Raw genomic sequence first — 918075 nt, 5'->3', positions numbered from 1 at the left:
GAACTTGCTTGCGGCGCCGATCGCGGCGACGACCGTGAGTGGCACCGAGATTGCGAGTGCACACGGAGAAGCCGCGACCAGCACGACAAGCGCGCGGGTGATCCACACCTCTGGATCGCCCAGCAGCGACCCGATGATCGCGACGAGCGCCGCGAGGATCAGAACACCGGGCACCAGCGGGCGGGCGATCCTGTCCGCGAGACGAGCACGCTCGCCCTTCTCTGTCTGCGCTTTCTCTACCAGCTCCACGATCGTAGTGAGCGAGTTGTCGGTGCCAGCAGCCGTCGTCTCGACCTCCAGCGCACCGGCACTGTTGATCGCACCCGCCGACACCGCATCGCCGGGCTCCACCTCTACCGGGATCGATTCGCCGGTGATCGCCGAGGTATCCAGGCTCGAGCGACCAGAACGCACGACCCCATCGGTCGCGATCCGCTCGCCCGGCCGGACCACCATGACCTGGCCGACCGTCAGCTCTCTCGCCTGCACCTGCACAGTAGTGTCGCCCTGCAGGATCGTGGCTGTTTCCGGTACGAGCTTGAGCAGTGCGCGCAGGCCGCCGCGGGCACGGTCCATCGCCTTGTCCTCGAGCGCCTCAGCGATCGAGTACAGGAACGCGAGAGCTGCGGCCTCCTCCACGTAGCCGAGGATGACTGCACCGATGGCGCTGATCGTCATCAGCAGACCGATGCCCAGCTTGCCCTTGAACAGCTTTCGAACCGCTCCCGGCGTAAACGTCGAGGCACCCAGCAGCAGACCGACCCAGAACAGCACCAGCGCGGGGATCTCCTGGCCAGACCACTCCAAGATCAGGCCGGCCAGGAACGCGACCCCGGAGAAAACCGGCACCAGAACTCCGCGGTCTTTCCACCAGGGGCGCTCGGCCTCTTCGATTTCCTCTTCCACCGCGCTGGCAGGCTCGTGCTCGCAGCCACACGCCGCGCTCACGCGTCCACCCCCGTCGCACAGCAACCGGCCACCGTACACGCTGAGTCCACGCACGGCGCGTGCTCATCCACAGCCAGCGTCACATCCACCAGCGCAATGAGGGCAGCAGCGAGGTGCGGATCGGCGATCTCATAGCGAGTCTGGCGGCCTTCTGGTTCCGCGACGACGATTCCGCAATCGCGCAGGCACGTCAGGTGGTTCGACACGTTCGAACGAGTGAGTACCAGATCGCGCGAGAGGACGGCCGGATAGCTGGGCCCCTGGAGCAGGGTCATCAGGATCCGGGAGCGCGTCGGATCGGCCATCGCCCGGCCAAGCCGGTTCATTACATCGATACGGGAAGCAATAGTCAGCACGTACTGAACTATACAGCCATCGGTGACCAATCGCGATCGTCGAAAGAGGACTCGAGTAAGGCTTCCAGCGTCGTTGGTGGGCCCGGAGTATCCCCACGTCAGAGCGATCCTAAGCAGCAGGCTGTCGCAGCGCAGATGCCGACCGGCGCGTTTCCCGCTCCCACGCCTGGGTTGCGACCTGCACGGCGTCCCACGGTGAGCCGAGCGGGGGCGTGTACGACAGGTCGAGGTCACTCATCGCCGCGACAGTCATGCCGTGGTGCAGAGCCGTGGCGTAGGTGTCGACGCGCTTGGAGATTTCGGCACCGCGGGTGCCGACGAGCTGCGCGCCGAGCAGACGGCCGTCGTTGGTGTCTCCGGTGATGCGGATGCTGATGGGCGTGGCGCCCGGGTAGTACCGCTTGTGGTCGTCCGCGATCGCGGTGTGACTGTGCGGGGCGAAGCTGGCGGCTGTGGCTTCGTGGTCGCGGAGCCCCGTGCGTGCGGCCACGACGTCGAAGACCTTCACGACCTGCGTGCCGAGGCTCCCAGCGAATCGGGTGTCGCCGCCGATCGCGTTCTCCCCTGCGACGCGCCCTTGCTTATGCGCCGTGGTGCCGAGAGGAAGGTATGTGACGCCGAGCAGGCGGTGATGGGTGACCACCCCGTCGCCGGCCGCCCACACGTTCGGCAGGCCGGTGCGCATCTGTTCGTCGACGACGACAGCGCCGCCCGCTCCCGTGGTTGCGCCGGCTGCGGTGAGGAGGCTGGTGTTGGGTCGCACGCCGACGACGACGAGGACCACGTCAGCGGTGCGGGAGAATGCTTCGCCGTCACGGGTGCCGGTGACGGCGATCCGTCCGGCTTCACAGGCGACGGCTTCGACGCGCGTGCCGGTGAGGACGTCGACGCCGTGTCGGGTGAGTTCGTCGTGGACGAGGGAGCCGAGTTCGGGATCGAGGGTGGAGAGGACTTCGGGGCCGCGCTGCAGCTGGGTGACCTGGAGGCCCCGCACGGTGAGCGCTTCGGCCATTTCGAGGCCGACGTAGCCGGCTCCGACGATGATTGCCGTCTCGGGCTGATGGTCGTCGAGGTACTTCTCGAGCGCGAAGGTGTCGCCCATCGAGTGCAGCAGGTGCACGCCGTCGTCGGGGCCGAGCTGGTCGAGGCCTGCGATGCCGGCGATTGACGGGGATGCTCCGGTGCCGACCATGAGTTCGTCGTACGCGATGGTCGATTCGCTGCCGTGCGCGTCGCGGACCGTGAGTCGTCGGCTGTCGACGTCGATACCCGTGGCGAGGGTGTCCAGACGGAGGTTCATGCCGGTGGCTTCGAGATCCGCGTGGGTGCGGTGGGCGAGCGACTGCCAGGGCTGCACCTCGCGGGAGAAGTAGTACGGGATGCCGCAGATCGAGAAGTTCGGATACGCATCGGCTACCACGACGGTGACGTCGACGGACGGGTCGAGTTCGCGGGCCCGGAGGGCGGTGGAGATTCCGGCGTCGCTTCCGCCGATCGCTACAAGATGCATGAGGGTGCCTTTCAGGGCTGGGTTTCGAGTTGCTGAGGGACCACGACGTCGCCGGCCGTGCGGGAGGCGGTCGGGTAGAGGGCGAGCAGCACAGCGAGGCCGATCGCAGCCCCGACGAGCTGTGCAGCGATGAACGGCGCGACAGAGGCGGGCGCAATGCCGGCAAAGGTGTCGGTGAACATGCGGGCGATCGTCACCGCGGGATTCGCGAACGACGTAGAGCTTGTGAACCAGTACGCGGCGCCGATGTACGCGCCGACCGCGGCCGCCGTGGCAGATCCCTTGCCCGTGCGCGCGAGCGCGAAGATCAACAGCACCAGTCCCGCCGTGGCGACCACCTCCCCGACCAGGTGTCCACCGGTCGCGCGGTCGTTCGATGAGAGCGCGGGGGCCGCGTCGAACATCACTCCCGCCAAGAACGTTCCGGTGATACCGCCGAGAACTTGCGCGAGCACGTACGGGGCGAGGTCGCGCAGCGGGAGTCCCGTCCGGGCGCGGCGTCCGAGCAGCCAATCCGCGATCGACACCACGGGGTTGAAGTGCGCACCGGACACGGGGCCCAGCATGAGGATCAGGACCGTCAGACCGAGCGCGGTGGTCAGGCTGTTCTCCAGCAGTTGGAGGCCGACGTCATCCGGCGAGAGGCGCTGCGCCGCGATGCCGGAACCCACAACGATCGTGACGAGCAGGCCAGTTCCAAGGAACTCGGCAGCAGCTCGGCGCAGCAGGTGAGGTCGCGCGGGCTCGGACTGGGAGCGGGTAGCAATGTTCATGTCGGCTTATCTTGACCCGAGAGGTGTAGTTCAGTCAAGATTGAAACAATGAACACTGAACGAACTGATCAGGTGGAGGCGCGCGCGGCGAAGCACGCTGCGCTGGGTGACCCATCTCGCCTGCGGATCGTCGACCGTCTCACGCTGGGCGACCTCTCCCCCACCGAAATCGGGGTGGCGTTGGGTCTTCCCTCCAACCTCGTCACACACCATCTGAATGTGCTGGAGTCCGTGGGGATGGTCTCGCGTTCGCGCTCGGAGGCTGACAAACGGCGCAGCTATGTTCACCTGACCGAAACCGCGCTTCGCGGGCTCACTCCCGGCCGAGTGGAGCGCGCGGATCGCGTCGTGTTCGTCTGTACGGCGAACTCCGCCCGGTCGCAGCTTGCTGCGGCATTGTGGTCTACCCGCAGCAGCATCCCGGCGTCATCGGGAGGAACGCACCCGGCCGAGCGGATAGATCCGGGAGCGGTTGCCACAGCCGAGCGCCACGCCCTCGCGCTGCCAACGGAATCACCGCGCGCCCTGACTTCGGTCCTGACCGATTCGGATTTCGTGGTGACGGTGTGCGATAACGCTCACGAAGAACTCGGCGTCTCCGGGCACCTGCACTGGTCGATTCCCGACCCGGTGCGGATCGGCACCGATGACGCTTTCGATACCGCCTTTGACGAGCTGGAGCGCCGCATCGCGGAACTCGCTCCCCGTCTCGCCGCCAGCTGAACCCAACCCGGAAGAGACCCCGTGACTGACGCTCCCCCAACCGTCCTTTTCATCTGCCAGCACAACGCCGGCCGCTCACAGCTCGGCGCAGCGCTCCTAGAGCACCTGGCCGGCGACCGGTTCACCGCGACGTCGGCGGGCCTCTCCCCCGCCGACGAAGTAAACCCGGCCGTGGCCGCCACCGTCGCAGAACTCGGAATGAACATCACCGATCGTGTGCCGCGCGCCGTCACCGTCGACGACCTGGACGCCGCCGACATCGTGGTCCTGATGAAGCCCGGACTCACCCTGCCGGCGACGCCTCGCGGGGAACTCCTGGAATGGTCGTTCCCCAACCCGGCGTCCTGGGACGCCGAAGCAGTGCGCCCGCTGCGCCAAGCCGTATCCGAAAAGATCCAGAGCTCACTTCTCAACCGTTGAGCTGACTGGAGCGGAGCGCCAGAGGTCAGCGAATACGCCTGCCAAAACCCTCTGACGGCTCACGTTTCTGGACCCCATTCAGCGGCTGTACGAGTCATCCCGCCGTACACGATCATTCTCGGCGGGGTCGGTAGCTTCGCCGCCGATCGGTGCTGCGACAGGTTTCATGAGAATCCGCCACCTTCCATGAGAACTGCGACAACATTCGTGAGAAAGTGACGACTTTCGTGAGAAACGACAGGCCTGTCGAAATCTGCTTGATGTCCGATCTCACGAGAGTTGTCGTGAGATCGGATCGCGATCCCGCGAGTTTCCGGGACAGCTGTAGCCGGCACATGGAGCGACTTGCCTCATGACGCTTATCAAAATTCCGACGACGAGAATGATCGACCAAGCTGACTTGCTCGAGAGGCGTTGGAGCCAGTCACCTGTGGCAGGGTGGATCGCCGCAGGGCCGCGGGCATGGGCACCCACTGCACCAGGGGCGCGGTCTAGGAAGACTCTGCTGCGATCGGGATGTCGATATGCCCGCGAGCCACGACGACGTTGCGCTGGATGACGTAGCACTCCACGTAATGATTCCCTCGGAAGGAGGTCACTTCGCGGCGCTCGGTGCCGTGGGTCGGACGGATGATCTCACCGCGTACGTGATCCCGCCGCTCAGCTTCGGCTCCTCGGTTCAGTACCTTCCAACGCACCTCATATGATCCCGGCACGTCGATGTTGTCGATCGCGAACGTAAGTTGTTTCTTTGCGGGCAGTAGCGAGAACAGGTTGAGAAATGAGTTCAGCGAGGTAGGACGGAATCCGTCCTGGGTCACGGTACAGCTGATCTCGACCGAAAAACGGATGTCCACGGGATGGGTGTCCTCGATGAACTCCTCCGTGTCGTTGAACGATCTGGCTGCAAGCGCATTCTCCCCTCCAGCCACTACTGCTGGGACGGACTTTCCGAATACTGCTCTCCACTTCTTGTACTCGTTCTTCTGACCAGCAGCGTCGACCGCCTCGGTGCAAAGCTCAGCGCCGGACGCAGCCTTCTTCTGGAAGCGCTTCTTGACTCGAACGCGCTGACGGCTTCCAAGCGCCAGATAGAAATCGTGGTCCACCTGGTCCGCGAGGTACAGAAGGAAGTCGCGCATCATCTCGCCGTAGGATTCGGACGTGCCAGAGCGATGTTCCGTCGTAGACGTTAGGAAATTGTACGCAAGGGTGTCTACGAGCAGCCCGCCCATCACGACTCCTTGCTTGTTGCGCCATGCTCGAGCGAGCTTGCACAAGCGTCGCAGATTGCCACTAGTAGCTGAGTCTTCCTCGCTGATTGCGGAGATCTCATCGCGAGGCTTCGTCATCTTCCACGAGTCGCTGTAAGTGTCCGGGTAGTCGAAGGACCCGTCCTCGTTTTCGAACACGGGCTGCACCTCGAAAGTGAAGTTCGAGAACTCCACTACGACGACCAGCCTGTCGACCCCGACAGTCGTCGTCGGATACCGCTTCTGGATCGCAGCGCGGGCGCGCCGCAGCGCTTTGAGCGGCCCGCCTTCCTCCTCGTATGAGGCGCGCAGACTGGACGGCAATATGTACAGGAGGTCAAGGTCCGATATACCTTTGATCGCTGTCCAACGACCGTAGGAACCGACCATCAGCTTGTTCGCCGTGGAGCCGGTCAAGCTGCGGAACTCGCTGTTCAGAGCTTTCGTTACTTCGTCCCGCCGGTCGGCGATGCTCTCAGCAGTGTTGACCCTGAGATTGGTGAGGAGACCATCGAAGATGTCACCGGTTTGCGACATCAGTGCTCCCAATCCTCTCGAAGCGCCTCCGGCAGCATCAAATCGATCTCCTGCGTGCTGAGAGTGAGATCTTCCTTGTCCTTCAGGCCGGATTGAGCCATGGCATACGCCTGCGGTGTCGTTCGCGGGGCGTCCTTCAGCACGGCCTGAGCCGCCTTCTGCAGCTCGTCTCGTTTCTGCCGCGCCTGGTCGAGCGGCAGAGACTCGGACTTCAGGTCCACAATCAGCGACAGATACGACTCCCGCAAGTTCCATAGCAAAGCCGCGGTGTCGCGGTGCTGCTGCATCTCCTCGCCGTATCGGAATGTCCGGTCACCCAGGCTTGCCGCCGTGACTAGCACGGCGATGAAGGAGGTAGCTAGCGATGCCCACTGCGGGTCCAGCAGCAGCCCGAAGAGTGACGCTAGGAACGTCCCCGATCCGACCGCCGTGAGAACGAACTTCCAGACTCTTTGCCTCCGCGAGGACATCGCGCAGATGTCAGCTTGCTTCTCATGGGTCTTCTGCGTGTACGCGATGCGCCCATATAGCTCTCTCACCTGGTTGAGAAGCAAGTCACGACCCGCCTCTGACGGTTCTGTCTCTCGTCGATGCATCTTTCCCCCAGCCCACGGCGACAGTCCGCCGCAAGTGCATGCTAGCGGCGGACACCGACACGGCCCGTTTCGAAGGCGAACCAATGGGCGTAGCTCGGCCGGAACGTTGGGGACGAAGTCCCGCGCAGGCTACGACTCTTTCCGTTCACCCCAGAGAGAAACGACTCTGCATGCCCCGGAATTTACATCCGGCTCACAAGCGCGGTCCGTCATGAAGCCTGAGCGAATTCACCGATAGAGGCGACGCAGTCGCGCTACTTCCTCGATTTAGAGAGCTAGCGGACATTCCCGCAACGTCGAGGACGACGAGTACAGTCTGACCCGTGAGCGATTCGTCTGGCCAGCCTCGTGTACGCGGTGTGATTGAAAGCGTCAATGGGCGTGCGAATGGTCGCGGCATCCCTGAGCTCAGCCAGGCCGTTCTTCGTCTGGAGGATGGGTCGACGCTCGAGGTGCGTATGCCGCGGCCATTGGGAACAGAGCGGTATTTTCAGGCGCTCCCTGTCGCGTTCGATTTTGTCGACTTTGGTGTTTGCCCGATCTGCTTCGCGCCGGAGCCGCGAAGCCGAGAGCATGTGCCGCCCCACTCAGTTGGCGGGAGCGTGATCACGATGACCTGTGAAAATTGCAACAACGAGTTCGGCAGCAAGTACGAGCCGCACCTGCGCAATTGGTATGAGAACGCGATCGGGAAGGTACGACTCTCGGGCAAGACCGTTCCCGGCCGCCGCAGCGTTGGCGAGTACCTACTACGCGAGAACGCATCCGGCGGGTTTGTTCTCTTCCAACACGGCAAACACGACCCGGCGGTCTCTCAGATCTTGGGAGAACAGGAGTTCGAGATGAGCTACGAGATTGTCGACGCAACCCGTTCGCACATCGCAGCGGTCAAGACTGCATATTTGGCCGGATGCGTTGCGCTGCACGCGATCCCGCGGACGCCCCGCGCTGATGCGTTGAGAGCTGAGCTCCTCGTTGCCCGAGACGTGCCCCGTGACCAGAAGGCTGAGCTCGGCGACGTAGCGAGGTCCATCAAGGTCGCGCGTTCCGCACACGAACCGAGCCCTGGCGAGATCATCTTGATGGCAGCCTCGGATGAACTAACGGAATCGGCAATGGTGATCAGCTTCAATCGCGTCTTCGCCGTCGATTGGCCGTTCGACCCGATCACGGGATTCACAAGGCGTGTGGACTGATGGCGGCTCAGAACGATCGTCGCGGCCAGAAGAAGGTGGCACCGACGATCGAGCCCGCAAAGATCGTGGAACGCTTTGTTCTGCGTGCGCGACGGGTTGCCGCGCACTCACTCTCGCAGTCGAGGGACCGCCTCCAGGCGTTCGCCAACACCATGATCCGCGGCAACATCGATCTCGCGGGCCGCTTTACCGTCGTAGAGGACCTGCCCGATGAGGAGACCTTCGAGTCTCTCGTCGCTCGCCTGCGCCCGCTCACGGTCGAGTCGGAGCCGATCTTTTACAACCGGGTCCTCGACGCGATCACCGCATTGACTGCCGGGGCGGCATCAGCTTCCGATAGGCAGCGAATCACGGCCCTACGAGCAGCCTGGGGGTCTACGGAAATCCAGGGAACACAAGACCAGGGATACACCGTTCAGGCGGTCGGACCCGATCATGCGCCGACCAGCATCGTCTCGGATACGCAACTTGCGGCAGGCTGGCTCTACGCAGATCTCGTCCACGCGGACCCCCGCGGAGCGAAGGTGGCGGCGCTCGAGCATGATCTCAAGGAGCGCTACACCGCGGCGGTTCGCGTGTTCTCGCGCATCGCAATGCTCACACTCGACACATTGGACCTTGTTCGCGACCTGCAAGAACGATCGCTGATCATGTTGCCTGATGATGCATGGACGTCCGCGGTAAGCGTTCACGAGTCGGAGTCACCGATCGATGTGCGCGTGTTTTACGCCGACACCGGCACCGCGGTCCCTGATCTAGCGGAAGGCAGCGACCTGCCGACCGAATGGTCGCGCTTCACCGTCTCTGACCTGTTCCTGCAGGACCCCGCCAATCAGGTGTCCCTCACCCTTCAGACTGGCGACGAGCATACGAACCTCGAAGCCGCAGTCATGCACCGTCGCCCTGAAGAAGGCGGCGTCGAATGGGACATTTTCGTCGATGGGTGCCTCATCCTCACCTTCGCGTTCACATTCGAGAACGATCGGGCAGTCGCATGCACCCTCGCTGAGGAAAAGTACCTCGAACTCACAAACGCGCAAAAGCTTCGCTCCACACAGCTCGCACGGCGCCTGCACTCAGCAGATCGCGCGGTGTTCGACGTCCCCGGCGGAAACATCACCATCTCGATGGAGTACCTCAGCGCCGAAGAGGAACTCCAGATGCGCGTTATCGAGGAGGCGCTCAGTGATGTGATCGAGATCGAGAGGATCACGGGAAATGAGATCGGAGTCTGCAACGGACGCTTCACTAACCTGGAACGCGTCAGACTGCGGCAGACACGTCTGATCTGGGAAGGCAAAGTCGTCCATGCCCGCCTAAAGAGCGCGACCGTCACCTCACCATCGGGAAATCCACCGCAGGTCATCACCATCAAGGAGGGATCGATCGCGTTCGCCGGGCAACAGATCCCAACGCCCGCGACGCACCTCTGGCATCAGCAGCTCGAGGTGCATCCCACCACGGCGACCGACAGCCCCGGGCACCCGCGCGACTACATCATGAGTCCGCCGCAAGGCGAGCACCTTGTAGCGTGGGCCCCCACACGGTTAGTCCGCTCTGAAACCGAGCCAGTGCTCGCGTCGCCGTGGGATCTCACCGGAATCGATGAAAAGTCGTTCCCGTAGCACCGACGAGTTCGGCACAACGCAGTCGACGCGCCGAGCACGGACAGAGCACCGGCAGCCCATCAGTTCCGTCTCGGCCAGCAAGGCAGGCGCGATCCTCACCAGAACTTTCCTGCACGCGGGCTTCACCAACTACGCCATAGTGGCGGGCTGCAGATGGCGATCGACGCGAAACGCGCCTGTCTCACCTGGAGCCGCCTGCGGAGTTCGCGGTGCCCGCCGAGTGGGAACGCACCTATCGACCACTCGCCGTGAAGACCCCTGCAGCTGGCGAGATCCTCACGCTCACGTACACAGCTGCACCCCGCACTACCCTCCCCAATCAGAAGCGCCCGGGGCGAGGTGCCCGTGCGCAGCCATTGGCGTAGCGGTCAGCCTGCACTCTCGAAGGCCGCGAAGCCCCTAGAGCTTCCCAGCGAGGACCATCGCGCGCATCGCGATCTTGCCGGCATTCATGATCCCGTATCGGTCTTCGACCCGCGCGGCGAGCTCGTTCACGGATTCTCCTGCTTCCGCGGCACCGAGCACGCTGCCGAGCAGCACCGATTGATCGTAGACATCTCCGCCGGGGGCTAGGAACTGCGCCATCAGCTCTTCGGTGGGAGTGAGGGGTTTCCCGCGCAACGGAGTGCTCACCTTCCATCGAGCATCCAGGCGGTTCAGCGAGTACCACTTCGCTCTCGACCGGACGGAGCTCGGCGATAGTTTGACGCCACCTTTCCCCGACGTCACGGCTGCGCGAGCCCAGATATTTCCCCCCGCTCCTTGAGGCTTCTGGAAGGTCATGTCGCTGCGCGCGATGACGGCCATCGGCTGCAGCATCAGGGTAAAGACGCAGGAGTCATGGACCTCGAGCCGGATCCGGCTTTCGTCCTCTCCCCAGCTGCCGCCTACCAGCTGACCCGACACTCGCAAGTCCTCCGCACCCTTCGAGCTGAAGAGCAGCGCCGGGCTGAGTACCGTCACCGGGGTTCGGCCCTTGTTGATCACTGTGATGACAGCGACATCGAGTGCGGGACCGTCCAGTCTGTATGGCATCCGCCAGTCGATGGCATCGGGGTTCTCCATATCTGCCGGAGAGGCACGTACCATCCGGAGGCCATCGGTTCGGCCGAGCTCGAGCTGCACCTTCAGGATGCTGCCGCCCCATACCCACTCCCGGACAGCCCAGAAGAGTGCCACAGCCGCGACGACCAGGATCCCCACCTGCACCAGGTCGGCAAGAGGATTAGGGGCCGGCGCGACGCAGGCGAGGGCGGCTAGACAGATCACGTGGCCTCCTGGCGGTCACGTGATCTTACCGAGGCCGACGCTCTGCGCTTCTCCGGACATGTTCGGCACGGGTCACTCGTAAGGGAGGGCGCTTCGCACAATCTTCAACGCTCCTGCTCGAGCAGCCTCGGCGAGCACCCTGCCGTGAAACAGTGGCCCTGTTCGGTACATTGATGCGACCGACTGGATCTGTCACGTATTGAATCGTCTCGCCTCGAAAGACCACGAATGGAGCCCCCATGGCCCAGGACTACCCGCTCGAGGAACTCAGTCCGCGCGCTTTCGAACAAATGACGATCGCCGTGTGTGAGGAGGTGTTCGGTCCAGGGCTTGAAGCCTTCGGGGCGGGGCCGGACGGGGGGCGCGAGGCCACCTTTCGTGGGCTCATTCGGTGGGGCACCGAGCCTGACGATCCGAACGTGTGGGATGGGTACACGGTGATCCAAGCGAAACAGCGCGAGCATCACTCCGTCGATCCCGCTAACAACCTCTCTTGGCTTCTCAAGCAGATCGACGCGGAACTCGAGAAATGGCTGGACATGTCCAGCACCCGGGCTTCAGTCCCGGACCACCTCCTTTTCGTCACGAACGCCCGCATCTCGAGTGCGCCGGGCGCCGGCATCGACCGCCTCACCGCGCACCTTGCCAAATGGTTGGACAACCCCGCGTCCGGCGACCCGAGAGTCACCCTGCGAAAGCGCGGCCTTCGACAGATCCGGGTGTGGCACCGAGACAAAGTCAACTCTCTTCTCACCGCGCACGGATCCGTGCGCAACGGGTTCAGGGCTCTCCTCACCGTGGGTGACCTGCTCGAACGCCTCACTCAGATTTCCGACACCTTGAGGCCCGACGAGCTGCATCCCTTCTTACACACCCACGCGGGAGCGGCGCTGTCCGCCGAACGCTGGGTCCATTTTCAAGAAGCTGGCGGCAGCGACCGCGAGTCCGTCGAGCAGATCGTCATCGACCTGAAAACTACCGACGAAGACGCAACGGAGTCTACGGTCCTCTCCGAGATCTTCACCCGGTCAAGCGCTGTGCTGAAACCCATGATGGCCGATCGGGTGGAGCGCCCCCACGTCGTCATAACCGGACGAGCAGGAAGCGGCAAGAGCACCATCACGAAATTCGTCACGCAGGCATTTCGCTCACAATTTGCGGCAGAAGAGTCTCTGCCACCCACCGCTCGGCACGTCCGCGAAGCAACCGAGGCAGCATTCCGCGGCCTCGGGACGGATGGTCCTACCGGGCGGCGATGGCCCGTGCTCATCAGGCTCACGGATTTCGCTGCGGCCATCGGGCCGAGCGGCGACCTCATGCTGCTCCGATTCCTCGCCGACACGATCTCGCGCCGGGCCGACATCGACATCAAACCGAACGTCCTCAAACGGTGGCTCACCTCCTGGCCGTCGATCATCATCCTCGACGGGCTCGATGAAGTGACCGCGCTCGAGGTCCGCCCACGAGTGCTCGACGCGATCACCTACTTTGTGGAAGACCTCGAGAACAGCAACGCCGACCTCCTCTGCATCGTCACCACCCGCCCCTCCAGCGACGCGGAACGATTCATGCCCGAACGATTCCGTCAACTTAACCTCACCTCCCTCGATCGGGAAACAGCAGAACGCTACGGGCGCATGGTCACTCAACGGCGCCTCGCCGACGATCCGGACCGCCGAGACCCACTCCTCGCGTCCCTGGAACGTCAGTTCTCACTGAGCACGATGCAACGCCTCATGAAGACTCCGCTCCAGGTACTGATCATGACGATCATCCTGGAGCGAGTCGGAACACTGCCCTCGGACCGCTACCAGCTCTACTCCCAGTACTTCGACACGATGTACACGCGCGAAGCAGGAAAACCCACCACCCTGGCACCCCTCCTCGCGTCACAGAATCACGCCATCATCTATCTGCACGAAACGGTCGGCCGGGTCCTCCACATCAAGGCGGAAACTTCCGGAGGCGAAAAATCGGTGATGCCCCGCGGGCAGATGCGCGAGCTTCTCGACGCCCGACTCACCGAACTCGAACACGACACAGACCGCCTCCGAACCCAGATCGGGGACCGGATCATGCAAGCCGCAACCGAACGGCTCGTCCTCCTCGTGCCCGCCGAAGACGACGGGTTCGCCTTCGAAGTCCGCAGCCTTCAAGAACTCATGGCTGCTCGGTCACTCGTGAAAACCAACGACGCCAACCTTCGCACGCGGCTCATCGCCCTCGCCCCCAGCCCGCACTGGCGCGCAACCTGGGTGTTCATGGCCGGATACGTATTCTCCAACGGCACCGACGAACAACGAGAAATGATCGTCCACATCGTGGAGAACGTCGACATCGGCGAGACGTGGCCCGGCTGGTTGAGCCCGATCGGCCCCGAACTCGCCGCTGCCCTCCTCGACGATGGCCTCGCCACCCAGACACCTAAATGGCTGCGCCGACTCGTCCAAGTCGCCCTCCGAGCATTGACCGGCCCGGCACCACGCAACATGCAGGCGTTCGCGGACGGCCTCACCGCAGCAGCCAGCGCCGATTCCACCACACGAAGCCTCATTCGCAACACACTCATCCAGGCCCTATCCGGGACTCCACGAGCAAGTCACACCGCCCGGTTCCTCCTCGCGATGACCAAGCTCGACGCAGGGATCAGTCAGGCAGCGCTCCGGGACGCCACAGAACCGATCTTGTCGAGAACCTCCGAGACCTTCGACTGCCTCGGCACCGTCCTCGAAGACCACATCTCGTCGCTGCCAGAACCCGGCGACGCGGTCGTGGCCCTCAGACCCCTCCTCGATGCTTTGAACTTCTACCACGCACCACCGTTCGGCAGCGGCGAGGTCGGCGTGACCCTCGTGCACAACGACACCGTCACCGACAATTCGACCGCGCAACTGATCGACGACCCACACACCGCCGCACTCCTCGAAGTCCTCATCGCCTCTCTCCCCCTCGAGAGCTGGCGCGTCCCGCACGGGGTGTCTGTCATCTACGAACGCGGCGCCGGCCGCCGCCCCGTCTCCGACCAACTCGACTGACCGTCACGAAACTGCACGCGAACCCCAACCGCCGCGCGCGCCGCACACATGCACGGAGACGAGTGGAGATGAAGTCGGCCATTTCGGACTGTTCCCCACTTCGGCGACGCGGGTCGTGGTGCCGATCTTGCCGCTGGGCCTGACCAGACCCCGCTCAGCAGCCGGTGGCGACACCGACCGGAGACTAGGGACGCTTCTTCGACCCAATCGACTTGAGCCCGCGGCGTCCACGGAGTAGACCGAGGTCCCGTCCTTGGTGCGGTCGTTCGAGCCGGCTCAACACAGCGTGTTGGGTCTCTGGCGTCCAAAAGATCGTGAGGCGCTCTCGAGCTCGGGTAACCGCCGTGTAGAAGATGCTGTGTGAGAAGCGGTCCTCGTTGGCGTCGGTGATCACAACCTTCACGGAATCGTACTCGAGACCTTGCGCCTTGTGGATGGAAACCGCGTAGGCGACTTGGAACGGAACCGTCTTGCTATTGGACTCGTCCTCCTCGTCGGTACTCCCCTGCTCCGAAACGGAGAAACGGACCGTCGAGCCGCCGAGCCACTGCAATCCGGAGACTCGCGCGACATCAAATGCCGTGAGTATCCGATCTAACTCGATGTCAAACTGGATCTGACCGGGGAAGGTTTCGATTCCAACAATCGTTCCTTTGAGGTTGTTGTAGATGACTCCTCTGAATCGCGAGGTGTCCCCGAATAAGACGGGGTCGCCGATCTTGTACGTTGAGACGCCCCAAACGGTCGCTTCGCCAGGATTGCCGCTCTGGAGGAACCGGTTGATGTTGTTGATGCCGTATAGGCCGTCGTAGTTGAGGCACAGGATGATCTCTTGGTCATTGCGCGGTGCGAAGAGGGTCTCGTCGAGCACGGCTGAGTAGCCGTAGTGAGCCAGCAACTCTTCGATGTTCGGCTCGATGCCGCGCACGGCATCCCAGAACTTCAGTAGCTGGGCGCTCTTCGTGCGGTAGGGGCTGGTGAGCTCGAACACCGAGGAGTCCGGCAGGAACGCCGGAGCCAACGTGAACCAGTTGCCGAATTTTATTGATTCGATCTGGTAACTGTCCCCGACAAGAACAAGTAGTTCGAACGACGTCCGCCGTAGCACCTGGAGGAGATCGTCGTTGCTGACGATGCTGCACTCGTCAATGAACAGCACGTCAAATTCGGTGCCGGTGTCGTTCCAGAGGTGGCTCGCGATCGTTCGAAACGTGGAGTTCTGGGCACTGACGCGCCGCTCAAGGTTGTTCTTCGCCGGATTGGTGTGCGCCAGGAACAACTTCCTCTTGTCGTTGAAAAAGTGAGCGATGTGGTCGATCATCGTCGACTTTCCCGTGCCGGCTGCACCGTAGATCAAGGCGACCTGGGAACTCGCGAACAGTGCTTTGAGCGCTGCCTCTTTCACCGGATCATCCACGTTCACCGTCGGCGTCTCCTCAAGCCATCGCTCGACCGCCTCGGTATATCCGCCGATCCCAGATTTGGCGTGGGCCTGAAGTTCTTCGATGATCTCGACCGAGTCGTCTTCGTACTCCTGGACGAAGACGTGCTTCTTGTCGTGGACGAGGTCCCGCGCCGGGCGGTGCCCGTGCCAGAGCTTGCTGTTGAAGGTCGCGATCAAAGCGTCAATGTCGCCGAAGCGCTCAAGCTCCTCATCGGGTGTGTAGAGCATGCCGTGCTGCTCGACGTTGTTCTTTACACGACGAGCAAGCAGCTCGTGGACGCGGTCACGAGTGTCCAGACTTTCGACCAGGTCGGAGAACGTGACGTTGTGCTTTTTCGGCGAGGTGCAGAAGGGCATTGAATCGAATGGCTTGCATCCGCGATCCAGGTTGAGATTCGAAAGCAGGCTAGAGGTTTGAGAGCTGTACTGCTGCTTGAGGATCAGGTTATTCATCCTGAGCATGAGGTAGCGGATCATGTTGTGCCCGGGGCGATGGCGGGAAATCAGATCGCGGGCCCTCTCAAGCACGGGAAAGATCGCCGCCTTCTGGACGCGCCGCGTGGCATCCTCTCGTAGCCCCGCAAACCTAGTGTCAGGAAGCGCGACGACATCGAGGAGTCCAGTCTCCGTTCGAGTCAAATACTCCATAAGCACGCGGTACTCACTGGACCCTGACGATACCTTCGACGCCACTCCGAACAACCGAGCGAAGTTGTCGAACTCGCACGGACGAATCGAGACCTCCCAGTCCGTGATGATGGTGATCGGCATCGTCTGGCCGAGCACGTCGATGGCTTCGGAAACCACGGTAAGGTTCGCCGCGTACTTGTCCGTCATCTCGATGTCCGTGAAGGCAATGATTCGGTCGACCTTCTGCAAGTGATCAGTCGTCGCGCGGAAGACTACCTCGTAGAGAATCCGCCCCTTCGTGAAGATCGGCCGGATTCGATGGACGTAGTACCGGTTCCGAACACCTCCTGGTGTCGGATTGGCGCGGACGGCATCGATCCGGGCGGCGATCTTGCGGTGGTACTCGCGAAGTGAAGGATCGAGGTTGACCGGAAAATCCTCCAGATTATTGAGCGTCTCAATCTTGCAAGCTGCCCGCAGCAGCAGGCGTAGCCTGATGAGGTACTCGTAGTACTTGAGCATCAGCCGCTCGGAGGTGTCACCATCCATCGTGTAGTGCGACACGCTCTCCTGTAGCAATTTGTGGAAACGGTGCAGGAACTGAACGCGCTTCGGCGCTGACCCGATGGCGACCAGCGCCGCCTGAATCGCGTCGTAGTCGTAGTCAGCATCAGCACGGCCCGTGTGAAGGCGAACCGCTGCTCCCTCTACGAGATTTCGAAGGTGTGACAAAACCACGAGCGACATAAGTGCACGATCGCCTTTCAGCGCAGCGATGCTGTCACAGATGGCACGATCGGCGCTACGGATCTGATCATCGACTGTTCTCATCGCCGCCCCCTTGCAAGCCTCGTCGTGTCCAACCTGTGGCTCGTGCCAGAGCGCTGGGATGGATCGCTGTACGCTCAAAGTACCGCGCGTGGTTGCAGTACGTCACGAACTAGCCGAGTTCCGTCCAATCTTCAGCACGTACCTCGGCAGCCGAGCTACGCTCGAGCACTTCATAAATTGACGAGCCACCCCTACATCCGGCATGTACCCCACCGACCAAGCGCACGAGGCTCTCAACGCACGCGGCTTCTCCCACCCGAAGGAGACACTCCGGCGCATCACTCGGCACCCGGCGTCGCTGACCACTCACGCTTAGCCACTTCCACCTCAAACTCAAGGGGGTCGTAAGCTCGCGCTATGACGATCTCGGAGCCTTCGTCGGACACGTCAAGGCGGCTGCACGTCCAAACCCCCGAGCACTTACGGGGAGATGCCTGATCATGGATAGACGCTCGCATCAGCGCTCCGCACTGCTTGTGCTCGACGTCGATGGCACGATCTCCAGGATCCACCGCGAGGAAGAGCGCACGCTGCACCAGAACGCACAAGGCTGGCGCTCCTGGATGACGGTCGACGATGACCTCGTGGACGCGCTTGACGATCTCGCACTGCGAGCCGACGTGCAGTTCGCGTGGTTGACGACTTGGCCGCGCGATCAGGTCGGCTGGTTGATCCGCGAGCCGTTACGCGGCAAGCTCAATGGCCCTTACGTGCCCTGGCAAAACTGGCCAAAGAGTGGATGGCGGACGATGAGCCTCATCTCGCACATCCGGCAGACGGGCCCAGATGCGGTCGTGTGGGCAGACGATCGAGCTCCCGAGGACGCTGAGCAACGGCTAACCGCGATGACGGAGGTCCCATCGCTGGTCGTCCGCCCCGACAAGTTCGTGGGCCTCACCCTTGCCGATGTTGGGCAAATTGATCAGTTCCTAGACGAGCAGCTCGTAGTCTGAACGTCCGCCAGGCAGGGCGGCCCTCATTCGGATGCTTCCCCGGCCTTGGCACGAGCGTGAGACGCGCAGAGTGCCCACACCCACATTCGGATCGTGTAGGTCCTCGCCGGTGCCCCGCATTCTTCGCAGGTCCTCGTGCTCTCCCACTCAGCAGCAAGGATGGCGTCGCTGAACACTTCGTTGTAGTCGTAGACGTCGTCGGATGCACGAGCGTAAAAGCTGAGAGAGCCAAACTTTGATTTGATCTGCTGAACGACGTAGCCCGGAGCGATCGCCGCGAGCTTTCTGTCAAGCCGGTCGAGAAGCGGGTACCAGCCGGAGCTCACATCGATGAGCTCAGGCCAGCCAGGTTCGATGCGAGCAATGATCCGCCGAAGCCCCGGCGGAGCGTTCTCAGTCATATCGTCCCCTCCTGATCGACGTTCTCCGCTCTAGACGACTCGAACGGGCTAGTGGTGGCTCACGGGTACATCGGCTCGATGGGAGCCTACGTACCTTCGTTCGTTTCGTCAGCCACCTCCAGCGGTTCCGCAAGCAGGACCAGTGTGGAATGCTTCGAACCGTTACGGGCAACTAGGGACGCTCGGGACTGTTGCCGCCGTCGAGAATGCTCACGGAACGCGCGCCCTACGCGCAGAGTGCGCATCACGGCCCTGTCGAAGCTAATCATTCCTCGACGACGCCACTCGATAGCGGCGTGACCTCGAAATCCCGTGACCGCCCGTCGGCGCTCCATGAACTCGAGTTCTGGGAAAGGACCCGGCAATCCACCGGTGTCGGGCAGCAGGTGGGTGAAGAGTTCGGCGAACGTCGGACCGAGGCCCGTGCGGCGTCGAGTCTGCGCGATGAAGATGGCGGCAGCCAGCGCCCATTCCTCCGCGGTGTCATCGCCGGTGAACTCTTCGAACATGTACACCCATTCTGTAGGCGGCGGACTCGTGATGTCCTGCCACCAGATCGGGAACGCCTCACACATGACGCACACCATCACATTTCGCGGTCGCATGCACGGGCCGATCCCGCGGCGCGACCGCCAGTCACCGGGATGGGCAGCACACGTGCAGGGAGTAGCGGAGCAATCCGACGAAGATGATGATTGTTTCGTATGGCCTCCCAAATTATGCCATACCGATTAGGCCAAGCATGAGAGCTCGGATCTAGACGCTTGGAAGGTGCGCCAGCGGAACGACGACTTGGAAGCAGATTGGGATGCGTTCGCGCAGCGCTTCGCCACTTCCCTTCGCACTGCTCGCCACAAAGCCAATCTGAGCCAGGAAGACGTGGCCTACCGCGCCGGGCTGACCCGGTACACGTATCAGAAGTACGAGAAGGGCGAATCACGCCCCGGCCACCCGGCTAACCCGACGTTGCGAACTCTCCTGGCTCTCACCCAGGTGCTCGGCATCACCTTGACCGATCTGGTCCCGGGGAACGCTCCCGATCTTCGAAGTCGCTGAGCGCTGTTCAGGCCCCTGCGTGACCCACGGTGCATCGTCGGCCCAGCCGGGAACGATGCGCCGGGATACGACCCGAGATGCAGGTGCCGCACGCACAGAACGCTCCAGGATGTCCGCTCTTCTGCCGGAGCGCGTGATGTGGCGCAGGAGAACCGCTTTCTCACGGTAGGACGCTTCCGCGACCCCCTTCTCAAATGGCGTTTTCGATACCGTCGCCCCGCTCGACTTCGGCATTCGGATCGCGGTGTACATCGCGGCGCGGTGAACCGCTACGACCGTGGCTGCGGTCGATTCCAGTTCCGCCGTCCGGCTTCCACCTCCAATGCCTACGACGAGCCCGATAAGCCCTTCGACCTGCTGGGAGTCGCTCTCGGCGAGTGCAAACAAGCTGAGCGTGACGTCAGGGTGCGTTAGCGTCACGAGCAGGTCAACTGCCGGCGCATACGAGCACGAGGCTCGGAGCCAGCGCGCGTCAGGTCGCTCTTGCCAGCTGTCGATGATCAAGCGCAGGGCAAGGTCGTATTCGCCCGTGTGCATCGTCACTCCACGTCTCCAAAGGACTCCTGAAATCGACTGTTCGGCGCGATGGCACGCCGACGGGGTGGACAGGAGTTCATCTTCACCGAGGAAGTGCCATCGACGGTGGCGAATGCAAAACCCACCTCCCCTACTGAACACCTCAGTCGGGTTTCCGTCGCTGCATACCAAGCACGCGGAGCGAGCGCGATCAACAACTTCGCACGTGGCGCAGCGTCGAAGCATCCACCGAACGTGGTGGCAGCGCCGATACAGACGGAAGCGTGCGCGCTCCTTGGCGAAGTACCCGGGAGGCAGCGCACCGATTGCCTCAGTCGCAGATGTGAATCGAGCGTTGGTCGAGCTCGACCTGTTGGCACCAACCGTCCGCTCCAAATAGTGGGTGAGCGCGCTGAGATCGAGCGAGTTGGCGACGGCCAACCTAGCCAGGAAACCGGCAGGCGTCTCCCCGGGCAGCGGAATCACACGACAGGGAAGAGTTCGCATGCCTACCTCGACCTCAGTTCCACACGATGGTTCAGCACATGCGCCCTGATCGCCTTGACCCTCGGAAGCATGCGCCTGGCAGCGGGCGTAAGCACGCAGCCGCCTTGCGTCGCGACCGCGGACCTGCCGATCCAGAGTTCCCGTCCCTGAATTCTCAGGCTGTCGAAGATGCCGTCCACGGCGCGATGCCCTAGAGAGTGCGCGGCGACTACGCGATCGAACAGCATTGCCAGTGCGTACCCACCGAGACCCTGCGACATCAGAACGTTCGCGAGACGAGCGTCAGTGAGCCGCGCAGTGAGCGCGATTCGCCGCGGAAATTGAAGAATCTCGTCATCCAGAAGTTCAGCTGCGCACCCACCTTCGAGATTTCGCAGTCGCAGCAACTCCGCGGCCGCATCAACTTCGGGTGACCGATACGGCACACCTCGAAGAGTGAGAGTTCCATTCAGCAGGCGTTGCGCGAGCAGGTGCTTGTGCCTCCCCGGCAGGGGAATATCTCGGCCGCTTCCGTGCCACCTCCGGTGTCGCACGCAGACCGGACCGTGCATACGCGCGACTGTGACCTGATCGCCTCGGGCGCACCGTCTGCAGAGAGCCACAGCTGCCGGAATCATGCGACAACTCGGGCATTCGACTTGACGCGTGGCGCCACCATGTCCACAGGCGCGACCGCCGGCTTCGCGGAGCAATGCACCATCCGGAAGCCCACCCAACGCCTCGATCTTCCGGAGGGCGCTTCTCGGTGTCACCCGAATTGGGAGGGTTCGATCCTCGCGTCGCAACGCCAACCAGAGGTCCTTTTCGCCGATTGCATTTGCGGCGCAAAGCCGCGCCCAGTAGCTCGCCGCCGTTTCTCCCGGATACAGGCGAACGGAAGTCGGAAGCCCGGGACGCGAGGTCATGCCGCACTCACAGGCGTTCGCGATCGTCGCGGCTTGCTTGTGTGGAGCGTTGCGGCCGTCTGACGGCGGGCAAGATCGCGTTCAAATGCGGCCGAATCGAGCTTCTCGGTTCCGTCGTCCATCGCGCTCAGGGCAGCGAACTGCAAGAGGTCCTTGAGCAGTCCGATCTCCCCGCCCGTCAGCGCGTGCAGTGTCGGCGCCGCGGACAGAATCGATCCTGGCCGTTGCTCTGCTAGACACAGTGAGCTCTCCATGGCGAGAAGCAGATCACCCCAGCGAGCCTTCTCCGCGGTCGAGATCAAAGGAAATGGTAAGGCCACGTGCACTTCGAATCGCTTCCCGATCTGCCCACCACGTGAGCCGTCGAGAAGTCCGGTCCCCTCAACTGCGATTCCGGCGTAGACGAACGTGCCTCCACATCGCTCGGAAAGCTGCTTGAGCATGTCTGATGCCTCGACGTTCTGCCGGTACTTCAGATCGAGGTGATGCACGTCATCGACCAAGACAAGTTCGGTGGAGCATCTGCGCAGGGCGTTCGAGACCGCTTCCAGCAGGTCCCCGTAGGTCATCCTGCTGAGAACCGGGAGACCAAGGAATCGGGCGAACTCATGCATCAGAGCTTTGGCTGAGCACTGGGCGGGTACCGCGACATACACGACTGGGAGCATGCCCGGCCCCGCAGCCGGGTGGCCGGTGTCTCGCCGCCTGCGTTCGTGTGCTCTACCGATCTCGACTAGCGAAGTAGTCTTGCCCTGGCCTGGCTCCCCCGAGAGGATCAGGCCTAGCTTCCCGACTCGTCGGTAGGCGTTGAGCATGACGCGATCCCGCACGGCTCGCTGGAAGGCTTCGAACTGCGGTGTCCGCACGAAGGCGCCTGCCTGCGAGTATTGAGCTCGTCCCTGGTTGTATAACGCGCGGTCCCCGAAGCTCATGGCCCGAAGCTCCTCGGATGTGACCGGCGCCGGGCGCTCATACGCGGTGTCGACGTGCTCGCGCCAGCCTTCCTTGGTCGCGATCTCGATCATTCGTCGATCCTCCGCCGCACCTCGTCGAGCCTGTCTCCGATGAAAGGGAAGCCACCGGTGTTAGGCCATTCCTCAGTAGAGGTGGTCTCGATGGACGAATTGTCATCGTCAGCAGGTCGTTTCTCGTCCTCGATGCCCTTCACACTGGTGAAGTTCATCGGATCTTCAGCGATCGCTGCCAATCGAGCGCGCTCTCGCCCGCTTCGCTTCTGACCGTTGCTTCGAGGGGCCGGATTCCCTTGACCGGCGAACGCCTTGATCGCCATCGCAAGCTCGCGACGTTCAGCATCGAGATCCGCGACACCACCGGAGCGCGACGTGCGAGCGTACCGCCAGACATCACCCAGCATCGGGAGTTCATGGACCTGATTGGACCATCTCAGAGGGATGAACTCGCCGTCCCGCTCGAGCCAGACGACGTGCAGATTGTAGGGGTCTACGCGGATCGGCCATCGGCCGTTCCGCGCTTTGTCAGGAGACTTGCGCCTCCACAGGCCTTTGAGCCGCTCGGAGTTGTAGACGCGGTTATCGATGCGCACGCCGTAGCGGTTCAGAACTCGGTAGTCCACAGGTAGCAGCGCGATGTAGTCGTCTCGCGTCAGCGGTACGTGGAGTTCGGGCACGTAAGCGCGGAACGCGCGACACATCTCGTTCGGCGACAACTTGATGCGCGGATGCAACGGGTCCCGCAGTCCGTCATGCGGACGATTCTGCCACTCGACCGCGATCCAGTCCTCTAGGAGCTCCTGGGCCTGTGCGATCGTCAGTAGTTCGTCGGATTCCGTGTCTGTGTCGCGCCCGCGATGTTCGACGCTGCGGCCGACATATCCCTTCACATGCTGCAGCAGCATTGAGTTGATTGCCCCGAACGCTCGCTCTACGTGCGGTTTGTCCGTTGGTGTGTGCGGCGCCGAGGTGATCAGCGAGATATTCAAGGTTTCACACGCAGCGCGGAAATGCCGCGACAAATAGTTTCGTCCGCGGTCGGTGGTGATCGTGTCCGGAAACACATACGGCTGCGCGATACGCAATCGCTCAAATCGCTCCTGATCGATCAGTTGATCGTCAGCCCATGCCGTCGAAATCAGCTGTCGGGTCTCGCGAACCCCTTCCATACGCCGGCCATAGGGCACCAGGGCCCGTGCAAGGACAGCCACCAGGTCGACGCTCTTCGTCCCTTCGGGGCGGAGCATCGCGGCAAGAATCGAGCGCGTTGCGACGTCAAGGAGAATCGTCAGTTCGGGCCGGCCGACGGTTTCGTCATCGATCCGCAACATGACATCAATCCGCGTGGAGTCCATCTCGACCAGTTCGCCGGGACGCAGTGCGGTGCGAGTGCCGAATGTGCCGTCGGGTTGAAGCGCAAGCGACTCGCGAGTCTTGGCCGAACCGAAGGTGAATTGCCCGTGCTCGTCTGCTTCGAGAAGTCGGAAGAACGTCGCTCGGCTCGGCAGCTTCACCGCATCGCCGTGGAGACGTTCGACGCGCCTCATGATTTGTTCGATCGCTGTAGTTCGACTCACAGTCGAGGCGCGGCTCTTTCCTCCGAGTACGTGGTTGATGGCCTCGACGAGGCGTGGATCCCATGTGCTCTTGCGTGGGGAGCCTTTGCCTGCAGTGGTCGTCCCCTGCTCTCGGAACGCTTTAAGCCGACGCTCCACGGCGCGCGTGGAGACAGTTCTACTTAGGCGCACCTCCAGCCACTCGCGCTCTGCTTCAACAGCCTTCCCGACCCCGATCTCTTCTCGGGTCGCCTCGATACGTATGCAGGATTGCAGCCACGCATCCATGTCCGGCGTGATGTCCTGCACCTGCAGAGGAAGGTTCAGCAGACCTGAAGTGTCGCTAGGCACCGGTGTTGCATCATGTCGAAGCTCGTCGAGAGCGACTTCGACCTCACTTCCGTCCTCATCTCGGAGCATCGCCGAATCCTTCTCGATGAACAAGACCGAGAACTTGCGTTGACGCCACGTGAGCGACCCGCCAACTACAACCCGCATTACACGCTCCTTTGCCACACGATCGTTCTGATGTTGAGGGCTTGATCGAGATCTGCCTCGAGCGCCCCTGACCAGAGGTGCGCGTAGCAGTGTGCGAAGCCCTCGGATCCGACGCCGAGCAGCGCAGCTACCTCAGCCAGGGGCAGCCCATCTTCTGGGAGCATTGGCAGTTCTTCGCTGCTCGCCCAGTCTCGAAACGGGCCCAGGAATCGGAGGTTGGCCTCGCGGACTACCGATTCCGCGTCATAGACGACATACCGCCAGCCGCGCTCAGCGGCGAACACCGCTGTCATGTCGAACTGTCTTCTGACGTCGTCCTTGATCTGAGTCGCCGGCTTGACGTCCATCAGCACGGCGTGCCCGTCGTCCAGACGCACGAAGTAGTCCGGGCAGTGCTCGCGCGGGCCGTCGGGTGTGGTCCATCGGATCCACATGGGCTGGCTGGCGATCGCAACCACGCCCGGGGTGCGGTCCAATTCGATGAGGCAGCCCCGCTCCGTCAGCGACTCGAATCCGACAGACGCGCCAAGCGCACCCATCCAGTGGTAGCCGTCGTAATGACGCTTGAGCCGCCAACTGGGAAAGTTCCGAACGGGATCGCCTCGTTCGAAGGGCACGCTGTCGCAGTCGACGGCGTCGAGCTCTAGTTGCACGCCATCGAGACGGTACTCAACGCGAGCTCGCGTCCGGTTGGCTTTAGTGGTGGGAGGAACAGGCCACTGCTGAGTCAGGTCCATAGGGATCCAATCGACATCGACGGATACTTCCTATTCGGCAGTCAGCCTCTCTCCTGGGGAGCGGTACTGGCCTATGTCCTGAGCCCTGACAAAGATGCCCCGACTGGGGATCTGCTCACGGGCAGACTATGTCCGGCACCCAACGAGGCTGGTCGACACGCCGCTCTTCCGACACGTCTAGTGAGACTCCGACACTTTCGTGAGACTCTCCGACAGCCTTCGTGAGACTCCGACACTTTTCGTGAGATCGGACAGACATCCGTGCTGACTGCACGAAGATTCCGTGACCAAACCGTTGCATTCGTTATCTCGCCGTTATACAGTGATCACACGGTGAATGTTTGCTGTGGCACTCACCGCATGTGATTGCAGGACACTCTTGGTGCAAGGGACAAGGGCCGGTCGGGAGCCTCTCCGACCGGCCCTTTACTGTTCCCACTATTCTGTGAGGATGACCGACCGCAAGCTCGCCATCGAAGCCTGGGAGAGCCTGTTCCGCGCACAGCATGAGGTGTTCACCGCGATGCTGGCCGACTTTGAAGAAAACCACCTCGCACAAGCGGAGTACGACGTGCTTCTGACCGTCACCCGCTCCCCCGACATGACCGCACGGCTGCGCGACATCACCTCGAACATGCTGATCAGCCAGCCGAGCGTCTCGCGTCTGGTCGACCGGATGGTCACCCGTGGCCTCGTGGCGAAGTGCTCGGATCCCGACGACGGGCGCGGCGCCCTGATCCGCGCCACTGATGAAGGGGCCAGGGCCTTCCGGGCTCTCGCGACCGTGCACGGACGCTCGATCGCCGAGCGCATGTCGCGTCTCGACGACGATGAGCTGCGCACTCTGCGCGACCTCGCCGAGAAGCTCCGCTCCCGCTGACCTGCGCCCGTGGGCGCCGAGAACGACCTCCGCCTTTTCTGGCAGGGTGGGTTGCATACGCCTGCGCATCGGCGGGCACGTCAGACCGCCCCCTCGGGGGGAACCAGGGAGGTCATTCATGGAGATCGCCGGAATCGTCGGCATCCTCGTCATCGTCGGCATCGGCGTCGTCATCGCCGTCGTCCTGCTGCTGATCCTGTTGCTGTTCGCACGCAGCTGGATCAAGGTCGCCCGAGCCGACGAAGCCCTCGTCATCTCGGGGCGCAAGCAGAAGATCCAACGCGCAGTCATCGCCGCAGACGGCACGACCAGTTCGGAACTGGCGGAGTCGCCCGTCACCGTGATCGTGAACGGCAAATCGCTCGTCAACCCGATCACGCAGCGCCACGAGATCATCTCTCTGCGCTCCCGTCAGGTCTCCCTCAACGCCGAGGCGCAGTCGCTCGACAGTGTGACGCTGAACGTCGACGGGGTCGCGATCGTGAAGATCGGCTCCGACCCGCTCTACGTGCGCCGCGCTGCCGAGCGTTTCGCATCGCAGGACAAGGCCATCGAGCAGTTCACCACCGAACAGCTCGAAGGTGCGCTCCGTGGCATCGTCGCGACCCTGTCGGTCGTCGAGCTCATGCGCGAGCGCAAGAAGTTCTCCGATCAGATCGCCGCCGATGTCTCGCAGGAACTCGCCGAGCAGGGTCTGATCCTGGACTCGTTCCAGATCAAGGGCATCACCGACAAGGTCGGCTACATCCAGTCGCTGGGTGCCCCCGAGATCCAGGCGAAGCGTCAGGCCGCCGAGATCTCGCAGACGAACGCCGACCGCGCGATCAACCAGAAGAACATCGCGAACCAGGAAGCCAACCTGATCGAGCAGACCGCGCTCGACACCAACACCGCCAACGCCGACTCCGGCATCGGACGTGCACGTGCCGAAGCAGAGCAGGCAGAGGCCCTCGCACGCGCTCAGGCGGAGCAGGCCGTTCTGCAGCAGCAGGCCGAGAACAAGCAGGCTCAGCTCGACGCCGACGTCAAGCGCGTTGCCGACGCCCAGCGGTACGAGGCGGAGACCCGCGCTCAAGCCGAGCTCTACACCCGCGAACGCGCGGCCGAGGCCGCTGCGATCGAGCAGGTCAAGCAGGCCGAAGCCCGCACCCGTATCGCCGAGCAGCAGGCGCAGGCTGACCAGGCCCGCGCCGAGGGTGAAGCAGCCGCCGCCATCGCGAAGGCGAGCGGTGAGGCGAACGCCCTCCGTGCCCAGGCCGAAGCCGAAGCGGAAGCCCGCCGCCTGCGCGCCAGCGCCGAAGCCGATGCCATCCGCGCCGAGGGTGACGCGCGTGCCGGCGCCCTCGAGGCCGAGGCCAAGGCCATCGCCTCGAACCAGGACGCCTTCCTCTCGCAGCGCGTGCTCGACGTTCTGCCCTCGATCATGGCCGAGTTCTCGAAGGGCTACGCGGCGATCGGCAACGTGTCGATCATCGGCAGCTCCGGCGAGGACGGCGCATCGAACGTGGTCGGCGCCGACAACGCCAAGGCCCTCCGCTCGGTGTTCGACAGCGTCCACTCGGCCACCGGCCTCGATCTCGCGGGCATCATCCAGGGCCAGGCGGTCGGCCGTGGTTTCGGCGCCGGTGTCGCCGACGCCACGCCTCCGACGCCGTCCCCCGCGCGTGCGTCGACGCCCTCCACGGCGTCCCCCGCCGCGGAGCCTGCTCCCGCCGCGGAGCCTGCTCCCGCCACGGAGTAGCACCCGCGCAACACGAAGCGGATGCCGCGGCCGATCCGGTCGCGGCATCCGTTTTTCGCTTCCGGCACCCCGTTCGCCCGTTCACAATTCAGGAAGAACGAGGTGGTCGGGGCCAGCGAGAGCCGCTCGGGGTCCGCAGGGCGCGTTTCTCCTGAGTTGTGAACGGCGCCGGCCGCTGACCCGACGCGGCAGACTGGACGGATGATGCCCGCCGCCTTCGATCTCGACGCCATCGGCGCGGGGCTGTCGTTCGTGGGCGCCCTCGACGATCTCTCCGCGGCCCTCGACGCCGGTGGCTCAGTGGTCGTGACCGCACCGCCGGGCACAGGCAAGACCACGCTCGTGCCGCCTCTCGTCGCCTCGCGGTTCACCGGCCGCGTGATCGTCACCCAGCCTCGCCGCGTCGCCGCCCGTGCCGCGGCCCGACGACTCGCCCACCTCGACGGCTCGCCGCTCGGCTCGCGTGTGGGGTTCACGGTCCGCGGCGAGCGCTCCGCGGTTCCCACGACGCAGATCGAGTTCGTCACCGCCGGCGTGCTCCTGCGGCGGATGCTCGACGATCCCGGCCTCGACGGCGTGGACGCCGTGATCCTCGACGAGGTGCACGAGCGCGCGCTCGAGACCGATCTCCTGATCGGCCTGCTCTCCGAGGTGCGTGAGCTGAGGGAGGACCTCGTGCTCGTCGCCATGTCCGCCACCCTCGACGCCGAGCGGATCGCATCGGTCCTCGGCAGCGAGTCGGCCGCGGCCCCGATCGTGGACCACGATGTGCCCGCCTTCCCCCTCACGGAGCGCTGGGCCCCGAGCCCCGTACCGCGCCTCGACGAGCGTGGGGTCACCTCGGGTTTCCTGGACCACGTCACGCGCGTCACGACGTCTGCGGCCCTGACGCAGATCGCGGAGGATCCGAAGGCCGACGTCCTGGTCTTCGCACCGGGGGCCCGGGAGGTGTCGGAGATCGCCCGTCGCATCCGGGAGTCGAGCGAGACGTTCGATGTGCGGGAGTTGCACGGACGCATCCCGCCGGCCGAACAGGATGCGGTGATCCGAGGTCGTACGTCGAAAGACCGTCCGCGCATCATCGTCACGACCTCGCTCGCGGAGTCCTCGCTCACGGTCCCGGGCGTACGCCTGGTCGTGGACACCTGCTTGTCGCGGCATCCGCTGCGCGACGCCTCCCGAGGAATGACGGGTCTGGTCACGACCGCCGCATCCCGGTCGTCGTGCGTGCAACGAGCGGGACGCGCCACCCGCCAGGCTCCCGGCGCCGTGCTCCGCTGCGTCGACGAGCGGACCTACGCGGCGGCTCCCGCGCGCCCGGTACCCGAGATCGCGGTCATCGACCTCGCGGATGCGGCCCTGCTGCTCGCGTGCTGGGGATCCCCCGGTGGCGCCGGGCTGCGGATGATCGACCCGCTGCCCGCAGAGAACCTCGCCGATGCCCTCACGGTGCTCCGCGGTCTCGGCGCGATCGATGACGAGGGTCGTGCCACCGCGGAAGGTCGCGCCCTCGCCCACGTTCCGACCGATCCCCGACTCGCCCGCGCGCTCCGCGACGGCAGTCCGGCAGTCGGCAGACGCCTCGCCGCGGAGGTCGTCGCGGTGTTGGGCGGCGATCTGCGAGTCGCCGATGCCGACGTCGCACAGGCTCTCATCTCCTTGCGGGGCGGACGCACGCCGGATACCCGCCGATGGCGCGATGACGTCGATCGCCTCGAACGTCTGGCCCCGCCGGCACCACGCGCCTCTGCGGATCTCGACGGCGTCGGACTCGTGATCGCCCTGGCCTTTCCCGAGCGGATCGCCCGCCGCGTCGAGCGCACCGCGGCCGGAGCGACGTTCCTGCTCGCATCCGGGACGCGAGCAGGAGTGACGGGCCCGCTCGCGGCGGTCGAATGGCTCGCCGTCGCCGACGTCGCCCGCGCCTCCGGGCGCGCGGCAGCCGGGTCCGGAGCGGTCATCCGCGCGGCAGCGGCGCTCACGGAGTCACAGATGGAGCAGGCCGCCGACCACCTCCTGACGGACCGCGTCGAGGCCGAGTTCAGCGGAGGCCGTGTCCAGGCCCGACGCGAACGCCGGCTCGGGGCGATCCTGCGCACCTCGGTCCCGGTCCGGGCCTCCGCGCAGGAGGGGCGGGATGCTGTCCGCCGCACCCTGCGCCGCGACGGACTGGGCATGTTCGCGTGGTCCGACGGCGCGGAGGCACTGCGCCGTCGACTGGCGCTGCTGCGGCGCGAGCTCGGCGACCCCTGGCCGGATGCCTCGGACGCGGGCCTGGTCGACACCCTCGACGCCTGGCTGGCACCCGAACTCGATGCGCTGGCGTCCGGCACCCCGGTGGGACGACTCGACCTGCTGTCCGCCCTTCGCCGCCTGCTGCCGTGGCCGGAGGCGGTGCGCCTGGACGAACTCGCCCCGGAACGCCTCGAGGTGCCCAGTGGGTCCCGCGTCCGCATCACCTACCCGGAACCCGACGGCGACACGTCGGCACGGCCCGTCGTCGCGGTCAAGCTTCAGGAGTGCTTCGGGTGGGCGGAGACTCCTCGGCTGGTCGATGGGCGCGTGCCGGTGCTGTTCCACCTGCTGTCCCCCGCCGGGCGCCCGCTCGCGGTGACCGACGACCTGGCCTCGTTCTGGTCCGGTCCGTACGCACAGGTCCGCGCTGAGATGAGGGGGCGCTACCCGCGGCACCCCTGGCCCGAGGACCCGTGGGCCGCCACGCCGACCAAGCACACCAAGAACCGCGCCGCGCGTTGAGCAGCGGAACGGACCGAGACTTCAGCGTGTACGCCGCCGCAACGTGAGCGACGCGAGCACCAGGGCACCGACGGCGAACGCGACGACGATCAGCAAGGGACCGAACACGTCCCAGCCCTCGTCCCCCGCGGCCACGGCATTGATCGTGTCGATCGCGTAGCTCAGCGGCAGCCAGTCCGAGATCGCATACAGCACGTCGGGCATCTGGTCGCGGGGCATGAAGAGCCCCCCGAGGATGATCTGCGGGAACACCAGCAACGGCATGAACTGCACCGCCTGGAACTCCGTCTGCGCGAACGCACTCGCGAGCAGGCCGAGCGCGGTGCCGAGCAGTGCGTCGACCACCGCGACCAGGCCCAGCTGCCACAGCGGCCCGTCGACGTCGAGCCCGCACACCCCGACCGCGAACGACACCGTGATCACCGCCTGGACCACCGCCATCGCTCCGAACGCCAGCGCATAGCCGAGGATGAAGTCGGCCTTCTCGAGAGGCGTCGTCATCAACCGCTCGAGCGTGCCCGAACGGCGCTCCCTCAAGGTCGTGATCGAGGTGATGAGGAACATCACGATGAACGGGAACAGCGCCAGGATGGCACCGCCGACCTGGTCGAAGACACCTTCCTGGTCGCTGAACAACCAGGCGAAGAGCCCCACGAGGAGGCTCGGCGCGATGAGCATCAGGGCGATCGACCTCGGATCATGCTGCAACTGCGTGAGGACGCGGCCTGCCGTGGCGAAGATCCGGCGGCCGTTCATTCCCCGACCTCCCCGTGCATCCCGCGCGTATCTCGGCGCGACCTCCTGGTGTCGCCGAGGCCGGCCGCGCGGTCACGCTCGATCAGCGCCAGGAAGGCGGCCTCGGCGTCGGTCGTCCCGGTGTCGGCAAGGAGCGACGTCGGAGTCGTGTCGGCGATGATCCGCCCCTCCCGCATCAGCAGCAGCCGGTCGCAGCGCACGGCCTCATCCATCACATGGCTCGACACGATGAGTGTCACCCCGCGATCCGCGAGACGACGGAAGAGGGTCCACAGCTCAGCGCGCAGCACCGGATCGAGTCCCACCGTCGGCTCGTCGAGCACGACGAGCTCGGGCGCACCGATCAGCGCCACCGCGAGCGACACCCGCGTCGCCTGTCCTCCGCTCAGGGCGTCGACGAGCTGCCCCGCCTGCGGCCCGAGACCGACCTCCTCGATGACCCGATCGACGTCGCCCTTCGGGGCTTTCAGCAGCGAGGCGAAAGAGGCGAGATTCTGACGCACGCTGAGGTCGCCGTACACCGATGCACCCTGCGTGCCGTACGCGACCCGGTGCCGGAGCCCTCGCGAGCCGCCCGGCTCTCCGAGGACCCTGACGTCTCCGGAGGCGATCCTCTGCACGCCGACGATCGAGCGCATGAGAGTCGTCTTGCCGCACCCCGACGGCCCCAGCAGGCCGGTGATCTGCCCGCGCGGAATCGTGAGGTCGATCCCGTCGAAGACCTGGACGGCGCCGCGGTGCACACGCAGCTGCGAGATCTCGACAGCCGAGTTATTCATCATGTGATGAATTATGCGCCCGAGTACCGATGGCGTCAACGGGATCTGTGCGCCTGCGCCTGCGCCCCCTCAGTCGAAGAGGTAGCGCTGCACGGTCGGACCGACTCGTCCGACGAGTTCATCGACCGATGCACCGGCGAGCGCGGGGAGCCGCAGCACATAGCGGGCGATCAGCATGCCGGCGATCTGCGAGGCGACGAGCGCGGCGCGCAGATCGGCATCGTCGGTGTCCAGACTCCGAGAGACGCGGGAGAGCAGTTCGCGCGAGAGGAAACCGGCCAGCAACGGGGTCGTCAGCCGACTCCCCACGGCGGTGCGGATCAGCATGACCCCTCGCCGGCGCACCTCCGGCTGCTCGAACGCCTCGAGCACGTACCGGACGAGTCGCTCACCGACGCCGTCGCGAGATCCGGCCAGGATCCGCGGCACGTCGATGTCGGGACGCAGGGGGATGCCCACGGCCTCGGCGAAGAGGTCGGCTTTGGTCCCGAAGTAGTGATGCACGAGCGCGGAGTCGACACCGGCGCGGGCCGCGATCGAGCGGACCGTCGCCCCGTCGTAGCCTTTCTCGGCGAAGTCGTCGACCGCGGCCGCCAGAATGCGCGCCCGCGAGTCCGAGGCACCTCTCGGGCGTCCTCGCCGGCGCGGTGACTTCTGCTCGGTCATGCCCGCCAGCCTACGACTTCGCTCGCCGCGATCGACCCGGGCTCAGTCGAGCAGATGACGGAGGTAACGCGTGGGGTGGTCGAGGAACGAGCGCCAATGGTCCACGATCTCGAGGTCACCCCAGTCCGCCGGACGCACGCCCCACTCCCCGACCTCGAGGATCTTCGCGCCGGGGAGGGCCGCGAGTACCGGCGAATGCGTCGCGCAGAGCACCTGGCCCCCCTCGTCGGCGATGCGGCGGAGCACCGCGATGAGGGCGAGCGTCGAGGTGAAGGACAGGGCCGCCTCGGGCTCGTCGAGGCAGTAGAAGCCCGGCTCGTCGAACCGGCTGTCCAGCAGCGCGAGGAATGACTCCCCGTGGCTCATCTCGTGGAACGGAACGTCGCCGCTGGCCGAGGGGTTCTCTTCCAGATACGTGTAGAACGAGTGCATCGTCTCGGCGCGGAGGAAGAAGCCCCAGCGATTCGCCCCACCCCGCGCTGCAATCGAAGCCAGTCCGACAACGGCGACTCCGTCGCGCGCGTGCGGTGCCGTGCCTGCCGTGACCCGCCCTCGGGCGAGAGCCCGTACGCCAGCGCGATGCCTTCGACCAGAGTGGACTTGCCGCTGCCGTTCTCGCCCACCAGAAAGGTCACTCCGGGGTCGAGGTCGATCCCGTCGCGGAGCACCTGGGCCACGGCGGGGATGTTCGTCGGCCACTCCCCGTCGAGCGTCGGGGCATCATCGTTCGGCCGGACGGCGACCACCGGCTGCTGCCGTCGACGGCGAGAGCTCGGCTCCCAGAACGCATCCATCGTGCTCCCTCCGCGCGTGACGTCTCGTGGAGGCTATCGCCACCCGCGGACACGATCACGCTCGGGCGGTTAGCACTCGATGACGTTGACCGCGAGACCGCCCTCGCTGGTCTCCTTGTACTTCGTCGACATGTCGGCACCGGTCTGGCGCATCGTCTCGACCACGGCGTCCAGGGACACGTAATGGCTTCCGTCGCCGCGCAGAGCGAGTCGGGCCGCCGTGACCGCCGTCGACGCGGCGATCGCGTTGCGTTCGATGCACGGGATCTGCACGAGTCCGCCGATCGGGTCGCACGTGAGACCGAGGTGGTGCTCCATCGCGATCTCCGCCGCGTTCTCGATCTGACGATTCGTGCCACCCATCACGGCGGTGAGGCCGCCGGCGGCCATGGCGCACGCGGATCCGACCTCGGCCTGGCATCCTCCCTCGGCCCCGGAGATCGACGCGTTCGCCTTGAAGAGCGAGCCCAGAGCCGTCGCAGTGAGCAGGAAGCGGCGGATGCCACGGCGACGGTTCGCCTCGGCCGTCTGCTCCTCGTCGAGACCGCTGGCGCTCTCCAGCGTCCGCACATCCGACTCGAATCCCAGCAGCGCGCTGCCGACGAGTTCACCGTAGGGGGTCACCGCGTTGCCCGCTCCCAGCCCCGAATCGGCGAGGAACCGCCACCAGTACATCGCGACGGCCGGAAGGATACCGGCGGCTCCGTTCGTCGGGGCTGTCACGACCCGTCCGCCTGCCGCGTTCTCCTCGTTCACCGCGAGCGCGAAGGCGCCGAGCCACTCGCCCGGCAGCTCACGATGCCCGTCGGCCTCGACCGCCTCGAGCTGACCGCGGATCACTCCGGCCCGCCGCTTGACCTTGAGGATGCCCGGGAGGGTTCCTTCCGCGTGCAGACCGGCGTCGACACAACCCGCCATCGCATCCCAGATCGCGTCGAGTCCGGCAGCGACCTCTTCCTCGCTGCGCACGGATGCCTCGTTGAGTCGCGCGACCTCGGCGATCGACAGCCCGTTCTCGTCGCAGAGGGCGAGCAACGAGGCAGCATCCGCATACGAGTACGGGAACCCTGCGGTCGCGAGCTTCGCCTCCTCACCGTCCCTGCGGATGAATCCTCCGCCCACCGAGTAATAGGTCTCCTCGGCGACGACATCGCCCGCTGCATCCCGCGCGGTGATCGTCATGGCGTTCGGGTGCCCGGGAAGCCGGGTGCGCGGCGCGAAGACGATGTCGTCCTTCACGAACGGCACCTCGTGGGTGCCGTCGATGCGGATCACTGCATCCGCGGGGAGGTCGGCCCAGGCGGCACGGACCTCAGCCGGGTCGCACGTCTCCGGCGTGAGCCCACGGAGCCCGGCGACGACGGCGTCCGGAGTGCCGTGGCCGATCCCCGTTGCACCGAGCGAGCCGTACAGCGCGACCTCGATACGGCCGACTCGCGCCAGAGCACCGCTCGCCGTGAGGCGTCGCGCGAAATCGAGAGCCGCCCGCATCGGTCCGACCGTGTGGGAGCTCGAGGGACCCACTCCGATCGAGAAGAGGTCGAAGGCCGAGACGTACGCTGTCACCCTTCCAGGCTACGCCGGATTCACCGGTTCGGTTCACCTCGGTTAACTCGACGGGGAGTCAACCCCCTTCCGACGAGCGTGCGGTCGGGGCATCGTGGTCCGAGGACATCGCCGAAAGGGGTCACCATGACCGACACCACTCCTGAGCCGGAACCCACCGACGAGCTCTCTCCTGAAGCGCAGACTCCGACGCCCAGCCCTTCTTCGGACACGAGCCAGGCGGAGGCGACGACTCCCACCGAGGCCGAGTCGCCGGAAGACGCCGACCCGAGCGAGGTCCCGAGCACCGAGGAACTCGAAGAGCCGAGCACCGAGAAGGACCCCGGCGAGGAACCCACCGCGCCGAAGCGGGATGAGCCCGAGCCCGACCACGAGGCCGTCGGCATCGGTGTGATCGACACCGAGGAGCCGCAGGCCGGCTGATCCGTTCGCCGAGACCCCCGGTCACCGTCGAGACCCCGCCCTGCAACCGACGGTAGGGCGGGGTCTCGACGGTGGGGCGGGGTCTGGGCGGACTACTCGACGAGCTTGCCCTCGGTGTCGACCTCGCGCATGAGCTCGGCGATCTCGGGTGCGACCTCCGGGATCTCCTCGCGGGTGACGCCGGCGGTCGGCGACCACACCAGATTCACCTGCAGCGTGGGGTCGGTGTCGGGGAAGTCGCTGCGGTTGTGGCATCCGCGTGTCTCCCGACGCTCCAGCGCCGCTTCGAGGGTGGCGCGGGCGGCGAGTGCCGACGCCTTGAGGTCGAAGGCGTGGGCGAGGTCCTGGAACCCCGCGATGTCCGGGTGGATCCCGATGTCCTCCATCCGCCCTTCGATCATGTCGAGGTCGGCGAGTCCGGCGAGCAGCCCTTCTTCGGAACGCACGACCCCCGCGTACTCGGTCATGAGGTTGCGGATCGCGCGTTGCAGCGCCCGGACGTTCTCGCGCCCCTCCGCGGCGAGGAGGTCGTCGATCTCGGCACGCGCCTCGGCCACTGCCGTCGCCGAGCGGCGCTGGGCATCGAGGCCCGCCGCATGCTCCATGGCCGCCTGACCGACGATGCGTCCGTACACGAGCAGCTCGATGAGGGAATTGCCGCCGAGTCGGTTCGCGCCGTGCAGTCCGCTCGAGGCCTCACCGATCGCGTAGAGCCCGTCGACATCGGTCTGGTGGTCTTCCGGTCGCACCCAGACGCCACCCATCGAGTAGTGCGCCGTGGGGGCGATCTCGATCGGATCGGTCGTGATATCGAGCATCTGCAGTTCCATCATCGTCTGGTAGACGCGGGGGAGCCGGGTCATGATCGTCTCGCGGGGCAGGTGCGACACGTCGAGCCACACACCGCCGTTCTCCGTGCCTCGGCCTTCCTTGATCTCGGTGTAGGCCGCGAGCGCGACGCGGTCACGGGTCGACAGCTCCATCCGCTCGGGGTCGTACTTCGCCATGAACCGCTCGCCGAGGGCGTTGCGCAGGATCCCGCCCTCTCCGCGGGCCGCCTCCGAGATCAGGGTTCCCGCAGCACTCTCCGGCTCGATGATGCCGGACGGGTGGAACTGCACGAGTTCGGGGTCGCGCAGTCGGGCACCCGCATCCACCGCGAGACGGAACGAGTCGCCGGTGTTCTCATCGCGGCGGGATGAGGTGCGCCGCCAGATGCGGTTGTGGCCACCGGCCGCCAGGATCACGGCGTCCGCGTGGATCAGGTAGCGGGTGCCATCGGCCTGATCGAATCCGTAGGCACCGAACACCACGTTGTCGCGCACGAGCAAGCGGGTGATGTAGACGTGGTCGAGGATGGGCACGTCGAGCTGCTCGGCCTTGCGCACGAGCGTGCGCTGGATCTCGAGGCCCGTGTAGTCGCCGGCGAAGGCCGTGCGACGGAAGGTGTGCGCACCGAAGAACCGCTGCGAGATGCGCCCATCGTCTTCGCGGGCGAAGTCCATGCCCCAGCGCTCCAGGTCACGGATGCCGCGCTCCGCGCCCTGCGTCACGATCTCGACGGTGTGCGGATTCGCGAGCAGGTAGCTCTCCTTGATGGTGTCGGCCGCGTGCTGCTGCCAGCTGTCGTCCGCATCCATGGTCCCGAGCGCCGCGTTGATGCCTCCGGCGGCGAGGGACGTGTGCGCATCCTGCCGCGGCCGTTTGCCGACGGCGAGCACATCGACGCCGTGCTCGGCGATCTCGATCGCCGCTCGCAGCCCCGATCCGCCGGTACCGATGACGAGGACGGTGGTGGATATCTGACGTTCGCGCGTAGCCATGGGATCCACGCTAATTAGGGGATCCTAATAACTCCAATGCATAGTCTCACTGGAAACGATACGCGTAGACTATGGTCATGAACCTCGAGCAACTCCGCGGGTTCGTCGAGGTCGCGCGTCTCGGACACTTCACCCGCGCCTCCGAGCACCTGCACCTGGCACAGCCGTCGTTGAGTCGTCAGATCTCCACCCTCGAACGTGAGCTCGGCGCCGAGTTGTTCCACCGGGCACGGGGCCACATCTCGCTCACCGCCGCCGGAGAGACGCTCCTCCCCCGCGCGCAGCGCATGCTCGCCGATGCCGATGCCATCCGCGATGAGATGGGAGAGCTGGCGGGACTCCGCCGCGGACGCGTGCGGCTCGGGGCTCCGCCCACCCTGTGCATCAGCCTCGTCGCCGAGGCCGTCAGCTCGTTCCATGCCGCCTACCCCGATGTCGACCTGCACCTGACCGAGAGCGGCTCACGGCTCCTGGTCGAACAGCTCGCCGTCGGCGCCGTCGACATCGCGCTCATCACCGCGTCCGACGGTCTCCCCCCGGCCGGCGTGAGCCTGACCAGGATGCCGCTGCTCGCTGAGGAGCTCGTCGTGGTGTCCTCGGCTGCGGAGCCGCCGCTGGCGGATGGACCTGCCATCGACCTGGAACGGCTGGCCGCTCTCCCCCTCATCACCTTCGGCGAGAGCTACGAACTGCGCGCGACGACGGATGCCGCCTTCCGTGAGGCCGACCTGACACCTCACCCCGTGCTGGAAGGGGCCGAGATGGACACGGCCCTCCGCTTCGTCGAGCGCGGCCTCGGCGTCGCCGTGGTGCCGGCGATGGTCCTCTTCGATCGGCCGGGCCTGCGGTCGGTGCGACTCTCGCACCCCATGATGACGCGGACGGTCAGCCTGGCCCACCGTTCGGATGTCACTCCGGCGATCGCCGTGGCAGCGATGCGGAAGGCGATCGTGTCGACGTCCGCGGAAGTCGCGCGCCGCGATCCCGCGATCACGAGCCTGCTCTGACCGGATCCACGGCCGGAACAGCAGAAGGTCCCCGCCGCTTTCGCGACGGGGACCTTCTGTACTGTCTCAACACAGTGTGCGCCCGAAGGGACTCGAACCCCTAACCTTCTGATCCGTAGTCAGATGCTCTATCCATTGAGCTACGGGCGCCCAGCCCGCTCAGCGGGCCGTGGAACAGCCTACAACAGTCCAGACGCGAAAGCGAAACGAGACCTCAGTCCCCGGCCGCCGCAGCTTTCTGCTGTTTTTTCCGACGCTTCGCCTTCGCTCTCTGCTCCGAGGAGAGTGCCTGCAGGTCGACGAGACGCAGCGCCTGCATACGGGCTTCACGCATTCGCCCGTAGTCGGGATCATGGTCGGGGCGCATGCCCTCGACCCGCAACCGGCGGTCGAGGTTGTGCCGCACATCGGCCCAGGCGGCATCCCTGGCCTCTTCCACGATCTGCGCGAGGCTGTCGCGATCCTGCATCATCTCGCGCAGGCGCTCGGCCACCCCGGTGGACTGCTTCGCCCGGCGCCGGAGGTTGCGGACGTCGCGGTCACGATAGTCGTGCGTGCCCACCGGATCGGAGTGCCTCCCCCTCGCCCGCTTTCGCAGCGCCGTGACGGTGGCGGCGGCCTCTTCGGACTCCTCGGCCATCGCCCGCAGCGCTTCGCGCGCATCGTCGATGTATTTGTCCATGTCGAAGACGCCGTCTTCCGCGATGGTGCCGATGAGGATGTGGTTCTTCACGGCGAGGCGCGCGGCAGCGGTCGCGATCGCGACGCCTTCGGCGATGGCATCCGCTGTCCGTCCCACCGGTACCTCCTCTCCTTGAGCGTACCGGTATCACTACGGCCCGGTGTCGGCCAGAATGGTTCGAAATCAGCTTGCCCCACCCATCCGACATCCGCGGGTTCGCACCCGGGTCGCGCCCGCAGGAGACACATGAGACACCTCGATCTCGTCGGCAGCACCACGGTGATCACCGGAGCCGCGAACGGGATGGGCGCCGACATCGCCCGGCTGCTCGCCGCACGGGGAGCGCACCTGGCCCTGATCGACCACGATGCCGCAGCGCTCGAGGCGATCGCCGGAGAGCTTCACGACAGCCGGGTGACGACCCACGTCGTCGACCTCCGCGACGATCAGGCCGTGTTCGCCACCGCCGCCGCGATCGGCGACGCACACCCGCGGATCAATGCGCTGATCACGTGCGCCGGGTCGTCGATGCTCGGCAACCTCGACCAGCTCACGATGGAGGAGATGCGCTGGCTCACCGATGTGAACCTCTGGGGCACGGTCTCGATCACCAAGGCGCTGCTGCCGACGCTCCGCGCGGCACCCGCGGCGCACATCACCCATCTCGCCAGCGTCTACGCTCTGGCCTCCCCGGCCGGACGCATCCCCTACGCCATGAGCAAGTTCGCCGTGCGGGCCTTCTCCGAGGCTCTGCGGCACGAGCTCGAAGGCACGTCGGTGAGCGTCGGCGCGGTCTACCCCTCGGGCGTACGCACCGGGATCATCCTGCACGGACGTTACGCCGCGGCCATCGACCCCGCCGTCGCCGCCCGTGCCGCCGCCGCGCAGGCCGCGATGTACCACACGGAGCCCGCGGAGGCCGCCGCCCGCATCGTCCGGGCCACCGAGCGGCGGGCGGCGAGGACGATGGTCGGACGCGAGGCGCGCCTGATCGACGTCCTCGTGCGGATTCTGCCGTCGTCGTACTGGCGAGTGATGCGGCGACCCCTGCGCGACGCGGTCGACACGACCACCCCGGTCGGGTGAGGACGCCTCAGCGGACCGCGCCGACCCAGATCCCCGACGCCCAGGCCTGCTGTTCGCCGTTGCAGCCGACCGAGCCCGGATAGCCCCGGACGGCGGCCATGCAGTTGGCCAGGAACTCCGGGTCGCCGCCGAACATCGAAGCATAGGCACCCGACGACGTCAGCGCACCCCACACCCGGAACTGGTAGATGTGCGCGAGTTCGTGCGCCATCGCCCAGTTCAATCGGCCCGAGCTCCAGTTGGCGATGTCGGCGCGGTACTTGATGTACCCGTTGCTGTTGGCACATGCCGGTGCACTCCCGCCGGCGCACGACGAGGACTCGTACAACCCGACCCCGCCGCCCCCGACGAGGTCCAGTGCCGCCCGCACCCGGGCGTAGCCGCCGGGACCGCTCGAGGTCCAGGCCGGCCCTCCCGGTCCGGCGCTCTGCGCGGCGAGCGCCGCCTGTGCCGCTTGAACCTCGGTGCCGACCTTCTCCGTCAATGCATGCACCGTCGCAGTCGCCGCCGTCACCGTGTCCGGGTTCACCTTCTCGGCCAGCACCGTCTGCTGGGCGGAGAGGGCCGCGGCCCGGTGCGCGGCCGTGTCGACCACCCCGCGTGCCCCGTCCAGAGCGGCGGCGAAGGCGGTGAGCTCGGCCACGAAGGCCGGGCGGACGGCGAGCACCGCCGCTCGTTCCGCGGTGTCCCGCTCGGCGCGATCGACCGCCCCGTCGAGATAGTCGGTGCGCTGGGTCGTCTCGTGGTATTCCCGAGTGAGGGAGCCCAGCTCGGCCACCGCCACCGCACGTTCCTGATCCAGCGCGTTCGCCCGCGCGAGCACCCCGGCGGAGAGCATCACCGTCATCGCGACCACGACCGCCAGCATCCGGCGGATCACGGCAGGAACCCCGTGGTGTCCGCGATCTCGCCATCCTGCTCGGCGATCTGCGAGCGGAGGGCGGTGAGCTTCTCAGCGAGCTCCAGATTCTCGCCCTGGGACTCGTCCAGAGCACGCTCGACTCTCACGATCTCCGCCTTGACGGCATCGACGGCGGCTGCACGCTCCTGGTCGGCGAGCGCCACGACGACCACTCCGCCGAGCAGCAACAGGCATCCGACCGCGACAGCAAGATTCCGCATCTCGCTCCCCAGAACAGCGCAACATTTCCGGACCGACTCCGATCGCACCAATATACAACCGATGCCGTCGCCGGTGCCCCTGACTTCGCGCGGCCGACCGTCGTCGCGATCAGACCATCAGGTCGCTGCTGCGCGCGAGGCGGCGTTCCGCGGCGGCCTGGCCGCTGGCGAGGTGCGCCGGGATGATGCGGCGGAGCGCTCCCGTGTCACGAGCCGTCATGGCTTCCAGGATGATGCGATGCTCGTCGGCCATCGCGAGGAGGTCGTCGTGCTGACCGAAGAGCCACCTCAGACGCGTGAGGAACACCGCGATGAGTTCCCCGAACATCTCGTTCCCGGCCAGCTCGACCGCGATCTCGTGGAACTCCGCTGCGGCGATCCTCGCGGCCTCGGCGTCATCTGCTTCGGCGGCAGCGAGCTCGCGCTCATAGGCGCCGCGCATCCGTACGATGCCGGCCTCGTCGTGCCGCTCCGCCGCGAAGACGAAGATCAGCGTCTCGATGGCCTCGCGCACCTCAGCGAAGTCCTGGATGTCACGTCGGGTGAACTCGCGCACGACGGCCCAGGTGCGGGGGCGGGCGACGACGACCCCTTCGGCGACCAACGTGCGGATGGCCTCGCGGACGGGAAGGCGGGATACGTTCAGCTCGGCCGCGATGTCGCGCTCCACGAGCCGGGAGCCGGGGGCACGCCGCCCGAGCACGATGTCGTCACGGAGAATCCTCGTGACCCTCACCGACTCGAGTTCACCGTTTCCCCCCATAGCCCCCGCCATCTGGGCATTCTCGCACTCCGGGGTCGGATCATCAACTTTTTGGTATCCCAACACGCCCGGTTGTGCGCGCCCCGAGCGGGCACGACGAGTGCGCGATGCACCCCCACGCCCGCCCGGGCTCCGATCAGGGCAGCCGGTTGGCGGCGGCGATGTTCGCGGTCAGCTCCGCGGCGTTCTGCCGCACGACATACGCGGGACGATCGCGCTCGACTCGCCACGACTCGCTGAGCGGCCCGACGTTGACCGTGTCGAAGCCGGCCTCGTCGTAGAAGCGCGTCACGAACGCGACGGCCTCCGCGTCGTCACCGGCCGTGGCCAGCGCGCGTCGATCAGCGGTCCCGGCCGGCGTGCCGTCCGCGGTGATCTCGGACGCGTAGATGTGGTTGAACGCCTTCGCGATCTTCGACGTCGGGAGCGCGCGCTGCACGAGCTCCGACGTCGTGGTCTCTCCCTTGTCGAGGGCCTCGATGCGCCCGTCGCGCTCGAAGTAGTAGTTGTTGGTGTCGAGCACGATCTTGCCCGCCAGCTGCTCGGCCGGGAGCTTGTCGATCGCATGGAGCGGCACGGTCACGACCGCGATGTCCGCTGCGGCGGCGGCATCCTCCGCGTTGGCCGCTTTCGCCCGCGGTCCGAGCTCGGCGACGAGGTCGGCGAGGGTCTCCGGCCCGCGCGAGTTCGCGATCACGACGTCATAGCCGTTCGCCACCGCCACCCGGGCGACCTGGCTGCCGATGTGTCCTGCACCGATGATTCCGAGAGTTGTCATGTTCGGCCCAACGCAGCTCGCGCACGACTATTCCCGTCGCGTCCTCCGCTGACGCGCCTCAGAGCTCCCGAAGCAGGCTCTCCTCCGTGCGGCGATAGCCGAGCTGCTCGTACAGGTCGATCGCGCCGGTGTTGAAGCCGAAGACGTGCAGCCCGATGGAGTCCGCACCGAGCCGGCGGGCCTCGCGTTCGGCGGCGTGCATCAGCGCACGCCCGTATCCCTTGCGACGCTCAGCGGCGTCGACCTCGATGTCGAGCACGAAAGCATGAGGGCGACCGTCACGGACGCGCATGCCGAGCCAGAGGATCCCGACCTCCGCACCGTCCACCGAGGCGGTGAACAGTGCCTGCCCCTTCGTCTCCACTCCCTCCGGAAGCTCCGCGACCAGCTGGCGATGCGATTCGGCCGCCGCTTCCTCGGGCGAGTATCGGCCGGAGGCGACGAGATCATCGGCGAACCCCTTCTCCGAGGCGGCGACGAACCGGGGGAACCGCTCGGCCGTCATGGGCACGACGTCCACGTGCACGGGAACCTCCCGCACCGGCAACGGCTCGAGGACCATCTGGATCGACGCCACCTCGAACCCGCGCCCCTCCAGGAGAGCGTGACCCGCCGCGTCGTGCGGGAACAGCGGTGCGCTGATCCGCGCCACGCCCCGGTCCCTCGCGATCGCCAGGATATGCGCGAGCACATCATCGTTCCGGGCATCGGAGAGCGGCTCCTCGACGGCGAGCTCGAGAAGGAAGAGCTTGTGTTCACCGACCGCGAGCCAGAGGGTGCCGAGCTCGCGTTCGTGCTCGTCCACGATGCGCAGGATCCGCACGGTCGGGGTCGCGAGGCCGTCCGGCAGCAGCTCCGCGAAGAACGCGTCCGCGAAGTCGACCGCGTCCGCGCCGATCCGGTGCCCGGACACCCGGTTGCCGTCGATGACCCGCTGCCTGGCCGCGCTGCGCCACTCCTCGAAGCGTTCGGCGGGCAGAGGACTCAGCTGCAGAGGCATACGTCCATCCTGCACGTCACCCGCGTGTGAGCGCGTCCTCCGCGGCGACCCAGGCGAGCATGGCGCACTTCACGCGGGCCACGTACTTCGACACCCCTCCGAGAGCGGCCGCATCTCCGAGCAGCTCCTCGTCCGGTTCGATCTTCCCCCGCGACCTCATCGCCTCGCGGAACGCGGTGATCCGCACTTCGAGCTCCGCGACGGTCAGCCCCTCGGCGAGCTCGGAGAGCAGGGACGCCGACGCCTGGGAGATGGCGCATCCGTGCCCTTCCCACGCGATCGCCTCGACGCCGCCGTCGGGACCACGATGCACTTGCAGCGTGATCTCGTCACCGCACGTGGGGTTCAGCTGGTGCGACTGCGCCGCGATCTCGTCACGCAGACCGTATCCGTGCGGAGTGCGTGAGTGGTCCAGGATCAACTCCTGGTACAGGTTCTGCAGGTCGCTCATACGCCCCTCCGGAAGAAGTCGATCGCTCCCGCGACGCCCTCGATCACGGCGTCCACCTCGGCATCGGTCGTGTACAGGTAGGTACTCGCCCGCGTGGACGAGGTCACTCCGAGGCGCCGATGCAGCGGCTGCGCACAGTGGTGCCCGACCCGCACGGCGATCCCGAGGTCGTCGAGGAACTGCCCCACATCATGGGAGTGGATACCGGCGACATCGAAGCTCGCCAGGCCCACGCGCGGGAGATCGATGTCGGCGCCGAGCACGCGGACCCCATCGATCGCACCCAGACCGTCGACGAGGCGCCGACCGAACGCGGCCTCGTGCGCGGCGATGCGCGACATGCCCACCTCGGTCAGATAGTCCACGGCCGCGGCGAGCGCGATGGCCTGCGACACCCGTTGCGTGCCCGCCTCGAACCGCTGCGGCGGCGGAAGGTACTCGGCCTCCGTCGTCGTCACCGTGGTGATCATGGACCCGCCGGTGAGGAACGGCGGCATCGCGGCCAGCACCTCGCGCCGACCGTAGAGCGCGCCGATCCCGGTGGGGCCGAGCATCTTGTGCCCGGACAGCGCGGCGAAGTCGACGCCGAGCGCCCGCACGTCGAGCGGGAGATGCGGCGCCGACTGGCACGCATCGAGCACGGTCAGCGCGCCGACCTCGCGGGCCGCGGTGACGAGGGTCTCGACCGGATTGATCACGCCGAGCACGTTCGAGACGTGCGTGAACGCCACGAGCTTCGTGCGTGCGGTGATCAGGTCGGCGGCGACGTCGAGCCGCAGCGCGCCATCGTCGTCGAGCGGGATGACCTTCAGCGTCGCCCCGGTCCGCGCGGCGAGTTCCTGCCACGGGATGAGGTTCGCGTGGTGCTCCATCTCGGTGGTGACGATCTCGTCTCCCTCGCGGAGGCGGAATCGTTCGGCCTCCGCTCCCCCACGCCCGAGTGACGCGTTCGAGAGCGAGTACGCGATGAGGTTGATCGCCTCCGTCGCATTCGATGTCCAGACGATCTCGTCCTCGTCCGCCCCCACGAACCGTGCGATCGTGCCGCGGGCCTCTTCGAACAGCTCCGTCGCCTCTGCTGCCAGAGTGTGCGCGCCCCGGTGCACGGCGGAGTTCAGAGTGGTCGAGAACTCGCGCTCGGCGTCGAGCACCGCGAACGGGCGCTGCGCGGTCGCCCCCGAATCGAGGTACACCAGGGGATGCCCCTGCACCTGTGTGCGGAGGATCGGGAAGTCCTCACGGATTCGCCGCAGCTCGTCCTCACTCAGGGGGGCGATCACGTCGACGCCGGAAGAAACGCTCATCGTTCCAGTTTCCCACCTTCACGACAGGCGTGGGCCCGCACGACCGCTCGACCGCGGACGTCCGCCCCTCTAGGCTCGACCCATGATCGCCCCCGACACACTGCTCGCCCTCATCGCGGCGGCGTTCGTGATGGTGGTGATCCCGGGCCCCACCGTGCTGTTCACGATCGGACGGGCGATGTCGCTCGGGCGGATCGGCGGGTTCCTCAGCATCCTCGGGACAGCCGCCGGCTCAATCGTGCTCGTCGTCGGCGTCGCACTCGGTGTCGGCACAGTCATCGCGCAATCGGTCCTGCTGTTCACGATCATCAAGGTGCTCGGCGCCGGGTACCTCGTCTACCTCGGCGTCCAGGCGATCCGCCACCGGAAGGACGCGGCGCGCGCTCTCGTCGCGGAGCAGGCGAGACGCTCCGGATGGCGTCTGCTCCTCGAAGGGTTCGTGGTCGGCGTCACCAACCCGAAGTCGATCGCGTTCTTCCTCGCGATCCTGCCCCAGTTCGTCGACCTGCAGGCCGGGTCGGTGCCCGCCCAGCTCTTCGTGCTCGGTGTGATCGTCGTGGCGATCGGTGTGACCTGCGACGCGGTGTGGGTGCTTCTCGCCAGTGCGGCGCGCGGGTGGTTCGGCCGCTCTCCGCGGCGAATCGAAGCGATGGGCGCGACCGGAGGCGGGCTCATGATCGCTCTCGGCGCGTTCCTGCTCGTGTGGAGCGAGAAACCTGCGACCGCCTGAGCGGCCGGCGACGAGATACGCGGACTCACATGCGGGCGAACCGCGCGCGGGCGATGCAGAACACCCCGTAGACCGCCAGCCCCACCCCGACGGCACCGAGGAGGACGGGCCCGAACGGCAGCACCAGCAGGCTGTGCAGAGCAGCGTCCAACCCCGCTCCCTTCTCCGGATCCTGCGTCACGGCCGCCACCACGAAGAGCACCCCGGTCACCCCGACGGCGATGCCCTTGCCGAAGTACCCGATGACGCCGAGCGTGACGATGCCGCCGCGGGCGACTCCGGAGGGGAGGTCGAGCAGCTTCTCGAACCCGCGGGTGAACCCGCCGACGATGAAGCCGACCCCGACTCCCGCGACGGACAGGCCGATGACGACGAGCAGTGCCACTCCCCCGGGGGCCGCCAGCACGACCGCGCTGAGGGTCTTCGACGCCTTCTCCGAGTCGGCGTGGCCACCCACCGCGTAGATGAACGCCATGCCTCCGACGACGAGGTAGGCGAGGGAGATGCCGACGAGCTTGATCCGCTGACCCCACTTCTTCGTCTCGGCGGGATCGCTCGCGAGGAAGGCACTCGCGACCTGCCAGGCCGCCAGGGCGAACAGCCCCACGGCGATGAGCACCAGCAGCAACCCTCCCACGGGATTCTGACGGATCTGCTCCATCGCTCCGTCCTGATCCGCGTCACCGGATGCGCCCGCGGCGATGGAGATGGCGATGGAGCCGAGGACGACGTGGATCAGCCCGAGCACCACGAAGCCTGCGCGCGCGATCCTTCGGAAGGCGGAGGAATCCTTGGCGACCCGTGCGGCGTGCTTGACCGTGCTCATCGATGAAGAGTATCCGTCACGGCACACCGCCAGAAGAGGCTTGATTTCACGACGCAGTCGTGCGGGCGTCAGGTGGTCGGTGCCACCGGCTGCCGGAGGATCGTGCGCAGCTTCGCCGGATCGCTGCGACGCGGATCGCTCAGATAGATCTCATGGTGCCGCCCTCGCATCCGCAGCCCGTTCTCGGGGATGAAGCGGTGATGGAGATCGTCGAGCACGGGACCCTCGTCATCGAAGGGGCCGAGGTGCAGGGTCTGCACACAGATTCCTTCGTCGAGGGTCTCCAGTCGCACGCCTCCGAGTGCGGGCAACGGCTCCTTCTTCTTCGCCGCCTTCTGCGCCACGGCCTCCACGGCGTCGGTGAACATCTCCGCGGTGATGTGGTCGCCGACCATGATCATCATCGTCCACAGCCACGCCGACTTGTCGCGACGAGAGGTGAACGACTCCATGTCGGGCGCATGCCAGAGTCCTTCGAGTGGCATCACCACGGTGTCGATACCGAGTTCCTTCCGGCTGGCGAACTTGAGCGTGTACGCCACCGGGAACAGTGCGGAGACGGCTTCGGCGTACGCAGGAGCCGTGTTCGGATCCCCCGCTCCATCGATCGCCAGATACTGCAGAGGGGGAACCTCGACGACACGGAACTCACCCCGTTTCGCCTGGTACGCATCGAGCGTCTTCTTCGGGTCGATCGCCGCCATGACGTGCCTCCCTGGGTCGTGTGCCCAGTCTTGCATCGAGGTCCGACATTCGAGGCGGGGCGCACGTGAGTGACGTCCCGCCTCGCGGCCCTCAGCTCTGTTCGACAGGGAGCCAGAGCTCGCACGAGGCGAAATCGCCCGTGAACTCGAGGTAGCGCACGATCGAGGGGCCGGGGCGCAGGCGCCACGGATTCGACGGGAACCAGTCCGCCGCGGTGGCCGCCCACAGTTTCTGCAGTGTCTCGGGGAACGGCCCCCGCGCCGCGAACACGGCCCACGCACCCTGCTCTTGGGGAAGCGTGTCGAGGTCAGCGGGCACTGCGGTCGTGGGCTGCAACGCGACGCCGTGCAGATAGGTCAGCGCTTCTCCCTCCGCGGCGTCCGGAGCGATGTCGGCCGTGACGGCCAGGATGCCCGACGGCTCGGCATCGCCGAGGCTTTTGAGTCGCGCGTGCTCCTCGGGTGGTATCGCCGCGATGTGCGCCTGGATATACGGGTTGACGCCCTCGTGGATCAGTGGCACCTCGGCGGCATGGCCTGCGAGGGTGAAAGCGGGCTGGTGAGTGATGGTGACGTCCATCGGAGTGCTCCCTTCGACGCTCAGGCGGAACCGGAGCGTGGGTTGTGTACGGAGAGGACCCCCATCTCGGCGCGCATCAGCCGGGCTGATGCCGTGCACCGCACGGAACGCCCGGCCGAACGCCTCCACCGACCCGTAACCGTGCCGAACGGCGACCTCGAGCAGGCTCGACGCTCCGGTGGCGAGCTCTGCACCGGCGAGTGTCATCCGACGACGACGCACGTACTCCGAGAGCGGCATTCCCGCCAGCGCGGAGAACATGCGGCGTAGGTGATACTCCGTCGTGCCGTGCTCACGAGCGAACCCGGCGACGTCGATCCCCTCGGCGGGACCTTCGGCCTCGACGAGGTCGACCAGGGCGTTGAGCGAGCCGATCATGGGTCCTCCTTTCCCCACCATCGTCGCCGCGCGCCGCTCACCCGCACCCGACTTCTGCGGTCGGATGCGGTCATCTCCCGCTCAGAGCTCGACGGGCGGAGCGGGCTCCGTCTCGGCTTCTTCCGGGTGACGAGCGAGGTTCACGATCCCGGCGACCAAGCCGCCCCAGACCGTGACCATCGCGATGATCATCATGACGATCGCCGTCGTGGTCATGCGCCGGTTCCCTTCGTGGTCGTGTCGATCAGCGGGATCGCCGAGGTCTCCGCATCGGGTTCGTACTCTTCCTTCGAAAGGAATTCGTCGTACTCGGGATCGTCCTTCGCATGCGAACGCCCGCTCCACGGCAGAGCCGAGAGGATCAGCGCCAGCACGACCAGGGCGATGACCATCCCCCAGCCGAAGATCGCGAGGAACCAGGCAGGGTAGCCGCTGTAGGGCTCAGACGTCTTGGCGATGAGCTCGCTGATGAAGAGGTACCCGAGCACCACCGGCGCCAGGATGCCCACGAGCACCTTCCAGATCGTCCCTACCCGGAAGCTCGAACGCCGGTTCAGGTGCTCCGCCAGCACCGGCAGCTTGTGCAGCAGCCAGGCCACGACGATCACGGCCACCAGCGCGACCGCCATGATGCCGAAGGAGTTGACGAAGGCATCCGCCGTGTCGAGGACCGACAAGGCCGTGGTCGTCGAGAAGAGCGCCATCGAGATGATCGCCAGCGGGATCGTGACCGTGAGCGTGGTACGCACCCGAGCCCAGCCGAGCTTGTCCTGCAGCGCGGCCACGATCACTTCGAGGATCGAGATCAGCGAGGTGATACCGGCGAAGACGAGGGCGCCGAAGAACAGGACGCCGATGATCGACCCGCCTGTCGCCTGCGACACGATCGTCGGGAAGGCGATGAAGGCGAGTCCGATGCCGGAGGAGGCGACACCGGCTACCTCCGTGCTCTGCGCCTGCGCCATGAAGCCGAGAGCCGCGAAGACGCCGATCCCGGCGAGGATCTCGAAACCGGAGTTCGCGAAAGCGACGACGAGTCCCGAGCCGGTGAGATCGGTCTTGCGCTTCAGGTACGAGGAGTACGTCACCATGATGCCGAATGCGACGGACAGTGAGAAGAAGATGTGGCCGTACGCGGAGGCCCAGACGCCAGGATCGGCCAGGGCCTCCCAGTTCGGAGTGAAGAACGCGTTCAGACCCTCCATCGCACCCGGAAGGAAGAGGGACTGCACCACGAGAGTCGCGAACATGAGGGTGAGCAGAGGCATCAGGATCATGTTCGCCCGGCCTATACCGCGTTTCACTCCGAACGCCATGATCACGATGACGATCAGCCAAGCCGCGACCAGGGGGATGCCCACCTGCGGCACGAAGTCGGTCGATACGCCCACCTCGGCGACATCGGCCGAGCGGAGGAAGTCGATGAAGAAGAAATCATTCTCGTTGCCCGCACCCCAGGTGAGCTGGGCGGAGAACCACGTGTACATCGCGGCCCAGGCGACGATGACGGCGTAGTACACCGCGATCACGACGCAGATGAGGACCTGCCACCATCCGAGAGGCTCGGCCGCACGGTGCATCCGTCGGAACGCCAGCGGTGCCGACCCGCGGAAGCGGTGGCCGATCGCGTAGTCGAAGAACAGCAGCGGGATGCCTGCCGTGAGGAGCGCGCACAGATAGGGGATGAGGAACGCTCCGCCACCGCCTTCGTAGGCGACGTAGGGGAAGCGCCAGATGTTGCCGAGGCCGACCGCCGATCCGATCGCCGAGAGGATGAACACGTTGCGCGAGCTGAAGGCTTCGCGTTTATGGGTCTGCGTCGCTGCGGTGGCCATGCGGGCGAGACTACCCGAGGGGGACACCGGTTCACACTCCGTGTACAGAGTTCGTGAAAGCGCGTCGCGTAATCTCAACATATTGGGGACCTCTGGGGAGAGCGACGGGGCATGAACGCGAATGATCTGCTGATCGGCATACCATCCGGACTTCCGGCGCTCCCGGACGCGGAGAACCCCTTCCTGACGCCCGACGCTCTCATCGATGCCCAGATCACCCGGGTCATCGTCGATGTGCTGGGCGGATCGGTCGGCGTGCTCCTCGAACTGCGTCAATCCTCGCGCCTCCGCGGCAACACCGCCCTGCTCCGGGTGAAGGATGTCGCGCAGCAGAACTGGCTGTGCACACGGACCGCCAACGAGTTCACGGCCTGGTCGATCACCGGTTCAAGGGTGTACCCGCACGAGCGGGAGTTCCAGCTGATCATCGATTGCCTCCCCGTGGGCACCCTGCGCATCGTGGGCTCGGCGGCAGAGTTCGTCCTCCTCGACGCAGCCGGACTCGACACCGCGCCCCCGGACTACCGCTCCGCCCCTCAGTCCCTCGTCAGGTTCGGCGTCGCGGACGAGAACACCCCGGTCGAGCCGATCGGTGTGGCGCGATCCTTGCCGCTGCTGTAGCGCAAGGGGTTTCCGCTCGACACCTTCCGGCGGCGTAGCGTGAGAGACATGTCGGACACGGGAGCAGCAGATCGAGCGAAGCCTTCGACTCCTCTGCAGATTCGACGGCAGACCTGGACGTACATCGGGCGTCGCGCGGTCCAGGAGTTCGTCCGCGACGGGTGCGTGGACGCGGCGGCCGCCCTGACCTTCTTCGCCGTCCTCTCGGTCTTTCCGGCAGGGCTGGCGGTGATGGCGCTGGTCGGAGTGCTCGCGGATACGGACGAGGTGCTCGATCGGCTGCTCACGCTCCTCGCCGAGGTCGCACCCCCGGCCGTGACCGACACGCTTCGTGCGCCGTTGACCGATGCGGCAGGCACGTCCGCTGCGGGCATCACCTTGATCGTGGCCGTCGTCACCGCCGTGTGGTCCGCCTCGATCTATGTGAGCGGATTCGGTCGCATACTGAACCGCATCTACGGTGTCCCGGAAGGGCGACCCTACTGGAAGCGCAAGCCCTGGCAGCTGGGCGTCACCGTCGTGCTCCTCGCCCTCGCGCTGGTGGTCGTCGGGGTGGTCGTCCTCTCCGGGCCCGTCGCGCGTGCGGCCGGACATGCTCTGGGCATCGGCGACACGGCTCTGGGCGTCTGGGACGTCGTGAAGTGGCCGGTCCTGGCCACGGCCGTCGTCCTGATGATCACCCTGCTCTACAAGGGCACCTCCAATCTGAAGCAGCCCCCGCTTCGGTGGTTGGGGCTGGGTGCGGCGTTCGCCGTCGGGGTGCTCTCCCTCGCCTCTGCCGGCCTCTTCATCTACGTGTCGAACTTCGCCGACTACAACCGGACGTTCGGCTCGCTCGCCGGGGTCGTGGTCTTCCTCCTGTGGTTGTTCGTCATCAACGTGGCTCTGCTGATCGGCGCCGAGTTCAACGCGGAACTCGAACGCGGCAGGCAGCTCCAGGCCGGGCAGAAGGCGGAATCGGAGTTGCAGCTCCCCCTCCGCGAGTCCACCGTGGTCGACCGGACCGAGCGCTCGCGCGAGATCACGATCGAACGCGGCACCCGTCTCCGCCGAGGGGAGACGCTCTCACCGCGCGAAGACACGGTGTTCCAGAGGGCTAAGAGGTTCCTGGATCGCCTCTGGCATCGAAACGATCGACGCTCCTGACCCCACGCTGTCGCGAGGTCGTCAGGGCAGGCGGCGGACGGTGTCGTCCAGCCGCTCGAGCACGGGGGCGGCATCGGTGGGCGGCGGATCCGTGGCGACGTAGGCCGAGCGGAACGCGGCGATCTCGTCCCGCAACCGCAGACGATCTCCCCCGGTCATCGCGGCCTCCAGCCGTTCGAGGAGCCCGACGCCCGCACGCACGACGAGCGGGTGGTTCATCCCGTACGTGCGAAGGGCCAGAAGCGCGTCGGCGATCAGCTCGATGGGAGACGGCCAGCGGCAGACGACCCGCAGTTCGCCGTCGTCGCCGGGATACCTTCCATCTGCCGCCGGACGGCCGCAGAGGGTCACGAGGGCCGAGCTCAGCGCATCGATCGCAGCCACCGCCGTGTAGGGGTCGTTGGTTCCCGCTGCGAGCCCGCGGACGCCGATCTCGGTCAGCCCCTGAACGGCGAAACCGAGGTCCTGGTGGGGAGTGCGCGCCGCTCCGACGGCGATCGCGGACGTGATCGCCTTCGACGCCGCCTTCTCCGTGCTTTCGTCCCGTCCCTGATTCCGGGAAACCAGAGACTGAGCGATCACCTGGCCCTCCAGCACGTGGGTTCCCGGCGGAGTGGCTATGCGGACGACGACCTGATGCGCGCGCGCGAAAGCGACGAGGTCCTCGAAGTCGACGTATTGCACATAGCCCGAGGAGGTGGCGAAGAACTCCTCGTGGACGATGAGGTCATCCGGTTCCGTCGCCACCGTGTCGCGGTCCGACGCGTCGGGGTAGAGGAGGTCGATGACCTCGACGAGCTCCCTCAGCACCCGCCCCTGCAGGGTGGTCACCTGGACCGACCTGGCGATGTGGTGGATGAAGTACACGAGCACCGCGACGTCGGCGATCGCCAGGAAGACGGCGAACGTCACTGCCGTGACGGGGACGAACGCAGAGATCGAGTCCTGCTCGGTCCGCACCGCGCGCAGCACCACCAGCGTGTAGAGGAACGTCGAGGTGAGGACCGCGAGGACGAACTGGTTCCCGCGGTCCGCCATGAAGTTCCGCACCAGGCGGGGCCCATAGGCCGATGATGTCGTGGCCAGCACCGAGATCGTGATCGAGAAGGATGTCGCCGCCACCCCGAGCATGGTCCCGCCGATGACGGTGAGGATCGCGCGCCCGCCCGTCGCGGACAGATCCGCCAGAAGGGCGCCCGAGGTGTCGCCGTTCGCGAGCAGCAAGCGGTCGAGCTCGGTCAGTCCGATCGCGAGGGCGATCGCCGCCACCCCGAACACCGTCGGCAGGAACCAGAAGGACTCGCGAGCGCGAAGGAACCAGGTACGCATTCCCGAAGGTTAGTCGTGGATCGGCCCACAGCACACGACCTGACGCGTGGCGGGGGCGGATGCCCTCCCTGGAAAAAGTGCGGAGACGAGGGGATTTGAACCCCTGGTCCCCGTGAGGGGACTCCACCTTAGCAGGGTGGTGCACTCGGCCGGACTATGCGACGTCTCCAGGCATCCGACCCGAAAGCACGGATGCACCTCACCATCATAACCGGAATGGCGAGCTGTCACGAACCGGCGCCCGCATCGCCCGGAAAGGGTGACACTCGCCGACCGCTCGGTCCGCACGGATGCCACGATGAGCGTGCGACGACGCCCGCACCCGCCCCGGAGACTCTCCTCCGGCCCTCCGGCTCCCGCGCCGTCGACAGACGGGGGCGAGGTGCGATATGACGGGGATGCGAGAGTTCCAGACGGGTGCGACACCGACGTCCGGCACCGTCTTCGACGGGGTGTCGGGATACGTGATCATCTTCGCGCTGCTCGTCGTCTCCTACGCCTTGTGCGCGGCACAACGCGCCACGGATCCGAGCCCGTGGGCGTTCCTGGTCATCCTCGTGACGGTCGCCGTCGTGTTCCGCGTGACCGGGACACCGCCGATGATCCAGCACGTGGCCTGGGTGATCCTGTCGGCGGCCGGGCTCGCGACGATCATCACGGCGCTCAGCAGCGCGGGCGGGCACGTACTCGACATCGTGTTCTCGACCGCGACCATGGTCGCGCTCCTCGTGGCGCCGGTCGCGATCATCGGTCACCAGGTGAAGCGGCGTGGGCTCAACCTCGAAGCGCTCCTGGCAGCCATCACGGCCTACGTCTTCGTCGGCCTCTTCTTCACGTTCGCCTTCAACCTGCTCTCCCTCGTCTCCCCCGCCTCGATCTTCGATGGCACGGACGACGACTCGCTCGCCAACCAGCTCTTCTTCTCGTTCACGACGCTCACGACCACCGGTTACGGCAACCTCGTCCCCTCCACCGCGACGTCGCAGGCGGTCGCCGTCGCAGAAGCGATCACGGGACAGCTGTTCCTCATCACGGCGGTCGCGCGCATCATGCGCGGCGCAGGCGCTCGCGCGGGAGTCGCCGCCCCATCCTCCGAGGAGTCACCCTGAGCGAGCGGGCATCATCGCCGTCGACCGCCCCGTAGCTCACTCCCCGGCGTTCGCCGCGGCCACCAGCTGCTCGATCTGTTCGAACGTGACGGGCAGCCCGGGGAATCCGGCGAGGCGGCCGATCGGGAACGATGCCATCATCTTCTGCATCGCGTCGTCGTTCGGCATCATCGACGCAGCAGCCGCATCGCCACCACCCATCAAGCCACCGAGGGCCTGCTGCACGATCGGCCCGGCGACCGGGTGGGACATCAGATCGCCGACCGAGGAGTTCATGGTCAGCTCCTGATGCACCGGGTCGCCCACGATCTCGACCGAGACGGTCGAGCGGAGGTCGCGGCTCGACGCAGCGACATCGACCGTGTAGGTGCCGCCCTCGACGATCCAGCCATCGATGCGCACGTCCCAGTAGGCCAGGTCCTCGCGCCGGACGGTGAGCTCGACGACGCGCGCCTCCCCTGCGCCGAGGGCGACGGACGCGAACGCCTTGAGCTCACGAGGCGCCCGCTGCACGATCGACTGCGCAGGGGCGACGTAGACCTGCACGACCTCACGGCCGTCGCGGCCGCCGGAGTTCGTGATCTCGACCCTCACGGTGATGTCGCCGTCCGTGCCGACCTCGGCCGTCGCGGGGCCGTACTCGAACGTCGTGTACGAGAGCCCGTGGCCGAACGGGTAGGTGACATCCAGGCGTTTCGCGTCGTACCAACGGTAGCCGACGAGCAGCCCTTCGCCGTAGCGCACGTGCCCGAACTCTCCCGGGAAGTTGCCGTAGGAGGGGTTGTCCTCCAGCCGCACGGGCACGGTCTCGGTGAGCTTGCCGGAGGGGTTGACGACGCCGTAGAGCACGTCGGCCACAGCGCCACCTCCGGCCTGCCCCAGCAGCCAGCTCTCGACGATGGCCGGCACACGGTCCGCGAAGGGGAGAGCCACCACTCCGCCGTTGGACAGCACCACCACCACGCGAGGGTTCACCTCGAGCACGGCATCCAGCACCGCGATTTGTGCTGCGGGCAGGTCGATGTGCTCGCGATCGAAGCCCTCCGACTCCTCCGCGGCAGGCAGACCGAGGAAGAGCACGGCGACGTCGGCGGAGCCCGCCGCGTCGACAGCCTCGGCGCGGAGGTCATCAGCCGACCGTCCCTCTGCCGCGATGGCGCCGCCCTCGACCGCGAAACCGGGCGCGTACGTGACCTGCTCCCCGCCGAAGGCCCGCATCTCGTCCAGCGCGTTGTCGATCCGGGTGGGATTGATCAGCGACGAACCCGCCCCCTGGAAACGGGGCTCGGTCGCGAAGGCCCCGATCACGGCGACCTTCTGGTCCTTCTGCAGAGGCAGCAGTGCGTCATCGTTCTTCAGCAGAACGATCGACCGTCCTGCGGCCTCACGGGCGAGTGCATGGTGCGCGTCGACATCGAGGGGGCCTTCCGCGACCGGGCGCGCGCCCGCCTTGCGAACGAGGTCGATCGCGCGGTCGGCTGCGGTGTCGAGGACACTCTCGTCGAGGGTTCCCGCGCGCACCGCGGCGACGAGCTGTGCGTCCGTGCGTCCGCCGGAGGCGGGCATCTCCAGGTCGAGGCCCGCAGCGACACCGACGACGCGATCGTTCACCGCGCCCCAATCCGAGACGACGAGACCGTCGAAGCCCCAGTCATCACGGAGCACGCTGGTGAGCAGCCAAGGATCCTCCGAGGTCCAGACCCCGTTGAGCTTGTTGTACGAGCACATGACGGTCCAGGGCGACGCGTCCTTCACGACACGCTCGAATCCGCGCAGGTAGATCTCGCGAAGCGGACGGGGGTCGACGTCGGAGCTCGCTCGCATCCGGTCGAACTCCTGGTTGTTCGCCGCGAAGTGCTTGAGCGAGGTGCCGACCCCTTGCGACTGGATGCCTCGGACCGAGGCGGCCCCGAGCACTCCGGAGACGATCGGGTCCTCGGAGAAGTACTCGAAGTTTCGTCCGCACAGCGGTGAGCGCTTGATGTTGATGCCGGGTCCGAGCACGACGGCGACGTCCTCGATCGCGGCCTCGACACCGATCGCCGCACCGACCCGCTCGATGAGTTCGGGGTCGAAGGAGGAGCCGATGCCGACAGCCGGCGGGAAGCACGTGGCCGGAACGCTGCCGGCGAGTCCGAGGTGGTCGGTGCTGCCTGCCTGCTTGCGAAGCCCATGAGGACCGTCGGTCATCATCACCGAGGGGATGCCGACCCGATCGACGGCTTTCGTGGTCCAGAAGTCCGCGCCGCTGGTGAGCGATGCCTTCTCCTCGAGGGTGAGGTCGGATGCCGAGATCTCGGTCATGGTCTTCCTTTCGCGGGGACAGCGATGTCTTGCGAAAACCTTACGTGATTCAGTATTAGATTTCAAACAACATTCAGGATTACGCTCGTGACATGGTTCGACGAGGTTCATACGCGAAGGGCGTCGCGCGACGCGAGGAGATCCTGGAGAGCGCCCTCGACGTGATCGGGCGCAAGGGGTATCAGAACGCCTCGCTCAAGGAGATCGCCGAGGTGGTCGGTGTGACCCCCGCCGCTCTGCTGCACTACTTCGGCTCGAAGGAGGAGCTCTTCACCGAGGTCCTCCGCAAGCGCGACGAGCACGACGGCCTGGATCCCTCCGTCGCCGGGGCCGCCGGAGCCCGCGACGGCTTCCTCGAGGTCATCCGCCACAACACGCAGGTGCCGGGACTCGTCGCCCTCTTCTCCCGGTTGTCCGTGGATGCCGCCGATCCCGAGCATCCGGCCCACGCCTACTTTCTCGAGCGCAGCGAGCGCCTGCGCGGGACGATCGCGGAGAGCTTCGCCACCGAGGAGCAGCGTCCGGCGCTCGACCCCGAGACGCTGGCGCGGATCATCCAGGCCGCGTCGGACGGCCTCCAGCTGCAGTGGATGATCGACCCCTCGGTCGACATGCCCGGCATCATGACCTCGCTGATCGACACTCTCGCCCCCCGCCCCGCTCCCCACCCGTGACGCCGAGACCCCGCCTTCTCGCCGAGACCCCGCCCTGGGGGCGACAACGGCCGGGGGGTCTCGGCGGGAGAGGGGGGTCTCGGCTAGCCCTTGACGGCTCCCCCCAACCCCGCCGAGCGCAGGAACACGGATTGGAACAGCAGGAACATGCCGATCGGGATGAGCGTCGCGATCGCAAGTGCGGCGAGGAACACATCCAGCTCGGTCTGCGACTGCACGGCCGGAAGACGGACCGACAGCGGCTGGACGGCGGGATCGGGCAGCACCAGCATCGGCCAGAGGTAGTCCTTCCAGGCCGCGATGATCGCGAACACGGAGACCACGCCGAGGATGGGCTTCGACATGGGCAGCACGATCGACCAGAACAGGCGGAAGGGGCCGGCACCATCGGTCCGCGCCGCCTCGAACACTTCGCGGGGCAGGCTGTCGAAGAACCGCTTCACCAGCAGGATGTTGAACGCGTTCGCGCCCATAGGCAGCCAGACCGCGAGGTAGTTGTCGAGCAGGCTCACATCCCCGAGGAGCGGTGGGTGGACGATCGTCAAGTACAGCGGCACGAGCAGCACGATGCCCGGGATGAACAGCGTCGCCAGCACCAGCGCGTTCAGGATCGGGGCGTACCACGGCCTCAGCACCGAGAGCGCATAACCGCCGGTGGTCGCGATGAGCAGCTGGACGAACCAGGCGCCGAGCGCGATGATCACCGTGTTGAAGAAGTACTGATCGATGTGTATGTCGTTCCACGCAGTCGACAGGTTCTCCCAATCGGTCCCGTTCGGCCAGAGCGCGAACGGCTGCTGCAGCGTGTCCTGCGTCGGCGTGACGGCCGACTTCGCCAGCCACAGAATCGGCCCGAGTCCGGCGATCACCAGCCCGACGGTGAGGAACACATGCGTGAGCGACATGCCGACGCGGATGCCACGCCGCCGCCGCTCCGAGTCCGAGATGACGGTGCGGTCTCCGACGCGATCGGCGGCCTTCTCCGCTGCCTTCTCCGCCGCACGGGTCGAGAGGCGGGTGGTGGGACTCATGTCGTGCTCCAACGGTCGGTCAGCCTGAAGTACAGCCAGGAGAGCAGGGCGAGGACGATCGCGAGCAGGACCGAGACGGCCGTCGCCTCTCCGTAGTCGCCGCCCAGACTGTTGCGGAAGGCCTTGTCGTAGATGTACAGCAGCACGGTCTTGGTCGCCCCGGCAGGGCCGCCCCCGGTGAACAGGAACGGTTCGAGGAAGACCTGAGCGGTCGCGATGATCTGCAGGATCAGCATGATGAAGAGGATGCCGCGCAGCTGCGGCAGCGTGACGTGCCAGATCTTCTTCCAGATTCCGGCACCGTCCACCTCGGCGGCGTCGTAGAGCTCGGGCGGCACCCCCAGGAGTGCGGCGAGGTAGATGATGATCGAGCCTCCCGCTCCGGCCCAGGTGGCTTCCAGCACGAGGGACGGCATCGCCTGCACGGCATCCTGGATCCACGGTTGCGGGGGGATGCCGACATATCCGAGCACGGTGTTGAACACACCGGAAGGGTCGGCACTGTAGAAGAACTTCCACAGCAGTACGGCGACCACGGGCGGGATCACGACCGGGAGGTAGGCGAGGGCCGAGTAGATGCCTTTGCCGCGGCGCACCTCGCTCATCAGCACGGCCATCAGGAGCGGCAGCGGAAAACCGAAGAGCAGAGCGAGCACAGCGAACCACAGCGTGTTGATCACGGCCCGACCGAGTTCCGGATCACCGATCACCGCGACGTAGTTATCGAACCCGACCCATTCGGAGACGATCAGGTTCGTCTTCTGCAAGCTCATGATCACGGACTGCACGATGGGCGACCACGAGAAGAAGACGAACACGAAGAGCATCGGGAGCACGAACAGGAGGTTCGCGAGCCCGCCGCCTCGGAACCACGTGAGCGGCGAGCGGCGACGGGAGGTGCGCACCGCGGGCGGCGGAGAATCCTCCACCGCCGCCCGCTGCTCGGAGAGCGTCATCGTCATGAAGCGTTACTCGTCGAGCTTCGCCTGCGCATCGGTCTGCGCCTGAGCGAGCAACGCGTCGATGTCGGCGTTCTGATCGGTGAGCACCTTCTGCACGACGGTGTCGAGGAGCGCGTAGACCTCCTGGGTCTTCACCTTCGGCTCACCGACCGGCGTCTGATCCCAGATACGGTCGCTGAACGGCGCCATCTGTTCGACGGGCACGTTGATGTAGTCGGCGATCCACTCCTGCGACTCGTCGTACAGTTCGCGGCTGAGTACAGGCAGGAGCGGGGTGCCGACGGCCTGGCCCGACTCGTTCAGGGTCTTGGCGTCGAGGACGGCGGCGTCCTCATCCATCAACTTCTGCATGTAGTACCAGTCGATCCACGTCACCGCCGCCGCCTTCGTCGCGTCGTCGACCGTGGGGCTGATCACCGCGATGTCACCGCCGCCGAGGGTCCCGGGGTCGTCGCCCTCGATCGGCACGACGGTCATGCCGTAGATCGACGGCTCCATGCCGAAGTCGCGGACGAGAGCGGTGTAGATGTCGGAACCCGACGTGTACATGCCAATGTTGCCGGCCGCGAACTCCTGGTTGATCGTGCCCCAGTCGAGGTCGACCTTGGAACCGAACGAGCCGTCCTCCCACTTCACATCGTGCAGGAACTGCAGCGCGGCCGTGGTGGCGTCGTTGTCGATCGTCGACTCCGCCGTGCCGTCGCTGTTGTCGGTCTGCGTGCGACCCCCGCGCGCCACGGTCTGCGAGGTGAGCTGCCAGCCGCCCGTGTTGTTGATCGCCATCTGCGCGTAGCCGGCTTTGCCCGTCGCGTCGGTGATCGCCTTCGCGGCCGTGCGGATCTCGTCCCACGTCTGAGGCGGGTTGTCGGGATCGAGCCCCGCCGCCTCGAACAGGTCCCGGTTGTAGTGCAGCGCTGCTGCGTAGGCCTGGCGCGGGAAACCATAGATCTTCCCATCGGAGCCGGTGACCCCGTCGAGGATGATCGGATTGAACTTGTCTGTGTAGCCGAGCTCCTCGATCGCGTCGGTCACGTCCATCAGCTGCCCGTTCTCGAGCAGTGTCTTGGAGTCGGTGAAAGGCACGGTGAACACGTCGGGCAGGCTGCCACCGGCGAGTTGCACCGCGAAGGTCGGGCCCTCCCACTCGTACTCGACGCCGATGATGTCGATGTCGGGGTGCTCCTCCTCGAACTGCTTCTCCTGGGCGGCGAACGCCTCATAGGCCGCGGCGTCGGCTCCCGGGGGGAACGTGGCGACGCGCAGCTCGGTCTTGCCATCGGCACCGTCATCGCCGCTCGGCGTGCAGCCGGCGAGTGCGCCGACCGTGGCGAGCACGGCGACGCCGGCGACCAGGGCTTTCGTTGGTGACTTCATTGTCAGTCCTTCCATGTGATGCGGATCGGGTGATGCAGGGCTACTTGTGCGCTCGCGGAGAGCGCCCGGGAACGGCTCGAAGAGCGAGCCAGGCAGTGGAGTCGGGGGGCAGTGCGCCACCGTCGAGGAGCGTGCTGGCGAGCAGCACCTCATGGTGCGCGGGCAGCGGAACCGGCACCGCGCCGAGGTTGGTGATGCTGACCGTGCCGTCGCCGCGACGGAACGCGAGGACATCGGCGCCGAGCTCGAGCCACTCCAGTTCGCTTCCGGCGAAGTCGTCGATGCGTCGGCGCACCGCGATCGCCGCACGGTAGAGGTTCAACGTCGAGCCCGGGTCGGCGTCCTGGGCCTCGACCGAGAGCCCCGCCCAATCGGCAGGTTGCGGGAGCCACGGCGCTCCGCCGAACCCGTAGGGGCTCGACGCGCCCGCCCACGGCAGTGGCACGCGGCAGCCGTCCCGTCCGGGGTCGACACCGCCGGAGCGGAAGTGCATCGGATCCTCGATCACGTCGAGCGGAAGCTCCACCTCGGGGAGGCCGAGCTCGTCCCCTTGGTAGATGTAGAGGCTCCCGGGGAGGGCGGCGACCAGCAGCGCCGCGGCCCGTGCTCGGCGCGCTCCCCGCTCCACGTCGGTCGCGGTGCCGCGCCGCTTGCGCTCGAAGGCGAACGAGGAGTCCGCCTGCCCGTAGCGCGTCACCGGACGGGTCACGTCATGGTTGGAGAGCACCCACGTGGCCGGAGCTCCGACCGGCTCGTGCTCGGCAAGGGTGCGGGTGATGGAGTCGCGCATCGCCCGCGCGCTCCACGGCTGCGTCATGAACCCGAAGTTGAAGGCCGTATGCATCTCCCCCGGACGCAGATAGCGAGCGAATCGCTCTGCATCGTCGAGCCAGACTTCGCCGACGAGCACCCGCTCGCCGTCGTACTCGTCAGCGACGGCACGCCAGTCACGGTAGATGTCGTGCAACTCGTCACGATCGATGTGCGGGTGCCCCGCCGTCGGAGTGCCGCCGGCGGGGAGGTCGGGCAGAGCCGGGTCCTTGACCGGAAGGGCGGCGGAGTCGATGCGGACGCCCGCGACGCCTCGGTCGAACCAGAAACGCAGGACGTCCTCGTGCTCGCGGCGCACGTCGATGTGGTTCCAGTTGAGGTCGGGCTGCTCGGGAGTGAACAGGTGCAGGTACCACTCGCCGGGGGTTCCGTCGGGATTGTGCGTGCGCGTCCACGTCTCGCCCTGGAAGCTGGAGACCCAATTGGTGGGGATGCCGGAGCCGTCGGCGCCCCGACCGGGGTGGAACCAGAAGCGCTCGCGCTCGACACTGCCCGGCCCTGCGGCCAGTGCTTGCTGGAACCAGTCGTGCTGGTTCGAGATGTGGTTCGGCACGATGTCGACGATCGTGCGGATGCCGAGTTCGAGCGCCTCCGCGATGAGCTGCTCGGCCTCTTCGAGGGTGCCGAAACGGGGGTCGATGCGCCGGTAGTCCTGCACGTCATAGCCGCCATCGGCGAGCGGACTCTGGTACCACGGCGTGAACCAGAGCGCATCGACCCCGAGGCTCTTGAGGTATCCGAGGCGGGAGCGCACGCCGGCGAGATCGCCGATGCCGTCGCCGTTGCCGTCCGCGAAGCTGCGCACGTACACCTGATAGATGACGGCCGTGCGCCACCACCCCTCACCCGCGGGCATCGTCAGGGTGCGGGTAGGTGCCGCGCTGCGCAGAACATCAGTGTCCACGGAACTCCTCGTCGTCGGGGGGCGATGAGTTGAATGTAGCTTTTCCGTGCTCTTAACGCAAGAAGTAAACGAGATGTTGGAAATTTGCGATACGCTACGGGCGCACGAAGCCGTTCGTCGCGACGCCGGTGCGCCTCCCGGTCAGGCCAGCGGACCCGTCGAAGACCGCAGGACCAACTCCGGCTCGAACAGCAGCTCGTCGCTCGGCCGCGAGGTTCCGGCGATCTGTGCGAGCAGCAGCGCGATCACGGCGCGCCCCATCGACTCGATCGGTTGCCGCACGGTCGTCAGCGGTGGCTCGGTGCAGCTCATCAGCGCCGAGTCGTCGAAGCCGACGATGCTCACGTCACCGGGAACCGCGAGCCCCGCCCGCCGCGCGGCGCGCACCGCGCCGAGGGCCATCGGATCACTCGCACAGACGATCGCCGTGGCTCCGGCGGCGAAGAGCCGCGCCGCGCCGGCCTGTCCCGATTCGAGCGAGTACATGCCGCGCACCACGAGTTCTTCGGACAGCGGCTCACCGAGCTTCTCCAGCAGACGACGCGCAGACTCGAGCTTGCGCTGCGACGGGACGTGGTCGTCGGGCCCCAGGAGGAGACCGATGCGTCGATGCCCGAGCTGATGCACGTGGAGCACCGCCTGTTCGGCCGCCGCCGCGTCGTCGGTCGAGACTGTCGCGAACTGCAGCTCGGGCACGCGGGCGTTCACGAGAACCGTCGGCAGGTTCACCTGGCGCAGCCGCTCATAGTGCTCGTGCGCGGCATCCGCCTGTGTGTAGTTTCCGCCGAGGAAGATCACTCCCGAGACCTGCTGCGCGAGAAGCAGGTCGACGTAGTCCGACTCCGTCACGCCGCCCGCGTTCTGCGTGCACAACAGAGGCGTGTAGCCGTTCTGAGTGAGCGCGCCACCGACGATCTCGGCGAAGGCGGGGAAGATCGGATTCTGCAACTCGGGGAGCACCAGACCCACCAGACGCGCCCGCTCGCCGCGAAGCTTCGTCGGCCGTTCGTATCCGAGCACGTCGAGCGCGGTCAGAACCGCCTGCCGCGTGGCATCGGAGACCCCCGGCTTGTCGTTGAGCACACGGCTGACCGTGGCTTCGCTCACTCCGACCTTGCGCGCCACCTCGGCGAGTCGCTTCGACATGGGGTCAGCTTACGCAAATCCTTGCAAGACTGCGCAAGCGAATTGCACGGAGCGCAGGCGTCTCAGCGGACGTTGCCGTTGGAGCAGGTCGTCTGCGCGGCCGAGTTGCCCTTGATCGAGTCCGGCAACGCCACCACGGTGTCCGGGGTGGCCGTGGGATCCGGCGTGGCCTCGGTGACGGGCTCGGTCGGCTCCTGCACGATTACGCCGTCGTTGCTGGTGTTCTGGTGCGTGATCTGCAGCTGCGCGTTCGCCTCGATCGCATCCCAGAGGGCTGCGGCGGCCTCCTGGTTCGGGACGACCTTGTTCGGGTCAGCGTAGTCCGCCCCGGTCGGGTACTGCACGAAGACGATGTCTTCGAACGGCACCGACTTCACCGCGAGCGCGATCTGCACGAGCGTCATCGGGTTGTTCGCCAACGAGGTGCTGGCTTCCAGATTGCTGAGCGCGGTGTTGGCGAGCTTGAGCATGACCGGGACGTTACCGAGCACCTCACCACTGATCATCTTGCGGGCGAGGCTCGACATGTACTGCTGCTGGTTGCCGATGCGGCCGAGGTCGCTACCGTCACCGACACCGTGGCGCGTCCGCAGGAACTGGAGGGCCTGCAGGCCTTCGACGGTGTGCGTGCCCGCGGCCATGTCGAGGCCGGTGTAGCGGTCCTTGATCGGATTGGCGAGGCACACGTCGACGCCGCCGATCGCGTTGGTGATCTCGATCACGCCGCCGAAGGTGACGGAGGCCGCGAACTGGATCTCCTGATCCGTCAGCTCCGAGATCGTCTTGACGACGCAGTTGAGACCACCGTCGGTGTACGCCGTGTTGAGCGGCTGCTTGCTCATCGCCGAGCGGACGTTGCCCTCGTCATCGACGCACTCCGGGATCGGGATCATCAGGTCGCGGGGGAAGCTCACGACGGTGATGCGACGCGGCTCCTGAGAGACGTGCACCAGGAGATTCACGTCGTTGAGGGTGCCGCCGGCATCGCTACCGGTGCACCGTTCGCCGAACAGACCCGCGTACTTCTCTTCGCAGGTGTCGACGCCGGTGAGGACGAGGTTGAAACCTTCTTCATACTCACCGATGTCCGGCGGGACCGCCTCCTGACCCTCGAGGTCGACGGCGTTCGCGGCGACCGTGCTCGAGAAGTCGTACGCGATGTAGGCCGCGACACCGAACCCACTGACGAGCACCACTGCCAGACCGATCGCGATGAGCTTCAGCAGCTGGTTGACGGGACCGGGGGTCGCCAGCTGACCGTGTCGCGCGACCGTGCGGCGGCGGCGGGGGTTCTCGCTCACTCGGGGCCTTTCGGATTCAGCGCCGGTGAGGGGCCACCGTGCTCAGCTGCGGAGGGTGTGGGATTCGAACCCACGAGACATCTCTGCCCACTGGTTTTCAAGACCAGCTCCATCGGCCGCTCGGACAACCCTCCTCGACAGACGCATCTGTCGACAAGGCGTGAGTCTAGCCGAGTTCTATTCTCCCGCGCTGACCTGGGCGGGTGCTGGAAGCGTGTCGAGGGCCTGTGCCAGGCCGCCGTCCTGCACGTCTGCCGTCACCTCGCTCGCGGCATCCTTCACTTCCGCGGGGGCCTGACCCATCGCCACGGCCCGTCCGTCGAGAGCACGCGCCCAGCCGAACATACCGATGTCGTTGCGACCATCGCCGGCGACGAGGATGCGCCCTCCGTCGAGTCCCAGTTCGGTGCGCACCAGCTCCAGTGCGGTCCCCTTGTCGACGCCCTGCGGGGCGATGTCCAGCCAGGCCGTCCAACCGATCGCGTACGAGACCTCGTTGAGACCGGCATCCGCGACGAGCCGGTGGAAGTCGTCCTCGTCGTGCCCGGGCGAGACGACCACGATGCGCGACACCGGGAGTCGGCCGAGCTCCTCGAAGTCGACCTGGCGACCGCCGTCGAGCGTCCAGTCGTCGAGCTGCTCGGTGTACAGCCGCTGCCCGGACGCGAGCTCGACCATGTACCGGGCCTCGGGGAGGCGGTCGCGCAGCAGTCCGAGGACGGGGGTCGGGTCGAACGTCTCGACGCTCCAGCGCTCCCAGTCGTCTCCGTCGCGACGCATCGTGACCGCACCGTTGGAGCACACGACATAGTCCGCGGTGAGGCCGAGCTCTTCGACGTAGCGCCGCGTCGCCATCCAGCTGCGCCCGGTGGCGATCGTGACCACATGGCCGGCATCGCGAACCCGCGCGATCGCTTCGGGAACTCCGGGACTCATGGTCTCGTCCTGCAGCAGGATCGTTCCGTCGACGTCGAGGCCGACGAGCCAAGACGCCGTCACCGAGCTGCCCGCCCCTCGTCGAGCGGTCGGATCACGTCGAGGCCGCCGAGGTACGGGCGCAGAACCTCGGGCACCCGCACCGAGCCGTCGGCCTGCTGATGCGTCTCGAGCAGCGCAACGATCCAGCGGGTGGTGGCGAGCGTTCCGTTGAGCGTGGCGACGTGCTGCGTCTTCGCCGCGCCTTCTGACGCGTCGACCGCCGGCCGGTAGCGCACGTCAAGGCGGCGGGCCTGGAACGTGGTGCAGTTCGAGGTCGACGTGAGTTCACGGAACGCGCCTTGAGTGGGCACCCACGCTTCGATGTCGTACTTGCGTGCGGCGCTCGACCCGAGGTCTCCCGCGGCGACGTCGATCACGCGATAAGCAAGACCGAGCGAGGTCAGCATCTCCTCCTGCAGCGCGACGAGGCGAAGGTGCTCGGCCTCGGCGTCTTCCGCGGTCGTGTAGACGAACATCTCGAGCTTGTTGAACTGGTGCACGCGAATGATGCCGCGGGTGTCCTTGCCGTGGGAGCCGGCCTCGCGCCGGTAGCACGTCGACCACCCCGCGTAGCGGAGGGCGCCATCGCCGAGATCGACGATCTCATCCTTGTGGTACCCGGCGAGCGCGACCTCACTGGTGCCGACCAGGTAGAGATCGTCATCCTTGTCGAGGTGATAGACCTCGTCGGCGTGCTCACCGAGGAAGCCGGTCCCCTGCATGATCTCGGGGCGGACGAGGGTCGGCGTGATCAACGGCACGAAGCCGTTCTGCAGTGCCTTGTCGAGCGCGAGGTTCATGAGCGCGATCTCGAGGCGCGCGCCGATGCCACGCAGGAAGTAGAACCGCGCGCCCGAGACCTTCGCGCCGCGCTCCATGTCGATCGCGCCGAGAAGCTCGCCGAGTTCCAGGTGGTCGCGCGGCTCGAAGTCGAAGGCGGGGACGTCTCCGACCCGACGCAGCTCGACGAAGTCAGCCTCGCCGCCGGCCGGCACCCCGTCGATCACGACGTTCTCGATGCGGGCCAGCGCAGCGGATGCCGCCTCGGCCGCGTCGTTCGCCGCGTGCTGGGCCTGCTTGACGCGCTCCGCCAAGTCCTTGGCCTGCGCGACGAGCGCCGCCTTCTCTTCCTTCGGGGCTTTCGCGACCTGCTTGCCGAAAGCGTTCTGCTCCGCGCGCAACTCCTCGAAGGCGGACAGCGCAGCCCTCCGCGATCGATCGGCCTCGAGTGCGACGTCGACGGTGCTCTGGTCGTTTCCACGAGCAGCCTGCGAACGGCGGACGGTCTCCGGTTCTTCGCGGAGGAGTGCGAGGTCGATCATCTTCCAAGTCTACGGTGCGGCAGACACCGCCCTTCGGCTGGACGGATGTGCGCAGTCCGCGAGACGCGGCATCGCGGATTAGAGTAGCGCCATGACCACGCCCGCCACCGTTCGACGACAGGCGGCGCTCGTCTACAACCCGATCAAGGTCGACGGGAAGCATCTCCGTGAAGCCGTGAGGGACCTGTCCCGCGAAGCGGGGTGGGAACACCCGGCCTTCTACCCGACGACGGTGGAGGATGCCGGGCAGCAGGCCACTGCACAGGCTCTCGAACGCGGCGTCGACGTCGTCCTGGTGGCGGGCGGCGACGGCACGGTCCGCGCCGTGTCCGAAGCGATCGCGAACACCGGAGTCCCGTTGGCGATCCTGCCCAGCGGCACCGGGAATCTCCTCGCCCGTAACCTCGGACTTCCGCTCGCCGACCCGACGGAGATGATCCGAGCCGCTCTCGGCGACTTCCGGCACGCGATCGACATCGGCTGGGCGCGCCTGACCAGAGCCGACGGTGAGGAGCAGGAACACGCCTTCGTGGTTCTCGCCGGCATGGGTCTGGATGCGGACATGATCGCGAACACCCGCTCGAACCTGAAGAAATCGGTCGGATGGATCGCATACGTCGACGGCGCCGCGCGGTCACTGCCCCGCGCGAAGCCCTTCCGTGCGGTCTACCAGGTCGATGACGGCCGCCTGCATTCGCATCGCGCGTACAGCCTGCTCTTCGCGAACTGCGGGACCCTTCCCGCCGGCATCGCTCTGATCCCCGACGGGTCGATCGCCGACGCATCCCTCGACATCGCCGTCATCAAACCCACCGGGGTCCTCGGATGGTTCGCCGTCTGGCGCAAGATCTGGTGGGACAACTCGGTGCTGCGGCGCTTCCGTGCCGGGCGTCGCGTGCTCGAACGTCGCGGCAAGAACGCCTCGGTGCACTACTTCCACGGGGCAGCCGCCGAAGCAGCTGTGCCCGGACCGATCCCGATCGAACTCGACGGGGATGAATTCGGTGAAGCCGTGCGGATCACCTGCTGGGCCGACCCGGGAGCGCTCCTGCTGGCGCTTCCCCCCGGCCACCCGGTGCACATGCTCTGAGAGCGACCGCGACGCTACCGGACCTCGACCGTTCCGTCGAGACCGCCGCCGACGAGCGTCAGTGTGAAGGTGCCGTCGTCCTCGACGGTGTCGTCACCGAACGCGAGCATGGTCGCCCGCGGCCCCATGTCCATCGTGCAGACCTGATCGTCATCGGTGACGAAGGTGGCGGTGCCGGAGGTACCGGAGCCCTCGAGGGACTCCACGACCGGGACGCAGCTCGAGGATCCCCAGGTGAGCAGCACGAGAGCACCGTCGTCGAACCAGCCGGCGGTCGGCAGGTACTCGGTCGAGCTTCCAGGCGTTCCTGCGGCAGCGGGGTCGCCGTCGAGGTCGATGTCGTCGGTGAGATCGCCGTAGGTGACGTTCAGGGTGATGTCCTTCGTCGGGTCCACTCCTTCGGGCAGGGCGCCGAGGCTCGCCCGCGGAGCGAGATCGGCCGTGCACGGCTTCTCCGCCTCCGCGGCCGGATCCGCCAGGGTCACGGTCACGGTCTGACCGTCGCCCGCGACCTGGTCCACCTGCGGCACGCAGGTCGACGATCCCCACGTGACGACCGCGAACATGCGGCCGTCATCGAGCAGGGCGCCCTCCATGTCGTTCTGATCGTCGACGTCTCCGGCGCTCGGAGCCGGTGAACTCGTCGGGGTGTCCGCACCCGGCCCGGCGGTGCACCCTGCGACGAGGAACGCGGCGGCGACGAGGCCGACGACGGAGGCGAGGGGACGCAGCGCGGAGGTCATGCACACAGAGTATCCCGCGCCACGATCACCCGGAAGGCACTCGCGTGCTACTGCAGGGCGGAGGTGAGACGCGCCAGGTTGTCGAGCACGGTGGAGCGCAGCGGCTGCTGCATCCACTCCTCGAGGGTCAGCTCGCGACTGAGCGAGCGGTACTTGTCCTCGACTTCGCGCATCTCGGCGACGAACTCCTCGCCCCGCACCAGCATCGAGACTTCGAGGTTCAGACCGAAGGAGCGCATGTCCATGTTGCTGGACCCGATGACCGCGACCCCGTCGTCGATCGTGAGCGTCTTGGTGTGCAGGATGTACGGCTTGCGATACATCCAGATCCGCACGCCGGCCTTGAGCAGCACCTCGTAGTAGCTGCGTTGGGCGTGGTAGACCATCGCCTGATCGCCCTCCTCCGACACGAAGAGCTCCACGTGGACGCCTCGGTCGACGGCTGCGGTCACCGCCAGCAGGAGCGCTTCGTCGGGGACGAAGTAGGGGCTGACGATCATGATCTTCTTCTTGGCCGCGTACAGCAGCCCGAGGAAGAGCCGGAGGTTGTTCTCGACCTCGAACCCCGGTCCCGACGGCACGACCTGGCAGTCGAGGTCGCCCGAGCCCATGTTCGCATGGGCGATGTCGATCCCCTCGAGGACCGTGTCGGTCTCGCTGTACCAGTCGGCCACGAAGATCGCGTTGACACTCAGCACCACGGGACCGTCCAGACGGACCATGAGGTCGACCCAGTGCAGACCGCGCTTGATGTTCTTCGGCAGGTTGTACGTCGAGTCCGTGATGTTCTGCGAGCCCAGGAACGCGATGTTGCCGTCGACGACCAGGAGCTTGCGGTGATTGCGCAGGTCAGGACGCTGCATCTTGCCCTTGAACGGCTGCACGGGGAGCATAAGATGCCAGTCGGCGCCCATGGCGTCGAGACGGGCGATGGTCTGCTTGTACCGGGGCTTGCCGCGGTTGGCCCAGTGATCGAGGAGGACTCTCACCTCGACGCCACGCGCCGAGACCTCTTCGAGCGCTCGGAAGAAGTTGTCCGTCGACGCATCCGCTTGCAGGATGTAGAACTCGACGTGCACGTACTCCTGAGCGGTGCGGATGGCCTCGGCCATCTCGTCGAGGGACTCCTGGTAGTCCGAGATCAGGTGGGCGCCGTTGTCACCCGAGAGCGGCAGCGCGCCGAGCTTCTGATTCATCTGGACGATGGGCCCCAACCACTCGGGGGCGTTCGGACGCAGAGTCCCGAAGTGCAGGTGCTCACTCGTCTGGGCGATGTATTCGTTGATCTGGTCCTGCTTGCGCCGCCGGGCACGCGGGAGCCGTGGGTTTCCGATCAGCAGGAAGAGGAACACGCCGACGAACGGGATGAAGAAGACCGCGAGGAGCCAGGCCATCGCGGCCGTCGGTCGGCGATTGCGCGGGATGACGATGATCGCCGTCACGCGGATGACGATGTCGAGGGCCACGAGGAAGGCGGCTATCCACCAGCCCCAGGTCTCCGCGGTCATCGTGTCCCCTCACACCGTGGTGACGATCACCTCGGACTCACACCGGAGCCGGTGTGCTGGCTTCACAGTAGCGGATGGGTCGGACTCAGACGCGCGGCGGGAGGCCGCGCGCCGCGCGCTCTTCGGCCTCGATCTGCGCGTGGACCTTGCGCTCTTTGCGATCGAAGCGAAGGATGCCGCGGAGCACGAAGACGAACACGATGCTCACTCCGACGGTCGGCAGGAGAGACCATGCCGCGGCGAGCCAGAAGTTGTCCATCACCCCATGGTACGCGAGCCACTCTTCGTGCACATTCCCCCTCTTTCAGGATCCGCGTCCACAGCCCGCCCCTTCCGCCCTGCGTGACCACGCGTTCCGCGACACTCTCGGCATGACAACAGTTCTTCGTGCCACCGATTCCGCCGCGTTCCTCGCCCTGGTCCCCCCTCTCGCCGGGTTCACACCTCGTCGGAGCATCGTCCTGCTCCCTTTCTGCGGCGCCCGCACCGAGGGAGCCATGCGGCTGGACCTCCCCGACGACGAGACCGATCTCGAGCACTACGCTCATGCGGCAGTGGGCCTGGCGTCCCGCGTCACCGGCACCGATGCCGTGGCACTCGTGGTCTACACCGACGAGGAGTCCCAGGCCACCCGCGACGGGCTCGTGCTGCCGTACGCCGTTGCCGTCGACGAGGTGCTGGGGTCCGCGGAGGATGCTGGTCTCCGAGTGGTCGACGCGCTCTGTGTGACACCGTCGGGATGGTCGAGCTATCTCGACCCGGCGCCGCGTCTCCACCCCCTCGCGGAGGTCCTCCCGCCCGCGGAGGTGCCATCGGTGGGCGATGTCTCCGGGGATCAGTGGGCCGGAGCGGAGCTTCCCGAGGTCGACCTCGCAGAGAAGGAAAGGGTCGGGCGAGCGATGCAGGAGCTGACGGCACTGCTCGATCAGGAGGAGACGGGACGCAGTGCGCGTGTGACCGGACGCGAGAACCCCCAGCTGATCGCTGCGCTCGTGCTGTTGGAAGACATCCCGGCGCTCTTCGAGTCCGTGCTCGCGACTCCCGATACGCTCCCGCCGTTCGCGACCGCGACGTTGCTGTGGTGTCTCGAGCGCCCGCTTCTGCGAGATGTGGCGATCGCCCAGTGGGCCACCGATCTCCTCGGCGGCAAGCGCGCCTACAGCGCACAGATGGCCTTCGCGACCAGCGGCGAGATGGTCCCGGACGAACTGGGGCGGTTGTTCCTGGGGCAGGGGCCCGGCCCGGACCCGGCACGGCTTCGCGTCGCCCTCTCGGCCGTCCGCGCGGCGGCCGCACGGGCACCGCGGGCTTCACGACCGGCACCGCTGACGGCGGCGGCGTGGTTGTCCTGGGCCCTCGGCCGCGCCACGCATGCGGGTCACTACCTCGATCTGGTGCGCGAGATCGATCCCGGCTACCCTCTCGCAGCGTTGCTGGAGACCATGATCGGCAGCGCCCTGTTGCCGGAATGGGCGTTCCGTCGGGGCCCGGCACGATGAACGCCGGGCCCCGCGGACTACTTCACCAGCGGGAAGAGGATGGTCTCGCGGATCCCCAGGCCGGTGATCGCCATCAGCAGACGGTCGATCCCCATGCCCATCCCCCCGGATGGCGGCATGCCGTGCTCGAGTGCTCGCAGGAACTCCTCGTCGACAGGCATCGCCTCGACGTCACCCCGTGCGGCGAGCTTCGCCTGCTCCACGAAGCGCTCGCGCTGGATCACGGGGTCGACGAGCTCGGAGTATCCGGTCGCCAGCTCGAACCCACGGATGTACAGGTCCCACTTCTCCACGACGCCGTCGATCGAGCGGTGTTCACGCACGAGGGGCGAGGTGTCGACGGGGAAGTCCATCACGAACGTCGGGCGCACCAGGTCGCCCTTCACGAAGTGCTCCCACAGCTCTTCGACGAGCTTGCCGTGGGTGGCCTGAGGCGGAAGGTCGACACCGGTCTGCTCGGCGAAGGCGATGAGGTCTTCGACGGAGTCCTGCGGGGTGACCGTGCGGCCCGATGCTGCGGAGAGCGACTCGTACATCGAGATGCGGTCCCACTCGCCGCCGAGGTCGTACTCGGTGCCATCGGCCCAGGTCACGGTCGTCGATCCCGCGACCGCGATCGCCGCCTTCTGCACGAGTTCCTGCGTCAACGCGGCCATCTGGTTGTAGTCGCCATAGGCCTGATAGGCCTCGAGCATCGCGAACTCGGGGCTGTGCGTGGAATCCGCACCCTCATTCCGGAAGTTGCGGTTGATCTCGTAGACACGCTCGATGCCCCCGACGACCGCGCGCTTCAGATACAGCTCCGGCGCGATGCGCAGGTACAGCTCCGTGTCGAAGGCGTTCGAGTGGGTGATGAACGGGCGTGCGGATGCCCCTCCGTGCTGCACCTGCAGCATCGGGGTCTCGACCTCGAGGTAGTCGTGGCTGGTGAAGGTGGCACGCAGGCTCGCGTTCACGGCCGCACGCGCACGGACCGTGGTGCGTGCCTGCTCACGGACGATGAGATCGAGGTAGCGGCTGCGCACGCGCCCTTCCTCGCTGAGCTCGGAGTAGGCGTTGGGGAGAGGCAGGACTGCCTTCGACGCGATCTCCCACCCATCGGCCATGATCGACAGCTCTCCGCGACGGCTGGAGATCACTTCTCCGTGCACGAAGACGTGATCGCCGAGGTCGACGTACTCCTTCCAGTCCGCCAGCGACTCCTCGCCGACGTTCGCGAGCGAGATCATCGCCTGGATGCGTGCGCCGTCACCGGCCTGCAGCGTCGCGAAGCAGAGCTTGCCGGTGTTCCGGCTGAACACCACACGACCTGCGACCCCGACCACGACGCCGGTCTCATCGCCGGCTTCGAGGTCACCGTACTCGGCGCGCAGCGCGGGGATGGTGTGCGTGATCGGCACGCCCACCGGGAAAGCTCCCCCACCGGCATCCGTCCGCTTCTCGATCAGACGCTCGCGCTTGGCGAGTCGCACGGCCTTCTGTTCGTGGACGTCTTCCTCGGCGGGGAGGTCGTTCGAGGCCGGTTCGGGCGCGGCGGACGCGTCAGTCATGTGCGGGGCTCCTTGAAAGTCGTTCCCAGTTTACCGAGGCGGCGTCTCTTCCCTCGGCACAGGCTGGGTAGCCTCGAAGAATGGCTCACACACGGATCCTCCGCGCGTTCGCTGCCCTCTCCCTCGCTCTTGCCGGGATCGCCGCGCCGGTCACCGCGGAAGCGGCACCTGTCTCCGCGGCGGACGTGGACGACTTCTCGTATGCCTCCTGGGATGCCGACTACGAGGTCGGACTCGATCAGGAGGGCCGCGCGCTGATGCGGGTGACCGAGACGCTGGTCGCCCGCTTCCCCGAGACCGATCAGAATCGCGGAATCGTCCGGGGACTGCCGACCTCATACCAGGGCGCCAGCACCGAGACGCGGATCATCGCGGTCACGGATGAAGACGGTACTGCCGTCCCCTACGAGACCGACGAGGAAGACGGACTCACCTTCGTGAGCATCGGCACCGACGACTACGTGCAGGGCCTCACCACGTACGTGATCGAGTACGAGATGCGCGACGTGGTGCTGGCGACGAGTCCGACCGATGGGTCGTCGACGCCGTCGGTGGACGAGTTCTATTGGGACCTGCTCCCCCTCGACAGCACACAGCCCATTGAACGCTTCCGTGCCGACATCACGTTCGACAGCGAGATGTCGGCGGCGCTCACCGGCTCCGCCCGCTGCTACACCGGTGCTTCGGGCTCGAGGGACGAGTGCGACCTTCAGGGCCCGACCACCGACGGCGGGGCCGCGACGTTCCGGGTCGAGTCCGCCCAGCTCCCCGCCGGTCACGGAGTGACCGTGGCAATCGGCTTCGACGCGGACACCGTCGCACAGCCCCTCGCGCGGACGCCGGATCCGGTAGGCGACATCGCCCCGCTGATCGCCGCCGTCGGTGCGGTCGGCGTCTCCGTCGGCAGCTGGGTGGCCGTCGCAGGGTTCACGCGCCGACGCCGGAGAGCGACCGGGATCGTCATCGCCCAGTACGACGTGCCGGATTCGCTTCCGCCACTGCTCGCCGGCGCCATCATCCCCGGCGCGAAAGACGTGATCCCCGCCGAGATCGTCCACCTCGCCGTGCGCGGCAGCCTGCGCATCGAAGAGGGCGCGCAGGCGGAGGAACCCCGGTTGCGGCGTTTGCGGGCGACGACCGGGTCCGACGAGCTGGACGAGGCCGCGCTCGAGGCGCTCTTCGCCGACGCCGACCCCGACGGTGTCGTCGACGTTCCTGCCGCAGACGAGGCGTTCGCCGCGCGGATGTCCACCCTGGAGCAGAGCGGGAAGGTTGCCGCGGCATCGCGTGGCCTGACCGAGAAGGCCCGCAGTCGCGCGGCCGTCATCCTGCAGTGGTGCGCGATCGGCATCGCAGCGATCGGCCTGGCCCTCGGCATCTGGGCCGCCACGACCGGCCGCCTCTCCGCCATCCCCGGTGTGGTCGTGATCTCCTTCGTCGCGTTCCTCGTTCTGCTGTCGAGCCTGTACGCGTTCTCGAAGCACACCGTTCTCACCGCAGAGGGCGCTCGCACCTACGAGTACCTGCAAGGCGTGCAGGAGTTCATCCGGGTCGCCGAGGCGGATCGCCTGCGCATGCTCCAGTCCTACAGCGGCGCCGAACGTCGATCGGACGGCACCGCCGACGTCATCCACCTGTACGAACGGCTCCTCCCTTACGCGATCCTGTTCGGCATGGAGAACGAATGGGGCGATGTCCTCGAGCATGCCTATGCGCATGAGCATCGCGGAGCGACCTGGATGGGCGACCCCGCGTCCTTCGCCGTCCGGATGCAGCTCGCGGCGTTCATGGCATCGTCGCGCTCCGCCGCGACCTACACGGCACCCTCGACGAGCGCCTCGTCGAGCGCCGGCGGATCGTTCGGCGGCGGGTTCTCCGGGGGCGGAGGCGGCGGCGGGTTCTCCGGCGGGCGCTGACCCCGGGCCCCGGGAGAGACCTCGGCTCAGCGCCTGTCGTACCGCGCGCCCGCGGGATTGGACGGCTGTATCGTCAGCACCAACAGCACGATGTCCCCGACGGACGGAATGAGCCGCAGCAGGACGAACCACCCCGAGAGGTTCGTGTCGTGCAGGCGTCGCACGGCCAGCGCGATTTGCGGCACGAGCGTGGCCAGGGCCCAGACCGCCAGGAGCGTGACCCCGACGTTGAAAGCGGGTCCCAGGGAGAAGACCGCATTTCCGGTGTCGAGTTCGCCGCCCGCGACGCCGATGGCAAAAGTCGAGCCCGCCAGAACCAGATAGACGACGGTTGTGGCGAGTTGCCACCACCAATACTCCGAGCGACTCGCACGACCGGAGAACGTGGCGTACTTGCGAAAGAACCTCGTGATCGCTTGCCCCAAGGAAGCACCGTAGAGCGGATCAGCCACGCTCGCCGTACTCATGAGTCGCCCCTCTCATCGCCCGCCGAAGATCATTGCGGCCAGCGGAGGATCGTGATCGCGCTGCCGAAGGTGTTCCGCGGGATGGTGTCGCCCGTTCCCAGCTGTCCGAACGCGTTGCTCCCCGCCGAGCTGAACGTGCCGTCCTGCCCGAGATACAGAGCATGATCTGCGCCGGCCCCGGTCTGGAGTGCGACCGACCCCGGGGCGAGCGTCACCGGCGTCGGTGAGGGCACAGACCCGCCGGTGGTCCCCAGCCCCAACTGTCCTTGACTGTTGTCTCCCCACGCGAACAGGGCCCCGTCTGCGCGCCACGCGTAGAACGACGAGGAGCCTGCAGCGGGGAAAGAGGCGTCCGCTCCGACGATGCCGGTCGCACCGACGACGACCGACGCCGCCGCAGACGTCGCGGAGAAGAGGGACCCATCCTGACCCCAGGCGAGGACGACGTCGGTGCCCGCCGCGACACCCCCGACCGTGGAGGTGATCCCCGTGAGCGTCACACCCGCAGCAGTCCCGAACCCGCTGCCCCACGCCACCGTGACTGCACCACCGTCGACCGAGGCGATTCCTTGGAAGCGTCCCGCGGCAGCGCCGACGACGACCTGCGTATCCAAGCCCTGTGCCGTCACGCGCGCCGGCGGACTCTGCCCCGTCGCAGGGCGACCGAGACGACCGCTTCCTCCGGTACCCCACGAGTACAGTGCTCCGCTCTGCGTCCACGCCAGGTAGTAATAGCCGCCGCTGGAGACGCCGACGACCGGGTCGCCGAGCGAGTCGAAGAACGCGTTTCGTGAAGGAGTAGGGCTCGTCCCGCTGATAGCCCCGTTCCCCCAGGTGTAGACGCCGCCGTCCGCGGCGAGAGCGATGACGGTATCCAACCCGCCGTCCGCCTTGACGACCTCCACCCCCGGCGGCAACATCACCTTTTCAGGAACAAGACGTGAGCCGCCGACACTCCCGTTTCCCAGTTGGCCTCCGGAGTTCCCGCCCCAGGTGAAGATCTCACCGGCAGCTGTCCACCCCATCGAGTAGTTCTCTCCGGCATCGATACCGACGAAGCTCAGCGGAACGGAATCCACAGCCGCCACGCTCGACTGCACGCGGCCCGCGTCCCCGAACTGAGCGACGGACCCTTGGCTGGCTCCCAACACGGATCCCGCCACCGCGACCACGACGGCGGCGGTGAAGGCGGCGAGGCGGCTGCGTCGTCGGGTCGTCATGCTTCTCGTCCTTGCTCGGTCTTCGGGCTCTCGGCCTTCGTATGCTCTGTCTTCTTGCGCGAATGGGGACGTGTCGGTATCGCTGCCAGCACGACCAGAGCGACGACTGCGCCGAGGAACCAGGGCGACTTCATCACGGCAAGGGCCCCGCCGGCGTGGGGAATCGCGAACGCCACCGTCTGCGTCTCGGCGCCGAGGGCATATGGCGCCGCGTCAGCCGCGGGGTTCGCATCGCCCTTCAGCGTCGCGAGAGTGAGCCCGTCATGAACAGTCAGTTCGACGATGCGGTGGGTCACCAGTTTCCCGTCCCCCGCACGGGGGACACTGATCACGTCACCGATCTGGAGCGCGTCGGTGTCTTGAGGAATCGTGAGCGCCGCGGAGCCCTCCGGGATCGCAGGAGCCATCGAGCCGGAGGAGAAGATGAGGACTCGCGCTCCGATGATGGCGGCGAAGAGCGCGATCACCACCGCTGCGGCCCCGATGATCGCAGCGGTGTTCAAGAACACCCGCCACCCCTTCCCTGACGACGAGGTAGACGTCGAGGCAGGCGTCGATGCGGTGGTGTCGATCATGATCCCCGCCGTTCCCGCCGTCGTCGCATCCCGAAGCGGAGCGCTGCGCCCACCGCCAGGCATGCCAACGCGAGAAGCAACGTCCCGCCGACCGCCACCCCCGTCGGAGGCAGAGCGTCCGGTGGGTTGTCCGGTGGACTCGAGAGAACGCAGACGTCTGCTTCGGTCGCGGTGACGATGTAGTTCGCGACCCCGGACTGACCCTGATACTCGTTTCCGGCGGTGATGGGCAGCTCGGCGACCATCGTCACCGTGACCGTCGCCTGCGCCGGGATCGCCTCCGGGTTGTCCGAGCACCGACCTTCCTCCGACAACGAGAAGCTGACGTCGAGCGGAGTGTCGCCCCCGAACAGATCACCGGACTGCATCAGCTCCGAGGACAGCTCGACAGGCACGTCGTTGCTGTTGGTGAGCGTGAGCGTCCGCACCTGTGGGTCGCCGGGCTTGATGTTCTCGACCGTGACGACGGGCGGAACCCAGACGAGCTCTGAGGGGACCCCGACCATGTCACTCATGACGGACAGCGCTATGCCTGCGTCGCTTCGAACGGGAACACCACCGTGACACCCTGTCCAGCGGCGCCGACCGGAGCGGCCGAATCGAAGGAGACGACGATGTTCAGAGTGGTCCCGTTGGCCGCTCCGCCCGAGGAGATGTCAAGCCCGGTGAACGACGCCGAGGCCAAAGTGCCGTTGAACAGCTCGGTGGACGTGCCGGTATCGGTGATGACGACCGTCAGGTAGTCCTCCAGAGCCGTCGCCGGCGTGCCCTCCGAGTTCGTCAGAATCGGGGCGCCGAGGCTGAGCAGCGCATCGATCGTGCCGGAGTTGTAGACGAGCAGGTCGAGGTCGACGGAGTCGCCCGGCGCGAGGTTGTCGAACCCTGCGCTGAAGTCGACGAGGTAGTTGTCCGGGTTGCCGTCCTGATCGTCGTCGAACTTGAGGTCCAGTGTCCCCGAGGTGAACGTGGTCTCCACGTTGCCTGTGTCGGTGAACGCCGCGAGGGTCGCGCCCACGGCTGCCACGGCGATTATCCCGATTGCTGCCAGCACTTTCGCGCGGGTACTGATCTTCACGTCCATCTTGATCCTCCGATGCACCTAAGACCCGCGTCAGCGAGTCGTAATCTGATCTCCCCGCGGTGCCCGGAAGATATCACCATTCAAGACAGAGGGGGTCGTTTTCACATGATCGACCACAAATCGTGATCATTCCTGTTCGTCGTCGAGCGCGGTCGCCCAGCCGCCGATGCCACGCTACGGTTCGGATTCGACGCTTGAGTGGCGAATAGTCGCGATTCAGTAGTCGCGCCGGCGGGATCAGTGCCGAGCGTCCCACGGGGTCCCCTGGATGGACACGCAGATCCGCACCGCGACGCACCCAATTTCCGGTCCGCCGCCTCTCACCACCCGGGGATCCGCCGTTCCGCATCGATGACGACTGCTGGAATGAGATCTTTCGTCCCGGCTGGAAGGTCTTCATGTACAAGCGCGAGTTCGCGAACGACGAACGCCACGCAGATCTGCGTGATCGCTCGCGACGGTTGCGGAGGACCGCTCGCCCGTCGAGAGATCGGACGACTCGGCAGGCGAGAGGGTGGTGGGGCGCGATCGGCTATGGAGCGGCGCTCGTCGGCCAGGTGGCGATGATCGTCCTGGGCGTCATCGTGAACTTCGGCGTCGAGAACGGCGTCGCGCAGCTCGACTGGCTCGGCGCATGGGCTCTGGTCGGGACCCTCTATGCCTCTTTGGCACTCCTCGGGCTCGGCCTCTCCGCCCGGCTCCCGGCGGACGCTCGGCCGCATCGCTTCATCGCCAGCAGACTTTCGCGGATCGTGGCGACGTCCACGACGATCCTGGCGAGCATGACCGGCCTCACCGCCGCCCTCCGTGTCCTCGCTCTCAGCCCGGACTGGCTCGTCGGGCTGAGGACGACCATCATCGGCGTGTGGGTGATGGTTCTCGCGTGGGGTTTCCTGCACTGGGGCTTCGCACAGATCTACTTCCAGCGCAGTCTCACGGCCGACGAGCCGCAGTTCGACTTCCCCAGAACCCCACTTCCTCGCATGGTGGACTTCGTGTATTTCTCCTTCACGGTCGGAAGCAGCTTCGCCGCGTCCGATGTCACCGTGCTCTCCAGCCGCACACGGTGGACCGTGGTCTGGCACTCCGTGTCCAGCTTCTTCTTCAACGGCCTGATCATCGTGCTCGCGCTCAACACGATCATGTCCAACGGCTTCCGATAGTCGAGGTCACCGCACGGAGAGGGACGCAACTCACGCACGGGTCGAGGAGTCTGAATACCTCAATCGACGCAACCGACACGGAGAAGCCACACCTGAGCGCGCACGCGAGTCCAGGTCGACGTAGCTTCATGGATCGCACCTGTTGCGCGCCCCCGTTCCCGAGGTGGGTGTTCCGCGCAACACCTCGGGGTGCGCCTTCCCGGGGAACGAACCCCACGCGCTCCCGCGCGTTTCACCATGCAAAGAAAGAACCCCATGCACACCAGTCCTTCACGCCCTCTTTCCCGAGGAGCGCGCTTCGGCCGAACCACAGCCGCCATCATCCTCTCCATTCTGGCCATCGTGGTCGGCGTTGCACTCGCCGTCGTCTTCGCCGTTCTCGGGCTGCACATCAGCCTGGTCGCGGGTCTGATCGCGGGTGCCGTGGCCCTCTTCGGGGCTACCTGGCTGCTGACGGCTCTCGCCCACAAGACGTGGCCGCCCTCGGACACACGACCGCGCCCCGCGCTGGGCCGACGCAAGTCTCCCTATCTGGTCGCAGGCGCCACTCTGGTCGTCGCCTCTGTGACCGCCGGCACCACCGTGCTCGCCCCGGTCGAGGGTACGGAGACGCCCATCGCCGCGCCGGAGCCCAGCTTCTGGGACCTCGAGACCGGGTCCCGCATCGCGTACTGGGAATATGAGGCAGAAGGCGACGAGACGTCGCCGACGCCGATCATCTACGTCCACGGCGGTCCCGGCGGGTTCACCGACGAACAGGACTTCAGCTTCATCCCCCAGCTGGCCGAGACCGGGCACGATGTCTATCTCTACGATCAGCCGGGCGCAGGTCTCTCACCCGACCTCGAACTCGACGAATACACCGAGGAGCGCTGGCTCGCTGACCTCGACGCCATCCGCGAGGAGACGGGGTCGGAGAAAGCAATCCTGATCGGCCAGTCGGCCGGTGGGTACATCGTGGAGGCCTACGCAGCGAACTACCCGGACCACGTCGAGAAGGCGATCCTCACGGCTCCCGGCGGCTACCTCGCATCTGACGAGCTCACGGCAGCGGAGGCCGCCGAAGGGGCAAAGCTCGAGCGTCTCGACCCGGATTTCCACAATCGCAGTGGCGATGTCGCGAAGATGCAGGAAGCGCTGACCCCTCGGATCCTCGTGGCAGTCGCCTTGCAGGGGTTCGGCATGACAAGCGCTTCGGCCAACCTCGTGTCGCAGGACGAGCTCAAGCGGTGGTCGGCGACAGCACTGGATTCGGGCTTCGGACTCAACTTCATGTCGAACATGGAGCTCAACTCCGAGTTCACGGAGCACATGCCGGACACGATCCAGCGTCTCGAAGAGCTGGACATCCCGACGATGATGCTCAAGCCGCAGTTCGACTACGTGAGCTGGACGGCACAGTACGCCTACGTCGAAGCGAACCGTGACATGCAGGTCGTCTACATCGAAGGGGCGGAGCACCGGGCATGGGCCCTGCAGCCGGAGGCGTCGTTCGATGCCATCGCCACCTTCATCGACGGCGGCGTGCAAGAGGTGTACACCGGCTCGGAGTCCCCCGCCATCACGCTCGGCGCCGACTGACGGATCGCCCCCTCGGCCACCGCGATCTTCCGGGATCGCGGTGGCCGACGCGATCACCGACACGCGACGCCCGGTCGGAGCGACTCAGCGAAGGGCCTCCAGGTGGTTGCTCAGGCCCTGTCGCCCTTGCAGATCGAGCTTGCGGAGAAGTCGATGGATATGACTCTCCACCGTCCTGACACTGAGAACGAGTCGAATCGCGATCTCCGGATTCGTCAGGCCCTCGGCCGCCAGCCGACCGACCTCCTTCTCCCTTTCGGTGAGCGCAGTGGCCGTTGCGGCGAATCGAGCGGTGTCTATCTGTCGCCCGGCAAAGTCGGTCCGCAAACGCTCTTCTCGTGCCCGGGCCGCGGCTTCCCACTCCGGATCCGCGGCCTTGGCGAACGCCGCTGCCGCGAGCTTGCACGCGGAGAGAGCGAGACCGGCCAGACCGCGGTCCTCCAGAACATCGACGGAAGCGAGCATCGCCGCAGCGTCTCCGGCCACGCCCGCCGCGACGAAGTCCGCATATGCGGCGAGCGAGCGAGCATCGGGGAGGTCTCGCAGTTTCTGTCGAACGTCAGCCAGGCGTTCGACAGACGGCACCAGCTCGAGCGAGGACAGGAGCTCCGTCACCCCTGCGTATCGTGCATTGCGATTCCACAGATCCGTGCCGGAACTCCACAGGACCTCCCCCGCCCGAGCGAGGTCGCCCTCGAAGGCCAGGAGTTGCGCCCTCGGCCAGGCTCGAGACTGCCCGGGCAAGGGGCCGTCGGGGTATTCCAGCTTCTCTATCTCCGCGGCGAACCGCTCCCCCGCCGAGACCTTGCCTCGTCGGATGTTGATCACCGCACTGATCGACAGCAAGGCGAGCGGGATGCCCGGCGGATAGACGGCCGGATCACCCGCGGAATGCAGGGTCTCCAAGACGTCATCGGCGGCGGTGTAGTCTCCTGCGAGCATGTGCCCCAGGGCGAGGGCTGCACCGAACGTGCGTAACGCATCCACATCGAGATACCCGTGCGCTTCGTCGAAGCCGCGGCCGAGGAAGTCCATCCCCTCCCGATGCCGGCCGGCTCCGAGCAGGGCGAGTCCCATGAGCGCCCGCGAAAGGTGGGAAGCATGTCCGTCGTCGAGCGTCGACACCTCCGCGAAGACCCGCCTCGCATCGTCGAATCGACCGAGGCAGACGAGCACGAGCATCTGCGTCTCCCACAGCGTGATCTTCACAGGGCCGGGCAGATCATCCTCGACCTCGAGCTTCGAGGTGAAGTCCTGGGGAACTTCACGGAGGTTGACGAGCAACCGCACCTGAGCCGCATCGAGGAGACGTCGATACGGCCCCAGGGAGAGATCAGCGGCATCCCGTCGGAGTTGCGCGATCGCCTCGTCGAGTTCCCCCGCCACGTACGCGCGCCACTGTGCTCGCAGGACCACGAACTCGGCCAGACTCGCGCCGTCCCCCAGGCTCGGATCGACGGTGTCGATGATCCCTTCCACCGTGGATCGCACCGTCTCGGTACTCGCGTGCATGAGCGCCGTGGCGTATCGGACCGCTGCAGCCGGTGACGGATTCACCGCCCATTCCGCAGCCGTGACCAGGCGCAACGTCCGCGCACGCTCCTGGAGAAGACGCACGAAGAGAGCATCGTCCACGCTGCTGATGCTGCGCCGCGGCTCGTCAGGCTCCGACTCCTGCTCCCCGAGCCCTGCCCCGAGCTTGTCCTCGACGAGTTCGATGAGGCGAGTCCTTCTCGTCGCCAAGGGCTCATGCCGGAAGTATTCGACGAGGAGGGGAGGAACGACCGTCACGAGTCGTCGTCCTGCGCTCGGGACGATCGCGATCGTCCCCCGTTCCTCGAGCAATTCGAGGATCTCCCACGGCACGAGTTTCCGCACCGTTTCGAGGTCTGCGACGCCGACGACCGCGATGATCTCCAACGCGTCCCGTGTGTGATCTTCGAACCCCTCGAGATGCGCTTCGAGCACTGCACGGAGAGCTCCGCTCCAGAGGTCCCGCGATGCCTCCCACTCCCCGGTACTCCGACGAGACATGCGCTGTTCGCGAATCGAGGCGTCGACCAGGGTGAGGAGAAGTCCGACATTTCCGCCGGACTTCGCGAAGAGGCGGCTCATCGTTCCCGCTTCGACCGGTGCGCCGAGGTGTTCCCTGAGCACCGACTCCATCTCGTCGAACCGGAGGGACTCGATGTCGATCACGTAGGCAGGCTCGAGCGTCGACGCGGGCAAGCCCGTCGGGGTATGGCGTGCACGAAGGCCCTGGAGGCGCGAGATCACGACCGGCACGCCGGCGTCTCGGCGGACGTACTCGACCACTCCCCAGGATGACTCGTCGAGATCATCCCAGTCGTCCACGAGCAGCACCCCTGTTCGCGCACGGAGTCGCTCGGCCAGCGCGCGTGCCGTCTCATTCAGAGTCGCTGGTCGAGCACCCGTCGCGGTACCGAACCCGGCGAGGTGCAGCGCGCCCAAGCTGTGCTGCCGCAACGACGCGATTCCTCGTGCCCTGACGACGGTCCATTCCCGATCCTCGAGGCGGGAGGCCAGGGCACGGAGGAATGTGCTCCGACCGCTCCCCCGCCCGCCCACGATGTCGACGCTGACGCCTGCCATCAGGAGATCCATGGCGGCGGCCAGCGGACGCTCTCGACCGATGACCATGGGCCACCTCCTCTCAGGCGCTCCGATGCCCTCAAGATAGACCTGGTGCCCACCGGGTACAAGCACTCGCTCCAGGACCCGTGCGCGCAACACGGTCAGATCAGCGGAGAAGGATCCGAGGCCTCGCGAAGGGCGCGTTCGACGGTCGACTGCACCAGCGCCGACAGGTATCCGCCGGGGTTCTCCACGCCGATCTCACGCAGCCGTGCGGTCGACTGCCCGATGATCGACCGGGAGAATTCGGTCGCGGTGGCGATCGCGTCGGCGTACGCGGGACGGTCGGCCTCGGCGATCACGACCGGTTCGCAGCCCATCTCCACGGCGAGCGCCTGAGCGATGGGCAGCACAGCGGCGGGCGCGGTCACCGCGGCGAAGCCGGCCTGCAGCTGGCGGAGGTCGATCGACGTCCCGGTGAAGGTGATCGCCGGGTGCACGGCGAGGGGAATCGCACCGCGTGCGGCGGCAGGACTCAGAACCTCGATGCCGAACGCCGGATCCGTGTGCAGCACGAGCTGTCCGACCTGCCAACCGCCCACCTCGGCGATACCCGCGACGAGCGAGGGCAGCTGTTCCGAGGGGACCGCGATGACCACGAGCTCGGCGCGACGCACGACGTCGAGCGGGTCGAGCACCGGCACATCGGGAAGGACCGCAGAGGCACGCTCATCGTCGGAGCCGCTCGTGATCCCGACCACGGCATGCCCGGCCCCACCGAGCGCGGCTCCGATCACGGGACCGACGCGCCCGGCGCCGATGATCCCGACGCCGAGTCGCCCATCCCGCGGCACTGTCACTGCTCCGACCGCGGCTGCGGCGGCGTCGCTGGTGGAGGCGGCGGCGCGGCGGGAGGCGCCGGCGGCGCAGCGGGAGGCCCGGAGTACGGAGGGGGAGGTGCGACCGGAGGCGTCCCTGTGTACGGAGGGGGAGGAGAAACGGGAGGCGGCCCCGTGTAGGCCGGGGGAGCCGGAGGAGTCGGCTCAGATGCGGTGGGCGAATGCTCGCTCCATCGGTGGCTCCTGTCGCGCGACGCGGCCTCAGCGGCGGCGACCACGACACCGTCGAGCAGCGCCAGGGCATCGGCACGCTCGAGTCCGGAGAGGTAACCCGTGATCGGACCGGGAACGGTGTGAACCTGTGCCCCCGACACCCGCTGTGCTCGATCGATCGGCCCCTGGCTGAGGGACACGCCCTGCAGGCGCGCGAGCGGGAACACGGCGAGCTTGCGCCACACGATCCCGCGACGAAGCAGCAGCCCGAAATCGGTCACGAGATAGCCGTGCCGCTTCCACGAGAACGGACGCCGCCACCGCGCTCGACGAGGCATCGTCCGGTAGGCATCGCCCTCCCCCGGACCCACGATGCCGTGCTCCCAGAGTTCCGGGATGTTCGCCGCCGGAACGTCCGGCAGAACCAGCCCGAGGACACGCTCGACGTCGGCCCGCTTGCCGACCGGGAGCACCACGTTGAACTGCTGCCCGCTTCCGGAGGACTGCTGCGCGGCGCTCTTGCCGCTCATCCGGTTGATCCGGATCGTCCACCAGCCGAACGGACGCCACAGCAGGGACTGCGACACCTCGACCGCGAAGATGCGTCCGGGCGGAAGCGTCTCGGTCACCGTGGTGAGCAGACCGTAGGTGATGCGTACGCCGTCGGGCGTGGGGGCGATCGAATAGCGCAACGACTTCGAGATCTGCGCCCAGGTGATACCGACGACCGCGATGACCATCGGCACACCCATGCCGAGGCCCAGGCCGAGCAGCACGATCCCGCCGCCCGTGTCGCCGTCGATGAACATGCCGATCAGCGCGCTGCCGAAAGCGATCGCGAAGATCGCGCCGAAGAACACGAACCAGAGCACGCCCGAGATCAGCTGGGAGCCGACCAGACGGCCCGTCGGGATCTTGACGACGCTCTCGGGGACGACATCGGCGAGGTCCACCCCCGCGAGGAGTCCGTTGACGCCCTCGTTCATCGAGCCGACCAGCTGCGCGCGAGCAGAGGTGGGCGCGTCCGCCGCGGCAGTGGGATCAGGGTTCTGGGCCGCAGCGCGTGCCGCCCTCGCTCCGGAAGCCAGGCGGAGGATGTCCGACCGGACGGACTCCGCGCGAGCCGTTGCGAGATACTCCAGCTCCACGTTCGCGTCGTTGCCCGCGCCGACGACCTCGAGCTTGGCGAGGCCGATGATGCGAGCGGGGAAGGGGCGGGTGAGATTGACGCCCTGCACCCGATCGAGCGGTGCCCGACGGTGCGAGCGGAAGATGATGCCCTTGCGCACTTCGACGTGGTCACCCGTGATGCGGAACTGCTGGAAGCGCCAGACGAACCAGAAGATCAGTATCAGCACGATCGCGAGACCGAGCACGCTGAGCAGCACGACCAGGATCAGGTTGTTCGCGAGTACCCACTCGACGGGGTCGGCCCCGGCGTAGTCACCGTAACGCGCTTCCTCCGGCGCGAACAGTGCCACGGCCCATGCGATGAGGCGATCGCGCATGTTCGCGATCGTGATGCCGGCGACGATGATGAGCACCAGCCCGCCCTTGAAGAGCGGGGTGAGCGGGTGCATGCGGTGCCACTCGCCGTTGGCGAGGCTCGTGGACGGCTCCGAGGCCGTCGCCTGCGCACTCGGAGACGGCGGGAGCTGCGGCTCGCTCACAGGCCGGTCCGGCGGGTCTCGGCAACGTGGATGAGCGTGTCGCGCAGTGCCTCAGCGGCCTCCTGGGTGAGCCCGGGGATCTGCACGCCGGTCGTCGCCGCCGCGGTGACCATCTTCAACTGGGCGATACCGAAAGCGCGATCGAGAGGTCCCTGCGTGATGTCCACCAGCTGCATGCGCCCATAGGGGACCGCGATCATGCGCTGCCAGAGGATTCCCTTGCGGAAGACGATGTCATCGGCACGCAGCATGTATCCGATCGCCCTGGCCTGGCGCGGCAGGATGATGAGAGCGAAAACGGTGATCAGCAGGATCACACCGGCGGGGATCCACACCCACTGCTGGTGCAGCACCAGGTTCAGCACGACGGCCGCGACGGCCACCAGGACGATGAAGATCACGTTCTGCACGATCTGGGACACGACATAGCGGGGCGAGATCTGGTGCCAGGTGCCGTCGAGCTCCAGCCGAGCCTCGTTGCGCGCGGTGCGCAGCTTCGAGTAGGTGCCCTGGTCGAGGGCGGCGAGATCAGTGCCCTCCGCCGGGTTGAGGGGCGTGGTCTCTGGGTTCTGAGTCATCAGGATCCTTCGGCAGGGTGCAGAACTGTTCGGCGACGAGAGCGGCGATCACGAGGATGATCGCACTTCCGATCAGGGCCAGCATGGCCACAGTCGACCCTACCTGCGGAACGACGGGACGGGACAGGAGGAACGCCAGCAGGCCTGCCCCGAAGCCGGCCATGATCGCCCCGAGCAGACTCGAGGCACGGGCGAGCGTCGCCGCACGGAGGGCGCGGAACGGATCGATGCGGATCCCCGACCGCACGCTGCGCCGGACCGGCCAGGCGACCCCCACCGAGGCGGCGGCGATCAGGAGGAGCAGCACGGGCAGCAGCAGCGACGGCGTGAACGTGATGCGCCCCGACGCGGTGAGGATGTGATCGAGCAGGAATCCGGCGCCGCCGGCGAGCAGCGCGAGGACGACGAGGACGCCGAGGGACGTGCGCCTCATCCCTCGCCCCGTGCTCGAAGCCCGGCGACGAGGTCCGACACCTTTCCCTTGCCGAGCAGCTCGGCCTCGGGGTCGACATCGAGCCACGGATCGAGGACGAACAGCCGCTCGCCCGCCCGGGGGTGCGGCAGCTGCAGGCGGGGGTCGTCCGACACGAGGTCGCCGTACGCGATCAGGTCGAGATCGAGGGTGCGGTCGCCCCACCGTTCTCGGCGCTCCCTGCCGTTCTCGTCCTCGATGGCGTGGAGCATCCCGAGAAGGATCTCGGGCGCGAGCCGCGTGGTGACCAAAGCGACCGCGTTGACGTAGCCGGGCGCTTCGGGATCCGGACCGTCCAGGCGGAGCGCGACGGTCTCGAACAAGCGAGAGAGCCGGACGTCGCTCACCAACGGCAGCCGGGCGATCCGCTCGGCCGCCGCACGGATGGTCCCGTGACGGTCCCCGAGGTTCGCGCCGAGCGCGACGACCGCCACGGTTTCGGGGCGGCCGGCGCGGCGGTCCGGCAGATCGAGCGGGTTTGCGAGGTTGCGGCTCATATCGTGATGTCTTCCATCGCCTCGGGCGCACGGCTGCGGTGCACCGTGACGGCCACATCGGCGAAGCTGAGCGGAATCGGGGCGTGCGGCTTGTGCACGGTGACGGTGACGTTCTGCACGCGCACGTCTCCCAGCGCCACGGCGGCGATCCGTTCGGCGAGCGTCTCGATCAGGTTCACCGGCTCGCCCCCCACCACCGCTGCCACCTTCTCGGCCAGTTCTCCGTAATGCACCGTGTCGGCCACGTCATCCGACGCCGCCGCCTGGTCCAGCGACATCCGCAGACGCAGATCGATCGAGAACTCCTGCCCGTCCTCCCGCTCGTGCGCATAGACGCCGTGGCGGCCGAAGACGGTAAGGCCGGTGAGGACGATCTCATCGAGGAAATCCATGCCTCTAGCGTACGGGGGACGCCCTCCGGCGGCTGAGCGGACGTTCAGCCCGTCCAGGCATGCGTTATCGCGAGCGCATCGCGGGTCGCGGCCACATCGTGGACCCGCACAGCCCACGCTCCGGCCTGCGCGGCGAGGGCGCTCGTGACAGCTGTCGCGAGGTCGCTCCGCGACTCCGATACCTCGTCGTCGGTGCCGGTCTCCTGGCGCAGTGTCTCCGCCAGGAAGCGCTTGCGCGACGTGCCGATCAGGACCCGGGGCCCGAGCGCGACGATCTCCTCGAGTCCGCGCAGCACGTCCCAGTTCTGCGCCCCGGTCTTCGCGAAGCCGATACCCGGATCGACGATCACCCGCGACGGAGCGATCCCGGCCACGGCCGCCTCCCCCACGCGCTCGTGGAGTTCACCGGCGACCTCGCGGGCGACACGGCGGTACTCGGCGTTCGCGTACATGTCCGCGGAGAAGCCGCGCCAGTGGCCGATGACGAAGTCCGCGCCAGACTCGGCGACGGCCGCACGCATCTCCGGGTCGGCGAGCCCGCCGGAGACGTCGTTCACGATACGGGCGCCCGCACGCACGGCCGCGGCAGCGGTGGCCGCACTGAGCGTATCGATGCTCACGGGCACACCGGCAGCGGCGAGTCGCTCGATCACGGGGATGACGCGCTGCTGCTCGACGTGCTCGCCGACCCGCTCCGCACCCGGCCTGGTGGATTCACCGCCGACGTCCAGCACGGTCGCTCCCTCGGCACGCAGTCGCAAACCGTGCGCGACCGCATGATCGACATCGAGGTAGCGCCCGCCGTCGCTGAAGGAGTCGGGCGTGACGTTGACGATGCCCCAGATGCCCGTCATCAGCGTGCTGCTCCGGACCCTGCCGCCCCGATCAACGTGATGAGCTCGGTCCGGGCGACAGCGTCCGTGTACTCGCCCCGGGCGGCGATCGTGAGCGTGGACGTCTCGGTCTGCCGACCGCCCCGCATCGTCACACAGCCGTGGGCGGCGTCGAGCACCACCAGCACGCCGCGGGTGTCGAGGTGTTCGGCGATCGTGTCCGCTATCTGCTCTCCGAGTCGCTCCTGCACTTGAGGGCGTGCGGCGAGGATCTCGACCACGCGAACGAGCGCCCCGAGCCCCACGACCTGCTCCCCCGGAAGATACGCGATGTGGGCGTGCCCGGCGAACGGCAGCAGGTGATGCTCGCAGACCGAGCGGAAGCGGATGTCGCGCAGCAGCACAGCGCCGGAGGGCAGGGTGTCGGGCGCCGGGCCGCGGGAGACGCTGATCGTGCGGGCGAGCGGCTCCGCCGGATCCTCCCCCACCCCGGAGAAGAACTCGGAGTACAACTCCCCCATCCGCGACGGGGTCTGCTTCAATCCCGGTCGATCCGGATCCTCACCGATCGCCTCGAGAAGCTCGCGGGTGAGCCGCTCGACACGCTGTCTGTCGACGGTCACGTCACGCCGTCGCGGGCCGCGGGTGCCCGGCTCCCGCCGAACCCTGCTGCGTGCGCGGGGCACCGGCCGGGGCTTCGACGGATGCCGCGAGCGAGACGTCCTTCTTCGGTACTTCGATCGGAGGACGCTCGGACACCGGACGGCCTTCGCTCGAGAGCCACAACGGGCGCTCCGGGAGCTTCTTGATCTCGGTGAAGATCTCGGCGATCTGGTTGTGGTCGAGGGTCTCCTCCTCGAGCAGGGCCAGAGCGAGCTTGTCGAGGATGTCGCGGTTCGCGCTGAGAACCTCGTAGGCCTCGTTGTGCGCCTGTTCGATGAGCGCGCGGACCTGGGTGTCGACCCGCTCGGCGATCGTCTCGGAGTACTCACGTCCTCGACCCATGTCGCGCCCGGCGAACGGCTCGCCGCCCTCGGTGCCCAGCTTGACCGGACCGAGTTCGGTCGTCATGCCGTATTCGATGACCATCTTGCGAGCGATCGAGGTCGCCTTCTCGATGTCGTTCGAGGCACCGGTGGTCGGATCGTGGAAGACGAGCTCCTCGGCGACGCGGCCGCCCATGGCGTAGGTCAGCTGGTCCTGGAGCTCGTTACGGGTGACGGAGTACTTGTCGTCGAGCGGCAGCACCATCGTGTAGCCGAGAGCCTTGCCGCGGGGCAGGATCGTGATCTTGGTCACCGGATCGGTGTAGTTCATCGCGGCGGCGGCGAGTGCGTGTCCGCCCTCGTGATACGCGGTGATGAGCTTCTCCTTGTCGCGCATCACCCGGGTGCGGCGCTGCGGACCGGCGATCACACGATCGATGGCCTCGTCGAGGGCGCGGTTGTCGACCAGCTGCGCGTTCGAGCGCGCGGTCAGCAGCGCCGCCTCATTGAGCACGTTGGCGAGGTCGGCACCCGTGAAACCGGGGGTCTTGCGTGCGACGACCTCGAGGTCGACGTTCTTGGAGAGCGGCTTGCCCTTGCTGTGCACCTCGAGGATCTTCTGACGTCCCTTGAGGTCGGGGGCGTCCACGCCGATCTGGCGGTCGAAGCGACCGGGGCGCAGCAGCGCGGGGTCGAGGATGTCCGGACGGTTGGTCGCCGCGATCACGATGACGTTCGCGTTCGGGTCGAAGCCGTCCATCTCGACCAGCATCTGGTTGAGGGTCTGCTCGCGCTCATCGTTTCCGCCGCCCATACCGGCGCCGCGGTGACGGCCGACGGCATCGATCTCGTCGATGAAGATGATCGCCGGGGCGTTCTCCTTGGCCTGGCCGAAGAGGTCGCGCACACGCGAGGCTCCGACGCCGACGAACATCTCGACGAAGTCCGATCCGGAGATCGAATAGAAGGGGGCTCCTGCTTCCCCGGCCACCGCGCGGGCGAGCAGCGTCTTGCCCGTTCCTGGGGGGCCGTACAGCAGGACGCCCTTCGGGATGCGGGCACCGATCGCCTGGAACTTGGCGGGATCCTGCAGGAACTCCTTGATCTCGTGGAGTTCCTCGATGGCCTCGTCGGCACCGGCGACATCGGCGAAGGTGACGGTCGGGGTCTCCTTGCTCACCAGCTTGGCCTTGGACTTGCCGAACTGCATGACCTTGCCGCCACCGCCCTGCATCGACGACAGGAGCCACCAGAACAGGAGGCCCAGCAGCACCAGCGGGAGGAGGAGGGAGAGGAAGCCGTCGAACCAGGTCGCCCGCGGCACCGCGTCGTTGAAGCCGTCCTTGGGAGCGGCCTCGTTGATCGCCGAGACGACCTCGTCTGCGCGTGCGTCGACGTAGTAGAACTGCACGTTCTCGGAGCCCTCGAACGGCTTGGAGAGTGTCATGTCCACGCGCTGATCGCCGTCGGTGGTGACCACCTCGGTGACCGTGGTGCCGGAGAGGAGCTTGAGCCCTTCCTGCGTCGTGATCTGCTTGGGCGCACCCAGATTCGAGATCAGCAGGAATCCGCCGAAGAGCAGCACGCCGATCAGCGCGACGTAGATCAGCGGATTCCGGGTGAGCTTCTTCACATCCATGATCGGATCAGCGTATCGCGCGCGCCCTAGGGGGTCGCTGTGCGTTCACCCACGGCGTACCCCGGCAGCACACCCGTCGTCGCGCGTCAGGAGTAGACGTGCGGCGCGAGCACGGCGACGTCGCGCAGGTTGCGGTACCGCTCGTCGTAGTCGAGGCCGTAGCCGACGACGAAATCGGTGGGGATGTCGAAGCCGACGTACTTGCAGTCGATGACGACTTTCGCGGCCTCGGGCTTGCGCAGAAGTGCCAGCACCTCGATCGACTCCGCCCCGCGCGAGCCGAAGTTCTCGAGCAGCCAGCTGAGCGTGAGACCGGAGTCGATGATGTCCTCGACGATCAGGACATGCTTGCCGTTGAGGTCGGTGTCGAGGTCTTTGCGGATCTGTACGACGCCGCTCGACTTGGTGCTCGCGCCGTAGCTCGAGACCGCCATCCAATCCATCGGTGCGTGGAAGGGCAGTGCCCGCGCGAAGTCGGCCATCACCATCACGGCGCCTTTGAGGACGCCGACGAGGACGAGGTCCTTGCCTTCGTAGTCCCGGGCGACCTGCGCCGCCAGTTCCTCGAGTTTGGCGAGGATCTCCTCCTCTGTGACGAGGATCTGTGCAAGGTCGTCCTGGATCTCCGCGGCGCGCATGGATCGATTTTAGGCGACGCCACCCCATGCTCCGGTATCCGCACTACTGTGAGCGGTGACGCGGGCGGACGCCCCTGAGGGAAGGATTCACCATGACTCTTGACGACATCCTCGCGCAGGTACCGATCGATGACATCGCGGAGAAGCTGGGGGTCTCGCGAGACGAGGCCAAGGTCGCCGTCGAACAGGGTGGTGCCGTGCTCCTGGGCGGCCTCGCGAAGAACGCGGAGACCGACGAAGGCTCCGCAGCGATCCAGAACGCGCTCAAGAAGCACGAGGGCACCGCCGGCGCCTCGAAGGTCGATGACATCGATCAGGCCGACGGCGGCAAGATCGTCGCGCACATCCTCGGCTCGAAGGAGAAGGAGGTCACGAAGGAGCTCACGGAGTCGAAGGCGACTCCCGGCATCGACTTCGGCAAGCTCCTCCCCATCCTGGCGCCGATCGTGATGGGCCTCATCGCCAATGCGAACAAGGACAAGACCGCCAAGACGGACACCGGAGCCGAGAGCTCTGGCGGGATCGGCGACCTCATCGGCGGCCTTCTCGGCGGAGGCGGCAGCAGTGGTTCCGGCGGAGGCGGGATCGGCGACGTGATCGGCGGACTGCTCGGCGGCGGGAACGGCAGCGGATCGGGCGGCGGCATCGACCTCGGCGGAATTCTCGGCGGTCTCTTCGGCGGTAAGAAGTAGGGCTTCCCCCTCGCTCAGCGACCGGACGCGGTGAAGACGATGCGCCCACCGCGGCGCACGGCCGAGCACTCGGGCAGGTCGATCGGCCCCTGACCGTTCCAGTCGGTCACCAGCCGCGCGACCTCGATGGTCTGCGTCCTCGTCAGGCTGACGCCGAACTCACTGTCGACGACCAGGCGGATGATCCGGTTGCGCAGCGCCGCCGGGTTCGCGGCGAGCGCCGCGACGCTGACGGAGATGCCGGCCTCGGCGTGCTCGACGATGTCTTCGATCGTCTCGTGGATCATCTCGTCGAAGGCTTCCGCATCCTCCCGCAGCTGCTCGGCGGTGCGCACGAGCGCATCGGCGATCCCTGGACCGAGTTCCGTCTCGAGCACCGGGAGCACGCGCTCGCGCACTCGAACCCTGGCGTAGCGCTCGTCACGGTTGTGCGGGTCGTCCCACGGCGTGAGTGCGGAGGCGACGCAGAAAGCCCGGGTCGTCTCCCGCCGGACGCCGAGCAACGGGCGTACCCACCGCACACCGTCGGCGTCCTCGCGGACCGGCGCCATGCCCTGCAGGCTCGTGGCCCCGGATCCGCGGGCGAGACCGAGCAGCACCGTCTCCGCCTGGTCATCGAGGGTGTGCCCGAGCAGGACCGCGGCGGCGCGGACGTCCGCCGCCGCATCCCGGAGCCCCCCGTAGCGCGCCTCACGCGCCGCGGCCTCCGGCCCACCCTCCCCGGCGACGTCGACACGCACGATCAGCGGGTCGAGACCGAGCGCCGCCGCCGCCCGCGCCGCCTGCGAAGCAACCGCATCCGATCCTTCCTGCAGACCGTGATCGACGGTGAGCGACGCCGCGCGGAGCCCGAGCTTGGGAGCTTCGAAGGCCGTGGCGGCAGCGAGCGCGAGGGAATCCGCTCCCCCGGAGAGGGCGACGATCACCGTGGACCCCTCGGGCATGTCGGCGAGCGCGGTGCGCACGGCCAGGCGGATCTCGGCGATGGCGGGAGACAGGGAAGGCACGGTTCCACGGTAGGGCACGGCCCCGGTCCGTGCGCCGGTGCACCCTCAGGGCTATCCTGGCGCCGTGACCGCTCAGCCCCGCACGCAGCAGTTCCGCACCGAACGCTTCAAGGCGTTCGTCGATGCCGTCGTGGCGATCGCGATGACGCTGCTCATCCTGCCGTTGTTGGAGTCCGTCTCCGACGCGGCGTCCGGGAAGCTGACGACGGCGGAGTTCTTCTCCGAGCACTCACCTCAGCTGGTGAGCTTCGGGCTGAGCTTCGTCCTCATCGCGACGTTCTGGATGGGGCACCACAGCCAATACCGCGATGTGGAGCTGATCACCACGCCGCTCCTGTGGATCAACGTCGCCTGGATGGCGACCATCGTCTGGCTGCCCGTGCCCACCGCGATGCTCGGGCAGCTGGACTCCGATGCCCTCCAGGCCGTGGTCTACATCGGGACGTTGATCATGACGCAGGTCACGACCTTGGCCGGGTGGATGTACCTGCGTCGCCACCCCGATCTCACGACGGCACCGACGGAGGTGCTGAGAGCGGGGATCGTCGGCGACCTCGCCGCGATCATCCTGTTCGCCGTCTCCTTGGTGATCGCCGTGCTCACCGTGCCCAACGGCTATTTCGCCTTGCTCCTCCTCCTGCTGAACGGCCCGCTCTCGCGCCTGCTCAACCGCATCGCACACCGTCGCGGGCGGGGGTCGGACGCCGAGGAGCCGCGGGTAGGCTAGTCCGCGGTATCCAACCGAACTTTTCCTGAGGAGTACACGCATGGGCGCACACGACGCCGTCATCGAGATCCCGCGCGGCAGCCGCGTGAAGTACGAGGTCGACCACGAGACCGGACGAGTGCACCTCGACCGCGTTCTCTACACGACCTTCGGCTACCCCGCCGACTACGGCTACTTCGACAACACGCTGGGCGAGGATGGCGACCCGCTCGACGTGCTCGTGCTGCTGGACCACGCGATCTACCCGGGCGTCGTCGTCGAGGTCCGTCCCGTGGCCGTGCTGAAGATGAGCGACGAGGCCGGCGGAGACGACAAGCTGGTCGCCGTGCTCTCGAAGGACCCTCGCTGGGCGCACATCCAGGACATCGACGACATCGCCGAGTACACGAAGAAGGAGATCGCGCACTTCTTCGAGCACTACAAGGACCTCGAGCCCAACAAGTGGGTCAAGGTCGACGAGTGGGGGAACGCCGCCGAAGCGCAGCGCATCCTCGACGAAGCCATCGTGCGTTTCGGAGAGCAGGGCCACTGATCCCCGCGCCTTCGACGAGAAGACCCCCGGTTCCGCAGCTGCGGCCGGGGGTCTTCTCGTCGAAGATGAGGTGCTGATCAGGCGGAGACGCCATGCCGAGCGAGGAACTGCACCGGGTTGATGGCGCTACCGCGGTCGTAGACCTCGAAATGCAGGTGGCAGCCGAACGAGCGCCCGGTGTTGCCCGCGTAGGCGATGACCTGACCGGACCTGACCCACTGGCCCGACCGCACGACGATGCCTCCGTCGCGGATGTGCGCGTAGCCGGTGCCGATTCCCCCGCCGTGCTGGATGCGGATGTAGTTTCCGTAGCCGCCGTTGTAGCCCGCGTAGTCGACCGTGCCGGACTGGGCGGCATAGATCGCCGCGCCGCAGCCGTTCGCGAAGTCCGTGCCGTAGTGGAAGCTCGAGGAGCAGCCCTGCGGGCCGCACTGCTGCGAACGGGGTCCGTAGCCGGAGCTCTTGCCGCCGCCGTGAGGACGGCACCAGCCACCGCTGCCCTGAGAGCCGCCGCCGCCGCTGTTGCCGCCGGCGTTGGCCGCAGCTTCCGCAGCTTCGCGCTCTCTGCGCTTCTTCTCCTCGGCCGCGACACCGGCCTTGTAGCCCGCGACCGTCTTGGTCGTCGCGTCCTTGAGAGCGGCGAGCTGCGCCTGCATGGTGGCGAGGTTCGCGGACTGCTCGTCGAGCGCAGCCTGAGCGGCGTCGGCTGCCTGCTGAGCGACGACCATCTTCTCTTCGGCGATCTTCTGCAGGCGGTCGCGCTCATCACGAGCGACCACCGCCTGGTCGCTCATGGACTGCGCGGAGTTCCGGGCGGCGACCGCATCGTCGTACACCGACTGGTTGTACTCGAACAGCTTGTCCATCGTGCCGAGGCGCGCGAGCAGCTCGTCGGCATTGTCGGCGGATCCGGTGAAGAGCAGCTCGAGAGAGGTGTCATCGCCACCGTTGCGATACAGCTGCGCGGCGACCTGGCCGGCCTTCTTCGCGGACGCGTCGGCCTTCGCGGACTGCTCGTCGGCCTTGGCCTGCAGAGAGTCGGCCTCGGTGGACGCGGCGAAGAACTTCTGCTGTGCCTCGTAAAACTCGTCCGCGGCGACCTTCGCGGCCGCCTGGGTCTCGGCGACCTTCTGGGTCAGGGACTGGATGAGGCCCTCGATGCGGGTGACCTCGGCGGCCTTGGCGGCCTCGCTCTGCTTCGCCCGCTGCACATCGTCCCAGCTCGGGTACGTCGCGGCGTAGGCGGCGGATACGCCCTGGGAGATGCCGAAGGCGCTGAGCGCGACGACACTGAGCACGCCGAGGCCGAGAGCGCCTCGGCGGCTGAGGCCGTCTTTGCCGAACGCTCGGCGCTCGGCAGGACTGGGCGCGCAGCCGCAATCATCTGAAGCCGCGGCAACCGCAGCATCCAGAGTTGTCTGGTCGTCGTTCACGCGGCCCCTTCCGCCGGTTTCACAAATGCCACACTAACAACAACTTTCACATCCGCACCAGGGTCGATCCGACGACGGTCATCGCACGCCTGACCCTCCCATCGTCCTCCTGAAACACGCCCGGGGGTAGCCGCCTCGCCCTCGATTCGCGATTTGCCCGGATCATCCCTTATGCTTGAGCGTCGGCAAGGAAGTCCTCCGGGACTGACTCGGCCCCATCGTTTAGCGGCCTAGGACGCCGCCCTTTCACGGCGGTAGCACGGGTTCGAATCCCGTTGGGGTCACACCTTCCGATACAATTGAAAACAAGTATGGCCCTGTAGCGCAGTTGGTTAGCGTGCCGCCCTGTCACGGCGGAGGTCGCGGGTTCAAGTCCCGTCAGGGTCGCTCCGTGCGATGAGCTCTTTCTTCGGAGAGGGCTCTTCGTCTAGGACGCGACAGGTTCGCCGGTCGCGCGGCTCTGTAGCTCAGTTGGTAGAGCGTTCGACTGAAAATCGAAAGGTCACCGGATCGATGCCGGTCGGAGCCACACGAGTGATCGTTACAATCACTCCAGAAACCCTCGCCTAGCTTCTACATGGCGGGGGTTTTGCTTTGCCCTGGTGAGGTTGAGTCCTCTCCTTCGCCAAGTCGAGTTCACTTCTTCGTCAATGCGCCCGCGGGCCCACTAGAACTGCACGTTCGCTCGATAGCGCTCCGGGGCCATCCTCTGAACGCGCCCCGCTCGACGCTCCTAGCTGTCGGGCGCGTCGCCGGGACGAAGGGTCACGGTTCCTCCTCGCTCCAAGAGCCCGCCGGCGGGTTCCTGGAACGAGACCTTGTCGTCGGCACTTTCCGGTTCGGGCACGGCGCCGTCGAGGTGCACCGTGAAACCCAACGCTTCGAGTCGTGCGGCCGCCTCCTCGACCGGCATCCCCACGACGTCGGGAACCTCTGCCTCGAAACGCTTCGTCAGACGGGCATCAGCCTCGGCGAAACGCCCTCCACCGAACAGGCTGTTCGCGGCGCGCTGCACGTCACGCGCCAGTGCGTATCTGCGCTCTCCGAACCGTCGGGTCATGTCGTCAAGGCCGGTAGCGTTCCCCACCCACACTCCCGTCGCGACCTTCGTGCTGGATTCCATCATCCAGGTCTGCTGCACCTCGTGCGATCCCGTCTTCCCGATGATCGGGGTGCCGTCCCAGGGGTTCGCTCGTGACCCCGTCCCGCCGTTCATCACGTCCTGAAGCACGGACGCGGCCGTGGCTGCGACGCCGGCCTCCAGCACGCGCGTGCATGCAGCAGGCGGCGGAATGATCTCTTCGCCGTTCGGCCCGACCACGCGCTCGATGGCTGTCGTCGGGCAGAACATCCCCCCGCTCGCGACCGTCGCATACGCGTTGGCCATCGCGAGCGGCGACACGTTCGCGGATCCAAGCACCGAGAAGAGCGTGTTCATGGTCAGATCGCCGCCCGCGAGATCCTTCACCCCGAGCCTGCTCGCCACCCGGGAGATGTCGCAGAGGTCAAGCTGTTCCGCCATCGCGAGATACCCGGAGTTCAGCGATCTCGATGTGAACTCCGCCGGTGTCCCGACATAGCCGGGCTGGTTACCCCAATTCCTGACCACCACGTTGCTGTGGTTCACCCAATCCCCGTCGCAAGAGTTCTTCACCCGTGGAATGGCACGAACCCGCCCGTCGACCCTCTCGTTGACGGAGCGCCCGGCTTCGAGCCAGGCCAACAGAGTGAAGAGCTTGAACGTGGATCCGGCGTTGAAACCCGCAGATCCGCCGCGCGCCGGATCGCCCGCATAGACGAGCGCGGAGTAGCTGGGGTCTTCCGCGTGCGACTCGTCCTCGGTGAAGTTCGTGTTCTGAGCGATGGCCAGCACACGACCAGTGCCGACTTCGACGTTGACGACGGCTCCCCCGAGGTTGAGTCCTTCGGCAGATGCCGGCACGTGACGTCTCATCGCCTCAGCGACCGATTCCTGCAGCGAGGCGTCGACGGTGGTGTGGATCTGCAACCCGCCTTGCCGCAGCCGCGTCTCACGTGCGACCGCCGTGTCCCCGAATCGGGGATCGCTGCGGATGCTCGCGATGACGTACTGGCAGAAGTAGGCCGCGTCTCCCGTGCCCGCGCACCCGCTCGTCGGAGGCGTCACCGCCGGGCGCACCGGGTCGAGGACGGCCTCCGTGTACTGCGCGTCGGCTATCTTCCTGTCCTCGTGCATCCGGCTCAGCACGTAGAGCTGTCTCCCCTTGGTCTCGCTATATCCGTCGGCGGCGTGGACGTACTGCTCCTCGGTGATCGCCCCGTCGCCGCGCAGCCCCTCGAGCGCCGCCAGCGTACCGGGCGAGACGTCATCGACCGCACCGTCGGGCGCCTTGTTCACGCGCTCTCCCGACGCCGCGGCGATTGACCCCTCCGGGCGGTCGATCCGGTAGCTGTTCGGATTCTGCACGACACCGGCGAGCACAGCCGCCTGCCCCACGGATACCGCTGATGCGGAGGTGTTGAAGTAGTACCGCGCGGCCGCCTCGATACCGTAGATCGTTCCGCCGAAGTTCGCGATGTTGAGATAGCGCTCCAGGATCTCGACCTTCGAGTAGCGCTTCTCGAGCGCGATCGCGTACCGCATCTCTTGCAGCTTCCGGATGTATCCATCGCTTCCCTCGGCGGAGGTCACCTTGCGCCAGCACTCCTGGAGGGTCTCCGAATCGTCTTCCGTGGCCTCCGGCGCGGTCGCCTCGAGCTCGCAGCGCTGCACGAGAACGTTCTTCACATACTGTTGTGTGATCGACGAACCGCCCTGGGTCTGCCCTCCCTTGACGTTGCCAAGGATCGCCCTGGTCGTCCCGATCAGATCGATCCCGCTATGGGTGAAGTACCGCGGGTCCTCGCTGGAGAGGATCGCATCGATCATCGTCGGCGAGATCTGCTCGTACGTCACCGGCATCCGGTCCTGTTCGTAGAACCGGGTGAGGACCTTCTCGTCGCCGCTGTCGGCGTCGCGGGCGTACACCGTCGTCGGAAGCATCGACTGTTCGATCGTGAGGTGCGCGGGAAGCTCCTCGAAAAGGTCGAGCGCCGCGTTCCCCGCCTGCCCCACGAGAACGAGCCCGGGGACGAACGGCAGCACGACCAGGATCCCTGCGACCATGCTCATCACGATCAGGCCGGCCAGGCCTCCGAGCGCAGCACCGACCGAAGGATGGGAGAGGTCACGCGTCGTCGATTCCGCGCGGGTGAGATCAGGAAAGCTGTGAGACACGCTATCCAGCTTCCGTGTTGACCATCGATAAGTACAGCGAAGAGAATTCACCTAAACTCATAAGAGTAGCTAACCTTTAACGTCGGTCGAGGAGTCACCCGTGCTCAATGTGAACCGCCTCCGCATTCTGCGGGAACTCTCCAGACGCGGCACGCTCGCGGAAGTCGCCCGGGCACTCAACTACACGCCGTCAGCCGTATCGCAACAGCTCAGTGCTCTGGAACGTGAAGTCGGGACCACGCTCCTCGAACCGTCGGGGCGCCGCGTGAGGCTCACCGGTCCGGCGATGCTGCTCGCCGAACGGGCCGATCTGATCCTCGAACAGATGGAGCTCGCCGAGGCCGACCTGCAGAACCTCGCAGGCACGACGAGCGGTCTCATCCGGGTCGGCTCCTTTCAGAGCGCGCTCATCGAGCTCGCTCCGGCGGCACTGACGCTACTATCGCAGCGCCACCCGCACCTGGTCGTCGAACTCTGCCATCGCGAGGTCGACGAGGCACGGGACGGCCTTCTCGCCCACGATTTCGACATCGTCCTGGGAGAGGAATTCCCCGGCGGCGAGCAGCCGCCGACCGCCGGAGTCCACCGGCAGGACTTCCATTCCGAACCTCTGCATCTCGCGCTGCCCGAGTCGGAGCGCGTCGGCGACCGCGCCGGCTCCACGACACTGAGCGACCTCCGACACTGCGGCTGGGCACTCGATCTGCAGCAGTCGCGCATGGGCGCGTGGGCGAGGCAGAAGTGCCGCGGGGCGGGTTTCGAGCCTCGTGTGGTCTGCGAATCGCCCGACCCCCTGCTGATGCTGCAGCTCGTCCGCTCGGGACACGCCGCGGCCTTCATCCCTGCGCTCATCACGCAAGCGCGCTTCGGAGGAGTGGAAGTCGTCGCCCTCGCCTCCGAGCCGCATCGAACCCTGTACACCGAAGTACGCGCCGGCAGGCAGGAAAGCGGGGCCATCGCTGCCGTGCAGCAGGCCTTCGCCGACGCCATCGCCGCGCACGCCAGCGCGGTACCGACAGCCGTGCTCGCTCTCGAACCACCCTCCTGATACGTGATCCCGGCCAGGTTCTCTCTCGTCTGAAGGCACGATGATCGAGCGATGTCTGGCACCGCTGGACGTCGTAGCCTGGCAACCCGTTCTCAACGCCACGACCGCGGCCGGAGCCCTCGGACGAAGCAAGCGGACGTGTGGCTCCACCGCAGTCTCTCGTCGATGCCGTGAAACCTTCCCGCGGCCCAGTAGGCTTCGGTCATCATGGATGACGAGAGGTCGGCGCGGGATCCCGGAGCGGGCGTCCGCAGGATCGAACTCACGATGCGGCGCCCCCGATTCGCGCTCTACGCAGGAGTCAGGCCCACGCTCGTCATCGGCGAACGCGGCCAGCCGACGCAGTGGGGTCGGGGCACCTGGCAGATCCCCACCGACCGCCCCGTCGTCATCGAAGTGTTCCTCTTCAACCGCCTCTGGCGCTTCGGTCGCGCGGAAGCCTCCCTCACTCCCGAGGATGACACGAACTGGGAGTACCGAGCTCCGATGCTGCCCTTCCTCCGGGGCCGTCTCCGTCCCGCGTGACTCGACTCGAAGCAGCTCTGCGGAAACTGCACGCTAGTGGGCGTCCAGAGCCTTCCGCGCGAGCGCTGCTGCCTCCGCGGCGTCGTCCACCCGCTCTGCGGCAATCGCCCTGCGCTCCTGCACCTCCGGGATGTCCCGTTCGACGTGGCTCGCCGCCACGCGGGTCCGGGTGAGTTCCGCCTCGAGCTCTTCCGCTTTCTCGGCCAGCTCGGCCGCCCGGTCTCGGAGTCCCTGCAGCTCCCTCTCCTGCTTCGCGAGCTCCCGTTCCGCGGCCGTCTGGTCCTTCTCGGCCGCGGCGAGGCGACGTTCGGCTTCTCTCCGCGCGCGCCGCTCCTGCAACTCGTCGGTCGGCCGCTGCGGGGCGGCTTCCCGCGAATCGATGTCGCCGGCCACAGCGTCCCGGATGTCGGTGGCCGACGCCGTGGGTTCGAGCGCCCGCAACAGCCGCCCGGAGGCGACCGCGCTCGCAGCCAGGGGATCGAAGAACGCCGCCGAGATGCTGCGCTCGACGGCTTCCTGCGTCGCGGGTGTGATGCGTTCGCCGCGAGAACCCGCGATCTCGGCCGCCGTCTCCGCGAGCCGGCGCGTGAGTGCGCGACGTTCTCTGCCGAGCTTCGCCAGCGCAGGCGCATCCAGTTCGTCCTGCGCCTCACGAAGCTCGGCCGCCAGCCGCAGCGCCTCCCCCAGCTGGCCGGCCCGCTGCTGCGCGAACACGTTCACGACCCAGGCCGCGATCGAGGGCTTGCGGAGCGCGAGGATGCGGGACGCGAGTTCCGCGTCGTCGACCTCCGAGGCCCGGTCCTTCCGCGACGCGACGAAGGCTTCCGGGGAGCCCGCGTACAGAGCGGCCGCGATCTCCTCGAAGGTGGGGTCGACCATGCACCCACGATACGCCGCACACCTTCTCCAGCGTCGGTTCGCGGCTCGACCTGGACTACTCGATTGCCAGTTGGTCGGCCCAGTCCGCACTGATCAACGATCTGGTGCCGACATTGCCGTTGCCGAGTCCCGGGTAGAAGTAGAGCTGACCGGCGGGGGTGCGAGCGACCAGATCTGCGAGCCCATCGCCGTTGTAGTCGACGCCTCCGGTCAGGGCGGTGAACTCCACCCATCCCGAGCCCACCGCACGCGGCGTACCGAACCTCCCCGGCGACCCAGGATAGAAGTAGAGCGTTCCCAGACCGTCGACCGCCATCAGATCGCCACTCCCGTCGTTGTCGAAGTCGCCGCCGACGAGGAAGTGGTAGGACTGCCATCCGCCACCGACCGTGATGTGCGGGGAACCGAACCTTCCGAATCCGTTGCCACGGTAGATGGTCAGGATGCCGGACGCGGAGACACCGAGGACATCCTGCTTCCCGTCACCCGTGTAGTCGGCTCCGGAGACCACATGCAGCATGCTGTACCAGCCGTTGCCCACGGAGGCGGCTGAAGCGAATCCGCCGGTGCCGTTGCCCGCATAGAACTCGAGGGCGGCATCGGACCGCGCCACGAGGATGTCGGCCTTGCCATCACTATTGAAGTCAGTATGGGTGAGATGCCTGCGGGTATCGCCCCACCCCGCGAACAGGGTCGTCCCCGACGAGAAGCGCCCCGCGCCCGTGCCCGGCCGGAGACGGAGGGCACCGTTTCCGGCGATCTCCAGCAGGTCGGCGTTCCTGTCGCCCGTGTAGTCGGCCGACGCGACACCTGGCGCCTGTCCGGCACCGAGGCCGGGGAAGTACAGGGGAAGCGAGGCACCCCGCACGACGTTCGAGAGGCAGACGAACCCGTTGTTGACCGCGGTGTACACCGCACCTCTGAGCCGCACCTCGAAGTGCAGGTGGTACGCCGGGGAGTTGCCCGTGTTGCCGACGACGCCGATCTGCTGGCCGCGGACCACCCGGGTGCCCGGCGCATACATCCCCGGCGACGCCATGTGCGCATACCTCGTGACGTAGCCGCCGGCATGCTCGACGTCGGTGTAGTTGCCGTAGCCGCTGTTCGCGGTGCGCGATTTGATGACACCGTCGTAGGACGCGACGATGGGCGTGCCGCCGGCTCCGGAGATGTCGATGCCGTCGTGGGCGCGGTAATTGCCCCGACAGCCATCGCCCACCTTCGACTGGATGTTGCCCGAGGCCGGATACACCATCTGGGGTTCGCTGGCGGCGGTCGCGGTCAGATTCGAGGACAGCGATGGTGCCGACGCACCGATCACGAGTGCGAGCACGGTCGCGATCCCGATGCGACCGAGACGCACGCGGGATGGTCGCTTCATCTCGAAGTTCTCTCTTGTTCGGCGGCCCCAGGGACGTGATGCCCTCCGCCGTCACCGTACCAGTGCGGCGGAGGTCTCCCGCGAACGCCACCGAGGAACCGGTGGATCCGCTGCCACCGGCGCCGTCCTGATCAGACCAGGTCGTACTCCCCGCCGTAGGGCGTCCCACCGTCGCCGTCGTCGTGCCCGCCCTCATCGGCCGTCGAGGTCGAGATCACGACCTGTGTGGTGGAGCTGATCAGGACGCTCACCGACCGCTCCCCCGCGACGTCGAACTCGACGAATCCGCCGCCCGAGCGAATGGCCTCTTCGATCCTCCGTCTGAGGTCTGCGACATCCTGGCCCTCCGCCAGGAAGTACTCCGCCTCGTTGAGCGCGATCCGCGTGCGCATGATCGTGTACATCTCGCCTCCGGTCGTCGTCATCTTCTTCCGGTTCGCTGCTGACGCTATGCGACTCGGCTCTTCGTCGAAACGGGGTTGCGCCGCGGGCCGGGAGGAGGCAGGGGGTCACGGATGTGCCGTCGGCCGGAGCTGTGCCCTCCCTCCGAGACCGGCAAAACAGGCTCACAACTTCGCGCCGTCGCAACTAGGCTGGGAGGAGCGCCTCGCCGTCCGGACCTTCCCGGTCATGGCGGCGTGAGCCCAGACGACCTCCTCCTCCGGTCGCACGGTCCCGCACTCCGGGATGGAGCCGCAGCCCGCCGTGTGTCCACGCCAGAAAGGCACGAACCTCATGAGCGATTCTCCCGGAAACGCCGGCCGCGACGACGAGCGCTCGCCGGACTTCTTCGACCAGCTGATCGAGACCACGCCGCGCGACCAGCAGGGCGCCTTCACGGTCGGCTTCCGCGGCTACGACAAGGCCGAGGTCGACTCTGCGCTCGCGGCCCTCCGCAATCAGCTCAAGCAGGCTGCCGCCGATGTCGCCGAGGCACAGGCCCGCGAGGAAGAGGCCGTCGAGACGGTCCGGGAAGAGGAGCGCAAGGCCCGCGAAGCCCTCGAGAGCGAGTTGGCGGCCGCGAACGCCAAGGCCTCCGACGCCGAGCAGCAGGTCGCCACGCTCACCTCCGAGCTCGTCGACACCCCGCAGCCCGACGGCGAAGAGGCCCCGTCGCGTCAGCAGTTCGAGGCGATCCTCCGCGTTGCCGAGGAGCAGGCGAACGTCCTCATCCAGAACGCGGCTGTGCAGGCCGACCGCCTGATGACCTCTGCCCGTGAGGAAGTGACCGCGCAGCGCGCCGAGGCCGAAGCCGACGCTGAGCGCATCAAGGACCAGGCGCAGCGCGACGCAGACCAGGTGCGCTTGAAGATGGACACCGAGTACACGGCGCACGAGGCCCGCATCGAACGCGAAGCCGCACATGCTGCGGAGAAGGTGAACCAGGCCGCACAGGAGGCGACGGCGATCCGCACCGAGGCGGAGAAGGGCGCCGCCGCGTTGCGTTCCCTCGTCACGCGCGAGACGACCCAGCTGCGTGCCGACGCCGAGCGCGACGTCCGCGACATGAACGCCCGAGTGCTGGAGTTCGAGGAGACCCTCACCCGTCGGCAGGACGACGCGCAGCAGGAGTTCCTCGTTCTGCACAACCAGGCCGTGGCGCACGCCGAGCGCATCACCAACGACGCCAACGAGCAGGTCTCGGCGTCGCTCGAACACGCCCAGCGCATCTCGGCGCGGGCGGAGGACTACGAGCGCCTGACCCGTTCGCAGGCGCAGGCCATCGAAGCCGACGCACAGGTCCGTGCTCGCGAGACGCTCGAACGCGCTCGCGCGAAGGCGCAGAAGATCGTCGACTCGGTCACCGGTCACACGACGGCAGTGCTGCACGATGCGGAGGACCGCACGCGTCAGTTGCGGTGGCAGCAGCAGCAGCTCTCGAGCTTCATGGCCGAGGTGCGCGAGCTGATCCGTCCTGACGGCATCTTCTCCGACGACGCGCTGCCGACGGAGATCACCGGAGCGGACGCACCCGGCGCAGCCCCCGCAGAGGCCGTCGCGGACGAGACCCCGGAAGAGACCTTCCTCGGCGATGAGGTCCTCGAGGATGAGCTCGACGACGACAGCCCGCTCGAGAAGATCACGATCGACGTGGTGGAGACGAAGAAGAAGTCCTCCAAGTAGTCACGCAGACGAGAGAGGCGCGAGCAGGGATTCCTGCTCGCGCCTCTCTCGTTCCCGGACTGGTCAGCGCCCGGATGGTGTCTGCGGGCTACGCCCGACCGAACTGCGCCACCGCAGGGCAGTCGAACGGGTCGGCGCCGGCCGCGAGGCCGACCCGGTTGAGGTACTCGATCACGATCAGGTACGAGCGTCCGAGGCTGGTCTCCGTGTACGGCACGTTGTTCGCGGCACAGTAGTCGCGCACGATCTCCCGCGCCTTCGCCAGATGCGGTCGCGGCATGCTCGGGAAGAGGTGGTGCTCCACCTGGTAGTTGAGTCCGCCCATGAGCCAGGTCGTCCACCATCCCCCGCTGATGTTGCGAGAGGTGCGGACCTGCTTGGTGAAGAAGTCGAGACGGGCGGCGGGATCGACGATCGGCATGCCCTTGTGGTTCGGCGCGAAGGCGGCCCCCATGTAGACACCGAACACCGCGAACTGCACGCCCATGAACGCGAACGCCATCCCGAGCGGGAGCATCATGAACACGGGCACGAGGATCAGGGCGAACCGCAGTGCGATGATGCTCAGCTCGGTCCAGCGTCCCTTGACGTTCTTGGTCGTCAGGAGGTACTTCAGTCCGAGGAAGTGGAGGTTCAATCCCTCGAGCGTGAGAAGAGGGAAGAAGAGCCACCCCTGCTTGCGGGTGATCAGCTTGATCAAGCCCTTCGCCTTCGCCGCGTCCTCCTCGAGGAACGAGATGGTGTCGACCTCGATGTCGGGGTCCTTGCCGACCTGGTTCGGGTTGCCGTGGTGTCTGGTGTGCTTCGAGTCCCACCACGAGTAGCTCATGCCGATGCTGGCGATCACGATGCGTGCGAGCTTGAAGTTCGCGGGACCCGTCGTGAGGATCTGGCGGTGCGCGGCCTCGTGTCCGAGGAACGCGATCTGCGTGAGGACGATGCCGAGGCCCGCCGCGATGAGCAACTGGAACCAGCTGTCGCCGAGCAGGATGAAGCCGGTGATGAGGCCGCCGAGAGCGACGGCGATGCCGACGGACACCAAGACGTAGAACCACTGCGTCCGGCCGAGCAGCCCGGTCTCCTTGACCACCTGCGACACCTGCTTGTACGCCTTGGCCATCGGCGGGAAATCCGCATTGCCGGAGTACGTCTGACGAATCGGGCCCAGCGTTGCCGCGGTCGGTTCGATCTGTGTGATGGAGATGATCTTCTCCTGACGTTCGGAGCCCTTGAGCTGTGAAAGCCCAAGGCAGCCGCCCAACGCTTACCTCACAGTAGCCCCCACCGCATACGCGTCAGGGAATACATCGGAACCTCACGACGAGCACCCAGGCGCGGTCAGTTCCGGCGTCTCGCCGCTCGGTCAGGCGCGGGCGCGGCGAGCGCGGCGCCGCCAGGCTCTCGGGAGGAAGGCAGGACCCTGTGGGGTCGGCTCGTGTGCGTCTTCGAGCGCACGGAAGGCCTCGTCGAGCGAGCCGAATGCGCCGAGCTCGGCGCCGTGGTTGTCGCGCACGAGATGGGCGCTGCCGTCGAACTCGACGAAACCGGCGAATTCGCCGGCACGGGTCGCGACGTGGACGTCGTCGTCAGCCTGCTTCCAGGTCAACGGATCGGATGGAGGAAAAGTGGTCGTGCTCATGGTCATGCTCATTGCTGTGTGGCGGACACGCGTGGCGCTCCGCAAGATGTGAGATCGAGGGCGGATTCCGCACGCATCGATGTGCGCGGTCCGTGATGGCCCTGATCAGTGGCGACGTGGCGGCCGAGAGGGGCGATGCACACACGTTGCATGATCAGCATAGCAGACCGTTGCATCACCCTGTGGCGCGCTGGATCAGCGCCGCGGCTCGCGCGAGACCTCGTTGCCGTCTGCCGATACCACCGGCGGCCGAAGGACCAGCACCACGACGACGCCGACGAGGATCAGAGCCGTCAAGGTCACGGGGATCGGAAGCACCGGGTCCAGCAGCACGAGAAGAGCAGCGATCGGGACGACGGTGTTCACCACGCGGTCGGCGTTCTCCCGGATCGCGATCCACCAGATGCCGAGCAGGAAGATCGCGATCGGGATGGTGACGGTGAAGGAGGCCGCGACGTTGGACAGATGGCTCTCCCCCGTCAACACGTCGAGTTCGACCTCGATCCCGGCCGAGAAGGCGGCGGCAGCTGCAAAGACGAAGTAGTGCGTGTAGCCGTATCGCAGTGAGCGCTGGAAGCTGGTGATGGCCCGGTGGTGCGGTGGCCAGAAGTAGATCCACCACAGTGACGCCGTGACGACGAGCGTGAGCACCGAGATCGCGATCAGCGGACCGAGGCTCTCGACCTCCTCGATCGCTTCGATGATGGCGTTCGCGGACGCGAGCAGACTCTCCCCCAACACGATCAGGGTGAAGAGCCCGTAGCGCTCCGTGATGTGGTGAGGATGCCAGGGCGTCTGCTTCCGGTACTCGGCGAACACCGGGATGCCGATCTCGATGAGGGCGAAGACGACGAACGCGGCGATCTGCCAGGGCCCGCTCGGAATCACGAGGAAGAGGATCCACAGCACCTGGACCGCGGCGATGCCGAACGCGTATCGCCGTGTCGCCGAACGCAAGGGACCGGCCGAGCGTGATGCCCGCAGCCACTGCGCCACCATCGCGATGCGCATGACGACGTATCCGAGGACCGTGATCGTGAAGTCACCGTCGGTGAACGCCCGTGGGATGCCCGCCGCGACCACGAGGACACCACCCATCTGAACGAACGTCGTCACGCGATAGAGCCAGTCGTCGGTGTCGAAGGACGTCGCGAACCACGTGAAGTTCATCCAGGCCCACCAGATCGCGAAGAACAACATGGCGTACGAGGTGATGCCGTGCAGGAAGTCGCCATGGCTCAGCACGTGGTGCAGCTGCGCAGATGCGATACTCACCGCGACGACGAACACGAGGTCGAAGAACAGCTCGAGCGTGCTGGCGGTGCGGTGCGGCTGGGCAGGATCGCGCGGCAGCATCGGGCGGAGGTGGAAGCGCGCAGCGGTCGGGTTCGCGGTCACGGCGACAGGATAGCGCCAGGGTTCATCCCCGCGGCGACACTCGATACAATCCATCGCCATAAGCGTCTTCCCCTCACGGGCTCGATCCGCTACAGTGATCAACGTCTGCAGTGCCTGCTGTATGCAACCGCCGTTTAGGGATGGCGAGATGCGCTCCGTGATGTGGGATCACGGTGAACCAGCAGGACCCGAGGGGTCGGGACGCAGATAGATGCCGTGAACGTGGGGTTCACGGTTTGGGGAATCTGGGGAATCAAATGACGCACTGGGGAATGTTGCGTACATTCACGGCTCATGGGGCCTCGGCATGACTTCCGTCGAGGATGCCCTGAGCATCACTCGCACGGGCTTCGTGCCGGTGGCGGCTCCGCGAGCCACCAAGTCGGTGACGCGCACGGTGGTCACACCGCGCGCATCGGCGACCTTGGAACGACGTCGTCAGTGGGAGCGCGGCTATCGGATGCGCCTGCGGATCACGGATGCGGCTGTCATCCTGTTCGCGGTCGGTCTGACGGCGGCGGTCCAGCTGATCACCGACGTCTGGGCCGCCGAAGCGCTGCGTAACGCGGCGTTTCTCGGTCTGGCCTGGTATCTGATGCTGTCGGCCCTCAACACCCGGGCGGCCGCCATCTTCGGATCCGGGGCCATCGAGTACCGCCGCGTGGCACACGCCGGCGGTCTCGCCTTCGGTATCGCCGCGATCGCGGGCATCCTCCTGGAGTGGGAAGGACTGCAGCCGCTGTTCTTCGCCGCGCTCCCGGTCGGGATGCTCGGGCTTCTCGTCGCACGCTGGACCTGGCGCCGCTGGCTGCAGCAGCAGCGCTTGAGGGGACAGTACGCGTCGCGGACCCTGGTCGTCGGTGCCACCGGAGACGTCGAGTACGTGATCAAGTCTCTTCAGAAGGGTGAAGAGAACGGCTACCACGTCGTGGGGACGACGCTGCTGGATCGCAACGCCGGCGCGCTCGCCGTCGGGGAGAGCATCTACCCGGTCGTGGGCAATCTCAACACCGTCGCCGCAGCGGCGACGCAACTCGGGGCGGACACCATCATCGTGGCGAGCCGCCCCGAGGGTGAGCCCGACTTCATCAAGCAGCTCAGCTGGGAACTCGAGGGAACCGCTGCCGAGTTGGTGCTCTCGAGCCGCCTGACGGACGTCGCGGGGCCCCGTGTCTCGCTTCGCCAGGTCGATGGCCTGCCGCTGATCCAGGTGAAGATCCCGACCTATGAAGGCGGCGTCCACGTGCTCAAGCGAGCTCTCGACATCGCCGTCGCGACGGTCGCATTGATCCCGATCGCCGTGATCACGCCGCTATTGGCTCTGCTCGTCAAGCTGGACTCACCTGGCCCGGTGTTCTTCTTCCAGGAGCGCGTCGGTCGCGACGGACGCACGTTCAAGATGGTCAAGTTCCGTTCGATGAAGACCGACGCCGAGCAGCAGCTCGCCGCTCTCAAGGAGCAGAACGACGGCGCCGGCCTCCTCTTCAAGATGAAGGACGACCCGCGTGTCACTCGAGTGGGCAAGGTTCTGCGCAAGCTGTCGCTCGACGAGCTGCCCCAGTTCTGGAATGTCCTGACCGGCGACATGAGCGTCGTCGGGCCGCGTCCGCCGCTGCAGAGCGAAGTCACGGCCTACGACGGAACCGTGTTCCGTCGCCTCTACATCAAGCCCGGCATCACCGGCCTGTGGCAGGTGTCCGGACGCAGCGACCTGTCCTGGGACGAGAGCGTGCGCCTCGACCTGCACTACGTCGAGAACTGGTCGGTCATGAATGACCTGCAGATCATGTGGCGCACTGCCAAGGTCATGGTCCAGCCGAACGGAGCCTACTGATGGACACCACGGAACAGGTCGAGACGCCGGAGACGTCACCACGTCGACGCACGCGCTGGATCGCGGTCGCGGTTGCTTCGGCTCTCGCTCTCGTGGCCGGCGGCGTCGGAGTGGCTCTCGTCGTGAACAACGGGGCGACTCCACAGGCCGCCTCGACGTACACCCCCGTTGACGACGGCGACGCTGACGATGATGCGTCCGAAGAGCCGCTCACCACGATCCCCGCAATCGTTACCGGGCCGCTGAGTGACGATGAGAAAGCTGAAGTCGATCGCGCCACAGCCGCAGCGGACGCCGTTGTCGCCGCGCTGGACGAAGTCGCACAGCGCGGCGACGGTTCCGCCGTCGGAGTCGAAGCGGTCGCCACCGGTTGGGTCCTCGGCGAGGTGCAGTCGCACGCTCGTGAACAATTCGATCTCGGCTACAAACAGACCGGCGACGCCAGAGTGACCTCGGTCACACCGACTGCGGTCGATCTGGCTGCCAGCCCCGCCACCATCATGTTGAAGGTCTGCGTCGACGTCTCGGATATCGACGTGACCGATGCGGCAGGAAACTCTCTCAAGGACTCGCTGTACAACCCGGGCCGGCCCGTGGCCCACCTCTATGGGGCTGTCTTCGAAGACAAAACCTGGAAGATCTCGTCCCATGAAATCCCGGATGTCCAGGACTGCGACGCAGCCTGACCCGTTGGACCCGACACTCGAAGAAGGATTCCCGATGAACATCAAAGCAAAGGCGCGGGGGACGAACCCCGCCCGGGTAGCCGCAGGCGCGATCGTCGCCGCGGCCGCCCTCGTGGGTTCGTTGCTCACGCCGCTCGCCGCCGCATCGGCAACTGCTCCGCTCCCCGACGGCCTGTCACAGGAGACTGCCGCCGCCTCGTGCTGGGAGATCAAGCAGAACTATCCCCAATCCACCGACGGCGTGTACTGGCTGGTCACGCCCACCCTCGTCGCCCCGGAGGAGTTCTACTGCGACCAGACGACGTCCGGTGGCGGATGGGTGCTCATCGGGCGCGGTCGCGAAGGGTGGAAAGAGGGATACAACGGGCTGCGCACCGCCGCACAGATCCGCAACACCCCCACAGGAACCGACGCTTTCCAGCCCGCGCAGCTCCCCGCAGCGACCGTGGACGGTCTCCTCGACGGTGGTCGCGTCGATGCGTTGAGCGACGGAATCCGTTTGCGTCGAGCCACGAACACGGCAGGAACGGGCTGGCAAGAAGCGCGGTTCACCTTCACCCAGCGCGACCGCTGGGTGTGGACCTTCGGCGCCGAGCACCGCGTGAAGAACTACTCCTTCGATGGCGCGAACGGCACCGGCGGACAGACCAACAATTTCGGCAACAACAACCAACTGCGCCGCGTCGTCTTCAGCGAGCAGTCGTCGCACAACTACCTCAACGGCTGGGCATACGGATCCAGCCAGGGCGGAAGCACGTCGGAGACTTCCTACCTCTGGGCTCCGTCGGGACAGTCGTACGCGCGTCCCTTCACCCAGGTCTTCCTGCGGCCACAGCTCAAGGTCGCCGACCTCGACTTCGGCACCATTCCGGCAACGGGAAGCCCTGCGACCACGGTGGCTGCGATTCCTGAAAGCAACGCGATGACCACCGTGTGGGGCGTCTCCGGCTTCGCCAACGGGAGTAGCGGCGAGCTCAACACCGAGGTGGCCGAGTTCGGCGAGGTCGACGGCAAAGTCTTCGTCGGCGGTAACTTCCGCTACGTTCAGCGGAACGAAGGCGGCTCCGGGCAAGTCGAGCAGCCGTACATCGCCGCATTCGATGTCAACACCGGCGAGTGGGTCTCGTCCTTCCGACCGCAGCTCAACGGACAGGTGAAGGCGATCGTCGGTCTCCCCGACGGACGCGTCGCCATCGGAGGCCAGTTCTCCACAGTCAACGGCACTCCGCAGGCTGGAATCGCGATCCTCGACCCGAGCACAGGGCAACTCTCCGGATGGCAGGTAGCGGCAGAACACCGGGCGACCGGAAGCGTGCCGTACATCCGCGACCTCGATGTACAGGACGACTTCCTCTACGTCGCCGGATCGCTCACTCATCTGAGTGCGGTCGGATCCACCACGAGCGCGAGCACCTGGAACGGTGGCCGGATCAGCCTGACCACCGGGCGCCCCGACACGAACTGGAACGCCTTCCTCAACGGCACCTCGATCGCTGTGGATGCCTCCGACCAGGGAGACCGTACCTACTTCTCCGGCTATTTCAAGATGAAGCAGACGACCTCGACGCCCAGCGCGGCCGCCATCCAGACAGGAGCCGGCGCACCGCTGGTCGACCCGCTCTGGGTTCCCAAGTTCAGCAAGGCTTCGATCGACGCCTCGGGCAACTACTCCGGCAACATCTGGCAGCTCGGCGTGACAGAGGCCGGCGGCAAGGTGTGGCTCGGCGGTTCTGAGCACTCGCTCTTCTCCTACGATCGAAACACCTTCGAGCGCGTCGGTGGCTCGATCACCAAGGCCGGCGGCGACTTCCAGACGGTCGAGCACAACGCTTCGCTCGTCATCGGCGGATGCCACTGCGGCCACTGGGTCTACCAGGACGCCTACGAGTGGAGCAACGTCGGCACGGGGTGGACGCAGGCCGACAAGATGAACCTCATGGGCGCGTGGGACGCGCAGACTGGCAAGTTCGTCAAGGAGTGGTCGCCCGTCGTGCAGGCGCGTGCTGGATACGGCGCGTGGGGCACCTTCTTCGACAGCACCGGCGTCCTTTGGGCCGGAGGCGACTTCAGGCGATCCGTCAGGGCCGGCGAAGTCAACCAATGGTCCGGCGGGTACATCCGGTTCGCTCCCAAGGACACGACCGCGCCGACGACGCCGGGGCCGATCACCGCGACTCCGGGGAACGGCGGCAGCGAGGCGACGCTGACCTGGGCGGCGTCCACCGACGCGGGTGGCGTCTCGTATGAGATCCTCCGTGACAACCGGGTGATCGCATCGACCACGACGACGACATACACGGTGCCGATCACCGAGACGCCGACGAACTACTTCGTTCGGGCTCTGGATAGCGGTGGAAACCGTTCTGCGAGCACCGCGGCCTTCGTCGCCGAGCCCGCTCCGGAGAGCGCACTCACGTTCATCGAGAACGGCGCGACCTGGTCCTGGCGATACACCACGGACGCGTTGCCTACCGATTGGAACAGCACGGACTTCGACGACACGGCCTGGAATGTCGGCGACGGCTTCTTCGCCCGCGGCGTAGCCTCGGCGACCACGGACATCGACCCGACCAACCTCGCGCCGAAACCTCTCAGCGCACAGTTCCGCAACGAGTTCCAGGTCACGAACGCGCTGAGCGTCGTCGACGGCAAGATCTCGGTGATCGCGAATGACGGAGTCGTGCTGTATCTCAACGGCGTCGAACTGGGCCGGGAGCGGATGCCTGCAGGCACTCTCACGCAGAACTCGTACGCGACGGGCGTGATCTCGCACACCGGGGCGGCGGCGAACCGCGTCACCTTCGACGTGCCACAGGGCATCCTCGTGGACGGCACCAACGTCCTCGCTGCCTCCGTGCACGCCAACTACCGATCGACTGCTGACATCAGCTTCGATCTCGCCTTCACCGCAGAGCGTGGGGAAGCACCGACGGCTCCGAACACTGTGACCGGGCTCTCGGGCACGAGCACGTTCGACACGGCCACCCTCACCTGGACCGCTCCCACGAGCGGGACGACCCCTCTGTCCTATGTGATCAGCCGGGACGGCGAGCAGGTGGGTACGACGGACGCGGCCACGACGACGTTCACGGAGAGCGGTTTGGCCGCATCTACCGAGTACGAGTACAGCGTCGTCGCCGTCGGAGTCGGCGACCTCACCTCTGCACCGGCTGTCACACAGGTGACGACCGCTGCACCGCCGGCGGACGACGAGGTGCCGGTCACGATCTCGAGCGGCTCCACCTGGTCGTGGCGCTACTCAACGGATCCTCTGGCTGCCGATTGGAACGCCACCGGCTTCGACGCGTCCGCCTGGAACTCCGGCGCGGCTGTCCTCGCACGGGGCGTTGCCAGCGCAGCGACGAACATCGATCCGACGAACCTCTCCACCAAGCCGCTCAGCGCCCAGTTCCGCCACGCCTTCACTGTGACGGATCCGTCAACGGTGCAAGACGGTACCGTTACCGTGACGGCGGATGACGGGGTGGTCGTCTACCTCAATGGCGTCGAGCTGGGGCGCGCGAACCTCGGAGCCGGAACGCTCACGCAGAACTCGTACGCGACCGCTGTACCGCGAGCGAGTACTGCCGCGGCCAACCCGGTCACCTTCTCGGTGCCAGCGAACCTGCTCGTCGAGGGAGACAACGTGATCGCGGCCTCGGTCCACGCGAACTACCGCGCGACGCCCGATCTGAGCTTCGACCTCGCATTGAGTATGCTTCGCGGATGAGCCGGCTCTCCTACACCGAAGCACGCCGAGCGCTCGCCTCCGCCCAGAAAGCGGGGGCGGGCGTTCCCGCGTACCTCCGATGGGTCAATCGCCCTCTGGGCGGAAAAGCAGCGGTCGTGGGAGCGACGTGGGGCGCCACCCCGAACGGCGTCACCGCACTCTCCGCCGTGATCGGACTGGCGGGCGTGGGGGTGCTGGCCGCGGTCACAGATTGGTGGGCCGGCCCCCTCGCCGCTGTGCTTCTTCTCGTCGGATACGTTCTCGACTCCGCAGACGGTCAGCTCGCGCGTATCCAAGGGCGTGGCGGCCCCGCAGGTGAATGGCTGGACCATGTCGTGGACGGCGTACGCGCACCCCTGGTGCACATCTCCGTCGCGATCCACCTGCTGCGGACGGATGCCACCCCTTGGCTCATCCTCTGCGCCGGGCTCTTCTCCGTCCTCGTGTCCGGGTGGTTCCTCTCTCAACTCCTCGCCGAGAAGCTCCTCCCGAAACCGGTGCCTTCCTCCGACGACGGCCGCCGTGGCATCCTGGAATCCTTCATCAAGCAGCCGCAGGATCCCTCCACGACGTATGTGGTCGTGGCATTCGTCGGACTGCCGATGGTCTTCACCGTGCTCTATGCGGCGTTGTTCGCCTGGCACATACTGATCTTCGCGGGCTCACTCCGCCGCAAGTATTCACAGCTCACCGCACTCTGACCCCGGACGAACCTCGCATGGCTTCACTCATCGCCTCCCCGAGTCGATCGCTCATCGCGGCGACGGGCCAAGACGCGAGCCTCGAAGTCGAGCCGAGGGTCCTGCCCGCCTGGCCCGTCCTCACGGTCCTCTGGGGCTACCCGCTGTTCTGGTTGGTGGGGATGCTCCCCTTCGCCTCCGTCATCATGGCGATCCCGATGCTCGCACTGCTGATCATGCGAAGGCGCATCCTGATCGTGCCGGGAATCCTCCCCTGGATCGGCTTCGTGCTGTGGATGATCCCGTCCGCCCTGATGATCGACCAACTCGGACGAGGCGTCGGACTCGGGGTGCGGTTCAGTCAGTTCCTCGCGCTGGCCATCATCATGGTCTACATCGTCAACGCTCGGACGTCGCTGCCTCCGAAGCGGATCTTCAACGGGCTCACCTTCATCTGGATGTTCGTGATCGTCGGCGGCTACCTGGGGATGTTCTTCCCCGAAGTGCAGCTCACGATGACGATCGGACGATTGCTGCCCGACGCGATCTCGAGCAACGACTACGTGTCGGAGCTGGTGTTCCCCACGCTGGCCGAGATCCAGACGCCGTGGGGTGCCGAAGAACCGTTCGTCCGTCCTTCCGCACCGTTCTCCTACACCAACGGCTGGGGCGCTGCGATGGCGGTGCTCACGCCGATCGCCATCGGGACGGCGATCGGACACCGCACCGCCCGCGCGATGTGGGTGCTCGTCATCGCGTTGGTCGCTGCGATCCCCCCTGCGATCGCCACCACGAACCGTGGGCTCTTCCTCGGTATCGCCGGCGCCGTCGCCTACGTGCTCTTCTGCCTCCTGATCCGGGGTCGCCTGCTCGCGTTCTTCTGGGTGACCATGCTGGGCCTCGCCGGTGCCGTCATCCTCTTCCTCTCCGGCTTCCTCGACGGCATCGTCGCACGGCAGGAGACGGTCGACACGACCGAAGGCCGCGGCAATCTCTATGCGGAGACGTGGGAGAGGACTCTCCAATCCCCTGTGATCGGGTGGGGTGCGCCAAGGCCCAGCACGTGGAGCGAGATCTACGTGGGCACTCAGGGGGCGATCTGGAACGCCATGTTCTGCTTCGGCCTCGTGGGCCTCTTCCTGTTCCTCGGCATGATCGTCCTGGGTGCGGTTCGTACGTTCGACGCCCCCAATCTCTCCGCCGTCTGGATCCATGCGAGCGTCGTCGTCACCGTCTTCTTGTCGATCTTCTATGGACTCGACCGTCAGCTCGTCTTCGTCGGGATCGCGCTCGCGGTGCTTCTGCGAGAGAAGTACTTGGGCAACTCGTCGTACTGGACGCCTCAGCCGACTCCGTTCGCTAGAGCCAAGAATGAGGAGTGAGGGTCTCGCGCGGAGCGGAGTGATCAGTCTCTTCGGTTCCGCCTTCGCGGCGCTCGCCGCGCTTCTCCTCACGGCAATCGTAGGAAACACGCTCGGCGCCAGCGGTACCGGCCTGTTCTTCCAGGCGATGGGTATCTTCACGATCCTCACCCAGGTTCTGAGGCTCGGCACGAACAGCGGCATCGTCCGGTTCATCTCGGAGCAGCGAGCCTTCGACCGTGTCGGCGCCGAATGGCGGATCGTCCTCTTCGCCGCCGTTCCCGTCGCGATCGTTTCCGGCCTCGTCTCCCTGGCGGTGTGGTTCTTCGCCGACGCGCTCGGCGCCTGGCTTGCTGCGCCGACGGAGGCCGATACGCTCGCCGATCTCCTTCGTGCGATGGTTCCGTACATCGTCATGGGTGCACTCATCGGTGTCCTTCAGATCGCCGCACGTATGCTCCGCGGCGTCACCGCCTTCACCCTGCTGCAGAGTGTCCTCCTCCCGGCGAGCCGCCTGCTCACAGTGCTTCTCGCCGTCTCCCTCGCCGGAGTGGCGGCATGGGGCGCGTTCGAGGCGTGGCTGTGGCCCTTGCCGGTCTGGCTCGTCATCACCGTGATCGTCGTGGCGACGCCGTTGATCCGTGATTTCCGCCGGCGAGCGGAGAGTCCGCCGACGGGGCGGCCGTCACTCGCGTCCTTCTGGCGCTTCAACGCGCCGCGCTCGGTGAGTTCGGGGCTCGAGACGGCCCTGGAGTGGTCGGATGTGCTGATCATCGCGGCGGTGGCTTCTCCGGCCGCAGCCGGCGTCTACGCCGTCATCACTCGGGCGGTGCGAGCGGGCGGCGTCGTGGACAAGGCAATGCGTGTTGCCGTGTCTCCCACGATCTCGGCGCTGCTCGCTCGCGAGAACTACAGTGAGTCGACGCGACTGCACACCTCGGTCGTGCGCGCGATGATCCTGATGAACTGGCCGTTCTACATGCTCCTCATCGCCATGGGACCCGCCGTGCTCGACATCTTCGGTGACGAGTTCCGCTCGGGCTGGGGACCGATGATCCTGCTATCACTCGCGATGATGTTCCAGACTGCGTGCGGGATGCTGCAGAGCATCCTGCTCCAAGGCGGGAAGAGCACATGGCAGATGTACAACAAGAGCATCGCCCTGGCATTGAGCATCACAGGAAACCTGGCGCTCGTTCCCCTGATGGGCATCTGGGGTGCGGCAGTGACGTGGGTGTTGGTGGTCGTCGCGGACAACATGATCGCCGCCGTACAGGTGCACCGTGGAATGCATGTCGACCTTCAGCCGAGGAAGCTCGTCGGAGCCATGATCCCGCCCGTCGTCATCTTCGGCGGCGGCGGTCTGCTCTTCACCTGGTGGGGCGGCTCGAGTCTTCTCATCCTGCTACTTGCCGGCGTCGTGCTCTGCCTGATCTATGGCGTGGTTCTCTGGCTTCTTCGACGCCTCCTGCACATCGAGTCGCTCTGGCGCCGAATACCATTCGTCGGCCGCTGGGCGTGATGCGCGAGACGGACTCGATCAGCCGCGAAGCTTCGCCGAGAGGATGGCGGCACCGCTGCGCAAGGATCGCGGGATGAACGCGTACCAGGGCGCTCGTCGGATCGGGCGCTCGAGCAACGTGCGCACCGCATCGGCGCCGGGGGTCGCGATGGTCCCTGACGCAGGGATCTCGCCAGACAGAGACTGGTCGAGGAGGGTCGCGAGCTCGGACGCCGTGAGCGCCCGACGGATGATGCCGAGGTCAGCCATCTCAGCGCTGAAGACAAGCTGATGGTCATCGACCACCTCGCCTCCTCCGGGCACGCGGGGCACGACGATCGGAACGATACCGAGTGCCCGCATGTCCATCACGCCGCCTGCACCCCCTTGGAGCACGACGGCGTCCGCGTGGCGGCATAGGTCCAACAGCTCCGAGTACGGAAGGATCTCGACATTCTCCGCACCCGCGACGGGCACTGACGGCCCGTGCTGCATGACGACGCGCGCATCTGGGTTCTTTCGAAGCCACTCCTCCACCCAGGCAGACAAACGGTCGAACGGCAGATGGTAGGTGCCTGCGGAGACGACGATCAGCGCGGCGCTCACAGCACGACCCCCACGTTTCGTGAGCCAGGGTAGAACTGGCGCATCTGCTCCCACTGCACGAGGAACTCATCGGCGAACGGGTATACGAGCCGACCGCTCAATCCCGGCGACGTGATTCGGTCCACGGGTTCGAGATACACCGTCCTGGCGCCGAAGAGCCGAGCCTGCGTGAAGAACGGAAGCGCGATCGCGGCGCCTGTGGAGAAGACGATGTCGGGGCGTTCTGCCGCCAGGACCCGACGCGCCAGCGCGAAGTTCTTCAACAGGTTCGGCAGATTGCGGACCGTCGGGTAGTGGATCTCGTACACCTTCTCCTCGGCGAGCCGTGAGCGCGCGTCCTCGACGGGGAACGTCGCCCACGACCTCTCGTGCTCTCCCCACCACTCGCGCAGCGCGAGAGCCTGAGTGAGATGCCCACCCGACGAACAGGCGATGAGGACCTTCATGCGATCAGATCCCTCGTCCGAGCTTTTGGACGATCTTCGTGATCGTTTGAGGTGTGACGAGCTTCCAGGAGATCGCGACCGCGAGCACCGCCTTCACCTGCTTGGGGTTGTGGCGGAGCGCCTTGCGCGCCCACGCCCTGGCACCGCGTGCATCTCCGCTCGCAGCGAGCGCAAACGCGACCTGCGCCTCTATCCGGCCGAGCGCGGCGGGGATCGAGGCGAAGTCCGGATGCTTGCGCAACAGGTATTGCAACGCCTCCGCGTATGAGGCCCACTGCCCGAAGTAGTACGACTGCCCCTTCCACAGAACGCGCACGAGCGGTTCGTTGACCACGCTCACGAGGCCGAGCGAGGACGCGCGCAGGAGGATGTCGTAGTCTTCCCCGTAGCTGCGCGGGAGGTCCTCGTCGATGAGACCGAGCTCACCCAAGAGCAGTTCTCGGCGGAACATCAGACTCGAGGAATGCAGACCCGGGTTGCGATTGCGCAGGAAAGCCTCATGCGAGAGCTCTTCATCGGGAACGAGACGCACGTGAGTGCTCTCCCCGTCGTCGATGATCATGGCCGTCCCGACGACGATCGCCTCCGGTTTCTCCTCGAAGCGGCGGAGTTGGGCGTCGAGCTTTCCCGACAACCACTCGTCGTCATCATCGAGGAAAGCCACGAGGCGACCCTCGGCCGCGTCGATGCCGGAGTTTCGAGCACCAGCCAGGCCTCGGCTGCGTGAGTTGGCGATTCCCCGGACGATCCAGCCTTCCGGGATCTCGAGTTCCGGAACCTCGATGGGGCAGGCGTCGAAGACGATGATGACTTCCCCGCCTACCGAGGTCTTCTGCGCCAGCACGCTCTCGACGGCGAGCTTCATCAGCTCGGGTCTATTGTGTGTCGGCACGACGACAGAAACTTCACGCAGCATGCGCACTCCCCTTATGTGACGCATCCGACCCACGTCGGACGTGATCGGAATCCCCAGATGTTCGGCAGGCCCCATCCCGCCGAGAAGTCCCCACTGACATCAGCGCGGCCTTCGGGTTAGTATATCGAATGGAGCGCCCGTGGGAAGGGGCTCCATTCGAGGGGAAAATCTGGGGAAGGGGATTTTGTCGTGCCAGAAGAAGCTGTCACACGACGCATTCGCGTCGGAGTCGTGGGAGTCGGCAAGATGGGCTTGTCTCATCTCGCGATCGTTCGCGCACTGAAGAACGTCGAGCTCGTGGGGGTCGTTGACGCAACGGACTACCTCCTCGACATCTTGAACAAATACACGGGAGCGGCAACGTACTCGTCGCTCGACAAGATGCTCGACGAGGCGAAGCCGGAAGCGATCTTGATCGCGACACCGACCGGTTCACACGCGGCCCTGGTCCGCAGCGCCCTCGAGCAGGGTGTGCATGTCTTCTGCGAGAAGCCGCTGACCCTCACCGCTGTCGAGTCGGCGGAACTCACCGCTCTCGCCGCCACGAAGGGGCTCGTCGCTCAGGTCGGCTATCACAACCGCTTCATCGCGACGTTCCAGGAGGTCAAGCGCCTTCTCGATCTGAATGCGATCGGCAACGTCACTCATGTGCTCGCGGAGGCGTACGGCCCCGTGGTGCTCAAGCCCAAGGGCTCGACCTGGCGGAGCAAGCGCACGACAGGCGGCGGGTGTCTGTACGACTACGCCGCCCATCCTCTCGATCTCGTGCACTGGTACCTGGGGACGCCGCAAGGAGTGCGCGGCTCCGTGCTGAACAGCATCTTCTCTGCAGACACCGATGATGAGGTCTACTCAACGCTCGACTACGCGGACGGACTCAGCGTGCAGCTCTCGGTCAACTGGTCCGATGAGTCGTATCGGAAGATGTCCACGTCTATGACGGTCACCGGCTCGCAGGGACGCATCGTCGCCGACCGGCAAGAGATCCGCGTGTACCTGCGCGACGGTGCGGCTATCCCGGAGGGCTATCGGGCCGGGTGGAACATCCTGTACACGACCGACCTGACCGAGCAGGTCTCTTTCTATCTCCGCGGTGAGGAGTACAGCGCTCAGCTCGAGGCCTTCGTCGCGGCGGTCGCTGCAGGAGAAAAGGAAGCCCGACAGAACAGCTTCGCCAGTGCCTCCGAGACCGATCGAGTGATCGAGTGGATCCTGCAGGATGCCGCGACAGGAACCGCGACCGGGGCGGCACCGATCGCGATCACCACAGCACCTGCGCAGAAACGCGGGTTGTTCGGACGGGGGAAGAGAGCATGAGCGAGATCACGACCACGGGCATGGATCGTCTCCTGCTCGGCGACAACCAGTTCTTCGGCATCAATCACATGTCCGAAGAAAAGGCGCGCGCGCAGGCGATCCGATTCCAGGACACCCAGGCGATCATCGATGTCATCGACATCGCGTACGATAACGGCATCCGGACGCTCATGTGCACCACGCACGAGCGCATCGCAGAGGTCTGCGACCACGTGCGCGCGAATCCCGAGCGCTACGCCGACTATCGGTTCTACCCGTGCATGCCTTACGCGCACAAGTACGCCAACGCCGTCACCGATCACGGGATGTTGGGCGCGCTGAAGCAGTTCCTCCCCGAAGAAGGACTACTGAACGCGGCTCTGCGAGGAGGCAAGTCTTTCGTCAAGAAAGACATCGAAGGCATCATCACTCTGCTCGTGGATGCCGAGATGAAGATGTTCCAGGGGCTCAACACCCCTGTGATCTTCCTCCAGAACGTCGTCGTCGACCTCATGCTCGGACTCGGGTTCGACGAGGCCTTCGTCATCTTCGACCGGCACGTCCGCGAACGTTACGGCGCCGAGCCGGCCTACATCACCATGAATCTGCCGATGCTGCTCGACACACTCGATCGTGTCGGTATCGAGAACCCGATCGTGTGCGCGAACATCAACGAGATCGGGTTCCGCATGTCCGGGGGCATCGAGGCGTACGAGGCTGCCCTGCGCGAGCGGCCCTTCCGCCCGGTCGCCATGTCGGTGTTCGCTTCGGGAGCGATCCCGCCGCGCCGCGCCCTCGAGTGGATCCATGATCACGCGAACGTCGAGGCGATCGTTTTCGGGGCATCGTCGCGGGCGTCGATCACGAGCACGACCGAAATTGTCAGGGACCTTTGGGGAAAGGAACCCGTACACTAGGCCGAAACACGTCAACAGGATGCATCGAGGGGGAAAGCTCGTCCCGCATCCACAACCCGGATAAGGCTCCGGCGAACCGCGTTGCCCGTGCAACTCGACTTCGCACCCCCTCGATATGAAGCTGACACATCACATACGACACTCATCCTTTCGATTCCTGTTCGCTTCCCTCGCTGCCCTGGCAGTGGTGGGCGCCTCGCTCGTGGTCGGGAGACCGGCCGTCGCGGCTGAGTCCTCGAGCACCATCACGTCGGTGATCCCCCGTGGGTCGACCGACTGGTCCTACTACCGGGGAGCAGAGGCTCCCGCCGCGGGCTGGCAGACTTCCACGAAGTCCTGGGCGACGGGGACGGCACCGTTCGGCATCGGCTCGAGCACCGGGGCGGTGAACACGCTGCTTCCCCGCGTTGCAGGTCGCCAGCCTCTCGCCACCTACTTCACGAAGAGCTTCACGCTCACTTCTGACCTCCCTGAATGGTCGTGGGTGAACACCTGGGCAGATGACGGGATCGTGATCTGGATCAACGGCGTGGAAATCGGCCGCAAGAACGCGCCCTCGGGAAAGATCACGGCCGGGAGCTACGCGACCGCGGCGCCGACTTCCACGGCTGCGAGAAAGAACACCGTCTCGTTCTCGGTTCCTGCGGGCATCCTCACGGCGGGGGAGAACACGATGGCTGTGCAAGTGCTGTCGAACTGGCGTCAGACTCGCAATCTCAGTTTCGACGCGCATCTCGTCCGCGAGGACCGCACGCAGAAGCCTGCTCCACCCGTAACGCCTCCGGCGAATCCGACCCCGGCTCCGCCTGTGACGCCTCCCACGAAGCCGACGGTTCCTCCCACGGCTCCGACGGTTCCTCCCGTGGGTGACACGAGCGTCCCCGGCTGGGGCACGCCGTCATGGAGCGACGAGTTCACCTACAGGGACGACTCAGGAAGACCCTCCGTCGATCCCGCCAAGTGGAACGTACGCGGCCAGGACGATCTCGGTCTTCTCTTCGACGCGGCCGTGGTCGACCGCAAGCAGGTTTCGGTCGATGACGCCGGCGTTCTGCACATTCGCGCCGACTGGCTCGACACTCCAGCGATCCGTCCGTCCACCCAGACGGGCCCGCGGGAACTCTGGCACAAGACCGGCTATCTCGACCAACGACGACTCAGCTCCGACGATGTGAGTATGTCGCAGCAGTACGGCCGATGGGAGATCCGAGCCAAGACGCCCAGCGGCCCGAACACGTTCGGGTCACTCGCCGCGTTCTGGCTCCGCAACAACCAGTCCGGTGAGATCGACATCATGGAGGCCTGGGGGTATGACGACGCAGCGGTACGCGACCAGCGCATCGACACGGCAACGACGACGGTCCACACTCACACGTCGACCCCGTCGCTGAACCAACGCTACATCTGGCATCACGCAGACTACGGCGCCGCGACGCCGGTGTGGAAGGACTTCCACACCTACGCGTTCGAGTTCACGCCGACGTACGCCGCAGTGATCGTGGACGGTGTGGAAATCCTGCGAGCGACCCCATCGACGCATCCGAACCTCTGGAACCCGAACTACTTCGGTTCACCGCTCCACATGCGTCTCAACCTGCACGTCGGTCCGTCTTCGACTTACTGGGGTCTTCCGAATCCGAACAATAAGGCCGCTACCCAGAATCTCGATTTCCAGGTCGACTACGTCCGGGTATGGAGATACGAAGGCTAGCGACGCCGCTTCTTGGTGTGGCCGCGTTGCGGCGCTACCATCGGCTGCGCCACGGCAGCATGGGAGTCGTCGGGCTCGATGAGTGAATCATCGTCATCGAGCTCGACCTCCTCGCCCTCGACATAGAAAATGTCCTCGTCGTCGATCACGTCGTCGTCGATCGCGTCGTCGTCGGTCTCCTCTTCCAGAAGGCTGCGCTTGTAGGAGGATCCGGGGCCGTTTCGCACTCGCGACACGATCAGCGCGGCGATCGCACCGACGAGGATCCCCAGGAAGAGTCCTGCGGCAACGAACACGAGTACAGACGGACGATTGGACTGCTGCGGAGGATCTGCGGGAGTCACCAGCATTCCGGAGTAGAACGGCGTCGCCGTGATCCGAGCCTGCTGGTCCAGCAGCGCCTGCAGCTGCAGTTGCGTGGCCGCACGCTCGCTACTCCCGACGGGCTGGGAGTCGAGCACCGTTTGGAGCTGTGTGATCGAAGTCCCGAGCTCAGCTGTGGTCTTCTCCACGACGGCCCGGGCGTTGTCGGTCCGTTGCTCGCCGTACGCGGCCGCCAGCGCGTTCGCGCGCTCGGCCGCGAGCTTCGGAGTATTGGCCGTCACCTGGAACATGAGAACCTGCGAGTTGCGGGGCACCTCGACCACGGTGTTCGCACGTAGAGCCTCGATCGACGTGTCGTCGAGATTCTCCACGGCACGCTCCAGCACCGCGGTCGACGTCGCGACGACCTTCTCGGTCTCCATGTTGACGGTGTTGAAGCTCGATCCCGTCGAGAGTACGCTGATCGGCTCGACGGTGTGCTGCGCCTCCGCGGTGTACTTCTGCGGATAGATCGCGAAGATACCGAGGCCGACGAGCGCGAACGCGACGATCGTCCCCACGAGTACGAGCCACGACTGCATGACCCCTCGGTACAGGTCTTCGAGTGTCCAGTGTGTCGCCAAGGTGCGCTCCCCCATCCGCGCGTTCGACACGGTCGTCGGACGCAAACCCCCGTCATCCTACAAGTTGCTGCTGGCTGCCCGCCGTGAGAGGTCGCGTGGTCAGTGCGGATCCGGAGCTTCCGAGACGACCAGGCGCGCCTTTCCCGCTTGGCTCTCGATGCGCGACACCTCGATCGTCGTCACGTCGACGTTCTCCCCGACAAGTGCGGTGAGCGCGCGGGCGGCTCGGGCGGCTGCATCCGTGGCCTCCCCCTTCCGCGTAGCGACATAGCGAATGACGATCGAGTAGTCCGAGGCCTGCACGATCTGCATCTGCCGGATCGCTTCGGGATCCCCGAGGAAGAGCCCGCTGAGACCGCCCGTGATGCGGCGGCCCGAAGGCGTACGAATCACGTCGGCGAGTCGCCCCTGCACGGGGGCGATGCGAGGGAACACCCGCCCGCAGCCGCACGCGCCGTTCAGAAGCCGGGAGCGATCACCCATTTCGTATCGCACGAGGGGATACACCTCGTTACTGAAGTCGGTGACGACGACCGACCCTTCTACGTCTGGCTCGACGCGGCGGCCGGCATCGTCGACGATTTCGACCATGCGCTGGTCTCCCGCGACATGCAGTCCCTCATGCTGCGGACATTCGGCAGCGATCCATGGGATCTCGGCAGAGCGGTAGGTGTCATACACCGGCGCACAGAACACCGATTCGAGGAGTGCGCGTTGTCCGGGTTGCAGCATCGCCGCCGTGACGGACACCGCTGTCGTCGGCAGAGTGCGCCCTGACTTCGCCAGGTGGGTGGCAACCGCGGTCGCACCTTCTACATAAGCCACAAGGAGACGGGGTCGAACACGGGACCATCGGTTCGTGAAGTCCTCGATCGCTTCATCCGTGATCGCCCGGGCATCGAGGTGGATGTGCCTGCTCGGCCACCACTGGACCGCGTACTTCAGCGCTTCCCGCCCCTGCCTCAGCCGCCGATAGATGAAAGCCATGTCGTCGCCCGGATGCACGTCCCACCACCGATAGATCCGCCACCACATGGGGGCTGTCGGTGCTGCGGCATCGTTCCGCACCCGCAGCGGCGCTCCCGTGCTGCCACCGGTCTGCGACACCAGCGCGCGCTTCGATGGGATCGCGGTCGAGAGCACGCTGTCCCCCGCTTCCCGGAGCGCGGCCTTCGTCACGATCGGAAGCCTCTCGAAGTTTCGCGGTTCGGCGACGTCTTCCCGCGAGAACCCCGCGCCGGAATACAGGTCCAGGTAGAAGGGAGATGAGTCGTACGCGTGGAGAGCCATCCGCGCCGCCGCGGTCGTGGAGAGCGCCTCAAACTCTCGGACGCTGAGTCGTTCATTTTCGACCATCGTCTCGAACGCTCGGCGATCACCCCGCATGAGCAGACGCGTCTTGGCGTCGAAGATCTCTCTTTTCACCGCTCCCCACAAGCTCCGGCTCGCGCCGATCCTCTCCATGCTAGGCGTTGTTCCCCGACACGTAGTGAACGGCTGAGCGAGGCGAGGACCGTCACTCCGACACCGGGCTCGTGTCAGGCTGACGGCTCCCCCCGGGCCTCCCCCTGTCGCACGCCCGTGCTTCGAGGTTCGCATCGAAGGCTCGATTGTGGATAACTTCGACGGGCTACAGGCGAACACCGCTAGAGTCTCTCGATCACCGACCTACAGGGGCGCTCGGCGAATAGCCGCGAGGTCCGATCTGCGACCGTCGCAGGGCACTGAGTGCGCCACCATCGACCAAGGAGACAGCCAGCATGCCCGGACATATGAAGCGCATCACGCGAATCGCAATGGCGGGAAGCGTTCTTTCGATACTGGCTCTAGGTTCTCTGGTCGTCCCCGCGGCGAGCGCAACCGACACCCTCATCAGTGATGTCGAGGTGAACGTCGCCTCAGGTGAGTCGCGCATGCTGAGCCTCACCGAAGATGCGCCGCAGAACTCCGTCACCAGCGTGACCTTCACTCCTTCGACGTTGCCCGACGCCGGGCCGGGGCACATCATCGGGGTGCAGAGCCGAGCCACGCAGTCCGGCAGCTACATGCTGTGGTCGAGAGTGGCGCCCACCGGTGAGGTCTTCGTCGGTATCGACCGTCTCGCCGCGCACAAGTACGGCGTGCTGGCTCCAGTCGAAGTCGTGCTGGCCGAATCCAAGCTCGCAGACGTCGCCGGGCTCGGCGAGAGCATCCAGCTGTCATTGACGACCGCAGATGCTGGGGCGGAAGTCCACCTGAGCGCCGAGGCCGGCGTGGGCGAGGGCAAGACACAGGACTTCACAGCGGCCGACACGGGTGATGACAGACTGACTGCCGGCGGCGGCGCGGACATCGCGTTCTTCGGAGCCAGATCGTCCCCCGGCCTCACGGTGAAGGTGAACGACGCGAACGTCGCGGAGGCACCCGCGGCCCCGACCTGGGAGGACGACTTCGAGGGCGCTCTGGATACCTCTTCGTGGGAGGCCCGCCGATTCATGGACGCAAACACTCTCGACGGGGCGAACTTCCCTGAGAACGTGAGCGTCGTGGACGGCAACCTCCGGTTGCGTATGCAGAAGCTGGCCGCGCCACAGCAGTTCAACGGCAAGACCATCACCTACAGCGGAGGTTACGTCTGGTCGCGCGGCAAGCACCACATCGGGTACGGCAAGACCGAGATCCGGGCGAAGATGCTGACGCCGGGATCATCCACGGGGCTCTGGTCAGCGATCTGGTTCCGCGATGTGAATCTCGGTGGTGAAATCGACCTCTTCGAAGCTATCGGCACGCCGAACCTGCAGCCGGGCTACTACCCGAACGACGGCACCGGTATCCAGCAGACCATCTACAAACAGACGGGCGTGAAGACAAAGGGGGAATACACCCAACGCAACTTCACTCTGACGACGCCGAGCGATCAGTGGCATACCTACACGCTGGAGCAGACTCCTCAGTTCATCGCACTTTCCGTGGATGGGGTCGAAACGTTCCGCACGTCTGACCCGAAGATCCTCGCCGGATTCAGCGGTCAGCTCGACATCCGTTTCTCCCAGTTCATCGGAGAGAGCTGGGGCGCCCGCACCGGCCCCACCACGGGCGCCATCAACGATGTCCTCATCGACTATGTGAAGCACTGGGCATACGCGGAATAGGGCAGCGGCTTGAACCGGATCCATCAGCTCGTTGCCCGCTACGACGACACGCGACCGTGTACCGCACCGGAGGCGCTCACGGCTCCGAGGTCGGACCTCGGGGTCTCCGCGCCCTAGAGCTCGCCGGGCTTCATCGCTTCAGCGTCGATGGCCCGAATCACACGCAGCGCGGCGGTATCCGGCTTCGGCTCGGATGCCGCCGCCTCGTCGTTCCGGCGCCGCTTCGGGGCGTAGACGACGAGCGAGTGGAAGAGGAACCGTGCGAAGAAGGCCACGATGAGAGAGAGGGCCGTCGCGAGCACGCTCGAGATGTGCCAGGACTCGACCATCAAGGCCATCACGGGGATCCGCAGTGCCGCCTCGACGTTGTTGAAGGCGAAGGAACTGGCGAAGCGGACCCCGAGGCCACGGGCGTCGGTGCGCATGTCGGCGAAGACGAAGCGCTCCTGTAGCAGGAAGTTCCCGATGATCGTGACCTCGGCGCCCATGATGGCCGCCCAGATGTAAGGGACGCCGGCGGCGGTCAGCCCCCACATGATCCCGAGGTTCGCGGCAGCGCCGATCGCGCCGATCAGTGCGAACAAGGACATCTTCCCGAATCGCAGACGTGCGAGGTGCGCGATGAAGGTCGCTCCCTGGCGCAGACTCGCCTTCGACGTCCCGTGCCGGCGCTCGGCGAACTCCATCGGCACCTCGGCGATGCGAAGGTCGTTGCGGGCCAGGATCTCGAGGAGGATCTTGAAACCCTGAGGCTGGAGATTCGCGACCTCGAGGCGCTTCCGGTCCACCAGGAAGAAGCCCGTCATCGGGTCGGTGCTGCGAGCGAGCCGGATCGGGAACATCGCCCGGGTCAGCCAGGTCGCCGCGCGCGAGACGCCGAACCGCACGGCCGTCCCGAGGCCGCGGGTGTCCCCTCCGCCGACGTAGCGGGACGCGGCGACGAGATCGGCATCCCCCGCGTCGTAGCGGTCGAGCAGGGCGGGCAGGAGCTCCGGCGGATGCTGGAGATCGCCATCCATGACGATGCAGACGTCGAAGGACGCGGCTTCGATCCCGACGACCACGGCCCCGCCCAGACCGCCGTGGTTCTCGGCGCGATGGATGACGCGCACCGGGACCGGGGCATCGGCGGCGACGCGCGCCACTTCGGCAGCGGTGTCGTCGGTGCTGTCGTCGACGAAGAGGATCTCGGCATCCCCCTCGGGGAGCGCAGCGGCGATGCGGGCGACGAGTTCCGCGACGTTGTCGCGTTCGTTGAACGTCGGCACGATGACCGTGACCGGTGTCCCCACGTCAGCCCCCTCTTCCGCACGCGCAATGCCTGCGGCCTCCATCGTTCCATGTGTTCCTGTGGGGAAAGAAACCCGAACCTGCTAGACTCTCGACTTGCGGCTGTGGGAGTCGCTGAGCGGGTGGGGATCCGCTTACTGGGGACTACTGATCTGGGGAGATCATGGGGACGCGTATCGGCTATGCCGTTGGTGCTTTCGACCTTTTTCACGTCGGGCATCTGAATCTACTTCGTCACGCCAAGCAGCACTGCGACATCCTGATCGCGGGTGTCGTCAGCGACGAGATGCTGCGCCAGGTGAAGGGCATCGAGCCCGTCATCCCGACGTCCGAGCGCGCGGAGATCGTGAAGCACATCTCCTTCGTCGACGACGTCTATGTGGAGACCACACCCTCGAAGATGGACTCCTGGCGCGACGTGCACTTCACGCACTTCTTCAAGGGCGACGACTGGCGCGGAACCGACAAGGGCCTGCGTCTCGAGCGCGAGTTCGCCGAGGTCGGCGTCGAGGTCGTGTACTTCCCGTACACGGCGCACACCTCGAGCTCATCGCTGCGCCGAGCGCTCGACGCGATCACGGCCGGCGCGAACGCCCCGGCCGTCGCCGCGACCCGCTGACCTTCGGGCGTCGCTCAGTTCGCGACGCCGAGAAGGCTGCGCGCCATCCGCGCCACGTGTGGAGGGGTGTGCGGGCCCAGCCAGACGGTCCACGGGGACCACGGTTCGCCGCATGCCCACTCCACGCACCAGGCGTGGACGGCGTTCGCAAGTCGCTCACCGCGGGCGTGCGCACGGATGCCGTCGCCGCGCACGAGCCACCGCACCGAGACGCCGTCGGGAACATCGATGTGGCGGAACTGGATGCGCGCCGCGACCTCGAGGAGGATGACCCCCTGGGCGTCCCAGGGCAGCCGCGCCGCGATGCCCGCGATGGTACCGGCATCGGCCGCATCGCCGGCGATGAGCACGGCCCCCTCGATGCTGTCCCAGTCAGGGTCATCCAGGTGCTCGCACGCGTTGCTCATGCCACCAGCTTAGATAAGGGTAGCCTTACCTATCAAGAGGCTTCTCAGCGCCACCCCATCCACGCAGCCGTAGGCTGGAGGCATGACTTCTCCTGCCTCCGACACCATCACGATGTTCGGCGCCGACTGGTGCCGCGACTGCATCCGCACCAAGAAGCAGCTCGATGCGCTCGGCGTCGAGTACACCTATGTCGACCTCGTCGCGGAGCCCGCTGCCGCGGACATCGCGAAGGACATCTCGGGGCGAACGAACATCCCGGTCGTCGTGTACCCCGACGCCTCGCACCACGTCGAGCCGTCGAACGCCGATGTCGAGTCGAAGCTGCGCGAGCTCGCACTGATCTGAACGGTCGCCGTGGCGCCGCTACACTGGCGCGATGAGCACTGAGGCTCGGTCCGAACGAGCATCCGTCCGCCTCTCCCCGCGTACGATCGTGCTGTACGCGATCGGGTCGCTGGGGACCGGCGGTTACGCCACCCTGCCCGGGCTGGTGCTGACGTACTTCCTGACCGACAACCTCGGCGTGGCCGCGCTGGCCGCAGGACTCATCGTCACCGCGGCGAAGATCTGGGACGTCCTGATCGATCCCCTGATCGGCGCGGCCTCCGATCGACAGCTCGCACGCACGGGGTCCCGCCGCGGATTCATGGTCACGGGCGCCCTCGCGCTCCCGCTGTTCTTCGCCCTCACCTTCGCCGTCCCCCCTTCCTGGGGACCGGTGACGGGAGCCGTCAGCGTCCTGCTGGCGTTCCTCGCGACCGCGACGGCCTTCAGCCTGTTCCAGGTGCCCTACGTCGCGCTCCCCGCAGAGCTGACGGGCAGCTACGACGAGCGCACCCGCCTGCTGGGTTGGCGCGTCGTCGTGCTCACCGCGGCGATCCTTCTCTTCGGCGCCGGCGGTCCGGCGCTGCGCAACGCCGGCTCCGATCCGGTCCTGGGATACCTCCTGATGGGGATCGCCTCCGGCCTGGCGATCGGCATCGGCATGCTGATCGCCGCCCGCACGGCGGACATCGCGGCGCGGCGCACCGCGCACACCCCCGGCGCACCGATCGTGTCCTCCACCTGGCGCGACCAGTACATGTCCGGCTTCCGGGCACTCGGACGCAGCCAACCGTTCCGCGCCCTGCTGCGGACCTTCGTCCTGCAGGCGCTCGCGACGGGGACGATGCTCGCCGGCGCCCAGTACGTCGCGACCTGGGTCCTGCGATCCGAAGACGCGGTGACGCTCGTGTTCGTCGCCCTCGTCGGACCCGCGCTGCTCGCGACGCCGGCGTGGACCGCGCTCGCCCGGCGCACCGGGAAGGAACGCGCATTCGCCATCGCCAGCGGCCTGTTCACCGCCGCAGCGGCAACCCTCGTCATCGCGGTGTGGACGCCCGGAGCGTGGATCTACGCGTCCGTCGCCGTCGCCGGCATCGCCTACGCGGGGCTCCAGTCCCTGCCGATGGCGATGCTGCCCGATGTCATCTCGCACGACGAGCGCACCAGCGGGCCGGGACAGGCGGGCACGTTCACCGGCATCTGGACCGCAGGCGAGACCGTGGGCTTCGCCCTCGGTGCGACCGCGGTGTCACTGGCCCTCGCCACCACCGGCTACATCTCCACCGTCGCCGGCGCCACCGTCGAGCAACCGGCGGCCGCGATCACGGGCATCGTCCTGAGCTTCAGCATCCTCCCCGCTGCGCTGATGGCGGCGAGCCTGCTGACCCTCCGCCGCTATCGCCTGCGCAGGGAAGACATCGACGCCGTGGCGAGCCTCGACGCCTAAGCTGGGATCCCGTCCGAAGGAGACATCGATGACTTCTGCGAGCACCTCCACCGCCGCCACGCCCGCTCCGAAGCGCGCGCCGAAGACCGAGGCTCCCGGGATGAGCGCGGGCGAGCGTGAACGGCTCGACACCGCCGTCGACGACCTGCACGCCGGCGCACGCACGTGGTCGGCCCTCACGATCGCTCAACGCGTGACCCTGCTGCGCGCGGTGCGCACGAGCGTCGCCGCCACCGCCGAGGACTGGGCGAACACGGCCTCCGCCTCCAAGGGCCTCGACGGGGCGCATCCACTGCGGGGCGAAGAGTGGCTCAGCGGCCCCTACAGCGTGATCGGCGCGCTCGACGCCTACATCGCGACCCTCTCCCGCCTGGCGGAAGGCACCAACCCGCTCGACGGCATCACGATCGACCGCGCCCCGGGTGGGCGTACCCGGGTGCACGCCTTCCCCCTGACCGGGATCGACAGGTTCCTGCTGTCCGGCTTCACGGGCGAGGTCTGGCTCGAGCCCGGGATCACCCCGAACGCCGCGCGCGCATCCGCCGGTCTCGCGCAGCGCACTCCGACCGCGTCGGGCGGCGTCGGACTCGTGCTCGGTGCCGGCAACATCACCTCGATCCCTGTCCTCGACGTGTTCTACGAACTGCTCGCCCACAACCGCACGGCGCTGCTGAAGGTGAACCCCACTCAGGACGCCCTCGTGCCGGTGTACAAGCGTGCGCTCGCGCCCCTCATCGAGCTGGGGTTCCTGCGCATCGTGCGAGGCGGCCCGGCGGTCGGCGCCTTCCTCACCGACCACCCCGGACTCGCGCATGTGCACATCACCGGGTCCGCCGCGACGTTCGACACCATCGTGTGGGGGCCGTCGAAGGGCGAGGGGGCCGCGGCCACGAAGCGCCGTCGCCGCGAGAACCGCCCGCGCTTGAAGAAGCCGATCACGGCCGAGCTCGGCGGCGTCTCACCGATCATCGTGGTGCCCGGCGCGTGGACGGAGGCCGACCTCACGTACCACGCCGAGCACATCGCGACCATGCGGCTGCAGAACTGCGGACACAACTGCATCGCGGGCCAAGTGGTGATCATGTCGTCGGAGTGGGATCAAGCCGATGCGTTCCGAGCCGCGCTGCGACGTGCATACGCCAACGCCCCCGAACGTCCGACCTGGTACCCGGGCTCCGCCTCGAGGATGGAGCTCGCATCCGACGCCTACCCCGACGCCCTCGTGCTGGGCGACCGGCTGCTCGTCGAGATCGACGCCGACGACGACGCGACCGCGCTGGAGACCACCGAGTACTTCGCCCCGGTGCTGGGAGTCGTGACCGTGCCGGGCACCGGCCAGGACTTCCTGGATGCCGCTGTCGCCCATGCGAACGACAGGCTGGAGGGCACCCTCGGCGCGAACCTGCTGATCGACCCTGCCACGGAGAAGTCGCTCGGTGCCGGATTCGAACGGGCCATCGCCGCGCTCCACTACGGCTCCATCGCCATCAACAGCTGGACGGCCTTCGCATTCATCACCCCGACACTCACCTGGGGCGCGTTCCCGGGTGGCACGATCGACGACGTCGGCAGCGGCCTGGGGGTCGTGCACAACGCGCTCCTGCTCGACGGGGTCGAGCGCTCCGTGCTCCGCGGACCGTTCCGCCCCCTCCCGCGGTCACTGCCGATCGCGAACGGCGGTGGACGGTTCACGATCCTGCCGAAGCCACCGTGGTTCGTCTCCGCGCGCACCGGTGCGGCCGTCAGCGAAGGACTGACCCGCTACCGGATCGACGGCAGTCTCGTGGGGCTCGTGAAGACCTTGACGAAGGCTCTCCGAGCCTGACGGTCAGCGCGAAACGAGCCTGACGGTCAGCGCAAAACGAGCCTGACTGTCAGCGCGCACCGAGCCTGACGGCCAGCGCGCAACGAAGGAGATCTCAGGGAACGAAGGAGCCGGTCGCGCATCCACTCCTTCGTTCCCCGAGATCTCCTTCATGTCGTGCGGCTGGCTCGGGCGAATCGGTCGGTCGCCGCGCGTAGCGCCTTCTGCGTGCCGGGCTCGGTCGCCGCATGACCGGCGTCGTCGACCACGATGAACTCCGCCTCGGGCCACGCCCGGTGCAGATCCCACGCCGTCATCATCGGGGTCGCGACGTCGTGTCGACCCTGCACGATGACCGCGGGGATGTGGCGGATGGCGTCGACGCCGGCGATCAGCTGCCCCTCGTCCCACCACCCGCGATGGACGAAGAAGTGGTTCTCGATGCGGGCGAACGCGGTGGCCTTCTGCGGATCGGACAGGGCGGCGATCTGCGCGGGATCCGGTGTGAGCGTCACGGTCGCCGCCTCCCAGGTCGACCAGGCGATCGCGGCGGGCACGTGCACCGCCGGGTCGGGGTCGAAGAGTCGGCGGTGGTATGCCTCGATCAGGTGCGAGCGCTCCAGGATCGGGATCTGCGCGAGGAAGCTCTCCCAGAGGTCCGGGAAGAGGGCCGCTGCCCCGCCCTCGTAGAACCACTCGAGCTCCTCGCGACGCAGCGTGAAGATCCCGCGGAGCACGAGTTCGGTCACCGCAGACGGATGTGCCTGCGCATAGGCGAGTGCGAGGGCGCTCCCCCACGACCCGCCGAACACCTGCCACTTGTCGATGCCGAGGTTCTTGCGCAGCAGCTCGATGTCGGCGATCAGGTGGGCGGTGGTGATGTGACGGAAGTCGGCATCGGGAGCACTCGCATGCGGTGTGCTGCGCCCGCACCCCCGCTGATCGAACAGCACGATGCGATAAGCCTCCGGGTCGAAGAACCGCCGCTGCCAGGGCGAGGTTCCACTGCCGGGGCCGCCGTGCAGGAAGACCACCGGCTTGCCTTCGGGGTTGCCGCTGACCTCCCAGTACACGCGGTGACCGTCTCCGACGAGCATCTCCCCCGTGTCGTACGGTTCGATCGGTGGATACAGTGCGTCTGTCTTCGTCATCATCGGCCCCCCAGCCGGTCGTGCAGTACTGCCTCTTCCACCGTAACGGACCTGCCTCGCGGGTGCCCCTTTGCTAGAGGTCACCTTCGGCGAGGGTGAACACCTGGCCGCAGGCGCCCAGCCCGTTCTGGTACCCCTCGGCGAACCAGCGCTGACGCTGATCACTGGAGCCGTGCGTCCAGCTCTCCGGGTTCACGAAACCGGACTGCGCCTGGATGTTGTCGTCACCGACCGCTGCCGCCGCGTTCAGGGCGTCGACCCGTTGCGCCTCGGTGGTCGGCTTCAGGTACGGGACACCCTTGCTGTCGGTCTCCTCCGAGATCCGGCCGATCCAGGCCCCGGCGTAGCAATCCGCCTGCAGTTCCATCCGCACCCCGTTGCTGCCCGGGCCCGTCCCGTTGTTCGGGTAGCGGTCCATGTCGCCCGTGATGTTCTGGATGTGGTGGCCCCACTCGTGCCCGACGATGTAGAGCTGAGCAAGGTCACCGGCGGACGCCCCGAACTGCTGCTGCATGAGCTGGAAGAACGTGGGGTCCACGTAGACCCCCTCCTCGGGCGGGCAGTAGAACGGTCCGACGGCATTGGACGCCGTTCCGCACTGCGTGGGTGTGGAGCCGTCGACCACGATCATCTGCGGCGCGCGATACCCTTCGACGTTCTCCGCCCAGAAGTCATCGAGCGCGAGCTGCGCGCCGGCCATCCGGCAGTCGATGTCCGCGTTCGCATCCGCGCCGGTGTCGCAGTTCTCGATGACCGATCCCCCGACGGGCTCGCCGCTCCCGCTCGGCGCCCCACCCCCGAGCAGCCCGGTCAGGTCGATGCCGAGGAGGGGGCCCGCGATGAGCGCGATGATGCCGAGCACGCCCACTCCCGCACCTCCGGCGATGGCTGCGGTGCGACCGCGTCGACGGGTCGTGTTGCCCGAGATGTCGGCGTCGGGATTGAAGGTCATGCGACGAGGGTACTCCGAGGGACGACCGGCGTGATCGGACGTATGCTCGGGGCATGACGACCACGATCACCCTCACCGGCGCCGGCGGCCAGATCGGCTACGCACTGCTGTTCCGCATCGCGGCGGGCGACCTGCTCGGACCGGACGAGAAGGTACGGCTCCGCCTGTTGGAGATCCCGCAGGGACTCGGTGCCGCGGAGGGCGCCACACTGGAGCTGCAGGACGGCGCGTTCGGCTTGCTCGAACACGTCGAGGTGACGGATGACGCCGCGGTGGGCTTCGACGGGTGCGACCTCGCCCTGCTCGTGGGGGCCCGCCCCCGCGGGCCCGGGATGGAGCGCGCCGACCTGCTCGCCGCCAATGCCGGCATCTTCGGCCCGCAGGGCGCGGCCATCGCGGCGAACGCGGCGGCGGGAGTGCGCGTCACGGTGGTCGGGAACCCCGCCAACACCAACGCCCTGATCGCGGCCGCGTCGGCGGACGGTGTACCCGCCGAGCGCTTCACCGCCCTGACGCGACTCGACGAGAACCGCGCGCGGGCCCAGCTCGCGCAGACCCTCGGCACCCCGGTGCACACCGTGCGCCGCGTCCCGATCTGGGGCAACCACTCTGCGACGCAGTTCCCCGACATCTCGCACGCCACAGTCGCCGGCCGTCCGGTGGCGCCGGCTCTGGAACAGATCGTCGGTGACGTGCCGGCGTGGCTCGACGAAACGTTCATCCCGCGGGTGGCGAAGCGCGGAGCGGAGATCATCGCGGTGCGCGGTTCGTCGTCGGTGGCGTCGGCCGCGAACGCGACCATCGAGCACGTGCGCGACTGGGTCCGGGGCACCGACGACTGGACCTCGGCCGGCGTCGTCTCGCACGGCGAATACGGCGTCCCGGAGGGTCTCGTCTCGTCCTTCCCCGTGCGCTCCGTCGACGGGGAATGGCAGATCGTCGAAGGGCTGGAGCTGAGCGAGTGGGCACGCGCGCGGATCGACGCGTCCGTCGCGGAACTGCTCCAGGAGCGAGAGACGGTGCAAGCCCTCGGTCTGTTGTGAATCCGGTCGCCGCGGCGCCGTCCGACAGGGCAGAATGGATGCCGGAGGTGCGCGATGAGCGAGACGATCGATCCCATGAATGCGACTGCCGTCGATGAGGCGCTGACGAGCCCGTTGCACCTGCCTCATGATGCCGCGGCTTGCCCGAAGTGCTTCACCGAGTTGCAGCAGAACCGCAACTTCTGGACCGCACGCCCTGACGGCTCGCGCCTGGTCGGTCTCGTCGTCGCTCGGGAGGGCATGCCGTCGGTCGTCAAGCAGCGCGAAGACCTCACCCGCTTCGGCGTGCCGATCGAGGGGTTCCGTCACCCGGCACCCGACATCCTGGAGAGCTGGAACGACCGTCTCGCGCGTCTCATCGCGACTCTGACACACGGCGATGTGCTGGTCGTCGTGAACATCAAGGCTCTCGGCCGCGACGCCGAAGAGGGCGCCCGCACCGTCTCAGAACTGCGCCGCCACGGGATCATCGTGAAGGTCCTGGGCCACGACGCCCGGCACCTCGCCGACGCCGCACGCTGACGACGAAGAGGGCCGACCACCTGGTCGACCCTCTCCGTGAAACCGTGCCGTTCGTCAGCTGCCGGCGAGCTGCTGATCCAGATCCTGGATCGCACGCATCATCCCGAGCAACGACTCCGACATGTCATTGATACCGTCGACCGCGGTCTTCAGACCCGTCGTCAACTCCGTGTACCCCTCACCGAACTTCCCCGACGCATGCTGCGTCTTGAAGTCCTCACCCAGAAGAGTGTCCACCTGACCCTTCAACGTGTCCAACTGCCCCTGAATGTCATCACGAGCCTGCGACAGCGACGACGCCACCTGCTCCATCTCTGCATAAGACGCACCGAAATCGGCCATCGTCCACACCTCCGCAAATCGAAAGAACCGGACCCCTCCGGCCCGAATACCACCACCCTACGCGGCACCCACAAACACCGTCGATGGGGACAACTCCCCATCACCGACCCGTCCCCCACCGGATGGCGGAACAAAGCCGCAGTCGCTCACACCGAGCCCGGAACCGTCTCCGGCATCGCCTGCTCCCACGCAACGGTGGAGATCATCAGATCGCTGAGCAGTGTCATGCCCTGAATCGCTTCGTCGGAGATCCCGCCACCGTCTGGCGTGAGGATGGTCGTCGTGAACACCAGCGCGCGCGTGCGGTCGGTCTCCGGCACCGGCAGGGCGTACGTGATCGTTCGTCCGGTCACCTGTTCGAGATCCGCGCCACGGGGCGCCTGGGCCGCCGGGCCCTCCCACCGCACGACATGCTTGGCATCCTCGAGGAAGCTCGCTCCACGCAGCCGGAACGCATCCGTGATCCAGGCGTCGAGATTGCGGCCACCCTCGCCATCGACCGCCGACGCCGTGATCGACATCGGCAGGAGTTCGTCGGCTTCGACATCCTCCTGCCGGTAGATCGCGAACACCTTCGCCCTCGTCATGCCCTGACGCACACGGGCCATCATCGCCCGATACTGTGCCTCGAGATCGGGGCGTCCGGCTTGGCGGAACAGCTCCGATGCACGCGCGAGGTCAGCCTTCTCGGTTGCCGTCGACGCAGCCCTTCGATGCCACCCCGGCGGCAGCGCGATTCGGAACGGGGGGATGCCGTACCGCAGCTCCACACGAAGATCGTTCATCTCCCCATCCTCACAGGAAAAGCCCCCGAGACGGCATCATGCGATGACGGCGTCGGGGAGCACGATGCCTTCGACGAGGGCCAGCAGCTCACCCTCGAGCTGGGCAAGCACCGGAAGCGTGGTGGCCATGACGTTGGCGGCGATGAGCACACCGTGCACGTGGAGCAGCAGATCCCACTGGGCGACCAGCAGTGCGCTCGAGTCTTGAGCCTGCACTCCGGCGGTGCGGCGGATCAGAACTCCTGAGCCATGCGTATCCGACTCGATGGCGATCCCGTCGGGCGCGGTCGCTCCCGGATTCTCGGTCACACGCTGGACGATCTCTCTCGCCGAGTCCCCTTCGGCGTCGGTCACCACAAGGCTCACCAGCACATCGCTGTAGAACCCAGGCGGAGCGAACCACAGGCGCATCACGAACGGCTCGGCCATGCTCAGGAGTGCCTCGGCGGTCACCGTCAGACCCTGGCGATCGCCTTCGGTCAGCGGTGCCGACGCCGCGTAGTGCTCGAGAACCTCCCCGACCCACATCGGCCCGCGCTCCGGATCGGCGGCGAGCTCCTCCGCCGAGGGAAGGGGGATGAACAACGCGGCGTCGTAGTTCAGATCCCACCCGGATTCCGACAGTGACTCGCCCATCTCAGAACAGCCCATTGATGGCACCCGCGGGCGAGAGGGCGCCGGAAGGGCGTCCGCCCGTCGCCGACACACCGCGGTCGATCCACTTGTACACGTTGAAGACCTGCTCGAACGTCGTCGGTGCTCCGCCGACGACATTCTGCAACGCCGTCGGCAACTGGCTGAACAGCTGGGTTCCCATGGCCTGCTTCGGCGCCGACCCGACAGCGTCCGTGAACGCGATCGTGAAGGAGCGCCCGGTACCGCCGACGAATCGGTCGAGCATCCCCTTCAACGAGAAAGGGCCGGTCATCTTGACGCCGGACACCCGACCGGCGAAAGCATCGAACTTCGGCAGCCAGTCGGCGCGCCATCCGCTGCGCGGGGCGAACTGGAGCCCCCGGAGGCCCTTGACCTGTTGGAACGGCTTCGCGATGCCTTTGCCGATCTCCCCGAGGAATTTCAACTGTCCGCCCTTCTTGAACAGCAGGCCGAGCTTGCCGATGGGGAGGATACCCACCACCGACCACAACAGGTCGCCGATGCCTTTGCGCCCGTCGAACATGAGAGCGACCGTGACGAGCAGCGACGCGACGGCGACGATCACGGCGAGCGCGGCAATGAAAGGGCCGCCGATGATCAGGCCGAGGACGGCGAGACCGAGTCCGACCCAGCTGAGCACTTCAGCGACGACGGCGAGGACGCCGGCGATGTTCTCCCAGGTGGAGTCCTCGCCGATCTTGTTGGCATCCTCGAGGTCGCTCACGGCCGTCTCGTAGGCGCCCTCCCACGTCTCGAAGACGCCGTCGTAGGCACGGAGGTTCTCGGCGTGCGTCTCCCTCGCCTGCGAGAGCGCGAGCGCCGCACTCGCAGCCGCCTGCTCGAGTCGGTCGCTCTGCTGCGCGCTCGCATCCTGCTCCTCGGGAGCGGGAGGGGCAGCGGCGACCTCGGTGCGGAAGCTGCTGAACGCGCCCTGTGCATCCGAAGCGTCACCTTGGGCCGACTGAACCGCACTCAAAGAGGTCTCGCAGTCCGAGACGATCGTGGCCATCTGCTGTTGCGCCGTCGACAGCGCGGTCGCGTAGCGACTGAGAACGGTCCCTGCCGGGCGATAGCGCTCGCCCGCCTCCTTGAGGTCCTTGTGCGAGTCGTCCACGACCTCGCGGATCTTGTCCATGGCATAGCCCTTGCCACGGATGCTGCCATCGCCGATCCCACGCAGTGTCGCCGCAGCGGACAACATGTCGTCAGCGAGATCGGAGATCTGCGTGGCTCTGGCGTCGATGTCGCCGGGGTTCCCGGCGATGACCTCGACCGTGCGCCCTCTGGTCGTCTGCATGTTGTTCTCCTAGACTGCCTGGGCAGCGCCGGGGCCCCGCCCCGCCGGCTGACTCGACGGGGAAGACGGCTCCATCTGGCTCGCGAGGTCGACGTCGGCCTGCTGCGTCTCGTCGATCGTTCCCTGCACGCGCTCGCTCACCGTGCGGAGCTTGCTGAGGAGTTTGTCCCGGCTGTCGTTCCAGCTGCCCTCGAAGGAGTGGCAGCGGTCGCGCAGTCGTCCATCGCCGGCGGGTCGACCGACCGCTTCTTGGACATCTCCCTGTCGCGCGCTGGCCGACTCGAACTCGGTGATGATCGAAGTGATCTGCTGTGACATCTCCTGCAGCTCGCTCATCGGAAGCAGCATCCCGTCATTGCCCGCCATCAGTGGTCCTCCCTCGCCGGATTCGACGATAGCGGTCACCATGCCGCTCAGGCGATGGGGAGAAGTCCCCACACTCGATCAGCGTCTTTTCTCCTGTGCGGTCTTGACGACGATCTGCATCGCATCGGCGCCCAAGGCCGTCAGCTGCGCCGCTCCGAGACCACGCTTCACGAAGCGCTTGGACTCCTTGCGGAACAACTCCCGGGGGTCACTGCCGAGCAGGGCGGCAGCCGCCTGCCAGCGGTCCAGAGAGACCCCGTCCAGCTCGCGGCGGTGGGCACGGCGGACCCGCGAAAGACGCCGGGCCGCCTGGCTCCGCTCGCGTGCGGCTTCGGCGAAGGGTTCATTCGAGCGCTTCTTGATCGCCGCCGCCTGGTTCTTCGCCGCGTCGCGGATGATCTCCGCCACCTCGACCGCGTAGCCCGGCAGGGGCCCGAGCACGCTCTTCTCCTCAGCGACCCAATCGGCCAGCGCGCGATCTCCACAGTCGAAGCAGAGCCTCGCAGGCGGCGTACCGGTGGCGAGGTAGCCGCAGTCGCAACGGCGGCCCGAGATGCGGGACCTGTCCGTCTGATTCACTCGGCCACCTTATGGGATCGGAGGGGCTCACTGCCACTTGGCGGGCCGACATCTCACACGGGCCGCCGTCGGGCGGGTGACGACGAAGAGGGCCGACCACCTGGTCGACCCTCTCCGTGAAACCGTGCCGTTCGTCAGCTGCCGGCGAGCTGCTGATCCAGATCCTGGATCGCGCGCATCATCCCCAGCAACGACTCCGACATGTCATTGATACCGTCGACCGCGGTCTTCAGACCCGTCGTCAACTCCGTGTACCCCTCACCGAACTTCCCCGACGCATGCTGCGTCTTGAAGTCCTCACCCAGAAGAGTGTCCACCTGACCCTTCAGCGTGTCCAACTGACCCTGAATGTCATCACGAGCCTGCGACAGCGACGACGCCACCTGCTCCATCTCCGCATAAGACGCACCGAAATCGGCCATCGTCCACACCTCCGCAAATCGAAAGAACCGGACCCCTCCGGCCCGAATACCACCACCCTACGCGGCCCCCACAAACACCGTCGATGGGGACAACTCCCCATCCAGGCGCACGATCAGTGCACCACTTCGATCGAGGTGAAGAGCGCCGAGATATCGTGTTGCGCCTCGTGGAGCGCACCGCCGTCATCGACGAACACATCGAGCATGAGCAGCATCCGCGCCGTCCGTCCGAGAAGGCGCCTCAGCGCGATGGTCGTGTCGTCGACCGGGACGAGCAGCACACAGTCCAGGGCCGTGTCGAACGCGGTTCCCTCGACCTCGGTGATGTTCTGGACCATTCCTCCCGCGCCGAGGAAGACGAAGGAATCGAGGGGCTGCTCGTGGAGCGACTCGTCGAGTTCGACGGCCGTCAGATGCGCGACCACGACCGATCCGCCGATCGAGGGGAGCCACCAGAAACGCTCCCGCACGCCGGGAAGCGGCGGCTCGGCGCGCACGAGAGTGAGCGCGCTCTCGGCGATCGCCGTGCGGACGGCCGCAGGCGCGTCGGCAACTGCTCTGTCATCTGCGACCTCGGCGGCCCAGGAGACGTCATCGACGAAGTCTTCCCACGGGAACTCGAGCGGAAGTGTCAGCCAGGCGGCTTGGTCTGGCAGCACCCGGTAGCCGGTCACGCACGCCACCGGAACGTCTCGACGACCGTGTCGCTGAGCTCGATCAGACCCTGCACCAGATCAGGTGCCGTGTCGTCGAGCGTGGTGATGGAGGTCGAGACGATCATGCCGCGACGGTCACGCGGGTTCGGAAGCGCGATGCCGTAGTCGATCTGCCGCCCGATCACCTCCGCGAGCTCGTCTGTGCCGCGGCGCTCGCTCTCGGTCCGCAGAATCCGACCGATCGACGTGTCGAAAGCTTCGACGGCCCCCTTCGCCATGTCGCGGAACGCCGAGTCGAAATCGGCTCCGGGACGAGCGACGTATTGGATCAGCGCGAATGACATCGGCAGAGGTGTCGAGTCGTCCCCCATCGCGTCCGGAAGGTAGACCGCACCGACACTCCGCGCCTGCATCTGCTTCCATTGCTGGCTGATCAGCATCCGCGCCTCGACATCGAGATCGGGGCGACCGAGCGCTCGAATCTGCGACGACATCCGCATGATCAGGGCTTTTCGCCCCTCATCATCGATGAAGTACCGTGTCCATCCCGGCGGGAACAGGATGCTGAATCCGCCGGGCTCGTCTTCGGCCATCAGCTTTCCTGACCCGGGGTCCATATCAGGCGTCCTTCACGCTGACGAGCACGGTCATCTCGGACGGCGAGGATCAGCGCTGCGACCATCAGAACCACAGTGGCGGCCCCGTCGAGACCGGCCGCTACCCACCGCAGCGTAGCCTCGGTCGCCCCTTCCGAAGGGAGCATCCACGCGAACATCGCCGAGGACGCGGTGGCCGCACCCGTCGCCGCGAACGCTCCGCCCACTCGACCGGAATCGTTCACACGCGCCGTAGCGAGAACAGCGGCGGCCAGGATGAGACCGATGACGGACACGACGAGAGATAGCAGCCCTGGAAAAGAGAACAGGGGGTAGTCGATGGCAACGCCCCACATCGGCGCACGACCGGCGGCGATCTGTCCTCCGGTGAGAAGCAAAGACCCAACCAGATAGACGATCAGCGCCGCCGCCTGCATCATCCGCAGCAGGAGATACATCGTCGTGATCCGCTTGTGCACGGAGGCCCGAGGGGAGGTCATGGGGTCACGCGTCTGCCGCTGAGGGCGGTGCCGCACGGAACCGGAACGAACGGAAGATCTCCTCCAGCTCCGGCTGGACGGCCTCCAGACGCACCGGATCCTCGTCGAGATAGTCGATCAAGAAGAGGAGGCCGTCGCGCACACCGATCGAGCGGACCGCTCCGATCGTCATGACCGGCGACCCTTCCCTCGTCACGTCCTCGATCTCCGCGCTCACGGCGACGTTCACCGCGACGTCGAAGGCGGTTCCTTCGACGTCGCTCCAGGTCTGCACGAACCCGCCGATGCCGAGCCGCGCGTACTGCAGCAGGTCTTCCGCCGTGGTCGCCCACGTCTCGTCGATGTACAGGTGGATGATGATCGGATAGCCGCCGACGTACTCCGTACGCCAGAAGCGCTCCTGCGCTCCGGGAATCGGCGGCGGCGCAGCCTGCAGCGTCAGCGCCTCCTGCGTCAGCGCGTCGGCGGTGGACTCCGCACCGGTCCCCGCGAGCAGGTCGGAGGCGAGCGTGGACGCCCACTCCTCGGCGGTGGCGAACTCGCTCCAGGGGAAGGTGAACGGGATCGGGATCCAGCGGCGCCCATCGAGGGTCATCTGGTACTGCAGTTCTACTGCCACCGGAAGGTCTCCAGGATCGAATCGGCGAGTTCGATAGCGGCATCCACGAGAAGGGTATCCGCATCGTCCGGATAGGGCAACGAGGCGGTGAAGACCAACCCACGACGGGAGTTCTCCTCCGGCAGCGCGAACCCGTACCCGACGGAGCGAACGGTGATCCCCTCGAGCTCACCCTCACCGGGCTTCGTCCACTCCCAGCGGAGAACTGGCCCGATCGCCGTGTCGAAGGTCACGATCTCGGCGGTCGTGAGCGTGTGGAGGCCGGCCGCGAAGGTGGAACCTGCGGGACCGATCTGCTGGCGGACGGCGATCGACAACGGGAGATGGGTCAGCCCTTCGACCTCCCGATCGGCGAGATAGATGCTGTGTGTCCGCGTCTGTTCCAGCCGACGCCACTGCGAGGTGGCCAGCATCCGCAGCCGCACGTCGAGCTCCGGTTGGCCCAGCTGCTTCATCCGCGAGGACACCTTGGCGATGTAGCGCTTGCGCCCGTCTTCATCGACGCGATACTGCGACCAGCCGGGGGGCATCATGATGCGGAAACCGCTGAGGGCGGTCATGCGCGAGCGCGTTCCCTGGAGCGGGCCGCCAGGATACCGAGCAACAGAACTGCGAGTGCCACGACGAAGAAGATCGCTGCGACCCATTGAGTTCCGATGAACGCGTCGCCCCAGCGCGTGGGGTTCTCCGGCACGACGCCCGCCAAAATCACGGACGAGACCGCGGACGCCGCGATCGGGCCGATCAGTCGCCGTACGCCCTCCTCGTTCGAGCGGCCGTTGGTCGCGGCTACGCCCACCGCCAGGAGAATCGACATTGCGCCGAGGATCACGAGAAGCGGCTTAGGTACCTCGAAGAGAGGATACGCAAAGACGACGCCCCACTTCGTGTCCATGGTCTCGCTGGCCTTACCCCCGGAGAAGATCAGCGAGCCGACGAGAAAAGCGACCAGTAGCGCGGGAGCCACTAGCACAACCACGCCCATCGACACGCGGAAAAACTTCGCGACCGCTGATCGTAGCGCATCTCTTCTTGCCACGTAGCTCAGCCTATCCTGACGTCCCGAAGACCCGGGATCTCTGGCTGCGCATCGAACAGGCCCAAACCATCCGAGAGAGAGACGCCACCCCACGCCACCACATTGAGGCTCTGCCGGATCCCGCCGGGAAGACTGGCCGCCGTGGACGAGATGAACTGCTGGACGCCCGGGCTGGTGGCGTACGGCGAGCTGCGCATGGTGTTCACGAAGGTCGAGACCTGGGCCGTCTGCGATCCCCCGAACCTGATCGCATCGAACGGGTTGGTGAGCATCCCCGGTTTCGGCAGCGCTCGCGCCGACTGCAGCGGCGCGAACAGCGATCGGAAGGGCGTCCCCCACGTCGTCGGCCTCAGGAAGGAGAAACGCGGGAGGGCATCTCGGATCGCCGCCGTGACGACACCGCGTCCGCCCTGAATGACGCTCGCCAGAGTGGGCACTCCCCGGGAGAGCACCTTGCCGAGGCCGAACGGCAGCAGCCCGACCGCGCTCCAGGCGACATCGCTCAACGTCGCTCTACCGAACGCGAACTTCAACGTGGTCAGCAGGAAGGACGCTGCTGCCAGGGTGAAGATGATCACCCCGAGCAGCCCGGTCAGCGGGGCGCCGATGACCAAAGCGATGATGCTGAGCACCACGAGGACGATCGCGATGACACCGAGCACCTGGTCGATGAACTCCCAGAAGCCGTCGTTGTTGCCGGCCGTCTCGATGGCTTTCTCGATACCGTCCACCGCGGCGTCGTAGGCGTCGGACCACTCGTCGAAGACGCTGTCGAACGCCGACCACATCTCGTTGCGCGCCGTCGTGGCGTTCGTCAGGGTCGCCCGTGCCGACGACGCCGCGGATTCGGCGTCGTCCAGCACATCCGTTGCCGCCGAGTCGGGTTCGGCTTCCGCGGCGCGCGATGTCGCCAGGCTCGCGGCGAGATCTGCGTCCTCCTTCTCGTCGAGCGCAGCCTGGTACGCCCGCTCCGCCGCCTCGACCTCGTCGATGTTGCTCGCGAGCCAGCCGTTGGCGACGCCCAGGGCCTCACCGTACGTCGTCAGCGTCTTGCCTGTGCCCGAGTAGCGGATGGCCGCTGCCGACAGATCGGTCGCGGTCTCGCTCGCCATCTCGGCGAGCTTGTCGGTGCCCTTGCTCTTGTGCACCGTCGAGTCGCCGATGCTCTTCAGCTGGGTCGCGGTCTCGTCCATCGTCGTGGCGAGCACCGTCAGCTGATTGCCGCGGGCGACGATGTCCGCCGCATTGCCTTCGAGGATCTGAAGTTCGTTGCCGGTGTTCGGGGACCGCATCAGACCGCCCTGCTCGCGCTGACCTGCTGCGTGCTCGTCGACCCTTCGAGCTCGCTCGCGGTCGACATGTCCCACTCAGACCAACCGTCGATGATCGACGTGAGCTGATCTTTGATGTTCGTGAGGTTCTCCTGCAGCTTGCCGCGCTTGTCGCGCCACGCCACCTCGAAGTCGACGACCTGGTTCAAAAGCTCCCCCCGGCCGACCGGGCGCTTGATCGCGTCCTCGAGGTCGTCGTTGGTGTTCGCTGCCTGATCGAACTCCCCGATCGCTGCTTCCAGCCCCAGCTTCGCATCCTTCAGCTGGGCGAGGTCGAGCATGATGTCCATCTGGCGTCCCCCCTCCGGTCTTTCCTGCACGGCGACGGCGGCCGTCCCGGCTCCGAAACCCTAACAAGGCCTCGTGCGTTCGGTCGATGGGGACAACTCCCCATCGACCGCCTACTCCTCGACCAGCGGCAGCTGCACCGTGACCTGGCGTCCGGCCTGCACGAAGATGCCTCGTCCTTCGGGGAAGTCGGTGCGCTTCACCTTCGGGAACGGCACCTTGAACACCGCATCGCCGTCGAAGGAGTCGGGCTTGAGGATGATGCCCTTACGCCCGGCTTTGAAGTCTCCGATGAACCCGAAGCCGCTCGTGACCTGCGTGACGTCGGCGTCGCCGATGAGCAGGTGGTCGCTGCGGTTGATCGCCTGGAAGAGGGCCTTCATCTCGCGCTCGGCCGGGCTGTCGGCGAACTGCGGCACGTCCTCGACCACGATCAGCACCCTCGTCGGGAGGGAGTCGTCGGCGATCAGCTCGGTGATCTCCTTGGCGAGCTCCTTCGCATCGTCCGGCGTCACGGCGCTGCGTGTCCAGCTCGCGTAGTCCTTGAGCTGGGCACGTCGGCCTCCGAAGTGGAACAGCACGGTCGCCGGGTCGAGTCGCCGCATCGAGGTGATGATCGACTTGAGGGCGTTGGTCTTGCCCGACGACGGCGGGCCGGCCACGACGAACGTGCCCACCGGGTCGAAGTCGCGCGCCGCCAGGGTGTCCTCCGCGACCCCGAGTGCCGGGAACTCGCCGAGGCGATCGGGCAGATCGCGCACAGACAGACGGGTGGGCAGCGCGCCGATCTCCGGCACCTCCCTCGCTCCGGCCGCACGGAGCCTCTCGGCGAGACCCTCGAGCAGCTTGGTCTGCTCGGCCACATTCGGAGTCCCGCCCAGCGTCGCGATCTGCGTCTCGCGGCCGTCGATGATGGCGCGTCCCGGGGCTGACCGCTCGTCCAGCACGTCTTTCGGCGCGTTCAGCATCGCGTATCCGGACTCATCCGAGAGACGCAGGACCACGCGCCGCGAGACGTTCGCGCTCACCGCCGTGGGGACAGAGCCCGAGCGGTCGGCGCTCGCGACGACGTGCACGCCGAGCGGGCGGCCCTCGCCGAGGATGCGCATGAAGATCTGATAGAAGGGCATCCGCGCCGTCGTCGACTCCCACTCTCCACGGAACTGCGGGAAGCCGTCGATGAGCAGGACGATGCGTGCCTCGTCCTGCCCGGTGAGCTCCCGGTACTCCGTGAGGCTGGAAGCGTTGGCGGCACTGAAACGCTTGCCACGGTCGTCGAGCACCGCGGCCAGCGAACGCAGCACCCGCTGCACGCGTTCGGAGTCGTCGCCCGAGATGATCGAGCCGACGTGCGGCAGCATCTCCAGGCTCTTGAGCGAACCGGACCCGAAGTCGAGCCCGTACACCTCGACGTTCGAACGAGCGGGATCGAAACCCGCGGCGATCGCGATCGTGCGCAGTACCGTCGACTTCCCCGAACCGCTCGTCCCGTAGACGAGCAGCGAGCCGTCCTTGTCGGGGTGGAAGTAGGCCGGCTCCTGGAGCTGCCGTTCCGGGACGTCCATCTTGCCGAGCAGCACCTGCCCGTCGCCGAGCACCGGGAGGTCGCGCAGGTCGACCGCGCCCTCGAGGTCGTCGAGCCACGGCCGTCGGGGGGCGGGGATGCGGGCCTCGCGCGCCGCATTCACGAGCGTCGCCACGATGCGCTTCTGGTCGTTGGGTCCAAGATCCTCGTCGTGCGAATCGGACTCCGGCGCCTGCTCGGCCTCCCAGGTCTGGATCGAGCCGAAGCGGAGTTCGGCGACCTTGACCTCGGCGACCTGAGCCTCGTCCGTGGTCCATCCGCCGGCGTACGCGGACTGGAACGGCACGAGTCGCCCCGGACCGGTCTTCGCGATACCGCGTCCCGGCAGCGAGGGCGGGAAGGTCGCCGCCACCGGGTCGTCGACGACGTCCTTCGAGTCGGACTCGTCGGCCATCCGCAACGCGACGCGCAGGTTCGTGTTCGCGCGGAGGTTGTCCTTGATGACACCGGCGGGCCGCTGCGTCGCCATGATCAGGTGGATGCCGAGGGAGCGTCCGCGCTGGGCGATGTCGACCACCCCGTCGACGAACTCCGGCACCTCTCCGGCGAGCGCCGCGAACTCATCGATCACGAGCACGAGCGCTGGCGGAGTCTCCGGGTCCCGCCGCTTCTCGAGTTCTAGCAGGTCCTTGGCCTTCTTGCGGTTGAAGAGGTGCTCGCGGTGGTGCAGCTCGGCGCGCAGGCTCGTGAGGGCGCGACGCACCAGGTGCGGGCTCAGGTCGGTGACGAGGCCGACGGTGTGTGGCAGGTCGACGCAGTCGGCGAAAGCCGAGCCGCCCTTGTAGTCGACGAACAGGAACGTGACGCGATCCGGGCTGTGGGCGGCCGCCATGCCGAGCACCCATGCCTGCAGGAACTCGCTCTTGCCGGCACCGGTCGTCCCGCCGACGAGGGCGTGCGGCCCCTGGGTGCGCAGGTCGAGGGTCATCGCGTCCGTCTGCGACTGTCCGATGATGGCGCGCAGGTTGCCGGCCTTCTTGAGCCGGGCCTGCGGAGCGCCGGAACGGTCGATGATGGTGTTGTTCTGCCGCCAGCGATCGATCACCGCGCTGGCATCCTCGGCGACCTCGGTGCCCACGAGCGAAAGGAAGCTGACCGAGTTCGGGATGTCGGAGGAGTCCTCGATCACCGTGCTGGAATCGACGACCGGCGCCAGGCGCTTGGCGAACATCGTCATGTAGGCGTGCGAGACACCCTCGACCTGCACCCCGCGGTAGTCCACGCCGCTGCGGACGGTGCCGACCACGGCATCGGAGAGCCCGGCGCTGACGTCGACGAACGTGCGGCACGCCGCGGGCAGTGCCTCGACGACCGGAGCGACGAACAAGGCGTAGACGCCGACGTCGGCGCCGCGCTCCAGGATCTGGGTCAGTCTGGCCCGATCGACGGGGGCGTCGTTCGTGATGATCACCAGGATGGCCGTCTGGCCGGGGAACGTCGCCTCCTCGGCCGCGCGCTTGACGTCGGTGCCGTACCGCATCGGATCCCAGTCGGCTCCGTACGGGGGCCGCGCAGACTTCGACTCCCGCGAGCGGCGCAGGACGATCTCCTCGAGACCGCTGAGCAGGGCCGTCCCGGTCGAGGCGGAATCCGCTAGTGGCATCTCCTTGAACGGGTTCCGCTCGCTGGAGGTGTGGGGGAGCCACTTGAGCCAGTCGAGCTCGTTCGCCCACCCCGGTTCGGTCAGCGCCACGGTGACGAGTTCGTTCGGGGAGTGCGTGCCGAACAGTTGGACGGCGATCCCCCGCAGCGCATCGCTGGCCAGCGACGTGGGACCGGCGACACCGACCGAGCCCACGCTCTGGAGCGATTCCAGGATCGGGACGTCGTCGATCATCCGGTACCGCTCCTCCAGGCGATCGACACGTTCGACGTATTCGACGAGCGCCTCCGGGGTCTCGGTGCGCTTGATGCGCGTGCGCGCTTCGGTCTCGCAGACCCCGAGACGCATCGCGAGGAAGTTCCAGTGCTCCGGTCGCCGGGTCCACAGCAGGGGACCGAGACGCATGGCCTCATCGAACACCACGGCGACGGCGGGGACCTCGTTCTGCCGTACCTCGCGCTCCTTCGGACGCGAGTGGTACAGCGTCTCCTCCAGCCGCTCGAACTGCTCCTCGAACGACTCGGCCTCCTTGCGCAGCCGCTGACCGATGTTGGTCTTCTGCGAGATGAAGTTGCCGAACATCATCATCGGCGACGCAGCCGCGATGAGCAGCGAAGCCGGACGCTGCGTGATGCTGAACATCGTCACGGCCAGGAGGATCGGCGCGACGAGCATGGGCCAGGGGAACAGCCGCGACGGCTGGTCGCGGGGATAGCGCGGCTCATCGAGATCCTCCCCGGTGTACCGCTCCTCGACACGGGGGCTGCGGTTGAACATGAGCGCTCCCCCGCGCTCGAGCACCGGGTCCCCCGTGGCTGAGCCGTCGAAGTCACTCACCATGTGCACGACGAACTCGCAGTCCCCGAGCACGAAGCTCTGCCCGGGGATCACACGGAGACGCTGCACGAGCCCGCCGTCGACGAGGATTCCGTTCGCCGAGTTCAAGTCGACCAGCTCGACGAACGTCGCGGCGACCTCGATCCTGGCGTGCCGCTTCGAGACGAGCGGATCAGCGATAGTGACGTCGTTCGCGGCGTCGCGTCCGATCAGGAAGTGACCGATCGGCAGCGGGAACTCCTGCCCGACCGCAGGGCCGGAGACCACCCGGAGGACGGCGGCGGGGCGCGCACCCACGGTGCCTGCGGCGGCACGGTTCGGGCCGACGTTGACCACCTCGGCGAGGAAGCCGGAGCCGAGCGGGGCGTCGCCGACGAGCAGGTCGGGATTGAGCATCGTGAGCTGCTCGCTGGTCGGAGGGGCGACGGAGAGCGTGAGCACGTCGGTCGGCGTCGCGACGATGCTGCGCGCCGGGTCGGTGGTGGCGATCTGGCGCGCGACATCGGCGATGGTCGCTGTCGAGTCCGCCATCACGACGACGTCGGTCAGGGGTGCTGCGGGTCGACGCAGGGTCAGCTTGACTCTCATCGCTCGTCCTCACCGCGCCGGGGGCGCATCTCACTTCTCCGGGTCATACCCACTCCACCTGCAGGAACCGATCGCCGAAGCGCACCGTGTCCCCGGTCCGCAGCTCGGCCGGGTGTCCGGCGGCCAGCGCGGTCTCGACACCGTCTCGGACGATCGCGCTGCCGTTGGTCGACGCGCGATCGACGATGAACACGCCCCGTCGAGCCGGCATCACCGCGATGTGCGTCTTGGACACCGAACGCGTGTCGTCGACGACCGGGACCAGGAGCGCTTCGCCCTCGCCGGCTGCCGCGCTCGGCGACCTCCCGAACAGCGTGGTGCCGCGCACCTCGACGCGCTCACCGGTGTCGAGCACGAGGATCGCCCGCACTCCGGCGGGAACCACCGGCACATCGGCGGGAACGGCGGCGGGAGCAGGGACCGGCGGCTCGGGGGCAGGAACCGGCTGTGCTGCGGGTGCGGGTGGCATCACGGGTGCGGGCGCGGGTGGGATCACGGGCGCGGGCGATGCCGCGGGAGCCGGCGCGGGAGCCGGGGGCGGGGTGACGGTGGCCAGGGAGGGCGGTGTCGACGACACGAGGGAGCCAGGAGCCGGAGTCTCCGGACGCTCAGGGGCAGGTCCCGCGGCGGACCGGTGCGCTCCGATGACGCCTCCCGAGAGGCGCGCGCTCGGGACGTACTCGGCCGGAGCATCCCGGTGCACCGGGGTGGCGAGCGACGGGAGGGGCGCCTTCTCCTCGTGCTCGGGCGTCTTCACACGCTTGCGCGCGATACGCATCCGCTTCTGGTCATAGGGATTCAGGCCGCCGCGCACGTCCACGAACCAGGTCGCGGCGGCGAGGTCGAGCCATCCGCGTCCTCGCCGCTCGATGTCGAAGAGCGGGGAGAGCATGATCACCAGTACCGGCCCGATGAGCGGAACGAGGAGCGAGGCGTACGCGACGAGGTAGCGCACGACCGCGCCGCGCCAGAAGCCGGGACGCTCGAGAGTCCGGACGTTCACGGAACGGATACCGCAGATCGCCTTGCCGAGCGTTACTCCCTTGCGGCCATGCAGGACGAGCTGGACGACGAGGTAGGCGATCATGAGCCCTTGGGACACCGCGGCGGCCACGATGAGCCACACCAGATCCTCCCGCGCGAAGAACTCCTCCGCGTCGAACCGTCCTGACGCCGCCTGCGCGAGCACCGGCGTCAGAGCGATGAGGGCCGGGAGGGCGATGACGACCGCCACCGTCCACTCGATCAGGGCAGCGAGCACACGCGCACCCCGTCCGGCGGGGCGCAGGCCGAGAGCCTCCGCGTACGCGGGGTCCGGGCGTCCGTGCGCGTCGAGTCCTTCGACCTCGGGCGCGCGGTCGTCGATCTCCCAGATCACTCCTGCTCTCCCTCGACGTCGTCGATGGAATGCTCGGTGTCGAGCAGCGGCAGGTCGCTCTTGCCGACCAGACGCGAGGCGATCACATGCTCGACCAGGCGTGCGCGCCTGTTGGTCGCGAAACTGCGTTGCCCGCCGCGCATGCCGGGCACACCGACCCGGTCGAACTTGTCGCAGACGTTGTCGAGCTTGCGGTTGAACCGGGTGACCGTCCAGCCCAGCCGCTCCGCCGCCTTCGCCGAGGTCGGGATCTCACTCATCCCGGTGCCGTCCCTGCGCAACTGGGGTTCGGCGAGCGCCAGGATGAGCAGCTTCTGGCTGAGGGTCAGCGGAACGTCGCCGATCGTGGACGCTCCGTCGTCGTCGTGCTCGCGCCTGGTCGCGCGAAACGTCGGCTCCGCTGCATGCAAGGTGAGCTCGTAGGTGGTCGGCCCCGCGCTGAAGACGATCGTCGTCTTCTCGAAGACGAGTGGGAGCCGAGCACCCGGCGCCAGCCACGCCTGCACGCCACCCGCCGAGTCGGTCACCGTCGCGGTGAGCCGGGTACCGACGTTCGACAGCCACCACAGCCCGTCGGAGTCGGTGATCTCCAGGAAGTGCCGATGCAGGAACAGATTGTCGTCGAGCTCGAGATCGCCCTCGCGTCCCACGATGAATCGATCGCCACGGCTCACGCGGAAGTACTCCCCCGCGAACTCGACGGTCACCCCTCCTGCACTCGTCACTCCACACACCCCCGCACGGTTTCCGAGGCACGACCGTCGTCGCGCCGCAGCATCACGTCGATGCAGACGGTGCCCGCCGCTGCGGGGACCGTCGCGGTCGCATCCGGCGTCTGGTGCGGATCGACCTCTCCCGACACCGCGACCGGTGTCCAGATGAACGAGTCGCCCTCGAGCGGACTCGGATTGGTCCAGGTGAACACGATCCGATCGCCCTCGCGCGTCCCGGAGATCTCGGTGACCTTCGGCACGACGTCCGTGCCGACGTCCTTCGGCTCCACGGCCTGCTCGGTCTCCTGCGCTTCGGGGGTGACACCCGCCACCAGGAGGTTCATCCCGACGACCCCGCCGACCACGAGTACGACCGCGGCGGCAGCGAGCACGATCCAGAGGCCCTTGCGACTGCGCGGCGCCGGCGGCTCTCCCGAAGCCGCGACAGGAGCAGCCGACACGGCCGGAGGTGGCGTCGCCTCTTCCGGGGCGACCACCATCGGCGCTCGCGCGATGGTTCGGTCGTCGGCGGAGGGGGCGAGTGGAGCCGCGGCCGTCGGAGTCGGCGGGCGCAACTGGGTCTGCTCGACGAGCGGTTCCTCGGGCGTCGGGGCGTCGAATCGCGGAATGCCCGACAGCGGAACCGGCGGTTCCTTCCGCTGCGTCTGGGCCGAGGGGCGGGTGAACGACGCCAGTTCGGGGTCGATGCTGACGATCTCCCGCACCCGCGTCAGACCGTCGCCGTCGTCCTCCAGGTCTTCCGCCGGCGGATGGTCGTCGACGATGTCGATCGGGGTCACCGAGTGGGAGAGCTCGATCTGCACCTTCTGCAGCGCCCGCGCGAATGCCACCGCGCTCGGGAAGCGATCGGCGGGGTTCTTCGCCATCGACCGTTCGAGGAGCCTCTGCAGACTCTCCGGCGAATCCGGCCTCTTCAGTGAGGGGAGAGCGGCGCGCTCGATGCGCTCGATCAGATCGGCGCTCGAGTTGCGTTCGCCGGTCCGCTCGAAGGGCGAACGACCCGCCAGCAGCGTGTACAGCGTGGCGCCGAGCGCCCAGACATCGGTGCGCGGACCACTCTGCGGAGGCTCCGCGAACGACTCCGGCGGAGACCAGGGGATGGACATGCCGGAGGCCTCACCCGTCGCTCCGGTCGTCGATGCGATGCCGAAGTCGGTGAGGGCCGGCCGGTTGTACTCCGTGACGAGGATGTTGGCCGGCTTGATGTCGCGATGCAGCACGCCCGCCCGGTGCGCGGTCTCGACGGCTCCGGCGACCTGGATGCCGACGCGCAGAGCCTCGGCGACCGAGAACGGCTCCTTGCGGGAGCGGATCTGGAGGTTCGGCCGCGGGCAGTACTCCATCACCAGGTAGGGGCGACCGTCGCCGGCGACACCCGCCTGGTAGATCGTGACGATGGCCGGATGCGTCGAGAGCATCGCCATCACGTTGGCCTCGTCGGCGAACTCCTGCGCCGCACCACTCGAGATGCGGTCGGCGACCAGCACCTTCACCGCGACTCGGCGACGCGGCATCTCCTGCTCGTACAGGAAGACATCGGCGAAACCGCCGGTGCCCAGCGGCTCCACATAGGTGAAGCCCGGCAGATCGGGCGGCGGGGAGGGGCGACGCGTCACGGCAGCTCCTCGAACGCGACGGTCACTCCGTCGCCGAGATCCACGACATCGCCGGACAGCACGAGCGTCTGCTCCCCGGGATGCAGCCGCACCGGGTCGGCACCGGGACGGAGCAGGGTGGAGCCGTTCGTGGTGTGCAGGTCGATGACCACGACGGTGTCACCTTCCGGCCGCACTTCGAGGTGGCTGCGCGAGATGTCCTGCTGCGGGCTCTCGACGGCGATCAGGTGCGGGAGGTTCGCACCGCTCGCACGGGTCGATCGCGGGCGTCGGCCGATGATGACCGTGCGATCGAGCGCCGCCACCTGACCGGTGGAGAGACGCACGCGGCCCGTCGAAGCGATGGACGGCACCGGGGTCACGTCGAGCACGTCGGTCGCGACATCATCGGCGACGGGAGGCTGCTGGCGGAGCGCACGCAGGTCGGCCGCGGAGACGGTCGCCCCGTCATGATCGCCTTCGACCGGGACGGGGGTGGGCGCCGCGGCTGCGGCACCGACCGAGTGCACGGTCGCACCCCAGAGCTGATCGAAGTCGTCGTCGACGGGCGGTGCGAGCGTCACCTCGGTCGGTGGGAGGAACGCATCCTCGATGACCGGCGCAGGAGTCGGCTCGGGTTCGGGCGCAGGAGTCGGCTCGGGCTCGGGCGCCGGCTCGGGCTCCACGGCCGCCGGCTCCGGCGCCGGCTCGGGCTCCACGGCCACCGGCTCCGGGGCCTGCACGGCTGCAGCGGGTTCGGCGAGCACGGGGGCCGGGCCGAGCGCACTGGTCAGCGGATCGGCGTCGCTCGGCTCGAGCTCGGCGCTCACCGCGGCAGCCCGCACGATCCCGCTCTGCACGGGGAGGCCGTCGGCCTCGGTCGTCGTCTCGACCGTGATGTCGATCGTCGTCGCGCCACCGAGGAACCGCTCGTTCCAGGTGGTGACGTCCGCCCCGGACAGCTCGAGGGATTCCGTCGCGGTCGTCACGTGTGCCGAGACGTCACCTCGGAGGGCGATGCGCACGTCTCCTCCCTCGGCGACGGCGGCGACGAACGACGGCAACGACGTGAAGGACCGGCCCGCCTGCGTCGTCAGGAGATCGACGACGGTTGCGAGCGTCTTCGCCTCCGGCAGCCGTTCCCACAGCCGGGCGACGACATCGCCGGGGACATCGGGCGGGAGCGCGACGAGCGCGCCGGGGATGACGATCAGGTACCACTGTCCCGGTCGGTAGATGGTCTGCATCAGCGAACCCCTCCTGCTGTGGCTTCTCGTGGACGCGTGTCGGCGTCGATGTCGTCGTCGTCGGTGGCCGTCAGCGTTCCCGGCCGCGACGCGACCGAGACCGCGTCCACGACGATCACGGTGATGTTGTCTCGACCCCCGGCGCTCACCGCATCGGCTGTCAAGGCGTCGGCGGCCTTCTGCGGATCGGATTCCGAGGCCAGCACCTCGCGGATACGCGTGTCCGGCACTTCGGAGGTGAGACCGTCCGAGCAGACGAGGATGCGATCGCCGAGTTCGGCGGGGAACATCCAGTAGTCGGCGTCGCCCGTGCTACTTGCACCGATGGCGCGGGTGATGATGTTCCGGCGGCGATCCGAGACGGCATCTTCGACGGAGAGCTCACCGGACTCGATCAGCTCCTGCACCACGGAGTGATCGACACTGATCTGCTCCAGCTCGCCGTCGGCGAGACGATAGGTCCGGGAGTCTCCGATGTTGACCGCAAGCCAGTACCCCATGCCGTCGACCGAGGCGATGACGACACCGCTGAGGGTCGTCCCGGCGCGTCCGTTGCCCGAGGTCGACAGATCCTCGACGCTCGTCCGCGAGACGGAGAGGGCGTGCCGGACGTCGTCGAGCTCGAGCGCCGGTCGACCGATGTACCGGGCGAACTCGGCGATGACGGCGGCACTCGCGCGCTCACCGGCCTCGTGCCCGCCCATCCCGTCGGCGACCAGGAACACCGGGGCCGAAGCCAGATGCGCGTCTTCGTTCAGCGCGCGCCGGAGCCCCGGATGCGTCGCCGACCCGGTGGAGACGATGAGTCCCGGCCTCATGCGTATCCGCCGATCGTCACGATGCGGTCGCCGATCTCGATCGCGTCGCCCAGACGCACTGGCACCCGCTGCCCTGCCGGGCACGCGATGCGCTGGCCGTCACGGACAATGGTCATCCCGTTGGTCGAGTGGCGATCCCGCACCCATCCGCCGGAGGTCTCGGCGGCGGCCTCGAAATGCGTCTTGGAGAGCGACAGCGTCTCGTCGCGCACGGGCACGAGCGTCGCCCCCTCCTCCGGGGCGGGGTTGCGGCCGAAGATGGTCCGTCGCGAGACGGAGACCCGTGTGCCGTCATCCCACGTGAAGACCAGACGATGGCCGGGGACGCTGATCCGGGTCTCTTCGAGGTCGTCGTCCTGTTCGACGACCTCCGGCGCTGCCGGCGCGGGTGCCACCGGGAGCGGCGGGACCGGCGGAGCAGCGACCGGCGGAGCAGCGACCGGCGCCGGAGGGGCGGGCGGGACGGGCGGCGTCACGGGAGCCACGGGGTGCTGCTGGACGGTCGCATCGAGTTCGGGCTCGAGCTGCGCGGGAGGCTCCGACCGCGACGGCGCATCCTGGGTGATGCCCGGGACGAAGGCGATGAGGGATCCGCTCTCGGCCACCGGCGCAGGGGGCGCAGCCGGCCGCGGCGGGAGGGATGAGGATGCCGGAGCAGCCGGGGCCGGAGCAGCCGGGGTCGGAGCAGCCGGAGCAGCCGACGCCGCCGAAGCAGCCGGAACGGACTGCGGGAGTCCAGGGATCGCCGGTCCGGTCGTCGGTGTAGCAAGGCCCGGCGCAGAGGCGGACGAGGAGGAGGTGGCCTCGGACGCCGATCGGACGGGACCCGTCTTCCGCGCATCCAGGATCAGAGAGCCTGCGACCTTGTCGTGCCACCCCTGGAAGCGCCCCGACCCGTCGAAGAGCGGAGTGAAGTACCCCACCACGACGGCCGCGGCGAGGCCGAAGATCACGTTGCGCAGCAGTGCGCGCCCGAAGCCGAGCGGGCCGCCGTCCGCAGCGGCGACGAGCTGCACGCCCTGGGCGCGCATGCCGATCGAGCCGGCCCCTGCCTGCATGACGGTGTAGACCACGAACCAGCCGAGCAGCACCAGGCTCACCACCGGACCGCCGACGAGGAGGACTCCCACCATCCCCTCGACACTGCCGGTGAGCGACGCGGCGACCAGGAGTCCCCCGCCGAGCACGATCGCGAGGCCCCCGGCGATCAGGGCATCGATGACATAGGCGACCGCGCGACGGGAGAGGGGCGCGATCTGATCGAGCGCAGGCTGCGTCATGGGGTCTCACTCTCGGAGGACGGGGGCGTCGTGCTGTTCTTGATGGTGCCAGGTTCGCGGCGTACGCGCGCGGTCGCGGCGTCCTTGAGGCTCTGCAGGCCGTTCGAGATCGCGGTGCCGCCGACGAGCGAGCGAACGCTCAAGCGCGCCTTCACGCGCTTCCAGAAACCGGCGTCCTTGCCGAGACCGCCGACAATGCCGTCGACCTCGTGCCAGAAGGACTCGACGTCTTGTGGGCTCGGCTCTGTGGGGCCGAACACCTCGGCGTCGGCCCGCTCGGCGAGCGCGGTGACCTGTGGAACCGTCAGCGCGGTGGCCACGACCTCGGCTTCCTCGGTCCGGGTGCCTCCGGGCGTGAGCCGCGCACCGTAGTCGATCGCGCGATCGGTCAGCTCGTCCCACCCACCACTGATGCGGTCGGCGGCGCGCGCGGCGGCGCGGCGCGACCGACGCTTCGCGGCCTTCCACGCGCCGATCACGATGAACGGCGACGCGAGGAGCGCGATCACCGCGAGCGAGATGCCACCGATCACGAGGATCGCACCGATGATGCCGGCGAGGTTCAGGCTCTCGTCCTCGGACTCCCGGTCGTCGGGAAGGGTGGGCGGCAGATCGACGGGTTCCTGCGGCGGGGGTGGCGGCTGCAGCACCTGCGGCTTCGGGTCGACGCGGGGCTTGGTGTTCTGGTCGTTCGGCACCTGGTCTTCGGGCGGAGTCGGGTTGAAGGTCACCCAACCGATGCCCTCGAAGTTCACCTCGACCCAGGCGTGGACGTTGTCGCCGGTGGCGGTGAACACCGCTTCCCCCGCCTGCTCCTCGTCGGGGTAGTACCCCATGACGACGCGCGCCGGGATGTCGAGCTGCCCCGCGAGCAGCGCCATCGCCACGGCATACTGCTCGTCGTCACCGATCATCTGGTCGGCACCGACCAGCGTCGAGATGCGCTCGGCGGTGTGGCCCGCACGGGACAGCACCTCTCCCTCGAGCCCGTGGCTGAAGAAGCCGCCCTCGGAGAGGAAGTTCTCCAACGCCCGCACCTGCTCGATCGGCGTCTCCGCACCCGACACGGTCTCCGCCGCGAGCGAGGTGAGCTCTTCCGGCACGTTGCTCGACGTCGGCAGCGCCACCTTGCCGAACGGCACCTCGGCGAGCTGTTCGTCATCGGGGACGGCGGGCACGACGGCATCCACGACGTACTCGTCACCCTGGGTGAGCTTCGGCGTCGCGACCGCGGTACCGGTCACGGTGTTGACGTACGTGCCACGACGCAGGTCTTCGGCGCGCGCTCCCTCGAACCGGATCTCGGACAGCTCTCCGGCGGTCGGCATCCAGACACCGCGGTAGCCGTCGATCGCGAACTTCAGCGTGACCGGGACGCCCTCGGCATCCGGTGCCATGTTGGAACGCAACGGTGCGAACGCGCTCGACGACGTCGGGCCGCCGTCCGTGACGTTGTAGACCATGCCGTCGAACTGATCCATGACCGCGGTGCGGATGCGTGCGCCCTGGGGGAGGCCCTGCACCGTGAAGAGGGTCTCGGAGGCCTCGTCGCGCACGTTCTTGCGGAACGCCTGCAACGGGCTCGGGTAGTCGCGGATGTCGAACGGCGGGATGATCACGTCGCGGAACACGTGCCGAGGCTGTGCCGGGTTCGCGACGGCGCTCGCGGCGACGCCGGTGCCTGCGGCGACGGCCAGCACGGCGACGCCGGCCAGCAGCCGTCGGGTGCGCATCTGGGTCGCACGCGAAGGGTCGACCTCGCTGACGGAGACGGCCATGTTCTGTGGTGCCCACAGTTGCCGCAGAGCGAGCCACGACATGCTCACCACGGCGAAGACGAGCCCCTGCACCAGAGGGAAGGCGGGCTCCGGCGTGCCGAGGGCGATGACGAGCATCAGCAGCACCCCGGCCGGGAGCAGCGCCCAGGCGACCTGTGGCAGCCGGAGCGCGAGAGACGCGGTGAGCGTGGTGACGACGAGCGCCAGCAGGAACGGGACCACCAGGTGTCCGTCGACCGCAGCCACGGGGGCGACGGTGGTGAGCATCTGCTTCCAGGCGGTAACGGTCCCCACCGCGAGCTTCTGCAGCGTCTCGATCGTCGGGATGACGCCGAGGAGGGAGGTCTGCGGGAGCGCGAGGGCCCCGCCGAAGACGAAGTAGGCGGCGACCGTGAGCCCCGTCGTGATCAGGATGCCCCATCGTCGCCAGGTCGCGACGGCCGCGATCGCCAGCCCGATCAGGATGCCGCCGACGGCGGCCGGGAGAAAGGACGGACCGGCGAACGTCGGCCAGAAGCCGATCAGCGCGGTCGTCACGAGGAGTGCGGTCGCTCCCAGATCGAGGATCCATCGGCGCACGGCGAGACCCCCGGGGCCGGCGGCGGGCACGGTCATGCGAGAACCTTCTGCAGAGCGAGCGGAATCTGTTCGAGCGCGCCGACGGTAACCACGTCCGCGTCACCGATCCGCCGAAGCGTCGGAGCGGACACGCTGGTGTCGGCGACGACGGCCAGCGCCTTCGCGCCGAAGGGCAGCCGCGAGCACGCGAGGCGCAGATCGTCGGAGCGCACCCGCGAGCCGCACACGAGCACCACCACACTGGCGAGAGGCATCGTGACCGACACGATCCCGGCGAGGTCGGCGATGCCGCCCTCGCGCGGCTTGCTGCCCTCGACGGCGGAGAGGGAGTCCAACAGCTGCTTTCCGGTGCCGGCCGGGAGCTCGCGCCCCTGCACGCGCACGTCGACGCGCTGCGAGTCGCGGAGCGCGCGGAGGCCGATCGAGCCCGCGGCCGAGATACCGAGCTCGAAGTCCTCGGCGGTCGCGTAGTCGGACAGCGAGCGCGACAGACCGATCACGAAGTGGGAACGCCGCGTCTCCTCGTACTGGCGGACCATCATCGTGCCGGTGCGGGCGGTCGAACGCCAGTGCACATGACGCAGGTCATCGCCCGGCTGATACTCCAGAAGCGCGTGGAAGGAGACGTCGTCGCGCGAGAGGTCCGTGGCCGGAAGCCCCTCCAGGTCGCGCAGGTAGCCGAGGGACTGTCCGTCGAACAGCACGGTGCGCGGATGCACGAACAGGTCCACCGGGTCGTCGCGGCGGTGCGCCCGTTCGAAGAGACCGAGCGGGTCTCCGCGCACGACGCTCACGGGTCCGACCTTGACGACGCCGCGCTTCTGGGTCGGGATGGCGAAGAGCTCCTCCGCCTCCTCTCCGGGGGCCAGGCGCTGGATCCCGAACTCCCCACGACCGGCCCCCACCGGGAGCACCACGCGCGAGGGCAGGATCGCCCTGTTGCCACGGTTGGCGAGGGTGAGTGCGCCGACCGCGCGCTCCCCCACCACCACACGGGTGCGGGCGAGGTCGAGCGACACGTCGTAGGCGGTGCGGCCGATGAGGAACAGCGCGCACAGGGTGACGGCGATCGCGATCACAACGGCGGCGACCGTGAACTCCGCCCAGCCGGCGATCTGTCCGAGCACCCAGAACACGATGGCGAGGGACATCAGCACCCACGCGAGCGGACGGATCGCCGCGGTGATCTTCCGGAGGCGCGTCAGGGCACGGGCACCGAGGACGGCCGCGATGTCACGCCATCCGGCGTCGCGTTCCGTCGGCGGCGTCGACGCCTGAAGGGCCTCCGCGGTCATCAGGCCGCCGCTCGTGCCTGGGGAGCCGCGACGCCGTCGAGCACGCGGGCGATCACGGTGTCACTGCTCGTGCCGGCGAACTCCGCCTCGGCGTCGAGCAGCAGACGGTGCTGCCACACGGGCCGCGCGAGCGCCTTGATGTCGTCGGGGAGCACGAAGTGACGACCCTGCGCGGCGGCCCACACCTTGGCGATGCGGACCATCGCGATCGCGCCGCGCACCGAGACGCCGAGCCGGATCGCGTCGTCCTCACGGGTGGCTTCGGCGAGCTCGGCCACGTAGCGGAGCACAGCGGGCTCCACATGCACGGTGGAGGCGAGGTCGGCCATGTCGGCGACCGCACTGGTCGTGATGATCGCGGAGAGTCCGGCGGAGGGGTTGCGGTCGGAGGCTCCGGCGAGGATGCTCTCGGTGACCGCGAGGTCGGGGTAGCCGATCGAGGTCTTGATCAGGAAGCGGTCCAGCTGCGCCTCGGGAAGCTTGTAGGTTCCCGCCTGCTCGATGGGGTTCTGCGTGGCGATCACGAGAAACGGGCGACCGGTCTCGTGCGTGACGCCGTCGACCGTGACGCGGGACTCCTCCATGACCTCCAGGAGCGCCGACTGGGTCTTCGGCGAGGCGCGGTTGATCTCATCCGCCAGCACGATCGACGCGAAGATCGGTCCCTTGTGGAACTCGAACCGGTGGGACTGCTGGTCGTAGATGGTCACACCCGTGACGTCGGAGGGCAGCAGGTCCGGCGTGAACTGGATGCGCGCGCTGGTGCCCTGCACGGTCGCCGCGAGGGCCTTCGCGAGGCTCGTCTTGCCGGTGCCGGGCGCGTCTTCGAGGAGCACATGCCCCTCGGCGAGCATCGACGCCAGCACGAGGCCGACGATCTCCTGCTTGCCCTGCACCGCCTTGTCGATGTTCGCGACGAGACGCTGGAAGGTGCCCTGGAACCAGGCGGCCTGCTCAGGGGTCATTGTCATGGGAGTACTGCTTCCTCTCGGATGGAAGGGGCGCCGCTACCAGGCACGGCGTTCGTAGTCGGTGTTGCCGATCGTGACCCACACCTCGTAGCCACGGCCACCCGCGCCGTGGAAGCAGCCGATCTCGATGGAGCCGTTGGCGGGGATGTTCCAACTCGAGCCGCCCGCGAACCTCGGTCCTGCGGTCGGCGCGTTGCTGTTGCACCACACCTGGTACTTCCCGGCCGGGAAGTTCGAGGTGTTGATGACGAACTTCGCGCAGGTGCCGTCGGTGCACTGCCCTGGCCAGTTCCCGGCCGTGCCTCTCGTCACCCAGGCGCGGGGCTGCGGCGGGGGCGAAGAGGTCGCGGATGCGGTCCCACTGGGATCGGACCAGGCGCCCGTCGAGTCCTGCGCGCGGGCGCGGATCGAGTGCGTCTGGCTGTGCCCGTTCCCGACGTCGGTCGAGCCGGTCTTGCTCACGTTCTGCCAGCCGCCGCCATCGATGCTGATCTGCACGTTCTCGATGGGTCGTCCGTTGTCGGAACCGTTGGCGTTCCACTTCAGACGCACCTGGGTGGAGAGCGGATCCGCGCTGACCGACGGGGCGTGCGGCTTGCCGTACGGCTTGCCGCTGGCCGACTTCGATGCGGCTCCCGCGTACGTGGAGCCGCTGACGTTCGCGACGGCGCGCACCTCGACACTGTAGGAGGTTCCGTTGGTCAGTCCACCGATCTTCTGGTTTCCGGGAAGGGCCGACCATCCGCCGCCGCCGTTCAGACGGTACTGGTAGCTGATCTCGTTGCTCGCCGCCCCACCGCTGGAACCGGCGTTGAAGGCGAGGGTGAGACTGCGATCCCCGTCCGTGACCTTCAGGCCCGTCGGCGCTCCCGGCGGGATGACCCCGCGGCGAGGGGCCGACTGCGCACTCATCTCGCCCCACCCGGCCTTGTTGTAGGCCTGGATGCGGTAGGTGTACGGGGTCTGGGAGGGTTGGACCTGGATGGCCTGGCTCCGCGCCTCGGGCCCGGGGGTCAGCGTGTTCACGACCTGGCCGCCCTGCAGGATCTCGAGACGGTATACCTGGATGGCGTCACCGTTGTTGTCGGGCGCGACCCAGTTCACCTGCATCTGGGCCTGGTCGCCGACCGGGGCGAGCTCGGTCGTCGTGGGCGCGGCGGGAGCCTTCGGCGGGCCGGCCGGGATCTCGGAGGCGGACCAGCCGCTCCAACTGGAGGGGTCGGGGGCCCTGTTGTGCGCCTGGACCCGCACCTGGTAGTCCGAGCCGTTCTCGAGCCCTTCCCACGTGGTGGAGTTGCCCGTGACCTCCTTCTGCGTGACGCCGGACGGCGGCGCGGGCGAGATCTCGAGCGTGTACCGCTCGACCGGCGAGCCCGGGGTGCTCGGCGTCTTCCAGGCCACCTTGAGGGACTTGTCTCCGAAGTCCAGGGTGGGCGGGTTCGGTGTGTCGGGACGCGCATCGGGCCGCGCCGGGGCGGAGGCCGCGGAGGGCTGCGACTCGCCCACACGGTTGGTCGCGGTCACCTGGAACGTGTATTCGACGTTGTTGGTGAGGCCGTCGAGCGTGCACGTCGTGGACTGGCACTCCTTGGTGTACGGGTTCCCGCCCACGGACCTCACGGTGTACTTCGTGATCTCGGCTCCGTTGTTCGACGGCGCGGAGAACGACACCACGACCGTGCGGTCCTGCACGCTCGCGATGACCGGAACCCCGGGCGCGTCCGGAACGTCCTGCACCGTAACGACGATCTGTCCGTTGACCTCCCGATCGGGGTCCTCCGTCGCGTCCTGGATGCGATAGCGGACGACGAGCGTGCCCACGAACGACTTCGTCGGAGTGATGGTCACCTGGTCGTCGGTGAAGCCGACCTCGCCGCCGCCGGACTCGGTCACCGCGGACACGATCTTCAGCGGGGTCTCGGGGAACGGGTTGAAGTCGTTGGCGAGAGCGGGGACCGTGAAGGTCTCGCCCGCATCCGCTTCGGAGATGGTGTCGGTGTTGGCCGCGGGCATGGGACGGGTCGATGCTGTGACGAGCACCGTGACGGTGCCCTCCACCGGCTCGGTCGTGCCGTCGGACACGCGGAGCTTCAGCGTGACCGTCGTCCCCTTCTTGGCGTTCGACGACGCTTCCACGCGGAGTTCGTCGCCGTCGACCCGCGCGGAGACGCCCTTGCCCTCGCCGCCGACGAGTGCGTAGTCGTGCTTCCCCTTGTCTTCGGGGTCGGGGTCGTCGGTCAGCGCGGCGAGGTCCAGCGCGACCGCCGATTCACCGGGTGCCACGTTGACCTGTCCCTGGACGAACGTCGGCTGCTGGTTCTCCGGCGGCAGCACGTTGATGGGGATGCTGAGCGTGGCCTTGCGCCCCTCCGGGTCGTCGGGCCCATCGCCGTCCGTGACCTCGAACGTGAGCGCGTCAGGCCCGAAGTAGCCGTCGGCGGACGTGTAGACCAGTGTCTTCGCGTCTTGGAGGAGATCTGCGCCGTCGGCATGGCTCGCGCTGATCTTCGCCTTCTCGGTGATGACGACGTCGCCGCCGCCCGCCACCGTCACGTACTTCGACAGCGGCAGGATCTCGGTCTCGCCGCTGACCACTTCGAGCGGCTTCGTCGACGTGAGCGTCGGGCGAAGGTCTGCCCGCGAGGGGACGAAGATGAACGCCGACGCCTGCAGGTCGTCGCGGTCGGTGAGGGTGTACCGGATCAACTGCAGCTCGTCCGTGACGGTGACGCGCACCTTCCCGTTCTCGAGCCGTGCGCCGCCTTCGCCGACATCGACCGTGAGCCGGTCGGTCGTGCCGTCCGGGTCTTCGTCATTGGCCAGGATGTCGAGGTCCGCGGTCAGTCCGCCGTCCTTCAGATCCGCGGGCTGCAATCGGTCGTCGCGTGCGACGGGAGCTTGCAGGGGAACGTCTTCGTCGACCGTGATCTGCAGGGTCGCCATCGCCGTCGCCCCGCGGGAATCCGACACGGTGTACTGCAGCGAGGTCTCGGTGGGCGCGTCGGGTGCCTGAACGAGCACGCGGTCACCGGAGACCCGCGCATCCAACCCCTCCGGAAGCTCGAGCCCGTCCTTGACGAGGGAGACCTTGTCGCCCTCGGGATCGGAGTCGTTCGCGAGGACGGGCACGGCGATCTCACGCCCCGGTCGCACGACCACGGCGTCCTTCACCGCATACGGCGGCTGGTTGATCTCCTCCGCGGGGGCGATGCCGACGCGGATCGTGGCGACGCCCTCCTTGCCGAGTCGATCGCGCACGCGGTACTTGAACACGTCGACGCCGGACGCCCCGTCGAACGCCTCGTATGTGAAGTAGTTCGGCCCGTTGAGCACCCGTCCCTTGCTCGGACTCGAATCGAGGCCGACCAGCTCCACGGAGTCGCCGTCGGTGTCGATGCCGTCCAGCGGCACCGCGATGTTCACCTCGGTGCCGGCGAGCGTGCGCGCCACGAGGTCTTGAGGACGCGGAGCGGCGTTCTTCTCCTCGTCGATCGGCAGGATCTGGATGGTGACGTAGCCGGCGGCCTTCTGCTGGCGCGAGTCGACGACCTCATAGGTGAGGTACACCGTCTTGGCCTCCGGGCCCGCTTTGAAGCGCACCGCGTCCTGCGAGACGAACGCCTCGCCGTCTTCCGGGTCGACGAAGGGCTCGATGAGCTCCGGCTCGAGGTGCATGACGTCGTCGCTGGGATGCGTGTCGTTGTCGAGCACCGGGATCGTGACCACATCGCCGGCGCGCACGGTCGCCGTATCCGGGTTGGCGATCGGCTGGAGGAGTTCGTCCGGCGCGGGGATGGGGATCACCACGACCTCACCCTCGGCCGACTTCGAGCCGTTCGAGATCCGGTACTTGATCCGCACCTGCTCCTCGAGCGCTCCCTGATCGGTGATGCGCAGCGTCTCGTGGTTGAGCACCGAGACCGAGATGCCGCTGTTCGGCTCCAGCGACACCGACTGCACCACGAGGATCCCCCCGCCGGGATCGGTGTCGTTGTTGAGCACGCCGAGCAGCACATCCCCGCCGGTGGGCAGGAGCGCGACGTCACGAACGGCGACCGGCGGGAGGTCGGTCTCCGATTCGGGCATCACGTCGACGCGGACGAGACCCTCGCCGTTCTTGGGCCCGGTGGTGACCTGGTACTGCACGTAGTAGACCCCGGCCTTCTCCGCCATGAAGGAGAAGGTCTTGTTCGGGGTGTTCGGGATGATCGTCGCGCCCGGGGTGTCGAGAACCCGGCTGAGGCGCAGCGGCTCACGGGAGGTGCTCGTGTCATTCGCCGTCGGCGCGATGGTGACCTGCTCGCCCACCTTGGTGATGACGTGGTCGGCGTTGGTCTTCGGGTTGGTCGAGCCCTGCGGCCGGACATCGAGCGCGATCGTCGACGTGCCCAGCTTCCCGAAGGCGTCCGCCACGGTCACCTGCACGTCTTTGCGTCCTTGCAGGCTGGCGGTGGCCTTGTAGGTGATCTGACCGTCCTTGCTGAAGTCGACCTCGTCGCCGGGAGCCGCGACCACCTCCTTCAGATAGATGTCGTCGCCGTCGGGATCGATCCAGTCGGGGAGGATGTTGTACGAGATCGTGCCACCGGTCTCCACGGCGAGCGCGGTCTTGCGCTTGGGCGTCGGAGCGCCGTTCTCGTTCCAGTCGTGCACGGCGAGCGACACGACGGCCGTGTCCTTGCCGCCGCGTCCGTCGTCGACCTCATAGGTGAAACTCGCGGTACCGGAGGCCTTCTCTTCGACGGCGATCTGAAGCGAGCCGCCGTTGTTGATCGGCTGGACGGTGCCGATCGCGGGCTGTGCCTCGGCGAGGGCCGCGACGAGCACATCCCCGTCGGGGTCGTTGTCGTTGTCGAGCACGGGGAGCAGCGTCGTGGCACCCGGCCGCACACCGTAGGAGTCGTCCTCCGCGATCGGCGGGGTGTTCTGCTCGCTGCGCTCCGGAAGGGTGGTCTCGACGGTCTCCTCGGTCGAGTCCTCCTCGTTCTCCGTCTCACCCTCGGGCGGAGTCAGGTCGTTCCAGTTGTCGACGCGCTGCAGGCTCTCGTTGGCCATCCAGGCGGCACCGCCGACGGCATCGTTGAGGATGATCACGTCCCGGTTCACGCGGAAGGTCAGGTTCGCGGAATCCTCTGCTCCCTCGATCGGGGAGTTCACGTCGTTGGAATCGCCGGGGCATTCCCGGATGAAGGTCGCCGAACCCGCCCAGGCACCGTAGGTGCAGCCGCGGAGCCAGACCGGTGCGGCGGCCGTACCCGCGCTACCGGCCGAGGTCTCTTCGGGGTCGCTGCCGTCGAGCGGCACACGCACCAGAGCGGACGGGGTGGCGATCGCGACCGCGTCGTTCGCGGCGGACGCCTGTTGCAGCACGGCATCCTTCGCGCCCGGGACCTCCGTGCGGAAGCCGCCCGGGGTCGTGACGACGCCCGCCGCCTCGTCGAACACCACGGGCGTGCGACCCACGGCGGTGATCGTCGGCTTCGCGGCCGCATCGACCTCGCCGACCGAAGCCGTGGAGGTGTCCCGCGGCGCACCTTCGTTGTCGACGGGAACGGTCACGACCTCGCCGCGCTCGGCGGAGAGTGCGAACACCGTGCCGTCATCGGCGACGGTGACGTCGGCGTTCTCGCCCAGCTCGGCGACGGGTTCCGCCGCCTCGATCTCGAACGACGCGATGCCCTTCACCGGGACGACCCAGAGATCTCCGGACTTCTCATCCAGGATCGCCGCCGTGTTCGCACCCATCGCGACCTTGGCGGTGGAGGGGATGATCGCCGAATCTCCGAGCGAGACCCGTGCCGGGTCGATCGCCGTCACGGTCGATGCACTCTCGTCGACGACGAGCACGTTCGCTGCGGCCTGGAGGATGTCGTAGTTCTCGCTCGTGGTGCGCAGACCGCCGTCGAGGACCGTGGACTCGTTGTTGAAGTGCCCGACGAGCAGGCTCGAGGTCTTGGTGATCCAGACGCCGCCGTCGTTCAGGTCGACCTTGGTGGTCGGGAACCCTTCATACGTGAAGGCCATCGTGGTGAGGGCGATGACCCCGACCGTGACACCCGCCGCGGACGCCAGCGTCTTCGGTCGCGCGCGCATCCATGACAACGCCTTCATTCCCGGTTTTCCCCCCCAGGGTGACACTCTGTGATCACTCGTGCGCGGGCCCGTCTGGCCGACGACGCACCCGTTCATCCTAACCGCGTGCCCGAGAACCGCTCGATGGGGAGTAGTACCCATCGCCGGGGCGGCGTCGAGTCGACCTCGGCGCCGCCCCGGCGATAGGGGGAACGGAAGGCTCTCAGCTGCCCGCGCGGCGCCTCCGGACGAGGAGGAACCCGCCGAGCGCCACGAGCAGCAGGCTGCCGCCGAGGAGGAACCAGCCGGGCTCACCGCCGGTGGCCGCCAGCCCCCCGCCGGTCGACGGTGCATCCGCCCCGCTACCCGAGCCCGGCGCGACGCCGCCCGGTCCCTCACCCGCGCCCGTGACGGTGAGCGGGGCGGTCACCTCGGTCCCGTCTGGCAGGATCGCCGCCAGCGCGTGAGCACCGGCCGGCGTCGTCGAAGGGATCGTGACGACCGTGCGGAACGCCCCGTCGGCGTCGGCGGTCGCCGCGCCCACCCGCACCGGTGTGGAGCGCAGCTCGATCTCGACCTCGGTGTCGGCAGGGAATCCGGTGGCCGCGATCGTGACCCGGCCGCCCGCTGCGACGTTCTGCGTGCTCAGTTCCAGGGTGGGATCGACCGGATCGACGGGATCGACGGGATCGACCGGAGCCGCCGTCGGCCGCGGGACGTCGACGTGCTTGATGTCCGTCGCGCCGGTGGAGGAGAAGGAGTACACCGTGACCCGTACGCGGTCGTCGTACAGCGCGGCGCGCAGTCCGACCGGATCGGCACCGCCGACGGCCTTCTCCTCCCAGTCGCCGCTCGGCCCGTACATCGTGGTCACCGCTCCGGTGTTCACGACCGTCGGGGCATGGGCGAGGCTCGGATCCGTCCGCAGCTCGGCGCTCCAGTCATTCAGCGTCGGCGACCAGTGCGTGTGGCCGTTGAACATGATGACGTTCGGGTTCTGCGCGAGGAGCGCGGCGAAGCGAGCCTCTTCCTGGCCGTAGTCGTTCTTGTAGAACCGCGCGTACGACCCCGAGACCGAGTAGGGCAGCAGGTGGTGCGAGAACAGCAGCACCGGCCTGTCCTGGGCACGCCAGTGCGCGAGCCGGTCGCGCAGCCAGGTGAACTGCTCCTGGCTGAAGTCGATGAACGGGCCCGAGCCGGTCTTCGCCGCGTAGTCGTAGAACTCGCTCCCGATCCAGATCAGGGGAAGCTGCCCGTCGACGAGGACCTCTCCCCACAGTCCGCCCTGCCCGCCGATCTCACGCATACCGGTGGAGTCGAGGAAGCGCTTCTGATACACCGCCGATCCCTCACTGCCGTAGTACTCGTGGTTGCCGATCGTCGAGACGACCGTGCCGTAGTCGCCCCGCCCCCCGCGGCGAGCGCCGACAGATAGGAGGTGTAGTTGGCGGTCGACCCCGTGCTGACGAGATCGCCGTTCGACACCAGCACATCCGCCGCCTGCGGCATCGCACGGAAGCCGGGAAGCACGTTCTGGCTCAGCCGGGTCGTCGCTCCCTGCACGTCGCTGAAGATGTCGACGACCGCGTCCGCCTCGACCCCCTCGGCGAGCGGGGCGAGCGGGCGCAGCACCTGCACGTCGTCGAGCATCCACGACCCCGCGGCGCTCGCGGCCTCGAACCCGAATCGAATGCTCATCGACGACGCGCCCGCGGGCACCGCGACCGGCAGACGGAGTCGCGCGGACTCCTCATCCGCATCGGAGAGCTCGCGCAGCACGGCCTCGGTCCCGTCGTCGAAGAGGGCCGTCACCGATCCCTGCTGTCCCCCACCGCGCTTGCGGTAGTGACTGTCGAGGCGCACCTCGAGCGTGTCCCCCGCCGTGACGGCGATCGGTGCCGATGTCAGGGTGCCCGAGAACGCCCCCTCCGTCGCTTCCGCCACCGCGATCCGTCCCGAGGCCCGGGTGAACGCGTGTCGGCGGTCGGTTCCGTACTGCCCGACCACGCTGTCGAGAGTCGACAGCGACCACGCACCCGTCGTGGTCCAGGTGTCCTTCTCGAAGCCGTCGAACCAGAGCAGCGGTTCGGTGGTCGCCGAGTCCGGATCGCCTGCCGCGAGCACCGTGATCTCGAGCGACGTCGAGACGATGCCGGCGCCTCCGAGCGACAGCGCCACGTAGCCGGGGGTGAGGTCTTCGGGCAGGGTGACGGAGAACGAGGTCTCCCCGGCGGCGTCGGCCACGGGGATACCCGGGATCGGAGTGGCGGAGTCCCCCCACGTCGCGGTCAGCTGCTGGCCGGGGCGGAGGCCGCCGATCGTGACCGGCACCGTCGCACCCGCCGTCGCGACGGGCTTGGACGCGGAGAGGATTCGCGGTGTCGAATCGGCCGGGGGCGCCTCGCTGATCTGCACGTCGTCGATCATCCAGAACCAGTTGTTGCTGCTCTCGGCATACGACCAGCCCACCGTGACGGCGTCGACTCCCGCCGGCACCGGGATCGAGACATCCACCTGCTCGTCGAGCCGGTTCCGCGCGAACGACTCGACCACGACGGGCGCTTCGTCGTCGAACCGAGCCACCAGCTGAGCGGTCTGCGGTGCCTGTCCCTGCTTGTAGTGGCTGTCGAAGACCACCCGCACCGCACCGTCGCCGCTCTGGAGGTCGACCTCGGGAGCCCACAGCACCGAGCTGAAGCGCCCCTGCGTCGGCCGGTTCGCGTCGGAGTGCACGACCGCGGTGATCCCCTCCGCGCGGGAGAAGGAACCACGGTCTCCGCTGTTCCCCCACGCCGACACGACCTCGGCCGGCGTGTGGAACGACCAGCCCTGCCACTCGGTGCGCATGCCGTCGACATTGGTGTTGTCGACCGACCATCCCGCCGGCGGCTGCGTCGCAGTGGCATCGGTGAAGCCTTCGTCGAGCGGCGGGGCCGCGGCGAGCGCGGGCGTCGCCGCGGTCCCGCCGAGCAGGGTGAGGGCGCACGTCACCGCAAGGGCACCGATTCCGCGTCTGGTTCTCATGTCTCTTCCTTGGAGTTGGTCGACCGCACATCTCGGCCGAGGCAGGGTGGAGAATCTCCGGGTCTCTTCCGAGCATGCGGAGCGAAAGTAGTCATGACAACTTTTTGCCGCAGTATTCTCGAAGTGTTCACCGACATGAGGCAGAGTGGCCCTGGCTGGCAGCGTCGAGGAGCGAGAAGTCATGACAACGGGAGCGAGGACACGAATGCGCAGACCGCTGCACGAGCAGCTGTACGAACAGATGCGCGATCGCATCAGGAGCGGTGAGTGGCCCGAGGGCGAACGGGTGCCGAGCGAGCACTCCCTGATCGCCGAGTTCGGCACCTCGCGGGGGCCGATCAGGCAGGCGCTGGCGACCCTGCGCGCAGAGGGCGCCGTCGACGGCGGACGGGGCGCACCGCCGCGCGTACGGCGACTCGTGCCGACGCAGTCCTTCCAATCGTTCGTCTCGTTCACCGACTGGGCACGGTCGATCGGCCGCCGCCCCGGACAGCGGGTCATCGAGGCCGCCCGGCGTCCGGCATCGGAAACCGTCGCCGACGATCTCGGCGTGGAACCGGGGGCGGCGATCGTGGAGATCGTGCGGTTGCGGCTGCTGGACGACGAGCCGGCGATGCTCGAGAGGTCGGCATTCCCGTTCGCCGTCGGGAAGCTGCTGTTGGCGGCCGACCTCGATACGGGGAGCATCTACCAGACGATGCAGGAGCACGGATGCGCACCCGTCCGCGCACGCCATGTCTTCGACGCCGTCCCCGCGGATGACCTCGATGCCGTGGCGCTCGCGGTCTCGGTGTCGACTCCGCTGCTGCGGGTGCGGCGAACGGCGTGGGCCGAGGACGGCTCCCTCGTCGAGGTCGCCGATGACCGCTACCTGCCGACGATGGCCAGTTTCGCGGTCGAGAACACCTCCGACGCGCGCTCCGCACTCACGCGGGAGACCGGCGAACGCTGAACCTCGCGGTTCCGATGATCAGGCGCGCCAGCATCCCGCGATGTGGTCGTCGACCATGCCCGCCGACTGCATCAGCGCATACATCGTCGTCGGACCGACGAAACGGAAGCCTCGTCGTCGCAGCTCCTTGCTCAGCGCCGTCGACTCCGGCGTGACAGCGGGGACGTCGCTGAACGACGCCGGGCGAGTACCGGATGCCGGCGGCGCGAACGACCACATCAGCTCGTCGAGCTCGCCCGTTCCCATCGAGCGGACCAGCTGGGCGTTGCCGATGGTCGCCTCGATCTTCGCGCGATTCCGGATGATTCCGGCGTCTCCCATCAGGCGCTCGACGTCGTCTTCGCCGAACTCCGCGACGATCTCGGGCTCGAAGCCCGCGAAGACCTCACGGAACCGCGGCCGCTTGCGCAGGATCGTGATCCACGACAGTCCGGCCTGGAAGCCCTCGAGCGCCATCTTCTCGAACAGCGCGCGGTCGCCGTGTAGGGGCGTGCCCCACTCCTCGTCGTGGTAGCGGCGGTACTCGGCGTCGTCACCCACCCAGGCGCAGCGGTCACGGGCGTCGGGTCCGGTGAGGAGAGAGCTCATCCGCTCAGGCTATCCGCCAAGACCGACACCGCCACGGGCGCCTGCCGCCTGCCGCCTGCCGCGTGCCGTCTGCCGCCCGCCGCCTGCCGCCTGCCGCGCGCCGCCCCGGTCCCCGCTTCCGCGTCTCCGTCCCCGTCTCCGTTTCCGTCCCCGTTTCCGTCCCCGTTTCCGTCGGCACCCCACCCACCGTCGACACCCCCTCTCACCGTCGGCACCCCCTCTCACTCGCGTGTCTCGGAGGGGGCCTCGACACGGAGAGGGGGCCTCGACAGCAAGAGGCCTGACGAGGCGAGCGGACCGTTCACCGCACACACACCTATCCACCGTCGACCCGACCAAACGCCGACGCCCCCGCCCACCGTCGACACCCCCTCTCACTCGCGTGTCTCAGAGGGGATCCCGACACGGAGAGGGGGTCTCGACGGCAAGAGGCCTGACGAGGCGAGTGGACCGCCCACCGCACACGCACCTATCCACCGTCGACCCGACCAAACGCCGACGCCCCCGCCCACCGTCGACACCCCCTCTCACTCGCGTGTCTCAGAGGGGGTCTCGACACGGAGAGGGGGCCTCGACGAGGAGAGGGGGGGGGGCGGGGGCGAGCGGGGTCAGTGCTTCTTCTTCAGGGCCTTCTCCTGGATCGGAGCCTGCCCGGTCGCCGCGAGGTCGGCGTAGTACGCACGCGCCTCGTCCTGACGCTGCTTCTCGATGCCGCTCGCGATCGGTGCACGCACATGCTCCGGCTCATAGCCGAACGCGTTGATCAGGTCGAGGGCGTACGGGCGCAGCCGCGCGCACAGACGGTCGATGTAGCTCGACACGGCCGCTGCGCGCTGGGTCGACAAGCGTCCGTTGATCAGGTGCCAGGCGAGGTGCTTCTCGATGAGCTGCAGCCCGAAGAGGTCACGCAGCCACGTGAGGACCTTCTTCGTGTCGGGGTCGTCCATCTGATGCACGGCGTCGGTGAACGCCTCCCACTGCAACAGCTCTCCGTGCGCACGAGCGGCTTCGATGAGTTCCGCCTGGTTCTCGTTGAACAGACGCGCGCCGAGCACCTTGTCCTTCGCCCCCGGACGCAGCCGAGCCGCGATGTCGGCGACCATCTGCTGCACGCGCCCGGCGAGCAGGTCGTGCTGCTGCTCCTCGCGCAGCCCCCGCTCGACCGAGCGACTCACCTGACCGAAGTCGGAGACGGCCTGTCCGAGCTGACGGAGCCCCGCGCCGTGGAACACCTTGCCCGCGGTCATTCCGACGGCGAACTTGGCCAGCGCCGCCGCGTCCTTGCCCTGGAACTGCTTGGCGTAATCGGTGAGCAGGCGCTTGCCGACCAGCTGCAGGAGGACGTTGTTGTCGCCCTCGAACGTGACGTAGATGTCGAGGTCCTGGCGAAGGCCGACCAGACGGTTCTCGAACATGAAGCCGGCCCCACCGGTGGCTTCGCGGGCCTCCTGCAAGGTGTCGAGCGCATGCCAGGTGGAGAGCGGCTTGAGGGCGGCCGCGAGCGTCTCGAGGTCCTCCCGGTCGGCCGGGGTGTCGGTGCGGCCGGAGAACACGCCGTCGAACTTCTGCAGGAACTCGTCGTGCGCGAAGATCTGCGCGTAGGTGGTCGCCAGGCGCGGGAGCAGACGGCGCTGGTGCTTGCCGTAGTCCATCAGCACGACTTCCTGGCCGTCTGCTCCGTCGAACTGACGACGCTGCGTGGCGTAGGTGATCGCGATGTGCAGGCCGAGCGCCGATGCCCAGGAGGCCGCGCCGTCGAGGGACACGCGCCCTTGGACGAGCGTGCCGAGCATCGTGAAGAAGCGGCGGCCGGGACTGTCGATCGCGCTGGAGTACGTCCCGTCGGCGGCGACGTCGCCATAGCGGTTCAGGAGGTTGGTGCGCGGGACGCGCACGTGGTCGAACGACAGTCGTCCGTTGTCGATGCCGTTGAGTCCCCCCTTGAGCCCGTCGTCCTCGCGACCGATACCGGGGAGATCGTTGCCGTCCTCCCCGCGCAGCGGCACGTAGAAGCAGTGCACACCGTGGGTGACGCCGTTCGTGATGAGCTGAGCGAACACGGTCGCCGCGACGCCATGCAGTGCGGCGTTGCCCAGGTACTCCTTCGTCGCGCCCCGGAAGGGGGTGTTGATGACGAACTCCTCGGTCTCCGGGTCGTACGTCGCGGTCGTGCCGACGGCGGCGACGTCTGAGCCGTGTCCGATCTCCGTCATCGCGAAGGCACCGGGGATCGACAGGTCCATCACGCCGGGGAGCCACTTCTCGTGGTGCTCCTTCGTCCCCAACTGGAGGATCGCGGAGCCGAAGAGACCCCACTGCACACCGGACTTGATCTGCAGACTCGGGTCGGCGACCACGAGCTCCTCGAAGCCGGCGATGTTGGCGCCGTTGTTCTCCTCACCGCCGAGCGACTTGGGGAACGCACGGTGCACCGCCTTGTTCTCGACCAGCAGGTGCAGCTGGCTGAGCACGCGCTCGCGGTGCTCGTCCTTGCCGAGCTCGTCCTTGCGCCAGAACGCCGAATCCTTGATCATCTCGCGCGCCTGGCGGCGGACGTCACCCCACGTGCCCATCAGGGCATCGTTCACTCGGGCGACGTCGATCTGCGGCGGGGCCGCGATCTCGTGTGATTCATCGGGTGTCGTCGAAGGACGGACGGCAGCGTCGACCATGGGGTTCCTCCAGGAAAGTAGGGAGAACACCATGGTAGGTCTGCGACAAACGTCGAGGAACTCCTCTGTAAGCATCCTCCAACGCGTTGCCGGGACGCCCCCGCCGCCGCTTGTCGCCTCGCGACAGGAACGGCCGAGCCGCCCTCCTGCCCACGACTCCGAGAGGGTCGCCGGCGGGAGGACGGCTCGAGAGCGACTACAGCGAGAGACCGTGGCCGAAGCGGAAGAGGGGATCCGCGGTGTCGAACGGCACATCGGGGCGGGAGGCTTCGACAGCGGCCATCGAGCGCGGCAGATCGAACGGCAGTCTGCCCTGCGCCTCGACCGCACCGCTCAGCACGTCGAGCAGTGCGGCGCCGGACGCGCCCCAGTTGACGGTCACCGCAGCAGCCACCTCGGCGATGGGGGTCAGGATCGGCGGCCGGTCGGCCAGCACGTCGACGACGGTCGGGACCGCGTGTGCGACCTCACGGACGTGGGCGACGAGCTCGGCGGGGAACTCCAGGGATCCCGCGTGGAAGAAGTTCTCGAACATCGTCGCGCGCTCTTCGAACGGCGCCTGCAGGCGGATGATCGCGAGGTCGGCCTCGGCAGGAGTGTCGACGACCTCGCCGAAGGCGGCCGCCACGTCCGCATCGATGCCCTCGAGGTAGAGCTTCGTTCCGCTCGCGAACGGCAGCGCACCGTCGTTGGACAGGACGGTGATCGAGGCGCGTTGCGCGTCCTCCCCCGCGGCGCGGAAGTCCGCGCGTCCGACGATCTCGTCGGCGGCGTCCTCATCCACGAAGGGGTTCTCGAAGAGACCGAGCTCGAACTTCTCCCGCAGGATCCGCCGCGCCGAGACGTCGAGTCGCTCTTCCGTGATCTCGCCGTCGGCGACGAGCTCGAGCAGCAGCTCCGGGTGCGCCTCGCCGCCGAACTGGTCGGCACCGGCATCCAGCACCTTCTTCATGCGCTCGCGAGGCGTGAGGTGTTCGACTCCCCAGGCGCGGGCGGAGAAGGGCTGTCCGAAGATCTCGGAGTCGCTGATCAGCCCCCAGTCGGTGCAGACCACCCCGTCGAACCCGTAGCGCTCCCGCAGCAACCCGGTGATGACCGACTTGTTGAAGCCGAAGCCGACCTCTTCATACTCAGTGCCGACGGGCATGCCGTAGTACGGCATCATCTGGCGCGTGCCGGCGGCGAGCGCATCCTCGAAGGGCTTCAGGTGCAGCTCGAACTCTCCGCCGGGGTACACCTGCTCGCGCCCGTAGGAGAAGTGCGGGTCCTCGCCGTCCTTCTGCGGACCGCCGCCCGGGAAGTGCTTCGTCATGGTCGACACGGATCCGGGTCCGAACGAGGCGCCCTGGAAGCCGCGGATGTACGCGGCCCCGAGCCTGCCGGAGAGTTCCGCATCCTCTCCGAAGGTCGCGGTCTGCCGGGCCCAGCGCGGTTCGGTCGCGAGGTCGACCTGAGGGTGCAGCGCCACGCGGAGGCCGACCGCGGTGTACTCCTGTCGGGCGATGTCGGCGAATCGCTCCACGAGCGCCTCATCCCGCGTCGCGGCGAGCCCTAGCGTCTCGGGCCACTGGGAGAAGGGACCTGCGAGGATCGACGCCCCGGGGTTCTCACTGAACGAGTGGCGGGGGTCGGTCGACAGAGTGACCGGGATGCCGAGACCCGTGGATGCCGCGAGACGCTGCAGGGAGTTGTGCCAGGCCGCGATCTCGCGGCCGGTCGGTGCGGCCCCCAGCAGGTTGAAGTGGGTCATCCGCTTGCCCTCGAGGAACTCACGGGCCGAGGGCGTCGCGAACGTGGGGTCGGATTCCTCGAGATCGCCGATCGCGATCATCGTGTGGAAGAGGAGGCCGGCCTTCTCCTCGATCGACATGGCATCCAGCAGCAGCTGCACGCGCTCGTCGACCGGGAGAGCGGCATCGAGCCAGGGACGGACGGTGGTGGCGGTATCGGTCATGGTCACTTGACTCCCTTGATGCGGTAGACGAGGAGGGCACCGGCCAGCGCGACGAGCGCACCGAACAGATACCAGGCCGTGTAGCCGCCGAGCGGCGTGGCGGCGCCGAGCGCGATGATGGCCGGGGCGATGGCCGGCGCGATCGACTGCGGCAGCGCGTTGGCGATGTTGAGCACCCCGAGGTCCTTGGCGGTGTCGGCGGGGTTGGGCAGCACCTCGGTGGCGAGGGCGAGGTCGACCGAGAGGAACGAGCCCGCACCGAGCCCGATGATCGCCTGCGCGACGACGACCGTGGTGACGTCCGGAGCAACGGCCAGGATGACGAGACCGACCACCATGATCACACCGGCGACCGCGACGAACGGACGCCGCTTGCCGATCTTGTCGGAGAGGAAGCCACCGAGCGGCGAGGAGATCGCCATCGCCGCCATCGAGGCGAGGTTGGCCAAGAGGATCGTTCCGACCGCGCCCTGCTCGTCGAGGCCGAACTTGGTGATCAGGTACAGCGGAAGGTAGGTGGCGATGCCCGCGTAGCCGAACATCACGAAGAACTTGGTCAGCCACGTCCAGCCGAAGTCCGGGTGCTTGCGCGGATTGAAGACGAAGGAACCGAAGAAGGTGCCGACCGTGAAGCGCTCCGCCGGCTTCTCTGTGAGTCGACGGTCCTGGAGGACGAGGACGAACACGATCACCAGGATCAGCGCGATCACAGCGGGCACGACGAAGCGTTCGAAGTCACCGGGGAGGAAGTTGACGATGAAGCTCCCGGCGAGGATGCCGATGGGGGTGGTGATACCGATGATGCCGGACACCTTGCCGCGGCTCGAGACGGGCACCTGGTCGGGCAAGGTGGCGTTGGCTGCGGCGAGCACCGCGTTCATCGACGCCTGCACGAGGCACCAGGCGAGCAGGACCATCCACACGGAGGTGGCGACGCCGATGATCAGGAATCCGCCGAGGCCGACGATCGCGCCACCGAGGATCCACGGGCGACGCATGCCCCAACGCGAAGTGGTCCGGTCGGAGAGCCGACCCACCAGCGGGTTCGCCACGAGCGCGAACGCTGCGCCGATGCTCATCACCAGCCCCAGGCTCGCCTCCGTGCTGACCGGATCGATGTGCTGGATCTTGAACGCCATCGACACCATGACCGGCGTGAGAAGCGCGAGGTACACGCCGAAGTTCACGGCGGCGAGGCCGGGCGCGTAGCCGCGCGGCGTCTTCGACGGCGTCGTTCCGGGCGCTTTGAACCCGGTGGTGCCGACCGCAGCCGCGTTCGCGGCGGATGACAACTCTGTCATGACAGTCCTTTCGAATCTCCGCACGTCTTCGGGCGATGCGGCTCTCCGAAGAAGATACACGAATCCAGACCGATTGGTAAGTGAATACCGACCGAGTGGTAATGAGCGAGGATAGAGAGCGGAGAGGAGGATGCGATGACCACGACCGCACCGACGGGCTCGCGGCACGCCCGTGCCGCCGCCACACGGGAGCGCATTCTCGCTGCCGCCCACGATCTGTTCATCTCCCGCGGCTATCGGTCGACCTCCCTGCGCGACATCGCCGCCGCCGCATCGGTCAGCCACCCCGGGCTGCTCGGGCACTTCGGCTCGAAGGACGACCTGCTCGCCGAGGTCGTCGGCGCACTCGAGGCCGACAACGAGACGGTCTTCGCGGAGATCGCCGCCGCATCCGAACCCGGCGACCTCGTCTTCACCCGACTCGCCGAGCGGAACGCCCACACCGAGGGATACCTCGAGCTCTTCGCCGCGCTCACCGGCGAGGCATCATCGCCTGGGCACCCGGCGCACGAGCGGATGCGGGAGCGCTATGCGCGGTTGCGCGAACTCAGCGTCGACGTCCTGGAGGACGCCAAGCACCTCGGCGTGGTCGCCGCCGACCGCGATGTCGACGGTGAGATCGTGCGGCACACCGCCGGCTGGGACGGCTTGCAGCTGCTCTCGCAGTACCTGCCCGACCGGGTCGACGTGGTCGAGGAGCTCGAGGAGCGGGAGAACCTGTGGGCCTTGCCGGTCGGCTGGCGCGACCCCGACGACGCGCCCGGGTCCGGCACCGGAACTTCCCGCACCCTCCCCGAACTCCGCACCGGCACGCTGGCGAACGCCGACCCGGGATACGCGGTCGGCCGCCGCCGCCGGGCGCAGATCGTCGCCGACGCGATGCGCCTGTTCTCGCGCGACGGCTACGGCGACACCAGCCTGCAGGACATCGCCACCGCCGTCGGCGTCTCCAAATCGACGCTGCTGCACCACTACCCCTCGAAAGAGCTGCTCCTCAGCGCCGTCCTCGCCGAACGCGACAAGGCGATCAGCGCGACCACGGAACTCTCCGAAGTCGTTTCGGCCGGCGCGCTGCTGCGAGGCATCCCGGACGGCGCGAGGGTCAACGCACGCAACGAACCCGGCCTGATCGAGGTGTACGCGGTCCTGTCCTGCGAAGCCGTCCCCGCGACCCATCCGGCACACGACTACTTCGCCTCGCGGTTCACGAACGCCCTGGACCACTTCACCGAGCTCTTCCGCATGGCTCAGGAAGACGGCGACCTCCCGGCACACCGCGACCCCGCACACGAGGCCACCTGGCTCATCGCGATGTGGGACGGCCTGCAGTATCAGTGGCTCTACGACCGGAGTGCGGTCGACATCGCCGAACAGCTGCGAGCCCACCTCGCCGACGTGCTGCCCGCGCGCTGAGCCCCGCTGCTTCAGCGCCGACGCACGGCGTATCGAAGATGCGTGGTCTGCGGAGAGGGCTCCGCAGACACCAAGTCCAGCGCCACGCGCCCGGCGTCCACCCCGCCGAAGAGGCGCACGCCCCTCCCGAACAGCACCGGGGAGAGCGCGATGTGGAACTCGTCCACCAGCCCCGCGTCGAGGTACTGCACGATCGTCTCCGCGCCGCCCGCGATGCGCACGTCCCGATCCCCCGCCGCGGCACGAGCCCGATCGAGTGCGGACTCGATGCCGTCGTCGACGAAGTGGAACGTGGTACCGCCCTGCCGCTCCCACGGCCCCCGCCGCTCATGGGTGACGACGAACACGGGAGCGTGGAACGGCGGATCCTCCGGCCAGGCGTGCTCTCCCGCATCGAACATCCGCTTGCCCATGACGCTCGCGCCGGTGCGCTCGAACGTCTCGCGCACGATGTCGTTGTCGCGTCCTTCCTCGCCGCCCTCGCCGAGCTGGAGGTTCTCCCGGAAGAAGCGCTGCCGGAACACCCACTTCTGCAGTTCCATCCACTGCTGCCCCATCAGCTCGTCAGGAGACTCGGGGGCGATGAAGCCGTCGAGCGACATCGAAACGCTGAAGAACACGACACCGGCCATCAGCGCACGACCTCGCCCACCCACTCTTCGACGAACGTCGCCAGGTTGGCCAGAGTCTGCCGGCCTCCCTCGATCGCGCCGTACTTCTCGACCGCCTCGTCCCGCAGCTCCACGGTCGGGAACACCGTACGCATGTCGATACGGGTCCTCTCACCCTCGGCCCCGAAGGTCAGCACCGACTCGAAAGCGTCCGGGTCGTCGCGGTACTCACCGTGGAGCATCGCGATCCGCTCCGGCGCGAGGATCTCGGTCCACGTGATCCACTCGGGGTAGTCGGTGCCGTCCGGCCCGTGCATCACGAACTCCCATGCACCCCCGACCTGGAAGTCGAACGAGGAGGTCGTGGTGGTGAATCCGGACGGCCCCCACCACCTCGACAAGTGCCGCACCTCGGTGAACGCTTCGAACACCAGCTCTCGCGGCGCGTCGATCACTCGGGAGATCACGATCTCGCGATCCGTCGTCGTTTCCATCTCTTACTCCTGTCGCCTCTCCTGTGCGAGTTCCTGCGCGTAGGCGTCGAGCCGGTCGAAGCTCTCGCTCCAGAACTGCTCGAATCCGCCGGTCCATTCGTGGACGGCCCTCAGCCCGCGGGCGTCGAGGCCGTACACGCGCTGCTTGCCGTCCCGGCGATCCTGCACGAGACCGACCTCGCGAAGCACGCGCAGATGCTTGGACGCTCCCGGCTGGGTCATCCCGAGTGCTTCGGACAGCTCGGTGACGGGCCGCTCGCCGGTGCGCAACAGCGCCAGGATGTCGCGGCGCCGCGGCTCGGCGATCGCGTTGAAGACATCCGAAGTCGTCGCTGCTCGTGCCATGCGCCAAACATATACCCATATGGGAAAGTGTTCAAGATGCGCGAACTCTCACCCGCTGATCCGGAGCCGACGGACAGCGAGGTGCTCAGGCCGCGGCGATGACCGCGAGCACGCTCTCGCCGTAGGCCTCGCGCTTCTTCGCGCCGATGCCGGTGATGCCGTCGAGGTCTGCGAGCGACGCCGGACGATGCTCGGCGAGAGCACGCAGGGTGGCATCGCCGAAGACGATGTACGCAGGAACACCCTGCTCTCGTGCGGTCTCGGCGCGCCAGGCGCGCAGCGACTCGAAGAGCCCGCGATCCCCGGCGTCCAGCGCATCCGCGGCACTCGCCTTGCGGGCACGGCCGGACGAGACGGGACGGCCGATGGTGTCCTTGCGCAGAGGCACGGCGGTCTCTCCGCGCAGCACCCCGGCCGCCTGCTCGCCGGGGGCCAGCGTGCCGTAGTCGCCTTGGGCCACGAGGATGCCGCGGGCCAGGAGTTGCCGGACCACGCTGCGCCAGTCCTGATCGGACAGGTCGTGACCGATTCCGTAGGTCGCGAGCTTGTCGTGACCCTGCTGCCGGATGCGCTCGGTCGAGGCGCCGCGGAGGATGTCGATCAGGTGTCCGGCGCCGAACGCCTGGTTGCGCTCGCGCTGGAGTCGCACGATGGTCGACAGCAGCTTCTGCGCCGGAACGAGCCCGTCGAACGTCTCGGTGTCGTCGAGGCACGTGTCGCAGTTGCCGCAGGGCTGCGACTGCTGACCGAAATAGCCCAGCAGGTTCTGCCGACGGCACTCCACGGTCTCGCAGAGCGCGAGCATGGCGTCGAGGTGCTGCCCCATCCGCATCTTGAACGTGCGGTCGCCGGGGCTCTGATCGATGAGGCGGCGCTGCTGCACCACGTCGCCGAGTCCGTACGCCATCCACGCCACCGCCGGCTCGCCGTCACGGCCGGCACGACCGGTCTCCTGGTAGTACCCCTCCACGGACTTCGGCAGGTCGATGTGCGCGACGAAACGCACATCGGGCTTGTCGATCCCCATGCCGAACGCGATGGTCGCGACCATGACCACGCCGTCTTCCCGGAGGAAGCGGGCCTGATGGGCTGCACGCACCTCCGCGGGAAGGCCCGCGTGATACGGGAGCGCGTCGATCCCCTGAGCGGCGAGGGAGGTCGCCGTCTGCTCGACCGACTTGCGGCTGAGGGCGTAGACGATACCCGCCGCACCTTCCGGTTGCGACCGGATGAAGGCGACCAGCTGCTTACGGGGGTCGACCTTGGGCACGATCCGGTATTGGATGTTGGGGCGATCGAAGCTCGCGACGAAATGCGTGGCGGCCTCTCGTCCGTCCCGACCGTCGAGACGCAGACGCTCGGTGATCTCCTTGTGCGTGGCCGCGGTCGCCGTCGCGGTGAGAGCCATGCGAGGGACCCCGGGGAACCGCTCGCCGAGGTCACCCAGCGCGAGGTAGTCGGGCCGGAAGTCATGACCCCACTGAGACACGCAGTGGGCCTCGTCGATCGCGATCACGCTCAGCGTCCCGCGTTGCAGCAGCGCCGTGGTCTGAGCGTGGGAGAGCCGCTCGGGGGCGACGTAGAGGAGGTCGAGCTCACCGGCGACATAGGCCCGCTCGACCTCTCGACGCTCGTCGATCGCCTGCGTCGAGTTGAGGTACGCGGCGTTGACGCCGTTGGCCCGGAGCGCATCGACCTGGTCGTGCATGAGCGCGATGAGCGGGCTGACCACGAGCCCCGTGCCCTCGCGCACGAGTGCCGGCACCTGGTACGTGATGCTCTTGCCCCCACCGGTCGGCATGAGGACCACGGCGTCGCCGCCCGCGATGACCTGCTCGACGATCTCGGCCTGGTCGCCACGGAACTCGTCGTAGCCGAAGACCGTGTGCAGCGCGTCGAGCGCGGTCGCGAACCGGCTCGGGGTCGCCCGCCGTGCAACCGACGCGGGGGTCGAGGCCGGCGATGCGCCCGGTGTGACGGGCCCGGACCCCCAGTCGAGGGGCGGCTCGTATCCTGCTCCCTGTGGCTCCCAATCCATCGGCTCCGGCGGGGCGGACGGCTCCCAGCCATCGTCGTAGGGCTCGTCGGCGTACGGCAGGTCCGCGTACGGGTCACGGGGAGTCTGCGGCATTCCTCCAGCGTAACCACCCCCGCCGACGCGGGAGCCCCCCTCTCCACAGGGGCGTAGGTTGGAGGCAACCCGTTCGAAGGAGCTCCGATGACCGACATCACCGTGACCCGCAACGAGGGCGAATCGCGCTACGAACTCCACTCGGGCGACGTGCTCGCGGGCTTCGCGGCCTTCGACCTCCGTGCCGGCTCCATCCGCTTCCTCCACACCGAGATCGACCCGGCGTTCCAGGGACAGGGATTGGCCGGGAAGCTGGCCTCCGACGCGCTGACGGATGCAGCCGGGCGCGGCGAGGCGATCGTGCCGCTGTGCCCGTACATCGCGAAGTACCTCGAGACGCATGAGATCCCCGGTGCCGAGATCCGCTGGCCGAAGGCTCCCGAAGGTCGCGCCGGATCCGCGGGCGAGGACCCGACCGGGCGGGCGGAATGATCGGGCAGCACCGCCTGATCCTGGAGCCGCGGGAGGTTCCGCTCGGCGGTGTGCGCGGGATGAACGTGCTGCGAGCCCTGCCGCACCGGAACCTGCCCACGATCGGCGCCTGGTGCTTCCTCGACCGGTTCGGTCCCGCCGATACGAAGATGCGGGTCGAGCCGCATCCGCACATCGGACTGCAGACCGTGACCTGGCCGCTCGTCGGGGAGATCCGCCACCGCGACTCACTGGGCAGCGATGCGGACCTGCGGCGCGGGCAGCTGAACCTGATGACGGCCGGGAACGGCATCTCGCATTCGGAGTACTCGATCGGCGACGATCCCGTGCCGCTCGACGCACTGCAGCTCTGGGTGGTGCTGCCCGAATCCGCCCGCCACGGTTCCCCCGGCTTCGAGCGGCACACCGAACTGCCCGCGCTCACACTCCCTGCCGACGAGGGGGCAGCAGCCGAAGCCACCGTCGTGCTCGGTGACTTCGCCGGCGTGCGCTCGCCCGCCACCGTCCACACGCCGATCGTGGGCGCGGAGATCGTCCTCTCCCCCGGCTGCCGCGTGCGTCTCCCCCTGCGGGCCGACTGGGAGCACGCGCTGATGCTCGTCGAGGGCGATGCGGTCGTGGCCGAGCATCCTCTCGACCGCAACGGCCTGCTCTACCTCGGCGACTCCCGCGAGAGCGTCGAGGTGTCGAGCGGCGAGGGGGCACTGCTGTTCCTCCTCGGCGGCGAGCCCTTCGAGGCCGACATCGTGATGTGGTGGAACTTCGCCGGCCGCTCGCACGACGAGATCGTCGACGCGCGCGAGGCCTGGGAAGCGGCATCCGACCGCTTCGGTGTCGTCGTCGGACACGACGTGCGCATCCCCGCTCCGCCGCTGCCACCCGTGCGGCTCATGCCGCGCAGCCGCAAGATCTGACGCGACACGGAGATCGTCACGCCCGGGCGGCGATGGCGGCGGCCTCGACGCCTTCGGGGAGTTCGCCGAACAGTCGCCCCATCCCCTCGCCGAGACGCGCCGCGAGGAACCCCTCCGCGACGGCGGAAGGGGCGGTACGGATCAGAAGCGACGCCTCCAACGACAGCGCCAGGTCGGCGACCAGCCTCCGTGCCCGCGCCTCGGCCGCAGGATCCTCCGTGATGCGGCGAACGCGATCCCGCGTGCGGGCGATGTGCGCGTCGAGTCGGGGATCCTGCCCGGCGGCGAGCGACACCTCGGCGTCGAACGCCTCGAAGGATTGCGGCTCGCGGGCCAGCGCACGCAAGACGTCGAGGGCGATGACGTTGCCCGACCCCTCCCACACTGCCATGACCGGCTGCTCGCGGTAGCGCTGGGCGAGCGGGAAGTCTTCGGTGATCCCGTTGCCGCCGAGGCATTCGAGCGCTTCGGCCGCATGCGCGGGTCCGCGCTTGCAGACCCAGTACTTCATGACCGCGGTGCCGAGACGACGAAAAGCGGTCTCCTGCTCGTCGGCATCGGCGTCGTAGGCGCGCGCGAGTCTGAGCGCCGCAGCTGTGGCCCCCTCGGTCTCGAGCTGCAGGTCGGCGAGCACGGCGGTCATCGCCGGCTGGTCGATCAGCGTACGACCGAATGCAGAGCGATGACGCACGTGCCAGGCTGCTTCGGCGGTCGCCTGACGCATGCCTGCCAGCGAGCCCAGGATGCAGTCCAGCCGGGTGTGGGTGACCATCTCGATGATCGTGCGCACACCGCGCCCCTCCTCCCCGACGAGGTGGGCGACGGCGCCTTCGTACTCCACCTCGCTCGACGCGTTGGAGACGTTGCCGAGCTTGTCCTTCAGGCGCATGATCCGGATCTCGTTGCGCGTTCCGTCTTCGCGCAGGCGCGGGAGCAGGAAGCAGGAGAGGCCGCCCGGCGCCTGAGCGAGGACGAGGAAGGCGTCCGACATCGGCGCGGAGCAGAACCACTTGTGCCCCGTCAACGCGTAGCGTCCGCCCCCGAGCGGCGCGGCGACGGTCGTGTTCGAGCGCACGTCCGAACCGCCCTGCTTCTCGGTCATGGCCATGCCGAACAACGCGCCCGGCTTTCCGGGGGACAGGGTGGAGTCGTATCGGGTCGACAGGAGTCGCGGCATCCATTGCGCGGCCAGTTCCGGCTGCGCGGCGACGACCGGCAGGACGGAATGCGTCATCGACACCGGGCAGGCGTGCCCGGGCTCGACCTGCGCGAACAGCATGAACGATGCGGCACGAGCGACGTTCGCACCGGGCCGCGGGGCGGCGAAAGCCGAGGTGTGCGCCCCCGCCGCGACGGCCGCGCCGAGCACGCGGTGGTACGACGGGTCGTAGTCGACCTCGTCGATGCGGTGCCCCCAGCGGTCGTGGGTGCGCAGGACCGGCTTGTTCCTGTTGGCCCGTCGCGCATCCTCCTGGAACTGCTCGCCACCCACACGGACGCCGATCTCGTGCAGTCCCGGGTGCGCCCATGCGGCGTCATTGCGCTCGACCCCCTCGACGAGCGCCGTGTTCGTGCCGTACTCGTCCACGCCGACGCGCTCCGGCGCCTGATTCGTGACCTGATGCGTGCTCATCTCTCCCCCACAGCGCGCAGACACAGGGCCGTGATCGTCGCCACGACGGACTCGGGGTCGGGTGCGTCCTCGACGCCGGAGACCGGGGACAGTGGTCCGGTGAGCGCCTCACCGATCGCGCCGACGAGTCCCGCCGCCGTGATCGCCGGATCCTGCGGAGCGAAGACCTCAGAAGCGATCCCCTGTCGGACGATCTCATCGAGCAGGGCGGCGTAGCCGCGGCGGTAGGCGAGGCGCTCCTCATCGACGGCGCGGCCGACGGGCTCGGCGAGGAGCGCCCAGGCCAGTCGCCGTCCGCGGAGCGCGCGCGCCGCGAAGGTCTCGATCAGAGCGACCAGACGCGCACGAGCATCATCGGGCGCGGCGTGCACCGCATCGTCCACCGCCGTCAGCTCGGCCCCGGCGCACTGTCGGAAGACATCGGCGAGCAGATCGTCGACGCTGTCCACGTAGGTGTAGAGCAGGCCCGCGCTCATTCCCGCACGAGCGGTGATGGCCTTCACGGTCGCCGCGCCGAAGCCCTCCTCACGCACGATGCCGCTCGCGGCCTCACGCAGTTCGCGACGACGATCTCCGGCCACCACGTTCACGCGTCGGCGTCTCTGCTCCGCCATATCGTCTCCCCACCGGATGCGACTGTTCGAGTCGACTGAATCATGATTCAATAGCCGCATTGAATCACGATTCAGTCGGCGCTGCAAGGCGCCGCCGGACACACCACGACGACGTGAGGAACCACTCCATGAATCTGACCTGGATGCTCGAACGCTCCGCCCGGACCTTTCCGCACACGCAGGCGATCGTGTCCGATCTCGGCACGCTGGACTACTCGCAGCTGCTGTCGGCCTCTCGCCGCGCCGCCGCGGTCTTCCAGGCCGCAGGGGTCTCCGCAGGCGACCGCGTCGGGGTCATGACCTACAACACCCCCGCCTTCGCGATCGCGGCGTTCGGCCTCTGGCGCGCCGGGGCCACGCTCGTCCCGATCAACCACAAGTTCACGGCGCACGAGGTGGGATACGTCGCCGCGCACGCAGGACTCCGGTTGATCGTCACGGACGAGGATCTCGCGCCCCGGGCAAGGGAGGGCGCCCCGTCCGCCCGCATCCTCACGACGACCGACGACGCCTCCGGAGAGTTCGATCAGCTCGTGGCGACGAGTGAGGAGTGGGACGGAGTCGAGGTCGAGCCCGACGCGATCGCCCAGGTGCTCTACACCTCCGGCACCACCAGCAGCCCCAAGGGGTGTCTGCACTCCCACGCAGGACTCGCGAACGTCCCGGCCTACACCACGGCGGCCGTAGGACTCCGACGGGACGACCGGTTCCTCATCGCCATGCCCATCTGGCACGCTTCACCGCTCAACAACTGGTTCCTGTCGATGATCTACCTCGGCGGGACCGTGGTCCTCCTCAAGGAATACCACCCCGTCGGCTTTCTCGAGACCATCCAGAAGCACGGGGTGACCGCGTTCTTCGGCGCACCCATCGCCTACCTGGCCCCACTCAAGGTGTTGCCGACGGTCGGCGCGAGCCTGGCGGACTTCGATCTCTCGTCGGTCCGCTTGTGGGCCTACGGGGGTGCGCCGCTGGGAGCCGAGACCGTGAGCCTGCTCGAATCCGCCTACGGATCCGACTGCTTCTACCAGGTCTACGGGATGAGCGAGATGGGCCCCGTGGGCGCCGCCCTCTACCCCTCGGAGCAGCGGGTGCGGGCCGGCTCCATCGGCGCAGGCGGCATGCCGGGCGTCGACATCAGGGTCGTGGGTGCGGACGCGTCCGACGTCGCGGGAGGTGAGGTCGGCGAGCTGTGGATGCGCTCCGCCACCCGCATGATCGGCTATCTCGACGCTCCGGAAGCCACGGAGGCCGCGTTCGTCGGCGACTGGTACCGCACCGGCGACCTCGCACGTCTCGATGAGGACGGCTACCTCTACATCGTCGACCGGCTCAAGGATGTGGTGATCTCCGGAGGAGAGAACGTCTACTCTCCCGAGGTCGAGGATGCGCTGCGCGCCCACCCGTCGATCACCGACTCCGCCGTGATCGGACGCCCGCATCCGGAATGGGGAGAGACGGTCGTCGCCGTCCTGGAGGCGGCGGACGACGTGCTCCTCGACGACGTCCGGGAGTTCCTCGCCGACCGCCTCGCCCGCTACAAGATCCCCCGCGAGCTGATCGTCCGCGAGGCGCTGCCGCGCACCCCCTCCGGCAAGATCATGAAACACGTGCTCCGAGCCGAACTCGTCGACGCCTGATCTTCCGGACGGAGGCTCGGACGCACACAGCGCCCCGCGGAAGGGAGACCGCGGGGCGCTGTGCTGTGGGGGCTACTCCGGCTTGGCCGTCGGCGGAGCCTCCGTCTCGGGCGCCTCCGTCGGCGGCACGTCCGTCTCGGGGGCCTCAGTCGGCGGAGCCTCCGTCTCCGGAGCGTCCGTCTCGGGCGCTTCGGTCGGCGGAACCTCGGCGTCAGGCGCTTCACCCGCCGGGACGGTGACCGTCACCACGGTGCGGACCTCGGAGTCGCCGTAGCGGACCAGACCCAGGTACCGGGTACCGGCCGTGAGGCCCGTCCAGCTGAGCTCGTAGCTCGTCTTCTCGCCGCGGACGGCGGCGATCGGGTTCGGGGTCGCGGCGAACGCGCCCTCTCCGCCGGGCTGCACGTTGGCGTAGGTCATGTCCCACGTCATCGGACCCGTCGTCGAGTACATGTTCGCGACCACGAGGTAGGTCCCGGCGGTCGGTGCGGGGAGCGTGACCTGCTCGTCCGCCGAACCGGTCGCCGACTGCCACCGCTCGTAGTACCGCAGGTCGTCCGGGCTCACCACGCGGTACACGGTGAGGTCCAGGTCGCTGCCGTCGTCGTCCGAGGAATCGAGGTCGAACCGCGAGAGGGTGGTCCCCTCCGGTACATCGACGATCCACGCCACGTCCTTGTTCGCGTCACCGGAGTTCTCGTCGCCCGAGTGCCCCTCGACCGGGTTGTCCGGGTCGCTGAGCAGGTCGAAGGCGGTGAGTCCCGAGAGGTCGAGCGCCAGGTCGCCGTCGAGACCGGGGGTGATCTCGACCGCCGTGCTGCCGTCCGCTCCGGTACCCGTGACCTCGGCCGGAGCGTCCGCCGTCACCGGGAACACCGCGATCGGGGAGCGCACCGTGTTCTTCTTGCTCGTCCAGGTCAGCGTGCCGGTGGCCCACTGCTCCACCGGAGCGTCGGTGTTGTCGAACGTGACCGTGAAGGTCTTCGTCTGCCCCGGCTTGTCGAAGGTCAACTGCGACGGGGTGACCTTGACGTGCACTCCGGGGACCGAGGCCTTCGCGGTGAACGTGCCCTTCTGGGTCGATGTGACCGACCGGGTGACGGTCTGCGCGCTGGCCAGTGAGCCGATCGAGATCGATGCCTGGTTCAGGTCGCTGCCGTCGATGGGATCGATGCCGGGGAAGTCCGACAGCCCCTTCCCGTCGAGGAACGCCGCCCAGTCCTTCACTCCGTTGAGGTAGAGCAGACCCGGGTTCAGGTACCGCGTCGCGTCGACCTGTCCCGCGCCCTGTTCGAACGGGTTCGTGTTCTTCGATCCGTCGGGCAGGACGGTGTCGTAAGCGGTCGTCATCATCGCCGAACGGATCTCCGCCGGCGTCGCCTTCGGGTACTCACCGAGGTAGAGCGCTCCGAGACCGGCGACGTGCGGTGAGGCCATCGACGTGCCGGAGAGGATGCCGAAGGTCGGCTTCTCGCCGGGGGCGTTGTTCGTCGCCGCGAGGATCGCGACACCGGGGGCCGCCACGTCCGGCTTCAGCACATCGCTGCCGTCGGCAAGCATCGGTCCGCGGCTCGAGAAGCCCGCGATCTGCGGCGTGGGGGTGGTCACGCCCGTCGTGTTCTCACCGACCAGCGTGATCGGCCGATCGACGCCACCCTGCACATACGCGAGCACGGCTTCGCGGTACTCGGCGTTGAGGTGGACGGTCGGCACGGCGTGGAAGTCGTTGTCGAGCGAGTCCGCTCCACCGGGCACGTTCACGAGAACCATGCCGATACCGCCGGCGTCCTTCACGACCTGCGACTTCTCGGCACGCGCGTTGCTGCCGCGGTCGCACACGACGATGTGTCCGGCGACCTTGGCCGGGTCGAGGGTGCCGGGCAGGCAGAGCTGCGCGTCGACCGCTCCCGCCGCCCCGGCGTCGACCGCCGCGATGGACGGGCCGGTGACACTCTCGCCGAACGGCACGCTCACCGACGCTCCGGCCTGCTCGAACCCGTCGAACTGCACGGTGCCTTCCCAGGTGGGGATGGTGGAGGCGGCGACCGTCGTGTACCAGGGCGAGGCGTGGTCGGCGGTGACCGGGTCCGGACCGTCGTTGCCGGCGCTGGTCGCGACGAAGACACCCGCGGCCGCGGCGTTGAAGAACGCGAGGTCCTCGGGAGCCATCACCGTGCTGGCGGCACCGCCGCCGATCGAGTAGTTGATCACGTCGACACCGTCGGCGACGGCCTGGTCGATCGCGGCGACGAGGTCGCTGAGGGCGCAGATGTCATCCGTGGTGACCGCAGGGTCGGGACCGACGTAGCAGGCCTTGTAGGCGGCGACCTTCGCGCCCGGCGCGACGCCGGACACCGTGCCGAAGTCGACATCCTCGATGGAGGCCTTGACCTTGAAGTTGCCCGCCGCGGTGCTCGCGGTGTGGGATCCGTGACCGTCGCCGTCACGCGGCGAGAGGTAGTCGTACTGGAAGTCGAAGCCGGCGGCCTCGGCTCCGGCGTAGAAGTACTGACCGCCGATCAGCTTGGAGGAGTAGTCGCGCTTGTCCCAGTCCTGGGCTTCGACCATCGCGGACTGGAACTGGCCGCCGTCGGACTTGTCGAAGTAGACGTACTTCCCGTCGGTGTAGGGCTGCTTGCCCTTGTGCCGGTCGTGCTGCTTCTTCTGCTTCTTGAGCTTCTTGCCGTCGAACGAGGGGTGCTCCGGGGCGATGCCGGTGTCGATCACACCCACCACGACGCCTTCTCCGGCCTTGTCCACGCCTCCGGTCTGCTGCCACACGCCGCCACGGCCCTTGCGGTCGTCGCCGAGCCCGAGGAAGTCGGTCGACGTCTGCGCATCCGGGTGACGGATCTCATCGGGGTACACGCCCAGCACGTCCTTCGACGCACGGAGCGCATCGACCTGTTCGCCGCTGAGGTCGGCGCTGAAACCGTTGAGCACGACCTGGTAGGTCGTGTCCGGGGTGACGCCGATGTCGCTGACGAGGTCGGTCTGCTCGGATTCGAGGTGCTTGACGTACCGCTGCGAGTCCTGCGACTGGGTCTCGAGCTGCTCACCCTCGGCGGGTTTCGTCGCCTTCAGGCCCTTGACGTCGCCCTCGTAGGTGGCGAGGGGGTCTGCTTTCATGACCACGATGTAGTGCCCTGGGGTGCCGGCGACCGGAACGGGGTGCGTCACCTCCTCGGTCGCCGCGAAACCGGTGGTTGCCGTGGATGCGATGAACAGCGTCGCCAGGGTGGTGGCTGCTGCCATCCGGAGGGGTGTTCGACCCATGTGGTGCTCCCGATGATCACGATGCAGCCGCGTTGCTGCACCGCGGCCAACATAGCCCCGCTCCTCACCTGCGGAGACAGAACTGGTCGATGGTCGAATCCGGCTTCGCCGATACGCCAGGATTTTGCACGGCAGGGCTCCCGATAGGTCGACAGTAAGCTGGAGACGTGGCCCGCACCTCCGTCCTGACGACTCGCGTCCTGCTCGTCTGCGCAGCGATCGGCGTCGCGACGGGCATCCTCGCGGGCATCGCCGGATGGGTGACGCCGGTCCTGCTGGCGAGCCCTCTGCTGTTCCTCTACGGCCTCGTGCTCGGCTCGCACGTGCTCCCGGGGATCATCGCCCAGGAGGTGCTGCGCCTTCCCCTCGTCGCCCTGATCACGCATGTGTTCGCAGCGCTGATCGCGAGCGCCTTCAACCCGGCCTGGGCCCTGCGGTTCATCGGCACGGCCCTGCTGTTCGGCCTGATCCAGGAAGGAGTGGCTGCGCTCACGCGCTACCGCTCCTGGGGTCCGTGGCGCTTCTTCCTCTCGGCCGCGATCATCGGGATCTTCGTGGCGGTCGTCGTGTTCTTCGCCGCCCATCTCTCGGTCATGCCGCTGTGGGCGCAGATCCTGTACCTCGCGATCTCGGTGCTCGGCCCGGTCGCCTGGACCGCGATCGGGCTCGCCATCGGTTCGGCGCTGCGCCGGGCCGGAGTCGCCCGACGCTGACGGGGCTCGATCCGGCGCACTGTGTCGCCCCCGCTCGATGGCGGATCAGGTAAGGCTCAGCTAAGTTAGAAGTCCACGATCCGACGACCCGGGACCCCGCCGTGCGCCCATCCGCGCCTCTGCTCCGCGTGCGTGACCTCTCCCTCACCCACGCCGATGCCGCGCACCCCTCTCCCCGTGACGTCACGTTCGACATCCACCCCGGCGAAGTGGTCCTGCTGCTCGGACCGTCCGGATCCGGCAAGTCGACACTGACCCTCGCGCTCAACGGTCTGATCCCTCATGCGCTGCCCGCGAGCATGGTCGGCACGGTCGAGGCCGGTGGCATCGACTCGGCGAGCGCAGAGACCGCGACACTCAGCACGCAGGTGGCGATGGTGTTCCAGGATCCGGACACGCAGATCGTCACGGGCACGGTCTACGACGAGGTCGCGTTCGGACCCGAGAACCTGCTCCTCGACGTCGACGTCGTCCGCGACCGGGTCGAAGCCGCTCTGCGGCGCGTCGGGCTCTGGGATCGCCGCGACGAGAACCCCGATCACCTCTCGGGTGGAGGGAGGCAGCGACTCGCGATCGCCTGCGCCCTCGCGATGGGCTCCCCGCTGATCGTGCTCGACGAACCGACCGCCAACCTCGACCCGCAGGGCATCGACGACGTATACACGGCGCTGGCGGATGTCGTCGCCGCCGGTGACCGGGCGATCCTCCTCGTCGAGCACAACCTCGATGCGGCGATGGACTTCGTCACCCGCACGCTCGTGCTCGACCGCGAAGGGACGGTCGTCTTCGACGGCCCCGCGGCGGAGATCATCCGCGAGCACGCCGACGAACTCGTGTCGATGGGCGTGTGGCTTCCGGGAGCCACGCTCGCCGCACTCCGGCTGCGGGACGAGGGCCGGAGACTCGATCCGCTCCCCCTCACACCGCACGAGCTCGCTGACGCGCTCGCCCAGGAGGCACCGCACTCCCCCGCGACGGCGGCGGCCATCCCCGCACCGCGTGAAGAGGACCGCGATGCACGCGCACACACCGGCCAGGAGATCATCCGCGCGCGCGGGCTCTCCGTCAAGAAACGGCGCACCGAGATCCTGCACGGGATCGATCTCGTTCTGAAGGCGGGGAGCCTCACGGCGATCGTCGGGGCGAACGGAGCGGGCAAGACCACGCTGATCCAGGCGCTCGCCGGCGTCGTGCCGCCGCCTCGAGGCCAGGTCACGGTCGACGGCATCGACCCGGGCGTCGCCTCACCACGTGACCTCGCCGCACGCGTCGGATTCGTGTTCCAGAACCCGGAGCACCAGTTCATCGCGCACACGGTGTTCGACGAGCTGGCTCACGGCCTGCGACTGCGCCAGGTTCCGGACGCCGAGATCACCGTGCGCGTCGACGACATGCTCACGCGCTTCGGGCTCGCGCACAAGGCGGAGGTGCATCCGTTCCTGCTCTCCGGCGGCGAGAAGCGGCGCCTGTCGGTGGGCACCGCACTGATCACCCGGCCGCGGGTCCTCGCTCTGGACGAGCCCACCTTCGGTCAGGACCGCGCCAGGGCGGCCGAGCTCCTCGATCTGCTGCAGGAGCTGCCCACCGAGGGCACCACCATCGTGATCGTCACGCACGATCTGCAGCTCGTGGCGGAACACGCCTCCCACGTCGTGGTGCTCGCGGGCGGGCGCGTGCGAGCGAGCGGCCCGACGTCGACACTGTTCCGGGATGAGCGGCTGCTCGCCGATGCGGGGCTCCGCCTGCCCGCTCTGCAGCGTGTCCTTTCGTCTGCCGGGCTCGGGGTGAACCGGTGAGCGCCGAAGCCACGGACCGCGTGGTCCCCGGCACCGCGGCCGCCACCGGTCCGGGTTTCGACCCCTACGCCCGGATGACGGCGTCCTCCCCGCGGCAGTTCCTCTACGCCCTGAACCCGCTCGCCAAGGTGGCCGGGTTCGCGCCCGCGATGCTGCTGCTCGTGTTCGTCCGCGACCTCGCCACCCCGGCCGCGTTCCTCCTGCTCGCATATGCCCTGATCCTGCTCGGTGCGCGGCTGACCGGACGCCTCCTGGCCCTCCTGCTGCTCGCCCTCCCCGCCGGGATGCTGCTGATCGGCATCGGCTTCTCGGTCTGGGTCGACACTGCGCTCGTCGCCGACACCGCCCCCGTCGTGCGGATCGGCGACTGGACGCTCTACAGCGGTGCCCTGCTGCTCGGCTTCGCCACGGCCCTGCGTCTGGGCGCCATCGTCTCCCTCGCCCTCGTCGGCGGTCTCACCACCAGCGGCCCCGACCTCGTCCGTGCCGGCGTGCAGCAGCTGAGGGTCCCGTACCGGATCGGGTATACGGCGCTCGCAGCCTTCCGTTTCGTGCCACGGTTCGGACACGAGCTCGCCGTCATCCGGGCGGCCCATCGGGTGCGCGGCTACCACGGCGGACGCGGACCCTTCGCACGGGTCGCCCGCGGCTGGGGTTACGTCGTTCCGCTGCTCGCCGGCGCGATCCGCCACGCCGAACGCGTGGCCCTGGCGATGGACTCGCGGGCCTTCGGCGCGCACCCCACCCGCACGGAACGACACCTGGTGCCGTTCCGTGCGCGGGACACCGTCTTCACCGCGGCGATGCTGCTGGTCTCCGCCGCGCTCTTCGTGGTGTTCTTCCCCTGGCAGCTGCCCTGAAAGGCGCGCATGGCATACAGCAAGATGGTCAAGCCCGAGAGCGCCGAGCTCCTCCACCTCACGGTGCTGCGCACGCAACGACTCTCGGCGCACTGGTCCCGGGTGACGCTCGGCGGTGGTGAGATCGAGAAGTTCCGCCCGATGGGGTTCGATCAGTGGTTCCGGCTGTTCCTGCCGATCGGTGGCGACGCGGGACTCGACCGCGTGCCCGCGAAGGCGAACAAGATGTTCGGCTACCTGAAGTTCCTGCGCATCCCCGACGACGAGCGTCCCGTGATGCGGAACTACAGCGTGCGCGCCTACCGCGCGGCCACGGCGGACGCCGGTGCGGAGATCGATGTGGACTTCGTGCTGCACAGATCTGCGGCAGAGGGCACGGCCGGCCCGGCATCGCACTGGGCCGAGACCTGCCAGCCGGGCGAGCACGTGCTGATCATCGACGAGGGGCTCACCTTCAACCCGCAGCGCGGCACCGAACGCGTCCTCCTCGTCGGCGATGAGACCGCCCTCCCCGCGATCGCCTCGATCAGCGCATCGCTGGCGGAGGACGCCATCGGCACCGCGATCGTCGAAGTGCCGTCCGACGAGGACGCCCTGCCGTTCCCGCATCCTCCGGGGATCGAGATCGTCTGGCTCGTGCGTCCGCGCGACACGGCTCCCGGGGTTCTGGCTCTCGAGACGCTCGGCCGTACGGCGCTACCCGCCGCTCCGTTCCACGCGTATGCGGCGGGAGAGCAGGCGCTGGCCTCCGGGGTCCGCAAGCACCTCGTCGGCGAACGCGGGGTCGACAAGAACGCGGTCAGCTTCTGCGGCTACTGGAAGCGCTGAATCCCGTGCGCGGCCCGCGTGCGGGATCAAAAACGCGCCTCAAGTGCTTCCCGCAGGGGCGTTTTCGATCCCGCACGCGGGGTCAGCGACCCGCTGGACGTCTCGAAACAAGCCCATGACCTCCGGGCCCATCTCGACCTGGCTCAGCACGATGCCGAACGAACCGTCGGGGTCGATCCAGAAGTCCGTGCCCTGCCCGCCTGACCATCCGTAGCGACCGGCGTTCGCCCCGGAGGTCTGCATCGCGACGCCGAACCCCCACCCCGTGCCGTCCCAGAACCCCGGGAAGAAGCTGTCGTCGGTCTTCGCGCTCGCAGGCACCTGGTCCGTGCGCATCTCCGTCAGCAGTTCGGGGTCGAGGACGACCTTTCCGTCATGCCGTCCGCCGGTCGCCAGCATCCGCGCGAAGGCCGCATAGTCGGCAGCGGTCGACACGAGTTCGGAGTGACTGAGGTCGAAGGGCGCCGGCGCGACCGAGAAACCCTCACCCGCAGGCTCGACCTCGACCAGTCCGCCCTCCGTGTGCCGGTTCGCAGCGGGCAGCCGGTGCGCCTGCTCGAGCGGAACCGTGTACCCGGTGTCGACCATGCCCAACGGCTCGAAGAGGTCACGCCGAAGGTGCTCCTCCAGCGACCCGTCGACCACGCGGGAGAGGAGCACCCCGAGGATGCCGAAGGAGTGGTGGTAGCGCCACCCGGAGCCGGGTTCGAACGCCAGCGGAAGTGCGGCCAGCGCGTCGATCCACTCCGGAGCGCCCATCGCCACCGGCTCCTGCCCCGCGGCCGTCCTGTTCCCGATCATCGCCATCGCCAGCGGAGACGGCACGACCTGCACGCCGTACCCGGAAGTGTTGGTGAGCAGATGGCGCAACGTGATGGGTGTCGTCGCCGGACGGACATCGTCGATCGGCGCGTCCGGCGTGCGCAGCACCCGGCGGTCGGCGAGCTCCGGCAGCCAGCGCTCCACGGGATCGTCGAGTCGGAGGCGCCCGCCCTGCACGAGACGCAGTGCCGCAACGGCGAGGATCGGCTTCGTCATGGACTGGATGCGCACGATCGCATCCGCCGGGAGATCACCGGCCGTGGCGATCTCGGTAGACCCGTCGGGGGCGCCGAGCACGCCGATGATCCCCGGTGCCGTGCCGCGCGCGACGTGCTCATCCAGGATCTCCAGGAGCGAGGTCGTCATGCCCTCGATTCAACCCGGCGACGGCGGCCTTGTCCACGGTCCGCCCGCGCGTGCGGGATCAAAAACGCACCCCCGGAGCATTCCAGAGGTGCGTTTTTGATCCCGCGCGGGAAGGTGTCAGCGCTTGCCGGCGATCTGGCGGCCGACGAGATCGCGCATGATCTCGTTCGTGCCGCCGTAGATGCGGTGCACCCGAGCATCGGTGAAGGCGCGGGCGATCGGGTACTCCATGATGTAGCCGTACCCGCCGTGCAGCTGCACGCCCGTGTCGAGCACCTCCCACTCGCGCTCGGTCGCCCAGAACTTGACCTTGGCGGCGTCCTCGGCGGTCAGCGTGCCGTCCTTGTAGGCGAGCAGCGCGCGGTCGATGTACGCCCACATCGCGTCGGTGGTCGCCGACATGTCGGCGAGGCGGAAGCGGGTGTTCTGGAAGTCGGCGATGCGCTCGCCGAATGCCTCGCGGTCCTTCGTGTAGGCGACGGTCCAGTCGAGGGCGGCCTGCGCAGCGGCGGCGGCCGCGACACCGATCGAGAGACGCTCGAGCGGGAGGTTGAGCATCAGCTGGATGAAGCCCTGGCCCTCCTTGCCGCTGATGAGGTTCTCTTCGGGGATGAACACGTCGGTGAAGCTGAGCTCGGCCGTGTCCCAGCCGTGGAAGCCCATCTTGCTGAGCTTCTTCCCCTGGTCGAAGCCCTCCATGCCCTTCTCCACGAGCAGCAGACTGAACGCGTCGGGACGGTTGCCCTCGCCGGTCTTCACGAAGGTCACGACGACGTCGGCCGTGGTGCCCGAGGAGATGAACGTCTTCGCGCCGTTGAGGATGTAGCCGCCGTCGACCTTCTTGGCGTTGGTCTTGATGCCGCGCAGATCCGAACCCGCGCCGGGATCGGTCATGGCGAGCGCACCGAGCACTTCGCCCGTGGCCATGCGCGGCAGCCACTTCTCCTTCTGCTCCTGGGTCCCCATGTGCACGAGGTAGGGCACGGCCAGGTCGTCCTGGATGCCGAAGGCCCCTGCCAGCGAACCCGCACCGGCGGCGATGACCTCTTCCATGACGATCGTGCGGAAACGGTAGTCCTGCAGCATCCCGGCGCCGCCGAACTCCTCGGGGACCGACAATCCGATCAGACCCGCCTCGCCGGCAGCCAGCATCGTGGCCCGGTCGATCTCCCCCGCGGCATCCCACCGCTCGATCGCTTCGCCCGTCACGTGGCGCTTGACGAAGTCCTTGACCAGGTCTCGGAATGCCTCGTGATCCTCGTCGTAGATGTCGCGTTCCATGCCGTCCTCCTGAACGTCTCATGCATCGTTGCTCCGGAGATTCTACGTCCCCGCAGGCGGGTGAGACAGCACGTTATGAGAATGCATCCCATATATCGTGACACTGGGTATCGCCGTTGTCGGATGCCGCAACGACCGCGGATCGCGTCGATTCAGTGCCCGTAATCGGGGGCCGCCGGGAGCCCGAAGAACTCCTCCAGCGTGTGATATCCGCCGTCGTGATACGCCGCCGCGAGGTCGACGCCGACGTAGCGGAGATGCCAGGGCTCCGGCGCATAACCGGTCACCGGCGTGCCGACCTGTTCGTATCGGACGATGAACCCGTACTCCCAGGCGTGCGCGGCGACCCAGTCGCTCTGCGCCGTCCCGCCGAACCCGTCCAGGCCCCCGCAGCCGGAACCGCAGGCCACCACGTCGATGGCCAGACCCGTCTGATGCTCGCTGTGCCCCGGGCGGGCCGACCCCGCATCCGCGCCCTGCTGACCCTGCGCACGCACGTGCGAGTCGTACGTCGACACCTGCAGTCCGTACGAGCGGTAGCCGTTGTTCGCGCCGATGCGGCCGACCCCTGCCTCGACCGCCGCATCCGCCATCGCGCCGACGGCAGCGGCCACCTCGGTGCGCACCCGACCGGATGGCGTCGTCATCTGCAGCGGCACGGAGGCGAGATCCGAGGGCTCGTACTCGGGTGGATCCAGCGGAAGCGACTTGTTCACCACGACCCAGAGACGTGCCGGGTCGGTGAGCGAGACGCAGGGAGCGTTGCCCGCGACGACCGCATCGCGAAAAGCCCGTCCACCCCCGAAGCCCGCGATCGTGGCCACATCGTCACCGTCGGCGACCGCCTGCTGCACGGCCGGGTCCGCACACGGGTCGGCGGCCGTCGTCGCCCCCACCTGCACGGTCGGCACCTGCAGCACCGCGACCGGCTCCGGCATGGGGACAGCGTCCGATGACGCCGACGGCAGGGACCCGAGGGACAGCAGCACGCCGATCGCGGTCACCGCCACCCCGATCGGCAGTGCAGGACCCCGGATCGGGGACCGCGGCGCCGCATGCTGAGCGTGCGGCAGAACGGGCATTACCCCATTGTCTCATTCGAAGATAAGTCTCAGAGTCTCTTGCATCGCATTCGTTATTCTGTTCGAATAGAGGAATGCGGTGGCAGGGACAGAAGCTCGGAGAGGTGGATGCCTCAGCGCTGCCGGGGATGGAAGATCGCAGCAACGTGCTGCGCACGGTGACGACTCCCGAGTTCGCGGGCATGACGTTTCACGAGGTTCTGTCGAAGTCGGCCTTGAACCACGTGCCCGGTGCCTCCCGGATGCCCTTCGCCTGGACGATCAACCCCTACCGCGGATGCAGTCATGCCTGCGTCTACTGCTTCGCCCGCGGCACGCACGAGTATCTCGACCTGGACGGCGGCTCCGACTTCGACTCGCAGATCGTCGTCAAGGTCAACGTGGTGGAGGTGCTCGAGAAGGAGTTGCGAAGGGGGAGCTGGGAGCACGAGACCGTGGCCCTGGGCACCAACACCGATCCGTATCAGCGCGCCGAAGGGCGATACAAGCTCATGCCGGGCATCATCGAGACGCTCGCCGCCTCAGGTACGCCGATGTCTATCCTCACCAAAGGCACGTTGATCCGCCGCGACATCCCCCTGCTCGTGAAGGCCGCTGAGCGGGTGCCCGTCGACGTGCAGATGTCCATCGCGATGTACGACGATGAGTTGCAGAAGGCGATCGAACCCGGCACCCCGACCACGCAGGCCCGTCTCGACACGGTGCGTGCGCTGACGGATGCCGGTTTCCGCGTCACCGTCTTCCTGATGCCGATCATGCCGCATATGACCGACTCACTCGAGGCGATCGACAACGCGCTCCTGCGCATCAAGGAGGCCGGGGCTCGCAGGGTCGTCTACGGCGCCCTGCACCTGCGACCGGGCGTGAAGCCGTGGTTCTTCCAGTGGCTCGACACTCACCGGCCCGACCTGGTCTCCTCGTATCGCGGCCTCTATCCGGGGGCCTCCGTCGAGGCTCCGAAGCCGTACCGGCAGTGGCTCGCCAAGCGCGCGCGTCCACTCATCCGGGTGCACGGGCTCGATGGCCGTCATGAAGACGACTATCCCCGGCGCGACCGCCCGACGTTCACACCGTCACCGGCCAGGACAGCCGCACCCGCGCCGCAGCCGATGCTCTTCTGAGGGAGGCACCCGCGCTACGGTGGACGCATGTTCCGTGGATTCGTGGCCCTGTTGTTCCTCGGCGGTCTGGCAGCCGCTGTCGTCGGAACTCTCCTCCCGCTCGGCGGAGGCACCACTCTGTCGCTGCTGGGAGCCGCGGCGTTCGGGGCATCGTTGGTACTCATCGGCATGGTGCTGCTCCGCGACCGCGACGAGCAGCGGGCCGGGCTTCCCGAGAAGGTCGACGCCTCGCGCTGATCGCCTTCGCCGGGGGTCGCGGTCGGGCGCCCGCTCCCACCCGCGTAGGCTCGGTGATCATGGCGATCGGTTCCACAGTCCACACATTCGAGGTGCAGCTCGCTGACACCGAGCGCGGCGTCTACGAGGACTACTCCCTGCGCGTGGCGCGGCATCCGTCCGAGACCGACGCGTACATGCTCACCCGCGTGCTCGCCTACGGGCTCGAGTTCGCGGAGGGCATCGCGTTCGGCGGCAGCATCTCATCGACCGAGGAGCCCGCCGTTCTCGTGCGCGACCTCACCGGCCTCATCACCACCTGGGTCGAGATCGGTGCGCCCGACGCCGAACGACTTCACTACGGCAGCAGACTCGCCGAGCGCACCGTCGTGTACACCCACCGTGACCCCGCCAAAGTGATGGCACCGTGGGCGGACAAGCGCATCCACCGCCGAGAAGACCTCCGCGTCCACAGCTTCGACCCCGGCTTCATCGACACCGCGGCCGCCCTGATCGAGCGCCGGAACACGATGACCCTGACCGTGACCGAGGGCGTCCTCTACCTCGACCTCAACGGCACGAGCCTGACCTCGACCGTGCACGTGCACGAGCTGGCCTGACTCCGCCCTCGCTCTCGCCGCTCGGCCGTTCACAACTCAGGAAGAATGACGCCGAAAGGCCCCGGACACCGTGTTCCCGGGGCCTTTCGGCGTGTTTCTGCGGAGTTGTGAACGGCCGCAGCTCGCGACCGCCCCGACTCAGGCAGTCAGGTCGGCCGCTGTCGGCACGCGGCCGGCGATCTCCTCGATGATGTCGTCGTCGAGGCGCGCGTTCTCGAACGGCGCGTCGATCTCGGCACGGTCGAGCAGCTCGGTCATGCGACGCTGGCGCTGACGCGTGATCAGCGTCACGACGCGGCCCGAACGACCCGCTCGCCCGGTACGACCCGAACGGTGCAGGTACGTCTTGTACTCGTCCGGGGCATCGGCCTGCACGACCAGGTCGATGTCGTCGACGTGGATGCCGCGGGCGGCGACGTCCGTCGCGACGAGCACGTTCACGCGGCCCGAGGTCAGACGCTCCAGGTTGCGCGTGCGCTTCGCCTGGTTCAGGTCACCGTGCAGCGAGACCGCAGGGATGCCGGCGTCGTCGAACTGCTCGGCCAGCATGTCGGCGTAGGCACGGGTGCGAGCGAAGACGAGGGTCTTGCCCGCGCGGTCGACGAGCGACGTGAGGATGTCGGCTTTGTCACGGTGCTCGATCACGAGCACCCGGTGCTCGATCGTGCTGGAGTCCTGGTCCTCCCCGGCGACCTCGTACACGGCGGGGTCCACGAGGAACTCGTCAACGAGCGCCGCGACCTCACGGTCGAGCGTGGCCGAGAACAGGAGCTTCTGGCTGCCGTCGGCGGTGTGACGCAGAATGCGCTGCACGGGCTCGACGAATCCGAGCTCGCACATGTGGTCGGCCTCGTCGAGCACCGCGATGCGGCAGTCCGAGAGGTCGAGCTTGCCCTGGTTGATGAGGTCTTCGATACGACCGGGCGTGCCGATGACGATGTCGACGCCCTTCTTGAGCGCGCCCACCTGGCGGCCCTGCGGCACACCACCGTAGATCTGCGTGGTGAACAGGCCGACGCTGCGGGCGATGGGCTGGATCGTACGGTCGATCTGCAGCGCGAGCTCACGCGTCGGCGCGAGGATGATCGCGCGCGGCGACCGTCCGAACTCACGCCGCTTGCCGGCCTGCGACTGCAGAACGCGCTCGACGAGCGGGGCGCCGAAGGCGATGGTCTTGCCCGAACCGGTGCGCCCGCGAGCGAGCACGTCGCGACCGCCGAGCACGGCCGGGATGCTGGCCGCCTGGATCGGGAACGGCGTGGCCGCCCCCATGCCGGCGAGGGTCTCGACGATGTTCGAGCCGAGACCGAGGTCACCGAAGGTCACACCGTCGACCTCGACCGCCGCGACGGACTTCGCCTCGAGGCGCTCATGCACCACGTCGTCACCCGGCGCGAACTTGGCTCCGGTGGAGGCCGGGCGGCCGGTGGCGTTCCAGTCGTTGCGGCTCGGACGCTCATTGCGCGCCGGACGCCCCCGCGTGTCCGAGGTCAGCGGGCGCGGACGCTCGGTGCGGTAGGCCCCACCGGTCGACGGACGCGACCGCTCATCGCGGCCGCCCTCGTACGAACGCTGCGTGCGGTCGCGGTCGAAGGCGCGGCGTGCGCGGTCGGCGTCATAGGAACGCTCGGCCCCACGGTCGTCACGGCGCGGACGCTCGTCACGGTCGTACCGGGGACGCTCGGCGCCACGGTCGCCGTTGTACCGGGAACGCTCGGCACCGCGGCGGTCGTCGCGGCCAGGGCGCCCACCGTCGCGGTGGTCGTTGTCACGGAAGCCCTGACGCTGAGTGCCTGCGCGGTCGTCACGGCGCGGGCGGTCACTGCCGCGGTCGTCGCGGTACGTTCCGGGACCGGTGGGGCGCTGTCCGCCACGGTCGTCACGCCGCGGACGGTCGTCGAACCGTCCGCCGGAGCTGGGGCGGTCGTTGTACCGCGGGCGGTCGGAGCGGTCGTCGAAGCGGGGGCGCTCGTTGCGGTGGTGCGGGGCCTCGCGACGCCCGGACTCGGCGCGGTTGCGGATGCCGCGGGCTTCGTCGCGGCCCGCGCGCTCGGATGCGCTCCAGCGCTGCTTGGGCGCACCCGTCTCGGCCTCGGCCGGACGGTAGCCGCGGTGGCCGGCGCTGCGGCTGCCGGGACGCCGGTCGAAGCCACCGGCGGCGGGCGCGGAGCGACGCTCCCCGGCATCCGTTCGTCCGCCGCGCTCGGTGCGCGCGCCGTCACGGGCGGGGCCACCGTTGTGGCGATCGTGGAAGGAGGTCTTCTTCGCGCCGTAGCGCGGCTCGAAGTTCGCGGACGGGCGTCCGCCCTTGGGCTTCTTGTTCTTCGGCATTGCGGTGTCTTCCTGTGTTCTCGCACGAGAACAGCGCCGCGCGCACGCGCGAGCACCCTGCGCCTGATCGGGCTCGATCAGCGGGGTTCCGGACTGTCAGCGGCCGGGGCCATTCATGTGATGGTTGATTAGCGTCGAGCGACGCTCACCATCGGCCCCTGGACTCACACTTCATACACAGAAAACGTCCGCGCCAACGCGCGGGTGTCCGAAGCCGACCGTCCGATACTACCGGACGCACCTGAGAGAGTGTTGCCGCAGGCGTGGCCGTACGATGTCGAGGTGAGTACCGCTTCCCCCACCGGCACCCAGATCACCCTCCGACGCGGCGAGGTGGATGCGCAGATCGCCCAGGTCGGTGCGTCCCTGCGCTCGCTGCGCATCGGCGGTGTCGATCTCGTGCCGCCGTATCCCCTCGACCTGCCGACTCCCGCGTGTTCCGGTGTGGTGCTCGTGCCGTGGCCGAACCGGGTGCGCGACGGACGATGGGAGGACGACGGCACCGCGCGAGCGCTCGCGATCACCGAGCCGAAGTTGAACAATGCGAGCCACGGACTGCTGCGCTTCACCTCCTACGAGGTGTCGCAGACCGACACCGAAGCCGTGCTGCGAGCGACCATCGTGCCGCAGACCGGCTATCCGTATCTGGTCGAGACCGCGGTGACCTACACCCTCACCGCCGACGGCATCCAGGTCGCACACGCCCTCACCAACCGCTCGGACACCCCGGCGCCGGTCGCGCTGGGCACGCATCCGTTCGTCACGATCGGTGATGTCGACCCGCACGACCTCACGCTGAGGATCCCCGCGAAGACCGCGTTCGAGACCGATGAGCGGATGCTGCCGACCGGGACGCGTCCGGCGGATACCGCGCTGCGGGATGGCGTCCGCCTGGGAGACGTGAGCCTCGACACCGGCTTCACCGATCTCACGCGCGACCCGGACGGGCGGGTACGCCACTCGCTCACCGCACCGGACGGCCGTCGCGTGACCCTGTGGCAGGGTGAGGGCTTCGACTACGTGCAGGTGTACACCACACCCGCTTATCCCGGACAGAGCCTCGCGGTCGCGATCGAGCCGATGACCGCGCCCGCCGATGCGCTCAACAGCGGCCTCGGCATCCGCCGCCTCGCCCCGGAAGAGACCTGGACCCTGCACTGGGGCATCACGTTCAGCTGACCTGTTCCGACCCGTCGCAGCGTCGGGCCGTTGACAACTCCTCAAGGATCGACTCGAAAGGCCCCGGATCACGCATCTGCCTGCGGATCCGGGGCCTTTCTGCGGAGTTGTGAACGCGCGTGAGTTGTGAACGCGCGTGAGTTGTGACCGTCCGCCGGAACCCCCGACGGACGGACCCACTACTCCCGGTCGCGCAGTTCGCGCCGGGTGAGCTGCCGTGCGTGCGGCAGACCAGACGCGTCGATCAGCACTGAACCGGCCGGAGCTGCCGCAGCGCCCGACGCATCCGGCCCGACCGGAGCATCCGGCTCGGGCGCCCCGCCGGCATCCGACCCGCCCGCCTTGCGCGCCGCCCGCCGCTCCTTGGCACCCTCGACGAGGTTGTAGAGCGTCGGCAGCACGATCAGTGTCAGCACCGTCGAGGACAGGAGTCCACCGATCACGACGATCGCCAGCGGCTGGGAGATGAACCCGCCGTGCCCGGTGATGCCGAGCGCCATCGGGGTGAGGGCGAGGATCGTCGCGAGCGCGGTCATGAGGATCGGACGCAGACGCTTCTCCCCACCGGCCTTGACCGCCTCGACGGTCGACAGTCCCTTCTCCCGGTACTGGTTCACCAGGTCGACGAGCACGATCGCATTCGTCACCACGATGCCGATCAGCATCAGCACACCGATCAGCGAGGCGACACCGAGCGGCACTCCCGTGACGATCTGCAGCAGGATCGCGCCGGTCGCCGCGAACGGCACCGAGACGAGCAGCAGCAGCGGCTGGCGCAGCGACTTGAAGGTCGCGACCATCACCACGTAGACGATCAGGATCGCCGCGAGCATCGCGAGGCCCAGCTGCGAGAACGAGTCCGCCTGCTGCGACGCCACGCCACCGACCTCGGCGGAGGCGCCGTCGGGCAGATCGACCGCGGCGAGCGCCTCGTTCACCGACTGTGTGGCGGTGGCGAGGTTGTCGGATGCCGGCGGCACCGTGATCGTCGAGGTGCGCCGCCCCTGCTCGGTCGTGATCGACGTCGGGCCGTTGCGCTGCTCGACGGTCGCGATGTCCTGCAGCTGCACCACGCCGAGCGGCGTCGGGATCGCCAGCTCCTTGAGCGCCTCGACCGTGGTCGGCGGCTCGGGCGTGACGATGTAGACGGTCAGCGCGGTGTCGTCGATCTCGACGGAACCGGCCTGCTGCGGGCGCATGGTGTTCGACACGATCGAGCCGACTGCGACCTCGGAGAGACCGCGCTGAGCGGCGGCTTCCCGATCGACGACGACGGCGATGTACGGCAGCGCGGCGGCGAGGTTGTCGGTGACCTGGCCGACCCCGTCCCGGCCGTCGAGCTCGTCGACGAGTGCCGTGGTCGCAGTCTGCAGGTCATCGCCGTTCGGTGCGCTGACCGTGATCTCGATGTCGCTCGAGCCGAATCCGGCGGAGGCCGCGACGGACACCTCGCCCACTTCGTCGCCGAGCTCATCGATCGCATCCTGCACGTCGGCGCGGAGCTTCTCCTGATCGGCATCGCCGTCCGTCAACACCGAGTAGGTGATGCCCGCGCCGCCGGAGAAGGCGTCACGGAGCGCGGAGCCGCTGGATCCGATCGAGGCCTGCACGTGTTCGATGCCGTCGATGTCGAGCAGTGCATCCTCGACGGCGACAGCGGCATCGGACTTCGCCTGCAGGCTCGCGGTCGGACCGAGGTCCTGCGTCACGGTCATGGTGTTCTGGCCCGAGTCGCTGAGGAAGTTGACCTTCATCAGCGGTGCCGCGGCGAGCGTGGCACCGAGCACGACGACGGCCAGGATGACCGTGACACCCGAGTGCTTCAGCGTCCAGGCGAGGATCGGCCGGTACACGCGCTGGAGCTGCGTCGGCGGAGCATCGGGGTGCTCGGGGTCGATCGGCGTTCCATGCTCGTCGAGCAGCGGCTTGCCGGGCTTCAGGAACCAGTAGGCGAGCACCGGCACGATGGTGAGCGCGACCAGGAGCGAGGCGACCATCGCGATCGTCACCGTCATCGCGAACGGTCGGAACAGCTCGCCGACCATGTCGCCGACGAAGACGATCGGCAGGAACACCGCGACGGTCGTGATCGTCGAGGCGGTGATCGCCATCGCGACCTCGCGCACGGCGAGACGGATCGCATCGCCCTTGTCGGCATCGCCCACGTAGTGACGTTTGATGTTCTCGATCACCACGATGGAGTCGTCGACCACTCGACCGATCGCGATCGTGAGCGCGCCGAGCGTCAGCACGTTCAGCGAGTAGCCGAACGCCTGCAATCCGATGAACGTGATGAGCACGCTGGTCGGGATCGAGATCGCCGTCACGAGGGTCGAGCGGATCGAGAGCAGGAAGACCAGGATGACGATCACGGCGAAGACGAGGCCGAGCAGACCCTCGGTGGCGAGCGTCTCGATCGACTGGACGATGAACGGCGCCTGGTCGAAGATCACGGTGAACTCGGCATCGGGGAACGCCTTGCCGATCTCGTCGAGGGCCGCGATCACGCCGTTGGACACCTCGACGGTGTTGGCGGCGGGCAGCTTCGTGATCGAGATCGACAGCGCATCCTTGCCGTCGACCCGCGAGATCGAGGTGACGGGGTCGGATTCCTGCACGACGCTGGCCACGTCGCCGATGGTGAGATCGGTGCCGACCAACGGCAGCGCCGCGATCTCCTCGACCGAGGTGATCTTGGCCCCGGTCTGCACCGTGAGCGTCTGCCCGTCGGCGGTGATGTCCCCGCCCGGGAACAGGGTGCCGTTCTGCTGCAGCGCCGAGCTGATGGCCTGTGTGCTCTGACCCGCGGCGGCGAGCTTCGCCGTGTCGGGGGTGATGCTGATGCGCTGTCCGACGCCACCGACGATCTCCGCGGCGTTGACCCCGTCGACGTCCTCGAGGTCGGGGATCGCGACGGATTCGAGTTCGGCCTGGGCGTTGTCGGCATCCTCGAATCCGGTGACGGCGACCTGGATCACGGGGAAGTCATCGATCGACACCGACAGCACCTGCGGGCTGACGTCTTCGGGCAGTTGCGAGGAGATCCGGTTGATCGCCTGCTGGATCTTCTGCTCGGCTGTGGCGAGGTTCGTGCCGTAGGCGAACATCGCCTGGACGATCGAGGCGTTCGTGGTGCTGGTCGCGGTGGTCGACTCGAGCCCGGGGACACCCTGGATCGCCGACTCGACCGGCGTCGACACGTCATTCTCGACCACCTCGGGCGAGGCCCCGGGGTAGGTCGTCATGACGACGAGCGCCGGCAGCTCGAGCGAAGGGATGAGCTCCTGCTTGAGGTTCGTGAGCGCGAGCCCGCCGAACACCGCCGCGACGATGGTGATGAGGGCGATGAGCGCACGGTTCTTGAGGCTCAGGATGGCAAGTTTCGACAAGGCGTTTTCCTCGGTGTCAGGGTGTGGCTGTCGTTGCGGTCGGAGTGGAGACGGAATCTCCGAGGATCCGCGCCAGTGCGGTCTCGATGAAGGACTGTGCCAGGCGGTCGTCGCGGATCTGCATGTTCCACATGACGCCGTCGATGAAGATCATCGCGGCACGGGCCCGATCTTCACCATAGGTCGGTTCGAGGAGTTCCACGAGCCGGTCGGAGAGGTGACGAGCGAGTTCGCGCAGCCGTGGATCGTGCACGGCAGCGGTCACCACCGCGCGGTCGGCCTGGACGGCGTGCGCGTCCTCCATGCTGTCGGCGATCAGGGTGGCGATCGTGTGCGGCGAGACGCCGCGCTCGGTGAGCGTCTGACGGACACCGTCGAGGCGCGCGTCAACCTCTTCGGCAAGCGCGCGGAAGGCCGCAGCACGGAGGTCGTCGAGGGTGTCGAAGTACTGAGTCGTCGCACCGAGGGGCACGCCGGCGCGGGCGGCCACCATACGGTGCGTGACGGCCTCGGCGCCCACCTCGACGATCAGTTCCGCCGCGGCGGTCACGATCTCCCGGCGGCGCGCTTCCGGGTCACGTCGCCGACGCGCACCATGCTTCATCCCGCCCCCTTGGACATCCGTACATGTACTTTTGTACATTTCGGGATTGTGAGGATGCTGGGAGCGGGCCTCGTCCTAGCTCAGCACGGAACCGTAGACCTCCAAGGTGTCGGCTACCATCCGCTCTGCGGTGAAGAGTGCCGCGTGCCGATTGCGAGCGGAGACGACACGTCGATCGTCGTCGCCGAGCGCGGACAGCGCGGCCGCGGCGAGCTGCGCCGGAGAGTCCGGTTCCACGAGAACTCCGTCGACGTCATCGCGGATGAGTTCTGCGGTTCCTCCCACGCGGGCCGCGATGATCGGAATTCCGGATGCCATCGCCTCCAGCAGCACCAGACTCGCCGCATCGCCACGTGAGGGCGCGAGCAACAGGTCGGCTCCCGCATGCGGATGCAGGGCGCCGGAGATGCTGCCGTAGAAACGCACCCGATCCTCGAGGCCCAGCGCGCGAGTGACGCGCTCGAGCAGCGTGTGATCGGGGCCGGTGCCGACGATGTGGAGCACCGCATCCGGCAGCGCACGACCGATCTCCACGAAGGCGAGGATGGCGAGGTCGGCGCCCTTCTCCGGCGAGAGCCGCCCGCAGTAGAGAAGGTGCGGGCCAACGCCTGAGGTCTCCAGCCGGAAGTTGGAGAGCTCCGGCGCATCGACCCCGTTGGGTACCAGGTGCACCCGGTCCGGTTCCTCCAGATACTCCGAGATGGCCGCGTGTCCGAAGCGGGCGACGGCGATCACATGCGCATCCGCATCCACCGCGCGCATCGTCCGCACCAACGGATCGATCGGCGTGTACATGTGCTGAGTGTAGATGTGGGGCCGTCCGAGGGACGTGGCCACATGCTGTCCGACGAATCCGGCGTGCATCAGATGAGAATGGATCAGGTCGGGCCCCCACCGTTCGGCGATGGCGAGCGCCCCCTGCGGCGAGTCACAGCCATCGAGTGGAGACGATGGCAGCAGGGCGGGGTCGACGAACACGTCGGCTCCGACGAGACGGCACCTCTCGGCGAGCACTCCTTCGCTCCCGGCGACGACGGCGACGCGCAGGCCGCGACTCCGTTGGTGTGCGACCTGTGTGGCTACGTGGGAGACAGTACCGCCCGTCGTCGGCCCGCACTGCACGAGATGGAGGACACGATGATCGGCACTCATCGCTATGAGCCCTCCACAGAGCGCGCCATGGTCGGGTTGCCCGCCATGAGCCCGCCGTCGATGACGAGATCGGAACCGGTGATCCAGCTGGCCGAGTCCGACGACGCGAATGCGACGGCGGACGCCACATCGCCAGGACGACCGATCCTTCCTATCGGATACCACGCCTCAAGGCGCTCAAACGTGCTGGCGTCCTTCTCGATCTGCTGATCCCACGCTTTCGTCCGAATGGTGCCGGGAGAGATCGAAACGGCACGCACACCGTACGGGCCGTAGACACTCGCGAGCGACTGCGTGAACGAGCGCATGCCGGCCTTGGCCGCGCTGTACGAGGGGTGGCCGTAGAACTCGTGGGCGTTCACCGAGAGGATGTTGATGACGACCCCGGTTCCGGCCGCCATCATCGCCGGCAGCGCACGCCGGGCACAGCGGAAACCGCCCTTGAGGATCACGTCGATGTCTTGATCCCAGATCTCGTCAGGAGCCTCATGCGGCAGGGGCGGGATCGGACAGGCGACGATCGCGTTGTTCACGACGATGTCGGGCTCGCCCCAGAGCTCGGTGACCGCGGTGAAACAGCGGTCGATGCTGCCGGCATCCGTCACGTCCAGAGCGAACGCATGCGCTGTCCCCTCGCCACGAGCGGCATTCGCTGCGGTGGCGGCCGCCCGCGCCGCGGCACCCTCATCGATGTCTGCCACCGCGACGCGTGCCCCGGAAGCGGCGAGTGTGCGGGAGATCTCGGCGCCAATATCACCGCCGCCTCCTGTGACGAGCGCGATGCGCCCGTTGAGGTCGAAGACGTCAGCCATCGCGCCGCCCTCCCGTCAGGCTGGCGGCGACCGGGACGGTGAGCATCCGCCCATCACCATCGATCGAGGCGCCGGCAATCTGTCCGACAGCCACCGCGTTGCGGGCCGCATCGATGGACGTGAGCGGCTCCGCTCGTCCGAGGTAGCTGTCGGCGAAGTTCTGCAGGATACGAAGGTCCGCGCCGTCGTGCCCGTCCTGCGTGGCAGCGTCCTCGGAGAGGCGGATCTCGATGTCAGGCTCCGGGTCGTAGCCGCGGCGGCGAGTGGTCCACACTCTGATGACGCCGTCGCCCCCTTCGTCGCCGAAATTCTCGGCGCGTCCCTCGGTGCCGATGATGCAGTAGTTGCGCCAGTAATCGGGAGTGTAGTGGCACTGCATGTACGTGCCGAGCACGCCGTTCTCGCACACGAGATTCACGTGCGAGAGGTCTTCTACGTCAAGCGCCGGATTGAGGTTCCGCTGGGCGAGCGGCGGCCAGTTGTCGATGTGTGAACGGGCGTCGGGCGCCGGTGCGTCGAGCTCGCGGCGATGCGCGCCGTCGTAGACGGTCAGGCCGCCCGAGCCTTGCACACTCACGTAGCGCGTTCCGAGGATGTGCGCCATGGCATCGAGGTCGTGACTCCCCTTGTGCACGAGCAGTCCCCCGGAGCGCGCCTTCTCGGCGTGCCAGTCCTTGAAGAAGTAGTCGCCGCCGCGTCCGATGAAATGGCGGATCCAGAACGCTCGCGGTTCACCGATGGCGCCGGATTCGACCACCTCGCGCATCTTCTCGACGAGCGGCATCTGCCGCATGTTATGCCCGACATACAGCAGTGCTCCGGTGCGTCGAGCGGCCTCGATGAGCGCATCGGCGTCCTCCAACGACGTTGCCAGCGGCTTCTCGATGAAGGTCGCCTTCCCCCCAGCGAGGCTCGCGAGCCCCACCTCCGCGTGGAGGAAATCCGGAGTAAGCACGAAGATGGCGTCGACGTCCGGATCAGCCACGAGCTCACGGTGGTGGTCGTACACCCGCACTCCAGGCAGCTCCGCATTCACGGTGTCCCGTGCGGCCGAGCTCGGGTCGGCGACGGCCACGAGGTGAAAAGCACTGTTGGGCAGCTCGATGATGGCGCGCATGAGCGCGAACCGGAGCCCTGCTCCGACCACCCCCACCCTGATCTTCGTCTGACTCATCTGCGTGACTCCTTCTTGTTCTTCGTCGAATTCGATGGATGGAACTTCATGCGGATCACGGCGAGCATGCCCGCGAGGGTGAGGACGATGCCCCCCGCCTGCATGGGCCCCGGCAGCGGGGAGAGACCGACGGCAGCAGAGGCGACGCCGACGACCGGCGGTACGGCCAGGCCGAGAAGCGCAGCATAGGCGGGGCCCGCGGTCAGAATGATGCGGTGCTGCACCACGTAGGCGGGCACGTAGATCCCCAACCCCAGCACCAACAGGGCGATGAGCGTGACCAGCGCCACCGGCCCGCCGCCGCTCACCTCCGCGGCCGCCCACACCACCAGCGGCATGCTCCCCAGGGTGAAGACGGGCAGGATGCGCGGGGTCATCGGGCCGCGGTAGTCCCGATTGACGTGGGCGAAGTAGAGCCCGTAGACGGCCATCGAGAGCATCGCGCCGACGGCCGCCAGCACCCCCCAGACGAGGCCGGGCTCTGCGGCACCGCGCAGGCGAGGAACGATGTACAGCACGGCACCAGCGATGGCGATGACGGTCGCTACCAGTACGAGGGGCCGAACCCGAGCTCTCGTCAGCAGGCTCTCCAGAAGAAGCACGACGACGGGGGACAGCGCGAGGATGAGGCTGGGGATGGTGGGCCCGGCGAACGCGATCGCGATGGTCGAGAGCATCGTGTAGCCTGCGACGCCGGTGAAGGCGAGCACCCCGAGCTGCCACCAGGTGTAGCGGCGAGCGGAGACGGGCGGGTGCGTCGGCGCGGATCGCCTTCCGCCCCGGCGCGACAGCAGCGCGAGCAGCAGGAGTCCGAGCGCCGCGAAGCCGGTGCGCCCTGCAGACACCACGCCGACGCCGGCTCCCTCCAGCGTGTATCCCGCGACGACCCAGGTCGCCGCGAGGAGCACGACCAACGCGAGGGATTCGAGCGCGAGCCGCACGCGATCGGTGCTCGATGAGACCGATCTCGTGGCGACCCGCGGTGCGCTCATACCAGCGCGGCCTCGACCTGACCCCGCTCGAAGTAGGCGACGAGGTCGGGATCCAGCGGGGGGATCTCGATCGCCGAGCCGTCGCCCCGCAGCGACGCGGTGGCGAGGATACCGGCCGCCACGGCCTCGCGCGCCGCGATCGGTGACGTCGCCGTCAGACCACCGTGCCGCACGAACCGCAGGAACTCGGCGACGAGCAGCGCATCGGCGCCGTCGTGCCCCGCGTCCGGGACCTCGGGAACGATGAAGGTCTCGTCGGCGTCGGCCGCGCCCGCATGCCTCCGATTCCACAGCTTGACCTCGCTGCCTGCGACATCGCCGAAGTTCTCGATGCGCCCCTCGGTGCCGATCACGGTGTAGTTGCGCCAGTAGTCGGGCGTGAAGTGGCACTGCTGGTACGACGCGAAGATCCCGCCCTCCAGCTGCATGTTCACCATCGAGATGTCCTCGACGTCGACCACCGGGTGCAGGCCGGTGAGCGCGGTCGGCGGCCAGTTGTCCATGCTGAACCAGTCCGGCATCCGCTCCCCCGTCCGGTCACGCCGGTCGGTGATCTCGCCGTACACGCTCAGCGCCCCCATCGCGGAGACCCTCTCGGTGTACGCGCCGGCGAGCCAGTGGATGATGTCGATGTCGTGCGCGCCCTTCTGCAGGAGCAGTCCCGTGGTGCGGCGGCGGTCGGCGTGCCAGTCCTTGAAGTAGAAGTCGCCGCCGTGGCCGACGAAGTGCCGCACCCACACAGCCTTGACCTGTCCGATGCGCCCGGTCTGGATGAGTCCGCGCATGAGGGTGATCACGGGCATGTGCCGCATGTTGTGGCCGATGTAGAGCCCGGTGCCGGTGCGGCGCGCGGTCTCGAGCATCCGGTCGGCGTCGGCGAGGTCGATCGCGAGGGGCTTCTCGCAGAACACCGGCACTCCGGCTTCGAGTGCCCGGATGCTGAGGGCGGCGTGCGTGTCGTCGGGGGTGAGCACCATGACGGCGTCGACGCCCGAGGCCAGCAGCTCATCGAGCGAATCGGTGATGAACGCGTCCGGGACGAGGGCGCGGGCGTCCTCGCGAGCGCGCGGGGCGAGGTCGCACACGGCGCTGATGCGCGATCCGTGCCCGGGGCGATGCACCTCTTCCTGGAGGGTCGAGCGCGCGCCGAAGCCGATGATGCCGATCTGGAGATCCACGATGGTCCTTCTGTGTGATGAGTCTGTGCGGGATGCCGAGGTCAACGGGCCCGCGGTGCGGGGGCGTCGAGGTCGGTGGATCCGCCGGGGAAGAGCGTCCATGCGAAGTCGTGCAGGCGCCCGGGGGTGGGTTCGGTCTCGAGGGCGCGGTCGACGATGATGCGCGCCTGCCTCTCGTAGAAGTCGGTCGGGCCGACGGTCGTCAGGGTGGGCGCGATCAGGCGGGCGTCCGGGGTGTTGCCGACGCCCACCACCGCGACGTCGTGCGGCACCCGCAGACCGAGCATGTGCGCGGCGTTGATCGTGGCGATCGCGGCGAAGTCGGTCGTAGCGTACACCGCCCGCGGCCGGTTCTCGCCCGCCAGCAACTCGACCGCCGCCGTGAACGCGCTCGCCTGGGTGTCGGCATACGTCACGGTCCAGTTCGGCTCCGGCTCGATGCCGGCGGCCGCCAGCTTCTCGACGTAGGGCGTGTAGCGCGTGACCTGCTCACCGGCGAGGCGCACCGCTCCCTCGGCGGCGATGCATCCGATCGCGGTGTGCCGCTCCAGCAGATGATCCATCGCGATCTCGCACCCCGGGATCGCGTCGGAGCGGATCACGTCGAATCCCTCGGGTTCGAGGTGCTCGGAGAACACCACCAGACGCTGCCCGCGCCGGACGAGGTCGGCGAGGTTCTGCCGCGCGGGCTCGTCGAGTCCCACGCCGTCCAGATAGGCCACGTCGCTCTCGACGCGGTCGAGCGCGGCATGCCAGTCGCCGTCGGCGAGGATCAGCGTGGTGAGTCCGTGCTTGTTCGCCTCGTCGTTCACCGCGTCGGCCACCGCCAGGGACCACGGGTCGCTGAGCATGTGCAACGAGAGCTGCACCATGCCGCTGCGCCCCGTGCGGATCGCCCGCGCCGCGCTGTTCGGCCGGTAGTTCAGCTCGTCGGCCGCGGCCAGCACCCGTGCGGCCGTGGCCTCGGCGACGCCGGCCCCCGAGGCCGCCCCCGCCCGTCCGGAGAACACATACGACACGGTCGCGGTCGACACCCCGGCCCGTTCGGCCACCATGCGCAGGGTCGGGCGCCGAGGCGCCTGGTGCTCGCTCTTCGCCATGTCTCAGCCCTTCGATCCGCTGAACGCGATGCCCTGGATGAACTGCCGCTGCAGGATCATGAAGGTCACCAGCATCGGGAGCGTCGCCAGCAGCGCACCCGCCATCAGCACCGGGTAGTCCGTGCCGTGGATGCCGACCAGCTGCGAGAGCCCGACCGACAGCGGCATCTTCGCGGGGTCGGTCGTCACGATCAACGGCCAGAGCAGATCGTTCCAGGACCACAGCACGGTGAACACCACAAGTGCGATGATGCCAGGCTTCGCGAGCGGAACCATGATCCGCCAGAAGGTCTGCCACGGATTCGCGCCGTCGATGCGCGCGGCCTCCTCGAGCTCGGCAGGCATCGACATGAAGAACTGCCGCATCAGGAAGGTGCCGAACGCGCTGAAGATGCCGGGCACGATGAGCGCCTGCAGGGTGTTGAGCCACCCCAGCGACTGGATGATCTCGTACTGCGGCAGCAGGTAGAGCTGCGACGGCACCATCAGCACCGAGAGGAACACCACGAACAGGGCGTTGCGCCCGGGGAACGGGATGCGTGCGAACGCGTAGCCCGCCATCGTGCACAGCACCACCTGTCCGACCGTGCGCCCGACCGTGAGGAGCACGGAGTTCAGGAACATCTGCCCGAACGGCATCGAGTCGAAGACCTCGGCGAAGTTCGTGAACACCCACTCACGCGGCAGGAACGACGGCGGCACCTGCACCGAGTCCGACAGCGTCTTGAACGAGGTCAGCAGCTGCCAGACGAACGGGAAGACCATCAGCACGGCGCCGAGGAGGAGCACGAGGTGCACGATCCAGAGGCCACGATTCCTCGGCTTCCCGGCGCGCGTGCCCGAGCGGCCCGCGGGAGCGCCGACCACGGCGCGCGTGTCGAGCGAGACGTCACTCATAGTGCACCCACTTCTTCTGCAGACGGAACTGCACGATCGTGAGGATCAGGATGATCACGAGCAGGAGGAAGGCGACGGCCGCCGCATAGCCGCGATCGTTGTCGAGGAAGCCCGCTTCGTAGAAGAGATAGACGACGGTGCGGGTGTTCGGCATCGCGGGGTTGCTGCGTCCGAGCATCATGTAGATCAGGTCGAACACCTGCAGCGCCCCGATCACGCTGATCACGCTGACGAAGAAGATCGACGGCGACAGCAGCGGGATCGTGATCGAGAAGAACTTGCGCACAGGACCCGCGCCGTCGAGGTCGGCAGCCTCCATGATCGTGTCGGGGATGCCCTGGAGACCGGCGAGGAAGATCACGATGTTGGTGCCCAGCCCCGCCCAGATCCCGACGACGGCGATCGCGATCAACGCGGTGTTCGGGTCGGTGAGCCAGCTGCGCCCCTCGATGCCGACGGCACCCAGAGCGGCGTTGAGCACCCCGTAGTCGCCGTTGTAGATCATGCGCCAGACCAGCGCGATGGCGGCCGGCATCGTGACGACGGGGATGAAGTACAGCGTGCGGTAGGCGCTGCGGCCCTTGAGCCCGGCGGTGTTCAGCAGGGCGGCGATCCCGACCGCGAGAGGGATGCCGATGAGCGCGATGACCGTGTAGATCGCGGTGTTGCGGAGGGCCCCGATGAGCTCGGGATCCTGGAACAGACGCGTGTAGTTCTCGATGCCCACCCACTCGGACCCGCCGAACGGGCCCGACTTCGTGAACGAGATGATGAGGGTCCGGACGGTCGGCCACAGGTAGAACACGGCGATGCCCAGTGCGGTCGGCCCGAGGAAGACCAGCGCCCACCAGGGCGAAGCTCCGGGACTCCGACGGCGGCGACGGACGCCGGAGCCCTGCGGCTCCGGCATCCGCTCCGCCGTCTCGACCGCGCGCGGCGCGATGACGGTCATACGATCAGTCCTGCTCGGCGTCCAGTGCCGCCTGCATCTGGGCGGCGAGGTCCTGGAGGCCGTCCTTCGGGGTCACCGCACCCGACCACACCTGGGAGAGCACCTCGCTCTCGATGCTCGTCCAGGCGGAGGTGTTCTTGGACACCGGGTACGGGACGGCGTTCTCGAGCGCGTCGATGTAGACCTGCAGGTCGTACTGGGGAAGCGCGTCGACCCACGCCTGCTGCGTGCCGTCGAACGCCGGGATCACGGTGCCGGTCTCGGCCTGGATCTTCGCGGCCTGCTCACCGGAGGCGAACTCGGCGAACATCTTGGCCTCGGCGAGGTGGGCGCTCTTCGCGTTGGCGACGTTTCCGACACCGTGGATCACGCTCTGGTTGCCTTCGGCGCCGGCGGGCAGCGGTGCCACGTCGACGTCACCGCCGATGTCGGCGTTGTCCGCGTAGGCGATGGCCGCCCACGACCCGTTCTGGAACATGGCGACCTTGCCGGAGAGGAAGAAGTCCTCGGGGTTCGTGTCGGTCATCTGCTGTGCCGTGGGCGAAGAGCCGGCGGCGATCAGGTCGGTCCACAGCTCGATGCCGGCGAGCGCTTCGGGCGATCCGTATCCGCTCTTCGTGCCGTCGGCGGAGATGACCTCTCCCCCGGCCTGGGCGATCGAGTTGTAGAAGTTCTCCTGGCCGTACTGGCTCGCCGCGACGCCGAACTGCCCCTTCGCGGGATCGGTGAGCTTCGCGGCGGCCGCGGTGAAGTCATCCCACGTCCACCCCGCCGAGGGGTACTCCACCCCGGCGGCGTCGAACAGCGCCTTGTTGTACCAGAGGGCGACGGTGTCGAAGTCCTTCGGGGCGCCGTAGAGCTTGCCGTCGTAGGTGTACAGGTCGATCAGGCCCTCGGGGTAGTCCGCGGCGTCGATCCCGCCGTCGTCGAGAGGTGCGAGCTGGCCGTTCGAGGCGTAGAGCTGGAAGTTCGGGCCGTTCATCCAGAAGACGTCGGCTGCCGAGCCACCCGTCGCGGCGGTCTGCAGCTTGGTGAAGTACTCCTTGTAGGGGGTGACCTGGATGTCGATCGTGACGTTCGGGTGCTCCTTCGTGAACGCCGCGGCGATGTCCTCCATCGCGGGCTTCTGGTTCTCGTCCCAGATGGCGTAGCTGAGGGTGACGTCGCCGTCGGAGCTCTCCCCCGCGGTCGCGGAGGAGCAGGCGCTGAGGGCGAGGACGGCGGCCGCGGACGCGGCGAGGGCGCCCAGAGCGCGGCGGGTCGTACGGGGCATCTGTGTCTCCTTCGACAGTGCACGAGTGCAGGAACGGGTGTTAATCGTTTAGCGTTAATCGATTAGCAAGGAGAGTACCCCGCCCCTTCCCGCCCCCGCAACCCCCGCCCCGCCCCGTCCCGTCCCGTCCCGTCCCGTCCCGTCCGTCCCGTCCCCGTCTCTCTCGTCCGTCCCGTCCCCGTCTCTCTCGTCCGTCCGTCTCTCCCGTCCGTCTCCGCCGAGACCCCCGTTCACCGCCGACGCCCCCGCTGATTGGTGCGATCCAGAGGGGGCCTCGGCGAGCAGAGGGGGTGTCGACCTTCGCGACGGACCGCACGACGGGGGCGGGACCGCGGAGGGGCGGGGACCGCGGTCCGCGGGTCAGAGGGCGGTGCCGAGGGCCAGGCCGAGGGCAGCGGCGAGGACACCGAGCAGGAGCATCCCGACCGCGTTGAACACCGCGGACCCGCGCTCGCCGTCTCGCCACAGCGCGACCGTGTCGAGCATCGCGGTGCTGAACGTCGTGTATCCGCCCAGCAGTCCGGCGCCGAGCACGAACGCCGCGTCAGGGAGAGCCGCGGTGACCACCCCGAGCGCGAAGGAGCCGGATATGTTCACGAGGAGGATGCCCCACGGGAAGCGGCGGCCGGCGACCCGCGCGACACCGAGGTCGACGAGATAGCGCAGCACCGCACCGACTCCGCCGGCGAGCGCGGCACCGAGGAAGAGCAGCGGGGTCACGCGGGTGCTCCGTGGCGGGGTCTGCCGAAGCGCAGGCCGAGCGCCGCTCCGGCCAGTCCGAGCATCAGGCTGCCGATGGCGTACGCGGCCGCGAGCACCGGCGCGTCCGCCCACAGCTCCACCGTGCCGGTCATGAACGCGCTGTACGTCGTGAAACCGCCGAGCGCTCCGGTGCCGAGAGCCAGACGGAGGTCCGTGGAGGAGGGGAGGCGCGCGGCCAGCACTCCGATCAGCACGGCTCCGAGGACGTTGGCGAGCAGCACGGCCACCGGAAAGCCACCCGCGTCGGGCACCACCAGTCCGAGTCCCAGCCTCGCCGCCGTGCCGACCATGCCGCCCACGGCGACGAGCAGGATGCGGCGGAAGATCATGCTCGCCACCTTAGTCGCGCGTGCCAGCGCGCCGAGTCGATGTCAAGGGCGTGGCTCCCTCGCGCCTCGCGACGTTGACTGTCGGAATGAGACCACTGTGGAAGCTCGAGAAGAACCTGCCCGTGGGCTCCCCCTTCGAGGCGGGCGCGCATCACGACGTGGTCGTCGTCGGGGCGGGCATCACCGGACTCTCGACCGCCGTGATGCTCACCCGCGCCGGACTCGACGTCGCGGTGATCGATGCGGGCGGGATCGCCGAGCTCGCGACGGGTGCGAACACGGGCAAGCTCTCGATCCTGCACGGCGCGCACCTGGAAGCGCTCCGACGGCACCATCCGGCCTCTCTCGTGCGGGCCTACGTTGACGCCAATCGCGCGGGGATGGAGTGGCTGACCGCGTTCGCCGACATGGCAGGCGTGACCTACACCCGCCGCACCGATCATTCCTACGCGCAGGGTCCGGCCGGTGCCGGGATCGTCCGGGAGCAGCACACCGCCGCACGGGAAGCCGGGCTGCCGACGAGGCTGCTGATGGCGACGACCCGACCGAAGACGACGTTCCCGGTGGCCGCGGCGGTCGCGCTCGACGATCAGGTGACGATCGATCCGGTCGCGGTGGCCCAGGCCCTCGTCACCGAGCTGCTCGCGTCGGGCGGCACGGTGCACACCGGAGTCCGGGCGACGGGGACACGCGCCTTCGCCGGCCGGGTCGACACCGTGGACGGACCACTCTTCGGCGACCACATCGTGCTCGCGACCGGCACACCGATCACGGATCGCGGCCTGTACTTCGCCAAGACGCGAGGGCTGCGGTCGTACTGCGTCTCCTTCCGCGTGCCGGGCGGCCTCCCGGACGGCACCTTCCTCTCGGTCGACGGTCCCGCCCGCTCGATCCGTCCGGTGAATGCAGAAGACGGTCCGGGCGGAGAAGCCCAGCTCGTCGTCGGCGGCAACGGTCATCCGGTCGGTCGCGGAGATGGCGAGGCCGCAGCGGTGGACGACCTCATCGCCTGGACCCGATTGCACTTCCCCGGCGCCGAGGAGACGCATCGATGGTCGGCGCAGGACTACGAGTCGCACGACCTCATCCCGTTCGTGGGGGCGATGCCACGCGGTCTCGGTCGCATCCGCTTCGCGACCGGCTACGGCAAATGGGGCCTCTCGAACGGTCCGGCCGCTGCGCTGCGCCTCACGGCCGAGATCCTCGGCACCCCTCGCCGCGAGCGCGCGGCCTGGATGACCACGATCGGCACACGGCTCACGGTCCCCGCCGATCTGGGGCGCGGTGCGAAGGAAGGCGGGAAGGTGGCTGCGGCCCTCGCGTCCGGGTGGACGGAGGCGGAACGCCACCCCACCCCCGTCCCGCGGCCCGCCGAGGGCCAGGGCACGGTGGCGAACCGTGCGGGTCGGCCGGTCGCGGTATCGACGGTCGACGGCGTCACCCGCGCAGTGAGCGCGGTGTGCCCTCATCTGGGCGGAGTGCTCACGTGGAACGACGCCGAGTGCTCGTGGGACTGCCCTCTGCACGCCTCACGCTTCCGCGCCGACGGCACCCGGATCGAGGGACCGGCGCTGCGCGATCTCACGCCTCTGTCGGGCGAGGACCGGGAATGATCTCGCCCCGGGGCGGCGCGCCATCCCATCCCTCCAGCGGCGTCTCGCCGTTCTCGCGGAACACGTACTGCGAGACGAGCTTGCGCTGACTGCTCGACCAGTCGATCGCGGGACGACGCTGTTCCGGCGGCAGGTAGCCGAGTCGGTAGACGGCCATGAGCTCCAGGTCGTCCGGCACACGAAGCAGCTGCACGATCTCGTCCCAGCGACCAGGCACCTCCATCGGGAAGGAGATGAACTGGATCCCCATCCCGAGCTCGACCGTGGTGAGCCAGACGTTCTCCATCGCCGCTCCCATGCTGAACACGGAGTAGAACGACGAGAGCTGCCCCGGCCGATACTCGCTCCGGTCGAGCATGACCCCGAGCAGGAGCGGTGATCCGGCCACCAGCTTGCGGTTCTCGGCACCGAGGGTCTTCGGAACCCCGAAGGTGTTCATGAGGGTCTGCCCGCGCTTCGTGAAGACCTGACTCGTGAAGGGGCGCAGCGCGGCGGGCAGCTTGTCGAAGAGCATGCCGCTGCGCTTCTCCTCCATCTCGGCCTCGCTGAAGCGGAAGTACGGCTTGTAGCGCTCGAAGAACGTGCCGTTCGACATCGCCTCGGTCATGCTCTCGCCCGAGATGCGTGCGATCTGCTCGATGGTGTCTCGGCTCTCGATCACGACGAACCGCCAGGGCTGACTGTTCAGCTGCGACGGCGCACGCCCCGCGGCTTCCAGGAGGATGCGCTGATGCTCCTCGGAGACGGGGTCGGGCAGGAAAGCCCCGTTCGTGGTCTTGCGGCGGCGGATGGCGTCGAGCAGTTCCATGCGTGTCACTTCCGGTCGGCGGCGGATCGCGAGAGCACCAGCCCCGCGACGATGAAGGGGGCGGCGGTGAGCGCGACCAGCGGATGCCGCCGGGTGTGCGTGCCGAGGTAGGGGATCGCGGCGAGGGGGACGGCGGCCGGGAGCACCGCGAGTGCGGCACGACGGCCCTGGCGCGACCGGCCTGCGGATCCCGAGACGACCGCGGCGCCGACGGACGTGCACGTGGCGATGTAGAGCAGGTGATGCAGCCACCGGAAGTTCCGGGTGTCGACGATCCGCGCCGCGACCGACGCGCCGAGCATGCAGTTCGCGGCATAGACCGCGGCCGCGGCGACGAACAGCGACGCGGGGTTCCTGCGCCGGGATCCGTGAGCCATTCCCCGACCCTACGCCCGGGACCACCCCGCGAGCGCCCCCTTGCATCCCGCCCGCCCCTTCGGTACGCCCCCGCGCCGTTCCGGTCGCCCGTTCCGGTCGCGATATGGCAGCCGAAACGGTGATTTGGGGTGACATATCGCGACCGGAAGGAGGGTCTGGGCTAGAGGTTGCCCTCCGCGTAGATGCGCAGCGTGTCGCGGACGAATTCCGCACCGTGCGTGCCGCCAGATGAGGTCGCGTAGTTCGCGCCGAAACGCGGATCCGCGACGTACATCTCGCCGAGCCCGATCACGTACGCCTTGACGTCGCCTCCGGGGACGGCGGCGGGTGTGCCGGGGATGCCCGTGAGCCACTCGACGTGGCGCCGCGCGATCTCCTGAGCCTCGGAGGATGCCGGATCGATACCGCTCTCCGCGGCGGCGATCCAGTCGCGCCCGAGGTCGGACACGCGCTGCTGCCAGTCGGCGCGTTCGGCATCCGTCATCCCGCGCCACCAGCGGTCGCTGTCGGCGTAGGCCTTCGTGCCCCAGCGCTCCTCGACCTCGTCCTTGTACTGCGTGTGGTCGAAACCGTCGAACATGTTCTCTGCCATGAGTCGTTCACCTCCTCTCAATGCCGTGATGGTGGATTCGACCGACGCGATCTGTCGCGCCAGCCGCGTCTGCTCCTCGCGCAGCAGCGCGAGATGGGCTTCCAGTGCGGAGGCTTCGGTCTGCGATGGCATCCGGTCGGTGGATGCGCCGAGGACCTCCGCGATCTGCGGCAGCCCGAGTCCGAGCTCCCGCAACAGGAGGATGCGCTGGAGTCGCACGAGTGCCTGGGCGTCGTAATGCCGGTAGCCGTTGTGCGCGATGCGCGTCGGCGGCAGCAGACCGATGTGGTCGTAGTGCCGCAGCGTGCGACTCGTCGTGCCGGCCAGCCGCGCGATCTCCTGGATCGACCAGTCGTCCGTGTCCATGCCTACGCCTCCTTCCGTTCGATGACTCGACTCTAGAAGTTGACGTAGCGTCAAGGTCAAGACCGGCCAAACACACGAACGGCCCCACCCCCGATTCCGAGGGTGAGGCCGTTCAGGGCGAAGACGTCAGTCGGTGGCGGTTCCGAACGCGGTGAGCGAGGCCGTGAGCGCGTCGGCGACCGCCTGCGCATCGATGTCGAACAGCACATCGACGTTCGGCACGCCCTGCCAGCGATCGATCATCTGCACGACGGTCTGTCCGCGGGTGTGCGTCCCGTTCAGCTCCACGTCCACACGAAGGTTGCGCACCGTGAACCAGTCGGGGTTGAGGGCATAGGCGACGCAGGGCACGTCGTTGAGGTGCATGCCCTCGGTCTTCCACTCGGGCATCTCGTCGGGGTCGTTCTGACGATCCGGGTATCCGATCATCTCGCAGAGCGCCAGGCCCATCGGCGAGCGCGACTCCCAGAGGGTGCGGACGTGGTCCGGCGTGAGGGCGAAGCTCCGGGACACGTCCAGGCCGACCTGCGTGAGGGGTGCCCCGGACTGGATGACGATCTCCGCGGCTTCGGGATCGTTGAAGATGTTCGCGCTCGCGACGGGCGTGACGTTGCCCCATGTGAGTGCCGCGCCGCCCATGTAGATGATGCGGCGCACCGAGCGCGCGAACTCCGGCTCCAGCGTGATGGCCAGAGCCACGTTCGTCAGGGGCGCGAGGGCCATGATCGTCACCTCGCCCGGAGCCGACATGACCGTGTCGATCATCCGGCGGACGGCGTCCGGCTCGACCTCGGCCTGGGGGTCCGGGTCCGGGTACTCCCAGAAGCCCACCCCGCCAGGACGGTGGATGTGCTCCGCGAAGTGGGGTTCGCCGACCAGCGGCCGGCTGGCACCCTTCCAGATCGGCAGGTCGGAACGACCGGCGACGGCGGCGATCTTGCGGGCGTTGGCCGTCGCCGTGTCGACATCGACGTTGCCGAACACCGTGGTCAGCGCCTCGATCTGGAAGGCGTCGGAGGAGAGTGCCCAGAACAGCGCCCCCGCGTCGTCGATCCCGGGGTCGGTGTCAATGATCAGTCGTTCCATATCCATGCTTTCTTTCATGTCCTAGCGGCTGGTCTGCCGATCGGACGCTTCACTGAGCCCGTCCACGGTCGGCGCCCTCAGCCGTGCGGCGCGGGCGGAACGCGTGTAGACGAAGAGGTACCAGCAGTTGATCGCGATCAGCGTGATGTTGAGGGCGACCATGGGCGCGCTGCCGAGCATCAGGTTGTACCCCATCAGCAGCGAGGAGGCTCCGAGGTTCAACCAGCGCAGGCGCGAGATCGTCGGCTGCAAGAGCGAGACGATCAAGAGAGCGCTGCCGGCCCAGCCGGCGATCTCGCGCCACAGATCCATCAGCAGGTCACTTGCCCACGAAGAGGCCGTTGCGCCGCTTCGCGAGGACGTAGAGCACCACGCTGATCGCGCAGAGGGCCGCGATGTAGAGCGGGAAGATCCACATCATGCCCTGGCTCTGCAGCCAGAGGAGCAGGTACGAGGCGGTGCCACCGAAGATGGCCACTCCCAGGCCGTAGCCGAGACCGAGCCCGGTGCCGCGGATGTGCTGCGGCAGCAGGGAGTTGGACACGACCACGAAGATGGTCATGTTCAGGAGCAGCACGATCGCCCCACCGAACATCACGCCGGCGAGCGTGCCGACCCCGGGCTGCGAGTACAGCAGCGCCAGGAAGATCGTCGGGATGGCCGCGAGACGCGCCACCACGAACCACTTGGACATCGGGAACCGATCGAGGATGCGGCTCAGCGCGAAGGCTCCGACCGTCAGGAAGACGCCCATTCCCGTGGTGATGGCGAACACGGCGGTGGGGTCTTCCCCGAACGTGCCGTTGGCGAGGTTCGGGAGTCCGGCGATCCACGTGTAGTTGTACGCCTGGATCGCACCGACGATGAAGACGGTCGCGAGCACGCTCAGCCAGTACTTGCGGACGTCGCGCCACACCGAGTTGTCCTTGGTGGGGACCGCACCCACCGTGCGGATCGCCGCGGTGTCGAGGGTCTCGGGCAGCGTCCGACGCAGCCACAGCACGATCAGACCGAACAGACCACCCACGATGAACGGGATGCGCCAGCCGTACGCGGCGAGGGCTTCGGGCCCCAGCAGCAGGCTGATCAGGAAGATCGACGTGGGTGCGAGCAGGTTGCCCAGGTTGTTGAAGAACGCGAAGAAGCCGGCGACGTACCCGGGGCGGTTCGGAACCAGCTCGAGCGCGTAGGCCGTGCCGAGCGGCGCCTCCACACCGGCGGAGAGTCCCTGCAGGAGGCGCGCGATCACGACGACGATCGGCGCGAGGGCTCCGATGGTCTGGTAGTCGGGGAGCACGCCGATGATGAAGCTGCCCAGCGCGACCGCGCCGACGGCGAAGATCATGATCTTCCTGCGCCCGAAGCGGTCGGCCACGAAGCCGAAGACGACCCCGCCGAGCGGACGTGCGACGAACCCGACCGCGAAGACGGCGAGTGCGTTCAAGGTCGAGGCGAGTGGACTGTCGGAGGGGAAGAATGCCGCGCCGAGGTAGACCGACAGCAGTCCAAAGATCGCCCAGTCGTACCATTCGAGCGCGTGCCCCCAGCTCAAGGCACGGAGGTTCTTGCGCTCGGTGCGGCTCGCCTTGCCCCTCAGCTGCTGCGGTGCGGTGGCCACTACTTCTTCAGTGCTCATGGAGCTCCTTTGCTCTGCCCCCGAGAGGGAGTTGATCGACCCTTGAATGCGGATATCCCCTGGTCATGACACAGTTCTCACCCAACGGCGAGGAGTGCTCATCTTCGGGAAGCAGATCCGAGTACGACTATAGTATAGCAGTAGCCCCCTTCGTGACGGAAAGAGTTCATCGTGAATTCCTCACTCGACGACGACGACCGACGGCTCCTCGCCGCCGCATCCGACCTGATCATCCGTGCGCACGATGCGAACCTCCACCGCGTCGCCGCCGCCGCGCGCGGAGCCTCCGGAGCCATCTACCTCGGCCTCAGCCTGCGCACCCCACGAGAGAGCGTCTGCGCGGAGAGCACCGCCCTCGCCAACGCCCGGATCGGAGGTGAGCAGGAGATCGAAGCCATCGTCTCGGTCGGCCTGCGCGACGACGGCACGACCGTGATCCTCAACCCCTGCGGCGTCTGCCGGGAAGTCGTGCCCGCGATCGCACCGGGCATCCGCACGCTCGCAGACGGCGGCGGCCACCCGGTGTGGGTGACCGCCGCCGATCTGCTGCCGATGCCGTGGGTTCGCGCGCGCACCTACGACTGAGCCGTTCGCGGAGGTCAGCGCCAGGGCAGCGGACGCCGCAGCACCTCGCCGATCCGCTCCAGCACGCCGTCGAAATCCATGTCGAAGACGACGCGGTGGATCGGTCGCGTCTCGTCCTTCACCGGATGCACGCCGGCGAGGTAGCGGTCTCCGGTCTCGGGGTCCCGGAATGTCTCGAGCGGCCGCATGACCGCACCGGTCACGAGTTCCGGATACAGCAGGCTCGCCACCGCCATGCTGTCGTTGATGCCCATGACCCGGCGCCCCTCCGGCTGCGGGTAGGAACGCGAGTAGAAGCCGGCATAGTCACGACTGATCGCGGTGATCAGCTGCGCGGGCGCGAAGCCGGTCGACGAGGCGATGTCGAGGAAGAAGTCCTCAGGGACGAGGGCCTGACGGGTGACGTACGGCCCGCACCAGGTGACGTCGCCCTCGTGGGCTGCGACGACACGCGCGGCGTCGATGTCGAACGACACGTTGGGGTCACGCGAGACCCGGAACCGACGATCCTCCCACGGCGCGGTGTCGTGGTACAGCGCCGGGCCGAGCGTCCCGACGATGGTGGTCGAGCGAAGTCGCTGCAGCAGGTCGGGCCGGGCCTCGACAGCAGCGGCGAGGTTCGTCTGCGGACCGAGCGCGAGATAGTCGATCTCGCCGTCATATCGGTCGACGAGGTCGAGCACGACGGAGACACCGACCGGCTCGGGGTCGACCGACTCGGCGGGCCGGAGTCCCGTGTTGCCGAAGCCGTCCTCGCCGTGGATGCCCGGGTTCATCCGCAGCTCCTGCACCAGCGGCTCGTCCGCCCCGCGGTAGACCGGAACGTCGGTGCGTCCGCAGGTGTCCAGCACGTACCGTGCGTTGTCGGCGGCCCGCTCTCCGGTGGTGTTGCCGAAGACGCTGACCACCGCCAGGATCTCGACCTCCGGATCGGCGGCCAGAAGCATCAGGGCCAGGGCGTCATCCACCCCGGTGTCGGTGTCGACGATGACTCTTCTCATGGGTGCTCTCCTCGTTCGGGTTTCAGGGACGCGACAGCCCGAACGCGGCGAATGCGTCCTGTGCCGGCTTCTCGGTCAAGAGGGTGACGAATCGGGACGCGTCGTCGCCGGCGCCGGGACGGGCACCGACGGCGAACCGCCCGTAGGACTGCAGTTCGTGGGGAATCGGTTCGACGACATGCGCACCGGGGACCGAGCGCAGCTCGCTCACCTGCTGGATCGCGACGTCGGCACGTCCGTCGAGCAGCGCCTCAGCCGTGAGTCCGCTCTCGCATCGCACCGCGCGCTCATCGATGCGCTCGAGGAGGCCGCGCTCGCGAAGCATCTTCATGAAGTGCACACCGCTCGCCCCGCTGAGCGTGTAGGCGACGGCACGGGCGGCGAGCAGATAGTCGAGAAACGTCGTCGCCGAGTCGTCGGCCGGTCCTGCCGCGTCGTCCGGTCGGGCGAAACCGACGGACGAAACCGCGATCTCGGCGACGACCTCGGGGTCCACCAGACCCCGCGCCGCGAGATCGGTGACGGAGGACGAGACGCCGAGCACCAGGTCGGGGCGCTCTCCCGCGGCAATCCGTTCGAGCAGCACGGTGGTGGGCTCGAACGTCGCCTCGATGTGCGTGCCGGTCTCACGCTCGAACGCGGGGATGACGTGCTCGACGAGGGGGTTCTTGACGACGAGCCCGCTGTACAGGGTGATCACGAGGAGGTCCTTCCGGAGGGCGTGGCGAGCGCGTGCAGCTGCGCCGAGGTGAGGGGCGACGTGGCGAGGCCGCGCGTGAGGAGGAACAGCTGCGCGGTGTGCTCGAGCTCCTCCACCGCGTCGAGCGCGGTGTCCAGATCGGCCCCGGCGACGACGGGGCCGTGGTTGCGCAGGAGCAGGGCATGCGTGACCCGCGCGGCATCCTCGACGGCGTCGGTCGCTGCCGGGTCTCCCGGGGCGAAGTAGGGCAGCATCCGCAGTTTCCCCACGCGCATGCCGTAGTACGCGGTCAGAGGTGGGATCGGATTCTCGGGATCGACGTCGGACAGGCACGACACCGCGGCGGCATGGACCGAGTGCGTGTGCACCACCGCATTCGCCTCCGGCCGCACACGCAGCAGCGCGACATGGAGGAAGGCTTCCTTCGTCGGCTTCGGACCGTCGAGGTGCGATCCGTCGAGGGCGACCACCGACAGCCGGTCCGCGTCGACGTCGGCCAGGCTGACCCCGGTCGGCGTGAGCAGCACGCGGTCCCCGTCGCGCACGGCGAGGTTCCCGGTGCGGCCATGCGTGAGGCCACGGCGGTGGATCGAGTGGGCGACGCGTTCGATCGCGCGGCGGGCATCGGCGCTCATGCCGTGCGCCCCTGTGCCGCGACCTCGACGAAGAGGTCCTCCTCGCCGAAGTTCCCGGATTTGAGGACCAGATGCACGTCGCGCTCCTCGTCGTGGATCCAGGGGGCGCCCGGTGCGACTTCCTCCCCCACCACCGCGACGGTCGTGCCGAGGGCCCGGACGACCTCACCGGAGGTCTCTCCTCCGGCGACGAGCAGGCGCTTCACACCTCGATCCGACAGCTGCGAGGCGATGAGGCCCGCCGCCCTTTCGTAGAGCTCGCCGGCACCCGGCACATCCTGGCGGCGCTCCGCTGCCGGGGTGGAGGAGTAGAGGAGGGCATCCGCGTCGGAGGGCAGGTGCTCCCACCACTCCACCGCGCGCGCAGCCAGCTCCTCGGCGGTGTCGCCGGGCTCGGCCACGACGTGATGAGCGGGGCCGCCCGATCCGACGAAACGGTCGATCTGCTCGAGCGTGCGTCGGGAGCAGCTGCCCGCGATGATCGCGGTGCGACCCGATGGGGGCGTGGGCGCCGTCGTGCCGCCCGCCGTCTCGCGCAGAGCCATCGCTCCGACGAGCCCGGCGGATCCGGCCACGAGGACCTCCCCGTCGACGGCGTCGGCGAGGACGGCGAGGTCGGCATCGGTCACGGCGTCGGCGACGAGGTGACGGATCCCCTCCGCACGCGACCGACGCATGACCTCGCGCACGGAGTCGGCATCCCGCTGCACCACGTCGAGGGGCAGGAGCCCGACCGGCGCCGTGCACTGCGCCGCGAGCAGCCGCGGCACCGAGGAGTCGCGCATCGGAGTCACCGGGTGGTCGCGCATGTGCGTCTCTGCCAACAGCACGTCGCCGACGAAGAGGTGGCCGCGGTAGACGGTGCGCCCGTGCAGGGGTGCGGCCGGCGTCGTCACCACGAGATCCGCGCGAAGGGCGTCGGCGATCGCCTCCGTGATCGGACCGATGTTGCCCTCGTCCGTGGAGTCGAACGTCGAGCAGTACTTGACGTAGATGCGATCCGCTCCCTGACGCCGTAGCAGCGTGAGCGCGGTGAGACTCTGGGCGACGGCCTCCTCGACGGGAAGGGACCGGGTCTTCAGTCCGATGACGATCCCGTCGGCGGGACCAGCGTGCTCGTCGAGCTCGGTGCCGAGAACGAGGAGCGTGCGCAGTCCCGCCCGGCGTAGGGCCGCCGCGACATCCGTCGCCCCCGTCATGTCATCGGCGATGACGCCGATCATCCTTGATCCTCCCGGAGTGCCGCGGTCAACCGTCGAGCGGCTGCAGCCGGCCCATCCAGGACCGCGACACCGAAGCGATCCGCGAGGGACGACGCGGCCCCCGCGAGCGAGTACTGGGCGAGAACCACCAGGTCGTAGGCCTCGTCGACGCCGGCGATCCCTGCAGCCAGTGTCTCGACGAGCTCCGGCGCGGACAGGGGCGCGGCCGCGTCCGGGATCACCAGCGGGTGCACGCGCGCCGCCGACCCGGCAGCCGCGAACGCCTGCTCCAGACGCGCTCCGCTGTCGCTCGCGGCCGAAGCCAACGAGGCGACGAGCAGAACCCGTTCGGGGGCGGCGGCGACGGCTTCGGCGAAGAGGGGACCGTCGGCCGAGAGCACGGTGACACCGTCGGCGTCGCTCTCCCGCCGGTCGGCACGCTCTCCGAACTGGGAGCACGTGAGCAGCACGCCATCCGCTCCCCCGGCCAGAGCGAGCTCGATGAGGCTGTCCATGCGCGCAGCCAGCGGTGCGGTGATGCCGCCCTCGGTCTGCGCATCGGCCAGGAGACGATCATCGAGCAGGTTCCACACCGTCGCCGTGGGAAGGGCGGCGGTGAGGGCGGCGGCCGCCGGGGCGATCGCCAGGGGTGTCGCGCTGATGAGCGCGATTCTCGGGTCGGTCACCGGAGGGTCCTCTCGATCCAGGTGAGCCCGTCGCGGGTGCCCGCGACGGGGGCGTACTCGCAGCCGATCCACCCGGGGTATCCGCTCTGCGCGATCCGGGCGAGCACGCGCTCGTAGGCGATCTCGCCGGTTCCGGGTTCGCCGCGACCGGGGTTGTCGGCGATCTGCACATGCGCGACCATCGGCCGGAGCTGCTCGAAACGCTCGATGACGTTCCCGCGGTCGACCTGCGCGTGATAGACGTCGAAGAGCACGCCGACGATGTCGGGATCCACCACCTGCGCCACCGCCGCCGCGGTCTCCATCGAGGCGAGGCCGTAGCCGGGCTGATCACGCTTGTTGATCGCTTCCAGTGCCAGCCGGACCCCCGTGCCACGTGCCTGCTCGGCCGCCCAGGAGATGTTCGACACATAGGTCGCGAATGCGGCCTCGGGGTCGGCTCCGGACGGCCTGATGCCGGCCATGGCGTGGACCACTCGTGCACCGAGAACCGTCGCGTACTCCAACGCCCGCAGCACCCCCTCGCGGAACTCCTGCTCGGCACCGGGCACGAAGGCCGCCCCCGACGCTGTGGGCGTCCCCGCGGGTCCGGCGGGCGTGTTGATGAGGATCTGCGCGAGACCCGCATCGTCGAGCAGCCGACGCACTTCTGCGGGCGCGAGCTCGTAGGGCGAGGCGAACTCCACCGCGGTGAAGCCCGCCTCCGCGGCCGCGTCGAACCGCTCGGCGAAGGGGACCTCAGTGAACATCCACTTGAGGTTGGCGGCGAGGCGCACCGGCCCCGACGAGGTTTCGACGATCATGCGGTCACCGCGTCGTAGTCGGGGTTCACCACGAACTCGGGAGCCTGACCGCGGAGAGTCGCGATCACGTTGCGCGCGGCCATGCGACCGGACTCGCCACGGGCCTCGCGGGTCGCGCCCGCGACGTGCGTCGTGGCGAGGATGCCGGGGGTGTGCAGGAGCGGGCTCGATGCCCCCAGCGGCTCGTCCGCGAAGACGTCGAGAGCGGCGGCGCCGATGCGCCCGTCGCGGACGGCGTCGACCAGGGCGTCCTCGTCGATGATGCCGCCGCGCGCGGTGTTGATCAGCACCGCGTCGGGCTTCATCAGAGCGAGGCGAGAGGCGTCGAGGAGGTTCCGGGTCGTCTCGTCGAGGAACAGGTGCAGCGTGACGAAGTCGGCTTCTCGGAGCAGATCCTCGAGTTCGAGCCGACGGATGCCGTTGGCCGCGGCGAAGCCCTCGTCGAAGTACGGATCGTACGCGACGATCTTCATCCCGAAGCCCGCGGCGATCGTCGCGACCGCCTTTCCGATCGAGCCCAGCCCGAGGATTCCGAGAGTCGCTCCCCGCAGCTCCCGTCCGGTGAGCTGCTGCCAGGTGCCCGCCGCGAGGTTGCTGATGTTCTCGGGGATGCGCCGGGCACAGGCGAGCGCCAGGGCGAAGACGTGCTCCGCGACCGCCTGACGGTTGGCGCCGGGGGTGACGCACACGGGAACTCGGCGTGCCGTCGCCGCACCCACGTCGACGCTGTCGTAGCCGACGCCCGTGCGCACGATCATGCGCAGCGCGGGGGCCTGCGCGAACTCCTCCTCGCCCAGCGGGCGGGTGCCGGCGATGATCGCGCGGACGCCCGAGAGCGCCCGGGCCCGTTCCTCGGCGGAGAGGCGTTCGAGTTCCGGCTCATGCCGAGTCGTGAGTCCTGCGCCGCGCAGCATCCGGTCGACCTCGTCGCCGGGTTCGAGGAACGCGGTGGTGATCAGCACATCCTGGGATTCGGGCGATGTCACCAGATCCCTCCTTCGTAGTCGGGGGCGGCGAAAGCACCGCCGTGCAGAGTGGGTGCCGGAGCGGAGAAGTCCACGCCGTCGGTGTGGTCGGCGGCATCGTCGCGGGGCACGTAGCCGATCGCCGCCCATCCCGCGTCACCGTTCCACCAGCGGCCGGTGTTGGCCGAGCAGCCGTAGACGACCGCGCAGCCCACCGGGGCGCTCTCGATCGCACAACGGAAGAGCTCGACCCCGTCGCGCCAGCTGAGCCAGAGCGCGAGCTGGCGCCTGTCCTCGGGCTCCGGACGGAAGGTGCCGATGCGGACGAGCACCGACTCGACCCCCCACTTGTCGTGGTACAGGCTGGCGAGGGCCTCACCGAATGCCTTCGAGACCCCGTAGAAGGTGTCCGGACGCAGCGATGCGCTCTCGTCCAGCACCTCCTCCGCGGGATGGAAACCGACGACGTGGTTGGAGCTGGCGTAGACGACACGACGCACACCGGCCCGTCGCGCTGCTTCGTAGACGTGGTAGGTGCCGTCGATGTTCACGCGGCGGATCTCCTCGAACGGCGCTTCGTCCGCGATCCCGCCGAGGTGCACGATCACGTCCACACCCTCCGCCGCCGCCGTGAGCGCGTCGAGGTCGGCGAGGTCACCGATCACGACCTCTTCGCCGGGGAAGAGCGACTCATCGGTGTCGGTCCGCGCGAACAGCACGACGCGGTCGTAGCGGGAGGCGAGCCCCTCGCGGATCACCCGCCCCATGCGCCCGGTCCCACCGGTGTACAGCACTGTCGTCATCATCGTCCTCTCGTGCGCACTCGGCGGTCAGCCGATGCTGCGGTCCTCTTCACCCGTGGAAGCATCGGCGAAGAAGCCGATCGCGGCTCCCGCGGGGCGTCGGCGGTGTGCCTCGCCGTCCTCCCACCGCAATTCGACGTCGTGTCCGGGTACGAGGCTGGCTCCGGTGTCGGTCAGCAGTGAGCGCATCGCGACGATTGTGGCCGCGCTGGCGTCCGCATCGAGCGTCGAGTCGACCCGCCCCGAGGCGAGTTCGTACAGATTCTTGACCGCATCCCCGGCGAAGACGCGCTTCTCGTCCGCACGCTCGAGATAGAACGCGAGGTGGTGCGGGGTATGCCCTGCGCTGTCGACGGCATGGATGCCGGGGAGCACTTCCTGGCCCGCCGCCATCCGTCCGACCCGATCCGTGCGGCGAAGAAGCTCCTGCACGTGGAGGTCGGGAAGGAAGGGGGTCCCGGACGGCTGCTCGGCCGCCCAGCGCAGCTCGCGCTCCCCCACCCAGGTCGTGGCGTTGGCGAACATCGGGAAGTTCGAGACGTGATCCCAGTGCATGTGCGTCAGCAGCACGTCGGTCACGTCGTCCGTGGTCAGACCGTATCGCTCGAGGCCGGCATGGATGAGGGGGATGTACGCGGGCTGTCCGGCATCGACCAGCACGCGTCGCACCCCGTCATCGAGCAGCCACAGGCTGCTCCATCCGAAGGCGCCGTGCGAACTCGACTTACCGGGGAAGCCCTCGACGAGCGGACGTGCGACGTATCCGGACGGTCCGGCGGATCCGGTCGTCGACGTCGACATGGTGCCCTCACTCTGCGCGCTCACAAAAAATAGTATAGCGCAATCCCTCCAGGGGCGACAGGTCGCCTCCTTCGCGGAACCGCTCGCCGTTCAGGCGTTCAGAAGCCGCTCGGTGGCACCGATGATGTGGTGGCGCATCGCGTCGGCCGCGCCCTCGGCATCACCGGCCACGATCGCCTGGTAGACCGCATCGTGCTCCGGCGCCGCACTCACCGCTCCCGTGCGCCCGAACTTCGAGAACAGGCGGAACCGCTGGATCTGCCCGCCGAGCGCCGCATAGGACAGCTCCAGGAAGGCGTTGCCGGACTGCGCGGCGATCATCATGTGGAAGCGCGCATCGCTGCGCCAGTAGAGGTCGAAGCCTTCAGTCTCGGTGTCGGCGACCTCGGCCGAGCGCCGGAAGTCCTCCACCGCCTCGCGCAGACCCTCCAGGAATTCGGGGGTCGTCCGCTGCGCGGCTTCGTAGGCGAGACGGGGCTCCAGGAGCACACGGGCCTCGCCGAGCTGCTCCACCTCTTCCCGCGTCATGACCGGGGCCACGCGGTAGCCCCGCAGCGCCTCGCGCTGGACGAGTCCGGTGTGCTCCAGCCGCGCCAGGGCCTCACGCAGGGGCGTCTGACTGACATCCAGCTCGCGTGACAGGGCACCGATGTTCAGGCTCTGCCCCGCCGCCCGCTCCCCCGACATGAACTGGTGCAGCAGCACCTCGTACATTCGGTCGGCGATGGGCTGCTTCGTCGATCGCCCGGCCACATCTTCTCCCCTCGAAGTCCTTCCGTCGAAGACTACCGCTCGGCCCATCGACCCTCCGACGGACGCGCGGGGGTTGACAATGTCGAGATATATCGTGTTACTGTGGCAACACACGATATATCTCGAACACTCACACAGGAGAAGCACATGACCGAGAAGTGGCTCATCGCCCCGGGCGAGGAACGCGTCATCGACATCGAGTCCGTCACCCGCCTCAAGGTGGGCCTGGTCGGCGGACAGGTGGATGTCATCGCCCACGACGAACCCGGCATCCGCATCGAGGTGCACGGTGTCACCACCAAAGACCTCCGTATCGAGTCCCACGACGGCGAGGTCGAGATCGACCACCCGCAGTTGGGCTGGGACAACTTCCTCGAGGTGTTCCGCAACTTCGGCTCCGGTGGCCCCCGCGCCGAGGTGAGCGTGGCGGTCCCCCGCTCGATCGCCCTGACCCTCGGCGTGGTCAGTGCCGGTGCCCTGGTCTCGGGCATCCGCAACGACGCACGCCTGAACACCGTGTCCGGCGACATCATCGTCGACACCCTGATCGGCGACCTCACCGTCAACTCCGTCTCCGGCGATGTGCAGGTGCGCGGACTCACCGGTTCGATCAGCGCCAACAGCGTCTCCGGCGATGTCGCCGTCACCGGGGCCGTGCGCAAGGCGACGGTCGACATCGTCTCGGGCTCGACGCTCGTGGATGCGGCCGGCGACGTGAACACCATCAACGTCAACTCGGTCTCCGGCGGCACCACGGTGCGCCTCGACGAGTCACTCGCCGCGAACTACGTCATCCGGTCCCTGAGCGGTCGACTGCTCATCGACGGGATCGAGCGCAGCACCTCGGGCCCCAGCAACTACACCGGCACCACGGGGGAGCTCGCCGGGCGCTTCGTCGACCTGCGCGCGAACTCCGTCTCCGGTGGCGTCACCGTCCTCCGCCGCACCCCGGCCTCCATCACCGACGACGAGGAGTGGGAAGCATGACCCCGGCCGTCTTCTCGCACGGCGACCTCCGTCTGTACCTGCTGTCGCTCCTCGCCGAGGCGCCGCAGCACGGCTACGGCATCATCCAGTCGCTCACCGACCGCACCGGCGGCACCTACACGCCCAGCGCCGGGACCATCTACCCGCGCCTGGCGAAGCTCGAGGAGGAGGGCCTGGTCACGAAGACCGTCGACGGCCGCACCACGATCTACTCGATCACCGAAGCCGGCCGCGCGGAGCTCGCCTCGCGGGAGGGTGACCTCGCCGGGATCGAGGCCGGGATCACGGACTCCGTGCGCCTGATCGCCAGTGAAGTGCGCCAGAGCGTCCAGGACGCGATGAAGAGCCTCCGCGCCGACCTCGCCGCTGCCGAGAAGGGTGAACGCTCGGCCGCGAAGAGCCGGCCGCGCACGGAGAGCGACGACTCCCGACTCCTCAGTCGAGAGGAGATGCACCGAGCGGATGCCGTGGTCAACGCTTTCCGCGCCCGGGTGCGGACCGATCTGCGTACCCACCTCGCCAAGGGCGGCACCCTGTCGTCATCCGTCGTCACCGAGCTCGAGACGGCGCTCGACGAGGCCGCCCGCAACGTGACGGCAGCCCTCAGCGTCCGCGGATCCTGACCCCGCATCGCCCCCGCATCGCCCCCACCGATGCTCGACACCCCCTCTGATCGTCGACGCCCCCTCGCATTCCCGGGAATGCGAGGGGGCGTCGACGGTCAGGAGGGGTGTCGCCGCGTCACTCCGGCCAGATCTCCTTCTGGTCATCGGGCACCGTCTCACCGAGGGGCACGACCAGGATCGAGCGATGCTGCCGGTGGGCGAGGCGCGCTGCGACCGAGCCGGTGAAGAACTCCCTGATCGATTCGCCGATGCCGCGCTTGCGCGTGCCGACGACGATCAGCTGCGCATCCAGCTTGTTGGCGAGTTGCTTGATCGCCAGGGCCGGATCCCCGACGAGCTGGCGGGCGGTCCAGGTGATGTCCGCGCCGGCGAGCAACCTCGCAGCTTCGGCCTCGACCGCTTCGAACTCCGCGGCACCCGCATCGAAGTTGATGTCGATCGGCGCCGAGTGCACGTACCCGTCCGGGTCCTCGTAGGTCACGAAACGCGTGACATCGACGTGCGCGACGACGAGCGGCGCGCTCAGCAGACGCGCGTATCTCACGGCCTCATCGATCACGTGTCGGTCCTGGCCCGGTTGCATGCCGACGATGACGGCTTTCTGCAATGCCGCGTTCTGTGCGGCCTCGTCGGACGGAGTGGAGGTGTCGTCGGTCATGAAGATCGTTCCCTTCACCGGTCTGGCTTAGGCCAGAGCGTCTTACCCGCGTGCTATTCTGAATGCTACTCTTACCGGCTTCAGGCCGGTGTCGTGAAAAATGCCGCGGGCCTCGAATCCCGCCGCTTAACTCGTGAGGGGGTCTCGCGCATGGGCCGTGGCCGTCAGAAGGCGAAACACACCAAGATCGCCCGCGAACTCAAGGCGTACAGTCCGTCGGTGAACTACTCCGCTCTCGAGCGCGAGCTGGGTCACCCGACCGACGAAGACGCATATGTCGACAAGTGGGCGGATGACTATGCCGACGAAGACGAGGACGAACTAGAGAAGGCCTGACCGCCTGATCTGTTTCGAACACCCGCAGGCCATGCGGGTGTTTCGTCATGCCCGCCGCCTGTGAGGTGATCCTCGGCGACGGAGCGCTGTCCGTCATGCGCGGGTGTCGGCACCTGAGAAGATCTCCTCATGGCCCGCGTCGTCGCCCTCTACCGTCACCCGATCAAGGGGCTCACCCCCGAGCGCCGCGACGCCCTGACCGTGCAAGCCGACGGCCGGATCGCCGGAGACCGCGTTCTGGCGTTCCGGTTCGCGGATGCCGCCGTGCCGGAAGACCGGGACGGCCTGGACTACTGGCCCAAATCCAAGGGACTCGCGCTTCAGGACTTCCCCGCTCTCGCCGCCCTGCGCACCGGATATGACGACGAGACACGGCGCGTGCGGATCGAACACTCCGGCACGGTGCTCGTCGAGGCAGGACTCGACGACGATGGTCGGCGTGAGCTGACCGCAGCCCTGACCGAGTTCGTTCTGGCGAGCCCCGAAGGCCGTCGCCTCCGGCGGCCCGGTCGACTCCCGCTCGTGCTCGTCGGCGATGGGGAGACCTCGCGCTTTCAGGATCGTCCGCGCGGCTACGTCTCGGTGCATGGCCGGGGCAGCGTGCACGCACTGGGTGAAGCCCTCGGGATGAGCGTCGACGACCGACGCTTCCGTTCCAACGTGGTGATCGACGACAGTGCACCCTGGAGCGAGCTCGACTGGACGGGGGAGGTCCGCGTCGGCAGCGTCGTCTTCCAGGCAGCCGGGCTCATCGTGCGGTGCCTCGCGACCCATGCGAACCCGGACACCGGCGTGCGGGATGCCGCGGTGCTCACGACCCTCACGGGCTCCTTCGCACAGCCGGAGCCGACCCTCGGATGCCTGCTCCTCCCCGGCTGGACACCGTCGGATCACGGCCAGCCTCACACGGGCGGTGTGATCCGGGTCGGCGACGAGGTCCGCGCGGGGTGAGCAGGATCCGCGACCGCATGCCGTCGTGATGTCAGCGCTCCCTTTGTCGAGGCCATCTTGCGCCGAGTTCTCGTCATCCCAGGCTTGTGAGCGCAAACATTTTCTGATTTGATGTGCTTGTGATCGACGACGCCCCGGCGTCAGCCCCGGCCCAGGGCGGTCCGCATGAACCTGACCTCGAAGAGGAGAACAGCATGGCAATCGCCCCTCGCTTCACCCGCACCGCCGCGATCGTCGCGGTGGGTGCGGTGTCGGCCTTCGGCCTCGCCGCGTGCTCATCCGGCGATTCCGGTGACAGCAGCGCCGGCGGTGACCCCGTCACCATCGAGTACCTGCACCGCCTCCCCGATGGCGAAGGGATGACCCCCACCTCGGAGATCGTCGAGCGTTGGAACGCCGATCACCCCGACATCCAGGTGAAGGCGACGAAGTTCGACGGCAAGTCGAGCGACATGATCCTCAAGCTCGAGACCGACGTGAAGGCCGGCAACGGTCCCTGCCTCGCGCAGACCGGGTACTCCGAGGTGCCGCAGCTGTTCGTCAAGGGACTGCTGCAGGACGTCGCGGACGAGGCCAAGAAGTACGAAGACGACTTCTCGGCCGGGGCCTTCAGCGGCATGAAGGTCGGCGACGCGATCGTGGGCCTCCCGCAGGACACCGGCCCCCTCGTGTACTTCTACAACGAGGCCGAGTTCACGGCGCTGGGCCTCGACGCCCCGAAGACGCTGGACGATCTCACCGCCGACTCCGCCACAGCGTCGGCCGCCGGCAAGTACGTCACCGCCTTCACGCCCGACGAGGCGCAGAACTGGCTCTCCGCCCAGTCGGCCGCGGCCGGGGACACCTGGTTCACCACCGCCGGCGACGAGTGGAAGGTCGACGCCGAGGGCGACGGCTCCGAGCGTGTGGCCGCATTCTGGCAGGGACTGCTCGACAGCAAGCAGACGCTCGCGACCGAGCGCTGGGGCGAAGGCTTCACCGCCGCGCTCAACGACGGCAGCCTCATCGGCCATGTCGGAGCGGCATGGGAGGCCGGGTTCCTCCTCGACTCGCTCGACGGCACCCCGGCCGAAGGACAGTGGCGTGTGGCTCAGCTCCCCGACTTCGGCGCCGGCGCGATGAGCGGCCCCGACGGCGGCTCCGGCGTCTCCGTGATGAAGGGATGCGAGCACCCCGCCGAGGCCATGGAGTTCAACGCCTGGTTCAACACGCAGGTCGACGACCTCGCCTCCCAGGGTCTCGTCGTCGCCGCCAAGGGCGACGTGGAGACCCCCGAGAAGATGCTCCGTCAGTTCGGCGGTCAGGATGTGCTCGCCGAGCTCGGCACGGCGACCGAGAACCTGAACCCCGACTTCCCGTACGCCCCGGGCTTCTCGACGCTGTCGAAGATGAACGAGACCGCCGCCGCCGCGGTCGCCGGCACGGCGACGGTCGCCGACATCTTCACCACTGCGCAGGACACCGCCGTGGCCTCGCTGAAGGATCTCGGGCTCCCGGTCGCGGAGTGAGTCGGCGAGAAGGCATCATCGGATGATCGACGGCGGAGTGCACGCGCAATCGTGCACTCCGCCGTCGTCTTGAGGTCGAGAGGCGACACCATGGTCACAGTGACCGAAACACGAGGCGCGACTTCGGCACCGGCGCCGCGCATCCCCGCGGACCCCACCCGCCGACGGCGGTTCGGGACCCGACGCGAGGGTCTCACGGGATGGCTGTTCATGACGCCGTTCGCCGTGCTCTTCGTGCTGGTCTTCCTGGTGCCGATCATCGTGTCGATCCGATCGTCGTTCTTCGCGCAGGTTCCGGCGGGAGGCGGCCTCTACGGCGGCGGCGAACTCGTCGACACGTTCGTCGGCCTCGAGAACTTCGTCACCGCGGCGACCAACGGCGCCTTCTGGACGGGGATGGGGCGTGTGGTCCTCTACGCCGCCCTGCAGATCCCCGTGATGATCCTGCTGGCACTCGGTCTCGCCCTGCTGCTGGACTCCTTCATCGTGCGCCGCCCCACGCTCTTCCGGCTCTCGTTCTTCCTCCCCTACGCGGTTCCCGGCATCATCGCCGCCATGATGTGGCTCTACCTCTACACACCCGAGGTCTCGCCCTTCCTGCCCTTCCTCCCGGAAGGCACCGACTTCATGGCCCCGGGCACGATCCTGTTCTCGATGGCGAACATGACGACCTGGACCTACACGGGCTACAACATGCTGATCTTCCTGTCGGCGCTGCAGGCCGTTCCGCGCGACCTCTACGAAGCGGCTCGCCTCGACGGGGCCTCCGGCTTCCAGATCTCGATGCGCATCAAGGTGCCGCTCGTGCGCGGGGCCGCGCTCCTCGCCGTCCTGCTGTCGATCATCGGCACCATCCAGCTGTTCAACGAGCCGGTCGTGCTGCAGGCCGCGAACTCGTGGATGGGCAAGGACTTCACACCGATGATGCTCACCTACAACACGATGATGGGCGAGATCTCGCCGTCCGGCAGCGGTCCGGCCTCCGCCTACTCCCTGCTCATGGCTCTGATCGCGGGTGTGCTCGCGATCGTGTACGCGCTGCTCCAGCGCCGGAAGGGCGACGCATGACCACCACGCGCCTCCTCACCACCGCGACGTCATCACGACGACGCCCCCGCCGGCCGCGCGACGCGGATGCACCACCGCCGTCGATCGCTCCCACCCCCGTCGCACGCGCATTCGGCATCACCGCCCTCGTCGTCGCGACGCTGTACTTCCTCGTCCCGGTGTACTGGCTCGTCGTCGCGTCGACGAAGAACAACACCGACCTCACCTCGACCTTCGGCTTCTGGTTCGCCGACGGCAACCTCGCCGCCAACTACAGCAGCCTGATGGACTGGACCCAGGGCCTGTTCTGGCGCTGGGTCGGCAACTCGATGCTGTACTCCGTGAGCGCCGGCGTCATCGGCACGCTGTTCGCCGTGATGGCCGGCTACGCGATCGCGAAGTTCGCGTTCCCCGGCAAACGCCTCGCCGTCGGGGTCATCATGGCCGGGCTCCTGCTGCCGGTCGCGCTGCTGACCGTGCCGCTGTACATCGAGTTCCAGGCACTCGGCCTGACCAACACCGTCTGGGCGATCATCATCCCCTCGGCGGTGTCGCCGTTCGGCGTCTTCCTCGGGATGGTCTACGCGCAGTCGTCGGTGCCGACCGAACTGCTGGAGGCGGCCCGCATCGACGGCGCCGGAGAGGCCCGCATCTTCTTCACGATCGTGATGCGCCTGCTGGGGCCCGCGATGGTGACGATCTTCCTGTTCATCTTCGTGGCCACGTGGAACAACTTCCTGCTGCCACTGATGATGATCTCCAGCCAAGATCTGAAGCCCGTGACGCTCGGCCTGTACGGCATGGTGAGCTACTTCGCCCCCGACAAGGGAGCCGTCATGCTCGGCGCCCTGCTCGGTGTCATCCCGCTCGTGCTGCTGTTCTTCGCCCTGCAGAAGTACTGGCGTTCCGGGCTCGCCGCCGGCGCCGTGAAGGGCTGATCTTGGTCAGTCGGACGTGACAGGCACCTCGACGGTGCAGTGACCGGAGGCTGCGCGCGCCAGCCTCCGGTCATGCGTGAGCAGCGTGCACCCGAACACGCTCGCGAGCGCGACAGAGGCCGCGTCATAGGCCGTCACGTTCCGGCGCAGCGCCAGCACGTGCGGGACGAGCGGCAGCGTGGGGTGCAGCTCGACGCGGAGCCGCGCGAGGTCGATGGCCGCAGCCTCGAGCGCGGCCAGGAGTTCCGGCACAGTGGGGCGGGACGCGATGAGCGCCAGCTCAGATCATCCTGATCCCCAGGGTGCGCTCGCCGCGCGGCGCCAGAGGGCGGCGGCCGGGGAATCGGTAAACCCGATATCGTCCGCCGTCGTGCAGGACGCTTCTTCGTGCACACAGACGACCGGCCCGGAGGGGAATCCTCCGGGCCGGTCGTGTGTGTGCGGGTCGGTCAGCTGTGGCGGCGTCTCCGCAGCCACAGGGCCAGACCCAGGCCGATCGCCGCGAGGCCCGCGAACGCCGCGCCCGCCCAGATCGCCCCCTCCGCACCGGTGGAGGCGAGGTCACCGCCACTCCCGGCCGCCGCGGTCACCGCGAGGTCACCCCGCGCCAGCTCGACGCCCTGCGCATCGGTCGCAACGAGCGCGTGCGCGCCGGCCGGCGTCGCCGCGGGGATCGTGACGGTGGCGACGGCATCACCGTCGGCCGAGATCGTCACCTCACCGATGCGGACCGGCTCGGAATGCAGCCACAGCTGCACCAGCGCGTCGGGATCGAATCCGCTCAACTGCACGGTCAGGCTGGCGCCGGCGACGACCGATCCGATGGCTGCGGTGATGGTCGCCTTCTTCCCCGGCTTCGCCTTCTTGACCTTCAACGGAGCGCTGGCGAGCTCCGCGCCGGCCGCATCCTGCACGATCACCCGGTGCGTGCCCACAGAGGCGTTCGTCGGGATCAGCAGTCGCGTCGTCAGCGCGCCCTGCGCATCGACCGTGGCACCGCTCAGCCGGGCGTCGTCGAGCCAGACCGACACGGTGGACTCCGGAGCGAAGCCCGTGAGCGCGATGCCCACCGTCTCTCCCGCCCGCACCGAGTCGGCGTCAAGACCGAGCTTCGGGTCGATCACCGGGTTGCAGCCGCTCAGATCGTCGTCCGGCCGCGTCGCGGGAGCATGACCGCTCTGCGGGGTCGACGAACCGTACACGGCCATCTCCGCGACGGCCGCGAACTGCGTGCCCGAGATGGACGACGTGGCGGTCACGCGGATGTAGCGCCCTGTGGTCTCCGCGAAGTCCACGTCCTGCCACTCGGCGACGTTCTGCCACTCGCCCGAGACGACGGGCGTGTACGTCTGCCCGTCGGTCGACACCGCGACCTCGTAGCCCTTGATCGGACCGTTCTGGTTGGCGCCGCGGCGCAGGTACGAGATGCCGTCCACCTGCTCGGCGGCGCCCAGGTCGAAGGTCAGCACGTGCGGGTACGACGTCGCCGCCGAACTCCACCGACTGTGCCAGAACGTGCCCGCATTCCCGTCGAGCATGTTCACGGCCGCACCGTTCTCCCCGGATGTCTCCTCGGAGCTCGCCGTCACGGAGATCTGCGCGTTGGGGATGCGAGCCCGTGAGGACACCGACACCTCCTGCGTCGTCACGACCGTGCGCACATCGCAGTCCGCGAGATACGTCGCCGCGATCCCGATGCCGACCGTCGTGCCCGCGGCCTCCGCCGGCGCGGTGACCAGCCACGTGGTGTCCACGCTGTCCCCGGGCTCGACCTTCTCGAACAGGTTCGACGAGTCGTCGGCGACCTCGACCGCGTACCCCTCCGGCACCTCGAGCTGCACGCCGATGTTCTCGACGGCGAGGGACTCGCTGTTGGTGAAGGTGGTCGTGAACGCGGTCTGCGCGCCGGGGCTCAGGACGCCCGCCTCCGCAGACACCGTCGCACACGGGGTGCCGCCGGTCGTCGGGCCGAGGTCTGTGACCGTGAAGTCGTCCAGCACGAAGTCCACGTCCGGTCCCCCGACGCGTTCGAGTCCGACCCAGGTGTAGTCGCCGCATCCGACGATCACATCCTGCGAGAACTCCGCCGTCTCCAACGCCTGCGTGATCCCGGTGCGGCTGAGCGTGGTCGAGGTGACCGTGCCGCCCGCCACCGCATCCGTGCCGGTGAGCCAGCGGTATGCGCCGCTCGCGCCGACCTGGTAGTCGAATCCGATCCGGTACGAGTGCCCCGCCTGCAGCGGAACGAGTGTCGGATCGGTGCGATAGACGACCCCGCTGTTCTCGGAGTGCGACATGAGCGAGTGGTCGCGCTCAGCGTCGTATCCACCGCGAGCCCCGCGAGCGCGCCCGCGTCGAACGGCTTGGCGGTGCTGCGCCACTCGCTGCTCGTGTACGGATCGTGTCGGCGCGAGATGCTCGTGCGCGGGTCGTCGATCCCATTGGCGTTGCCCTTCACGAACGGGCCCCACCCGGCCTCGTTGCCCTCGAAGTCGTTCGAGTACACCGTGCCGGCCGCGAACGGTGCGGTCGTGTCGCGCGAGACCCGGGCGTTGTCGATCCGGACCTTCGCGTCACCCGCGACGGCACCGACGGACACGGTGACCTCACCGGACGCCGGGGCCAGGAACGACGTCGACCCGCGCTGGTAGTACTGACCCGCCTTGGAGTCGGCGCGCATGTAGTTGTACGTCGGTGAGAGGTTCCAGGTGCGGGTCACGGCACCGGAACCGGTGTCGACCGAGACGCTCACGTCGCGGGTCGCGGTCGGATCGATCTGCACCTGCGCCGAGAACGCGTATCGCTGCCCGGGGGTGAGCCCGGTCACGGTCTGCGAGATCGACGAGGCGGCCGCACCGAACACGGCGACGTTGTCACCCCGGGACTCGTTCTTCGCGCTGCCGAGGTCGGTGCGCTCGATCGACACATCGCCCTGGGGATTCCAGACGTCGAGCGAACCGGAGTTGAACCCCGGGTCGTCGAGACCGGCGTCGTGGTACTCGACCGCCGCGCGCTGGGCACCACCCTGCGGCACCACGACGTAGGCCGTGCCCTCGTCTCCGCTGAGCGTGAGCTCGCCGCCTGCCGCATTCGCGGTGCCGACCTTGACGCGCCCCTGGTCTCCCAGCTCGAACACGTCGAAGGCGGTGTTGCCGCGGAACGCCTCGGTGAGCCCGAACGTCTCCTCGCCTCCCGACGCCGAATAGAAGTACATCTTGTCGGCGTCGACCGGGGAACCTGCCTCCTCGTTGGAGGACAGCGACTGCCAGGGCAGCAGGTAGGAGTCACCGCGCAGCACCGTGGCGCCGTCCATCGTGATGACCCTGGCGCTGCCGTCGATGCGCACCGCGACGTCGTCGGTCAGCGTCGCCTCGGCACCCGCCTCATACGTGAGCAGGTCGAAGTGCTGGAGGAACTTGGTCGGCAGGCTCTGGGTCCAGATGTTGTCGACGAAGCCGTCCCAGTTGCGGTTTCCGACCCAGCCCTCGGCGTCGACGAGTCGCTGCTGCCCGAGGAGCGCATCGTCGTTCCAGACGTCGGCCTGTCCGTTCTGGATGAAGCGCACCATCGTGGAGTTGATGCCCTTGTTGGTCACCCCGCCGTAGCTGAGGTCGTTCGGCCAGTGCGACCAGACCGTGCTGTCGACGAACTTGTCACCCCACTCGGTGGCGACCTCGAGGTCCATGCTGTTGAGCTCGTCTGCGAGCTCTTCGGCGACCCTCCCGTTCGAGTAGTACACGTCGATGTAGACGCCGCTGAGACCGGGGACCTCGTCCCGCAGCTGCTGGAAGCGGTCGAGCACCCGTCCGGTGCCGAGGTCGGTCTGCTGGTTGATGTAGTACGACTGGTCGAGCCAGTTCCAGCCCGGCTTGTACGGGGCGGCGCCGTCGAGGATCGCGGAGTCGAAGGCGTTCGCCTGCGGATAGATCTCGGTGGCGTTGACGTGCACGCTCATGTCGGCGTTGAGCTTCGCGCCCTCGTCGACGAGGGTGTTCAGGTCGGAGAGGCCGCCCGCCCGCTCGTTGTAGTTTCCGCCGTAGTCGGTGTTCGCCGAGTCGTGGCCTTCACTGCCGTAGCCCTTGTTGAGCACCCACTGGCCGAGACCGTCGGTCTGGTTAGCGATGCGCTTGGTGTTGTCGAGGACCAGGTCGAAGTAGTTCGTCGCACTGGAGGCGAAGTTGAAGGGGATGCGACTGACCACGCGCTCGGCGACCCGATCGGCGCCGAGACGAGGGGTGTCGACCTCGCGGTAGCGGATCGCGCCGTCCTGCCAGTCGACCTTCGCGTCGCCGTTGCGGTCCGCCGCGAGGAGGACGGAGACCTTCGGAAGGGCGTAGGTGGTCACCCGGCTGTCCACCGCCGTGGTCGGGTGGATCAACCACGCGCTGGAACCGATCTCGGCCGTGCGTCCCGCCGCCTCGGTGATGCGTGTGGTCAGGCGCGTGTTCCACGACGCCGTGCCGCCGGAGGCCTGGGTCGTCGCGTTGGTGATCACGCTGCCGATGAGCGCGCCGTTGCCGAGGAAGGCGAAGGCCGCCCCCTTCTGGCCGGTCGCCGTCGAAGCGCTCACCGCGATGTGCTCGTCGGCGTTCTTGGTGCTGTCGGGGCTGATCACCGTGCGATCGAGCACCGACCCGGCATCCGCGGCGGTCGCCGAGAGGAAGGCGTTGTCCGGAAGCCCCAGAGTGGTCACGGCTGCCGTCCCCTCGACCGCGGTGACCTCGAAGCCGACGGTTCCGTCCTCCGCGACGCGGATGCTGCTGCGCACGGTGACGTCGATGCCCGTCAGTGTCGACACATAGTCGATCCCGGTGGCGGACGGCGTCGACGTGGTCTCCGACGCGTAGGTCGTGCCGTTCACCGACCAGGTCTTGGCCGAGGTGCGCTGGCCGGCGATGCTCTCACTCCCCACGCGATACTGCGTGATGCGAGGGAACTCGGTCGAGACGACCGCCGTGGTGCCGCCGGCGGCGATCTCGACGGTCTCATCCGTGTCCGGCTCCTCCGGCTCGGTGACGATCGGGGGCAGCTCCTCGTCGGAGAGCACCTCGATCTCGCCGGCCCCGCCGCCGGTGGTTCCCTGCGCGTCGATCACGAGCAGCGCCACGTAGCGGCCGTCCTTGGCAGCGTCCAGCGTGATGCGCTGCTTCTCGTCGTTCGCGGTCGGAGCATGCAGCACCGCCGTGCCCGAGGCCGCACCCCATCCGCCGTCGGCCGGCGAGTTGCGGGCGACATCGGGATCGTCCGTCACGTAGACCTCGACCGTCTTCGCAGCCACGGCCTGGCCCCGCTTGACCGAGTAGTCGAGGGCCTTCACCGAGAGCGAGCGCTGCAGGTCGACGACGATCCAGTGCGGGAACGGCGCGTTCGCGGTGTAGCGCGAGGTCCACTGCGTCGCGAAATCGCCGTCGAAGGCGCCGAGAGCGGTGCCGTCGAGCGAGGGCGGCGCCGGGTACGGGTCCGATTCACTCGACACCGCGTGCAGTCGGTAGTCGGCTTTCGGGACCGGGATCAGCTCGGCGGCCTGCGCGGCCGGCGCCTGGGTGAGCACACCGCCGAAGGCGAGTGCCGTCGCCAGCAGCGAGCTGAGGGCGACGGTAGCGCGGGGCGGTCGGGAAGGTTTCGACACGTCTTGCCTCTCGGTCGAGCGGCGGCCGGGAGCACAGACGCCCCGGTGCGCCGCAGATGATCATCGACGACCCTCATCGATGTTTGCGCTATCACACTAGACGCGTGGATGCCTTAATATCAAGCATCAAGCGAGCAGAAGCGCAAACATTTGCGAGAAGTGCCGTGCACAGATGAGAAGAACAGACGAGAAGAGCCGCCCCACACCCTCGGTGCAGGACGGCTCTCGTGGCGTCCGGATCAGGAGCCGATGAACTCCTCGGTCTCCCCGAACGACGGTTCTTCACGGATCTCGACGGTCACCCCGAGGACATCGGTGTCGAGCACGACGATCTCGTTGCGGCCGGCCTTCCACAGCGGCGCCGGCGCGTAGAGCGTCTCCTGCGGACCGACCTTCCAGTACCTGCCGAGGAGGAAGCCGTTCAGCCAGACCATCCCCTTGGCACCGCCGGGGAAGGCGAGCCAGGCATCGAGCGGCTCGGCGACATCGAGGGAGGCGATGGCCACACCATCCGTTGCGTCGGTCGCGTCGGTCGCGGCGGTGGGGAGAGCCGGTACCTCCTGGGGAACCACGCGATGCGTCCAGCCGTTCACGAGCCGACGGCCGATCATCACGCCGCGCATGATGCCCTTGCCCTCGCCCGTGTACGGCCCGTAGTTGATCCGTCCGAGGCTCTCGACGAGGATCGTGAGTCGTCCCATCCCGCCGTCAGCGGGCAGAGCGAGAGAGGTCTCGCCGTCGCGCTCCAGCACGCCGAGGCGCCGCTCGTCGAGGAACACCACGGCACGGTCGTGCAGCCCGTCGACCGTGAGCGTCGCGTCGGCGGGGAAGGACACGTCCGCCTCATACGCGACGAGGCCGTCTTCCGCACCGAGCTCCTCGAACGTACGCGGTCGCGGCGAGACGTCACCGGCCACGGGGAGCGAAGCGATCAGCCCGAGCAGGGATGCGCGCGGCTCGAGCGGCGTGGTCGCCGCGCCCTGCCGCCGCGGCGCACCGGGAACCGGGGGGAGCTCACCCGCATGGAACGGCGCGAACAGCGCACGGAGCGCGTGGAACTTCTCGGTGAGCGTTCCGTCTTCGCCGATCGGTGCGTCCGAGTCGTAGCTGGTGACGGTCGGCTGCAGGACCTGGTCGTGGTTGGCCCCGTTCCAGAGGCCGAAGTTGGTGCCACCGTGCGCCATGTACAGGCTCACCGATCCGCCGGCGGTCAGCAGCTCCTCGATCGTGCCCCCGGCGCTCGCGGCGGACCGCACGTGGTGCCGCTCCCCCCAGTGGTCGAACCAGCCACCCCACAGCTCGCTGCACATGAGCGCATCACCCTCGCGGCGCAGTTCCACGGCCCTCGCGACCCCGGTGCCGAACGTGAAGGTCGCCAGGGCCCCGGCGACACTGCCGTGCTCGATCATGTCGCCCGTGATGCCGTCGGCGGTGGTGAGCATCTCGACCATCCCGCGGCGGCGGAGCCCGTCCCGCAGGTGTGCGAGGTAGTCGGCGTCACTGCCGAACGACCCGTACTCGTTCTCGATCTGGATCGCGACGATCGGCCCGCCGTGCGAGGCCTGGAGCGGAACGAGCCGGGGGATCAACCGGTCGTACCAGGCGTCCACCGCGGCGAGGAAGCCGTCATCGCTGGTGCGCAGCGCCGCAACGCGCCCGGACAACCAGGACGGGATGCCGCCGTTGGACCACTCGGCGCAGATGTAGGGACTGGGGCGGAGGAAGACATCCAGACCCACTTCTCCGGCCAGGCGGATGAAGCGCTCGATGTCACGCCATCCGTCGAAGCGGACGTCGCCCTCGACGCGCTCGTGGAAGTTCCACGCGACATAGGTGTCGACCGTGTTCGCGCCCATCGCCGCGAGTCGGCGGAGACGGTCCTCCCACAGGTCGGGGTGCACCCGGAAGTAGTGGATCGAGCCCGCGAGGATGCGGTGCGCGACACCGTCGCGGAGGATCTCCCCGTCGCGCCAGGACAGGGTGGGCGCGCCGATCGGCGTCGCGGTGGCCGAGGCGTCGACGGCAACGGAAGAGCCGTCGAGAGCCGAGGCGAGAAGGTCAGGCATAGCGCTCCAAGCACGAGTGTTTGCGTTCACATTATCGCATCGCCCGACTCGCCGCCTCCTGGATTTACGCCGATTGATCGCTACCATTGAGCACATGTCCCCTCGCCGCCCGAGAGACGACCGCGCCCCGAGCCAGGTCGATGTCGCCCAGCTCGCCGGAGTCTCCACGCAGACCGTCTCCCGCGTCATGTCCGGGCAGGACAACGTGCGCCCCGATACCGCCCGCCGTGTCCTGGCGGCAGTCGAGGAGCTCGGCTACCGCGTGCACGCCGCCGCCGCCTCGCTCGCCTCCGGTCGCACCCGCGTGTTGGGCGTGATCGTGGTCTCGACGGACCGGTACTCGTCGGCGGCGCTCGGTGTCGGCATCCAGCAGGCGGCCGCGGCCAACGGATACACCGTGTCGACGGCGGCCGTCGCGGACCATGCCTCGGCCGAAGCGTTCCTGGAGGCCTTCGACCGACTGGAGCGTCAAGGCGCAGAAGGCATCATCCTCGGTGTCCCGGTCGAACTCGAGAGTCCGGCAATGCGGACACGCACCGAGCGCACGCCCGCGACCCGCAGCGAACGCACCTCCCTGGACGAGGACGCCCCCCTCGCGGTCGACCAGCGCGCCATCGCCCGCCTCGCCGTCGAGCACCTCCTCGACCTCGGGCACGAGACCGTGTGGCACGTCTCGGGCGACGACTACTGGACCGAGACACAGCAGCGCAGCGAGGCCTGGGAGCAGACGCTCCGCGATCGGGGCATCGTGCCGCCGCCGTTGATCCCCGCCGACTGGACACCCGAATCCGGCTACCGCGCCGGGCGCACGATCGCGGCCATCCCGGAGGCTACCGCGGTCTTCGTCAGCAGTGACGAGATGGCGTTCGGTCTGATCCGCGCCCTGCACGAGGCCGGTCGCAGTGTGCCGGAGGACGTCTCGGTGGTCAGCGTGGACGACATCGCTCTCGCCGCGTACGCCTCCCCCGCGCTTACGACCGTCCGCCAGCCCTTCGAGGCGATGGGCCGTGCGGCCGCTCTCCGGGTCATCGCACAGATCGAGGGACATGAGGCGGTCGGCGAGATGCCCTCCACCGAGCCGCAGCTCATCGTGCGCTCGTCGACGGCCCCGCCCCGCTCGGCGCGCTAGGCGCACGAGGCGCGCGAGGCGCACGAGGCGAGCTAGGCGAGCTAGGCGCGCATTTCCAGGGCCGCAGCCTGTTCCAGGCCCGCACAACCTGAAGGAGATCTCACGGAAAGAAGGAGCGCACTGAGCAAAGCCTCCTTCGTTTCGTGAGATCTCCTTCGAAACGTGTGCCAGCATCCACCGCAGCCACCGCACCTCCGCGCCGCAGCCCGCTCCGTACGCTCACCAGCGGCGGTGCCGGCGCTCCCACTCGTCCTCGACAGTGCGGCGACGCCCTGCGACGACGCCCGCGGGGATCACGACGACGAGCACACCCGCGATGACGAGGAGCGGGATCTGCCAGCCATCGGTCGTCTCGTGGAGCAACCCGATCAGCAGCGGGAACACCGCGGCGATCGCGTAGCCGATGCTCTGCACGAACCCGCTCAACGCGACGGCGCTCTCCGGCGTACGGGCACGGATGCTGAGCAGGACCAGGCTCAGCGGGAACATGATGGCCGTGAGACCGAAGATGCTCACCCACAGCGGCAGGGCCACGGTCGGGACGAGCAGGAGGCCGGCGAGCCCGACCAGTCCTCCGGCGACGGCCACGAAGAAGAGGGGACGTGTCGCCTGGAACCGGACCACCAGGATCGGCACCAGCAGTGAACAGGGCAGACCGATCAGTGCGAACAGCGACAACAGGAAGCCCGCTGTCGCCGGGCTGACACCGCCGATGTCGACGAGCATGGTCGGCATCCACGCGAACGAGACGTACGCCATGGTGGAGGAGGCCCCGAACACGAGCGCGAGTGCCCAGGCGAGCGGCAGTCGCCACAGGCGGGCGAAGTGCCTGCGGTTCGCCGGAGTGGTCGAGATCGGACCGGTCGCGACGGCCACCGCATCCTGCACGTCGTTGACGCCGTCCGTGGGATCGGGGACGAGGAGCTCCGTCTTCATCGGCTCGTCCGCGCGAGCCCGATTCCCCAGCAGCAGCGCGACCCAGGGCACCAGCGCGATTCCGGCGACGATGCCCCACATGCCGAGCGACACCCGCCACCCGAGCGAATCGGCGACCGGAACCGCGACGAGCGGCGGCAGGAAGGTCGACACCGCCATCGTGGTCGAGTAGATCGTCATCATGATCCCGAGGCGGTCGGGGAAGTACTTCTTCACCAGCGGGGGAAGCAGCACGTTGCCCGAACCGACCCCCGCGAACACCACCGCGGTCGCCGCGAGCAAGGTGGTGGAGTCGATGGCGAGACCGCGCAGCAGGAGCCCCAGAGCCATCAGAGTGATCGCGGCGACCGCCATCCGCTCGAGGCCGAAGCGCCGCTCGAACAACGGCGTGAGCAGCCCGAAGATGGCGAAGCAGACCGGAGGGGCGGCACCGATCAGCCCGATGATCACCGGCGAGACGGGAAAGTCCTCGGCGACATGGTCGATCACCGGAGACAGGGAGGCGACCGCCGAGCGCAGCGAGAACGCCACCAGGACGATCCCCACGAGTGCGAGAGCCCGACCCTGCCACAGCGGTCGAGCGCCCGGCATCGTCATGAGGTCTGCGACCCCTCCACCCAGGCCAGGTATTCGTCGGAGACCGTGCCGGTCACGTACCGGCCGTCGAAGCAGCTCAGGTCGAGATCCGTGAGGGCCGACCCTTCGATGATCGCCGCCTTGAGGTCGTCGACCTCCTGGTACACGAGGTGATCGCAACCGAGTTCCTCGGCGATCTCGGGGATCGTCCGCCCGTGGGCGATGAGCTCGTGGCGTGAGGGCATGTTGATGCCGTACACGTGCGGGTGCCGCACGGGAGGCGCCGCGGAGGCGAAGGTGACCGAGGCGGCACCGGCATCCCGCGCCATCTGGATGATCTCCTTGGACGTGGTCCCGCGCACGATCGAGTCGTCGATCAGCAGCACGTTCTTGCCCTGGAACTCGGTGGACATGGCGTTGAGCTTCTGACGCACGCTCTTCTTGCGCACCGCCTGCCCGGGCATGATGAAGGTCCGGCCGACATAGCGGTTCTTGTAGAAGCCCTCGCGGTACTCGATGCCGAGCTTGCGGGCGACCTCCATGGCGGCGGGACGAGAGGAGTCGGGGATCGGCATGACCACGTCGATCTTGTCCATCGGCACGTGCTTGGCGATGGTGTCGGCCAGACGGTCGCCCATGCGCAGACGCGACTCGTACACCGAGATGCCGTTCATGACCGAGTCGGGGCGCGCGAGGTAGACGTACTCGAAGGCGCACGGCGCGAGCGTCGCGGCCGGGGCGCACTGCTTCGAGAACAACTCCCCGTCATTGGTGATGAAGACCGCCTCACCGGGCTCGACCTCACGGACGACGTCGTAGTCGCCGTTCTCGAGCACGAGCGACTCGCTCGCGACGACCCACTCATCCTTGCCCTCGGCGCCGGGGACCGTCGAGGGGCGACGACCGAGGATCAGCGGGCGGATGCCGAACGGATCGCGGAAGGCGAGCAGACCGTAGCCGGCGATCACGGCGATCACGGCGTACGCGCCCTCGATCCGCTCGTGCGTGCGGGCGACGGCCTCGAAGACGCGCTCGGGATCGAGGTCGACGGCCGAGGTCGTGTTCTGCAGTTCGCCCGCGAGCACGTTGAGCAGCAGCTCGGTGTCGCTGGACGAGTTCAGGTGGCGGCGGTCGCGCTTGGCCATGTCGGCCGTGAGCTCGCGGGTGTTGGTGAGGTTGCCGTTGTGGATGAGGATGATGCCGTACGGCGCGTTCACGTAGAACGGCTGCATCTCCTCTTCGTTCGAAGCCGTGCCCTTGGTCGCGTAGCGCACGTGGCCGAGGCCCACGTTGCCGAGCAGCGCGCGCATGTCTCGGGTGCGGAACGCCTCACGGACCATGCCCTGCGCCTTGGCGTTGTGCATCACGCCGTTCGCCTCGGCGGTGGCGATGCCCGTCGCATCCTGGCCGCGGTGCTGCAGCAGCAGGAGTGCGTCGTAGATGTCCTGATTGACCGGGGCAGAGCCCACCATTCCGACGATGCCGCACATGGGCTCTTACTTCGCTCCGTCCGCGTAGGCGCCGACCAGGCGCACCGCTCCACCGTCGACGCCCTTGGCGCCCTGTTCGAATTCACCGGCCGGACGCGGCCCGAAGCCCACGGTCCCAACCTGCCATGAGGGCATGCCCTCGGCGTTCAGCGCCGCGATCGCGGCATCCTTCTTCTCCGCGGCGACCACGGCGAGGAAGCCGATGCCGAGGTTCCAGGTTCCCTCTGCCGACTCCAGCGTGGATCCGGCGATGTCACTGAGCACGCGGAAGACGGGGCTCGGCGACCAGCTGCTGCGGTCGACCTCCACCCAGCTGCCCTGCGGGAGCACACGGGCGAGGTTCGCCGCGATGCCGCCGCCGGTGACGTGGCTGAGAGAGTGGACTCCGCCGCCCAGCTGCTCGATCAGACGCAGAAGGGGAAGCGTGTAGAGGCGGGTCGGCTCGAGGAGCGCCTCGCCCCAGGTGGTGCCGAAGTCGGCGGCGTTGTCGCCGTACCCGATCCCCGCGCGGGTCACGATGTGGCGCACGAGGGAGTAGCCGTTGGAGTGCAGTCCGCTGGAGGCGACCGCGATCACCGCATCGCCGTCGTGCACGAGCTCGGCCCCGAGGATCGCATCGGCCTCGACCACACCGGTCGCCGCACCCGCCACGTCGTAGTCGCGGGGCCCGAGAAGCCCGGGGTGCTCCGCGGTCTCGCCGCCGACGAGTGCCGTGCCGGTGGCCGAGCACGCCTCGGCGATGCCCCGGACGATGTCGGCGATACGCTCCGGGACGACCTTGCCGCACGCGATGTAGTCGGTCATGAAGAGCGGCTTCGCCCCCACCACGACGATGTCATCGACGACCATCCCGACCAGGTCCTGGCCGATCGTGTCGTGCTTGTCGATCGCCTGCGCGATCGCGACCTTCGTGCCGACGCCGTCGGTACTGGTCGCGAGCAGGGGGCGACGGAAATCGCGCAGCGCGCTGGCATCGAACAGTCCGGCGAATCCGCCGACACCGCCGAGAACTTCGGGGCCGTGCGTCGCGCGCACGGACGACTTCATCAGCTCGACGGCGAGATCACCTGCAGCGGTGTCGACGCCGGCTTCGGAATAGGGATTGGTGGGGGAGGCAGCCACGCTTCCAGCCTACCGCCCGCGAGGGGTTCGACTCTCCGCCAGGATCACTCTCGGATCCGGGCCCTCGACCCGCCTACGATGGGGCCATGGCCGACAAGCCGCAGTGGCTCATCCGCGAAGACGCGAGCGTTCCGGTGCTCGTCGCGCTCGCATTGCGGCAGAGCCTCGGGATCCGCGAGCCGGAGGGCCTCCCGACGCTCCGCGAGCTCGCCGTCCGCGCGCCGGATGCGGTCGACGCCTCCCCCGCGGTCGAGGCGCAATGGCGCGAGTACTGGGACATGACGGTCGAGCCGCGCGCGCACCCCTCCGAGGTGCCGCTCGAGCTCATCGACGGGTTCGACACCCTGGTCGCGCTGCCGGCCTCGGGCGCCGAAGAGCTGACCGCCGCGATCGCTCCGCAGGCGGAGTCCGCACTCCGCTACGCGCGCGCCGCGCACGACCGATATGTGAGCTCGATGAAGAGCCACACCGGCGGCGATGCCTACCGCGCCTATGCGAGCGCGATCGCGGAGTTCGAGCGCGAGGTCGGGCGTCGGGCGCACTCGTTCGAGCTCAATGTGCAGGTGCTGCCGTTCTCGCAGCGCGGCATCTGGTGGATCGGAGCGCTCACCGTCGCGGTGACCGACGGCCTGCGGCGCGACGTCGTGGCGTTCGACGCCGCCATCCGTCCGGTGATCGCCGAGCTGGCGTAGCCTCAGTCGTCGACGACGGTCTCGTGGTCGACCCGCACGACACGGTCGTGTCGGCGGGCAACCCGCTCCAGGATGAGGGCGACGACTCCGCCCAGCGCGATGCCGATCGGCACCGTCCACAGCAGGAGGAAGCCGAAGACCTGTCCGGGGGGATAGACGACGTCGAGCGCCTGCGAAGGCTCGAAGCTGCCCGCCCAGGTGAGGATGCCGGCGGCGATGATGCCGACCACGACGCCGATGCCCATGAACACGCCGTACCGCGGCACGCGGCGCACGGTCGCTTCGACGGTCTGGTGGGAATCGGTGGGGGCCATGACTCCATTGTCCCACCGTCTACGGATGCCGGGAACCGGGGTTCGGCCCTCGGTCTCGGGTGCGCATCGGTCGGACGATTGCACGGATGCAGGAGCCGGCCGAGCGATTCCCTCCTGCATCCGTGCGATCCTCCGACATCCGTAAGCGACAGGAGACGGAGGGCGGCCCTCCCCGCGTGCGCCGCGGGGAGGGCCGTCCTGTCTTCGGGAGGGGATCAGACCTCGGTCGTCGTCTCGGCGGTCTCGTCCTTACGGTTGCGGCGGGCGATCAGCACACCGCCGGTCGCGGCGAGCACCACGACGACCAGGCCGCCGACGATCCACGGCCACACGGGTGCGCCTTCGGAGGTCGCGGGCTCGGTCACCGTCGTGACGGACGCCGCGGCCTCGGAGTCGACCTCCTCCTCCGGCGTGACACCGCAGTCGGCGTTCACCGGGATGACCGCGGTCACCGGATCCAGCGCCTCGCCCGCTGCGTAGGTGCCGAACGCGGCAGCCCCCGCCTCGGTGAGCGTCGTCGGGATCGCATCGAGGGTCAGCACACCGTTGACGGTCGTCGCGTCACCGCGGGCGAACTCCGCAAGGCGGACGCCCTGCTGGTCGATGCTCTCGCCGCCCTGCGTGGTGCCGGTCACGTCGAAGACGAGGTAACCCTTGTCCCCGGCGAGCTCGATGCCGGCATTCGCGAGGGTCGTGTTCAGTGCGCCGTCGTGTCCCGTGAACGTGATGCTCCCCCCGAAGGACACGAGGCCGGTCAGTGCCTCGTCGTCGAACGATCCGGTGCCGTTCTGCCACACGAAGTCCGGGTACTGGTAGGCCACGTCGGTCAGCGTCCAGCCACCCTTCGCGATGCCCTCGATGTATGTGCGGAACGATTCCTTGTAGCCCCACTTGAGCGTGGCGCCCTCCACCGTGCAGGATCCGAGCACGGTCGTGGCGCGGGTCAGCGTGAACGTCAGACCGCGGTCGACCGATCCCTGGAGGGTCAGGGTGTGGGCACCGTCCTCCAGGCCCGCGGGCACCGACCCCGACCAGGTCGCGACACCCGCGGAGTCGGCGGTCACGGTGTCGAGCAGCACGGGGCTCGAGTAGACGACGACCTTGATGCCCTCTTCGTTCGGCTGGAAGCCGGAGGCCGAGATGGTCGCCGGCTGCCCGGATTCGAGGGCGGCGAGGTTCTCCGCGTCGACGTCGATGCCGTCCGATGCCGGTGGGGCAGCGGGCAGGGTCGTCTTGGCCTTCACGGCAGCCGCAGCCACGGTGCCCGTCGTCCCGGACGGAGCAGCGGCCACCGAGCCGATCGTGAACGTGACCGGGTTGAGCGTGGTCGAGTACCCGGCCAGGACCCTGTCCCGTCCGGCGGCCGTCAGTGCGGCGGGGGCCGCGGTGTACGTCACGGCGCCGTCGACCGTGGTGCGTGCGGCACGGGAGAGGTCGAGGGTCGCGAACGGCACCTGCGCACCGCCGCTCGTCACGGAGAGAGTCGCCGCCCCCGCCGAAGTGATGCGGATCTGCGGGTTCGAAACCGTCACGTCGAGCACACCGTGGTGACCGGTGAACCGCACCGATCCGCGGTAGACGACGCCCCCCAGACCGGTCGCACGGTCGTAGTCGCCGCCGACCGACTGTCCGAACTGGAACTGACCACCCGATCGGGTCGCCCCGTCGGAGACCGTGATCGATCCCTGCGCGATGTCACCCGTGACGTAGTTCACGAACGACGACGAGATGGCCCAGCGGAGCGACCCACCGGGGACGCTCGCCGGCGGGGTCGTCGGCTTCGTGGGCTTCGGGGGGACGACCGTCGCGAACAGGGCATCCCACTGCGCGGGGGTGATCTCCACCGTCGAACGTGCGTAGATCGTGTCGGCCGTGGGCATGGAGTGCTGCTTCCACACGATCACCTCGTACGACTTCGTGCGATCGAGGTTCTTCGCTGCCGTCGTGAGGTCGACCGCGAACGCCCCGTACGTGATCTCCCTCACGTACGTCATCGCGAGGAATCCTCCGGAGGCCGTGACATCCGCCTCCGTGCCGGTCTCGATCAGAGCGGCGTACGCGCCGGGGATGTCGCCGAGGTTCGTGGCCGCGGCCCTGACCGTCAGCCCGTCCTTCGCGGTCGCCGAGGTCACCGAGGTCTCGAGAGTCGCCGCGTCGCCGTAGTTCAGTGCCACGCTGAGTTCCTGCGCGGCATTGGTGACCCCACCCGCGCCGTAGGTGAAGACGCCGTAGGAGCCGGGGGTGGCGGCGGCATCCTTCAGCGTCAGCGTCGCCTCGAAAGTGCCGTCGTCGGCGATGTCGACCCACTGCGCACGGATCGCACCCTGGTACTGCGACGGGACCTGGTTCAGTACGCCCTCGGCGAGCGCCCACACCTGCGCCGCGACCGAGCGGTTCGCGGAGGAAGCGCCCTCCGACGGCTTCCAGTCCGCGGCGAAGTTGCCGAAGACCACGTAGGTGCCCTGCGGAAGATCCTTCGGGATCGGCACGCCACGGCCGCCGACGTTGGCCGCCGGGTCGTAGCCCGAGCCCTTCACGACGATCTTGTCGCCGGCCGCGAGGGCGGCACTCCCGGCCGGCGTGGTGCCGTCGGCAAGGAAGACCTCGAGCGACGGGGTGAACGTCGGGGCGGTGAGCGCATCCCACTCGGCGTCGCTGATCGTGACCGCGTCGCGGGCGTGCAGGGTGTCGGCGTTCGGCATCGTGTGCTGCTTCCAGACGATCACCTCGTAGGACTTCGTGCGGTCGAGCGTGGAGGCAGCGGCTGTGAGGTCGACGGTGAACACGCCGCCGGAGATGCCGCGCACGTACTGCATCGCGAGGAATCCGCCGCCGGTGGTGACCTCCGCCTCGGTTCCCGCCTCGATCAGCGCGACGTAGGCACCCGTGATGGCGCCGAGCTTCGATGCCTTCGCCTCGACCGCGAGCCCATCCTTCGCGCTCGCGCTCTTCACCGTGGCGGTGAGAGTGGCGGTCTCGGCGTAGTTCAGTGCGACGCTGCGCTCCTGATCGACGTTGACCACGCCTCCGGCCGCGTAGGTGTAGACGCCGTACGAGCCCGGAGTCGCGGACGCGTCCTTCAGCGTCAGGGTCGCCTGGAACGTGCCGTCGTCCGCGATGTCGACCCACTGCGCGCGGATCGCACCGTGATACGGGGACGGCACCTGGTTCAGCACGTCCTCGGAGAGCGCCCAGACCTGCGCCCCCACGGAGCGTGTCGAGGACGCGGCACCGGTGGACGGCTGCCATGTCGAGGCGAAGTTGCCGAACACGACGTAGGTGCCCTGCGGAAGGTCCTTGGGGATCGGCACGCCGCGCCCGCCGACGTTGGCCGCCGGGTCGTAGCCCGAGCCCTTCACGACGATCTTGTCGCCGGCCTCGAAGGCGGCATTCCCCGCCGGAGTGGTGCCGTCGGCAAGGAACACCTCGAGCGACGCGTCGGTCGGCGGGGTCGTGCCCGGGTCCGTACCGGGGTCGGTCCCCGGGTCCGTACCAGGGTCGGTCCCCGGATCCGTACCAGGGTCAGTCCCCGGATCGGTACCGGGATCAGTCCCCGGATCCGTTCCCGGATCCGTTCCCGGGTCAGTCCCCGGATCGGTACCGGGATCGGTACCAGGATCCGTCCCCGGATCCGTGCCCGGGTCGGTGGGCACGGGGCCGAACACGGCATCCCACTGCCCCGCGGAGATCGCGACCTCACCGCGTCCGTAGATCGTCGTCGCGTCCGGGTTCGAGTGCTTCTGCCACACGAGCACCTCGTAGGACTTCGTCCGATCGAGCGAGCCTGCCGGTGCCTCGAGCGTGAACGTGCTCGCCCCTCCGGCGACGACGGGCATCACGAACGCGGCGTATCCGCCCCCACCGCTGAGCCCACCTTCCGTGCCGGTGACGATCAGGGCCGCGTAGGCGCCCGCGACATCGGGCAGCCCGTCGGCCTGCACCTGCACGCGCACCCCCGACGTATCGGCGGAAGAGACCGACGCCGTGACCGTGGCGCCGTCGGCGTGCGCGGGCGGGACGATCACCGCACCGGCCGCGACGAGAAGGAAGGAGACGAAAGCGGCGAGCAGCACGCGTAGGCGAGTGCTCCCTGAGGATGCGGTGGCTATGGCGTTCACGATTCTCCACGGCTCCGGGCACGCAGAAGATCACGTGTGCCGACGGTGCCGCAATGCGGTCGGGCGACGGATGGGTTTTGGTTAGGCTTAGCTAAGTAAGCACTGATCCTGAGCGTAGAGGTGCCGATCGAGGCTCGTCAAGTTTTAGGATAGCCTTGCCTAATGCGCCGCGTCATCGCCGTCTTCTTCGTCGCCGCCCTCGCCGCCGGGCTCACCGCGTGCGCCGAGCCGGGAGCCACCGCCGCACCCCCTCTCGCCGTGGAGGACACGTGCCCGCAGGCATCCACGCCCCTCGCGTCCCTCGGCCTGATCGACGACGTGCGCGGACATGAAGGCCCCTCCACCGCGTGCCTCTCCAGCCACGCGATCGACGCCGTCGATGATGACACCGCGCCGGACCTACCGGTGACGGTGACCGACGGCGAAGGCCGGGATGTCGAGATCACCGACGTCGACCGCATCCTGCCGATCGACATCTCGGGCACGATCGCGTCGACCGTGTTCGCTCTCGGTCTCGGCGATCAGGTCGTCGGGCGCGACGCGTCGACCGACTTCGTGGGCACGGAAGACCTCCCGGTCGTCACGAAGACCGGCCACACGCTCAATGCCGAGGCGATCCTCGAACTGTCCCCGACCGTCATCCTCACCGACACGACGATCGGCCCGAAGGAGGTGCGCCAGCAGCTGCGCGACGCGGGCATCGCGGTCGTGGTCATCTCCAGCGACCGGCGGCTCGACACCACCGACGAGCTGGTCACCGAGATCGCGACAGCCCTCGGGGTCCCGAGCCGGGGCGAGGCGCTCATCGCGCGGCTCGATGCCGCGGTCGATGAGACGCTGGCCGAGATCTCCGAGGTGGTGCCCGCCGACGAAGCGGATCGCGCCCGCATGCTCTTCCTCTACGTCCGCGGCAGCGCGAACGTGTACTACATCTTCGGCGAGGACTCCGGGGCCGACTCGCTGATCGACGCGGTCGGCGGAGTCGACGTCGCCGCCGAGATCGGATGGGAGGGCATGAAGCCCCTGACGGCCGAAGCCCTCGTCGCCGCGCAGCCCGACGTGCTGGTGATGATGACCGACGGGCTCGAATCCGTCGGTGGCATCGACGGGCTGATCGAGCGGATCCCCGCCGTGGCTCAGACACCCGCCGGAGCACACCGTCGCGTGATCGACATGGCCGACAGCGAGATCCTCAGCTTCGGTCCGCGCACCGCCGACGTGATCGGCGCCCTGGCCCGCGCCCTGTACGCGCCCGAGCCCGCGAAGTGACCGGCGAGGTCGTCACCCCGACTCCGACCAGGCATCGGGGCCTGCGCTTCACGCTGGTGACGGTCGGCCTGGTCGTCGCGCTCGCGATCACGTGCATCGTGTCGATCACGAGCGGGCAGTACGACCTGTCCCCCACCTCGCTGGTCGGGGTGCTGCTGCGCGGCATCGGGATCGACTCGGCGTGGGCTCCGGCGGCATCCACCGACTACGGCGTGATCTTCACCCTGCGGATGCCGCGCATCGTGCTCGGCCTGCTGGTCGGTGCCGCCCTCGCCGTCTCGGGTGTGCTCATGCAGGCGATCTTCGGCAACCCGCTCGCGGACGCCGGCGTGGTCGGGGTCTCCTCGGGCGCGGCTCTCGGTGCAGCCGCGAGCATCACCTTCGGGCTGGCGACGTTCGGGATGTGGACGACGCCCGCCTTCGCGTTCCTCGGGGGCCTGGTCGCGGTGTTCTCGGTGTACTTCATCAGCCGGTCCGGCGGACGCACCGAGGTCGTGACCCTCCTGCTCACCGGTATCGCGATCAATGCGATCGCCGGCGCGGGCATGGCGTTCTTCACGTTCCTCGGCACGACATCGACCCGCGAGCAGATCGTGTTCTGGCAGCTCGGCTCGCTGAACGGCGCGCTGTGGTCGAACATCCAGCTCGTGGCGCCGCTCGTCCTGATCGGCGTGGTCGTCGCCCTGATCGTGGCGCCCGGCCTGGACCTCTTCGCCCTCGGCGAGCGCACCGCACGACACCTCGGCGTGAACGTCGAGCTGCTGCGGGTGGTGGTCATCGTGACCGTCGCGCTGCTGGTGTGCGCGGCGGTCGCGTTCGCCGGGATCATCGGCTTCGCCGGGCTCGTGGTGCCGCACCTGATGCGCATGATGATCGGCCCCGCCCACCTCCCGCTCGTGGTCGCCTCGGCACTCGGCGGCGCGCTGCTCATCGCGGTCGCCGACCTGGTCGCCCGCACCGCGGTGCCGCTCGCAGATCTCCCCATCGGCATGATCACCTCGCTCGTGGGCGGGCCGTTCTTCCTGTGGCTGCTCGTGCGCACGCGCCGTCGCTCGGGAGGATGGGCGTGACCGTCCGGCTCCGCGGGGCGGGGCTCACGGTGCGCGTCGGCGAAGGGCGGACGATCCTCGACGATGCGTCCATCGACATCCACAGCGGAGAGATCCACGCCCTCGTCGGACCGAACGGTGCGGGCAAGTCCACGCTGTTCGGAGTCCTCGCCGGAGATGTCGCCGCGCACGCGGGCACGGTCGAGCTCGATGGCCGCCCCCTCGACCGGGTCACACCGCGCATGCTCGCCCGGCAGCGTGCCGTGCTCCTGCAGGAGAACACCGTCACGTTCCCCTTCAGCGCAGAGCAGGTCGTGCGGATGGGCCGGACCCCCTGGGCGCGCACGTCCGCGGCCGAGGAAGACGACGATCTGGTGTCCTCCGCGATGGCGCAGACCGAGGTGACGGCACTCCGTGCGCGCGCGGTGCCGTCGCTGTCGGGAGGTGAGCGCGCCCGGGTCGCCCTCGCCCGCGTGATCGCCCAGAGCACCGGCATCCTGTTGCTCGACGAGCCGACCGCGGCGCTCGACCTGAAGCACCACGAAGACGTCATGCGGCTGATCCGGACGCGTGCGGACGCCGGGATCGCGGTGGCCATCGTGCTGCACGATCTCAATGCCGCGCTCGCGCACGCCGACCGCGTGACGCTCCTCGCCGACGGGCGGGTCGCCGCGACCGGCACGGCGTCCGAGGTGCTGAGCGCCGAGCGGATCGAGCAGGTCTACGGCCAGGCCGTCGATGTGTTCCCCCACCCCGCGACCGGGGTTCCGCTGGTCGTCGCGCGGCGCTGATCCGCGGCGCGGCTAGGGCCGGATCGGCAGTCCCTTCGGGCGGACTCTCACCTTCGCCGGCCCCGACGGGTACCGGATCTCGCTCCACGATCGCGCCTGAGCCGACTCCTGGGGTCGCCGACGCTACGCTGGAGGATCGCCCACGGGAGGATCAATATCGCCATGCCGTCTGCATCCGACCTGCTCGACGTCGCCCTCGCGGCCGCCGCAGCTGGAGCCGATGTGCTCGCCGAGGCCGCCCGTGAACGCGATGCGTCGTCCGATCACCTCGGACTCCGCACGAAGGGGGCCTCGGGCGACGTGGTCACCGAGATCGACCTGCGTGCCGAACGCGCGATCCGCGCTGCCCTCGCCGCGCACCGCCCCGACGACGAGGTGTCCGGAGAGGAGTACGCGACCACCGGCTCCGGCTCCGCGCTCCGCTGGTCGATCGATCCCCTCGACGGCACCTCGAACTTCGTGCGCGGGCTGCCGCACTACGGGTCCTCCGTCGCCGTACAGGATGTGCGCTCCGGCGCCTGGCTCGCCGGTGTGGTGCATGCTCCGGAGCTCGACCTCATCTACTCCGCGGGGGTGGGGCTGGGGGCATACCGGACATCGGGCGACACCCGTCGGCGGCTCCACGGACCAGCCGCCGGCGCGACACCGGTGCTTCTCGCCGTCGGATTCTCCTACGACCCCGAGCAGCGGATACGGCAGCTCGCCGAGCTCCCGGCGCGCATGGCGGCGTTCACGGATCTGCGCAGTGTCGGCTCTGCCGCACTCGGACTGTGTCTGGTCGCGGAAGGCAGTGTCGACGCCTTCATCGAGACCGACCTGTACGAGTTCGACTGGGCAGCGGGAGCTCTGATCGCCGAAGAAGCAGGGGTCACCGTGAAGCGTCCGGCCACCATGCGGGGCGGAATCCTCGCGCACCCACCGCACCTACCGGTCGAATAGGCGGCGCCGAAAGCCCGCGGGACTGCAGGAAACGGACCTCGACGACCTCGGTGCTGCACGGCTCCGCGGAGTTCTCCTTCCGGCCCTCAGCTGGTGGCGCGCACGACTTCCTCGACGAAGCGCGCGACCGCGACAGAGCCGGGATCCGCATGACCCACTGAGCGCTCCTGCTGCCACCCCGCGCGACCACGTCGCGACTGCCAGCCCGCGCTCTCGGCGACCGCGGCGAGTGCCGCCGCCGATACTTCGGCGGCCCCCGCTCCGGCATCGAGCGCCTCGGCGATGGGGAGGAGCACATCGATCACGGTCTTGTCGCCGCGCGCAGCACCGCCCTGCGCGCCGATCCTCGTCGCTGCCGTCTGCACGACATCGACGAGACCCGCACGGTCGAGGTGAGCCCCCGGCGGGACGTGCTCCCCCGCCGCGATCAGGCCGCTTCCGATCAGAGCAGCGAACGTCGAGGGGTTCGCTGTGGCGAAGGCATCACCCGCCACGCGCAGGATGCTGCGTGCGTCGAGATCATCCGGGAGGCTGCGCAAGGCATCCGCCACTGCGGCACCACCGACGGCGACCGTGACGCCGAGGTCTCCGTCGCCGAGAGCGGCATCCAGGGCGCGGAGCTCTTCGCGGTGCCGCTCCATCTGCGGCAGTACAGCGAGCAGCAGATCGCGAAGAGCGCTGCGGGATCCGGCCAGGGTCACATCGACAGTGGCCGCTTCTTCGCCGACGGCGGTCGCGGTCGTGAGGACGTCCCCCACCGGCGCTGCCCCCTGTCGGAAGAACGGTGACCCGGCAGGGTCCTGCAGCAGCTCTTCCAGCTCGTCATCGAGCTGCATGATCGACAGCGAGGCTCCGGCCATCTCCAGACTCGTGACGTACTCGCCGACCAGTCGGTAGCCGATGGCCACCCCGGCATCCGTCAGCGTGCGGTGCACTCGGCGGTACATCACGTACAGCTCCTCGAGCGGCGTCGAGCCAAGGCCGTTCACGAGCACGGCCACGCGCCGCCCCTCGGTGAGGTCGAGTTCGGTGCCGATCTCGGTGAGGAACCGGTCGGTGATCGCATCCGCCGGCTCAAGAGGGCCGCGATGGCTGCCGCGCTCTCCGTGAATACCGACGCCGATCTCCATCTCCCCCTCGTCGAGCGTGAACGTCTCCTCACCCGCTGCAGGAAGCACGGTCGGCGACAGGCCGACGCCCATCGTCCGGGTCGCATCCGACGCCTTACGAGTGACGCGCTCGACCTCGTCGAGGGACGCACCGCGGTCGGCCATCGCCCCGGCGACCTTGTAGACGAGCACGAGTCCGGCGACACCGCGGCGAGACTCCGCGCGTTCACGCGGCGCGGACTGGATGTCGTCCGCCCCGAGCACCGTGCGCACCTCGATGCCCTCAGCGCGGCAGCGCTCGGCCGCGGTGTCGAAGTTCAGCACATCGCCACCGTAGTTGCCATACAGGTAAAGGAGCCCGGCGTCGGAGTGCACGGCCACCGAAGCCGCGTGGATCTGGGAGGAGCTCGGCGAGGAAAAGACGTTCCCCACGGCGACCGCCGAGCACAGCCCGCGCCCGACGTAGCCGAGGAAGAACGGCAGGTGTCCTGACCCGCCACCGGTGACGATGCCGACCCGCCCCGGCGCCGGCGCATCCGTACGCGCCAACGCCCGCCGATCTGCGGTGACGGCCCGCAGCTCATCGGGGTGGGCGAGGAGGATGCCCTCCAGCGTCTCGTCGACGAACGCCTGAGGGTCGTTGAGGATCTTGCGCATGTCAGAACTCCTGTCCGGTGAGGATCGGATCGTATGTCGTGTGGTCGATGAGCACCCGCCCATCCGCTTCCAGCCGCCCCGACGAGCGGAGGTCCTTCACGATGTCCCAGTGAATGGCTGACTCGTTCCTACCGCCGCACTGCGGATAGGAGCGGCCGAGCGCGATGTGAACGGTACCGAGGATCTTCTCGTCGATCAGCAGATCGCCGGTCATCGTCCGCACGTGCGGGTTCGTACCGATGCCGAGCTCGCCCACGCGGCGAGCGCCGTCGGCGTCGAGGATGCGCTCCACGAGGTCGAGACCCCGTGCCGCCGATACCCTCTCCACCTGCCCCTCGACGAACTCGAGCCGGAGGTCGGTGATCGTCGCCCCGCCGAACCAGAACGAGCCGGGAAAGGTGATGTGCCCGTCGACGCCGTCTTCCACCGGAGCGGTCGCGACCTCGCCGTCCGGAAGGTTCGCCTCGCCTGCGAACGGCACCCAGGTCCGCCCCCTGCAGTTCAGCCGCAGGTCGGTGTCCTCGTCGAGGATGTGCACGAGCGACGCGTTGTTCAACTCGGCGCAAAGACGATCGAGGTGGGCTCGATGGACGGTCCAGTCCGCGAGGGTACCGGCGAAGAACTCCTCCTCCAGCTGCGCGCGCGGCACACCGATGAGCGCCGCCCACTCAGGAGTGGGGATACGAACGAGCGTCCACCGGGTGCCCTGCCAACGCGCGGTCGAGACGACCCCCTTGCCCTCGCGCTGCAGGCTGAGCCTGGTGCCGTCGATCTCGTCGGCGGGCGGTTCCATGCCCCGGAAGGACACGTGCACGTCGGCCCACTGCATCGAAGCCAGTTCGAGCGGTGCGGCCTCGCGCAGCAGCGACGCACTCGCGTGTTCGAGCGCGAACCGGTCGTATTTCTCCTCGACGAGCAGCACCTGCGGCATCCCGCCGCGGCGATACACCTCCTCCACGAAGGCATCCACCGCGTCGAGCACCGACGACGTCGTGGCGAACACCGAGACCTTCGTCCCCTCGCCGACCTCGTTCACCGCGGCCAGGTGCTCCGCCAGTTCTTGCCACCTGCTCATCAGTCCACCTCTCCCAGCGCGCGCAGGGCGCGGTACGTGTGCGGAAAACTCTCGTACGCAGTCTGCAACCGGGAGGCGAGGCTCTCTTGGGGCGCGACCTCCTCGGCGAAGGCGACCCAATCCGCCGCCTGCTCCTCCGTGACGACGTCGAGGCCGATCGCCGCGAGCATCGCGTCCCCGTAGGCGGCTCCCAACGTCGCCGCCGTCCGTTGGCGCAGGCCCGTGAGGTCGCTGACCGTCTGCATCAGCACCTCGTTGTGTGTTCCGCCGCCGATCGCGACCACGCGTGGCTCGACATCGCCGCCTTCGAGCAGTGCAGACACGGCGAGCGCGATCGACTGTCCGACTCCTTCGACGACAGCACGGGCGATCTCGGCCCGACCGGTCGAGAGCGTGAGACCGCTGAACGCGGCACGGGCAGCGGGGTCGTGCAGCGGTGTGCGCTCGCCGCTGAAGTGCGGCAGGTGCAGCACTCCGTTCGCGCCCGGCGGCGCGGAGCGGACGAGTTCCATCAGGCGCCCGAACATCGCGGCGTCGCCATCTCCGTGGTCGAGTCCGAGCAGGTCGGCGACCCATCGTGTCGCGGTGCCGGCCGTCGATGTGCCCGCGGCGAGGACGAAGCGACCCGGCAGTGCGAAGGGTGCGGCCCACAGACGCGGATCCGCGTGCGGCTGGTCGGTCACGCGTATGAAGTAGCCACTCGACCCATACATGAGCATCAGATCGTCGGCCGCGACGACCGAGGCCCCGACCGCTTCGGCGACGGCGTCCGTCGTGCCGACGAGCACCGGTGTGCCCTCGGGGATGCCGGTCACTGCAGCAGCCGCGGCGGTGACCGTGCCGGCGACGTCGGTCGACCATCCGAGACGGGGCAGGGTCTCCCGGCGGATGAGTTCGTCGATCCCGCCGAGGTCCCAGTCCAGCCGGGCCAGGTCGTAGCAGGGATGGAAGTAGCCGGCCGTCGCATGGTCGATCACGACCTCACCGGTCAGACGCGCGACGAGGTAACTCTGACTCGTGAGGTACCACCGGGTGCGCCCGGCGACTTCGGGCTCGTTGCGCTCGACCCAGAGCATCTTCGGCCCCGCGGACTGGCTGGTCAACGCATTGCCCGCCCGGCGATAGATCTCGTCCCGTCCGAGTCGCGTCTCGAGGATGCCGATCTCCTCGGTCGCCCTGGTGTCGATCCCGTAGAGGATGGCGGGGCGGAGCGCACGCAGCTCGGAGTCCACGGGGAGCACACATGGGCCGATCGCGCTGCACGCCACCGCGGCGATCACGGCATCCGGTACTGCCCTCCGCAGCGTCGTGGCGACCTCGACGAGGTCGTGCCACCACACCGCATCCGCGTCCTGCTCGACCATTCCAGGTGCGGGCGTGCTGATGCCGTGCCTTGTGCGTGCCTCGGCGTGCACCCGCCCGGTGGCATCGACCAGCACGCCCTTGGTCTCGTACGTTCCGACATCGATGCCGAGGAACAGGTCCATCAGAGTGCCTTTCGGATGCGGGAGTCAGGCCCGGGGAATCTCGGCGAGCGCGATCGTCTCGGTTTGACTGCTCGGCGCGCGACGCGGCCTTCGCCGGACCCTCACCTGATCGAACACCATCACCGCGATCAGGATCACCCCTTGCGCGATCGCATACTCATATGCCGAGAGTCGGATGGCCGTGAAGCCGGACTGCACGACCTGCAGCACAAGCGTCGCGAGGACCACGCCCGTGATGGTGGCGAATCCGCCGGTCGGGTTCGTCCCGCCGAGCACCGCGATCACGATCACGAGCAGCACATAGGAGGTGCCGTAGTCGGCGCTCGCGGTCGGGTTGCGGGACAGGAACACCAACCCGGCGATGCCGCCGAGCAGCCCCGTCGTCACATACGTGCCGTAGAGCACGCTCGTGCTGCGGATGCCGGAGTACATCGCCGCCGTGGGGTTCGCCCCCTGCAGCTGAGTGCGTCGCCCGAACGGTGTGCGGGAGATCAGCACCCCGATCAGCACCGCCACCACGAGGAACTCGAGGAACAGGATCGGGATGCCGCCGACAGTCGCTTGCCCGACCGATGAGAGCACGGCCGGGGCACCGTAGAGCGTCTTCCCGCCTGTCCACACGATCGCGATCCCGTTGAAGATCTGCATCGTGGCGAGGGTCGCGAGGATCGGCGTGATGCCGACCGTCGCGATCAGGAAGCCGTTGACCGCACCCGCGAGAGCGCCGACCAGGACGCCGATGAGAGCGATGAACCCACCCAACGACTCCGCGGTCGCCGGATCATTGCTCGCGATGGCCGTGAACATGGTGCTGACCGTGATAGCCGACAGGTTCGCGATGGCGACCAGCGACAGGTCGATCCCGCCGGTGAGCATCGCAAGGGCCATCGCGATCGCGAGGATTCCGACCTCGGGTGAGGCGACCATCATGTTCTGAAGATTGATCGGATTGAGGAAGACCCTCGGGTTGAGGATCGCGAAGAGTCCGAACGCAAGCACGAAGAGCACCAGCATCCGACCGATGCCACGATCCACGTGGATGCGACCGAGCAGCGAACGCACCGAGCGATCGACCTGGCCGTTCATCCGGGCGAGCTGCCCGGGAGGGGTCGACTGTGGCATGGTCACTCCTTCACCGTGTCGAGGACGAACGTCCGGCGGGAAGCGCGGCGGGCCATGACGGCCTGGATCCCGACGCCGATCACCAGGAGGAAGCCGACGGCGGCACGCTGCCACGCCGTCGGCACGCCCATCAGGATGAGACTGTTGTTGATGATCTGCACCAGCAGCACGCCGAGCACAGTGCCGGTGACGGTGCCGCGTCCACCGAAGATCGAGGCGCCGCCGAGCACGACGGCCGCGATCACGTCGAGCTCCGTGCCGACGAGGTCCTGCGGGTTGGCGCTGCGCCCGAGCACGACGTGGATGAGTCCGCCGATCGCGGCGACCGCCCCGACGAGCACGTAGAGCAGGATCTGCAGGCGCACCACGGGGAAGCCCGCCCGGCGAGCCCCTTCCAGGTCGCCGCCCATCGCGTAGATGCCGCGGCCGAACATCGTGCGCCGCAACAGGAATGCGGCACCGATCACCAGCAGCACGACCGGCACGATGAGCATCGGCAGGTAGGCGCGAGTCGACTCGATCGAGATGAGGTTCGCGGTCGACAGCCAGGAGATGCCGTTCGGCAGCTCAGCTATGTATCGTGAGCCGATGTAGGCGAGCAGCACACCCTTGAAGATGCCCTGCGTCGCGAGCGTGACGATCAGGGTCGGCAGCCGGAACCTCGCGATCACGATGCCGTTGACGAAGCCGAGAGCTCCGCCGATCACAATTGCGAAGGCGAGGATGCCGATCAGCCCGAAGTCGAGCCGCTCGCCCTGCGCGAGAGACACGGTCGTGTAGGCCGCGAAGATGCCGATGGCTGCGAACGAGACGTCGATACCGCCGGAGATGATCACGAGGAGCACCGCAAGCGCGAAGACCATCGGCACCAGAGCAGAGCGCAGGATCGAGAAGAGCGTGTGCACACTGAGGAAGGCGGGGTTCACGGCGCACATCACGATCACCAGGACCACGATGATGCTCGCCAGCACCAGCTCGTTCGACATGCGCCCGATGCGGGGAAGGCGGATGCGGGTGTCGGTGGCGCTCACGCGGCCATCACCTCCTGGATTCGGGGCGCGGCGATCTCGTCGCCCGCCAGCCGCGACACGATCTCGCCGCGGCGGACCACGAGTACGCGGTTGCAGAGGGAGACGAGTTCGGGAACATCGTCGGAGATCATGAGCACACCCATCCCGTCACGCGCGGCCTCGCGGAGGATCTGCAGGATCTCCTCCTTTGAACCCACGTCGACGCCGACCGTCGGTCCGTTCAGGATCAGCACTCGCGGTTTGGTCGCGAGCCACTTGGCCAGCACGACGCGCTGCGCGTTGCCGCCGGACAGCGACCGCACGGGCGCTTCAACGCTGGAGGCCTTGATACGCAGGCGGGAGAAGAGACGCGAGATGGTTTCAGCGGTGCGCTTGCGGCTGAGAAGCACCTTGCCGACCGCGTGCTCGCTCAGGGAGCCCGCGATGATGTTGTCGGAGATCGACTTGTCGAGGAACAGGCCCTGTGTGAGCCGGTCCTCGGGCACGTAACCGATGCCAGCGTCGACGGAAGCCCGGATGCTCCCCGGCCGCACGGTGCGCCCGCCGACGGTGACGGTGCCGGATCGGGGGGTCAACAGCCCGAACAATGCGTCGGCGATCTCGCCGCGACCTGATCCGAGAAGCCCGGTGAGACCGAGTATCTCGCCCGGCTGCAGGTCGAACGAGACATCCGTGAAGGCGCCCGGAAGATCGAGGTGCTCGACGCGCAGCAACGGTTCGACGTCGTCATCGACCTCGACGACGACCCGGGAGTCGTCGACCTCACGACCTGTCATGGCGTGAGTGAGGGAGGCGACGTCGAACTCGTCGGCCGGGCCGCTCGCGACCAGGCGCCCGGAGCGCAGCACCGTGATGTCCTGAGACACCTGCAGGACTTCGTCGAGCTTGTGGCTGACGAACACCAGGGCGACACCGCGCTGCTGCAACCTCCGCACGAGGGCGAACAACCGCTCGACCTCGGAGTGCGTGAGCGCCGTCGTGGGCTCGTCCATGAAGATGACTCTGGCGTCCTGCACGAGCGCGCGGCAGATCGCGGTGAGCTGACGGTCGGCGACGGAGAGTCGTTCGACGTCGGAATCGAGGTCGAGACTCAGCCCCAGTTCCTCGACGATGCGCTGCGCCTCGGGCCGGCGCTTCTTCGCGCTGTAGAGCTTGCGTCGCGCGGCGATCGCGGCCGGGAGCACGATGTTCTCGGCCACGGTCAAGTTGGGGAAGAGCGAGAAGTCCTGGTAGATGACCTGGATGCCCGCACGGAGGGCCTGCGTCGGCGAGAGGTGTGCGAGCGGTTCGCCATCCAGCAGGATCTCGCCCGCCTCCGGCTTCTCGACGCCGCTGATGATCTTGATCAGCGTGGACTTGCCGCACCCGTTCTCGCCCGCCAGGCAGTGCACCCGTCCGGGGTGGAGGGTGATGGCGACGTCGTCGAGGGCGACGACCCCGCCGAAGACCTTCCGCACCCCCCTGACCTCGAGAACGGGCCTGGTCCCGCGAACGGAGTCGACCTGAGGAGAAGCGGGCCCCGTTCCGGGCGTCGGCTGCGCCTGTTCTGCGTTCATGTTCTTCCTCCGGGCGGGGCCGCGCGCTGGCGACCCCGCCCTGAGTCGTGATGGACGTCGGGATCAGAAGTCGTAGTCGTCGACGTTGTCCTTGTCGACGATGACCGCGGCGTCGCCCACGTACACGTTGTCGAAGCCGTCGAGCTTCTTCAGGGAGTTGTACCCCTCGATACCGAGGTCGGTGCCGTCTGCGATCTCCTCGCCGTCGACGAGCAGCTGCGCGATCTTGAGCTGGGCCTTGCCCGCCATGGCGGGATCCCAGAAGAAGATCTTGTCGATCGAGCCGTCGACGATGTACTTCTTCGCCACCGACGGGATGCTCGTGCCCATCACACAGACTTGGTCCTCCAGGCCCGCTTCCTGCACCGCGCGAGCGATGCCGGCGACGTCGGTACCGGCCGAGCCCTGGAAGCCCTTGATGTCGGGGTACTTCGCGAGCAGCTCCTTTGCGCGCTGGTAGGCGACGCTCTCGTCTTCCTTGCTCTCCACAGGCTCTTCGACACGGGTCAGCTCGGGGTACTCGGCCTGCTGCTGGTCGTACGCGCCGCCGACCCAGTCCATGTGGGTCTTGGCCGTGAGCCCGCCGACGAAGGAGACGTACTGCCCGGAGTCGCCCATGCACTCGGCGAGGTTGTCCATGATCTTCGCCCCGTAGGCCCGGTTGTCGAACGCCTCGATATCGATGTCGGCGTTCTCGATACCGGCTGCTTCGTGGGCGACGACGACGATCCCCTGGTCCCGTGCCTGCTTGAGCACGGACTCGAGCGCCTCGGGCGAGTTGGGGACGACGGTGATCGCGGCCGGTGACTGCGCGATCAGGTCCTGGATGATCTGGATCTGCTTCTCGGGGCTCGCGTCGTCGGCCCCCTCCTGGCGCGCGTCGATCCCTGTCTCCTCGGCGAACTCCTTGACGCCGACCTCCATGCGGTCGAACCAGCCGACACCCGAGATCTTGACCACGGTGACCATCGCGCCGTCTTCGGCACCTCCACCGGCCTCGCCACCACCGGTGGTTCCGCCGACCTGACCGCAGCCTGCCAGGGCAAGCATGGCCACCGCGCCGAATCCGATCCCTGCAAGCAACTTCGTCTTACGCATGTTCCACTCCTTCGTGTTGAGCCAGTGTTAGTTTCCACCACCCCCAGGGAGGAATGGGAAGAAATCTCATCGCTGTGGAACAGTAAAACGTGATCCCTTCGCTTGTCAATGCGAAATCTCACACCTGTTGCTCAACCGTTGCGCAAGAGGGCCGGACGCTGAGCGCGGTTCGCTAGAGCGCGGGAACGGCTTCGATCTGCACGCCAGCCGCGCGCAACCCGACGAGCGCGGGGTGATCCACCGCACCATCCGTCACCAGAAGATCGACCTCACCCGGGCCGGCGACATTCGTCAGATGCACGCGGCCGAGCTTCGACGCGTCGGCGACGACGATGACGCGATCGCAGGCTTCGATCGCCGCGCGCTTCACCGCCCCCTCCTCATTGGAGTAGTCGGAGAGACCGCGCTTGCCGTCTACCCCGGAGACCCCCATGACGTACACGTCGCAGTTGTAGCGCTTGAATGCCTCGATCGACTCGGCACCGACCAGGCTGAGCTCGCCCGGCCGCACCCGCCCACCGGTGACGAGGATCGTGGTGTTGGGCTCGTCGTGGAGCTCAAGCGCGACGAGGATGCTCGGCGTGATAACCGTGAGCCCGAGCCCCTTGCCGACGATCGCCCGAGCCACGGCAAGCGCGGTGCTGCCGCTGTCGAGCACGACGGTCTCACCATGGTTGAGATGAGCGACGGCAGCGGCAGCGATGTTGATCTTCTCGCGCGCGCCCATCAACGCTCGCGAATTGAACCCGGGCTCCACCGCCGTTCCGTGCGCGGCGATCACACCGCCGGTCACCCGACGCACGCTGCCGCGCTCTTCGAGGAGCTCCAGGTCGCGACGGATGGTCATCTCGGAGACGTCGAACTCCAGGGCGAGAGCCTTGAACTCGGCCTCCCCGTCAGAGAGAACACGCTGCTCGATCAGCGCGCGGCGCTCGTGGGCTTCCATCCCTACCTCCTCGTGTGGCAGATCCCACCCTAGGCGACAAGCTTGTGTGAATGAATAACTTGTGCTTTGCTCGTCGTGAATCTTTCACAGTAACTGTGATCCATTCCGAAGAAACGAGGAAAGACATGCCCAACTGGCTCCCCGAGGTGTTCGGCACACAGAAGCCGATCGTGGCGATGCTGCACCTGGCTCCGCTCCCCGGCGACCCCGGCTACGACACCGTCGGCGGTGTCGCCGCGATCGTGGAGCGCGCCCGCGGCGAGCTCGACGCCCTGCAGAGCGGCGGCGTCGACGCCGTGATGATCTCGAACGAGTTCAGCCTTCCGTACCTGACGAAGACGGAGCCGATCACCGCGATCACGATGGCCCGCGTCCTCGGCGAGCTCCAGCGCGATCTCTCCGTCCCTTTCGGCGTGAACGTGCTGTGGGACGGCCGGGCCTCCATCGACCTCGCCACCGCAACCGACGCCGCCTTCGTCCGCGAGATCTTCACGGGTGTCTACGCCAGCGACTTCGGTCTGTGGAACACGAACGTCGGTGAAGTCGCCCGCCACCGCCACCGCATCGGCGCGGGGAACGTGAAACTGCTCTTCAACATCGTGCCGGAGTCGGCCACCTACCTCGCCGAACGCGACCTGGGCTCGATCGCCCGCACCACGGTGTTCGCGACCAAGCCCGACGCTCTCTGTGTCTCCGGGCTCACCGCGGGCGCGCCCACAGACACGCAGTCGCTGGCCATCGTGAAGGAGAACGCCGGAGATGTCCCCGTCTTCGTCAACACCGGCGTCCGGGCCTCCAACGTCGCCGATCAGCTCGCCGTCGCCGATGGCGCTGTCGTCGGCACGTACTTCAAGCAGGACGGCAAGTTCGAGAACCGCGCCGACCGCACGAGGGTCGAGGAGCTCATGGTCGCCGCGAAGGCGTTCCGGTCACAGCTCGCCTGAACCGCGACCACTGCGACCTGCGAACCGCCCCGATCCGCGTGAACCCCGGGGCGGTTCTGCGTGTGGGCCTCCGCGCTAGGGCCGCAACGGGAGGACGTCGCTCAGATCGGCGCGGGTCCCGGAGGCGTGGATGCGCCCGGCGGCCGCGGCCTCCGCCCATCGCTCGGTCCCGGTGGACACGGCGATCCAGGTCGCGGCATCCATCTCGACGACGTTGGGCGGCGTGCCCCGGGTGTGACGGGGTCCTTGGATGACCTGCACCGCACCGAACGGGGGCACCCGCACCTCGACGCTGTTACCCGGCGCCTTCTCGTCCAGCAGCTGCAGCAGGTAGCGCACGGCGGTGGCGAGGTCGGAGCGCTGCGGCTTCGCCCCCGAGGCATCGGCGGCACGGACGGCATCGAGCGCGACGCGTCCGTCCGTGATGTCGATCTTCCTGGCCATCTCTCCAGACTACGTCCGACGTCGCGCGACGAGTCCTAAGCTCGAACGCATGAGCATGCATCCCCAGGGCGCCCGCGCCGAGCTGCTCGCGGCGGTCGCCGACCATTCCTGGGGCGTGCGCATCCCGCAGCTCGCCGATCCGCAGAGCGCTCATGACGCGGCCGTGCTCATCCTGTTCGGCGTGCTCGACCGCATCCCCGCCCCCACGGCCGGACCCGCCGTCGCCCGCGATCTCGACGTGCTGCTGCAGCGCCGCGCACCCACCCTCTCCTCCCACCCCGGTCAGGTCTCGTTCCCGGGCGGCCGTGTCGAGCCGGATGACGCCGATGCCGTGGCCACAGCCCTGCGCGAAGCCGAGGAGGAGACCGGGCTCGATCCGGACGGAGTGGAGATCCTGGCCACGCTCCCCGTGATTCCGCTCGCCGCCAGCAACCACCTGGTGACCCCGGTGCTGGCCTGGTGGCAGTCGCCGTCGCGGGTCGTGGCCGTCGACCACGCCGAGACCGTCGAGGTGTTCCGCGTCCCTGTCGCCCAGCTCCTCGACCCGGCCACCCGGTTCACCTCGACCCTCACACGGATGGGCCACACCTTCCGCGGCCCCGCCTTCGACGTCGACGGCACGATCGTGTGGGGCTTCACCGCGATGGTGCTCGATGCCCTGTTCGACGCCGCCGGCTGGACCGTGCCCTGGGATGCCTCCGTGGAACGGACCGTCGACCTCTGAGCCCGGTCGTTCTCGGAGCCCGGAGCCCGATCGCCCCCGGAGTCCGGTCGGCCTCGGAGCCCGGTCGACCTCGGTCACAACTCAGGAAGGATGCGGCGAAAGCGGCGGACACGCCGCGGATGCTCGCCGGCCGGAGAGATTCCTCCTGAGTTGTGAACACCGAACACCGAACACCCGACCACCTGAAACCCGGACCGTGAGCCTCGGTAGTCTGGACGGGTGAAGATTCTCGTCCTCGGTTCCGGTGCCCGTGAGCACGCGATCATCCTCGCCCTGCGGGCAGAGCAGACGGAGCACGAGATCTTCGTCGCTCCGGGCAATGCCGGCATCGCGCAGGATGCGACCCCCGTCACGGTCGATCCTCTCGACGGCGCCGCGGTGACGGCCTTCGCGCATGAGCACGCCATCGACCTGGTCGTCGTCGGCCCCGAGGCCCCGCTGGTCGCCGGTGTCGCCGATGCGCTGCGGGTACGTGGCATCCCGGTGTTCGGCCCGGGCAAGGCCGCCGCTCAGCTGGAGGGTTCGAAGTCCTTCGCCAAGCGGGTCATGGACGCGGCGGGCGTGCCGACCGGTCGTGCTGTCCGTGCATCCACCACGGCCGAGGTCGAGTCCGCGTTCGACGAGCTCGGCGCACCGTACGTGGTCAAGGCCGATGGCCTCGCCGCGGGCAAGGGGGTCATCGTGACGTCCGACCGTGCCGACGCCCTCGCACACGCCGAGCAGTACCTTCCCGCCGGGCCCGTCCTCATCGAGGAGTTCCTCTCCGGCCCCGAGGTCTCGCTGTTCTTCCTCAGCGACGGCGACACGGTGCGCGCACTCAGCCCCGCTCAGGACTTCAAGCGCGCACTCGACGGTGACGCCGGACCCAACACCGGTGGCATGGGCGCGTATTCGCCGCTGCCGTGGCTCGCCGAGCAGTTCGGCAGCGAGCGGGCTTTCGTCGAAGAGGTCACCCGTGACGTGGCTCTCCCCGTGGTGCGGCAGCTCGACGCCGAGGGCACCCCGTTCATCGGGCTGCTCTATGCGGGGCTGATCCTCACCCCGGCCGGTGTGCGCGTGATCGAGTTCAACGCCCGCTTCGGCGACCCCGAGACGCAGATCGTGCTGCCCCGACTGGTGACCCCGTTGTCGGACCTGCTGTTCGCCGCTGCCTCCGGCACGCTCGAAGATCAGCCCGAGCCCGAGTTCAGCGACGACGTGGCGATCACCGTCGTGCTCGCCAGCGAAGGCTACCCCGAGGCGCCGCAGACCGGTCGTCCGATCGAGGGCCTCGCGGACGCTGCGTCGGTCGAGGGTGTGCGACTCGTGCACGCGGCGACCGCGAGCCCCGATGCACCGGGAGGATCGCTCATCGCGACGGGCGGCCGCGTGCTGAACGTCGTGGCCGTCGCCTCCGACTTCCGCACGGCGCGTGACCGCGCGTACGAGGCGATCTCCCGCATCTCCCTCGAGGGCTCGCACCACCGCACGGACATCGCCGCCCGCGTCGCGGAGTAGTCCTGCTCCGCCTCCGGACCGCAGACGCTCGCGGTGAGGCTAGCTCGCGGTGAGGCTGGTCCCCGAGATGTCGATCCAGTACCGCCGTACGCGGGGCAGCCCGGGCTCGGGGGCGTCGATCACGTCTTCGAGCTCGCCACCTGCACCCTCGATCGTCCGGATCGACCCCACGTTGTCGTCATCGCAGGTGAGCATGACCCGCTCGTAGCCCTCGGCCTTCGCCAGGCGCAGCATCAGGCGGAGCGCCTCGCGCACGATCCCCTCCCGGCGTCGGGAGGGGATCACCGAGTATCCGATGTGGCCGCCGAAGCGACGAAGCCACTCGTTGAGCTCGCGGCGGAACGCGATGAACCCGACGACCTCGTCACCCTCGGTGATCCAGAAGTAGTCGCACGGAACCCGCCCCTCCGGCAGCGCGGCACCGGGGGTCGCGAACAGCGCCGCCATCTCGACGAAGGCCTCGCACGCGGCACGGTCGGGCACCAGCCCCTTCTCGATACCGGCACCGTCGACGTGTCCGCCCTCGAACTCGGCCACCGCGGCGGCCCAGGACTCGAACAGGTCGGTGGTCGGTCGGGAGAGCGCGATCGTCATCGCCTCAGCACACCAGACGGTGGTCGCCGGTGCAACTCGCTCCGGGCTTTCGAATCCCGCAAACGGCCCGATCCGAGCCACGGATGCGACGATTCACGCGATTCGAAAGCCGCGGCCGGACTCAGGGAGCCGTGGTCTTGTCGTAGCGGCCGAGGAACAGCGAGGCGATGAGGGCGATCCCCATGACGCACGCCGGCAGCAGGATCGACTGCGCCATACCGGCGGCGAACCCGTCGGCCACCTGCGGCGGAAGCGTCCCGCCCGTCGAGATGCCGGAGGGCGCATCGGCGAGACCCGGGAGATTCGCCTCCAGGCGCGACTGCATGAACGCCGCAATGGATGCCGAGCCGATGACCGATCCGATCGTCCTGGTCGTGTTGTAGATGCCCGCACCCGCACCGGCCTGGCGCGGAGGGAGCTTGCGCGTCGCCGTGGTGGCGAGCGGGCCCCACATGCCCGCATTGCCGATGCCCATCAGGGCGGACGGCAGCAGGAACATCCAGATCGGGGTGTCCATGTTGATCAGGGCCGAGTACCAGACCAGCGCGCCGGCCACGCAGAGCAACCCCGGGATGAGGATGATGCGCGGATCGACCCGGTCGAGCAGCTTGCCCGCGGCCGGAGCGAGCACACCCGAGAGCACGGCCATCGGGATCAGGAGCAGCGCCGCTTCGGTGGGCGTGAGCCCGCGCGCCGTCTGCAGGAAGAACATCATCGGCAGCGACATGCTCGTCACCGTGAAGCCGACCGCCGCGATCGCGACATTCGCCCCCGAGAAGTTGCGGTCGCGGAACAGCTCGAGCGGGACCAGCGGCTCACTCCGGGTCTTGGCCTGCTGCAGGATGAAGAGACCGAGGACCACCAGCCCGGCGATGATCAGGCTCCACACCGAGATGGGGCCCCAGATGACGCCCCAGTCGTACTTCTCGCCCTCCTGGAGTCCGAACACGAGGAGGAAGAGCGCCACGGCGCTCAGCACCACGCCCACGATGTCGAAGCGGTGCGGGTGCGTCGCGAGCTTCGGGACCAGGCGCCAGGCGAGCACGAACGCGACGATGCCGACCGGGACGTTCACGAAGAAGATCCACTCCCAGCCGAAGCCGTCGACCAGCAGGCCTCCGACGAGCGGGCCGACCAGGGTGGCGACACCGGCGGTCGCGCCCCACAGTCCCATCGCGGCACCGCGGCGCTCAGGCGGGAACGTGCGGGTGATCACGGCCATCGTCTGCGGGGTCATGAACGCCGCACCGAGCCCCTGCACCGCGCGGGCGACGATGAGCCCCTCGAGTGTGGTGGAGAGTCCGCACCAGAGCGAGGCGAGCGTGAAGATCGCGAGACCGATCAGGTAGATGTTCTTCGGGCCGAAGCGGTCGCCGAGGCGTCCGGTGATCAGCAGCGGCACGGCGTAGGCGAGCAGGTAGGCGCTCGTGACCCACACCACGTTGTCGAGGTTGTTCGTGTTCGGGTCGAGCGCCGCCTTGATGGCCGGGTTCGCGACCGACACGATCGTGGTGTCGACCAGGATCATGAAGAAGCCGATGACGAGCGCCCAGAGCGCAGGCCAGGGACTCGTGGGCTTGTGCCCGAGGGAGTAGGTGCCGGTCGACGGACCGGAGGACGAGGGCGCGGACACCGGTGGGCGGTCTCCGGCACGAGGAGCATCGGTCATTGCTGTGCAGCCTTTCGCTGAGCGCGGTAGCGGTCTGAGTTCTGGAATGCCGTGGGACCCCACGGCAGGGCGTCGGCCTCGAGGCGTTCGAGCAGGGAGTCGAGCCAGCGGAGCTCCGCCGCCAGCAGCGCTTCCTGACGCTCGATCTCGACGAGGACCTGTTCGGGAACCGCGTGATTCCTGGCCTTCGCCAAGCCGTCGCGATGTCGGATGTGGTCGTCGACCAGGGCGACCCGATGCGCGCCCAGAAGCTCGATGACCTCCGGACGCTCGAGGTTGTGCGCCTCGGCGAGCGCGATCCGGAACTCGGCGGGGCGGTCGATGCGGGGCAGCTCGCGCTGCACCCACGTGACGACCGCTTCGCGTCCGGCATCCGTCAGGGAGTAGGTCGTGCGCTCCGGACGGTTGCCCTCGCGGTCGATGCCGAGTTCATCGATCAACCCTGCACGATGCAGCCGGGAGACCGTGTGGTACAGCGTCCCGTTCGTGATCGTGAGGAGCCGGTCGTCGTGGCGGGCCCGCATGAGACGCACCATCTCGTAGGGGTGCATGTCACCCTCGCGCAGCAGCGCGAGCACCATCACCCCCATCGGGGTGAGGCGATCGACGGCATCCTTCTTCATGGGTCCCCTCAAATAGTCCATGTGGACTATACGCCCATTTCGACCGCGGCGAGACCCCGTCCTGTCGCCGACACCCCGTCCTGTCGCCGAGACCCCGTCGCAGTTACGGCGGTACGGCGGGGTCTCGGCGACGAACGGGGGTCTCGGTGGGACCCGCCCGACGGAACCGGGATAATGAGCGGGTGAGCATTCCTTCAGAAGGCACGGCACAGAGCATCCCCGGCTGGCGGCACATCTACTCGGGCAAGGTCCGCGATCTGTACGCCTCGGAAGACCCGGCGGACACCCGCATCCTCGTCGTCGCCTCCGACCGGGTGAGCGCCTTCGACTTCGTGCTCTCTCCCGGCATCACCGACAAGGGCGCCCTGCTGACGCGTCTGAGCCGCTGGTGGTTCGCCCAGCTCTCCGACTTCCCCAACCACATCGCCGCGGGTGAGCTGCCCGAGGCCGTCGCCGATCGCGCCATGCTCGCACAGTCGCTCGAGATGCTGCCGATCGAGTGCGTCGTGCGCGGCTACATCACGGGGTCGGGCTGGGTCGAGTACCAGGAGAGCGGCACCGTGTGCGGCATCCCGCTGCCCGCGGGCCTGCAGAACGGCGACCGGCTGCCGGAGCCCCTGTTCACCCCCGCCTACAAGGCGCCGATGGGCGAGCACGACGAGAACATCACGTTCGACCGAGCCGTCGAGCTGGTCGGCGCCGACCGTGCGGCCGAACTGCGCGACACCTCCCTCGCGATCTACACGGCTGCGGCCGCCATCGCCGAGGAGAAGGGCCTGATCCTCGCCGACACCAAGTTCGAGTTCGGGACGGATGCCGACGGCACTCTGCGCCTGGCCGACGAGGTGCTCACGAGCGATTCGTCGCGGTACTGGGACGCCGAGGCCTGGCGCACCGGCAGCACCCCGAGCGCACGGATGGCGAGCTTCGACAAGCAGATCGTGCGCGACTGGCTGGCGGCGAACTGGGACCAGCAGGGCGAGCCGCCGCTGCTTCCGGACGATGTGGTCGCACGCACCGCCGACCGCTACCGCGAGCTGATCGAGCGTCTCGGAGCCTGACCCCTCCCGCTGTGCGCTGCTCGCACGCCCGCGTGTGCTACTCCGACGCCCGGTGTGCGGTTCGGGTGCATGACGATCCGACGGATGCATGACGATCGGCCGCAAGCCGCTCCTGCATCCGTCGTGCACACCTGCATCTGAACCTGCACGCCGACCGGCGGAGAGGGGCGTCCGCACTCAGGGAACCCTCAGGAATCGATAGTGTTGCTCCAGCACTCCTGCCATCCCCCGAACCTCTGAGGAGCCCGCATGGCCCTGTGGAAGCTGCACGGAAACGGCCGCACGGTCGAACCCGACGCCGTCGTCCGTCCCGATGAGCGCCTGAACTGGCCGGCGACGATCGCGATCGGACTCCAGCACGTCGTCGCGATGTTCGGGGCCACGTTCCTGGTGCCGATCATCACCGGCTTCCCGGTCGCCACCACCCTGCTGTTCAGCGGTGTCGGCACGATCCTGTTCCTGCTGATCACCCGCAACAAGCTGCCCAGCTACCTCGGCTCTTCCTTCGCCTTCATCGCACCGGTCACGGCCGCGACCGCCTCCGCGAACATGGGCACCGCCCTGGCCGGCATCGTGGCGGTCGGCGTACTCCTGGCGATCATCGGCGTCGTGGTGCACACGGTCGGCGTGAAGTGGGTCGATCGCTTCTTGCCGCCGGTCCTCGCGGGGACCATCGTCGCCCTCATCGGGTTCAACCTCGCCGGCGCAGCGCACAACAACTACGCCGCAGCGCCCGTGACCGCGACCTTCACCCTCGCGATCACGATCCTCTTCGCCGTCGTCTTCCGTGGTTTCCTCGGACGCATCTCGATCTTCCTCGGCGTGATCGCGGGCTACATCTTCGCGGGTTTCCGCGGGGAACTGGACTTCACAGCCGTCGAGAAGGCGGACTGGCTCGGGCTGCCCACCTTCACCTTCCCGAACTTCACCGAGCCCGGCACGCTGACGGCGTTGGCGATGTTCCTCCCCGTCGTCCTGGTGCTGATCGCGGAGAACGTCGGCCACGTGCGCGGCGTCGCGACCATGACCGGTGATGCGAGCGTGAACCAGCAGACCGGCAAGGCCCTGATCGCCGATGGTGTCTCGACCACCCTGGCCGGCTTCTTCGGCGGATCGGGAACCACGACCTACGGGGAGAACATCGGTGTGATGGCTTCCACCCGCGTCTACTCCACCGCTGCGTACTGGGTGGCCGGAGCCGCCGCGATCCTGCTCAGCCTCTCGCCCAAGTTCGGTGAGGTCATCAACTCCGTGCCCGCCGGAGTGCTCGGTGGCGTGACCACCGCACTGTACGGCCTCATCGGGGTGATCGGCATCAAGATCTGGGTCGACAACCGCGTCGACTTCTCCCGGCCCGTCAACCAGTACACGGCCGCCGTCGCCCTGATCATGGCCGTCGGCGGGTTCATGATCAAGGACGAGGCCTCCGGCTTCGAACTCGGCGGAATCGTCATCGCCACGGTCGCGGCGATCCTGATCTACCACCTGGGGAACCTGATCGCCCGCCTGCGCAAGACCGGTGCTGACGACCCCCGTCCGCTCGCAGCCGTCGGCCCGCTCGGCGGCGACCCCGAGTAACCGGCTTCTCCCGCCGGCTCTCCCGCCGGCTCTCCCGCCGTCGCGGTTCACAACTCCGCAGAAGTAGCCCGAATCCCGCGTCATGCGGCCGGTTCGGCCCGGAACGGCTACGTTTCTGCGGAGTTGCGAACGCGACTCAGTCGATGACCGCGAGCACGCCGTCGGCCGAGACCGTCGCGGAGAGTGCAACGCGGTGTGAAAGCGTGCCGGCGCGATGGGCTTCGACCGTCGTCTCCATCTTCATGGCGTCGATGACGGCGACCGGATCGCCCTGTGCGACCTCCGCGCCCTCCTCGACGAGCCAGCGCACCAGCGTGCCCGGCACGGGGGAGCACAGTTCGGTCGGATCGGCGGCGGGCGTGGGCACGGCAGCGCCCGTCGACGGACCGAGTCCCGCCAGCAGAGCCGCCGGGAGCCCGAGCATCACCCGCCGTCCGTCGATCTCGACCGGGAAGCGCTGCAGCACGGCGTCCGGCAGCGCGGATGGTCGGGACTGCATCTCCAGCTTCAGCAGCAGCGCACTCTCGATCCACTGCGTGTGCACCGCGAAGGTCTCGGTGGCGAACGCCGCATCGTCGAGGGCGAGCAGGTCGAACGGGATGACCGTCGCCGGACCCTCCACCACGAGCTCACGCAGTGCCCGGCGCGCCCGCACGATGGCCGCGTCGCGGGACTCCGCGTGCACGATGAGCTTGGCGATCATCGAGTCGAAAGCCGGCTGGACGACGTCGCCCTCATCGATGCCGCTGTCCCACCGCACGCCGGGACCACCGGGGATCCGTAACCGCTCGACGCGACCGGGGCTGGGCAGGAATCCGCGACCGGGGTCCTCGGCATTGATCCGGAACTCGAACGCGTGGCCGACGGGGTCGGGCGTCTCGGTGAAGGACGGACCTCCCCCGAACGCGATCCGGAACTGCTCGCGCACCAGATCGACCCCGGCGACCGCTTCGGTGACCGGATGCTCCACCTGGAGCCGGGTGTTCACCTCGAGGAAGGAGATGGTGCCGTCTGCGGCCAGCAGGAACTCCACCGTGCCTGCCCCGCGGTAGGAGACCTCGGCGCAGATCGAGCGTGCGGCGTCGTGGAACCGGGTCCGCTGTGCGACGGATAGTCCGGGCGCGGGGGCTTCCTCGATGAGCTTCTGGTTGCGACGCTGCATCGAGCAGTCACGATCGCCGACGATGACGACACCGCCGCGTCCGTCGCCGAGCACCTGGACCTCGATATGACGCGGGCTCTCCAGGAACCGCTCCACGAAGCACTCGCCTCGACCGAACGCCGCGATGGCCTCGCGGGTGGCCGCATCGAACGCCTCCGCCACCGCGGACAGCTCGCGCACGACCTTGAGTCCGCGCCCGCCGCCGCCGAAGGCCGCCTTGATCGCGATCGGGAGACCGTGTTCCTCCGCGAAAGCCACCGCCTCCTCCGCGCCGGCCAACGGCTCATCGGTTCCGGCCGCCAGAGGGGCACCGACCTGCTGAGCGATGCGACGCGCGGTCATCTTGTCTCCGAGCGCGTCGATGCTCGCGGGCGTCGGACCGATCCAGACCAGCCCGGCCCCTTCCACCGCTCGCGCGAACGCGGCGCTCTCCGACAGGAATCCGTATCCCGGATGCACGGCGGTCGCCCCCGACTGCCGTGCGGCGGCGAGCAGCGCGTCGATGGAGAGGTAGGTGTCGGCGGCCGTGGTGCCGACGAGACCCACGGCCTCGTCGGCGAGGCGCACGTGCAGGGCGTCGACGTCCTGGTCGGCGTACACCGCGATCGATGCGTAGCCGGCTTCGGCACAGGCACGGATGACGCGCACGGCGATCTCTCCGCGATTGGCGATCAGGACCCTCTGCGTGGTCGGCGCGGCGGTCATGAGGTCTCCTTGACGATGAAGCGAAGGCGCACGCCCGGTGGCAGCTGACCTGCGAGGTCGAGGCTGCGGTCCGTGAGTGCACCGATGATCGGGTATCCCCCGGTGAGGGGGTGGTCGGGGAGGAACAGCACCGGCTGTCCGTCGGGCGGCACCTGGATCGCACCGGTGACGGCGCCCTCGCTCGGCAGCTCCCCGCCGCGTGCGCGTTCCAGGGGCACCTCGCCATGAAGCCGGATGCCGACCCGGTCGGAGCGCGGCGTCACCGTCCACTCCTGAGCGGTGAGGGTCGCGAGCGCTCCGGCCGTGAACCAGTCGTCGCGGGGACCGAGTGTGATCTCGAGCTCGACGAGATCGCCCACGGCCGGCAGCTCGCGGGGCAGGGCGTCGGGCTCGACCGGGTGCGAGGCGACGCCGCCCACCGGGACGACCGTGCCCGCGGTCAGCGCCTCGGGTCCGAGTCCGGCCAGGGTGTCGGCGGCACGGCTGCCCAGTGCAGCAGCCACCTCCAGTCCACCGCGGACGGCGATGACATAGCGCAGTCCGCGCGCGGGATGGCCGAGGGTCAGCTCGTCGCCGTCGACCGTGGCGAAGGGCACACCGTGGGCCACGGAACGGACAGCGCCCTCCACGTCGGTCAGGCTGAGCGCACCGATCGCTCCGGTGACCGCGGCGACGCCGGCTCCCCGGAACCGCAGCACCGCACCACCGACGCTCTCCAGCACCGCGGCCGCGGTCGCGTTGCCCACCGCGCGGTTCGCATCGTGCAGGGCCCGGCGGTCGGCTGCCCCGGATGCTGAGACCCCGAGTGCCGCGAAACCCGGACGCCCGGCATCCTGCACCAGCAGCTGCAGCGACGGGCGGACCACTTCGACCGCCGCCTCTGTGCGGAAACCCAGAGCATCCGCATCCGTCTCGGCGTGTTGCTCCACGACACGCCCAGGGCGCACCGCGTCGTCTCCGTTTCGGCCCGATTCGTCCGAGCGACCCAGGTCCAGCCGAGCCACTTCGCGCACGTGCTCGAACCGCACGGAGGTGCCGGGGGCCAGGAGTGCGGGAGGGTCACGGTCGATGTCCCACATCACGGCGTCCGTGCGGCCGATCAGCTGCCATCCTCCGGGGCTCTCGCGCGGATACACCCCGGTGAACGCGCCCGCGAGTGCGACGGATCCGGCGGGCACGCGCGTGCGCGGTGACGATCGGCGCGGCACGTCGAACAAGGGATCGCTGCTGACGACGTAGCCGAATCCGGGGGCGAAGCCCGAGAACGCGACCCGCCAATCGGCAGCGAGGTGCCGGTTCACCAGTTCCTCCGTCGAGACCCTGAGCAGGGTCGCCGCTTCGTCGAGGTCTTCGCCGTCGTACCGCACCGGCACGACGACCTCGCCCGCGTCCGGGAGCTGCGCGGTGTCGATCTCCACGGCCGCGAGCGCGGTCGCCAGCTCGACGGCGGAGACCCCCAGCGGATCGAAGCGCACGAGCACGGTCCGGGCACCGGGAATGCGCTCGACCACCCCGGGCACTCCCTCCCACGCGAGGTTCAGGCGCATCGCCTCGTCGAGGTCGGCCGCCTCGACGAGCAGAGCATGATCGGATGCCGTGAGGATGCGCATCAGACGAGGTACTCCGCATCCGGAACGTCGGTGAGGAACATGTACCCCGGCGCATGCGTGATCGCGAACGGCGGCTTCGAGGCCATGATCGCGGCCTGCGGGGTGACCCCGCAGGCCCAGAACACCGGCACCTCGCCGGCACGGATCTCCGGGGCGTCACCGAAGTCGGGGCGTGCCAGATCGTCGATCCCGAGCGACGCCGGATCCCCGATGTGCACCGGAGCGCCGTGCACCGCCGGAGTACGGCCGGAGATCTGCACGGCATCCGCCACCCGATCCGCAGCGATCGGCCGCATCGACACGACCATCTCGCCGCTCAGCCGTCCCGCCGGCGTGCACGGCACCGCTGTCCGGTACATCGGCACGTTGCGGCCGAGCTCCTGGTGGCGGATCGGGATCCCCGCCTGCACGAGACCGGATTCGAACGTGAAGCTGCATCCGATCAGGAACGACACGAGGTCCGGATGCTCCGCCCAGGCCTCGGTCGCGTCGGAGACCTCCTCCGCCAGCTCTCCGTCGCGCCAGACGCGATAGCGGCCGATGTCCGTGCGGATGTCGCTGCCGGGCGCGAGCCGGGACTCCACCTGTCCCTGTTCGATGACCTCGAGCACCGGGCACGGCTTCGGGTTCCGCTGCGCGAAGAGCAACGTCTCGAAGGCCCAGTCGGCCGGCACCGCGATGAGGTTCGCCTGGGTCAGCCCCACCGCGACGCCGCTGGTCGGCTCGGCGTGCCCCGCCCGGATGGCGGCGCGAGCCGCACGCGCATCGGCGAGCTGATCGGCGGTGGCGAGGACGGTCATGTCAGGCGCCCGTGAACGGGGCGATCGTGATGCCGGCGTCCTGCAGCATCCGCTTCGTCTCGGCGGCCATCGCCACCGAGCCGGGGCTGTCGCCGTGCACGCAGATCGACTGCGCGGCCACGGGCACATCGGTGCCGTCGATCGCCCGGATCACGCCGTCGGCGGCCAGGCGCACCATGCGCTCGGCGACCGCGGCCGGGTCGTGCAGCACGGCCCCCTCCTCGGTGCGCGACACCAGCTGCCCGTCCGGCTGATAGGCGCGGTCGGCGAACGCCTCCGCCGCAACGGCGAGCCCTGCCCGCTCGGCGACGTCGAGCACGACGCCTCCGGACAGGCCGAGCAGCACCAGGTTCGGGTCGATCGCACGGATCGCGGCCACGACGTCCTTCGACTGACGCTCGTCCCGCGCGATCGTGTTGTACAGCGCACCGTGCGGCTTGACGTAGGCGACCCGTCCGCCGACCGCGGAGGCGACCCCCATCAGCGCGCCGAGCTGATACTCGACGTGCGCCTGGAGCGTGGCCGAGTCGATGTCGACCTTCGTGCGTCCGAAGTTCTCGTAGTCACGGTAGCCGGGGTGCGCGCCGACCACGACCCCGCCCTGGACCGCGGCCGCGAGCGTCTGCCGGATGCCCTCCGGACTGCCGGCGTGGAAGCCGCACGACACGTTCGCACTCGTGACGAGGCGGAGCATGCTCGCGTCGTCGCTAACGATCCGGTCGGCGACGTTCTCGCCGAGGTCCGAGTTCAGGTCGATCGAGGTCATGCGATCACGCTCCGATTCCGAGGAAGGCGAAGATGGGGCCGACCGAGACGATCCCCATGTACCAGGTCAGCAGCGTCACGAGCGTACCGGCGATCAGCAGCCACATCGGGTACTTCTTCGAGCCGAGCAGATCGCGACGGAACCAGCCGATGTACATGAACACCGTGAGGCCGATCGGCAGGATCAGACCGTTGAAACCGCCCACGAAGACGAGGATCGCCGCGGGTGCCGTGCCGATCGACAGGTACACGGCCAGCGACACCACGATGAACGCGACGGTCGCGAGCTGCAAGGGCCAGCCGCCCCTGAGCTTCTTCGTGAAGGTGGAGAGGAACGTGGCCGACGTGTACGCCGCACCGATGACAGAGCTGATCGCGGCGGCCCAGAAGATCGCGCCGAAGATGCGCAGTCCGGCGTCGCCGAGCACCGCGCCGAATGCCTGCCCCGCGGGGTTCGCGGCCTGACTCGACAGGTCGAGAGTGACACCGGAGGCCACGACGCCGAGGATCGCGAGGAACAGGACGTAGCGCATGATGCCCGTGACGAGGATGCCGTTGGCGGCGGCGCGCATCACCGGACCGGCGCGCTCGGGTCCGGTATGCCCGGAGTCGAGGTAGCGGTGTGCACCGGAGTAGGTGATGTAGCCGCCGACCGTTCCACCGACGATCGTGGTGATGGTGGCGAAGTTCAGCTCGTCCGGGAGGAAGGTCTGGGAGAGCGCTTCGCCGAGCGGCGGCTGCGCGATGAAGGCCACGATCAGGGTCATCACGATCATGCCGAGGCCGAGCACGATCAGGACGACATCCATCACCCGCCCCGCCTTCTTGATCAGGAAGATGATGATCGCCAGCGCTGCGGTGAGTGCGCCTCCGAGCTTCGGATCGATGCCGAGGAGCGCGTTCATGCCGAGCCCGCCACCGGCGATGTTGCCGATGTTGAACGCGAGTCCGCCGATCACGACGAGGACGGCGATCACGTGTCCGGAGAAGGGGATGGCGCTGTTGGCGAGTTCGCCGGCGCGCTTGCCCGACGAGGTGATCATGCGCCACACGTTCAGTTGCACGGCGATGTCGACCAGGATCGAGACGAGGATGGCGAAGGCGAACGCCGCCCCCATCGTCGCGGTGAACGTCGCCGTCTGGGTGATGAAGCCGGGGCCGATGGCACTGGTGGCCATGAGGAAGATCGCACCGAGGACGGCACTGCGGCCGGCGCGCTTCTTGACGGCGGCCAGGCGGACTTCGTCTTCCGGGGAGAGGGAGGCGGTGGACTGCTCGGACATGGAGGGGGATTCCCATCGTCGTTGGTGGGTGTCGGGTGACCCCCAGTGTAGAACGGATAGACACTGATTGTTCAACAATATTGTTTCGGCTGTGCTACGAAGACGTTGCCCGCGTGTGATTTCCGGAGAGGATCCTCGAACGATCGGAACCCCGCGCCACCTACGATGAAGGCATGAACCAGCAGGGCATGCTCCCCGATGTGCTCCGTCAGCGCATCATCGACGGCGACTTCGCTCCGGGATCGCGGCTGTCCGAGTCGGCCCTCGCCGAGCAGTTCGACGTCTCACGCAACACCCTTCGCGAAGCCTTCCGCGCTCTCGCCGAGCAGGGCCTGCTGGAGCACATCCCGCACCGTGGCGTCTCCGTCGCCTCCCCGTCGATCGCCGACGTCATCGACATCTATCGGGCCCGTCGCGTGATCGAATGCTCCGCGCTGCTGCAGTCGGAACCCGAGCACCCAGCCGTCCAGCGGATGAAGGACGCGGTCGAGTCCGCGGAAGCGGCCCGGGCTGAGGCGGCGGACGACCCTCGGGCCTGGCGCCGGGTCGGCAGCGCCAACATGGCCTTCCACGTCGCACTGGTCGATCTCGCCGACAGCCCCCGACTGGCCCGCACGTATCGCGATCTGGCGGCCGAGCTCCGCCTGGTCTTCCTCAAGATCGACGACCCGCGTTCGCTGCACGAGCCCTTCGTCCGCAAGAACCGCGCCGTGCTCGACGCGTTCCTCGCGCGCGGCCCGCAGGCCGGAGCCACCGAGCTCGAGCGCTACCTCGTGCAGTCGGAACGCGTGGTGCTCGGCGCCTTCGCCCGCATGCGCCTGGAGTGAGCGACCCCGCACCACGCCTCAGGCGGTGCCCCCGGGCGGGTGCGGACCCGACTCGAGCGCTCCGGTCGCTCGCGGACGCCGTTGGCCGTCCCGCAGTCGCACCGGCGGGGCAAGGGGCGCGGCGAGTGCGGGCAGTCCGTATCGGCGGTAGACCCAGCGTCGCGCGTCTTCGAGTGGATACGTGTCACCGAACACCGCGAACTTCACGAAGACGCCTTCGAGGGTGCTGCGGAACATGATCTCCTCGAGCTCCGGATCCTCGGCGCCCCGCGCGCGGAACAGCTCACGCATGGCATCCTCCGCTGCCGTCACGCGTACCTCGTGTCGGACCTCCGACTCGGCGAACAGCCGGTGCGTCGACGGCTGCTGCTGCATCGCGAGCACCGCCCGCTCCAGCGGTGTCGCGTAGCCCGTCGCCCCGAGCGCCCCGTCGATCACGGCAGCGAGCATCTCGTCCGGCGTGCCTTCGACCCGGGCGAAGCCGAGCACGGTCTCGAACCAGCGATCGATGACGGCCGCGATGAGCTGGTCCTTGCCGCCGAAGTGATAGTTGACGAGCCCCTGGGCCACACCGGCACGCGTGGTGATCTCCGCGATGCTGGCCCCGGCGACTCCGCGTTCGGAGAAGGCCGCGATCGCCGCCTGCAGGATGCTCTCCCTGGTACGTTCGCGCGCCTGCCGATACTGCTCGTCAGAACGTGCCATGCGGCTTCCTCTCCCGTGTTCCGCGGTGTCCCTGCCTCTGAGCACGTGCCGCCCGACTCAGGCCGAGGCGCGCACCACGAGCTCGGTGGACAGGATCGTCGTGGTGGGCGGGTCCTCGCCCGCGAGACGCGACAGCAGGACCCGGGCCATGGCCTCGCCCTGCGCGTACATCGGCTGACGCATCGTGGTCAGCTGCGGATCCGTGCTGACCGCGACCGACGAATCGTCGAAGCCCACCAGGGCGATGTCCTCCGGAACCCGCAGGCCCGACGCACGCAGCGCCGTCAAGGCACCACGGGCCATCAGGTCGCTCGCGACGAAGATGGCGTCGGGGCGCCCGCCCGCGAGAAGCCGTCGAGCGGCGTCCGCCCCGCTCGCCTCGCTGTAGTCCCCCTCCTCCTCCGCATACGGGGAGAGACCGGCATCCTTCAGCGCCTCGCGGAAACCCTGCACGCGGTCGACCGACGCGACCATCGTCAGCGGCCCGGAGATCGTCGCGATGCGCGTACGGCCGATGTCGATGAGGCGCTGAGTGGCGTTGCGCGCTCCGGTGACGTTGTCGACGTCGACCACGTAGTCGCCCTCATGGCGTCGCACCGGCCGACCGCCGAAGACGACGGGGACGGCATCCGCGATCCGATCGACGAAGGCGTCGCTCGTGTGATGCGAGACGATCAGCGCGCCGTCGACTCCGCCGTTGCGCACGAAACTGGTCATCTTGTCACCGGGATCGTCGCTCGCGATCAGCAGGTTGAGCAGGTAGTCCGAGCTGCCGAGCGCCCCCGTGATGCCGGCGACGATCGCTGCGAAGAACGGGTCGCCGAAGAAGCGGGTCGTGTCCTCGGGGATGATCAGGGCGATCGCGTGCGTCTGCCTCGACGCCAGCGAGCGTGCCGCACGGTTGGGCACGTAGTTCAGCTCGTCGATCGCGGCCCGCACGGCGGCCAGGGCCTCCGGGCTCACGGACGTCGATCCGTTCACCACCCGCGACACGGTGGACCGGGATACTCCGGCGGTGGATGCCACCTCTTCGATGGTCGCTCGGGGCGACATCAGCGTACGCACTCTTCCATCGCCCTATTGTCGCTGACCATCTTCCTTCGAATCACGCAAATGGTCGCATCTCGACCAACGGATCGAGCCATTCACGCGATTCGAACGGGGAGGAGGCCGCACTACAGAGCGCGAGCGGCGATGATCCGGGCGTACTCGCGACCGGAGTCCTTGAGCGTGCGCTCCTGGGTGTCGTAGTCGACACGGACGATGCCGAAGCGCTTGTCGTAGCCCCACGCCCACTCGAAGTTGTCGAAGAGCGACCAGTAGAAGTAGCCGCGCACGTCGACACCCGCATCCGCCGCATCGAGCACCGCGCCGAGGTGAAGACGCAGGAATTCGGTGCGGTCGGCATCGTGCACACGCTTCTCGTCGCCCTCGACCACCACGACGTCGTCATAGGCCGCGCCGTTCTCGGTCATGTAGAGCACGGTGCCCGCAGGCTCGGCGTATTCGGTCCAGATCCGCTGCAGCACGCGGGTGAGGCCCTCGGGCTGCACCTCCCAGTTCTGCGCGGTGCGCGGCAGACCCCGCTCGACCGCGTGGATGCCCTCGCTGGACGGATACGGGCTGCGCCGGACGCGATCGGTGTCCGGCTCCGCGGAGACCGGCCCCTCGGCCGGTGCCGTGCCGGACACGAAGTCGCCGTGGTAGTAGTTCACGCCCTGGGTGTCGATGCGCTGCGCGATGGTCTCGAGGTCACCGTCGTGGACGGCCGCCTCGAAACGCGCGACCGCCTCGGCATCGACCGCACGGATGTCCTCGACGATGTCGGCCGGATAGCTGCCGCGGTAGATCGGATCGAGGAACCAGCGGTTGAACTGCCCGTCCACCCGGCGGGCGGCATCGACGTCGGCCGGGTTCTGCGGATCGGCGGGATCGGCGACCGTGTGGTTCAGCGTGATGCCGAGGTTGAGCGACGCATCGCGACCGCGCAGCTCCTGCACGGTGCTGCCGTGCGCGAGGAGCAGATGGTGCGCGGCGAGCAGCCCCTCCGCGACGCTGGTGTGACCCGGCGCGTGCTCGCCCGCCGTGTAGGAGAGGAACGACGAGCACCACGGCTCGTTCAGCGTCGTCCACACGTTCACCCGGTCGCCCAGCGCATCGTGCATCGTTCCCGCGTAGTCGAGGAACCGATCGACCGTGTCACGGTTCGTCCATCCCCCGCCCTCCTGCAGCGCCTGCGGCATGTCCCAGTGGTACAGCGTCAACCAGGGCAGGATGTCGGCGCCGAGGAGTTCGTCGACCAGTCGTTCGTAGAAGTCGACCCCGGTGGGGTTCACCGCACCGCCGTCCGGCCGCACCCGCGACCACGACGTCGAGAACCGGTACGTCTGCAGGCCGAGCTCCTTCATGAGCGCGACGTCCTGCGGGTAGCGGTGGTAGTGGTCGCAGGCCACGTCGCCGTTCTCCGCGCCGATCACGGCACCGGGCACACGGGCGAACGCATCCCAGATCGACGCGGTGCGCCCGTCCTCGAACGCGGCCCCCTCGATCTGGTACGCCGCCGTCGCGGCACCGAAGAGGAAGTTCTCGGGGAAGGAGCGGGTCATACGGGTCATCCTTTCACCGCGCCCGCCATGATGCCACTGACCAGCTGGCGACCCGCGACCACGAAGAGCACGAGCAGCGGAAGGGTCGCGAGCACCGCGCCGGCGAGCACGATCGAGTAGTCGATGTAGTACCCCGACTGCAGCTGGCTGAGGGCCGTCTGCAGGGTCGGGTTCTGAGGGGAGAGCACGATCAACGGCCACAGGTAGTCGGTCCACGCGGTCATGAAGGTGAAGAGTCCGAGGATCGCCATGGCCGGTCGCGCCGCCGGGAGGCCCACGGTCAGGAAGGTCCGGAACTGGTTCGCCCCGTCCATCCGCGCGGCCTCGATCAGCTCGTCCGGGATCACGTCGACCAGATACTGGCGCATGAAGAAGACGCCGAACGCGGTGACCAGGGTCGGCACGATCACCGCGCCGATCGTTCCGGTCCAGCCGAGTTCGCGCATCAGCATGAAGAGCGGGATGATGCCGAGCTGCGTCGGGATCGCCATGGTCGCGATCACGAAGATCATCAGCCCGTCGCGACCTTTGAAGCGCAGTTTCGCGAAGGCGTACCCGGCGAGCGTCGAGAACGTGACGACCGAGAGCGTGATGATGCCCGAGATCAGGAACGAGTTGCCGAGCGCGAGCCAGAACGGGATCGCATCGAACACCTGAGCCGCGTTGGTGAGGAAGTTCCCGCCGGGGATCAACGGCAGCGTCTCACCTCGGGTGGCGTTCGTGCCGCTGGCGACCACGACCGACCACCACAGCGGATACACGCTGCCGATGATGAACGCGGCCAGGAGTCCGTAGGTGAGGAAACCGGGTCGGCTACCGATGCCGGCGTTGCCCCCGGTCCGGACCTGACGACGCCGGATCTTCTCCGGCACGCTGAGAGCCTGCGTGGCGGTCATCGGGTCCCCTCCTCGGTGCTCGTGCGCGCACGGCGACGGGCCGCGCGATTCTTCGGGGCGTCACCGGTGGAGATGCGCCGGGAGATCAGGAAGTTGATGACGCCGATGGCCACGATCAACAGGAAGAGCAGGATGGCGACCGCCGAGGCCTCGCCGAGGTTGCGGCGGAAGAAGGCGAGTTCCCACAGGAACAGGACCGTGGTCTGGAACTGCCTATCGCTGCCGCCGATGCCGCCGGCCGTCGAGACGTCGAACAGGCGGGGCTCGGCGAAGATCTGCAGCCCGCCGATCGTCGCGGTGATGATCACGAAGATCAACGTCGGACGGATCGTGGGGATCGTGATCGAGAAGAACCGCCGTGCGGCACCGGCGCCGTCGAGGGCGGCGGACTCGTACAGGTCGCGCGGCACGGCCTGCATCGCCGCGAGCAGGATGAGGGCGTTGTAGCCCGTCCAGCGGAAGTTCACCATGACCGCGATCGCGATGTGCGACAGGGCCGTGTTGTGCTTCCACTCCTGATCGGCGATCCCGACGAGGTTGAGCAGGTTGTTGGCCAGACCGTCGGCCTCGTTGAAGATGCTCGAGAAGATGATGGCGACCGCGACCGGCGTGACCACGAACGGGATGAGCACACTCATCCGCCAGAACGTCGGGGCACGGAGTCCGCGGTCCAGGAGGTACGCGATCACGAGGGCGACGGCGAGCTGCGGGATGGCCGAGAGCAGGAAGATGCTCAGGGTGTTGCCGATCGAGTTCCAGAACATCGCGTCGCCGAGGATCTCGACGAAGTTACCGAATCCGACGAAGTCCCCTCCCCCTTGAGCAGGTCCCAGTCGTGCACGGCGACCCACACGGTGTAGAGCAGGGGGAACAGGCCGACCAGCCCGAACAGCAGGAAGAACGGCGAGATGTAGAAGTAGGGCGATGCGTTCTGGTCGAACCGCGAGACGCGATGACGCCAGGAGCGCTTCGACACGGCATCCTTCGCCGGAGGTGTCGTCTCGCGGTGCTCCGCGGGCGGGGCGGTGAGAGTCATGGGGTGTCCTTGTCCCGGAGGTCCGAGGGGTTCCGGTCGCAGTTTCGCTCGGAATGCACGGGCGATACCGAGCGAAACTGCGACCGGAAGGGGGATGTCCGCTGAGGTCAGCCGACGAGGTCGTTCAGCAGACCCATCGCCTGATCCCAGGCACCCTGCGTGTCGGTCTCGCCGCGGTCGAGGCTGCTGAGAGCCGGACCGAAGACGTTCTCCTGGATGACGGAGTCATCCGCGCCCTTGAACTGCGCGACCACGCCCTTGGCACGCTCGGCGAGGATCGCCCCGGTCGGAGCGTCGTTGAAGAAGGCGTTCGGCGTCGCGTCCGCCGCGAGCGTCTCCTGCGCCTTGATCGTGGACGGGAAGTTGCCCGCGGCTGCGGACTGCTTCACCTGCTGGTCGGGCTGCGTCAGCCAGTCGGCGAGCTCGGCCGCCGCCTCCTTGTGCTCCGAGGACTCCGGGATCGAGAGGAACGCCCCACCCCAGTTGGCCGCGCCGCCGGGGAACACGTCGGCGAAGTCCCACCCGGTCGACGCGTCTCCGCCGCCGGCCTCGACCTGACCCTGCACGACGCCGAGCATCCAGCCCGGGCACACGAAGGTCGCGAAGGTGCCGTCGACGAACGACTTTCCGCCGTTCCAGTCCCAGGCCGTCTGCGCGGCGGACTGACCGCCCTCGGTGGCTGCGCCGAGTTCCTCGAAACGCTTCTTGAGCTCGTCGTTGCCCTCGACGTTCAGCTCGCCGTCGGCCGTGTAGTAGCCCTCGTCGAGCTGGTTGACCATGGCGTTCCACACGAAGCCGGAGTGGTCATACCAGGCCTTGCCGGTCTTGGCGGTGTAGTCCGCGCCGACCGCGAAGTAGTTCTCCCAGTCGCCGTTCAGGAGCTCGGCGACCGACTCGCGGTCGCTCGGGAGGCCTGCAGCTTCGAACGCAGCGCCGTTGTAGCAGATGCCGCTGGGGCCGATGTCCGTGCCGTAGCCGATCACACGGCCGTCGGCGTCGGTCGCCTGACCGTACTTCCAGTCGACCCAGTCGTCCTTGCGGTCCTCGATGCCGTAGTCGCGCAGGTCGACGAAGGTGTCGGACACGTCCATGATCGCGCCGAGCCAGCCCTCCTCGATCGCGACGATGTCGCTGAGGCCGGAACCGGCGGCGATCTTCGTGAAGGCATCGGTGCGGGCGTTGCCACCCGTGTCGATGTTGGTCGCCTCGATCTTGACGTTCGGGTGCGCCTCCTCATACTCCTTGTAGAGGTCTTCGTAACCGAAGGTGCCGAACGTGGTGACGGTCAGGGTGACCTCCTCGTCGGCACTTCCCTCCGAGGTGTCGCCCGAGCTGCCGGAGCAGCCGGCCAGGGCCAGGGCGGAGACGGATGCCACAGCTGCGATCGCGAGGATCCGGTGGCGGGCACGTGTGTTCACAGTTCACTCCTTTGTGGTGGTCGTGCGGTGTTGGTGCGTAGGAACGCCGTGGGAGCGCTCCCACGGGTTGAGCAGCCACTCTATGGGAGCGCTCCCACGGTGTCAACCCGACCCGTGCGAACCCGGTCCTGTTCACAACTCAGGAAGAACCTGGCGGCGTGGCCGGTACGGAGCGGCAAACGCGGTAGTCGGGCCGTTTTCTCCTGAGTTGTGAACGCGGCGTACCCTTGTCCGGTGCCCGATGCCACGCTCTCCCCTGCCCTCGTCCGCGCCGAAGCCCTGATCCGCAACGTTCCGGACTACCCGCAGCCGGGGATCATCTTCCGCGACATCACGCCGCTCCTCGCCGACGCCGAGGCCCTCCGTGTGACGACCGAGGCGATCATCGAGCCCTTCGCAGGGCAGTTCGACGTGATCGCGGGCATCGAGGCTCGTGGATTCATCCTGGCCAGCGCCGCGGCGATCGCGGCCGGTGTGGGACTCATCCCGATCCGCAAGGCCGGAAAGCTGCCGCGCCCCGCTGCCTCCGTGGACTACGCCCTCGAGTACGGCACCGCCACGATCGAGATGCACGACGATCTGCCCGCCGGATCCCGCGTACTGCTGATCGACGACGTGCTCGCCACCGGCGGTACCCTCGCCGCGGGACGGGAACTCGTCGAACAGCTCGGCAGCCACGTCATCGGCATCTCGGTGCTGTTCGAGATCGATGGCCTCGGCGGCCGCGAGGCCATCGGCGACCTGCACACGGTCTTCCACTCCGCGGAGTAGTCCGCGCCCGGGGCAGTAGACTGGGTGCGCCCGTCCGCCCGCGACTCCCGGAGCCGTTCATGCCCACCATCGTCGTCGACGTCATGCCCAAGCCCGAACTGCTCGACCCGCAGGGGAAGGCCGTCTCCGGCGCCTTCGCCCGCCTCGGTGTGGAGGGCTTCTCCGACGTCCGCATCGGCAAGCGCTTCGAGCTCACCGTCGAGGGCGAGGTCACCGAAGAGGTCCTCGCCGAAGCCCGCCGCATCGCCGACGAGGTGCTCTCCAACTCCGTGATCGAGGACGTCGTCGGCATCGAGGTCGCCGAGTGACCGTCCGCATCGGCGTCATCACCTTCCCCGGGTCGCTCGATGACCGCGACGCCCAGCGCGCGGTGCGCATCGCCGGCGCCGAACCCGTCGCCCTGTGGCACGGTTCGCACGACCTCGAGGGCGTCGACGCCCTCGTCCTCCCCGGCGGCTTCAGCTACGGCGACTACCTGCGCGCGGGCGCCATCGCCGCGCTCTCGCCGATCATGTCCGAGGTGAAGGATGCCGCTGCCCAGGGCATGCCCGTGCTCGGCATCTGCAACGGGTTCCAGATGCTCGTCGAAGCGCACCTGCTTCCCGGCGGTCTGATCCGCAACAACCACCAGCACTTCGTGCGCCGTGACCAGAAGCTCACGGTCGAGAACTCCGACACCGCCTGGACGAACGCGTTCCGCGCCGGCCAGGAGATCGTGATCCCGCTCAAGAACGCCGACGGCGGCTACATCGCCGACGAGCAGACGCTCGACCGCATCGAGGGCGAGGGGCTCGTGGCCTTCCGCTATGCCGGGGTCAACCCGAACGGTTCCCTGCGCGACATCGCCGGCCTCACGAACGAGGCGGGCAATGTGGTCGGCCTCATGCCGCACCCCGAGCACGCGACCGAGGCGGGCTTCGGCCCCGACACCTCCGCCGCCATGCGCAGCGGTGTCGACGGACTCGACTTCTTCACGAGCGCCATCGCCGCGGTCGCCCGCGTCGCCGCGTAGGCCCGGGGTTCCGCAGCCCCTGCGCTTTCGCAGCCCGGCTCAGTCGCCCGGAAGCGTGAAGGGGTTACTCCCTGCTGCCGCGAGCAGGTACCAGGCCGTCGCGCCCGTGTGCAGACTCGCGTAGTAGAGGTCGCCGAATCCGGAGTCGAGGCCGTCGTTCGAGGTCGCGACGATGCCCTTGCCGTCTCCGTTCGGGGCGTCGCGCTGCGCCAGCCGGATGCTGCTCAGCAGGGCCTCCGCACGATCCGCGTCGCCCGCTCCGTCCCGCAGACGCAGAGCCAGCGCGAGGTGTCCGCTCCCCTCGAACCACGCCTTCGACACGTCGACCTCGCTGATGGACGGACCCGTGTAGGGGCCATCGGTGGCCATCAGGTTCGCGAGCGTCCAGTCCAGCGCGGCGCCGTAGCGCGGGTCTCCGGTGGCGAGTGCGCTCCAGGTCTGGCCGTCCAGGGGGATGGGACGCGTGTTGATGGTCGAGCCGTCGAGGCCGGTGCCGGTGTTCACGTGGCCGTCCGCGCTCTGCATCGCCGCGACGAAGTCGGCCGCGACGGCTGCCCGCTCCGCCCACACCGCGTCCCCGGTGAGCTGCGCGAGCTGTGTGAAGAACCCGGCGATGTCGCTGTTGTGCTCGGTCGACTTCCAGGTCAGCGACGTGCCGTCCTCGAGCTGACCGCCGGTGTAGCCGTACGGAGCCCGGACCATGTCCGCGGTGTTGTCCTGGATCCACTGCCCCACGCGCAGCGCCCCGTCGAGATACTTCGGATCCCCGGTCGCGTGCGCGAGCCGCGCGAGCGCCAACCCGACCCACGCCTGGTTTCCGGTGAAGCTGCCGGGACCGGTGATCTCCACCCGTCCTTGGCGGATGCCGTGCGGCTCGTACGACGCACGGGTGCGTCCGTCGCCGATCGGGTCGTTCTCCTGCACGAACAGGAGCGTGTCGCCGATCGCCCGCGCGCGACGGAGATCGTCCGGAAGCCCCCGCGCGGTGTAGGCGATCACGACCAGCGCGTCGTCGTACACGAACGACGGCGTGAAGTCCCAGGTGGGCGTGGTGAAGAAGCCGCCCTGGTAGCTGCGCGGGAGGCAATGCCCCGCACCGTCGCAGAACTCGTCGACCCTGGCATCGAGGAACTCATAGGCCAGTGCCACCGACTGTGCGGCATCGGGTGCTCCTCCGCCGGGCGCCGAACCGTCTGCGGTCCTTCCGGCGCCCAGAGCGGCAGGGGCCGCGCCGGCGAGAACGGCTGCGGCGACGAGCGCGGCGACGACGATCCACGGCGCCGAGCGACGCGAAGAACCGGACATGGAGACCCCTCGGTCAGAACCGCGCGCGGGGGATGACGCGCAGGCGACCTGAAGGTCACAGCATGAGCCTGACAGTTCCGTCGGGGCTCGAGAAGCGGCGAAAGTCTATATATCGCCCTCTCGCCCTCGCCGATTGGCGAGTGCTAGCCGAGCGCGGGCGGCCAGACGCCGATGATCAGGGCCATCACGACGACGGTGACCAGCTCATGCGCGATGTTCAGCGTGGTCAGCTTGGTCGAGCGGCCCTCGAACGCGTCGTGCGTGATGAAGCGGGCGGCCGTGAAGCCCGCCCACAGCGTGACCGCGGTGACGATCGCACCCCAGAAGTACGATCCGCCGTAGAAGTGCCAGGCGATGACGGCGGCTCCGGCGAGCACCCAGGCCGTGATGAAGCTCACGATGACCGTGGTGATGATCGCCAGCACGGGATTGCCCGAGGGATCGTCGAGGTCCACGTTCGCGAGCTTCGACCAGCGCGTGCCGAACACCCCTCGGGCGTACCAGATCGAGCCGACGAGCATGCTCGACGCGGTGGCCAGCAGGACCGCCCAGTAGTTGATCTCCGGAACCATGACAGCCTCCACTCCTCGGATGCCGCCACCCTACTCCCGACATCGCACCCCCGGTCCCCGACACCTGCATGATCCCGCAACGGATGCATGACCCCGGCGGGAGAGGAGCTCATGCATCCGGAACGGCCTCATGCAAAACGCCCGCACGCTCTCCGCGCAGCGCGCGCCTCCGAACCGATTCGACTCCCACCCTGGCAAGAATGTAAGCGTTTGCAGTAGCCTGTTCCGCATGGCACAGCTTGAGCAGATCGCAGCCCCCGGTTCCGAGTGGTGGCGCAGCGCCGTCATCTACCAGATCTACCCCCGCTCCTTCGCGGATGCCTCGGGCGACGGCATCGGCGACCTTCCGGGCATCACCAGCCGCCTCGATGCACTGCAGGAACTGGGCGTCGACGCGATCTGGCTGAGCCCGTTCATGACCAGCCCGCAGCGCGATGCCGGCTACGACGTCGCCGACTACCGCGATGTCGACCCGCTCTTCGGCACCCTCGCCGACTTCGACCTGATGCTCGAAGAAGCGCACGCCCGTGGCATCCGCGTGATCGTGGATCTGGTCCCCAACCACTCCTCCGACCAGCACGTCTGGTTCCAGGAAGCGCTCAAGGCGGCGCCCGGCAGCCCGGAGCGCGCGCGCTACATCTTCCGCGACGGCAAGGGGGAGAACGGCGAACTCCCGCCGAACAACTGGGAGTCCGTGTTCGGCGGTGGCATGTGGGAGCGCGTCGTCGAGGCCGACGGCACCCCCGGCCAGTGGTACCTGCACATCTTCGACGCCACGCAGCCCGACTTCGACTGGACGAACGAAGAGGTGCGCGAGGAGTTCCGCTCCATCCTGCGCTTCTGGCTCGACCGCGGCGTCGACGGCTTCCGTGTCGACGTGGCCCACGGCATGATCAAGGCCGACGGTCTGCCCGACTACACGCCCCCGAGCGATGCCGACTCGATGGGCGGCGGCGAGTCGAACGTGCCGTACTGGGGCCAGGACGGCGTGCACGACATCTACCGCGACTGGCACACCGTGCTCGCCGAGTACGACGGCGATCGCGCCCTGTGCGGCGAGGCCTGGATGCCGACGCTCACGCAGACCGCGCTCTGGGTGCGTCCGGATGAGATGCACCAGACGTTCAACTTCCCCTACCTGATGACGCCGTGGGATGCGAAGGCTCTGCGCGACGTCATCCGCGAGTCGCTCGACGAGTTCGGCGGGGTCGGCGCCCCCAGCACGTGGGTGCTCTCGAACCACGATGTCGTGCGGCACGCCTCCCGCCTGGCGCTCACGGCCGAGAACCCGCAGGGCGAGGGCATCGGACCGAACACCCCGAACAAGCCCGACACGGCGATCGGTCTCGCCCGCGCCCGCGCTGCGACCACCCTGATGCTCGCACTCCCCGGATCGTCGTACCTGTACCAGGGCGAAGAGCTCGGACTGCCCGAAGCCATGGAGATCCCGGACGAGTTCCGTCAGGACCCGACCTGGTTCCGGACCCACGGCGAGCGCTACGGCCGCGACGGATGCCGCGTGCCGCTGCCGTGGGAAGCGGAGGCTCCGGCCTTCGGCTTCAACGACACCGGCCTGTCGTGGCTCCCGCAGCCGGACGAGTGGGCGACCTACGCGCGCGATGTGGAGGAGACCGATCCCGCGTCGACCCTCGCGCTCTACAAGCGACTGCTGGCCGGGCGTCGTGAGCACGGCTTCGGCACCGGATCGCTGGTCTGGGAGGAGGCCGGGGCCGACGCCGTGGCTTTCCGCCGTGGCGATGTGCACGTGGTCGCGAACCTCGGCACCGCACCGATCGAGCTGCCGGCGAACGCGGTCGTGATCCTGCAGAGCCAGCCGTTCGACGGAGCGGCCATCCCGGTCGACACGGCCGTCTGGTACACCACGGCCGTCCAGGCCTGAGACCCCCTTCCGGTCGCGATATGACAGCTCTCTGCGCCGCAGGGGATGTCATATCGCGACCGGAGCACATTCGAGGAACACATGGCCAGCATCGATGAGGTCGCCCGGCTCGCCGGAGTGTCGACCGCGACCGTCTCGCGCGCGCTGAGCGGACGCGGTCACGTGTCGGAGTCCGCCCGGGAGCGCGTGCAGGCGGCGGCGCAGTCACTCGGCTACGTCGTCTCTTCACGGGCGTCGAGCCTCGCTTCCGGCCGTACCCGGAACGTCGGCGTCGTGGTGCCGTTCCTCGACCGGTGGTTCTTCAGCACCGTGCTCTCCGGAGTCTCAGCCGCCCTGATGCGCGCCGGCTACGACATCACGCTCTACAACATCACCGCCGACAAGGACGTGCGTCGACACGTGTTCGACACCTTCCTCCGACGGCAGCGCGTGGATGCCGTCATCGCCGTGTCGATCGAGCTCGACGAGGAGGAGACGCAGCTCCTCCTGGACCTGGGGCTCCCCGTGATCGCGATCGGCGGCCCGAACCCGAAGCTCGACACCCTCACGGTCGACGACGTCGCGGTGGCGCAGCTGGCGACCGAGCACCTGATCGGTCTGGGGCACACCGACATCGCGCACATCGGGGCCAACCCCGAGTTCGACATCGACTTCCACATCCCGACCAACCGTCGACTGGGGTTCGAGAAGGCCCTGGCGAAGGCCGGGATCCCCCTGAACCACGCATTCCTCGAGCCGGCGGACTTCACGGTCGAGGGTGGCTACCGCGCCGCGAAGCAACTGCTCGGACGCCCCGGCCCGCGTCCGACCGCCGTTTTCGCCGCCTCGGACGAGATGGCGATCGGCGCACTGCTCGCAGCGCGGGACCTGGGCTTCAGCGTGCCGGAGGAGCTGTCCATCGTCGGCATCGACGGACACGAGCTCGGCGAGTTCTTCCGCCTGACGACGGTCGACCAGTTCCCGCTGGGGCAGGGGGAACGCGCCGCGGATGCCGTGCTCGCGAAACTCACCACCCCGGACGAGGTCCGCATCCCGTCCGCGCTGCCCTACGAGCTGAACGTGCGCGGGACCACCGCCCGTCTGCTCTAGCCGCGGAGCAGGGCGGCGTCGCGCCAGGTGCGGTAGCCGCCGTCGAGGTTGCGGGCGTCCACACCGTGCTGCCGGAGGATCCGCGTGGCGATGTGTCCGCGCAGTCCGACCTGGCAGTGCACCACGATCTCTCCGTCGGGCAGCTCATCGAGTCGATCCCGCAGTTCATCGAGCGGCACGTTGACGGCGCCGGGGATCGCACCGGCGGCGAACTCCGTCGGCGTGCGGACGTCGATCAGTGCCGCCCCCGCGCGCTGCGCGGCGTCGAGCTCATGCCACTGGATCGTCGGCGTCGTGCCGGTCCGGGTGTTCTCCGCGACGTAGCCGAGGATGTTCACCGCATCCTTCGCCGAGCCGAACTGAGGTGCGTAGGCGAGTTCGAGCTGCGCGAGTTCTGCGGCCGGCATCCCTGCATGCATGGCGGTAGCGATCACGTCGATCCGCTTGTCGACGCCGTCCCGGCCGACGACCTGCACCCCGAGGATGGCGTCGGACCGCGGGTCGGCGAGCAGCTTCATCGACAGGGTCTCCGCACCCGGGTAGTACCCGGCGTGCGATCCGGGATGCACGTGCACGGCGTAGAACTCGCGCCCCGCCGCTCGGAGCTGCCGTTCGCTCCAGCCCGTCTTCCCTGCGGCGACCCCGAATACGCGGACGATCCCGGTGCCGAGCGCGGGTCGCGCCGTCTCTGACCGTCCCGCGAGGAGGTCGGCCACCATGCGCCCGTGACGGTTCGCGAGCCCGGCCATCGTGACGAGAGCCGTGCCCCCGCCCACGAGCTCGGCCTTCTCGACCCCGTCTCCCACGGCGAACACGTCGGGCGCGCTCGTGCGGCACTGCGCGTCGACGTCGATGCCTCCTGTCTCGCCGATCCGGATGCCCGCGCGCTCCGCCAACGTCGTCTCCGGCACCACCCCGGACGCGTCGATCATGAGTTCCGCGGCGATGGACGTGCCGTCACTGAGCGTGACGTATCCGGAATCGGCGCGAACGACCTCGACCCCGAGGCGCACATCGACGCCGTGTGCACGGACCTCCGCGGCGATCGGGGCGGCCATCTCCGCATCGAGGGGGGAGAGCAACTGTGACCCACGCTGCACGAGGGTCACGGATGCGCCCCGCGCCACGAGGTTCTCGACCGCTTCCAGGGCCGTGTAGCCACCGCCGACGACGACCACCGGAAGTCCCGGTCGCACCAGTGCGGCATCGATCGCATCGGCGTCGTCGACCGTCCGCAGGGAGCGGACGGGGATGTCGGAGACCGGTTCGTCCCGGCGCGGGCGTGCCCCCGTGGCGAGGATCAGACTGTCGTAGCTCTGCGTGAAGCGTCGTCCAGAGTCGAGCTCTTCGACCTCGACGAGCTTCTGCGCGGTGTCGATGCGCACGACGTCATGACGCACCCGGACGTCGAGTCCGAAGCGGCTGCGCAGCGAGGCGGGCGTCTGCAGGAGCAGCGACTCCCGCTCCGCGATCACGCCGCCGACGTAGTAGGGCAGCCCGCAGTTCGCGTACGAGACCTCGGGTCCGCGTTCGAAGACCACGATCTGCGCATGCTCATCGAGCCGGCGCAGACGTGCGGCGGCGGACATCCCTCCTGCGACTCCGCCCACGACCACGACGGTGCGCGCTTCGGTCGCGGTCATCGCTGGAACATCCGCGAGAAGAAGCCGCCCTGCGTCTGCTCCTTCGGATGCCCGGAGCACCACTGCGCTGCGGGAACCGTTCGCCGCACATCGGCGACGTGCTCGCCGCACCCCGCCCAGGTCGTCTTCCCGCAGGTCTTGCAACGGACTGCTCGGCACATGGTTCTGGACTCCTCACCGATACCCCCGTGGGTATCTTTAGGGTTCAGCATACCCCAGGGGGTATAGTGGCAAGTCCAGCCGACACTCAGGGAGCGACCGATGTCATCCGCAGATGCCGAGACCCAGCGCAAGATCGCCAACCGCCTCAAGCGCGCCCAAGGACAGCTCGGCGCCGTGATCGCCGCCGTCGAACGCGGGAGCGACTGCCGCGCGGTCGTCACCCAGCTCGCCGCCGTCACCTCGGCGCTCGACAAGGCCGGATTCCAGATCATCGCCTCCGCCATGCAGGACTGCCTGACCGACCCGGCATCGGAGACGGATTCGGCCACCGACACCGATGGGGTGTCGATGGCCGAACTGGAGAAGCTCTTCCTCTCCCTCGCGTGAACCGCGGCTGACGACGGTCAGCGTGGGACGACGAGGCCCGCGGTCGCGGTGCGGGCGGCTTCGAAGCGGCGCTGCACGTCGGGCCAGTTCACGAGGTTCCAGAACGCCTTCACGTAGTCCGCGCGCACGTTGAGGTAGTCGAGGTAGTAGGCGTGCTCCCACACGTCGAGCTGCAGCAGCGGGGTCACACCGAGCGGCGCGTTGCCCTGCTGGTCGAACAGCTGGAAGATGACCGGACGCGCACCCACGCTGTCCCACGCGAGCACCGCCCATCCCGAGCCCTGCACCCCGAGTGCCGTCGCGGTGAAGTGCGCGCGGAACGCGTCGATCGACCCGAACGCATCCACGAGCGCCGCCTCCAGCTCGCCTTCCGGAGCGCCGCCGCCCTCGGGCGACATGTTCTGCCAGAACACCGAGTGGTTGATGTGGCCGCCGAGGTTGAACGCGAGGTCCTTCTCGAGCTTGTTCACGTTCGCGAGGTCACCCGCGTCGCGGGCGGCGGCGAGCTGCTCAAGGGCGGTGTTCGCACCCGTGACATACGCCTGGTGGTGCTTGGAGTGGTGCAGCTCCATGATCTTGCCCGAGATGTGCGGCTCGAGCGCTGCGTAGTCGTAGGGCAGCTCGGGGAGCGTGTAGAGAGCGGACATGGCGTCTTCCTTTCAGTGGTGGGGGTCGTGCGGGAGGGCGTGGAAGCGACGGTCGAGGTATACGAGCGGACGCCCCTGCGGTCCGGCGATGACGTCGAGCACCTCGGCGATCACCACCGTCGACGAGCCCACGGCCACGGTCTGCAACGCACGGCAGCGCAGGGCGGCGCGCGCGGAGGCGAGGTACGGTTCTCCGGTGTCGAGCTCCGACCAGCCCTGTTCCGCGGTGAAGCGTTCGGAGCCGCTGACGGCGAAGCTCTGCGCGAGGGCGGAGTGCTCGTCGTCGATGAGATGCACGACGAAGGTGTCCGCACCGAGGATCGCCCCCGCCGACCCCGTCGCCCTGGTGACCGAGAACACGATCGCCGCAGGGTCGACGGCCACCGAGGCGACGCTCGACGCCGTGAGGCCGACCGGACCGGTCGGCGTGGACGCCGTGATGATCGCGACGCCCGCGGGGTGCGTACGGAAAGCGTCCTTGAGCCGGTCGCCGACCGGTGTGGGTATGGGTGTCGCGGTCATCGTCCGGCCTCCGTCATCTGCTCCTGCTTCGCATGCCTCAGCATCTCCTCGCGCTCGACGAGTTTGGTCCGCTCGCGCCCGCGGTCGGCTCCGGCGCTGCGCTCCGCCGCGTCGATGCGCAGCCACCCGTCGAGGTCGACGGCGTGCCCGAGGTGGGCGATCGGGTCCTCCCCGCGCACGACCTCCTCGGCAGCCTCGAGATCCTCGACGAGATGCCGCACGGTCTGCGCGGCATCCGATTTCGTCGAGCCGATGAGCCCGACCGGTCCGCGCTTGATCCACCCCGTCGCGTACAGCCGCGGGATCGGCACGCCGGCTGCGTCCAGGACGCGCCCCTCGGCGTGCGGCACGACCCCGAGCTCGTCGGCGAAGGGCACCCCGGCCACGGGCGTCGAGCGGTAGCCCACAGCGCGGTAGACCGCCCCGACTTCATACCGCCGCAGTTCGCCGGTGCCCACCATGCGGCCCAGCTCATCCGACGCGGTCCGCTCCATCTCGATGCCGGCGACTCGTCCGGTGCCCAGCAGACGGACGGGTCGCTGCCGCAGGTGCAGATGGATGCGGCGAGCGGCGGTGCGGCCGGCCGGATCGAGCGCGGCCCACTCGGTCAGGGTGCGCACGATGATGCGGCGCTGCGAGAACTGCGCGATCATCCGCTCGGCATGCGCGTCGAGTGCGAGTTCGTCCGGATCGACGATCACATCGACGTCATCCTGCTCGGCGAGCTCGCGCAGCTCCAGCGGAGAGAAGCGCACGTCGGCCGGCCCCCGACGCGCGAACAGGTGCACATCCCGCAGGGGGCTGGCGCCGAGCTGGTCGAGCACGGCATCCGGGGTGTCGGTGTGCGTCAGCGCGGAGGCGTGCGTGGCGAGGATCCGCGTCACGTCGAGCGCGACGTTGCCCGCACCGAGCACCGCGACCGACTCGGCGGCGAGCGGCCAGGTGCGCGGGGCATCGGGGTGCCCGTCGTACCACGCGACGAAGTCCGCGGCACCGAAAGAGCCGGGAAGGTCGATACCGGGGATGTCGAGGCGGACGTCGAGGTCGGCCCCCGTCGCCACGATCACCCCGTCGTATGCCGCACGCAGCTCATCGATCCCGATGTCACCCCCGACGTCGACGTTGCAGCGCAGGCGGATGCGCGGATGGACGAGCACCTCGTGCAGCGCATCCGTGATCTTGCGGATCCGCGGGTGATCGGGGGCGACCCCGTAGCGCACGAGACCGTACGGTGCCGGGAGCTTCTCGAAGAGGTCGATCGACGCGGTCGGCACACGATCGAGCAGGATGTCGGCGGCGTAGATGCCCGCGGGGCCCGCTCCGACGATGGCGATCCGGGGTTCGGCGACCGTCATGCGTGTTCCCCTTGGGGAGCCAGCGCGGCGATGACCGGGTGGTCGAACGCGAGCATGCCCGTCTTCGCGGCGCCCCCGGGGGAGCCGATCTCGTCGAAGAACTCGACGTTGGCCTTGTAGTAGTCCTGCCACTCCTCGGGGAGATCGTCTTCGTAGAAGATCGCCTCGACCGGGCACACCGGCTCGCAGGCACCGCAGTCGACGCATTCGTCCGGATGGATGTAGAGCGAGCGCTCACCCTCGTAGATGCAGTCGACGGGACACTCGTCGATGCAGGCCTTGTCCTTCACATCGACGCACGGCAGGGCGATGACATAGGTCATCGGGGGGTCTTCTCTCGGGTCACGCTGTCCACCGTAAAACCTCAAGTACACTTGAGGTCAAATCGAGGAGGCCCGGATGAGCCCGCACGCACCCGACGAACCGCTGACGATCGGCGAGATGACCCGACGCACCGGAGTCGCCGCGTCCGCCCTGCACTTCTACGAGACGCTCGGGCTCATCGCGTCCACCCGCACCCCCGGCAACCAGCGCCGCTACGCCCGGCACATGCTGCGCCGCGTCTCCCTGATCACGGTCGCCAAGCGCCTCGGCATCCCGCTGTCCGACGTGCAGGCGGCCTTCGCCGACGTGCCGCTGACCGAGACCCCGAGCCACGCCGACTGGCAGCGGGCATCCCGACGTTGGAAGCGCGAACTCGAGAAGCGCCGCGAGGGCATCGAGCGCCTCGAACGCGAGCTCACCGGATGCATCGGCTGCGGCTGCCTGTCGATGAAGGCCTGCGGTCTGCTCAACCCCGACGACGCGCTCGGCACCCAGGGCTCAGGCCCCCGCCGCCTGGACGCCTAGCCCCCACGCCCCCTCCTCTCTCCAGGTCGAGACCCCCGCTGGTCGTCGACACCCCCGTGCACAGACGTCTGTGGGAGGGGGTGCGGACGACCAGCGGGGGTCTCGGCAGGAACCAGGAACCAGGAACCAGGAACCAGGAACCAGGGACCGGGAACTACACGACCTCGAAGTCCGCGGCGAGGAGCACGTCGTCGCGCGAGCTGGGGCCGACCAACAGCTCGAACGCGCCGGCCTCGACCAGACGCGTGCCCGCGGCATCCACGATCGTGCAGTCGGCGACCGGCAACTCCACACGCACGCGCGCGGACTCCCCGGGCGCGAGCTCGACCTGACGGTAGGCCTTGAGCTCCTTGTCGGTCCAACTCACGCTGGTCACCGCATCGCGCACGTACACCTGCACGGTCTCGCGCACCGGCCGCGTGCCCGTGTTCGCCACCGTGACCCGGCCGACGATCGTGTCCGTCTCCTCCAGCGAGGTCGCCTCGAGCTCCAGGTCGGAGTACTCGACGGTCGTGTACGACAGTCCCTCACCGAACGCCCACGTCGGTGACTGCGTGAGGTCGGCGTACCGGTCGCCGTGCTGTCCGCGGATCTGGTTGTAGTACGTCGGCTGCTGGCCCACGTGCCGGGCGAACGAGATGGGCAGGCGGCCCGACGGCTCGACCGCTCCGGAGATGATCTCGGCGAGCGCACGCCCGCCCTGCATGCCAGGGTTCGCCGCCCAGATCACGGCGGCAGCCTTCGACGCGGATGCCGGGAGCACGAGCGGCTTGGAGGCCAGCAGCACCACGACGACGGGCTTCCCCGTCGCGATGAGCGCATCGATCAAGGCGTTCTGCCCGCCGATGAGCTCCAGCATCGCGGTGGAACGACCCTCGCCGACGAGCTCGATCCGGTCCCCGACCACGGCCACGACGACGTCCGCATCGGCTGCCGCGGCGACGGCCTCGGCGATCAGCTCGGCATCCGGGGCGCACGGCTGCACGACCGGTGGACGCGGCTGCTTGTCGGGGAAGAACGGTCCCTGCGGGTCTTCCTGCAGGGTGAGGATGTCCGCGCCCCGGGCGTGTGTGACCGTCCAGCCGTCGACCGCGCGCAGTCCGTCGAGCACGGTCGTGATCATCTCGCGGGGCTGACCGTCGAGCCACCCGGCTTGCCCCGATCCCCCGGCCCAGTCGCCGAGCTGCGTCTGCGCGTCGTCCGCCAGAGGACCGACCACGGCCACCCGCACCGGGGCGGCGGCGTCGAGCGGCAGGAGGCCGTCGTTCTCGAGCAGCACGATCGACCGGCGTGCCGTCTCCAGGTTCAGCTCCGCGTGCGCGGCGCTGCCGACCACCTCGTCGAGCCCCGCACCGGGGAGGCGCGGGTTCTCGAACAGGCCGAGCTCGAACTTGAGGGTGAGGATGCGCGCGGCGGCCGCATCGAACGCGTCCTCCGGGAGCATGCCCGCAGCGACGGCGTCCAGGGCACCTTCGTAGAACCCCGGCGTGGTCATGATCATGTCGTTTCCGGCCCGCACGGCCGCGGCGGCCGCATGCGTGATGTCGGGCTGGATCCGCTGCTCCCACACCATCCGTCCGACGTTGTCCCAGTCCGTGATGAGGGTGCCGGTGTACCCCCACTCCCCGCGCAGGACGTCGCTGAGCAGCCAGTCATTGGTGGTGATCGGCACCCCGTCGGTGGTCTGGTAGCCGAGCATGAAGGTGCGGCAGCCCTCGCGGGCGACGCGCTCGAACGGCGGCAGGAACCAGGAGCGGAGCTTGCGCCGCGAGATGTCGGCCTCGCTGGCATCGCGTCCGCCCTGGGTCTCGGAGTATCCGGCGAAGTGCTTGGCCGTCGCGAGGATCGCCGTGGGGTCGTCGAGCCCCTCCCCCTGGTATCCGCGCACCATCGCGGAGGCGAGTTCCCCGATCAGGAACGGATCCTCACCGAAGGTCTCGCTGATGCGGCCCCACCGCAGGTCGCGGGCGATGCACAGCACCGGCGAGAACGTCCAGTGGATGCCGGTGATCGCGACCTCCTCGGCCGTCGCACGGGCCACGCGTTCGAGCAGATCGGGGTCCCACGTCGCGGCCATGCCGAGCTGAGTGGGATAGATCGTCGCCCCGGGCCAGAACGAGTGCCCGTGGATGCAGTCCTCGCCCACCAGCAGCGGGATGCGGAGGCGGGTCTGCGCCGTGAGCTGGTTCGCGCGCAGGATCCGCTCGGGCGAGGTGTGCAGGATCGAGCCCGCGTGGCGGCGTGCGACGTGATCGTCGAGGTCGTCGCGGGCGTCGAGCTGCAGCATCTGCCCGACCTTCTCCTCGAGCGTCATACGGCCGAGGAGGTCGGCCACACGTTCGGGGATCGAGAGCGCGGGGTCCTGGTACGGGAGCTGGGTGGTCAGAGTCTGAGAGGTCATCACGGGGTGTTCCGGGTCGAAGTCGGCGAGGGATCGGAGTTCTTCTGCGGCAGGGGCACGCTGCGGACGGCCGTGACGGCGTCGTTCACGTTCAGCCCCTTCTTCTTCATGGCCCTGGCCCGCTCGCCCGCCGAACGCAGGCGCGGGTTGACGTACTCGTCGATGCCGAAGTTGATGAGCGAGAGGGCGACGCCGATGATGGCGATGCAGAGTCCGGCCGGCACGTACCACCACCACAGGCGCGGGAAGGCGCCGTTCTGCTGGGCCCAGAACAGGACGGTCCCCCAGTTCAGGTTGCTCACCGGGATCACCCCGATGAAGGCCAGCGTGGTGAGACCGAGGATCGCGGCGGTCACGGTGCCGACGAAGCTCGAAGCGATCAGGGCCATGAGGTTGGGCAGCATCTCGACCGTGATGATCCGGCGCAGAGGCTCGCCGTTGGCGCGGGCGGCCTGGATGAAGTCACGGTTGCGCAGCGACATCGTCTGGGCACGGAGCACGCGCGCACCCCATGCCCAGCCCGTGATGCCGAGCACGGCGGCGATCACGATCAGCGGCGGGTTGTCGAACTGCGAGGCGATGATGATGATGAGCGGGATACCCGGGATCACCAGGAACACGTTGGTCAGCGCCGACAGCGATTCGCTCTTCCAGCCGCGCACATAGCCGGCGATCACCCCGATCGTGATCGCGATGATCGTGGCGATGAAGGCTGCGAGGAAGCCGACGACGATGACGCCGCGCGTGCCGTAGATGATCTGGCTCAGCACGTCCTCGCCCATGTGCGTCGTCCCCAGCCAGTGCTCCCACGAAGGAGGCTGCCGGAGCGCCGTGCGATCCTTCTGAGTCGGTCCGTACGGGGCGATCCACGGAGCGAGGATCGCGACGAGCACGAACACACCGAGGATGATCAGCCCGGCGATCGACTTGGGGTTGCGGAACATCGCGAACGCCTGACCCAGCTGCGACCAGAAGGTCTTGCGTGGCGGTGCGTCGGCCGGCGGCGTGCGCAGCGTGGCGGTCTCGGGCATGCCGGAGACGACGGCCGACCCGTCGGGCGCGGTGCTCTCGGTGGTGGTGGGAACGGTCATGTCAGGACTCCATCTGGCGGGTGCGCGGATCGAGGTAGGCGTAGACGACATCCGCGAGGATGTTGGCCACGAGCACCGACAGGGTGATCACGAGGAACACGCCCTGCATGAGGGCGAAGTCCTTGGCGTTGGTCGCATCGAGCAGGAGCTTGCCCACGCCCGGATAGCTGAAGACCATCTCCATCACGATCGTGCCGCCGACGATGAAGCCGATCGACAGCGCGAAGCTCTGGATCTGCGGCAGCACCGCGTTGCGGGCGGCATAGCCCCACAGCACGCGCTTGTTGGGCATGCCCTTGGCCTGGGCCACCGTGATGTAGTCATCGTCGAGCACGGTCAGCATCATGTTGCGCATGCCGAGCACCCATCCGCCGAGCGAGGCGACCACGATCGTCAGGGCGGGCAGTGTGCCGTGCATGATGACCTGACCGATGAAGTCGAAGCTCCACTCCGGGGATTGCCCCTTGTCGTAGGCGTGCGAGGAGGGGAACCACTTCAGGGTCGACGAGAAGATCGCGATCGCGATGAGCCCGAGCCAGAAGTAGGGGATCGTGTTGAAGAAGGTCGTCACGGGGATGATCGCGTCGAGCCTGCTGCCGCGCTTCCATCCGACGACGGCACCGGCGATCGTGCCGATCGTGAAGGAGATGATCGTCGCGATGCCGACCAGGCCCAGCGTCCACGGCAGTGCCGACGCGAGCACCTCGGCGACCGGCCTCAGCCCGTGCAGCGTCGAGATGCCGAGGTCGCCGCGCAGCAGCATCCCCCAGTACTCGATGTACTGCTGCCAGATCGACTTGTCGGTGTCGATGCCGAGCAGGATGCGTAGCGCTTCCTCGGCCTCCGGGCTCACGCTGCGGTTGCGCGCGAGGTAGGAGCTGACCGCGTCGCCCTTCATGAGGCGCGGCAGGAAGAAGTTGATCGTGATGGCCGCCCAGAGCGTGAACAGGTAGAAACCGGCACGCCCGGCGAAGAAGCGCCACGGGATCTTCCGGCGTCCGCGTTCCGCGACGGTCGCCGTGGTGCCGACCTCGAGAGCGTCGCGGGACGCGAGCTCGTCGTCGAGCCGGGGCAGAGCGGCGCTCACAGCGCACCTCCCATCGAGGTCGCGAAGTGCTTGTCCGGGTCGGGCGACGCGGCGCGCAGCTCCCGCGTGTACGGATCCTGCGGGTTGAGGATCACCTCGTCAGCGGCGCCGTACTCCACGACCCGGCCCTGATTGAGGACCATGATCTCGTCGCTGAAGTGACGGGCGGTGGCGAGGTCATGGGTGATGTAGAGCACGCCGAGCCCCTCCTCACGTTGCAGGTCGGCGAGCAGGTTCAGCACACCGAGGCGGATCGAGACGTCGAGCATCGACACGGGCTCGTCGGCGACGAGGAGCGAAGGGCGAGACGCGAGGGCACGGGCGATGGCCACCCGCTGTCGCTGTCCGCCGGAGAGCTCGTGCGGACGCCGGTCGATCACGGTGTCCGGGTCGAGCCGGACCCTGTTGAGCAGACGGCGCACCTCGGCCTCGGTCTCCCCCTTGGGCACCACGTCATCGAGGCGGATCGGCCGCTCCAGGTGGTAACGGATCGAGTGGTACGGGTTGAGGGAGGCGAACGGGTCCTGGAACACCATGCGCAACTGCTGCCGGTACTTCCGCAGCCCCTTGCCGCGGCGCGGGATCGGCACGCCATCGAGCAGCACCTGTCCACTGGTCGGGGTCTCGAGCTGGGTGAGGATCTTCGCGATCGTGGACTTGCCGCTGCCGGACTGACCGACCAGGCCGATCGTCTGCCCGGAGGTCAGCGTGAAGCTCACATCGTCGAGCGCTTTGAGCTGGCCGGCACCGCGGACGTTGTACGTCTTCGTGATGTTCCGGAATTCGAGGGTGGTCATCGCACCAGCACCCCTCTCTCCCCGGTCAACCGGGGGAACGACGACAGCAGTGTCTTCGTGTAGTCGTGCTCGGGCCGCGTCCAGATGCGCTCGGCGGTGGCGAGCTCGATGATCTCGCCCTCCCGCATGATCGCGATCCGGTCGCTGATCTCCAGGAGGAGGGGGAGGTCGTGGGTGATGAAGATCACCGAGAAGCCGAACTCGTGCCGCAGCTGCGAGATCTGCGTGAGGATCTCGCGCTGCACCAGCACATCGAGGGCGGTGGTCGGCTCGTCCATGACCATCAGCTGCGGGCGCAGCGCGAGGGCCATCGCGATCATGACGCGCTGGCGCATGCCGCCGGAGAGCTCATGGGGGAAGGAGCGGATGCGCTGGCGCCCGACCTTGACGATCTCGAGCAGTTCCTCGGCCTCGGCATGCCGCTGCCGGCGGTTCATGTCGGGGCGATGGATCTCGAAGACGTCCTCCAGCTGCGAGCCGATCGTCGCGACCGGGTTCAGGGCGTTCATCGCGCCCTGGAACACCATCGAGACCTTGTCCCAACGGAACCGCTGCATCGCGTCCACGTCGAGCGCGTCGATGTCGATGTCGACGCCGGTCGCATCGTGGAAGGTCACACTGCCGCCGGTGATCACGGCCGGCGCACGCAACAGGCGCTGGACTCCGTAGGCGAGTGTGGTCTTGCCGCACCCGCTCTCACCGGCGAGACCGAGGATCTCGCCGCGCTGCAGTTCGAGGTTCACGTTCTTCACCGCCTCGACGGGCGGATCGACGTCGTACACGACCGAGAAGTCGCGCACGCTGAGGAGAGGGTCTGGCATGGTGATGTCTTTCGTCGGCGGAGAAGGGGAGCCCGGGGTCGTCCACCCGGGCTCCCCACCCGGTGCTTACTCGGCGGGCTTCAGCTTCGTGAGGATCTGCACGATGTTCTGCTGCGTCGGGTCGGCCGACGCGTACGGGTCCTCCTCCGAGGGCCATCCGACGTAGTTGCGGGTGTTGAACTCGCCCAGCAGCGGGTGCGCCCCCAGCGGGATGGCCGGCACCTGCTCAGCGAAGATCGTCTGCAACGTGTCGAGTGCCGCGGTGCGCTCCTCATCCGACGACGCGTTCGCGTAGGAGTTCAGGGCTGCCGTCGCCTCCGGGTCGTCGAAGCGACCGAAGTTGAAGCCGGCCTTGCCGTCCGAGATCCAGCGCGGGTCCATGGTCGAGGTGTAGAGGCCGTAGGCGGTCCCGCTGTCCTCGAGCCAGTGGATGATCGCGGAGAACGTGCCGTTGTCGCGAGGATCGGCCCAGCCGCCCCAGTCGGGCATGTCGATCTTGACCTCGGCGCCGATGGCCTCGGTGACGTCTTCGGCGATGAGCTCCTGCGCGGTGTTCCAGTCGCTCCAGCCCGAGGGGACCGACAGCGTGAACGACACGGGGGCACCGTCGGGGTCGATCAGCGCGTCGTCCTTCCAGGTGTAGCCGGCGGTCTCGAGCAGGTCGCGGGCCTTCTCTGCATCGACCGAGTAGTCCACGTCCGTGAACTCGGGCTGGATCTCGTCTTCGAGGATCGACGAGAGCCCGGTCACCGACCACACGGCCTCGCTGGCACCCTCGCGGGCGATGTCGACGTAGGCGTCGCGGTCGATCACCCAGGCGAGCGCCTGGCGGAAGGCCGGGTCGTCGAACGGCTTCTGCTGCAGGTTCATGAACAGCGTCGCCGAACCGGTGGTGGGAGCGGCCCAGAACTTGTTGTGCTCGGGGTCGACCGACAGGAACTGCTCCTCGATCTGCGGGATGAACGCCTGCGCCCAGTCGGCGTCGCCGTTGGCGAGAGCGGTGGTCAGCGCCGTGTTGTCGCCGTAGGAGACGTAGTGCAGCTCGGGAACGGCCAGATCGCCGCCCCAGTAGTCGTCGCGGGCGTCGAGGGTGACCGATTCGGTCGACCAGTTCGAGAGGACGTAGGGTCCGGTACCCACCAGGTCGTCGCCCTTGACGGGGTCGGTGGCCGGGTCGTCGAGGTTCTCCCAGATGTGCTTCGGCACGATCGGCACGTGCAGGGCGCGGGCCTGGTTGACGTACTTCGAGGCGGCGAAGGTCAGCACGACCTTGTCGCCGTCGACGGCAGCGCTGTCGAGCTGGAGGCCCGCGGTGTCGAGGGCGGGGGTGGAGGCGAGCTCGTAGGAGTAGACGATGTCGTCGGCGGTGAAGGGCTCGCCGTCGCTCCAGGTGACGTCGGCACGGGGAACGACCGTGAGCTGCGTGTAGTCGTCGTTCCATTCCAGACTCTCGGCGAGCCACGGGGTGACCCCGCGGTCGCCGGTCTGGTTCACGAGGGCGAGGGTCTCGAAGATCACCTTGCCGTAGCCGTACTTCGAGGCGGACGAGTCGCCGACGTAGGGGTTGTTCGATTCGGTGGTGATCGCGCCGTCGGGCTTCGCGATCGTGAGCGAGGCGGAACCGGCACCGCTGCCGGACTCGTCGCCCCCTCCTCCTGCGGAGCATCCGGCGAGGGCCGAGATACCGAGGGCGGTGATCGCGGTCGCCGCGATCAGAGATTTCCTGAGCTTCATTGCTTCTCCTTGGGCACGGTCTTTGTGCTGCGGCACCGGCGGAGGCTGCTGCGCCGGTCTGGTGTGATTCGCTTACTGTCGAGAAAGTAAGTTTCAGTGAGGTTACCGAGTAGTAAGTTGGATCGCAAGCACGGCTCGGCAATGGAGGAACGGCGATGGCAGACAGCGACCAGACGGTGCGCGTGCGCCCGGCGACGCTCGCGAAACGCGAGCAGATCCTCAAGGCGGCCATCGAGATCTTCGGGAACAAGGGATCGACGAACGGCACACTGGCCGACGTCGCGGAACAGGTCGGCATCACGCACGCCGGCGTGCTCCACCACTTCGGGTCGAAGCAGAAGCTGCTGCTCGAGGTGCTCGCCTACCGCGATCAGGACGACGTGGCGGGGCTCGCGCAGAAGCACATCCCCGGCGGACCGGAGCTGTTCCTGCACCTCGTGCGCACCGCGTTCACGAATGCGAAGCGCCCCGGCATCGTGCAGGCGTACACGGTGCTCTCCGCGGAATCCGTGACCGATGACCATCCGTCGCGCCCGTTCTTCGAAGAGCGCTACACGACGCTTCGCCGCGAGGTGACGGACGCCTTCCACGAGCTGTGCGCCCAGGAGGGCGTGAGCGATCCGCGCCGCATCGCCGACGCGGCCGCCGCGATCCTGGCCGTGATGGACGGCCTGCAGTTGCAGTGGCTCCTGCATCCGGAGGTCGTGGAGCTCGGCGAGACGAGCGAGTTCGCGATCCGCGCCATCGTCAACGCCGTGCTGCATCCCGGGCCGGAGCTGGAGACCTACGCGCACGACACGGACGGCTGACGGCCCCGACACGCCCGACTAGGCTCGGGCCATGACGATCGACCTCGAAGCGCTCTACATCGACCTGCACCAGCACCCCGAGCTCTCGTTCCAGGAGACGCGCACCGCGGGCATCGCCGCCCGGCATCTGCGCGATCTCGGCCTCGAGGTGGAGGAGGGCGTCGGGGTCACCGGGGTCGTGGGCCTTCTCCGCAACGGCGATGGCCCCGTGGTGTGGGTGCGCGCCGACATGGACGCGCTCCCGGTCGACGAGCAGACCGGCCTCTCGTATGCGAGCACCGCGAAGGGCGTCGACCCCGCGGGCACCACCGTCCCCGTCATGCACGCCTGTGGCCACGACATGCACGTCACCGCCATGATCGGCGCCGTGGAGAGGCTCGTCGCGGAGCGCTCCGACTGGTCGGGAACCCTCGTCGTACTGATCCAGCCCGCCGAGGAGTACGGGGCCGGGGCGCGCGCCATGCTCGACGACGGCATCCTGGACCGCTACCCCCGTCCCGACATCGTGCTCGGCCAGCACGTGACCCCACTCCCCGCGGGCATCGTCGGGGTGCGCAGCGGGACGCAGATGGCCGCCTCCGACGGGCTCACCGTGACCCTGCACGGCCGCGGCGGACACGGCTCGCGCCCGCACGCCACGATCGACCCGGTGGTGATGGCTGCGGCGACCGTGATGCGCCTGCAGACCATCGCCTCGCGCGAGATCGATCCGCAGGGCGTCGCGGTCGTGACCGTCGGCTCGATCCACGCCGGGCTCAAGAACAACATCATCCCGGCCGAGGCGAAGCTCGAGCTCAGCCTGCGCTACCCGAACGAGGAAGCACGCGAGAAGGTGCTCGCGAGCGTGGAGCGCATCGTGCGGGCCGAAGCCACCGCATCCGGGGCCGAGCGTGAGCCGGAGATCCGCACCGACCACACCCTGCCCGCCACGATCAACGATGAGGATGCCACGGCCCGCGTCACGACCGCGATCCAGCGGGCCCTCGGCGAGGCGTCCGTCATCGACCCCGGCATGTTCACCGGCAGCGAGGACGTGTCTTGGTTCGCGCGCGACGCCGGCGTGCCGCTCGTGTTCTGGTTCTGGGGCGGCGTCGACCCCGCGCGGTTCGCCGAGGCGGTCGCCGCGGGTCGACTCGAGCAGGACATCCCGACGAACCACTCGCCGTTCTTCGCGCCCGAGATCCACCCGACGATCGAGGTCGGCGTGACCGCCCTGTCGGCCGCGGCCCGGGAGTTCCTGGACTGAGGCGGACGCGAGTCGCCCTACAGCTCGTCGAGGTACTGCGCCCGGGCTTTCATCGCGTGAATGATCAGCTCGTAACCGTCGTCGTAGATCAACACCACGAGCTCCAGGAGGCGGCCAGCAGGGTCGGCGGCGATCATGAGCCAACGGCGCGGGTCGTCTTCATCGTCGAGCGGGCGCGACTGCAGGACGTGCTCGACCGCATAGAGCACGGAAGAGTCGTCGAGCTGGTCGCGCCGGTAGTGTTTGCGGGCCGATCGGTGTAGGTCAGGCAACGTGTGCCCACTCGCGCACTGCGGCGCGAATCGCCTCCGAACGCGTGGCGATGCCCTCCGCCTCAGCGCGCGCTGTCAGGGCCGCGATCGTGGACGCATCGAGCCGCACGGGGATCACCGCGCCGGGGCCATCGCCCACGGTCGGTCGACCTCGACGCGGCTTCGGGAGTTTCGACAGGTCGTACCCGGCCTCGGCCTCGTCGGCCCACGCCTGAATCTGCTCGTCCGGGACGGGCTTTCCATTCAGCAGGTGCTCGCTCATGCGAATAGCGTATACGAAAATGTCCTATTTGTGTATACGAAAAGGTGCCTGGTCGTTGTCGACTGCCGCGGTCACGGGACAGTCTGTTGCGCGCCCAGGAAGACGTGCAGGCCGAGCGCGTTCCGCGGGGGAGGTGGGGCCGCAGAAAGATGGTGATTCAGCAGGCCGACGACCTCGCCGGGAATCGGGTCGATCGCGTTGGCCTTCTTCACGTCCTGGGAGCCGAAGCCGGCCAAGAGCGTCACAGACCCCCCATCCCTGCTTCTCACCTCGACACGGGCGTAGTCCGTGTCGAGGCGGATCAGCACACGAGCGATGGAGGCCCAAGGGAGCGCTCGCTCCGCCCCAGCACCGATGATCCGGATCCCCCGGTCATCCCACTCGACGACGTAACGCTTCCTCCGCCAGGCGAAGATCCACAAGAGGGCGAGCGCGATGACGACGGCCAAGCCACCGGCGACCAGGACGACGTCGGAGCGGCCGAGCATGGAGTCGGTCTCGACGGAGATCGCGATCAACGCCGCCGTGGCAGCAGCTCCTCCCACGAGTACGCAGCCGACGATGATCGCGACGAGCTGGCGCAGGGAGACCCGAGTCGCCCGGATGGTCAACCGATACCCGGCACGCCCCTGCCCGATCTGCTCCCACATCCGTTCAGCCCCCCGTTCCGTCGATACGTCGACTCAGCCGCCGATCGCGTTCATGCCGCGCGCCGGTTGCAGGAATGAGGGGTCGTTGATCGCGTGCCCCGGGAGCTTGCCGTGCACACAGGAGCGCAGCATCTCGGCGATCCCGGCGGAGCGGGCACCCGGCGCAGAGGCCGACTCCCCGCGCAGCACCTCGATGAGGTCGTACTCGACGTTCGAGAACAGGCAGTTGCGCAGCTGGCCGTCGGCAGTCAGGCGCAGACGGTCGCACGCACCGCAGAACGGGGCGGTGACCGAGGCGATCACCCCGACCTCGTGCGGTCCGCCGTCGATCCGCCACTTCTCTGCAGGTGCTCCCCCACGCCCCTCGACCGGATCGAGATGCCAGCGCTCCCCCAGCGACGCGAGGATCTCCTCGCGCGTGACCATGGACGCCCGGTCCCAGGTGTGTCCGGCGTCGAGCGGCATCTGTTCGATGAAGCGCAGCTGCGCACCCACACCCATCGCGAACTCCACGAGGTCGACCAGCTCGTCGTCGTTGACGCCGCGCATCGCGACCGCGTTGAGCTTGAGCGGACGGAGCTCCGAGGCCGCAGCCGCCGCGATGCCCTCGAATACGTCGTCGAGGCGGTCACGGCGGGGTCAGGTCGGCGAAGCGCTGACGGTTCACCGTGTCGATGCTGATGTTGAGGCGCGTGAGTCCGGCCTCGATCAGCGCCGGGAGTTTCTGGGCGAGGCTGATGCCGTTGGTCGTCATGGCGACCTCGACGGGTCCGTCCTCGCCTTCGATGCGGGAGACGCGTCGCACGACCTCGACGATGTCGGCCCTCAGGAGCGGTTCGCCACCGGTGAGGCGGAACGTGCGGATGCCGAGAGCGGCGGCCACCTCGGCGACCTCGACGATCTCATCCGTGGAGAGGATGCTCGTGCGGGCGAGCCACTCGTTCCCCTGCTCCGGCATGCAGTACGTGCAGCGCAGCGAGCAGCGGTCGGTGAGCGAGATGCGCAGATCCCGGTGCACCCGGCCGTGCGTGTCGACGAGACCTGCTTCGACGGCAGAGTGGCCAGGGCTCTGCGCCGTCGGACCGGCGTGCGGCGGGCGCACACCGATCACCACCGGCACGGCCGTCATCGCGCTCCGCCACTCCCCGTCATCGTTCGAGACTAACCCGCCGCTTCCCCCCTCGGGGCCGAAACACCTGAGGTTCCCGTCGCGATATGGCAGCCCATATGCGCGTGGGGGCTGTCATATCGCGACGGGAGCGACGGGAGCGACGGAGGCGACGGACGCGGGGACGAACCGCACCTGGGCAGGATCGACGCGCAGGTGCACCTCGTCGCCCACCACGAGGTCGACGGCGTCCGCCAGCGAGGTGTCGACCTGACAGTGCTCGGTGTGCAGGCGGACTCCCGTGAGGATGGGCTCGAGTCGGAGGATCCGGCTGGACCACGCGTGCGGGTCGTCAGCTGGCTCGATGCGCACCGCGGCGGGACGGAACACCGCGGCGAGCGGTGAGCCATCGACCGCGGCGAGCGCGAGCGACTCAGGGTCCGTGCTTCCGAGACGCAGACCTCCCCCGCGCCAGCCCCCGTCCGCGGCGACGCCCACCAGCCGGTTGACACCTGCGATCGCAGCGATGAAGCCCGAAGCGGGTGCCGACAGCACCTCGCGGACAGGTCCGTGCTGCGTGACCCGCCCCGCCTCGATCACCAGGAGCCGATCGGCGAGGGCGACAGCATCCGCAGCATCGTGCGTGACCGCGATCGTGGTGATCCCCGCCAGCTGATCACGCAGCATCTGTCGGATGTCGCCGGCCGTCGCCGGATCGAGCGCGACCAGCGGTTCGTCGAGCAGCACGGCGCGTGGCGACGCGGCGAGCGCTCGGGCGACCGCGACGCGCTGCCCCTCGCCACCGGAGAGCTCGCGCGGCATGCGGTCCCCGCCCCCGGGAGTCCGACGCGTGCGAGCCATTCGTCGGCCGAGTCTCGTGCCGCGCGGACGTCCTGCCCGACGGCACGAGGACCAAAGGCGACATTCTCGCGCACGGACAAGTGGGGGAACAGCCGCGCTTCCTGCCCGAGCAGCACGATGCCGCGGTTCATGGGAGCTGTCCGCACACGAGGTGTGGCCACGCGGTCGACCACGCGTCCCGCGACCTCGATCTCCCCGGCGGTCAACGGCTCGAGGCCCGCGAGCGCCTGCAGCAGAGTCGACTTGCCCGCGCCGCTCGGCCCCATGATGGCGACGGTCTCCCCTACCGAGACCTGCACCGAAACGTCGACGGCGAAGTGCTCACGGTCGACCACGACGTGCGCACGCAGGCCTCCGCCGCCGACAGCCCGGCCCGTCGAGGAGGTCATCGCGTCGCCCCCGGCCGCCAGCCGCGGACGAGCAGCAGCACGACGATCGCCGTGGCGAGCAGCAGCAGCGCGAGGGCGACCGCCGTGCCCTGCGACACTCCGGCCCCGTTGAACGCGGTGTAGATCGCGAGCGGCATGGTCTGGGTGACGCCGGGCCGGTTCCCTGCGAACAGGGCCGTCGCACCGAACTCGCCGATGGCCCGCGCGAAGCACAGGACGACACCCGCGACGATGCCCGGCGCGGCCAACGGCAGGGTGATCCGTCGCAGGATCGTCCATCGTCCGGCGCCGAGCGCCGCCGCCGTGCGCTCGTAGTCCACGCCCGAAGTGCGTACCGCACCCTCCACGGCCAGCACGAGGAACGGCAGCGCGACGAACGTCTGCGCCAGGATGACGGCCGGCGTGCTGAAGGACAGGCCGAGCCCACCGAGCCAGCCCGCACGTCCGAACAGGTACAGCAGCGCGACACCGCCCACCATCGGCGGCAGCACCAGCGGAACCGTGACGACCGCGCGGAGTACGGCAGCCAGCCGCGGCCCGGAGCGGGCGATCCACAGCGCGAGCGGTACGCCGATCAGGATGCACAGCACCGTGGCCACCAGGCCGGTGCCGAGCGAGAGCGTGAGCGCAGAGAGCGCGGCCTCCGAGGTCACGTCCGCGAGGAACGTCGACCACTGCACGCGCGCGACGAGCGCGGTCAGCGGCAGGATCAGGAACGCCAGGCCGACCAGGGCCGGTACGGCGAGTGCACGGGGCGCGTACCCTCGATCACCTCCCCCGCTCATGGTGCTCCGAAGCCGAAGTCGGCCAGGATGCTGCGCCCCGCATCCGCCCGCACGAACGCCACGAATGCCTCCGCCGCCGTGGCGTTCGGAGCATCGGAGAGCACGGCGATCGGGTAGTGGTTGACGACCTCGTCGGCGCCGTCCGGCACGATCACCTCGACGTCGTCGCGGCCGATCACATCGGTGGCGTACACGAGTCCGGCGTCGGCTTCAGACGCGGCGACCTTCGTGAGCACGGCCGACACGTTCTGCTCGAGGCTCGCCGGGTCGACCGTGACCTCGGCCGCGGACAGCAGCGTCGCGGAAGCCGCACCGCACGGCACCTCCGGCGCACACAGCACGGTGGTGACGTCGGCGAGATCCGCCAGCGCCTCGACGTCACCCGGGTTTCCGGACGGAACCACGATCACCAGGGTGTTGGATGCGAACAGCGCGGGCTCAGCCACGACGTCCGCCGCCTTGTCCATGTTCGCCTCGTCGGCCGAAGCGAACACGTCGGCGGGAGCACCTTCGAGGATCTGGGTGACGAGCGTCGAAGAACCGTCGTACACCGGACGGAACCGCACGTCCGGGTTCTCGGCCATGAAGGCCTCCCCGATCGCATCGAAGGCTCCGGCGAGGGATGCCGCGGCGTAGACCGTGAGCTCTCCGCGCACGCCATCCGTGGCCCCCGACGGTGAGGACGTGTCCTCAGCTGTGCCCGCACAGCCCGTGAGCACGAGGCAGGCAGCGGCGAGGAGAGCGAGCGTGGAGCGGCGCAGCAGGCGGTTCATGTCAGCCGTTCGGGATCTCGACGACGACCTGGGTCGCCTTGACGGAAGCGGTGGCGAGGGAGCCGACCTCGAGCCGCAGATCCCGCGCCGCCTCGGACGACATCAGCGACACCACACGATGCGGTCCGGACTGGATGTCGACCTGGGCCATGAGGCCTTCGACCTGCACGCGCGTGACGATGCCGACGAAGCGGTTGCGCGCACTGGAGAGCACATCTCCGGCGTTCCTCGCCTCCTCCGCGAGCTCGACCGCGCGCGCTGCGAGGGCATCACCGGGGATCTCGGTCGGTGTCGCCTCCGTCACCGGAAGCAGTCCCTGATCGATCCAGCGACGGACGGTGTCATCGCTCACGCCGAGCAACTGCGCGGCACGGGCGATCCGGTAGGTCTGCATGCGAAGAATCTACCGCAGATGCGGAGTTTCCCGGAGGCTCCATCCGCTTTCGCGGTCATCGGCTTCTTCCGGGAGGAGGGGCATACGCTGAATCCATGCAGCCCCTCGTCGCCCCGGCCGCCGCGCTCGCCCCGGAAGAGCTCATCCGCACGGCCCGGCACGCGGTGCTCGCCGGCATCGGTGAAGAAGGTCAGCGCCGCCTCCACGCCGCTCGCGTGACGGTCGTCGGCGCCGGCGGGCTCGGCTCCCCTGCCCTGCTCGCCCTGGCCGCCGCAGGGATCGGCAGCCTCACGGTGATCGACGACGACGTCGTGGAGCTGACCAACCTGCAGCGCCAGCTCGCGCACCGCGTGGAGGACATCGGCACGCCCAAGACCGCCTCCGCCGCCCGAGCCATCACGGCTCTCGCCCCGCAGACCGTCGTGACCCCGGTGCCGGAACGCCTCGACACGGCCAACGCCGCCCGCCTGCTCGCGGGAGCCGACGTGGTGGTCGACACGAGCGATTCCTTCGCGACCCGTCGTGATGTGGCCGCGGCGGCCGAGGAGCTCGGACTTCCCCTGGTCTGGGGCGCAGTGCAGGAGTGGCATGCGCAGGCGACCGTGTTCTGGTCGGCCCCCCCGGTGGGCGAGCCGGTCGTGCTCGCCGACCTCTTCCCGCCCGGCACCGAGGGGGAACCGCCCAGCTGCGCCCAGGTCGGCGTGCTCGGAGCGCTGTGCGTGCAGGTCGGCGGGATGCTGGCGGGTGAGGTGATCAAGCTCGTGACCGGGGCCGGCGAACCGCTGCTCGGACGACTCGCCATGATCGATGCGCTCACCTCCCGCCAACACGAGATCGCGATCCGCCCGGCGTCCACGACCTCGACGGCGGTGCACGCATGACCGGCCGCCGCACGGTCGAGGAGCAGCTCGACCGTGTGCTCGGCGCCATCCGCCTGGTCGGCAACGAGGCTCTCCCGGTGACGGATGCCGCAGGACGCACGCTCGCCGCGCCCGCGGTCGCCGCCCACGACATCCCCCTCTTCGACAACTCCGCGATGGATGGGTTCGCCGTGCGCGGTGCCGACGTCGCGGAGGCCTCCGAGGAGAATCCGGTCACCCTGCGCGTGGTCGCCGACCTTCCCGCCGGAGTGGCCCTCGATCCTCCGCTCGGGTCCGGCGAAGCCGCCCGCATCATGACCGGATCCCCCACCCCCACCGACGCCGACGTGATCGTGCCCTTCGAGGACACGGCCGGCGGGCTCGCCGACTCCCTCGATGGGGTGACGGTGCTGCGCGCCCCGGCGAAGCCCGGCGTGTTCGTGCGCCGACGCGGGGCCGACCTGCACGCCGGCGACGAGGTCGTTCCCGCCGGGGAACGTTTGGGGCCCTTCCAACTCGCGGCCGCGGTCGCTGCCGGTGTCGCCGAGGTGTGGGTGACGCGGGCTCCGCGCGTGGCCGTGGTGTCGACCGGGAGCGAGCTGCTCGCGCCGGGCGAGACCCCCGCCCGCGGCCGCATCCCCGACTCGAACGGCCCCCTGCTCGCGCAACTGGTCGCCGAGGCCGACGCCGAGGTGGTGCTGGTCGCACGCGTTCCGGATGCGGCCGACGCCGTCAGGACCGTGACCGCTGAAGCCACAGCCCTCGGCGCCGACGTGATCGTCTTCACCGGCGGGGTGAGCGCGGGAGCCTACGAGCCGGTGCGCGGGGCGTTCGACGGCGGCGGACAGGTCGAGTTCAGCGCGGTGGCCATGCAGCCGGGCAAACCGCAGGCCTTCGGGGTGCTCGATGACGGATGCGTGGTGTTCGGACTCCCGGGGAACCCCGTCAGCGTGGCGGTGTCGTTCGAGGTGTTCGTGCGCCCCGCCCTGCTCGCGATGCAGGGCCGCACGCTCATCCACCGCCCGCGTTCGCCCTTCACCGCCGATGCGTCCTGGACACCCCCGCCCGGCCGCCGCCAGTACCTTCCGGCCGTCGTCGACCTCGCGGCGCGCACCGTGCGTCCGGCGACCGCCGGCGGGTCGGGGTCACATCTCGCGGGCGGACTCGCGCGTGCCCACGCGTTCGCTATCGTCCCGGCGGAGGTCGAGTCCGTGGCCGTGGGCGATGTGATCGATGTCATGCTGGTCGGATGAGCTTCCCCCACCTTGACGCCGGCGGCCGTGCACACATGGTCGATGTGACCGCGAAGCAGCCGACCGTGCGCACCGCGACCGCCCGCGGTTTCGTGCGCTGCAGCGCCGACGTGATCACCGCGCTCCGCGACGGCACCGTGCCGAAGGGCGACGTGCTCGCGGTGGCGCGCATCGCCGGCATCCAGGCGGCCAAGTCCACGCCCTCCCTGCTGCCGCTCGCGCACGTGATCGGGGTGCACCGGGCGAGCATCGAGCTGGACGTCGTCGACGACGGCGTGCGCATCGAGGCGACCGTGGGCACCGCCGACCGCACCGGGGTCGAGATGGAGGCGCTCACTGCCGTCTCGGTCACCGCCCTGGCGATCGTCGACATGATCAAGGGCGTCGACCGCGCGGTCACGATCGAGGACGTGCGCATCGTGGCGAAGTCCGGCGGCCGCTCCGGCGACTGGGTGCGTCCCGGCGAGCCCGCCCCCGGAGCCGACCGATGACACGCGTGCGCTACTTCGCCGCGGCGGCCGAGGCCGCAGGCACCGACGCGGAGGAGCGCGCCGAGCACTCCCTCCTGGAGCTGCGCACCGCCGTCGTCGCCGAGCACCCGGCACTGGCCGATATCCTGCCGCGCTGCGCGGTGCTCGTCGACGGCGTCCGCACCGACGGCGACCTCGCCCTCGACGACGCCGAGCTCATCGACGTCCTCCCGCCCTTCGCGGGCGGCTGACCACGCGCCACCTGCAGGACCGCCGGCCACCCGCATGACCGTCTGCCGGTGTTTCCTCCTGCATACGGCCGAACCTCATGCAGGTGACGCGTCGAGAACGGCGGTGACACGTCGAGAACGGCAGGTGACGCGTCGAGAACGGCAGGTGACGCGCGGGACTCAGCCGCCGATGCCCTTCCACGACGTGGTGCCGTCGACCTCGAGCTGACGCTTCCACACAGGGAGGTCGCTCTTGATCGCCTCGATGACCGCACGGCACACCTCGAACGCCTCGGCTCGGTGCTCGGAAGCCACCGCGATCACCACCGCGGCATCGCCCACATCGAGGCGTCCGACGCGATGACTCACAGCCACCACAGCAGGAGCATCGGCACCGGCACCGGCCTCCTCCGCGATCCGCCGCAACGTGGCTTCCGCATCGGGGTGCGCGCTGTACTCCAGTCCGACGACGGGCGTCTGCGCATCCGGGTCGTTGTCGCGCACCCGGCCGACGAACGTCGTCACCGCTCCCAGGCGCGGATCTTCGACCGCGGTGAGATGGACGTCGAGATCGAGGAGTTCTTCCGACACGGCTGCGATGCGTACGTCGTTCATGAGTGGTCTCCGCCTTCGACTTGATCCAGGATGTGCGCGGCGACGCCGAGCACCACGGGCACGCCGGAGGCGACGGCTCGGGGCGAACCGGGGAGGTTCACGACGAGCATGCCGTCGGGGTCCACGATGCCCGCGAGCCCGCGCGACAGGACCGACAACGGGGTGTCGGCGAGTCCGCTGCGGCGCAGCTCCTCCGCGATCCCGGGGATCTCGCGGGTGATCACCCGGCGCGTCCCCTCCGGAGTCAGGTCGCGGGGCCCGACGCCCGTCCCACCGGTGGTCACGACCAACCGGATGCCGCGCGCGACCGCCCGGCGCAGGGCATCCGCCACGGAATCCGCTCCGTCGGCGATGACCTCGGCATCCGGGCAGTGCCACCCGGCGTCACGAAGCAGCCCCACCGCGATCGGGCCGCCCCGATCCTCGCGTTCTCCGGAGGCCGATCGATCCGAGACGGTGATGACGAGTGCGGGGTACGGGCCCATGGCTCCCACCCTAGGCCCGCGCCGATGACCGTGCACCGGTATCAGGTGACGCGGACGAGCGAACGCTGCCAGCCCGACGATCCGTTCGGCGCGATGGGTGCGCGCTCCTGGATCTGCAGGTCACCGTTCTTGTTCACGGCGCGCACGGCGACGTAGTGCGTCCCCGGGGTGGCATCCCATTCCATGAACCACTGCACCCAGGTGTCATCGTTGATCGGCGTCGACAGCGTGGCCGCAACCCAGTCGCCGTCATCGATGCTCACCTCCACGCGCTCGATGCCGACCGACTGCGCCCAGGCGACGCCTGCGATCGGGATCTTCCCCGCATCCACCGCCTCGCCGATCTTGGGGGTGTCGACGCGGGAGGAGAACTTGATCGGCGCCTCGGCGCTGTAACCGCGCGGTGTCCAGTACGCCTCGTCCTCGGCGAACGTCGTGACCTTGAGTTCGGTGAGCCACTTGGTCGCCGACACGTAGCCGTAGAGTCCCGGCACGACCATCCGCACGGGGAAACCGTGTTCGAGCGGCAGCGGCTCGCCGTTCATCCCGACCGCCAGGATTGCGTCGAGGTCATCATCGGTGAGTGCCGACAGCGGCGTGCTCGCCGTGTAGCCGTCGACGCTGCGCGAGAGCACCATGTCGGCACCGGACTTGACGCCCGCCTTCTTGAGCACGTCGCGCAACGGCACGCCCAGCCACTTCGCGTTGCCGACGAGTTCGCCGCCGACCTCGTTCGACACGCACGTGAGCGTGATCGCATACTCGTCGAGACCCATGTCGAGGATGTCCTGGAAGCTCATCTCCACCCGCTGGTCGACCATGCCGTCGATCACCAGGCGCCAGGTGTCCGGGTCGATCGAGGGAACCGTGAGGGCGGTGTCCACCCGGTAGAAGTCCTTGTTCGGGGTGAACAGCTTGCTGAGTCCGGGGATGTCGAGCTCGGCGCCCTGCGGCACCGTGACCGTGGTCTTCGGAGAGGGGAGCTTGAGCGCACTGCGGACGGCTTCGACCGAGGACACGGCCATGCTCACCGTGCGGGCGGTGATTCCCACGACGAGCGCGGACGCACCGGCGACGGCAGCGAGGAGGAAGAACCGACGACGGTCGATCCCGGGCCGGGCGGACTCTCCTTCGGCGAGATCGGTCGGGGGATCATCCGTGGTCACCGCGGCACGGTCGTCCTCGCTGGCGCCTGCGAAGGAGTCTCTCCACCCGCGGAGGCGGCGGCACAGGAGCACGAGGATGATCGATCCCACCACGGTGCCGAGGACCGGGGGCAGGAACGCGAGGGGCGCGACGCCCGCGCGGGTGACGATGGCTGCGGTCGAGAGCACGCCCGCGACCACGAGCGCGATCACGCCGAGCGGCGGACGCACGAACTGCAGGATCCCGGCGATCGCCGAGGCGATGAGGACGGCCAGACCGAGCCCCGCCAGCAGGGCGATCTTGTCGTACTCGCCGAAGGTGGCGATCGCGAACTCCTTGAAGGGCTGGGGCACGATGTCGATCACGAAGCCGCCGACCGCGAGGATCGGGCTGGCGGTGCGCGCGAACAGAAGCGCGAACACCTCCGCCGTGGCGAGGAAGACGCCACCCCCGATCAGGCCCGCGAGGGCGGCCCAGACGAAGAACCTCTTGCCGCTGCGGCGTTGCACCATGATCGTCTCCTGTTCCACCGGTCGCCGGCGTCATCCCCCGTTGTTCGGAGCGGAGGCGCGATCGGATCTGACGATCTGCGGAAGAGGTCGCGCGGACCCGTTCATAACTCCGCAAAAACGGCAGGAGAGAAACACGTCAGGCGCGGCACGACGGGCGAGCCGTTCACCTGACACTCCGATCTTCCGGAGTTGTGAACGTCCGCGGGCGGAGAGTCACACCGGACGGAGGTCAAACCGGGCGGGGGTCAGACCGTGGGCGGAGGTCAGACGGGGACGACGGGCGGGGGCGGCGGAGCGAGCCGGCGCTGCGGCACCCCGTGCGCCTCTCGGTGCAGACGCTCCATCCGGCTGTCGAGCTCGGCGGCGGCATCGGCGGCATCGGACAGGCTGTCAACGAGGTGCGAGGGCACCTGGTTCGAGAACTTGTAGTAGATCTTGTGCTCGAGGCTCGCCCAGAAGTCCATCGCTATCGTGCGGAACTGCACTTCGACCGGAACCGACAACGCGCCGGTCGACAGGAACACCGGCACCTCGATGATCGCGTGCAGGCTCTTGTAGCCGTTGGCCTTCGGCTGCGCGATGTAGTCCTTGACCGTGCGCACGGTGATGTCGTCCTGCGCGGTGAGCAGGTCGAACAGGCGGTACACGTCGGCGACGAAGCTGCAGGTGACCCGCACACCCGCGATGTCGGTGATCTCCGCGCGGATCCGATCGAAGTCCGGCTCGTCGATCCCCTTGCGGGCGAGCTTCTCGACGATGCTGTCGGGCGACTTGAGACGGCTCTTCACGTGCTCGATCGGGTTGTACGCATGGTCGTGCGTGAACTCGTCACGGAGGATCGAGATCTTCGTCTCGACCTCACGCATCCCGAACTCGTACTCGCGCAGGAAACGCTGCAGCTCGTCACGCAGCTCGCGAGCCTGGTTGATCGTGTCCTCGGTGACGTGAACGGTCGTCATGCTTCCGACGTTACGCGTTCGTGATCGGAAACGGCTGTGGATCCTCGATCAATCGAGGGCGCGTGCGGGCCGTCGGGGCGGCCCGTAAGGATTCCGTGAGGACAGCGCGTCCGGCCGTAGGGATTCCGTGAGGATCGCAGGAGGATGACATCGGCAGGCGTAGTGTCGCCCGACGTGTCAGACGAAAACAGGGAGGGCGCGGACACTCCGCCGCTCGCCAAGCGCATCCTCATCGGCGAACCGCTGACGAGCCAGCAGGTCGATGATCAACTGCTCCCGAAGCGGATGGCACTGCCGATCTTCGCGTCCGACGCGTTGAGCTCGGTGGCCTACGCACCGCAGGAACTCGTGATGATCCTGCTGATCGGTGGACTGACGTTCCTCTCCTTCACGCCGCTGGTCGCGATCGCGGTCGTGGTGCTGCTGGTCGTCGTCGTCCTGAGCTACCGACAGTTGATCAAGGCCTACCCCTCTGGCGGCGGCGACTACGAGGTCGCGTCGAAGAACCTCGGCGAGATCCCCGGTGTGATCGTCGCCGCGGCCCTCCTGGTCGACTACGTGCTGACCGTGGCCGTGTCGGTTGCCTCCGGTGTCGACAACATCATCTCCGCCGCGCCAGGCCTCGACCCGCTCCGCGTCGAGCTCGCGGTCGGCTTCGTCATCCTCATCATCATCGTGAACCTGCGCGGCGTGCGTGAGGCGTCGCTCGTGTTCGCCATCCCCACGTACGTGTTCATCGGCTCGGTCGGCATCATGATCGTGACCGGGCTGATCCGGACGTTCCTGGGCGATGCGCCGGTGGCCTCGAGCCACGACTTCTCCGTGCAGGCCGAGAACCTCGGTCAGGCCGCGGTGATCCTGCTGATCCTCCGTGCGTTCTCCAGCGGATGCTCCGCCCTCACCGGCGTCGAGGCGGTGTCGAACGGTGTCCCGGCGTTCCGGGCTCCCAAGGTGCGCAACGCCCAGTCGACCCTCGTGCTGATGGGGTCGATCGCCATCTGCCTGTTCGCCGGCCTGACCGCTCTCGCCCTGATCGCCGGGGTGCACTATGCCGAGAACCCCTGCGACCTGATCGGCTTCGACTGCTCGACCCCCCAGCCGAGCCTGATGGCGCAGATCGCTGCGGCGACGTTCGGCGGCGGCAGCATCGCGTTCTTCATCGTGCAGGCGGCGACCGCGTGCGTGCTGCTGCTCGCCGCGAACACCGCGTTCAACGGCTTCCCCCTGCTGGGCGCGGTGCTGGCCCGCGACGGATACGCCCCCAAGTCGCTCAACACGCGCGGTGACCGCCTGGTGTTCTCGAACGGCATGATCCTGCTCGGCATCGCCGCGATCGCCGTTCTCGTGGTGTTCCAGGCGCGGCTGACGACCCTCATCCAGCTCTACATCATCGGGGTGTTCGTGTCGTTCTCGCTCGGACAGATCGGCATGGTCCGGCACTGGCGACGCGTGCTCCGCGGGCCGGTGGAGAACAGTGCCACCTCCGGGATCGACGGGGCCTCGGCATCGGATCGCCGCTCGGCCAAGGTCGGACTCATCATCAACTCGACCGGCGCCGCGATGACCGTGCTCGTGCTGGTCATCGTGACGATCACCAAGTTCACGCACGGCGCCTACCTGGTGTTCTTCGCGATCCCGGTCCTGGCCTTCCTGATGCTGGGCGTGAAGCGGTACTACCGCGACGTCGAGCACGAGATCGCGATCGACGACACGACCAAGTTCGGGGCGACCGGCGACCTCGCGATCGTCCTCGTCAACCGGCTGCAGAAGCCCGTCGTGAAGGCCATCGACTACGCGATCGCGGCCAAGCACGGCAAGACCCTGGCGGTGCACGTGGCCGTGGCGTCCGACGACGCGGCCCAGCTCCAGCAGGAGTGGGCCGACCATCTCGTGCCGATCCCGCTCGTGATCGTCGAGTCGCCGTACCGGTCGTTCGCGCAGCCGGTGACCCAGTTCATCAAGCAGTACCGGGAGAAGCACGGCTCCTCGGTGGTGACCGTGTACCTGCCGCAGTACATCGTCGGACACTGGTGGGAGTCGTTCCTGCACAACCGTCGGGCCCGCCGCCTCGCCAACCAGCTGATGCTCGTGCACGGCGTGTCGATCACGCTCGTGCCCTGGCTGCTCGACTCGTCGGAGCTCATCTACGGCCGCCGCTCCCGCCCGCTGCCGGGTCAGGAGCGCGCGGGGCGCCCCGTGGTCGTCAGCGGTCGGCGCGCACACCGGCCCGCCGGCCCGCCGCAGGAGTAGTCGGGGGCGGCGACGGGGCCTTCGAGTCAGATCCCCTCGAGCACGGCACCCAGGACGCCGGCGGCCTCGGCGAAGCGCGCCGGGTCGGCGTTCGCGTAGTTGAGGCGCACGTAGGACCCCGAGGGCTCGGCCGGGAACCACTCGGATCCCGGCGCGATGATGACTCCGCGCACCTCGCACTCGCGGACGACCTGCCCGACATCCGTCCCCTCGGGCAGTCGCACCCACAGGTTGAGCCCACCGGCCGGAACGCCCTCGACCTGCGCGGAAGGCGCGTGCGCGGCGAGACTCGAGACGAGCAGATCGCGCCGCGCGCGCAGGTGCTCGCGGAATCCGCGCAGGTGCGTGCGCCAGGCGGGCTGGCTCACCACATCGAGGGCCGCGGTCTGGAGCACACCGCTCACGTACATCGACTCGGCGGCGCGGTCCGCGAGGATGCGATCACGCGCAGGCCCTCGGACGATCGCGGCCGCGACGCGCAGGGCCGGTGAGGCGCTCTTCGTGAGCGAGCGCAGATAGACCACGTGACCGTCCTCATCCGACGCGGCGATCGGCCTCGGAGCGGCGTCGATCCCCAGGTCGTGCGCCCAGTCGTCCTCGATCAGGAACGCCCGGTGACGGCGGACCGTATCGAGCACGGCTTCTCCCGTCGCGACAGGCCACTGCGCTCCGGTCGGGTTCGCGAACGTCGGCTGCGCGTAGAACGCCCGCGCGCCGGTCTGCGCGAACGCCCGCTCGACGTCGTCCGGATCCGGCCCATGCGGACCGGACGGGATCGGCACCAGGACCACGCCGGCCTGCGCGGCGGCGAGCATCGCGCCCCAGTACGTCGGCGACTCGATCAGCAGCGGTTGCCCGACCCCCACGACGGCACGGAAGATCGAGCTCAACCCGCTCTGGCTGCCCGAGATGATCAGGGCGTCCCGCGCCGAGGCGGGTGTGATCCCCACCGGTGCGGCGGACGCGAGTTCACCGGCGAACCACGCCTGCAGCTCGGGGAGGCCCGCTGCGGGTGAACGGGTCAGCGCCGCGTCCGATCGGGCGGCACGGATCAGCGCCTGTCGCACGAGCCGCTGCGGCAGCAGGTCGACCGCGGGGTATCCCGAGTGCAGTCCGATCGCATCGGGCGCGACCGTGCGTTGCGTCGACGAGAGGCCCGCGAGTCCGGCCGGCGTGGCGCCGAGGGCGGCAGTCTGCCAGCTGTAGTCGACCGTGCGAACGGTGGGCGCGGCGCGGACGAACGTCCCCGCGCCCGGGCGAGACTCGACCAGACCGAGCCGCGCGAGTTGCTGCATCGCCTTCTGCACGGTCACCGGGCCGGCCCCGTACTCGGCCATGAGCGCACGGTTCGACGGCACCCGTGCGCCCGGAGATGCGGAGGAGATCCACGCGCGCACCCCGGCGACGATGCGGTCACTGCTATCCTGATTCATGAAAGTAGACAGTAGCGTTATCGCTCCGCGAGAGACAGTGCTATCAATTCCTGCCGGTGTCCGGTGGGGTCTTCTCGGCGTCCTCGCCTTCTCCTTCACCCTTCCGCTCACGCGCATCGCGATCGACGGGCTCTCACCGCTGTTCGTCGGCGCCGGGCGCGCGGTCGTCGCCGCCCTCCTCGCCGGAATCGCCCTGGCCGTGACGCGCCAGCGACGTCCCACGACGACGCAGTGGGGCCGCCTCGCGATCGTCGCCGGTGGGGTTGTTGCCGGGTTCCCCGTCCTGACCTCGTTCGCGATGACCACGACCCCCGCCAGCCACGGTGCGGTCGTGATCGGCGTGCTCCCCGCGGCGACCGCTGTCGCTGTCGTGCTCCGCACCCGCGAACGACCCACCCGATCCTTCTGGATCTTCGCGAGCCTCGGCGCCGTCGCCGCGATCGTGTTCGCCGCATTGCAGAACGACGGGCTCGACTCCCTCAGCGCTGCCGACCTCCTGCTGTTCGGGGCTGTCATCGCCGCCGCGATCGGCTATGCGGAGGGCGGCCTGCTCGCCCGTGAACTCGGCTCCTGGCAGACCGTGTCGTGGGCGCTGATCGTCGCCGCTCCGCTGATGGCGGCGCTGACGGTGGTGTCGGCCCTTCAGCAGCCTCCGGCCGCGACACCGGTGCACTGGCTCGCCTTCGCCTACCTCGCCGCGGTGAGCATGTTCCTCGGCTTCTTCGCCTGGTACCGCGGGCTCGCGATCGGTCCGATGGCACAGGTGAGCCAGATCCAGCTCGTCCAACCCGTGATGGGCATCGCCTGGGCGGCGCTCCTGCTGCACGAGCAGATCGGCTGGGCCACCGCCATCGGCGGGCTCGCGGTGATCGCCTGCGCCGCCCTCGCCGTGCGTACGCGACTGATTACCCACCGACCGAGCGCGCCCCAAGGAAAGGACTCCTGATGCGTCACACACCCCGGTACCTGATGACCGATCCCGACGAGGTCAAGCGCTTGATCCGCGGCAACCCGTGGGCGACGTTCGTCTCCCCCGCCGGCGGCGGTCTCGTGGCCTCGCACTATCCCGTGCTGCTGGTGGAGAACGAGGATGACATCGTGTTCGCCAGCCATTTCGGACGGCCGGACGAGCGCCTCCACGAACTCGGCCAACACGAAGTGCTCGTGATCATCCAGGGTCCGCACGACTACGTGTCGCCGAGCCTGTACACACCGGGCGACCTCGTGCCCACGTGGAACCATGTCACGGCGCACCTCTACGGCGTTCCCGAGATCCTCGACGAAGAGGAGAACTACGCCATGCTCAGCCGCCTGACCGACCACTTCGAGAACCACCAGCAGCACGGTCGGCATCTGTCGGAGGACGAGGAGGGCACCCGCCGAGCCGCCAGAGGGACCGTCGGCCTGAGGATGCGGGTCACCCGCTTCGATGCCCGCGCCAAGCTCAGCCAGAACAAGTCGCCCGAGGTGCGCGAGAACATCACCGCGCACTTCGCCGCAACCAACAGCGCGCTCGCGACGGAGATGCGCCGGGTCGGCGGGGAGGCGTCCTGAGCGTGTCGCCGGTCGACCCTAGGGTGGAGCGATGACCGACACGCGAACCCCCGAGCCGTGGCCTGCACGGACAGACCGACTTCAGGTGCGCCCCTGCACGCCCGCCGACGTCGATGTGATGTGGGAGTGGCGTCGACTCCCCGAGGTGAACCGGTGGCTCGGGGCCGCGCCCGACACGCGGGATGCATTCCGTGAACGGTATCTCGCTCCGGAGCGCCTGGCGTCGCTGTACCTCGTGGAGCTGCTGCCCGCGCACGAAGGCGCCGCCCCGACGCCGATCGGCGACATCATGGTGCAACTCGGCGATGGGTGGGCCCAGGCCGAAGTCGAGGCCGAGGCGAAGGGCGTCGAGGCTGAACTCGGCTGGGTGCTCGACCCCGCGTACACCGGCCACGGCTATGCGACCGAGGCGATCCGCGCGGTGATCGACGTGTGCTTCGGCGCACTGGGGCTCCGCCGCGTGCACGCCGGGTGCTTCGCCGACAACGAGCCCTCCTGGCGCGTCATGGAACGCCTGGGGATGCGCCGCGAGGAGTTCAGCCGGAAGACGGCGCTGCACCGCTCGGGCGAATGGTTCGACGGCATGAACTACGGACTGCTCGCCGAAGAGTGGCCGCCGGAGCGGGGCGTCTAGCCCGAGACGAGGAACAGGACGAGAACGGCCACCAGCACGGTCGGCACGGCGGCGACCACGCCCCACAGCATGTACCCGCGCCAGCGGATCGTGACTCCGAGCGCCGTGATGCGGTGATGCCACAGCAGCGTCGCGAGCGAGGCCCACGGCGTGATCAGCGGGCCGAGGTTGACGCCGATCAGAAGGGCCATCAGCGCGACCGGATCCGCGGCGACGGGCTCGAGCACGAGATATGCGGGGAGGTTGTTGATCGCGTTTGCGCTCACGGCCCCGAGCGCGGCCAACCGGAACAGATCGCCGGGGGAGTCGCCGTTCGCGGTCTGCGCCGTCAGGAAGTCGAGGAGGCCCTGCGCGTGCGCGGCCTCGACCAGCACGAACAGCGCTGCAGCGAGCGCGATCGCCTGCCACGGCACGAGCGCGAGCCGCAGCGCCCGGCGCCGCCGCACCGCGAACACCACGATGAGCGCGAGCGCCGCGGCCGTGGCGGGGATCCACACGTCGTGCGTGACGACCAGCAGCGGCATCAGCACGACGAGGATCCCGGCAGCGCTCCAGAACAGCATCGGGTCGGCGGGGCGCCGGGGCGGCGGCGTCTCGTACGCCGCGAACACGGTGCGCCGGTGCACCACGGTCAGGATCACGACGGGCATCAGGATGCCGACCAGAGTCGGTGCCCAGCTCAGGGCGATGAACGCCGCGGGACCGTCGCCGATCGCGGGTGCGGCGAGCAGGTTGGTCAGGTTCGATACCGGTAGGGCGAGGGAAGCCGTGTTCGCCAGCCACACGGTCGCCAGGGCGAACGGGAGCGGGGAGACGCCGACGCTCTGCGCGAGCACGATGACGACCGGCGTGACGATCACGGCGGTCGTGTCGAGGGACAGGAACACCGTGCTCACCACCGCGAGCACCACGACGAGCGCCCAGAGGATGAGCACCCGTCCGCGCCCCCAGCGGGCGAGCCGTTGCGAGACGACATCGAAGACCGCCGCGTCGCGGGCGAGCTCGGCGACGACGGTGATCGCGACGACGAACCCCAGCACCGGTGCGATCCGCTGCCCGAGAGCGTCGGCGTCCGACTGCGGGAGGTATTCGGTCAGCACGAGGACGAGGGCGAGGACGACGAGCCCGCCGACGACCCACGTCCCTGCGCCGATCCGCCACTCTTTGGTGCCCACCTGGTGAGCATAGGGGCACTTCAGCGCGAAGGGGAGCGCCCGGTGCGCTGCCTCGTGGAGTCTAGGATTCAAGGACGGGATCGGGGATTCCTCGGCGAGGAGCACATCGACGTCGCCGACCTGAATCCCGCGTCGGACGACCGGGAGGGCGAGTGAGCGCAGAGCGGACGCAGCGTCCGGCTCCGGAGCAGTCGCGACGCGGACGCCTCCGCGTGCTCCTGGGCGCTGCCCCGGGCGTCGGCAAGACGTTCGAGATGCTCGCCGAAGGCCGCCGCCTCCGCGAGGAGGGTCACGACGTCGTCATCGCGATCGTCGAAACCCACGATCGCGCCGCCACCCAGGCGCAGACCGTCGGGCTGCCGGAAGTACCGCGCCGGGTCGATGAGCACCGAGGCGTCGCCCTGACCGAACTCGACCTCGAGGCCGTGCTCGCGCGCGCCCCGGAGATCGCCCTGGTCGACGAACTCGCCCACACGAACATCCCGGGCTCGCGGCACCCGAAGCGCTGGCAGGACGTCGACGATCTGCTGGACGCCGGCATCGACGTGGTCACCACCGTCAATGTGCAGCACATCGAGTCGCTCAACGCCGTGGTCGAGAAGATCACCGGCATCGCGCAGCGGGAGACGATCCCGGATGCCGTCGTCCGGGCCGCGGATGAGATCGAGGTCGTCGACCTCGCCCCGCAATCGCTGCGCGATCGGCTCTCCGCCGGGCTGGTCTATCCGGCCGAGCGGATCGACGCCGCCCTGTCGAACTACTTCCGGTTGGGCAACCTGACCGCGCTGCGCGAGCTGGCGTTGCTCTGGCTCGCCGACGAGGTCGACAGCGCGCTGCGCACCTACCGCGCCGAACAGGGGATCGAGGGCAACTGGCAGGCCAGGGAGCGTGTCGTGGTCGCCCTCACCGGCGGCCCGGAGGGCGAGACCCTGCTCCGGCGCGGGGCACGGATCGCAGCACGCTCGGCCGGCGGCGAGCTGCTCGCCGTACATGTCTCGGCACAGGACGGTCTGCGCAACGAGACGCCCGGAGCGCTCGCCTCCCAGCGCCTTCTCGTGGAGTCGCTCGGCGGCAGCTATCACCAGGTGGTCGGCGACGACATCCCGTCCACACTGGTCGAGTTCGCGCAGGCCGCCGACGCCACACAGCTGGTGATCGGGGTCAGCCGACGCAGTCGACTCACCGCCGCGCTCACCGGCCCCGGCATCGGATCGGAGGTCATCCGCCGCTCCGGCGACATCGACGTGCACATCGTGACGCACGCGGCTGCCGGTGGTCGCCAGGCTCTGCCGCGTATCACCGGCGGAGCGCTCGGCTGGCGCCGACAGCTCCTGGGCTTCGCGATCGCGCTCGTCTTCGGACCGATCCTGTCGTGGATCATGTTCACGGTCCGCAGCCCCGAATCGATCACCGCCGAGGTGCTCGCCTATCAGCTCCTCGTCGTCGTGGTCGCCCTGATCGGCGGCATCCGTCCCGCCGTGTTCGCCGCGGTGCTCTCCGGGATCACGCTCGACTTCCTCTTCGTCGCGCCACTGTTCACGATCACGATCGCGCACCCGCTGCACGCGCTCGCGCTGTCCCTCTACGTCCTCATCGCGATCCTGGTCAGCATCATCGTCGACCAGGCCGCACGACGAGCCCGCACGGCTCAGCGCGCCGCCGCCGAGGCCGAGCTGCTCGCCGCGGTCGCCGGCAATGTGCTCCGGGGCGACAACGCGGTGCTGGCGCTGGTCAGCCGCACCCGCGAGGCGTTCGGACTCAGCGGGGTGCGGGTGCTCTCCCCCGATGGCGAGGTGCTGGCGAGCGACGGCGAACCAGTGGCCGACGGCCGCGCCACGACCCTGCCGATCGGCGTCGGACCAGGCGGTGGCCCCCGGGCGCTGCTGGAGTTGAACGGCGAACCTCTGGCCGGACCGGAACGACGCCTGCTTGATGCGATCATCGCGCAACTCTCCGCCGCGATCGAGCACACCGACCTGCGCGCCACCGCCAGCGAAGCCGAAGCCCTGGCCGAGACCGACCAGGTGCGCAGCGCTCTGCTGTCGGCCGTGAGCCATGACCTGCGGCGACCGCTGGCCTCGGCGGTCGCGGCGATCGGCGGCCTGCGCGGTGCGCACGGGCTGTCGGCGACCGATCGCGAAGAACTGCTCGCCACCGCCGACGAGAGCCTCGCGACGCTGTCGGCCCTGGTCACCGACCTGCTCGATGTGAGTCGCGTGCAGGCCGGCGTGCTCGCGGTCTCCTCGTCCCGGATGGATGCCGCCGGCACCGTGCTCGCCGCCGTCGACGAGCTCGGGCTGGGGCCGGCAGACGTCGAGCTCGCCCTCGACCCGGACCTGCCGCCGGTGTTCGCCGATCCCGTGCTGCTGCAGCGCGTACTGGTGAACGTGCTCGCGAACGCGCACCGTCACTCCCCGGACGGCAGCCGCGTGATCATCTCCACCAGCACGATCGGCGACCGCGCCGAGATCCGCGTGATCGACCGCGGGGCGGGCATCGCTCCCGAGCGGCGCGACCGCATCTTCCAGCCGTTCCAGCGATTCGGTGACACCGACAACACGACGGGACTCGGACTCGGACTCGCCCTGTCCCGCGGGTTCACCGAGGGCATGGGCGGTACCCTGACACCGGAGGACACCCCTGGGGGAGGCCTCACCATGGTCATCTCCCTGCCGCTCGGCGCAGGGCTTCCCGACACGGAGGGGACGGAGTGAAGCTCCTCATCGCCGACGACGACCCGCAGATGGTGCGGGCGCTGCGGATCACACTGGCCGCCCACGGATACGAAGTCGTCGTGGCCGCCGACGGTGCCGCCGCAATCGCCGCCGCCGCGCAGTCGCACCCGGACCTGATCATGCTCGACCTCGGCATGCCCCGACTCGACGGTATCGAGGTGATCCAGGCGCTGCGCGGGTGGACGAACGTGCCGATCATCGTGGTGTCCGGACGCACCGGTTCAGCCGACAAGGTCGACGCGCTGGACGCCGGCGCCGACGACTTCGTCACGAAGCCGTTCCAGGTCGATGAACTCCTCGCCCGGTTGCGCGCACTGTCCCGCCGATCGGCTCCCGCGAACGGCGAATCCGTCGTGGCCTTCGGTGAGGTCGTCGTCGACCTGGCCACGAAGACCGTCACCCGCGCCGGAACACGCGTGCACCTGACCCCGACCGAGTGGCGGATGCTGGAGCACCTGTCACGGCATCCGGGAGCCCTGGTCACCCGGCAGGACCTGTTGAAGGAGATCTGGGGCAGCGAGCAGGTCTCCGACTCCGGTTATCTGCGGCTGTACATGTCACAACTGCGCAAGAAGCTCGAACGGGAGCCGGGCGCCCCGGTGCATCTGCTCACCGAGGCGGGAATGGGCTACCGACTCGTGCTCTGAGCCGTCGCCCGCGCCGAGGTGCGCCGGCTCGCCGTTCGTAACTCAGGAATAACCTGCGACCGGGGACGGTGTCGGCGTCGTGGGGGGCGATGCGGCGCGGCCTTCCTGAGTTGTGCGCGTCGTTCACAACTCAGCAAGAACTGCCGGAACCGACCCGGAAATCAGCCCACGCTGCGCTCAGCGCGACGATTCTGAGGAGTTGTGCACAGCGCGCGTCCGACGCAGCACCGCGACGACACCGGTGACGACGAGCAGCACGGCCACGATGATCGCGGCGATGGCGGTCGGGGTGCTCTCCGGCTCCCCGGTCAGTCGTCCGACCGCGAGCCAGGCCAGTCCCCACGCCGTCGCGAGGGCGGGAGCGATCCGGCCGGTGGCCCACGCCGCCGCGGCACCGATCGCCAAGACGACCACGAGCACGGCGATGGCCCAGGCGTCCGCGGCCTCGGCCCAGCTCTCCGGAGCGAGTTGGGTGAGCCAGGCAGCGGTGTTCGCGACGGTGGCGATCGTGACCCAGCCGAAGTGCAGTCCGTTCGCGCCGTCGGTGAGGATGCGATCCGCGACGGTCCGCGCCGGGAAGCGGCCGAGCACCACGATCACGCGGGCGAGCACGACGAGCAGCAGCGCGATCACGACGACCGTGAGCCACAGCGTCAGGTACCTCGCGGTCACCAGCCACAGCCCGTTCAGCACCATCGACACCGCGATCCATCCACCGACCGCCCGCTGACGGGGATCCTGCCGCTGCGCCGGGAGCGCCTGCCACACCGTGTAGGCGATGAGTCCGAGGTAGATGAGCGACCAGATCGAGAACGCCGGTCCTGCCGGAGCGAGGTAGGAGCCCTGTGCCGAGAGGGCTCCGTCCTGCAGGTCGTCGACGGATGCCCCGCCGAACGCCCCCGCTCCGATGGTGGCGGCGATCAGCATGAACGTCGCCGACGCGATGACCAGGGTCTGCCGGCCGATGCCCTTCGTACGTGAGTCCATGGTCACGACGCTACGGCGCGGTGAGCCGACACGCATCGGGGTTGACACCGAGGCGGTATTTCGCTAACCAGGTTAGGGAAACACTCACTCAGGCCCGGGTGAATGCCGCATCGATCAGGACCTCCGCGGCGCCGCGCGCCTGCACCGCCACCGACGGATCCTTCGAGATCGCCGCCGTGCTCTGCGCACCCTCGGCGAGGATCGACAGCTGTGCAGCGAGCGCCGCAGGTGCACCCGTGTCGGCGACCAGGCCCGCCATGTACTCCTGGAACGATGCCTTGTGCGTGCGCACGATCTCTGCGACCTCGGCGTTCGTGCCCCCGAGCTCGCCGAACGCGTTGATGAACGCGCAGCCGCGGAAGTCGTCGGCGCAGAACCAGTTCTCGAGGTATTCGTAGACCGCGAGGAGACGCGCGCGCGGGTCGTCGCCGGCATCCGTCACGGCTCCCGAGAGCCCGGACTCCCACTGGGCGTGCTTGCGGGCGAGGACAGCGGCGACGATGTCGGTCTTCGCGGGGAAGAGCGCATAGAGGCGGCGCAGCGACACTCCGGCCGCGGCACGCAGTTCATCCATGCCCACCGCCGCGTATCCCTTGCGGTAGTAGAGCTCCTCCGCGGCGGTGAGGATGCGTTCACGGGCCTCGTCTTCGGTCATGTCCAGAAGTCTACTTGACACGAGAACGAACGTTCTCTAGATTGAACACATCGAGCGAGAACGACCGTTCTCCTCTCAACCGAAAGGACCCGGATCATGGGCTACATCACCGTCGGAAACGAGAACAGCACCCCGATCGAGCTCTACTACGAAGACCAGGGATCGGGTCAGCCCGTCGTCCTGATCCACGGGTATCCGCTCGACGGACACAGCTGGGAGCGTCAGACCCGCGAGCTGCTCGCCCAGGGGTACCGGGTCATCACCTACGATCGGCGCGGCTTCGGCGGATCCTCCAAGGTCAACGTCGGGTACGACTACGACACGTTCGCCGCCGACCTCAACACCGTGCTCGAAACCCTCGATCTGCGTGACGTCGTGCTCGTCGGCTTCTCGATGGGCACCGGAGAGCTCGCGCGCTACGTCGCCACGTACGGCCACGACCGCGTCGCGAAGCTCGCCTTCCTCGCCTCGCTCGAACCCTTCCTCGTGCAGCGCGACGACAACCCCGAGGGCGTGCCGCAGGAGGTCTTCGACGGCATCGAGGCCGCCGCCAAGGGCGACCGCTTCGCGTGGTTCACCGACTTCTACAAGAACTTCTACAACCTCGACGAGAACCTGGGCTCGCGCATCAGCGAGCAGGCCGTCACCGGGAGCTGGAACGTCGCGATCGGCAGCGCCCCCGTCGCCGCCTACGCGGTCGTCTCGTCCTGGATCGAGGACTTCCGTGGGGACGTCGAGGCCGTGCGCGCCGCCGCCAAGCCCACACTGATCCTGCATGGCACGAAGGACAACATCCTCCCGATCGACGCGACCGCGCGCCGTTTCCACCAGGCGGTGCCGGATGCCGACTACGTCGAGGTCGAGGGAGCCCCGCACGGTCTGCTCTGGACCCACGCCGACGAGGTCAACGCGGCGCTGAAGGACTTCCTCCAGAAGTAACCCCCGTTCGAATCGCGCAAATGGCCTCATCCCGTCAGGGAATGGGGCCATTTGCGCGATTCGAAGCCGGGCCTACGCGTCGCGCGAGCGCCAGAGCAGCCAGACGAAGTACGGGGCTCCGATCAGCGCCACCACGAGTCCAGCGGGAAGTTGCGCGGGGGCGATGACGGTGCGCCCGATCGTGTCCGCGACCCCCACCAACAGACCTCCCAGCAGCACGGCGACGGGAATCACCCTGGCGTGCGTGGCCCCGACGAGCGCTCGTGCCGCGTGCGGGGCGACGAGTCCCACGAAGCCGATCACGCCGATCGCCGTCACGCTGAGCGCTGCGAGCACCGCCGCCACGACCAGCAGCGTCAGACGCACGGGCTCGAGGCGGATGCCGACGAGCCTCGGGGTGTCCTCATCGAGGGCCAGCACGTCGAGCTCGCGACGGCTCATCACCACGAACGGCAGCGCGATCACCAGCACGAGCGCGAGGGGCAGCACCTGATCCCACACCCGGCCGTACGTCGTGCCCGAAAGCCAGGTGTAGATCTTCGGGGTGTCCCAGGGGTTCGACCGCAGCAGGAAGAACGTCGTGAGCGAGACCGAGAAGTACGAGACACCGATGCCGATCAGCAGGAACCGGTCGGCGTTCAACCCGCCGCGCCACGACAGCAGATAGACGAGGGCGAAGGCGAGCAGCGCCCCGGCGACGGCGCCCGCGATCATGCCCGCAGTGGACGAGACGGCGCTCGTGATCACGAGCACGGCACCGAGTCCGGCACCGCCCGTGACACCGAGGATGCTCGGGTCGGCCAGCGGGTTCCGACTCACCCCCTGGATGATGGTGCCGGACAGCGCGAGCGCCCCACCGGCGACGAGCGCGGCCACGATGCGCGGCGCGCGTTCGTCCAACGCGAAGGCGATCACCGGCGGCGCCTCGCCCTGCAGCCACAGCGCGATGTCGCCGGTCAGCAGCCATGTGTGCCCGGCGAGCAGGCCGAGGAGCAGCACCCCGACCACCCCGAGCACCACGACGGCCAGGGCGATGCGGAACCGCAGCCGGCTGCGCACTCCGAACCGCACCCGCGGAGGCTCCCGTGTGGGACCGGCGTCGCGCAGACGCCGTGCCATGAGCACCAGCACGATCGCTCCGAGGAGTGTCGTCGCGACTCCGGTCGGGATGAGGATCGCCGCCTCGGCCCCGATGATCGCTCGCAGCAGAGCATCCGAGAGGATCACGACGATCGCGCCGAGCAACCCGGCGGCGGGGATCAAGAGCAGGTGGCGGTTCAGGCTCGGCACGACGCGCGACAGCAGGCGGGCGAGCACGGGCGCGCACAGTCCGACGAAACCCATCGGCCCCGCGAGCGTCACCGACACCGCGGTGAGCGTGACGGCGAGCAGGATGCCGATGGCCCGGGTCGAGCGGATCGGCACGCCCAAGGACGATGCCGTGTCGTCGCCGAGCGCCAGGATGTCGAGCCGCCGTGCCAGCAACAGCGCCGCCCCGGTCACCACGACCACGACCGGGGCCGCCTGGAGGAACGCGGTCAGGCCGAGCTGGGACAGGCTGCCGCTTCCCCACGCGAGCAGACCCTTCGTCTCCTCGTCGAACAGGATGAGCAGGGTCGAGGTGCAGGCCTGGAACGCGAGGGCGAGGGCCGTCCCCGCGAGGATCAGCCGCGTGGTGGACGAGCCCGCACCGCCGGCGAGTCCGAGCACGATCCCCGCGGCGAAGAGGCCGCCGGCGAACGCGACGGCGCCCGACGCCCACACCGGCACCGCGATGCCGAACGCCGCGAGCGCCGTGACCGCGAGGTACGAGCCGGCTGTCACGCCCAGGGTGTCCGGCGAGGCCAGGGCGTTGCGAGCGAGCGACTGGAGGAGGATGCCCGCCACGCCCAGCGCCACGCCCACGGCGATGCCCGCGGCCAGGCGCGGCACCCGCGACCCCCACAGCACGTCCGGGTCGGCGAAGACGGCACCGCTCGTGCCCTGGGTGAGATGCCAGCAGGCCACCGCGAAGAGCACCACGGCGAGGGCCACGAGAGCCCCGATGCCCGTGAGCAGAGCGTGCGGTCGGCGTCCCTCCGCCTCGTCGAGCGCGACGACGGGCACCGGATGCGCCGGCTTCGTCGTCGCCGCCGCGTCATCGAGGCGAAGGGCTCCCGTCACTTCGAGAGCACCTCGACGTAGCCGTCGATGATCTGCTGGGTCGAGCGCGGTCCGCCGAACGTCCAGATCCCGGCAGGGAACGCGGTGAGGCGGTCATCGGCGACGGCGGGCAGCGAGGTCCAGGCCGGGTTGCCCTGCAGAGCGTCGATGAAGCTCTCCGACTCGGGGTCCTCCGTGCCCGTGTAGAACAGGCTGGCGTCGCCGACCGTGGTCATGCCTTCGACATCGGTCTGTCCGAGGCCGTAGGTGGGGTCGACCTCGCCGGTCCACGCGTTCTCGAGACCGAGCTTCTCGCCGATCTCACCCACCAGCGAGCCCTGGCCGAACGGGCGCAGAGCGACGTTGCCACCGTCGACCCAGCCGTCGAAGAACACGAACTCCTTCGTGGGCAGATCCAGATCGGCGAGTTCGGCCGAGGCCGCGTCGAGGTGCTCCTGGAACTCGTCGGCGACCACCGCAGCGCGCTCTTCGCGTCCGGTCACCTGGGCGATGAGGTCGAGCGTTCCGAGCATCTTCGCGATGGGGTCGGCGGCATCCGCACCGACGGTCGCGAGCACCGGCACGTCGTAGGCCTCGAGCTGGGAGACGATGGGGTCGTCCGCGGCGCTGACCTCGACGATCACGAGGTCGGGCTCGGTTCCGAACAGCGTCTCCAGGTTCGGCTCCTGCCGGGTGCCGACGTCGGTCACGCCCTCCGGGAGCTCTTCCGCGGTGACCCACGTGCTGTAGCCCTCGGCGTCGGCGACCGCGACCGGCGTGATGCACAGCGACAGCGCATCCTCGATCTGCTGCCACTCCAGCACCGCGATCCGCTCGGCGGGCTTGTCGAGCTCGACCGTGCGACCGAGGTCGTCCGTGACGGAGACGGCGCCGGTCGAAGTCGCGGTGGTGTCGTCGCCGCAGCCCGCACTCGTCGAGCCCGAGGCGTCGGGGTCGGCGGCGGTGGGAGCCTGGGTCGTGCCACAGCCGGCGAGGGCCATCACGAGCACGCCACCGAGGGTGATCAGGGCGAGGGACTTCTTCTTCATTCGGTTCTTCCTCCGGGAGGTGTGAGGGGGTTCAGGATGCCGCGGGGGTCCGGTGTCGGCGGTGGTGCCGACCTCGCGGGAGCACCCGCACGAGGCCGGTCTCCTCATCGATCTCGGTGTCGATGCGCAGGCCGTAGACGGTGGAGAGGTTCTCGCCGGTCAGCACCTCGGCGGGAGTGCCGGCCGCGTGCACTCGCCCCGCGTGCAGCAGCACGACGTCGTCGGCGACGGATGCCGCGTGGTCGAGGTCGTGCAGCACGACACCGAGGGCGGTGCCATGGTCGTCGGCGAGCTCGCGCACCAGGTCGAGCGTCTCCACCTGATAGCGCAGGTCGAGGTGGTTCGTCGGCTCGTCGAGCAGCAGCACGCCGGTCTCCTGCGCCAGCGCGGTCGCCAGCCACACGCGCTGCAGTTCGCCGCCCGAGAGCTGGTCGACGGGACGGGCAGCCATGGCGGTGAGTCCGGTCAGCTCGAGTGCCCGCGCGACGGCGGTGCGGTCGGCGTCGCTGACACCGGAGAAGCGACCCCGGTGCGGGTGACGACCGTACGCCACGACGTCGGAGACCTCGATGCCGGAGGGATGCGGCCGCGATTGCGAGAGCATCGCGACGGTCTTCGCGAACTCCTTCGCCGAGAGGGCGGCGGCGTCGCGCGTCTCGTCACCGCCGATGCGCACACTCCCCGCCTCGATGCGGTGCAGGCGGGCGAGCGCGCGCAGGACGGTCGACTTGCCGCTGCCGTTGGGGCCGATGAGAGCCGTCACCCTTCCGGGGGCGAGGCGCAGCGAGACATCGTGCACCACCCGGGCACGACCGTATCCGAGCACGAGGGATTCGCCCTGCAGGGCGTGGGTCTGCGTCATCATGTCAGCCCCGCATCGCGACACCGCGGCGCCAGTAGCCCATGAACGCCACCTGCCCGCGGTCGATGCCGAGGTCCTTCACGAGGTGTCGGCGCAGAGTGGTGACCACGCCGCTCTCCCCCGCGATCCAGAAGTAGCGCTCAGCCGGGGCATCGGCGGCGGCGATCTCCTCACCGAGGCCGGAGTACGCCGGCGTCTCCCACAGCAGGTCCTCGCCGTCGATGTCCTTCACGCGGATCTCGTCCGAGGCGTCGGCGTCGCCGAGGTAGCCGAGGACCGCAGGGATCAGGTGCAGGCCGTGCGGCTCACCGGCGTCGCGCGGCAGCCAGTGCACCTCGACACCGGTCGGTGCATCGATGCGCAGCACGTCGGCCGGAGTCGGCACCTCGATGAACGCGACACCGCGTAGCCCGCGAGGGGCGTCCTCCAGGATGCGGGCGATCGCCGGGGCCGCCGTCTCATCCCCCGCGAGCACGACCGAAGGAGCACGTCCGGGGTGGAACTCGGCACCGCCGTGCGTATCGACGCCGAGGCCGCGACGCGGTCCGACGAGGTACAGCTCCTGCCCGACCGCGGCCTGGTCCGCCCACAGCGACGCGGGGCCGGTCAGCCCCGGCTCGAGGTGCAGCACGAAGTCGACGTCGACCTCGGTCCCGGTCTCGTCGTCGACCCGGAGGTCCCGCACGGAGTAGGTGCGCATCGAGCCGCGCTCCTCTTCCGGCACCGCCAGGAACGCCTGCCACCAGTTGTCCGATGCGCGGTCGAGCTCGGGCAGCACCCCGGATGCCGGCGGGAAAACCAGCTTGATGCGGCTGTCGAACACCTCGCCCGGGGTCCCGAACTCGTACAGGTCGTCCCCGCCGAAGGTCACCCGCACGAACGAGGGCGAGACCCGGACCACGGCGCGCACCTCGGCGCGGGTGAGGATGTAGGTCGGACGCTCGGTCGTGGTCGTCTCAGCGGACATGATGCCTCCCGATGGGTGTGACCATCGGCGTACCGGAGACCGGGTCGATGGTGATCTGATTGGCGAGGCCGAAGACCTCTTCGACGAGGTCGGCGGTGACGACCTCGTGCGGGGCTCCCGCTGCATGCACCCTGCCGTCCTTCATGGCGACCAGTTCGTCGGCGTAGCGGGCGGCGAGGTTGAGGTCGTGCAGCACCATGACGATGGTCGTGCCGCGTGACACGCTCAGGTCGGTCAGCAGGTCCAGCACCTCGACCTGGTGCGCGACGTCCAGGAACGTGGTCGGCTCGTCGAGCAGCAGGATGTCCGTCTCCTGCGCGAGAGCCATCGCGATCCAGACGCGCTGCCGCTGTCCGCCCGAGAGCTCGTCCACGCTGCGGTCGGCCAGATCGGAGATGCCGGTCGCATCGAGCGCGTCCGCCACGACCTCGTAGTCGTGCGCGCTCCACCGCGCGAGCATCTTCTGGTGCGGGTGCCGCCCTCGACCGACCAGGTCGGCGACCGCGATCCCCTCGGGCGCGATGGGCGATTGCGGCAGCAGACCGAGGATCCGCGCGACCTCCTTGGTCGGACGGGAGTGCACCGAGGCGCCGTCGAGCACGATCTGCCCCGCGGTCGGCGAGAGCAGGCGGGCCAGCGAGCGCAGCAGCGTCGACTTGCCGCAGCCGTTCGCGCCCACGATCGCGGTGATGCGTCCAGGAGCGATCTGCAGGTCGAGGCCGTCGATGACGGTGCGGTCGCCGTACGCGAGCGTCACCCCCTCGGCCGACAGGCTGTGCGAGACGGTCATAGCGAACCCCCGGAGCGGTTGGTGCGGATGAGCAGATAGATCAGGTACGGCGCACCGACCACGCCGGTGATGACGCCGACGGGATAGCGGGTGCCGAAGGCGAACTGGCCGATCAGGTCGCCGGCGAGCACGAGCACGGCGCCGACGAAGGCCGACGGCAGGAGCAGGTTCGCCCCGGGCCCGGTGATGCGGGCGGCGATGGGGCCCGCCATGAACGCGACGAAGGCGATGGGGCCGGTGGCCGCGGTCGCGAACGCGAGCAGCGCGACCGCGCCGAGGATGAGCAGCAGGCGTGTGGCGTCGACGCGGACACCGAGTCCGGCGGCGGAGTCGTCGCCGAGCCGGAGGGTCCCCAGCGCGCGACCCTGCGACAGCATCAGCGGCACGATGATCGCCGCGGCGATCGCCATCGGCAGCACCCGCTCCCAGGACGCGTTGTTGAGGCTTCCCGTCAGCCACTGCATCGCGGTCTGGATGTCCCAGTTCGCCGCACGGGAGAGCAGGTACGAGATGACGCTCTGCAGCATCGCCGCGACACCGATGCCGATCAGGATCAAGCGGGTGCCGGCGAAGCCGCCCTTGATCGCGAGCAGATAGATCGCCAGGGCCGTGAGCACCGCGCCGGCCAGCGCGAGCGCGGAGACGACCGGGCCGTTGACCGACAGCACGATGATGCCGAACACGGCCGCGGCGCCGGCACCGTTCGAGATGCCGATGATGTCGGGCGAGGCGAGCGGATTGCGCAGCATCGTCTGGAAGCAGACGCCCGCCATGCCGAACGCGAACCCGGTGAGGACGGCGAGCACCGCCCGCGGCAGTCGCAGGTCGCCGACGGTGAAGGAGGCGCCGGGCACGCTCTCACCGAGGATCACGCGGATCACCTCGTCCGGTGTGTAGAACGTGTTGCCCACCATCAGAGCGATCGCGAAGAGGGCGAAGACCAGGACTCCGAGGACGATCGTGGCCGTCGCGTGGCGACGGTGGCGCGAGCGACGCCCTGCGACGATCCGGGCGATCCGCGCGGATGCGGACTCCTCGTCGCGGGCGAGGGTGTGTTCCGTGTGCTCGGTCGTGGTCACAGCTCACGCACCTTCTGCCGACGGACGATCCAGATGAAGAACGGGGCTCCGATGATGGCGGTGATGATGCCCACCTGGATCTCCTCGGAGGAGGGAGCGATCACGCGACCGACGATGTCGCTCGCCGTCAGGAGTGCGGCACCGGCGATGGCCGAGAACGGGAGCAGCCACCGGTGGTCGGTGCCGACCAGGAGCCGGCACATGTGCGGGATCACGAGGCCGACGAACCCGATGGGTCCGGCGATCGCGGTCGCGGCACCCGCGAGGATCACCGCACCCAGCGCCGAGACCATGCGGGTGCGGAGCACATGTTCGCCGAGTCCCTTCGCCATGTCGTCGCCGAGGGCGAGCGAGTTCATGCCGCGCGCACTCAGGAAGCAGATCAGGGCGCCGAGCGCGAGGACGGGAGCGGTGATCGCGATCCGCGGCCACTCCGCCCCACCGACACCGCCGATCTGCCACGACTGGAACGTCTGCAGCAGGTCGACGCGCGGCAGCATGATCGCGCTGATCAGCGAGGCGAAGGCGGCCGAGGTGGCGGCCCCGGCGAGCGCGAGCTTGAGCGGCGTCGCGCCTCCGCGCCCGAGGGATCCGACGGTGTACACGAAGACGGCGGCGGCACCGGCGCCCACGATCGCGAAGGTCATCTGCCCGTAGGGGTCGGCGAGACCGAAGAACGCGATGCCGCACACCACGGCGAGCGAGGCGCCGTTCGAGACACCGAGGATGCCGGGGTCGGCGATGGGGTTCCGCGTGACCGCCTGCATGGTGGCTCCGGAAAGCGCGAGTGCCGCGCCGACGAGGAGCGCGAGGACCGTGCGGGGGATGCGCTTGACGATCGCGGCCTCGGCGATCGTGTCGGTGTGACCGGCGAGGGCGGCGACGATGTCGTCGAACGAGACCGCGCGCACGCCGAAGGCGATCGACATGACGCTGAGCACCAGGAGCACGACCACCCCGAGGAGGAGCCACAGGGTTCGCGCCAGCGCCGGGCGCCGCAGGTCTGCGGCACCCGGCGCGAGGACGGTCGCTGAGGTCACTGAATGCTCATTCCGCGGGAGCGGATCGAACGACTACGACGCCAGCGGGCCGGCCAGGATCGCGAAGTAGTCGCCGAGTCCCCACGGGATCGACAGCGGCGACGGGTTGGCGGAGGCCGCGATCGGCGTGGCGTTGGGCAGGATCGCGATGCGCCCCTCGGCGATGGCCGGGATCTTCGACAGCAGCGGATCGGCCTGCAGAGCAGCGACGGTCGAGTCGTCACCGTAGGTCACGAACAGATCCACATCGTCGAACTTCTGCGCCTCCTCGGCGCTCACCTCGAGGTTGAACAGCTCGGTGTCCTTGTTCTCCTCGACGATCGACGGGAAGGGGAGACCGAGGCTGTGCAGGAATCCGGGTCGCGTGTCCGCCGCCGTGTAGAAGCCGATCGTGCTGAGGTCGCTCGGGTCGAAGTACGCGAAGAGGACCTTCTTGTCCTTCAGGACGCTGTGCTCGTCGAGGGCGGCTTCGGACTCGGCATGCAGCTCTTCGATCAGGGCCTTGCCTTCGTCCTCGAGCCCGAGAGCTTTCGAGTTCATCTCGACCATCTCATCCACCGAGGTGCCCCAGGCGACGTCCGGGTAGGCGACGACCGGCGCGATCTTGGAGAGGGTGTCGTACTCCTCCTGCGTCATGCCGGAGTACGAGGCGAGGATCACGTCGGGCTCGGTGTCGGCCACGGCTTCGTAGTCGATGCCGTCGGTCTCGTCGAACAGGACAGGTGTCTCGGCCCCCATCTCCTCGAGCTTCTCCTCGACCCACGGCAGCACGCCGTTGTCGTCGTCGTCCCCCCACGTGACCTTGCTCATCCCGACCGGCACGATGCCGAGGGCCAGCGGCACCTCGTGGTTCGCCCAGGCGACGGTCGCGACCCGCTCCGGCTTCTCGGTGATCGTGGTCTCGCCGTAGACGTGCTCGATCGTGACGGGGAAAGCGTCGTCGGAGGCGGGGTTGCCCCCGGCGGAGGACGTCGACTCCGGCGCGGACGAGGCGCAGGCGGAGAGGCCGACGGCGAGCGCGGCGGCTGCGCCGAGGGCGAGGAGACGGGAGGTGCGCACAGGCGTTCCCTTCGATTCGGGGTGGGAGTGTGGCGCAGACCGCGCCCGGCATTGGTAAGCCTCGCCTAATCTAACACGGAGGTTAGGGTGACCTCACCTCCGCTCCGGATTTCGAATCGCGCAACTGGCTTATCCCACGCCTCACCCGAGCGACCGAGTGATGTTGACCAGAACACTCAACTCAACCGACGTCACTATGACGGGGCGCAGCGAGGTCGGCGCCCAGTCCTCTATGCGCAAGCCGTAGCATTACGCCATGGTAGTCATGGATACGAGCGGGGTCTGTCTGATCGCTGTGGACTACGACAACGCATTCCCCCCGTCAACGAGTTTTACCGCGGAGGAGGTCAGCCAACGGGTGACTAGATGGCTCCAACTCCTTGAAAGCCTGCTTCCGTCCATAAGCCAGTTTGAAGTCAGGCTTTATGGAGGCTGGTACGATGATCTTGATCTGAGCCGCAGGGGTAGCGAAGTGGCTGCCGTTCTCCCAGAGCTCCCCCAATTCCCTCGGACTTTACCGACCGGGCGAATCCTACGCGGAATCATCGAAATGGCGGGGGCACCAATTTTCGGCCCCACGGCCCCCCTTCTTGAAACCTACCGCGTGCGCGGCTCTCTTCCTAGGGTACGGGTTGCGCCACGGCCCCTACCTGACTCGTGCACACACGAAGCCTCCGCCGCCTGCCCGGCGATGGCACTAAAGTCTTTCACTCGACACGGGTCTCGCGAGTGCCCCGTCCCGGCCTGTTCCTCAACGGCCTCCGACGTTTTCGTTTCTCACGAACAAAAGATGGTCGACACCATGATCGCGACGGATGTTGTCGCCGCATCGTTGACGCCCGACGGATATGAAGCAATCGTAGTCATCTCAGGAGACAGCGACTTCGTTCCCCCGATGCTTACGGCGCATCGACTAGGAGAAGCTCACATTATTCAAATTTGCCCACGAGAAGACGAACGGGCCGACCGTGCAACCGCTCTACTAGAAGCCGAAGGCGTGACCGTGATCGAGGAATCCCATGAATGAGTTCACCGAAGTGGCTGAAGACCTTGCTGCCTTCGCCGATGAAGAGTCGGATGCGGCTGTCGACTCCGACGGCAGCTTCATTATCCAGCGCAACGGCGCCGAGTTGAGCGGCGTCTTCCGGCGTGATGCTGGCGGCGCACTATTGGTTGACATCGACGGAACAACCATTACCTATCGTCGGTTTCTCACACATACTCTGGCTCGCTTGGACATCCTGGCGCAACGGTTGTCGGAACGACGTACCGGAGTGAAGGGATTCATCGACGCGCCGGTGACACTCCAACGCGCTGCGGAGGATATCTCCACCGGGCTTGCGCTCGATGTCCTCCATCGGCAGTGCAAAGACCTCCCGCCCTTCGCCTCGCGTGTGACCTTCATCACCGCTGACGCCGGCCACGGAAAGACCGCACTACTGCGCGAACACCAGTATGTGCAGGCGCAACGGTTCCTCCGCAATGAATCGCACTACCTGTTCTGGCATCTTGACCTCCAAGGGCGCCAGCTCCTGCGACTGTCGGAAGCACTGATGGGAGACTTGGCTGAGTTGCGGCTAGCCGGACTGTGGATGCCAGCCGTCGTCAGACTAATGCGACATGGGGCGCTCGTCATCGGAATCGATGGATTCGACGAGCTTGCAGCGGAGCAAGGAGGCTCGGATGCCCTCGGCGCACTAGCGTCACTCGTCTCTCAACTTCGCGGGCAGGGGGCAGTGGTAGCTGCATCGCGACGAACGTTCTTTGACACCGACGACTACCTCCGTCGCGGAGGAATCATCCGACGAGGAGTGCCCGACCCTTGTCAGTTCGATCAGGTGGAACTGCAACCGTGGACTGGCGACGAAGTTCGACAGTACCTCGGGAAGGTCAGGGTTGACGGACGAACGGTGCACGACGCGGATCAAATGTACGGGGATATGGTCGCCGCGCTGGGCGGGGACGCTCAGCACCCGTTGGTAACGCGCCCTTTTCTCGTGACGCAAATCGCGCGCGCCACCCTCCTATATGGGGTGTCACCAAACGAGTTTCTTCGCGCCCCTGATGACCCTTACAGCGGAGTCGCCGCCGTAGTTGAAGCATTCGTCAAGCGGGAGGTCTCAGAGAAGTGGAAGGTTCGCGAAACCGGCGAGCCGTACCTTAGCGAAGAGCAGCACCTCCAATTGCTCTCTGATGTAGCTGAGGAGATGCACCGAAGCCAGAAAGACAGGCTTTCACTGGACATTATCGAGACACTGACCGCACTCTTACTCGATCAGTGGAAGATTGATACGGGGCTCCGGCAGCAAATAATTGAGATGGTCCGAATGCATGTGCTGCTTGTCGCCCCGCCCGACGGAGGAGCAACATACAGAAGCTTCGATCATCCCGAATTTCGCGACTACTTCATCGCATACGCACTCCGCGCGCGGCTCGAGAAAGTGATGCAAGGCCATCCGACCCACGAGCTGGGCCGCTTCCTTAGCATCTCGCAGCTAAGTGACTCCACCGCACGATATGCGTGCTCGATGTTGGACCGAACTCAGGACTCCGTCCAAACTTTCCTCGCCGCCATGGAAGAGTATCTCACAGCGGAATGGAAGCCAACCTACCTGCAGCTAAACCTGGGCACCTTGATTCCGTTCATGGTCAATAATGCAGATTTCTCGGAAACGGTGCACTTTGGAGGTGGAGTTGTCTACTCGAGCCTCGCCCTTGAGAACACCACGATCTCCAACGTTACTCTTTCCAACGGCACTTTTGTCAATGCCTCACTTCGAGGGATCGATTGGCGGGGTGTCAAGCTGGAGAACTTTGCGCTTGGCGAGCTGCAATTGGATTCGCATTCTCGATTGGAATTTGTTGAGCTATCCAACTGCAAGGTAGACGGCGTCCGATTGCAGATCGAGGATGGGGAGGAGGCACGGGAGTACGCTCCTCAGCGCATCGATCAGATTCTCCGCAACGTAGGGTTCACCTTCAACACCGAGCAATTGCCGATCGACGGACTCCTGCCACCCGAGGACGCATTAGAGGTCAAGCTACTGCGAAAGCTCCTACGCATGTTCAACCGGACAACGATCGTCTCTGATGAGTCCCTCCGCATCCGATTCGGCAACGACGCGATCACCCTCGAATCGCTGGTGATTCCGTTCCTCGTGGATCGCAAGGTTCTGACCCCGCGCAAGTGGCGGGGGTCGGGCAACCATAATGCCTGGACACTTGGGGTTGGACTGGACGATCTACTCGCAGCGGAGGGAAACGATACTGCGCTCGGGCAAGTGTGGTCCGACATCGCGGCACAGCGATAGTGACAGTTCAGGCTAGATCGAAAGACGGACGAGCATCACGCGAGCTCGTGCCGAGTGCTACCCCGCCCGCTGCGAGTGACATCGACAGACAGGCGGGGTGGCCCTCACTTCCGAATCCGATTCTCGTACCGCGCACCGGGTTCGACGCTCGGCCCGGATAGGGCCATTCGCGCGATTTCGAAGGCGCCGTGGGTACAAAAAAACCGGCCGGATCCGTGAGGATCCGACCGGCTTCAGGAAGTCAGCGCGCGCTCAGAGAGCGCGGATGTTCGCCGCCTGCATGCCCTTGGGGCCACGCTCAGCGTCGAATTCGACCTTCTGGTTCTCGCGGAGCTCCTTGAAACCGGAGCCGGCGATAGCCGAGTAGTGGGCGAAGAGGTCGTCCGAGCCGTCATCGGGAGCGATGAAGCCGAAGCCCTTTTCCGCGTTGAACCATTTCACAGTGCCAGTGGCCATGTGTTTCTACTTTCTGTTGACTTAGCCGTTTACACGGCCTACGCCGAGTCGGAACATCCGACACGCGCGCTTTGTCACGCTACCACGGCAGACTGAGCAGCAGCACGGAACGACGGATTCTTCTGCACGAGAGCCGCTTCGGTGCGCGTGTTCACCCCGAGCTTGCGCAGAACCGCGGAGACGTGGACGCTCACCGTCTTCACGCTGATGAACAGACGGTCGCCGATCTGTCGGTTGCTCAGGCCCTCGGCGATGAGCTCGAGCACCTGCCTCTCACGAGCGGTGAGCAGGTCGTCGCTCAGCGGCGCATCGGAGGCGCGAAGACCGGCGTCGGCGCTGAACCGCGAGACCGCCGCCTGGAGCTGCGCATTGCCCAGGGACTCCGCCAACGCGGCGGCCTCACCGAGCACCGACGCTGCAGATGCGCGATCCCCCTCGTGCACCCGCAGGCGAGCGCTCTCGAGGCGGAGTACCGCTCGGAAGATGACCGGGACGTCTTCTCCCTCGGCGCTGCGCAGGGCGGCGTCGAGCGCATCGCCGCGCGGGTCGAGGAGGGCATCGAGGATCGTCGACCACGCATCGTTCTGCAGCGGCACGGGTTGCGCGAGCCAGGCGGCGCGGATGGCATCGGACTCCTCGGTGACATCGGCCCCCTCGGCGCGCAGCTCGGCGATGATCGCCCCGCCCTCCAGCAGCAGCCGACGCTGGTGCAGCAACGCGGGCCGGTCGTCACGCAGCATCTCGAGGATCGCGTCGAGGGCTCCGCGGAGGTTGCCCTCGCTCTCGGCGACCGCGACCGTCATCATGACCCGGTCGTACCAGATCTGACGTTCCGAGCCACCGGTCTCCTCGAAGGCGGGCAGCCACGCCTGCAACAGCTCTGCGGCCTCGGCCGAACTTCCGCGCCAGGCCAGCACCCGCACGCGCGTCATGCTCATGTACATGCGGAACACGCGCAGGGTCCCCTGCACGAAGTCACGCGCCAGCATCTCCTCGACCCGTGCGATCTCTCCGAGTTCGAGCAGGGGGACGACCATGTTCTGCGCCATGATCGACCCCGAGGTGCGCTCGACCCGGAGCTCACGCGCACGCTGCAGGCCCTCTTCTGCGACCTCGACCGCCTCGCGGTAGCGGCCCAGCAACGTGAGCAGGTCGGAGTAGTTCACGCGGTAACGCATCTCGGCGGTCGTCCCCGTCGCTAGCACACGCGCACGCTCGTACTCGCGTACCCCCTCCTCGATGTGTCCCAGATGGGCGAGGGACCCACCGCGCACGTTCGCGGCGATCGACAGCTGATCCGTCGATTCGGCGCCGGCAGCACTGCGCTCGGCCTCGTCCGCGAGCCGGATCGCCTCCTCACGGTCGCCCGCGATCATGCGCCTGCTCGCGAGCTGGTTGAGGAGCTCGGCGCGGAAGACGTCGTCATGCACGTGCTCGTCGGCGATGGCCAGAGCCTGCTGCAGGAGCGGTATCGCTCCCAGACGCCCGAGGTTGACCAGGTACAGCGCCTTGTTGCGCAGCAGCCGCGCGTGCAGCCGCGGGTCGACCGTCTTCGGGTCGACCTCGGCGAGGGCGACGTTCGCGACGGCGAGGGCCCGGTCTCCGTCACCGGCGTTGCGCAGGATCGAACCGAGCACCAGGAGCAGGTCCAGGCGCTCGATGCGCGCTGCGTCGGCCGCGTCGGGCACGAGCGGCCACAGCTCCAGCGCCAGCTCACCGAAGCGGGCCGCGCTCGCGAACGCATACTGTGCCTTCGCCTGCCGCATGGCATCGGCGGCGGCGATGAGAGCCTTCCGATCGTCTTGTGCGAGTTGCCAGTGATAGGCGAGCGCCGCGGCATCGCTGGTGTCCGACTCCGCGCACTGCGCCTCGAGCGCCTCGGCGTAGGCACGGTGCAACCGCGCCCGTTCACCGGGGAGCAGGTCGTCGTGCACGGCCTCGCGCAGCAGCGCGTGGCGGAAGCGATAGTCGTCGTCGCCCACGACCAGGATTCCGCTGCGGGTCGCCTCGCGGATCGCGTCATCGAGCCGCTGCTCCGGCAAGCCGACGAGACTCGTGATGAGCGGGTGCGACAACGGACGCTCGGCCCCGGAGACGACCTGCACGACGTGTCGCGCATCGTCGCTCAGCCTGTCGAAGCGGGCGAGCAGCAGGTCACGGAGCCCATCGGGGAGCGGGCCGTTCGTGCATCCGGCGATCTCCTCGATGAAGAAGGGGACGCCCTCCGCCCTCTCCTGCATGCGGTCGAGCGCGCTCTCGGTGAGCGCGCGGCCGGTGATCTGCTCCGCCAGCTCGCGGACGGCGGCGGCGTCGAGCCGGGCAAGGGTCACGCGGTCGAGCAGCCGTGCGCGCGTCGCCTCTCCGATGAACCGACTCACCGCATCGCCGCGCCGCACGTCGTCGCTGCGGCAGCTGAGGAGCAACAGGATGCGGCCGCGACCCAACGCCCGCAGCAGGAAGGAGAGGATGGCGAGCGTCGACTCATCCGCCCAGTGCAGGTCTTCGACCACGAGCACCTGAGGAGCGCGCTCGGCCGCCGCCTCGATGAGGGAGGCGATCGCGTCTCTCAGCCGCTCGGGACTCGTGCGGTCACGATCGGTCGGGGTGTCGACGAGTTCGGGGAGCAGCATGCCGAGGGCCTCCGCCCCCACTCCCACCGAGTCGCGCACCCGGTCGACGCCCATGCGCGTGACGATCGAGCGCAGGATGCCGGTCAACGGACCGTACGGCGTGCGCGAGGCACCGAGGTCGAGACACCAGCCCACGTGCACGTCGGCGGTCTGCTCGATCTCGGCGGCGAACTCGCGCAGCAGACGCGACTTGCCGATCCCGGCTTCTCCCTCGACGAGCAGGGCCGCAGGCACGCCGTCGCGCACACCGGCGAACGACCGGCGCACCTCGGTCAGCTCGGCCTCGCGGCCGACCATCGCAGCGCTCGACGGGGAAAGGGGCATGGATTCATCGTCCCACCCCGGACCGACATTCGGCACGGCCTGCAACGCGCGCTTCGCGAGGACGCCGCTCACTGCGCGGGAGCTGCCGCAGCGTCGCACCGAGCGGACGTGGGCGCCGTCGCCGACCGCTGCCGGGCGCTGCCGAACGCGCGGCGCAGGATGCGTCGGACGGCTCCCTCCGGACGCGGCCGGATCTGGTCGGCGTGCTCGATGAGGAAGAGGCGTCGGGCGGCGGCACGCTCCATCTGCTCCTGGTCGTGCCGGGTGAGCTGTTCGCTGAGATACGGGTGCTCGTACATGGGGTTCTCCTCGATGGTTCTGCGTATCCCTAGAGTCCGCTCTGAGGGGGCCCCTCGACATCGGGCAGATGCCCTATCTTTCGGATTCCGGTGTCTAGGGATGCCGGCACTACGCGTGCCGGGGGCGCATCAGGGAGGTTCGCGCCGAAGGGCGGGAGGTGTCCGGCGTGAGGATCGCGAGCACGCGCACGAGGGTCGCCATCCACAGCAGTCCGAGCCCGACGACGATGGCTTCGACAGCGGTGGTCGAGTACAGCCCGAACGGGATCCACAGCACGATCGCGACCGCGAGGAGGAGGCCCACCCCGATCGACGTGATCAGCAGAGCGCGCGGCAGCCCGGGGATCGATGCCACGGTGGTCGCCGCCGCCACGGCGAACAGCACGAGAGTGGCGAAGGCGGCGATGTCGTGCGGCAGCGGCACCCGGTGCAGCGGCAGCAGCCCGACCGCGGCGAGCGCGACGCCCGTCGCCGCCCATGCTCCGACCACGACGGCGAGCCGAGGGAGGGCGGCATCGCCGAGGAGGCGGTGCAGGTCGCGGCCGATGTACGACCCCACGGTCGCGACGAGGAGGCCGGCGACCAGGAGGGTTCCGTTGAAAGCCCACGACCCGGAGCCCAGCTGCGAGAAGTTCTGCTCCCACCATCGCGGATCGGCCGCCGTGACCATGGCGAAGAGCGTGCCGATCACGAGGAACCCGAACAGGAGCGCGGCGAGATCGACCGTGCGAAGGTCGACACCGGCCCCGAACGCGAAGCGCCCGCCGACGGCCGAGGCCACACCGGTCAGGAGCCCACCCCCGATCGCGGCGAGCTGCAACCCCTGAAGGCCCGCCGCCAGAACCTCGGCGGTCAACAGCACGCCCATCATCGTGACGGCTCCGAACGCGACGGTCAGGGCGATCGACGAGAGGTCGGACACCACCGCCTGCCAGCGCGGCATGGGCGCCGTCTCCCCCCGGCGGTGCATCAGCGTGCTCGTGAGGAAGGCCGCCGCGGCGATCACCGCCGCGATCACCGCAGCCGGCATCGCGAGGGCTTCCGTGCCCGTGAGCGGGCGCGCGGCGGGCCCCAGGATCAGGATGCCGGCGATCGTGCCGAGGACGAAGCAGATCACGGTCGCCCAGACCGCCGTGGTCTCGCCGCGCAGCCTCGCGTCCTGATCCATGCGCCCATGCAAGCACGCACGACGGACGGACGGAACCCCGCTCCCCGCCGCCCGCGCACTACCGTGGAGGCATGCGCATCCCCGCCGCGATCCGCGCCTCCCAGCGCTCTCCGCTGCTGCAGGTCGTGAAGTCGGCCGCAGCGACGATCGCCGCGTGGCTCATCGCCGGATGGGTCTTCCCCGCGCAGCTGCCCGTCTTCGCCGCGATCGCCGCCCTCCTGGTCGTGCAGCCCAGCGTGAACCAGTCGCTGTCAAAGGCGCTCGAACGCAGCATCGGGGTGATCGCGGGAGTCGTGATCGCCGTCGCCCTGGGCCTGCTGTTCGGTTCGCCGACCTGGATCGTGCTGCTCGCGATCGTCGTGGCGATGCTGGTCGCGTGGGTGTTCCGCGCCTCACCGGGAACGGGCAACCAGGTCGCGATCTCGGCGATGCTGGTGCTGGCGCTGGGCTCGTCGAGTCCTGAATACGCGTTCGCGCGCATCGTGGAGACGCTGATCGGCGTGGCCATCGGCATCGTGGTGAACGCCCTCATCGTCCCTCCCGTGCTGGTCGCTCCGGCACTGCGGGATGTCAGCCTCCTCGGGCGCGAACTCGCCGCGAGCCTCGACCGACTCGCCGTCGCGCTCCCGGAACCGCAGACGCCCGCACAGCTGCAGGAACTGATGCTCGAAGTACGCCTGCTGCGGCCGATGAAGGATGCCGCGGACGCCTCCATCGCCGCCGGAGAGGAATCGCTCACGCTGAACCCTCGGCGCTCCACGCATCGCGCGGAGCTGCGGGAGATGCGGGAGCTCCTCGAGCGGCTGTCCCCCATCGTGACCCAGACGATCGGCATGACCCGGGCCTACTTCGACCACTACGACGACACGATCGGCGAGGAGCCGGCCGTGGTCGCGATCGCCGAGCAGCTGCGGCGGGCCGGGCACGACGTCCGCCTCGCGGTGCAGGTCGCCGAGGCATCGCCGGAACCCGAGACGTTGACCTCCACGATCCCCGCGCTCACCGCCCCGCTCGTGCTGCGCCCGCCGTCCTCCCAGCACTGGATCCTGATCGGCTCTCTCATGGAGGATCTGCGCCGGATCAGGGGTGAGCTCCTCGACGAGGACTGACCCGTCGGCCTTTCTCGTCGCGCAAAGTGTTGCATCCGACGCCGACTTCGGACCATTCACGCGATTCGAAAGCCGCTTACCCTGGAGGCATGTCCGACGTCACCGTTGCCGAAGCCCTCGACGAACTCGCCGCGCTCGAGGATCCGAAGATGCGCGCCGCCAACGAGAAGCGCGGCGACGACCACGGGATCAACCTCAGCCGGATGCGCGCGTTGGCCAAGAAGATCAAGACGGACCAGCCTCTCGCGCAGGAGCTGTGGGCGACCGGCGAGACCCCGGCACGGCTGCTGGCCCTGCTGATCTGCCGCCCGCGCGACTTCACCGCCGATGAGCTCGACGCCATGCTGCGCGAGACCCGCCCGCCGAAGGTCAACGACTGGTTCGTGAACTACGTCGCCAAGAAGACACCGCTGGCCGAGGAACTGCGGCTGCGCTGGTTCGACGACGCCGACCCGACCGTGGCCGCCGCCGCCTGGTCGCTCACGACCGTGCGGGTGATGAAGGACGCGGACGGACTCGACCTGCCGCACCTGCTGGACCTGATCGAGCGCGACCTGAAGGATGCACCGCCACGGCTGCAGTGGGCCATGAACGAGACCCTCGCCAACATCGGCATCTTCCATCCGGACCACCGCGCGAGGGCCCGGGACATCGGCGAGCGTCTGCAGGTCCTCGCCGACTACCCGACCGCACCGGGCTGCACCTCGCCCTTCGCGCCACTCTGGATCGACGAGATCGTCCGACGCCGCGAGGGCTGAGGCGTCCCCGCGTGTGGGGGCTGAGGCGCTCATCCTGTGGAGGCTGAGGCGCTCACGCCCTGAAGGCGAACTCACGCTGTGAAGGAGAACTCACATCCTGAAGGAGAACTCCCGCCCTGAAGGTCCGCATCCGGGATCCGCTCCTTCATTCCGCGAGTTCTCCTTCAGGAGCCGCGTTCGCCCGGACGGATGCGTGTGGGCGCTGGATACGCTGAGGTCATGAGCACCCACATCGCGGCAGAGCCCGGTCAGATCGCCCCCATCGTCCTGTTCCCCGGCGATCCGCTGCGGGCGAAGTGGATCGCCGAGACGTTCCTCGAGGATGCAGAACTGTACTCCGAGACGCGCGGAATGCTGGGCTTCACCGGCACTTGGGAAGGGCACCGCGTCTCGGTCCAGGGTTCGGGGATGGGCCAGCCCTCGATGGCGATCTATGCGAACGAACTGTTCGACTCCTACGACGTGCAGACGATCGTGCGGGTCGGCTCGTGCGGAGCGCTGACCGAGGATGTGCGGATCCGCGACATCATCATCGCCAACGGCGCCAGCACGGACTCCGGCATCAACCGGGTGCGCTTCCACGGACTCGACTATGCGCCCGTGGCCGACTTCTCCCTGTTGCGCGCCGCGGTCGAGGCGAGTGAGGCCGAGACCCTCGAGTCGACCGCGCACGTGGGGCAGCTCTTCTCGAGCGACCAGTTCTACAGCACCCGACCTGAGCTCACGGAACCCTTCGTGCGGCACGGCATCCTCGGCGTCGAGATGGAGGCCGCCGGTCTCTACACGCTCGCGGCGTACTACGGTCGGCGTGCCCTCGCGATCTGCACCGTGAGCGACCACATCGTCACCGGCGAGCAGACGACCGCGCAGGAGCGCGAGCAGACCTTCGAAGACATGATCCGCATCGCGCTGCGCGCAGCGACCGCAGTCTGACCCCCACGCAACGAAGGAGAACTCGCGACTCGAAGGAGAACTCGCGACTCGAAGGAGAACTCGCGATTCGAAGGAGAACTCGCGACTCGAAGGAGAACTCGCGACTCGAAGGAGAACTCGCGATTCGAAGGAGCGATTCCCCGGACGAGTCCTTCGAATCGCGAGATCTCCTTCACAACAGGCGGCAGGAAGGGCGGACGAGCGGCAGGACGAGCGGCAGGGCGGCGGGACGAACGGAACGGGCGGGACGAACGGATGGGATGATCGAGGGACCATGACTTCCTCGCCGCGGCTCGACCCCGCCATCGTTCCGGACGCCGCGGACCCGGACGCCGTCTACCTCGCATTCGTCGAATGGGCGGAGTCGACCGGCATCCGGCTGTATCCCGCGCAGGACGAGGCGGTCATCGAGATCGTCTCCGGCAACAACCTGATCCTGTCCACCCCCACCGGCACCGGGAAGTCGCTCGTCGCGATCGGCACGCACTTCAGCGCACTGGTCGCCGGACGGCGCAGCTACTACACGGCACCGATCAAGGCACTCGTGAGCGAGAAGTTCTTCGCGCTGGTCGACGTGTTCGGGGCCGAGAACGTCGGGATGGTCACGGGCGACTCCGCGGTCAACGCCGACGCGCCCATCATCTGCTGCACGGCCGAGATCCTCGCGAACCTCTCGCTGCGCCAGGGCGCCGATGCCGACGTCGGCCAGGTCGTGATGGACGAGTTCCACTTCTACGCCGACCCCGACCGCGGGTGGGCGTGGCAGGTGCCGCTGCTCGAGCTGCCGCAGGCGCAGTTCGTCCTGATGTCGGCGACCCTCGGCGATGTCACCGAGCTCGCGGCGGACCTCACCCGTCGCACGGGCCGCGAGACGGCGACGGTCACCGGCGTCGAGCGCCCTGTGCCCCTGCACTTCTTCTACGAGACGACCCCGATCCACGAGACGATCGACGATCTGCTGAGCACCGGGCAGGCACCGATCTACATCGTGCACTTCTCGCAGGCGGCCGCGATGGAGCGGGCCCAGGCGCTGTCGAGCACCAAGGTCGCGACCCGCGAGCAGCGCGACGAGATCGCGGCGCTGATCGCCCAGTTCCGTTTCACGACCGCGTTCGGAAAGACCCTCTCCCGCTTCCTGCGCGCAGGGATCGGCGTGCACCACGCGGGGATGCTGCCGAAGTACCGCCGCCTGGTCGAGCAGCTCGCCCAGCGCGGACTGCTGCGCGTGATCTGCGGCACCGACACGCTCGGCGTCGGCATCAACGTCCCGATCCGGACCGTGCTGCTCACTGCGCTCACGAAGTTCGACGGCTCCCGGATGCGGCAGCTCAACGCCCGCGAGTTCCACCAGATCGCCGGCCGCGCGGGCCGTGCGGGCTACGACACCGCGGGCACGGTCGTCGCGCAGGCCCCCGAGCACGAGAGCGAGAACGTCGCGGCCGTGAAGAAGGCCGGCGACGACCCGAAGAAGAAGCGCAAGATCGTCCGCAAGAAGGCCCCGGACGGTTTCGTGTCGTGGGGTGAGCCGTCGTTCCGCAAGCTCATCGACGCGGTGCCGGAGACACTGACCTCGCACATGCAGATCACGAGCGCGATGATGCTCAACGTGATCGCCCGTGGCGGCGATGTCTTCGCCAATATGCGCGCGCTGGTATATGACAACCACGAGCCGCGGAAGCGCCAGCGCGAGTTGGCGCTCCGGGCCATCGGCATCTACCGCACCCTCCGCGAATCGGGCATCGTCGAGAAGACCCCTGACGGCGACATCCGGCTCACGGTCGACCTGCAGCCGAACTTCGCGCTCAACCAGCCGCTGTCACCCTTCGCCCTCGCCGCGTTCGAGCTGCTCGACCCCGACCCGACCGCGGGCACGGGCACCGGCTCCTACGCTCTCGATATGATCTCGATCGTGGAGTCGACGCTCGACGATCCGCGCGCCGTGCTGAGCCAGCAGGAGTTCCTGGCCCGCGGCGAGGCGGTCGCCGCGATGAAGTCCGAGGGCATCGAGTACGACGAACGGATGGAGCTGCTCGAGCAGATCACCTACCCGAAGCCGCTCGATGAGCTGCTGTCAGCCGCGTTCGAGACGTTCAGCGCGGCGCAGCCGTGGATCCGCGACTTCGAACTGCACCCCAAATCCGTGGTGCGCGACATGTACGAGCGAGCCATGTCGTTCGGGGAATATGTCGCGTACTACAAGATCGCGCGGTCCGAGGGCGTGGTGCTGCGCTACCTCTCCGATGCCTACCGTGCGGCCTCGCAGACCATCCCCGAGGAGTTCAAGGATGAGGATCTGCGCGACCTCATCGAGTGGCTGGGCGAGTTGGTCCGCCAGGTCGACTCGAGCCTGCTCGATGAGTGGGAGGAACTGGTCGCGGGCGTCGACAACGGGCGCTTCGATCCTCACGCGCCCGACGAACCGATCGTCCCACCCGCCCCGAAGCGCCTCACGAGCAACATCCGCGCTTTCCGCATCCTGGTCCGGAACGAGCTGTTCCGCCGTGTGCAGCTCGCCGCGCGGGACGACGTCGACGGGCTCGCCGAGCTCGACCCCGGTTTCGGAGCCGACGCCTGGTCCGACGCCCTCGACGGGTACTTCGCCGACCACGACGAGATCCTCACCGGTGCGGACGCCCGCAGTTCGAAGCTGCTGGTCCTCACCGAAGGGCCGACCACCTGGACCGCGCGGCAGATCCTCGACGATCCCGCCGGCGACCACGACTGGGGCATCACCGCGACGATCGACCTCGCCGAGTCCGACGACGCCGGTCAGGCCGTGGTCACGGTGACCGGAGTCGACCGGCTGTAGCGGCGTCCGGTCGTCAGGCCTGCAGGACGGCGAGCACGTTGCCCGCAGGGTCGCGGAACCACGCGATGTCTGGGCCCTGACCGTTGCCGCGCACGATGCCACGCGAATCGGACGGGAACTCCTCGTCGCTGTAGATCTTGGTCTGCACCCCGCGCGCGATGAGCTCGTCCACTGCGGCGTCGACATCCGCCACCGGGAAGTTCAGGATCGTGAAGCTCGCCGGTGTGTGGTTCGGCTTCGCGTAGACGAGGATCGACCCGCCGCGGGGCAGCCGCAGGTCGAGGAACCCCATCGCGTTGACCTCGACGTCGAGGCCGAGGGTCGTGCCGTAGAACTCTTTCGCCGCATCGATGTCGTCGACGCTGAATCCGCTGAACGCGCTGTCCGCTGTGAAGGCCGCCATGACTCCAGGATCCGCCGTCCGCCGCCGATTGTCGAGGCCTTCATCGCCGCGGGTGCGGCACCAGGCGGTCGATCGCCTGCAGGGGGTCGAACAGCGCGCCGAGTCCGCCGCGCACGAGCAGCGCATGTACTCCCAGACAGATCGCGATCACCGACGCCGTCAGCACGAGAGGGCCGATGGCTTCGAGCACCGGCGTCGTCCTCCAGCCCGCAGCATCCAGCCCCGCATCGATCAGGGCGAGGGGCATCATGTGCAGCACGTAGATGGGCAGGGTCCGCCGGCCGATCCAGCGCAGCGCTCGGGCGACCACCTCGAGGTGCCGGTCCAGGAGCACGCTGAGCGACACCCCGCACGCCACGGCGATCAGGGCGAGCGCGGGCCACACCCCCGGCAGCAGACGGAGGGTCAGGCCTGCCACGAGCGCCAGCGCCGCGACGTAGACGGCGGCGAGCGCGAGCGTGCGCCACACCCCGACGCTCTGCGCGAAGCGCTCGACGACCGGACGCCCCCGAAGCCCGAGGAGGAAGAAAAACAGGTTCTGCACCAACTGCCAGAGGTTGCCGAGGTCGGGGATGACCCCGGCACCGGCGACCGCCGCGATCACGAAGGCCACCGACAGCACGACGGCCGTCGGGAGGCCGCGCGTGAGCCGACCGATCGTCAGGTAGACCGCGAGCGCGAGCAGGTACCAGAGGTTCGTCGGGCTGAGGGTCAGCTGCGCGAGCAATTCCCATCCGTCGTTCGCCCGTGCCGTGTCGAAGTCGGGCGTCAGGGCGAGCACGAACGTCTGGATGAGCACCCACACGACGTAGAGCAGGGCGAGGCGCCCCGCTCGACGACGCCAGGAGCGTGCGCCCACGTCGAGCACCGCCCGGGCGGCGAACACCCCGGATACCAGGAAGAACAGCGGGATCCGCAGCGGGAGCAGCTGCGCGTTCAGCATCACCCAGACGTTTGTCACGGGTCCCGCGCCGGGCATCTCGACCGCGACCTTCGTCACCACGTGCCACAGCACCACGAGGATGATGCAGATGCCCTTCGCGACATCCGGCCAACCGACCCGCGGCGCACGCGCGCCGGTCACGACGCCGCACGCACGAGCCGCGCCACCAGGTCGACGTAGGTCACGCCCGCCGCCGCGAACATCCGCGGCACCTGCGAGGCGGCCGTCAGCCCCGGCATGGTGTTGACCTCGTTCAGCAGCGGACCCCGATCGGTGAGGAAGAAGTCCATCCGTGCGACCCCGTCACAGCCGAGGGCGTCGAAGACCGCGATCGCCGCCCGCTTGAGCGCCGCCACCTCGGCCGCGTCGAGCTGAGCCGGGACCGTGAACCGCGCGCTGCCGTCGTACTTCGTGGCGGTGTCGAAGAGCCCGGTCGCGTGGATCTCCAGGGGCGGGGCCGCCCAGCGGATACCCCCCTTCTCGCGCAGCACCGCCACGTCGATCTCGCGTGCCCGCACGACCTCCTCGACCAGGATCCGCCGGTCGAAGCGCGCCGCCTCCCGCAGCGCCGCGAGCAGCCCACCCTCCTCGCTCACCAGACTCACGCCGTGGCTGGATCCGGCCGACACCGGCTTGACGACGACCTCGCCCTCGAACTCCACGTCCCCGATATCCTCGGCGGCGACCAGACGACCGCGGGCGGTACCGAGGCCCACTGCTTCCGCGACCAGCTTGGTGGTCCACTTGTCCATGCCGATCGCGCCCGCCCGCAGGCCCGACCCGACCACGCGCACTCCGGCGAGTGCGCACAGCGCCGCGAGCGCGCCATCCTCCCCGAGCGCGCCGTGCACCGCCGGGAAGACCACGTCGGCGCGGGCGAGCAGGGGAAGCGCGAGCGCCAGCGACTCCGCCGCCGAGACCCCGGTCGGGATGCCGTCTGCCCTCCACACCCCCTCCCGATCGATCGTCGCACTTGTGACTTCGTGATCGCCCATGCGCAGCGCGGCGGCGACCGCGGCCGCGGAGGCCAGCGACACCTCGTGCTCGGCGTTCTGCCCCCCACCGATGACCAGGACCCTCGTGGTCATGCCACACTCCTCTGCACTCGTGCTCCGATGCCGGTGACGACGGTGTGCGGGATGCTGTCCGCCCACCGCGCCCACTCCTGCACCGACGGCACGACTCCCCCCTCGGGTCCGAACACCGTGGCGACCGCGCCGCGCGGAACCGCCACGGCGCCGGTATCGATCACGATCTGATCCATCGACACCCTCCCCACGACCGGATACCGGGCCCCGTCGATCGCCACGGCCGCCTCCGCCGCGAGCTCCCGCGGGATCCCGTCCGCGTATCCGACGCCCACGACGCTCAGGTGCGTCTCCCGTTCCGTGATGTGCGCGCCCCCGTAGCCCACCGCCGTCCCGGCCGGGACGAGCGCGCTGTGCACGACCGGGGCGGTCCACCGCGCGGCACCGGCCAGCGCCGTCGCCCCGGAGGGGTCGATACCCACCAGCCCCGCACCGATCCGCACCATGTCGAAGTGCGTCCCCGGATCGGTGAGCGCGCCGGACGTCGCCGCGAGATGCACGAGCACCGGCCCGAAGCCGGCCCGGAGCACGGCGTCCCTGCCCTGCCGAAAGCGCAGCACGGCCGCCGCGTTCGCCCGGGGGTCGGCTTCGTCGGCACGAGGCAGATGTCCCATCACACCCACCACCTCGACCCTGCCCCGCCCCGCGCGTGCGGTGCGGAACAGCTCCTCCCAATCGTCGAGCGGACACCCGCCCCGGGCCATCCCCGTATCGAGGTGCAGGTGCACGCGGACCGGATCCACGGCGTCGGCGATCAACTGGCGCAACTCCTCCACAGAGCCGACCGCGACGTCGATGCGAAGCGCCGCGGCCGTCTCCGCATCGGCCCCCGAGGGGTTCAGCCACGAGAGGATCGGCACGGTGAGCCCGGCATCACGCAGGGCGACGGCGTCGGCGACATCGGTGACCCCGAGCCATTCGGCGCCGGCGGCGACCGCGGCCTCGGCGACCGTGACGGCGCCGTGCCCGTAGCCGTCGGCCTTCACCACGGCCATGATGCGCGCGGAGCACGTGGCCCGCACCCGCCGTACGTTCTCGGCGACGGCCTCCGGGATGGTCTGCAGCGTCGGGGCATGAAGGCGGGAGAGAGTCACCCGCGGGGCGGGCAGGAGGGTGGTCATCGCTTCGTCCTCGGGTCGGCGGTGGGGTCGGGCAGCATCTCGGGGCAGCCCTGGTCGACCGCCTCCGGACGCAGCTCGTAGTGCCACGACTCATTGGCGTAGATCTGGCAGAGCCCGTAGCGCCATCCCCGCTGGACGAGCCAGTCCAAGGCGGGCAGCGGACCGAGGTCGACGGCGTCGCCGGTCACATGCTCCGATGTCTCCGGAGTCGCCACCCATCGCCGCGCTTCCGCCTCGGAGCCGTACTGCGCGATCGCGTCCTGCAGCATCCGTTCCTGCAGCGCGGGGGTGCGCCATCCACTGTTCACCCGGAACGTGACCCCGTCGGCCTCCGCATCCGATGCGGCACGCTGCAGCGCCGCGAGCAGCGACGCGTCGAGGTTGCCCACGGCGACCCGATCGACGTCGAAGACGGTCGGCTGGTCGCCGTCGCGGATCACCCCGTCGGCCTCGCTCGGGGCGATGACCGACCCTTCGCTCTGCCCACTCGGCCGGGGCGTGGAAGAGGGCAGCGGACCGGTGCGCTCGGCATCGGCGAAGGCCGCGGACAGCGACTGCTGGACGACGAAGGCGACGATCACGGCCAGCGCGAGGCCGATGAGGACCGAAGCGGTCCGGCGACGGCGGGCTCGCGGTGTGAGGGAGGTGGTGCGGGTGTTCATGCTCCCAGTGAAGGAGGACGCGCGTTGCGAGGACGTATGCGCTTTTCCATATGCTCCCGATATGCCCCACTGCGTAGGATCGCAGCCATGCGTGTACTGATCGTCGAGGACGAGCCCTACCTCGCCGAGGCGGTGCGGGATGGGCTGCGCCTGGAGGCGATCGCGGCCGACATCGCGAACGACGGCGACACCGCGCTGGAGCTTCTGAGCATCAACTCCTACGACATCGCCGTGCTCGATCGCGACGTTCCGGGCGCGTCCGGCGACGACATCGCGCGGTGGATCGTGGCCTCCGGCACCGGCATCCCGATCCTGATGCTCACGGCGGCCGACCGTCTCGACGACAAGGCCACCGGATTCGAGATCGGTGCCGACGACTACCTGACCAAGCCCTTCGAGCTGCGCGAGCTCGTGCTGCGTCTGCGTGCCCTGGACCGACGCAGACAACGATCCCGGCCGCCCGTGCTCGAGGTCGCGGGGCTGCGCCTGGATCCGTTCCGTCGCGAGGTGTACCGCGACGACCGCTACGTCGCCCTCACCCGCAAGCAGTTCGCCGTGCTGGAGGTGCTCGTCGACGCCGAGGGAGGGGTGGTCAGCGCCGAGCAGCTGCTGGAGCGCGCCTGGGACGAGAATGCCGACCCGTTCACCAACGCGGTGCGCATCACCGTGTCCTCGCTGCGCAAACGTTTGGGTGAGCCGTGGCTGATCTTGACAGTGCCCGGCGTCGGATACCGGATCGGGACGGACGCCGATGCCTAGGCGGCGCGGGATGAGTGCCCGGCTCAAGCTCACGCTGAGTTATGCGGGGATCGTCGTGGTGTCGGGCATCCTGCTGTTGGGAGCGGTGGTCTTCTACCTGTTGCGGTATGTGCCGGACACCGTAGAAGTATTTCCCAACCGCAGCGACCTCATGAGGGTATTCGTTCCTGTCGCTGCGATAGCAATGCTTGTCCTGTTCGTGATCGGGCTAGCCGGAGGCTGGATCCTCGCCGGACGCATGCTGGCACCGTTGGGGCGTATCGGCGACGCAGCGCGGCTAGCAGCGCAGGGATCGCTTTCACACCGAATCATGCTCCCCGGCCCCGGCGATGAGTTTCGCGGCCTAGCTGACGTCTTCGATTCGATGCTCGAACAGCTCGAGGCCCACGTGGCCGAGCAGCAGCGGTTCGCCGCGAACGCCTCGCACGAGCTGCGGACTCCGTTGGCGATATCTCAGACCCTTCTCGAGGTAGCCCGCGACGATCCCGACCGCGACGTCGATGCACTGATCTCTCGTCTGCAGGAGGTCAACACTCGCGCGATCGACCTGACCGAGGCGCTCCTGCTGCTCAGCCGCGCGGATCAGCGGACGTTCCCCCGAGAGATCGTCGACCTCTCGCTCCTCGCGGAGGGCGCGGTGGAAGCGCTCGTGCCGCTCGCGGATCGTCGTGGCGTCGCCATGGAGGTGGGTGGTGTCCCGGCCCCGGTGCTCGGCTCCACCGCCCTCCTGCCGCAACTGGTGACGAACCTCGTTCTCAACGCGATCGTGCACAACCTGCCGTCCGGCGGAGCTGTCGCCGTGCGCACGCACGCGATGCCCCACGCTGTCGCACTGGTCGTCGAGAACACCGGCGAGGCGCTGCCGGCGCACCGCGTGGCCACCCTCGTCGAGCCGTTCCAGCGCGGCGCCGACCGCACGCGCGGAGACGACCATGCCGGTGCCGGGCTCGGCCTCGCGATCGTCGACCGCATCACGCAGGCCCACGGCGGGACTCTGGTGCTCACGCCTCGCACGGACGGCGGCCTGAACGTGACGGTGTGGCTGCCGCATCCATACCCCGAGTCATTAGCCTGACTATTCATTGGCGCTGTATCGCCCCATCCAGCGGGCGAGAATCTGCAAGACGACCGGATGTCGGTCCGCCCTCAGTTCCGCCGCTGTGTATATTGTGACCGCGGTCCGGGGAGAACTAAGAAGGGCCGCGCAACGAAGAAGACCGGAGAATGCAATGAAAAAGTCTAAGAAGATCCTCGGTATTAGCGCTGGTGTCGCACTCGCGCTCGGACTCCTCGTGGGAGGCGGATCCCCCGCCTACGCGGGAACCTGTTCGAAGATCACACACAGCAACGGCAGCCTCACCGCTACATGCGTGGGCCAGACGACCATCAAATGGAAGTGTTCGACCGACCTCTGGAACACGGTCAACAAGAAGACGATTCCCTTTGGCGCGTCAGGCGGCAAGGTCACTTTTAAGGCGTGCGATGCAGGCTTCCCGTATGAAATTTCTGTGAGCTAATCCGCCTCCGAAAGACATCACAAAGTGTGAAGACCCTCGTGATCGAGACGGGTAGGACAGACGTATCCCACGAAGGTCTTCGCACTTTCTTTCTTCAATTGCCAATCGCGCCCGTTCAATGGAATCTGCCTCCATGGCATTGAAGACCGCTCGGCTCAGGCCACGCGAGGGTCGCGCGTCGCGGCGAGCTCGCGTCCGTAGATGCGGGCGTCGGACTCGGCGTTCTCCTTGAGCTCGCGCGCAGTGTCAGCGAAGGCGTCGAGCGCCGGATTCACGCCGACCAGCGTGAACGGACGCTGCACCACGCGCAGATCGAGGCCCCAGGCGTCTTCGAGCACGCGGCGCAGCCAGCCGGTGGAGTGGTCCCAGCCCTCCTTCGGCGAGCCGGGCGAGTAGTTGCCGCCGAGCACGGTGACGAGCGTCGCAGGCTTGCCGTTGAGCGCGGTGCCGGTCGGGTCGATGCGTGAATCGGTGTAGGACAGGTCGAACCACGTCTTGAAGTGCTGCGAGACGCCGTAGTTGTACAGCGGCACCGCGAACAGAAGCGCGTCTGCACCGATCAACTCGTCGGCGAATGTCGAAGCGAGCGCGCGGGCGTCGCGCTGCGCGGGGGTGCGCTGCGCCTCGTCGACGAATCCACCGGTCACGGCGTCCGCCCACGCGGTCGCCGGCACCGGGTCACTTGCCAGGTCGCGGCGGGTGACGATCGAGTCGGGGTGGGACGCGGTCCACTCGGCCTCGACGAGGTCGGCGAGCGCCCGGCTGGCGGACGACGTGGGAAGGATGCTGGCATCCAGGCGGAACAGGGACATGGCCTACCTCTCGTTTTCGTAGTCGCTATGTTTTTCTTAGCGACACTGCTTAACGTAGCACGGGTAGGATGGGGGAATGGCCGAGGTCGACGAAGAACGTCAGGTGTGCGACGTCGCCGTCACACTGGCGTTCAGCGTGCTCGGGAAAAGGTGGAACGGCATGATCGTGTCGTCACTCGGCGGTGGGCCGTCCACGTTCGTCGCCCTGCGCCGCGCCGTCGCCGGCATCAGCGACACCGTGCTCTCCGATCGGCTCGCTGAACTCTCCGATGCCGGACTCATCGCGCGCACGGTCGACGCGGGCCCGCCGATCACCGTCTCCTATGCGCTCACGCCAAGTGGCGAGGGGCTCCTGCCGATCCTGGACCAGCTCGGCCGATGGGCCTCCGCGAACCTCGCCACTCGCGCCCACTGAATTCGTATCCGCCACCCCGGCGAGGGCGTCGCTCCTCGCTGTCGCTCAGCCCGTCCGGGCGTCGGAGACGGTGAGAGCGGGGATGATCATGGTCTTGATCGCTTCCGGATCCGTCTTCGCCTTCATCAGTGCATCCTCGACGCCGTCCAAGCCGTATCGTCCGGTCACGATCCCCGAGGTGTCGACGATGCCACGGGAGATCAGGTCGATCGCCGTCGGCCATGTGTTGACGTACCGGAAGGTACCGGTGAGCGTGATCTCTCGGTGCTGCAGCATCGCGACAGGAACGTCGAGCTGATTACCACCCATGCCGACGAGGACCGCGATGCCTCCACGGACGATCGTCGGCAGCGCGGCACGGATCGCCTGGGCGCTGCCCGATGCATCGATGTAGATGTCGAAGTACTGGTCGAAGCGAGCGAGCCCGTCGCCCGCGGAGTCGATGACCTCGTCCGCCCCTCGTGCGCGGGCGAAGTCCCGCCGTTTCGCAATCGGATCGCTGATGACGACCTCGACGGCACCGAACGCCTTCGCGACCTGCGCGGTCAGGACCCCGATCGGGCCGGCGCCGGTGATGAGCACCCTCGCGCCCGCCGTGACACCTGCACGACGGGCCGCGTGGATCGCCACCGAGACGGGTTCGGCGAGCGCGGCCTGCTCGTCGGTCATGGCCGAGGGGATCTCGTGCGCGAAGTCGGCGTCGACGATCACGAACTCCGCGAAGGAGCCGTCGACCGGCCAGGCGCCGAAGAAGCGGATGCTCGGGCACAGGTGATAGGCGCCGCGCTTGCAGAAGCGGCAGGCGCGACACGGCGTCTGCGGCTCCACAGCGACCCGCGTCCCCACGCGGCTCGCATCGACGCCCGCACCCACGGCGACGATCTCCCCCGCGGTCTCGTGCCCGAGCACGACATGGTCCCGGACGACGATGTCTCCGACGGCACCCGATTCGAAGAAGTGGGTGTCCGAGCCGCAGACGCCGACCGCGGTGACCTTGATGAGGACGCCGCCCGCACCCGGGGAGGGGACCGGGCGACTCTCGAGCTCTACGCGCTTCGGCCCGGTGAGCACGCTGGCGTACATGGTGGAAGGAACGGACATGGGTGGCACCTTTCGGTCGTGCGGGCTTTCAGCCTTTGACAGTGCCGGCGGTGAGACCGCCGACGATCCAGCGCAGTGAGAACACCGCGAAGAGAATCCCGGGGATGAGGGAGACGACCGTGGCCGCTGCCATGGGTCCCCAGTCGATGGATTGCGCGGAGATGTACTGCTGGATCCCGGTCGTGATGACCTGCGTGTTCTTCCCCGCCAGCACCAGCGGCAGCGTGTAGCTGTTCCACGCCCAGACGAAAGAGAGCATCAGACTCGCGCCGAGGCCCGGTGCGATCAGTCGCAGGAGCACGTGACGGAAAGCGGTCCAGCGCGTGCCCCCATCCATGGCCACCGCTTCTTCCAGCTCGCCGGGCAGATCCTCGATGAAGGAGCGGAGCATCCACACCAGCATGGGCAGCGTGACGAGTTGATACGCCAGGATCAACCCCAGATGAGAGTCGTACAGGCCCGTCTTCTGGAACAGCAGATACAGCGGCAGGATGATCAGCAATTCGGGAGCGAATCGCAGGGACAGGATCCCGAACGCGATGTTCTCGCGTCCCCGGAACGAGAAGCGCGCGAGTGCGTACGCGGTCGGAAGGCCGATCACGACCGTCACGAGCAGCGACCCCACCGTCACGATGAGCGAGTTCACGAACGGGGCCATGAACTTCGCACTGCTCAGCACCTCGACGTAGTTCGTCAACGTCGGAGTGAAGACGAAGGTGGGCGGGTAGGCGACGATGTCTTCGGCCTTCTTAAACGACATCATCACGATCCACACGAGGGGCGCGAGCGCGAAGACGCTCCACACGCTCAGCGACGCGATCACCGCACCGTGCCGCAGGAGCTTCTTGCGACGACGGGACCGGGCGACGGAACCGCTCGGAGAGACGTTCATGCTCCCGCCTCCGCCCGACGCGCCCGGAGCAGCACGGACGACAGCAGGTTGCACAGCACCCACAGCACCACGAGGGCCGCCATCGCCGCGCCGAAGTTCATGTTGCGGATGCCGTCCAGGTAGGCGAGCACATGGAGGTTGGTCGTCGCGTCCACGGGCCCGCCCTTGGTCGTCGTGTAGATGATGTCGAACATCTTCAAGGAGTCGATGCCGCGGAACGCGATGATCACGATGAGCACGGGCACCAGCATCGGCAGCGTGATGGAGAAGAAGTTCCGGACCGGACCCGCACCGTCGACCGCTGAGGCCTCGCGAAGCTCCTGCGGAACGCTGCGGAGGCCGGCCTGTGCGAGGAGCACGACGAACGGGGTGAAGATCCAGATGTCGATGATCATCACCGACCACAGGGCGCTGTCGAGGCCGTTGAGCCAGAGCAGTCCGGGCTGGCCGACGGCTTCGAGAAGCCAGTTCACGACACCGTTCTCGGTCAGCATCACCTTCCACATCAGCGCGGCGATCACCGGGGGCAGCAGGAGCGGCAGGACGATCAGCAGGCGGAACGTGCTGCCGTACGGACCGTAGTTCAGCAGCATCGCGAGTCCGATGCCGAGAACGCACTCCACGCTCACGACGACGACGGCGTACAGCAGCGTGATGCCGATCGCGTGCAGCCCCTCCCCGGTGACGAACAGATTGAGGTAGTTCGCGCCACCGTTGAATGTCGGCGCACCCCGGTTCAGTCGGTAGGACGTGAACGACCACCAGACACCGGTGAGGAAGGGGTAGAGCACCGCCACGAGAACAGCGAGTGCCGGCAGGACGAGCAGGTACGGCAAATGAGGTTTGGGCTTCATGACTCTCTGTCCACTCCGATCGTCATCTCCGGTCCGCCGAGGTCACTCGATCGCCGCGTCGATCTTCGTTGCCGCGTCATCCAGAGCGTCTTTCACAGATGCCTTGTCGAGCAGCGCCGACTGGATCGCGGTCGCCCAGATGTCGCCGACCGTCGTCCAGCTCGCAGACGGCGCGTACGGCCACTCCGCATAGTCGGTCAGGGTCTTCTTCCAGACCTCGTTGTAGTCCCCCCAGCCTTCGGTCGCGGCCGAGAGTTCAGGGCTCTCGGCGACGGAGACGCGCGTCGGGTTGAGGTTGCCGTTCGCGATGGAATCCGTCAGTAGCTCCTTCGACGTCACCCACTGGATGAACTGCCAGGCAGCGCCCTTGTGCGTGGACGCCGCGTTCATGCCGAGCGACCAGACCCACATGCTCGACGAACGCCCCTTCGGCCCCTCGGGCGGCAGCGCGTAGCCGACCTTGCCCGCGATCCCGCTGCCCTCCTTCTCGAAGTCGGGGGCCATGTGGTCGGCGTCGATGTAGAACGCGGAGTTCCCGGCGAGGAAGTCCTGCTGCGCCTCGTACCACGTGTAGGTGCTCGCCGCGTCCGGCGCGGTGCGCATGAGTTCGATCCACTTGGTGACGGCCGCGTTGCCCGCCTTCGAGTTCACGGTGGCTTTGCCGTCGGTGATGTCCTGGACGCCGTAGGCCCCGGCGAACGTGGAGAACGGGTTCAGGGTGGGGTAGGTCTTGTCGCCGCGACTGACGAACCCGGAGATGGTCTTGCCGTCGAATTCGGTGCCGTCGAGCTTCTGCGCGGCGGCGATGAGCTCGTCGATCGTCTGTGGCACCGCGACGCCGTTGGCCTCGAGGATGTCCTTTCGATAGAAGAGGGCGTAGCCTTCCTCGTTCGCGGGAATCGCCCAGAGACCTCCTTCGCCCGCACCGTCGAACTCCGTGGTGTCCCACCGCTCCGCTTCGATGAGCGAGGGGAAGAAGTCGTCGAAGTCGTAGTCCGGAGCTGTCTGCGTGTCGTCGTCGACCCACGGCTGCAGGTCTTCCATCCAGCCGGCCGCGGCGTACTGGTAGTTCATCGGCTGGGACGTCATGAAGACGTCGTAGCCGGCCGCGCCGGACTGGAGCTCGGTGAGGATCTTCACCATGTAGTCGGACTCGGTCAGCGTCTCGATGTCGACGTCGATGCCGGTCTTCTCCTCGAAGTCGGACACGTGGTCGAGGACGGCGTCGGAGAGGGGATGCTCGCTCATGAGGATGCTCAGCTTCTCGCCGCTGTAGTTCTTCCAGTCGAACGACGAGACGTCGGTCGAGGACGTCGTGCTGTCGCTCGGCGCGCAGCCGGCCAGGAGGCCGGCGGTGGTGAGGACGACGACGGCGGCGGTGATGCTGTGGGCGCGCGCACGCTTTCGGCTGTTGTTCATCGATACTCCTTCGAACTGCGACGGGTTCCGTGTGACTTGCGTTCGAGAGTACAGGGAATGTCCTCATGTGAGTCACTAGAGTGCTCATATGTGCACAACTCTTTCAACAACCGAATCTGTGCAGTATGCGTACGCTGCCGTCCAGAATCTCCAGCACGGACGATCGACCATCGAGATCGCCGAAGAACTCGGCATCTCGCGATTCCTCGTGGGGCGGATGATCCGGCGAGCGCGCGAGGACGGTCTCGTCGAGGTCCGCACCCGCCTGCCGGAGCCCATCGCCCCCGAGCTCTCGAAAGCACTCAGCCGCGCCTACGGTCTCGAATCGGCGTTCGTGGCCCTCACCCCCTCGAACGACGAGACACGCACCCGCACGACGATCGCGAGCATCGGTGCACGCTTCCTGAGCGAGACCATCGGCGAAGACGCCATCGTGGGTCTCGGCCCCGGGCGGACGATCCTCGACACGTGCGACCGCATCCGGGAGGTGGCCACCTGCGACGTGGTCCAGCTCACCGGCTTCGCCTCGGTCGACGCGGGGACGCACCTCGAAGCGATCAGTCAGCTCAGCGGCGTCGCCAAGGGGAGGATGTTCGCCCTCCCCGCCTCGTTCGTCACCCGGAGTGCCCGCTCGTGGGAGGCGGTGACCCGGGAGCCCGCCGTGCAACAGGCCCTGGCGCGCATCGACCACATCGACATGGCAGCGCTCACGGTCGGTGGCTGGCCGGGCAGCTCACTGCTGGCTTCCCAGCTCGACGAACTCGACGAACTCGCTCCTCTCCTGCGCCGAGGGGTGGTCGCCGAACTGGGCACGACCCTGCTCGACACCGACGGCAACGAGGTCGACGGCCTCCACCGACGCCTGATCGGGATCACCACCGCGCAGCTGGAGCGCACCCCGACGCGCATCGCCCTCGGCGGGGGTGCGGGCAAGCAGCGCGCCGTGCTCGCCGCCCTGCGATCCGGACTCGTCACCACCCTGATCACCGATGAAGGGACGGCGCGTGCCGCTCTCGACGCGCTCTGACCCGCGGCTTCACCAGGGGCTGGGCTCGTAGTCCTTCAGGAACACGCCGTGGATGTCCTCCCCGGCCTCGCCGCGCACGATCGGATCGTAGACGCGTGCGGCACCGTCGACCAGATCGAGCGGCGCGTGGAAGCCCTCTTCCGCCAGCCGGACCTTCGTGTAGTGCGGGCGCTCATCGGTGATCCAGCCCGTGTCGACCGCGGTCATCAGGATGCCGTCCTTCTCGAGCATCTCGCCGGCGCTGGTGCGGGTGAGCATGTTGAGTGCGGCCTTGGCCATGTTCGTGTGCGGGTGACCGGGACCCTTGTAGCGACGGGAGAACTGCCCCTCCATCGCCGAGACGTTCACGACGTAGGTGCGGCGCGCCTCGGAGGCGGCCATGGAGGCCCGCAGCCGGCTGATCAGCAGGAACGGGGCGGTCGTGTTCGCGAGCTGCACCTCGAGCATCTCGAGCGGGTCGACCTGCTCGATCGACTGCACCCAGCTGTTGACGCGGTTCACATCGGGCACGAGCCCGCCGGCGTCGATCGCGGTGCCGTCCGCGTGCTTCTCGAGGGAGGAGGACCCGGGGGCCATCGCGAGGCGAGCCAGGTCTTCGGCCGTGAGCGCCTGGCCACCCTGCTCCGCGACGGTGCCGCCGAGCGCCGCCACCGACAGCAGCGGATGCGAGTCGACCGAGGCCTGCAGCGCCTGCGGATGCGGATCGACCGTGTGCCCGAAAGTCTCCATCTCGGGCAGCGGTCCGTCGGGGAGCGGCTGCAGCTCGGCATCCGCGAGCAGCGAGTACGCCCCCGGCGAGCGCCGTACGGTCTGGGCGGCGTTGTTGATCAGGATGTCGAGCGGCCCCTGAGCGGCGACCGAGTCCGCGAGCCCGATGACCTGTGCCGGGTCACGCAGGTCGATGCCCACCACCCTCAGACGGTGCAGCCAGTCGGCGGAATCGGGCAGCGCGGAGAACCGGCGCACGGCGTCGCGCGGGAAACGCGTCGTGATCGTGGTGTGCGCCCCGTCTCGGAGCAGACGAAGCGCGATGTGCATGCCGATCTTGGCGCGGCCGCCCGTGAGCAGGGCGCGCTTGCCGGTGAGGTCGGTGCGGGCGTTGCGCTTGCCGTGGCTGAAGCGGGCGCAGTCGGGGCAGAGCTGGTGATAGAACGCGTCGACCTGCGTGTACGGCTGCTTGCAGATGTAGCAGTTGCGCGGCTTGAGGAGCTCGCCCGCGATCGGGGCGTCCACGACGCTGGTGGCGAGGTCGTGACCCCGGGTCTCGTCGTCGATGCGGTCGGGGGCACCGGTGGCGGTGCGGGCGACCACGGCCTTGTCGGCCTCGGCGATCGCGTCGCGGATCTCCTTGCGACGCACGCGCTTGACGGCCTTGAACATGGCCGCGGTCGCGTGGCGCACCGCGACGAAGTCCGGGTGCTCGTTGTCGATCGTGTGCAGTTCGGCGAGCACGCGCAGCGTCGTGGCGAGGTCGTCCGGGTCGATGCCGGCGCCGAGTTCAGGGTTCGCGTCGGTCACCATCCCGATTTTACGCGAGTTTCCCCGCCCCACCCCTCGCTCAGGCGATGCCGCCGCCGTCCACCACCAGGGCCGATCCGGTGACGTACGAGGAGTCGTCGCTCGCGAGCCACACCACGGCCTGTGCGACCTCGCTCGGCTCTCCCATCCGGCGCAGCGGGCGGTCGGCGGCCTCGGCGAGGAAGGCGTTCGTGTCCTGCGCGAGCTGACGCGCCTCGTCGCGCAGCATCCCGGTGTTCACGTCTCCGGGATTGACGGAGTTCACGCGGATGCCGGCGGGCCCGTGGTCGATCGCGAGCGCGCGGGTCATGTTCACCACGGCGCCCTTCGACGCGCAGTACGAGATCGCCTGGCCTCCGCCCTTGAGGCCCCACCCCGATCCCGTGTTGATGATCGAGCCGCCTCCGGCCGCTTCCATGATCGGCACGATGTGCTTGCACATCAGGAAGATCGACCGCACGTTCACACCGAACACCCGGTCCCACTCCTCGACGGTCGTCTCCACGGCCGTGGTGCGGCGGATGATGCCCGCATTGTTGAAGACGACGTTCACGCCGCCCAGCTCGGCCACCGCGGTGGCGATGACCCGCTCGATGTCGGCCTCGCTCGCGACGTCGGCGGCGATCGCGATGGCCGAGCCACCCGCCGCACGGATCTCCGCGGCGACGCCTTCGGCCGCCTCCGCGTTCAGGTCGACGACGGCGACGGCAGCGCCCTCCGCGGCAAGCGCGAGCGACGTGGCACGACCGATGCCTCCGGCGCCACCGGTGACGATGGCCTTCTTGTTCTCGAGACGCATGGGGTGTCCTTTCGGGTTCGTTCCGCCGGATCGGTCAGGCGGGGGTCAGTTCGGGGGCAGTCACGGCGTAGAGGCTGCGGGTGCCGACACCGGTGATGATGCGCACGTGTCCGGCGAGTCTCGCATCCAGATCAGGGTCGCCGGTGTCGACGAGAAGGGGCCGGCCGTGCAGGTCGATGAGCTTCTGCTCCGGTGCGACGACCAGGAGCGGATCGGGGCCGATGGCGCGCAGGACCGCGGCCGAGAGCTGCTGGTTGCCCCGCCCGAGCAGGAACCCCTGGCCGCCGATCACGGTGATCACGGCCTGGGCCGGGCCCTGCGCGATCTGGGCGAGGAGCTCCTGCTCGCTGGCTCCCCGCACGCGCACGGCACCGTCGAGGACGACGTCGACACCGAGGGGGGATCCTTCGACGCCGAGCTGCCTCGCGATCTCGGCCGTCGTGCCGCCGGGTCCGAGCAGATAGCGGACGCCCGGGAGCATGCGCGCCACGGCTCCCCGCGCGGCGGCTTCGACGGCGGCGGCCTCGGTGACCGGCGTCGCGGCCTTCCGTGCCTGCGTCCGTCCGGCGCGGTAGGGCACCCGGAGCATCCCGTACAGCGTCGGGTCGACACGAGCCTGCCGCATCGCTGCCTCGTCGATGTCGAGCACTTCGCGGTCGTCGGTGGGAAGTCCGTCCCGGTCGATCCAGTCGGCCGCGATCGCCCCGGCCGCCCGCGGGCTGACCGCGAACACGGGCGAGTACATCTTCACGCCCGCCGGAACCCCGAGCACGGCGGGCACCACCGCACCCGCCGCCACCGCACCCGCCGCCGCCGCACCCGCAGCCGCCGCCCCCGCAGCCCCGGCCTCCCCCGCACCCGACTCCACTTGCAGGACGACACGCCAGATGTCGGAGCCTTCACCGGCGGATCGTCCTGCATCTGGCGTGTCGTCCTGCATCGAGTCGAAGGAGGCGGCCGCATCGAGCCCGGCGCACGCGTCCCGCAGGGTCCCGTCCCCACCGACCACGAGGATCAGGTCAGCACCGGCGGCGGCGAGCGCGCCCACCGCGGCGGTCGTGTCGGCAGCGGCGGTCGTGTCGGCACCGGCTGTCGCGCGACCGGGAGCCCACACCACCCGGGGCACGAGCCCCGCCGCACGGACGGCATCGGCTCCCATCGCTCCGTCTGCGGTCGCGACCACGAGTCCTGGATGCCGTGCGGCGAGTTCCGTCAGAGCCAGGGCCGCCCGCTCCTGCACGCGGGAGCGGGCACCGCGCGCGAGGGCGAGGTGCTGCACGTCCGCACCGTCGGAGCCGGCGAGGCCCGCGGGCCCACCGACTCCGGCGACAGGATTGACGACGAGTCCGATCACGACGCGTCGGACTCCGCGGGGAAGTACTTCCGCTGATACGCGCGCCACGTGACCGCCCAGCGGTCGGGGTCGTCCAGATCGTCGTGGTGCGTGTGGTGCACGGTCTGGTTGTGCGGGGCGGTGCGCACCACCTCGGGGGTCTCCCGTGCCTCGCGTGCGACTTCGGCGAGGGTCGCCGCATACTCGTCGAGCTCGGCGAGGGAGTAAGACTCCGTCGGTTCGAGCGTGAACGGCTGGGGCACCACGTAGGGGTGGTGGCTGGTCCAGTAGTGCATGCCGAAGTCGGTCATGCGCACACCGATCTCCTCGGATGAGATCCCGGTCTCCCGGGAGAGCTCCTCCCACGAGTAGCGCACCTGCTCGATCCGCCGACGCCCGGTCGCGTAGGGCGCGGAGGCTCCGGGAATCGCGAGCACCTTCGCCATCAGGTAGTTGTTGTTCAGCACGGCGGTCTCGGCGGCGGCCAGCAGGCCCTCCGACCCCAGTGCCATGATCCACGAGTAGGCCTTCACGAGCGCGGGGATCACCCCGAAGAAGGGCCCGACCGCGCCGATCGACAGCTCGCCCGCCTCGGCCACCGCGAACGTCCCGTCATCCGCACGCACCACTCGCGGTCCCGGCAGGAACGGGGCGAGCGCCGCGCTCACGGCGTTCGCGCCCGAGCCGGGGCCCCCGCTGCCGTGCGGAGTGCCGAACGTCTTGTGCAGGTTGAAATGGCACACGTCGAACCCGGCGTCGCGGGCACGTGTGATGCCGAGGATCCCGTTGGCGTTGGCCTGGTCGTAAGAGGCGAGGGCGCCCACGGCGTGCGCGGCGTCCACCCACTCGCGGATCGCCGGATTGTAGATGCCGGTGTCTTCGGGGTTGGTGACCATGATGGCCGCGGTGCGCGGCGAGAGCGCTGCCTTCAGCGCATCGAGCGAGGGGTATCCCTCGGCATCGGGATACACGGTGATGACCTCGTACCCGGCGGCCTTCGCGGCCGCCGCGTTCGAGGGGTGGCTGAAGATCGTGGTGATGACTTCGCGGCGCTGCTCGCCCTCTCCGTTCGCCTCGTGGAAAGCGCGGATCATCGCGATGTTCGCCCAGATCGCCGCCGATCCGCCCTGCGTGTGGAGGGAGACCTCGTCCATGCCGGAGATCTCGGCGAGCATCCGCTCCAGCTGCCAGACGATCTCGAGCACGCCCTGCGCGTCTGCCGGGTCCTGATGAGGGTGCATCGCGGTGAGCTGCGGCGTGTTCGCAAGTTGGTCGTTGATCTTCGGCGCGTACTTCATGGTGCACGTTCCCTGGCCGATGTCGACGTTGAAGTCGGCGCCGAGGTTCTCCTGCGACAGGCGCAGGTAGTGCTTGAGCACACGCATCTGGCCCATCTCGGGGAGCTTCGGCTTCGCGGCCCGACGCAGGGAGGACGGCAGCGCGGCGACCACATCCCCCACCGCCGCGCGCACGCCGGGCTCGACCTGCGTGACCAGCACACCGCGTTCGCCGGGAGTGGTCAGTTCGAAGATGATCGGCTCGTCCCAGCGAGCCTGTTGGAAACGGCGCAGCGCGGGCTTGGGGGCGACGGGGAGGCTCATCGGTTCTGCTCCTTCGCAGCGAGATCGGAGGCCGTGACCTCAGCGAGCGCGCCCGCCAGAGTGTCGATGTCGGCCTGGGAGGTGAGTTCGGTGACGCAGACGAGCAGGCGGTGCTCGCCCACGACCACGCCGGGTTCGATGCCGCGGGCGCGGAGCGTCGCGACGACCGCGTCCGCCGTGACCTCGCTGAACGTCACGGTGAATTCGCGGAGGTGCACGGCGTCGTCGTCGAGCGAGACGCCAGGAACCGCGGCGAGCGCCTGCTGGGCGTATCGGGTGCGGGCGAGCAGCACCTCGCCGAGCTCCGCCATGCCGGCGGGACCCATCAGCGCCAGGTAGACCCCGGCGGCGATGCCCCAGAGGGCGGCGGCCGTGCCGACCCATTCCTTCCCCTCCTCGCGATGCGCGAAGGAGGTGCGGTCGTACGCGACGTCGCCGAAGCCGTACTCGCCGGGAACGTCGGTGGTCGCGAGCCCGAACAGTCGCGACGGCATCTCCATCACGAACCGCGGGTCGTCGTGGACGGCGATGAACCCGCCGTGGGCGCCGCCGAACCACTGGTGCAGGCCGAGGGACTGGATGTCACCGGTGACGATGTCCGCTCCCGAGACGGCGGGCGGGGTGAGGACGCCGTAGCCGATGGGGTCGGTGCCGACCACGAGCACGGCGCCCACCGCGTGCGCGGCATCCGCGATGTCCTGCAGCGCGGCTTCCACGGCGCCGGTGGCGCTGGGGGTCTCGACCCAGACCGCGGCCACGTCATCGCCCAGCGCGGCGCGGATCGCATCGACGTCGGCGGTGCCGCCGACTGTCGGCAGGTGCTCGAGCGTGAGGTGGGCGCGGACGTAGTCGTGCACCTTCGCGAGCTTCGCAGGGAGCACATCGCTCACGACCAGCACCCGTCCGCGGCCGGTGAGGCGCCCCGACATGGTGAGGCCGGTCGCGGTCGCCTGGTAGCCGTCGTAGGTCGGCACGTTCACGACGTCCATCTCGAGCAGCTCGGCCATCAGCGACTGGTACTGGAACAGCGCCTGGAAGCGGCCGTGGTCCTCATAGGGCTCGCCGGCGTAGGCGGTCAGGAACTCGCTGCGTCCGATGACCTCATCGACGACCGCCGGTACGTAGTGGTGGTAGGTGCCGGCACCGAGGAAGCTCAGCCGCTCCTGCGTCGAGCGGTTCCTCGCGAGCAGTGCGCGCACGTGGCGGGCCAGGTCCTGTTCCGCCACGAACGGGGCCGGCAGATCGAGCGGCCGCCCGAGCCGGAGACCGGCCGGGATGTCGGCGTAGAACTCGTCGACCGACGCGGCGCCCACGGCGGCGAGCATCGCCGCACGGGACTCGGGCGCGGTGTTGGGGATGTACGGATGCACGAACGGGGCGGTCATGCGTCCTCCTTCACAGGGATCAGGGTGGCAAAGGGGATGGATTCGGCGCGGGGCGCGGCGAGCACGGCGACGCCGTATCGATCGAGCTCCAGTCGGTCCGTATGGCGCAGACCGGTGAGCAGGTCGACTCCCGGGGTCGGGATCTCGAACGTCACGGGTGCGCGTCCGTGGTTGAGGTAGAAGGTGTAGTCCGTGGTGTCGTCGGCGCGGGTGACCGCCTCGACCTCGACATCGGTGTGCTCCCTGGCGGGGACGCCGGCCCTGCGCAGCACGTCGCGGAACACCGGGAGCAGACCTGCGGCGTCGAACATCGCGCTGACGTACCAGGCGGATCCCCGGCCTTCCGCGCGATGGGTCACGGCGGGCAGACCGTCGAGCTCGCCACCGGCATAGCGGCCGCGCACCTCGACGTCGTCATCCGTTTCGAGCCACTCGCTCCACGACGGCACCGTCAGGATCTCGCCGGCGTAGTCGATGCTCTCGGTCAGCCCGTCGGCGATCGGCCACTGCTCGTCGACCTCGATGCCCAGAAGATCGCGCAGCGGCCCGGGTGCTCCGCCGTCGTGCACCTTCTCGGTCGCATCCACCACTCCCGAGAACGGTCCGACGACGAGGTGTCCTCCGCGCTCCACGAAGGTGCGCAACGCGTCGGCCTGCGGCTGTTCGACGATGTAGAGGTTCGGCACCACGACCACGTCGTACGCGTCGAACGGCCCCGTGGCGCGCACGGCATCCACCGGCTGTCCGAGCGTGTACAGCGCGCGGTGCCAGGCCCGGGCCTGCTGCGCCCACTGCAGTCTCTGCGAGGGCAGCGACTCCACGGCACTGGTCCCCCACCACGAGTCCCAGTCCACGACCAGCGCCACGCGCGAGCGCACCCGGGTGCCGCGAACCGGCTCGAGCCTCTTCAGTTCATTGCCCAGCTCCTTGGTCTCCCGGAAGCTGCGCGAGCGCTCCCCCCGGTGACCGAGCATCGAGGAGTGGAACTTCTCCTGGCCGTACTTGGCCTGGCGCCACTGGAAGAACATGACGGCGTCCGAGCCGTGGGCGACCGCCTGCAGGCTCTCGATGCGGATCTTGCCCGGCGCCTTGGGCACGTTCACGTCGCGCCAGCTGGTCGCGCTCGCCGAGGATTCCAGCAGCAGCCAGGGCTGTCCGCCCTTGAGCGAGCGCATGAGGCCGTAGTTGAGGGCGGCACCGACGTGCGAGGTCGGGTCTGCGGGTTCCGGATAGGCGTCGTCGGTCACGACATCTTCGATCGCGGCGAAGTCCCAGTAGTCGAGGTCGCGGAACATGCTCATGAAGTTCGTGGTGACCGCGATGTCGGGCGTGACCTCCCGCAGCACGTCGATCTCCACCTGGAACAGCTCCCGCAGGGCGTCGGACGAGAACCGCTCGAAGTCCAACAGCTGGGTCGGGTTGATCGGGCCCGGCGCCTTCTTCGGCGTCTCGATGTGCTCCCAGGAGGTGTAGCGCTGGCCCCAGACGTTCACGCCCCAGGCCTCGTTCAGCCCGTCGAGGTCTCCATAGCGATCCTGCAGCCAGCGGCGGAAGTGCCTGGCCGACTCGGGGCACCAGCAGCGTGAGGTGTGATCGCCGTACTCGTTCGAGATGTGCCACATCGCGAGGCCGGGGTGCTCCCCGTAGCGCTCCGCCATCGCGCGAGTCATGCGGGCGACGTTCTCGCGCCAGATCGGCGACGAGGGGCAGTAGGTCTGACGGGAGCCGAACTCGAGCCGGTGCCCGTCGGAATCCCACGGCACCATCTCGGGATGGGCCCGCAGCAGCCAGGACGGCGGGGTCGCGGTGGCGGTGGCGAGGTCGATCGCGATGCCGGCGTCCCACAGCAGATCGAGGATGCGGTCGAGCCACGCCCAGTCGTAGACGCCGGGCTCGGGTTCGAGCTGCGGCCAGCTGAAGATCGGCAGGCTCACCATGTTCACGCCGGCCTCGCGCATGAGGCGGATGTCTTCGTGCCAGGTCTCCTCCGACCACTGGTCGGGGTTGTAGTCGCCGCCGTAGGCGAGGGCGTCGAGGCGGACGCGTCGGGCGGGCTGGTCGCCACCGGGTGCGGGCACGAAGCCTCCTCTCTGAGTCATGACCGGCTGATCCGGCGGTGCACTGGTGCGAATCCGCGATCAGCTGTATTCTGTATACAACACACTAGGACGTCGCCCGAGGCCCGTCAACCCATAGGCTGACGGGCAGGCGGCAGAAGAGGGGACGCATGGCGATCGAACGCAAGAACCTGCGCTCGCAGGTTCGGCAGGAGTTGCTGACCCGTATGCGCGCCGGACTCGTGCAGCCCGGCGAAGGCATCAACGAGGTCCAGCTCGCCACCGAACTCGGCGTGAGCCGCACCCCCCTGCGTGAAGCGCTCATCGCCCTCGAGTCCGAGGGCCAGATCGAGAGCGAGAACGGCAAGGGCTTCCGCTTCGTCCCGCTCAGCGCGTCCGAGTTCCGCGACCTCGCGCCGGTCATGGCTGCACTCGAGAGCCTGGCGCTCGAGCTGAGCCCGCCCGAGGAACTGCGCGTGATCGGGATCCGACTCAAGGAGATGGCCGAAGCCTTCGCCGACGAGCTCGTGGAGCACCAGCTGGTCATCACCAAGGACGACGAGTGGCACAGCGTGATGCTGTCCGCCTGCCCGAACACCCGGCTCCTGGCCGTGATCGACAACGTGCGCAGCTCGTTCCACCGCTACGAGTCCCTGCTGGTCCCCGAAGACGTCAAGGTCGAACGCGTCGCCGCCGAGCACGCCGAGATCGCCCGCCACCTCGCCGACGGCGACATCCCCGGCGCCGTCGACGCCCTCAAGCTCAACTGGATGCACGGCATGCAGCGCATCCTCGACAACGCCACGAGCTCGTACTTCACCGCCTGACCCCGCTCCGGTCGCACTTTCTGCCGGCAAAAGGGCCGAATAGCGGGAGAAAGTGCGACCGGAACGGATGCTGCGCGTGCTCACCGTGAGAGCGTCACGGCGAGGTCGACGAACAGCGCGGCCGACCAGCCGAAGGCGGTCGTGGCCGTGCGGGCCTTCTTACCCGTGTGCGGATTGAAGTACTCGTGCGGGCCCCCGCCGTGGATCACCAGCGCCACGGTCTGCTCCCGCAGTTCCCGCGCTCTCTCGGGGTACCCGGATGCCTCCAGCCCCTCGGCGACGAGCATGCTCGTGTTCACCCAGACCGGTCCGCGCCACATGCGTTCGTCCGAGTAGTCGGGGTCGGAGGCCGCGACCGTGGGCAGTCCCAGGGGAGAGCGAAGCGTTCGGGGTCGTCGACGGACGCCCGCAGCGCCTCGGCGACGGGAGGCGGCAACGTGCCCGTGAGCAGCGGCATCAACCCCACGACCGTGTCGCTGAGCTGCGGCTCCCCACCGCCGAATGCGAGGAAGCGTCCCCGCTCGGGATCCCACATGCGAAGCAGCAGCTCCCGTGTGGTCTCGGCCCGCTGCTCGAATCGCGACACGTCGGCCCCGGGCTCGTACCGGCGCAGGAGGTCGGCGATCTCGCGATCCTGCCGCACCAGATACGCCCCGAGGTCGGGCGCGGCAGTCGGCAGGGGGCCATCGAAGATCGGGCTGTCATCGAGGCCGGAGGAGTAGGGATGCCCGTACTCCGGCATCCCGTCGTGGTCAAGGTCGCTGCCGGCGAACCACCAGTCCTGCGAGCGGACGATCCGGGCCAGTTGCCGGCGCGCGTAGTCGGGCGTATCCTCGACGTCGAGCACCTTGCGCAGCGCCCAGGCGGCGAGCGGAGGCTTCGTCAGCGGCACGGGTGCGCTCGGGTCGGCGATCTGCGACCCGGCACGGCGCAGGTTGGCGCGGTCGCTCTCGGGCAGATCGTCGCTGGTCGCCAGCACCCCGAGCTCGTGCACGACGTCGGGCAGCTGCCCGTCGGGCTGTGGGAACCGGAAGGCGATGTCGAGCTGCTCGCGAGCGAGCTCGGGGTCGCCGTGGCGCAGACCGACCGCGATGAAGTACGCATCCCACTGCCAGAGACCGACGTAGCCGATCTTCGACGGCACGATGGCCCTGGCATCGCCCAGCGACGGCAGCTCGACGATGTTCGCCCCGAGCACCCACCAGCAGAAGGCGGCCATCTCCTGCAGATCGTCGCGCACGCGCGGGCACTTCGCGAACCACTCGGTCCAGATCGCCTCGGTCGCGGCCAGGGCAGCCGAGTGGTCGCCGTGCACGACCGCGACGGTGCGATCAGCGGCGACGTGCAGCCCGAGCCCTCGATCGAGCGGATGCTCCTCGACGCCGCCGTCCGGACGCCGGAGCCGCACCCGCGATCCCGAAGCGCCGCCGAGGCTGAGCGTGGAGGGATCGGCGAAGGTCAGGGTCACCGCGCCGCCGCCGAAACTCACCCGCGCGGGATGCACGTCGGTCACCGGGAGCACCTCGCCCCCGGCACCGATCACGATCAGCGCATCGAGCACCCGGCACTCCGACAGCCGCCGCTCGTACTCCGAGGTGTGCACGCGCACGCCCTCGCCGTCGTCGGAACGGAACACGAGCACGCGCGAGCGCGGGAGCGTGAAGGGAGCGGACACCAGGTCGAGGTGACGCCCGGCGAGGGCGGCGAGATCCGCCATCATCGGCCCCCGAGTCCCGATGCGGCCATGCTGTTGAGGATCTTGCGCTGGCCGATCACGAAAACGATGAGCATCGGCACGGTCGCGATCGCGGACGCCGCCATCACGAGCCCGTAGTTGATGGAGCCGAACTGCCCCTGGAACGAGGTCAGCAGCAGCGGAACCGTGAACAGGTCCGGCGTGTTCAACAGCACCAACGGGAACAGGAACGCGTTCCAGACGCTGAGGGCGGTGATGATGCTGAGCGCAGCGAGGCCGGGCTTCAGGTTCGGCAGCACGATGCTCCAGAAGATGCGCCAGCGCCCGGCGCCGTCCACCAGCGCGGCCTCCTCCAGCTCGCGCGGCAGAGCGAGGACGAACTGCCGCATCAGGAACACGGCGAAGGGGTTCGCGATCATCCCGGGCACGATCAGCGCGAGATGCGAATCCACCCAGCCGAGCTGCGACATCAGGAGGTAGAAGGGGATGAGGGTGACCTGCGCCGGGATCATCTGCGTCGCGAGGAACACGATGAAGATCACCTTGCTGCCCCGGAACCGGATACGGGCGAACGCGTACCCGGCCATCGACGCGGTGATCAGGGTGCCGACCACCACCAGCACGGCGATGTACGCACTGTTCAGGTAGGCCTGCCCGAACGGCACGGCGTTCCACGCGTTCACGTAGTTGTCGACGGTCCAGGGGTTCGGCAGGAACTCCAGCGGGTTCTTCAACAGCTGCGGGAGGGTCTTGAACGACGTCAGCAGCATCCAGATGAACGGGAACACCATCGAGATGCCGCCGACCACGAGGAGCACGTGCAGCACGGTCGAACCGAGACGTCGGCGGGCGCGTCCGGCCCCTGGTCCCCCTCGGCCCCGCTGACGGTATCCGGGAGCGGTGAGGGCGACGGTGGAATCGGTCGCGGGGGCGGCGGGGTCGCTGAGGGGTGTGGTCTGGAGGGTCATGCCGGGTCATCCTCGTAGTGGACGAACTTCTTCTGCGCACCGAACTGGATCGCCGTGATGACGAGGGTGAGCACGAGCAGGATGATGCTGGCCGCACTGGACAGCCCGAACTCGAATCGCCCGAAGCCGAGGTCGAAGATGTGGTAGACGATGGTGCGGGTCGCGTTGTCGGGTCCGCCGCCGGAGACCAGCACGTAGACCGTGTCGAAGGTCTGCAGCGACGAGATGAACGCGATCACCGAGGAGAAGAACACGATCGGCGAGAGCAGCGGGAGCCGGATGCTGGTGAACAGGCGCACGGCACCGGCGCCGTCGATGCGGGCGGCCTCGATCACCGACGGCGAGATGTTCTGCAGACCGGCCAGGAAGATCACGACGTTCAGGCCCATCGACGACCAGATCGTCACGATGCAGACGGCGAGGAGCGCGAGCTTCGGATCCTGCAGCCAATCCGGGGGCGTGATCCCGAACACCTTCGAGATCGTGGTCGAGAGCAGGCCGTCCGCACGGAACATCTGCTGCCAGATCATGGCGACGGCGACGGTCGAGGTGACCACCGGGGCGAAGAACAGGATCAGGTAGAGCGTGCGGGTCTTGAGCTTCTCGAGTGCGACGGCGACGATGACCGCGAGCGTGAGGCCGATCGGTACGGTGATGATCGCGATCAGCAGGGTGTTGATGATCGCACGGGCGAGCAGCGGATCCTGCAGCTGATCGGCGAAGTTCGCCAGCCCCACCCAGGTGAGCTCGCCCAGGCCGTCCCACTCGGCGAAGGCCAGCACCAGGCTGGCGGCGAACGGCAGCACGACGAACAGCGCCATGCCGAGCAGCTGCGGAGCGACGAAGACGTAGCCCCAGGCCCGATCCCGCCGACGCCAGGCGGCCTCCCGACGCAGGGGCGGGACGGATGCCGCAGGCGTGGCCTGCGGCATCCGTCCGTTCTCGGTGAGCGTGGTCACTCCTACTTCTCCGACCGATCCTCGACCACGCCGGCGATCGTGTCGAGCGTCTCCTGCGCGTCGGTCTTGCCTTCGTAGAGCTTCTGGAACTCCTCGGAGATGGCGACCGGCAGCCCCGGGACCCTGGCCTCAGCGGGGTAGTTCGTGAACCCGATGTCGCGCATGTCGAGGAACGTCTGCGCGTGCACGGGGTAGTCCCCCTCGAGCACCACGTCGTCGGCACCCTTGATCGACGGGACCGCGTTCCGCCCCCTTCGAGGCGGAAGGTCTGCCCCTCGGCGGAGAGGAACTCCGTCCAGAACGTGAACGCGGCGTCCTTCACCTTGGTCTTGCCGTTGATCGCGAGGAAACTGGTCGCGACACCGGTGGGCGCGGCCTCACCGTCGGGCGTCGGCCAGCGGACGATGTCGTAGCTGTCCTCTTCGCCCGTGGCCTTGACCGTGCCGATCGTGTAGCGGCCCTGCACGAAGAAACCGGCCTTGTGCGTGACGAAGATGCTGTCGGCTCCGGCGCCGTCGGGAAGCGTGTCGGCGACGACGAAGGTGCCGTCCTGGAAGAGGTCGCCGAGCTCCTGCACGGAAGCGACGGTGGCGTCGTCCTGGTTCGCGACGAACGCTCCCGCCTCGTCATATGGCGCGGGAAGGCCCTGGGACGACAGCCAGCTCCAGTGGGTGGCCCAGTAGTTCCAGTACATCGTCCCGGTGAGCCCCGCGTCGTGGAGCGTGGCGTTCATCTCGAGGAACTTGTCGGTCGTCCACTCGCCGTTCTCGGCCAGCGTCGCGGGATCCTCGGTGATCCCGGCGGCTTCCAGCGCCTGCTTGTCGTACCAGAAGACGTCGGGGTTGGAGTCGTTCGGGGCCGCGTAGACCTCGCCGTCCTCCTCCGCCGCGCCGAAGAGGCCGGGGAAGAAGTCGTCCTTCGTGGTCTTGCTCGCGTCCGATTCCATCAGGTCGCTGAGCGGCATCAGCCTGTCGGAATCGACGAACTGGCCGATCATGTCGTCACCGACGTAGAAGACATCGGGAGCCGTGTTGCTGGTGAGCTGTGCGAGCAGCTTGGAGTGGTAGTCACCGTAGCCGGCGACGGGCTGGAGCTTGACGGTGATGTCGGGGTGGCGCTTCATGAAGTCCTTGTTGAACTCCTCGTAGCGGGTCAGCTCGTCCGCCGTGCCCCAGGTGGACCAGATGACCGTCGCGTTGCCGTCGGCGTCGACGCCACCGCCTCCTCCGCCGCCGCTGCACGCGGCGAGCCCCAGGGCCAGAGCACCGGCGGCACCCAATGCCAGATACCGCGTCACGTTCGCACGTGCCATCTCGCTACCTCTTTCATCATTGGAAGATCGTGTCGGGAGCGCCTTTCCGGCGCACTCGTATTCTGTATACAGAACGCAATTCTGTCAAGGATCTCCCTCGGGTGACGGACATCGAGACCATCCCGTGACGTACTGGTCACCCGTGACGCAGACTGGGTGCATGACCGATCCCGACCCGCACCTGCTCGGCCCCGGCCTCCTGCCGACGCCGTTCACCGCCGAAGAGATCAGAGACGCCACTGGCAGGGGGAAGCGCATCCGCCTCCTCCTCGAAGGCCCGGACGGGCCGCTGGGCGAACACGTCAACCGCTTCCACCACACGGATGAGGAGGGCGCGACCCTCGATCGCTGGGCCGCGGCCGACCCGAAAGCCGTGGTCTCGAGCCGGGTGACCTGGACCGAGCTCCAGGGCCATGCGGCGTTCGACGCCGAGACGACGAGCATGTCGACCGTGCCGCTGTCCTCCCCCCTGGGCGAGCTCACCTGCCGTCGATACGACACCGCCGATGGGATCTTCTGGTTCTCGTCCGCGCACCCCGGGATGCCGGTGCAGTACGAGTCGGACGGCATCCGCACCACCGTGTTGAGCATCGAGCACGAGTGAGACGCATCCGGCGGGCGCGCACGTTGTGAAGGAGATCTCGCGTTCCGAAGGGGAGCCTGCGCGAACCCCTCCTTCACACCGTGAGATCTCCTTCACAATCCGTGCGGTTGCCCGGCCCGTTCCCGCAGACGTCGGACACCCGGCGTAGGGTCGATCCATGAGCAGCACACCATCGACACAGTGTCCTGGAGTCGTCCCGTCGTACCTGCTCGCACGCCTGGCCGAATCGGGGCGCTTCCCGAAGGCCGCGGCTGCGGCGCGGCAGACGCTGACGGCCGGACGACCGCCGTTCCGCGCCCGCATCGACCTGTCGATCGACGAGAACGGCGACCTGGTCGCCCAGCTGTCGGATGCTCCGAACCGCACCATCAGCGACGCCGGCAACACCCAGCGCCTCCCCGGCGCGGTGGTGCGCGGCGAAGACGACGCCCCCGTGGCCGACACCGCGGTGAACGAAGCCTTCGACGGCCTCGGAGCGACCTTCGAGATGCTGCTGTCCGCCTTCGGGCGCAATTCCCTCGATGACGCCGGAGCCCCGCTGGACGCCACCGTGCACTACGGCGTCGACTACGACAACGCGTTCTGGGACGGTGAGCGCATGGTGTTCGGTGACGGCGACGGCGAGGTGTTCCAGCACTTCACCGGCTCGCTCACGGTCATCGGCCACGAGCTCGCGCACGGCGTCGTGCAGCACACCGCGAACCTCGAATACCAGGGCCAGCCGGGCGCGCTGAACGAGTCGATCGCCGACGTCTTCGGTGCTCTGACCGAGCAGTATGCACTCGGGCAGACGGCCGACACCGCCACGTGGCTCATCGGTGCGGAGATCTTCACGGATGCCGTCGAGGGCGCGGCGCTGCGGTCGATGATCGCCCCGGGCACCGCCTACGACGACGACGAGCTCGGCAAGGATCCGCAGCCCGATCACATGAGCGGCTTCGTGCGCACCACCGAGGACAACGGCGGGGTGCACATCAACTCGGGCATCCCCAACCGCGCGTTCGCCCTGTTCGCGCTCGACCTCGGCGGCAAGGCCTGGGAGCGCGCGGGGACCGTCTGGTACCGGGCCCTCACCGGCGGCCTGTCGAGCACGGCGTCCTTCCTCGAGTTCGCCGATGCGACGGTCGCCGCGGCCACCACGATCGACGAGGCCACGGCCACGGCGGCTCGACGCGCGTGGACCGTCGTGGGAGTCTATGCAGATGAGCGAGCCTCCTCCCGCGACTGACGCACCGATCGTGATCGCCGTCGTCCGCACGGGCGGCATCGCCGGCATCCGTCGCCGGTGGCAGGTGGAAGCAGGACCCGACGACGCCGGCGAATGGATCGACCTGATCGACCGGTGCCCCTGGGAGCAGGAGGCACCGACCGACACGGGTGCCGACCGCTTCGTCTGGCGCATCCGCGCCCGGACTCCGGTCGAACGCCGCGAGCGTGAGCTGCCCGACTCCGCGCTCGACGGACCCTGGCGCGCGCTCGTCGAGGCGGTCCGGCAGGCGGCGGCCGCGAAGGGCTGACCCCCGGCGAACCAGTCCCGGCGCACCGGCCCCGGCGTCCGATCAATTCCGTGTGAATCCGGCCTCCGCGTCGAGGCGTGGGTTCACAATGGACCCATGGGAATGTTCCAGCAGAAGCCGGAAGAAGAACAGAGCCCCTGGGCACTGCCCTCCGAGCCCGTCAAGCGCTCCGAGGCCGAGGTGCTCGGCGAGGAACCCGCCGTCGACCCCCTCTCGCTCGGCCTCGGCTTCGGGGCGACGACCGAGGTCAGCTCGATCGTCTTCCCGATCGCGGAGCCGGCGGCGGAGACCGTGGGCGACTACGAGGCGGAGGAGCCCGTCGACGACGCGGACGCCGAGTCCGACTGAGGTCCGAACTCCACCCGGGTGCGCGGGAGGGCGTCCGGGTACTCCCGCTGCAACCAGCTCATCATCTTCTCCCGCACCTCGCAGCGGATCGTCCACTGGTCGTCGGAGTCCTTCGCCGACATCACCAACCGGACGGTGACGTACCCGCCCTGTGCATCCGTCACCAGTGCGCTCGACGAGCGCCCGTCCCAGGCGGGCGAGGCTTCGACGATGCGGGTGAACTCCGCGCGCAGTGCGTCCATCGGCACGCGCCAGTCCAGATCCAGGTAGACGGTGCCGAGGATCTTGTCCGACCTGCGCGTCCACGTCTCGATCGGCGTCGAGGTGAAGTAGCTGCACGGCACGACGAGGCGTCGCTCATCCCAGATGTAGACGACCACGTACGACAGGTTGATCTCGCCGACCCGTCCCCACTCGCCTTCGACCACGACGACGTCGCCCACGCGGATCGCGTCTGTGAAGGCCACCTGTATCCCGGCGATGAGGTTGCCGAGGATCGACTGCGCCGCGAGGCCGGCGATGATGCTCGCGATACCCGCCGACGCGAGGAGGCTCGTGCCCACGGCCCGCATCTCGGGGAAGGTGAACAGCACGGTACCCAGGGCCAGGACGGCGATCGACACCAGCACGAGCCGATGGATGACGAGCAACTGCGTGCGCCGACGTCGTGCCTCCGGACCGACCAGGACGGTCTCCTCGCGCTCGATGAGCCGTTCGAAACCGAAGGAGATCGCCGCGGCGAACAGCCAGGACCCGAACAGGATGGTGGAGATCAGGAACAGTCGCGAGACCGCCGGCCACCATCCCTGCTCGGCCGGCGCCGTGAGCGACATCGCGATCCACACCGCGACGACCAGCGCCGTGGCCGTCGTGGCGTTGCGCACCCTGCGCGCGAAATCACGCACCCACGGCAGACGGCGACTCACGAGCGCGGCCACCAGACGCAGCAGTACGAGAACGGCGACGGTGGCGAGGACCGCGATCGCGATCACCACGGCCGTGCCGACCAAGGATTCCCATTCGGTGCCGGAAGACATCCGTCCACCCTAGGCGGCGCGCACGGAGGACGCGAGTGCGCGGCGATCGCGCACCCGGTGACCGCATTACGGTGGAGGGATGACGATCACCGCCGCCGCAGACGGCTCCGCCCTGGGCAACCCCGGCCCCAACGGCTGGGCCTGGTACATCGACGACGCGAACTGGGCGGCGGGCGGCTCCCCGCACGGCACCAACAATCAGGGCGAGTTGCGGGCGGTGCTGGAGCTGCTGCGTGCGACGGCGGGCACCGACGAGAAGCTGCTGATCGAATGCGACAGCCGCTACGTGATCGACTCCGTGACCAAGTGGATGCCGGGGTGGAAGCGCAAGGGCTGGCGGAAGTCCGACGGCGGGCCCGTGCTCAACCGCGACCTGCTGGAGGGCATCGACGAGGCGATCCGTGGGCGTGACGTCGAGTTCTCCTGGGTCAAAGGCCACGCCGGACACCCTCTGAACGAGGCAGCCGACGAGCGTGCGAACGCGGCCGCGAAGGCATACCAGGCCGGGGAGGAGCCGCGTCGAGGTCCGGGCTTCACGCGGGCCACCGGTGCCGGTGCCGCCGTCGCCGCATCCGCTCCTGTGGCGGCCTCCGTTCCTGCGACGGGCTCCGCCCCGGTGGCCGCCGTGCCATCGACCACGCTCGCGGAGCCGTTGTGGGCCGAGACCTCGGACCTGCTCGACGGACTCGACGATCCGGGCTCCACGAACGCGCCCGAGGACGACCCGATCGAACTGCGCATCCCGCTCACCTCGGACGAGCACGCCCGATTGCGCGACCGCGCGGACGCGCAGGGCGTCTCCCTCGAAGAGGCTCTCCGTCGGCTGATCTGACGCGCACCACCGGGGTCACCGGAGGTATTCGGGGCGCGCTCCGATCCCGACGAAGCGCCCGGTGATCCGGGACAGGCGAGGGTGATCCCGCAGCATCCGCAACGGGAAGGGCAGAGGTGCGTCCGCGGCGCCCGACGCGAGGAGAGGACCCTGCAGTCGTCGCTGGATCGCCTGGGTCACGATCACCGGCCAGACGCGACGACGCTCGACCCGGCGGAGGTCGGCACGCTGCGGCACACGGGTACTCAGCACCGGCCCGAGGATGCGATCGGCGGCCACCGCGTCCTGGATGGCCAGGTTGATCCCCACGCCTCCCGCGGGAGACATGGCGTGCGCAGAGTCGCCGATGCACAGGAGCCCGTCGACGTGCCACCGACGCAGCCGCTCCAGGCGCACACGCAGAAGGTGCACGTCGGCCGGACGGAGGTGCGCGGCCGCGGCGCCGAGGCGAGGCGAGATGCGGCGCAGGCGCTCGTTCATCCGATGCAGGTCGTCTTCGGAGCCCGTCCAGGCACCTGCGGGGATCACGTGCGCGATCTGGAAGAAGTCCCCGCGGTCGATCGTGATGGCCATGCCCGCGCCGGCCTGGATGAACGGGTACACCTCGTCGCCGTCCTTCGGCAGCCTGAACCACAGGACATCCATCGACGCGGCCACCCCGACCGGTGAAAGCCCGGCAGCGGTACGGAGCTCGGAGTCACGTCCCGACGCATCGACGACGAGGTGTGCACGGATGTCGACCGGTCCGTCCGGCCCGGTTCCGGTGACCCCGACGATCCGCCCCTCCTCGCGCACGACGTCCTGGATGCGGGTCGAACGCAGCAGGCGGAACCCCGGGAACTCTTCCGCAGACGAGGCCAGCAGGTCGAGGAAGTCCCACTGCGGCATGAACGTCATCACCTTCCTCGCCGTCGGCAGGTGTGAGAAGTCGGCCAGGGTCAGTTCGGTGCCGTGCCAGCTGAGCGTGACCTCCGACATATCGGCGTGGGGGCGCGCGAGGAAGTCGTCGAGCAGTCCGAGCTCGCCCAACAGCTCCTGAGTGGAGGGGTGGATCGTGTCGCCCCGGAAGTCGCGGAGGAAGTCGGCATGCTTCTCGATCACGGTGACCCGGAGCCCGCGACGCGCGAGCAGCAGTCCGAGCATGAGCCCGGCGGGCCCACCTCCGACGATGACGGTGTCGGTATCGGTGTCGCTTCTCGTGTCCATGCAGACAGCGTCCCGCTCCGCGTGCGACGATGCGAGAATGGTCAATAAATCGCCGGGCCGTCCGCGCGGATCGTCGACGGCACGGGCTCGGCTGCTCGAGGCAGCGCAGAAGCACGTTGTTCGAGGTGATCTGGCGGCCATCTCGTCCCGTCGACTGGCCGCGGAAGTCGGCGTCAGCCACACCCTGGTCAATTATCATTTCGGATCGCGGGACGACCTCGTCGCCGCGGCGATCGCCCTGCGCGCAGCACCGCATGATGTGATCGCGCTCGCCCGCGGACGAGACGGTCACGGCCCCGTCGACCTCTCGCGCCTGGCGCACGGCATCCTCGCGGTCTGGGAGCATCCGGAGCACGGGGTGCAGCTCGTCGGTCTCGCACGGCGTCTCGCCGCCGCGGATGACTCCGCCGCGTCGATCAGCGGCTACATCCAGGTGGCGGTGTTCGAACCCCTCGTGGCCGACTTCGGGCGCGAGCACGCACGGCGGATGGCCGTGGCGATCGTCGGCTTCCTGTTCGGACGGTACGTGCTGGAGCTGCCGATGTTCGCCACGCTCCCGCGCGAGGAGGCAGGACGGCTCCTCCTCTCGATGATCCGGTGAGCCGGTCCGTAGACTCAGCGGATGAAGGAATGGCGGGTGACGCAGCGGTGAAGGCGCGTACCGTCTTCGGGCTGCTCCGCCTCAGTGCCGCCGCCATCTGCCTCGTGGCGCTCATCCACCGGCTGAGCTGGGGGTTGGCGTCGAACACCGTCGCGAGCCAGAACTTCTTCGCGTACCTGACCAACCAGTCGAACATCGCGTTCGTGGTGCTGCTCACCGTCGCCGGCATCCTCGCGTTGCGCCGTGCGAAGGACCCCCGGTGGCTCACGGTCGCTCTCGCCCTCGTGCTGACCTGGACGATCACGGCGGGGCTGGTGTTCGCGATCCTCGTGTGGCAGGCGGGCATCCGCGGGATCCGCATCGATGTGCCGTGGTCCGATCAGGTGCTGCACTTCTGGCTGCCGGCGGTGACCGTGGCGGCCTGGGCGCTGGCTCCCGGACACCGGACCGTGCCGTGGCGGGTGATCCCGGTGTCACTCGCCTATCCGGTCGTGTGGGGCGTCGCGACGTTGATCCGCGGACCGATGATCGGGTGGTATCCGTATTACTTCCTCGACCCGCGACAGGTGAGCGGACCGGCCGAGTTCGTGATCTCCTCGGCGATCGCGCTGGGTTCGTTCGCGGCCGTCGCCACCGTGCTCGTGCTGATCAGCCGGATGCCTCTGCCCCACCGGCTGCGCGAGGGTGGGGAGGACGCCTCCGCCGAGCCGCAGCCCGAGCCGGAGCCCGCCGGGGAGAAGGTCGCTCAGGTGTAGAGCGCGAGCGAGGCGAGAGCCGCGTCGAGGGCGGCGTCTTCGTCGAGCTCCGCGAACTCCACGGCGGCCGGGCCTCCGACGATCCCGACGAGCACGTTCTCGCCGGTCGCCGCACGCAGATTGATCCAGGTCGGGATCGCGACGTCAGCGCCCACGGCGTGCCAGATCGCCTCGTCGTTGTCCCAGAAGGGCTCGTCCCATCGCAGCCACACGGTCTCGATCGCCCCCATGCCGAGGGCGGAGACCGCGCCTCGGTTGGAGAACGGCAGCGGGGGATCGAACTCGATGCTGCGGTCCTGCAGCACCCCGAGCGGCACCGTCACGAGCACCCGGTCGAAGGACAGCGCCTCCCCCGTTCCGAGGCGCACGCTCACGCCCGTGTCGTCGTAGGCGAGGCGGGCGACCGGGGAGTTGAGCCCCACCCGCACGCCGTCGAGCGCCTGTTCGACGAACGGGGTGAGGTCGTCGCGCGCCGCGGTCAGATCCCCGGTGGGCAGCGGCGGGGCGAACCAGCTGGAGAGCTCATCGGCACCGGCACCACTGCGCGAGGCGAGGAGCGCGAGGAGAGCGGCGGTGCCAGGATCGGCGGGGTCGATGCCCGCCGCGGTCAGGGCATCGGCCACCGACGAGTCCTCCGGAGCAGCTTGCGACGCCACCATGGCGGCCTCGAACGGCTCGGGGTCGACCGGGTCGATGTCGCCGTCGGGGGTGCGCCAGAGATCACCGGCCAGATCGACGATGCCGACCTCCCCGCCGCTCAGCCGGTCGAGCACCTCGGCATCGTCCGCGCCGAACAGCCAGGCACCGAGCTGCACGGGCACCGGCCAGGAGTCGTCGACGCGGGAGGACACCCGTCCACCGACGCGGTCCCTCGCCTCGAAGACCGTCACCTGCATCCCGCCGCCCGCGAGCAGGGCGGCCGCGGTCGCACCGGCGAGGCCCGCACCGACCACGGCGACGCGTTCCCCCGATGTCGCCGGGATCAGGAGCTCCTCTGCGGCGCGCGCGCCCGAGGCGATGGCACCGCGTACCGTTCCGGGGGCGTCTTCGTCGGTCGCCTCGCCTGCGAAGAACAGCCGATCGTCGACGGGCTTCGCCAGCGCGAGACGGGTGCCGGCGAGGACGCCGACGGGCGTGAAGCTGGCGGCGCCGAGGGAGAACGGGTCACTCGTCCAGGTGCTGCGGATGCTGCCGGCCGGCGCGGGGACACCGGGCGGCGGCTCGGGCTCGCGCGTCCGGGTGGGCGTGGGGGTCGGCGCGGGTTCCGGGGTGCAGGATGCGAGAAGCACCGAGGCGACGCCGGCTCCGGCGCCGAGGAGCAGAGTGCGGCGCGTGATCCTCATCGTGTCGCCACTTTATCCCGCGCGGGTGGGTTCTGTCCGTCCGGCGGGACCACGCAGACGTGGTGAGTGTTCACAACTCCGCAGAAACACGGGGCAGCAGACGCAGAACTGGCCGGACTCACGCGAGGCCGACCAGTTCTGAGGAGTTGTGAACGCTCAGACGGCGAGCAGCTCGCGCTCCAGGCGGGCGAACGACTGCTCCATGCCGTCGGCCATGCCGGTGGCGAGGATCATGTCGCGCGTCTCCTTGTCCGGGTACTCGATGAGGAGCGTGACGAGGGTCGCGCCGTCCTCCTCGTACAGGTTCAGGTCGTTGAGGGTTTCGGTCGGCATGCCCTGCATCCGCTCGGTGCTGACGGCGCGACGCGGGGCGTCGATCAGCAGCGCCTCGCCCTCGAAGCCGAACGGCTGCCCCTCGGTGTCGCCCACCGGTGCCCAGGAGTTCCGGTACGACTGGCCCACCTCGGTGGCGGCGACGCACTCCGTCATCTCCCAGCCGTCGGGGCCGAGCATCCACTGGCGGATGAGCTCGGGCTCGAAGTGCGCGCGCCAGACCAGCTCGCGCGGCCCCTCGACGAGGCGGGTGATGCGCACGTGCGTGTCGTCGAGCAGCTCCACACGGGTGCCCTTGCCCTGCGCGTAGGCGCGGAGGTCCTGCAGAACGGCGTCGAGCTGCGCCATCGCCATCTTGATGCCCTCGACCTGGCCCATCTCGACGACCTGCTCGAGCGCATCGACCGAGTCGAAGTGACTCGTCGTGACCATGCGCGTGCCTTCGGCGGTGGACTCGAAGGCGAACGACATGCGCTGCGCCGGGAAGCCGTCGAGCGGTGTGCCGTCTTCATCGACGAAGGAGTCGATGACCTCGAAGCCGTGAGGCTCGTCGATCGACACGAACTCCCACGATCCGGAAGACTTCTCGCCGCGCGGGCCGTTCATCGAGTAGACGGCGCGGCCGCCGACGGTGTGGTCCCAGGCGGTGAACGTGGCCGGCCACCCGGGAGGGCCCCAGAACCGCTCGAGCTGACGCGGGTCGGAGTATGCGCTCCACACCCGCTCGATGGGGGCGGCGAAGTCGGCGACGACGGTCATCGTCAGGTTCTCGGTGTCGGTGGTGACATCGGTGACGGGCATTTCAGTCTCCTTGTTGCGGGTTCGTGGTGCCGGTGGTGTCGGCGGGGCCTGACCGAGGCGTCTCGGCCAGCAGGTCGTCGAGTCGGGCGATGCGCGATCGCCACAGCTCTTCGTATCGGGCGAGGAGCGCCCTGGCGCGGGCGATCATCTCAGGGTTCGCGCGGACGAGCCGCTCGCGTCCCTCGGCGCGCTTGACGATGAGGTTCGCGGCCTCGAGCACGGCGACGTGCTTCTGCACCGCGGCGAACGACATCTCGTATTCGGTGGCGAGGGTCGAGACGGACTGCTCCCGCTCGATCGTCCGGCGCAGGATGTCGCGCCGGGTCGACGTCGCCAGTGCGTGGAACACACGGTCGACCTCCGCTTCGCTCAACTCCGTTTGTACAACCATTTGGTTGTACGTTAGACCTGCGCGAAGACCCTGTCAAGGGTCAGTCGACCGTCAGGCCCAGCAGGCGGTACCCCATCCCGGGCTCGGTGATGATGTGCACCGGCTCCGACGGCGTGTCCTCGAGCTTCTTGCGGAGCTGCGACACGTACAGACGCAGGTACCCGGTGTCCTCGATGTGCTCGTTGCCCCAGATGGCCGTGAGGAGTGTCTGCCGGGTGACGAGCTTGCCGGCGTTGCGGATGAGGATGTCGATCATCTGCCACTCCGTCGGGGTGAGCCGGATCTGCCGGTTGCCGTCGGACGACTCGCGGGAGACGCTGCGTGCGGCGAGATCGATGGTGATGTCGCCGAGCCGGACGAGGGGAAGTGCTTCTTCCTGGGGCACCCGGCGGGTCAGGGCTCTGATCCGGGCGAGGAGCTCCTCGACGGCGAAAGGCTTGGTGATGTAGTCGTCGGCGCCGGCGTCGAGCGCCTCGACCTTGTCGGAGGCACCCGCCCGCCCCGAGACGACGAGGATCGGCGCCGCGGACCACCCGCGAATTCCGTGGATCACCTCGATCCCGTCGAGCTTCGGCATACCCAGATCGAGGAGGAACAGGTCTGCGTGGTGGTCGATGGCCGCGGCGATGGCCGCAGCACCATCCGATGCCGTGACCACGTCGTATCCCTTGGCCGTGAGGGTGATGCGGAGCGCGCGCAGGATCTGCGGGTCGTCGTCTGCGATGAGGATCTTCATTCGGTCTCCTCCGATGTGCCGGGTGCGGGCATGGTGGCGGGCAGCGCGATGACCATGGTCAGTCCGCCGCCGGGGGTGTCCTCCGGGGTCAGCGTCCCGTGCATGGCTTCGACGAAGCCGCGGGAGAGCGCGAGGCCGAGCCCGAGACCGGACGAGTTGTCGGTGTCACCGAGGCGCTGGAACGGGACGAAGATGTCGTCGCGCTTCTCGGCCGGGACACCGGGCCCGCGGTCGATGATGCGGATCTCGAGGTGATCACCGAAGGTGCTGGTGCTGACGTGCACGGGCACGTCCGGAGGGGAATACCGGTGGGCGTTGGTGAGCAGGTTGACGACCACACGCTGCAGCAGCACCGGATCCGCCTGCGCCACCGCGTCCCCGTGATGGAGCGCGAGCGTGACGTCCGTGGGACCGAGCTGGAGTTCGTCGAGAGCGGGGGCGATCACCTCGGCCGGATCGGTCGGGATGTCGGCGATCGCGAGCACCCCGGTCTGGAGGCGGCTGACATCGAGCAGATCCGTCACCAGCGTCGCGAGCGCGGTGAGGCTCTCGTCCGCGGTGTCGAGCAGCTCCTGCTTGTCGCGCCGGTCCAGATCGGGTCCCGCAGCGCGCAAGCCGCCGACGGCGGCGGCAGCAGCGGCGAGCGGGCGACGCAGGTCATGGCTCAGCGCCGAGAGCAGTGCTCCGCGCACACGGTCGGAAGCCGCGATCGGCTCGATCTCCTTCGCGGTTCTCTCGAGGCGCTGGTGCTCGAGCGCCGCGGCGAGCTGAGCGGTCATGACCGTCAGCAGTCGACGCTCGGACGCTGCCACATCGCCCCCGTGGAGTTCGAGCACAGCGTGGTCACCGATGCGGATGTCGGTGTGGCGGTTGTCCGCCAGGGGTTCCCCGGCGCGCGCGATGACCTCGTCGCCACGCATCAGACGGACTCCCGCGAGGTGGAACGCCTCCCGCGTGCGGTCGATGAGCGCCTGTATCGCGTTCTCGCCGCGGAGCACGCTGCCGGCGATCGTCTGGATCAGCTCGGACTCTGCGGCAGACCGGCGCGCTGCGCGCGTGTATCGGGCGGCGCGATCGACGATGAAGCTGACCATGCTCGCGATGATGACGTACAGGACGAGCGCCAGCAGGTGGTGCGGCTCGTGGATGTGGATCGTGTAGAGAGGCTCGACGAAGAGGAAGTCCAGGGTGAGGCCGGACAGAACGGCGGCGAACAGCGCCGGCCAGATACCGCCGACCAGCGCGACGATCACGACGAGGAGCTGGTAGCTCAGCACATCGGTCGTGATCGATTCGGGGCTGCGGAAGAAGCTGAGGAAGAACGTCAGCAGCGGGCCGCCGAGGAGCGCAACGAGGAAGCCGAGTACGCGGCGCTTGCGGGTCAGCGCCCCGGTGAGCGGCGGCAGCGCGAAGCGACGACCTGCGGCGGAGTGATTGACCATGTGCACGTCGATGTCACCGGACTCGCGCACGACGGTCGCGCCGATGCCCGGGCCGGTGAACGCCGCCGTGAAGCGTCCGCGCCGACTGGCACCGAGCACGAGTTGGGTGGCGTTGACGGATCGTGCGAACTCGACCAGGGCGGTCGGGATGTCCTCGCCGACGACCTGATGGTAGGTGCCGTTGAGCTTCTCGACGAGGGCGCGCTGCTCCGTCAGCACGACCGGGTTCGCCGCGCGCAGGCCGTCCTGGCTGGTGATGTGCACGGCCATCAGCTCCCCGCCCGCCGACCGCGCCGCGATCCGGGACCCGCGCCGCAGAAGGGTCTCCCCCTCCGCTCCTCCGGTGAGGGCGACGACGACGCGCTCCCGCGCCTCCCAGGTGCTGTCGATGCCGTGCTCAGCGCGATACCCCTTGAGCGCCTGGTCGACCTCATCGGCCAGCCAGATGAGGGCGAGCTCGCGAAGCGCGGTGAGGTTGCCCAGGCGGAAGTAGTTCGACAGCGCGGCGTCGATGCGTTCGGCCGGGTAGACGAATCCGCCGGAGAGACGGTCGCGAAGCGCCTGCGGGGCGAGGTCGATGACCTCTATCTGATCGGCGCTGCGCAGCACGTTGTCGGGTACGGTTTCGCGTTGCGGCACGCCGGTGATCTGTTCGACGACGTCGTTGAGGGATTCGATGTGCTGGATGTTGAGCGTGGAGATCACGTCGATCCCCGCGGCGAGGAGTTCCTCGACGTCCTCCCAGCGCTTCTCGTTGCGGGAGCCGGGTGCGTTGGTGTGGGCGAGCTCATCGACGAGCGCGACGGAGGGCGCTCGGGTCAAGAGCGCAGCGAGATCCATCTCCTCGAGTTCGACGCCACGGTGACCCACGTTCATCCGAGGGATCGCCGGGAGCCCGTCGGTCATGGTCGCGGTGGCCACACGGCCGTGCGTCTCGACGATGCCGATGACGACGTCCTTGCCCTCAGCGAGGAGTCGGCGCCCCTCTTCGAGCATGGTGTAGGTCTTGCCGACGCCGGGGGCGGCGCCGAGCAGCACACGAAGCCGCCCCCGAGTCATGCTCAGCCCGCCGACTCGTCGAGTGCGAGGTTGAGCTCGGCGACGTTGACGACCGACTCCCCGAGGTACCCGAGGTTGGGAGCGCTCGTGGCGGCCTCCACCGCCGCGGCGACCTCGTCCTCCGACATCCCGCGCGCATCGGCGACACGGGCGATCTGGATCTGCGCGTAGGCCGGGCTGATGTGCGGGTCGAGGCCGGAACTCGACGAGGTCACCGCGTCTGCGGGTACCGCGGACTCGTCGACCCCGTTGAACTCGGCGATCTGCGCCTTGCGTTCTGCGATCGCCGCGACGAGGTCCTCGTTCTCCGGCCCCTGGTTGGTGCCGGACGACGCCGTGCCGTCATAGCCGTCACCGGCCGCCGACGGCCTGCTCTGGAAGTACTCCGGAAGCGGGTTACCCTCCTCGTCGGTGAACGACTGACCGAGGAGCGAGGATCCGACGACGTCCCCGCCCTTCGAGACGAGGGCTGAGCCATTCGCCTGTGCGGGGAATGCGAGCTGCCCGATGCCGGTGATGAGCAGGGTGTAGCCGATGCCGAGGACCACGGTGAACATGAGCATCGCGCGAACCGCGACCCAGAGGGTGCGGCCGCCGCTGCGTGTTCCAGCGTTCATGAGTGTGCGATCTCCTTGTCAGATCAGAAGCCGGGGATCAGGCGCACGAGCAGGTCGATGAGCCAGATGCCGATGAAGGGTGTGATGATGCCGCCGAGTCCGTATACGGCGAGGTTGCGTCCGAGGATCTTCGAGGCGTTGAGGGGGCGGTACTTCACTCCTCGCAGGGCGAGCGGCACGAGGAAGACGATCACGATGGCGTTGAAGATCACCGCGGACAGCACCGCCGATGCCGGAGAGTGCAACCCCATGACGTTCAGCACCGCGAGCTGCGGGAAGACGCCCATGAAGATGGCCGGGATGATGGCGAAGTACTTCGCGATGTCGTTCGCGATCGAGAACGTGGTCAGTGCGCCGCGCGTGATGAGCAGCTGCTTCCCGATCGCGACGATGTCGATGAGCTTCGTCGGGTCGGAATCGAGGTCGACCATGTTGCCGGCTTCCTTCGCGGCCGACGTTCCGGTGTTCATCGCCACACCCACGTCCGCCTGCGCGAGCGCGGGCGCATCGTTGGTGCCGTCGCCGGTCATCGCCACCAGGTTGCCGCCGTCCTGCTCCTTGCGGATGTACGCCAGCTTCTGCTCAGGCGTCGCCTCGGCGAGGAAGTCGTCGACTCCCGCCTCCGTGGCGATCGCCGCGGCCGTCAGCGGATTGTCACCGGTGACCATGACGGTGCGGATGCCCATCGCGCGGAGTTCGGCGAACCGCTCGGTCAGCCCCTCCTTGACGATGTCCTTCAGGTGGATGACGCCGAGCACCCGGCGACGACCGTCGGCCGCCTTCACGGCGACGACCAGAGGCGTCCCGCCGGACTGCGAGATGTGCTGGACGTGCTCGTCCAGCTCGGCGAGTTCGCTGCTCGGCAGACGCGCGCCGTCTTCCTCCAGCCACGCGGTGATGGCGCTGCCCGCGCCCTTGCGGATCTGCGTCCCGTCGTCGAGGTCCAGTCCCGACATGCGGGTCTGAGCCGTGAACGGGACGATCTCACCGCCGGCATCCGCCTCGACGTCGACGCCTTCGGCACGTGCCAGGTCGACGATCGACTTGCCCTCGGGCGTCGGGTCGGCGAGCGACGACTTCGCGGCCGCCTCGATGAGCTCTCGCTCCTGGACGCCGTCGATGCGGACGAACGCGCTCGCACGGCGGTTTCCGTACGTGATCGTGCCCGTCTTGTCGAGCAGCAGTGTCGTGACGTCGCCCGCGGCCTCGACCGCGCGACCGGACATCGCGAGGACGTTGCGCTGCACCAGGCGATCCATGCCGGCGATGCCGATGGCGGACAGGAGGGCACCGATCGTGGTCGGGATGAGGCAGACGAGCAGCGCGATGAGAACGGTGATGCTCGCGGGGCTCGCCGGGTAGGAGGCGATCGGGTTCAGTGTGAGTGCGACGACCACGAACACGATCGACAACGACGCGAGAAGGATGTTCAACGCGATCTCGTTGGGGGTGCGCTGGCGCGCGGCCCCCTCGACGAGAGCGATCATCCGATCGACGAACGTCTCCCCCGGTTTCGAGGTGATGCGCACGACGATGCGATCCGAGAGCACGCGCGTGCCGCCGGTGACCGCTGACCGATCTCCCCCGGATTCGCGCACGACGGGGGCGGACTCGCCGGTGATCGCGGACTCGTCGACGCTCGCGATACCCCACACGATGTCACCGTCGCCGGGGATCAGCTCACCGGCGGACACGACGACCGTGTCCCCCAGGCGGAGATCCGCGGAGGAGACGTCGGAGATGCGCGCGGCCTCCGCAGAACCGTCGTTCGCCGGGTCATAGTCGTCGACGCGATGTGCGGTGGTGCTGGTACGGGTCTTGCGCAGCGTGTCGGCCTGCGCCTTGCCGCGTCCTTCGGCGATCGACTCGGCCAGATTGGCGAAGACGACCGTGAGCCACAGCCACACCGCGATGATCCAGGTGAACGACCACGGGACGCTGCTGCCACCCGACGTCGCGGGGCCGCCCAGGAAGGGCTCGGCGACGGCGAGCAGCGTGGTGAGGGCGGCGCCGACCCACACGATGAACATGACGGGATTGCGCCACTGGGCGCGCGGGTCGACCTTGCGCAGCGCGCCCGGGAGGGCGGCTCGCACCTGCGCCCAGGTGAGCGTCTTGCGCGGTGCGGGTGGGGTCGCCTCGGATGTCTCGGGCGACGGGGTGTGCGTGATGGTGGACATGGTTACAGCAGCCCTTCCGCCAGGGGACCCAGCGTGAGAACGGGGAAGAAGACGAGTGCGGTCACCAGGACCGCGGTGCCGACGGTGAGACCGATGAAGAGCGGTCGATGCGTCGGCAGCGTGCCCGCCGTGGCGGGGACCTTGTCCTGCGCGGCCAGCGAACCGGCCAGGGCCAGGACGAGGGCGATCGGCAGGAACCGTCCGAGGAGCATTGCGACACCGAGTGCTGCCGTCAGCCACGGCGTGCTCGCGGTCAGGCCCGCGAAGGCGGATCCGTTGTTGTTCGCTGCGGAGGCGAACGCGTAGATCACCTCGGAGAGGCCGTGCGAACCGCTGTTCGCGAGCGATTCGTCGATGATGCTGCCGCGGAGCGCGGGAATCGCGAAGCTGAGGGCGACGCCCCCGAGCACGAGGATCGGCATCACGAGGATGTACATGCTCGCGAGCTTCATCTCCCGCGGCCCGATCTTCTTCCCGAGGTACTCCGGCGTGCGTCCGACGAGCAAGCCGGCGACGAAGACGGCGATCACGGCGATGATGAGCATCCCGTACAGGCCGGCACCCACACCACCGGGCGCGATCTCGCCGAGCAGCATGTTGACCATCGGCATCATTCCGCCGAGAGCCGTATAGGAGTCGTGCATCGAGTTCACCGACCCCGTCGAGGTGAGCGTGGTGGTCGACGCGTAGAGCACCGACTGCACGAGCCCGAACCGCGCCTCCTTGCCTTCCATCGCGGCGCCGGCGAGTTCCGGAGCCGAACCGCGGCCCGCGAACTCGAACGCCGCGAGAGCGAAGGTCGACGCGAGGAACAGCGTTCCCATGACGGAGAGGATCGCGTATCCCTGACGGTTGTCGCCGACGATCCTGCCGAACGTCCGCGGCAGGGAGAAGGGGATCAGCAGGATCAGGAAGCACTGCAGCAGGCTCGTCCACGCCGCGGGGTTCTCGAAGGGGTGGGATGCGTTCGCGTTGTAGAAGCCGCCGCCGTTCGTGCCGATCTCCTTGATCGCCTCCTGAGAGGCGACGGGACCACCGGGGATCGTCTGCGTGCCACCGGAGACCGTGCTCACATCGACGTAGCCGTTGAAGTTCTGCACGACGCCGCCGGCGATCAGGACGATGGCCGCGATGATCGACAGCGGGAGCAGGATGCGGAAGGTACCGCGGACGAGGTCGACCCAGAAGTTGCCGATGACGCCGGATCGACGGTATGCGAAGCCGCGCACGAGCGCGATCGCGACGGCTATTCCGGTCGCTGCCGACACGAAGTTCTGCACCGCGAGACCGGCGAACTGCACGGTGTACGACAGCGCCTCACCCGAGTAGGCCTGCCAGTTCGTGTTGGTCACGAAGGAGATCGCGGTGTTGAACGCCACCCCCGACTCGACGTTCTCGTTGCCGAGGGCGTACGGCAGCCACTGCTGCGTGCGCTGGAGCGCGAAGAGCAGCAGGACACCCACGATCGAGAAGGAGAGAACCGAACGCAGATATGCCTGCCAGGACTGCTCGCGCTTCGGGTCGACGCCGATGACTTTGTAGATGCCGCGCTCGACACCCCAGTCCTTCGTCGTCGTGAAGGTCCAGGCCATGTAGTCGCCGACCGGCCTGTAGACGAGGGCGAGGGCGAGGGCGAGGGTGGCGACGCTCGCGATGAGGAAGCCCCACTCCATCAGAAGCGCTCCGGCTTCACGAGGGCGAACACCAGGTAGACGACAGCAGCGACGCCGAGCACGGTCGCGAGAAGCTCGAACACGATCACAGCTTCTCCACCGCCTTCCCGACGAGGCCGACGGTCACGAACAGGACGATCACGCCCAGCACGTAGACGAGGTCAAGCACAGAGAGCTCCATTCAGGCTGCGGCGATCGCCGGGCGGCGACCGCGCGTCTCGAGGACGCAACACCCGATACAACACCCCTCGGTGCCCCTGCTTTGACCGCCCTTACGGAACCCATACGACGATCCCGGCGACCCTCACGGGGCGCTCACAGGATCGTCGGATCGTCGCCTCCTCGTCCTCCACAGGGGAGGGCGCTCCTCGCGTCGACGACGCGAGGAGCGGGAGGGGGAGGCGAGCTCGAGGCTCAGTCGCTCAGCACTGCGGAGAGGAAGTCCCTCGTGCGCTGCTCGCGCGGCGCGGAGAACATCGTCTCGGGGTCGGCCTCCTCGACGATGCTGCCCTGATCGAACATCAGCACGCGGTTCGAGACGTCCCGGGCGAACTGCATCTCGTGGGTGACGATGAGCATGGTGATGTCGGTCGTCTCGGCGACGTCGCGCAGCACGCCGAGCACCTCCCCCACGATCTCGGGATCCAGAGCGCTGGTGACCTCGTCCAGCAGCAGGATCTCCGGGTCCATCGCGAGCGCACGGGCGATGGCGACCCGCTGCTGCTGGCCACCCGAGAGCTGCAGCGGATGGGCGTCGGCCTTGTCCGCGAGGCCGACCTTCTGCAGCAGGTCGGTGGCCTTCGCGGTGGCCGCCGCCTTCGACATGCCGAGCACGTGCACGGGGGCCTCGATGAGGTTCTCCATCACGGTCATGTTCGGGAACAGGTTGAACTGCTGGAAGACCATGCCGATGCGCTTGCGCACCTCGTTGCGGTGCTTCTCCCGCAACGGCACGCGCTTGCCGCCGCGTTCGACGTGCGTGAGCGGCTCGCCGTCGATGAAGATGTATCCGCCGTCGGCCTCTTCCAGCGTCATGACCAGACGGAGGATCGTGGTCTTGCCCGAGCCGCTCGGTCCGATGAGCGTGACCCGGTCGCCCTGCTGCACGTCGAAGGTGAGGCCGTCGAGCACGACGTGGTCGCCGTAGCGCTTGTGCACCGCGTCGAAGCGGATGGCGGGACGGGAGTTCTCAGGAGGCGTATTCAAGGCGCTTCTCCAATCTGCGGACGAGGACGGATGCGGGGTAGCTGGCAAGGAAGAAGATCACACCGGCGAGCGTGATGGGCTCGAGGTAGCGGAAGCTGTTCCCGCCGAACTCCAGGGCGTTGCTGACCATGTCCGCCACGGTGATGGCGATGAGGAACGGAGTGTCCTTCAGCATCGAGATCACGTAGTTGCCCAGGGAGGGGACGGTCGCCCTGATCGCCTGCGGGAGCACCACGGCGGTCCAGGTGCGCGGGCGGGACATACTCAGGGCGGTGGCAGCCTCCCACTGCCCGCGCGGGACGGACTCGATGCCGGCACGGTAGACCTCGGCCATGTAGGTCGCGTAGTGGATGCCGAACACCGCGATGCCGATGGTCAGCGGATCCACGGTCACCAGCGCGAAGTAGGCGAAGAGCAGCTGGATGACGATCGGGGTCATCCGGATGAAATTCACCAGGAAGCCGACGCTCGCCGCGACGGGTCGAGGGGCACTGCGGCGCACGACGGCGATCACGAGGCCGAGCACGGCGGCGATCGCGCTCCCGGCCAGGGTGACGACGAGGGTGACCGTGAAGAAGCCCTCGAGCAGGTGCGGGAGCGCCGCCCAGGCGGTGTCCCAGCTCCAGACGGGTCCGTTCATGCGGCGGTCTCCCCTCGGGTGACGGGCGAGCGGAAGCGCAGGGTCTCGGCCAGCGACTCCCCGCGCCCGAGCTTGTGCTTCGCGCGCACCTCCAGGGCGTTCATCACGAGGGTCAGCGCGTAGGCGATCACGAAGTAGAGCACCATGCCGACGACGCCGTAGAAGAAGGTGTCGGTCTGGATGCGGAGGCGGTCCAGCGCCACGGTCAGGTCGATGAGCGTGATGAACCCGACGATCGCGGTGCCCTTGAGCAACTGGATGAGCAGATTCGTCAGAGAGGGGATCATGAGCGCCCAGGCCTGCGGGAAGATGACCCGGCGCATCCGGTGTGCAGGGGTCATGCTGAGGGCGGTGGTCGCCTCCCACTGCCCGGTGGGGACGGAGTTGATCGAGCCGCGGATGACCTCCGCACCGTAGGCACCGTAATTGAGACCGAGGCCGAGGATGCCGCACGCGATCGGGGAGATCGAGACGCCGAGCTGGGGCAGCACGAAGAAGAGGAAGAACAGCTGCACGACCAGCGACGTGCCACGGAAGAACTCGATGATCACCCGCGAGGTGCCCCGGATGACGATGTTCTCGGCACGGACCGAGAGACCGAGCACCACCGCGACGATGAGCGCGAGGAGGGCCCCGCCCACGGTCAGCGTGAGCGTGACGAGCACGCCACCGCCGATCGCGGGCAGAGCCGCCCACAACGCGGACAGATTGTCCATTCGCCGGTGGCCTCAGCCGAGCTCGCCCGCGCAGAGCTGGGCGGTCGTCAGGTCGGACGGCGGGAGGTTCTCCGCGGTGAAGCCGTACTCCCCGACGAGGTCGAGGTAGGCCTGCTCGTCACCCGTGATGGAGGCGAGCTGCTCGTTGTATGCGTCGAGGAGCTCCGTGTCACCGGTGCGGAACACGGTCGACCCGGCACCGATCTGCGGCACGCCGTCGATCTCCTGGACGAACGCCTCGGTCGTCTCGACGCCGGCGTCCGGGTTGTTGTCCGCCATCCAGTTCAGCGAGATCGCCGTCATCGCGAAGGCGTCGGCGCGCCCGTTGGCGACGAGGTCCATGCCGGACTGCGCGTTGTCCACCGACACCGTGTTCGAGATGCCGAGCTTCTCGGCGTATCCGCTCTCGATCCCTCCACCGAGCACGGCGAGCGTGACCTCGGGGTCGTCGACGACCGAGTCGAGGTCGGTGAGACCGCGCGGGTTGCCCTCGGGCACCATCAGCGTGGTGGTGTACATGATCTCGGGATCGCTGAACGCCGCCTCCTCGCAGCGTTCGGGCAGGATCGACATCCCGGCGCTGATCGCGTCGAAGCGGCCGGCCTTGAGTCCGGGGATCAGCGAGTTCCAGTCGACCTCGACCACCTCGACGTCGTCGATCCCCATGTTCGAGAAGATCTCGCGGTGCATGGCGATGGTCGCGCCGGTGGGCTCGCCGCCCTCGACCCACGAGTACGGACGCTCGTCGGCGATCGCGACGGTGATCTTCCCGTCGTTCTGCAGCTGCTCGAGCGTCGAGCCGCTCTCCTCGTCCGTGCCGGACGACGAGCAGGCGGCCAGAGTCACGACGAGCGCGGCGGAGGCCGCGACGGCGCCGGCGCGCAGATGAGTTCGGGTGGAGGGCATACGGTTCCTCTTTCGATATCGGGCGTGCGGTTGAGCGGGCGAGACCGTTCTCCGGCCTCGGGCCGACGGCCACGTTATGCCGGATCGACCGTTTGTGCACATTCAGACTGTCGGATTGTCTACATTTATACAAACTCGTTATGGTGGGGTGCCCGGCCCGTGCGGACACGTGTCGGGCTCCGACACACGTCGGATGCAGAATGGAGTCACCGACGATCGACTCAGGAGCGCTCATGCCACTCACGCCCGCCCCGAACGGGATGCCCGGCGCGGTCTTCCGCATGGCACGGCCTTCGACGGTCGACCTGATCACGGCCGAACTCCGGTCGGCGATCTTCTCCGGCGCACTGCCGGTCGGCAGCCCCCTGGGCGAGGTGGACATCGCCGCGAAGCTCGGCGTGAGCCGCGGTCCCCTGCGCGAGGCGGCGCAGCGACTCGTGCAGGAGGGTGCACTGACGGCACTTCCGGGTCGGGGCCTGCGCGTGAGCGTGATCCCGGTCGACGGCATCGCCGACCTGTACACCGAGCGCCGGGCCGTGGAATGCGAAGCCGTGCGCCTCATCGTGAGGAACCGGCTTCCGGCGGCGGAGCAGCTCGAGAGCGCGCTGGCCGAGCTGAGACAGGCGAGCACCCGCGCGGACGCACTCGGCATTGGCGACGCGGACATCGCGTTCCACCAGGCCCTCGTGAACGCCGCGCAGAGCCCTCGACTCTCCCGCGCCATGATGACGCTCGCGCTCCAGACGCGGATCGCGAGCTTCAGTGCCGACGAAGGTTATGCGGTGCCCGCCTCCGTCTCGCCCACCTATCAGGCGTTGATCGATGCGCTGTCGCACCACGACGCACCGGGCGCGCTGGCCGCGCTCGACGAGCAGTTCGACGATGCGGTCGCGCGCCTCACGGGCCGGCGCGATGTCGAGACCGTGGAGACGGGTGCGATCCTGGCACCGCCGACGCTCAGCAGGATCGACGTGGCCGACGCCTGACCGGCACCTTCCACACGGGGACACTTCCATTCACGTGAATCCACCCCGGTCGTGAAGGCGTAGGGTGGAAGGAAGGACGGACCGTCCGAGAAGATCTCCCGGCACCGTGCCCGCCCGGAAGTGGAGTCTCTCGTGGCTCAGTACGACGTCTCGAACCGCTCGGCGATCGTGACGGGAGCAGGCAGCGGAATCGGACGCTCGACCGCTCTCCTGCTGGCGAAGAACGGGGCAGCGGTCGTGGTCAACGACCTGAATGCCGAGCACGCGAACGCGGTCGTCGAGGAGATCCGCGCGGCCGGCGGGACGGCGGAGGCCTCCGTGGGCGATGCGACGGACGCCGCCTGGATCGCCTCCTCCATCGAGACCGCCAACTCCCTGGCTCCGCTGCGCATCGGGGTCAACAACGCCGGCATCGGCGGCGCGACCGCCCCGACCGCGGAGTACGAGGACGACGCCTGGGACAAGGTCATCGCGATCAACCTCAACGCCGTGTTCCGGAACATGAAGGCGCAGATCCCGTCGATCCTCGCGAACGGCGGCGGATCGGTCGTGAACATCGCCTCGATCCTGGGAAGCGTCGGGTTCGCCGGCTCGCCCGCCTACGTCACCGCCAAGCACGGCGTGGTCGGCATGACCAAGTCGGCAGCGCTCGAGTACTCGGCGAAGGGGGTGCGCGTGAACTCGGTGGGCCCCGGCTTCATCGACACCCCGCTGCTCGCGAACATGGGCGACGAGGCGAAGGAGTTCCTCGTCAGCAAGCACCCGATCGGCCGACTGGGCCAGGCCGACGAGGTCGCGAGCCTCATCGCGTTCCTCGCCAGTGACGCCGCGAGCTTCATCACCGGCAGCTACCACCTCGTCGACGGCGGATACACCGCCCTCTGAGCGAAGGGCATCCGGCCGCCAGGACCCGATTCCGGGCGGCCGGATGCCAAGAGCGGCGATGTCGTCACCCCCCGGTGACACCGCCACGCACCTCCGTCCGGTCTTCGCGCTGCTTTGCCCAGGAGCGCGGAGTTGACGGAGGCGAGCTTTCAGGCGACCGCGTGCATCGGCGCCGCAGACGGCAACGACGCGGCGAAGTCGGGATCCGTGAGGTCCAGCCCGTTCGCCGAACTCGCGGCAGCCATCATCTTCACCAGCAATGGCCGCTGGAGCTCACGCTCGTCGTCCACCACGAAGCGCACCGGAATCGACGCGTGCATCCACAGGGTCTCGATGGTCGACTCCGTCGTACGCAGCGTGAGCGGGAAGGACTCGCCCCGGCGGAGCTTCGTCACGGCGACGAGTCGGAGATGCGCGAGCAGCGGGTCGTCGATCTCGATGACCTTCGATTCTCCGGCGTAGCTGAGCAGACCCATGACGTCCCCTTCCTGTATTTCGTACAGGAATTAGATTACTAGTTTAACTAGCTAAATGGAAGTCGGGCCTATTCGATGCCTTCGAGTTCGCGGGCGAGACGCCGCAGGAACAGCGAGATCGCGGCGAGCTGCTCGGGTGCGAACTCCCTCTCCACCCGCTCGATGCGGCGAGAGATCTCGTCGGCAGGAGAGTGCAGATCGCGAAGAGACGGACGGATGATCTTCGAACGCGCGTCGTCCGGATGGACGGCCACGACCACCTGACCGCGCTCGGCGAGCCGGCGCACGACGGAGGTGACGGCCGCCGTGCTCACCCCGAGCTGAGCGGCCAGCTCGCCGGGCGTGACCGGGGTATCGACCGGAGCCGACGCGATGATGCGCATGGCCGAGCGATCCGTCTCATTGGGTTGACGCGCTGCCGCCAGCCGTCGACGCAGCTGCGCCTCGGCCCGCCGGAACTCTTCGACATCGCGGGCGAGCTCCGATGCCACGACGTCCAGACCATTCCCCATTACGCACCTCCCCCGCGGCCCAGGTGCCCATGTTACCTCGGCAGCCTTATTACCTGACGAACTAGGGAATTCGGTCGTCGCCGGTACCCTCCCACGATGAGAGGATTGACTCACCGCGCGAAAGGAACCCATGGTCGACCCGGTCACCCTCGAGGACGAGAAGTTCATCGGCTATGCGAGCCTGCTCGAGCACCTGCAGAGCCGGTTCCCCGGGATTCCTCGCGACAGGATCGAGCAGATCATCGTGGCGGAGAACGACGCGATCACCGGCGGGTTCCTGCTCGTGGTCCCCGTCGGCGTCGCCGCGGGAGCGGTGGAGATGCTCGAACGGGAGTCCCTCCCCGAGGCCGACGGAGAGGTGGTGGCGTCATGAGCGACCCCCAGGAGTACACGCGCTCCGGATACTGGTACCCCGACGGCGGGAACGTCAGCACCGTCGACGTGCTGAACATGCTGCGGCGCTACCGGGCGGCCGAGACCGCGATGCGCGCACGCACCCGCGCATCGATGGGAATGAACGAGACCGACCTGATGGCACTGCGCTTCCTGCTCCGGGAGCAGCGGGCGGGCCGCATCGTCCGCCCGATCGACATCGCGAAGATGCTCGACATCTCCACGGCGTCGACGACCACTCTCATCGACAGGCTCGAGAAGGGCGGACACGTCCGTCGCGAGCCCCACCCCACCGACCGCCGCGCGGGAGTCGTGGTGCCGACCGTGAGCAGCGACGAAGAGGTCCGCGCGACCCTCGGGGCCATGCATCGACGCATGCTCGCCCTGGTCGACGAGCTGTCCGACGACGAGCGTGCGGTGGTCACGCGGTTCCTCGCCGGCATGACGGCGGCGATCGAAGAGGCCTCCGACCTCGACCAGGAGCTGCGCGACGCCATCCGCGACGAGAAGGACACGGGCCCCGCGCGCTGACCCGCCGTCGCCGACAGCCCGACACCCCGAGCCCCTACAGCCCCTCCGCGATCTCCTTGATCGCGGCGAGGCGGCGGTCCCACTCGCGCCCGATCACGTCGAGCTTCGCAGCGGTGGCGGAGAGCTCGGCGCCGACGACGCGGAAGCGCACCTCACGGCCGACCCGCACGGGCTCGACGAGACCGACCTCCTGCAAGACGGCGAGATGCTTCGCGATCGCCTGACGGGACACCGGAAGGCGCCCGGCGAGAGCGGATGCCGACGCCTCCGCCTCCGCGAGCTCCGTCAGGATGCGCCAGCGCGTCTCGTCCGCGAGCGCCGAGAACATGGGCAGGAGGGTTGCTGCGGTCATGCTTCGCCTTCCACCAGGGTGACCATCTTGTCCAGCTCCAGGTCCCAGCCCGTGCGGTGCGACTCCAGGTTGGCGCGCGGGTCGGACGTGCGCTCGAAGCCGCTCTCGACGACCGTGAGGCGCGTGCCACCCTCGGCCTCTTCGAGCGTGAAGGTGAAGACCGTCGAGGTGGTCTCGTCGATGCTGTCGGGCAATGCACCGAGGGCGTCGTCGTTGTTCCAGCGGTAGGTGATGCGCCGCGGCTCGTCGTACTCCTCGACCCGCAGGGGGATCACGTCGTAGTCGGGGAAGGTCATCGTGCCGGTCGCGCCGACCCCGGCGCCGTCGAGCACGGTGCGCCCGAACCACCGGGAGATGTGCTCCGGCTCGGCCACGGCCCGCCAGACCTTGTCGGCGGGTGCCGCGATCAGGATGGTCCGCCGAACGGAGAAGGTCTCCTCGTCGACGACGGATGCCTCGTTGTGGGTCATGTTCACCATGATGGTTCCTTTCGGCGTTTCCTGCATGTTCCGTCGGCCGGGCGACCGACTGCAACTTCAGGGTTGCATGTTGCGGGCGGAAACGCAACCCTTGCGTTGCAATAGGGGCTTGTGCTCGTACCGGTCGCCACGACGCCCCGCAACCCCGTTCCACCGGACGCGGGGGCGACCTACGCTCGACCTATGCCCGAACTCACCCACCCCACCGGCCGTGAAGAGGCGCTGCGCGCCGCACCCCGCGACGACGGCTCCGCCCCGCGCGCCCTCGTGCTCGGGGCGACCGGCTACATCGGCGGACGCCTGACCCCGCGGCTGCTGAACGCGGGCTACCGGGTGCGGGTCCTGGCGCGTGACGCCGCGCGCGCGGCCTCCTTCCCCTGGGGCGGCGACTGCGAAATCGTCGAAGGCTCGGCGGATGATGCGGATGCCGTGGCCACCGCCATGGACGACGTCGACGTCGTGTACTACCTGATCCACTCGATGTCCGCCGGCAAGGGCTTCGAGGAGAGCGATGAGCGGGCGGCGACGACGGTGGCCGAGGCCGCAGCGCGGGCAGATGTGGGCCGCATCGTGTACCTCGGCGGACTGCATCCCGACGACGCGAAGCTGTCACCGCACCTGCGCTCGCGTGTGCGCGTGGGGGAGATCTTCCTGCGGTCGGGCGTGCCGACGCTCGTACTGCAGGCGGGCGTCGTGATCGGCTCGGGGTCGGCGTCGTTCGAGATGATCCGCCACCTCACCGATGTGCTGCCGTACATGCCGGCGCCGAAGTGGGTGCGCAACCGCATCCAGCCGATCGCCGTCCGCGATGTGCTGCACTACCTGCTCGGGGCGGCGCGCGTCGACGCCGATGTGAACCGTGCCGTCGACATCGGCGGGCCGGACGTGCTGCGCTACGGGCAGATGATGAACGGCTACGCCGTCGAAGCCGGGCTCCGCCAGCGCGCCATCGCCGCTCTCCCCGTGCTCACGCCGGGGCTCGCTTCGCACTGGGTGAACCTGGTGACGCCGGTGCCGCGCTCGATCGCCCGTCCGCTCGTGGCATCGCTGCAGAACGAGTGCATCATGAAGGATCACGCGGTCGACGAGCTGATCCCGCGCCCCGAAGACGGCCTGACCCCGTATCGGCGGGCGGTCGACCTCGCGCTCGGACGGGTGCGCGGCGACAGCATCGAGACCAGCTGGCAGGACTCAGAAGTGTCGGGCGCGCCCAGTGACCCGTTGCCGAGCGACCCGGACTGGGCCGGACGCACCGTGTTCACGGATTCGCGGTCCGTCGCCACCCGCGCCTCCGCGGCGGAACTGTGGCGCGTGATCCTGGGCATCGGCGGCGAGAACGGCTGGTACTCCTCCCCGCTGCTGTGGGCCGTGCGGGGGTTCATGGACCGGATCGTGGGTGGCGTGGGCCTGCGTCGCGGCCGCCGGAGCCGCACCGCGGCGAGGGTCGGCGACGCGATCGACTTCTGGCGCGTCGAAGCGGTCGAGAGGACCGAGGCCGAATCCCTGCTGCGCCTCCGCGCCGAGATGAAGGTGCCCGGCGAGGCCTGGCTCGAGCTGCGCGCGGTGCCGGACGGCGAAGGCGCGCGCTACGAGCAGCGCGCGATCTTCTTCCCCCGCGGACTGAGCGGACGCCTGTACTGGCTCGCCGTGCTGCCCTTCCACGGACTGATCTTCGCCGGGATGGCCGCCCGCATCACCGCTGCCGCCGAGGAGGCGTCCTAGCGGATCAGTCCGTGCGGGGCTGCTCCCGGGCAGCCGTCGGGTCCGGGGCGGCCGTCGGGTCCGGAGCAGCCGTCGGGTCCGTGATCGACGCCTCGACGACCGCATCCACCTCGGCGGGCGGGATGATGTCGATCGCCTCGGTCGCGGCCTCGTACACCTCGGCGAGCGTCTCGTCGACGGTCGACTCGTCGATCCAGTCGAGGTCGTCCTCGGAGTGGTCGTATTCGACCGGCACGAGCGCGAAGTCGTCGCCGTACTCCTCGAGACCGGCCATGACGCTGTGCCGGACGGCCGCGCGGGCATAACGCTCACGGAGGATCAGCGGATCGCGTCGAAGATCCTTCATGAAGGCGATCATCATGAATCCCATGATGATCGCGAAGGGCAGCGCGGCGATGATCGTGACGTTCTGCAGCGATCGCAGACCGCTGCCCTCCTCGCCGATGACGAGCAGCACCGCGGCGATCGCTCCGACCAGCACACCCCACACGACGGCGACCCAGCGAGAAGGCTCCGGCCTGCCCTGCTGAGACAGCGTCCCCATGACGAGGGAGGCCGAATCCGCTCCCGTGACGAAGAAGATCGCGATCAGCACGATGAGGATGGCGCTCGTGATCAGCGAGAACGGCAGGTTCTCGAGCACGCCGAACAGGACCTCCTCCGGCGGGTCGACTGTGAGGTTCGCGCCGTCCATCTGCTGCTGGATCGCCGTGGTGCCGAAGATCGCGAACCAGACGAGAGAGATGGCCGACGGCACCACGATCACGACGGAGACGAACTGGCGAAGGCTGCGCCCGCGCGAGATCTTGGCGATGAACATGCCGACGAACGGCGACCAGGAGATCCACCACGCCCAGTAGAAGATCGTCCAGCCCGACAGGAACGTCTCGGCCGCTTCACCCTGCGATGCCGAGCGGCCGATCATCTGCGGGAGGTCGCCGATGAACTGCACGGCGACCGACGGGATCACGTTGAGGATCAGCAGCGTCGGCCCCACGAAGAACACGAAGAAGGCGAGCAGGAGCGCGACGACCGCATTGATGTTCGACAGCGCGCGGATGCCCTTCGAGACCCCCGAGACGGCCGACGCGATGAAGCAGGCCGTGAGCACGGCGATCACGGCGATCAGGATGCCGTTGCCGAGCTCGCCGATGCCGCTGACGATCTCGACGCCGTGGCCGATCTGCAAGGCGCCCAGACCCAGCGATGCCGCGGTGCCGAACAGTGTGACGATGATCGAGAAGACGTCGATGGTGCGGCCGAGCGGACCGGTCGTGCGCCCCTCGCCGAGCAGCGGCGCGAAGATCGAGGAGATGAGGGGCGTGCGGCCGCGGCGATAGGCGCCATAGGCGATGGCCCCACCGACGAGCGCATAGAACGCCCAGGCCTGCGGACCCCAGTGATACAGCACCTGCGTCTGCGCGGTGTGCATGGCGTCGAGGGTGCTCGCCTCGACCGTGCCCGGCGGCGGGCTCTCGAAGAAGGTGAGCGGCTCGGCGGCACCCCAGAACACGAGGCCGATGCCCATTCCGGCGGCGAAGAGCATCGAGATCCAGGAGAACATCGAGTACTCGGGCTCTTCGTCGTCGCGCCCGAGCGGGATGCGTCCGTAGCGGCTGAAGCCGATGAACAGCATGAACACCAGGATGACGGTGGCGATGGTGGTGAAGAAGAATCCGAAGTACTGGACGACCCAGTCGAGGACCGTGCGGGTGGTGCTGGCGAGGTTGTCCCCCGCGAACACGCCCCACGCGATGAAGGCGAGGGTCAGGGTCGCCGCCACGCCGAACACGAGCGGGTCGGTGCGGTAGGTGCGACCGGTCTCCTCGACCGAGACGCCCGGGACGAGCGCCGGGTGGACGCTGCGCGGGGGGACCGCCGCGATGTCGCGGACGATCTTCTTGGCGGTCTCGGTGGCTTTGGCCGGCAGGCGGTTCACGCCCGTGCCGACGGCGCCTGTCCGGGTGCTCGGAGGGGTCTTTCCTGCGGAGCGTTCATCGGGCTTCTCGTCAGGGGTCTCCATGGCATCCCATCCTGTCACGCGCGGCGCCGCCCCCTCGTTGTGCGATATGCCGGAACATCCGCTCGATCCCCGGCGCCCCGGGCCTGCGGGGGCGCGAGTGCATGCTCGACGCTGCGGGTTTCTCGGGCGTGCCGCGCCTACCGCGGGCCCCGTCGGCCGACGCCGGCGAACAGGGAGTGCAGCAGGGGGAGCGCCGAGACGCAGATCAGTGTGATGCCCAGCGGGGGCACCGCGGGCACGAGCAGTGCACCGCCGATGAGCATCGCCGCGAAGAGCACGCCCGAGGCGATCCGCCGGGCGATGCCTTCGAGCCGATCGAGGCGGCGTTCCAGGCGCGAAGTGTCGAACGAGACGGTGCCGTCGTCGACGCGGGTGATGATGTCGTCGATGCGCTTCGGCAGGCGCCAGGTCGTGTTCATCGTGTCCATCGCCTGGCTCGCGAACGCCTGCACGATGTTGCCGCTCTCGTCGCGCAGCAGGCGGCCGGCGTAGGGTTCGGCGGCGTCCCAGACGTTGAACGCGGGGTCGAGTCCGCTGCACATGCCCGAGGTCAGCGAGACGGCGCGGATCAGCAGCAGCATGTTCTCGGGCAGTTGCAGCGGGAGCGAGCGCACCATGTCGCCGAACTCCTCCGCGAAGTCACGGAACTCGCGGGGGTCGACCTTGCTGAGCTCGGCGAAACCCATGCCCCCGAACCGGGCGAACAGGGCGGTGAGGGCGCGTTCGAGTTCGCGGGTGTCGGCGGAGGGCAGCAGGACTCCGATCTCCTGGGCCGCTGCGACGAGGCCCCGGCTGTCGCGGCCGGTGACCGCGATCAGGAGGGTGCGCAGGCCGTCGCGGAGGCTCGCCGGGATCTCGGCCATCATGCCGAAGTCGATGAACGTGAGCCGGAAGCCGCCGGGCGTCGCATCTGTCTTATCCGCCGTCGGCGTGGTCGACGGGGTCGGAGAGGTCGGCGTGACGAAGATGTTGCCGGGGTGCGGATCGGCGTGCACGAAGCTGTGCGTGAAGACCTGGTCGAACATGACCTCGGCGAACACCTCGGCGACCTGGGCGGGGTCGATGCCGGCGGCGCGCAGCGCATCCGTGTCGTTGATCTTGATGGCGGTGACGTCGGACAGCGTGAGCACGCGGCGGGTCGATCGCTCCCACACGATCTCCGGCATGCCGACCCGGGGGTCGTCGGCGAAGTTCTCGCGGAACCGTTCGGCGCTCGCGGCTTCGTGCAGGTAGTCGATCTCCTCGCGGCTGGTCTCGGCGAACTCCTCGACGAGCGCGGGCGCGTCGACGCGGTCGGCGACGAGGCGCACGCGGGTCAGCCAACGTGCGACCCGACGGAGCGCCGCGAGGTCGACGGCGACGATCTCGTCGATCCCGGGGCGCTGCACCTTGACCACGACGTCTTCGAGGCCGGTGTCGGCGGCGTCGAGTGCGGAGAGTCGGGCACGGTGCACCTGGCCGAGTGAGGCCGCCGCGACCGGGGTGTCGTCGAACCAGGCGTAGGCGCGTTCGAGCGGGATGCCCAGTTCGGCCTCGGCGAGCGCGCGGATCGCCGGGGTGGGGACGGCGGGGACTTCGTCCTGCAGCCCTTCGAGCTCCTTGGTGATCTCCGGAGGGAGCACGTCGAGGCGCGAGGACATGAACTGTCCGACCTTGATCATGAGTCCGCCGAGCTCCACGGCGAGCGTGTGGAAGCGGCGCGCGAACGTCTGCATCCGTGGCCCGCGCGTGCGCTCGGCGACCCTGCTCATGCCGAGGCGCGGGAGGACGAGCTCGAACCACCAGATCTTGAGGAACTCCCGGCCGGCGAACGACAGGATGCGGCGGTACCGGGCGCGGTGGGCACCCCGTGCCGCAGCATCCGTCATCGTGTGGCCCTTTCGCAGGTCCTCACTCGATGCCGCCGCACTGCGCGGTCAGTCCTGCGCGAGGATCGAGTACAGCCTACGGCGGGCTTCGTCGAGGACCTCGATCGTCTGCTGCACCTGCTCGGGCGAGCCGCTTCGTCCGACCTGGGCGGCAGCGGCGGCGAGGTCGACGCCCGCCTTCGGGAGTGCGTTGAACCGGGCGCTGTCGCGGTGTCCGTCCTTGCCGGACGACGACTCCCACGGGGCCGGGGTCTCGGAGCTCTCGTCGGCGACGGCGCGGCCGGCCTCGGTGAGCGAGTAGGTCTTGCGGCCGTTCTGCTCCTCGGCCTCGATGAGTCCTTCGTCGGCGAGCAGCTGCAGAGTGGGGTACACGGAGCCGGCGCTCGGCTTCCAGGTGCCGCCGCTGCGCTCGGCGATCTCGTTGATGATCTGGTAGCCGTGCATGGGCTTCTCGGCGAGGAGTGAGAGCACGGCGGCGCGGACGTCGCCGCGGGCCATGCGCGAGCCGCCGGACGGGCGGGACTCGAACGACTTGCGGAGCTGGTCCATGGCTTCGAAGATCGCGGCGGCGGGCCCGCCGGGGCCTGCGCCGAACCCGGAACCGGAACCGAACCCGGATCCGCCGAACCCGGAGCCGCCGAAGATTCCGCCCGGTCCGCCGGAGCCGCCGTTGTTCCCGGAGCCGCCGTTGCCGCCGAACGGGTTGGAGGGGAATGCGTTGTTCATGATGACCTCCTGCTGTGGTGAACGATACTCAACGATATATCGTTCAGGCTGTGGGTTGGGTGGGAGTTCTCGGTCGGCGACAAGGTCTCGGGTGCCACCCCTGCCGGTTCAGGGCACGAAGGACCGCGCTGATCACCGCCCTCCGAGGGCCAATCTCTGACAACCACTCCCCGACAACCACTCCCCGACAACCACCCCCCGACAACCACCCTCTGACAACCACTCCCCGACAACCGCCCTCCGAGAACCACTCCCCGACAACCACTCGCCGACAACCGGAACCCTCGCGCGGTGTGTCGCCCTCAGGCCGCGATGTCGAAGCGCGCTCGTCCCCCCAGGCGCGGCGTGCGGGCGGGGTCGACGTATCCGGGTGGAATGAACCACACCCGTCCTACCGGGCCAGCCCCATCGATACGGATCTCCCACTCGTTGTCGTGAATGCGATGGTGACAGGTCTCACACAGCAGCACACCATTGGACAGATCCGTCGGCCCGCGATCTCGCCTCCACCAGCGGATGTGATGCGCTTTCGTCATCTCCGGCGGCAACCCGCACATCGCGCACCCACCGTCCCGCTCCACCAGAGCCAGCCGTTGCGCCCGGGTGAACAGGCGTCTCTCCCGCCCCCAGTCCAAAACTTCGCTCGCACCGCCGAGCACGCACGGGATCACGCCCCCGCCCGCGGCCATCCGCCGCGCCGCACCGACACTGACCGGCTGTTCGATCCCGTCGACCTCTGCGGCTCCGGATCCGGACTCCAGATCCTCCAGCCGCATCCGCACCACGACCGTCGCACCCGCCAACGGCACCCGCTGCGCACACCCGAGAACATGCGCGGCGAACACGGCCAGCGCATCCGCCTGCAGCATCGGCACCGAACGACGATCCGCATCGACTGCATCGGGATCCGGCGCATCCTTCCGCGCTGCGAACGCCGCTGAGACATACCCCCGGATCGCCGTCACGACCGGAGCCGCCGATTCCGCATCGAGCACCGCGCTCAGATGCACCATGCCGTCACGCTCGAACAACGTCAGCGCACGCTTTCCGCGGCGCTCTTCCTCCTTCGGCTCGACCCCGTGCGGGTCGAGCCACGCCTCCGCGCGGACCACGAGCTTGCGGACGTCGTCGAGCGCGAGACCCTGAGCCTTCTCGGCAAGCACCCGCTCCCCCTCGGCGATGCGTTCCGGGCCGGCAGCCACTCGACACCGATCCAGCAGCCCGACGATCATCGCCGCCGCCTGCGCACTGAGAGCCCCGGTGGCGAGCGCCTCGCGTACGAGCGGATACCTCGCCGGCAAGCGCGCTCCGATCAGGTCCATACGCGGCGCCGTCGCCTCGCCGACCTTGACGAGACGCTGCGCATCACCCGTCGATACTCCCGACGTCGCTGCGATCAGCTTCGCCGGACTCCGAAAGCCCTGTTGCTTCGCGAGGCTCTCTGCTCCCAACTCGGGGCGCGACTCGCGTGAGATACCAGCCGCCACCTCCACGTGCACAGCATCCAGACGCCGCTGCAACAGACCGATCGCATCGTTGACGGCGATCAGCTGCGCTCGAGACAGATCGCCGGTCTCCTCGGCGCGCGACCACGCGTCATCGAGGCGAGCCATCGCCTCGTGCAACCCGGTCAAAGTGGACATGCTTCACTCTAACCCGGAACGGCTCTACTTTCGAAGCTTTATTCGATTGCATGCCGGAATATCGCCAAGCATGCATGCAAGCTATCCACAAGCGCGGGACTACACGCCACCAGTCTTCGAAACTATGTACTATGCAAACATGACCCCACACAATGACCCCGGATGCGAGTCACACGCCCGCGATGCTCTCGATGGGGCCGGCGATCGGCCACGCGCCGGCTGGATCAGCGCGTCGCGAGCATCTCCTCCAGGCGCGCCGCCTCACCGCGCGCCATCGTGTAGCCGTGCTCCGCCGAGGGATACACACCGCTGCGCACCTCCCGCGCGTATGCCTCGACGCCGTCGATGGCCGCACTGCGCAGATCGGCGTAGCGCTTGACGAACTTTGCCGCCCCGCCGTCATAGAGCCCGAGGAGGTCGTGGAAGACGAGCACCTGCCCGTCGGCACCCGCTCCGGCGCCGATACCGATCACCGGGATGTCGAGGCGCGGCATGAGGGCTGCGGTCACTTCGGAGGGCACTGCTTCGACCACGAGCATCGCGCACCCGGCATCCTGCAGGGCGAGGGCATCATCGATCACGGCGAGCGCGGCTTCGGCGGTGCGACCCTGCGCGCGGTAGCCGCCGAGAGCCGTCGCGGTCTGCGGGGTGAGTCCGACGTGCCCGACCACGGGAATGCCGGCTCGCACCAGGGCCCGAGCGCGGTCGACGGTCGTGCCGCCGCGCTCGATCTTCACGAGGTCGCAGCCGGCCTCCTTGATGAAGCGCTGTGCCGTCGCGAGGGCGAGTTCGTCAGAGGCTTCATACGACCCGAAGGGCAGGTCGCCGATGAGCAGCGGGGAGGTCAATCCGCGGCGAACAGCCTTGGTGAGCGTGAGCATCTCGTCAACCGTGACCGGCACCGTGCTGTCGTAGCCGAGCACGGTCATCGCGGCCGAGTCGCCCACGAGCACCATGTCGACCCCGGCAGCTTCCACGATCTGCGCGCTGGGGTGGTCGTACGCGGTGACCATGACGAGCGCTTCTCCCGCGTCCTTCTTCGCGGCGAGGGCAGCGAGGGTGACACGGGGGTGGGAACCAGCTTGGGCACTCATGCGCGGACCTCCGTCGCGGTGGGGCCGGCGGCGACGTCGCCCCCGGAGAGGATGTGGTTGTCGATGAGCCGAGCAGCCCCGACGTGCGCAGCCACGGCGAGGAGGGCGTCACGGTCGACGCGCGCGAGAGGGCGCAGAGTCTCGGCATCGCGGAGCTCGAGGTACTCCGGATCGATGTCGGCCTCGTCCAGCACGCGACGAGCGGTCGACAGGATGCTGCCGGCGTCACGGGCACCGCCGTCGAACACCGCGGTCGCTTCGTCGAGGGCACGGTTGAGCGCGGTCGCCTGAGCACGGGCGTCCGCATCGAGGTAGACGTTGCGCGAGCTCATCGCGAGCCCGTCGGCCTCGCGCACGATCGGGCAGGCGACGATCCGCACGTCCAGGTCGAGGTCGCGTACGACGCGGCGGACGACCAGCACCTGCTGCGCATCCTTCTGCCCGAAGTAGGCGGCATCAGGGCGGACGATCCCGAACAGCTTCGTGACGACCGTGGCGACGCCGTCGAAGTGATGTGCGCCGCGACTCGCACCGTCGAGAACATCGGTGAGGCCGGCGACGTGGATGTTCGTCGCGAACCCGTCGGGGTAGATCTCGGATGCCGCCGGGGCGAAGAGGATATCCACGCCCTCGGCTTCGGCGAGCGCGGCGTCTCGCGCCTCGTCACGCGGGTAGGTGCTGAGGTCTTCGTTCGCGCCGAACTGCGTCGGGTTGACGAAGAGCGAGACGACGACGAGATCAGAAGCCGCTCGGGCCGCACGCATGAGAGAGAGGTGTCCGTCATGGAACGCCCCCATCGTGGGGACGAGCCCAACCGACGCGTCTGTGCGCCGTGCGTCGCGGACAGCCGCCCGAACCTCGGTGATCGTGCGGAGGATCCTCATACAGAAGACTCCTTCTCTTCGCCGGCAACTTCTCGCAACGGGTTCTCCCGCGCCCCCTCACGCGACACCGCCCCCCGCGACGGCACCCCTCGCGACGGCATCCCTCGCGACCCTTCCTCCCGCGACCCTGCCTCCCGCGACACCATCTCCCGCGACACCATCTCCCGCGACGCCATCTCCCCCGCCCCCTCCCGCGACACCCCCTCCCGCGACACCGTCTCCCGCGGCAGCACCCCTGTCGACCCTTCCTCCCGCGAGGCGATCGTTCGGGTGGCCACGGCGAGGGCGTCGAACAGTGCCTGAAGGTCGTGTTCCTCCGCAGCTGACCTCTGACGCGCGACCGTGGCTTCATCCCCTCGGGCGATCGGTCCGGTGAGAGCTTCCTGCGCTCCGACGCGTGCCCAGTTCTCGATGGTGCGACCGACGAGCGGGGTGAGGAGTTCGCGAGCCTCGCCCTCGGGGATACCGGCGGCGACGGCGAGTTGCTCGGCCGCATCGAGCACCGCCAGCACGAAGTTCGAGGCGAACGATGCGGACGCGTGATATCTCACGCGGTGCTCGTCGTCGACCGTGAACGGACGGGTCCCGAGCACGCGGGCCAGCTGCTCGGCGACAGAGCGGGCTTCGTCGGTGCGGCCGGCGACCGCGGCGCCGATGCCGTGGAACACGTCGGGCGGCTCGGTCCCCGTAAAGGTCTGCAGGGGGTGGAAACGGAAGTCGACGTCGTCGAGCGAGGTGGCACCCGAGACGTGTCCGACGAACCGCACATGCGGTCGTGCGACGAACGCCACCGCCGGGATGGCGCGGTCCGGCACGCAGAGCAGCGCGATCTCCGCTTTCGGCATCGATTGGTCGCGCCGGAGGGGTCCGAGGACGTCGAACCCGGCCGCGCGCAGTGCCCCGGCGAGCACGCGTCCGACGCGACCGGCGCCGACGATGGCGATGGTCGTTCCTGGCGCGAGTGCGGTGGAGGTCTGCATGTCGATTCCCCCAGCCGATTCACGACGGCCGGGATGCCAGAAGTATCCGCCCATCTCGGCATCCGTTCCAAATCTGAGGCCAGAACGACAACCAAAAGGCAGCCACCACTTGTCATTACCGTAACTCCCGGCGAACTCAGAAGGTCATTTCGATCCCGCCCACGCGAACGAGCCCGTGGAGAACGTGCCCAGCGACGTCGTCCACGGGCTCGCTCCGACACCCTCAGTCGCGGCGCCAGACCGCGACGATCGCCGCGCCGACGACCGCCAGTCCTGCCGCGCCGAGGAAGAGCCAGGAGAACCCGCCCGTGAGGGCCTCGGCGTGGGAGGCCCCTTCCGCCGAGAGTGCCGCGGTGCGGAGCCCTGCGACCGTGCCGAGCACCGCGAGCCCGATCGCGCCACCGAACTGCTGACTGGTGTTGACGAGTCCACCCGCGAGCCCGGCCTCTCCGCCCTCGACGCCGTCCACGGCGAGCTGGGTGGTCGCGACGACCGCGCCGCCGAGTCCGACGCCGACCAGGAGAGTCGGACCGAGCAGGTGTGTGAGGAACGCGGCATCCGCCGGAGATGCGGAGAGCCACACGAGCCCTGCCGCGAGGAGGAGCAGCGCCCCGATCAGCACCGGCCGCGTGCCGACGCGGGCGATCACGGCGGGGACCGCACCGGCGACCAGCACGAGCACACCGGCGAGGGGCAGCTGCGTGAGGCCTGCGGTCAGCGCGTCATAGCCGAGCACGGCCTGCATGTAGACCGAGAGGGCGAAGAAGAGGGCGACCATGGTGGCCCCGCCCAGCAGCATGACGATGTTGCCGAGCGCGAGGTTGCGGTTCCGGAACACGCGGAGCGGGACGAGAGGAGCGGCGGCGCGGCGCTCGATCGCCACGAAGACCCCTCCGAGCACCAGCGCGAGGGCGAGCAGTCCCAGCGGCAACGGATGCACGAACCCGACCTGCTCGACCGCGCTCAGTGCACCGACGAGCGAGACCAGTGCGGCAGTGACCGTCACGGCGCCGGCAGCATCCAGTCGACCGGAGACACGGAGGCCGTCGCGGGTGATGAGCAGCGGGATCGCGAGGAGCACGAGCGCGCCGATCGGCACGTTCACGAAGAACACCGACTGCCAGCCGAGGGTCGCCGTGAGCACCCCACCGAGCAGCACCCCTGCGGCGGATCCGGCGCCGGCGACCGCTCCCCACACTCCCAGCGCCTTGGTGCGTTCGGCGTCGTCCGGGAACAGCTGGGTCAGCAGCGCGAGGGCGGCCGGGGCGAGGAGCGCGGCCGACACCCCCTGCAGGGCGCGGGCGGAGAGGAGCATCTCGCTCGAGAGAGAGAACCCGGCGAGCGCGGATGCTGCCACGAACCCGGCCGCTCCGAGGAGGAACACCCGGCGGTGCCCGTATCGGTCGGCAAGGCGTCCACCGAGGAGGAGCAGTCCTCCGAACGCGAGCACGTAGGCGGTGATCACCCAAGAGAGGGTGGCGGTATCCATGCCCAGCTGCCGCCCGATGACGGGGAGGGCGATGTTCACGATCGAAGCGTCGAGCACCACGAGGAACTGGGCGAGGGCGAGGACGCTGAGGGCGAGCCAGCGACGCGTGCTGCGCGGTGCGGCGACCGCCGGGAGGGAAGTGAGGGTGGTCATGACGTGCTCCGTTCTGGATTCTTGTGGGCGGAGTAGGTGCTGAGTGATTGCTCACTCACTCTTGAGGGCGCGGAAATAGACCCGCCTCCGACAGAAGTATCAGTCGGGGTGCGTGATCCCCTTGGTCAGCAGGGCGACCCAGTCCCCCGGGCGCCCGTCGAGCTGCGTCGTGACGATCAGGTGACAGAGCTGCCCGTACGCGATGAAGCGCTGCACATCGTCGTCGCTCGCCCGAGAACGGGTCTTCGCGAACGTCGTGACGCGTTCGAGCCCTTCCCGCAGCGCCCCGCCCACGGCGGGGATCTCGGCGACCGACTGCGCGTGCACCTGCAACATCAACAGCGTCCGGTCGGAGATGAGGTGCGCGTAGGCGTCACCCATCGCGTCGAGCACCCCTTCCGGCGAGGTGTCGGCGGCGGCATCCGCCCCTTCCTCGAGGGCGGCGAGGATCGCGTCGAAGCAGGCGTCGAGCGCCACGACGAACAGCGCCTCCTTGCCGGAGTACAGCTTGAAGACGTAGGCCGGCGAGATCTTGGCCTCGCGCGCCACGTCGGCGACGGTCGTGCCGTGATAGCCACCGCGTGCGAACGCCGCCAGCGCTGCCGCAGCCACGAGGGGCCGACGGGCGTCGGCTGTCGAGAGGATGGAACTGCGAGTGCTGGACATATGAGTGACTATACACTCACTCTCACGGGCGGGCAAGGAATCCCGGCTCGACGGGCGGCGGGCGGTCACGGAGTGCGCAGCACCGAATCCAACAGCCCCGGGAAGAGCGCGTCGAGGTCGTCGCGTCGGAGCGTCAGCATCCGCCGGCGTCCGTGGGGCTCGTTGCGGATGACTCCGGCTTCGCGCAGCACCTTCATGAAGTGCGACTTTGTCGACTTCGGGAGGTTCGGATCGGTGGCGTGACAGGCTGCCATGTCGAGCGGTCCGTCGGCGAGCTGGCGCGCGATGGCGAGGCGCTCGGGGTCGCTGAGCGCGAAGAGCACGTCCGTGAGCTGGATCTCGGAGCGTTCCGGGTGAGGGAGATCGCCAGGCATGGTTCGAGAATAGTTGAACAATCGCAGGATGGCGAGTACGCTCCGATAGTTCGATGATTCTCGAACCTTATGAGGAGTCGCCATGACCAGCACCGCGCCGATCATCCGTCCGTCGATGGCGGGCAACACCTCGCCCGGCGCGGTCCCCCGGGCGCGGTTCGGATTCGTGCTGGCGATCGTGGCGCAGATCCTGATGATGGTCGGGGCGAGTGCGCCGTCGCCGTTCTATCCGGTGCTCGCGCAGGACATCGGGTTCCCGGCTGTGGTGATCAGCGCCGTGTTCGCGGTGTACGCGGTGGCACTGCTGCTCACACTCCTCACCGCCGGTTCGGTCTCGGATCACGTGGGTCGTCGTCCGGTCGCGATCGCCGGGTTCCTGCTGCTGGCCGGGAGCATGTTCCTCTTCTGGCACGCGGATGCCGTCGCAGTGCTGTTCCTCGCGCGCATCCTGCAGGGCGTGGCGAGTGGTCTGCTGATCTCGGCTCTGTCGGCGACGGTGCTCGACTTCGCACCGGGCGGGCGTGCCGGGGTCGCGGCGCTGTGGAACGCGCTGAGCCCCGGGATCGGACTCGCGCTCGGGGCGCTCGCGTCCGGGGTGATGCTCGACGTGAGCGGCGAGGCCCTGCTCGACGTGTTCGCGCCCTTGAGCTCGATCTACCTCGTGCTGGCGGTGCTCTTCCTGCTGGTGCCGGAGACCGCGCCGCGCACGCCCGGAGTGTGGGCGTCGCTGAGCTTCCGGCTGTCGATCCCTCCGGCGATTCGGGCCGACTTCTGGCGTGGGGCTCCGGCGGTGATCGCGGGGTGGGCGACGGGTGGACTCTTCCTGTCGCTCGGCGCGAACATCGTGCGGGGCGAGCTCGGCGGGGAGGCGCACGTGTGGCAGGGGCTCGGCGTCGTGCTGCTCGCCGGTGTCGGTGCGGTGACGGCCTTCGTGCTGCGGCGGATCTCCGCGCGATCGATGGTGCTGTTCGGCACGTCGGCGCTCGGGGTCGGGACGCTGCTGTCGCTGATCGCGTTGGGCGTGGGGGCGCTGCCGTTCTACCTCGTCGCGGCGGCGGTCACCGGCATGGGCTTCGGAACCGCGTTCTCAGGAGTCGTCGCGTCGTTGGCTCCGCAGATCCCGGCGACGCAGCGGGCCGACACCTTCGCCGTCCTGTATGTGCTGGCGTATCTGGCCTTCGGAGTGCCGGCTGTGATCGCCGGTGCGCTGGTCGGGGTGTTCGGGCTCGAAGCGGTGTGCGTCGGGTACGGGATCGTGGTGATCGCGCTCGCGGGGATCGCGTTCGGACTGCGGGTACGGGCGGGGCGGTAGGCCGCGCGCCGTCCGGCCGTCAGGGTCCCGTCATCGGCTCAGTCACGACGTCGATGACCCCGAGTGGGAAGGGGCTGAAGACGGACCAGGAGCCGGACGAGAACTGCTCGAGCGGAATCAGCTGGAACCACACGTGCGAAACCACGAGTGCCACGGCGACGAGCAGACCGGCTCCTCGGATCGCGCGTTCCAGTGTCCGCAGGGCGGGGCGCTCATCCGATGCCTTGGTGACGCGCCCAATCGCGATCAGGACGATCAGCGCGATGCCGACATAGACGAACACGCTGGGACGGAGTGCCAACGACACGCACATCGGAGCCTGCTCGACCGACCGGCCCTCCGCGTCGATGAACCCGCCATCGGCATCGATTCCTCCCGGGCAGAATCCCTTGCTGCCGCTCATGAAGACGGAGTAGAGGACTCCCGCGACGAGGGCCCAGATGAGGAGCCGTCGGATGCCTATGATCACCACAGCTCCGGGGAGCCCGGCGGCAGTGGTGTCGGGCTGCGGCGCCTGGGGTGATGTGAGTGACACGGCGGACTCCTTCGAGGTCGGTCCTCTTCATCATGTCGGAGGAACGGGCGGTGAGGGAAGGGGGGCGGGAGGTGCGCAGTGTCGCGTTGTCGTGCGCATACGCCATGATCTTCATAGGCGCGCATGGGGTTTCGCACGAAAGGGCATCACGTATGGACGACGTAGATCTCTCCGAGATCGAGCTGATCACCGACGGGGATGGGCTCGCGCTGATCGGCCCAGCGTCCAGCGTGGAACAGTTCTTGACATCCAATCGCCTCGAGTCTCGCGATCTTGAACTTCCGCGGCTTGGGAGCGCCTTCGGAGGTGGCGCCGCTGCTCTCAAGGCAGGCTCCGAGATCACAGCGAACTCCGGGCGCTGGATGAAGCTGACTGAGGAGTCGTGGGCTGCCGCGCAAAAACTGCCCAAAGTGACGAACTCGTCAAGCGGTAATCTCCATGCGACTCTCCGGGCTCCCAATGGGCAGTTCGCGAAGAATCTGCAGTTCCTCAAGACGCCGGGATCGATGCTGACGAACCCAGCCATGCTCGCGGGCGTCGCGGGAATCATGGCCCAGGTTGCGATGCAGCAGACCATGGAAGAGATCACCGACTACCTCGCCGTCATAGACGAGAAGGTCGATGACGTGCTCCGAGCGCAGAAAGATGCTGTGCTCGCGGACATGATCGGCGTGGACATGATGCTCGAAGAGGCGCTGACCATCCGAAAGGAAGTCGGTGGCGTTTCAGACGTGACTTGGTCAAAGGTGCAGGGATCGGCGATGACGATCGCTCGCACCCAGGCATACGCCTTGCGCCAGATCGATGCCCTTGCGGAAAAGCTAGAAAGCAAGTCCGTCAATGAACTCGCCGACCTGTCGAAGAACGTCGACCGTCACGTGCAGGATTGGCTCGCTGTGCTCGCACACTGCTTCTACCTGCAGGAGGCGACAGGGGTCATCGAACTCGACCGCGTCCTCCAGACATCTCCCGAGGAACTCGACCGTCACCGAATCGCGCTCCGAACGGCTCGCGCCAACCGCGCGGAGGTGATCACACAAGCCACGCGGCAGCTCCTCAATCGCATGGACGTGGCAGCGTCGCTTGCGAACTCGAAGGTGCTCTTCAATCCCATCGAGTCTCCGGCGATTGTTCGGTCGAGGAACGCAGTCAATGACTCTGTCGGAACTTTCCACGATCACCTCGGCGTCGAAGCGGCCCCAGACGAGCTTGAGTCCCGGCGTTGGTCGGCCGCAGTTGCGGACACCCGCGATGACTTGCTCCGAGCCGGCAGCGACGGCGTAGACACGGCGCGCCGCCTCGGCACAGAAGGCGTCGAGGCCGCCACACGCATCGGCGCTGAGGGCGTGGACAAGGCCAAGGAGATCGCGGGATCGTTCGCCGACTTCGCCGGACGCACATTCAGACGCCGCAACCCGAAGAGCGAGGTGGGCGAGTCATGAGCACCGGGAGCAAAGCCCTTGATCGGCCCGTCCACCAGTGGCTCTCCGATATCGCGGCCGGCAAGCTTCACCTTCCAAGTTTTCAGCGCGGTGAGGCCTGGGACCGACGCCGAATCGAGTCAATGCTGCGCACGATCATCCGTGATCTTCCGCTGGGAATCACTCTTGTCCTCGACGTCGGCGAGGAAGAGCAGTTCCATTCGCGGCCGCTGGTAACCGCTCCGCAGACGCATGCGAAGGTCACGGAGCACCTTCTCGACGGGCAGCAACGACTCACCGCGCTTTGGCGCTCACTCAAGGGCAACTACGAGGATCGCAAGTTCTTCGTCCATCACCCCCTGCTCGACGAGGACCCGCAGAACGATGGTGACGGCGTCGACGTCTGGTCGTACACGACGTGGAAGAACAAGAACGGGCAGTTGATGCCACGCTGGACCGAAGACCCCGCTCAATGCGCACAGCGAGGTCTGGTTCCCGTGCACCTTCTGGACCCCGCGTCGGACGATGAGGTAGGAGCGTGGATCGAGAAGGCGACTTCGCACCTCAAGCCAACGCTCCACGCCGATTCCGATGCGACGCAGATCTTCGCCGCCATGGAGGCCTACGACGCGCGGCGACGGTTCCTCAAGGACGACGTCGTCTCTCCACTCCGTGAGACGGTCAAGCACTATCGGCTCCCGTACTTGAATCTTCCCGCCAGCACACCAAAGTCGGTCGCTCTCGAGGTGTTCATCAACATGAACACCAATGCAAAGCCGCTTCGCCCGTTCGACATCGTCGTCGCAGAGGTGGAGAACGCGACGGGAGCTCGGCTGCAGGAGATGATCGACACGTTCGTCGCGCAGCATCCGCACGTCGGCCCTTTCGGTTCCGTGTCCGATCTCCTCCTTCAGACGATCGCGCTGCACCAGGATCTCTCGCCGAACAAGTCTGGCTTCTTCAGCCTCGATGCCGATCGACTCGTCAAGGAATGGGACCTCACGCTACAAGGCCTCCTCGACGCGATCGAGCTTCTCGGGCAGATGCGAATCTGGGATGCCGAGCGACTGCCCACTGCCGTAGCAGTGCCTGTCGTGGCCGCGATGTTCGTTCGTGCCCCTAAGCTCGGCGACGCCCGAGGGCTGGTCGAACATGTCGGCCGAAAGTACCTGTGGACCGCGTTCTTCACCGGACGCTACGACGGCGCGGCGGCGACTCGTGCGCATGCAGACGCCAAGCCGCTCCTCACCTTCGCGTCTGCGCCGACACCCGGTGCGCTCGCGTTGCTCGACTCGACCGTGCCCGTCCTCAACCGCGAGGTGTACCCGCTTCCCAGTACTCGGGCGCTCCAGGCCGCAGGGTGGCCGAGTGGGCGGAGCAGCCTCGCACGCGCGATACTCGCCGCGACCAACTACTTCGGTGCGCGTGATTTCGCCGATGACTCGCCACTCAGCGCCTCCAACGTCCGAAAGCGCGAATACCACCACCTCTTCCCGGCGAAGCTGCTCAGCGACGCCGGAATCGATCCGAACCTGGCACTGAACTGCGCCCTCATCACGTGGCGGACGAATCGCACGATCGGTCGACTCGACCCGATCGCCTACCTGGCAGCGCGCGCCGAGGCTGCTCCGAGCGTGGAGTCCGTTGAGGCTCGGCTGCGGAGTCACGTGATCCCCGTCACGGCTCTTCGAGATGCAGGGCCATATCCGGACGCGGTGGTCGGCGCCGAACTTCTGGCGCAGGTCGGGCCGGACTTCGCGAGCTTCATCGAGTTGCGCGCCGAAGCCGTGGCTCGCGCAATGGCGCGACTGTGCGAGGGCGAGGGACCGGAGCTCGCCGCGGTCTTGAGCTAGGAACTGGGTATGAGACGCCGTTCGCGCATGTTCCGTCGACGGAGAGCCGTCCGATACCCTCGCCTTACTCCCTGCGATGTCGTCGGTCACCCCTATCGTCGATCGACTCGGCATCGAAAGGTCCAGCAGGAGGAGACCCGTGCAAGACAGCAACCATCATTCCGACGTCGGCGATGCGCTCGGAGTACTGATCGACGGCTTGCGCCCGTTCGTAGACCGCGTGCTCGCCGAGGCCGCACCTGACATCAGCGATTGGACCACGATCCTTCAGCAGAAGGACCGTCGCGGTGGTCGCAACGTCACCCAGTACTCGCGCGGTGACCTCTCCTTGATGCTGCGCGCCATGACCGAACATCTCGGCGAGCTCGGCTACCCGTTCGAACGTGCGTTGTCGCGTCAGGGCAAGCTGTATGCGAGCGAGCTTCGGCAGGTCCGCAATGGCTGGGCACACAATCAATCGTTCTCTGCCGCCCAGGCATACCGCGCTATGGATTCGATGGAGCTGCTCCTTCGTCTGATTGCCGCCGACGACGAGGCCGCCGAAGTCGCGAGGTTGAAGACCCCCATACTTCCTGCTCCCGCGATGGCCAACTCCGGTCAGCCGGCCGCCGAGTCGACTGCTCCGCTCGACCCTGGCACTCGCGCCCGGATTCCCAACGATGCGGCTGGTGCCGTCGCGACGCCCGGATCGATCACTCAGCGAGCCGTCGCGCGCATCGAGACGAACGCGATCACGTACCTCAGCTATCCGATGGCGATGAACCAAATTCCGGTGCTCGACGAGGTCACTATCGTCGATGTCCTCGTAGATCACCGCGGGGCATCCCTCGAAATCGATGTACTCTCCGCAACCGGCTCCCTCGGCGACCCGAAGGTACAGTTTGTCGACTTGGAGGTCGGACAGTCGACGACCATCCGCGACATCGGACTGCAACTCGACCCGCAGCGCATGCTTGAGATCGACGTGGAACAGCAAGGCGTGCTGCGCGTCACGCTTCGCGACGCGGCAGGAACCGTGCTCGCGCTGTCATCGAAGGATGTCCGGGTGCTCGCGGCGAATCAGTGGATCGGCACTCCGCTTCAACTCGGCCTCGAACTGCTGGCAGCCCACGTGCAACCCAATTCCTCCGCACTTCCGTCCCTGCTCGTCGAAGCAAGCGACATTCTCGGTGTGACAACAGGGAACACCGAGATCGACGGATACCAGTCCGAGAGTCCCGATCGGGTCGATGCGATCGCAGCTGCGATCTACGACGCGATTCGACGTCGGGACATCCGATATGCCGAGCCGCCCGCGACCTGGGGACAGCGCGGCCAGCGAGTTCGCACCCCGCGCGAGGTCCTCGAAGAGCGTCTCGGCACGTGCCTCGACACCACGATCACGATGGCATCGGCGCTCGAGCTCGCCGGAGTTAACTCGACCATGTGGCTCGCAAACGGGCACATCTTCCTCGGATACTGGCGCTCCGACCACTCGCTCGGTACCGTCGCCACAACCGACGCGATGGAGCTTGCCAATCTCGTCGACCTCGGCCATATCGGGCTCATCGAAACAACGATGCTCACTGGCGGCGCTGAGTCCCGTTCGTTCGGCGACGCGAATCGCGCACCCCGGGCGAGGTACCTTCGCCCCGACGCCGAGTGGAACGAGCTGCTCGGGGTCACCGACGTGCGCGAGGCCCGCGAACATCAGATCTTCCCGCTCCCGAGTCGCGCAGTCGCGACCGACGGAACTGTCGTCATCACCGCGTACGAGGCGCCGAAGCCGGTGGCTCCCGAGCCGTATTTTGCGCCGAGTGGGGCCGCGGGCTCCACTCCTGGCGGGTCGACGGTTCCACGTCGCGTGCAGTTGTGGAAGAACGCGCTGCTCGACCTCAGCCTTCGGAACAAGTTAATCAATTACACCGACCGTGCCGGTTATCGCCTCGAGGTTCCACCCTCGTCGGTCGCTCGACTCGAAGACACGATCAACGCTGGCCAGGCAGTTGCCCTCAACGCGTCCGACGACATTCCGACCGTCGATAAGGTGCGCGGCGTTCGTTGGGCGAAGGACCTCCCTGAATCGAATCGCGAGGAAGCACTCACCACGAAGCGCCGCGCGTACATCGACATCACAGGCGCCAGCTACACGAGCAAGCTTCGCTACCTCGCATACAAGGCCAAGACCGTCGTTGAAGAGAGCGGCGCGAACAACCTCTACCTCGCCTTCGGGATGCTGCATTGGAAGTTCAGCGATCGGGAACTCCGGTCGCCGCTTGTCTTGGTGCCGGTGAACCTGACCACGGCGAACCGTGGCCAGGAGTACCGCCTCGTCCTCGACGAGGCCGGCACCTCTACCCCGAACTACTGCCTTCTCGAAAAGCTTCGGCTCTCGTTCGGACTGGAGATTGCCGGGCTTGCGAACCCAGTCGAGGATGACTCGGGCATCGATCTCCCCGCCGCGTTCCACGCTGCGCGCACTGCGATCGCGGCGGCCGGTCTGCCCTTCCGGGTCGAGGAGTCTGTCGATCTCTCGATCCTGCAGTTCGCGAAGTTCCGTCTCTGGAAAGATCTCGACGAGAACTGGGAAGTACTCGCCAAGAACTCGCTAGTTTCGCACCTCATCCAGACTCCGCTCGAGCCCTTCTCCGACCCGATCGCGCCTGCCGCCGGAGTGGACCTCGACGAGCTCGGCGAATCCGTGCCCGTGGCCGCCGACGCCTCCCAGCTCGATGCAGTTGCCGAAGCGGTCGCCGGTCGAACCTTCGTCCTTGAGGGCCCTCCAGGCACGGGTAAATCGCAGACGATCACCAATCTGCTCGCGCGCTCCGTGGCGGCTGGAAAGCGAGTGCTGTTCGTCGCCGAGAAGCGAGCGGCGCTCGACGTGGTGAAGACCCGACTCGAATCCGTCGGCCTCGGCGATCTCTCGTTGGATCTGCACGATAAGTCGGCACGCCCTGCCGCAGTGCGAGCTCAGATCAAACGCGCGCTCGACCTCAACGTTCGGGCCGACAGCACGAAGCTTCACGCCGACAGCGAAGCCGCCCAGTCGAGCAGGCGTTCACTCGCTAGGTACGCAGATCGGTTGCACGAGCCGAACGCCGCGGGCCTCTCGCTCTACTCCGCCCGAACGACCGACTTGGCCTTAGACCCAGACGCACCCACGCTCACGATTCCGTCGTCGCTGGTCGCGAATGCCGATACGCCGACCCTCGACTCGCTCCGCCAAACACTTCGTCAGCTCCCCGAAACCGCGGACTTAGCCCGGCCGAGCCTGAACCACCCGTGGGGCTTCGTTGATGAACGCCCAGGCACTCGTGTCGAGAGCTCCCAGCTGCATGCCGTGGCAGCAGCGTTCGATTCAGCCCTCGCTGCTGTGGTCGAGAGTGGGATTCCGCTCAACCAACTCGCCCTCGAAGGCTCGCCCGCAGGCATCACGACGTGGACCGAAGTGAGTCGCGCGCCACGCCACCCGCTCGCAACGATCGACGCCCTCTCAGACCCGGCGTGGACCGCATTCCTGGTGAGCCTTCGCGCTGAAGTGTCGAACTTCCCGAAGCCGGCATGGCTCGCACGGGTTGGAGCGAGTGTTCTTGCCCGTGACATCCACGGAATTCACCGCGACGCCGTCGCTGCTGATGCTTCGGGTTTCTTCGGGCGCAAGAAGCGCAGACGTGAAGTTCTGGCCCGCTTCACCGACGAACTCACGGTCGAGCCGAAGACCATCCGATTGAAGGATCTGTCGTCGTTGACCGGCGAAATGGATACGACGGCGACCGCGGTTGACACGCTCCGCGAACGACTCGGCAAAGTCCCGATCCCACTCGTGGATGCCTCATTCAACCCGCTCATTCCGGCCGACGCCGAGGGCGTCTTGTCCCGGCTCAACTGGACCACGTGGCTCTGTACGGCTCTCGGGAACAGCGAAGATCCGTTCGTCGGCGCCTTACGCGCGTACTTCGCGAGCACACCGGTCGGGGCATCCGCTGGAGAGCTGGACCGCTTCCAGTCCGCCTGGCGAGAGTTGCAAGCGGCCGCCCGAACCGATTCCGAGGCCGCACTCGACTGGGTCGGTGATTCGGACTTCCTCACGAAGTGGTGGACTACCCGTGGGGAACGTCGCATCACGGAGACCGGGCACATCGGACTCGCGCGTTGGCTCGACTTCACCAGAGCACTCGAACCGCTCCGGGCGGCGGGCCTCGAATCTGCGCGGCGCGCGCTCTTGATCGGTGAGGTGCCGGCCGAGTACGCGGCGATCGCATTCGACAAGGGCGTCGCAAAGGCCTCGATGCTCGAACGGCAGGACGCGACTGCGCTCACCGGATTCGATCTCCAAGCACACAACCGCACCATCAGCAGGTTTACGAACGCGACGCACGCGGTACGCTCCGAGCTCCCCCGATCCATCCCGGCTGAACTGTTGGCTGACAGGCGAGTCTCATCTGCGGCAGGCGGAAAGATGGGAGCCCTCCGGCGCCAACTCGACCGGCAGCGAGGCGGCATGTCGGTGCGCACGATGCTCGAGAACTTCGGTGATCTCATCGTCGAGGTCATGCCTTGCACGCTGATGAGCCCCGAGTCGGTCGCTCGATTCTTCCCCGCGCAAGCCGACCTGTTCGACATCGTGGTGTTCGACGAGGCGTCCCAGATTCGCGTGGCCGACGCCGTCGGAGCGATGGGACGAGGCCGCGCCGTCGTCGTGGTCGGCGATAGCAAGCAGATGCCGCCGACGTCGTTCGCGGACGCCGGCACCTCGATCGACGATGACACGGACTACACGCCGGAGACTGTCGTCGACGAGGAGTCCATTCTCTCGGAAAGCGTCCAAGCCCAGGTCCCCCGGAAGTGGCTGTCCTGGCACTACCGCAGCCAAGACGAATCACTGATCGCGTTCAGCAACCACCACTACTACGAGAACCGGCTCTCGTCATTCCCGGCTCCAATGTCGACTGCCGCAGACGACGGCATCGACGGGCACGGCATCGCCTTCGCGCGCGTGCACGGGCACTTCGAACGGTCCGGGCGAGGGAAGGCGCTTCGCACGAACCGAGTCGAGGCAGAGGCGATCGTCGATGAGGTGCGTCGCCGATTCACCGCGTCACCTGACGAGATTCCGTCGCTCGGCATCATCACCTTCAACGCTCAGCAGCGCGACCTTGTCGACAACATGCTGCGCGACACCGGAGATGACCGCATCCTCGCCGCTCTGGATGCCCGCGACGGCGTTTTCGTGAAGAACCTCGAGAACGTGCAGGGCGACGAGCGGGACACCATCCTGTTCTCGGTCGCGTTCAGCGTGAACGATCGAGGGGTGCTCCCCCTGAATTTCGGGCCGTTGTCACGCGCCGGTGGAGAACGTCGACTCAACGTGGCGATCACTCGCGCCCGCCGTCAGGTGGTGCTGTTCGCAAGCTTCGACCCCGACCAACTTCGGGCGGAACAGACCGGGTCGGTCGGTATCAAGCACCTCAAGGCCTACCTCGAGCTCGCCGCGCGCGGTGTCGAAGCGGTCACTGATGAAGCGCGTCGGATGCCTCGTATCGATCGACACCGCGATGAAATCGCCGCCGAGCTCCGCTCCGCTGGATACGCGGTGCTCACCGATGTCGGACTCTCCGAGTTTCGAGTCGACATCAGCATCGCCGATGCTGATGCGCCCGATCAGCCGCTCGTCGCGGTGCTCCTCGACGGCGAGAACTGGCGAGCACGACAGACCGTTGCCGACCGCGACGGGCTTCCGGTAGATGTCTTGAAGGGGCTGATGCGCTGGCCAAGCGTCGTGCGAGTATGGCTCCCGGAGTGGCTGCACGATCACGAGGGTTCCCTGAAGCGTCTGGCGGAGGCTGTCGAAGATGCGAAGGACTTCCTCGCGACGGCACGCGAGCACGCATCTGAAGCGACCGTTGCCGCGGATATATCTGGGGACGGGCCCGAGCCTTCGATCACTGAGTCTTGTGTGGCCATCGCGGCCAAGGAAGACATCAGCAGCGCACGGGTCGAGCTCGACCGCGCGACGGGGCTGATCCGCGCAGCGCCGATCACTCCCACAGAGCCCGCGCCTTTCACGCCTCGTAGACACCCTGACGTCGCAGACTTCTCCCCATGGATTCCTGTTCGACTGGGAACGGTGGCTGTCCTCGACTCGCTCCCGAGCGGTCGAAGCGCCACCCAGGTGCGTGACGCGATCCGGGAAGTGGTCCGGTCAGAAGGCCCGGTCCACCGCGCGCGTGTCGTGAAGCTCGTCGCTTCCGCCTTCGGGCTCGACCGAGTCGCGCAGGTGCGTGCGGCCGCCATCCTCCGCTGTGTACCGAGCGAGCTGAGCCGGGCCAACGGAGAACGCACCTTCCTCTGGCCAGAACGAATCGAGCCCGACACGTGGTTGGGTGTCAAGTGTGTTGAAGCGGGCGCCTCCCGCGATGTCGAGCATGTTTCCCTGGTCGAGATCGCGAACGCGATGCGTGTCAGCGCCGACCTTTCCGGCGGCATGACCGACGAGGAAATCAAGCGCGACGCGTTAGGCATGTTCGGTGGCAAGCGACTCACCGCCGCGATCAGAGAACGCCTCGAAGCTGGGCTTGCCTACGGACTCGAATCAGGGCGACTCGATCGGGATCCGACCGGCTATGTGGTGAATGGGCTGCGCGGGAGCTAATCCATGGAGACGAAGGACAGGAATCCTCACGTCGTGAAAGCCGACAGGAGCTAGCTGGTTGAAGAGATCGCCGAGCCCACTCGCGCGAGGGTCGCGAAGCACTGCCCGGATCTGAAGCATCGTCAGTGACCTGATCTACCTGGGTAGATCAGGCGTAGCGTTCGGCGAGCCAAGACTCGCCGACGATGGGGATGCCGTAGTCGCGAGCTTTTCGGGCCTTGCCGGAGAGGGAGTCGGGATCGGCCGCGATCACGAGGCGCGCTGCCTTGGTCACGGCGGGCTTCACGATGATCCCGTGTTCGCGGAGACGTTGCTCCCACTCGGAGCGTGCTCGCGTCATCTCTCCCGTGAGAACGACGATGTCTCCAGGGCTCAGCGCGAAAGCAGACATCGACGGAGGCTCCACGATCTCAACGGGCTGAGCCACGGCATCCAGCACGATCTCGACGGGGACTTCGAGAAGCTCCGCAACGGAGATCAGATCGGCACGCTCGTCCTCGGTGACGACGCCATCTGCCCAGGCGATCTTGACCAACGCGGCGAGGTAGTCGCGATGCAGCCGCTCGACCGTTGAGCGTGGCAGACCGGCTCGCTCCGCGAATGCGACGAGAGCGTCATTCTCATGCTCCGACAGATAGCGGTCGAGGAGGCACCGCTCGACGAGAGCGACATACTCCGCCTGCTCATCGGAGTCGCTGACGTCCGGAACGCGGTCAACAATTCTCTCCAGGAAGCTTGGCGAATACTCTTCGACGCTCGAACGAGCGAGCCACTCGCCGCGCTCCCCCGCGTACGGAGCGAGGCGCTCAGCCCGGCCGAGCAAATCACGCCAAGTGGACTGTCCCGTACTCGCCACGAAAGCGCCAAGGAGTTCCGCCGTCGCGCGCGCATCAACCGCTGCACGGTGTGCCCCGCTGAGGTCGATGTCGAAGGCAGCACAGCAATCGGCGAGCGTGCTGCTTCCGCCGAGGTGGGTGCGCGCCAGTCGCATCGTGCAGAGGCTAACGAACGGCACGCCTGCCCAATAGGCCGCGCGACCGAGCTCCGCTTCGAGGAATCTCATGTCGAAGGATGCGTTGTGCGCCACGACCACGCGCTGCGAGAGCAGATCCACAAGGTCGCCAGTGACGCCCGGGAACTGCGACGCTCGCAAGATCTCCCGAGCGCTGATGCCGTGGATGTCCTGACGCCCGAGATCCCTACCCGGGTTGATGAGCGTCTCCCACTGGCCGGTTATCGTGCCATCAGGCTCGGAGTGGACCACGGAAATCTCGATCGCCCGATCGGTCCCCTCGGCGTAGAAACCCGTGGTCTCAAAGTCGATGGTCGCGAAACCGGAGGAGGGCACGGGAATCGAGGTCATGGTGCCACTGTATCGGCGACCGTCGGCGCTTGTTCTGACGCTCTCGCCGCGGATTCCGCCATGATCGAGACATGAAGTCCCCGATCTACCTCAGCTTGTTCGCGATGCCGAAGCCCGTGCGGATCATGGGTCGGAGTTCGAGCATCACGAACTCGTTCGTGAACGGCATCATCCCCGTGGTCGTACCGACCGAGGCAGAGGTCCGGGCAGCCCTCGAGATTCTCGGCATGCTCGATCGTGTGAGCTGTAGCTACTGCGGCGACACCAGCACGGAATGGGACCACCTTCGTCCTCTGGTGAGCAACCAGCGACCGACGGGATACATCTCCGAGATACACAACCTCGTACCCGCCTGCGGCAAGTGCAACCAGAGCAAGGGCAACAAGGACTGGCTGACCTGGATGTGCAGCTCGGCCCCGCTCTCTCCGAAATCTCGCGGTGTTCCTGACATCGAAGATCGCATCGCTCGCCTACAGGAGTACGAGCGCCAGGCATCCCCGACTCGTGTCGACTTTGAAGCGGCGGTCGGGCCCGACCTGTGGCAGCAGCACTGGGCGCACCACAAGCACCTGCTGGAGCTGATGCGCGTGGCCGATCAGGACGCGCAGGAGATCAGAACCCGCGTGCGGGAAACTCATGAGGCCAAGAGACAGGCGGCGACCTGATGGCGTCCGCGATCACATGGCTCGACGTGCATTCGTTGCAGCTCTCGCGTCGCCCGAAACTAAGCGATTGGGCCAGTTCGCGCCATGGTGGGTGCACGAGGGGGACGCCCGAATCCAGCGGCGAATTGCCTCGTTCACGTTGAGCAGGGATGACGAGAAGTACGAGCGGTTGCTCGACGCCCTAGCCCTGTACCGCCTCACCCTCGGGCGACCCCGACAGGAGGACATGGCGCGGCTGATGCAGCAAGGCGAAATGGGCCGAGACCTGGCGGTTGGTGCGATCAATCTGCGCCCACCCACCAGGCACGTTTGAGATTCACAGCGATGAGGCGGCAAAACCTCGTCTGAACGACGGGGAAGGGGCGCTGGACTCACTCGACAAGACGCACCAACTTTTGTTGCATCTTGTCGTAGCAGTAGTCGACGACTTCTCCGGACATAATCATCGCCACGGCCTGGTTTATAGCATCGAGCGGAACGACGAACCACTCGGACGGATCGTAGTCGCGTCCCCTCCTGTCGGTCTGCGTCAGGTCGAGGCGTACGTCCGCAAAGACGCGGTGCAGAAGACTCTCCAACGCGGAGGCTTTGAGGTTGTAGACCTTATAGTCCGCGACAACCTTGACGGGAGCCATCAGATAGGTCGGGGACGTGGATGCACCCTTCACGCGCTGTTCGACACTCGTGGTCGAGAAGCCAATCTTGTGCAGGTGCTTGAGATTAGCGATCAGCGGGTCCGTACTGAGTGACTGCAGCACATATATGTGGCCGCTTTCGATGTCTGCGTCCAGGATCTCATCCGCGTCGTGACCGGTGCGCGCCAGAACCCGCCCTTGTGCCTCATACATCCGCGTCATCAGACTCTGCTTGTACATTGCTGACTCGGTGCCGTTCTCAAACACCACTCGCAGGCGCTGCTTCTGGGTGCGCTTGCCACCTACGACGAGGTCAACGTCGTCACCGACCTCCGCCACGAAACACATCACGCCGTTGAGGACGAAGAACACACCCTCTCGGATCAGGTCCATGCCGGTGAATGGCTTCAGCGTGAAAGTGCCGTCGGCGAGCTCTGCGTGCTTCGCTTTGAACAGCGGCTCGAACTGTTCGAAGTCCTTCGCCTTCACGCGCTGTGCGACTGACTCGGCGGACTCTGGCCGCTTGATCGCAGGCAAGCCAGACACATCAAGTATCCCGGCGTCATCGCCCAGCAGATCGTCGAGATCGTCGCTCTCGAGCAGCTCATCGAGCGACGCTGGCGCTGCAGGCGCTTCGAGCAGACCGAACTCGTCGAGGTGCTTCACCGCTTCAGCTTTCGCGTCGTTGGCGAGAAAGCCATCCAGCCGCGCACCGAGCTTTCGCTCGGCGATCTCACGCGTCTGCGCGCTGGGTGCCCGCCCTTCGCTACGCCGGAACTCGACGATCTCAAGGAAAGCGCGCTCCATCCGGTCGGATGACGTGATCTTCTTCGGCTTCTCCGGCGCGTTTAGCAGCTCGTCGTCGAGGATGTCGTCGATTGTGAGGACCACGTTCTCGTTGAACGTGAAATCGATCGGGGTCACGACGGCTCCCCCGTCTCGGTCGCTGCCTTCTCGGCCTCGCGCTTCTGCTTCAGCTTTTGCAGGAACAGCAGCGCCGCGGCCATGCGCTTTTCCGCGGGGTCCTCCGAGCGCAGGTCGGGACGCTTGCCGTTGACCTGCACCCAGGTCTTGATCTTCGGGTACAGCGCAAGTGCCTCCTCTTCCGAGAACTCGATCTTCGTCGATGTGATCGTGTCCTGGATCAGACGCAGCACCGAGGGCGTGACCGACTTCGACAGCACCTCGAACGCCCGCTGGAACGGGTTCACCGAGTCGATGAGGTTGATGTTCAGCTCGTCGATGTTCACGAACTTCTCGGCCATCTTGATGAAGCGCTTGTCGCCGACTTCGCGCACTTCGCCGTTCTTGATCACCGAGTCCACGACGACCTGCTGACGCACTTCTTCGATCTGATCTTCGGTGAGGTCGGGGTACTTCTCCCGGATGATCTTCGGGATCAGCACCTTGTTCGTCGTCTCGGCATCAATCGATCCTGCGGCGGCCCGAGCGAAGGTGTCGTCCTGCAGAATTGTCGCTTTCAGGTCGTTCAGGTCTGTCGCGACGATCTGCTTCACACGGTCGCTGGAGGGCTCCTTGAAGCCCTTGATCTTGAGCTCGCCCTTCCTTGCTGGCTCGTCATCGTCGAACTTCTTCGTCTTGAAGTTGAAGTTCGGCGCGAGCACCTGCTCCATGAGCAGCGAGGCCGTGATCGCCTTCAGCATGTTGTTCACCGACACCTTGACCTCGCCTTGTGAGGCGTCCGGCTCCGCGATGAGGTTCGTAAACTGCGCGTGCGACTTGCCTGGGCTGTCACGGGTGACTCGACCGATGATCTGGATCACCTCGGTGAGCGACGCTCGGTAGCCCACCGTCAGCGCATGCTCCGCGAACGGCCAGTCGAAGCCCTCCTTCGCCATGCCCAGCGCGATGATGATGTCGACCCCATCGCGTTCCTTCGACGCGGTGTGGGACAAGTAGTGCAGCGTGTCGCCACGCTTCTTCTGATCGGTGTCGTCGACAAGGTCCGCGACCCGCACGATCTCGCCAGTGTCCTCGCGACGCACGCTGATGATTCCCGTGTCGGGGTCCGTCGATTCGACGTGCCCGATGGCGTCGATGATCCGGCCGACCTCCTCGATCTTGTCCTTCGTTGACTCGCCGGAGTTCACGCTCGGGATGTGCACGATCGTCTTCTTGTCGAGGTCGAGCACCTCATGGATTGCGTCGGTGTACCGGCCCTGGTAGAAGTGGTGCCCAATGCCGAGCGAGCGTAGGTACTCGTAGCCGTTGAGCTGGTCGTAGTAGTTGAACGTCACCGGCGTGAACTTCGCCTCATCCTCAGGCGAAAGCACCGGCACCGAGTCCCCGCGGAAGTATGAGCCCGTCATGGCCACGATGTGTACGTCCGAGCCGTTCATCACGTCCCGGAGCAGTGCTCCCAACCGCGACGACTCCGTGTCGGCAGAGACGTGGTGGAACTCGTCGATCGCCAGCACGGTGCCGTTGAACGACTCCGGGGCCAACTTCTCGAACGCGAAACGCAGCGTCGCGTGCGTGCACACCAGCACGGCGTCAGGTCCCTCCAGGAACTTCACGAACGCGTCAACCTTGCCCGCCGACGATCCTGCGTCGCACAGGTTGTGCTCGTCCTTGATCTCCCAGTCCGCCCAGAAGCCGTGTTTCGTCAATGCCGTTGACGCGAACGATGCGCCGATCGAGCGCTCCGGTACGGCCACGATGATCTTCTTGCGGCTCTGGTTGTAGAGCTTGTCCAGTGCGACGAACATCAGCGCGCGGGACTTGCCCGACGCCGGCGGGGCCTTGACCAGCAGGTGCTGGGCGTAGCGCTGCTCGAAGACGCGCTGCTGCATCTCGCGCATGCCCAACGCGTCGGTGTTGACCGAGGCCATTGTCTGCGCATACGTGACGTCGACGATGTTCACGGGCTTGTTGATCGCGGTCACTTCGCAGTCCTCCGGGTCTTCTTCGCCGGGGCCTTCGCGGCTTCCTCGGCGGTCATACGCTCGTACAGCGCGAACAAGTCCGACAGACGCTGCTCGTCCGTCTCGTAGGGCTTCTTCGAGTAGATCGAGTCGACCAGCACGTCGACCGCGGCATGGGCTTCGCGCAAGTCCTGCGGCATCTTGTCTGGGTCGTAGAGCTCGGCCAGCGTCTGCTCACAGTGGTATTCGCGGACGTCCAGCACACGCAGAGCGGCGACCGTCAGCTTCTCCCTCACCGCTTCTGACAGCGGTGGTACGGGGAAGTTGTTGTAAACGATCGTGTTGGAGTATCGGAAATCTGTCTTCAGTTTGCCGCCCACAGCGCGCGTCCACACCATATGCACACGTGATGTCAGGAGTGCGAAAAGCCACGGCTCCGCGTCGTAGATTGCGAAGGCGGCGTCGGAGATGACCGTGTCGGGCCCGAGATAGCCCATTGGCATGTATTCGCGTCGTTCGGACGACACGCGCGGCACGATGATCGAATCAGTTGGTTTGAATCGGACCTCTCCGAAGCGGTGCGCAACGGATGCCAGCTTGTTTGTGGATTCTCTCCTACTGTTGGAGCGATGCTCGCGTACGTGCTCGATGCGACGCGCGATCTCGGGGATCGTCATAGCCGATGCGAGGTCACCAGGCCCGATCCAGAGCGCGAAGCGCTCCGTGCCCGAGATGAACTCGCTCGCGCCAAGGAATCGTTTCACATAACGAGCCACGTCTGGATAGGAATCAAGCAATTGTCCCCGTTCCTCATCTGACAAGACGAGGCCACCGCTGTCGTTGGGCATGCTGCCGAATGACATCTCTGGTAGCGCCGAAATCGGCTTTGTCCTCTTCATTACAAAGGCGTTGTCGCCGTCCGCGAGGTATCCGTTGATGTTCTCGGCCTTGATCTGCAGATCGTCGGTGTAGATGAACTTATCTCCGGGGCGGGCCATGCGCAGGCCGATCACGGCCACGGTCACGCCCGCGTTGTGCTTGGCGTTGTTTTCCCATTTGAACGAGGTGTAGGCAAACCCGATTTCGATCCCCTTGGCGAAGATCATCGGGAAAATGAGCCCGACATGCTCGCCCTGTGCCACCGAGTTCGTCGTGACGAACGCCAGCTCGGCGCGCGTTCCTTCGATGTAATCAGCCCCCTTGACGAACCAGAGCGCGATGTAGTCGAGATTCTTCGAGTAGGGCCGTCGCCCAAACACGTGTGCGAAATCGACCTTCTGTTCCGTCGTCTGGACCCTCGCGCCCAGATACGGCGGGTTCCCAATCAGGTAGATCTCCGCCTCGCCGTCGTTAGGACATACCGTGTCCCAGCCGACCAGCGTCGCGTTGCCCGCCTTGATCTGCCCCGTCTCCTTCAGCGGGATCAAGGGGATCTCGACGCGGAACTTCTCTCGGAACTCCCGGTTCATCTGGTGCTTTGCGATCCAGAGCGAAAGGATCGCGACCTCCACGGCGAAGTCGTCGATCTCGATGCCGTAGAAGTTCTCGATGCTGATCTTCGAGTCCGCCCACAGCACCTGATGCGAGGAGCTCAGCTCAGCGAGCCGCTCGAGGATCGCGTGCTCGAGCTTGCGTAGCTCCTTGTACGCGATAACGAGGAAGTTTCCCGACCCACAGGCAGGGTCGAACACCTTAATCTCTGCAATGCGGTCAAGCAGTCGGATGAGCCGCCGCTCACTGTCCTGCGCATCGTTGATCTCATCCCTCAACGCATCGAGGAAGAGCGGCTCGATCGTCTTCAGGATGTTCGGCACCGAGGTGTAGTGCTGCCCCAGGTCGCTGCGCTTGCCCGGTGTGACGATCGCCTGGAACATCGAGCCGAAGATGTCGGGATTGATGTCGCGCCAGATGAGCGTGCCTGAGGCGATGAGCTCCTCTCGTGCCTGCTTCGTGAAGCGCGGCACGACCTGATCGTCCTTGACCGTGAACAGCCGGCCATTGACGTAGGGGAAATCGGCGAGATGCTTCGGCTTGTCAGCCGCGTTCTCTGTGTCGAGTGCCTTGAACAAGTCGGCCAGGAACTCAGCGAGGTCCGATCCATCGGACTGCGTCTGGGATCCGATCGCGTTCGTGAACTGGTTGTCCCCGAAGATGCCCGTGTCCTCCGCGAAGAAGCAGAACAGCAGTCGAGTGAAGAAGATGTTCAGCGAGTGGCGGCCTCGCTCGTCGTCGAAGATCCCCGGGTTGGCCTGCAAGAGCTCGTCGAAGAGCTTGCCCATGCGCTCGGCAGCCTTGACGTCGGCATGGGACTCAGCGACGTACTGCGCCTTCTCCATGCCGGCCCACGGGAGAAAGAACGTGAAGTGCTGGTCGATCTCGCGGATCGCGAAGCCGATGGTCTCGTTCGTCTTAATGTCGTGAGCGACCAGTTCGACGTAGTCCGTGACGATGACAAACCGCGTGCTGAAGCGAACGACCGCGGGAGTCGACTTGAGCTCCTCGATGACCGCCAGCGGGTCGCTGGTCGTCTCTTTGAAGTAGACGACATTCTTCTGCGCGACCTCGGTCGACGAATCAATTGCTACGTTCAGCGACCCGTTACGCAACCTCGTGACGTTGCCCTGGGGCTTTCCGTAGGCGAGCAGGAGGTCGAAGATGAACTCTCGGTCGTACTCGTCGCGACCAGCCAGCGGCGCGACGCGCTCCTCGACAGCTTTGAGGTTGAGTCTCGCCATATGGAAGTCCTACTCTCACGCACGCCAAGTTGGGAGCCAGCACATCACGCAGCCTTGCCGCCTCTCCAACGATGCGGTGCCCGCGTCCGTCCATCCTATCTAGCGGTTGTCACCGGATCAGGAAGGCGATTACCTGCTCGATCGCGCGCGGGGAGCAGCAGTTGGTGCCCCCTACCGGCGCGGAACGCATCAACCGTCAGGCCTGCCCCAAGCAGGAGAATGCAACGGGTCGCACGTCGGGCAGACGATAGAGGCCCTCGGTCGCCAGATGCCACCGGAACCGCGTCCTGACTCAATAGCTGCAACCTGTCGGATTGCCTGCCAAAGTGTCGTCATGTGGGAATCGTTTATTCCAGACGTCGTGGTTGCGATTATCGGCGCAGTGTTCACGGTGTTGATCGCACTAATCACGTATGTGCTGAAGGTTCGCCTTGATGAGAAGCGAGCGATTCAGTCGCTCATCAGCGAGCTTCATCGTCGACGAGCGATAGCCGAGGGGCCCGAACCGGTGATTCCTGGGGCCGAGCAGTCAGCCGACTTCGCCAGGGCCAACGCGAGCGTAGCGTCGATGCGCACAGAGATCCGTGCGACCCGCGACCGCGTTCGGCAGCTGGACTCACTTCAGGCTCCGCTTTCGGAGATGACTCGCTCCTGTAACCGGTATCTCGAACTCAGCGCCGCCTACCCCGACCACTACGCGGTCTATCTCGGCAACCTTCGACGAGAGTTGACTCCGCAGGTAGCCCAGCTGGCCGCATCCCGCCGGGGAATCGTCGCCCACGATCCAGGCGGCGGAGCGTTCTAAGAACCTCCGAACCGCTCCCCCGAGCTCACCTGCTGCGCCACGCGCCGCAGGGCCAACAACAACGGCTCCACCAGCACCGACCCCAGCACCACGTACCGCACCGCGGCCTCCGCAGACTCCTCGGGCACCCCGGCGATCTCCGCGTCCGCGATCCGCCGCATGCTCGCGAGGTACTCCGCCATCACCGCGTCCGGCACGGTGAACCCGACGCGCTCCAGCCCCTGCATCGCGCGCGCCACCGCGTAAAGCACGGCCTGATCGCACATCCCTGGCTTCCACCCGAGTCCGGCGACCAGCGCCTCCGCTTCCGCCAGATCCAGAGACTCATCCACCGGCGGAGTGATCGCCGCGTGCGCCGTTCCGAGCAGGTCATGGGCATTCGCCGGCGGATCGTCCAGCGCCCCGAGTACCCGCCGCGTCTCCGCGATGCTCACCCCGGCGTCGAGCAGTGCCCGGATCACCCGCAGCCGCTCCACGTGCTTCTCGCCGTACGCGGCCTGCGTCGGCGACGTCCGCTCGCCCTCGGGCAGCAGCCCTTCGCGCAGGTAGTACTTGATCGTCGGCACGGTCACGCCGGCCTCGGCTGACAGTTCGGAAATTCTCATGGCCACCTCTTGACATCGATAGTAGCGCTATCCATTATGGATAGTGACGCTATCTAACCAAGGAGACTCCATGTCGAAAGTCATCACGGGTCGCATGACCCACCGCCACGAGGGCGAGCTCGTCGTGTTTCACATCGGGATGCAGATCAACCGCTGGTGGCGCCCCGATCTGTGGATGCCGGCCTTCGCCGCCATGCCTCGGATGCTGCGCGAACTCAGCACAGACCCCGACTCGGGCCTGCTCGGCTACCACCTGCTCCTCGGCTCGGGCGGACCCTACGTCGTGCAGTACTGGTCATCGATCGACAAGCTCTACGCCTACGCCTCCAGCCCGAACCAGGAGCACCGTCCCGCCTGGACCGCCTTCAACCGCGCCGCCCGCAAGGCTCCGGGAGCCGTGGGTGTCTGGCACGAGACCTTCCGCGTCGACACCGCCGAGAGCGTGTACGTCTCGACTAAGCCGATGGGCCTGCCGAAGGCCACGGAACTGGTCCCCGTCGGCAAGCGGCACGATCGGGCCCAGGCGCGATTCGCGGACGGACGGATCAGAGGTCAAGACTAGAAACCTCGCCAAGGCTGACCGTCCGCCGAAGGTCCACCAGTGGCCCCCGGCCTCGATCACGCGGAGCGCTCAGGTATGGGTGTTTCGATATATCACTATGCTGGCTCCAATATTGCTCACTCAGAGAGGAGTCGTCGCCATGGGAGACGAGGAGTTCGAGTCAGGCCCTGACTTCGAAGTACGCGGAGTACACCTTGCTCGCTCTCTTCACGACCCCCTGGGCGTGCAGGGAGCCGTCATGTACATGGGGCGCGAGCGCGACGGCCTCTTCGTCAGCCACGATGAGATTCATGCGTATGAGTTCACCACGATGCGCACGAAGGACAAGGCGACAAAGGATGGAGAAAAACTCGTTGAGCTCCTCAAGGGCATCGGTGGCCAGCCTGGCAACTCACTAAAGGGGCGAACCGGGTGGTTCGTAACCCTACATGAGCCCACCGGAGATCAGCGAAGCGCGATTGAGGCAATCTCACGATCGAAGCTCGAGAGGGTCCATGCAATCAGCATCGCGACCCTACACCAGCGCATCTGCAATTCAGAGATGTACATACAGGCCCGAGACCGGGCTCCCTTTGGAAGCACTGGCTTTGGCCCTCAGGCGAAGACCCAGGCACCGAATGTCCCGGTTCGCCTGATCGATGCTGGTGGCGAAGAGAAGTCAATCACCGGCCTCGCGGAAGACGTCATTAACGGCAAGCGCTCGCTGATTGTAGGGAACTTTGGCGTGGGCAAAAGCCATACGCTCCGCGAGCTGTATCGGCTCCTTCGAAAAGAGCACTTCAAAAAGCAGAAGCTCACGCCTTTCCCAGTCCACATCAATCTTCGAGATTGCGCCGGCCTCAAGACACCGGCCGAGATTCTCCGCCGTCACGCGGAGGAAGTCGGTTTCGACAATCCAAACGGCTTGGTCTCAGCATGGCGAGCGGGCGCATGCGTATTGTTGCTCGATGGGTTCGATGAAATCGTTCCAAGTCGATGGTTCGGTAGCGCGACCGACCTCAAGACTGTCCGATGGGAGGCTCTAAGCCCTCTCCGCCGCTTGGTGAATGAGACGCCGGCCGGTTCCGGGATCGTCATTGCCGGTCGATCCCACTACTTCTCCGGGCGCGCCGAGATGGTATCAGCGCTTGGATTCAAGACCCACGAGCAGTTGACTGTCCCTGATTTTGATGACCTACAACTAGCCGAGTTTCTGTCTCAGTCTGGGGTCAAATGGAAGGTACCCGACTGGGTGCCGATGCGCCCCTTGCTGCTTAGCTACCTGGTGTCGATCGATGTCGACCAAGCAGCAGATGTGGCAAATTCAGTTAGCCGTGCCTCTGGGTGGCGCCGCTTCATCGAAGCGATGTGCGAGCGCGAGGCGCAAATGTTCAGCGCGGTCCGGCCAGAGACGATCCGCCAGATCGTGTCGAGGGTGGCGACGCTGGCCCGCTCCCGCTCAGATGCCACCGGACCCGTAGATATGGAGATGCTTGAGTCTGCTTTCGTTGCTGTCAATGGGCTTCAGCCAGACGAGGAAGGGATGCAGCTTCTCCTCCGCCTTCCTGGGCTCGCAGCAGCAGACCCTGACGACGGGGCCGAGGTTCGCGTGTTCGCGGATCGCGACCTCGCCGACACAGCATATGCACTCGATCTGGTCGACTACGCACTGAACCCGTACGCCGAAGCGCACCCACTCGTGTCAGTTGCTTCTTGGGCAGCTGCTGCAAGCGATCTCGGAGTCGAAGTTGCCTCGGATGCCCTCATGCAATACGACGCCGGATCTTCAGCGGTGATGGCTGCGCTCGTTGCGCGCGACAAGCAGAAACGCTTTGATGCAGTTACATCAGATCTGATACGGGTCGCTGCAGAGCTTGCCGATGAAGGAAGGCCCGTCAGCACGAGTTTCCTCGTTACTGGCGTGTACTTCGAACAGCTTGTGGTCGCGGACCATCCCGTCTTCGCCGCCACGAGTTTTCGAGACTGCGTGATCGAGAAGCTCGATATTTCTGGGCTCGATGATGTCAGTCGTGCACCTCATTTCCAGAGCACTCTTATCGGGATGTTGGAAGGGGTGTCGCAACTTCCTCAATCCCTCGCCAACCACTTCTCCGATTGTGAGATCGATCGCTTCAGCGAAGCAACGCAGACGACTGCGGGAATAATGCAGCTCGGGCTCGATCGCGAGTCAAGGATCGCGCTCACGATTTTCAAGAAGGTGTACGGGCAGAGCGGGTCAGCGCGCAAGGAAGGTGCGCTCAGCCGCGGCCTAAGCCTGACGGATCGGCCCCTAGTGCCAAAGGTACTAAGCGAGCTGGTTTCTCAGGGCTGGCTGGTAAAGTCGTCCGCTGGAAATACAACCTTGTACGCAGGCACCAAGGAACGACGCAAGTCGGCCATGAGCGCGCTAGAGTCACCGTCGGACTTTCGCCTCGCGTAGTTAAGGGCTGCGCCTCGGCCGGCCGAGATCGCCACAGCGCAACGCAATAGTTGGTGCGCTCTCAGATTGTCGCCGTAAGAGACTGATCGAGTATAAAGATCATCTGCGAGCGATGGCTACTCCCCGATCCCCCGCAGCAACCGCACCACCGTCTCCTCCACCCGCTCTGCACTCAACGGCTGACCGATCAACGCGGAGTACGACGCCATCGCGATGAACTGGTCCGCGATCGCGGCCGCATCCACATCGGCCCGCACGTCTCCGGCGTCGACCGCCCGTGCGACCCGTCCCGCGACCCACTCGCGGATCGGCGCCGCGAGCTTCTCGTTCAACGCCAGCCCGAGTTCGGGATCCGACGCGGTCACCACGATGAGCGCGCGAGCAACCGCGACGCCCTCCGGATCCGCCAGCGCGGCACTCATCGCCGAGAACCACGCCCGCAGGTCCGCCCCGAGATCGGCCGTCATCGGGACCGACACCTCGGCGCCCGGCAATCCGCCTTCGAGCAGCGCCTCACCGAGGATCGCGGCCTTCGACGGCCACCACCGGTAGATCGTCTGCTTCGAGACCTCTGCGGCCTCCGCGAGCCCCTCGATGGTCACGGCGTCGTAACCACCCGCGGCGAGCGCACGCCGCATCGCCTCCAGCACGGATTGGCGGGCTTTCTCACTACGAGGACGAGGCACCCTCCGAGCGTACTCAGGCGTACACTGGAACATAAGTAGACGCACCGTTGCGTAACCCGAACAAGGAGAACGAGCATGGCCCTCACCGCACACTCCACCATCGGCGACTGGATGAACGACCCGACCGGCGGGCCCCTCATCCGCGGACTCTTCGAGAAGACGGGCGCCGATCCCGAGCTCCTCACCCCGGTGCTCGGGCTCCCCCTTCAGCAGCTCGTCGCAATGAGCCAGGGCCAGCTCCCCCAGTCGGTCGTCGACGACCTCGTCCGCGCGGCCAACGGCGGCGAGATCCCCGAAGACGACGCCTCCGAGGGCTGGACCGAGAAGCCCACATCAGGTCGCTTCGCCGGCAAGACCGTGATCGTCACCGGCGCTGCCTCGGGGATCGGCAAGGCCACCGCCGCGCGCATCGCCCGCGAAGGCGGACGCGTGATCGCCAGCGACATCGCCGCCGAGAAGCTCGACGCCCTCAAGACCGAACTTCCGGACGCCGACATCGTCACGGTCGCGGGCGATCTCACGAAGCAGGACGCGATCGACGCCGTCCTCGCCGCAGCCGGCGACCGCATCGACGGTCTCGCCAACGTCGCCGGCATCAACGACGACTTCTCGCCCGCTGGCGAGACCCCCGACGCCGTCTGGGACCGCGTGATCGCGATCAACCTGACCGCTCCGTTCAAGCTCATGCGCGCGGTCATCCCCGTCATGGAAGCGGCCGGTCGCGGCGCGATCCTCAACGTCTCGAGCGAGGCGGGCCTGCGCGGCAACGCCTCGGGCAACGCCTACACGGCCAGCAAGCACGGCATCATCGGCGTCACCAAATCCGCAGCCTTCATGTACGGGCCGAAGGGCATCCGCGTGAACTCCGTGGCCCCGGGCGGAGTCGCGACCGGCATCCCGATGCCGCCGCACATGTCGGAGTACGGCTCCGGCCGCCTCGCCCCGTTCCAGCAGGCCATCCCGACTGTGGCGACGGCCGAGCACCTCGCGGCATCCATCACTTTCCTGCTGTCGGACGATGCCGTGAACATCAACGGCGCGATCCTCGCCTCGGACGGCGGATGGTCGGTGCAGTAAGCCGCACCCGCGAGACCGACGCCCCCGCCGACCCGAACGGCGGGGGCGTTTCGCGTCTGGGTTAGAAGGAGCGCTTCGTCGTGAGCACCGCGGCAGTGAGAACCGTCGCGGTCAGACCGAGCAGCCCGACGCTGAGCAGCACGAGGCCGGCGGGCCAGACAGGGAGCATGACGACGTCGTACATGTCATCGCCGAGCGAGTTCCACTGCTCGATCGTCCCGGTGCTCGTGAGCGCGATGCCGACGATCGTCGCGATCAGCGGAAGGCCGACGGCAACCGTCCACGACCAGCGGCGGATGATCGTCCGCTGCGCTTCCTCGGCCGAGACGGTCGCTGCATCACCCTGTGTCGCTTCCATGCCTGCACCCTATCGGGGGCGGTCAGAGCACGCGCTCGCCGGTGACCTCACGCGGACGGTCGCGCTCCACCACCATCCGAACCACCGTCCCGACCACTGCGATCACGAGAGCCACGACCACCGGCAGCCACACCTCCGCGAGCACCATCGGGAACAACTGCACCGAGACCCGTGCCATTTCTGCGACATCACCGTCGAGCACCCGCATCCCGAGCCCGTACTGGATAGCCGTGAACAGCGCGGGCACCAGCCACAGCGACAGCAGTGCCACCACCCACACCACGATCCGCGACGCCGGCCGCACCCCGCACCAGACGAGTGCAGCGCCGACCACGATCGCTGGGATCCACCGCAGCAGTTCGGGAAGGAACACCGGCGGAAACACCTCGCCGGTGAAAGCCAGGAACCACCGGCCGACCCAGCTCCCGAACGGTACGGCCGCAAGCGCGACACCGAGCGCAGCGACACCGATCGAGCGGCGCGACGTCATCCACACGCCGAGCTGCGCCAGAAGGGCTGCCACGATCACGCCGCCCAGAATGCCGGCGAAATAGAGGATCGCGCGCGAGTCACCCCCACGGCCGAGCCCGAGCCCTCCGGCCAGCACGCCGAAGCTCTGCATGATCGCGACCAGATGCACGACCGCGACGCCGAGAGCCGCCGGCCAGACAGCGACGTCGCGGCGCCGCGCGACCACGTGCACCGCGATGCCGGCGAACACCCCGCCGAGCAGCACCAGAGAGAAGAGCAGCGTTGCCTGATATCGACTCAGCGGCAGCAGCACGAACGGCATGTCCTCCGGCATCGTCGGCGACGCCCACAGGTTCTGCAACGGCAACGTGCCGGCAATCGCCCACGGCAAGAGGCCCAGCACGGCACCACCGATGCCGAGGAAGAGCGGCAGAGCGCGCGACCGCTCGATCGGATCAGCAACGACGACGGGCGATTCAGTCATAGAGAAGAACGTGTCACACGCAGGCTGGGCTCCCGGGAAGACACGACCGAGTCCGCCCGGGTGGCGACCGTGCAGTTCAGCCGAAGAGCCCGGAGATCAGACTTGACCCGGACGCCCGTCACGCGCCATCGCCTGCCGATGCGAGGAGAGAGCCGCACGCACGGCCGAGTAGATCACCAGCCACGAGATGAGGATGCCGCTGAGGAACACGGCCGCCCAGAACAGGATGAAGAGAAGCACGTTTTCACCGAACATGACCCCAGGATGCCCCCGAGGCGCTGCCGGGTCGGTCAGACTCCCCGCATCCGCTCGATAGCCACCCGCACCAGCGCCGCATTGCCGGGCGCCGTGCTGCCGTCGGGAAGGAGGAGCGTGTCTTCCAGCCCGATCCGTGCGGCCAGACCGAGTTCGACCGCCAGATCGAACACGGGCCAGGTCGACCTCTCCTCGCCGTGGAGCAGGATCGGCATGTCAGGTTCCTCCAGCCGAACGTGCGCGATCATCGCCTCGGCATGCGCGCGCACGGTCTCCGCCGGCTCATCCGGCAACTCGATCAGCACCCGGAAGCACTCGCCCCGGACGGGCGAACGCTTCCACACCTCGAATCCGGACGCATCCCACAGCCCCGCTTCCACCGCGATGCCACGGCGCAGCAGCGAAGCCGCCACCTCGTCAGCACCGACCTCATGCCAGTTCACGGAGGCATGATCGGGCGCCTCCGTCCAGGACGCGATCGCAGCCAGACGACGTTCGACATCGGGTTCCGCCCACGCCCCGGTCGTGACCCCCACCGGGACACCGGGCTGCGCCGCGCGGACGGCTGCGACCCACCGCGAGACGTCCGGCGCTGCGAGGCTGTCCTGCCCGCGCGCGTTCTTCGGGTGCACATGCACCTCCTGCGCGCCCGCATCCACAGCCCGCGCCGCATCCTCGGTGACAACGCTCGCATCCGCACTCAACCACGGATGCTCGACCGGATCGCGGGCACCGTTGACACATGCCTGCAGCAGCATCCCTCCTTCGGACTCCTGGCGCGAAGGCGGATCGGAGGGCGCCCCGATCACCCGATCAGCTCACGCGGGTGGAGATCGTAGATGTGCGCCTCCGGCGAGGGCCCCTCCTCCGTGCGCACGGTGTGCGCGACCTGGCGCGCGACCGCCGCGCTGCGACCGACCTTCACCGCCTCGGCCTCATCTTCGAAGCTGCTGCCCAACGTCTGCGATTCACCCTCGATGCGGTTGAACCAGATGCCGTTGCGGTGGAACGTCTCGATATCGCCGGCGGCCATGCGGAATCCCTTCTCTCGCATTCCTTTCTACGCCAGACCACTGACACCGGCAGAGCCCCTTGACACCCTCTTGACAGGAGCTCGAGGCGGAGGCCGTCAGCGCAGGAGACCGGCTTCCCGAACCGCCGCACCCATCGCCGTGACAGCCTCCGCGAGGATGGGACGGGGCGTCGCGAACACGACTCGCACATGGCTCTCCGCACCGCGACCCAGCAGCCGCCCCTCGGTGAGCACGACCCCGGCCCGCTCGCGGAAGAACTCGGCGGGCGGCCCCGGGATCCGCAGGGCAGCGGTATCGATCCAGCCGATGTATGTCGCCTCGGGAATGCGGTACACCGCACCGGGCAGGTGTTCGTCCACCAGCGCCGCGAGCGCATGCCGCGACCCGTCGAGGTACGAGGTCACCTCCGACAGCCATGGCCCACCGTGACGGTATGCGGCGGTCGAGGCCACCACCCCCAGGGTCGACGCACCGTGCTGCACCGCGAAGCCGAACCGTCGATACCGCGCCTGGTCGGCGTCGCTCGAGGTGATCAGCTGCGCCGACTTCAGTCCGGGGATGTTCCACGCCTTCGAGGCGCTCGTCCCCGTGACGGTGTGCGCGGCGGTGGCATCCGAGATCGAGGCATACGGCACGAACGGGGCGCCGTCATAGCGGAGCGGGGCGTGGATCTCGTCCGCGAAGACCCGCCCGCCGTGCCGCTCCACCACCTCCGCGATCGCCTCGAGTTCTTTGCGACCGAGGAGCGCGCCGGTGGGATTGTGCGGATTGCAGAGCACGAGCGTGCGCGCTCCTGTAGCGAAGGCCTCGTCGATGCGCTGCGGGTCGTGCTGCCACCGCCCGTCGACCTCGACACCCGGAATCTCGATGACCGGATGGCCGATCGCCGGAAGATATGTCAGGAACGGCATGTACGCCGGTGTGGGCACGATCACGGGCGACCCCGCGGGCGCATACTCCCGCACCGCGACGCCGAGAGCCGCCATCACGTCCGACACCGGGTGCACGCGCTCCGGGTCGACCGCCCAGCCGTACTCGTCCCGCATCCACGCGGCAGTGGCCTCTCCGAGTTCTGCAGCCTGCGGGGGCGACAGGTAGCCGAGGTTCTCGTCATCGATCGCGCGGTGCAGCGCGTCGGCGATCTCGGGCGCGATCCCGAAGTCCATCTCCGCCACCCACGCGCCGATCCGACCGGGATGCAGGCTCCACTTGCGGCTCTGCGGACGATCGAGGTGCACTCGGGTGCGCGCATCGAACGGATGCGACGGACAGTCGTCAGTCATGGTCTCCTCCCGGGCAGGATCCGACCAATCTACGGACGGCCGCGCGCCGGTGCAGGTCAGATTTCGGTGCGTGACGACGCCCCAGGGGGAGGGGCTCGGGTCTGCAGCGTTCACAACTCCGCAAAATTCAGCCCATTCGGCGCAGAGCAGGGCGGGGAAGACTGCAACGACAGGATTCTTGAGGAGTTGTGAACGCGACGCGCCGCGGCTGCCCCGCTGGTAACGTTCCCTTGATCGGCGACACCACACCTCGGAGGGCAGTGATGAGCGAACGAGCGCGCCGCCCGACCGTCAAGGAAGTTGCGACCCGAGCGGGCGTGAGCCCCATGACCGTGTCGCGCACCCTCTCCGGCGGACTCAACGTGAAGCCCGACGTGCAGCAGCGCGTCATGGAGGCCGTCGCCGAGCTCGGCTACCACCGCAACGAGAACGCCCGCAGCATCCGCCCCGGCCACAGCAGCGGACTCATCGGCGTCGCGATCACGAACATCGCCAACCCGTACTACAGCACCTTCGCGCTGGGCGTCGAGGAGGAAGCCGCACTGACGGGCCGTCGCATCCTCCTCGGGAACACGTCCGAAGACGCCGCACGCGAGGCCGACCTCGTGGGCGACTTCCTCGGCCGCCGGGTCGACGGGCTCATCGTGGTCCCCGCCGGCACCTCGTCCGCGCACCTCGCCCATTCCCAGAGTCAGGGTGTCCCCGTGGTCCTCGCCTCCCGCCGCATCGAGGGGCTCGCTGCCGACAGCGTCGTGCTCGCGGACGACGACGGCGCCCACCGCGGAACCAGCGCACTCATCGAGCACGGCCACACCCGCATCGGCTATCTCGGCAACGCGCTCTCGATCTTCACCGGTGAGCGCCGCTACGCCGGCTTCGTCCGCGCCCTGTCGGAACACGGTCTGACCGTCGACCCGGACATCGTCGCCACGAACCAGCAGACCGTCGACCAGGCCCGCGACGCCACCCGCGCTCTCCTCGACGCCGCGCATCCCCCCACCGCGATCTTCTGCGCCAACAACCGCAACGCGATCGGTGCCTTGAAGGAGATCAGCGCCCAGTTGAACGCCGGATCGCGCCGTGCCACCGACTTCCCGGAGATCGTGAGCTTCGATGACTTCGAGCTCGCCGAGCTCTCGCCGGTGCCGATCAGCGTGATCGACCACGACCCGCGCGAATTGGGCCGAGCCGCCACGCGTCTGCTGCTCGACCGTCTCGACGGGGGGAAGCTCGACGCCGCGACCCGCGAGATCGAGCTGCCGGTCTCACTCCGCGGCGTGCGCTGACGTCACCTGCACGAGACTGTCACTGCGCGGGCTCTGCGCACACCTGTCGGGAGCAGGGACAGGCGTCGGGAGAATCCGGGCAGACGGACCGTGCAGGCGGCAAAGCTCCCGACATTCGTGCAGTGTTGACACCCCTCCACCGCATTGATAACGTTACCAATCATCGACGAGGAGGACCGATGGAGCTGTGTACCGACTTCGGGGGCACCGAGATCAAACTCGCCCTGATCGACGGCAGCCGTGTCGTCGCAGCACGCAGGGTCCGCATCGAAGGAACGAGCGCCGACCTCTCCGTAGCCGCCGCGGAAGCCCACCGTCTCCTCGACGACGCGCACCGCCCCGCGGAGGCCGTCGGCATCGCGGTCCCCGGCGTCGTCGACCCGCACTCCGGACGGATGCTGCACGCCAACGCGAAGTACGACTTCCTCCGCGACTTCGACCTGAGCGCCTGGTCCCTGACCGAGTTCGGGCTCCCCGCCACGGTCGAGAACGACGCCAGGGCCGCCCTCATCGGCGAGACGTCGTCGGGTAGCGCACCCGGAGAACATGACGCGGTGCTCGTCACCCTCGGCACCGGGATCGGCACGGCGGCCATGATCGACGGCACACCTCTGCGTGGACGCACCGGGCACGCCGGCATCCTCGGCGGACACCTCACGGTCGACCTCGACGGGCCCCTCTGTCCCTGCGGCAACGTCGGCTGCGGAGAAGCCCTCGCGAGCACACGCGCCCTCCCGGAGGCCGTCACGATGACCGAGGTCTTCACCACCGACGCGCATGCGGCACTCCGGGCGAGGTTCCTGCACGTGTGGGGCGCGGTCGTCACGTCGCTCGTGCATTCCTACGACCCGGCCGTGGTGATCCTCTCCGGCGGGATCCTCCGTGCAGGAGACGCGGTCCGTGCGCCGATCGAAACCCACGTCCGCACACACCTCTGGCCCTCGATGACGCCCCCGCGCTTCGTCGTCCCGCCGGAGCCCGAGCTCTCGGTAGCCCGCGGACTCAGCGTCCTGGCCCGTTCGACGACCACCCACACCGCAACACCGCAGGAGGAAAAGTGACCACCCCGATCAGCGACATGCACGAAGGGCACACGACCCGAGGTCGCTACGACACCCAGCCCACCGTGGCCCTGCCGGAGGGCGAGCGCATCCTCCGCGGCGCCGAGGGCTGGGAAGCAGCGGCCGAACTCGCCGAAGCCTGTGCACGCGTGACCGGCACCGCCCCCGTGCTCCTCGTGGACACGTACCCGGGCGTCGACCTCCCGACCCTGACGGCACAGGTGCGATCCGCCCTGCCGGAGTGGACCGTGCAGGATGTCGAGACCGCCGCTCGCCCGGTCGCCGAGGTCGAGCAGCTGATCGCACCGAACCTCACCGACGACCGGGTCTTCGGCGTCATGAGCCACTTCACCCTCGCCGACTTCTACGACGCCGCGCAGCTCGACGCCCTCGCCGCCGGCATCACGCAGACCCCGACCGTCGTGATCGGCTGGGGCGCTGCCCTCCTCGCGTCGCGCCTGGACGGCTCCGCCGCGACGGTGCTCGTCGACATGGCCCGCTGGGAGATCCAGCTGCGCCAGCGCAAGGGCGCCACCAACTGGCGCGCCGACAACGCGGCGGAAGACAACCTGCGCAAGTACAAGCGCGGCTTCTTCGTGGAGTGGCGCGTCGCCGACCGCCACAAGCGCAGCCTCTTCGAGACACTCGACTTCGTGCTCGACGGCAACGCGATCGCCCCGGCCGAGCCGCATCCGGACTCCCCGGAGGCGGGCATGATCACGGGCACCGCCTTCCGGCAGGCGCTGAAGGATGCCGCGTCCCGGCCGTTCCGCGTCGTGCCGTTCTTCGACCCCGGCGTCTGGGGCGGGCAGTGGATGAAGAACCTCATCGGACTCGACCCCTCGAAGGACAACTACGCGTGGTGCTTCGACTGCGTCCCCGAGGAGAACTCGCTGCTGCTCGAAGGCGAGGGCGGAGTGGTCGAGATCCCCGCGCTCGACCTGGTGTTCAGCCGCCCGGTCGATCTGCTCGGCGCGAAGACCTTCTCCCGCTTCGGCGCGGAGTTCCCGATCCGCTTCGACTTCCTCGACACGATGGACGGCGGCAACCTCAGCCTGCAGGTGCATCCGCTGACCGACTACATCCAGAACACGTTCGGCATGCACTACACGCAGGACGAGAGCTACTACATGCTCGACGTCGGCGACGACGCCGTGGTCTACCTGGGCACGAAGGAGGGCATCGACCGCGCCGAGATGCTGCAGGACCTGGCCACCGCGCAGGACGGCGAGCACCCCTTCCCGGCGGAGAAGTACGTCAACTCCTTCCCGGCCCGCAAGCACGACCACTTCGCGATCCCGGCGGGCACCATCCACTGCTCGGGCGCGAACTCGATGGTTCTCGAGATCTCGGCGACGCCGTTCATCTTCACCTTCAAGCTCTGGGACTGGGGCCGTGTCGGCCTCGACGGCGTGCCTCGCCCCGTGCACCTCGACCACGGCGCCCGCAACATCCAATGGGACCGCGACACGACGTGGGTCGGCGACAACCTCATCGACCAGGTCGAGACCATCCGCACCGACGGTGACGTCATCGAGGAGAGCACCGGCCTGCACGAACTGGAGTTCATCGAGGTGCGCCGGCACTGGTTCGAACAGGGCGCCGACCACGACACCGAGGGCACGGTCAACGTGCTCAACCTGGTCGAGGGGGACGAGGTGCGCGTGGTGAGCCCGACCGACGCCTTCGCACCCTTCGTGATCCACTACGCCGAGACGTTCATCGTCCCGGCAGCGGTGGGGGCGTACCGGATCGAACGGACCGAGAACTCGCGCAGCGCCCGCTTCGCGACCGTCAAGGCCTACGTGCGCGGCTCGCGCACGAGTGACAACTGAACACCGCGCACCATGCAGCATCCACCGCCGGGGACTCCCACCTCAGGAATCCCTTGCACCGCATCCATCACCTTGGTAGCGTGAATCCAGATTTCTGGTAACGATACCAAACGAACAAGGGAGTTCTGAATGATTTCGCGACGCACGATCGCCGCAGCCGCGGCCGGTCTCCTCCTCGGCACCCTGGCACTCGCCGGGTGCGCCGGCGACTCCGGTTCCGGAGAGGCCGGAGAGGTGACCGGCACGCTCAACTTCTACACCGACAAGGCAGCGTGGAAGCCCGACTTCGAGTCGCTCAACGAGGTCAGCGGCGACGCCGTCGACATCACGCTGAAGACCACCGGGTACTCCGACGCCAACCAGTACGACGCCTTCATCAAGCAGTCGTTCCGCACCGACAAGTCGCCCGGCCTGTTCACCTGGCACACCGGTGACTCGCTCAAGCAGCTGGTCGACGAGGGACTGGTCGCCGAGACCACCGACATCTGGTCCCAGGCCGTCGACGAGGGCTGGGTGAGCGAAGACCTGCGCGACAGCTACACCTTCGACGGCAAGCAGTACTGCGTGCCGATGAACATCGCCTACTGGATCATGTTCTACAACAAGGCCGCCTTCGCCGACAACGGCGTCGAGGTGCCCACCACCTGGGACGAGCTGAACACCGCCGCCGAGACGCTGAAGGAGGGCGGGGTCACGCCGTACTACCAGACCAGCGTGCTGTTCACCTTCCAGTGGTTCCAGCACCTGGTCGCCTCCACCGACCCCGATCTGTACGCCGGGCTCACCACGGGCGACGTCAAATACACCGACCCCGAGATCGTCGACATCATGAACGTGTGGCTCGACGAGCAGAAGGCCGGCTGGTTCAGTGACGCGGGGAGCACGACCGACCCCGCCGTCGGCCTCAAGCAGGGCGACTACGCCATGATCAACTTCGGCACGTTCTTCGCGGGCAACCTCGAGGGCGCCGGCATGACAACCGATGACTACGGGATGTTCGCGATCCCGGCCGTCAACGACAGCCTCGACACCACTCCGGTGGCGGTCGAGTCCGGTCCGATCTGCACGGCCGAGAACTCGACGCAGCGCGACCTCGGTCTCGCCTACGCCGAGTGGTGGATGTCGCCCGATGCCCAGACGGCCTGGAACGATGCGCACGGCGACGTCGCGTTCAACCCGAAGGCCACGGTGTCCGACCCCGCCCTGGCCGAGATCGGGGAGCAGATCGCCGGCGACGGCTATTCGCTCTACGACCGGTTCTTCGAAGCCATGCCCACCGAGATCGTGACCACCGCGATCGAGCAGTTCGGCGCCTTCAACGCCAACCCCGGTGACCCGATGCCGTTCCTGGAGAAGATCCAGGCCACGGCGGACAAGTACTGGGCAGAGCAGGAGTAAGCGAGCGGATGGCGCACCAGAAGACGCCGTACCAGTGGTCCGCCCGGGGCTTCGTCGCCCCGGGCGTGATCCTGGTCGCAGTCCTGCTCTACCTCCCGCTGCTGTGGACGGTGTTCCTCAGCTTCACGAAGTACAACGGGCTCGGCAGCCCGACCTGGATCGGCCTCGACAACTACGTCGAGATGTTCACCGACGGCGACTTCGTGGGCTCGGCCCTGAACACCGTGCTCTGGGTGATCGGCACCCTGATCATCCCGGTCGGCATCGGTCTCGCGATCGCTCTGCTCACCTGGAACCTCGGCGGCGGCATCTGGCTGCGCCTCCCCTTCCTCATCCCCTACGCCCTCTCCGGCATCGGCGTCGGCGTGGTGTGGTCGTTCATCCTCTCCTCGGGCGGCGCGCTCGACCAGGCGCTCGCGGCGTTCGGCATCACGGACCCGCCCCGATGGCTGCTGGATGCTCCGCTCAACACGATCGTCATGATCATCGCCTCCTCGTGGCAGGGCGTCGGCGTGAACGCGCTGCTGTTCACCATCGGACTGCAGGCGATCCCGAAGGAACCGCTCGAGGCCGCACGCATCGACGGTGCCGGCGGCCCGCGCCTGTTCACCAGCATCCTGTGGCCGATGCTGCGTCCGCTCACGGCGGTGGTCGTCGGACTCTCGATCGTCGCGAGCCTGAAAACGTTCGACATCGTGTGGGGCATGACCAAGGGCGGACCGGGCACGGTCTCGGAGACCCTGGCGCTGACCATGTACAAGGAGACCTTCGTGAACAGCGACTACGGACTCGGCTCCGCGATCGCCGTGTTCCTGACGGTCATCACCCTGATCGCCTCGGTGCTGTACCTGCGTCAGCAGCTCTCCCCGAAGAAGGAGATGTGATGTCGAAGATCATCAGAACGGCCGTGCTCGTCCTCCTGGGGATCGTGTGGCTGCTGCCGGCATACCTCCTCGTGGTGAACGCGATGAAGGACCCGCTGACCTTCACCTCGAAGGAGTCCTGGATCCCGACCGACTTCCACCTGTTCGAGAACTTCGGCCAGGCGCTGGAGCTCTCGGGGATCGGCGACAGCATCGTGAGCACCCTCATCTACTCGATCGTCTCGCCGACCATCGCGGTGCTCGTCGGTGCCGCCGCCGGGTTCGCGATCGTGGCCCTGCGGCTCAAGCGCGGCTTCCTCTGGTTCGTCGTGATCTTCGGCGGAACCGTGTTCCCGCTGCAGATGGTGCTGCTGCCGCTGTTCGACGCGTACTCCCGCACCGGCCTGTTCGACACCCGCCTGGGGATGATCATGATCTACACCGTGATCTCGATCCCGTTCTCGGCATTCGTGATGCGCAACTTCTTCACCGGCGTCGCGCACAACGTGTTCGAGGCCGCGGTGCTCGACGGTGCCACCACCTGGCGCATCTTCACGCGCATGTACCTGCCGATGGCGTCGAGCGCCCTCGTGGCGATCTTCATCCTGCAGGCGACCTTCGTGTGGAACGACCTGCTGCTCGGCCTCACGCTCAGCCAGTCCGACGACATCCGCCCCATCATCACGACCCTGTCCGGCATGCAGAGCACCTACGGCGGTGCGCAGATGTCCGTCGTGCTCGCCGCGGCCGTGCTCGTCTCGCTCCCCACCGTGGTGCTGTTCCTGTGCACGCAGCGCTTCTTCGCCAAGGGCCTCGCGCTCGGGCAGTACTGACCCGGCACGCTTCCCGCCCCTCGAAAGGCATCATGCATCCCCTCATCCCCACCGTCGATGACCTCGCCGCCGATGCGGTGACCCACCACTTCGACGACATGATCGCGCCGACGGGCCTCACCAACATGCTCGGCACGGTGCGCGTCGACCACGACCTGACCGCGGTGAGCGCCGTGCAGTTCCCACCCGTGTCGCAGGGACTCACCCAGACGACGGTGCTGTTCGTGGACGGCCGACTGTTCGCCTCTTACGGAGCGCCCGTCACGCACGAGTGGCGTCCGGACCGGGTGGTGCGGCGGGCGACCGTCGGCGACCTGGAGATCGAGACCACCACCGTGTGCGTGCCGGGGAGGACGGCGGTCGCGATCGACATCGTCGTGCGCAACACCGGGGCGATGGACAGGGTGGTGCGACTCGGACTCTCGGCCGCCGCTCGGGCGACCCGCTCGGACACGGCCTGGCTCGACGCCGAGTCCCCCTCGGAGCGCGACACCGCGACCGTCGACGGCGAGCGCCTCGTGTTCTCCTCGGCGGAGGGCACGGCGTGGAGCGTGCAGGGGATCGTGGGCGGATCCGCCGCCCTGAGCGGGGTCGCCGAGCTGCCGGACGCCTTCGACGCCGGCATCGGAGGCAACGGCCGCGGTGGAGAGCTCACGGTGTCGCTCGCCGTGCCGGCCGGAGGAAGCAGCCGCACCGGATACGTGCAGGCGATCGGGACCTCCGCGGCCGACGCCACCCGCACCTTCGACCTCGTCACGGCCGACGTCCCCGGCGCGGTGACCGATGCCGAGGAGTTCTGGAACCGCCAGCTGCACGCCGCGTTCGACCCCGACGACGCAGAGTTCTCCGGCGCGCTGCCCGTGCTCGAGACGACCTCCGCTCCGCTGCGGCGCCTGTACTGGTGGGCCGCTCTGGGCGTGATCTGGTTCCGTCGGGACTTCGCGGGCAACGTGCTCGGGCGCTCGTACGACACCCTGATGCCCAACTACTGGGGCACCACTACGTTCATCTGGGACTACAGCCTGAGCTCCGTGAGCCACGCACTGCTCGACCCGGGCGAGATGCGCTCCCAGCTGCGGCACTGGATCTCCCTCGACATCCACTCGCACTTCGGCACCTCGTCCCTCACCGGCGGACCGGTCGGCCGGTGGTACTCCGTCAACGACTACGCGATGACGCGGCTCGTGCACGACTATGTGCGCTTCACCGGGGACACGGCGTTCCTCGACGAGGTCGTCGGCGGCCAGACCGTCGCCGAATCCGTCCGGGAATGGGCGACCGCCTGGAAGGACCTGCGCCGAGGGACACCCCTGGCCGACTACGGAGAGATCGACAACCTGCTCGAGTGCGTGAGTTCGTACACGCACGAGGTCGCGAGCCTCAATGCCGCGAACGTGTGGAGCATGCGCACGGCGGCCTCGCTCGCCGAGCTCCAGGGCGACAGCGCCTCCGCGGCCGACCTGCGCGCCGAGGCCGAGGCCCTGCTGCCCGCGGTGATCGCGCGCTACGTCCCCGGCGAGGGCATCTTCACCGCCGGACAGCCCGACGGCACGCAGCTCCCGGTCCGGCACTGCTACGACTTCAGCGTGGTCGGGACCACGATCGCCGACGACCTGACCCCCGGTGTGCGCGACGACATGGTCTCGTTCTTCCAGCGCGAGCTGCAGACCGACAACTGGATGCGCGCCCTCTCCCCGTGGGATGCCGATGCCAGCTACAGTCCGCGCCCCGACCACCAGTGGAACGGCGCCTACCCCGCCTGGCCTGCGGATGCCGGTCGCGCGCTCGCCGCCCTCGGTGCCCCCGAGGTGCTCACCTCCTGGGTCGAGGGCTTGTCGCGCACCGCGAACCAGGGCCCGATGGGGCAGGCGCACTTCGTCGAGGAGGCCGTGCCCGGGATCAACGGCGGTGCCCGCAAAGCCCCGCCGCAGCTGCCGTACATCATCGACTGGTCGTGCTCCTCATCCGGCGCCTGGATCGAGCTCGTGATCGAGGCCCTGTTCGGCGTCTCGGTCGCCGCGGACGGGACGGTGCGCGCCGCGGGATGCGTCGCCGCGCTCGACCCGCAGGCGGTGCTGCGCGGGTTGCGCGTCGGCGAGCGCCACTACGACATCCACGCCTCCGGAGGCATCACCGAGACCGCGGGCTGAGCCCCGACCCCACGCAGTACCCACACGAACACGAAGGAGTGATCGAGATGAGAAGACGCATGATCGCGGCCGGCCTGGCCGTCGCGTCCCTGTGCGCGGGGGCCCTGTTCGCCGCCCCGGCGAGCGCGGCCGTCCCCGCCGGCGGAGGGCACGGCAACGGGCACGGACACGGCAACGGGAACGGGAACGGGCAGTGCTCGCTGGTCGACAAGACGCTCACGGCGACGGCGAGCGTGAACCAGGATCTGACGGAGACGTTCACCACCTACGGGAACACCGGTGGGGAGTGGACCGGCGGTGACAGCACCTACTCGCTGCCCCTCGGCAAGGGGAAGACCGGCTGGTTCTTCTCGGACACCTTCCTCGGCACGGTGAACCCCGACGGATCACGCCCCACCGACTCGCCCTTCGTGAACAACTCCGTCGTGGTGCAGGACCGCCGCGGCGACCTCACGACCATCACGGGCGGCACGCCGGAGGACCCGGCCGGCATCATCCCGCCCGAGCCCGACGGCGAGTGGTACTGGATCGGCGACCCGACGCCCGGCCGTCACGGCACCGTGCAGGTTCCGCTGCTGCAGTTCGCGCGCACCGGCACCGGCCAATGGGACTTCGCGTGGACCGCGAACCGGCTCGCGACGCTCGACGGGCGGACGCTGCAGCTCGACAGCATCGTGGATCTGCCTTCCGCGACCGGCATCAACTGGGGATCGTGGACGCTCGAGGAACGCGGCACGACCTACGTCTACGGCATCGCCGACCCCGGCGGGGTGCGCTCGGCCTACGTCGCCAAGGTGCAGGGCGGAGACGGCCTCACGGGCACGTGGACCTACTGGAACGGCTCGAGCTGGTCGGCGTCCGAGGCCGATGCCGTGCCCGTGGTGCCGTATGTGGCGAACGAGTTCAGCGTGGCTCGGTTCCGCGACGGCTACCTGCTCGTCACGCAGGACACCTCCGAGCTGTTCAGCACCCGCATCGTCGCGCGCACCTCGTGCTCGCCGACCGGGCCGTTCACCGATCCGGTCGAGCTCTACCGCACCCCGGAGACCGGCGCGCTCGGCAGCTACGCAGACCCCGACGTGTTCACCTACAACGCGCACGAGCACCCGAACCTGCGACACGGCAACCGCATCCTCGTGTCGTACAACGTGAACACCTTCGACAACGTCGGCGACGTGTACGACGACGCCTCGATCTACCGTCCGCGGTTCATCGACGTGCAGCTGAAGGTCACCGGATGACCGATGACCTTCCGGTGCTTCGGGGGCTGCTCGCCTCCGGAGCACCGCTCACCTGGGTGTTCACGGGCGACTCGATCACGCACGGCCTCATCCACACCCGCGGCGCCCGCAACTACGTCGATCACCTGCACGAGCTGATCCGCGGTGATGCCGGTCGGGTGCAGGACACGGTGCTCAACACGGCGATCACGGGATGGCGGGCCGACCTGATCCTCGGCGACTTCCCGCGCCGTGTGACGCACTGGCGGCCCGACGTCGTCACGCTCATGATCGGCACGAACGACTGCACCACACAATGGCTCGACCCCGTGATCGAGCCGACGGCGTTCGCGGCCTCGATCACGGAGGTCGTCCGGCGCGTCCGGGACGACGGCGGGATCCCCGTGCTGCAGACCCCGCCGACCGTGGACCTGCATCACGCACCCGACCGCGCCCGCATCGGCGAGTTCGCGCAGGTGATCCGTGACGTGGCCGCGCGCGAAGCGGTGATCCTGGTCGACCAGCACGCCGTGTTCACCGCCTTCTCCGAGGGGACCGGCCCCGGCAACGACGACATGGCGTGGGGGCTGCTCGACGACGCGTTCCACCCGAACGCGGCCGGACACGCACTCCTGGCGCTCGGGTGGGCCGATGCCCTCGGGTTCGACGCCGTGTCCTCCCCCGTCCGCACGGACCTCGCCGCACGCGTGGCCGTGGCCCGGCATCCGCAGTGGCCGCCCGCGTGACGGTCTCCGCGCGGCCGCGTGCATAACTCCTCAAGAACGTGCGTGTTCGACGCCGGATGGCCGACTGCAGACCGAAGCGACCCCGTCTTTGAGGAGTTGTTCACCGCGACAGCCGTTCACAACTCAGGAAGAGCGCAGTCCTCCTGCCCGGATCGGCCCCCGCGGGCTGAATCGGCGCGACTTTTCCTGAGTTGTGAACCGCGGCATCGGGCGACCACTGCAAAGCCGTTCGGGTGTTAGGTTTTGAGTCGGGTATCGAGGCGGGAGCGCAGCGGTGGACAAGGGCGACACGGAGCAGCGGGGAACCGCGGCGGAGCAGCGCAAAGGCTACGCGAAGGGCCAGGCGCGGCGGCAGGCGATCGTCGACGAAGCGCTGGAGTTGTTCTCGCGCACCGGGTATCGAAACAGCTCGATGCGTGAGATCGCTCGGCGGGTCGGGCTCACTCAGTCCGGACTGATGCACCACTTCGCCGACAAGGAGGAACTCTTCGCCGAGGTGCTGCACCAACGCGACGAGACCGTCCGCGGAGCCGCAGGAGAGCCCGCCGAGCACACGCTCATCGATCAGGCCGGCAAGGTCGTCGCGCACAACCAGTCATCCCGCGGCCTCGCATCGTTGTATGCGATCGTGTCGGCGGAGGCCTCCGACCCGGATCACCCCCTGCACGACGAGTTCGTCGACCGCTACCGCTCCGCGGCCGACCGGGCGGGGGACCTCCTCCGCCGGGCGCAGGAGGCGGGCGAAGTGCGCACCGACCTCGACCCGGACCTCGCGGGGCGGCTGATCAGTGCGGTGATGGACGGGATCCAGCTGCAGTGGCTCCTCGACGAGTCCGTCGACATGGTGCCGCTCTTCGAGGAGTTCGTGCGCGGATACTTCCTCCCGTCGGATGCGCCGGAGGAATCGCCCGCCGCGGAGGGGTGACAGGGATCAGCCCACCTCGATCGTGAGGCGCACCTCGCCGGCCTCCTGCGCCTCCCAGGTCGCGCGCGGAATCAACACCCCGCCCCGCCGGTATCGTCGCGGCACAGGGGTCGTGTCGACGGGGCGTCCATCGAGCAGCACGCGCCGCACACCGTGCCCTTCCCCCGTGACCCGGTAGGTCGCGATGACGTCTCTGCCCCCGCACCGCATCTGCGCCGAGGAGCCGTCGAACACCCCGGGGAGCACGGGGTCGACCTGGAGCCCGTGCACGGTCCACCGGCATCCGAGCACCTCTTCGACCAGGATCCGCAGGATGAGTCCCGGCCCGGACGAGTACACACGCCACCCTCCCTCGAACGAGAACTCCGGATCGAAGAGACGGTCCGGGTGCTCCTGCGCCTCATAGCGGTCGGCGAACCCCGCATCGGAGGACGAGTAGTAGCAATCCGACTGCCGCGCCGCGGCTCCGGGCACAGCCGATCGCACCCCCTGCGGTATCAGCAGCTGCAACGCCGTCCACGCCCGCTCCGCCAAGCCGAGTCGCAGCAGCGCCTGCACCCACCGGATGTGGGCATGCGAGTACATGAGCCCGATCTCGCGCCCCCAGAACGATGCCGCCTCAGCCCGCAGGAACGTCCGCGTGACCCCACCGTGATAGGGAAGGGGCCGGTCGAACAGGTAGATGCCGGTGGGGCCCTCGAGGTGCCGGTCGACGAGGGCTAGGTGGTGCGAGGCCTCTTCGGGGGTGAGCAGCTCGTCGCCGATCGCGTGGATCACCTGCAGGGATCCGTGCCCGATGTGCGTCCGGTCGTCCGCGGGGTGCACGAGCGGCTCGAGTCCGTCCGAGGTGATGATCGAGTACCCGCACAGCTCCCCGTCCACGAGGAGGCGCTCGCGAAACGCGCTGCGCGTGCCGGCCGCGAGCGACGCCATCTGGTCGGCCAGTTCGGGGGCGGCATCGGCGAGACGGGGTCCGAGCGTCTCGAGTGCCTTGATCTCCAGCTCGGTCGTCCAGGTCGAGCACAGCGAGGCCGCGAGGGCGGGGCTGGCGGGCTGAAGGGCGTCGTTCCAGTCTCCGTGCCCATAGGCAGGCAGGCGCGGGTCGGCGCTGCGGCGTGAGGCCAGTCGTCCGAACGCCGCCTCCACGTGTTCGAGGATCGATGAGGGCGGCGACAGCTCGTCCGTCCCGACGGACGACACCCGCTCGTGCAGGATGCCGTCGTCCCCCGTCGCCTCCAGGTACTCCCCCAGCGCCAGGAGCGGCCAATAGACCACGTCGCCGTGGCTGTCCCGATGCCCGGGTGCACGGTGGTCACGGAGGTACTGGAACCACTGGGGCCAGTCACCGTCGGTCTGCTGCGCGGAGAACACCGTGAGCAGCACGTCGCGCAGCACTGCCGGACTGTCGGTGGCCAGGAGCAGTCCCACCGGTCCCTGACTGACGTCACGGGTACCCCATGCGCCGCCCGTGAACTGCTCGAGCCCTCGCGGCGCCTGGTAGTGAACGGCCGCGTCCGCGACGAACGACGGCAGGATGCGGTTCAGGCGGCGGATGCTCTCGTCATCGCCGTGAAGCTCGGGAGCACGCCACAGCGCCCCCCGCTCACCCGCGTCCGCCTGATCGACGAGCACGATGCGGTGCCGGAAGACCGTCCCCGAGGGGTGGACGCTCGCCCGCCACCGGTCGTCACGGCTGCGGCCGTCGGCGAACAGCGAGCCGTCCTCTCCGGAGGCCGTGACCGCATCGGCATGGGCCGATACGAGGAGCTCGATGGGCGGGCCTTCGACGACCTCCACCTCGACGATCAACTCCCGCAGGGTCAGCGTGCTGACCACCTCGATGCGCCGTCCATCCCACCGATAGACCCAGCGGACCCGGGGGCCGTCGACGATCCACGCGCTCGGGGTGCCGAGCATCAGCCACGGGCCGGTGGTTCCGCGGACGAAGAGCCGCAGCCCATCCGCGCGCTTGAGCCCGACGGCGCTGCGCCGCACCGAGAGGAGCGGCGCAGCGCTGGCATGCCCGATCGTGAGCTGAGAGGCGAAGACACCGTCCATCCACGCGGTGGAGGCGACCGTGAGATCAGCGGGATGCGGGCCCGCCGACACCCGCGAGATGTGACCGTGCGGACGCATCACGGCACGCTCCTTCGGGCCGGACACGACGTGGCGGCCGCCCGCCCAGTACGCCCAGGCGCCGTCCGGCCCGTCTTCCACCCCCTCGGCGTGCGCGCCGCCCACCGCGAGGAAGTCCTCCTCGGACAGGTCCTCGACGATCGCCGTGCGCACCGGGCTGAAGAGCGTCGGCACGACGGCGGTGAGGGGTCCGAGCTGCGGCGGCTCCGTTCGCCACGGCGTTCCTCCATCGATCCCCTCCACGAACGCCAGGTCACTCGCGTCCGTCCGGCCGGGATGGTCGTCCACGACCACGACGGGAAACCTCAACGCACGGGTCTCGCCGCACGCCAGCGTCCGAGTCTCCGTCTGCAGGCCCAGCAACGTGTGCTCGCCCTGCAGGCGGCGGGACGGAAGGTCCCGCGAGAGATCGAGTCCTCCGTCAGGGAACGCCAGCTGTCGGGCATCCGTGCACCACCCCACCACCCGCTCGGTGCTCCCCACGGCCATCCACGGATTCCTCGATCCCGGCATGCTCTGCCGGACGGCGAGCCACGCGACCTCCGGCTCGCCGAGCGGCTGGACATCGAGGTAGTTCGACACGTAGAACTCGTTCTCACGCAGGCTCTCGGCCGCGGTCAATGCCGGATCGATCAGGTGCACGACGTCCAGCGCGACCGGCTCGGACCCGGCGTTGCGGAGGTGGACGCTCCAGCCGGCGACACCGTCTGCGGGGTGCTCCCACCACACCTGCCACTCCACTCCGCGGGTCGTCCCCGAGACCAGCGCCGAGCCGTCACCGCGAGCGACCCGGCCCTCGCACGCGGGACCGGTGAGCGGATGCGCGTGCACCCCCTCCGCGCTGCGGAACCGGAGCCAGACCTGGTGCGGCCCCGGTTCGAGCTCGCTGGCCGGATACTGCAGCAGACTGAGGGGCCCGGCCTGCAGAGAGCCCAGGGCTCCTGCCGACGTGAACTGCGCTCGGATGACGGGGAGGGAGTAGTGCACTTTCCTTCAATCTCTCTGGGGTGTGGGCGGCGCGGCGACGATCACTTGATGCCGCTGGTGGCGATGCCCTCGATGATGAATCGCTGGAAGAAGAGGAAGACGACCAGGACCGGCAGCACGACGACCGTCGCACCCGCGAGCAGCAGGCCGAAGTCCGTCGCGTTCTGCCCCGTCGACACCAGCGACAGCGCGACCGGCAGCGTGTAGGTCTTCTCACTGCTGGCGACGACGAGCGGCCAGAGGAAGTTGTTCCAGGAGCCGAGGAAGGTGAGGGTCGCGAGCGTGGCGATGGCGGGGCCCGCCAGCGGCAGGTACACACGGAAGAAGATCCGGAACTCCCCCGCGCCGTCGAGTCGCGCCGCCTCCAGGAGGTCGCGCGGAGTGCCCAGGAAGAACTGTCGCATCAGGAACACCCCGAACGCGCCGGCGAGGAACGGGATGAACAACGCCGTCAGCGTGTCGGCGAGTCCGAGATTGACCACGAGGACGAACTGCGGGATGAACACGACCAGCCCCGGGATCATCAACGTGCCGAGCACCGCGATGAAGATCGCCTTCTTGCCCGGGAAGTCCAGCATCGCCAGTGCGTACCCGAGCATCGAACAGAAGAGGATGTTGCCCGTGGTGACGACGACGGCCACGGTCGCCGAGTTGAAGAAGAACCGTCCGAAGTCGAGCCGCTCGAACAGACGCACGAAGTTGTCGAACGTCGGGTTCGCCGGCCACCAGGTCGGCGGCGACGCGAGGAGCTCGCCCTGAGTCTTGAACGCGCCGAGCACCATCCAGAGGAACGGCATCACGACGATCACGAAAGCGAGGATCACCGCGATGTAGATCCACACCCGGTTCCGGGATGCGCGCATCAGCTCTTCTCCCTACTCACACGGAACTGGATGAAAGTGACGACGATGACGACGATGAACGTGATGTACGCCATCGCGCCCGCCAGCCCGAAGTTGCCGAATCCGAACTGCCGGTAGGTGTACAGCGACACGGAGAGGGTGCTGTTGAGCGGACCGCCATCGGTCATGACGAACGGTTCCTCGAAGAACTGCAGATAGCCGATCGTGGTGGTGACGACGACGAACAGCATCGTCGGCCGCAGCGTCGGCAACGTGATGTGCCAGAAGCGCTTCCATGCACCGGCGCCGTCGAGGGAGCCTGCCTCCAGGAGCGACGGCGGCACAGCCTGCAGGCCCGCGAGGAAGATGATCATCCCGGTGCCGAAGTTCCGCCACACAGCCATGACGATCAGCGAGGCCAGCGCGGTGCGCTGGTCTCCGAGCCAGTGCGGCCCGTCGATCCCCACCCATCCGAGCACGGTGTTGATGAGACCGTTGTCCGGCTGATAGAGGAACTTCCACACCACCGCGACCGCGACGATGCTGGTGATCACGGGTGTGTAGAAGCCCACCCGGAAGAAGTTGCGGAAGCGCTTGATGCCCTTGTCGAGCACGACGGCCGCGAGCAGCGCCACCGCTATCGTCAGCGGGACCCCGACCGCCACGAACACGGCGGTGTTGGTGGCGGCGCGCAGGAACAGCGGGTCTCCGAGAGCCTTGGCGTAGTTGTCCAGGCCGACGAAGCCGACGTTGAACGGAGTCTTGATGTCGGTCACCCGAGTATCGGTGAAGCTCATGAACATCGACTGGAACACGGGCCAGACGGTGAAGACCCCGAACAGGAGGCAGAAGGGGAGGGCGAGGATCAGGCCCGCCCGTGCCTCGCTCGAGCGGAAGCTCCTGCTTCGACCCGAGCGAGGCTGCCGAGCGGCGACGGTCATTCGCCGCCGAACCCGATCGATGTCGCCTCCTGCTGCACGGCTCGGAGCGCCTCCGCCGGATCCGACCCGGTCTTGGTGACGGCCTCCACCTGCGCGTCGAGGCTCGTCGCGATCTGCTCCCACGTCGTGATCGACGGCGGTGCCTTCGCGGTCTCGAGCTGCGTCCCGAAGACGGCGAGCTTCTCATCCGACTTCAATGCATCGGTCGTCCATGCCCCCTTGACGGAAGGCAGGTCGCCGACGATGTCGAACCACGAGGCCTGGGTCTCCTCCTCGGTGAGGAACTGCACGAGCTTCCACGCGGCATCCCGGTTCTTCGTGTTCGAGAACACGCCGAGGTTCGAGCCGCCGACGAACGAGGCCTCCTTCTGGGCAGAGGGCATCACCGCGACGCCGTATTTGTCGGCGAATCCCTCGCCGCCCAGCGCTTCGACGCTGCCGATCATCCAGGGACCGGAGATGAACATCGGCACACGGCCATCGACGAAGTCCGCCTCCGTCGTGCCCTCGGTGGGGGCGCTGTCGGCGAGACCGTCGGTGAAGAACGACTGGTAATAGGACAACGCGTCCGCGTTCTCCGGAGAGTCGAACGTGAACTCGGTCAGGGCGTCGTTCGTGATGTCGCCGCCCGCCTGCCACATGAACGGGAGCAGCGTCTGCCAGGAACCGGTTCCGCCGGGCTGCAGGCTGATGCCCCAGTCCACTCCCGGCTGCGTCTTCATGGCGGCCGCCATGTCGTGCAGTCCGTCCCAGTCCGTCGGCGGCTCGGTGATGCCGGCGGCCTCGGCGATGTCGGTGCGGTAGAACACGACGCGGGTCTCGACGTACCACGGCACGCCGTAGGAGACGCCGTCCACCAGGTTCGTGGCGTTCGCGCCCTCGAAGAAGACGCTGTCGTCGATCTGCGCGGGCACCGGGTCGAGCGCGTTCAGGCCGGCGAACTCGCCCATCCAGGTCGTGCCCACCTGAGCCACGTCCGGTGTGGTGCCTGACGCGATCGCGGCGATGAACTTGTCGTGCGCAGAACCCCAGGGCACCGCGGTGACCTCGACGTCGACGTCGGGGTTCTGTTCCTCGAAGGTCTTCGTCAGCTCGTCGAGGTTCTCCCCCTCGGCTCCCATGGCCCAGACGGTGAGGCTGCCGGTGGCTGGTCCGTCGGAGATGTCCTCCGCTCCTCCGCCCTCCGCGGGCCCGGCATCCGCCCTCCCGCAGGCCGTCAATGTCGCCAGTGTCACGCCGACGAGCGCGAACGCCGCCAGTCTCTTGTTGATTCTCATGTGATCGCCTTCCGATCTGATGGGGTCTTGCTTCTCGTCGACGCCTGGCGGACGCTGCTCAGGCGCGTCCGGCACCGAACCTCTCGATACCGATGACCGGGCGGAGCCGGCTTTCGACGGCCCGCGTCGCGAAGCCTCGACGGACGACGCCGTCACAGAGCACGTTGCCGATCGCGCCCATCACCATCGCCTGATCGAGCGAGAGGTGACGACGGGCGACCGTGCCCGATCGCACGGCGACGGCGTCGAAGAAGCCGCCGCGCCCGTACGCGTCGAAGTCCCGCTGGATGTTCACGAGGTTCGTGAACGCCTCCGCCGGCTCGTGCATCATCGCGAGGAACGCGGCGTGCGGGGTGACCACGCCGTCTCCGTACGTCGGTGTCGGGTTCGTCGCCGGCCGGCAGTCGCCGAAGCCGGGGTCGAAATTCGTTCCCTCCTGGTCGGACAGGTAGCCGTCGGGGTTGAGTCCGAGCGCGTCGACGCCGTACTCGCGGTACCCGCCTGCCGGGTTGCTCGACGGGCTGAACCCCCAATAGCCGTAGCCGGCCTCGTCGAGACCGTGCTCGCGCTGAGCCCGCACGTGCAGCGGGTGATTGCGCCCCCAGCTCCCGGGCGCCCACCGGGCCTCCGGCACGAACACGTCGGGCATGAGCTCCTCGAACATGCTGCCGCCCCAGCCCGGCACGATGCGCATCCCGCGGTAGGTGTACGCGCCTTCGTAGACGTCGAGACCGAAGTAGGTGCGACTCTCACCCACGGGCTGCATCTCGTGCCACGACCAGTCACAGGAGGCCGGGAAGGTGCGCCAGGACGCGTAGTACTGCTTTCCGGGGATCTGTCCCGTGATGATCCCGAGATAGGTGGTGATGCGCGTCTCGGACACCACGGTGTCGTAGTGGTGCGTGGTCAGCCACACCGGTTCGCCGCCGACGTGCGTGCCCCGGTAGACGCCGCCCGGCCGGTCGTGGTCGAAGGGGAAGAAGCCGCCGTGGATGAGTCCGCCCTCGCGCACCAGGTGCTCGGGGTCGCTGTTGTCGTTGTAGAACGCGTCCCACCGCATCCGGTCGAAGACCTTGGACGCCCAGTGCGCCGCGCCCCGATCCGCGTTCTTCACCGTGAGCAGCGCGGCACCCAGCCATCCGTTGTCGACGCTGGAGCAGAAAGGATGGATGACATCGCCCGAATCGGGCCACGTGCGCAGCGCCTTGCCCGTGGCTTCGTCATACCAGTTGTAGTACATGCCGCTCGGGGCGTGATGCTCCATGCGGTCGAGGGTCTTCAGGGTGCGGATGAGACGCCCGGTCGCTTCGCCCCGTGAGATGAGGCCGAGTTCTCGGGCGACGAGCGTCGACCAGAGGTAGCCACCGATGTTCGTCGGAGACGTGTAGCCGGAGCGCTCCCCGGCGCTGAGTCCCTCGGTGATGTTGTCGGCGGGGAGGCCGGTGCTCCGGTCGGTCATCGCGACGAGGCTCCGCCAGGTGTCGGCCGCCCACCCCCGCACCTGGCGCGTGTCGAATCGGCGCGTCTGCGCGTTCAGGCCGCCGCGAAGAAGAGCGGGTGCCGCGACCGGCGACTCGACGGGTGCGGCAGCAGCGGGGAGCGCGGGGGTCATCGCGACGGTCGCCAGCGAGGCCGCCCCGGCCACGAGAAAGGTGCGTCGGTCGAAGGCTCGACGGTCGTTCATGTGCTCTGCTCCGTTCCACAGGACAGCTCTGCCCCGCTCAGGCGACGCCTCGCTGCGCCGTGCACCGACCATAGCGCAGAAAACCGTTCATGTGAACGGTTTTCTCTCGACACCCCCCATTCCAGGGGATCCGTCGGCCGTGGCGGGATCGAAAACGCTCCGGACACGGCCTTCCCCGGAGCGTTATTGCACCCGCAATGCACGCCGAACCCGCGCCGGTAGACTGGACATGCCCCGCCGGCCCCTTCCCTTGGAGTGCGCGTGACCACCGCCCCTGCACCTTCCCCCCAGCACGTCCCCGACTCCGTCGAGAACGCGATCGCGACGCCCGAGAAGGAGCAGCCCTACGGGGCCCTCGGACTCAAGCCCGATGAGTACGAGCGCATCAAGGAGATCCTCGGCCGCCGGCCCACCTCGGGCGAGCTGGCGATGTACTCCGTGATGTGGTCGGAGCACTGCTCCTACAAGTCGTCGAAGAACTACCTGCGCCGCTTCGGCCAGAAGGTCTCCGACGAGATGAAGGAACGCCTCATGGTGGGCATGGGCCAGAACGCGGGCGTCGTCGACGTCGGCGAGGGCTGGGCCGTCACCTTCAAGGCCGAGTCGCACAACCACCCGTCGTTCATCGAGCCCTTCCAGGGCGCGGCGACCGGCGTCGGCGGCATCGTCCGCGACATCATCTCGATGGGCGCCCGCCCGGTCGCGGTCATGGACGCCCTGCGCTTCGGTGCGGTCGACCATCCTGACACCGCCCGCGTCGTGCATGGTGTGACCAGCGGCATCAGCTTCTACGGCAACTGCCTGGGCCTCCCGAACATCGGCGGCGAGACGGTCTTCGACGCCGTCTACCAGGCCAACCCCCTCGTGAACGCGCTCGCGGTGGGCGTGCTGCGTCACGAAGACCTCAAGCTCGCCAACGCGACCGGCGTCGGCAACAAGGTCGTCCTGTTCGGTGCCCGCACGGGTGGCGACGGCATCGGCGGCGCGAGCATCCTCGCCTCCGACTCCTTCGACTCCACCGGGCCTACCAAGCGCCCCGCGGTGCAGGTGGGCGACCCCTTCGCCGAGAAGGTGCTGATCGAGTGCTGCCTCGAGCTGTACCGCGGCGAGCTCGTCGAGGCGATCCAGGACCTGGGCGCCGCCGGCATCTCCTGCGCGACCAGCGAGCTGGCGGCCAACGGCAACAGCGGCATGAAGGTCTCGCTCGACAACGTCCTGCTGCGCGACCCCACGCTCACGGCTGAGGAGATCCTCATGTCGGAGTCGCAGGAGCGCATGATGGCGATCGTCGCGCCCGAGAAGCTCGACGCCTTCCTCGAGGTCGTGAACAAGTGGGAGGTCGAGACCTCCGTGCTCGGCGAGGTCACCGGTGACGGACGCCTCATCATCGACTGGCAGGGCGAGCGCATCGTCGACGTCGACCCCTCGACGGTCGCGGTCGACGGCCCCGTCTACGACCGCCCGGTCGCCTACCCGACGTGGATCGACGCCCTCCAGGCGGACGCCGCCGAGAACCTCCCCCGCTCGAACGACCCGGAGACGCTGCGCGAGCAGTTCCTCGACATCGTCGCCTCGCCGAACCTCGCCGACACGAGCTGGATCACCAACCAGTACGACTACTACGTGCTCGGCAACACCGCGCTGAGCTTCCCCGACGACGCCGGCATGATCCGCGTCGATGAGGAGTCCGGCCTGGGCTTCGCGGTCTCGACCGACGCCAACGGCCGCTACTGCCAGCTCGACCCGTACGCAGGCGCGCAGCTGGCCCTCGCCGAGGCGTACCGCAACGTCGCCGTCACCGGTGCTGTGCCGACCGCGATCACCGACTGCCTCAACTTCGGCTCGCCCGAGAACCCCGAGGTCATGTGGCAGTTCGGCCAGACGGTCGACGGCCTGGCCGACGGATGCTACGAGCTGGGAACCCCGGTCACCGGCGGCAACGTCTCGTTCTACAACCAGACCGGCGACGTGCCGATCCACCCGACCCCGCTGGTCGGCGTGCTCGGCATCATCGACGACGTCTCGCGCCGCATCCCCTCCGGCTGGCAGGACGAGGGCCAGAACATCTACCTGCTCGGCACCACCTCGACCGAGCTCTCCGGTTCCGCATGGGCGGACGTGGTGCACCAGCACCTCGGCGGTCTGCCGCCTGCGGTCGACCTCGCGGCGGAGAAGCGCCTCGCCGGTCTGCTCTCTGCGGCTCGCGACGAGTGGCTGATCTCCTCGGCGCACGACCTCTCCGAGGGTGGCCTCGCGCAGGCCCTCGCCGAGGGCGTCATGCGTTTCGGCGTCGGCGCCCGCGTCTGGCTGAACGAGATCATCGAGCGCGATGGGGTGGATGCCGCATCCGCGCTGTTCTCCGAGTCGACCGGCCGCGTGCTGGTGACCGTGCCCCGTGAGGACGACGTGAAGTTCCGCGGCCTCTGCGAGGGACGCGACTACCCGGTGATGCGCATCGGCGTGACGGACGACGAGGGCGCGAAGCTCGAGGTCCAGGGCGTCTTCACCGTCTCGGTCGCCGAGCTCCGCGAGCGCTCGCAGGCCACGCTCCCGTCCTACTTCGGTCCGACCGTCACGGAGGTCAGCGTATGAGCGACAACCTGAGCGAGGACTACGGCGACCTCGGCGAGAAGCGCAACCGGCGCATCCGCATCGTCGCGTGGACGGTCATCATCGCGCTGATCCTCGCCGGTGGCGGCGCGACGGTGCTGACGCTGCTCCTCGGCTGAGACTCAACGCCGACCGCACGACACACGCGCGACTCAGCGCGTGAAGAGGTACCGGATCAGCTCGATGATCCCGCCGGGTCCGTGGCTCTCGCGACCGAGCGACTCCACGATGATCGCCCCGAGGATCGCCCGACCGATCTGGGTGACGGGCGCGTCTTCCGGCAGCTCGCCGTCGCGGATCCCGCCGCGCAGACGCTCGGAGAGATGCTGCTCGACGCCGAGGCTTCCTCCGAGGTGAGCGCCGACCGCGGCATCCTCCGCGGCGGCGGCGACCAGCGACTGCAGCAACGCCTGACCCTGCGTCGTCTCGAGGATTCGGAAGACCGACTGCAGCCATGCCTCGACGTCGGCGAACAGGTCACCCGTGTCCGGCACGACGAAATCGACGGGGATGAGGCGCCCGTCGACCAGGCAGTCCGCGATCAGCGCACCCCGCGACGGCCACCAGCGATAGATGGTCTGCTTGCCCACCCCGGCTTCCTTGGCGATGCCCTCGATCGTGAGCCGGTCGTACCCCTGGGCGTGGAACAGGCGGGAGGTCGCGTCGAGGATCGCTTCGCGCGCCGCGGTGCTGCGCACGGGCCCGCTGCGATGCTCGTTGACCATGGACTCAGGATAGCCACAGATCCCTAGACGAGACGTGCCGTATGATCTTTGAGTCTGAAGGAGACCACTGTGGCATCACTGCTGTACCGTCTGGGTTCGTTCGCTGCGCGCAAGGCCTGGACGGTGATCGTCTCGTGGGTCGTGATCCTCGGCCTCGGCGTCGGTGCCTTCCTCACCCTCGGCGGCACGCTGAGCAACAGCTTCGACATCCCCGGCACCGCCTCCGGCGCCGTGACCGACGAGCTCGCCGACAAGCTCCCCGACACCGCCGGCGGCACGGGCACCGTCGTCTACCGGACCGAAGACGGATCGCCGTTCACCGACGAGCAGAAGCAGGAGATCTCCGACCTCGCCGTGAGCGCGGAGGACCTCGACGGCGTCGCCCGGGTGATCGACCCCTTCGACGCGCAGCAGCAGCAGGACGAGCAGGCGCAGAAGCTCGCCGACGGTCAGGCGCAGATCACCGACGGCCGCACGCAGCTGGATGCGGCCCAGACCCAGCTCGATGACGGCAGGGCTCAGCTCGAGGCCGGGATCGCGCAGCTCACCGCCGCCCGCGCCCAGGCGGAGCAGTCCGGAGCCGGCCCCGAGCAGCTGGCCGCCCTCGATGCGCAGCTGGCCGCGCTGAACGCACAGGCGGCCGAACTCGAGGCCCAGCAGGCGACTCTCGCGTCGAAGAGAATCGAACTGGACGAGAACTCCGATCAGGTCGAGCTGGGCACGACCCTCCTCGCCCTCTCGGACGGCATCGGCGTGGTCTCCGAAGACGGATCGACCGCCATCGTCAACATCTCCTTCGTCGACCCGCGTCTCGAGCTCTCCGAAGAGGTGAAGCAGGGCGCGATCGACCACTTCGAGTCCGCACCGATCGACGGCGTCGAGGTCGACTTCGGCACCGACATCGCACAGGGCGTCCCGGAGATCTTCGGCGTCGGAGAGGCTGTCGGTCTCGCGTTCGCCGCGATCGTCCTCATCGTGATGCTGGGCTCGCTCCTCGCCGCCGCTCTCCCGATCGTCACGGCCATCGTCGGTGTGGGCGTCGGCGTGACGGCATCCCTCGCGTTCTCGGGCGTGGTGAACATGGCCTCGGTGACGCCGGTCCTCGGTGTCATGCTCGGCCTCGCGGTGGGCATCGACTACTCCCTGTTCATCGTGAACCGACACCGCAAGCAGATGCTCGCCGGCGTCCCGGTGCGAGAGTCCATCGGTCTCGCGACGGGAACCTCCGGCACGGCCGTCGTCTTCGCCGGCACGACGGTGATCGTCGCCCTCCTCGCCCTCAACGTCACCGGCGTCCCCTTTCTCGGCCTCATGGGAACGGTCGGCGCGGTGTGCGTCGCGGTGGCCGTGCTCGTCGCGATCACCCTCGCCCCCGCCATCCTCGGCCTCGTCGGTCCGCGCCTGCTCAGCCGTCGCGCGCGCGGCACGATCGGCGAGGAGCACGCCGCGGGCACGCCGGTGAAGCGCATGTCGACGCTCCGCGCCGTGGTCACCGCCGTCGTGAGTGTCGTCGCCCTGCTGATCATCGCGATCCCCGCGATGTCGATGCGACTCGGACTGCCGGACGGTTCGAGCGAGCCGAGCGACTCCACCAGCTACCGCGCCTTCCAGACCGTCGACGAACAGTTCGGCGCGGGCGCGAACGGCCCTCTGCTCGTCACCGCGACCCTGGACGACGCGGTCAGCGACGACGACCTGCTCGCCACGCAGGTCACGATCGCGCAGGCCATCGCCGACCAGGATGACGTGGTCGCCGTCGCACCGATCGCGACCTCCGACGACAACACCCTGCTCGCGTTCCAGGTGGTGCCGGAGGAGGGACCGAACAGCGCGTCGACCGAGACACTCGTGCAGGATCTGCGCTCGATGCCGGCGATCGACGACGGGATCACCCTCGGTGTGGCAGGTCAGGCCGCGATCAACATCGACATCTCGGAAGCCCTGGCGGGAGTCCTGCCTCTGTACCTCGTGGTCGTGGTCGGGCTCTCCCTGCTCATCATGATCGTGGTGTTCCGGTCGCTGCTCGTGCCGATCATCGCCACGGGCGGGTTCGTCCTCTCCCTGTTCGCGACCTACGGGCTGATCGTGGCCGTGTTCCAGTTCGGCTGGGGCGCCGAGATCATCGGGCTGCACAGCACCGGACCGATCCTGAGCTTCCTGCCCGTGATCCTCGTCGGCATCCTGTTCGGGCTCGCCATGGACTATCAGCTGTTCCTCGCTTCCGGCATGCGCGAGGCGTATGTGCACGGGGCCTCGGCGCGGGATGCCGTCGCCCAGGGCTTCCGCGCCGGCCGCTCGGTCGTGATCGCCGCCGCGCTCATCATGGTGTCGGTGTTCGGCGGGTTCATCTTCTCGGAGTCGACGATCATCCGCTCGATCGGATTCGGGTTGGCGTTCGGGGTGCTGCTCGACGCCTTCGTGGTGCGGATGCTGCTCATGCCCGCCCTCATGCACCTGCTCGGACGCTCGGCGTGGTGGCTGCCGCGCTGGCTCGACCGCCTGCTGCCGAACGTCGACATGGAAGGTGCCGCGCTCGAACGCGACCACCCCGGCATGAAGGCGGTGGCCGTGCCGACCACGACCGACTCGGTACCGACGCGAACCCCGACGGTGTAGCTTCTCCCGCCGTTCGAATCGCGTGAATGGTTCGATCCCGGGGCCGTATCGAGCCCGTTGCGCGATTCGAGCCGAGGGCAGCCCCCGGTGCCTAGAGTGGTCGAATGACCGCCGACGCCCGTGATCGCCTGCTCGCACTGCGCGCTCGGGCCGAGGCGCGCGTGCAGGCCACCGCTGCGACGCTCGACGAGCTCACGCACGACCGCGAGAGCTCGAACGACGACGACGAGCACGACCCCGAGGGCGTCACCCTGTCGTCGGAGTGGTCGCGCCTGACCGGACTCGCCGAGGCCGCGGCATCCGAACTCCGGCAGGTCGACGATGCGCTGGCCCGGGTGGATGCCGGAACCTACGGCCTCTGCGCGAACTGCGGACGCCCCATCCCCGCCGGCCGCCTGGAGGCACGGCCGTTCGCCGAGTACTGCGTCGCCTGCGCCGAGAAACTCGGAGGCTAGCCCTGACGTGCGCGGCGATCCCGAGTAGCATCCCGTCATGCCCATCACCCTCGAGAACGTCGGCATCGCGGTCCGCGACCTGGAAGCCACCATCTCCTTCTTCACCGACCTCGGTCTCACCGTGCTCGGCCGCGACGAAGTCAGCGGAGAGTGGGCGGCGACCGCCGTCGGGCTCGACGGCAACCACGCCAAGATCGCGGTACTGCAGACACCGGACGGACGCGGCCAGATCGAGCTTTTCGAGTACATCCATCCCGATGCGATCGAGACGGACCCGACGCTTCCGAACGAGATCGGGATGCACCGTATCGCGTTCTCCGTCGACGACATCGACGAGTCCCTCGCCATCGCCGCCCGCCACGGATTCCACCCGCTCCGCGGCGTCGCGACATATCAGGACCTCTACAAGCTCACGTACCTGCGCGGCCCGAGCGGCATCCTCGTGATGTTCGCGCAAGACCTCACGAAGAGCTGACCGCGGCCTTTGCGGGATCAAAACCGCACCGGAAACCCCCGGCGGAGGCGCGTTCTCGATCCCGCACCGAGGCGCTCACGTCAGGCAGCGACCATCCCACGCCACATCACCTCGATCGCGGCGCGCATCCGCTCGACCACCGCAGGATCGCTGACCCGGTCGCCGCGCACGACGAGCTGGTAGTACGCGACACCCGCGATGGCGTCGAAGCAGGCCTCCACATCGAGGTCGGCCCGCAGCTCGCCCCGCGCGATCGCCGTCCGTAGCGCGTTCTGCAGCGGTACCCGGCGCCGCGAGACATGCGACTGCCAGTACGTCTTCTGCAGCGCACGATCGGCCATCACCAGACGGATGCGCTGCCGGAATCGCGCCTCGGAGTATCCGGGGGCCGAGGGCGCCACACCGTCGGCTCCGAGCCCGAGCCCCGCGAGCAGGATCTCGTGCAGATCCGCATCGACCGGGTACTCCGGCGGCACCTCACGCCCGACGTCGAGCGCGGCGGCGATCAGCAGCGTCAGAGAGGGCCAGCGTCGGTACAGCGCCGCCCGACTCACTCCGCTGCGCGCGACCACACGCGATACCGTGACCTCCTCGCCCGCATCGATGATCTCGAGCGTCGCCGTGACGATCTGCCCATCGATCTCTTCGTCACGCGGTCGACCGGGGCGGCGGCGGACCGCAGCCCCGGCTTCCCTCTCCAGGACGGTCACGCGGCCAGGGCCTTGGCACGGAGTCGGGCGATCGTGGCATCGGAGAGTCCCGCGGCGCGCAGCGGCGTCAGCGGGTCACCGTGCTGCGCGCGGAGGGTGTCCAGCAGACTGCGCATCGACACGTCCATCGAGCCCTCCAACAACGACGACGCCTTCTCGAGGGCATCGGCGTCGAAGCCGAGCGCCTTCCACATCGCCCCCATCACCGGGGCCGTGCGCGCCATGATCGCGACCATGTTGTCGCCGGTGCGCGCGTAGTCCGCGACGATGTCGTCGTCGGCCGCGCCGAGCACGAGCAGCAGCATGGCCGCGAGCACACCGGTGCGGTCTCGGCCGGCGGCGCAGTGGAAGGCGACCGCACCGGGCGTGTGCGCGATCACGGTGAGCGCGATCACCAGCTGGGGCGCCGCGCTCTCGGCCATGCGCTGATACATGAGTCCCATCGCCTCGTGCGTGAGCGCCGGCTGTTCGCGATCCATCGTCTCCCCCACATCCGCGATGAGCGGCAGGTGGTGGTACGCGACCGGATGCGCGCCGAGCGGGCCACGGCCGGTGAGGGAAGCCTCCCGCGGCGAGCGCAGATCGATGATCGCGGTGAGCCCACGATCGATGAGCTGGTCCGCGGCCTGCGGAGTCACGTAGGCGAGGTCGTCGGCGCGGATGGCGACCCCCTCACGGAGCACGCCGCCGTCGATCGCGATGCCTCCGAGATCGCGCAGGTTGACCGGGGCGCTGAGGACGAGGTCGGTGTCGATGAGGGTCATGTGATTCTCCTTCGGATGAGGGCGCTGCCCTGGTCGATCACCGTGACGAGCACGATGATGCAGATGATGATGGCGCTGAGGTGGCCGTAGTCGTACATGCGCATGGCCGTGGTCAGTTCGAGTCCGATGCCTCCGGCGCCGACGAGTCCGAGGATGGTCGCGCCGCGCACGTTCCCCTCGAACAGCAGCAGCGTGTAGGAGGTGAGCAGGGGCGCGGCCTGCGGCAGGACGCCGTACTGGATGACCTGCCGCTTCGAGGCGCCGACCGCTTCCATGGCGACCACCGGTCCGCGGTCGACCTGCTCCATCGCCTCGGCGAAGATCTTGCCGATCGACCCGATGGAACCGAGCGTCATGGCCAGGATTCCCGCGAACGGACCCAGCCCGACAGCCGAGACGAACATGAGCGCGAACACCAGGTCGGGGACCGAGCGGATGATGTTCATCACCCAGCGTGTGGGGTAGTACAGCCACCTGGGCGCGAGGGTCGACGTGGCTCCGAACGCGACGATCAGCGACAGGACCGCACCGAGGACCGTGCCGACCACAGCCATCTGGAACGTCTCCAGCAGGAGGGCGAGGATGGTGCCGATCTTCGAGAAGTCGGGCGGGAACAGGCGCGACAGGAACTCGCCCATGTTGACCGCGCCCTCACCAAGTTTCACGAAGTTGAACTGGGCGCCGTTGAACGACCAGATCAGCAGCAGGACGGCGACCGGCAGCCCGATCAGAAAGCGGGCGCGCGGCACCCGGAACGCCGCTTCGAGGCGGGCGCGCTCCGCCGGGTCGAGGTGCGGACGGTCGGTCCGGTCGGTCCGGTCGGTGCGGGGTGTACCGGGTGTGCGGGGCTCAGTGGTCGTCGTCATCGCCGTGCTCCTCGTCGTCGTACAGGGCTTCCAACGCCGTGGCATCCAGCCCCGAGGTCGCCCCGGATACGAGCATCTCGCCGTGGCGCAGTCCCACGATCCGGTCGCTGTGCGCGAGGGCGAGGGGCAGCACGTGCAGGCTCACCAGCACCGGGATGCCGTCCTGCGTCGCGATCTCCCGCAGCAGGTCGAGCACCGAGCCGGCGAGCCGGGGGTCGAGCGAGGCGACCGGTTCATCGGCCAGGATCACCGTGGGCTGCTGCATGAGCGCTCGGGCGATCGCGACGCGCTGCTGTTGCCCGCCCGAGAGCGAGCGCGCGGGAGCGGACGCCTTGTGGGCGATGCCGACCCGATCGAGGAGTTCGAGCGCCCGCCGGCGATGGGCCCCGGTGAAACCGCCGGCGAGATTGATCGGTCCCGCGCCGTGCAGTGCCCCCGTGAGCACGTTCGTCATCACGCTGAGTCGCGGGATCAGGTTGAACTGCTGGAACACCTGGCCGACCCCCGAGCGGAGGGTGCGCAGTTCGCCGCGACCGAGGTTCGTGACGTCATGGCCCGCGACCCGCACTGTGCCGGCCGAAATCGGGGCGAACCCGGTGAGGCTGCGCATGAGTGTCGACTTGCCCGAACCCGACGCACCGAGCAGGGCGACCATCTCGCCGGGGAACAGGTCGAGGTCGACTCCGCGGAGCACCGTCGTCGTGTCATACGCGACTCGCAGGCCGCGCACCGTGACGACGGGCCCTTCGGCGCGGGTGTCGGTGCCGAAACGCAGATCAGTTGCGCGCGCCTGGGCGTGTCGATCCGCAACACGCCCGTCGGCGGCGGAACCCTCTCCGTGTGTGCCGCGCAGCCGCGCGGCCGGGGCGGCCACCGTCACTTCAGGTCCTCGAGCTCGACACCCGCAACCGCGGCGATCTCGGCGAACGAGGTGAAGGCGGATGCCTTCGGGTCGACGGTCTGCGGGGCGGCGGCGAAAGCCCCGTACGCGCCCAGACGCTCGGCGTTGGCGGGCGAGAACACCTCGGCGATGCCGTCCTGGATGACCTTGCGCGTCTCGGCGTCCAGGGACGGACGACCCAGAACGGCTCCCTGGATGTCCATCGCAGGGCTCTCGCCGACCGCGCGCCACTCGCCATCCGCGAAGGGGAACATCGGCGCACCGAGTTCGGTGAGCATGATGGCGGTGCACGCGGCATCCACCTGCCCCTGCTCGAGTGCGGCGAAGCTGCCCTCATGTCCGCCCGCGAAGATCGCCTCGTAGTCGGTGCCCTGCTCGAGTCCCGCTTCGTGCAGCATGTACACGGGCATGAAGTAGCCGGAGCTGGAGGCCTGGTCGGCGAAGGCGACGGTCGCACCCTCGAGATCCTCGACGGTCTGGATGGGCGAGTCCTCCCGCACCACGCAGGTCGAGACCGGCTTGCCGTCGCCCTCGAACGCGACCAGCGCATCCACCTCACCCGTGTTCACGGCGAGTGCGGACGGGAAACCGCTCATGATGCCGATGTCGACGTGGTCGGCGCGGATGGCCTCGACGACGCTGAGGTAGTCGGGCACATCGGTGATCTCGACCGTGCGACCGGTGGCCTCTTCCAGCAGCTCGGCGAACACCTCGATCGGGTTCTCGGCGGTGGGGTCGTCTCCGACCGGGATCGTGGCGATCGTGAGAGGGGCGTCGGGATCGGCGGGTGCGGCCTCGGCAGTCGAGCCCTGGCAGGCGGTGAGGGTGAGGGCAGCCACGCCCAGGAGGCCGACGACGGGCAGGGTGAAGCGGCGCATGATGACCTTTCGGGAGGGAGATGCCTCGGAATTCCGAGAACATCGGTATTCCAACTCCCGAAGGTGACGGGCAATTACGAGACCGCCATACTCCGAAAGGAACGATTCGTGAACGGCTGGTATCGGCCGGTCGGCGTGCAGCGATCCGCTCAGACGGTGGCGACGGCCTCCGCGATCGCCGCGCCCAGCTCCGTCGTCGTGGCCGTGCCGCCGAGGTCCGGCGTGAACGGTGCCGCATCCGCGCCACGAGCCAGCACGTCTTCGATCCCGGCGAGCACGGCGGCTCCGGCCTCCGGATATCCGAGGTGCTCGAGCATCATCGCGCCGCACCAGATCTGGCCGATCGGGTTGGCGATGCCCTGGCCCGCGATGTCGGGCGCGGAGCCGTGCACCGGTTCGAAGAGGCTGGGGAAGACCCCTTCAGGGTTGATGTTGGCGCTCGGGGCGATGCCGATCGTGCCGGTGCAGGCGGGTCCGAGGTCGGACAGGATGTCGCCGAACAGGTTGCTGGCCACGACCACGTCGAACCAGTCGGGGTGCAGCACGAAGTTCGCGGTGAGGATGTCGATGTGGAACTGGTCGCGGCGCACGTCGGGGTAGTCGGCACCCACCGCGGCCACCCGCTCGTCCCAGTACGGCATCGAGATCGAGATGCCGTTGCTCTTGGTCGCCGAGGTCAGGTGCTTCGCCTCGCGGCGCTGCGCCAGGTCGTACGCGTAGCGCAGCACCCGGTCGACGCCGGTGCGGGTCATCACGGTCTCCTGCAGCACGAACTCACGGTCGGTGCCCTCGAACATGCGTCCGCCGATCGAGGAGTACTCGCCCTCGGTGTTCTCGCGCACGACGTAGAAGTCGATGTCTCCGGGGGCGCGTCCGGCGAGCGGGGAGACCACCCCGGGCATGAGCCGGACCGGGCGCAGGTTCACGTACTGGTCGAACGCCCGGCGGAACTGGATCAGGCTCCCCCACAGGGACACATGGTCGGGCACCACATCGGGCCAGCCGACCGCGCCGAAGAAGATCGCGTCGAATTCGCGCAGAGTCTGGAACCAGTCGTCCGGCAGCATCTGCCCGTGCTGTTGCCAGTACGCGGCACTCGCGAAGTCGAACTCCTCGAACTCGAGGGCGATGTCGAAGCGGGCGGCCGCGGTTCGCAGCACCCGCAGCCCCTCGGGCATGACCTCGGGGCCGATGCCGTCTCCGGCGATCACGGCGATGCGGTGCGTGGTCGTCATGGGTGGTTCCTTCCGGGACATCCCCTCTGCTCCGGTCGCGATATGTCACCTGATTCGGTCTTTTCGGGTGACATATCGCGACCGGAACACACGGGGGTGGAGATGAGAGGTGGGGGCGGGGTCAGAGGACGTCGCGCTCGGCGGGGTGGTGGCAGGCGACGCGATGCGTGCTGCCGGGGGCGACGAGTGCGGGCTCCACGAGCGGCGGCACGACCTCGGCGCAGATCTCGGTGGCCTTCCAGCAGCGGGTGCGGAAGCGGCATCCGCTCGGCGGCGACACCGGGCTCGGCACGTCACCGGTGAGCACGATGCGCTCGCGTGCCCGCTCGGCTCGAGGATCGGGCACCGGGATGGCCGACAGCAGCGCCTGCGTGTACGGATGCAGCGGCCGCTCGTACAGCTCGTCGACGGGTCCTTCCTCGACGAGTCGGCCGAGGTACATGACCCCGACCCGGTCGCTCAGGTGCCGCACCACGGAGAGGTCGTGCGCGATGAAGAGGTACGTGAGCCCGAGGTCGTGCTGCAGATCGTCGAGCAGGTTGAGCACGCCCGCCTGCACGCTGACGTCGAGCGCACTGACCGGCTCGTCGAGCACGATGACCTCGGGTTCCACGGCGAGCGCCCTGGCGATGCCGATCCGCTGCCGCTGTCCGCCCGAGAACTCATGGGGGAAGCGGTCGGCGTGCGCGGGGTCGAGCCCGACCTGCGCGAGGAGTTCTTCGACGCGGCGGTCGTGGTCCCCACGGTGCAGACCGTGGATCACGAGCGGTTCGGTGAGGGTCGCCCGCACCGACTTGCGCGGGTTCAGCGAGGCGTACGGGTCTTGGAACACGAACTGCACGCGGCGACGCAGGGCCCGCAGGCGCGTCCCCTCGACCCGGGTGATGTCGTCCTCGCCGAGACGGATCGACCCGCCGTCGCTGGACTGCAGACGGGCGACGCTGCGTCCGAGGGACGACTTGCCGCATCCGGACTCGCCCACGAGCCCGAAGGTCTGCCCGCCCTCGATCGACAGACTCACCTCCGACACGGCCTGCACCACGTCACGGGTCCGACCGAACAGACCACCGCCGACGCGGTACTCCTTGACGAGGTCCTGCACGGTGAGGCCCGCGCTGCGGACCGGGACGCTGAGGGGCGCGCTCATGAGACGATCTCCTTCTGCCACTCGCCGACCCGCACGCAGGCGGCCGTGTGCTCTTCACCGACCGCGACCGGTTCGGGCACGGCCACGTCGCAGAGGCCGACCACGGCGTGGGCGCACCGCGGCGCGAAGCGGCATCCGGCGGGCCAGGCCGTCGCCACGGGGGGCTGCCCGGCGATCTGATAAAGCCGTTCGTCCCGCGACGCCCGCCGGTCGATGCGCGGCAGCGAGGCGAGCAGTCCCGCGGTGTACGGGTGCGCGGTCTCGTAGAACAGCGGGTCGACGTCGGCCGTCTCGACCAGCCCGCCCGCGTACATCACGAGCACGCGGTCGGCGGTGCCGGCGACGACCCCGAGGTCGTGCGTGATGAGCAGCACCGTGGTGCCGGTCCGGCGCTGGACCTCGCGCAGCACCTCGAGCACCTGCGCCTGCACCGTCACATCGAGCGCGGTCGTGGGCTCGTCGGCGATCAGCAGGTCGGGTTCGTTCGCGATGCTCATCGCGATCATGACGCGCTGCCGCATGCCGCCGGAGAACTCGTGCGGATAGCGGTCGACGCGCAGGTCGGGCGAGGGGATGCCGACCAGGTCGAGCAGCTCGACCGCCCTGGTCCTGCGCTCGGCCGCCGTCGACTCCGGCCGGTGCACGCGCACGGCCTCGATCAGCTGGTCCCCGACGCGCATGACGGGGTTGAGCGCGGTCAGGGCGTCCTGGAACACGATCGCGATGTCGTTGCCGCGGATCGCCCTCAGCTCCTCATCCGAGAGCCCGACGAGCTCCTGCCCGCGGAAGCGGATCGACCCGGTGACGACGGCCTTCTTCGGCAGCAGGCCCATGATCGCCATCGCCGTCATCGACTTGCCTGAGCCCGACTCCCCCACGATGCCGACCGTCTCGCCCTCGTGCAGCACGAAGGAGACTCCTTCGACCGCTTTGGCGAGCCCGGCATCGGTCGGGAAGCTGATCGACACGTCCTCGACCGCGAGGAGCACCTCCCGCCCGCTCACAGGTTCTTCCCCTGCGGGTCGAGCGCATCGCGCAGTCCGTCGCCGATGAAGTTCACGCACAGCACCGTCACGAGGATGAACAGTCCGGGGAAGTACAGCAGGTACACCTGGGGGGTTCCGACGTAGCCGGCGGCCTGGCTCAGCATCGAACCCCAGCTGGTCTGCGGCGGCTGCACCCCGAAGCCGAGGAAGCTGAGCGTCGACTCGGCGATGATCGAGGAGGCCACGGCCAGACTCATCGCGACGGCGATCACGCCCGCGAGGTTCGGAAGCAGGTGCGAGATGACGATGCGCGGGCCCGACGCGCCGATGCCCCTGGCCGCGTCGATGAAGTCCTTCTCCCGCAGCGAGAGCACCTGCGCGCGGACGACGCGGGCGATGTACGTCCACCCCAGCGCCGTGAGCGCGAACACGATCGTCGTGGGTGACGGCCCGAGTCCCTGCAGGATCACAGCGAGCAGCGCGATCGCCGGGACGATCAGGAACAGGTCGGTGATGCGCATGAGCAGTTCGCCGATCCAGCCGCCGACGTAGCCGGCGATCGCCTCGACCGCCGTGCCGACGAGCGTGGCGAGCAACGCGACCGCCAGCCCGATCGCGAGGGACACCTGACCGGCGAAGAGGATCTCACTGAAGTAGTCGCGCCCGAGCTCGTCGGTTCCGAGCCAGTGCTCCGCCGACGGCGGCGTGGGTCCGAGCAGCAGGTCCTGCTGTCCCTGCGCATACGGCGCGATCAGACCGGCGCCGAAGCACGCGATCACCAGGACCACGAGGACCACCAGGCTCACGACGCCCAGTCGGTGCCGCAGGAAGCCCTTCAGCAGCTGGCGGGTGGGAGCCTTCTGCGGGTCCTGCTCGGTGAGCAGCTCCTCGCTCCCGGCGATGCCTGCACCACTCATGACAGCCTCACTCTCGGGTCGAGCACCGCGTAGGCGATGTCGGCGATCAGGTTGCTGAGGACCACCGCGACCGCGACCACGAGCATCCACGGCAGCAGCACGAACACGTCACCGGCGACCAGGGACTGCAGGAACAGCCGCCCCATGCCGGGGATCGCGAAGATCTGCTCGGTCACGACGAGTCCGCCGATCAGGATCGTGGCATCCAGCGCCACGACCGTCACGAACGGCGCGAGGGAGTTGCGCACCGCATGCCGCCAGATGACCTGTCGTCGCGGGACGCCCTTGGCTCGTGCGGTGCGCACGTAGTCGCTCGACAGCGCATCGAGCATGGCCGCGCGCCCGAACCGGCTCCACGACGCGACGAGCGCGATCATCAGCGCGGCGACCGGCAGCACCAGATGGCGGATGTAGTCGAGCGCTCCGGTCTGCCCCGGGGAGTGCAACCCGATGAAGAACAGGGGCGGCTCGCTGAGCCCGAACTGCTCCTTCGGCCACACCGCGAAGGTCTGGATGAGGATCAGCCCGAACCAGAACGCCGGCATCGCGATACCGATGTACGAGGCTCCGGTGAGCAGGTTGTCGCCGAGCGAGTACTGTCGCACGGCCGAGTAGACGCTCACGCCTCCGGCGATCAGCACGGCCACGACGAGCCCCCAGAACGCGAGCTGGAGCGTCGGCCACAACGCTTCGCCGATCAAGGGCAGCACGGGAGTGCCGGTGCGGGTGCTCACCCCCCAGTCGCCCGTCACCATCGCACGCAGCCAGAGGAAGTACTGCTCGGGGATGGAACGGTCGAGCCCCAACCGCTCGATCTCCCGGGCGATCGCCGTCGGATCCTGCGCCTGCCGGAGCTTCGCGAGCGGATCGAACGTCGAGCGCACGGCCCAGAACAGGATGAACGAGGCGACGAGGATCACCGGCACCGAGTACAGCACTCGCCGTGTGATGAAGGTGATCACGTCGTCGCCCCGTCCCTGTCCTGGCTCTCGAACCCGGTCGGCGTCAGCCGGCCAGACCCCATTCGGCGAGGTTCCAGAACGGACCCTCGACCGGGTTGATCTGCAGGGGGCCGCCGACCGTCTCGCTCCACAGCAGCACGTTCGGCACCGTGTCCAGCGGCAGCGACGGCACGTTCTCCGCGATCAACGCGTCCCCCTCGTGCGACGCCGCGATGCGGGCATCCGTGTCGATCTCGCTGTCGACCTGGCCGAGCAGGTCGTCGAGACCCGGGATGTCGACGCGGTAGAAGTTGATGCCGGAGTAGCCGTTCGCCTCACTCGGGATGTTGACCGAGGAGAACGTCGAGCTGAGCGTGGGGTCCGGGAACGTGTCCACGAGAGCCCACAGGCCGGCCTGGAAGTCGCCCTGCGGCGCGGTCGTGCCGAACAGGTCGGCGGGCGTCACCTGATCGATCGTCATCTCGAAGCCGGCGTCGGCGAGCTGCGACTGCAGCACCTGCACGGTGAGGTCGCGGCGCTTGTTGCCGGCGAGGGTCTTGACCGCGAAGGTGGCCGTCTCGCCGTCCTTCGCCCACACGTCGTCGGAGTTCTTCGACCAGCCGTCGCCTTCCATCAGCTCGTCGACCTTGTCGAGGTCGAGCGTGTACCGCGAGAAGTCGTCGGCGGCGAACGGCGCGACCATCGGGGAGTTGAAGCTCTGCTGGGCTTCCTCGATGCCGAGGCTTCCGAACAGGCGCTTCACGATCGCGTCGCGGTCGATCGAGTACGCGAGCGCCTGACGCACCGCGACCGAGTCGAAGGGGGCGGCGGCGTTGTTCAGCCAGATCGCCTCGAGGTTGCCGCTGCGCGCATCGACCTGGGACCGGATGCCGGGCAGACCCGCCTCGATCTGGGTGAGCGCGTCGAGCTGCGGCGAGGGGTAGAGCGCGCTGACCTGACCGCTCTTGAGTGCCTGGAACGCCGCGGTGGTGTCGGGCAGGAACAGGAAGGTCACCCTGTCGAGGTGCGGCTTCTCACCCCAGTAGTTCTCGTTCGGCACGAGGGTGACCGAGGTGCCGCGGGTCCACTTCTCGATCTTCCAGGGGCCGCCGCTGAAGTCGTAGCCGTCGGTCATGAGCGCGGCGCGGTCCTGCCCTTCGAGCAGGTGCGACGGCATGATGCCGTAGACGCTGAACAGTGTGCGCCATCCGGCATACGCGGAGTCGAGCGTGACGACCGCGGTCTGCGGATCGCTCGTGTCGACGGCGGTGATGCGGTCGTAGCCGGTCTTGTCGAAGATGTCGTCGCCGTCACGGATCTGCAGCGCGGTGTAGGCGAAGTCTGCCGAGGTGATGGGCTCGCCGTCCGACCACACCGCTTCGGGGTTGATCGAGTAGGTGATGGTCTGCGTGCCGTCGGCAGCGACCTCGGCCACCGGCTCCTCGGTGACGAGGTCGGAGGGGACGGGCACCCATTCCTCATCGACCTGGCGGGTCTGGAAGACGGCAGGCATGGTCGGCACCTGCATGACGTAGGTGCCCCAGATCGACCCGGCGCACGTGGCGATCCAGTCGGTGCAGTCGGGCTCCTGCTCGGCGCCGATCACGAGCTCGCCACCGTCGACGACGGCGACCTCGCTGGGTTCGGGCGTCGCGGACGACGGTGCGCAGGCGGCGAGGGAACCGACCAGCGCGGTGACGGTCAGCGCGGCGATGAGCACGCGGCGGGATGCGGGTACAGCGGTGCGAAGCAGTGATTTCGACATGGACGGATCTCCAGTGATCGTGCGACTGAGGGACAGTGCGAACGTGCTGTCGTGCGGGTATTGGTCCGACTCTAGGACTGACCGGAAAAGATAGCAAGTCTTTTAGTCAATGTTCATGACTAGTGGCGAGATTCGTTATCCCAACGCTCGCCGGCGAGGGTCCGCAGGGCGAGTTCGTGCATGCGACGCTGATCGTGCGCGGCACCCTTCAGACCCGTGGGCTCATGCCCGCCCTCGAAGATCTCGAGCACGGCGTCACCGCCGCGGGCGCGCAGGCGATCAACGTAGCCCTGCACTCCGATGACCGGGGTGCGGGTGTCGACGGAGCCCTGATTGACCCAGACGGAGGCCGTGACGTCGTCGAGGTAGGTGATGGCCGAGAAGCGTTCGACGAGCTCGGGCGGGACCCACGAACTCCACACCGTGCGCACCGCGGGGTTCATGGCCTCGATCGTCACCGACCAGTCGGCGACCGCCACGTGGGCGAAGCCACCGGCGAACAGCTCGGGGAGACGGCCGACACTGAGCAGCGTCATGTGCCCGCCGTAGGACGCCCCGGTGATGAACGTGGAAGCCGGATCCGCGAGGCCCTGTGCGCGCAGCCAGGCGATCGCCGCAGCGACATCCTCGATCTCCCGGTCGCCCCCGGCGTTCCAGAAACCTTCGCGGAACGCACGCCCGAACGTCACAGAGCCGCGGTAGTTGAGCGACGCGTAGGCGAAGCCGGCATCCATCCAGGCTTGCGCGGACGGGTTGTAGTGATCGACGGCGACCAGGTTGGGGCCGCCGTGGATCTCGAGCACGGTGCCGATCGGTGCGCGCCCCGCGGGACGCCCCGACCACAGCTGCACCGCGGTACCGTCGGCGCTCGTGACGAGGGTCGAGGTCAACGGTTGCCCGGGGGGAACCTCCGCGGGTGCGATGAGCGTCACCTCACGCCCGTCCGCGGTGACCTCGGTCACCCGCAGCGGCACGTCCCAGCTCGAGCGCAGCGCTCGTACCGCTCCCCGAGGCGCGTAGTACGACGTCCAGTAGTACGGATGCAGGCTCGCGACGTCCGGCTCCGCGAAACTCCCTCCTTCGAGCATGGTCCGTGCCGTGCCGTCGGCTTCGTCGAGCTCCAGCAGCCGATGGATGCCGCCGTCGACGTGCAGAGCGAGCACCCGCCCGGCAGCGGCGTTCCAGTCGAGGGCGATCACCTCTCCGGCGAGGTGGGGCAGGTCGAAGTCGTGCCGCTGGCCCGTGCGGACATGCCAGATGGCCGGACGCGAGAAACCGCTGCGCTCGGTGTTGAGGAGCAGGCGTTCATCCCCGGGCTCCGAGGAGAAGCCGACGGCACGGACCGGCCCGGCCGGCAGGTCGTCGAGCGTGGCGACGGGCGTGCCGCTCACGGCGTCGACCACCGTGATCAGCGGACGACGGATACCGGGGTTGTGGGCGGTCGTGTCGATCGAGACCAGCGAGGCGTCGGCCGACGGCAGACCGAACCAGGCCTCGACGGGGTGGGAGTAGACGACCTTCGGCTCACCCCACGGAGCCGCCGGGATCACCAGCACGTGGAAGCCGTCTTCATCGACGACGGTGGCCACCAGGGCGGAGCCGTCGTACGACATCGTGAGGCCGCGCAGGACGTAGGGCTCGCGGCCGGGGGTCAGTGCGACGCGCTCACGACCGTCGAGCGAGGTGGCGACGAGGGTCCCGACCTCGGAGCCGCCGCCGTCGTCGAGGTCGACGATCCACCGTCCGTCGTTCGTGACGATCGCGCCCGTGCTGACTTCGAAGGGCAACGGTTCCCCCGGGGCGCCGGGTGCATGCCAGAGGCGTCCGCGAGCACCGTCCGGATGATTCTCGATGACCAGGGCGAGGTCTTCGGCGCCCGAGGCGGGGCGCACGGTCATGAGGTACGGCACGGCGAAGCGCTCGTCGACCGCATCCGTCCTCGGCTCTTCCGGGCTCTGCAGCATCCTTGCTCCTTCTCACCTGGTCAATGACGTTGACTATAACACTGGCTAGTCGATACGGATAGTGTCCCTCCACCTTGTCGATGCCGCTGACAGACACCGTGACGACGGTGGGGTACCGTGATCTCTGCGTGACCGATACGCGACGACGAACGGAGTGCCCCGATGGCGACACGGAAGGCCGCGGAACCGGCGAAGGCGCCGACACGCGCCACGAGCTCGACCACCCGCCCACGCCGCGCCCGCGATTCCCTGAGCCGCGACATCATCGTCGCGGCCGCCGACCGGGTGGTCGAACGGGAGGGGCTCGACCGGCTCACCTTCCAGGCGATCGGCGAGGAGCTCGGCGCCCACCCGACCTCGATCTACCGGCACTTCCGCGACAAGGACGAGCTGCTCCTCGCCCTGATCGACACCCTCCGCGCCCGCTCCTACAGCGGCGGCCTGGTGGCGACCGACGACTGGCTCGACGACCTGCGACGGCAGGCGCACCTGATCCACGACCACTACATGCGCTACCCGGAGTTCGCGTTGCAGATGGCGCTGCGCCGCCCTACCGACTTCTCGTCGATGGAGTTCTCGATCGGGGCTCTCCGCCGCGGCGGGTACGACCGTGAGCAGGCTGCGCTGTACGCCCGCGCGCTCGGGCAGCTGATCCGCTCGGCGTCCAGCATCCAGGCCGCCCTGACCGCTCTTCCCGCCGATGTCCAGGACTCCGACGAGCTCACCTGGCAGATGGACTTCCGCCGGCTCGACCCGGAAGAGTTCCCCGCGATCACCTGGGCCGGAGACACCCTTCCCGCCGTGCGCGATCCGCGTGCCTGGGAGACCGCCCTCGACCTGCTGCTGGAGAGCATCGAACGGCACGCTCCCGGGACCTGACACCCGAGCCCGTGTGCGCGCCTGGAGGGACACACGCCCTGAAGGAGAACACACGCCCTGAAGGGACACGCGCCCTGAAGGAGAACACGCATCCTGAAGGAGAACACACGTCCCGAAGGAGAAAACACGTCCCGAAGGAGCGTTCTGGGCTAGGAATCCTTCAGAGCGAGAGATCTCCTTCAGGATGAGAGAGCCCTTCGGCGCGAGCAGTCTCCTTCAGAACGAGAAATCTCCTTCAGAGCGAGAGATCTCCTTCAGGATGCGGGGGTGCGAGCGGATGACAGCTCGTCGAGCATGCCAGCGAGCAGGTCGATCCGCTCGATCATGGAGTCGATCGAGACCCACTCGTGGTCGGCGTGCGCCCCGGCACCGCGGGGCCCGAGACCATCGAGGGTGCGAGCACCGACGGCTGCCGTGAAGTTGCCGTCCGAAGCACCGCCGGCCGACACCGCCTCGACCTCCGGATGACCGAGCCGTTCGGCGACGAGCCGCGCGCAGGCCAGCAGGTCGACCGATGAACGCTCCTCCATCGGCGGACGGTTGATCCCGCCGATGACCTCGACCCCCACTCCCTCGGTATGCGGGTCGAGGCCCTGCATCGCGGCATCCACCCGCTCCAGCTCGTCGAGCGTCCAGGCCCGGACGTCGACGCGCACCTCCGCGTGCTCCGGGATGACGTTCGTCGCAGTTCCCGCACGGGCGACCGTGGGGCTGACCGTGGTGCCGCGCTCCTCATCGGCGAGCTCGGGCAGCGCGAGCACGTGGTGCGCCAGCTCGATGAGGGCACTGCGCCCCTTCCACGGCTCGAGTCCGGCATGTGCTGCACGCCCGGTGAGCGCGACGCGATAGATGCTTCCGCCGCGGCGGGCGATCTTCAGCGCCCCGTCGAGGCTCGGCTCCAGCACCAGCACGGTGCCTGCGCGAGCGGCTTCGCGTTCGATGAGGGCGCGCGAGGTGAGCGAGCCGACCTCCTCGTCACTGGTGAGCAGCACCGCGACCTCACCGGGATGAGCGACACGTTCGAGGGCCGCGGCCATGATCACGATCCCGGCCTTCATGTCGAAGACCCCCGGGCCGGTCGCGCGGTCGCCCTCGAGCCGGAACGGCCGGTGCCGGATGGTGCCCTGGGGGAACACGGTGTCGAGGTGCCCGAGCAGCAGCACCGACGGCGCGGACCCCCCTCGCCACAGCAGATGCTCGACCCCGTCGACGCTCTCGATCTCGCCGCGCACCCCCAGCACGGGTTCGATCCAGGAGCGCACCAGAGCCTGCGCCTCGGCGAGCGCAGCGGCATCCCCGGTCGGCGTCTCGATGGACACGAGTGCGTCGAGGCGTTCGATCGCCTGGGTGCGGACGTTCATGCCGCGACCGCCTCGGCGAGGAAGACCCGGAGCGCGGCCGCCGTGGCCCGCGGCGCCTCTTCGGCGAGGTAGTGATCCGCGTCGACCGGTGCGCCGGTGACCGCAGGCGCGTAGGGAGTCCACGCCGCGCGCACATCGAAGTTGCGCCCCACGTAGCTGTGCTCTCCCCACAGCGCGAGCACGGGCACATCCACTCTGCGCCCTGCGGCGCGGTCTGCGCGGTCGTGGTCGAGGTCGATGCCCGCGGCCGCGCGGTAGTCGGCGCCGGACGCGTGGACGGTGTCGACGTCGAAACAGCGGAGGTACTCCGCGTACGCCTCGGGCAGCCGATCACCGTCATGTCGGCGACCGGTGAAGCGGCTGCGCAGCCAGGTCTCGCGGTCGGCGGAGATGAGCGCTTCGGGCAGCCCGTCAGCGCGCGCGAGGAAGAACCAGTGGAAGTAGGCGGTCGCCATCTCGCGGTCGACGTTCTCGAACATGTGCAGCGTCGGCACGATGTCGAGCACGGCCAGCGCCGTCACGGCCTCCGGATGGTCGAGCGCCATCCGATGCCCGACCCGCCCGCCCCGGTCGTGGCCCACCACGGCGAAGCGTTCGAAGCCGAGCGTCCGCATCGCGAGGACCTGATCCGCCGCCATCTCGCGCTTGGAGTAGCGCTCGCCGCGCGGCTTCGCCGAGTCGCCGTAGCCGCGCAGATCCGTCGCGACGACCGTATGTGTGGTGGAGAGCTCCGCCGCGACCCCCTCCCACATGGCCTTGGTCTCCGGATACCCATGCAGCAGCAGCACGGCGGGGCCCGATCCACGGACTTCTGCGGCGATGCCGATGCCGTCGCAGTCCAGCGTCATCGTCGTGCGGGAAGGGGTCATCATCGTCCAACTCTCCGGTTCCGGCTTTGCAAGTCAGTTGCGTTGACTATATCAATGACAAAGCCTTTGGGAACCCCTGAGCAGGAGAGAGGACGGCGACCACCGTGCGCAGTAGGCTGAACCCATCATGGAAGAGTTCATCCAGGGCTTCTGGAACTTCGCCGGCAACTACTGGTGGCTCATCTTCCCGATCATGGGAATGGCCGGCGGTGCGGCGAAGGCCTGGGAGCGCAACTCCAAGCGCCGTCACGAGCGCCGCCTGGAGACCCTTCGCATCAAAGCGCAGCTGAAGACCGCCGAGATCGAGGCGCGCGCGCTCACCCAGCAGAACAAGCGTCGAGGACCCTCCGTCGTCGACACGACGGCGTCCGTCGCACCGAACGATCTGGTCGCGCGTCTGTTCGCCGAGCATGACGAGATCACCGCGCGCTGGCTCGACTACGAGCTGGACGTGGCGAAGCTCATCGCGTTCCCCGCCATGAGCGACGGACGCCAGCCCCTGACCGCGGCGTTCCTCCGCGCGAAGAAGACCGCGGATGCCCTGCGACCGGCGTCCGCCGATGCGAAGGTGTCGGAGCAGCAGATCACCGAGTACCTGCAGGCCGTGGGCGATTACGCCGTCGCGTTCGAGATCGCCGAGAAGGATGCCCGGCGCCTCCGCGATTCGACCTTCACGGAGCCGGAGCGCAAACGCCTCGAGCGGGCGCAGCAACTGCTCAAGGTCGCCGTCGATGAGTCCGCGACACAAGCCGAGCGCAACGTCGCCTACAAGCGGGTGCGCGAAGAGCTCGACGGACTCATCCTGCTCTCCGAAGACGCGGTGACCGTGCTCGAGAAACAGGTCGCGCGGGAACTGCCGGCACACCCCACCGCAGCTCCGGCACCGACTGTCCCTGCCGAGAAAACGCCCGTGACGGAGGCCGCACCCGAGCCCGAGCGGATTCCCCGCGCCGACCCGCTGCGCCCCGCACCGCCGCGCCCGAAACCGCGCGACGACGCATGACCCCGGACAACGTCACCGGTCCGGTCGCCCACCATGCCGAAGGACCCGTGTGGTGGTCGGGCTGGGGTGGACTCCGCTGGGTCGACGGCACTGCCGGCGACCTGCTCACCCTCCGCCGTGACGGCGTGACTCGCCAGCACCTCGACGACGAGTATCTGGCCTTCGCCCGACCCCGCGTCGGCGGCGGCTTGGTGGCGGTCGGCGCGCGCACCCTGTATCTGGCCGACGACGTCGACGGTCAAGCCCGCGCCGTCGCGACCCTGCTCGATGACCCGCGTGTGCGGATGAACGACGGGTGCTGCGACCCGCGCGGCCGTCTGATCGCCGGTTCGATGGCCTACGACGCGACGCCGGATGCCGGGGTCGTGCTGCGACTCGACGCCGACCTCGCGATCTCGACCGTGCTGGCGCACACGACCGTGTCGAACGGCGTCGGCTTCTCGCCCGACGGTCGTCGCGTCTACTACGTCGACACCATGACCCACCGCATCGACGTGTTCGACGTCGTCGAGGGCGAGCTTCGCGGCCGGCGCACCTTCGCGACCATCCCCGAGGAGCAGGGCCTGCCGGACGGCCTGACGGTCGCCGCCGACGGCAGCGTCTGGGTCGCACTCTGGGGCGGCAGCGCGGTGCACGGCTACGACGCATCCGGAGCCCTGGTGGAGACGATCGCCCTCCCCGTCCCGCAGGTCTCGGCGTGCACGTTCGGCGGCGACGACCTCGGCACGCTCTACATCACGACATCGGCGCAGGGGCTCTCGGCAGACCACGGCACCGACGCAGGATCGGTGTACGCCGCGCGCCCGGGGGTGCACGGCGTCTCCGTCACACCGTTCGCCGGCTGAGCCGTCTGTCCGTGCGGGTGCCCGAGACGCCCGACGGCCTCTGATCGGGACACGGTGCACTCAGCAAAAGGAACCGTGCCCCGGCCAGAGACCGCCGGGTGAGAGCCTGACGTCAGCCCAGGTGCGCCCGCTCGGTGCGCTGGCGCTGACGTCCGAGACCATCGATCTCGATCGTCATCTCATCGCCGTCTTGCAGATAGGGGAAGCGCCCGGACAGCGCGACGCCCTCCGGGGTGCCAGTGTTGATCACATCCCCCGGTTCGAGCACCAGATACTGACTCAGCTCGTGCACGATCTGCAGCACCGGGAAGATCATGTCCGCCGTCGACGAGTCCTGACGCGGTTCGCCGTTCACGAACGACCGCAGTCGCAGCGCCTGCGGGTCGACCTCGTCCGCCGGCACCAGCGCGGGCCCGAGCGGATTGAATGTCTCGGAGCACTTGCCCTTCGACCACTGCCCGCCCGACACCTCGAGCTGGTACGCCCGCTCCGAGACATCGTTCGAGATCGTGTATCCGGCGATGACCTCGCGCGCAGCATCCGGCGACGGCAGGTATCGGGCCGTCCTGCCGATCACGACCGCCAGTTCGACCTCCCAGTCGACCTTCTCGGCGCCGGGCGGCAGCAACACGACGTCGTCCGGGCCGACGACCGTGTTCGGGTGCTTGAAGAAGATCACCGGATGCTCGGGCGGCAGCGATCCGGACTCCGCCGCATGCGCGGCATAGTTCTGGCCGATGCACACCACCGCGGTCGGACGGGCGACCGGAGCGCCGATGCGCAGCCCCTCCACCGTGACCGCTGCCAGCTCGTCGCGGACCAGGGCCTCACGCACGCGGGCGATGCCGTCGGCTGCGAGGAAGTCGCCGTCGATGTCGGGTGTCAGTGGCGTGAGGTCGAAGACGACCCCCGCCTCACGGACGTAGGGACGTTCTTGGCCGATCGGGCCGAGTCGCAGGAGCTCCACAGTGGTCCTTCGGTCAGCGCACGGCGGTGTAGGTCGGGTTGACGATCGGCACCGACTCGCCGGCCAGGTATCGAGTGATGTTCTCGGCCGCGTGCACGGGCAGATCATCGAGTGCCTCGGGCGAGAACCACGCGGCGTGCGGCGTGAGCAGCACCTCATCGAGGTCGCGGAGCGGGGAGTCGGCGGCGAGCGGTTCGCCCGCGAACACGTCGAGGGCCGCGGCACCCAGATGCCTGGCGCGCAGGGAGGCCGCAAGCGCCTCGTCGTCGATGAGCGGGCCGCGGCACGTGTTCACCACGACGGCCCCCTTCTTCATGGTCGCGATCGCGGCGGCATCTATCAGGTGTCGGGTGTCGTCGGTGAGCGGCACGTGCAGCGTGAGGAGGTCGGCCTGTGCCACCGCATCCGGAATCGCGACGAGCTCGCACCCGGCCTCACGCACCGCGTCGGCGGAGGCGTAGGGGTCGGCGACGAGCACCCGGAAGCCCAGGGCGCGGCACCCGCGGGCGACGATCGAACCAATGCGACCGAAGCCGAGCACCGAAACCGTGGTGGTGGAGGGCCGCACGGCGAGCGGGCGGGCATCGACAGCCTTCCACGTGCCGGCCCGCACGGCGCGGTCGTAGGCGGGGAGGCCGCGCGCCTGCGTCATGATCATGGCGATCGTATGCGCGGCGACCTCTTCGATGCAGTAGCTCGGAGTGTTCGCGACGGCGATGCCGCGAGCGGTCGCGGCCTCGACATCGACCATGTCGTAGCCGATGCCGACGCGGCTGATGATGCGGAGGTTCGGCATCCGGTCCATCACGTCGCCGGTGATCTGCGCCCACTGCACCACGAGCCCCTCGGCGTCGGCGCCGAGAGCGGCGATGTCGTCGATGCTGCCGGAGGCGGCACGCTCGGCGCGCAATCCCGCCTGCCGGAGGGTGTCTTCGATCACGGTTCCCGGGAGGTCGCAGTCGCTGACGAGGATGAAGGGCTCGGTCATGACTGCGATGCTATAGCATCTAGCAAAGGGATGTACAGCGCGATTTCCGCCATCTCCATGAGCGCAATTTTGCTATAGCATCGAACCCATGACTCGCCGCGCACTGATCACGGGGGCCAGTTCCGGCATCGGAACCGCCGCCGCTCTCGAACTCGCCCGCGAGGGCGCCGCCCTCTGGATCACCTACGCCGGACGCGAGGCCGAGGCCCTCCGCATCGCCGAGGAATGCCGCACGGCGGGCTCGCCCGAGGTGCGCGTCTCACGTCTCGACCTGCGGGACCGCACCTCGATCGACGCCCTGGTCGGAGAGGTCACGACGGCGTGGGGCTCGCTGCATGTGCTCGTCAACAACGGCGGCGTCTGCCCGTACACCCCTTACGACGACATCGACCTCGATGAATGGGACATGGTCCTCGAGACCAACGCCCGCGGCACCTTCTTCCTCACTCGCGGTGCCCTCCCGCTGCTCCGCGCCGCAGAAGGGGATCGCTCCGTGATCAACATCGCCTCGATCGCCGGACAGGTCGGAGCCCTGCAGACCGGCATCCACTACGCCGCCAGCAAGGGAGCGATCCTCGCGATCACCCGCAGCTTCGCCCGGCACCTGGCATCCGAAGGCATCCGCGTGAACGCCGTCACGCCCGGCCCGGTCGCGAGCGCGATCACCGACCAGCTGCAGGGCGCGGGACGCGAGAAGCTCGAGGCAGGCATCCCGCTCGGGGCGTTCGGACAGCCGGAAGACGTCGCCTGGATCATCGCATCGCTCGCGTCGGAGCGTGCCCGGTTCATCACCGGCGCCACCTACGACGTCAACGGAGGAGTTCGCATTGACTGACCGCCCCGCCCTCGACCGCTCTGCCCTCGACACCGTCCAGGCTCAACTCGATGCGTTCAACGCGCACGCCCTGGATGCGTTCGTCGCGACCTACGCCGAGGATGCCGTGATCACCGGCGTCGCCACCGAGCCCGTGGTCGGCTCCGCCGCGATCCGTGCCTTCTACGAGCCGCGCCTGCAGAACCCCGAGCTGTCGTGCGTGATCGAGACCAGCGTGCTGTTCGGGACGCGGTGGGTCGTCGCGCAGGAGCAGGTCATCAACGCAGGGGTCGCCACCGAGACCATCGCGACCTTCGACGTGGTCGGCGGCGTGATCGCCCGGGCGTCGATGCTCAAGGCCTGAGCCCGCTGCGCTCGCACGCGTCGCATCCTGCGCAGGAGACGCACGTTGCGAAGGAGACGCACGTTGCGAAGGAGACGCACGTTGCGAAGGAGAACTCTCGCTACGAAGGCCCCTCTCGCCAGAACGCACCTTCCTCCCGTGAGTTCCCCTTCGCAACGCGTGCGGGCTCCGTCGCGGCGCAGGCCCCGGTACGGCTCACTCGTGCTCGGGGAGGACCGGCGAGGACCATCCGGGGTCACGACCGAGTTGCGCCGCCCGGGAGACGGAGGTCCCACCGAAGCGGTCGCGCAGGGTGTCCAGCACGGTGTCGAGGCGCGCCTCATCGCCCCAGTCGATCGGCAGCTCGGGCTGCACACGGTCGGCGCGATCGAGCTGCGACAGCGAGATGCCGATCAGGGTGATGCCGCGGTCGGCGATCTCGGCCTGCGCTGCGGCGAGCAGTGTGCGCGCGACGGTCAGCAGCACGGCGGTGCGGTCGGTCGGTGCGCGGAGCGAGCGGGAGCGCGTGGCTTTCGAGAAGTCTCCGAAGCGCAGGCGCAGCACGACGGTGCGGCAGACGCGGTCGCCGTCACGCAGGCGCCGAGCGAGCCGGTCGACGATCTGCGTGAGGATGAGGTCGAGTTCCTCGGCAGCGCGGGGACGGCTGCCGAGAGCGCGCTGCGAGCCGATCGACCCCCGGCGGCGCGTGGTGTCGACAGGGCGCGGATCCCGCAGACGAGCGAGCGCGTGCACGTGCGCGCCCGTGGCCTTGCCCAGCATCCGCTCGGCGGTCGCCGCCTCGAGCTCGGCGAGCTCTCCGACGGTGCGGATGCCGTAGCGGCGCAGCTTCTCGGCCGTCACCGCCCCGACGCCCCATAGCCGCTCGACCGGAAGGGGGAGCAGGAACTCCTCCTCGCGCTCGGGCTCCACGACGAGCAGGCCGTCGGGTTTACTCACGGCGCTGGCGACCTTGGCGAGGAACTTGGTGCGCGCGACCCCGACCGAGATGGCGAGTCCCGCCTCCGTTCGCACGCGTTCGCGCAACCGTGCCGCGATCTGCTCGGGGCTGCCGGCGATGCGCCTCAGGCCTCCGACCTCGAGGAACGCCTCATCGATCGAGAGTCCCTCGACAAGCGGTGTGGTGTCGCGGAAGATCGTGAACACCTGCTTGCTGGCGGCGGAGTACGCCTCCATGCGCGGCGGGACCACGACCGCATCCGGGCAGAGCTCCCGCGCCTTTCGCCCGCCCATGGCGGTGCGCACTCCGCGCGCCTTCGCCTCGTAGCTCGCGGCCAGCACGACACCGCCGCCCACGATGACCGGCCGACCGCGTAGTTCCGGCGCATCACGCTGTTCGACCGACGCGTAGAACGCATCGAGGTCGGCGTGCAGCACCGTGGCTGCCCCATGCATCCCGTTCTCCCGTCGACGTGCGGATCGTCGCACGGACCGGGGACACCAGTGGTGGCATCGGGAGTGGCGACGCGGTGTCGGTGCTCACGGATACTGTCGGCGCGTGCCGGAACCGGTGAAGCAATGGTGGGCGCGACGGCAGTTCTCCCGCAGTCGCGCCGTTCCGTACGACGTGGGCACCTACCTGGCCGGATGGGCGGCGTATCCGGAACTGATCCGGCAGTACCACCCGGAGCTCAACCACGGCATCGTCCTGTCGCAGATCCCCCTGGCGGCCGATGTGCTCCTCTGTTGGGAGTGCGCGGTCGGGCATCGGTTCGCCGCCACACCCACCGAGCAGCGCGAGCGTCCGGGACCGGCGCGGCGCCGCTCTGCGTGGTGCCCGGATTGCTCCGCGCTCGCTCGCCCGCAGCCGGTCGTGCTCGGCGAGGCACGCGCCCTCCCGCGCCGACCTCCTCGTCCCGCGCCCGCGCTCTGCACGAAGACCCCCGACCTGCCCGCGGGGACCGCGTTCGTGAGCGAGTGCGCGCCGCGCCCCGCATCCGCCGCGGAGGGACGCCTGCGTGCGGGTCTCGACGCACTGATCGAGTTCGACGCGCCGGTGAACGCGGTGAAGGTGTCCCGCCCCTTCTTCCGTCACACCGAGGTGTGGCCCGACATCGTGTTCCCGGAGTTGCGCGTCGCGCTCGAGTACGACACCGTCGGCCGCCACGGTCTGGAGCACGTCGGCAAGAGACAGGATGCGGATCTGCGCAAGGACAGAGCCCTCCGCGCCGCGGGCTGGGAGGTCGTCCGCATCCGCACCGGGAAGCTCGAGCCCCTGGGTCCCCACGACCTCGTGCTGTCTTCGGTGAGCGCGAAGAGCCTCGCGCGCATCATCGACGAGCTGCGGGTCATCCGCGGGGCCTTGCTCGTGGACGCGTACCTCCGTTGAAAGGCGCCTGCGGGTCTTCCGTCAGTCCTCGAAGCGCGCGCGCAGGGCCGGGTCGATCGCGATGTCGCCGAAGGATGCGGTCCACGCCCCGTCGACCGCGATCGACTGGCCCGAGAGATACGGCGCCTCGCCCGAAAGGAGGAACGCGGTGACCGCGGCGACCTCCTCGGCTCGGGCGATGCGGCCCATGGGCGGCCCTTCCGCGAGCGCACGCTCTTCGGCGGCGGGGTCTGCCGCGCGCGCGATCTGCGCTTCGAGGTGCGGGGTGCGCACACCCCCGGGTGCGACCGTGTTGGCACGGATGCCGAGTGCGCCGTACGACACGGCCACGCTGCGGGTGAGAGCGTCGATGCCGCCCTTCGTGAACTCGTAGGCGGCGTGGTCGGTGAAGCTGGAGCGTCCGTGGATCGAACCGATGTTGACGATCGCGCCCGCGAGCCCCTGGTCGACGAAGGCCGACACCGCGGTCGCACAGCCCCAGATGTAGCCGAAGCCGTTGATGCCGAGGATCTCACGCACGGTGTCTTCATCGAGGTCGTGCAGCGCCGTGCGCTTCGTGATGCCGGCGTTGTTGACCCACCCGGCGAGTGGCGCCCGCGCCAGGGCGGCAGCGGCGGCGCGCTCGTGCGCGGCCCGGTCGGCCGCGTCGCCGAGGACGACCTCGGCCACGACCCCGTCTTCGACCGTGCCGGATCCCGACGAACGCTCGAGCCCGACCACGATCCACCCATCGGCGGTGAGGCGCTCGGCGACGGCCCGACCGATGCCCTTGCCGCTGCCGGTGACCACGACGCTGCGCGGGGAGTCTGTCATCTCAGTCCCTCTCGAATCGGAAGACGGCGGGATCCAGGTCGAAGCCGAGGCCCACGGCATCCGTCGGCCGCACCCGGCCCTCGAACGAGGGTCCGCCGATGATGAACGACGGCGCCGGGTCGTAGGGGTTGACCCCGCGCGCGAACGTCTCGACCCCGATGCCCAGGTGCGCGGTGACCTCAGGATAGACGTGCCCCGAGACCGGGACACCGCGGCCGGCCGCCCACGCGATCATCTCGCGCGCCGGGGTCACCCCGCCGATCGCGACGACGTCGAGCCGCAGCACGTCGACCGCGCCCTCTTCGACGAGAGCACGGAGCACGGCAGGATCGGTGACCTCGTCGCCCACCGAGACCGGGAGCCCCGATTCCCGGCGGATCCGCGCACACCCCGCGGCGTCTTCGGGGAGCAGCGGGTCCTCGAGCCAGGCGAGCTGCGGGTCGCCCCACTGCGCGATCTCGGCGAGCGCGGCATCGGGATCCGGCCATCCGAAACCGACGTCGACGACCAGTCCGGTGGCGGCGGGGAGCTCGGCGGTGAGCGTCGCGATGAGCTCGCGCATGTACGCGGGATCGGGCGATCGCGAGATCTTCACGTTCGTCCAGCCGTCGGCCTGAGCGAGCACCTCGTCGGCGACCTCGCGGGGACTCCGCGTCGGTGACGGGTAGGCCGCGACCAGCATCGAATCGCGCGGAGCGTCACCCGTGCCGAGCAGGGACCACAGGGGGACTCCCGCACGCTGGGCAGCGATGTCCCACAGCGCGATGTCGACGAGTCCGATGGCACGCCGCACCAGACCCACCCGGCCGACGATGGCACTGCCGCGCAGCATCCGCTCCCAGGTCGAGGCCGGGTCATCGGCGTCCGCACCGACCGCATGGGCGGCCACGAGGCGGTCGACGATCTCGGCCATCGGCGCTTCTCGCGAGAGGCAGTAGGCGACGCCGGTCGTGCCGTCGGCGTCGGTCGCCCGCACGGCGCTGTACTCCCTGCGTGTCACGGTCATCGCGCCCAACTGCAGCGGGGCCGGGAGCGACAGCACGGCCGTGGCCGTGTCGATGCGGGCGATGGTCGTCATGCGGGCTTCTTCGCGAGCGGGACGCCGTAGTCGACCATGAAGCCGCCGTCGACGTAGAGGGTCTGGCCGTTCATGTAGCGCGACTGGTCGGAGACGAGGAAGCTGACCGCCGCGGCGATCTCGCTCGCCTCGGCCAGGCGCTTCGCCGGGATGCGCGACAGGATCGTGTCGAGGCTGAGCGTGCCCGCCTCGACACCCTGGCGGAAGACGCCGGTGTCGACGTAGCCGGGGGCGACCGCGTTGACCCGCACCCCGCGCGAGGCCCACTCAGCTCCGGCGGTCGAGGTCAGGCCGATCACCGCGGCCTTGGTCGTGGCGTAGGGGGCGCGGCCGGCGGAGCCGCGAGAGGAGATGGAGGAGATGTTGACGATGCGGCCTTCGCCGCGCTCCAGCATCCGCTTGCCGGCCGCCTGCAACGCCGAGAAGACCCCGTGCAGGTTGACGTCGACCACGGCGGCCCACTCGTCCCAGCTGAGATCCTCGATGCCCCGATGGCGCTGGATGCCCGCGTTGTTGACGAGCACCTCGATCGGCCCGAGCTCGGCCTCGATCTCGCCGAACACCCGGTCGACGCCGGCGTGGTCGGTCACGTCGAGCTCGCGCCAGAGGATGCCGGCGGGGTTCTCGCCCGCGGTGAGGCCGGGCACGCGGTCGGCGGCGACGACGACGTAGCCGTCGGCGGCGAGGCGCTGGCCGATCTCCCAGCCGATGCCGGCGGATCCTCCGGTGACGATGGCGACGGAGCCGACAGGGATGGGGGCGGTCATGGCTCTCCTCTGGGGTTCACGATTTGCTATAGCAAGTGTAGTCGACGCTGCGGTCAGCGGTCGAGCAGATCGGCCACGACCGCGACGGCGTGCTCCTCGAGCGCGTCGAGCGCGCCGGGTGCGAGCGGCGTCTGCCAGGCCTGGTACGCGCCCCGCTCGTAGGCATCCCGGGTCGGCAGATACACGAAGCCGGGCCCGTTCGTGAGGTTCATCAGCACGATCGGCGTCTCCGGGAAGCGTGCGCGCAGCGTGGTCTGCAGACGCGAGTACGCCTCGCCCGGATGCCCGACGATCACGGCATCGCCGAGGCGCCAGGCCCAGACCGGGTGCTGCACGGTCGGCCCCTCGATGTATCCGTCGCGCAGGTTGCGGGCACGGCCGAGACGCTCCTCGCGAGATCGCGGGTCGATGTCCTTCCACTCCTCGGCGAGCTCATCGAGCGTCGGCAGCTCTCTCAGCGGCAGCTCCACCGACGTCATCGATCCCGCCGCATCCTCCCCGCCGGCGACCGCACGCCCGGTCCAGATCGCGAGGGGTGCCCCCGACTCCACGATCCCGTCGAGGGTCAGCTCCTCGCCCGGAGCCGGGAGGGCGTCGAGAGCGGCGAGCACCGCGTGGCCGAGCGAGCGTCCGTGCCTGTCGGCGACCGTGACATCGCCGGTGTACTGCTCGCGCGGGGCCAGCTCACCCGAGGCTCCCTGCACGAAAAGGCACGGCGCATCCGTGGCGGACTCGACGATCTCGCGCATCGCTCCGACGTAGTCCGGTGAGACCTCGCGATTCTGCCACGCGAGCGTCGTCGGGTGGCACGCGTAGTTGACGAGCGTGCCCCGGACGACACCTTCGACGCTGAGCCGACCGATCATCACGGTGTCGTCGGCCTCGCCCGCGGGGTTGTACCCCACCAGTGGTCGGCCGTCCACGTCGAGCTCCCGGTCGGCGGCGAGCGTGCAGCGCCCCGTGGTCCACTCGATGAGTCCGGGAACGGCGCCGTCGAGCGCCTCACGGCCGGCGGCGATGCCCGCGGCGGCGAGCGCCTCGAGGTACCCCGGGATCAGCTCTCCGCCCGGCAGATGCGCGTCGGCCGCACAGAGCACCGCGCCGGCGTGCGTGTGCGAGAGCGAGAGCATCAGCTGATCGGGCTCGAGTCCGAGACCCGACAGGATCGCCCCGCGCACTGCCTGCTCGTCGGCGACACGGCGCCACCACGTGCCGTCGACCGCCAGCAGCAGCCGCGGCCGGTCGTTGGACGAGATCACGGCGAGCGCGGTGAGCTCGAAAGGACGGTGCGCCCCCTCGGAGCGCTCCCAATCGGCGGGACCCCAGTTCTTCGCACGGATGCCGGTGGGCGGGGTGATGTCCCGTCGGGCGACACCGAGGCGCGCCTGTGTGCGGGGAATGCGGATGCGATCTCCGATCGCGGCCCCGGTCATCATGCGCCTCGTCCCGAGCCGACCGGCACCACGCCGGTCGTCATCCCCTGAGCCTGCCAGAGCGCCGCGGCCTCGGCACGGCGCCGACGCTCCAGCACCGGGTCGGCCACCGGGATCGCAGCCATGAGCCCGCGCGTGTACTCGTGCTGAGGGTTCGCGAACAGGGCGTCGCGGGCGCCGATCTCGACGATCCGCCCCTGCTTCATCACGGCCACCGTCGACGACATGTACCGGATGACGGCGAGGTCGTGGCTGATGAAGAGGTAGGTCAGGCCCAGCTCCGCCTGTAGGTCGCGCAGCAGGTTGAGCACCTGCGCCTGGATCGACACGTCGAGCGCCGACACCGACTCGTCGAGCACCAGGAACTCGGGTTCGAGCACGAGCGATCGCGCGATCGACACGCGCTGACACTGTCCGCCCGACATCGAGCGGGGGAGCCGGTGCGCGAACTCCTCGTCCAGTCGCACGCGGTGCATTGCCTCGCGGACCTTCTCGGCGCGGGTCACCCGGTTGCCGATTCCGTGCGCGAGCAGCGGCGCCTCGATGATCTGCGACACGGTCTGCCGCCGGTTCAACGCAGAGAACGGATCCTGGAAGACCATCTGCATCCGACGCCGCAGGTGCCGCAGCTCCTCGCCCCGCATCTCGTGCGGGCGATGCCCGTCGAAGACCACGGTCCCGGCATCGATCCCTCCGAGCGCGAGCACGGCCTTCGAGACCGTCGACTTGCCCGAACCGGACTCGCCCACAAGCCCCACGGTCTCGCCGCGGCGGATCTGGAACGACACGTCGTCGACCGCGGTCACCCGCCGACCCGACCCGAGCGTGAACACCTTCGACACGCCCTGCACGTCGACCAGGACATCACCCGACTCGCGGGCGCGGTCGACCGCGCTGATCGAGCCGGCTTCGACGACCGGCTCGGTGCCGCGTTCGAGCACCTCCGCGGCGGTGCGGATCGGCTCATGCACGTCGATCGTGAGATCGACCACGGCCCCGAGCAGCGCCTTCGTGTAGGGGTGCTCCGGTTCGGCGTAGAGCTTGTCGACCGGAGCCTCCTCGATCACCCGCCCGTGCCGCATGACGTGGATGCGCTCGCAGAAGCCGGCCGCGACGCCGAGGTCGTGGGTGATGAGCACGACTGCGGTCCCGTGCTCATCCGCCAGCCGGTCGAGCAGGTCGATGATGCGCGACTGCGTGGTGACGTCGAGCGCCGTGGTGGGCTCGTCGGCGATCAGCACGGCCGGCCGCGACGACATGGCCATCGCGATCATCACGCGCTGCCGCATTCCACCCGAGAACTCGTGCGGGTATTGCGCAAGGCGCTCCTCGGGGAGCGGGACGCCCACCTCGGTCAGCAGCTCGACGGCCTGGGTCCGCGCGGCCTCCTTCGAGACCCGGTCGTGCAGGCGAATCGCCTCGACGAGCTGGTGTCCGATCGTGCGCACGGGGTTGAGGGACGACATCGGGTCCTGGTAGACCATAGCGATCTCGCCGCCACGCACCCGCGTCATCTCCCGCTTGCTCAGCGTGAGCAGCTCGCGATCGCGCAGACGAATGCTGCCACCGAGCTTCGCGCCGTCGTTGAGTCGCATGATCGACAGAGCCGTGAGCGACTTGCCCGAACCGGACTCGCCGACCAGACCGATCCGCTCGCCGGGGCGCACCGTGAACCTGATGCCCTTGACCGGCATCGCGTCGCCGTAGGAGACGGTGAGATCCTGCACCTGCAGGACGGGCGTGGCATCGGTCATCGACCCTTCCCCTTCCGATCGCCGCCGAACTGATCGGCGAGCACGTTGAGCAGCCAGATGGTGACGAAGATGAACAGCGCCGGAAACAGCACGTACCCGATCGACTGGTACATCTTCTGGTAGCCCTGCTGCACGAGGGTGCCCCAGGTCGCCTCGGGCGGCGCGATGCCGAGCCCGACGAAGCTCATCGACGCCTCGAGCAGGATGGCGTTGGCGGCGTTGATGGCCGCCTGCACCACGATCGGGCCACGGGCATTGGGCAGCACCTCGGCGAACAGCAGACGGCTGTGCTTCGATCCGAAGGCGACGGCCGCGGTGAAGTAGTCCTCCTGCAGCTCGCTGAGCACCGAGGAGCGCACGAGGCGCGCGGTGGTGGGCGTGAGCAGGATGCCGATGATCACGGCCAGCTTTACCGGGTCGGCGCCGAACGCCGAGATGAACACCAGGGCGAACAGGATCTGCGGGATCGCCATGACCGTGTCGGCCAGGCGCATGAGGATCTCGTCCCAGATGCCGCGGGCGAAGGCGGCCGCCATGCCCCAGGCGATACCGAGCACCATCGCGACCAGCGTGGCGCCACCGGCGATGAAGATCGTCAGCTGTCCGCCGTAGAGCACGCGACTGAAGAGGTCGCGCCCGAGCTCGTCGGTGCCGAACACGTGCACGGCCGAGGGTCCGGCGAAGCGATCGGGGGACTGCGCCGACGGGTCGTACGGGGCGATGACCGGCGCGAGCACGCAGGCCAGCACGATGACGGCGAGGAGGGCGAGCGGGATCCACGAGGCGAGCGCGAGCCGGCGACGCGGGCGGGTCGAGCGCAGAGCGAGGGTGAGGGTGTCAGCCACGGCTGCTCCTTGCACGAAGACGCGGGTCGAGCACGCCGTAGAGGAGGTCGACGATGAGCGTGGTGAGGATGAACATCGCGGAGATCAGCAGCACGACCGACTGCAGCACGGCGTAGTCGCGCTTGAACACCGCATCGATCGCGAGGGAGCCGAGTCCGGGAACGCCGAACACGTACTCGACGATCACGACGCCGCCGAGCGTGTAGCCGACGATGAGGCCGAGCATCGTGAGCCCGGGGATGAGGGCGTTGCGCAGCGCATGCCCGATCACGACCCCGCTCGCCGACTGGCCCTTGCCGCGGGCGGTGCGGATGTACGGGGCGTCGAGCACCTCGACCATCGACGCCCGCAGGAACCGCATGAGCAGGGGCGCCGCGGCGAAGGCGAGCGTGAAGGCGGGCAGGATCATCCGCACGAGGTTGTCGCCCGGATCCTCGCTGAACGGCGTGTAGCCGCGGGCAGGCAGCACTTTGAGCTGCACTGCGAAGACCACGATCAGCACGATGCCGATCAGGAACTGCGGAAGCGCCATGCCGGCGGTCGAGATCGCGGTGAGGATGCGGTCGACCACGCCGAGCGGGCGCAGCGAGGCGATCACGGCGGCGGGGGTCGCGATGAGCACGGCCAGCAGGATGCCGATCAGGGTGAGCTCGAGCGTGGCGGGGAGTCGCTGCGCGATGAGCTCGGTGACCGAGTACTGATTGAAGTACGACTGCCCGAAGTCGCCGGTGAAGACGCCGCCGATCCAGCGGAGGTACTGCTCGATGATCGGGGCGTCGAGGCCGGCCTCTTCGCGCAGGCGCTGGAGCATCTCGGCATCCACGCCCGGCGTCGAGCCGAGACGGGTGATGACGGGGTCGCCCGGCAGCAGCCGGAGGACGACGAAGACGAGAAGCGAGGTGGCGATCAGCATCGCGATGCTGATCGCCACCCGCCGAAGGATGGACAGTGCCACGTCAGCCCTTGAGCTGCGCGTTCTCGAGGTGCAGCTGCCCGCCGCCCTCGACCCAGACGCCGTCGACCTCGGTGCTGGTCGCGGTGACCACCGTGGACTGCAGCGGCACGATCAGCGGAACCTGCTGGTTGATGATCGTCTGCACCGTGCCCCACTTCTCGGCACGCGCGGCCTCGTCCGGCTCGGCGACGGCATCCGCGAACGCCTGCTGGAAATCGGGGTCGACCCAGTTGCACTCGCAGCGGCCCTCGAGGTAGAAGTTCAGCGAGTATGCGGGCTCCGGGGGCGTCGACTGGAAGTTGGGCACGATGTAGCCGGGAAAGCTCTTGCCCGCCGGGTAGAACGAGTCCACCCAGGTGCCGATGTCGTTGTTGTCGATCTTGAGCGTGATGCCGATCTCCTTCAGGCTCGCCTGCAGGATCTCACCGCTGGTGTTCCACTCGGGGTACTGCCCCGCGATGCCCCACCAGGTGAGTGTGCTGCCCTCGGTGATACCCACCTCGGCGAACAGCTCCTTGGCCTTGTCGAGGTCGTAGGAGTAGTCGGTCAGGTCGCCGCCGAACCACGGGTTCACTTCGCCGAGCGCGTTGTTGGTGGGCGAGACCGTGCCCTGCCCGTAATACGCGGCCTCGAGGATGGCCTCGCGGTCGGTCGCGTAGGCGAGAGCCTGACGTGCGCGCACGTCGTTGAACGGAGCGGACTGCGTGTCGACCTCCCACGACGGCCACTGGCTCGGGTTCTCGGGCCTGACGAGCGCGATGTCGCCGCCGCCCTCGAGGCCCGCGACGTCACCCTGCGGAACGGACCACAGCACATCGAGATCGCCCGAGCGCAGGCCCGTGACGGCAGCGGTGGATTCGGCGGCCTTGACGATCGTGATCTCGTCGAGCGCGGGGTCCTCACCGAAGTACTCGGGGTTCGGCACGAGGGTCAGGCTGTCGTCGGGCGTGAACTTGTCGACGATGTAGGGACCGGTGCCGATCGGCTCCTTGTCGATCGTGTCGAGCGCGTCGACGTCGAGCATCTTGACCCAGACGATGCCGGCGGCGAAGGTCGCGATCGGCTCGGAGAGCGTGATGACGACGGTCTTCTCGTCGGATGCGGTGACATCCGTCACCATGTCGATCTTGTTCTTCTCCTGGGTCGCGGTCTCGGGGTCCAGGTAGTAGTCGAACGATGCCACGGCATCCTCGGCGGTGAACGGGTCGCCGTTGGAGAATGTGACGCCTTCGCGGAGGGTGAAGGTCCAGGTCTTCTGGTCCTCCGAGGCCTCCCACTTCTCGGCGAGGTCGCCGACGATCTCACCGGACTCGTCGGTCTTGGTCAGGCCGTTCCAGAGCAGTGGGAACAGCACCTCCTCCCAGGCGAACGTGCGGATGGCCGGGTTGAGCTGCGGGATGCCCTGCGCCGCGGCGACGGTGAGAGTGCCACCTTCCTGCGCCTGGCCGTCGGAGTTCGACGGGGTGCTGCTGCAGCCAGCGGTGATGAGCACGGCGGTGAGCAGCGCTGCTCCGCCGAGCAATACACGACGACGCGACATGGGTGCCTCCAAGGGTCGGGTGATGCATGAGGTGAGTAAGGGTTTCGCTATAGCATGTAGCAAACGCGCAGATACGTCTAGAGCGAATCGAGCGGATGCGATCACGTTCTGGTCACGTCTCCGCGGGTCGTCATCCCGCCACTCAGGAGAAATCTGCCATAGCATCGAGCGAACGATCACGCGCCCGCTCGACGAGCTGACCGCACCGCGGATCGAGGAGGGCACCCGAATGCGCAGCGTCTCGGATCAGAACATCGCCGAACAGGTCACGGACGAGCTGCGCTCGGCCATCCACTCCGGCGAGCTCGCCCCCGGGGAGCGCCTCGTCGAGCGAAAGCTCGCCGACCGCCTCGGTGTCAGCCACATCCCGGTGCGCGAGGCCCTGACCCGCCTCGCCGAGGAGCGCCTCATCACGCGCGAGCCCCGTCGCGGCGCGCGCGTCGCCCAGTTGAGTGCGCAGGACCTCGAGGAGATCTCGAGTCTGCGCATCGTGCTCGAGCAGTTCATGGCGATCCGCGTGCAGGAACGGTGGAACGAGGACTCGGCGGCGCGGCTCGGTGCGATCATCCAGGCGATGTCGGATGCGGCTCCGGGAGACATCGACGAGGTGCTGCGCCAGGATCGCCTCTTCCACGAGACCCTCGCCGATCTCGCCGAGCACCGCTTCCTGGACGAACTGAGCGGACAGCTGCGCGGTCGCATCACGGGCTTCCTGCACGCCGCCAACGCCGCCCTCGACCCCGCCGAGCAGGAGGAGCACGTGCGCAGTCACCAGCAGATCGTCGACGCGATCGCGAGCGGCGACCCCGAGAGGGCGCAGGCCGTGATCGCCGAGCATGTGACGCGGGCGGTCCGGCGCATCACCCCGTCCGCCGAAACCGATTGACGCGCCCCGTGCCGCCGAAGACGATCGTCCTCACCGGAGCATCCGACGGGATCGGGTCCGCTGCCGCCCGCCAGCTCGCGGCGTCCTCCCACCGGCTCATCCTGGTCGGCCGGTCCGCCGAGAAGACCCGCGCCGTCGCCGAGGAGACGGACGCCACGTGGTTCACCGCCGACTTCGCGCGTCTCGACGACGTGCGAACCCTGGCCGAGAAGATCGCGGATGCCGTCGGCGATGACGGCATCGACGTGCTGGCGAACAACGCGGGCGGCATCTTCGGCGACCAGACCCCGACCGTGGACGGCTTCGAGAAGACCATGCAGGTCAACCACCTGGCACCGTTCCTGCTCACGAGCCTGCTGCTGCCGCAACTGCTGGCATCCGGGGGCGCGGTCGTCAACACCTCGAGCATCGCCCATCGCCTCTTCGGCCACCTCGATGTCGACGACCTCGACAACACCCGTCGCTTCAGCCCGAACAAGGCCTATGGCGATGCGAAGCTCGCGAACGTGCTGTTCGCCAAGAGTCTGCACACGAAGTTCCATGCCGACGGACTGAGCGCGGTCGCCTTCCACCCCGGCACGGTGCAGACGAACTTCGCATCGGACTCGTCGAGCATCATGCGGCTGCTGTACCGCACGCCGCTCAAGCACCTCATGCTCATCGGGGCGGACAAGGGCGGTGCCACTCTGCGCTGGTTCATCGAGGGAACCCCCGATGAGACCTGGTTCTCCGGCGCCTACTATGACGAGCGACAGCTCACCGCGAGGGTCAACCCCCAGGTGAACGACGCCGCCCTCGCCGAGGCTCTCTGGCAGCGCAGCGCCGCCCTGGTCACGCCCTAGCCCCCTCCCCACCTCCTTCGCGATGCACGGCTTCCCGTCGAGTGCACTGCTTCGTCGCGTCACGGAGCCGTGCACTCGCAGACATCCCGTGCACTCGCGAGGGGGTGGCCGGACTCAGACGACGAGGTTGCCCGCGTCGACCACGCGGTCGCCCTCGCCAGGGAAGGCTGCGCGGGTCACGCCCGACTCGACGTTGCCGGTGTGCAGGAGCGTGGATGCGCCGCCGAAGGCACCATCCGCCAGCTCCAGCGCTCCGCCCTCGAACCGGTTGCCGACCGCACGGTAGTGGGTCGCCCCCTTCTTGAGCGAGACGTGCGACGCCGACCCCTCGGCACGGAAAGTGCTGTCCGACAGGGCCAGGTGCAGCTCGCCGTCGCCGGTCCGGGAGATGCCGGTCCCACCCTTGATCGCGACATCCGAACCCGCGATCTCGACCGCTTGCCGCTCACCCCGCGCGGCATCGATGCGGGCGTTGCGGAGCGTCGAGCCCTCGAACCGCAGGTGCCCGGATGACGACACGATCGGCGCCGCGTCGTCCGCCGCGTTCAGCGTCGAGCCACGGAACGTGACCGCACCCGAGCCGGCGATCTTCATGCCGCCGACCCGGTCGAGCACGGTGTCGACGAACGTGACGGGCGTCTTCACCGTGGCGTTGGTGAGCTCGCCCGGGGCGACGAACGTGAAGTGCGAGTCGGCGATCACGGTGGGCCGCCCCGAGTTGTCGGACGCCTGCGTGATCACGAGGGTGTCGGATGCGGTGCACCCGCGCAGCTGCGCGCCGTCGGCGTTGATCCACAGCATCCCGGAGCCGGCGAGCGACGGCTTGCCGACCACCTGCACGTCTTCGAGCGTGAGATCGGTGATGCGCACGCGGGCGACGAACCACGAGCACACGTGCTTGCACACCGTGATGCGCTTGGCCGCAGACCCCCAGGCCGCACCGGAGTTCGCGAAGGTCATGAGTCCCGAGTTGCCGGTGTAGGTGAGATCGTGCTCGTACTGGCCGTGGGTGACGAACGGCCCCTGGTCGTCACCGTCGCCGTGGCAGTTCTCCACCAGGCAGTACGCACTCGCGGTGAAGTCGTTCAGGTGCCGGGCGTTCGCGGTGTGGCAGTTGGCGACGTATCCGTAGAGGCAGTAGATCTGCTGCGTCAGGTAGCCGGCGCCTCCCCAGGTGACCGAGGTCGGGTTCTTGAGCGTGCAGCTCACCGTCGAGTAGTAGGTGTTCCACCGGCGCTGGATGAGCGGCCAGAAGGTCCCCGTCCCATCGATGTGGTCCACGTCGCAGCGCACCGCGTACTCGAACGCCAGCGGGTGGGAGCCCGTGTACTCGTCGGTCCCGGTGCCCAGGAACTTCAGGTTCGACACCGTCACGTCCTGCACCGGCACCACACGCCGCCAGGTCATCGTGCGGTCCTTGCCGAGCGGCCAGCCGTTCTTGTAGTTGATGCGGATGTGCGTGCCATCCACGATCTGCGTCACCTGCACGAGGCGCTGCAGCTCGCGCTCCCACCGACCTGCCAGGGCGTTGACCTCGGCGGCGTACCAGTCGCCGACGGTGAAAAACGAGGAGTCGGCCACCGGGAAGACGTCACCGAGATCGGGGACAGCCTCGTTCAGTCGCGCCTCGTGGACGGCATCGGTCACCTCGCCACGGAAGAACATGACCGCCGCGAAGGGATCATCCTTCCCCGCGTTCTCGATGCCGTCGGTCGTCATGAGGTGACCGCCGAAGTCGAACGCGATGTTCGACCGGGAGAATCTGTGCCGGCGCACGAAGTTGAGGTCGCTGTGCGCCTCGATGCGGTGGATGCTCGCGTCGTTCACCATCGCGTCGAGCGCATCATCGGCGGCGATGCTCGCATCCTTGATCCCGAACATCCGGAAGTCGACGATCCCGTCGTGCACGAGCACCCAGGCGCCACCCTTGGGCCCGGCCAGCACGGTGCCGCCGTTGGCCGCCGGGGCATCCTTCTTCACAAATCGGTACAGACCGTCGCCGCCGTCTCCGACCGCCGCGTACCCGGTGGTGCGCACGAGGTCGCCGTCCTTGCCCTTGCGCTTGGCGAGTGCGGCGGCCGTACCGCCGTTGGCGACCGAGTCCGAGCCTGAGGAACTCTGCGGTGCGATCGGGTCGGCCGCTCGCGCGGGCGACGAGGTGCCGACGGCGGCCACGCCGCCCAGTGCGGCCGCACCGAATCCGGCGAGCAGCATGCGCCGGCTGCGCAGGGCCGCCGTCTCGCTACGGGTGTCATCCAGCTGGGTCATGGTCATCCTCCTTGCGGCTTCATCGCCGCGCTCTGGCGTCGGTCCGGCCCTCCGGCCGGGACGCATCATCCGATCGATCCCCAGTCCCCAGTGCTCTCTCCGAGCGCATCGCTCAGAAGTAGTCGCCCGCCGTGAAGTGGCGGATGCCGTGCAGTCGCGGCGCGCGGCGGAGCGGGCAGATCATCCCGGTGCGGTCGTCCTGGCGCACAGCCTCGGGGGCGAAGTCCCTCATCACGCGCTCGTCCTCCGGCAGCGCGGGCACCGCGAGATCGCAGGATCTCACACCGGCGGATGCCCAGTCCGCGGAAACCGCGGCGAGCAGGGCGCGGTGCACTCCGGCCGGATCGTCGGCGTCCGGGAGCACGGCACTTTCCAGGAGGGAGCCGATCTCGCCGCGGTGCTCGGCGATCGCGTATCCGAGAACGGCCGATCCCTCGACCCGCCGGTACAGGGTCGTCCCGCTCATCCGCACCTCCGCCATCGCCCAGTCCCGCTCGCTGCGCACCGGCGCGAGGACGACGCGCCCCTCGCGCGAGCGCTCGTAGACCGCTCTCACCGTGTCGAAGCTTCCGGGCCCGACGGGTTCGGTCACGACCGGAGTCACCGCAGGGGCGGACATCGCGCATGCCCCCCAGCGCCCGGCGAGGGCCCGCGGCATCGAGAAGGTCTCGAACCTGCTCGAGCGGTACACCTCCGGCGCACCGGTGAACAGCAACGCCCAGTCAGCGCCCTGCCCGACTTCCAGGGTCGCGGCGACAAGTCGACGCGCGAGCCCCTGACCTCTCGCATGCGCGGCGACCGCGACGCTCCCGATGGCGTGCACCTCGGCGATGCCACCCTCGGACTCCCGGAGGCGCTTGGGCAGGCCGTAGATGGATCCGCAGAGACCCTCGTCGTCTTCAGCCACGAGCGTGTGCGCAAGCCGCTCGCTGTCGACGACCCACTGGTCGGGGGTGAGCGGAGGCGCGAACGCCGTCGCCCACAATGCCGCGAGCCCGGCCTCATCCTCCGCGACAGCAGCGCGGATCCTCGCCCCGCTCACCGCTCACCCCGAGCGATCTCGGCGGCACGGATCGTGTTCGCCACGACGACACGCGCCGCCGACCACGCGGCGACCGTCGCACCCTGTGGCGCCGCATCGAGCAGCGCACGGATCAGGCCGCGGAACCCGAGCGTGTCGTTCGCGTCTTCCCCGTCGAGAGCGACGGAACGGATGCCTCCGCGGGTGATCACGTCGACCGTGTACACGTCCGGACCGGGCACTCCCGTGACGAGCGCCTGCACCGGCACCTCGCGCTGCGCTCCGGGAAGCCGCAGTGTCACGTCGAACCCCGCGGCATCCTCGGATGCGGTGCCGGATCCGCTGCGCACGCGGGTCCAGCCCGATCCTTCGACCAGCACCGCCCCCGGCAGGACGACGTCGAGCATCTCCCAGGCGTGCACCCCGACCGTCATGAGCGTGCCTCCGCCGCGCAGCGGGTCGTCCTGCCAGGAGCGGTCGGGCAGCTGGAAGGCCGCGTTGTCGTGCTGAGCATGCACGCGGAGACCGAGCACCTCGTCCGCATCGACCTCGGCTGCAAGGGCGACGAGCGCGGGGGCGAACCGGAGGACCGAGCTCGTGCCGATGGGGGCGGCCGACGATGCCAGCGCGCGATCCACGTCCCCGAGCTGATCCGCCGTCGCCGCGATCACCTTGTTCACGAAGACGGGTGCGGACGCCGCGCCGAGAGCCCGCAGGACCGGCGCGACCTCGTGCGGCCGCGGCGTCGCGATGACGAGGTCGGGCCGCAGCGCGAGCATCTCGCCCACGGATGCCGTCGCCACACCGCCGAAGCGCGCCGCGAACGCAGTGGCCGTTGCCGCGTCCGCATCGTGGACTCCGAGGACCTCGGCGCCGAGCGCACGGACGTTGACGGCGTCGGTGTACGGATGCGAGTGCGCGAGTCCGGCGAAAGCAACACGCAGCGGCGACCGGGTCATGCCATCGAAGACAGCTGGTCGCGGGAGACGGTGTGCGCGAGGGGACGACCTGCGGCGAAGGCGTCGAGCTCGTCGGCGACGATCCGCCCCTGGCGCAGCCGTCCCTGGCTCGTGCCCGCCGCGCGGTGCGGGGTCACGAGCACCCCGGGCAGCGAGCGAAACGGGCTGTCCGTGGCGAACGGCTCCTCGTCGAACACGTCGACCGCGGCGCTGATCCGGCCGCTCCGCAGCTCATCGATCAGCGCGACCTCATCGACCAGCCAGGAGCGCGCCGTGTTCACGAGTCCGGCGCCGTCGCGCATGAGTGCGAGCTCGCGCCGACCGATCAGGTGATGCGTCTCCGGGAGGGTGGGCGCGTGCACGGCGACGATCTGCGCGCGCTGCAACGCCTCATCGAGCGACACGAGCTCGGCTCCGAGAGCTGCGGCCTCCTCCGCGTCGATCGTCGGATCGACCAGCAGCGCCTCGGCGCCGACCGCTCGGATCAGCTCCAGATATGCCCGTCCGGTGCGCGAGGCGCCGATCACGGCGATGGGCGCGCCGAGGATCTCACGCTGCACGCCCACGGCGTCCGCGTCCCACCACCCCGCGGTCTCCCGCAGCGCGTTGTGCATCTCGGGCACCCGGTGCAGCAGTGCGAGCGTGAACGTCAGCGACACCTCGGCCACCGATCGCGCCATCCCCGCGCCCGCCTGAGTGACCAGGATGCCGCGGTCGAACACCGCATCGGTCGCGAAGGGCTTGATCGTGGCACCGGTGTGTGCGATCAGCTGGAGCTGCGGCAGCGCGGCGAGCACGGCGGCGTCGAACGGCCCGACGCCCCAGCTCGTGATGACGATGCGCGCCTGGGCGAGCTCCGCATCGGAGAGCCGGTCCACGCGCACGAATGCGCCGCCCAGCCCCGCGGCGACCACACGCAACCGCTCGGCATCCTCCGGCGAGAAGAACTCCGCGAAGAGCTCGTCCGAGACGACCGCGACCACGGTCGGCGCACTCGTCGCAGCACTCATGCCAGCCAGGCCTCGAGGTTCTCGGCGATGAAGGCGTCGTCGTTGAGGGCGGGGTACGCGCGACGCACCCGCTCGATCTCCTCGGACTGACCCGGCGAGAGCCCTTCCGCGGGATCGAGGCACCAGATGCCGTCGAGCAGACCCTGCTGCCGGAGCATCTCGTGGACGCCCGCGATCACCCCGTGGAAGTCGTTGCCCGGATCGAACACCGCCTGATTGACGTCGACCATGTCGGATGCGACGAGCCCGAGCTCACGGTACGCCTCCGCGTCTCCGCCCATCGCGCGCTGCGCGCGTTCGAGCAGACCGACCGCGGCACGGGTCCCGACCGCCCACTGTCCGAGCAGCCCACCGACGAAGCGCAGCGTGCGCGGTCCGGTGGGCGAATCCACGTGGAACTCGGAGAGCAGATCGGCGACGATCGCGTCGTCGTTGCCGGTGTAGAGCGCGATCTCGTCGGCACGGCCGGAGGCGGCGACGCCGCGCACGAGTTCGAGGGTGCGGTACCGGTCAAAGGGCGCGGCCTTGACGGCGACGACGGCCGGGATCGAGGCGAACTCCCGCCAGAACTCCCGGTCGAGCACCGGCCCACCGATCGCCGTCTGCAGATAGAAGCCGACGACCGGCAGCACCTCGCCCACGGCGCGGGCGCGTTCGAGCAGGGCACGCTCGTCGGCGCCCGCGACGCGAGGACTCACCAGGACGGCGTCGTAGCCCAGCCCGCGGGCGAGCTCTGCCTCGGCGACGGCCTGAGCCGTGCCGCCTGCGACGCCCGCGATGCGCACGATGTCGTCACCCGCGCGCGCATCCATCTCCTCCGCGGCGAGCGCCAGCACGGGCTCGAAGAGGGCGTGCTCGGGGTCGCGGATCTCGAACTGGGTCGTGTGCACCCCGACGGCGATGCCCCCGGCACCGGCATCGAGGTAATAGCGGGTGAGCGCGCGCTGTCGACGCTCGTCGATGCGTCGCTCGGGCGTGAGCGCGAGCGGGTGCGCCGGGATCACGGCGCCACGGGCGAGGGTCGCGGCAGCCTTCGGTCGCAACCGGGGAACGGCCATCAGAACTTCCCGTCCCGGACGGCCCACTTGGTCGGCTTGGCGATCATGGGCAGGGCGGCGTCGATCCACTCGGCCTGCAGGCCGATCAGGGTCTCGGCCGACACCGACGGATAGCCGAACAGCGCCATGCAGCGGCGGGCGTCGCTGAGCAGCGCGGTCGGCTGCGGCTCGTCGACGATCTCGACCTCACGGCCGAACAGGGTGCCGAAGCGGCGGGCGATCGACTCGACGCTCAGCAGCTCCGGTCCGGTGAGGTTGATCGTGAACGGGTCGGTCGAGGCGTGTACGAGGCTGCGCAGCACGACCTCGTTCGCGTAGCCCTGCCAGATGACGTTGACGTTGGCCGTGGCGACCGACACGGGCTGCCCCGCGTGCACGGCGCTGCCGATGTCGGCGAGCACGCCGTAGCGCAGGTCGACGGCGTAGTTCAGGCGGATGATCGCGACCTTGGTGCCGCGTTCCTGAGCGCCGAACTCGAACACGCGCTCCCGGCCGAGGCAGGACTGCGCGTACTCGCCGATGGGCGCGGGCGAGACCTCTTCGGATGCTCCGCCGGAGGAGGCGGGCAGGAAGGGGCAGATGTTGCCGGTCGAGAGCACCGAGATCGCGCTGTCGCGGTAGCGGCGGGCGACGCGGTCGGGCAGGGCGGCGTTGACCTCCCACGCCCAGGAGGCGTTGGTGGCGGCGCCGAACTTCGCGCCGACCATGAACACCACGTTCGGAGCATCCGGTAGCGAGGAGAAGTCGTCGTTCTCGATCAGGTCGAACGGGACGACCTTGACGCCGGCGTTCTCCAGACGCTCGCGGATCGCGGCGTCACCGAAGCGGGAGACGGCGTGGACGGCGTCTCCCTGACGCCCGGCCGCGTCCATCCCGCGGCGCGCGAGCATCGCAAGCGTCGGGCCCATCTTGCCGCCGGCGCCGAGGATCACGAGGTCGCCCGCCCCGCATGCGAGGTCCTCGATGAGGCCGGCGCTCGGTGTCGCGAGAGCCTCCTCGAGTTCCGCCTCTGAATCGAATCTGTGCTGAGTCACGTTGCTGCTTTCCCTTCTTCTCAGCCCTTGATGCCCGTACCGGCCACGCCCTCCTGCACGTACCGCTGAGCGATGAGGTACGCGAGGAAGATGGGCAGCAGCGCGACGACGGATCCGGCGAGCATGGTGCTCAGCGGGACGTTCTGCTGTTGCAGCGACGAGATGCCGACGGTGAGTGTGAACATCGCGTTGGACTTGGCGATGATGAGCGGCCACAGGAAGTCGTTCCAGTGCCACAGGAAGACGAAGATCCCGAGAGTGGCGAGGATCGGCTTGCACAGCGGCAGCACGATCCGCAGGAAGATGCGGAACTCTCCCGCTCCGTCGATGCGCGCGGCCTCGAACAGCTCATCGGGCAGCCCCTGGATGAACTGACGCATCAGGAACACGGCCTGCGCGTTGGCGAGCGACGGCAGGATCAGACCCCAGTAGGTGTCGACGCCGCCAAGGTTCGCCATCAGGATGAACGTCGGGATCAGGGTGACGTGGAACGGGACCATCACCATCGAGAGGAACGACCAGAACATCACCTCCTTGCCGCGGAAGCGCTTCTTCGCGAAGGCGTAGCCCGCGAGCGCCGAGAGGAACAGCACCGCGACGACCGAGACGAGCGAGTAGATGAGGGTGTTGCCGAGCCAGCCGAGGATGTTCTGCCCTGCGAGCACCTGTTCGTAGGCGTCGAAGGAGATGTCCGTCCACGGCAGCAGCGACCCGGGCAGCTCGACGACCATGCCGGGCTTCAGGCTCAGCACGACCATCGCGTAGAAGGGGAAGAAGCTGAGGATGCCGGCCAGACTCAGCCAGATCCAGCGCCCGACGATCCCCCACCCGGTCGGCTGGAGTGCACGGTAGGCGCGGCGCTGCTTCGTCGACATCTTCGGCGGCGTCGTCGAGGTCTGCGTCGGAGGCTGCAACAGAGCGGTCATTTCTGCTTTCCGATCACCAGGCGCTGGATGAGCGCGACGACGAGGGTCATGATGAACAAGGCCACACCGATCGCCGCCGCGTAGCCGTAGTCGAAGTAGCGGAAGCCCTGGTCGTAGAGCATGTACACGAGCGAGTAGCTGGCGTTCGCCGGTCCACCCTGGGTCATGACGTAGATGACGTCGAACACCTGGAAGGCGGCGGTCGTCTCGATCACCGCGAGGAAGAAGAACGTCGGGCGCAGCACCGGGAGGATGATGTACCGGAAGCGCTGCCAGGCGTTGGCACCGTCGACCAGGGCCGCTTCCTCGAGCTCGCGCGGGACATCCTGCAGCGCGGCGATGAGGATCATCATCCCGTAGCCGAACCGCGACCAGACGCCGACCACGATGATGGCCGGGATGACGAGGACGGTGCTGCCGAGCCAGGATCCGCCGAGACCCAGCGGGGTCATCAGGGCCGACCAGGGGCCGTTCGCGGAGAAGATCCAGACGAAGATCGACCCGGCCAGCACGAGCGAGGTGATGACGGGGAGGAAGAAGATCGAGCGGAAGAACCGCGCGCCGCGGAAGGCGCGGCGCACCCCGAGGGCCATTACGGTGGAGAGCACCAGCGCGATCGGGACCGCGAACACCGTGTAGATGAGAGTGGTGCCCATCGCCCGCCAGAACAGCGGATCGGCGATCATGCGCTGGAAGTGGTCGAGTCCGCGCCAGGCGATCTCGCCGGTGATGTCGTAGTCGAAGAAGCTCAGCGCGACCCCGACGATGCTCGGGCCGAAGCGGAAGGCGATGAACAGGAGGAAGGCGGGGAGCACGAAGAGGAACGCGATCCGCGCCTCTCGTCGCGCGAGAACCCGCGTGACCCGACCTGCGGGCCTCTTCGCCGTGGTTGCCGTCGTCATCAGTGGTACCTCACGTGGGGGGAGTGAAGGGGGCGGGGGCATGCGGAGTTCGGGCTCCGCATGCCCCCGGTACTGCTTACTTCTTGACCAGCGGCGCCGCGGCGGCCGCAGCATCCTTCAGCGCGTCCTCCGGGGACTTGTCCCCGAGCAGAGCCGCCTGGATCTCCGGAGCCAGCACGCCCATGAGAGCACGCGATGAGGCGTTGAGCTCGCCGACCGTGGTGTCGGGGACGTACTTCTCGACCTCGCCGAGCAGCGGGTCGTCCGCGTACAGCGGCTCGGTGGTGCTGAGCGCCGAGAAGAAGCCGGCGGCCTTGAGGTACGGCTCGACGACGTCGGCGCCGGTGGCGTATTCCGCGAACTTCGCGGCCGCATCCTGCGCCTTGGAGCCCTTGAGCACCGAGAGCGACCCGACGGTGCCGTAGGCCACGGACTCCTTCTCGGTGAGCGGGGCGAGGACCTTGACGTTCTCTTCACCCCAGAACGGCACGACCTCGGTGACGGCGTTGTTCCACGTGCACGCGACCCTGCCCTGAGCGACCGCGGTCTGCTCGAGCGGGACGTTGGTGGTGAGCGCCTCGGGGTCGAGTGCACCGGCCTCGGCCAGATCGGTGAGGAAGGTCAGCGCCTGCGTGCCTTCCTTGCTGTCGAACCCGACGTCGCCGTCCTTGGTGTAGACCTCTCCACCCGCCTGCCACAGCAGCGGGTAGTAGGTGAGGTTCAGGGTGTTCTCGGCGGAGGCCGGGTAGTTCAGGGTGTACATGCCCTTCTCGGTGAACTTCGGCGCCATCGCGGTGATGTCGTCCCAGGTCTCGGGGTACTCGGTGACGCCGGCTGCCTCGAAGGCGGCGGCGTTGCAGATGAGCGGCATCGCACTGGTGAGGACTGGGGCGCCGAGGATGTCTCCGTCGAGCGTGACTGACTTCTTCACGTTCGGCAGGAGTTCGCTCTGGCGCTCCTCGCTCAACAGGTCGTTGAGCGGAGCGATCGACTTCTGGTACGCCGAGAGCTGGTCGGGGATGAGGTAGACGACATCCGGGCCCTTGCCCGCCGCGATCGCGGTCTGGAGCGCCTCGTCGCGGTTCGCCCACGGGAAGATCTCGTAGGTGACGTTGATGTTCTCGTTCTTCTTCTCGAAGTCGGCGATCGTCGAGTCCCAGAAGTCCTTGTGCACCGCCTCGTCGGCGATGACGGGGTAGAGCCAGACCGTGATGTCCTGCTCACCCTCTGCGGTGCTGCCTCCGCCGGCCGAACATCCGGCCAACAGGGTGGCGGCCGCGACTCCCGCGGCGACGCCGATGAACTTGCTGACGCGCATGGTGCTCCTTTGCTTGAACCGTGCTGAGTACGGTTCATTATGACACTGGGATGGGATAATTCGTCAAGTACAAGTTCGCAGAGGCTTGTTTCAGGCGTGTTTCCCGTTCGAGAACATCAAAGCTTGATCTGAGAATTCGGTGTGCTAATTTGATCGCACCCGACGACGGAGAAGAAGAAGGGACAGCACATGGCCGTGACCAGTCCACTCTCGATCGTTGCGCGATCCGCCCTGCAGCTGCGCGACACGGGTCCCGCGACCGTCAACGATCTCTCCCGATCGCTCGAGATCTCGCGCACCTCCGTCGAGAACGCGGTGACCGCGCTCGGAGACTCGGGGCTGATCGTCGACGCGCCGGTGCGGAACGGCGGCGGTGCGGGGCGACCGGCCCGCCGCTACATGTTCCACGCCGCCGCCGGGACCGTGGTGGGCGTCGACATCGGCGTCGCGAGCGTCCGCGTCGTGCTGGCCGATCTGGCCGGACTCGTGATCGCGCAGCGCAGCTACACCGGTGTCGCCGCGCAGCCGGACGGCGCCTCGAAGCTCGCAGCCGTGATCGATGACGTGCGTCGCACGCTCGCCGCCGTCTCCATCCCCGCCTCCAGAGTGCGCGCGGTCGGCGTCTCCCTCCCTGGCATCGTCGACGACGCCGGGCGGGTGACCACCTCGGTCGTCATCCCCGAGTGGTCGGGCATCGACATCGGCTCCCAGCTGCGACACGCCCTCGGCTGCCCGGTCGCGGTCGACAACGGCGTGCGTCTGGCCGCGGTCGCCGAGCACCACCTGGGTGTCGCGCAGCTGGTCGACGACGTCATCTACCTCTCGGTCGGCAACCGCATCGCGATGGGACTCATCCTCGGCGGTCGCCCGCGCCGCGGCATCCACAACGCCGCCGGAGACATCGGCCGCCTCGCCTTCCGCGGTCTGAACACCGAGACCGGGCAGATCTCGTGGCGCACCGCCCCGACGGCAGCCGAGGTCTTCGCGAAGGCACGCGGCGGCGACGCCGCGGCGCAGCAGGAGCTCGACGGCTTCATCGATGAACTCGCCCATGGCATCGCCACCCTGACGATGACGGTCGACCCGGCGATGATCGTGATCGGCGGCGGACTCTCCGCGGCGCACGAGCAGCTGCTCGCCCCCCTGCGGGCCGCCCTGCCCGGCCACCTCGGGCTGCCGTTCCAGGTGCCGATCGCCGAGGCCCGTCTGGGCGCGGAGGCCGCAGCGCACGGTGCCGTCGTGCACGCCTTCCAGCGGCATGCCGCCCAGATCTACGGCATTGAGGACATGCCGGCCCCGCCGATCACGCCCCTGCTGCACGAGTCGGCCGCAGCCGATGACACGGACGTCGAGAACACCGAGGAGAAGCAGTGAGCACGTTGAAGGTCGGACTCATCGGCGCGGGAGGCATCTCGCGCGTGCACGCCGACGCCTGGCGGGCGCTCGGCGTCGAGGGGTACGTGACGTCCCTCGTCGGGGCCGAGGAGATCGCCGAGGAGTACGGGTTCGAGCTCGTCGCCGATGTCGACACCCTCATCGGACTGGTCGACCTCGTCGACATCGTGACCCCCAGCAGCACCCACGCCGACTTCGCCCTGCGTGCGATCGGCCGTGGGCGCGATGTGATCTGCGAGAAGCCGCTCGCGGCGACCGCCGAAGCCGCGACCACCGTCGCCCAGGCCGCCGAGGAGGCGGGCGTGCGACTCTTCCCCGCGCACGTCGTGCGGTACATGGGCGAGTACGCGCAGATCAAGGCGGGGATCGACGCAGGTCGCATCGGCGCCCTCGCGGTGCAGCGGTTCAGCCGAGCCGGCTCCGCCCCACAGACGCCCTGGTTCTTCTCGGAGAGCACCGGCGGCGGTGTCATCCGCGATCTGATGATCCACGACATCGACCAGGCGGTGTGGTTCGCCGGCCCCGTCGCCACCGTCTACGCGGTGCAGAACCCGCCCACCGTCGAGGACCGGGTTCCCGCGCCCGTCACCGCGCACGTCGTGCTGACCCACCGCAACGGGGTGATCAGTCACCTGCACGCCAGCTGGGTGGCACCGGGGATGCCGTTCCGCACCAGCGTCGAGGTCACCGGCTCCGAGGGGCGCCTGCGCTACGACAGCGCCGAAGACCACGCCCTGCGCACCGACGCGGTGCTCGACGCCGGAGCCACCGACTACCTGCCCCCGATGTCGCCGGAGGAGAGCCCGTACTACGCCGAGATCGCGGACTTCGTGGCCGCCCTCCGCGAGGGACGTGACGCCACGGTCGGTCCCGCTGACGGCATCGAGGCCGTCGCCGTGGCCGAGGCCGCGTACGCCTCGATCGCCGCCGGTGCGCCGGTCGCGCTCCCCCTCCACGACGACTCCGCCCGCTCCGAGACCGAGGAGGCCGCCCGATGACCGCTCCCGCCGCCCTGCGGATCGCCGTCCTCTCCTTCGCGCACACGCACGCCCTGAGCTACGTGCACGCGCTGAAGGCGATGCCGTCGATCGAGCTCATCACCGCCGACCCCGACGGCGCGACGGCACCGGACGACGCCCCTCGCGGTGCCGCCCTGGCCGCCGAACTCGGCGTCGCGTACGTCGAGACCTACGACGAGGCCTTCGCATGGAAGCCCGACGCCGTCGTCATCGCCGCAGAGAACTCCCGGCATCGCGCCCTCGTCGAGCGTGCGGCCGCCGCCGGAGTGCACGTGCTGTGCGAGAAGCCCCTGGCCACGACCGTCGAGGATGCCGTCGCGATGCGCGATGCCTGCGACCGGGCCGGCGTCATCCTGATGGTCGCCTACCCGGTGCGCTTCGCCCCCGGCGTGCGCGATGCGATCGACGAACTGCGCAGTGGTCGCCTCGGGCGGATCCTCGGAGTCACGGGCATCAACAACGGCAAGCTCCCACAGGACCGGGCATGGTTCACCGACCCCGAGCTGGCCGGCGGCGGCGCCCTGGTCGATCACGTCGTGCACTGCGCCGACATCCTCGACGAACTGCTGGGCGAGCGGGCGCAGTCCGTCCGCGCCGTGTCGAACAGCATCCTGCACGCACAGCGAGAGCTCTCGGTCGAGACCGGCGGGCTCGTCACGATCCAGTACCCGAGCGGCGTGATCGCCACGATCGACTGCTCCTGGAGCTGGCCGATGAGCTCGGCCACGTGGGGCGGACTCACGCTGCAGATCGTCGCCGAGCGCGGCACCATCACGGTCAGCCCCTTCGCGAAGGGCGTCGCCGGGCACGACGCGCAGGGCGAGACCTGGAGCCCGGTGGGTGCGGATCTCGACGCGCTGCTGCTCGACGAGTTCGTGCACGCCCTGGGTGCGGGGCGACAGCCCCAGCCGGATGCCAGCGTCGGCATCCGCACGGTCGAGATCGCCAAGGCCGCCCAGGCCTCCGCTGCGCGCGGCGGCGAGGTCGTCGCGCTCATCTAGACCGGACCCGACGGACCACACACGGCAGAGAGGCCCCGCATGCAGACCCCGCAGACGACCACCGGATGGCGGCAGCGTGCGCTGGCGGTGATGCCGGTCGGCTCGAGCACGAACTCCAAGACGCCGACCCTGCTGCCCGACGAGCCGGAGGTGATCGTCCGCGGACGAGGATGCCGCGTCTGGGACGACCGCGGACGCGAGTTCATCGACTACCGGTGCGCCCTCGGTCCCGTCACGCTCGGCTATGCGGATCCCACCGTCGACGCCGCGATCCGCGCCCAGCTCGACGACGGCATCCTGTTCGGCCACCCGCATCCGCTCGAGACGACGACCGCCGAGCTGTTCTGCTCGCTCGTGCCCGGTGCCGAAGCCGCTCGCTTCCTGAAGACCGGCGGCGAAGCGCTGGCCGCCGTGATCCGCATCGCCCGCGCGCACACCGGCCGCGACCGGGTCGTGCAGATCGGATACAACGGCTGGCTCAATTCCCTCGCCGCGGGCGCCAGGGTGCTCCCGGGGGCGACCTCGGACGCCGTGGCCGGAGTCCCTGCGGCCCTCGCCGCCCTGCACCATGCAGTCGCCTGGGACGACCGTGCGACCCTCGACCGCCTGTTCCTCACCCGCGGCTCGGAGATCGCGGTCATCCTCGTCGCGGCCGACTACCCCGCCGTGCCCGACGCCGCCGACTTCTACCGCTACCTGCGCGAGCTCGCCGACCGGCACGGCGCGCTGCTGGCCTACGACGAGATGGTCACCGGCTTCCGGGTGGCCCTCGGTGGGATGGCCGAGGCGACCGGGGTGCTCCCCGACCTGTCGGTGTTCGGCAAGGGGATCGCGAACGGGATGCCGCTCGCCGTCTACTGCGGGCGACGTGAGGTGCTCGCCGTGCTCGACCGCGGCGAGGTCGTCGTGACCTCGACGTACGGGGGCGAGACCCTCTCGCTCGCGGCGGCCACGGCGACGATGACCGCGATCCGCGACCGCGGCGTGATCGCCCGCCTCCATGCGTCCGGAACGCGACTGCAGGATGGTCTGAACGCGCTGTTCGCCGAGGTCGGCTCCGGCCTCCGCCTCGTGGGACACCCCGCGTGCCTGCAGTTCGTGGGGCCGAACGAGGAGCTGCAGGCATTCCTGCGGGCGGCCTTCCGCGTCGGGCTCTCGTTCTACCGCGTGGTCTACGTCAACGCCGCCCACACGGAGGCCGACATCGACGAGACGCTGCGCCGCGCCGCCGTGGCCGCTCGTGAGGCGACAGCGTGACCGGCATCGACGCGCACACGCATCTCGACGAGGGCCGTTTCGACCCCGAGGTGTTCGAGGCAGGCGCGCGGCTCGGCATCGACCTGTTCCTGTGCAGCAACATCGGGGGCTTCCAGCCCCACCCGAACCTCGACGAGGTCAGGCGGATGAACGCCGTGCTGGCGGGGGAGCTGCGCCGCCACCCCGATCGGCTGCGCGGCTACTGCTACGTCAATCCGCGCTTCGGCCGCGACAGCCTCGACGACCTGCGGCGCAACGTCGAGGAGCGCGGGATGATCGGCATCAAGCTCTGGATCGCGACACTCGCCGACGATCCGCTCACCGATCCAATCCTCGAATACGCCGCGGAGCACCGCCTGATCGTGCTCGCCCATGCCTGGCGCAAGACCATCGGCCGCTTCCCCTACGAATCCACGGCCGATCACATCGCGGCCGCCGCCCGACGCCATCCCGACGCACGTTTCCTGATGGCGCACCTGGGCGGTCAGCCGGAGTCGGCGGTGAACACCGTTCGCTCGGTGCCGAACATCGCGGTCGACACCTCGGGCACGATCATCGGCGCTGGCGAGGTCGCCCTCGCCGTGCAGCGACTCGGTCCCGACCGGGTCGTCTTCGGGTCGGACCTGCACCACATCGACCTCGCGGCCAACGTCGGCAAGGTGCTCGGGGCCGGACTCGACACCGACACGGAGGAGCGGGTGTTCGGCGGCACGGTCGCCCGCTGGCTCACGGAGGTGGCCGCGTGACCGCCCAGGCGCACCGGATGCTGCGCGCCTTCGCCGACCTCGGCGCCACCGACACCACGTGCTTCGTGGGCCAGTGGCCGTATCGGCTCTCGTCCGCCGCGGATGCCGATGACCTGCGCGCCTACGCCCACCGCTTCGGGCTGCGCTCCGTCTGGGTCTCGCACCTGGCATCACTGTTCGGCTTCGACACCCGCACCGGCAATGAGGCCGTGCTCTCCTCCTGCGCAGACGACCCGCTGTTCCGCGTGTGCGTGACGCTCGACCCGCGCGACCCCGGCTGGCAGGACGAGCTCGACGACGCGGTGGACGCGGGTGCCCGGGGCGTCCGCGTCGCTCCGGGGTTCCACCGCTATGACGTCGCCACCGTGCGCCCGGTGCTCGAAGCGTGTGCCGAACGCGACCTCCCGCTGCAGCTGATCGCCCGGCTCGACGACGCCAGGGTGCGGCATCCGCTCTCCCCCGCGGTCGACGTCGAGGTGCACCGGATCGCGGACCTCGTGCGGGAGACCCCTGCACATCCGCTGCTGCTGAGCGGCCTCAACCGGGCGGACTGGATCGAGCTGAACCGGCACCTCGGCGACAGCGCCCCACGGGGGCTGCGTCTGGACCTGTGGCACGTCAACGGGCCGACGCACGTCGCCGACCGGCTCGGGGACGACCCGGAGCGCTGGGTCTTCGGCAGCGCATTCCCCGTGCAGACCCCCGAGGCGACGGCCCTACAGCTCGCGGCATCCTCGCTCTCGGCCGAAGCACGGTGGGCGATCACCACTGGCAACACCGCGACACTGCTCCCCTGAGGCCCGCGGGCGCTACCCGAGGTGGAAGCTGCCGATGTCGGTGCGACCGTGTCATCGAGAGGTCATGCGGCGTCTGGGAGAGGCGGGCACGGAGCCGCGAGAGCCGCACCTTGGCAGCCGGTTCGCCGATGCCGACGGCTTCGCGGATCGTGAAACCCTCAAGCGCCGTCAGCACGGCGAGGTGTCGATCCTGCTCGCGGGTCGTCGAGAGAACCTCGCGCACCCAGCGGGCACGGGAGCAGTCCTTCTCCGCGACCAGCTCCGCGGGGTCGGGAGCATGCTCCCGGTGCGGAAGACGATCGAGGAACCTCCGGTACCTGCGTCGGGCGCGACTCGCATTGAGGTGCACGCTCTGCGTCGTGACCAGCATCCAGGGCATGGTCACACTCCTCGTGGTGCGCGGATCCGTGGACACCGTTCCCAGGCGACAGGAGTATGCTGGCGCGTTGGGTCGCTCGACCCGAAGAGTCCCGAAAGGCGGTGATGGCGATGTCCGGTGATAGTTACGACGCCGCCTTCGCTGCGTCGCGACTCCCTGCGCTCTCGCGTTGATCCTCCGATCCGCACGCGCACGTCCTTCCCGCAGCGTCGGTGGCGTCATCCGCCCCCTGACGAATCCGCGCACGGAGTTCTCCGCTGCCGTGCGCCCGCGAGAACGGAGCCGCATCATGGCGCTCATCGACAACGGCGTGTACGTCCACGGACGTCGCGTGGAGACCCCCAAGAACCTGGACGAGACCTACCGGATGCTGGATGCGGCCGGGGGCATCGCCTGGATCGGGCTGTACCGGCCCAGCCCCGAGGAAGTGGCCTCGGTCGCCCGGGAGTTCGACCTGCACCCTCTCGCCGTCGAGGATGCGCTCTCCGGGCACCAGCGCTCGAAGGTGGAGCGCTACGGCGACACCCTGTTCGCCGTCCTCCGCCCCGCCCGGTACCGCGACAAGGAGGAGTCGATCGAGTTCGGCGAGCTGCACCTCTTCGTCGGCCCTGATTTCGTGGTGACCATCCGCCACGCCGAGTCGCCGAACCTCGCCGCCGTCCGGATGCGCATGGAGGCCCACCCCGAGCTGCTCGCGATGGGACCGGAAGCGGTGCTCTACGCGATCCTCGACGAGGTCGTCGACGGGTACGAGCCGATCGTGGCGGGACTCCTCAACGACATCGATGAGATCGAGGACCAGCTCTTCGGCGACGGCGCCGACGACAGCGCGCTCTCCCGGCGCATCTATGAACTCTCCCGCGAAGTGATCAACTTCCAGCGGGCGGTGCATCCTCTGAGCGGGATGCTGGAGTGGCTGCGTCGCGGGTCCGAGAAGTACCGCATCGACGAGGAGCTGCAGCGGTCGCTGCGTGACGTCCTCGACCACACGATCCGCGTCAACGAGCGGGTCGACTCGTTCCGGGCCATCCTCGAGAACGCGCTGACCGTGCACTCCGCGCTCGTGGCCCGCCGCCAGACCGAGGCCGGGCTCGCACAGAACGACGAGATCAAGAAGATCTCCTCCTGGGCGGCGATCATCTTCGCGCCGACGCTCGTCGGCACGGTCTACGGGATGAACTTCGACGTCATGCCCGAGCTGCACTGGGCCTTCGGGTATCCGATGGCGATCGGCGCGATGGCCGCGTTCGCCGTCGCCCTGTACGGGGTGTTCAAGTATAAGAAGTGGTTGTGATCGAGCGGGGGTCGTTGCGCCGGGCATAGCCGCGTGCACTCTGCGCCGACAGGGCGAGCAGCACGAGGATGTCGAGGGCCACGCTCGCGAGCGATGTGCGGAACGTCACGGGGATGCCGGCGTTCCACCAGTCGAGGAACACGACGATGATGCTGAGCGAGGCGAAGCTCATCGCCACGATGCGCGCCCAGTTGGCTCCGGCGAACACGAGCCCGGCGAGCACGCCGTAGAACACGTACCAGACGCCGAGCGCGCAGAGACCGATGACGATCAGGAGATCGGCGACGTCCCCGGGCACCGCCTCCAGGCCGTTCTCGGAAGAGAAGACCTCTTCGCTGATCGCCGCCCAGTTCAGCGCGTAGATGAGGATCGAGATGAACCCCCACGCCACGCGGAGCGACATCAGCACGGCGCCGAGCCCCGTGGCCAGTGGGCGTTTCATGAGAGCCCCCGCAGTTCCGTGACCGGTGCCTGCTCCTCGGGCTCCCCGGCGGAGCCCGAGGCAGGTGCCTTCGTGACGCCGCGGAGATCGATGACCGGCAGGTCGCCGTCGGTGTGGATGCTGTCGCCGCCGCCGTTTCGCGAGTGATAGCCCGTGGAGAAGTCGCGGATGATGACGATCCGCACCCCGCTGTGCGCGCGGCGCAGCGTGCCGACGATGTGATCGCGTTCGATATCGATGTCCGCATCGATCTTGTGGGTGATCTGGAGGGTGAAGAGCGAGAAGCCGACGGCCCGATCGAAGGTGCCGGCAGCCACCCAATCCACGCGGTGACCGCCGGGCAGCATCCACCCCTCGGGGCAGCGCCAGAACCGCACGTGGTGCCGCTTGGCCGGGTTGCCCTCGACCTCCTGCTGATATGCGAGGTCCTGCCGACGACCGAACAGGAAGAGCGGGCTGACCGGCGCCTCGTCGTAGCTGCGCCGCAGCACGGTCGACAGCACGATGCGCCACGTCGACTCCGCGGTGATGTCGTCGGCACGCGTCCATCCGGCTTCGGCCATGGACCGGGTGAGCTGCTCCTCCGAGCCGAGGACGGCCAGGTTCACCGGGTCGCCGAGCAGGCCGTCACTCGTGCGTGCGCGGCCGATGAAGTAACTGGGCACGTAGATGCGCGTGAGGATCGCGTGCAGTCTCGGCAGGACGAGGTAGGCGAGGAGCAGCCAGAACGCGACCGCGAAGGCGATGGCCCACCAGCCCCACGAGAACGCCTCGGTGACGATGAGGTACGCGAGCCAGACCGCGGCCAGACCGGCGAACACGAAGAAGGCGTCATCGAGAGCCGCGTTGACGGAGAACCTCTGGCGCTGGACCAGAGGATCCCGCTTCTTCACCGGTTCCGCCATGCCCACATCCTAGGAAGGGCTCGCACCGCGGGAAAGGTCAGCGCGTCCGCGGTTCCGTCCGCGACAGGGCATCGGCAGCCCGCACGAGCGCAAGGTGCGAGAAGGCCTGCGGGGTGTTGCCGAGCTGCCGCCCCACCACCGGGTCGTACTCCTCCGACAGCATCCCGACGTCGTTCGCCAGTGCGCACAGCCTCTCCATGAGCGCCTGCGCCTCGGCGCGCCGTCCGGTCATGGCGTACTGCTCGACCAGCCAGAACGAGCACGCGAGGAAGGCTCCCTCCGTCCCGGCGAGGCCGTCCACCCCCGTCGCCGTGCGGTACCGCCGCACCAGCCCGCCCGCCATCAGGGTCTGCTCGATTCGTGCGACCGTCGCCCGCATCCGCGGGTCGTCCGGCCGACAGTAGCCCACCTGCGGAAGGAGCAGGAGCGAGGCGTCGACCTCGGTCGTCTCGTAGTGCTGCACGAAGTGGCCGTCGACGACGCCGTCGCGATCGATCTCCTCGCGCATCCGATCGCGCAGCCCACGCCAGCGCTCGACGGGGCCGTCGAAGCCGTGCTCCTCGACCGCGCGCACCGCCCGGTCGAACGCCGCCCACATCATCACCCGCGAGTGGGTGAAGTAGCGTGGCTCCCCGCGAATCTCCCACAGGCCGTGATCCGGACGCTCGATCTGCTCGGAGGCGAACCGCAGCAACTCGCGCTCCAGCGGCCAGGAGAAGCCCGACTCGGTGAGTCCCGCCGCCCGCGCGGCCGACAGCGTCACCACGACTTCGCCGACGACATCCGCCTGATACTGGTCGGCTGCGCCGTTGCCGATCCGCACGGGCGTGGACCCCTCGTACCCGGGCAGGTGCGGCAGAGCACGCTCCGGAAGATCTCGCTCTCCCGCCGGGCCGTACATGATCTGCAGATCGGCGGGATCACCGGCGACCGCTCGCAGCAGCCACTCCCGCCACTGGCCTGCCACGCCGAGGAAGCCGTGCGCGCACAGGGCCTCGAGGGTCAGAGCGGCATCACGCAGCCAGACGTAGCGATAGTCCCAGTTGCGCCTGCCTCCGATCTCCTCGGGCAGTGCCATCGTCGCCGCGGCTGCGATGCCGCCCGTCTCATGATTGGTCAGCGCCCGCAGGATCAGCAGCGACCTGACCACCTCGTCGCGGTGCGGACCGTCGTGCGAGATCCGGTCGGCCCAGTCCTGCCACCACTGCTTCGTCGCGCCGAGTTCCTTCTCGCCGTCGAGGGTGGGAGGGAGGTCGAGGTGCGACGGGAACCAGGTCAGGTGGAGGTCGCGCGTCTCACCGGCGGTCACCGTCAGCTCGCCACGATGCTGATGGTCGATCGGCTCCAGAGCGGCGCCACGCACGGCCACGGCATCGGGACCGCCCATCGCGACCAGACACGGTGCATCGTGCGAACCGACCTGACGCACCCACGGCATCACCCTGGCGTAGTCGAAGCGGATGCTCAGCCGCTGCTCGAAGCGCATCGAGCCGCGCACCCCGACGACCCTGCGGATGAGGTCGCTACGGCGGATGGCGGCATCGGGGTCGAGGCCGATCGGCATGAAGTCGTGCACTTCGGCGACCGCGTCCCCGCTCTCCCACCGGGTCACGAGCACGAAGGTGTCTTCGTCGTATCGCCGGGTGCTCACGGCCCCGGGGTCTGTCGGATGCAGCAGCCAGCGACCGTGGGACTCGTCTCCGAGCATGGCCGCGAACGTCGACGCCGAGTCGAGCCGCGGCAGACACAGCCAATCGATGCTTCCTGCGCGCGAGACGAGCGCCGCCGTGCGGCAGTTGCTCAGCAGGGCATAGTCCTCGATGCGCGTGGTCATGCGTGGTCGAGCAGGTCTTCTCGGACCTCGATGCCGTCGACCTCGAGATCCTCATCCAACTGCACGAGAATCCGCGCATCGGGGAACTGCTTCGGCGCGAGGAAGGCGAGCAGCACGGCGTCGGCGAACACCACGACCGACGTGGCCTCGAGGTCATCACGCAGATCGATCTGCTCGACGACCGGCTCATCGTCGACCGCATCGTCGATCTCGGTCGCCACCTCGTCGACCACGGCCCGCCACCGGGACTCGCTGACCGACAGGATGCGCGAGATCGCAGCGATCAACGCCTCCTGGTCGATCTCGTCGTCGTGGTCGCCGTCGAACTCGGGATCGACGTTGACCTTCACCACCGTGCCTGCCGCGTCGATGCTCGCTCTCCCGTACACCAGGCCGTTCTCGGCGACCGGTTCATCGATCACGCCGCTCTCGACGATGCGGGCGAGGAGGGTGTCGAGCGCAGAAGAGGTCATGCCTTCAGTCTTTCGCATCCGCAGCGCCCGTGGGCGGTCGTCCCACACGCAGAAGCGCGGTGAGGATGACCGCGCCGATAGGCTCTATGCCGTGCCGAACGCCGAATCCGCCACCGCCGACCTCCGCCGCCTCGCCGATGCACTTGTCGGCGCCGAACCGCTGAACTGGGTGATCACGGGCGATTCCATCACCCACGGCCTGGTCCACACGCAGGGGGTCCGCAGCTACCCCGAGCACCTGCACGAGATCATCCGGGGCGAGCGCGAGCGCGTGCGCGACGTGGTAGTGAACACGGCGATCAGCGGGCACCGCATCAGCGACATCCTCGACGACTGGGACCGCCGCGTCGAGTCCTGGCGGCCCGATGTCGTCACGCTCATGATCGGCACGAACGACGCCGCGACCGGCGGCGAGCGCACCGAGGTCTCCCCGGAGGAGTATGCCTCGTCCCTGCACGACTTCGTCGTCCGCGTGCGCGGACTCGGTGCCGTCCCGGTGCTGCAGACGCCGCCCGCGATCGATGTCGCCAACGCCCCGGAGCGCGCGCGGATCGGCGAGTTCGCCGCAGCGGTGCGTCGGGTCGCCGCGGACGACGACGTCATCCTCGTGGATCAGTTCGCCCGCTTCGCCGCGCTCGGAGACGGCGAGGTGCCGTGGGGCCTGATGAACGATCCCTTCCACCCGAACGCCGCCGGGCACGCCGCGCTCGCCCTCGAGCTCACGACGGCGCTCGGTCTTCACCCGGCGGGCGCACGGAGTCGGACTGTGGCACTGCTCGAGGGCGTGGTCGTCGCCGCACGCCTCCACGGTTAGGCACCGCGGATCACGACGTCGCCGCTGCTCTGCGTGCGCGGCTCGCCGAGCAACGCACTGCTCCGGATGGACAAGCCACTCGGTGACCGGGGCGAGGGGGTGAACCCCGGTCACCGGGTAACACGTTATCCACTACCCGAGGGCGGCGGGTGATGTACCGATATACGTTCCTCCGCCCGGGGTGAAGACCCTCTGGACGCCGCGGGTGCCACCCCTCTATGGTGGCGGCACGATCTAGTCGGAGGGCGGCCGATGTCTCACGTGGTGGCTACTGGGGCCGGTAAGGCCATGATGGAACGGCGGAACGACCCGACGCACGACTACATCCTCGGGCTCACCGGCAAGGAGCGACCCCGGGTCCTCTTCGTCGGCACCGCGACCGGCGACGACGCCGCCTACATCCTGAGCTTCTATTCCACCTACGACGCGGACCGGTGCGCACCGCACCATCTCCCGCTCTTCCATCGCGCGGTCGACGACCTGGCCGGTTTCGTGAAAGGGTTCGACGTGATCCACGTCGGCGGCGGCAACACGGCGAACATGCTCGATGTCTGGAAGCGGCAGGGCCTCGACACGATCCTGCGTGAGATGTGGGAGGACCCCGACTCGAACGTCGTGTTCACGGGAGGCAGCGCCGGTGGTATCTGCTGGTTCGAGGGCGGCACGACCGACAGCTACGGCCCGACCCTCCAGGTGCTCCCCGAGGGACTCGGGTTCCTGAACGGCAGCTTCTGCCCGCACTACGACGCCGAGGATCAGCGGCGCCCTCTCTTTCACGCCTCCCTCCTCAGCGGGGAGCTCTCCACGGGCTATGCCGTCGGCAACCTTCAGTCGCTGCACTTCGAGAACTCCGAGTTCGTCACCGCCATCAGTCCTGTCGAGAACGCGCTCGCCCTGCGGGTCGAGGCGATCGACGGGAAGATCGTCGAGACCGAACTGCCGACGACCGTGCTCACCGGGTCCGCTCCGATCACGAAGGGGCCGTCGTCATGAACGACAACGTGTGGATCCTCCTCGCACAGCTGATCATCGTCGTCGGTGCGATCTACATGGGCACGCGCACCAGCGGGATCGGTCTCGGCGTCTGGGGGCTGGTGGGCGTCGCCGTCCTCATCTTCGTGTTCGGCGAAGCGCCGGGCAACGCCCCGGTCGACGCGGTCTTCATCGTCATCACCGTGATCACTGCCGCCTCCACCATGCAAGCCGCCGGAGGTATCGACTGGATGGTGTCCGTCGCGGCCAGAGTGATCCGGCGCAAACCGAAGTCGGTCGTGTTCCTCGCCCCGGCCATGTCGTTCCTCTTCACCGTCGGGGCCGGCACGGGCAACATCTTCTACCCGCTGTTGCCCGTGATCTACGACGTCTCCTACCAGCAGAAGATCCGCCCCGAACGCGCCCTCTCGGTCTCGGCCGTCGCCTCGCAAGTCGGCATCCTGTGCTCGCCCGTCTCGGCCGCGACCGCATCGATGGTGGTCCTGCTCGCGCCGCAGGGCGTGGATCTCGGAGGACTGCTGCTCATCATGTGGCCGGCCTCCATCGCCGGGCTCTTCGTCGCCGCGCTCGTGATGATGCGTCACGGCAAGGACCTCGACGACGACCCGGAGTTCCAGCGACGCCTGGCCGACCACCAGATCAAGCCCCCGGCGGTGGACGCGCACGAGCACAAGCTCCCGCCGACGGCCGTGCTCTCGGCATCCCTGTTCCTCGCAGGCGTCGCGGTGATCGTATTCTTCGGGCTGTTCGAGAATCTGCGTCCGGTGATCGGGACCGACGATGCCGGCGATCCCGTCCGACTCAGTGTGACCGTCATCATCGAGGTCACGATGGGCATCATCGCCGCCCTGGTCTTCGTGTTCTGCAAGGTCAAGGCCGCCGACGTCCCCAAGCAGCCGACCTTCCCCGCCGGCATCGTGGGGGCCATCGCCCTGTTCGGTATCGCCTGGCTCGCCAACACGTTCGTGGCGGCGAACCAGACCCTCATCGTCGACGGGCTCGGATCGGTGGTCTCCGGATCGTCGGCCTTCCTCGGCGCGCTGCTCTTCGCGATGGCACTCTTCGCGGTCGCCATGCTCACCACGAGCCAATCGAGCGCGACCAACGCGATCGTGCCGATCGGTATCACGATCGGGCTTCCGGCACCTCTACTGGTGGGGCTGTGGCCGTCGACCATGGGGATCTACACGCTGCCGGCGAACGGCAGCCAGGTGGCCACCGTGGCGTTCGACCAGACCGGCACGACGAAGATGGGCAAGTTCGTCTTCGACCACTCATTCCAGCTGCCGAACCTCATCTACGTGGGTGTCGCGATCGTCGTCGGGGTGTCGCTCTCGTTCCTGATGGGCTGACTTCCACCCGAGCGGCCGACACCGTCCCCCGGGAGCGTGCCCCACCGATATTTCGGAATATCGTAGAGGCGGGGACCTGGGGAGGTTGGGGTGTCGGCATTTGTCGCGCAGGGGGATGGACATGTACCGCGAGTATCGGCGCACGCGATCAGTAGGCCGCGGCTGACCGCCACACTCGAGACCGACACACCTCTGACGCTCATCCGTGCCGCGTCCGGGTCGGGCAAGACGACCGCCCTCGTGGAGTGGGCGTCCGCCACTGCATCGCGCGTGGTCTGGATCACCGCCTCGCCCGCCACCGCGCCCAGCGCGGCGCTCGCCCGCGCTCTGCTTCGAGCTCTGCCGCGCACAGACGTCGCACACGACCTCGCGGAGGATGGATGGCCTGCCGTGACCTCGCGCCTGCGCCACGCGGAAGGTCCTCTGGTCGTGGTACTCGACGACGCGGCCCCCGTGGACCGCGAAGGCGTGTTCGCCCTGTGCCGCGCCATCGCCACCACCCCGCGCACGCGGCTGATCGTCGCCACCAATCGCCCCAGCCCCTTCGACAGCGAGGGTCTGGATCTCGTGATCGACACGAAGGTCATCGCGCCGTCGGACCTCATGTTCGACACCGAGGAGATCTCTCGCGCGCTCGGGGTCGATGACGACATGGCCGGCGAGATCCGGGAGGCGACCGCGGGCTTCCCCGCGCTCATCCGTGCGCTGGCCCTCCGCGGAGCCGGAGCGGATGCCGAGTCGCTTCGCGCTGCGACGACCGTGATCGAGGACTATCTGCAGGACCGGCTCGCCGAGTGCGCGTTCGACACGCAGACCCTCGAGGGACTGTTGCGCATCAGCGTGACCGATTCGGTCGATCTCCCCTTGGCCGTCGCACTCACGCGTGACCCCGACATCGCGAAAGCCCTCGACCAGGCCGAGACGTTCGGCTTCGGTCGGTGGTCGGACGATGGACGCGACACCTTCGCCCTCACCCCGCTGACGCGCGGCATGCTGCGCCGTGAGCTGCGCCGATCCTTCCCCGGCGAAGTCGCGCACCTCCGACGCCTCGCGGCAGAAGGGGCGATTCGCCGCGACATGCCCCTCGAAGGGCTGCGACTCGCCCTGGAGGACGACGATCTACGGCTCGCGAAACACGTCACGATGTCCGGGTGGAATCGCCTGCTCCACCGCGATCGGCGCGCGGTCGCGGAGCTGCTCGCCGACGTCCCTGTGGCACGACTCAAGCAGGAGCCGCTCGTGGCCATGCTGCTGGGGATGAGCCTCAAACCCAGCAGGCTCCGACGCCAGCGGGGGCTCCAACTGCTGCGCATGGCGGTGGCTGCGGCGAACTCCCGTCGGCCCACCCTGTCAGCCACGGAGCGGATCTTCATCTGGGCGGCGGAGAGCGCCTCCCTGCGTGCCATCGGGCGGCCGGAGCCGGCCGCCCAGATGGCCGCGCGAGCCCTGGCGCTGTTCCAGGAGACACCGGATCGCAATGGCAGCAGTACGCCCGCGATGTGCCACTCATGTGCACGCACATCGGCATCTCCCTGTACTACGGCGGACAGCTGGACGAAGCCATCGAGGTCTGGGAGCGGGCCACGGCGCTCGCCGCGGCGCACGGGAGCACGAACGGCTTCCACGGCATCTGCCTCCTCGCGGGTGTCCACGCCCTGAACGGCGACCTGCCCGAAGCGCGGCACTACTTCTCCCTCGTGCGCGACGGCGAGTGGGACCCGGAGCTCCTGGACAGCTACCAGAGCACGTTCTACCGGATCGCCGGTGCGATGCTCGCGGTGGAGGACGGCGACCTCCCGGCGGCGAAGCAGCACATCCGCTTCTTCGAGCCATACCGAGCGACGAGCGAGCACTGGACGACGATGGCCTCCGTGGAGGCGTGGATCGCCCTGCACGAGGGAGATGCAGCAGGGGGCCTGGAGCGCCTCGAGTCTTTCGCGCGCCTCCGAGGGAGGGAGGCGAGCGCCGCCCACGTGCGCCACGCGCTCTCCCGGCCGCGGGTGCTGCTGCACCTCGCCCTCGGCGACGTCGGCACCGCGAAGAGCATCGTCCAGCGCGATGCCGGGTCCGATCGTTTCGGCACCGTCGTGAAGCGAGCACGTCTGGCTCTCATCGACGGCGCGGCCGCTGACGTGGTCCGACTCCTGGGACAGACCCGCCTGCGTCCCTCCACGGCCCGAGAACGCGCCGAAGCGCTGGCGGTGCACAGCGCCGCCCTGCGCCGGGTGTCCCCGGCCGCCGCGCAGCCGTCGAGCGCGACGTTGAGCGCGCAGCTCGCGGACCGTGGCCTCACCACTCCGCTCGTGCTTCTGGGCGCGGAGGACTTCGGTGCGGTCCGCGCCGACCTCGATCCGACCGGTCGCGCCACCTTCCCCCGGCGATCCGCTCTGCCGTCCTTCGCGAGCCGCCCTCGCCTGACCCCCCGTGAGCAGGTGGTGCTGCACGCGCTGACATCCGGTGCGCCGCTGCCGACGATCGCCGCTGATCTGCGCGTCTCGCAGAACACCCTCAAGACCCAGCTCCGCAGCATCTACCGCAAGCTCGACGCCGGCAATCGCTCCGAGGCGTTGGAGCAGGCGGCCCGTCACGGCCTCCTGCCCGACTGAGCGCCGTCGCCAACCACCCGCCGACTGCACACGCCGAAGGCCCCGCCCGTCGCATCACGACAGACGGGGCCCTCCCGACGAGCGTCAGGCCTGCGAGCGGCGTCGGCGCACGATCAGCAGCACGGCACCGCCGAGCAGCAGAGCGATCGCCAGAGCCAGCACCCACGGGGCCAGGATTCCGCCGGTGAGCGCGAGCGGCGTCAGCACCGGGTTATCGGTCGAACTCGTCGGCGGCGTGATCGTCTCACCGCCGGGAGGAGTGGCCGTCCCCACAGCCACGTTGTGCAGCTTCGCGCCTGCCGCGTCGGCGTGCACGATCACGGAGTACGTGATCGTGATGCTCTCACCCTGGGCGAGGCTGCCGCTCCAACGCAGCTGGTTCCCGTCCACCGCGGGAGCCGCGACCGCGCGGTCGCCCACGACGGCGGTCGCACCGGGTCGGAGGTCGGCATGCCGCAGCACTCGGGAGAGGTCATCCGTGATCACGACGTCATCCAGCCCGGTCTCCCCCGTGTTGGTGCCGACGAGCCGGTAGGTGACCACGCTTCCCGCGGCCACGGCCTTCTCCGAACCGGGATCGGCCGTCTTGACGAACGTGAAGCCCGGGGTACCGACCGGGTTCTCGGTCGTCACCGGAGGCGGCGTGAGCTCCCCGCCACCGGGCGGGGTGGCGGTTCCCGCGACCGTGTTCGCGATCGTCGCACCACCTGCGTCGCCGTTCACGGTCACCGAGTACGTGATGGTGACGCGCTGACCGACCGCGAGCGCGCCCGCCCAGGTGAGCTCGTCACCGTCCACGACCGGAGCGGGTGCGGATCCGTCGATCACGGTCGCCGTCGCGTCGTCGTTGTAGACGGCGTGGGCGAGGACCCCCGAGAGGTCGTCGCTGATGCTCACCGGCGCCAGCGCGGTCTCTCCGGTGTTCACGCCGGTCACCGTGTAGGTGATGACGCTGCCGGGATCGACGCGGGTTCCCGACGCGGGGTCTGCCGACTTGCGGAGCTCGAAGCCGGGCTCGTTGACCGGGTGCTCCGTCGTCGCCGGCGGCGTCTCGATCGGAGGCACACCGCCGGGCGGGGTCGCCGATCCCGAAGCCGAGTTCTCGAGGATCGCTCCCCCGGCATCCGCCTGCACGGTCACGGAGTACGTGATCGTGACGGTCTCGCCGACCGGGAGGGCTCCCGTCCACGACAGGCTGTCGCCGGAGACCACCGGGGCGGTCGAGGCGGTCGTGCCGATCAGGGCGGCCGCGTCGTCGTTGTAGTCGGCGTGGGCGAGGACGCCGGAGAGGTCGTCCACGATCGCGACCGGATCGAGGACCGTCTCACCGGTGTTCACGCCGGTCACCGTGTAGGTGATGACGCTGCCGGGGTCGACCGCCGTGCCCGCCACCGGGTCGGCGCTCTTCGACACCGAGAATCCGGGGACGTTCACGGCGTTCGTCGTGGTGCCGGGCGGCGGGGTGATGACGGATCCTCCGGGCGGGGTCGCCGTCGCGCTCGCACTGTTCTCGAGCACGGATCCCACTCCGTCGGCTCCGACCGTCACCGAGTACGTGATGACCACGGTCTGACCGACGGCGAGCGCACCGGACCAGTCGAGCTCCGCGCCGTCGACCGCCACCGCACCGGAGGGCAGCCCGCCGATCACGGCCACGGCGTCGTCGTTGTACGAGGCGTACGGCAGCACCTTCGAGAGGTCATCCGTGATCTCGACCGGGTCGAGCACCGTCTGACCGGTGTTGACGGCCGTCAGCGTGTAGGTCAGCACATCACCGGGATCCACGGCTGTGCCCGCAGCCGGGTCGGCGGTCTTGGCGAAGGTGAAGCCGGGCTCGTTGACCGGGTGCTCCGTCGTCGCCGGCGGCGGCGTGATCGGCGTGCCCGGCGTGGTGGGGCTGTCCGGGTCGCTCGGGTCCGTCGGGATGAGTGGCGTCGCCGTGCCCGTGGCCGTGTTCGCGATCGTCTCACCCCCGGCGGTCGGGTCGACCGTCACGGAATAGGTGATGACGACGTCCTGGCCCGGGAGCAGCACACCGCTCCAGTCGAGGGCGGCGTCCACCACGCTGACGTCGCCGCGGGTGGCGGTCACGTCGTCGTTGTACGAGGCATGAGCAAGCGCGCCGCGCAGATCATCGGCGATCGATGCAGGGTCGAGCACGGTGTCACCCGTGTTCGTGCCCGTGACGGTGTAGGTGATCACGCTGCCGGGATCGACACGCGTCCCCGATGCGGGGTCGGCGGACTTCGCGACCGTGAAGCCGGGGGTGGCGACCGGGTGCTCCGTCGTCGACGGCGGCGTCGTGACCGGGGTACCGGGCGTGGTGGGGCTGTCCGGGTCGGTCGGGTCGGCCGGGATGAGGGGGTTCCCCTCGCCCGTGACGGTGTTGCGCAGCAGCACGCCGGTCGCGTCGGCGTCGACCGTCACCGTGTAGGTGATGTCGACCCTGGCGCCGGGAGCGAGTGCCCCGGTCCAGGTGAGCGTCGTGCCGTCGAGCTCGACGGCTCCGGTCGATGCGCTCGCGTCGCCGCCGTACTGAGCGTGGGCGAGCACGGCGGACAGGTCGTCGACGATGGACGCGGGGTCGAGGGTCGCGTTACCCGTGTTGACGCCGGAGATCGTGTACGTGATCGTGTCGCCCGCGCGCACGGCGGTGCCGGAGACGGGGTCCGCGGACTTCGTCACCTCGAGGCCGGTGTCGACGACCGGGTGGTTCGTCTCCGCGGGCGGCGGGACGATCGGGGTCCCCGGGGTCGTGGGACCGTCGGGGTCGGCCGGGTCGACCGGGATCCGCGGTGTGGCCGTGCCACTGGCGACGTTGTTCAGCAGCGCCTTCTGGACTCCGGCATCGATGGTCACCGAGTAGCGGATGGTGACGGACTCGCCGCGGGGCACATCGCCCGTCCAGGTGAGCGTGTCGCCGCTGACGGTGACGGAGCCGCGGTCGGCGGTCACGTCGTCGTTGTAGCCGGCGTCATCGAGCACACCCGACAGGTCGTCGACGATCCGGGCCGGATCGAGGTCGGTGTCACCCGTGTTGGTTCCGGTGATCGTGTAGGTCACGGTGTCGCCGGCCGAGACGGCGGTGCCCGAGGCGGGGTCGGCGGACTTGCTGATCGTGAAGCCCGAACCGATCACCGGGTGCTCGGTGGTGACCGTGGGCGGGACGATGGGTTCGCCCGGCACCTGCGGTCCGTCGGGGTCACTCGGGTCCGGAGTCGTTGGCGTCGCGGTGCCGCTGACGGTGTTCTTCAGGATCTCACCCGAGGTGTCGGCCTCCACGGTCACGGAGTACGTGATCGTCACGGTCTGTCCGGGCTGGAGCGTGCCGGTCCAGGCGAGGTCGTCGCCCGTGATGGTCGCTGCGCCCGCGGCGACGGGTGCGCCGTCGATCTCGGTGGCGACGTCGGAGTTGTAGGCGGCGTGTGCGAACACGGCCGACAGGTCGTCGGAGAGGGAGGCCGGACTCAGCACCGTGGCACCGGTGTTGGTGCCGGTCACCGTGTACTCGATGGTCTGCCCCGGCTCCACGACGGTGCCGGCAGCGGGACTGGAGCTCTTGGCGACGGTGTAGCCCGCCACGGGGTGCTCGGTCGTGACCGCGGGAGGATCGACCGGGGGCAAGCCGCCGGGAGGGGTACCGGAGGCGGTGACGCTGTTGGCGATCCGCTCTCCTTCGACATCGGCGTCGACGATCACCGAATACGTGATGGTGAGCACCTGACCGGGCTCGAGCGCGCCGGTCCAGGCGAGGTCGTCACCGGTGATGGTTGCGGCGCCGGATGCGACGGGGGAGCCGTCGAGCTCCGTGGCGACGTCTCCCTGATACTCGGCGAACGCGAGCACGCCGGACAGGTCGTCGCTCACGCGGACGGGGTCGAGGATCGTGTTGCCCGTGTTCTCCGCCTCGACGGTGTACGTGATGCGCTGACCCGCCTGCACGGCGACGCCGTCGGCCGGGTCGGAGGTCTTGCGCAGCGCCAGGTCGGGTGCGAGACGTACGTTCGTGAACGTGCAGGTGACGTCGGTGCCGAGCGCACCGGCGGGCTGGACGACGCGGCCGTCTGCGGTCACGGCGACCGGAGACGTGGAGCCGTCGGATTCGACCTGCACGCAGTCGAGCGATTCGGCGTACCGGGTGCTGTCCGTGGTTCCGGATGCGGACTCGGAGAGGCGGAAGGTGTCGCCCTGGTTGGTGAACACCGGTCCGGCGTAGTCCGGCTGCAGCCCCGTGGCCTCTCCGCGGGTGGTCGCGTCCGTCTGCGCGACCTGATAGCCGGCCGGCGACTGCACACGCAGGGCGAACTGGTCGGTGGCGGCGTGACGCCCCTCGGGGAGGTCCTTCTTCAGCGTGAGGGTGTTCGGGAAGGTGCAGCTGGCCATGTCGGTCGGCCCGAAGGTTCCGATCGAGGTGGTGTTGACGGTCACCCCGCGGGGGAGGTCGACCTCGATGATGCGGTTTCCGCCTCCGGAGACCGACACGAAGATGTGGCCGAGGTTTCCGAACGCGATGCCGTTGCCCTGCACCCCGTCGCCCATGTTGTGGACCTGCTTGGCCTCGATGGTCGCGGTGCTCGGCGCGAGCGAGGTGGGAAGGTCAGACGAGTAGATGACATTGTCGGCCACGAGCACGAGCTGGCCCGAGGCGCTGAAGGCCATGTCGCCGTTGGCGCCGAACGCGCTGCTGCCGGCGGTGGGGCGGAGCGTGCCGACCTGCACGTAGGCCTGCGGAGTGACGCTCTCGTTCCAGGCGTAGAGGTTGATGGCGCCGCTGACGGTACCGCTGGCGAAGTAGTAGACGCCGGTCACCGGGTGGACGGCACCTCGGAGCACGGAGGAGTTGAGCGTGAACGTGGTGCGGCTCGTGGAGTCGGTCACGCGGTCATGCTTGGCCAGCACCTTGGATCCGGCCGCATTGGTGACCGTGTAGGCGTAGCGGCCGCTGGAGGAGATGCCGAGGGCATTGTTGGAGTGGTCGACGCCGAGGGTGGTGGAACCGAGCGTGCCGCCGTTTCCCGGTGTGCCGCCCTGCTCGTCCACGATGAACTCGCGCACCTCGGTCGTGCTCTGCACGTACACGGCGCCCGGCGTGCAGAGGAACGGGTCAGCCGCGATCGCGGGAGCCGCCGTGAGCGTGCCTCCGATGAACACCATCGACGAGGCGACCAGCGCCGTGCTCAGGGCGCCTCCGATCAGCTTCTTCGCGCGGCCCCGCCAGCGGCTGTGCCGCTCGGACGGAAGGCCATCGGCTGTGTGGTCCTTGCGGGCAACACGAAACCCCATGACAGACTCCCCATTCATCGCTTCCCCGGTGCGCGTTCGCACACGGAAACCCCGCCCCCTCAGGCGACCGCCGAGCACCATCCAGACATGGCGAACTCGGCTCGGGCCATCCGCCAGACTGCCCGCCCCCCGACGACCGCTCCGGCCGATCGCGGAGAATTCACCCCGCCTTTTCACCCCGCGCACGGCATGCTCCCTCCGCACGGGCTCTCGCGTTCCGGCGGGGAGGGATGCCATGCTGTCGGGATGCAGCGCACCACCAAGATCACGACCGCGGTCGTCGTCGTCGCCATCGCGGGGTTGGTCGCCGTAGCGGCTCCCGCCGTGATCGGCGCCGCGCCGGCTGTCGTCGACGCGGGCTCGTGGGTGTCGGAGCGCTTCGCCGCCGAGCCCTCCACGGCCCCGACGAGTCGCGCGGAGAAGACCGAGCAGGGCGGACTCGTCGACCTGGGCGACGGCATCAGCGTTCCCGCCGGTGGTCCCGGTGACTGCACCACCAACGCGCTCATCAACATCTACCGGGACGACGGCTCTCCGATGCACGCCAAGCTCCTGGGCGAGCTCGTCGAGATGGGCGCGTCGGAGCTGGCGAGCGGACCCGTCACGCTGGATGCGGCCGGCGAGATCTTCTCCTACGAGGTGCAGGCCGGCGACAGCCTCATCGCGATCGGCGAGCGATTCTGCGTCGACTACGTCACGGTCTCCAGCTTCAACCACGTGCGCGGCAACGAGCCGATCAGCCCGGGCGACACCCTCTACCTGCGCCCGGATCCGACGCTTCCGTTCGTTGACATCTACGGGCCGTACAACGCCGAGCCCGGCTCCTCCACCATCCCCTACTACGACGGCGTGGCGGCGTTCTCGACCGCTGTCGCCACGGCAGATCTGGGTGCCGCCCGGTGGCTCTGGAAGCGCCTCGAGAAGGACATGCACCCGGAGACCGCAGCCGTGATCACCCAGGCGTTGAGCGACGACGATCTTCCGCTGCTCCGCCGCCTGTTCCCGTAGCAGCGGGATTCCGCGCCGCCGTTCGGCGAGCCCTCGTTTCCGCGCGCCCGGAAACCCTCAGGAAACTTCTCGGAAGATCCTGGTATTCGGTGTTGCTAAGTACCGGTACTCGGTGTTACTTTGTACCGGTACCCAGCAACACTGAGTACCGAGAGAGGAAGGGAGGACCTGATGGGCAAGCAGATGACCGAGATGCTCAAGGGAACTCTGGAGGGCATAGTTCTGGCGCTCCTCGCCGAGCAGCCGGCCTACGGATACGAGATCACGACCCGCATCCGCGACCACGGGTTCACCGACATCGCCGAGGGCACGATCTACGCACTCCTGGTGCGCATCGAGCAGAAGAAGCTCGTCGACGTCGAGAAGGTCCCGAGCGAGAAGGGGCCGCCCCGCAAGGTGTACACCCTGAACGCGCAGGGCCACCAGGAGCTCGGGGAGTTCTGGAAGACCTGGGACTTCCTCCGCACGCACATCGAACGACTGAACAACACGAACGAGGAGAACTGATCATGGCCGCGAAGTGGATCGAAGCGCTCACCGGATCGCTCGAGCAGAAGAAGCAGTACAAGCAGGCCAAGGCCCGCATCGACGCCCTCCCCTCGCCGTACCGCGAGGTGGCGAACGCCCAGTACCGGTACTACCTGTACTACGGCGGCATCACCGACGGCGACACCATCGTCACCATGTTCCTCGACCTCGCGGACCTGTGGGAGCGCGCTGCCATCGACGGCACCCCCGTCAGCGCGATCGTGGGCGACGACCCCGTCGAGTACGCCGAGGAGTATGCCCGCGCCTACGGCGGCACCCAGTGGATCGACAAGGAGCGCGCGCGCCTCATCAAGGCGTTCGACGACGCGAGGAAGAAGGAGAACGAGTCATGACGAACGCCGCCATCTCGGTACGCGGTATCGAGAAGTCCTACAAGGATCTGCATGTCCTGCGCGGGGTCGACTTCGAGGTCGAGAAGGGCAGCATCTTCGCCCTCCTCGGCTCGAACGGCGCCGGCAAGACCACGATGGTGCGTGTCCTCTCCACCCTGCTGAAGGCGGATGCCGGAACGGCGACCGTGCAGGGTATCGACGTGGCGGCGAACCCGGTCGGCGTCCGGGAGCGCATCAGCCTGACCGGACAGTTCGCCGCCGTCGACGAGATCCTCACCGGACGCGAGAACCTGGTGCTGGTCGCGAAGCTGCGGCATCTGCCCGACCCCGGGAAGGTCGCCGACGATCTGCTGGCGACCTTCCGCCTGACGGATGCCGGCAACCGCAAGGTCGGCACCTACTCGGGCGGCATGCGTCGCCGGCTCGACATCGCGATGAGCCTGGTCGGGCACCCCGAGGTCATCTACCTCGACGAGCCGACGACCGGCCTCGACCCCGAAGCCCGCATCGAGGTGTGGGACGTGATCAAGGAGCTCGCGAACACCGGAACCACCGTGCTGCTCACCACGCAGTACCTCGATGAGGCGGAGCAACTGGCCGACCGCATCGCGATCCTGCACGAGGGCCGCATCATCGCGAACGACACCCTCGCCGGGCTGAAGCGCCTGCTGCCGGCCGCGAAGGTCGAGTACGTCGAGAAGCAGCCCACCCTCGAGGAGATCTTCCTCACCCTCATCGGCCCCTCGTCCACGCAGAAGGAGGACGCAGCATGACCATGCACTTCACGGCCGACACGGCGACGCTCACCGGCCGCTCCATGCGGCACATCTTCCGCAGTCCCGACACCATCATCACCACGGCGGTCACCCCGATCGCCCTGATGCTGCTGTTCGTGTACGTCTTCGGCGGCGCGCTCCAGCAGAGCACCGGCGCCGAGAACTACGTGAACTACCTGCTCCCCGGCATCCTGCTCATCGCGATCGCCTCGGGGATCGCTTACACCGCATTCCGGCTCTTCACCGACATGCAGAGCGGGATCTTCGAGCGCTTCCACTCCATGCCGATCGCCCGGTCGAGTGTGCTGTGGGCGCACGTGCTCACCTCACTGACCGCGAATGCGATCACCCTGGCGATCATCTTCGGCGTCGGATTCGTGATGGGCTTCCGCACCGGGGCGAGCTTCTGGGCCTGGCTCGCCGTCATCGGCATCCTGATGCTGTTCACCCTGGCGCTCACCTGGCTCGCCATCATCGCGGGCCTGAACGCCAAGACGGTCGACGGGGCGAGCGCGTTCTCGTACCCGCTGATCTTCCTCCCGTTCATCAGCTCGGCCTTCGTCCCGACCGACACCATGCCGGCACCGGTGCAGTGGTTCGCCGAGAACCAGCCGGTCACCTCGATCGTCAACACCATCCAGGCGCTGTTCGCCGAGCAGCCCGTCGGCAACGACATCTGGGTCGCCCTCGCCTGGTGCGTCGGCATCCTCGTGGTCGCCTACGTGTTCGCGATCATCTCCTACCGGAAGAAGGTCAGCTGATCTTCTCCCAGATCTGGCCCCGCACCAGATGAAGGAGATCTCTTGATTCGAAGGCCCCTCAGAACCCCTGAGTCCTTCAGATCAAGAGATCTCCTTCATCTGCGTGTGGGCGTCGGGCAGGGCGTGACCTCGACGCGATGAGGGCTACGAGCCCGATTCGCCCCCGCCCACGACCTCCATGCGCTGCGTGAACGTCATCCGGTCGCGGACGACCCGCTCCGGATCCCACCCCGGGCCGGGCGTCGAAGCGATGAGGAGTTGCGAATAGGGGTGCTCGGGATGGGTCAGAACCCGCTCGGTGTCCCCCTGTTCGACGGCTGCGCCACGGAAGAGCACGAGAACCCGGGAGCAGAGTTCGCGGACGACAGCGAGATCGTGACTGACGAACAGGTAGCTCACCCTCGACTCGCGCTGGATCTCGGCGAGGAGTTCGAGTACCTGAGCCTGCACGGAGACATCGAGTGCGGATACGGCCTCGTCGAGGACGACGAGACGAGGAGAGACCGCGAGTGCCCGTGCGATCGCAACGCGCTGTCGCTGACCGCCCGAAAGCTCGTGGGGCTTCGCGTCGGCATGCCGTTCGGTGAGTCGCACCCGATCCAGCAGCTCCGCGATCGTACGGTCGGCATGAGGACCCGCTGCCTCCTCTCGCAGCCTCAGAGTCCGCCGCAGCGTCTGCCGCACGGTCAGTCGGCGATCCAGCGACCCGTTCGGGTCCTGGAACACCATCTGCACTGCGCGAGCCCTCGCCAGGCGCTCAGCCCTGCCGCGCGGCCTGCGGAGGCGATCGACACCGTCAATCACCGCCGACCCCGCGTCGGCGCGCTCCAGACCGACGAGAATCCGGGCGATCGTCGACTTGCCCGAGCCCGATTCACCGACGAGACCGAGCGCCTCACCTGCGTCGATGGCGAAACTCACGTTGTTGACAGCGACGACGCGCTCTGTTCCCGGACCCATCCGGAACGCCCGGTACAGATCAGAGACTTCCACCAGACTCATGACGGCTCCTTCGTGTCGAGCACGGGGGCAGCTTCGATCAGCGAGAGTGTGTACGGGTGGACCGCATCCGCGAAGAGCCCGGGTTTCGTCAGCGTCTCCACGATCTCACCCTGCCGAAGGACATGGATCCGATCGCAGATCGCGCCCGCGAGTGCCAGGTCGTGGGTGATGAAGAGCATCCCGAGACCACGTTCACGGATCTGCCGCTGGAAGATGGCGACGATCTCGGCTTGCGTCGTCACGTCGAGCGCGCTCGTCGCCTCGTCGGCGAGAAGGAGCGCAGGGTCGGCGCTCAGCGCCGATGCGATGACGACGCGCTGAAGCATGCCGCCCGAGAGCTCGTGCGGAAACTGCCGCATGCGCCGCTCCGGGTGAGTCAGCCCCACCGCGGCCAGGAGCTGGATGATGTGCGCCTCCGCACGGCTTCGCTGCCACCCGCGGACACGGACGAGTCGTTCGGAGAGCGAATCCCCGATGCGCCGCACGGGGTTGAGTGCGGAACGCGGGTCCTGCTGCACAAGCGAGACGGATGCGGAGCGCACCCGTCGTCGGGTCCTTTCGTCGGCGGCCACCATCTGTGTTCCATCGATCCGGATACTCCCCGCGATCGTCGCTTCCTCGCCATAGAGGGCGAGGGCCGCGCGCACCGTCGTCGACTTTCCCGAGCCCGACTCGCCCACGAGCCCGACGAGTTCGCCGCGGTCCACACTCAGGGTGATGCCGGTGAGGATCTTCACCGCGTCTTCACCGTGCCCGAAGGCGAGATCAAGGTCCTGAATTTCGAGGAGCATCACTCATCCCTTCGCAAGAAGTCGGTCGGCCACACGCACCCCGGCGACGTTCACCGCGATGACGACGATGGCGATGGCAGCACCGGGCACCAGCGTCGGGAGGAACTCTCCCTGGATGATGCCGGGTTGCCCCTCCTGCACCATCAGGCCCCATTCGGAACTCGGAGGCTGCGCGCCGAACCCGAGGAAACTCAACGTCGCAAGGCTCATGAGAGCTTCCCCGAAGAGCACGACCAGGTATCCGACGAGCGGAGGCAGCAGGTTCGGGATGACTCCGCGCAGGCAGATCGTCAAGCCGCCGAGCCCCTGAACCCGGTAGGCGTCGATGTAGGGACGCGTCATCTCGCTCAACGCAAGGCTTCGCGTGTACTTCGCGATCACCGGTGCATAGGCGAGCGCGAGTGCAACGATCGCTGTTGCGGGACCCTTGCCGAACACGGCGATGACGAGCACGACGAAGAGCAGGCCGGGGAACGCGAACATCACGTCGGTCACGCGGGCCAGGACGGTATCGATCCACCCCCCTCGCCATGCCGCCAATACGCCGATCGCCACACCGAGGATGGTGGCGAGCACGAGCAGCACCACCGGGCCCACCAGCGTCTCGCCTGCCCCGATGAGCAACCGGGAGAAGAGGTCGCGTCCGAGTTGGTCCGTGCCGAGCAGGTGCTGTGCGCTCGGACCTTCCCAAATCGCCGCGAAGTCGACACTGTCGGCCTCGTAGGGGGCGAGGAGTGGGGCGAAGGCGGCCGCGACGGCGATGAGGGCGAGGAAGCCGCAGGAGATCCAGAACCCGAGGTCGGATCCGGACCGCCGGCGTCTGCGAACCCGCGGGAGCAGGATCGAGGTCATGCGGACACCGCCCTTCGTCCGATTCGGGGGTCGAGCACGGGCAGGAGCAGGTCGACGATCGTCGTGACGATCATGTAGGCGACGACCATGAAGAGGAGCACCGCTTGCACCACCGGGAAGTCATGCGTGTTGATCGCATCGACGAGGAGCGAGCCGACGCCGGATATCCCGAACACCGTCTCGACTGCGACCGTTCCGGCGATCATGCTCGCGATGACGAGCGCGATCATGGTGATGATCGGCCCCCAGGCTGCGCGCAAGACGTGATCACGCACGACATACCGTTCGCGCAGCCCCGAAGCGCGGGCAGCCTCGACATGCTCGGAAGAGAACTGCTCGATCATCGATTGGCGCGTGACACGACTCACGATCGCGAGCGCGGTGACGGCGAGGGTAAGCGCAGGAAGAGTGAGCGCGTACACGCGATCGAATCCCGCCGTGCCTGCGCCGGCGACCGGGAACCACCGCAGCTCCACGGCGAAGAGCGCGACGAAGGCAATGCCCAACACGAAGGAGGGGATGCTCGCGGCGAGGGTCGTTGCTCCGGTGATAGCGGTGTCGACCGCCTTCCCCCGGCGCACGGCGGCCATGACACCGAGACCGATGCCGATCACTGTGAGCAGGATGGCTGCGTACGCGACGAGCGACAGGGTGATGGGCACCCTCGCGGCAAGGAGCGCACTCACCGGCTGGTGGTACTGGAAAGACTGGCCGAAGTCGCCGGTGAGGACTCCCGAGGCCCAGTGCCCGTACTGAACGAGCATCGGCTCGTCGAGGTGGTACTGGGCCCGGACGCTCGCGATCCGCTCCGGGGTCAGGTTCTCGGGGTTGCCGATGAGGAACGTGACCGGATCACCCGGCGCGGCGTACATCGCAGCGAAGATGATGAAGGAGGCGATCACCAGCGTGAAGACCATGCCGGCGAGCTTGCGGAACGCGAGCGCCACCACGACTACCCCTTCGTGCTGCCGAGGTCGACGGCCCACGGGTAGTAGATGAAGGCCGCAGAGGCCGGTACGCCGGTGACGTCGTTCGACATGATGAGCGTCGACGGCGTCGCCACGACCGGGATCCACACGGCGTGCTCCACCCAGCGCTTCTGCAACTCGATCGTGATCGCGGCGCGCTCGACGTCGTCCGTCGCCGCGTAGCCTTCATCGACCAGCGCATCGTATTCCGGGTCGGCGAAGACGCCGAAGTTCACGCTCGCATCGGATGCGCCGTTCTTGTAGAAGCCGAGCGGGTCGTTCTTCGAGATGTAGTACTCATCGGGCCACAAGTCCGCCTGACCCCGCAATTCGGGGTCGGAGTAGAAGTCGCCGTACTGCACCTGGGGGATCACCGTGATCTCCGCCTCCAGCCCGATGGACTGCGCGGCGGACACGAGCGCGTTCGCGATGACGTTGTGCGTCGACGACCCGTTGGACGCGACGACGATCGGGGCGGACGGGACGCCTGCCTCGGAGATCAGGTCTTCGGCGGCGGCGAGGTCGGCATCGCTCGGCTTCGCGGGCGCTCCTTCGAGTGCGTCGTACGCCTGCTCGAAGGTATCGACCTGGTATCCCCAGGCCCCCGATCCGACCGGCGTCTTCCACGGCTGGGCGAGACCGCCGAAAGCGGCAGCGGCCACCCCGGTGCGATCGAGAGCGAGCGAGAGCGCCTGACGGACGCGCTCATCCGTCAGCGCGCCACGATCTGTCGTCTCGAGCACCCAGGCGTTCGTCGAGGGACCTTGATAGACGGAGACGTCTGCGCTCTCGATGAAGCTCCTCGCGGCACCTGCGTTCTCCAGGAAGGACCCCTGGGCTTCGCCCGTCGTGACCGAGTTTGCGATCGCAGTCTCATCGGCCCAGCGGAAGACGATCTCGTTCGTGAGAGCGTCGACGTCTGAGTTCCAGTAGTCGGCGAACTTGGTGATGGTGAGCTGCGACCCCGCATCCCACGAGGTCACCTCGTACGGTCCACTGCAGGCGGAAGCGGAACCGGGGCTGCCGAAGTCCTCCCCTTCGGCTTCGATCACACGCGGGTTCCAGACGATGCCGCCGTCGCCCGCCATCGCCTGGAGGAGGATGGCGTCCGGCTGCGACGTCGTGACGGTGATCTGGTCATCGCCGGTCTGTTCGATCGCGACCACATTCCGGTACTCGTCGGATTCGGCAGCGCCCTCAGCGGAATGTCGCTGCATGCTCCACAAGACGTCGGCGGTGCTCACGGGGCTTCCGTCATGGAACAGTGCGTCCTGCCTGATGGTGAAGACGAGATGGGTGTCATCGGTCCACTGCGCGTCTGATGCCAGCCCCTGCCCGAGGGTGAGGTCAGGTTGCACCTGCATGAGCCGATCGCAGACATTCGCGAGGACCGTGTCGTCGGCGGTGGTGGCGTCGATGTCGGCGTCGAGCGTCGTCGGCTCTCCTCCGAGCATCCAGGTCACGGTATCGAGTGAGCCGGCAGCGGCAGGTGTCGTCGCGCCGAACGGGACGTCGAAGGCGGTGTCGCCGCCACCGTCGTCGTCCGAGCTCGAGCTGCAACCGGCCAGGACGAACGCCGACGCTGTGATCGCGCCGATCATCAGCGTGATGGGGTGATGCTGCTTCTTCATTGAACGCTATCTCCTCGTGTTTCAGTCTGTCAGTGGGTGGGGTCGTAGAGATTCCAAGGCAGCACCTCGTAGTCGGTCTCGCACGGGAACCCGTTCGCGACGCGGTACTCACCGGTCGTCAGATCGACACAGCTCGAGAGGAGCGTCGACCACTGCTTCACCGGAGGACTGTCAGGGTGCGGATGTGTACAGACCCCTTCGGGGAAACCGATGTGATCCGACATCGCCTCGCGGACGAATGCGTAACTCTCCTCGGGTGACTCCGCCATCGCCACCCTGGCGAGTCCTGCCTCGACACGCGGCAGACGGAGCAGCGAGTCCGCGGATACCGGGAGGTAGGACCCGGCGAGCTGCGGGGGCACGGATGCTTGGAAGTGGTTGGTGTGGGCGATCACACCGCGTTCGGGATAGATCCAATCCACACCGCTCGGCGTGGTCTCGAGATCGATGCCGAATCCGCTGCGGTCGGCGAGCAGGGCGTTGCTCGCGATATGGGGCCGCGTCTTGACGAGCGTCCTGAGCGCACTCGCGATATCGCCCTGGTCGAGGACGAGTCGACGGATCAAGGTCTGCGGCACTCCGACCGCATTGCCGAAACTTCCACCGAGACCATTGGCATTGAGCGAGATCCCCGCGGAGTTGGCTCCGTGGCGGCCCACCTGACCGGCCTCGACCTGCATGATCACCGTGGGAAGCGGATCCTGCACGACGCGGACGATGAGGGTCGTACCCGCTGTACGCGTGCGCCAATCCCAGTTCTGTCCGACGAGGGTGTGCCCCGTGCCGCTGCCCTCCCCAGTCAGGAAGAAGGATGTGCACCCGTCGACCGCATCACGTTCGTCATCGTCGACCCGTGCCGCCGCGGTCACACCTTTCGCGGGGCTCTGGTGGTCGTAGACGAACTCCCCACGCACGTTCAAGGTGAGGATCTCGGCGAAGGAGACGCCCGCTCCCTCGGCGATCCCGCGCATCTCCTCGATCAGATGCGGGGCGATCTGCTCGCTGATCGGAAGCCACTGCGAGACGGACGCCGTGATCTCGGCCCAGCTCATCCCCGTCTGCTGGGTCAACGCTTCCCTGTAGTACTCCAGCGACCCTGCGATGAGGTCAGCCGCGGCGTCCCCGTAGAGGCGCCCACGTTCGCGCGGTGCTCCACTGATCTCGATCATGCGGATCGGCGTCGTAGCCGGCATGGGACCTCCCTGTCTGCTGAGTCTGTTGCGGAAAGTCGATGCACCCTGGATGATTGAAACATCCGTTACGGATGATGCGCCTCTCGAACAGAATGATACAGCAATGGAACCGTTTGTAACAAGTGATACAGATAATCCCGCGCTCTCCGGCCTCCGTGCGCGCATCGCCCGCACATGGAACGACCTCTCGAAGTCCGAACGAGCCGTCTGCCGCGTCCTCTCATCGACCTCGGCCGAGCACATCCTCTACGCGAGCGCCGCCGAGCTCGGCACCCAGAGCGGCACCTCGAACGCCTCGGTCGTCCGCACCCTGCAGAAGCTCGGGTACTCGGGCCTCTCGCACTTGAAACAGGAGGTCGCGGCCCCCTTCTCCAGCAGCGTCTCCCCCGAGGTACGGCTCAAGACGCGCATCGAGCACATCGGGCAGGATCTCGCCCGCATCCAGCAGGAAACCTGGGACGAGGCCGCATCACTCATCGAACTCGCCCGCACATCGAACGACGACGACGCGTACTCCGCGGCGATCACGCTGCTCATGCGCGCCGAGAGCATCTACTGCTACGGCCTCGGCGCCTCCGGCATCGCCGCCGAGAATCTCGCACTGCGCCTGCGGCGTACGGGCCTCACCACGCGGCGGCTCAGCACGGACGGCTTCCGCCTCGCCGATGAGGTCATGAATCTCGGGGCGAAGGACATCCTCGTCATCTTCGCGCCTGGGCGAGTGACCCGTGATATCGACGTGCTCCTGGATCACGCGCAGTTGATGGGCGCCGGCGTCATCCTCGTGACCGACGAACTCCATGACCGGCTCTCGTCACGCGTCGATACGATCCTGACCGCACCGCACACCCCGACGGGACTGACGTCTGAGAGCCTTTCGGCCATTCTGATCTCGGACGTGCTGGTGCAGGGCATCTCTGCCGTCGCGCCAGACGCGGCATTGCGCTCCTCGCAGCTGCTCAACGATGTTCGAGCCCGCTTGGGCTACTGACTCCCCCCCCCCCGAACCCAGAAGCTCCCGTCGCACTCCTGCCGCCCGGCGGACCGGGACGACAGAGAGTGCGACGGGAGCGAACCCTTGACGGGGAAGTGCGACCTGGATCAGGTCAGCTGGTGACGGTCCAGTCGAACTCGTCGCCGTACTCCTTCAGCCACGCGTCGACCGCGTCGGCTTCCTTGCCCTCGCCGTACTCGTTGACCACGAGGTCTTCGAGTGCGCCGTACTGGGCGTCGTCGAGCTTGATCTTCCCGATCAGCTCCGCAGCCTCGGGGAACTCCTCGGCGAAGCCCTTGGTACCCAGGAAGTGCAGGCCCTCGGCCTCGCCCATGGCACCCATCGGGTCTTCGAGGTCCTTCATGCCGAAGGCGTCGTTGGCCCAGAACGGACGCCACAGCGTGACGACGAGGTCCTCCTGCTTGTCGGTCGCGGTCTTCAGCTCGGTGAGCATCGCGGCGGTCGACGAGGTGACGAGCTGGTACTCGCCGTCGAGGCCGTACTCGGGGATCATCTTCTCGGTCTGAGCGGTGAGGCCCGCACCCGGCTCGATGCCGATGATCTTGCCGTCGAACTCGGCACCCTTGCCCTTGAGGTCCTCGATCGAGTTCAGCTCGGAGTACTCCGGCACCGCGATCGTGAGCTTGGCGTTGTCGTAGTACGTGCCGATGTCCTCGATGTCGTCGCCGTACTCCTCCATGTAAGAGGCGTGCGTCAGTTCGGGCCAGGCCGAGGGGTACATGTCGACGTCACCCTGCGCAAGGCCGGTGTAGAGCGGCCCTGCCTCGGTCAGCGTCTTCATCTCGACCGTGTAGCCGATCTTCTCGAGCTGGTCCTGCAGCAGGTACGCGGTGCTGAGACCGTCGGTCCACGAGGGCAGGAAGCCCAGCGTGATGGTGCCCTTGTCGTCGGCGTTGCTGTCGCCGCCCGTGCCGCCTGCACCGTCGCCGCTGCAACCCGCGAGGGTGAGCGATGCGGCGATACCGACTGCGGTGAGTGCAAGGATCTTCTTCTTCATGTGATTTCTCTCTCTCAGTTCCGTATGGGTGTTGTTCCGTAGGAGTTATGGATAGTGCTCAGAGGGGGCCGCCGCCGACAGCGCTGCGTCGAGGAGCGACCGTCTCGCGCTCCGCCTGATCCGCGGCATCCTTCCGGTCGGCGTCCTTCTCGGAGGCGGGGGCGGATGCTGTTCCGCTCCCTCCGCCGTTCGGCGTGCGGAGTCGCTCGATCATGCTGAGCAGCGAGGAGCGGTTCTCGCCGGGTGCCCCCAGCGCCGCCGTGACGCGATCGAGGAAGACCGCGATCAGCACGACGCCGAGACCGGCCTCGACGCCCTTCGGGATGTTGATCGTCGAGATCGCCTCGACCACCATCTTCCCGAGTCCGTCCGCGCCCGCCATTCCGGCGATGACCGCCATCGACAGGGCGAGCATGATGACCTGGTTGACGCCGGCCATGATGGTCGGCATCGCGAGCGGGAGCTGGATACCGCGCAGGATCTGCCCCGGCTTCGCACCGAACGCCTGCCCGGCCTCGACGGTCTCGGAGTCGACTCCGCGGATGCCGAGCTCGGTCAGACGCACGCCTGGGGGCAGCGCGAAGATCACGGTGGCCACGAGGCCGGGCACCACGCCGATGCCGAAGAACACGATCGCGGGGATCAGGTACACGAACGCCGGCATGGTCTGCATGAAGTCGAGCACGGGCTTGAGCACCGCACGCACGGTGGCGTTGCGCGCCGACCAGATGCCCAGCGGCACGGCGATCAGCACGGCGATCACGGCCGCGACGAGCACGAGCGCGAGGGTCTGCATCGCGGGAACCCAGAGGTCCATCCCGACGATCAGTCCGAACGACACGATCGTGCCGAGCGCGAGCTGCCAGGACCGCACGATCCACGCGATGAGCGCGGCGATGACGATGATGACCGGGAAGCTCGGCGTGAGGAGGATGGTCGTCAACCCGTCGACGAGGAACCTCATCACGAACGAGATCGCGTCGAGCAGTCCGTCGAGGTTGTCCTTGATCCAGTCGACGACCGATTCGATCCAGGTCCCGATGGGAATGCGGAATCCGTCCATCAGCGCACCTCCTCCGTCGTCGGGGCATCCGCCGGTTCAGCGGTCCACCCGTCATCGAGCACCGCATCGATCTCGGCCTGCGGCATGGGCATCATCGGGAGGGTGATCTCCTCGGTCGCGCCCGGACCGGGGCCCAGCGCCGCGAGCAGGGTCACGCGGGGGATCACACCGACCAGTCGACCTTCGGTATCCGTCACCGCGAGCGGCAGCGGCGACTCGACGGCGGGCACGAACAGGTTCATCAGCACGTCGTCTTCGCGCACGCTCTGCGGCACCGGCTTGACGACGGAGTCGAGGGTGGTCGCGCCCTGGCGGACGAGCTTGACCGCGTCACGGTCGGTCACGACGCCGACCAGCTGCCGGTCGCGACCCACCACGTAGGTCGCCGACATGTAGGCATCGCGCATCTGGCGCAGGGCCGTGCGGGGGCCCGCGGTGTGCGGCACGACGGGGCGCGGACGCTCCATCACGTTGGCCGCGGTGAGAACGCGGGCACGGTCCACATCCTGCACGAACTGCTCGACGTAGTCGTTCGCCGGGTCCATCAGGATGTCCTCGGGCGTACCGATCTGCACGATGCGACCGTCGCGCATCACGGCGATCCGGTCCCCGAGGAACATGGCCTCGTTCAGGTCGTGCGTGATGAACACGATCGTCTTCTGGAGCTTCTGCTGCAGTTCGAGCAGCTGTTCCTGCATCTCGCGGCGGATCAGCGGGTCGAGCGCGCTGAACGCCTCATCCATCAACAGGATGTCGCTGTCGGCGGAGAGCGCGCGGGCGATGCCGACGCGCTGCTGCATGCCGCCGGACAGCTCGGAGGGAAGCTTGTCGCCCTGGCCCTCGAGACCGACCAGGGCGAGGATCTCCTCCGCCTTGGCCAAGCGCTCGGCCTTGGGCGTGCCCTTGAGCTCGAGAGGGTAGGCGACGTTCGCCGCGACCGTGCGGTGCGGCAGCAGGGCGAAGTGCTGGAAGACCATCGAGATGCGGTCGCGACGGATTTCGCGAAGCTTCGAGGCCGGGATTCCGGTGATCGGGTCGCCGTTCACCGTGACGGAGCCGTCGGTCACATCATGCAGGCCGTTGAGCATGCGGATGATGGTGGACTTGCCCGATCCGGACAGGCCCATGATGACGAAGATCTCCCCGCGGTTCACGGTGAAGCTGGCGTCGATGACCGCTGCAGTGCCGGCGTCGGTCACGGCGGCTCGGCTCTCACCAGCCTTCAGGCGACGGACGGCGGTGTTCGGATTCTTACCGAAAACCTTGTATAGATTGCGCGCTTCGAGAGCGATTTCGGACACGTTTCCCCTGCGGCTCGCCTTCGGGTGGCTGAGCCTGCTTCGGTTACGTCCGGGTGATGCTCTCGAGGCCGTTCGACATGTCTGCTGTGGCGGCACAGACGGTGGATTTCGGATCCACCGCGATAGAGCATCGACCGTACGCCCACGCCTCTTCGCAGCACAGCTCATCGAAAGAAGGACGTGATCGCGGACTGGTCTTCGGGCCGTCAGGCCCACGTTCCAACGTAACGAAATGGCCGATCAGGGGCAAATCCCGGCGGTGTGACCACGTTCTTTTTCTTCCGCTGACCGGGGGATTGCACAGGTATCCAACGATCGCATAACGGGCATTCATCGAGGGTCGAAACGCGCGCTCAGCGGCCCCGGACGCTGCGGGTCACAGTGAACTTCGGGGTGCGTCGGAGCTGCTCGGTGGCGCCGATCAGACGCGTCAGTTCGGCGCGGTACCCGAGGGAGGAGTTGTAGACCGTGAAGAGCTCGCCACCCGGTCGGAGCACGCGGGCCGCGGCGTCGAAGAGGCGGGTGGCGGCGCCCGTGTGGATGCTCGTGCCGAGGTGGAAGGGCGGGTTCAGCAGGACGATGTCGAACGAGCCGTCCGGCAGCTCGGACCCTGCGTCGTCATGCATGACCGTGACGCGGTCGGCCACCCCGTTCGCGGACGCCGTCGCTCGCGCAGATGCCACGGCTGCGGCCGAGCGGTCGGTCGCGGTCACCCGCGCCTCCGGATGTGCGAGGGCGAACGAGACGCCGAGCGCGCCGGTACCGCAACCGAGATCGAGCACGCGTGGCCCCTCCGTCGCGTTCACAACTCCGGAAGAATCCTCGCCGCCCGCACCGATCGGGCCGTTTCGGGTCTGATTCCCGCCATCTTTGAGGAGTTGTGAACCACCCAGACCGAGCACTTCGCACAGCACCCGCGTGCCGATGTCGAGACGAGCGCCCGCGAACGCGCCACCGTGGGCGACCAGGGTCAGCCCATCGTGCTGCGCCGTCACGGGGAACGGCGGATCCGCGGGGACGGGAAGGGGTCCCGACGCGTCGATCAGCCGGGACTTCCGCTCGGCGCGCTGCGCCTGCACGTGCGCGAAGCTCCGCCCCAGCACCTCGTTCTGGGTGAGTGTCATGTGCTTCACCCGGCCGCCGGCCACGAGGACCACGTCGGGCGCGGCCCAGCGTGCGACGGCATCCGCGATCTCCTCGAGCTCCGCCAGTGATTTCGGGAGCTGCAGCACCACGAGACGCGCACCGTCGAGCAGCGCGGGTTCGAGTTCGTGCGAGACGAACCCCGTGATCCCGAGCTCTTCGGCGTTCCGCTGCAGTGCGCGGCGCCCCGTCGCGAGGTCCTGGTGGACCCGGACACCGTCGAGTCCGGCGTCCGTGAGCGCCAGGGTGATCGCACCGAAGCCGTCACCGATGACCACGGTCTCGGACCCCGGAGCACCGAAGGCGCGCGCCCGGTCGACGAGCAGCTCATCCGTGGCATCGTGCGCCTGGAGGTTGTCCGCCTCGACATCGGGCCAGCGGCGCAGGCGGCTGTAAGGGAACTCCGACACCAGCCCACTGTACGCGCGGACGAGGTCGGCGAAGGGGTTGACATCGATCGAGGTTCTATGGTTACTTAGTCGAGTAAGTAACCCACTAACCACGCGGAGGACTCGTGATCGAAGAAGGCAAGCCGCTCTTCCTCCAGATCGCCGAGCAGATCGAGGACTCGATCGTCGACGGCTCGCTCGCCGAAGAGGCGCAGGCCCCTTCCACGAACGAGCTGGCCGCGTTCTACCGGATCAACCCCGCCACCGCAGCCAAGGGAGTCGCCATGCTCACCGACAAGGGAGTGCTCTACAAGCGCCGAGGCATCGGCATGTTCGTCGCCGAAGGCGCCAGGGAGCTGCTCCTCGGCGAGCGCCGCGCCGCCTTCGCCGACCGCTACATCGACCCGCTCCTCGCCGAAGCCCGCACACTCGGGCTCGGCGCGGAAGACCTCGCGGACCTGCTCCGGCAGCGCGCCGCACACACCACCGACGCAGAAGGGAAGACCCCCGCATGACCACCGTCATCGAGGTGCAGAACCTCAGCAAGCGCTACAAGGAGAAGCGAGCACTCGACAATGTGTCGCTCGCGATCGAGGGAGGCGCGATCTACGGCCTGCTCGGCCGCAACGGCGCCGGCAAGACGACCCTCATGTCGATCCTCACGGCGCAGAACTTCGAGTCCTCCGGCACCGTCACGGTGTTCGGCGAGCACCCCTACGAGAACGCGCACGTGCTCAGCCGCATCTGCTTCGTGCGCGAGAGCCAGAAGTACCCGGACGACGCCTATCCGAAGCACGCATTCAAGGCCGCGAGCCTGTTCTTCCCGAACTGGGACCAGGCGCTCGCCGATGAGCTCATCCACGAGTTCCAACTCCCGATGAAGCAGACGATCAAGAAGCTCTCCCGCGGTCAGCTCTCGGCCGTCGGGGTCATCATCGGACTCGCCTCGCGCGCCGAGATCACCTTCTTCGACGAGCCCTACCTCGGCCTCGACGCCGTCGCCCGACAGATCTTCTACGACCGTCTGGTCGAGGACTACGCCGAGCACCCGCGCACCGTCATCCTCTCGTCCCACTTGATCGATGAGGTGTCCAACCTGATCGAGAAGGTGATCGTGATCGACAACGGTCAGATCCTCCTCCACGAAGACACGGATGCCGTGCGCGACCGCGCCGTGACCGTCGTGGGCGATGCCGCGAAGGTCGACGCCTGGGTCGGCGACCGCGAAGTGCTGCACCGCGAGGCGCTGGGCCGCGTGGCCTCCGTCACCGTCCTCGGCACCGTGTCGGCCGAGGAGCGCGCGGAGATCACGGCCTCCGGACTCGACCTCGCCCCGGTCTCGCTGCAGCAGCTGATCGTGCGTCTCACCCAGAAGGCCGAGGCCGGCTCCCCGAGATCGGCCACCACGAAAGAGGAGGTGCGCTGATGCGACGCACGCTCAACGTCATCCGCCTGCAGATGATCAATCGACAGACCTTCATCTGGGTCCCGCTGATCATCCTCGCCGGAGCAACCCTGATCTCGGTGCTGATCTATGCGATGATCCCGGGCGACTCCCCCAAGTACGGCGGCGGCGGCCAGGCACCCCTCTGGTACTTCTTCGCCATCGGCCTCTCGGCCATGACGCTCACCTTCCCGTTCTCCCAGGCGATGAGCATCACGCGTCGTGAGTTCTTCTTCGGCACGATGCTGACGGCGGTCCTCGCCAGCACGTTCATGGGCGTCCTGTTCCTGATCGGCGGGGGCATCGAGGTCGCCACGAACGGCTACGGCGTGAACGGTTGGTTGTTCTACCTCCCGTGGCTGTGGGAGGCCGGCCCGCTCGGCGCATTCGTCGTCTACTTCGCCCTCGCACTGTTCTTCTTCGTGGTCGGGTTCACGGGAGCCACGATCTACAAGAGCTGGGGCCTGATGGTGCTGACGATCGTGTGGATCACGCTGGCGCTCGTACTCGTCGGCCTGGTCTACCTCGTGACCCGGCTCGAGCTGTGGGATCAGGTCGGGGCAGGGATCGGCGACCTCGGAGCCGTCGGCCTCGCGCTCTGGGGCCTCGTGGCCACCGCAGTTCTGATGGGCGTCTCGTTCCTCGCCTTCCGGAGGGCGATCCCCTAGCGATCCACCCGCCGTCGACGCCGATCGCCCTCCTCGGGCGGTCGGCGTCTTCGCGCGCTACCGGCGCGTGCCCGTCGACGCAAGCCTGTCGCGGGCACGACGTCGACCGCATACTGTCGCGGTGTCCGCCGTCCGAGGAGAAGATGCCGTGACCCCGAGCCGACCCCGACTCCCCGCGCGACGCGTCGGAATCGCCCGTGCCCTGCACGACGCGGTCCGTCCGGCGCGGCTGCTGTTGGTGGCCAAGACCGCCCTCGCAGTGGCACTCGCGTGGCTGATCGCTCCGCACATGCCGGGAGTCACGCAGGAGTATCCGTACTACGCACCCCTCGGCGCGCTCGTGAGCATGTACCCCACCCTGATGGGATCCGCGAGGTCGAGCCTGCAGACGCTCCTGGGACTCGCCACCGGGATCGGACTCGCCACCGTGGTCGTGCTGACCGTCGGACCCAACTGGTGGACGATCCCCCTCGTCGTCGCGATCGGGGTGCTGCTCTCGGGCACGGGCTGGTTCGGGGTCGGACGCGAGTACGTGCCGATGGCGGCGCTCTTCGTGCTGATCATCGGCGGGCAGAACGCCGACGACTACTCGCTCGGGTACCTGACGCAGACCGCGGTCGGAGTGGTGATCGGGCTGGTCGTGAACGTGGCGATCGCCCCGGCGCCTCTCACCGTGGCCGCGGCGGGGCAGCTGGCGGCGTTCCGGGAGCAGTTGGCGACGCACCTGCACGACATCGGCTCGGCGGTCTCCACGTCGTGGCCTCCCGAGAACGAGCAGTGGGCGGAGGACGCGGAGTCGCTCGCCGACACCTCGGCCGAGCTCCGGGCAGCGCTGGCGGAGGCCGAGGAGAGCAGGCGGGGCAACCCCCGCGCGCGCGGGCATCGCACCCGTGTTCAGGCGAGCTTTGCGGAGCTCGCCGCGCTCGATCGCATCGCCCACCTGATCCGCGACATCGCCGACGGGATCGCCGACACCATCTGGGACCGACCCGCGGGCATCACCCTCGACGCCGCGCTGCCCGAGCCTCTCTCCGCCGCCTGCCATGCGGTGGCGGACGTGATCGCGCGGGGCGATGCGTCATCGAGCGAGGATCACCGCGCACGTGAGGACGCGGCGAGGGCGATCCGTATCCTCCTGGAGGTCATCGACGAACGCACGGTCGATGTGCGTCGCACGATGGGGCCGGGGGTGCTCACCACGATGCACCTGCGTCGCATCCTGATCCTGAGCGGCACTCCCCGCACGGAGCCGGCGTAGCCGCGTCAGATGGAATCGTCGGCGGCGATCAGATCCAGCTGCCAGTAGCGGCCATCCGGATCACTGCTGTCGTGCGCCTCGCCCGCCGCATCCAGCACCTTGCCGAAGCTCGCCATGGCTTCCTCGAACTCGGCCTGGGTCAAGCGGATGGTGCGCTGCGTGAAGGAGGCGTGCACTTCGGTGGTGCGTCCGGCGACGTACTCGGGCGTCCACGCCATGACGCGTCGCACCAGATCCTGGTGGTCTTCGACCAGGGCGGCGACGACCGCGAGCCGAAGCTCGTCGTCGGCGACCGGGCTCTCCGGGCCGCCGACATTGAGCGCGCCGTTGCGCCCCGTCCACACCCGATCCCGCCGATCGCGGGCCTTGTCGGGCGCCTCCTCGATCAGACCTGCCTCGAAGAGCGCGCGCAGGTGGAAGCTGGCACTGTTGGCGGGCACTCCGAGCTCGGCGGCGATGTCGGCGGCACGGAGGAAGTCGCGCCGTGAGAAGAGGCGGATCATCTGGCGCCGAAGCGGATGCGAGTAGGCCTTGAGCATGGCCGTCGTCATCCAGACCGGATCTTCGCTCGTGCCCTTCTTCGCGCCGTCCTCCGTCATGTGCCGATCCTACCCGCGCCGTAAATTGCGCAATGATACTTGCGCAATTGTTCTTGCGCATCTAATCTCGACGCATGACCACCCGGACCGCGCCGCACCGCCTCTGGCAGAACACCCGGTATCTCACCTGGCTCGTGAGCGACACGAGCAAGGGCCTCGCCGCCGCACTCTTCGGCTTCGCGATCCCGCTGCTGGCCCTGATCGTCACGAACGACCCCGCCCAGGCAGGCATCATCGGTGGCGCGGGCATGATCGCGCGTCTGCTGATGACGCTCGCCGGCGGCGTGCTCGCCGATCGACACCGGCGCATCGCCCTGATGCTCCTCGGCTCCGCGATCGGCATCGTGCTCGCGGGCGGCTTCACCCTCCTCGCCCTCGGAGACGCCCTGACCTTCGGCTCGCTCCTCGTGATCGACGTCCTGCTGGCCGCACGCAGCGGTCTGTTCGACGTCGCCGGCGAGAGCGCGATCAAGGAGATCGTGCCCGACGAGGCGATGGGACGCGCCCAGGCCGCGAACCAGGGACGGGATGCGGCCCTCCAGCTCGCGGGCGGCCCCCTCGGCGGTCTGCTCCTGGGCGTCGGCGGATGGCTCGTCGGCGTGGCGATGACCCTGTGCCACGCGATCGCCGCTCTGACCGCCTGGGTGCTCGGACGCCAGGCCCGCCGCGCCGGGGTGGTCGACGAGGGTGCCGCGCAAGACGACTCCGCCGCCCCCGCCGCGAGGAAGCCGAACGCGTGGGCCGAGCTGCGCGAGGGGTTCCGGTGGCTGTTCTCCCGCCCCGACCTCCGCGGGGTGCTGTTGATCACCACGATCATCAACCTCGGCTTCAACGCCGCGATCACGACCGTCATCTACGCACTCCAGCAGGAGGGCTACCCGGAGTTCGTGATCGGCACCCTCTCCGCGTCGATCGGCGCGGTGATGCTCGTCGGCGCCGCCTGCGCACCGATGCTCGTGCCGCGCATCCGGGCCGGAGTGCTCACGATCGCGGGACTCGCCGTGGTCGCGGGAGGTGCGGTCGCACTGTCGACGGTCGCCGAGCCGTGGGCCATCGCGCTCGTGCTGGGCGCATCCGTCCTGCTGCTCCCCTCCCTCAACGCCGCGATGCTGGGCTACTTCATGGTCGCGACCCCGAGCGCACTCCTCGGTCGCGCCAACAGCGCCGCCGGCGTGCTCGCGATGGGCGCCATGCCGCTCGCCCCTCTGGTCGCGGGATTCGGACTCGCCTGGATCGGACGTGAGGGGACGCTGCTGATCTGCGCCGCGCTGTGCCTGGTGTCCGTGATCCTCGCGGTCGGCAACCGCGCACTGCGGGCCCTGCCCGTCGAGTCGGGCTGGGCGACGCACGCCGAGCAGTTCGAATCCGCCTGACTCCTTCGCGGATCGGGGCGCCGGAGCGTCTAGAGCGCGCCGGCGAGAGCCGCGATGCCGGCGATCACCGAGGCGAGGGCGAGCGCGAGGGCGATCGCGATGAGGACGACGTGCACCGTGAGGAACGGCGTGGCCTTGCCGTTCTCGTCCCGCGCCCGCGGATCCTTGGCGACCCGCTTGTAGAACTGCGGCCAGACGACGGCGTTGAAGGCGGCGTTGAGGAAGAGCAGAACGGCGAGGAGAGTCACCCCTCAACGCTATCCGCCTCCGCCGCGGCCGCCGACCGGGGCGGAGCGAGGGTTTTTGGACTCGGACATGTATCAGAAAGCCCTTGCCGTGCTCCTGGTAGGTGTGATCACAATGGGCTTCATGATCGACGGTGCACCCGGCGCTGCGCTCGATCCTGCCTCGGACGACGGGCTCTCCCGATGGGAGCGCGCCGCGAACCTGTTCGGTGCATGGCGCGAGGGCAGCAGTCGCGCCATGGACGAGCTCGTACATCTCATGACACCCGTGCTGTGGCACGTGGTGCGGGCGTACGGGCTCGAACGCACGCTCGCGGAAGACGTCGTGCAGACGACCTGGCTGCAGCTGGTGCGCGGGCATGAATCGATCAGCGACCCCCGCGCCGTCTCCGCCTGGCTGACCACCACCGCCCGGCGCGAAGCCTGGAAGGTCGCGAAAGCGCACGGACGCGTCGACACCACCGACACCGACGACCTCGACACCCTCCTTCCCGAGCAGGCGTCTGCCGAAGAGCACGCGGCGCGCGGCGATGAGAACCGTCGGCTCTGGTCGGCCGTGCGCCGACTCAACGAGCGCTGTCAGAAGCTGCTGCGCGTGATCGCCTTCGAAGACCGACCCGACTACGCCCGGATCGCCGGCGACCTCGCCATGCCCATCGGCAGCATCGGCCCCACGCGGAACCGGTGCCTGGCCAAGCTGCGCGCCCTGCTGGACGCGCCACCGGCGGCGCAGACAGGGGGACTCGCATGACCGAGCACGAGGACGCCCAGATGTTCGCCCGACTCCGCACGCTGTGGAGCGAGGTCGATCCGATGCCGGCGGGACTGATCGACCGCATGGTCGCGGCGGTCGCCGCCGACGGTCTGAACCGCGAATACGCGCTGCTCACCCTGGTCGAAGGGGAGCTCGGCGCGGTGCGCGGCGAGGCCGATGCGCTGACCCTGCAGTTCAGCGACGGCTCGACGAGCATCCTGCTGCACGTCACACGGACGGCGTCCGGTCGGCGCCGCGTCGACGGGTGGGTCGACACCGCGGCGGCGGAGATCGTGCTGACCCAGGGCGAACGGACCCGATCGACCGCGCCCGAGGAGACGGGGCGCTTCGTGTTCGACGAGGTGCCGCCCGGGCTCACGCGCGTGCGGCTGACGACCCAGATCGGGGACGAGACGCGTACGCTCGCGACCCCGCAGTTCGAGCTGTGACCGCGGGCACCGCCCGTCGATGATGCCGCGGGGAGACCCGCACCGAGAGGATGACGATGGAGCAGCCCAAGGGATGGACCTGGCAGGACCGCGCAGAGGGATCGATCCGCCGGGGCACGGCACTCGATCCGAGCACGGAGCCGGTGGACGGGATCCGCGCCTATCCGACGGCCTACCTGCCAGAGCGACTGCTGATCACCCGCGTGCTCGGCGAGGATGAGGCCTACGACCGCGAGGTGCGCACTCTGCGTGACGCGGCGGACACCTTCGGCTGGCAGCTCGAGATCGAGGACGGCAGCCGCTCGGCGGTCGACGGCGAACTGGTTCCGGGCGTTCCCGGCTTCCTGCGCGCACGACTGCGGACTCCCGACGAACCGGTCCGCGGCGAATCACCCGTGGCACCCGACGCCTGGCGGGTGCTCCAGCGCGCCCGCCGCATGTCCCGCTCGACGATGCCGCGCACCAGCCTCGACCACGTGCTGTCGATCGACCCGGTCGGGCTCAATCCGTTCACCCGTACCAACCCCTTCACGCGGACGAATCCGTTCACCCGCACCAACCCGATCCGGGGCGCGGGCGCGGCCGGAGGCAGCGATGACTACCTCGAGCCGGGGCGAGGGGCACGACAGCCGGTGACCTGGCTGGGCCCAGCGCCCGTGCGCGGTGCCGCCCCGAAACGCGGGCGTCGACCCGTGGTCGCGGTGCTCGACACCGGATGCGGAGAGCATGCCTGGCTTCCCGCCGACATCGTCACCCGCACGATCGACCTCGACGGTGTGCCGGTGGGACTCACGGACGATGCCGACCCGGAACGCTACCCCGACCTCTACGGGCAGCTCGACGGCGAGATCGACGCGGTCGCAGGGCACGGCACCTTCATCGCCGGACTCGTGCGACAGACCGCGCCGGACGCCGACATCCTGTCGATCCGCGTGGCCGGTGCTCTCGGCGTGATCGACGAGAGCACCCTGCTGGAGACGATCGCGCAGGTCGTCACGCTCCTCAGCCGCCACCGCGCCGACCCGAAGACCGGCTTCCCGATCGACGTCCTCAACCTCTCGCTCAGCTACTACCACGAGACACCGACCGACGGCCTGTTCAGCCTCACCCTGTTCCAGCTGCTCGCCAAAGCCCGGGAACTCGGCTGCGTGGTCGTCTGCTCGGCGGGCAACGACGCGATCGACCGCCCCTCCTTCCCCGCATCGCTCTGGCCCTGGCCGGGCGCGGACAACGGCATCCCCTCGGACCGGAACGCACCGCTCGTGTCGGTCGGGGCGCTGAATCCTTCCGCACAATCGGTGGCGTTGTTCTCGAACATCGGGCCGTGGGTGCAGGCCTATGCGCCCGGTGCCGCCGTGGTCAGCACCTCACCCGCGTTCGTCGGCGGCACCCAGGCGGCCTCCCGCGCGGATGTCGACGGCCTTCGCCGGGAGACGATCGACCCCGACGACTACCGGGGCGGGTTCGCGGTGTGGAGCGGAACGTCGTTCTCGGCGCCGTACGTCGCGGGGCGCATCGCCGCACAGCTGGGCACCGTACCGATCGGGGGCGTCACGCCGGGCGTCGCCGCGAAGGCGGTCGCCGCCGTCCTGAAGTCCCTCCCGACTCCCGTCGACCCGCACTGACGTGCCCCGCGCCGCCCGCGCCGCCCGCACCGCCTCGCGGGCCGCACCGCCCGCACCGCTCGCGGTACGGATGTCGGGGCGATTCACGGATGGCAGGGCGACACGCCGTCGCACGTCCGACATCCGTCCGTTCTCCCGACATCCGCCACTGATGTGCGGCCGGTTCTCCCGACATCCGTCACTGATGTGCGGCCGGCTCTCCCGACATCCGTAGCGAGACGTCCCCCGGGCAGGGCATTCTGGAGCGATGCCCCTGTCCGCGATCGAGCTGCACCGACGTGGCGTCGAGGCGGCGAACGCGAGGAGGTTCACACAGGCGCGGCGCGCGCTCGACACCGCCTCGGCGCGCACCGACGACCCCGACCTGCGCGCACGGATCGACGGCACGGTGGCGTACGTCCTCGCCCAGAAGGGGCAGCCCGCGGCGGCCGAGCAGCTGTGCCGGAACGCCCTGGGGCGCTCCGGGCTCCGCCCCGAGACGATCGCGGTGCTCAGCGGTCAACTCGGCACGCTCCTCATGCACGGCGGCCGACTCGCGGAGGCGGAGGCCATGCTCACCCGCGCGATCGACACGTTGACGGCGATCGGCGACGAGACGACCGAGCTCGCGAACTGCCTGCTGAACCGCTCCGTCGTGCGGATGCAGCAGCGCGAGCTGGAGACGTGCGCCGAGGACCTGCGTCGCGCCGTCGCGGTGTACGAGGCGAACGACGACGAGGGCCCGCTCGCCGAGGCCCGGCACAACCTCGGCTACGCGGCACTCCTCGGAGGCGACCTCGTCACCGCCCTCACGCAGATGACCCGTTCACGTCCGAAACTCGCGGCGATCAGCGACCTCGCCGCGGCGATCAGTGACCTGGATCGTGCCGAGGTGCTCCGCGATGCGGGGCTCACCACCGAGGCCGAGGCGCTGCTCGCCCAGGTCGCCGCCGAGTTCGGGGCGCAGCGGATGAGGCAGGCCAGAGGCGAGGCCGAGTTCCATCTCGCCCGCTCGCTGCTGCGCCACGACCCCGCCGCCGCGGAACGGGCGGCCCGGACCGCGGCGCGGCGCTTCACCGCGCTCGCGAACCACGGATGGGCGGCCCGCGCCGACGCCGTGCGGCTGGAAGCAGGGCAGCGCGCCCACCCGCATCGCGCGATCGATGCGGACGAGTTCGACCGCGTCGCTAAGGCTCTCGACCGTGCAGGATTCCGCACCGAGGCGACCGGTCTGCGGCTGAGTGCCCGCCGAGACGGCCGCGGGCGCCTGCCCCGGCTCGACGAGAACGCTCCGACCCCGCTCCGCCTTCGCGCCCAGGAAGTGCGGGCTGCGCGAGCCACCTCGGCCGGACGCGACCGGGAAGCGCTGCGTGCTGCCGCGGCCGGACTCGACCTCCTCACCACCTGGCAGCAGTCTTTCGGTGCGCTCGACCTGCAGGCGTCGGTGGCCATGCACGGCAGTGACCTGATGTTCGCGGGGCTCTCCGCCGCGGCGAGACTGAAAGAACCGGAGACCCTGTTCGAGTGGTCGGAACGCGCACGACACCTCAGCCAACAGGTCGCACCGGTCCGGCCTCCGCATGACGAATCCCTCGCCGTCGATCTGGCGGAACTGCGGATGCTGCGCGCCGAGCTCGCCGGCGCCGACTGGACCAGGGATGCCAGGGTGCGGGCCCTGCGCGACCGGGTGCGAGAACGCCAGTGGACCATGACCGGGTCCGGCGGCACCCGCGAACGACTCGACCTCACGGAGGCGACAGCGCGACTCGCCCCCGGCACCACGGTGCTCTCCTACGTGTTCACGGGTTCCACCCTGCACGGCATCGTCGTGACGTCTTCGGGAGCCACGGTCGTCGACCTGTCCTGGACGCGCGTGGAGGCGGCACTCGACGGTCTCCGCGCCGACCTCGACATGGCCGCGCTCACTCGTGGCGGGCTGATGGGGGCGGTGACGGAGCGGGCGCTCGCCTCCCGCCTGGCACTCCTCGATGCGGAGGTGCTCGCTCCCCTGCTTCGGGCGGCGCCCCCCGCGGATCGGCTGGCGATCACCGTTCCGGGCGCCCTCGCCGGGGTGCCGTGGGCGATGCTGCCCGGCATGATCGGCGTACCGTTCACGCTCGCCACGTCGGTGTCGCGCCTGCTGGGCGGACCCGCACGTGGCGACTCTCCTCCGCGGTCGATCGGTTTCGCCGCCGGGCCGCGGGTCGCTCGGGCAGGAGATGAGGTGTCGCGGGCAGCGGCAGCCTGGCGCGGCGCAGACCGGACGCCGGACATCCTGGAAGGCACGGAGGCGACCGTCGCGGCTGTGACCGAACTCGCGGCGCGCACCGACGTGCTGCACATCGCGGCGCACGGCCGGCACGCGGTGGACAACCCCCTGTTCTCGGGCTTCGAGCTCGTCGACGGCACCCTCTTCGGCTACGACGTCGACCTGATCCCACGCGTCCCCGCGACGGTGATCCTGTCGGCGTGCGAACTCGGCCGCTCCTCGGTGCGCTGGGGCGAGGAGGCGTTGGGCATGACCCGCGTCTGGCTCCACGCGGGTGCCGACTGCGTCATCGCCGCGCCCGTCGCGGTCCCGGATGACGTCGCCGGAGAACTGCTGAGCGCCGTGCACACCGGTCTCTCCGCCGGCGCGGCTCCCGCCGATGCGCTCACGCGGGCCGCCCTCGACACCGGCCACACCGCGCCGTTCCAGTGCCACGGCGATGGATTCTGACCTTTTTCTCCAATCGGTGTATCAGAACGGACGCCGCGTGCTCCTGTTCTTCGGAAGGTGCCATGCGAAGGGCCTCGAAGGGAGAGGCGCGAGGGAGGCGCAGTCGGATCTGGGGAATCATGCGCGCTGGGGAGCGTGAAACACGACACGGACACCATCTGCTCGAGGATGACGCGGCACACACCGCCGCGACACCCTCAAGGGGCCTCGACGATCTGGGGACGTCGGGGCCCTCAGGGTGTCCGGGGTTCAGGCGACCAGCACCGCGTACCCGGCGGCGCGCAGGCCGGCGAGCACCTCGGCATCGGCCCCCGCGTCCGTGATGACGGTCGGGAAGAGGTCGACGCCGCCGACGCTCGAGAAGGCCTCCACACCGAGCTTGCTGGCGTCGGTCACCACGACCGCGCGGCGAGCACGCTCGGCCATCATCCGGTTCACCGCGGCCTCGCGCTCGTCCTGCGTGGTCGCACCGGCGACCGCGTCCATCCCGTTCACGCCGATGAACGCGATGTCGAGGCGCACCCCCCGGAGGAGCTGCTCGACGAACGGCCCGACGAGTTCGTAGCTGCGCGAATGGATGACCCCGCCGGTCACGACCACCTTGATATCGGGCCGCGTGGCGAGCTGGGCGGCGATGTTCACGGCGTTCGTCACGACCGTGATGCCGCCGTTCCCCGACAGGTCGTCGCGGGCGGCGAGCGCGGCGGCGATGGCCGTCGTGGTCGTGCCGCCCGAGAGCCCGACCACCATGCCGGGCGCGACGAGACCGGCCGCGACCTGCGCGATGCTGGCCTTCTCGTGCGTGCGCAGATGGCTCTTGTACCGGATGGGCAGCTCGTAGGCGACGGTCTGCGCCACGGCACCACCGTGCGTACGAGTGAGCAGACGCTGCTCGGCGAGCGTGTCGAGGTCGCGCCGGGTCGTGGCCGACGACGCGCCGAACCGTTCCACGAGCTCGTCGACCGTGACCTCTCCGCTCGCGGCGAGGAGATCGAGGATCGCGTTCAGCCGGGCAGCGCGTTTCATCAGGACACCGCGCCGACGGGTTGCAGCGCGAACAGCCGGAGCATCCGCGCAGCCTCCTCCGCGAGTGCGTCGCGGGCGGGGGCGAGGTACTTGCGCGAGTCGACCAGCCGCTCATCCGCCCCGAGCTTCTCGCGCACCGCGCGGGTGAAGAACCCGTTCAGGTGCGTCGAGACGTTGATCTTGGTCATCCCCGCACGCACGGCTTCAGGGATCACGGCATCCGCGACCCCGGACGATCCGTGCAGGACCAGGGGAACGGACAGCGCCTCATGCAGGCGACCGATCAGTTCGAGGTCCAGCGAGGCCGTGCGATCGGTCATCGCGTGCGAGGATCCCACCGCCACCGCGAGCGCATCCACCCCGGTCGCGGCGACGAAGGCCCGCGCCTCGTCGGGGTCCGTGCGCACACCCGGCGCATGGGCACCGTCCTTGCCGCCCACCTCGCCGAGCTCGCCTTCGACGTACACACCGGCCGCATGAGCACGAGCGGCGACGGCGGCGGTGAGCGCCACGTTGTCGTCGTAGGGCAGCGCACCGCCGTCGAACATGACCGACCCGAAGCCGAGCGCGATGGCTTCGTCGACCAGTTCCGGCCGCTCGGCATGGTCGAGGTGCACCGCCACGGGGGTCTCGGCGCGCCGGGCCACGGCGAGCGTGGCCAGTGCGATGGGCTCGAGCCCGCCGTGGTAGTCGGCGCAGTTCTGCGAGATCTGCAGGATGACGGGCAGCTGAGCGAGCGCGGCGGCGCGCACCAACCCCTCGGCCGTCTCGAGGTGGATCACGTTGAAGGCGCCGATGCCGGTCCCGGCGGCAGCAGCCACAGAGACGAGGTCGCGAGCGGAGACGAGGGTCACGAAGGGTCCTTCCGGAAAGAAGCGGGGTCGGGATACGAGAGGAAGAGCTGCTGTTCGAGCTCGGTCCAGCGGGGCGAGATGTCCCCGGCGAGGGGCGTCAGCACCGCGGCTGCGGACCACGCGGTGGCCCGGCGCAGGATCTGCTCGGGATCGCGCACGCCTTCGGCGTACAGCACGGCGCAGGCGGCGACACCCGCGTCACCGGCCCCGGTCGGGTTGCCGGCGAGGGGTTCGTCGAGGCGCGCGTGCACGAGCGCGGATGCCGTGACGGCGAGCATCCCCTCTGCGCCGAGCGAGAGCAGCACGAGCTCGGTGCCGCGGGCGATCAGCGACCGCGCACCCGCCACCGGATCCGTGATGCCGGTGGCCTCGACGAGTTCTGCCGCGTTGGGCTTGAGCACGGTGGCACCGGCGTCCGCCGCCCGGAGGAGCGCGGGTCCGGACGTGTCGACGATGACCGGCACACCGGCGTCCCTCCCTACCGCGATGAGCATGGGGAGCAGGGAATCGGGGGCGCCGGGTGGCACACTCCCGGAGACGACCAGCACCCGTGTTCCGGGGAGCCGCTCGACGACTTCGGCGAGCAGGGCGGCCCACTCGGGGTCGGTCGGGTTGCTGCCGCGCTCGTTGATGATCGTGGTGTCGCCGAGCGACTCGTCGACCACGGCGATGCTGCGTCGGGTCTCTGCGACGACGGGCACCAGGGCGTGGGGCACGCCGCTGGCACCGAGTTCGGCCGCGAATTCCTGACCGACCCGTCCGCCCGTCGTGGTGATCGCGAGGACGTCCGCCCCCTCGGCGTGGGCCACGCGTGCCACGTTGAGCCCCTTGCCTCCCGCTCGGGCCGCACCCGCGTCTGCACGGTGCGTGCCGCCTTCGATGAGGCGGTCGACCCGCCAGGTGAGGTCGAGAGCTGGATTGGGGGTGACGGTCAGGATCACGTGAGCTCCCTGGCACGCAGGCCGGCGCCGAGCAGACCGGCGTTCCCGGAGAGCTCGGCGGGCACGAGGACGGGAAGGCGGTGGAAGCTGAGGCGTGCAGCCAGGCGTGTGCGCAGCTCGTCGAAGAGGGCACCGCCGGCGCGCGAGAGCCCGCCGCCGATGACCACGGCCTCGGGAGCGACCACGGCGGTGAGCTGTGCGAGCGACATCGTCAGCGCATCGAGGGCGGAATCCCAGATCTCCGCGGCGACCTCGTCTCCGGCCGCGGCTCGGGCGATCACATCCTTCGCGCCGTCGGGGGTGACGCCGGTCGCCTCACGGTAGCGTCGGGCGATCGCCCCGGCGGAGGCGACGGCTTCCAGACATCCCCGCGCTCCGCAGGCGCAGATCGGGCCGTCGGCGATCGGCGAGTGGCCGATCTCCCCCGCGTACCCGCCGGCCGTGTGGGGGATCCCGCCGATCAGCAGCGCCCCGGCGATCCCCGTGCCGATCACGAGCACGACCGCGTCGGCGTAGTCGCGGGCACCGCCGAGGCGACGCTCCGCCCAGCTCGCCGCGCGGACGTCATGGTCGAACCCCACCGGCAGACCGAGGCGTTCGGCAGCGAGGTCACGCAAGGGGGAGTCGTGCCAGCCGAGGTTGCTCGCGAACACCCCGAGCCCCGCTTCCGCATCGACGATTCCCGGAACGACGAGCCCCACCGCCTGGGGCACCACGTCGGGATGCGCGGCACGCAGCTCCTCCGCGAGCACCTCGAGACGTTCGAGCAGCACCTGGGTGCGGTCGCCGTCCGCGATCGGCGTGGGCGTACGACGGAGTCCGAGGGCGGAGCCATTCGCATCGAACAGCGCCGACTTGATGTCGGTGCCGCCGACGTCGAACGCCAGCACCGGCGCCCCCGCGCCGAGCGTCCGCACGGCCGCGAGCGCCTCGCCGGTGGCGTCGCGCACGACGTCGGGAACGGCGTCGGCCCCGTCAGCTCGGGTCATGGTCGGCTCCGGCGGCGTGCGTCATGCATCCAGGATGACGGATCGCGTGAGGTTGCGGGGCTGATCGGGGTCGAGCCCCCGCGCGACGGCACGGTCGAGAGCCGTGCGGTGCAGGCGCACGAGATCGGCGAGCGGGTCGATCCCCCGCTGCTCGAACCGGGCGCCGGTGGCCTCCACCTGAGCGGAGAGTCCCTCCGGGGCCGTGCCGAACTGCCACGTCACGCGTCCGGGCGCCGCGATCGCGATCGGGCCGTGCCGGTAGTCCATCGACGGGTATGCCTCGGTCCACGACTGCGACGACTCGCGCAGCTTGAGGGCGGCCTCATGCGCGAGACCGATCGTCCATCCCCGCCCGAGGAACGTGTACTGCTCCGCGTCGCGCAGCTCGTCGTCGCCGGGCTCGGCCAGCACGGCGGTCGCGTCGGCGATCGCTCCGGTGAGGTCTTCCCCGAGCGAGGCGCGGAACAGCGCGAGCGCCGTCGTGGCGAAGCGCGTCTGCACCACTGACTGCTCGTCCGCGAACGGGAGCAGGACCGCCTCGTCGACGAGGGAGACGAGAGGGGAGGTCGGGTCGCCGATCACGCCGATCGTCGGGATGCGCCCCTTGATGCGCTCGACGAGCTCGAGCACCTCGGTGGTCGTGCCGGAGCGGGTGAGGGCGACGACTGCGTCGTAGCCGCGGTCGATGAAGGCCTCCGAGGCGGCGAACGCATCGGTCTCGCCCTGCCCGGCGGTCTCGCGGAGAGCGGCGTACGACTGCGCCATGAACCACGACGTGCCGCAGCCGACGACCGCGACGCGCGCACCGGTGGCGGGAAGCAGGCCCTGCTCGGCCTTCAGGTCTGCCGCCGTGGCCCAGGTCTGCGGCTGGGAGTGGAGCTCTTCGCGCATGTGCGCGCCGGGCAGTGATGCAGTCATCCGGGTGCCTTTCTGGCGAGAAGTTGCGTACTTGTGATTGTTTGAGGCTTGATCCGATCATAGTATGGCGCAAAGGAACATCAACTCCAGGTTCTGCTTGATTTGTTTGTTCCCTTGACAAATAATCGGAAAAGTTCCAACGCCTCGACGTCGATCCCATCGATGCCGAGAACCCCGAGCCCCGGCTTGAACGATCGCGATGCCATCCGGCGAAGCGGTCACCACGCACTGTCGCGTGATGTGCTTGCGACTGTGCACCACACCCCCTCCCGAAGCGGCCCGCCGCCAGGGAGGGACTCTCACAGTGAGGAATGCAATACACATGAAGAAGTCACTGCGGTTCGGCGCCGCCGCCATTGCGGCCGTCGCCACGCTCTCGCTCGCTTCGTGCGGGTTCGGCGGATCGTCTGGAGACAGCGGAGGCGGAGACGGTTCGACCACTCTCGACCTCCTCGTCCCGAGCTACTCCGACGGCACCAAGGCGAACTGGGAGACGGTGATCGACGGGTTCGAGAAGGCCAACCCCGACATCAAGGTCAAGCTCGAGGTGCAGTCGTGGGACAACCTCGAGAAGGTCGTCTCCACCAAGATCCAGGCCGGCGAGGCGCCGGACATCTACAACGGCGGTCCGTTCGCCGGGTTCGTCGGCGACGAGCTGCTCTACCCCGTGGAGGACGTCGTCTCGGAGGAGACCTACTCCGACTTCCAGGACTCGTTCCTGAAGAACGCCGAGGTCGACGGCACCGCGTACGCTCTGCCGCTGATCGCATCCGCCCGCGCCCTGTTCGTCAACAACGCCCTGCTCGACCAGGCCGGTGTCGAGGCTCCGACCGACTGGGACTCGCTGCTGGATGCCGCGACCAAGGTGTCCGCGCTCGGCGGCGGGTCGCCGGTTACGGGATGCCGCTCGGGTCCGAAGAGGCACAGGCCGAGGCGGCCGTGTGGCTGTGGGGCGGCGGCGGATCGTTCGGAGATGCGTCCGAGATCACGATCGACACCCCGGAGAACCTCGTGGGTGCCGAGCAGATCAAGAAGATGATCGACGCCGGCGCGACGCAGGCCGACCCCGGCTCGACGCAGCGTTCGCCGCTGATGGACATCTTCATCCAGGGCAAGATCGGCATGCAGGTCGGCCTCCCGCCGACGGTCGGCCAGATCGCCGAGGGCAACCCCGACCTGGACTACTCCATCGTCCCGATCCCGACGAAGGACGGCTCGCCGTTCACGCTCGGCGTCATGGACCAGCTGATGGCGTTCCAGAACGACGATGACAAGAAGGAAGCGATCACCAAGTTCTTCGACTACTACTACTCGGCAGACGTCTACGTGCCGTGGGTGCAGGCCGAGGGCTTCCTCCCCGTCACCAAGTCCGGTGCCGAGCAGCTCTCCGGCGAGGAGGCTCTCAAGCCGTTCCTCGACGTGCTGCCCGACGCCCAGTTCTACCCGTCGACCAACCCGAAGTGGTCCGCCGCCGACGGTGCGTTCAAGTCGCTGTTCGGCCAGCTTCAGACGAAGCCGGCACAGGACGTGCTGACCGAGATCCAGGCGCAGGTCGACGCGGGCTGAGCCCGCTGACAGGAGAGGTTCGGGTACCCGAATGAGCCAGAAGACAGAGTCCTCGAACCTCGCGGGGGCGGCCACCGGCCGCCCCCGCACCCGGAAGACCCCGGATGCCCTTCGCGGCAGGCCGGGTGGAAAGGACCTCCTCCAGGCGCTGCCCTGGATCGCCCCCGCACTGCTGCTGATCATCGGCGTGGTCTTCTTCCCCGCCGGGGTGATGTTCTTCAACTCGACGCGCGACATCTCCCTGTCCGGCCTCGACAAGGGATCCGTCGGCTTCGACAACTTCGTCACCGTCTTCACGTTCGCCGAGTTCTGGCCGATCTTCTTCCGCACGATCGTCTGGGTCGTCTCGGTCGTGCTGTTCACGGTCGTCATCTCGCTCGGACTCGCGCAGATCCTGAACAAGGCCTTCCCCGGACGCCAGCTCGTGCGCATGGCCGTCATCGTCCCGTGGGCGGCGTCGGTCGTCATGACGACGATGGTGTTCTACTACAGCCTCGAGCCGTACTTCGGCATCTTCAACAAGTTCCTCTACGACATCGGGCTCTCCGACGATGCCGTCGGATACGGGTGGACGAAGAACCCCGCGACGGCGTTCGCCTGGTCGATCGTGATCGCGATCTTCGTGTCACTGCCCTTCACGACCTACACCATCCTCGCGGGGCTGCAGTCCGTCCCGGCCGACGCGATCGAGGCGGCGAAGATGGACGGAGCCGGCCCCGCCCGCACGTACTGGTCGATCGTCCTGCCGCAGCTGCGCAGCGCGCTAGCGGTCGCCGTCCTGATCAACATCATCAACGTGTTCAACTCGCTGCCGATCCTGAAGGTGATGACCGGCTCGATCCCCGGCTACGGCGCTGACACGATCATGACGCTGATCTTCAAGTACATCGAACTGCAGAAGAAGGTGGATGTCGCCAGCGCGCTCTCCGTCGTCGCCTTCCTCATCGTCATCGTGATCGTCGCGGCGTACGTGAAGATCGTCAAGCCCATGAAGGAGGTCTGATCATGACCGTGACCGAGACCGCCCTCGTGACCACCGCCGGCTCCTCGCCCGCACCGCGCATCCCCGGCCGCAAGCGCCGCTACACCGAAGACCAGGTCACGCTGCCCCGTGTCATCCTCCGCACCGTGGCCGGGTTCCTCGTGCTCGCGATCTTCGTGCTGCCGTACCTGATCATGTTCTTCGGCTCGGTGAAGACGAAGCCGCAGATCCGCTCCGTCGACCCCACGTATCTGCCGACGGAGTGGCACTGGGAGAACTACATCACCATGTGGTCCACCCCCGAGACGCCGCTGCCGTACAACCTGATCTCGACGATCATCATCGCCGTGTTCGCGACGCTGCTCGTCCTGCTGGTCGCCCTGCCTGCCGCGTACTACACCGCCCGGTTCAAGTTCCCCGGCCGCATGGTGTTTCTGTTCCTGGTCATCATCACGCAGATGCTGCAGCCCGCGGTGCTCACCTCGGGCCTGTTCCGGCAGTTCACGACCCTCGGACTCGGCGACACCTGGGCCGCCATGATCTTCATCAACGCCGCGTTCAACCTGTCGTTCGCGGTGTGGATCATGCACTCCTTCTTCGCCGGCATCCCCAAGGAGGTCGACGAAGCCGCCCAGATCGACGGCGCCGGACGCTTCACCGTGCTCTTCAAGATCAACCTGCCGCTCGTGTGGCCGGGCATCGTCACGGCGATCGTGTTCACGTTCGTCGCCTGCTGGAACGAATTCGCGGCCTCGCTCGTGATCCTCTCGACCGACAAGAACCAGCCGCTCTCCGTCGCGCTCACCAAGTTCGTCGGTCAGTACGAGACCAGCTGGCAGTACGTGTTCGGAGTCTCGATCGTCGCGATCCTGCCCGTGGTCATCCTGTTCATGCTCATCGAGAAGCGCCTCGTCGGCGGCCTCACCGCCGGCAGCGTGAAGTAGGAGCACCCGCGAAGCGGTCCCGTCCGAAGCGGTCCCGTCCGGAGCGGTCCTCCCGGAATGAAGGAGTTCTCACGGTATGAAGGAGTGCATATGGAATCCGCTCCTTCATTCCGTGAGAACTCCTTCACAACGAGAGGGACATCGGTCACAACGAGAGGGACATCGGTCGCGGCGAGAGGGACATCCTTCACGGCGAGAGGGGCATCGGGGATGAAGAAAGCGACGAGCGGGATTTCCGCCTTCGCAGCCCTCGCGATCGTGCTGGTCGGATGCACCGCGATCGAGCCCGCGCCCGCAGCGACACCGACACCCTCGGGTTCGACCACCGTCGAGCTGATCATGAACGGCCCCGCGGTCACCGGCACCGGGCCGACCGCCCCGTACCCCGGCATCGACTTCCCCCTGCAGGAGGGCATGCGCTCGGTGACGATCGACATCGAGTGCGCCGGCGGCGGACTCTTCCACGCCGAGCTCGGTGACTCGATGGCGCTCGGACAGGCTCCCCTCCGCGGCACGTGCGACGGCACCACATCCCTGGTCTGGCCGATCACCGAGGCCACGGGACCGACCTTCACGATCTGGGTCCCCGACGGTGTCGAGTGGACCGCGACACCGCACTTCTCCACGGCGGAGTTCGTCCGTGATGAGAAGATCACAGCCGAGTGTGAGGCGTTCGGGAACGTCTACAGCGCGCTGTGGAACGCCGATGCCGGATACACGACCTACCAGGCGTTCGACGAGACGGAGTGGAAGACCCGCGTCGAAGCGGCCGCGGTGGAACTCGAGTCGCTCGTGAAGGCATCCGATACGGGGATGGCCGACTCGTTCGCCGAGGTTCTGGCCGCGATGCAGGGTGAGAAGTCGGCTCCCGGCGCCTGGCTTTCCGAGACCAACCTGCTCGACCCGATCACCGACACCTGCAACAGGAACCACAGTCAGATGATCCTGCGCGCGGAGTTCGGTGGCTGACGGCTGCTCGCCCGCGGAAGAGGAGAATGGGGACATGACTCCTCTCGGACGGATCGGTCAGGTCGTCGCGACCACATCACTCGGCGCCATCGGAGCCATCCATCTGCTGTGGGCCTCCGGCGCGTCCTGGCCGGCGTCGAGCCGGAAGCGGCTGGCGCGACAGGTCATCGGCAGCGATGAGATGCCTTCAGCTGGCGCATGCCTCGTGGTCGGTGGAGGAATGCTCACCGGGAGCGCGATCATCGCCGGCGCAGGGGGAACTCACACGCTCGCCAAAGCCGCCCGCGTGGCGGCGGCCCTGGCGTTCCTCCTCCGCGGCACGATGGACGGGGCTCGAGTGACCGCACTTCTCGGGCGGCCGGGTCCCCATCGCCGATTCGTCGAGCTCGATCGGCGCATCTACCGTCCGCTGTGCCTCATCACCAGCGCCGCGATCGCCCTCGCGGTGCGGGGAGACCGACGACGCTGACATCGAGGGGCGTTCAGAGGCTCGATGCGGATGCGGCGCGCAGCTGCTCCGGGTTCCAGCGCACGCCGAGCGCCGACGTGAGCGCGGCCTGAGCGGCGCCGGCCGCGAGCGACACCCGAGGGTCGGCGTAGCGGGCCGGGACCTGCGCCGTGCCGCGGGAGGGGTACTCCGTCTCGCGGCGGACCCGGTCGAGGAAGCGCGGCCCGAGCTCGGTCGCCGGCCCGCCGATCACGACCTCGGTCGGGTCGAGCAGGGCGCTGATGAGCTTGACGGCCCTCGCGAGCGCGCGGGCCCCCTCGTCGAGATGGCGTTCGTCCGCGCGGGCGGCGAGAGCACGGATCTCGGATGCGTCCATCGCATCGGTGAACTCGTCCCCGATCATCGCGCCCAAGGCTGCCGCGGACTCGAGACAGCCGCGCTGTCCGCACCGGCAGATACGCGCCGCCTCACCGAAGACGACTTGCACGTGCCCGATCTCGCCGGCGCGATCCCGTGGACCGGGCGCGAGTTCGCCGTTCAGGGTCACCGCGGCGCCCACGCCGCCGCCGAGGTGGATGAAGAGCCGGTATCCGGACGGGGATTCCTCCATCCCGGCTTCGGCGATGGCCTCGGCGTCGACGTCGTTGACGAGCAGCACGGGCGCCCCCAGCACGCGCTCGAACCTCTCGGCGAGGGGCACGTCCTCCCACTTGAGCTGCACGCTCTCGAGCACCGAGCGCCCGTCCGTCGTGCCGGGGAGCTGGATCCCCGCAGCGAGCACCCGCGGTCCGAACTCGGCGGCCACCGCAGCCACGGCGTCGTCGAGTGCGCGGTCACGGGTCTCGGGAGTGTAGTCCGCGCGACGGACGTCGACCTCGGTACCGTCGAGCGCCACGAGGGCGATGTATGCGTGCAGGGGTTGGATCACCAGGACGAGGATCAGGTGGTGACTCGCATCGACGCTCAGCGTGGTCGCCCGCTTGCCACCGGTGCTCGCGGCCTGCTCCCCTTCGACGATCAGTCGGTTCTCGATGAGCTCGGCGACGAGGGATGACGCCGTGGCTGCGGTCAGACCCGTCGCTCTCGCGATCCCCGCGCGCGTCTGGGTGCCCGGGTTGCGGAAGACGAGTTGCAGCGCGCGCCGGAGGTTCGCGCGCCGCACCGACGCTTGGGTGTCGAGGCCCTCATCCGTGCTCAGCATGTGCGTCCGTTCCGGAGCTCGCTCGTGGCGAGCGGTTGACAGATCGTGGCGTGATCCGTAGTCTCTCCGTAAGTTTATTCATTGAACTTAGTTGGTCGATGAATCTCACAAAAGCTCCGGACGGGCGAGTGCTGCACACACCGTCGCCCGTCCGGCACCTCTCTCAGCGGCTCTCCGCCGCTTCCGTGTGGTGGCGGATGACCTCCGCCACCACGAAGTTGAACCACTTCTCCGCGAACTCGGGGTCGAGATGCGCCTCCTCTGCGAGAGCGCGCAGACGGGCGACCTGCTGCTCCTCCCGATTCGGGTCGGACGCCGGCATCTCGTGCTCCGCTTTCAGCTGCCCCACCTGCTGGGTCGCACGGAAGCGTTCGGCCAGCATGAAGATGAGTGCGGCGTCGATGTTGTCGATGGTGGCGCGAAGTCGGAGCAGTTCGGCCTTCGGGTCCTCGGCGGCGGTCATGCCCCTACTCTAGAGCCGTCGAACACCCGGATTCCGACCCGCGGCACCGCTATCGTGAGCACATGAGCAACGAAGAGTCGCCGGCGCCCACTCCCCTCGATGACACCGCGCCCGCCCGGAAAGCACCGCGCACCGACGCCGCAGCCGCGAGCGCCGACTCTCCCACCGCAGAGCCCGCCGCGACCGGCGCAGCGCGCCCCGTGGTCGTCGAGCCGATGACGCCGAGTCGCTCGTTCTGGACGCGCATCGACCGTCCGTTCGTCTTCGGCTTCCTCGTGACGCTCGGCGGACTCGGCGCGCTGGTGATCGGCCTCGCCCTGACGAGCCTGTCCACCGTGCTCATCTACATCGCACTCGCCCTCTTCGGCGCGCTCGGACTCGACCCGGCCGTCCGGTTCCTCGAGCGTCGCGGCCTCTCCCGCTCGATCTCCGTCGTCATCACGATCCTCGCGCTCATCCTCGTGTTCGCCGTCGTGCTGTGGATGATCATCCCGATCGTCGTCGAGCAGATCGCGAGCTTCGTCCGTTCCGTTCCCGGGATGATCCAGGACTTCACCCGCAGCGACATCTACGCCACGCTCGACGCGCAGTTCGGCGATCAGTTCCAGGATCTGGTCGCCGAGGTCCAGAAGTTCTTGACCGACTTCGGCAACCTCGCGACGATCGGCGGCGGTGCTCTCGCGGTCGGCGCGTCGATCGCGACCGGCATCTCGGGCGCCATCGTCGTGCTCGTGCTCACGCTCTACTTCCTCGCGACCCTGCCCGCCATGAAGCAGGGTCTGCTGCGTCTGGCACCGGCCCGCGACCGCGCTCGTGCGAGCGACATCACCGAACAGATCACGGACTCGGTGGGCGGATACGTGATGGGGATGGTCGTGCTGGCCTTCTGCAACGCGATCCTCGCCCTGACCCTCTACTCCATCCTGGGTCTGCCCTTCCCGCCACTGATGGCGGCGATCGCCTTCTGTGTCACCCTGATCCCGCTGGTCGGATCGGTGCTGTTCTGGATCATCGGCACCGGGCTCGCGCTCTTCACCAACCCGATCGCGGCGCTGATTTTCGCAGCGATCTACCTCATCTACATGCAGATCGAGGCCTACGTGCTGACGCCGCGAGTGATGAACCGGGCGGTCGCGGTCCCGGGGTCGCTGGTCGTGATCGGCGCCCTCGCCGGTGGCACGCTGCTCGGCCTCCTCGGGGCGCTCGTGGCCGTGCCCGTCACCGCTTCGATCCTCATCATCATCAAGCAGGTGCTGGTGCCGAAACAGGATGCCCGCATCTGACCCTCGCCCGTACGACGAAGCGCCCGGACCCCTGAAGGTCCGGGCGCTTCTGTCATCCGACTCAGATGAGGTCGTTGTCGGTCAGCCAGGCCTCGGCGATGTCGCTCGCCGACTTCTGGTCGACCGTGCTCTGCACGTTCAGACCGACGAGCTCTTCGGCGGTGAGCTTGGCGCTGATGGCGTTGATCACGTCGGCGACCTCGTCGGCGACGTCGCTCGAGACGATCGGCACGACGTTCGAGGCCAAGATGATGTTCTCCGGGTCTTCGAGCGCGACGATGTCTTCGGTCTGGAACGCGGGATCGGCCGAGTAGATGTCCGCTACCTGGATCTCGCCGGCCAGCAGCGACTCCAGCGTGGTCGGGCCGGTCGCCGAGAACGCCAGGTCGACGCCGTAGACCTCCTTGGCGGCCGCGGGCCCGTACGGGCGCTGCTCGAACTCCGGTGCCGCACCGATCGTGACCGGGGTGGTCACCTTCGAGAGGTCACCGATCGAGGTGAGGCCGTTCTCCTCGGCGAAGCTCTTGAGCACCGTGTAGGTGTCCTGGTCCGAGGCCTCGGCGTAGTCCAGAGCGGTCAGGCTGTCGGGCAGCGCGTCCTGCAGCGCGGCGTACACGTCTTCCGGGCTGGTGGCGGTCGCGCTGTCGTCGAGGTACTCGAGCAAGTTGCCCGTGTACTCCGGGAACACGTCGATCGCGCCGGACTCGACGTCGGGCATGTAAGCGTCGCGCTGTCCGATGTTGAACTGCTTGTCGACCGTGAACCCCGCGCCTTCGAGGGCCTGCGCGTAGATCTCGGCGATGATCTCGTTCGAGTAGTAGGCCTGGGAGCCGACGACGATCGTGTCGCCGCCGGAGCCCGCGTCATCAGTCGGAGCGTCGAGCGGGTTGCTGCTGGCGCACCCGCCGAGGACGAGCACCGCGGCGAGCGCGGCGCCACCGGCGAGGGCGAGTCGTGACTTACGTGCTGTGAACATGGGGAGTTCCTCTTCTCTGGGACAACGGGATGGGTGCTGTGGGACGGTGAGGGGTTGTGAGCGTGTCAGGCGGTGGCCGGCGCGGGTGAGGCTGCAGCGGTACGCGACCGGCGGGTCGTGGTCGGCGCTCGCACCCCGGCGGGGACGGCGGCGTGCTGGAGGAGGGCGAAGATCAGATCGACCGCCAGCGCGAGGATGGCGACGAGGATCGCACCGCCGAGCACCTGGTCGAACTTGCGCAGGGGGATGCCCTGGATGATCGGCCAGCCGAGACCACCGAGGTTCACGTAGGCGGCGATCGTGACCGTGGCGATCACCTGCAGGAGGGCTGCGCGGATGCCACCGACCAGGAGGGGCAGCCCGAGGCGCACCTCGACCTTCCAGAACACCTGCCACTCGGTCATCCCCATCGCGCGCGCCGAGTCGAGCACACGGCGGTCGATGGCCTCGAGCCCGGTGTAGGCGCCAGCGAGGAGCGAGGGGATGGCCAGCAGCACGAACGTGATGATCGCGGCTTCGGGGATGCGGAGCACACCGAGCAGCAGCACGAGCAGCACGAGGAGCCCGAAGGACGGGATCGCGCGAGCCGCGCCGGAGACAGCGACAGCGACCTCGCGGCCGCGGCCGGTGTGTCCGATGAGCCATCCGATCGGCACCGCGATGATGGCGGCGATCAGCACCGAGATCAGCGTGTAGTACATGTGCTGACCGAACAGGATCGGCAGCGAGTACGGCCCCTCCCACCGGTCGGGGGAGAAGAGCCAGGCGATGGCGTCGGTGAACACGTTCATGCGGCGGTCCTCAGCGTGGCCGCCTGTCGTGCGGATGACGGTGTCTTGGCGGCGCGCGTCCACGGCATCAGCGCGCGACCGAGGAGCAGGAGCAGCAGGTCGATCACCAGGGCGATCACCACGACCGCGATGACGCCGGCGAACACCTCGGCGAGGATGCGGCGCTGCAGGCCGTTCTCGAACAGGTAGCCGAGGTTCGTCACGCCCACCAGGATGCCGACGGTGGCGAGGGAGATCGTGCTGACGGCCGCCACACGCAGTCCGGCGAGCACGACCGGTCCGGCGAGCGGGAAGTCGACGGTCCAGAACCGGCGGAACCCGCCGTAGCCCATCGCCGTGGCCGATTGCCGGATGGCCGGATCGACCGAGTCGAGGCCGTCCGAGACCGCACGCACCAGGATCGCGACCGCGTAGATGGTCAGACCGATGATGAGGTTGATCGGGCTGCGGGCGGGATACCCGGCGACGGACGGCAGGAGGATCAGCAGTGCGAGCGACGGGATCGTGTAGAGCAGACCGGTGAGGACGATGACCGGCCCTTTGACCAGCTGATAGCGCCAGGCGACCCACCCGAGCGGCACCGACAGCACGAAGCCGACCACAATCGCGATCGCGCTCTGCTGCAGGTGGATGGCGGTCAGCTCGAGGATGAGACCGACGTTGTCGACGATCCAGTTCACGGAGCGCCCTTCGTCACGCTCTCCTCGCTCAGGAGCGCGTCGCTGACAGCATCGGGCACGTCGACGATCGAGCCCTGGGTGCGCCCCTCCGAGTCAACCACCACGGTGCCCCGCGGCGTCTGCTTGAGGTGCAGGGCGCGGCGACCGCGATCGGCGCCGATGAACGCCGAGACGAAGTCGTCCGCCGGGTTCTCGATGATCTCGCTCGGACTGCCGACCTGCACGATGCGCGCGCCCTTGTCGAGGATGACGACCTGGTCGCCGAGCAGGAACGCCTCGTCGATGTCGTGCGTGACGAAGACGACGGTCTTGTCGAGCTCGCTCTGCAGGCGCAGGGTCTCCTGTTGCAGGTCGGCCCGCACGATGGGGTCGACCGCGCCGAAGGGCTCGTCCATGAGCAGGATGTTCGGATCGGCGGCGAGTCCGCGGGCGACACCCACACGCTGCTGCTGGCCGCCGGAGAGCTGGCTCGGGTAGCGCTCGGCCAGCGCCTGGTCGAGGCCGACCGTGTCGAGCAGGTCGCGCGCCCGCTGGTGGGCCGCAGCCCGCTTCACCCCGGTCAGCCGAAGCACCGTGGCCACGTTGTCGATGACCGTGAAGTGCGGCATGAGCCCGGAGTTCTGCATGACGTAGCCGATGCGTCGGCGCAGAGCCACCGGGTCGCCTTCGAGCACGCTCTCCCCGTCGATCTCGACGTCGCCGGAGGTGGGCTCGACCATGCGGTTGATCATGCGGAGCAGGGTGGTCTTGCCACAGCCGGACGAGCCGACGAACACGGTGGTCTTGCGTGACGGCAGCACGAGGCTGAAGTCATCGACGGCGAGTGCACCGCCGGGGAACCGTTTGGTGACGTTGCGGAACTCGATCATGGGCTGGTCTCCAGTCGGTCGATCGATGTGCGAGCGGACGAGTCTTGGCTCTTCTGGTGGTTACGGGCCGACCTCGACGCGCGGATCGAACGCCACGAATCCGGAGAAGTCTTTGCCGACACGATCGAAGGCCGACGGATAAGGAGTCGGATACGACCAGGCGTAGTCGGTGTGCAGCTCGCCGTCGGTCTGCACGGAGTAGTACTGAGCCGCGCCCTTCCAGGGACAGGTGTAGGGCGTGGGGCTCTCGACGAGCACCCCGGGTGTGATGGATGCGGGCGGGAAGTACCAGTTCCCTTCGATGCGGGCGAGATCGCTCTCGTCGGCCTCGGCGATGACGGTTCCTGCGAGTACAGCCTTCATGGTCCTGCCTCCTCGGATGTGTGTTCGAGCGTATAAGACGGTGGGGACATCGGGCTCGAGGGTTGCGCGCGGGCCGTCAATGTGAGAAACAATCCCGAATCTGTTCGGCCTGCCCGCGAAAACGGATTGCCCGCCACGATGGTCGGACTCAGGCGGAATCGCGCCCGTAGCCCTCCAGGAGTCGCAACCAGATCTCACTGACGGTCGGGTACGACGGCACCGCATGCCAGAGACGGGCGATCGGCACCTCGCCGACGATCGCCACGGTGGCGGCGTGCACGAGTTCCGCCACCTCGGGGCCGACGAAGGTCGCACCGATCACGACATCGCGATCGGTGTCGATCACGAGCCGCGCCTGCCCCTCGAAACCGTCTTCGTAGAGGCTCGCCCCCGCGATCCACCCCAGGTCGTAGTCGATCGCCTTCACGGTGATTCCTGCCTCGACCGCCTGCGCCTCGGTCAGACCGACGGAGCCGACCTCAGGGATCGAGAACGTGACCTGCGGGACGGCGGCCTGGTCGGCGGTCGCGACGTGACGACCCCAGGGGCTGTCATCCACATCGTCGCCCTGGGCACGCGCGACGATGACGTCGCCTGCCGCCCTCGCCTGGTACTTGCCTTGGTGGGTGAGGAGCACGCGCCCGTTCACGTCACCGACCGCATACAGCCAGTCGGATCCGGGGACCCGGAGGGTGTCGTCCGTCTCGATCCAGCGGCCGGGCTCCAGGCCCACGACGTCGAGGCCGATGTCTCCGCTGCGCGGCGAACGACCCGTCGCGGCGAGCACCTCGGTCGCGATGATCTCCTCGCCGCCGTCGAGCGTCACGGTCACGCCGTCGGCGCCGCGGTGCACGGATGCCGTTCCCGTGTCGGTGCGCACGTCGACGCCCAGTTCCTTGAGACCGGCCGCGACCCGCTCCCCGGCGAAGGGCTCCATCCCCCCGAGCAGACCGCTGCGGGCGATGACGGTGACCTTCGAGCCGAGTGCCGCGTATGCCGTGGCCATCTCGACCGCGACCACGCCTCCGCCGATCACGGCCAGGCTCTCCGGCAGCTCCTCGGCACTGGTCGCCTCTCGACTCGTCCAGGGTGCGGACTCACGGAGCCCGTCGATGGGCGGGATGACGGCGTCCGATCCGGTGCTGATGGCCACCGCATGCCGGGCGCGAAGTACTCGCGTCGCGCCGTCGGCATCCGTCACGGTCACCTCCCGCTCACCCGTCAGCCGGCCGTGCCCGCGCGCCAGATCGATCCCGGCGGAGTCGAGCCACTTCACCTGTCCGTCATCGGACCAGTTGCTGGTGAAGGAGTCGCGTCGTTCGAAGACCGCCCGCACATCGAGCTTCCCGGTCACCGCCTGAGAGGCGCCCGCCACGTGCTGCGCTGCCCGCAACGCCTGCGCCGACCGCAGCAGCGCCTTCGACGGCATGCACGCCCAGTAGGAGCACTCACCTCCGACGAGCTCGCTCTCCACGATGATCGCGGTGAGTCCACCCTGCACGGCGCGGTCGGCGACGTTCTCGCCCACCGGACCTCCGCCCAGCACGATCAGGTCGTATTCGTCGGTCTTCTGCGCTGCGTTCATGCCTGGCACCTCTCCATCGGCCGGTTCCGTCGCCCAGTCTCGCTCAAGACCAACGCCGAGTCACGGGTGAGTTGTTCCCTCCGGCGTGGCGCGGGAGGGAAGCGGCGGTCAGGCAGTCAGGCGGTCACGAGCTCCCGGCCCCGGCGGGAGTCGGCGAACGCGCGGGGATACGCCCGGCGCAGGGTGACGACGATCAGCGTGGCCGCGGTCACCTTGATGAGGTCGCCCGGGAGGAAGGCCAGGCTCGACAGAGCGGTGAGGTCGAGCGGAACTCCGGTCACGAGCGCCTGGACCGGGATGCCGAACGCGTAGACGACGAGCACGCCGCCGACCAGAGCAGCCACCGCGCACCGCCACCAGGTGAACCGTCCGGTGCGCATGAGCAACCCGATCACCACGACGCCGGCGATCCAGCCGATCAGGTAGCCCACGGTCGGTCCGACGAAGACGCCGAGGCCCCCGCGTCCGCCTGCGAGCACGGGGAGTCCGACCGCGGCGAGCGCCAGCACCAGAGCGATCGACCAGGGCGCGACGCGGGGACCGAGCACAAGCCCCGCGAGCATGACGCCGAGCGTCTGCCCGGTGATGGGCACGCCGCCGGGGAGCGGCACGACAACCGTTCCCAGCACGATGATGAGGGCGGCGAACACGGCCACCCGACCGAGGGTCGCACTGGAGTCACGGGTCGATGCGGTCATCGCTCATCCTTCCTGAACGGTGTTCACCTGAACACCGTTCATCAGAGTACGGATGTAGCTACCCCCGCGCAAATCACCACCCCGGAGTCACCAACACGACCTTCCCTCGCTGACGCCGTTACGCGATGGCGTCATGTGGGCCCGCAGCATCCTCCAGCGGGTACTCGTCACGTCCCGGCTCATGACTCCCCCTGCTCCCGCGATTCGTCTTCGGCGGATTCGACACGGACCCTCGGGGAGAGGACCGCCGCCGCGAAGGCCACGACCGCAGCCAGGACGAACACGCCAAGGAACGGGTCGGTGCCCGTGAGCGCGGTGAACAGTGTGCCCGTGACGGCCAGGGCCAGGGCGCTGCCGAACGAGTCGGCGACCGTCATCGCACCGCTGTTGAAGCCCTGATTCTCCGGCGTGGACATCGCGAGCGTGAGGGCACTGGTGCGCGGACTCATCAACCCCATTCCCATGCCCGCGATGACCCAGGCGAGCGCAATCAGCAGAGCGTCTCCTCGGAAGCCCGCAGTCACGACGGTCAGCACGATGCCGGCGAACACGAGGCCCGTCCCGAGCCGCACGGCCGTCGCGCTCGAGAGGCGCGCGCCCAGCCGCCCCTGGACGGTCGCGGCGAGGGACCACGCGAGCGCACCGCCGGTCAGCGCGAGTCCTGCCAGAGTCGGCGACAGTTCGTACCGATCGGTGAGCAGGTAGGGCAGGTAGACCTGCGCACCGAAGAACGCGGCGGCCGCGACCCCCCGGACGAGGATGACGGACGGAAGCCCTCGGCGCGCCCGAAACGTCCCGCGCGGGACCAGCGGCCGCACGGCGATGAGGGCGACCACGATAGCAAGGACAGCGAGAGCAGAGCCGAACCCGGGGATGTCGCCGACCAGATTCAGCGCGAGCACAGCAACGGCAGCGAGCACCGACCATCCGAGTCGCCCGAACGCCCAGGGAGTCGTCGCATCGCCGTGGTTCGCGAGTCCGCGAAGTGCGGGCACGACCATCAGCAACGCCACCAGCACCAGGATGACCACGCCGAGGAAGACCCAGTGCCAGCTCCAGAGTTCGGTCACGGCACCCGCGACCGTCGGGCCGATCAGTGAGGGGATGACCCAGGCCGCGGCGAAGCCGGCGAAGATCGCCGGATGGAGCTCGTTCGGGTAGACGCGGGCGACCACCACGTACAGGGCCACCATCAACCCTCCGCTGCCGAGGCCCTGGGCGAACCTCCCCGCGACGAGGATCTCCATGCTCGGAGCGAGGCCGGCGATCAGCAGTCCGACGATGAACAGGGCGACCGAGGTGTACAACGGAGCGACCGGTCCGCGACGATCCGCCCAATTCCCGGCGAGCACCATGCCGATGACCCCGGTGGCGAGAGGTCCGGCGAAAGCGAGCGCGTACAGCCGTTCTCCGCCGAGATCGGCGCTCACAGTCGGCATCACCGTGGTGACCGCCAGGGATTCGAACGCGCCGAGGAACACGAGCGCACAGGCGCCGATCGTGATCCAGACGTAGTCACGGCTCAAGATGCGAGGTGCGGCCGCGCCCGGCGTCGACACCTGCTCGGTCTTCGAGGTCATGATGATGACCGTAGAACCTCAAGTAAGGTCGAGGTCAAGCGCCGGATCGCCACCGAGGGTTCAGCCGCCGAGCAGGACCTCATGGAGGGTGTGCCACACGCCCTCATCGTTCGGTTCCATGACGGTCAACGCGGTGACGTCAGCTCCGGGAAGAGGAGGTCGACGGCGCTCGGCATCGTCTCAGCGCACCGGAAGGAAATGCGTCGGCGTCGGCACCTGCGCCTCATGGCGGATGCCGAGGGGCGCGCCCGTGCGCTCATCGAGGTCGAGCAGGGTGATGGTATCGGAGCGCTGCCCCGCGACCAGCAACTTGCCCTCATGCACCAGGTGGTGGCGCGGCCAGTCGACCCCCGCGTCGGCGAGCGCCACGGACTCCAGGGCCTCACCCCCGCCGCGCACGCGCAGGACCGCGATCGTGTTGCTTCCGCGCAGGGCCGTGTAGAGGAAGTGTCCGTCGCGGCTGCGGGCGAGCTCGGCGGGGAAGTCTGTGCCCACCTGGGCGATCGGACTCGACAGCGTCGACGACACGACGCTCCACGTGCGGTCGGACGCCTCGGCGAGCGTGAACACCTCGCACGAGTACTCGGTCACCACGTGCAGGTGCCCGCTGGGGTGCAGCACCATGTGCCGCGGCCCGGTGCCGAGTGGCAGCACGACCTCGTGGTCGAGCACGAGCCCGCTGCCGACCTGCCGCCAGAACCGCACGAGGTCGAACCCGAGGTCGGTCGTGGCGATGCGCCCGTCGGGAAGGAACACGGCGGCATGCGCGTGCGAGACACGGTCACCGCCCACCCCGTACGGGTCGACCGCGGCGATGCCGTCACCGGGAGTGGGCGGCACCCCGGGGGCCGACACGCCAGATGTCGGACGGAAGGCGCTAGGGCGTCCGACATCTGGCGTGTCGGCGGGATCCGTGTCGTCGCCGAACAGTGCCGCGCGGAGTTCCGCCGCCGCATCCGGCCGTGCGGGGACGATCCGCCCGTCCGCATCGAGGCCGAGCCGCACCACGCGGCCGTCGCCGTAGCAACTGGCGACCAGAGCAGAGCCGTCCGCAGCGACCGCGACGTGACACACGTACCGGCCCACCGCCGCCGGTGCACCCATCGGGGAGAGGGCGCCGTCCCCCGTACGCACGAACGCCTGCACGGCGGAGTCGCCCTCGAGCGCCGCGTAGACGACGTCGAGCGTCGGATGCTGCGCCAGCCACGACGGCGAAGGGGCCTCTGCGACCACGCCCCGGTACGCGAGCGTGGTGGCCTCCCGGCCTGCATCCCCCGCGAGCAGACCGATGCCGTCGGCAGAACCGTCCATGCCGGGGCCGTAGCCGCCGAGCCAGAATCGCGTCACGACAGGCCGGATCAGTCGAGCAGGTCGTGGCGGACGATGACCTGGTCGCGCTCGGGGCCGACACCGATCACCGAGATGCGGGTGTTGCTCATCTTCTCAAGCGCCAGCACGTAGTCCTGTGCGTTCTGCGGCAGATCCTCGAAAGTGCGGGCGACGGAGATGTCCTCGTTCCAACCCGGGAAGTACTCCAGGATCGGCTTCGCGTGGTGGAAGTCGGTCTGGTTGACGGGCACCTCATCGAAACGCTCGCCATCGACGTCGTAGGCGACGCACACCGGGATCTCGTCGAGTCCGGTCAGGATGTCGAGCTTGGTGAGCACGAGGTCGGTGATGCCGTTGATGCGCGTCGCGTACCGGGTGATGGGCGCGTCGTACCAGCCGACCCGACGCGGACGCCCGGTGGTGGTGCCGAACTCGAAGCCCTGCTTGCGCAGCCAGTCGCCCTGCTCGTCGAAGAGTTCTGTCGGGAAGGGGCCCGATCCGACGCGGGTCGTGTACGCCTTGACGATACCGACGATGCGGTCGAGCGCACCGGGGCCGACGCCCGCACCCGTCGCGGCTCCGCCGGCGGTCGCCGACGACGAGGTCACGAACGGATAGGTGCCGTGGTCGATGTCGAGCATCGTGGCCTGACCGCCTTCGAACACGACGACTTCGCCACGATCGAGGGCCTCCGCGATCAGGTAGCCCGTGTCGGCGACAAGGGGGCGCAGGCGGTCCGCGTACGACAGCAGATCATCGACGACCTCGTCGGCGGTGATCGCGCGACGGTTGAAGATCTTCACCAGCAGGTGGTTCTTCTGATCCAGAGCGCCTTCGACCTTCTGGCGCAGGATGTTCTCGTCGAAGATGTCCTGCACACGGATACCGACGCGGTTGATCTTGTCGGCGTAGGCCGGACCGATGCCTCGACCGGTGGTGCCGATCATCCGCTTGCCGAGGAAACGCTCGGTGACCTTGTCGAGCGTGCGGTGGTACTGCGTGATGATGTGCGCGTTGGCGCTGACCTTGAGACGCGAGACGTCGATGCCCCGGGCGGCGAGCGCCTCCAGCTCGAAGAACAGGACCTCGAGGTCGACGACGACGCCGTTGCCGATCACGGGGGTCACGCCCGGAGAGAGGATGCCGGAGGGCAGCAGGTGCAGCGCGTACTTCTCGTCTCCCACGACGACGGTGTGCCCGGCGTTGTTACCGCCGTTGAACTTCACCACCCAGTCGGTGCGCTCACCGAGCAGATCGGTGGCCTTGCCCTTTCCTTCGTCGCCCCACTGCACGCCGACGATAACGATTCCTGGCATGGGTAACCCCCTGGCTTTCGCCGGGTTTGCACCGGCCGATGAGCTGGCCCTCTTCGGGCCGTCCCATCCTATCGGGAGCCTCTCGGCCCGCCCTCCGAGTGCGATATGTCACCTCCGGAGGCGTCTGAAGGTGACATATCGCACTCTGCAGGGGCGGGGGGGGGGGCAGGGGCGGGGCAGGGCAGGGGCAGGGCGGGGGTGGCGGAAAACGTGCGGATCATGGCGCTCCGGCGGCTCGTCCGGTGTCGGAAGCCCCTGCCAGGATCGAAGGATGTCACGAGCAGCATCCGGCGAGCCCGGTATCCGCACGAACGCCGAGGCGCCGAAGAGTCAGGGCGCGCTCGTGCTCGTCGCCGCGCTGGTCACGGTGGTGCTGTGGGCCTCGGCGTTCATCGGCATCCGTGGTGCGGGCCCTCACTATGACCCGGGCGCTCTGGCGCTGCTGCGGATGGCGGTCGGCACCGTGGTGCTGACGATCATCGCCGTGCGGCACGGGATCCGCATCCCCGCCCGTCGCCACTGGCTCCTCGTGGCGGTGTGGGGCATCGGCTGGTTCTGCGTCTACAACCTGGCCCTCAACAGCGCTGAGTTGACACTCGATGCGGGGACGGCCGCGATGGTGGTGAACCTCGCGCCGCTCATGGTCGTCGTCTTCAGCGGACTCTTCCTCCGCGAAGGCTTCCCGAAGCCACTCATCATCGGCGCCCCGATCGCGTTCCTCGGGGTCGTGCTGATCGGCATGAACTCCTCCACCAGCGCCGGCCCTGACATCACCGGTCTGTTGCTCGCCCTGCTCGCAGCCGTCATGTACGCCGGGTGCACGCTCGTGCAGAAGCGCCTGCTCACCTCCGGCGTCGATCCGACCACCCTGACCTGGCTCGGTGCGGGCGTCGGCACCGTCGCGCTACTGCCCTGGGTCGGCAGCCTCATCGACTCCCTGCAGACCGCACCGCTGGACGCGACGCTGTGGGTCGTCTACCTCGGCATCTTCCCCACGGCGATCGCCTTCACCACCTGGGCCTACGTCCTGCAGCGCAGCACCGCGGGACAGACCTCCGCCACCACCTACGTCGTGCCCGCGATCGCGATCCTGATGTCGTGGGCGATCCTCGGCGAGGTGCCGACGCCGCTGATGTTCCTCGGTGGAGCCCTCTGCCTGCTCGGCGTCCTCATCACGCGACTGCGGTGGCGTCGCCGCACCTGATGCCGAGAACCGCCGGGGCGAGTGACTACAGTTACGACCGGAGGCGAAATGACGACCTGGTGGCCCTACGCGCGACTCGCGGCATCTGTTCTCGCGGTGGCTGCCATCGTCGCCCAACTGGTGCGGACGCTCGAGATCGCCATGCTCTCGGAGACCGAGTGGGGCTCTCACCTCCCCACGGTGATCGTGAACTTCTTCAGCTTCTTCACGATCCTCTCCAACGTCCTCGCAGCCGTCGCGCTCGTCATCGGGGGCCTCTGGGGCATCCTCAACCGGAAGACCACGAGCCCCGAACCGCGCTGGCTCGCTCTGATCCTGGTCTGCGCGAGCACCTACGCCATCGTCACAGGGATCGTCTACAACACACTGCTCCGCGGGATCGAGCTGCCGCAGGGGGCGACGGTCCCCTGGTCCAACGAGGTGCTGCACGTGATCGTGCCGCTGATCATGCTCCTCGATCTGCTCTTCGCGCCACGACGCCGCGCGCTGGGCTGGAGCGCCGTGGGGGCCACCGCCGTCTTCCCCCTCGTGTGGGTCGCGTACACGATGATCCGCGCGAACCTGGTGATCTCGCCGGCGACCGGGCAGCCCTACTGGTACCCGTATCCCTTTCTGAACCCGCACACCGTCCCGGGCGGCTACCTCGGGGTCTCCGCCTACATCGTCGGCATCGCGATCGCGATCATCGCCGTGGCCGCCGGCGTCGTCTGGATCGGCAGGCGCCGCGGCACCACCCCGATCGACTCCTGACCTGCCTCTGACGCCTCCGCCCCTCGCACCCGGAGTGGGCGGAGGGGCGGAGGCGTCAACAGAGACTCAGGTGGTGGCGAGCGCCTCACGATCGTCGTCGCGAGGCTGACCCTCGATGATCCGCGCCGTCTCGGTGGCATCCGGGTCCACGTCGAGGTAGCGCTCGAGCGAGTCGTCGAGCTCTTCCAGCCACGGCGTGTGATGCACGACCGCGAGGGTGCCGGTCATGACCGACTCGTACGTGCGGTCGCGGTAGCCCATGATGTCGTCCTTCTTGTCGCGCTTCCACGCGAGGAAGATCTCGACCACCCGGTCGATGTCGAACTCCGGGTAGTCCGTGAGCTGCAGCAGATCGCGGATGTAGTCCGCCTGGAAGCGGATCTCCGCCGCGGCCGAATCGATCTGCCCGAAGCGCGTGCGCCACTCGGCGATCGATGCCGCCCGCTCCTGCTCGTCGGGCAGGGGCAGACGACCGAGGATCAGGTCACGCACGTACCAGGCCTGCGCATCGAACATGTTGAACGTGAACCACTGGTCCTGCGCGCCGAGGTAGGCCAGGCGCGGATTGCCCTGCCAGAGCACTCCGCGGTACAGCCCGTCGGGGTACACGTTGTTCGGCGAGGAGAGGGCGAGGTCGTCCGGCAGGAACGGGTACTTGTGCAGGTACCCGGTGCAGAGGATGACCGCGTCGACCTGCTTCGAGGTGCCGTCGGCGAAGAACGCGGTGCTGCCCTCGAAGCGTTCGAGGACCGGCCGCTCCTCGATGCCCTCGGGCCAGTCGTACCCCATCGGCGCGGAGCGGAAGCTCGCCGTCACCGAACGGGCCCCCATCTTGAACGCCTGGCTGCCGATGTCCTCCGCGGAGTAGCTCGCACCGATCACCAGCACATCCTTGTCTTCGAAGGCTTCGGCGCCTCGGAAGTCATGGGCATGGCTGATGTACCCCGGGAACGTCTCGATACCGGGGAACTCCGGCACGTTCGGGAAGGAGAAGTGTCCGCTCGCGACGATCACGCGGTCGAACTCCTCCACGGACGATTCGCCGGAGTGCAGGTGCTCGCTGGTGAGGGTGAAGACCTCGCGCTCGTCGTCGAACTCCACCCAGCGGACCACGGTCTGGAAGCGGATCAGGTCGCGCACGTCGGTCTTCTCCAGGCGACCCGCGATGTAGTCCCACAGCACCGGGCGCGGCGGGTAGGAGGAGATCGGGCGACCGAAGTGCTCGTCGAAGCTGTAGTCCGCGAACTCCAGCGCCTCCTTCGGGCCGTTCGACCACAGGTTGCGGTACATGCTCGAATGCACCGGCTCGCCGAACTCGTCCAGTCCGGTGCGCCAGGTGAAGTTCCACTGCCCGCCCCAGTCGGCCTGCTTCTCGAAGCAGACCAGCTCGGGGATGTCGGCTCCCGCACGGGCGGCGGACTCGAAGGCCCTCAGCTGCGCCATCCCCGAGGGTCCGGCTCCGATGATCGCTACTCGTTCTCTACTCGTCACGTATTGTCCTCATACTCTTCAGTCATGTATCGGCACGGCCGCTTCCGAGCGAGGAACAGTTCTGTCCCGGTGGGAGCGGAGAAGCTCGACCTGCCCGGAAAGCGGCTGCTCTTCGACGTTAGCAGTGTCCGCCACCGGCACCCGGGGTCGCGCCTGCCCGCCACCTGCAGGATCCTGGGACGGATGCATGACCTGGGCCCGGCGGGTCGTCCTGCATCCGTCATCCGGTCATGCAGGTGGACACAGCGATTACGCTGGTGCGCGGGGGATGGCCGCGACGCGCGTCCCTGAACGAGGGAGCCTACAGATGACCGAGTCCTCCACGCCCGACCCGCGGACGATCGCCGCACCGCCGCCTCCGCCCGCCCCCGCGCAGGCCCCTGCACCGCCGGCACCGGCCCCGGCGTCTGCCCCGTCCGCCGCCCCTGCCGCACCCGCAGCGACGAAGGCCGCGCCGACCGACGCCGAGCTCAGGAGAGCCGCCGAGGTGCTGCGGATCATCTCCGACTCCTACTCCGCCAAGATGGTCGGCCAGGATCGGCTGCGCACGAGCCTCCTCGTCTCCCTCATCGCCGGCGGTCACATCCTGCTGGAGAGCGTTCCCGGCCTGGCGAAGACCACGGCCGCCAGCACTCTCGCCGACACCGTGAAAGCGCAGTTCAAGCGCATCCAGTGCACGCCCGACCTGCTCCCCAGCGACATCACCGGCAACCAGATCTACGACGCGGCGACGGGCTCCTTCCGCACCGTGCTCGGTCCGGTGCACGCGAACTTCGTGCTGCTCGACGAGATCAACCGCTCCAGCGCCAAGACCCAGAGCGCCATGCTCGAAGCGATGCAGGAGCACCAGACGACCATCGGCGGCGAGGTCCACCACCTGCCGAAGCCGTTCCTCGTGATCGCGACGCAGAACCCGATCGAGCAGGAGGGCACCTACGAGCTGCCCGAGGCGCAGATGGACCGCTTCCTGCTCAAGGAGATCGTCGAGTACCCGAGCCCCGCCGAAGAGCTCGAGGTCCTCAGCCGCATCGACTCCGGTGTGCTCGACCCCGACCGCCACGTGAGCAGCACGGTCAGCCTCGACGACGTGCACCTGCTGCAGGACGTCGCGAGCCGCATCTACGTCGACCCCGCGATCCGGAACTACATCGTGTCCATCGCCTACGTCACCAGGAACCCGGCGCCGTACATCGGCGAGGAGCGCGCGCGCTTCATCAAGTACGGCGCGAGCCCCCGGGCGAGCATCGCGTTCCTGCAGGCTTCGCGGGCGCTGGCTCTGCTCAAGGGGCGCGCACATGTGCTGCCCGAAGACATCCGCGAGCTGCGGCACCTCGTGCTCCGCCACCGCGTGCTCCTGACGTTCGAGGCCGACGCCGAGGGCATCCGCAGCGAGGAGATCATCGACCAGATCTTCGCGTCGGTCCCCACTCCCTGACCCGTTCATGGCCAGCCTGATCACGCAGGTGAAGAGCAAGCTCTTCATCCACTCGACGCGCAAGTCGCTGCACGCGCTGGACGGCGCCTACGCGTCGCTGCTGCACGGGCGGAGCCTCGACTTCGAAGACCTGCGCAAGTACGAGTACGGCGATCAGGTGCGCGACATCGACTGGCGGGCGACCGCGCGGCTGGGCACTCCCCTGGTCAAGCGCTCGCGCGCCACACGGATGCACACCGTGTTGTTCGCCGTCGACACCGGCCGCTCGATGTCGGCCCTCGCCGCCGACGAACGCTCGAAGAAGGAGCTGGCGATCCTCGCCACGGGGATGCTCGGCGTGCTGACGCTGCGCCACGGCGACGATTTCACGACGGTCTACGGCGACTCCGCGAAGGTGCGTCGGCTCGCGCCGGGCCGCAGCGAGGGGGCGCTCGAACATGCCCTGCGAACGATCGACCGCGCGATCGACGAGAGCTCCGCGCCGAGCGACCGGGATGCACTGCTGTCGTTCATCACGCGCACGATCTCGCGCCGAATGATCGTGGTCGTCGTCACCGATGAGGCCCCGGTGACGAGCGAGACCGAACGGATGCTGCGGCGCCTGCGCGTGCAGCACGACGTCCTGTGGCTCACCGTGCGCGACGCCGACCCCGTGCTCGACCACGCGACCGGGCGCATCCGCAGCGACGTGGACAGCCGCTGGCAGGTGCCGGACTTCGTGCAGGGCGACCGTGGCATCGTGCGAGAGCTGACCGCACAGCGCGACGCCGACGCCGCGCACCTCGCCGAGCTCCTCACGCGGATGGAGATCAGCCACGCCTCCCTGGACGGGCAGGACGACGCCGTCACGCAGCTCCTGCAGCTGCTGGATCGGAGGTCGAATGCCCGGCTCTGACGAGCTCTACCCGCCCGCACAGTACGGCTGGGGATGGATGCTGCTCGCGATCGGCATCCTGCTCCTGCTGATCGCGGGGGCCTGGCTCCTGATCCTCCTCACTCGCCCCCGGCGCACCCTGTCCGTCGGCGAGCAGAATGCCGGACAGGCACCGCTGATCGTCGACGTGCTCTCGCAGCTGCGCACCGAGTACCTGACGCGCATCCAGCAGATCGAGACCGACTACCGCGAGCGCCGCCTCTCCCCGCGGCAGGCGAACCTCGAGCTCAGTCGCGTCGTGCGGACGTTCGTCAACGAGTACAGCGGCTTGGAGGCTCCCGTCCTCGCGCTCGATGACCTCGTGGCACGGGGCGTCCATCCCGCGCTCATCGATGCGATGGGCAGGCACTACTACCCGAGCATCTTCCGGCAGGGACCGGCGATCGATCCGGTCGCCGGTGCCGAGGCCGCCCGGACGGTGGTGCGCTCATGGCACTAGCGAATCCCTGGGTGCTTTTCGCCGCCGCGGCGGTCGTGCTGATCGCGGTGGCGATCGGCCTCGTCCTCGGTCTGCGCCGGAGCAGCCGTGGTCGCGCGGCGGACACGGCCCGGATCGCCCGCGCCGAACGGCTCCGCACGCTGCCCACCTTCCGTCAGGCGCTGGCGCGGCGGGCGGTGGCGCTCTCGGGCATCCTCGCCCTGGGCGCCGTCACGGCGCTCGTGGCGGGGGTGGTGTCCGCTCGACCGATGTCGGCGCAGACCGTCCAACCGATAAACACGAGCCGCGACATCATGCTGTGCCTCGATGTCTCCGGATCCATGACCGAGGTCGACGTCGAAGTGCTGACCGTGTTCGACGAGCTGCTGGACGGCTTCGAAGGTGAGCGGATCGGGCTGACGATCTTCAACAGCTCACCGGTGCAGATCTTCCCGCTCACCGACGACTACGACTTCATCCGCGAGCATCTCGAGAGCATGACCCGGAGCTTCGACTACGGCGACCGGGTCCCGGAGCACTGGCTCGGCACACTCAACGGCGACGGCGCCTCGCTGATCGGCGACGGCCTCGCCGCCTGCACGATGGGCTTCGACCACCCGGACGACGACCGCTCGCGCTCGGTGATCTTCGCCACCGACAACGAGATCAACGGCGCCTCGATCGTCACGCTCGACGAGGCGGCTGCCTACGCGGCGTCGAAGGGCGTACGCGTGTTCGCCCTGAACCCGGTGCAGGGAAAGGACGCGGCGGTGAGCGCGGAGCTCACGGCCGCCGCCGAAGCCACCGGTGGCGCCGCATTCGGCCTGCGCGACACGACGACCGTCTCCGACATCGTCACCCAGGTGCAGGAGCAGGAGGCCACCGAGCTGCGGGGAGAGGCGCAGGTGGTCTGGACCGACACCCCCGACCTCTGGATCGCTCTGCTCTCGATCTGCCTCCTCGCCTTCGTCGTGGTGCTGTGGAGGGTGCGACTGTGATCTTCCATCCCGTACTCGCTCCGTTGCTGATCGCCCTGATCTGCCTCCCGATCATCGCCCTGGTCGTGTGGATCCTGGTGCGACCGGCGAAGGCGACGGCTGCTGCCTCGTCCGCACCGGGCTCCCTCGCCGGACACCGCGCCCTGTGGGCCATGCGCCTGGTGCTGGTGCTCGCCTGCGTCGTGATGCTGCTGCGCCCCGGCATCCCGGGCGGCGCCACCCAGACGCTCGCGACCGACACCGACATCGTGCTCGTCGTCGACACCACGGCGAGCATCGTCGCCGAGGACTGGGGCGACGGGGAACCTCGACTCGACGGCATCCGCGACGACGTGCGCGCGCTGGTCGAGGAGTACCCGGGCGCGCGCTTCGCCCTGATCACCTCGGATGCCGCCGCCGAGTTGCGGATGCCCCTCACCACCGACACGACGGCCCTCCTGGGCTCGCTGGACGTGCTGCGCCCCGAGGTCACCAGCCAGTCGCGCGGGAGTTCGATCGGCATCGCCGCGCCGCTGCTCGCGGAGACACTCACCTCGGCGGCCCAATCCTCACCCGACCGGTCGCGGATGGTCTTCTACTTCGGTGACGGCGAGCAGACCGTCGATACCCCGCCGGAGTCGTTCAGCGCGAGCGAGAAGTACACCGATGCGGGCGGCGTCTTCGGCTACGGCACGACCGAGGGCGGACCGATGCGCATCACAACGGGCGAGCTCTCGGACAGCGGGACCGGCTATATCCAATACCAGGGGTCCGACGCCCTCTCCGTGATCGAGGAAGGGAACCTGGAGAGGATCGCCGACCAGCTCGGGGTGGACTACCAGCGTCGGACCGCGGACACCGAAGCCGTACTGCCCGAGGCGCCGTCGACGACGACCGACTACGCCGAGTCCGGAGAGGTCGGCAACGCCATCGAGCTGTACTGGGTCGCGGCGCTCGTCATCCTCCTCATCCTCGGCGTCGAGCTCGCGCGCGCCACGATGCTGATCGCACAGCTGCGGCGACTGCGCGCGCCCCGGGAATCCCCCCGGCAACCGGGAGGCACCTCGTGACGATGACGAACGATGCCGCCGCCGCACTCCTGCGGTCGAATCGGCGACGCCGCCGCGTCCGTCGATGGGTCGCCATCGGCACCCTTCCGCTCACTCTCGCCGCACTGTTCTTCGTGGGCAAGCTGCTGAGCATGTACGCGTTCGCGCACCAGGCGATCACCGCCTACGTGGTCGACGACTTCGCGGGCTCGGAGGCGGCGGCGCGCGGACAGAGCTTCCTCAACTGGTTCGAGCCGTACAAGGCCCCCTTCAACATCGGCACGGCGCTCGGAGCGGCCGAACAGCTGCCGCAGGCGAGGGCGGAGCTCGAAGAGGCGCTCCGCCTGGCCACCGGGCTCGAAGTGTGCGGGGTGCGGATCAACCTGGCTCTCGTCGTGGAGCGCATGGGCGACGCCGCCCGCGCCGGCGGCGATGGCGCGACCGCGGCCCAGCTCTACGGTGAAGCCCTGACGATCACGGCCGAGACGCCGGAGGAGTGTCACAGCGAGGAGGCTCAGGAGCAGTCGTCCGATCCTCAGCGCGACATGTCCGACACGCTCGACAGCACCGAGGACCGCCTGAAGCAGAAGCAGCAGGAGCAAGATCAGCAGCAGCCCCCGCCTCCGCAGCCGAACGAGGACGAGCAGCCGTCCGAGGACAAGCTGCAGGACCTTCAGGACAAGCTCGAGCAGGGCGCCCAGGAGCGCGACCAGCAGCTGGGCGAGGATCCCGGCGGGTCGGGAACGGAAAAGCCGTGGTGATGGATCACGAGAAGCAGAGGGCCCGCTACCTCGCGGGGACCGAAGGTGCGCCCCCGGTTCCCCCTCCCGGCGGGTACCGCGGCGCACGCCGCGAGGCCTTCGTGCCCTCCCCCCCTGCCGCGGTCTCCGTCTCCGTCGAGGAGGAGCCGAAGAAGCCCGCCAACGCTCTCGGGTGGACGGCCCTCACCGTGGCGGTCCTGTTCGCCCTGACGCTGCTGGGCACACTGCTGGCCGGCAGCACCGACATCCTCTACAGCGTCACGATGGTGACCGCTCAGCTCGTCGTGGTCGCCACGGTCATCGCCGCTCTGCTCTCACCGCGGGGACGCCTGCTGGGGGCGATCGCCCTGGTCGTCACGATCCTGTTCAACGTCGCCACCGTCGGCGGGATGAGCGCCCTGCAGACGTCGGCCTCCGGCAACTACGAGGGCATGAAGTCCGCCGAGCAGAAGCACGCGGAGGCGTATCCCGGGATCAAGGGCACGGATCCGCAGCAGACGCTTGCACAGCAGTCCCTGGAAGACGTGCGCGCACAGTCGGAGTCGCTCTTCGCCGACATCCGTGCGCGGCTCACCGACGAGTTCGGGTACACCTGGGTCGCGGTGGGCGACGAAGACCTGCGGCCGGAGCGCAACGGGTACGGCGGGGAGTCGATGCTGGTGGAGTACACCTCTCAGGGCTGGGCCACCGAGCAGCCGATCCAGGACGACGATCGCAAGTACGCGGTGATGGCCGTCATCAACGAGGTGGTCATCGAACACGGGCTGTGGGAGCTGTACTCGTTCAACGACCCCGCCATCTCCGGCATCGACCCGGGGATGATCACGAAGCTGTACGGCAGCGACGACCCCCGCTCGCAGCACACGTGGGAGTACTACACCGAGAACTACCCGGATCCGCTGCGCTTCTACGCCGACATCCACGACCTCTCGAACGATCAGGACGGCGGATTCCTCGCGGCACGCAAGGCGCAGCAGGCCCGCACCGGGGAGCCGCTCGAGGGCCTTCAGTTGTTCGTGCTCGCGAGTGGGGTGCTCAGCGACGCCGATCGCGAGGAGTTCGAGACACGGCTGCAGGACTACCCGGGCTACGAGTAGCCGAGGCGCAGGGTCCTCAGGCGCTGAGGGTCAGCAGCATCCGGGCGAGCACGTAGCGGGCGTGTCCGCGGGAGGTCCGCGGGTCGTAGCCAAGAATCACCACGAGCGCCGCCATCCGCTCCTGCACGCTGGAGTGGTGTCTTCCCAGGCGCACCGCCGCCGCCCGCACGCTCTGCTCCTCGATGACGGCGTCGAGCAGTTCCCGGCTTCGGTCGTCGAGCGCGGCGAGCGCGGCCGCATCCGGGTGGAGGGGGCCGGCGTCCGCGGCCTCCGCGACGAGCAGGAGACCTCCGAGGTCGGCGGCATCGACGACCGGTTCCGCGGGATCGGTGAGCCGGACCGCCACCAGAGCGGAAGACCACGATCGCGGAAGCTGCTCTCCCGTGCCGGCGACTCCGAGGCCCAGCCGCAGCTCCGCACCGTCGGGCCAGGCGTCCCGCGCCTCGGTGGAGGCATCCAGGATCGTCGCCCGCGTGAGTCCGTGCCGGGTGGCGACCACGGTGGACGGATGCTGCGGCAGGGGTGCCGGGTCAGGAGGAGAGGCGACCATCCGCAGCGTCTCGTCGGTGAGACGAAGGCGCGGCAGTGCGGCGGCCCTCTCGTCGGCGCCGGCGTAGGAGCTGATCGCCAGTTCGACGGCGCTCTCCGGTCCCACCGCGCGACGAGCCCGGATGATGCCGAGCGCGAGGCTGAGCCGTTCCAGGATCATCGCGTCGTTGGTGTGGGGATCGCCGTCGCGCTCGATCCAGGCGACGGCGTCCGGGCCGCTCTCCCGGATGAGCCAGGTGGGCGACGGCTCGATGGGGTCGATGCGCACCCCGTCCGCGCGCACGCGCACGATCTGCCGACCGTCGCGGTGTCCCGCGGTCGCGCCGCTGAGCACCGCGGCCCCCCGCAGCATGCTCTCGACGCCGACGGAACGGGCCACGAGGGCGTCGAAGTACGTGACGACCTTGAGCGTCTCGCTGGCATCCGGGTCGAGGGCGGTGAGCCGCCCCAGCAGGTCTTGCATGTCGGGCTCCATCGCGCGGGGATTCCACCCTACGGGGTCGACGTGCCGTGCTCCCGTCGCACTCTCTGCCGCTCCGAGGGCCGGAAACGGGCGGGGAGTGCGACGGGAGGGGTCCGGGCACGGAATCCGGACTCAGGAGAGCAGGCGGTTCACCCAGTTGTCGCGGGCCGCGAGCATGGCCTGCGCGACGGCGGCGTGCGGGGCGAACATGTCGAAGCCGTGGAACCCTCCGGCCCAGACGTGCAGTTCGGCCTGGACGCCGGCTTCCCACAGCTTCGTGGCGTACGCGACGTCCTCGTCGCGGAACACCTCGGCGCTGCCGCAGTCGATGAACGCGGGCGGGAGGCCGGAGAGGTCGGTGGCGCGGGCGGGTGCCGCGTAGATCGACACGTCGTCCGTGCCCTTGCGGTCGCCGAGGAGCGCCGACCATCCGGTGACGTTCGAGCCGCGGTCCCAGACGCCGATCCCATCGATCTGATGCGTCGACACCGACGCATCACGATCGTCGAGCATCGGGTAGATGAGCAGCTGACCGATCAGCTCAGGACCCTTGCGGTCACGGGCGAGGAGGGCGGTGCCCGCCGCCAGCCCGCCCCCGGCGCTGCCGCCGCCGATCAGCAGCCGCGACGTGTCGATGCCGAGCTCGTCGGCGTGCTCCGCGGTCCACCGCAGCCCCGCGTAGCAGTCCTCGACGGGATAGGGGTCGGGGAACTCCGGAGCGAGTCGGTATTCGACCGTGACGATGACTCCGTTGAATCGCTCCGCCCAGTCGAGAAATCCGACCACGCCGAGCCAGCGGTTGCCGATGATCATGCCGCCGCCGTGCGTGTGGAAGAACCCGGGGCCGGTGCCCGTGCGTCCTTCCTTCTCGATCACGGAGACGACGATCTCATCGCCCTCGTGTCCGGCGATCGTGACGTCCCGCCGCGTGAAGCCCCGCTCCGCGAGCGCCGCGAAGATCTCCTCATCCCCGCTCACGGGCGACTGCCGGAGCAGCGGGATCATCTCGGGCGTCAGCGTGGGTGGCAGCTGGTCGCCGACGAGGGCGAGCGCGGCTTCGAGCTCGGGATCGAAGGGCGGTCGTGCCAGGGTCGTGTCCGTCATCAGAACTCCTTTGTCCTCGGCCGCCGTCGCGGCGGCGTCTCGCCAGACTCGCGCACGCGACACCCGAGGATAACCCGCCACCCGAGGCCGATCCGACGCATTCCGTCCGCCGGGTGGCGGGTGCCTCCCTCCCCGGTGGAGGTGTCCCTTGAACACGCTTCCCCCCGTGGATAGCCTGGCGCCACAGGGAAAGGAAGGCGCGGATGATCCGAGTTCTCGATGAACAGCAGTCCGCCGAGTTGCTGCGCACCACCACGATCGGCCGCATCGGTTTCGTGCACGACGGCCGCGTGCAGATCCTGCCCGTGAACTACGTCGTCTCCGGCCACGACCTGCTTCTCCGCACCGCGCCCGAGGGACTGCTGGCCGAGCTGACGCACGAGCCGGCGGACGTCTCGTTCGAGGTGGACTATCACGACCCCCTCGGCAGCACCGCCTGGAGCGTCCTGATGCACGGGCCGCTGTCCCGGGTGCCCGAGGAGAAGGCGGCCGGCGCCGGAGCTCGCGTGACCCCGTGGGCCGGGAGCGAACGGGACCTCCCCCTGGCGTTCCACATCGAGCACATCACGGGGCGCATCGTCCGTCGAGACCAGGAGCACGGAGAGACCTGATCGCCGGCGGCGGGGTGTTCGCCGCGCGTCGTCAGCTCGCCAGGGCCAGCCCTGCGGCGAGCGCGAACCCCAGCACGGTCGCGAGGCCCGTGGACTCCTTCGCCTTCGACTGCGCCTCGGGGATCATCGAGTCCACGAGCATCACCAACAGCGCACCGGCCGCGAAGCCGCTCGCCGCCGAGCGGAAGTCATCCCCGGTCACGCTCGCCAGCCCGAATCCGGCAACCGTCGCGAGCGCGCAGATCACGGCGACGCCCGCCCACAGCAGGAGCACCCGGGACTTCGCCATCCCGCCTTCGAGCAGGTCAGCGGCCGAGCCGATCGATTCGGGAAGGTTCGACACCAGGATGGCGACCACGAGCGCGATGCTGACCGGCTCCCCCGAGGCGAGGCCGATCCCGAGCACGAGCTGCTCCGGGATGCCGTCGAGCAGCGCTCCGACCGCGAGCTGGCCGCCGCCCGCCTCGGCCTTGGTCTTCGCGGCACGGGCGTCGAGGATGCGATCGGCGATGTAGTAGCTGATCGCTCCGGCCGCGACACCGATCACCAGGGGGATGGGGCCGGCGAGATCCAGCCCCTCCTCCCAGAGCTCGAACGCGATCGACGCCATCAGCGCGCCCGCGCCGAAGCCCAGGACGATACCGAGCCACCGCGGCGGCCACTTCCGGAGCAGCGCGAGCACCGCACCGATGAACAGCGGTGCCGCCGCGACCGCACCCCACAGGATTGCTCCACCCATGTCCGCCATGTCCGACCTCCGTCGGCCCACTCTTGCACCTCTGGGGCCTCCCCGCCGCTCCGACTTCGGCCAAAACGGAGACGTGTCGTGCGTCCGTCGGCGAGTCGCGCCTCGACACGCCGCCCCGCGCCCGCCACTCCTCCGTTTTCGCCTCCAGCGGCCGAGGAGAGGACGAGACGACTGACGCTGCCTGCGCGTCCGCCGCCGATATGAAGCACTCGTTTGCCACCATTCGAATGGTACGGTCATGGCATGAGAGCAACCATGGACAAGGCAGGGCGGATCGTGATCCCGGCCGCGCTCCGTGAGCGCGTCGGATTGATCCCCGGCCCGGTCGATCTCCTCCTCGACGGCAACGGCATCCGGATCGAGATCGACGCTCCGGACAACCTCATCGAGAAGGATGGCCGTCTCGTCATCACAGGCGGCCCGACACTCACTGTGGACGAGATCCGGGAGCTCCGACTTGCCGATCAGCGCTGATCTCCTCCTCGACACCAGTGCCGCGATCGCGCTGGTCCATGACCGGCACCCGGCACACGAACGGATGCTCGAGCTCACCCACGGTCGCGTCATCGGGCTCGCCGGGCATGCGGCCGTCGAGACGTACTCGGTGCTGACGCGCCTGCCGGGCGCCGCGCGCGTCAGCCCCGGTCGCGCGCAGGAGATCATCGACCGGTCGTTCCCCGCCTCCGCACCGCTTTCGCCGACGACGGCGGCGGCTGCGATCACCACCTTCGCCGAGGCGGGCATCGCAGGGGGCTCGGTGTACGACGGACTCGTGGGCCTGGCCGCACGGGAATCCGCCGTCCCACTACTCACGTGCGACCGTCGCGCCCTGGGCACGTATGCCGCGCTCCGGGTGGAGGTCCTCCTCGCCTGAGGGCGGCATCCCCACCGTCATGCGGGACAGGGCGACACGCCGCCCGCGGATAGACTGGGAGCCATGTCCAAGGTCCTCCAGTCCCTGCCCGTCGGCGAGCGCGTCGGCATCGCCTTCTCCGGAGGACTCGACACCTCCGTCGCCGTCGCGTGGATGCGCGAGAAGGGCGCCGTGCCCTTCACGTACACGGGCGACCTCGGCCAGTACGACGAAGACGACATCGAATCGATCCCCGGCCGCGCGCTGGAGTACGGCGCGGAGGCGTCGCGCCTGATCGACTGCAAGACCGCCCTGGTCGAAGAGGGCTTCGTCGCCCTCTCCTGCGGCGCGTTCCACATCCGCTCCGGCGGCAAGACCTACTTCAACACGACGCCCCTCGGTCGCGCCGTCACCGGCACCATGCTGGTGCGCGCCATGAAGGAGGACGGCGTCGACATCTGGGGCGATGGCTCCACCTACAAGGGCAACGACATCGAGCGGTTCTACCGCTACGGCCTGCTCGCCAACCCGCGTCTGCGCATCTACAAGCCGTGGCTCGACGCCGACTTCGTCACCGAGCTGGGCGGCCGCAAGGAGATGAGCGACTGGCTGGTCGCGCGCGACTTCCCGTACCGCGACTCCGCCGAGAAGGCCTACTCGACCGACGCCAACATCTGGGGCGCGACGCACGAGGCGAAGACGCTCGAGCACCTGGACGTCTCGCTCGAGACCGTCGACCCGATCATGGGCGTGAAGTTCTGGGACCCCTCCGTCGCGATCGAGACCGAAGACGTCACCGTCACCTTCGAGTCCGGTCGTCCGGTCGCGATCAACGGCGTCGAGTACAGCGACCCGGTCGCCCTCGTCATGGAGGCGAACACCATCGGCGGACGCCACGGCCTGGGCATGAGCGACCAGATCGAGAACCGCATCATCGAGGCCAAGTCCCGCGGTATCTACGAGGCCCCGGGCATGTCGCTGCTGTTCATCGCCTACGAGCGCCTGGTCAACGGCATCCTGAACGAGGACACGCTCGCCACCTACCACGAGCAGGGCCGCCGCCTCGGTCGCCTCATGTACGAGGGCCGCTGGTTGGAGCCGCAGTCGCTCATGCTGCGCGAGTCGATCCAGCGCTGGGTCGGCCTCACCATCTCGGGCACCGTGACGATCCGTCTGCGCCGCGGAGACGACTGGACCATCCTCGACACCGTCTCCCCGAACCTCTCCTACGGTCCGGAGAAGCTGTCGATGGAGCGGGTCGGCGATGCCGCATTCGGACCGGTCGACCGCATCGGCCAGCTCACCATGCGCAACCTCGACATCGCCGATTCGCGCGCACGTCTGGAGCAGTACGCGGGACTCGGCCTCGTGGGGGGCGCGACCGGCGAGCTCGTGGGTCGCGTGACGGCCGGCGAGTCGAGCGAGATCACCGAGTCGGTCCACGGGTCGATCTCCGAGGCCGATGAGACCCTGGCGGATGCCGTCGACTCCGCCTCCGAGGGTGCGGCCTTCGACTCCGGCACCGACTGATCCCGGACGCCTGACCCGGGGCCCAGCACGCACTCGGGTCTGCGCCGCACGCGGGTCTGCGCCGCACGCGGGTTTGCCGCGCACCTGCATGATCCGGCGACGAATGCATGACCGGCCCATCCGGATCGCTCATGCATCCGGGGAGCAGTCATGCATGTGGGACGAGCCATACCTGCGGGCCGAGCCATACCTGCCGCGCCGCACTCGGGTTTGCCGCGCACCTGCATGATCCGGCGACGAATGCATGACCGGCCCATCCGGATCGCTCATGCATCCGGGGAGCAGTCATGCATGTGGGACGAGCCATACCTGCGGGGCCGAGCCATGCCCGCGGGGCGGCGATCCTGAGAGCCGACTTCGAATCCACCCTCTATCTTGCACACTAGTGTGCATGATCGTATCCTGGACCGATGACAACTCGTGCACCCCGTCGCGACGCCGTCGAGAATCGCGCCGTCATCCTCGCCGCCGCACGGTCGACCCTGGCGGTCGACCCCTATGCCTCGATCGATGTCATCGCACGCACCGCGGGCCTCTCCCGTCGCACGCTCTACGGGCACTTCGACGATCGCGACGCCCTGATCCGCGAGCTCATCTCGACCGGAGCACAACGATTCAACTCGATCGCCGCCTCGATCGATGACGAGGATGCCCGGATCACCCTCGCCCGCCTCGCCGCGCGGCTCTGGCACGAGGCGGCGCACGTGCACCTCGCTGCGGCACTCGCGCTCGATGAGACGCATGTGGAACACACCGCGGCGGCACTCGCACCCCTGCGTCGCACCGTCGCCGACCTCGTGCGCCGCGGCCAGGAGGACGGGAGCTTCCGCACGGATCTCGCCGCGCCCACGCTCGCACGCTTGATCGAGGAGATGGCCCGCACCGTCGTCTCGCGCACGGATGCCACCAGCTCCGACGCGGCCGACGTCGCCGTGCGCACCGTGCTGAGCATCGCCGGACTTTCCTGGCGTGAAATCGACGACCTCCTCACCGCTCACCCCGACATCGACGCCACCGCACCCGCAGATCGGACGGCCCGCGCATGAAGATCGCCCTGCAGGACGTGAGCAAAGGACGCGGCGGTCAGGCCCTTCCCGCGACGTCGTTGGAATTCCACACCGGTGCCGTGCGCTTCGCCCTCGCCGAGACCGAACAGCGTCCGACCGTGCTCGGACTGATCGCGAGCGGCCGCATGCGCCCCGACACCGGACGGGTGAGCATCGACGGTACAACCGACCCGAAGGCGCTGCGCCGGCACCTCGCGCTGGTCGATGCCCCGGATGTCAGCGATCCGCATCCCGACATCACGCTCGCCGGCGTCGTGGGCGAAGAGCTCATGTTCGCCGGCGTCGGCGCCACACCACTGCACGCACGGCGCTGGCTCGCCCGGTTGGGGTTCGGTGAGCTCGCCTCGGTGCCGATCGGGAACATCGATCCTGCCGCCCGCGTGCGCATCCTGTGCGAACTCGCCGTGTTGCGCGAAGGCGTCGAGGGCCTGGTCCTCGTCTCCCCCGACCGGCACGGCGGACGTCCGGACGGCTGGTGGCGCATCGCCGGGGAGTTCGCCGACCGTGGCTACGCGATGCTCGTGATCGTCGGCGGCTCGGCAGCGGTCGCTCTGGAGCGGATGCACGAGTTCGATGCGATCAACGCCTCCGGACCCGTCGATCCGCTTCCCACACCCGCGCCCGCGCCCGAACCCGACCCCGGACCGGACCCCGAACCCGAGCCCGAGCCCGACCCCGGACCCGAACCCGGGCTGGTGGCCGACACACCAGATGTCGGACCGGACGGGGCAGAAGGTCCTGCATTTGGCGTGTCGGCGGACGCCACGAACCATGACGCGGACACCCCGCTTCCCCTGCACGAGGACCCCACAGAGAACGGAGGTGGGCGATGAAGGTTCCCGCCATGATCGCCGCCGAGCTGCGGCGACTGACTGCGAGCAGGATGGGGATCCTCGCCCTGGTCGCGCTGATCTGCGTGCCGATCCTCTACGGCGGCCTCTACCTTTGGGCGAACCAGGACCCGTATGCCAAGTTCCCCGAGGTTCCCGTCGCTCTGGTCGTCGACGACGCCGGTGCGCCCGCCCCCACCAGCGGCACCGAGCCGGCGACCGGCGAAGATGTGAACTACGGCGAGGATGTGGCCGAGAACCTCCTCGAGGGCAACGCCTTCGACTGGCAGCGGATGACGGCGGACGACGCCTCCGAGGCACTGCGGACGGGTGCCGTCGACTTCACCGTGACCATTCCGGCGGACTTCTCCACCGCACTGACCTCCGCCGCCGGCACGGACCCCCACCAAGCACGGATCGTCCTCGAGACCAACGACGCGAACAACTATCTCGCCTCGTCGATGGGTACCCAGGCCGTCGAGAAGATCCGCAGCTCGGTGGCTGAGATGGTCGGGAGCCAGGCGGCCGAGCGACTGCTCACCGGCCTCAGTGACGTGCGCGACAACCTCGTCACCGCGACGGAGGGGGCCACGCAGCTCGCGGACGGCGCGGGGACGGCCGCGACGGGGAGCTCCACGCTCGCAGACGGCACCGCCAAACTCGCGGACGGCACCGCTCAACTCGCGGCAGGAGCGCAGACGCTCGCGAGCGGCGCACAGCAGGTCAGCGCGGGGAACCGCCAGTTGGCGGACGTCGCCGACCGTGCCGGCGCGGCAGTCCAGCAGGCGACCAACGCCCTCCCGCAGGTGCGCACCGACATCGCGAACGCCCTGACGGAGCGGGGTCTCACCCCGGAGGAGATCGACCAGGTCCTGGCCACGCTCGACCCGCTGGGCTCCCGCCTGGAGGAGGGCAACGCGCAGGTGCAGAGCGCGGTCGGCAAAGTCGACCAGCTCGCCGACGGCGCCGCATCCCTGGCGTCCGGTGCCGCCGATCTCGCATCGGGGGCCGGCACGGTCGCGACCGGAGCTTCGGCCGCCAACACCGGCGCGGTCCAACTGCGGGACGGGCTCGCGACGCTCGCATCCGGAACGACGGAGCTGCGCGACGGGCTGTCCGCCGGCGTCGACGCGATCCCGTCCTCGACACCGGAGCTGCGGACACTGCAGGCCGATACGATCGCGGACCCCGTGAAGGTGTCGAGCGACAAGGTCGCGTCCGCGGAGGACTACGGCGCCGGCCTCGCACCGTTCTTCGCCGCGCTCTCGGCCTGGATCGGCATCTACGCACTGTTCCTGATCGTGAAGCCGATCTCTCGGCGCGCGATCACCGCCCTGCACTCGCCCATCCGCATCACGCTGGCCGGGTGGCTGACCCCCGCGATGCTGGGCGGCGTGCAGATGGTCGGGCTCATGGGCATCCTGGCCATCACCCTCGGCTTCACCTTCGACCACCCGCTCGGCACCCTCGGTGTGATGATGTTCGCCTCGGCCACCTTCGCGGCGATCATCCTCGCGCTCAATGTCTGGCTCGGGTCGGTCGGGCAGTTCCTCGGCCTGGTGCTGATGGTGCTGCAGCTGGTCACCGCGGGAGGGACGTTCCCCTGGCAGACGCTGCCCGGCCCCCTCGCCGCCCTCCATCACGTCCTCCCCCTGGGCTACGTGGTCGACGCGATGAGGCAGCTCATGTACGGCGGAGACTACGCACGCGCCGGGTGGGATCTGCTGGTCCTCGGAGCCTGGCTCGCCGGTGCGCTGCTGCTGGCGATGATCGGGGTGACGCGCATGACCCACCGGCGAACCCTGCGCGACCTGCAACCGAGCTTGATCGGCTGACGATCCCGGGCGTTCGTCGCGGGACACGCCGTGACGAGCGCCCGGCCGGATATGATGCGAAGGCGCGACCCTGATACGCGCACTGGGGCTCGATGGGACTGAGTTCCACATGTCTACCCGAAAGAGTTCTCGACGATGACGACCGATTCACAGGCATCCGCCGCACCCGCACGCCCCTCCCTGGGAGTCCGGATCGGACGCATCGCGTTCCTGGTGGTGGCCGCTGTCGTCGTGGTCGCCGTGGCCGCGGCGTTCTTCGTGACCTGGACGATCCAACGCTCCTTCCCGCAGACAGCCGGCACACTGGAGCTCGATGGGCTCCAGGCCGAGGTCACGGTGCAGCGAGACGCCCGCGGCATCCCGACGATCACGGCGGACTCCACCGACGACCTCTTCTATGCCCAGGGCTTCGTGCACGCCCAGGACCGGTTCTTCGAGATGGACTTCCGCCGCCACGTGACCGCGGGCCGAGTCGCGGAGATGTTCGGGGAGTCGCAGGCCGCGACCGATGCGTTCCTGCGCACCCTCGGCTGGCGCGACGTCGCCGAGGCCGAGGTCGAGGCGATGGACGACACCACGCGCGGTTACTACGAGGCCTACGCCGACGGGGTCAACGCCTACCTCGCTTCCCGCTCCGGAGCGGAGCTGTCGCTTGAATATGCAGTTCTCGGCATACAGAACCCGGACTACGCACCCGAGCCGTGGGAACCCGCCGACTCGGTCGCCTGGCTCAAGGCGATGGCCTGGGACCTCCGGGGCAACATCGAGAACGAGACCGAGCGCTCGCTCCTCGCCGCCGAGTCGAGCGAGGCCGACGAGACGACCACCGAGACCGGCGACCTGCTCGCGCAGCTCTACCCCGACTATCCGTTCGACGAGAATCCGGTGATCGTCCCCAAGATCTCCACGGTGCCGACTCTCGACACCGGCGCGGAGCCCGCCGCCTACACGCTCCCCGAGACCGAGGGCCAGATCCAGCAGGCGACCACGACGATCGAGTGGACCGAGACGTCGAGCGTCATCGAGGCGGCGAGCGAACTCGTCGGCGATGTGGGCGAGGGGATCGGCTCGAACTCCTGGGTGGTCTCCGGCGACCTCACCGAGAGCGGTGCACCGTTGCTGGCGAATGATCCGCACCTCGGCGCCTCCCTCCCTTCGGTCTGGTACCAGGTGCAGCTCACCTGCTCGACCGTGGACGACGACTGCCCGTTCGACGTCAGCGGCTTCTCGTTCTCGGGATTGCCCGGCATCGTGATCGGGCACAACAGCCAGGTCGCCTGGGGCTTCACCAACCTCACGACAGATGTCACCGACCTCTACGTCGAGCGCGTCGTCGGCGACGAGTACTGGCGCGACGGGAAGCTGGTACCGCTCGAGCAGCGCACCGAGACGATCAAGGTCGCCGGCTCCGACGACATCGAGTTGACCATCCGCTCGACCGTGCACGGGCCGATCATCTCGGGGCTCACCGACGACTTCACAGCGATCGCCGACGACCCCGCACCCGCCCTCGACGCCGGTGGTGCCACCACTCCCGCGCCCGGCGCAGAGGACGACGCCGAGTACGCGGTCAGCCTGCGCTGGACCGCCCTCGACCCGGGCACGACAGCGACCGCGATCTTCGCCCTGGGCACTGCGCAGGACTTCGAGGACTTCCGCTACGCCGCGTCCCTCTTCGACGTGCCGGCCCAGAACCTGATCTACGCCGACACGGAGGGCAACATCGGCTACCAGACGCCCGGCCGACTCCCGATCCGGGGCGCCGGCGACGGGTGGATGCCGCAGCCAGGATGGGACAGCAGCTACGACTGGACCGGGTACATCCCGTTCGAGGAACTGCCGGTGTCGTACAACCCCAGCTCGGGGTACATCGTGACCGCGAACAACGCGATCGTGGCGGATGACTACTCCTACTTCCTCTCCCGCGACTGGGACTACGGGTACCGGGCGGCGCGCATCGCGCACCTGATCGAACGACGCGCGGCGGCCGCTCCGCTGACCGCCCAGGACATGCGCGACATCCAGATGGACAACGAGATGTGGATCGGCAAGCACCTCGTGACCGTGATGGGCGACGTCGAGGTGAGCGGAGCCGGCCCGAAGGAAGCCGTGGAACTGCTGACCACGTGGGACGCCCAGAACTCGGCATCCTCCGCCGCGGCCGCCTATGCCAACGTGCTCTGGTCGAACCTCGTGCAGAACATCTTCGCCGAACGTGAACAGCCGCTCCCCATCGACGGGCAGGGCCGGCTCTTCACGGTGGTGGCCGACTTGTTCGAGGACCCGTCCGACCCGCTGTGGACCAACACAGCGCTCGGCGTCGACGGGATGGACTCCATGCTGAAGCTCTCGGCGGAACAGGCCTACGAGGAGCTCTCCGCGCTGCAGGGTGAAGACGTCCTGCGGTGGAACTGGGGCGACCTCCACGCGATCACCCTCACGAGCGACACCCTCGGCTCCTCCGGCATCGCGCCGATCGAAGCGCTGTTCAACCGGGGCCCGTTCCCCGTGGGCGGCGGAGCGTCCGTGGTGAACGCGACCGGATGGGCGCTCGGCGTCTCGTACGCGACGACGACGGTGCCCTCGATGCGCATGGTCGTCGACCTCTCGGACTTCGATGCGTCGACCTGGAACCACCTCACCGGGGCGTCCGGCCACGCCTTCCACGCGAACTACACCGACCAGACCGAGGACTGGGCCGCCGGCGTGCAGACGCCGTGGGCCTTCACCGAGAAGGCCGTCACAGGGGCGACCGTCGACACCCTGGTGCTGACCCCGGCCGGTTGAACCGTCGCGAGCGGCGGCGTCGGAAGCGGCGCCACAGGGTGCTCGGCTAGCGTGGGTGGGTGCCATCCAGTTACCTCGCCCCGAAGGGCACTCCCGCCACGCTCCTGGAGTTCGAGCACGGGGGCGCGACGCTCATCGCAGAGACGTTCGGAGAAGGCCCCCACACCTATCTGCTCCTGCACGGCATCGGCATGGGACGCAGCGTCTACCTCGACATCGTGCAACGGCTCGAGGGGCGCGTGATCGCACTCGACCTCCCCGGATTCGGTGAGGCGCCCGAACCGACGCGCACCCTCACCATGGAGCGGCACGCCGACCTGGTCGCGGCTTATCTGACGCACGTGGGGGCGAGTCCGGTCATCGTGATCGGCCACTCGATGGGAAGTCAGATCGCGGCCGAGCTCGCGGCGCGGCATCCCTCCCTCGTCGAAGGCGTGGTCCTGGCCGGCCCCACCGTGAACAAGGCGGCGCGCAACGTCGGTGCCCAAGCGCGGTACCTGCTGCTCGACCTGATCGGCGAACGCCCGTTGGTGCTCTGGCGCGGGGCGAGGGAGTACCTGCGCGGCGGCCCGCACCTGATCCGGAAGATGCGCGCGACCATCGTGCACGAGCCCGAAGACGCGTTCGTCCGCATCGAGTGCCCCGTGCTCGTGCTCCGCGGTGAGAGCGACCCGTTGGCGCCGCTGAGCTGGTGCCGCGAAATCCTCGACGCCATCCCCGGCGCCGCCCTCGAAGTCATCCCCGACCACGGTCACGGCACCCTGATCAGCGACTCCGAGCCCGCAGCCCGGCTGATCCACGAGTTCGCCGCCCGCCTCTGACCCCTCACCGACCGTCGGCGTTCACAACTCAGGACGCAACGCGCCCTCGCCTCTGGGCGGCGCCTCCTTGCTCAGATCCAGGTCGTCTTTCCTGATCTACGAACACCGCGCCCCGCGAACCTCCCCCCGAACACGTCGATGATTTCTCGAAGAGCGGCCTGAACCGAGAGCGGACTACGAAGGATGTCGGCCGCGAGGGGACGAATCGTCACGTAGCCCGCGCGTGCGGCTGCGATGTCGCGATGGCGATCCTGCTGTTGCTTTCCCCATCCCTCGTGAAACTCCCTGCTGTCACATTCGATGATCAGCCAGCCGTCCACGATGAAGTCGACGTAGCCGACACCCGAGATGAGGACCTGGGTCTCATACGCGAGCCCGAGCGCCCGCAGTATGAGACGAACGAGCGTCTCAGGCCCGGACGCCGCTGACGAATCTACAAGACGCAGGAGCGGTCGGTGCCGCGCCGGCAGATCCTCGAAGAGCGCCTGCAGCTCCGCCATCGTCATGAGGCCGTGGTGAGTCAGGCTGTCGAGCGTGGCAACCGTGGCACGAGGTGTCTGACAACGAACGGCGTGGCGTACCGCTGAATGAAGAGTCGACACATGCAGCAGCTGCGCGTCCGGCTCATCGACCCAATGGAGATGCGGCGCATCGGCCTTTCGGGCGGGGAGACGCGAACTGTTCCTCGGCACCTGCACGTGCAGCCTCGTGTTGGTCAGGACGAAGACTCCGATGACCTGCAACAAGGACAGACATGTGAGTCGGCCTCCTGCGCGGACCGCTTCGATGACCGTCCGATCAATGCCCGGGCGTGCGTATCTGTTCCTGCGCGGACGAAGGAGATGCCCCGCGCGCACTGCGGCTGTCACTTCGCGCGACGTCATACCGCCATGTAGGAGATCTTCGCGGGTGTGGAGCATCGGCGTGAAGAGCGCGGTCGCACGCTGTCCTGGAGTGAGGTTCTGCACGGATCGAGACTGGCGGGGCTGACGACTCCGAGGGCTGCTCCACCAGGCAATGTGAATGACTTCTGCTGATCGTCGAGATGTGCAGACTGGGTGGTGTCGTCACCGATCCACCCTTCCTGGCGGATGTCGTTCACAATTCAGGAAACTCGGGGGCATAAGGCATCAACGTGGTCTGATTCCGCCTGCCCCCGCCGACTTCTCCTGAATTGCGAACCGCGTCACGGTCTAAAGGGCCCAGAACACCCTGCCCGGCCGGCGCGGCACCGGCGCGGCACCGGCGCGACACCCGGGGGGGGGGTCAGCCGGCGGCGGGCGGGGTCTGCTTCGACTCGGCGAGCTCGTCCACGACGAGGCCCCGCTGCTCGATGGTTCCGTTGCGATAGGCCTGCCGCCCGACCATGTGCGCCGAGAGCGGAGCGGTCGCGAACTGCATCAGCACGATCGGCGCGATGAGCACGAGACCGACCAGGATGCCGCCGATCGACCGCTGAGACAGGGCGATGGCGATGCAGATGAGCAGGAGTCCGAGGACCTGTGGCTTGGTGGCCGCGTGCAGACGGGAGGGCACATCCCGGAAGTGCAGCAGTCCGACCGCCGCCGACAGGCACAGCACGGCGCCGAGCAGGATGAGCACCAGGACCGCCACGTCGACGACGGCATCCGGGATCATGAGACCGAACACGTTCATGGTGTCGTGTTGTCCCTTCTCGCGACGAACCGGGCCACCGCGATCGACCCGAACACTCCGATGGCCGCGATGATGAGGAGGACGGGGATGTTCCGGGTGTGACCGTTGATCGCCATCTCCGCACCGATCACGCACATCACCTCGGTGAGGAGCACGTCGGAGGCGACGGCGCGGTCGAGGATCGACGGTCCGCGCACGATACGGATCAGGGCGAGGATCGCGGCGATGCCGAAGACGACCATGATCAGCAGGAGCAGGAGGTTCATCGGACACCTCCCTTCGATCCGAGTCCGGCCCGTTCGTCGGCCTTGAGTGCACGGTACTGCGCGGGGTCGCCGAGCGCACGCACGATCCTGCGCTCCCACCGGAGCACCCCGGCGCGTTGCTTCTCCACGTCGTCGGTCGTCCGGACGCCGATGACGTGCAGGTACAGGATGCGTCGGTCTCGATCAGTCTCGACGACCAGCGAACCGGGGATCAGTGAGGACACCACGGCGACGTGCGTCATCACCAGGTCGTCGGCGTAGCGCAGGGGCACCGCGACGATGGCTGTGCCCGGCTGGCGGCGGAAGTCGAACACCTGCACCGTGACCGAGAGCGCGCCGTTGAGCACGGCGAAGAGGAACTGCACGACGAAGAGCGCCGCGTACCAGAGGTTGACTCGACCGGAGAGGGCGACGGTGGGCAGCCGGAAGACGCGGGTGACGAAGATCGCGACGATCAGTCCGGTGAGGAAGGACAGCACGGTGAACTGCGCCCACAACAGCATCCAGAGCACGACGAGCCACGCCAGGAAGGGCAGCTGCACCCGGATGTCGCGCCAGAGATGACGTCGGGTCTCGCGCACCATCAGCCCACCTCCTCTTCCAGCTGCACCAGGCTCACCGGCTGCAGCAGGGCGGCACCGATACGGTCGCACAGGGCGTAGAGGGGACCGGCGAAGACGGTGAGGGCGAGGGTGACCGCGACCATCCCCCCGGTCGCGACGGTCATGATCTTCGGGATGCGACGCCGCTCCTGCTGCTCGTCGGCGGCCGGGGCGTTGCCGAGGTAGGAGATGCGACCCTCGGTCTCGGTGGAGTCCTCCTCCTCACGCCAGAACGCGAGGTTCCAGGCGCGCATGAGGGCGTACAGCGTGAGCAGCGAGGTGATGATGCCACCGAAGATCAGCACGAGCATGAGCGGGGTGCCGACGGAGGCCGCCGCCTCGAACAGTGCGAACTTGCCGATGAACCCCGAGAAGGGTGGCAGGCCACCGAGGTTGATCGCGGGCACGAAGTACAGCACGGCGATCACGGGGGCGACCTTGAGGAGTCCCTTGACCCGCAGGATCGATGTGCTGCCCGCTCGACGTTCCACGAGGCCGACCGCGAGGAACAGGGTCGTCTGCACGACGATGTGGTGGACGATGTAGTACACCGTCGCACCGATCGCGGCCGGTGTCGCGATCGCGAGACCGAAGATCATGTAGCCGACATGGCTGACCAGGGTGAACGACAGGATTCGTTTGAGCTCCGCCTGCGCGACCGCACCGAGCACCCCGACGATCATGGTGGCGAGCGCGATGATGAGCAGCAGGGTGTCGATGCTGTTCGAGGCGAAGAGCTGCGTCTCGGTGCGGATCAGCGCGTACACGCCGACCTTGGTCAACAGGCCTGCGAACACGGCGGTGACCGGGGCGGGCGCGGTCGGGTAGGAGTCCGGCAGCCAGAAGGACACCGGGAAGATGGCCGCCTTGATGCCGAATGCCACGACCAGCATCAGGTGCAGCACCAGCTGCGTCTCCTGCGGGAGCTCCGACATCCGCTCGGCGATCTGCGCCATGTTGACCGTGCCGAGCGCACCGTAGATCATCGCGATCGACGCCAGGAACAGGATCGACGACACCAGCGAGACGACGATGTAGACCGCGCCGGTGCGGATCCGGGACTCGGTGCTGCCGAGGGTGATCAGGACGTACGAGGCGACGAGCAGGATCTCGAAGCCGACGTAGAGGTTGAAGAGGTCGCCCGCGATGAAGGCGTTGAAGATACCGGCGGCCAGGATCAGGTAGGACGGGTTGAAGATCGAGATCGGCGTCTCGTCGGTGCCGTCGGCCGCACCCTGGCCGACCGAGAAGAGCAGGACCGCGACCAGCACGATGCTCGAGATCAGCACCAGAAGCGCAGCGAGCCGGTCGACGTAGAGCACGATGCCGAACGGGACGGGCCAGCCGCCGACGGACACCGCGAGCGGCTCACCTCCGTCGACCACCACGAGGAGGATCGCGGCGATCACCGAGACCGCGGCGAGCGTCGCGACGGTGACGACGACCTGGAGCCGTGGGTTCCGGCCGAAGACGAGCGTGACCGCGGCTCCCAGGAGCGGCAGGGCGACGAGGAGCGGGACGAGGGCGGTCATGGCTTGCCCTCCTCGTTCTGTCCGTGGTCGTGACGTTCGTCGTGGTCTGCGTCGCCACCCCAATCGGTGGGCGCATCGAAGGGTGCGTCGTCATGGATGGAGGAGTGATCACGCATGTGCAGCACCGTGATCGGCGACGTCTGCACCCCGACGAAGTCCGTGGTGGCCTCGTCGTCGTCGGTCTCGGACTCATCGTCCATGAGGTCTTCGTCGGCGTCGGTGCGCTCGCGGAGCGCGATGTCGGCCTCGTCGTCCTCGACGGTGTCGGCTTGGCCGAGCTGCCAGGAGCGGTAGATGAGGGCGAGGAGGAAGGCCGAGACCGCGAACGTGATCACGATGGCGGTGAGGGTGAGCGCCTGCGGGAGCGGGTCGCTCATCTCGCCTTCGGTACCGAAGAACGGAGCGTTGCCCGGCACTCCCATCACGATCAGGAGCAGCAGGTTGGTTGCGTTGCCGAGCAGCAGGAAGCCGATCAGCACGCGGGTCAGGCTACGCTCCAGCATCGCGTACACGCCGCAGGCGAAGAGCACGGCCATGATGATGATCAGGGTGAGGGAGACGTCCATCAGCGGCTCCTCCCCTCACGGGAGAGGAAGCCTTCGGGGCCCGGTGTGGACCGGAGGGCAGCCTGCCGATCGACCTCGGCGCCGAGGCTGCGCAGGACGTCGAGGACCAGACCGATCACGACCAGGTACACGCCCACGTCGAAGATGGTCGAGGTGACGAACTCCATGTGCCCGATGCCGGGGATCTCCCATTCCCAGAAGGTGCTGGTCAGCGGTGCGAGGCCGAAGAAGAGCGGCACGACCGCGGTGCCGACGGCGAGGATCAACCCGGTACCCAGGAGTCGCCCGGCGTCGGTGGGCGCCGCGGCGCCGAGCTCCCACCGGCCCCCGGCGATATATCGCATGACCAAAGCCATACCGGCGACGAGCCCTCCGGCGAAGCCTCCGCCCGGAAGGTTGTGCCCGGAGAACAGCAGGAAGATCGAGACCACGATGATCGTGTGGAACAGGATTCGGACGATCACTTCGAGCAGGATCGAGCGGTTCTCGGGCTTCATCCTCTGTCCGCCGACGAGCCAGGCACGCGGGCTGCTCTCGTTCTCGGATGTCTGGAAGCGGATGCCCTCGGTGGTCTCGACGAGCGGGCGGCTGCGGGCGGCCTTGCGGGTGGCCCGCGGCAGATTCTTCGTGCCCGCCAGAAGGTCGGCCCGGTGCGTGACGAACACCAGGGAAGCCACACCCGTCGCGGCCAGGACGAGCACCGAGAGCTCGCCCATCGTGTCCCAGCCGCGCAGGTCGACCAGCGCCACATTGACCACGTTCTTGCCGTGGCCGATCTCGTAGGCGATCTCGGGGAAGATCTCCGAGATCGGGTCGGCGATCCGGGACTGGGTCGCCACGACGGCGATGAAGGCCATCGTGACGCCGACGCCGATCGCGAGCAGCGCGCGCGGAACCCGGCCGACGGAGGCGTTGTGCTCGCCCATCCGCGCGGGGAGGCGACGGAGCACGAGTGCGAACGTGACCATCGTGACGGTCTCGATGAGGATCTGCGTGAGAGCGAGATCCGGGGCGCCGCTCGTGGCGAAGAGGACCACCATCCCCAGGCCGGTGACCGACACCAGGACCACTCCTGTGTAGCGCTTCTGCGCACGGACCGCGAAGACTCCGGCGATCGCCATGATCGGCGCCACGACGATCTGGGCGGGGGTGTGCCATGCCGACAGGTTGTAGCGATCGATATCACTCGCGATGAGCGCCGTCACTTCTGCGGAGACGAACACCACGAAGATGGTGCCAACGTACACCGGCAGGGAGCCTCGCTGGGTGAGCGTGGTGCTCAGGACCGACAGGCGGTCAACGCCGCGCATGACGAGGTAGTACACGTCCGCCGCCGTGAAGCGCAGCAGGCGGGCCTTGCGATCCCATCCGGTCTTGCGGCTGAGCAGGAAGAGCCCGATGCCGAGCAGGATCGAGAGGATCGAGATGCCCAGTGCAGGTTCGAAGCCGTGCCAGAGGGCGAGATGCCCCGGACCCTCGACGGCTTCTCCGGCGTGGTCGAGCCCGGGGCTCGCGGTGAGCGCGTACCCCTGCAGGGCGACGTCGAGCGCAGGGGCGCCGATTCCCGCGGCGAGGGTGACACCGGCGAGGATGATCGGTGCCGACAGGAATCCCACCGGAGGGTCGGGCCAGGCGGTGTCCGGGAGCTGCTGTCCCTGCTCATCACGCTTCTTCCAGAAGGCCCCCCAGAGGAAGCGGGCCCCATATGCCGCAGTCAGCATGGAACCGAGGACCACCCCGATGAGCGCGACCAGACCCCACGGGGATCCTCCCAGCGCATCGTCGAGAAGAGCGGTGAGGGTCGATTCCTTCGCGACGAAACCGATGGTCGGAGCGATGCCGACCATCGAGGCGATGGAGATGAATGCCGCCGTCGCCATGACGGGAGCCTGGCGTCCGACACCGGAGAGCTCGGTGATGTCTCGCGTGGAGAGCTGACGGTCGATGACGCCGACGATCAGGAACAGGGCCGATTTGAACAGCGCGTGACCGATGACCAGGGCGAGGCCCGCGAGTGCCGCGGCTTGGGTGCCGTAGCCGACGACCACGGCGAAGAAGCCGAGCTGGCTGACCGTGCCGAACGCGAGGATGCGCTTGAGGTCGGTCTCACGCAGCGCCTGGATGCCGCCGATCAGCATCGTCAGGATGCCGAGGGTGATGACGATGGGGCGCCACGGCGCGCTGAACGCGAAGATCGGGGCGAACCGGGCGATCAGATAGATACCTGCCTTCACCATCGCCGCCGCGTGCAGATAGGCGCTGACGGGAGTGGGCGCGGCCATCGCGCCGGGAAGCCAGAAGTGGAACGGGAACAGCGCTGACTTGCTGATCGCTCCGACCAGCAGCATGACGATCGCGGCATCCACGATCGGTCCGGACGGCGCGATCTCGAGGATCTCGCGGATGCTCGAAGTGCCGGTGTCGACGACCAGCAGCACGACTCCGACGAACATCACGAGTCCGCCGAGCGTGGTCACGAGGAGTGCTTGGAGCGCTGCGCGTCGGCTGGCGGCACGGCGCCGGTAGTGACCGATGAGGAGGTAGGAGAGGATGCTCGTCAGTTCCCAGAACATGACCAGCATCACGAGGTCGTCGGTCAGGACGAGACCGTACATCGCGCCGGCGAAACCGAGCAGCACCCCGGCGAACTGACCGATGCCCGCGGTGTCATCGTGGAAGTACCACCGGCAGTAGAGCAGCACGAGGGCGCCGACCCCCGTGACGATGAGTGTAAGCACCCAGCCGAGCACGTCCATGTTCATGGACAGGTTGAGGCCGAGTTGCGGGATCCAGGCGACCGACTCGAACGGAACCGGACCATCGAGGACCTGTGGCGTCAGCACCAGCGCATGCACGAAGGCGGCAGCCGGGACGAGGGCCGCGATCGCGAACGCCTGAGCTCCGAGCCAGCGCACCAGAACGGGCATCAACAGCGACCCGAGGAGGAACACGGCGAGGAGCGTCAGCATATACGCGGCTCCCTCGGGGGTCGTCGGCCCCACAGCTCTCGCGGGGGTCTCGCGTCCAGTTTACCGGCGAGAGGCGCACCGCGCGGTTCTCGCTCTGCACGAACGTGCAAGAGTGGTCGCATGCGGGCGTGGGTGCGGGAACTGGCCGGAGGGGTCGGAGCCCTCGGGCTGGCACTGATCACCGCCGCGCAGGTCGCGGCGTCCGCGCGTTCCGAGTTGCTGTTCCGTGACGCGGATTCCCTGGTCGTGGCGATGTTCGCACGGTCCGTCCTCTCCGGGCAGCCGATGGACTGGGCGATGTCGAGCGTGCTGTTCCTCCCCGAGACCGCGGTGTTCGCCGGCCTCGACACGGTCCTGCCGTTCGAGGTGGACGGTCTGTTGGCGGTGAGCGCCGTGGTGAACCTGCTCGCCCTGTACGGAGCCGTTCGCGTCGTCGCCGGCCGTCGGTCCGAGCGATCGGCGCCCGTCACGTGGTCGTTGCTGAGCGTCGCCGCCTTCTCCGTTCTCGCCATGACCGCAGTATCGGCGTCTCGGGATGCGCTCGAGCTCGCGTCCTTGACGTTGACGACGACCTACTATGCCGCGACCGTCGTCGCCGTCGTGCTCTCGGTCGGACTGGTCCGGCGGGTGTTGGACCGGGGGTCGGGCGGCGCCGTCCCGCTGATCGCGCTCGGCGCCACAGCCCTCGTGTCGACCCTGTCGAATCCTCTCTACGCGGTGTGGGCGACGACGCCGATCGCCCTGCTGCTCGCCCTGCTCCTGATCCGAACGACGCAGAGGGCCCGGATCGGCGTGGTGATGGGCGTGCTTCTCGCCGGGACGATACTCGGATTCCTCGGACGCATTCCATTGGCGGCATGGATCGCCAACACCGGTGCCGGCTACGTGCAGCCCGAACGGTGGTCCGAGTCTCTGCAGTACTACGGCGCGCTGCTGATCGGCCGACTGTCGGCCCCCGGCGGGATCATCGCCGGGCTGCTCGTCCTCGCGCTCTTCGTGCTCGCCGGCTTCCGCACCGCACGGGCCACAGACGACGGCACCCGCTTCGTCGCCACGATCGCTTGGCTCATGCCGGTCCTCGTCGCGGTCGGGGCGATCGCGGTCGGCACCCATGCGGCCCGCTACCTGCAACCCCTCGCCTTCGCACCCGTGCTCGCGCTCGTCGCATCGCCTCGCATCGTGCGGATGCCGGTACGGGTCCGTCCGATCCTCGCGGCCGCGTCCGTCGCGCTGCTGGTCGCGGGCGGCGCAGCAAGCGTCCCTCGGCTCGCCGCCGCCGCTCAGGTCACCGACCCCGACCTGGCCTGCGTGACCGAGTGGATCGACGCGTCCGGCCGCACCGGCGCCGGGCAGTTCTGGACCGTCCGCCTGCCGAAACTGCATCTGCGGGATCCCGCCCGACTCGTCCAAGTGGATCACGAACTGCGAGGCTACGCCTGGCTCGTGAACCGGCACGACTTCGACGTCGGCGAGGTGACGTTCCTGCTGGAGGACGCGCAGACCGTCGCGTGGAGCCTGCCGCTCCCGGCCGTTCCCGAGGAAGTGGTCGACTGCGGCCGCTATCGCATCCTCGATTTCGGCGAGACCGCTCTCCCGCTCGGACCGCAGCGCAGTTGATCCGGACCGTGCCCGGTCAGCGCGGGGCAGGGCCCGTCGTGGTGCCGGCGTGGAAACGGCAGGTGAGGTGCTGCGTGATGCCGGGTTCGCCCCGGAGCATGCGTGCGATCTGCTCCCCCGCTGCCCGCCCCTTCTCGACAGCCGGCTGCACGCTGGTCGTGAGGCTGAGGTCTCCGAGACCGTCGAGCGCGATCCCATCGAATCCGGCGACGGAGAGGTCCTCCGGCACGCGGAGTCCCGCCTCCTCCGCGGCGCGGATCACCCCCACCGCGAGCAGATCGCTCTGCGCGAGCACGGCTGTCGGCCGGGTGGCGGGATCGGCGAGGAGCATCCTTCCCACCAGCACCCCTTCGTCGATGAGGCTTCCGGCGGCGGATATCGCGAGGGCGTCGGGGAAGATCTCTCGCGTCCCGGCGAGCCGATGGATCGTGACATCGACGGTGGCGTTCGCGAGCCGCTCGGGAGTGACCGCCGTCCGTTCGCGTTCGGTGTCGAGGGGAAGCGTGACCAGGGCGACGTCGCGGTGGCCGAGGTCCCGCACATGGCGCGCGATGTCGGCGGAGGCTGCTGCGTTGTCCAGAGTGATGCGCGGGATCGACTCCCCCGCGTCTCCCTCGATCACGACGACGGGGAGGCCGCGTCCGACGACGATCTCGAGTGAGGATCTCGTACGCGCCGAACAGCCGATCAGCACGACCGCATCCACCGGCGCATCGGCGATACCCGCACCCTCTTCCCCCGGCTCGTCGCGCATCAGCAGGATCCCCGCACTGAGTTCGGCCAGCCCGTCGGTGAGTCCGTCCATCAAGGCGGTCGTGACCGGGTCGAGGAAGGCCGCGCGGAGATGACCTTCGAGCACGACCGCGACGATGCCGCTGCGTCCTCGCCGCAGGGATGCCGCTCGCGGGTCGGGGCCGGCGTATCCGAGGTCGGCCGCGGCGGCGAGGACCCGCTCCCGAGTCGCGGGGGCCACCTTCGCCTTGCCGCTGAAGACGACCGAGGCGGTGGAGGTCGCCACACCCGCCTCGCGCGCGACGTCAGCGATCGTGGGCCGACGTGGCGTCTCCTGACTGCTCATACTTCGAGGATAGCTCCCTTCGTTTCCGAATTGTCGAATCGATTCGATAGGCTGTGCGGCATGGATTCAGCCCTCACCCGATCGCAGTTCGTCCGCTGGCGTGCGGCGATCTTCGCCATCTTCCTGGCGAGCGGCCTCTCGATCGCGACCTGGGCGTCGCGCGTGCCCGGGATCAAGCAGGCACTTGATCTCGACAACGCGCAGGTCGGCCTGATCCTGCTCGGCATGGGCATCGCGTCGATCGTCGGCATCTCGACCGGCCCTGCTGTGATGGCACGCACCGGAGCGCGACGGGGGATGCTCCTGACGATGCTGACGTTCGCCACCGGCATCGTGCTCGTCGGGTTGGGCGCGAACGTCTTCGGCTCCGTCACGGTGGTCCTGATCGGCATGGCGCTGTTCGGCTTCGGCAACGGCTCGGTCGACGTGATGATGAACGTCGAGGCGACGGCGATCGAGCAGCAGATGAAGCGCACGATCCTTCCCGTGTTCCACGCCTTCTTCAGTTTCGGCACGGTCATCGGCGCGGCGATCGGCGCGCTGGCGGCCCAGCTCAGGATCGACGTCGCCACGCACGCCACCGTCATCGGCGTACTGATCGCCGTGATCGCGGTGGTCTGCTTCTTCCAGGTGCCGTCACGAGAGGCAGCTCTCGACCCGACGGATCACGAGAAGCCGCCGTTCCGCGCACGCATGCACACCGCGTTGGAGGCATGGCGCGAGCCTCGGACTTACCTGCTCGGCATGGTGATGCTCGGGATGTCGTTCGCCGAGGGAGGCGCGAACGACTGGATCGCACTGGGCACCGAACAGGGGCACGGCTTCGCCGAGGGCACGGGGGCGGTATCCCTCGCGGTGTTCTCGATCGGGATGACGACGGTGCGACTGTTCGGCGGGCCGCTGGTCGACCGCTTCGGTCGCGTCCTGGTGCTGCGCATCCTCGCCGTCGCCGCGGCGTCCGGCATCCTGCTGTTCATCCTCGCGCCGACCTTCCCTCTCGTGCTCGTCGGCGCGGCGCTGTGGGGGGTCGGTGCATCGCTCGGCTTCCCCCTGGGCATGTCCGCGGCCGCAGACGATCCGGCCAAGGCCGCGGCGCGGGTGAGCGCCGCCGCCACGATCGGCTACGTCGCCTTCCTCGGCGGCCCGCCCGTCCTCGGGGTCATCAGCGAGCACATCGGTCTGCTCAACACGCTGTTCATCCTGGTCGGGCTGGTCGTGCTGTCGGGGCTGTTCTCCGGAGCCGCCCGTCCACTCCGCGAAGACGAGAAGACACCGGTGGCGCGCACGGAGCAGGGCTGAGGCTCAGCCCTCGCGCCCACGCACCAGAGCGGCCGCGTGGGAACGGCTGCGCGCGCCGAGTTTCGTGAGCACGTTGGACACATGCGTCTTGACGGTGGGCACCGAGATGCGCAGTCGCGCCGCGAGCTGAGCGTTCGACCACCCCTGGAGGATGCCGTCGAGCACCTCTTGCTCGCGCACGGTGAGGTCGTCCTGCGCCCGCCTGCCCGGCGCCTGCGTTCCCGGTGCCGGATGATCGGTGCTCCGGACGACCGCGGCGAGCGCTCGTCTGGTCACCCGCGGATCCAGCGCCCCCTCCCCCGCAGCCACCGAGCGCACTGCCTGGACGAGGGTCGGCGCATCGACCGTCTTGAGGAGGAAGCCCACGGCGCCGGCACGGATCGCCCCGAACACGAGCTCGTCCTCATCGAAGCTCGTCAGCACGAGGACCTCTCCGAAACCGCGCTCGACGATCTCCCGGGTCGCGGAGATCCCGTCGCGACCCGGCATCCGCACATCCATGAGCACCACGTCGGGTCGCAGTGCAGCCGCGTTCCGGACGGCCACGTCACCGTCCGCCGCTTCCCCGACCACGGTGATGCCTTGCGCCTCGAGCATGATGCGCAGACCGGCTCTGATCGCCCCGTGGTCGTCGGCCAGCAGCACCGTGGGGGCCGTCACGCCCGAACCTCGACCGGGATGCGGCCTTCGACGGACCATCCGTCCGCGACCCGGCCGGCCGAGAAATCACCGCCCAGTGCCCCGACACGTTCCCGCAGCAGTTGCAGTCCCCATCCCTCGTCGCCGTGCGCGGCTGCCGCACTGGCGACCCCTCCTCGCGAGTGCACCCCGACGCGGACCCCGGCGTCGTCCCCCTCGATCGTGATGTCGACCTCGGCACCACTCGCGTGCCGGATGCAGTTCGTGAGGGCTTCGCGCACGATGCGGACAACGGCCTGCTCGGGGCCGGCACCGAGGTCGGGGAGCTCGCCGGCGGTGAAGCGGATGAGGAGACCCGTCCGCTCCGCCTCCTGCACGATTCCCGCCAGGTCGGACCAGCGCGGTGTCGGGGTGAAAGTCCCGTTTCCGCGACGCAGGACCGAGATCATGGACCGCAGGGCGCCGTGGGCGTCGAGACCTGCATCGCGGACAGCCCGCAGCGCATCCCTGTCCGTCGTGCGGTCGGGCTCCATCGACAGCGCGGCCTCGGCACGGATCGCCATCGCCATGACGTGGCCGGCCACCACGTCGTGCAGCTCCCGCGCCATGGTCTCCCGTTCGCGCTGCACGGCCTCGACGCGGTCCCTCTCCGCGACGGCGGCGGCCTCTTCCGCGCGCTGGCGGTGCAGCTCCGCGAGCTCATGGGCTTGGGACACGGCGACGGCCCACCAGTAGTCCGTGCCGAAGATCGCGCCGAACTGCACGCCGATGAGGAAGGCGACGGGGAATCGCACGTCGGTGAAGAGCCAGGCAGCCAGGAAGAGGAGGATCGTCGACGCCCCCAGCAGCCCGAGCAGTACGCGGCGCCCGTGCGGTCCGGCGAGGAACGCCGCCGTCCACAGCACGTCCAGCAGCACGACGAGGGTGCCGAGGCCGCCGACGGTGAGCAGATCGATGACGAAGAGCAGCGTCACCAGGACGAGCACCGTCGTCGGCATCCGCCTCTTGGCCAGCGCGAGCGCGCATGCCGGCAGCGCGAGCACCAGAGACCACCAGGGTGAGAACGGCTCGGGGAGAATCGAGAACGGCCCCCAGATACCGCGGAACCCGAGCGCGGCCATCACGATCGCGAGAAGGGCCATGCCGACAGGATCGGCCCACCAGCGGTGACGGCGATACCAGGCGCCGAATCCGCCGTCGACCTGCTCATGCATGCCCTCATGCAATCACGGTGCGCGTGCCGGCGCATCCGACGAAGGGATGAGGAGGGCGGCGAGAACGGTACTTTCGCCCGATCCGTCACGGTTGCGCATCGGCGAGCGTGAAGCCATGGAACTCTTCGGCGGGCTGCCGCTCCCCCTTTCCCTCGCGGTCCTGGCGCTGATCGACGGACTGAGTGTCGGCACTCTCCTCATCCCGGTCTTCCTCCTCCTGCATCCGGGACGGATCCGTGCCGGTCGCATCCTCCTCTACCTCGCCACGATCGCCACGTTCTATCTGCTCGTCGGTCTCCTGTTCCTCTGGGGATTGGTGAACCTCGTCGACGTGGCTTCCGCCTTCCTCGCGTCTCCGGCCGGGCTCATCATCCGTCTCCTCGTGGGAGGCGGGCTCCTGATCACGGCATTCGTGATGCCGACGGGCGACAAGACGGCGAAGAGCGGGTCCACCGAGACGATCGCTCGGCCGAGCACGCCCGCCGCACAGGAGGAGACCGGCGGCCGGTCGCCGATGACACCCGACCCACCCACCGCGACGACGACGGCCGGCACCCGCCCCGGACGCATCACGCGGTGGCGGGAGCGTCTGCTCGATCCGCGCACCCGGGGGACCGCGGTGATGGCGGTGGCGATCGCCGCGGGTGTCGTGGAGATCGCCACGATGCTCCCCTACATCGTCGCGATGACGATGCTCGCGGATGCCGGGATCGACACCCCGCTGCGTGTGATGTCGCTCGTCGGATACTGCGCGCTGATGATCCTGCCCGCGATCATCCTGCTCCTCCTCCGCCTCGTCGCCGCGCCTCTGGTGCAACGACCGCTCGAGCGCTTCGCCGCGTGGATGCAGCGCACCGGCGCCGAAAACACCGCCTGGATCATCGGCATCATCGGATTCCTGATCGCGCGTTCCGCCGCCAGCGAGCTCGGACTCTTCTAAGCCATCCGCTCGTTCCCGGCCGCCGCCGTCGACGGTGCGACGAGGCACCTTCCCGACGAAGTAGGCTCGACGGGTGCGTCTCGTCATCGCCCGCTGCTCGGTCGACTACACCGGTCGGCTCAATGCCCATCTTCCGCTCGCCACGCGTCTGCTCGTGCACAAGGGAGACGGGAGTCTGCTCGTGCACTCCGACGGCGGAAGCTACAAGCCGTTGAACTGGATGAGCCCGCCGTGCTCGCTGTCGAGCGAGGTTCCCGGCGAGGAAGAAGCGAGCGCCGGCGTCGTCGAGGTGTGGCGCGTGACGCACAAAAAGACCGGTGACGCACTGCGCGTGCAGATCTACGAGATCATCCACGACACGTCCCACGAGCTGGGCGTCGATCCCGGACTGCAGAAGGACGGCGTCGAGGCCGACCTGCAGCGGCTCCTCGCCGAACAGGTCGAACGCATCTCGGAGGGCGCGACGCTGGTGCGTCGCGAGTACCCCACGGCGATCGGACCGGTCGACCTTCTGGTGCGGGATGTCGACGGGGCTGCGATCGCCGTCGAGATCAAGCGACGCGGCGACATCGACGGCGTGGAGCAGCTGACCCGTTACCTCGAGCTGCTGGGCCGCGACCCCCACCTCTCCCCCGTCCAGGGTGTCTTCGCCGCGCAGGAGATCAAACCCCAAGCCCGTGTTCTCGCCGAAGACCGGGGCATCCGCTGCCTGGTGCTCGACTACGACGACATGAAGGGCATCGAGTCGGGCATCCCCCGCCTTTTCTGAGTCGTTCCGTCAACGCGCGGCCATAAGCCGCGGCGTCGGTCCTTCCAGCCGCGCGATCGCGATCTTCACCTCGAAGATCTCCTGCTCGATGCGCGTGAACCGCACGTCGAACTTCGCATCTTGCGCGTCGAACCTTGCGTCGAACCTCGCGTCCACTGCCGCGAACCGTGCGTCCATGCGACTGATCATCCAGCCGAATCCGCTGACCGTGGCCACCAGAGTCGTCGCCCCGGTCGCCAAGATCGTGATGATTTCCATCGACACGTACATGCCCCCATTCTCACCCGTGAAACCGCCGTTGTCACGACCTTATATGGAGACATTTCGTGTTCACATAAGGTGTGCATAAGGTCCTTAGGTGCACACCTGTGCAGGAAGCACGGTCATCCTCTCGCGGCACCCTAGGCTGGGAGCATGTCCCACTCCCCCTACTCCTGCGTACTGTGGGACGTCGACGGCACCATCGTCGATGCCTCCGTCGGCATCCTCCGTCGGCTGAACACCGCGCTCACGCACTTCGGCCACCCCGCGCCGACACGCGAGGAGCTGGTGCACTGGATCGGGCCTCCGATGTTCCAGTCGTTCCAGGACCAGGCCGGGATGACGCCGGAGCAGTCCGCCGAGGCAGTCGCCTTCTACCGCACACTCGGCAAGGCAGACGGGTACACGACCGACGTCGCGACCTACCCGGGAGTGACCGAGCTCATCAACGAGCTCCATGCCGCGGGCGTCCCCCAGGCGACGGCGAGCTCCAAGCCCGAGAACCAGGTGGACGCACTCGTCGACCATTTCGGCCTCCGCCCGGCATTCCTCACCACCGTCGGCGCGACGCCGGATGAGGCGACCCTCGCATCGAAGACCGACATCGTCGCCGAGGCCCTGCGTCGCCTGCGCGCCCTGGGCGCCGACACCTCGAATCCGGTGCTCATCGGCGACCGGCACCACGACGTCGAGGGAGGCGCGGCCAACGGCGTGCCGGTGATCTTCGTCGAGTGGGGCTTCAGCGACCCCCATGAAGGAGACGACGCCGCATTCCGCGTCGGCTCCGTTCCCGAACTGCGCACGCTGCTGATCGGCAGCTGACCGCGAGCCGGCGGTCAGCGGGCACGTCGCTCATCGTGCCCGTGCGACCTCATCGCCCGGCAGAAGCACAGAACTCCCCGACGGAGTGCGCTCGTGACGCGCTCCGTTCGGGGAGTTCTGTGTCTCGCCCGTCTCAGACGGGGCGAATGTTCTCTGCCTGCAGGCCCTTGGGGCCCTGCGCCACATCGAACTCGACTCGCTGGTTCTCTTCGAGAGACCGGTAGCCGGATGACTGGATGGCGGAGTAGTGCGCGAAGACGTCAGCGCCTCCGTCGTCGGGGGAGATGAAGCCGAAGCCCTTCTCCGAGTTGAACCACTTGACCGTGCCCTGGGTGCTCATGTACTGCCTGTTCTGCTGGGTAAAAAGCCGACGCAGGGATGCCCCGACACCGCTAACGCTAGTGGAGGAGGCCCGGAGAGGAATAGCCGCGGCAAGAAGGTAATCCAAATGTTGCATGAGCGGCACACGGCCGTGATCCGGCAGGCGGGCGCGTGGGAGGGGGCATGGACGCCGCCCGGAAAATGGTGTGGCCCTCACCGCGGGGGGAGCGATGAGGGCCGAAGACGACCGGAGGGTGCGTCAGAAACAGCCTAGCTCCTTTTCGGAGGTCTTGTCCCCCTTTTGGGGGACAAATCCGAAAATCGGTGAGGACGACGATAGCGGCCCCCTCGAGTAGCCCATTGGGGACTGAACTACTCGAGAGGGCCCAATCGCATGCACGGATCGTCTTGGCCCTGGGGTGGCTCTTCCGTCTCCTGGGGAGAGACGGGGACGATCAATCCCCGTGTGCATGCACCTTCACCATAGGGGAGGAGGCCCGATCCCGCCACGGACGCCACCCCGGTGAGCTCGAACACGGCCGGAGTGCGGATCCCGCGCGGATCATGGGTTCCGGGCGGAGATGGAGCGAACAGCACGCGAGTAGCCTGAAGCGGTGACGCTGCTCAACAAGGACATGACACTGTGCATCTCGCTGTCGGCGCGGCCGAGCAACAACGGGACACGGTTCCACAACCACCTCTACGAAGCGCTCGGGCTGAACTGGATCTATAAGGCCTTCGCGCCGACCGACCTCGCGCAGGCCATCGCCGGGGTGCGGGGACTCGGCATCCGCGGCTGCGCGATCTCGATGCCCTATAAAGAGGACGTCATCGCGCTGGTCGACCGGATGGACCCCTCCGCCACGGCGATCGACTCCGTCAACACCATCGTCAACGACGAGGGCGTGCTCACGGCGCACAACACCGACTACACGGCGATCGCGCAGTTGATCGCCCGCAACGAGCTCGATCCCGCCGCGTCGGTCCTGCTCCGCGGTTCGGGAGGCATGGCCAAAGCGACCGCGGCGGCTTTCCGCGACGCCGGGTTCGGCGAGGTCACAATCGTCGCCAGGAACGAGACGAACGGACGCGGACTCGCGGCGTCGTACGGCTTCGACTGGCGTGCGGACGTCGCGGACGCGACCGCCGACATCCTGGTCAACGTCACGCCGATCGGGATGACCGGCGGACCGGACGAGCACGCGCCGGCGTTCTCCGACACTGCCGTCTCGACGGCTTCCGTCGTGTTCGACGTCGTCGCACTCCCGGCGGAGACGCCCCTGATCAGGGCGGGACGAGCAGCGGGAGCGACGGTGATCACGGGTGCGGAAGTGGCTACCCTGCAGGCGCTCGAGCAGTTCGTCCTGTACACCGGCATCCGCCCGACCGCGGTGCAGGTGCAGGCCGCGGAGGAGTTCATGCGCGCGGGGACGCCGTGATCGCCGCGACGATACCTGGGTAGCCTAGGCGCATGAGCGCGCCTCGCACCGTACGAAGAGACATCCCCCGACGGACGACCGCCGCCCTGGCCACGGCAGCGGTCATCACCCTGACGCTGGCAGCCTGCACGGGCGGGGAAGCGACGCCGACGCCCGACGGGAGTCAAGGATTCCCCGATGACGGGTGCACGCACATCGCCATCGCGACGTCGTCGGAGAAGGTCAACATGCTCGACGAGCTCGCGACCGCCTTCAAGGACTCACCGGAGCACGAGGCGCTCGACACGTGCGCCACGGTGCGCCCGACGAACGTGTCGTCCGGAAACGCCGCGCGCTACCTCACCTCGGGCGAGGACTGGCCGAGCGACGACCGCGCCCTGTGGCCGACGCTGTGGTCGCCGGCGTCGACCGTCTGGACCGATCGCGTGAGCGCAGCCGCCTCGGCGAACCTCGTCGGCTCGCCGGCATCGTTCACGCGCACGCCGGTCGTGTTCGGGATGCCCGAGCCGATGGCCAAGGCCCTCGGCTGGCCGGACGAGCCGATCAGCATCACCGACCTCGAAGGCCTGTGCCAGGACCCCGACGGGTGGGGGAGCGTCGGAAAGGACATCTGGGGCGCGTTCAAGATCTCGAAGACGAACCCGAACACCTCGACCACCGGACTCTCGACCATCCTGATGCAGTCCTATGAGGCATCGGGCAAGGCGGAGGGACTCACGTCCGCAGACGTCGACGCCGCTGCCGACTTCTCGCGCGTCTTCGAGGAGTGCGTGATCCACTACGGCGACACCACGGGAAACGTGCTCTCGACCCTGTACGACGAGACGCAGAACGGCGCCAACGGCTCCGCGTACGTGTCGGCCGTGGCGCTGGAGGAGACGTCCCTGCTCAACTACAACAAGGGCAACCCCGACTCCCACACCGTCCAGCCGGGCGAGACGCTGACTCCGCCGAAGACGAAGCTCGTCGCCGTCTACCCGTCCGGCGGCTCGATGTGGTCCGACAATCCCGTCACCGTGCTCGGTGCCGACTGGGTGACAGCGGAGCAGCGCACCGCGGGTGAGGCCTTCGCCGCCTTCCTGCAGACCACGGCGGCTCAGGAGATCCTCCCCGAGTACGGCTTCCGCCCGCTCGACGAGTCGGTCCCGCTGGGCGACCTGTTCACCGCCAACTTCGGGGTCGACCCGGCACAGCCCCGCGTGACGCTGCCCAAGCCCGAGGTCGACGTGATCTCGACCGCGATCGACCAGTGGACACAGGTGCGAAAGCCTTCGTCGGTGCTGGAGCTCATCGACATCTCGGGCTCGATGGACGAGCCGATCGGCGACGGACGCTCGCGCCTCGACGGTGCGATCCAGGGCGCGCAGACGACCCTCGACCACTTCCGCTCGACCGATGAGGTCGGGGTCTGGGCCTTCACGACGGATGTCGACTCCCCAGAGGGCGAGGGCATCCAGGTGCTGCGCCGTGTCACGCCGCTGGGCGCCGACGGCGAGAAGCTCGACTCCTCGCTCGATGACCTCCGGTACGCGCAACGCAACGGGACGCCCCTGTACGACGCCGTCCTCACGGCGTACGAGGCCATGAGCGAGCGGGCAGAACCCGGACGCATCAACGCGATCGTCGTCCTGTCCGACGGCGAGGACACCGACTCCTCCACGTCCCTCGACTCCCTGATCGCGAAGATCGGCAAGAGCACGAAGGAGGGGGGCACCGACGCACCGGTGCGCATCTTCCCGATCGCCTACGGCTCCGGTGCCGACACCTCGGCCCTGCAGCGCATCGCCGACGCCACCGGAGGGCAGATGTTCGACGCCTCGGACGCCGAACGCATCGACCTCGTCTTCGCTTCCGTGATCAACAACTTCTGAGGTGGGCATGATCAGCACCACGACATCCGGTTCCGGCTGGATCGATGACGCGATCGCTGGTCTCGGCGCGGGTGACGTGTACGTGTCGCCCGATGTCTCCGACAGCTCCGGGCTGACCGAAGCGCTCACGGGAGTCGTGCCTTCCGACGGATCGGTCGCGGTCGTGGTGCTGCCGAAAGACGCCGGCCTCGACAGCCCGTACAGCACCTACATCCTCGAGAAGCTCGTCGGTGCCACCGATCAGCCGACCGTGGTGCTCGCCATCGGAGACGACCTCCAGGCCGCCTCGACGGCGATCGAGAGCGAGCAGGCCCTGTTCATCGCGAACACGAACGAGACGGCCGCAGGCGGCGACACACAGACCGCGCTGGTCGAGACCGTGCAGCAGATCGTCGACGAGACGCCATCCTCGCCAGGAGCGGGTGCCGGTGGGGGAGGAGCGGACTGGCTGCTCCCCGTGATCATCGGCGGCGCCGTGCTGGTGGCCGCCGCGGGGACGGCGATCGGGGTGCTCGCCCGGCGACGTCGCAACCCCGAACCCGTGGCGACGGCGGATCCCGTGCCTCCCGGCATCCGACTTCGGGTGAATCGTCTGCGCGAACTCCGCAGCGACTACGCGAATCTGCCGAACTCCCCGACCGCTGCGGAGACGGCACACGGCATCGATACCCTCGCCTCGCACGTCGAGCAACTCTTCGTCCGCCTCGACGCCAAGGCGGAGGCCGACCAGATCGTGCTCGCGGAAGCCGAGTACTCCGACAAGCTCGCACGCCTCGTCGCGGCGCTGGAGCCCGACTACCTGCTCGATCTGCTGACGCGACCCGACCTGTGGGACGCCCCGGACGAGCGCATCGGCGAAGTGCGCGAGGCACTGACAGGCGTGACCACGCAGATCGTCGACAACATCAAGCAAGTCAACGCCCGCACGGGTCTGCGCTTCCAAGTGTCGTTGGATTCCCTCATCGGCCGCTCGGAGTTGCGCGACTGGGAACGGCGGTTCCGGCAGAGCTCGGGGGAGTGAGGGTGAGATGAAGACCATCGGAGTGCTCGGAGGAATGAGCTGGGAGTCGTCGCTCGAGTGGTATCGGCTCGCGAACGAGCGCGTGCACGGGCGGCTCGGCGGTCACCACTCGGCGCGCATCCTGCTGGACTCGCTCGACTTCGCCGTGATCGAGGAGATGCAGGCGCGGGACGACTGGGACGCGGCGGGTGCTCTGCTCGCCGATCGTGCACGAGCGCTCGAGGGCGCCGGCGCCGAAGTGCTGGTGCTGTGCACGAACACGATGCACCTCGTCGCGGATCGGATCCAGAACGCGGTGACCATCCCCTTCCTCCACATCGCCGATGTCACCGCCGAGGCGATCGCCGCCTCCGGGATGCAGACGGTCGGGCTGCTCGGTACGGCGTTCACGATGGAGCGTCCGTTCTACGCCGAGCGCCTCGCGACCCACGGCATCCGCACCATCGTGCCGGAGGAGGACGACCGGGTGGCCGTGCACTCCGTCATCTACGACGAGCTCGTCCACGGCGTGATCCGCGAGGAATCACGCCGACGCTACGTCGAGGTGATCGAGCATCTGGTGTCGCGGGGAGCCGAGGGCATCATCCTGGGCTGCACCGAGATCGAACTGCTCATCTCGGCCGCGGACGCCCCCGTTCCGGTGTTCCCGACGACGGCGCTGCACGTCGACGCCGCGGTCGATCTCGCCCTCGGGAACTCATCCACGCCGTGAGTGCCCGGCGGAGGCGACGCGACTCGGCCCCGTCACCCCCGCCGAACGGGAGTTCACTCAGCCCTTCGCGCCTTTGCGGGGCTTCAGGAACTCGTCTGGTGCATTCTTCTCGCGCTTGGCCGCGCGCTTCTCCTTGAGCGTGAGCTGCGGCGCCTTCTTGCTTCCTCGACCCTGGATGGACTTGCCTGACATGGTTGCTCGCTTCCCCTTCTGTGGCTGGCGTAACCTCTGACCATAGCCCGTTGCCTGCGGAAGTCAAATTACTTTCTGACCGGGTTGTTTTTGCTACACTGGACACCGCTGAGCACGACGTGGACACAGCGCTGCGACGGGGACGACCCCGGCCGCGGTCACCAGTCGGGGACGACCCCACCTCGAAGGAGTCCAGCGATGTCACGCACAGAGCTCAGACAGTTGATCAGCGGCACGGACATCGTCCGCATCGTCCTCGGATGGGGTGCCTTCGCGGCTCTCCTCCTGCTGCACCCGGTGTTGGCCGCCCCCGTGGCCGCCCCGGTCCTCGTGATCGCCCTCGGCGCGATCATCGCCGTGATCCTCGTGTGCGCGTTCGGTGTGGTGAAGCAGGCCGAGGCCCTCGCCCATCGACTCGGCGACCCCTACGGCTCGCTCGTCCTGACGCTGTCGATCGTCCTCATCGAAGTCATCCTGATCTCGGCGGTCATGCTCGGCCCGGGAGAGCACGCCACCATCGCGCGCGACTCCGTCATGGCCGTCGCGATGATCATCCTGAACCTCGTGATCGGGCTCGCTCTCCTGCTCGGCGGTCTCCGCCACCGCGGCATGGCGCACAACCGCACCGGCACGTCGGCGTACCTGTCGATGCTCATCGTCCTCATCGCGCTGGCCTTCGGCCTCCCGGCCCTCATCGGCACGGACGGGTCGTTCACGACCGCGCAGGAGATCCCGATCATCATCCTCACCGTCCTGCTGTACGCGTTCTTCCTGTACCGGCAGATGGGTGCGCAGGCGAGCGACTTCACCGAGGTCGACCCACGCCTGCTGCAGAGCCCGCAGCACAAGGAAGAGTCCGAAGCCGGCAGAGGCATCCGTCAGGTCGTGGCCGAGCACCGCACCGAGGTCCTCGTCCGCCTCGCGCTGCTGGTGGTCACCGTCATCCCGATCGTGCTGCTGTCGCACGACATGGCGGCACTCCTCGATGACGGTCTGGGTCGCCTGGGCGCCCCGGTCGCCCTCGCCGGAGTGCTCATCGCGGGCATCGTCTTCCTCCCCGAGTCCATCACCGCCGTGCGAGCGGCCCTCGGCGGCGAAGCCCAGCGGGTGAACAACCTCTGCCACGGCGCCCTGGTGTCCACGGTGGGACTCACCATCCCCGCGGTGCTGATCATCGGCATGTTCACCGGCCAGACCGTGGTCCTCGCTGAGTCGCCGGCGAACCTGCTGATGCTCGCCGTCACGCTGCTGCTCTCGGTGACGACCTTCGCTGCCCGGCGCGTGACCGCGATGCACGGTGCCGCACACGTGGTGACGTTCGCCGTCTACCTCGTCGTGCTGTTCAGCTGAGGCGTCGACCACCGATCGAACGGAACGTCCACCTAGACTGGCCGCTGTGAGGGCGACCCAACGACCATCGGCGTCTGCCACGAACGACGCCGTGACGTGGGGACGCCTCTACTTCGCCGTCCAAGCCGCCGCCGGCACCGCCTGGTGGGTCGCGGTGTTCGCCCTTCCGGCCGTCCGCACCGCGACGCTGGGCGCGCTCGACTTCCGGATCGTCGCCGCACTGGACATCCCGTTCTTCGTGATCGCGTCGGCCCTGGTCGCGTGCGGTGTGCGGAAGGCCGTCTGGATCGCGGCACCGTGGACCGTGCTGGTCGCGATCGGAATGGTCGTGTATGCCACGGTGACGGCGACCGCGGGCTGGGGTGCCCTCCTGATGGTGGCGGCCGCGGCGGGATCGTCAGCGGCCGCGGTCATCCTCCTCCTGGGGCGCGTGCCCTCGGAATGGCTGCTCATCGGGCCGTTCCGGTTCCGTCCGGCGGCGGAGGCCAGTGCCAGGACGCTCGTGTCGAAGACCACGCTCCAGACCCTGGTCTTCTCGGGGACGTTCCTCGTGGCTCTGCCCGCGATCATCGCCGGTTTGGAGTGGCGCTGGGGACTGCATCTCGCCTTCCCCCCTGCCGTCCGCGTCGGCGGAGCCGTCCTGTTCGTCGCGGCGTTCGCGCTCTCGACCTGGTCCTCCACTGCGATGGCCGTGCAAGGGGCCGGCACGCCGTTGCCGTCGTCGACGCCGCGCCGGCTCGTGATCACGGGCCCGTACCGCTTCGTCCGCAATCCGATGGCGATCGGCGGGATCGCACAGGGCGTGGCGATCGGTCTGATGGTCGGCTCCTGGCTGGTGATCGTCTATGCGCTCAGCGGCTCCCTCGTGTGGAACGCGCTGGTCCGCCCGCTCGAGGAGGCCGACCTCGAGGAACGTTTCGGATCGGCGTTCCGCACCTACCGCGACCGGGTCTCCTGTTGGATCCCGCGACGACCGCTCATCGCGTCCGCGGGCTGAGCGGTACCGAAGCGCCGCCGACCGATCAGAAGTCCGCCCGCGAGGAGGAGCAACAGCCCGATCCCGGCGAACAGAGACGCGGAAGGCCCATCGAGACCCGTCGACGGCAAGCCACCGCCACCTCCCTGATCCGGATCCGGAGGCAGGACCGGATACACGTTCGTGATCGCGGCGATCTGCGAGAACGGCGGTTCCGCTCCCTCCGTGGCGGGCGTGGTGATCGTCACGGTCTGTCCGTCGTTGATCCGGGAATCCTCTCCGAACGCGCCGACAGCTCCGGTCTCGGAGACCTGACACACCGACCCGAGAGGAAGTCCGTCCAGACGCGTGCGCAGGTCGCTCGCGCTCGAGACGCTGAGGATGCCGTCGTCCGGCAGCACCAGCGGGACCCCGGCGACCGTGCACTCGACCAGGAACTCGAAGACATCCGGCGCGCGGTCGGCGTCACCGGCCACGACCTTCTGCACCGCGAGGTCGCCGTCCAACAGCGTCACCCCGGCCTGCACAGGGGCCACGGAGTACTCCCGCCCGCCCGCATCCGTCCCCACGGCGCCCATCTGGTTCCACGCGAAGCCGCCGGCGTCGGGAACGGTGATCGGAGCGAGGTCCGGGTACGCGGTCGACTCCGGGACGTTCTGCGTCTCGTAGTGCAGCGCGAGCACCTGACCCGGCGCGAACGCCCCCTGGGCGGTGCCCGTGAAGTCGATCGTGACCCGGATACCGGTGACCTCCTCCCACGCTCCCGTGTACGAGAGCACCGGCACCCAGGTGGCGGTGTTCTCACAGAGCAGATCACCGAACCACGCAGAGCTCGATCCGGTCCCCACGCACGGCGACGCGGACGTCGTGACATCGAGCGTCAGGGTCGCTCCGCTGGGGAGGACGTTCGCGGCGAGCGACTCCGGAAGGAGCACCGGGTCGAACGTGCTGTTGCGTGCGCCACCCGTCGCGAGCATCCGGTCGCCGATGCGCGGCAGGGGATCCACGATCGACACGGTCTCGAAGCCGACGGTCCCGCTGTTCACGACGGACAGCCGCCAGTCGTCGGTCGCGCCGACCGCCGTGTAGGCAGCGCACGGCGTGCGGGTGTATCCGTCGGGGTCCAGCGGGCAGGCCGCGTCGGGGTTGTTCAGGTTGACCTGACCGTCGACCAGATCACCGTAGATCTCACCCTTGACGTACTTGTACGCGGCGAGGGATCCGCCCGGCGACGGCTGCACGTAGTTGGTCGTGCCGCACTGATCGGGGTCCAGGTCGGGCACCGTGCCCTCGCCGTTCCCGGACGTGTTGGTGCACGCGGTGAGCTCTTCCTCGGTGGTCACGACGAACGTGTTCGTCGTGAAACCGTCGAGAGCGAGTCCCGGAGCGAGCACGAGGTTCACGGTGATCGTGAAGACCTCGCCGGGCGACATCCGGTTCCCGCCGTCCGGCCAGGTGAACGTCACGTTCTTCCCGGTGTCGTCGATCAACGCGGACACGTCGGTCGACAGCGTTCCACCTGCCGAGGTCTGGTAGATCGGAGGGGAGAAGTCCCAATCGAGGTACTCGGGGAGCGTGTCCTCGAGCTGGTCGATCGTGAGGAACCCGGTCCCGGTGTTCGTGAACTGCAGCGTCCACGGGAGGCTCGCGCCGATGGAGACGACGTGACTCGATCCGGGCTGCGACTTGACGACGTCGATCTGGTGCGTCCCGGGGTCGATCGCCAGTTCGGCGTCGGCGTCGGCATCTGCGTCGGCGAACAGCCCATCGAGCCTCTCGCTCACGACCGTCGCCGCGTTCGGCAATGCGGACGGAAGAACGAGCGCGGATCCGTCGCGCTGGGTCGCCAGCACGACGACGTCGAAGGCGAGCTGCGCGGTCCAGTCCTCCGGAGGGGCCGTTCGTGAGAAGACCTCGCCGGCGGCGTTGCGGAACACCGCCCGGAGACCGATGATCTGCGCCGGGTCCGTGCCCGCGGGGAGTGCCCCGGTCGCCGCGAAGGCCCCTTCCACCCAGGTGGCGCCCACGAGCGCATCGACCCGCACCTGATCGGCGCCGGCGGGCAGCACGGTGCTCAGCGCCGGGTCGGGCGCGAGCTGCACGCCGTTCCAGAAGTCCGCGTCGGCGTCCGTGATGGTCACCTGCTGGGTGGCCGCGGTCGACGCGCCATCCGTCGCCTCCAGCGTCACGGTGACGGGGTCGTCGAGCTCGGTCTCGAGGATCGCATCCGGATCGATGGTCTTCGCGAGGGTCGCGTCGAGCAGAGCGCTGACGAGGACCACCGTGTCGTTCGCTGTGTCGCTCGGAGTCGAGGCGTTGCCGGAAGGCGTCAGCACGGGGTCGTAGGACTGGGCGATGACGTCGTTGGCGACGGTGCCGGGCTCGACGAGCTGGTCCGCATCTGAGCGCTCGAACTGTCGCACCTTGGTGACGATCTCGATACCCAGATCCTCGCCGGCACGGATGCTGCCACCCTCGGTCGCCGGATCGATGCCGTGGAAGACGACGCTGACCCCGACCACCGTCGCGAGCGCATCCGTGGCGAGCGCTCCCGCGTCGGTGAGGGAGAGCGTGCGGGTGCTGAGCGTCCCGTTCGCCGCGCGGTCCCACAGGGTGACGGTCGAGGCGTCCGGGTCGACCTGGTCCGCCGGGTAGGTGAAGGAGAGCGACTGCACGTCGACCCGCTCGTACGGGTTGGTGTCCGGGTCGTAGTCCGCACCGTCGAACGGATCGTCCGCCCAGGCATCCGGTGCGCTCACACACTGGTCCGCCGCACCGGCGACACAGGGGATCGGATCGGTCACCCGCAGGTAGGAGGCGCGCGCCGTGCTGTCGTTCCTCGCCTCGATGTCGAAGGTCACGTTCGGATAGTTCGCGGGATCCACGTCAGCGGACTCCGGAATCGTCACCGTCGCGGGGGTGACCGTCTTGTCCACCGAGACGAGGGGAGGCTGGTCGATGAGGGTGATGTTGTCCTGCTCGATGTCGCTCCCGTTCCCCGCCGCCGACGTCCAGTCGCCGCGCAGGCTGTTCCAGACGATGCCGGGGTCGGGGTCGTTGAACGTCTCATCGGCGCTGACCCACCGGTCCGCCGTCGCGGTCTCGTCGCGGACGACGTTGCGCAGCTCCCAGGTGAGGAAGGTCGGCCGGTACTGCCCGACCGCCGACGTCGCCAGTCCGGAGCCGGGTTCGGGTCTCGTCGGATCCGTGCTCGCGGCCCGTGCGGCATCGTCCGGCTCATAGATCATCAGGACACCCGTGGTGCCGGCGGTCTGTTCCGGCGTGAGGGTGTAGCCGACGAACCCGTCCGCCCCCATCCAGGAGCCCCCGGGGGCGGCGATCGGGGTCCATGCACCGTCCACGAACAGCCAGACCTCGGTGATGTCATCCCACGCGAGCAGCGGGTCGTCCTCGAGGGTGACCGGATCGACGCTCAGCAGATCGAACGCCTGGAAGACGGTGCTCGCCGGCCCGGGCGGATCCGAGTCCGGGGTCGTGGCGGGATCGGTGAGCACGAGGGTGTCGATGCCCCTGGTCCCGGTCCGCCACTCGTTGCGCGTCGAGACGATCGCGCCGGACTGCGCATCGAGGAAGTCGACATCCGTCGTCTTGTCGCTCGTCTGGACCCACCGCTTGTTGGCGTCGATGCCCACGCCCTCGTCCGTGGCGGGGGTCTGGACGCCGATCGTGTCCTGATCGGTGACGACATCGCTGTCGATCCCGTCCGGAAGACCGTCGACCTCACCGTGGCTCTGCGCGCTGGCCTCGTTCTCGTAGACGGTGGGCACCTGTGCCGACTGTTCGTCCTCCGGGTCGTCCCGGGGGTCGGTGGGGCCGGATCCGTCGCGCAGATCGGTCCGCGCATCGAACACCAGGTTCGGCACGACGCTGAACCCCTGCGCGAACCCGTCGGGGTTGTCGAACGTGAAGCGGATGCCCGTGACATCCGAGGGCACGTCGGGTGGGGTGAGTGCGGCGGCGAACTCCGCGCGGCTCATCTGGAACGTCTCCGCAGTCGCGCCCGTGCTGACCGTGGCGAGAGTGACCCAGGAACCGTCCGGACGCTGGTACTCGACGGTGGCCGTGGTGTTCGGCGGAACCTGGGTCGGCGCGATCGCCACGATGTCGAAGGCGTTCCAGAAGTCGTCGGTCTGGTCGTCGCGCCAGGAGTCCTCGACGACGATCTGGGTCGAATCGACCTGTGCGACGCCGGTCTGGGTGGTCGCGGTCAGGCTGGCGACGACGCTGTTGCCCGGCTCGACCGCGCCTCCCGGTGTGATCTGCTTGTCGAGCGCGACGCCGATCTGGGGGTAGTAGACCCCGATGTCATCGGACGCCTCGCTGTCGGCGGTTCCCACGTCGTTCGTCGCCGTGACGTCGATCGTGTTCGTGCGCTGATGCGTCGGTGCCGCCTCACTGACGAGTGACAGCCCGGGCTCGATGGCGACATCGACGGTTGCCACGGTGGTCGCCGGGATCTGCCCCGTGAACTCGATCACGAAGCCGGTGACCGTGCCCGCGGGCGGTACCGGGGAGGAGCCGTCCGCGAAGGCGACCGGGGCCTGCGGAACTCCGTCGATGTACCAGGTGATCGTGCCGCCGGTGGCGCCTGCCGGATAGTCGATGCCGGAGGGGAAGCCGCCGAAGACCATGTCGGCGTCGAAGAAGCCCACGTCGGAGATCGTCAGGCTCTGCACGGGGCCGTTCGACGTGTTCGTCGCCGTCAGCTCGGCCGAGGCCTCTCCGCCCGCAGCGAGTTCGGCGGGGGTGATCGTCTTGCCCGCGAGAACATCGACGGTCAGCGGTCTGATCTCGTAGGGAGCCGTTGCGACATCGCTCTCCGTCGCGCCGCCGGGAGCGTTCACGGTGGAGGTGATGCTGTTGGTGACCGTGTCGCCGCCCGCCAGCGAACTGTCGTCGTTGCGATCCGTCTCGCGCTGTTCCACGACGAAGGCCGTCGAGGCGGCGGCGTCGGACTCGACCGTTCCCCCGGCGTACGTCAGCCGGATACCACCGACATCCGCCGGATCCGTCCCTGCCGGAAGAGCCGGGGTGGCGGCGGGCGTGCCCGGCTGCCAGCTCCAGGTCCCCGCGACCTCGTCGTACGTGTAGACGTCGACCTGCACCGTGGTGGCCGCAGGAGGCAGACTCGTCGCGCCGAATCCCTGGAAGTCGACGATGCGGAAGGGGTTGTCCGCGCCGAGCGTCGTCGCCCCGTCCACCGCGCTCGTGGGCTCCTGGATCACGAGCGAATCGGCCCCGACGTTCGACTGGTTCTGCGCACCCATCGTGATGGTCGAGGTCACGCCCGGGTCGAACTGCTGGGATTCGGGCAACCAGCTCTTGCTGGCTTCGACGCCGATGACCGTCTCGACCGTGACGACGGCGTCCGCACTGTCCTGGATGGTCGCCGGAACGTCTCCGGGACCGTTGTCCCAGTCCGCGGTCGCGGTATTGGTGACGGTGTCGCCGTTGTACGCCCAGTCGGCCGGAAGATCCAGGGGCGCGCGCAGCACAACGCTCAGCTTCAACGTCCCGCCCGCTTCGAGTCCGATCCCGCCGTCCACCGGCTGCTGGAAGACGACCTGGACCGTGCAGTCGTCGCTGACCTCGACCGGCACGCCGCCTTCTTCGACGCACCCGGTCGTCGTCGCGGTCAACGGGAGCGTGGAGGGCGTGTACGAGGAGCCGACGAACTGGAAGCCCGCGAACTCGGCGGGCAGCGTGTCCGTGAGAACGACGTTGAGGCAGTCCACGTCATCACAGACCAGGTCGACCGTGTAGGTGAACTCGTCGCCGGGTTGGAGACTGTCCTGCGTTTCCAGATCGTCGACGCGCTTGTCGATCCGCAGCGACGACTCCACGGCCTGCGCGGCGAGGGGAACGGCGAACCCGGCCCCGACGAGTCCGAAGATCGCGACGAGAGCGAGCAGGAGGCGGCGCAGTCGGTGTTCAACGGGTCGAGACGTCGTGGACATGGTGCTCGTTTCGTGGGGAAGCCGCAGGGCAACGAAGGCGTGCGTGTCGTCTGGAGTTTAGGAGCCGAGATGGTTCTCTACCAGGGGTTGTGGACGCTCTCTCACCCGCGCGGGGTGAGGACGACCACGACCTCTGGGATAGTGGCCTCACACGTGACGTTCCGCACTCCAGGAGGACCCATGACCCGCACATACGTCATCACCGGCGCGGCATCCGGCATCGGCGCCGCGACCGCAGAGTTGCTCCGCGCACAGGGACACACCGTGATCGGCGTCGATCTCGCGGGCGTCGAGGTGTCCGGCGACCTGTCGACCGCCGAGGGTCGCGCCACCGCGGCGGAGCATGTGATCTCTCTTGCAGGCGGCAGCATCGACGCGGTCATCGCCTGCGCCGGCATCTCCGCACCGATCGCGAAGACGGTGGCGATCAACTACTTCGGCGTCACCGAGTTCCTCACCGCACTCCTGCCGAAGCTGAGCCTCGCGGATCAGCCGCGCGCCGCGGTGGTGTCATCGATGGCATCGCTGCACCCGGTGTCGGCCGAACTCGTCGATGCGGCTCTGGCCGGCGACGAGTCCCTGGCGCTGACGATCGGCGACCGACTCGCAGCCACCCCCGAGACCGGCTACCTCAACTACTCCTCGAGCAAGCGCGCCCTCTCACGCTGGGTGCGCCGCGAATCCGTCTCGGCGGCCTGGGCCGGAGCCGGCATCCCGCTCAACGCCGTCGCCCCCGGCACGGTCACGACGCCCATGACCTCAGGCCTGCTCGCGAGCCCCGAGGGCCTCGCCCAGGTCGACGCCGCGGTGCCGATGCCGCTCAACTACCACCAGCCGGCTTCGTCGATCGCGGAGCTCCTGGTGTGGCTGACGAGCCCGGTCAACACGCACATGGCCGGACAGACGATCTACTGCGACGGCGGGGCTGATGCCGTCCTGCGTGGAGACGACATCTGGTCCTGGAACGACGCCCCGCGCGGGTGATGCGGCGGGCCGAGGCCGGCGAGCCCGGGACGGTCAGCGCCCGAGGTGAGTCCAGACGGTGCGGGTCTCCAGGTAGGACTCGAGATTGGCGTGACCCATGTCGCGGCCGTAGCCGGACATCTTGAATCCTCCGAAGGGCGCGGCAGCATCGGTGGCGCCGTACATGTTGATGTACACCGTGCCCGCCTGCAGGAGACCGGCGAGCCTGTTCGCCTTGGTGATGTCGCGCGTCCAGATACCCGCCGCTAGACCGTAGGGGGAGTCGTTCGCACGACGCGCGATCTCGTCGATGTCATCGAAGGGCTGTGCCACGACGACGGGACCGAAGATCTCTTCGCGCACGGCGGTGAAGGAGTCGTTCACATCGGTCAGCACCGTCGGGCGGATGTAGTACCCGCCGGGGATCGCCGCCTCGGGGAAAGCCGACCCTCCCGCCGCGACAGTCGCACCCTGCTCCAGAGCGCCGTCGATGAACCCGAGCACCCGTTCGTGCTGACGAGTGGAGATGACCGGCCCGATCTGCGCCGACGGGTCGAACCCGTGTCCGACGTTCATCGAGGAGGCGATGTCGGCAAGCCGTCCCACTACCTCGTCATAGGAGCGCTTCTGCACGTAGAGGCGGGAACCCGCGGCACACGCCTGCCCGGCATTGAAGAAGATGGCGCTGGCCGCGGCCGCTGCCGCCTCGTCGACGGGGCTGTCGTCGAAGACGATGTTCGGACTCTTGCCTCCGAGCTCGAGGGTGACCCGCTTCACCATCGGCGCCGCACGCTGTGCGATGCGGGTGCCGACCGCGGTGGAACCGGTGAAGGCCACCTTGTCGACGTCGGGGTGGTCGACGAGCGCCTCGCCGGCCTCGGCGCCGTATCCGGTGAGGATGTTCAGAACGCCCTTCGGCATGCCTGCTTCGAGGGCGAGCTGGCCGAGCCGGAGAAGAGACAGCGGCGTGTTCTCCGCAGGCTTCATGACGATGGTGCACCCTGCGGCGAGCGCGGGCGCGATCTTCCAGACCCCCATCAACAACGGGTAGTTCCATGGCACGATCTGCGCGACCACCCCGACCGGGACGCGCTCGGTGCGCACCATCGAATCCGGTACGGACACCGGGATCGTGTTGCCCTCGATCTTCGAGGGCCATCCGCCGAAGTACTCGAAGTGGTTGATCGCGAGCGGCAGGTCGACGGATGCAGCGGCGCTCTTGAGCTTTCCGCCGTCGAGCACCTCGAGCTCGACGAACTCGTCAGCGTGTTCCTCCAGCAACCGGGCGAGACGGAGGATGATCCGCCCGCGGTCGAGCGCGCTCATGCTCCGCCAGGGAGCATCGGGAGCGAACGCGCGGCGAGCGGCGCGGACCGCGCGGTCGGCATCCACCGCATCCGCCGCGGCCGAACGGGCGATGATCGCGCCGGTGCCCGGGTCGACGATGTCGATCGTACGACCGGAATGCGCCTCGACGAGTTCTCCGTCGATGAGCAGTCGTGGCGGCTGCGCCAAGAAGCGCTTGGTCGCCTCGCTGATGTCGGGGTCGATGCTGATGTGCGTGGGGACGGTCGTCATCGCGGTTCCTGTTCAGGCGTGGTGCAGGGCGGCGAGCGCCTCGGCGGGGAAGGCGGTCTTGGTATCGCCGAGGAGGAGGGCTCGGTAGGTCGCGGTGGCTGCCTCCTCGAGGTTGAGCGCGCGGCGGAAGGCCATGCTCACCGAGTCGCCGAGAGCGGAGCACCCGTGATGGCCCATGATGATGCAGTCATGATGGGCGGCCTGCTCCGCCGCCGAGTCGGCGAGCTCATCCGAACCGTTCGGGTAGTACGGCGTGGTTCCCACCGAGCGCACGTAGTACGCGTGGTCGAGGGTGATGAGGCGCACATCGTGCCCGAGAGCATCCAGGAGCACGGCGTGCTGCGGGTGCACATGCACGACGGCATTGACGTCGGCTCGCGCTGCGTAGCTGCGCTGGTGCAGCTTCCATTCGCTCGACGGGCTCGCGGAGCCGCTGATCACACGACCCGACAGGCTCATGACCGAGAAGTCCTCGGGCGTGAGCCTGTCGAGCCAGGTGCCGGAGCCGGTGACCACGAACGTGTCCTCATCGATACGCGCCGAGATGTTACCCCCCGAGGCGAGGGCGAGCCCCCGAGCGACGATGTCGACGCCGACGGCCGAGAGTTCTTCGATGAGTGATTCCACACGCGTGGTCATGGGTGACTCCTTGTCAGGGTGGGGGATTCAGGCGGTGACGGCGCTCGGGGCGGGGTTCGCCGCGACGACGTCGTCCGCTTCCTTGGGCGCCTTCAGCAGGAACGTCAGACCGAAGCCGACCAGGTAGAGCGCCGCGATGATCCACACCGTGCCCTCGATGCCGATGGGAGCGGCGAGGCCGGCGATGACCGGGCCGATGAACTGGCTGAGGCCGGCGCCCAGGTTCAGGATCGCGACGGCAGCGGCCTTGTTCTTCGGTGCGAGCAGCGGAACGATCGCCGACAGCGGCACGAACATGCCGAGCGCGAGGCCGTAGACGATGGCGATCGCGATCGTGACCCAGAAGTTGGGTCCGATCAGGGTGGGCACGTAGAACAACGCGAGCACCGTGACGAAACACCCGATGCCGCCGGCCCACGCCACGACGTTGACGCGGCCGATCCAGTCGGCGAGGTATCCGGAAAGCAGGTTCGCGGCGACGTTCGCGGCGAGCATGGTGCCCCAGATCATCTGCCACTGGGCGAGGTCGAACCCGACATCGCGGACCATGTAGGTCGTGAGGAACACGACGAATGCGTAGAACGAGAGCGTATTGATGATGCGGACCACTCCGCCGACACCCACCTTGGGGTTCGTGGCGACGATCGTCAGAGAACTGACGACGCCCTTCACACTGTTCGCGACGGTGACCTTCTTGGTGACGGGGTTGCGCAGCAGCACGAGCACCATCAGGCCGCCGACCGCAACGAACGCGAGTGCCATCCACAGCGTCGCGAGTTCGCCGATGAGCGGGATGACAGCTCCGGCGAAGTACGAGCTCAGTACGCCGAGCCCGAGCGTGGAGAAGAACCAGTACCAGCCGACCGCTCGGCCCATCACGTGCTCATCGGTGTCGATCGTGACCCAGACCAGGAACCCGTAGGCGAACATCGGATAGCCGAGGCCGCGGATTCCGAAGGCCAGCAGCATGATCTCGAAGTTGCCGCCCATCACGCCGAAGACGAGGAAGAGCACCTCGAAGACGACCCAGATGCCGAAACCGAGCATCATGACGCGCTTGGGCCCCCATGCTTCGGCGAGAGCACCGCTGAGCCAGGCCGCCACCGCCACGACGATTCCGTAGACAGACCACAGCAGAGCGATCTGACTGCCGTCGAAGCCGCGCTCGTCGAGGTACGGCGAGAGGAAGCCCGCCTCGATGCCGTCGCCGATCATGAAGATCGTCAGCGCGACGAAGCCCCAGGCGATCGGCCGCGAGATGCCCTGAGAGCTGAGGAGGCGCGCGAAGCGTCCTTCAGCGGGCGAGGTGGAGGTGGTCATGGGTGTCTCCTCGTTGAGCGCGTAGAGATTTCGGGTCATGGGTGTACATTTGTTCATAATCATGAACGATTGCCCATGGACATCTTGGGCATGAGTCGCAAGATTGTCAAGCAGAGTCGGACGGCCGCCGTCCCGAGCGCCATGGGAGGATGTTCAGCATGCTGATGGGTCGCGTGGCGCGGATGTACTACGAACTGGGGCTCACGCACCAGGAGATCGCCGACGCCCTCGGGCTATCGCGCGTCCGAGTGACGAGGCTGCTCGCCGAAGCCCGCGAGTCGGGCATGGTCGAGATCATCGTCCACGTCGAGGAGTCCCTCTTCGCCGCCGAGGAGCAGGCTCTGCTAAACCGCTTCGGGCTGCGGCAGGCCTGGATCGCCCCGAGTGTGGATGATCCCGCGAAGGCCTCTCGCGCAATGGCGACGGTCGGCGCCGAGGCCCTCGCGAGCGTCATCGAGAAGGACACCACGGTTGCCATGGGACTCTCCACGGCGGTCGCCGCGGTCGTCGATGCCTTCCCCGCCCGCCCGCTCGGAGCGCGCTTCGTGCCACTCACCGGTTCCAGCAGCGGCCTCGCGAACGGCGCCAACCCCCACGAGCTCACTTTGGAGCTGGCACGTCGAACCGACGGCTCCGCCTTCCACCTCCCGGCCCCACTCGTCGCCGCGACACCGCAGGCCGCGGAGAGCGCCTATGCCGACCCCGGAGTGCGTGACGTGCTCGCTCGAGCGGCTAAAGCGAGCACTCTGATCGTGGGCATCGGGAGCACGCAGGACAGCCGCGGCCTGCTCTACGGCTCATTGAGCGATGAAGAGCGCGCCGAACTTCACGTCGCCGGCGCAATCGGCGACATCGGCGGACGCTTCTTCGATGCCACCGGAGCAGCCGTCCGCGGCGAGCTCGACTCGCGCGTCGTCGGACTCGACCTCGATCACCTTCGTGCAATCCCGCACCGACTCGCGATCGCGTCGGGCGCGGCGAAGCTGGATGCCGTCCGGACCGCCCTCGCCAGCGGCATGGTGAACATGCTGGTGACCGACTCGAACACTGTCACGGCGCTCCTGGGCTGAGCGCCGAGGGGCGGACCGTGCATCGCGCGATCCGCCCTACCGCCCGGGCGCCTCAGCCGACGGCGGCGAGCGCTTTCTCGTTCGCCGTACCGGGCACGCGCTGGCCGTTGAGCCAACCCCGCAGAGCTGCCGCAGCGATGCGCGAATGCTCGACGATGACGTCGTCCGAGGCACCCGCGATGTGCGGCGTCATCGTGACGTTGCTCAAGGTGAACAGCTCATGGTCGCGCGGGAGCGGCTCCTGGTAGAAGACGTCGAAGCCGGCACCCGCGATGCGACCCTCACGGAGGACGGTCATCAGCGCCTGCTCGTCGATGATCGCGGCGCGACCGGCGTTGATCAGGTAGGCGTCAGGTCGGAGGAGGGCGAGCTCGCGCTCGCCGAGCAAACCCTCAGTCTCGGGCATCAGCGGCACGTGCACCGTCACGATGTCCGACGTCGAGAGCACTTCATCCAGAGGCACCACACTGGCTTCGTCCCCGAACGCGTCCGGCGCGAGGAAGGGATCGTAGACCTTGACCGTCATGCCGAAGCCGCGAGCGCGGGCGACCATGCGGCGACCGACGGCCCCACCGCCGAGCACGCCCAGAGTGCGCCCATCGAGTCCGATCGAGCGGAAGATCTCGTAAGGTTCGAAGACGTCGGCCTCGGTCCAGTTTCCGGCACGCAACCAGCGCTCCGACTCGCTCACCTTGCGGACGGTGGCGAGCAGCAGCGCGAAACTCAGATCCGCTGTGACGCCGGCGTTGCGCCCGGGGGTGGTGAAGACGGGGATGCCGCGGGCGGTGCACGCGTCGAGGTCGACGTTCGCCGGTTTGGCGCGGCACGAGACCACGGCCTTGAGCTCGGGAGCCTTCGCGAGGGCGGCCTCGTCGACGACATCGAGCTCGGCGATCACGACATCCGCCTCGGCGAGTGCGTCATCGACGCCGCGGGCGGCGAGCGATCCACCGTCCATCGTGGGGTCGATCAACGTGACGTCGAAGGCGACAGCGAGGGATTCGGCGACGGCGGCGTCGAACGGAGCGGTGATGAGCACCTTCGGGCGGGGCTGTTCAGTCATGTGTCTTCTTTCAGGGGGTGATCAGTGGATCGGGGATCCCGACGAGGCTGCCGACCCGGCGTGTTCGCGCAGTTGACGCAGGCCTGGCCAGTGCGGACGCAGAGCGTCTCGAGTCGTGATGAACAGCGTGTAGGCCTCTTCGTAGAGCGCTACTCGCAGGGGATCGGGCCGGAAGGTCGTGGTCGATGGCCGCAGACGCTGCGCCGCATCGCGAAGGTCATCGGCGAGGGCGACCGCGGCCATCGCGATCATGGCGACCCCACGCGCTCCGACCTCGGGCTCGTCCTGGCGCACGATGTCGCGAGCGGTCACATCCGCGAGAATGGCGCAGAGCAGATCGGATTCGGAGCCTCCGCCGCAGACGAGCAGAGGTCCTTCGATACCCAGGGCTTCCGCGGACTCGCGCAGGCTGAAGGCGAGGCCTTCATACACACTGCGAAGCAGCTGCGCAGCCGTCGTGGTCACGCTCATCCCGAGCCACGACGCGGAGGCGTCGGGCGCGAAGAAGGGAGCGCGTTCGCCGCTCGGAGCACCGTATGGGAGGTAGAGCACGCCACCGCTGCCCGGCGGGACCGCGACAGCCTGCTTCTCCACGACGACCCAGTCCTCGTCGCCGAGGCCGAGTGTCGCGCGCACCCAGTCGAGATTGGGCGTGCCGGTCATCGGCGCCATCGACTCCAGCACCTGGGCTCCGCGACCGGTGGCGAGCACGATGCTCGAATCGCTGCGCACCTCCGCGCGCGAGGCGTGATTGATCCCCACGAGACCTGTCGTGCCGAGGATGGCGTAGCCACGGCCGTCATCGAGCACGCCCAGCCCCACGCCGGCGGCGGCCGTGTCGACCATTCCGACCACGACCGGAAGACCTTCGGGCAATCCAAGCGCAGCGGCGACGCGTGGTTCGACCGTGCCGGCGATGCTCTGAGGGTCGAGCACCTCCGGCAGGTGGTCGCGGATGCTCTCGTGTCCCAGGGCGACGAAGAGCTCGTCGGAGTATGCTCCCGTAGCGGTGTCGAGGTAGGTGCGCGATGCCTCGCTGGGATCAGTCGCACGACGCCCGGTGAGCTTGAAGCGCAGCCAATCTTTGCAGTTCAGCTGGGTGGCGATCCGGTCGCGAAGGGCCGGATCGGCGGACAGGAGTTCGTCCAAGAGTATCGGCAGCGCTCCGGCGAAGAGGGGAGATCCGGTCGCGGCGTGCACGGCCGCCGCGCGACCGTCGTCCAGCCAGTCGTCGAGTCGGGCGTGGGCGCGTCCGTCGAGCCAGAGCGCGGCGGGAGCAGCTGGACGCCCATCAGCCTCGACGAGCCAGGCGCCGTCTCCCTGTCCGGTGACGCCGAGCGCGACGATCTCCGCGTCGCCGATCTCATCGACGACCGCGGCGATGGTGCTGGTGGCCGCATTCCAGATCGCGGCCATGTCTGCTTCCGCACTTCCGTCGTCGGCACGGTGGACGTGAACGCTCGAACGCGAGACGCTCGCTATACGGCCATCGAGATCGAACGCGACGGTCTTCACGGATGTCGTTCCAGCATCGACGCCGAGGATGATGCGAGTGCGGCTCTGCACACTGAACTCCGAACAATGGTGCGGACAGATGATCGAATGTTCAGTATAGCTCGAGGCCCCTCGAGTGCAATATCGACTTCGGGACTTCCCGATCGACGTGAGGATGAGAGGCTCGAACGGGGCGACCCCGACCAGGAGGATGACCATGACCCGCGAACTCGTCGACACCGGATTCATCACCCCCGACCGCGTCCTCGTCGATCCTGCGTCGGCGACACGAGGTGACTGTGGGTGAAGTGAAGATCGAAGTGGTCGATCCGCAGGACGACGCTCGACTCCTCCGATGGAACGCTCTCCTGCGCGAAGGCTACGCGAGCGGCCGTCGGCACGTGTGGTCCCGCAGCGACGATGCGACGCGGCTGCAGTTCCAGAACCCGCATCCGACCCGCCGATCGGTGCTGTTGCTCGCAGACATCGACGGGGTCGCGGTCGGCGCGGCCGAAGCGCACGTGCACCCCGGCGATCCCGCCGAGGTCGAGATCGCTGTCCGCGATGATCACCGGCGGCGCGGGATCGGCAGGGCACTGCTCCGCGCCGTGAGGGAAGCGCTGCGATCCTCGGCCACGGTGATCCGCGCCGAGACGTATTCCGATGACGGAGTCTCGTTTGCCCTGTCCGCTGGGCTGACGGTCGGCAGCCGCGAGAGCCGGCAGATCGTCAGCCTTCCGATATCCGAAGGAACGCTTGCCGACCAGGACGAACATCCTGACGACATCGACATCCACTCGTGGTCCGGGCCCTGTCCCGATGAGTTGCTCGAAGGGTGGGCGCGACTTCGATCACGCATGTCGGCCGAGGTGCCGATGGGCACTCTCACCCGCTCGACGATGCGCCCTGATGTCCAAGCCGTCCGCCGCAACGAGCAACGTATGTCCGAACAGGGATACATCCTGGTGCGGAGTCTGGCGCGTGCGGGCGAGGAATCCGTCGGGTACACGGAGATCCTGCTCTCCCGCTCTGATCCCGAGATCGTGCATCAGGACGACACCTTTGTCGAAGAGCGGGTGCGCGGTCGCGGCGTCGGACGCGCGCTGAAAGTCGCCAATGCCCGTCTGCTCATGAGCCTTCCGGAGAGCACCGGGGCACGGATCCTGCAGACCTACACCGAGCCGACGAACACACCGATGCTCACGCTCAATCGCTCCTTCGGCTTCGAGGAGGCGGATGTACTGACCGCGCTCGAGGGCCCGCTCGCCTGAGCGTGATGTCGATTCCGGGACCTCTGCAACCTGCTGACGTTCCGTGGGCTGCGGGGATCTGGAACGTGTACGCCAGACCGCGGTGACCTCTAGCGCCAGAACGAAGCACCGTACCCCGTCAAGGCGACGAGGAAGAGCAATGCCGCCAGCGTGAACAGAACACGGCGAGCAGCTGCGTTCCGGGCCAGAAGCGTCACGACCAGCGACAGAACGACGACGGCCGGCAGGAGGAACCCGAGTGTCGTGACGACCGTGAGCAGCCCGGATCCCGACGAATCGTGGATGGCGCTCACCGCCAGCACGACCGCTGCGCCGATGAGGATCGCCCCCACGTCACCGAGCAGAATGACCCCGACGCGACGCGAAAATCGCGTGATCAGCCCACCCAATGCTCGTATGCCTGCTCCGGCAGCGAACGCGGACATAGCCGCAGTCGCTGCCGACGAGTAGGCGGTCAACGGGGCCCCGGCCGCCGCCCAGCTGACGAGGCTGATCACGCCCGCAAAGACGGCGACGGTCGCCCCCGCGGTGAGAACATGCTCCGCATTCGAGAGCTGTGGATGTGGCCGGGGTTCACTCACGCTCATCAAACACGGCCCTCATTCCCCTCTGCCACCATCAACTTGCTCCGGAGCCAGAGACCAAGACTCGCGCCAAGACGATGCACCCGATGCTGACCGCGACCGCGACGAGAACGAGCACCGTCGTCAGCCGTAGTACGGCCCGACGCCTCCGTTCCGCGTTCCGCCACGAGACGAGGCCGCCGACGAAAACCATCACGAGCGGAACCACAGCGGCGATGAACGCTGCCAGGAGCCCTGCCACTTGTGCGTCCGTCTCCACCCCGATTCCTGCGAAACCGAAGTACAACCATGCGACGGGCAACGTCAACACGCCCAGCACACCCGCGCTAACGGTGATAACGGCATGGCTTTTCGACGTGCGAGGCTGCGACGCGCTGAGCAAGGTACCTGCCGCCGCGAGCGCGAACCCGACAATGTATGGCCACGCCACCAACGGGTTGATCCCGGAAAGCGCAAGAGACGCTGTTCCGCCGAGCACGAGGTGCACAGAGACAAGGATGCACCCGAGGAGCGCCGCGGTGGGGGCGGCCTCCGAGACCATGGTCCCGCTTCCGCGGAGGTGTTCAGGTGAGGAGTCCATCATCGGCGTCCTCTCTGTCACTGGTCCGCCAATCGTCTCAGCGCATCCGAGAAGCCTAGCGGCGGTAGCGCCACAGTGAACTGGTGGGACTTCCCCAACACCCCTTCCGCTGCTTTCTCAACTTTCGGCGCAACCATTCCCAGTTGGTGATGCACGGGCAAGTTCCCTGCCACTCAGAGCCATCGTTCCAGGTACCCAATGCTCCTCCCGCAGGCACTCAACGGGTCGAGATTCATCCGTGAACGGCACTACTGCCCCATAGCGTGTGGCCACCGGGCCACTGCGCCAGCAACGATGGTGCTCGGGGACGTGTGGGGGATCGAGTGGGCCATCGCCACGTCTTGCGTCCTCTATGGGATCGTCGTCGCGCTCGCGCACATCGGCCCCATGCGAGTTCACACGAAAGCGTCTGAGAGGGTTGGGGCATCATGAGTGACGTTCGCGCAATGCTGGCCTGCCTGGCTAACGAGGAAGTTGCCCGCTTGTTCGCCTCGCTCGTGCTCGCCAATGGACCAGAGCAAAGCCTCTCTCCCGCTCGCAAGGAGAAGGCCATGAAATCGCTCGTACAGAGCGGTCTCATCACTACTGATGATTCCGCTGCAGGCCGACTGAACGTCGTCGAGATCCGGGCGGCACTAGCAGCGCTACGAAGCGCAACGTCAGACGGCGCCTCGCCGTGGCTCGATGAGAACGGGCGCATCAAGCGGTTTCCTCGTCGCCCCGCCGAGCGAGCAGAGTTCCTCGAGGAAATCGGAGTACAGGCGGTCCGAGCTCACGAGCGAATCTCGGAATCCGAGCTGAACGACCGGCTTGCCTCGCTCACCGACGACATCCCGACATTGCGGCGATACCTCGTCGTGCACGGTGTTCTGGATCGCAGCGTTGATGGCTCAAGCTATTGGCGGGCAGCCACGGCCGAGCGCGGTGAGTCTGGCTCGTCCGACCGCCGCGGCGTTTGAGGTGGGCGTGGGGGGGGAGACTTCATCCAACTAACTGTGCCGAGGACGGCAACGAGCTCGCCAGGGGAACCGAAACGCCTGGTCAACCCGCACATAACGAAACCGGCCCGGTTCCTAAATGGAACCGGTCCGGTTTCGCAATCGGATCCGTCTAGTTTCCTAAACACACCCACTGTGCGCGAGGGGGGACTTGAACTGACCTCGACCCCCTCGCACCGCGAATCTCGATACGGCGTTCCGCCGCATAGAATCAACGATCTACGGCATGTGCCCTGTGGATAACTCCACCGCGATACCCCGACTTACAGGTTGATTAGCACTTTCGTTAGCACTTTTCGAGACTGCGGTAACGGCCAGAGTCACAGGGCTCCGCGAGCGCGCCCAGCTCACGATCGCGCTCGGGACGTCACCGCGGTCCCTAACTCAGGGAAGTGAGCACCGGGCTTCGCTGACCCTCGCACGCCGGCCGGCGTATTATCTCGACATATGGAGCGATTGTCTCGACTGACGCCGGCCACGATTGACGTGTTGAAGATGCTCGTAGCGGCTGAAGGCCCTGTGTGGGGGCTTCAGATCGTCAAGACGACGGGTCGGCCGAGTGGCAGCGTCTACCCGATCCTCGATCGCCTCGAATCTTTGGGCTGGGTCTCCAGCGCGTGGGAAGACGACACCTCCCGGCAGGGCCCGAGGCGTCGCTACTACCAGCTTCAGCAGGAAGCGCGAGCGCTAGCACTCGCGGCGGTAGCCACTCTCGAGACCAAGCAGGCGGCTGAGCGCTCACCACGAGTGCGGCCCGCCGGGCTGGCAGGAGCGTAAAGGCATGCACGCGGGGCGGCGTGCGGCGCGAGCTACGGTGCGGATAGCTGCGGCGTTCCTTCCCCGCCCCGAGAGCCGGATCATGGCCGAGATGTGGGCTGCCGACCTGGACCATGCTGACGAGCTCAGCGTGGACTCCGGCGACATCGCTCGCGGCGCGGTTGCCTTCGTGGTTCGCCGGGGCCCATCCGCATGGTGTCGAAGGCGATGGGTGAGAACCACGCTCATTACCGTCGGCCTGCTGGTATCGACGACCTTCATTCCCCCGTGGTTCCTCATACCTGTCGCGGCTCTGGGGTTGCTCGTGTGGCTGATCGCCGCACCCACGGACGAGTCGCAAGAAGGTCCGAGAATCTCCCGCCACTTGCCCTAGCTAGATATGTAGAGATAGCCTCGATCCGAATCCCGGAACGATTGGCGGACGACATGCGCGAGACGCAGCAGCGGCAACGGTGGGCTCCACTGATCTTCGCGGCGATCGTCCTGATAGCCCTGGCGATGTTCCCGGCGTGGATCACGGTTCCCGCTGCCGCCGGGCTGGCCGTACTCTACTTGATGTTTTCCCCAGTGAGGGTGGCGTCGGCGAGCCGATCGTGAGACTTCCGCCACTGTTTCCTTGCTATACCTATATATGTAGATCTAGTCTGCGGGTACGCCTCGCGTTGGAGGCTCAGGGATCACAGACGGGAGAACGAACGTGAAGAACAGACGAGTAGCGGTCCTCGCGGCCGCAGTGCTGGGAGTGCTGGCAATATCGCAGGCAACGGCCGCGAACGCGGAGGACAGCGAAAGCCTCGATGCCCTGCTGGCGCGGGTGGCCCCGGAGGTGCGCGAGAACCTGTATGACGGCGCATCTGCGGCGCGCGGTGCGCAAGCGGTCACGCCGGCAACGGTTCCGACGACGGGAGCGGAGCCGGTCACCACTCACGGTGAGGACACGAGCGTGTCGATCTGGCTTCCCACGACGGCGGCCGTTGCGGAGGACTCCGTGGGCGGCGAAGGCGTGCGGCTCTTCGAGCACGGCAACGGTGCGACCAGTGTTCCGCTGGTGAAGGACGACGGATCGGTGCAGATCCTCACCCTCATCGACGATGCCGCGGCGCCGGAGAGCTACAGCTACAGCATCGACGTCGCGGAGGGCGCGACACTCGCCGTCGACGAGGATGGCGCGGTGCACATCACCAGCGCGGACGGGGAGTTCGTCGGCGGCGTCGCTCCCGCGTGGGCGGTCGACGCCAGCGGCGCACCTGTCCCGACCAGCTACCGGGTGGACGGGACAACGCTGACGCAGCTGATCGACCACGACGGCGGGCAGTATGCCTATCCGATTGTCGCGGACCCGTGGCTCGGCCAGGACCTCTACTACCAGCCCACGGTCACCTTCCCCTCCGGCGGCTACAAGATAAACGTCACGCCGCGAGCGTGGGGACAGACCTGGGCCGGCCCGGCCACCTGGTTCGCGCACGTCGACGAGGTGAAATCGAAGCTCGGCGGCAACGCATGGCGATGGACGAACACCATCCAGGAGCAGTTCTACTGCCACATCGCAGGGCTCCCAGCCTCGCTCCCCCAGTACAACCTCGAATCCTGGCGGCCGCTTGTGGGCTGGGCACAGTCTCTCGCCCAGTATCGCTGCAACCCCTACGACGGCGCCTGGTCGTAACCACCAGTGCGGGGTCGGTTCCAGACCGGCCCCGCACGGACACCTAAGAAGGAGAACCCTATGACGACTCAGCTAGCAACGGCACAGACCGCCCGCATCCGGGCGCTCATCGCCGTGGGGGTGGCTCTCGTCACCGCAGGGCTCTACTCGATCGTGACCCTGCTCTATTCCGTCTTCGCCCGCTACATGTACGTAGAAGAACTCGACCTCGGGCTCGACGAGAACACCGTGTTCCTTCTCACCCGCATCACGCCTACCGACCGCGGCATCCTCATCCTCGGCGGCATCCTCGCCCTCCTCGGAGTCGCGGCGCTCATCGCTGCCGCCGTCCGCGGTCGCTACCGCCGCCGCTCGGGCTTCGTCCCGGCATAACAGCGAGGGGGCCGCCGATCCAGACATATTCACTCCGACACCTGACAGCATTCATCAACGCATGCAAGGAGTTATGTGATGTCACCACTTCGCCGGTCCACCAGGACCATCGCGGCCACGATCGCTGCATTCGCGGTGGTCGTCGGACTCGCCATCGGCGGTCCTGCCCACGCTACCGAGGTAGCACCCCCACCCGTAGATGATTCGTCCCTCACCGACCCCGCCCCGCCGATCGACACGTCGCTACCTGGTGTCGCAGAACGGATTGCTGAGATCGAAGCGAACGGCGGCGAAATCCTCGGCGGCTCTTCCGTCCAGTACGTCGAGGAGGGAACAAGCGACGACGCCGTGGCCGCACGTGCGTTCCCGTCTGGCTGCGGCCTGACGGTTCTCATCTACAAGCAGACGACACAGATCGTCTCCGACAACCTCACGAGCTGTCTCGCCCCGTTCGTGAGCGCAGCGATGTCCTCGACGATCGGGTTCCTCGCCTGGGGTCACTACAACAACTTCGTGGCCAGCCGATCAGCGCAGCGCACCGGCGGTTCGAGCCTCGCGCTGGAGTACGCGTACAACTGCTACGACAACGTCGATCGGACCATCTTCCGCACCGTGACCAACGGCACCCTCGTCAGAGGCGGCACGACGTACACCGCGGCCGCATACGACATCGTCGACACCCCCAACTGCGGAACCTCGTAACACCACACCGCGGCACTACGGGGTGGGCCTGGTTACGACCGGGCCCACCCCTCGATCATATCCAGGCACTTTCGGTACGTGGCGTCGTCGGAGTCCATGAGTAGATCGAGAAGATGAAGAACCTCGTACTGATGCTGCTCGGTCCCAGCGCTCGGGAACTCGTCGCCATACCTGACCCATGAGGCATCGTCGCGAAGACGTACGAGGACGTTTCCCAAGAACACAGCCGCGGCATCTTCGATTCCATCGGCTCGAATCGCGTCGCTCTGGGCCCGCACAAGGTCACCGAAACGTTCGACACTGGAAGCTAGATGAGTTGAGCCCACTCCGAGACCAAGACAGAACTTGGTGAATGGCTCGTACCCCAGCAAGTGACGGACCAGGACAGAACGACTCTCAGCATCAGCACGATACGCGGCACGCCCACGCGGGATCACGCGAACGCTGGACACCGGATAGCCCAGGTCGGGGAACAGCTGTTCGTCGTTCATGGCCTTCCTTCCCTGGACGCGTCGCATCAGCAATTCCATGGTGTCACATAGCGGAAGCACCACCCCCGCGCGCTTGCCGACAGGTAGTCGCCCCGCTACATCGACCGCAGCGCAACCAAGCCGACAGCTCGCAGCTCCAGAACGATCTCCCCACGACCTTGAGCGTCAGCGAAGTGAAGTCCTTTTCGGCTCTTTCTTCTGAATGAACGTATGCTACCGTGATAGATACCATAGATTCCATACTAGAAATCGTAGATGGTGAGTCTCATGCATGGCGGTGTGATCCTGTTCCGCGGAACCGGGGCCGATGCGCGCCGCTATGTCGAGGCCGACCGCTGCCGTGCGGATGACTACTACCTCGGCGCTGACACGGACGTGGCGGCGTTTACGGCGCTCGACGGTGACGGGAACGTGACCGCAGCTCTGGGTCTTGACCCCGAGGCGTATGCGGGCTGGGTGGACTGGACGAACCCGCTCACCGGGGAATCGATGGGTAGGCCTCGTATGCCGGGCGAGGGGCGGCAGGGGTCGCCCCGGTTCGCGGAGATGGTCGTGAACGCCCCGAAGTCGCTGTCGATCGCCGCTGCACTTCACCCCAAAGTCTCCGACGCTCTCGACCAGGCCCAGCAGGACGCCGTGAGCGAGATTCAACGGTGGCTCGCTCAGCACTCCGTGACCCGTGTCGGGTCGCGCGGCAAGCAGGAAGTTGTGCCCGTCTCGCAGTTGCAGACGGTGGCGGTGTCGCACCGCACGAGCCGGGCGGGTGATCCGCACCGGCATATCCACTTCCAGATCGGCACCCGCGTTTGGGCGGCCGGGAAGTGGCGGGCGCTGGACACCGCGGCGCTGTTCCGGCAGCAGGGTGCGATCCGTGCCCTCGGCACTGCCGTCATCGCCGCGCACCCGGAACTTGCGGAGACGCTGGATCGGCACGGCCTGACCCTTGATCCGGTGTCGGGTGAGGTGGTCGAGCTCGAGCGGTTCAACGGCGTGATGAGCAAGCGCGGCGAGCAAGTACGCAGGCACCTTGAGCGGCTCGAAGCGGAGTGGGAGGCGGCGCATCCGGGCGAGGCGATGGGGCCGGTCGTCTCCGCGCGTCTCGCGGCGAAAGCGTGGGCGTACGAGCGGCCCGCGAAGAAGCCAACGACCCTCAGCGAAGAACAGGCGTGGGTAACCGAGTTGCGGGAGGCCGGCTACGACCCGGCCACGTTGCGCCGGCCCGCGCGTCGTGCGCCGGCATCGCTCGATGACCTCTCCGTGCAGACCGTTGCAAACCGGGCGCTGGATCGGTGCGCCGCCGGTAGTTCGGCGTGGACGCGGCACACGGTGCAGGAGCACACGACCCGGATCATGACCGAGTACGGCGTGCAGGCGGCACCGGCCGATATACGCGAGTTCGTGCAGGTTGCAACATCGTTGGCGATGGAGGATTGCTTCTCGATCCTCCCGCACGGCGCGCCCACCCCGGAGCATGTGGCGCATCTCACGTCGCTCAGGGTGGTGCAGGCGGAGACGGAGCTGCGCGACCTCATCGCCGCGCGCATCCCGCAGCAAGACCCTGGGCACCCGGACGTGCGTAAGGCGGCGCGCAGGCGGGGCCTGGACGCCGGGCAGGCCCACGCCGCCGCAGCGGTCGCATCGACTGACTCACTCGTGGTTGTAGAAGGTGCAGCAGGGAGCGGGAAGACGACCATGCTGCGCACGGCCATCGACGTTGCAGCCCAGCACGGCAGAGCATCGCGGGTGGTCGCACCGACGTTGCGCGCCGCGCAGGTTGCGCACGACGAACTCGACGTGCCCGCAACATCGGTTGCGGCGCTCGTGCACGCACACGGCTGGCGATGGAACAGCGACGGCGTATGGACGCGCCTCGCGCCGGGCGACACCGACGCCGAAACCGGACGCACCTACACAGGAGTGCCCGAGGCCTCGCGGCTTGCGCGGGGTGAGCGGGTGATCGTGGACGAGGCCGGGATGCTCGACCAAGACACCGCAATCGCGTTGCTCACCATCACCGCAGAGGCGGGCGCGACCATCGCGCTCGTCGGGGATCGCGCACAGCTCGCCGCGGTCGGACGCGGCGGAGTGCTCGATATGGCGGCACAGCTCAGGGGCCGCACCTCCGACATGGCGGAAGTGCACCGCTTCACCGATCCCGCCTATGCCGAGGTCACGGTGCGGATGCGCGACGGGCGCGACCCCGGCGAGGTCTTCGACCAGCTCACCGCGGTCGGCCTCGTGCGCCTCCACGCGAGCGACGAGGACGTGCGCGAGCACATCGCCAAGCAACGCCGGGAGGGAGAGGCGGTCACGGTCACCTCCAACGACGAGGCTCGCGCCGCGAACGCGCGTATCCGTGAGGAACGAGTGGTGCGCAGTGAGGTCGACGACCACCGCACCGCGACCGGCAGCGACGGCCTCCTCATCGGGGCCGGAGACGTGATCCAGACGCGCAAGAACAACACCAGCATCGGTGTCGCAAACCGGCAGAACTGGATCGTGCAACACGTCGAGCAAGACGGAGCATTGCGGGTGCGCGAGGCCGGGAACGGACGGAAGCGGCAGCGCACCGTACGCCTGCCCGCCGAGTATGTGACCGAGCACGCGCACCTGTCGTACGCGGCAACCGCCTACGGAGTGCAGGGTGCCACCGTTACCGGGTCGCACACGATCCTCACCGATACGACCAGCGCCGCAGGCGTGTATGTCGGCATGACCCGCGGCCGGGAGCAGAACCTGTTGCACGTCGTCGCCGAGAGCCAGGAGCAGGCGCGGAAACAGTTCGTCGCGGCGATGGAACGCGGCCGCGCCGACCGCGGCCTCACCGACGCGACCGAACGCGCAGCAGAGGCCGTGCGGGGGCTTGTGGAGGATGGGCCGGTACGTCTCGTACAGACCGAGCGGGCACGCCTCACCCAGGTCATCGAACGAGCAGAGCAGCACGCGGCACTGTTCGAGGACGCCACCGCGCGGTTCGCCGCACAGAAACAAGCGCAGCACGTCGAAGCCGAGGAGCACGCCGCGCGTGTGACCCACGCGAAGGAGACTGCCGAGCACACCCGCCAGACTGTCACTGCCGAGGTGAAGACGCGGGCGCGCGCGGACGGACAAGAACTCGTGGAAGCTCGGGCGCATCTTCACACCGCTCGCGATGAAGCGAGGGCGGCGAGGTTCGGGCGCAGGCGTGCCGCCGTCCGGAACATCGACGCCGCGGCGGAGACGGTAAAGAAGATCGAGCAGCGCGTCACCCAGACTTGGGGAGCCGTACCGTCTCTCTTGCTTCCCCTCACCGAGTGGGCGCAGACCATCGCGACGGAACATGCCGACACCCACCCCGAGGTGCGGGCGACTGAACAGGCCCTCAGCGAGGCGGAGGCCGTGAAGCAGCAGACCGCCCAGCGGCAGGTGGTCGAACGGGAGCGCCTCACCGTCCAGGTCTACGGGGCGGAGCAGGCGCGGCAGATGCGGGGCACGTTCCGCATCCCCAACCCGAGAGCAGACGCCGAACACGCCAGGAAGCGCGCCGCCGAAGCGCGGCGCATCATCGCTGAGCTGGATGCACGCCCGGTCGCGGAGGCCGCCGAATGGCTCACCCAGCGGCGCGAGCAGCAACGAGCCGAGCACGAGGCGCTGCAAGCCCGTCAGGAAGCCCTCACACGCCGTACCGTTGGGCTGACGAGGACCGGCCCGGATCAGGACAGGGGAAGACCAGGGCTCAGCCTGTGACGAGGCTTCTCAGGCGGCGGCTGTGAACCTGCGATTGTGTACCGCGGTCGTGGCAGGCATCACGATCAATGGCAGCGCAATCACGATTGGTGCCCAGTAGCCGAGCGTCGAAGTGAGAGCTGCTGCGCCGATGACGAGCAGGCCGACGCTAATGCTCCGCATGACGATCGTGCCCGACGGGTTGACCTCCGGGTTACGGAGGTACGGGATACGCGCATCGGGGTTCGCGCGCACCATCAACGCGAACGACACGACGAACAGCACCATGCCGAGCGCGACCGCGATCCACCCGAACAACTCCATAGTTCACAATCTACCCGAGCCCGCGTCGGTGCCATCGCTCAGGCCGCAGGCTCGGGGCACCCTGGGCGTTGGAACCTCAGTCCGTGTCCAACAGCCGGACGATGTCCGCGATGTTCCCGCTGACGCGACCGGCGCCAACATCGTGCAGCAGCGCGATTTCCTCCGCCGTGCAGTGTTGCCCCTCCATCGCCCAGGACGCGACGATGTTCGCCACCTCATGCTCAACGAACCTCTGATCGGGCACTGTGCATCTCCTTGCCATCGTTGCCGGAGCGGTCTCCCGCTCGACCCTCATCACGCGCTACAGAGACAGCCCGCCGTGAGGCGCTGGGGGCTCCGGGCGGCGCGTCTCTGTGCTGAACGGCTCCGGGGCCGGGTGGGAGTGTCGTCGTCTGCGTGCCGCGTCGAGTTCGCGATCCAGAACGTCCGGCGTTCGGGAGATGCCCCGCGCCTGGAAGCTGCGCACCTGCTCCACCGTCAGCGTCGAAGCGTATCCGGTCCGGTGCAGGTTCGGGCGGATCAGAGCATCGATTCCGGTGTGGTCTTCCACGATAGCCAGGGTGCGGGCATGGGCGAACACATCGCCGGGAATCTGCGACCAGTCGATCACCCACCCGGCGTCGCGGGCGAGCTGGTTGAACATGATGTGCTGGCTGCGCGTGTTCACGTCACGGAACGGATGGATCGCCGTCGTCTCACCCCACACCCATGCCAGCCCATCGGAGAACGCATCCGCATCCAGGCCGCGGAGATGGTCGCGGGCGGCGAGTTCGCCGAAGACGCGCTCGGCTTCGGGCACGATGAACGGCGGACGGCAATGCGCGATGCCCGTACCGCCTGGGTGCGTGTCGGTGTCGCGGATGTCGCCGCCCCAGACATACAGGTTGCCCGTCAGATGCCGGTGGATGGCCTGCAAGTGCGGGAGGTCGAAACTACCGGGGATCGGGTGCTCGGTGAGTTCGACCATGCGCTGATGGATCGCGGCCGTCTCGACGGCTTTCCATCGGTCGTAGTCGGTGATGCCGAGCTTGTTGATCAGAACCAGGCTGTTCGGGTAGCTGTAGCGGTCGGGCACTGGTGCTCCTGCCCGGACGGGTTACTTCTCGGGGAAGCGGTCAAGCGCCGCCGCGATCGCCTCGCGCACCGCCTCATCCGCGGACAGCTCGCCGCGCACCTGGCGTCGGGCGATCTCCCGATCCGCGTCGGAGACGACGGCACCGGCCGTGACCTGCCCGGCCTCGACCTCCGCGAGCACGCGCCGGACATGGGCCTCGGATACCGGAGTCTTGAGAGCCATGCGGGTGCCTCCTTGTGGTTGGCGTTCTGGGGCTAGTTTACGTCGCTCCTCTGACATCCACCGGGAAGCCGGACACGGGGGTGCCGATTCGGCCCCGCCGATGGCGTGTCAGGACTCGCCGGTATCGGTGACGGCGTCTGCGAAGAGGGCGAGGAACTTCTCGCGGGGGATCACGATGCGCCGCCCGAGCTTGACATGCGGGAGGGTGCCCTCGTTGATGCTCGTGGTGATCGTGCGGGGATCGACGCCGAGGGCTTCGGCGGCTTCCTTGCGGGTGATGACGAGGCTGCGCCGCTTGCGGAGGTCGTCCATGTCGAGGGTGCTCTGCCGCATGATCGCACCATCCGTTCGTGTCAGCGCCGAGAAATGTGGTTCATCCCACCGTAGAGAATCGCACTTGCACTGTCAAGCATTGCGTTGTAGTTTTCTACTATGGAAACAGAGAGGGTGCGGGGCAACCCCGCAGGGATCACGAACACGCACGTCGCGCAGAACATCCGCGCGGCACGTCAAGCGATCGGCATGGACTTGCGCACCATGTCCGACGGGCTGAAAGCCGCAGGGCGCAAGCTCTCCACCTCGGGCATCAGCAAGTTGGAGGCCGGGGATCGCCGCGTGGACGTGGACGACCTGACCGTGATCGCCTACCTGCTGCGCACCACGCCCGCCGCGCTGTTGACCCCACCGGACGAGCAGACGACGCTCACGGGCGTGCCCGAGGGGTATGAGCCGGAAGAGATCGACAGGTGGATGCGCGGGGAACTCGTGCTCACCGATGAGGGGCTGTTCAACTACTGGCAGCAGGAATGGGTGATCTGCACCGACCGCGTCCATCACCTCGAAACCACCCTCGCGGGTATGACCGCCCCAAGCCCGGACGACCCCGAGAAGACGAGCGCGCACCCGAAGACCATCGCTGCCTACCAGGAGCGTCTGGAGGCAGCGCGGGCACGCGCGCGCGTGATCCGGGAGCGCGGCGTGCAGCTCGACCCGGAGGGGCGCGTGTTCAACGCCGCCGACTACGCCGAGAACTACGCCGACACCCACCGACCCGGCACGACCACGGCAAGGAGCACCCTGTCATGACGAAGAAGGCACAGCCCGCCGAGCAGGGTGGCGGGGGTGAGAAGCAGCAGCGGCGCTCGCGTTCCCGGCAGCCGGGCTCGATCCAGGCTTACGACACCGACGCGGGGAAGCGGTGGCGGTTCCAGATCTATGTCCTGAAAGACCCGGAGTATCCCGAGATGGGATCGCGCAGGCTGACCCGCTCCGGGTTCACCAGCACCGACGAGGCCAACGATGCCTTGCAGGAGGCGCTCAAGCAGCGGAAGCAGAACGAGAAGTTCGGCAACAAGGTGCCCACCGTGGGCAGCTATGCGGACGAGTGGGCGGCGGGGCTCAAGCTCGCGGCGTCCACGATCACGGGGTACAAGAAGATCATCCGCAACCACATCCGCCCCCAGCTCGGCGCAATCCGGCTCGACAAGCTCACCGCCACGAGGATCGCCCGCCACTACCGTGACCTCGAAGACCACGGCCGCAACGACGAGTACGGCAAAGGACAGCCGCTCTCTGCCAACAGCGTCCACAAGGTGCATGTCGTGCTTGGTGCGATCCTCGATGCCGCGATAGACGACGGGCACCTGACGGTGAACCCGGCGAAGAAGAAGCGCACCGTGAAGCCGCCGAAGTCCAGCGAGGTGCGGGCGCAGAAGCCCGAGATCGCGACGTGGACGGCCGAGCAGTTGCAGACGTTCCTCACCTGGAACCGCGACACGCTCGAAGACGAGCTGTTCCCCCTGTGGCGGCTCATCGCCTACACCGGCATGCGCCGCTCAGAAGCCCTCGCCCTGAAATGGTCGGATATCAACACGAAGACGATGCGGGTGAGCATCCGCCGCGCCGTCGATACCGACGACTGGACGAAGACGAAGACCACCAAGACCGGGCAAGCCCGCGTCATCGACGTCGACGCCGAAACCCTCAAGGTGCTCGCCTCCTACAAGGTGGCGCGGGCTGAGGTGTCGTTCGAGCTTGCCAAGGCCGACGCCTACGTCTTCGGTGACGACGATGGGAAGCTCCGCTCACCCGACGCGATGACCAGCCGCTGGGATCGCCGTTTGAAGTGGGCGACCGCGAAGTTCGACTCCCTGCACCGCGTCACGATCAAGGGGCTGCGTCACACCCACGCGACGCTGCTGCTCGAACTCGGAGAACACCCCAAGGTCGTGCAAGAACGATTGGGGCACTCAACGATCACCACGACCATGAACATCTACTCCCACGTCACCCCGACCATGCAACGGTCGGCAGTTGACCGTTTCGCGGCCCATCTCGGCTCCTGAGACACAGCGCCTCACCCACCGCGCAGAGCTTGCTACTTAGCCCCACCCAGGAAGGCTCCCAGAGCACGCGAGAACTCATGAGGGGCCTGCGCATGCGACTGATGGCCCGCTCCGGGGATGATGTGGAGCTGCGCGTCGCGGATGCCTTGGGCGAGCTGCCGGGCTGCCGGAAGGTTCGGGCGATCCTTGGAACCGCACAGCACCAGCGTCGGCACCGATACCGAGGCAAGCCGCGCTGAGAAGTCAACGCGGCCCACCGCCTGCAACACAGGGAGCATCACTTCTTTCGCTGCGCCCTGCTTCTCGAACACAGATGACGGAAGCACGCGCATCACCGCCGACTGGATCGCCATGAGCACCCTCGGCGGCTTCACCTGACCCGCGGCCAGCGTCAATGACCGGACACGCTCGGGATGATCAAGAGCCAGTTGCAGCGCGATTATCGCTCCGAGCGACAAGCCGCACACATGCGCCTGCTCGATCCCCAGACGGTCGAGTTCATTCACCACACGGGTCGCGGCTCCCTCAAGACTGAACCCCGAGGCCACATCCGAGCCAGCCCCGTCGAACACATCGACCGCCACGCCCTCGAAGCCCGATGGCAAGGCGGCACGCTGCACATCCCAGACGCCGGGCCCCTCGCCCAAGCCATGCAAGAACACCACGGACTGGACGGAAGACATACCCCTATGTTCTCAGCTCATGCTGACACCGCCATGCGCCCAGACGCTGGAACATCACGGCTCCGTCGGCAAGGCTTAGCACTTTTTCTAGCACTTCCGACGAAAACGACCCCTGACCCGGCACATAAAATCCCAGGTCAGGGGCCATTTCATTCGCGTGCGCGAGGGGGGACTTGAACCCCCACGTCCTTACGGACACTGGCACCTGAAGCCAGCGCGTCTACCATTCCGCCACTCGCGCGAGTGTCTCGTTCTGAAGAACTCAACTTCCCGAGGATATCACGCGATTTCACCCCCTGTTGCACACCCCGGAAGGCGGATCGGCGGCGTTCCCCCAGGACACCTGGCTACGATGTCCCTACCGGTCGGCATGCCAGAGGAGCCCAGTGGGACTACTTGACAGCTTTGAGAAGGGTCTCGAGCGCGCAGTGAACAGCGCGTTCGCGAAGACCTTCCGCAGCGGCATTCAGCCCGTGGAGATCGCTTCTGCGCTGCGGCGCGAAGCCGATACGAAGGCGGCTGTCGTGAGCCGCGATCGCATCATCGCGCCCAACAGCTACGTCGTGCGCCTGAGCGCGGACGATGCGGAGCGGATGCGCGGGCTCGGCGGCGCCCTGACCGATGAACTGCTCGCGCTGCTGACCAAGCACGCCACCTCGCAGGGCTACAGCTTCGCCGGGCCGCTCGCGATCAACCTCGAAGCCGACGAGAAGATCGCCACCGGTACCGTGCGCGTGAACTCGGGTTCGGTCGAGGGACGCGTCAGCTGGCAGGCCGTGATCGACGTCGATGGTCGTCGGCACGCGATCACCCGCGCCCGGACGGTCATCGGTCGCGGCTCGGATGCCGACATCACCATCGCGGATGCCGGGTCGAGCCGTAAGCACGTCGAGATCCTGTGGGACGGCGAGCGCGCCATGATGCGCGATCTCGGGTCCACCAACGGCACGAAGGTCAACGGCCAGAAGCTGCGCGAGGCCGCCCTCCCCACCGACACCACCATCACGATCGGACGCACCGACCTGGTGTTCCGCATCGTCCCCGTGGCCGCCCCGTCGCGCCCTGCGCCTCGCGGTGACGACGCCACCCGAGCGTTCGGAGCCCTCGGTTGAGTGAACTGATCCTCCTTCTCCTCCGCATCGGGTTCCTGGTCCTGATGTGGTTCTTCGTGTTCGGGGTCGTGTACTCGCTCCGCGCCGACCTGTTCGGGGTGCGCGTGCGCAAGCTCCCGGCCGAGGCGACCGCGGGAGCATCCGCCCCCGCACCGACACCGGCGCCCACGTCGAAGCCGGCATCGTCGCGGCCCTCGACCGGTCCCGCCACGGTCGCGACGGCCAAGCGCCTCGTGATCACGTCTGGCCCGAAGGCGGGGCTCGAGCTTCCGCTGAGCGCCGACTCCCTCACGATCGGTCGTTCCAGCGAGTCCGCCCTGGTGATCCGCGACGACTACACGTCCAGCCACCACGCCCGGCTCATGCTCCGCGGCGACGCCTGGGCGATCCAGGACCTCGACTCCACCAACGGCACCTACGTCGCGGGCCAGCGCGTGAGCGGATCGCCCGTCGCCCTCTCGCTCGGCACACCCATCAAGGTGGGCGCCACGACCTTCGAGCTGCGAGCCTGACGCCGGCATGGTCTTCGAAGGCTCGAGCGTCGCGATCTCCCACACCGGGAAGGTCCGCTCCAACAACCAGGACTCCGGATACTCCGGGGCGAACCTGTTCGTCGTCGCCGACGGCATGGGCGGCCACGCGGGCGGAGACGTCGCCTCGAGCATCGCGATCCAACGCCTGGAGCCCCTCGACCAGCCGTACGAGTCGACCGAGGACGCCCAGGCCTCGCTGCAGGCCGCTGCGACCACCGCGGCGGGCGACCTGATCCGTGCCGCGAAGGATCGCCCGGAACTGGCCGGCCTCGGCACCACCCTCAGCGCGATCATCATGGTCGACGAGTACGCGGTCATCGGCCACATCGGCGACTCCCGCATCTATCTGTACCGCGACGACGCACTCACGCAGATCACCGCAGACCACACGTTCGTGCAGCGCCTCGTCGACTCGGGCCGCATCACCCCGGAGGAGGCGCGCTACCACCCGCGTCGCTCGGTCCTCATGCGGGTGCTCAGCGACATGGACTCCGATCCCGAGCTCGACATGTTCGTCATGCACACGCAGCCCGGTGACCGCTGGCTGCTCTGCTCCGACGGACTCTCCGGCGTGGTCGACGAACCCCACATCCTCAAGGCGATGCAGCTCGGCCTCGCGCCCGGTCGCACCGCAGACAACCTCCTCAAGCAGGCCCTCGACGGAGGCGCGCCCGACAACGTCACGATCGTGCTGGTCGACGTGGGCGGACAGCATCCGATCCACTCGGGCACGCCCACGATCGTCGGCTCGGCGTCGAACCCCGACGGCGTCTATGTGCCCCCGGTACGCCCTCCGCGCAGCAACTGGCTGCACCCGGTGCGCCAGGCCGCGAACGAGCCCAGCCACTTCGAACCGGCCCCGGAATACCTCGAGGAACTCATCGAAGAAGACCGTCGGCGCGCGAAACGTCGACGTGTCGGATGGATCGCGGCCGCGCTGCTGGTCGTCGCGATGCTCGCCTTCGCTGCTTTCGCGGCCTACAGCTGGACGCAGACGCGCTACTTCATCGGCGCCGACGAAGACAGCGTCGTGATCTTCCAGGGCGTGCAGCAGAACATCGGCCCGATCACCCTGTCGACACCGATCGAAGACACGGACATCCTCCTCGCCGACCTCCCGCCCTACCAGCGCGCCTCGGTCGAGCGCACCATCACCGCCCGCTCCCTGTCCGACGCCATGGCGATCGTCGACCGCCTCCGCACGGGCGCCGAAGCGAACGTCATCCCGCAGACCCCTCTGCCCACACCGATGCCCACACCGAGCGAGACGCCCGCCGGAGGTGAGGGATGAGCACCGACGTCCAGGCGGACACCACCGTCATCAAGGCCCTCAAGCGCCTCCGCATGCCCCAGACGCAACGCAATCGCGAGTTCTGGCTGCTGCTCTTCGCCTGCGCGATCAGCGGCGGCGCCCTGACGCTCGTGCAACTGGGCGCCCTGGGTGTGATCGACCCGATGATCCTCGCGATCGGCGGCGGCCTCGCCGCCCTCGCCTTCGCGCTCCACATCGTGCTGCGCTTCGTGGCCTCGGACGCCGACCCGTTCGTGGTCCCGATCGCCACGCTCCTCACCGGCCTCGGCATCGCGATGATCTACCGGATCGACATCGCGTTCAAGAACACCGGCTGGGACGCCTACTCCACCAAGCAGCTCGCATGGACGGCGATCTCACTCGCCGGCGCGATCGCGGTCGTGATCCTGCTACGCAACTACCGGATCCTGTTCCGGTACACCTACATCTTCGGTCTGGCCGGAATCCTCCTCCTGCTGCTGCCGTTCGTCCCGGGGCTGCGGATCGCCGATGCCAACGCGGCCGTGTGGGTCTCGCTCGGCGGCATCTTCGCCTTCCAACCCGGAGAGCTCGCCAAGATCTGCCTGGCGATCTTCTTCGCCGGGTACCTGGTGCGCACTCGCGAGAGTCTGACGTCGGTCGGCAAGCGGGTCCTCGGCATCACCTGGCCCCGCATGCGCGAGCTCGGGCCGGTCCTGGTGGTCTGGCTCATCTCGCTCGGCATCATCGTCTTCCAGCGGGACCTCGGCACCGGAACCCTGATCTTCGGGATGTTCGTCGCGATGCTCTACGTCGCGACCGGCAAGACGAGCTGGGTGCTCATCGGCCTCGGCCTGGTGGTCGCGGGCGTCGCACTCGCGACGCAGATCCTCAGCTACGTCCAGGGCCGCTTCACCAACTGGCTGTTCCTCTTCGATGCCGGACGCGTCGACCCAGACGGCGCCGGCTACCAGCCGATGCAGGGCCTGTTCGGGCTCGCGCGCGGTGGACTCATCGGCACCGGATGGGGGCAGGGACGCCCCGAGGTCACCCCGCTCGCCCACAGCGACTACATCATCACCAGCCTGGGTGAAGAGCTCGGCCTGATCGGGCTGTTCGCGATCCTCTGCCTGTACATGGTGTTCGTCAGTCGGGGCATGCGCATCGGCCTCGCCGGCCAGGACGACTTCGGCAAGCTGCTCGCCACCGGGTTGTCGTTCACGATCGCGCTGCAGGTGTTCATCATGGTCGGCGGCGTCACGCGGCTCATCCCGCTGACCGGCCTCACCACGCCGTTCCTCGCTGCCGGCGGATCCTCGCTCGTGGCCAACTGGCTCATCGTCGCGCTGTTGCTGCGCATCTCCGACGGCGTCCGCCGCCAGCCGAGGGTGGTGATCGGATGACCAAGGAACTGCGCCGACTCAGCATCCTGATGCTGTTCATGTTCGTCGCGCTGTTCGCCGCGACGAGCTGGATCCAGGTCGTCGAGGCCGACAGCCTCGCCCAGAACAGCCACAACAAGCGCACCCGGCTCGACAGCTACGAGATCCAGCGGGGCGCGATCATCGTCGACGGCGCCACCATCGCCAACTCGGTGCCCAGCGACGACCAGTACCAGTTCCAGCGGGTCTACACGGATGCGCCGATGTGGGAGCCGGTGACCGGCTACTTCAACGCGGCACTCGATTCACGAACGGGCATCGAGCAGGCGATGAACGCCGACCTCTCCGGCACCGGGGCGAACGCATTCCTCGGTGAGGTCGAGCGCATCCTCTCGGGCCAGCCGCAGCGCGGCTACAGCGTGGAGCTGTCGCTGAACACGGCGGCACAGAAGGCAGCTTTCGACGCACTGGGCGATCTCCAGGGTGCCGTCGTCGCGATCGAACCGAAGACCGGCCGGATCCTCGCGATGGTCTCAAGCCCGGGGTTCGACACCAACCTGATGGCGACCCATGATGCGGACGCGGCGAACGCCACGTACGAGCAGCTCAAGGCGGACCCGTCGAAGCCGTTGTCGAACCGGGCCATCGCGGGCGACCTCAACCCTCCCGGCTCGACGTTCAAGGTCGTCGTCGCCGCGGCGGCCTACGCCAGCGGGGACTGGACCCCGACCTCGGCCCTCCCCAACCCCGTGTCCTACACGCTCCCCGGATCCTCGAACCGGGTGTCCAACGCGTGGGGCGGAAAGTGCGGTCCGGGGACGACGGTCACGATCGCAGAGGCGATCCGACTCAGCTGCAACATCCCGATGGCGGAACTCGCGGTCGAGCTCGGCGACGACACGATCCGCGAGATGGCGGAGAAGCTCGGGTTCAACAAGTCCTTCGAGACACCGCTGGAGTCGACGCCGTCGAGCTACCCGCGGGCACTCGACGACGCGCAGACCGCACTGACCGGATTCGGCCAGGGCAAGGTCACCGCGACACCGCTCCAGATGGCGATGGTCTCGGCCGGCCTCGCCAACGATGGTGTCGTGATGAACCCGCGGATGGTGGATGCCGTCATCGGCAACGACCTCTCGGTCATCAAGGCTTTCGAGAACAGCGAGTTCGGCCAGGCGATGGATGCCGACGTGGCGAACGACGTCACCGCGGCGATGGTCGCGAGCGTCGCTACGGGCGCGGCCCAGGGTGCAAGAATAGACGGGATCGACGTGGCCGGTAAGACGGGCACCGCAGAGAACGGAAACAGGCCGCACACGTTGTGGTTCACCGGTTTCGCACCGGCGAACGACCCCGCGGTCGCAGTAGCGGTCGTCGTCGAAGACGGCGGCGGACAGGGACAATCAGGAAGTGGCGACACCATCGCCGCTCCGATTGCGAAGAAGGTCATAGAGGCGGTGCTGGGCAGATGAGGCCGACGCAGGGTGTGTCGTTCGGTGGTCGTTACGAGCTGCAGTCGCGTATCGCGATCGGTGGCATGGGCGAGGTGTGGGAAGCGACGGATCACGTCATCGGACGTACCGTCGCCATCAAGATCCTCAAGGACGAGTACATGGGGGACCCCGGGTTCCTCGAGCGCTTCCGCGCTGAGGCCCGGCATGCCGCCCTCGTCAACCACGAGGGCATCGCGAGCGTCTTCGACTACGGCGAGGAGAACGGCAGCGCCTACCTCGTCATGGAGCTCGTGCCCGGCGAGGCGCTCTCGACCGTGCTCGAACGCGACGGCGCGCTGAGCGCCGACAAGACGCTCGACATCGTCGCCCAGACGGCATCCGCTCTGCAGGCGGCCCACGCGGCCGGCCTCGTGCACCGTGACATCAAGCCGGGAAACCTGCTCATCACGCCCGACGGCCGCGTCAAGATCACCGACTTCGGCATCGCGCGCATCGCCGACCAGGTCCCGCTCACCGCGACGGGCCAGGTCATGGGCACCGTGCAGTACCTGTCGCCCGAGCAGGCGTCGGGTCACCCGGCCTCTCCGGCGACCGACACCTATTCACTGGGCATCGTCGCCTACGAGTGCCTGGCGGGCAAGCGTCCGTTCACGGGTGAGTCGCAGGTGGCGATCGCCATGGCGCAGATCAACGAGCAGCCTCCGCCGCTGCCGCCGACCGTTCCGATCCCGGTGCAGAACCTGGTCATGGCGATGATCGCCAAGAAGCCCAGCGACCGCCCGTCCTCTTCCGCGACGGTGGCGCGTGCCGCCCAGGCGCTGCGTCGCGGTGACCTGAACTCCGCGGCGATCGCCGTCCCGGCCATCGCGACCGGTGGCATCGCCGGAGACGACGACGCCACCCGGATGCTGACGGCTTCCGGCGACGACGGCACCACCCGCATCCTTCCCACCACCGCTCAGCTCCCCACCGAGGAAGCCGCGGAGGAGGAGAAGAAGAAGAAGCGCAGCCCCTGGACCTGGCCGCTGATCGCGCTGATCGCGCTGCTGGTGATCGTCCTCGGCGGCACGGTGTGGGCGATGCTGGCGAATCAGCAGGGCGAGGCGGATCCCACCGGATCGCCGTCGCAGAGCTCCACCCCGCCGAACACGCCGTCGGAGTCTCCGACGCCTGAGGTGACGCGCGTCAACGTGACCGCACTGAACCTCGTCGGCATGGACTGCGCGACCGCGACGTCCACGCTCACCGACGCCGGTTTCGACAGCGAGATCACCTGCCCGGAAGGCGACGCGGCTCCCACCGACGCCGAGGTCGGCAAGGTCTACGACGTCTCCCCCCGGGGGAACGTCGAGACCACGCAGCCGATCACGCTCACGATCTACGCCGGTCGCGCCGCCCTGCCGACCCCGACCGACGCTCCCACCATCACCGGTGACCCGATCGCCGGCAGCACCGTGACGATCGCCTGGGGCACCGGGTTCACCTGCCCCAGCGGCACGACGCTCTCGGGCTACGTGGTCTCCCTGCAGAACGGCACCTTCGTGTCGGGCGGGCCGAACTTCCAGCCCACGCAGCGCAACACCCAGGTGAAGGTCGCGGACGCCGTGGGCCAGCAGCTCATCGTCACGTACCAGGGGTTGTGCTCCGGCGGCGACCAGCGCACGTCGGCCGCATCGCCCCCGCTCTCGGTCCCGATCGTCGCGGCACCCGATCCGGGCGACGGTGATGAGGGCGGCGATTCCGCCGAGTAACCTGTAGTTCAGCGCAGTAGCAGTCGTTTCCAGGGGGTAGTACGTGTCCACAGAGCCACGAGTCATCGCGGGACGTTACCGCGTCGACGAGCTCATCGGGCATGGCGGTATGGCCAAGGTCTACCGCGGCTATGACCTCACCCTCGGGCGCGAGGTCGCGATCAAGATCCTCGACGCCGAGCTGGCCCGCGACACCACGTTCCGCACACGGTTCCGCCTGGAAGCGCAGGCGGCATCGCGGATGTCCCACCCCTCGATCGTGCGCGTGTACGACGCCGGGGATCCGTCCGCGACCGACTCCTCCTCCGACGAGCCGCCGTACATCGTGATGGAACTCGTCAAGGGCACCCTCCTCAAGGACATCATCTCCGCAGGCCCCGTGCCGGTGGAGGACGCGGTCCGCTACGTCGACGGCATCCTCGAAGCTCTGGACTATTCGCACCGAGCAGGAGTCGTCCACCGCGACATCAAGCCGGGCAACGTGATGGTGACCGACAAGGGTCAGGTCAAGGTGATGGACTTCGGTATCGCCCGAGCCGTCTCCGACTCGTCGTCCACCGTGGCCGAGACCACCCAGATCATCGGGACCGCCGCCTACTTTTCGCCGGAGCAGGCCAAGGGCGAGCCCGTCGACGCACGTGCCGACCTCTACTCGACCGGCGTCGTCCTGTACGAGTTGCTCACAGGACGCCAGCCGTTCCGCGGAGAGTCGCCGGTGGCGGTCGCCTACCAGCACGTCAGCGAGACACCGGTCCCGCCGACCGAGGTGAACGAAGACGCCCCCGGCGCCCTCGACCCGATCGTCCTCCGTGCCCTCGCGAAGGATCCGTACCAGCGCTACCCGGATGCCGCGCACTTCCGCGCCGCCCTGGACGCCGCCGTCGCCGGAGACGCACCGACGCGCAAGCAGCTCGGAGCGCTCACCAGCGAGCTGTACGGCCCGAGCCCGCGACAGGCACAGGAGACGGCTCGGTCCCTGCGCCAGCTCAGCTCCGACACCACGATGACCCGTACCCAGTCCGGCCCTCCGGTGGCGTGGATCTGGGCGGGGGTCGCCCTCCTCGCGGTGCTGCTGGCGTCCGTGCTGTTCTGGGTCGTCACGATCAGCATGCGACCGCCCGAGGTGCCCAGCACTTCCCGCATCATCCCGAACCTCGAGAACGTCTCCGCGGAGCGCGCACAGGATGAGCTGGCGAAACTCGATCTGACCTCGAAGATCGTGATCGAGTCGAGTCCCGAGATCAGCGAAGGCAACGTCATCCGCACCGACCCCGAAGCCGGCGTCTCGGTGGAGGAGGGCACCACCGTGACCCTCCACGTGTCCTCCGGCGTCGAGACGGTCACCGTCCCGAAGATCGAGGGCATGGGATTGGACGACGCCACGAAGGCGTTGACGGCGGCGGGCCTCGAGCTCGGTACCGTGGTCCAGCGCAACGACAAGGCCTTGGCCGAGGGCACCGTCATCTCCGCCAGTGAGAAGGCCGAGACCGAAGTCTCTCCGGGAACAGTGGTGAACCTGGTCGTGGCGAGCGGGAAGGTCACGCTGACCGATGTCGTCGGCTGGACCGTCGACGCCGCCACGACGAACCTCACCGACCTCGGTCTCAACCCGGTGGCGGTGGAAGACGCGGAGTGTCCCGCCACCGACCCGACGACCGTGAACTCGATGTCGGCGGCTCCGGGCGATGTCCCGGTCGGCTCCACCGTCGAACTGCGGTACTGCAGCGGCAGCTGATCGGGTTCCGAGGCGTCGGCGCGCCGGCCTCAGCGTGAGAGCGGGTGCAGGCGCTCCGATCGGGCGACGGCGCTCGTCGCACCGCACAGCTCCAGCCAGTTCGCCAGAAGCCGGTAGCCGCCTTCGGTCAGCACGCTCTCGGGGTGGAACTGCACGCCGTACAGCGGCAGCTCGCGGTGAGCGAGCCCCATCACGGTGCCGTCCTCGGTCCATGCGGTGACCGTGACGTCCGGAGGAAGGTCGGCCTCCGCGAGCGTCAACGAGTGATAGCGGCCGGCGGAGAACGGTGAGGGGATGCCGGCGAACAAGGCGGATCCGTCGTGCCTGACGGCCGAGACCATCCCGTGCATGAGCTCCGGCGCCTCGCTGACCGTCGTGCCGAGGGCTTCGCCGATCGTCTGGTGCCCCAGACACACGCCGAGCGTCGGTACTCCGAGCCGAGCGGCGATGCGGACCGCGGCGATCGATGCCCCGGCATCGGTCGGCGCTCCGGGTCCGGGCGAGAGCAGCAGGGCGTCGTGCGCGAGGATCATCGACTCGAGAGCCTCGGCATCCAGGGAATCGGACTCGACCATCAGGGTCTCCGCCCCCAGTTCGTGCAGATAGCCGACGAGGGTGTGCACGAAGCTGTCGTGGTTGTCGACCACGAGCACTCGGGTCATTCGACGTCGACCTCGCCGGGGGCGACGATCGGGCTCACCCACGGGAAGACGTACCAGAACAGGCCGTACAGGACGGCGGCGATGACGACGAGCAGGATGAGCACGCGCAGCCACCACGGGCCGGGCAGCAGGCGCCAGAGTGCGGCGTACATCAGTCTTCTCCCTCGTAGATGTCCATGATCACACCGACGGTGCGGCCGGCGGAGGCGGCGGGTCGGTCAGAGCCTGGGGAGGCCCCTCGGCACGAGGCTGGAAGCTCTCGAACACCCCGTAGGCGACGATGCGCTCGGCGAGCGAGTACAGCGGGGAACAGGCGGTGAGCGTGATGTACTGCTCTCCGGTCTGCTGCTCGGGCATCTGCGGCACGTCGGCGAGCACGTCGGTCTGCGTCGGCTTGACGTACTCCAGCGTCCGGAAGCGGTAGGTGTACCAGCCCTCGGGCGTCTCGACGACGATCGCATCGTTCAGCTGCAGCTTGTCGAGCTGATTGAAGGGCTTGCCCCATGTCGTGCGGTGCCCGGCCATCGAGAAGTTGCCGACCTCGCCCGGCATCTTGGAGTCGGTATAGACGCCGATCCCCTTCTGGTCGAGGGTGCGTGCACGGGACGTGCCCCCGTAGATTCCGAAGTTGTAGTCGGCGCCGAATCGCGGGATGTGCATCTGCCCGAACCACTCCGCGTCGGCGGGCGCGGCCGGCACCGGCGGAACGTAGGTCGTGGTGCCGTCCTCCGCCTCGACGACCGGGGGCAGCGCAGGGGCTTCGGCCTGCGCGAGCTCTTTCGAGATCGCCGCGCCCTCTTCGTTCTTCTGCGCACTGATGATGATGTCGCCGATCCACATCTGCCAGGCGACGAACAACAGGACGATGACTCCGGCGGTCAGCAGCAGCTCGCCGAGCACACTCGCGAACGTCGCGCGAGACCGTGGTCTCGCGCGACGCGGGCGTCGCCCCCCAGGCACGACGGAAGCAGTCATGGCGCGATCATATCCGGGATCGCTGAACGCATGCCGGTGATCGAGCGATGTGGGCTCGGCAGCTCATGGGTGTCCCGGGTACAATGACGGCATGGCACGTGACCGCAAGACCGAAGAACCCGCCGTCGAGCGCGCCGAAGGCGAAGCCGCTCCCAACGCCGTCTGGTTCAAGCCGGTGATGATCGGCTTCATGCTGCTCGGTCTCGCCTGGATCCTGGTCTTCTACATCTCGGGTACCACGCTCCCGATTCCGGGCCTTGAGAACTGGAACCTGGCGATCGGTCTCGGCATCGCGCTGATCGGCTTCCTGATGACCACGCGCTGGCGCTGACGCCCCCGACTTTCGACGAAGGCCCCCTCGCATCGCGAGGGGGCCTTCGTCATATCTGGAGCGACAGACGACCTGTGCCGCGAGGGGCGGGGTTGTTCCCGGAGCAAGCATCGGGAGGGACCCGCGAAGCGGGAGGGCACCCGCTCTGCGAGCGAAGGGAACAACCCCGCCCCGACCCCACAAGAGTCACCGAGAGCGAAAGTTATCCACAGCCCCCTCCACAGCCTGGGGAGAATTACACCGGTGTTATTCACAGGGGTTAACAACCCTGTTAACAACTTCGGATCAGGACAAAAGGATCAGCGGCGGCACGAAGGCCACGACCACGATCAACAGCACGACCAGCGCCGACAGCAGGATGATCTGCAGGGTCCGCTGCTCTCGACGCTTCGTCTTGACGTAGATCAGAGCGACCAGCGCTCCGACGACGGCACCGCCGAGGTGCGCCTGCCAGGAGATTCCTCCGACGAAGAGACCGAACGCGAAGTTGATTCCGAGGATGACGAGGATTCCCGTCACGTTGGCACCGATGTGGCGACCGATGATCAGCAGCGACGCCAGGAGCCCGAAGATCGCCCCGGATGCTCCGACCGTCCACGAACCGGGCGCGAGGATGGCGACCATCACCGATCCCCCGAGGCCGCTGATCAGATACAGGGCGAGGTAGCGGGTGCGGCCGAGCATGGGCTCGAGGCTCTGCCCCAGCATCCACAGCGCGAGCATGTTGAGTGCCAGGTGGATGAAGCTCCCGTGCACGAGCAGCACGGTGAGAAGACGCCAGGGCTCGAAGGGCACGGCGAAGAGATTCGGGTACAGGAAGGGGGCGAAGAACCCCAGAGCCTGGATGAGCGGGTCTTTGAACCCGGGGATCAGCTGCACCAGCCCGATGAAAGACGTGATGGCGAGCAGCGCGTAGGTGACGACGGGTCGCCCGCCGCGGGTCACGGCCAGGGCACCGCCCCGACCACCGCGCCAACGACGTTCGGCCTTCTTCTGCGCGGGCGTCCTGTTCTTCCGCTCGGCGTTCATGCACTCCGGGCAGATGACGCCGACGGGTGCCTGGGTCTGGCACTCGGGACAGATGGTGCGCATGCACCGCTGGCAGAGCACGAAGCTCTGCCGATCCGGATGGCGATAGCAGAAGTTGTCGCGATTGCTCGTGAACTCAGGCGTGGTCATCCGGATCGGCCGCAGCTGTCGTCAGGCCGCGACGATGTCGATCGACTGCAGCACGACCGGCTCGACCGGGCGGTCGCCGGGGCCCGTCTGCACGGCGCCGATCGCGTCGACGACAGCCTTGGAGGCGTCATCGGCGACCTCGCCGAAGATCGTGTGCTTGCCCTGCAGCCACGGCGTCGGGTCGGTGGTGATGAAGAACTGCGAGCCGTTGGTGCCCTCGGGCTTGCCGGTGATGGCGTTGCGGCGGAGGCCGGCATTGGCCATCGCGAGGATGTAGGGCTCGTTGAAGTTGAGCTCCATGTTGATCTCGTCGTCGAAGTTGTAGCCGGGGCCTCCGACGCCCTGTCCGAGCGGGTCGCCGCCCTGGATCATGAAGTTCGGGATGATGCGGTGGAAGATGACGTCCTTGTAGAGAGGACCCTCGCCGGGCTTGCCGGTGGCGGGATCGGTCCACTCCTGAGTGCCGTCGGCGAGCCCGACGAAGTTCTTGACCGTCTTGGGGGCGTGGTCGCCGAAGAGGTTGATGACGATGTCACCGTGGTTGGTGTGCAGGGTTGCGACGTGGGAAGCGTGAGCCATGTCCTCATTCTCGCAGAGCTTCCGGTGAGTTCGCCCGGTGTACCGCGGATCCGATGATGGCGCAAGGGTCCGGTGATTCCCGCCCGGCATCCAGGCTCTCGTGGCAAGATGGGGAACCCGTACTCCAATGGACAGGAGAGCATCGTGAGCCTCAGCCGCAAGCGGAAGAAGGAACTGCGTCGTCTTCAGAAAGACGCGAACCAGCTCTGGGAGAACCAGCAGGTGCTCGTCGGCCACGCCGCCGAGGTCGCACGCGAAGCCGGCCGTCAGCTCGGCAGCATCAATCGCGAGCAGGTCGTGCCTGTCATCCAGGACACGTACAACCGTCGTGTCGCACCGGTCGTCGACCGTGGCGTCAAGATGGGTCGGCACGTCGTCGACGACAAGGTCGTCCCGATCGTGGGTGGAGTCGTCGGATCCGCGCTGACCGCCTGGGACGTCGCGAACGCCAAGCGCTACGGCGTCACGCCTCCCGCTCCGCGCGGCGCCTTCGGCAAGAAGCAGAAGTCGGGCCCCGGCCTCGGATCGGTCATCGCGATCGTCCTCGGTGCCGCTGCCGCCATCGGTGTCCTCTACGCCGCCTGGCAGACGCTTCGTGCCGATGACGAGCTCTGGGTCGCGGACGACCCGCTCGCAGCCCCCGACGCGTGAACACTTCGGCTCCCGCCTCCGTCGCCTCCGGTGGCGGAGGCGGTCCGCATGCGCGGGTGCGTGAGGCCGCGCAAGCCCGCGGTCTCGACATCGAGATCCGCGAGCGTCCGGCCGCCGGCAGCCTGTTCGAGGCGGCGGAGCTGCTCGGCATCCCCGCGTCCGGCATCGTGAAGACCCTCGTGGTGAAGCGCTCGGACGACACCTTCCTGTTCGCCCTCGTGCCGGGCGGACGTTCGATCTCGTGGCCGAAGCTGCGTGCGCTGGTCGGAGTCAACAAACTACGGCTCCCGGAACCAGAACTCGCCCTCGCGGCGACCGGCTACGAACGAGGCACCATCGTGCCGATCGGCAGCACCACCGACTGGCCCGTCTACGCCGACGAGTCCATCGTCGGACAGCGCATCGCGATGGGTGCGGGAACGCACGGATTCAGCCTGTTCGTCGAAGCCGACGACCTCATCGCCGCATACGGGGCGACCGTCGCCGACATCTCCGTACCCGAAGAGCGCTGACGCCGCACGCTGACGCTCGGCCTCGGCTCAGAGGAGGCCGGCCATGCGCATCGCGATGTCGACCAGCTTGACGCGCTGCAGCTCGGCGACGGAGGTCAGCGGGAACCACTCCGCCATGTCGGTCGAACCGTCGGTCTCGAAGCGGAGCTTGCCCCCGGTGACCGCGCCGCGATAGACGATGCGCAGGGTGTGCAGCGGCTCGGCGGCCTTGTGCACACGCCGGCCGGCCGGGATCACACGGGAGTGGATCCCCAGGAGTTCGCCGACTTTGATGCTGTAGCCCGTCTCCTCACGGAGTTCGCGCCGCACCGCGTCTTCCGGCGACTCCCCGGGCTCGAGCCCGCCACCGGGCATGGTCCACGCCACCCGCCGTCCTTCGGTCCAGCGCGCCAGGAGCAGGCGGCCGTCGTCATCGGTGACGACCGCATACGCCGCGACACGCAGGTCCATGCGTCACACACTATCCGCCGATGAGGGCGGTCGATGACCGCGTGTCAGACGACCCGCACACCCGCCAAGTAGGTGGACGTCACCTGCGTCGCGGCGAGGTCTTCAGCGGAAACCGTGACCGGGTCGCGATCCACGACGATGAAGTCCGCGAGGAGTCCGGGGGCGAGGACGCCCACCTCCCGCTCGCTGAAGAGCTGCCAGGCGGCGTTCGCCGTGTGCGCGAGGAGCGCCTGATCCCTGGTGACCGGTGTGCCGCCGGGCATCCGATAGCCGTTGCGGGTGGTGCGGGTCTCGGCGACCGCCATGTTGCGGAAAGGTTCGTTCGGGGTGACCCACCCGTCGTTGTGGAACGTCACGCGATGTCCGGCCGCGAACGCGGCGCCGGCATCCGCCCAGGCACCCCCGTGCTCCGGACCGAAGAGATCATCGACGAGCACCTCGCCCCAGTACGTGATGTGGTCGACGAACAGACTCACCGTGACCCCCAGTGATGCGGCGCGCTCGAACTGCACCGGCGTCATCGCGCCGCAGTGCTCCAGCCGGAATCGGTGATCGGTGAGCCCGTGCCGCGCGATGATCTGCGCGAAGACATCGAGGGTCGCGTCGATCGCCAGGTCGCCGTGCGCATGACACGCCAGCTGCCACCCCGCACCGGCATAGGGCTCGGCGATGGCCGACAGCTCGTCCGAGGTGTAGTTCGCCCGGCCGATGTGGTGCGGCTCGAGTCCGAGCGCACGGGTCGCCGGGGTGTCGAGGTACGGGAAGGAGGTGGCGATGTTGCCGACCCAGGGAGAGCCGTCCGACCACGTCTTCACTCCCGTCTGCCGGAAGAACGGGTCGCCGCCGCCTCGTGCGGAGGGGATCCCGCCCGGACGGGACATCTCGTACCACCGGAGGCGCACCGGCATCTCACCCTTCGCACGCAGGGCGTCGATGAGCGGACCGAGTCCGGGGTTCCACGACAGGTCGGCCACGGTGGTGATGCCCCGCGAAGCCAAATCGCGCAGGTGTGCAGGAAGGATGCGGGGGAGCTGCTCCTGTGCCTTCGCGAGCATCGGAGCGACGACCATCTCGACCGCGGCAGCCTCGAGGGCGACACCGGTGAGCTCCCCGTCGGCGTCCCGTCCGAACGAGGCACCGGCGGGATCGGGGGTGGTCCGGTCGAGGCCTGCGGCGAGCGCGGCAGCGGTGTTGAAGTAGACGGAGTGACCGGAGTTGTGGATCACGACGAGAGGAACGCCGCCGGCCAGCTCGTCGAGGAAGTGGATGTCGGGATCGGGGAGTCCGCGCTGCAGCAGCGAGTCCCAGCCGTTCGCGAAGACGGCTTCCCCACCGGCCTCCGCGACCGCCGTGCGCAGAGCTGCCAGCACGCCCTCGGCCTGGGGAACGACCACGGGCCGGAGGTCGACGACCAGGTCGGACAGCAGGATCGCCGCGAATCCGGGATGCCCGTGCGGCTCGATCAGCCCGGGCATGACCCATCCGTCGAGCGCGACCACGTCGGCATCGGGGTGGGCGCGGCGAACCTCTTCCGCCGAGCCGATGGCCACGATGGTGGCGTCGTCGACGGCCATGGCTTCGACCTGGATGTCGGTGCTCGGCGCGAAGGGACGTATGCGGCCGGTGAAGACTGTCGTCATGGCGTCAGTCTGTCAGGCGTCGGCGCCACGGCGGGGATCGATCAGGAATCGAGAAGCACGCCCGCGTCTCTCCTCCGTAGTGTGAAGTCCACACCGGCAGCACACCGAGAGGACCGAAGATGGCCGAGAAAGAGAAGAACTTCAGCGCCGAAGAACGCGAGGCGATGCAGGCCGCCGCGAAGGAGGCCCGCACCCGGCGTTCCCGGGCGAAGAAGACACCGGAAGAACTGCGGGCAGCAGGGGAGGCCGACATCACGGAGGCCATCGAGAAGCTCACCGCCGAGGACCAGGCTCTGGCGAAGAAGCTGCATGCCCTCGTGTCGGAGGTCGCCCCGGAGCTGGTGCCGCGCACGTACTACGGGATGCCGGCGTGGGGTCGTGACGGGAAGGTGCTCTGCTTCTTCCAGCCCGCGAGCAAGTTCAAGGTGCGCTACGGCACCTTCGGCTTCGAACCGATCTCGAACCTCGACGACGGCACGGTCTGGCCGACCGCGTACGCCGTGACCGCACTCACCGACGCCGATCTGGAGTTCCTCGCGGAACGCATCCGCGTCGCGATCAGCTGACCGTCGACCCGGCGGCGACCGCGCAGTAGCGTGGATGTCGTGAGCACACTCCCGTTCCCCGCCTCCGTCTACTCCGCCCGGCTCAGCCGCGCCGCTTCCCTCGCCGCCGACGCGGGGCTCGACGCCATCGTGGTCGGTCCCGGGCCGGATCTGCAGTATCTGGTGGGAGTGGAAGGCGACACGATCGAGCGGCTGACGGCCCTCGTGATCGCCCCCGGCGCGACGCCGACGGTCGTGGTGCCGCGCATGGAACTCGCAAAGGTGCGCAGCACGGCTGTCGGCGAGCTGGGTCTCGCGGTCGCCGACTGGGTCGATGGAGAAGACCCGTATGCGCTGGTGACTTCGGCGGTGGGCGACGCCGCCCGTGTGGGTGTCTCCGATGCCCTCCCCGCGCTGCACGTCCTCCCGATCGGGGATCGTCTCGGGGTGCGCCTCGAGCTCGCGACTCCGGTGCTGCGCGAAGGGCGGATGATCAAGGATGCCGAGGAGATCGCCGAACTGCGCCGGGCCGGAGAAGCCATCGACGCGGTGCATAGACGGGTGCACGAGTGGCTTCGGGCAGGACGCACCGAGCGCGAAGTGGCAGCCGACATCGCCGAGGCCATCGTCACGGAGGGCCATCGCACGGTCGAGTTCGTGATCGTCGGGTCGGGTCCGAACGGCGCCGACCCGCACCACGAGGTGTCGGATCGGGTGATCGAGGAGGGCGACATCGTCGTGGTCGACATCGGCGGTGCGGTCCCGAGCGGATACAACTCGGACAGCACGCGGACCTACGTGGTGGGGACTCCCGCCCCCGCAGCCGCCGAACGGATCGCGGTGCTCGTGCGGGCGCAGCAGGCAGCGGTCGAAGCCGTGCGTCCCGGTGCCACCGCGGCGGAGGTGGATGCCGCCGCCCGGAGCGTGCTCACCGACGCGGGTCTGGGGGAGGCGTTCCTGCATCGCACCGGCCACGGCATCGGCGTCTCGGTGCACGAGGAGCCGTACATCGCTCCGGGCAACGACCTGGTCCTGCGGGAAGGCATGGCGTTCAGCATCGAGCCCGGCATCTACTTCGCCGGCGAGTGGGGTGCCCGCATCGAGGACATCGTCGTCGTCACGGCGGACGGTGGGGAGCGGCTCAACGTCGCGCCGCACGGTCTCACCGCGGTCGGCCTCCGCTGACCTCACGCGCTGACCGAGCGCGAGCACTTCCCGCGATACGATCGGCGCATGCGCCGCCGCCGCAAGGTCTCTTCCGCCACCGCATCACCGGCGACCCGAGCACGGTACGCGAAACGCCGCCAGAATCGACTCGCCCGCGTCGACAACGACCTCACCGACGAGCAGTGGTACGACCTCATGGAGGCCTGGGGCGGATGCGCCTACTGCGGCGGTGACGGCGCAGCCCTGCAGCGCGACTGCATCCAGCCCGTGTCGCGCGGCGGTCGCTACACCCTCGAGAACGTGGTCCCGGCGTGCGCGTCCTGCAATGCCAGCAAGCACAATGACGAGGTGACCGGGTGGCTGCGACGGAAGAAGCTCGATGAGCGGACTTTCCTCGTCCGTCATGCCACCATCCTGCGCGCCTTGCGGCCCTCCCCGGACGGCACCGCCCTCCCCTAGTCACTAGTCTCGACTCATGACGACGATCGCGCCCCTCACCGCCGCAGACCAGCCCGAGTGGCTCGCTCTCTGGCGGGGGTACCTCGCTTTCTACGAGACCGACCTCGACGAGACGATCACCGCATCCACCTTCGAGCGACTGGTCGACCCTGATGGCGGTATCCAGGGGGCCATCGCCCGCGACGAAACGGGTACGGCCGTGGGCATCGTGCACTGGTTGACGCATGCCGCGACGTGGACGACCACGGACTACTGCTACCTCGAAGACCTGTTCGTGGCACCCGACGTCCGCGGCGGCGGTGTCGGGCGGGCACTGATCGCGCACGTGCGAGCGTGGGCCGAGCAGCACGGATCCGCGAAGGTCTACTGGCTCACCGCCGAGTCGAACACCACCGCGCGTGGCCTTTACGATCGTGTCGCCTCCCGGTCGGGGATGATCCACTACCAGATCGATCTCGCCTGACGCGGGGATGATGGGTGCATGCGCGTCGAGAGAGTGGTCCCTGATCTCACCGTGACCGATCTCCGTTCCGCGGTCGCCGAGCATTCGGCGGTGCTCGGGCTGCGGGTGCTGATGGACCACGGCTGGATCGTGACGCTCGGCGACGAGGAGGGGCACCAGCTCAGCCTGATCACCCGCGACGCCTCGGCACCGGTGAATCCCGATGTCTCCGTCTTCGTCGACGACGTCACGGCGGCCTTCGCCCGCGCGGAAGCGTTGGGCCTGGAGATCGTGCATCCACTCACCGACGAGCCCTGGGGTGTCACGCGTTTCTTCTACCGCAACTCCGATGGTCGCGTCATCAACGTCGGGATGCACACAGATCGCGAGTGACCGCGAAAAGAGAGAAGCCCCCGGTACGCACCGAGGGCTTCATCTTCCGGTGGAGCCTAGGAGATTCGAACTCCTGACATCCTGCTTGCAAAGCAGGCGCTCTACCAACTGAGCTAAGGCCCCGTGAGGGATTTCTTGAGTTGAGGAGTGGGGCTACCAGGACTTGAACCTGGGACCTCTTCATTATCAGTGAAGCGCTCTAACCGCCTGAGCTATAGCCCCGTCAACCTCCAAGACTTTACCGGAGAAAGACGGAATTTCCGAATCGAGGGCGACGACCCGGGAGTGTCCTCGCCCTCGACCCGGTTCAGCGGCCCGGGCGGATCGTCGCCGTGCCCGCGGAGAGCGATACCTCGATGGTCCGCCGCGCGCTCGATGCCTCCTGCACCTTCGAGTTGAGGGTGCCGGCGCTGATGTCCTGGCTCACGGCGTACTCGACATCGGGCAGGGTCAGATCGAGCGATCCGGCACTGACATCGATCGTGGTTTGCGACGGCGGCGTGCCGGTCAGCTCGACCGTGAGGTCGCCCGCGGATACGCCGAGATCGGCCACGGTCACGCCATCGAGGAGGATGTCGGCGCGACCGGCGCTCATCTGCACGTCGAGTTCGGTGGCCGACCCGGTGACGTCGAGCGCGCCGGCGCTCACGGTGGCGTCGAGCACCCCGAAGTCGCCCTCCACGTCGAGGCTGCCGGCATCCAGTGTGAGGTCGGCATCGAGCTCCGCGTCCCGCAAGCTCTCCGGCAGCGTGAGCACGGCGATCTGCTCGTCCCCGAACCAACTGCCGAACCACCACCCGAACACGCTGTCCGGGCTCCGCACGATCAGTTCGTCGCCGTCACGTTCGAAGGTCCACGCGGGTCCTCGCCCGTTGGTGATCGCCAGCTCTGCCTGATCCACGTCGCCGAACTCGACGCGCATGCTGCTGGCATCCGCATCCAGGTCGATACCCTCGATGCCTTGCGCGTTCGCGGTCTGCACGGAATCCGGCCGGCTCGACGAGATGACGGAACCCGCCGCGGCGGCGACCGCTGTGCCGCCGGTTCCGAGAAGGGCGATCCCGCCCACCACCGCTGTCACGACCAGGACGGCCGTGGCTCCGGACGAACGCCCTCCCGTGGGACTGGGCGGCGGAGGTGTCGGTGCCCCCTGCGCCGCCGATGGCGGCGACGGAGAGGCGGGCGGGGAAGCGGGCGGGGAAGCGGGCGGCGGGGTGAGCGGGGTGTGCTCGCCCGGGAAGCCGTTGTTGTCGGTGGTCATCGTGCCACTCCTGTCTGGCCGGTCGGCGGCGTCGGGCCGCCCGTGTTCTCGATGTGGGCGAGCGCGGCGAGCACGCGGCGATTGCCGGACTCGTCCGGGTCGAAGCCCAGCTTCTGGAAGATGGAGGTGATGTGCTTCTCGACGCTGGCCTCCGAGAGGAACAGCAGACCGGCGATCGCCTGGTTCGACTTCCCCTCGGCGATCAGCGCGAGCACTGTGCGTTCCCGCTCGGTGAGTCGCATCATCTTGTCGTCGCGATTGCGGCGCGTGAGGAGCTGAGCGACGACCTCGGGGTCGAGAACGGTCGCGCCCTCCGAGATGCGCTGCACCGAACCGAGGAACTCCTCGACATCGGCGACCCTGTCCTTGAGCAGGTATCCGAGCGGACCGCCCTGCGCCGCGATCAGATCCGAGGCGTATCGCTCCTCGACGTACTGCGAGAGGACGAGGATCGCGAGCGACGGGCGCGAGGCCCGCAGACCGAGCGCGGCGCGGATGCCCTCGTCGGTGAAGGTCGGAGGCAACCGCACGTCGAGGATGCAGAGATCCGGTGCACTACCGGCCACCGTCTGCTCGAGCTCCACCGTGTCAGCGAGAGCGGCGACCACCTCATGCCCTGCGTCCTCCAACAGGCGAACGAGGCCTTCTCTCAGCAGGACCGAGTCCTCGCAGATCAGGATGCGCACGGTACGTTCACCTCCAGGCTGGTCGGTCCGCCCTGCGGGCTGTCGAGGCGGAAGGTCCCTCCCGCGGCGAGGATGCGGTTGGCGATGCCGTCCAGACCCCCACCGGGCTGCACCTGAGCGCCTCCGATACCGTTGTCCTCCACGCGGGCCCAGAGGGTGTTGCCCTCACGCACGCGCACGGTCACCCGGGCTTCACTGGCCCGCGAGTGCTTGGCCGCGTTGGTCAGGGACTCCGCGATCGAGAAGTACACGGCGGCCTCGGCCTCACGGCTGCACCGGCCGTCCATCCGGACATCGAGGTGCACGGGAATGTGCGACCTCCCGGCAAGAGCGGAAAGGGCGGCGTCGAGACCACGATCATCGAGCACCGAGGCGTGAATGCCGCGAGCGAGTTGGCGGAGTTCCGTGATCGCTGCCTTGGTCGAGGTGTGAGCCTCGTTGATCAGCTCCTTGGCGGCCTCCGGATCGTTGTCGATCTTCTGCTGCGCGAGTCCGAGCGTCATCCCGACCGAGACCAGCCGCGGCTGTACCCCGTCGTGCAGATCGCGCTCGATCCGGGTGCGCTCCACATCGGCGGCGCGCACCGCACCCTCACGCTGGGCGGTCGACGTGCGGACGCGCTCGGTGAGCTCGGTCTCCTTGCTGCGGATCACGATCGCGAGGGAGAGGGTTCGATGCAGCAGTGCCAGCCCGATCATCCCGACGACGCAGGCGGCGAGGCCGAGGACGCCGATCAGCGGAGCCCAGGCCACGGGGATCCCCCCGCCACCGAACGGTCCGATCACGGAGTCCGCGGCCGTGAGCGGGGCGAACGAGATGATGATCGACCACACCAGACCCCAGAAGAGTCGGAGGACGACGAAGCCGAGCACGGCGGAGATGGCGAAGTTCGCCACTGCCCGCCACATCCGGCCGTCGATGGCCTGCGGTCCGAGGGACCGCAACCACCCGCCGAATCCGGGACGATCACGCGGCTGTAAACGCAGCGGCGGGATCGGCGTGCGGTAGAGCGCGCCGACACGAGCGACCTCGAACCAGCCGAGTCCGTAAAGGGCGTAGACGAGTCCGACCAGGAGGACGACGCCGATGCCGGCGGCGAAGAGGAGGCCGATGCCGGTGCCGAGAAGGCCGCCGAGCATGCCGAAGATGACGCCGCCGAGGACGCCGACGCCTGCCAGATGCAAGATCGTGAGGAAGATGCGCAACGGCGGCTTCACCGCGGTTGCGGAAGCCGGGGTCGCAGTCTGAGTGGTCATGCTTCCACGGTACGGCGGGGCCGTTGCGCGCGGCACCGAGTCACCCGGACACTCTGTTTCGGGTTTTCCGTAACGCGCGCTCCGGATCGCCCGCATGCGGCACGCTGCTCGGCACCACCGGCGTCGTGTAGCAACCGCTCGAGGGAACGACGAAGGGCGGATGCCGCAGCATCCGCCCTTCGTGTGTCCGTGTGAGGGATCAGTTCGACATGAACCCGACGAGCAATCCGCCCGTCACCTTCACGGCGAGGTTGTAGATGCCGGCGACCACGGCGCCGAGCACCGTGAAGACGATGAGATTCAGGATGGCGACGACCGCCGCGAAGGCCATGACCTGCGGCAGTCCGACGACCTCGGACAGCACGAAAGCGTTGTCGGTGATGCCGACCAGGAAGCTCTCGGCCGTCGTCATGACGTTCGTCGCCTGGAGCACCAGGAAGATGAGGAAGAACGACACCATCGTGACGACCGCGAGGGCCACGGCTCCGAGGAACGACAGCTTCACCGCCGACCAGAAGTCGACGTAGACCAGACGAAGCCGGACCTGCTTGCCGCCTGTCTTGCGTGTCGACTTCTTCGCCAGCTTGTCGGCCACTGTACTCATGCGTCTGTATCCTCGGGGGTTTCTGTCGTCTCAGGTGCCTGGATCTCGGCATCCTCCGCTTCGGCCTCTTCTTCGGCGAGGCCACGCTCACCGTTACGGGCGATGGCGAGGATGCGATCGGCCTCCGTCGTCCGGGCGAACACCACTCCCATGGTGTCGCGACCCTTGGCGGGGACCTCGGCCACGGCAGAGCGTACCACCTTGCCGCTGGACAGAACCACCAAGACCTCGTCGTCCTCTGCGACGATCAGACCGCCCGCGAGAGTGCCCCGATCGTCGTTCAACTTGGCGACCTTGATGCCTGTCCCGCCGCGTCCCTGGACCCGGTATTCCTCGATCGCGGTGCGCTTCGCGTAGCCGCCGTCGGTGACGACGAAGACGAACTTCCCCGGGGCGGCGACGGAGGCCGAGAGCAGGGAGTCGTCGTCGATCTTGAACTTCATGCCCCGAACACCGGCCGTCGCGCGACCCATCGGACGCAGCGCCTCATCGGTGGCCTCGAAGCGCACCGACATCCCGTGCCGGCTGATGAGGAGGATGTCGTCCTCCGCGTTCACGAGGAGCGCGCTGACCAGCTCGTCCTCCTCGTTCAGACGGATCGCGATGACGCCGCCCTGGCGGTTGGTGTCGTACGTGTCGAGCCGGGTCTTCTTGACGAGGCCCTCTCGGGTGGCGAGCACGAGGTAGTCCGCCACCCCGTAGTCACGGATGTCGAGCACCTGGGCGATGCTCTCGTCGGGCTGCAGTGCGAGGAGGTTCGCGACGTGCATGCCCTTGGCGTCGCGTCCGGCCTCCGGCACCTCGTAGGTCTTCGCGCGGTAGACCCGGCCCTTGTCGGTGAAGAACAGCAGCCAGTGGTGCGTTGTCGTCACGAAGAAGTGCTCGACGATGTCGTTCGCCCGCAACTGAGCGCCCTTGACGCCCTTGCCGCCACGGTGCTGGGAGCGGTAGTTGTCACTGCGCGTGCGCTTGATGTAGCCCTCGCGCGTGACGGTCACCACCATCTCTTCTTCGGCGATGAGGTCTTCCATCGACACATCGCCGTCGAAGCCGTGCAGGATGTGCGTGCGACGCTCGTCACCGAAGCGGTCGACGATGCCGGTCAGCTCTTCGCGGATGATCACACGCTGACGACCCTCGTCGGCGAGGATCGCCTTGTAGTCCGCGATCTGGGCCTCGAGCTCGTTCGCCTGATCGATGATCCGCTGACGCTCGAGAGCTGCGAGGCGACGCAGCTGCATCTGCAGGATCGCATCGGCCTGGATCTCGTCGATGTCGAGGAGCTTCTGGAGACCCTCGTTCGCATCCGCCGTGGTCTGCGACCGTCGGATGAGCGCGATGACCTCGTCGAGCGCGTCGAGCGCCTTCAGATATCCGCGCAGGATGTGCATCCGCTTCTCGGCCTCGCGCAGCCGGAACTCTGTGCGTCGCACGATCACATCGATCTGGTGGGAGATCCAGTGCGTGATGAACCCGTCGATCGCGAGCGTGCGCGGGACACCGTCCACGATCGCGAGCATGTTCGCGCCGAAGTTCTCCTGCAACTGCGTGTGCTTGTACAGGTTGTTGAGCACGACCTTCGCGACGGCGTCGCGCTTGAGCACGACGACCAGACGTTGACCCGTGCGGTCCGAGGACTCGTCACGGATGTCGGCGATGCCGGTGATCTTGCCGTCACGGGCCAGGTCGCCGATCTTGACCGCGACGTTGTCGGGGTTGACCTGATAGGGCAGCTCGGTGATGACGAGGCAGGTACGACCCTGGATCTCCTCGACGTTGACGACCGCGCGCATCGTGATCGAGCCGCGACCGGTCCGATACGCCTCGTGGATGCCCTTCGTCCCGAGGATCTGCGCGCCGGTCGGGAAGTCGGGGCCGGGAACGCGCTGGATCAGACCGTCGAGCAGCTCCTCGCGGGGGATGCCGGGGTTGTCCAGCGCCCACAGCGCCGCATCCGCCACCTCGCGCAGGTTGTGCGGCGGGATGTTGGTGGCCATTCCGACCGCGATACCGACGGAACCGTTGACGAGCAGGTTCGGGAACCGGGCGGGGAGAACCGTCGGCTCCTGCGTCTGACCGTCGTAGTTGTCGGTGAAGTCGACGGTCTCCTCTTCGATGTCGCGCACCATCTCGAGCGCGAGCGGAGCCATCTTCGTCTCGGTGTATCGCGGAGCCGCGGCGCCCATGTTCCCGGGGGAACCGAAGTTGCCCTGCCCGAGAGCGAGCGGGTAGCGGAGGGACCACGGCTGAACCAGTCGCACGAGGGCGTCGTAGATCGCCGAGTCGCCATGCGGGTGGTACTGGCCCATGACCTCGCCGACCACACGCGCGCACTTGGAGAACGACTTGTCCGGGCGGAACCCTCCGTCGTACATGCCGTAGATCACACGGCGGTGCACCGGCTTGAGTCCGTCGCGCACATCGGGGAGGGCGCGCCCCACGATGACGGCCATGGCGTAGTCGAGGTAGCTGCGCTGCATCTCCGACTGCAGGTCGACCTGGTCGATCTTGCCGTGATCGTGTTCCGGTTCGGTGCGTTCTTCGTCAGTCATGAATCAATCTCTCTGTCACACATCTGGTCTGAGCCCGCGGGCATCAGATGTCGAGGAAGCGGACGTCCTTGGCGTTGCGCTGGATGAAGCTGCGTCGGGACTCGACGTCCTCGCCCATCAGCACACTGAAGATCTCGTCGGCCGCGGCCGCGTCCTCGATGGTGATCTGCTGCAGGGTGCGCGTGGTGTGGTCCATCGTCGTCTCCCACAGCTCCTTGGGGTTCATCTCTCCGAGACCCTTGTAGCGCTGGATGCCGGCATCCTTCGGGATCCGCTTGCCGTTCTCGAGCCCGTGCGCGAGCAGGGCGTCGCGCTCGGCGTCGCTGAACACATACTCGTGTGCGGAGTTCGACCACTTCAGGCGGTAGAGCGGCGGCATCGCGAGGTACACGAAGCCGGCCTCGATGAGTCCGCGCATGTAGCGGAACAGCAGGGTGAGCAGCAGAGTCGTGATGTGCTGGCCGTCGACATCGGCATCCGCCATCAGGACGATCTTGTGATAGCGAGCCTTCTCGATGTCGAACTCTTCGCCGATCCCGGTGCCGAAGGCCTGAATCATCGCCTGGACTTCCTTGTTGCCCAGCGCCTTGTCGAGACGTGCACGCTCGACGTTGAGGATCTTCCCCCGGAGCGCCAGGATCGCCTGCGTGTGCGGGTCGCGACCCTGCACCGCGGAACCACCGGCCGAGTCACCCTCGACGAGGAAGATCTCGCTGATGGAGGGATCCTTGCTGGTGCAGTCCTTGAGCTTGTCCGGCATGGCCGCAGACTCGAACACGCTCTTGCGGCGAGCGGTCTCGCGGGCCTTGCGAGCGGCGAGACGAGCGGTCGCGGCATCGATCGCCTTGCGGACGACGTTCTTCGCCTGGTTCGGGTTGCGCTCGAGCCAGTCGCCGAGCTGATCGCCGACGACCTTCTGCACGAATGCCTTCGCCTCGGTGTTGCCGAGCTTGGTCTTGGTCTGACCTTCGAACTGCGGCTCGCCGAGCTTGATCGAGATGACCGCGGTCAGTCCCTCACGCACGTCGTCACCGGAGAGGTTGTCGTCCTTCTCCTTGAGGAGGTTGTTCGCCCGGGCGTACTTGTTGACCAGCGTGGTCAGAGCTGCCCGGAAGCCCTCCTCGTGCGTCCCACCTTCGTGGGTGTTGATCGTGTTCGCATAGGTGAAGACGTTCTCGGTGTAGGACGTCGTCCACTGCATCGCGACTTCGAGCGAGATCTTGCGCTCGGTGTCCTCCGACTCGAACGCGATGATCTCGTCGTTCACGACTTCGGCGTGACGCACCTTGTTGAGGTACTCGACGTAGTCGACCAGTCCGCGCTCGTAGTAGAACACGTCGCCGGGCTGCTTGGTGACGGTCGCGCCGTCTTCCTCGACCTCGTACGCAGACGACTCCCGCTCGTCACGCAGCTCGATGCGCAGTCCCTTGTTGAGGAACGCCATCTGCTGGAATCGTGTGCGCAGCGTGTCGTAGTCGAACTCGATCGTCTCGGTGAAGATCGAGGCGTCCGGCCAGAACGTGATGCTGGTTCCGGTCTCCTCGGTCGCCTCGCCCTTCTCGAGCTTCTGCTGCGGGATGCCGCCGTCGGCGAAGCTGTGCCGCCAGACGAAGCCCTTCTGCTTGACCTCGACGTCGAACCGTGTCGAGAGCGCGTTCACGACCGAGGATCCGACACCGTGCAGACCACCGGAGACGGCGTAGGCGCCCCCTCCGAACTTTCCGCCGGCGTGCAGGATCGTGAGCACGACCTCGACCGTCGACTTGTTCGGGTCGGAAGAGTGCGGGTCCACCGGGATGCCTCGACCGTTGTCGACCACACGCACGCCACCGTCGGCGAGCATCGTCACGAAGATCGTGTCGGCGTATCCGGCGAGGGCCTCATCGACCGAGTTGTCGACGATCTCGTAGACGAGGTGGTGCAGACCGCGCGGTCCCGTGGAACCGATGTACATACCGGGACGCTTGCGGACGGCTTCGAGGCCTTCGAGGATCTGGATCGAGTCGGCGCCGTACTCCCCGGGCTGCTTCGCCTTGGGTGCAATGGTGCCCTGGTCCTCGGGGGTTCCCCCGATGTTCGATTCCGTCTCGTCAGCGGGGGATTCAGGCGTCATCAGAGGGCATTCTCCACATCGATATCACGAACTGCCATTCTAGCGGAGTTTCGTGGGGAAACACCGCTCTACGGCCGTGTGTGGCCCTCTGAGCGTTTCTGACCCCTTGCGTGGTGTCCTACCCGTAGGTATCGCGCGGGCCCCGCCCTGGAACGGCTCTGGGACCCCATTTCCACGAGGGGACGTCCGGTCCGATGAAGCGCAGGTTCTCCACGCCGGCCTCCGGATAGCGGCGACCGATCTCGGTGAGAATCGTCGCGCGCATGAACTGCAGGTTCTTCGCCCATGCCGTCGAGTCGCACTTCACGGTGAGCAATCCTCGCTCCAGGGAGACGGGTTCGGAGTGCTTCGCCGTGTCGGCGCCCGCGAGATCCGCCCACTGACGGACGAGGTCTTCCCTGGCCAGAGTGATCTGCCACCCCGAGTCGCGGCTCAGCTTGTCCAGGACCGCGCCGAGGGTCCCGGGGTCCCGCCCGGGTGTGAACGGCGCGTTGTCGTCATCGGTCGTGATGCGACGCTTGCGCTTCCAGCTCTTCGAGCTCGGCTGCAGACCGCGCAGACGCAGGTAGGTGCCGACCGTCTCGGGGACATCGGCAGCGGGAGTCGGTGCGGCGTCAGTCATCGGCTGCCTCCCGTTCATCACTGATCGTCCCGGCGCTGATGCGCACCACATGCGCGTGCAGCACCTCAGGGATATCTTCCTCCACCGCCGCGGTCACCACGACCTGTTCGTACCCTGCGGTGAGGGCTGCGAGTCGTCGACGCCGGTCCGCATCGAGCTCGGCGAACACGTCGTCGAGGATCAGGACCGGATCGCCGGCGGGGGATTCACTGCGCAACAGCTCCGCCGACGCCAGCCGGAGCGCGAGCGCGACCGACCAGGACTCCCCGTGCGAGGCGTACCCCTTCACCGGAAGGTCACGGACACGGAGCACGAGATCGTCTCGATGCGGTCCGGTGAGTGTGAGGCCGCGGTCGAGTTCGTTGGAACGCTTCGCCGCGAGAGAGGCCCGGAAGAGGTCCGCGATGCGGTTCGGATCGCTGAGCCTGTCAGCGGGGGAGACCTCTTCGGGTCCGCCCTCATCCTCTTCGGGGTCGCCGCCACCGACCGAGAGCGCCCATTCCAACTGCGGACGATGATCTGCACCGGCGATCGCTTCATATGCATCGGCGACGGGTTGCTGGAGATCGACGGCCAACCGCTGTCGAGCCGTGATGATCTCGGACCCCAGGGAGACCAGCTTGTCGTCCCATACATCGAGGGTGCTCAGACCTTCGCCCCGGATGCCGCGGGCACGCGCCGACTTCAGCAGGGCATTGCGCTGCTTGAGCACACGGTCGTAGTCGGCGAGCACGCCCGCCATCCGTGGAGTGCGCTGGATGAGGAGCTGGTCGCTGAACCGACGGCGGGCGGACGGGTCTCCCCGGACGATCTGCAGGTCCTCCGGCGCGAAGAGGACGACGTGCGCGTAGCGGGGCAGCTCGTTCGGCTTGGACGGAGAGCCGTTGATGCGTGCCTTGTTCGACCCCTGCCTGTTCACCTGCACTTCGGCGAGCACTCGACGCTCGCCGTGCGAGAGCCGTGCCCGGATAACCGCGAACTCCTGCCCGTCGCGCACCATGGGTGCATCGGACGACACGCGATGTGAACCGAGCGTGGCCAGGAACACGACCGCTTCCGCCAGGTTCGTCTTTCCCTGCCCGTTGCGTCCGACGAGCACGTTCGGGCCCCGGTGGAGAGTGAGTTCCGCGGTCGCGTAGTTGCGGAAATCGACCAGGCTCAGGTGCTCCACAATCACGGAGTCAGCCTACCTTCGAGGTCTGACAACGGATGCGGGATGAGGCGCGGGATCAGCGAAGGAGGAGGTTCGGCTGCAGCAGGTACTTGAAGGAGTCGAGGCCCGCCTGGTCGACCGAGGTCTGGCTCGTGATCAGCACGGGGCTGAGCTTGTTGGCGTTGTCGCTCGACGTGAACGTCACGCGGACGAACTCGCTCTTGACCGCTCCGAGAGCCTCGATCAGGTACTGGGGGTTGAGGCCGAGCGTGACCTCGTCGCCGCCGGACAGGATCGCATCGACCGACTCGGATGCGCGAGCGTGGTCTCCACCGGAGGCATCCATGGTCACGCTGTCGCTCGAGAACGTGAATCGCAGCGGCGCCGCACGATCGAGGACGAGCGAGACACGGCGGACGGCTTCGACGAGGTCGGCCGTGTTGACGACCGCGTAGTGGTCGGTCTGCTCGGGGAAAAGGCGTCGGACCGGGGGGAAGTTGCCCTTGATGAGCAGCGAGGTCACGGTCTTGTTGCCGGCGGTGAAGGCGATGATCTCGCGATCGCCCGCGCCGGAGAAGGCCACCTGGATGTTCCCGGCGTGACCGAAGGTCTTCCCGACCTCGAGCAGGGTGCGTGCCGGCACCAGCGCTGTCGCCTCGACGGACTCGCCGTCCCACGGCACATCGCGGAGCGATACCCGATAGCGGTCCGTGGCGACCAGGCTCAGAGTGTGTCCGGAGACTTCGAGCTGCACACCGGTGAGGACGGGAGTGACGTCGTCGCGTGACGCGGCGAAACCGACCTGTGCGATCGCCGTGCCGAATTCCTCAGCCGGAACGACGCCAGAGGATCCGTTCACCTCGGGGATGGACGGATATTCCTCGACCGGCATGGCGGCGAGTGTGAATCGGGCCGAACCACAGGTGACGGCGATCCCGCCGTCTTCCTCGACGGCGATCTCGATCGGAGCGTTCGGGAGGCGGCTGGCGATGTCGGAGAGAAGACGGCCGTGGACGAGGATCGTTCCGGGGGTCTCGACCGTGGCTTCGATGGTCGTCCGAGCGGAGGCCTCGTAGTCGAAGGCGGAGAGCGTGAGGCTGGATCCGTCCGCTTCGATCAGGACTCCGGCGAGGATCGGCTGCGGATTGCGCTGCGGCAGAAGCTTGACGACGAACGAGACAGCCTCGCTGAAGACATCGCGGTTGACCTGAAACCTCACGGGTGCTCCCTTGTCGTCGAACTGTGACGCGTCGTCGTCGGCCCTGCCGGTGCAGGGCTTCCCATGCTAGCCCCACAGTCCTGCGTATCCCTACGCCGAGGTTTCCTGTCATCCGTTCGTCGGTTCTCCCCACCGTCTGGTGATCGGATCGCGCCTTGAATGACTTAACTCCTTAACGGTGTTAACAGCTGTGGATACTGTGGATAAGTCGGTGGATATCAGGAGCGAGTAGGGAACTACACGCTTGTCAGTTGTGGAAACCCTGAGGAATCCGCGGGATCCCGGTCCTGGGGACAACCGAGGTGTTGTCCGAGTTATCCACAGGTTTGGGTGTTCAGCTCACATTCGTCCCGATGGAATCCACGATCATCCACAAGTTATCCACATGTGCATAGAGGCATCTATCGAGAGATCAGAATCCCTGTCGGGCACACAAAAAAGTGGAGGACCGCATCCATTCGGGTGCGGTCCTCCACTTTTTCGGAGGTGCGGCGTGTCAGCGTCGGCCGAGCTGCGTCGTGATCTCGGTGACCTGGTTGTAGATGGAGCGACGCTCCTTCATGAGCTCACTGATCTTCTTGTAGGCGTACATGACCGTGGTGTGGTCGCGGTTGCCGAACAGCTGACCGATCTTCGGCAGGGACAGGCTCGTTCGCTCCCTGCACAGATACATGGCGATCTGTCGTGACGTGGCGATCTGCTGCGATCGGCTCGAACCGTAGAGATCGTCCACGGTGAGCTTGAAGTACTGCGCCGTGGCCGTGATGATGTCGGTCGGCGAGATGATGTTGTCCTCCGCCGTGTCGATGATGTCGCGGAGCACGGTCTGCGCGAGGGAGATGTCGAGGGAAGAGCGGTTCAGGCTCGCGAACGCGGAGACGCGGATGAGTGCACCCTCGAGCTCGCGGATGTTCGAGGAGACGACGGTCGCGATGTACTCGAGCACCTCGTCGGGGATGTGGAGGGCCTCGCTCTGCGCCTTCTTGCGGAGGATCGCGATGCGGGTTTCGAGGTCCGGTGCCTGCACATCGGTGATGAGGCCCCACTCGAAGCGGCTCCGCATCCGATCCTCGAAGCCCGTCAAGTGCTTCGGCGCGACATCACTGGTGATGACGACCTGCTTGTTGTGATCGTGCAGCGTGTTGAACGTGTGGAAGAACGCTTCCTGGGTCTCGGCGCGACCCTGCAGGAACTGGATGTCGTCGATGAGGAGGATGTCGACGTCGCGGTACCTGGCCTGGAACGCGGCACCGCGGTTGTTCGCGATCGAGTTGATGAAGTCGTTCGTGAACTCCTCGCTCGAGACATAGCGGACCTTGACTCCGGCGTAGAGCGACTGCGCGTAGTCACCGATCGCGTGGAGGAGGTGTGTCTTGCCGAGTCCGGAGTCGCCGTAGATGAACAACGGGTTGTACGCCTTGGCCGGCGCCTCGGCCACGGCGACCGCCGCAGCGTGTGCGAATCGGTTGGACTGGCCGATGACGAAGTTGTCGAAGGTGTACTTCGGGTTCAGTCGGGATTCGTGACGCAGCTGTGTGGGCTGTTCCATCGGGGACTCGACGCGGCTCTGCTCGGTGCGTCCGAAGTCTCCGACGGCGATGGGGGCCGTCTGCTGCTCCGCCAGTTCGTGGTTCACGACGACGCGGTAGGACGTGACCTCTTCGCCGATGTGCGAAAGGGCCTCCATGATCGGGAGTCGGAGACGCTTGTTGATCTGCGCTGCGGTCAGATCGTTGGGGACTTCCAGGTACAGCGTCGCGGACATGACGCCGGCCGGGACGGCGAGGCTGAGGAAGCCCTGCAGCTGGGGGGTGACGCGATCGTCGTCGGCCAGCAGCTCCTGCACCGTGGTCCAGATCGGGACGTCGGGCTGGGCAGGTGATGTCATGACGCTCCGGACGAGGAATCGAGGCGGGGTCGACGTGCCGTGCCCCCTGTGGATAACTTAGGATGCCACGGTAGTCATCCCGGCTGTGAACGGCAACCTGCCCTTGAAAACACGCGCGCGTGTTGTGCCTGCCGGGCGCGCCACGGTTGTGGATAATGGCTGTGCGGTGCCCGCCGGGCCGCCCTCGCGGAAGCGCGCAGATTTGCTCTGCGCGCCGGTAGGACGTACCCTAAGTCGGTTGACTTATGCCATTTTTGGCAGTTCCCCATGTCTCCGGTCGAAGTGAATCCGGTGGCAGCATTCCCGGAGTGATTCCATGAGCAAGCGCACTTTCCAGCCCAACAACCGTCGTCGCGCCAAGAAGCACGGCTTCCGTGCCCGCATGCGTACGCGTGCCGGCCGCGGCATCCTCGCTGCACGCCGCGCGAAGGGCCGCACCGAGCTCTCTGCGTAGTCCGCTGTGCTCGCCCGCCCGTATCGACTGACCCGCGGGAGCGACTACCGTCTGGTCGTTCGACGCGGATCCCGTTGTGGTGGGGCGCGCGTCATCACCTCGGTGCTGGCGACGGGCGAGAACAGGGCCGCGAGGTTCGGATTCATCATCAGCAAGCAGGTGGGCACCGCTGTGGTGCGCAATACCGTGCGTCGGCGACTCAAAGCCGTGTGCGCGGAGGCGCTCCCGCGCGTCCCTGAGGGCACGGATGTCGTCATCCGTGCCCTTCCTGCGTCCTCCAGCGCGACTTTCGCGGATCTTCGCGCCGACGTCGATCGCTGCCTGAGCAGACTCGTGGCCGCCACGGTGTCGGCATGACCGCGCTACCGGCGTCTTCTGTGGGAACGGCGCGATGGCATGCGCGTGACCTGGTGCGAACCATCCCGGTGATCCCCCGGAACCTCGTGCTGGGGTTCCTCACGGCGTACCGCAAGGTGATCTCCCCGATGTATGGAGATGTCTGTGCGTACTACCCCAGCTGTTCGGCTTACGCTGTAGGTGCGGTGCAGCAGCATGGTGCAGTGAAGGGAGCGGCGCTCTCGGCGTGGCGCATCCTCCGCTGCAATCCCTGGACCAGCGGCGGCGTGGATGACGTCCGGCCGCACGACCACTTCCGTTACGACTTGACCACACACGGTTTCGTCGTCCCTTCCCGAAAGGACTGATCGGTGGGTCTTGACCTTCTGCTCGCCAGCGCGACTCCCAGCCCCGAACCTGCGGCGGGGGGATTCGACCTGCTCGGCACCATCCTCTGGCCGCTGAAGTGGGTCGTCGAGCTGATCCTCGTCGCCTGGCATTGGCTTCTGACCACCGTCGGTCTTCCTTCCGCATCGGGTCTGACCTGGGTACTGTCCATCGTCGGCCTCGTCGTCGTCGTCCGCGCTGCGCTGATCCCGCTCTTCGTGAAGCAGATCAAGAGCCAGCGAAAGATGATGGAAATCGCTCCTGAACTGCGGAAAGTTCAGGAGAAGTACAAGGGCAAGAAGGATCAGCTGTCTCGCGAGGCCATGAGCCGCGAGACGATGGCGCTCTACAAGAAGCACGGCACGACACCGATGTCGAGCTGCCTGCCCCTTCTTGTGCAGATGCCGATCTTCTTCTCGCTGTACAGCGTGCTGAGCGATGTCAAGAAGCATGCGGAGCAAAGCCTCGGCGGTGTGGGATTGCTCAACCCCGAGCTCACCAAGGAGTTCTACGACGCCAAGCTCTTCGGGGTCGCGTCCCTGCACGAGACCCTCGGCGACGCGGTCGACGCCAACAACACCACGGCGATCATCATCTTGGTCACGCTCGTCGTGCTCATGATCGCCTCGCAGTTCTTCACGCAGTTGCAGATCATCTCGAAGAACCTGTCGCCGGAGGCCAAGACCGGCCAGGCGTACCAGATGCAGAAGATCATGCTCTACGTGCTGCCGCTGGGATTCATCTTCTCCGGTGTCTTCTTCCCGCTCGGCGTGGTCGTGTACTGGTTCATCTCCAACCTCTGGACCATGGGACAGCAGTTCCTCGTCATCCGAGAGATGCCGACTCCCGGATCGGAAGCCGCCAAGGCCCGTGAGGAGCGACTCGCTCGCAAGGGCAAGGCGATCGATTCCTCCGGCAAGGTCGTCCCGATGGCTGCGTACGAGGCCGAGCAGCAGCGTCTGCTCGAGGAGGCGGAGAAGGCGAAGGCTCAGGCGCCCAAGCGTCAGCAGCCCGTGGGCAAGAAGCGTGCGAAGAAGAAGGGGAACGGTTCATGAGTGAAACCATGACCGAGAGCTCCGAGCCCACCGTGGCTCAGCTCGAGAACGAAGGCGACGTCGCCGCGGACTACCTCGAGGAACTCCTCGACATCGCGGACATCGACGGTGACCTGAACCTCGACGTGCGTCAGGGGCGCGCGTATGTCTCGGTGGAGGCGGAGGGCGATGGCCTCGCTCTTCTCTCTGCCCCGGACACGGTGCAGGCGCTTCAGGAGCTCACCCGCCTCGCGGTGCAGAGCAAGACGGGGTCATTCTCCCGCTTGATCCTCGACATCGCCGGCTCGCGTGACACGCGCCGTCGGCAGCTCGAGACACTGGTCGATGCAGCGGCCGCGAAGCTCGATGAAGGCTCCTCGCAGGCTTCACTGCCGTCGATGTCGAGCTATGAGCGCAAGCTGGTGCACGATATCGCGGCTGAGCGTGGCTTGGTGTCGGAGTCGTACGGTGAGGGCGCTGACCGCCACACGGTCCTTCGTCGTCGTTGATGTTTCACGTGAAACATCGTTCGGAAACTGAAGATGACTGAGATCGAAAGCGAGCCTGCGGTCGCCGCGGAACTCTTCGGTGACCGCATCGATCTCGCTCGAGCTTTCACGGCTTCGCTCGCACGTGAGGGTGAGGAGAGGGGTCTGATCGGACCGCTCGAGCTTCCGCGCCTGTGGACGCGGCACATCCTCAACAGTGTGATCGCTGCTCCGCTCTTCCACGGTTCGGTCGCTGACATCGGATCCGGGGCCGGCCTCCCGGGCATTGTGCTCGCGATCGCGCGTCCTGATGTGAAGTGGACTCTCGTCGAACCGATGGAGCGTCGGGTCACGTGGCTCACCGAGCAGGTGGAGGCGCTGGGACTGGCCAATGTCGTGGTGCAGCGTGCGCGTGCCGAGGATGTTCATCCCGCCGAGGGTTTCGATGTCGTCACGGCGAGGGCGGTCAGCGCTTTGCGTACGCTCATCCCTCTCACTGCCCCACTCGTGCGCGACGGCGGAGAGCTTGCCTTGCTCAAGGGGATGAACGCCGCGAACGAGATCGAAGCGGCCCAGAAGCAGATCAAGAAGTTCCGTCTGTCGGACGTGCGAGTGGAAGTGCTGGGTGAGGGTGTTCTCACCGAGACGACCCGCGTGGTTCGCGCCCGCGTTCGGTAGTTCCTCCTGATTTCAAGGCGGGGTGTTTCACGTGAAACACCCCGCCTTTGTCTGCGGTGGAGTTCGCGGTCACGAGGCCTTGGGCCTTCTGGTTCCGGTGGAGGGTCTCTCGGATAGAGCACCGACCTGCGCTTGAGGGATCCGCGTCGACGCGGCATCGCGGAGGAGCGGACGGTGTGAATGTCGCGTTCAGCTGTCGGTGTGGACCAGGCGAGCCGTTCAGGCAGGCATCGTCGTGGATGCTCCGGTGTCGTTGCGATTCGAGCCGCTGAGGCGACACTGTCGGAGTGCTTGCTTTGCGACGATGTTTCACGTGAAACGGAGACGCCAGTCCCTCGGACCGGGGTGCTGTGGTGCCGGCGCCCGTCTAGGGGAGGGCTGAGAACGGAACGTGACGTCTGCGTAGGGGCGTGGTCTGCTCCTGGGCACTGAAGACCGCGGCGATTCTTGCGAGGAGTCGTCGGTGCTCAGCTCACAGAGCGGTGCCGCTTGATGATGTTTCACGTGAAACGGCGCCCGGCAGAGCGGCCCCACATTCTCGGTATCGCCGCACAGTAGGAGATCGTGGCGGCACGCACCGTTTCGATACTTCCCTCCCTGTGGTCGGGGACGCCTGATCCGATCTTCGTGGTTCGTTGGGAGATTCACTCTGCCATGCACTGAGAGGCTTGTGCTGCATGACGACCCCCTCTCGCCTTCTTGTGGGCTTCCGTGGTCTCCATGTGCGGTATCCACGGCTGGGCGGGAGGATGTTTCACGTGAAACTGTGCCTGACGAGCTGAGTGCGTTTCCTCTGCCGCTGGTCGCATGTAGGCGTATCCCGCCCGCTCCATCGTTGGGACTGCGCTTCCGTGCAGCTCGGGAAGGCCGTCCGGGGCATCTGTGTTCGTCGTGTGCCATCCCTGGGGCGCATCGGTGCGCTCGTGGTCGCGTGCACGCTGACCTCTCATTCCTCGCAGGCGTCGGGGTGCTCGCCCGTCGGTGGCCCTCTATCCCCGGTTCAGAACAACGCTTCACGTGAAACATCCACTGATGCGACTGTCCGAGTCCTGACGCTGCCGGCGCGCTCGGGCGAGAGGGGGCGAGAAGACGGAGTTCGATCCGACGTGGGACGCGAACGGGGCGGGTGACGGTCAGTGCGCGGAAAGCGGGTGAAACATCGGATCATCGAGGAGATTGCCCTGGGGGAGGGCCACTCCTATCGATATGTCGACGCGCGATGTTTCACGTGAAACGACCGTCGGGACCTTCTCCGAAGAGCCGTGACGAGGGCGGGAGAGCCTCGTCGTCGTCGAACGTCGCCCCGTGCGATTAGAGTGGAACGCGGCCCCGAAAGGAGTGGATGTTTCACGTGAAACAGTCCGAGAAGACATCGGCGAACGAATCGTTCGGGATGGACACACCGCTCGCGCGGGAACTCGCCGACCTCTCTGCCCGGAGGCGCGCGCTTGAGGCAGCGAAGGTGGAGTTCACGGGGGACACCCGAGTCCTGACCGTCTCCAACCAGAAGGGCGGCGTCGGCAAGACCACGTCGGCTGTCAACATCGCCTCGGCGCTTGCTGGCCTGGGGGCGAAGGTGCTGGTCATCGACCTCGACCCGCAGGGAAACGCCTCCACTGCCCTGGGGGTTCCCCATAGCGCGGACACCCCCAGTGTCTATGACGTCCTGATCGACGAGTTCCCTCTCGCGGAGATCGTGCAGCCGAGCCCGGAAGACCCCAACCTCTTCTGCGCACCCAGCACCATCCACTTGGCGGGCGCGGAGATCGAGTTGGTCGCCCAGGTGGCGAGGGAGCACCGCCTTCGTCGAGCACTGGAGGACTACCTCCTCGAGAACGCGATGGATTTCGTCATCATCGACTGCCCTCCTTCGCTCGGACTGCTCACCATCAATGCGTTCACGGCCGCATCCGAGGTCTTCATCCCGATCCAATGCGAGTACTACGCGCTGGAGGGTCTGAGCCAGCTCCTCGGGAGCATCCAGATGATCCAGAAGCACCTGAACCCGGCTCTTCACCTCTCGACGATCCTGCTGACCATGTTCGACGGACGGACGCGCCTCGCGCAGCAGGTCGCGGAAGAAGTGCGCACACACTTCCCGGATCAGGTGCTGGAGACGGTGATCCCTCGGTCCGTCCGAGTATCGGAGGCCCCGAGTTTCGGCCAGACGGTGATCGCCTACGATGGGCAGTCCGCCGGCGCGATCGCCTACCGCGAGGCTGCCGTCGAGATCGCGTCGCGCATCGCGACGCAGAGCAAGGAGAAATGATGGCGAAGCGCACAGGGCTGGGTCGGGGAATCGGGGCGCTGATCCCCACCGCAGATCAGGCGGAGCGTCCCGTCGACGTCTTCTTCCCCGGATCCAGTCTGCGACCGGCGGAGACGGAGGCGACGATCGGTCCGGATTCCGAGACTCCTGAGCTCGAAGAGGTGCCCGGAATCCACCTGATCCAGGTGGATCCGAACTCGATCGTCGCGAACCCCCGACAGCCGCGTACGCATTTCGATGCCGATGACCTGGCGGAACTCGTGCACAGCGTCCGCGAGTTCGGTGTGCTGCAGCCCGTGGTCGTCCGCAAGAACGCGACAGGCGACTACGAGCTCATCATGGGGGAGCGGCGTACCCGTGCCGCACGTGAGGCCGGTCTCGACGTCATCCCCGCGATCGTCCGCGACACCGCCGATGAAGACCTTTTGCGCGACGCCCTCCTGGAGAACCTGCACCGCTCCGAGCTGAATCCGCTGGAAGAAGCGTCGGCATACCAGCAACTGCTCGATGACTTCGGCATCACCCAGGAAGAGCTCGCCACACGGATCGGTCGCTCGCGTCCGCAGATCAGCAACACCATCCGTCTGCTCAAGCTGCCCGTCCCCGTGCAGCAGAGGGTCGCAGCCGGAGTGCTCACGGCTGGACATGCCCGCGCGATCCTCAGCCTCGAGACTCCGGAGTCGATGCAGCGCCTCGCCGACAAGGTCGTGAACGAAGACCTTTCGGTGCGCGCGACGGAGGAGGCGGCGAAGGCGCAGCCGGCCGCCGGCAAGTCGGCGAAGGCGACCCCGGGGGCGCGCCGCGCGTATCTCGACGAGGTGGCCGGCAAACTCGGCGACCGACTGAACACACGGGTCAAGATCGCCCTCGGCGCTCGTAAAGGCCAGGTCACGATTGATTTCGCTTCCATCCAGGACCTCAATCGGATCCTCGAGGAGCTCGGCGAAAGCGGCTACGGCTCGGCGCGATGACATCCCCGGGGCCGTTTCGGTCCCTTAGACTCGCGTCATCTCGACGACGAGGGGGGAATGTCATGTCCGCAGCAGAGGGTTCCGCAAGCGTCCAACGCCGTGTGATCGCGGTCAGTATCGCCGCGGCGTTGGGCGGATTCCTGTTCGGTTTCGATACCGCGGTGATCAACGGCGCCGTCGACGCGCTCGCGGGTGACGTCTCGGGATTCGATCTCGGAACGGCTCTCAAGGGCTTCGCGGTGTCGTCGGCGTTGATCGGCTGTGCGGTCGGTGCATGGTTCGCCGGACCGGTGTCCAACAAGTACGGACGCATCCCGGTGATGGTGGGCGCTGCGACGCTGTTCTTCGTCTCCGCGATCGGTTCCGGGCTCGCGTTCAGTGTCGTCGACCTGATCGTCTGGCGTGTGATCGGCGGAATCGGGGTGGGTGCGGCATCCGTCATCGCCCCGGCCTACATCGCCGAGGTATCGCCGGCCGCGATTCGTGGTCGTCTGGGGTCACTGCAGCAACTCGCGATCGTGACCGGTATCTTCGCCGCGCTGCTCTCCGATGCTCTGCTCGCGGGCCTCGCCGGGGCCGCGGATCAGCCGCTGTGGGGACTCACCGCGTGGCGCTGGATGTTCATCGTCGAGGCCATCCCCGCGCTGGTCTACGGCATCATGTCGCTGCGTCTGCCGGAATCACCGCGCTACCTGGTGCGCAAGGGCGAGTTGAAGCGTGCCGCAGAGGTGCTGGAGACCGTCACGGGGACGATCGACGTCGATGCGAAGATCACGGAGATCACCGGCACGATCGACACCGAACGCTCGGAGTCGCTGCGCGACCTGCGCGGAAGCCGTCTCGGCCTCAAGCCGATCGTCTGGGTGGGGATCCTGCTCTCGGTGTTCCAGCAGTTCGTGGGCATCAACGTGATCTTCTACTACTCGACAACCCTGTGGCAGTCGGTCGGCTTCGACGAATCCAGCGCATTGCTCACGTCGGTGATCACGTCGGTCACGAACATCGTGGTGACCATCGTCGCCATCCTCCTCGTCGACAGGGTCGGCCGGCGCATCATGCTGCTCGTCGGCTCGGTCGGTATGACCGTGACGCTGGGACTCATGGCGCTCGCGTTCTCGTTCGGGACACTCGATGCGCAGGGGACGGCGACCCTCCCTGACCCCTGGGCGACCATCGCCTTGATCTGCGCGAACGGTTTCGTGGTCTTCTTCGGGGCGAGCTGGGGTCCGTTGGTGTGGGTCCTCCTCGGCGAGATCTTCCCCAATTCGATCCGCGCGGGAGCTCTCGCCGTCGCCGCCGCGGCCCAGTGGGTGGCCAACTTCTTCATCTCGACGACGTTCCCCGCGTTTGCGGAGATCGGACTCACGTTCGCCTACGGGTTCTATGCGTTCTTCGCTCTCCTCTCGTTCTTCTTCGTGTTCTTCAAGGTGCCGGAGACGAAGGGCAAGGAGCTCGAGGAGATGAGCGATGAACTGGCCGTACGGCGCCGGAAGGTCGTACGGGAGACGTAGGCTTGACGCATGTCCGAGTCCGTACAGCGCCGTGCCAGCCTGGAAGTGCTGCGCGCCGAGGCGGCTGACGAACTCGCGGTTCTCATCCAGGAGCGTCTTCTCGGGGGCGAAGACCCCTGGGAGTTCATGGAAGACCTGCCGAGCATCGACGAGCTCGTCGTGTACCTCCTCCGGGCCGACAACATCAACGCGAACGACGGCGTGCGACCCAATGCCGCCCGGCACTATCGGGTGCTGCGACAGATCGCCCTGGAGTACCCCGAGCTGACCTCTGCCGTGTGGGGCCTGCTGGACGAGACCCAGCGCCACCGTCGCTGGGACCCCACCGTCGCCGACGCTTCCTGAGCGCGCGGGTGGTCACGGGCGGGCCTTGCCTTTTCGGATTCTGCACATAATATTCATCGCCTGTGCCAGACTGGTAAAAAGATAACCGCTCGTCGACACGGGGGAGTTCCTCATGGCACAACGCACGCGTATCGGAGCCGAGCGTGCGAGCAGCGAGCCGCAACTCCTCGCCGGGTCGCGCATCGGCCTCCTCACGAACTTCACGGGAACGATGCCTGACCTCTCCCGCAACATAGACGCCCTCCAGAGTGCTGGTGTCCCCCTCCAGCATCTGTTCGGTCCTGAACACGGCTTGGACGGCTCCGTCCAAGCGGGGGAGAGCACATCCATCGAGCGAGACGCACGCTCAGGGCTTCCCTTCAGCGACACCTATCTGGCCGAGGGAGACCGTCTCGACGAGATGATCCTCGAGTCCGGCGTCGATGCGCTCGTCTTCGACATGCAGGACATCGGGGTGCGCTTCTACACCTACATCTGGACCATGTACGACGCCATGCGCAGTGCGGCGCGCCTCGGGCTCCCCTTCACCGTCCTCGACCGCCCCAATCCCCTCGGCGGTGCGGTGCTCAGCGGCCCCGGTGTGAGCGAATCCCGGTTCACGAGTTTCGTCGGACGCAGCGACATCCACCAGCGACACGGCCTGACAGCAGGCGAGCTCGCACGTCTGTTCGCGGTCCGAGACCTCGCGGAGGAGGGGTTGAGCATCGACCTGCGCGTGATCACTCTGGAGAACTGGAACCCCGCCGCCGACTGGACGGAGACGGGTTTGGCCTGGGTACCGCCGTCGCCGAACATCCCCACGCTCGATTCCGTCTATGCCTTCGCCGGCACGGGACTGGTGGAGGGGACGACCCTGAGCGAAGGACGCGGAACGACGCGCCCCTTCGAGACGATCGGGGCGCCCTTCCTCCCCGCCGAGTTCGCAGCAGCGCTTCGAGAACGGGACCTCCCCGGCGTGCAGATCCGGGAGATCGCGTTCCAGCCCGTGTTCCACAAGCACGCAGGTGAAACCGCGCGCGGCATTCAGCTGCACATCTCCGACTACCGCACCTATGACCCTGTGGGGACTGCACTCGCGATTCTCCAGTGCGCCCGGGCCGCCGCTCCAGAACACGTGCGCAGCCTGAATGCCGGCGAACGACTGGACCCCGGAGACGTCGGCTATGCGCTAGACCGACTCTGGGGCTCGTCCTCGCTTCGCGAGGCGATCAACGGGGAGCGCGCGTTCGACCGTCTCCACAGCGCGCCCCAACGCGTCGACGAGTTCTACGGTGACGACGTGCTGCTCTATCCGCGCTGAGGGTCGCCATCCAGAGGATCCGAAGCCTTGTCGGGGGACAGGAAGGCGAAGAACTCCCTCCGTACGCCGGTGACGTCCGCGTCCTCCCGCGTGGGATGCACACGGTTGAGGAGCAGCACGCCGAAGTCCCCCGTGTGCGGATTCACGGCGAATGCCGTCCCAGTGAATCCGGTATGACCGACCGCTTCGCCGTCACCCATCCACGACCGCTGGCGCACACGCAATCCCAGCGCCTGCTCGAACCCGTCGGCCCGGACCGCGGGAACCGTGAGCATCCGGGCGGACGCGGCGGAGAGCACACGTCGGCGCGGGCCGCCGCCGTCGTCACGGATCATGCGCGCCAGCGCGGCGACATCGTGCACGGTGCCGAACAGCCCGGCGTGCCCCGCGGGCCGACCAAGCGCTGAAGCGAGCTCATCGTGCACCTCGGCGCGGACGAGACCACGGTGCGGCTGGATCTCGGTGGCGACACTATGGCGAGGATCCGGACTCCACGTGAGAGTGTCGGCGCCGAGCAGCGCCGCGACTTCGGCGATGAGCTGTGCGAGCGGGCGGCCCGATACACGTTCGAGAAGCGTGCCGACGGCGATGAATCCCACGTCCGAGTATCGGTGTTCGGTACCAGGTCCGCTCACGAGATCTGCTGCCACGACCGCACGCTGGAGCGCTGCGCCACGCAGTCCCGAGCGCCACATCCCGCCTTCCGCAGGTAGTCCGGAGGTGTGCAGGAGCAGCTGTCGGAGCGTGATCGCTCCGGAGCCCGGACCGGAACCGATCGACAGCACAGCGGCGCACGGCTCGTCGAGCGCGATGAGCCCGGCATCGACCAGACGCAATGCGGCGACAGCGGTGAACACCTTGGTGACCGAGGCGAGGTCGAACAGGCTCTCCTCGCTGACGGGCGTCGGATCGTCGGCGGACAGCGTGCCGAGCAGCTCGAGCGTATCGACGCCCGCCATGCTCCGCAGTGCGGCCCAGGCGGAACCCGGGGCACCGTTCACCATCGAGGGATCACTTGCTCATGCCCGAAGTGAGACCGCTGATGATCTGCTTCGTGGCCAGCAAGAACAGCACCACCAGCGGGATCGTCGCGATCGTCAGGCCGGCGAAGAGCTGCGGCCAGTCCGTCGAGTACTCGCCGAAGAATCGTGTGAGCCCCACGGGCAGTGTGTACGAGTCGCGGTCGCGCAGAAGGATCAGCGGGTAGAAGAAGTCGTTCCACACCGGCACGAAGCGGAACACGATGACCGTGGCGAGAGCGGGCCGGACGAGCGGAAGCAGAATCTGCACAAAGGTCCGGAACGGACCCGCACCGTCGATACGAGCTGCTTCCTCGAGCTCGATCGGCAGCGCGCGGAAGAACACCGTGAGGACGAACGTCGTGAACGGGATGCCGAGAGCTCCGTAGACCAGGATCAGGCTGAAGACGTTGCTGGTCATCCTGAGTGAATCGAGGAGGTAGAACAGCGGCAGGATCGCGAGGTGTACCGGAAGCATCAGACCCGACAGGAACACCGCCTCGATGCCTCGGAAGAACTTCGCGCGGGCTCGCGCGAACGCGTAGGCCGCGAGCACGGAGACGACGGTGGTCACGATGACAGAGCCCACGGTGACGGTGATCGAGTTGACGAAGTAGGTGTCGAAGGACGCCGTGATCCACGCGCTCTGGAAACTCGTGAACGTCGGAGGAACCGGGAGTCCGAGCGGCTCGGTCGCGATCTGCTGCTGTGTGCGCAGCGAGTTGTTGACCATCAGCAGCAGCGGACCGATGGCGATCAGCGCATAGCCCCACAGGAAGACGTTCGCGAACAGTCTCCCGATGAAAGGGGTGTCGGAGGTGCGTTGCGACCGACGGCGTGGAACTGTGGGACGGCCGGAGACGATCGCCTCGGTGGTGGGCTCGGGGCGGGTATCGAGGACAGTGCTCATCAGAACAGCTTTCGTTCGGCGCGACGCATGGTCGAGGTGATCACGACCGAGATGACCATGATGAAGATGAACAGGACGGTGGCGAGCGCGGAGGAGACGCCGATCGAGTTCGGATTCCCCGACTCGAAGGCCGTGCGGTAGAAGAGCAGCATCATCACATCGGTGGATCCCGCCGGCGCGCCATTCGATCCGGCCAGGGCGAACGGGATCGCCATCGCTTCCATGCTCCCGATGAAGGTGAGCACGGTGATGATGCCGATCGTCGGAGTCAGCATCGGCAAGGTGATGTAGCGGAAGCGCTTGCCGGCGGTGGCGCCGTCGAGAGACGCCGCCTCTTCGATCTCCTCCGGAATGCCGCCCAGCGCTGCACCGTAGAGCAGGATCGGGAAACCGATCCACTGCCAGGCGCTCACGAGCACGATGACCCAGATCGCCAGCTGGGGATCACCGAGCCACGGCAGGGCGAGGCTTTCGAGTCCCACGCCCCGGAGGATGGCGTTCACCGGCCCGAACAGTGGCGACAGCATGAGCGACCACAGGTAGCCGATGACCATGGGGCTGACCAGGTAGGGCAGAGCGAAGATCGTCTGGAAGAACCGCTTGGTGCGTTTGCGCCGGTGCAGCAGCGTCGCGATGCCGAGGCCAAGGGAGTTCTGGAACACGAGGGCACCGCCGAACAGCAGCAGATTGTGGCCGAACGCGTTCCACAGCTCAGAAGCGTAGGGCTCCGTCGTGAGGAGCGTGATGTAGTTGCCGACTCCCGCGAAGCCGCCCTGCCGGGTTCCCTGCCAGTCGAAGAAGGAGTAGCTGAGGGCGGCGAGCATCGGATACAGGATCAGCACCGCGAACAACACGGCGGCAGGGAGTACGAACAGCGCCGCGGTGGGAGTGGTCAGTGCGATGCCCGTGCGGGGGCGGCGCGTAGTCTTCCGGCGCCGGAGGGAGAGGGTCAGAGCCATGGGAGTGTCCTTCGCTCTGTGGTGGGGGTGCCGGAGTGGCACCCCCACCACGTGGGGATCAGGAAGCGGGCGTGAACCAGGTGGAGACGCCGGACTGCAGGTCATTACCGAGCTGCTCGGGCGTCTTCTCTCCGAGGAACATCGCCTGGATGTCCGGTCCGAGCACCGCCGTTCCGGTGGGGTCGCCGTAGCGGAAGTCGACGAGGAGCAGGTACGGGGCCGGGTTGGCCGTGTACTGCTCGTTCATCTCCTGCATGAGCGGGTCGGAGTAGGTGACCCCCGGAAGCGCCGAGAACTGGTCGACCTCGTCGGCGACGAGCTGACCGAACTCCTCGGTGGTCATCCAGTTGAGCAACTCCGTCGCCGCCTCCTGGTTGTCGCTGGAGGCGTTGATCCCGAAGCTTCCGTCCGCGTAGCCGGGCGTCACGGCGTGATCGAGCGCGCTGTCCGGTGCCGGCGGGACTTCGTAGACGCCCCACTCGGTGTCGGGCGCCGAGTTCTGGAAGGTCGGCAGGTCGAAGGAACCACCGGGCCACTGCGCCGCCTGACCCGAGGTGAACTGCAGCACTGCATCGGCGACCGCGATCGCGTTGACATTCTTGTCGAGGTACTTCTGCATGTCCTTGACGATCTGCAGCGAAGACACGTAGGCGGGGTCGGTGAAGTCGGCCTCTCCGCTGAGCACCTTCTCCTCGAAGTCCGCTCCGCCGTAGCGGGCAGAGCCGACGATGTCGTGGAACATCGGCAGCACCCAGTCCTCCCGGGCTCCGAGAGCCATAGGGGTGATGCCCTCGTCGAGGAGCGTCTCCTGAAGGTCGATGAACTCGTCCCAGTCGGTCGGCTCCTCGAGACCCTTCTCGTCGAACAGTGTCTTGTTGTAGAACATCTGCATCGTCTGGTACGCGAAGGGGACGCCGTAGGTCTTTCCGTCGTCCTTGCCCTGGGCGGCGCGCAGGACCGTCGGATCGAACTGATCCAGCCCGTCGACGATGTCGTCGATGGGCACGATCTGCTCGGACTGGATCGCGGGCTGCACACCGCCGTAGGCGCGGAGCATGGCGATGTCGGGACCGTCGCGGCCTTCGAGACCGGTGGCCAGGATCTGGTTGTACTCGGTGGGCTGGAAGCCTTCGAACTCCACCGTCACTCCAGGGTGCGACTTCTCGTAGACGTCGAACACGGCCTCCCACTTGGGAGAGGACGATGCCTGCCAGGACCAGATCTTGAGCGTGACATCTTCGCCCCCGCCGTCCGCGCCGGAGGATGCCGGAGCACAGCCGGCCACGGCGAGGCCCGAGGCGAGAACGGCGGCGGTGAGCGCATAGCGCGTCGATTTGTGTCGCATGAGGTTCCTCTCGAATGGTGTGAGAGCCGCTCGCGATGGCGACTCCCCCTGCTGGGAACAGAGGAGACCCGGATGTGCCCGTGTGGCGGGGGCGCGGTGGACACCTCTGTCGTTCGGCGGATCGTGCACAAGCCCGACGCGCACTAGCCACTCTGGACAATAATTTTCACAAGCGCAAGCATCGTCGAAAAAATGTTTTCAACACGAAACAGTCCTGACATCATGAGGGGATGCCGAACAGCGTCGTGACAGCCATCCACCAGCGACGATCGGGCCTGACAGCGACGGAGGCCCGCATCAGCGATCACGTCCTTGCCCACCCTCAGTCGGTCGTCGATGCCTCCATCACCCAGCTCGCCGTCGCGTGCGGCACGTCTCCGGCGAGCATCGCGCGATTCGCGCAGCGCATCGGATTCGTCGGCTACCCGGAGTTGCGGCTCGCGCTCGCCGGGGAACTGACCCGCAGCGCTTCGGATCGCGAGCGCTTTCGCGTCTCGGGAGCGGATGTCGACCGCGACGATGATGCGACGACGACGGTGCGCAAAGTCGCGTTCTCCGAGGCTGCGGCGATCGAGCAGACGGCCCGACAGATCGACGTCGAGGAACTGGAGCGCTGCGTCTCCGCGATCCGCGAGGCACGGCGGATCGACATCTACGGCGCGGCCTCCAGCGGGCTCGCCGCGATGGATCTCGAACAGAAGCTGCATCGAGGGGGATTCTGGGCGCAAGCGCGCACCGATCTCCACCTGGCGCTCACGGGCGCGGCTCTCCTGGACGATCGCGACGTCGCGATCGCCATCTCCCACTCGGGGCGCACGCTCGAGATCGTGCAGTCTGTGGAGACGGCGGCGCGTGCCGGTGCGCTCACGATCGCCATCACGAACAACCCCCGCTCGCCCCTCGCCCAGGCCTCCGCGCTGGTGTTGCTGACAGCGGTCTCGGAATCGACGTTCCGCTCCGGCGCGATGGCGAGTCGCATCGCCCAGCTCACGGTGCTCGACTTCTTGTTCACGCGGATCGTGCAGGCCGAGTACGACCGCATCGCTGACAACCTGCGGCTCACCTTCGATGCCGTGACCGAGCACCGCATCGACTGACACGGCCTGAGCGCGCAGAAAACGAGAAAGGGCCGCACCTCCCCGGGAGGTGCGGCCCTTTCGGCTCAGAACGTCAGCCGATGAACGCGGCGAGGTCCTTCTCGAGCGCGGGCTTCGGCTTGGCGCCGATGATGGTCGTCTTGACCTCTCCGCCCTGGAAGACCTTCATCGCCGGGATCGACGTGATCTGGTACTTCATGGCCAGCTGGGGGTTCTCGTCGACGTTGAGCTTGAGGATGGTGATCTTGTCGGGGTTGTCCGCCTGGATCGCGTCCAGGACCGGCGCGACCATACGACACGGTCCACACCACTCGGCCCAGAAGTCCACCAGCACGGGACCGTCGGCCTGCAGAACGTCCTGCTCCCAGGTCGCCTGGCTCGTAGCCTTTGCACTCATCAGAGATCTCCTTGATTCGAGGTTCGTCTGCTACAACAGCCGACGAGGGGAAAGTGTTCCCGGACTATGCCGAGGCGGTGAGGATCTCGGCGGCCTCCGCAGCCGGGACCTCGACGGACGCGTCCTCGAGGTCCGCGAGGAAGTGCTCCGCGTCGAGGGCGGCGACCGTGCCCGTGCCGGCAGCGGTGATGGCCTGACGGTACGTGGGGTCGATGACGTCACCCGCGGCGAACACACCGGGCACGGAGGTCTTCGACGAGCGGCCGTCGACCCAGATCGTGCCCTCGGGCGTCAACTCGAGCTTGTCGTGCACGAGGTGGGTGCGCGGGTCGTTACCGATCGCGATGAACAGACCATCGATCGGCAGGTCGCGCAGGGTGCCGTCGACCGTCGAGCGCAGCTGCACGCCGCTGACGGAGTCGCCACCGAGGACTTCGGCGACCTCGCTGTTCCACACGAACTCGATCTTCTCGTTCGCGAACGCGCGCTCCTGCATGATCTTCGAGGCACGCAGCGTGTCCTTGCGGTGGATGACGTAGACCTTCTCCGCGAAACGCGTGAGGAAGGTCGCCTCCTCCATCGCCGAGTCGCCGCCGCCGACGACCGCGATCGTCTTCTCGCGGAAGAAGAACCCGTCGCACGTGGCGCACCAGGAGACGCCGTAACCGGACAGGCGCTCTTCGCCCTCGATGCCGAGCTTGCGGTACGCCGAGCCCGTCGCATAGATCACGGACTGAGCCTCGTGCTCGACACCGCTGCCGAGGACGACCTTCTTGACGGGTCCGTCGAGCTGCAGCTCGGTGACGTCGTCGTAGACGACCTCGGTGCCGAACTTCTCCGCCTGCTCCTGGAACTTCGCCATCAGTTCCGGGCCCTGGATGCCTTCGGGGAACCCGGGATAGTTCTCGACCTCGGTGGTGTTCATCAGCTCGCCGCCGACTTCGACCGAGCTCGCGATGAGCAGCGGCTTGAGGTTCGCTCGGGCCGCGTAGATGGCAGCCGTGAATCCGGCGGGGCCGGAGCCGATGATGATGACCTGACGCATGTGCTCTCCGTCTTAGAAACTGCAGTCGAATGACCTTCGAGTGCTTCAACCCATGGTAACCGCGAGGCATTCCCCCGCCAGTGCGGGTGGCTCAGCGTCCGGGGAGGAACCTGCGCACCAGGCCACCGGCCGCCTTGAGCTCCGGGGCCCGCATGGCGGCGAGGATGGCGACGTAGACCACGACCACGGCGAGGCCGATGATCGCGGTGCCGACGGCTCCGAAGATCTTGTTGTCCGTGGTCCAGCCGCTCGGGCCGCCGAGAAGGAGGAACACCCCCCAGCCCGCGAACCCGGCGGGGATGGCCGCGACCGCGAACCGCAGGATGGCTGCCACCCAGGTTCCGATTCGCAGTCCACCGATCTTCCGGTGCAGGAGCCAGCTGGCGACGATTGTCTGGATCGTGCTCGCAAGCGACTGACCGAGCGCGATGGCGGCCGCCAACGCCGTGACCGGGATGATGTCGGCGACGTAGAGCCCTTGGGCGACGAGAGCCGTGATGACGATGAGAACGCTCTGAAACAGGGTGAACCAGAACGGCGTGCGTGTGTCGCCGTATGCGTAGAAGGTCCGTTGCACGATGAAGAGGACGGTGAGCGGAAGCAGACTCACCAGATAGCAGAGGAGGACGAGCGCGGCGGCTTCGGCATCGGCGGCGTTCTCGGTGAAGACGCGAGAAGCGGGAATGATGGCCGCGATGAGCGCGGCCATGGCGACAGCGATGAAGAGGAAGAGCGTCCGGATGCTGCGCGTGATGTCCGCGCGGACTTCATCATCTCGACCCGCTGCGGCGTGCTCGCTGATCTGTGTGAAATACGGCGTACCGATCGAGAGCACGATGATGGAGTACGGCAGCATGAAGATGAGCCAGGCATACTGCATCGTGGCCACCGACGCCCCGTCGCCGGCAGCGGCGAAGGCGATGCGTCCCTGGATGGTTCCCGCGGTGAGGCTCGCGATTGCCATGAGGAGAGTCCAACCCGCGAGGCGGCCGGTGGCGCCGAGACCTACACCGCGCCAGCGGAAGTCGGGCTTCAAGGAGAGTCCCGTCCGCCGCCAGAACAGGAGAAGGACTCCGGCCTGAACCACGATCCCCAGTGTCGCCGTCCCGCCCAGGGCGGCGATCATCTCCGGCGTCCAGTCAGGAACGTCCGTCAGCGGCCCCCCGAAGAAAGCGGCGATCAGGAGGAATCCGATGATGGAGATCACGTTGTTGACCACGGGTGCCCACGTGAACGGCCCGAAGATGCGGCGGGCGTTCAGCGCCTCACCGAGCAAAGCGTAGAGACCGTAGAAGAGGATCTGGGGCATGCACCAGTAGGCGAACGCGGTCGCCAGGGCCAGCTGTGCGGGATCTCCGTCCGCAGAGAGCCAGACGAGCCAGGGTGAGGCGACGGTCGCCGCACCCGCGATCACCACGAGGACGACCGTCCCGAGGGTGAACAGCTTCGAGATGTACGCGTTTCCGCCGTCGGCGTCAGCCGAAGCCTTGACGATCTGCGGCACGATCACGGCGGTGAGGATCCCCACGGAGATCAGTGAGAAGACACTGTTGGGAAGCTGATTGGCGACCGCGAAGGCGTCAGCCGCTTCGGAGTTGACCGAGCCGATCACGCCGACCAGCACGATGCTGCGCAGCAGCCCCGTGACGCGGGAGACCATGGTGCCGGCTCCGATGATGGCGCTCGCGCGTCCGAGACTAGTCACGCTTCTCCTCGGGCTCCGTGGCCACGGCTTCCTCGTCTTCCTCCGCTGTCTCACGGCGCTTGCGGCGGATGGTGCGGATCACGCCGAGGGCGATCAGGAGGACCGCGAGACCTCCGAAGATCACGAGGCCGATCGTCTCCCACTCGGCACGGACCGCGACCCGGACGGTCTGATCCCCTTGGATCTGCACACCCGTGGGGCTGTAGAGACTGAGGCGCAGATCGACCTCGCCGCTGCCCACCCGTGCCGACACCGGAACCTTCACCCGCGTCGACGAGTTGGGCTGCACGACCGTCTCGGTCATGGGTTTGACGTCGAGACGGGGGTCAGTGGGCGAGACGAAGAGCTGCACGGTCACCGGCCACGGCAGGTCGTTACGGACCGCGATCGGGAGGTCGGCGTTGGCCGCGAGCAGCTGGATGGTGCTGGACGGCGGGATGTTCACGGCGTTCAGCGTCGCCCGTGTCTGTGCCTGATGATCGGCGAGGTCCTCCGTGAACGCGTTCGCCGAGGTCCCGACGGCGAGTGTGCGGAGGATCCTGATGCGCTCGGGACTCAGCAGCACCTGCGGGTCCTCGAGGATGGACGAGAAGGCGGTGAGCTTGCCCTCGTCGGCCAGGAGCGTCGTCACGGCGGCCGAGCGAGCGGTGTCGGGTTCTGCGGTCAGAGTCGCCGCGACGGGTGTCGTCGCCCGGAGCGCGGAGAACTCGAATCCGATCGAGTCCGCCGCGGAGATCGCGTCGCGGAGAGCGTCCGCGCGGCGATTCTCATCGCGGTCCAAGCCGATGAGCAGGGGAGCGCCGGCGGAACGGGCTTGAGCGAACTGGAGCCGCGCCGTCGCTTCGGCGAGCAGACGCTGGCGGTCGACACTGTCACCCTCGGCGGCCACTTCTGACAGCACCTCGGAGGTGGTGGCATCGGTGACGAGGAGATCATGGCCCGACGCGGTCGCGTGGGCAGCGCTCTGTCCACCGACCGCCGACGAGGGAACGATCGTGGTCGTCCCCTCTCCGAGGTACCCGGTGAACGCGGCCAGGTCGGTCTCGGTCAGCGCATCGTGCGGCCAGAGGATTCGCGGCAGCGCACCCTCGACCGCGGTGAGCTCCTCATCCGTCGGGAGCGCGGTGGAGTCCGTGGGACGGGGAGTCGGGCCGGGTGTTGCGCCCGTGCTGTCCGTGGGGGCGACCGTCTCCGGCGTCTGCGGGAAGTCCGCGGCGTTCAAGAAGGGGGCGAACGTCGTCGGCTGGAGCAGCTCGGGCAACCCCGCCTGTGCCTGCGCCGTGGCATCCGCATCCCCGAACTGCACGGCGAACCGTGCGTTCGGAAGCCCGTCGAGCCGCGTGAGCCACTCCCGTGCGCTGTCAGGAGCGGCCGTGCCGAGCACCCGGATCGCCGTGAGGATCGATGGGTCGATCGCGATCACGGCCGTCGTCCCCGCGATCCCGTCGAGCTGGGCGGTCAGTGCGCCGTCGGCGGCGGTGAGCTCTGCGAGCTCTTCGGCGGTCAGCAGCGCACCGCCTTCCGGCGTCGCCGTGAGGGGAACGATGACGCCGATCTGCGTAGTCTGCGAGTCCGCCACGATCAGGACGGTCGTCGCGGTCGTGTCCGCTTCGGCCGCCGCGTCGTCGCCGGTCTTCGCTCCGGTGAGCTCCGCGCGCAGCGGGTACACGCCGGGGGCGAGGTCGCCGAGGGTGTCTTCGGGCACGAAGATCGTGGTCGTCGCGGAGGCGCCCGCATCGATCGGCTCGGTGTCGTCGGCCCCGATCGCAGCGAACTCGCCGGGAGCCTCACCGTCGTCGAGCCAGCTCGTCACCGCCGCATCGTCGGGCAGGGGCGTGCGGTTGAGCTCGACCTCGACCTGTCCACCGCTGAGCCTCGTGTCCGTGCCGTTGTCGAGAGTGAGCGTCGCCGAGGTCGACGACCCCGGAGCGATGAGTCCGCGCATGCCGGCGGAGACGTGCAGCTCGACGGTCTGATCGTCGTCCTTCGGGGCCTGGTCCGCGGCGAAAGCGGCGCCCGGCGCACCCAGGGCACAGGTGCCCGCTGCGATCGCGAAAACCGCGGCCCTGCCTGCGAGCCGATGCAGGCGCGCACGGAGGCCGGTTTCGGGGGTGATCGCGGTCATGGAGGTCTTCCTCGAGCGCCGGAGAGAGCTGCCCGTGAGTACTGACCTCCTGATTCTAGGAGGCCATATGAAGGAGAAGCCTGAAGACGCGTAGAGTGACGGCCGTGTCCGACACCCTCGCACCCGTTCCCGACCCGCTCCACAGCGCCGCTCTCGCAGCGGATCTCGATGCTGCGGACCTCCGTTCCGAGCCGCTTCGGCGACTCTGGGGAGAAGAGGCGGACGATGCCCTGGCGCGAGGGATGCGGGAGCCGATCCTGCGCGCGATCGCCGACGACACCGGTGCGCTCGCCACTCTCGGACGCCTCTTCGTGCTCGGGATGACCCAGCCGCGGGAGCCTGTGGCCGCCGCGCTCCCGCACCTCGGGGTGGATGGGCTCGTCGCCCTCCGCCTCGCGACCGTCGATGCCGACACCGTGACGCCCACGGCACTGCTGCGACCGCAGTCGTTCGTCGATGCGGATGGTGTGGGGGAGTGGTGGATCGCGAGCGACCTCGACGAGGTGGCGCTCGACGGAGCGCTGCCCGACGATCACGTCCTCGGTGTCGGCGGCGCGTCCCGCACCCTCGCCGAGACCATCGTCGCGATCGAGGTGGATCGCGCGCTCGACCTCGGGACCGGGTGCGGTATCCAGGCGCTCCTGGTCGCGCGTCGGGCGGGCAGGGTCATCGCGACCGACATCTCCGCGCGCGCCCTCGCCTTCGCCGAGCTCAACGCGCACCTCAACGGAGTCGCCAACATCGAGTTCCGCCAGGGGAGCATGTTCGAGCCGGTCGCGGGGGAGGCGTTCGACCTGATCGTCTCGAATCCGCCGTTCGTGATCACCCCGCGCGTCGACGGTGTTCCCGCGTACGAATACCGCGACGGCGGACTGGTCGGAGACGCGCTGGTCGAGCAGTTCGTGCGCACGGCCCCGACATTCCTCACGGAGAACGGCATCGTCCAGCTGCTGGGGAACTGGGAGTCCAAGGCGGGAGTCGGGGGCCTCGCCCGCCTGGAGGCATGGGTACCGGCCGAGCTCGACCTGTGGGTGATCGAACGCGAAAAGCTCTCGCCCCTCGGGTACGCCGAGCTGTGGATCCGTGACGGTGGCACGACCCCGCGCGATCCCGGGTTCACCCCGCTGCTCACCGCGTGGCTCGATGACTTCGCCGCCCGCGGTGTGACCTCCATCGGCTTCGGCTACGTCCTGATGCGCCGGGGGTCATCGGGCGACCCGCTGCGACGGACCGAGAAGATCGGCCAGCATGTCTCGAACGTCGGTGCGGCACTGGCGACGGGGCTCGCCGCCCACGATGTGCTCACCCAGGGGATGCCGGCGACTCTGATGGTCGCCGCCGACGTCACCGAGGCGCGGCACCTGCTGCCCGGCAACGACGACCCGAGCGTGATCGAGCTGCGTCAGGGCGGGGGATTCAGTCGCACCATCGCGGTCGACCCCGCGCTCGCCGGATTCGTCGGGGCCTGTGACGGTGAACTCACCGTGGGACAGATCGTGGCGGCGCTGGCGGACCTGTTCGACGTGCCTTTGGCCGAGCTGTGGGCGGACCTCGAACCCCGCATCCGTGCCCTGATCCTCGACGGCATCCTGCTGCCGGGGGAATAGACCCCGAATACATGCGTTGGAATAGATCATGAAGGCTTTCGGATTCCTCTCTTTCGGTCACTACGCCGATGTCCCCGGATCGGCGACCCGCACAGCGGGCGACATGCTCAAGCAGACGATCGAGATCGCCGAAGGCGCCGACGAGATCGGAGTGAACGGTGCCTCGGTGCGCGTGCACCACTGGGCGCGCCAGGCCGCGTCCCCCATGCCGCTGCTCTCCGCGATGGCGGCGCGCACGAAGCGCATCGAGGTCGGCACCGGTGTGATCGACATGCGCTACGAGAACCCGTTCCAGTTCGCCGAGGAAGCGGCAGCGCTCGACCTGATCGCCGATGGACGGATCGCGCTCGGAGTGAGCCGAGGTTCACCCGAGACCGCGCTTCGCGGCTACGAGACGTTCGGCTACGTCGACGAGGAGGACACGGAGCGCGGCAGCGTGCTGGCGCGGGAGAAGTTCGACCTCTTCCTGCGGGCGATCGACGGCGAGGGTCTCGCCCCCGGTGACCCGAGGATGGTGGGAGCGGGTCGGTATCTGCAGATCGAACCGCAGTCGCCGACGCTCCGTGACCACATCTGGTGGGGATCGGGCTCTCGTCCGACCGCCGTGGAGACGGGTCGCAAGGGGCTCAACATGATGAGTTCGACCCTCGTGACTGAAGCGACGGGCCAACCCTTCCACGAACTGCAGCGCGAACAGATCGAGCTGTTCCGTTCGGCCTACAAGGAAGCCGGTCACACCGGGCGACCGCGGGTCTCCGTGAGCCGCAGCGTGTTCCCGCTCGTGTCCGACATGGATCGGGCCTACTTCGGGCTGCGCAGCGAGGAGAACGCCGACCAGATCGGTGTGATCGACGGATTCCGCTCGACCTTCGGGAAGACGTATGCCGCCGAGCCGGACGTGCTGATCGCCCAGCTGAAGCAGGACGAGGCCGTGATGGCCGCCGACACCCTGCTGCTCACGATCCCCAACCAGCTCGGCCCGGAGTACAACCTGCATGTGCTGGAAGCTTTCGCGACACACGTTGCACCGGCGCTCGGCTGGAGGCCGAACACCGACGGGCCGGTGCAGGGCGACCCGGTCTGACAGTCGGCTTCGCGGCGGATGTCCGTCGTGCGAGGGATGCGGATGAGAGCTTGCGGGGGCAAGCTCTCATCCATGAGCGAATCCATTTTCTCAGCGGGAACCGATGTGATCGTCGGCCGCGAACGGGGCACCGTCATCGACGTCCGGGCAACTCCCGCCGGCAAGTGGGTGTTCGGGGTCGAGACCGCCGAGGGCGAGGTGAGGTACTTCACCGAGAAGGCGCTACGGCTCCCCGAGGGCTAGTGTCGTGTCTCCCAAAGTCGGCGGTGACTGCAGCGCTAACCTCGAGGCATGGGGAAGAAGCTCGGACTCACGGTCAGCGGCATCGTTCTAATCGGAATCTTCCTGGCCTGGATGCTTCTGAAGGGGACCAGCGCGGTCCAAGCCTGGATCGATCCGAACCCCTTGGTTGGCTTCGTTGCCTGGGGAGTCGCGTGGCTCTGCGTACTTGGCGGAGCCGCGCTCCTCGCGCGAGTTGTCTTCCGTCAGGACTCGAATCCAGCGGGCGAGCCTGACTAGGGCGCGTCGCCGAAGGGACGGGCCGATCCGGCGATGCTGGAGTTGTGTCGCGATTTCTATCGCTGTCGGATGCCCGGTGGGATCTGATTGGCGGGTTCTTATCAGGTCCAGGGGTCGCCCGTTCTCGGACGCGCGGACAATGGTCGAGGTAATCGCCTATCGCTATCGGACAGGGATCGCATGGCGCGATCTGCCGGAGGTGTTCGGCCCGCGGCAGACGGTTTGGAAGTGGCATCGGCGGATGGCGGCCGACGGAACCTGGGATCATCGACTGGGCCGTGTTGGTCGACTCCACCATCGCTCGCGCTCATCAACACAGACCGTGACTATCGACGAGCTGGTGCAGCTCGGTCGAGAGGCCGCCGCGGGAGCGGCCGAAGCGTGATCAGTCGGCTCGATCCGCGGATTCCTCGAACCCGGCCCGATCGAGTCCGCGGCGACAAGGCGTACTCGTCACGAGCCATCCGTCAGCACCTGCGCGACCGCGGCATCCAAGCCGTCATTCCGCAACCATCCGACCAGATCGGCCGTCGCCTCCGACGGGGCCCAAAGGCGGACGACCTGTCGATTGCAACCGTGACGACTACCGGGCCAGAAACGTCGTCGAACGCCGCTTTGCCGCCCTCAAGCAATGGCGCGGCATCGCTATCCGCTACGACGAACTGGCCACCGTCTACCGCGTAGCAGCCGTCCTTAGCAGTGTCATCGCCTGGACCGCCCGTCCTAGTGCCGTGATCGTTCCCCCACCCGTGGTCGACTACATACGGTTTCGCGGAGCTGGCCAGCGGCGAGTCACACTTCATGCCAGTGCCTGGCGGGCGACGGCATCGGGGTCGGGGCGTCCGGCGACGAGCTTGACGATCGGGCCCAGCACGGCTCGCACGCTCAGGCGCCGGAGCGTGGTCTCACGCAGCCACGCGAGCACACGCCCGCGGCGGAACATGAGCCGCGCGAGCATCCGTGAGTTCGACTGCGCTGCCTCGACGCGAGGGCGCTCGACCCGCTCCCATGCCTCAAGCAGTACCGGCAGTGTTTGCCGGTCGGCGTGCGCGAGCATGCGGCCCAGCATCCAGGCCGACTCGATCGCCATTCCCGCCCCGATCCCTGCGGTCGGCAGGAAGCCCGCGGCGGCGTCCCCGAGCAGAACGCCGGCGGGTAGCACCCATCGCGGAGCACGGGCGTCGTCGAGTCGCCACAGGTACGGATCCGGTGCGGTCTCGATCGCGCGCAGCGATGCCTCCAGGCGAGGGCCGAGGGAATCGACCCGCTCGCGGACGGATGCGGCGAACGCGACGGGACCGTCCGCAAGGTCGGCGTCCGGACCGCCGAGGAACACACCCAGCCGGTTCTTCACGGGGTAGGCCCCGAGGAAGAACCCATTGCCCCAGATCTCCTCGCCGAGCGTCGGATCGCTGAGATCATCCGCCCACCCCACCCAGCCCGACCACCCCGTCTCGATGACCTGCGGTGCGGCCGAACCCAGCACGGAGCGCATGCGTGAGTTCATGCCGTCGGCACCGACGATCAGATCGAACCGACCTTCGCCGGCGGGCGTCCCGTCACGGTCGACGAACAGCGCGGCGCGATCGGTCACCTGTTGCACGGTGGTGCCGAACGTCACCGGGCACCCGCTCTCGGTGAGCACCTCGATCAGAGCGCCACGCGAGATGCCGTTGTAGTCGCCGTAGACGCGCAGCAGATCGCTCATCGACTCGGAGCGCAGCATCTTGCCGCGGTGGGATCGGAACGCATAGCGCTGCATGGGTGTGCCCGCGGCGAGGTAGTCCTCGTGCACGCCGAGATCGACCAGAGCTTGGTCGACGGTCGGCATGAGCGCGAGCATGTAGCCCGGGTGGTCCATCTCGGGCATCCGATCGACGAGAACCGGGTGCAGTCCGTCGCGACGCAGCAGTTGCGTGAGAGTGATGCCGGCGATGCCGGCACCGACGATGAGCACTCTCAGGCGATCGTCGTGTTGTGCGGCGATCTGGGAGTCGAGTGGTGTGTCGGTGAGCATGTTCCTCCTCTGGACCACCTGGTCCAATGCCCACACTACGCCTACTGGACCGACTGGTCCAGTAGGGTGGACGCATGGCAGCGCTCACGGGGAATCACCGCGACCGACTCATCGAGGCGACGGTGGCGGAGTTCGCCTCGGTCGGATATGAGCGCGCGTCGCTGAACCGCATCATCCAGGCGGCCGGCATCAGCAAGAGCTCCTTCTATCACGCGGTCGGTTCCAAGGCGGAGCTGTTGGACGCGGTGGTCGAGACCCTGATCGCCGACGTGCGCGCGCACTGGGTCGCCCCGGAACCCGCGCAGTTCGCCGGTGATGACTTCTGGCCGCGCCTCGACGGAGTGCTCACAGATCTCGGTCGACTGGCCGCGGTCGATCCCGCTCTCGGTCTGCTCGGGCGCATCTTCTACCTGCCCGCAGCGGGAGGCATCGACGCGAGGACCACTCTGCTCGATGCCGTGCACGCGTGGGTCGCCGAGGTGCTGCAGGTGGGTGCGCGCACCGGAGCCGTGCGCGATGACGTGCCCGTGGCGGCGCTCGCCGCGGCGACGTTCGGCATGCTCCGCGGCTTGGACGAGTGGGCTCTCGACGCGACCGCTGAGGAGGCGTCGCGACGCGCTCGGGATCAGGCCGCGGTTCCGGGGATGCTCCTGCGCGGCCTGCTGGGGCGTCCCTCCTCCGCGGCGTGACACCACCGCCACCCGCCACGGGATCGTCGCAAGGTCGGCGTCCGGACCGACGAGGAACACGCAGAGCCGGTTCTTCACGGGGTAGCCCCCGAGGAAGACCCGTTGACACAGATCTCCTCGCCGAGCGCCGGATCGCGGAGATCATCCGCCCAATTTCACCTACCACGCACACGGGCTCACGCGAGCGACGGCCATTTGGGGGACAGACAGGTGGCTCGCGGGACCTCTACGGTGAACATGCCTGGTCGAGAACGGCGGCCGACGCTGATGATGACGTGAGTGAGGTTGTAGCGGTGTTCCAGGCGCAGGCGCCGAATGAGATCGCATCGGCCGTAGTTATGGATTCCGAGGTCACCGTAAGCGACAACGCGACAGCACGCGTTGACAGCGAGAGTGCTCACGTTTCGACCCCTGAAGGCACCGTGTCCCTCGGCGTGACCGCGTCGACGGACTCTGTGCTTTCTGAACCGATTCTCATGGAAGACGGCAGCGCGCTTGTCGCGATCGTCATCAACGAGCCGGTCGCTGACACGGCGTTCCGGATGCCCCTTGAGCTGCCGGACGCCGCGGCCGCGACGCTGGAGGACGACGGATCGGTCCTGATTATGAACCCCGAGGGCGAGTTCATCGCGGGCATCGCGCGACCGTGGGCGCGCGATGTGAACGGATCGGATGTTCCCACCTCGTTCGAGCTCGATGGTGACACGCTCATCCAGCATGTCGACCTGACCAGTGTCCCGGTGGACGCTTACCCCGTCGTCGCGGACCCGTGGGCTGGCCATGACCTTGTGGCGGCAGCGTGGGTGACCAGCCAGGGCGGTTCGAAGTACGTGATCAACGCGGTGCCCACCTCTTGGGGCGAGTTCTACCGTGGCATCGCGACGCTTGAGTCGCATCTCGCTGATCTCAAGGCAGATCTGGGAACCAACAAGTCGAAGGTCACATCCACGATCATCAACCAGTTCTATTGCCACGTTGCGTACGGCTGGCTCGGAGGCGGCGCCACCTACAACATGGAATCCTGGCGAAAGGACGTCCTCTGGTCCGTACAGGGAAACCCGATCACGAAGTGCAATCCGTGATGGAGCTCACGATGAATGAACCACGCAACCTCCCGACGTCGAAGCGAAACCGCACTGTTTGGGCAATCGCCGCGCTGGCAGCGATCGTCGGCATTGCCGCCGGCTACCTCGGCGGCACCGTGGACGGTGATATCCCCTGGCCTGCCACGGTGCAGGAGACGGCCACCTACAACACGTCCACGGCCCTCACCGCGATCGCAGGGGTGCTCGTGCTCGCTGCGCTGATCATCTGGGGCGTGAGGACACGTCCCAAGGCTGGGAAGGCCGTCCTGGTGATCACGGGGGCGCTCGTAGCCACCGCTGTTGTGTTCGGTGCCAGCTTCGCGGTGGGTGCCCTGTGAGCGCGCGGACCGGCATGCTCGGAGTGATCAGCGCGCTTCTGCTTCGTGACGTGCCTCATGTTGACAGGGGCACCCGCCGTGGCCGCGGAGATATCCCCCGCACCCGACTCCCTCACGTCAACGGTGGTCGGGGATCTGGACCAACTGACGCAGGATGAGATCGAAGCGCTACGCTCCGGCTCCCCCAAGATCGTCACCGTCGACCCGTACTCGGGCGACGTCACAGACGTCGAGGTCATAACCGAGGCAGAGCTCGAAGCGACGCTCGAGGCACTGACCCCTTCTGGACCCTCCGCACGTTCCTGGTCTACCGGGTGCGCATCCGGCAAGCCGTGCTGGCACGACAACCCGCCCGGGAACGTGCACTACCAATTCACCTTGGGCGTTACCAACGGGACATGGGACACTGTGCGCAACTTCTATACAGGCGACTACTACGCCAAGCTGTGCTGGATCCCGTGGAACTCGACTACCAAGTTCTGCATGCCTGAGCGCAACGGAACGAAGGCGCTCATCCAGATCGGGATGCAGGTCACCGGCAAGCGGGTCGACCTGAGCAAGACCCGCGTCTAGTACCTGTCGCGTTCGAAGATCGGCCCCACAGTGGAGCTTCCGGCGTGGGGCCGATCTTCGCTCTGGGACCTCTCGGCGACTTCGCCAGAGCCCGGTGCGCGCGTCGCGCGTCCCGCGAACCGACTCTCAGCTGACTCTCAGCTGACTCTTCATTCATCCGTACCGCCTCGAACCGGGCGCAGCCTCCGTCAGCCACGTCGGGGCGGACCGAACAACTCCTCGCCGTGCTCGTGGAGCAGCCTGTACGCATCCGCGAACGTCTCCGGCTCGGGCTCTCCCGGCTTGCCGTAGCGCGCGATCAGCAGCCCGAGAAGCCCGCGGGCAGGCGGGGTCAACGGCCTCAGCTGATCCTTCTCACCGGGCCGCGGCGCCGACTCCTCGGGGTTCGGCGGCGTGTACGCGGGGGTCGTCACCGGCCAGTCGGCGGGGTGGCGGGGTTTGTCGAGATTGATGACGTTCAGCAGGGTGTTGGCGGACTGGTCGCGATCGTTGAGCGGCTTCAAACCGTGCAGACGGGAGAGCGTGGCGATGACCGAGCCGTGGTGCATCTCGTCATGGATGATCGAGCCGCGCTTCGTGTACGCCGAGACCGCGATCGCCGGGACGCGGCATCCGAGCCGGTCGAACGTGAAGCCCATCTCGCCGGCCTCGGTGTCGGGCGTCGGCGTGGTGGCGGCGGGCGGGGGCACGTGGTCGTAGCAGCCGCCGTGCTCGTCGAAGGTGATGAGCAGCAGGGTGTTGACCGCGTTCGAACCCGTCGCGGACGCACTCGTGCGCACGGCCTCGTAGATGTCATGGATGAGTCGGTCTCCGGCGCGCACGTCCGAGATCGCGCTGTCGAAGACGGCTTCACCCTCGACCTCGCCCTCGCGGGGGCGGCCGAACGGCGGATGGAAGTCGTTGTGGTCGTAGACCATGCGGGGCTCGATGAACGCGTAGGCGGGGAGCTTCCCGTCCTTCGCCTCGGCGTAGAAGTCCTCCATGGTGCCGAAGTGCTCGGTGCGCCAGTACTTCTCGAGCACCTGGGCATGCAGCATCCCGGTGAACGACACGAGCTGGAGCTTGTCGATGTAGATCTTCCAGCTCACCTTCTCGTCTTCGAGCCGATTGAACACCGTCGGGGCTGCCGGAGCATCGAGCCACTTCTTGTATCCGCCGCCGGCCTGGTTGGTCACGAAGCCGTGTGACGTCGAGGCGTGGAAGAAGGAACGGTTGCAGAAGGTCTGCGACGGGACCCCGGCGTACCAGTGGTCGAACACGGCGAACTCCGAGGCGAGCGTCGACAGCACCGGGAGCATCTCCGGAGAGAAGGAACCCATGATGTGTCTCGCCTCGTCGGGCTTCGGGTCGGCTCCCTTGCGCAATCGCCGGAAGTTGATGATGTAGTCCTCCAGGAACCCTGACATCGTGGGCTTCTCGCCGTGCGTCGGGGCGTTGAAGGGCGCGGTCATCTCGTCGACGAAGAGTCTGGCGTTGCTCGCGGGATCCACGGTGCCGAAGATCTGCGTGTTGACGTGCGGGTACTCCTCGCCGGGGTCCGGGTCGGGAAGGCTCATGATCCGGTCGGTGTCGCCCTCGTACACGTGCGCATCGACGACCGTGCCGTCGGAGGAGGTGTTGCTGTACGAGCCGAAGTCCAGGCCCTCGAACGTCTCGCCTGCCGGCAGATTCTCGCGGGAGTACAGGTATCCGAGCAGGTTGTCGAAGGAGCGGTTCTCACCCATCACGACGATGAGGTGATCGAACCCCGGCTCACTGCGCGGAGTGAGGGCCGCGAACGGATCCGGGTCGTCTGCGAAGCCGTCGCGAGGGTTGCCGGCCATCGACGCGCCGATCGCCGCGCCGCCCGCACCGCCGACCGCCGCGCCCGCGAGCGCGGCGCCCCCGATCTTGAAGAAACCGCGGCGCGAGGTGGCACGCGCGGAGGAGTCGTCTGTCACGCCCCGATCCTATGACCGTGCCCGTGTCGAGCGCAGGGGCGAAAACAGAGACGGAATGCGCGCGACCCGGCGTGTCGGGGTGGGACACGCCGGGCGTGCGAGGGGTCGTCTGGGTTTCAGCCCCGGGGCCGTGGGCGAGGGGGGGAGGTCAGGCGGCGGCGATCCAGAGCACCGCGCCGTCGCGCCAGCCGAGGCCGGCTGCGCCTTCCGGGATGGGTGCTTCGTGCCGCGGGCGCACCACGCGCATCCGCTTCCCCGCGAGCTCGACGATGTACACGATGTCGGCCCCGCGGTAGACGTGGGCGACGACGTCGACGTTCACCGGAGTGTCCGCGCCGACCGTCGGCGAGAGCCGCAGGTCCTCCTGGCGGAGCACGACCTCACCGGTGCCATCGGGGCCCGCCCCCGTCAGCGGCACCTGGATCGCGGTGCCGTCGAGCGTCGCGACCGCTCCGGAACGTGTGGCCGGGAGCAGGTTGGCCGCGCCGATGAAGTCTGCCGCGAACGGGGTGCGCGGTGCACCGTAGAGTTCGGCCGGCGCACCTTCCTGTTCGATCACTCCCGCATTCATCAGGACGATGCGGTCGGAGAGGCTCATCGCCTCCTCCTGGTCGTGCGTGACGAACACGGTGGTGAGTCCGAGAGTGCGGTGCAGCTCCTTGAGCTCCACCTGCATGTCCTCCCGCAGCCGGGCATCGAGGTTCGACAGCGGCTCGTCCAGCAGGAGCACACGCGGCTCGAACGCGATCGCGCGGGCCAGGGCGACACGCTGCTGTTGTCCGCCCGACAGCTGCGCCGGCATCCGGTCGGCGAGGTGACCCATCTGCACGCGTTCCAGAGCCCGCACGGCGAGTTCCTTCTGCTCGGTCTTGGACTTCTCGCCCGACATCCGCAGCCCGAAGCGCACGTTCTCGACCACGCTCATGTGCGGGAAGAGGGCATAGCTCTGGAACATCATGCCGAGGTGACGCTTCTCGGGAGGGAGCTTCGTCACATCCTGGCCGGCGATCTCGATGGTGCCGCTGCTCGGCGACTCGAGCCCCGCGATGCAGCGCAGGAGCGTCGTCTTGCCGCACCCCGACGGGCCGAGCAGGGAGACGAACTCCCCGGACCGCATCGAGAGATCGATGCCCTTGAGCACCGATGTCCCCTTGAAGTCCTTGGTGAGAGCAGTGATGGTGAGTGTTGTCATCAGACGAACAACCTTCCCAGGCCGATGATGCGTTCGAGCACGATCATGAGGACGACGGTGAGCAGGACCATGAGAGTCGATACCGCCGCCACGGTGGGCGAGGTGCTGAACTCCAGCTGGCCGTAGATGGCGATGGGGAGCGTCTCGAGCTGCGGTGTGCGCAGGAAGAGGGCGATCACCGCATCGTCGAAGGAGATGTTGAAGGCGAAGAACGCACCCGCCGCGATGCCGGGGCGGGCGATGGGCAGCACGACGAGGCGGTAGCGGTTCCAGGCGCTCGCGCCGAGGGTGCGCGCGGCTTCTTCCGTGAAGTGGTCTGCCCGCGCCATCACGCCGGTGACGGTGCGCATCACGTACGGGATCGCGATCACGACGTGCACGGCGATCAGGACACCGACGTTCGGGGCGCCGATCGTGAGCGACGAGATCGACAGGGCACCGATCGCCAGGATGATCGTCGGGATGGTCAGCGGCGACATCAGCAGGGCTTGGATGGCGGCGCCGCCGGGAATGTTGAAGCGGGTCAGCGCGAGGGCGGCAGCGGTGCCGATCGACGCGGCCACGACGGCCACGGTGACGCCGACCACGAGGCTCAGACGGAACGGTTCGAGGTAGGTGTCCGAGGTGAGCGCCTCGACGTACCAGTCGAGGGTGAACCCCTGGCCGGGGAACGTGAGGAAGCGGTTCTCGCCGACGGACGCACCGGCGACGACCAGGAGCGGGACGAGCATGTAGAGCGTCACGATGACGCCGAGGGCGATGGCGAGGACCCTGCCGAGGATCGGAACGGAACGGACCATGGTCACACCTTCTGCTTCCCGAGTCGGGACGTCGCTGCGAGCACGAGCATGACCCCGGCGAAGAGCAGCACCGCCTGCGCGGCCGCGAACGACCAGTCGAGGTTGGTGGTCGCATCGACGTAGATGGTCTGCGCGAAAACAGGGATCTGCGCCCCGCCGATGAAGCGCGGCGTGATGAACGAGCTCACCGAGAGGACGAAGACGAGCGAGGCACCGGCGACGATGCCGGGGATCGCGAGCGGGAGGACGACGTGCCACAGCGTGCGCCAGAATCCGGCGCCGAGCGTGCGCGACGCCTCTTCGAGCTGAGGCTTGATGCCGGAGATCACACCCAGGATGCTGAGCACCGCGAACGGCAGGAGCACCTGCACCATCGCGATCACGACCCCGGTCTCGGTGCCGAGGAAGCCCTGCGTGCCGCCGACGAGGAACTCCATGCCGGGAATCTGCATCATCAGCCCGGCAGGTCCCATCAGGACGACCCAGCCGAAGGTGCGGACCACGACGCTCGTCATGAGGGGGAGGATCACCACGATGAGCAGGAAGGAGCGCACCAGGGAGCCGGCGCGAGCCATCACGTACGACAGCGGGATGGCGATGACGAGCGTGATGATCGTCTGGATCACCCCCAGGCGGAGCGAACGCAGCGCCGCCTGGAGGTGATATTCACTCGTGAACAACCGGGTGAAGTTGTCGAGGGTGAACCCGCCTGCCGACGATTGCACGCTCATGAGGAGCATGCCAGCCACCGGGGTGATGAAGGCGAGCGCGAGCAGCACGATCGCCGGCAGGAGCAGGAGCCAGGGCTCCCTACGGGTTCGGACACTCATTTGGTGATCAGCGCATTCCACTCATCGGTCCAGGACTGCCGCGAGGCTGCGACATCGCCCGGAGCGTAGACGACGACCGTCTCCAACTCGTCGCCGGTGAGCACGGCTTCCGCGGCGTCGCCGGAGAGTTCGGTCTGGGTGTTGACCGGCGAGTACCGCATGTTCTCCGCGAAGACGGCCTGCGCTTCGGGGCGCAGTTCGAAATCGATGAAGAGCTTCGCGAGGTCGGGGTTGTCCCGGCCCTCGACCACGTTCGCCGTGATGAGGGAGGCGGTGACGCCCTCCTCCGGGACGATGAACTCTACCGGAAGGCCCGCGTCCTGCAGCGTGCCGGCGTAGTCCATCGCGTACGGGGCGAGCCAGGTGTCGCGCTGTGCGAAGGCGGTCTGCAGGTCGGGCGAGGTGGGTACGACGATCGCGTCGCCCGACGAAGCCAGCTCCCCGAGGTCGGTGATCGCCTGCGAGGGGTCCTCGATACCGCCGCCGAGCGCATCGGAGACACGGAGCATCGAGAGCACGCCGTACGTGTTCGAGAAGTCCGTGAGGGCGATGTGGCCGGCGTAGGCCTCGTCGAACAGGTCGAGCCACGAGGTCGGTGCCGGAGCATCGGCCTCGGTGTTGTAGACGAGTCCGATCGGTGCGAGCTGGATCACAGGGCCCTCCCCGCGCTCGAGGCCCGCCGTGGCGAGGTCGATCAGGTCACCGGATTCGGACAGCTCGTCGGCGGCGATCGGTGCGATGAGACCGTCCGCGGCGGCGGTGAGCTCCTGCCCGCCGGAGAAGTGCACGACATCGATCTGCGGGCTGGCCTTCTGGGCGGTGACCTGCGCGAGGGCATCGGCGCTGTACAGCGTGATCAGTTCGACCTTGGCGCCGGTCTCCTCCTCGAAGGGATCGACGACGGCCTCGATGAAGGCCTTCTCCCAGTCGCCGCCGAACGACGTGACGACGAGGGTCTCGCCGGCGAACTCCTTGTCGCCGGACGATGCGGTGTCATCGCCGGCCGCACAGCCGGCGAGGACGAGGGCGCCGGTGGCGACGAGCGCTCCGGTGGTGAGGATTCTTCGGGTATTCATGCACTGCTCCTTCGGGATGGGTCCAGCACTGAGTAGACGCCTTAGACCAGGCGTCCGATGGTGAGCTGCTTCGCTCCGTCGATGCGGATCGCCGCGCTTTCCTTGGCGAACTCCGCGAGTCCTTCGGTGATGCCGCCCCAGATGTTGACGGGTGTCCATCCGAGCGGGCCGAGAGTACGGGCACCACGATCGTAGAAGACGCCGATCTCGTACCACTCGAACGGCAGACCGCCCATCTGCATGGGACGCTGCCAGTACCACTGCAGATCACCCGGTGCGGGTACGACCTGCTGGTTCTCGAACGGCACCTTCTCCGGGTCGAAGTTCTGCGCCTCTTCGGGGAGGCCGACCATGACCTCGGGGCCGGCGTACATCGCGTGCATCGCCTGCATGGTGACCGGCTTCTCCAGTGCACCCCACATGGCCTCGCAGGTGCGAGGGGCGAGGTCCTCGAACAGGGTGGCGACGGCGCGGACGCCGTTCTCGTACTCGAGGAAGACCTGCTTGGTCATCGTGTTCCTTTCTCCGCAGCGGGTTGTTCCGCTGCTCGTTCGCGGGCGGCCGAGACGAACGCCGCGAACAGCGGCATCTCCTCCGCGGCCTCATCGGGGTCGATCATCTTCTCGGGGTGCCACTGCACCGCCCAGAAGGGCCAGTCGCCGTCTGCTTCGACGGCTTCGACGATCCCGTCCGGGGCCCACGCGACCGGGTGCAGGTCGGGGGGGGACGGCGATGGACTGGTGGTGGATGGTGTTCACGATCCGGTGCCGCGTGCCGTAGAGGTCGGCGAGACGGCTGCCGTCGGCGAGTCTGATCGGATGCCGGGCGGCGAGCTGCTGGTCTGCTCCGCGCACGGGCTGGTGATCCTCGGTGTGCGGGATGTCGACGAGGAGGGTGCCACCGAAGGCGACGTTGGACACCTGCAGCCCGCGACAGACGGCGAGGACTGGGATGCCGCGTCGGCGGGCGCCCCGCGCGAGGGCGATCTCGAACCCGTCGCGCGACGGATCGTAGGACTTGCCCTCCTGCGGTTCCGCGCCGTAGCGGGACGGGTGCACGTCTTCTCCCCCCGAGAGGAGGAGTCCGTCGAGGCGGTCGAGAACGTCGTTGACGCCCGCCGTCGGGGGCAGCAGGACGACGGCGCCGCCGGCGGCTTCGACGGGTGTGGCGTACTCGGCGCCCAGGGTGTGTGCGGGGCGGCCCGCCCCGAGATCGGTGTCGATGAAGCGACGCCAGGTCGTGATGCCGATGAGCGGACGGGTCATGACAGCTCGATCCAGGTGGTCTTGAGATCGGTGAACTTGTCGATCGCATGCAGGCTCTTGTCGCGGCCGAAGCCGGACCCCTTGACCCCGCCGAAGGGGATCGTCATGTCGCCCTCCTCGAAGCAGTTCACCCAGACGACGCCGGCACGCAGACGTCGCGACAGGGTGTGCACCGCGTTGAGGTCGGTGCTCCACAGCGCGGCCGCGAGTCCGTACTCGGTGCCGTTGGCGATCTCGAGGGCGTCCTCCACGTCGTCATAGGCGATGACCGAGAGGACGGGGCCGAAGACCTCGCGCTGGGCGACTTCGTGCTGCGGTGTGACTCCGAGCACCACGGGGGCGAAGTAACTGCCGCCGTCGACGGCCTCGAAACGCTCCGGGGTTCCGGCCGCGAGCTCTCCGCCTTCCGCCTGGGCGCGCTCCACGAAACCGGCGATGCCGGCGAGCTGCTTCTCGCTGACGATCGCTCCCATCGAGGTGGTGACGTCGAACGGGTCGGCGGGCAGACTCGTCCGCGCGACCTCGGCGGCGATCTCCAGCGCACGATCATGCTGCGCTCGGGGTACGAGCAGGCGGGACGACGCCGTGCACATCTGTCCCTGGTTGTAGAAGCAGCCGTCGGCCGTGGCACGCACCGCGCGCTCCAGGTCGGCGTCGGGCAGCACCAGGCTCGCGGTCTTCCCGCCGAGCTCGGGCCAGACCCGCTTGCCGTTGGACGCCGCCGAATAGCCGAGGAAGCGCCGTCCGACCTCCGGGGATCCCGTGAAGGTGACGATGTCGACATCGGGGTGCTCGCCGAGAGCGCGACCGGCGACGTGTCCGGCGCCGGGGAGGACGTTGAGCACGCCGGAGGGGATGCCGGCCTCGTGCGCGAGCTCGGCCAGTCGCAGCGCCGAGTAGGTCGTGTGCTCGGCGGGCTTGAGCACCACGCTGTTGCCGACCGCGAGGGCCGGGGCGAGCTTCCAGGCGGTCATGGTCAGCGGGAAGTTCCACGGCACCACGGCCGCGACGACGCCTGCGGGCTCCCGGGTGACGAGCGCGAGACTGTTCGGCGCGGTGACGGGGGCCTCGTCGAGGATCTTGTCTGCGACCTCCCCGTACCAGCGGAAACAGGTGACGACGGCGCGAAGCTCGGTCTGCAGAGCCTCACGGACGGGCTTTCCCATCTCGAGCGAGATCGTGAGGGCGAGCTCTTCGGCGTTGTCGTGGATCTTCTGCGCGAAGGCGATCAGCCGCTGTCCGCGCTCACGAGGGGCGATCCGCGACCAGACCCCGGAATCGAAGGCGGTGCGCGCGGAGCGGACGGCTCGGTCCACATCGGCCGGCGAGGCGGCGCTGATCTGCGGAAGCGCGCGACCGTCGCGGGGGCTCACGGGAGACAGGGGCTCGGCCGAGCCCTCCTCCCACGCGCCGTCGATGAACATGCGCGTGTGCAGGGGCAGCGTCGCCGCGCGATCCGCCCAGTCGTCTCCAGTAGCCGTGAACACGGTCGTCCTCTCCAGGGGTGATGGCCCTGGAGAGGATACTCGCCCTATTTCGCCACTAGGTCAAGCGATAGAGACCGATCTCGCCATTTCGTTACATGTCAGTAACAGAATCGGCCTAGAGGCGAATCGCGCCCGTGGGCATGTCATTGGCCAGCGCGGCGGGTGCCTCGTCGACGATCAGGGACCCGCGCAGCACCGGAGTGATCACCACCAGCGACTCGACGACCTCGAGTCCGTCGTGCCCCGCCACGGCCGGCCCGGTGAGGAACTCGTAGAACGCATCCGCATCCTTGACGAGCACATTGGCGAGCAGCTGCGAGGTCCCCGTGGTGGCGGCGATGAACTTCACCTCCGGCGCGGCGGCGAGAGCCGCTCCCACCTTCTCGAGGCGCGCCATCGGGACGCGGAGCCACACCAGAGCCTCCAAACCGAGGCCGAACAGGCTCGGCACCACCTCGGTGCGGGGATGCATGAGGCCGCGACGGCTCAGGGACTCCATCCGTCTCCGGGTGGTGGTGACGTTCAGTCCCAGTGACCGGGCGAGCTGCGCGACCGGCATCCGACCGTCTTTCAGCAGCAGGCGGATCAGTGCTTCCTCGTCCGCGCTCAGGGAATCGGCGGGGTCGACCTCGGAGCCGGACGACTCGTCGAGCATGCGGGCCTGTTCGTCGGTGAGCACTCCCGCGCGCCAATCGTGCCCCGAGCGGAAGAACTTCAGCACCGTCGTCACGTTGATCGAGTCGATGCCCTCGAGCTCGGGGAAGTCGGTGAAGAGCAGCTCGCGGATCGAGGCGTCGTCGTGGGGGAGCAGCATTCCGGCGATGTCGCTGCTGCCTTCGAGCACCGAGACGGAGGAGGCGTCCGACCGTCGTGCCAGCGTGCGTGCCACATGCCAGAGCGCGTGCGGCTCGGTCGTGATGCGGAACAGCACCGCGCGGGCGTGGAGCACTCTGGCGGGGTCGACATAGGTGGAGACCCGCACCAGTCCGCGGTCGAGCAGTCGCTGCCCACGGCGGGCGACGGTGCGTTCCGGCAGATCGACCACGCGGCCGATCTCCCCCCACGACGCACGGCCGTTCACCTGCAGGGCCGCGGCGACGATCCGATCGGTTTCGTCGGCCATCACATCGTTCGTGGGCACGGGCTCTCCTTCACCGGGGACGGACTCGGGTGAAGGTTATCCCAGTGCGCCGAGCCGCCGGGACCAAAACGGAGACCGGACGCGGTCGTTGCGGCGTGTCTCGAGCCGACCTGCCACCGGAGCGCGAGACGGTCCCGGTTTCGGCATCCGCGCGCGGGAGCAGCGCCACCAACGAGGACGCCGTCCAGGCCGAAGCCCGAACGGCGTCCTGTGATGACGATCGCGGATCAGTCCGCTTCGGTCGTATCCGCCGGGGTGTGCTGCCGACGACGGCGCATTGCGAACAGGCCGACGCCTGCTGCCAGGAGCACGACGGCTGCGACGATGTACGGCGTGCTGTCGGCGCCGGTCGCGGCCAGGTCGTCCGCGGTCGAGCTCCCCGCGCCCGGGGTCACTGCCCCTCCGCCGGAGACCGCAGCGACGGTGAGTGCCGCGGTGACCTCCGTGCCATCGGGCAGGATGACGGCGAGGGTGTGTGCGCCGGCCGGAGTGTTCGCGGGGATCGTGACCGTCCGCTGGAACGAGCCGTTCGCACCGGCGGTCGCGGTGCCCAGCTGCACCGGGTCAGAGCGGAGCTCGAGGCGAAGCTCGGCGCCCTCCGCGAAGCCGCTGCCCGCGACCGTGACGGTGCCCCCGGCCTTCACCGCGGCCGCGCCGAGCTCGATCTTGGCCGGAACCTCGGGCTCCGGCGTGACCGGGGGTGTGACGCCCTCCTCGGTGACCCACTTCTCGCCGGCGTCCGACTTCGTCACGGTGAACGTGTCGTAGACGGCGCCGACGGGGAGGTCGGTCGTGGCTCCCGGCTGCTTCTCCGCGAGGTAGGAGCGGTAGACGAGCTGGTTCTTCGAGACGTCGATCACCTGGTACGTCGTCACGTCCTGACCACGCAGCACCTGGGTGGCGCCGTTGTTGGTCCAGACGTTCTTCTCGGCGGATTCCAGGTCGTAGTGCTTCGCGCCCGAGTTCGACACGACGTAGACGGGACCCGTGGTGAGGCCGGGGGTCTCGGTCGCGTCCGTGTTCACAAAGCCGCGGGCGTAGGTGTGGTCGTGGCCCATGAGTACCAGGTCGATGTCGTTGCGCTGGAAGACCGGCAGCCACTCCGCGCGCAGCACCGGCTCGTCACGGCCCGCCGATGCGGAGAACACCGGCTGGTGGAAGGTGACGACGTTCCACTTCGACGGGCTGTTCTGCAGCAGCAGGTCGAGCCATGCGCCCTGGAAGCGGGTCCAGAGCACGCCGATCTGCGTGGATGGGCACTCCGCGCCGCTGCAGGAGGGGAGTCCGGCCGGCGTGAGGAAAGTGGTGTCGCGTGTCGCGTTCAGCGTGATGAAGCGCACGCCCTGGTAGTCGGTGTAGTACGCGGTCTCGGCAGCGAATGAGCTCCAGTGGTCGAAGAACGCGCGGTACTGCTGCGCGACCTCCGAGTCGCCCTTCGCGAGGTCTGCCAGCTCACCGATCGAGCTGGTCGACGGGTTGTTGTGCGGGTATTCGAAGGCTGCCTTCCAGGCGGTGAGGAGCTTGTCGCCGGAGTACTCGTGGTTGCCGGGGGCTGCCATCACGTTGGTGCGGACCGCCGAGTCCTTCATGCCCTTGAACCAGTTGACCCACTCGTTCTCGTTGCTCGAGGTGTTGATCAGGTCGCCTGCGTGCACCGAGCCGATCGACCGGGGAGCGTTGGCCTCGGCCTGCTTCACGACACTCGGCCACGTGGTGTCGAGGCCGATCTGGGCGTCGCCGTAGTAGATGAACTGGAAGTCGGTCGCCGAAGGATCCGCGGTACGGAAGGTGAACCACTCGCTCCAGCTGCCGGGAAGACCGACGCGGTAGCGGTACTCGGTGGCGGCGGTGAGGCCGGTCACGGTCGCCGAGAAGTGCTTGTTCGGGTTGCCGTTCACGACGCCGGCGTCGTACGCGTCGATCGTGCGGGTCTCGCCGCCGGCGGCCGGGGCGATCTCTACCTGCCCGACCGTGTGCGAGGCATCGCCCGCCAGCCACGAGAAGGCCTGGGAGACCTCGGGCTGCTCGGTCGGTGTCAGGATGACGCGGGTCGGCGGGGCGATCACGGGCGTGCCGGGGTCGGACGCCTCCACGAGCGTGAGCGACGACATGTCGAAGTAGATGTCGGAGCTGGTCTCGCGATCCTGGAAGAGGGAGACGGCGATGGTGTTGGTGCCGTCGTGGAGCAGGTCGCCTTCGGCGCTGAACGTGCTCGTCAGCGGGTCGCCGTTGCTGTCGCCGGCGTACTCGACGTTGGTCGTGTCGGTGATGCGGCCGTCGACGTAGCGGGCGACCTCCTCGCCGTTGATCCAGACGATGATCGCATCGTCGTAGGTGATCGTGCTCTGCAGGACGGCGACCTTCTCCGCCACACCCGCCTCGAGCTCGAAGGTCGTGCGGAAGAAGTACGTCGGCACGGTCGGAGCCTGGGTGTCGTCGAGGTAGTGGTTCAGGAGTGTTCGGGGCGTCTGCGGGCCGACCGGGGCGAGCTCGCCGCGTTTTGCGCCGAAGGAGCCCGGGGCCGTCTTCCATGCGCTGTCGTCATAGGCGGGCAGCGTCCAGTCGCGGAGCGCCGCGGGAGCGGGCGAGGGATCGGAGCCGTCGTCGAGATAGTGCCAGGCGGTGTCTCCGGTGATCAGCGAGCCGGTCGGAACCTCGGGATCGGGTGCGGCGAGGGCCGCGGGGGCGACGACGGCGCCGCCGAGCAGGGCGAGGAGCGCGACGGAGGTGAGTCCGTGACGTCGCCACCGCACCGTAGGGTGGGGGAGGTCATGTCAGTCCTTCGTGGATGGGGGTTCCGTGCTCAGCCGCACGGGGCCCATCCACTCCACCGAAGACGGATGGCCGGAGCCTGACCCCGCGGAGACCGGAAGGTGAACGGCTGTCGCGACACGCGCCGCACCCTCGTTCGGCCGCGGTTGCGCGCACCCCGGCGGCTGATTCGAAGCCGATATCTTGGCGCCGCGGAGCCGAGCGCCTGGGATCGATCGGTGCGGGCCTTCGATATGGTTCGCGGAGCGGGCAACCAGGGAGGGGTGTGTCATGGCGGACCGGGATGACAGGAGCGGGTTCGGAGGGGTGCTGCATCGTCTCTTCGCATCGACAGTCGAAGCACCGGCGGAGGTGAGGAGCGACCCCGTCCGTGGCGAGGCCGTGGTCGCGGCGGAGACGAAGTACGCTCGCTCCCTTCGGCGGGCTGTCGGCGTGGCAGCGCTCGTCGGCTCCCTCCTGGTGGGCGTGCAGGTGCTCTTGGCGCGGTTGACGAGGACGGCTGCCGAAGCCCAGCAGACGGCCGTCTCGGTGGTCTCCCCGGCGACGCTCGACGGGCAGCAGGGAGGTGCCGCACTGCTGCTTCTGCTCCCCTCGTCGATCGCCCTCCAGGTTCTCCTCCGGATGCCCCGGGACCACGAGAACGTCGAGCCGGAGGATGCCGTCGCGCATCGGCAGTTCTGGGGACGAATGGCGGCGGTGGTGGCGATGGCCTCCGCATTCGTCGCCCTCTCGACCTTCGTGAACGCGGCCGTCGCCAACGTCACCGTGAACTCTCTCGATGTGGTGGAGATGTTCGGCGTCCCCGCCGGCGCAGTGCTGGCGCTGCTGATCGCTGCGGATGCGGCGACGCAGGCGGACCTCGAAGCCGTGAGGCTGAGCCTCGCCTCGACGCGGACCGCAGAGGCGATCGAACGGACGCGCGCGGCGGTGTCGCGCATACCGGGCCGGGCAGACCAATCCCCGAAGCGGTCCCTCGTCATCCAGGGGGTCGTTGCCGGCGTCGTGGTGATCGGCGCCGGGTCGGCTCTCGTCCACGGGATGATCGGGCACGCGGGGTTGACGGCCGCGTATGCGTTCTTCGCCACGGCGCTGTCGGTGTTCGCGTTGGGCACCGCCGCCCAGATGATCCCCTCCGTGCTCCAGGCGAAGATCCTGGACACGGTGATCGTGCTGGTGCCGCCGGCGCTGGTCACGGTCGTCGTCGTGCTCGAGGGCGCCACCACGGCGATGCGGTTCGCCACCGGCGAGGATCAGAGCCGGTACCTCACCGGGCTGACGTATGGGCTGCTGATCGCGCTTCCGCCGGTCGTGATCGTCGCGGCGCTCGTGTTGCCTCGCGGCCGAGGACGAGTCTCGTCCCCGCTGTTCGCCGTCGCACGATCGAGCCTCCTGGCTCAGATAGCGCGGTTGGAGAAGGTCGAAATGCGAGGGGAATCGGATCCGTGGCGGGTGTTCGCGGCGCTGGCGATCCTCGCGAGCCCGTTGCCGCCCGTGGCGCTGGTGCTCGTGGTCATCGCGACCTGGCAGCGGCGCCAGAGCACGGATCGGCGACGCCCGCTCATCATCGGGGCGTGGGTCGTGGTGGGGACGGTGGCGGTGATCGAGCTCGTCGCGGTCGTGACGCTTCCGATCTACGGACAGGCGCTGGGGTGGTTCGCGGTGCAGTAGCGCGGGGCGACCGCACCGGAACCACCTGGATGCGCCCACCCACCCCGGTACGCTGGAACCCATGCTCAACATGGCTGACGGCCTCGCTCGTCTCGGTGCGCTCGCCGAGAATCCGGTCGTCGGCACCCTCGCGAGGGCGTTCGAGAGCGCGGGCTACGAATTGGCCGTGGTCGGTGGTCCGGTGCGCGATGCGCTGCTCGGTCGGGAGACGCACGATCTCGACTTCACCACGGACGCGTCGCCCGACGACATCCTGGCGATCGTCACACCGATCTCGACCGCCCGCTGGGACATCGGCCGCGAGTTCGGCACGATCGGTGCGCGCGTGCAGGGCGAGCAGGTCGAGATCACGACGTATCGCGCCGACAGCTACGACGGCGTGACCCGCAAGCCCACGGTCGAGTTCGGCGACACGATCGACGGCGACCTCGTGCGCCGCGACTTCACAGTCAACTCGATGGCGCTCCAGGTGCCGGCTGTGAAGCTCGTCGACCCGACCGGCGGAGTGGAAGACCTCATCGCCGGTGTTCTGCGCACCCCCGCCGACCCGAAGATCTCGTTCGGCGACGACCCGTTGCGGATGCTGCGGGCGGCTCGTTTCAGCGCCCAGCTCGGCTTCCGCGTCGACGAGGCCACCACCGAGGCGATCGCCGCGCTGCGCGAGACCCTGACGATCGTGAGCCCCGAGCGCATCCAGTCCGAGCTCGTGCGCCTCATGCAGACGGACGATCCGGTGCGCGGCATCCGCGTGCTGGTCGACACCGGCCTGATCGACGAGTTCCTCCCCGAGGTCACCGCGCTGCGCCTCGAGGTCGATGAGCACCATCATCACAAGGACGTCTACGAGCACTCGCTCACCGTGCTCCGTCAGGCGATCGAGCTCGAGCACTCCCGGCACCCCGGTGCCGCCCCCGATGTGCCGCTGCGCATCGCCGCCCTGCTGCACGACATCGGCAAGCCTCGCACCCGCAAGCTCGAGGCCGGGGGAGTGGTGACCTTCCATCACCACGACGTGGTCGGGGCGCGCATGGCCCGCAAGCGGCTGCAGGCTCTGCGCTTCGACACCGCCACGACCGACGCCGTCGCGACCCTCATCGAGCTGCACCTGCGCTTCTTCGGCTATGCCGAGGGGACCTGGACGGATGCCGCGGTGCGACGCTACGTGCGCGACGCGGGCGACCTGCTCGAGCGGTTGCACATCCTGACCCGGGCCGATGTGACCACGCGCAACAAGCGCAAGGCCGGTCGCCTGGCGGCTGCGTACGACGACATCGAATCGCGCATCGTCGCCCTCCGTGAGCAGGAGGAGCTCGACTCGATCCGTCCGGAACTCGACGGAAACCGCATCCAGGAGGTGCTCGGCATCTCACCGGGGCGTGAGGTGGGCGAGGCGTACCGGTTCCTGCTCGACCTGCGCCTGGACGAGGGTGTGCTCGGTCCCGACGTCGCGGAGCAGCGCCTCCGCGAGTGGTGGGCCTCGCGCGGCTGACTCCGGCCCGCCTATTCCGCGCGTGGCCCCGCGCTCGTACACTGAATCCACGAAGCCTCTTCGATGATCGGAGATCGCTGTGTCTGCGCCGTGGCAGGTATCCCGCGAGTCCCTTCCGGCGACATCGCGCCTTCTCGTCGAGCGCGCGCACGAGGAACTGCTCGCCGGCAATCTCGACGACCGACGGCTGCAGGGGGTGCGTCCGCTCGTCCGCGAGTCGTGGGAACGCTCGTGGCGCCGCCGTGTCGCCCCCGAAGACACACCGCCGCTGGAGTTGATCAGCGACGAACTGGAGGAGTATCGGCTCGCCCACCCGCTCGCCTCCGCGATGGACATGATCCGCGCCCTGCTGTTGCCGGGCTCGAGCGAGGACACCGGGGTGATCATCGCCGTCGGTGACCAGGCGGGTCGGTTGCTGTGGATCGAAGGCGACGAACAGCTGCGCTCGCTCACGGACGACATGGGCTTCGTCGCCGGTGCGAACTGGTCGGAGGATGCGGTCGGGACGAGTGCGCCCGGCACGGCCCTCGCCTTGGAGCAGTCGGTGCAGATCCGCGGTGCCGAGCACTACAACAGGCTCGTGCATCCGTGGTCGTGCACCGCCGCACCTGTGCGCGACCCGGAGACGAAGCGTGTGCTCGGAGTGATCGACATCACCGGCGGACCCGAGGTCGTGTCCCCGCAGGCACGGTTGCTGGTTGATGCGACGGCTCGGGCCGTGGAGTCCGAGCTGATGGTCTCGCGCCTCCGGGCGAGGAGCGAGACGCCGCGTTCGCGGTCGACCCCCTCGAAGGCGCGTATCCCGGCGACCGCCCGGGCGACGCTGCACGTTCTCGGACGCGACCGTGCGCGCTTGGAGACCGAGTCGGCGCACGGCGAAGCCATGATCGACCTGAGCGCGCGACATGCCGCCATCCTCCTGATGCTCGCGGTCCACCGTCAGGGACTCTCGGCAGAGCGCCTGTGCGAGCTTGTCTACGGCGAAGGGGTCTCGCCCGACACGCTGCGCCCGGAGATGGTGCGTCTGCGCAAGGTGCTCGAGCGCACGGCCCCCGACCTCGTGCCGGAGTCCCGTCCCTATCGGCTGCCCGTCGCCCTCGACACCGACGCGCATGACGTGCTCTCGCTGCTCGACCGCGGTGCTCACCGTGTCGCACTGACGGCGTACCGCGGGCCCGTGCTGCCCGAGTCGACCTCGCCCGGGGTGGAGGAGTTCCGCGAGACGGTGCGCGGGGCGTTGCGTGAGGTGATGCTCTCGGAGGCCAGCCTCGACGTTCTGCTCTCCTACGCCGAGATCCCCGAGGGGCAGGGCGACGCCGAGGTGCTGCGCCTGGCCCTGGAGATGCTCCCCGCACGGTCGCCGAAGCGCGCGGCACTGGTCACCCGCATCGAGCGCCTCGGTACCTGATCCCCCGGTGCGGGATCGAAAACGCCCCTCCCGGGCCCCTCTCCGGTGCGTTTCTGATCCCGCACGGGGGTCGATCCCGCGACTGCAACCCGCTGCAACGTTGCGCATCGGGGTGCAACCTCCCGCGACCTACCTTCGGAACACAGCCGCGCACGAAGCGCGGCCCGTCGAAGGAGACTCCATGAGCATCGTCGAAGAAGACGTGTCCCTCGCCTACGCGGCCCCGGGCCGGCCGGGCGCCCTCGCGAACTATCGTCCCCGATACGGCCACTACATCGGCGGAGAGTTCGTCGAACCCGTGAAGGGTCAGTACTTCGAGAACATCAGCCCCGTCAACGGCAAGCCCTTCACGGAGGTCGGCCGTGGCACGAGCGAAGACATCGACCGCGCCGTGGACGTGGCCTGGAAGGCGTTCACCGGATGGGGGAAGACGAGTCCGGCCGAGCGCTCGGTCATCCTGAATCGCATCGCGGATCGGATCGAGCAGCACCTCGAGGAGATCGCTGTCGCGGAGACGTGGGAGAACGGCAAGCCCGTGCGCGAGACCCTCGCCGCCGACATCCCTCTCGCCGTCGACCACTTCCGCTACTTCGCCGGTGTGCTGCGGGCACAGGAGGGCGGGATCAGCCAGCTCGACGAGAACACCGTCGCGTACCACTTCCATGAGCCGCTCGGCGTGGTCGGGCAGATCATCCCCTGGAACTTCCCGATCCTGATGGCCGTGTGGAAGCTCGCGCCCGCGCTCGCCGCAGGCAACTGCGTCGTGATCAAGCCGGCCGAGCAGACGCCGGCATCCCTGCTGTTCCTGTTCGACATCATCGGTGACCTGCTCCCGGCGGGTGTCGTGAACATCGTCAACGGGTTCGGCATCGAGGCGGGCGCTCCGCTCGCGCAGCACAAGCGCATCCGCAAGGTCGCCTTCACGGGAGAGACCACGACCGGTCGTCTGATCATGCAGTACGCCTCGCAGAACCTGATCCCGGTCACGCTGGAGCTGGGAGGCAAGAGCCCGAACGTGTTCTTCGACGACGTCGCCCGCTCGACCAGTGACCCGTTCTACGACAAGGCACTCGAGGGCTTCACGATGTTCGCGCTGAACCAGGGCGAGGTCTGCACCTGCCCCTCGCGTGCACTCATCCAGCGGTCGATCTACGACGGATTCCTCGCCGACGGACTCCAGCGCGTCGGCAAGGTCGTGCAGGGCAACCCGCTCGACCCCGCCACGATGATCGGTGCGCAGGCATCGAACGACCAGCTGGAGAAGATCCTCAGCTACATCGACATCGGCACGCAGGGCGGTGCGCGACTGCTGGCCGGAGGGGAGCGGGTCGACCTCGGCGGTGATCTCAGCGAGGGGTTCTACGTCGCCCCGACCGTGTTCGAGGGCACGAACGACATGCGCATCTTCCAGGAGGAGATCTTCGGTCCGGTGCTCTCGGTCACGTCGTTCGATGACTTCGACGACGCGATCTCCATCGCGAACGACACGCTCTACGGACTGGGTGCGGGTGTGTGGAGCCGCAGTGGGGACACGGCCTATCGCGCGGGCCGGGCGATCGAGGCCGGACGCGTATGGACGAACACCTACCACCAGTACCCGGCCCACGCCGCGTTCGGCGGGTACAAGCAGTCGGGTGTGGGGCGCGAGAACCACAAGATGATGCTCGACCATTACCAGCAGACGAAGAACCTCCTCGTCTCGTACGCGGAAGGGCCCATGGGCTTCTTCTGAGCTCGACCCCGGGCGGGCGCTGCTCCCTCAGCGCCCGCCCGGACCATCTCTGGAAGGGGGAACCGTGGCCATCAGCGGCACACAGCAGCGGGTCGATGTGACGGAGGCCGCGGCCTCTCTCGTGCGGGAGCTCACCGTGCAGCACGGTCCGCTCATGTTCCATCAGTCGGGCGGATGCTGCGACGGCTCCGCGCCCATGTGCTTCCCGGTCGGTATGTTCCTCATCGGCGAGGGCGACGTGCTGCTCGGCGCACTCGATGTCGGACTCGCAGACCCCGTCGAGGTCTACATGTCGCAGTCGCAGTTCGAGTACTGGAAGTACACGCACCTGACCATCGACGTGGTGCCGGGGCGCGGTGCGGGCTTCAGCGTCGAAGGACCGACGGGCATGCGGTTCCTCATCCGCTCTCGGATGCTGGACGACGCGGAGCTTGCGTACTTCGGATTGGCGACGCCGGCAAGCTGACGTCCCGCCTCAGCGCGGCAGCCGCGGAACCGCGTCGACGAGCGCTCGCGTGTACGGGTCCTGCGGGTCGTGCAGCACGGCCGAAGTGGCACCCTGCTCGACGACGCGACCGTTCTGCAGCACGAGCGTGCGGTCGCACGCCGAGGCGATCGCGGTGAGGTCGTGCGACACCATCACGAGCGACAGGCCGTTCTCGCGACGCAAGCGATCGAGCAGCTCGAGCACCTGCACGCGCGTCGTCACGTCGAGCGCGCTGACCGGCTCATCGGCGAGAAGCACGCGCGGGCGGGAGACCACGGCGCGGGCGATCGCGATGCGCTGACGCTGCCCGCCGGAGAACTCGTGCGGATAGCGGCGGGCGGTGTCAGCGGGAAGCCCGACGGAGTCCAGGGCCTCGGCGATGCGGCGTTGCGCGTCGGCGCCGGATGCCAGGCCGAGCGAGCGGAGTGGTTCGCCGACGATCCGGTCGATGCGCTGGCGAGGGTCGAGCGACGAGTACGGGTCTTGGAACACCGGCTGCACACTCGCGCGGAACCGTCGCATCTGTGCGCGGTCGCGCAGGGCGAGCGGGGCGCCCTCGAACAGCACCCGTCCGTCGCGCGGAGCATCAAGCCCGAGCATCAGCCGCAGGATCGTGGACTTGCCCGCCCCCGACTCGCCGACGAGGCCCAACGAGTCGCCCTCGTCGATGCGCAGCGACACGTCGTGAAGAACGCGGCGCGATCCATAGGCGAAGCCGGCTCCGCGCACTTCGAGCAGCGTCATCGTCCGACCTCCCCGGCATCGAGGAAGGCATCGAGCGCGCGGGCGCTGTCGACCAGCATCCACGTGTACGGCTCGGCCGGCTCCTGCAGCACCTGCGCCACCGCGCCCGCTTCCACGACGAGTCCGTCGCGCAACACGACGATGCGATCCACCATGCGCGAGACCACGGCCAGGTCATGGCTGATGAACAGCAGCGCCATGCCCCGCTCGTCGACCAGGCGTTCGAGCAACGTGAGCACGCCGTCCTGCACGGTCACGTCGAGTGCGGTGGTCGGCTCGTCGGCGATGAGCAGTTGCGGGCGGGCCGCGAGGGCGATGGCGATGGCGACACGCTGGCGCTGACCACCCGAGAGCTCATGCGGGTAGGCGCGCGCGATGCGGGCGTCGGAGAGGGAGACCTCGTCGAGGGCCGTGGCGACGGCGCTCTTCAGCTCCGCCCCGCGCAGACCGAGGTGGCGCCGCAGCGGTTCGGCGATCTGTCGTCCCACCCGCATCAGGGGGTCGAGCGCGGTGAGCGGCTCCTGGAACACGATCTGCGCGACGGGTCCGCGCAGCGGGCGGAGGTCGGCGTCGCGAGCGTCGATCACCTGGTGCCCGTCGAGCAGCACCGAGCCCGACGCGCGGAGGGCGTCCGGCAGCAGGCCGGTCACAGCCATCGAGGTCAGCGACTTGCCCGAGCCGGACTCGCCGATCAGCCCCAGGCGCTCCCCCGCCCCGAGGGAGAACGAGACATCGCGCACGAGCGCGCCGGCGCCGGAGCGGACCGTGAGTCCGGAGACGTCGAGGAGGCTCATCGGCTCCTCCTTCGGGTCGGGTCGGCGAGGTCGCGCAGACCATCGGCGAGGAAGTTCACACCGAGCACGAGCGCGATGATCGCGACTCCGGGAGCGATGGCACCGACGGGTGCGGTGAGCACGGTGCCCTGCGCCTCCTGCAGCATCCGTCCCCACGAAGCGTTGGGCGGCGGTGCCCCGAGCCCGAGGTACGACAGGCTCGCCTCGGCCAGCACGGCGGCACCGAACTGCAGCGCCAGGCTCACGGCGAGGGTGGGTGCGATGTTCGGCAGCACGTGTTGGAACACGATCCCGAGCACGCCGGTGCCGCTCGTGCGCGCGGCGGTGATGTACTGCTCCTGCAGCACGCGGCGCGCGAGGATACGCGTGAGTCGCGCCACGACCGCCGACATCGCCAGGCCGATCGCGAGCACCGCAGACCACAGCGACGCTCCCTGCACCGCGACGACCAGCATCGCCAGCAGCAGCACGGGGAACGCGATCACCACGTCGAGGCCTGCGGAGAGGGTGTCGTCGACCCAGGGGCGGGCGAACGCGGCGAGAAGGCCGATGATCGTCCCGAGGACCGCGGCGATCGCGACCGCGCCCGTGCCGACGATGAGCGCGATCCGTGCGCCCCACATCAATTGCGAGAACAGGTCGCGGCCGAGTCGATCGGTGCCGAGGAGGTGCTGTGCGCTCGGGCCCTCGAGCCGGCCTCCACTGGTGTCGGCGAGCGGATAGGGCAGCCAGAACAGGGAGACCAGCGCGATCAGCACGATGACGCCGGTGAGGACGATCCCGATCACCAGGGTCGCCTTCGGCCGCCGGCGCACGGGTACGGAGGCGGTGATCAGCTGTTCGGCGACGCGGCTCATCGGTTCCCCGAAACGCTCGTGCGCAGGCGCGGATCGATCAGACGCTGCACGATGTCGGCGGCGAACCCGACCAGCAGCACGAAGAGCGTGCTGACGACGAGGACGCCCTGGATCACCTGGAAATCGTGCTGCTCGATGGCCGAGAGCAGCAGGCTGCCGAGCCCGGGAAGTGTGAAGACGCTCTCGACGACCACCGCGCCGAGGAGCGTGGTCGACAGTTCGATGCCGAGGACCGCGACCACGGGCACCGCCCCGTTGCGCACGCCGTGCCGGAGCAGCGCTTCCCCCATGCCGGAACCTCCGGCGCGCGCGGTGCGCAGGTAGTCGCTTCCGAGCACGTCGAGTGTCGCCGAGCGGACGTAGCGGCTGAGAGAGGCGCTCATGACGATCACGATGGTGAGAATGGGCAGCGCGAGCGAGCGGAGCGCATCCGCCGGATCCTCCCAGTCCTTCCGGGGGAACCCGCCGGAGGGCAGCACGCCGAGACCGAGCGCGAACACCCAGACGAGCACGACGCCGACCCAGAACACGGGGACAGCGACGCCGAGCTGCGCGAACCCCGACAGCGCGATCCCGTACCAGCGGTCGGACTTGACGGCCGCGGTGATACCGATCACGAGTGAGACGAGGAGCGCGAGGGTGAAGGCGATGAGCGTGAGCGGGAGCGTCACGGCGAGCCGATCGGCGATGTCGGGTCCGACCGGACGGGAGCTCAGGAACGATTCACCGAGATCGAAGCGGAGCAGCTGACCCGCCCAGGTGGTGAACTGCTGCAGCAGGGGCTGGTCCGAGCCGACCTGGGCGCGCGCGGCGGCGATCTGCTCGGGGGTGGCGTTCACCGAGAGCAGCGCGTTGGCCGGGTCGCCGGGGAGAAGACGCAGCAGCACGAAGATCGCGACCATCGCGACGACGAGCGACACCGCGAGGAACGCGAGGCGGCGCAGGAGGTAGGCGAGCATGGCTTCTCAGGATGACGTGGGGGATGCCGACGCGCGGCATCCCCCACGCACGTCAGGACTTGACGATGTCGTAGGCGAAGAACTGCGAGTTCAGGCCGTTGACCGGGTACCCGCTGAGGTCGCTCGAGGCGACCACGATCTGCGGGTACAGGTACAACCATACGCTCGCGGCATCGGCGGCGATCTTCTCGTTGACCTTCTTGAGAAGAGCGGTCTGCTCGTCGGTCGTCGCGGCCTGCTCGGCGTCGGCGACCCACTGCTGCACATCGGCGTCGTCGTAGCCCCAGTAGAAGTCGGGGTTGCCGTACCAGACCACGTCGCGGTCGTTCACGTGCTCCTGCAGCGTGGCCTGGAAGTCCTGCTCCTTGAAGACCTTCGTGTACCACTCGTCGGCGCTGATCGTGTTGATTTCGACCGTGATGCCGACCTCGGCGAGCTGCGACTGCAGGAACTCCGCCACCGCGGGGTGAGGGTCGTAGCTCGGGGTGTCGAGCGTGAACGTGAAGCCGTCGGCGTAGCCCGCCTCCGCGAGCAGCTTCTTCGAGAGGTCGACGTCGTAGGGGTTGACCTGCGTGAGGTCCTCGTACCAGGGATCGGTGGGCGGCACCATCGAGCCGATCAGCGTGCCGTAGTCACCCCAGATCGATTCGAGCAGCTTCTTCGTGTCGATCGCGGAGTAGACCGCCTTGCGCACGCGAGTGTCGTCGAAAGGAGCGACGCGGTCGTTGAAGGCGAGCAGCTCCTTCGTGGTGGAGGTGCCCTCGCTCACGACATAGTCGTCGGAGTCGAACTGCGTCAGCGAGTCCGGGTTCTGCACGCTGGTGATGACGTCGATCTCACCCGTGAGGAGCGCGTTGTTCTCGGCCGTCGCGTCGGTGAAGTACGTGTAGACGACCTCGCCGTTCTTGGCGGGCTCGCCCCAGTAGTCGTCCCAGCGCTGGAGGGTGAGGGTCGAACCCTTCTTCCACTCGTCGAGCGTGTAGGGGCCGGTGCCGTCCTCCGTGCTCGTGATGTCGCCGGCCTCGTCGTTCACGATCCAGACGTAGCTGAGGTTGTACAGGAACGAGATCGACCGCTGCGACAGCGTGAACACGACGGTGCTGTCGTCGGGGGTGGCGATGTCGGCGATCGTCGTGAAGCTCGACTTGCGGGCCGACACGGAATCTTCGGCGGTGACGGCCTCGATGCTCGACTTCACGTCGGCGGAGGTGAGCGGGTCGCCCGAGTGGAAGGTCACGTCGTCGCGGAGCGTGATCGTGTAGGTCAGGCCGTCGTCGGACACCTGGGCGTCTTCGGCGAGAAGAGGTTCGACCTCACCGTCATCCGTCAGCCGGTACAGGCCCTCGTAGACGTTGCCGGCCAGAGCCTCGGTCACGCCCTGCCCGCCGCCCTGCGTGTTGCTCAGGTTGGTCGGCTCGTACAGCGACCCGATGAAGATCGTGGCGTCTTCGCTCGCGGTCGCGTCGTCGCTCGTGCCCGACGCGCAGCCAGCCACGAGCGCGAGCGTGGCGACGGCGCCGAGCGCGCCGAGGATGCGGGTTCTTCTCATGAGTGCTCCAGGGTGAGAGTGTGCGGCGTCACGCCGCGTAGATGTCGAAGCCGTCGCGGAACACGACGTTCTTCTCGCCTGCTCGGATGGGCAGGGGGAAGCGGTTGGATGCCGGCGGCAGCGGGCAGTTGTACTGGGCGCTGAAACCGCACGGCGGCACGAACGCGCGGTTGAAGTCGAGGACCACCGAGCCCTCGTCATCCCGCAGCTGCACGAACAGGAACCGTCCGGATCCGTAGGTCTCCGCGCCGTTCGTCTCGTCGCCGAAGACGAGCAGCAGCGTGCCGCCGTCGTCGAACGCGGCCAGGGTGTACTCCTGGCCCGCGAGCTCGAGGCGGATGTCGCCCGGCACGACCAGGTCGCGGGTGCCACCGTTGTCGCGGATGTGCTCGAACGACACGCGGCGGTCGCCGGAGACCGGGGTGAAGTGCCCTTCGAGCACCCAGGCCGGGTCGTACTCGTAGGTGTCGATGCGGTCGAAGGCGCGGATGGCGGGGGCATCGGCGTCCCAGACGCGCAGCCCATGCTCGGCCTCACCGGTCTCGATGTTCGTGCGCTCGATCGGTGTCACCGTGACCGTGTCGGCCGCGGCGCGCTGTTCGGCCTCGAGGTCGGGGCGCTCGCCGGTCCAACGGGTCTCGATCAGGGCGAGGTTGCCGGTCGCCGAGGTGACGGCGGCGCGGCGCTCGGCCTGCCAGTGGGTGTGTTCTTCGCGTTCAGGCATCACTTTCAATTCTCTTGCATGGAGAAGGCGGCGGGGTCGGCCTCGTCACCCGGGGTAACGCTGGGGGACGCACTCTCCATTCCGAGGACCCCTGTACGGGTATCTGCCGTACACTCTCCTCATGAGTACTTCCACCACGCCGCTGAAGAGCGCCCGCCTGGAATTCCGAGTCACGGCCGACCAGAAGGAGACGATCGAAGAGGCAGCCGCTATCGAGGGCCGCACCGTGACGGACTTCTCGGCATCGGTGCTGGTGGAGCGGGCGCAGGAGGTCATCGAACGCGAACGTCGATTGCGCGTCGATGCTGTCCGGTTCGATGCCTTCATCGAGGTCATGGAACGCCCGCCTCGCACGGTCGAGGGTCTGCGAGAGCTGCTGAGACGGGAATCCGTCTTCGTTGACTGAGTTCCGCACACCCCGGCCTCTCGCGGCCGGCGACAAGCTGTCCGATTTCCGCTGTGGGGAGGAGAGTCTCGACAGCTGGTTGCGAGGACGGGCCCGCTCGAACGAGAAGAGCGGTGCTTCCCGCACGATGGTCTCGGTGACGCGGGAGGGGAGGGTCGCGGGGTACTACTGCCTCTCGTCGAGTGCGCTGGACCGTGGCGACGGACCTCCGCCCCTCGCGGTCGGAATGCCCGTCTCCGTTCCCATCGTGCTGCTCGGTCGCCTCGCCGTCGACCGCGAGTACGCAGGACGCGGCCTCGGCGTCTCCCTCCTGCAGCACGCGACCATGCGTGCGCTCGAAGCCGCAGACGCCATCGGCGTGCGTGCCATCCTGGTGCACGCGATCAACGATGAGGTCGTGCCGTTCTACGAGCGCTTCGGTTTCGAACGGTTCCCCGGAGCGCAGCGCTCGCTGTTCCTCCTCGCCCAGGATGCCAGGGCGACGCTTTCGGCGTGACCGACCTCAGCCGCTCACGCCGTCGAGCATCGCCTTCGACGCGCGCGTCTGGGCGCGCAGCGCTGCGGCGAGGGCGGAGACGGCGGGCAGACGCAACGACTCCGGACGGGCGACCAGGTAGTACGGAAGCTTCTCGGCGAAGACCGTGGGCAGCAGTCGCACGAGGTCGGCATGGCGGTCGGCCGCGAAACAGGGGAGGAGCCCGACGCCGGCACCTGCGCGCGTCGCCTCCACGTGCACGAAGACATTGGTCGAGGTGAGGCCGTCCTGCATGCGGGGGACGAGTCGACGGGGCAGATCGAGGGCATCGACCTGCAGCATCGAGTCGACGAAGTAGACCAGGTGGTGCTGCTCCAAATCGGCGGCGGTGCTCGGTGTTCCGGCCCGAGCGAGGTAGTCGCGGGATGCGTACATGCCCAGCGTGTACGTGCCGAGCTTCACCGCGTGTGCGCGACGCGTCTGCGGAGCTCCCACCACCACTTCGAGATCGAGCCCGGCGCGATGCTCGGCAGCGCGCCGGGTCGCCGCGACGATCTCGACCGTGAGCCGCGGATGCGCGATGCGGAGGGCGGCGACCGCGGGAGCCGCGATGTAGGCGCTGAAGCCATCGGTGGCCGACATGCGGACGACTCCCGAGACCGGATCGGGGGTCTCGGCGCCGCTGTCGAGCTGAGACAGCGCGGCTTCGATACGGCCTCCCGTCTCCGCGGCGGATCGGCCGAGGTCGGTCAGCTCCCATCCCGTCGCGGACTGCGCGACCACGCGACCGCCGAGCGCGTCCTCGAGGGCCGCGATGCGCCGGGCGACCGTCGTGTGGTCGAGGCCCAGATGCGTGGCGGCACTGGTGTAGCGCCCGGTGCGCGCGACTGCGAGGAGGACGAGCAGATCATCGGCACGGGGGCGCTTGGCGGCATCCATTCTGCAATTATGCACATGCGATGTGCAGCACTGGGCGTTGTTGCAAAGCCGCAGGTGCCTGACACTGGGACGCGGGTGTCACCGGCGACACCCGAAGGAGACAGACATGACATCCTCAGTGAGCGCGGCCCCCGCCGCCCCCTCGGCCCCGACCTCGAAGCTCAAGCGCGTCGTCGCGGCCTCCATGGCCGGCACGGTCGTGGAGTGGTACGAGTTCTTCCTCTACGCCACGGCCGCGAGCCTGGTCTTCGGCACCTACTTCTTCCCAGCCACCGGCTCCCCGCTCGACGGCATCATCGCCGCCTTCGTCACCTACGCGGTCGGTTTCATCGCCCGCCCGCTCGGTGGCATCGTCTTCGGGCAGATCGGTGACCGGTTCGGCCGCAAGCCCACGCTGCAGGCGACGATCATCATCGTGGGCGCGGCGACGTTCCTGATGGGGTGCCTGCCCGGGTTCCAGAGCATCGGCTACTGGGCCCCGGCGTTACTGGTCGCGCTGCGCTTCCTCCAGGGGTTCGCGGTCGGCGGTGAGTGGGGCGGCGCGGTGCTTCTCGTCGCCGAGCAGAGTCCCGACCGCTCCCGTTCCTTCTGGTCGAGCTGGCCGCAGGCCGCCGTGCCGGTGGGCAATCTGCTCGCCACGCTCGTGCTCCTCGTGAGCTCCTGGGTGATGACCTCCGACGCCTTCCTCGAGTGGGGGTGGCGCATCGCCTTCTGGCTGTCGGCCGTGATCGTCCTGGTCGGCTTCTACATCCGTCGTCACGTCGAGGAGGCGCCGATCTTCCTCGAAGCGAAGGCACAGGTCGAGGCGGAGAAGGCCACGTCCTACGGCGTCGTCGAGGTGCTGCGCCGCTACCCGAAGGGTCTCCTCCAGGCGATGGGACTCCGCTTCGCCGAGAACATCGTCTACTACATCGTGGTGAGCTTCACGATCGTGTATCTGAAGACGGTGCACGAGTACGACACGAGTCAGCTTCTGCTCGCTCTGCTCATCGCGCACGTGGTGCATTTCGCGATCATCCCGCAGCTCGGGCGTCTCGCCGATCGCTGGGGACGCAAGCCGGTATACCTGACCGGTGCGATCCTCAGCGCGACCTGGGCGTTCTTCGCCTTCCCGCTGTTCGACACCCTCAACCCGGTGCTGATCGTGCTCGCGGTGACGGTCGGGCTCTGCTTCCACGCGTTCATGTACGCGCCGCAACCCGCGGTGATGGCCGAGCTCTTCCCGACCCGCATGCGCTATTCCGGCGTCTCGCTCGGATCCCAGGTCACGGCGATCCTCGCCGGATCGCTCGCACCGATCCTCGCGATCCAGTGGCTGCGCGACTTCGGCTCCTGGCTGCCGATCGCGATCTACATCGTCATCGCGTGCGTCGTCACCGCCGTCGCCGTGCTGTCGTTGCGGGAGACCAAGGGCATCTCGCTGCAGTCGATCGACGACGCGGACGCGGCGCGCACCGCCGCGGCCTGAACCACGGAGGAGCACGACATGACCGATCTGCACGGACGCAGGGCTCTCGTCACCGGCGGCGCGAGCGGGATCGGCGCGGCGTGCGCCCGAGCCTTCGCCACGGCGGGCGCGCGGGTCATCGTGGCCGATATCGATCGCACGGCGGCGGAGGCGCTCGCCGCGGAGATCGGGGGAGAGGCGTGGCACATCGATCTGTCGGATGTCGCAGCGCTGGCCGACGCGCACCTCGACGTCGACATCCTCGTCAACAACGCCGGCGTCCAGCACGTGAGCCCGATCGAGGACTTCGCGCCGGAGCGGTTCTCGTTCATCCTGCGCCTCATGCTCGAAGCGCCGTTCCTCCTCATCCGGGCCGCTCTGCCCGGGATGTACGAGCGGGGGTTCGGGCGGGTGATCAACGTGTCGAGCGTGCACGGCGTGCGCGCTTCCGCCTACAAGTCGGCCTATGTCGCGGCGAAGCACGGCCTGGAGGGCCTGTCGAAGGTGACGGCGCTGGAAGGCGGCACCCGCGGGGTGACGAGCAACTGCATCGATCCCGGCTACGTGCGCACGCCGCTCGTCGAGAAGCAGATCGCCGACCAGGCCCGGGTGCACGGCATCCCGGAGAGTGAGGTGCTCGAGACCGTGATGCTCACCGAGTCGGCGATCAAGCGGCTCGTCGAACCGCATGAGGTCGCGTCACTCGCACTCTGGCTCGCCGGCGATACCGCGGGCATGGTGACGGGCGCGAGCTACACGATGGACGGTGGCTGGTCGGCGCGGTGAGGTACGAGACGACCAACCCTGCGTGCGACCGCTCACGCGGTGGTCGAGCGAGGGCTGCGACCGGTTGGCTCACCTGGATCAGGAATCAACCGGAGCCAGGATCCTCGCGGACGTTCCGGCGAAGCTCATACCAGAGCAGACTCGATGCGTCCGAGCCGCCCCAGGTGATCGGTGTGCGCGAGCGAAGAGACCAGCCGCGTTCGCGGTAGAGGCGTTGGGCGTGGTGGCCGTTATCCGCCACTGCGAGGAGCGCCAGTTCCGCATCACCATGGGCCGTGGCCACATCAAGCAATAGCGCTCCGATCCCGCGGCCATTGACCGAAGGTGCGACAAAGAGCCGTTCGACGGTCACCACCCTCGCGTCGTCGTCCGATATCGTCGCGGCGACGTGCCCAACCACCCGACCGTCGATCTCCGCAACCCACGCGGACTCAACTTCCGCGAGCCAGCTCTCGGCATCCGCGGGCCAGTTGACCGGGTACGAATCCCGCAGGTGAACTGCGCGGAGGACCTCGGCGCATTCGGCCATGTCACTCGAAACACGCGGACGGATGATCGGTCCACGGGCGTCGGCTTGCAGATTCATCGATCTTTCTGACACGCTGACAACCCTCTTCGCAACATGTATAGCAGCGTACGACGATCGAGCTTCCTCCTCGAAGAAGGGGGTGGGTCCTCGAGGGAACCTCTACACGATGGACGGCGGCTGGTCAGCTCCTGGCGGCGATCTCGGCGTGCACCGCGCGGCGGAGCCACTCGGCGTAGCGCTCACTCGTCCACCCCGACTGCGTGACCAGCTGCTGGTAGCTTTCGGGGGAGAGCAGGAACGACAGGGCATCGGCGACTGCGGAGTCGTCGATGTCCGGTGAGGCGAGGTCGCGGCGGCGCAGTTCCGAAACCAGCCCCCGGTAGTCCGCGCTGCGGTGCTCGAGGATCCGGCGGAGCGCTTCGTCGACGACGGGATCCGACAGCGCAGCCCCCAGCAGCACCGTCCACAAGCCGTGTCCGCGCGCGTTCGCGGTCGTGATCTGCGTCAGCACGGTATCGAGGAAGACGTCGTCCGGCAGGTCCAAGAGTCCGTTCGCGACTTCGGTGTCGGCGAGCGTCTCCGCTCCTTCCGAGCCGGAGAAGGTGACCTCGAAAGCGGCGATGAGCAGCTCGGCTTTCGATGCCGTCGTCTTCACGGTCTCGGCCGAGACCCCTGCCTCGCGTGCGATCGCGGCGATCGTGGTCGCCTGGTAGCCCTGCGTGGCGAACAGGCGGGCGGATGCGGAGACGATGCGCTCGCGGGTCTCCAGCGCCTGGCGTGCACGCAACTCGGATCGATAGGCGCGGGGAGCGATCTCAACCATTGACTTTCCTGTCGGTGTTATGAATACTACGACGGTACATTCAATCTTAGCGAAAGGGCTCGGCATGTCCAGCTACCTCCTCACCTGCACACCGGCTCACGGTCATGTCCTGTCGCTGTTGCAGGTCGCGCGCCACCTCCTCTCCCGCGGCCACGAGGTGAGCTTCCTCACGAGCAGCCGCTACGCCGAGCGGGTGGCCGATGCAGGCGCACGCTTCCTCGCTCTGCCTGCCGAGGCGGACGTCGACCTCGACGACGCCGACGGGTCGTTCCCGGAGCGTGCGGGACTCACCGGCCCCGCCGCGCTGCGGTTCGACATGAGCACTCTCTTCGTGCGTCCTGGCGCGGCGCAGCTCGCTGCCGTCCAGGCCGAGCTCGACGCCCACCCGGTCGATGCCGTCCTCACGGAGCCGCTCTTCGTCGGGGGTGCTCTCCTGCAGCTGATGCCCGTCCACGAACGGCCGCCGGTCGTCGTCCTCGGCATCTTCCCGCTCGGAGTGCGCAGCAGGGACACGGCGCCGTTCGGCCTCGGGGCCGCGCCCATCCCGGGGCCGTTCGGTCGCCTCCGCAACGCCGCCCTGCGTGTGATCGCCGAGAGAGCGATCTTCGGGGGCGTGCAGAAGGAGGCCGACGAGATGGCGCGCCGCACGGTCGGCCGTGAGCTCGGCGGTTTCGTGCTCGACTGGGCCGGCCGCGCAGACGCCTACGTGCAGTTCACCGTGCCCGAGTTCGAGTACCCGCGCACCGACCTGCCCGCGACCGTGCACTTCGCGGGACCGTTGCCGGCCGTGACGTCGACGGCAGGCGTGCCGGAGTGGTGGCCCGATCTCGACGGATCCCGTCCCGTGGTGCATGTCACCCAGGGCACGATCGCCAACTCCGACTTCGGGCAGCTCGTCCTCCCGACGGTCACGGCGCTCGCGGGCTCCGATGTCCTCGTGGTGGTGACCACGGGCGGACGACCGGTCGACGCCCTGGGGATCACGCTGCCGGACAACGTGCGCGTGGCGGAGTATCTGCCCTACGACCGCCTGCTCCCGCTGGTCGACGTGCTGGTCACCAACGGTGGCTACGGCGGTGTCCAGCAGGCGCTCGCGCACGGGATCCCGCTCGTGGTCGCGGGCCAGACCGAAGACAAGGTCGAGGTGTCGGCGCGCGTCGGGTGGTCGGGTGCCGGGGTGAACCTGCGCACGACCAACGCGACGCCGGTTCAGGTCTCCCGTGCCGTGGAGCGTGTCCTGTCGGAGCCCGCTTTCCGTGCGAACGCGGAACGCATCGGCGCCGCCATGCGCGATGCCGATGCAGGACGCGCGCTCGATCGCGTCCTGGCCGAAGTCTCGGCGGGGAGGGGGCAGTCGCGTCGAGACGTGCGACGGTGAGGGGCGCGCCGACGCGGACGGTGTCAGCCGTTGAGACGCTCAGTGAGGTGCACGGTCACGTCATCGCCGTCGGTCTTGCCGATGCGCTTGCGGATGGCGGCCGAGACGGGGAGCTTGTGCGTCCCGTCACCGAGAGCCATGAACGCCCCGCGAAAGGGCTCGCCGTTGACGGTGCCGACGACCTTGACGAGACCGCGGGTGCCGAAGATCGTCGCCGAGCCGTCGAGCTGGACGCAGGTCCAGGTGTCTCCCTCGCGCACCTTGCCGAGCGTGGCCGTGAAGGTGATGTCGAGTGGGGTGGTGGTCATGTCTCTCTCCGTTCTCGATCAGAGGAACGATCCGACGATCGCGCCGATGATGGTGAGTTTGAGGATCCAGTCGAGCAGGTGGATTCCAGCCGCGGGCAGTGCGGTGTTCTCGTGTACGACGCCACCCATCAGCAGCACCAGGGGGAGGGCGCACAGCGACAGACCCAGGAGGGCTCCGCTTCCGGCGCCGTGCCACTCGGCTGCGAGCATCAGGCCTGCCACGAGGCACGAGACGATGAGGCTCCGCAGGACGACGGAGGCCATCTGCGCGGCCATCGGGAGGCCGGGGCGAGGAGTGCTCGTCCTCGAGATGACTGCGGCCACCGGGGGCATGGCGTAGAGCACGGCACTGGCGATGAACGAGGCCACCGTGGCGAGGGAGATTGCGAGGACGATCATGTCCGGCTCCTTTAGTACTTGATGGTACTCAATGTAGGTCGACCCGACGGTACTGTCAAGTACTAAACTTGACTCATGACTGCGACGACTCGTGCACCCGGACGCCCGGCCGGTCGCACCGGGGACGCCTTGCTCGACACCGCCCGCGAGGTCTTCCTCGAGTACGGCTACGCCGGAGCCTCGATGGATGAGGTGGCGAAACGGGCGCGCATCTCCAAGGCCTCGCTCTATCGGGAGCACTCCTCCAAGTCCGCGCTGTACGCCGCTGCCGTTCGGCAGTGGGCGCGCGCCGGCAGGGATGCCATGACGCCCGCACTCGAGGAGCTCACGGCGAGCCAGGACCTGAGGCAGGGTCTCGTGTCCCTCGGGGAGACCATGCGGGCGGGGATCCTGAGTCCTCCCGTGGTCGCGATGCGCCGCCTGGTGATCGCCGAGGCGGCCGCGCAGCCCGAGGTGGCGCGGGACTATCTGGCACAGAGCTGGGACACGAACATCCATGACCTCGCGAAGGCGCTGGCGCACCTGGCGGACGTCCACGGGCTGCAGGTCGACGATGCCGACGCGCTCGCGAGCGAGTTCACCTGGCTGGTGGTGGGGGCACCGCTGAACTCGGCGCTTCTGGGCGTCGAGCGCGACCCGCCACCGGTCGCGAGAGCCGTCGATCTCTTCCTCACCGGCTCGCTGCGCTGACGCCTCGAAGAAAGCGCATTCCGACGCATGGATGCAACGTGTTGCAACCTCTCGCGGTATACCATTTCGGTATACGCCCAGCAGCGTCAGTCCCCAGCTGACCGTGGGCGGGGCGGCTCAGCCGCCATGCGGAGGGAGAGTCGATCTTCTTTCGATCCCGAGGGGGGATGGGGTGGGAGTTCGGTCCCCAGCCGGCACCCACCCCCACACTCGGTTCTGCGTCAGATGATCCGGCTCACGATCCAGAACGCGATGAACCCGATCACGATGATGATCGGCACCCAGGTTCCGCCGCGCTTCAGACGCCGCCCCTGCGGCGCGACGCCCGGCGGCGGTGTGAGCAGGCCCGCGGGTGGTGCAAAGGGGAGTGCCTGGTTCGGCGGGGCGGCGGATGCCGTGGCCCCCGGATTCTCCGCGATCAGCCGGTCATCACGCCACCGCGCCCACTGATCGAACTTGGTCAGCAGCGCGCCGACCACGCCGAACAGCCAGGCCCAGGTGGCGGGATCGAGGGTCGATACCTTCCGCTGCGTGTAGAGGAACAGCCAGTCGTCGACGATCTCGACGTCGAGCTGGGCGGCGTTGTCGATGAACCGCGCCATGATGTCGGGCGTGAACAGGTACAGGGCGTCGCGCTCGTACCCGGCGGGGCAGTACAGGGTGAAGTGCTGGTCGAAGTCGCCCTCGAGCGACAAGCGTTGCGCCTTCTGGAACGACGCGGGCAGGTTCGACCCGAAACCGTTGTTCCCCTTGGCGTCGAGGACGATGTTCGGCAGCGGCACGTCGAGCTTCACGGCGACGTAGCCCCAGCGGTAGGTCGTCGAGTTCTTCCCCGACTGCACCGTGTACTGGTAGTTGCCGAACTCGACGAAACGTGGCCGGGTGCCCCGGATCAGATCGGTCGACTGGCGCGCGCGGCCGAGACTGAAGATCATGCCGGGAAGAGGCGGATCGACGATCTTCGGCTCGTACGACATGCCGTTCGCCCGGGCGAAGCGATCGAGTCGGTACCGCGTCGCCTGGGCGTTGCGCACGCTCAGCCAGATCATGACCCCCACTGCCGCGAGCAGGAGCAGGATGAGCACCAGCGGGATGGCGGCGGTAGCGGGAGAGCCGTCGAAGGACGCGAGCGCCAGCACCACGCTCACGAAGATCGGGATCATCACCACCGCGGCGATCACCGCCACCGCGATGCCGATGACGGTGGACGCCGACATGCCTGCAGTGCGGCGGGAACGGAGCTCCGCGGCGAACGCGCGCACCGATGCTGCGTCGACCGGCTCGGTGAGCGGCCGAGGGTCGAAGCTCAGCTGCGGCGGGGTCACCGGTTCACCGTGTCGGCATCCCACGTGAGCGCGGCACCCTCGGGGATCGGCAGGGCCTCCAGGCGTTCGTCCGCGCAGATCGCGTCGATCAGGGCGGACGAGCCGGCCACGATCGTCGAATCGAAGTCGACCTCGCTCACCAGGACCCACGAGCGGTCTTCCGGCCACAGCATGCTCGGACTCTGGGCCGACAGCAGGAACCCGTGCTCCTCGGCCGCGTGATCGCGCCAGGGTACATGCAGGATCCAGTCCGGGTCGGCGAAGGCGCGCGGGGCGGCGGAGAACAGCACGTGGCCCCGGTCGGTCAGCTGAAGGCGTGGCCCCTCGGAGATCTCGCGAGACAGGATGCCCTCCTGCCACGTGGGCTTGCGGAAGACGTTGTTGAACGGATCGTTCGTGCTGCGATCGAGCATCGCCTGATGGTTCGGGTCGTCCGAGAAGGTCAGGAACGTCCGAGAAGGCGACATGCCGACGAACCCGAGCAGGCCGCCTCGTCCCTCCCAGAGCGCTGCGACCCCGGCGTCAGGGGTCTGCGTGTGATCGGCGAGATGTTCGGCGACGGCCGCCACGAGATCCGGGTCGAGCTCCCCCTCGATCGGGGCCGAGAACTCGCGGCCGTCGGGGGCGATCCTGACGCCCCAGTCGCCATCCGCGGGGGTGCGCACGATCCGTTGCCACTGCGCGAGCGGATGCAGGACCGTGCCGAACGCGGCTGCCGTCTGCGCCCAGGTGACGGGCTCATCCACGAACCGGGCGACGAGGGCCTGATGCTCCGCCTCGGGCATCCGCACCAGTTCCTCGGCCGTCGGCACCGCGCGATCCGGCAGGGTCCGGGCGATGGCGGCATGCAGCACCCGGGCGTAGGCGGCATAGCCGCGGGGGACCACCCCGTGCATCGTCTCGTGACCTGCGTCGAGCCGCTCGCGCAGCCATGCCCCCGCCGAGGGATCGGAAATCCACTCCATGCCACCACGCTACCCGGGGGCAGTGCCTCCGATGCTCGCACGGACGACTCGTGGCGGGATCCCCCATAATCGAGGGTGTGACTGCGACTGCAACCCTCCCCTCCCTCGACGGCCGCCGCTTCCGGATGATCTCGTCCACCACCTCGGCGGTCGACCCGGAATCTCCGAGCATCTTCGAATACTTCGAGCGCGACGGCGCGATCTGGGGCGGGTACGAGGGTGACACGGTCACGTTCGGCAAGTTCGTGGGCACCCGCACCGGTGACACGATCTGGGTGTCGTTCGTGCACGTGCTCAAGGCCGACGGCACGGTCGTGACCGGAGACGGCGAGAGCGAGCTCGAGCTCACCGACGACGGTGGCATCCGTCTGGTCGAGCACTACGAGATGCACGGACTCCCGCAGCTGAGCGTGTGCGAGGAGATCGCAGCCTGACGTCGAGCCGGCCTCAGCGCGGCGGCAACGTGTCGCGTCCGGGTGAGGCCGGTGTCCAGCGCGTCATCCCGAGCGGGATCTCGGTGTCGCGCTCGGGCAGGTCTCCCGGCAGCAGATAGGGCCGGCGGATCACCTCGTCGAGCACGACGACGCTGACGACCGTTCGCACCTCGGGAAGCTGCGCGATCACCCCGGTCGAGAATTCGTGCACGCCGCTGACGTCGACCGCGCGGATCAGCAGCATGGCATCGTGCTCGCCGGTCGTGATGGCGCACCACTCCACGTCGGGCATCTCAAGTACCCGCTCGCGGAACGACGCCCAGGCCTGGGGCATCACGGTGACGAACACCAGCGCTCCGATCGAGAGCCCCGCCTTCGCCTGATCGACACGCGCCGTGAATCCCGTGATGACGCCGTCGTGCACCAGCGACTCGACCCGGGTGTAGGCGTTCGCGCGCGATATTCCGATCTTCTCGGCGAGCGCCGCGATCGAGACGCGACCGTTATCCCGGAGGACTTCGAGGATTCTGTATGCCGTCTCGTCCAAAGGGGCAGCACTTCGTCCAGAATGCTTCGAGTGTTCCGCATCCTTGCTGGACATATTGTTCCTCACGGTTGAGGTTCTGGACAGAGCGTGTCGAGGTGACCCACTCTTGCTGGACACATCGTCGCATATGATGCGAATCTGATCCACGGTCGTCCACATCGGTGGCGACTCACCCGAATGTACTCCTCGCCTCTGGAGGCCCTCATGTCGTCACGCCGTATCACGCCGGTCATCGCGCTCGGAGCCGTCGCGCTCCTCGCGCTCGCAGGATGCTCGGGAGGGAACTCCGCCAACAACGGCGACAACTCCTCCGGCTCCGACTCCCTCGTCATCGACACCGCGTTCTCGATCGAGACCACCGACCCGGGTCACACCTACGACCCGACCGGCAACATGATCGCGAAGGCACTGTACGAGACCCTCGTCGACTTCGAGGGCTCCGATGTCTCGACCCCCGTTCCCGGGCTCGCCTCGTGGGAGCAGAACGACGAGGCCACCGAGTTCACGTTCACGCTCGAGGGTGACCGCGTCTTCTCCGACGGGACGCCGATCGAGGCCAAGGACGTCGTCTTCTCGTTGCAGCGCATCCAGGGCATGGAAGACGCCAAGCCGAACTTCCTCCTGGGCGGCCTGACCATCACCGAGGTCGACGACAAGACGATCCGCTTCACCTCCGAGACCCCGCTGTTGCAGCTGCCCGCGATCCTCGCGAACCCCGCCCTGGGCATCGTCAACTCCGATGTCGTGCTCGAGAACGGCGGCGCCACCGACGGCACCGACTCGGCGCAGAAGTTCCTCGACGGTGCCTCCGCGGGCTCCGGGCCCTTCGTGCTCGACACCCTCGACCTCAGCTCGCAGGTCGTGCTGACCAAGAACGACGAGTACAACGGCGACGAGGCATCGGACTACAAGCGCGTGGTCGTGCGCAACGTGTCGGAGAGCGCCACCCAGCTCGCCAACCTCAAGGGCGGCGACTCCATGGTCGCGATGGACCTGAACGGCGACCAGGTGGCCGGTCTCGGCGACGGCATCACGGTCGACTCGGTCCCCTCCGGCCAGACGATCTTCCTGTTGCTGAACCAGTCCGAAGCGGTCGCCGGTGACCTGGCGAACGTCAAGATCGCCGAGGCCATCCGCTACGCACTCGACTACGACGCGCTGCTGGAGCTGGCCGGCGCCGGATCCGTGCAGGCGACCGGTGTCATCCCGCCCGGATTCGAGGGCGCACTCGACAGCGGCGTGGAGCAGGACCTCGACAAGAGCGCGGCCGCACTCGAAGAAGCCGGCTACACCGGGCAGACGCTGAAGCTGCAGTTCCCGAACGACTACCCGGTCGGCGGCGTGGAGTTCACGCCGCTCGCCGAGCGCATCCAGGCGCAGCTCAAGGACGCCGGCATCACGGTCGACCTCGCCCCCGCGCCGTTCGCGACCGAGCTCGACGCCTACGTCAACGGCACCGAGGGCTTCGGCCTCTGGTTCTGGGCCCCGACTACGCGGACTCCGCGAACTTCCTGCCGTTCGGTCCGGGGCTGAAGGTCGGCCTGCGTGCCGGCTGGGCCGCAGAGGCCAACCCGGAGATCGCCGGGATCGCCGCCGGTGCCGCTGCCGCGACCGACGCCGACCAGCGCACGGCCGCCTTCACGGAGTTCGCCGAGGCCATGCAGGCCGAGGGTCCGTTCGTCCCGATGATCGTCCCCGGTCGCAACATCTCCTCCGCCGACAGCGTGAAGGGCGCCGTGTACAACTCCGTGTGGGAGATGGACATCGCCGAGATCACGCCGGCCGGCTGAGCGGACACCTCATGACGACAGTGGCGGTGCAGAGGCAGGCGCAGCGGCGTCGATCGCCTCTGGTCGGATACCTGCTGCGGCGGGCCGGCACCTCCCTGCTCCTGTTGGTGGGCGTGACGATCGTCACGTTCGCGCTCACCAACCTGGTGCCGGGGGACCCGGTCTCGGCCGCGCTCGGTGAGGGCGCGTCGCAGAACCCCGCGACGCGCGAAGCGTTCATCAAGGAGCAGGGTCTCGACCAGCCACTGTTCGTGCAGTACTTCATCTACATGGGGAATCTGCTCCGCGGAGACCTCGGCACGTCGCTGGTGACCGGACGCCCGGTCACCAGCGACCTCGCCACCGCGGTGCCGGCGACCATCGAGATCGCGATCGGTGCGATCATCGTCAGTCTCGCTGTGAGCATCGTGCTCGGCACCCTCGCCGCCTACCGTCGCGGACTGGTCACCGACCAGGTCATCCGCGTGGTCACGCTGGTGGGCCTGAGCGTGCCGACGTTCTGGCTGGCGCTGGTCAGCTTCTACGTCTTCTTCCTGGAGCTGCGGATCGCTCCGGGCTCCGGGCGCATCTCGCCGTCGATCACCCCGCCGCCGCGCGTGACCGGGCTCTACACGGTCGACTATCTCCTGAACGGAGACGCGGTCGGGTTCTTCGACGCCCTCGCGCACCTCGCCCTCCCCGTCATGGTGCTCTCGCTCGTGACGATCGGCCTGCTGACCCGCTTCATCCGCACCTCGGTGCTCGAGGTCCTGGGGAGCGACTACGTGCGCGCCGCCCGGGCCAAGGGGCTCCCGGCCATGCGCGTGATCGTCGGCTACGTCCTGCGGGGCGCCTCGCTGCCGATCCTCACGGTCGTGGGTGTCGCGTTCGGAGCCCTGCTCTCGGGCACGGTGCTCGTCGAGTCCGTGTTCGCCTGGCCCGGACTGGGTACCTACGCGTACAACTCGGCAGCGAACCTCGATCTGCCCGGCATCATGGGGGTCGGTCTCGTGGTCGGCATCATCTACCTCCTCATCAACTTCATCGTCGACATCCTCTACGGCGTGCTCGACCCGAGAGTGAGGATCGCATGAGCCGCATCGCCGCCGCCACCCCGGCCGGTCGCTTCCGCTTCCGCTGGCCCCGAGCCTGGCGCACCCCGCTCGGCATCATCGGCACCGTCATCGCGGGCGCCTGGGTCATCGTGGCCTTCACCGCCCAGTGGTGGGTGCCGTATCCGCCGAACGCGCAGGTGCTGCCCCGTCTGCAGGCACCGGGGATCGACACGCTCCTCGGCACCGACGGCAACGGCCGCGACATCTTCTCCCGGCTGATGACGGGCGCGACGGTGAGCCTTCCGCTCGCGCTCATGCTCGTGATCGCCGCCATGATCATCGGCACGGTCATCGGCGCCGTCGCCGGGTACTTCGGCGGCTGGGTCGACGAGACCCTGATGCGCATCACCGATCTGTTCATGGCGTTCCCGACCGTGATCCTGGCCATGGTGGTCGCGGCTTCGCTCGGACCTTCCCTCTTCAACGCGGTGATCGCCGCCATCGTCGTGTCCTGGCCGCAGTACTCGCGTGTCACACGGAGCATCGTGCTGGGGCTGCGCGGGCAGAACTACGTGATCGCGGGCCGGCTCCTCGGACACTCGCCGGTGCGCACGCTGGTCGTCGACATCCTGCCGAACATCGCCGGCCCGATCCTGGTCCTCGCCACGCTCGACATCGGCGCGGCCATCCTCCTCCTCTCCGGACTCTCCTTCCTCGGTCTCGGTGCACAGCCGCCGACGGCGGAGTGGGGGTCGATGATCTCCGCAGCGATGCAGAACTTCGACGCCTGGTGGCTCGGGGTGTTCCCCGGCCTCGCGATCCTCACGGTCGTGCTGGCGTTCAACTTCCTCGGTGACGCGATGCGCGACGTGCTCGACCCGACCGCGGAGATCACGCACGAGAAGGCCGACGAGCACGCGGCATCGGCGACGGGGGCGACGGCATGAGCGCCCAGGGAGCCACGGTCCTGCGCATCCGCGACCTCACGATCGACATCGGCCGTCCGCTGGTGAAGGGCGTCTCGCTCGAACTCGAGGCGGGTCGTGTCCAGGGGCTCGCGGGGGAATCCGGATCCGGCAAGACCCTCACCTCGCTCGCCGTGCTGGGGCTGCTGCCGCGGCAGGCGCGCACCGGGGGATCGATCCTGCTCGGGGACGAGGAACTCGTCGGCCTGCGTCGCCGCGCGCTCAACCGCGTGCGGGGCAAGCGGATCGCCATGGTGTTCCAGGATCCGTCCGCCTCGCTGCACCCGCAGCTTCCGGTCGGCCGTCAGCTCACCGATCACATGCGCGTGCACCTCGGGCTCACGGGCGCCGCCGCACGGGCGCGGGCGGTGGAGCTGCTCGAGACCGTGCAGGTGCCGAATCCCGCCGAGGCGCTGAAACGCTATCCGCATCAGTTCTCCGGCGGACAGCGCCAGCGCATCGCGATCGCGTGCGCCCTCGCGTGCGACCCCGAGGTGCTGCTGGCCGACGAGCCCACGACGGCCCTCGACGTCACGGTGCAGGCCGGCATCCTGAAGCTGCTGCGCGACCTCGCGGTCGAGCGGAACCTCGCGGTGCTGCTCGTGACGCATGACCTGGGCGTGATGAGCGCGATCGCCGACAGGGTGGCCGTCATGAAGGACGGGCGGATCGTCGAGCTCGCCGACCGGGAGACGCTCTTCCTCGATCCTCAGCACGACTACACGCGCATGCTGCTCGCGGCCCTGCCGGGCTCGCGGGTCGACGAGGCACCGGAACAGGAGTCCGCAGATGAGTGAGGTCGCCGTCCTCGACGCGCAGGACGTGGTCGTGCGCTACCCGGGAAATCCGCCCGTCGTCGCCGTGAACGGCGTGTCGATCAGCGTGGCCGCGGGGGAGACCGTGGCTCTCGTCGGCGAGTCCGGAAGCGGGAAGTCGAGCCTCGCCCGCGCCGTCGTCGGCATCGAGAAGATCGCGGGCGGTGCCGTCCGTTTCCGCGATGTGCCCGTCGCACCGCTCGGCATCCGTCGTCGACCGACCGCGATGACCGGTATCCAGATGGTGTTCCAGGACCCGTCCACGTCGCTGAACCCCCGACGGCGTGTGGGCGACCAGATCGCGGACGGCATCGCGACGGCACGGGCCCGCGGCGAGGCCGGATCGACGGTCGATGAATGGCTCGACCGCGTGGGGCTGCCGACCGAGGTCAGCACGCGCTTCCCCCACCAGTTCTCGGGCGGGCAGAAGCAGCGCCTCGCGATCGCGCGGGCGTTGGCTGCGCGGCCGTCGCTCCTCGTGGCCGACGAGCCGATCTCCGCTCTCGACGCCTCGACGCAGACGAGCGTCGCCCGGCTCATGCGCGACCTGGTCGCGGAGTCGGGAGCGGGGATGCTGTTCATCTCGCACGACCTCGCGGTGGTGCGACGCATCGCCGACCGGACCCACGTGATGTTCGGTGGTCGCGTGCTGGAATCGGGGCCGACGGCGCCACTGTGGGCCGCACCGCAGCATCCCTACACGCAGGCGCTGCTGGCGGCGATCCCGGAACCGGATGGGGCCGGACGCATCCCCGCAGCGCCCTCGGTCGACGACCGCACCGTGTGGGCGGAAGTACCGCCGGTCACGTACTGATCCTTTGAGGACGGGGCGGCCGAAACGGAGACGAACCGCGGGCGGCGTGCGTCCACGGCGGCAGGTACGAGCCGAGGACGTCTGATGTGATGGCTAAGGTAGGGCGCCATGAGTGAACTTCAAGATCTCGTAGGTCGACAGCAGATGGTGTCCGCGATGATCTACGCCGCGGAAAACGCTGCACGGGTGATCGAGATCTGCTCTGCACCTTCGAGAGCAGGGGACGACATTGCCCGGCGATTGGCTTCCGCGTGTGGCCTGACCGAGTTCCAGACGGAGGTGATCCTCGACATGCAGGTCAAGCGCTTCTCGCCGCTCGCCGTCGAGGGAATGCGTGCTCAGCTCGAAGAGGATGAACGCACAATCACGCGGCTGCGTGCCAACGGCGAATCATAGCCGAACATCTTCACGCGGGATGAGCACGAATCGATCGTGCTCATCCCGCATGATTGCTCGAGGTGGCGAGGCGCTGTCACGCGTCGGGGGTGTCCGCCTTCACATCCCCGTACAACCGTCATTGATGGTGGCGATGCCGGTCGGGGCAGTGACCGACCAGCTGGCGGTTCTTTCTTGAGCGTGATGAAGAAGTCAGTCCCCTTCTGCCCGATCGGCTGGCTGCCGCCGGCCACGATCACGGTGCCGTAGCTGTCGAGGGTGATCCGCACATATACCTGTTCGCCCGAGCGGCACGAGTGACTTCCCGATGCATAAGTCGTGGCGGCGTGCGCAGCTGCAGGGAACCCACCGATGAGAATCATCGAGGCAACTGCGCCAGCGACCAGCTTTTTCTTGGGAGACGAACCGCGGGCGGGGCGGCGTGCCTCGCCCGGACACGCCGCTCCACGCGCGGATGCTCTCCGTTTTCGCACAGCGGCCGCCGTTCAGCAGCCCGGGGCGCAATCCGCTAGACTGTCCAGGTTGTCTGCCTTCCGGACTCCAATCGGGAATCCTGGGGCAGACACGTGCACACACCCTCCTGCTCCCGGGAAAGTCCCGAGAGCCGTTCTAGTCCGAAGGAGGTGGGTAAGTGACGCACCAGTACGAACTCATGGTCATTCTGACCCCCGAGATCGACGAGCGCCAGGTCGCCCCGACGCTCGACAAGTTCCTGAAGGTCATCACCAACGATGGTGGCTCTATCGAGAACGTCGACATCTGGGGCAAGCGCCGTCTCGCTTACGAGATCCAGAAGAAGAACGAGGGCATCTACGCCGTCGTCAACTTCACCGCGACCAGCGCCGCCACGCAGGAGCTCGACCGTCAGCTGAAGCTGAACGAGCAGATCATGCGCACCAAGGTCCTCCGCGCTGAAGAGGCTCAGGCGATGATCGCCTCCGAGGCCAAGCGCAGCGAAGAGAAGGCTGCTCGCAAGGCCGCCAAGGCTGCGAAGGCCTGACGTCCATGGCTGGCGAAACCGTCATCACCGTGGTGGGAAACCTCACGGCCGACCCCGAGCTGCGCTACACGCAGAACGGGCTGCCGGTGGCGAACTTCACCATCGCTTCGACGCCTCGGAACTTCGACCGCGCTGCGAATGAGTGGAAGGACGGCGATGCGCTGTTCCTCCGTGCATCCGTGTGGCGCGAGTTCGCCGAGCACGTGGCGGGCTCGCTGACGAAGGGCATGCGCGTCATCGCGCAGGGCCGTCTGCGTCAGCGCTCCTACCAGGACCGCGAGGGCAACCAGCGCACCGCGATCGAGCTGGAGGTCGACGAGATCGGCCCCTCGCTCCGGTACGCGACCGCTCAGGTCACGCGCGCGGCCTCGACCGGCGGTGCCGGTGGTGGCGGCGGCGGACAGTCTCGCCCCGCGCAGCAGCAGGTGTCGGAGGAGCCGTGGTCCACGCCCGGCTCGTCGACCAGCGCGGATGCCTGGAGCACTCCGGGCAGCTTCGGCGACGACACTCCGTTCTGAACAACTTCTGGATCCGGTCCGCAGGGCCGGCATCCGCTCATCACTAAGGAAAAACAATGGCTGGAAAGTCGAGCGGCGACCGCCGCAAGCCGCGGAAGGGCGCGAAGAACGCTGCTCCCGCGAAGTCCATCCGGGTCGGTGTCATCGATTACAAGGATGTCGCCACCCTTCGCAAGTTCGTCTCGGAGCGCGGCAAGATCCGCGCCCGTCGTATCACCGGTGTCTCGGTGCAGGAGCAGCGTCTGATCGCCACGGCGATCAAGAACGCGCGCGAAATGGCGCTCCTGCCCTACGCTGGCGCCGGCCGGTAAGGGGTATCGAGATGGCAAAGCTGATTCTCACGAATGAGGTCGCCGGGCTCGGTAGCGCCGGTGACGTGGTCGAGGTCAAGAACGGGTACGCCCGGAACTTCCTCATCCCCCAGGGTTTCGCTACGGCGTGGACCCGTGGTGGCGAAAAGCAGGTCGCATCGATCCAGGCCGCGCGTCAGGCACGCGCGATCCACGATCGTGACGACGCTGTCGCGCTGAAGAACGCTCTCGAGGGCACCAAGGTGCGCCTCACGGTCAAGGCCGGCAAGGAGGGTCGTCTCTTCGGCTCGGTCAAGACCGACCACGTCGCGGATGCTGTCGCAGCCGCCGGCCTGGGGTCGATCGACAAGCGCAAGGTGCACATCACCTCGCCGATCAAGTCGACCGGCGACCACGAGGCGACCGTGCGTCTGCACGAAGACGTCACTGCAGTCATCACGCTGCAGGTCATCGCCGCGAAGTAACGCTGTTCTCGAACGCCCCCTCTCCTTCGGGAGAGGGGGCGTTCGGCGTCTCCGGGGCGTGAGGGCACGGCCGCACGAGGACACGGGGTAGGTCGACCGCGTGGGGAGCGCCGCCGAGATTCAGTAGTGCCCCTCACGTATCCGCTCCGCGCGTCCTCTGACCTGGTCGGCGAGGCTTAGACGTTCGGCGAGAGATCTGGACGAAAGTCGCCAATATATCGGCGTAATGAGACGTGCCCTCGACCCGTCTCATTAGTGGGAGCAATGCTCGGCCGATCACGGTGCGAGCTCATCGGGCGGAGGGGCCTCATGAACGGACGAAACGGAGTGACTCAGCTCTTCGAGGAGCTGGAAGTCGAATGCGGCGCAAGTGTGGAGTGCATCACGGACCGGGTGTCGGTCCTGCAGGGGGTGGACATCGAGGTCGAGCTGCTCGGCGAGGGGGAGTGGGCGAGCATCGCGCCCTTCGTGCTCGTGAACGGTGATCGCGCGCGGATTCTCCTCCGGGAATCCGACCCGCGGTGGTACCGGCTGCACGTCGTGGTCCACCAACTGGCGCATCTGCTGTGCGGGCACACGCAGTGCGCGGCGCTGCCCATGTCGTTCGAGGCGTCGCCGGATCCGAAGCCGGCCGACCGTCTCACCCACGAGCTCCTGCACCGGCAGGAAGCAGAGGCGGAAGAGATCTCCCGGCGGCTGAGCGCGTTCGTCCTCGCTGGGGACTCCGCGCCGTCGCGCGCCCTGCTCGTCTAGTCCAGGCGCCGGCGTCCGTCCCGTCGGCGGCGAGGAATCTCAGCAGCGCGAGAGCGTGGAACTGGCCTCGAGGTCGATGGTCCGCGGGCCCATCGAACGACAGCAGTGCCGGTCTTATGCGGCCGAACTCGCTACACCCCGGCCGTGGTGGCGGCGACGCGTGAGCCGGTACCGAAGCAGTGACCATGGTCAAGCGCGTCCCCGACGCACCTGCGAGAGGCTATCGCCGAAGCGGGCGTCGAAGCCTCCTCGGGGTTCGGATGGCGTGACCTCGTGGAGCGGTATCGCGCGGCGATCATCTCCTACGGCGAGGTCGACGACATCCCCTGACGTCGCCCCGCGCTGCCTCCTCGCCGGTTGGCGGTGCACCTGTCGGGAGAATCCGTCCGGAGGCGGCGTTCGAGGCTACTTTCTCCTTGCATCTGCCCAGGCTCCCGACAAGTGGACCTCGGATGCTTTGCGCGGGCGCGACGGATGCCCCGTGGTGGGATTTCCACGGGGCATCCGCCCATTCTGCGCCGGCGTCGGGCGACGGGGAGCTGGGGGCTACGAACCCGTCGCAATGGGGTGGGTGATGACGCGTCGGCGCACCGGTGGTGCGGGGTCTCCTCCCCCGAGGACAGCCGCACCGCCGGCGTCTCTCCTTACGCCGACGCTCCGCGACGTCGCAGAAGGACCGCACCTCCGAGGGCGAGCAGGATCATGGCGAGGACGATCAGTCCTGCCGGTGAGCCCCCGCCCGTCATCGCGAGCCCCGTCGACTGGCCGGTCCACGCCGCGCCCGAAGCGGTGGCGGAACCGGTCGAAGTGCCGGGGTCCGTTCCGGGGTCGGTTCCCGGGTCAGTTCCGGGGTCCGTGCCGGGGTCGGTGCCGGGATCCGTTCCCGGGTCGGTGCCGGGGTCGGTTCCCGGGTCGGTACCGGGGTCCGTGCCCGGGTCCGTCACCGTGGCCTCGCCGAGCACCGAGATGGCGTTGCCGCCGAGCGTGATCGGCAGGCTGATCGGCAGTGCCAGTTGGGTGCCGCCGAGGAGGCCGCCGAGACCGCTGGTGGTGATGCCGCCGGTGGTCGGGGTGGCCGGTGCGGAGGTGTTCCCGCCGGTGCCGGTGACGGTCGCGTCATCGAGCAGCGAGATCGCGTTGCCGGTCACGCCCACGGGGGCGGTGACGGGTGCGGTGATCTGGGTGCCGCCGAGGATGCCGTCGGAACCACTGGTGGTGTTCCCGCCGGTGGCCGGAGTGACCGGTGCTGCGGCTCCCTGCGTGCCCGTGCCGGTGCTGGCGCTGTCGCCGAGGAGGGAGATCGCGTTCCCCGACACCGTGATCGGTGCCGTGACGGGGGCGGTGACCTGTGTGCCGCTGCCGATGCCGTCCTCGCCGGAGGTGGCTGCGTCGGTGGGGGTGGCGGGTGCCGGTGCTGCGGCTCCCTGCGTGCCTGTACCGGTGCTGGCGCTGTCGCCGAGGAGGGAGATCGCGTTCCCCGACACCGTGATCGGTGCCGTGACGGGGGCGACGACCTGTGTGCCGCTGCCGATGCCGTCCTCGCCGGAGGTGGCTGCGTCGGCGGGGGTGGCGGGTGCCGGTGCTGCGGCTCCCTGCGTGCCTGTACCGGTGCTGGCGCTGTCGCCGAGCAGGGAGATCGCGTTCCCCGTGACGGTGATCGGTGCGTTGACCGCGAGGAGCGCCTGCGTGCCCGAGAGCACGCCGTCCACGCCGTTCGTGGTCACGAGAGGCGCCTCGGCCGGTGTCCCGGACTGGGGAGCCGGGGTCTGGGGAGCCGCGGCCGGGGCGCTGGTCGAGGCGCTGTCGTCGACCAGACTCACCGCGTTGTTCGACACGGTGACGGGAAGGTTCACGGTCACCACGGCCTGGGTGCCGGATGCCGTGCCGTCCGACCCGCTGGTGACGGGTGCCGGTGCGGGTGCGGGTGCCGGTGCAGGGGCGGGTGCCGGTGCGGGCGCGGGTGCCGGTGCGGAGACGACAGTGTCGCCCAGCACCGAGATCGCGTTGCCGACGACCGTGATCGGGGCGGTGATCGCTGTCTCCGCCTGGGTGCCCGAGAGCAACCCGTCCTCTCCGGTCGTCTCGGCCGCATTGGCGGCCGTCGCACCGAGGAGCGTGATGCCCCCGGCGATGAGCGTGCCCCAGAGGGCCCGCTTGATGTACGTGCGCATGATCGTTCTCCTGACTGATGATGGGATCGTCTGATGGGTGCGCGCGATCGACGTGCGCGCGCAGCACGGCATCTGTCGTCCCCGAAGGAACGACGTGACGGTCCGTCAGTCAGGAGAGACGTCGGTATCGGCGACCGGCGACGTCGGAAGAGCGTCGTCGGATGCGCCGGAGGTCCGCTCGCCAGCACGGAGCGGAGAAGGATCCACGTCGCTGAGACGCGCGTGGGCAGCGCCTGCCCCTCCGCCGGAACCGGCGGAGGAAGACGCGGGAACAGGGCCGCCCGGGAGGGTTCCCGGGGGAGAGTTTTCGGGCGCACCGGTGGCGTCGGCGCCGGATCCGAGCGCGTCGGAAGACCCGGCCGACACTGTCGGAGCGGTCGCGACGAACGCCGCGCCGGCGAACACCCGGGACGACGCCGAGAACGGCGCCGGTCCGGGTGCGGCCTCATCTCTGGGCGCGACCGTGGTGGCGCCGGGCGTCGAGGGCTCCACGACCACTCCGGAACCCGGTGCGGGATCGGGTGTCGTCGGGTCCAGGGCGTCGAGCACGGGCGGGACGGTCGAATCCACCACGCCGCCGAGAATGGCCGTGGTGTCGTCGACGACGTCGACCAGGTCGTCGACGGTGGTGATCACGCCGAGATCGGTGACGAGTCCTCCGACGAGCGGAAGGCCGGCGACGGTGTCGAGGAGTGGATCGGTGATCTGCGAGACCGGTGCGTCGGAGAGCACCGCCGTGACGGGGGCGACCACGTCGTGCGCCGTCTCCGTGACCGCCTGCACGACGGGCGCTGTCACGGTGCCGACGACCGGAGTCGCGGCGACCGTCTCCGTGACGGTCTCGACGACCGCCGGTGCGGTCTGCTGCACGGGGGCGACGACCTTGGTGACGACGGGTGCGACGGCCTTGGTGACGACCGGCGCGACCACCTTTGTGACGACCGGAGCGACAACCTCCGTGACGACCGGCTTCACGGGAGCTGTCACGCTCGACACGGTGTCGCCGACGAGCGAGGTGAGTCCGTCGAGTGGGCCATCGTCGCGGTCGTCCGCATGCGCGGACCCGCCTCCGAGGAAGACGGCGAGAGTCGCCCAGGCGAGCACTCCCAGGGCACCCCAGAGGACGGCGGCTGGAACGCCGCGTCGGGTGGCCCGAACGTCCACGTCGACCTCCCCCTCCGAAGGCAACGTCACCTCGGCGCAGATGCGTCGATTGCGGGTGACGATACTCGCGTCGCGACCGTCTGTCTAGGGGGGTATCCGCGAGTTTCTGCCGATGTCGGCCCGTGACGCGCCCGACGAAATCTCGGCTTGACTTTCCCCAGGTTCTACACATCCCATCCCCGACGGGGCCAACCTTCAACGCCCGATTTAAACTGATTCCCATCCACAGGGTGGGGAAACAGGAAAGCCCTGCTCAGGCACGATAAAAAACTTTGAAGTCGGAGCACTCCACGGGGTTATCCACACCTGTTGTGCACAGACACTCCGACTTTGTCCGCACGCTTTCCACATGGTTATCCACAGGCCGTGTTGCATGGGGAAAGAGTCGCTCGTAGCGTGAGCGAGCGACCGAATGTCGGAGGCACCTGTTTCGCTGTGCAGGACGGCGTGACGGTCGAGGATCAGACGGCTCAGCCGTCGAGACGCCTCATCAGGGCATCGCATCGGAAACGTCGCATCGAAGGGAAGACTGTGTCGATCGCCGACATCTCAGAGGAGCGCATGGGCTCGTCGCGCGGGCCGGAGCGCACGCCTCCCCACGACCTTCTCGCCGAGCAGAGTGCTCTGGGCGGAATGCTCCTGTCGAAGGACGCGGTCGCCGATGTGATCGAGACGCTGAAGGGCGCCGACTTCTACATCCCGAAGCACGAGTTGATCTTCGAGGCCATCCTCTCGTTGTACTCGCACGGCGAGCCCACCGATGTCGTGGCCGTCACCGACGAGCTCATCAAGACGGGCGAGCTCGGTCGCGCCGGCGGTGCCGACTACCTGCACACCCTGACCTCGATCGTCCCCACCGCGGCGAATGCGGGCTACTACGCCGGCATCGTCTCGGAGCGTGCGATCCTGCGCCGACTCGTCGACGCCGGCACCCGCATCGTGCAGCTGGGCTACGCGGGCGAGGGTGACGCGACCGACCTCGTCAACAACGCGCAGGCCGAGATCTACTCGATCACCGGATCCGAGACCGCGGAAGACTACGTCCCCCTGCAGATCGCCGTCGATGCCGCGCTCGAAGAGATCGAGGCAGCGAGCGGTCGTGACGGTTCGATGACCGGTGTCCCGACCGGCTTCAAGGAACTCGACGAACTCACGAACGGTCTGCACGGCGGTCAGATGATCGTCGTCGCCGCGCGACCCGCCATGGGTAAATCGACGCTGGCGCTCGACTTCGCGCGCGCGGCCTCCATCGGCCATGACCTTCCGTCGGTCTTCTTCTCGCTCGAGATGGGCAAGAGCGAGATCGCGATGCGCCTGCTCAGCGCCGAGGGTGCGATCCCGCTGCAGAACATGCGCAAGGGAAACCTCGACCCCCGCGACTGGACCACGGTCGCCGCGACCCGCGGACGCATCAACGACGCCCCGCTCTACATCGACGACAGCCCCAACATGACGCTCGTCGAGATCCGCGCCAAGTGCCGTCGCCTCAAGCAGCGCGAGGGGCTGCGCATGGTCATCATCGACTACCTGCAGCTGATGACGTCGGGCAAGCGCGTCGAGTCGCGACAGCAGGAGGTCTCGGAGTTCTCGCGAAGCCTGAAGCTCATCGCCAAAGAACTCCAGGTTCCGGTCATCGCCCTGTCGCAACTGAACCGTGGCCCCGAGCAGCGCACCGACAAGAAGCCCGCGATCAGCGACCTGCGAGAGTCGGGCTCGATCGAGCAGGACGCCGACATGGTCATCCTGCTGCACCGCGACTCCGTCTACGACAAAGACGTGCGACCCGGTGAAGCCGACCTGATCGTCGCCAAGCACCGCAACGGCCCGACCGCCACGATCACCGTCGCGTTCCAGGGGCACTACTCACGCTTCGCCGACATGGCTCCCGGCGGCGACTTCAACTGACTGTAGGTTCCGCATCGTCGCCCGCGACGTCGAGGGCCAGCTTCCCCACATAGTGTTCGCGGAGCGCGCGGTGGGCGTCTTGCACGCGAGTGAAGGGGAACCGTTGCGCGACGTGCGGCGTGAACGTGCCGGCGTCGATGAGGGAGTTGAGTCGTTCGAGGGCGGCACGGCTCCGGTCGCCGTCGAAGTGGAGGATCGGGACGGCGGGTGGTGTCGCGGGCAGTGGGTGAACGCCGTGGGGCCAAACCACGCGTCCTGAAGGGTGCATCGCGCGAAGCGCCTGCTCCAGCACCGATCCGCCGACGGTGACGAACGCCGCATCGAGCCCTTTCGGCGCGAAAGCCTCCGCCGCTGCCACGACGTCATGCGAGCGGCCGTCGACGACGGCCGCGGCGCCGTGGCTTCGGGACAGAGCGACGCCGTCGGCGCCGGAGGAGACGGCAAGGACCCGGATGCCGCGCTGCTGCGCCAGTTGCACGACCATGTGTCCCATGCCCCCGCTCGCGCCGAACACCATCAGCGTCTGGCCCGGCGCGAGATCGAGCAGATCGATTCCGCTCAGGGCGGTCAGGGCATCCCACGCCATCACGCCGGCCTCGGTCATCGACAGGCGCTCGGGGACGTGGGCGACGTGCTCCTCGGCGACGACTCCGTACTCGGCGTATAACCCTCCGCGCGGCACGGGCATCGACGCGGCATAGACGCGATCGCCGACCGCGAAGCGTGTGACTGCGCTGCCCACGGCGGCGATCGTGCCGGCGGCATCCCAGCCGAGTACGTAGGGGAAGGTCGAGGCGATACCGAACGCATCCTCATATTCCCCCTGGCGCTCCACGGCGTCCCAGGAGGCCACCCCCGCCACGGACACCTTGATCAGGACATCGGACTCGCCCACGATCGGAACGTCGATCGTCCGAGGGACGAGCTCATCGATGCCGCCGAAGCGATCGAGCACGATGGCCCTCATCCGTGCGGGAACACGGGGGGCGTGAGGGGCGGGCAGGGGCGACGAGCTCATGCGTTCTCCTTCTCGGTGATCTTGGCGCGAGAGCATGGTGTCCGGACGTTCTCCGGGCAGGGTGTTCGCGCTCAGACGGCGGAGCAGGCGTCGCACGTGGCCGGTCCGTCGCATTGAAAAACTTCGATGCATAGACGATCTCGCATGCATCGAAGCTTGTCAATACGTAGGGCACCGTTCCGGGAAACACGTCACGCTCGACCGTTGCCCGGGCCGAGCCCCGACGACGATCGAGCGTGATGCGCAGTCAGCTAGCGGTGCTGCCGAGTCACGCGGGGAGGAACGCGGTAAGGCCGGTACCGATGAAGGTCAGGATGATTCCGACGGCGACGATCACGCCACCGATGAGTGCCAGCGTGTTGAGGATGATTCCCCAGACGGCAAGCGTTCGGCCTGCGGGTTCGCGACGAAGCGAGAAGAACCCTGCGACCAGACCGGCGATCGGTACGAGGAGCGTGATACCTGCGAAGAACGAGACGATTCCCGTGACGAGGCTCGCCAATCCCAGCATCTTGGAGCGCAGGCCCTCCGTGGGGACTGCGCTACCAGAAGCGTTCGGGACGGTGGATGTTGACATGATCTGTATTTGCTTTCCTGGTTGAGTGTGAGTTGCGCGGCCTGTCGGGTTTCTGGGTGCAGCGCAGGGAACTCAGCAAAGCTAGGTGGCCAGCCTCGCTCCTCGGCGTTGAATGCCTCCGATGCCGTGCTCCTCGCGTGGTTCTCCGTGTCTTCGAGCCGAAACCACGCGCGCCGATGACGTGATCGGCGGTAGTCGACGTGTGAGCCGAGTAGCCGCCGTGTCAGCGACTCGCGGTCGTTGAGACCTTCTCCACTCCGACGAACTTCATCATTTGCTGGCCGTAGAGGCAGGTCTGCAGGGTGAGTTCGCCCTGTATTCCGATGAGGTCGTCCGAGGTCGCGACGCGCTTCGGCAGCATCCGGACATCCACCACGGCATAGGTGACTCCGTCGATGGAGAGCTGCTGGCCCACCTCCCACGGGAGGATGACGTCCCCACCGCAGTTGTTGTGGGCAGCCCACGTGGGCACCGTGCCGGGGTTCTCATAGCGGACCATCTCGGTGAAGGTGCCGTCGCACCGGTCCAATTCTCTCTCGTCGCCCGGGACGCCGAGCGTGACGTGCGGGAGCGTTCCGCTCGCCTCGGTCTGAACCGTGGCGATCGCGATCTTCGTCTCGCCGTAGACGCGCTCGACCTCGGACGGAGCGAAGATCACGGCGACGAGCACCGCCGCGCCCACAGCCAGGAGCATCCCCGCGAACAGGGTGCGCGTGCGAAGCGCTCGGCGTGACCTCGAGGATCGGGTGAGCGGGCGAGCGGGGGGATGCGGCATGGGTCGTGACTCCGGACGAGAAGGGCAGCTGATCAGTATCGCCACGGAGCGGTCTGCGGGTACCGGTCGCGACAAAGGTCACGTAGCCTCGCGCCCATGATTCAGTGATGACGGCAGCCCGCTCCGTGGTCCGGAGGGCGGAACTCCGCGGTGCGTTCTCTCTGTGCGGAGAGCTAAGACAGGACCTCGACGTGCGGCGCGAGCGCTTTCCGGTTCGACACGTCGAGCTTGCGCATGATGCGATGCATGTGACTCTCGACCGTGCGCACGCTGAGCACGAGGCGCGTGGCGATCTCCTGGTTGGAGAGACCCATCGCGGCGAACCTGCCGACCTCGCGCTCGCGCTCCGTGAGGGTGACGGCCGCGGCCCCGAATCTGGCCGTGTCGAAGGCCCGGTCTCCGTGAGCGGCGCGAATCGCGTGCGCCGCGCTGTCTGCGGCCCGGCGTGTGGCGTCATCGCCCCTCTCGAGCGCCGTGGTGCGCGCGATCTGGCACGCCGAGAGGGCGAGGCCGACCAGCCCCACCTGCTCGAGCTCTTCCACGCACGCGAGCATCGTGACCGGGTCGCCCTCGGCGAGGGCGGAGACGTAGTCGCCGTGCGCCTGAAGCAGGCGGGCGTCCGGGAGTTCGTCGAGCGCGCGACGGGCGACCGCGAGGCGCTCCCCGACGGGGGCGAGCTCGAGCGAGGACAGCATGCCGAGCACTGCGGCGAACCGTGCGCCACGATCCCACAGCGACTGCGACGACGCCCACATGTCATCCGCGGCCGCCTGCACCTTTCCATCGAAGGCCAGGAGCTGCGCACGAGGCCAGGCGTGGGTCTGGCCGGGTAGCGGGCCGTCGAGAATGGAGGAGCCGTTGATCTCCTGGGCGATCTTCTCTCCCAGGCTCAGTTGTCCGCGTCGGATCGCCACGACGGACGCGATGGTCAAGAGCGAGAGTTGAACGCCGGGAGGCAGAGGCGAGGGCTCACCGGCGGCGAACACCGTCTCCACGATCTCGTCCACGGCGGCGTAGTCACCCGCGAGGAGCTGCACGAGGATCACCGCGGCGCCGAACGCGCGGAGTGCATCGATGTCGAGATACCCGTGCGCCTCGTCGAACCCTTGCTGGAGGGTCTCGAGCGCGGCACGATGCGATCCGATCCCGAGCAGGGCGAGGCCGTGCAGGACGCGGATCATGTAAGCGTCTCGTGGGCGCTCGACCGTCTCCGTGGCAGTGTGCACCCTGAGCGCGTCGCTGAACCGACCCGTGGAGACGAGCACCAGCATCTGCGTCTCCCACAGCTGCAGCTTCACATCGTCGGGCAGGTCGTCGGTGACCTCGAGCCGTGCGCCGAAGTCGTCCGGGATGCGTGTGAGGTTGGCCTGGAGGCGGACGTCGACGGCGTCGAGCATCCGGGCGTAGGGACCGAGCGTGATCGAAGCCTCGCTCAGACGCCGCTGAGCACCGTCCAGATCGTGGTCGACGTAGGCGGTCCACTCCGCCCGCAGGCTCTCGAAGTCAGCGCGTCCGGCAACGTCTCCGTTGCTCGCGTCGGTGGTGTCGAAGACGTGTCGGACGGTCTCGGTGACGGTCGGGGTGTGCGTGTGCATCAGTGCACGCAGATACCGCACGGCGCTGCTCGCCGAGGGGTTCGCCTCCCATTCGGAAGCCGTCACGATCCTGCGCGCCCGGGCGCGCTCTTGGAGCAAGCGGACGAACAGCGCCTCCTGCGTCCCGAAAGTCGGCTGGCGATTCTCACGTTCGGCGAGGATCGCCGAGGCGGATCCGGCCGTGCCGAGGCGCTCGACGATCAGGGCGGTGAGTCGGGTGCGTCGCGCGGTCAGTGGCTCGTGGCGGAAGAACTCCACGATGAGCGGGGGCACGACGGTCACGAGCTGCCGCGCGCCACTGGAGATGAACGTGATCATGCGACGTTCCTCGAGCAGCTCCAGCGTGCCCCAGTCGATGAGCTTGCGCACGGTCTCGATGTCGGCCACGCCGACGATGGCGATGATCTCGATCGCGTCCCGGGCGGCATCGTCCAGATCCTCGAGGTGCGCTTCGAGCACCGCGCGCAGGCCCGAGCTCCACAGGTCGCGGGTGGCGACCCACTCCTTCCCTCCGCGGAGCGCGATCCTCTGCTCGCGGATACAGGCGTCGACCAGGCTCAATGCCAGCCCGATGTTGCCCCCGGACTTCGCGAAGATCCGGCTCATGGTCGCTGCCTCGATGGGCCCCTTGAGGTAATGCTCCAGCGCCTTCTCCATCTCCTCGAAGCGCAGAGGAGACATGTCGATCACATAGGAGGGTTCCAGGGTGGAGGCGGCGAGGCCGGTCGGGGTGTGGCGCGCACGCAGCCCCTGCAGCCGGGAGAGGACGATGGGGATGCCGCTCGAGCGACGAACGGCCTCGGCGACGCCCCAGGACGACTCATCCAGGTCGTCCCAATCGTCGAGGAACAGCACGGAGCGGGGTAACCGCAGAGCATGTCGCAGAGCTTCGGCCGTCTCGTGGAGCCCACTCGTCGAGCGCTGCGTCCCCGTGGGGGGAATGCCGGCGAGGTGCAGTGCGGCGAGCGGATGCTGACGCAGCGAGGCGACGCCCCGAACCTGGATGACCTTCCACTCGCCCTCTTCCAGCCGAGCGCGGAGCGCCCTCAGGAAGGCGCTGCGGCCGCTGCCTCGTCCGCCGACGACGTCCACGCTGACGCCGGCATGCACCAGATCCAGCGCGGCGGCCAGGCTCTGCTCCCGACCGATGACCATGGCACGACCCCGCTTCCTCACGCGGACACTCCTAACCGAAAACTAGACCTGATCCCTGCGCGACGGAAGTCCGTGTTCCTGTGGGGTTCGGCCGCGCAGCCGTCCGCGACGCGCGCGGATCAGGATGAGATGACAACGGCGCTACCGAGTCGGATTCTGTTTCCATGCGGGTTCGCGATCGTCGTTGAGCGATCACGCACGGGGGGAGCTGACCCAGGGACACCTTTCAGTACGAGAGGGACCTGTCTGGGCGCGCACGCAGTCCGTGCGCGGTGGAACTTGGTGTTTTGCGTACCACGCCGACGACTTAGGTGCGTTTTTCGTGTCCACTCGGTACCGCGATCTCGAGACGGTGGGAGAGCGCTTCCGATTCAGGTTCTGGAGCGACTACGGCCTCCTCGCCGCGACCTACGCAACCTGTGCGCGGGGCTACGGCACTCTCGGTACGGCACCGGCCGCGGCCTCCCTCCGGGCCTACCTTGGAGATGCCCAACACCGTTGGATCGCCGTCGGCGCTCGCCGAGGTGATGTGACACGGGCGGTCTTCCGCGGCCCATCCTGACGGTTCCCCGCCCGTGTCATGCTCTCGTCCGGTGAACGCGGACCGTATGCCGTCTGACTACGGGTACGGCGCGTAGAGCCACGGAGTCGCGTACGGATAGCGGGGAGCCGGGCACGGAGCCGTCCTCATTCGGGTACTGGTATCGAACCCGATCGTCGAGCGCCCAGCGAGTTGCCCCATCTACTTGCATGCGGCGTTGTCTGTTCCAGCCCGCCGAGACCTGGCGTGCTCTCTTTCCCGCGCGCCGAAAAGCTTCCCTGTACGAAAGGTACCTTCTCCATGGGATCACGAAAACCACGAACCCGATACTTATTGTCGACGATTCTCGCGGGCACGATCGCCGTGCTCACGAGTCTCGTGGTCGTCCCTCCGAGTTTCGCCGCCACGGTCGTGGGTGAGGACGGCCTGACGGTCGACGTCTCCCCGAACCAGGTCGTCGAAGCGGATGCCGACGGCTTCACGCTGACGATCACGGACGACAATCTCAGTGGCGCGGACTTCGACTCGTACCAGGTGTCGGGAATCCCGACCGGATGGTCGCTCGTCGTCGACGGCGGAGCGGCTGAGCTGGTCTCGCCCGATCCACTGATCTATTCCATTCCGCGCGCGCACAGCGAGCTGCGCGTCGTCGCACCCGCCGACTACGTCGGCACCCTGTCCGGTGTGAAGATCGCGCGAGACACCAACGGACCGAACCTCGTCACCGACTTCGACAACGGGACCTTCGACTACCTCGGCGAGTCGATGCCTCAGATCGCGGCGAACACGATCTACGCCTGGGACGACCCCTCGACGGTCCACGAGACGGAGGGATGCAACCCTTCGACGCCGTACTACGGACCTTGCGACGGGCAGTACACGATCTGGCCGACGACCAACTTCGGTGGTCCCGACGCGGATCGCTACAACGTGCTCTGGGCGGATGTCCGTTCGATCGACGACGCACTCCCCAACGCCGGTGCCACCTCCAGCGAGGTGATCTGCAGTGCGGATCCGATGAGGAGCCCGGCCGCGAACCTCACTCAGGTCACCACCGAGCAGTCCGCCGCTTCAGGCAAGGTGCTGATGATGAACGGTTCGATGTCGTTCCCCACGCCCCATGACCTCATCTCCACGACGGTCAACGGCCTGGAACCCGGCGCCACGTACACGGTCAAGGGGCACGTGACGAACATCAGCTACAGCGCGGGCAATGTGCTGCCGGTGCAGTCTGCGTTCTACGTGACCGACAGTGAAGAGACCAAGAACATCGGTTCGTCTCTCCCGATCGCGAAGCAGAGCTCCTGCCTGACCCAGGATGTCGTCTGGGGACAGAACGTCGGCACCTTCGTCGCCGACTCGCTCGGTACGGCGACGATCGGACTGCGCAACTACGCAGCCGGCGGCTTCGGTAACGACTTCGCCGTGGACAACATCTCCCTCGTGAAGATGGCCAGTGTCTCGTTCGACCTCGTCGTCCTCGACACCCCGGCCCCGGGGATCGCGCTCGACAAGGACTACGTCGTCGTCGATGACGCGAACGATAACGGGATCAACGACCCGGGCGACGTGATCGCCTGGACGTTCGAAGTCACCAACACCGGCAATGTCGCGTTGGAGAACGTCGTCGTGGATGACCCGCTGCTCGACGACCTGGGTCTCACGATCACGTGTGACCCGACGTCCCTGGCCGCTGGCGAGTCCGCGACGTGCCGTTCGGAGGACTACACGATCACGGAGGCGGACGCCGAAGCCGGCGAGATCCACAACGTGGCTACTGCGACCGGTACCGTTCCGCCGGCCACCCCGGGTGACCCCGAAGACCCGGTCAGTCCGCCCGACGAGGTCATCGTCCCGATCGAGCCGACCCCGGCTCCGGGAATCGCGCTGGAGAAGGACTACGTCCTGGTCGACGACGCGAACGGCAACGGGATCAACGACTCGGGCGATGTGATCGCGTGGACGTTCGATGTCACCAACACCGGCAACGTCACGTTGGAGAACGTCGTCGTGGATGACCCTCTCCTGCAGGATCTCGGCATCGACGTGATCTGCGACCCGGCTCCTCTGGCTCCTGGTGAGTCGGTGCTGTGCCGCTCGGGTGACTACACCATCACCGATGCGGACGTGGAAGCGGGAGAGATCCACAACGTGGCTACTGCGACCGGTAACGTGACGCCGGGTACTCCGGGTGACCCGGAAGACCCGGTGAGCCCGCCGGACGAGGTCATCGTCCCGACCGAGCCGACTCCGACTCCGGCCATCGCGCTGGAGAAGGACTACGTCCTGGTCGACGACGCGAACGACAACGGGATCAACGATGCCGGCGACGTCGTGAAGTGGACCTTCGCCGTCACCAACACCGGCAACGTGCCGCTGGACGATGTCCGTGTCGTGGACCCGCTGCTGGACGAGCTGGGTGTCGCGATCACGTGTGATCCGACCTCCCTGGCCGCCGGCGAGTCCGCGGAGTGCGAGTCGGAGAACTACACGATCACGCAGGCCGACGCCGAAGCCGGTGAGATCCACAACGTCGCCACCGCGACCGGAACGGTTCCTCCGGAGACTCCGGGTGACCCGGAAGACCCGGTGAGCCCGCCCGACGAGGTCATCATCCCGACCGAGCCGACCCCGGCCCCGGGGATCGCGCTCGACAAGGACTACGTCGTCGTCGATGACGCGAATGACAACGGGATCAACGACCCGGGCGACGTGATCGCCTGGACGTTCGAAGTCACCAACACCGGCAACGTGCCGCTGGACGATGTCCGTGTCCAGGACCCGCTGCTCGACGAGCTGGGTCTCGCGATCACCTGCGATCCGACGTCCCTCGCCGCCGGCGAGTCCGCGACGTGCCGTTCGGAGAACTACACCATCACGGAGGCCGACGCTGAAGCGGGAGAGATCCTGAACGTGGCCACCGCGACCGGAACGGTTCCTCCGGAGACCCCGGGTGACCCGGAAGACCCGGTCAGCCCGCCCGACGAGGTCATCGTCCCGACCGAGCCGACTCCGGCTCCCGGGCTCTCGCTCGACAAGGACTACGTCCTCGTCGACGACGCGAACGACAACGGGATCAACGATCCCGGCGACGTCGTGAAATGGACCTTCGCCGTCACCAACACCGGCAACGTGCCGCTGGACGATGTCCGTGTCGTGGACCCGCTGCTCGACGAGCTGGGTGTCGCGATCACGTGTGATCCGACCTCCCTGGCCGCTGGTGAGTCCGCGGTGTGCGAGTCGGAGAACTACACGATCACGCAGGTCGACGCCCTTGCCGGCGAGATCCACAACATCGCGACGGCGACGGGCGCGGTTCCTCCGGAGACCCCGGGCGACCCGGAAGACCCGGTGAGCCCGCCCGACGAGGTCGTCATCCCGCTCGAGCCGCTCGTGGCCGGCCTGGAGCTCGTCAAGTCGGCGCAGCTCAACGACACCAACGGCAACGGCTGGGCTGACGCCGGTGAGACGATCGACTACTCCTTCGACCTCACCAGTACCGGTACTGCTGAGTTGACGGATGTCTACGTCGACGACCCGATGCTGACGGACGCCGGTATCGCGGTCGAGTGCCCGCAGACGACGCTCGCGCCCGGCGAGTCCATGACCTGTCACGCCGTGAAGGGGTACACCGTCACGGAGCAGGACGCGGAGGACGGTCAGGTGTACAACGCCGCGACCGGCTACGCCGAGGTCCCCGACAACGTCGAGCCGATCGATCCGCCCGAGAGCGATGTGACCACCCCCGCTGACGAGGCTACGTACCTCGCGTCGACGGGCGGAAGCAGCCTGGGCATCATCGGCGGCGCGGCTGCGCTGCTCGTGGTCGCGGGAGGAGTGCTCCTCCTCGCGCGACGGATGAAGCGCCCGGTGATCGAGGCGTAACAACCGCTGATCACGTCACAGAGCGGCGTGCCATGTCTACCGACGCGGCACGCCGCTCTGTCGTCTCTCAAACGGACTCTCCGGAGCCGTCGGTACTCACTGAGGGGACGAGTTTCTGCTCCTATGCGGAATTCCGTAGCACGTTCTACTTAAGTCGAACGGTTCTTGGAACAAGGTCGCGCTCGATCTGGTGATGTTGTGACTGGGGGAGACGGGGACGCCCGTCAGTGCTCCGACGCGCGGCTGGGGGGCCGCCGTCGGAGTGGCGCCGTGGGGAGGCGCCTCGGTGTGGTGGCCTTGCCGTGGGGAGCAAGGCCACCAGCCACCGTCGCCGCTCTTCTCCCGTGCGCACTGCGGCCGGAAGGGGTCGTCAGACGCTGCCGTCTGGTACGAGGCCGTCTTCGACGGCGCGCCGGAAGAGATCCACCTTCGTGAAGGCCGGTCGACCTGCGGTCACGTATTTCCGGCGGATGCCTTTGATGTGATCCACGACCGTGTTCCGACTGATGCCCAGCGCCTCACCCACCTGCGCCGCCGTGTATCCGGTGGCGTACAGCTCCAGCACCTCACGTTCCCGGGGAGACAACGCGACCTCGGGTGCGAAGAGCGGAGTCCTCGTGCTCGAGTCGAGCTCCCGCGCTGCTGAACGGTTCCGCTGGGTCGCACGGATACCGGCGATGACCCGGTGGAGAGGATCGGTCTTCCGCATGCTCTCCACACCGGCGGATCCCGGCACCTGTGCAGCGGAGAGCATCGGTGAGACGCCGGAGAAGACGAGGACTCCGATGCCGCGCGACACGAGTGCTTCCCAGGGAGGTGGCTGCGAAAGGGGCCCCCCGATCGCGGGGTCGACCAGCACCACGTCGAGGGTCTTCCCGGCCGAGAGCAGTTCGCGGACGCTGCGTGCCGAGCAGACGAAAGTCATGTCCGGTTGCGCGTTGATCAGGACCGTGATGCCCAGCACGAGCGCCGGCTGGTTGTCGATGATCCCCACGCGAATCGGCACGGATCAAGATTCGATGCCGAACCGTGACCGCGGTGGTCGCCTGCGTCGAAAGGGGTACACCGCGGGCCGAGAATTGCGTAGTCGTTTCCAGCCGTTGCGTAGTCGTCGCCGGTGTGACGACGTCGACCCGCACGTGCCGGAGCTGGACGACCATGGGGGAGGGGAGATGGGCGGTCGTCCAGCCCGGACCATGAGATGGTCACAACCTATGGCGCTTCCCGCGGAAGGTAAATCCCCAGTTGTGGGGATACGCAGGGAGTCTCGCCCGGCATGGAGAACCTGGCGGCGGCATCGTGCGTCGAGCGGCTTTGCGTGCTGTTCCGGGGACGTTGCGTAGGAGCAACTCGGCTTCTCCGTGCCCTGGCGCCGGACGCCCGTCGACGACCATGCCTTGTGGCCGGCCCTTCCCCGCGCTACTGTCCGAGACACAGACACACGGGCCACCCACCCGCGGGTCTCGTCGTGGCAGTACCGGCATTCGCGTGGATGGTCGATCTCATCTGCTGTTCACACGGGATTGGTGCGGTGGTGAAGATGCGAGTTGTGAAAGCCCGATCACGTGCGCGAGGCGTGTCCGCCTTGCTCGCCGCGGTCAGCGTCGTCGCCGCTTCTCTGATCTTCGCGTCCCCCGCGTATGCTGCGGGCTCGGTGCTGTTGGATGAGACGTTCGGAGGTGAAACCGTTCCCGATGTCCGAGCGATCGGGCTCGACGGGGCATGCATCACCGGGGCCACCGCTGCGCCGCCACCCGGGGCCTCCAACCTGGGCCCGTGTACGTTCACGAACGGTTCCCCGACGCCGGGGCTTCTTCCGGGATGGCTCCAACTCAACGATGAGAGTCAGAACCGGAACGGCGGGATGGTGTTCGATCGCGCACTCCCGGCGAACGCCGGACTGGAGATCGAGTTCGATCAGGCGCAGTACGGCGGCAGCGGTGCGGACGGGATCTCCTTCTTCCTCTCGGACGGTTCGCGGTCGCTCACGAGCACCGGCGGCATCGGTGCATCTCTGGGATACGCGCCGTTCGTCTTCGGGGGTACATCGCAAGAGGGGGTAGCGGGGGGATACCTCGGTGTCGCCTTCGACGCCTGGGGGTACAACACCAACGACGATCAAGGCCGTGGCGTCGGGTGTCCGGCCCTGTCGGGCTACCTCTCCCCGCCGCGCGTCGGCAACACCGTCACCCTGCGTGGGCCCGGCGACGGCTACGAAGGATATTGCTTCCTGGCGTCGACACGACTGGGCCCTCCCGGCGGTGTCTCCACGCTGCCGGGAGAGATTCGCAATGCCGTGGGGCCCGATGAGGCGGTTCGCAACGTCCGGGTGACGGTCTCACCGGATGAGTTCCCTGTCGTGACCGTCGAGATCGACTTCACGGGAACCCGGACGGCGTACCAGACGGTCCTCTCCTACGTCATGGACGAGCGCCCGCCGGCGACGTACAAGTTCGGCTTCGCCGCATCGACGGGTGCAGAGACGGACGTGCACCTCATCCGCAATGTGCAGGTGATGTCGGTGAATCCACTCGGCGACATCAGCCTCGTCAAGCAGGTCGACCGCACCGATCCTCAGCCGGCGGCATACGGGCTCGGCGACACGATTCCCTACCAGTTCGTCGTCACCAACACCGGAGTCGAGCAGCTCACCGGGGTCGTGGTCGACGACCCGTTGATCGCGGACGTCAGCTGTCCGTCCACCGTGTTGGGCCCGGCCGGCGGGGCGGACTCGTCGATGGTGTGCACCGGCAGCTATACGGTCACCGCGGCGGATGCGCAGCAGACCAGCTTCGTCAACACGGCGACCGTGGTCGCCCAGAACAGCGTCGGGGAGCAGGTCACCGATGAATCCTCGGCGACGGTCGACATCACGATCGCTCATGCCTCGCTCGCCTTGACGAAGATCGCTGTTCTGAATGAGGGGAATGGGAATGGCTTGGCGGAGCCGGGGGAGACGGTCACGTATTCGTTCGCGGTGACGAATACGGGGACGGTGACGGTGACGGATCCGGTGGTGGATGATCCGCTGGTGGGGTCGGTGACGTGTCCGGTGTCGATTGCGCCGGGGGAGACGGTGACGTGTACGGCGGATGCGGATTACACGGTGACGGAGGCGGACATCCTCGCGGGTGGGGTGGTGAATACGGCGTCGGTGTCGGCGACGCCTCCGGCGGGTGTGACTCCTCCGGACCCGGTGGAGGACACGGTGACGGTTCCGACGCCGGTGGCTGTCGCGGGTCTGGGGTTGGAGAAGATCGCTGTTCTGAATGAGGGGAATGGGAATGGCTTGGCGGAGCCGGGGGAGACGGTCACGTATTCGTTCGCGGTGACGAATACGGGGACGGTGACGGTGACGGATCCGGTGGTGGATGATCCGCTGGTGGGGTCGGTGACGTGTCCGGTGTCGATCGCGCCGGGGGAGACGGTGACGTGTACGGCGGATGCGGATTACACGGTGACGGAGGCGGACATCCTCGCGGGTGGGGTGGTGAATACGGCGTCGGTGTCGGCGACGCCTCCGGCGGGTGTGACTCCTCCGGACCCGGTGGAGGACACGGTGACGGTTCCGACGCCGGTGGCTGTCGCGGGTCTGGGGTTGGAGAAGATCGCTGTTCTGAATGAGGGGAATGGGAATGGCTTGGCGGAGCCGGGGGAGACGGTCACGTATTCGTTCGCGGTGACGAATACGGGGACGGTGACGGTGACGGATCCGGTGGTGGATGATCCGCTGGTGGGGTCGGTGACGTGTCCGGTGTCGATCGCGCCGGGGGAGACGGTGACGTGTACGGCGGATGCGGATTACACAGTGACGGAGGCGGACATCCTCGCGGGTGGGGTGGTGAATACGGCGTCGGTGTCGGCGACGCCGCCGGCGGGTGTGACTCCTCCGGACCCGGTGGAAGACACCGTCATCGTACCGACGGCGATTCCTGATGCTGGCCTGTCCTTGGAGAAGATCGCGAATCTCGCAGAAGCGGATGGTGACGGGATCGCCGAGATCGGCGATGTCATCAGCTACGAGTTCCTCCTCACCAACGTCGGCAATGTGACGCTGGTGGATGTCGGGGTCAGTGACCCGACAGTCGGCACGGTGATCTGCGACACGACCACGCTCGCGATCGGCGAATCCACCACGTGTGTCGCTCCTGCCACGCACGTGGTGACGGAGGATGACGTCCTTGCGGGGGCGGTGACGAACACCGCGACCGGCGTGGCCACACCGCCGGTGAATGTCGGGTTCCTTCCCCCGATCGACACCGCTATCGTCCCGACCGTCGAGGCGTCGGCGGGGCTGTCCATCGTGAAGGACGCGACGATCGACGACACGAACGGGAACGGTCTCGCGGACATCGGCGAGACGATCGCCTACTCGTTCGTGGTGATGAACACGGGCACGGTGACGGTGAGTGACATCACGGTCACGGATCCTCTGGCGGGGAGTGTGACGTGTCCGGCGACGTCGTTGGCGGGTGGTGCGTCGATGACGTGCACCGCGGATGCGCCGTACACGGTGGTGGAGGCGGATCTCCTCGCCGGTGGGGTGGTGAACACGGCGACCGCTGACGGCACGGTGCCTGACGGGGTGGAACCGTTCGAGCCACCCACCGACACGGTCACGACCCCCACCCCTGCTGACAGCGCGGGGCTGGCGATCACCAAGATCGCCCAGGTGGACGACGCGGATTCGAGCGGTCTCGCCGGGCTCGGCGAGACGATCGCCTACTCGTTCGTGGTGATGAACACCGGCACGGTGACGGTGAGTGACATCACGGTCACGGATCCTCTGGCGGGGAGTGTGACGTGTCCGGCGACGTCGTTGGCGGGTGGTGCGTCGATGACGTGCACAGCGGATGTGCCGTACACGGTGGTGGAGGCGGATCTCCTCGCCGGTGGGGTGGTGAACACGGCGACCGCTGACGGCACGGTGCCTGACGGGGTGGAGCCGGTCGAGCCGCCCACCGACACGGTCACCACACCGACCGATTTCCCCACGGCCGGAATCGAGATGGTGAAGAGCGCGACCCTCGACGATGCGAACGGAAACGGCCTCGCCGACCTCGGCGAGACGATCGACTACCGCTTCCAGGTGCGCAACACCGGGAACGTGACGCTCGACCCCGTCACGATCGACGACCCGATGATCGGTGCTGTCACCTGCGACTCGGAGTCGCTGCCACCGGCGACGATGATGGAGTGCGCGGGGGCGCCCTACACGGTCACGACGGACGATATCGCTCGGGGCGGTGTCGTGAACGTGGCGACCGCGAACGGGACGCCCCCGGACGGCGTCGCGCCGCCTCCGCCGAGCGAGTCCACCGTCACCGTCGCCACCGCAGCACCTCCGGCTCCCCCCGCGCCCCCGGGTGGAGGGGGCGGCGGTCTCGCCGTCACCGGTGCGGCGCTGGGCGGAGGACTCACACTCGCTGCGCTGCTCCTGGGGCTGGGCGCAGCCCTTCGCGCAGCCGATCGTGTCAGCCGGAAGGAACTGCTCATGAATGCGAAGAGCGTGCTGTAAGAAGAGACGAGATCACGATGGGGAGCCGAGAAGGCGGTCGGTCGCGACGAACGCTCCTGGCGAGCGGCGGGCTCCTGGTCGCGCTTGCCACGGTGATGCTCGTAGCCGTTCCCTCGCAGGCCAGCTTGCAGGATGTGGGCGCGGTCCAGGCGAGTGTGCGCAGCACCGATGCTGTGCCGATTCAGTTCGCGGGGATCGATGCGGGCGAGAGCTACTCGATCGGCTGGACTCCGGACGGGGCCCTGTACACGTGGGGCACCAACGCGAACGGTGTCTTGGGAGACGGCTCCACGGGTGGCTCGCGCCTCATCCCGGAGCGTGTCGTCGCGCTCAACGGAGAAGTGGTGATCGAAGCATCCGCCGGCATCAACACGGCGATCGCGCTGACCCAAGACGGCGAGGTGTTCACCTGGGGGAACTCCACCGTATCCGGGACGACCCCCACGCCCACTTCGCATCCGTTCTTCGCGTCGCTCGCTGATCCGGTCGTCGGTGTCTCCAGCGGTGGCTTCTACTACCTCGCCTGGACCGAGAGCGGAGCCCTCTACTCGTGGGGCGACAGCGGTGGAGGGCGCCTGGGGCGGGCGCCGACGGGTCAGAGTCCTCCTGCCCGAGTGACCGCGCAGGCCATGCTCACGCGGAATGTGGAGGACGCCTCCGCCGGGCGGTTCGGGGGAGCTGCTCGCGTCGACGGTGGTAGCACCGTGATCGCCTGGGGGAACCTCCTCGGGGCCGCGTCCGGCTCGATCGTCACGGGGATCACCACCCCGCCGGCGGCCGGCGTCACGGTAGGCAGCAACAACACCCTGGTCTGGACCGCGAGCGGTGACCTGTTCCACGGGACGACGAGCGCATTGTCACCCGTCGCGGACGTCACCGGGGTCGTCGGCGCCGCGGCCTCGGTCCCGTCTGCGGGAATCTCGTCGTTCTACGCGTGGACGTCGGGCGGGCAGTTGTTCGCGTGGGGAGCCAATGCGGGGGGCCAACTCGGTCTCGGCACCAACAGCACTGCTGTGGCGGACCCGACACTCGTTCCACTGGCGCCCGGCTCGCTCACTCGCGAAGTCGGAGCGGGAGCGGGCCATGCCCCGTATCTCGGCCAGGAGGGCACCTTCGCCTCCGCAGGCAGCAATGGAAACGGCCAGCTCGGCACAGGCAACACCACCCCACGAAACGCGTTCGGTGCCACGGTTCCCATCTACCGCTGGCCCTGACGCGCGGCGATCGGTGATCCTCGGGTCATCCCATCGCCCGCACGATCTCGGCATGTCCGCGGTCCCGGGCGGTGTCGCGAGCGGTGCGCCCCTGGAAGTCGGCGATGCTGGTGTCGGCGCCCGCTTCGACGAGGAGGCCGACGACCTCGACGTAGCTCGCTGAGCCGTCTCCGAAGAGCACGGCCTCGAGCAGGGCGGTCCATCCGAGGTCGTTCACGTGGTCGACCGGGACCCCCGCGGCGAGGAGGATCCGCACCGTTTCGGCGTACCCGTGCTCGCTGGCCGGGATGAGTGCCGTTCCGCCGAAGCGATTGGTCGAGGTGACATCCGCGCCGTGCCGGATCGTCGCCTCGAGGATCCGGTCGTAGCCCTCCGCGCCCGCGTAGAGGAAGGCGGAGTCCTCGATGTCGTCCTTCGCATCGGGATCGGCGCCCGCCTCGAGCAGCTGGATCGCGGTGTCCGCGCTGTTGTTCTTCGTCGCGATCACGAGCGGGGTGCGGCCGGAGGAGTCGCGGGTCTCGAGGTCGGCGCCGGCGTCGATCGCTTCCGCGATGGCGGCATGGTCGTCGCGAGCGACCGCGTCGAACAGGGCAGTGGTCGCGGCGGCCACCTCGTCAGCCGACGGACTCGGCGAGGCATCCGCAGACGGCGACGCGGTCGGTGCGTGCGGCGTGACGGAGACCGCGGGAGCTCGTTCCGGCGTGCACCCGACGAGCGGCACCGCGGCGAGCGTGAGGATGATCAGAGCGGTGTGGGGCCGGCGAGCGGGCATGGGATCTCCTCGGAGGGTGAAACGCGGTCTCCTTCCAGCCTCGCCGACGACGTGCCGGCACGAATCAGCCGTTCGATAGAGATCCGCTCACGGCGCGTCGGCGGTCAGAGGCGGACGATGCCCTCACGGACGGCATGCGCGATCGCCGCGCCACGACTGTCGACGCGCAGCTTCGTGTAGATGTGGTGGAGGTGCGACTTCACCGTGCCCTCACTGACGAAGAGCGCATGTCCGAGTTCTTTGTTGGAGTACCCGCGCGCGAGGAGCTCGAGCACTTCGATCTCGCGCGCGGTCAGTGTCTCGTCCGGCTTCTGCGTGCGTCCGAGCAGGCGGGTCGCGATCGTCGGTGAGAGCGCGGAGATCCCGGCGGCGGCGGAGCGGATGGCGGCGAACAGATCGGCGGGGCGTGAGTCCTTGAGGAAGTACCCGGTGGCGCCTGCTTCGATCGCCCGCACGATGTCGGCATCGGTGTCGTAGGTGGTGAAGACCAGCACGCGAGTGCCGGGCGACTCCGCCCCTCAGGCGGGCGGTGAGATCGATACCGGAGATCTCTGCTCCGAGATCCAGGTCCATCAGCACGACATCCGGCGTCTGCGTCGCTGCGAGCCGGATGACCTCATCGACGTCTCCCGTCTGCGCCACCACGCTCAGGTCATCCTGGGTGTCGATCAGTCCGGCCATCCCGTATCTCAGCACCGGATGGTCGTCGACCAGCATCACGCGGATCATCGCTCGTGCTCCGCGGTGCGCGGGGGAAGGGGGCTCGACGGAACGGTGGCCGAGATGATCGTGCCGTTCCCCGGGGAAGACTCCACGTCGAACGTGCCTCCCGCTGTGGTCGCGCGCCAGCGCATCGCGCGCAGGCCGTAGCCGCGGTCGGCGCGCCCTGCGGCTTCGGGGGTCGAATCCGATGCCGTCGTCACCGACGTCGATCCCGATCCTGGCCTGGTCGAAGGTCAGGGTCACGATCACCCGATCGGCGTGCGCGTGCCGGACGGCGTTCACCATTGCTTCCTGGGCGATCCGGAGCAGTGCGTGCGCCTGTGGTTCCGAGATCACGTGATCGGTGCCGATCACGTGCAACTCCGCGCCGAGTTCCGCCGCGGACGCGGCCAACGCCGATGCCAGGGAGTGTTCGGCCAGCCGTGTGGACGAGAGGCCGTGCACGACCCGCCTCGTTTCGACCAGGTTGGCGCGGAGGACGTCCTGCGCACGGTTCGACTCGGGTGATGCCCCGCCGTTCCGCTGCTCCTCTGCCTCGAGGAGCAGCAAGGCGCTGGCGGTCCCCTGCACCACGGTGTCGTGGAGTTCGGCAGCGAGGCGACGTCGTTCGGCTTCCCTCCCCGCCTCGCGTTCGGTCGATGCCAGCCGCGCCTGTGTCGTCTCCAGCTCGGTGATGAGCGCACCACGGGCCGCGTGCAGGCGTTCGAGCGCCGCGTACGCGAGCGTGAGGATCCCCCCGGCGCACAGGGGGCCGAACAGCATTCCGATGTCGAGCCAACCCGACCATCGGTAGAGGCTCACTCCGACGGCGACGACGATCATGACCGTGAGCGCGAGGGCCCATGCTCCGGAGAAAGCGCGATGGGCAGCGAAGAACAGAGGGAGGGCGCACCAGGCGAAGCTGGGAGCCGCGACCACCAGGACGATCCAGGCGGTGATCGCGACCGCCACGCCGACGCGCCGGCGAACCACGCTCGGCTCTCGGACCCGACCGGCGAGGTAGGCGAGCCAGGAGATCGACGCGCCGATGAGGACGAACCCCCCGCCCTCGTCGAGGCCGTGGTTCACGACGTACCGTGACCCGCACACGACCAGGAGCACCGCGAAGGCCACGTCCACGGCGATGTCGATGGTCGACATCTCGACGGGCCGCGTCGTGGAGTCCGAGGAAGGCGCAGGGGTCATGTCTCCCACGATTATCCGGGCCCCGGCTGAGTGCATCATCCGTTCGATAGATCCTGCGCTGGCTGATCGGTCGATGTGGCGGCAGTCACGGCCTCGAAGGATGGAAGAGCACATCCACCGAAAGGACCATCCGATGACCATGCTCCGCCCCCGTTCCCTGTTCACCGCCGTCGGGGCGGTTTCCGCCCTGCTCCTCCTGGCCGGATGCACGGCCGCCACGGAATCGGGCCCGACAGAACCCGCAGACACCGAGACAGCAGTCGTCACCGTGACCGAGGATGCCGTTGTCACCCCGTCACGTCTGACGGCCGAGACCGCGATGGTCGCCGCGCAGGCCGCCCTCGCCCAGTGCCAGGCCGACGGGCTCGGCTTCGTCAGTGTCTCGGTCGTCGACCGATCCGGGCAGCTGCAGGCGTTCGTGCGCGGGGACAACGCCGCGGCGCACACCATCGAGGCTTCGCAACAGAAGGCCTACACCGCGGCGGCCTTCGGGACCGACACGAGTGACCTCGTCGCTCGCGCCGACGCCCTCCGCGACCTCCCCGGAACCCTCTTCCTGGCCGGAGGCGTCAGCGTGAAGGTCGGTGACGCCTCCATCGCCGGCATCGGTGTGGGCGGTGCGCCTTCCGGGGACGCCGATCAGACGTGCGCTGCCGCCGGACTCGCCGCGATCAGCGAAGACGCCGAAAGCTGATCCGTTCGTGCCGCCCACCCACCCGAGGCCGGGCGGCACGAGGTCGGCGCCGTTCCCGGAGCCGCCCGCTACCGTGGGTGTCGACGATCCGGACGAACCGGTGAAGGGACGAACACCCATGCCGAGGAACACCGGGAGCGACGGCCGCATCCGCGAGGGATACTCCGCCCGCGCGGGGGAGTACGCGGAACTCTTCGGCGACATCGACCAGATGGATGCCGCCGACCGCGAGCGCATCGCGAACTGGGCGGAGGGGATCGACGGTCGCCTCCTCGACGCGGGGTGCGGTCCCGGCCACTGGACGGCGTTCCTCGCCGCGCGAGGCCACGTGGCGGAGGGCATCGACCTCGTGCCGGAGTTCATCTCCCTCGCGACCGCCCGATACCCGGGTGTGCCTTACCGTGTCGCGTCGTTGTCCGAGGCCGACCTCGAGGAGGGCTCGCTCCGTGGCGTGCTCGCCTGGTACTCGTTGATCCATGCGAGCCCGGGCGAGCTTCCCTCGCTCCTGGCGACGGTGCGGTCGGCTCTCGAAGACGGAGGGGCCCTGCTCCTCGGCTTCTTCGACGGCCCCGACGGTGAGCCGTTCCCCCATGCCGTGACCACCGCGCACCACTGGAGCGTCGACGGGATGTCCGCGCTGCTGGAAGAGGCAGGTTTCTCGGTGATCGACAGTGAGACCCGCGTGCCGACCGGAGCACGACCTCACGCCTCGATCAGCGCCGTGGCGGTCTGAGGCGTCAGGGCCGGACGCGGACCGTGCGGCCTTCGAACGAGACCAGGTCCCCGTCGCGCAGCTGGCGGCCGCGGCGGCGATCCACCTCGCCGTTGACCGTCACGTAGCCGTCGATGATCACTTCCTTGGCGTCACCGCCGGAGTCGAGGAGACCCGCGAACTTGAGGAACTGTCCCAGGCGGATCACCTCACCGCCGATGGAGATGTCGTCGATCGGTCCGGAACTCGTCATCCCTGAATGCTAGTCGCGCGGCAAGCGTTCGAATCGCGCACACGGCTCGATGGGGGCACCGGATGAAGCCATGTGCGCGATTCGGACGGGGCTCGATCAGTCGACGTCGGTCCCGACGACCGCGAAGTCGGCGCTGAAGTCGATGTCGATCGAGCGGTTGTCGGAGGTGAGGACCGAGGCGTCATAAGGGCTGGTGTCATCCCCATCGACGTCGAGATCCGTGATCGTGCCCTCGGCCTCCTCGAAGGCTGCTGCGACGAGGGCGCGGATGGTGGCATCGTCGAGAGTGAGCGGGGGTGCGGTGTCATCGTCGTCCGCGGCGTCCGTCGCGATGACGGATGCGGCGAGGTCTTCGGTGACTCGCACCTCGCTCTCACTGCCGTCGGAGGCCGTCAACTGCACCTCCCAGGTCCCGTCACGCTTCGCGTCGATCGATGTGACCTCGCCCTCGGCGGCGCCGCGCGCGGCATCCGCGATGTCGATCAGCTCATCGGCCGAGGACGCGCCGATACCGGTCGCGGGACCCCGGTCGTTCATCCGCGCGTCGTCGCGCTCGCCGCGGTGCTCCTCATGGCGACCGTCGTCGTGGCGACCGTCGTCGTGGCGACCGTCGCCGGAGATCGAGGGGCGGTGATCGTCGTCGAACTCATCACTGATTGCGGCGCCGACGGCGATACCGCCGCCTGCGAGGACGACGGCTGCCGCGATGCCGCCCCCGATGAGCAGTGCGCGCGTGCGTCCCGACCTGGGAGCAGCTTTCGCCGGAGCGGCGACCGGATCGGCTGCGGGGAACGTCGGGTGCTGCCCGTCGCCGACGGTCGGAGCGGCGGACTCCGGAGCCGGGGATACCGGAACGGTCTGCGCATCCGGGGTGCTCTCGGGCGTCTGGTCGGGGGTGGGGGTCTTGTCATCCATGACCCGATGGTCCCCCGGAGTCGCTGAAGCCATCCTGAAGCGACCTGAAGACCTCTTCAGGATCGACCACCCCGGGCGTTCAGGGCGCGACGGGCAGTGCGAGCACGAAGCGGGCGCCGCTCCAGCGCGAGTCGTCGACCATCAGCGTCCCACCGGCGGAGACGGCGATGCCGCGGGCGATCGCAAGCCCCAGACCGCTCCCGCCGGCGTCTCGGCTGCGGGCTTCGTCGAGCCGGACGAAACGTTCGAAGATCCGCTCCCGCTCCTCGACAGGGACCCCGGCGCCATCGTCTTCGACCATCACGAACACGTGCCCGTCCGCGGGGACGACACCGATGGCGACTCGGCCGCGACTGTGGCGGACGGCGTTGTCCGCGAGGTTCCGCACCAGTTGGCCCAGGAGACGGGGGTCCGCGTGCACCCGGGCCGCGGCGATCCCCGAGCCGTCGACGTCGAGTCCCGCCGCGCGCAATCGGCGCACCTCGCCCAGCGCGATGTCATCGAGGTCGACTGCTTCGCCGCGCGTGCTCGCCCCCTCGTCGAGACGCGCCAGGAGCAGCAGCGACTCGACGATGCCCTGCAGCCGGAGTCCCTCCTCCGACACCACCTCGGCCAGTTCGCCGATGCTCGTCACCTCCGGGTGGCCTTGCGCGAGCTCGGCGTGCTGGCGGATGGTCGCGAGCGGCGAACGCAGCTCATGGGAAGCATCGGACACGAAGCGTCGTTGTGCGGTGGCGGCGGCATCGAGGCGATCGAGCATGCCGTTCATGGTCGTCGCGAGTGCCGCGATCTCGTCGGCCGTCTCGGGCACCGGCACGCGCTGGTGGAGCCGCTCGGCGGTGATGCCGTCCACTTCTTCACGGATGCGTTGGACCGGACGCAGCGCGCGACCGACGACGAGCCATGTGGTCACCGCGACGAGCAGCAGCAGGAGGGGGACGGCGATCGCCAGCAAGGTCGCCACCGTCGCGAGGGTCTCGGCGTCGTCGTCGATCGCGACGGCGAGCACGAGCGTCCGGTCATCGTCGAGCTCTTCCGAGACGACGAGCACCGGGTCACCGTCGACCGTCGTCGTCTGCGGGTCATCGTCGATCGGGAGCGGTGTGGAGCCCAGCTTCTCGCGGGCGTCCTCGCTCGCGGCGCGGACGGAGCCATCCGGTCCGATGAGCTGCAGGATCTCATCGTCGAGGGCGTCGATGCCCCGGCCACCCGGTCCGCCCGTGCGGTCGGAGAGCTGCTCGAGACGTTGCTCCGCCGCACGCACGGTGTTCTCGTGCATGCTGCTGCGCAGGACACCGTAAAAGGAGAAGGAGCCGATGAGCAGGGCGACGGCCACGACCACCGTGGCTCCGAGCGTGGTCCTGCCGCGCACGGAGCGCCAACTGCGGCTAGCCACCGTCGGCCGCCAACCGGTACCCCGCACCGCGGACGGTCTCGATCGCCTCGCGTCCGAACGGCTTGTCGAGCTTGCGGCGCAGATGCCCCACGTACACCTCGACGATGTTCGGGTCCCCGTCGAAGTCGTCGTCCCAGACACCCTCGATGAGGGCGCGTTTCGACAGCACCTGGCCGCGGTGACGCAGGAGGTATTCGAGCACGGAGAACTCCCGCGCGGTCAGTGCCACCGGGGTGTCGCCTCGCCAGACACGATGCGCGGCGGGGTCGAGGCGCAGGTCCCCGGCCTCGAGGATCGCCGGGCGCGCGACGGCACCGCGCCGGACGAGGGCGCGCAGGCGTGCGACGAGGATCGCGAAGGAGAACGGCTTCGTGACGTAGTCGTCGGCCCCGGTCTCGAGCGCTTCGACCTGATCCCACTCGCCGTCCTTCGCGGTGAGCATCAGGACGGGCGTCCAGTTCTCCTCGGCGCGTAGCGCCTCGCACACCTTCCACCCGCTCATACCCGGCATCATGAGGTCGAGCACGATCGCGTCGTACCGGGTCTCCCGCGCACGCCAGAGCCCGTCGACACCGTTGTGCGCGACGTCGACGGCGAACCCCTCGGCCTCCAGGCCACGGCGCACGCCCTCGGCCAGACGCACCTCGTCGTCCACCACCAGGATCCGCATTCCTCCAGTGTGGCCCGTCGACGCTGAACCGCGGCTGAAGCGCGCTCCCCGCCCTTTCGAATCGCGCAAACAGCTCGATCTCGGCGTCAGATGCGACCAGTTGCGCGATCCGAAAGGGTCAGGAGAGGGCGGCCTGGAGCTCCCGGATCACGGCGCCGAGGGTTCCGGTGGCGAGGAGGCCCGGGCCGAGCGGGCCCGCCGTGTCCGCACCGAGGGGCGGGAGTCGTCGGAGCGCCGCCGCGGCTTCGGGGGAGAGGTGCGCGAGCTGCCAGTGCACCTCTCCGGCGCGAGCGTCGGAGTCGTCGGGGTGCGCGAGCTCGACCGCGCTCGCGGCATAGGCGGCCGCCCCGAACGCATGAGCGCCCATGTGCGCGACGCCCGCAGCCTGGGCAGCCGCCCGCGCAGCGGCCGCACCGGCGGGCGTGGTCGCAGCCTGGGCGGCGCGACCGGCGACGAAGCGGCGGCGGATCTCTCCCGCAGCGGTGAGTTCTCCCCGTGCGAAGGCGCGAGTTCTGGCGATGGCGTCGCGCGCACGGTCATCGTCCGGCGCCTCCCTCTCGAAGAGGGGCAGCACGCGTTCGGCACAGTCGGCGGCCCACACCGCGACCAGGCGCCGATCCTCCTCGGCCATGCCCTGCACGGTGGTCATCCTCGTCGCGCTCGGCGGTCGGCGCGAGCGCGGGCGGACTCGTGCGCGTCGCGGAGCAGGGCGAGCACGGTGTCCGACGTCCGCGCGGCCGGATCGATCACGCAGACCCACCCGGCCGTGCCGTACAGCGGATGCGGCTGGAACACATCGACATCGGTCGGCTGTGCGTCCGCGGCCACGAGTGGGTCGGCTTTGCCCTGGCCGACGTGGATGTTCACCCGGAAGCGCCCGGGGGTGTCGAGCGCGGAGGACTCGTCGTCCGGATAGTTCTTCGTGATGATCGTCCCGTAGGGCTGTGTGCGCTCCGGCATCCGCCCGTCCGGGGCGTAGTAGAAGTAGGCGTCTCCCCAGGAGAGCTCGGGGTAGGGGCCACCTGCTTGGGGGGTGATGACGAGGACGCCGTCGAATCCACGGACGGCATCGATGATCTTCTGCATGTTCATGCTTCAATGATGAAGTTGAAGCGCTTATGTGGAGTTTTTCTCCGTGGCGAAGGGAATTTCGATGATGAACCCTCAAGAGGTGACTCTGACGACAGCGCTGCTCGGGCGACGTGTGGGGTACTCGACCCAACAGGTGCGAGACCTGGAGAGGCTCGGCGTCCTCCCCGCGGCCGCGCGCGGGCCCAACGGCTACCGCCGCTACGGTCCGCACCATGAAACGGCGCTGCGTGCCTACCGGGCGATGGCAGCGGCCCTCGGCCCTGTGCCCGCACGACGACTGATGCCCGAACTGATCGACGCATCGATGGAAGACGCCGCCGAGCGGATCGACCTCTTGCACACCGACCTCGCCGAGGAGCGCTCACGCGTGCGGGAAGCGCTCCGCGGCCTCGAGGTCGCCAGGGAGGAAGCCGACGACGACTTCGACGAGGATGATGCGATGGCCATCGGTGAACTCGCCCAGGCGCTCGGCATCCGCCCCTCCGCCCTGCGTCATTGGGAGCGCGAGGGGCTCGTCCACCCGCTCCGGAGTGCGGCGTCGGCGCGCTCCTACGGTTCCACGGCGATCACCGAGGCGCGTGTCGTCGCCGCACTCCGTTCGGGTGGGTACGGCATCCCTGCGATCGCCCGCATCCTCGACCAGGTACGCGCCCACGATCGCACGGACGAGGTGGAGGTGATCCTCGCGGAGCGGCTCGCGGCGCTCACCCGACGCAGCGTCGCGCTCCTCGCCGCCGCGGGGCACGTGCACGATCTGCTCGTTCTCCCGGTTCGACTCCGTAGGCTGGAGGCATGACGAAGAACATCTGGACCATCCTCGGCGTCATCCTCGCCGTCGTGATCGCGTGGTGGATCGTGAGCGCGTTGTTCTCGGTCCTCGCGTTCATCTTCAAGCTCGCGATCGTCGCGGTCGTCGCCGTGGTGGTCTTCCTCGTGCTCCGCGGGATCTTCAGCCGCAGCGACGACTGACGCACTCCTGCCCGTGAGCCTCCGCGTCAGGCCCGGGCGAACTCCCCGACCCGGTACTTCGCGGCACGGTGCGTGTCCTGCACCCGGTCGCCGCGACCGTGGAGCTTGTTGCGGAGGGTGCCCGGCGCGTACTCCTCCGGGTAGGCGCCGCGTTCGCGCAGGACCGGGATCACGTGCTCGATGATGTCCTGCCACGTGCCGGGGGTGACCGCGTAGGCGAGGTTGAAGCCGTCGATGTCGGTCTCGTCCACCCAGGACTGCAGTTCGTCGGCGATCTCGACGCCGGACCCGACGATCGTGGGGCCGAGGCCGCCGATCGCGTTGTGGCGCCCGAAGTCCCCGACGGTCCATTCGCGGCCGAGGTCGGCCTCCTCCTTCAGGTGCTGCAGCACCGACTGGATCGCGTTGGACTCGACGTTCCCGACCGGCTCGTCCTCGGCGTACTGCGACAGGTCCACGCCCATCCATCCCGACATGAACGTGAGCGCACCCTCGGGGCTCGCGTAGGAGAGGTACTCGGCGTGCTTCGCGGTCGCCTCTTCGCTGGTGGCGGCGGTGATCACGGTGAGCAGCGTGTAGATGCGGGCGTCGTACCGGTCGCGGCCCGCTGCTTCGAGGGCATCGCGGATGCGCTTCACGGTGCCGGCGAGCACTTCCTTCGAGGGCGCCGCGACGAAGATGGCCTCGGCGTTCTCGGCCGCGAACTTCACCCCGCGCGGACTGGCGCCGGCCTGGTAGATCACCGGCGTGCGCTGCGGTGACGGCTCGGAGATGTGGATGCCCGGCACGCTGAAGTGCTTGCCGTCATGCCCGATCGGGTGCACCTTGGCCGGGTCGGTGAAGATGCCGCGCTCGCGGTCCTCGATCACCGCGTCGTCCTCCCACGACCCCTCCCAGAGCTTGTAGAGCACCTCGACGTACTCGTCCGCATGGTCGTAGCGGTCGTCGTGCGCGAGCTGGTCCTCCTGGCCCATGTTCCGCGCGGCGCTGGGCAGGTATCCGGTCACGACGTTCCACCCCACGCGGCCCTGTGTGAGGTGGTCGAGCGTGCTCAGCCGGCGCGCGAAGGGGTAGGGGTGCTCGAAGGTGGTGCCGGCGGTGATGCCGAATCCCAGGTTCTCGGTGACGGCGGCCATCGCGCTCACCAGCAGGATCGGGTCGTTCACCGGCACCTGGGCGCCGTTGCGGATCGCGGCCTCGTTCGTGCCGCCGTAGACGTCGTAGGTCCCGAGCACGTCTGCGATGAAGATGCCGTCGAACGTCGCGCTCTCCAAGAGCTTCGCGAGGTCGGTCCAGTACGAGAGCGTGTTGTACTGCCGCGACCGGTCGTCGGGATGCCGCCACAGCCCGGACGACTGGTGGGCGACGCAGTTCATGTCGAAGGCGTTGAAGCGGATCTGACGTGTCATGCACCCATGAAAGGCGAACGGCGTGCGCGAATCCAGGGCGGCCGACACGCACGGACACATTTCAGGAGGATGACTCGGTCGCGTCGATCCGGTCGGGGTCAGGGCTTGTACACGTCGCGGCGATGGCCCAGCGTGACGACTGCGACGATCAGGACATCGTCGTCAACCGTGTAGATGATCCGATAGCTCCCGACACGGACGCGGAGTCCGTCGCGTCCCTGCAGGGCCTTGGCGCCGGGAGGTCGGGGGTTCTCACCGAGAAGAGCGATCGCGCCGCGAATCCGGTCGCGGTCCTGGTGGTCGACCCTCCTCAGCGCGCGAACTGCGGCGGGGCGCAGCTCGATCCGGTAGCTCACGTCCAGCCCAGGTCGGCCTTCACCTGCTCCCAGGGGACGTCGGGACCCTCTTCTGCCATCGCCTCGTCGAATGCGGCGACATCTTCGGCGTCCTCGAGTGCGTCGAGCATCCGCTCATACTGCTCGGGGCTGATCACGACCGCAGTGCGCTGACCGCGGCGCTCGATGAAGACCGCTTCCTCCTGAGAGCGGGCGATGACCGTGGAGAGGTTGTTGCGTGCGTCGGCGACGCTGATCGTGGACATGACCCAATTGTACATTTGGAGGTCGGGGATGTACATGATCGGTCCACCGCTCTCCTCCGCGGGCTCTACCCTTGACTGGTGACCGACGAGATCTCGACCGCCCAGCGTCTGGTGCGCCGATTCGCCCGTGAGACCAACCTGCTCGTGTCCGGTCGGGACTTCTCGGTCGTCGGGACGGATGCGGTGGCCGATGCGCTGCGAGCCCTCCTCCCCGCCCTCGGTGCGCGCCTCGGGGACGGCGGCGTCACCTTCGCGCCAGGGGGATCCTGCGAGATCCTGCTCGACGGTGGGCCCCTCCCGGTGCGGGAGACCGCCGAGGACCGCGTGGACGCGGCCGGACGGCACATGTCGGTCGCCACCGCTCTCGCCGCACGCCTGGGCGACGCCGGCACGGTGAGAGGACTCCGGATCGGCATCGCGATGGTGCTCGAGCCGAAGACCGCCCAGCTCGCCCTGCTGCTGCGGGATGCCGGAGCCATCGTGGCCGTCTACGCCCATCCCGATGAGATCGACGTCGAGGTCGCCGCGGTGCTGCGCCGGCGCGGGATCCCGGTCGACGGGGATCCGAGCCTTTCGGCTGCCGCCGAGCGCGCTGCCGCCGTGGACTTCCTGCGCCGTGGCTTCGACCTGCTGCTCGACGACGGCTCGCACCTGATCCGCCTGGCGCACGAGGAGGGCCTCGCCGCCGAACTGCGAGGTGCCGCGGAGGAGACCACGAGCGGGCTCACCCCCCTGCGGCTCATGGAGCGTGAGGGAGTGCTCGAGATCCCGGTCATCGCGGTCAACGACGCCCTGACCAAGACCTCCTTCGACAACCGGTACGGCACCGGTCAATCGTGCGTGTTCGCGATCGCCGATGCGCTGGACGCCGTGGGGATCGACCTCCGCAACCAGCCGGCCGTCGTCGTCGGCTACGGCCCCGTCGGGGAAGGCGTCGCGGCGCACCTGCTCGCGCTCGGGGTCGACGTCTTCGTCACCGAGACCGACCCCGTCCGCGCGTTGCGCGCCGCCCACGACGGATTCCGTATCGGCCGCCTGCACGACCTCGCCCCGGGCGCGCTCGTCGTCTCGGCCACCGGTGCTCCGCACACCATCGACGCCGAGGTGCTGCGCGCTGCGGCGATCGTCGCGGTCGCCGGGGGAGTTCCGTACGAGGTCGACCTCGACCCTGCCATGCTGCGACCGTACACGGGCGAGAACGGCCAGGCCTCGAGTGCCGTCGAACGCGCCGGTGACGGCGCACTCGTGATCGCCCGGGCAGGCTGCGTGAACCTGTCCGCCGGTGAGGGCAACCCCATCGAGATCATGGACCTGTCGTTCTCGGTGCAGCTCTTCGCCGTCGGGCACCTGCTCGCGCACGACCTGCCGCCCGGGGTGCATCCGCTTCCGGCCGAGGCCGACACCACGATCGGCGCCGCCGCGCTCGCAGCCCGCGGTGAGCGCATCGACCAGCGCAGTCCGGCGCAGGTCGAAGCGCAGCAGGAGTGGCGCTCGCCACGGTTCCGAGGAGAGTCCGCATGAGTGCCGTCACGGTCTATTCGGCAGGACTGGTGGTGCCGATCACCGCGCCGCCGATCGTCGATGGGGCGGTCGCCGTGCGGGACGGCCGGATCATGCACGTCGGGGAGCGCGCCTGGGTGCTGCATTCCCTCGCGGAACGGGGCATCGACGCCGACGAGGTGCACTGGCCGGGTGTCCTGACCCCCGGCCTCGTGAACGCGCACACCCATCTGCAGTACACCGGCATGGCCTCGGTCGGAAGCGGGCAGTACGACGGCTTCGAAGACTGGGTGCGGGCGTTCGACCCGGTGTACGAAGGCGGGCGTGACTGGGCCGCAGATGCTGCGGACGGCGCGACACAGGCGTTGCGGGCGGGTACGACGGCGCTCGCCGACGTGGTGACCGACCGCTCGGCCGCGACCGCCCTGCACGACGCGGGGCTGCACGGGATCACCTACTGGGAGGTGATGAGCTGGACCAATGCCGACTGGGCGCGCACCGGACGCGCGCAGGTCGAGCAGGCGCTGGACGCCCTGCCGACCCCGCCCGGGACCGGCCTGTCGCCGCACGCCCCGTACTCACTGGACATCGAGCCCCTCCTGGAGATCCCCGACATCGTGCGCGAGCGCGGCGGGCGCATCCACATCCACCTCGGCGAGGCCGCATTCGAGAGGGAGTTCGCGCACGAGCATCCGCAGGCGTGGCACACGGCCGGGCTCGCCAGCTTCCAGGAGCTGCGCAAGGCCGGATTCGGCACCAGCGCGACCGAGTTCGTCGACCAGCTCGGCGTGCTCGGACCCGACTGCCACATCGCGCACGGTGTGTACATGAGCGCCAGGGACCGTGCGATCCTGCGCGAGCGCCGCACGACGGTGGCCCTGTGCCCGAGGTCCAACGCCGTCATCGGACTCGAGGAGCCCCCGATCGCCGCGTACCTGCGTGAGGGCAGCCCGATCGCGGTGGGGACCGACTCGCTGTCGTCGAGCCCCTCGCTCGACGTGCTCGCCGATGTGGCCGAACTCGCCCGCATCGCCCGGTCGCAGGGATACACCGACCGTGATCTCCCTGCACGCCTGCTCGGCGCGGCCACCCTCGGCGGCGCGCACGCGATGGGGATCGACGTCGGCCCGGACCGCACCGGCTACCTCGCCGTGGGTGCGCTCGCCGACCTCACCTTCTTCGACGTGCCGGCCGGACCGGATGCCGTCGCGGAACTCGTCGACCACGGCGCCGGCCGCACCGCCGCGACCGTGGTGTCGGGCGAGGTCCGCTACGCGATCGACAGCTTCGACCGTCCGGCGGTCGCCCCGTGACCGTACCCGCATCCGAACCCGGAGGTGTCGCGTGACACAGCGCCCCACGACCGCCGAGCGCCTCGACCTCGCGCCGCATCCCGAGGGCGGATGGTTCCGCCGCACGTGGACGAGTCCGCTTCCGGTCGAGACCCCGAACGGCCCGCGACCCGCGGCGACGTGCATCCACTACCTGCTGCGGCCCTCCGAGCGCAGCGAATGGCACGTCGTGACCAGCGACGAGCTGTGGCTGTGGCACGGTCCCGGCCGACTCGAGCTCCGTCTCGGCGGAGATGCGGCAGAGCCGGGCGAAGCCACCGCGATCGTGCTCGGTCCCGACGATGCGGCCCAGGTACTGGTGCCCGCCGGCGTCTGGCAGGCAGCGCGTCCCCTGGATGCCGAGGAAGTCCTCGTCTCGTGTTTCGTGTCCCCAGGTTTCGATTTCGCGGATTGGCGACTCGCCGCATCGCCTACTCTGTAAGGGCAGACCCGTCCTGCCTCGCAGCTTCCTCCTCACCCTTCCTCGCACTGGAGTCATCGTGCCCTTCGCTCCCTCCCTCCGCCGTGCCGCAGCCGCCGCTGCTGCCACCGTCCTCGCCGTCACTCTCGCCGCCTGTGCCTCTCCGTCCGCCGACACCGGCGACGACGGTGACGACTCCGGTCTGCAGACCGTGACGGCGGGCAAGCTCACGATCGCCACCGGGGAGCCGAACTACGAGCCGTGGTTCGTCGACGACGACCCCTCCAACGGTGAGGGCTTCGAGGGCGCGGTGGCCAACGCCGTGGCCGAGCAGCTCGGCTTCGCGGCCGACGACATCGTCTGGGTCCGCACGACCTTCGACGGTGCCATCGCTCCGGGTCCGAAGGACTGGGACATCAACCTCCAGCAGTTCTCCATCACAGACGACCGCAAGAAGGCCGTGGACTTCTCCTCGCCGTACTACACGACCACGCAGGCGGTCGTCGCGGTCGGCGGTTCGCCCGCGGCCTCCGCGACGACCATCGACGAGCTCAAGGCCACGACGGTCGGCGTCGCGAGCGGCACCACCAGCTACACGGTGGCCAAGGAGCAGCTCGGCGAGGCGAACCTCAGCGTCTTCAACTCGGTCGACGACGTCGTGCTCGCGCTGAAGGGCGGCCAGATCGACGCGATGATCACCGACCTCCCCGGCGCCTTCTACGTCGTGGGCGCTCAGCTCGACGACGGTGTCGTCACCGGCCAGTTCGCCGACGCGAACGGCGGCGACGACTTCGGCATCGTGTTGCCCAAGGGATCCGCCCTCACGGCGGATGTCACCGAAGCGGTCGACGCCCTGCGCGCGAACGGCACGCTCGACGAGCTGCAGCAGAAGTGGCTCAGCGACGCCGTCGACGTCCCCGTCCTGAAATGACCTCGACCTCCGTCGACGCGGAGTGGCAGCCGAGCGAACTCGAGCTGTCACGCCGCGTTCTGCGGCGACGGGCGACCACGCGTTCCGTCCTGATCGCGCTCCTCAGCAGCATCGTCCTCGTGACGGTGCTGCTCCTCGTCGTGGTCAACACCCCCGGCTGGGCGGTCGTCAGTCAGACGTTCTTCGACCCGCAGGTCGCACTGGAGAGCATCGGGCCGATCTTCCAGGGCCTGCTCGTCAACCTCCTGGTGCTCGCGATCGCGGTGGTCTGCGTCGCGATCTTCGGCACCCTCCTGGCGACGATGCGCTCGTTGCGCGGACCGGTGTTCTTCCCGCTGCGCGCGCTCGCCGCCGCGTACACCGACTTCTTCCGCGGCATCCCGCTGCTGATCGTGCTGTACCTGGTCGGCTTCGGCATCCCGGCACTGATGATCTTCCCGCGCATGCCCGCGATGTTCTGGGGCACGATCGCCCTGGTCCTCACCTACTCGGCGTATGTCGCGGAGGTGCTCCGCGCAGGGATGGAGGCGGTGCACCCCTCGCAGCGCATCGCCGCGCGATCGCTCGGGCTGACGCACGGGCAGACCCTCCGCATCGTCGTGATCCCGCAGGGCGTCCGCAAGGTGGTCCCGGCGCTGATGAACGACTTCGTGTCGATGCAGAAGGACGTGGGTCTGATCTCGGTCCTCGGTGCCGTCGACGCCGTCCGCGCCGCCCAGCTGATGGTCGCCGAGACCTACAACTACACGCCCTACCTCGTCGCAGGGCTCATGTTCATCATCCTCAGTTGGCCCATGATCCGCCTGACCGACATCGTGACCGCTCGGATGAACAAGCGCGAGCAGGCCGGAGGAGTCGTATGAGTGTCCCGGTGATCGAGGCCAGGGGCGTGCGCAAGCGCTTCGGCGATCATGACGTGCTGCGCGGCATCGACCTGTCGGTGGGCACCCACGAGGTGGTCGTGCTGATCGGCGCATCCGGCTCCGGCAAGTCCACCCTGCTCAAGACGATGAACCTCATCGAGAACATCGACGACGGGCAGATCTTCCTCGTCGGTGAGGACATCACCGACCCGCGCGTGGACGCCGACGGGGTGCGGGCGCGGATCGGTGTCGTCTTCCAGCACTTCAACCTCTTCCCGCACTTGACCGTGCTCGACAACGTCACGCTCGCCGCCGTCCGGGTGCACGGCATGCGCAAGGCGGAAGCCCGCGCCAAGGCGCGCGCGCTCCTGGAGACGCTCGGACTCGGTGCCAAGGCCGACGAATACCCCGACCGGCTCTCCGGTGGCCAGCAGCAGCGGGTGGCGATCGTGCGCGCGGTGCTCACGCAGCCCGAGGTGCTGTTGCTCGACGAGATCACGAGTGCGCTCGACCCGCAGCTGGTGGGTGAGGTGCTCGACCTGGTGCGGGAGCTGAAGCGTCAGGGGGCGACGATCGTGATGGCGACGCACGAGATGTCGTTCGCCCGCGAGGTCGCCGACCGCATCGTGTTCCTCGAGCACGGCGTCGTCGTCGAGCAGGGGCCGCCGTCGCAGGTGTTCGACGCCCCGCAGGAGGCCGCGACTGCGGAGTTCCTCGCTCGCGTGCGGCACTGACCGCGGTCCGATCCTCCGCGTCAGGCGAGCTCTTCCTCTTCCTCCGGCCGCCGCGGGCTCGGGTCGGGCGGCAGGATCTCGATCGGGTGGGCGGCGCGGCGCTGCGCTCGCCACCAGATCACGAACCCGATGGCGGTGAAGACTCCGTAGAAGACGTACATGAAGCCGGTCGCGTAGTAGCCGGAGCTGAACAGCAGCGGCACCCCGACCACGTCGACGGCGATCCAGATCAGCCAGAACTCGGTCCACCCCTTCGCCATGCCGTAGGTGGCGAGCAGGGAACCGACGAAGGTCCAGGCATCGGCCCAGACCGGCTCCCACGATCCGAGCAGCCGGAACAGCGGGGTCAGGGCGACGGTGCCGATGATCATCACCAGGACCATGCCGATGCGCGCGCTCGTCGGCGCCCAGCGCGGCACCACCCGGCCGCCGTCGAGATTCCGCCAGCGGATCCAGCCGTAGACGGCCACGGCGATGAACATGATCTGCCGTCCGGCCTGACCCAGCAGGTGCGGCAACGAAGGGTCGGGGCTCAGGGCGGAGCCCAGGAAGACCGTGAGCAGGAGCAGGTTGCCGATGATGCCGACCGGCCAGGCCCACACCTTGCGGCGCATGCCGCCGAGGGCGCTCGCGAGGCCGAAGGCGTTGCCCACGACCTCACGCACGAGGAGCGTCTGCCCGCCCGGCAACACCCACTGGGAGGTGAACGCCTCGACGAACCACTGCAGCAGGTTCATAGTCAGGATCCTGCGTCGGGATCGGGGCGGTCGTCGAGGACGAGTTGGAGCATGCTCAGATCGAGCCAGCGCCCGAACTTGGCGCCGACCTGCGGCATCCGCCCTACCTCGACGAAGCCCAGCCGTTCGTGCAGGGCGATGGATGCGGTGTTCCCGCTCTCGATGCCTGCGATCATCACGTGCATCCCCGCAGCGGTGGCGCGTTCGATGAGCGCGGCCATCAGGGTGGTGCCGATGCCGCGGCCGTGCTGACCACCGAGAACGTAGACCGAGTGCTCGACGGTGAGCCGATAGCCGCTGTGCGGTCGCCACTGCGCGTAGGACGCATAGCCCAGCACGCCGGAATCGTCGACGGCGACCAGGACCGGATAGCCGTGGGCCGTGCGGTCGGCGAGCCAGGCGGCGCGGTCGTCGAGGTCCACCGCCTCTTCGTTCCAGATCGCGGTGGTGTGCGCCACGGCGTGGTTGTGGATCGCGGTGATCGTCTCGAGATCGGCGGTCTCGGCATCCCTGATTCGCACGGCTGTCATCGGCGGGCGGTCTCTCTTCTTCTGCGCTTCGGGTGCGCATGCTGCGTCGGCGCTTCGGGGCGCATCGCCGACGCTAGCAGGATGCGAGGACGACGGATGCGTCGCAACCGAACAGTTACGCCCGTCAGCGCGACGGTGTCGTGTCGATCGCATCGCGCACGAGGATCGCGCGGCGCATGTCGACCATGATCGGGTCGAAGAACCGCTCGCGGTAGCGGGTCTCGCTGACGGCGGAGAAGACGAACGGGAGGGCCGCGATCACCGCGAGGATCGTCGCCACCTTGAGGAGGTTGACGGTGAGCGGCAGCGTCGCCCCGAAGAACTCGAGAGGCTGCACCGTCATCGGCTGTGTGGCGCTTCCGGGCCCGAGCCAGAGGCCGACGAGCCCCGCGGGGACGGTGATCGCGCCGATGATGATCAGCAGCGCCGCGAGCAGCCCGGCGAAGAACAGCGCCTGCACCAACTGAGCGACGGTCAGGGCGAGCAGGATGTTGATGCGTTGCGGTGCGCGCAGCCTTCGCGGTGCGCCGGGCGCGACGCGGCGTCCTTCGGCGGGTGTGCCGACGAGCAGGGCGGTGCGCTGCTCATCCGACGGCGCCTGCGCGTCGTCCTCGATCTCGGAGGCGGCGACCCGCAGCACGACGATACCCGCGAGCACCGCGACGACGAGGGTGAGCAGCGCGATCGATCCCCAGGACATCGCGGAGGCCATCTGCCACACCTCGACGGAGAAGAAGGAGAACACGACGAGCATGAGGATCACCGGCAGCGCGATCGAGGCCATGTGACCGATCGCCGATGCGTTGCGCACCGCGAGGCGGGAGGCCCAGGAGATCAAGGCACCACCGCCCATGCCGGTCACCAGGATGCAGAGGCCGAGCACCAGGAGCGTGCGGAGGACGGGTCCGACCGAGGCGTCCGGCTGTGCGCTGTAGCCCCACGCGATCGTGAAGGCGAGGCATCCGGCTATCACGAGGAGGGCGACCGCGGTGCCGATGCCGACCGGAAGCCGACGCAGCAGGGCACGGACGAGGAAGTAGGCGGCCCAGGCGAGACCCGCCGCCAGCACGAAGATGACCAGCGCCAGGAGCAGCATGAACGCGGCCACCTCGGGGTACTCGTCATCGATGGCGAACTCGATCACGAGCTCGATCCCGTCCTGGAAGAGGTACGCAGCCACGGCGACCCAGGCGATCAGCGGCGCCACGCGTCGGGGCAGGTCCGTGAACCAGCGGCGCAGCGGCACGAACGTCGGGAGCCCCTGCTCGCGGAACCAACGGTCGGCACCGCGCGACGCGTCGCCGGGCTTCAGCGTGTGCGGGGAGGCGGACATGGCGTCGAGGATACGGCAACGGCGATGCGGGAGTAGTCACTCGGTCGCGGGGCCACACAGAGGGCCTCGCTAGGAGTACTCACTTTTGCCGCGCTGATACTCAACTCCCCTCACGCCTCAGGGATGCACGGACGCTTATCGGTATCGTCGCGCAGAACTGCTCGCCAACCTGGAGGATGACGATGTCCAAGAAGTCAGTGCGGGACGGACCACGGTGGAGAACTCCCACGACGCTGAAGAGGGATCAACTACCTCGTGGGTTGGCGACGCAGGCGGTCAGGGCCGTGTTGCAGGATCCGGCCGTGGTGGAGGCGCCGGCCTCGGGAGGAACGCCAGAAGTTCGTTGCGGAGAATCGTGACCAGCCGGAACGCATCCGTGAGGAAGCCGTGAAACGGAAGGCGAAACTGCTCACGATCGTCACGGAGAATGCGCCGGCCGCACCGTGATGTTCCAGTCCGCCGAAGAGGATGGCGCGGCAACAGAGAACGAGCCGACGACATCGGTCGGTGTCCACAGGTCTCGGCCGTGGCGCTGATCGCGTCGGTTCTGGTGGCTGGATTCTGGTTCGCGACGCGGTTTCAGTCGCCGGCGCAGCATGAGGCGAACGTAGATGGATAACGGCGATATGCGATGGGAAGATGAATTTCGCCATGGCCAAGAGATTGAATAGATCACTTCTAGGGGGAGTTCGTGAAAGTAAGTTCTATCGAAGGAATGCGGGAGAACTCTCTCTTCATGCGCATGCATAAGGCGTTCCCGGATCACGAGTTGTACGTGAAACTGGAGGGCTTGAACACGGCTGGCTCGATCAAATTGACGACCGCGGTGGCATTGATCGACGATCTGGAGAAGGATGGTCGGTTGCAGCCTGGTGGTGGCGTCGTCGAGTCTTCGTCGGGCAGTCTCGGTGTCGCCCTCGCGGCCGTGTGCGCGCGGCGCGGATACAGCCTCACGATCGTCACGGATCCAAACGCGAACGATGCGACCGTCGCGCACATGAAAGCCTTGGGCGCTCGAGTCGAGGTCGTGAACGAAAGAGACCAGTCCGGCGGCTATCTGGGAACTCGACTCGCGAGAATTCAACAACTTCAGAGTTTGAAGAACGGCCCCGTGTGGACCAACCAGTATTCAAACTCGGCGAATTCGACGGCGCACAGCACGCTGACGTATCCGGCGATCGTGGCAGAACTCGGCGATCCAGATGTCATCTTCGTCGGCGCGGGAACGACCGGAACTCTGATGGGTGTGATTCACGGCGTCGCAGCCCGTGGTGTGCGTACGGAGGTGTATGCAATTGACAGTGCGGGTTCCGTCACCTTCGGTGGGCCGCCTTCGACAAGGCACATTCCTGGTCTGGGGGCGAGCGTAAGGCCCCCGCTATTCGACCGCTCTCTTGTTCCGCACCAGTATTACGTGAGTGAAGAGGACGCAGTACGTGAATGTCGGCGAGTGGCCGCTTCTGAAGGATACCTTCCAGGGGGGTCGACCGGAACAATATTGGCAGGGTTCCGCGCGCTTTCTTCAACAATTCCAACGGGGAGCCGAATCGTCGTCGTGGCACCGGACCTCGGAGAACGTTATCTGAATACCGTGTACAACGACATTTGGGTGAACCAGAAATTCGGACCTGCGGCGCTGGACGTCGATGTTTCGCCGATGGCGAGTTCAGCAATCTATGACTACGAGAAAATCAATGTTTGACACCAAGGATCTGACAGTCATCGGCGCCGATCGTGTCGATGAATTCCTCCGTGGACGTGAGACGGAGATCTTCGACATCGTCGAAGACACCTACCTGACGCACAACCGCGGCGAGACAGTGAACCCCGACAGCTATTTCCTGAGGTTCCCCGAGCAGCCGCAGGACCGCATCATCGCCCTGCCCGCGCACATCGCGAAAGAGGGCTCGCGATCGATCGGCATCAAGTGGATATCGAGCTTCCCTGCCAACGTGGAGCGCGGACTCCAGCGCGCGTCAGCGGTGATCATCCTGAACGATCCGGACTCCGGATTCGCAACCGCACTGATCGAGGGGAGTCGCATCAGCGCCGCGAGGACGGCTGCTTCGGCCGCCCTTGCCGTGAGATCCCTGCACGGAGCGCCGTCCAGCATCGGCGTCGTCGGCTCCGGGCCGATCGCTCGTGCGATCCTCAGATTCATCGGCGCTCTCTATCCGACCGCTGTGCCGGTGCGCGTCCACGACCTGAATCCGGACTCCGTCGCGCGGATGATCGCGGAATCCGGAGGTGATCACGCAGCAGGAACCCTGGACGAGGTCATGGCGGCCGACGTGCTCGTGTTCGCCACGAGCGCCGGAACGCCCTATGTCTCGAACACGAAGCGCTTCGAGCCGGGTCAGCTTGTGCTGAACGTGTCGCTTCGCGATCTCGCCCCCGAGACGCTTCGCGACACCAACAACATCTTCGACGATGTGGAGCACTGCCTGAAGGCGAACACTACGCCGCACCTGCTCGAACAGCTCGACGCGACTCGCGATTTCGTCACAGGGACTCTCGCGCAGGTCATCGAGGGCGATGTCGAACTGGACCCGACGCGGGCGACCGTCTTCTCGCCCTTCGGGCTCGGTGTACTCGATCTGGCCATATCGCACGCGCTTTTCGAGCAGGCGAAGATCGACTGCTCAGGCGTTCGGGTCACGGACTTCCACGGCGAGATGGGGCGATGACCACCATGAACTTGACAGAGAGTCTGCAGTGGAACGGTCTTCAGCTGATCACTCACGGGGCTGCGTTGGTCAGTCCGGCGAGGGACTGGGATCTGGGCCTCACCCTCTACGCCTATCTCGAAGACTGGGCTGAAAGGCAACCGGAGCGCATAGCGGCCGTCGACGTCGAAGGCGAGCAGATCAGTTATCGCGAGATGCTCCTGAGAGTCCGACGTCGCGCGGCCCACCTCCGCGAGGTCGCCGCTGCTCAGCGCTTCGTTCTCTCGCGCCGGGGCAGAAGCGTCGAGTGCCTCATCGACATCGTGGCTTGCAACGCCATCGGTGCCATCTACGTTCCCGTGGACCCGGCCTGGCCTGCGTACCGGCTCGAGCACGTCACGCGGACGACGGATCCCGCGATCATCCTTGCCGACGACGCTGAGGCTGACGTTACATACGATCCCGCCACTCATGGCGAGCTCATTCGCCGGGTCTCGGATCCTGCGAATGCGCCCGCCTACTGTCTCTTCACGTCGGGGAGCACGGGGCAGCCGAAGGGCGCGCTCGTAGCCCAGATGGGCATGCTGAATCACCTGCACAGCAAGGTCGAGTTGCTTGATCTCGACCGGGATTCCGTGGTCGCAGAGACGGCTCCGACGACGTTCGATGTGTCCGTGTGGCAGTTCGCTGTGGCGTTGCTGGTCGGCGGAGCTGTTCGGGTCGTCCACGATGATGAAGCTCAGGACCCGTTCGGACTGTCGGATCTTCTCACCCGAGAGCGCATCACGCATGTCGAGGTCGTCCCTACTGTGCTCCGTGAACTCATCCACGCGATACCGACGGCTGCGAAGCTGTCGGCGCTTGCCTGCATGATGGTGACAGGGGAAGAGCTCCCCCTCCGACTCGCGCAGGACTGGGGCGCGAGATTCGAGCACATCCCACTCGTGAATGCCTATGGTCCGACCGAGTGCTCCGATGATGTCACTCATGCGGAGATCAGTGAGAAGACACTCGCACCGGGCACGGTTCCGATCGGCGCGCCCATCGCGAACACTGCGCTCTACGTGCTGCGGCACTCGGAGGATTCCTGGCATTCCGTCTCGCCGGGCGAGCAAGGCGAACTCTTCGTCGCCGGCCCGTGCGTCGGACTCGGCTACGTCGGTGAGGACGAGAAGACCGCCGGAGCTTTCGCGACCGTCGACGGTTACCCCTTCCGCATCTATCGCACAGGCGACCTCGTTCGGGTCCGCGCGGACGGTCTGCTCGTGTACGAGGGCCGTAGCGATCGTCAGGTCAAGATCAACGGGGTTCGCATCGAACCCGGAGAGATCGAGAACAGGATCCTCCGAGAGACCGCCGGGCTGAGCGCGGTCTCGGTGGTGAAGTACATACCTGCGGTTCGCGAACGAAGCGCCATCGTGATCCGCGAGACGAACGAGTCTTTCCTGCGTCCAGGGGACGCGCGTCTCGTGGCCTTCTTCTCGGTGGCCGACGGCAGTCCCGTCACGTCGGAGGCACTGGAGATGCGGGCGAGGGATGTGCTGCCCGCTCCGATGCGACCATCGCGGTGGCTTCAGGTCGACGAACTCCCGCTCACGGCGAACGGGAAGGTCGACATCAATCGGCTCGAATCGCTCGCTGTTGAGCTCGGTGGTGGTGACGAGGTGCTCGGACGCACGGCGCTCATCGATCGTCATCGACCTGACGGGGAGCCGGCGAGAACGTCGTTCCTCTCGCTGGTCGAGAGCGTTCTCGGGCACGGGGTCGACTCGACGTCCAGCTTCGTCGAGGCCGGTGGTGACTCGCTTCGCGCGATCCAGCTGTCCAGTCGTCTCCGGGCACAGGGGAAGAGCGCGCGCGTCGCAGATCTCCTCTCGGGCCGCCCGTTGGAGGAGCTCGAACGGGATGTCGCCTCGAAGCGTGACGACCCCGTCGCAGACTCCACGATCGAATCGCGGGTGATGAGCGGAAGCACGGACGATCGGCTCCCGGCCACCTGCCCGATGAAGCTGGCTCAGATGGGCATCTACTTCCAATGGCTGCTTGAGCCGGAAAGTGCGTACTACAACTATCAGGTACTTCTCGAGAGCCGAGGAGGTCTCGACGCTCCGAAGACTCGTCAGGCGCTCTTCTCCGCCCTTCACGCCAACCCTCAGTTGTTCGCGCGGTTCGAAGTCGCAGAGTCCGGTGAGTTCATCCAGGTCTTCCCCTCCGCGGGCGACATCCCGCAGACGGCCGATGTCGAGTACGTCTCGTCGCGCGCGGATGCGCGTGCGAGGTCCAAGGATCTCGCCGCTCAGCCGTTCGACCTCGAAAACGAACCGTCATTGCGCGTGCATGAGCTGCGAGTGGAGACCGGTGAGACCTGGTTCGTCGTGACGATGAACGAGATCCTCATCGACGGCTGGGGCACGATGAAACTCGCCGAGTTCATCTCGGAACTGTATGACGCAGACGGCGCTGACACGGCGGCCGAGTTGGCGCGCGCCAACCTCTCTGCCGTGGCCCGGTACTTCAACCGCCCCGTGGTCGATGTGGAGATGTCCGAGGAGTCTCGTGCCTTTTGGTCGAAGAGCCTGAGCGGCATCTCTCTGCAGCCGCTCCTCAGCGACATCGACGATGCGTCTCACGACGCCTACTCCTCGTCGATCGTGGAGGCATCGCTCGGTCATGACACCACCGTGGCCATCAGAACGAACGCGAGCGCACTCTCCACCACCCCGTTCGCCGTCTTCGTTCTTGCGTACTCTCTCGCGTTGGCGACAGTCACCGAAAGTGACGACTTCGTGGTCGGGGCGCCCGTGTCCCGCCGAGAGCTGCACACCCTCGTGGATGTCCCGACGCTAACGCTGAACATGGTCGCGATGCGAATCCTCATCGATCGTGGTCGCCCGTGCGACGAGCTGGCGCGAGATCTGTCCTCTTCGGTGACGCGCGCCGTCTCGTTCAGCGACAGTCCGTTCAGCTCGGTCGTGTCGGAGTATGCCGAACGCACCAACGGGGACCCTCTCTTCAGCACGATGGTGAACATGCTGACCTACCCCACGTCCGAGTCGTGGAAGGGCACTGAGAGCATTCGGTTCATCGAGCTCGACACGGGCTTCACGAAGTATGACGGTTCGCTCTACGTCCAGCAACACGGCGAGGACTACACGATTCAGCTGGCCTTCAAGCAGGCGAATGTCTCGCAACAGAGGGCGCGACAGATCCTTGCGCTGACCGCCTGGTATCTACGATCGGATCTGCGTTCGTCCTCGGTCCGCGTGGATGAACTCATTCGGCGGGCCATGCACGATCTCGACCTCTCCGGCATACGCGCTGTGGAGTCGGTCGACACCCGAGAGAAGGTGGGATGATGGCCCCGCTGATGGAGATGCCGACTGCTCCGCTGCGGACCGGCACGGTCCGGTCGGATGCTGTTTGCGTGGAAGCGGCCGACGGGGCATCGCAGACCTATGGCGAGTTCTTCGGCAATGTCGAGAAGTGGCGCCGATGGATCGAGCGGACGGTGACGAGGGATCAGGTGCTCGCTGCTCAGCTCGACCTCTCACCGATCTCGATGGCCCTGATGGTCGCATCGCTGACGGTTCATTCCCGCACCGCCTGGATACCTCCCGGGGAGGCCGCGTCCCGAGAGCAGCGAATGATCGAACAGCTCGGCGATTCGGTGTACCTCTTGGACGACGCGTCAGCCGCACGCATTCTGGACGAAGCGGAGTCTCCGCGACTCACCGAGATTCGTCTCGATGCTTTCGGCCCTGAGCGGTGGGCCACAACGACGAAGTTCATCTACTTCACGTCCGGCTCGGAGGGACGCCCGAAGGCGGTTCAGGTCGGAATCGGCGCGATCGCGAACCGGCTGCAGTGGATGTGGACGGAGTTCCCCTTCGCACCCACGGACCGCGTGGTCGTGCAGAAGCCCCTCTCCTTCGTCGCGTCGTACTGGGAGATTCTGGGTTCCGTTCTGGGTGGTGTCGTCGCGGTCCTGATCTCGAGCGCGGAACGAGGGCGGCCGGATCTCTTCTTCGACGTCGTATCGTCCGCGGACGCTACACACCTCTTCGCGACCCCCGTGGCCCTGCGCGGCCTGGTCGAAGCCGCAGAAGAGCACGGATCTGCTCTTCCTGCGCTGAAGCTGGTGTGCAGTAGCGCGGATCGGTTCCCGACGAGCCTCGGCCGCGACCTCGCGGTGACCGCTCCGAATGCACGGATCCTCAACCTCTATGGGGCGACCGAGACGACGGCGAACACCAGCGCCTATGAACTCTCATCGACGGACCTCTCCGCGGCATCGGTTTCACTCGGATCTCCGATCCCTCACACCCGAATAGTCATCCGCGATTCGTCCGGTGTCGAGTGCGACGAAGGCGTGGAGGGATCCGTCGCAGTGCAGGGGCTGCCGCTTGCGGACGGGTACCTCATCCGGGGGGTTCTGTCCGACGGTGACGCGTTCTCAGGAACGGGAGAGTTACGGGAATTCCGATCAGGTGACCTCGGATATATGCAGGATGGCAAGCTCTTCCTCACTGGTCGTGCCGACAACGCGGTCAACGTCTCAGGGTTCAAAGTGCATCTGGAGGAGATCGAAGCAGCGGCCATGCAACTCAGTGGCCGGACGGGCCAGTGTGCTGCGGTGTACATCGAAGACTCCGGAGCGAGCGTTCTCGCGCTCGTGGTGCCCGAGGACTGGCGGGGTCGAGTATCGCGCACAGCGCTCGCGCGTTCGCTGCCGCCGCACATGGTGCCACGACTGCTCGTTCCCGTCGAGACGCTTCCCACTGTCCGCACGGGAAAGGTGGATCGTGCGGAGTGCGCCGCGCTGGTGAAAGAGGCGATGCGGGACAGTCGGAACTCGGGGTACTCCGAGGGCGGCTCGGTCGAGCGGGACACCCTAGCTCGTCTGTGGACGAGTTCGCTCGGCCAGGATTCGACTGCCGTGGGAGATGACTATTTTCACGACGGTGGTGACTCTCTGCGCGCAGTAGGTCTTCTGGCTGCGGTGCGGCGACAGTTCGGAGTGCGGGTGCCCCTGCGCGGGTTCTACGCCGATCCGTCGATGACGTTCGTGCTCAGCGTTATTCGGGACTCGGATCCGAAAGGACTCAGTCGATGAAAAACTCCTCATGGCAGCAGGTGAGTCACGCCGATGATTCGCGCGCAACAGTCCTCTTGTTCCCGCCGACCGGGGCGGGAGCCCCTGCGTTTCGATCGGCGCGGGCGCTTCAGGGCGTGTACGACTCATGGGCGTACTGTCCGCCAGGGCGCGGTACGCGCTTCGGTGAACCGGGTTTCACAGAGATGGAGAAGTTCGTCGAGGAGACCATCGCCACGATCGATCTCGACGACTCGACTCTGATTGTCGCGGGAGTGAGCTTCGGTGCGGCTCTGGGCTTCACGGTGTGCGCTGCTCTGGAGGGGCGCGACGTGCGGGTCGATCGACTCGTCGCCATCTGCGGTGTCGCTCCGGGCAACTACGTCCGTGCCCATACGGGGTGGGATCTTGATTCTGCCCGCGCACGCATGATCGACTACGGGCTCACCCCGCGTGAGGTTCTCGAGATGGAGGACGCGGACGAGATCTTCGTGCAGCCGACCCTGGACGATCTTCTGCTCGCCGACTCGTACGGCGGCTCCGGTGGCGTGTCTCTGCACGCCGACCTGACGTGCGTGACAGCGTCCGATGATCACCTCGTTCCAGAATCCGAAGCGGCGTCCTGGGAGAAGGCGACGCGATCTACGTTCACGCACCTGCACCTGCCCGGTGGCCACTACGCACACGCGGACTTCGGGACGAAGGAGTGGATCGATGTTCTCTCGTGAGTCGGCGGACAAGAGCCCTCAGTGGGCGGTTCTGGTGGGAGTGATCACTTCGGGCTCGACGGCGTCGAGAAGCTGGTTCGAATCGTTCGCACGAGCATGTCGTGACAAGGGAATGCTGATCTGCGGTGTGGAGTTCGAGGGCGCACTTCGCGCTGGTCGCCCTCCCATCGTTCTCGATCACGTCGTCACCATTCCCGGGCCGTATGCGCGAGAAGTTTCGTCGGAGTCTCTGGGGCACGTCGCTCGAGCTCTCCGACGGGCGCGTGTTGATGACATCGGGCTGGTCACGGCCATTCGGGAGAACTATCAGCTTCTCTCCGCGCAGATCGGTGCCGAGCTCGGTGCTCGGAGCAACAGCGTCGATGTGGTGAAGACGATCCAGGACAAGCCGGCGTGCAGGGAGGCTCTTCGCAGCGCCGGCATTCTCCAGCCTCAGAGCTATCGAGTTGTCGCCCGAGCGAATGGCGGCAACGTCCTCGTCTCGGAGGACGGCGACGACGTGTCGGCGCAGGAGATCCACTCAACCAGCGGCTGGATCCTCAAGCCGGCGACGGGGATGGGCAGCGCTGGAGTTCGGTATCTCAGCTCCACGGCCGAAGTCATCGACGCGCTCGCCGCGTCGGAGGCGGAGGGATACTGCGCGGAGGAGTTCGTGACGGGCGAGGAGTTCTCGGTCGAAGGCATCACCGTGGACGGAGTCGTGCGAGTCTACGGCGTGACGACAAAGGCGAAGAACACAGGATTCGTCGAGATCGGTCACCGGTTCCCGGCTCACCACCCTCAGCTGCCCGGAGATGAGGAGATCTCTCGTCAGCTGCAGCGGTGCGTCGACGTCCTCGCCATCGAATGGGGGCATCTCCATGTCGAGTTCTGGGTGCGTGATGATGGGTGCCTCGTGTGGGGAGAGTTCCATGTGCGCCAAGCGGGCGGTCTCATCGCTCCCGACATGATCGAGGCAGCACGACCCGGCCTGAGTATCTACGATGAGCTCATCGACTCGTTGAGTGGGCGTTCTCTGCCGGCGCTTCCCCAGAAGAAGGCATATGCGGCCGTGGATTTCATCGAGTCCAAGCCTGGTCGCGTGATGATGGCCGGAGTGAATTCATCGTTGCCCCCTGCATCGTCGGTTCACTGGGAGTACGGCGTGGGTGAGTACGCCCCACCCGTCAACGGGCTCCGAGCGAACATCGCCGTGATCTTCGCGGGTGCAGACACCGTGGAGCATGCCGAACAGATTCTGCGATCCGCACGTCAGGCGTGCAGTTTCGCTGTCGATTCCGTGGAGGACATAGCATGACTCGCAGAACGGCGATGGTCGGCATAAACCGCAATGCGACACAGCAGATGCACGCTTCGGGAGCGAGCCCGAGTCATTACTGCGAAGAGCGTGAAATCTGGAACGCGAAGAGTCTGGGGAAGTGGCTTTCCGATATCGGTGTGGTCGAGGCGCGCCCCCTGTGGTACGAGTACCAGCACGAGCCGCTCGAGGTTCCGCCTTCGCTGGTGCGCGATCTTCAACGAGACGGCGTGGTGGGGATCCTCCCCGGGCTCGAATATGCGGTGGAAGGGGCCGCGCAACTCGCTCTTGCGATGGACCTTCCCGGCGCGGGTGTCCAGGCGGCTCGCACGTTAAGGAACAAAGCGCTTCTGCGGGAGACCACGTCATCATACGACTGGGGCTCTGTGGCCTTCAGGCTGGTGTCATCGCCCGAAGAGCTCTCCGACTTCCTCGCCCGTCAGGCGGACAGTGCGATCGTCAAACCGGTCGATCGACAGGGGAGTCTCGGTGTGGCACGAGTGGATCGGCACTCGGATGGGCCGGCGCTCTGGAACGACATTCTCAGTGCATTCGAGAAGGATCAGACAATCACGGGATGGTCAGGACAATCCCGGGCGCTAGTCGAAGAACTCCTCGTCGGCGATGAGTGCAGTGTCGAAGCGCTGGTGAGTGACGGTCGCGTGCAGTGGGTCAACCTCACTGCGAAGCATGTGCTTGACAGTCGTCATCGAGTGGAGATCGGTCACGAGATCGTCGCGGTCGAGGACTGGTGCCTCCCTGTCATGCAGGAACTCGTATCGTCCATCGGCTTCGAGTTCGGGTTGCTGCACGCTGAGTTCATGAGAACCGCTCAGGGACCGCGCTTGATCGAGTGCGCGGGGCGGCCCCCCGGCGATCAGATCCTCAACCTGATCGAGCACGCTTGGGGTTTCTCTCCAACTGCGGCGTGGAGTGCGATCATGTGCGGCGGTTCCTTCGCATTCCCGGATCGAGCGTGGGGAAGGGCTTCCGTCGCATTCATCTATGCGGATGTCGACGGGAAAATCGTCTCGGACGTCGACGCAACGATGCTCTCACCAGAGTACGTCTCGTCGTACACCGGTGCTCGAGGAGACATCGTGCGCCGACCCCGGTCCTCGTGGGACCGCCTCGGATTCGTGGTGAGTGCCGAGGCACTGGGAGCCCGTGGCCTGTACGACGACGCGCGCGAGCGAGCAGATCAGCTTCGACCAAGAGTCGAGAGCGGGATGCGCGATTGAACGATTCCGCGGAGCCCGCCAAGCAGGAGGCCCATCAGGCGCAGGGCGTTCGCGCGCGCCTAATGAGCCTCATCTCGGCCGACCAGATTCTGAGCCAGGGAGCCTACTTCGCTCTGGTCCCCATCCTGCCGCTCCTGCTCACGATGAGGCTAGGCGACGACAATGGTCTTTGGGCGGCGTGGGCCATAGCCGCGCTGACTCTGATGACGCGTGGCGGTTCGCTCTTCGTCTCGCCGGTTCTGCACCGGCTGTCGGTCCGTGCGAGTCTGCGATCTGCGCTCGGCCTGATCGCGATCGCCTACGGTGTCATCGCGATCAGCGAGAGCCCGCTCGTGCTCGTCATGGCGCTGGGCTTGGCGGGACTGGGATTCAGCACCAACGGGACATCGGTTCGCAGCTTCGTGGTGCTGTCCACCGCCGATCGTGCACGACAGAATAGATGGTTCTCTGTCATCCAGGTCGTGGCCAACAGTTGCGCCGCGCTCGGGCCGATCCTCGGGAGCTTTGTCTTCGATGGCGGTCTGTACGTACAGTTCCTCATCGGTCTCAGCGGGGTCTTCATGCTGGCTGCGGTTTTCGTGCCCTTCACAGTGCCGCGGGATGTGCTCCTCAGCCACGGGTCCAACCGGCCACCGCTCACATGGGGAATTGTACGCGAGCTCCTAAGAACGCCGGAGGCGCGTCGAATCACCCTTATCGCCACCTGCGGCAGCGTGCTCATGGGACAGTTCTTCTCGAGCTTCGCGCTGGTCTTTTCTGCTGTCTCAGACGATCCTCTGACGCGGGCACTCTTTTACTCGCTGAACGGTGTGCTGATAGTCGCTATTCAGTTGCCCGTCTCGTTCGTCGTTGAAAAGATGATGAGGAGACGAGTCTCCCTCCTGGCGATCCTGCTCGGAGGCGTGGTGATTCTGGGTGGAGCCATGATCTTCTTCATTTTCGAGAAGGGTGAGTTCGCGGTCCTCCTGATTGGCATCGGCGTCGTGATCTTCTCGGTGGGAGAGACTGTCTTCACACCCGTGCTGAACGTCGTCTTCTCGAACGCCTCCGCCGGGCGTCCCGTTGTCGAATCGATGAACATGAGGCAGCTGACTTCGGCTGTCGGAGAGAGCCTCGGGTCGTGGGCAGGGCTTTCCGTCTTTCTGTTCGTGTCACAGGCGGGTCTCGCTCCTGCCTACTGGCTTCTTCTCACGTCTCTGGCAGGCGTTGCCATCGCAGCGTTCGTGGTGCGGCCCGTGAGCAGGCTCTGATGTCCGGCGAGATGGCTCCCGAGCCGAATCTGCTCGACCGTCTGACGCCCGATGAGGTCATATGCGTCGAGAGTTTCGGGCCCGGGGTGTCTTCTGGCGGGCTCCGTTCCGACGAAACGTCGTTCATCGAAGGAAGTGTCGAGTCCCGGCGACGCGAGTTCGCTGCGGTCCGGTCGTGCGCTCGGGAAGCGCTGGGAGCCCTGGGGGCGCCCGTCGGCTCGATTTTGCCCGGACCCGGAGGCGCGCCTGTGTGGCCGGATGGCGTGGTGGGATCCATGACTCATTGCGCCGGCTTCCGTGCTGCTGCGGTGGCGCCCAGCCGCAGGGTGTACGCGCTGGGGATCGATGCGGAGGTGAATGAACGCCTCCCGGATGGCGTCGCCTCGGAGATCGCTGATCCTTCCGAGTGGGCGCGCCTCGATCGGCTTCCGGACCGGGGAGTGGCGTGGGATCGACTCCTGTTCAGCGCGAAGGAGTCGACGTTCAAGTGCTGGTATCCCGCGACTCATCGGTGGGTGGGCTTCTCTGACATCGTGGTCGACCTCGATGTCTCGGGATCTTTCAAAGCCCGACTCTCGCCGGGTCTGGCGCGTGGCGCAGGCTTTCCCCGCAGCGTCGTTCGTGGCAGGTGGGGACTCCTCGGGACAGTCGTGGCGACCGCCGTCGTCCTATGACGGCGTGCGTCCAGGTCAGATGTGCGCCCGCAGTGAGTGCGTGTAACAAGCCGAGGCTCTTGGCTGCTTCTCACTTGACCAAGTAGAGAGCGGGTGGTCGTCTGAATCATCCCTGGCTTGATGCCGCCACCGTGAGCGCTGCTCCGCTCCGCTCAGACGTGCAGGTCGGCGGGGGACGCCTCGCCCTCGTGGAAGTTCGGAGTCTTGCCGAAGAGCCGGGCGATGCCCAGAACGATCCCGACGATCACCAGCCCGAGCGCGAGGCCGGCGATCGCCGACACGATCGTCTCGACCACCCAGACCACGAAACCGCCGAACGGCTCCAGCGCATGCTCGATCCCGTGCAGCACGTCGACCGGGAAGTGCCAACCCACCTCGCCGAGGTTCACCAGCACGAGGTGACCGCCGACCCAGAGCATCGCGACCGTGCCCAGCACGCTGATGAAGCGGAACACCGCAGGCATGGAGCGGACGATCCTGGTGCCGGTGTGACGCACACGCTGCACCGGGTTCTTCGCCATCTTCAGGCCGATGTCGTCGATCTTCACGAGCAGTGCGACCGCGCCGTAGACGACGCCCGTCATCAGGAGGGCGATCACGGCGAGGATCGCCAGCGTCGCCCAGATGTCGAGCCCCTTCTCGAGGCTCGCGAGAGAGATGAGCATGATCTCGGTCGAGAGGATCAGGTCGGTGCGCACGGCGCCGAGCACCAGCTTCTTCTCGTCGCGGGCGCCCTCATCGGCGTGACCGTGCTGCACCCCGAACCATTCGAGCACCTTCTCGGCGCCCTCGAAGCACAGGTACGCCCCGCCGAGGATCAGCAGATACGGCAGCACCCACGGCGCGAACGCGGTCAGCAGGAGCGCCGCCGGGATGATGATCAGGAACTTGTTCGCCAGCGACCCGAGAGCGATCTTGCCGACGACGGGCAACTCCCTGGCCGGTGTGAGACCTTGCACGTACTGCGGGGTGACCGCGGCGTCGTCGATCACGACGCCGGCCGCCTTGGCCGACGCCTTCATCGCGGCGCTCAGGATGTCGTCGACGACGGCGAGCAGTCCAACGGACATGGGCGGTTCCCCTCGAGAGGTTGCGGTGCGGAGGCAACTCTATCGATACGGAGGACGTGTTCCGTGCGGTGTCGCGGCTCAGCCCTGGGCGTCGGCCTCCGCGCTCGCCAGCACGCGCTGCAGCGGCTGGTAGTGCTCGATGACCGCGCGTCGGTAGCGCTCGACATCGCCCGAGCGTGCGGCCTCGAGCATGTCGCCGTGCGCTTTCGCTGTCTTGTGGATGTCGTCGGGTTGAGGGATGCCCAGCTGCGGGAGCACGGCGGTGTGCACATCCCAGAAAGCACCGACGAGCTGTCCGACCAGGCGGTTGTCGATCGCGCCGAAGAGTCGAGTATGGAACGCACGGTCCTCGTCGAGGAAGTGCTCCCCACGCCCGGCTTTGTCGACCATGTCGGCGACGAGTGCATCCAGTTCGGGATCGGGGTCCTGCTGGGCGGCGGCCACCACGCGTTCGGCCATCGACAGGTCCAGCGCCAGGCGCACCTCCACGACCTCGCGCAGTGCCTGCAGGGATCCCTCCGGCGACAGCACCCCGCGGAACACGAGGGCTTCGACCATCGGATCCAGCGACATCGCGCCGACGTAGGTGCCATGCCCGTGACGCACATCGACGATGTCGAGCGTGGAGAGCGTGCGGATCGCCTCACGCACGGAGGATCGCGAGACGTCGAGCTCGTCACAGAGCTCCGCCTCGGTCGGCAGCGGGTCGCCCGGCGTGAGTCCGCGGGTCAGGATGAGCTGCTTGATCTGATCCGCCGTGGTCGAGCGCCGCATGCGTGACGCCCTACTCGTGGTGGACTTCATGGGGCTCCTTCTCGTGCCTGGCAGAAACGCTCCGATCATCTCACCCTTGTGATCTGATCGAACCTGTGTTTAGAGTACATCAGACATCAGATGTCCTCAAGATGTCCACCCCCACCACCCTGGAGCACACATGAACCGATACATCACCCGCCGCCGCGCGGGTCGATTCGCGATGGCGGTCGCCGGCACGGTCGCCGCGTCCGTCGCCCTCGCCGGCTGCGGCGCAGGCACCACCAGCACCTCCGACGGAAGCGCTGCGGCAAGTGAGATCGACCCCGACGGCATCATCGAAGCGGGTATCTCGTACACGCTGAACGGCAGCTTCGACCCGATGGTCGCGTCCGGTGCCGTCACGGTCTCGGCGAACTGGCACATCTTCGAGGGACTGATCGACCTCGACCCCGTCACGCAGAAGGCGGCGCCGGCCCTCGCGGCCGACTTCCCGACGAAGGTCGACGACACGACCTACGAGATCGACCTGCGTGAAGGAGCGACCTTCCAGAACGGCGACCCGGTCACGGCAGACGACGTCGTCTTCAGCTACGACCGTGTGCTCGACCCGGACAACAACTCGCTCTTCCTGTCGTTCGTGGACTTCATCGACACGGTCACCGCGGTCGACGACGACACGGTGCGGATCACCACGGACTACCCGTTCTCGCTGATCGACGATCGTCTCGGCGTCGTGAAGATCGTTCCGAAGTCGGTCGTCGAGGCCGACCCCGATGGCTTCGCCGCCAACCCGGTCGGCTCCGGCCCGTACTCGTTGGTCTCGGCGGTCCCCGAGGACAAGCTCGTCTTCGAGCGCTACGAGGACTACAACGGCCCGCGCCCTGCGCTCGCCGCCGGCATGAACTGGAACCTGCTCGCCGACGCCTCCGCCCGTGTGACCGCGATGTCCACGGGAACCGTGCAGGCGATCGAGGACGTGCCGTACATCGACGTCGACGCCCTGGCCTCGGCAGCCGACGTCGAGAGTGTGCAGTCGTTCGGCCTGCTCTTCATGATGTTCAACACCAAGGCGGCGCCGTTCGACGACGTCCGCGTGCGTCAGGCCCTGCACTACGCCCTCGACATGGACAAGATCATCGGAACCGGCATGCTCGGCAACGCCACCCCGGCGACGTCGTTCCTGCCGGAGACGTACCCGAACTACCACGAGGCCTCCACGGTCTACACGTACGACCCCGAGAAGGCGAAGGAACTGCTCGCGGATGCCGGCGTCTCCGACCTGTCGATCACACTGCTCACGACCGACACCGGATGGGTCAAGGAGGTCGCTCCGCTGATCAAGGAGTCCCTCGACGCGATCGGCATCGACACCACGCTCGACATCGGGCAGTCCGCCTCGATGTACGAGAAGGTCGACTCCGGTGACTACACGGTCGCCGTCGCGCCGGGCGACCCCTCGGTCTTCGGTGTCGACCCCGACCTGCTGATGAACTGGTGGTACGGCGAGAACGTCTGGACCCAGACCCGTACGAACTGGGCCGACTCCCCGGAGTACGCCGAGTTGCGCACGCTCCTCGACACCGCCGTTCAGCAGGAGGGCGAGGAGCAGCAGAAGACCTGGGACCAGGCCTTCGATCTGATCTCCGACGAGGCCGTGCTCTACCCGCTGTTCCACCGCAAGCTGCCGACCGCGTGGAGCGGCCAGGAGCTCGTCGGATTCCAGCCCGTCCCCACGACCGGACTGTCGTTCCTCGACGTCGGCGTGGCGGCGAAGTAGCACCCGACCGACCCCGGCGGGGGTGCACTCACCCGAGGAGCGCACCCCCGCCCCACCCCACCCGGAAGGAGCGGCACGTGTCCCACACGCTCCGCCTCATCGGCCGGCGACTGCTGCAGCTGCCGCTGATGATCCTCGGCATCACGTTCCTCGTGTTCTTCGTGATGTCGTTCTCTCCTGTCGACCCCGCGCGCACCGCGCTCGGTGAGACGGCGTCACCCGAGGCCCTCGAGGCCTACCGTGAGGATCACGGCCTCAACCTTCCCCTGTTCGCCCGCTATGTGAACTTCCTCTTCGGGCTGGTGCAGGGCGACCTCGGCACCTACTCCGCGCGCAGCCTCCCCGTGATCGACGAGGTCGCCCGTGCCTTCCCGGTCACCCTGGCGCTCACCTTCCTCGGTCTCATCATCGCCGTGATCGTGGCGTTCGCGATCGGCGTCCTGGCTGCGGTGTACCGCGACCGCTGGCCCGATCAGGTGATCCGCGTCTTCGGCGTCGCCGCGCTCTCCACGCCGTCGTTCTGGCTCGCCATCCTGCTCATCCAGGTCTTCACCCTCGGCTTGAACCTGCTTCCCGCCTCCGGGCCCCTCCCCGACTTCTGGGCCGACCCCGCCGGATGGTTCGCCCGCATGGCGCTGCCTGCCATCGCGCTCGCCGTGCCGGTGATCGGGCAGCTGTCCCGCGTCGTGCGCACCTCGATGGTCGAAGAGCTCGACCGCGACTACGTCCGGACCGCTCTCGGTGCCGGCATCCCGCGGGTGATCGTCGTCGGACGCAACGTGCTGCGCAACGCCCTGATCACTCCGGTGACGGTGCTCGGGCTCCGCATCGGCTACCTGCTCGGCGGTGCGGTCGTGATCGAGATCATCTTCGCGATCCCCGGGATGGGAACACTCATCCTCAACGGCGTGACCAACAACGAACCCAACCTCGTGCAGGGCGTGACGCTCGCCGTGGCGCTGGCCTTCGTCGTGATCAACATCATCGTCGACCTCCTGTACGTGCTCATCAATCCTCGAATCCGGGCGGTGTGACATGCGACGCAAACTCACGGAACGGCTCTCCGTCCCCGGCCTCCGCTGGGGCCGACTGTCCCTCGGGTCGATCATCTGCATCGCGGTGCTGGCGATCATCGGTCTGGCCGCGATCTTCGCGCCGCTCATCTCCCCGTTCGATCCGCTGGCGTCCGGCACCCCCGTACAGCCGCCGAGCGCGGAGCACTGGTTCGGCACCGATCGCCAGGGCCGCGACATCTTCTCCCGCCTGGTGTACGGAGCCCGCTACTCGCTCGTGATCGGCATCGGCGCGACCCTGGTCGCCCTGCTCGCCGCCTGTGTGCTCGGGACCATCGCCGCCACGGCGCCGAAGTGGATCTCCGAGACGCTCATGCGGGTCATGGACGTCATCATGTCGTTCCCCGGCATCGCGCTCGCCGCGGTCTTCGTGGCGGTGTTCGGCAAATCGCTTCCGGTGCTCGTGCTCACGATCGCGTTCCTCTACGTGCCCCAACTCACTCGCATCGTCCGTGCGAACATCCTCGACCAGTACGGAGAGGACTACGTCTCGGCCGTGCGAGTCATGGGTTCGGGGACCCCGCGCATCATCGTCCGTCACGTGGCGCGCAACGCGATGGCCCCGGTGCTGGTCTTCGCCACCGTGCTCGTCGCCGACGCGATCGTGTTCGAGGCCTCGCTGTCGTTCCTGCAGGCCGGGGTACCGGATCCCGAGCCGTCGTGGGGCAACGTGATCGCCGCCGGACGCAACCTGCTGATGAGCGGCGCATGGTGGGCGACCTTCTTCCCCGGCATCCTCATCATGCTCACGGTCCTGTGCCTCAACATCCTCTCCGAGGGGATGACCGATGCGATGGTCTCGCCGCGAGCGCGCAAGATCACGACCGACGCCGCCAACACCGAGGAGTCGACCCACGAGCTCGAGGTCGCTGCCGTGCCGGACGACACCCACGTGATCCCCACCGTCGACACGGCGGTGAACCTCTCGGTGCCGAGCGGGGTGCCCGACACCCTGGTGCCGCGCGCCGAGGCCGTGCCCCTCGCCGAGCGACTGACCGAGCTGCGTCTGCGCGAGTTCTCGCGCACCGACCGACTCGTCTACACGGGCGATGACAGGCCGTTGCTCGACGTGCAGGACCTGTGCATCTCGTTCCCCCGGCACGGCGACGTCGACGTGGTCGATCACGTCAGCTTCACGGTGCGTCCCGGCGAGACCATGTCGCTGGTGGGGGAGTCCGGCTGCGGCAAGTCGATCACCTCACTGGCGATCATGGGCCTGCTCGACCCGAAGGCCGACATCCGCGGGCGCATCCTGTTCGACGGGGAAGACCTGTTGCAGATGGCCCCGAAGGAGCGCAACGCCCTGCGCGGACACGACATCGCGATGGTGTACCAGGACGCACTGAGCTCGCTCAACCCGGCGATGCTCATCCGCTCGCAGATGAAGCAGCTCACCTCGCGCGGCGGCACCCGCACCGCGGCGGAACTGCTGGAGCTGGTGGGACTCGACCCCGACCGCACGCTCGCCTCGTACCCCCACGAGCTCTCGGGAGGTCAGCGTCAGCGCGTGCTCATCGCGATGGCCCTGACCCGTGACCCGCGACTGGTCATCGCGGACGAACCGACCACCGCCCTCGACGTCACGGTGCAGGCGCAGGTGGTCGAACTGCTCATGCGTCTGCAGAAGGAGCTCGGCTTCGCGCTCCTGTTCGTCTCGCACGACCTCGCGCTGGTCGCCGAACTCACCCACCGCATCACCGTGATGTACGCGGGGCAGGTCGTCGAACAGGGCACGACCAGGGAAGTGCTGACCCAGCCCGTGCACGAGTACACGCAGGGTCTCCTCGGGGCCGTGCTCTCGATCGAGGCCGGGTCCGACCGGCTGCACCAGGTCTCCGGGGTCGTGCCGTCACCGCGCGACTTCCCGGCAGGAGACCGCTTCGCACCGCGCTCCAGCGATCCCCTGCGGTACGCGGGGGTCACCCCGGTGCGGCGACACATCGAAGGCACCGAGCACTACTACTCCGCGCATCCGGACGATGCGCCCGTTCAGGCGATCGGAGCAGGGCGATGAACGAATCCGTGATCGAGCTCAAGGACGTGCATGTCCGTTACAAGACCCGGGCCTCCTCGCTCTTCCGGCCCGAGTACGTGGATGCGCTCGCGGGCGTCTCGCTCACCGTGAAGCGCGGGCAGACGCTCGGCATCGTCGGCGAGTCCGGTTCGGGCAAGTCGACCTCGGCCAAGGTGCTGATCGGTCTGGAGAAGCCCACCAGCGGACAGGTCGTGTTCGGCGGGGAGCCGGTGCGGTCCTTCACGCCCGCCGTGCGCAAGCGGCTCGGACGCATCCTCTCCGTCGTGTTCCAGGATCCGGCGACCGCCCTGAATGCACGGATGACGGTGCGCGACGCGCTCCTGGATCCTCTGCAGGTGCACCGGCTCGGCAGCCCGTCGACCAGGAACCGGAAGGTCCGTGACCTGATCGGTCTCGTGGGGCTCCCGGCATCCGCCCTGGACGCCTTGCCCAGCCAGCTCTCCGGTGGTCAGCGTCAGCGCGTCGCGATCGCGAGAGCACTCGTGCTGGACCCGCAGGTGATCGTCGCCGACGAACCCACCTCGGCGCTCGACGTGTCGGTGCGCGCGCAGATCCTCAATCTGCTCACCGATCTGAAGGAGCAGCTCGGCCTCGGCATGGTCTTCATTTCCCACGACATCCAGACCGTCCGCTATCTCTCCGACGAGATCGCCGTCATGAACAAGGGGCGGGTCGTCGAGTTCGGCGATGCGGCCCGCGTGTTCGAGGCCCCCTCCGACGACTACACCAGAACGCTGCTGGGCGCTGCGCCCTCGCTGCTCGAACCCCACCACTGAAACGACCGGAACACACATGTCTGCCACCCCCTCCGCCCCTGTCTTCGCGGGCGTCGTCCCGCCCGTCGCCACCCCGCTGCTCGACGACGGGTCGATCGATCACACCTCCCTCGCCCGCCTCGTCGACCGCCTCGTCTCCGAGGGGGTGTCCGGGCTCTTCGCCCTCGGCTCCACCGGTGAGACCGCGTACTTCACCGACGACCAGCGCGTCGAGCTGCTCCGCACGATCGTGTCCGCCGACGCCGGCCGGGTTCCGGTGATCGCCGGCGCGATCGAGCTCACCGCGCCCCGCATCATCGAGACCGCTCGACGGCTGATCGATGCCGGTGCGCAGGCGATCGTCACGACGGCACCGCTGTACACCCTGAACTCGGCCACCGAGGTGGCCGACCATTTCCGGACCATCGCCGCCGCCATCGATGCCCCGCTGTGGGCCTACGACGTGCCCGTGCGCGTGCACTCCAAGCTCGGCATCGACCTGCTCGTGCAGCTCGGCACCGAAGGGGTCATCCACGGGGTGAAGGACTCTTCGGGTGACGACGTGTCGTTCCGGCGCCTGATCGCGGCGAACGACGCGGCGGGTCGACCGCTGCAGCTGCTCACCGGCCACGAGGTCGTCGTCGACGCCATGGCCCTGGCCGGCGCCGACGGTGTGGTCCCCGGACTCGCGAACGTGGAGGCTGTGGGATACGTCCGACTGTGGGAGGCCGCGAAGACGGGCGACTGGGTCACGGCTCGGACCGAGCAGGAGCGCATCAACCGGCTGTTCGACATCGTTTTCCAGCCGAAGGGGCTGTCGGGCGACGCGACCGGTGTCGGTGCGTTCAAGGCGGCGATGCACGCCCGCGGCATCATCGACCACGCCACGATGGCGAACACCGTGCAGGCGCTCGACGCCGACGCGGTGTCCCGGATCCGCGCCATCCTCGACGAGCTGCACCTGCTCCCCGTCGCCGTCGGCTGATGGAGGAGGTCGTCCTCGCCGTCGACATCGGCGGTACCAAGACGGCCGCAGCGCTCGCCGACCGCCACGACCGGTTGTTGCGGACCGAGGTGGCAGCGACCCCCGCAGCCGAAGGACCGTCAGCCGTCGTGGCGACCGTCGTCGCGCTCGCCCGGCGGCTGCTCGCGGGATCCGGGCTGCGTCTGTCCGGGGTCGGCATCGGCACGGCGGGCGTCGTCGACGCGGGGAGCGGCACGATCGTCTCCGCCACCGACACCTTCACCGACTGGCCGGGCACACCACTCGCCGCACTCGTCCGCGCAGGGCTCCACGACCAGCTGATGCCGGACGCGCCCGTGGAAGTGCAGAACGACGTCGACGCGCACGCCCTGGGCGAGTATCGGCACGGCGCCGCAGCCGGGGCGCCGAGCGCGCTCGTCGTCGCGGTCGGCACCGGGGTCGGCGCAGGGCTCCTCGTGCGTGACAGGCAGATCCGCGGAGCCCATCACGTCGCGGGCGAGATCGCGCACCTTCCCGTGCCGGGCGCCGCGCACCTGCGCTGCCCGTGCGGACGCCACGGTCACCTCGAGGCGATCGGCTCCGGTATCGGGATGCACCGGCACTTCCTCTCGATCGGTGGCGACCCCGGCATCCCCGATGCGCGCGGCATCGCCATCGCGGTCACGGCGGGGGACCCCCTCGCCCGACGCGCCCTGGACGAGTCGGCCGCCGCCGTGGGGCGTGCTCTCGCAGGCGCGGCGACGCTGCTCGACCCCGAGCGCATCGTGGTCACCGGGGGTGTCCCGAACATCGGCGAGGACTGGTGGCGCCCCATGCGCGCCGCGTTCCACGCCGAGGCGATCGATGCGCTGCAGCGCACCCCCATCCTGCCGGGAACGCTCGGCGACGACGCGCCGCTGCGGGGAGCCGCGGCATCCGCCTGGAGGAACCCATGAGATTCACCGACACCCTCGAACGACTGCGGGGCGGACTGATCGTCTCGTGCCAGGCCTACCCCGGCGAGGCCATGCGGGACCCCCGGACGATGGCGCAGGTCGCCGCGGCCGGCGTGGTCGGTGGGGCCGCCGGCATCCGCGTGCAGGGGATCGAGGACATCCGCGCGACCGCGCACCTCCCGGTCCCCGTCGTGGGGCTGTGGAAGGACGGCGACGCCGAGGTGTTCATCACTCCGACCCTCGCGCACGCGAAGGCCGTCGCCGACGCCGGTGCCGACATCGTCGCGCTCGACGGGACGCGCCGACGCCGCCCGGACGGACTGACCCTCGCGGAGACGATCACCGGCCTCCGTGCGCACACCGATGCGCTGATCATGGCCGATTGCGGCTCCCTCGACGATGCGATCGCCGCCGAGGCCGCGGGCGCCGACCTCCTCGGCACCACCCTCTCGGGCTACACGGACGAGCGCCCGAAGAGCACGGGGCCGGACGTGGAGCTCATCGAGCTGGCCGCCGGCCGGTGCAGCCGTCCGATCGTCGCCGAGGGGCGTATCCACACCCCGGTGCAGGCCGCGGCCGCGATCAGCGCCGGGGCGTTCGCCGTGTGCGTCGGCACCGCGATCACCCATCCCTCGACGATCACGGCATGGTTCGCTGAGGCGGTCGGGGGAGCCCGCTCATGACCGCGCCGGTCCTCGTCAGCGCGTACCCCGCCTCTCCCGCGCACGCACGATGGGACCCGGCGCTCGAAGCCGAGCTGCTGCCCGCACTGTGCGCGCTGCCCGGGGTCGGCGGGCTCGAGGTGCCGTGGATGGGAGGCCTCCATCCGCACGACGACGCCTGGTTCCTCGCGAACGTGCCGGCGGTCGCGCTCGCCGTGACCCCGATCCCGTTCGTCATGAGGCGACTCGGGGACGATCCTCGGTACGGCCTCGCGTCGGTCGACGAGGACGGGCGGGCGGCGGCGATCGCCGACCTGCAGCGTGTCGCCGCCGACGTCGCACGCATCAACGACGAGAGTGCCGCTTCCGTCGCGGTGGTCACGGTGCACACCGCTCCGCGAGCGGCTGGAGCCGGGGAGCCCCTCGTGCGGTCTCTCCACGAGATCGCCGCGTTCGAGTGGTCGGGTGCCCGTCTGGTGGTCGAGCACTGCGACGCGTTCGTGCCTGGCCAGGTGCCGGAGAAGGGGTTCCTGACGCTCGACGAGGAGATCACCGCGATCAGTGCGGCCGAGGTGCCGATCGGACTGTGGCTCAACTGGGGGCGTTCCGCGATCGAGCTGCGCCATGCCGATGCCGTGACCGCGCAGATCGCGACGGCTGCGGCCTCCGGGCTCCTCACGGGTCTGGCGTTCTCGGGTGCGGCGCCGGTTCAGGGACCGTACGGGGCGGCGTGGGTCGATGCGCACCTGCCGATCGCTTCGACCCACCCCGAATCCGGTTCCCTCCTCGATGAGGCGCAGGTGGTCGAGGCGCTCACCGCCGCGGGTCACGTCGATTGGCTGGGGCTCAAGGTGGCCAGACGCCCCGAGGACGTCACCGCTGCGGATGCTCTGCGCACGGTCGCCCGGAACCTCGCGGTCGTGCGCGCCGCGGGCTGAGCGCCGGGCACTCCCGCATCCTCGCGAGATCGAGCTCTTGTCCGGCGGGAGGACCCTCGCTAGAGTGACTTGAAATCAGACATCAGACGTCTGATTTCCGCACGAACAGAAAGGTCTGTCCATGCACGTTCCTCCCACGCCCGCCCCCCGGAGTCGCCGTCGGCACTGGCTGCGATGCGGCACGATCGGGGCGCTGGTGCTCGCGCTGAGCCTCCCGGCCACGGCGGCCACGGCTGCGCCCGCACCCGGCTACCTGACCGACCCGAACTCCGCGCCCGGCGACTACCTCGAACTGAACCTCGGTGCCGACCGCACCGCGGCGAACTACTTCTACCGCATCCCCGCGCTCGCCCACCTCGGTGACGGTGTCGTCATCGCGGCATGGGACGCGCGGCCGGGGAGCGCGGCTGACGCCCCGAACCCGAACTCGATCATCCAGCGCCGCTCGACCGACAACGGTCGCACCTGGGGTCCGCTGCAGATCATCGCCGCGGGGAAGACGGGGAGCGACCGGTACGGCTACTCCGACCCGAGCTACGTCGTCGACCGGGAGAGCGGTCGCGTCTTCGCGTTCTTCGTGCACTCCAAGGATCAGGGATTCCAGGGGAGCGCGTACGGAGACGACGATGCGAACCGGCAGATCATGGGCGCTGCGGTGATCCACTCCGACGACGGCGGAGCGACGTGGAGCGCGCCACGACTGATCACGGACGTCGTGAAGACCTCGAACGGCACGATGAGCGGCGGCGTCTACAGCCCGGTCGCCGGAGACGTGAAGGGAACGTTCGCCACCTCGGGTGAGGGGATCCAGCTGCGCTACGGCGAGCACGCCGGGCGTCTCCTCCAGCAGTACGCCGGCACGGTGCGCCAGGCCGATGGATCGACCGCGATCCAGGCGTACTCGGTGTACTCCGACGACGGCGGCGAGACCTGGGAGCGCGGCGAGTACATCGGCACCGGAATGGACGAGAACAAGGTCGTCGAGCTGTCCGACGGGCGTGTCATGCTCAACTCACGGGACAGCTCCAACGGGCGTCTGCGCAAAGTCGCGATCTCGACCGACGGGGGCCACAGCTACGGTCCGGTCATCCGCGACGCCGAGCTGCCCGACCCCACGAACAACGCCTCGATCACCCGTCTGCACCCGGAGGCCGCCGAAGGCACCGTCGATGCGAAGAAGCTGATCTTCACCAACGCCAACAACGGCGCCAACGGCAACCGCGTGAACGGAGCGGTGCGGCTCTCCTGCGACGATGGCGAGACCTGGCCCGGACTGCGCACGCTCGAGACGGGGACCTTCGCCTACTCGAGCGCGACGGCGATCGACGAAGGCAGGGTGGGCGTGTTGTGGGAGGCGGGGTACACCGACACGATGCAGTTCTCGTCGTTCGACGAGGAGTGGATGAATGCGGTGTGCGCGCCGCTCTCGGTGCCGGCGATAGCACTCACCGCAGGCGTGGCCACCGCGGTCCCCGTCACGGTCACGAACCAGGAGGCGACGGCGCTCAGTGGGTCCGTCACCCTCCACACGCCGGCCGGATGGACGGCGACCACCGCGCAGATCGCGGATCTCGCACCCGGCGCGACCACCACCGTCGAGCTGCAGGTCACCGCACCGCAAGGGGCCGCCGGCGCTCAGCGCCTGCAGGCCGCTTTCACCGCCGCGGACGGACGCCTGAGCCAGACGACCGCGACGTTCACGCTGCCGCAGACGTCGGTGCTCGGAGCGACCCTCACGATGACGAACACGTCGGCGGCGCGGAACGTCGTCACGGACCCGTACACCGCGGGGGAGCAGCTGAGCTTCCAGGTGCGGGTCGTGAGCACAGCGGGCATGACGACGGTCGTGACTCCGGCGGCGAACACCTTCACGACGGGCTTCGCCCCCACCGCCTGCCGGTGGCTGAGCCTGCCGGCCTACGACGCATACAACTGCAACACACCGCGGCGTACGCTCACTCAGGCCGATATCGACCGTGGCTGGTACACACCCGAGTTCGCCTTCACGGTGGCGCCGGTCGACGGCTCCGCCCCCGCGGTGACCGTGACCCACACGGGGGCTCCGGTGGTGCTCCGGGACGGGGTCCTGACCGCCACGATCACGGGGGCGCGGGCCGACGCCGGGCGCGACCTCGGGTCGAACCCCTACACGGTCGGCGAGCAGGTTCCCTACGCGTTCCGGGTCGACAACGGCAGCCCGATGACCGTGACCGTCGTTCCTGCGACCGGCGACTTCTCGCCGTTCCTCCCACCCGCGGCCGGGAACTGCCGCTACCGGAACCTGTCGCTCGGCGCGGGCTATGACTGCGGCACGGCACGTCACACCGTCACCCAGACCGACATCGACCGCGGCTTCTTCGTCGCCGACACGACCTGGACCGTCGAGGCGGCAGGGCAGACGACGACGCAGCTGACGGTGGCGGGGGGAGAAGTCGATGTGATCGCGCGCACCCCCGCGGTCTCCGGCCAGACCGCAGGCGAGTGGGCGGACGAGAACGGGAACGGGGTGGCGGACGCGTTCGACACCGTGACCTGGACCCGCACCGTCGAGAACACCGGCAACGTCGCGCTCGAAGCCGTGACGGCCGCCGGAGCCAACGTGGGTGCGCTCGCGCCCGGTGAAGCGGTGACCCTCGATCCGGTCGTGGTCCGACTCACGACCGACGACGTGGCGCAGGGCTCGCTCGCGGCGGAGCCCTTCGAGGCGACGGCGGCGAACGGGGCCCGCACCGTGTCGACCTCGTCCGACGCCGGGACGCTGACTCTGCCCACCGCGGCGGCGTGGAGTGCGAAGAGCGTCTACACCGAGGGGGAGCTCGTTTCGCTCGACGGCCGCCTGTGGCAGGCGTCGTGGTGGACCCGCGACCAGCGCCCCGGCGATCCCGTCGGTCCCTGGCAGGAGCTCGCGTCGGACGAAGAGGGCGCGACGGTGTGGACGCCCTCCCGTGTCTTCACCGCCGGCGACGACGTGGTGCACGACGGCACGCGCTTCGAGGCGAAGTGGTGGACGCGCAACCAGCAGCCGCACGCGGCGGCGACCGGGGGTCCCTGGCAGAAGGTCGGCTGAGTCGGCATCGGACGGCATCGCTCCGACGAGCGGCCCGAAACTCACAGCCCGTTCCCAGGGCTGCGGGACCAAAACGGGCCGCTCGTCGGTTCTCCTCTATGACGCCGCAGCCAGCGACGTCGGACAAGGAGTCAGATCATGTCGAACGACTACGGCAAGACCCCCGAGGCCGTCAGCGGCCTCAGCCCCCTGCAATACGAGGTGACCCAGCAGGACGCGACCGAGCCTCCGTTCCGCAACGCGTACTGGAACAACCACGACGACGGCATCTACGTCGACGTCGTCTCGGGCGAGCCTCTGTTCTCGTCCACCGACAAGTTCGACAGCGGCACCGGATGGCCGAGCTTCACCAAGCCGATCGATGCGGATGCGGTGACCACGCGGACCGACCGCTCGCTGTGGATGACGCGCACCGAGGCACGTTCGGCGGGCGCCGACAGCCACCTCGGGCACGTGTTCGACGACGGTCCCCGCGCCGAGGGCGGCCTGCGCTACTGCATGAACTCGGCGGCCTTGCGCTTCATCCCGGCTGACAGGCTGGAAGAGGAGGGGTACGGTCGCTACAGTCCCCTCTTCGCACACCCCACCACCGATTCTTCTGAGGAGCAGTCATGACCGACACCGGAACCATCACCCGCACGCCCGGGACCGAGACGGCCGTCCTCGCCGGCGGCTGCTTCTGGGGCATGGAAGACCTGATCCGCCGCCAGCCGGGAGTCCTCGACACCCGGGTCGGCTACACCGGCGGCTCGAACGACCATGCCACGTACCGCAACCACCCCGGTCACGCGGAGGCCGTGGAGATCGTGTTCGATCCGGCGAAGACGACGTACCGCGACATCCTCGCGTTCTTCTTCCAGATCCATGATCCGTCGACGCTGAACCGTCAGGGCAACGACATCGGGTCGAGCTACCGTTCCGCGATCTTCCCGCTCACCCCTGAGCAGGAGACGGTCGCACGCGACACGATCGCCGACGTCGACGCCTCGGGCCTGTGGCCGGCGAAGGCCGTCACCACGATCGAGCCCGCCGGTCCGTTCTGGCAGGCTGAGGAGGAGCACCAGGACTACCTGGTCAAGTACCCGAACGGATACACCTGCCACTTCCCGCGTGCGGGTTGGGTGCTGCCGAAGCGTGACGAGGCCGCCGCGGTCTGACGCGGATCCCCCCCCGGAGCTGCCGGGTCGCCCGGAGCTGCCCGGTCGCCCACCGCGCCGAGACCCCCGCACCGCGCCGAGACCCCCTCCTGCTGACGCCAGCAGGAGGGGGTCTCGGCGGTGGAGGGGGGTTTCGGCGCTATGCCTCGCTATGCCTCGCTATGCCCCGGCGAGGAACGCGACCGCCGCTTCCTTGAAGTCGCGCGAGCCGGGCGCGTTGAAGTGGTTCCGGTTCGGGATCTCGAAGAAACGCCCGTCGGGGGCCGCGGCGGCCAGAGCCCGGGACCCCTCGATGATCGCGTCCTTGGAGCCGGTGGCGAAGAGGATCGGCCGGGTCGGAGCATCCGAAGGATCGGGGTCGATCATGCCCGAGGCCCGCATGCCCTCCGCGAGCGCGACCAGCGCCTGCAGGTCGTTGCCGGGAACCCTCTCGGTGAGCGTGATGTAGTTCTGCGTGGTCCGATCCGCGACGGGGGTGCCGTCCGCGATGTAGGCCCGCACCTGGTCGAGGTCGAGCCGGGCGAGGGGGATGCCGTCGGGCACGCCACCCAGCACGGCCCGTCCGATGCGGTGCGGAAGCTCACGGACGACCTCCCATCCCACGCGGGCTCCGAGCGAGTATCCGACGTAGAAGGCGTCGTCAACCAGGTACGTGTCCATCACGGTCTCGACGTCCGTGACGAGGGTGCGGATGCGGTACCCGTCGGGGTCATGCGGCTTCTCGCTGAGGCCGTGCCCGCGTTGGTCGAGTGCCAGTACGCGGTATCCGGCGCCCGTGAGCGCGCGCACCCACCCGGTGAGCACCCAGTTGTCGCGCGCGCTCGAGGCGAAGCCGTGCACGATCACCACGACGGGGGCATCGAGCTCGCCCCAGGTGTAGGTGGCCAGCCGTGTGCCGTCGAGGGCGTACACGTGCTGGGGGTCGGGCATGGAGGTCAGGTCGGAGAGCGGGACGGTCACGCCATCCATTCTGTCCCTCCCCTCCGGCCGACGCCCCCTTTCACCGTCGAGGCCCCCTCCTGCACGCGTGTACAGGAGGGGGCCTCGACGAGCCGCGGGGGCCTCGACCCAAAGGGGAGGGGGAGGGGGCGGGGGTCAGACCTGCGCGCGCAGCGCCTCACCCAGTCCGGCGTCGACGTTCGTCCAGTACTGGAAGAAGCGCTCGCGGATGCCGTCGACCGTGATCGAACGACCCTGGCCGGTCAGGGTCTCCAGGAACCGGGCCCGCTGCACATCGTCGAACACCTCGCGGTAGAGCGTGCCGGCCTGGCCGAAGTCGTCGTCCTCGGCGTGCAGCGTCGCGGCGGAGCGGATCAGCTCGCCGTCGGACTCCCAGCTCGCCTCGACGCCTGCTGCCGGATCGGCCTCGGGCCCGCCGGCCGCACCATAGGAGTTCGGCGTGTAGGTGCGGTGCTCGGCCGGGTTGAACCGGTACTGCATCTGGCCTTCGTGCATGTAGTTGCGCACCTCGGCCGCGTGCGGCTGGTTGACCGGCAGCTGGTTGTAGTTCGCGCCGATGCGGTGGCGCTGCGCGTCGGAGTACGAGAACACCCGTGCCATCAGCATCTTGTCGGGCGAGATCCCCGTGCCGGGCACCTGGTTCCCGGGCGAGAACGCGGCCTGCTCGATCTCGGCGAAGAAGTTCTGCGGGTTGCGGTTCAGCGTGAACGTGCCCACCTTGATGCGCGGGTAGTCCTTCTTCGACCAGGTCTTCGTGAGGTCGAACGGGTTGAACCGGTAGGCCTTGGCCTCGTCGTACGGCATGATCTGCACGTACACGTCCCACGAGGGGTGGTCGCCCCGGCTGATCGCATCGAAGAGGTCACGGCGGTAGTAGTCGGCGTCCGACCCGGCGAGCTTCTCGGCCTCGTCGGCCTCCATGGTCTCGAAGCCCAGGGTGGAGAGGAAGTGGTACTGCACCCAGAAGCGCTCTCCGGCCGCGTTCACCCACTGGTACGTGTGCGAGCCGTAGCCGTTCATGTGCCGCCAGCTGCGCGGGAGGCCCCGGTCGCCCATGAGGTACGTGACCTGGTGGGCGGTCTCGGGCGAGAGCGTCCAGAAGTCCCACTGCATGTCGGCGTCGCGGAGTCCGGAGTCGCCCAGACGCTTCTGCGAGTGGATGAAGTCGGGGAACTTCATCGCGTCGCGCAGGAAGAACGTCGGGGTGTTGTTGCCGACGATGTCGAGGTTGCCCTCGGTCGAGTAGAAGCGCAGCGAGAAGCCGCGCACATCGCGCCAGGTGTCGGGGGAGCCCTGTTCACCGGCCACCGAGGAGAAGCGCAGGAGCGTCTCGCTCTCCGCTCCGGGCTGGAACACGGCTGCCCGGGTGTACGCCGACACGTCTTCCGTGACGACGAAGGTGCCGAAGGCGCCGCCGCCCTTGGCGTGCGGGTTGCGCTCCGGCACCCGCTCGCGGTTGAAGGAGGCGAGCTTCTCGACCAGATAGCGGTCGTGGAGGACCGTGGGACCGTCGGCCCCGACCGTCAGGGAGTGCGCGTCGCTGGCGACCGGTGTGCCGGTCTGCGTCGTGGTGGCGGGTTTCGGGGTGGCAGGGTTCGTCATGGTGTTCTCCTTCTGCGCGCTGGCGCGGCGAATGCTCCACCCGTTGAGGGGAGGATCGCCGGGGACCTACGCGGCGTTCTGGCAGCTGGGGCAGACGCCCCAGAAGGTGACTTCGGCTGTCTGGACGGTGAATCCCGCCGCGGAGGACGGGGTGAGACACGGCGCGTCGCCGACCACGCAGTCCACATCGCCGACCGCACCGCAAGAGGTGCAGACGACGTGGTGGTGGTTGTCGCCGATGCGCCGCTCATAGAGCGCCGCGGAACCTGCCGGTTCGATCCGACGGATGAGGCCCGCCGTCGTCAGGTCCGCGAGGATGTTGTGCACCGACTGGATCGACGTGGTCGGGAGCACGACGGAGACGGCGCGGTAGAGCCGCTCCGCATCCGTATGGGCCATGGAGTCGAGAGCTTCGAGAACGGCGACGCGGCCCGCGGTCGACCGTAGCCCGGCGCCGTGAAGCACCGAGTCGAATTCTGTCTCCATGTCCCCGAGCCTAGCGCTTCTTTTGAGTGATTCAAAAGAACGGCGTGTCGGAGCCCGATTCAGCGGGTGACGGTGAAGCCTCCGCCGTGAACACGCACCTTCCCGTGACCGGCCGCCGGTCCGCGCTGGCTGCCTTCGGCGTCGTAGGAGCGTCCGGAACCCGGGGCCAGGGGAGCGACCTGCTGCGTGCGACCGGTCGCCTCGGTGTAGAGCACGGCCGGGCGTCCGGTCGTCGAGTACACCGCGCTCGCCACCCGCGGCTGGATCAGAAGCGCGTCGAGCCGGACGTCGCCGCGACTCGTGCACCGCACGGTCACCGGAGCATCCGGCAGATCGCCGCCGAGTCGTTGCGGTACCAGCATCCCCTCCGCCTCGGTGAGCCCGGGGTCGCCGGTACCTCCGGCGGGTGTCCGTGTCGTCCAGAGGCGACGTCGACCGCGGAAGACCTCCCACACCGCCTCGCCTGCCTGCGCGGCCTGACGCCAGACGACACCGTGCAGGACGGCGTCGGCTTCCGTCACGTCGAACTCGACCCACTCGCCCTTCGGCAGGTGCACGAAGGATCCGCCGGACAGGTTCCCCTCGCCGATCCACGCGCCCGTCTCGGGGGTCACGACCACGGCGCCGGGCGACCGTCGCGCTGCCTCGGCCTCCAGCACCCGCAGCCCCGAGAACGAGGTGAGGCCGGTGATCGAGGTCGCGAGGTCGGCCACATCACGGTTGGCGTCGAGCAGGAGCATCGTGAGCAGCCCGTGGATCGTCGACTCAGCACCGGAGTTGCGATTCACCCGCCCGTCGGTCTCCACCCCGTCGAAGGTCACGCCCGTCGCCGGGTCGTACACCGGAACCCCCGCCGTGTTCGCGCCGAAGAACCACCCGGCGGCGAGACCCGCGAGCACGCGCAGCCCGTCGCCGCCGACGGCCGACGCTTGCAGAGCTCCCGCGACGCGGCCGTGGGCACCGTAGGCGATCTGGGCCTCGGCCGGCAGAGGTGCCCAGGCGTTGTGCGGACCCCCGCACGTGAGCACCTGCGGGGTGAAGCGCCCGGCATCCGCGATGGCGGCGGCGGACCACTCCCGCCGCCGGAGCAGCGCCCCGCCGCGGGCCAGCGCTTCGGGTGCCGCGGCACCCCAGGCGTGCCAGAACCCGAGCGAGCCGGTCCAGGGCAGGACCGCGCCGAAGGGCCAGCCCTTCGAGGGATCGGTGGCCATCGCGGCCACGCCTTCGCCGTAGGTCTGCAGCGCGGCGCGGCTGCGGGAGTCGCCGACCTCGGCCGCGGCGGCGAGGCCGAGCATGGCTTCGGCCGTCGCATCCGCGCCACCGGCGATCAGCCAGGCGGGCAGCCGGCGACCGTCGCTCTTCACCCATCGCCCCGCTCGGGAGAGCGACTCGCGGCGCAGCGCATCCAGGCACAGGTGCAGCCGCTCGCGCAGGAAGGCCGCGAACTCGGGATCCTCGCGACGGAAGGCCGCGTAGCCCTCACCGAACGCCCAGACGCTGCGTGCCAGCCAGTAGGACTCGGCGGAGTCGGACGGATCGGGCAGCTCCACCGGGATCGCGCTCGGGGTCAGCGTGCCGTCCTCCTGCTGCCACAGGACCACGCGCCCGGCGTTCGGCCCCGACGTCGTCTGCAGGAACGCCAGAGAGCGGAGGACGTCCTTCGCCTCGTCGCGGCTCTGCGTGTCGCGCGTTGCCTTCCAGTCGCGGAGGAACACGATCGCCGCGCGCGCGATGTCGTCCGCGTTGTACGCTCCCTGCGACCAGTACCCCGTCGCCGCGTCGAGGGTGCCACCGCCGACCGGGCGGTACCCGCCTGCTCCATCGGTGTCCGCGTAGGTCCAGGGAGCGCGGACCGTCGGCTTCGCCTCGATGTCGAACGTGGTGTGCGTCGCGCTCGCCGTGACCGGGACCTCCGCGAGGAGGAATCGCAGGTGGGCGAGGTTCGTCAGCCTCCGCCGGTGCGGGCCCCCGAGCCGGACAGCCGAGTCGGGCGTCACGGAAGCGGCGACGGCCGACTCCGCGGGGACGAGAGCGAGGGCGGACGCCGTCGCCGCAAGGGTCAGGAACGTGCGTCGTGAGGTCTCCATGGCGTCACTCTCCGGCTTCCGCGCGCGAGGCGGCATCGGTGCGCAGTGCCCGTCCCCAGGGCTGCGCGGGGTCGTGGATCGCCACAGCGAGGGTCGTGTCGGACTGGCCGTAGTACGCGAACCACTTGCCGTGGAACTTCACCAGCCCCTCCACGAAGGTCACGTTGGAGACGAGTCCGTGCGTGTCCTCGAACGTCTGCGGGCGCAGCCAGGGCTCCTGCAGTCGCGCGATGACACGCGTCGGCTCGTCGGGGTCGATCGCGATCTGCCCGCAGCGGTAGTCCACCTCCACCGTGCCGTCGTCGTGCACGGTGCGGGTGGCGCCGTTGGTGAGGAAGAGCAGCAGCCCGTTGTCGGTCACCACGGGAGAGGCACCGATCTCGACGAGCGCCTCGTCCCAGGTGCCGGGCGTCGGCGAGTACATCGGCTCGGTGTCGGGCGTTCCGGGGGTCCAGTGGATCAGATCGTCGCTGGTCGCCCAGTAGATCGCGCCCTCGCCGAAGTACATCCACCACCTGCCGTGCATGCGCTGCGGCACGATGACCCCGGCCTTCGACCAGTTGAATCCGCGCGGGTCCATGGTCTTGAACGTGTCGAAGTCGTCGAACAACGGACCGTGCTTGGTCCAGGTGCGCAGGTCGGTCGAGGTGGCCAGGCACAGCTGTGCACTGCGGCGATCCCACCCCGTGTAGGTCAGGTAGTACGTGCCGTCGATCAGCGCGATACGCGGATCTTCGCAGCCGTAGCGTTCGTAGTCTTCGGACGGGGACAGGATCGGCGCGTCCTCGCGGGTGAACGTCACCCCGTCCTTCGACCGGGCGATGCCGATGTGGGAGACGATGTCGTCGGCGTGCGCTCGGTAGAGCAGCACGACCTCGTCGCCATCGACGAGGGCCGCCGGGTTGTAGAGGTTGGCCGATTCCCAGCTGTCACCCCGAGGGCGCAGGATCGGGTTGCTTTCGTAGGGCGTGAACGGACCGAGGGGGAAGGAGGCTCCGGTGAACATGGGGCACTTTCTGTCGGGGATGGGGGCTAGCCTTTGACGGCCGCGCCGAGGTCGGTGGCTTTGAAGAAGCGCTGGAAGACGATGAAGAGGATGACGACGGGGAACGCGAGCGCCGTGGCGCCGGCGAGGATCGCGCCGTTCGGGTTGGCCGTCGACTGCGCCACGTTGGAGATGTAGTTGGCGAGGGACACGGCCAGCGGCTGCAGGCTCGCATCCTTCGTGATGAGGAACGGCCAGAGGAACTCGTTCCAGGGGCCGATGAACGTGACCAGCACGACCGTCACGAGTACGGGGCGGATGAGCGGGATCGCGACCGATGTGAGCAGGCGGATCTCGCCGGCACCGTCGATCCGTGCGGCCTCGAAGATCTCCACCGGCAGCGCCTTGAAGAACTGCACGAAGATGAACACCGCCGTGGTGTTGATCAGGAACGGCAGGATCATGCCCAGATACGAGTCGCCGAGTCCATAGCTGCGGGTGATCTGCACGTAGAGCGGGATCATCAGCAACTGGAACGGCACCATCTGCACGAGCAGCATCAGCACCCAGACCACGCCGCGCCCCCGGAAGTCCAGGCGAGCGATCGCGTAGCCGGCGAGCAGCCCGAACACGACCGTTCCCAGGAGGACACCCGCCGTGAAGATCAGCGAGTTGACCAGCGAACCGACCAGGTCGATGCGCGAGTCGATCGCGATGAAGTTGTCGACCGTCCACCCGCTCGTCGGGAACAGCTCGCTGGGGGAGTTCGTCGGATTCTCCTGGAATGCCCCGACGATCATGAAGTAGAACGGGAAGGCGAAGCCGATGGCCGCGATCGTGAGCAGGATGATGCTCAGGATGCGGGGCAGTGAACGCTTCTTTCGCATCATCGCTCCCTCGTCACGCGATTGGCCGCCAGCGACAGCATCCCGACGAAGATCACGAGGATCATGCCGATCGCCGCTGCCGTGTCGGGGTTCTGCTGTTGGATGCCCAGCTGGTAGATCAGCAGGACGGGGGTGGTCGAGGCGCCGTCCGGGCCGCCGCCGTTGGTGAGCAGGTACGGCTCGGTGAAGAGGTTCGCTCCGGTGATGATCGAGAGGATCAGCACGAGGGTCGTGGCGCTGCGCACCCCGGGGATCGTGACGTGCCGGAAACGCGAGAACACTCCGGCGCCGTCGGTCTCCGCCGACTCGTAGAGCTCCCTCGGCACGTTCTGCAGGGCCGCCAGGTAGAGCAGGATGTAGAACCCGAGCTGCTTCCAGGTGACGTAGAACGCGATCATCGGCATCGCGAGTCCGCTGTTCACGAGCCACGACGGGTCCGGGGCGAGCGGGCCGAGGATGGTGTTGATCAGCCCGTTGCCCGAGAACAGCAGCATCCACACGCCCACGAGGGAGACGCTCGCCGTCAGGTAGGGGACGTAGAACGCGACCCGGTAGGCGGCGACCCAGCGGATGCCGGTGTTGAGCGCCGCGGCGAGGACCAGGGCGAGCACCGCCGTGAGCGGCACGTTGATGACGAGGAAGATCAGGGTGTTGCGGAAGGATCCGAGGACCCGCGGGTCGGTGAGCACCGTGACGAAGTTGTCGAAGCCGACGAACGGGCGGTCGACCTCGGTGCCGGGTGCCGTGAAGAAGTAGTCGTGGAAGGCGATGTAGACGGCGAACGCGAGCGGATACGCGAAGATCGCGATCACGAACACGAAGTACGGCAGCGCGAACAGCCCGCCGACCGGTTGCGCACCCAGCCATCGGGTGCGCAACCGCTTCTTGTCGGTCACGATGTCACTCGGCGACGAGCTCGTCGATCTTCGTCGCCGCATTCCCGAGGAAGTCGTCGATCGACTCCTTGTCGAAGATCACGGCGGAGGAGTACTCGTCGCGGAACGCCTGCCATGCCTCGACGGAGTTCGGGATGCTGGGGACGTCGGCGGTCTTCTCGGCCTGCTCGGCGAACGCCACGTAGTTCGGGTTCGCGGCGAAGTAGTCGCCGTAGGCGTCGGTGAGGCCGGTGCGCATCGGCATCTGACCGGTCGCCTCGAGCAGCTGTCCGTCGCTCTCCTCGCTGGTCGAGAACTTCAGGAACTCCCACGCCGTGCCCTGGTTCTCACAGGCCGTGAACATCGACACGCTCTTGGAGTCGGCGAAGGTCGTGGGGTTGTCCCGGCCGTCGCTCGTCGGCACGGGCATGAAGCCGACGTCGACGGTGTCGGCGTACGACGGGATGGCCCAGGGGCCGGCGAGCTGCATGGCGGTGGTGCCGGCCGACATCGCGTCGTCGGTCGACGCCTCGTTCGGCGACAGCTTCTCGTCGTAGAAGGTCTTCCAGAACTCGGAGACCGTGCGCCCGGCGTCCGAGTCGAACGTGGCCTTGCCGTCTTCTACCAGCATCGTGCCGTCCGTCTCGGCCAGGTACAGCGGATAGAAGTCGAACCACGGCTGGTAGAACTCGCTGGTCGGAGCGGGCCAGATGGCGCTCTGCACACCGGAGTCGACGATCGCGCGCGAGCCTTCGAGGAAGGAGTCGTAGGTGTTCATCTGCGGGTCTTCGGGGTCGATGCCGGCGGCTTCGAAGAGCGCCTTGTTGTACATGACCATCACCGGGTTCGACTTCCAGGGCAGCTGGTAAAAGCTGCCGTCACTGGCATAGGCGTCGACGTCGCCGCCGCGCTCGGTGATGTAGTCGGCGCCCCCGTCGATCGCGCTGAGGTCGACGAGACCTCCCTGCTTGACCCAGCCCGAGACCGCGGCAGGGGCCACGTTGTAGACGAGGCAGGGCGCGGTGCCGGCGGTGATCGCGGCGGTGATGGCCTCTTCCGACGACGATCCGGCGGGGATCTCCTGTGCCTTCACCTGCTCGTCGGGATGCTCGGCGTTCCAGGCCTCGACGACGGCGGTGCCCCAGGCGACCTCCTGCTCGTTGTTGGAGAGCCAGACGCTGATGGGGCCGGTGCCGTCGGCGGATCCCTCCCCGCCACCGCCTCCGGCCGAGCATCCGGTGGCGACGAGAGCCGTGGCGCCGATCAGGGCGATTGCGCGGAACTTCTTCATGATGTCCTCCTTGACACTGCGGGGTACGGCTGCATGGCCGTGGGGTGGTGCGGTAGGTGGTGGTGCGGTCAGGCGGGTGCTGCCGACCCGGTGCTCTCCCGGAAGTGCACGACGTTGCAGTCGACGACCTCGGTGCGCGGCGGCGCTCCGATGATCTCCGCCCGCAGGAGCCGGGCGGCGGCGCGGCCCCGGGCGGCGGGATCAGAGGAGACGCTGGTCAACGCCGGCGACAGGTGGGCGGAGAGGTGATCGTCGTCGAATCCGGAGATCGCGAGGTCCTGGGGAATCGAGAGTCCCTGTGCGCGTGCATAGGAGAGGCCGGCGATCGCCATGGTGTCGTTCGAGTAGAGGATCGCGGTCGGCCGGTCGGGCAGGGCGAGGAGCTCGGCGGTGCGGGCGCGCCCGCTCGCGGCCGTGAAGTCGCCCTCGCGGAGCAGCTCGTCGTCGCCGACCGCCTCGACGTACGCCTCGGCGCGTGCCTTCGAGTGCACGTAGTCGAGGGGGCCGGAGACGTGGGCGATGCGTCCGTGCCCGGCGGCGCGGAGGTGTGCGACGAGCTCGCGGATCGGTGCGGCATCGTCGGTGCGCACGCACGAGAACCCGGTCGGCTGGTCGTAGGCGCCCACCAGCACGGTCGGCAGGCCGAGGTCGTCGAGGAACGGCACGCGCCAGTCGTCGGTACGCAGATCGAGCAGGAGTGCCCCGTCGGCCCTGCCATGGGTCAGCGTGCGGTACGCCCGTTCCTCGGCGTGGCGGTCGGGGACGACCTGGAGCAGGAGTGCCGTCTCGGTCTCCGCGAGCACCGACTCGACCCCGGCGATGAAGGCCGGGAAGAAGGAGTCGTTCGCGATGACCTCCGGGTCGCGGGCGAGCACCACGGCGATGGCGTTGGCCCGGCGGGTGGCGAGTGCCCGTGCGCTCTGGCTCGGGGCCCAGTCCAGCTTCTCGGCCGCGGCGAGCACCTTCGCCCGCGTCTCCTCGGAGATGGGGCGGTTGCCGCTCAGGGCATGCGAGACCGTGGCCTTCGTGACGCCGGCTTCCCGGGCGACATCGGCGATCGTCGTGCGGCTCATGCCACCTCCTCGTGGACCCGGCACAGAGATGTACAGCGTGAACCGGTTTGATGAGTGTAAACCGGTTTGATTCCGGATGTCAACGGTCCTGTCGGCGGTCCTGTCCGGTCGTGTCGGCGTTCGAATCACCCGAACGGCGCGACGAAGACGCTGGATACGACCGTTCGCGCGATCCGAAAGCGGAGGACCGGGAGGTCAGACGAAGCGGACGGTCTGCTGCAGGCGCGTCCGGACGTCGAACAGCTCGTTGCCGCCGATCGCGCGCGCGTGCGGCACACCCTGACGCAGCACCATGGCGAGCGCACTGCGGCGCACCACCACGACCGGGACTCCGCGACTGGTGCCCAACGATGTGACGGCCTGGGCGAGGTCGTCATCGGGCAGCACCACGATGGCGCCGCTGAATCGGACGCGTGCGGCCTTGGCGATCGTTCGCATCCGGCGGAGGGCCGCGGTGACGGGCGCCCGCGTGCCGAGGCTCGGTCCGGTGATCTCGCCGCGACGGAAGCCGACGACCCCGCCGAAGTCCTCCGACATCACGCCGTACAGACCCGAGGGGCCGAGGATCACGTGGTCGAGCTTGTCGTCGGCGTCTGCTCCGGCCACGACGTCGTGCCAGACGGTGTAACCCATGCCGAGGTCGGCGACCGTGCGCGCCGTCGCCTCTTCCGCGAGGGCATCGGCGAGGAGGCGGCGCACGTCACGCGGTGCCGAGCGCACCAGGGCGGGGTCGTAGGGGTCGGGCACGTCGACGCCGCGTCCCGCCCATTCGCGGATGAGCGCCAAGTAGCGCTCCCGGCGCCAGCCTCCGGGGTGGCCGTAGGCACGGGCGCGCGGACGTGTGTCGGTGCGAGCGGCCGGCGGTCGCCATCCGCTCCACTCGGCACCGGCATCGTGGGTCACGCCGGTTCGGCGGTCGTAGGCGGCGCGGCTCTCGACGGTGCCGACCAGTTCCCACGCGCGCTGCACCTGGATGAAGACAGCGGCGTCGCCGCCCGTGTCCGGATGGGTCTGCCGGAGGCGCAGGCGGTAGGCGCGGCGCAACCCGTCCTCATCGATCGACGGGTCGACGCCGAGGACCTCATAGGCCGACGCCGAGAGCGGACTGTCGAACATCGCTCTCCCTCCGCGACCGCGGCATCCAGGATATCCACCCGACTGGCTTCCTTCGCGATTCGAAGGGGGTCAGGCCGGCACGTCGACGATGCGCTCGACGCCGAGCACCGGGACGACAGCTCCCGCGGACGCAGCGGCCAGATCGTCGGTGAGTCGAGGGAGCTCCGTCTGCGGGGCCCACAGCTCGAGCGTGGCCGTCGTGGCATAGGTCGGTTCACCAAGCGTCGCGCCGTGATGAGCCGCCCACTCGCGCAGCAGGTTGTCGTAGCGACCCGCGTCGGCGTGCGGCACCTCGAGCGTCACCTGCCGCAGCGCTGCCCTGCGCACGAGGGCCGCCTGGTCGAGGGTCTCCGACACCGCGGAGGAGTAAGCGCGCACGAGCCCTCCCGCCCCGAGCTTCACCCCGCCGAAGTACCGCGTCACCACGGCGACCACGTCGGTCAGGTCACGCCGACGCAGCACTTCCAGCATCGGGATCCCGGCCGTGCCCGAGGGCTCCCCGTCATCCGACGACCGGGCCTGATCGCCGAGCAGGCCGGTGACCATCGCGGTGCAGTTGTGGTTCGCGTCCCAGGCCCTCTTGCGGATCCCTGCGATCACCGCCTCCGCCTGCTCGACCGAGGTCACGGGCTCGACGTGCGTGAGGAAGCGCGACTTGCGGATGACCGTCTCGTGCTCGACCGCGGCGGCGATGGTGGCGGGATAGCTGCGGACGGAGGTCACCCGCCTCACGATACCCAGGCCGCATCCCGCCCGGAGCGGATCCATCGAAGGGTGGAGACCCGTCTCCGCCCCGCGCGCGATCCGCCGGGGAGTCGCGGCGGCTGGACTGGATCCATGCTCCGCACCCTCCGCTCCCTCCCCCTGTGGCTCACCTCCCGTCGCGGCGCGTGGGTCTCCCTGCTGATCGCGGTGATCGCCTTCACCGCCCTCCTCGGTGCGCTCGGACGGGCGTCGCTTCCCGCCGGCACCGACGTCGCCCCGCCCGACTCGGAATCCGCACAGGCGGCGATGCTCGCCGAACAGTTCCCCGACGCGGACGAGCACACGGTGCTGCTGGTCGCCGCCCGTGACGACGGCGGGGAGCTCCGCGACGCCGACCTCACCGCCCTCGGTGCCCTCGCGGCCGACGTCGAGGAGGAGACCGGACACGAACCGCGTGGTCCGATCGTCAGCGACGACGGCGAGGCCGCAGCGATCCAGGCGACGCTGACGCTCGACGGCGGTGATGATGCCGCCGCGGAGGCCGTGCACGCTCTGCGCGACACGGTGGCGGCGCATCCGATCGACGGCGTCGGTGTGCAGGTCACCGGTGGTCCCGCGTTCGGTGTGGACGTCGCCTCCGCGTTCGACGGCGCCGACTTCACCTTGCTGATCGTGACCCTCGGGATCGTCGCACTGCTGCTCATCGTCACCTACCGTTCACCCGTGCTCTGGATGATCCCGCTCGTCGTCGTCGCGCTGGCCGATCAGCTGGCGAACAAGGCGACCGCCGCGATCGGCGCCGGGCTTGGTCTGCAGTTCGATTCCGGCATCGTCAGCGTGCTCGTGTTCGGGGCCGGGACGAACTACGCCCTCCTGCTCATCTCGCGCTATCGCGAAGAGCTCGCCCGTGAGGCCGATCACCGCCGCGCCCTGGTCGCCGCGTGGCGGGCCACCGCTCCGGCGATCGTCGCCTCGAACGTCACCGTGGTCCTTGCGCTGTCGACGCTGGCCCTCGCCGTGATCCCGGGCACGCGGGGGCTCGGTATCGCCTCGGCCGTCGGACTCCTGATCGCGCTCGCCGCCGTGCTGCTGGTGCTCCCGCCGGCGCTCGCCGTGTGCGGTCGTCGGCTCTTCTGGCCGTTCGCGCCGCGCGTGGGCGACACCGCCGTCACGGGGCGCGTGTGGGGCGTGGTGGCACAGCGCGTCTCCCGTCGCCCGTGGGTGCCGCTGGTCGGCGGCCTCGCGCTCCTCGGTGTCCTCGCCGGCGGTCTGGCCGGGGCATCCGTCGGGCTCACCCAGGTCGAGAAGTTCCGGGTCGCGTCGGAGTCCGCCGCGGGGCTGACGACGCTCGGGGATCACTTCCCCGCAGGCGAGGCGCAGCCGATGGTCGTGATCGGGGGGACGGCGGAGGCCGAGGCGCTGGCCGCGGCGATCGACGACGTGCCGGGTGTGCTGCGGGTGTCGGCCACGGGCGACAGCAGCGACGGCGCGCTCACCCGTCTGCTCGTCGTCGGAGAGCCGGCACCGGGCACGACCGAAAGTCTCGATCTGGTCCGTGCCGTGCGAGAGGCCGCGGCGTCGGTACCGGAGGCGGATGCCGCGGTCGGGGGGCCCGTCGCCGCAGATCTCGACGCGCGCGACGGCAATCAGCGCGATCTGCTGCTCATCGTCCCGCTCGTGCTCGCGGTCAGCCTGCTCGTGCTCATCGTGCTGCTGCGCTCCCTGGTGGCACCGGTGCTGCTGCTCGCGGTGAACATCCTCAGCGCGGTCGCGGCGATCGGTGCGGGCACGTGGCTGAGCCGGGTCGTGTTCGGATGGGAGTCGCTCGACCTGCAGGTGCCGCTGCTGTCGTTCCTGTTCCTCGTGGCGCTCGGGATCGACTACACGATCTTCCTCGTCCATCGCGCCAGGATCGAGGCGCTGACGGTCGGGACGCGGCAGGGGATGGTGCGAGCGGTCACCGCGACGGGTGGGGTGATCACCAGCGCCGGAGTCGTGCTCGCGGCGGTGTTCGCGGCGCTCGGGTTGCTGCCCCTGGTCACGCTCGGACAGATCGGGCTCATCGTCGGGATCGGGGTGCTCGTCGACACCTTCGTCGTGCGCACCCTGGTGGTCCCTGCGTTGTTCGCCCTCGTCGGCGAACGGATGTGGTGGCCGCGGAAGGTCGGGGGTGCCGGATCCCGCGCCGATCGACACGGAGACCACCCGCGCGGGGGAGAATACGAGGATGCCGCAGTCGCCGTCCCCGCAGACGCGGGCTGAGCGTCCCGGCCGCGTCGACCCCGCGGCAGGGATCCGCGCGCCGCGCACGTGGGCGAGCCTGGTCGGGTCGATCCGGATCGGCCAGGCCGTCATCACGGTCGTGCTGGTCGCGATCGGCGCCTGGCGTGCAGCCGCCGACGGCGTCCCGCTGCCGTGGGTGCTCGCCCTCTCGCTCGTCTTCCTCGGCTGGTACGGCGGCGGCCTGCTGCTGGGCGAGCGGACCTCCGACCGTCGTCTGGCGACCGGGTGGCTGCTCGGGCTGACGCTCATCTGGCTCGGTGCGGTCGTGGTCTCTCCGGAGTTCGTGTGGCTCGCGTTCCCGCTGTGGCTGCTCGCCGGCTTCGTGATGCGCCTGCGGTGGGCGCTGCTGCTGAGCGTGGTGGTGCTCGCCGTCGTGGTCACCGCTCCGCTGCTGCACACCGGCACCACGACCTACGCGAACGTGATCGGTCCTCTCGTCGGCGGTGTCTTCGCGCTGGGGATCTCCCGCGGGTACCTCGAGCTCGTGCGTGACGGCCGGGAGAGGCGTCGACTGATCGCGTCTCTCGTCGCGACGCAGGAGGAGATGGCGGCTCTGCAGGACGAGCTCGCCCGTACCCAGCGCGAGTCGGGGGCGAGCGCGGAACGCACCCGGGTCTCTCGCGACATCCACGACACGGTCGCGCAGAGCGTGTCCTCGATCGGGATGCTGGCACGGTCGGCGCTGGAGGCGGATGATCCGGCACAGCGCACCCGCGCGCTCGAACAGATCGGTGCGCTCGCCACGGAGGGGATGGCGGACGCGCGGCGCATCGTGAACGCGCTGATGCCTGCCGAACTCGAGTCCACCGCGCTCGGCGACGCGCTCGCCCGCATGCTCGCACGACTGGCCGAAGAGACCGGGATCGAGGGGACGCTGAACGCCGACGACGACCTCCCGGCGCTCGGCATCGACGCGGAGGTCGCCCTGTTGCGGACGGCGCAGTCCGCTCTCGCGAACGTCCGGTCCCATGCCGAGGCCTCTCGCGTCGTGGTCACCCTGGCCGACGCCGGTGACGCGGTGCGGCTCGACATCGTCGACGACGGAGTCGGCTTCGATGCCCGGCGCTGGGACACGCAGGGCGGAATCGGCAGCACGGGCGGGGGCTACGGGCTGCGCTCGATGCGCGCGCGGCTGCGGGAGCTCGGCGGAGGGCTCGACGTGGAGAGCGCCGCGGGCGACGGCACCGCGCTGTCGGCCCATGTCCCGCTCGGTGGAACAGTGCCGGCGCAGCGGACGGAAGGCACGGCATGACCGCCGTACGCGTGCTGCTCGTCGACGACCATCCCATCGTCCGGGCCGGAGTGCGCTCGCTGTTCGACCATCGTGACGACGTCGAGGTGGTCGGGGAGTCCGCCTCCGGCGAGGAGGCCGTGGCTCTCGCGCGACACCTGCATCCGGACGTCGTGCTCTGCGATCTGCGGCTCGGCGACGGCATGAACGGCGTGCAGACGACGGCCGCGCTCCGCGGGCTGGATCCGGCGCCCGCCGTCCTCATCCTGACCACGTTCGACCGTGACGCCGAGATCCTCGGAGCGATCGAAGCCGGCGCCTCCGGGTACCTGCTGAAGGATGTGGCCCCCGAAGACATCGTCCGCGCGATCCGTCAGGCGGCCGCCGGAGGACTCGTGCTCACCCCGGAACTCAGCGAACGGGTCGTGCAGGTCATGCGCGCACCGCGGGTGCGGCTGACCGAACGCGAGCTGGCGGTGCTCCGGCTGCTCGACACGGGCGCCTCGAACCGCGAGATCGCGAAGACCCTGTTCGTGACGGAGGCCACCGTGAAGACGCACCTCGTGCACGTGTTCGAGAAGCTCGGCGCCGACAGTCGTGCCCGCGCCATCGCCATCGCCCGCGACACCGGTCTGCTCTGAGCCTTCCGGCATCTCCAGCTCTTCCTGGCCTTGCGCAAGCGGCTGCTCCCGGCGAAGTCCGCCTGACCCCGCCTTCGAATCGATTCGATATGCTGGTGTGCACCCCGATCCATCCCCCAGCTCTGCGAGCCGCTCCTTCATGGCCACCTCCCTCACCACGGGCCGTCCGTGGCGCGTCATCCTTGCCTTCTCCATCCCCCTCCTGCTCGGCAATGTGGTCCAGCAGCTCTACCAGTTCGCCGACGCGATCGTCGTCGGCAGGCACCTCGGTGTCACCTCGCTCGCCGCTGTGGGCGCGACCGGCAGCCTGCTGTTCCTGCTCCTCGGGTTCGCCTGGGGTCTGACGAGTGGATTCGCGATCCCGATCGCGCAGGCGTTCGGCGCGCGTGACGATGCCGCCGTACGCCGCTCGGTCGCGACGGGTGTGTTCCTCAGCGCCATCACCAGTGTGATCCTCACGGTCGCGGCGCCGCTGCTCGCCGGTCCCATCCTGGCGCTGCTGCAGACACCGGCCGAGCTCATGCCCGAAGCCACGACCTTCACGCAGATCAGCTTCCTGGGCGCCAGCGCGACCATGTTCTTCAACTACCTCTCGGCGATCATCCGCGCCATCGGCGACTCCAAGACGCCCCTGGTCTTCCTCACCATCGCCTGTGCATTGAACGTCGGACTCGTCGTCCTGATGGTCGGCCCGCTCGGATGGGGTGTGGGCGGAGCCGCCCTCGCGACCGTCGTGGCGCAGGCCGTCTCGGTGGCGCTGTGTCTCGAGTTCGTGCGCCGCCGCCTGCCCATGCTGCACCTCCGCCGTGCCGACTGGCGCATCGGGCGGGACGACATCGCCGAGCACCTGCGCCTCGGCCTGCCGATGGGCTTCCAGGCCTCGATCATCGCGATCGGCACGCTCACCGTGCAGGTGGCGTTGAACACCCTCGGAGCTGATGCCGTCGCCGCGTACACGACGGGATCCCGGGTCGACAGTCTCGCGGTCGCGCTGCTCTCCTCGCTCGGCCTCGCGGTCTCGATGTACGTGGCGCAGAACCACGGCGGACGTCGGCCCGATCGCATCCGTCGTGGTGTCGTCGAAGCGACGTGGATGGCGGTCGGCGCCGGCGTGGTGCTCGGCGTGCTGCTGATCGCCTTCGGTGCGCCGATGGTGCGCCTGTTCATCGGAGAGGGATCCGACGACGTCGTCGACATGGCGCATCGGATGCTGATCATCAACGGCTGCGGCTATTGGGCGCTCGGCATGCTGTTCGTGCTGCGCGGCGCACTCCAGGGCCTCGGCCACACGCTCGTGCCCACCGTGACCGGCGTGATCGAGTTGGTGATGCGCGTCGGGGCAGCCATCGTCCTCGGAGCCTGGATCGGGTTCGACGGCGTCGCCCTGAGCAATCCGCTCGCCTGGGTGGGGGCGATCGTGCTGCTGGTGCCCGCCTACATCCGCGCGCACCGGGCGCTCGCGCATCTCCCGGTCGCGCCTGCCGAGGCGACCGAGACCTCGGCGATCGCGATCGTCGGACCGACCGACGGCTCGATGGTCGTGGACGCCGTCGTCACCCAGCCCGTGCGCGTGGTGCGCGCGCGCCGGCTGCGGTGGCCGAGTCGGCGCTGAGGGTCCGCCACGCCGCCTTCGCGCCAGCGAGATATCAGTCTGCAGGATGATGTGGATCGGACTTGAGACGGATGGCCTTTCCGAGACACACTTCTAGTGTCGAGGTAGCGGGATTTCCGCTGACGGGGGGTCGTCATGACGACAATGAGAGTGGCCAGCGATCTGGCTGCGGTGATGGTGCCGATCGGTTATGTGGGCGCGGCGATCGCCGCCGCCTGTGCGATCGTGGCGGCGGTCGCGGTGATCCGCGGGTCCGGAGGGCTCGCCGGGGGAGCCGTGGGGGTGTGGATCGTCGGTGCGCTGCTGAGCGTCACGGCGTCGTTCGCCCAGGAATGGACGCCGTTGATCCTTTCGGGAGCGGCGCTGGTCGGGATGCTGGTGATCGGCGGTGTCGTGCGGGCCATCATGACCGCGGCCGATGCCGGACGGCCGGCGCGTGAGACGGATGAGGCATTGCCCGCGGCCGTGCCGGTGTCGAGGCCCGCGGTCGGGTCCAAAACGGCGCGCGTGGTGACGTCACCGACGACCGCGTCGATCGCGGTGGTCCCCTGAGCGGTCAGCGATAGTCGCGGTCGCGGTGCTGTCCGGTTTCGTCGCCGGATTCCACGCGCGCGGCCTCGCGCCCACGCAGCTCGACACGACGGATCTTGCCGGAGATGGTCTTCGGCAGCTCGGGCACGAACTCGATGATCCGCACCCACAGGTGCGACGACAGGCGCTCGTGGGCGTAGGTGAAGATCGCTCGGGCGGCGTCCGTGTCGGCGACCGTGGCTCCGGGGGTCAGGCAGACATACGCTTTCGGCACGGCCAACCGTGTCGGATCCGGGCTCGGGATCACCGCCGCCTCGACCACGAGGTCGTGTTCGAGCAGCACCGACTCGAGCTCGAACGGCGAGATCTTGTAGTCAGAGGCCTTGAACACGTCGTCGGAGCGCCCGACGTAGGTGAGGTATCCGTCGGAGTCGCGCACCGCGATGTCACCGGTGTGGTGGTAGCCGCCGGCGCGTGACTGCGCCGTCTTCTCCGGGTCGTCGAAGTAGCCCGCCATCAACCCGAGCGGCGGGTTCGTCAGATCGAGTGCGATCTCCCCTTCGTGCTCGACGACGGCCCCGGTAACCGGGTCGAGCAGGACGACGGGGTAGCCGGGAGGGGACGCCCCATGGATCCGACCTTCACGGTCTGACCCGGAGAATTCCCGATGCACGCCGTCATCTCGGTCTGCCCGAACCCGTCGCGGATCGTGCCGCCCCACGCATCGCGCACCCGGTCGATGACCTCGGGATTCAACGGTTCGCCCGCACCGACCAGCTCGCGAGGAGGGTGGGTGAGACGCGAGAGGTCGGCCTGGATCAGCATCCGCCAGACGGTGGGCGGTGCACAGAACGTCGAGACGTGGTGAGTCTCCATGACCTGCATGAGGGTGTTCGCGTCGAAGCGGGCGTAGTTGTAAACGAACACGGTCGCCTCGGCGAGGAACGGCGAGTAGAAGCTCGACCAGGCGTGCTTCGCCCAACCGGGCGATGAGATGTTGAGGTGTACGTCGTCGGGGCGCACCCCGAGCCACCACATGGTCGACAGGTGTCCGACCGGGTACGAGACGTGGGTGTGCTGCACGAGTTTCGGGCGGTTCGTGGTGCCCGAGGTGAAGTAGAGCAGAGCGGTGTCGGACGCGGGGGTGGGTCCGACCGGCTCGAAGGTGGCGGGGGCGTCGGCCGAGTCGTCGAAGCGCTCCCACCCCGCGGGGATGCCGTCGCCCACACCGATGCGCATGATGCCGGGGTCGATGGTCAGGACGCGGTCGCCGAGGGTTCCGAGGGTGATTACGGCTCGGGCGCGGCCGTGATCGACGCGGTACTCGAGGTCCGATGCCGACAGGAGCGTGGACGTGGGGATCGACACCGCACCGATCTTCGTGATCGCCAGCATCACCTCCCACAGCTCGATCGTGTTGTTCAGCATCACGATCACGTGGTCGCCCCGGCGGAGGCCGAGGCCGGTGAGCCAGGCGGCGACCTGGTCGGATCGCGTCGAGAGCTCGCCGTATGTCCAGGTGCGCAGGCTCAGGTCGGCCTCGACGATCTGCACCGCGGGACGATCCGGCTTCTCGGCGGCGACCACGTCGAACCACTCGAGGGCGAAGTTGAACTGGTCGACCTCGGGCCAGGCGAACCCTGCTCGCGCGGCCGCGTAGTCCGTCGCGTGGGTGAAGAGGAAGTCCCGCATCTCGCGGATGCTCTGCGTGGCGGCGGTCGCGCTGCGGCTCATGGTGCTCCCTTGTCGCGTGTTCCATCTTGTCGCGCGTTCCATCTTGTCGCGTGCGAGTGCAGAAACGCGCCTGACAGCCCCCGTCTCCGGCGCACTTTTGATCCCGCAACCGGCGGGGGACGGGGACGGGACGGGGGACGGGGTCAGCGGGGGAGGGGGCCGGGGCCGTCGCGCAGTTCGAAGACGAGCTGGGTCTCGGTGCCGCGCACGACGGGATGGACGGTGATGTGCTCGAGGACGATGTCGCGGAGCGCCGTCGCGTCCTCCACGGCCACATGCACGAGGAAGTCGTCGACGCCGGCGACGTGGAACACCTGCAGCACACGCGGGACGCCGGCGAGAGCATCGAACAACGCCGTCACCTTGTCGCCCGTGTGATTCGCGAGCCGCACCTTGATGATCGCCTGCAGCGGGAAGCCCCAGGGCCGCGCCATCCACACGGATGCGGGTGTCGCGGATCACCCCGCGCTCGCGCAGGGAACGCACGCGATGCGCGCACGTCGACTCGGCGAGACGCAGGCGGTGCGCCAGGGCTTTGTTCGTGATCTCGGCGTCGCGGGTGAGGACCGCGAGCAGTTCGAGGTCGGTCTCATCGAGTTGTGCTTTCGCCAACCTTCGGCTCCTTCGTCGGACGGATCCTGCACAGAATAGCGAAACAACCTCGATTCATGGTGGATCCTGTCGACTTCCTGCAAAAGTGCCGCGATTCCGGCAACGTGGAGGCATGACTGCACCGTTGCATCCCGACACCGTCGCCGTTCACAGCGGCCGTTCCGACCTCGAGGGTCTCGGGGTGCACGCGTTGCCGATCGACCTGTCGACGACCAATCCGCTCCCCGACATCGAGCGCGGGGGCGACTCGTACGAGGCCATGGCCACAGGTGGCCGCCCGCCGGCGGACGGCAGCATGGTCTACGCCCGGCTCTGGAACCCCACGGTCGCCCGGTTCGAGGACGCTCTGGCCGAACTCGAGCACGCCGAGGCCTCGGTCGCGTTCGCCTCGGGGATGGCGGCGATGACAGCCGTGATCCTCGCGCACGCCGGCGCGACGGGCGCACGCCACGTGGTTGCGGTGCGTCCGCTCTACGGCGGCACCGATCACCTGCTCGGCTCCGGACTGCTCGGCGTCGAGACCACGTACTGCCATCCCGACGAGGTCGCCGCCGCCGTGCGTCCGGACACCGGCCTCGTCGTCGTCGAGACCCCGGCGAACCCGACCCTCGACATCGCCGACATCGCCGATGTGGTGCGCCAGGCCGGGTCGGTGCCGGTCGTGGTCGACAACACGTTCGCGACCCCGGTGCTTCAGAACCCGATCGATCTGGGCGCCGCGATGTCGCTGCACAGCGCCACCAAGTACCTCGGCGGCCACGGCGATGTGATCGCCGGTGTCGTCGCCTGCAGCGAAGAGACCGCGGAGGCGCTGCGCCGCGTGCGGGCGGTGACCGGGGGGCTCCTGCATCCGCTCGGGGCGTATCTGCTGCACCGCGGCCTCACGACCCTGCCGGTGCGGGTGCGGCACCAGCAGGGGAGTGCGCAGCGGGTCGTGCAGTGGCTGATCGACCGGCCGGAGGTCGCCGAGGTCTTCTATCCCGGGCTCGACGGCGATCCGCGCGGCATCCTGGAACGGCAGATGCGCGGCACGGGGGCGATGATCGCGATCCGGATGCGCGGCGGATTCGCTGCCGCCTCCGCCGTGACGACGGCGACGAGGTTGTTCACCCATGCCGTCTCGCTCGGCGGCGTGGACTCGCTGATCCAGCACCCGGCGGCGCTCACCCACCGGCCCGTGCCGCCCGAGGCCCGCCCGGCCGCCGATGTGCTGCGGCTGTCGATCGGGTTGGAGGACGTCGATGACCTGATCGCGGATCTCGCGCAGGCCTTCACGGTCGCCGATTCCGCCCGCAGCGGCGCGCCGGCAGAGGCCGTTCCCGCGTAGCCGCAGGGGGATCCGCGTCAGAGCGAGGGCAGGCGGATCGTCCCGGTCGCGATGCGCTCGGTCGGCATCCGATCGCGATCGTAGGTGATCTCGTGGTAGCCGTGCGGGGTGGGCACCCCATCGTCGTCCAGGCTCACGAACACGATCTTCTCGATCGTCAGGATGCGCTTGCGTGTGATCATGTTGCGGGCCACGGCGCGCATCGTCAGGGAGGTCGTGCCGAAGTGCGTGGCCTGCAGGCCGATCTCGATCAGGTCGCCCTGCACCGCGGAGGCCTCGAAGTTGATCTCCGAGATGTGCTTGGTGACGGCGCGATAGTTGCCGAGCTGGACGATCGCGTAGATCGCCGCCTCCTCATCGATCCACTTCAGCAGGCTCCCGCCGAACAGAGAACCGTTCGCATTGAGGTCTTCCGGGCGCACCCACTTGCGGGTGCGGAAGTTGAGTCCGTCTTCCGACCACTGCCAGGCCGGTGCCTTCTGCTTCGCCATGAGCTCGAGGGTAGGGGTGCCGTGAGTCGGCGATGTTACGGCGCGTTTTCGACATCTGCTCAGGGCAGAGCCGCCCACGGCAGAATCCCGCCGGACGCGGCACGCGAGAGCGGAAGCTGGGGGCATGAGCGAAGACAACCCCATCCCGCACTTCGGCCCCGAGGCCCGGCGTGCGCTGTTCCACGAGCGGGTGCTCGTGCTCGACGGCGCGCTCGACGACGACAACGGCACCCTGCTGATGACGCAGCTGCTCGCACTGTCGTCCGAGGACCCCGTCGCCGACATCGCCCTCTGGATCCACTCGCCCGGCGGCTCCGTGCCGTCCATGCTCGCGATCCGCGACCTCATGCGACTCGTTCCGAACGACGTCGCGACCCTGGCCCTGGGCCTTGCCTGCAGTGCGGGGCAGTTCCTGCTCTCCGCGGGCACGCCGGGCAAGCGACGCGCCCTCCCGCACGCGCGCATCCTGATGCATCAGGGGTCCGCGGGGATCGGCGGGTCCGCCGGCGAGCTCGAGACGCAGGCCGATGATCTGCGCCACATGCGTGACACCGTGCTCGGACTCATCTCCGCCGACACCGGGCAGCCCCTCGAGCGCATCTTCGAGGATTCGCTCCACGACCGCTGGTACACCGCGACGCAGGCGCAGGAGTACGGGTTCATCGACGGGATCGTGGCCTCGATCGCCGAGGTGATGCCGCGACGACGCCCGCGGGTCGGACTGGGGGCGGACGCATGAGCAGTTACACGATCCCGAACGTGATCGCGCAGCATCCCCGGGGGGAGCGGGTCATGGACGTGTACTCGCACCTCCTCGCCGAGCGCGTCATCTATCTCGGCACCGGCATCGATGCGGGCGTCGCCAACGCGCTGATCGCCCAACTGCTGCACCTCGACGCCGACAGCCCGGAGTCCGGCATCCAGTTCTACATCAACAGCGAGGGCGGCGACCCCGGAGCGGCGCTGGCGATCTACGACACCATGCGGCACATCCGCCCGCGCATCGCCACGACGTGTGTCGGACAGGCGATCGGACCCGCAGCGCTGCTCGTCGCCGCGGGAGACTCCGGGGAGCGAGCCGCTCTCGCGCACGCGCGCATCGTGCTGCATCAGCCCGCGGGACAGTCCCGGGGTGCGATCCCCGACCTGATCCTCGCGGCGGACGAGGTGGTGCGGGTGCGCTCCGACATGGAGGGGATCCTCGCCGAGCACACGGGTCGCACGGTTCCGGAGCTGCGCGCCGACACCGACCGCGACCGGGTCTTCACCGCATCCGCCGCCCGGGACTACGGCTTGATCGACACCGTGCTGGGCGCGCGCACCTGACGACCCCCTCGGACGCACGCTGCCGGACGGATGGCTGACGCACGCGGCTCAGGCGGCGAGCGCGAAGGCGCCGCGCGGGACCGTGGTGGTCGTGCGGAGTTCCTCGGCGACGGCGCTCGTGAGCTCGATCAGGCTCGTGTCCAGAGCCCCTGCGATCGCGGCGATCATCTCGCTCGACGGCTCCTTCAACCCGCGCTCGACCTCGGAGAGGTATTGCGGCGAGAGGCCGGCCTTCTCCGCGGTGGCGGTGAGCGTCTCGTCGCGGTCGTGTCGACGTCGGCGCAGCTGGTCGCCCAGGAGGTGTCGCCACAGGGGCTCGGGTCCGTGGGGCTGTGGACGGTCGGAACGAGGAGTGCGCGGGAACGGGACGTTGTCGGCCATGCCTCACGATAAACCGGGGTCTCCGGAGGCTTCGAGCGGTTCTGCTCAGAGCAGAACCCGACCTTTACAGGGCTGCGGTGACTCCCGGCAGCAACTTGCCGAGGATCGCCCCGAGCTGGTCGCGCTCTTCGGGGGTGAGCGGATCCAGCACCAGTTCGCGCACCTGCTCGACGTGCACCGGAGCCGCCGTGCGCAGCATCTCCCGACCGGCAGGGGTGAGAGCGGCCGAGAGGGTTCGCTTGTCGGTGCTGCAGGACGTGCGCTCGACCCAGCCGCGCTCCTCGAGCGAGTCGAGGGCATGGCTCAGGCGTGAGCGGCTGAGCCCCGCGATGCGCGCCAGCTCGGTCATCGTGACGATGCCGTCCCCCTGCCCGGCGAGCGTGACGAGGATGGCGTAGCGGGCGTGGTTGAGGCCGACCTCCTCCTTGAGGGTGCGGTCGAGCACCTGCGGGAGGAGCTGGACGAACCGGATGATGGGGAGCCAGGTGTCCATCTCGGTGTCGTCGAGTCGCCGCGGCTGCTGCTGCTCCGCCGTCATGGTGTCCTCCTCGGATGTCACGCCGGGTGTCACGCCGCCGACAGGTCGAGCGTGTGCGCCGTGTGGTCCCTCTTGGCCTGCAGGTAGCGCGAATTGGACTCCGACAGGTGCACCTCGGTGCGCACCCGCTCGGTCACGCGGATGCCGAGTGCTTCGAGCTGCACGGCCTTGTCGGGGTTGTTGCTGAGCAGGCGGATGTCGTCGACGCCGATCGCGTTCAGCATCTGGGCGGCCACGGTGTAGTCGCGCTCGTCCTCACCGTGTCCCAGGGCGACGTTCGCCTCGTAGGTGTCCAGCCCCGCGTCCTGCAGGGCGTAGGCGTCGAGCTTGGCGTAGAGGCCGATGCCCCGACCCTCCTGTCGCAGGTAGAGCAGGAAGCCGCCGTCCTCCGCGATCCGCTCCACGGCTTCGCGCAGCTGGGGGCCGCAGTCGCAGCGCTCCGAGCCGAACACGTCGCCGGTCAGGCACTCGCTGTGCGGGCGTACGAGCGGGGCCTCCCCGCCCTCGGTCGCGCGTTCGAGCGCTGCACGCCAATCGCCGAGTCCGAGCAGCAGGTGCTCGCGGCCGTCGATGAGTCCGTCGAAGGTGACGACGTCGGCGGTCGTGGAGAAGCCGTCGCCGAAGCGCAGCGGCACTCGGACGCGCGTGCGCTCCGTGGCGACCGGAGCGACGGTTGAAGTTTCAATCATGCCGGGTGCAACGCGCAGTCCAGCGGAGTATTCCCCGACCCTCGGATGTCTCCCGGTTGTCTACCTGTCAGGCGGGCGTTCCGCCGGAGTACGCCGCACGAGCTTCAGCTCGCTCGCGAGGATCCCGAGCACCACGAGTGCCCCGCCGATGAGTGCGGTCACGGGCAGACGCTCCCCGGCGATGCGTCCGATGACGCCGGCCCACACCGGCTCACCCGCGTAGATGATGGTCGCGCGCGTGGGGGAGACCGACTTCTGCGCCCAGTTCATCGTCAGCTGGATCAGACAGCTCGCCGCTCCGAGGCCGACCGCGCAGCCGACCCAGATCCACGAGAACTCCGGCACGCCCTCACCCACCACGGGCATCGTGAGCAGCCCCAGCACGCCGGCCGTCAGCAGCTGGATCACCGTGATGCGGCCGAGATCGACCTTTCCCGCGAAGAGGCTGATCAGGATGATCTCGGCGGCGATCGGCAGCGTGCTGATCATGGTCACGATCTCGCCGGTGCCGAGGGTGAGCGCGAAGGCGTCGGGCCCGGCGATGAACAGCAGTCCCACGAACGCCAGCCCCGCGCCGACGAAGGCCATGACCGGAGGGCGCGTGCGGAACACGGCCCACTGCGCGAGCGGGACCAGGGGCACGTACATCGCGGTGATGAAGGCGGAGGTGCTGCTGTCGATCGTCTGCAGCCCCTGCGTCTGCAAGCCGTAGCCGAGGTAGATCATCACCCCGATCGCCACGCCCGCGCCGACGTCGCGCCACCGGATCCCGCGCAGCACCCGGCGGAAGATCACGACGCTGATCAGACCCGCGATCAGGAAGCGGACGCCTACGAAGAACCAGGGTCCGGAATGGTCCATCGCCCAGTGCACGAGCAGGAAGGTGCCACCCCAGACCGCGGTGATCGCGAGGAGCGCGGCCTCCTCCGGGCGGAATCGCATCCAGCGAAGTCGAGAGGGCATCGTGGGCCCTTTCTCGACGTTGCCGGATCGAGCCTAGTGGCCGGAATCCTCTTTCGAATCGCGCAAATGGTCCGATTCCGGCGCCGGATGCGGCCATTCACGCGATTCGAAGGTGAGGACGGGGTGACCCGAGGATTCGGTAGCCTCGCAGCATGAGCGACTTCGTGAGTGCCGTCGAGCTGAACGACCTGTTGACCCGGGGTGCACCGGTGCGCGTGATCGATGTGCGGTGGCGGCTGGATCGCCCGGAGACGGGGCACGACGACTACCTCACGGGACACATCCCCGGCGCCGTGTTCGCCGCGCTCGACACGGAGCTCTCCACCCACGGAGAGCCCTCGGACGGACGGCACCCGCTGCCGTCGACGGCCACGCTCCAGGCCGCGGCCCGGCGCTGGGGTGTCCGCGTGGGCGACACGGTGGTCGCCTACGACGATGCCAAGGGCACGGCGGCGGCGCGCGCGTGGTGGCTGCTGCGGCAGGCGGGGGTCGACGTGCGCGTGCTCGCCGGCGGCCTCCGCGGGTGGCAGGCCGAGGGGTTCGAGGTCGCGACCGATGACGTGAGTCCGGAGCCCGGCGACGTGGTCCTCGAGGAGATCGGGCGCGATGCCCTCTCGATCGACGAGGCGGCGGCGTTCCCGGAAGCCGGAGTCCTGCTCGACGTGCGCGCCCCCGAGCGGTACCGCGGCGAGACCGAGCCGCTCGACCCGGTGGCCGGTCACATCCCGGGCGCGCGCAACCTGCCGACCACGCTCCACCTCGACGACCAGGGGAGACTCCTCGACACCGATACCGTGCTCGCCACCCTCGCGGCGGTCGGGGTGACCCCGGGTACGCCGGTGGCTGCGTACTGCGGTTCGGGCGTGACCGCCGCCCACACCGCGCTGGTCCTGCACGAGGTGGGGATCGAGGCGAAGGTGTTCCCCGGATCCTGGAGCCAGTGGTCGAACACCCCTGGCCGCCCGGTGGCGACCGGCGATCAGCCGGGCTGATCCTCGCGGGGTCCGTATCCCCAGCGCAGGCCGAGCGCACCGGGGCCGAACGCCCGGCGCACCAGGTGCACCGAGGTGCCTCGGGGCGGCGGCAGCGGTGTCAGAGTCACGCCTTCAGGGGTCTCGAGGTGCTCCTCGCACCAGTCCGGGATCGCGTCCGGATGGAAACGGGTCCACACCAGCAGTTCCCGGGCCTTCTGCGCTAGCGCGTGCCCGGTGTCGCGCGTCTCCGGGTAGTCGGGCGGATACTCCGCCGACCACTCGACCATCGCGGTGTCCGGGGCCGTCAGCGGGATGTCAAGCTCGAACAGCACCCCGTGGACCTCGCCATCGGGGTGGGAGTACCGTGCGGCGATCCTGCCTCCGGAGACGGCTTCGATCACGGGTGCGGGCGTGCGAACCCCGGGAGTGATCTCCAGGAACGGGATCGCCGTGATGGTGCCGACCGTGGACTGCACGATGCTGCGGGTGACGCTGTAGGCGATGTTGCCGTCGGCCCCGACATCCGTCACCGAGTGCGTCGTGAGCTCTCGGGAGGTGTCGGGATACGACGCACCGAGCGCCTGGAACGCGTCCATGACCGCGCGCTCGAGCTCTTCCTCATCGATCGGGAACTGATTGGGCCCGAGCGGTCCCGTGCGGTTCGTCGACCGGAGAAGCCTGCTCAGGGCCCCGGCCTCGAGTCGGAGGAGGTCCTCGATGTCGGCGAGTGCGGCGAGCGACTGCACCCCCTCGGGGTGCCGGGCGCCGGAGCGCCAGTAGCTCAGGGTGGCCATCGAGACGCGGTTCCCGCGCGCATTGAGCTGTTGCTGCAACCAGGAGAGTGTCACGTCCCTGGCGTTGATCGCATCGCGCAGCGCTCCCGCGAATGCGCCGGATCCGGATCTGCGCGCGTCATATTCGTAACTCATCACAGCCCCCATCCGGTATGTGAAGCCCACCGTCCTAGAGTGAGCATACGACCGCACGCGCATACCTCAGGGGACCGGGTGGGCATGTGGGGTCACTTGGCCGTCGTCGCAGGTAGGGTGCCCGACCGTGCGAAGACCGGCCTGACGCAGTGATGCCCCCCTTGCTGCGTACGTCGTGAAGCCCGGCAATCGATCTGGGGAGATCCGCCGGGCTTCACGAAACCTCCTCCGCACGCCGCGGGCGCGGCGGCTCTGCGCCCCCGCGTAGACTGGGAGCAACACCCCGGAGGACTCTGGATCGTCATGTCTGCCCCTGCTCGCGCATTCACCATGCGCCACGTGCAATTGCTGCGCGCACTGTTCGCCGCCGTCGCCGCCCTGATGATCACCTTCTCGTCGGACCACTCCGCTCCCGTCGGCCTCTCGGTGTTCAGCGGCTTCGTCTTCGTCACCGCGCTCATCCAGCTGCTGGCCGCGTGGCTGGTGCTCCCCGCGGGGTCCCGCTGGCCCTACATCCTGCTCGGTGTCCTCGGCACGCTCGCCGGCGCCGTGAGCGGCATCCCGGCCTGGCGCTCCGATGACCTGTTCTTCATCGTCGTCTCGACCTGGGCGATCCTGAGCGGCGGCATCGAGCTCCTCGCCGGCATCCGCTCTCGTCGAAACGCCGATCCGCTGTCCCGTGACGCGATCACGGTCGGCGCGCTGGGGGTGCTGCTCGGGATCGTGCTGCTGCTGATCCCGGCCGGCTTCGTCCAGGAGTACACGATCGAGAAGGCCGGCACGTTCGTGTTGTCCGGCATCATCCTCGGCGTCGGGATGTTCGGTGGGTACGCGGCGATCCTCGCCGTCTTCCTCGGCATCGCCGGCCTCACCCCGAAGCGAGTGGACACCGTCACCGCGGTCTCCGAATCGAACGACGACACCGCCGCTGCGGAGCACGGAGGAACGCGATGAGCGACGAGAAGCCCACCCGTCGGGACATCCTGCGCCCGCTGCACCTGCTGCTGATCGCGCTGGGTTGCGGCGTCTTCGCCATGGTCGTGACCCTGGTCTCGACCGGAGCCTTCACCGCCAGGGTGAACACGGCGATCGCGAACGGCAGCTATGACGGGCTGACCCCGGTGGCGCTCGGCCTCGTGGTCGGCGGTGGCGCGTTCATCGTCACGCTCCTGATCCTCGCGATGCTGATCCTGGCGGTCGACCCCGCCGATGTCACCAAGACCATCGACCGTCCGGTGCTCTACGACGACCCGGAGCCCGAGGGCGAGGCGGACGGCGAGCAGCCCGGCCGCGCGGCTTCGTCGTGACCGTCGGGCGTGCGGCATCCCCTGCTGTTCCGCCCTCGTCCGGAATAGTCGCGCCGTCCGACCGCTTGTTCCTGAAGTGACCGCCCCCGTCGACCGCGCCTCCATCGGACTCCGCTCGGCGCGAGGCCCCATCCTCGGCGCGCTGATGCTCGCCACCGGCCTCATCGCGATCGACGCCACGATCCTCGCGACCGCGGTCCCGAGCATCGTCCGCGATCTCGGCAGCTACCAGCAGTTCCCCTGGCTGTTCTCGGTATATCTGCTGGCGCAGGCGGTGAGCGTCCCCATCTACTCCCGGTTCGCCGACACGGTGGGCCGCAAGCCGATCATCCTCCTCGGGATCGCCCTGTTCCTGCTCGGCTCCGTGCTCTGCGGGTTCGCGTGGAGCATGCCCGCGCTCATCCTGTTCCGCCTCATCCAGGGCTTGGGGGCGGGCGCGGTCGCGCCGATGGCGATGACGATCGTGGGCGACATCTACACGGTCGCCGAGCGCGCGAAGGTGCAGGGGTACATCGCGAGCGTGTGGGCGATCTCGTCGGTGGTCGGACCCGCGCTCGGCGGCATCTTCGCGCAGCTCGACGCGTGGCGATGGATCTTCTGGGTGAACATCCCCCTGTGTCTGATCGCCGCGTGGATGCTGCAACTCAAGTACAAGGAGGAGAAGCAGACCCGTCGGCACCGGATCGACTACGCCGGGGCGGTCCTGCTCACGATCGGGCTCACCGGACTCATCCTCGGGATGCTCGAGGGTGGGAACGCCTGGGACTGGATCTCCGTGCCGAGTGCGCTCTGCTTCGGGGTGGGCGTCGTGGCCCTCGCGTTCTTCGCGATGGTCGAGCGGCGGGCGGCGGAGCCGATCGTCGATCTCCGGCTCGCGGCGCGGCCGTTGATCCTGACGACCACGCTCGTGTCACTCGGGGTGGGGGCGCTCATGATCGGTGTGACCAGCTTCGCCCCCGCGTACCTGGAAGGGTCACTGGGCATCGCGCCCCTCCTGTCCGGCCTGGCGGTCGCCGCCTTGACTCTCGGCTGGCCCATCGCCGCGGCGAACGTCGGACGACTGTACCTGCGCATCGGCTTTCGCCGCACCACCCTGATCGGCATGAGCATCGCCACGTTCGCGGCGACCGTGCTCGCCGCGGTCTCCTCGTGGCCGAACCCGTTCGTGATGTCGGTGATCGCGTTCGTGCTCGGCTTCGGCCTCGGCTGGTCGGCCGCCCCGACCCTGATCGCCGCACAGTCCTCCGTGGGCTGGGGGGAACGCGGTGCCGTGACGGGCATGAACGCCTTTGCACGTTCCGCCGGGAGTGCGGTGGGCGTGGCGGTGTTCGGCGCGATCTCCAACGCGGTCATCGCGCAGGGTGCGGGCGCCGACGACCCGGAGACGATCATCCACGCCTCGGTGTGGGTGTTCGTCGCCGTCGCCGCGACGGCCATGCTCACGCTGCTCGCTGCCGCATTCATGCCGCGCGATCACGTCGAGGAGCATTCGGGTTAGGCGTATCCCGCGCGGGTGAGCAGTTGGGCTGCGAGCGCGAGAGGATCTTCGTCGGATCCGTCGTCGGAGCCGTGGGCCTCCCGCCACTGCTCCTCGATCTCCACGATGACGCGGCGCAGATCGTCCTCGCTCGGCCGCGTCCCGTGTTCCACCGCGTCGGCCAACCATGACACCCAGGCGGCCCACCGCCGCGCATAGAGGTCGCGGATCAGACCCGACCAATGCCGCCCGGAGTAGTCGTGCAATCCGCTCGACTGGTGGCCCCACACCGACACCAGGCTGCGTGCATCTCGCTCCATCACCTCTCGCTCGGCATGCGTGTCTCCCCAGGAGCGCGCCTGTGCGATCCACGTCGACACCCGGGATTCCCGCCTGGTGGCTGCCAGCCGGTCCAGGGCGAGCAGGTCGTCGTGCAGCCGAGCGCCCTCTCGGCGCAGCGTGCTCACGTCACGGTCGGTGAAAGCCCGAAGGATCCCCCGGATGCGAAGCCGCGTCTGCTGCGCAAGCACGTGCGAGGTGAGCTCGACCACGTCTCGTTCCTGAGCGTCTCGTGAGTCCGTCTTCGTTCCGAGGGAGATCAGGAGGCTGGCTGCGCGCGCGATCGACGGCAGGTCTCCCAACACCGCAGGGTCGTTCTCCGCGTCGATGTTCGCCGACATTCGTGCAGGCTCCGCGACGAGCGCTTCCCCAGCCAGCCGCTGCGAGGCGAAGGGCGCAGCGGCGCTCCATGGCCGTGCGATCACAGGTGACGGGATCGATCGGGTTCGCCCGCGACCGTACAGCGTGGATCCGAGCAGACGCCAGGCCTCGCGTGCCGCGTCGTCGTCCACACCATACCGCTGCATCGCGAAGTCGTCGAGCCACGCGTCGACGTCCACGTCGTCCCAGACGAGGTCGGCGGCGAGCTCGTAGAACACGGTATTGTTCTCGATCGCCTCCGGCGCAACGCCGATGCCCTCCAAGCGCTCCGGGTGCCGCGCGCGCAGTTCGGCGACGTCGCGGGCAAGCCCGCACAAGTCGCCGAAGAGCGCGAAGCGTCCGCCGAAGTTGTGCACGGCGGTCCACAGCCAACGACGCCCGTGCATCCCCTCTCGCCACATCGGTGCGTGCTCGCCCCAGAGGTCGATCAGCAAAAGTCGCTCGTGCGGAATGCGCGACAGGTAGGCGCCGACGCGATCTGACGTCCAGAAGGCGCGGTGGTAGTGGAACGGCCAGCCCTGCAGCAGCCACGTCGCCGCGGGGTAAATAGCCGTGATCGCCGTGTGCACCCCCGCGCCCGCGGCTGCGAGCTGCGCCGAGTCCGTGGACGGCGGGAGGGATTCGATGTAGGGATCCACGGCGAACACGGGCTCGGGCCCGGGGTCACCGAGCAACCTGCGCTGGGTCTCGAGGAACAGCCTTAGCATGTGCGCGAACGCGGGCGAGGCGGGGTCGAGCATCGGTGTTCGCCAGCCCTGCCACTCGATCTCGGCGGCCTCGTCGCCCGTCACTGCGGCGGGCAGATGCCCACCGGGCAACGGCAGCACGGGTGTCATGCCGAGCTCGCGTGCACGCGCGATGATCCGACGAGCGAGCGCGAGTCGGCGCTCATCCCACCGTGACGGGAGCGGTCCGCCGAAGTCGTGAACCCCTCCCATAGACATCCAGGGAAGGTGCGCAGCGCTGCCTATCCAGGTTCGAGCGATGGCCCCGTCGATGCCGAGGAGCCCCAGAGTCTCAGCGAGAACCGCTTCGTAGCCTGTGAGGACGAGCGGGTGAGTCACGCCATGCAACGCCATCCAATCGAGCTCCTGCTCCCACCGAGCCCAATCCCAGTACGGCGTCGAGTACCCGTGCGTGACGACGTTCAGGTGGTATCGGATCGCGAACGGCGTACGCACGTCGGTTCTGTCCGCGTCGGGCCAGGGCGTGAGAGGTCGGATCGGCCGCGGGGACTCCCAGGTGATGCGGTGACCCTGTGAATGCAGATAGCGGGCGAAGGCGCTCGCTGCCGCTGAGGCATCGGATCCACGTAGGGTGAGCACGCCCTCGCTCGCCTCGAATCCCGCGATGCGTGAGCCGGAGGAGGCCTCCTGCAGGATTTCGATCCTCACCGTCGCCGCATCGCCGCCGACCCTGTCGATCAGCGCACGCACAGCGGACTCGACATGACCGCTCATGCGCGCAGCCTGTCGTCCAGGTGCAGATCGATCTCAGCCGTCCACGCTGCGAAGTCGAGGGGCTCGCCGGATCGGCGCGATGCCTCGGCGCCGAACGCCATCAGGTGGCTGTCGAGAGCCGTCTGGAACGACAATTCTCCCCTACCTACTGATCCCTGGCGCACCGCCTCGATGAATTCCGCCATCAGCCCGGCGTCGCCACCACCGTGGCCGGCGTGATCGCCAAGGTCGGGGTTTGGCAGCGTCACCCGCAAGATGTGGCGTTCGTGAGCCATAGGCGACTTGGTGTGCACCTCATGCGCGTCCAGTGGCAACCCTTCCGGGATCCGCGCCGTCGGAGAGAACAGGTCCACCACGATCTCGCCGTTCTCCATGTGGCCGGAGATCTGGCCGGCGGACCCGGTGATCGTGACGTGTCGAGTGTTCTCGGCGGTGAATGCCGAGGCAGTGAGCGTGGCCGTCACGCCCATCGGGAATCGCATGGTCGTCTGCTGGTGGTCTGCCACGTCGTTGTCGCCGCGGTACACGCATCGGCCGTAGTCGCCGTCGCGCAGAGCGCGCATGCGGCCAGCGGGAGAAGTGTCGGCACCCAGGAGGTGCACCGGGTGTCCAGTTACGCCGGCGAGCGCATCGACGTAGTATCGCGGAGCGAAGAAGGGGCAGCTTTGTGAGACCGGGCAGCCCTGGACGCAGAACTCCGGCGCCCCCTCGGGGGCGTTCTCCCGCCGGAACCAGCTCAGATCGCCGATGCTGTACATGCTCTCCGGAGCCGTGCCGACCAGCCAGCGGATCAGGTCGAGGTCGTGCGAGGTCTTCGTCAACGCCATAGGTCCCGAGGTGGCGCTGTTGCGCCAGTTGCCGCGCACGTAGGAGTGCGCGAAGTGCCAGTAACCGACGTTCTCTCTGAGCTCGAGGGTGAGCATCCGCCCGATCGTCCCCGCGTCGAGGATGGCCTTCACCGACCGCCAGAACGGCGTGAACCGCAGGACATGGCCGATCGCGAGTGCTGACGACGTGCGGCGCGCATGCTGCACGAGCCGCCGCAGCTCACCGAGGTTCGGCGCCGCGGGCTTCTCTAGGAGGAACGGCAGGCCGGCGTCGGCGACCGCGATCGCGACGTCCACGTGCAGTGCGTCGGGAACGGCGATGACCACCGCGTCGGCCTTGAGCGCGGCGAGATCGGCTACCGCGCCTTGCCAGTCCTCATAGGTGCGGGCGCCGCCGGCATCCGCGGCCAGTGCGTGCCTTCGCTCGGGCGACGGATCGGCGACCGCCACGACCCTGGCTCGATCCGGGTGCTCTACGGCCCACCGCCCGTACGCATCGCGGCCACGTCCGCCCGCGCCGATGATGACGATCCGCTGGGGTCCGTCGGGTGTGCTCATTTCTCGGCTCCTGCCGTCAGTCCCTCGACGAGGTAGCGCTGCGCGAGGAAGAAGAGGATGACAATGGGGATGGTGACGGCGATGGAACCCGACAGCAGCACGGTGACCGGCACGTTGAAGTCCGCCAGCTGTGAGATTCCGAGCGGCGCCGTCCATTGCGAGCGGTCGCGAACGAGGAAGAGCAGCGCGTAGAAGTACTCGTTCCAGGCGATCATGAAGACGTAGATCGAGGTTGCGACCACTCCGGGCAGGGCGATCGGCAGCACGACGCTCCGCAACATCTGCGGAAGCGAGGCGCCGTCGACGATCGCGGCCTCCTCCACGCTTTCGGGGAGCGCCTGGAAATAGTTGCGCAACATGTAGATCGATACCGGGACGGTGGTGGCAACGTAGACGAGGAATAGGCCCACCAGCGAGCCGGTCAGCCCGGCTCTGGCGAGCAGCACGAAGAGCGGTACGGACAACACGATGCCGGGGAACAGGTACACCGCGAGGATGATCGCGTTCATCCCGCGTCGTCCCCGGTACCGCAAGCGGGCTGCTGCGTAGGCGCCGAGGATTGACACGAGCACGGAGAGCACCACCGTCCCAAGCCCGACGAGCAAGGAGTTGATCACGAATCGCCCCAGGCCGAATCCGCCCTGATCCGGATCGAGCATCGCGGTGGTGTAGCCGGAGAAGTCGAGCTCGTCGAAGGAAGGGATCAGGTTGAGCGGCTCCTGCACGATCGACGAGTATGGCCGGACCGACAGGATGAAACCGTAGAGAACCGGGCCGATCGCGACGAGGAGCGCGACGGCGATGAGGAGTACACGACCGACGGTTGCGGCGGGCCGCGGACGCGACGGCGAGCGACGGCGGGTGGTCATTCGGTATCGACCTTTCTGCGCGTGGCGATGACGTACACGGTGAGGAGCGCGATGAGCACGACGGACATCAGCAGTCCGTATGCGGAGGCGCTGCCGATGTCGGCGCGCGTGACGAGCTCCGTATAGACCTTGAGGGCCATCAGCTGAGTGCCGCCGGCGCCTTCAGTCAGCAGGTACACCTCGCTGAAGCTCTGGAAGGTCCAGATGAAGCGCAGCAGACACAGCAGTAGGATGACGCCCTTGAGTTGCGGCATCACGATGCTCCACAGAATCTGCCGCGGCTTCGCGCCGTCGAGCGCGGCCGCCTCTTCGATGCTGGGCGAGACCCCTTGCAACCGCGCCGTGAGGAAGAGGAATGCGAGCGGCGCGGAGGTCCAGATCTCGAAGGCCACGACGACCAGAAGTGACACCGGCACCGAGACGCCGAAGACCTGTGCGGTCGAGGTGTTGAGGAAACCTACGGCCTGCTCCCAGCCGAGCACCTCCCGGCCGAAGGCGTTCACGAGCCCGTACTGCGGGTTCAGCATCGTCTGCCAGATGGTGACGGCGGCGATGAGGGGGAGGACGTACGGAACCAGCAGCAGTGCCCGGACGATGCCGCGGCCGCGGAAAGGCCGACGGAGGGCGAGGGCGAGCGCCAGGCCGACCCCGACCGAGCCCACCATGGTGAGGGTCGAGTAGAGCAGAGTGGTGCCCAACGCTTGCCAGAATGAGGGGTTGGCGAGCGCGCGACGGAAGTTGTCGAGAGTCCACTCGATCGGTTCCGTACCCAGGCGCGGGATGTCGACGAGTCGGATCTCGCTGAAGGCGAAGACGATCACCAGCAGCAGCGGGATGATCGACGCGAGCAGGATGACGAGGAAGGTCGGGGTCGTGAGCAGGAGTCCATTGCGGTCGTCCCGTCGGGAGCGGCGGGGCCGCTCCCGACGGTGACGGAGAGGTGCCGTGCTCACAGGCCCGCCTTGACCTCCTCGACAGCCGCCTTCATCGCGGCTGTGACGTCGGCGGCCGGAGCGCCGTTGTAGAGTGCCTCGATCTGGTTCGCAAGCACGCCCTGGCTGAACACGAGACCGGCGAGCGTGGCATCGTCGGTGCCCATCCCCCACAGGTAGACGGAGTTGATGCCCTCGCTCATGCCGTCGACGAACTCGTCGCCGTAGATCTCAGCCGAGGTGCGATCGTGCGCGGGTCCGATGCCGAGCCCACCCCACGCGGCGGCGAACGCCTCGGGGTCGTCGCCTGTGCCATTGCGCAACGGGATGCGGCCCTCGGTTGCGACGCCGAGGGTGTCGGCGTAGCCCTCGTCGAGCACGAACTCGATGTACTCCTGCGCGGCCTCGACGTTCGCTCCGGTCGGGATGCCGTAGCCCAGAATCGCTCCGTACTGTCGCGGCTCGTCGCCGAGAACGGTCAGGAACTCGGTGTTCTGCGCGAGGAAGTCCGGGGTGCCGGTGCACTCCGGGCAGGTCGCCGGGGTGGCCGGGTCGAGCCCCGCCAGCTCGTCGAGGATGTGCGTGGAGAAGAGGAGCATGGCAGCGTCGCCGTTGAGGTAGGCCGCGCGGGCGCTGATGACGTCGAAGTCGCCCGCGGTGGACGAGTCGCGCAGTGCGAGGAACTGTTCCGCGGCCACTGTGCACGCGTCGGAGTCGATGGTGACCTCTCCGTCCTTCACCAGCTCACAACCGGCGCTCTGGAACAGCGACTGGATGCCCTCGGTCGCCGACGCCGTGCCGGCCTGCGTGCCGAATGCCAGGCCCGTGATGCCGAGCTCGTCCTTGACGGTCGCCGCCGCCTCGGCGAGTTCTTCGACGGACGCGGGGACGTCCACTCCGGCCTCCTTGAGCAGGTCGGCGCGGTAGGCGATCACGTGCGACCAGCCGTCGCTGGGCACCGCCGAGATCTCGCCGTCGATGGTGACGGCCGTGAGGGCATTCTCATTGAACGTCGTGGCGTCCAGTGTGTCGACGAGGGTGCTCGCGGCCGCGGTGTCGAGCAGACCCTGCGAGGTCCACGCGCCGGTCTGGGTGGAGGCGTGCAGGATGACGTCCGGTACGTCGCCGCTCGCGGCGCCGGTGACGAGGGCCTGATCCTGGTCGGCACCCGCCATGGGTACTACCTCGACCTCAATGCCGGTCTTTTCTGTGAAGGCCGCGGCGACTTCCTCCTGAGCCGCGAGCCGCTCGGGAGTGGTCTGCGGAGTCCAGAACACGATGCTCTGCGCCTCAGCGGCGGAGTCGTCGGCAGGTGCGGAACATCCGGCGATCAGTACTAGCGCGGCGAGAGCCGCGAGGGGAGCCGCGATGCGCGGCGCTGACGAACGGGTCAAGTCAACACTCCTCGGGTTGTGGCGCCATGCGCCGGGGAGAACCACCGGGCGGCAGTGCCGCGGCAGTCCTGTGATCTTCCCGCGGCGCGAGCGATTATGGTGAGATTCCTTGCGTTGATGCAAAGAATCATCTTCTGGAACGCTCATAGTGAAGGTATTGTACGATCCGTGGATGATCTCGACCGACGCATCGTCGGTGCGCTGCTGGCCAACCCGCGTGCCACGAATGCCCAGATCAGCGATGCCGTGTTCACCTCCGAGGCAACGGCATCGCGCCGGGTGTCGCGGCTGATCGCTGAAGGGGCCGTGCGCGTGATCGGCGTGCTCGACGGCGAGGCGACCGCACGCTCCCGATCCTTGTTCGTGCGGCTGCGATGCCGGCCGGGCGACGGCAACCGGTCGGCGCAGAGGCTCGCAGCTTGGCCTGAATGCGGCTCGGTCAAGCTCGTCACGGGAAGCGTCGACTGCGTCGCCGAGATCAACTACACCTCGAACGACCACCTGCTCGCCATCACCCTCGAGCAGCTCCCCTCGCTCGACGGCGTCCTGGCTGTCTGGAGCAACCAAGTCGTTCGCCGCTTCGCCACCCCGCACAGCTGGCTGCCGGAGCTGCTGTCCGAGGAGATCGCGGCGCAGTTGCGCTCGCAGCGGTTCGACCCCTGGCGGGATCCGCTCCCAGGAGACCTCGTGCGGTTGGACGCGTTGGACGAGCGGATCGCCGACGCGCTCGCAGGCGATGGGCGCCTCGGGTGGCAGCAGTTGGCCGACCGCTGCGACGCGAGTCCGGTCACCGTGCGCCGCCGCGCGGAGGCGATGTTCGGATCCGGTGCGCTCCGCATGCGCGCGGTGGTCGACCCGGAATCGGTCGGCCTTCCCGTGAACGCTTTCATCTCGTTGAGCGTGAATCCCACACAGTTGGGACGTGCAGGCGAGATGCTGGCGGAGCATCCGTCTACGCTGATGATCTCGGCGACCACGGGCGACCGAAACCTGTGCGGCGAGGTCGCCCTCTCGTCGGACGCCGCCCTGTACGAGTTCATCTCTTCGGCGATCGGCGGCCTTCCCGGGCTTCAGCACGCCGACGTCGCGGTGGCGCTGCGCTCCGTCAAGCGCGCCGGGCTCCTCCGCGACCTCGCGGTGAAGAAGCCCGGCGCCGCCGTCCGGCTCAGAGGGTGAAGGCGCGCAGCACACCGTCCTGAGCCGCGACGACGAGGCGATCCGCCGCCAGGACAGGCGTCGAGAAAGTGTTCGCCGTGAACAGCTGCCGATCTACCGACGCGGCTCCGTCGGCGGTGCGCACCTCAGCGAGCAGGCCGCCGACCGAGACGAGCCACGCTGACCCGGTGCGAGGGTCGATGACCGGCCCGGCGTTGACGACGCGCGGGACCGCCTGCGTGCTCCACCGCGTCGCACCGGTCGCCTGGTCTACAGCAGTGACCACCCCCCACTCCGAGGTCAGCAGCAACCCGCCGTCCGGAAGAGGCAGGCTCGGCGCGAAGATGTAGCTCCCCGGTGTGCGCCAGATCTCCCTGCCATCACGCGGATCGACGGCGATGGCATCGGCGACTGTGCTGAAGACCACCGCGCCCGTCGGAAGCACCTCGACCCAGTCGTCCCAAGGCCCGTAGATGAGCTGTCGGTACCGGTCAGGACGGTCGGTTGTCAGAACCGACCAGAGCACAGTGCCGGTGTGCAGGTCATAGGCGTATCCCCGCCCATCACCGGCGCCGACGTAGACGCGCTCGCCGTCGCACGCGGCGCGCCCCGCAGTACGCACCGGCACCGGGGCCTCCCAGAGAGTCGCGCCGTCCACGGTGAGGCACCGTAGCGTGTCCTCCGCAGACACGAGGATGCGACCGCCGTGCTCCGCGGTGGTGGCCACGAGAGGCGTGGTGAGTACGGGCTTCTCGAAGTGACTGGTCCAGACGGTGCGTCCCGTGCCTGTGTCGAGCGCGAGCAGGCGCCCGTCCGTGCTGGGCACGATGACCGCCCCGCCGTCGGGGGTGAAGGCGGCGCCTCGATGCACAGGACCAGCCTCCGCGGTCCAGATGCGACGAGGCTTGCCCCGCCCGGCTGCGTCCACCGCGGTGACGTGGCCCGACGTGGAGCACGCGACTACCGTCGAATCGCGCGCGATCAGGGCTCCCTGGAGCTGGCCGCCGATGTCAAGCTCCCAGGCGAGGCGGGCGCGTGTGGAACCAGGCAGTTCGACCTCCGTCCATTCCTCGCGGCGCCCACCGGTCTCGTCGACCGCGCGTACCTGCACGCGATGGATGCCGGGGGCGACTCCGACGCGGTCGACCGCACCGTGCCAGGAGCGTCCCCGGGCGGCGAGGGGCATCCACGCGCGCTCGTCCCTCGCGCCGAACACGGACTGCGGGTGCAGCCGGGCGTCGACGGCGACCGCGGACCGGCCCGCGACTGCGGTGAGGGCGACCTCGTCCGGGCCCGGGCGCGCGGCGATGCGAATCGTCTCAGCAGACGCCGAGGGCTTCTCAAGCGGGATCTCGGCAAGCGCTTCCACCGTCGGCACCTCGGCGTCGGTCGCGCCCAGGGCCACGTGCTCAACGACGAGCATCCGCCCCTGCCGACCGTGGCGCTCGGTGACCCGCAGGTAGAACGGCCCCGGGCGCGCGGCGTTGGTGGTCACCTGGGTCAGGCCGTTGAAGCGGTCCACTTCGTTGAGGTGGCGATGTCCTGCGAAGATGCCCCGCACAGGGAAGGGGGCAATGGTGCGCAGCAGCGCATCCGTGTCGTTGACGTAGTAGTTGGCTCCGCCGACCGGATAGTGCAGGAAGAGGAGCGACGGTCGGTCGCCCACCCCGCGAAGTTCCTCCTCCAGGGCCGCGAGGTCGTCGGCGAAGAGGCCGGGCTCCTGCAGCAACTGTGTAGGGTCGAGCGCCATGAAGTGCACGCCTCCGGCGTCGAAGCCGTAGCTCGTCGGCCCGAACCAGTGCTGGAATCGTCGGCGGGCGCTGGTGTCCCACCGGATCTCGTGGTTTCCCGGTACGTGCCGTACGCGCTCCCAGAGCGCGGACGGGATCAGGTCGCGATAGGCGCTGAACGATTCGTCGCTGCCGTAGTCGGTGATGTCGCCACAGTGCAGGACGAACTGGGGATCCTCCGCCTCGACAGCCGCGAAGATCCGGCGGAGGTTGGCCATCCGGGTGGCCTCGTCCTCGTTGGCGTGAGTGTCGGTCAGGACGGCGAACCGCAGCGTGCGCCCTCCGTGATCGTCCGTCGCCGCGGCGGCCACCCCGGCGCCGGGCCATGGCCCCCATGCCGCCGTCGCTCCGATGGCGATCCCCGCCGCTGACAGGCCGAGGAATCCTCGCCGGGTCAGCGGGGTCTCCGCCGGGGGTCTGTTCGATGGTGTGTGCTCCACTGTCCGCTCCTCCTCGTCGTGGGCGTCCCTGCAGCACCCAATCGAGACCCCGCCACGGGTGCCGTGCACGCGCGGAGGAATGCGAGGGATCGACAGCAGGGGGCTTCGGTGCGCAAGAAACCGTTCATCCCCGGAGGTGGCCGTGCGTGCCGGAATCGCTCAAGCGGCGCGACCGGATGGGTGATCCCTTGCACTGGATGCCTCGCACCTTGAATCCCCGCGTGGGCTGCCGACACCGTCGATTGCAAAGGCTCGACGATGGGCTCGAGCCGGAATGACGTGAGGAGAGGCAGAATGAGCGGATCCACGACGAGGAGAACGACGAAGGCGACAGGGGTGCTGAGCCTGGTCGCCGCCGTGGCGATGGCCACGAGTGCCGTGGCGGCTCCCGCGGCCGCAACGCCGGGAGGGTCAGGCGGCGGTTCGGGGAGTCCGTCCGTGTTGGCCGATCACGTGGTGCTTATCGCGTTGGACGGTTTTGACCCCCACTACCTCGCCGGCAACGCGATGCCGAACCTGCGCGCGCTGGCGAAACGCGGCGCCATCAGCGAGTCGACCGGTGTGATGACCTCGATCACGAATCCATCCTGGTCGTCGATCGCCACGGGAGCGTGGCCGGAGACGCACGACAACGCTGCCTACTTCTTCGACCCCGCTACGGGCAAGGCTGTGGGGCAGCAGCGTGACCTCGCGGTGCCGACGATTGCGGAATCGATCAGGGATCAGGGCGGTGCGGTGCTGTCGTCGCAGTGGTTCATCGTTCAGAATCACGGTACTGCGTTCGGTGATCCCCAAGGCCTGTACACACAGCCTGGCGGTGACTGTGCGCGCCGCACAGACGACGCTGTCGCCGTGTTGGAAGGGCGGCCCGTGATGAGCGCGGGGACGTCGGTGCAGATGGCGGGCATCCCAGAGCTGCTCGCGGTGTACTGCGACCGTCTCGACGCCCTCGGTCACGCCGACGGGAAGGATGCCTCCGACATGCCTGCCGCGATCGCCGAGGTCGACGAGCAGATCGGTCGCCTCGTGCAGGCGACCAAGGATGCCGGGATCTTCGGACGCACGGCATTCGTGGTGACCGGGGACCACGGCATGGAGACCTTCACGCAGGGTATGCGCGACGAGCTGCTCTCGACGATCACCGGCGCCGGCTACCAGGCGGAACTGCTGACCGCCGGCCAGTCTCCTCGGCCCGACACCGACGCGGTGATCGTCGTGGGCGGCGTCGGATCATTGCACCTCGTGGGCGAGGCGGCAGGAGACCCGGTCGCTGCGGCCGCCATCGAGACCGCCGTCGCCGCGATGCCGCACGTCGCTGCCGTCTACGACGAGGCTGATCAGCAAGCGATGCGCATGTCGGCCAAGTACGGAGAGCTGGTGATCGAGCCCGAGGAGGGATGGAGTCTCGGGGGGACTCCGTCGGACGGTGTGTCCGGTGTGCATGGGGTGTCGCGTACCATGCAGACGGTGCTCGTGCTCGCCGGATCCGGTGTGCGGCCGCATCACGTCGCGCAGGCTCCGCGGCACGTCGACATCGCGCCCACCGTCTCCGCCCTTCTGGGCATGGACCCCCCGGCTGCTGCAGAGGGACGAGTGCTCAACGAGGCGATCCGGAGGCGCTGACGGCGCGGCGGAGCGTCTAGCTAGCGGGCCAGGCGCTCCGCGATGCCGGTGTAGGTCGCGGGGGTCAGCGCGAGGAGTCGCTGCTTGGCGGCATCCCCGATCTCGAGGCCCTCGACGAACGTCGCGAGCTCGGCCGCGCCCACCCGGTGACCCCGCGTGAGCTCCTTGAGGAGCGCGTAAGGATCCGTGATCGTGGACCGACCGGCCACCACCTCGGCGCGGATGACGGTCTGGATGGCTTCGGCGAGCACCTCCCAGTTCACGTCGAGGTCGGCGAGCAGCACGTCGCGCGAGAGCGAGATCGCGTTGAGGCCGCGACGCAGGTTGTCGAGCGCGAGCAGCGAGTGTCCGAAGGCCACACCGATGTTGCGCTGCGTGGTCGAGTCGGTCAGGTCGCGCTGCAGGCGGCTGGTGACGAGCGTCTGGCCGAGCGAGGCGAGCAGGGCGCCCGAGATCTCGAGGTTCGCTTCGGCATTCTCGAAGCGGATCGGGTTGATCTTGTGTGGCATCGTCGACGAGCCGGTGGCCCCGGCGACCGGGATCTGCGCGAAGTACCCGAGCGAGATGTAGGTCCAGATGTCGGTGGCGAGGTTGTGCAGGATGCCGCCCGCGTGCCGCACACGGTCGTAGAGCTCGACCTGCCAGTCGTGCGACTCGATCTGGGTCGTCAGGAGGTTGAAGCCCAGCCCCATGCCCTCGATGTACTCACGGGCGATGGTCGGCCAGTCGGCATCCGGGTCGGCCGCGAGATGCGCCGACCAGGTCCCGGTCGCGCCCGAGAACTTGGCGAGGTACTCGGATGCCGCGATCTGACCGCGCACGCGCTCCAGACGCCATGCGAACACTGCGAGCTCCTTGCCCATGGTCGACGGGGTCGCGGGCTGGCCGTGCGTGCGGGAGAGCATGGCCGCATCGGCGTGCTCGACGGCGAGTTCGCGGAGCTTCGCGATGACGGTGTCGAGGGCGGGGAGCCAGACCTGCTCGACCGCCCGCTTCACGGTGAGCGCGTACGAGGCGGAGTTGATGTCCTCGCTCGTGGCGGCGAAGTGCGTGAGTTCGGCGATGGCGTCGAGGCCGAGCGTCGAGAGACGGTCGCGCACGAGGTACTCGATCGCCTTCACGTCGTGCTGCGTGACGGCTTCCTTCTCGGCGAGCCAGTCGATCTCGGCCTGGCCGAAGTCGCGATACAGCGCGCGCAGGCGATCCTTGTCGGCGTCCGAGAGCGGCGTCGTCTCGAACAGCGAGCGGTCGGTCAGGGCGATCAGCCACTCGACCTCGACCTCGACCCGCGCGCGGTTGAGTCCGGCTTCGGAGAGGAAGTCGGCGAGACCGGTGACGGCGCCGCGGTAGCGACCGTCGAGCGGGCTCAGGGGCTGCGGCGGGAGCGAAGGCTGGAAAGTCAGGGGAATCCTCCTGATCGGGCCCCTCAGAGGCGGGGCGTGCGGGGCTGGCGCAGCGCGGGCTCCAGTTGGCGGAACAGACCCCGGGTCGCCGTCTCAATCATACCGAGCACCGAATCGAACATCTCCGCCCCGGCGTAGTAGGGATCGGGGACATCGTGGGTCGAGGCGTTCGGGTCGAAGGCCATCAGCAGGGTGACCTTGCCCTCCTCATCTTCGTCGCGCGCCCACTCCCGCAGGATGCGTTCGTGCGTGCGGTCGAGTGCGACGACGAGGTCGTTCTCGGCGAACGAGGCGAACGTGAACTGCCGTGCGCGGTGGAGCGAGCCGTCGTACCCGCGGCGGGAGAGCGACTCGATCGTGCGTTCGTCGGCGCGCTCGCCGAGGTGCCAGTCTCCGGTTCCGGCGCTGCGAGAGACGATGCGCGACCCGAGTCCCTGCTTCTCGGCGAGGTCGCGGAACACGACTTCGGCCATGGGGGAGCGGCAGATGTTCCCTGTGCACACGAAGATCACGCGGAAGGGAACGGGGGACGTCACAGGTACATTCTGCCCGCCTCGGGCCATCCTGCACAGCCTGGAGGAGTCCCCACCTCTCCACCGGCCGTGGGTATGGCGCTCAGAGACGTCGGTCGATCCCGCAGGCTGAAGCCATGTACTCGCTCTCCCCTGGACGTGTGTTCACCTCCGCCGAGGTCTGGGCTCGGCTCGTCGCCCACCGAGAGATCGGGGCGGCCGTGTCGATGCTGGAGGATGCGGGTGCGGCGCTGGTGGGACTCGTCGACGACGCGGACTGGCAGTCCGAAGGATTCCGTGCGCTGCACGACCTGCTGGGACGGCTCCGAGAGGAGACGGGCGTCGAACTCGGACACCTGACCGTGCGCGAGTGGGAGCTCGGAGCGCAGGGGTGAGCGGGCTCGAGATCGGGCACGGCGGGGCGATCGCCGTCGACACCGGACAGCTGCGCGACGTCGGATCCCGGATGCGCGGCGTGGCCGAGCGCTACGAAGACGCCCGTTCCGCGGTCGTGCGAGCGCAGGAGGTGATCCTCTCGGCACCGGCCGCCTGTCCGCAGGTCGATGTGAACGCCTTGGCAGCGAGTGCGGAGCGACTCGGCGCCCTGGGGGCCGAACTCCTCGACGCGTGCATAGGCACGGAGCTGATGGCCGATGCCTTCGAGGTCGTCGAGCTGCGGGCCGAGATCGAGGCGCTGGCCCTCACCGACGCGGCGGCAGCGGCAGCGGCAGAGGCGCGTCTGGAGCAGTTGGTGAGCGGCGATGAGCGGGTCGGGGTGATGGCCGATTGGCTGGTGGCGGGCTGGGAGGATCGGCGGTTCCAGGGGACGGGACGCCAGTTCGACGCGGGCGGCCTGCTCTCTCCTCTGTTCCTGGCCGGGGCGTTCATCGGCGTCGCCACGGGGCTCGGCGCGGTGGTCGCAGAGGCGCCGCTGAAGGGGCGGCCGGATCCGATCCGGGTGACTCCGGTCAAGGCCTCGACCCCTGCCGCGCCGCAGAACCTCACCGGCGCGCTCCGGCGGATGCCGTCCTCGACCGCACAGGTCGCGGTGGAGAAGTACACGATGGCCGACGGCGGGACCCGCTTCGTGACGTACATCGCGGGAACGAGGAACGGTGCGCCGTGGGAGGGCGGGAAGGAGGAGCCGTGGGACATGAAGTCGAACGTCGAGCTGTATCAGGGACACACATCGGCGTCGTACCAGGCGACCCTCGATGCGCTGACCGAGGCGGGGGCGGAGCCCGGCGACCGGGTCGACGTGGTCGCCTACTCGCAAGGGGGCATGATCGCGGCGCACCTGGCGACGGAGAGCCCCTACGACGTCGGCATGCAGGTGACTGCGGGGAGTCCGCAGCAGCCTTCGCTGGGTCACGATCAGACGCTCATCCAGCTTCGGCACTCCGATGACCTGGTCTCGAACCTCGCCGCGGGTGGGTCGGCGGCGGGCACCGGGTCGGCGGACAGCTTCACGGCGACGCGTGTCGGTGATCCTCGGGCCGGGCTCCAGGATGTCGCGCTGCGGGCGCACGCGCTCGAGACCTACATCGAGACGGCCGAGATGGTCGATGCGTCGGATGACCCGCGGGCCGAGGCCCTCGACGCCTACTGGGCCGAGCTCGCCACCGCGGTGGAGATCGAACGCACCGAGTACCGCGCCGAGAGGACACCCCGCTGAGCGGGACGACGCTCCGGCTCGAGGCCGGGGCCTCAGTCGCGGCGGGAGTTCTTGTTCTGCGGGCGCAGGATGAAGCCGAAGATGCCGTTGATCACCGAGATGATGAGCGCGGCGAGCACGCCCCACCAGAAGTCGCCGACCGCGAGGCCCCATCCGAAGCCGCTCGTGATCCATGCCGTCAGCCACAGTAGGAAGCCGTTGATGACGAAGCCGATCAGGCCGAGCGTGAGGATGTAGAGGGGGAACGCGACGATCTTCACGACGGTGCCGATGATCGTGTTCACGAGCGCGAAGATCGCGGCCACCGCGAGCAGGGTGAGCACCAGCTGCAGGGTCTCACCGGGCGGGAAGGGTGTGATCACGACCTGCAGAGCCGGGATCAGGGTGACGACCCAGATGGCGAAGGCGTTGACGACGACGCGGATGAGGAAGCGCATAGTCCGACCAGTGTCCCACGGACGTCCGCGGCTGTCAGCCTGCTGCCGGGCTGATCGCGCGGACGCTCAGCGTCGGTTCGAGCGGAGCAGTGCGGCGATCTCGTCGAGATCGGCCAGGCTCTGGGCTGCACGGAGGATGAGGTCGAAGGCTACGTCCGTGTTCATGTCGATGACGATGCTGTTCATTTCGAGGAACGTGAGAGTGATGATCCAGGAGAAGCGCTTGTTCCCATCGAACAGAGGGGGGTTCTGGCTCAACGAGGACAGGAGGGCGGCAGCCTTGACTTCGAGGTCCGGGTACGCCTCGACACCGAACATCGAACTGGAGGGACGGGCCAGGGCAGAGGAGAGGAGCCCGATGTCTCGGATGTGGAGGCCCAGTTCCTCGGCGACCGCGACGGCGTGTGGAAGCTCGAGGTACCGGGTCACGCGTCTTCGAGCTTCTTGAGAAGGTCCGCGTACCGGTCGGAGATGCCGCGGGCGATGCCCACCGCTTGCTCGGTGGTCACCTCCTCGCGGAGGAAGCGATCCGCCGCCTCGATCAGGAGGGCGTGCTTCGACGTGTGTCGTCGTGATGCCAGCTCGCCGAGCTGCGCATCGAGTTCTTCCGGAAGTCGCACCGTCATCGCCATACCAAAATGGTACCACCGTGCATCGGGCGGGAACAGGGCGTATCGACACTGCTGCCACAGCCGCGGTCCTCGTAGACTCGACCTCGTGACCGAGCCGATCCTGCCCCGCATCCGTCCTGCCATCGCCGCACTCGCGCCGTACCGCCAGGGCAAGCAAGCGGGGCCAGACGCGTTCAAGCTGTCCAGCAACGAGAACCCCTTCGATCCGCTGCCCTCCGTGCTCGAGGCACTGGAGCGGACGACGCCCGTCAACCGCTACCCGGATGCCACCGCGACTCGTCTGCGCGAACGACTCGGTGCGCGCTACGGGGTCGAGCCCGACCAGGTGCACGTCGCGTCCGGCAGCGTGTCGATCCTGCATCAGCTGATCCTCGCGACCGCGTCGGAGGGCGACGAGGTCATCTACGCCTGGCGCTCCTTCGAGGCGTACCCGAGCCTGCCGCTCGTGGCCGGCGCGACCGGGGTGCAGGTGGCGCTCACCGCGGACTCCCGCCACGACCTCGGCGCCATGGCGGATGCAGTGACCGAACGCACCCGCGCGATCATCGTGTGCACGCCCAACAATCCGACCGGGCCCATCGTCACCTCGGCCGAGTTCGCCGCCTTCGTCGAGCGCGTCCCGAACGACGTCCTGATCATCCTCGACGAGGCGTACGCCGAATTCGTCACGGCCCCGGACGCGGTCGACGGTCTCGCCGAGCGGGTGTTCGACGCGCACCCGAACGTCGTGGTGCTGCGGACCTTCTCGAAGGCGTACGGCCTCGCCGGTCTCCGCGTCGGCTACGCGATCGGGCACGAGAAGGTGCTCGACGCCGCACGCACCACGGGCATCCCGCTCTCGGTCACCTCCGCCGCGGAGAACGCCGCGATCGCGAGCCTCGACGCCGAGGCGGAGCTCCTCGAGCGCGTCGCCGCGATCGTCGAACGCCGTGACCGCCTGGCCGAGGGGCTCCGCGCGCAGGGCTGGGACGTCCCCGACTCGCAGTCGAACTTCGTGTGGCTGCCCACGGGAGAGCGCACCGACGACGTGGCCGCGGCGTTCGTCGCCAACGACCTCATCGTCCGTCCGTTCTCCGGAGACGGCATTCGCATCTCCGTCGGCGAGGAAGCCTCCATCGCCCGCGTGCTCGAGGTCGCGTCTTCGGTCCGCTGAGCGTGGCGCCCGGGCGTCTTCGCCCGTGTTTCTCCGGTTTCCGGGCAGTTGCAAGGGCGTCCTAGGTATGCGTGACCGGGCATGCGGGCGCGGGTAGCGTGAGAGCGTGACCACCTCCGAGACACCCCTTGTGAGCGTTCTGGACGAGACCGGACGGTTCGCTCCGTCCGCCGCCGCTGAGCGATACCTTCCCCTGATCGAGGCGATCAGCGATGCCGAGCTCGAGCAGTTCTACCGGGACATGGTCGTCATCCGTGCGATCGACACCCAGGCGACGAACCTGCAGCGACAGGGGCAGCTGGCGCTCTGGCCGCCGAGCCGGGGACAGGAGGCGGCGCAGGTCGGCTCCGGTCGTGCCGCCCGAGCGCAGGACACGATCTTCCCCTCCTACCGGGAGCACGCGGTCACTCGCATCCGCGGCGTCGATCCGGTCGACATCATCAAACTGATGCGCGGCGTCTCGCATGGCGGGTGGGATCCGACCGACCCGAAGAACGGCAACACCCGGCTGTACACCCTGGTGCTCGGTTCGCAGGCGCTGCATGCGGCCGGCTACGGGATGGGACTCGTGTTCGACGGCCGCACCGGAACCGGTGAGGCCGACCGTGACGAAGCGGTCATCGTCTACTACGGCGACGGCGCTTCCAGTCAGGGCGACGTGCACGAGGCGATGGTCTTCGCCGCGAGCTATCAGGCGCCGACCGTGTTCTTCCTGCAGAACAACCACTGGGCGATCTCGGTGCCGGTCTCGACGCAGTCGCGGGTTCCGCTCGTGCAGCGCAGCGCGGGCTACGGCATCCCGAGCGTCCGCGTGGACGGCAACGACGTGCTCGCCAGTTATGCGGTCTCCCGCACAGCTCTCGATGAGGCCCGCAGCGGCAAGGGTCCGCAGGCGATCGAAGCGGTCACCTACCGGCTCGGCGCACACACCACCAGCGATGACCCGACGAAGTATCGCGGCAGCGACGAGGAGCAGTACTGGGCCGGGCGCGACCCGATCGTCCGGATGCGCGCGTTCCTCGAAGGCCGGGGAGCATCGGCGCAGCTGTTCTCCGACGTGGAGGCCGAGGCGGCGGATGCCGCGGAAGATCTGCGCGCCCGCACGGTCGAGCTGGGGCCGCCCAGCCCGGACAAGATGTTCGACCACGTGTACAGCGAGCCGCATCCGCTGATCGACCAGCAGAAGGCCTGGCGCGCGCAGTATGAGGCGTCGTTCGAAGGAGGAGCCCAGTGACCCTCGAGACGATGCCGCTCAGCAAGGCGCTGAACGCGGGGATGCGCAAGGCCATGGAGGACGACCCGAAGGTCGTGCTGATGGGCGAGGACATCGGCAAGCTCGGCGGCGTCTTCCGTGTGACGGAGCACCTGCAGCGCGACTTCGGCGACCGCCGGGTGCTCGACACCCCGCTGGCCGAGTCGGGGATCGTCGGGACCGCGATCGGCATGGCGATGGTCGGGTACCGTCCCGTCATCGAGATCCAGTTCGACGGATTCGTGTTCCCCGCGTTCGACCAGATCACGACGCAGCTCGCCAAGCTCACGAACCGGCACGAGGGCGCGATCAGCATGCCGATCGTGATCCGCATCCCCTACGGCGGGCACATCGGCGCGGTCGAGCACCACCAGGAGAGCCCGGAGGCGTACTTCGCGCACACTCCCGGCCTGCGCGTGGTCTCGCCGTCGACGCCCAACGATGCGTACTGGATGATCCAGGAGGCGATCGCGTCGAACGACCCGGTGATCTTCATGGAGCCGAAGAGCCGGTACTGGCAGAAGGGCGAGGTCGAGCTCGACGCCTCCGCTGTGCCGCTGCACTCCTCACGTGTCGTCCGCACCGGCAGCGATGTGACGCTCGTCGGACACGGCGCGATGGTCACGACGTTGCTGCAGGCCGCCGCGCTCGCCGAGGCCGAGGGGACGAGCTGCGAGGTCGTCGACGTGCGTTCACTGTCGCCGGTCGACTACGAGCCCATCCTCGACTCGGTGCGCAAGACCGGACGCATGGTCTACGCCCAGGAGGCGCAGGGCTTCGGCAGCATCGGCGGCGAGATCGCGGCGACCGTGATGGAGCGGGCGTTCTATGCGCTCGAGGCCCCGGTGCTGCGCGTCTCCGGCTACGACACCCCGTTCCCGCCCGCGAAGCTCGAAGGCACCTACCTCCCGGATGCGGACCGCATCCTCGAGGCCGTCGATCGCTCCCTGGCCTACTGACCGTCCGTCCATGTGCACAACTCCTCAAGAAAAGCTCGGGTGGGGCTCAAGCCCTGTTCGGATGACGCGCTCGGTGTCGGAATTGCGGAGTTATGCACGCGGTCCACGAGAGGATCAATCATGAGCACGCAGAACTTCAACCTCCCGGACGTCGGGGAAGGGCTGACCGAAGCCGAGGTCGTGGCCTGGAAGGTCGCCCCCGGCGACACGGTCGCGATCAACGACGTGATCTGCGAGATCGAGACGGCGAAGTCCCTCGTCGAGCTGCCGTCTCCGCACGCGGGGGTGGTGGGCGAGATCCTCGTCGAGGAGGGCGCGACGGTCGAGGTCGGCACGCCCATCATCACCTTCGTGACCGATGCCCCGGCACCTGCTCCGGCTGCACCCGCTGCTCCGGTCGCGGAAGAGGGCGGAGGCTCGGTGCTGGTCGGCTACGGCACGGGCGGCGGCGCGACCTCACGTCGCAAGCGTCCGGCCGAGCGCCCGGTGCGTTCCTCGGTCGGTGTCATCGCGAAGCCGCCGATCCGAAAGCTCGCCCGCGACCTCGGCGTCGACCTCACCACGGTCGCCGCGACCGGCTCCGACGGCGAGGTCACCCGGGATGACGTCATGAAGCACGCGTCGCAGGCGAGTGTCTTCCGCAACATCGAGACCCCGGAGTGGGGGACCGTGCGTGAGGAGACCGTGCCCGCTCCGCAGGCCGCACCGGCAGGACTCGCGCGTGGTCTGGCCCCGACCCAGCCGTCGGCCGCGGGAGACGACCGCACCGAGTCGATCCCGGTCAAGGGTGTGCGCAAGGCCACCTCCTCGGCGATGGTGCAGAGCGCGTACTCGGCCCCGCACGTGACGGTGTGGAAGGAGATCGACGCCAGCCGCACGATGGAACTCGTCAAGCGCCTCAAGGCTTCGCCCGACTACGCCGACATCCGGGTCTCGCCGCTGCTGATCATGGCCCGCGCCGTGATCTGGGCGGCCCGCCGCACGCCTATGGTCAACGCGGCGTGGATCGAGACGGAGGCCGGCGCGGAGATCGCCGTGCGCCACTACGTGAACCTCGGGATCGCCGCCGCCACCCCGCGCGGCCTGCTGGTGCCGAACATCAAGGACGCGCAGGACCTCGGGATGAAGGACCTGGCTCGGGCGCTGAACCGTCTGACGCTGACCGCGCGCGAGGGCAAGACCCCGCCGGCCGATCAGCAGGGCGGCACCATCACCATCACGAACATCGGTGTGTTCGGGATGGATGCCGGTACCCCGATCATCAACCCCGGTGAGGCCGGCATCGTGGCGATGGGCACCATCAGTCAGAAGCCGTGGGTCGTCGACGGCGAGGTGCGTCCTCGGTGGGTGACCACGGTCGCCGGATCGTTCGACCACCGCGTGATCGACGGCGATGGCATGAGCCGCTTCATCGCCGACGTCGCCTCGGTGCTCGAGGAGCCCGCGCTGCTGGTCGACTGAACCCGCGCCGTGCGAGCGGCAGCGTCTCACCGGGGCATGCCGGTCCTGCGTCGCGCCTCGGGAGACGCCGGGTTGGCGCGGAGTCGTGTGTTCCTGCGCGGTTCCGCGCGGAAACCTCGCCTATCGTGAGGTCCAGCACCTCAGCCCTCGCGGGAAAGACCAGTTTGACCCGAAGAACCGGCCGCGTAAGGAGATCACGATGATCGACCGAGAACGAGACGCCGAGAGCAAGACCTCGATGCCAGGGAAACCTTCGCCGAAGAAGATCCTGAAAGAAGTGACCCACCCCGCGCTGATCCCCGGGATCGGTGTGGAAGACACACCCCGTGTGTTCAACACGAACTGGATCGTGTTCGGCGTCGCCGGTGTGCTCGTGCTGGCGGTCGTGATCTGGGGCTTCCTCGCCCCGGAGAGCATCAGCGCGGCGGGTGCCGCATCGCTCGGATGGGTGACGGACAACTTCGGGTGGCTGTTCTCCCTGCTGGCCGTGGTGACGATCGCCTTCATGTTCGTGGTCGGCTACGGCCGCACCGGCGGCGTCCGGCTGGGCGCCGACGACGAGTCACCGGAGTTCTCGACCGTGTCATGGATCGCGATGCTGTTCTCCGCAGGCATGGGGATCGGCCTCCTGTTCTGGGGGCCGGCAGAGCCGCTGACCTACTTCATGGATCCTCCGCCGGGCTTCACGGCTGCCGAGGGGAGCCGCGACGCGATGCTCGACGCGCTCGCGCAGTCGATCCTCCACTGGGGTCCGATGGCGTGGGCGTTCTACGCGCTCGTCGGTGGGGCGATCGCCTACGCGGCGTACCGAAGAGGCCGCGCTCCACTGATCTCGGCGATCTTCCGGCCGATCTTCGGCGAGCGCACCGATGGCTGGATCGGCGCCGTGATCGACGTCTTCGCGATCATCGTGACGCTCTTCGGTACCGGCGTCACGCTCGGCATGGGAGCCCTTCAGATCGCCAGTGGTGTGGAGGTCGTCACGGGCATCGGGCCGCTCGGTAACGCGGGCCTCATCGTCATCATCACGGTCCTCACGGCCGCTTTCGTCGTCTCCGCGGTCTCCGGCATCAAGCGCGGCATCCGGGCGCTGTCGAACATCAACATGGTGATCGCCGCCGTGATCGGTCTGTTCATCTTCATCGCCGGTCCCACCCTGTTCCTGTTGAACATGATCCCCGCCAGCGTCTCCGCGTTCTTCGGGGAGCT

The 918075-nt window shown here is 68.1% G+C and carries 839 protein-coding genes, 9 tRNA genes and 10 pseudogenes (2 of these 858 cut by a window edge); 346 read left to right on the top strand and 512 right to left on the bottom strand.

What is annotated here, in order from left to right; translation table 11 throughout:
- From FGL91_RS08075 to FGL91_RS08060, 4 genes are all read right to left on the bottom strand, one after another.
- A protein-coding gene (locus FGL91_RS08075; RefSeq protein WP_194239345.1) for a heavy metal translocating P-type ATPase crosses the window boundary here: on the bottom strand, positions 1-948 show its 5' end (the start). It extends 963 nt beyond the left edge of the window; the window shows 948 of its 1911 coding nt (coding positions 1-948); the start codon lies at positions 946-948; its stop codon lies off the left edge, out of view.
- Positions 945-1304 (bottom strand): Cd(II)/Pb(II)-sensing metalloregulatory transcriptional regulator CmtR, encoded by a 360-nt coding sequence (gene cmtR, locus FGL91_RS08070; RefSeq protein ID WP_045264358.1) that lies wholly within the window; start codon positions 1302-1304, stop codon positions 945-947. Before cmtR ends, FGL91_RS08075 begins: the two co-directional genes overlap by 4 nt.
- Positions 1305-1413: 109 nt before the next feature.
- Complete coding sequence (locus tag FGL91_RS08065) at positions 1414-2814, bottom strand: FAD-dependent oxidoreductase (RefSeq protein ID WP_153243571.1); 1401 nt, start codon at positions 2812-2814, stop codon at positions 1414-1416.
- Between the two features lie 11 nt (positions 2815-2825).
- Positions 2826-3587, bottom strand: coding sequence for an MIP/aquaporin family protein (locus tag FGL91_RS08060; RefSeq protein WP_153243570.1), 762 nt, complete (start codon positions 3585-3587; stop codon positions 2826-2828).
- Between the two features lie 48 nt (positions 3588-3635).
- On the opposite strand from FGL91_RS08060, the gene FGL91_RS08055 reads away from it, so the two are divergent.
- Together FGL91_RS08055 and FGL91_RS08050 are read left to right on the top strand one after the other, a co-directional pair.
- The gene (locus FGL91_RS08055) at positions 3636-4310 is read left to right on the top strand and encodes a helix-turn-helix domain-containing protein (RefSeq protein WP_046747248.1); all 675 of its coding nucleotides are present in this window, start codon (positions 3636-3638) and stop codon (positions 4308-4310) included.
- A 21-nt stretch (positions 4311-4331) separates the two neighbouring features.
- Entirely contained in the window at positions 4332-4730 is a 399-nt protein-coding gene (locus FGL91_RS08050) for a low molecular weight phosphatase family protein (protein ID WP_062635603.1), read from the top strand.
- 491 nt (positions 4731-5221) lie between these two features.
- Here the strand turns inward: FGL91_RS08050 and FGL91_RS08045 are convergent, their stop codons facing one another.
- Together FGL91_RS08045 and FGL91_RS08040 are read right to left on the bottom strand one after the other, a co-directional pair.
- Entirely contained in the window at positions 5222-6520 is a 1299-nt protein-coding gene (locus FGL91_RS08045; protein WP_045264191.1) for a nucleotide-binding domain-containing protein, read from the bottom strand.
- Positions 6520-7074: an SLATT domain-containing protein gene (locus tag FGL91_RS08040; RefSeq protein ID WP_197073244.1), complete on the bottom strand. Its 555-nt coding sequence runs from the start codon at positions 7072-7074 to the stop codon at positions 6520-6522. The genes FGL91_RS08045 and FGL91_RS08040 overlap by 1 nt, the downstream gene beginning before the upstream one ends.
- A gap of 365 nt (positions 7075-7439) precedes the next feature.
- On the opposite strand from FGL91_RS08040, the gene FGL91_RS08035 reads away from it, so the two are divergent.
- Together FGL91_RS08035 and FGL91_RS08030 are read left to right on the top strand one after the other, a co-directional pair.
- Entirely contained in the window at positions 7440-8312 is an 873-nt protein-coding gene (locus FGL91_RS08035; RefSeq protein ID WP_153243569.1) for an HNH endonuclease, read from the top strand.
- Entirely contained in the window at positions 8312-9937 is a 1626-nt protein-coding gene (locus FGL91_RS08030) for a hypothetical protein (protein ID WP_153243568.1), read from the top strand. The genes FGL91_RS08035 and FGL91_RS08030 overlap by 1 nt, the downstream gene beginning before the upstream one ends.
- A gap of 402 nt (positions 9938-10339) precedes the next feature.
- Here FGL91_RS08030 and FGL91_RS08025 read toward each other — a convergent pair whose 3' ends face one another.
- Positions 10340-11209: a hypothetical protein gene (locus tag FGL91_RS08025; RefSeq protein WP_153243567.1), complete on the bottom strand. Its 870-nt coding sequence runs from the start codon at positions 11207-11209 to the stop codon at positions 10340-10342.
- A gap of 239 nt (positions 11210-11448) precedes the next feature.
- Between FGL91_RS08025 and FGL91_RS08020 the strand changes: the two genes are divergently transcribed.
- Positions 11449-14244, top strand: a complete 2796-nt coding sequence (locus tag FGL91_RS08020) for an NACHT domain-containing protein (protein WP_046746359.1) — start codon at positions 11449-11451, stop codon at positions 14242-14244.
- A 184-nt stretch (positions 14245-14428) separates the two neighbouring features.
- Here the strand turns inward: FGL91_RS08020 and FGL91_RS08015 are convergent, their stop codons facing one another.
- Positions 14429-17149: an ATP-dependent DNA helicase gene (locus FGL91_RS08015; protein WP_062635597.1), complete on the bottom strand. Its 2721-nt coding sequence runs from the start codon at positions 17147-17149 to the stop codon at positions 14429-14431.
- Positions 17150-17625: 476 nt separating this feature from the next.
- On the opposite strand from FGL91_RS08015, the gene FGL91_RS08010 reads away from it, so the two are divergent.
- Positions 17626-18102 carry an HAD domain-containing protein gene (locus FGL91_RS08010; RefSeq protein WP_045264198.1) on the top strand — a complete coding sequence of 159 codons (477 nt, stop codon included), beginning with the start codon at positions 17626-17628 and terminating at the stop codon, positions 18100-18102.
- Positions 18103-18125: 23 nt separating this feature from the next.
- On the opposite strand, the gene FGL91_RS08005 is transcribed toward FGL91_RS08010, so the two are convergent.
- On the bottom strand, positions 18126-18503 hold the full coding sequence (locus tag FGL91_RS08005) for a hypothetical protein (protein ID WP_045264199.1): 378 nt from the start codon (positions 18501-18503) through the stop codon (positions 18126-18128).
- An 86-nt stretch (positions 18504-18589) separates the two neighbouring features.
- Entirely contained in the window at positions 18590-19012 is a 423-nt protein-coding gene (locus FGL91_RS08000) for a hypothetical protein (protein WP_153243566.1), read from the bottom strand.
- Between the two features lie 262 nt (positions 19013-19274).
- On the opposite strand from FGL91_RS08000, the gene FGL91_RS19335 reads away from it, so the two are divergent.
- Complete coding sequence (locus tag FGL91_RS19335; protein WP_197073245.1) at positions 19275-19559, top strand: helix-turn-helix domain-containing protein; 285 nt, start codon at positions 19275-19277, stop codon at positions 19557-19559.
- On the opposite strand, the gene FGL91_RS19330 is transcribed toward FGL91_RS19335, so the two are convergent.
- From FGL91_RS19330 to FGL91_RS07975, 5 genes are all read right to left on the bottom strand, one after another.
- Complete coding sequence (locus tag FGL91_RS19330) at positions 19440-20102, bottom strand: hypothetical protein (RefSeq protein WP_045264201.1); 663 nt, start codon at positions 20100-20102, stop codon at positions 19440-19442. The genes FGL91_RS19335 and FGL91_RS19330 overlap by 120 nt on opposite strands.
- A 482-nt stretch (positions 20103-20584) precedes the next feature.
- Positions 20585-21487: a TniQ family protein gene (locus tag FGL91_RS19390; protein WP_153243565.1), complete on the bottom strand. Its 903-nt coding sequence runs from the start codon at positions 21485-21487 to the stop codon at positions 20585-20587.
- A complete protein-coding gene (locus FGL91_RS07985) occupies positions 21484-22512 on the bottom strand; it encodes an ATP-binding protein (protein ID WP_045264203.1) in 1029 nt (342 codons plus the stop codon). Before FGL91_RS07985 ends, FGL91_RS19390 begins: the two co-directional genes overlap by 4 nt.
- Complete coding sequence (locus tag FGL91_RS07980) at positions 22509-24434, bottom strand: Mu transposase C-terminal domain-containing protein (protein ID WP_227991973.1); 1926 nt, start codon at positions 24432-24434, stop codon at positions 22509-22511. The genes FGL91_RS07985 and FGL91_RS07980 overlap by 4 nt, the downstream gene beginning before the upstream one ends.
- A 77-nt stretch (positions 24435-24511) precedes the next feature.
- Complete coding sequence (locus tag FGL91_RS07975) at positions 24512-25249, bottom strand: TnsA-like heteromeric transposase endonuclease subunit (protein ID WP_082066568.1); 738 nt, start codon at positions 25247-25249, stop codon at positions 24512-24514.
- Between the two features lie 451 nt (positions 25250-25700).
- Between FGL91_RS07975 and FGL91_RS07970 the strand changes: the two genes are divergently transcribed.
- The 3 genes from FGL91_RS07970 to hrpB all read left to right on the top strand — a co-directional run bounded on the left by FGL91_RS07970 (position 25701) and on the right by hrpB (position 30627).
- Positions 25701-26129, top strand: a complete 429-nt coding sequence (locus FGL91_RS07970; protein WP_131494527.1) for a MarR family winged helix-turn-helix transcriptional regulator — start codon at positions 25701-25703, stop codon at positions 26127-26129.
- Positions 26130-26247: 118 nt separating this feature from the next.
- Entirely contained in the window at positions 26248-27870 is a 1623-nt protein-coding gene (locus tag FGL91_RS07965) for an SPFH domain-containing protein (RefSeq protein ID WP_153243563.1), read from the top strand.
- Positions 27871-28071: 201 nt separating this feature from the next.
- The gene (hrpB, locus tag FGL91_RS07960) at positions 28072-30627 is read left to right on the top strand and encodes an ATP-dependent helicase HrpB (protein WP_153243562.1); all 2556 of its coding nucleotides are present in this window, start codon (positions 28072-28074) and stop codon (positions 30625-30627) included.
- A 21-nt stretch (positions 30628-30648) separates the two neighbouring features.
- Here the strand turns inward: hrpB and FGL91_RS07955 are convergent, their stop codons facing one another.
- The 5 genes and pseudogenes from FGL91_RS07955 to FGL91_RS07935 form a co-directional block, all read right to left on the bottom strand.
- Positions 30649-31383 carry an ABC transporter permease gene (locus FGL91_RS07955; RefSeq protein WP_153243561.1) on the bottom strand — a complete coding sequence of 245 codons (735 nt, stop codon included), beginning with the start codon at positions 31381-31383 and terminating at the stop codon, positions 30649-30651.
- The gene (locus tag FGL91_RS07950; protein WP_153243560.1) at positions 31380-32165 is read right to left on the bottom strand and encodes an ABC transporter ATP-binding protein; all 786 of its coding nucleotides are present in this window, start codon (positions 32163-32165) and stop codon (positions 31380-31382) included. Before FGL91_RS07950 ends, FGL91_RS07955 begins: the two co-directional genes overlap by 4 nt.
- Before the next feature lie 66 nt (positions 32166-32231).
- Positions 32232-32828 carry a TetR family transcriptional regulator gene (locus FGL91_RS07945; RefSeq protein ID WP_047521216.1) on the bottom strand — a complete coding sequence of 199 codons (597 nt, stop codon included), beginning with the start codon at positions 32826-32828 and terminating at the stop codon, positions 32232-32234.
- Between the two features lie 42 nt (positions 32829-32870).
- Positions 32871-33622 (bottom strand): annotated as a pseudogene (locus FGL91_RS07940) (AAA family ATPase).
- Positions 33623-33691: 69 nt separating this feature from the next.
- A complete protein-coding gene (locus FGL91_RS07935) occupies positions 33692-35188 on the bottom strand; it encodes an L-serine ammonia-lyase, iron-sulfur-dependent, subunit alpha (RefSeq protein ID WP_153243559.1) in 1497 nt (498 codons plus the stop codon).
- Between the two features lie 126 nt (positions 35189-35314).
- Between FGL91_RS07935 and FGL91_RS07930 the strand changes: the two genes are divergently transcribed.
- Positions 35315-35611: a hypothetical protein gene (locus FGL91_RS07930; RefSeq protein ID WP_047521222.1), complete on the top strand. Its 297-nt coding sequence runs from the start codon at positions 35315-35317 to the stop codon at positions 35609-35611.
- Positions 35612-35703: 92 nt separating this feature from the next.
- Here FGL91_RS07930 and FGL91_RS07925 read toward each other — a convergent pair whose 3' ends face one another.
- Entirely contained in the window at positions 35704-37434 is a 1731-nt protein-coding gene (locus FGL91_RS07925) for an L-aspartate oxidase (RefSeq protein WP_131494384.1), read from the bottom strand.
- A gap of 71 nt (positions 37435-37505) precedes the next feature.
- Between FGL91_RS07925 and FGL91_RS07920 the strand changes: the two genes are divergently transcribed.
- A complete protein-coding gene (locus FGL91_RS07920) occupies positions 37506-38441 on the top strand; it encodes a LysR family transcriptional regulator (protein WP_416202658.1) in 936 nt (311 codons plus the stop codon).
- 77 nt (positions 38442-38518) lie between these two features.
- Here FGL91_RS07920 and FGL91_RS07915 read toward each other — a convergent pair.
- Positions 38519-38591, bottom strand: a tRNA-Arg gene (locus tag FGL91_RS07915).
- 64 nt (positions 38592-38655) lie between these two features.
- Positions 38656-39240 (bottom strand): hypothetical protein, encoded by a 585-nt coding sequence (locus FGL91_RS07910; protein ID WP_047521226.1) that lies wholly within the window; start codon positions 39238-39240, stop codon positions 38656-38658.
- Between the two features lie 129 nt (positions 39241-39369).
- Between FGL91_RS07910 and FGL91_RS07905 the strand changes: the two genes are divergently transcribed.
- Positions 39370-40209 carry an SDR family NAD(P)-dependent oxidoreductase gene (locus tag FGL91_RS07905; protein ID WP_153243557.1) on the top strand — a complete coding sequence of 280 codons (840 nt, stop codon included), beginning with the start codon at positions 39370-39372 and terminating at the stop codon, positions 40207-40209.
- 7 nt (positions 40210-40216) lie between these two features.
- Here the strand turns inward: FGL91_RS07905 and FGL91_RS07900 are convergent, their stop codons facing one another.
- The 7 genes from FGL91_RS07900 to FGL91_RS07870 form a co-directional block, all read right to left on the bottom strand.
- Positions 40217-41089 (bottom strand): hypothetical protein, encoded by an 873-nt coding sequence (locus tag FGL91_RS07900; RefSeq protein ID WP_153243556.1) that lies wholly within the window; start codon positions 41087-41089, stop codon positions 40217-40219.
- Positions 41086-41331 carry a hypothetical protein gene (locus FGL91_RS07895; protein WP_047521232.1) on the bottom strand — a complete coding sequence of 82 codons (246 nt, stop codon included), beginning with the start codon at positions 41329-41331 and terminating at the stop codon, positions 41086-41088. The genes FGL91_RS07900 and FGL91_RS07895 overlap by 4 nt, the downstream gene beginning before the upstream one ends.
- A 109-nt stretch (positions 41332-41440) precedes the next feature.
- Entirely contained in the window at positions 41441-42106 is a 666-nt protein-coding gene (locus tag FGL91_RS07890; protein ID WP_153243555.1) for a GntR family transcriptional regulator, read from the bottom strand.
- Positions 42107-42230: 124 nt separating this feature from the next.
- Entirely contained in the window at positions 42231-42872 is a 642-nt protein-coding gene (locus FGL91_RS07885) for an NADPH-dependent F420 reductase (RefSeq protein WP_153243554.1), read from the bottom strand.
- Between the two features lie 58 nt (positions 42873-42930).
- Positions 42931-43872 carry a GNAT family N-acetyltransferase gene (locus tag FGL91_RS07880; RefSeq protein ID WP_153243553.1) on the bottom strand — a complete coding sequence of 314 codons (942 nt, stop codon included), beginning with the start codon at positions 43870-43872 and terminating at the stop codon, positions 42931-42933.
- A 16-nt stretch (positions 43873-43888) separates the two neighbouring features.
- Positions 43889-44323 (bottom strand): Fe-S cluster assembly sulfur transfer protein SufU, encoded by a 435-nt coding sequence (gene sufU / locus FGL91_RS07875; protein ID WP_153243552.1) that lies wholly within the window; start codon positions 44321-44323, stop codon positions 43889-43891.
- On the bottom strand, positions 44320-45627 hold the full coding sequence (locus FGL91_RS07870; protein ID WP_153243551.1) for a SufS family cysteine desulfurase: 1308 nt from the start codon (positions 45625-45627) through the stop codon (positions 44320-44322). Before FGL91_RS07870 ends, sufU begins: the two co-directional genes overlap by 4 nt.
- 82 nt (positions 45628-45709) lie before the next feature.
- Between FGL91_RS07870 and FGL91_RS07865 the strand changes: the two genes are divergently transcribed.
- Positions 45710-46357: a LysE family translocator gene (locus FGL91_RS07865; protein ID WP_153243550.1), complete on the top strand. Its 648-nt coding sequence runs from the start codon at positions 45710-45712 to the stop codon at positions 46355-46357.
- 25 nt (positions 46358-46382) lie between these two features.
- Here the strand turns inward: FGL91_RS07865 and FGL91_RS07860 are convergent, their stop codons facing one another.
- The 5 genes from FGL91_RS07860 to FGL91_RS07840 form a co-directional block, all read right to left on the bottom strand.
- Positions 46383-47183, bottom strand: a complete 801-nt coding sequence (locus FGL91_RS07860) for a DUF1206 domain-containing protein (protein WP_153243549.1) — start codon at positions 47181-47183, stop codon at positions 46383-46385.
- A gap of 68 nt (positions 47184-47251) precedes the next feature.
- Positions 47252-47887: a GyrI-like domain-containing protein gene (locus FGL91_RS07855; RefSeq protein ID WP_131494393.1), complete on the bottom strand. Its 636-nt coding sequence runs from the start codon at positions 47885-47887 to the stop codon at positions 47252-47254.
- 91 nt (positions 47888-47978) lie between these two features.
- Entirely contained in the window at positions 47979-48845 is an 867-nt protein-coding gene (locus FGL91_RS07850) for an AraC family transcriptional regulator (protein WP_153243548.1), read from the bottom strand.
- An 81-nt stretch (positions 48846-48926) separates the two neighbouring features.
- On the bottom strand, positions 48927-49061 hold the full coding sequence (locus FGL91_RS07845; RefSeq protein ID WP_081996931.1) for a methionine/alanine import family NSS transporter small subunit: 135 nt from the start codon (positions 49059-49061) through the stop codon (positions 48927-48929).
- Complete coding sequence (locus FGL91_RS07840) at positions 49058-50680, bottom strand: sodium-dependent transporter (protein WP_153243547.1); 1623 nt, start codon at positions 50678-50680, stop codon at positions 49058-49060. The genes FGL91_RS07845 and FGL91_RS07840 overlap by 4 nt, the downstream gene beginning before the upstream one ends.
- A gap of 111 nt (positions 50681-50791) precedes the next feature.
- On the opposite strand from FGL91_RS07840, the gene FGL91_RS07835 reads away from it, so the two are divergent.
- Positions 50792-51301: a hypothetical protein gene (locus FGL91_RS07835; protein ID WP_153243546.1), complete on the top strand. Its 510-nt coding sequence runs from the start codon at positions 50792-50794 to the stop codon at positions 51299-51301.
- Positions 51302-51349: 48 nt separating this feature from the next.
- Positions 51350-52447, top strand: coding sequence for a YihY/virulence factor BrkB family protein (locus tag FGL91_RS07830; RefSeq protein WP_153243545.1), 1098 nt, complete (start codon positions 51350-51352; stop codon positions 52445-52447).
- 21 nt (positions 52448-52468) lie between these two features.
- Here the strand turns inward: FGL91_RS07830 and FGL91_RS07825 are convergent, their stop codons facing one another.
- Both FGL91_RS07825 and FGL91_RS07820 read right to left on the bottom strand, forming a co-directional pair.
- Entirely contained in the window at positions 52469-53776 is a 1308-nt protein-coding gene (locus tag FGL91_RS07825) for a DUF2254 domain-containing protein (RefSeq protein ID WP_153243544.1), read from the bottom strand.
- 80 nt (positions 53777-53856) lie between these two features.
- Positions 53857-53945, bottom strand: a tRNA-Ser gene (locus FGL91_RS07820).
- A 220-nt stretch (positions 53946-54165) separates the two neighbouring features.
- Between FGL91_RS07820 and FGL91_RS07815 the strand changes: the two genes are divergently transcribed.
- Positions 54166-54885 (top strand): ion channel, encoded by a 720-nt coding sequence (locus tag FGL91_RS07815; protein WP_153243543.1) that lies wholly within the window; start codon positions 54166-54168, stop codon positions 54883-54885.
- 36 nt (positions 54886-54921) lie between these two features.
- Here FGL91_RS07815 and FGL91_RS07810 read toward each other — a convergent pair whose 3' ends face one another.
- Entirely contained in the window at positions 54922-57189 is a 2268-nt protein-coding gene (locus tag FGL91_RS07810) for a glycoside hydrolase family 3 C-terminal domain-containing protein (protein ID WP_153243542.1), read from the bottom strand.
- Between the two features lie 92 nt (positions 57190-57281).
- On the opposite strand from FGL91_RS07810, the gene FGL91_RS07805 reads away from it, so the two are divergent.
- Positions 57282-57863, top strand: coding sequence for a TetR/AcrR family transcriptional regulator (locus FGL91_RS07805; RefSeq protein WP_153243541.1), 582 nt, complete (start codon positions 57282-57284; stop codon positions 57861-57863).
- Between the two features lie 83 nt (positions 57864-57946).
- Here FGL91_RS07805 and FGL91_RS07800 read toward each other — a convergent pair whose 3' ends face one another.
- The 9 genes from FGL91_RS07800 to serS form a co-directional block, all read right to left on the bottom strand.
- Positions 57947-58894, bottom strand: a complete 948-nt coding sequence (locus FGL91_RS07800; protein WP_153243540.1) for a carbohydrate ABC transporter permease — start codon at positions 58892-58894, stop codon at positions 57947-57949.
- Positions 58891-59856 (bottom strand): carbohydrate ABC transporter permease, encoded by a 966-nt coding sequence (locus FGL91_RS07795; RefSeq protein WP_194239344.1) that lies wholly within the window; start codon positions 59854-59856, stop codon positions 58891-58893. Before FGL91_RS07795 ends, FGL91_RS07800 begins: the two co-directional genes overlap by 4 nt.
- A gap of 6 nt (positions 59857-59862) precedes the next feature.
- Complete coding sequence (locus FGL91_RS07790; protein WP_153243539.1) at positions 59863-61230, bottom strand: ABC transporter substrate-binding protein; 1368 nt, start codon at positions 61228-61230, stop codon at positions 59863-59865.
- 40 nt (positions 61231-61270) lie between these two features.
- Positions 61271-62917, bottom strand: coding sequence for a glycoside hydrolase family 13 protein (locus tag FGL91_RS07785; protein ID WP_153244698.1), 1647 nt, complete (start codon positions 62915-62917; stop codon positions 61271-61273).
- Positions 62918-63106: 189 nt separating this feature from the next.
- Positions 63107-64111, bottom strand: coding sequence for a LacI family DNA-binding transcriptional regulator (locus tag FGL91_RS07780; protein ID WP_131492918.1), 1005 nt, complete (start codon positions 64109-64111; stop codon positions 63107-63109).
- Between the two features lie 62 nt (positions 64112-64173).
- The gene (locus tag FGL91_RS07775) at positions 64174-65412 is read right to left on the bottom strand and encodes an LCP family protein (RefSeq protein WP_131492922.1); all 1239 of its coding nucleotides are present in this window, start codon (positions 65410-65412) and stop codon (positions 64174-64176) included.
- A 49-nt stretch (positions 65413-65461) separates the two neighbouring features.
- Positions 65462-65546 (bottom strand) — tRNA-Ser (locus FGL91_RS07770).
- Between the two features lie 43 nt (positions 65547-65589).
- Positions 65590-66411: an HAD family hydrolase gene (locus FGL91_RS07765; RefSeq protein WP_153243538.1), complete on the bottom strand. Its 822-nt coding sequence runs from the start codon at positions 66409-66411 to the stop codon at positions 65590-65592.
- A complete protein-coding gene (gene serS / locus FGL91_RS07760; RefSeq protein WP_047521259.1) occupies positions 66408-67712 on the bottom strand; it encodes a serine--tRNA ligase in 1305 nt (434 codons plus the stop codon). Before serS ends, FGL91_RS07765 begins: the two co-directional genes overlap by 4 nt.
- A gap of 91 nt (positions 67713-67803) precedes the next feature.
- On the opposite strand from serS, the gene FGL91_RS07755 reads away from it, so the two are divergent.
- Positions 67804-68802: a diacylglycerol/lipid kinase family protein gene (locus tag FGL91_RS07755; RefSeq protein ID WP_153243537.1), complete on the top strand. Its 999-nt coding sequence runs from the start codon at positions 67804-67806 to the stop codon at positions 68800-68802.
- Between the two features lie 14 nt (positions 68803-68816).
- Here the strand turns inward: FGL91_RS07755 and FGL91_RS07750 are convergent, their stop codons facing one another.
- The 3 genes from FGL91_RS07750 to FGL91_RS18910 form a co-directional block, all read right to left on the bottom strand.
- Positions 68817-69545, bottom strand: coding sequence for a hypothetical protein (locus FGL91_RS07750; protein ID WP_153243536.1), 729 nt, complete (start codon positions 69543-69545; stop codon positions 68817-68819).
- 47 nt (positions 69546-69592) lie between these two features.
- A complete protein-coding gene (cls, locus tag FGL91_RS07745) occupies positions 69593-71053 on the bottom strand; it encodes a cardiolipin synthase (RefSeq protein WP_153243535.1) in 1461 nt (486 codons plus the stop codon).
- A gap of 85 nt (positions 71054-71138) precedes the next feature.
- Positions 71139-71312 (bottom strand): hypothetical protein, encoded by a 174-nt coding sequence (locus FGL91_RS18910; RefSeq protein ID WP_165875449.1) that lies wholly within the window; start codon positions 71310-71312, stop codon positions 71139-71141.
- A 112-nt stretch (positions 71313-71424) separates the two neighbouring features.
- Here FGL91_RS18910 and FGL91_RS07740 point away from each other — a divergent pair, with 112 nt between their 5' ends.
- Positions 71425-72552 (top strand): DUF4192 family protein, encoded by a 1128-nt coding sequence (locus FGL91_RS07740; protein ID WP_153243534.1) that lies wholly within the window; start codon positions 71425-71427, stop codon positions 72550-72552.
- A gap of 17 nt (positions 72553-72569) precedes the next feature.
- Here the strand turns inward: FGL91_RS07740 and lysS are convergent, their stop codons facing one another.
- Positions 72570-74102 (bottom strand): lysine--tRNA ligase, encoded by a 1533-nt coding sequence (lysS, locus tag FGL91_RS07735; RefSeq protein WP_131492930.1) that lies wholly within the window; start codon positions 74100-74102, stop codon positions 72570-72572.
- An 80-nt stretch (positions 74103-74182) separates the two neighbouring features.
- On the opposite strand from lysS, the gene FGL91_RS07730 reads away from it, so the two are divergent.
- Complete coding sequence (locus tag FGL91_RS07730; RefSeq protein ID WP_153243533.1) at positions 74183-76018, top strand: DUF2207 domain-containing protein; 1836 nt, start codon at positions 74183-74185, stop codon at positions 76016-76018.
- 26 nt (positions 76019-76044) lie between these two features.
- On the opposite strand, the gene FGL91_RS07725 is transcribed toward FGL91_RS07730, so the two are convergent.
- From FGL91_RS07725 to FGL91_RS07705, 5 genes are read right to left on the bottom strand one after another with little or no spacing between them, the layout of a single operon-like run.
- Positions 76045-76485, bottom strand: a complete 441-nt coding sequence (locus FGL91_RS07725) for a DUF805 domain-containing protein (protein ID WP_131492934.1) — start codon at positions 76483-76485, stop codon at positions 76045-76047.
- 29 nt (positions 76486-76514) lie between these two features.
- Positions 76515-77705, bottom strand: a complete 1191-nt coding sequence (locus tag FGL91_RS07720; protein ID WP_131492935.1) for an RCC1 domain-containing protein — start codon at positions 77703-77705, stop codon at positions 76515-76517.
- A complete protein-coding gene (locus tag FGL91_RS07715; protein ID WP_165875450.1) occupies positions 77702-78280 on the bottom strand; it encodes a signal peptidase I in 579 nt (192 codons plus the stop codon). The genes FGL91_RS07720 and FGL91_RS07715 overlap by 4 nt, the downstream gene beginning before the upstream one ends.
- Positions 78277-78795 carry a hypothetical protein gene (locus FGL91_RS07710; RefSeq protein WP_131492937.1) on the bottom strand — a complete coding sequence of 173 codons (519 nt, stop codon included), beginning with the start codon at positions 78793-78795 and terminating at the stop codon, positions 78277-78279. Before FGL91_RS07710 ends, FGL91_RS07715 begins: the two co-directional genes overlap by 4 nt.
- A gap of 11 nt (positions 78796-78806) precedes the next feature.
- The gene (locus tag FGL91_RS07705) at positions 78807-79361 is read right to left on the bottom strand and encodes a TasA family protein (RefSeq protein WP_131492938.1); all 555 of its coding nucleotides are present in this window, start codon (positions 79359-79361) and stop codon (positions 78807-78809) included.
- Between the two features lie 398 nt (positions 79362-79759).
- Here FGL91_RS07705 and FGL91_RS07700 point away from each other — a divergent pair, with 398 nt between their 5' ends.
- A complete protein-coding gene (locus FGL91_RS07700) occupies positions 79760-80524 on the top strand; it encodes a DUF1345 domain-containing protein (protein WP_131492940.1) in 765 nt (254 codons plus the stop codon).
- 255 nt (positions 80525-80779) lie between these two features.
- Positions 80780-82105 (top strand): alpha/beta hydrolase, encoded by a 1326-nt coding sequence (locus tag FGL91_RS07695; RefSeq protein ID WP_227991971.1) that lies wholly within the window; start codon positions 80780-80782, stop codon positions 82103-82105.
- 84 nt (positions 82106-82189) lie between these two features.
- Here the strand turns inward: FGL91_RS07695 and FGL91_RS07690 are convergent, their stop codons facing one another.
- From FGL91_RS07690 to hpt, 11 genes are all read right to left on the bottom strand, one after another.
- Entirely contained in the window at positions 82190-84766 is a 2577-nt protein-coding gene (locus tag FGL91_RS07690; RefSeq protein WP_131492942.1) for a LuxR C-terminal-related transcriptional regulator, read from the bottom strand.
- A gap of 95 nt (positions 84767-84861) precedes the next feature.
- Positions 84862-85554 (bottom strand): DUF2520 domain-containing protein, encoded by a 693-nt coding sequence (locus FGL91_RS07685; protein WP_131493016.1) that lies wholly within the window; start codon positions 85552-85554, stop codon positions 84862-84864.
- 2 nt (positions 85555-85556) lie between these two features.
- Positions 85557-87422, bottom strand: a complete 1866-nt coding sequence (locus FGL91_RS07680) for a PH domain-containing protein (protein ID WP_131492943.1) — start codon at positions 87420-87422, stop codon at positions 85557-85559.
- On the bottom strand, positions 87419-88000 hold the full coding sequence (locus FGL91_RS07675; protein ID WP_047521280.1) for a PH domain-containing protein: 582 nt from the start codon (positions 87998-88000) through the stop codon (positions 87419-87421). The genes FGL91_RS07680 and FGL91_RS07675 overlap by 4 nt, the downstream gene beginning before the upstream one ends.
- Positions 87951-88433, bottom strand: coding sequence for a DUF3180 domain-containing protein (locus tag FGL91_RS07670; protein ID WP_131492944.1), 483 nt, complete (start codon positions 88431-88433; stop codon positions 87951-87953). The genes FGL91_RS07675 and FGL91_RS07670 overlap by 50 nt, the downstream gene beginning before the upstream one ends.
- Entirely contained in the window at positions 88430-88969 is a 540-nt protein-coding gene (gene folK / locus FGL91_RS07665; RefSeq protein ID WP_153243532.1) for a 2-amino-4-hydroxy-6-hydroxymethyldihydropteridine diphosphokinase, read from the bottom strand. The genes FGL91_RS07670 and folK overlap by 4 nt, the downstream gene beginning before the upstream one ends.
- Positions 88966-89361: a dihydroneopterin aldolase gene (gene folB / locus FGL91_RS07660; protein ID WP_047521285.1), complete on the bottom strand. Its 396-nt coding sequence runs from the start codon at positions 89359-89361 to the stop codon at positions 88966-88968. The genes folK and folB overlap by 4 nt, the downstream gene beginning before the upstream one ends.
- 44 nt (positions 89362-89405) lie before the next feature.
- Positions 89406-90215 carry a dihydropteroate synthase gene (gene folP / locus FGL91_RS07655; protein ID WP_153243531.1) on the bottom strand — a complete coding sequence of 270 codons (810 nt, stop codon included), beginning with the start codon at positions 90213-90215 and terminating at the stop codon, positions 89406-89408.
- Complete coding sequence (gene folE / locus FGL91_RS07650) at positions 90215-90817, bottom strand: GTP cyclohydrolase I (protein WP_047521289.1); 603 nt, start codon at positions 90815-90817, stop codon at positions 90215-90217. The genes folP and folE overlap by 1 nt, the downstream gene beginning before the upstream one ends.
- A 1-nt stretch (position 90818) precedes the next feature.
- Positions 90819-92819, bottom strand: coding sequence for an ATP-dependent zinc metalloprotease FtsH (gene ftsH, locus FGL91_RS07645; protein WP_047521291.1), 2001 nt, complete (start codon positions 92817-92819; stop codon positions 90819-90821).
- 86 nt (positions 92820-92905) lie between these two features.
- Entirely contained in the window at positions 92906-93457 is a 552-nt protein-coding gene (hpt, locus tag FGL91_RS07640) for a hypoxanthine phosphoribosyltransferase (RefSeq protein ID WP_047521293.1), read from the bottom strand.
- Between the two features lie 92 nt (positions 93458-93549).
- Between hpt and FGL91_RS07635 the strand changes: the two genes are divergently transcribed.
- A complete protein-coding gene (locus tag FGL91_RS07635) occupies positions 93550-94149 on the top strand; it encodes a DUF937 domain-containing protein (protein WP_153243530.1) in 600 nt (199 codons plus the stop codon).
- Between the two features lie 14 nt (positions 94150-94163).
- On the opposite strand, the gene tilS is transcribed toward FGL91_RS07635, so the two are convergent.
- On the bottom strand, positions 94164-95156 hold the full coding sequence (gene tilS / locus FGL91_RS07630) for a tRNA lysidine(34) synthetase TilS (RefSeq protein WP_131492950.1): 993 nt from the start codon (positions 95154-95156) through the stop codon (positions 94164-94166).
- Positions 95157-95220: 64 nt separating this feature from the next.
- Between tilS and FGL91_RS07625 the strand changes: the two genes are divergently transcribed.
- Both FGL91_RS07625 and FGL91_RS07620 read left to right on the top strand, forming a co-directional pair.
- Positions 95221-95883: a TMEM175 family protein gene (locus FGL91_RS07625; RefSeq protein ID WP_153243529.1), complete on the top strand. Its 663-nt coding sequence runs from the start codon at positions 95221-95223 to the stop codon at positions 95881-95883.
- A gap of 40 nt (positions 95884-95923) precedes the next feature.
- Positions 95924-96415: an inorganic diphosphatase gene (locus tag FGL91_RS07620; RefSeq protein WP_017204665.1), complete on the top strand. Its 492-nt coding sequence runs from the start codon at positions 95924-95926 to the stop codon at positions 96413-96415.
- Positions 96416-96492: 77 nt separating this feature from the next.
- On the opposite strand, the gene FGL91_RS07615 is transcribed toward FGL91_RS07620, so the two are convergent.
- Positions 96493-97848 (bottom strand): M23 family metallopeptidase, encoded by a 1356-nt coding sequence (locus FGL91_RS07615; protein ID WP_131492953.1) that lies wholly within the window; start codon positions 97846-97848, stop codon positions 96493-96495.
- Positions 97849-98059: 211 nt separating this feature from the next.
- Between FGL91_RS07615 and FGL91_RS07610 the strand changes: the two genes are divergently transcribed.
- The 3 genes from FGL91_RS07610 (at position 98060) to FGL91_RS07600 (ending at position 98377) form a co-directional block, all read left to right on the top strand.
- Positions 98060-98132, top strand: a tRNA-Glu gene (locus tag FGL91_RS07610).
- 29 nt (positions 98133-98161) lie between these two features.
- Positions 98162-98235 (top strand) — tRNA-Asp (locus FGL91_RS07605).
- Positions 98236-98304: 69 nt separating this feature from the next.
- Positions 98305-98377, top strand: a tRNA-Phe gene (locus FGL91_RS07600).
- 204 nt (positions 98378-98581) lie between these two features.
- Here the strand turns inward: FGL91_RS07600 and FGL91_RS07595 are convergent.
- A complete protein-coding gene (locus FGL91_RS07595; RefSeq protein ID WP_153243528.1) occupies positions 98582-101104 on the bottom strand; it encodes a penicillin-binding protein in 2523 nt (840 codons plus the stop codon).
- A gap of 100 nt (positions 101105-101204) precedes the next feature.
- Here FGL91_RS07595 and FGL91_RS07590 point away from each other — a divergent pair, with 100 nt between their 5' ends.
- On the top strand, positions 101205-102152 hold the full coding sequence (locus FGL91_RS07590) for a LysR family transcriptional regulator (RefSeq protein WP_153243527.1): 948 nt from the start codon (positions 101205-101207) through the stop codon (positions 102150-102152).
- 207 nt (positions 102153-102359) lie between these two features.
- Positions 102360-102677 (top strand): hypothetical protein, encoded by a 318-nt coding sequence (locus FGL91_RS07585; protein WP_131492957.1) that lies wholly within the window; start codon positions 102360-102362, stop codon positions 102675-102677.
- 33 nt (positions 102678-102710) lie between these two features.
- On the opposite strand, the gene FGL91_RS07580 is transcribed toward FGL91_RS07585, so the two are convergent.
- From FGL91_RS07580 to FGL91_RS07570, 3 genes are all read right to left on the bottom strand, one after another.
- On the bottom strand, positions 102711-103556 hold the full coding sequence (locus FGL91_RS07580; RefSeq protein WP_153243526.1) for a transposase: 846 nt from the start codon (positions 103554-103556) through the stop codon (positions 102711-102713).
- A 55-nt stretch (positions 103557-103611) separates the two neighbouring features.
- On the bottom strand, positions 103612-104937 hold the full coding sequence (locus FGL91_RS07575) for a peptidoglycan DD-metalloendopeptidase family protein (protein ID WP_131492959.1): 1326 nt from the start codon (positions 104935-104937) through the stop codon (positions 103612-103614).
- Between the two features lie 131 nt (positions 104938-105068).
- Positions 105069-105362: a hypothetical protein gene (locus FGL91_RS07570; RefSeq protein WP_227991969.1), complete on the bottom strand. Its 294-nt coding sequence runs from the start codon at positions 105360-105362 to the stop codon at positions 105069-105071.
- A gap of 310 nt (positions 105363-105672) precedes the next feature.
- Between FGL91_RS07570 and FGL91_RS07565 the strand changes: the two genes are divergently transcribed.
- Entirely contained in the window at positions 105673-107061 is a 1389-nt protein-coding gene (locus FGL91_RS07565) for a cell division initiation protein (RefSeq protein WP_134352922.1), read from the top strand.
- Positions 107062-107149: 88 nt separating this feature from the next.
- Here FGL91_RS07565 and FGL91_RS07560 read toward each other — a convergent pair whose 3' ends face one another.
- The 3 genes from FGL91_RS07560 to FGL91_RS07550 all read right to left on the bottom strand — a co-directional run bounded on the left by FGL91_RS07560 (position 107150) and on the right by FGL91_RS07550 (position 110056).
- On the bottom strand, positions 107150-108322 hold the full coding sequence (locus FGL91_RS07560) for a fatty acid desaturase family protein (RefSeq protein WP_194239343.1): 1173 nt from the start codon (positions 108320-108322) through the stop codon (positions 107150-107152).
- A gap of 102 nt (positions 108323-108424) precedes the next feature.
- Entirely contained in the window at positions 108425-108700 is a 276-nt protein-coding gene (locus FGL91_RS07555) for a hypothetical protein (protein WP_134352921.1), read from the bottom strand.
- A 195-nt stretch (positions 108701-108895) separates the two neighbouring features.
- Positions 108896-110056 carry a low temperature requirement protein A gene (locus tag FGL91_RS07550; RefSeq protein ID WP_131493021.1) on the bottom strand — a complete coding sequence of 387 codons (1161 nt, stop codon included), beginning with the start codon at positions 110054-110056 and terminating at the stop codon, positions 108896-108898.
- A gap of 349 nt (positions 110057-110405) precedes the next feature.
- On the opposite strand from FGL91_RS07550, the gene FGL91_RS07545 reads away from it, so the two are divergent.
- The 6 genes from FGL91_RS07545 (at position 110406) to FGL91_RS07525 (ending at position 119911) form a co-directional block, all read left to right on the top strand.
- The gene (locus FGL91_RS07545; RefSeq protein WP_153243525.1) at positions 110406-111932 is read left to right on the top strand and encodes a sugar transferase; all 1527 of its coding nucleotides are present in this window, start codon (positions 110406-110408) and stop codon (positions 111930-111932) included.
- A gap of 110 nt (positions 111933-112042) precedes the next feature.
- Positions 112043-112618, top strand: coding sequence for a hypothetical protein (locus FGL91_RS07540; RefSeq protein ID WP_153243524.1), 576 nt, complete (start codon positions 112043-112045; stop codon positions 112616-112618).
- 34 nt (positions 112619-112652) lie between these two features.
- Positions 112653-116348, top strand: coding sequence for a fibronectin type III domain-containing protein (locus tag FGL91_RS07535; RefSeq protein ID WP_153243523.1), 3696 nt, complete (start codon positions 112653-112655; stop codon positions 116346-116348).
- The gene (locus FGL91_RS07530) at positions 116345-117049 is read left to right on the top strand and encodes a CDP-alcohol phosphatidyltransferase family protein (RefSeq protein WP_153243522.1); all 705 of its coding nucleotides are present in this window, start codon (positions 116345-116347) and stop codon (positions 117047-117049) included. The genes FGL91_RS07535 and FGL91_RS07530 overlap by 4 nt, the downstream gene beginning before the upstream one ends.
- Before the next feature lie 17 nt (positions 117050-117066).
- Positions 117067-118410 (top strand): O-antigen ligase family protein, encoded by a 1344-nt coding sequence (locus FGL91_RS18905; RefSeq protein ID WP_194239342.1) that lies wholly within the window; start codon positions 117067-117069, stop codon positions 118408-118410.
- 19 nt (positions 118411-118429) lie between these two features.
- On the top strand, positions 118430-119911 hold the full coding sequence (locus tag FGL91_RS07525; protein WP_194239341.1) for a lipopolysaccharide biosynthesis protein: 1482 nt from the start codon (positions 118430-118432) through the stop codon (positions 119909-119911).
- Between the two features lie 18 nt (positions 119912-119929).
- On the opposite strand, the gene FGL91_RS07520 is transcribed toward FGL91_RS07525, so the two are convergent.
- From FGL91_RS07520 to FGL91_RS07510, 3 genes are read right to left on the bottom strand one after another with little or no spacing between them, the layout of a single operon-like run.
- Complete coding sequence (locus FGL91_RS07520; protein ID WP_153243520.1) at positions 119930-120496, bottom strand: glycosyltransferase; 567 nt, start codon at positions 120494-120496, stop codon at positions 119930-119932.
- Positions 120493-120942, bottom strand: a complete 450-nt coding sequence (gene pssD / locus FGL91_RS07515; protein ID WP_153243519.1) for a PssD/Cps14F family polysaccharide biosynthesis glycosyltransferase — start codon at positions 120940-120942, stop codon at positions 120493-120495. The genes FGL91_RS07520 and pssD overlap by 4 nt, the downstream gene beginning before the upstream one ends.
- A 4-nt stretch (positions 120943-120946) precedes the next feature.
- Positions 120947-121858 carry a glycosyltransferase gene (locus tag FGL91_RS07510; protein WP_194239340.1) on the bottom strand — a complete coding sequence of 304 codons (912 nt, stop codon included), beginning with the start codon at positions 121856-121858 and terminating at the stop codon, positions 120947-120949.
- A gap of 189 nt (positions 121859-122047) precedes the next feature.
- Here FGL91_RS07510 and FGL91_RS07505 point away from each other — a divergent pair, with 189 nt between their 5' ends.
- The 3 genes from FGL91_RS07505 to FGL91_RS07495 all read left to right on the top strand — a co-directional run bounded on the left by FGL91_RS07505 (position 122048) and on the right by FGL91_RS07495 (position 125782).
- Positions 122048-123175, top strand: a complete 1128-nt coding sequence (locus tag FGL91_RS07505; RefSeq protein WP_227991966.1) for a Gfo/Idh/MocA family protein — start codon at positions 122048-122050, stop codon at positions 123173-123175.
- Positions 123172-124071 carry a hypothetical protein gene (locus tag FGL91_RS07500; RefSeq protein ID WP_227991965.1) on the top strand — a complete coding sequence of 300 codons (900 nt, stop codon included), beginning with the start codon at positions 123172-123174 and terminating at the stop codon, positions 124069-124071. The genes FGL91_RS07505 and FGL91_RS07500 overlap by 4 nt, the downstream gene beginning before the upstream one ends.
- Before the next feature lie 187 nt (positions 124072-124258).
- Positions 124259-125782, top strand: coding sequence for a family 16 glycosylhydrolase (locus FGL91_RS07495; protein WP_153243517.1), 1524 nt, complete (start codon positions 124259-124261; stop codon positions 125780-125782).
- On the opposite strand, the gene FGL91_RS07490 is transcribed toward FGL91_RS07495, so the two are convergent.
- On the bottom strand, positions 125779-126774 hold the full coding sequence (locus FGL91_RS07490; RefSeq protein WP_153243516.1) for a Wzz/FepE/Etk N-terminal domain-containing protein: 996 nt from the start codon (positions 126772-126774) through the stop codon (positions 125779-125781). The genes FGL91_RS07495 and FGL91_RS07490 overlap by 4 nt on opposite strands.
- A 54-nt stretch (positions 126775-126828) precedes the next feature.
- Positions 126829-128154, bottom strand: coding sequence for a phenylacetate--CoA ligase family protein (locus tag FGL91_RS07485; RefSeq protein WP_153243515.1), 1326 nt, complete (start codon positions 128152-128154; stop codon positions 126829-126831).
- Between the two features lie 461 nt (positions 128155-128615).
- Between FGL91_RS07485 and FGL91_RS07480 the strand changes: the two genes are divergently transcribed.
- On the top strand, positions 128616-129860 hold the full coding sequence (locus FGL91_RS07480) for a family 16 glycosylhydrolase (RefSeq protein WP_194239339.1): 1245 nt from the start codon (positions 128616-128618) through the stop codon (positions 129858-129860).
- A gap of 113 nt (positions 129861-129973) precedes the next feature.
- Here FGL91_RS07480 and FGL91_RS07475 read toward each other — a convergent pair whose 3' ends face one another.
- The gene (locus FGL91_RS07475; protein ID WP_153243513.1) at positions 129974-131194 is read right to left on the bottom strand and encodes a glycosyltransferase; all 1221 of its coding nucleotides are present in this window, start codon (positions 131192-131194) and stop codon (positions 129974-129976) included.
- Positions 131195-131313: 119 nt separating this feature from the next.
- Here FGL91_RS07475 and FGL91_RS07470 point away from each other — a divergent pair, with 119 nt between their 5' ends.
- The gene (locus tag FGL91_RS07470; RefSeq protein WP_131492979.1) at positions 131314-131769 is read left to right on the top strand and encodes an adenylyltransferase/cytidyltransferase family protein; all 456 of its coding nucleotides are present in this window, start codon (positions 131314-131316) and stop codon (positions 131767-131769) included.
- Between the two features lie 14 nt (positions 131770-131783).
- Here the strand turns inward: FGL91_RS07470 and FGL91_RS07465 are convergent, their stop codons facing one another.
- Positions 131784-132176, bottom strand: a complete 393-nt coding sequence (locus FGL91_RS07465; RefSeq protein WP_131492980.1) for an SIP domain-containing protein — start codon at positions 132174-132176, stop codon at positions 131784-131786.
- 82 nt (positions 132177-132258) lie between these two features.
- Here FGL91_RS07465 and FGL91_RS07460 point away from each other — a divergent pair, with 82 nt between their 5' ends.
- The 3 genes from FGL91_RS07460 to FGL91_RS07450 are packed head-to-tail and all read left to right on the top strand — an operon-like array spanning position 132259 to position 135773.
- A complete protein-coding gene (locus FGL91_RS07460; protein WP_047521334.1) occupies positions 132259-132522 on the top strand; it encodes a glutaredoxin domain-containing protein in 264 nt (87 codons plus the stop codon).
- A 31-nt stretch (positions 132523-132553) separates the two neighbouring features.
- Complete coding sequence (locus FGL91_RS07455) at positions 132554-133948, top strand: MFS transporter (protein WP_227991964.1); 1395 nt, start codon at positions 132554-132556, stop codon at positions 133946-133948.
- Positions 133949-133976: 28 nt separating this feature from the next.
- On the top strand, positions 133977-135773 hold the full coding sequence (locus FGL91_RS07450) for an aldehyde dehydrogenase family protein (protein ID WP_153243512.1): 1797 nt from the start codon (positions 133977-133979) through the stop codon (positions 135771-135773).
- 149 nt (positions 135774-135922) lie between these two features.
- Here FGL91_RS07450 and pip read toward each other — a convergent pair whose 3' ends face one another.
- Together pip and FGL91_RS07440 are read right to left on the bottom strand one after the other, a co-directional pair.
- Positions 135923-136906 (bottom strand): prolyl aminopeptidase, encoded by a 984-nt coding sequence (gene pip, locus FGL91_RS07445; protein WP_153243511.1) that lies wholly within the window; start codon positions 136904-136906, stop codon positions 135923-135925.
- A 70-nt stretch (positions 136907-136976) separates the two neighbouring features.
- Positions 136977-137855 (bottom strand): neutral zinc metallopeptidase, encoded by an 879-nt coding sequence (locus FGL91_RS07440; RefSeq protein ID WP_153243510.1) that lies wholly within the window; start codon positions 137853-137855, stop codon positions 136977-136979.
- 53 nt (positions 137856-137908) lie between these two features.
- Between FGL91_RS07440 and FGL91_RS07435 the strand changes: the two genes are divergently transcribed.
- Together FGL91_RS07435 and FGL91_RS07430 are read left to right on the top strand one after the other, a co-directional pair.
- Positions 137909-138898, top strand: coding sequence for a malate dehydrogenase (locus FGL91_RS07435; protein ID WP_153243509.1), 990 nt, complete (start codon positions 137909-137911; stop codon positions 138896-138898).
- A 54-nt stretch (positions 138899-138952) separates the two neighbouring features.
- The gene (locus FGL91_RS07430; protein ID WP_153243508.1) at positions 138953-139420 is read left to right on the top strand and encodes a recombinase family protein; all 468 of its coding nucleotides are present in this window, start codon (positions 138953-138955) and stop codon (positions 139418-139420) included.
- 54 nt (positions 139421-139474) lie between these two features.
- On the opposite strand, the gene FGL91_RS07425 is transcribed toward FGL91_RS07430, so the two are convergent.
- The 28 genes from FGL91_RS07425 to FGL91_RS19065 all read right to left on the bottom strand — a co-directional run bounded on the left by FGL91_RS07425 (position 139475) and on the right by FGL91_RS19065 (position 174281).
- Complete coding sequence (locus FGL91_RS07425; protein WP_028501988.1) at positions 139475-139762, bottom strand: WXG100 family type VII secretion target; 288 nt, start codon at positions 139760-139762, stop codon at positions 139475-139477.
- A 146-nt stretch (positions 139763-139908) separates the two neighbouring features.
- Positions 139909-140547: a hypothetical protein gene (locus FGL91_RS07420; protein ID WP_153243507.1), complete on the bottom strand. Its 639-nt coding sequence runs from the start codon at positions 140545-140547 to the stop codon at positions 139909-139911.
- Between the two features lie 36 nt (positions 140548-140583).
- Positions 140584-141183 carry a hypothetical protein gene (locus tag FGL91_RS07415; protein ID WP_153243506.1) on the bottom strand — a complete coding sequence of 200 codons (600 nt, stop codon included), beginning with the start codon at positions 141181-141183 and terminating at the stop codon, positions 140584-140586.
- Between the two features lies 1 nt (position 141184).
- Complete coding sequence (locus FGL91_RS07410; RefSeq protein WP_047524673.1) at positions 141185-142501, bottom strand: putative T7SS-secreted protein; 1317 nt, start codon at positions 142499-142501, stop codon at positions 141185-141187.
- A gap of 9 nt (positions 142502-142510) precedes the next feature.
- Positions 142511-142909 carry a hypothetical protein gene (locus FGL91_RS07405; protein WP_047524672.1) on the bottom strand — a complete coding sequence of 133 codons (399 nt, stop codon included), beginning with the start codon at positions 142907-142909 and terminating at the stop codon, positions 142511-142513.
- 36 nt (positions 142910-142945) lie between these two features.
- Positions 142946-143308 (bottom strand): hypothetical protein, encoded by a 363-nt coding sequence (locus tag FGL91_RS07400; RefSeq protein ID WP_153243505.1) that lies wholly within the window; start codon positions 143306-143308, stop codon positions 142946-142948.
- 272 nt (positions 143309-143580) lie between these two features.
- Positions 143581-143868 (bottom strand): WXG100 family type VII secretion target, encoded by a 288-nt coding sequence (locus tag FGL91_RS07395; RefSeq protein WP_028501988.1) that lies wholly within the window; start codon positions 143866-143868, stop codon positions 143581-143583.
- 113 nt (positions 143869-143981) lie between these two features.
- Positions 143982-144542, bottom strand: coding sequence for a hypothetical protein (locus tag FGL91_RS07390; protein ID WP_153243504.1), 561 nt, complete (start codon positions 144540-144542; stop codon positions 143982-143984).
- Complete coding sequence (locus FGL91_RS07385) at positions 144539-145117, bottom strand: hypothetical protein (protein ID WP_153243503.1); 579 nt, start codon at positions 145115-145117, stop codon at positions 144539-144541. The genes FGL91_RS07390 and FGL91_RS07385 overlap by 4 nt, the downstream gene beginning before the upstream one ends.
- The gene (locus FGL91_RS07380) at positions 145117-145620 is read right to left on the bottom strand and encodes a hypothetical protein (RefSeq protein WP_153243502.1); all 504 of its coding nucleotides are present in this window, start codon (positions 145618-145620) and stop codon (positions 145117-145119) included. The genes FGL91_RS07385 and FGL91_RS07380 overlap by 1 nt, the downstream gene beginning before the upstream one ends.
- Positions 145621-145624: 4 nt before the next feature.
- Positions 145625-146239, bottom strand: a complete 615-nt coding sequence (locus FGL91_RS07375) for a hypothetical protein (protein ID WP_153243501.1) — start codon at positions 146237-146239, stop codon at positions 145625-145627.
- Positions 146230-146799 (bottom strand): hypothetical protein, encoded by a 570-nt coding sequence (locus FGL91_RS07370; RefSeq protein ID WP_131492996.1) that lies wholly within the window; start codon positions 146797-146799, stop codon positions 146230-146232. Before FGL91_RS07370 ends, FGL91_RS07375 begins: the two co-directional genes overlap by 10 nt.
- Positions 146796-147230: a hypothetical protein gene (locus FGL91_RS07365; RefSeq protein ID WP_131492998.1), complete on the bottom strand. Its 435-nt coding sequence runs from the start codon at positions 147228-147230 to the stop codon at positions 146796-146798. Before FGL91_RS07365 ends, FGL91_RS07370 begins: the two co-directional genes overlap by 4 nt.
- Positions 147231-147283: 53 nt before the next feature.
- On the bottom strand, positions 147284-148570 hold the full coding sequence (locus tag FGL91_RS07360) for a hypothetical protein (protein WP_131493000.1): 1287 nt from the start codon (positions 148568-148570) through the stop codon (positions 147284-147286).
- Positions 148570-148899, bottom strand: a complete 330-nt coding sequence (locus FGL91_RS07355; protein WP_131493001.1) for a hypothetical protein — start codon at positions 148897-148899, stop codon at positions 148570-148572. Before FGL91_RS07355 ends, FGL91_RS07360 begins: the two co-directional genes overlap by 1 nt.
- Before the next feature lie 111 nt (positions 148900-149010).
- A complete protein-coding gene (locus tag FGL91_RS07350; protein WP_131493003.1) occupies positions 149011-153510 on the bottom strand; it encodes an FtsK/SpoIIIE domain-containing protein in 4500 nt (1499 codons plus the stop codon).
- A 43-nt stretch (positions 153511-153553) separates the two neighbouring features.
- Positions 153554-154888: an RDD family protein gene (locus FGL91_RS07345; RefSeq protein WP_153243500.1), complete on the bottom strand. Its 1335-nt coding sequence runs from the start codon at positions 154886-154888 to the stop codon at positions 153554-153556.
- On the bottom strand, positions 154885-155595 hold the full coding sequence (locus tag FGL91_RS07340) for a hypothetical protein (protein WP_231555032.1): 711 nt from the start codon (positions 155593-155595) through the stop codon (positions 154885-154887). Before FGL91_RS07340 ends, FGL91_RS07345 begins: the two co-directional genes overlap by 4 nt.
- Positions 155596-155609: 14 nt before the next feature.
- Positions 155610-157238 (bottom strand): serine/threonine-protein kinase, encoded by a 1629-nt coding sequence (locus tag FGL91_RS07335; RefSeq protein ID WP_153243498.1) that lies wholly within the window; start codon positions 157236-157238, stop codon positions 155610-155612.
- A complete protein-coding gene (locus tag FGL91_RS07330; RefSeq protein ID WP_153243497.1) occupies positions 157235-158464 on the bottom strand; it encodes an FHA domain-containing protein in 1230 nt (409 codons plus the stop codon). Before FGL91_RS07330 ends, FGL91_RS07335 begins: the two co-directional genes overlap by 4 nt.
- Complete coding sequence (locus FGL91_RS07325) at positions 158464-159282, bottom strand: PP2C family protein-serine/threonine phosphatase (protein ID WP_047522454.1); 819 nt, start codon at positions 159280-159282, stop codon at positions 158464-158466. Before FGL91_RS07325 ends, FGL91_RS07330 begins: the two co-directional genes overlap by 1 nt.
- Positions 159279-160562: an RDD family protein gene (locus FGL91_RS07320; RefSeq protein ID WP_153243496.1), complete on the bottom strand. Its 1284-nt coding sequence runs from the start codon at positions 160560-160562 to the stop codon at positions 159279-159281. Before FGL91_RS07320 ends, FGL91_RS07325 begins: the two co-directional genes overlap by 4 nt.
- Complete coding sequence (locus FGL91_RS07315) at positions 160559-162955, bottom strand: transglutaminaseTgpA domain-containing protein (RefSeq protein WP_153243495.1); 2397 nt, start codon at positions 162953-162955, stop codon at positions 160559-160561. The genes FGL91_RS07320 and FGL91_RS07315 overlap by 4 nt, the downstream gene beginning before the upstream one ends.
- Positions 162952-164214 (bottom strand): DUF58 domain-containing protein, encoded by a 1263-nt coding sequence (locus tag FGL91_RS07310; protein WP_153243494.1) that lies wholly within the window; start codon positions 164212-164214, stop codon positions 162952-162954. The genes FGL91_RS07315 and FGL91_RS07310 overlap by 4 nt, the downstream gene beginning before the upstream one ends.
- Positions 164214-165185, bottom strand: a complete 972-nt coding sequence (locus FGL91_RS07305; protein WP_047522445.1) for an AAA family ATPase — start codon at positions 165183-165185, stop codon at positions 164214-164216. The genes FGL91_RS07310 and FGL91_RS07305 overlap by 1 nt, the downstream gene beginning before the upstream one ends.
- Before the next feature lie 36 nt (positions 165186-165221).
- Entirely contained in the window at positions 165222-171278 is a 6057-nt protein-coding gene (locus FGL91_RS07300) for an Ig-like domain-containing protein (RefSeq protein WP_227991960.1), read from the bottom strand.
- Between the two features lie 202 nt (positions 171279-171480).
- Positions 171481-172596 carry a metallophosphoesterase family protein gene (locus tag FGL91_RS07295; protein WP_153243492.1) on the bottom strand — a complete coding sequence of 372 codons (1116 nt, stop codon included), beginning with the start codon at positions 172594-172596 and terminating at the stop codon, positions 171481-171483.
- Entirely contained in the window at positions 172497-174281 is a 1785-nt protein-coding gene (locus tag FGL91_RS19065; RefSeq protein ID WP_153243491.1) for a hypothetical protein, read from the bottom strand. The genes FGL91_RS07295 and FGL91_RS19065 overlap by 100 nt, the downstream gene beginning before the upstream one ends.
- Before the next feature lie 205 nt (positions 174282-174486).
- Between FGL91_RS19065 and FGL91_RS07285 the strand changes: the two genes are divergently transcribed.
- Entirely contained in the window at positions 174487-175233 is a 747-nt protein-coding gene (locus tag FGL91_RS07285; protein ID WP_227991958.1) for a GntR family transcriptional regulator, read from the top strand.
- A gap of 18 nt (positions 175234-175251) precedes the next feature.
- On the opposite strand, the gene FGL91_RS07280 is transcribed toward FGL91_RS07285, so the two are convergent.
- The 4 genes from FGL91_RS07280 to FGL91_RS07265 form a co-directional block, all read right to left on the bottom strand.
- Complete coding sequence (locus FGL91_RS07280) at positions 175252-175821, bottom strand: DNA-3-methyladenine glycosylase I (protein WP_131494493.1); 570 nt, start codon at positions 175819-175821, stop codon at positions 175252-175254.
- A 608-nt stretch (positions 175822-176429) separates the two neighbouring features.
- Positions 176430-178493, bottom strand: a complete 2064-nt coding sequence (locus tag FGL91_RS07275; RefSeq protein WP_153243489.1) for an acyl-CoA dehydrogenase — start codon at positions 178491-178493, stop codon at positions 176430-176432.
- Between the two features lie 196 nt (positions 178494-178689).
- Positions 178690-180447 (bottom strand): glycoside hydrolase family 3 protein, encoded by a 1758-nt coding sequence (locus FGL91_RS07270; RefSeq protein ID WP_153243488.1) that lies wholly within the window; start codon positions 180445-180447, stop codon positions 178690-178692.
- A gap of 2 nt (positions 180448-180449) precedes the next feature.
- Positions 180450-181748 (bottom strand): MFS transporter, encoded by a 1299-nt coding sequence (locus FGL91_RS07265; protein WP_134352884.1) that lies wholly within the window; start codon positions 181746-181748, stop codon positions 180450-180452.
- 135 nt (positions 181749-181883) lie between these two features.
- On the opposite strand from FGL91_RS07265, the gene FGL91_RS07260 reads away from it, so the two are divergent.
- Entirely contained in the window at positions 181884-183161 is a 1278-nt protein-coding gene (locus FGL91_RS07260) for a TetR/AcrR family transcriptional regulator (RefSeq protein WP_153243487.1), read from the top strand.
- Between the two features lie 11 nt (positions 183162-183172).
- Here the strand turns inward: FGL91_RS07260 and FGL91_RS07255 are convergent, their stop codons facing one another.
- From FGL91_RS07255 to recQ, 4 genes are all read right to left on the bottom strand, one after another.
- Positions 183173-183793: a dihydrofolate reductase family protein gene (locus FGL91_RS07255; RefSeq protein WP_153243486.1), complete on the bottom strand. Its 621-nt coding sequence runs from the start codon at positions 183791-183793 to the stop codon at positions 183173-183175.
- Positions 183793-184266, bottom strand: a complete 474-nt coding sequence (locus FGL91_RS07250; protein WP_153243485.1) for an SRPBCC family protein — start codon at positions 184264-184266, stop codon at positions 183793-183795. Before FGL91_RS07250 ends, FGL91_RS07255 begins: the two co-directional genes overlap by 1 nt.
- A 3-nt stretch (positions 184267-184269) precedes the next feature.
- Complete coding sequence (locus FGL91_RS07245) at positions 184270-184611, bottom strand: ArsR/SmtB family transcription factor (protein ID WP_047522429.1); 342 nt, start codon at positions 184609-184611, stop codon at positions 184270-184272.
- Positions 184612-184696: 85 nt separating this feature from the next.
- Positions 184697-186742: a DNA helicase RecQ gene (recQ, locus tag FGL91_RS07240; protein ID WP_153243484.1), complete on the bottom strand. Its 2046-nt coding sequence runs from the start codon at positions 186740-186742 to the stop codon at positions 184697-184699.
- An 87-nt stretch (positions 186743-186829) separates the two neighbouring features.
- On the opposite strand from recQ, the gene FGL91_RS07235 reads away from it, so the two are divergent.
- Positions 186830-187174 (top strand): GNAT family N-acetyltransferase, encoded by a 345-nt coding sequence (locus tag FGL91_RS07235; protein WP_153243483.1) that lies wholly within the window; start codon positions 186830-186832, stop codon positions 187172-187174.
- The gene (locus FGL91_RS07230) at positions 187171-188088 is read left to right on the top strand and encodes a pirin family protein (protein WP_153243482.1); all 918 of its coding nucleotides are present in this window, start codon (positions 187171-187173) and stop codon (positions 188086-188088) included. Before FGL91_RS07235 ends, FGL91_RS07230 begins: the two co-directional genes overlap by 4 nt.
- Before the next feature lie 16 nt (positions 188089-188104).
- On the opposite strand, the gene FGL91_RS07225 is transcribed toward FGL91_RS07230, so the two are convergent.
- Positions 188105-189721, bottom strand: a complete 1617-nt coding sequence (locus FGL91_RS07225) for an acyl-CoA dehydrogenase family protein (RefSeq protein ID WP_153243481.1) — start codon at positions 189719-189721, stop codon at positions 188105-188107.
- Positions 189718-190335, bottom strand: a complete 618-nt coding sequence (locus tag FGL91_RS07220) for a TetR/AcrR family transcriptional regulator (RefSeq protein ID WP_131494045.1) — start codon at positions 190333-190335, stop codon at positions 189718-189720. Before FGL91_RS07220 ends, FGL91_RS07225 begins: the two co-directional genes overlap by 4 nt.
- 128 nt (positions 190336-190463) lie before the next feature.
- Here FGL91_RS07220 and FGL91_RS07215 point away from each other — a divergent pair, with 128 nt between their 5' ends.
- Positions 190464-191975 (top strand): class I adenylate-forming enzyme family protein, encoded by a 1512-nt coding sequence (locus FGL91_RS07215; RefSeq protein WP_153243479.1) that lies wholly within the window; start codon positions 190464-190466, stop codon positions 191973-191975.
- Positions 191976-192047: 72 nt separating this feature from the next.
- Here the strand turns inward: FGL91_RS07215 and FGL91_RS07210 are convergent, their stop codons facing one another.
- On the bottom strand, positions 192048-195230 hold the full coding sequence (locus FGL91_RS07210; protein ID WP_194239337.1) for a S8 family peptidase: 3183 nt from the start codon (positions 195228-195230) through the stop codon (positions 192048-192050).
- Between the two features lie 188 nt (positions 195231-195418).
- Between FGL91_RS07210 and FGL91_RS07205 the strand changes: the two genes are divergently transcribed.
- The 4 genes from FGL91_RS07205 (at position 195419) to FGL91_RS07190 (ending at position 199448) form a co-directional block, all read left to right on the top strand.
- Positions 195419-195964, top strand: a complete 546-nt coding sequence (locus FGL91_RS07205; RefSeq protein WP_047522418.1) for an ECF transporter S component — start codon at positions 195419-195421, stop codon at positions 195962-195964.
- Positions 195965-196065: 101 nt separating this feature from the next.
- Positions 196066-197760, top strand: a complete 1695-nt coding sequence (locus FGL91_RS07200) for an ABC transporter ATP-binding protein (RefSeq protein WP_153243477.1) — start codon at positions 196066-196068, stop codon at positions 197758-197760.
- Positions 197761-197834: 74 nt separating this feature from the next.
- On the top strand, positions 197835-198620 hold the full coding sequence (locus tag FGL91_RS07195; protein WP_153244693.1) for an energy-coupling factor transporter transmembrane component T: 786 nt from the start codon (positions 197835-197837) through the stop codon (positions 198618-198620).
- A 9-nt stretch (positions 198621-198629) separates the two neighbouring features.
- Entirely contained in the window at positions 198630-199448 is an 819-nt protein-coding gene (locus FGL91_RS07190) for a siderophore-interacting protein (protein WP_153243476.1), read from the top strand.
- A gap of 39 nt (positions 199449-199487) precedes the next feature.
- Here FGL91_RS07190 and FGL91_RS07185 read toward each other — a convergent pair whose 3' ends face one another.
- The 3 genes from FGL91_RS07185 to FGL91_RS07175 form a co-directional block, all read right to left on the bottom strand.
- Complete coding sequence (locus FGL91_RS07185) at positions 199488-200636, bottom strand: serine hydrolase domain-containing protein (RefSeq protein WP_153243475.1); 1149 nt, start codon at positions 200634-200636, stop codon at positions 199488-199490.
- 117 nt (positions 200637-200753) lie between these two features.
- Positions 200754-201917 carry an acyl-CoA dehydrogenase family protein gene (locus FGL91_RS07180; RefSeq protein WP_047522398.1) on the bottom strand — a complete coding sequence of 388 codons (1164 nt, stop codon included), beginning with the start codon at positions 201915-201917 and terminating at the stop codon, positions 200754-200756.
- Positions 201918-202069: 152 nt separating this feature from the next.
- Positions 202070-202999: a M15 family metallopeptidase gene (locus tag FGL91_RS07175; protein ID WP_131494022.1), complete on the bottom strand. Its 930-nt coding sequence runs from the start codon at positions 202997-202999 to the stop codon at positions 202070-202072.
- Between the two features lie 74 nt (positions 203000-203073).
- On the opposite strand from FGL91_RS07175, the gene FGL91_RS07170 reads away from it, so the two are divergent.
- Genes FGL91_RS07170 through FGL91_RS07160 form a run of 3 tightly spaced genes read left to right on the top strand, consistent with a single transcriptional unit; the run spans position 203074 to position 204956 of the window.
- Positions 203074-204120: an Rv2578c family radical SAM protein gene (locus tag FGL91_RS07170; RefSeq protein ID WP_153243474.1), complete on the top strand. Its 1047-nt coding sequence runs from the start codon at positions 203074-203076 to the stop codon at positions 204118-204120.
- A 27-nt stretch (positions 204121-204147) separates the two neighbouring features.
- Positions 204148-204357, top strand: a complete 210-nt coding sequence (locus FGL91_RS07165) for a hypothetical protein (RefSeq protein WP_131494018.1) — start codon at positions 204148-204150, stop codon at positions 204355-204357.
- 59 nt (positions 204358-204416) lie between these two features.
- Positions 204417-204956 carry a YaeQ family protein gene (locus FGL91_RS07160; RefSeq protein WP_153243473.1) on the top strand — a complete coding sequence of 180 codons (540 nt, stop codon included), beginning with the start codon at positions 204417-204419 and terminating at the stop codon, positions 204954-204956.
- Between the two features lie 138 nt (positions 204957-205094).
- On the opposite strand, the gene FGL91_RS07155 is transcribed toward FGL91_RS07160, so the two are convergent.
- Positions 205095-207287: a DEAD/DEAH box helicase gene (locus FGL91_RS07155; RefSeq protein ID WP_153243472.1), complete on the bottom strand. Its 2193-nt coding sequence runs from the start codon at positions 207285-207287 to the stop codon at positions 205095-205097.
- A 282-nt stretch (positions 207288-207569) separates the two neighbouring features.
- Here FGL91_RS07155 and FGL91_RS07150 point away from each other — a divergent pair, with 282 nt between their 5' ends.
- Complete coding sequence (locus tag FGL91_RS07150; protein WP_153243471.1) at positions 207570-208466, top strand: aldose 1-epimerase family protein; 897 nt, start codon at positions 207570-207572, stop codon at positions 208464-208466.
- Positions 208467-208645: 179 nt separating this feature from the next.
- Here the strand turns inward: FGL91_RS07150 and FGL91_RS07145 are convergent, their stop codons facing one another.
- From FGL91_RS07145 to FGL91_RS07085, 13 genes are all read right to left on the bottom strand, one after another.
- Entirely contained in the window at positions 208646-211855 is a 3210-nt protein-coding gene (locus FGL91_RS07145; RefSeq protein ID WP_153243470.1) for an efflux RND transporter permease subunit, read from the bottom strand.
- A 16-nt stretch (positions 211856-211871) separates the two neighbouring features.
- Positions 211872-212459 carry a TetR/AcrR family transcriptional regulator gene (locus FGL91_RS07140; RefSeq protein WP_134352856.1) on the bottom strand — a complete coding sequence of 196 codons (588 nt, stop codon included), beginning with the start codon at positions 212457-212459 and terminating at the stop codon, positions 211872-211874.
- Between the two features lie 75 nt (positions 212460-212534).
- On the bottom strand, positions 212535-213611 hold the full coding sequence (locus FGL91_RS07135; RefSeq protein ID WP_153243469.1) for a glycosyltransferase family 4 protein: 1077 nt from the start codon (positions 213609-213611) through the stop codon (positions 212535-212537).
- Positions 213612-213613: 2 nt separating this feature from the next.
- A complete protein-coding gene (locus tag FGL91_RS07130) occupies positions 213614-214423 on the bottom strand; it encodes an SDR family NAD(P)-dependent oxidoreductase (RefSeq protein ID WP_153243468.1) in 810 nt (269 codons plus the stop codon).
- On the bottom strand, positions 214416-215597 hold the full coding sequence (locus tag FGL91_RS07125; RefSeq protein WP_153243467.1) for a Gfo/Idh/MocA family protein: 1182 nt from the start codon (positions 215595-215597) through the stop codon (positions 214416-214418). The genes FGL91_RS07130 and FGL91_RS07125 overlap by 8 nt, the downstream gene beginning before the upstream one ends.
- Positions 215594-216589 (bottom strand): DMT family transporter, encoded by a 996-nt coding sequence (locus FGL91_RS07120; protein ID WP_153243466.1) that lies wholly within the window; start codon positions 216587-216589, stop codon positions 215594-215596. The genes FGL91_RS07125 and FGL91_RS07120 overlap by 4 nt, the downstream gene beginning before the upstream one ends.
- Positions 216586-217767, bottom strand: coding sequence for a Gfo/Idh/MocA family protein (locus FGL91_RS07115; protein ID WP_208526508.1), 1182 nt, complete (start codon positions 217765-217767; stop codon positions 216586-216588). Before FGL91_RS07115 ends, FGL91_RS07120 begins: the two co-directional genes overlap by 4 nt.
- Positions 217768-217808: 41 nt before the next feature.
- Positions 217809-218867, bottom strand: a complete 1059-nt coding sequence (locus FGL91_RS07110) for a LacI family DNA-binding transcriptional regulator (protein ID WP_153243465.1) — start codon at positions 218865-218867, stop codon at positions 217809-217811.
- 3 nt (positions 218868-218870) lie between these two features.
- Complete coding sequence (locus FGL91_RS07105) at positions 218871-219764, bottom strand: carbohydrate ABC transporter permease (RefSeq protein ID WP_194239336.1); 894 nt, start codon at positions 219762-219764, stop codon at positions 218871-218873.
- The gene (locus tag FGL91_RS07100) at positions 219757-220716 is read right to left on the bottom strand and encodes a carbohydrate ABC transporter permease (protein WP_153243464.1); all 960 of its coding nucleotides are present in this window, start codon (positions 220714-220716) and stop codon (positions 219757-219759) included. Before FGL91_RS07100 ends, FGL91_RS07105 begins: the two co-directional genes overlap by 8 nt.
- A gap of 4 nt (positions 220717-220720) precedes the next feature.
- Positions 220721-221989: an ABC transporter substrate-binding protein gene (locus tag FGL91_RS07095; RefSeq protein WP_134352853.1), complete on the bottom strand. Its 1269-nt coding sequence runs from the start codon at positions 221987-221989 to the stop codon at positions 220721-220723.
- Between the two features lie 360 nt (positions 221990-222349).
- The gene (locus FGL91_RS07090; protein ID WP_153243463.1) at positions 222350-222709 is read right to left on the bottom strand and encodes a fluoride efflux transporter FluC; all 360 of its coding nucleotides are present in this window, start codon (positions 222707-222709) and stop codon (positions 222350-222352) included.
- Positions 222706-223080 (bottom strand): fluoride efflux transporter FluC, encoded by a 375-nt coding sequence (locus tag FGL91_RS07085; protein WP_227991956.1) that lies wholly within the window; start codon positions 223078-223080, stop codon positions 222706-222708. Before FGL91_RS07085 ends, FGL91_RS07090 begins: the two co-directional genes overlap by 4 nt.
- A gap of 86 nt (positions 223081-223166) precedes the next feature.
- On the opposite strand from FGL91_RS07085, the gene FGL91_RS07080 reads away from it, so the two are divergent.
- On the top strand, positions 223167-224693 hold the full coding sequence (locus FGL91_RS07080; protein ID WP_153243462.1) for an FAD-dependent oxidoreductase: 1527 nt from the start codon (positions 223167-223169) through the stop codon (positions 224691-224693).
- Here FGL91_RS07080 and FGL91_RS07075 read toward each other — a convergent pair.
- The 6 genes from FGL91_RS07075 to FGL91_RS07050 form a co-directional block, all read right to left on the bottom strand.
- Positions 224662-225501, bottom strand: a complete 840-nt coding sequence (locus tag FGL91_RS07075; RefSeq protein WP_153243461.1) for a nitroreductase family protein — start codon at positions 225499-225501, stop codon at positions 224662-224664. The two genes, FGL91_RS07080 and FGL91_RS07075, sit on opposite strands and share 32 nt — an antisense overlap.
- Positions 225502-225506: 5 nt before the next feature.
- A complete protein-coding gene (locus FGL91_RS07070) occupies positions 225507-225878 on the bottom strand; it encodes a hypothetical protein (protein ID WP_047522974.1) in 372 nt (123 codons plus the stop codon).
- A 161-nt stretch (positions 225879-226039) separates the two neighbouring features.
- Positions 226040-226837: a MerR family transcriptional regulator gene (locus tag FGL91_RS07065; RefSeq protein WP_153243460.1), complete on the bottom strand. Its 798-nt coding sequence runs from the start codon at positions 226835-226837 to the stop codon at positions 226040-226042.
- Between the two features lie 126 nt (positions 226838-226963).
- Positions 226964-227923, bottom strand: a complete 960-nt coding sequence (locus FGL91_RS07060; protein ID WP_194239335.1) for a nucleoside hydrolase — start codon at positions 227921-227923, stop codon at positions 226964-226966.
- A 21-nt stretch (positions 227924-227944) separates the two neighbouring features.
- On the bottom strand, positions 227945-228235 hold the full coding sequence (locus FGL91_RS07055) for a hypothetical protein (protein ID WP_153243458.1): 291 nt from the start codon (positions 228233-228235) through the stop codon (positions 227945-227947).
- A gap of 7 nt (positions 228236-228242) precedes the next feature.
- Positions 228243-229559 (bottom strand): MFS transporter, encoded by a 1317-nt coding sequence (locus FGL91_RS07050; protein ID WP_227991955.1) that lies wholly within the window; start codon positions 229557-229559, stop codon positions 228243-228245.
- Between the two features lie 171 nt (positions 229560-229730).
- Between FGL91_RS07050 and FGL91_RS07045 the strand changes: the two genes are divergently transcribed.
- A complete protein-coding gene (locus tag FGL91_RS07045; RefSeq protein WP_131492103.1) occupies positions 229731-230144 on the top strand; it encodes a hypothetical protein in 414 nt (137 codons plus the stop codon).
- Positions 230145-230158: 14 nt separating this feature from the next.
- Here FGL91_RS07045 and FGL91_RS07040 read toward each other — a convergent pair whose 3' ends face one another.
- The 10 genes from FGL91_RS07040 to FGL91_RS06995 all read right to left on the bottom strand — a co-directional run bounded on the left by FGL91_RS07040 (position 230159) and on the right by FGL91_RS06995 (position 238493).
- Positions 230159-231145 carry a nucleoside hydrolase gene (locus FGL91_RS07040; protein WP_134352847.1) on the bottom strand — a complete coding sequence of 329 codons (987 nt, stop codon included), beginning with the start codon at positions 231143-231145 and terminating at the stop codon, positions 230159-230161.
- 22 nt (positions 231146-231167) lie between these two features.
- Positions 231168-231845 carry a substrate-binding domain-containing protein gene (locus tag FGL91_RS07035; protein ID WP_153243457.1) on the bottom strand — a complete coding sequence of 226 codons (678 nt, stop codon included), beginning with the start codon at positions 231843-231845 and terminating at the stop codon, positions 231168-231170.
- Positions 231842-232480 carry a class II aldolase/adducin family protein gene (locus FGL91_RS07030; protein WP_153243456.1) on the bottom strand — a complete coding sequence of 213 codons (639 nt, stop codon included), beginning with the start codon at positions 232478-232480 and terminating at the stop codon, positions 231842-231844. The genes FGL91_RS07035 and FGL91_RS07030 overlap by 4 nt, the downstream gene beginning before the upstream one ends.
- Positions 232477-233703, bottom strand: coding sequence for a 3-oxo-tetronate kinase (gene otnK, locus FGL91_RS07025; protein ID WP_153243455.1), 1227 nt, complete (start codon positions 233701-233703; stop codon positions 232477-232479). The genes FGL91_RS07030 and otnK overlap by 4 nt, the downstream gene beginning before the upstream one ends.
- Positions 233700-234368, bottom strand: a complete 669-nt coding sequence (locus FGL91_RS07020) for a hypothetical protein (protein ID WP_153243454.1) — start codon at positions 234366-234368, stop codon at positions 233700-233702. Before FGL91_RS07020 ends, otnK begins: the two co-directional genes overlap by 4 nt.
- On the bottom strand, positions 234365-235171 hold the full coding sequence (locus FGL91_RS07015) for a hydroxypyruvate isomerase family protein (RefSeq protein ID WP_153243453.1): 807 nt from the start codon (positions 235169-235171) through the stop codon (positions 234365-234367). The genes FGL91_RS07020 and FGL91_RS07015 overlap by 4 nt, the downstream gene beginning before the upstream one ends.
- On the bottom strand, positions 235168-236157 hold the full coding sequence (locus FGL91_RS07010) for a phosphoglycerate dehydrogenase (RefSeq protein WP_153243452.1): 990 nt from the start codon (positions 236155-236157) through the stop codon (positions 235168-235170). Before FGL91_RS07010 ends, FGL91_RS07015 begins: the two co-directional genes overlap by 4 nt.
- Entirely contained in the window at positions 236154-236942 is a 789-nt protein-coding gene (locus FGL91_RS07005) for an NAD-dependent epimerase/dehydratase family protein (protein ID WP_227991954.1), read from the bottom strand. The genes FGL91_RS07010 and FGL91_RS07005 overlap by 4 nt, the downstream gene beginning before the upstream one ends.
- A gap of 24 nt (positions 236943-236966) precedes the next feature.
- Complete coding sequence (locus FGL91_RS07000; protein WP_227991953.1) at positions 236967-237764, bottom strand: MBL fold metallo-hydrolase; 798 nt, start codon at positions 237762-237764, stop codon at positions 236967-236969.
- 66 nt (positions 237765-237830) lie between these two features.
- Entirely contained in the window at positions 237831-238493 is a 663-nt protein-coding gene (locus tag FGL91_RS06995; protein ID WP_047522964.1) for a GntR family transcriptional regulator, read from the bottom strand.
- Between the two features lie 147 nt (positions 238494-238640).
- On the opposite strand from FGL91_RS06995, the gene FGL91_RS06990 reads away from it, so the two are divergent.
- Positions 238641-239480, top strand: a complete 840-nt coding sequence (locus FGL91_RS06990) for a DUF4097 family beta strand repeat-containing protein (RefSeq protein WP_047522963.1) — start codon at positions 238641-238643, stop codon at positions 239478-239480.
- On the top strand, positions 239477-240103 hold the full coding sequence (locus tag FGL91_RS06985) for a PadR family transcriptional regulator (protein ID WP_047522962.1): 627 nt from the start codon (positions 239477-239479) through the stop codon (positions 240101-240103). The genes FGL91_RS06990 and FGL91_RS06985 overlap by 4 nt, the downstream gene beginning before the upstream one ends.
- A gap of 118 nt (positions 240104-240221) precedes the next feature.
- Here FGL91_RS06985 and FGL91_RS06980 read toward each other — a convergent pair whose 3' ends face one another.
- Entirely contained in the window at positions 240222-240764 is a 543-nt protein-coding gene (locus tag FGL91_RS06980) for a universal stress protein (RefSeq protein WP_047522961.1), read from the bottom strand.
- A 150-nt stretch (positions 240765-240914) separates the two neighbouring features.
- Between FGL91_RS06980 and FGL91_RS06975 the strand changes: the two genes are divergently transcribed.
- The 5 genes from FGL91_RS06975 to FGL91_RS06955 all read left to right on the top strand — a co-directional run bounded on the left by FGL91_RS06975 (position 240915) and on the right by FGL91_RS06955 (position 245544).
- Positions 240915-241100, top strand: coding sequence for a DUF3073 domain-containing protein (locus FGL91_RS06975; protein WP_029259537.1), 186 nt, complete (start codon positions 240915-240917; stop codon positions 241098-241100).
- 129 nt (positions 241101-241229) lie between these two features.
- Positions 241230-242051 (top strand): MOSC domain-containing protein, encoded by an 822-nt coding sequence (locus FGL91_RS06970; protein WP_153243451.1) that lies wholly within the window; start codon positions 241230-241232, stop codon positions 242049-242051.
- 194 nt (positions 242052-242245) lie between these two features.
- Positions 242246-243559, top strand: a complete 1314-nt coding sequence (locus FGL91_RS06965; RefSeq protein ID WP_153243450.1) for an ABC transporter substrate-binding protein — start codon at positions 242246-242248, stop codon at positions 243557-243559.
- Positions 243560-243649: 90 nt separating this feature from the next.
- Complete coding sequence (locus FGL91_RS06960) at positions 243650-244627, top strand: carbohydrate ABC transporter permease (protein WP_131492091.1); 978 nt, start codon at positions 243650-243652, stop codon at positions 244625-244627.
- Positions 244624-245544 carry a carbohydrate ABC transporter permease gene (locus tag FGL91_RS06955; protein ID WP_153243449.1) on the top strand — a complete coding sequence of 307 codons (921 nt, stop codon included), beginning with the start codon at positions 244624-244626 and terminating at the stop codon, positions 245542-245544. Before FGL91_RS06960 ends, FGL91_RS06955 begins: the two co-directional genes overlap by 4 nt.
- A 6-nt stretch (positions 245545-245550) precedes the next feature.
- Here the strand turns inward: FGL91_RS06955 and FGL91_RS06950 are convergent, their stop codons facing one another.
- The 4 genes and pseudogenes from FGL91_RS06950 to FGL91_RS06940 form a co-directional block, all read right to left on the bottom strand.
- Positions 245551-245823, bottom strand: coding sequence for a type II toxin-antitoxin system VapC family toxin (locus FGL91_RS06950; protein ID WP_323131588.1), 273 nt, complete (start codon positions 245821-245823; stop codon positions 245551-245553).
- A gap of 170 nt (positions 245824-245993) precedes the next feature.
- Positions 245994-247841 carry a discoidin domain-containing protein gene (locus FGL91_RS19250; protein ID WP_265491516.1) on the bottom strand — a complete coding sequence of 616 codons (1848 nt, stop codon included), beginning with the start codon at positions 247839-247841 and terminating at the stop codon, positions 245994-245996.
- Positions 247842-247978: 137 nt separating this feature from the next.
- Positions 247979-251020, bottom strand: a pseudogene (locus tag FGL91_RS06945) (endo-alpha-N-acetylgalactosaminidase family protein); the annotation flags it as partial.
- Positions 251021-251412: 392 nt separating this feature from the next.
- On the bottom strand, positions 251413-253239 hold the full coding sequence (locus FGL91_RS06940; RefSeq protein ID WP_153243448.1) for a glycoside hydrolase family 35 protein: 1827 nt from the start codon (positions 253237-253239) through the stop codon (positions 251413-251415).
- Positions 253240-253333: 94 nt separating this feature from the next.
- Here FGL91_RS06940 and FGL91_RS06935 point away from each other — a divergent pair, with 94 nt between their 5' ends.
- The gene (locus FGL91_RS06935; protein ID WP_047522958.1) at positions 253334-254368 is read left to right on the top strand and encodes a LacI family DNA-binding transcriptional regulator; all 1035 of its coding nucleotides are present in this window, start codon (positions 253334-253336) and stop codon (positions 254366-254368) included.
- Positions 254369-254587: 219 nt separating this feature from the next.
- On the opposite strand, the gene FGL91_RS06930 is transcribed toward FGL91_RS06935, so the two are convergent.
- Genes FGL91_RS06930 through purM form a run of 3 tightly spaced genes read right to left on the bottom strand, consistent with a single transcriptional unit; the run spans position 254588 to position 258492 of the window.
- Complete coding sequence (locus tag FGL91_RS06930) at positions 254588-255901, bottom strand: CynX/NimT family MFS transporter (RefSeq protein ID WP_153243447.1); 1314 nt, start codon at positions 255899-255901, stop codon at positions 254588-254590.
- Positions 255898-257370: an amidophosphoribosyltransferase gene (purF, locus tag FGL91_RS06925; RefSeq protein WP_047522956.1), complete on the bottom strand. Its 1473-nt coding sequence runs from the start codon at positions 257368-257370 to the stop codon at positions 255898-255900. The genes FGL91_RS06930 and purF overlap by 4 nt, the downstream gene beginning before the upstream one ends.
- 6 nt (positions 257371-257376) lie before the next feature.
- Positions 257377-258492 carry a phosphoribosylformylglycinamidine cyclo-ligase gene (gene purM, locus FGL91_RS06920; RefSeq protein ID WP_153243446.1) on the bottom strand — a complete coding sequence of 372 codons (1116 nt, stop codon included), beginning with the start codon at positions 258490-258492 and terminating at the stop codon, positions 257377-257379.
- Between the two features lie 86 nt (positions 258493-258578).
- On the opposite strand from purM, the gene FGL91_RS06915 reads away from it, so the two are divergent.
- On the top strand, positions 258579-259184 hold the full coding sequence (locus tag FGL91_RS06915) for a zinc-binding alcohol dehydrogenase (RefSeq protein ID WP_134352828.1): 606 nt from the start codon (positions 258579-258581) through the stop codon (positions 259182-259184).
- A 2-nt stretch (positions 259185-259186) separates the two neighbouring features.
- Here the strand turns inward: FGL91_RS06915 and FGL91_RS06910 are convergent, their stop codons facing one another.
- Together FGL91_RS06910 and FGL91_RS06905 are read right to left on the bottom strand one after the other, a co-directional pair.
- Positions 259187-259498, bottom strand: coding sequence for a hypothetical protein (locus FGL91_RS06910; RefSeq protein WP_047522953.1), 312 nt, complete (start codon positions 259496-259498; stop codon positions 259187-259189).
- Between the two features lie 215 nt (positions 259499-259713).
- Positions 259714-263616 carry an HtaA domain-containing protein gene (locus tag FGL91_RS06905; protein ID WP_153243445.1) on the bottom strand — a complete coding sequence of 1301 codons (3903 nt, stop codon included), beginning with the start codon at positions 263614-263616 and terminating at the stop codon, positions 259714-259716.
- Between the two features lie 162 nt (positions 263617-263778).
- Between FGL91_RS06905 and FGL91_RS06900 the strand changes: the two genes are divergently transcribed.
- The 4 genes from FGL91_RS06900 to FGL91_RS06885 all read left to right on the top strand — a co-directional run bounded on the left by FGL91_RS06900 (position 263779) and on the right by FGL91_RS06885 (position 267664).
- Positions 263779-264885 (top strand): heme/hemin ABC transporter substrate-binding protein, encoded by a 1107-nt coding sequence (locus FGL91_RS06900; RefSeq protein ID WP_153243444.1) that lies wholly within the window; start codon positions 263779-263781, stop codon positions 264883-264885.
- On the top strand, positions 264882-265955 hold the full coding sequence (locus FGL91_RS06895) for a FecCD family ABC transporter permease (protein WP_047522226.1): 1074 nt from the start codon (positions 264882-264884) through the stop codon (positions 265953-265955). The genes FGL91_RS06900 and FGL91_RS06895 overlap by 4 nt, the downstream gene beginning before the upstream one ends.
- Positions 265946-266725 (top strand): heme ABC transporter ATP-binding protein, encoded by a 780-nt coding sequence (locus FGL91_RS06890; protein ID WP_416202657.1) that lies wholly within the window; start codon positions 265946-265948, stop codon positions 266723-266725. The genes FGL91_RS06895 and FGL91_RS06890 overlap by 10 nt, the downstream gene beginning before the upstream one ends.
- Before the next feature lie 162 nt (positions 266726-266887).
- Positions 266888-267664 carry an inositol monophosphatase family protein gene (locus tag FGL91_RS06885; protein WP_131492079.1) on the top strand — a complete coding sequence of 259 codons (777 nt, stop codon included), beginning with the start codon at positions 266888-266890 and terminating at the stop codon, positions 267662-267664.
- 86 nt (positions 267665-267750) lie between these two features.
- Here the strand turns inward: FGL91_RS06885 and FGL91_RS06880 are convergent, their stop codons facing one another.
- The 8 genes from FGL91_RS06880 to FGL91_RS06845 form a co-directional block, all read right to left on the bottom strand.
- Positions 267751-269430, bottom strand: coding sequence for a dihydroxyacetone kinase family protein (locus tag FGL91_RS06880; RefSeq protein WP_153243442.1), 1680 nt, complete (start codon positions 269428-269430; stop codon positions 267751-267753).
- 1 nt (position 269431) lies between these two features.
- Positions 269432-270505 (bottom strand): aminopeptidase, encoded by a 1074-nt coding sequence (locus FGL91_RS06875; protein ID WP_131492077.1) that lies wholly within the window; start codon positions 270503-270505, stop codon positions 269432-269434.
- Complete coding sequence (locus FGL91_RS06870) at positions 270505-271992, bottom strand: FGGY-family carbohydrate kinase (protein ID WP_153243441.1); 1488 nt, start codon at positions 271990-271992, stop codon at positions 270505-270507. Before FGL91_RS06870 ends, FGL91_RS06875 begins: the two co-directional genes overlap by 1 nt.
- Before the next feature lie 24 nt (positions 271993-272016).
- Complete coding sequence (locus tag FGL91_RS06865; RefSeq protein ID WP_227991952.1) at positions 272017-273114, bottom strand: ABC transporter permease; 1098 nt, start codon at positions 273112-273114, stop codon at positions 272017-272019.
- A gap of 2 nt (positions 273115-273116) precedes the next feature.
- Positions 273117-274145, bottom strand: coding sequence for an ABC transporter permease (locus tag FGL91_RS06860; RefSeq protein ID WP_227991948.1), 1029 nt, complete (start codon positions 274143-274145; stop codon positions 273117-273119).
- On the bottom strand, positions 274142-275701 hold the full coding sequence (locus FGL91_RS06855) for a sugar ABC transporter ATP-binding protein (RefSeq protein WP_081996966.1): 1560 nt from the start codon (positions 275699-275701) through the stop codon (positions 274142-274144). The genes FGL91_RS06860 and FGL91_RS06855 overlap by 4 nt, the downstream gene beginning before the upstream one ends.
- 63 nt (positions 275702-275764) lie before the next feature.
- Positions 275765-276799: an autoinducer 2 ABC transporter substrate-binding protein gene (locus tag FGL91_RS06850; RefSeq protein ID WP_131492074.1), complete on the bottom strand. Its 1035-nt coding sequence runs from the start codon at positions 276797-276799 to the stop codon at positions 275765-275767.
- Between the two features lie 172 nt (positions 276800-276971).
- A complete protein-coding gene (locus tag FGL91_RS06845; RefSeq protein WP_153243440.1) occupies positions 276972-277745 on the bottom strand; it encodes a DeoR/GlpR family DNA-binding transcription regulator in 774 nt (257 codons plus the stop codon).
- A 125-nt stretch (positions 277746-277870) separates the two neighbouring features.
- On the opposite strand from FGL91_RS06845, the gene FGL91_RS06840 reads away from it, so the two are divergent.
- Positions 277871-278689 carry a BtpA/SgcQ family protein gene (locus tag FGL91_RS06840; RefSeq protein ID WP_153243439.1) on the top strand — a complete coding sequence of 273 codons (819 nt, stop codon included), beginning with the start codon at positions 277871-277873 and terminating at the stop codon, positions 278687-278689.
- A gap of 75 nt (positions 278690-278764) precedes the next feature.
- Here the strand turns inward: FGL91_RS06840 and FGL91_RS06835 are convergent, their stop codons facing one another.
- The gene (locus tag FGL91_RS06835) at positions 278765-279133 is read right to left on the bottom strand and encodes a sterol carrier family protein (protein ID WP_131492073.1); all 369 of its coding nucleotides are present in this window, start codon (positions 279131-279133) and stop codon (positions 278765-278767) included.
- 49 nt (positions 279134-279182) lie between these two features.
- On the opposite strand from FGL91_RS06835, the gene FGL91_RS06830 reads away from it, so the two are divergent.
- Positions 279183-279857 carry an NUDIX hydrolase gene (locus FGL91_RS06830; RefSeq protein WP_131492072.1) on the top strand — a complete coding sequence of 225 codons (675 nt, stop codon included), beginning with the start codon at positions 279183-279185 and terminating at the stop codon, positions 279855-279857.
- A gap of 219 nt (positions 279858-280076) precedes the next feature.
- Complete coding sequence (gene purD, locus FGL91_RS06825; RefSeq protein WP_153243438.1) at positions 280077-281354, top strand: phosphoribosylamine--glycine ligase; 1278 nt, start codon at positions 280077-280079, stop codon at positions 281352-281354.
- A 39-nt stretch (positions 281355-281393) separates the two neighbouring features.
- Here the strand turns inward: purD and FGL91_RS06820 are convergent, their stop codons facing one another.
- The 3 genes from FGL91_RS06820 to FGL91_RS06810 all read right to left on the bottom strand — a co-directional run bounded on the left by FGL91_RS06820 (position 281394) and on the right by FGL91_RS06810 (position 284240).
- Complete coding sequence (locus tag FGL91_RS06820; RefSeq protein ID WP_153243437.1) at positions 281394-281948, bottom strand: GNAT family N-acetyltransferase; 555 nt, start codon at positions 281946-281948, stop codon at positions 281394-281396.
- Positions 281949-282069: 121 nt separating this feature from the next.
- Positions 282070-283617 carry a DHA2 family efflux MFS transporter permease subunit gene (locus tag FGL91_RS06815; RefSeq protein WP_227991947.1) on the bottom strand — a complete coding sequence of 516 codons (1548 nt, stop codon included), beginning with the start codon at positions 283615-283617 and terminating at the stop codon, positions 282070-282072.
- The gene (locus FGL91_RS06810; RefSeq protein ID WP_153243436.1) at positions 283614-284240 is read right to left on the bottom strand and encodes a PadR family transcriptional regulator; all 627 of its coding nucleotides are present in this window, start codon (positions 284238-284240) and stop codon (positions 283614-283616) included. The genes FGL91_RS06815 and FGL91_RS06810 overlap by 4 nt, the downstream gene beginning before the upstream one ends.
- A gap of 182 nt (positions 284241-284422) precedes the next feature.
- Here FGL91_RS06810 and FGL91_RS06805 point away from each other — a divergent pair, with 182 nt between their 5' ends.
- A complete protein-coding gene (locus FGL91_RS06805) occupies positions 284423-285301 on the top strand; it encodes a phosphoribosylaminoimidazolesuccinocarboxamide synthase (protein WP_153243435.1) in 879 nt (292 codons plus the stop codon).
- Positions 285302-285550: 249 nt separating this feature from the next.
- Complete coding sequence (locus FGL91_RS06800) at positions 285551-286879, top strand: uracil-xanthine permease family protein (RefSeq protein ID WP_153243434.1); 1329 nt, start codon at positions 285551-285553, stop codon at positions 286877-286879.
- Positions 286880-287015: 136 nt separating this feature from the next.
- On the opposite strand, the gene FGL91_RS06795 is transcribed toward FGL91_RS06800, so the two are convergent.
- The 5 genes from FGL91_RS06795 to FGL91_RS06775 are packed head-to-tail and all read right to left on the bottom strand — an operon-like array spanning position 287016 to position 293204.
- Entirely contained in the window at positions 287016-288746 is a 1731-nt protein-coding gene (locus tag FGL91_RS06795; RefSeq protein WP_153243433.1) for an acetyl/propionyl/methylcrotonyl-CoA carboxylase subunit alpha, read from the bottom strand.
- Positions 288743-290356, bottom strand: a complete 1614-nt coding sequence (locus FGL91_RS06790; RefSeq protein ID WP_153243432.1) for an urea amidolyase family protein — start codon at positions 290354-290356, stop codon at positions 288743-288745. The genes FGL91_RS06795 and FGL91_RS06790 overlap by 4 nt, the downstream gene beginning before the upstream one ends.
- Positions 290356-291156, bottom strand: coding sequence for a putative hydro-lyase (locus tag FGL91_RS06785; protein ID WP_153243431.1), 801 nt, complete (start codon positions 291154-291156; stop codon positions 290356-290358). Before FGL91_RS06785 ends, FGL91_RS06790 begins: the two co-directional genes overlap by 1 nt.
- A 1-nt stretch (position 291157) precedes the next feature.
- Positions 291158-291922, bottom strand: a complete 765-nt coding sequence (locus FGL91_RS06780; RefSeq protein WP_153243430.1) for a LamB/YcsF family protein — start codon at positions 291920-291922, stop codon at positions 291158-291160.
- Between the two features lie 4 nt (positions 291923-291926).
- Positions 291927-293204, bottom strand: coding sequence for an NRAMP family divalent metal transporter (locus FGL91_RS06775; RefSeq protein WP_047522189.1), 1278 nt, complete (start codon positions 293202-293204; stop codon positions 291927-291929).
- Positions 293205-293377: 173 nt separating this feature from the next.
- On the opposite strand from FGL91_RS06775, the gene FGL91_RS06770 reads away from it, so the two are divergent.
- A complete protein-coding gene (locus FGL91_RS06770; protein WP_047522236.1) occupies positions 293378-294031 on the top strand; it encodes a GntR family transcriptional regulator in 654 nt (217 codons plus the stop codon).
- Positions 294032-294049: 18 nt separating this feature from the next.
- Here FGL91_RS06770 and FGL91_RS06765 read toward each other — a convergent pair whose 3' ends face one another.
- The 6 genes and pseudogenes from FGL91_RS06765 to FGL91_RS06740 all read right to left on the bottom strand — a co-directional run bounded on the left by FGL91_RS06765 (position 294050) and on the right by FGL91_RS06740 (position 300692).
- Complete coding sequence (locus FGL91_RS06765) at positions 294050-294736, bottom strand: TetR/AcrR family transcriptional regulator (RefSeq protein ID WP_153243429.1); 687 nt, start codon at positions 294734-294736, stop codon at positions 294050-294052.
- A 57-nt stretch (positions 294737-294793) separates the two neighbouring features.
- On the bottom strand, positions 294794-295789 hold the full coding sequence (locus FGL91_RS06760) for a LacI family DNA-binding transcriptional regulator (protein WP_131492061.1): 996 nt from the start codon (positions 295787-295789) through the stop codon (positions 294794-294796).
- Between the two features lie 122 nt (positions 295790-295911).
- Positions 295912-297342, bottom strand: a complete 1431-nt coding sequence (locus FGL91_RS06755; RefSeq protein ID WP_194239334.1) for a GH1 family beta-glucosidase — start codon at positions 297340-297342, stop codon at positions 295912-295914.
- Between the two features lie 5 nt (positions 297343-297347).
- Positions 297348-298238, bottom strand: coding sequence for a carbohydrate ABC transporter permease (locus FGL91_RS06750; protein WP_131492059.1), 891 nt, complete (start codon positions 298236-298238; stop codon positions 297348-297350).
- A pseudogene (locus tag FGL91_RS06745) lies at positions 298235-299274 on the bottom strand (carbohydrate ABC transporter permease). The gene FGL91_RS06750 and the pseudogene FGL91_RS06745 overlap by 4 nt, the downstream one beginning before the upstream one ends.
- A 107-nt stretch (positions 299275-299381) precedes the next feature.
- Positions 299382-300692 (bottom strand): ABC transporter substrate-binding protein, encoded by a 1311-nt coding sequence (locus FGL91_RS06740; protein WP_047524391.1) that lies wholly within the window; start codon positions 300690-300692, stop codon positions 299382-299384.
- Between the two features lie 234 nt (positions 300693-300926).
- Between FGL91_RS06740 and FGL91_RS06735 the strand changes: the two genes are divergently transcribed.
- The 3 genes from FGL91_RS06735 to purQ are packed head-to-tail and all read left to right on the top strand — an operon-like array spanning position 300927 to position 302475.
- On the top strand, positions 300927-301463 hold the full coding sequence (locus FGL91_RS06735; RefSeq protein WP_131492057.1) for an adenine phosphoribosyltransferase: 537 nt from the start codon (positions 300927-300929) through the stop codon (positions 301461-301463).
- A gap of 59 nt (positions 301464-301522) precedes the next feature.
- The gene (purS, locus tag FGL91_RS06730) at positions 301523-301771 is read left to right on the top strand and encodes a phosphoribosylformylglycinamidine synthase subunit PurS (RefSeq protein WP_131492056.1); all 249 of its coding nucleotides are present in this window, start codon (positions 301523-301525) and stop codon (positions 301769-301771) included.
- Positions 301768-302475, top strand: a complete 708-nt coding sequence (purQ, locus tag FGL91_RS06725; RefSeq protein WP_047524394.1) for a phosphoribosylformylglycinamidine synthase subunit PurQ — start codon at positions 301768-301770, stop codon at positions 302473-302475. The genes purS and purQ overlap by 4 nt, the downstream gene beginning before the upstream one ends.
- Positions 302476-302514: 39 nt before the next feature.
- Here purQ and FGL91_RS06720 read toward each other — a convergent pair whose 3' ends face one another.
- Together FGL91_RS06720 and FGL91_RS06715 are read right to left on the bottom strand one after the other, a co-directional pair.
- The gene (locus tag FGL91_RS06720) at positions 302515-303780 is read right to left on the bottom strand and encodes a hypothetical protein (RefSeq protein ID WP_131492055.1); all 1266 of its coding nucleotides are present in this window, start codon (positions 303778-303780) and stop codon (positions 302515-302517) included.
- Between the two features lie 143 nt (positions 303781-303923).
- Positions 303924-304352 (bottom strand): DUF1761 domain-containing protein, encoded by a 429-nt coding sequence (locus FGL91_RS06715; RefSeq protein ID WP_153243427.1) that lies wholly within the window; start codon positions 304350-304352, stop codon positions 303924-303926.
- 229 nt (positions 304353-304581) lie between these two features.
- Here FGL91_RS06715 and FGL91_RS06710 point away from each other — a divergent pair, with 229 nt between their 5' ends.
- Positions 304582-306252, top strand: coding sequence for a glycoside hydrolase family 13 protein (locus tag FGL91_RS06710; RefSeq protein WP_153243426.1), 1671 nt, complete (start codon positions 304582-304584; stop codon positions 306250-306252).
- 81 nt (positions 306253-306333) lie between these two features.
- Positions 306334-307341: a LacI family DNA-binding transcriptional regulator gene (locus FGL91_RS06705; protein WP_047524873.1), complete on the top strand. Its 1008-nt coding sequence runs from the start codon at positions 306334-306336 to the stop codon at positions 307339-307341.
- Here FGL91_RS06705 and FGL91_RS06700 read toward each other — a convergent pair.
- Positions 307338-308984 (bottom strand): FAD-dependent oxidoreductase, encoded by a 1647-nt coding sequence (locus FGL91_RS06700; RefSeq protein WP_153243425.1) that lies wholly within the window; start codon positions 308982-308984, stop codon positions 307338-307340. The genes FGL91_RS06705 and FGL91_RS06700 overlap by 4 nt on opposite strands.
- On the bottom strand, positions 308981-309145 hold the full coding sequence (locus FGL91_RS18900; RefSeq protein WP_194239333.1) for a hypothetical protein: 165 nt from the start codon (positions 309143-309145) through the stop codon (positions 308981-308983). Before FGL91_RS18900 ends, FGL91_RS06700 begins: the two co-directional genes overlap by 4 nt.
- A 100-nt stretch (positions 309146-309245) precedes the next feature.
- On the opposite strand from FGL91_RS18900, the gene FGL91_RS06695 reads away from it, so the two are divergent.
- Positions 309246-309533, top strand: a complete 288-nt coding sequence (locus tag FGL91_RS06695; RefSeq protein WP_047524869.1) for a metal-sensitive transcriptional regulator — start codon at positions 309246-309248, stop codon at positions 309531-309533.
- 17 nt (positions 309534-309550) lie between these two features.
- On the opposite strand, the gene FGL91_RS06690 is transcribed toward FGL91_RS06695, so the two are convergent.
- Genes FGL91_RS06690 through fdxA form a run of 4 tightly spaced genes read right to left on the bottom strand, consistent with a single transcriptional unit; the run spans position 309551 to position 312380 of the window.
- A complete protein-coding gene (locus FGL91_RS06690) occupies positions 309551-310180 on the bottom strand; it encodes a superoxide dismutase (RefSeq protein WP_131492051.1) in 630 nt (209 codons plus the stop codon).
- Positions 310181-310192: 12 nt separating this feature from the next.
- The gene (locus tag FGL91_RS06685) at positions 310193-310702 is read right to left on the bottom strand and encodes a flavin reductase family protein (RefSeq protein ID WP_131492050.1); all 510 of its coding nucleotides are present in this window, start codon (positions 310700-310702) and stop codon (positions 310193-310195) included.
- Positions 310699-312057 (bottom strand): FAD-dependent oxidoreductase, encoded by a 1359-nt coding sequence (locus tag FGL91_RS06680; protein ID WP_153243424.1) that lies wholly within the window; start codon positions 312055-312057, stop codon positions 310699-310701. Before FGL91_RS06680 ends, FGL91_RS06685 begins: the two co-directional genes overlap by 4 nt.
- The gene (gene fdxA / locus FGL91_RS06675) at positions 312054-312380 is read right to left on the bottom strand and encodes a ferredoxin (protein ID WP_047524864.1); all 327 of its coding nucleotides are present in this window, start codon (positions 312378-312380) and stop codon (positions 312054-312056) included. Before fdxA ends, FGL91_RS06680 begins: the two co-directional genes overlap by 4 nt.
- Before the next feature lie 76 nt (positions 312381-312456).
- Here fdxA and soxR point away from each other — a divergent pair, with 76 nt between their 5' ends.
- The gene (soxR, locus tag FGL91_RS06670; protein WP_047524863.1) at positions 312457-312906 is read left to right on the top strand and encodes a redox-sensitive transcriptional activator SoxR; all 450 of its coding nucleotides are present in this window, start codon (positions 312457-312459) and stop codon (positions 312904-312906) included.
- A gap of 154 nt (positions 312907-313060) precedes the next feature.
- On the opposite strand, the gene FGL91_RS06665 is transcribed toward soxR, so the two are convergent.
- From FGL91_RS06665 to FGL91_RS06640, 6 genes are all read right to left on the bottom strand, one after another.
- Entirely contained in the window at positions 313061-315307 is a 2247-nt protein-coding gene (locus FGL91_RS06665; protein ID WP_194239332.1) for a glycoside hydrolase family 3 N-terminal domain-containing protein, read from the bottom strand.
- Positions 315307-316398: an ABC transporter permease gene (locus FGL91_RS06660; protein WP_194239331.1), complete on the bottom strand. Its 1092-nt coding sequence runs from the start codon at positions 316396-316398 to the stop codon at positions 315307-315309. The genes FGL91_RS06665 and FGL91_RS06660 overlap by 1 nt, the downstream gene beginning before the upstream one ends.
- Position 316399: 1 nt before the next feature.
- Entirely contained in the window at positions 316400-317485 is a 1086-nt protein-coding gene (locus FGL91_RS06655) for an ABC transporter permease (RefSeq protein ID WP_153243423.1), read from the bottom strand.
- Positions 317482-318282: an ABC transporter ATP-binding protein gene (locus tag FGL91_RS06650; RefSeq protein WP_153243422.1), complete on the bottom strand. Its 801-nt coding sequence runs from the start codon at positions 318280-318282 to the stop codon at positions 317482-317484. The genes FGL91_RS06655 and FGL91_RS06650 overlap by 4 nt, the downstream gene beginning before the upstream one ends.
- Complete coding sequence (locus FGL91_RS06645; RefSeq protein WP_131492045.1) at positions 318279-319103, bottom strand: ABC transporter ATP-binding protein; 825 nt, start codon at positions 319101-319103, stop codon at positions 318279-318281. Before FGL91_RS06645 ends, FGL91_RS06650 begins: the two co-directional genes overlap by 4 nt.
- Before the next feature lie 66 nt (positions 319104-319169).
- The gene (locus FGL91_RS06640; protein ID WP_131492044.1) at positions 319170-320837 is read right to left on the bottom strand and encodes an ABC transporter substrate-binding protein; all 1668 of its coding nucleotides are present in this window, start codon (positions 320835-320837) and stop codon (positions 319170-319172) included.
- 155 nt (positions 320838-320992) lie between these two features.
- Here FGL91_RS06640 and FGL91_RS06635 point away from each other — a divergent pair, with 155 nt between their 5' ends.
- Together FGL91_RS06635 and FGL91_RS06630 are read left to right on the top strand one after the other, a co-directional pair.
- Positions 320993-321646: a TetR/AcrR family transcriptional regulator gene (locus tag FGL91_RS06635; RefSeq protein ID WP_131492043.1), complete on the top strand. Its 654-nt coding sequence runs from the start codon at positions 320993-320995 to the stop codon at positions 321644-321646.
- 31 nt (positions 321647-321677) lie between these two features.
- On the top strand, positions 321678-322892 hold the full coding sequence (locus FGL91_RS06630; protein ID WP_153243421.1) for an amidohydrolase: 1215 nt from the start codon (positions 321678-321680) through the stop codon (positions 322890-322892).
- A 17-nt stretch (positions 322893-322909) separates the two neighbouring features.
- On the opposite strand, the gene FGL91_RS06625 is transcribed toward FGL91_RS06630, so the two are convergent.
- From FGL91_RS06625 to FGL91_RS06590, 9 genes and pseudogenes are all read right to left on the bottom strand, one after another.
- Entirely contained in the window at positions 322910-323101 is a 192-nt protein-coding gene (locus tag FGL91_RS06625; RefSeq protein ID WP_227991946.1) for a toxin, read from the bottom strand.
- Positions 323102-323156: 55 nt separating this feature from the next.
- Positions 323157-323426 (bottom strand): ribbon-helix-helix domain-containing protein, encoded by a 270-nt coding sequence (locus tag FGL91_RS06620; protein ID WP_131492040.1) that lies wholly within the window; start codon positions 323424-323426, stop codon positions 323157-323159.
- A 71-nt stretch (positions 323427-323497) separates the two neighbouring features.
- Positions 323498-324076 (bottom strand): hypothetical protein, encoded by a 579-nt coding sequence (locus tag FGL91_RS06615; RefSeq protein WP_153243420.1) that lies wholly within the window; start codon positions 324074-324076, stop codon positions 323498-323500.
- 33 nt (positions 324077-324109) lie between these two features.
- A pseudogene (gene moaA, locus FGL91_RS06610) lies at positions 324110-325205 on the bottom strand (GTP 3',8-cyclase MoaA).
- A gap of 114 nt (positions 325206-325319) precedes the next feature.
- Positions 325320-326045, bottom strand: a complete 726-nt coding sequence (locus FGL91_RS06605; protein ID WP_322619404.1) for an ATP-binding cassette domain-containing protein — start codon at positions 326043-326045, stop codon at positions 325320-325322.
- 32 nt (positions 326046-326077) lie between these two features.
- A pseudogene (locus tag FGL91_RS19325) lies at positions 326078-326311 on the bottom strand (ATP-binding cassette domain-containing protein); the annotation flags it as partial.
- A 119-nt stretch (positions 326312-326430) separates the two neighbouring features.
- Positions 326431-327219 carry a molybdate ABC transporter permease subunit gene (gene modB, locus FGL91_RS06600; protein WP_047522926.1) on the bottom strand — a complete coding sequence of 263 codons (789 nt, stop codon included), beginning with the start codon at positions 327217-327219 and terminating at the stop codon, positions 326431-326433.
- Positions 327216-327992 carry a molybdate ABC transporter substrate-binding protein gene (gene modA, locus FGL91_RS06595; RefSeq protein ID WP_131492036.1) on the bottom strand — a complete coding sequence of 259 codons (777 nt, stop codon included), beginning with the start codon at positions 327990-327992 and terminating at the stop codon, positions 327216-327218. Before modA ends, modB begins: the two co-directional genes overlap by 4 nt.
- A gap of 1 nt (position 327993) precedes the next feature.
- The gene (locus FGL91_RS06590; protein ID WP_131492035.1) at positions 327994-328386 is read right to left on the bottom strand and encodes a TOBE domain-containing protein; all 393 of its coding nucleotides are present in this window, start codon (positions 328384-328386) and stop codon (positions 327994-327996) included.
- Between the two features lie 95 nt (positions 328387-328481).
- On the opposite strand from FGL91_RS06590, the gene FGL91_RS06585 reads away from it, so the two are divergent.
- From FGL91_RS06585 to FGL91_RS06570, 4 genes are read left to right on the top strand one after another with little or no spacing between them, the layout of a single operon-like run.
- Complete coding sequence (locus tag FGL91_RS06585; RefSeq protein WP_131492034.1) at positions 328482-329267, top strand: HesA/MoeB/ThiF family protein; 786 nt, start codon at positions 328482-328484, stop codon at positions 329265-329267.
- Positions 329264-330499, top strand: coding sequence for a gephyrin-like molybdotransferase Glp (gene glp / locus FGL91_RS06580; RefSeq protein WP_153243419.1), 1236 nt, complete (start codon positions 329264-329266; stop codon positions 330497-330499). Before FGL91_RS06585 ends, glp begins: the two co-directional genes overlap by 4 nt.
- Positions 330496-330990 carry a cyclic pyranopterin monophosphate synthase MoaC gene (moaC, locus tag FGL91_RS06575; RefSeq protein ID WP_131492032.1) on the top strand — a complete coding sequence of 165 codons (495 nt, stop codon included), beginning with the start codon at positions 330496-330498 and terminating at the stop codon, positions 330988-330990. Before glp ends, moaC begins: the two co-directional genes overlap by 4 nt.
- Positions 330987-331220, top strand: coding sequence for a MoaD/ThiS family protein (locus FGL91_RS06570; protein ID WP_153243418.1), 234 nt, complete (start codon positions 330987-330989; stop codon positions 331218-331220). The genes moaC and FGL91_RS06570 overlap by 4 nt, the downstream gene beginning before the upstream one ends.
- Positions 331221-331379: 159 nt before the next feature.
- Here FGL91_RS06570 and FGL91_RS06565 read toward each other — a convergent pair whose 3' ends face one another.
- The 4 genes from FGL91_RS06565 to FGL91_RS06550 form a co-directional block, all read right to left on the bottom strand.
- On the bottom strand, positions 331380-331814 hold the full coding sequence (locus FGL91_RS06565; protein WP_131492030.1) for a molybdenum cofactor biosynthesis protein MoaE: 435 nt from the start codon (positions 331812-331814) through the stop codon (positions 331380-331382).
- Positions 331811-332299, bottom strand: a complete 489-nt coding sequence (locus FGL91_RS06560; protein ID WP_131492029.1) for a MogA/MoaB family molybdenum cofactor biosynthesis protein — start codon at positions 332297-332299, stop codon at positions 331811-331813. Before FGL91_RS06560 ends, FGL91_RS06565 begins: the two co-directional genes overlap by 4 nt.
- A gap of 41 nt (positions 332300-332340) precedes the next feature.
- Positions 332341-333957, bottom strand: coding sequence for a molybdopterin-dependent oxidoreductase (locus FGL91_RS06555; protein ID WP_153243417.1), 1617 nt, complete (start codon positions 333955-333957; stop codon positions 332341-332343).
- Positions 333958-334220: 263 nt separating this feature from the next.
- The gene (locus FGL91_RS06550) at positions 334221-334916 is read right to left on the bottom strand and encodes a GTP pyrophosphokinase (RefSeq protein WP_047522937.1); all 696 of its coding nucleotides are present in this window, start codon (positions 334914-334916) and stop codon (positions 334221-334223) included.
- Positions 334917-335078: 162 nt separating this feature from the next.
- Here FGL91_RS06550 and FGL91_RS06545 point away from each other — a divergent pair, with 162 nt between their 5' ends.
- On the top strand, positions 335079-337166 hold the full coding sequence (locus FGL91_RS06545; RefSeq protein ID WP_153244686.1) for an APC family permease: 2088 nt from the start codon (positions 335079-335081) through the stop codon (positions 337164-337166).
- A gap of 26 nt (positions 337167-337192) precedes the next feature.
- Here FGL91_RS06545 and FGL91_RS06540 read toward each other — a convergent pair whose 3' ends face one another.
- Positions 337193-338599: a PLP-dependent aminotransferase family protein gene (locus FGL91_RS06540; protein WP_131492026.1), complete on the bottom strand. Its 1407-nt coding sequence runs from the start codon at positions 338597-338599 to the stop codon at positions 337193-337195.
- On the opposite strand from FGL91_RS06540, the gene FGL91_RS06535 reads away from it, so the two are divergent.
- The 3 genes from FGL91_RS06535 to FGL91_RS06525 are packed head-to-tail and all read left to right on the top strand — an operon-like array spanning position 338598 to position 340787.
- Positions 338598-339545, top strand: a complete 948-nt coding sequence (locus FGL91_RS06535; RefSeq protein WP_153243416.1) for a DMT family transporter — start codon at positions 338598-338600, stop codon at positions 339543-339545. The two genes, FGL91_RS06540 and FGL91_RS06535, sit on opposite strands and share 2 nt — an antisense overlap.
- Positions 339545-340153, top strand: a complete 609-nt coding sequence (locus FGL91_RS06530) for an FMN-binding negative transcriptional regulator (protein ID WP_131492024.1) — start codon at positions 339545-339547, stop codon at positions 340151-340153. Before FGL91_RS06535 ends, FGL91_RS06530 begins: the two co-directional genes overlap by 1 nt.
- Positions 340154-340184: 31 nt before the next feature.
- Entirely contained in the window at positions 340185-340787 is a 603-nt protein-coding gene (locus tag FGL91_RS06525) for a GNAT family N-acetyltransferase (protein ID WP_153243415.1), read from the top strand.
- Here FGL91_RS06525 and FGL91_RS06520 read toward each other — a convergent pair.
- A complete protein-coding gene (locus tag FGL91_RS06520; RefSeq protein WP_194239330.1) occupies positions 340784-341962 on the bottom strand; it encodes an SLC13 family permease in 1179 nt (392 codons plus the stop codon). The two genes, FGL91_RS06525 and FGL91_RS06520, sit on opposite strands and share 4 nt — an antisense overlap.
- Before the next feature lie 254 nt (positions 341963-342216).
- Between FGL91_RS06520 and FGL91_RS06515 the strand changes: the two genes are divergently transcribed.
- Together FGL91_RS06515 and FGL91_RS06510 are read left to right on the top strand one after the other, a co-directional pair.
- Complete coding sequence (locus tag FGL91_RS06515; RefSeq protein WP_416202664.1) at positions 342217-344676, top strand: ATP-binding protein; 2460 nt, start codon at positions 342217-342219, stop codon at positions 344674-344676.
- Entirely contained in the window at positions 344673-345344 is a 672-nt protein-coding gene (locus FGL91_RS06510; RefSeq protein WP_131492021.1) for a response regulator, read from the top strand. Before FGL91_RS06515 ends, FGL91_RS06510 begins: the two co-directional genes overlap by 4 nt.
- Before the next feature lie 177 nt (positions 345345-345521).
- Here the strand turns inward: FGL91_RS06510 and FGL91_RS06505 are convergent, their stop codons facing one another.
- Positions 345522-346331, bottom strand: a complete 810-nt coding sequence (locus FGL91_RS06505) for a tryptophan-rich sensory protein (RefSeq protein WP_153243413.1) — start codon at positions 346329-346331, stop codon at positions 345522-345524.
- A gap of 88 nt (positions 346332-346419) precedes the next feature.
- Positions 346420-346986, bottom strand: coding sequence for a TetR/AcrR family transcriptional regulator (locus FGL91_RS06500; RefSeq protein WP_153243412.1), 567 nt, complete (start codon positions 346984-346986; stop codon positions 346420-346422).
- Between the two features lie 96 nt (positions 346987-347082).
- Between FGL91_RS06500 and FGL91_RS06495 the strand changes: the two genes are divergently transcribed.
- Positions 347083-347925, top strand: a complete 843-nt coding sequence (locus tag FGL91_RS06495) for an alpha/beta fold hydrolase (protein ID WP_153243411.1) — start codon at positions 347083-347085, stop codon at positions 347923-347925.
- 72 nt (positions 347926-347997) lie between these two features.
- On the opposite strand, the gene FGL91_RS06490 is transcribed toward FGL91_RS06495, so the two are convergent.
- Genes FGL91_RS06490 through FGL91_RS06455 form a run of 8 tightly spaced genes read right to left on the bottom strand, consistent with a single transcriptional unit; the run spans position 347998 to position 356913 of the window.
- Complete coding sequence (locus FGL91_RS06490; RefSeq protein WP_227991942.1) at positions 347998-350088, bottom strand: iron ABC transporter permease; 2091 nt, start codon at positions 350086-350088, stop codon at positions 347998-348000.
- Complete coding sequence (locus tag FGL91_RS06485; protein ID WP_153243410.1) at positions 350085-351116, bottom strand: iron-siderophore ABC transporter substrate-binding protein; 1032 nt, start codon at positions 351114-351116, stop codon at positions 350085-350087. The genes FGL91_RS06490 and FGL91_RS06485 overlap by 4 nt, the downstream gene beginning before the upstream one ends.
- 31 nt (positions 351117-351147) lie before the next feature.
- Complete coding sequence (locus tag FGL91_RS06480; RefSeq protein WP_153244683.1) at positions 351148-351978, bottom strand: ABC transporter ATP-binding protein; 831 nt, start codon at positions 351976-351978, stop codon at positions 351148-351150.
- A gap of 4 nt (positions 351979-351982) precedes the next feature.
- On the bottom strand, positions 351983-352945 hold the full coding sequence (locus FGL91_RS06475; RefSeq protein WP_153243409.1) for a siderophore-interacting protein: 963 nt from the start codon (positions 352943-352945) through the stop codon (positions 351983-351985).
- Positions 352935-353735 (bottom strand): ABC transporter ATP-binding protein, encoded by an 801-nt coding sequence (locus FGL91_RS06470; protein ID WP_153243408.1) that lies wholly within the window; start codon positions 353733-353735, stop codon positions 352935-352937. Before FGL91_RS06470 ends, FGL91_RS06475 begins: the two co-directional genes overlap by 11 nt.
- Positions 353732-354814, bottom strand: coding sequence for a FecCD family ABC transporter permease (locus tag FGL91_RS06465; RefSeq protein ID WP_153243407.1), 1083 nt, complete (start codon positions 354812-354814; stop codon positions 353732-353734). The genes FGL91_RS06470 and FGL91_RS06465 overlap by 4 nt, the downstream gene beginning before the upstream one ends.
- Positions 354811-355854 (bottom strand): FecCD family ABC transporter permease, encoded by a 1044-nt coding sequence (locus FGL91_RS06460; protein ID WP_153243406.1) that lies wholly within the window; start codon positions 355852-355854, stop codon positions 354811-354813. The genes FGL91_RS06465 and FGL91_RS06460 overlap by 4 nt, the downstream gene beginning before the upstream one ends.
- Positions 355855-355887: 33 nt before the next feature.
- Positions 355888-356913, bottom strand: coding sequence for an iron-siderophore ABC transporter substrate-binding protein (locus tag FGL91_RS06455; protein ID WP_047523281.1), 1026 nt, complete (start codon positions 356911-356913; stop codon positions 355888-355890).
- 790 nt (positions 356914-357703) lie between these two features.
- Between FGL91_RS06455 and FGL91_RS19385 the strand changes: the two genes are divergently transcribed.
- Positions 357704-357940, top strand: coding sequence for an NYN domain-containing protein (locus FGL91_RS19385; RefSeq protein ID WP_194239329.1), 237 nt, complete (start codon positions 357704-357706; stop codon positions 357938-357940).
- Positions 357933-360224 (top strand): NACHT domain-containing protein, encoded by a 2292-nt coding sequence (locus FGL91_RS06445; protein ID WP_153243404.1) that lies wholly within the window; start codon positions 357933-357935, stop codon positions 360222-360224. The genes FGL91_RS19385 and FGL91_RS06445 overlap by 8 nt, the downstream gene beginning before the upstream one ends.
- Before the next feature lie 252 nt (positions 360225-360476).
- Here FGL91_RS06445 and FGL91_RS06440 read toward each other — a convergent pair whose 3' ends face one another.
- The 4 genes from FGL91_RS06440 to FGL91_RS06430 all read right to left on the bottom strand — a co-directional run bounded on the left by FGL91_RS06440 (position 360477) and on the right by FGL91_RS06430 (position 365101).
- Positions 360477-360680, bottom strand: a complete 204-nt coding sequence (locus tag FGL91_RS06440; protein ID WP_017831237.1) for a cold-shock protein — start codon at positions 360678-360680, stop codon at positions 360477-360479.
- Positions 360681-360754: 74 nt separating this feature from the next.
- On the bottom strand, positions 360755-363634 hold the full coding sequence (locus tag FGL91_RS06435; RefSeq protein WP_194239328.1) for a helix-turn-helix transcriptional regulator: 2880 nt from the start codon (positions 363632-363634) through the stop codon (positions 360755-360757).
- 68 nt (positions 363635-363702) lie between these two features.
- Positions 363703-363933, bottom strand: coding sequence for a hypothetical protein (locus FGL91_RS18890; protein WP_047523284.1), 231 nt, complete (start codon positions 363931-363933; stop codon positions 363703-363705).
- A 109-nt stretch (positions 363934-364042) separates the two neighbouring features.
- Complete coding sequence (locus FGL91_RS06430; protein ID WP_153243402.1) at positions 364043-365101, bottom strand: DUF998 domain-containing protein; 1059 nt, start codon at positions 365099-365101, stop codon at positions 364043-364045.
- 71 nt (positions 365102-365172) lie between these two features.
- Here FGL91_RS06430 and FGL91_RS06425 point away from each other — a divergent pair, with 71 nt between their 5' ends.
- The 4 genes from FGL91_RS06425 (at position 365173) to FGL91_RS06410 (ending at position 370710) form a co-directional block, all read left to right on the top strand.
- The gene (locus FGL91_RS06425) at positions 365173-366210 is read left to right on the top strand and encodes an FUSC family protein (RefSeq protein ID WP_047523288.1); all 1038 of its coding nucleotides are present in this window, start codon (positions 365173-365175) and stop codon (positions 366208-366210) included.
- 89 nt (positions 366211-366299) lie between these two features.
- Positions 366300-366968: a DNA alkylation repair protein gene (locus tag FGL91_RS06420; protein WP_131492011.1), complete on the top strand. Its 669-nt coding sequence runs from the start codon at positions 366300-366302 to the stop codon at positions 366966-366968.
- 219 nt (positions 366969-367187) lie between these two features.
- Positions 367188-367901 (top strand): purine-nucleoside phosphorylase, encoded by a 714-nt coding sequence (gene deoD, locus FGL91_RS06415; RefSeq protein ID WP_153243401.1) that lies wholly within the window; start codon positions 367188-367190, stop codon positions 367899-367901.
- Between the two features lie 274 nt (positions 367902-368175).
- Complete coding sequence (locus FGL91_RS06410; RefSeq protein WP_153243400.1) at positions 368176-370710, top strand: DEAD/DEAH box helicase; 2535 nt, start codon at positions 368176-368178, stop codon at positions 370708-370710.
- A 13-nt stretch (positions 370711-370723) separates the two neighbouring features.
- Here FGL91_RS06410 and FGL91_RS06405 read toward each other — a convergent pair whose 3' ends face one another.
- The 5 genes from FGL91_RS06405 to FGL91_RS06385 are packed head-to-tail and all read right to left on the bottom strand — an operon-like array spanning position 370724 to position 374927.
- Positions 370724-371113, bottom strand: a complete 390-nt coding sequence (locus FGL91_RS06405; protein ID WP_131492008.1) for a VOC family protein — start codon at positions 371111-371113, stop codon at positions 370724-370726.
- Between the two features lie 40 nt (positions 371114-371153).
- Positions 371154-372197, bottom strand: a complete 1044-nt coding sequence (locus tag FGL91_RS06400) for an acyltransferase family protein (RefSeq protein WP_131492007.1) — start codon at positions 372195-372197, stop codon at positions 371154-371156.
- Positions 372194-373144: a D-alanine--D-alanine ligase family protein gene (locus tag FGL91_RS06395; protein WP_153243399.1), complete on the bottom strand. Its 951-nt coding sequence runs from the start codon at positions 373142-373144 to the stop codon at positions 372194-372196. The genes FGL91_RS06400 and FGL91_RS06395 overlap by 4 nt, the downstream gene beginning before the upstream one ends.
- Complete coding sequence (alr, locus tag FGL91_RS06390; protein ID WP_153243398.1) at positions 373141-374265, bottom strand: alanine racemase; 1125 nt, start codon at positions 374263-374265, stop codon at positions 373141-373143. The genes FGL91_RS06395 and alr overlap by 4 nt, the downstream gene beginning before the upstream one ends.
- On the bottom strand, positions 374262-374927 hold the full coding sequence (locus FGL91_RS06385; RefSeq protein ID WP_131492004.1) for a M15 family metallopeptidase: 666 nt from the start codon (positions 374925-374927) through the stop codon (positions 374262-374264). Before FGL91_RS06385 ends, alr begins: the two co-directional genes overlap by 4 nt.
- A gap of 87 nt (positions 374928-375014) precedes the next feature.
- Here FGL91_RS06385 and FGL91_RS06380 point away from each other — a divergent pair, with 87 nt between their 5' ends.
- Both FGL91_RS06380 and FGL91_RS06375 read left to right on the top strand, forming a co-directional pair.
- A complete protein-coding gene (locus FGL91_RS06380; protein ID WP_131492003.1) occupies positions 375015-375686 on the top strand; it encodes a response regulator transcription factor in 672 nt (223 codons plus the stop codon).
- Between the two features lie 10 nt (positions 375687-375696).
- Positions 375697-376761 (top strand): sensor histidine kinase, encoded by a 1065-nt coding sequence (locus FGL91_RS06375; RefSeq protein ID WP_131492002.1) that lies wholly within the window; start codon positions 375697-375699, stop codon positions 376759-376761.
- A 597-nt stretch (positions 376762-377358) separates the two neighbouring features.
- Here FGL91_RS06375 and FGL91_RS06370 read toward each other — a convergent pair.
- Positions 377359-378015 (bottom strand): FMN-dependent NADH-azoreductase, encoded by a 657-nt coding sequence (locus FGL91_RS06370; protein WP_131492001.1) that lies wholly within the window; start codon positions 378013-378015, stop codon positions 377359-377361.
- A gap of 76 nt (positions 378016-378091) precedes the next feature.
- Here FGL91_RS06370 and FGL91_RS06365 point away from each other — a divergent pair, with 76 nt between their 5' ends.
- The gene (locus FGL91_RS06365) at positions 378092-378430 is read left to right on the top strand and encodes a winged helix-turn-helix transcriptional regulator (RefSeq protein WP_131492000.1); all 339 of its coding nucleotides are present in this window, start codon (positions 378092-378094) and stop codon (positions 378428-378430) included.
- Positions 378431-378475: 45 nt separating this feature from the next.
- On the opposite strand, the gene FGL91_RS06360 is transcribed toward FGL91_RS06365, so the two are convergent.
- Genes FGL91_RS06360 through FGL91_RS06345 form a run of 4 tightly spaced genes read right to left on the bottom strand, consistent with a single transcriptional unit; the run spans position 378476 to position 382696 of the window.
- Positions 378476-379531 (bottom strand): NAD(P)-dependent alcohol dehydrogenase, encoded by a 1056-nt coding sequence (locus FGL91_RS06360; RefSeq protein WP_153243397.1) that lies wholly within the window; start codon positions 379529-379531, stop codon positions 378476-378478.
- A 28-nt stretch (positions 379532-379559) separates the two neighbouring features.
- Positions 379560-380423 carry a carbohydrate ABC transporter permease gene (locus tag FGL91_RS06355; protein ID WP_153243396.1) on the bottom strand — a complete coding sequence of 288 codons (864 nt, stop codon included), beginning with the start codon at positions 380421-380423 and terminating at the stop codon, positions 379560-379562.
- Positions 380420-381277, bottom strand: coding sequence for a carbohydrate ABC transporter permease (locus FGL91_RS06350; RefSeq protein ID WP_153243395.1), 858 nt, complete (start codon positions 381275-381277; stop codon positions 380420-380422). The genes FGL91_RS06355 and FGL91_RS06350 overlap by 4 nt, the downstream gene beginning before the upstream one ends.
- A gap of 42 nt (positions 381278-381319) precedes the next feature.
- Complete coding sequence (locus FGL91_RS06345) at positions 381320-382696, bottom strand: ABC transporter substrate-binding protein (protein WP_153243394.1); 1377 nt, start codon at positions 382694-382696, stop codon at positions 381320-381322.
- 118 nt (positions 382697-382814) lie between these two features.
- Here FGL91_RS06345 and FGL91_RS06340 point away from each other — a divergent pair, with 118 nt between their 5' ends.
- The gene (locus tag FGL91_RS06340) at positions 382815-383723 is read left to right on the top strand and encodes a sugar-binding transcriptional regulator (protein ID WP_194239326.1); all 909 of its coding nucleotides are present in this window, start codon (positions 382815-382817) and stop codon (positions 383721-383723) included.
- Positions 383724-383732: 9 nt separating this feature from the next.
- On the opposite strand, the gene FGL91_RS06335 is transcribed toward FGL91_RS06340, so the two are convergent.
- The 6 genes from FGL91_RS06335 to FGL91_RS06310 are packed head-to-tail and all read right to left on the bottom strand — an operon-like array spanning position 383733 to position 392458.
- Positions 383733-385244, bottom strand: coding sequence for an SDR family NAD(P)-dependent oxidoreductase (locus FGL91_RS06335; protein ID WP_047523304.1), 1512 nt, complete (start codon positions 385242-385244; stop codon positions 383733-383735).
- Between the two features lie 37 nt (positions 385245-385281).
- The gene (locus tag FGL91_RS06330) at positions 385282-386040 is read right to left on the bottom strand and encodes an SDR family NAD(P)-dependent oxidoreductase (RefSeq protein ID WP_047523305.1); all 759 of its coding nucleotides are present in this window, start codon (positions 386038-386040) and stop codon (positions 385282-385284) included.
- Between the two features lie 34 nt (positions 386041-386074).
- A complete protein-coding gene (locus FGL91_RS06325; RefSeq protein ID WP_194239325.1) occupies positions 386075-387394 on the bottom strand; it encodes an ATP-NAD kinase family protein in 1320 nt (439 codons plus the stop codon).
- The gene (gene gcvPB / locus FGL91_RS06320; RefSeq protein WP_153243391.1) at positions 387391-388974 is read right to left on the bottom strand and encodes an aminomethyl-transferring glycine dehydrogenase subunit GcvPB; all 1584 of its coding nucleotides are present in this window, start codon (positions 388972-388974) and stop codon (positions 387391-387393) included. The genes FGL91_RS06325 and gcvPB overlap by 4 nt, the downstream gene beginning before the upstream one ends.
- A complete protein-coding gene (gcvPA, locus tag FGL91_RS06315) occupies positions 388971-390359 on the bottom strand; it encodes an aminomethyl-transferring glycine dehydrogenase subunit GcvPA (protein ID WP_153243390.1) in 1389 nt (462 codons plus the stop codon). The genes gcvPB and gcvPA overlap by 4 nt, the downstream gene beginning before the upstream one ends.
- Positions 390356-392458: a beta-galactosidase gene (locus FGL91_RS06310; protein WP_227991940.1), complete on the bottom strand. Its 2103-nt coding sequence runs from the start codon at positions 392456-392458 to the stop codon at positions 390356-390358. Before FGL91_RS06310 ends, gcvPA begins: the two co-directional genes overlap by 4 nt.
- Before the next feature lie 128 nt (positions 392459-392586).
- Here FGL91_RS06310 and FGL91_RS06305 point away from each other — a divergent pair, with 128 nt between their 5' ends.
- A complete protein-coding gene (locus FGL91_RS06305; RefSeq protein WP_052193514.1) occupies positions 392587-393243 on the top strand; it encodes a GntR family transcriptional regulator in 657 nt (218 codons plus the stop codon).
- A gap of 80 nt (positions 393244-393323) precedes the next feature.
- Here the strand turns inward: FGL91_RS06305 and FGL91_RS19380 are convergent.
- From FGL91_RS19380 to FGL91_RS19375, 5 genes and pseudogenes are all read right to left on the bottom strand, one after another.
- Positions 393324-394462 (bottom strand): annotated as a pseudogene (locus tag FGL91_RS19380) (amylo-alpha-1,6-glucosidase).
- Between the two features lie 497 nt (positions 394463-394959).
- A complete protein-coding gene (locus tag FGL91_RS06290) occupies positions 394960-395907 on the bottom strand; it encodes a carbohydrate ABC transporter permease (RefSeq protein ID WP_081996995.1) in 948 nt (315 codons plus the stop codon).
- Positions 395904-396866 (bottom strand): carbohydrate ABC transporter permease, encoded by a 963-nt coding sequence (locus FGL91_RS06285; protein ID WP_047522834.1) that lies wholly within the window; start codon positions 396864-396866, stop codon positions 395904-395906. The genes FGL91_RS06290 and FGL91_RS06285 overlap by 4 nt, the downstream gene beginning before the upstream one ends.
- 2 nt (positions 396867-396868) lie before the next feature.
- Positions 396869-397078 (bottom strand): hypothetical protein, encoded by a 210-nt coding sequence (locus FGL91_RS06280; RefSeq protein WP_153243386.1) that lies wholly within the window; start codon positions 397076-397078, stop codon positions 396869-396871.
- Positions 397079-397173: 95 nt separating this feature from the next.
- A pseudogene (locus FGL91_RS19375) lies at positions 397174-397989 on the bottom strand (ABC transporter substrate-binding protein); the annotation flags it as partial.
- A 349-nt stretch (positions 397990-398338) separates the two neighbouring features.
- Here FGL91_RS19375 and FGL91_RS06270 point away from each other — a divergent pair.
- From FGL91_RS06270 to FGL91_RS06255, 4 genes are all read left to right on the top strand, one after another.
- Positions 398339-398782, top strand: coding sequence for a hypothetical protein (locus FGL91_RS06270; RefSeq protein WP_153243385.1), 444 nt, complete (start codon positions 398339-398341; stop codon positions 398780-398782).
- Between the two features lie 157 nt (positions 398783-398939).
- Positions 398940-400010 carry a M4 family metallopeptidase gene (locus tag FGL91_RS06265; RefSeq protein ID WP_153243384.1) on the top strand — a complete coding sequence of 357 codons (1071 nt, stop codon included), beginning with the start codon at positions 398940-398942 and terminating at the stop codon, positions 400008-400010.
- Positions 399985-400299 carry a protealysin inhibitor emfourin gene (locus tag FGL91_RS06260; RefSeq protein WP_153243383.1) on the top strand — a complete coding sequence of 105 codons (315 nt, stop codon included), beginning with the start codon at positions 399985-399987 and terminating at the stop codon, positions 400297-400299. Before FGL91_RS06265 ends, FGL91_RS06260 begins: the two co-directional genes overlap by 26 nt.
- A 96-nt stretch (positions 400300-400395) precedes the next feature.
- Positions 400396-400647 (top strand): hypothetical protein, encoded by a 252-nt coding sequence (locus tag FGL91_RS06255; protein ID WP_194239324.1) that lies wholly within the window; start codon positions 400396-400398, stop codon positions 400645-400647.
- Here the strand turns inward: FGL91_RS06255 and FGL91_RS06250 are convergent.
- Positions 400599-401684: a mechanosensitive ion channel family protein gene (locus FGL91_RS06250; RefSeq protein WP_153243382.1), complete on the bottom strand. Its 1086-nt coding sequence runs from the start codon at positions 401682-401684 to the stop codon at positions 400599-400601. The genes FGL91_RS06255 and FGL91_RS06250 overlap by 49 nt on opposite strands.
- A 79-nt stretch (positions 401685-401763) precedes the next feature.
- On the opposite strand from FGL91_RS06250, the gene FGL91_RS06245 reads away from it, so the two are divergent.
- On the top strand, positions 401764-402516 hold the full coding sequence (locus FGL91_RS06245) for a ribonuclease H family protein (RefSeq protein ID WP_153243381.1): 753 nt from the start codon (positions 401764-401766) through the stop codon (positions 402514-402516).
- Positions 402517-402531: 15 nt separating this feature from the next.
- Here the strand turns inward: FGL91_RS06245 and FGL91_RS06240 are convergent, their stop codons facing one another.
- Complete coding sequence (locus FGL91_RS06240; protein WP_153243380.1) at positions 402532-403722, bottom strand: FAD-dependent monooxygenase; 1191 nt, start codon at positions 403720-403722, stop codon at positions 402532-402534.
- Positions 403723-403759: 37 nt separating this feature from the next.
- Here FGL91_RS06240 and FGL91_RS06235 point away from each other — a divergent pair, with 37 nt between their 5' ends.
- Together FGL91_RS06235 and FGL91_RS06230 are read left to right on the top strand one after the other, a co-directional pair.
- Entirely contained in the window at positions 403760-404323 is a 564-nt protein-coding gene (locus tag FGL91_RS06235; RefSeq protein WP_194239323.1) for a TetR/AcrR family transcriptional regulator, read from the top strand.
- Positions 404324-404352: 29 nt separating this feature from the next.
- Positions 404353-405078 carry a Pr6Pr family membrane protein gene (locus FGL91_RS06230; protein WP_153243378.1) on the top strand — a complete coding sequence of 242 codons (726 nt, stop codon included), beginning with the start codon at positions 404353-404355 and terminating at the stop codon, positions 405076-405078.
- Here the strand turns inward: FGL91_RS06230 and FGL91_RS06225 are convergent.
- The 13 genes from FGL91_RS06225 to ehuB form a co-directional block, all read right to left on the bottom strand.
- On the bottom strand, positions 405069-406421 hold the full coding sequence (locus FGL91_RS06225; protein ID WP_153243377.1) for a flavin monoamine oxidase family protein: 1353 nt from the start codon (positions 406419-406421) through the stop codon (positions 405069-405071). The genes FGL91_RS06230 and FGL91_RS06225 overlap by 10 nt on opposite strands.
- A gap of 156 nt (positions 406422-406577) precedes the next feature.
- Positions 406578-407555: an SRPBCC family protein gene (locus tag FGL91_RS06220; protein ID WP_153243376.1), complete on the bottom strand. Its 978-nt coding sequence runs from the start codon at positions 407553-407555 to the stop codon at positions 406578-406580.
- A gap of 1 nt (position 407556) precedes the next feature.
- Positions 407557-407946 (bottom strand): ArsR/SmtB family transcription factor, encoded by a 390-nt coding sequence (locus tag FGL91_RS06215; RefSeq protein WP_047522820.1) that lies wholly within the window; start codon positions 407944-407946, stop codon positions 407557-407559.
- Positions 407947-407986: 40 nt separating this feature from the next.
- Positions 407987-408682: a response regulator gene (locus tag FGL91_RS06210; protein ID WP_047522818.1), complete on the bottom strand. Its 696-nt coding sequence runs from the start codon at positions 408680-408682 to the stop codon at positions 407987-407989.
- Complete coding sequence (locus FGL91_RS06205) at positions 408679-411183, bottom strand: ATP-binding protein (protein WP_153243375.1); 2505 nt, start codon at positions 411181-411183, stop codon at positions 408679-408681. Before FGL91_RS06205 ends, FGL91_RS06210 begins: the two co-directional genes overlap by 4 nt.
- A gap of 2 nt (positions 411184-411185) precedes the next feature.
- Positions 411186-411800, bottom strand: coding sequence for a potassium-transporting ATPase subunit KdpC (gene kdpC / locus FGL91_RS06200; protein ID WP_153243374.1), 615 nt, complete (start codon positions 411798-411800; stop codon positions 411186-411188).
- 23 nt (positions 411801-411823) lie between these two features.
- On the bottom strand, positions 411824-413980 hold the full coding sequence (kdpB, locus tag FGL91_RS06195) for a potassium-transporting ATPase subunit KdpB (protein ID WP_047522812.1): 2157 nt from the start codon (positions 413978-413980) through the stop codon (positions 411824-411826).
- A gap of 2 nt (positions 413981-413982) precedes the next feature.
- Positions 413983-415653 carry a potassium-transporting ATPase subunit KdpA gene (gene kdpA / locus FGL91_RS06190; protein WP_134352742.1) on the bottom strand — a complete coding sequence of 557 codons (1671 nt, stop codon included), beginning with the start codon at positions 415651-415653 and terminating at the stop codon, positions 413983-413985.
- Positions 415653-415742, bottom strand: coding sequence for a potassium-transporting ATPase subunit F (locus tag FGL91_RS06185; protein WP_081996993.1), 90 nt, complete (start codon positions 415740-415742; stop codon positions 415653-415655). Before FGL91_RS06185 ends, kdpA begins: the two co-directional genes overlap by 1 nt.
- A 325-nt stretch (positions 415743-416067) precedes the next feature.
- Positions 416068-416859, bottom strand: a complete 792-nt coding sequence (gene ehuA, locus FGL91_RS06180; protein ID WP_081996992.1) for an ectoine/hydroxyectoine ABC transporter ATP-binding protein EhuA — start codon at positions 416857-416859, stop codon at positions 416068-416070.
- The gene (gene ehuD / locus FGL91_RS06175; RefSeq protein ID WP_047522808.1) at positions 416843-417499 is read right to left on the bottom strand and encodes an ectoine/hydroxyectoine ABC transporter permease subunit EhuD; all 657 of its coding nucleotides are present in this window, start codon (positions 417497-417499) and stop codon (positions 416843-416845) included. Before ehuD ends, ehuA begins: the two co-directional genes overlap by 17 nt.
- Entirely contained in the window at positions 417496-418215 is a 720-nt protein-coding gene (locus FGL91_RS06170; RefSeq protein WP_153243373.1) for an amino acid ABC transporter permease, read from the bottom strand. Before FGL91_RS06170 ends, ehuD begins: the two co-directional genes overlap by 4 nt.
- A gap of 12 nt (positions 418216-418227) precedes the next feature.
- Complete coding sequence (gene ehuB / locus FGL91_RS06165) at positions 418228-419121, bottom strand: ectoine/hydroxyectoine ABC transporter substrate-binding protein EhuB (RefSeq protein ID WP_153243372.1); 894 nt, start codon at positions 419119-419121, stop codon at positions 418228-418230.
- Positions 419122-419354: 233 nt separating this feature from the next.
- On the opposite strand from ehuB, the gene FGL91_RS06160 reads away from it, so the two are divergent.
- Entirely contained in the window at positions 419355-420107 is a 753-nt protein-coding gene (locus FGL91_RS06160) for a GntR family transcriptional regulator (RefSeq protein ID WP_166804682.1), read from the top strand.
- A gap of 132 nt (positions 420108-420239) precedes the next feature.
- Positions 420240-420992, top strand: coding sequence for an SDR family NAD(P)-dependent oxidoreductase (locus tag FGL91_RS06155; protein ID WP_153243370.1), 753 nt, complete (start codon positions 420240-420242; stop codon positions 420990-420992).
- 149 nt (positions 420993-421141) lie between these two features.
- On the opposite strand, the gene FGL91_RS06150 is transcribed toward FGL91_RS06155, so the two are convergent.
- On the bottom strand, positions 421142-421468 hold the full coding sequence (locus tag FGL91_RS06150) for a hypothetical protein (protein WP_131493108.1): 327 nt from the start codon (positions 421466-421468) through the stop codon (positions 421142-421144).
- A gap of 68 nt (positions 421469-421536) precedes the next feature.
- Positions 421537-421980, bottom strand: a complete 444-nt coding sequence (locus tag FGL91_RS06145) for a MarR family winged helix-turn-helix transcriptional regulator (RefSeq protein ID WP_134352739.1) — start codon at positions 421978-421980, stop codon at positions 421537-421539.
- 130 nt (positions 421981-422110) lie between these two features.
- Between FGL91_RS06145 and FGL91_RS06140 the strand changes: the two genes are divergently transcribed.
- Both FGL91_RS06140 and FGL91_RS06135 read left to right on the top strand, forming a co-directional pair.
- Positions 422111-422353 carry a hypothetical protein gene (locus tag FGL91_RS06140; protein WP_131493104.1) on the top strand — a complete coding sequence of 81 codons (243 nt, stop codon included), beginning with the start codon at positions 422111-422113 and terminating at the stop codon, positions 422351-422353.
- Positions 422350-422904, top strand: a complete 555-nt coding sequence (locus tag FGL91_RS06135; RefSeq protein WP_153243369.1) for a MarR family winged helix-turn-helix transcriptional regulator — start codon at positions 422350-422352, stop codon at positions 422902-422904. Before FGL91_RS06140 ends, FGL91_RS06135 begins: the two co-directional genes overlap by 4 nt.
- Before the next feature lie 34 nt (positions 422905-422938).
- Here FGL91_RS06135 and FGL91_RS06130 read toward each other — a convergent pair whose 3' ends face one another.
- Positions 422939-423256, bottom strand: a complete 318-nt coding sequence (locus tag FGL91_RS06130; protein ID WP_227991939.1) for an ArsR/SmtB family transcription factor — start codon at positions 423254-423256, stop codon at positions 422939-422941.
- A complete protein-coding gene (locus FGL91_RS06125; RefSeq protein ID WP_153243368.1) occupies positions 423253-423735 on the bottom strand; it encodes an SRPBCC domain-containing protein in 483 nt (160 codons plus the stop codon). The genes FGL91_RS06130 and FGL91_RS06125 overlap by 4 nt, the downstream gene beginning before the upstream one ends.
- A 183-nt stretch (positions 423736-423918) precedes the next feature.
- On the opposite strand from FGL91_RS06125, the gene FGL91_RS06120 reads away from it, so the two are divergent.
- On the top strand, positions 423919-425457 hold the full coding sequence (locus tag FGL91_RS06120; protein WP_153243367.1) for an SDR family oxidoreductase: 1539 nt from the start codon (positions 423919-423921) through the stop codon (positions 425455-425457).
- Positions 425458-425461: 4 nt separating this feature from the next.
- On the opposite strand, the gene FGL91_RS06115 is transcribed toward FGL91_RS06120, so the two are convergent.
- The 10 genes from FGL91_RS06115 to FGL91_RS06070 all read right to left on the bottom strand — a co-directional run bounded on the left by FGL91_RS06115 (position 425462) and on the right by FGL91_RS06070 (position 437357).
- Complete coding sequence (locus FGL91_RS06115) at positions 425462-427480, bottom strand: BCCT family transporter (protein WP_153243366.1); 2019 nt, start codon at positions 427478-427480, stop codon at positions 425462-425464.
- Positions 427481-427617: 137 nt separating this feature from the next.
- Positions 427618-429348, bottom strand: a complete 1731-nt coding sequence (locus tag FGL91_RS06110) for an ABC1 kinase family protein (RefSeq protein ID WP_153243365.1) — start codon at positions 429346-429348, stop codon at positions 427618-427620.
- 48 nt (positions 429349-429396) lie between these two features.
- Positions 429397-430074, bottom strand: a complete 678-nt coding sequence (locus FGL91_RS06105; protein WP_194239322.1) for a PadR family transcriptional regulator — start codon at positions 430072-430074, stop codon at positions 429397-429399.
- A gap of 302 nt (positions 430075-430376) precedes the next feature.
- Positions 430377-431717, bottom strand: a complete 1341-nt coding sequence (locus FGL91_RS06100) for an HNH endonuclease (protein WP_227991933.1) — start codon at positions 431715-431717, stop codon at positions 430377-430379.
- Positions 431718-431941: 224 nt separating this feature from the next.
- Positions 431942-432811, bottom strand: a complete 870-nt coding sequence (gene panB / locus FGL91_RS06095) for a 3-methyl-2-oxobutanoate hydroxymethyltransferase (protein ID WP_153243364.1) — start codon at positions 432809-432811, stop codon at positions 431942-431944.
- Positions 432808-433695 carry a pantoate--beta-alanine ligase gene (gene panC, locus FGL91_RS06090; RefSeq protein ID WP_153243363.1) on the bottom strand — a complete coding sequence of 296 codons (888 nt, stop codon included), beginning with the start codon at positions 433693-433695 and terminating at the stop codon, positions 432808-432810. The genes panB and panC overlap by 4 nt, the downstream gene beginning before the upstream one ends.
- Complete coding sequence (locus FGL91_RS06085) at positions 433692-434675, bottom strand: Rossmann-like and DUF2520 domain-containing protein (RefSeq protein WP_153243362.1); 984 nt, start codon at positions 434673-434675, stop codon at positions 433692-433694. Before FGL91_RS06085 ends, panC begins: the two co-directional genes overlap by 4 nt.
- Positions 434676-434898: 223 nt before the next feature.
- On the bottom strand, positions 434899-436317 hold the full coding sequence (locus tag FGL91_RS06080; protein WP_153243361.1) for an MFS transporter: 1419 nt from the start codon (positions 436315-436317) through the stop codon (positions 434899-434901).
- Between the two features lie 99 nt (positions 436318-436416).
- Positions 436417-436983, bottom strand: a complete 567-nt coding sequence (locus FGL91_RS06075; protein ID WP_153243360.1) for a TetR/AcrR family transcriptional regulator — start codon at positions 436981-436983, stop codon at positions 436417-436419.
- 65 nt (positions 436984-437048) lie between these two features.
- A complete protein-coding gene (locus FGL91_RS06070) occupies positions 437049-437357 on the bottom strand; it encodes an ArsR/SmtB family transcription factor (protein ID WP_047522783.1) in 309 nt (102 codons plus the stop codon).
- An 82-nt stretch (positions 437358-437439) separates the two neighbouring features.
- Between FGL91_RS06070 and FGL91_RS06065 the strand changes: the two genes are divergently transcribed.
- Positions 437440-438669, top strand: a complete 1230-nt coding sequence (locus FGL91_RS06065) for an MFS transporter (RefSeq protein ID WP_153243359.1) — start codon at positions 437440-437442, stop codon at positions 438667-438669.
- Between the two features lie 19 nt (positions 438670-438688).
- Here the strand turns inward: FGL91_RS06065 and FGL91_RS06060 are convergent, their stop codons facing one another.
- Positions 438689-439204 (bottom strand): hypothetical protein, encoded by a 516-nt coding sequence (locus tag FGL91_RS06060; RefSeq protein WP_227991931.1) that lies wholly within the window; start codon positions 439202-439204, stop codon positions 438689-438691.
- Positions 439205-439356: 152 nt separating this feature from the next.
- On the opposite strand from FGL91_RS06060, the gene FGL91_RS06055 reads away from it, so the two are divergent.
- The 3 genes from FGL91_RS06055 to FGL91_RS06045 all read left to right on the top strand — a co-directional run bounded on the left by FGL91_RS06055 (position 439357) and on the right by FGL91_RS06045 (position 449112).
- A complete protein-coding gene (locus FGL91_RS06055) occupies positions 439357-440646 on the top strand; it encodes a hypothetical protein (RefSeq protein ID WP_134352729.1) in 1290 nt (429 codons plus the stop codon).
- Positions 440643-442478, top strand: coding sequence for a DUF262 domain-containing protein (locus tag FGL91_RS06050; protein ID WP_153243358.1), 1836 nt, complete (start codon positions 440643-440645; stop codon positions 442476-442478). Before FGL91_RS06055 ends, FGL91_RS06050 begins: the two co-directional genes overlap by 4 nt.
- Positions 442479-442617: 139 nt before the next feature.
- Complete coding sequence (locus FGL91_RS06045) at positions 442618-449112, top strand: DUF3320 domain-containing protein (protein WP_227991929.1); 6495 nt, start codon at positions 442618-442620, stop codon at positions 449110-449112.
- Between the two features lie 148 nt (positions 449113-449260).
- On the opposite strand, the gene FGL91_RS06040 is transcribed toward FGL91_RS06045, so the two are convergent.
- Entirely contained in the window at positions 449261-450475 is a 1215-nt protein-coding gene (locus FGL91_RS06040) for an exonuclease domain-containing protein (RefSeq protein ID WP_153243356.1), read from the bottom strand.
- A 71-nt stretch (positions 450476-450546) separates the two neighbouring features.
- Between FGL91_RS06040 and FGL91_RS06035 the strand changes: the two genes are divergently transcribed.
- Positions 450547-451140, top strand: a complete 594-nt coding sequence (locus FGL91_RS06035; protein ID WP_153243355.1) for an HNH endonuclease — start codon at positions 450547-450549, stop codon at positions 451138-451140.
- A gap of 371 nt (positions 451141-451511) precedes the next feature.
- Here the strand turns inward: FGL91_RS06035 and FGL91_RS06030 are convergent, their stop codons facing one another.
- From FGL91_RS06030 to FGL91_RS06020, 3 genes are read right to left on the bottom strand one after another with little or no spacing between them, the layout of a single operon-like run.
- Positions 451512-452699: a GIY-YIG nuclease family protein gene (locus FGL91_RS06030; protein WP_227991927.1), complete on the bottom strand. Its 1188-nt coding sequence runs from the start codon at positions 452697-452699 to the stop codon at positions 451512-451514.
- Complete coding sequence (locus tag FGL91_RS06025) at positions 452696-454681, bottom strand: DEAD/DEAH box helicase (protein ID WP_194239321.1); 1986 nt, start codon at positions 454679-454681, stop codon at positions 452696-452698. The genes FGL91_RS06030 and FGL91_RS06025 overlap by 4 nt, the downstream gene beginning before the upstream one ends.
- Positions 454678-457395 carry a DNA methyltransferase gene (locus FGL91_RS06020; RefSeq protein ID WP_153243354.1) on the bottom strand — a complete coding sequence of 906 codons (2718 nt, stop codon included), beginning with the start codon at positions 457393-457395 and terminating at the stop codon, positions 454678-454680. The genes FGL91_RS06025 and FGL91_RS06020 overlap by 4 nt, the downstream gene beginning before the upstream one ends.
- Positions 457396-457729: 334 nt before the next feature.
- Here FGL91_RS06020 and FGL91_RS06015 point away from each other — a divergent pair, with 334 nt between their 5' ends.
- Complete coding sequence (locus FGL91_RS06015) at positions 457730-458200, top strand: hypothetical protein (protein ID WP_153243353.1); 471 nt, start codon at positions 457730-457732, stop codon at positions 458198-458200.
- On the opposite strand, the gene FGL91_RS06010 is transcribed toward FGL91_RS06015, so the two are convergent.
- A complete protein-coding gene (locus tag FGL91_RS06010; protein ID WP_153243352.1) occupies positions 458197-458805 on the bottom strand; it encodes a MerR family transcriptional regulator in 609 nt (202 codons plus the stop codon). The genes FGL91_RS06015 and FGL91_RS06010 overlap by 4 nt on opposite strands.
- A 70-nt stretch (positions 458806-458875) precedes the next feature.
- Here FGL91_RS06010 and FGL91_RS06005 point away from each other — a divergent pair, with 70 nt between their 5' ends.
- Together FGL91_RS06005 and FGL91_RS06000 are read left to right on the top strand one after the other, a co-directional pair.
- A complete protein-coding gene (locus tag FGL91_RS06005; RefSeq protein ID WP_153243351.1) occupies positions 458876-459367 on the top strand; it encodes a DUF4188 domain-containing protein in 492 nt (163 codons plus the stop codon).
- 139 nt (positions 459368-459506) lie between these two features.
- A complete protein-coding gene (locus tag FGL91_RS06000; protein WP_153243350.1) occupies positions 459507-461786 on the top strand; it encodes an NACHT domain-containing protein in 2280 nt (759 codons plus the stop codon).
- A 116-nt stretch (positions 461787-461902) separates the two neighbouring features.
- Here FGL91_RS06000 and FGL91_RS05995 read toward each other — a convergent pair whose 3' ends face one another.
- The gene (locus FGL91_RS05995) at positions 461903-462472 is read right to left on the bottom strand and encodes a TetR/AcrR family transcriptional regulator (RefSeq protein WP_227991926.1); all 570 of its coding nucleotides are present in this window, start codon (positions 462470-462472) and stop codon (positions 461903-461905) included.
- A gap of 75 nt (positions 462473-462547) precedes the next feature.
- Here FGL91_RS05995 and FGL91_RS05990 point away from each other — a divergent pair, with 75 nt between their 5' ends.
- Positions 462548-463549, top strand: a complete 1002-nt coding sequence (locus FGL91_RS05990; protein ID WP_047523662.1) for an SDR family NAD(P)-dependent oxidoreductase — start codon at positions 462548-462550, stop codon at positions 463547-463549.
- Positions 463550-463610: 61 nt separating this feature from the next.
- Here FGL91_RS05990 and FGL91_RS05985 read toward each other — a convergent pair whose 3' ends face one another.
- The 6 genes from FGL91_RS05985 to FGL91_RS05960 all read right to left on the bottom strand — a co-directional run bounded on the left by FGL91_RS05985 (position 463611) and on the right by FGL91_RS05960 (position 467434).
- Complete coding sequence (locus FGL91_RS05985) at positions 463611-463907, bottom strand: hypothetical protein (RefSeq protein ID WP_153243349.1); 297 nt, start codon at positions 463905-463907, stop codon at positions 463611-463613.
- 22 nt (positions 463908-463929) lie between these two features.
- Positions 463930-464862 carry a hypothetical protein gene (locus FGL91_RS05980; RefSeq protein ID WP_153243348.1) on the bottom strand — a complete coding sequence of 311 codons (933 nt, stop codon included), beginning with the start codon at positions 464860-464862 and terminating at the stop codon, positions 463930-463932.
- 96 nt (positions 464863-464958) lie between these two features.
- The gene (locus FGL91_RS05975; protein WP_153243347.1) at positions 464959-465117 is read right to left on the bottom strand and encodes a hypothetical protein; all 159 of its coding nucleotides are present in this window, start codon (positions 465115-465117) and stop codon (positions 464959-464961) included.
- Between the two features lie 35 nt (positions 465118-465152).
- Entirely contained in the window at positions 465153-465875 is a 723-nt protein-coding gene (locus FGL91_RS05970) for a 3-keto-5-aminohexanoate cleavage protein (protein ID WP_153243346.1), read from the bottom strand.
- Positions 465876-465922: 47 nt separating this feature from the next.
- Positions 465923-466150: a hypothetical protein gene (locus FGL91_RS05965; RefSeq protein WP_047523674.1), complete on the bottom strand. Its 228-nt coding sequence runs from the start codon at positions 466148-466150 to the stop codon at positions 465923-465925.
- Positions 466151-466246: 96 nt separating this feature from the next.
- Entirely contained in the window at positions 466247-467434 is a 1188-nt protein-coding gene (locus FGL91_RS05960) for a MalY/PatB family protein (protein WP_153243345.1), read from the bottom strand.
- 263 nt (positions 467435-467697) lie between these two features.
- On the opposite strand from FGL91_RS05960, the gene FGL91_RS05955 reads away from it, so the two are divergent.
- The 10 genes from FGL91_RS05955 to FGL91_RS05910 all read left to right on the top strand — a co-directional run bounded on the left by FGL91_RS05955 (position 467698) and on the right by FGL91_RS05910 (position 479751).
- Positions 467698-468720 (top strand): LacI family DNA-binding transcriptional regulator, encoded by a 1023-nt coding sequence (locus FGL91_RS05955; RefSeq protein WP_131493067.1) that lies wholly within the window; start codon positions 467698-467700, stop codon positions 468718-468720.
- A gap of 179 nt (positions 468721-468899) precedes the next feature.
- Complete coding sequence (locus tag FGL91_RS05950; RefSeq protein ID WP_153243344.1) at positions 468900-469781, top strand: ROK family protein; 882 nt, start codon at positions 468900-468902, stop codon at positions 469779-469781.
- Positions 469778-471616: a class I mannose-6-phosphate isomerase gene (locus FGL91_RS05945; protein ID WP_153243343.1), complete on the top strand. Its 1839-nt coding sequence runs from the start codon at positions 469778-469780 to the stop codon at positions 471614-471616. Before FGL91_RS05950 ends, FGL91_RS05945 begins: the two co-directional genes overlap by 4 nt.
- 129 nt (positions 471617-471745) lie before the next feature.
- Positions 471746-473014 carry an ABC transporter substrate-binding protein gene (locus tag FGL91_RS05940; RefSeq protein WP_134352708.1) on the top strand — a complete coding sequence of 423 codons (1269 nt, stop codon included), beginning with the start codon at positions 471746-471748 and terminating at the stop codon, positions 473012-473014.
- A gap of 8 nt (positions 473015-473022) precedes the next feature.
- Positions 473023-473898, top strand: a complete 876-nt coding sequence (locus tag FGL91_RS05935; RefSeq protein WP_047523679.1) for a carbohydrate ABC transporter permease — start codon at positions 473023-473025, stop codon at positions 473896-473898.
- Positions 473898-474710 carry a carbohydrate ABC transporter permease gene (locus FGL91_RS05930; protein WP_047523681.1) on the top strand — a complete coding sequence of 271 codons (813 nt, stop codon included), beginning with the start codon at positions 473898-473900 and terminating at the stop codon, positions 474708-474710. The genes FGL91_RS05935 and FGL91_RS05930 overlap by 1 nt, the downstream gene beginning before the upstream one ends.
- A gap of 32 nt (positions 474711-474742) precedes the next feature.
- Positions 474743-476860: a hypothetical protein gene (locus tag FGL91_RS05925; protein WP_227991925.1), complete on the top strand. Its 2118-nt coding sequence runs from the start codon at positions 474743-474745 to the stop codon at positions 476858-476860.
- 47 nt (positions 476861-476907) lie between these two features.
- Positions 476908-478101: a DUF4185 domain-containing protein gene (locus tag FGL91_RS05920; protein WP_194239320.1), complete on the top strand. Its 1194-nt coding sequence runs from the start codon at positions 476908-476910 to the stop codon at positions 478099-478101.
- Positions 478098-478826 carry an SGNH/GDSL hydrolase family protein gene (locus FGL91_RS05915; RefSeq protein WP_153243341.1) on the top strand — a complete coding sequence of 243 codons (729 nt, stop codon included), beginning with the start codon at positions 478098-478100 and terminating at the stop codon, positions 478824-478826. The genes FGL91_RS05920 and FGL91_RS05915 overlap by 4 nt, the downstream gene beginning before the upstream one ends.
- Before the next feature lie 274 nt (positions 478827-479100).
- Positions 479101-479751 carry a TetR/AcrR family transcriptional regulator gene (locus FGL91_RS05910; protein WP_153243340.1) on the top strand — a complete coding sequence of 217 codons (651 nt, stop codon included), beginning with the start codon at positions 479101-479103 and terminating at the stop codon, positions 479749-479751.
- A gap of 6 nt (positions 479752-479757) precedes the next feature.
- On the opposite strand, the gene FGL91_RS05905 is transcribed toward FGL91_RS05910, so the two are convergent.
- From FGL91_RS05905 to FGL91_RS05885, 5 genes are read right to left on the bottom strand one after another with little or no spacing between them, the layout of a single operon-like run.
- Positions 479758-482874 carry a cellobiose phosphorylase gene (locus tag FGL91_RS05905; RefSeq protein ID WP_153243339.1) on the bottom strand — a complete coding sequence of 1039 codons (3117 nt, stop codon included), beginning with the start codon at positions 482872-482874 and terminating at the stop codon, positions 479758-479760.
- A gap of 41 nt (positions 482875-482915) precedes the next feature.
- A complete protein-coding gene (locus FGL91_RS05900) occupies positions 482916-483737 on the bottom strand; it encodes a carbohydrate ABC transporter permease (protein ID WP_047523687.1) in 822 nt (273 codons plus the stop codon).
- Positions 483737-484657: a carbohydrate ABC transporter permease gene (locus FGL91_RS05895; RefSeq protein WP_081997053.1), complete on the bottom strand. Its 921-nt coding sequence runs from the start codon at positions 484655-484657 to the stop codon at positions 483737-483739. Before FGL91_RS05895 ends, FGL91_RS05900 begins: the two co-directional genes overlap by 1 nt.
- On the bottom strand, positions 484654-485934 hold the full coding sequence (locus FGL91_RS05890) for a sugar ABC transporter substrate-binding protein (RefSeq protein WP_153243338.1): 1281 nt from the start codon (positions 485932-485934) through the stop codon (positions 484654-484656). Before FGL91_RS05890 ends, FGL91_RS05895 begins: the two co-directional genes overlap by 4 nt.
- Positions 485935-485992: 58 nt before the next feature.
- Positions 485993-487618, bottom strand: coding sequence for a glucoamylase family protein (locus FGL91_RS05885; protein WP_153243337.1), 1626 nt, complete (start codon positions 487616-487618; stop codon positions 485993-485995).
- Between the two features lie 261 nt (positions 487619-487879).
- Here FGL91_RS05885 and purL point away from each other — a divergent pair, with 261 nt between their 5' ends.
- Positions 487880-490210, top strand: a complete 2331-nt coding sequence (gene purL, locus FGL91_RS05880; protein ID WP_153243336.1) for a phosphoribosylformylglycinamidine synthase subunit PurL — start codon at positions 487880-487882, stop codon at positions 490208-490210.
- On the top strand, positions 490207-490347 hold the full coding sequence (locus FGL91_RS18885) for a hypothetical protein (RefSeq protein ID WP_165875457.1): 141 nt from the start codon (positions 490207-490209) through the stop codon (positions 490345-490347). Before purL ends, FGL91_RS18885 begins: the two co-directional genes overlap by 4 nt.
- 33 nt (positions 490348-490380) lie before the next feature.
- Here the strand turns inward: FGL91_RS18885 and FGL91_RS05875 are convergent, their stop codons facing one another.
- A complete protein-coding gene (locus FGL91_RS05875; RefSeq protein WP_131493047.1) occupies positions 490381-490953 on the bottom strand; it encodes a TetR/AcrR family transcriptional regulator in 573 nt (190 codons plus the stop codon).
- Between the two features lie 69 nt (positions 490954-491022).
- Between FGL91_RS05875 and FGL91_RS05870 the strand changes: the two genes are divergently transcribed.
- The 3 genes from FGL91_RS05870 to FGL91_RS05860 all read left to right on the top strand — a co-directional run bounded on the left by FGL91_RS05870 (position 491023) and on the right by FGL91_RS05860 (position 494499).
- Positions 491023-493569, top strand: coding sequence for an MMPL family transporter (locus tag FGL91_RS05870; protein ID WP_153243335.1), 2547 nt, complete (start codon positions 491023-491025; stop codon positions 493567-493569).
- A 104-nt stretch (positions 493570-493673) separates the two neighbouring features.
- Positions 493674-494024 carry a TraR/DksA family transcriptional regulator gene (locus FGL91_RS05865; RefSeq protein WP_131493044.1) on the top strand — a complete coding sequence of 117 codons (351 nt, stop codon included), beginning with the start codon at positions 493674-493676 and terminating at the stop codon, positions 494022-494024.
- A 37-nt stretch (positions 494025-494061) separates the two neighbouring features.
- A complete protein-coding gene (locus tag FGL91_RS05860; protein WP_131493042.1) occupies positions 494062-494499 on the top strand; it encodes a VOC family protein in 438 nt (145 codons plus the stop codon).
- 80 nt (positions 494500-494579) lie between these two features.
- Here the strand turns inward: FGL91_RS05860 and FGL91_RS05855 are convergent, their stop codons facing one another.
- The 12 genes from FGL91_RS05855 to FGL91_RS05800 all read right to left on the bottom strand — a co-directional run bounded on the left by FGL91_RS05855 (position 494580) and on the right by FGL91_RS05800 (position 507573).
- The gene (locus tag FGL91_RS05855) at positions 494580-495209 is read right to left on the bottom strand and encodes a TetR/AcrR family transcriptional regulator (protein ID WP_153243334.1); all 630 of its coding nucleotides are present in this window, start codon (positions 495207-495209) and stop codon (positions 494580-494582) included.
- Positions 495206-495973, bottom strand: coding sequence for a tyrosine-protein phosphatase (locus FGL91_RS05850; RefSeq protein WP_153243333.1), 768 nt, complete (start codon positions 495971-495973; stop codon positions 495206-495208). Before FGL91_RS05850 ends, FGL91_RS05855 begins: the two co-directional genes overlap by 4 nt.
- Complete coding sequence (gene phnE, locus FGL91_RS05845) at positions 495970-496839, bottom strand: phosphonate ABC transporter, permease protein PhnE (protein WP_131493036.1); 870 nt, start codon at positions 496837-496839, stop codon at positions 495970-495972. The genes FGL91_RS05850 and phnE overlap by 4 nt, the downstream gene beginning before the upstream one ends.
- Positions 496823-497719: a phosphonate ABC transporter ATP-binding protein gene (locus tag FGL91_RS05840; protein WP_227991924.1), complete on the bottom strand. Its 897-nt coding sequence runs from the start codon at positions 497717-497719 to the stop codon at positions 496823-496825. The genes phnE and FGL91_RS05840 overlap by 17 nt, the downstream gene beginning before the upstream one ends.
- Positions 497716-498618, bottom strand: coding sequence for a phosphate/phosphite/phosphonate ABC transporter substrate-binding protein (phnD, locus tag FGL91_RS05835; RefSeq protein ID WP_131493034.1), 903 nt, complete (start codon positions 498616-498618; stop codon positions 497716-497718). The genes FGL91_RS05840 and phnD overlap by 4 nt, the downstream gene beginning before the upstream one ends.
- Positions 498619-498767: 149 nt before the next feature.
- Positions 498768-499853 carry a tartrate dehydrogenase gene (locus tag FGL91_RS05830; protein ID WP_153243332.1) on the bottom strand — a complete coding sequence of 362 codons (1086 nt, stop codon included), beginning with the start codon at positions 499851-499853 and terminating at the stop codon, positions 498768-498770.
- 121 nt (positions 499854-499974) lie between these two features.
- Positions 499975-501000, bottom strand: coding sequence for an ABC transporter ATP-binding protein (locus tag FGL91_RS05825; protein ID WP_153243331.1), 1026 nt, complete (start codon positions 500998-501000; stop codon positions 499975-499977).
- Positions 500997-502004, bottom strand: a complete 1008-nt coding sequence (locus FGL91_RS05820) for an ABC transporter ATP-binding protein (RefSeq protein ID WP_153243330.1) — start codon at positions 502002-502004, stop codon at positions 500997-500999. Before FGL91_RS05820 ends, FGL91_RS05825 begins: the two co-directional genes overlap by 4 nt.
- Positions 502001-502903 (bottom strand): ABC transporter permease, encoded by a 903-nt coding sequence (locus FGL91_RS05815; RefSeq protein WP_153243329.1) that lies wholly within the window; start codon positions 502901-502903, stop codon positions 502001-502003. Before FGL91_RS05815 ends, FGL91_RS05820 begins: the two co-directional genes overlap by 4 nt.
- Positions 502900-503865, bottom strand: coding sequence for an ABC transporter permease (locus tag FGL91_RS05810; RefSeq protein ID WP_153243328.1), 966 nt, complete (start codon positions 503863-503865; stop codon positions 502900-502902). Before FGL91_RS05810 ends, FGL91_RS05815 begins: the two co-directional genes overlap by 4 nt.
- 43 nt (positions 503866-503908) lie before the next feature.
- Entirely contained in the window at positions 503909-505609 is a 1701-nt protein-coding gene (locus tag FGL91_RS05805; RefSeq protein ID WP_134352688.1) for an ABC transporter substrate-binding protein, read from the bottom strand.
- 119 nt (positions 505610-505728) lie between these two features.
- Complete coding sequence (locus FGL91_RS05800; RefSeq protein ID WP_153243327.1) at positions 505729-507573, bottom strand: alpha/beta hydrolase family protein; 1845 nt, start codon at positions 507571-507573, stop codon at positions 505729-505731.
- 162 nt (positions 507574-507735) lie between these two features.
- Between FGL91_RS05800 and FGL91_RS05795 the strand changes: the two genes are divergently transcribed.
- Positions 507736-508452 (top strand): TetR/AcrR family transcriptional regulator, encoded by a 717-nt coding sequence (locus FGL91_RS05795; RefSeq protein WP_153243326.1) that lies wholly within the window; start codon positions 507736-507738, stop codon positions 508450-508452.
- Between the two features lie 254 nt (positions 508453-508706).
- Here FGL91_RS05795 and FGL91_RS05790 read toward each other — a convergent pair whose 3' ends face one another.
- Together FGL91_RS05790 and FGL91_RS05785 are read right to left on the bottom strand one after the other, a co-directional pair.
- Positions 508707-509813: a M20 family metallopeptidase gene (locus FGL91_RS05790; RefSeq protein ID WP_153243325.1), complete on the bottom strand. Its 1107-nt coding sequence runs from the start codon at positions 509811-509813 to the stop codon at positions 508707-508709.
- Positions 509810-510685 carry an alpha/beta fold hydrolase gene (locus tag FGL91_RS05785; protein WP_153243324.1) on the bottom strand — a complete coding sequence of 292 codons (876 nt, stop codon included), beginning with the start codon at positions 510683-510685 and terminating at the stop codon, positions 509810-509812. The genes FGL91_RS05790 and FGL91_RS05785 overlap by 4 nt, the downstream gene beginning before the upstream one ends.
- A 124-nt stretch (positions 510686-510809) precedes the next feature.
- On the opposite strand from FGL91_RS05785, the gene FGL91_RS05780 reads away from it, so the two are divergent.
- Positions 510810-511685, top strand: a complete 876-nt coding sequence (locus tag FGL91_RS05780; RefSeq protein WP_153243323.1) for a hypothetical protein — start codon at positions 510810-510812, stop codon at positions 511683-511685.
- On the top strand, positions 511682-512530 hold the full coding sequence (locus FGL91_RS05775; protein WP_131492756.1) for an SMP-30/gluconolactonase/LRE family protein: 849 nt from the start codon (positions 511682-511684) through the stop codon (positions 512528-512530). Before FGL91_RS05780 ends, FGL91_RS05775 begins: the two co-directional genes overlap by 4 nt.
- Positions 512531-512642: 112 nt before the next feature.
- Here FGL91_RS05775 and FGL91_RS05770 read toward each other — a convergent pair whose 3' ends face one another.
- The gene (locus tag FGL91_RS05770) at positions 512643-513497 is read right to left on the bottom strand and encodes a fumarylacetoacetate hydrolase family protein (RefSeq protein WP_153243322.1); all 855 of its coding nucleotides are present in this window, start codon (positions 513495-513497) and stop codon (positions 512643-512645) included.
- Positions 513498-513510: 13 nt separating this feature from the next.
- Entirely contained in the window at positions 513511-514485 is a 975-nt protein-coding gene (locus FGL91_RS05765; RefSeq protein ID WP_131492760.1) for a C-terminal binding protein, read from the bottom strand.
- A gap of 88 nt (positions 514486-514573) precedes the next feature.
- On the opposite strand from FGL91_RS05765, the gene FGL91_RS05760 reads away from it, so the two are divergent.
- Together FGL91_RS05760 and FGL91_RS05755 are read left to right on the top strand one after the other, a co-directional pair.
- Positions 514574-515320 (top strand): SDR family NAD(P)-dependent oxidoreductase, encoded by a 747-nt coding sequence (locus tag FGL91_RS05760; RefSeq protein WP_131492762.1) that lies wholly within the window; start codon positions 514574-514576, stop codon positions 515318-515320.
- Entirely contained in the window at positions 515313-515663 is a 351-nt protein-coding gene (locus FGL91_RS05755) for a nuclear transport factor 2 family protein (protein WP_131492764.1), read from the top strand. The genes FGL91_RS05760 and FGL91_RS05755 overlap by 8 nt, the downstream gene beginning before the upstream one ends.
- A gap of 195 nt (positions 515664-515858) precedes the next feature.
- Here FGL91_RS05755 and dinB read toward each other — a convergent pair whose 3' ends face one another.
- A complete protein-coding gene (gene dinB, locus FGL91_RS05750) occupies positions 515859-517055 on the bottom strand; it encodes a DNA polymerase IV (RefSeq protein WP_131492766.1) in 1197 nt (398 codons plus the stop codon).
- Positions 517056-517158: 103 nt separating this feature from the next.
- On the opposite strand from dinB, the gene FGL91_RS05745 reads away from it, so the two are divergent.
- Positions 517159-517989: a hypothetical protein gene (locus tag FGL91_RS05745; RefSeq protein ID WP_153243321.1), complete on the top strand. Its 831-nt coding sequence runs from the start codon at positions 517159-517161 to the stop codon at positions 517987-517989.
- A gap of 21 nt (positions 517990-518010) precedes the next feature.
- On the opposite strand, the gene FGL91_RS05740 is transcribed toward FGL91_RS05745, so the two are convergent.
- Genes FGL91_RS05740 through FGL91_RS05705 form a run of 8 tightly spaced genes read right to left on the bottom strand, consistent with a single transcriptional unit; the run spans position 518011 to position 527174 of the window.
- Entirely contained in the window at positions 518011-518802 is a 792-nt protein-coding gene (locus FGL91_RS05740) for an SDR family NAD(P)-dependent oxidoreductase (protein WP_131492770.1), read from the bottom strand.
- 1 nt (position 518803) lies between these two features.
- Entirely contained in the window at positions 518804-519880 is a 1077-nt protein-coding gene (locus tag FGL91_RS05735; protein WP_131492772.1) for an enolase C-terminal domain-like protein, read from the bottom strand.
- Positions 519877-520647, bottom strand: coding sequence for an SDR family NAD(P)-dependent oxidoreductase (locus FGL91_RS05730; protein ID WP_131492773.1), 771 nt, complete (start codon positions 520645-520647; stop codon positions 519877-519879). Before FGL91_RS05730 ends, FGL91_RS05735 begins: the two co-directional genes overlap by 4 nt.
- A gap of 53 nt (positions 520648-520700) precedes the next feature.
- Positions 520701-522083 (bottom strand): hypothetical protein, encoded by a 1383-nt coding sequence (locus FGL91_RS05725; protein ID WP_131492775.1) that lies wholly within the window; start codon positions 522081-522083, stop codon positions 520701-520703.
- On the bottom strand, positions 522080-523834 hold the full coding sequence (locus tag FGL91_RS05720; RefSeq protein ID WP_153243320.1) for an ABC transporter ATP-binding protein: 1755 nt from the start codon (positions 523832-523834) through the stop codon (positions 522080-522082). The genes FGL91_RS05725 and FGL91_RS05720 overlap by 4 nt, the downstream gene beginning before the upstream one ends.
- The gene (locus tag FGL91_RS05715; RefSeq protein WP_205802338.1) at positions 523831-524679 is read right to left on the bottom strand and encodes an ABC transporter permease; all 849 of its coding nucleotides are present in this window, start codon (positions 524677-524679) and stop codon (positions 523831-523833) included. Before FGL91_RS05715 ends, FGL91_RS05720 begins: the two co-directional genes overlap by 4 nt.
- On the bottom strand, positions 524672-525634 hold the full coding sequence (locus tag FGL91_RS05710; RefSeq protein WP_131492780.1) for an ABC transporter permease: 963 nt from the start codon (positions 525632-525634) through the stop codon (positions 524672-524674). Before FGL91_RS05710 ends, FGL91_RS05715 begins: the two co-directional genes overlap by 8 nt.
- A 1-nt stretch (position 525635) precedes the next feature.
- The gene (locus FGL91_RS05705; RefSeq protein WP_194239319.1) at positions 525636-527174 is read right to left on the bottom strand and encodes an ABC transporter substrate-binding protein; all 1539 of its coding nucleotides are present in this window, start codon (positions 527172-527174) and stop codon (positions 525636-525638) included.
- A gap of 229 nt (positions 527175-527403) precedes the next feature.
- Between FGL91_RS05705 and FGL91_RS05700 the strand changes: the two genes are divergently transcribed.
- Positions 527404-528060: a GntR family transcriptional regulator gene (locus FGL91_RS05700; RefSeq protein ID WP_131492784.1), complete on the top strand. Its 657-nt coding sequence runs from the start codon at positions 527404-527406 to the stop codon at positions 528058-528060.
- 8 nt (positions 528061-528068) lie between these two features.
- A complete protein-coding gene (locus FGL91_RS05695; protein ID WP_165875447.1) occupies positions 528069-528902 on the top strand; it encodes an SDR family NAD(P)-dependent oxidoreductase in 834 nt (277 codons plus the stop codon).
- A 114-nt stretch (positions 528903-529016) separates the two neighbouring features.
- Here FGL91_RS05695 and FGL91_RS05690 read toward each other — a convergent pair whose 3' ends face one another.
- The 9 genes from FGL91_RS05690 to FGL91_RS05650 form a co-directional block, all read right to left on the bottom strand.
- Positions 529017-531170, bottom strand: coding sequence for a peptidase C14 (locus FGL91_RS05690; RefSeq protein WP_153243318.1), 2154 nt, complete (start codon positions 531168-531170; stop codon positions 529017-529019).
- Between the two features lie 112 nt (positions 531171-531282).
- Positions 531283-532212, bottom strand: a complete 930-nt coding sequence (locus tag FGL91_RS05685; protein ID WP_131492789.1) for a GNAT family N-acetyltransferase — start codon at positions 532210-532212, stop codon at positions 531283-531285.
- Positions 532209-533150 carry a hypothetical protein gene (locus tag FGL91_RS05680; protein WP_131492791.1) on the bottom strand — a complete coding sequence of 314 codons (942 nt, stop codon included), beginning with the start codon at positions 533148-533150 and terminating at the stop codon, positions 532209-532211. The genes FGL91_RS05685 and FGL91_RS05680 overlap by 4 nt, the downstream gene beginning before the upstream one ends.
- Positions 533147-534160, bottom strand: a complete 1014-nt coding sequence (locus tag FGL91_RS05675) for a hydroxyacid dehydrogenase (RefSeq protein WP_131492793.1) — start codon at positions 534158-534160, stop codon at positions 533147-533149. Before FGL91_RS05675 ends, FGL91_RS05680 begins: the two co-directional genes overlap by 4 nt.
- Positions 534157-535218 carry a dihydrodipicolinate synthase family protein gene (locus tag FGL91_RS05670; RefSeq protein WP_153243317.1) on the bottom strand — a complete coding sequence of 354 codons (1062 nt, stop codon included), beginning with the start codon at positions 535216-535218 and terminating at the stop codon, positions 534157-534159. The genes FGL91_RS05675 and FGL91_RS05670 overlap by 4 nt, the downstream gene beginning before the upstream one ends.
- Positions 535218-536252: an NAD-dependent epimerase/dehydratase family protein gene (locus tag FGL91_RS05665; RefSeq protein WP_153243316.1), complete on the bottom strand. Its 1035-nt coding sequence runs from the start codon at positions 536250-536252 to the stop codon at positions 535218-535220. Before FGL91_RS05665 ends, FGL91_RS05670 begins: the two co-directional genes overlap by 1 nt.
- Positions 536253-536272: 20 nt before the next feature.
- Entirely contained in the window at positions 536273-537178 is a 906-nt protein-coding gene (locus FGL91_RS05660; RefSeq protein WP_131492799.1) for a carbohydrate ABC transporter permease, read from the bottom strand.
- Positions 537175-538080 (bottom strand): carbohydrate ABC transporter permease, encoded by a 906-nt coding sequence (locus FGL91_RS05655; protein ID WP_131492801.1) that lies wholly within the window; start codon positions 538078-538080, stop codon positions 537175-537177. The genes FGL91_RS05660 and FGL91_RS05655 overlap by 4 nt, the downstream gene beginning before the upstream one ends.
- Before the next feature lie 76 nt (positions 538081-538156).
- The gene (locus FGL91_RS05650; protein WP_131492803.1) at positions 538157-539398 is read right to left on the bottom strand and encodes an ABC transporter substrate-binding protein; all 1242 of its coding nucleotides are present in this window, start codon (positions 539396-539398) and stop codon (positions 538157-538159) included.
- Between the two features lie 189 nt (positions 539399-539587).
- On the opposite strand from FGL91_RS05650, the gene FGL91_RS05645 reads away from it, so the two are divergent.
- Genes FGL91_RS05645 through FGL91_RS05620 form a run of 6 tightly spaced genes read left to right on the top strand, consistent with a single transcriptional unit; the run spans position 539588 to position 545613 of the window.
- Positions 539588-540772, top strand: a complete 1185-nt coding sequence (locus FGL91_RS05645) for an ROK family transcriptional regulator (RefSeq protein WP_131492805.1) — start codon at positions 539588-539590, stop codon at positions 540770-540772.
- A complete protein-coding gene (locus FGL91_RS05640; protein ID WP_153243315.1) occupies positions 540769-541791 on the top strand; it encodes a Gfo/Idh/MocA family protein in 1023 nt (340 codons plus the stop codon). Before FGL91_RS05645 ends, FGL91_RS05640 begins: the two co-directional genes overlap by 4 nt.
- On the top strand, positions 541788-542813 hold the full coding sequence (locus tag FGL91_RS05635) for a Gfo/Idh/MocA family protein (RefSeq protein WP_131492809.1): 1026 nt from the start codon (positions 541788-541790) through the stop codon (positions 542811-542813). Before FGL91_RS05640 ends, FGL91_RS05635 begins: the two co-directional genes overlap by 4 nt.
- A gap of 39 nt (positions 542814-542852) precedes the next feature.
- Positions 542853-544070 (top strand): aminotransferase class III-fold pyridoxal phosphate-dependent enzyme, encoded by a 1218-nt coding sequence (locus tag FGL91_RS05630; RefSeq protein ID WP_153243314.1) that lies wholly within the window; start codon positions 542853-542855, stop codon positions 544068-544070.
- Positions 544067-544816, top strand: a complete 750-nt coding sequence (locus FGL91_RS05625) for an amidohydrolase family protein (RefSeq protein WP_131492813.1) — start codon at positions 544067-544069, stop codon at positions 544814-544816. The genes FGL91_RS05630 and FGL91_RS05625 overlap by 4 nt, the downstream gene beginning before the upstream one ends.
- Positions 544813-545613, top strand: coding sequence for a hypothetical protein (locus FGL91_RS05620; RefSeq protein ID WP_131492814.1), 801 nt, complete (start codon positions 544813-544815; stop codon positions 545611-545613). Before FGL91_RS05625 ends, FGL91_RS05620 begins: the two co-directional genes overlap by 4 nt.
- Here the strand turns inward: FGL91_RS05620 and FGL91_RS05615 are convergent.
- Positions 545579-545992, bottom strand: coding sequence for a hypothetical protein (locus tag FGL91_RS05615; RefSeq protein ID WP_153243313.1), 414 nt, complete (start codon positions 545990-545992; stop codon positions 545579-545581). The two genes, FGL91_RS05620 and FGL91_RS05615, sit on opposite strands and share 35 nt — an antisense overlap.
- Before the next feature lie 289 nt (positions 545993-546281).
- Between FGL91_RS05615 and FGL91_RS05610 the strand changes: the two genes are divergently transcribed.
- Positions 546282-547286, top strand: a complete 1005-nt coding sequence (locus tag FGL91_RS05610) for a magnesium and cobalt transport protein CorA (RefSeq protein WP_047523995.1) — start codon at positions 546282-546284, stop codon at positions 547284-547286.
- On the opposite strand, the gene FGL91_RS05605 is transcribed toward FGL91_RS05610, so the two are convergent.
- Genes FGL91_RS05605 through FGL91_RS05590 form a run of 4 tightly spaced genes read right to left on the bottom strand, consistent with a single transcriptional unit; the run spans position 547264 to position 550940 of the window.
- A complete protein-coding gene (locus tag FGL91_RS05605) occupies positions 547264-547728 on the bottom strand; it encodes a hypothetical protein (RefSeq protein ID WP_153243312.1) in 465 nt (154 codons plus the stop codon). The genes FGL91_RS05610 and FGL91_RS05605 overlap by 23 nt on opposite strands.
- Complete coding sequence (locus FGL91_RS05600; protein ID WP_153243311.1) at positions 547725-548633, bottom strand: LssY C-terminal domain-containing protein; 909 nt, start codon at positions 548631-548633, stop codon at positions 547725-547727. The genes FGL91_RS05605 and FGL91_RS05600 overlap by 4 nt, the downstream gene beginning before the upstream one ends.
- A gap of 37 nt (positions 548634-548670) precedes the next feature.
- Positions 548671-550467 carry a glycoside hydrolase family 15 protein gene (locus FGL91_RS05595; protein ID WP_153243310.1) on the bottom strand — a complete coding sequence of 599 codons (1797 nt, stop codon included), beginning with the start codon at positions 550465-550467 and terminating at the stop codon, positions 548671-548673.
- On the bottom strand, positions 550464-550940 hold the full coding sequence (locus FGL91_RS05590) for a cytochrome C5 (protein ID WP_131492822.1): 477 nt from the start codon (positions 550938-550940) through the stop codon (positions 550464-550466). Before FGL91_RS05590 ends, FGL91_RS05595 begins: the two co-directional genes overlap by 4 nt.
- Here FGL91_RS05590 and FGL91_RS05585 point away from each other — a divergent pair.
- From FGL91_RS05585 to FGL91_RS19050, 5 genes are all read left to right on the top strand, one after another.
- Positions 550939-551754 carry an SGNH/GDSL hydrolase family protein gene (locus FGL91_RS05585; protein ID WP_153243309.1) on the top strand — a complete coding sequence of 272 codons (816 nt, stop codon included), beginning with the start codon at positions 550939-550941 and terminating at the stop codon, positions 551752-551754. The two genes, FGL91_RS05590 and FGL91_RS05585, sit on opposite strands and share 2 nt — an antisense overlap.
- 252 nt (positions 551755-552006) lie before the next feature.
- Positions 552007-552747, top strand: coding sequence for a peptidase E (locus FGL91_RS05580; protein ID WP_153243308.1), 741 nt, complete (start codon positions 552007-552009; stop codon positions 552745-552747).
- Positions 552744-554099: an anaerobic C4-dicarboxylate transporter family protein gene (locus FGL91_RS05575; RefSeq protein ID WP_153243307.1), complete on the top strand. Its 1356-nt coding sequence runs from the start codon at positions 552744-552746 to the stop codon at positions 554097-554099. The genes FGL91_RS05580 and FGL91_RS05575 overlap by 4 nt, the downstream gene beginning before the upstream one ends.
- Positions 554100-554189: 90 nt before the next feature.
- Entirely contained in the window at positions 554190-555758 is a 1569-nt protein-coding gene (locus FGL91_RS19055; protein ID WP_227991923.1) for an AAA family ATPase, read from the top strand.
- Positions 555759-555868: 110 nt separating this feature from the next.
- Positions 555869-556705, top strand: a complete 837-nt coding sequence (locus tag FGL91_RS19050) for a helix-turn-helix transcriptional regulator (protein WP_322619407.1) — start codon at positions 555869-555871, stop codon at positions 556703-556705.
- An 84-nt stretch (positions 556706-556789) separates the two neighbouring features.
- Here the strand turns inward: FGL91_RS19050 and FGL91_RS05565 are convergent, their stop codons facing one another.
- On the bottom strand, positions 556790-561988 hold the full coding sequence (locus FGL91_RS05565; RefSeq protein WP_153243306.1) for a beta strand repeat-containing protein: 5199 nt from the start codon (positions 561986-561988) through the stop codon (positions 556790-556792).
- Positions 561989-562234: 246 nt separating this feature from the next.
- Here FGL91_RS05565 and FGL91_RS05560 point away from each other — a divergent pair, with 246 nt between their 5' ends.
- The 5 genes from FGL91_RS05560 (at position 562235) to FGL91_RS05540 (ending at position 565414) form a co-directional block, all read left to right on the top strand.
- The gene (locus tag FGL91_RS05560; protein WP_153243305.1) at positions 562235-562996 is read left to right on the top strand and encodes a LysM peptidoglycan-binding domain-containing protein; all 762 of its coding nucleotides are present in this window, start codon (positions 562235-562237) and stop codon (positions 562994-562996) included.
- Positions 562997-563167: 171 nt separating this feature from the next.
- Positions 563168-563503 (top strand): PadR family transcriptional regulator, encoded by a 336-nt coding sequence (locus FGL91_RS05555; RefSeq protein WP_153243304.1) that lies wholly within the window; start codon positions 563168-563170, stop codon positions 563501-563503.
- Between the two features lie 2 nt (positions 563504-563505).
- A complete protein-coding gene (locus FGL91_RS05550) occupies positions 563506-563877 on the top strand; it encodes a DUF1048 domain-containing protein (protein ID WP_153243303.1) in 372 nt (123 codons plus the stop codon).
- Complete coding sequence (locus FGL91_RS05545) at positions 563874-564650, top strand: ABC transporter ATP-binding protein (RefSeq protein WP_131492839.1); 777 nt, start codon at positions 563874-563876, stop codon at positions 564648-564650. Before FGL91_RS05550 ends, FGL91_RS05545 begins: the two co-directional genes overlap by 4 nt.
- A complete protein-coding gene (locus tag FGL91_RS05540; RefSeq protein WP_131492841.1) occupies positions 564647-565414 on the top strand; it encodes an ABC transporter permease in 768 nt (255 codons plus the stop codon). The genes FGL91_RS05545 and FGL91_RS05540 overlap by 4 nt, the downstream gene beginning before the upstream one ends.
- A 144-nt stretch (positions 565415-565558) precedes the next feature.
- Here FGL91_RS05540 and FGL91_RS05535 read toward each other — a convergent pair whose 3' ends face one another.
- The 6 genes from FGL91_RS05535 to FGL91_RS05510 are packed head-to-tail and all read right to left on the bottom strand — an operon-like array spanning position 565559 to position 571851.
- The gene (locus tag FGL91_RS05535; protein WP_153243302.1) at positions 565559-566416 is read right to left on the bottom strand and encodes an ABC transporter ATP-binding protein; all 858 of its coding nucleotides are present in this window, start codon (positions 566414-566416) and stop codon (positions 565559-565561) included.
- Complete coding sequence (locus tag FGL91_RS05530) at positions 566413-567207, bottom strand: ABC transporter ATP-binding protein (protein WP_153243301.1); 795 nt, start codon at positions 567205-567207, stop codon at positions 566413-566415. Before FGL91_RS05530 ends, FGL91_RS05535 begins: the two co-directional genes overlap by 4 nt.
- 3 nt (positions 567208-567210) lie before the next feature.
- Entirely contained in the window at positions 567211-568059 is an 849-nt protein-coding gene (locus tag FGL91_RS05525) for an ABC transporter permease (RefSeq protein ID WP_131492847.1), read from the bottom strand.
- Complete coding sequence (locus tag FGL91_RS05520; RefSeq protein ID WP_131492848.1) at positions 568056-569009, bottom strand: ABC transporter permease; 954 nt, start codon at positions 569007-569009, stop codon at positions 568056-568058. Before FGL91_RS05520 ends, FGL91_RS05525 begins: the two co-directional genes overlap by 4 nt.
- A gap of 2 nt (positions 569010-569011) precedes the next feature.
- A complete protein-coding gene (locus FGL91_RS05515; RefSeq protein ID WP_153243300.1) occupies positions 569012-570658 on the bottom strand; it encodes an ABC transporter substrate-binding protein in 1647 nt (548 codons plus the stop codon).
- 29 nt (positions 570659-570687) lie between these two features.
- Complete coding sequence (locus FGL91_RS05510) at positions 570688-571851, bottom strand: C45 family autoproteolytic acyltransferase/hydolase (RefSeq protein ID WP_153243299.1); 1164 nt, start codon at positions 571849-571851, stop codon at positions 570688-570690.
- A gap of 49 nt (positions 571852-571900) precedes the next feature.
- On the opposite strand from FGL91_RS05510, the gene FGL91_RS05505 reads away from it, so the two are divergent.
- Positions 571901-572842: a MurR/RpiR family transcriptional regulator gene (locus FGL91_RS05505; RefSeq protein WP_227991921.1), complete on the top strand. Its 942-nt coding sequence runs from the start codon at positions 571901-571903 to the stop codon at positions 572840-572842.
- Positions 572843-572957: 115 nt separating this feature from the next.
- Here FGL91_RS05505 and FGL91_RS05500 read toward each other — a convergent pair whose 3' ends face one another.
- The 4 genes from FGL91_RS05500 to FGL91_RS05485 form a co-directional block, all read right to left on the bottom strand.
- The gene (locus FGL91_RS05500; RefSeq protein ID WP_047523882.1) at positions 572958-573863 is read right to left on the bottom strand and encodes a glycine betaine ABC transporter substrate-binding protein; all 906 of its coding nucleotides are present in this window, start codon (positions 573861-573863) and stop codon (positions 572958-572960) included.
- A 58-nt stretch (positions 573864-573921) separates the two neighbouring features.
- Complete coding sequence (locus FGL91_RS05495) at positions 573922-574926, bottom strand: ABC transporter permease (RefSeq protein ID WP_047523881.1); 1005 nt, start codon at positions 574924-574926, stop codon at positions 573922-573924.
- Positions 574926-576227, bottom strand: a complete 1302-nt coding sequence (locus FGL91_RS05490) for a quaternary amine ABC transporter ATP-binding protein (RefSeq protein WP_047523880.1) — start codon at positions 576225-576227, stop codon at positions 574926-574928. Before FGL91_RS05490 ends, FGL91_RS05495 begins: the two co-directional genes overlap by 1 nt.
- Before the next feature lie 353 nt (positions 576228-576580).
- Positions 576581-577780, bottom strand: a complete 1200-nt coding sequence (locus FGL91_RS05485; RefSeq protein ID WP_153243298.1) for a class I SAM-dependent methyltransferase — start codon at positions 577778-577780, stop codon at positions 576581-576583.
- 104 nt (positions 577781-577884) lie between these two features.
- On the opposite strand from FGL91_RS05485, the gene FGL91_RS05480 reads away from it, so the two are divergent.
- The 4 genes from FGL91_RS05480 to FGL91_RS05465 all read left to right on the top strand — a co-directional run bounded on the left by FGL91_RS05480 (position 577885) and on the right by FGL91_RS05465 (position 581129).
- Complete coding sequence (locus FGL91_RS05480; RefSeq protein ID WP_134352664.1) at positions 577885-578274, top strand: GntR family transcriptional regulator; 390 nt, start codon at positions 577885-577887, stop codon at positions 578272-578274.
- The gene (locus FGL91_RS05475; RefSeq protein WP_131492860.1) at positions 578271-579185 is read left to right on the top strand and encodes an ABC transporter ATP-binding protein; all 915 of its coding nucleotides are present in this window, start codon (positions 578271-578273) and stop codon (positions 579183-579185) included. Before FGL91_RS05480 ends, FGL91_RS05475 begins: the two co-directional genes overlap by 4 nt.
- Positions 579185-579871, top strand: coding sequence for a hypothetical protein (locus FGL91_RS05470; protein WP_153243297.1), 687 nt, complete (start codon positions 579185-579187; stop codon positions 579869-579871). Before FGL91_RS05475 ends, FGL91_RS05470 begins: the two co-directional genes overlap by 1 nt.
- A 148-nt stretch (positions 579872-580019) precedes the next feature.
- Positions 580020-581129, top strand: coding sequence for an FUSC family protein (locus FGL91_RS05465; RefSeq protein WP_153243296.1), 1110 nt, complete (start codon positions 580020-580022; stop codon positions 581127-581129).
- Positions 581130-581134: 5 nt separating this feature from the next.
- On the opposite strand, the gene FGL91_RS05460 is transcribed toward FGL91_RS05465, so the two are convergent.
- The gene (locus FGL91_RS05460) at positions 581135-581728 is read right to left on the bottom strand and encodes a winged helix-turn-helix domain-containing protein (protein WP_131492866.1); all 594 of its coding nucleotides are present in this window, start codon (positions 581726-581728) and stop codon (positions 581135-581137) included.
- A 74-nt stretch (positions 581729-581802) separates the two neighbouring features.
- Here FGL91_RS05460 and FGL91_RS05455 point away from each other — a divergent pair, with 74 nt between their 5' ends.
- A complete protein-coding gene (locus FGL91_RS05455; RefSeq protein WP_153243295.1) occupies positions 581803-583101 on the top strand; it encodes an MFS transporter in 1299 nt (432 codons plus the stop codon).
- A 29-nt stretch (positions 583102-583130) separates the two neighbouring features.
- On the opposite strand, the gene FGL91_RS05450 is transcribed toward FGL91_RS05455, so the two are convergent.
- The gene (locus FGL91_RS05450; protein ID WP_131492870.1) at positions 583131-583349 is read right to left on the bottom strand and encodes an SCO4848 family membrane protein; all 219 of its coding nucleotides are present in this window, start codon (positions 583347-583349) and stop codon (positions 583131-583133) included.
- A 67-nt stretch (positions 583350-583416) separates the two neighbouring features.
- Here FGL91_RS05450 and FGL91_RS05445 point away from each other — a divergent pair, with 67 nt between their 5' ends.
- The 4 genes from FGL91_RS05445 to FGL91_RS05430 all read left to right on the top strand — a co-directional run bounded on the left by FGL91_RS05445 (position 583417) and on the right by FGL91_RS05430 (position 588872).
- On the top strand, positions 583417-584097 hold the full coding sequence (locus tag FGL91_RS05445) for an RNA polymerase sigma factor (protein ID WP_227991918.1): 681 nt from the start codon (positions 583417-583419) through the stop codon (positions 584095-584097).
- Positions 584094-584549, top strand: coding sequence for a hypothetical protein (locus FGL91_RS05440; protein ID WP_153243294.1), 456 nt, complete (start codon positions 584094-584096; stop codon positions 584547-584549). The genes FGL91_RS05445 and FGL91_RS05440 overlap by 4 nt, the downstream gene beginning before the upstream one ends.
- 56 nt (positions 584550-584605) lie before the next feature.
- Complete coding sequence (locus tag FGL91_RS05435) at positions 584606-586174, top strand: S8 family peptidase (RefSeq protein ID WP_153243293.1); 1569 nt, start codon at positions 584606-584608, stop codon at positions 586172-586174.
- Positions 586175-586421: 247 nt separating this feature from the next.
- On the top strand, positions 586422-588872 hold the full coding sequence (locus FGL91_RS05430; RefSeq protein ID WP_153243292.1) for a CHAT domain-containing protein: 2451 nt from the start codon (positions 586422-586424) through the stop codon (positions 588870-588872).
- A 249-nt stretch (positions 588873-589121) separates the two neighbouring features.
- Here the strand turns inward: FGL91_RS05430 and FGL91_RS05425 are convergent, their stop codons facing one another.
- From FGL91_RS05425 to FGL91_RS05405, 5 genes are read right to left on the bottom strand one after another with little or no spacing between them, the layout of a single operon-like run.
- A complete protein-coding gene (locus FGL91_RS05425; RefSeq protein WP_131492876.1) occupies positions 589122-589898 on the bottom strand; it encodes a DeoR/GlpR family DNA-binding transcription regulator in 777 nt (258 codons plus the stop codon).
- Positions 589898-590752 (bottom strand): class II fructose-bisphosphate aldolase, encoded by an 855-nt coding sequence (locus tag FGL91_RS05420; protein ID WP_153243291.1) that lies wholly within the window; start codon positions 590750-590752, stop codon positions 589898-589900. The genes FGL91_RS05425 and FGL91_RS05420 overlap by 1 nt, the downstream gene beginning before the upstream one ends.
- Positions 590749-591693, bottom strand: a complete 945-nt coding sequence (locus FGL91_RS05415; RefSeq protein WP_131492880.1) for a 1-phosphofructokinase family hexose kinase — start codon at positions 591691-591693, stop codon at positions 590749-590751. Before FGL91_RS05415 ends, FGL91_RS05420 begins: the two co-directional genes overlap by 4 nt.
- Entirely contained in the window at positions 591690-592682 is a 993-nt protein-coding gene (locus FGL91_RS05410) for an ROK family protein (protein ID WP_134352654.1), read from the bottom strand. The genes FGL91_RS05415 and FGL91_RS05410 overlap by 4 nt, the downstream gene beginning before the upstream one ends.
- Before the next feature lie 21 nt (positions 592683-592703).
- On the bottom strand, positions 592704-593600 hold the full coding sequence (locus tag FGL91_RS05405) for an SIS domain-containing protein (protein ID WP_153243290.1): 897 nt from the start codon (positions 593598-593600) through the stop codon (positions 592704-592706).
- Between the two features lie 322 nt (positions 593601-593922).
- On the opposite strand from FGL91_RS05405, the gene FGL91_RS19240 reads away from it, so the two are divergent.
- From FGL91_RS19240 to FGL91_RS05380, 6 genes are all read left to right on the top strand, one after another.
- Positions 593923-594639, top strand: a complete 717-nt coding sequence (locus FGL91_RS19240) for an ABC transporter substrate-binding protein (RefSeq protein ID WP_265491455.1) — start codon at positions 593923-593925, stop codon at positions 594637-594639.
- Positions 594612-595166, top strand: coding sequence for an extracellular solute-binding protein (locus FGL91_RS19235; protein ID WP_265491453.1), 555 nt, complete (start codon positions 594612-594614; stop codon positions 595164-595166). Before FGL91_RS19240 ends, FGL91_RS19235 begins: the two co-directional genes overlap by 28 nt.
- Before the next feature lie 31 nt (positions 595167-595197).
- On the top strand, positions 595198-596169 hold the full coding sequence (locus FGL91_RS05395) for a carbohydrate ABC transporter permease (protein ID WP_134352651.1): 972 nt from the start codon (positions 595198-595200) through the stop codon (positions 596167-596169).
- A gap of 2 nt (positions 596170-596171) precedes the next feature.
- Entirely contained in the window at positions 596172-597092 is a 921-nt protein-coding gene (locus tag FGL91_RS05390) for a carbohydrate ABC transporter permease (RefSeq protein WP_194239318.1), read from the top strand.
- Between the two features lie 210 nt (positions 597093-597302).
- Positions 597303-598061, top strand: a complete 759-nt coding sequence (locus FGL91_RS05385; protein ID WP_153243289.1) for a hypothetical protein — start codon at positions 597303-597305, stop codon at positions 598059-598061.
- Positions 598062-598095: 34 nt separating this feature from the next.
- A complete protein-coding gene (locus FGL91_RS05380) occupies positions 598096-598530 on the top strand; it encodes a DUF3995 domain-containing protein (protein WP_131492888.1) in 435 nt (144 codons plus the stop codon).
- A 13-nt stretch (positions 598531-598543) separates the two neighbouring features.
- Here the strand turns inward: FGL91_RS05380 and FGL91_RS05375 are convergent, their stop codons facing one another.
- Positions 598544-599710: an ROK family protein gene (locus FGL91_RS05375; RefSeq protein ID WP_153243288.1), complete on the bottom strand. Its 1167-nt coding sequence runs from the start codon at positions 599708-599710 to the stop codon at positions 598544-598546.
- 163 nt (positions 599711-599873) lie between these two features.
- The gene (locus tag FGL91_RS05370; RefSeq protein ID WP_047521753.1) at positions 599874-600173 is read right to left on the bottom strand and encodes a chorismate mutase; all 300 of its coding nucleotides are present in this window, start codon (positions 600171-600173) and stop codon (positions 599874-599876) included.
- 62 nt (positions 600174-600235) lie between these two features.
- Here FGL91_RS05370 and FGL91_RS05365 point away from each other — a divergent pair, with 62 nt between their 5' ends.
- On the top strand, positions 600236-601456 hold the full coding sequence (locus FGL91_RS05365) for an AI-2E family transporter (RefSeq protein ID WP_131492891.1): 1221 nt from the start codon (positions 600236-600238) through the stop codon (positions 601454-601456).
- A gap of 61 nt (positions 601457-601517) precedes the next feature.
- Here the strand turns inward: FGL91_RS05365 and FGL91_RS05360 are convergent, their stop codons facing one another.
- From FGL91_RS05360 to FGL91_RS05315, 10 genes are all read right to left on the bottom strand, one after another.
- Entirely contained in the window at positions 601518-602432 is a 915-nt protein-coding gene (locus FGL91_RS05360; protein ID WP_131492892.1) for an ABC transporter substrate-binding protein, read from the bottom strand.
- Positions 602433-602497: 65 nt separating this feature from the next.
- Complete coding sequence (locus FGL91_RS05355; RefSeq protein ID WP_131492893.1) at positions 602498-603223, bottom strand: ABC transporter permease; 726 nt, start codon at positions 603221-603223, stop codon at positions 602498-602500.
- Positions 603220-603903, bottom strand: coding sequence for an ABC transporter permease (locus tag FGL91_RS05350; RefSeq protein ID WP_153243287.1), 684 nt, complete (start codon positions 603901-603903; stop codon positions 603220-603222). The genes FGL91_RS05355 and FGL91_RS05350 overlap by 4 nt, the downstream gene beginning before the upstream one ends.
- Positions 603900-604772: an ABC transporter ATP-binding protein gene (locus tag FGL91_RS05345; RefSeq protein WP_047521744.1), complete on the bottom strand. Its 873-nt coding sequence runs from the start codon at positions 604770-604772 to the stop codon at positions 603900-603902. Before FGL91_RS05345 ends, FGL91_RS05350 begins: the two co-directional genes overlap by 4 nt.
- A gap of 60 nt (positions 604773-604832) precedes the next feature.
- Positions 604833-605135 carry a DUF427 domain-containing protein gene (locus tag FGL91_RS05340; protein WP_046748074.1) on the bottom strand — a complete coding sequence of 101 codons (303 nt, stop codon included), beginning with the start codon at positions 605133-605135 and terminating at the stop codon, positions 604833-604835.
- Between the two features lie 148 nt (positions 605136-605283).
- On the bottom strand, positions 605284-606720 hold the full coding sequence (locus tag FGL91_RS05335; protein WP_131492897.1) for a dihydrolipoyl dehydrogenase family protein: 1437 nt from the start codon (positions 606718-606720) through the stop codon (positions 605284-605286).
- Positions 606721-606836: 116 nt separating this feature from the next.
- Positions 606837-607418, bottom strand: coding sequence for a biotin transporter BioY (locus FGL91_RS05330; RefSeq protein WP_153243286.1), 582 nt, complete (start codon positions 607416-607418; stop codon positions 606837-606839).
- Positions 607419-607597: 179 nt separating this feature from the next.
- Positions 607598-608998, bottom strand: coding sequence for an MFS transporter (locus FGL91_RS05325; protein ID WP_153243285.1), 1401 nt, complete (start codon positions 608996-608998; stop codon positions 607598-607600).
- A gap of 180 nt (positions 608999-609178) precedes the next feature.
- Positions 609179-610345 carry a lactonase family protein gene (locus FGL91_RS05320; RefSeq protein ID WP_153243284.1) on the bottom strand — a complete coding sequence of 389 codons (1167 nt, stop codon included), beginning with the start codon at positions 610343-610345 and terminating at the stop codon, positions 609179-609181.
- 11 nt (positions 610346-610356) lie between these two features.
- On the bottom strand, positions 610357-611643 hold the full coding sequence (locus tag FGL91_RS05315; RefSeq protein ID WP_047521732.1) for an adenylosuccinate synthase: 1287 nt from the start codon (positions 611641-611643) through the stop codon (positions 610357-610359).
- Positions 611644-611914: 271 nt separating this feature from the next.
- On the opposite strand from FGL91_RS05315, the gene FGL91_RS05310 reads away from it, so the two are divergent.
- Together FGL91_RS05310 and FGL91_RS05305 are read left to right on the top strand one after the other, a co-directional pair.
- Complete coding sequence (locus tag FGL91_RS05310) at positions 611915-612847, top strand: DMT family transporter (RefSeq protein WP_131492904.1); 933 nt, start codon at positions 611915-611917, stop codon at positions 612845-612847.
- A 48-nt stretch (positions 612848-612895) separates the two neighbouring features.
- Positions 612896-613597, top strand: a complete 702-nt coding sequence (locus FGL91_RS05305) for a Pr6Pr family membrane protein (RefSeq protein ID WP_131492905.1) — start codon at positions 612896-612898, stop codon at positions 613595-613597.
- Positions 613598-613663: 66 nt separating this feature from the next.
- Here the strand turns inward: FGL91_RS05305 and FGL91_RS05300 are convergent, their stop codons facing one another.
- Positions 613664-615088, bottom strand: a complete 1425-nt coding sequence (locus tag FGL91_RS05300) for an NAD(P)-binding domain-containing protein (RefSeq protein WP_227991916.1) — start codon at positions 615086-615088, stop codon at positions 613664-613666.
- Positions 615089-615395: 307 nt separating this feature from the next.
- Here FGL91_RS05300 and FGL91_RS05295 point away from each other — a divergent pair, with 307 nt between their 5' ends.
- From FGL91_RS05295 to FGL91_RS05265, 7 genes are read left to right on the top strand one after another with little or no spacing between them, the layout of a single operon-like run.
- Positions 615396-616523 (top strand): AAA family ATPase, encoded by a 1128-nt coding sequence (locus tag FGL91_RS05295; protein ID WP_227991913.1) that lies wholly within the window; start codon positions 615396-615398, stop codon positions 616521-616523.
- 7 nt (positions 616524-616530) lie between these two features.
- Positions 616531-617418: a DUF58 domain-containing protein gene (locus FGL91_RS05290; RefSeq protein WP_153243283.1), complete on the top strand. Its 888-nt coding sequence runs from the start codon at positions 616531-616533 to the stop codon at positions 617416-617418.
- On the top strand, positions 617405-617896 hold the full coding sequence (locus FGL91_RS05285; protein ID WP_153243282.1) for a hypothetical protein: 492 nt from the start codon (positions 617405-617407) through the stop codon (positions 617894-617896). The genes FGL91_RS05290 and FGL91_RS05285 overlap by 14 nt, the downstream gene beginning before the upstream one ends.
- A gap of 11 nt (positions 617897-617907) precedes the next feature.
- On the top strand, positions 617908-618873 hold the full coding sequence (locus FGL91_RS05280; RefSeq protein WP_153243281.1) for a VWA domain-containing protein: 966 nt from the start codon (positions 617908-617910) through the stop codon (positions 618871-618873).
- Positions 618870-619922 carry a VWA domain-containing protein gene (locus FGL91_RS05275; RefSeq protein ID WP_131491592.1) on the top strand — a complete coding sequence of 351 codons (1053 nt, stop codon included), beginning with the start codon at positions 618870-618872 and terminating at the stop codon, positions 619920-619922. Before FGL91_RS05280 ends, FGL91_RS05275 begins: the two co-directional genes overlap by 4 nt.
- A 2-nt stretch (positions 619923-619924) precedes the next feature.
- A complete protein-coding gene (locus FGL91_RS05270) occupies positions 619925-620662 on the top strand; it encodes a hypothetical protein (protein ID WP_227992050.1) in 738 nt (245 codons plus the stop codon).
- Positions 620662-621759, top strand: a complete 1098-nt coding sequence (locus FGL91_RS05265) for a hypothetical protein (RefSeq protein WP_153243279.1) — start codon at positions 620662-620664, stop codon at positions 621757-621759. The genes FGL91_RS05270 and FGL91_RS05265 overlap by 1 nt, the downstream gene beginning before the upstream one ends.
- Before the next feature lie 16 nt (positions 621760-621775).
- On the opposite strand, the gene FGL91_RS05260 is transcribed toward FGL91_RS05265, so the two are convergent.
- Together FGL91_RS05260 and FGL91_RS05255 are read right to left on the bottom strand one after the other, a co-directional pair.
- Positions 621776-622771 (bottom strand): hypothetical protein, encoded by a 996-nt coding sequence (locus FGL91_RS05260; RefSeq protein ID WP_227991906.1) that lies wholly within the window; start codon positions 622769-622771, stop codon positions 621776-621778.
- Positions 622772-622903: 132 nt separating this feature from the next.
- Positions 622904-623875: an alpha/beta hydrolase gene (locus FGL91_RS05255; protein ID WP_153243277.1), complete on the bottom strand. Its 972-nt coding sequence runs from the start codon at positions 623873-623875 to the stop codon at positions 622904-622906.
- Between the two features lie 203 nt (positions 623876-624078).
- Here FGL91_RS05255 and FGL91_RS05250 point away from each other — a divergent pair, with 203 nt between their 5' ends.
- Positions 624079-624486, top strand: coding sequence for a pyridoxamine 5'-phosphate oxidase family protein (locus tag FGL91_RS05250; protein ID WP_153243276.1), 408 nt, complete (start codon positions 624079-624081; stop codon positions 624484-624486).
- Between the two features lie 31 nt (positions 624487-624517).
- Here the strand turns inward: FGL91_RS05250 and FGL91_RS05245 are convergent, their stop codons facing one another.
- Positions 624518-625234, bottom strand: a complete 717-nt coding sequence (locus FGL91_RS05245) for a ZIP family metal transporter (RefSeq protein ID WP_227991905.1) — start codon at positions 625232-625234, stop codon at positions 624518-624520.
- Positions 625235-625477: 243 nt separating this feature from the next.
- Between FGL91_RS05245 and FGL91_RS05240 the strand changes: the two genes are divergently transcribed.
- From FGL91_RS05240 to FGL91_RS05200, 8 genes are all read left to right on the top strand, one after another.
- A complete protein-coding gene (locus FGL91_RS05240; protein WP_227991904.1) occupies positions 625478-625708 on the top strand; it encodes an AbrB/MazE/SpoVT family DNA-binding domain-containing protein in 231 nt (76 codons plus the stop codon).
- On the top strand, positions 625692-626108 hold the full coding sequence (locus FGL91_RS05235) for a PIN domain-containing protein (RefSeq protein ID WP_131491598.1): 417 nt from the start codon (positions 625692-625694) through the stop codon (positions 626106-626108). The genes FGL91_RS05240 and FGL91_RS05235 overlap by 17 nt, the downstream gene beginning before the upstream one ends.
- 63 nt (positions 626109-626171) lie before the next feature.
- The gene (gene argG, locus FGL91_RS05230) at positions 626172-627617 is read left to right on the top strand and encodes an argininosuccinate synthase (RefSeq protein ID WP_131491599.1); all 1446 of its coding nucleotides are present in this window, start codon (positions 626172-626174) and stop codon (positions 627615-627617) included.
- A gap of 410 nt (positions 627618-628027) precedes the next feature.
- Entirely contained in the window at positions 628028-628663 is a 636-nt protein-coding gene (locus FGL91_RS05225; protein WP_131491600.1) for a TetR/AcrR family transcriptional regulator, read from the top strand.
- The gene (locus FGL91_RS05220; RefSeq protein ID WP_194239317.1) at positions 628660-629517 is read left to right on the top strand and encodes a hypothetical protein; all 858 of its coding nucleotides are present in this window, start codon (positions 628660-628662) and stop codon (positions 629515-629517) included. Before FGL91_RS05225 ends, FGL91_RS05220 begins: the two co-directional genes overlap by 4 nt.
- Positions 629514-631349 carry a YhgE/Pip family protein gene (locus tag FGL91_RS05210; protein ID WP_153243275.1) on the top strand — a complete coding sequence of 612 codons (1836 nt, stop codon included), beginning with the start codon at positions 629514-629516 and terminating at the stop codon, positions 631347-631349. The genes FGL91_RS05220 and FGL91_RS05210 overlap by 4 nt, the downstream gene beginning before the upstream one ends.
- Positions 631350-631484: 135 nt before the next feature.
- Positions 631485-634136 carry a penicillin acylase family protein gene (locus tag FGL91_RS05205; RefSeq protein ID WP_153243274.1) on the top strand — a complete coding sequence of 884 codons (2652 nt, stop codon included), beginning with the start codon at positions 631485-631487 and terminating at the stop codon, positions 634134-634136.
- Positions 634137-634195: 59 nt separating this feature from the next.
- Positions 634196-634957: an alpha/beta fold hydrolase gene (locus FGL91_RS05200; RefSeq protein ID WP_047523443.1), complete on the top strand. Its 762-nt coding sequence runs from the start codon at positions 634196-634198 to the stop codon at positions 634955-634957.
- 71 nt (positions 634958-635028) lie between these two features.
- Here the strand turns inward: FGL91_RS05200 and FGL91_RS05195 are convergent, their stop codons facing one another.
- The 7 genes from FGL91_RS05195 to FGL91_RS05165 form a co-directional block, all read right to left on the bottom strand.
- Entirely contained in the window at positions 635029-635925 is an 897-nt protein-coding gene (locus tag FGL91_RS05195; protein WP_153243273.1) for an endonuclease domain-containing protein, read from the bottom strand.
- Positions 635926-636223: 298 nt separating this feature from the next.
- Complete coding sequence (gene mnhG / locus FGL91_RS05190; protein ID WP_153243272.1) at positions 636224-636613, bottom strand: monovalent cation/H(+) antiporter subunit G; 390 nt, start codon at positions 636611-636613, stop codon at positions 636224-636226.
- A complete protein-coding gene (locus FGL91_RS05185) occupies positions 636610-636879 on the bottom strand; it encodes a monovalent cation/H+ antiporter complex subunit F (RefSeq protein WP_153243271.1) in 270 nt (89 codons plus the stop codon). Before FGL91_RS05185 ends, mnhG begins: the two co-directional genes overlap by 4 nt.
- Complete coding sequence (locus FGL91_RS05180) at positions 636876-637463, bottom strand: Na+/H+ antiporter subunit E (protein ID WP_153243270.1); 588 nt, start codon at positions 637461-637463, stop codon at positions 636876-636878. The genes FGL91_RS05185 and FGL91_RS05180 overlap by 4 nt, the downstream gene beginning before the upstream one ends.
- A complete protein-coding gene (locus FGL91_RS05175) occupies positions 637463-639013 on the bottom strand; it encodes a Na+/H+ antiporter subunit D (protein ID WP_047523454.1) in 1551 nt (516 codons plus the stop codon). Before FGL91_RS05175 ends, FGL91_RS05180 begins: the two co-directional genes overlap by 1 nt.
- Positions 639010-639579 carry a Na(+)/H(+) antiporter subunit C gene (locus FGL91_RS05170; RefSeq protein ID WP_153243269.1) on the bottom strand — a complete coding sequence of 190 codons (570 nt, stop codon included), beginning with the start codon at positions 639577-639579 and terminating at the stop codon, positions 639010-639012. The genes FGL91_RS05175 and FGL91_RS05170 overlap by 4 nt, the downstream gene beginning before the upstream one ends.
- Complete coding sequence (locus FGL91_RS05165; protein ID WP_153243268.1) at positions 639579-642548, bottom strand: Na+/H+ antiporter subunit A; 2970 nt, start codon at positions 642546-642548, stop codon at positions 639579-639581. The genes FGL91_RS05170 and FGL91_RS05165 overlap by 1 nt, the downstream gene beginning before the upstream one ends.
- 120 nt (positions 642549-642668) lie before the next feature.
- Between FGL91_RS05165 and FGL91_RS05160 the strand changes: the two genes are divergently transcribed.
- Entirely contained in the window at positions 642669-644165 is a 1497-nt protein-coding gene (locus tag FGL91_RS05160) for a hypothetical protein (protein WP_153243267.1), read from the top strand.
- A 16-nt stretch (positions 644166-644181) separates the two neighbouring features.
- Here FGL91_RS05160 and FGL91_RS05155 read toward each other — a convergent pair whose 3' ends face one another.
- Entirely contained in the window at positions 644182-645243 is a 1062-nt protein-coding gene (locus FGL91_RS05155; RefSeq protein ID WP_153243266.1) for a LacI family DNA-binding transcriptional regulator, read from the bottom strand.
- Between the two features lie 60 nt (positions 645244-645303).
- Between FGL91_RS05155 and FGL91_RS05150 the strand changes: the two genes are divergently transcribed.
- Entirely contained in the window at positions 645304-646542 is a 1239-nt protein-coding gene (locus FGL91_RS05150; protein ID WP_153243265.1) for an MFS transporter, read from the top strand.
- Positions 646543-646545: 3 nt separating this feature from the next.
- Here the strand turns inward: FGL91_RS05150 and FGL91_RS05145 are convergent, their stop codons facing one another.
- Both FGL91_RS05145 and FGL91_RS05140 read right to left on the bottom strand, forming a co-directional pair.
- On the bottom strand, positions 646546-647202 hold the full coding sequence (locus FGL91_RS05145) for a response regulator (RefSeq protein ID WP_227991901.1): 657 nt from the start codon (positions 647200-647202) through the stop codon (positions 646546-646548).
- Complete coding sequence (locus FGL91_RS05140) at positions 647199-648395, bottom strand: sensor histidine kinase (protein ID WP_153243263.1); 1197 nt, start codon at positions 648393-648395, stop codon at positions 647199-647201. Before FGL91_RS05140 ends, FGL91_RS05145 begins: the two co-directional genes overlap by 4 nt.
- A gap of 115 nt (positions 648396-648510) precedes the next feature.
- Between FGL91_RS05140 and FGL91_RS05135 the strand changes: the two genes are divergently transcribed.
- Both FGL91_RS05135 and nucS read left to right on the top strand, forming a co-directional pair.
- Positions 648511-649335 carry a GAP family protein gene (locus tag FGL91_RS05135; protein ID WP_153243262.1) on the top strand — a complete coding sequence of 275 codons (825 nt, stop codon included), beginning with the start codon at positions 648511-648513 and terminating at the stop codon, positions 649333-649335.
- Positions 649336-649408: 73 nt separating this feature from the next.
- Complete coding sequence (gene nucS, locus FGL91_RS05130) at positions 649409-650104, top strand: endonuclease NucS (RefSeq protein ID WP_153243261.1); 696 nt, start codon at positions 649409-649411, stop codon at positions 650102-650104.
- A gap of 9 nt (positions 650105-650113) precedes the next feature.
- Here the strand turns inward: nucS and FGL91_RS05125 are convergent, their stop codons facing one another.
- Positions 650114-650374 carry a response regulator gene (locus tag FGL91_RS05125; protein ID WP_131491612.1) on the bottom strand — a complete coding sequence of 87 codons (261 nt, stop codon included), beginning with the start codon at positions 650372-650374 and terminating at the stop codon, positions 650114-650116.
- Between the two features lie 144 nt (positions 650375-650518).
- On the opposite strand from FGL91_RS05125, the gene FGL91_RS05120 reads away from it, so the two are divergent.
- A complete protein-coding gene (locus FGL91_RS05120) occupies positions 650519-651187 on the top strand; it encodes an HAD hydrolase-like protein (protein ID WP_153243260.1) in 669 nt (222 codons plus the stop codon).
- Positions 651188-651320: 133 nt separating this feature from the next.
- Here the strand turns inward: FGL91_RS05120 and FGL91_RS05115 are convergent, their stop codons facing one another.
- Positions 651321-651527: a cold-shock protein gene (locus FGL91_RS05115; RefSeq protein WP_017203899.1), complete on the bottom strand. Its 207-nt coding sequence runs from the start codon at positions 651525-651527 to the stop codon at positions 651321-651323.
- A gap of 595 nt (positions 651528-652122) precedes the next feature.
- Here FGL91_RS05115 and FGL91_RS05110 point away from each other — a divergent pair.
- The 4 genes from FGL91_RS05110 to FGL91_RS05095 are packed head-to-tail and all read left to right on the top strand — an operon-like array spanning position 652123 to position 656551.
- Entirely contained in the window at positions 652123-652947 is an 825-nt protein-coding gene (locus tag FGL91_RS05110; RefSeq protein WP_265491433.1) for a shikimate 5-dehydrogenase, read from the top strand.
- 32 nt (positions 652948-652979) lie between these two features.
- Positions 652980-654818: a substrate-binding and vWA domain-containing protein gene (locus FGL91_RS05105; RefSeq protein ID WP_131491613.1), complete on the top strand. Its 1839-nt coding sequence runs from the start codon at positions 652980-652982 to the stop codon at positions 654816-654818.
- Positions 654819-654825: 7 nt separating this feature from the next.
- Positions 654826-655839 carry a hypothetical protein gene (locus tag FGL91_RS05100; protein WP_153243259.1) on the top strand — a complete coding sequence of 338 codons (1014 nt, stop codon included), beginning with the start codon at positions 654826-654828 and terminating at the stop codon, positions 655837-655839.
- A 7-nt stretch (positions 655840-655846) separates the two neighbouring features.
- Positions 655847-656551 carry an aspartate/glutamate racemase family protein gene (locus tag FGL91_RS05095; RefSeq protein WP_153243258.1) on the top strand — a complete coding sequence of 235 codons (705 nt, stop codon included), beginning with the start codon at positions 655847-655849 and terminating at the stop codon, positions 656549-656551.
- Between the two features lie 57 nt (positions 656552-656608).
- Here FGL91_RS05095 and FGL91_RS19230 read toward each other — a convergent pair whose 3' ends face one another.
- Positions 656609-656743: a hypothetical protein gene (locus tag FGL91_RS19230; protein ID WP_256535463.1), complete on the bottom strand. Its 135-nt coding sequence runs from the start codon at positions 656741-656743 to the stop codon at positions 656609-656611.
- A gap of 198 nt (positions 656744-656941) precedes the next feature.
- Here FGL91_RS19230 and FGL91_RS05090 point away from each other — a divergent pair, with 198 nt between their 5' ends.
- Entirely contained in the window at positions 656942-658093 is a 1152-nt protein-coding gene (locus tag FGL91_RS05090) for a calcium:proton antiporter (RefSeq protein WP_153243257.1), read from the top strand.
- A 46-nt stretch (positions 658094-658139) separates the two neighbouring features.
- Positions 658140-659090, top strand: coding sequence for a methyltransferase family protein (locus tag FGL91_RS05085; protein ID WP_227991898.1), 951 nt, complete (start codon positions 658140-658142; stop codon positions 659088-659090).
- Here FGL91_RS05085 and FGL91_RS05080 read toward each other — a convergent pair.
- Positions 659030-665047, bottom strand: a complete 6018-nt coding sequence (locus FGL91_RS05080; RefSeq protein ID WP_153243256.1) for a DUF5979 domain-containing protein — start codon at positions 665045-665047, stop codon at positions 659030-659032. The genes FGL91_RS05085 and FGL91_RS05080 overlap by 61 nt on opposite strands.
- A 180-nt stretch (positions 665048-665227) precedes the next feature.
- Here FGL91_RS05080 and FGL91_RS05075 point away from each other — a divergent pair, with 180 nt between their 5' ends.
- A complete protein-coding gene (locus tag FGL91_RS05075) occupies positions 665228-666031 on the top strand; it encodes an SDR family oxidoreductase (RefSeq protein WP_153243255.1) in 804 nt (267 codons plus the stop codon).
- 33 nt (positions 666032-666064) lie between these two features.
- On the opposite strand, the gene FGL91_RS05070 is transcribed toward FGL91_RS05075, so the two are convergent.
- From FGL91_RS05070 to FGL91_RS05060, 3 genes are read right to left on the bottom strand one after another with little or no spacing between them, the layout of a single operon-like run.
- On the bottom strand, positions 666065-667588 hold the full coding sequence (locus FGL91_RS05070; protein ID WP_153243254.1) for an aldehyde dehydrogenase family protein: 1524 nt from the start codon (positions 667586-667588) through the stop codon (positions 666065-666067).
- 12 nt (positions 667589-667600) lie between these two features.
- Positions 667601-668227: a class II aldolase/adducin family protein gene (locus tag FGL91_RS05065; RefSeq protein ID WP_153243253.1), complete on the bottom strand. Its 627-nt coding sequence runs from the start codon at positions 668225-668227 to the stop codon at positions 667601-667603.
- Positions 668228-668254: 27 nt separating this feature from the next.
- A complete protein-coding gene (locus FGL91_RS05060) occupies positions 668255-669547 on the bottom strand; it encodes an MFS transporter (protein WP_153243252.1) in 1293 nt (430 codons plus the stop codon).
- 158 nt (positions 669548-669705) lie between these two features.
- Here FGL91_RS05060 and FGL91_RS05055 point away from each other — a divergent pair, with 158 nt between their 5' ends.
- Complete coding sequence (locus FGL91_RS05055; RefSeq protein WP_194239316.1) at positions 669706-670617, top strand: sugar-binding transcriptional regulator; 912 nt, start codon at positions 669706-669708, stop codon at positions 670615-670617.
- Between the two features lie 52 nt (positions 670618-670669).
- Here the strand turns inward: FGL91_RS05055 and FGL91_RS05050 are convergent, their stop codons facing one another.
- Positions 670670-671680, bottom strand: coding sequence for an NAD(P)-dependent oxidoreductase (locus FGL91_RS05050; RefSeq protein WP_153243250.1), 1011 nt, complete (start codon positions 671678-671680; stop codon positions 670670-670672).
- A gap of 21 nt (positions 671681-671701) precedes the next feature.
- Positions 671702-673246, bottom strand: a complete 1545-nt coding sequence (locus tag FGL91_RS05045; RefSeq protein ID WP_227991897.1) for an FGGY family carbohydrate kinase — start codon at positions 673244-673246, stop codon at positions 671702-671704.
- A 236-nt stretch (positions 673247-673482) separates the two neighbouring features.
- Here FGL91_RS05045 and FGL91_RS05040 point away from each other — a divergent pair, with 236 nt between their 5' ends.
- Complete coding sequence (locus FGL91_RS05040) at positions 673483-674445, top strand: GNAT family N-acetyltransferase (protein WP_153243248.1); 963 nt, start codon at positions 673483-673485, stop codon at positions 674443-674445.
- Positions 674446-674534: 89 nt separating this feature from the next.
- On the opposite strand, the gene FGL91_RS05035 is transcribed toward FGL91_RS05040, so the two are convergent.
- Positions 674535-675026 (bottom strand): hypothetical protein, encoded by a 492-nt coding sequence (locus tag FGL91_RS05035; RefSeq protein WP_153243247.1) that lies wholly within the window; start codon positions 675024-675026, stop codon positions 674535-674537.
- 37 nt (positions 675027-675063) lie between these two features.
- A complete protein-coding gene (locus tag FGL91_RS05030; RefSeq protein WP_153243246.1) occupies positions 675064-675612 on the bottom strand; it encodes a hypothetical protein in 549 nt (182 codons plus the stop codon).
- Between the two features lie 425 nt (positions 675613-676037).
- On the opposite strand from FGL91_RS05030, the gene FGL91_RS05025 reads away from it, so the two are divergent.
- The 5 genes from FGL91_RS05025 (at position 676038) to FGL91_RS05005 (ending at position 680121) form a co-directional block, all read left to right on the top strand.
- A complete protein-coding gene (locus FGL91_RS05025) occupies positions 676038-676568 on the top strand; it encodes a DUF2087 domain-containing protein (protein ID WP_153243245.1) in 531 nt (176 codons plus the stop codon).
- 486 nt (positions 676569-677054) lie between these two features.
- A complete protein-coding gene (locus FGL91_RS05020) occupies positions 677055-677384 on the top strand; it encodes a PadR family transcriptional regulator (protein ID WP_153243244.1) in 330 nt (109 codons plus the stop codon).
- Positions 677385-678081: 697 nt separating this feature from the next.
- Positions 678082-679047: a DUF2599 domain-containing protein gene (locus FGL91_RS05015; protein ID WP_153243243.1), complete on the top strand. Its 966-nt coding sequence runs from the start codon at positions 678082-678084 to the stop codon at positions 679045-679047.
- A 60-nt stretch (positions 679048-679107) separates the two neighbouring features.
- A complete protein-coding gene (locus tag FGL91_RS05010) occupies positions 679108-679419 on the top strand; it encodes a hypothetical protein (protein ID WP_153243242.1) in 312 nt (103 codons plus the stop codon).
- 78 nt (positions 679420-679497) lie between these two features.
- Positions 679498-680121, top strand: a complete 624-nt coding sequence (locus FGL91_RS05005; RefSeq protein ID WP_153243241.1) for a hypothetical protein — start codon at positions 679498-679500, stop codon at positions 680119-680121.
- Between the two features lie 32 nt (positions 680122-680153).
- Here FGL91_RS05005 and FGL91_RS05000 read toward each other — a convergent pair whose 3' ends face one another.
- Complete coding sequence (locus tag FGL91_RS05000; RefSeq protein WP_153243240.1) at positions 680154-680612, bottom strand: hypothetical protein; 459 nt, start codon at positions 680610-680612, stop codon at positions 680154-680156.
- Between the two features lie 255 nt (positions 680613-680867).
- On the opposite strand from FGL91_RS05000, the gene mobF reads away from it, so the two are divergent.
- Entirely contained in the window at positions 680868-684338 is a 3471-nt protein-coding gene (gene mobF, locus FGL91_RS04995; RefSeq protein ID WP_227991891.1) for a MobF family relaxase, read from the top strand.
- Between the two features lie 9 nt (positions 684339-684347).
- On the opposite strand, the gene FGL91_RS04990 is transcribed toward mobF, so the two are convergent.
- The 5 genes from FGL91_RS04990 to FGL91_RS04970 form a co-directional block, all read right to left on the bottom strand.
- A complete protein-coding gene (locus tag FGL91_RS04990; protein WP_153243239.1) occupies positions 684348-684641 on the bottom strand; it encodes a hypothetical protein in 294 nt (97 codons plus the stop codon).
- A 76-nt stretch (positions 684642-684717) separates the two neighbouring features.
- Positions 684718-684855 (bottom strand): hypothetical protein, encoded by a 138-nt coding sequence (locus tag FGL91_RS04985; protein WP_153243238.1) that lies wholly within the window; start codon positions 684853-684855, stop codon positions 684718-684720.
- Positions 684856-684942: 87 nt separating this feature from the next.
- Positions 684943-685716 carry a Fic/DOC family protein gene (locus FGL91_RS04980; protein WP_153243237.1) on the bottom strand — a complete coding sequence of 258 codons (774 nt, stop codon included), beginning with the start codon at positions 685714-685716 and terminating at the stop codon, positions 684943-684945.
- A 21-nt stretch (positions 685717-685737) separates the two neighbouring features.
- Positions 685738-685938 carry a hypothetical protein gene (locus tag FGL91_RS04975; protein ID WP_087131801.1) on the bottom strand — a complete coding sequence of 67 codons (201 nt, stop codon included), beginning with the start codon at positions 685936-685938 and terminating at the stop codon, positions 685738-685740.
- 108 nt (positions 685939-686046) lie between these two features.
- Entirely contained in the window at positions 686047-686271 is a 225-nt protein-coding gene (locus FGL91_RS04970; protein WP_153243236.1) for a helix-turn-helix domain-containing protein, read from the bottom strand.
- Positions 686272-686370: 99 nt separating this feature from the next.
- Here FGL91_RS04970 and FGL91_RS18875 point away from each other — a divergent pair, with 99 nt between their 5' ends.
- Both FGL91_RS18875 and FGL91_RS04965 read left to right on the top strand, forming a co-directional pair.
- Entirely contained in the window at positions 686371-687024 is a 654-nt protein-coding gene (locus FGL91_RS18875; RefSeq protein WP_194239314.1) for a helix-turn-helix domain-containing protein, read from the top strand.
- Entirely contained in the window at positions 687021-688283 is a 1263-nt protein-coding gene (locus FGL91_RS04965; protein WP_194239313.1) for a tyrosine-type recombinase/integrase, read from the top strand. Before FGL91_RS18875 ends, FGL91_RS04965 begins: the two co-directional genes overlap by 4 nt.
- A 32-nt stretch (positions 688284-688315) precedes the next feature.
- Here FGL91_RS04965 and FGL91_RS04960 read toward each other — a convergent pair whose 3' ends face one another.
- Both FGL91_RS04960 and FGL91_RS04955 read right to left on the bottom strand, forming a co-directional pair.
- Complete coding sequence (locus FGL91_RS04960; protein ID WP_153243234.1) at positions 688316-688966, bottom strand: alpha/beta fold hydrolase; 651 nt, start codon at positions 688964-688966, stop codon at positions 688316-688318.
- 158 nt (positions 688967-689124) lie between these two features.
- A tRNA-Leu gene (locus FGL91_RS04955) sits at positions 689125-689207 on the bottom strand.
- Between the two features lie 145 nt (positions 689208-689352).
- Between FGL91_RS04955 and FGL91_RS04950 the strand changes: the two genes are divergently transcribed.
- Genes FGL91_RS04950 through pknB form a run of 7 tightly spaced genes read left to right on the top strand, consistent with a single transcriptional unit; the run spans position 689353 to position 698203 of the window.
- Complete coding sequence (locus tag FGL91_RS04950; RefSeq protein WP_131491629.1) at positions 689353-690078, top strand: FhaA domain-containing protein; 726 nt, start codon at positions 689353-689355, stop codon at positions 690076-690078.
- A complete protein-coding gene (locus tag FGL91_RS04945; protein ID WP_153243233.1) occupies positions 690075-690590 on the top strand; it encodes an FHA domain-containing protein in 516 nt (171 codons plus the stop codon). The genes FGL91_RS04950 and FGL91_RS04945 overlap by 4 nt, the downstream gene beginning before the upstream one ends.
- A 7-nt stretch (positions 690591-690597) precedes the next feature.
- Positions 690598-691902 (top strand): PP2C family protein-serine/threonine phosphatase, encoded by a 1305-nt coding sequence (locus FGL91_RS04940; RefSeq protein ID WP_134352597.1) that lies wholly within the window; start codon positions 690598-690600, stop codon positions 691900-691902.
- Positions 691899-693284: an FtsW/RodA/SpoVE family cell cycle protein gene (locus FGL91_RS04935; RefSeq protein WP_047522058.1), complete on the top strand. Its 1386-nt coding sequence runs from the start codon at positions 691899-691901 to the stop codon at positions 693282-693284. The genes FGL91_RS04940 and FGL91_RS04935 overlap by 4 nt, the downstream gene beginning before the upstream one ends.
- Complete coding sequence (locus tag FGL91_RS04930) at positions 693281-694735, top strand: penicillin-binding transpeptidase domain-containing protein (RefSeq protein ID WP_153243232.1); 1455 nt, start codon at positions 693281-693283, stop codon at positions 694733-694735. Before FGL91_RS04935 ends, FGL91_RS04930 begins: the two co-directional genes overlap by 4 nt.
- Entirely contained in the window at positions 694732-696468 is a 1737-nt protein-coding gene (locus FGL91_RS04925; RefSeq protein WP_131491632.1) for a protein kinase domain-containing protein, read from the top strand. The genes FGL91_RS04930 and FGL91_RS04925 overlap by 4 nt, the downstream gene beginning before the upstream one ends.
- 43 nt (positions 696469-696511) lie before the next feature.
- Positions 696512-698203, top strand: coding sequence for a Stk1 family PASTA domain-containing Ser/Thr kinase (gene pknB / locus FGL91_RS04920; RefSeq protein WP_131491633.1), 1692 nt, complete (start codon positions 696512-696514; stop codon positions 698201-698203).
- A gap of 29 nt (positions 698204-698232) precedes the next feature.
- On the opposite strand, the gene FGL91_RS04915 is transcribed toward pknB, so the two are convergent.
- From FGL91_RS04915 to FGL91_RS04910, 3 genes are read right to left on the bottom strand one after another with little or no spacing between them, the layout of a single operon-like run.
- Complete coding sequence (locus tag FGL91_RS04915) at positions 698233-698865, bottom strand: anthranilate synthase component II (RefSeq protein WP_153243231.1); 633 nt, start codon at positions 698863-698865, stop codon at positions 698233-698235.
- The gene (locus FGL91_RS18870) at positions 698862-699017 is read right to left on the bottom strand and encodes a hypothetical protein (protein WP_165875400.1); all 156 of its coding nucleotides are present in this window, start codon (positions 699015-699017) and stop codon (positions 698862-698864) included. The genes FGL91_RS04915 and FGL91_RS18870 overlap by 4 nt, the downstream gene beginning before the upstream one ends.
- Positions 699018-699045: 28 nt before the next feature.
- Positions 699046-699840: a class E sortase gene (locus FGL91_RS04910; RefSeq protein ID WP_153243230.1), complete on the bottom strand. Its 795-nt coding sequence runs from the start codon at positions 699838-699840 to the stop codon at positions 699046-699048.
- Between the two features lie 91 nt (positions 699841-699931).
- Between FGL91_RS04910 and FGL91_RS04905 the strand changes: the two genes are divergently transcribed.
- A complete protein-coding gene (locus FGL91_RS04905) occupies positions 699932-700171 on the top strand; it encodes a cell division protein CrgA (RefSeq protein ID WP_153243229.1) in 240 nt (79 codons plus the stop codon).
- Between the two features lie 285 nt (positions 700172-700456).
- Here FGL91_RS04905 and FGL91_RS04900 read toward each other — a convergent pair whose 3' ends face one another.
- A complete protein-coding gene (locus FGL91_RS04900) occupies positions 700457-701350 on the bottom strand; it encodes a rhomboid family intramembrane serine protease (RefSeq protein ID WP_131491636.1) in 894 nt (297 codons plus the stop codon).
- A 21-nt stretch (positions 701351-701371) separates the two neighbouring features.
- Entirely contained in the window at positions 701372-701929 is a 558-nt protein-coding gene (locus FGL91_RS04895; protein ID WP_047519733.1) for a peptidylprolyl isomerase, read from the bottom strand.
- Positions 701930-702073: 144 nt separating this feature from the next.
- Between FGL91_RS04895 and FGL91_RS04890 the strand changes: the two genes are divergently transcribed.
- Positions 702074-702580 (top strand): hypothetical protein, encoded by a 507-nt coding sequence (locus FGL91_RS04890; RefSeq protein ID WP_047519770.1) that lies wholly within the window; start codon positions 702074-702076, stop codon positions 702578-702580.
- A gap of 56 nt (positions 702581-702636) precedes the next feature.
- Positions 702637-703092 (top strand): aminoacyl-tRNA deacylase, encoded by a 456-nt coding sequence (locus FGL91_RS04885; protein ID WP_194239360.1) that lies wholly within the window; start codon positions 702637-702639, stop codon positions 703090-703092.
- Between the two features lie 27 nt (positions 703093-703119).
- On the opposite strand, the gene FGL91_RS04880 is transcribed toward FGL91_RS04885, so the two are convergent.
- Both FGL91_RS04880 and FGL91_RS04875 read right to left on the bottom strand, forming a co-directional pair.
- Positions 703120-703542: an NUDIX hydrolase gene (locus tag FGL91_RS04880; protein ID WP_047519735.1), complete on the bottom strand. Its 423-nt coding sequence runs from the start codon at positions 703540-703542 to the stop codon at positions 703120-703122.
- Positions 703543-703586: 44 nt separating this feature from the next.
- Entirely contained in the window at positions 703587-705182 is a 1596-nt protein-coding gene (locus FGL91_RS04875) for an amidohydrolase (protein WP_153243228.1), read from the bottom strand.
- A gap of 119 nt (positions 705183-705301) precedes the next feature.
- Between FGL91_RS04875 and FGL91_RS04870 the strand changes: the two genes are divergently transcribed.
- Genes FGL91_RS04870 through FGL91_RS04850 form a run of 5 tightly spaced genes read left to right on the top strand, consistent with a single transcriptional unit; the run spans position 705302 to position 708188 of the window.
- Positions 705302-705748: an iron chaperone gene (locus FGL91_RS04870; RefSeq protein WP_153243227.1), complete on the top strand. Its 447-nt coding sequence runs from the start codon at positions 705302-705304 to the stop codon at positions 705746-705748.
- Between the two features lie 39 nt (positions 705749-705787).
- Positions 705788-706912 carry a M24 family metallopeptidase gene (locus FGL91_RS04865; protein WP_153243226.1) on the top strand — a complete coding sequence of 375 codons (1125 nt, stop codon included), beginning with the start codon at positions 705788-705790 and terminating at the stop codon, positions 706910-706912.
- Positions 706913-706960: 48 nt separating this feature from the next.
- Positions 706961-707353 carry an HNH endonuclease gene (locus FGL91_RS04860; protein WP_047519740.1) on the top strand — a complete coding sequence of 131 codons (393 nt, stop codon included), beginning with the start codon at positions 706961-706963 and terminating at the stop codon, positions 707351-707353.
- A 16-nt stretch (positions 707354-707369) separates the two neighbouring features.
- Positions 707370-707816 (top strand): GNAT family N-acetyltransferase, encoded by a 447-nt coding sequence (locus FGL91_RS04855; RefSeq protein ID WP_153243225.1) that lies wholly within the window; start codon positions 707370-707372, stop codon positions 707814-707816.
- Positions 707817-707834: 18 nt separating this feature from the next.
- The gene (locus tag FGL91_RS04850; protein ID WP_153243224.1) at positions 707835-708188 is read left to right on the top strand and encodes a VOC family protein; all 354 of its coding nucleotides are present in this window, start codon (positions 707835-707837) and stop codon (positions 708186-708188) included.
- Positions 708189-708238: 50 nt separating this feature from the next.
- On the opposite strand, the gene FGL91_RS04845 is transcribed toward FGL91_RS04850, so the two are convergent.
- From FGL91_RS04845 to dnaA, 12 genes are all read right to left on the bottom strand, one after another.
- Positions 708239-708311: transfer RNA gene (locus tag FGL91_RS04845), tRNA-Ala, on the bottom strand.
- Positions 708312-708336: 25 nt separating this feature from the next.
- Positions 708337-708410, bottom strand: a tRNA-Ile gene (locus tag FGL91_RS04840).
- 85 nt (positions 708411-708495) lie between these two features.
- The gene (locus FGL91_RS04835) at positions 708496-709449 is read right to left on the bottom strand and encodes a DUF4097 family beta strand repeat-containing protein (RefSeq protein ID WP_153243223.1); all 954 of its coding nucleotides are present in this window, start codon (positions 709447-709449) and stop codon (positions 708496-708498) included.
- A complete protein-coding gene (locus FGL91_RS04830) occupies positions 709446-710135 on the bottom strand; it encodes a LuxR C-terminal-related transcriptional regulator (RefSeq protein WP_134352586.1) in 690 nt (229 codons plus the stop codon). Before FGL91_RS04830 ends, FGL91_RS04835 begins: the two co-directional genes overlap by 4 nt.
- Complete coding sequence (locus FGL91_RS04825; RefSeq protein ID WP_153243222.1) at positions 710123-711391, bottom strand: sensor histidine kinase; 1269 nt, start codon at positions 711389-711391, stop codon at positions 710123-710125. The genes FGL91_RS04830 and FGL91_RS04825 overlap by 13 nt, the downstream gene beginning before the upstream one ends.
- A gap of 199 nt (positions 711392-711590) precedes the next feature.
- Entirely contained in the window at positions 711591-711995 is a 405-nt protein-coding gene (locus FGL91_RS04820) for a DUF3566 domain-containing protein (protein WP_047519752.1), read from the bottom strand.
- Positions 711992-714547 carry a DNA gyrase subunit A gene (gyrA, locus tag FGL91_RS04815; RefSeq protein WP_131491647.1) on the bottom strand — a complete coding sequence of 852 codons (2556 nt, stop codon included), beginning with the start codon at positions 714545-714547 and terminating at the stop codon, positions 711992-711994. The genes FGL91_RS04820 and gyrA overlap by 4 nt, the downstream gene beginning before the upstream one ends.
- A gap of 43 nt (positions 714548-714590) precedes the next feature.
- Positions 714591-716660, bottom strand: coding sequence for a DNA topoisomerase (ATP-hydrolyzing) subunit B (gene gyrB / locus FGL91_RS04810; protein ID WP_052193261.1), 2070 nt, complete (start codon positions 716658-716660; stop codon positions 714591-714593).
- A gap of 118 nt (positions 716661-716778) precedes the next feature.
- Complete coding sequence (locus FGL91_RS04805; protein ID WP_131491648.1) at positions 716779-717282, bottom strand: DUF721 domain-containing protein; 504 nt, start codon at positions 717280-717282, stop codon at positions 716779-716781.
- Entirely contained in the window at positions 717275-718459 is a 1185-nt protein-coding gene (gene recF, locus FGL91_RS04800) for a DNA replication/repair protein RecF (RefSeq protein WP_131491649.1), read from the bottom strand. Before recF ends, FGL91_RS04805 begins: the two co-directional genes overlap by 8 nt.
- A 52-nt stretch (positions 718460-718511) precedes the next feature.
- A complete protein-coding gene (gene dnaN / locus FGL91_RS04795) occupies positions 718512-719654 on the bottom strand; it encodes a DNA polymerase III subunit beta (protein ID WP_047519758.1) in 1143 nt (380 codons plus the stop codon).
- A gap of 496 nt (positions 719655-720150) precedes the next feature.
- Complete coding sequence (gene dnaA, locus FGL91_RS04790) at positions 720151-721419, bottom strand: chromosomal replication initiator protein DnaA (RefSeq protein ID WP_416202663.1); 1269 nt, start codon at positions 721417-721419, stop codon at positions 720151-720153.
- 439 nt (positions 721420-721858) lie between these two features.
- Between dnaA and rpmH the strand changes: the two genes are divergently transcribed.
- From rpmH to FGL91_RS04735, 11 genes are all read left to right on the top strand, one after another.
- Positions 721859-721996, top strand: coding sequence for a 50S ribosomal protein L34 (gene rpmH / locus FGL91_RS04785; protein ID WP_013584598.1), 138 nt, complete (start codon positions 721859-721861; stop codon positions 721994-721996).
- 6 nt (positions 721997-722002) lie between these two features.
- Positions 722003-722353 (top strand): ribonuclease P protein component, encoded by a 351-nt coding sequence (gene rnpA, locus FGL91_RS04780; protein ID WP_153243221.1) that lies wholly within the window; start codon positions 722003-722005, stop codon positions 722351-722353.
- Positions 722350-722700 carry a membrane protein insertion efficiency factor YidD gene (gene yidD / locus FGL91_RS04775; protein WP_081996891.1) on the top strand — a complete coding sequence of 117 codons (351 nt, stop codon included), beginning with the start codon at positions 722350-722352 and terminating at the stop codon, positions 722698-722700. The genes rnpA and yidD overlap by 4 nt, the downstream gene beginning before the upstream one ends.
- 3 nt (positions 722701-722703) lie before the next feature.
- Positions 722704-723774 carry a membrane protein insertase YidC gene (gene yidC / locus FGL91_RS04770; protein ID WP_047519766.1) on the top strand — a complete coding sequence of 357 codons (1071 nt, stop codon included), beginning with the start codon at positions 722704-722706 and terminating at the stop codon, positions 723772-723774.
- Positions 723771-724262: a protein jag gene (locus FGL91_RS04765; protein WP_131491652.1), complete on the top strand. Its 492-nt coding sequence runs from the start codon at positions 723771-723773 to the stop codon at positions 724260-724262. Before yidC ends, FGL91_RS04765 begins: the two co-directional genes overlap by 4 nt.
- 33 nt (positions 724263-724295) lie before the next feature.
- A complete protein-coding gene (gene rsmG, locus FGL91_RS04760; RefSeq protein WP_153243220.1) occupies positions 724296-724919 on the top strand; it encodes a 16S rRNA (guanine(527)-N(7))-methyltransferase RsmG in 624 nt (207 codons plus the stop codon).
- 1342 nt (positions 724920-726261) lie between these two features.
- Complete coding sequence (locus tag FGL91_RS04755; RefSeq protein WP_153243219.1) at positions 726262-727188, top strand: ParA family protein; 927 nt, start codon at positions 726262-726264, stop codon at positions 727186-727188.
- On the top strand, positions 727188-728159 hold the full coding sequence (locus tag FGL91_RS04750; protein ID WP_131491655.1) for a ParB/RepB/Spo0J family partition protein: 972 nt from the start codon (positions 727188-727190) through the stop codon (positions 728157-728159). Before FGL91_RS04755 ends, FGL91_RS04750 begins: the two co-directional genes overlap by 1 nt.
- 62 nt (positions 728160-728221) lie before the next feature.
- Entirely contained in the window at positions 728222-729670 is a 1449-nt protein-coding gene (locus FGL91_RS04745) for a sugar porter family MFS transporter (RefSeq protein ID WP_153243218.1), read from the top strand.
- Between the two features lie 9 nt (positions 729671-729679).
- Positions 729680-730015, top strand: a complete 336-nt coding sequence (locus FGL91_RS04740) for a tryptophan synthase subunit alpha (protein ID WP_131491656.1) — start codon at positions 729680-729682, stop codon at positions 730013-730015.
- A gap of 112 nt (positions 730016-730127) precedes the next feature.
- Positions 730128-731315, top strand: coding sequence for an exo-beta-N-acetylmuramidase NamZ domain-containing protein (locus tag FGL91_RS04735; RefSeq protein ID WP_131491657.1), 1188 nt, complete (start codon positions 730128-730130; stop codon positions 731313-731315).
- On the opposite strand, the gene FGL91_RS04730 is transcribed toward FGL91_RS04735, so the two are convergent.
- The 4 genes from FGL91_RS04730 to FGL91_RS04715 are packed head-to-tail and all read right to left on the bottom strand — an operon-like array spanning position 731303 to position 735548.
- The gene (locus FGL91_RS04730) at positions 731303-732319 is read right to left on the bottom strand and encodes a serine hydrolase domain-containing protein (protein WP_153243217.1); all 1017 of its coding nucleotides are present in this window, start codon (positions 732317-732319) and stop codon (positions 731303-731305) included. The two genes, FGL91_RS04735 and FGL91_RS04730, sit on opposite strands and share 13 nt — an antisense overlap.
- A gap of 7 nt (positions 732320-732326) precedes the next feature.
- A complete protein-coding gene (locus FGL91_RS04725) occupies positions 732327-733244 on the bottom strand; it encodes a carbohydrate ABC transporter permease (RefSeq protein WP_153243216.1) in 918 nt (305 codons plus the stop codon).
- Positions 733244-734203, bottom strand: a complete 960-nt coding sequence (locus tag FGL91_RS04720; RefSeq protein WP_047522325.1) for a carbohydrate ABC transporter permease — start codon at positions 734201-734203, stop codon at positions 733244-733246. The genes FGL91_RS04725 and FGL91_RS04720 overlap by 1 nt, the downstream gene beginning before the upstream one ends.
- Before the next feature lie 58 nt (positions 734204-734261).
- Positions 734262-735548, bottom strand: coding sequence for an ABC transporter substrate-binding protein (locus FGL91_RS04715; RefSeq protein WP_153243215.1), 1287 nt, complete (start codon positions 735546-735548; stop codon positions 734262-734264).
- Positions 735549-735778: 230 nt separating this feature from the next.
- Here FGL91_RS04715 and FGL91_RS04710 point away from each other — a divergent pair, with 230 nt between their 5' ends.
- On the top strand, positions 735779-736645 hold the full coding sequence (locus tag FGL91_RS04710) for a MurR/RpiR family transcriptional regulator (protein ID WP_153243214.1): 867 nt from the start codon (positions 735779-735781) through the stop codon (positions 736643-736645).
- 73 nt (positions 736646-736718) lie between these two features.
- On the opposite strand, the gene trxA is transcribed toward FGL91_RS04710, so the two are convergent.
- The 4 genes from trxA to FGL91_RS04690 all read right to left on the bottom strand — a co-directional run bounded on the left by trxA (position 736719) and on the right by FGL91_RS04690 (position 741917).
- Complete coding sequence (trxA, locus tag FGL91_RS04705; RefSeq protein WP_047522319.1) at positions 736719-737042, bottom strand: thioredoxin; 324 nt, start codon at positions 737040-737042, stop codon at positions 736719-736721.
- Positions 737043-737106: 64 nt separating this feature from the next.
- Positions 737107-738087 (bottom strand): thioredoxin-disulfide reductase, encoded by a 981-nt coding sequence (trxB, locus tag FGL91_RS04700; RefSeq protein ID WP_153243213.1) that lies wholly within the window; start codon positions 738085-738087, stop codon positions 737107-737109.
- 91 nt (positions 738088-738178) lie between these two features.
- Positions 738179-739792, bottom strand: coding sequence for a murein biosynthesis integral membrane protein MurJ (gene murJ / locus FGL91_RS04695; protein WP_153243212.1), 1614 nt, complete (start codon positions 739790-739792; stop codon positions 738179-738181).
- Positions 739785-741917 (bottom strand): DUF6049 family protein, encoded by a 2133-nt coding sequence (locus FGL91_RS04690; protein ID WP_131491661.1) that lies wholly within the window; start codon positions 741915-741917, stop codon positions 739785-739787. Before FGL91_RS04690 ends, murJ begins: the two co-directional genes overlap by 8 nt.
- A gap of 95 nt (positions 741918-742012) precedes the next feature.
- On the opposite strand from FGL91_RS04690, the gene FGL91_RS04685 reads away from it, so the two are divergent.
- The 5 genes and pseudogenes from FGL91_RS04685 to FGL91_RS19370 all read left to right on the top strand — a co-directional run.
- Positions 742013-743524 carry a methyltransferase gene (locus FGL91_RS04685; RefSeq protein WP_153243211.1) on the top strand — a complete coding sequence of 504 codons (1512 nt, stop codon included), beginning with the start codon at positions 742013-742015 and terminating at the stop codon, positions 743522-743524.
- A gap of 28 nt (positions 743525-743552) precedes the next feature.
- The gene (locus FGL91_RS04680; RefSeq protein ID WP_047522313.1) at positions 743553-744608 is read left to right on the top strand and encodes an LLM class flavin-dependent oxidoreductase; all 1056 of its coding nucleotides are present in this window, start codon (positions 743553-743555) and stop codon (positions 744606-744608) included.
- A 72-nt stretch (positions 744609-744680) separates the two neighbouring features.
- On the top strand, positions 744681-744851 hold the full coding sequence (locus FGL91_RS18865) for a hypothetical protein (protein WP_194239312.1): 171 nt from the start codon (positions 744681-744683) through the stop codon (positions 744849-744851).
- A 48-nt stretch (positions 744852-744899) separates the two neighbouring features.
- Entirely contained in the window at positions 744900-745127 is a 228-nt protein-coding gene (locus FGL91_RS04675; protein WP_131491664.1) for a hypothetical protein, read from the top strand.
- Positions 745128-745171: 44 nt separating this feature from the next.
- A pseudogene (locus FGL91_RS19370) lies at positions 745172-745843 on the top strand (transposase); the annotation flags it as partial.
- A gap of 83 nt (positions 745844-745926) precedes the next feature.
- Here the strand turns inward: FGL91_RS19370 and FGL91_RS04660 are convergent.
- A complete protein-coding gene (locus FGL91_RS04660) occupies positions 745927-747144 on the bottom strand; it encodes an FAD-dependent oxidoreductase (RefSeq protein WP_153243209.1) in 1218 nt (405 codons plus the stop codon).
- A gap of 74 nt (positions 747145-747218) precedes the next feature.
- On the opposite strand from FGL91_RS04660, the gene FGL91_RS04655 reads away from it, so the two are divergent.
- The 4 genes from FGL91_RS04655 (at position 747219) to FGL91_RS04640 (ending at position 749829) form a co-directional block, all read left to right on the top strand.
- Positions 747219-747833 carry a TetR/AcrR family transcriptional regulator gene (locus FGL91_RS04655; RefSeq protein ID WP_153243208.1) on the top strand — a complete coding sequence of 205 codons (615 nt, stop codon included), beginning with the start codon at positions 747219-747221 and terminating at the stop codon, positions 747831-747833.
- 293 nt (positions 747834-748126) lie between these two features.
- Positions 748127-748915, top strand: coding sequence for a DUF2599 domain-containing protein (locus FGL91_RS04650; RefSeq protein ID WP_153243207.1), 789 nt, complete (start codon positions 748127-748129; stop codon positions 748913-748915).
- Between the two features lie 11 nt (positions 748916-748926).
- Positions 748927-749256 carry a hypothetical protein gene (locus tag FGL91_RS04645; RefSeq protein ID WP_131491668.1) on the top strand — a complete coding sequence of 110 codons (330 nt, stop codon included), beginning with the start codon at positions 748927-748929 and terminating at the stop codon, positions 749254-749256.
- Between the two features lie 78 nt (positions 749257-749334).
- A complete protein-coding gene (locus tag FGL91_RS04640; RefSeq protein WP_153243206.1) occupies positions 749335-749829 on the top strand; it encodes a hypothetical protein in 495 nt (164 codons plus the stop codon).
- A gap of 188 nt (positions 749830-750017) precedes the next feature.
- Here FGL91_RS04640 and FGL91_RS04635 read toward each other — a convergent pair whose 3' ends face one another.
- The 11 genes from FGL91_RS04635 to FGL91_RS04585 all read right to left on the bottom strand — a co-directional run bounded on the left by FGL91_RS04635 (position 750018) and on the right by FGL91_RS04585 (position 762313).
- On the bottom strand, positions 750018-751769 hold the full coding sequence (locus FGL91_RS04635; RefSeq protein WP_153243205.1) for an alkaline phosphatase family protein: 1752 nt from the start codon (positions 751767-751769) through the stop codon (positions 750018-750020).
- 148 nt (positions 751770-751917) lie between these two features.
- Positions 751918-752961: an ABC transporter ATP-binding protein gene (locus FGL91_RS04630; protein WP_153243204.1), complete on the bottom strand. Its 1044-nt coding sequence runs from the start codon at positions 752959-752961 to the stop codon at positions 751918-751920.
- Complete coding sequence (locus tag FGL91_RS04625) at positions 752961-753761, bottom strand: ABC transporter permease (RefSeq protein WP_227991882.1); 801 nt, start codon at positions 753759-753761, stop codon at positions 752961-752963. The genes FGL91_RS04630 and FGL91_RS04625 overlap by 1 nt, the downstream gene beginning before the upstream one ends.
- Positions 753762-753763: 2 nt before the next feature.
- Positions 753764-754591 carry an ABC transporter permease gene (locus FGL91_RS04620; RefSeq protein WP_134352571.1) on the bottom strand — a complete coding sequence of 276 codons (828 nt, stop codon included), beginning with the start codon at positions 754589-754591 and terminating at the stop codon, positions 753764-753766.
- The gene (locus tag FGL91_RS04615; RefSeq protein WP_047521403.1) at positions 754588-755667 is read right to left on the bottom strand and encodes an ABC transporter substrate-binding protein; all 1080 of its coding nucleotides are present in this window, start codon (positions 755665-755667) and stop codon (positions 754588-754590) included. Before FGL91_RS04615 ends, FGL91_RS04620 begins: the two co-directional genes overlap by 4 nt.
- Positions 755668-755708: 41 nt before the next feature.
- Complete coding sequence (locus FGL91_RS04610) at positions 755709-756179, bottom strand: DUF3830 family protein (RefSeq protein WP_017829890.1); 471 nt, start codon at positions 756177-756179, stop codon at positions 755709-755711.
- Positions 756176-756352: a hypothetical protein gene (locus FGL91_RS19365; protein WP_416202662.1), complete on the bottom strand. Its 177-nt coding sequence runs from the start codon at positions 756350-756352 to the stop codon at positions 756176-756178. The genes FGL91_RS04610 and FGL91_RS19365 overlap by 4 nt, the downstream gene beginning before the upstream one ends.
- Positions 756270-756932 carry a gamma-glutamyl-gamma-aminobutyrate hydrolase family protein gene (locus tag FGL91_RS04600; protein ID WP_153243202.1) on the bottom strand — a complete coding sequence of 221 codons (663 nt, stop codon included), beginning with the start codon at positions 756930-756932 and terminating at the stop codon, positions 756270-756272. The genes FGL91_RS19365 and FGL91_RS04600 overlap by 83 nt, the downstream gene beginning before the upstream one ends.
- On the bottom strand, positions 756929-758419 hold the full coding sequence (locus tag FGL91_RS04595) for an aldehyde dehydrogenase family protein (protein WP_153243201.1): 1491 nt from the start codon (positions 758417-758419) through the stop codon (positions 756929-756931). Before FGL91_RS04595 ends, FGL91_RS04600 begins: the two co-directional genes overlap by 4 nt.
- 115 nt (positions 758420-758534) lie before the next feature.
- Positions 758535-759560 carry an Lrp/AsnC family transcriptional regulator gene (locus tag FGL91_RS04590; protein WP_047521408.1) on the bottom strand — a complete coding sequence of 342 codons (1026 nt, stop codon included), beginning with the start codon at positions 759558-759560 and terminating at the stop codon, positions 758535-758537.
- Positions 759561-759787: 227 nt separating this feature from the next.
- Positions 759788-762313 (bottom strand): fibronectin type III domain-containing protein, encoded by a 2526-nt coding sequence (locus tag FGL91_RS04585; protein WP_153243200.1) that lies wholly within the window; start codon positions 762311-762313, stop codon positions 759788-759790.
- A gap of 289 nt (positions 762314-762602) precedes the next feature.
- Between FGL91_RS04585 and FGL91_RS04580 the strand changes: the two genes are divergently transcribed.
- From FGL91_RS04580 to FGL91_RS04560, 5 genes are all read left to right on the top strand, one after another.
- On the top strand, positions 762603-764000 hold the full coding sequence (locus tag FGL91_RS04580; RefSeq protein ID WP_153243199.1) for a hypothetical protein: 1398 nt from the start codon (positions 762603-762605) through the stop codon (positions 763998-764000).
- A gap of 61 nt (positions 764001-764061) precedes the next feature.
- Positions 764062-765489 (top strand): CCA tRNA nucleotidyltransferase, encoded by a 1428-nt coding sequence (locus FGL91_RS04575; protein ID WP_153243198.1) that lies wholly within the window; start codon positions 764062-764064, stop codon positions 765487-765489.
- A gap of 79 nt (positions 765490-765568) precedes the next feature.
- Complete coding sequence (locus FGL91_RS04570; protein WP_153243197.1) at positions 765569-766897, top strand: GAF domain-containing protein; 1329 nt, start codon at positions 765569-765571, stop codon at positions 766895-766897.
- A gap of 181 nt (positions 766898-767078) precedes the next feature.
- Positions 767079-768629 carry an aldehyde dehydrogenase family protein gene (locus FGL91_RS04565; protein WP_131491681.1) on the top strand — a complete coding sequence of 517 codons (1551 nt, stop codon included), beginning with the start codon at positions 767079-767081 and terminating at the stop codon, positions 768627-768629.
- Between the two features lie 64 nt (positions 768630-768693).
- Positions 768694-769095, top strand: a complete 402-nt coding sequence (locus FGL91_RS04560) for a DUF779 domain-containing protein (protein ID WP_194239311.1) — start codon at positions 768694-768696, stop codon at positions 769093-769095.
- Between the two features lie 9 nt (positions 769096-769104).
- Here FGL91_RS04560 and FGL91_RS04555 read toward each other — a convergent pair whose 3' ends face one another.
- From FGL91_RS04555 to FGL91_RS04530, 6 genes are read right to left on the bottom strand one after another with little or no spacing between them, the layout of a single operon-like run.
- Complete coding sequence (locus FGL91_RS04555; RefSeq protein WP_047521428.1) at positions 769105-769860, bottom strand: ABC transporter ATP-binding protein; 756 nt, start codon at positions 769858-769860, stop codon at positions 769105-769107.
- Entirely contained in the window at positions 769857-770654 is a 798-nt protein-coding gene (locus FGL91_RS04550; protein ID WP_153243196.1) for an ABC transporter ATP-binding protein, read from the bottom strand. The genes FGL91_RS04555 and FGL91_RS04550 overlap by 4 nt, the downstream gene beginning before the upstream one ends.
- On the bottom strand, positions 770651-771511 hold the full coding sequence (locus tag FGL91_RS04545; RefSeq protein ID WP_047521436.1) for an ABC transporter permease: 861 nt from the start codon (positions 771509-771511) through the stop codon (positions 770651-770653). Before FGL91_RS04545 ends, FGL91_RS04550 begins: the two co-directional genes overlap by 4 nt.
- Complete coding sequence (locus FGL91_RS04540) at positions 771508-772470, bottom strand: ABC transporter permease (RefSeq protein WP_047521443.1); 963 nt, start codon at positions 772468-772470, stop codon at positions 771508-771510. The genes FGL91_RS04545 and FGL91_RS04540 overlap by 4 nt, the downstream gene beginning before the upstream one ends.
- A 52-nt stretch (positions 772471-772522) precedes the next feature.
- The gene (locus tag FGL91_RS04535; RefSeq protein WP_153243195.1) at positions 772523-774019 is read right to left on the bottom strand and encodes an ABC transporter substrate-binding protein; all 1497 of its coding nucleotides are present in this window, start codon (positions 774017-774019) and stop codon (positions 772523-772525) included.
- A 28-nt stretch (positions 774020-774047) separates the two neighbouring features.
- Positions 774048-774743: a DUF1684 domain-containing protein gene (locus tag FGL91_RS04530; RefSeq protein WP_153243194.1), complete on the bottom strand. Its 696-nt coding sequence runs from the start codon at positions 774741-774743 to the stop codon at positions 774048-774050.
- A 121-nt stretch (positions 774744-774864) separates the two neighbouring features.
- On the opposite strand from FGL91_RS04530, the gene FGL91_RS04525 reads away from it, so the two are divergent.
- Both FGL91_RS04525 and FGL91_RS04520 read left to right on the top strand, forming a co-directional pair.
- Positions 774865-775149 (top strand): DUF1778 domain-containing protein, encoded by a 285-nt coding sequence (locus FGL91_RS04525; protein ID WP_047521454.1) that lies wholly within the window; start codon positions 774865-774867, stop codon positions 775147-775149.
- Positions 775142-775645, top strand: a complete 504-nt coding sequence (locus FGL91_RS04520; RefSeq protein WP_131491688.1) for a GNAT family N-acetyltransferase — start codon at positions 775142-775144, stop codon at positions 775643-775645. Before FGL91_RS04525 ends, FGL91_RS04520 begins: the two co-directional genes overlap by 8 nt.
- 6 nt (positions 775646-775651) lie before the next feature.
- Here FGL91_RS04520 and FGL91_RS04515 read toward each other — a convergent pair whose 3' ends face one another.
- Positions 775652-776563, bottom strand: coding sequence for a LysR family transcriptional regulator (locus FGL91_RS04515; protein ID WP_153243193.1), 912 nt, complete (start codon positions 776561-776563; stop codon positions 775652-775654).
- A gap of 106 nt (positions 776564-776669) precedes the next feature.
- Between FGL91_RS04515 and FGL91_RS04510 the strand changes: the two genes are divergently transcribed.
- Together FGL91_RS04510 and FGL91_RS04505 are read left to right on the top strand one after the other, a co-directional pair.
- Positions 776670-778031, top strand: coding sequence for an MFS transporter (locus tag FGL91_RS04510; RefSeq protein ID WP_131491690.1), 1362 nt, complete (start codon positions 776670-776672; stop codon positions 778029-778031).
- A gap of 18 nt (positions 778032-778049) precedes the next feature.
- A complete protein-coding gene (locus FGL91_RS04505; protein WP_131491691.1) occupies positions 778050-778796 on the top strand; it encodes a 3-hydroxybutyrate dehydrogenase in 747 nt (248 codons plus the stop codon).
- Positions 778797-778881: 85 nt separating this feature from the next.
- Here FGL91_RS04505 and FGL91_RS04500 read toward each other — a convergent pair whose 3' ends face one another.
- Both FGL91_RS04500 and FGL91_RS04495 read right to left on the bottom strand, forming a co-directional pair.
- Positions 778882-779382, bottom strand: coding sequence for a GNAT family N-acetyltransferase (locus FGL91_RS04500; RefSeq protein ID WP_131491692.1), 501 nt, complete (start codon positions 779380-779382; stop codon positions 778882-778884).
- Positions 779383-779506: 124 nt separating this feature from the next.
- A complete protein-coding gene (locus FGL91_RS04495; protein ID WP_131491693.1) occupies positions 779507-780148 on the bottom strand; it encodes a TetR/AcrR family transcriptional regulator in 642 nt (213 codons plus the stop codon).
- Positions 780149-780212: 64 nt separating this feature from the next.
- On the opposite strand from FGL91_RS04495, the gene FGL91_RS04490 reads away from it, so the two are divergent.
- On the top strand, positions 780213-781526 hold the full coding sequence (locus FGL91_RS04490) for a glycosyltransferase (RefSeq protein ID WP_153243192.1): 1314 nt from the start codon (positions 780213-780215) through the stop codon (positions 781524-781526).
- A gap of 23 nt (positions 781527-781549) precedes the next feature.
- On the opposite strand, the gene FGL91_RS04485 is transcribed toward FGL91_RS04490, so the two are convergent.
- A complete protein-coding gene (locus FGL91_RS04485) occupies positions 781550-781834 on the bottom strand; it encodes a DUF1905 domain-containing protein (protein ID WP_153243191.1) in 285 nt (94 codons plus the stop codon).
- Positions 781835-781852: 18 nt separating this feature from the next.
- Positions 781853-782233 carry a DUF1761 domain-containing protein gene (locus tag FGL91_RS04480; protein WP_131491696.1) on the bottom strand — a complete coding sequence of 127 codons (381 nt, stop codon included), beginning with the start codon at positions 782231-782233 and terminating at the stop codon, positions 781853-781855.
- 75 nt (positions 782234-782308) lie between these two features.
- Between FGL91_RS04480 and FGL91_RS04475 the strand changes: the two genes are divergently transcribed.
- Positions 782309-782923, top strand: coding sequence for a TetR/AcrR family transcriptional regulator (locus FGL91_RS04475; RefSeq protein WP_153243190.1), 615 nt, complete (start codon positions 782309-782311; stop codon positions 782921-782923).
- A 221-nt stretch (positions 782924-783144) separates the two neighbouring features.
- Here the strand turns inward: FGL91_RS04475 and FGL91_RS04470 are convergent, their stop codons facing one another.
- Together FGL91_RS04470 and FGL91_RS04465 are read right to left on the bottom strand one after the other, a co-directional pair.
- Entirely contained in the window at positions 783145-784248 is a 1104-nt protein-coding gene (locus tag FGL91_RS04470; protein ID WP_153243189.1) for a hypothetical protein, read from the bottom strand.
- Positions 784245-785213 carry a hypothetical protein gene (locus FGL91_RS04465; RefSeq protein ID WP_153243188.1) on the bottom strand — a complete coding sequence of 323 codons (969 nt, stop codon included), beginning with the start codon at positions 785211-785213 and terminating at the stop codon, positions 784245-784247. The genes FGL91_RS04470 and FGL91_RS04465 overlap by 4 nt, the downstream gene beginning before the upstream one ends.
- A 77-nt stretch (positions 785214-785290) precedes the next feature.
- Here FGL91_RS04465 and FGL91_RS04460 point away from each other — a divergent pair, with 77 nt between their 5' ends.
- A complete protein-coding gene (locus tag FGL91_RS04460) occupies positions 785291-785647 on the top strand; it encodes a hypothetical protein (protein WP_226533924.1) in 357 nt (118 codons plus the stop codon).
- 13 nt (positions 785648-785660) lie between these two features.
- On the opposite strand, the gene FGL91_RS04455 is transcribed toward FGL91_RS04460, so the two are convergent.
- Positions 785661-786353: an Lrp/AsnC family transcriptional regulator gene (locus tag FGL91_RS04455; protein ID WP_227991881.1), complete on the bottom strand. Its 693-nt coding sequence runs from the start codon at positions 786351-786353 to the stop codon at positions 785661-785663.
- A 45-nt stretch (positions 786354-786398) separates the two neighbouring features.
- Here FGL91_RS04455 and FGL91_RS04450 point away from each other — a divergent pair, with 45 nt between their 5' ends.
- From FGL91_RS04450 to FGL91_RS04400, 12 genes are all read left to right on the top strand, one after another.
- Complete coding sequence (locus FGL91_RS04450; RefSeq protein WP_227991875.1) at positions 786399-787727, top strand: ABC transporter substrate-binding protein; 1329 nt, start codon at positions 786399-786401, stop codon at positions 787725-787727.
- A 125-nt stretch (positions 787728-787852) separates the two neighbouring features.
- The gene (locus tag FGL91_RS19225) at positions 787853-787984 is read left to right on the top strand and encodes a hypothetical protein (protein WP_265491399.1); all 132 of its coding nucleotides are present in this window, start codon (positions 787853-787855) and stop codon (positions 787982-787984) included.
- A gap of 11 nt (positions 787985-787995) precedes the next feature.
- Entirely contained in the window at positions 787996-789057 is a 1062-nt protein-coding gene (locus FGL91_RS04445; RefSeq protein WP_153243187.1) for an ABC transporter permease, read from the top strand.
- On the top strand, positions 789054-789965 hold the full coding sequence (locus FGL91_RS04440; RefSeq protein WP_131491701.1) for an ABC transporter permease: 912 nt from the start codon (positions 789054-789056) through the stop codon (positions 789963-789965). Before FGL91_RS04445 ends, FGL91_RS04440 begins: the two co-directional genes overlap by 4 nt.
- On the top strand, positions 789962-790780 hold the full coding sequence (locus tag FGL91_RS04435) for an ABC transporter ATP-binding protein (protein ID WP_153243186.1): 819 nt from the start codon (positions 789962-789964) through the stop codon (positions 790778-790780). Before FGL91_RS04440 ends, FGL91_RS04435 begins: the two co-directional genes overlap by 4 nt.
- On the top strand, positions 790773-791612 hold the full coding sequence (locus FGL91_RS04430) for an ABC transporter ATP-binding protein (protein ID WP_047523970.1): 840 nt from the start codon (positions 790773-790775) through the stop codon (positions 791610-791612). The genes FGL91_RS04435 and FGL91_RS04430 overlap by 8 nt, the downstream gene beginning before the upstream one ends.
- Positions 791613-791720: 108 nt before the next feature.
- Positions 791721-792008 (top strand): hypothetical protein, encoded by a 288-nt coding sequence (locus FGL91_RS04425; protein ID WP_131491703.1) that lies wholly within the window; start codon positions 791721-791723, stop codon positions 792006-792008.
- Positions 792009-792639: 631 nt separating this feature from the next.
- A complete protein-coding gene (rpsF, locus tag FGL91_RS04420) occupies positions 792640-793008 on the top strand; it encodes a 30S ribosomal protein S6 (RefSeq protein ID WP_047523969.1) in 369 nt (122 codons plus the stop codon).
- A 5-nt stretch (positions 793009-793013) separates the two neighbouring features.
- Positions 793014-793526, top strand: a complete 513-nt coding sequence (locus FGL91_RS04415) for a single-stranded DNA-binding protein (RefSeq protein WP_045262453.1) — start codon at positions 793014-793016, stop codon at positions 793524-793526.
- 56 nt (positions 793527-793582) lie between these two features.
- Entirely contained in the window at positions 793583-793837 is a 255-nt protein-coding gene (gene rpsR / locus FGL91_RS04410) for a 30S ribosomal protein S18 (RefSeq protein WP_017203799.1), read from the top strand.
- Positions 793838-793848: 11 nt separating this feature from the next.
- Complete coding sequence (rplI, locus tag FGL91_RS04405) at positions 793849-794301, top strand: 50S ribosomal protein L9 (protein WP_047523968.1); 453 nt, start codon at positions 793849-793851, stop codon at positions 794299-794301.
- 309 nt (positions 794302-794610) lie between these two features.
- Positions 794611-795054, top strand: coding sequence for a hypothetical protein (locus FGL91_RS04400; protein ID WP_153243185.1), 444 nt, complete (start codon positions 794611-794613; stop codon positions 795052-795054).
- A 644-nt stretch (positions 795055-795698) separates the two neighbouring features.
- Here the strand turns inward: FGL91_RS04400 and FGL91_RS04395 are convergent.
- Positions 795699-797225, bottom strand: a complete 1527-nt coding sequence (locus FGL91_RS04395) for a beta strand repeat-containing protein (protein ID WP_153243184.1) — start codon at positions 797223-797225, stop codon at positions 795699-795701.
- 105 nt (positions 797226-797330) lie between these two features.
- On the bottom strand, positions 797331-798389 hold the full coding sequence (locus FGL91_RS04390; protein WP_227991871.1) for a hypothetical protein: 1059 nt from the start codon (positions 798387-798389) through the stop codon (positions 797331-797333).
- Between the two features lie 531 nt (positions 798390-798920).
- On the opposite strand from FGL91_RS04390, the gene dnaB reads away from it, so the two are divergent.
- Positions 798921-800294, top strand: coding sequence for a replicative DNA helicase (dnaB, locus tag FGL91_RS04385; RefSeq protein WP_131493208.1), 1374 nt, complete (start codon positions 798921-798923; stop codon positions 800292-800294).
- Here the strand turns inward: dnaB and FGL91_RS04380 are convergent.
- The 4 genes from FGL91_RS04380 to FGL91_RS04365 form a co-directional block, all read right to left on the bottom strand.
- The gene (locus tag FGL91_RS04380) at positions 800287-801312 is read right to left on the bottom strand and encodes a quinone oxidoreductase family protein (protein WP_227991870.1); all 1026 of its coding nucleotides are present in this window, start codon (positions 801310-801312) and stop codon (positions 800287-800289) included. The genes dnaB and FGL91_RS04380 overlap by 8 nt on opposite strands.
- A 268-nt stretch (positions 801313-801580) precedes the next feature.
- Complete coding sequence (locus FGL91_RS04375; RefSeq protein WP_227991869.1) at positions 801581-801889, bottom strand: hypothetical protein; 309 nt, start codon at positions 801887-801889, stop codon at positions 801581-801583.
- Positions 801890-802112: 223 nt separating this feature from the next.
- Positions 802113-802583: a hypothetical protein gene (locus FGL91_RS04370; RefSeq protein ID WP_131493215.1), complete on the bottom strand. Its 471-nt coding sequence runs from the start codon at positions 802581-802583 to the stop codon at positions 802113-802115.
- Between the two features lie 254 nt (positions 802584-802837).
- A complete protein-coding gene (locus tag FGL91_RS04365; protein ID WP_153243183.1) occupies positions 802838-805435 on the bottom strand; it encodes a helix-turn-helix transcriptional regulator in 2598 nt (865 codons plus the stop codon).
- A gap of 853 nt (positions 805436-806288) precedes the next feature.
- Here FGL91_RS04365 and FGL91_RS04360 point away from each other — a divergent pair.
- Entirely contained in the window at positions 806289-809840 is a 3552-nt protein-coding gene (locus FGL91_RS04360; RefSeq protein WP_194239310.1) for a hypothetical protein, read from the top strand.
- A 370-nt stretch (positions 809841-810210) separates the two neighbouring features.
- On the opposite strand, the gene FGL91_RS04355 is transcribed toward FGL91_RS04360, so the two are convergent.
- Complete coding sequence (locus tag FGL91_RS04355) at positions 810211-810846, bottom strand: response regulator transcription factor (protein ID WP_131493221.1); 636 nt, start codon at positions 810844-810846, stop codon at positions 810211-810213.
- Between the two features lie 570 nt (positions 810847-811416).
- Here FGL91_RS04355 and FGL91_RS19220 point away from each other — a divergent pair.
- Positions 811417-815358 carry a lectin-like domain-containing protein gene (locus FGL91_RS19220; protein ID WP_194239309.1) on the top strand — a complete coding sequence of 1314 codons (3942 nt, stop codon included), beginning with the start codon at positions 811417-811419 and terminating at the stop codon, positions 815356-815358.
- A gap of 17 nt (positions 815359-815375) precedes the next feature.
- The gene (locus tag FGL91_RS04345) at positions 815376-816572 is read left to right on the top strand and encodes an RCC1 domain-containing protein (RefSeq protein ID WP_153243180.1); all 1197 of its coding nucleotides are present in this window, start codon (positions 815376-815378) and stop codon (positions 816570-816572) included.
- Between the two features lie 25 nt (positions 816573-816597).
- On the opposite strand, the gene FGL91_RS04340 is transcribed toward FGL91_RS04345, so the two are convergent.
- From FGL91_RS04340 to FGL91_RS19310, 3 genes are all read right to left on the bottom strand, one after another.
- Positions 816598-817344, bottom strand: coding sequence for an ankyrin repeat domain-containing protein (locus tag FGL91_RS04340; RefSeq protein WP_153243179.1), 747 nt, complete (start codon positions 817342-817344; stop codon positions 816598-816600).
- A gap of 104 nt (positions 817345-817448) precedes the next feature.
- Complete coding sequence (locus FGL91_RS19315) at positions 817449-817619, bottom strand: response regulator transcription factor (RefSeq protein WP_322619402.1); 171 nt, start codon at positions 817617-817619, stop codon at positions 817449-817451.
- A complete protein-coding gene (locus FGL91_RS19310) occupies positions 817555-819252 on the bottom strand; it encodes a hybrid sensor histidine kinase/response regulator transcription factor (protein ID WP_322619401.1) in 1698 nt (565 codons plus the stop codon). Before FGL91_RS19310 ends, FGL91_RS19315 begins: the two co-directional genes overlap by 65 nt.
- A 133-nt stretch (positions 819253-819385) precedes the next feature.
- Here FGL91_RS19310 and FGL91_RS04325 point away from each other — a divergent pair, with 133 nt between their 5' ends.
- Entirely contained in the window at positions 819386-819946 is a 561-nt protein-coding gene (locus tag FGL91_RS04325; protein WP_131493232.1) for a GlcG/HbpS family heme-binding protein, read from the top strand.
- Positions 819947-820064: 118 nt separating this feature from the next.
- The gene (locus tag FGL91_RS04320) at positions 820065-820679 is read left to right on the top strand and encodes a class I SAM-dependent methyltransferase (protein WP_131493234.1); all 615 of its coding nucleotides are present in this window, start codon (positions 820065-820067) and stop codon (positions 820677-820679) included.
- 4 nt (positions 820680-820683) lie between these two features.
- On the opposite strand, the gene FGL91_RS04315 is transcribed toward FGL91_RS04320, so the two are convergent.
- From FGL91_RS04315 to FGL91_RS04290, 6 genes are all read right to left on the bottom strand, one after another.
- Positions 820684-820911: an RNA-binding S4 domain-containing protein gene (locus tag FGL91_RS04315; protein ID WP_131493235.1), complete on the bottom strand. Its 228-nt coding sequence runs from the start codon at positions 820909-820911 to the stop codon at positions 820684-820686.
- Between the two features lie 96 nt (positions 820912-821007).
- Positions 821008-821826 (bottom strand): hypothetical protein, encoded by an 819-nt coding sequence (locus FGL91_RS04310; protein ID WP_153243178.1) that lies wholly within the window; start codon positions 821824-821826, stop codon positions 821008-821010.
- 79 nt (positions 821827-821905) lie between these two features.
- Entirely contained in the window at positions 821906-823198 is a 1293-nt protein-coding gene (locus FGL91_RS04305) for a sensor histidine kinase (protein ID WP_131493239.1), read from the bottom strand.
- A gap of 16 nt (positions 823199-823214) precedes the next feature.
- Positions 823215-823892 carry a response regulator transcription factor gene (locus FGL91_RS04300; RefSeq protein ID WP_131493241.1) on the bottom strand — a complete coding sequence of 226 codons (678 nt, stop codon included), beginning with the start codon at positions 823890-823892 and terminating at the stop codon, positions 823215-823217.
- A 118-nt stretch (positions 823893-824010) separates the two neighbouring features.
- On the bottom strand, positions 824011-824541 hold the full coding sequence (locus tag FGL91_RS04295; RefSeq protein WP_153243177.1) for a putative immunity protein: 531 nt from the start codon (positions 824539-824541) through the stop codon (positions 824011-824013).
- On the bottom strand, positions 824538-824984 hold the full coding sequence (locus tag FGL91_RS04290) for a DUF6194 family protein (RefSeq protein WP_131493245.1): 447 nt from the start codon (positions 824982-824984) through the stop codon (positions 824538-824540). Before FGL91_RS04290 ends, FGL91_RS04295 begins: the two co-directional genes overlap by 4 nt.
- A gap of 79 nt (positions 824985-825063) precedes the next feature.
- On the opposite strand from FGL91_RS04290, the gene FGL91_RS04285 reads away from it, so the two are divergent.
- Positions 825064-825780: a MerR family transcriptional regulator gene (locus FGL91_RS04285; protein WP_227991868.1), complete on the top strand. Its 717-nt coding sequence runs from the start codon at positions 825064-825066 to the stop codon at positions 825778-825780.
- A complete protein-coding gene (locus FGL91_RS18855; RefSeq protein WP_047522894.1) occupies positions 825777-825953 on the top strand; it encodes a hypothetical protein in 177 nt (58 codons plus the stop codon). Before FGL91_RS04285 ends, FGL91_RS18855 begins: the two co-directional genes overlap by 4 nt.
- Before the next feature lie 26 nt (positions 825954-825979).
- Here the strand turns inward: FGL91_RS18855 and FGL91_RS04280 are convergent, their stop codons facing one another.
- The 3 genes from FGL91_RS04280 to FGL91_RS04270 form a co-directional block, all read right to left on the bottom strand.
- Positions 825980-827362 carry an LLM class flavin-dependent oxidoreductase gene (locus tag FGL91_RS04280; protein ID WP_153243176.1) on the bottom strand — a complete coding sequence of 461 codons (1383 nt, stop codon included), beginning with the start codon at positions 827360-827362 and terminating at the stop codon, positions 825980-825982.
- Positions 827363-827460: 98 nt separating this feature from the next.
- A complete protein-coding gene (locus FGL91_RS04275) occupies positions 827461-827718 on the bottom strand; it encodes a type II toxin-antitoxin system RelE family toxin (RefSeq protein WP_153243175.1) in 258 nt (85 codons plus the stop codon).
- Positions 827715-827963 (bottom strand): type II toxin-antitoxin system Phd/YefM family antitoxin, encoded by a 249-nt coding sequence (locus FGL91_RS04270; RefSeq protein WP_153243174.1) that lies wholly within the window; start codon positions 827961-827963, stop codon positions 827715-827717. The genes FGL91_RS04275 and FGL91_RS04270 overlap by 4 nt, the downstream gene beginning before the upstream one ends.
- A 78-nt stretch (positions 827964-828041) precedes the next feature.
- Between FGL91_RS04270 and FGL91_RS04265 the strand changes: the two genes are divergently transcribed.
- From FGL91_RS04265 to FGL91_RS04240, 6 genes are read left to right on the top strand one after another with little or no spacing between them, the layout of a single operon-like run.
- Positions 828042-829484, top strand: coding sequence for an adenosylhomocysteinase (locus tag FGL91_RS04265; protein WP_153243173.1), 1443 nt, complete (start codon positions 828042-828044; stop codon positions 829482-829484).
- Positions 829481-830776, top strand: a complete 1296-nt coding sequence (locus FGL91_RS04260; protein ID WP_153243172.1) for an amidohydrolase family protein — start codon at positions 829481-829483, stop codon at positions 830774-830776. Before FGL91_RS04265 ends, FGL91_RS04260 begins: the two co-directional genes overlap by 4 nt.
- Before the next feature lie 31 nt (positions 830777-830807).
- Positions 830808-831236, top strand: coding sequence for a cupin domain-containing protein (locus tag FGL91_RS04255; RefSeq protein ID WP_134352520.1), 429 nt, complete (start codon positions 830808-830810; stop codon positions 831234-831236).
- Positions 831237-831294: 58 nt separating this feature from the next.
- Entirely contained in the window at positions 831295-832146 is an 852-nt protein-coding gene (locus FGL91_RS04250) for an ABC transporter substrate-binding protein (protein ID WP_153243171.1), read from the top strand.
- A complete protein-coding gene (locus FGL91_RS04245; RefSeq protein ID WP_047522889.1) occupies positions 832143-833009 on the top strand; it encodes an amino acid ABC transporter permease in 867 nt (288 codons plus the stop codon). Before FGL91_RS04250 ends, FGL91_RS04245 begins: the two co-directional genes overlap by 4 nt.
- Complete coding sequence (locus tag FGL91_RS04240) at positions 833006-833743, top strand: amino acid ABC transporter ATP-binding protein (RefSeq protein WP_047522888.1); 738 nt, start codon at positions 833006-833008, stop codon at positions 833741-833743. The genes FGL91_RS04245 and FGL91_RS04240 overlap by 4 nt, the downstream gene beginning before the upstream one ends.
- 20 nt (positions 833744-833763) lie before the next feature.
- Here the strand turns inward: FGL91_RS04240 and pnuC are convergent, their stop codons facing one another.
- The 3 genes from pnuC to FGL91_RS04225 all read right to left on the bottom strand — a co-directional run bounded on the left by pnuC (position 833764) and on the right by FGL91_RS04225 (position 836343).
- Complete coding sequence (gene pnuC, locus FGL91_RS04235; RefSeq protein ID WP_153243170.1) at positions 833764-834480, bottom strand: nicotinamide riboside transporter PnuC; 717 nt, start codon at positions 834478-834480, stop codon at positions 833764-833766.
- Positions 834481-834482: 2 nt separating this feature from the next.
- Entirely contained in the window at positions 834483-835010 is a 528-nt protein-coding gene (locus tag FGL91_RS04230; protein WP_153243169.1) for a GNAT family N-acetyltransferase, read from the bottom strand.
- 124 nt (positions 835011-835134) lie between these two features.
- Positions 835135-836343, bottom strand: a complete 1209-nt coding sequence (locus FGL91_RS04225) for a hypothetical protein (protein ID WP_153243168.1) — start codon at positions 836341-836343, stop codon at positions 835135-835137.
- 715 nt (positions 836344-837058) lie between these two features.
- Between FGL91_RS04225 and sbnA the strand changes: the two genes are divergently transcribed.
- The 9 genes from sbnA to FGL91_RS04180 all read left to right on the top strand — a co-directional run bounded on the left by sbnA (position 837059) and on the right by FGL91_RS04180 (position 849291).
- Positions 837059-838045, top strand: a complete 987-nt coding sequence (sbnA, locus tag FGL91_RS04220) for a 2,3-diaminopropionate biosynthesis protein SbnA (RefSeq protein ID WP_227992044.1) — start codon at positions 837059-837061, stop codon at positions 838043-838045.
- Entirely contained in the window at positions 837990-839030 is a 1041-nt protein-coding gene (sbnB, locus tag FGL91_RS04215) for a 2,3-diaminopropionate biosynthesis protein SbnB (protein ID WP_227991866.1), read from the top strand. The genes sbnA and sbnB overlap by 56 nt, the downstream gene beginning before the upstream one ends.
- A gap of 5 nt (positions 839031-839035) precedes the next feature.
- Positions 839036-842365 carry an amino acid adenylation domain-containing protein gene (locus FGL91_RS04210; RefSeq protein ID WP_131493311.1) on the top strand — a complete coding sequence of 1110 codons (3330 nt, stop codon included), beginning with the start codon at positions 839036-839038 and terminating at the stop codon, positions 842363-842365.
- Positions 842362-844122: a non-ribosomal peptide synthetase gene (locus FGL91_RS04205; protein ID WP_131493266.1), complete on the top strand. Its 1761-nt coding sequence runs from the start codon at positions 842362-842364 to the stop codon at positions 844120-844122. Before FGL91_RS04210 ends, FGL91_RS04205 begins: the two co-directional genes overlap by 4 nt.
- On the top strand, positions 844119-844829 hold the full coding sequence (locus FGL91_RS04200) for a thioesterase II family protein (protein WP_131493268.1): 711 nt from the start codon (positions 844119-844121) through the stop codon (positions 844827-844829). Before FGL91_RS04205 ends, FGL91_RS04200 begins: the two co-directional genes overlap by 4 nt.
- A 367-nt stretch (positions 844830-845196) precedes the next feature.
- On the top strand, positions 845197-846126 hold the full coding sequence (locus FGL91_RS18850) for an ATP-grasp domain-containing protein (protein WP_194239308.1): 930 nt from the start codon (positions 845197-845199) through the stop codon (positions 846124-846126).
- Positions 846123-847367: an ATP-grasp domain-containing protein gene (locus FGL91_RS04190; protein WP_153243167.1), complete on the top strand. Its 1245-nt coding sequence runs from the start codon at positions 846123-846125 to the stop codon at positions 847365-847367. Before FGL91_RS18850 ends, FGL91_RS04190 begins: the two co-directional genes overlap by 4 nt.
- Positions 847364-848617, top strand: a complete 1254-nt coding sequence (locus FGL91_RS04185) for an MFS transporter (RefSeq protein ID WP_227991859.1) — start codon at positions 847364-847366, stop codon at positions 848615-848617. Before FGL91_RS04190 ends, FGL91_RS04185 begins: the two co-directional genes overlap by 4 nt.
- Positions 848617-849291 carry a 4'-phosphopantetheinyl transferase family protein gene (locus tag FGL91_RS04180; RefSeq protein WP_153243166.1) on the top strand — a complete coding sequence of 225 codons (675 nt, stop codon included), beginning with the start codon at positions 848617-848619 and terminating at the stop codon, positions 849289-849291. Before FGL91_RS04185 ends, FGL91_RS04180 begins: the two co-directional genes overlap by 1 nt.
- A gap of 152 nt (positions 849292-849443) precedes the next feature.
- Here FGL91_RS04180 and FGL91_RS04175 read toward each other — a convergent pair whose 3' ends face one another.
- Positions 849444-850361 (bottom strand): DUF808 domain-containing protein, encoded by a 918-nt coding sequence (locus FGL91_RS04175; protein ID WP_131493276.1) that lies wholly within the window; start codon positions 850359-850361, stop codon positions 849444-849446.
- Between the two features lie 78 nt (positions 850362-850439).
- Entirely contained in the window at positions 850440-851165 is a 726-nt protein-coding gene (locus FGL91_RS04170) for a FadR/GntR family transcriptional regulator (protein ID WP_227991857.1), read from the bottom strand.
- Positions 851166-851295: 130 nt separating this feature from the next.
- Between FGL91_RS04170 and FGL91_RS04165 the strand changes: the two genes are divergently transcribed.
- From FGL91_RS04165 to msrA, 11 genes are all read left to right on the top strand, one after another.
- Entirely contained in the window at positions 851296-852894 is a 1599-nt protein-coding gene (locus FGL91_RS04165) for an ABC transporter substrate-binding protein (RefSeq protein ID WP_153243165.1), read from the top strand.
- Positions 852895-852971: 77 nt separating this feature from the next.
- The gene (locus FGL91_RS04160) at positions 852972-853928 is read left to right on the top strand and encodes an ABC transporter permease (protein ID WP_153243164.1); all 957 of its coding nucleotides are present in this window, start codon (positions 852972-852974) and stop codon (positions 853926-853928) included.
- 1 nt (position 853929) lies between these two features.
- Positions 853930-855981, top strand: coding sequence for a dipeptide/oligopeptide/nickel ABC transporter permease/ATP-binding protein (locus FGL91_RS04155; protein ID WP_153243163.1), 2052 nt, complete (start codon positions 853930-853932; stop codon positions 855979-855981).
- Positions 855978-856778, top strand: a complete 801-nt coding sequence (locus FGL91_RS04150) for an ABC transporter ATP-binding protein (RefSeq protein ID WP_131493284.1) — start codon at positions 855978-855980, stop codon at positions 856776-856778. Before FGL91_RS04155 ends, FGL91_RS04150 begins: the two co-directional genes overlap by 4 nt.
- Before the next feature lie 16 nt (positions 856779-856794).
- On the top strand, positions 856795-857742 hold the full coding sequence (locus tag FGL91_RS04145; protein ID WP_153243162.1) for a dihydrodipicolinate synthase family protein: 948 nt from the start codon (positions 856795-856797) through the stop codon (positions 857740-857742).
- Positions 857742-858677: an ROK family protein gene (locus FGL91_RS04140; RefSeq protein ID WP_194239307.1), complete on the top strand. Its 936-nt coding sequence runs from the start codon at positions 857742-857744 to the stop codon at positions 858675-858677. The genes FGL91_RS04145 and FGL91_RS04140 overlap by 1 nt, the downstream gene beginning before the upstream one ends.
- Positions 858674-859360, top strand: a complete 687-nt coding sequence (locus tag FGL91_RS04135; RefSeq protein ID WP_153243161.1) for an N-acetylmannosamine-6-phosphate 2-epimerase — start codon at positions 858674-858676, stop codon at positions 859358-859360. The genes FGL91_RS04140 and FGL91_RS04135 overlap by 4 nt, the downstream gene beginning before the upstream one ends.
- Positions 859357-860277 (top strand): DUF4862 family protein, encoded by a 921-nt coding sequence (locus tag FGL91_RS04130; protein ID WP_153243160.1) that lies wholly within the window; start codon positions 859357-859359, stop codon positions 860275-860277. The genes FGL91_RS04135 and FGL91_RS04130 overlap by 4 nt, the downstream gene beginning before the upstream one ends.
- 121 nt (positions 860278-860398) lie before the next feature.
- Positions 860399-863344 carry an exo-alpha-sialidase gene (locus tag FGL91_RS04125; protein ID WP_153243159.1) on the top strand — a complete coding sequence of 982 codons (2946 nt, stop codon included), beginning with the start codon at positions 860399-860401 and terminating at the stop codon, positions 863342-863344.
- Between the two features lie 138 nt (positions 863345-863482).
- Positions 863483-863959: a peptide-methionine (R)-S-oxide reductase MsrB gene (gene msrB, locus FGL91_RS04120; protein ID WP_047522879.1), complete on the top strand. Its 477-nt coding sequence runs from the start codon at positions 863483-863485 to the stop codon at positions 863957-863959.
- Positions 863956-864501: a peptide-methionine (S)-S-oxide reductase MsrA gene (gene msrA / locus FGL91_RS04115; RefSeq protein ID WP_047522878.1), complete on the top strand. Its 546-nt coding sequence runs from the start codon at positions 863956-863958 to the stop codon at positions 864499-864501. Before msrB ends, msrA begins: the two co-directional genes overlap by 4 nt.
- Positions 864502-864660: 159 nt before the next feature.
- On the opposite strand, the gene FGL91_RS04110 is transcribed toward msrA, so the two are convergent.
- The 11 genes from FGL91_RS04110 to FGL91_RS04060 all read right to left on the bottom strand — a co-directional run bounded on the left by FGL91_RS04110 (position 864661) and on the right by FGL91_RS04060 (position 876586).
- Positions 864661-865461: an alpha/beta fold hydrolase gene (locus FGL91_RS04110; RefSeq protein ID WP_194239306.1), complete on the bottom strand. Its 801-nt coding sequence runs from the start codon at positions 865459-865461 to the stop codon at positions 864661-864663.
- A 135-nt stretch (positions 865462-865596) separates the two neighbouring features.
- Positions 865597-867063, bottom strand: a complete 1467-nt coding sequence (locus tag FGL91_RS04105) for a catalase (RefSeq protein WP_047524506.1) — start codon at positions 867061-867063, stop codon at positions 865597-865599.
- A 66-nt stretch (positions 867064-867129) separates the two neighbouring features.
- Positions 867130-867549 (bottom strand): Fur family transcriptional regulator, encoded by a 420-nt coding sequence (locus tag FGL91_RS04100; protein WP_047524503.1) that lies wholly within the window; start codon positions 867547-867549, stop codon positions 867130-867132.
- A gap of 59 nt (positions 867550-867608) precedes the next feature.
- On the bottom strand, positions 867609-869636 hold the full coding sequence (locus FGL91_RS04095) for a hypothetical protein (protein ID WP_153243157.1): 2028 nt from the start codon (positions 869634-869636) through the stop codon (positions 867609-867611).
- Between the two features lie 4 nt (positions 869637-869640).
- A complete protein-coding gene (locus tag FGL91_RS04090; RefSeq protein ID WP_153243156.1) occupies positions 869641-870642 on the bottom strand; it encodes a glycoside hydrolase family 130 protein in 1002 nt (333 codons plus the stop codon).
- A 26-nt stretch (positions 870643-870668) separates the two neighbouring features.
- A complete protein-coding gene (locus FGL91_RS04085) occupies positions 870669-871511 on the bottom strand; it encodes a carbohydrate ABC transporter permease (RefSeq protein WP_081997106.1) in 843 nt (280 codons plus the stop codon).
- Entirely contained in the window at positions 871508-872404 is an 897-nt protein-coding gene (locus FGL91_RS04080) for a carbohydrate ABC transporter permease (RefSeq protein WP_131494437.1), read from the bottom strand. Before FGL91_RS04080 ends, FGL91_RS04085 begins: the two co-directional genes overlap by 4 nt.
- A gap of 4 nt (positions 872405-872408) precedes the next feature.
- Complete coding sequence (locus tag FGL91_RS04075; RefSeq protein WP_153243155.1) at positions 872409-873674, bottom strand: extracellular solute-binding protein; 1266 nt, start codon at positions 873672-873674, stop codon at positions 872409-872411.
- 68 nt (positions 873675-873742) lie between these two features.
- The gene (locus FGL91_RS04070; RefSeq protein WP_153243154.1) at positions 873743-874747 is read right to left on the bottom strand and encodes a LacI family DNA-binding transcriptional regulator; all 1005 of its coding nucleotides are present in this window, start codon (positions 874745-874747) and stop codon (positions 873743-873745) included.
- A 195-nt stretch (positions 874748-874942) separates the two neighbouring features.
- On the bottom strand, positions 874943-875863 hold the full coding sequence (locus tag FGL91_RS04065) for a DnaJ domain-containing protein (RefSeq protein WP_153243153.1): 921 nt from the start codon (positions 875861-875863) through the stop codon (positions 874943-874945).
- Positions 875864-875932: 69 nt separating this feature from the next.
- Positions 875933-876586, bottom strand: a complete 654-nt coding sequence (locus FGL91_RS04060; RefSeq protein ID WP_153243152.1) for an IMPACT family protein — start codon at positions 876584-876586, stop codon at positions 875933-875935.
- A 114-nt stretch (positions 876587-876700) separates the two neighbouring features.
- Between FGL91_RS04060 and FGL91_RS04055 the strand changes: the two genes are divergently transcribed.
- The 5 genes from FGL91_RS04055 (at position 876701) to FGL91_RS04035 (ending at position 882887) form a co-directional block, all read left to right on the top strand.
- Positions 876701-878830 (top strand): MMPL family transporter, encoded by a 2130-nt coding sequence (locus FGL91_RS04055; RefSeq protein ID WP_153243151.1) that lies wholly within the window; start codon positions 876701-876703, stop codon positions 878828-878830.
- Complete coding sequence (locus FGL91_RS04050; protein ID WP_153243150.1) at positions 878796-880103, top strand: sensor histidine kinase; 1308 nt, start codon at positions 878796-878798, stop codon at positions 880101-880103. The genes FGL91_RS04055 and FGL91_RS04050 overlap by 35 nt, the downstream gene beginning before the upstream one ends.
- The gene (locus tag FGL91_RS04045) at positions 880100-880723 is read left to right on the top strand and encodes a response regulator (RefSeq protein ID WP_153243149.1); all 624 of its coding nucleotides are present in this window, start codon (positions 880100-880102) and stop codon (positions 880721-880723) included. Before FGL91_RS04050 ends, FGL91_RS04045 begins: the two co-directional genes overlap by 4 nt.
- Positions 880724-880862: 139 nt before the next feature.
- On the top strand, positions 880863-882335 hold the full coding sequence (locus tag FGL91_RS04040) for an MATE family efflux transporter (protein WP_131494443.1): 1473 nt from the start codon (positions 880863-880865) through the stop codon (positions 882333-882335).
- Positions 882336-882470: 135 nt separating this feature from the next.
- Positions 882471-882887, top strand: a complete 417-nt coding sequence (locus FGL91_RS04035) for a hypothetical protein (protein WP_153243148.1) — start codon at positions 882471-882473, stop codon at positions 882885-882887.
- A gap of 4 nt (positions 882888-882891) precedes the next feature.
- Here FGL91_RS04035 and FGL91_RS04030 read toward each other — a convergent pair.
- The 3 genes and pseudogenes from FGL91_RS04030 to FGL91_RS19215 all read right to left on the bottom strand — a co-directional run.
- Positions 882892-884600: pseudogene (locus FGL91_RS04030) on the bottom strand (AMP-binding protein).
- A 143-nt stretch (positions 884601-884743) separates the two neighbouring features.
- Positions 884744-885034 carry an Lrp/AsnC family transcriptional regulator gene (locus tag FGL91_RS19025; RefSeq protein ID WP_227992042.1) on the bottom strand — a complete coding sequence of 97 codons (291 nt, stop codon included), beginning with the start codon at positions 885032-885034 and terminating at the stop codon, positions 884744-884746.
- A 79-nt stretch (positions 885035-885113) separates the two neighbouring features.
- Positions 885114-885212, bottom strand: a pseudogene (locus tag FGL91_RS19215) (AsnC family transcriptional regulator); the annotation flags it as partial.
- Between the two features lie 112 nt (positions 885213-885324).
- On the opposite strand from FGL91_RS19215, the gene FGL91_RS04020 reads away from it, so the two are divergent.
- Complete coding sequence (locus FGL91_RS04020; protein ID WP_153243147.1) at positions 885325-886539, top strand: trans-sulfuration enzyme family protein; 1215 nt, start codon at positions 885325-885327, stop codon at positions 886537-886539.
- Between the two features lie 17 nt (positions 886540-886556).
- Here the strand turns inward: FGL91_RS04020 and FGL91_RS04015 are convergent, their stop codons facing one another.
- Positions 886557-887030, bottom strand: a complete 474-nt coding sequence (locus FGL91_RS04015; RefSeq protein ID WP_052193822.1) for an acyl-CoA thioesterase — start codon at positions 887028-887030, stop codon at positions 886557-886559.
- Positions 887031-887154: 124 nt separating this feature from the next.
- Here FGL91_RS04015 and FGL91_RS04010 point away from each other — a divergent pair, with 124 nt between their 5' ends.
- A complete protein-coding gene (locus FGL91_RS04010) occupies positions 887155-887769 on the top strand; it encodes a ClpP family protease (RefSeq protein ID WP_131493575.1) in 615 nt (204 codons plus the stop codon).
- Positions 887766-888356 (top strand): ClpP family protease, encoded by a 591-nt coding sequence (locus FGL91_RS04005; RefSeq protein WP_153243146.1) that lies wholly within the window; start codon positions 887766-887768, stop codon positions 888354-888356. Before FGL91_RS04010 ends, FGL91_RS04005 begins: the two co-directional genes overlap by 4 nt.
- Before the next feature lie 48 nt (positions 888357-888404).
- Here the strand turns inward: FGL91_RS04005 and FGL91_RS04000 are convergent, their stop codons facing one another.
- The 4 genes from FGL91_RS04000 to FGL91_RS03985 form a co-directional block, all read right to left on the bottom strand.
- Entirely contained in the window at positions 888405-888737 is a 333-nt protein-coding gene (locus FGL91_RS04000) for a helix-turn-helix domain-containing protein (protein WP_153243145.1), read from the bottom strand.
- Between the two features lie 64 nt (positions 888738-888801).
- Positions 888802-889275 carry a MarR family winged helix-turn-helix transcriptional regulator gene (locus tag FGL91_RS03995; protein WP_131493571.1) on the bottom strand — a complete coding sequence of 158 codons (474 nt, stop codon included), beginning with the start codon at positions 889273-889275 and terminating at the stop codon, positions 888802-888804.
- Between the two features lie 29 nt (positions 889276-889304).
- Positions 889305-889964, bottom strand: coding sequence for a GTP cyclohydrolase II (locus tag FGL91_RS03990; RefSeq protein WP_153243144.1), 660 nt, complete (start codon positions 889962-889964; stop codon positions 889305-889307).
- A gap of 60 nt (positions 889965-890024) precedes the next feature.
- Positions 890025-890906: a DMT family transporter gene (locus FGL91_RS03985; protein ID WP_153243143.1), complete on the bottom strand. Its 882-nt coding sequence runs from the start codon at positions 890904-890906 to the stop codon at positions 890025-890027.
- A gap of 173 nt (positions 890907-891079) precedes the next feature.
- Here FGL91_RS03985 and FGL91_RS03980 point away from each other — a divergent pair, with 173 nt between their 5' ends.
- Positions 891080-891919 (top strand): sulfurtransferase, encoded by an 840-nt coding sequence (locus FGL91_RS03980; protein ID WP_131493567.1) that lies wholly within the window; start codon positions 891080-891082, stop codon positions 891917-891919.
- Here FGL91_RS03980 and FGL91_RS03975 read toward each other — a convergent pair.
- A complete protein-coding gene (locus FGL91_RS03975) occupies positions 891907-892830 on the bottom strand; it encodes a hypothetical protein (RefSeq protein WP_153243142.1) in 924 nt (307 codons plus the stop codon). The two genes, FGL91_RS03980 and FGL91_RS03975, sit on opposite strands and share 13 nt — an antisense overlap.
- A 303-nt stretch (positions 892831-893133) precedes the next feature.
- Here FGL91_RS03975 and FGL91_RS03970 point away from each other — a divergent pair, with 303 nt between their 5' ends.
- The 3 genes from FGL91_RS03970 (at position 893134) to FGL91_RS03960 (ending at position 895635) form a co-directional block, all read left to right on the top strand.
- The gene (locus FGL91_RS03970; RefSeq protein WP_134352497.1) at positions 893134-893784 is read left to right on the top strand and encodes an acyl-CoA synthetase; all 651 of its coding nucleotides are present in this window, start codon (positions 893134-893136) and stop codon (positions 893782-893784) included.
- Positions 893781-894137 carry a hypothetical protein gene (locus FGL91_RS03965; protein WP_047524192.1) on the top strand — a complete coding sequence of 119 codons (357 nt, stop codon included), beginning with the start codon at positions 893781-893783 and terminating at the stop codon, positions 894135-894137. The genes FGL91_RS03970 and FGL91_RS03965 overlap by 4 nt, the downstream gene beginning before the upstream one ends.
- A gap of 76 nt (positions 894138-894213) precedes the next feature.
- On the top strand, positions 894214-895635 hold the full coding sequence (locus FGL91_RS03960; RefSeq protein ID WP_194239305.1) for an MFS transporter: 1422 nt from the start codon (positions 894214-894216) through the stop codon (positions 895633-895635).
- Here FGL91_RS03960 and FGL91_RS03955 read toward each other — a convergent pair.
- The 5 genes from FGL91_RS03955 to FGL91_RS03935 are packed head-to-tail and all read right to left on the bottom strand — an operon-like array spanning position 895632 to position 902374.
- Positions 895632-897794 carry an alpha-N-acetylglucosaminidase gene (locus FGL91_RS03955; protein WP_153243141.1) on the bottom strand — a complete coding sequence of 721 codons (2163 nt, stop codon included), beginning with the start codon at positions 897792-897794 and terminating at the stop codon, positions 895632-895634. The two genes, FGL91_RS03960 and FGL91_RS03955, sit on opposite strands and share 4 nt — an antisense overlap.
- Positions 897791-899179: a Gfo/Idh/MocA family protein gene (locus FGL91_RS03950; protein ID WP_153243140.1), complete on the bottom strand. Its 1389-nt coding sequence runs from the start codon at positions 899177-899179 to the stop codon at positions 897791-897793. Before FGL91_RS03950 ends, FGL91_RS03955 begins: the two co-directional genes overlap by 4 nt.
- Positions 899176-900048, bottom strand: a complete 873-nt coding sequence (locus FGL91_RS03945; protein ID WP_131493558.1) for a carbohydrate ABC transporter permease — start codon at positions 900046-900048, stop codon at positions 899176-899178. Before FGL91_RS03945 ends, FGL91_RS03950 begins: the two co-directional genes overlap by 4 nt.
- Positions 900045-901001, bottom strand: a complete 957-nt coding sequence (locus FGL91_RS03940) for a carbohydrate ABC transporter permease (protein WP_131493556.1) — start codon at positions 900999-901001, stop codon at positions 900045-900047. Before FGL91_RS03940 ends, FGL91_RS03945 begins: the two co-directional genes overlap by 4 nt.
- Positions 900998-902374, bottom strand: coding sequence for an ABC transporter substrate-binding protein (locus FGL91_RS03935; RefSeq protein ID WP_165875480.1), 1377 nt, complete (start codon positions 902372-902374; stop codon positions 900998-901000). Before FGL91_RS03935 ends, FGL91_RS03940 begins: the two co-directional genes overlap by 4 nt.
- A 168-nt stretch (positions 902375-902542) precedes the next feature.
- On the opposite strand from FGL91_RS03935, the gene FGL91_RS03930 reads away from it, so the two are divergent.
- Complete coding sequence (locus tag FGL91_RS03930; protein WP_165875479.1) at positions 902543-903550, top strand: Lrp/AsnC family transcriptional regulator; 1008 nt, start codon at positions 902543-902545, stop codon at positions 903548-903550.
- Here FGL91_RS03930 and FGL91_RS03925 read toward each other — a convergent pair.
- Positions 903540-905759 (bottom strand): PQQ-binding-like beta-propeller repeat protein, encoded by a 2220-nt coding sequence (locus FGL91_RS03925; protein WP_131493551.1) that lies wholly within the window; start codon positions 905757-905759, stop codon positions 903540-903542. The two genes, FGL91_RS03930 and FGL91_RS03925, sit on opposite strands and share 11 nt — an antisense overlap.
- A 294-nt stretch (positions 905760-906053) precedes the next feature.
- Between FGL91_RS03925 and FGL91_RS03920 the strand changes: the two genes are divergently transcribed.
- The gene (locus FGL91_RS03920) at positions 906054-907382 is read left to right on the top strand and encodes an alkaline phosphatase family protein (RefSeq protein WP_165875478.1); all 1329 of its coding nucleotides are present in this window, start codon (positions 906054-906056) and stop codon (positions 907380-907382) included.
- Between the two features lie 20 nt (positions 907383-907402).
- On the opposite strand, the gene purB is transcribed toward FGL91_RS03920, so the two are convergent.
- Together purB and FGL91_RS03910 are read right to left on the bottom strand one after the other, a co-directional pair.
- Entirely contained in the window at positions 907403-908785 is a 1383-nt protein-coding gene (purB, locus tag FGL91_RS03915; protein ID WP_052193805.1) for an adenylosuccinate lyase, read from the bottom strand.
- A 23-nt stretch (positions 908786-908808) separates the two neighbouring features.
- Entirely contained in the window at positions 908809-909258 is a 450-nt protein-coding gene (locus FGL91_RS03910) for a low molecular weight protein-tyrosine-phosphatase (protein ID WP_231555083.1), read from the bottom strand.
- 176 nt (positions 909259-909434) lie between these two features.
- Between FGL91_RS03910 and FGL91_RS03905 the strand changes: the two genes are divergently transcribed.
- Both FGL91_RS03905 and FGL91_RS03900 read left to right on the top strand, forming a co-directional pair.
- Positions 909435-909692 (top strand): hypothetical protein, encoded by a 258-nt coding sequence (locus FGL91_RS03905; RefSeq protein ID WP_047524195.1) that lies wholly within the window; start codon positions 909435-909437, stop codon positions 909690-909692.
- Positions 909689-910972 (top strand): hypothetical protein, encoded by a 1284-nt coding sequence (locus FGL91_RS03900; RefSeq protein ID WP_131493547.1) that lies wholly within the window; start codon positions 909689-909691, stop codon positions 910970-910972. Before FGL91_RS03905 ends, FGL91_RS03900 begins: the two co-directional genes overlap by 4 nt.
- A 32-nt stretch (positions 910973-911004) precedes the next feature.
- Here FGL91_RS03900 and FGL91_RS03895 read toward each other — a convergent pair whose 3' ends face one another.
- The 3 genes from FGL91_RS03895 to FGL91_RS03885 form a co-directional block, all read right to left on the bottom strand.
- Positions 911005-911409 carry a phage holin family protein gene (locus tag FGL91_RS03895; RefSeq protein WP_047524196.1) on the bottom strand — a complete coding sequence of 135 codons (405 nt, stop codon included), beginning with the start codon at positions 911407-911409 and terminating at the stop codon, positions 911005-911007.
- 66 nt (positions 911410-911475) lie between these two features.
- On the bottom strand, positions 911476-911838 hold the full coding sequence (locus FGL91_RS03890) for a type II toxin-antitoxin system death-on-curing family toxin (protein ID WP_131493545.1): 363 nt from the start codon (positions 911836-911838) through the stop codon (positions 911476-911478).
- Positions 911835-912041: a ribbon-helix-helix protein, CopG family gene (locus FGL91_RS03885; RefSeq protein WP_047524198.1), complete on the bottom strand. Its 207-nt coding sequence runs from the start codon at positions 912039-912041 to the stop codon at positions 911835-911837. Before FGL91_RS03885 ends, FGL91_RS03890 begins: the two co-directional genes overlap by 4 nt.
- 85 nt (positions 912042-912126) lie before the next feature.
- On the opposite strand from FGL91_RS03885, the gene FGL91_RS03880 reads away from it, so the two are divergent.
- The 5 genes from FGL91_RS03880 to FGL91_RS03860 all read left to right on the top strand — a co-directional run.
- Positions 912127-913194 (top strand): histidinol-phosphate transaminase, encoded by a 1068-nt coding sequence (locus FGL91_RS03880; protein WP_131493543.1) that lies wholly within the window; start codon positions 912127-912129, stop codon positions 913192-913194.
- 106 nt (positions 913195-913300) lie between these two features.
- Complete coding sequence (locus FGL91_RS03875; protein ID WP_131493541.1) at positions 913301-914428, top strand: thiamine pyrophosphate-dependent dehydrogenase E1 component subunit alpha; 1128 nt, start codon at positions 913301-913303, stop codon at positions 914426-914428.
- An 11-nt stretch (positions 914429-914439) separates the two neighbouring features.
- Positions 914440-915405: an alpha-ketoacid dehydrogenase subunit beta gene (locus FGL91_RS03870; protein ID WP_047524248.1), complete on the top strand. Its 966-nt coding sequence runs from the start codon at positions 914440-914442 to the stop codon at positions 915403-915405.
- A gap of 120 nt (positions 915406-915525) precedes the next feature.
- Positions 915526-916866 carry a dihydrolipoamide acetyltransferase family protein gene (locus tag FGL91_RS03865; RefSeq protein ID WP_047524201.1) on the top strand — a complete coding sequence of 447 codons (1341 nt, stop codon included), beginning with the start codon at positions 915526-915528 and terminating at the stop codon, positions 916864-916866.
- A gap of 199 nt (positions 916867-917065) precedes the next feature.
- Positions 917066-918075, top strand: partial view of a BCCT family transporter gene (locus tag FGL91_RS03860; protein WP_153243139.1) — the 5' portion only. It continues 988 nt past the right edge of the window; 1010 of the gene's 1998 nt are visible here — the first part of the coding sequence; its start codon is at positions 917066-917068; its stop codon lies off the right edge, out of view.

Source organism: Microbacterium sp. CBA3102, assembly GCF_007954505.1.
Classification (GTDB): domain Bacteria; phylum Actinomycetota; class Actinomycetes; order Actinomycetales; family Microbacteriaceae; genus Microbacterium; species Microbacterium aurugineum.
The sequence above is the reverse complement of the archived record's forward strand: the minus strand, read 5'-3'. Positions and strand labels throughout refer to the sequence as shown.

Coding starts and splice junctions, on each gene's coding strand:
- FGL91_RS08065 (WP_153243571.1), bottom strand. CDS start 2,814: ATGCATCTTGTAGCGATCGGCGGAAGCGACGCCGGAATCTCCACCGCC.
- FGL91_RS08060 (WP_153243570.1), bottom strand. CDS start 3,587: ATGAACATTGCTACCCGCTCCCAGTCCGAGCCCGCGCGACCTCACCTG.
- FGL91_RS08055 (WP_046747248.1), top strand. CDS start 3,636: ATGAACACTGAACGAACTGATCAGGTGGAGGCGCGCGCGGCGAAGCAC.
- FGL91_RS08045 (WP_045264191.1), bottom strand. CDS start 6,520: ATGTCGCAAACCGGTGACATCTTCGATGGTCTCCTCACCAATCTCAGG.
- FGL91_RS08030 (WP_153243568.1), top strand. CDS start 8,312: ATGGCGGCTCAGAACGATCGTCGCGGCCAGAAGAAGGTGGCACCGACG.
- FGL91_RS08020 (WP_046746359.1), top strand. CDS start 11,449: ATGGCCCAGGACTACCCGCTCGAGGAACTCAGTCCGCGCGCTTTCGAA.
- FGL91_RS08015 (WP_062635597.1), bottom strand. CDS start 17,149: ATGAGAACAGTCGATGATCAGATCCGTAGCGCCGATCGTGCCATCTGT.
- FGL91_RS08005 (WP_045264199.1), bottom strand. CDS start 18,503: ATGACTGAGAACGCTCCGCCGGGGCTTCGGCGGATCATTGCTCGCATC.
- FGL91_RS08000 (WP_153243566.1), bottom strand. CDS start 19,012: ATGTTCGAAGAGTTCACCGGCGATGACACCGCGGAGGAATGGGCGCTG.
- FGL91_RS19390 (WP_153243565.1), bottom strand. CDS start 21,487: ATGACCTCGCGTCCCGGGCTTCCGACTTCCGTTCGCCTGTATCCGGGA.
- FGL91_RS07985 (WP_045264203.1), bottom strand. CDS start 22,512: ATGATCGAGATCGCGACCAAGGAAGGCTGGCGCGAGCACGTCGACACC.
- FGL91_RS07980 (WP_227991973.1), bottom strand. CDS start 24,434: ATGCTCCGAGATGAGGACGGAAGTGAGGTCGAAGTCGCTCTCGACGAG.
- FGL91_RS07975 (WP_082066568.1), bottom strand. CDS start 25,249: ATGGACCTGACTCAGCAGTGGCCTGTTCCTCCCACCACTAAAGCCAAC.
- FGL91_RS07970 (WP_131494527.1), top strand. CDS start 25,701: ATGACCGACCGCAAGCTCGCCATCGAAGCCTGGGAGAGCCTGTTCCGC.
- FGL91_RS07965 (WP_153243563.1), top strand. CDS start 26,248: ATGGAGATCGCCGGAATCGTCGGCATCCTCGTCATCGTCGGCATCGGC.
- hrpB (WP_153243562.1), top strand. CDS start 28,072: ATGATGCCCGCCGCCTTCGATCTCGACGCCATCGGCGCGGGGCTGTCG.
- FGL91_RS07955 (WP_153243561.1), bottom strand. CDS start 31,383: ATGAACGGCCGCCGGATCTTCGCCACGGCAGGCCGCGTCCTCACGCAG.
- FGL91_RS07950 (WP_153243560.1), bottom strand. CDS start 32,165: ATGATGAATAACTCGGCTGTCGAGATCTCGCAGCTGCGTGTGCACCGC.
- FGL91_RS07945 (WP_047521216.1), bottom strand. CDS start 32,828: ATGACCGAGCAGAAGTCACCGCGCCGGCGAGGACGCCCGAGAGGTGCC.
- FGL91_RS07930 (WP_047521222.1), top strand. CDS start 35,315: ATGACCGACACCACTCCTGAGCCGGAACCCACCGACGAGCTCTCTCCT.
- FGL91_RS07925 (WP_131494384.1), bottom strand. CDS start 37,434: ATGGCTACGCGCGAACGTCAGATATCCACCACCGTCCTCGTCATCGGT.
- FGL91_RS07920 (WP_416202658.1), top strand. CDS start 37,506: ATGGTCATGAACCTCGAGCAACTCCGCGGGTTCGTCGAGGTCGCGCGT.
- FGL91_RS07905 (WP_153243557.1), top strand. CDS start 39,370: ATGAGACACCTCGATCTCGTCGGCAGCACCACGGTGATCACCGGAGCC.
- FGL91_RS07895 (WP_047521232.1), bottom strand. CDS start 41,331: ATGCGGAATCTTGCTGTCGCGGTCGGATGCCTGTTGCTGCTCGGCGGA.
- FGL91_RS07890 (WP_153243555.1), bottom strand. CDS start 42,106: ATGGCGGGGGCTATGGGGGGAAACGGTGAACTCGAGTCGGTGAGGGTC.
- FGL91_RS07885 (WP_153243554.1), bottom strand. CDS start 42,872: ATGACAACTCTCGGAATCATCGGTGCAGGACACATCGGCAGCCAGGTC.
- FGL91_RS07880 (WP_153243553.1), bottom strand. CDS start 43,872: ATGCCTCTGCAGCTGAGTCCTCTGCCCGCCGAACGCTTCGAGGAGTGG.
- sufU (WP_153243552.1), bottom strand. CDS start 44,323: ATGAGCGACCTGCAGAACCTGTACCAGGAGTTGATCCTGGACCACTCA.
- FGL91_RS07870 (WP_153243551.1), bottom strand. CDS start 45,627: ATGAGCGTTTCTTCCGGCGTCGACGTGATCGCCCCCCTGAGTGAGGAC.
- FGL91_RS07865 (WP_153243550.1), top strand. CDS start 45,710: ATGATCGCCCCCGACACACTGCTCGCCCTCATCGCGGCGGCGTTCGTG.
- FGL91_RS07860 (WP_153243549.1), bottom strand. CDS start 47,183: ATGAGCACGGTCAAGCACGCCGCACGGGTCGCCAAGGATTCCTCCGCC.
- FGL91_RS07855 (WP_131494393.1), bottom strand. CDS start 47,887: ATGGCGGCGATCGACCCGAAGAAGACGCTCGATGCGTACCAGGCGAAA.
- FGL91_RS07850 (WP_153243548.1), bottom strand. CDS start 48,845: ATGATCGGCTCGCTCAACGCCCTGGTCGACCTCGTCGAGGCCGAAGGT.
- FGL91_RS07845 (WP_081996931.1), bottom strand. CDS start 49,061: ATGACCACGACGGCGATCGTCATGATGATCATCGCGATGGTCACGGTC.
- FGL91_RS07840 (WP_153243547.1), bottom strand. CDS start 50,680: ATGGCCACCGCAGCGACGCAGACCCATAAACGCGAAGCCTTCAGCTCG.
- FGL91_RS07835 (WP_153243546.1), top strand. CDS start 50,792: ATGAACGCGAATGATCTGCTGATCGGCATACCATCCGGACTTCCGGCG.
- FGL91_RS07830 (WP_153243545.1), top strand. CDS start 51,350: ATGTCGGACACGGGAGCAGCAGATCGAGCGAAGCCTTCGACTCCTCTG.
- FGL91_RS07825 (WP_153243544.1), bottom strand. CDS start 53,776: ATGCGTACCTGGTTCCTTCGCGCTCGCGAGTCCTTCTGGTTCCTGCCG.
- FGL91_RS07815 (WP_153243543.1), top strand. CDS start 54,166: ATGACGGGGATGCGAGAGTTCCAGACGGGTGCGACACCGACGTCCGGC.
- FGL91_RS07810 (WP_153243542.1), bottom strand. CDS start 57,189: ATGACCGAGATCTCGGCATCCGACCTCACCCTCGAGGAGAAGGCATCG.
- FGL91_RS07805 (WP_153243541.1), top strand. CDS start 57,282: ATGGTTCGACGAGGTTCATACGCGAAGGGCGTCGCGCGACGCGAGGAG.
- FGL91_RS07800 (WP_153243540.1), bottom strand. CDS start 58,894: ATGAGTCCCACCACCCGCCTCTCGACCCGTGCGGCGGAGAAGGCAGCG.
- FGL91_RS07795 (WP_194239344.1), bottom strand. CDS start 59,856: ATGACGATGACGCTCTCCGAGCAGCGGGCGGCGGTGGAGGATTCTCCG.
- FGL91_RS07790 (WP_153243539.1), bottom strand. CDS start 61,230: ATGAAGTCACCAACGAAAGCCCTGGTCGCCGGCGTCGCCGTGCTCGCC.
- FGL91_RS07785 (WP_153244698.1), bottom strand. CDS start 62,917: ATGCCCGCGGGTGAGGGGTGGTGGCGCACGGCCGTCATCTATCAGGTG.
- FGL91_RS07780 (WP_131492918.1), bottom strand. CDS start 64,111: ATGTCGAAGCGACTCGCCGAGGTGGCGCGCAAGGTCGGAGTGAGCGAA.
- serS (WP_047521259.1), bottom strand. CDS start 67,712: ATGATCGACCTCGCACTCCTCCGCGAAGAACCGGAGACCGTCCGCCGT.
- FGL91_RS07755 (WP_153243537.1), top strand. CDS start 67,804: ATGACCACGCCCGCCACCGTTCGACGACAGGCGGCGCTCGTCTACAAC.
- FGL91_RS07750 (WP_153243536.1), bottom strand. CDS start 69,545: ATGACCTCCGCGCTGCGTCCCCTCGCCTCCGTCGTCGGCCTCGTCGCC.
- cls (WP_153243535.1), bottom strand. CDS start 71,053: ATGACCGCGGAGACCTGGGGCTGGTGGATAGCCGCCTTCCTCGTGGCC.
- FGL91_RS18910 (WP_165875449.1), bottom strand. CDS start 71,312: ATGGACAACTTCTGGCTCGCCGCGGCATGGTCTCTCCTGCCGACCGTC.
- FGL91_RS07740 (WP_153243534.1), top strand. CDS start 71,425: ATGACAACAGTTCTTCGTGCCACCGATTCCGCCGCGTTCCTCGCCCTG.
- lysS (WP_131492930.1), bottom strand. CDS start 74,102: ATGACTGACGCGTCCGCCGCGCCCGAACCGGCCTCGAACGACCTCCCC.
- FGL91_RS07730 (WP_153243533.1), top strand. CDS start 74,183: ATGGCTCACACACGGATCCTCCGCGCGTTCGCTGCCCTCTCCCTCGCT.
- FGL91_RS07725 (WP_131492934.1), bottom strand. CDS start 76,485: ATGAGTACGGCGAGCGTGGCTGATCCGCTCTACGGTGCTTCCTTGGGG.
- FGL91_RS07720 (WP_131492935.1), bottom strand. CDS start 77,705: ATGACGACCCGACGACGCAGCCGCCTCGCCGCCTTCACCGCCGCCGTC.
- FGL91_RS07715 (WP_165875450.1), bottom strand. CDS start 78,280: ATGATCGACACCACCGCATCGACGCCTGCCTCGACGTCTACCTCGTCG.
- FGL91_RS07710 (WP_131492937.1), bottom strand. CDS start 78,795: ATGAGTGACATGGTCGGGGTCCCCTCAGAGCTCGTCTGGGTTCCGCCC.
- FGL91_RS07705 (WP_131492938.1), bottom strand. CDS start 79,361: ATGGACGTGAAGATCAGTACCCGCGCGAAAGTGCTGGCAGCAATCGGG.
- FGL91_RS07700 (WP_131492940.1), top strand. CDS start 79,760: ATGTACAAGCGCGAGTTCGCGAACGACGAACGCCACGCAGATCTGCGT.
- FGL91_RS07695 (WP_227991971.1), top strand. CDS start 80,780: ATGCACACCAGTCCTTCACGCCCTCTTTCCCGAGGAGCGCGCTTCGGC.
- FGL91_RS07690 (WP_131492942.1), bottom strand. CDS start 84,766: ATGGTCATCGGTCGAGAGCGTCCGCTGGCCGCCGCCATGGATCTCCTG.
- FGL91_RS07675 (WP_047521280.1), bottom strand. CDS start 88,000: ATGACTCAGAACCCAGAGACCACGCCCCTCAACCCGGCGGAGGGCACT.
- FGL91_RS07670 (WP_131492944.1), bottom strand. CDS start 88,433: ATGAGGCGCACGTCCCTCGGCGTCCTCGTCGTCCTCGCGCTGCTCGCC.
- folK (WP_153243532.1), bottom strand. CDS start 88,969: ATGAGCCGCAACCTCGCAAACCCGCTCGATCTGCCGGACCGCCGCGCC.
- folB (WP_047521285.1), bottom strand. CDS start 89,361: ATGGATTTCCTCGATGAGATCGTCCTCACCGGCCTTACCGTCTTCGGC.
- folP (WP_153243531.1), bottom strand. CDS start 90,215: ATGACGGGCATCTGGGGCATCGTCAACGTCACGCCCGACTCCTTCAGC.
- ftsH (WP_047521291.1), bottom strand. CDS start 92,819: ATGGATGTGAAGAAGCTCACCCGGAATCCGCTGATCTACGTCGCGCTG.
- hpt (WP_047521293.1), bottom strand. CDS start 93,457: ATGCGCGCCGCGGAGATCCAGGACGACCTTGCACAGATCCTCGTCACA.
- FGL91_RS07635 (WP_153243530.1), top strand. CDS start 93,550: ATGACTCTTGACGACATCCTCGCGCAGGTACCGATCGATGACATCGCG.
- FGL91_RS07620 (WP_017204665.1), top strand. CDS start 95,924: ATGGGCGCACACGACGCCGTCATCGAGATCCCGCGCGGCAGCCGCGTG.
- FGL91_RS07585 (WP_131492957.1), top strand. CDS start 102,360: ATGGATGACGAGAGGTCGGCGCGGGATCCCGGAGCGGGCGTCCGCAGG.
- FGL91_RS07580 (WP_153243526.1), bottom strand. CDS start 103,556: ATGGTCGACCCCACCTTCGAGGAGATCGCGGCCGCTCTGTACGCGGGC.
- FGL91_RS07575 (WP_131492959.1), bottom strand. CDS start 104,937: ATGAAGCGACCATCCCGCGTGCGTCTCGGTCGCATCGGGATCGCGACC.
- FGL91_RS07570 (WP_227991969.1), bottom strand. CDS start 105,362: ATGACGACGACCGGAGGCGAGATGTACACGATCATGCGCACGCGGATC.
- FGL91_RS07565 (WP_134352922.1), top strand. CDS start 105,673: ATGAGCGATTCTCCCGGAAACGCCGGCCGCGACGACGAGCGCTCGCCG.
- FGL91_RS07555 (WP_134352921.1), bottom strand. CDS start 108,700: ATGAGCACGACCACTTTTCCTCCATCCGATCCGTTGACCTGGAAGCAG.
- FGL91_RS07550 (WP_131493021.1), bottom strand. CDS start 110,056: ATGCTGCCGCGCGATCCTGCCCAGCCGCACCGCACCGCCAGCACGCTC.
- FGL91_RS07545 (WP_153243525.1), top strand. CDS start 110,406: ATGACTTCCGTCGAGGATGCCCTGAGCATCACTCGCACGGGCTTCGTG.
- FGL91_RS07535 (WP_153243523.1), top strand. CDS start 112,653: ATGAACATCAAAGCAAAGGCGCGGGGGACGAACCCCGCCCGGGTAGCC.
- FGL91_RS07530 (WP_153243522.1), top strand. CDS start 116,345: ATGAGCCGGCTCTCCTACACCGAAGCACGCCGAGCGCTCGCCTCCGCC.
- FGL91_RS18905 (WP_194239342.1), top strand. CDS start 117,067: ATGGCTTCACTCATCGCCTCCCCGAGTCGATCGCTCATCGCGGCGACG.
- pssD (WP_153243519.1), bottom strand. CDS start 120,942: ATGAAGGTCCTCATCGCCTGTTCGTCGGGTGGGCATCTCACTCAGGCT.
- FGL91_RS07510 (WP_194239340.1), bottom strand. CDS start 121,858: ATGCTGCGTGAAGTTTCTGTCGTCGTGCCGACACACAATAGACCCGAG.
- FGL91_RS07500 (WP_227991965.1), top strand. CDS start 123,172: ATGAGCGAGATCACGACCACGGGCATGGATCGTCTCCTGCTCGGCGAC.
- FGL91_RS07475 (WP_153243513.1), bottom strand. CDS start 131,194: ATGGAGGCCGCAGGCATTGCGCGTGCGGAAGAGGGGGCTGACGTGGGG.
- FGL91_RS07470 (WP_131492979.1), top strand. CDS start 131,314: ATGGGGACGCGTATCGGCTATGCCGTTGGTGCTTTCGACCTTTTTCAC.
- FGL91_RS07465 (WP_131492980.1), bottom strand. CDS start 132,176: ATGAGCAACGCGTGCGAGCACCTGGATGACCCTGACTGGGACAGCATC.
- FGL91_RS07460 (WP_047521334.1), top strand. CDS start 132,259: ATGACTTCTCCTGCCTCCGACACCATCACGATGTTCGGCGCCGACTGG.
- FGL91_RS07455 (WP_227991964.1), top strand. CDS start 132,554: ATGAGCACTGAGGCTCGGTCCGAACGAGCATCCGTCCGCCTCTCCCCG.
- FGL91_RS07450 (WP_153243512.1), top strand. CDS start 133,977: ATGACTTCTGCGAGCACCTCCACCGCCGCCACGCCCGCTCCGAAGCGC.
- pip (WP_153243511.1), bottom strand. CDS start 136,906: ATGATGACGAAGACAGACGCACTGTATCCACCGATCGAACCGTACGAC.
- FGL91_RS07440 (WP_153243510.1), bottom strand. CDS start 137,855: ATGACCTTCAATCCCGACGCCGACATCTCGGGCAACACGACCCGTCGA.
- FGL91_RS07435 (WP_153243509.1), top strand. CDS start 137,909: ATGACGACCACGATCACCCTCACCGGCGCCGGCGGCCAGATCGGCTAC.
- FGL91_RS07430 (WP_153243508.1), top strand. CDS start 138,953: ATGAGCGAGACGATCGATCCCATGAATGCGACTGCCGTCGATGAGGCG.
- FGL91_RS07425 (WP_028501988.1), bottom strand. CDS start 139,762: ATGGCCGATTTCGGTGCGTCTTATGCAGAGATGGAGCAGGTGGCGTCG.
- FGL91_RS07420 (WP_153243507.1), bottom strand. CDS start 140,547: ATGAACGATCTTCGTGTGGAGCTGCGGTACGGCATCCCCCCGTTCCGA.
- FGL91_RS07415 (WP_153243506.1), bottom strand. CDS start 141,183: ATGGGCGAGTCACTGTCGGAATCCGGGTGGGATCTGAACTACGACGCC.
- FGL91_RS07410 (WP_047524673.1), bottom strand. CDS start 142,501: ATGCAGACGACCAGAGGGCGCACGGTCGAGGTCATCGCCGGGAACCCC.
- FGL91_RS07405 (WP_047524672.1), bottom strand. CDS start 142,909: ATGGTGACCGCTATCGTCGAATCCGGCGAGGGAGGACCACTGATGGCG.
- FGL91_RS07395 (WP_028501988.1), bottom strand. CDS start 143,868: ATGGCCGATTTCGGTGCGTCTTATGCGGAGATGGAGCAGGTGGCGTCG.
- FGL91_RS07385 (WP_153243503.1), bottom strand. CDS start 145,117: ATGGCCGAAGACGAGCCCGGCGGATTCAGCATCCTGTTCCCGCCGGGA.
- FGL91_RS07380 (WP_153243502.1), bottom strand. CDS start 145,620: ATGACCTCCCCTCGGGCCTCCGTGCACAAGCGGATCACGACGATGTAT.
- FGL91_RS07370 (WP_131492996.1), bottom strand. CDS start 146,799: ATGACCGCCCTCAGCGGTTTCCGCATCATGATGCCCCCCGGCTGGTCG.
- FGL91_RS07360 (WP_131493000.1), bottom strand. CDS start 148,570: ATGCGGTCCCCGAACACCGGCAACGAACTTCAGATCCTCGAAGGCAAT.
- FGL91_RS07355 (WP_131493001.1), bottom strand. CDS start 148,899: ATGGACATCATGCTCGACCTCGCCCAGCTGAAGGATGCGAAGCTGGGG.
- FGL91_RS07350 (WP_131493003.1), bottom strand. CDS start 153,510: ATGAGAGTCAAGCTGACCCTGCGTCGACCCGCAGCACCCCTGACCGAC.
- FGL91_RS07330 (WP_153243497.1), bottom strand. CDS start 158,464: ATGCAGACCATCTACCGACCGGGACAGTGGTACCTGATCGTCATCCCC.
- FGL91_RS07325 (WP_047522454.1), bottom strand. CDS start 159,282: ATGAGGCCGGGACTCATCGTCTCCACCGGGTCGGCGACGCATCCGGGG.
- FGL91_RS07320 (WP_153243496.1), bottom strand. CDS start 160,562: ATGACGCAGCCTGCGCTCGATCAGATCGCGCCCCTCTCCCGTCGCGCG.
- FGL91_RS07315 (WP_153243495.1), bottom strand. CDS start 162,955: ATGACCGTGCCCGCCGCCGGCCCCGGGGGTCTCGCCGTGCGCCGATGG.
- FGL91_RS07310 (WP_153243494.1), bottom strand. CDS start 164,214: ATGACCGCGGAGGCCCTTCAGGCGTCGACGCCGCCGACGGAACGCGAC.
- FGL91_RS07305 (WP_047522445.1), bottom strand. CDS start 165,185: ATGACAATGACCCCTGAGCAGGCCGCCTGGTTCCAGGGCACCTTCCAG.
- FGL91_RS07300 (WP_227991960.1), bottom strand. CDS start 171,278: ATGCGCGCGCGACCGAAGACGCTGGCGTCCGCGGCGGGTGTCACGGTC.
- FGL91_RS19065 (WP_153243491.1), bottom strand. CDS start 174,281: ATGAGAACCAGACGCGGAATCGGTGCCCTTGCGGTGACGTGCGCCCTC.
- FGL91_RS07285 (WP_227991958.1), top strand. CDS start 174,487: ATGCGCAGACCGCTGCACGAGCAGCTGTACGAACAGATGCGCGATCGC.
- FGL91_RS07280 (WP_131494493.1), bottom strand. CDS start 175,821: ATGAGCTCTCTCCTCACCGGACCCGACGCCCGTGACCGCTGCGCCTGG.
- FGL91_RS07275 (WP_153243489.1), bottom strand. CDS start 178,493: ATGGTCGACGCTGCCGTCCGTCCTTCGACGACACCCGATGAATCACAC.
- FGL91_RS07270 (WP_153243488.1), bottom strand. CDS start 180,447: ATGACCGATACCGCCACCACCGTCCGTCCCTGGCTCGATGCCGCTCTC.
- FGL91_RS07265 (WP_134352884.1), bottom strand. CDS start 181,748: ATGACAGAGTTGTCATCCGCCGCGAACGCGGCTGCGGTCGGCACCACC.
- FGL91_RS07260 (WP_153243487.1), top strand. CDS start 181,884: ATGACCACGACCGCACCGACGGGCTCGCGGCACGCCCGTGCCGCCGCC.
- FGL91_RS07255 (WP_153243486.1), bottom strand. CDS start 183,793: ATGGCCGGTGTCGTGTTCTTCAGCGTTTCGATGTCGCTCGACGGCTTC.
- FGL91_RS07250 (WP_153243485.1), bottom strand. CDS start 184,266: ATGGAAACGACGACGGATCGCGAGATCGTGATCTCCCGAGTGATCGAC.
- FGL91_RS07245 (WP_047522429.1), bottom strand. CDS start 184,611: ATGGCACGAGCAGCGACGACTTCGGATGTCTTCAACGCGATCGCCGAG.
- recQ (WP_153243484.1), bottom strand. CDS start 186,742: ATGCCGCAGACTCCCCGTGACCCGTACGCGGACCTGCCGTACGCCGAC.
- FGL91_RS07235 (WP_153243483.1), top strand. CDS start 186,830: ATGACCGACATCACCGTGACCCGCAACGAGGGCGAATCGCGCTACGAA.
- FGL91_RS07230 (WP_153243482.1), top strand. CDS start 187,171: ATGATCGGGCAGCACCGCCTGATCCTGGAGCCGCGGGAGGTTCCGCTC.
- FGL91_RS07225 (WP_153243481.1), bottom strand. CDS start 189,721: ATGAGCACGCATCAGGTCACGAATCAGGCGCCGGAGCGCGTCGGCGTG.
- FGL91_RS07220 (WP_131494045.1), bottom strand. CDS start 190,335: ATGGCGGAGCAGAGACGCCGACGCGTGAACGTGGTGGCCGGAGATCGT.
- FGL91_RS07215 (WP_153243479.1), top strand. CDS start 190,464: ATGAATCTGACCTGGATGCTCGAACGCTCCGCCCGGACCTTTCCGCAC.
- FGL91_RS07210 (WP_194239337.1), bottom strand. CDS start 195,230: ATGGCAGCAGCCACCACCCTGGCGACGCTGTTCATCGCATCCACGGCA.
- FGL91_RS07195 (WP_153244693.1), top strand. CDS start 197,835: ATGACGGCGTCCTCCCCGCGGCAGTTCCTCTACGCCCTGAACCCGCTC.
- FGL91_RS07190 (WP_153243476.1), top strand. CDS start 198,630: ATGGCATACAGCAAGATGGTCAAGCCCGAGAGCGCCGAGCTCCTCCAC.
- FGL91_RS07185 (WP_153243475.1), bottom strand. CDS start 200,636: ATGACGACCTCGCTCCTGGAGATCCTGGATGAGCACGTCGCGCGCGGC.
- FGL91_RS07180 (WP_047522398.1), bottom strand. CDS start 201,917: ATGGAACGCGACATCTACGACGAGGATCACGAGGCATTCCGAGACCTG.
- FGL91_RS07175 (WP_131494022.1), bottom strand. CDS start 202,999: ATGCCCGTTCTGCCGCACGCTCAGCATGCGGCGCCGCGGTCCCCGATC.
- FGL91_RS07170 (WP_153243474.1), top strand. CDS start 203,074: ATGCGGTGGCAGGGACAGAAGCTCGGAGAGGTGGATGCCTCAGCGCTG.
- FGL91_RS07165 (WP_131494018.1), top strand. CDS start 204,148: ATGTTCCGTGGATTCGTGGCCCTGTTGTTCCTCGGCGGTCTGGCAGCC.
- FGL91_RS07160 (WP_153243473.1), top strand. CDS start 204,417: ATGGCGATCGGTTCCACAGTCCACACATTCGAGGTGCAGCTCGCTGAC.
- FGL91_RS07155 (WP_153243472.1), bottom strand. CDS start 207,287: ATGCCGAAGAACAAGAAGCCCAAGGGCGGACGCCCGTCCGCGAACTTC.
- FGL91_RS07140 (WP_134352856.1), bottom strand. CDS start 212,459: ATGAAGCATGGTGCGCGTCGGCGACGTGACCCGGAAGCGCGCCGCCGG.
- FGL91_RS07135 (WP_153243469.1), bottom strand. CDS start 213,611: ATGAGTGCCGATCATCGTGTCCTCCATCTCGTGCAGTGCGGGCCGACG.
- FGL91_RS07130 (WP_153243468.1), bottom strand. CDS start 214,423: ATGGCTGACGTCTTCGACCTCAACGGGCGCATCGCGCTCGTCACAGGA.
- FGL91_RS07125 (WP_153243467.1), bottom strand. CDS start 215,597: ATGAGTCAGACGAAGATCAGGGTGGGGGTGGTCGGAGCAGGGCTCCGG.
- FGL91_RS07120 (WP_153243466.1), bottom strand. CDS start 216,589: ATGAGCGCACCGCGGGTCGCCACGAGATCGGTCTCATCGAGCACCGAT.
- FGL91_RS07110 (WP_153243465.1), bottom strand. CDS start 218,867: ATGGCGAAGAGCGAGCACCAGGCGCCTCGGCGCCCGACCCTGCGCATG.
- FGL91_RS07105 (WP_194239336.1), bottom strand. CDS start 219,764: ATGAGTGACGTCTCGCTCGACACGCGCGCCGTGGTCGGCGCTCCCGCG.
- FGL91_RS07100 (WP_153243464.1), bottom strand. CDS start 220,716: ATGACCGTCATCGCGCCGCGCGCGGTCGAGACGGCGGAGCGGATGCCG.
- FGL91_RS07095 (WP_134352853.1), bottom strand. CDS start 221,989: ATGCCCCGTACGACCCGCCGCGCTCTGGGCGCCCTCGCCGCGTCCGCG.
- FGL91_RS07085 (WP_227991956.1), bottom strand. CDS start 223,080: ATGATCTTCCGCCGCATCCTGCTCGTCGCCGTGGGCGGCATGGTCGGC.
- FGL91_RS07080 (WP_153243462.1), top strand. CDS start 223,167: ATGAGACCACTGTGGAAGCTCGAGAAGAACCTGCCCGTGGGCTCCCCC.
- FGL91_RS07075 (WP_153243461.1), bottom strand. CDS start 225,501: ATGGAACTGCTCGACGCCATCCGCCGCCGCAAGACCACGAACGGGGCT.
- FGL91_RS07070 (WP_047522974.1), bottom strand. CDS start 225,878: ATGGCTCACGGATCCCGGCGCAGGAACCCCGCGTCGCTGTTCGTCGCC.
- FGL91_RS07065 (WP_153243460.1), bottom strand. CDS start 226,837: ATGGACACGGACGACTGGTCGATCCAGGAGATCGCGCGGCTGGCCGGC.
- FGL91_RS07060 (WP_194239335.1), bottom strand. CDS start 227,923: ATGGAACGACTGATCATTGACACCGACCCCGGGATCGACGACGCGGGG.
- FGL91_RS07055 (WP_153243458.1), bottom strand. CDS start 228,235: ATGGATCTGTGGCGCGAGATCGCCGGCTGGGCCGGCAGCGCTCTCTTG.
- FGL91_RS07050 (WP_227991955.1), bottom strand. CDS start 229,559: ATGAGCACTGAAGAAGTAGTGGCCACCGCACCGCAGCAGCTGAGGGGC.
- FGL91_RS07040 (WP_134352847.1), bottom strand. CDS start 231,145: ATGAGAAGAGTCATCGTCGACACCGACACCGGGGTGGATGACGCCCTG.
- FGL91_RS07030 (WP_153243456.1), bottom strand. CDS start 232,480: ATGAGCGCCGATGCCCGCCGCGCGATCGAACGCGTCGCCCACTCGATC.
- otnK (WP_153243455.1), bottom strand. CDS start 233,703: ATGATCGGCGTCATCGCCGATGACATGACGGGGGCGACGGATGTCGCG.
- FGL91_RS07015 (WP_153243453.1), bottom strand. CDS start 235,171: ATGATCGTCGAAACCTCGTCGGGGCCGGTGCGCCTCGCCGCCAACCTC.
- FGL91_RS07005 (WP_227991954.1), bottom strand. CDS start 236,942: ATGATGACGACAGTGCTGTACACCGGTGGGACCGGGCGCATGGGGCGG.
- FGL91_RS06990 (WP_047522963.1), top strand. CDS start 238,641: ATGACCGAGAAGTGGCTCATCGCCCCGGGCGAGGAACGCGTCATCGAC.
- FGL91_RS06985 (WP_047522962.1), top strand. CDS start 239,477: ATGACCCCGGCCGTCTTCTCGCACGGCGACCTCCGTCTGTACCTGCTG.
- FGL91_RS06980 (WP_047522961.1), bottom strand. CDS start 240,764: ATGACCGACGACACCTCCACTCCGTCCGACGAGGCCGCACAGAACGCG.
- FGL91_RS06975 (WP_029259537.1), top strand. CDS start 240,915: ATGGGCCGTGGCCGTCAGAAGGCGAAACACACCAAGATCGCCCGCGAA.
- FGL91_RS06970 (WP_153243451.1), top strand. CDS start 241,230: ATGGCCCGCGTCGTCGCCCTCTACCGTCACCCGATCAAGGGGCTCACC.
- FGL91_RS06965 (WP_153243450.1), top strand. CDS start 242,246: ATGGCAATCGCCCCTCGCTTCACCCGCACCGCCGCGATCGTCGCGGTG.
- FGL91_RS06960 (WP_131492091.1), top strand. CDS start 243,650: ATGGTCACAGTGACCGAAACACGAGGCGCGACTTCGGCACCGGCGCCG.
- FGL91_RS06955 (WP_153243449.1), top strand. CDS start 244,624: ATGACCACCACGCGCCTCCTCACCACCGCGACGTCATCACGACGACGC.
- FGL91_RS19250 (WP_265491516.1), bottom strand. CDS start 247,841: ATGTCGCACTCCGAGAACAGCGGGGTCGTCTATCGCACCGATCCGACA.
- FGL91_RS06940 (WP_153243448.1), bottom strand. CDS start 253,239: ATGCCTGACCTTCTCGCCTCGGCTCTCGACGGCTCTTCCGTTGCCGTC.
- FGL91_RS06935 (WP_047522958.1), top strand. CDS start 253,334: ATGTCCCCTCGCCGCCCGAGAGACGACCGCGCCCCGAGCCAGGTCGAT.
- FGL91_RS06930 (WP_153243447.1), bottom strand. CDS start 255,901: ATGACGATGCCGGGCGCTCGACCGCTGTGGCAGGGTCGGGCTCTCGCA.
- purF (WP_047522956.1), bottom strand. CDS start 257,370: ATGTGCGGCATCGTCGGAATGGTGGGCTCTGCCCCGGTCAATCAGGAC.
- FGL91_RS06915 (WP_134352828.1), top strand. CDS start 258,579: ATGGCCGACAAGCCGCAGTGGCTCATCCGCGAAGACGCGAGCGTTCCG.
- FGL91_RS06910 (WP_047522953.1), bottom strand. CDS start 259,498: ATGGCCCCCACCGATTCCCACCAGACCGTCGAAGCGACCGTGCGCCGC.
- FGL91_RS06900 (WP_153243444.1), top strand. CDS start 263,779: ATGCGCCGCGTCATCGCCGTCTTCTTCGTCGCCGCCCTCGCCGCCGGG.
- FGL91_RS06890 (WP_416202657.1), top strand. CDS start 265,946: ATGGGCGTGACCGTCCGGCTCCGCGGGGCGGGGCTCACGGTGCGCGTC.
- FGL91_RS06885 (WP_131492079.1), top strand. CDS start 266,888: ATGCCGTCTGCATCCGACCTGCTCGACGTCGCCCTCGCGGCCGCCGCA.
- FGL91_RS06880 (WP_153243442.1), bottom strand. CDS start 269,430: ATGCGCAAGATCCTCAACGACCCTCAGGCGTTCGTCGACGAGACGCTG.
- FGL91_RS06875 (WP_131492077.1), bottom strand. CDS start 270,505: ATGAGCAGGTGGCAAGAACTGGCGGAGCACCTGGCCGCGGTGAACGAG.
- FGL91_RS06870 (WP_153243441.1), bottom strand. CDS start 271,992: ATGGACCTGTTCCTCGGCATCGATGTCGGAACGTACGAGACCAAGGGC.
- FGL91_RS06865 (WP_227991952.1), bottom strand. CDS start 273,114: ATGCCACAGTCGACCCCTCCCGGGCAGCTCGCCCGGATGAACGGCCAG.
- FGL91_RS06855 (WP_081996966.1), bottom strand. CDS start 275,701: ATGAACGCAGAACAGGCGCAGCCGACGCCCGGAACGGGGCCCGCTTCT.
- FGL91_RS06850 (WP_131492074.1), bottom strand. CDS start 276,799: ATGCGTAAGACGAAGTTGCTTGCAGGGATCGGATTCGGCGCGGTGGCC.
- FGL91_RS06845 (WP_153243440.1), bottom strand. CDS start 277,745: ATGGAAGCCCACGAGCGCCGCGCGCTGATCGAGCAGCGTGTTCTCTCT.
- FGL91_RS06840 (WP_153243439.1), top strand. CDS start 277,871: ATGCCCAACTGGCTCCCCGAGGTGTTCGGCACACAGAAGCCGATCGTG.
- FGL91_RS06835 (WP_131492073.1), bottom strand. CDS start 279,133: ATGGCCAGGAAGATCGACATCACGGACGGACGCGTCGCGCTCGATGCC.
- FGL91_RS06830 (WP_131492072.1), top strand. CDS start 279,183: ATGAGCATGCATCCCCAGGGCGCCCGCGCCGAGCTGCTCGCGGCGGTC.
- FGL91_RS06820 (WP_153243437.1), bottom strand. CDS start 281,948: ATGACGATCGCGCTCTCCCGACCGACCACCGACCTGTTCGAGTCCTGG.
- FGL91_RS06815 (WP_227991947.1), bottom strand. CDS start 283,617: ATGACCGATGCTCCTCGTGCCGGAGACCGCCCACCGGTGTCCGCGCCC.
- FGL91_RS06810 (WP_153243436.1), bottom strand. CDS start 284,240: ATGAAGAAGGATGCCGTCGATCGCCTCACCCCGATGGGGGTGATGGTG.
- FGL91_RS06800 (WP_153243434.1), top strand. CDS start 285,551: ATGGCCCTGTGGAAGCTGCACGGAAACGGCCGCACGGTCGAACCCGAC.
- FGL91_RS06795 (WP_153243433.1), bottom strand. CDS start 288,746: ATGACCGCCGCGCCGACCACGCAGAGGGTCCTGATCGCCAATCGCGGA.
- FGL91_RS06790 (WP_153243432.1), bottom strand. CDS start 290,356: ATGCGCATCCTCACGGCATCCGATCATGCTCTGCTCGTCGAGGCGGCC.
- FGL91_RS06785 (WP_153243431.1), bottom strand. CDS start 291,156: ATGACCGTCCTCGCCACCGCCGATCAGCTCGCCGATGCGCGTGCGGCT.
- FGL91_RS06780 (WP_153243430.1), bottom strand. CDS start 291,922: ATGACCTCGATCGACCTGAACTCGGACCTCGGCGAGAACGTCGCCGAC.
- FGL91_RS06775 (WP_047522189.1), bottom strand. CDS start 293,204: ATGTCCGAGCAGTCCACCGCCTCCCTCTCCCCGGAAGACGAAGTCCGC.
- FGL91_RS06770 (WP_047522236.1), top strand. CDS start 293,378: ATGAACCAGCAGGGCATGCTCCCCGATGTGCTCCGTCAGCGCATCATC.
- FGL91_RS06765 (WP_153243429.1), bottom strand. CDS start 294,736: ATGGCACGTTCTGACGAGCAGTATCGGCAGGCGCGCGAACGTACCAGG.
- FGL91_RS06760 (WP_131492061.1), bottom strand. CDS start 295,789: ATGTCGCCCCGAGCGACCATCGAAGAGGTGGCATCCACCGCCGGAGTA.
- FGL91_RS06755 (WP_194239334.1), bottom strand. CDS start 297,342: ATGACCCGCTCCTTCCCCGAGAACTTCCTCTTCGGTGCCGCGACGGCG.
- FGL91_RS06750 (WP_131492059.1), bottom strand. CDS start 298,238: ATGACCGCCACGCAGGCTCTCAGCGTGCCGGAGAAGATCCGGCGTCGT.
- purS (WP_131492056.1), top strand. CDS start 301,523: ATGCCCACCATCGTCGTCGACGTCATGCCCAAGCCCGAACTGCTCGAC.
- FGL91_RS06720 (WP_131492055.1), bottom strand. CDS start 303,780: ATGTCCGGTTCTTCGCGTCGCTCGGCGCCGTGGATCGTCGTCGCCGCG.
- FGL91_RS06715 (WP_153243427.1), bottom strand. CDS start 304,352: ATGGTTCCGGAGATCAACTACTGGGCGGTCCTGCTGGCCACCGCGTCG.
- FGL91_RS06710 (WP_153243426.1), top strand. CDS start 304,582: ATGGCACAGCTTGAGCAGATCGCAGCCCCCGGTTCCGAGTGGTGGCGC.
- FGL91_RS06705 (WP_047524873.1), top strand. CDS start 306,334: ATGGCCAGCATCGATGAGGTCGCCCGGCTCGCCGGAGTGTCGACCGCG.
- FGL91_RS06700 (WP_153243425.1), bottom strand. CDS start 308,984: ATGACCGCGACCGAAGCGCGCACCGTCGTGGTCGTGGGCGGAGTCGCA.
- FGL91_RS18900 (WP_194239333.1), bottom strand. CDS start 309,145: ATGTGCCGAGCAGTCCGTTGCAAGACCTGCGGGAAGACGACCTGGGCG.
- FGL91_RS06695 (WP_047524869.1), top strand. CDS start 309,246: ATGTCATCCGCAGATGCCGAGACCCAGCGCAAGATCGCCAACCGCCTC.
- FGL91_RS06690 (WP_131492051.1), bottom strand. CDS start 310,180: ATGTCCGCTCTCTACACGCTCCCCGAGCTGCCCTACGACTACGCAGCG.
- FGL91_RS06685 (WP_131492050.1), bottom strand. CDS start 310,702: ATGACCGCGACACCCATACCCACACCGGTCGGCGACCGGCTCAAGGAC.
- FGL91_RS06680 (WP_153243424.1), bottom strand. CDS start 312,057: ATGACGGTCGCCGAACCCCGGATCGCCATCGTCGGAGCGGGCCCCGCG.
- fdxA (WP_047524864.1), bottom strand. CDS start 312,380: ATGACCTATGTCATCGCCCTGCCGTGCGTCGATGTGAAGGACAAGGCC.
- soxR (WP_047524863.1), top strand. CDS start 312,457: ATGAGCCCGCACGCACCCGACGAACCGCTGACGATCGGCGAGATGACC.
- FGL91_RS06665 (WP_194239332.1), bottom strand. CDS start 315,307: ATGACCTCTCAGACTCTGACCACCCAGCTCCCGTACCAGGACCCCGCG.
- FGL91_RS06660 (WP_194239331.1), bottom strand. CDS start 316,398: ATGACCGTTCCCACCACCACCGAGAGCACCGCGCCCGACGGGTCGGCC.
- FGL91_RS06650 (WP_153243422.1), bottom strand. CDS start 318,282: ATGACCACCCTCGAATTCCGGAACATCACGAAGACGTACAACGTCCGC.
- FGL91_RS06645 (WP_131492045.1), bottom strand. CDS start 319,103: ATGCCAGACCCTCTCCTCAGCGTGCGCGACTTCTCGGTCGTGTACGAC.
- FGL91_RS06640 (WP_131492044.1), bottom strand. CDS start 320,837: ATGAAGCTCAGGAAATCTCTGATCGCGGCGACCGCGATCACCGCCCTC.
- FGL91_RS06635 (WP_131492043.1), top strand. CDS start 320,993: ATGGCAGACAGCGACCAGACGGTGCGCGTGCGCCCGGCGACGCTCGCG.
- FGL91_RS06630 (WP_153243421.1), top strand. CDS start 321,678: ATGACGATCGACCTCGAAGCGCTCTACATCGACCTGCACCAGCACCCC.
- FGL91_RS06620 (WP_131492040.1), bottom strand. CDS start 323,426: ATGAGCGAGCACCTGCTGAATGGAAAGCCCGTCCCGGACGAGCAGATT.
- FGL91_RS06615 (WP_153243420.1), bottom strand. CDS start 324,076: ATGTGGGAGCAGATCGGGCAGGGGCGTGCCGGGTATCGGTTGACCATC.
- FGL91_RS06605 (WP_322619404.1), bottom strand. CDS start 326,045: ATGGCTCGCACGCGTCGGACTCCCGGGGGCGGGGACCGCATGCCGCGC.
- modB (WP_047522926.1), bottom strand. CDS start 327,219: ATGAGCGGGGGAGGTGATCGAGGGTACGCGCCCCGTGCACTCGCCGTA.
- modA (WP_131492036.1), bottom strand. CDS start 327,992: ATGAACCGCCTGCTGCGCCGCTCCACGCTCGCTCTCCTCGCCGCTGCC.
- FGL91_RS06590 (WP_131492035.1), bottom strand. CDS start 328,386: ATGCAGACCTACCGGATCGCCCGTGCCGCGCAGTTGCTCGGCGTGAGC.
- FGL91_RS06585 (WP_131492034.1), top strand. CDS start 328,482: ATGCAGCCCCTCGTCGCCCCGGCCGCCGCGCTCGCCCCGGAAGAGCTC.
- glp (WP_153243419.1), top strand. CDS start 329,264: ATGACCGGCCGCCGCACGGTCGAGGAGCAGCTCGACCGTGTGCTCGGC.
- moaC (WP_131492032.1), top strand. CDS start 330,496: ATGAGCTTCCCCCACCTTGACGCCGGCGGCCGTGCACACATGGTCGAT.
- FGL91_RS06570 (WP_153243418.1), top strand. CDS start 330,987: ATGACACGCGTGCGCTACTTCGCCGCGGCGGCCGAGGCCGCAGGCACC.
- FGL91_RS06565 (WP_131492030.1), bottom strand. CDS start 331,814: ATGAACGACGTACGCATCGCAGCCGTGTCGGAAGAACTCCTCGATCTC.
- FGL91_RS06560 (WP_131492029.1), bottom strand. CDS start 332,299: ATGGGCCCGTACCCCGCACTCGTCATCACCGTCTCGGATCGATCGGCC.
- FGL91_RS06555 (WP_153243417.1), bottom strand. CDS start 333,957: ATGGTGCAACGCCGCAGCGGCAAGAGGTTCTTCGTCTGGGCCGCCCTC.
- FGL91_RS06550 (WP_047522937.1), bottom strand. CDS start 334,916: ATGACGACCGTTCACGTCACCGAGGACACGATCAACCAGGCTCGCGAG.
- FGL91_RS06535 (WP_153243416.1), top strand. CDS start 338,598: ATGAAAGTAGACAGTAGCGTTATCGCTCCGCGAGAGACAGTGCTATCA.
- FGL91_RS06540 (WP_131492026.1), bottom strand. CDS start 338,599: ATGAATCAGGATAGCAGTGACCGCATCGTCGCCGGGGTGCGCGCGTGG.
- FGL91_RS06530 (WP_131492024.1), top strand. CDS start 339,545: ATGCGTCACACACCCCGGTACCTGATGACCGATCCCGACGAGGTCAAG.
- FGL91_RS06525 (WP_153243415.1), top strand. CDS start 340,185: ATGACCGACACGCGAACCCCCGAGCCGTGGCCTGCACGGACAGACCGA.
- FGL91_RS06515 (WP_416202664.1), top strand. CDS start 342,217: ATGCTCGCCGAAGGCCGCCGCCTCCGCGAGGAGGGTCACGACGTCGTC.
- FGL91_RS06505 (WP_153243413.1), bottom strand. CDS start 346,331: ATGGACTCACGTACGAAGGGCATCGGCCGGCAGACCCTGGTCATCGCG.
- FGL91_RS06500 (WP_153243412.1), bottom strand. CDS start 346,986: ATGACCGAAGACGAGGCCCGTGAACGCATCCTCACCGCCGCGGAGGAG.
- FGL91_RS06495 (WP_153243411.1), top strand. CDS start 347,083: ATGGGCTACATCACCGTCGGAAACGAGAACAGCACCCCGATCGAGCTC.
- FGL91_RS06485 (WP_153243410.1), bottom strand. CDS start 351,116: ATGAAGAAGAAGTCCCTCGCCCTGATCACCCTCGGTGGCGTGCTCGTG.
- FGL91_RS06480 (WP_153244683.1), bottom strand. CDS start 351,978: ATGACGCAGACCCACGCCCTGCAGGGCGAATCCCTCGTGCTCGGATAC.
- FGL91_RS06475 (WP_153243409.1), bottom strand. CDS start 352,945: ATGTCCGCTGAGACGACCACGACCGAGCGTCCGACCTACATCCTCACC.
- FGL91_RS06470 (WP_153243408.1), bottom strand. CDS start 353,735: ATGACCGTCTCGCACAGCCTGTCGGCCGAGGGGGTGACGCTCGCGTAC.
- FGL91_RS19385 (WP_194239329.1), top strand. CDS start 357,704: ATGGTCGACACCATGATCGCGACGGATGTTGTCGCCGCATCGTTGACG.
- FGL91_RS06445 (WP_153243404.1), top strand. CDS start 357,933: ATGAATGAGTTCACCGAAGTGGCTGAAGACCTTGCTGCCTTCGCCGAT.
- FGL91_RS06440 (WP_017831237.1), bottom strand. CDS start 360,680: ATGGCCACTGGCACTGTGAAATGGTTCAACGCGGAAAAGGGCTTCGGC.
- FGL91_RS06435 (WP_194239328.1), bottom strand. CDS start 363,634: ATGCCCCTTTCCCCGTCGAGCGCTGCGATGGTCGGCCGCGAGGCCGAG.
- FGL91_RS18890 (WP_047523284.1), bottom strand. CDS start 363,933: ATGTACGAGCACCCGTATCTCAGCGAACAGCTCACCCGGCACGACCAG.
- FGL91_RS06430 (WP_153243402.1), bottom strand. CDS start 365,101: ATGGATCAGGACGCGAGGCTGCGCGGCGAGACCACGGCGGTCTGGGCG.
- FGL91_RS06425 (WP_047523288.1), top strand. CDS start 365,173: ATGCGCATCCCCGCCGCGATCCGCGCCTCCCAGCGCTCTCCGCTGCTG.
- FGL91_RS06420 (WP_131492011.1), top strand. CDS start 366,300: ATGTCCGACGTCACCGTTGCCGAAGCCCTCGACGAACTCGCCGCGCTC.
- deoD (WP_153243401.1), top strand. CDS start 367,188: ATGAGCACCCACATCGCGGCAGAGCCCGGTCAGATCGCCCCCATCGTC.
- FGL91_RS06410 (WP_153243400.1), top strand. CDS start 368,176: ATGACTTCCTCGCCGCGGCTCGACCCCGCCATCGTTCCGGACGCCGCG.
- FGL91_RS06405 (WP_131492008.1), bottom strand. CDS start 371,113: ATGGCGGCCTTCACAGCGGACAGCGCGTTCAGCGGATTCAGCGTCGAC.
- FGL91_RS06395 (WP_153243399.1), bottom strand. CDS start 373,144: ATGACCACGAGGGTCCTGGTCATCGGTGGGGGGCAGAACGCCGAGCAC.
- alr (WP_153243398.1), bottom strand. CDS start 374,265: ATGACCACCCTCCTGCCCGCCCCGCGGGTGACTCTCTCCCGCCTTCAT.
- FGL91_RS06385 (WP_131492004.1), bottom strand. CDS start 374,927: ATGAACACCCGCACCACCTCCCTCACACCGCGAGCCCGCCGTCGCCGG.
- FGL91_RS06380 (WP_131492003.1), top strand. CDS start 375,015: ATGCGTGTACTGATCGTCGAGGACGAGCCCTACCTCGCCGAGGCGGTG.
- FGL91_RS06375 (WP_131492002.1), top strand. CDS start 375,697: ATGAGTGCCCGGCTCAAGCTCACGCTGAGTTATGCGGGGATCGTCGTG.
- FGL91_RS06370 (WP_131492001.1), bottom strand. CDS start 378,015: ATGTCCCTGTTCCGCCTGGATGCCAGCATCCTTCCCACGTCGTCCGCC.
- FGL91_RS06365 (WP_131492000.1), top strand. CDS start 378,092: ATGGCCGAGGTCGACGAAGAACGTCAGGTGTGCGACGTCGCCGTCACA.
- FGL91_RS06360 (WP_153243397.1), bottom strand. CDS start 379,531: ATGTCCGTTCCTTCCACCATGTACGCCAGCGTGCTCACCGGGCCGAAG.
- FGL91_RS06355 (WP_153243396.1), bottom strand. CDS start 380,423: ATGAACGTCTCTCCGAGCGGTTCCGTCGCCCGGTCCCGTCGTCGCAAG.
- FGL91_RS06350 (WP_153243395.1), bottom strand. CDS start 381,277: ATGAAGCCCAAACCTCATTTGCCGTACCTGCTCGTCCTGCCGGCACTC.
- FGL91_RS06345 (WP_153243394.1), bottom strand. CDS start 382,696: ATGAACAACAGCCGAAAGCGTGCGCGCGCCCACAGCATCACCGCCGCC.
- FGL91_RS06335 (WP_047523304.1), bottom strand. CDS start 385,244: ATGGTGACCGACGCGAACCCTGAACTCGGCGCCGGCATCGACCCGGAC.
- FGL91_RS06330 (WP_047523305.1), bottom strand. CDS start 386,040: ATGCGTCTCGAGAACAAGAAGGCCATCGTCACCGGTGGCGCCGGAGGC.
- gcvPB (WP_153243391.1), bottom strand. CDS start 388,974: ATGAGCCTCCCCGTCGCCCCCAAGCCCGCGCTGCGCCGTTTCCAACAG.
- gcvPA (WP_153243390.1), bottom strand. CDS start 390,359: ATGACCGCCCCGTTCGTGCATCCGTACATCCCCAACACCGCGCCCGAG.
- FGL91_RS06310 (WP_227991940.1), bottom strand. CDS start 392,458: ATGACTCAGAGAGGAGGCTTCGTGCCCGCACCCGGTGGCGACCAGCCC.
- FGL91_RS06305 (WP_052193514.1), top strand. CDS start 392,587: ATGGCGATCGAACGCAAGAACCTGCGCTCGCAGGTTCGGCAGGAGTTG.
- FGL91_RS06290 (WP_081996995.1), bottom strand. CDS start 395,907: ATGACCCTCCAGACCACACCCCTCAGCGACCCCGCCGCCCCCGCGACC.
- FGL91_RS06270 (WP_153243385.1), top strand. CDS start 398,339: ATGACCGATCCCGACCCGCACCTGCTCGGCCCCGGCCTCCTGCCGACG.
- FGL91_RS06265 (WP_153243384.1), top strand. CDS start 398,940: ATGAGCAGCACACCATCGACACAGTGTCCTGGAGTCGTCCCGTCGTAC.
- FGL91_RS06260 (WP_153243383.1), top strand. CDS start 399,985: ATGAGCGAGCCTCCTCCCGCGACTGACGCACCGATCGTGATCGCCGTC.
- FGL91_RS06255 (WP_194239324.1), top strand. CDS start 400,396: ATGGGAATGTTCCAGCAGAAGCCGGAAGAAGAACAGAGCCCCTGGGCA.
- FGL91_RS06250 (WP_153243382.1), bottom strand. CDS start 401,684: ATGTCTTCCGGCACCGAATGGGAATCCTTGGTCGGCACGGCCGTGGTG.
- FGL91_RS06245 (WP_153243381.1), top strand. CDS start 401,764: ATGACGATCACCGCCGCCGCAGACGGCTCCGCCCTGGGCAACCCCGGC.
- FGL91_RS06240 (WP_153243380.1), bottom strand. CDS start 403,722: ATGGACACGAGAAGCGACACCGATACCGACACCGTCATCGTCGGAGGT.
- FGL91_RS06235 (WP_194239323.1), top strand. CDS start 403,760: ATGGTCAATAAATCGCCGGGCCGTCCGCGCGGATCGTCGACGGCACGG.
- FGL91_RS06230 (WP_153243378.1), top strand. CDS start 404,353: ATGGCGGGTGACGCAGCGGTGAAGGCGCGTACCGTCTTCGGGCTGCTC.
- FGL91_RS06225 (WP_153243377.1), bottom strand. CDS start 406,421: ATGAGGATCACGCGCCGCACTCTGCTCCTCGGCGCCGGAGCCGGCGTC.
- FGL91_RS06220 (WP_153243376.1), bottom strand. CDS start 407,555: ATGCCCGTCACCGATGTCACCACCGACACCGAGAACCTGACGATGACC.
- FGL91_RS06215 (WP_047522820.1), bottom strand. CDS start 407,946: ATGGTTGTACAAACGGAGTTGAGCGAAGCGGAGGTCGACCGTGTGTTC.
- FGL91_RS06210 (WP_047522818.1), bottom strand. CDS start 408,682: ATGAAGATCCTCATCGCAGACGACGACCCGCAGATCCTGCGCGCGCTC.
- FGL91_RS06205 (WP_153243375.1), bottom strand. CDS start 411,183: ATGACTCGGGGGCGGCTTCGTGTGCTGCTCGGCGCCGCCCCCGGCGTC.
- kdpC (WP_153243374.1), bottom strand. CDS start 411,800: ATGAACGCTGGAACACGCAGCGGCGGCCGCACCCTCTGGGTCGCGGTT.
- kdpB (WP_047522812.1), bottom strand. CDS start 413,980: ATGTCCACCATCACGCACACCCCGTCGCCCGAGACATCCGAGGCGACC.
- kdpA (WP_134352742.1), bottom strand. CDS start 415,653: ATGGAGTGGGGCTTCCTCATCGCGAGCGTCGCCACCCTCGCCCTCGCC.
- ehuD (WP_047522808.1), bottom strand. CDS start 417,499: ATGAACGGACCCGTCTGGAGCTGGGACACCGCCTGGGCGGCGCTCCCG.
- FGL91_RS06170 (WP_153243373.1), bottom strand. CDS start 418,215: ATGGACAATCTGTCCGCGTTGTGGGCGGCTCTGCCCGCGATCGGCGGT.
- ehuB (WP_153243372.1), bottom strand. CDS start 419,121: ATGCCCTCCACCCGAACTCATCTGCGCGCCGGCGCCGTCGCGGCCTCC.
- FGL91_RS06160 (WP_166804682.1), top strand. CDS start 419,355: ATGCCACTCACGCCCGCCCCGAACGGGATGCCCGGCGCGGTCTTCCGC.
- FGL91_RS06150 (WP_131493108.1), bottom strand. CDS start 421,468: ATGGGTCTGCTCAGCTACGCCGGAGAATCGAAGGTCATCGAGATCGAC.
- FGL91_RS06145 (WP_134352739.1), bottom strand. CDS start 421,980: ATGGGGAATGGTCTGGACGTCGTGGCATCGGAGCTCGCCCGCGATGTC.
- FGL91_RS06140 (WP_131493104.1), top strand. CDS start 422,111: ATGGTCGACCCGGTCACCCTCGAGGACGAGAAGTTCATCGGCTATGCG.
- FGL91_RS06135 (WP_153243369.1), top strand. CDS start 422,350: ATGAGCGACCCCCAGGAGTACACGCGCTCCGGATACTGGTACCCCGAC.
- FGL91_RS06130 (WP_227991939.1), bottom strand. CDS start 423,256: ATGACCGCAGCAACCCTCCTGCCCATGTTCTCGGCGCTCGCGGACGAG.
- FGL91_RS06125 (WP_153243368.1), bottom strand. CDS start 423,735: ATGGTGAACATGACCCACAACGAGGCATCCGTCGTCGACGAGGAGACC.
- FGL91_RS06120 (WP_153243367.1), top strand. CDS start 423,919: ATGCCCGAACTCACCCACCCCACCGGCCGTGAAGAGGCGCTGCGCGCC.
- FGL91_RS06115 (WP_153243366.1), bottom strand. CDS start 427,480: ATGGAGACCCCTGACGAGAAGCCCGATGAACGCTCCGCAGGAAAGACC.
- FGL91_RS06110 (WP_153243365.1), bottom strand. CDS start 429,348: ATGACGGATGCTGCGGCACGGGGTGCCCACCGCGCCCGGTACCGCCGC.
- FGL91_RS06105 (WP_194239322.1), bottom strand. CDS start 430,074: ATGAACAACGCATTCCCCTCCAACCCGTTCGGCGGCAACGGCGGCTCC.
- FGL91_RS06100 (WP_227991933.1), bottom strand. CDS start 431,717: ATGTCCACTTTGACCGGGTTGCACGAGGCGATGGCTCGCCTCGATGAC.
- panB (WP_153243364.1), bottom strand. CDS start 432,811: ATGAGTGCCCAAGCTGGTTCCCACCCCCGTGTCACCCTCGCTGCCCTC.
- panC (WP_153243363.1), bottom strand. CDS start 433,695: ATGAGGATCCTCCGCACGATCACCGAGGTTCGGGCGGCTGTCCGCGAC.
- FGL91_RS06085 (WP_153243362.1), bottom strand. CDS start 434,675: ATGCAGACCTCCACCGCACTCGCGCCAGGAACGACCATCGCCATCGTC.
- FGL91_RS06080 (WP_153243361.1), bottom strand. CDS start 436,317: ATGACCACCCTCACTTCCCTCCCGGCGGTCGCCGCACCGCGCAGCACG.
- FGL91_RS06075 (WP_153243360.1), bottom strand. CDS start 436,983: ATGTCCAGCACTCGCAGTTCCATCCTCTCGACAGCCGACGCCCGTCGG.
- FGL91_RS06070 (WP_047522783.1), bottom strand. CDS start 437,357: ATGCCTGGCGATCTCCCTCACCCGGAACGCTCCGAGATCCAGCTCACG.
- FGL91_RS06065 (WP_153243359.1), top strand. CDS start 437,440: ATGACCAGCACCGCGCCGATCATCCGTCCGTCGATGGCGGGCAACACC.
- FGL91_RS06055 (WP_134352729.1), top strand. CDS start 439,357: ATGGACGACGTAGATCTCTCCGAGATCGAGCTGATCACCGACGGGGAT.
- FGL91_RS06050 (WP_153243358.1), top strand. CDS start 440,643: ATGAGCACCGGGAGCAAAGCCCTTGATCGGCCCGTCCACCAGTGGCTC.
- FGL91_RS06040 (WP_153243356.1), bottom strand. CDS start 450,475: ATGACCTCGATTCCCGTGCCCTCCTCCGGTTTCGCGACCATCGACTTT.
- FGL91_RS06035 (WP_153243355.1), top strand. CDS start 450,547: ATGAAGTCCCCGATCTACCTCAGCTTGTTCGCGATGCCGAAGCCCGTG.
- FGL91_RS06020 (WP_153243354.1), bottom strand. CDS start 457,395: ATGGCGAGACTCAACCTCAAAGCTGTCGAGGAGCGCGTCGCGCCGCTG.
- FGL91_RS06015 (WP_153243353.1), top strand. CDS start 457,730: ATGTGGGAATCGTTTATTCCAGACGTCGTGGTTGCGATTATCGGCGCA.
- FGL91_RS06010 (WP_153243352.1), bottom strand. CDS start 458,805: ATGAGAATTTCCGAACTGTCAGCCGAGGCCGGCGTGACCGTGCCGACG.
- FGL91_RS06005 (WP_153243351.1), top strand. CDS start 458,876: ATGTCGAAAGTCATCACGGGTCGCATGACCCACCGCCACGAGGGCGAG.
- FGL91_RS06000 (WP_153243350.1), top strand. CDS start 459,507: ATGGGAGACGAGGAGTTCGAGTCAGGCCCTGACTTCGAAGTACGCGGA.
- FGL91_RS05990 (WP_047523662.1), top strand. CDS start 462,548: ATGGCCCTCACCGCACACTCCACCATCGGCGACTGGATGAACGACCCG.
- FGL91_RS05985 (WP_153243349.1), bottom strand. CDS start 463,907: ATGGAAGCGACACAGGGTGATGCAGCGACCGTCTCGGCCGAGGAAGCG.
- FGL91_RS05980 (WP_153243348.1), bottom strand. CDS start 464,862: ATGACTGAATCGCCCGTCGTCGTTGCTGATCCGATCGAGCGGTCGCGC.
- FGL91_RS05975 (WP_153243347.1), bottom strand. CDS start 465,117: ATGTTCGGTGAAAACGTGCTTCTCTTCATCCTGTTCTGGGCGGCCGTG.
- FGL91_RS05970 (WP_153243346.1), bottom strand. CDS start 465,875: ATGCTGCTGCAGGCATGTGTCAACGGTGCCCGCGATCCGGTCGAGCAT.
- FGL91_RS05965 (WP_047523674.1), bottom strand. CDS start 466,150: ATGGCCGCCGGCGATATCGAGACGTTCCACCGCAACGGCATCTGGTTC.
- FGL91_RS05960 (WP_153243345.1), bottom strand. CDS start 467,434: ATGACTGACGACTGTCCGTCGCATCCGTTCGATGCGCGCACCCGAGTG.
- FGL91_RS05955 (WP_131493067.1), top strand. CDS start 467,698: ATGAGCGAACGAGCGCGCCGCCCGACCGTCAAGGAAGTTGCGACCCGA.
- FGL91_RS05950 (WP_153243344.1), top strand. CDS start 468,900: ATGGAGCTGTGTACCGACTTCGGGGGCACCGAGATCAAACTCGCCCTG.
- FGL91_RS05940 (WP_134352708.1), top strand. CDS start 471,746: ATGATTTCGCGACGCACGATCGCCGCAGCCGCGGCCGGTCTCCTCCTC.
- FGL91_RS05935 (WP_047523679.1), top strand. CDS start 473,023: ATGGCGCACCAGAAGACGCCGTACCAGTGGTCCGCCCGGGGCTTCGTC.
- FGL91_RS05930 (WP_047523681.1), top strand. CDS start 473,898: ATGTCGAAGATCATCAGAACGGCCGTGCTCGTCCTCCTGGGGATCGTG.
- FGL91_RS05925 (WP_227991925.1), top strand. CDS start 474,743: ATGCATCCCCTCATCCCCACCGTCGATGACCTCGCCGCCGATGCGGTG.
- FGL91_RS05920 (WP_194239320.1), top strand. CDS start 476,908: ATGAGAAGACGCATGATCGCGGCCGGCCTGGCCGTCGCGTCCCTGTGC.
- FGL91_RS05915 (WP_153243341.1), top strand. CDS start 478,098: ATGACCGATGACCTTCCGGTGCTTCGGGGGCTGCTCGCCTCCGGAGCA.
- FGL91_RS05900 (WP_047523687.1), bottom strand. CDS start 483,737: ATGCGCGCATCCCGGAACCGGGTGTGGATCTACATCGCGGTGATCCTC.
- FGL91_RS05895 (WP_081997053.1), bottom strand. CDS start 484,657: ATGACCGTCGCCGCTCGGCAGCCTCGCTCGGGTCGAAGCAGGAGCTTC.
- FGL91_RS05890 (WP_153243338.1), bottom strand. CDS start 485,934: ATGAGAATCAACAAGAGACTGGCGGCGTTCGCGCTCGTCGGCGTGACA.
- FGL91_RS05885 (WP_153243337.1), bottom strand. CDS start 487,618: ATGAACGACCGTCGAGCCTTCGACCGACGCACCTTTCTCGTGGCCGGG.
- FGL91_RS18885 (WP_165875457.1), top strand. CDS start 490,207: ATGAGCGACAACCTGAGCGAGGACTACGGCGACCTCGGCGAGAAGCGC.
- FGL91_RS05875 (WP_131493047.1), bottom strand. CDS start 490,953: ATGGTCAACGAGCATCGCAGCGGGCCCGTGCGCAGCACCGCGGCGCGC.
- FGL91_RS05865 (WP_131493044.1), top strand. CDS start 493,674: ATGACCGCCGACGCCCGTGATCGCCTGCTCGCACTGCGCGCTCGGGCC.
- FGL91_RS05860 (WP_131493042.1), top strand. CDS start 494,062: ATGCCCATCACCCTCGAGAACGTCGGCATCGCGGTCCGCGACCTGGAA.
- FGL91_RS05850 (WP_153243333.1), bottom strand. CDS start 495,973: ATGACCCTCATCGACACCGACCTCGTCCTCAGCGCCCCGGTCAACCTG.
- phnE (WP_131493036.1), bottom strand. CDS start 496,839: ATGACGACGACCACTGAGCCCCGCACACCCGGTACACCCCGCACCGAC.
- phnD (WP_131493034.1), bottom strand. CDS start 498,618: ATGCGCCGCTTCACCCTGCCCGTCGTCGGCCTCCTGGGCGTGGCTGCC.
- FGL91_RS05830 (WP_153243332.1), bottom strand. CDS start 499,853: ATGACGACCACGCACCGCATCGCCGTGATCGCCGGAGACGGCATCGGC.
- FGL91_RS05825 (WP_153243331.1), bottom strand. CDS start 501,000: ATGAGCGCGCCCCTCAGCGTCCCGGTCCGCAGCGCGGGCCTCACCGTG.
- FGL91_RS05815 (WP_153243329.1), bottom strand. CDS start 502,903: ATGAGTGGTGCAGGCATCGCCGGGAGCGAGGAGCTGCTCACCGAGCAG.
- FGL91_RS05805 (WP_134352688.1), bottom strand. CDS start 505,609: ATGTCGAAATCACTGCTTCGCACCGCTGTACCCGCATCCCGCCGCGTG.
- FGL91_RS05800 (WP_153243327.1), bottom strand. CDS start 507,573: ATGCTGCAGAGCCCGGAAGAGCCGAGGACGGATGCGGTCGACGAGCGC.
- FGL91_RS05795 (WP_153243326.1), top strand. CDS start 507,736: ATGGCGACACGGAAGGCCGCGGAACCGGCGAAGGCGCCGACACGCGCC.
- FGL91_RS05790 (WP_153243325.1), bottom strand. CDS start 509,813: ATGAACGTCCGCACCCAGGCGATCGAACGCCTCGACGCACTCGTGTCC.
- FGL91_RS05785 (WP_153243324.1), bottom strand. CDS start 510,685: ATGATGACCCCTTCCCGCACGACGATGACGCTGGACTGCGACGGCATC.
- FGL91_RS05780 (WP_153243323.1), top strand. CDS start 510,810: ATGGAAGAGTTCATCCAGGGCTTCTGGAACTTCGCCGGCAACTACTGG.
- FGL91_RS05775 (WP_131492756.1), top strand. CDS start 511,682: ATGACCCCGGACAACGTCACCGGTCCGGTCGCCCACCATGCCGAAGGA.
- FGL91_RS05765 (WP_131492760.1), bottom strand. CDS start 514,485: ATGACCGAGCCCTTCATCCTCGTCAGCGACTGCGACCTCCCGGGAACC.
- FGL91_RS05760 (WP_131492762.1), top strand. CDS start 514,574: ATGACTCGCCGCGCACTGATCACGGGGGCCAGTTCCGGCATCGGAACC.
- dinB (WP_131492766.1), bottom strand. CDS start 517,055: ATGCATGGGGCAGCCACGGTGCTGCACGCCGACCTCGATGCGTTCTAC.
- FGL91_RS05740 (WP_131492770.1), bottom strand. CDS start 518,802: ATGACAGACTCCCCGCGCAGCGTCGTGGTCACCGGCAGCGGCAAGGGC.
- FGL91_RS05735 (WP_131492772.1), bottom strand. CDS start 519,880: ATGACGACCATCGCCCGCATCGACACGGCCACGGCCGTGCTGTCGCTC.
- FGL91_RS05730 (WP_131492773.1), bottom strand. CDS start 520,647: ATGACCGCCCCCATCCCTGTCGGCTCCGTCGCCATCGTCACCGGAGGA.
- FGL91_RS05725 (WP_131492775.1), bottom strand. CDS start 522,083: ATGATGACCGGGGCCGCGATCGGAGATCGCATCCGCATTCCCCGCACA.
- FGL91_RS05720 (WP_153243320.1), bottom strand. CDS start 523,834: ATGACCGATGCCACGCCCGTCCTGCAGGTGCAGGATCTCACCGTCTCC.
- FGL91_RS05705 (WP_194239319.1), bottom strand. CDS start 527,174: ATGTCGCGTCGTCGTGTATTGCTCGGCGGAGCAGCGCTGCTCACCGCC.
- FGL91_RS05700 (WP_131492784.1), top strand. CDS start 527,404: ATGCGCAGCGTCTCGGATCAGAACATCGCCGAACAGGTCACGGACGAG.
- FGL91_RS05690 (WP_153243318.1), bottom strand. CDS start 531,170: ATGACCCAGCTGGATGACACCCGTAGCGAGACGGCGGCCCTGCGCAGC.
- FGL91_RS05680 (WP_131492791.1), bottom strand. CDS start 533,150: ATGACCCGGTCGCCGCTGCGTGTTGCTTTCGCCGGACTCGCGCACTCG.
- FGL91_RS05675 (WP_131492793.1), bottom strand. CDS start 534,160: ATGAGTGCTGCGACGAGTGCGCCGACCGTGGTCGCGGTCGTCTCGGAC.
- FGL91_RS05670 (WP_153243317.1), bottom strand. CDS start 535,218: ATGGCCGTTCCCCGGTTGCGACCGAAGGCTGCCGCGACCCTCGCCCGT.
- FGL91_RS05660 (WP_131492799.1), bottom strand. CDS start 537,178: ATGACCGCTCTGTTGCAGCCTCCGACGCAGACCTCGACGACGCCGCCG.
- FGL91_RS05655 (WP_131492801.1), bottom strand. CDS start 538,080: ATGACGACGGCAACCACGGCGAAGAGGCCCGCAGGTCGGGTCACGCGG.
- FGL91_RS05650 (WP_131492803.1), bottom strand. CDS start 539,398: ATGCGCGTCAGCAAGTTCATCGGCGTCGCCGCGGGAGTCGCGGCCGCC.
- FGL91_RS05645 (WP_131492805.1), top strand. CDS start 539,588: ATGGCCGTGACCAGTCCACTCTCGATCGTTGCGCGATCCGCCCTGCAG.
- FGL91_RS05635 (WP_131492809.1), top strand. CDS start 541,788: ATGACCGCTCCCGCCGCCCTGCGGATCGCCGTCCTCTCCTTCGCGCAC.
- FGL91_RS05630 (WP_153243314.1), top strand. CDS start 542,853: ATGCAGACCCCGCAGACGACCACCGGATGGCGGCAGCGTGCGCTGGCG.
- FGL91_RS05615 (WP_153243313.1), bottom strand. CDS start 545,992: ATGCCCTGGATGCTGGTCACGACGCAGAGCGTGCACCTCAATGCGAGT.
- FGL91_RS05610 (WP_047523995.1), top strand. CDS start 546,282: ATGGCGCTCATCGACAACGGCGTGTACGTCCACGGACGTCGCGTGGAG.
- FGL91_RS05605 (WP_153243312.1), bottom strand. CDS start 547,728: ATGAAACGCCCACTGGCCACGGGGCTCGGCGCCGTGCTGATGTCGCTC.
- FGL91_RS05600 (WP_153243311.1), bottom strand. CDS start 548,633: ATGGCGGAACCGGTGAAGAAGCGGGATCCTCTGGTCCAGCGCCAGAGG.
- FGL91_RS05595 (WP_153243310.1), bottom strand. CDS start 550,467: ATGACCACGCGCATCGAGGACTATGCCCTGCTGAGCAACTGCCGCACG.
- FGL91_RS05585 (WP_153243309.1), top strand. CDS start 550,939: ATGCCTTCAGTCTTTCGCATCCGCAGCGCCCGTGGGCGGTCGTCCCAC.
- FGL91_RS05590 (WP_131492822.1), bottom strand. CDS start 550,940: ATGACCTCTTCTGCGCTCGACACCCTCCTCGCCCGCATCGTCGAGAGC.
- FGL91_RS05580 (WP_153243308.1), top strand. CDS start 552,007: ATGTCTCACGTGGTGGCTACTGGGGCCGGTAAGGCCATGATGGAACGG.
- FGL91_RS05575 (WP_153243307.1), top strand. CDS start 552,744: ATGAACGACAACGTGTGGATCCTCCTCGCACAGCTGATCATCGTCGTC.
- FGL91_RS19050 (WP_322619407.1), top strand. CDS start 555,869: ATGCTCGCGGTGGAGGACGGCGACCTCCCGGCGGCGAAGCAGCACATC.
- FGL91_RS05565 (WP_153243306.1), bottom strand. CDS start 561,988: ATGGGGTTTCGTGTTGCCCGCAAGGACCACACAGCCGATGGCCTTCCG.
- FGL91_RS05560 (WP_153243305.1), top strand. CDS start 562,235: ATGCAGCGCACCACCAAGATCACGACCGCGGTCGTCGTCGTCGCCATC.
- FGL91_RS05555 (WP_153243304.1), top strand. CDS start 563,168: ATGGGCAAGCAGATGACCGAGATGCTCAAGGGAACTCTGGAGGGCATA.
- FGL91_RS05550 (WP_153243303.1), top strand. CDS start 563,506: ATGGCCGCGAAGTGGATCGAAGCGCTCACCGGATCGCTCGAGCAGAAG.
- FGL91_RS05545 (WP_131492839.1), top strand. CDS start 563,874: ATGACGAACGCCGCCATCTCGGTACGCGGTATCGAGAAGTCCTACAAG.
- FGL91_RS05540 (WP_131492841.1), top strand. CDS start 564,647: ATGACCATGCACTTCACGGCCGACACGGCGACGCTCACCGGCCGCTCC.
- FGL91_RS05535 (WP_153243302.1), bottom strand. CDS start 566,416: ATGAGTCTGGTGGAAGTCTCTGATCTGTACCGGGCGTTCCGGATGGGT.
- FGL91_RS05530 (WP_153243301.1), bottom strand. CDS start 567,207: ATGCTCCTCGAAATTCAGGACCTTGATCTCGCCTTCGGGCACGGTGAA.
- FGL91_RS05525 (WP_131492847.1), bottom strand. CDS start 568,059: ATGACCTCGATCCTGCTCCCGCGGGTTCGCAGACGCCGGCGGTCCGGA.
- FGL91_RS05515 (WP_153243300.1), bottom strand. CDS start 570,658: ATGAAGAAGCAGCATCACCCCATCACGCTGATGATCGGCGCGATCACA.
- FGL91_RS05510 (WP_153243299.1), bottom strand. CDS start 571,851: ATGCCGGCTACGACGCCGATCCGCATGATCGAGATCAGTGGAGCACCG.
- FGL91_RS05505 (WP_227991921.1), top strand. CDS start 571,901: ATGATTGAAACATCCGTTACGGATGATGCGCCTCTCGAACAGAATGAT.
- FGL91_RS05500 (WP_047523882.1), bottom strand. CDS start 573,863: ATGAAGAAGAAGATCCTTGCACTCACCGCAGTCGGTATCGCCGCATCG.
- FGL91_RS05495 (WP_047523881.1), bottom strand. CDS start 574,926: ATGGACGGATTCCGCATTCCCATCGGGACCTGGATCGAATCGGTCGTC.
- FGL91_RS05475 (WP_131492860.1), top strand. CDS start 578,271: ATGACCACCGTCATCGAGGTGCAGAACCTCAGCAAGCGCTACAAGGAG.
- FGL91_RS05470 (WP_153243297.1), top strand. CDS start 579,185: ATGCGACGCACGCTCAACGTCATCCGCCTGCAGATGATCAATCGACAG.
- FGL91_RS05460 (WP_131492866.1), bottom strand. CDS start 581,728: ATGACGGAGGACGGCGCGAAGAAGGGCACGAGCGAAGATCCGGTCTGG.
- FGL91_RS05455 (WP_153243295.1), top strand. CDS start 581,803: ATGACCACCCGGACCGCGCCGCACCGCCTCTGGCAGAACACCCGGTAT.
- FGL91_RS05445 (WP_227991918.1), top strand. CDS start 583,417: ATGTATCAGAAAGCCCTTGCCGTGCTCCTGGTAGGTGTGATCACAATG.
- FGL91_RS05440 (WP_153243294.1), top strand. CDS start 584,094: ATGACCGAGCACGAGGACGCCCAGATGTTCGCCCGACTCCGCACGCTG.
- FGL91_RS05435 (WP_153243293.1), top strand. CDS start 584,606: ATGGAGCAGCCCAAGGGATGGACCTGGCAGGACCGCGCAGAGGGATCG.
- FGL91_RS05430 (WP_153243292.1), top strand. CDS start 586,422: ATGCCCCTGTCCGCGATCGAGCTGCACCGACGTGGCGTCGAGGCGGCG.
- FGL91_RS05425 (WP_131492876.1), bottom strand. CDS start 589,898: ATGAAACGCGCTGCCCGGCTGAACGCGATCCTCGATCTCCTCGCCGCG.
- FGL91_RS05410 (WP_134352654.1), bottom strand. CDS start 592,682: ATGACCCGAGCTGACGGGGCCGACGCCGTTCCCGACGTCGTGCGCGAC.
- FGL91_RS05405 (WP_153243290.1), bottom strand. CDS start 593,600: ATGACTGCATCACTGCCCGGCGCGCACATGCGCGAAGAGCTCCACTCC.
- FGL91_RS19240 (WP_265491455.1), top strand. CDS start 593,923: ATGAAGAAGTCACTGCGGTTCGGCGCCGCCGCCATTGCGGCCGTCGCC.
- FGL91_RS05395 (WP_134352651.1), top strand. CDS start 595,198: ATGAGCCAGAAGACAGAGTCCTCGAACCTCGCGGGGGCGGCCACCGGC.
- FGL91_RS05390 (WP_194239318.1), top strand. CDS start 596,172: ATGACCGTGACCGAGACCGCCCTCGTGACCACCGCCGGCTCCTCGCCC.
- FGL91_RS05385 (WP_153243289.1), top strand. CDS start 597,303: ATGAAGAAAGCGACGAGCGGGATTTCCGCCTTCGCAGCCCTCGCGATC.
- FGL91_RS05380 (WP_131492888.1), top strand. CDS start 598,096: ATGACTCCTCTCGGACGGATCGGTCAGGTCGTCGCGACCACATCACTC.
- FGL91_RS05375 (WP_153243288.1), bottom strand. CDS start 599,710: ATGCTGAGCACGGATGAGGGCCTCGACACCCAAGCGTCGGTGCGGCGC.
- FGL91_RS05370 (WP_047521753.1), bottom strand. CDS start 600,173: ATGACCGCCGCCGAGGACCCGAAGGCCGAACTGCTCCGACTTCGCGCC.
- FGL91_RS05365 (WP_131492891.1), top strand. CDS start 600,236: ATGAGCAACGAAGAGTCGCCGGCGCCCACTCCCCTCGATGACACCGCG.
- FGL91_RS05360 (WP_131492892.1), bottom strand. CDS start 602,432: ATGTTCACAGCACGTAAGTCACGACTCGCCCTCGCCGGTGGCGCCGCG.
- FGL91_RS05355 (WP_131492893.1), bottom strand. CDS start 603,223: ATGAACGTGTTCACCGACGCCATCGCCTGGCTCTTCTCCCCCGACCGG.
- FGL91_RS05345 (WP_047521744.1), bottom strand. CDS start 604,772: ATGATCGAGTTCCGCAACGTCACCAAACGGTTCCCCGGCGGTGCACTC.
- FGL91_RS05340 (WP_046748074.1), bottom strand. CDS start 605,135: ATGAAGGCTGTACTCGCAGGAACCGTCATCGCCGAGGCCGACGAGAGC.
- FGL91_RS05335 (WP_131492897.1), bottom strand. CDS start 606,720: ATGAACGCAGCGCAGAAGACCGACGAATACGACCTGATCGTGCTGGGC.
- FGL91_RS05330 (WP_153243286.1), bottom strand. CDS start 607,418: ATGACCGCATCGACCCGTGACTCCAGTGCGACCCTCGGTCGGGTGGCC.
- FGL91_RS05325 (WP_153243285.1), bottom strand. CDS start 608,998: ATGACCTCGAAGACCGAGCAGGTGTCGACGCCGGGCGCGGCCGCACCT.
- FGL91_RS05315 (WP_047521732.1), bottom strand. CDS start 611,643: ATGCCAGGAATCGTTATCGTCGGCGTGCAGTGGGGCGACGAAGGAAAG.
- FGL91_RS05310 (WP_131492904.1), top strand. CDS start 611,915: ATGTCACGAGCAGCATCCGGCGAGCCCGGTATCCGCACGAACGCCGAG.
- FGL91_RS05305 (WP_131492905.1), top strand. CDS start 612,896: ATGACGACCTGGTGGCCCTACGCGCGACTCGCGGCATCTGTTCTCGCG.
- FGL91_RS05295 (WP_227991913.1), top strand. CDS start 615,396: ATGACCGAGTCCTCCACGCCCGACCCGCGGACGATCGCCGCACCGCCG.
- FGL91_RS05290 (WP_153243283.1), top strand. CDS start 616,531: ATGGCCAGCCTGATCACGCAGGTGAAGAGCAAGCTCTTCATCCACTCG.
- FGL91_RS05285 (WP_153243282.1), top strand. CDS start 617,405: ATGCCCGGCTCTGACGAGCTCTACCCGCCCGCACAGTACGGCTGGGGA.
- FGL91_RS05270 (WP_227992050.1), top strand. CDS start 619,925: ATGACGAACGATGCCGCCGCCGCACTCCTGCGGTCGAATCGGCGACGC.
- FGL91_RS05265 (WP_153243279.1), top strand. CDS start 620,662: ATGGATCACGAGAAGCAGAGGGCCCGCTACCTCGCGGGGACCGAAGGT.
- FGL91_RS05260 (WP_227991906.1), bottom strand. CDS start 622,771: ATGCAAGACCTGCTGGGGCGGCTCACCGCCCTCGACCCGGATGCCAGC.
- FGL91_RS05255 (WP_153243277.1), bottom strand. CDS start 623,875: ATGACGGACACGACCCTGGCACGACCGCCCTTCGATCCCGAGCTCGAA.
- FGL91_RS05250 (WP_153243276.1), top strand. CDS start 624,079: ATGATCCGAGTTCTCGATGAACAGCAGTCCGCCGAGTTGCTGCGCACC.
- FGL91_RS05245 (WP_227991905.1), bottom strand. CDS start 625,234: ATGGCGGACATGGGTGGAGCAATCCTGTGGGGTGCGGTCGCGGCGGCA.
- FGL91_RS05240 (WP_227991904.1), top strand. CDS start 625,478: ATGAGAGCAACCATGGACAAGGCAGGGCGGATCGTGATCCCGGCCGCG.
- argG (WP_131491599.1), top strand. CDS start 626,172: ATGTCCAAGGTCCTCCAGTCCCTGCCCGTCGGCGAGCGCGTCGGCATC.
- FGL91_RS05225 (WP_131491600.1), top strand. CDS start 628,028: ATGACAACTCGTGCACCCCGTCGCGACGCCGTCGAGAATCGCGCCGTC.
- FGL91_RS05220 (WP_194239317.1), top strand. CDS start 628,660: ATGAAGATCGCCCTGCAGGACGTGAGCAAAGGACGCGGCGGTCAGGCC.
- FGL91_RS05210 (WP_153243275.1), top strand. CDS start 629,514: ATGAAGGTTCCCGCCATGATCGCCGCCGAGCTGCGGCGACTGACTGCG.
- FGL91_RS05205 (WP_153243274.1), top strand. CDS start 631,485: ATGACGACCGATTCACAGGCATCCGCCGCACCCGCACGCCCCTCCCTG.
- mnhG (WP_153243272.1), bottom strand. CDS start 636,613: ATGAACGTGTTCGGTCTCATGATCCCGGATGCCGTCGTCGACGTGGCG.
- FGL91_RS05185 (WP_153243271.1), bottom strand. CDS start 636,879: ATGAACCTCCTGCTCCTGCTGATCATGGTCGTCTTCGGCATCGCCGCG.
- FGL91_RS05180 (WP_153243270.1), bottom strand. CDS start 637,463: ATGGTGCGCGAGACCCGACGTCATCTCTGGCGCGACATCCGGGTGCAG.
- FGL91_RS05175 (WP_047523454.1), bottom strand. CDS start 639,013: ATGACCGCCCTCGTCCCGCTCCTCGTCGCCCTGCCGCTCCTGGGAGCC.
- FGL91_RS05170 (WP_153243269.1), bottom strand. CDS start 639,579: ATGGACGTCTCCCTCACCCTGATCATCATCATGGCCGTGCTCTTCGCC.
- FGL91_RS05165 (WP_153243268.1), bottom strand. CDS start 642,548: ATGCTGACGCTCCTCGCCGTGTTCCTCCTCGGGTCGCTGTTGATGCCC.
- FGL91_RS05160 (WP_153243267.1), top strand. CDS start 642,669: ATGCGGGCGTGGGTGCGGGAACTGGCCGGAGGGGTCGGAGCCCTCGGG.
- FGL91_RS05155 (WP_153243266.1), bottom strand. CDS start 645,243: ATGAGCAGTCAGGAGACGCCACGTCGGCCCACGATCGCTGACGTCGCG.
- FGL91_RS05150 (WP_153243265.1), top strand. CDS start 645,304: ATGGATTCAGCCCTCACCCGATCGCAGTTCGTCCGCTGGCGTGCGGCG.
- FGL91_RS05140 (WP_153243263.1), bottom strand. CDS start 648,395: ATGCATGAGCAGGTCGACGGCGGATTCGGCGCCTGGTATCGCCGTCAC.
- FGL91_RS05135 (WP_153243262.1), top strand. CDS start 648,511: ATGGAACTCTTCGGCGGGCTGCCGCTCCCCCTTTCCCTCGCGGTCCTG.
- FGL91_RS05125 (WP_131491612.1), bottom strand. CDS start 650,374: ATGTACGTGTCGATGGAAATCATCACGATCTTGGCGACCGGGGCGACG.
- FGL91_RS05120 (WP_153243260.1), top strand. CDS start 650,519: ATGTCCCACTCCCCCTACTCCTGCGTACTGTGGGACGTCGACGGCACC.
- FGL91_RS05115 (WP_017203899.1), bottom strand. CDS start 651,527: ATGAGCACCCAGGGCACGGTCAAGTGGTTCAACTCGGAGAAGGGCTTC.
- FGL91_RS05105 (WP_131491613.1), top strand. CDS start 652,980: ATGAGCGCGCCTCGCACCGTACGAAGAGACATCCCCCGACGGACGACC.
- FGL91_RS05100 (WP_153243259.1), top strand. CDS start 654,826: ATGATCAGCACCACGACATCCGGTTCCGGCTGGATCGATGACGCGATC.
- FGL91_RS05095 (WP_153243258.1), top strand. CDS start 655,847: ATGAAGACCATCGGAGTGCTCGGAGGAATGAGCTGGGAGTCGTCGCTC.
- FGL91_RS19230 (WP_256535463.1), bottom strand. CDS start 656,743: ATGTCAGGCAAGTCCATCCAGGGTCGAGGAAGCAAGAAGGCGCCGCAG.
- FGL91_RS05090 (WP_153243257.1), top strand. CDS start 656,942: ATGTCACGCACAGAGCTCAGACAGTTGATCAGCGGCACGGACATCGTC.
- FGL91_RS05080 (WP_153243256.1), bottom strand. CDS start 665,047: ATGTCCACGACGTCTCGACCCGTTGAACACCGACTGCGCCGCCTCCTG.
- FGL91_RS05075 (WP_153243255.1), top strand. CDS start 665,228: ATGACCCGCACATACGTCATCACCGGCGCGGCATCCGGCATCGGCGCC.
- FGL91_RS05070 (WP_153243254.1), bottom strand. CDS start 667,588: ATGACGACCGTCCCCACGCACATCAGCATCGACCCCGACATCAGCGAG.
- FGL91_RS05065 (WP_153243253.1), bottom strand. CDS start 668,227: ATGACCACGCGTGTGGAATCACTCATCGAAGAACTCTCGGCCGTCGGC.
- FGL91_RS05060 (WP_153243252.1), bottom strand. CDS start 669,547: ATGACCACCTCCACCTCGCCCGCTGAAGGACGCTTCGCGCGCCTCCTC.
- FGL91_RS05055 (WP_194239316.1), top strand. CDS start 669,706: ATGCTGATGGGTCGCGTGGCGCGGATGTACTACGAACTGGGGCTCACG.
- FGL91_RS05050 (WP_153243250.1), bottom strand. CDS start 671,680: ATGACTGAACAGCCCCGCCCGAAGGTGCTCATCACCGCTCCGTTCGAC.
- FGL91_RS05030 (WP_153243246.1), bottom strand. CDS start 675,612: ATGATGGACTCCTCACCTGAACACCTCCGCGGAAGCGGGACCATGGTC.
- FGL91_RS05025 (WP_153243245.1), top strand. CDS start 676,038: ATGAGTGACGTTCGCGCAATGCTGGCCTGCCTGGCTAACGAGGAAGTT.
- FGL91_RS05020 (WP_153243244.1), top strand. CDS start 677,055: ATGGAGCGATTGTCTCGACTGACGCCGGCCACGATTGACGTGTTGAAG.
- FGL91_RS05010 (WP_153243242.1), top strand. CDS start 679,108: ATGACGACTCAGCTAGCAACGGCACAGACCGCCCGCATCCGGGCGCTC.
- FGL91_RS05005 (WP_153243241.1), top strand. CDS start 679,498: ATGTCACCACTTCGCCGGTCCACCAGGACCATCGCGGCCACGATCGCT.
- FGL91_RS05000 (WP_153243240.1), bottom strand. CDS start 680,612: ATGAACGACGAACAGCTGTTCCCCGACCTGGGCTATCCGGTGTCCAGC.
- mobF (WP_227991891.1), top strand. CDS start 680,868: ATGGTGAGTCTCATGCATGGCGGTGTGATCCTGTTCCGCGGAACCGGG.
- FGL91_RS04990 (WP_153243239.1), bottom strand. CDS start 684,641: ATGGAGTTGTTCGGGTGGATCGCGGTCGCGCTCGGCATGGTGCTGTTC.
- FGL91_RS04975 (WP_087131801.1), bottom strand. CDS start 685,938: ATGGCTCTCAAGACTCCGGTATCCGAGGCCCATGTCCGGCGCGTGCTC.
- FGL91_RS04970 (WP_153243236.1), bottom strand. CDS start 686,271: ATGCGGCAGAGCACCCTCGACATGGACGACCTCCGCAAGCGGCGCAGC.
- FGL91_RS18875 (WP_194239314.1), top strand. CDS start 686,371: ATGGAAACAGAGAGGGTGCGGGGCAACCCCGCAGGGATCACGAACACG.
- FGL91_RS04965 (WP_194239313.1), top strand. CDS start 687,021: ATGACGAAGAAGGCACAGCCCGCCGAGCAGGGTGGCGGGGGTGAGAAG.
- FGL91_RS04960 (WP_153243234.1), bottom strand. CDS start 688,966: ATGTCTTCCGTCCAGTCCGTGGTGTTCTTGCATGGCTTGGGCGAGGGG.
- FGL91_RS04940 (WP_134352597.1), top strand. CDS start 690,598: ATGGTCTTCGAAGGCTCGAGCGTCGCGATCTCCCACACCGGGAAGGTC.
- FGL91_RS04935 (WP_047522058.1), top strand. CDS start 691,899: ATGAGCACCGACGTCCAGGCGGACACCACCGTCATCAAGGCCCTCAAG.
- FGL91_RS04930 (WP_153243232.1), top strand. CDS start 693,281: ATGACCAAGGAACTGCGCCGACTCAGCATCCTGATGCTGTTCATGTTC.
- FGL91_RS04925 (WP_131491632.1), top strand. CDS start 694,732: ATGAGGCCGACGCAGGGTGTGTCGTTCGGTGGTCGTTACGAGCTGCAG.
- FGL91_RS04915 (WP_153243231.1), bottom strand. CDS start 698,865: ATGACCCGAGTGCTCGTGGTCGACAACCACGACAGCTTCGTGCACACC.
- FGL91_RS18870 (WP_165875400.1), bottom strand. CDS start 699,017: ATGTACGCCGCACTCTGGCGCCTGCTGCCCGGCCCGTGGTGGCTGCGC.
- FGL91_RS04910 (WP_153243230.1), bottom strand. CDS start 699,840: ATGACTGCTTCCGTCGTGCCTGGGGGGCGACGCCCGCGTCGCGCGAGA.
- FGL91_RS04905 (WP_153243229.1), top strand. CDS start 699,932: ATGGCACGTGACCGCAAGACCGAAGAACCCGCCGTCGAGCGCGCCGAA.
- FGL91_RS04900 (WP_131491636.1), bottom strand. CDS start 701,350: ATGACCACGCCTGAGTTCACGAGCAATCGCGACAACTTCTGCTATCGC.
- FGL91_RS04895 (WP_047519733.1), bottom strand. CDS start 701,929: ATGGCTCACGCTTCCCACGTCGCAACCCTGCACACCAACCACGGTGAC.
- FGL91_RS04880 (WP_047519735.1), bottom strand. CDS start 703,542: ATGGACCTGCGTGTCGCGGCGTATGCGGTCGTCACCGATGACGACGGC.
- FGL91_RS04875 (WP_153243228.1), bottom strand. CDS start 705,182: ATGACGACAGTCTTCACCGGCCGCATACGTCCCTTCGCGCCGAGCACC.
- FGL91_RS04870 (WP_153243227.1), top strand. CDS start 705,302: ATGGCCGAGAAAGAGAAGAACTTCAGCGCCGAAGAACGCGAGGCGATG.
- FGL91_RS04860 (WP_047519740.1), top strand. CDS start 706,961: ATGCGCCGCCGCCGCAAGGTCTCTTCCGCCACCGCATCACCGGCGACC.
- FGL91_RS04855 (WP_153243225.1), top strand. CDS start 707,370: ATGACGACGATCGCGCCCCTCACCGCCGCAGACCAGCCCGAGTGGCTC.
- FGL91_RS04850 (WP_153243224.1), top strand. CDS start 707,835: ATGCGCGTCGAGAGAGTGGTCCCTGATCTCACCGTGACCGATCTCCGT.
- FGL91_RS04835 (WP_153243223.1), bottom strand. CDS start 709,449: ATGACCACCGACAACAACGGCTTCCCGGGCGAGCACACCCCGCTCACC.
- FGL91_RS04825 (WP_153243222.1), bottom strand. CDS start 711,391: ATGACCACTCAGACTGCGACCCCGGCTTCCGCAACCGCGGTGAAGCCG.
- FGL91_RS04820 (WP_047519752.1), bottom strand. CDS start 711,995: ATGAGTACAGTGGCCGACAAGCTGGCGAAGAAGTCGACACGCAAGACA.
- gyrA (WP_131491647.1), bottom strand. CDS start 714,547: ATGACTGACGAAGAACGCACCGAACCGGAACACGATCACGGCAAGATC.
- gyrB (WP_052193261.1), bottom strand. CDS start 716,660: ATGACGCCTGAATCCCCCGCTGACGAGACGGAATCGAACATCGGGGGA.
- FGL91_RS04805 (WP_131491648.1), bottom strand. CDS start 717,282: ATGACTGACGCCGCACCGACTCCCGCTGCCGATGTCCCCGAGACGGTC.
- dnaA (WP_416202663.1), bottom strand. CDS start 721,419: ATGTCCGCGACGCTGTACCTGGAAGTCCCCAACGATCTGACCGCAGCG.
- rpmH (WP_013584598.1), top strand. CDS start 721,859: ATGAGCAAGCGCACTTTCCAGCCCAACAACCGTCGTCGCGCCAAGAAG.
- yidD (WP_081996891.1), top strand. CDS start 722,350: ATGACCGCGCTACCGGCGTCTTCTGTGGGAACGGCGCGATGGCATGCG.
- FGL91_RS04765 (WP_131491652.1), top strand. CDS start 723,771: ATGAGTGAAACCATGACCGAGAGCTCCGAGCCCACCGTGGCTCAGCTC.
- rsmG (WP_153243220.1), top strand. CDS start 724,296: ATGACTGAGATCGAAAGCGAGCCTGCGGTCGCCGCGGAACTCTTCGGT.
- FGL91_RS04755 (WP_153243219.1), top strand. CDS start 726,262: ATGTTTCACGTGAAACAGTCCGAGAAGACATCGGCGAACGAATCGTTC.
- FGL91_RS04750 (WP_131491655.1), top strand. CDS start 727,188: ATGGCGAAGCGCACAGGGCTGGGTCGGGGAATCGGGGCGCTGATCCCC.
- FGL91_RS04745 (WP_153243218.1), top strand. CDS start 728,222: ATGTCCGCAGCAGAGGGTTCCGCAAGCGTCCAACGCCGTGTGATCGCG.
- FGL91_RS04740 (WP_131491656.1), top strand. CDS start 729,680: ATGTCCGAGTCCGTACAGCGCCGTGCCAGCCTGGAAGTGCTGCGCGCC.
- FGL91_RS04735 (WP_131491657.1), top strand. CDS start 730,128: ATGGCACAACGCACGCGTATCGGAGCCGAGCGTGCGAGCAGCGAGCCG.
- FGL91_RS04730 (WP_153243217.1), bottom strand. CDS start 732,319: ATGGTGAACGGTGCCCCGGGTTCCGCCTGGGCCGCACTGCGGAGCATG.
- FGL91_RS04725 (WP_153243216.1), bottom strand. CDS start 733,244: ATGAGCACTGTCCTCGATACCCGCCCCGAGCCCACCACCGAGGCGATC.
- FGL91_RS04720 (WP_047522325.1), bottom strand. CDS start 734,203: ATGGCTCTGACCCTCTCCCTCCGGCGCCGGAAGACTACGCGCCGCCCC.
- FGL91_RS04715 (WP_153243215.1), bottom strand. CDS start 735,548: ATGCGACACAAATCGACGCGCTATGCGCTCACCGCCGCCGTTCTCGCC.
- FGL91_RS04710 (WP_153243214.1), top strand. CDS start 735,779: ATGCCGAACAGCGTCGTGACAGCCATCCACCAGCGACGATCGGGCCTG.
- trxA (WP_047522319.1), bottom strand. CDS start 737,042: ATGAGTGCAAAGGCTACGAGCCAGGCGACCTGGGAGCAGGACGTTCTG.
- trxB (WP_153243213.1), bottom strand. CDS start 738,087: ATGCGTCAGGTCATCATCATCGGCTCCGGCCCCGCCGGATTCACGGCT.
- FGL91_RS04690 (WP_131491661.1), bottom strand. CDS start 741,917: ATGACCGCGATCACCCCCGAAACCGGCCTCCGTGCGCGCCTGCATCGG.
- FGL91_RS04680 (WP_047522313.1), top strand. CDS start 743,553: ATGAAGGCTTTCGGATTCCTCTCTTTCGGTCACTACGCCGATGTCCCC.
- FGL91_RS18865 (WP_194239312.1), top strand. CDS start 744,681: ATGAGCGAATCCATTTTCTCAGCGGGAACCGATGTGATCGTCGGCCGC.
- FGL91_RS04675 (WP_131491664.1), top strand. CDS start 744,900: ATGGGGAAGAAGCTCGGACTCACGGTCAGCGGCATCGTTCTAATCGGA.
- FGL91_RS04660 (WP_153243209.1), bottom strand. CDS start 747,144: ATGCTCACCGACACACCACTCGACTCCCAGATCGCCGCACAACACGAC.
- FGL91_RS04655 (WP_153243208.1), top strand. CDS start 747,219: ATGGCAGCGCTCACGGGGAATCACCGCGACCGACTCATCGAGGCGACG.
- FGL91_RS04645 (WP_131491668.1), top strand. CDS start 748,927: ATGAATGAACCACGCAACCTCCCGACGTCGAAGCGAAACCGCACTGTT.
- FGL91_RS04630 (WP_153243204.1), bottom strand. CDS start 752,961: ATGACAACACTCACCATCACTGCTCTCACCAAGGACTTCAAGGGGACA.
- FGL91_RS04625 (WP_227991882.1), bottom strand. CDS start 753,761: ATGGTCCGTTCCGTTCCGATCCTCGGCAGGGTCCTCGCCATCGCCCTC.
- FGL91_RS04620 (WP_134352571.1), bottom strand. CDS start 754,591: ATGAGTGTCCGAACCCGTAGGGAGCCCTGGCTCCTGCTCCTGCCGGCG.
- FGL91_RS04615 (WP_047521403.1), bottom strand. CDS start 755,667: ATGAATACCCGAAGAATCCTCACCACCGGAGCGCTCGTCGCCACCGGC.
- FGL91_RS04610 (WP_017829890.1), bottom strand. CDS start 756,179: ATGACCAAGCAGGTCTTCCTCGAGTACGAGAACGGCGTCCGCGCCGTC.
- FGL91_RS04600 (WP_153243202.1), bottom strand. CDS start 756,932: ATGACCCGTCCGCTCATCGGCATCACGACCTGGCGTCGCTTCATCGAC.
- FGL91_RS04580 (WP_153243199.1), top strand. CDS start 762,603: ATGGCGGACCGGGATGACAGGAGCGGGTTCGGAGGGGTGCTGCATCGT.
- FGL91_RS04575 (WP_153243198.1), top strand. CDS start 764,062: ATGCTCAACATGGCTGACGGCCTCGCTCGTCTCGGTGCGCTCGCCGAG.
- FGL91_RS04565 (WP_131491681.1), top strand. CDS start 767,079: ATGAGCATCGTCGAAGAAGACGTGTCCCTCGCCTACGCGGCCCCGGGC.
- FGL91_RS04555 (WP_047521428.1), bottom strand. CDS start 769,860: ATGACGCTGCTCGAAGTGCGCGGAGCCGGCTTCGCCTATGGATCGCGC.
- FGL91_RS04550 (WP_153243196.1), bottom strand. CDS start 770,654: ATGAGCCTCCTCGACGTCTCCGGACTCACGGTCCGCTCCGGCGCCGGC.
- FGL91_RS04545 (WP_047521436.1), bottom strand. CDS start 771,511: ATGAGCCGCGTCGCCGAACAGCTGATCACCGCCTCCGTACCCGTGCGC.
- FGL91_RS04540 (WP_047521443.1), bottom strand. CDS start 772,470: ATGCTCGCCTACCTCCTGCGCCGCCTCGCGTTCCTCGCGGTGTCGCTC.
- FGL91_RS04535 (WP_153243195.1), bottom strand. CDS start 774,019: ATGAGAAGAACCCGCATCCTCGGCGCGCTCGGCGCCGTCGCCACGCTC.
- FGL91_RS04530 (WP_153243194.1), bottom strand. CDS start 774,743: ATGCCTGAACGCGAAGAACACACCCACTGGCAGGCCGAGCGCCGCGCC.
- FGL91_RS04525 (WP_047521454.1), top strand. CDS start 774,865: ATGAGTACTTCCACCACGCCGCTGAAGAGCGCCCGCCTGGAATTCCGA.
- FGL91_RS04515 (WP_153243193.1), bottom strand. CDS start 776,563: ATGGATGCCGCCAAGCGCCCCCGTGCCGATGATCTGCTCGTCCTCCTC.
- FGL91_RS04510 (WP_131491690.1), top strand. CDS start 776,670: ATGACATCCTCAGTGAGCGCGGCCCCCGCCGCCCCCTCGGCCCCGACC.
- FGL91_RS04505 (WP_131491691.1), top strand. CDS start 778,050: ATGACCGATCTGCACGGACGCAGGGCTCTCGTCACCGGCGGCGCGAGC.
- FGL91_RS04500 (WP_131491692.1), bottom strand. CDS start 779,382: ATGAATCTGCAAGCCGACGCCCGTGGACCGATCATCCGTCCGCGTGTT.
- FGL91_RS04495 (WP_131491693.1), bottom strand. CDS start 780,148: ATGGTTGAGATCGCTCCCCGCGCCTATCGATCCGAGTTGCGTGCACGC.
- FGL91_RS04490 (WP_153243192.1), top strand. CDS start 780,213: ATGTCCAGCTACCTCCTCACCTGCACACCGGCTCACGGTCATGTCCTG.
- FGL91_RS04485 (WP_153243191.1), bottom strand. CDS start 781,834: ATGACCACCACCCCACTCGACATCACCTTCACGGCCACGCTCGGCAAG.
- FGL91_RS04480 (WP_131491696.1), bottom strand. CDS start 782,233: ATGATCGTCCTCGCAATCTCCCTCGCCACGGTGGCCTCGTTCATCGCC.
- FGL91_RS04475 (WP_153243190.1), top strand. CDS start 782,309: ATGACTGCGACGACTCGTGCACCCGGACGCCCGGCCGGTCGCACCGGG.
- FGL91_RS04465 (WP_153243188.1), bottom strand. CDS start 785,213: ATGGAGTGGATTTCCGATCCCTCGGCGGGGGCATGGCTGCGCGAGCGG.
- FGL91_RS04455 (WP_227991881.1), bottom strand. CDS start 786,353: ATGTGGACGACCGTGGATCAGATTCGCATCATATGCGACGATGTGTCC.
- FGL91_RS04450 (WP_227991875.1), top strand. CDS start 786,399: ATGTCGTCACGCCGTATCACGCCGGTCATCGCGCTCGGAGCCGTCGCG.
- FGL91_RS19225 (WP_265491399.1), top strand. CDS start 787,853: ATGCAGGCCGAGGGTCCGTTCGTCCCGATGATCGTCCCCGGTCGCAAC.
- FGL91_RS04445 (WP_153243187.1), top strand. CDS start 787,996: ATGACGACAGTGGCGGTGCAGAGGCAGGCGCAGCGGCGTCGATCGCCT.
- FGL91_RS04440 (WP_131491701.1), top strand. CDS start 789,054: ATGAGCCGCATCGCCGCCGCCACCCCGGCCGGTCGCTTCCGCTTCCGC.
- FGL91_RS04435 (WP_153243186.1), top strand. CDS start 789,962: ATGAGCGCCCAGGGAGCCACGGTCCTGCGCATCCGCGACCTCACGATC.
- FGL91_RS04430 (WP_047523970.1), top strand. CDS start 790,773: ATGAGTGAGGTCGCCGTCCTCGACGCGCAGGACGTGGTCGTGCGCTAC.
- FGL91_RS04425 (WP_131491703.1), top strand. CDS start 791,721: ATGAGTGAACTTCAAGATCTCGTAGGTCGACAGCAGATGGTGTCCGCG.
- FGL91_RS04415 (WP_045262453.1), top strand. CDS start 793,014: ATGGCTGGCGAAACCGTCATCACCGTGGTGGGAAACCTCACGGCCGAC.
- rpsR (WP_017203799.1), top strand. CDS start 793,583: ATGGCTGGAAAGTCGAGCGGCGACCGCCGCAAGCCGCGGAAGGGCGCG.
- rplI (WP_047523968.1), top strand. CDS start 793,849: ATGGCAAAGCTGATTCTCACGAATGAGGTCGCCGGGCTCGGTAGCGCC.
- FGL91_RS04400 (WP_153243185.1), top strand. CDS start 794,611: ATGAACGGACGAAACGGAGTGACTCAGCTCTTCGAGGAGCTGGAAGTC.
- FGL91_RS04395 (WP_153243184.1), bottom strand. CDS start 797,225: ATGCGCACGTACATCAAGCGGGCCCTCTGGGGCACGCTCATCGCCGGG.
- FGL91_RS04380 (WP_227991870.1), bottom strand. CDS start 801,312: ATGAGCTCGTCGCCCCTGCCCGCCCCTCACGCCCCCCGTGTTCCCGCA.
- FGL91_RS04375 (WP_227991869.1), bottom strand. CDS start 801,889: ATGTCAACATCCACCGTCCCGAACGCTTCTGGTAGCGCAGTCCCCACG.
- FGL91_RS04370 (WP_131493215.1), bottom strand. CDS start 802,583: ATGCTCCTGGCTGTGGGCGCGGCGGTGCTCGTCGCCGTGATCTTCGCT.
- FGL91_RS04345 (WP_153243180.1), top strand. CDS start 815,376: ATGGGGAGCCGAGAAGGCGGTCGGTCGCGACGAACGCTCCTGGCGAGC.
- FGL91_RS04340 (WP_153243179.1), bottom strand. CDS start 817,344: ATGCCCGCTCGCCGGCCCCACACCGCTCTGATCATCCTCACGCTCGCC.
- FGL91_RS19310 (WP_322619401.1), bottom strand. CDS start 819,252: ATGACCCCTGCGCCTTCCTCGGACTCCACGACGCGGCCCGTCGAGATG.
- FGL91_RS04325 (WP_131493232.1), top strand. CDS start 819,386: ATGACCATGCTCCGCCCCCGTTCCCTGTTCACCGCCGTCGGGGCGGTT.
- FGL91_RS04320 (WP_131493234.1), top strand. CDS start 820,065: ATGCCGAGGAACACCGGGAGCGACGGCCGCATCCGCGAGGGATACTCC.
- FGL91_RS04315 (WP_131493235.1), bottom strand. CDS start 820,911: ATGACGAGTTCCGGACCGATCGACGACATCTCCATCGGCGGTGAGGTG.
- FGL91_RS04310 (WP_153243178.1), bottom strand. CDS start 821,826: ATGGATGACAAGACCCCCACCCCCGACCAGACGCCCGAGAGCACCCCG.
- FGL91_RS04300 (WP_131493241.1), bottom strand. CDS start 823,892: ATGCGGATCCTGGTGGTGGACGACGAGGTGCGTCTGGCCGAGGGCGTG.
- FGL91_RS04295 (WP_153243177.1), bottom strand. CDS start 824,541: ATGACCACCGTGCAGGGCATGGCCGAGGAGGATCGGCGCCTGGTCGCG.
- FGL91_RS04290 (WP_131493245.1), bottom strand. CDS start 824,984: ATGAACATGCAGAAGATCATCGATGCCGTCCGTGGATTCGACGGCGTC.
- FGL91_RS18855 (WP_047522894.1), top strand. CDS start 825,777: ATGACGAAGAACATCTGGACCATCCTCGGCGTCATCCTCGCCGTCGTG.
- FGL91_RS04280 (WP_153243176.1), bottom strand. CDS start 827,362: ATGACACGTCAGATCCGCTTCAACGCCTTCGACATGAACTGCGTCGCC.
- FGL91_RS04270 (WP_153243174.1), bottom strand. CDS start 827,963: ATGTCCACGATCAGCGTCGCCGACGCACGCAACAACCTCTCCACGGTC.
- FGL91_RS04260 (WP_153243172.1), top strand. CDS start 829,481: ATGAGTGCCGTCACGGTCTATTCGGCAGGACTGGTGGTGCCGATCACC.
- FGL91_RS04245 (WP_047522889.1), top strand. CDS start 832,143: ATGACCTCGACCTCCGTCGACGCGGAGTGGCAGCCGAGCGAACTCGAG.
- FGL91_RS04240 (WP_047522888.1), top strand. CDS start 833,006: ATGAGTGTCCCGGTGATCGAGGCCAGGGGCGTGCGCAAGCGCTTCGGC.
- pnuC (WP_153243170.1), bottom strand. CDS start 834,480: ATGAACCTGCTGCAGTGGTTCGTCGAGGCGTTCACCTCCCAGTGGGTG.
- FGL91_RS04230 (WP_153243169.1), bottom strand. CDS start 835,010: ATGACAGCCGTGCGAATCAGGGATGCCGAGACCGCCGATCTCGAGACG.
- FGL91_RS04225 (WP_153243168.1), bottom strand. CDS start 836,343: ATGTCCGCCTCCCCGCACACGCTGAAGCCCGGCGACGCGTCGCGCGGT.
- sbnA (WP_227992044.1), top strand. CDS start 837,059: ATGCGGGAGAACTCTCTCTTCATGCGCATGCATAAGGCGTTCCCGGAT.
- sbnB (WP_227991866.1), top strand. CDS start 837,990: ATGTTTCGCCGATGGCGAGTTCAGCAATCTATGACTACGAGAAAATCA.
- FGL91_RS04210 (WP_131493311.1), top strand. CDS start 839,036: ATGAACTTGACAGAGAGTCTGCAGTGGAACGGTCTTCAGCTGATCACT.
- FGL91_RS04205 (WP_131493266.1), top strand. CDS start 842,362: ATGATGGCCCCGCTGATGGAGATGCCGACTGCTCCGCTGCGGACCGGC.
- FGL91_RS04200 (WP_131493268.1), top strand. CDS start 844,119: ATGAAAAACTCCTCATGGCAGCAGGTGAGTCACGCCGATGATTCGCGC.
- FGL91_RS04190 (WP_153243167.1), top strand. CDS start 846,123: ATGACTCGCAGAACGGCGATGGTCGGCATAAACCGCAATGCGACACAG.
- FGL91_RS04180 (WP_153243166.1), top strand. CDS start 848,617: ATGTCCGGCGAGATGGCTCCCGAGCCGAATCTGCTCGACCGTCTGACG.
- FGL91_RS04175 (WP_131493276.1), bottom strand. CDS start 850,361: ATGTCCGTTGGACTGCTCGCCGTCGTCGACGACATCCTGAGCGCCGCG.
- FGL91_RS04170 (WP_227991857.1), bottom strand. CDS start 851,165: ATGAAGTCCACCACGAGTAGGGCGTCACGCATGCGGCGCTCGACCACG.
- FGL91_RS04165 (WP_153243165.1), top strand. CDS start 851,296: ATGAACCGATACATCACCCGCCGCCGCGCGGGTCGATTCGCGATGGCG.
- FGL91_RS04155 (WP_153243163.1), top strand. CDS start 853,930: ATGCGACGCAAACTCACGGAACGGCTCTCCGTCCCCGGCCTCCGCTGG.
- FGL91_RS04150 (WP_131493284.1), top strand. CDS start 855,978: ATGAACGAATCCGTGATCGAGCTCAAGGACGTGCATGTCCGTTACAAG.
- FGL91_RS04145 (WP_153243162.1), top strand. CDS start 856,795: ATGTCTGCCACCCCCTCCGCCCCTGTCTTCGCGGGCGTCGTCCCGCCC.
- FGL91_RS04140 (WP_194239307.1), top strand. CDS start 857,742: ATGGAGGAGGTCGTCCTCGCCGTCGACATCGGCGGTACCAAGACGGCC.
- FGL91_RS04135 (WP_153243161.1), top strand. CDS start 858,674: ATGAGATTCACCGACACCCTCGAACGACTGCGGGGCGGACTGATCGTC.
- FGL91_RS04130 (WP_153243160.1), top strand. CDS start 859,357: ATGACCGCGCCGGTCCTCGTCAGCGCGTACCCCGCCTCTCCCGCGCAC.
- FGL91_RS04125 (WP_153243159.1), top strand. CDS start 860,399: ATGCACGTTCCTCCCACGCCCGCCCCCCGGAGTCGCCGTCGGCACTGG.
- msrB (WP_047522879.1), top strand. CDS start 863,483: ATGTCGAACGACTACGGCAAGACCCCCGAGGCCGTCAGCGGCCTCAGC.
- msrA (WP_047522878.1), top strand. CDS start 863,956: ATGACCGACACCGGAACCATCACCCGCACGCCCGGGACCGAGACGGCC.
- FGL91_RS04105 (WP_047524506.1), bottom strand. CDS start 867,063: ATGACGAACCCTGCCACCCCGAAACCCGCCACCACGACGCAGACCGGC.
- FGL91_RS04100 (WP_047524503.1), bottom strand. CDS start 867,549: ATGGAGACAGAATTCGACTCGGTGCTTCACGGCGCCGGGCTACGGTCG.
- FGL91_RS04095 (WP_153243157.1), bottom strand. CDS start 869,636: ATGGAGACCTCACGACGCACGTTCCTGACCCTTGCGGCGACGGCGTCC.
- FGL91_RS04090 (WP_153243156.1), bottom strand. CDS start 870,642: ATGTTCACCGGAGCCTCCTTCCCCCTCGGTCCGTTCACGCCCTACGAA.
- FGL91_RS04085 (WP_081997106.1), bottom strand. CDS start 871,511: ATGATGCGAAAGAAGCGTTCACTGCCCCGCATCCTGAGCATCATCCTG.
- FGL91_RS04075 (WP_153243155.1), bottom strand. CDS start 873,674: ATGAAGAAGTTCCGCGCAATCGCCCTGATCGGCGCCACGGCTCTCGTC.
- FGL91_RS04070 (WP_153243154.1), bottom strand. CDS start 874,747: ATGAGCCGCACGACGATCGCCGATGTCGCCCGGGAAGCCGGCGTCACG.
- FGL91_RS04065 (WP_153243153.1), bottom strand. CDS start 875,863: ATGTTCGACAGTCCGCTCTCGGCGTCGGCCTATGAGGTCCTCGGCGTC.
- FGL91_RS04055 (WP_153243151.1), top strand. CDS start 876,701: ATGCTCCGCACCCTCCGCTCCCTCCCCCTGTGGCTCACCTCCCGTCGC.
- FGL91_RS04050 (WP_153243150.1), top strand. CDS start 878,796: ATGCCGCAGTCGCCGTCCCCGCAGACGCGGGCTGAGCGTCCCGGCCGC.
- FGL91_RS04045 (WP_153243149.1), top strand. CDS start 880,100: ATGACCGCCGTACGCGTGCTGCTCGTCGACGACCATCCCATCGTCCGG.
- FGL91_RS04040 (WP_131494443.1), top strand. CDS start 880,863: ATGGCCACCTCCCTCACCACGGGCCGTCCGTGGCGCGTCATCCTTGCC.
- FGL91_RS04035 (WP_153243148.1), top strand. CDS start 882,471: ATGACGACAATGAGAGTGGCCAGCGATCTGGCTGCGGTGATGGTGCCG.
- FGL91_RS19025 (WP_227992042.1), bottom strand. CDS start 885,034: ATGGCGCGGCCCTGGGGCTTCCCGCTGCAGGCGATCATCAAGGTGCGG.
- FGL91_RS04020 (WP_153243147.1), top strand. CDS start 885,325: ATGACTGCACCGTTGCATCCCGACACCGTCGCCGTTCACAGCGGCCGT.
- FGL91_RS04015 (WP_052193822.1), bottom strand. CDS start 887,030: ATGGCGAAGCAGAAGGCACCGGCCTGGCAGTGGTCGGAAGACGGACTC.
- FGL91_RS04010 (WP_131493575.1), top strand. CDS start 887,155: ATGAGCGAAGACAACCCCATCCCGCACTTCGGCCCCGAGGCCCGGCGT.
- FGL91_RS04005 (WP_153243146.1), top strand. CDS start 887,766: ATGAGCAGTTACACGATCCCGAACGTGATCGCGCAGCATCCCCGGGGG.
- FGL91_RS04000 (WP_153243145.1), bottom strand. CDS start 888,737: ATGGCCGACAACGTCCCGTTCCCGCGCACTCCTCGTTCCGACCGTCCA.
- FGL91_RS03995 (WP_131493571.1), bottom strand. CDS start 889,275: ATGACGGCGGAGCAGCAGCAGCCGCGGCGACTCGACGACACCGAGATG.
- FGL91_RS03990 (WP_153243144.1), bottom strand. CDS start 889,964: ATGATTGAAACTTCAACCGTCGCTCCGGTCGCCACGGAGCGCACGCGC.
- FGL91_RS03985 (WP_153243143.1), bottom strand. CDS start 890,906: ATGCGATTCCGCCCGGAGGAGGCCGCGCTCCTCGCGATCACCGCGGTC.
- FGL91_RS03980 (WP_131493567.1), top strand. CDS start 891,080: ATGAGCGACTTCGTGAGTGCCGTCGAGCTGAACGACCTGTTGACCCGG.
- FGL91_RS03975 (WP_153243142.1), bottom strand. CDS start 892,830: ATGAGTTACGAATATGACGCGCGCAGATCCGGATCCGGCGCATTCGCG.
- FGL91_RS03970 (WP_134352497.1), top strand. CDS start 893,134: ATGTCTGCCCCTGCTCGCGCATTCACCATGCGCCACGTGCAATTGCTG.
- FGL91_RS03965 (WP_047524192.1), top strand. CDS start 893,781: ATGAGCGACGAGAAGCCCACCCGTCGGGACATCCTGCGCCCGCTGCAC.
- FGL91_RS03955 (WP_153243141.1), bottom strand. CDS start 897,794: ATGAGCGGTCATGTCGAGTCCGCTGTGCGTGCGCTGATCGACAGGGTC.
- FGL91_RS03950 (WP_153243140.1), bottom strand. CDS start 899,179: ATGAGCACACCCGACGGACCCCAGCGGATCGTCATCATCGGCGCGGGC.
- FGL91_RS03945 (WP_131493558.1), bottom strand. CDS start 900,048: ATGACCACCCGCCGTCGCTCGCCGTCGCGTCCGCGGCCCGCCGCAACC.
- FGL91_RS03920 (WP_165875478.1), top strand. CDS start 906,054: ATGAGCGGATCCACGACGAGGAGAACGACGAAGGCGACAGGGGTGCTG.
- FGL91_RS03910 (WP_231555083.1), bottom strand. CDS start 909,258: ATGGCCGAAGTCGTGTTCCGCGACCTCGCCGAGAAGCAGGGACTCGGG.
- FGL91_RS03905 (WP_047524195.1), top strand. CDS start 909,435: ATGTACTCGCTCTCCCCTGGACGTGTGTTCACCTCCGCCGAGGTCTGG.
- FGL91_RS03895 (WP_047524196.1), bottom strand. CDS start 911,409: ATGCGCTTCCTCATCCGCGTCGTCGTCAACGCCTTCGCCATCTGGGTC.
- FGL91_RS03885 (WP_047524198.1), bottom strand. CDS start 912,041: ATGGCGATGACGGTGCGACTTCCGGAAGAACTCGATGCGCAGCTCGGC.
- FGL91_RS03870 (WP_047524248.1), top strand. CDS start 914,440: ATGCCGCTCAGCAAGGCGCTGAACGCGGGGATGCGCAAGGCCATGGAG.
- FGL91_RS03865 (WP_047524201.1), top strand. CDS start 915,526: ATGAGCACGCAGAACTTCAACCTCCCGGACGTCGGGGAAGGGCTGACC.